The following is a 922,746-nucleotide window of genomic DNA, read 5'->3' as shown; positions in this document are numbered from 1 at the left end:
CAGTTTACGGTCGTTCGTTCCGTAGGCGAGATATCCGCTGGCGAACCAGTAAGGATTCAGGTTGGCTGTCGTCATACCGCCGATACGTAGACGGACACCTTCCAGACTGTTACCGCTGATTGTCGTGTTCATCGGACCGAAGTCGAATTTGGTGGATTTCTTATCGCCGGCTGTCGGAATATATCCGGATATAAGTATTTCTGCTGTTTTGATGATTACATTGAATGCCGGGACTTTCCGGAGTTGGGCCAGCAGGTCGTCCAAGGCATTTTCTTTTTCTTTCAGAGGCACATGCCGGTTGTTTATCCAGAAGGTATCGGGCTGTTCGATTGCTACAGGTAATGTATGGAGTGAACCCAGCAGGTTGAATACGGAGTCTGCTTTCGCCTGTTCTATGTTGAAATTGTATTTGTCGTAATTCCTGAGTTGGTGCGCATAGAGCTGCTGGGCGCCTTTTACCAGGTAGAAATTGACATAGGTGTTTTCGTTCTTTACCACCCAGGTACTGTCCGGCATCCGTTCAAATTCCTGTTCGATGCGGAGTTTGTCCACCCAGTTCAGGTTGATATTGGCGGGGGTGTTCAGCAGAAATTTTTTTAAGGCATAATTACCGTCAAGAGTGATGTATAACCTTCCGGTAAAACCGTAACTCTGGCTGTTGACTGGAACGAAAGCCAGGTCGACACATTTATCGCCTCCTATATCGAGGGTATCCATGATATAGTATTTATAATAGCTGGTAGCCAGGGTGGAGGACAAGGGGCTGACGAAACGGTTCAACAGGATATTGATATTATTATCGAAGATGTTGATGCCCTGAAATATTTCTTCCAGGTTGGAGGTGATGCCCCCGCCGTCATCCAGAGTTTGGTCGACGCCTTGCATACGTTTGCCTTTGACAATCGTTTTTTCTGTTTTCGGATGTTTCCGGTAATATCTATCTGCAATTGTTTCACGAACGGAAAGGGTCAGGATGGGTTTACCGTTAAATTCGGAACTGTCCAGGTAGTTCTTGATGAATTTGAATTTCTTCATGAACTTGTTTTTCTCGAAATCCGGGTTGAAGTCATCCAGGGAGAGAGAGAGTTTTTCGTATACCTCGGTTTGATATTCGTCCTTGGCTTCGATGCGGTTGTCGTTCTTATGTTCGATTACTTTTTTAATCAGTTCGACGGCCGGATTGTCTTTACGGGAATATTTTTCTCTTTTGGGTTTGACGATAACTTCGGATATTTCGAAGGCGGTAGGACGAAGGTCAATGGTAAGCCCGTCATTCTTCTGTCCGGTTTTCAGGTCGAGTATTTTAGTGTCGTATCCTAATGATGCGACAGCCAGCTTGTTATAACCTTTATCGTTCTGTAAGGCGAAAGCCCCGTTGTCGTCGGTCATTGCCCCAATGGTTGAACCGTCAAAATAGACGGAAACAAAAGCCAAAGGTTCTCCGGTTATTGAATCCTTTACGATACCGGATGCAGAGGTCATGCTTTGTGCATATAAAACGGCAACACCGGTCACTGCCTGCAACAGAACCAATAATACTATTAAGTGAATTCTTTTTACCATGAAACTAACGTTATTCCTTCTCGGATAATGCAGTTGGCAAAGGTAAGCTTTTTCCCCGTAGGAGCGGAGTCAGCCTTATTAATAATATTTAATCAAGGAGGATGCAGGAGCCGTTTACAACGACTTTATATTCTCCCTATTTACCGGATTCTTGCCTTCCGGTGTATATAAATGATCGATGCGGGAAGCATAGGCTTTTTCTACTTTTCCACGGACAATCTTCATTGTACTGTTAACCATGCCGTTTTGTTCGGTGAACGGTTCGGGCAAGACGGCAAATGTGGTGGGTAGCCAGCGATCGGGGAACATAGATGACAAGTCACCCCCTTTACGGAAACGGTCGATCTGTTTTTGGATGATACGGATGGCTTCTTCTTTTCCTTTTTCCGTATTCAGATCGAGTTGCAGGTGGGAGAGATGTCTTTTCAGATGGTCTTTGTTCGGTACAACCAAGGCAACCGTATAAGGATTCTGGTTGTTGTAAAGCAACAGTTGGTCGATGCAGGAAGAATGTTCAACCAATGCTTCTTCGATACCTTCCGGACTGTATTTTTCGCCATCGCTACCGATCAGCAGGCTTTTGAAACGGCCTAATACATATAATAAGCCGTCTTTACCCATATATCCCATATCCCCGGTGTAAAGCCAACCGTCTTTAATGGTTTCGGTCGTAGAAGCCGGATTTTTCCAGTATCCTGCCATGACATTTTCTCCGCGGATAACAATTTCGCCTTTTTCTCCGAGGGGAAGTTCTTTACCTTCCTGGTCGCATATTTTCAGGTCAAGCGGTTGAACCAGTACGCCGCTGCTTCCAAACCTGTGGTGGCGCGGGCCGTTGGTCGAGATGACAGGGGTTGCTTCGCTAAGCCCGTACCCTTGATACATCGGCAGGCCGATGGCATAATAGAACTTTTGTAAATCCTTATCCAGCAGGGCACCGCCGCCGATAAAGAACTTCAGTTCGCCGCCAAAGTTTTCACGGACTTTAGAAAAGATGATACTATCGAACAGGCTTACAACCGGCTTTAGCAGGAACCGCCAGCCACGACCTTTGTCATCGCCGCCATCCCCATTATAGGTATATGCCACGTTCAGCCCCATGTGGAACAGACGGTTGACCATGTTACCCTGCGCCCGGATGCCTTGTTCGATATTCTTCTTGAAGTTCTTGGCAAGGGCCGGGACACTCAATATTAAATACGGCTTAAATTCCTTGATGTTTACAGGGATATTCTTTAACGTCTCCATACCGGTTCTTCCCACCTGTACGGTAGCTACCGAAGCTCCTTTATACATAAATATATAGAAGCCTACCACATGGGCAAAGCAATGGTCGAGCGGAAGGATAACCAGCGTGCGCCAGGTATCGTCGATATCTACGCAGGTAAGTGATTGCTCCACGTTAGCCGTGTAATTGCGATGAGTGAGGATAACGCCTTTCGGGTCGGCAGTTGTTCCGGAGGTGTAGGTGATTGTGGCATAATCATCGTTGGTAAGCGATTGTCCGATTGCCAGAAACTCTTCCAACGGATGCGCACTGAGGTATTCTTGCCCCATTTCTATTACTTTAGAGAGGGGAATTTCTTTTTCCTGATATTCTTTTTGGTCGTCGAAGATGATGATTTGCCGGAGCAACGGCAGTTTATCGACGATAGAACGTATTTTCTTCAACTGGTTGCCGGATACCATAATATATTTTACATCGGCATGTGTCAGACGGAACAACAGGTCGTTTGCCTCTTCCAGTTTGATAGAGAGGGGGACATTGGTGGCTCCGGCGTAGAACATCGCCAGTTCACCGATGATCCAGGCGTTGCGGCCTTCGCTGAGCAGGGCCATGTTGTCGCCTTTCATTACTCCCAGGGCAACCAGTCCGGCGCCCAGCGTGTAAACCTGTTCCCTTACCTGTGTGTAGGTGGTAGGCTCAAATTTGTTTGTTGTCTTTTCCCATAAGAACGGGTTGTCGGGATATTGTTTCACCGAGTTTTCAAAAAGGTCTACCAATGTTCTTTTCATGACATCTTCATTTTATCCAATTAGCTTTATATTGTCGGAACTGATAATCTCCGCGTTGTTTGTGCCTCTTATAATAATGCCATAGTCCAGATAAAAATCGTTTATGGCATCGATACTGAATATCGTACTATTGAATGCAGATAGTAAATTGGGAAATGAAACGATAGCGTATACTTCTTTTTCCTGAGGTAAAATGCATTTATCTTTAAAGAATTGAACGGTCTGCTTTATTTGCTCAATCATATTATTCGGATAATCGTTTCCTTTCCTGAAAGCAGCGATCTCGTTTTCTGCATATTTCATTTCTACAAAAAGAACCCAATCTGTATCTTTATAATTATCGGGGTAAATAACACATTCGCATTGACGGGCCTTTTTCTTTTTGCTGTATTGTAATGCGTTTTCGCCGAATGCATCCACAAGAATGGACATGGCCGAATCATTCCTTAAGCAAACAGAGTGGATTAGTTTTCCTGTATTCGGGTTAACCGGAACACGATCATGTACTTTCAGATTTTCGCTCGTGAACTTTTTCCAATCAACGATATGGATGCTTGTATATGAACATGGATAAACCTGATGTTGTTGTATAGAATCATTTATCCGTGTTTTCATTTTGTTCTTTTGATATACTTAAGCATTGCATAATATTCATCCATTACTTCATTCATTATTGTGTTGAAATAATGATCTCCGATTGTATTCAGTCTGCTATTCTTAATATCTACTAACTTACCATCTTTTATTTCCCATGCGGATACCAGCGACGGATCTATCCATGATTGTCGGCTAGCCAGACTTTCCTGTTCCGTTTTCGGCATTGTCTCTTTTACTTGAAAGCCTAACATGCAGTTATTCAGGGCATAAAGGATGTAGGGACTATGGGTGGTGAGAATTAATGAGTCGTCTTCACGTTGCTGAACACTGCTGATGAGATTGTATAGTATATCTCGTTGGGTAGACGGAAATAGATTAAGTTCCGGTTCCTCAATAAAGAATCCGGTACCTGCTGTTGCGATATATGGAATAATATATGGCTCTAGTTCTGTAAATTGTATGCCGCCATCCTGCTTACTTAAAGTACTTATCAAAATATTTAGAAATCTGGAATCCCTCTCCTTAGAAGCTATACTTCTTGGTTCTTCATTTGTATATATCCACTCTGCAAAATAAGATCGCAATACGACTAAAGGGATCATAGATTGTAAACCACTGGATGCATCCATTAGTTGAATAACGGTACCGTCCTGATTTTGAATATAATCCATATCGCTCTTTTCGTCATAGTAATAGTCTATCTCTAAAAAGGGCAGATGAATATGTTTCTCAGGAGTGAATATTTTGCGGGCATTGTTCCAGTCTGCCATAAAATTCCTTATGTTGTTGTTGGGCAGGCTGACTTCTTTCCAGTCGGAAATCATCGAAACAATATTTCTTTCGGCAGGAATATATGACAGTTTTATCCTTTTATATCCAAACTGGTTCTTCCAATTTATGACAGGTTCTTTATCTTTATATATATATTTCAGATTAATTGTTTCTGAATGATATTCTATTTCTGAAGTTTCCTTAAAATAGCCGGTGAGTTTGTGGAAACGAGCTAATTCTTCAATAAATACACCTTCTTTGAGGAAGTAATCAAAAGATTGATCTAATGATATTTTCTTTTCCACCCAAGAACAGTAACATGCAATTTTATTGATAGTACTTTTCCCCGAACTCTGGGGGCCCATGATTACATTGACTTTGTTTAGTTCAATGTCTGCATATCTTATCGGACCTATATTTTTAATTCTTAAATGTGGCATATTATATTCTTATATTAATTCTCGCAAATGTAAAGAAATATATTTGAACCGAGTTGCTTACAATGGTTTATTCGTGAGAAGTCTTTGTCTTCTCTATTTCTTCAAGCAGCATGCAGGCAGCCTCTACTGTACTCACATTTTTTATTACGATACTGCGCTTACCGTTCTGGTCCCGGAGATTACATTCGCGGGGATGTTTTTGTATAAAGGCCAGCAATTTGTCGAAAGCCTCGCTCTGATAGTACGGGCTTTCGGAGTTGGATATGAGGATGATGTTCATCTGCCCCTTCTTTAATACTACTTTTTCCATTCCCAGCTTCTTGGCCATACGGCGGAGGCGGACGATACGGATCAGTTCTTTTCCTTCCTTCGGAATTTTGCCGAAGCGGTCTTTCAGACGTTCCGTGAAGGCCAGTATATCCCGTTCTTCTTCCATATTATCCAGTTCGCGGTAGAGAGAGACACGTTCCGAATCGTTGGGGATATAGGTGGGTGGGAACATCAGTTCGAGGTCGCTTTCGATATGAGTTTCGCGGATATATTCGCTGCCGGAATCCCGTTTGCCGTTGTCGGAATCGGCATACAGGTCGGCAAACTCATCGCTTTTCAATTCATCGACAGCCTCTTCCAGAATCTTCTGGTATGTTTCATAGCCGAGGTCGGCGATGAAACCGCTTTGCTCGGCTCCCAGCATGTTACCGGCACCACGGATATCCAGGTCCTGCATGGCGATATGGATACCGCTACCCAGTTCAGAGAAGTTCTCGATGGCCTGCAAACGCCGGCGTGCCTCCTGTGTCAATGAAGAAAGAGGCGGGGAGAGCAGGTAACAGAAGGCTTTGCGGTTGCTTCGTCCTACACGTCCGCGTAACTGGTGCAGGTCGGACAGGCCGAATTGCTGTGCGTTGTTGATGATGATTGTGTTGGCATTCGGTACGTCGATACCGCTTTCCACAATGCTGGTGGCGATCAAGACATCGTATTCGTAATTGACGAAATCGAGGATGATCTTCTCCAGTTTTTCCGGTTCCATTTGTCCGTGACCGACTGCTACGCGGGCATCGGGTACTTCACGGCGAACCAGATTCTCTATCTCGTAAATATTCTGGATACGGTTATTGATAAAGAAAACCTGTCCGTTACGGCTCATCTCGAAATTGATCGCTTCACGGATAATATCGGGGTTGAAACGCTCCACTTCCGTCTGTACCGGATACCGGTTGGGCGGGGGAGTGGTGATGCTGCTCAGGTCGCGGGCACCCATCAACGAGAACTGCAAAGTTCGCGGGATCGGTGTCGCTGTCATTGTCAGCGTATCCACATTCACTTTCATCTGACGAAGTTTTTCCTTAACGGATACGCCGAACTTTTGCTCTTCATCGATGATAAGCAATCCCAGGTCTTTGAACTTGACATCTTTGCTGACAATACGATGCGTACCGATCAGGATGTTCACCTGACCGTCGGCGACATCCATCAACGTCCTTTTGATCTGTGCCGTAGTCCTTGCCCGGCTGATATAATCGATCCGGCAGGGGAAATCTTTCAGACGCTCCGAAAAAGTCTGGAAATGCTGGAAAGCAAGAACTGTTGTAGGAACCAGTACGGCTACCTGCTTGTTATCGGAAACGGCCTTGAAGGCAGCACGGATCGCTACCTCTGTCTTGCCGAAACCTACGTCACCACAGATCAGGCGATCCATCGGACGTAAACTTTCCATGTCTTCTTTCACTTCGCTTGTCGCTTTCATCTGGTCGGGCGTATCTTCATAAATGAAGCTCGCTTCCAGTTCGTGCTGCATGAAGCTGTCCGGCGAGTAGGAGAAACCTGTCTCCTGTTTGCGTTGGGAGTAGAGAAGGATCAGGTCGCGGGCAATGTCCTTGACCTTCTTCTTTGTCTTTTCCTTCATCTTCTCCCAGGCACCGGTTCCCAGCTTGTTCAGCTTGGGCGGTTCGCCGCTGTCTTTTCCTTTATATTTGGATAGCTTATGCAGGGAATGTATGCTGACGAAGATGATATCGTTGTTCTGGTAAATCAGCTTGATAGCTTCCTGTATCTTGCCGTTTACTTCGGTGCGTACCAGGCCGCCGAACTGCCCGACGCCATGGTCGATATGCACGATATAGTCGCCGGTCGTGAACTGGTTCAGTTCTTTCAGTGACAACGAGAGTTTTCCGCTGCGGGCCTTTTCGCTTTTCAGATTGAACTTGTGGAAACGATCGAACAGCTGATGATCCGTAAAGAGACAGATACGCAGCGCGTCATCGGTAAATCCTTCATGGATGGTCTTGTTGACCGAAGTGAAAGGGATATTTTCTCCCCGGTCCTCGAAGATCGCCCGGATACGGGTTGCCTGTTTTTCTACGTCACTCAATATATATAATGTATAGCCACTCTCCAGATAGTTACGGAAAGAGTCGCTCACCATGTCGAAATTCTTATGGTAAATAGGCTGTGCCTGTGTACTGAATGTAAGGGTGGCATCCGCTACTCCTGCCGGGCGTGTACCGAAATGTATCCGGCGGAAGTTGAGGGCTGCCCGGAGGAAATCTTCTCCAGTCACCAGTCTGGCACGCATTCGGCTGATGTCGGCAAACGATTCTTCGTCACCGACAACCGGCTCTTCGTTCCACAGGCTGCCGATACGTTCCTTCGTCCATGCCAGGTCTCTGGCTGCCAGGATTGTTTGTGCAGGCAGTGAATCCAGCAGCAGGGTGTTGGTACGGTCGCTTTTATTCATTTCCGGCACGATATAGATACTCTCCAGTTTCTCTTTGGAAAGCTGGGTTTCCACATCGAACGTACGGATTGTCTCCACTTCCTTTCCGAAGAAGTCGATACGGTAAGGAAATTCGTAGGAGAAAGAGAATACGTCCAGGATACTGCCGCGCAGGGCATATTGCCCCGGTTCGTAGACATAGTCCACCTGTTCGAATCCATATTCGTCGAGCACGTCGGACACGAACATATTATCCAGCTTCTCGCCGACACTGATCTTTAGAGTGTTCTTTTTCAGGTCGTCGCGCGATATGACCTTTTCAGCCAGTGCATCGGGATAGGAAACGATCACGAAGGGTGCTTCGGGGTCCTGGAGGACACTGAGCACTTCGGTCCGCAGTATTTCATTTGCCGGATCGATATGTCCGTATTTGATGGCCCGGCGGTAAGCGGACGGGAAAAAGTAAATCTCATTGCTTCCGGTCAGCTGCATCAGGTCGTGATAGAAGTAGCCGGCTTCTTCCTGGTCGTTGAGTATGCACACATAGTTGCCCCCTCTTTTTAAAAAAAGAGAAGCGATTGTCATTGCTGCGCCCGAGCCGTTCAACCCTTTCAGGAAAATGTTATTTGACGTATTACCGTTCAAAAGGGTATCCAATGCGGAAACTTGTGGGTGGGCGGCGAATATTTTAAGTAATTCTTGTACCTCCATTAAAATTGTTGTCTGTTGACAAGTAACAAATGACAGCAACAAATGTTACTGAAATGTTTGGCAAAGGTAGCTTTTTTGTTCAAAATAATATAGAGTAATAAGTTTAAATCAACTAAAATATGTACCTTCGCATTCGGGTTGATAACCGATTGCCGACAGTTCTGCGGGATAGTTGCAGTAAATCTGTCAACTGTCACTTGTCAACTGTCAATTAATAAAAGAAGTATATGTCAGACAGTATTGTTATTATTCCGACCTACAACGAGAAAGAGAATATTGAGAATATTATCCGTGCGGTATTTGGGTTGGAAAAGGAGTTTCATATTTTGATTATAGATGATGGCTCGCCTGATGGAACAGCGGATATTGTAAAGCGATTACAGAGTGAATTTCCTGAACGTCTTTTCATGGTAGAAAGGAAAGGTAAGTTAGGGTTGGGAACTGCCTACATTTGCGGTTTCAAATGGGCGATCGAACATAAGTACGACTTTGTCTTCGAAATGGATGCCGATTTCAGTCATAATCCGAATGATCTTCCGAAGTTATATGCCGCCTGCACGGAGCAGGGGGGAGATGTGGCTATCGGTTCGCGTTACAGCAATGGCGTGAATGTGGTGAACTGGCCGCTGGGACGTGTATTGATGTCATATTACGCATCTGTCTATGTCCGCTTCGTTACCGGGATGAAAGTACAGGATACGACTGCCGGTTTCAAATGCTACCGTCGCGAGGTGCTTGAGGCGATCGATCTCGATCATATTCATTTCAAGGGATATGCTTTCCAGATAGAGATGAAGTTTACGGCGTATAAATGTGGTTTCAAACTGGTGGAAGTGCCTATTATCTTTATCAACCGCGTATTGGGAACATCGAAGATGAACTCTTCCATATTCGGGGAAGCGTTGTTTGGCGTGCTTAAACTGAAGTGGTGGAGTTTATTCCGCAAGTATCCGCAGAAGAAGTAAAGGGGATAGCTGGTAATAGAGGACGGATTCGTTACAATTTTTTTCGCCATTATTATATTTGTCAGGATTAATTATGGTAAATTTGTTGCTTTCAGTACTAAATTCAATATCATGAAGCTTCTTACAAACACATTCTTGTTAGCCGCATTCTTGTTTTTACCCGTGCGTGTGTTCTCGCAAACACAGCAGGACGAACTGGAGCAGATCCGTCAGAACTATATCGGGACCTTGATCAGTTCCAATGATGAATCGGATTTACTCAACCGCATATTGTCCGGTATCCCGCCTGAGACGGAAATGTCTGATCAGGTCGTTGTGGAACTGCATCAGCGGTATCCCTTCAATATGGAGAAGATCAAAGGATATATGGAGAGTATAAATGAAGACGGTTCCTGGCCGGATATCAACTATACAGATACCAAACGCTCCGGATGGGATGCCAAGAAGCATGCCGACCGTATACTAGAGCTGGCAAAACTCTATCATGCCGAAGGACCTTCGTGCACCTGGTCGCCCCGCTTCTCTACGGTTATTCATCAGGCGCTCGGTTATTGGTTCCGCATGAAACCTGTTTGCAAGAACTGGTGGTATAACGAGATCGGCATCCCGAAAACGTTCGGGCCGGCTTTCCTGCTGCTCCGTATGCAGATGACACCCGACGAACTCAAAGAAGCTGTGAAAGTAATGGATAACGCCCGTTTCGGCATGACGGGGCAGAATAAAGTCTGGCTGGCAGGAAACGTACTTGTCAAAGGCCTGCTGACAGACGATTATGCCTTGGTAAAGGCTGCCCGCGATACGATCATCTCTGAAATAACCACCGGGCGTGAGGAAGGTATTAAAAGCGACTGGAGCTTCCACCAGCACGGGCCGCAACAGCAGTTCGGCAACTACGGGCTGGCTTATCTCGGTGAGATGAGTTTCTATTCAGGATTGTTTGCCGGGACTTCCTTTGCTTTGAATGCCGAACAGCAATCTATCCTGAATAATTTATTAACGGAAGGCTATCGCTGGATTATCTGGCGCGGCTATATGGATGTGAATGCCCTCGACCGGCAATTGTTCCATAATGCCCCTATTCATAAAGCGTTGGCGATAGGATATGCCGCCAGTTCACTGAAGAAGGGCAGCACACCGGGCGATGTGCAGAAGATGGATGATTTCCTGAATGACAATTTCCCTCCCCAACCTGCGCAGGGGACAGCCTTTACCGGACAGAAACATTTCTGGGATTCAGACCAGACTATCCATCGCGCACCGGGGTGGATGGCCTCTGTCAAGATGGCTTCCAAGCGGGTGATCGGTACTGAGTTAGTAAATGAAGATAACCTGAAAGGCTTTTATATGGGTGACGGCGCTACTTATATATACCGTAACGGCGATGAATATCTGAATGTGTTCCCGTTCTGGGACTGGCGTAAGGTCCCGGGTATTACTTCGTATGAAAGCGATGCGCCTATCCCTTCTCCCCGTACTTACGGGGCTCATGTCCGTAATGAAACGACTTTTGTCGGTGGTGTAACGGATGGCAGTACAGGCATGACCGCCATGATCCTGAACCGTGACGGAGCACATGCCCGCAAGTCGTGGGTTATCACGGACGATTTTGTGTTATGCCTTGGGGCGGGGATTCAGACCGACAGTACGCTGAACCTGGCGACATCGATCGACCAACGCTTGAAACAGGGGGAGCTGGCTTATTGGGAAAATAACCGTTGGAATCCTGTCGACGGAACCGTTACGATCACCGGGAAGGCTCCGCGTTTCTATCATGACAGTACCGGTTATATCCTGATGCAACCTGAAAACAGTGTGGCGATCTCAGAAAAACGTTCCGGCCGTTGGTCCGACTTTATGGGTTCATATATACCGCAAACAGTGGAAGGGGAGGTGGTCTCTTTATATATCCGCCATCTGAAAGAGGTACCCGCCACTTACCAATACCTGATACTGCCGGCCTCTTCGGCAGATCGTACAGCCACTTTCCGGACGGATGATATCCGGGTGCTTCGCAATGACGAGGCCATGCAGGCCGTAGCAGCCGGCAACCGTTTCTATGTCACCGCATATCAGGAAGGAACCATCCGCCTGTCGGATGATATAACACTGGTGGTACATACACCGGGTATCTATATGCTTTCTCCGGAAAACGGGAGACTCCGTATAGAGGCAAGCGATCCGACACATACACAATCGTCCTTGTCTTTAACGATCAATGACTACGATTTGAAGATAATGGTTCCTGCCAACCAGGCTCCCGGCCAGCCTGTTTCCGTTACCCCGGTTATCAGCGCGCCGTTGGTAAAGTCGATTTCCGTAGATGGCAAAAAAGACGATTGGCAACAGATACCTGTTGCCGTGTCGGGCCTGACCGCTCCCTGGAACGGGGCTGCTAAAGACCGGACCCGGTTCTCTGTCTGCCACGACAAGAAGAACTTATATTTCCTGTATGAAGTAGCCGATACTACCATTATATATAATAATGAAAAAACCGAGGCTTCGGTTGGGAGCAGTGACCGTATCGAGTTTTTCTTCAGCAAAGACCCGGCTATGGGCGATTATTATTGTGCGGAGATCGATCCGCGCGGAAAGGTCATGGACTATCATGCAAAGTTCTACCGCCAGTTTGATTTCGACTGGAACTTTAAAGGACTGAAACTGGGAACACATACCGGCAAAGACACTTATATCGTGGAAGGCTCCATCCCCTTGAAGAGCCTGGAAGAAATGGGCGTGATCTCACCGGACGGCGAGATACGTTTCGGTGTATACCGTGCCGATTATTACGGGCCGCAAGAGGAACAGGTGATCTGGTCGTCCTGGATCATCCCCGATGCCGCTAATCCGGATTTCCATATACCGTCTTCTTTAGGAGTATTGAAATTGCGGTAAGGGGTGGTTTGGAATTTATCAGAATTGAGAAGTATATTGTCATTATTATAAGTAATAGAGGAGAATATAAACAGTATTTTTGCTTGCATGTAAGATCAATGTAATTGCTTAATTCATGTATTATGGCGAAAATAACACACTTATTCTCTTTATGTATTCTTGTTTGTTTAGGTCTTTTGTCATGTAATAAGACAGAGACGTCTGCAAATCATCCATCCTTTGCCAGTATCGAGCAAGGCTTCCGTTCAATACCCGATAGTGTACAGACCGGTGTTTATTGGTACTGGATTTCTGATAATATATCGAAAGAAGGGGTGGAACGTGACCTGGAAGCCATGAAAGTGGCTGGTATTAATCGTGCGTTTATCGGGAATATCGGTATCGATGGCATCCCTTACGGCGATCATAAACTGCTGAGTTCCGAATGGTGGGAAGTGCTGCATGCCGCTTTGAAGAAAGCCACGGAACTGAATATAGAAATCGGAATATTCAACAGTCCGGGATGGAGCCAGTCCGGCGGTCCGTGGGTAAAAAGTTCACAGGCTATGCGTTATCTGGCCTCTTCAGATACGATTGTTGCCGGACCGGGACGTATGCAACTGACGCTACCTTCCGTTGGAAAAGATGAACAGGACGTCTGTGTTATCGCTTATCCGGCATTGGATAAGCCAGTGGCGGAAAAAAGCTGGGCGATAAATAAGAAGTCAGGGCAATCGTCCTCTTCCGTTCTGGTCTTTGATAAGGAAGCAACCGTCCGTACACTGATCTACCGGGTAAATACACCTTTTAAAACGACAGCCAAGCTGTGGGTGAAAAAAGGAGGAAAGGAAGAATTGCTGAGACAATTCGTGATCGACCGTAGTAACCCGGCACTGAATGTAGGCTTTGTCCCTTATGCGCCGGTCGTTATTTCCCTTCCGGAGACTTCCGCTTCACAGTTCCGCCTGGAAATGTCAGAAGAAGGAGAGGCTGCCGGAAATGTAACCCTTACATCTTCTCCCATGATGGAACGCTACCCGGAGAAATCGCTGGCTAAGATGTTCCAGACCCCGCTCCCTATGTGGGATGACTATCTCTGGGAAAAACAGCCTGCCGTTAGTGATGCCTCTTTGATGGTTTCGCCGGATGCGATAAAGAACGTGACTGAATTTTCAAAGAACGGTGTGTTGGATTGGGAAGTACCCGAAGGTAAGTGGGTGATCCGCCGGATGGCTATGTTGCCGACAGGTGTAACTAACTCGCCGGCTGCTCCCGAAGCTACAGGACCTGAGATCGATAAGATGAGCAAGAAACATGTCGCTTTCCATTTTGATGCCTTTATCGGTGATATACTGAAACGCATTCCGGAGGCTGACCGTAAAACATTTAAGGTAGTTGTTCAGGATAGCTATGAAACCGGAGGACAGAACTGGACCGACGATATGATCAGCGTATTTAAGGAACGTTACGGATATGACCCCGTTCCGTATCTTCCGGTTCTGGAAGGTACAGTGGTTGGTAATCCCGATATTTCAGACCGCTTCCTGTGGGATTTGCGCCGTTTGATAGCCGACCGTGTTTCTTACGATTATGTAGGTGGCTTGCGTGATGTTTGTCATCAGCATGGATTGACAACCTGGCTGGAAAATTACGGTCATTGGGGATTCCCCGGCGAGTTCCTGCAATATGGCGGCCAGTCCGACGAGATAGCCGGCGAGTTCTGGAGCGAAGGTTCCCTGGGGGATATCGAGAACAGGGCGGCTTCTTCCTGCGGGCATATTTATGGCAAGAGACGTGTCTGGGCCGAGTCGTTTACAAGCGGGGGACCTGCTTTTGGCCGCTATCCGTATCAGATGAAGCAGCGTGGGGACCGTTTCTTTACGGAAGGGATAAACAGCTCTTTACTGCATGTATATATCCACCAGCCGTTTGAAGATCGCGAACCGGGGTTGGATGCCTGGTTCGGTAATGAATTTAACCGGAAGAATACCTGGTTCAGCCAGATGGATGTCTTTACCGGCTATCTGAAAAGATGTAACTTCATGTTGCAACGCGGCGATTATGTGGCAGATGTAGCTTACTTTATCGGTGAGGATGCTCCGAAGATGACCGGTATCTGTACGCCTGAACTTCCTGTCGGCTATTCCTTCGATTATATTAATGGGGAAGTTTTGTTGCAGCGGGCATCGGTGGAAGACGGCCGGATTGTTTTGCCAAGCGGAATGAAATATCGTTTGCTGGTATTACCCCAACTGGAAAACATGCGTCCGGAAATTTTGCAGAAGATAAAGGAACTGTTGCAGGCAGGTGCCTGTGTGATAGGGCCTGCTCCGAAATATTCTCCGAGCCTGAGTGATTATCCGGCTGCCGACCGGAAAGTGCAGGCACTGGCTTCCGAGCTTTGGGGCGACCAGACAGAATCCGTACGGACAATAGGTAAAGGCCGTCTGTTTATGCCGGCAACTTCCCTGCAACCGGTATTGGAAGCCTTGAACGTCAAACCGGATATGCGTGTTAATTCCGGTACGCCTGTTTTGTTTATCCACCGTGCTACGGATGAAGGTGATATTTATTTTATCTCGAATCAAAGTGAAAATCCGGTTGATATAAACCCGTCCTTCCGTGTAGCCGGAAAATTGCCGGAACTGTGGAATCCGCTGACAGCAGAGATACGCCTTTTGCCGGAGTTCACCTGTGCCGACGGAGTAACTACCGTGCCGGTTCGTCTCGAAGGCTTTGAAAGCTCCTTTATTATCTTCCGTAAAAAAGGCACGCCGGTGAAAACAACTGCCCGGAATTATCCGGTCAAAGAAGTTCTGGCAACCGTTACCTCTCCCTGGCAAGTCGATTTTGAAAAGGGAAAAAGAGGACCGGAAGAAGCTGTAACCTTCCCGGCATTGCAGGACTGGACAGAAAGTACAGACCCGTCCATCCGCTATTTCTCAGGAAAAGCAATCTATACCAACCGGATCACCTTGGATGAGCTGCCTCAGAAGGCGCTTTATCTGGATCTGGGCAAGGTGATGGTCATGGCGAAAGTAAAGATCAACGGACAGTATGTTGGCGGCGTATGGACAACCCCTTACCGCCTGCCGGTTGGAGACTTCCTACGTAAAGGGGAGAACCTGATCGAAGTGGAAGTCGTGAATAACTGGAGGAACCGCCTGATCGGTGACGCTTCGTTGCCTGAAAAGGAACGCGGCACCTGGACAAACGTGAATCCCTGGAATGCAGATTCGCCTTTGCAATCGTCCGGTTTGATCGGACCGGTGGAAATACAGGCCTATTCTTACGAATAACCGCTCCTGCCTGCGTTGTTTTTGAATAGAATCATGTACATTTGTAACAAATAAAATACAAGGTATATGAATAAGATTCTGATAAAAAACGCTCGCATTGTGAATGAAGGCCGTATGTTTAAAGGCTCGGTCCTTATTGATGGAGATAAAATAGCAGAGGTGTTCGAGGAAGTTGTTCCCGAAACAGCCTCCAATGTACAAGTTATTGATGCTGAAGGAAAGCTCCTGTTACCGGGAGCAATCGACGATCAGGTACATTTCCGCGAACCGGGCCTGACACATAAAGGAGACATCGCTAGTGAAAGCCGTGCGGCCGTAGCTGGCGGTGTCACCTCTTTTATGGATATGCCAAATACCAAGCCTCAGACTACCACGATAGCCGACCTGGAATGGAAGTTGCAGCGCGGAGCGGAAACATCTGCCGCCAACTACTCTTTCTTTTTCGGCGGAACGAATGATAATATGGACGAGATCCGTAAGCTGGACCGTAGCCGTGTGCCGGGGTTGAAGCTGTTCCTCGGTTCTTCTACAGGCAACATGCTGGTGGATAAGAAGGAGAGCCTGGAGCGTATCTTCGGTGAAGCGGATATGTTGATCGCCATCCATGCGGAAAAGGAAGAAGTGATCAAACGCAATATAGCTTATTATACAGGCAAGTACGGCGAAGATCTCGACATCTCTTTCCATAGCAAGATCAGAAGCGAGGAAGCATGTTATGCCTCTTCATCCGAAGCTGTCGAACTGGCTACCCGTCTGAATTCACGTTTGCATATCCTGCATTTGTCTACTGCCAAAGAACTGACATTGCTGAGTAATGAGATTCTTTTGAGCGAGAAGAAGATCACCGGCGAGGTGTGTGTGCATCACCTTTGGTTCCATGACGGCGATTACGCTAAGTTCGGTAATCGAATCAAATGGAATCCGTCTATCAAGACGTTGGAAGACCGTATCGCTTTGCGCAATGCCGTTAACGATAATACGATAGATATCGTAGCGACCGACCATGCTCCGCATTTGTTATCGGAGAAAGAGGGCAGTTGTTTGAAAGCGGCTTCGGGTGGTCCGTTGATTCAGCATTCGCTGGTTGCCATGCTGGAGATGGTGGCAGAAGGTTGCTTCACGTATGAAAAAGTGGTGGAAAAGATGGCGCATATGCCGGCAGACCTGTTCCATATCGACCGGCGCGGTTATATCCGTCCGGGTTATTATGCCGACCTGGTCCTTGTCGATCCGGAGAAGAACTGGACGGTGGCTCCCGAAAATATAGTATATAAATGCGGATGGGCACCTTTTGAAGGGACTACCTTCCATCATAGTGTCAGCCAGACTTTTGTCAACGGGCAGTTGGTGTATGACAATGGCGTCATAAACGACGAAGTCCGGGGGATGGAAGTACGGTATATATAGATTTTTTGATGCGGGTATTCCCTAATGTCTCACTATGGCACACAGATGACACAGATTAAACAGATGAACACAGATTTATATTTCTGAAAGCAATTCTTATTTGTGTAGATCTGTTTAATTTGCGTGCCATTTACGTACTTTAGAAGTAATACACCGGATTGTCCAAAAAAGTCTTATCCGAATGCTTGCCGATTGAAATAATCCCTATATTTGCGGTACCTCTTGCTATTTGGGAGGCAACCAAAATTTGTTAGTTATGGGAAAATTTATCAATCCCTTTACCGACTTCGGTTTTCACCGTATATTCGGTCAGGAAGTGCACAAAGAGTTATTAATTGATTTTCTGAATGAGTTGTTGAAAGGTGAACGTCATATCATTGACATCACTTTTCAGAATCCTATCCTGCAACCGGAAACCATAGAGGACCGGGGAGTGATATTCGACATTCATTGCAGGGATGACAAAGGAGGCTTGTTCGTGGTCGAGATGCAAAACGGGGCCCAACCCTATTTTTACGACCGTGGTATTTATTACTTGTCACGGGCAATCAGTAATCAAGGAGAAAAGGGGAAAGACTGGAAGTTCGGTTTATGTCCGGTATACGGCATATTTCTGTTAAACTATAAGATAGGGATAAACTCCAAGTTCCGCACAGATGTTATACTGGCAGACCGTGATACGGGGCGTATGTTTAGCGACAAGATTCGCCAGGTCTATCTGGAGTTACCCTGGTTTACGAAAGAAGCGGATGATTGTGAAACAGATTTTGAATGTTGGTTATATTTATTAAAGCATATGGATACATTAGAAAGAATGCCTTTTAAGGCACGCAAAGCCGTTTTCGACAAATTGCTTGAAGTGGCGGATGTGGCAAATCTGAGCAAGGATGAACGTATCCTGTATGATGAAGCCCTGAAACGCTATCGGGATTATAAGAATACGATAGACTATGCGGAAGAGAAAGGACTGGAAAAAGGAATCAGAATAGGTGAGGCTAAAGGTAAAGCAGAAGAACAGCGCCTTATTGCAGCCAATTTAAAAAAGCAGGGAATTAATATCGAAACGATAGCCCAATGTACAGGGGTGTCGGTGGAAGAGATAGAAGAATTGTAATTCAATTATATTTATATTATATGGAATCAGCCAAGTATCCGGTCATCCGGATTACTTGGCTGATTTTTATTGGGGGGTATAAAGCTCAATCCATTCTTATTCATTTTATAAGTTCGCCCTATGAACAACCCAGAACCAGTTTCATTTTGTTATATTAGGTAACAAAATGAAACCAGTATGTATAATGTATCAGTAAAAGTAAAAAGGCGTAAGTCGATAGAGGCTGGGAAGCGGATGCCGCTCTATGTGCAGATTATTTATCGCCGCGAGGTCCGGAAGATGGCTTTGCCGTACCAGTTATCCGAAGAAGAGTGGGACGGAGGCAGGGAGGAAATCAATATCCCGGGTGAAAGCACTTCCGAACGGTCAAAAGAATTGTATGCCATTCGTGAGCAGTTTTCCCGCGATTGCCGGACAGTCCGGTCCGTAATCTATTTGAAGGAGAAAAAGGGTTCCTTTACTCCGGATGAAATAGTGGAGGCGTGTAAGGAACGTTTTGCGGTAGCCAACCTGACAAAATATGTGGAGAAACAGATCTGTGTGCTGCAAGGGGAGGGCAAGGATGAAACGGCCAGGCATTACCAGAGTACGCTGAATGCCTTTATGCATTTCCGGGGTGGCTGCGAACTCAGGCTGGACGAGATCGACGCGCCGCTTTTGAAAGAGTTTGAGACCTACCTGTTCAGTTCCGGAGTTTGTGCCAATACCGTTTCTTTCTATCTTCGCGTGCTCCGGGCTATCCGTAACCGGGCGGTAAGGGATAACCTTGTCGAAGCCATCCCGCAGCTTTTCAGTAATGTCCATACCGGTATTGAAAAGACGCGCAAACGTGCGGTTCAGGAAAATGTGATCCTGGGTCTTGTCGCTTTGCAGCTTCTGTCGCCTGCGTTGCAGCTGGCACGCGACCTGTTCCTGTTCTCTTATTATGCCTGTGGAATGGCCTTTGTGGATCTGGCTCAGCTGACGCGGAAGAATATCGTGGGGGATAAGATCGTCTATATCCGGCGCAAGACCGGGCAGGAGTTGCAGATACGTCTGCTACCCGAAATGAGGAGACTGATTGCCCGTTACCAATATGTATCCGGTCCTTTCCTGTTTCCAGTCCTTACGGGTTCCCGCCCGGACTATATCGGTTATCAGAGTGCGCTTCGTGTTCAGAACAAGCGTTTGAAGAAACTGGGAAAGCTGGTCGGGGCCGACCTTTCGACTTATATTGCCCGTCATATCTGGGCCAGCGTTGCCGCACAGAAAGGGATACCGGAAGAACTTATCTCACAGGGTATGGGACATGAGTCTGTTAAAACGACCCGTATCTATATGGCGCTCCTGGATACCTCGCGGGTGGATCGTGCCAATGAAATCGTGATACATAAGAGGAATTGTAAATCAAAGCCTGTTTATAAAGTCGTATTGTGAGGTGTGTTCTGTCTCTTAGGAAGAGACGGTCCGTCGGTGACAGTCAGTGTTAAAACTTTGCAAATGTACTAACTCTTTTTTATACTTGCACCATTTAGTACGGTGTTTTTCCATATGACTAGCCTTAATATTCATGTATTTACTGAATATTGTTACATCTTTTAAGAAAGAAGGCCTGTTGTTCATGCCTCTCTCCGGTCTTTCTATGTCTGTCTTTTTGCTTCTTTTTCTGTTTGTTATCTATTGATTATCTGTTGTTTACTGTTTGTTTTCCTGTTGTATCTCTTTTTTTCGGCAGGGATGCTAAATGATAAAACTTGAAAAACAAGCACTTTTCTACTTTTCCTTTTTTTCATCTTCCCGTTTTGTTTTCCGGATGTTGTCCCTGAGTGTTCTGCTCTTGCAGTATGGCACCATAAAACAGTTTGAAATCCCTGATTCTTGTGCCTTTTGTGTATCCCTGTTCCGTCTCTTCCTAAGAGACAGAATCCCTCTGACGGTTACCAAATCTAGTATTAATATAATGTATAGGGTTCTTTACTTATCGCTGCTGTATACCGGTTGTTTGTTGCTAACGACAAATATGTATGGACAACAAACCGCACTGAAAACGAATCTCCTGTTCTGGGCGACCACCACTCCGAATACCGGTGTGGAGTTCGGGATGGGACGTCAATTCACCATGGATATCTGGGGTGCCTATAACGCCTGGAAGTTTCCGGATGATATGCGTCTGAACCTGTACCTGATACAGCCGGAAGTCCGCTTCTGGCCGTGTCGCAAGTTTGAAGGGCATTTTTTCGGGGTGCACGGTCATTACGGTCATTTCAATGTCGGCATGATTCCGTTTATCTCCGGCCTGAAAGACCATGTGTTGAGAGGTGACCTTTACGGCGGCGGCGTAACCTATGGCTATCACTGGGCGGTCGGTAACCGCTGGGGATTGGAGGCGATGATCGGCGGCGGTTATGTTTCGATGAAATATACCAAATATAAATGTGCCGAATGTGCGGAGGCATCCGGTTCTTACAGCCGTAGCTATTTCGGCCCGACACGTATCGGTTTTTCAGTCATCTATTTTCTGCGCTAAAATAACTTGTCCGATGAAACATACCTTCTTCTATAATATATATGTATGGGCCGTTTGCCTGGTGCTTTTTGCGTTGCCTGCCGGCGCGCAGCATATCCGTGTCGTGCCGCAGCAGGTCTCTGTGCGTAACGACAGCCTGCAACTGCTGCTCGATATGGACCTGGAGGCAGTGAATGTGTCCGCAAGCACAGCCGTTATTTTTACCCCTCAATTGCTTGGACCGTCCAAACAACTTCTTTCTTTGCCCCCTGTCATTATCAGCGGCCGTATCCGTGAGCGTCAGGACCGCCGCGAACGGTACCTGTCTGCCGGCAAAGAATCTTCCGTCCCATATCTCCGCATCCGCGATACCCGGCATACGGGATCAAAGAAAATAACTTACCGGATGTCCGTCCCTTACACCTCGTGGATGCAGCAGGCTTCTTTATTACTCTGCCAGGAGGTGAAAGATTGCTGTGACCTCCAACTGCTGGGAGTGGATACGCTGGTACGTAAACTCAGCTTAAACCATGTGCCGCAACCGATTGGTGAGGCTCCCGTTCCCGTGCCTGACACGGGATCGCAGAAGAAGCGTCCTCTTTCCCGGGCGAATATGACAAAAAATACGAAGGATCGGGCCGTTGCCCCTGCGATCCCGCATCGGGTGCGGGAACAGTCCGTCGATGTGACCGCTTACGAGTCGATGGTATCCTATCTGCATCCTGAAACCGGTCGGTCCGGCAAACGCCATACCGAGAGTGCCGTGCTCTATTTCGATTACCCGATCGGCAAGGACGATATTTATCCTGATTATAAAAACAACCGTGAAGAGATCGATAAGATCGACCGTATCATGGTGCCTTTGCAGGATAACCGCTTTACCTCGGTGGAGCGTATCCGTATCTGCGGCTATTCTTCCCCCGACGGTCCTTACGGCGACAATGAACGGCTGGCAAAAGCGCGTTCGGGGCTTTTTGCCTATTACCTGCGGAATGCATACGGCATTCCCCGCAACCTGGTGGAAGTTTCTTCGGTGGCAGAGGACTGGGAAGGACTGTCCGATCTTATGAGGCAGGAAAAACCTTCGTGGCAGGATGCCGTGCTCCGGGTGATCCGCCGTTACGGCATTTTCAACGGGCGTGAAAAGCAATTGATGGATTTAGAGGGCGGGACGCCCTACAGGGAGATGATGCGCCATTACTTTCCGAAGCTGCGGCGTATAGAGGTTGTCGTTCAATACGATGTCCGCAAAGTGGAGGGCGACGAAGCGGCAGAACTGATCTATACGCATCCCGACCTGCTGAGCCTGGAGGAGATATATGCCGTGGCACGCTATTACCGTCCCGGGACGGAACAATACCGTGAAGTCTACGAGATAGCCGCCTTTCATTTTCCGGATGATGTGGTGGCGAATGTGAATGCGGCCTCGGCTGTCATGCTGACGGGCGACCTTACATCGGGCTGGGATTATCTGCGCAAGGTGGAGGCGGACCCGCGTGCCTGGAACAACCTGGGCGTGCTGACGCTGATGGAAGGCGACCTGTCCGGTGCGGCGGTGTGGTTCCGTAAGGCGGTGGGTGTGGAACCCCGCAAGGCGCGGAAGAATCTGGAGATAGCTGAAAGTTATTTGGAAAGCGATGAATAGGAAACGGTCCCGGACATATTTCAAGCATTTGATTTTTATGATACTGACAGTACTGCAATCAAGCTGCACTTTCGGAGATGAACCCGGCGTTTGTCCCTACAATACCCGCCTGGACTATTGGTATGCAGGCAGCGGTAGCGAGAACCAGCTGCCGGTCTACGTCGATAACCTCCGGCAGTACCTGTTCGACAGCGAGGGTGAACTGCTGGGCGTCGAACCTCTCCGTGGCGACAGTATCCGCGGCTGGCAGGGCAACCTGGCGGCGGGTGAATATACGGTCGTCCTCTGGGGCAACCTGGCGGACGACGGCAGTGACGGCCTGGCTATAGAGCCGGAATCCGGACAGAAGCTGGCCGATATGGAGCTGAGCGCCGTCACATCCGGTGCCCCTGCGGGATACCGGACGAACACCGGTCGGCTGTATTACGGCAACCTGACGTTTCGCGTGGAGGAAGGCCGGAGCTTCCGGCGCCGTGTTTACCTCTCGCATGCCCATGCCTCGCTGCATGTCACGGTGCAATGGATGGCGGATGCGCCGGCGGAAGGCGGTACCTACCGGATGCGGATGAAGGGGATCGCCTCGGAATACGGCTTTGTGAAAGGCTGGGAGAGTGAGGAACAGCCGGGGGGCGGTTCGTATGCGGTTCCATACATCGGCACCTCACGTACCAATCACGAGACACGTGCCTCGATGAATTACGACGGCGAAGTGACGGGCGAGTTCGTCACTTTCCGCTATACCTCGGGCACGCACCAGTTATGGAGCCTGTGGCGTAACGACGAACGTATCGTCGGCGATCTGGACCTGTATCGCTTTTTTGCTAAAAAACCGATGGATATGGACCGTAATATCGAGCAGGAGTTCGAAATCCTGGTCACGGTCTATGCCGATAAGATCATCGTCACGGAAGTAACGGAATCGGATTGGGACGAAGGCGGTGCGATTGGCTAAGGAAAGAGATTTTTAAACATATAGTATTCACTTTAAAAGAGTAGTTATGAAAAAGACGTATTTAATGTTGCTTCTGGCCCTGTCCGGCCTGGGAAGCGGTTGTACAAACGATGACGGCACGACGGAGAGTCCGTCCGGTGCCGGCGGTGAGATCCAGCTGGTGTTCAGCGGGAGCGGTGAGAGCGAGGAATATACGAAGGCCATCGCTTCCAACAGTGAGAATGAGATAAAGAACCTGAAGGTTTATCTTTTTGCCTCGTCGTCGGCAGAAGCGGGTGATGACGAGTATTATTACATGGAAACCTGGTCGAAGACGGAGGCAACCCCTACCGGAAACCAGTTCCTCCTTCAATCGTCGGGCTCTTCGTATAAGGCCTCTATCAAACCCGGAGAGTTGAAAGGCCTTCCGTATCTGACACTGGTCTGTGTGGCGAACCAGGACGACCTTTTTAAAGGTGACGGCAATGCTTTTGGCGGCCTGACCGCCGTAACGGTCGATGCCAACGGTGCGCCCCAGAATGCCGCTGCGGCAACCGACCTGGCCGATTTCAAAGCCGCCTATACGGCCAGTCTGGCAGCGGACGGTATCATCAAAACTCCCCTGGTCATGACGGGAATGGAGAAAACGAAGATCAGCGGGAGCGTCTCTAAAGTCGCCATTACGCTGAAACGTGTCGTTGCCCGTTTCGACATCGACAATACGACGGCGACCTCCCGTTTGACCATCACGCATATCGCTTTGGGACAGGGCCGTCCGAACGCCTCCCTGTTTGGTGCGGCACTGGCGGAGGTAACGCCTCCTGCGGGTGTGATGACCTATGCCGACGTCGAATACAAAGGAGAGAACGCCAACCAGGGAACCCTTGAAAGTGCCCTTTACGTTTATCCGAACCTGGCCACGGATAAGAGCTTTTTGATCATTAAGGGTACCTACAGCAGCCCGTCTACAGGCCAGCCGATAGATGTGACCTATAACATCCCTATCGTCAAAACCCCTGAAGACGCCACCCCTACAGAGCCTGCCAATTACATCGCCATCAACGCCAACAGTCGTTACAAGCTGCACATCACGGACGTGACCGAATCAAACATCTTCTCCACCTTCGAAGTGGAAGACTGGACTTCGGGCGGTGGTGTGATAGTCAAACCGGGTAACGATGCACCTGTATTCGATGTCGCCACCGGATTTACCGCTGCCGACGGAGGCAATATCGCGGATATCCCGGTCGCAGTAACCTATGCCGGGGGAACAACTTCCACCACTGAATTTAAGGTAGTGGATGGAAAATCCTTTAAGACAACCCTCGCTGCCACCGGTAAAATCCGTGCAGAGAAAGCCCCGGCAACCAAAGCCGATGTGGCACCCGATGCGTGGCTGACCTTCGATGCCCCGACTTACGAAGAGAAGGACGGCATATGGTATACGACATTCGTATTCAAATCTACCGACGCAACGGGAAAACAACCTGTAAACGTTACCTTCATCAACGAAGCTGCCTCTTACGATCCCGACCTGTGGACTACCCTGACTTTCTACGGTCCGCTGGCTGCCCCGTCCCTGAAAGAGGTAGTAAACGGACACAGTACCGGAAACGCAGTGGATATCGCAGCATCTACCGCCACGATGTATAAGCTCAATAACAGCCTTATCAAAGTGGAAGCCATGTGTATCGAAGGGGTAACGGTGGAAGTCCCTGCCGGATTTGTTGCAGAAGCAGGTGAAACGAATGGTTATACGACTGTTTATACGGTAAAGATCAATAAAGTATCAGAACTGGTAGGTAACGAACAGAAAATCACGTTCAAGAACAAGGAAGCGGGTGACGTTAAAACCGAATTGACCGTAACCCTGGCCGAACCGGGCATGACCATGGAAGAAGGAACCGATACGAACAATGCCGCTGATGTGACCGACAATACGATCAAGGTCGACCTGGACGTTCTGGCCACCGGAAACTTCACCTTCAAGGTAAATGCCCCGCAAGGCCTTACAGCGGGAAGCCTGGAGTGTCCGTGGCTGACAATCACCGAAAGCCATGCCTGGGCGGATACCGACGGTAACCGTTATGCCGAATATACGGTTGCAGCCAAAGGCGGCACTCCAGCCAACTTCGATGACTTCGACATCCTCTTTACCAATGCCCTGGCGGGAGCAGCCAACCTGACCGTCACGCTGAACAAGGCCGCCAGCAAACCCAAACTGGAAGCCGCCACAGCAGGAACAGCCAGCGACTTCAACGGAACGGTCTCATTCCCTGACGCAAGCACAGCAACAGTCGACATGTATAAAGCTGACGGCAGTAAGGTGTATGTAAAAATGACCTGTGATGAAGCAGCCGCCTTTGCCAGTGTCACCGGTCTGAGTATGACTAAAGAATCTGACGATAATTACGAGGTCAAAGTAACGGATGCCACCCAGTTTACAGCCGGAGCCACAACGGTTATCACCGCTAAAAACAGCAGTGATGAAACCCGTACGGCAACACTGACTATAACCTGGTTGGATCCGGCGATAACATTTGAGAAAACGTTGGATACAGCCAGTGCAGGAACGATAGTGGGTGATGATATTAATGTAAATGGGACAACCTTTAAAGATTCATACGGAACAATCAAAGTAAAAATCAAAGGTTATAAAGGTTCCGTTATTGCTGTCTCGGATGTCAGCAGTACTTGGGCCGGCATTGCGAATCCTCCTTCTGTTATAGCGGAAGATGGTACGGCAGAAATTACGATTTCTGCAGCAACGGCTGTAAATGCAGATGCTACAAATGATATAACAATCACTGTAACGAATGCGATTACCGGCGGAGGTGATAAAACGATTACGTTGAAGAAACAATAAACTGTAAATAACAAAAAAAAGAATCATGAACATAAAATATAAACTATCCAGCATCGCCGCCAGCTTCCTGCTGGCCGCCTGCACCAGTGAAAACACACTGGAACCCCCGACGCCTCCCGACGAAGGCACGGCATCGGCAAACAACACCCGTGAAGTCCTGTTATCCCTTAAAAACAAGCTGAAAGTCAGCCCTGTCGGAACGAAAGCCGGCGATGTGATCGCCACGGTGGAGGAAAACCATATCTACAGTCTCGACGTCTACGTTTTCGGTTCCAAGACGGAGGGAGGCGACTACACCTTCCTGCAACAGTTTTATTACCGTGAAGACGCCCGCCAGATTGTCGACGGCGAATACGCCACCAGCTTCACCCTGAATACGGGAGCCGATAACTCGACCGCCCTGCTGAAAATGCAGAAAGGTCTCTTCGTCAAAGTCTACTGTATTGCCAACAGCACCAAACTGATCGACGCTGCCGGTGCAGAGTTCGCCGGCTTCCAGCCATTGGTACAGACGAAACCCGGCCAGCCGGATAACGTTGTCACTCCCGGTGTGCCTACCGAGACAGCCTTCAAGGCGCTCCATACCGCAGTCCTGAAAGCCGACGAGCCGACCGATATCCTGAAAACCCCGCTGCCTATGACCGGCGCCTACACCACGCCGCTCGACCTGACCGACTTCTCCGTCTCCGCCCGTACGCAACTGGGCTTCAAGCTGACCCGTATGGTCGCCCGTTTCGATGTGGAGAACGATGCGTCGAAATCGAAGTTCACCGTCGAATCGGTGAGTATGGGCAACGGACGTACCGGCGCCACCTATTTCCCGGTGAAGGTCCTGGGAACCGAGCCGGCTGCCGACGGTGACCTGATCACCTATCCGGTCCGCGACTATGTAGCCGACCAGACAACCGCGAGTCCCAAAGGAACAGGTGTTTTCTATTCCTATCCGAGTCCGGTGGGCGACGGCGGTTACCTGATCCTGAGCGGTACTTATGCCGCCAACAAAACCGACAATATCCCGGTCACCTACAGGGTCCCCTTCAAACCCGCAGGCAACGAGACGGGTAACTATATCGAAGTAGCGCATAACCACCGTTACATGGTCAAGATCACCGATGCCGACGAATACCATCTGGACTTCACGCTGAATGTGGCTGACTGGGCGGACGAGGGCACAGTCGACAATTACAAGCCGGATAACGACTTTTCCAAAGATGCGTTGGCCCTGGCCGATGCAGGCAATAGCCCGGAAGTGAAACTGCTCGCGGACGGCAGGGTGATGATGACTACCGAAGCCTCGAAAACACTGGCCTTTACCATCGCATCGAACAATGTGAAGGTGGAGGGCATCACCGAAAAACTGGATTATGCCGGTGGTGACGAATGGCTGGTCGTAGATGGTGAGAGGACGAACACGACGAAAGCCTCCATGCTTACCACATTTACGTATAAGACGGCGGACGGTATCGGCAGCATGAGCAATTTCCGCCCGGTAACCATCCAGCTTACCAATGTAGCCAGCGGCAAGACATTGGATGTAATCGTTGTACCGAAAGACCAGACAGGTCCGGAGATCAGCCTGGTGGAAGAAGAAAGTAACAACAATACCTACAATGCGGCCACCCGGACGGTGACGCTCCTGAATGAGGACGGACAGGCCATCCAGCTGAAAGCGACTGCCGTTGCCATACCGGGCGAATCGCCCGAGACCGGAAGCAGTACTGTTTCGGCGGACAACTGGATTCAGGTATCTCCCGCCAGCTCTGCGGAAGCCGAAGGTGTCTATACGATAACGTTGCCGACGGCAAAGGATAATGCGACGTACACGACTACGCTGACGTTTACCTCTACGGCAACAGGTGCGAAAACAACAGTGAATGTGAAACTAAAAGAAGCCTCCCCATCCATCTGATGAATAAGCGCGATTTAGTAGTATCCCTATCCGAACGCCTCTCCCTGACCCAATCCCAATCCGTTGAGATTGTGAACGCCTGGGAGGGCGTTCTCACGGACGCATTGCAGTCCGGTGAACGGCTCACGCTGCAAGGTTTCGGTACTTTTTTTGCCTGGAGCCAGACCGAGCGGACAGGACGTAATCCCCGAACGGGTGAGACCTGCCGCATCGAAGCGCGTGTCAGTGTGAAGTTCAAGCCCGGCAAATTCCTGCTGGCCGCATTGAACGAGAAAAAGAATGATTGTCAATCAACAAATGAAAATAAAGATGAGACTATTTAATAAGTTATATGGAATCAGCCTGTTTACCCTGCTTCTCTCTGTGGCGTCCTGCACCAGCGAGACGGAGGAACAGCACCGGACGTCTGCTCCGGACCCCTCCGGAAGCGAGGCCCGCCGTGAAGTGATGCTGACGCTTAAAAACAAATTGTCGGTCGTAAAGACCAAGGCCGGTGATGCGATCGCCACAGCCGATGAGAACAAAATCTCGTCGCTCGACATCTACGTCTTCGGCAGTACGACCGAGAATGGAACCTACACCTATCAGGAACGTTTCAGCTATCGCGAAAGCGGTGCGGAGATGCCGTCGGGCAATGATGTGACGCCTCTCGATCTGACGGCAGTCGGTAGCGACGGCAAACAGACGAATGCCCTTTTATCCCTGAAGAAAGGCTTGTTTGTCAAACTCTACTGCATCGCCAACCAAAGCAAGCTGATCGATCCGGCCACTGATACCGTGTTTAATGGCTTTATTCCGCTCGTGCAATCGAATCCGGGACAACCGGGTAACACCGTCACGGAAGGAACTCCGACCGAGTCCGATTTCCTGCTCTTCAAAAGTATCCAACTCGACCCCGCATCGGCAACCGACATACTAAAAACCCCGCTGCCCATGACCGGGGCCTATGCTACGCCGCTCGACCTGACCGATTTCTCAGTCTCGGCACGTTTGCAACTGGGTTTCCGCCTGACCCGTTCGGTGGCGCGTTTCGATATCGTGAATGATGCTGCCACCTCTAAGTTTACGATCCAATCGGTCAGTATGGCGAATGGCCGTCGGGGAGTAAGTTTCTTTCCTTTAAAAGTTACGGGTACTTTGCCGACAGCCGCTGCCGGCGATCTGATCACCTATCCCGCCCGCCCGTTCGATGGAGAGAAAGCAAATGCAGGTAACTGCCTTGGCGCTTTCTATACCTGGCCCAGTCCAATGGGAGATGGTGGTTACCTGATCTTATCGGGGACTTATGCCACTAACCAGACCGAAAATGTCCCGGTCACTTATAAAGTGCCTTTCAAACCCGAAGGAGATGGCAACTATATAGAAGTATCCCAGAATCACCGCTACACGGTCAATATTACTAAAGCCGACGAATATCATCTTGACTTCACGATCAATGTGGAAGACTGGACGGACGAAGGTAATATAGATGATTATGAACCGGGTGGGGAAGCGGGTGGAGAAGGACTCATTGTTGGAACAGCAACAGGAGTAGAATATAATAAAACACAACGTACCATAACAGTCGCTTTGGATGAGATTACTGATTTTAAAATATCCGGCAGTTCAGCCGCAGGATATTTTGTATCCAAATATTATATAGATAATGATAAAGATCATGACTGGTTAAAGATTACCGGACCTGATGGTGTGATAAATACAAAAGCCGAAAACAGTGCAAGTGAATATACAATTTCTCTAAACACAGATTATCATGGTACCGATTTTCCCCTTGCATATCTCCGTTTTACCGACAAAATATCGGCGAAAGAAAGCATTATGATGGTTCAGGCTATATCCGCTCCTAGATTTGATCGGGTTGTAAGTTCTTCAACAGGTGCATCCTATGCTGATGAGGTTATTACTTTTGATGTAAAGAAGGCCGTACAAACTTTTGATATTGAAATGGAAGTCTTTTCCGCAATTGGTTCAAAGGTAGACAATCTACCTGACTGGTTAACGGTTTCACCCGCTACAATTGCAGAGACAAGTGGAAACTACAAATTTACGTTAACCTCTTTGCCGGATCCTTTTCCCAAAGCTGCGTTTGATGAAACAAAATTAGAAATGATCAATTTGTCTGACGAAAGTAAGATAACAGAAATAGCAGTAAAAATGGTTGCCAATAATCCGGAGATCATAACAGCTCAACCCACTATCGCAACTTCATCTGGAAGTTTGTCTTATTACGATGCAGCCAATAAAAAGATGTATTTGTTTAATGATAATTCCACTGTGAAATTGACTGTATTTTCTTTAGGAGGTTGTAAGGTAGTAAATGCACCAAGCTGGATGACTGTAATTCCCGGAACGACAAATAATACAATGGAGATTACATTTAAACAGGCTTCTAGTACTAGTACCGAAAATATTTCTGCAACAATAAAAATACAGAACTTACTGGATGAAACCAAAAGTATATCTCTAACAGTTTATCAGAAACTACAAGGTCTTCGTTTACAGGATTTCTACGGAAGCAATAGTTATAGCTATTTAGAAAACTCTATAACGGCTACAACTCCCAGTGTCGTTTATTTTCCTACTCAAAGAAATTATTTTGAATTTAAAGTACGCTCGCCTTTTGGCATAACGGCATCAGATAATACCAGCTGGATAAATACTCCGTCACAGACTGCGACACAAACACTTTCAAATGGAGATATATTAACGACAGTCAAAGTGACAATGTATAATTATATATCTGCCGATATGTGTAATACAAGACGTAAAACAGGAGTAATAACTCTTACTGCTGCAAAGTCTGCCCAAACAAAAAAAATGAATATAAAAACGGAACATATAACTGTAAATATTCTAGGACATGATGCTCCTCCCTCTTTATTAACAATAGACCCCGGCGATAGATCTACTTGGATGTGGATGTCACAAAATGTAGGAGTGGGAAATGCTGTTGTGAATTATTCGACATGGAAAAGTAAGTGCCCGTCAGGTTGGACATCAATGAATGCGGGTACATTAAGTAGAGCTATGTCCGGACAAACCTTTGGAGCGAATACGGGTGAACATCCTTATAAATCAACTGCAGTTAGGAATTATATGCAAGGGGCAGGTCTTCCTTATCTGGCAATTGATGGGGCAGGGAATTTTATGTATGTATCATATGGAGATAGCTATGTATTGGGTTATACAACAAATGATTTAGCTTTTCGTTGTGTGAGAACTTATAATTCTTCTACAGATAATTAATTTTTTATTCATTAAATTGTTTATTATGGCAAATTACACCAAATTCTGGAAGGTCTGGCTCCGCCTGAACCTCCTGACAAAAGATGTGGATAACGACTACACAGCCGAAGTATCCACCATGAAAAACTCGTTGCGTAACGAAGACATTGCGCAGCGGATAGTAAATGAAGGTTCGGAATACAAGTACGATACCTTGTTATCAATCATTAACCAGCATGACCGCATCATCCGTGAAGCGGTTATGGACGGTTACAGTGTATTAACGAAAACGTGCCAATACACCCCGCGTGTGCTAGGTCCATGGATCGGCTCGAGTGCTAAATTCGACCCGGAGAAACATAAGGTGACGCTCGATATCACGCTCTCTTCTGAAATGCGCGAAGCTTTGAGTCATGTCGGAGTAGAAGTTCTGACGGTGAAGGATAGCGGTGCCAATATCGGCTTAGTTATCAATACGGTCACTGGCCTCTCCAATGATACCATCACTCCCGGTGACGATATCCGTATCGAAGGCGAAAAGATCCGTGTATCCGGTGAAGCCGCAGGTGTCGGTGTCTTCTTCATTGCCAGCGACGGCACGGAACATCCCGTCACCCGCCGCCTGACAACGAACGACCCGAAATGCCTCCTGGCCCGTGTCCCTTCGGACCTGGCAGACGGTCAGTACACCTTACGCATCGTCACCCAGTTCTCCAACAACTCAACCCTGTTGAAAGAACCTCGTACCATCGAGTACGAACGCCCATTAACCGTCGGCAACGGCGGCAGTGGCGGCGGTGACCGTCCCGAAATCGAATAACCTTCCTGCGTTGTGACGCGACGCCGCCTTACGTCGTGCCACAGCGCAACCCTACGTCGCCCCTCGACGCAACGTTACGTCATGCCACGACGCAGCATTGCGTTGCGGGGCGACGCTGTTTTTGTTGTTCACAAACAAATTCAGTTGTCTACAAAACAAATTGTTTGTTTACAAGTAAACAGATTATATTGCATGCACATAATAATCTAACTTAAAATTGAAAGAATATGTCAAAAGGTTATGCAATTGTATTTGGATTAAACCATGTAGATCCTGTTCATTATGATGGATGGGACGGAGCGTTAGGTCAACCGGAAAATGATGCGTCAGTAATTTACCAGATAGCATCGGGTAATGGATTGGAATCAAAAATATTCCAGGGGAACGATGTTACCAGAGACAATGTGATTGGCTCTATCAGGGAGGCTTCCCGGAAACTTGTTGAAGGAGATTTCCTCTTTGTCTATTATTCCGGACATGGTGGTCAGTTACCGGATATGGACGGAGATGAAGAGGATGGGTTGGATGAAACCTGGTGTCTGTATGACGGCGAACTGATCGATGATGAGTTACATCTATTGTGGTCAGAATTTAAAAAAGATGTCCGTATTCTTGTCATTTCGGATAGTTGTCATAGCGGAACGGTAACCAAAGCTGTTGCTGGAGAATCGGAACCAGAGGGTTGTGTAAAGAAGGAAATGCCGGCAGAATATGTAAGGAAAACCTATTTTAAAAACAAGAGTTTTTATGATAATCTGGCTTCTGAGTTGAAAGAGGCGGGTGCTAGTGAAAAAGAGGTACAAGCCGGGGTTTTGCTTATTTCCGGTTGTCGGGATGAACAATCGTCCTATGCTTTTCTTTTTGATGAGAACAGTGCGTTTACTACCGCTTTGTTGAAGGTATTGAGCGAGAAACCTTCTATAAATTATTTATCCTTACATGAAGAAATTACAAATGAACTGGTTAAGAGGTTAAAAGGAAAGCAAACACCTAATTTCTATGAAACAGGACAGCTTGAACCAGCTTTTCTGGAACAAAGTTTTTTAACAATATAATTGAATATACACAAATGGAAAAACTTCAAAAAGCGGAAGATCTTCTTCTATCCCTGAATAACAGGCTGGATCAGCTGGCCGTTATAAGTAAAGCAGATCCGGCTTACCGGCTGGAGCGGGAAGAGATACAGCAGGAAATGAGGGCTCTTTACGAGGAATTGTCAGGAGAGAAGCTGGAAGGGGAGGTACAGGATGCAACTATACAGAATAGTGCGGATATGCAGGATAAAGGCCTCCTGGGCGTTTTAACCGGGACGGTCGATTTAATGAAAAATCTGCTCCGTATATTCCTTTACAATCATTTTGTACGCCGGCTGAAGCGCTTTTGATGGTCGAATGTTCGGAATATGCCTATACAGGATATACCTTCAGCCAAAAGGTGTCTCCCCTTAAAAAGAGAGATTTGCCTGAAAGCCTGAAGATGGCTGACTATGACGAACTGACCGGCCAGTTGCATCTGATGAACGGATTTAAGGTCTGGTTGGGGAAATATGAAAACCGCATCGTTATCGCTTTTGCCGGGACGGAACTGTCGAAGGTGGGGGCTATATTGACGGATGTACATCAGCTTCTGGCGGCCGATACAATGTATTTGTATGCTGTCGGGTTGGTTCGTTTATTTCTGGATACTTATCCGGATCAATCTTTTTATGTGACGGGGCATTCATTAGGAGGGGGACTGGCCCAGTTTGCCGTGACGACCAATATTGCACAGGCTCATGAACGGATAAAAGGAATAGGGTTCAATGCTGCCGGTTTGTCATCGTCTACACTTTCGGGGGTAGCAAATACGAACTTGCAATTGGTTATGGACAGCGTCGTACATTATGTGACGAAAAAAGATCCGGTCTCTGCTTTTGGTGCTTTGGTGGGTTACCGGCAAGTGTTACCGAAAGGTAAAAGTAACGGTCATTCACTGAATGATGTGAGAAGTTGCCTGGCACTTCTTTAATATCGTGAGGGAATGGTTCTATCAAAAATGAAACATATTCTGTCATTTTTGCAAGTCTGAGTAATAGGGGAATAACTATTTTTGCTACCATCCATTCTTAGATCGATATATTATGAAAGCGAAATTAGTTATTCCTTCTTTTTTGTTGTGTATGGCTGTTATGTCGGTCCTGTCGCAAATCCCCGTTAATTCACCTGTTACGCATATTAAAATATCCGGTTATGTCGGAGGGCGCATAGACGATTGTATAGAGCATCGTGTGAAAGCGCAGGATGTCGATCATCTGGTGGAACCGTTTCGGCACCGGAAGGAGAAATCGCGCTGGCAATCGGAGTTCTGGGGGAAATGGATACAGGGGGCCATTGCTTCTTACCGATATAATAAGGATCCGGAGCTTTACCAGATCATAAAGAATGCAGCCGAAGCATTGATGAAAACCCAGACTCCCGACGGATATATCGGAAATTATGCACCGGATGCACAGTTGAAACAATGGGATGTCTGGGGCAGAAAATATACGATTCTCGGACTGGTTGCCTGGTATGATCTTTCAGGTGATAAGAATGCATTGGCTTCTGCCTGCCGTGTGGCAGATCATTTAATGACGCAGGTTGGTCCCGGTAAGGTAAATATCGTTTCGACCGGAAATTATGTAGGCATGCCCAGTTCTTCTATTCTGGAACCTGTGATGTATTTATATAATCGGACGAAAGAGGACCGTTATCTGGATTATGCTAAATATATAGTAGAACAATGGGAAACACCGGAAGGTCCGCAGCTGATCAGTAAAGCGATAGCCGGTGTGCCGGTAGCCAATCGCTTTCCGCATCCTAAAACATGGTTCTCACGCGAAAACGGGCAGAAAGCCTATGAAATGATGTCCTGCTATGAAGGTCTGCTGGAGTTGCATAAAGTGACCGGCAATCCGCTTTATCTGTCTGTTGTGGAAAAGACTGTCGGGCATATTATACAGGAAGAAATTAATGTGGCAGGGTCGGGGAGTGCTTTTGAATGCTGGTACAGTGGCAGAGTTCGCCAGACAATCCCAACTTATCATACGATGGAGACCTGCGTTACATTCACATGGATGCAGTTGTGTAACCGTTTATTGGAGATGACCGGTAATTCCCTGTATGCCGATTATATGGAAAGTGCCATCTATAATGCCCTGATGGCTTCTTTGAAGGCGGATGCTTCGCAGATTGCCAAATACAGTCCCCTGGAAGGTTGCCGCCATGAAGGAGAGGAGCAATGCGGCATGCATATCAATTGCTGTAATGCAAACGGACCGCGGGCTTTCGCCATGATCCCACAGTTTGCCTATCAGGTGAAGGATGATTGTATCCGGGTGAATTTCTATGGACAGTCGGAAGCGGATATAACTCTTCCGGGGAAAAAGACCGTCAGACTGAAACAGGTGACTGACTATCCGGTTACCGATGAGATAACGCTGGAAGTCGCTCCGGCAAAGGAAAGTCTGTTTACAATCGCATTACGTATTCCGGCATGGAGCAGCCTGGCAACGGTACAGGTGAACGGTGAATCTGTTGAGGGCGTTTTACAAGGAGCCTATCTGCCGGTTACCCGGAAGTGGAAAGACGGAGACCGGATAACAGTGCGGTTAGACCTGCGTGCCCGCCTGGTTGAGATGAATCAGGCGCAGGCTATTGTCCGCGGACCTTTGGTGTTGGCACGTGACAGCCGTTTTAATGATGGTTTTATAGATGAGACGGCTGTCGTTGTAAGCAAAGACGGTTATGTGGAACTGACTCCAGTCGAAGCTCCGGAGTTTGCCTGGATGACATTTACGGCACCTTTGATCCTGGGGACCGATCTGGAAGGAAGCAGTGCCGCACGTCCTGTTCATTTCTGTGACTTTGCATCGGCAGGCAATACCTGGGACAAGTCACAACGTTATCGTGTATGGCTGCCCAGGACATTGAATGTGATGCATGCGCCTTATAAACCGTATTAATGTGCTCTTTCCCTGAACTCGGAGGGCGTTACGCCCTCTTTCTTTTTAAAGAAGGTCGAGAACTGACCGGCATTTTCAAACTTCAGGCTGTAGGCAATCTCCGATATGTTCAGGTTACTTCCTGTCAGGAGTTCTTTTGCCCTCAATAGTTTTTGCTGTAACTGGTATTGAGCGGGAGACACGCCGGTATATTCTTTGAACATACGGCGGAACCAGGAGTATCCCAGTCCCAGTTGCGAGGCGATCTCTTCCGGCGACACGGGGTTTTCCACCTGCTCTTTCATCAGGATACGGGCTTCGTTGATTTTGTCTACTACATATGTATTAGTAAAAGCGCCATTCTTTTTCTTATAATAAACAGTACCCATTATATGAAGGACGATACTGGATATCATCTGCTGGTATCCGGATTTTTCCTGCATGGCAAACTTTAGTATATCTTCATATAATCCTACAATAGTAGCACTTAAACCGATTCTGTGAAGCGGTTCTTCTTTCGTGAAGAAACGTTTTTCCACTCGTTTGTCGATATGTATTCCACGGAATCCTACCCAATATTCATCCCATCCAGTCTCTTTGTCCGGATAGTAGCTGTGCCATTCTCCCGGAAAAAGCAGGATCATGGTGCCGGCTTCTATCTTTTGCTGTTTGCAGGATTGGGAAGAGAAGTAGCCGCTTCCTTTCGTTATATAGACAAGCTGGTATTCCTTCAGGATACGTCCTGTCTGCGGTTTGAAATTATAACTGTCCGGATGACCGGATAACGGATATTGACTTTGGGGTGGAATGAATTGGTATCCGATCGTGGTGACCGTAATCCCCCAGTCTTCATCAGACGCTCCGATTGTCAGGTAGCGTATTTGATTATTTGCGTGTTTATTCATGTCAGAATTGAAAGGTTTAAAATCATTTTCGTAAGCAAAGATAGTAAATAACCTTTTACTTTTGCTTCTGTAAAACAAATAACTTTGTTGCAGGCATGAAGAAACATAACTTTTTAGCATTTGACATAGGAGCTACAAGCGGGAGAGCCGTTTTGGTGTCATTAATGAATGGCAAATTTGAAATGCGGGAACTTCACCGCTTCCCTAATAACCTGTTGGAATTGCACGGGAAATATTATTGGAACATATATAATCTGTATGAGGAACTGAAGAAAAGTCTTTCCCTTTGTGCCCGGGAAGATATCCCGGTCGATTCGATCGGGATCGATACCTGGGGAGTCGATTTCGGTTATCTGGCTTCGGATGGTTCTTTACTGGGATTGCCCAGGGCGTACCGCGATCCGTATACGGAAGGTGCATTGGAGGAATATTTCCGCCTGGTGCCGCGTGAGGAAGTCTATCGGCTGACCGGTATCCAGTTTATGAACTTTAATAGTCTCTTTCAGCTGTTCCGTGCCCGGAAGGAGGATTTTGCACCTTTGAAAAATGCTGAAGAAATACTTTTCATTCCTGACCTATTGTCTTATCTGTTAACGGGCAAGAAGGTGTGTGAATATACGGATGCTTCCACATCCCAGTTGCTTAATCCTGTTACGAAACAATTTGAACCATCCTTGCTGGAAGCGGCAGGAGTTTCGCCGTCTATCGTGCGGCAGGTGGTGATGCCGGGAACGCTTGTCGGGGAACTGACGGATGCCCTGGCGGAGGAAACCGGCATTGGCAAGATACCTGTTATTGCTGTAGCGGGGCATGATACGGCTTCTGCCGTAGCTGCTGTTCCGGCCAGGGATGAGCATTTTGCTTATCTGAGTAGCGGGACCTGGAGCTTGATGGGGATTGAAACGGAAGAACCGATCATAACGGAAGAATCCTATAAGAATAACTTTACAAACGAAGGCGGTATCGAGGGAACAACCCGCTTCCTGAAAAATATTACCGGCATGTGGTTATTGGAACAATGCCGGAAAGAGTGGGAGAAGGCCGGGCGTGCTTATGCTTATTCTGAAATCGTGGAGCTGGCCGGGCAGGCTGTTCCCTTTGTACGTTTCGTAGATCCGGACGATCCCCGTTTTGCTAATCCGACGTGTATGACAAAGGCTATTGCCGGTTATTGTGAGGAAACAGGACAGCCTATTCCTGAAACGGATGCCGATTTTATCCGTTGCATCTTCGAGAGCCTTGCACTTCGTTATAATGAGGTGATCCGAATGTTGAAGGGAATGGCGCCTTTTCGGATCGATCGGTTGCATGTGATCGGCGGAGGTTCGAAAAATAACCTGCTGAATCAGTTTACGGCGAATGCGATCGGCATGCCGGTGATTGCCGGTCCGTCGGAAGCAACGGCGATCGGGAACGGTATGGTACAGGCACGGTCTGCCGGTATCGTCTCCACCCGTTGGGAAATGCGGCAGTTGATAGCTGATTCTATTCAGACCGAAACATTCCTACCGCAGGATGAGACTGTTTGGAAAGATGTTTACGACCGGTATTTACAGGTTGTAAAACGATAATAATTAAGATAAAATAAAGACCAGTGTGATAGTAAAAGTCAGCTTGTTCCCGCGCTTGACGCGGGATCGCATGAGAACCGGTCATATGAATATCGAATCGATCAGGCCTGTTTTTATGCGGCCCCGCATCGGGTGCGGGGACAAGGGCTTTTATATATTTGGAGTAAAATAAAGTATTAACAATATCAATAATTAAAAAGCATACCATGAATACTGAAAAGAAAGTAAAAGAAGCATTTGATTTGGCAGCCGAACGTTTTGCTGCTGTAAACGTTGATGTAAACAGTGCACTTGAAAAGTTGCAGAAAATCAGTCTTTCACTCCATTGCTGGCAGGCAGATGACGTGACGGGATTCGAGAATCCGGACGGCTCGCTTTCGGGCGGCATACAGGTGACCGGTAATTATCCGGGCAAAGCGCGTAATATAGATGAAGTTCGCGCCGATATCCTGACAGCAAACTCTTTTATCCCGGGAACTCATCGCTTGAACCTGCATGAAATCTATGGCGATTTCGGAGGAAAGAAAGTGGATCGCGATGAAGTGGAACCTGCCCATTTCCAAAGTTGGATGGAGTGGGGGAAAGAGAACAATATGAAACTCGATTTCAACTCCACTTCTTTCTCACATCCTAAAAGCGGAAACCTGACGTTGGCTAATCCGGATGATTCGATCCGTAACTTCTGGATCGAACATACGAAACGCTGCCGTGCGATCAGTGAGGCGATGGGTGTTTACCAGAACGATCCCTGTATGATGAACCTCTGGATACATGATGGTTCCAAGGAAGTGCCGGCAAGCCGCATCAAATACCGCCAGTTGCTGAAAGATTCGCTGGACGAAATCTTTGCAACGGAGTATAAGAACATGAAGGATTGCATCGAAGCTAAATTGTTCGGTATCGGACTGGAAAGCTATACGGTCGGTTCTTACGATTTCTATCTGGGATATGGAGCTAAGAATAACAAAATCGTAACGTTGGATACCGGACATTTCCATCTGACGGAAAGCATTGCCGATAAGATCTCTTCCATGCTGTTGTTCACTCCTGAGATCATGCTTCATGTGAGTCGTCCGATCCGTTGGGACAGCGACCATGTGGTTGTATTGAGCGATGACCTGCTGGACCTTTCCCGTGAGATCATCCGTTGCAATGCATTGGATCGTGTACATATCGGACTGGATTACTTCGATGCTACGATCAACCGCATAGGAGCTTATGTGATCGGTTGCCGTGCCACACTGAAAGCGTTCCTGCAAGCCTTGCTTGAACCGTCTGCTACTTTGCAGCAATATGAATCGGAAGATAAACTGTTCCAGCGCCTGGCATTGCAGGAAGAATTGAAAAGCCTTCCGTGGACTGCCGTATGGGATATGTACTGTTTGAAAAATAATGTTCCTGTAGGGGAAGATTACATTGCAGAAATAGAAAAATATGAAGCGGAAGTAACAAGCAAGCGCAAATGAATATACTGATAGGCTTACTGATTATCGCCATCGGCAGTCTGGGGCAAAGCAGTTCCTATGTGCCGATCAATAAGGTGAAAAACTGGAGTTGGGAGAGCTTCTGGCTGATCCAGGGTGTTTTTGCCTGGCTCGTTTTCCCTTATCTGGGCGCACAACTCGCTATTCCGGAAGGAAATAGCCTGACTGAACTCTGGAGTGCCGGTGGAAGTACCGGCGCTGTAATCTACGGAATGCTGTGGGGCGTGGGAGGTCTGACATTCGGTCTTAGCATGCGTTATCTGGGAATAGCCCTGGGGCAGAGTATCGCTCTTGGTACCTGTGCCGGATTCGGTACGCTTTTTCCGGCAGTATTCGGGGGGACGGATTTATTTCATGGCGACGGACTGATCCTTTTGCTGGGTGTTTGCGTAACGTTGGCTGGTATCGCAGTGATCGGTTATGCCGGTAGTCTGCGTGCCCGCAACATGACGGAAGAGGAAAAGAAAGCGGCTGTGAAAGACTTTGCCCTGACGAAAGGTTTGCTGGTTGCATTGTTGGCGGGTGTGATGAGTGCCTGTTTTAATCTGGGCCTTGAATCCGGAACTCCGATACTGGAAAAAGCGAAAGCCTCTGGTGCAAGCGATTTGTTTGCTTTGAATCCGGTGATCCTGTTGGTAACAATGGGTGGCTTCCTGACGAATGCAGCCTATTGTATCTTCCAGAATATAAAAAATAAAACAGGGAAAGATTATTTCTCCGTTCCGGGTAAGATATTATTGAATAATGTTTTATTTTGTGCGCTGGCAGGAGTTCTTTGGTATTCACAGTTCTTTGGATTGGGCATGGGAAAGAGCTATTTTTCTGACTCTCCGGTAATGCTTGCCTTTTCATGGAGTATCCTGATGTCGCTGAATGTCATATTCAGTAATGTTTGGGGAATCATATTGAATGAATGGAAAGGTGTTAGCAGGAAAACGATTATCGTATTAATTACCGGTATGGGAATACTGATATTCTCTTTGCTGTTACCGAGTTTATAGATGACTTTTCGGGAATACCCGAAGCAATTAATATAGAAAAAAATGACAACAATTGGAAACAACAGCCTTTTGATGGCTGAAATTGGCCGTATCGCTGAGGTGGCTGGCTATCTCTGGACAAAAGGATGGGCCGAAAGAAATGGAGGAAATATATCTGTTAATCTAACCGGTTTACTGACACCGGAAGAAATGGAATTGCCGGCACTTGCTCCTGCTATTCAGTTGCAGGAAGCGATGACCGCCCTTGGAGGACATGTATTTTATGTGACCGGGACAGGCAAACGGATGCGGTATGTCGCACAGGACCCGTTCGCAAATGGTTCGCTGATCCGGATAGCACCGGACGGAAAAAGCTATGAGATCATTGCCGAACAACCTGTCGCCCCGACATCCGAACTGCCGTCTCACCTGATGATGCACAATTATCTCCGTTCCTTGGGACGTGATAACAAGGTCGTTTTGCATACGCATCCGACAGAACTGATCGGTATGACGCATTGTAAACCATTCCTCGATTCGCAGGTGATCACCCGGACATTATGGGGCATGATCCCCGAATGCCGTATCATCGTACCGAAAGGTGTCGGTATTGTCCCTTATGAAATACCGGGAACGATCGAACTGGCACATGCAACGATCAAACAACTGGAAAAACATGATGTTGTATTCTGGGAAAAACATGGAATCCTGGCGGTCGGTGAAGATCTGATCGAATGTTTTGACGCAATCGACACCTTGGCAAAATCTGCTCAAATCTATCTGAGTGCCCGCATGGCCGGCTATGAACCGGCAGGAATGACCGACCAGCAGTTGGATGATCTGGTTCCTGCTTTTGGGTTGTAGTTCCTGTAGCGTGTGAAGTTCAGAATTAGAAATATTTGAACTATCCCGTTCCCGTGCTCGACACGGGATCGCAAAAGCACAAACCGTATCCTATATGTATCTTTTGATACTGCCTGTTCTTCTGCGGCCCCGTGTCAAGCACGGGGACAGGATAGTTCATATCTGATAATAACTAAACCTGTCCATAGAAGCAAATTGATTCATTATTGATAATACCATGAAAAAGATACTTATACTTCTTACTCTTTTATGTTCCCTGCCGGTACTGGCCCAGCAACGCGACAGCCGGGTACGCGAATATCTTTCCCCGACGCGTATTGTCTGGCAACAACATAGCGAATTGATAAAAGATGGTGATAAACTGCTCCTGCCGGGTAACGGACAGGCAGAATTAACAGATCGTGCCCTTTGCAAGATGACCAGTACGTCAGAAGAGCATCCGGCCCTTTTGTTTGATTTCGGGAAAGAACTTCAGGGAGGGATTCAGATTGTGACCGGTGCTTTTTCCAATAAAAGCCCTATAAAGATGCGTGTCCGTTTCGGAGAATCCGTCAGTGAAGCCATGTGTGAAATTGATGGGAAGAACGGGGCCAGTAATGACCATGCAATACGTGATTTTGTTGTCACATTGCCCTGGTTGGGTGTGCTGGAAGTCGGTAATTCAGGTTTCCGTTTTGCCCGTATAGACCTGATGAGCGATTCTACGGAAGTTTCCTTGAAAGAAATCCGTGCTATTTCTACATTCCGTGATATCCCGTACAAAGGTTCTTTCCGAAGTAGTGACGAACGGCTGAATAAAATCTGGCAGACCGGTGCTTATACGGTTCATTTGAATATGCAGGAATATCTTTGGGACGGTATTAAGCGTGATCGTCTGGTCTGGTTGGGTGATATGCATCCGGAAGTGATGACCGTAAATACTGTTTTCGGTTATAACGAAGTCGTCCCAAAGAGCCTTGACCTGATCCGTGATGTAACGCCTCTTCCCGCTTGGATGAATGGCATCAGCGCCTATTCGATCTGGTGGTTGCTGATCCAGCGTGACTGGTATTATCACCATGGAGATGTGGCTTACCTGAAAGAGCAGCAAACTTATATGAGCGACCTTCTGCGCTTCCTGATTTCTAAAGTGGATGCAGACGGACGTGAGAAACTGGATGGATGGCGTTTCATGGACTGGCCGTCAAGTGAGAATCAGGTGGCGATCGATGCCGGTCTGCAATCGCTGGTTCTGATGGCTATGAGGGCAGGCGATGAATTATGTACAACACTTGGTGACGATGTGTTGGCATCCCAATGTCGTGAAACGGCGAAGAAAATGGAAAAGGCGGCTCCGAAGGTGATCAAGCCTTTGTTGAAATCTAAAATAGCACCGGATGCTCCGGGCTCAAAACAGGGTGCGGCTTTATTGGCCCTGGCTGGTTTGATGAAACCGGAAGAGGCAAACAGTAAATATCTGTCAGTAGGTGGGGCACGTGGATTCTCTACTTTCTACGGATATTATATGTTGCGTGCAATGGCTGCTGCCGGGAATTATCAGGGAGCGATCGATGTGATCCGCCAGTATTGGGGAGCGATGATCGACCTGGGTGCTACTACGTTCTGGGAAGATTTCAATATGGACTGGCTTCCGAATGCAGCACGTATCGACGAACTTGTGCCCGAAGGGAAAAAGGATATTCACGGTGATTATGGTGATTATTGCTATAAAGGTTTCCGTCATAGTTTGTGTCATGGCTGGGCTTCCGGTCCGACATCATGGCTGAGTGAATATGTATTGGGGGTTCAGGTGGTGGAACCGGGATGCCGCGCAGTCCGTATCACCCCGCATCTGGGCGATTTAAAATGGGTGGAAGGTACTTTCCCGACTCCGCAGGGTGTAATAACGATCCGTCACGAAAAAGGAGCGGACGGTAAAGTGAAAAGCGAAGTAAAGGCTCCGGACGGTGTGAAAGTCTATCTGGAGAATTAAATAAAATTGATAACCTGTAAAAGCGATCGTATTATGAAAAAGTATCTCTTATTGTGTGTATGCGCCGGATTTTTGGCCTCGGCAGAAGCTAAAACGAAAACGGACTGGAAAGCAAACTGGATAAATACGGAACAATGCCAGAGTGCGAGCAATACCTGGCTGGCCTATCGTAAAACGGTAACTTTGGCTGAAGTTCCTCGGACACTGACCGCACATATTGCAGCCGACAGTAAATATTGGTTATGGATCAACGGCCGGATGGTGGTGTTTGAAGGAGGCTTGAAACGCGGTCCTTCTCCTTATGATACTTACTACGATTCGGTAGAGATTGCTCCTTACCTTACGTCGGGGGAAAATACGATCGCTGTTTTGGTGTGGCATTTTGGTAAGAACGGATTCAGTCATGTGAACAGTGGACTGGCAGCCTTGTTATTTGAGGCGATTGCTCCCGGCATAGAGATTGTATCCGATAAAAGCTGGAGTTGTAGGGTATATGATGCTTATCAGAATACCGGTGCTCCTTATCCGAACTATCGCCTGTCGGAAAGCAATATCCGTTTCGATGCCCGCAGAACATTGGAAGGATGGAACCTACCTGGTTATAAGAATGCGTTTCCTGGTGCCGAGATCGCTTCAGTGGTTGGTAAAGCGCCTTTGGGAAACCTGGTTGAACGTCCTATTCCGCTCTTTAAGGATTTTGGTTTAAAGGAGTATCCGGGTGTTCGCCGGTCGGAGAGAGGCGATACCCTGTTCTGCCGTTTACCTTACAACTGCCAGTTTACACCCTATCTGAAAGTGGAGTCGGCGGAAGGTGCGACAATCCATATGCAGACGGATAATTATCGGGGTGGAGGACCAGAAAATATCCGTGCCGAATATGTCACCCGCAACGGCATACAGGAGTATGAAAGTTACGGCTGGATGAGCGGTCATGAGATGTGGTATATTCTTCCCGAAGGAGTAAAAGTACTGGAAGTTAAGTATCGTGAAACCGGCTATGATACAGAGTTTGCCGGATCGTTTCAATGTAACGATCCTTTCCTGAACGAACTTTGGAAACGTTCTGCGAGAACATTATATATAACGATGCGTGACAATTATATGGATTGTCCCGAACGCGAACGTGCTCAATGGTGGGGAGACGAGGTGAACGAGTTGGGAGAGGCTTTCTATGCACTTTCTCCTTCTTCCCATAAACTGGCCGTTAAAGGCATTTATGAACTGATGAACTGGCAGCGTGCCGACGGCTCATTGTTTGCTCCTGTTCCTGCCGGTAACTGGTCGAAGGAGTTGCCTTTGCAGATGCTGGCTTCGGTGGGTTGGTATGGTTTCTATACACAGTATTATTATAGCGGAGACAGTACATTTATTCCGGTTATTTATGACCGCCTGCATCGTTATCTGCATGAAACATGGCAGGTCGATAAGAGTGGCCTGCCCATCGAACGCAGTGGTGAATGGAGTTGGGGTGACTGGGGCGAACAGATCGATATGGGGGTATTGACGAACTGCTGGTATTATCTGGCACTGAAAGCAGAAAAGGAATTTGCACTTCAACTGGGTAAGAAAGCAGATGCAGAAGAGATCACCCGTATGATGTATAGTATTGAGAAATGCTTTAATACGAAATTCTGGACCGGCACTGCATATCGTTCTCCGGGTTATCATGGCAAGGATGACGACCGTTCGCAGGCTATGGCCGTTCTATCCGGTTTGGCGACAAAAGACAAGTATCCTGCCATACTGAAGGTCTTGAAAAAAGAATATCATGCCAGTCCTTATATGGAAAAGTATGTATTGGAAGCTCTTTTTCAGATGAATGCCCCGGAGGTTGCCTTGCAGAGGATGCGTGACCGGTATGCCGGTATGTTAAGTTATAAGGATTATACCACCTTGTTTGAGGGTTGGGGAGTCGGCGCTGAAGGTTTCGGAGGAGGTACGATCAACCATGCCTGGAGCGGAGGACCGCTGACGCTGCTGAGCCAGAAAGTGTGTGGTATTGAACCGACATCTCCCGGTTTCCGTACATTCCGCATAAAACCTCAGATGGGGTCTTTGACGGAAGCATCGGTATCAGTACCTACCCATTACGGAGATATAAAAGTGAAATTACGCAAGTCAGGACGTACTATATTAATGGAAATACAAGTTCCGGAACAGACGAGTGCAGAGGTCGTTTCGTCGAAAGGAAAGATACAGCAGATAGGCTCCGGAACCTATAATTTAAAGTGCCCCTTTTAATCGGGGCACTTTTTGTATTAATTCTGACGAATATATTTAAGGTTTATATATTGTTTAATAATCTCACATTATCTACTTTTGCGGCGGAGAATAAATGGTTATTAATCAATGGCAAAAAGAAAAGGCAAAGCAAAATCGCGGAAAAAGAAGAATCAGGGAACATCTTTGGTTTCTGTAATCAGGCGTATATTTGTTCTTGCGGCCTTAGTGGTTATCTGTTTTATCGGCCTGTTATATGTGTTTAATTATTTCTATCCTACTTCCGGTAAGAAGCCTGTGGTGGTGGAACAGAAGAAGCAGCCTGCTGACTCAGTAAAGGAAAAACCGGCAGATAAAAAGCCTGCCATTGTTCCCCCTCGTCCGAAAACAACTACTTTTAAAGTTCCGGCAAATGCCGAAATCCCTAAATTGAAGGTTAAACGTTCCGAGCAAGTGATCCGTCACGAAGGATATACCGTATCCTACAATTCAGATTATAAGATTGCGAACTGGGTAGCTTACGAGCTGACTGCCGAAGAGGCGAAAAGCAAAAAGACGGAACGTTCTAATAAATTCGTACCGGACCCGATGGTAAAAGGTGCGACAGCAACGAATGAAGACTATACCCGTACAGGTTACGACCGTGGCCATATGGCTCCTGCCGGTGACATGAAGTGGTCGGCAAAGGCAATGCGCGAATCATTTTATTTCAGTAATATCTGTCCGCAGAAGCCGGCGTTGAACCGGGGCATCTGGAAAGAACTAGAAGAGCAGAGCCGCCTATGGGCGAAAGATTACGGATCTTTGCTGATTGCTACCGGTCCTGTAATTACGGACAATATGAAACGGATGGGAAAGAATCGAGTAGGTGTTCCTGGCGCGTTTTACAAAGTGATTTGTTATGTTTCGGGAAGCGAATATAAAGCAATTGCGTTCATTCTGGAAAATAAGGATTATAAAAAGACTTCTTTGAAGTCAATGGTGATACCTGTCGATAGTGTGGAAAAAGTAACGGGAATTGATTTCTTTCCGGCTGTTCCCGATGAACAGGAAAGGGTAATGGAAGCAAAAATAGATTGGGACAGTTGGTCCTTTTGACACTAGTAGTTTGTACGAGCAATATAGAAATAAAACAAGCAAATGTAAGTAGCTGCCGTTCGGTTCCGAAGGAGCGGCGCAATTAGAACAATTAGTGGAAAATGAATGTTGTATAGCTATGACTTAACGCATAGTTTTATATGACTGTATACAAGCATATATAATTAATAAGTAACTAAAATAACTAAATCAAGTTGTTATCATGAATGGTAAATTGATTCCCGTTTTTGTATTGACAGCATTGATGTCATGTAGCCAGCCTCCGGTAAAGGAACAGGGCCCTCGTCCGGTGAAGCTGGAAGAAGTGACATCTTTGGATATGGTAGAAAAATCATTTAGCGGTGTTGTATCGCCTGATCAATTTAGTGACCTGGCTTTTAAGATGTCCGGTCCGCTGATTTCATTAAATGTCGAAGAAGGACAGAAAGTACGTACAGGGCAAATCGTAGCCGAAATAGACCCACAGGATTTCAAATGGGATTATGAAGCCAAAAAGGCTTCTTTCCAGACAGCACAGGCACAGCTGCAACGTGCAGAAAGACTTCTGGCTAAACAGGCAATCTCTCAACAGGAGTATGAATCGACAAAAGCTGCTTATTCCAATGCACAGGCAGCATTCGAAAACTCACAGAATACCTTGGAGCAGACTAAGCTGCGTGCTCCTTTCGATGGCTTCATCCAAAAGAAATATGTAGAGAATTATCAGAAGGTACAGATGGGACAAGGTATTGTCTGCCTGATAAACCCGAACAAATTGCAGGTGCAGTTTACAATGCCTGAAACGAATATCACTTACTTCTCCACTCCCTACAGTATCTTTGTAGAGTTTGACAATTACAAAGGAACCCGCTTCAAAGCGAAAGTAAAAGAATATGTGGAAGCCTCGCCCGATGGTTCCGGCGTACCGGTATTCCTTTATATTGATGATCCCGAATTTAATCTGAACAAATATAAGGTAGCCGTAGGTTTCTCCTGTCGTGTAATCCTGAACATAGAGAGCAAGAGCTTCAATGAAGGAGCCGTGTTGATTCCACTGTCTGCTATCGTTGCCGACGAACCGAACAGTGGTAATAAATATGTGTTCGTCTATAACCCGCAGACCTCGAAAGTGGAACGTCGTAAGATTACGGAAAAAGAACTGGTTGGCAAAGACGGTGTTGTCGTAACCGAAGGTTTGAAAGCCGGAGAACAGATCGTTACTGCCGGAGTAACCCGCCTTGTCGACGGACAACAAGTAAAAGTATTAACAGATTAAGAGGATAAGCAATGAATATTCCAAAATATTCCTTAGAGAATACGAAGATTATATACTTCTTCCTGGCTGTTATGCTGATAGGTGGTATATACTCTTTCTTTAAATTGCCGAAGAAGGAAGATGCTCCCTTTGTGATCAAGCAGGCTGTGCTTGTTACACAATATCCGGGTGCGACTCCTTTCGAGGTAGAAAAACTGGTCACCGAGCCAATCGAACGTGAGATCCAGTCTATGTCTGATGTGCTTCAGATCAAGTCTGAATCTTATTTCGGTATGTCTAAGATTTCGATTGAACTTCAGCCGACACTCGACCCTGACAACATGCCCGTTAAGTGGGATGAACTTCGCCGTAAGGTGGCGAATATCGAACCTCGCCTGCCGAGTGGCGCTTCTTCCATCTCAGTCAGCGATGATTTTGGAGACGTGTTTGGTATCTATTACGCTTTGAGTGCGGATGATGGTTATACCTATGATGAATTACGTGACTGGGCTCAGAAGATCAAGACGGAACTGTCTCCCGTTCCCGGTGTTCAGAAAGTATATCTGTTCGGTGAACAGACACAAGTTATTAATGTAAGGATTTCAGTTCCTAAACTGGCAAATCTCGGTATCGACCCGAACTCGATACAGCAAGTGTTGCAAACGCAAAACCTGCTGGTAAATACCGGAGATATCAATACGGGTAACTACCAGTTGCGTGTCCGGGCGGAAGGAACCTATAAGAATATCCAGGATATCCGTGACCAGTTGATCGTAACCAAAAGCGGTAGTGAGGTCCGTTTAGGAGATATTGCTATTGTGGAACGAGGTTATATGGATCCTCCTTCCAATCTGATGCGTGTGGATGGCAAACGTGCTATCGGTATCGGAGTTGCAACAGGTGCTAAAGATGACGTGGTGGCTGTCGGTAATGATGTAGCGGCTCATCTTCAGGAGATGGAACAATTGTTCCCTGTTGGAATGGACCTGAAAACGATCTATCCGGAAAATAAGATTGCAGACGAGGCAAACAATGGTTTTATCCTGAACCTGATCGAATCGTTGCTGATTGTAATTGTGGTGATCTTCCTGGTGATGGGATCACGTGCCGGTATGCTGGTGGGTAGTTCGCTGCTCTTCTCGGTGGGCGGTACTTTATTGCTTATGTTGATCTGGGGTGTTGGACTGAATCGTACTTCGCTGGCCGCCTTTATCATTGCGATGGGTATGCTGGTGGATAATGCGATAGTTGTAACCGATAATGCGCAGGTCGGTATCAAGCGGGGATTGTCCCGTTATCAGGCTCTGATCGATGGGGCGACCAAGCCGCAATGGGCATTGCTGGGAGCTACCTTTATCGCTGTCTGTTCATTCCTGCCGATGTATCTGGCTCCGGCTTCAGTAGCCGAAATCGTTAAACCGTTGTTTATCGTATTGGCTGTTTCATTAGGTTTAAGTTGGGTACTGGCATTGACTCAGACAACAACTTTCGGTAACTTTATCCTGAAAGAGGCTAAACCGGGCGAGTCGAAGGATCCGTACGATACGAAACTGTATCATAAATTCGAAGGGGTGCTGGGTCGTCTGATCAAACGCAGATGGATAACTATTACTTCCGTGATTGCGACATTGTTCCTCTCCTTATTTATTATGAGTATCATGCCGCAGAGTTTCTTCCCGATCATGAACAAACCTTATTTCCGTGCCGACCTGATCTTCCCTGAAGGGTACAGTATTTACGACGTGGAGAAGAATGTTAAGTTGATCGAAGATTATCTGAGCAAGAACGAGAATATCAAGTCATATTCATTTACCCTGGGAGGTTCACCGGTTCGTTATTACCTGGCAAGTTCGTCGGTAGGTCCGAAACCTAACTTTGCCAATGTGCTGATTGAGACTAAAAAGGCGGAGGATGCACAGGCGGAAGAAGGTAAATTCTATGACTATATGGTGGCTAACTATCCTGATATCCTGACGCGTTCAGCCTTGTTCGCCTTGTCTCCGGTACCTGATGCTGCTATCGAGATCGGTTTTATCGGCGACAATGTGGATACACTGGTCGCTTTAACGGAACAAGTCAAAGAGATTGCCCGTCAGTACGACCAGGTGATGGAAGTGCGTGACAGCTGGGGGAATAAAGTACCGGTATGGAAACCGATGTACTCACAGGAAAAAGGTCTGCGCCTGGGTATTACCCGCCAGCAGGTTGCTTATTCCCTTCGTTCGGCAACGAACGGTGTACCATTGGGTGAATATCGTGAAGGCGATGTCTTCATGCCTATCCTGATGAAGGATGCCGACAGGGATTCTATGAACCTGAACGATATTAGAACATTGCCGGTTTACAGTGCCAAAGGACGTTCCGTCAAAGTTGAACAGGTTATCGACGATTTCTCTCTCGATTATGAATATAATGTAGTGAGACGTTACAACCGTCAGCCATACATGATGATGCAATGTGAACCGAAACGCGGCGCCAACACCATGGCTGCTTTCAGCCATCTTTGGACAGAAGCCCAGAAACAAATACAGGTTCCTGAAGGTTATAAGATGACTTATTTCGGAGAACAAAGCGAACAGGATAAAGGTAACAAAGCGATTGCCGCCAATATTCCGTTGATGTTCGGTCTGATCTATGTTACCCTGTTGTTCCTTTTCCCGAAATATTACCGTAAACCAGTGCTGATCATGGCTATGCTTCCGTTGATCTTCATCGGTGTGGTACTGGGATTACTGGTATTCGGCAAGTCGCTCGACTTCTTTGCGATGCTGGGATTATTGGGACTGATCGGTATGAATATAAAGAATGCGATTGTGCTTGTCGATGAGATAGGTTTGCAAATGGATAGCGGACTGGCTCCTGTCAATGCCGTTATCGAGGCAACTAAGACACGTATCGTTCCTGTAACGATGGCCTCGGGTACAACGATTCTGGGTATGCTTCCGTTGTTGGGAGACGCGATGTTTGCAGGTATGGCCGCAACGATCATGGGAGGTTTGTTTGTCTCAACCATCCTGACCATCTTCGTGCTTCCGGTTACCTATTGTATTTTCTTTAAGATTAAATCGGAATAAGATATGAAAAGTAAACTGATAATAGGTTGTATGTTACTGGGTGCCCTGTCTGCGAAAGCACAGGTGCAGCCCATTACGGCAGCCGAATACAAAGAAAAAGTACTTGAATACAGCCGTCAGATCAAGCAAAGTTCGGAAGAACGGATTGCAATGCAGCATGCTATCAAAGCAGCTAAAACTGCATTCTTCCCGGCTGTGGATTTCTCCGGAAGTTATCAATACCGTATAAATAAATACGAATTGGGAATGGGAGATGGCATACCCGGTATTGAAATGGACCATAATACGTATAGTCTTGGTGCCACAGTAAGCCAGCCTATTTACGCCGGCGGACAAATTTACAACAATTATAAGGCTGCCGAAATCCAGGGCCAGATCGCTACCGAGGCCGAAGAGCTGACGACCGATAACATCGTTTATGCTGCCGACATGAACTATTGGTCTGTAGCCGCCCGTAAAGGCATGTACGCTGTAATGACACAGTATGTCGATATCGTACAGGAACTGGCAAACGTGCTGACTCTCCGTTTTCAGGACGGACAGATCAGCAAGACCGACCTGTTGCAGGTACAGGCCCGTTTAAAGGAAGCCGAGTTGAATAAAAGTGCCGCTTATAAGGATTATCAGATTGCATTGCAGAATCTGAATGTCCTGATGGGCGTTCCTCCAATGGAACCGGTAACGATCACAGACTCTATTACGATGGTTTTGCCATTGCCTATGCAGGTCGGTGAATCGGCAGCATTGGAAAACCGGCCGGACTATCTGATCTCCAAACTGAACATCGAGTATCAGAAAAGACAGATCAACCTATCAAAAGCAAAATATAATCCGACCCTGTCTGTCGGTTTTCAAGGTACATGGGGAACTCCTATGCTGAACGTAAAAGGCTCCGATAACTTATGGACACCGGCTGTCTTTGCCTCTTTAAAGATACCTCTGTTCCGTTGGGGTGCCCGTTTCAAGGAAGTAAATTCTCAAAAAGCCGTGCTGCGCAGTAAAGAGTATGCAATGGATAATACCCGCGACCAGATCACTCAGGAAGTGGCTAATGCATGGACAAGTCTGACAGAGAATACTAAACAGATCGATGTCGCTGAAGAGGCTTGTAAGATAGCAGAAGAGAACCTGGATCTGAATACATTCAGTTACAACGAAGGTAAGCTTCCTATTGTCGATGTCCTTTCTGCCCAGTTGTCATGGATACAGTCTTATAGCAGCCTGATCCAGACCTGGTACCAGCAAAAAGCATCATTGGCCCAGTATAATAAGGCTATTGGTATCCGACGGATGCAGTGACCTCTGGAAAATACATACTAAGTAAAATCTGTTTCTCCCTAGTGGAACACTTGTTTCATTAGGGAGAAACATTTGTTTCATAGTAATGAAACAGTATAAAGGTTGTATGTTTATATTTGAATACAATTGCTTGCAGGTTAGAAAGCATTAGTTTTTATCTTTGTATCCGTTTAAGAACACAAAAACAAGATGGAGATTATAAGATTGACAGCAACGGATCATCCGCGGTATACTGCTTTTAGAAACATATATGATATAAGTTTCCCAATCTATGAACAACGAACTGTGGAGCAGCAACAGGACGCGTTTTCAGACAGCCGGTATCATTTGGATTGTCATATTGATCCGGTCAATGATCTTTTATTGGGCTTTATCGCTTATTGGAGATTCGATAGTTATACGTATGTGGAACATTTTGCAATCCATCCGAATGAGCGTGGGAAAGGTCTGGGAGGTTTGATTCTGAAGAATCTGATAGAGCAGGAAAGTGGGCGTGTATTATTAGAAATAGACCCTGTTACGGATAATGTCTCTGCTGCCCGCTTGCATTTTTATCAGTTACATGGGTTTGTAGAAAATCCGTATCCTCATACCCATCCGGCTTACAGAAATGGATATCCGGATCATTCGTTAGTTGTTCTTTCCTCCGGAGAAACCATACCGGATATTGAATATAAGCGGTTCGCTTCAGATTTGAATCGGGTTATAATGAAAAAGGGAAGGTGATGAACCTTCCCTTTTTCATTATATAGTTTCTTTTTATTCTTTACTCAACGCTTTCAGGGATGCGAAGAATGTGGAACCTTTACCTTCTTCCGACTCGAACCAGAGCTTTCCGTCATGCTGTTCAACAAAGTCTTTGCAAAGCATCAAACCTAATCCGGAACCTTTTTCATTATTCGTTCCGTAGGACGTGAAGTGAGTATTCTGTTTTAACAGCTTTTCCTGGTCTTCTTTCTTTATCCCCTTGCCGGAGTCTTTGACGCTGATAACAACATGGTCTCCTTCTATCTTGGAACCGATAGTAATGGTTCCGCCTTCAAAGCTGAACTTAATAGCATTTGAAATAAGGTTCCTGACAACTGTTTTGATCATGTCTATATCAACAAAACCGGATAGTTCTTTGTCCATGTCCTGTAATTGGATAGTCAGTCCTTTTTGGGTTGCCATCGGGATATATATTTCTGCTGTGCTTGAAACCAAGCTGTTTATATCAGTTTCCTGTTTATATACATTTTGTTTCTTCAGACGGTTTTTAGCCCACTTAAGCAAATTATCCAACAGCAGGAAGATTTCTTCCGACGTCTTGTTCATCATCTGGAGCATTTCAAATACTTCCGGACTTACCTGGTCTTTATCTACCATCATAAGGATCGCATTGTTCATCATTTTCAGAGAACCTAGTGGCGAACGCAGATCATGGGCGATAACGGAATAAAGGGTGTCACGGGATTCTATGGTGTTTTCCAGTTCCTGCTTAATTCGTTTAATGCTGAATAACTCGAAACGGTGAGCTACGCGCTTAACCAATTCCTCTCTCTGGAACGGTTTCGTCACATATTCTGTTGCTCCGAGCTGGTAACCTTTTACTATACTCTGCATATCACTCAGGGCCGACATGATAATAACAGGTATATCGTTTGTGTCCGGATTACTTTTAAGATGCTGTAATACTTCGTATCCATCCATCTCCGGCATCATGATATCTAATAGTATGAGATTAGGGTGCTTGTCATGTGCCAGACGTAAAGCCTTGGCTCCGCTGTCACAGGTTAATAGCCTGTAGCCTTCTTTTTTTAATATAGCTTGTACTAACATGACGTTGGTTGGTACATCGTCAACGATCAATACTGTATATCCTGCTGCTAAATTATCCATATCAAATTTAAACTTTTCTTGATATTCAATCACTATGCGTACGCAAAAATATTAATAATGTTTGAATTTACAGGCGTTTTCCTTGTTACATTTTAGAATTATTTTTTTTATTGAATTCTTTTTGCTTTCTCCCATGCTCCATTCCCTTTATTTCCAGCTAAATAGAAAAAACCTCTTATCACATTTATATTCATGAAAGAGAAGTAGTAGGGGATAAAAAACAACTTGTTTCGAACATTTTTCTGTTCCATCATATAACCGGCATAAGCCATTATATAGAATGCGACTTGTAAAAGTAGTAAAAATATATAAGTAAACCCTCCATAACAGGCTAATATTATATTTAATGGTATTAAAAGAAATAACATGACCGGCGTAATGGTCCATCGTAAGACACGATGGCTCACAAATTGAAAACTAAGCATACCATAACGGAAGATGTTGAACAGGTTTCGCAGACGCCAGACCGATTGCAGTCCTCCGGCAGCAATGCGTATTTTGCGTTTTTCTTCTTCTTTCATATTGAGGGAAGCGGTTTCGGTAGCGTAGGCTTCTTTACAATAGGCTATTTTATATCCTTTTTGCGCAATACGTAATGAAAGAATGAAGTCGTCAAGCAGGGTGTCTGACGGCATTTGTTCGAATAACTCCGTCCGTACGGCAAATAACTCTCCTGCTGCTCCGACTGCCGAATACAACCGGTAGTCTAATGCTTTCAGGGCTGATTCGTATTTCCAGTAAATACCTTCTCCCGCCGTAGCTCCCTGGGCAGTGTTTGTTTCCACTCTTTTTTCTCCGGCTACGCATCCGACCTCCGGATTGGAGAATTGGCGGATAATTTCATGCACGGCTTCTTTATTAAGCATGGTATTTGCATCCGTAAAGATAATGTAGGGAGTTGTTATGTATTGTATACCCCGGTTCAAGGCGGCTGTTTTCCCTCTTCGTTGCGGTTGGAAAAGCACGGTTACTTCCGGGTATTGTTTCAGGAGTTCATTCGTACGGTCGTTCGACCCGTCTGTAACCCAAACGATTTTCAGCTTATCGGTCGGATAGGCGAGGGCATGACTGTTCTCCATCTTGGAAGCAACGATATCTTCTTCATTGTATGCCGCAATGAAGAGAGTAACTTCAGGAAGAGGCTCAGGCAATCCTATGCTTATGGGTTTTTTGAAGAGTTCTTTTACTTTTACTAATACATATAATAATATACCGTATCCCAGATAGGTATAGAAGACTATAAAGATACCGATCCAAAATAGCCATTCGATTACAGTGTAAAATACTTCTTGCATGGTTTTATATTTATCTGATAAAAGAGATTCCGTCTATTCCTCCTTTAAGCAAAGGAAGTATCAGCTTGAATTTTCCTTGGCATAAATAAATCAGAAAGTGCTTAGGTAAAGCAACAAAAAGCTGATATAGATAGGAACATTTCCTTTCAAATGGGTCAGACAATGTTCTTTGGGCAAATATCAGGCGATTGCGGGTATGAAAATATACTTGTAACGGACTTTGCAGACCGACACTGGCACTTTCTTTATGTCCGACGACTGCCTGAGGTTCATACCAGATACTAAATCCGGCTTTATGCATGAAGGTACACCAATCCAGTTCCTCATAATACAAAAAATAGTATTCGCTCATATAACCGAACTTTTGAATATCAGCCGTCCGGATCATCATGGCTGCTCCATTGGCAAAGGCTGTTTCCTGCGGGACATCAAACCTTCCGTCGTCTTCCTGTGAGTAGCCGATGAATTCGTTACGGAGTGTTATGTAACTCATTGGAGTGGCTCCTGCATATTGCAGTTTATTGTTTTGCGGCCAGAAAGTCGTTTTAGGGGAGACACATCCTATTTTTTCATCACTATCCAGCCGTTTTACCAGTATCTCAAGAATAGGGCGGGTAATGATCGTATCGTTATTCAGGAAAAACAAGTAATCACCGGTTGCCTGTTTGACGCCGATGTTATTTCCTTCTGCAAATCCGAGGTTTATATCGTTTCGTATTACTTTTGCATCAGGATATTTTTCTTTTAACAAAGTGTAATCATTCAGACTGGCTGAACCGTTATCCACAACAATCAGTTCGTAAGGATAATTTTCATGCCGTTTTAATGATTCAATCATTTCACATGTATCTGTGACCCCGTTATAATTAACAGTTATTATGGAGACTTTTTTATTCATGATTATTCTTTTTAGTGATATGATGCGGTGTATTGTTGAAACTCATGTCTTTCTTTTTTACGCGGCAAATCGAAGCCGTGTAACTGCGTAACAGTGCTATCATCATTGATGGTAGTTTTGTTATGCTGACGAAAAAGTCTTGGGTGTACATATTCCGGGGTATTGCTAAGAGATATGTTCCTATTTTGATGATTAGCAGGCAATACCATTTAATTGCAACGGGAAACGATACGACAGACCAGAAGAGTATCATCAGGAATATCAGCAAAAAACGGACTGGTCTGGGGAAAGGGATCCATTGGATGACCTTGTCAATATATGACAGATTTATCTTCCTTATATTAAAATCCTTTGTTATCAGGGAAAATGCAAGAATCTGAGCATGGAACCATCTTGATCGTTGTCTGATCAGAATGTCTTGTCTGGCGGTCTTCTCATCATATACATATATATCATCACTGTAATCTACGAATATGTTGTCTCTGGCCAGGATAGCTTCCAGTTCTTTGTCTTCCGCAAAGGTTTTGCACTCATGCATATGTTGTTTCAGCCATTCAAAATCAAAAACCATTCCGGAACCGATCAAAGCTGATGATAGTCCGACGTTCACACGTCCTTTTCTGAATATAGTATTATTTATCTCTTCTGAAATGCCATCCCACACGGCAACGGATGTGTTTTCATTTTTCCGGGTTCTGTGGGCCTGCAATACTTTAACTGTTTGTGTGGCTTGGTTTATGCGGGTCAGGAAGTCTGTGTCGGTAATGTTGTCGGCGTCCATAATAATAACCCGGTCAAATCCTTCCAAGTGATCTAATGCATAAGATATGGATTTATGCTTCATACTTTCTTGAAAGTCAGGAATAAAAAGAGTTATTGGCAATTGCTCCAAAGCGAGATTGGTTGCCTCCTCCATATGATCAGAGACCACTACTACCTGAAATTTATCCCGGGGATAATCTTGCTTCATAAAACTTTCAACAGATTCTTTTATTACCCGGTCTTCCTTATAGGCAGCAAAGATAACTACAATGCTTTGTGTTTTAACATGGTCTGTCTTTCCTTTTTTTCTTTTGACAAAAGAGGCCAAAGTGAAAAAAAGATTGTATCCTGTGAATAGTACAGTGATAACAAACAGTAGAATATCTATTTTTAAAATAAGATTCATTTCTTTTTTTTACAAAAATAGAGATAAATATTAGTAAACTTTGATTTTCAATAAGTTTTTATCGCCTCTGATACAAAAAACTTTTAGCAAAGAGGCGTCTTGTATTATATATGCAAGCCTTCTGCAAATAAGAGACTTTGCAGAAGGCTTGCTATGAATAACTTACGTCCATGCAATATTTTATTTACTATTATTATATTCTGCCAGAGAGATTGGTTTGTGAACGAATATCCTCCTTTTTATCATTGTTTTTATCAAATGCATAATGACCTTTATTGATATTGCAACATCTTGTTGTTTAGAACGAATTGGGAAAATTTTATGTTGCATCTCTTCAGTCCATGTCTTTTCAAAAAAGGATCTGTAATATTCGTCTTGCGGATTGACTAGTATATCAATTGTATCATTCCATTCATATCTGACTGTATTGACCTGATGGTAGGACAAATAGAAAGTTCTTAAGGCCAGACTTTGATACGGAAGAAAATTGAGAAAAGTTCTCCCGTAGTCGGGGTATATCCTTGGCAATTTGTCCTTTTCAAATAGTACTAGTTTACCATCTATTTCCAAACAAACCCATTTGTGGGCTAATTTAGGAAACAAGGACTCTCCAACTAAACTAGGTAGTTCCAGATATCCTTTTGATGCAACACGCTGTAACTCTTTTACAAATCCAATAGGATCATCAGTGTGTTCAAGAACCTGATTACATATAATGTAATCAAATTCTTTATTCTGGAATGGCATGCTGGCGCCATCCGCATTTATAAATTTCTGGTGGGGGAATATCTTTACCTCTCCACTTCTGTGATAGTTCGAGCTGATGTATTTCTCAACAATTACATTCGCCCGATAGCTGGGATTATGCCCGCTACCTACTTCTAATACATAATCACTCTTTTTAATATTCAGATCATAACGATCTATTGGTGTACGATGTCCCATAGCTTTTATTTTTTAGTTATTTATTCTTCTATCGCTTTTATAACTTTATTCATTTGTGCTTCCCATGAAAGTGAAAGAATAGAGCTTCTTATTTCCAAAGGGATAGGATTTAACTTTTTGTAAAACTCTATTATTTTATTTACTTCAATAGGACTTTCGTCTGCCGGGACCTTTAAGATGTAAGGCTTGTCCTCAAAGTCACTGTCTTGTTCCGAATAGATGAAAGATAAGCCGCGAGCCGCATATTCCCGGTTCTTAAGTGTTTTTATATTGGTTATACCACTACGATGGCGCGCCAGACTACCAATGGCCATATCTGATTGTTCAAAAAGCTGATCTAATTCTTCACCATGTTTTGCCCCATGTAGAATGATATAAGGCTCCAGATGATTTGTTTCAATCAGTGGTAAAATATCATTTTTCTCTCTTTCCCCAAAAAAATTACCGACTAGGTGGAAAAACACTTTGTAATCGGGGGCTTTCTTATAATAATTAACCAGGCCTTGTACAAGACGGTCGAATCCATGCCAGTAATGTATCTCTGCGACTCCAATCAAATGGAGTTCGTGAGAAGTGTCATTTGTTTTTTGTTTCAATTTTATTTTGTTAAAATCGACTCCATTGGATATCTGGATTGTGGAAGTACCAAAAATACTTTTATAATCAGAAAATGTAACAATCCGGCATAATTGTTTGGCTAGACTATTCCTGAAATACTTATCCAGAAATCGTTGTAGTTTTCTTTCGGAAGAGGGTGTCTCATTATCATAGGGGTAAGTCGGAATTTCCATAACAACACGAATGTCCGCTTTACGCATTTTTTTTACCATTTTGATCGTAAACGGGTTGGCATTATGATCTGAACGGATATATACGAAACGAATACCTTCATTAATTGCATAATCTGCGATTGAATTGAACTCAATCCGTTTTAGTAGTTTTCCTTTTATTCCCCGTCCATAATCACATAAAATGGCATTATCGATCATCCTGTATTTGTTTCCATCGGACTCGCTCAGATAACAGGTTTGTACATCTAAACCACAGGCCTTTAATGCATCTACCTGATAATGTATTTTTTTACTGATACCATTTGTTTCACTGAAACCATGATATACGAGGAATAGGGCTTTCATCTTTTAATTTTAGATTTAATCAGATTGATAATATCATATTCTCCTTTTATTTGTAAGTATGCTACATAGACTATTGCGGATATGCAGCCTTTTAATAATAGACTGATGTATATAGGATATTTGTCCGACACATAATATATAGGTAATATGCAAACAATTAATATTCCTGTAAGCAAAATGGGAGAGACGAATTGCTTCCAAAATGTCTGAAGATCTTGTTTAAAGGTGATTTTGTACATCCAGATATAACATTGTACAAAGTTTATTGTAAATGTAAGGGATATACACCATGCTACAGCTTCTAATGTCTTGAAAAAAAATATTCCGGTTAATATTCCTATGATATTGAGCAGAGTAGAGAATACCCCACAAATAAATAAACTTTTAGTATCATTTGCTGCTTGAAAAATGGATCCGGAGGTAGAAAGGATTACTTGTATACCGACTGATATAGATAGTATTTGAAAGACAGGAACAGAAGGCATCCATTGTTCACCAAAGATAATCAGGATTATTTCCCGAGAGCAAAACCATAATAACACAGATAAGGGGAATCCAATAAAAGCCAGGAAACGAACTACTTTATTATATGAATCTGAAAGCCTGGACAAATCGTTTTGAAAGTCTGCGAATATAGGATGCATAACCGGGGATATGACATGTGTGATATTCTGAAGAGGCAACATCATGAGACGGTATGATTTTTCATAATATCCTAATGAAACCATATTCATATATTTTCCTATCAGCAATTTATCTAAATTCCGACTGAAATAATTGATTACATTGAACATAAATTGATAAGTAGAGAAGCTAAGAATTTTTTTCATGGATTGAATCCCCCATGTACCGGATAACTTCTGTGGTTTTTTCTGAAAAGATATGAGAAATAGTAATATACTGGACAATATAGGATTAATGATTAATGCATATAGTCCGGCTCCCATAAAAGCGGCAGTTATGGCTAAACTTCCTCCGGCAATTTGAATTGTTAAACTACGATATGCTATGAATTTAAATTCTTTTCCTTTGAATAACAATGCATTTGGTACGATGTTGGCAGAGGCGAAGAATAAGTTCAGTGACAGTAGTTGACAGATGCTTAATAACGTATCGCTTTCGTAAAAATGGGAGATTGGCCATGAGCATAAGAAAAAAATCATAGAGATACCAATACCCAACCAAAGGGTAAAGGAAAAGATATTGCTGAGATCATTTTCGGATAATTCTTTATTTTGTATGATTGCCGGTGCTATTCCAAGATCGCTGAATATACCAAAAAAAGAAATAATAACTGTTGCAATTGCTACTACGCCAAAATCTTCCGGCTCAATGAGACGAGCTAGTATCCCGGCTATTACTAAGGATATTATTATTCCTGAATATTTAGCTATTGCCGTATAAAAAACACCGGATAGAAGTTCTTTCTTTGTGGAAGACATGTAATCTATTTTTTTAAGAATGATTTAAACAGTAAAATAAGGATGTTTTTTCCGGAGACATACCTTTTGTAGTCTTTGATACAGCGTCTTGCTATGTATAAGCGATCTTTAAAAGGCATTTTGTAAGATAACCATACGGCTGCATTCAACATTTTAGACAAATGTTTATCAACTATATACCGTGTTTCTGTATGTTCAGAGGCATAAGTAAATAATCTATCTGTAATGATAAAATAACTATCTATGTTTTTTAAAGAGAATTTACGTGTCATAATGGAGTCACAGCGAAGTCTTCTCTTAAAAAAATCTTTGTGTATACACATCACTCGATTTGACTGTAAATATAATAGAGTACTGAATAACTGATCTTCATGGATAATGCCGGGAAGAAAAAGAAGATTTATTTCTTTCAGAAACTTAGTATTTATAAAATTTAAGCAAGCAGACGGAGTATATTTACTGTTTTCAATTAAGAGCGTAAATAATTGTATGCCATCATACAATATATCAGGATTAGTACAATCTTTACGTTGATAATTAATGTTGATATCGAAATCTGCCTCCTTGTTAAGAATATTGGCATCGAAAAAAATAAAATCTAAAGCATTTTTCTCACATTTGAGAAAACATGACTCCAAAGCGTCAGGTTCAAGATAGTCATCGCTATCCATGAAATATAGATATTTCCCTTTAGCTAAATAAATTCCTTGATTACGAGTAGCGGACAAACCTTTATTTTCTCTGCTATAGATCTGTATTCGGTCATCTTCATTTGCTAATTTTCGGATTATGGATAAAGAGTTATCTGTAGAACCATCATTTATAATAATGATTTCTATATCCTGTAGGGTTTGATTCATGATAGACCTGACGGCCTCTTCCACGAACTCTTCAGTGTTATATACTGGTATTATAATGCTAACCATAGAGTTTGACATTGGATTCATGTTATATTTTGATCCACTTTTGTATATTTGGATCATATCTTTTTATGATTTTTGCAGGGTTTCCCACAGCAATACAGAAATCCGGTATGTCTTTGGTAACAACACTTCCTGCACCGATTTGACACCTTTTTCCAATATGCACTCCGGCTACAACGACTGAGTTTGCTCCTATATGCGAATCATTATCAATCACAACTTCTTTTTTTACAAGAGGCTGTTCATTGGAGTCGCAAGTACCGTCTTCATATCCGTGGTTAAAACCTGAGATGAATACATGTTGTCCCAAGCCAACTTTATCCCCTAGCTTTGCCGGACCGATAACTACAGATCCTATGCCTATTCTGGCATTATTTCCAATAATAACATCTCCTGCACCATTATTTATGGTAGTAAAGTCTTCTACTAAAGAATCTGTACCAACAACAAATTGATTCCAGGGAAACACATCTATTCTTGACCGATTTCTTCTGATAACAGCCCCTTTTCCTTTTTTATGCAAAAAAGGATTCACAAACCATTTAACCCAAAGTCTGGGCCTCGGATTTTTAGGAGATGATATTAAAAACAAAATGAAATGTTTTAGTGTCTCATTTTGTTTTATTTTTTTTTTAAGACTACTATTCATAATTTTATCCTATATATTCCGATAGATTTTTAATAAAGATAAAGCTGTACTCTTCCAGGAGAATTTATTTACTCGTTGTAATCCGTAATCGACTTGTCCGACATAATATTGATGATCATTCTCTAATAAGAGTAATTTATTTGCAATATCTTCTTCATTGAATGGATCTGCCAGTATTCCTTTTTCACCTGCAATTTCCGGCATGGCAGAAGTATTTCCCGCAATTACAGGTGTGCCGCAAGCCATTGCTTCAAGCATAGGGATACCAAAACTTTCCCGGAGTGATGTATATAGAAAAGCATATGCTCCATTATATAAATAAGCCAAATCCTTGTTGGGAATGTATCCCGGATAGGAGAGATAAGGTTTGATCTCTTCTATTCCTTGTTCTTTAAGTATAATATCTAGCTTGTCTTCTTTTAAGTCGGCAATCAGTAGAGGACGTTTTTTCTCTGACTTCTTTAAGTAGATACTATAAGCCTTTAATGTGCGTGGCACATTTTTTTTAGGATCAGTATTTCCTAAAAAGAAAAGATACTCTTGACCTGCTATATATTTTTCTGTAACAGATGCTACATCAGGTATTGGATGGAAATGCTGATTATAGCCATTGTATATTGCCGTTATCTGATTCTCACAAAGATGTAATGCCTTTTTAATACGGTTACATTCAAAATTGGAGACTGTGATGATCTTTTTGCATTGGGGGAGAATGCGAGGAACGATCCAGCGACGATAATACCATCCCATATTTTGATACCACGATTTATTTCCGCTTTGCCGCGGTTCTAAAAATATAATATCATGTAGTGTCAGTATCAAGGGTACCGGGCAATAAATAGGAGCTGTGTTACTTGTACAATGTAGTAAATCTGCTTTTATCTTTGCTACGGCACGAGGTAAGGCAATCTGCTCCCAAAGTGGATATGTAGGACAGTTGACTTCTATGATATGCATATTGGGAGTCTCCTCCAGACAGCGATCATCTCCCGGACTTACAAAAATATAATACTCATTCTCTTTATCTATTTTTTGTAATTCCCGTATGCTTTCTAAAGCAACGAAGTCCATTCCATGTTTATTAGAACGGAATATACGTTGAGCTTCAATGGCTATTTTCATATTTTACAGAGTGTTTAGTATGGATAAATTTTTTGCTTCCTCCTCTTAACCGGAAAAGGTTTAGAAACATAAGAAAAAACAGAATTGGCAAACTGATGATTGCCTTTTTAAACTGCTTATCAACCAGATAATCGGGAACTGCTAAACTGAAGGTTATACCAATGAAAAGTAATAATCCCCACCATTTAATTGATAGAAATATATTTATAATAGTTAAAAAACAAGCGATAAGGATAACGAATCCTAACAACAAAATACGGGGGGGTATCATCCATTGGAATAGCTTATCACAATAATCCCATTTCCCGCTCAACATCGCTCCGGGTAATTGAGAGATCCCTGAAAACAGATTATTGAATTGAGTCGCTAACCAACGGCGTCGTTGGTTGTAAAATTCTTTTTTATCTCTTACTTTTTCATCATAGGTATAGACATCTTCCAGATATTCAATATATATATTTTGTAAAAGTAATTTGCGTTCCATGTGTTTGTCTTCGCCTATTTCATCAATATCCTGGATCATCTTTTTGAATAGATCATATTCGAAAGCCATTCCTGACCCACTTAAACCGGAAGAAAATCCAAGGCGTGTATGTCCTTTTCTAAAAATAGAGTTATTAATTTCTTCACTGACAGCGTCTAATACAGCCGTGTTTGTATCCCGGTTCTTAGCAACTCTATGTGTTTGTATTGCCAAGCATCCGGAATAGAAGGCATCGTTTATTTTATCCAGGAAATGAGGATTTACTACATTATCCGCATCGAGTACAACTACCATATCATAAGATAATTTGTTGTCTTCTATGTATTCGATCGCTTTTTGTAATGCATAGATCTTAGTACTTCTCGGATCAGATATTTGGGTCACCATTGCTGTTGTTCCCTCCAATCTGGCGATTGTATCTTCTCGCATTTGATCAGATATCACGATCACATCATATAACTCTCTTGGATAATCCTGCTTGAAAAACGATTGTACAGAATCGACAATCACATCATCTTCCATATAGGCTGGGAACAATATGACATATCTGTGTTTCTTATTTGCTTTAGGATAAGAATAGACAGCCTTTTTTTTAGAATAGGCTGCAAAAATGAATAGATATAAGACTGCTATAAAGAAAAGTAAAAACAAAACAGCATCTATAAGCAGAAATAAATACTCCTGTTGATCTATCCAGTTATTTTTTAAGCTAAATAATAGTTCTATCATGTTTTATTATCAACTAGTCGGTTTATGAATAATATTTGATTTTATCACTGAGTTCCTTATCAAAATATTTTCCGTTTAAAATGAAACTCATACCCATGAATACTATAACCATCGTGGGGAATTGTCCCCAAAATGAATTTCCATATGCACTTAAAAACATACCGAATATAGCACATAGCCATCCTGTCAGTATCCCTTTTAGTTCGGGATCATATATATTAAACATTAAAATCCATGTTCCACGAGCTATGGTAATAAAAACCATACCTAAATATAATATTAAACCAATGATTCCTGTTTCAACCCATATCTTGACATACCAAGAATCAGTAGGAATAGATGTTGTAAAACGTCTGGATACTTTCACACCCAAACCATCACCAGATAATCCTAATCCTTCTCCGAATGGTTTGTATTTTAAATATTCTTTTAATCTTTTCTGGTTTTCTTTACGGACAATATATGAAGCATCTTTACTTGGTGTAAATGCTGTTCTCATTCTTCTGATAGTCGCATTACTTTGACCGATCATTGTAAAAGCGAAGAACACGTAAATCAGAACTAAAGAAGCTGTTCCAATTAAAATAGACCGAGTCTGTTTGCTTACTACGGTATAAAGTGCTAATCCGGCCAGTGGTACAATTATTGCCCCTCGAGTACCGGAAAGCATCATTGTATACAAAGAAGCAATAGCTACGCTTGCGTAATAAATCTTGAAAGTTTTATTTTTCATATACAAAGATGTTATACCAAAAATAATACCAGCACCTCCCATATTGGATCCCATGTTACTCGCATCTGTGAAGAAGGAGAAATAACGTATACCGGAATGAATTATATGGGTCGTTGCACCTCCATTGTTGAGCCATCGGGTTTCATAGGTATCAAAACCAAAATATTTTTGCATAAAGGTTTTTAATATGGCCAATATAGTGAATAATGAAAATGTAAATAAAAGAACTTTCAATGTTTTGTATCTGGTACATAGTAGTGAGGTAAGAATTGTTATAATTAGTCCGTTAATGATTAACCCTCTAGATAAAATCCACCCTTCAAATACTGCACTTGGATTCATCACTTCCAAAATGCAATAGAAGGCCCATAATGCTGATAATGCACTTAGAATGTGGAAGCTTCTTTTCCATTCTATATTATGATAGAGTGCACTATGCACAAAAATAAGTACAAGGGTAAGTACATATAAAATATCCATGATTATACTTATTCCTTCTATAGGCATATAACGGGTGATCCCCAAAATGAAATAATTGATAGTAAAGATTATGAATAACATTAACTGAGGATATCTTAAGATTAGGATTCCTGCGATACATATTAGTGGAAGTGCTGTAATTCCTGCAAAAAGTACCATATTCATGGATAATAAAGCCATGAGAATACCAACCAGCCCTATCAATATAATAAGATAGAGAAGCTTTATTGAACGAGTTTCAACTGGTATGTAATTACTGTTATTCATACTTATTCCTTTATAGCAGAGTTTCTTGCGGTTAATCCCATATATATAATACGATTGGAAAATGAACGTATAGAAGTTTCCGGAGGCAATTGACCTGTAAAATCTTCTACAGCTTCACGGCTTGCATTATTTAAATAAAGGAATAACGGCTTGTCTTGAGCCATGTCCATTAGATATTTCACAAATTCTTCATCACTATTCTTCCATACTCTATGGGCATTAGCTATTAAAAGGTTTACATCTGCTTTATTTAATAGACAAATCGGCAGACTATTATCTTTAATAGAAGGATATTCCAATAGGAGAATATCCATTTGATCATAGTCTTCTATGTAGGAACTTATTTCTCCTGAAGATAGATATGTTGCATCAATTGGGAAATCTATTCCCGCTACCAGATATTTGACATTGAATCCGATTTCTTTCCAATATTCTAATAAATATTGGCAAACAAAACTTTTCCCTTCTTTTCTTTCTATACTTAGTATATTAATATGAAAGGTTTTTCCTTTTTTCATGTGTTGAATAAATCGATTATGCGTATAGGCTGCAGATATTCTGTTACAAGCTTTTATAAATCCTCTGTATTTTAATTGCTGGTTACCCGTGAAAGCGCCTAAAACATTCATTTTAGTAAGTCTGCGGGCACGTTCTGCATCTCGTAGAGTTCTGTCTAATAATTCTACGATTAAATTTAGACCGATAATGAATATTATACTACCGGCAAACGCAGCTATGATTAACAACATTCGTTTGCTTTTATCACTGAAAAGAGGGAATGTCGGTTCTGATATTGTGTTCAATGTTGCAGTAGTTAATTGCAAATTCTTTTGTTTCATTTTTGCCATATTCAGGGCATGTAACACCTGCAAATAAGCTTCTTCTGTCACATGTATTTCACGCTCTTGTCTGTTTATCTGGGTTCCTACAGGAGAATATGTCTTATATTGTTCAGTGAATTCTTTTTTCCTTTGGTCTAATATCTTCAATTCAGCTTTTGCTTTGATGTTGATAATGGTTTGTGCCAACCACTCATTGACTAATCCATCAATAGAAATACCTTCCTTACTTTCTTTATAATTATTGATTTGTTCTGTCAGTGTTGCTACTTTTTTCTCTGCATTCTTTAAATCATTTTTGTATTTCAATAATTCTGGATCGTCATTTTGAGTATCTTCCGTTGTAAATATTTCTATTTCCGTTATTTTTCCATTTATTTTAGATATTTCTTCTAAGGCTTTGATAAACTCGTCGTTAGCTTGTACTAACTTGACGCGAACTCGCATGTATTGTTCAAGGCCTTCAAGTAATTGTGAAGAACTATTGATTCTGCGAATTACTTCTTCATAGCGATTCTCAAAATCTGAAAATGAACCGGCAATAGCTTTTGTTTGTTCCTGATAATTTATTACGCTATTCTTGATATTGTAATCCGTAAGTTCGTTTTCGAGATTGTTTAATTGACTTCGTAATCTCTTTTGCTCGGCTTCGTAATATTTTACGATGTCGTCAGCAGTTTTATATTTTAATTGATTATATGAAAAGCGTAACTCTTCACTAAGGAGTTTCACAGTTGTTAATGTGATACCAGGGTCCGTAGATGTGTAAGCAATATCAATCAAGTCGCTATTCCCCAGGCGTTTTACAATGATTTGGGATAATGCATTATAACTATAATAAGGAGTGAATCCGTTAAATAGCTTATACAAGAAATTATGCGTATCACTTTGTTTGTATTTCTCAAGATTAATTATCGTTTTCTTAAAAGAATCTTTATCAATTAAATTCAGGACTTCTTTAGGAACAAAACTAACCAGGTTCTGATAGTTTTTGGCTGTAATATATTTATTATCTATATTGGGATCTCCATTAATAAGATTCAATGCTAATAATTTCATTGATACGGTTTCTAAAGTTCCTTTTGACTTAGTCAGATTTACTAGATTATCGAAAGTATTGTTTACACTCATCCAATCCGGTTTACTTTCACTCTCTAATCCGGTATTGGATGTAATGCCAGTATAGATAGATGTACTCACGGTATATTTTTTTTGCATGAACTGTGTAAAGTATGCAACTAACGCTGTGACAACTAACGTTCCTAATATTAGTTGATAGCGAATGCGATGTAGAAAACGGGATATATAGAGTGTGATATCCATAAGTTATCTGTTTATGATCTTTACATTTGTGAGCATCTCTAGTAGAGTGACAGCATTATGTAAAGCTGTTCGTCCTTCCTGATAAAGGATGATTGCATTAGTACGTCTTCCTTTCTCTATAGAGAGTTCTCCGATACCAATTTTTCCGTTAATGAAGTCTTGTTCGGATATTTTCATTTGGGCATTATATAATGCAGCAGCATCTGATTTAGCTTTCAGGGTAGCTAAAGATTGTAATACATTATTATAAGCTTCCAATATTTTTAATTTTCGTTCTTCTATTGACATCTCATATTCGTAATCCAGTTGGCGGAAATGTGCTTTCTTGGCTCTTATCTTTTGCTTGCGGCTGGCCAAATCGCCGAAAGGTATTGATATGGATAGTCCTGCGCTATAAGTGCTTTTATTACTTCCTAGACTTGTCATAAGTAAAGGATCATCAACTGTTTCTGTTGATGATAATTGCACGATTCTTCCGTATTGGTATTGTCCGTATATCCTGAAATAGTTTAGCCATTCTCTCCTTGACACTTTCATTTCAGCATTAGCTTCTTCCCGTTTGGCTTCATATATCTTTATTGAAGGATGATCGTAAACAGATTGTAAGAAAACAGAAAGAGGAGGAAGTTGAACCCGTTCATAGTCGTCTAACATGGCCTGTATAGAATCTGCATTGACCATGGCTGTTACTTCTACTGTTGTAGTTTTGTCAAAATAGTTGCTTTTCTTTTTTTGACAGAAACAGTAAGACGTATTTATCAGTAACAATATAATGAGAATATTTTTCATCAGATATTTATACATCCTCCTTTTGGATAAACGCTGTGAACGTTTTAATAATGATCCTCATATCCATACGGAAAGAAAACTCTTTTGCGTACTTGATATCCAGTTGTTTCCGCTCTTCGGCAGACATTTTTCCTGCACCACCCCGTTTTTCAACTTGCCAGAGTCCGGTCAGTCCGGCAGGACCCATGAAACGTTGCACATATTCGTCGCTTGTAAGCAATTCGGCTTCGTAAAGGGGGAGAGGACGGTTTCCTACAACAGACATATCACCTTTTAGGATGTTGAATAATTGCGGAAGTTCATCAATACTATATTTTCGAATGAAATGACCGACGCGAGTGATTCGTGGGTCGTTTTCCAGTTTGAAGAAGGCATTAGAACGTTCGGTTCGTTTAGTTTTTAGGTAGTTATTTTCGGAAGTACTTAGGTTGTCCGAAAATAAAAGTATATCCTGTTCCTGTTCTTGTTTCTGTTCGCTGGAACAGGATCGCTGAGATATCTCAGCAGCCGAAGAAGAGTTTAAAGACTCTTCTTCGGCTATATTTTTTGTATACTGATTTAATTGCTGATATTCAGCCAGCCGTTTGTCTGCATCCGAATACATGGAACGGAACTTGTAAAAGTCAAAAATCTTATAATTGCTGCCTACACGTTTCGATTTATATACAATCTTTCCATTACTTTCGGTACGAATAGCTAATGCTGTCAGGATAAGTATCGGGGATAAGCAAAGAATAGCGGACCCCGAAGCCAGGATATCGAATGTTCGCTTCCATAAAGGGAGTCTGAATTCTGTCAAAGATGATATCTGATTATCTTTTCTGGCTTTTTCCTTTTCTTTAAAATCAATAATAACAGAAAATAATTTCTGCAAATCATCCTTGGAGGTGTTCTTTGATATCATGCAATCAGTGCCAGCTCTCAGATAAGGAATTTTCTCTTCCTTACTTAACGTTTCACTGATTAAAATAATGTATAAGGTAGGATATAATTTATGCAGTTGAGCGATAGTGGGTATATCTGTTGCCATATCGGACCTCTCCATAAAAACACAAAAATCGATGTATTCAATACTGGATAGACAAGATTTTATCTGCTGGAAGGTGATACATTCGATGATTTTGCATTGCAAAGTTTCACGTAAGTGAGCGGCAAGAGGAATATTATGTCCCCAAAAGATATATTCCATACAAAATGTTGTTATTTACCCTAGCGTTTAGTTATTTATCTCAAAAGTCTTTTTACCCGAACCCTTAATTCTTCAGGATTAAAAGGTTTCAGAATAAAATCTTCTGCCCCTTCTTCAAAAAGACGTATTCTGTTCGCGCTACTTTCAACGCTTGACAGAATCAATACCGGAATGTGATTAAAAAGAGCATTCGCCTTTAGATAACATAAGAATTCTTCTCCACTCATTTCGGGCATATTCAAATCGGATATCACTCCGTCAGGAATATTTCCTTCATTAAGCCAGGCTATAGCTTTAATCGGATTTTCTCTATATGTGACGTCATATAGAGAAGATAAATAAAGCATTATAATCTTTGCTATCTCCGGCTTATCATCAACCAATAGAATTGACTGTTTCATGTTTTTATATACTAGTGCTGTTTTTATTTGCTTCAATGCACAAAATTAAAATAATTATTTAATAAAACGTATAAAAATCAAAGGTTTTTCCTGGAGAATAGTCTTTTCTCCAAAGAATGTTATATATGAAAATTATTCTTTAAGTTTGCAAGGCGAAATCTAGTCGTTATTTTGAATTGATAAATAAAGAAATGAATATACCCTTTAAAGTATTAAATATAAGCATTATACTCGCCGCTATGCTTTCCGGTTGTCAGCCGGAAATGCCTGTTACATCTTCAATAATAATTGATTTGGACGGCTTTTCTGTTCCTGTTAATAAAAATTTGTATGGAGTAACAATTGAAGAGATAAACCATGCCATTGATGGGGGAGTATATGCAGAGATGATACAAAATCGCAGTTTTGAGGATGGAGTGCCTCCTTTAAACTGCCCTTATGATGCCAAGCGAAATGTATTAAGCACGCCTAACGGATGGACGATCCCCTTTATTCGTCCCGATTCAACACCCGGCTGGCGGAAAATTTCTTCAAATACCAGTATATGGCCTGATAATAAAGAGTTGATTAATGATAAAAATAAACGCTCTTTATTGGTTTCTGTTGCCGCTTCTTCGGAAACCGGGAGAGGAGGCGTAGTTGCAACTGGTTATAATGGACTTTCCATACGTGAGGGTGAAAAATATGAATTGTCCTTATATCTGAAAGGCGGGTCGATGATTCCTAAAAAGGTTCGTATCTTTTTAGGCGATTCTGTGGCAGAAACACCTTTGAGTGAAACTTTTGATGTTTCTCCGATATATGAATGGAGGAAATACAAACATACATTTACCGCTTCGGAAAGCACAAATAATGCTGTTTTGGCTATTACAGCAGATACTTCTATTGTATTCTGGATGGATATGGTTTCTCTATTTCCTCAAAAAACATGGAAGGACAGGCCTAACGGTCTGCGTCCTGATTTAATGGAGATGATTTCTTCGTTGAATCCCCAGTTTGTCCGTTTTCCGGGAGGGAGTTTTGTAGAAGGTTATACGGCCGGAACGTATCCGGTCTGGCATGAAACCATTGGAGATATTTCTACACGCAGGAATTTCTGGAATATATGGGCGTATGGTTCGACTAACGGTATGGGGTATCATGAATATCTGCAAATGTGCGAAGATTTGGATGCGGAACCGCTTTATGTGATTAATAGCGGGGTGACAAGCCAAAGCCGCCGGCCGCGTTATGAGGATATTACAGCTATGAACAAGTTGGTTCAGGATGCATTGGATGCGATTGCTTATGCCAATCAGCCTGCTGATTCGACTTTTGGTGCTATGCGTGCCAGGAATGGGCATCCGGAGCCGTTTGACTTGAAATACATAGAGATTGGGAGTGAGAATTATGGGCAGGAATATTCAAAGCGTTTTGACCTTTTTAAAAAAGCTATTAATGAGGCTTATCCTGAAATTACTGTGATTAAGAGTTCATTTATTTCAGGGAAAAACCGTAACGAGTGGACTGATTATCATTTTTATTCCGGTGAAGATTTCCTTATCGCAAATCATGACAGATACGAGACCGGGCAATATCTGAGAAGATTTCCTGCGGTTTTCATCGGTGAGTTCAGTATGGGCGATGTCTCTTTGCAAGGAACTTTGCGGGCGGCGATAGGAGAAGCCTGTTTTCTGCTTGGTGTGGAGAGTAGTCCGGAAGTGGTAAAACACCTGGCCTATGCACCGGTATTGGGAAATGTAAATTATGATTTTCAGAGATATCCGGCTATTTCTTTTAATAATAACAGTGCAATCGGGTCTCCTTCTTATTATATGATGAAGATGTTTTCGGATAACCGGGGAGATGATTTGCTGAAAACAGAAATAGAAACATACAGCAGGCCCCAGGTTACATTCGGATATGCAGGAATCGAACTGTTTGATAACAGTTATGACTTTGAAGATGTGCGGATTGATGGCAAACCTGTAACGGATGCGATAGTCAGGACCGGAGGCTGGAAAGTAAATAACGGTACATTAACTCCCGATGCCAACCGTTGGAATTATATCTTAATGGGCGATTCGACAGCCCACGATTACACTTTTTCCATGAGAGTGAGAAGGAATAAAGGAAGCGGACAGATTCAGCTTCGTGTGCGGGATAATGGAAAAGAAGGAGAGGCCAACGATCATATTGCAGTTTCCATTGCTCCCGGAACCTGTGAGTTCTATCGTTCTGCCGGTGCCGTTAAAGACACATTGCGTTCTCCTGAACCTTATTCTTTTGAAAGCAACCGTTGGTATGATGTGAAAGTGGTTTGTAAGGATGAAGCCGTAAGTTGTTATGTCGAGGACAAATTGGTGCATGAGGTTGTATTGCCTCCGCTGCCGTCGCTGGTTTCTGTTGCCACATTGGAGAAGGAGACCAATACGATTATACTGAAAGTCGTAAATACGACACAACATGAAGAAAAGACGGAATTGAATATAAAAGGTGCTAGTGTCAAAAATGATGCGGAAATCCTTCAATTGACCGGCGATCCTTTGGTGCGTAATACATTTGATAATCCGACCCGGATTGTTCCGGTATCGAAGAATATCACTTTCTCTCTGGGTGGACCGATGGTTTATTCTTTCCCGCCCAACTCGATTACCATTATGAAGATGAAAGTCGATTAAGATAAAGAAAGGCCCTGAACAGTGACGTCCAGGGCCTTTTTTGTGATTACCAAAATGTGATTAATGAACCAGCATTTCCGGAGTGATACGGGTGAATCTTTCTGCATCCGCTTTACGCAGTTTTACACTGCCGTCATTCCAGTTGGAAGGCCATCCGCCGATGATATGTCCGAGGAATACCACTTTGATTTCATGCAGGCCGGCAGCCAAAGCAACAGAAGTGTCGTGGCGTGAGAAACGTTTTACTTCACCGCCATTGTTGATTAGCAGTTTGCCGTCAATCCAAACTTCTTCGTTGTCAGAAGAGATATAGTAAACGCCATCTTCCGGAATATTTACATAACCGGTTGCAACGGCAGCATACTGTTTAACGCCTCTCATTGATTCGCTGGTCTTGACAACGCTGGTAAGTTCGCGCAAATCTTTCATGGTCGATTTCTTCCATTCTTTTACGTCAGCCAGTTTCGATGATTCAAGGAACATACCGTCAGTAACCTGCATTTCCAGTCCCGGAGTTGTTTTAGCAACTTCCTTAGCCGGAGCCAGTGCCTGTTTTTCTACAGTGATTGTACGAGTCTTGCTCATTTTACCGGAAGGTAATACGGAGCGGATTTTCAATATGCCTGATTCTGTGAATTCGATAGGAGCAGAGTAAACAGTTGATTCGGCAGTCGGTTCTGTTCCGTCGATTGTATATACCATTTTGACAGGGCGAGTTGTTTTGAATGCCAGAGATGCTTTATCCGTAAATGCAACGAAGTTACATGAGCCATTCGGCTGTTCCGGTTGTGGGATATGATAGTTGATGTTGTGTGCATCCAGACGAACATAAGCATTATCAAGTCTGCGTTCGAAATCTTTATAATCCTTACGGTTTAGCGGACTCCATCCGATTTCGGCCAAAGCCAACATACGAGGATACATGCGATATTCCATCAAATCGGTGTTGTACATATATTCCGACCAGTTGTTACACTGAACACCGATTACATGCTGGGCTTTGCCTGTTGTAACCAATGTGTCAGGAATCGGGTTATAGCTGTATACTTTTTCAATCGTAGCATATCCGCCGATAGTTACCGGTTCTATTTTGGAATCTCCCTGATATTGGTCAAGATACATACCACCGCTTCCCGGAGTCATAATCACATCGTGGTCCATGTTAGCAGCAGCGATACCGCCGGCTTCACCACGCCATGACATAACAGTTGCAGACGGTGCAAGACCACCTTCCAGGATTTCATCCCAACCAATGATTTTCTTTCCGTATTTGCCGGAAAGATATTTTTCCATACGTTGTACGAAGTAACTCTGCAAACGTTCTTCCGCGCTGTGCTGTTTGTCGCCTTTTAACCCTTCTTCCTTGATACGTTTCTGGCATAGCGGACATTCTTTCCAGCTGATCTTCGGACATTCGTCACCTCCGATATGGAAATATTCACTGGGGAACAACGGGGCGATTTCATCAATCACGTCTTCCAGGAACTTGAATGTTTCTTCTTTGCCGGCACACATTACGATGTCTTCAACACCCCAGATGATACGCGGAGTACCCGGTTCGCCTTTACAAGACAATTCAGGATAACCGGCGATAGCAGCCATTTCGTGTCCCGGAAGTTCCAGTTCAGGAATAACTGTGATGAAGCGATCGGCTGCATATTTCACAACTTCCTTGATTTCTTCCTGTGTATAGAAGCCGCCGTACTCAGTGCCTTCGCCTTCGATACGTTTTGCTCCGACTTCTGTCAGTTTCGGATATTTCTTGATTTCGATACGCCAGCCCTGGTCGTCTGTTAAGTGCCAGTGCATGCGGTTTACCTTGAACAGGGATAATACGTCAATCTGTTTTTTTACGTTTTCAACTGGAATGAAATGGCGGCACGGGTCAAGCATGAAGCCACGGTATCCGAAACGCGGTTCGTCTTTTACCGAAACACATGGAGTGGTCCATGCGATACCGTTTACAACAACCGGACTTTCGATTTCTGCCGGCAACAGTTGCATGAATGTCTGCATACCGTAGAACAAACCTTGCGGAGTTTTAGCTTTTACAACAACTCCATTGGCAGTTACGTCGAGTGTGTAACCCTCGTTATTTACGTCCAGTGATTCGTCGATGAGCAATGAAATCCCGTTAGAAACTTTTTTGTCTCCGACTGTTACCTGATAACCTGTTGCCAGATTCATTTTAGAAGCAAAAAATTCAGCCACAGTCTTAGCTTCCGGAGTGGAAGCCTGGAAAGCCATATTTTTGCCAACTTTAAAGACTCCTTCGTTCTGAGTCAGACTTACAGGTACAGGAATTACATTGATACCCTGATTATAAGGCATCTGTTTTGTAGGCCCTTCGCTGCATGACGCAAGGATACATAGTGCTGCGCCTGCACACATTGAAACGAGCTTCTTCATGTTATAAAGATAAGTTTATAGATAATTGTGAATTTTGTTTTTCGTAGGGGCGGCCCTAGCGGTCGTCCCGGTATTTACTCCGGTTAAACAGATATTTTTGCCGCTTATACGGTATTTATATACTATATATAATATAATGTATAGGGACAGCGGTTTAGTGCCGGCCCTATACAAGGTATTTTACCATGCGAAGATTGGATATTCTTTCATGATGCTGTTTACTTTTTCGCGAACAGCGGTGATTGTCTTATCACATTCGGGAGCAGAAAGAACAGTGTCGATTAATTCAACGATTTCAGCCATCAGCGGTTCTTTGGCACCACGGGTTGTGATAGCCGGAGTACCGACACGGATACCTGAAGTCTGGAATGCTGAACGGCTGTCGAACGGAACCATGTTCTTATTGACAGTGATGTCGGCAGCAACCAATGCTTTTTCAGCTACCTTACCGGTCAGTTCAGGGAATTTCTTACGCAGGTCTATCAGCATACTGTGATTGTCCGTACCATCGGAAATAATCTTATACCCCTTATCGATAAATGCTTTAGCCATAGCAGCTGCATTTGCCTTCACCTGAGCCTGATATGTTTTGTATTCCGGTTCCAGTGCTTCGCCAAAAGAAACGGCTTTAGCAGCAATTACATGTTCCAGCGGACCTCCCTGGATTCCCGGGAATACGGCTGAATCGAGTAACTGCGACATCTTTTTGATTTCGCCTTTCGGAGTCTTCTTTCCCCATGGGTTTTCGAAGTCTTTGCCTAACAGGATGATACCTCCACGCGGACCACGCAGCGTTTTATGAGTCGTAGAAGTCACGATGTGGGCATATTCCAACGGGTTGTTCAGTAAACCTGCAGCAATCAGACCGGCAGGGTGAGCCATGTCTATCATCAACAGGGCGCCTACTTTGTCGGCGATTTCGCGCATACGTTTGTAATCCCATTCACGTGAATAAGCAGAACCGCCACCGACAATCAATTTCGGTTTTTCGCGCAGTGCAACTTCTTCCATCTGGTCGTAATCGACGCGTCCGGTTTCTTCTTTTACGTTATATTCTGTTGCTTTATATAGGATACCTGAACTATTTACGGGAGAACCATGAGAAAGGTGGCCGCCATGTGCCAGATTCAAACCGAGGAATGTATCCCCTGGGTTAAGAACTGCCAGGAATACGGCTGCATTTGCCTGTGCTCCCGAGTGAGGCTGGACATTTGCCCATTCAGCATTGAAGATTTGTTTCAACCGTTCGATAGCAATCGTTTCGCTCTGGTCTACTACCTCGCAACCACCATAATAACGCTTGCCGGGATAACCTTCGGCGTATTTGTTGGTCAGGCAGCTTCCCATGGCTTGCATCACCTGGTCGCTCACAAAGTTTTCAGAAGCAATCAGCTCGATACCTTTCAACTGGCGCTGATGTTCTTTTTCAATGATGTCGAAAATGATCTTGTCTTGTTTCATTACATGTAAAATTGGTTATTGCAATGAGTTCTCTGCTTATCAAAATGAGAGAATCGTCGCAAATTTACGATAAATTTCTGTATATATAGTCTAATTGTTATCAAAATATAAATAGAGAAAGGCAGGAATGAGGCCGTTTTTGTGCCTATCTTTGTCGTTCTCTGTATTTGTGGAAATGATGTTACTTATTTCGGCTGTCAAGAGGTAATAGAATCTGTTTTCTTACTATTCCTCAATTTTGTATTAGTGTATTATTGCTCAGCTGATTACAGTTTCCTCGTAGTTTCGCGTTTAGGAAACTCCAGTTCCCTGCCTAGGAAACTGCAATTTCCTGCCTGGGGAACTCCAGTTTCCTGCGGAAGAAACTCGCGTTTCCTAAGCAGGAAACTGAAGCCGCTCCGTAGTGTCCGGAATTTTGCTCCCCAGTGAATGACAAATTGCCAACTCAATAGGAAAAATGACCATTCCCTTAACTAGTCGCTTTCTCTACTTTTGTATTGTCATCCTTTGCGTTTTAAGCGGGGAGGCTGATAGATAATAAATATTGGAATATAGATAAATTTTACGAACAATTAGGTTAAAACGAATGTTCTGTTAATAACTAACTTAAAAGAGGAGAAACGAAAGATGAAAAAGTATGATGCGATAATCATTGGGTTTGGTAAGGCCGGCAAGACTTTGGCCGCAGAGTTGGGAACGAGAGGCTGGAACGTAGCCATTATTGAACGTTCGGCTGGTATGTATGGCGGAACTTGTATCAATATAGGTTGTATCCCGACAAAAAGGCTGGTACACATGTCGAAAGTAACTCAATACAGGAAACCCTCTTCTTTTGAGCAATACACAGAGGAATTCCGGAATGCTATTGCCGGAAAAAGGGAACTGACTGCCTTTTTACGCAAAAAGAATTTCGATAACCTCGATTCGAAAGACACCGTCACGGTCTATACCGGTATCGCTTCTTTTCGTTCTCCTCATGAAATAGAAGTGAAAGCAGGCAATGAAACCCTTCTCCTGGAGGGCGAAAAGATATTCATCAATACGGGCGCTTCCACCATTATTCCGTCAATCAAGGGACTGGAAGGTAATCCGTATGTTTATACCAGTACTTCTATCATGGAACTGGATAAGCTACCGCGCCGGCTGGTGATTGTAGGCGGTGGTTACATCGGCCTTGAGTTTGCCTCCATGTTTGCCGGCTTCGGTTCCGAAGTAACCGTGCTCGAAGGGGGCGACAAGTTTATTGCCCGTGAAGACCGCGATATCGCCGAGGCGGTAAAAACAGTATTGGAAAAGAAAGGAATTACTATTCATCTGAACGCTTTGGTGCAGTCGATTGAACACAATGGAGCCGAAGCTGTTATAACATATAAAGAGAATGTGGGAGGAGAGCTCCGGCAACTTCCCGCCGACGCCGTTTTGCTGGCAACCGGCCGACGTCCGAACACGACGGACCTGAATACGGAAGCCGCAGGCATACAGGTTTCCGACCGTGGTGCAATCGTGGTAGACGAACACCTGCATACGAACGTGCCCGATATATGGGCCATGGGCGATGTGACAGGCGGACTCCAGTTCACTTACATCTCCCTGGACGATTACCGGGTGATAAAGGATGAACTGTTCGGTAGCGGACGTCGTACGAAAGATGATCGTGTAGCTGTGGCTTACTCCGTTTTCATCGACCCGCCTTTGTCGCGTATCGGTATGGGAGAAGAAGAGGCCTTGCGTTCGGGAAGAAAGATAAGTATCGCACGGATTCCGGCGGCGGCATTCCCGCGAACACGTACTTTCGAGCAGACGGATGGCCTACTGAAAGCGATTGTCGATACGGAAACAGGCGAGATACTGGGTTGTACCCTCTTCTGCGCCGAATCGACGGAGGTTATCAATACCGTCTCGCTGGCTATACGGGCGGGAAAAGATTACACATTCCTGAGGGATAGCATTTATACGCATCCTTCGATGAGTGAATCGTTGAACGATTTGTTTGCATTGATAAAATAACGAAATATAAAATAGAACAGAACATGAAAAAAGCAGATATTGGACTGATAGGTCTCGCCGTTATGGGTGAGAACCTGGCTCTGAACATGGAAAGCAAAGGTTTTACCGTTGCTGTATATAACCGTAGTTTCCCCGGTGAGGAAGGGGTGGTGGACCGTTTTGTGAACGGCCGCGGCAAGGGGAAGAATTTTATCCCGGCCCATTCTATCGAGGAACTGGTGGAAGCCGTTAAGCGTCCGCGTGTCATCATGATGATGATTAAGGCAGGCGCTCCGGTCGATGAGATGATTGAACAACTGCTGCCCCACATGTCGCCCGGCGATGTGATTATTGACGGTGGTAATTCCGATTTCCACGATACGGAACGCCGTGTGAAGGAAGTGGAGGCAAAAGGTCTTTATTTTGTCGGTAGCGGTATTTCAGGCGGCGAGGAAGGTGCCCTGCACGGCCCGTCTGTGATGCCCGGAGGTTCTCCCGAAGCATGGCCAATTGTAAAGGACATATTGCAAGGCATTGCAGCCAAGCTCGACGATGGGACTCCCTGTTGTCAATGGATAGGCACGGGCGGTGCCGGACATTTCGTGAAGATGGTGCATAACGGGATTGAGTATGGCGACATGCAGTTAATCTCCGAAGCCTATTCTTTGCTGAAGAACCGTAAAGGACTGGATGACGACGAAATGGCTGTCGTCTTTGAAGAATGGAACAAAGGGGAACTGGACAGTTTCCTGATTGAGATTACAAAGAATATCCTCCGCTTCCGCGACGAAGACGGCAAACCGTTGCTGGACAAAATCCTGGACGTCGCCGGACAGAAAGGAACCGGCAAATGGAGCGCCATCGCAGCAATGGACGAAAACGATCCGTTGACACTGATTACGGAAGCTGTTTATGCCCGTATGCTGTCGGCCCTGTCGTCTGAACGCGAAAAGGCTTCCGGATTGTATCCCGAACCTGTCGAACTGGGTGAGAACCTGTATGTTGAAGAGATTCGCCAGGCCTTGTATGCTGCGAAGCTGATTTCTTATGCACAAGGTTTTTCTTTGATTCGCCGCGCTTCCGAACGTTACGGATGGAACCTGGACTTCGGCACGATTGCACAGATATGGCGTAAAGGCTGTATCATCCGTTCCGTATTCCTGCAGAAGATTACGGATGCGTACAGGAAGAATCCGGAGTTGCAGAACCTCCTGTTCGACGACTTCTTCCGCACCAAGATACAGGTCGCTTTGCCTTCTTGGCGTAAGGTGGTTGCAGAAGGCGCCCTGAGTGGCGTAGCCTTGCCGGCCATGAGTTCGGCCCTGAGTTATTTCGACGGCTTGCGCACGCTCAATTCGGCTGCCAACCTGATTCAGGCACAGCGTGACTATTTCGGTGCGCATACCTATGAGAGAGTAGATCGTGACCGCGGCATTTTCTTCCACACCAACTGGACGGGCGAAGGCGGTAACACAGTTTCAGGAACTTATACAGTATAAAGGAGGGACTTGATGATGAAAAGAGCAGACAGTCAACTCCTGGTTATTTTCGGAGCATCGGGCGACCTGACAGGTCGCAAGTTGCTTCCGGCACTTTTTGAATTGTTCATTGGCGATATGTTACCCGAACATTTCGCTATATTGGGTGCGGCCCGTACGGGATACACGGACGAAGAGTTTCGTGCCGAACAGCGTAAACACATCCTGGAAGCAAGGGGAAATAAGGAAACAAACAGCGCAGAACTGGATAAATTCCTCCGGATTCTGTTCTACCTGGCATTCGATTCAACCAACTCCGCCGAATATGTAAAACTGAAAGACCGTATCCATTCGTTGCAGCAACAGGAAAATATCCCGGACAGGATTATCTATTATCTGGCCACTCCGCCGCTGATGTACGAATTGGTACCCAAGTATCTTCAGGAAAACGGCATGAATGTGGCTGATACGGAAGACGGATGGCGCCGCGTGATTGTGGAGAAGCCGTTCGGCACAAGCCTTGAGACGGCCCAGGAACTGAACAAACATCTCTGCCGTATTTTCGAAGAGGAGGAGATTTACCGTATCGACCATTATCTGGGAAAAGAGACGGTGCAGAATATCCTGGTACTCCGTTTTTCCAACGGTATTTTCGAACCACTCTGGAACCGGAATTATGTGGATTCGGTCGAGATAAGCGCCTCCGAAACGCTGGGTGTGGAGAACCGCGGCAAATATTATGACGGGGCAGGTGCCCTGCGTGATATGGTTCAGAACCACCTGATGCAATTGATGGCGTTTGCGGCGATGGAATCGCCTGCCGTGTTCGACCCGGAACCGATTCGCGATGAGATTGTGAAGGTCTTCCGTGCTATCCGTCCCTATACGATTCGTGAGATGAATGAATGGGTAGTCCGCGGTCAGTATGACGGTTATCGCGAGGAGAAGAATGTCGCACCCGATTCGAATACCGAAACGTATGTAGGCATGAAGTTCTTCATTGACAACTGGCGTTGGAGTGGTGTCCCGTTCTATTTCTTTACGGGTAAGAAGTTGCCGGAAAAGTCGTCGGAGATTGTCATCCATTTCAAATCGACACCGCATCAGCTTTTCGCCGGGCAGTGTTCGGGCAGTTCATGCAATAAGCTGGTTATCCGTATCCAGCCGGACGAAAGCATCACGCTGCGTTTCGGTCTGAAGATGCCGGGAGCCGGATTCACCGTGAAACAGGTCGGGATGGAATTCCGTTACGACTCGCTTTCAAAAACTCACCTGCCGGATGCCTACGAGCGTTTGTTGCTGGATGCCATGCTGGGCGATTCGACCCTGTATGCCCGCAGCGATGCGTTGGAGGCAAGTTGGCGTTTTATAGACCCTATCCTGCATCACTGGAAGGAAGAGGGTTCGAAGAATCTCTTCTTCTATGAGCCGGGACAGAATGGTCCGATAGAAAGAATGATGCTAGGCGCAGATTCGATGGGAGCTCCCTGCGATTCGTGCGGCTGATAATAATGAAGCATATGAAAATAGAGAATTACAAAGACAACAAAGATGCATTACGGGCATTGACTCGCCAGTTGATGGATTATATGGCCCGTAAAGAGGATGATGAACCGTTCAACCTGGCTCTGTCGGGTGGTGAAACGGCCAAACAGATGTTTGCCTTGTGGGCGGACGAATATAAAGATAAGATAGACTGGAACAACATGCGTTTCTTCTGGGTGGACGAACGCTGCGTTTCGCCGACAGATACGGAAAGTAATTTCGGTCATGCGAACAAGCTGTTGTTCGAACCGCTCCACATTCCTAGCGAACATATCCACCGCATTCATGGCGAAGGGGAACCGGGGACGGAGGCTATGCGTTATTCGCGTATCGTGAAGGAGTATCTGCCGCGTCACGGCCAGTTTCCCTATTTCGATTGTATCATCCTGGGTATAGGAGGAGATTCGCATACGGCGTCTATCTTCCCCGACAATCTTCCCTTGCTGACCGACAGCCGCAATTATGCGGTATCGCAGCATCCGGAAACGGGACAGTTCCGCATCACGATGACGGGCCCGCTAATCCTGAACGGTTCGCCGTTGCTGGTCCCTGTATTGGGCAAAGGTAAAGCGGATGCAATAGAGGAATTGAAGAAGGGGTATTCCATAACGAATGCAACGCCGGCAGCTTATATCCTGTCGTATGCGGTGGATTCGATAGTGTATACGACGCTGTAATATTTATTAAAGCATACGGATACATTGGAAAGAATGCCTTTTAAGGCACGTAAAGCTGTCTTCGACAAATTGCTAGAAGTGGCAGATGTGGCAAGTTTGAGCAGAGATGAACGTATTCAATCAATAAAGCAATCAGGCGACTCCTTACGTAGGAGCCGCCTGATTTTTTTGAACTACCTTCCGGTTATTACCCGCTTATTTCACGATTACCTTCCGGACTGTTTGGCCGGCCTGGATGATGTAGAGGCCGGGGGCCAGATTGCGGCGGTTCAGACCGGGGACAGGGCGGAAGTCGTGCAGCAGCCGTCCGTCGGCGGAGATGATGCGGACGGAAGGAACGGTATCCGTGTCGGTGCTTGTGCGGTTGGTAATGTCGAGGTCGATGCAGAGGGTACCCGGCTCCGTCCAGATGCGGAGGGCATCGGAGGGGGCGGCGATGGACTCGTTGGCGACAGGGTCGTTTTCGACGATGCCGGCGATTGAGATGGAGACGTCGCTGTGGACGGTTTTCACGATATAGGCCCCATCGCTCGTGCGGGGTGTGATCGTTTCACCGCGGTCGGTGATGACGACGGGCTGCGACTGCGAGTAGGCTTCGTCGAGGGTGAGGAAGAAGCGGAAGCTCTCCTTGGCTTCGACGGAGTACGTGCCGGCGGCGGGGTCGGTCGTGGCGCCTTCCACGGAGGGAAGGGTGACGTCGTAGTAGACCGGCGTTGGAGGCGGCGGCGGTGCCTGTGCGGTGAAGGAGGCGGTTATCCATAGGTCGGCGGCGGTCATTGTGAGTGACTGTCCGCTGACGGGTTGGGTGACGCCGTCGGGGGCTGGGCCGGAGAGGTAGGCTTTGAAGTCGTAGCCTGCCTTTGGGATGTTGGTGAGCCAGAGGGCGGTGCCGGGGACGACGGGGATACTTTCAGAGCCGTTGGTGCCGTCGGTGAGGGTCGGCGTACCGGGAGCCGGTGCCGTCGGGTTTGCCGGGTCGGCGAGGTAGACGGCCAGTGTTCCTCCTTCAGCAGGTTGGGTGACGTGGAGGAGGGGACGGTTGACAAGGTAGTCGGCTGCATCGAGGTCGGGTTGGGCGACTGAAATTACTGGGGAACTTAAAGTGCCGGAAGTTACCGTTGTAGCTGGTGCCGGCCAGGGGGTGAAGCCGTTGGGGGTACCGGAGTCGTCGAAGGTGACGAGGGCCAGTTTGGGGAGCAGCGTGGACGGGGCGGTAGGCCATGTCCAGGCGCCGGATTTCCAGCCTTCGTTGGTGGCATCGTCGCTTGCCAGGTTGTCGGCGAAGGTGTCGAGCCAGGTGTCTGCGCCGTCGAGTGAAGTGCCGTCGGGAGAGGTTACGGTTGTGGAACCGGAATCTGAACCGTTATTCAGCAACATGGCGGGGCGGGCGTAGTTGGTGTCGAGGACGGGAAGTAAGTCAGACGGAGGATCGGGCGGAAAAGAGTTGCTGGCTATCCGGTGGGCGTTGGCGCCGTTTGCTGTTACTTCGCTGTTCAGGGCGAGGCTGTGGGTTAGTTCTCCGCTGACTATATCTCCGCAAATGCCGCCGGCATATTGGTTGGTCTTGTTTGTCTTTACACTTCCGGTGGCATAGGTGTAGGAAAGGCGCCCGTAGGAACTTCCGGCAATGCCGCCTGCACAACAGGTGATATTTGCTGTTGCTTCGACATCGACTGTTGCATAGCAATGGGTGAGGGTGGCGGAGTTAGGGACGGAAAAGCTTATCAATCCGGCTATTCCTCCGGCAAAGCCTGAGAATTCAGCTGTAGCTTCCACCTTCCCGTTTCCAACTACGAAGCAATTACGGAGAAGGGTGTTATCTTCAAATCCAATTTGAAGTCCTACAATTCCTCCGGCAAAGGCATCGTTATTATTTGAAACTGCCTTTATACCATCTTCATGCAGGCGGACACCCAGGTTACAGAGCGTGCCATCTTCAACATAACCGAATAATCCGGCGTATGCAGGCGTATTATCGGACGTATTTTCTGATGAATTCTCTTTAACAACGTCCACTCTCAGTCCATCCACTGTATGTCCTTTGCCATCGAAGTGGCCTCGGAAGCTGTTGTCATCTCCTATCGGTATCCAGTTTCCTCCCTCCAGCTTAATATCATCGGAGAGGGAGAAGTAGTAGCCGGAAAAACCGCGTTTGGTGATTTCACTGGCGTTGTCAATCTTGCTTCCATCGCTAAACTCCAATACATAGCCTCCCGCATTTACCTGTTGTGCCAGATACGCCAGTTCGGCGGCATCTTTGATAAGGATAGGGGTGTTTGGGGAGGAACCGTCGCCGGGTTGGGAGGCGCCGGAAGGAGTGGCGTTTTCAATGGAAGTGACAGCATTGTCGGCCCAGGGGGAGTGATAAAGGAAGTCGTCCGCCTGGCGGGGTGTTTGCCCGGCTATCAGGGAGCTGGAATAGCTGCCGTCGGGGTTGCTTTTTTTCAGGCATGGGAGTTTGCCGTCCGCCCATTCCCAGGCTGTTGCCCATTCGTTGTTATCGGAAGGCTCTTTTAGCAGGTCTTCCTTGAATTTGTCGGTCCAGGTGTCGGCGCCGTCGAAGTCTCTATCATCGTTCTTGGTAGGTTGACCGTTTAGCATCATGCGGGGGGTGGAGTAGTTGGAGGTAGAGGTGGAGGCTAATCCTGCTATACGATAGAATAAGATATGGCCTTTTTCGTCGGTCGTAATTTCCTTGTTCAAGGCCAGGCAGTTTATTATTGAGCCACCTGTACTTCTTCCTGTAATGCCGCCTATAAAACACGAACCGCTACATTTTATTTCCCCAGTGGCATAAGTATAGGAAATGGTAGGGCCTCCTTCTCCGACAATGCCGCCGATACGAGCCGCTCTATTGTTTGTTACTTCTACATTGACGGTAGCGTAACAATGGGTTATTTCTACATTCGCTTTTCCTGCTATTCCTCCGATACAGGCAAAGTCACCTTCGCCTCTGATTGTACCGTTCCCTTCTGCTTCCACGTAACAGTTGTGGATATTGGTATATGATGCGTATATACATCCTGCCAGTCCTCCGGCATAAATATCGCTTTGGCTTGAGAATATCTCTATCCCTTCCGGAGCCAGCCATATACCCAGGTTGCAGAACGTACCGTTTAGAACGTAGCCGAACAATCCGGCATATACATCGGCATCCGTTTCATTGTGAATACTTATTTTCAAACCTTTTATGACATGCCCGTCGCCATTGAAATTTCCCATGAATGGGGAGTCTTCATTCCCTATCGGCGTCCAGTTTTGCCTTTTCAGGTCGATGTCGTCGGAGAGGGCGAAGTGGTAGCCGGCGAAGCCTTTGAGGTTATCATCGGCGGTGTTGTCGATGCTTTTGCCATAGAGGAGCTGTAGGATTTGACCGCCGTTGTTGACCTGACGGGCGAGGTAGGCCAGTTCGACGGCATTGCGGATGCGGATGGGAGTTGCAGCGGTTGAGCCGTCGCCGCCACCCAGGTTTTCGATGGAAGACGCCGGGTCGGGTTGGACGGAAAGGAAGTCAACGGTGGCGAGTGAGGGCTGTCCGGCAAGCAGGTTGTCGGCGGAGGAGCCTTCGGGGTAAGTGTCGTCGGGGTTGAGCCGTTTTAGCTGGGGGAGCAAGGCAGGTTGGCCGGACGGGGTGTCGGGCCAAATCCAGGCTGTTGTCCATTCGTTAACGTCCGATGGTGATACCGGGATGTTTTGGAGGTCGTTCCTGAATTGGTCTGCCCAGGTGTTTGCACCGTCGAGGCTGGAAGGATCGTCGGTGAAGGGTTGGTTCTTCAGCGACATGGAGGGGCAGGCATAGTTGAAGGAGGAACCGGGAGACGTCTCGTCGTTGAGATTGGAGCCAGCTATCCGGTGGGAGTCGGAGCCGCCGGATACTGTCACTTCGCTGTTCAGGGCGAGGTTATGGGTTAGTTCTCCGCCTTCTCTTCTTCCGCAAATGCCGCCGGCAGATTGTTCAGTGGCGTTGTTGGTTTTCACGCTTCCGGTGGCGTAGGTGTAGGAAAGGATACTATTGGATCTACCGACGATGCCACCTGCATAGCACTGGTTTTCTGTTGTTGCTTCCACATCGACTGTGGAATAACAATGGGTCAGGAGGGCGGAATGAGAGTCGGAACTCTTAATCGACCCAGCTATTGCTCCTACTGTCCCCTGGTATCCTGCTGTTATCTCCACTTTTCCGTCTCCAACCACGAAGCAATTGCGGAGAGAAGCACCAATGTTTAATCCTAGTAGATACCCGACAATTCCGCCTGCGAAGATATTATCTTTAGGGTATGATGAAGCAACCTTTATCCCGTCTTCATGCAAGCGGACACCCAGATTGCAAATCGTGCCGTCATTAACGCAGCCGAATAATCCGATATAGCCATCAATCTGATCTATTCTCAGTCCGTCGACAGTATGCCCTTTGCCATCGAAGTGGCCGCAGAAGATATGCATATGTCCTATCGGAGTCCAGAGTCCTCCATCCAGTTTGATATCGTCGGAGAGAGCGAAATAATAACCGGAGAAACCTTGTTTATAGGAATCGGCTTCGTTGTCGATCTTATTTCCGTTTTTAACTTCCAATACATAGCCTCCCGTATTCACTTGTTGTGCCAGATACGCCAGTTCGGCGGCCTTTTTGATGAAGATAGGTTTATCGGCTGTGTCGCCGGAATTGCCGGCGGCATTTTCGATTTTGTCGGCTATTTCGCCGTTCCACCCTTCACCGGCTGGAGCGGCGTGTGTTATGAAGGGGGTTACCGCCATAATAACAAAAAACAACCCGGCGAGTAAACGGCGGGTTGCCAGGGAGCGTAGTTCTGTTGTATTCATACGTATAAATGATTAATGTAGTATTTTCGATGGTTTATAACCTCGGGAGCGTTTGGTCCGGTAACCGGACCTTCCCGGGTCTTGGTGTCGGACCTTCCCGAGTCCGGGTGCCGGACCTTATAAGGTCCGACCTCCGGACTTTTACGGGGAGGGAGGATGGAGGGGCGGTCACTCTATTTCGGGACGGTCACTTCCGCCCGAACCTACCTGAAGCAGATAGGGAAAGCGGCTACGGCGTACTTCTTTCAATATTTTTGTGCTCTGCCCGCCGTATTGTGTCGCTATCTCCAGATAGTAGTTGCCGTTGGGCAGTGCGGGGATGATGAAGGCAAAGTTTGACGGCTCGTTGCGCGAGATGGCTGTCTCGGGTACGGCTACGACCTTTGTTTCGTCGGTAGCGTCGATGAAGAAGAAGCCTACTTCCTTGCCTTCGCTGCCGGCGATTTTTACGCGGTTGCCTTTGCCGTTGAGCGTGTTGCCGGGCGTGAGCTTCGCGTTGGTCGTCTTGGTGAACACGTCGTAGAGGGTCGTGACGGTCGGCATTCCTTCGTTGGTGCCGTTGATAATCACGTCGATCATGTCGAGCTCAGGACGGAGTCCTATCAACGGGATGCAGCGCATAACCACGCGGTTGACGGCGGGATCGAAACCGGCGCCTGGGCCGATCACGGCGCCTTCGACTCCCAGGGAGTTGTTGGCGAAACCGAATTCGACGGTAGCACCTGAGTATACTTCTTCCTTCGCCTGCTTTTCGATATCCTTGTAAGCGGTCAGCAGCTCGGAAGCTGAAAATTTGCTGCCTGCTTTGGCGGCAAGGCTGCACAGGCCGTCGATAGAGCGTCGGCCCACATAAGTGATGTTGATGGTGGAGTCGTCTTCGCGCTCGGTCAATTTGTTATCGACCAGTGTGCCGATGATGCTTCTCCGTTTAGGTTCGTCTTTTGCCATGTTTATTGGGTATTTTAGTTCATGAAGAACTCTAGCATTCCTATTGATAATGAACCGTTTTGCAGAGAATTTCTGTTGAATAACATCAGTTTTTCCTTTTGTAGCATCCCCTTGTGAAACCCTCTCCGGTACCTCGTTGGTACCAAAACAGAACGGTGTTAGGGGACGCAAACGACGCAGAAGGCGCAGACGCTCGCAGACTTTTTAATAATCAATCTTTCTCTGCATGCATCTGCGTTCTTTGCGTCGTTTGCGTCCCCTAATAGATATTTATTCTTATCTCCCCCTAAAAAACAAGCCATCGTATGTTGCGCACCCCGAAATAATCCTTATATTTGCCCACATTATAAACGTAGTTCTTCATGAACTATGTCGCTCTGATTCCACCGGTTACAAAGGGACCTGTGATAAATAAGCCGTTTATTTCTCAGAAATTGCTTTCCTTTTTCAACCTTTTGCGCGGCAGTCTTGTTAGAATAATGTACTAACAAATAAAATCAAAGGTTATGACAAAGATAATGCGAACATTGTGGGACGAGAGTGCCGAACTGACCGACGAGGCGATGGCTTCGGATGCCTCTGTCCTGTCTGATAGCTATACATCGGGCGACGTGAAAGACGTCACGGAAACCATTGAAGGCGGAAACCAGGAGGCAGACGACTTCAATGAAAAGAATGATGTCCCCTAAAAAAAATTCCGGGAAAAGTCGCGCACAGGAGCCTGTCAGTCTTCAGACCAGACACATGTACCCCCTTTTACAACGCATGTATGACCCTTTACACGAAGATGTGCGGCTCTGACTTTTCCCGGATTTTGTTCTTTACGCCCTTTCTCTCTTTTCCGTTTAAAAGCTGATTCGTACATTTCACTTCCCATTCTGTCAGCTTCATTCTTTTCTTATAGGTTACTTCTTTTGCAGCCGCTAGCTTTGTAATGTTATTTTAAATTACAAAGTGATGTTTAAAGCCATAGTACATTTTTCGATTCACAAAAAGCTGTTCGTCGGATTGACGACCCTGTTCCTGCTAATCGGAGGGATTTATGCCATGCTGACGTTGCCTATCGACGCTGTCCCCGATATTACGAACAACCAGGTGCAGATTGTGACCGTCTCGCCGACGCTTGCCCCGCAGGAGGTGGAGCAGTTGATTACTTTCCCGATAGAGATTGCCATGAGTAATATTATGAATGTGGAAGAGATACGCTCCGTGTCGCGTTTCGGGTTGTCGCTCGTGACGGTGGTGTTCAAGGAGAGTGTCCCGACACTGGATGCGCGGCAGCTGATCAATGAACAGATACAAACCGTTGCCGGAGAGATTCCCGCCGAACTGGGCATGCCGGAACTGATGCCGATAACGACCGGGCTGGGCGAAATCTACCAGTATGTGCTGAAGGTCGCCCCCGGCTATGAGGACCGCTACGATGCCATGGAGCTACGCACGATTCAGGACTGGATTGTGAAGCGGCAGCTTTCGGGTATTCCGGGGATTGTGGAGATTAACAGTTTCGGCGGCTACCTGAAACAATACGAGGTGGCGGTCGACCCGGATGCCCTCTATTCGCTGAACATTACCATCGGCGACGTCTATTCCGCCCTGAGCAGCAACAACCAGAATACCGGCGGAAGTTATATCGAGAAGGTGAACCGTGCTTACTATATCCGTTCGGAAGGTATGATAAGCGATGCGAAAGACATCGAACGCATCGTGATTACGAACCGCGGAGGCATCCCTATACATATCAGCGACGTCGGCACGGTGCGCTTCGGTGCGCCGAAACGTTTCGGTGCGATGACCAAAGACGGCGAAGGCGAATGTGTGGGCGGCATTGCCATGATGCTGAAAGGGGCGAACGCCAATGTGGTGACGAAGGAGCTGGAAGCCCGCGTGGAGAAAGTGCAGAAAATGCTTCCCGAAGGCGTCAGTGTCGAACCTTACCTGAACCGTTCAGAGCTGGTGAACCGGAATATCTCGACCGTGGTGCGCAACCTGATTGAAGGGGCACTGATAGTCTTCCTGGTGTTGATCGTCTTTCTGGGGAATGTACGTGCCGGGTTGATTGTCGCTTCGGTTATTCCGTTGGCGATGCTGTTCGGTTTCATCCTGATGCGTGTCTTCGGCGTGTCGGCCAACCTGATGAGCCTGGGGGCGATCGACTTCGGTATCGTGGTGGACGGCTCGATTGTTATCCTTGAAGGGATACTGGCGCATATCTATACGAAACGGCTTGCCGGGAGGACGCTCACGCAGGCTGAACTGGACCGGGAAGTGGAAGCCGGGGCGAGCGGCGTGGTGCGCAGTGCGACCTTTGCCGTCCTGATTATCCTGATTGTGTTCTTTCCCATCCTGACGCTGACGGGGATTGAAGGCAAATATTTTACGCCGATGGCGAAGACGCTGGTCTTCTGTATTATCGGTGCGCTGATTCTCTCGCTTACCTATGTGCCGATGATGGCTTCGCTCTTCCTGAAACGGACCATCTCTGCAAAGCCGACCTTTGCCGACCGTTTCTTCGATAAGCTGAATGTGTTTTATAAACGCGGCCTGCGTTTCTGCCTGCATCATGCCTGGGCGACGGTCGGTTCCGCTTTTGCGTTGCTGGCGGCTTCGTTGCTGCTGTTTATCCGGTTGGGCGCGGAGTTTATCCCGACGCTCGATGAAGGCGACTTTGCGATGCAGATGACGCTTCCCGCCGGAAGTTCGCTGACGCAGAGTATCGAACTTTCCAGTCGGGCGCAGAAGACGCTGATGAAGCAGTTCCCCGAAATCAAACATGTCGTTGCCAAGATAGGGACGGCGGAGGTGCCTACCGACCCGATGGCGGTGGAGGATGCCGACGTGATGATTATCATGAAGCCGTTCAAGGAATGGACGTCGGCCTCCAGCCGTGCCGAGATGGTGGAGAAGATGAAGAAGGCACTGGAGACGGTCGAGGGGGCGGAGTTCAATTTCAGCCAGCCGATACAACTCCGGTTCAACGAGTTGATGACGGGTGCCAAGGCGGACATCGCCATCAAGCTGTATGGCGAAGACATGGAGGAACTCTACACCCGGGCGAAAGAGGCGGCAACCTATGTGGAGCAGGTGCCCGGTGCCGCCGACGTGATTGTGGAGCAGGCGATGGGACTTCCGCAACTGGTGGTCAGGTACAATCGCGGCAAGATTGCCCGTTACGGTATGAATATAGAGGAACTGAATACGATTATCCGCACGGCCTATGCCGGGGAGGCGGCTGGCGTGATTTTTGAGAACGAACGGCGCTTCGACCTTGTGTTGCGGCTGGATAACGATAAAGTGTCGGACCTTAACCTCGACAAGTTGTTTGTCCGCACGGCGGAGGGTATCCAGATACCTGTCAGCGAGGTGGCGAGTATCGAGCTGGTGAACGGTCCTTTGCAGATAAACCGGGATGCGACCAAACGCCGTATCGTGATTGGGGTGAATGTGCGCGATGCCGATATCCAGCAGGTCGTTTCGCAGATACAGGACACGCTGGAGAAGAATATCAAGCTGAAGCCCGGCTATTATTTCGAATACGGCGGGCAGTTCGAGAACCTGCAAAATGCCATCAATACCTTGCTGGTCGTGATTCCTGTTGCGCTGGCGTTGATTTTGCTGCTGCTGTTCTTCGCTTTCAAGAGCGTGACTTATACGCTGGTGGTCTTTTCGACCGTGCCCTTGTCGTTGATAGGGGGGATTGTGGCGCTTTGGCTGCGTGGGTTGCCTTTCAGTATTTCTGCCGGGGTCGGCTTTATTGCCTTGTTCGGGGTGGCGGTGCTGAATGGTATCCTGATGATTAATCATTTCAATGACTTACGTAAAAGAAACAGATATACTATGAGTACGAACCGGATTATTGCCCGGGGATGCCCGCATTTGTTGCGTCCGGTATTCCTGACGGGGCTGGTGGCTTCGCTGGGATTCGTCCCGATGGCGATTGCCAGGTCGGCAGGAGCGGAGGTGCAACGTCCGCTGGCGACTGTCGTGATTGGCGGGTTGATTGTTTCGACCGTCCTTACTCTGCTGATTATTCCGGTCTTCTACCGGATGGTTAATTCGTTCCCGCTGATGTGGAAGAAGTTCAGGAAAAGGAGGGGGACGAAGGTTACCACCCTGGTTCTGCTGCTGGCTGTCCTGTCGCCGGCGGCATGGGCGGAGGGGGTAGCGGTTCCCGACGCAATCCCGGCAACCGTTACGCTGGACGAGGCCCTTGCCCTTGCCATGAAGAACCATCCCCGTTTGAAGACGGCCTCGGCGGCGATAGACCGCTCGCGGGCTGCTAGGGGAGAGGCCTGGGACCCGGGAGCGACTTCCTTCTCCTATTCCTGGGGGCAAATCAATGGCGAGACACGCAGTGACAACCAGCTGGAAGTCACCCAGTCGCTGGGCAACCTTTTGACTCCTTTCTATAAAAACGCCCTGGTCAGCAAGCAGGTGGCGACGGGCGAATATTATCGCGACATGGTACGCAAAGAGATAACGGCGGAGGTGAAACGTGCCTGGGCTTATTATCAGTATGCGGCAAACCTTTGTTCCCTTTACCGCGAAGAGAGCGAGCTGGCAGTCCGTTTGCAGGAGGCGGGAAAACTCCGTTACGAGCAGGGCGATATCACTTTGCTGGAACGCAATATGGCAACGACGCTGGCAGCCGACCTGCGTACCCGGCTGATGCAGGCGGAAGAAGAGCTTCAACTGGCAGTCCGCCGTTTCACCTGGGCGTGTTATGCCGACAGTCCGGTCGTTCCGGCCGACAGTACGCTGGCGTTGCTTCCGGGTGTGACCGGAGAGGCGGCGCCGTCGGAAGCGCATCAGAATTATTTCCGGAGCCTGGCAGACGAGAAGAAGGCACTGTTGAATGTGGAGCGCAGCCGTTTCTTCCCGGAACTTTCGGTCGGTTATATCCGCCAGAAGATTTCACCGCTGAACGGGTTGAATTCGTGGATGGTCGGTGTTTCCTTCCCGCTCCTGTTCTTTCCGCAGCAAAGCCGTTCGAAGCAGGCGAGGATAGATGCCGGTATTGCCCGGACGGAAGCGGAAGCGAGTGCCCGCCAGCTGAACAACAAGGTCGATGAGTTGCAAGCCATGCTTCGCCAACAGGGAGAAAATATCCGTTATTATACGACCGGTGCGCTCCCGGAAGCGGATGCCCTGCTGAAGAGTGCGCAGATACAATTCAAGGAGAGCGAAACGGATATTATGCAGTTCGTCCAGAGCCTGAACAGTGCCCGCGAGATAAGGAGGGGATATATTGAAGCGGTCTATAATTACAATGTCTCTGCACTGGAATTGGAATTGTATACTCGGTAAGAAAAAGACAAGCTGTCGGAACCTCCGGAAGCCATATTTTAAGAAAATAGAATATATTAAAAATAAACATCTGATGAAACGAATATTATTTCCCATTGCAGTCCTTTTATTAGCCGCCTGCAATACGACAACTGAAAAAGAACAGACCCCGGAACCGGTTGCACCTCCTGTCGAACCGGTAGTGGTTGCCGCCGATACCATCCGTGCCGACGCCGTCACTTCGGCGACCGCCATGCCGAATCATTCTTCCTTCAACGGAACCATGATTGTGCCTCCCCAACGCCATGCCACTGTCACCTTGACGATGGGAGGGACCGTCCATTCAACGCCCCTGCTTCCGGGCGATTATGTAAAGAAAGGTGCCGTCCTCGCCACCCTCGAAAACCCCGATTTCATCCTGTTGCAGCAAAGTTATCTGGAGGCTCATGCCCAAACGGAATATCTCGAAGCCGAATACCACCGCCAGGAGCGTCTGAGTTCGCAGGAAGCTGCCTCCCAGAAACGTTTCCAGCAGAGCAAGGCCGATTACCTTTCGATGAAAAGCCGCCTGGAAGCTGCCGCCGCACAACTCACGATACTCGGAGTTACGCCCGGCGACCTGCTCAAAGACGGTATCCGTCCTTACCTGGAGGTAAAATCCCCGCTGAACGGCTACGTGACCGGAATGATCTTGAACCTGGGTAAATATATCAATGCCGGCGAACCTGTCTGCGAAGTAATCGACAAAGGCGAAACCCTCCTTTGCCTGACCGCTTACGAGAAAGACCTCGACGATCTTGCACCGGGCAGCCGCATCCAGTTCCGCGTGAACGGCATGGGAAAGCAGACGTTCGATGCCACACTGCTGTCTGTCGGTCAGGAGGTCGATGCCGTAAACCGCTCCCTCGAAATCTATGCACGGGTGAAAGGAAACCACGAACGTTTTCGTCCCGGCATGTATGTGACGGCGCGTGTAGAAAAGAAATAAGTATATTTGCGGTATGAAAGTAAATATAGATAAATATGTATTGGCAGTCGTCGTCATTTCTGTGGTGGTGGCGTTCCTGACCCATTTCCCGGAACTGATATCCCTGTTCGACCATTCCGGGGAGAACAATCTTTTCCCGGGAATGCGGATGGCCGATGTTGCCAATGAAGTGTTTTTTACTTTTATTTCGCTGCTGATTCTCTTTGCCCTGAATACATTCTTCTTCCGGTTCAACCGTCCGGCGGCGCGCATCACGTGGGGAAAGATGGTGCTGTCTTTCGTCCTGACCTGGTTGATGAGCAATCTGTTGGGGAAGGTTTTCGTCTTCCTTCATCATCATTTCGACATTCCGGCGATTGATGCGATGGTGCACCATTACCTGCATCCGTTGCGCGATTTTATCATTACCTGTATCGTGACGGGCAGTTGTTATATGATTCACCTGCTTCGCAAAAGCCAGCAGGTGTTGGTCGAGAACCAGCAGCTACGCACGGAAAACCTAGTGAACCAGTACGAGGCCCTGAAGAACCAACTAAACCCGCATATGCTGTTCAACTCGCTGAATACCCTGCGTTCTCTAATCCGCGAAACGCCTGATAAGGCACAGGATTATTTGCAGGAACTGTCGCGGGTGCTTCGTTACACCTTGCAGGAGAATGAATCCCAAAGCGTCACCTTGCGGGAGGAGATGGAGTTTGTCACCGCCTATATCTTTTTGTTGAAGATGCGTTATGAAGATAACCTGGAGTTTGATATTCGGATAGACGAAGCCGTCGGGGCGCGCCAGCTTCCCCCTATGTCCGTCCAGCTGCTGGTTGAAAACGCTGTCAAGCATAATGAAATTAGCAATCGCCATCCGTTGGTCATCCGGGTTTTTACCGAAGGAAACCGGCTGACGGTCAGCAATCCCGTCCAGCGTAAGCTCACAGCCAGCGGAGGCTTACAAATCGGCCTGGCAAACCTGGCGAAACGTTACAACCTGCTCTTCAAGGAAGAAATCGAGGTGCGCGAAGAGAACAATACATTTATCGTAACTATTCCATTGATATGAATGCACTTATCATTGAAGATGAAAAAGCGGCCGTCCGCAATCTGACGGCTCTGCTTTCGGAGGCGGCCCCGCATATCGGGGTTGTGGCCGTGTTGGATAGTATTGCAGAAAGTATCGACTGGTTCCGTGCCAATGCGATGCCCGACCTGATATTCCTCGATATTCATCTGGCGGACGGTTCCGCCTTCGAGATTTTCGAACATGTGGATATCTCCTGCCCGATCATTTTCACGACGGCCTACGATGAGTATGCCCTGCGTGCCTTCAAAGTGAACAGCATCGATTATCTGCTCAAGCCGATTGGCGGGAGCGACATACGGAAGGCGATTGGCAAACTGGAACAACTGCGTTCGGAGGCACCTTCAAAGGAATTTGATTACAGCCGCCTGATTCATGTGCTGAAACGGCAGGAAAGCTACAAGACGCATTTCCTGGTTCCGGTAAAGGGGGACAAGTTGCTTCCGCTGTCGGTTGATATGATTCTGTTCTTCTATATCAATGACGGGCTTGTGAAGGCGGTCGTTACCGATGGGCGGGAATATACTTTTACGCAGACGCTCGATGAGTTGTCCGACTGTCTGAACCCGGATATTTTCTTCCGTGTGAACCGCCAGTATCTTATCTCCCGGAAAGCCGTATCCGACATCGACCTCTGGTTTAACGGACGCCTGTCTGTGAACCTGAAAGTCCCTGTGCAGGAGAAAATCCTGGTAAGCAAGGCGCGTGTCGGGGAGTTCAAGGATTGGTTTACCGGGAAATATACCTGAAACCCCGTTTGGTCTATTATTACTGCCGCTTCGTCTACTAAAATATCCGGGCATCGGTTGTTTGTCTAGTTTTGCTTCGAGTTCAATAATAAAAAGAAGCATGATATGAAAACAGTATGGTTGTGGTTGATGTTGGCGGGAGTTTTTATATGCCGGGAAACAAGCGCACAGGTCTGGCTGAAGACTGAATATATCGGTTCGTCCGGATTCCGGGATGCCGATAATAAAAAGGTGGGCGGCAAAGGGGATATGAAGGTGATTCAGGGAGGGGTGAACATTCCCGTATCCATGAAAATGGATGAAAACAACCACCCGACGGCCTGGATGGTCGGTCTGGGCGCTTCCTATGCTTCGATGGATAACAAGGACTTGTCGGAGTATATGGAGTCGCAAATCTTCAATGCGCAGCTGGCTGTTTCGTATATCCGTCCGTTGAATAAGAGGTGGTCGCTTCTGGCAAGTGCCGGGGTGGGGCTTTTTATGAATACCGGTAGCCTTGCCTATGCCCGTTGGGACCATGTGATGGGGGTGGGGATGGTGGCGGCTATCTGGCATCTGCGCGATAATCTGGATTTGGGGATGGGGGTTGCGCTGAATACCAGTTTCGGTTATCCGATGGTTTTTCCGGCTCTTTTTGTGGACTGGCGGCTAGAGGGGCGTTATATGGTGAATGTCTCGATGATGGACGGAGTGGAGATATCGGGCGGGATGCAGTTGCATAAATTGCTTCGGCTGAAGCTGGTCGGTTCGATGAACGGCATGCTTGCTTTCGTGGAGCACGACGGCAAGGATAAGATATTCACCCAGCAGTATATTACGACCGGGTTGCAACCGGAACTGACTATCACGAAGTCGCTGTCCGTTCCGATAACGGTTGGCTTGTCCGCTTACCGGGCGGCCTTTTATGACGACCGCACGCTGAAAGCGATGTTCAAGTCGATGGACAGGGAATATGACCCGCATTTCTCACCTGCTTTTTATACGAGTATAGCCATCAAATATGGCTTTTGAGGGGGATATGTATATCTTTGCGTGAAATATAAAAACTCCTATTATGCCGAAGTCGGAAGGAACCTATAACAGCTTTTTGATTGATTTCCTGATAGCTCCGAAGTACAGGTTCGGGAGGCATTTGCTGCTGGTACTGTTCTTTACTTTTGTGGCGTTCAATATGCCTTATCTGACCTGCGCCGGCTTTCTGGATGAGGTGGGCGGTGTGATTGGGTATGTCAGCGGGCTGTTGCTGGCGTTTTATCTCGGAGGAATTTATCTGCACATGTATGTCCTGTTACCCGGATTGCTGCTGAAAAACCGGTATGTGTTGTATATCATTATCGTGTCCCTGCTTATTCTGGTTATGATTGTAGTCTCTTTCGGGAGCGATTACTGGCTGAACCGGTATTCCGGGCAGGAGCCGGGGTATTATTCCTTTTTCTATAAGAACCGGATAATGGCTGTCGAGATTGTAAGTAACTTTTTCCTGTACGGGCTACTGATTGCCGGCACTTCCATTACTATCCTGCTTCGCCATTGGATGGGATTCTACCAGCGGAAGAACGAACTGGAGAAGGTGAGCCTGAAAACTGAACTGGAATCTCTGAAAGACCAGATAAACCCGGAGTTCCTTTTTAATATGCTCGATGAGGCGGGCAGGCAGACCTTCGATAACCCCGAACAGGCATCGAAGGTGTTGATGGAGTTGAGCAGGCTGCTCCGTTACCAGTTGTACGACGGGAAGCGGGAGAAGGTACTGCTGATTTCCGAGATATCGTTTATCGAGCGTTTTCTTGAACTGGCGAAGATGAAGTATGCGAACCTGAGCTTTACCGTGACGAAGGAGGGGGAGGTCAGCCGTAAACTGGTGCCACCTTTATTGTTTATTCCTTTTGCCATTCATTATATAAAGCAGTTGTCGTCGGAAGAGTCCCGGATGGATATTTATTTCTGTTTCCGGGCAGGGGAGCGGGAGTTGTTTTTTTCTTGTATTTGTTTTGCTCCGGGACTGCCGGACGGGCAGAAAGAGCATAACGAAGACCTGGAAGATGTGAAGCATCGCCTCGATTTGCTGTTCAAAGACGCTTATAAGTTGGAGACGGTGGATGATGGGGCTCTTTGTAAAACGAATTTATGTATCAGGTTATGATAAATGCATCCGGTTTTATGTTGCGTCTGCTGGTTGATTCCCGTTACAGGGTTTTCAGGCATTTCCTGCTGTTCTCTCTCAGTATGCTGATCATATCCGTGAATATTTATCTGGATGTGATAGAGGGAAAGGAGTATTTAACAAGAAATTGTATAGTACAGAGTTTGATACTGCTTATACCTATTTATTTGAGCGTATTTATATTGACTCCGCGTTTATTGTTGAAGAATAAGCTGGGGAAATATGTCTTCTTCGTGTTCCTGGTTATCGCTTTAGCTATTTTGTTTTCTTATTTACTGCGGCAGGAAGATATAGAAAGGGAGTATGAATTGTATCAGTTTTGGCTGTCGGCTTTCTTTTTCATCTCTTCCGTCATCCAGGTGAGTTTGATTATTGCGGGCGCGTCGGCGGTGATTGTTTTCCAGGATTACGTGAAATACGGCCAGCGTATCGACGAACTGGAGAATGCGACGATGCAGTCGGAACTGGAACAGTTGAAGAATCAGATAAACCCGCATTTCCTGTTCAATATGCTGAATAACGCGAATGTGCTGATAAAGGAAAATCCGGTGGAGGCGGTGCATGTCCTGTCCAAGTTGAAAGACCTGTTGAAGTATCAACTGAAAGACAGTACTTCCGAAACGGTCTATCTGGCGGACGATATCCGTTTCCTGACCGATTATCTCAATATGGAGAAGATACGGCGTGATAATTTCGATTTCATCATCTCTACGGAAGGGGAAACAGCGCATATAACCGTTCCACCTTTATTGTTCATCCCTTTTGTGGAGAATGCTGTGAAACATAATAACGATAACAGGAAACTGTCGTATGTGCACCTCTATTTCAAAACGAAAGAGGAGCAGCTTATCTTTATCTGTATCAATTCGAAGCCGGCCGAACAGAAAGAGAAGCCTGTCGACGGAGGGATAGGTCTTGCCAATATCAGCCGCCGCCTGCAACTTCTGTATGATACGGATTGTTCTTTGCAAATAAATGAGACGGATATAACATATACGGTCAATCTTCGTTTAAAACTTAAAAACTGATTAGTATGAATTGTATCATTGTAGATGATGAACCGCTAGGTCGTAAGGCAATCCAGTTGTTGATACAGGATACGCCGGTGTTGTCTTTGTGTGGAAGTTTCGGCGATGCCGTGTCTGCCGGTAAGTTTATGCAGGCGAGTCCGGTGGACCTGGTGTTTCTGGATATCAAGATGCCGGGGGTGAACGGACTGGAGTTTGCCCGGATGATTCCGTCGGATACGCTTGTCATCTTTGTGACGGCCTATGCGGAGTATGCCCTCGACAGCTATGAGGTGGATGCGATAGATTATCTGGTGAAACCGATTGAAATCGAACGTTTCAAACGGGCGGTACAGAAAGCACATACTTATCATTCCCTGCTGAAAACCGACAACAGCAAGAATCAGGTGGAGTCTGTTTCCGCCAGTCATATCTTTGTGAAAGCGGAACGGCGTTATTTCAGGATACAGCTGGAAAATATCCTTTTCATCGAGGGACTGAAGGATTATGTCGTGATACAGACTCCCGAACAGCGGATTGTGACGAAGATGAATCTGAAGTCGATCCATGAGATGCTTCCGAAAGATGTTTTTCTGCGAACGAACAAGTCTTATATCGTGAACTCCAATTATATAGCCTCGTTTGACAACAATGATGTATTTATTGGAAAGTATGAAATATCGATAGGGAATAGTTACCGGGATGCGTTCTTTGAGAAGTTTTTTATGAAGAATAATCTGTCGGATTGAGTACTGTTCTTTTGAAAATCCCGTATATTTGTCGTTGAAAAATAAATAAAGTGAACAAAAGATGCCTAAAATAGCCGCTGCCTTTTCCATTAAGAGTTATGGATTATACACAGCCAGGGAACGCGAGTCGAAGGATTAGGCAGGATAAGTTTGTGGGAGATTGATATGAAAGAATCAGTACGGATATTCCGTTTTATCATAGTGGGGACCCTGAATGCTCTTATTACCGCCCTGGTTATTTGGGTGTTGATGAAGGGTGTCGGATGTAATTACCTTTGGTCGAACATTGCCGGTTATGTTGCTGCGTTGGTTAATAACTTTTTTTGGAGCAAATACTGGATATTCTCCTCCCGGAGTGGAAAGTTTGAACGTGAGGTGCCTCTTTTCCTTGTCGCTTTCGGTTGTGCTTACGGCTTACAGTTTCTCTCCCTGCTGTTGATGGTGGAGATAGGTGATATGAATGAATACCTGGCGCAGTTCCTGGGGTTATTCGTATATGGCGCCGTCAATTTCACGATGAATAAACGGCTGACTTTTACCAGAAAATAATGATTTCTTATCCGGTAGTGACACTATTCAAACTTTATCCTTCAGGCTTCAGGAATATATAATCCTTGAAAAATAAGGAATCCAACTGAAGGGTGCCACATTCCGGATTTTGATTCCGACAGATAGGCACCCGTTTGCCAACCGATAGTTATTTGTTTGTCTGCGGGTAGTTATCCGCTCCAAAAAGCATAGGTGTTTTGAAATGTTAAGTCAGGACTTTTGATGACAAAACATATATGCTTTGAAGACAAAAGTCCTATGTTTTGCCGGAAGTTACTTTATCCGGAATTTCCGTATACATTTTTTTACAATTCTATCCCTTCAGCCGTATATATTGAAAAATATTCTCTCCCGGCAACTGAAAGCTGAAAGCAATAATTTGAAAAGATACAGAGTGTAAAAAGTTTCTATATGGTCCAATCTGCGTCATCTGTGTGCCATATAGAAACAAATGCTATGACTCCTGATAATAATTGAACCTGTCCATCCTCATGACCATATTGGCATTAAGCTTGCGTCGTATTCTTCCAAATCCGTATCATATAGAAGGGCAGGTGTGTGAATGCGAATACAAAGGAGATGATTAGCAAAACCTTGCTTTCATCCCAACCCACTGTCTGCTGGTGCCACAACCCGGTGATAACGCAGAGGACGGAGAGGGTGATACCTATCATGTTCAGCGAAAGCTGTCCTTTGCGATGTTGTTGCATATATTCCAGTTTACTATGTTTGATGCCGTAACAGGCATAAATATCCAATCCGATAAGCATCCAGAGTACCAGGCGAATCCATGTGTCGGCCGGAAGGAAAAGCATCATGCAGAGACAAGTCACGATTCCGAGAACCGGTACAAGCGGAACGAACGGCGTTTTAAAAGCACGTTGCACGTCCGGCATCGTTTTTCTTACCACCAATACGCCTGCACAAACCAGTGTAAAGGCAAACAAAGTCCCTATACTCGTCATCTCCCCGGCCACCCGGGCAGGTACGAAGGCCGCCAGCAATCCGACCAACAACATGAAAAGCAGGTTACTGCGTGCCGGAGTGCGGAATTTTTCATTGATATGCGAAAAGAATGGAGGCAATAACCCGTCGCGGCTCATGCTCAGGAATACGCGGCTTTGTCCGAGCAACGTAACCATAATTACCGAACAGTAACCAAACAGGATAGCCAGTACGATTGCCTTATTCAGCCAGGGATAATCCGGTTGGATGACCCCGGCGGCATCCGCATGTCCCATATGTGAAATAGCTACGGCAACAGGCGCAATCCCTTCCTGCCCGTTGAACTGGCTGTAATGTGCCACTCCGGTCATCACATGGGCGAAAAGCATATAAAGGATAGTACAAACCAGCAGGGAAACAAGAATCCCGATCGGCATATCCCGTTTCGGGTTTTTAGCTTCCTGTGCAGCAGTCGATACGGCATCGAATCCGAGGAAAGCGAAGAAAACGATTGCTGCCCCGCGAAGCACACCGGAGAAACCGTATTCACCTAACGTCCCGGTATTCGCCGGAATATAAGGAACATAATTCTCCGTATTGATATATTTCCATCCCAAAGCGACAAATACCAATACGACCGAAACCTTGAGGAAGACAATTATCCCGTTGAAAATCGAACTCCCTTCCGTCCCCCGTATCAGGAAAATACTCATCAGTACGACAATAAGAAAAGCAGGTATATTGACTATCCCTCCGTCCCAGGGACATGCCGTCAACGTATGTGGCAGATGGATACCCACCCCTTCGAGGAATACGACCAGATACCGGCTCCAACTGATACTGACCGTCGTTGCGGCTACGGTATATTCAAGTACCAAATCCCAGCCGATAATCCAGGCAATCAGTTCCCCCATCGTGGCATATGAATAGGTGTAGGCACTTCCGGCAACCGGTATCATGGATGCAAATTCGGCATAGCATAATCCGGCAAAGCAACAGCCTAACGCAGCAATGGCAAATGATAAGGTAATGGCTGGACCGGTATATCCGGCAGCAACGGTTCCGGTGATAGAGAATAACCCGGCACCGATGATAACCCCTACACCCAGTGCGACCAGACTCCAGGGGCCTAATACCCGTTTCAGCGTTTTACTACCCGACTCATTAGCCTCCGCCTGTAAAGCGCCTAACGGTTTCTTTATAAATAATCCCATTCTTCTGTTTGTTTAAGTGTGGCTGCGTCAAAAGCCTCTTTTGTCATTGCGGACTCGATGCAACCTCACAGTATTTCAATAATCGGCCGCAAAGGTAGGGATTACAGGAAAAATATACAAATTCAGTTGTGAATGGACAACCGTTCCCAGATGTAATTGGGAATCAGCTTCCAGAAGAATACCAGTGTGACATACCGCCAGTCGATAATGACTGTCCGTTTCTTTCGTTTCAAAGCCCGTACAATCCGTTGTGCTACCCGTTCCGGACGCATCAGCAGCGGATAGTTATCATTTTTTAGCAAAGCCGTTTTCACGAACCCCGGACGTATATCGGTAAAAGTTATCGGTAACTTTTCCATCCTGGCTAACTGTGCCAGTGCGTCGATATAAGTATTCTGGAAACGTTTGGTGGCGGAATAGGAGGGTGCTACTCCCAAACCTTTAGTCCCGGCGATAGAACTGATAACGGCCAGATGCCCGCATCCCTGTTCCTTGAAATAATGGTAAGCGGCAGTGACCATGCGGGTAAAACCGATTGCATTGGTATTGACGGTTGCCAGTTCAATGTCCGGATTCAAAGTCCGGTTCTGATTGCCGACACCGGTACTGAGCAGGAACAGGTCCATGCCTCCCAGTTTATCAATTAGCAGGTGGAGCTTGTCTACGGCTTCCACCTCAGTCACGTCGAGCTGTTGTATCTCTGTCTGCTCGGGAGCCTGCTCCCTGAATGCTTCCAGCCGTTCCAGCCGACGTCCTGCCACTCCAACGCGCCAACCCAGTTGACGATATATCTTTGCCACTTCGTAACCGATACCGGAAGTCGCCCCGATGATAACAATCCTTTTCACGATTTCTTTTTATTTAAAGACTAATAGAAGAACAAATGTAAGCAAAACTTTATTAATTCAACGTTACGCTTCTTACTTATTGATATTCTATCGCTCACACATTCTTTTTTAGGCTATTCTTTACTTGTTCATTCAATATATTCTTAATACCTTGCCACCGTGTTAGCTATAGCTTAAGAGATTCATTGTCCTATAAATAAAATAGCATGAAAATAAACAATCTCATCTTACTGGTATCCCTTTTAATAATGGGAAGCCAGGTCGTAAGCTCCCAATCGAAGACAGGCGACTTACCGGTATTTGATTTTTCAAAAAACTATCCTCAGAAGAAGTTGCGCCTTCAGGATATGGCGGAAATAGAGTATGTGCCTTTGGAGACAACAGATGAAATTTTGTTGGGTGGTTCATCGGTACTTTCAGCTGTTACCGATAAATATATTCTTATCCATGAATCCCGATTGGGTGATATATTTGTTTTCGATCGTAAAACAGGAAAGCTCTATTCACATTTCAATCACAAAGGACAGAGCGGGCGGGAATATACATGGATTAATGTCGGTACAATTTTAGATGAGAAGAAGGAAGAAATCTATGTGTGTTCCCAATTCATTCAGGTTTATTCTCTGAAGGGAGACTACAAACGAACATTGAAAATAAATACATTTGATAATGAAATGAGTATTTTCAATTTTGACGATGAATCTCTACTTATCTATGAAGGCGTAATAATTGAACCTGGTCGTGAAAGTAAGACTAAAAAGTCCCCTTACCGTCTTGTCTCCAAAAAAGATGGTAGCCAGCTTTCTGTATTAGACATTCATTTTGAAAAAAGATATACAAACAAAATAGCTCAATCATTGGAGGGTAATATGTGGAGACCTTTTGGAATTTATTATCCTCAAAATATGCATTACGGTCCGGATCTAATGATTGCGGATATTTCATCCGACACATTGTTTCGGTTATCCCCGGATAAGGGATTAATACCCTTATTAACCCGCAAGCCATCGACTCATGCTCCTGAACCTCGAAATATATGGATACCTTTATTAACAACTGATAAGTTCATGTTGATAGGTACGCTTCTATTAGATTTTAAATCACTGAAAGGCGGACCGATTCCAACGTTTATGTATGAATTTAAGACCGGTGAAATAAAGAAGACGCCGATTTTAGATACAGAATATGATACAAGGGCTTGGAGTCAGGGAAGATGGTCGCCGGATGCATCGCCTGATATCGCACGGAATATGGTCGCTGAAATGATTCAGGCATCAATGGTTATAGAGGCTTATCATGGAAAACGTTTGGCCGGGAATGGAATGAAGATTGCAAAGACACTTGTCGAAGACGATAATCCGGTAATCAGGATTATTAAATTCAAGTAATAAATATATTACTGCCGATAGTGCTTACTTATTGGCATTTATACAATAATTACTATATTTGTGGAAACAAATCTTTAAACCATATTTATACCATGAAACATTTATTTTTTGGAAAGCTATTGGTTGTGTTGCTCTCCTTTTTCTGTGTATGTTCGGTATCTGCACGCAAACCTATCAAGACGTTGTTGATTACCGGGCAAAACAATCATAACTGGCAAGTTAGCCATGTTGTTTTAAAGCAAATACTGGAAAACTCCGGTCGTTTCTCCGTAGATTTCGCTGTGTCTCCTTCACAAGGACAGGATATGTCCGGTTTTGTGCTTGATTTTGCTCCGTATGAATTAGTTGTGTTGGATTATAACGGTGATTCATGGCCGGAAGAAACAAACAAGCGTTTTCTGGAGTTCGTGCAAAATGGCGGGGGAGTGGTCGTTTATCATGCGGCAGATAACGCTTTCTCCAAGTGGCCGGAATTTAATAAGATATGTGCCTTGGGTGGATGGGAAGGACGTGATGAAAACTCTGGTCCTTATGTGTATTGGCAGGATGGCAAACTAGTCAAGGATAGTTCTGCCGGTCCGGGCGGTTCGCATGGAAAACAGCATGAATATGTATTGAACGGGCGTGATAAAATACATCCCATTGTAAAAGGATTGCCTTTGAAATGGCGTCATACCCAGGATGAACTATACGACCGTATGCGTGGTCCGGGTAATATCGGAGACTTACTTTATACGGCTTATTCGGATAAAGAGACAGGAGGTTCAGGACGTGAAGAACCGCTTGTCTTTACCGTCGATTACGAAAATGCCCGTATCTTCCATACCATGCTCGGACATGCCGGTGCTACTGTTGAAGATAATACAGCTATGCAGTGTACAGGCTTCCAGGTTTTGTTACTGCGTGGTGCGGAATGGGCTGCAACCGGAAAGGTAACTCAGAAAGTACCCAAAGATTTCCCGACCGAGACACAGTGCAGTTACCGGAAGGATTATAAGGAAAAGAAATAAATAGATATTACTTTTCTTTTGAAAGAAAAGCAATCAAAAAATCAAGGCTGTATCTGGTTTTTACCGGAGCAGCCTTGATTTTTTATCTATCCTTCCAAGAAGGAAAAATAGGTTTATTCAGCTCGTAATGTATCTGCCGGAGCAATTTTAGATGAGAGGTAAGCCGGGTACCAGGCTCCCAGTGTGATAAAGAATGCCATAAGCAGATAAGTCGATATCAAACCGGCAAAGACGCGGAAGAAAGTGACCGGCATAACATTCGTGTCAATCAATTCCATTTTCGCAATATTAATGCAGATGATAGCGGCAGGGATAGCCACCAGGCTTAATAACAGCCAGCCTTCTCCGATCATCATTTGCAATATCTGGCGGCGTGTGGAACCAACAGCCAGGCGGAGGCCGATTTCAGATTTCCTGTACTCATTACGGAACCAGAAAGTGCCGATGATTCCCAGGAATATATTGAAGATCAGGAATGCCATAAAGGCTATCCGGTAACGGATGGCATCCGTCACTCCGTTTGTAAGATAAAGTCTGTTTCTCAGGTCGTCGTAAGAGTCGACTCTGGAAAGTATGAAATTACCGATATTTATCTGTTCCCTTATATCCCGTTGGAAATCTTCTATGAATTTTTGTTTGTTGAGCCCGGGTTTTACCCGTATACTGATTTCTAACGACCAGGCGAGTTGTTGCTCATTCCATTCTTTGAAATAGGAAGTTGGTAACATAAAATATGCCGCTCTTTCTTCCCGGCTGTAATCGTCACGTTTTAATATCCCGCAAACACCTCCTATCCGAAAAGAATTGTCATTCTTCATGTAAATAGAATGTCCTTTAGCTTGTTCTCCGGGGAAAAGTTCTTCAGCTAGTTTACGGGAAATGACAATGTTCTTTTCGGTCAAAGCATCTTTTAAAGAAGATCGGTCATCTTCGTTCAAGGGGCGGACTCTGAATACATCGAAATAGGAAGGAGTAACCGGTAAATATTGGAACTGCACCATTTTCGAACTGTCTTTTCCCATTTGGTTATCCATATAACTGGGGTTATAAGGACTACTATTTTGTGTCAGGCAAACCTCTTCTACCTGTGGATATTGCCGGATACGTTCTATAATAGATAGGTATAGGGCAGCTGCCTCTTCCGTGTTTTCATGGTGAATATAGTTGGGGCTACTTTGCGGCACAGTCGTGAGCCGTACCTGGTAAGTGTCTTTTATATCGTAAGCACTATCGACTGAATTGGCATATCCGATCGTTGTGAAGTAGTCCATGATATACCATAAGAGAATGAATACCAGGAATAATTCAGCTACAATCCAGGCATTTTGCCGGCGTTGTTTCCATAAAAGTTTTAAAAGATGATGTATCATGATTCTTGTTATTTATCGTTTAAAGCATCGACAATGGGACGTCTGAGTGCACGCCAGGCAGGAACGAGAGCAGACATCAGGTTTAAAATCAGGCAGAAGATCAGCGTATATCCGAAAATTGCCGGATTGATCAGCATGCCGGGAGAAAGATCGATAGAGGCGGTGAGTGAACTGCCGTCCCAGTCGTAATTCCCCAGTAACCATCCTTTCAGCATAAATATCAATCCGTAGGAGATCAATAATCCGATCAGTCCGCCTAATAATGTGAGCAGCAGGTTTTCATATAATATCTGCAAAAGCAATGTTCTGTTCTGGGCTCCGAACGCTTTACGGATACCTAATTCTTCCATGCGCTTTTTCATGCGTGATGCAGTCATTCCCGTCAGATTGATGGAAGGGACCAACAGCAGAAGGAATATTACTGAGAAGATTTGTATAAAGAGTTTCATGAATTTCGGACTGGCGAAAGAATCTGTGCGTAACCAGGCACGTAGAACGGTGTCAGGTTGTTCGTTTAGTACAAAATTATATTGTGGAATATTTGCACTGTAGCGCCGGCAATTTTCTTCGGCTTCCCGGCGGATAGCGTCAAAGTCGCCCGGTTTCTTTGCCAGGATATAAAGCTGCATATGACCTAAGATAAAATCACACCATTTACTTCCCTGTATCTGTGAAGGACGGTTGGTGAAAGGTATCCACATTTCAGCGTAACAGAATTGTGCTATGGAAGGTACATCTTCTACGACACCGGAGACTTGGTATTCTTCAAAGTTCAGTAGAAATGTTTTACCTGTTGCATCCGATGTATTGAACAGCCTGCGTGCCAGTGATTCGCTCACGACGGCTTTTCTGATTCCGGAGGTAAACTCTTCTTCCGTATAAGGTTTTCCGGCAAGGAATCTGAACTGGAATATTTTCCAGAATGCAACATCCGTACCCATGACAAGTCCGTTGTATACTTCATCACTTCCCGGGGTTTGTATGAATTCGGTCTGTTCTCCGATCGGGAGGATGGCAGTGACAGCCTCCGGAGTCTGCATTGAATAAAAGCATTCTTTGATGGTCGGATAAGAAAGCCGGCTACTCCCGTTTCCCTGGCCTTCCGTTTTATTTAGAATTTTTCCGTGTTGTATGACTAACATCCGGTCACGGTTGGTTTCCGGTGCGATATTTCCAGTCCGGAAATAATATAGTATAGCCAGTATCATGACCATCGTAATGGCCAGACCGGTACCGGTTATATAAATGATGCTGAAAAACTTGTTTTGCCTTAGCATCTGCATAGCCTGTTTGAGATAGACCTTATACATAAAAGACTTTGTTATTATTGTTTGGAATCTATAATAACAAAGTCTGTGCCATAAAGGTAAATGCCTGTCGTTCAGTATATGGATATACTTTTTACTGTTCGTTATCGGACATAGTGTTCATTTTTGTAAGGCTTATTATTCCATCTTCCAGCGAAAAATGTTCATCGTGATCGGCCAGGTAGCGGATTACGGTGATGATCTTGTCGGCGGGAAAAGGTAGGTTCTCCGTCAGTTTCTTAGCCTCCTGCGGACCGTCGGTCAAAGCCTCCTTCAATGCGTCACGGATGGTATTGAACGTATGGTTGTTCAGGCCCGAATCGTTTTTTGCCAGACATACATCGCAACAACCGCAATCGGAAGTTCCTTTTTCACCGAAGTAAGAGATCAGCATCCGGCTCCGGCATATCCGGTTTTCGTTGATGTATTCCATGACCCGGTTGATACGGCTTTCAAAACGTTCTTTACGCTCTTCGTAAGCCGAACGGGGAATAGACAGATATTTAATCTCCTCCCGGGTACGGGTATAGATAATGAGAGGTGTTTTCTTATGAGGAATGTAATTGACAATCCGGTATTTGGAAAGTCCGACCAGCACTTCATAAATTTCCTGCTGACTCAGTCCGGTACGGGTAGAGATCAGCCCTTCATTAATATATACGTAATCCGAAAACAAACCGGTGTAGGAACGGAGTATCGTTTGTATAACCTCATCCGTCTTTTTATCCTGATGCAGGTATTTGTAAAGCTCGTCACGTGTGGCGGTAAATACCAGACGAGAAGCATTTTCCTGTTCTTCCGTATATTCTATGTAGCCTGCCAGCTCAAGTATCTTAAGGGCATGATGTGCTTGTAGGTGCGAAAACTTATAGGCTGTACAGAAATCGACCAGGGAGAAGTCGTGCACTGTATCCAGTCCGAATCCCATTGCTATCTGATAATAATTACCTAAAGCATCGTACACCCGGCTGATAAAATCCCTGTCTGGAAATTCATCGGCCAGTCGTTTCTTCAACTTTGTACAATCTATATTGGAACACAAAGCGACAGCGTAAGCCCTCTGTTCATCCCGTCCGGCTCGTCCGGCTTCCTGATAATACTCTTCCAGCGATCCGGGCATATCCATGTGGATCACCAGGCGTACGTCCGGCTTGTCGATACCCATCCCGAATGCATTGGTCGAGACAATTACCCGACACTCGTTATTCTTCCAACGGCTTTGGCGAAGGTTTTTGTCGTCGCGGTTGAGGCCGGCATGAAAGAAATCGGCCGATATGCCGGCTTGCTGAAGCAGGACTGCTATTTCTTTCGTCCGTTTCCGGTTGCGCACATAGACAATAGCCGTTCCGGGAACTTTTCCCAGAATGTATATTAATGTGTTTATCTTATCTTCCGTCTGACGGACGATATAGGACAGGTTCTTCCGGACGAAACTTTTCCGGAATACATTCTTTTCTCTGAAATGTAGCCGTTCCTGGATATCATTCACTACCTCCGGAGTCGCTGTTGCCGTCAGAGCAAGAACCGGCACACCGGGAAGTTCTTTCCGGATATCGGCAATGCTCAGGTAAGAAGGACGGAAGTCGTATCCCCATTGCGAAATGCAATGGCTTTCGTCGATAACCAGCAGACAGACATTCATTGCCTGTAGCTTGCTTTTGAATATATCGGTCCCTAACCGCTCGGGCGAAACGTACAGGAATTTATAATCACCGAAGATACAGTTTTCCAGCTGAGCGATAATCTCCTGGCGGGTCATGCCCGAATAGACGGCAGTTGCTTTTATCCCCAACCGGCGCAGGTTATCCACCTGATCTTTCATCAGAGCGATCAGCGGGGTTACGACAATACATATTCCTTCCATTGCCAAAGCCGGAACCTGGAAGGTAATCGACTTACCTCCCCCTGTCGGCATTAGCCCGAGTGTATCTTTCCCCTCACAAACGGAGTGAATAATATCTTCCTGTAAAGGACGAAAAGCAGGGTATCCCCAATACTTTTCTAATATCTTATGGTAGACGTCCACCGGTTCCCTTCATATGTCATCGACCTTTATGTCTTTAACCATGAGTTGCAAGGTCGTGTTTCCGTTATATGTATTCTCTTCAATCGTATAGCAGATATTAAAAGGTTTCATCCCTTTAATATGCGGGCTGTGCTGATGCATTCCGAAAGCGATGCCATGGATGGGCGTGTTCGATTTGTCGTCTATCAGTTCCAGCTTGATATGTTCCAGTTCTTTGCCGACCAGCTTGCTTGTCCCGTAATCTTTCACGTTCAGCGAGCAAAATACCGGTTTCTGGTTGTCCGGACCGAAAGGATTCATCTTTTTCAGTTCGCTCATGAACTTGGTATTGATGTCCTTCAGATCGAGAACGGCGTCGATGTCGATTTGCGGGATCATCTGTTCGGGGATAATCTCGTCGGCAGCCAGCTTCAGGAAACGTTCGGTAAATTCATCCAGATTTTCTTCTTTCAGGGAAAGGCCGGCGGCATAGGTATGTCCCCCGAAGTTTTCCAGCAAGTCACGGCAGTTCTCTATTGCCTTATAAATGTCGAAACCGGTAACCGAGCGGGCAGAACCGGTGATCAGTTCGGATGATTTGGTCAGCACAACTGCCGGACGGTAATATTTCTCTGTCAGTCGCGACGCAACGATTCCGATAACTCCTTTATGCCAGCCGGGATTGTAAACGATTATTGCTTTCCGGTCTTCCATATTGGCGAATTCATCGATGATAGCGTTTGCCTCGTCGGTTATCTTTTTATCGAGTTCGCGTCGTTCGTCATTGTATTGGTTGATGTTTTCACTCTTCTCGCGGGCTGATTCTACATCTTTGGCGAGCAACAGGTCGACTGCTTCTTTTCCGTTCATCATCCGTCCGGAAGCATTGATGCGCGGACCGATCTTGAAAACGATGTCGCTGATGGTTATCTCTTTCCCGGTAAGTCCGCAGATGTCGATGATACCTTTCAGTCCCAGGCTGGGATTACTGTTCAACTGCTTTAGTCCGTAATAAGCCAGGATACGGTTTTCTCCCGTAATAGGCACGATATCGGAAGCAATGCTGACAGCCGTCAGTTCCAGTAATTTCTCCAGTTCGGAGAAAGGAAAGTTATTGCTTTTGGCAAAAGCCTGCATAAATTTGAAGCCTACGCCACAACCGGACAGATGCTCGTACGGATAGATGGAATCTACGCGTTTAGCATCCAACACCGCAACGGCATCGGGCAATGTATCATCCGGCATGTGATGGTCGCAGATAATAAAGTCAATGCCTTTTGTCTTTGCATACTCAATCTTTTCGATTGCTTTGATTCCGCAGTCGAGCGAAATAATTAATGTGACTCCGTTGTCGGAGGCATAATCAATCCCTTTATAAGAAATGCCATACCCTTCGTCATAGCGGTCGGGAATGTAATAATCCAACGTCGATGAATAGGGTCTTAAATACTTATACACAAGCGATACGGCAGTCGTGCCGTCTACATCGTAGTCGCCGTAAACCAGAATCTTTTCTTTATTGCCCAAGGCTCTGTTCAATCGTTTCACCGCCTTATCCATATCCGGCATCAGGAACGGGTCATGCAGATCGTTCAGATTGGGTTTAAAGAATTTTCTGGCTTCTTCAGCCGTCGTAATCCCTCTCTGAACAAGCAGGAGACAGATGACCGGGCTGAAACCGATTTCGGCTGCCAGCGCATCTCTCTTATGTAATTCTTCTTCTGTCGGGGTTTGAAAATTCCATTTGTTAATCATTATATATTGTTTTTTTCTTTTTATCTCCCTAAAAATAATATGCCAATTACTAATGTGCTAATATGCTAATGATAATACCTTAATAAAATCCTGATTCCCAGGATTGGCACATTTGCATACTAGGACTATTGGCAAATTATTATTTTTGAATCTGTAAAGTTAGAAATTAAAATGGAGAATTTTGGTGGGGGTGGCGAAATATTAACAATAAAATTTCCAGCTTGTGAAACCGGATACACTTCCTATGGTTGTTCAATGGTATCTGCCGGCGGTGGAAAACTTTCATTTGCTTGGCGGTGGTTGTGGCATACAATTATTTTCTGTTTATATCGTTAGTTGGAAAATAAACCTGTATATTTGTCACAATATTCTAAAAAACAATGACGGAAGATATTAAAAAAGCCTGCGAAGTGATGCAGGAAGGGGGTATAATCCTTTATCCGACAGATACTATCTGGGGGATCGGTTGCGATGCGACCAACGAGGATGCCGTACAGCGTGTGTACGAGTTAAAGAGAAGAGCAGACAATAAGGCTATGCTGGTTCTTATGGATAGTTCTGCCAAATTAAATATGTACGTGAACGATATTCCGGATATTGCCTGGGATTTGATAGAAGTAGCGGATAAGCCGCTGACTATTATTTATTCGAATGCGAAGAACCTGGCAAAGAATCTGCTGGCTGACGACGGCAGTGTAGGTATCCGTATTACTAATGAAGAATTTTCCCATAAGTTATGTGAGCGTTTCCGTAAACCGTTGGTCTCTACTTCTGCCAATGTGAGCGGGGAATTGTCTCCGGCCAATTTCTCTGAAGTGTCCGAGGTAATAAAGAATGGTGTGGATTACATCGTTTCCTACCGCCAGGATGATATGAGCAAGGCACAACCGTCGAACATCATTAAATTGGGTGCCGGAGGTCTTATTCAGGTGATCAGATAATAATGAAAAGAAGCAGAGAGGCCGCAAAATACATATTATCGGATTTTATATCGGCAGCCGTAGCCTGGTTTTTATTTAACTGGCTGCGCTATGAAGAATTGGCAGTATATGAGGGTGCTACTTCCTTTACCAGTTATCTGGGGTATATGCAGGTGCTGAAAGGACAGTTGTTCGTTCCGTTCTTCTGGCTGATTTTATATTATTTTTCGGGTTACTACAACAAACCATTCGGTAAGTCTAGGCTGACGGAGTTATTCTCTACGTTCGTGACGACATTAATCGGAGTGGTATTTATATTCTTTGTTGTGGTGCTGAATGATTTGCCTCGCTCTTTCCATATTTATTATGAGTTGTTCTTCGTCCTTCTCGGATTGCAGTTCTTTCTGACGTATATTCCCCGTCTGGCAATTACACAGAGCGGTTTGCGGAAGATTAAGAGCCGGGAGTTGGCAATGAACGTACTTATTATCGGTGCCGGGAAAAAAGCAGTCCGCATTGCAGGTGATTTGCACCGGATGGGATACCATATTTCAGGTTTTATTCCCGAAGATGATGCGACTCCGATGGAAGTGGAGAAAGAGCAGGTTGCCGGAACTTTATCCGGATTGGCTTCGGTTGTGGCAGATAAGAAAATTGATGAACTGGTACTGGCTGCCGAAACGGAGGACAACAAAAAACTGTTGACGATTTTGTATTCGCTTTATCATTATAAACTGCCGATCAAGGTGCTGGCGGATAAGTTGAGCATGTTGTCGCAGGTGAAGATAAAGACAATCCGTGGGATTCCGCTGGTAAATGTGACGGAGAATAACCTGTCAGCGGTGGAAAAGAATATAAAGTTTGTGATGGATAAGGTGGTCTCTGTACTGGTCTTGCTGATACTCTCGCCGATGTACCTTTATATAGCCTGGCGGGTGAAGAAAGATTCGCCGGGACCGGTCTTTTTCCGCCAGGAACGGATTGGATATATGGGGAAACCTTTTTATATCTATAAGTTCCGGACGATGTATGTGGATGCGGAAGATAACGGCCCTCTGCTTTCATCGGAGAAGGATAAACGGATTACTCCGTTCGGCCATATATTGAGGAAATACCGGCTGGACGAGTTTCCGCAGTTCTGGAATGTACTGAAAGGCGATATGTCAATCGTCGGTCCACGGCCGGAACGGAAGTATTTTATCGACCAGATTGTGAAAAAAGCTCCTTTTTATTATTTGTTACATAATGTGAGACCGGGTATTACTTCATTGGGAATGGTGAAATACGGTTATGCCAATGATGTCGATAAGATGATAGAGCGTTTAAAGTATGATATATTATATTATGAAAATATGTCGTTAGTGCTGGATATAACAATTTTGATTTATACGGTGAGAACGGTATTTACAGGTAAAGGTATTTGAAATGGCAAAAGAAGGTTTATTTTACAGGTTCCTGTTGTGGAGGGACAAGCATATAAAAGAAAAGCATTTTATTCTGGTAATCAGTTTCCTGGTCGGGATATGTACGGCAGCGTCTGCGATTATCCTGAAACAGTTGATACACCTGATTCAGCATTTGCTTACCGGAAATTTTGATGTGAGCGGGGTGAATTACCTGTACCTGCTTTATCCGGTAATCGGTATTTTGCTGGCAGGTTTGTTTGTAAAGTATATTGTGCGTGACGATATCAGCCATGGGGTGACGAAAATCCTCTATGCTATTTCGCAGCGTAAAAGTCGAATCAAGCCTCATAATACCTGGACTTCCATTGTTGCCAGTTCGGTGACGATCGGGTTTGGTGGTTCGGTAGGAGCGGAGGCCCCGATTGTGCTGACGGGAGCGGCTATCGGTTCCAATCTAGGACGTCTGTTCCGGATGGAGCAGAAGACGTTGATGCTGTTGGTCGGTTGCGGTGCGGCAGGTGCAATTGCCGGTATCTTTAAGGCGCCGATTGCCGGGTTGGTTTTTGTGATCGAGGTCTTGTTGCTCGACCTGACGATGACGTCGGTGTTGCCTTTGCTGATTTCATCGGTGACGGCGGCGACGGTTTCCTATATTTTTACGGGGACGGAAGCGATGTTTAAATTCTCGCAGACAGAAGTGTTCGAGATAGAACGTATCCCGTACGTGTTGTTGCTGGGCGTCTTCTGCGGATTGGTTTCCCTTTATTTTACGCGGGTGATGAACCGGGTGGAAGGGATGTACCGCAAGTTGGGTGTGTACTGGAAGAAGTTCCTGCTCGGCGGTGTTATGCTGAGTGTGCTTATCTTCCTTTTCCCTCCGTTGTATGGTGAAGGTTACGACACGATTGGCTCGCTGCTGAACGGGCAGTTCTCCCATATAATGGATAAGAGTTTGTTCTATGATTTGAATGATACGTACTGGGGAATACTGGTATTCCTGTTCCTGATTCTGCTGACTAAAGTGTTTGCCTCGAGTGCGACCAATGCCGGCGGGGGATGCGGTGGTATCTTTGCACCGAGCTTGTATCTGGGCTGTATTTCCGGTTTCCTTTTTGCGCATGCTTCCAATTATTTCCCTTTCACCATGTATATTTCCGAGAAGAATTTTGCGTTGCTGGGGATGGCGGGAATTATGTCGGGCGTCATGCATGCACCGCTTACCGGTGTGTTCCTGATTGCGGAACTTACCGGTGGATACGACCTTTTCCTGCCGTTGATGATTGTTTCCATCAGTTCGTACCTGACGATTCTGATGTTCGAGCCTCACAGTATCTATTCGATGCGTCTGGCACAGAAAGGCGAATTGCTGACCCATCATAAAGACCGCGCCGTACTGACTTTGCTGAATACGGATAGCGTGATTGAAAAGGACTTCCAGGTCGTTTCTCCGGAAATGTCGCTGGGAGATATGGTGAAGGTGATTGCAAAGAGCGGACGTAACTCGTTCCCGGTAGTCGATGAAAAGGGCGTTTTGCTGGGAATCGTGTTGCTGGATAATATCCGCAACATTATGTTCCGTCCGGAGTTATATAACAGGTTCCATGTATCCAAGTTCATGGTGTCGGCTCCGGCTAAGATATGTATCGGGACACCGATGGAGCAAATCATGGGGATTTTTGATGATACGAAGGCCTGGAACCTTCCCGTGGTGGATGAAGAAGGACGTTATGTCGGCTTTATGTCGAAATCGAAGATATTTAATTCATACCGCGAAGTATTGGTAGAAAACTTTTCAGGAGATTAAAAGATGGAAAAAAAAGAGTTACGGATTGTATATATGGGCACCCCCGATTTTGCGGTGGAGAGCCTGAAAGCCTTAGTCGAAGGCGGATATAATGTAGTAGGGGTGATTACGATGCCGGACAAACCGGTCGGACGTCACGGAAGTGTGTTGCAGGCAAGCCCGGTGAAGGAATATGCCATGTCGCAGAACCTTCCTGTCTTGCAGCCGGAGAAGTTGAAAGATGAGGCATTCCTCGCTGAGTTACGTGCTTTGGAGGCTGATTTGCAGATTGTGGTCGCCTTCCGCATGCTGCCGGAGGTTGTCTGGAATATGCCCCGTTTCGGAACATTCAATCTTCATGCGTCTTTGCTGCCGCAGTACCGCGGGGCGGCTCCCATCAACTGGGCGGTGATTAATGGCGATACGGAAACGGGTGCGACCACCTTTTTCCTGACACATGAAATAGATACCGGCAAGATTATCCGTCAGAAACATTTACCGATAGCCGATACGGATAATGTCGGAATCGTACACGATGCCCTGATGACTATGGGCGCCGGCCTGGTGACGGAAACGGTGGACTTGCTGCTGGAAGGAAAAGTGGATGCCGTTCCCCAGGAAGAGTTTTTTAAAGACCCGGCAGAACTTCGCCCGGCTCCGAAAATATTTAAGGAAACCTGCCGGATAAACTGGAATCAACCGTTGAAGAAGATATATGATTTTGTCCGCGGACTCTCTCCTTATCCTGCTGCATGGACGGAGTTGGTTGCTCCGGACGGAAGCCGCATGGCGTTGAAAGTGTATAAGACGGAAAAGCGTCCGGCTTCGCATGACCTGGCAACCGGCACTATCTGTACGGATGCAAAGAGTTATGTCGATGTGGCTGTTGAAGACGGTTATATTCGTCTCCTGACATTGCAGCTGGCCGGAAAGAAACGGATGGAAATAAAAGATTTCCTCAACGGTTTCAAACAAATCGGTGATTATACAGTAGAATAATAATGAAGGAAACCAGGCGCATTATCTATATAACACTGGGTTCTTTCTTCCTGATATTGGGAGCAATCGGCATATTTGTTCCGTTGCTCCCGACTACTCCTTTCTGGTTACTTACCTGCTGGTTTTATATCCGTAGTTCCGAAAAGTTATATAACCGGGCGATGGATAACCGTTATTTCGGACCGTATATCCGGAATTATCTGGTAGACAAAGCAATCCCGTTACGTTCAAAGATTATCTCGGTGGCGGTGATGTGGCTGTCTGCCATTCTTACTTCTCTTTTCCTTATTGAATATCTTTGGGTGAAAATCTTGCTGATCCTGATAAGTATCGGGGTGACCTGGCATATTCTTTCGTTTCCTACAAAAAAGTAAAATTTCTTTAGCCGTATATAATTAGGCGAGTAACGGATAGATACTGTAATAATGGTAATTATATCTGTAATTCGTCTACCAGCGACCTCGCCGGATTGTTCTATTTTTGTATCATCAATAAAAACAAAGAACTCGGTTTATGAACTTAATAAAAAAGAGTAAGTGGCGTATGGTAGCAGGAATAATTATAGGTATACTGATCGTATTGGGAGTGGCTGGTATTGCATTTGTTAACCAGCCGAGTTTCGGACGTCTGCCCAAAGGCGAACGGCTGGAAAAAATCAAACGTTCGCCCCAGTACAGGGATGGGGCATTCCAAAATCACCGTCTCACGGAAGTGGTGACTTCGGAAGGTGGGCGCTTACGGGCTATGTGGAAGTTCCTGTTTTCAAAACCGGAAAGACTTTATCCCGATAAACCTGTGCAGGCAATTAAGACCGACCTGAAAACCTTGCCGGAAGACTCTGACTGGATGGTCTGGTTCGGTCACTCTTCTTATCTGCTCCAGTTATCGGGAAAGCGTGTGCTGGTCGACCCGGTTTTCTGTATGGCTTCGCCCGTATCTTTTGTCAACAAGCCGTTTAAAGGCACGGATATTTATAAACCGGAGGATATGCCGGAGATTGACTACCTGGTTATTAGCCACGACCACTGGGATCATTTGGATTATCAGACAGTGGTGCAGTTGAAAGAACGGGTACGGAAAGTTATCTGTCCTTTAGGCGTAGGCGAGCATTTCGAGCGTTGGGGATATGACAAAGAGAATCTGGTGGAACTGGATTGGAAGGAAGACGCCTTGCTGGACAATGGTTTTACCGTTCATTGCCTGCCTGCCCGTCATTTCTCGGGACGCGGACTGACTCCCAACCAAACTCTTTGGGCTTCTTTCCTGCTTGAAACTCCTTCACGTAAGGTCTATATAGGTGGTGACGGCGGTTACGACACGCATTTTGAAGAAATCGGCCGCCAATATCCGGACATTGATCTGGCTATTCTGGAAAACGGACAATATAACGAAGATTGGCAACATATCCATCTGATGCCGACTGCCCTGGGTGAGGCTGCCCGCGATCTGAAAGCGAAAAGGCTCGTCACTGTCCATCATTCCAAATACGCACTTGCTCGTCATCCCTGGGACGAACCGTTGAAGAATGAACTTGAAGCAGCTACCCGAAACTCACTGGACCTGATTGCTTCGGAGATCGGCGAGGTAGTAGAGTTGGAGATCCGGTAATTTCCTGCGGAGGGAACTCCAGTTTCCCAGGCAGGAAACTGGAACCCCTTCGCAAGTAATTATCTTGTTTCTTTCAATGCATCTTCCAGACTGATGCCTAACGCATCGGCAACGCCTTTGCCATAAGCTGGATCGGCTTTGTAACAGTTGCGTACGTGACGTTGCTGGATGAACAGTTCGGCACCACCGATCTGGCGGGCGGTGTTTTCGAATAACACCTGCTGTTCGTCGGGCGGCATCAGGCGGAATAAAGCACCCGGCTGGCTGTAATAATCGTCATCGTATTCGCGTTCGTTATAATTATAGATGTCGCCGTTCGCTTTCAAAGGCGGTTCTTTCTTTTCGGGAGAGTCCTGCCATTCGCCGTAGCTGTTCGGTTCGTATCCTTTTGCGGCACCGTAGTTTCCGTCTACACGCATAGCTCCATCGCGATGATAAGCATGGAAAGGACAGCGGGGTTTGTTTACCGGTATTTGTTCGGAGTTGACTCCCAGACGATAGCGTTGTGCATCGCCGTAAGAGAAAAGGCGTCCCTGAAGCATCTTGTCGGGAGAGAAGCCGATACCTTCTACTGTATTTATCGGGTTGAATGCGGCTTGTTCCACATCGGCGAAATAGTTTTCCGGATTACGGTTCAGTTCGAGGATGCCCACGTCTTGCAGTGGGAAGTCACCGTGCGGCCATACTTTTGTCAGGTCGAACGGATTGATACGATAGTTGTCTGCCTGCTCTTCCGTCATCAACTGAATCTGGAATTTCCATTTAGGGAAATCTCCCTTTTCAATGCTTTCAAACAAATCACGCTGATGCGACTCGCGGTCTTTGGCGATGATTGCTTCTGCTTCCTGGTCTGTCAGGTTCTTGATTCCCTGTAATGTCCGCAGGTGGAATTTCACCCAGATACGTTCGTTCTTTGCATTGATAAAGCTATACGTATGACTACCGAATCCATGCATGTGACGATAGGAGTAAGGGATTCCACGTGAGCTCATTGTGATGGTAACCTGATGCAATGCTTCAGGAAGTAACGTCCAGAAATCCCAGTTGTTGTTTGCACTGCGCATGTTCGTTTTCGGATCTCTTTTGATGGCGTGGTTAAGGTCGGGAAACTTCAGCGGGTCGCGCAGGAAAAATACCGGAGTATTGTTTCCGACTAAATCCCAGTTACCTTCTTCCGTATAAAACTTCATGGCAAAGCCGCGGATATCACGTTCGGCATCGGCCGCTCCGCGTTCGCCGGCAACAGTGGAGAAGCGGACGAAACATTCGGTCTGCTTGCCTACTTCACTGAAGATTGCTGCTTTTGTGTACTTTGTAATGTCATGTGTGACGGTGAAAGTACCGAATGCTCCGGAGCCTTTGGCATGCATACGTCTTTCGGGAATAACTTCGCGGTCGAAATGGGCCAGTTTCTCCAAAAACCACGGATCTTGTAATAACACTTGTCCACGCGGACCTACTGTCTGGATGTTCTGATTGTCTGCTACGGGACGACCGTTGGCAGCTGTGAGTTTCTTGTTCTCCATAGATGAATTTTTTATCTGTATATAGTCGACGACATTCTACCCTTGAATATTAATGTAACCGAACGGACACAGCTTTTGTTTTTAATTATTGAACAAAAGTAAAATGTTATTCAGCAGAAATCAAATAGGTAATTTTGATACGTGGATAAGGGTTATTTATCAGGAGAAACAACAAACGGTTGTCCGGCCTGATAAAGATTTGGTATTAATCATCAATCTCATTTGGTTTTTCAGATTATTGTAGTATATTTAGCCTTCAGGAATCAAGGCGTTTGCCTAATTGTTGGCTTTGAATAAAAATATGAACTAAAAAAACAGAATAACGCATATGACTGATCTGACTATAAACACTTTATATGAAAACAATCTTTCACTGGAAGGATCGACCCGTATTGATTTTACGAAGACTGTAAATTATATATCAGCTCACACCTCTTTGGATATAGGGATTGTAAAGAACAGATGTCCGTCCAGTTACCATATATCGAATCTTTTATTAAGGAAAGCGCAGCTATTATATCGGAATAATGATGTTTCCTGGATAGAGGCAATCGCTGCTTTCGAAGAACTGCATGCAGAATGTTTGCAGAAAGACAGAAAAAATGCGATCGGAGCGTTTACTCTTGCTTTGGATATTTTTAAGTGGATCAGTGAAGGATCAGATTACTTGCAGTCTGTCTATAAAGATGATGTGGAGCAGAAGCGGGAGGAAATCTTTCGGCGGATGGATAATTTGCAAGGGAAAATAGAAGCATGTAAATGCATTTTGGATAAAAGGACCGAATCTCGGCTGGCGAGCATACTGTTCAGGTTGAAAGCGAGCGGGAATCTTTGGCATGCAGAAAAAGAAATCCGGCAGATATTATATCTTTTATCCTATGACACGGATGTTCTGACGAATGCTTTGATGTTGGTTGTCCGTTTGATTAATGAACTGATAGCAAGCAAGCGAATCGGGAAAAACGAACTTGCAGAGTTATACAGCCTGTTAAAAAGAAAAGCGCAGGCGGTGGAAGATAAGACTGCCGAAGTATGGTACATGGATGAATGGAACACTGTCCATCCGGTTATTACGAATGCGATACAAATACATGCTTTCCTCTACCTGGTATCGAAAGAGGCAGATGTTGCCGATTCTGACCGGGCGGTGATCGCTGCACGTATTTGCCGGTATTTATCCCGTATCCCTTCTGTTTATGGTGGTGTACTGAAAAATAAATCGTATACGCTGCTAACCGGAGAGAATCGGCTGAATGGCAAAATCCGCTGGGACAGTTTGTGTGATTATGATGAAAGGCGTATGTTGGAACAACTCGTTACGATACCAATTGAAGATGCTGCCTGTCCTGTTTTTGAGCAGGCACTTAAGTGGCAACAGTATAGCAATGTATCGAATACGCTGACACTCGATAACGATGGTTTTACGCTCAGTACACATTTGCCCCATGCTTCCCTTTTATGGAAAGGGCGCAAAGACCGGGTATCTGTGTTGAATAACAGGTTGTTTGTGGCCTTATTCGATAAACCGGTCTGTTCGTTCGATGCCTGTAAGACCATAAAAGATTACAGGTTGTACTGGAAGCAACTGGCGGAAGATTTTCCTCTTTCTTTGCAGGGCAGCAAACCGGTTGTCGAGATGTTTCCTGAAGAAGAAGCGTTTATTGCGAAGAAGTCGGAAGAAGAATTTTCGGGGATTGTCTATCCTTCGCCTGACGAGCGGGTAAATATTCGTATTTTATCGATTAATAAAGAATCGATGTCGATGTATGCGGAAATAATCGACAAAACTTATCAGGGAATGAAAGCCCGTTTGCCTTTTGCCTATATCAATTCCTGTTATAGCATGATTCCCGGATTTTCCGATCTGTTTTCTGTCAACCAATTGTTTCAGGCTAAAATAAAAGAAGTGGAGAAAGGTGAAATTCTTTTATCCCTGATACAGGATTTCAATGAATTTATTTATCCGGAATGTGTACGGCGGAAAGCATTGCTGGGGAAGGTAGTCGAAGTTCGTGACGGGAAAGTCTGGTGGTTGCTTTCGTCCGGAGCTACGGCTACGACTGCTTTGACCTCGCATAAAAAATACCGGATCGGAGATATCTTTAAGGTTGAATATGTCGGTCTCCTTTCCCACAAACTGAAAAATACGATCAATGTGCAGTCGCATGTGCCTCGTCCTGACCATGCGGCTTTCGACCGGTCCGTGTTGGAGAATATACGCGATTTCTTTATATTTCTGACAAAAGAGATTTATAAAGGAGACGGCGATTCCGTGTTATTGACCGATCAGAAGAAAGAGAATAACCCTTTTTTCGTCGCCCTGAAAGATCTGAGCCTGGAAAATGTGAATATTACTCCTTGCGATATGAAAGAAAGCAAAGAAGTAGTGGAAAAAGAGGTGAAGAGCACGCTTGCTGATAACCCGGCATTAACGATCGAACTGGTGCGCGAACTGATCTTTTGCGTGGATTCGCTGGTTTTGGAACTGGATGATTCTACCGAACGGTTCAATGTATATAACATATTGAGTCTCTTGTGTAACTTCACCGGCAACCAGGCGTTGGCTCGTTATTACCAACTTTGTGCCGACTATATATATAATGTAGAAGTGCTGATGACGGAGCCTTATCATACCCGTTTTTCGGAAGCGAACATACAAAAGTTCCGCGATCTGCTGAAGAAGATGGAGCTCATGGATATAAACCGTTATGGCCGCAATCTGAAACAGTGCCGGCAGGTGATACGGGTGATGCAGACGTTGTATGAAAAAGACTCTTTCTCGCTCTTGAATTCTTTTATGCAGGACAAGAACCCGCTTGTTTCGGAATTGGCCCGCTATTTCAGTATTGTCCGTTTTTTGAGGGAGAAAGATACGGAGTTGCAGGAGGTTATCTATAAAAGCATCAACTTGCTGCTGGGCTTTAAGGAACCCGGGAAAGAAAAGAAGACATATGTTCCGGTCTACTTCGGGCACGAAGGCATGGAGAAGGAATTTAAGACATCGGCCTTTATTCATGCCAATAAAAATGCCGGCGAAGATCAGAGTGTCGTCCTGGCCCGTGTCATCGCCTCTTTCATGAATACAGACGGAGGAACGCTTTATATCGGCGTCAACGACAAAGGCTATCTGAACGGGTTGGCAGAGGATTTGAAATTTGCCCGTAACGACAGCGATGTCTACCTTCGTGAAGTCAACAGAAGTATCATTTGCCAGTTGGGAGAAAAAGAAGGAGACCGGAACCGGTATCAGGAAAATATCCGTTGCCGGATCTATGAATATGAAGACGGGAGGATGGTATTGGCCTTCAGGGTGGTGCCGATCAATGAAGTGGTGAAGGTGAAAGGGGTTGTATATACCCGAACAGGCAGTTCAAGTATGGCAAAGGCGGTGTGCAACGTGGACGAGTTTGTTAAACAAAGGCGTACACTGAAACTGGATTCAACACCTAAGAAGCCTGAGTTTCCGGTATTCTTCAGCGAGGAACGGAAAGAATACATTTTTAAGGTACAACAAGACAGTAATGTGCAACAGGAGATTTTTCTCCTGCCGGAAGTAGAGGTAAAAGAAGAGACCGTTCTTCCGCCGATGTGCGAGATAAAAAAAGACAATGAGAAGGGAAAAGCTAAAAACAAAGCGTATACGTGCAAAACATCCGGTTTGCGAACGAACCCCCTGATAAAGAAACCGGACCACGGATATACACCGGGGCACTTATTCGTTTCTTTGTTTGCCAACGGAAAGATCGCCAGTTCTCCCAGTCCCAAAATAGGTGTTTGGGGAGGCGAGGGAAAAGTCCTGTTCTCTTATAATCCGGAAGAAAAAGAGGATATCCTGGTTGCAGTTTTCGCCAATGGCGAGGTCGGCCTGTCGAATCTGAAAAAAGGAATATCGCAACCCAATACTCCACTGGCATTCATCGATTCGGTAGACGGACTGCTCTTTTTGTCTCCGGCCCATAAAACAGACTATCTTTTGCTGATCGCGGATAAAGACGGGGAGAAAAGATTCCGTATTATAGCATTGGATGATTTTGAAAAGTCGATGAGCATTCAACCCCGTAATACGCTTGTACTCGAACCGGATAAAGGAACGTTCGTCTATGCAGAGATCCTGTCTGCCGAACAGGTCGGAACCCTTAATGAAGATAAATTGTCGTTGAAGGAATTTGACCAGTACAATGCCGGGCGGCGATGGGAACATACCATTTATAAATCGGATGTGGAAGTACTCAGTTCTATGTGTGGGATTACTTTCTGATCACATTGAGTGATCATTCCGCAACAGAATAGATAAGAGGATGCGTCGAAAAGTTACAGTCTTTTGGCGCATCCTCTTTTTATAATCTAAAGACCTGCATCAGGCTTTAGTTGCAGTTTTATTGGGAGAGGCTTTGTCCAGCCATTTCTCCTGGAAGGTTTGCATCCATTCGTAGAAGCTGGGGATAAAGGCGGTTGCAAAAATCGTATTGATGGCCATACCGAATACAACGGCTGCCCCCAATGATACACGACTGGCTGCCCCTGCTCCGGTGGCAAACAACAACGGCATGACTCCGAGTACAAAGGCAAACGAAGTCATCAGGATAGGACGCAGGCGGACGTGTCCGGCTTCGAGGGCCGCTTCGCGTATCGGATTACCGGCGGCACGGTAGTCGCGGGCAAATTCGACAATCAGGATACCGTTTTTTGCAGAGAGGGCAATCAACAGGATAATCCCGATTTGCGTGTAGACGCTGACGGGCACTCCCATAATGAAACAACCGAGAATGGCTCCCAGCAAGGCGATTGGCAATCCCATGATGGCTGCCAGCGGACTTGTCCAACTTTCATATTGTGCCGAAAGAACCAGGAAGGCCACCAGTAAAGCCATACCGAATATCAACATCGTGGTCGAGCCGGCTTTGGTCTCCTGATAGGCGACGGAGGTCCATTCGTAACCGAAATTGTCACCCAGCTGTTCCTGTATGAGTTCTTCCATCGCCTGTATGGCTTCTCCCGAACTGTATTTCGGATTGGCAATACAAGTGATGGAGGCAGAAGAATACATATTATACAGGTTGATCTGGTCCAATCCCAATTGTTGTTTCGCTTCTGTAAAAGCGGAGAAAGGAACCATCTTGCCGGAACTGTTTTCCAGGCTCAACCGCATAACATCATCGATGACCTTTTGCGCCTGTCCGCCGGCTTCAATCTTGACCTGATAGATACGCCCGAACTCGACAAAGTCATTTACATAGGCGGCTCCCATGTAATAACTGAGGGTTGAAAAGACATCGCTCAACTGTAATCCCAGCAACTGCACTTTGTCGCGGTCGATATTCAGACGGTATTGGGGGACATTCGCCTGATACATACTGGATAAACTCAGAAGTTGAGGTTTGGTACGGTATGTTTCCAGCAATGTCTGTATGGCATGCTGCATTTCGGTCGGTCCCAGGTTCTTGCGGTCTTCCAGTTGCAGTTGCAGACCGCCGGAAGCACCCAGGCCGGGAATGGCGGGAGGGACCAGGGCAAATATCTGCGCTTCCTGGATGCCATAGGCTTCCCGGTTGAAGCGGGTGACGACATCTTGTGCCGTATGACCTTTCCCTTTTCGTTCACTCCAATTCTTCAGTACGACAAAATAAGTACCGGTATTCGACAGTTCGCCGCCTCCCATCACAGAGAAACCGTTTATTCCCATATAGGTTTTGACTTCCGGATAAGTGTCCAGTATCTTGTTGATTTTCTGGCTGACGGCTTCAGTGCGTGGCAGGCTCGAGGCCGGCGGCAACTGGCTGGAGATAATGAAATATCCGTCGTCTTCTTCCGGGATGAAGGTCGAAGGCCAGCGCATGAACATGACGGCTGCCGTAGCTGAAACGATCAGGAAGATTATCAATGTGACCAGCTGATGTTTCAACATGCGGTCGACAACATCATCGTAGATCTTCTGTGTTTTGTCGTATACCTTATTGAAGGCTTTGAAGACGACAAACTTCGGGTCGTTAGTGACGCGCAGGAACAGGGCGCAGAGTGCCGGTGTCAATGTCAATGAGTTGATGCCGCTCAGGACGGTTGCGGCAGCAATCGTCAGGGCGAACTGTTTGTAAAGTTGTCCGGAGATGCCGCCAATAAAAGTGGTGGGGATAAATACCGCCAACAGCACCAATACGACACCGATAACCGGCCCGACGAGTTCGCCCATTGCTTTTGTTACCGCTTCGCGTGCCGTATACTTCCCGGTATCCATGTATCGCGACGAGTTCTCGACGACAATGATTGCGTCGTCTACCACAATGGCAATCGCCAGGATCAATCCGAATAACGTTAATGTGTTGACCGAGAATCCCAATGCCCCCATGACAGCCAGTGTTCCTATCAATGAAACAGGAATACTGAGGCAGGGAATGATTACCGCCCGGAAATTCTGGAGGAAAAGGAAAATAACCAGGACAACCAGGGCTGTTGTCTCCAGGAAAGTCACCAACACTTCGTCGATAGAAGCGTTGATAACTTCTGTCGTGTCGAGAGTAACGCCGTATTCGACGCCCGCCGGAAGGGTGGAGGCTATCTCTTCCATCTTTGCCCGTACGGCTTTGGATACTTCCAGCGAGTTGGAGCCGGGCAGCTGGTAGATGGCAATGGCGGCAGCCTGTTGTCCCCGTAACCGTGAAGTCACGTTGTAGGAGGAGCTGCCCAGTTCGATACGGGCAATATCTTTCAGCCGGAGTATTTTACCGCCTTGCTCTGTCCGCAGGATGATATTGCCAAATTCCTCCGGCGTAGTCAGCCGGCCTTTTACGGTCAGGGTGTATTGATAAGGATTGTTCGCCTCTGCAATTGGCTGCCCTACATAACCGGCAGAAACCTGCCTGTTCTGTGTGGAGATAGCCTGGAAAACCATGTCCGGCGTCAGGTTGCGGATGCGCATGACTTCGGGGTCGAGCCAGATACGCATACTGTAGTTGCCGGCTCCCATGACACTGACCGAACCGACTCCCGGCAGACGGGCCAGCTGGTCGGTCAGGTTCAGGCTGGCATAGTTGCTCAGATAAAGTCCGTCGTAAAGAGAATCCCTGGAAGTGAGGGAAAGCATCATCACGATGTTCGATGATTGCTTTTTAGTTGTGATTCCTTGTACGATTACTGCTTCCGGCAGACTGCTTTGTGCAATGCTGACACGGTTTTGTACCATGACGGTAGCCATGTCGATGTCCGTACCGACAGCAAAAGTGATGGTCAGCGAGTAAGCGCCCGAACTGGAGGAGTTGGAGCTCATATAAAGCATTCCGTCCACACCGTTCACCTGTTGCTCGATAGGCAGTCCGACAGTTTGTGCAACCGTCTGCGCATCGGCTCCCGGATAAACGGCCGAAACCTGTACGGTAGGCGGTGTGATATCCGGATATTGGGCGATGGGTAATACGTTGAGTGTGACCAATCCCGCAACCACGATAATCAGGGCAAGAACGGTGGCAAAGATGGGTCTGTTTATAAAGAATTTTACCATGACGTTCTTATTTTATAGGGGTAATACTCATTCCGTCACGCACTTTCAATAAAGCGGTGGTGACGTAACGTTCGTTCGGTTCAAGTCCGCTGACGACCTGGCGTAAGGTGTCGTCTACCAACTGTCCCGGTTCTATATGACGGTACCGTACGATATTGGAATCGTTTACGATATAAAGATATTTGCCCAGCTGGTCGGTGCCGATGGAGGCATCGCGCACCAGGACAGCATCCCGTTTTTCGCTGTAGGGCAGGGTGATGGTAACGTATAATCCGCTTTTCAGTTCGCCGTCCTTGTTATCCAGGTTGGCACGGACGTTCAGTGTTCCGGTCGACAGGTCGACATTGGGAGAGAAATAATCCAACTGTCCGGTGTAGTTTTGCCGTCCGTTGTCTCCCAGATGTACGGCGATTGTTTCCGGCAGTTTGACGGTCGAATCGTTTTGGGCGGCGGTAATCATCATTTTCATAAACTGGTTATCTTCTATATTGAAGTTGACGAACATTTTGTCATCTTTATAAAGGGTAGCCAGCGTGACGGGCTGCGCCGCTCCGTTGATATAATTGCCGATGTCGTAAGTGGCCCGGGTGATTCGTCCGTCGAACGGGGCACGGATATAGCAGTAGCTGAGGTTGGTGCGTGCCGTATTCAGTTCGGCTTCCGAATTACGGACGGATGCTTCCATTTCCTGTGCGGTCGATTGGGCCTGCAATACCTGTATCTGGCTGACGGCTCCGCTTTTGGCGGCTTCTTTCATCCGCTCGTAATTGCTGCGGGCATAGTCGAGTTGCGCTTTGGAGGTTTTAAGTGCCGCCTCGGCCTGGGTCACATTATCCTGATAAGTGTCGGGTTCGATCACGAAGATGAGTTCTCCCTTCTTCACTTTGCTGCCGGCCACCAGGTGGGAGGTCCGGAGATAACCGTTTACCCGCGCCACCAGATTGACGGTCAATTCCGAACTCAGATAACCGGGATAGTCTTTTGTCAGCGTAATGTCTTTTACTTCCGGTGTTGCCACGCTGATGGAAGGGGCGGCTGTTTCCGCCGGTTGCTTTTTCCCTTTGCACGATGCCAGCATAAGGACCGACAAGGCGATCAGGGCGATTCTGACAGATGTTTTCATATTTGTGTTTTTTAGTTTGATAAACTACCTTTCTTAATACCCGTCTTCGTCCCAGCCTCCGCCCAGTGCCTGGTAGAGCTGAATCAGATAGACGAGCGACTGGCCTTTGGCTTGTGTCAATTGATTCTCATACGACAGCAGCGAGCGTTGCGCATCCAGTACATTCTGAAACGGTGTCAGTCCCTGTTTATAGAGGTCGAGCGAGAGGTCGAGCGTTTGTTGGCCCTGATTGACTACTTCGCGGAGGGCGACAATTTGTTTGATGGAGTTTTTATAGGAACTCATCGCATTATCGACTTCCTGTACGGAGGTGAGGACGGTCTGGTTGAACTGCCTGATTGTTTCGTCTAACTGGGCTTTTGCCAGGCGGGTTGCCTGTGCCAGTTTGCCTCCCTGGAAGAAATTCCAGGAGATGGCGGGTGCGATTTCATATGTCAGGCTGTTATGGTTGGCTATCTTATCGATGTCGTGAGAAGCGAATCCGATGGAACCTTTGACGAAAACCTGCGGCCACCAGTCGGATTTGGAAGCACCCAATGTCGCGGCCTGGGCGTTGACCTGGCGTTCGGCAGAACGGATATCCGGACGACGCAGTAACAGGTTGGCAGGAAATCCAACTCCGACGGTTTCGATGTAATCGGGCAGGGGGCGCGGATGGTCGATCAGTCCTTTAACGTCTTGCGGATACAGTCCCATCAGCACAGCCAGGGCGTTCGTGTACTGGATGATACCTGCTTCCAGCATGGGGAGCGAGGCCTTGGTACTGTAATATACGGATTGTGCCTGTGCCACATCCAGCTTCGACACCAGGCCGGTTTCATACCTTTTCTGGGTGATTTCGACTACAGCCTGTTGCGACAGACAGTTTTGGGTAACTACATCGACCTCTTGTTGCAGTTCACGCAGGTTGATATAGGCCGATGCGACCTGTGCACAAAGCGATACCATGACGGCATTGTACTCTTCTTTGGAGGCAGCGAAATTCTCTTTCTGCGCTTTCACCCGGTTACGGATACTGCCGAATACGTCGACTTCCCAGCTCATGGAGAGCGAGGCATCGGCATATTGGGTGATTGTTTGCGGCAAACTACTGGTGTTGCCGCTGCTTTGTTGCCGGTTCCATCCCGCCGATAGTCCCAGCGTCGGTGAATAACTGCCCTGTTGTATGCGCAGGTTGGCTTTCGCCATAGCGATACGGTCGGCAGCCATCTGCACAGAATAGTTCTGCTTTACGGCCACATCGATCAGGGAATCCAATACCGGATCATTGAAATTCCTCCACCAGTTGTCATCAACGGGTAAGGTTTGTTGAAAATTACTGTCATTTTCCTGCCACGCTTCCGGCAATGCGTGATCGAGGTACTTATGCTTAGCCTGTGCCATCAGCGTCATTGGCAGAAAAAGGCAAAGCATAGTATAACACCATGTACTTATGTGCATAACTTTTTGTTTAGATTCTACACATAAACACAAAAAAGTCACTCTTGGTTTAATAAAGGACTAATTTTCACAGGATAGTAAAATCTCGTTTAAAATGAATAAAAACTCGTTTTAAATGGGCTCCATACTCGTTTTAAACGAATTTCAGCTCGTTTTAAACGGACTTCACATTCGTTTTAAACGAAGTTTAGGCCTTTTTTGAAGAATAATTTATCTTTGCCGGTGAAAAAGAAAGAATGGCTAAAATGGCAAAGAACAGGAAAGAGGAATATAAAGAGCAAAATCTGCGGTATCTGGAAGAAATAGCTTCACAGGAAGGTGTAAAGAAACTGGCTGGCGGGATATTATATAAAGTAACGGAGCAGGGGAGCGGTACTGTTTCTCCCCGGTTGGATAACGTTGTTTCCGTTCATTATCGGGGGACTCTGATGAATGGGCGCGAATTTGATAATTCATACGAACGTAACTGCCCGGAGGCTTTCCGTCTGAACCAGGTTATCGAAGGATGGCAGATTGCACTTCAACAAATGTATGTGGGGGATAAATGGGTTATTTATATCCCTTATACAGTAGGATATGGAAACCGGGCTTCCGGTCCGATTCCTGCATTTTCAACGTTAATCTTTGAGGTGGAGTTGCTGGGGATTGCCTGAAAGATTAGAGCAGTGCCATTTAGTGTATTTTGACACTGCTCTTATAAAGAATAAAGTTCTTATTCTCCTTTTTCAATTTGCTCCTGTACGATTGCATCTACAACGGCAACGGTTGTCAGGTTGAGGATGTCGCGGGTAGAGCTTTCTACGTCGGTGAAGTGAATCGGTTTGTTCAATCCCATCTGGATCGGGCCGATGGTTTCTACGACACCCATTTCGAGCAACAGTTTGTAAGCACTGTTGGCCGAACTCAGGTTCGGGAATACCAATGTGTTTACATCTTTACCTTTCAGCTTGTTGAACGGATACATCTCGTCGCGTAACTTCTTGTCTAATGCAAAGTTTACCTGCATTTCACCGTCTACGACGATTTCCGGGTGATTCTTGTGAAGGTATTCGATAGCGCCGTGCACTTTCAGCGGACTTCCCTGCTTATCGGAACCGAAGTTTGAATAAGATACCATCGAGATAACCGGATCGTGCGCGAAGAACTTCACCGCATCATGCGTCAGGCGGGCAATGTCGATCAGGACTTCTGTTGACGGATGACGGTTAATCAGCGTATCTGCCATAAAGAAAGTACCCTTTTTGCAAGTTACAATGTTCATGGCACCGAAATGGTCGTATGTCGGACGGATACCGATGATCTCTTCTGCCAACTTTGTCACTTCCGAATAACGGCTGTAAACACCTGTGATAAATGCATCCGCATCGCCGGTTGCCACCATCATCATACCGAAAGCGTTCCGGCCGACCATCTTTTCGCGTGCTTCCGAGAAAGTAACGCCTTCGCGTGCTCTCTTTTCAGAAAGGATACGGGCGTAGCGGTCGCGGCGTTCTTCTTCACGGTCGTGGCGCAGGTTGACGATTTCGATACCTTCCAGGCTCAGGTTTTCTTCGGCAGCAATTTTTTCCAAACGTTCTTCGTTGCCTAACAGGATCGGATAACAGATGCCTTCGGCTTTGGCTTCTACAGCAGCTTTCAGCATGTTCACGTGGTTGGCTTCGGCAAATACTACACGTTTCGGATTTGCTTTTGCCATGTCGGTGAAGGAACGGAGCAGTTTATTATCGTAGCCCATCATTTCACGCAAATGGTTGGCATAGCCTTCCCAGTCTGTGATTGTTTTGCGTGAGACACCCGACTCGATAGCGGCCTTGGCAACAGCAACCGATACTCGTGTCAACAACCGTGGGTCGAGCGCTTTCGGCAGGATATAATCGCGTCCGAAAGTCGTACGTTTCAGTTTATACGCGGCATTGACCACATCGGGAACCGGTTCTTTTGCCAGTTCGGCGATGGCATGTACGGCGGCCAGTTTCATCTCTTCGTTGATTGCTTTGGCATGTGTATCCAATGCTCCGCGGAAGATATACGGGAATCCTAATACATTATTGATCTGATTCGGATAGTCCGAACGTCCTGTTGCGAAAATAATATCTTCGCGTGAAGCCATTGCATCGGCATATGAAATTTCCGGATTCGGATTAGCCAGAGCGAATACGATCGGGTTTTCGTTCATGGAACGCACCATCTTTTGTGTCAGCACATTGGCAACAGACAATCCCAGGAATACGTCTGTACCGACAACGGCTTCTTCCAGCGTCTTTATATCTCTTGTGGTAGCAAATTCCTTCTTCGATTCGTTCAGATCGGTACGATGCGTAGAGATAACCCCTTTACTATCACACATGATGATGTTTTCCTTGCGGGCTCCCAGCATCACATACAGTTTCGTACAAGAGATGGAAGCGGCGCCTGCACCGTTGACAACGATTTTTACATCTTCAATCTTCTTTCCGGCTATTTCAAGCGCATTGAGCAGACCGGCACCGGAGATGATTGCCGTACCGTGCTGGTCGTCGTGCATCACCGGAATATCCAGTTCCGCTTTCAGTCGTTGTTCAATCTGGAAACATTCGGGCGCTTTGATATCTTCCAGGTTGATACCGCCGAAAGTAGGGGCGATTGCTTTTACGGTTTCGATGAACTTATCGGGATCTTTCTGGTCCACTTCGATATCGAATACATCGATTCCTGCGAAGATTTTAAACAGGAGGCCTTTGCCTTCCATAACCGGTTTGCCGGCAAGCGCTCCGATATTACCCAGTCCCAAAACAGCAGTACCGTTGGAGATAACGGCTACCAGATTACCTTTTGATGTATATTTATAGGCATCAAGCGGTTCTTTCTCTATTTCCAGGCAAGGCTCTGCCACACCGGGAGAATAGGCCAATGATAAATCTGTTTGTGTACTATAGGGTTTTGTTGGAATTACTTCAATCTTTCCGGGTTTGCCTTCGGAATGATACCGAAGTGCTTCCTCTTTTGTTATCTTTGCCATAGACTTATGATATTAGTAGATTTTGTGTACGTTTTAAAATCGCCCACAAAAGTAACAAATTATTAGATATATAGTATGATATGCTTACAATTAGTTGGAAATATTTTGAATAAAACCTTTGATGTCAAAATTAATTGTTAACTAAATTCTTTTCATAAAACTCCAGTGCGCATAGATTGGCGGCGACGGTTTCCAGGGTTGTTTGTCCGGCTTGCCAGGCATAGACTGAATCGATAAAACGGTCTGTTAAATGGATGGCTTCAGACATATTTAATTCATTCATCCAGTGTTTGAGGTCTTCCAGCTTTTGGAGGGTGACCGGTTGTATGTTGCGCAAGCCGGAGAAGGCGATGTCGGAAAGCTGGAGTTCCAGTTCGGCAAGGAGATTCTTTATGATCATTGTGTTCGCTTTTAAAAAGTTAGAAGTAGAAGTTATCAATCTCTGAAGAGGTGATGATGCTGATTGGAATCAGTGTGTCCGGTCGTTTCTGGCAGACCATGTAACGCTGTTTCTTTTCTGTATAGGGTTGTCCCAGTTGTTCCAGTTTGCGGATGGCATTACGGTTCAGTTCGCTGTATGCCAGGGAACCTTCCGTCTCTGTCTGACCGTCAGTCATGGTGAAATAGAGTTTCTGTTCGGAGGAGCTGAACCGTACCTCTGAAAGATGAGTGAAAGGGACTAAAGCCAGTTGTTCGGGTTGTTTTTTCCGGAAATAATCGTAGTGTTGGTCCGGACGTATGGATAAATCGGATAACTCCGGAACCGTAAGTAATGTATTCAGATGACCGATTGTTACTTTATCTGCTATCTCACATTGTGTCTGTGAAGACGATGAGAGGCGGTTTTGCCTGTTCAGCTTGAAGTTGCGCAATGTAAGGGTGGATATCGATAACCGGGCCAGTGATGCGCTGTTCCCCCAAAAGTTTTGCATCTCGAGTTGTTTCCTCAGGTTTTCCGGTGTAACGAGTGACTGGGTATGTTCATAATAATCAGCCATGCTCGATGTCAGCGTGCAGATACTCTCTTTCTCCTGATAGAAGAAATAAGCCGTAATTCCGAAATAACCCGAACGGGTTTGCCAGGGATAAGCGCCCAGTCCGGTGAAATGGCCGATAGGGGTGGTGTAATAATCCGAGCGTGTCCCTTCAATCAGTTTGCCGAGCATCTCGTTGTTTTGTGTATTCCGTAAGAGTAAGGTAAGCGTGTTATACAACCGGGAGAGCGTGGCAAAAGTTGTCGGAGGCTGAAAACCCACATGTTTGGCAAGCATATTTTCGATATCGGAGGAGAGCGAACGGAATAAGCGGGCCAGATTTCCGATTCCGCAGGTTTCCAGGCGGATGGAATACTGGATGGCTGTTTCCGCCTCGTTTTCCCCGCAACTGATCAGGCCTTTTTCCAATATGCCGAGGATGAAGTGGGAAGCTCCCTGTAAGACTTTTACCGTATCCTCCGTCAGTAGGGAGAGTTCCGGCTGGTTGCCGGCGGAGTCGGACGATAGTATTCCCTGCCGGCTCAGGTATGACAGGATGGCTATCAGTTTATGTTTGCACAATCCGTTTTCTCCGCATTTGCAGACGGAACGGTTCAGGCTGTCTTCTTTTGGAAAATAGACCGTGATGTTTTCGGTGTTGATAGTGGCTTCCAGCATATCGCCTTCCGTGAAGTCGGCCGTCCAGCCATCCTGGATAAGACGGAGGGTGTCTTCGAACAATTTCTTGCCGGCCTGTTTGCGAAGTTGCGTAAGGTCTACATTTATCAATTTCTCCCAGGGGGCGGAAGATGGCAGCTCCGAAGACGTTTCCGGCACGGCGTCTTTATCGTCTTCTGCGGTTGCAGCATAACCGGCTGCGGCAAGTATTCCCATCAGGATATGCTTGCAGACAGTTTTGGAAGGACAGCTGCATGTGCTTTGGGATACATTGGAAGCGAGGCAGACGGTGATGTCGTCCAGTTGGACCTGTAGATGGCTGCCTGTAACCGTCAGGGCGATTTGTCCGGTCGTTTCCAGGTCTTTCAGGGCACGTTTATATAGACCTTTGTTTGCCAGCGTAACCAGGAAGGCTTCGTTGGCAAAAGGGACGAACTGTCCGGCGGAAGCGTGGCATCCGTCTCCATTTATGATATAATCTTTCCTATCCATTCTGCTAACTCTTCAGGGGTTATTGCGGCTACATCGGCACCCATGCCGGCAATGGTCCGTGCGGCACGGACATCATAACAGGGAGCACCGGAGTAGTCGAGTGCCGGCAATACGAACAACTTACTTCCTGCTTCGATGATGTCGCGGCAGGAGCGGAACATATAACTATAGTTGTTCCCGTCGTAAAGGTCGCTTACCAGTACTACTATTGTTTTTTGTGGCGCGGAGATTAGTTTCTTTCCATATTCCAGCGCTTTATGTATATCCGTTCCGCCACCCAGCTGTACTTTCATCAGGATACCGACCGGATCGTCGAGATGTTCGCTCAAATCGACGACCGATGTGTCGAATATCGCCAGCTTGACCGAAAGAAACGGCATTTTGGCAAAGATGGAGGCCATGACAGCCGTATAGATTACCGAATCGAGCATGCTGCCGCTCTCATCTACCAGGATGACGATATGCCAGGGATTGTAACGACGTATGTTCTGGTTGAAATACAAGCGGTCGGGGATAATTGTCCCGTGTTCGCGGCTGTAGTTTTTCAGATTCTTTTCGATGGTCTGCTTGAAATCGAAGTTCCGGAATATTTTGTAGCTGGAATTGGTATGCGGAAGTTTCTTTCCGTAGAAGGCTTTGCGTACATTTATTTCCAGCTTCTTTTGAATCTCTTTTATGACCTGTTCCACGATTGAATAAGCCAGCTTTCTGACATGTTCCGGCATCATGTTGCGGAACGTCAGGATATTTTTCAGCAGTCCGATATTCGGTTCGAGTTGGCTCAGGACAGATTCGTCGGTCAGCAGTTGGGTAAGGTTATATTTATCCAAAGCCTGTTTCTGCATGATTTCGACGGTCTTTCTGGGGAACAGCTTCTTTACTTTTTTCAGCCATCCGGGGACGGTCAGCATGGAGCCGCCACGGCCTCCCCGGTAGGGGAAGTCGTTCCGTATTCCCTGTTCATCGGTATATTCGCGGTTGTATAGGAAATAAAGCGTACCGTCCAGTTCTGCGTTCTCCGGGTCGAGGGGCAGGCTGTTTTCGGCAAAGTCTCCCAATATAAGCCGCCAGCGGTTGACTATTTCGTGCTTGTCCATTCGATGATTCTCCATGTTTTTAGTGCTTCTGCCGCCAGTTTATCCAGGCGCATAGCTTCGGTGATTTCCTGTTGTGAAACAGTGATACTTCCTGTTAAGCGGGTTTCCGCTATCTGATGATATTCCGCAACCTGTTGTCCCAGGCGGTTGACTTCTGCCGGGAGAAAGCCGGTGAAGGCATAACGCAGGTTGGGCAGAATAGTCAGGAAAGTCTCCTGGTCGGCATTGGCGATAACCCGGTCTATCGCTTCCAGAATATGCGGGTCGGTAAATAACACATCGCGGGCAATCAGAAACAGGCCGCAGATAAAGGAGGCCGCCTGCTCAGGATGCGTGATGCTGCTTTCGAGGTAGGCGGCTATCTGCCGGCAGAAAACAGCCTGTCCGGTTTGTCCTTCTTTATAATGTATAGCAAGGCAGAGGCCGAAGAGGCGGCTGTTGCTGAAACTATCGTTCAATATCTTCTCTACGGCAGACAGGAAAGCGGCGGTATCGAACCAGTTTTTCGTATCCATGGTGAAACTGTAGAGGTTGCGCATCTGTTCACAGATTTCCTGTTCTTCTTCTTCCGTTGTGCTTTTCAGTGACGGAATCAGTACGACTGCTCCATTGAACGCGGTTCGTGCCAATCCGGCAATGACCGGCTGGATAGTTCCGTCCATCAATTGCTGCATATTGGTGAGGTATAACAGGCTGTTGATAAGTTTGCAGAGGCTGATAAAATTCCCTTCGCTTTCCACTACCAGCCGGACAGTGTCTTCATACCGGGAATAAAAGCCTTCTATCCCCATCACCTGAACGGAAATGAGCAGTTTGCCCAGCTCTTCTGCCGTCATGCTGTCTTTAAAATTCTTTTCGATGAGCGAGTTGCAAACCTGCGAGAGTGTCGCCCCGTAGACGGACAGGTCAATCAAACGGGTTTCAATGCCTGTGCCGTAACGGCATATCCATTGTTCCCGTACCAGGTTTTTGTTCTTCTGGTTCACATAATCGGGACCAGACTGAAGGGTGGCGAAACCTGTCTCCAAAAACTCCATCTGGTGAAGGAAACGGCTTTTCCTGTAATGGGCCGGATTCTTAATGATGTCGAGCGTTACTTCCTGCCGTTCGATAGTCGATGTCTTTAACCGGTGAAGCGAACATAAGGAACGAAACTCACGGACCACAGTCGGGATGCAATCGTTGGCCGCAATCTTTCCGGCACCCATCCCGGAGAGAAGACGATACAGGAAATCCACTTCGAAAGTCGAAGTCGCATTCAGGTCGCCTTTCACAAAACAACTTCGTACACCATCCAGCAATTCATATACGCCGGCACTCTGTTTGCCTCTCAATATAGCCAGCGAACGTGCCATATTCAAGGCATTAATCTCATCGGGCAGGGAGATTATCTGTGTTTTACGGGCATAACGGGCCGTCTTTATAATATATTCGAGAACGGTCGAAGCAAACGGGTCTTTCTTTTGTTTTTCCATCTTTTCCCAGACTTCCTGGTAGAAAGCGGGGAAGGGCATACCGGCGGCGTAACCGCTTTTACTGTCGGCCTCCTTAAATGTGTAAGGCATCAGATAAGAAGCGACGTGCTCCGGGTTGCTTGATTTCAGCGATTGTTTCCGGTCTGATTGCAACTCATCCATTAAGCCGGCGATATGGAAAGCGCCTGCCACTACCAGTATTTTCTGATGGTTGGGGATTGCTTCCCGTATTTCTGCTGCCATATAAGTTTCCCGTTGCCGGTCTTCTTTCAGGGACATTTCGTTGCCGGGTGTTGCCAGCCGCATGAAATAACCGAGATGAAAAACATTGCGCACGAAGTCGTGTGTTTTCATTTTTCCGGCATCCAGTTCGAAGCGGCTTTCCCAAAATTCCGAAAAGCTGCGGCATCCGGCTTTGCGGGCAATCATGGCCGTATAGGTATTTACTTCGTATTCCTTATTTTCATTATAATAGAACTGTGTCTGCGGCTCTTCCTCTATTTTATTTATCAGTCGAAGTGCATAGGGCAGGTCTATAAAACGGGTCGGTATGTTGCGACGTGCCCCTTCACGGATAGCGACCAGCTCCGGCGAATAAGAGAGGAATGGATAGTAAGCGCGATACTTCTCTTTTTCTTCACTTACTTTTCCCTCCTTGTCATCGTAACTGTAATAGATGCAAAAAGGCGGAACCGATTGTCCGTCGGCTATGTAAGGCAATAGTTGTGCCGAATCCGAAGGCCCTTCTATCAGGATCAGTTCCGGACGGAAACTGTTGATTGTACGTTGCAGATGCAGCGCACAGACAGGGGAGTGGTGACGTACCGGAAAGTACACCACCTGTCCGTCCATATTGAAACTGGTTGCGAAGAGTTGCTCTATTTCAGCCAGGTCCGGTTGTCGTAATATTCCTTCCATTTTCCTCCTTGTCTTTCGGCTTTCAGCCGGACTACGCCGTTAAAGTAATCTTTCAGTTTGGGCAAATCGTCTTTGTTTTCTTTCATGACGGCACCCAACAGGTTTTGTACCAGGGAACGCATGCTTACGCTTCCGTCTCCGTAATAATATCCGTCCAGGGCGGATTGGTAATAAACGGATACGGCCTCGGCTGTACTCATTACGCCCGACATCTTCTGTATCTTGGCTTTCTCGAAGGAGGTTCCGTTGCGTAGTTCATTGAAGGTGGAGGCAAGAATGTCGACAACCTCTTCCTGCACCGGCATTTCCAAGCCGTTGGCAGCCAGCATTCCCTGGCATTGGTCGGTGATGATGCGGCTTTCTAATGCTACGCTGCGTATCGGTTCGACTGTCTCGAAGTTGAAACGGCGTTTCAGGGCACTACTCATTTCGTTAATCCCTTTGTCGCGGGTATTGGCGGTTGCTATCACATTGAATCCGGATGAGGCGAAGAGCAATCCTTCTTCTCCCAGTTCGGGTATATTCAATACCCGGTCGCTCATAATACTGATCAGGCTGTCCTGTATTTCCAGCGGGCAGCGGGTAATTTCTTCGAAGCGTGTGATGATTCCCCGCTTCATGCCGATATAGACGGGAGAGGGGACAAGGGCTTCCTTGACCGGTCCTTTGGCAAGCAAAATGGCATAGTTCCAGGAATATTTGATATTGTCTTCGCTGGTTCCGGCCGTACCTTGTACTGTATTGGTACTGATGCCGCAGATAGCGGCAGAAAGCAGTTCGCTTAACATGGTCTTTGCCGTGCCCGGTTCACCAACCAACATTAATCCCCGGTTACCGGCCAGGGTGATGATGGCACGTTCAACCAGGGCGTCATCGCCGAAGAACTTCGGGGTGATGGTGACCTGCCGTCCGTCCAGTTCTATCGGTTCGCTTTGACCGAGGATAAAGGCACGGACTGCACGGGGAGAGAGTTGCCAGTTTGCAGGCTTGGCTCCTGTATCTTGTTTGCGGAGTGCGGCAAGCTCGTCGGCATAGCGCATCTCCATCAATGGTTTCTGAATTTTGTTATCCATATAATATATGTAAGTGCTGTATTTGTTTTATTCGATTATTCATTCAGCGGAAAGGCACGATTCAGTATATCCAGCAGAGTGCTGATAAAGCGTTCGGGGATAGACGATAACGGTAGCCTTTCCTCTTTGGGCAACTGTATGGTGTTTATATCTTCCCCTTCTTCCACGGATGAGAAGTATAACTCTTTCAGGAAACAATCACTTTCTTCGTAAACAAATGAAAGCTGTGCCACCACATTGAGAGATCGGTCTATGATATGAAGCGTGTTGTTTTCTATCCGGGTGGTTATATCTGCCGTTTCAAACTCGTAAATGTTGCTGAGATAGACTTTTTTCCCTGAATAACGAAGAAGGGTATCTCCCTGCTTTTCCGTTTCGGTCAGACGATGGACCGGTGCGCTCAGTTGGGGAATGAAAGGAATAAGCTCGTAATCGTCCAGTTGCTCTTTCCAGCCAGCCAGCGTTTCATCGGGCAAGTCAATCGGATGCACGAGGGAAATGACTGCGTTGTCCGGGAGAAGGAATTCTTTTTCGTCGGCAGTTGTGAACGTGCCGTCTTCCAGGTAACAGAAAGAATCCTGGAGTTTCCCTTCCTTATAGACGCCCCAGATAAGTCCGGTTGCTATATATCGCATGACCGGATTCTCTATAAAGGTTGCCAGCCAGGCCTCTTTGGGCCAGGTCCGTCCGTTCTTGAGCGACTGTTCCAGCCGTTTTTTCTGAATATTGGTCTGCGTCTTAACCCGTTTCTTCAGGCTGGCCTGTTCGGCTCTGGCATTTTCAGCTTTCTCCCGATCATCGCTCTTTAAAGGGGCGGGAAGTGACTTGCTTACTTTCTGCTTATCAAGATCAAGTACGGATATGCTGAAGTCGGGCATCAAAGTTACCCGGAAAGTACGTGTGCCATAATCCACCCTCTTTTCTCCCTGGCGGTTAAAACCGAAGTCGGGGATGATTTGGTCGGCGAGTTCTTCTATCGACAGGCCTTTCCGGATGGCGGCTTGCCGGAATGCTTCCCAGGCAGCACGTTTGTACATGCCGTTGGGAGCAGTCTCCATCCAGTCGTTGAGTATGATAAGCGCGTTAGGACTAGCCTTCAATCCCAGCAACTTCATCGTGAGGCCGACAAGTTGTTTGCGGGAGGCTTTAGACCATGACTTTATCAGGGGTGCTAATTGGGCTATCTGCCATTCTGCCCCGTAGAAACAATAAGGAAGCAGAAGCATCCTCCTGTTGGCCTCCGCACTGTCTGCCAACCAATACCGGAACAGTTCTTCCAGGGCCGCCTGCCATTCTTTTTCATCGACGAAAGGGACAATCGCATCACAGGCATGCAGCCGGGTGATTTGGGTGAGTGCCATATGTTCGCTTAATACATAACGGAGCACATGGCGCGGCACAAACTCGTCTACATCGGTTTCGTTTGCCCAATGGATTCTCGTATAAGGCTTTTGCGGTAACCAGGCTATTTGTTGCGTGCAATATAGCTCGATATGTTTGCTGCAATAGTCGATAACAGCCTGTTTGTTTCTGAATTTGATTTTACTGGCTGAGGCATGTGCGTTATCCCAGTATTTGAATAACTGCCGGGTCCAATTCTGCGAATCCTCGTCCAGTTCCGGATACAGTTGTTCCAGTAAATTGCGGGTTTTCTTCTCCTTGTCGAGGATGATCTTTTCGATGTTCCTGCGGATTAGTTTGGAGTTTTCCTTCAGTAATCCCAGTAACTGCTCATAGTCTTTCAAGCCGCAATCGGAAAACAGCTTATTCAACCAGATCAGTCTCTTTTTCAATGCGACATCACTATATAAATAATCGTATGCTGCCTGTTTGTTCTTACGGATTATGTCGTCGAGCGGCATCTCCTGAAATGTTTTCAGAACCTGCCAGTCGGAGGCTGTATATGCTTCGCAATAGCTGTCGAATAATGCTGCTAAATCCGGTTGTTGCTTTCTCTTCATATCCTTTTATTCTTCTTTCAATACATCAAAAATACCCAATACACTGCTCAGGAAGCGGGCCGGAACACTTTCGGGCGAGAGGATTGCGTTGTTTTTCGGTTCGTCGTCGGTCGTCTGGTCTTCTCCCAGGCGGTAGAGGATGACATCTCCGAGTGTCACGTCGTCATTATATTCCTGCCCCATGTACATATATTCGAAGTTCAGCAGGGCGGCCATATTCAGGTATTTGTCTACCAGATGATAACAAGTGTAGCTGCCGGCATCCCATACCTCTCCGCGAACCATGTTGTGTTTTTTTGCCATACCGCTTATCTTTCCTGACTTGACGGTCAGGCCGTTGTAACGGGTTATCTTATTTCCGTCCGTCTCCTTTTCTCCTAAAACAATTATGGGGGCGGTTAGTTGCGGGATGGGCTGCACAATTTCATAATCATCCAGTTGCTCCTTCCAGCCTGCAAGAACTTCTTCCTCCAGTTCGATAGGATGGACGAGGGTGATGGTGGCCTTTTCGGGCAGCGTATATTCCTCTTCATCTACCGTATTGAATGTGCCGTCTTCCATATAACGGAACGTTCCGGTCAGTTTGTCTCCGTCATACACACCCCATATCAGGGCGGTTGCAAAACGATGCATAATCGGGTTCTCTACAAAGAGGGTGTTCCAGGAACCGGCTGTCCAGCGGCGTCCGTTCATCAGTACCTTTTCCAAACGGTTGGTTTGTGACTGTACGGTGGCCTTGATTTGTTTTTTCAGTTCGGAGAATTCCTTTTTGGCGGCCGTCGCTTTCACTGCGTCGTCATTGGCTCCGGGAGCAGGCATCGACTTGATAGTCTTCTGTTTTTCGTTGTCGAAGATAGAAAGTGAGAAGTCGGGCATCAAGGTTATCGTGAAGTTTCGCGGACCGTAATCAAGTATCTTTTCTCCTTCCTTATTGAAGCCCAGGGTGGGGACAATCTTGTCGGAGAGTTCATCCTCCGGTATTTCCAATGCTTTGGCTGCAAAAGAGAAGGCTGCCTTGGCGGCATTTTTGACCTGATTATTGGGGAACTTGACAGAGATGCCGTCTATCATGACCAGTGCAACGCTTCCTCCGTTCATGGCGATGGCGTTGACCACAAAGGCGGCGATAGCACCACGTGAAGCCTCGGCCCAGTCTTTCAACTGCGTTTTGAGGCGGAGTATCTGTGTGTCGGAACCGTAGATGCAATACGGGACCATAATCATTTTCTTTTTGGCTTCGGCTCCGTTCTCTTTCCAGAACAGATAAATGTTCTCCATCATTTGCTGGAAGTCCGGGGTATGCAACTGTTCCGTTATTTTATCGCAAGCCTTTACTTTGTAGGCCTCTTCCAGGCAGAGATATTCGGAGAGGATATAACGGGTGACGATGGCGGGTGCTTTTTCGGTCATGTCGGCAAAGCGTACGTCGGTGAACATGTCTTCGGGTATCCAGGCAATGAATTTCTGATTGTCCTTGTCGAAGTTGTCGGTGCAATATTCGACAACGCTTTCTTTGGTAAAGGTAAAGTCTGCACCGAATTTCCGTTCGTTGTCCCAGCGTTTGATGATTCGTTTACCGGCCGCCAGGGCATCTCCTTTCAGTTTGGATAATTCCGATTCCAGTAACGGACGGGTTGCTTCTTCATGGAGGTTAATCAACTCTTCGGCAGTCTTGCGGAGTATCTTCGACTTGTTGGATAATAACCCGAGTAGCGGTTGGACGTCCGTTATTTTACAGGTTCCGTAAATCATGTCGAGCCAGTTCTGTGTCTCTTCGATCGAGAGGTCGCCGCTGTTCAGCAAGTCCAGTGCCAGAGACTGGTGGCTGATAATATCTTCTTTATCCAGAACGTCCTGCATCCGGTTCGGGTTATAGGCATAGGCTTTGAAGGCTTCGGCATAGGTGAACCGGCTGGTGGTGTCGAGTAATAGCCGAAGGCTTTCCTTCGGAGAACTGTTCAGCCATTTCTTACGTGTTTCAAGGAATATGTATGTAAGATATACCGGATTATTTATTGCGGCACTGGTACGGACCTGAATCAGCAGCACGTTGATGAACCGCCGGGCCAGTTCCGACTCACAGTATAGAAGAGCCAGGGCACCGATCAATAAAGCCGGAGCGTTTTTCCCGTATCCCCAGCCGAAGTTGCCGCAATTCTTCAGACGATTCTCCCAGGCAACCTGCGGTGTCGAATCGTCTGTCAGGGCTGAAATAAAATTACCGGTGTTACCTAAGTTTTCTCCCAGCAGGTTAAGCATGCAGCGAGCCTGTAACTCTGTACTTTCTGCCAGTTCTTCCGTGCCTTCTCCATGTTCGAGCAGGATTGACAAAAGGTAAAGGCTGTAGGCGGCCTGTTGGATGGGAGTTGTCTTTGCCAGCATCCGGTAGACTTCCATGAACAGTTCTTTATCTTCTTTATATAAGGTATGGAACATGGATGCCTTGTCGGCATCATTATCTTCCGTCAGAATCAAATAATAATAAATGCCTAAAGGAGCCCCGATCGATTGCAGGAATGCCAGCATCTTATGCGGATTGAGATGGAAGAACAAGGCCCGTGCCGATATAGTCTCTTTGAGCAGTTGGAGTAAACGCTCTTTTAGTTCGGGAGCGAACTTATAGCAGAAATACAGGATGAATGTGAAACTCGGACCGGAATATCTGTAAGCCAAAGCAGTCAGTACCGGCAGATAGCGGGCATATTTATCCGAATCCTGTTCCAGCAACAGGATGGCCAGGTATAAAGCCAGGTATAATTCATGGGTGTTGTTTCGCTGTTCTTCCAGTTCCTTTAGTTTATCGGAAAGAAGCAGGTCGGCAAATGCTTCCGATTCGGACGGGCAATATTTCAGTAATATCTGTGCTGTTTCATATAACTCCGGACCTTGTGTTTTGTGACGGGTTACCGACTCTTTAATCAGGTTCCTGAAATCATGGCCGTAACCGATGAGCAGGCAAATCTCCAGATCATCTTTCATCCCCCATTTATGGATAGGTCCGTCGCGACGTATTTTCGAGAGGATAACCAACATGCGGCGTGCCAGTTCCGCATTGTCCCCGTTTAATTCATGTATAATCCAGGCGTCATAATCAACATATATCTTTGGGCCCGACATCACTGTTTCGGGAACCTGGTCGATTTTCTCGTCCAGATATTCATATACTTTCGGGGTGAAGGCGCATTTGTAGTATCCTTGCTCATAGATTCTAGTCCATTGTTCGAGCATTTGTTCTTTTGTCATGGTGTCGTTTTAAAGTTTGCTTTGATTGAATATATAAGCAAATGTATAAAAAATATTTTGTAATTTTGCACCTTCCAAACAATAAGGGCGTGAGACAAACGATGAGAAAATATCTGAAATGGCTGCTGCCGGTGATTTTTATCGCCTACTATAGCTGTATCACGTTATTTATCCATGTCCATATCGAACATGGCACGACGATTGTCCATTCTCACCCTTTCGGAAAGATGAACGGCGGTCCCTGCCATCATCATGCTTCCCTTTCCGAAATACAGCTATTCCATATACTGACGACTCTTAGTGTGGAAGATGGGGCTGTTCATGCGTTACATCTGAATTTTAATGCACAGCAAGTCGCTGAAATAGTAGAATATCCGGTCTATCCGGATTATAAACTCCCTGGCAAAGGGCAGCTTAGTCTTCGTGCCCCTCCTGTTTTCTGATAAAAAATAGTAAGACTTTTATTGATAAGGATAGGTGTTTCTACTATAAACATCCCGTCCTTCTAATCTTTTGACCCTGGTCGAATACATTTTTGACCTAGGTGAAACATGTAGTTGACCCAGGTGAAATATGTATTCGACCCAGGTCAAAAGTATAAAACATCGGAGGCTTTGAATTAGAAAGTGCCGTGTTTTACATTATAACATTACCTATTTATCAGAACAAATCGCAATGAATAAGATAATTACGCTTATACTATGCCTGTGTTGTGTCTTTACAGCAGCATGGGCGGATGATGCTCCGGCCCTGAATCCGTCGGATGCCAATATCGTAGGACATATACTGGACAAGAAAACGGGTGAGCATCTTTCTTTTATTAATGTTTTTCTGAAAGGAACGACAATCGGTACATCGACCGATGCCACCGGTCATTATTACCTGAAGAACCTGCCGGAAGGCAAATATACCCTGGTGATGAAAACGCTGGGCTTTAAGACAGTAGAGAAACCTATCACCTTGAAGAAAGGAAAAACGCTGGAAATCAATTTTGAGGCGGAGGAAGACCTGGTGTCGTTGGATGGGGTTGTCGTATCGGCAAACCGTAATGAGACAACCCGCCGCCTGGCTCCTTCGTTGGTGAATGTGCTCGATTCAAAAACATTTGAGACGACACATGCTACTTCTTTAGCGGACGGTTTGAACTTCCAGCCTGGTGTGCGTGTGGAAAACAATTGCCAGAACTGTGGGTTTCAGCAGGTGCGTATCAACGGACTTGAGGGTCCTTATACGCAGATATTGGTTGACAGCCGTCCGATATTCAGTGCTCTGACGGGTGTGTACGGTTTGGAACAGATTCCGGCCAATATGATCGAACGTGTGGAGATTATGCGTGGGGGAGGTTCCGCCTTGTTCGGTTCTTCCGCTATTGCCGGTACGATTAATATCATTACCAAAGAACCGTTGCGAAATTCGGCACAGATTTCTCACTCACTGACGATGATTGGCGGCGACCGTCCCGATAATAACACAACGATAAATGCTTCGCTGGTGACGGACGACCATAAAGCCGGTATTTATATGTTCGGACAGAACCGTTATCGCGGAGCTTACGACCATGACGGTGACGGATATACCGAACTGGGCAAACTGAATGCCCGCACGCTCGGTTTCCGTTCTTACCTGAAAACAAGCATGTATTCGAAGCTGACTTTCGAATATCATAATATCAATGAATACCGTCGTGGCGGTAACCTGTTGGACCTGCCTCCCCACGAAGCCGATATTGCCGAGCAGACCGAACATAACATCAATGGCGGTGGCTTGAAATTCGATTTGTTTTCAAAGGATTATAAGCATCGTCTGAATGTGTATACTTCTGCCCAGCATACAAAAAGAAACAGTTATTATGGCGCAGACAAGAACCCGAATGCTTATGGCAGCACAACGGATATGACCTTTGTCGGAGGAGCGCAGTATTCCTATGAATGGGATAAATGTCTTTTCATGCCTGCCGAGTTTACGGGAGGTGCCGAATATAACTATGACGATTTGCAGGATAAGATGTTAGGCTATCACCGCACGATCGAGCAGACTGTACATATCGGTAGCGTTTTCCTGCAAAACGAATGGAAGAATGAGAAATGGAGTTTCCTGATCGGTGCACGGATGGACAAGCATAATTTGATAGACCATGCGATATTCAGTCCGCGTGCCAATGTGCGTTTCAATCCGACCAGCGATATAAATCTGCGTCTGTCTTATTCGAGCGGTTTCCGTGCCCCTCAGGCTTTTGACGAGGATTTGCATATTACGGCAGTCGGCGGTGATGTGGCGATCATCCAGATATCTCCGGACCTGAAAGAAGAGAACTCACAAAGTATCAGTGCCTCGGCCGACTTTTACCGTCGTTTCGGTCCGGTGCAGACTAATTTCCTGGTAGAAGGTTTTTACACAGACCTGCGTAATGTTTTTATCCTTGAAGAGATAGGGCGCGACAATGATAATAACCTGCTGATGGAACGCCGTAATGGGAAAGGTGCCCGTGTGATGGGAATAAACCTGGAGGCAAAAGCCGTCTATTCATGGATGCAGATTCAGGCAGGCGCAACTATCCAGCGTAGCCGTTACAAAGAACCGGAGAGCTGGAGTGAGAATGAGAATCTGGCCCCTCAGAAAAAGATGTTCCGTTCGCCGGATGTATATGGTTATTTCACTTCTTCATTTACGCCGGTGAAGCGATTGACGGCTTCGTTGACCGGTACTTATACCGGTAGCATGCTGGTTCAGCACCTGGCCGGTTATATCCCGGAAGACAGGGAAGAGAAAACGAAGGACTTCTTCGACCTGAATGTAAAGGTGGCGTATGATTTTCCTCTTTATAAATCTGTTACTTTGCAGGTTAATGCAGGTGTTCAGAACATCTTTAATTCTTATCAGGATGATTTTGATAAATATGAGAAACGGGATGCCGGCTATATTTATGGCCCGGGTATTCCCCGCAGTTATTTCATAGGTTGTAAGATCAGTTATTAAGATGCTGATTTAAAATATTCGGAAAGGCCCGGTAAAAGTTTCTTGTTTTTACCGGGCTTTATGTTTACTTTAGCGCCCATTATAAATAAATCTGATATAACATGAATTTAAGTGATCCCAAAGATTGTTTGTATTGTACGAACAATCAGACTTTAGATGATTTGATGATCGAAATAGCTCCTTTATCAGTCTCCCGGCTTTTTCTTTTCAAGGAACAGACTTATTATGGCCGTTGCCTGGTTGCCTATAAAGAGCATGTGCACGATTTGAATATGCTGAGCGATGACGAACGGAATGCATTTATGGCAGATGTCGTAAAAGTAACCCGTGCCATGCAGAAAGTATTCAATCCGCAAAAGATAAATTACGGTGCTTATTCCGATAAGCTGTCGCATCTGCATTTTCATCTGGCCCCTAAATATGAAGATGGTCCCGATTTCGGAGGAACATTCACAATGAATCCGCAGAAAGTTTATCTGTCGGAACAGGAGTACAAGGAGATGGTGGAGAAGATAAGAGAGGCGTTGTAAGGCTATATAAGATAAAAAAGGAAGCGAAACTGCTTCCTTTTATCTTAGTTGTTCATTAAAATCTTCCGGATTCTGACTGTTAGACCAAATGTTGGCAATACAGATTGTCTTTTTTTCTACATAGTAAATGATTTTATGGTTCTTATGTTCTACGAAGGAACGATAATTTCTTTTACATGTTTCGGTATTCAGTTCAATCGGTTGTCCCATATTAGGATTTAATGCCAGTAAGTTTACAGTATCTAAAATACTGTTTATGAATTTGTCGGCAGCTCTAATGCCCATTTCTTTTTTATACCAGGCATAAGTTACTCTAGCATTCTTCCTTGCTGGACGTTTCCATTTAATAGTTAAAGGTTTCTCCATGAAGCAACAGCTTTTCGCATCTCTTCCTGTGTATAATAAACAGGATCGGCCTCCGACAACCTAAGGCTTTCTATCTTCTCCTCATAAGATAATGGACGCATAGCATTTTCAATCTCTTCATCAGTGATGATGTCAATGTCATCCACTTGAGTAGTACGGGATATTTTGTATCGGTTAGATGCGATACGTTTAATATACTTCTTTACTTTCTCGATACTTTCCGTGTCAAGGTTAATGATTTCGTTGAACAGTTCCAGGCGTTCACCCTGTAATTCCATTGCTTTCATATCTTTACTCCTTTCGGTTTTGATGAATTACAAATGTATTTATTTTTTTGGAACCGGCATAAGATAAGTAAAGAAAAATTATTCAGGAGGCTGTGGTTGCACGGCAACTATACTTGGTGAAGCGCAACCTTGCAGAGCGGATGATTGTATCCGCTCCGGTATAATTGTGGCGATTCCGTGCAACCGACACCATGTCGCTCCCGGATAATGCTACCCTTTTAAACTTTTATTTATTGTATCGATATAATCAAGTATTTCTTCCCGCCCGTCTTTTTTCTCGGATGAAGAAAGTAGGATAGGGGGAAGCTCTTCCCACGTTTCAAGTAATTTTTCCTGATAGGCTTTCAGATTTTCTTGTAGACGGCCTTTACTAATCTTATCTATTTTGGTGAAGATGATGGAGAAAGGAACTCCGTTCTCACCCAGCCACTCCATAAACTCCAGGTCGATTTTCTGTGCTTCATGGCGGCAGTCAATTAAGACGAATAGATTAGTTAGCTGCTCACGTTCCAGGATATAATCTTCGATAATCCGCTGGATATTCTGTCTTCCTTCTTTTCCCCGTTGAGCAAACCCATATCCGGGAAGGTCGACCAGAAACCAGTTGTTGTTGATAATAAAATGATTGATAAGCAATGTCTTCCCAGGTTTCTGTGAAGTCATTGCCAGACCTTTCTTGCCTGTCAGCATATTGATAAGGGAGGATTTGCCAACATTGCTTCGCCCGATAAAGGCATACTCCGGAAAGTTTCCTGCGGGGCATTTCTTTACGTCTGTGTTACTGATAACAAATTCTGCACTTTTGATTTCCATATTTTTAAACTTTTATTGTTTTGTGTTTGACTGAGGCCGCCCATAACCCGAAGAATGTGATGGCTCCGTTGAGCATCAGCATTTCGTAACCGAAGGCATAGCCTGTATGTTGTTTCACCAGGTAATCCGTTGCGAAACAGATTAGCGGCGAGAGAATACATATATAAGGAACATATTTGTCACGCGGTTGTTTTTTGGTGAACAAGCCAAAGACAAATAATCCCAGCAAAGGACCGTAGGTATAAGAAGCAATCATATAGATTGCATCAATCACGCTGCGGCTGTTTACGGCCTTAAAGATAAGGATTATTATGGCAAACAGAGCAGAGATAAGCAAATGAACCATCAATCGGGTGCGTTTAGCCTTGTTCGCTTCCTCCTTTTCCACTCCCAGAATATCGACGCAAAAAGAGGTGGTCAAAGCCGTTAATGCTGAATCGGCACTACTAAAAGCGGCTGCAATGATACCGATTGTAAAGAAAATTAGAATAGAATGCCCCAAGATTCCGGAAGTGCAAAACATCGGCAGAATATCATCGTTTAAGGCCGGCAGTTCGATATTTTTTTGAGAAGCCAGGCTCAACAATAATACACCTAATGCCAGGAACAGAAAATTGACCGGCGTGAAAGCAAAACCATAGGTGTACATATTCTTCTGTGCATCTTTCAGGCTTTTGCAGGATAGGTTCTTCTGCATCATATCCTGGTCGAGCCCGGTCATGACGATGGTGATAAAGATGCCGCTGAAAAACTGTTTCACGAAATGTTGTGTGCTGTGCCAGTCGTTGAATTCAAAGATACGGAAATGAGGATTCTCGGTCAGGGTTTGCACCATGCCTCCCATATCCAGTTCCATGGCATCTTTTACCTTCCAGATAATGACGACCAGCATGGCAACCAGGCAAAGTGCCTGAAGCGTATCCGTCCAGATAATAGTCTTGATTCCACTCCGGTAGGTGTATAGCCAAACCAGAAAAATACTGATGATAACAGTTACCCAAAAAGGAATATTCCAGGTACTGAAGACGTAATGCTGTAAAATCAGGACAACCAGATAAAGCCGTGCCGCTGCCCCGACAATCTTTGAAAGCAGGAAAAAAGAAGCACCGGTTTTATAACTCCGCTTTCCAATCCGGTCACCCAGATAGGAGTAGATAGAAGTCAGTTTCAATTTATAGTAAAGCGGTAACAGCACTTTGGCAATCAGTATATATCCGAAAAAGAATCCGAAAACCGTTTGCATATAAGTCATATCTATGCTGCGAACCATCCCCGGAACCGAAACGAAGGTGACGCCGGAAAGCGATGTCCCAATCATCCCGATAGATACGATATACCACGGAGATTTACGGTTTCCCAGAAAGAAAGCATCGTTACTTGTACTTTTCCTGCCTGTTATCCAGGCAATCAACAACAGTATGCCAAAGTAAATTGCAATTATAGAGAGGATGATATAACTATTCATTCACCAGTATTTAATTAAGTAGAGCAGGGTATTTGGTCCCTGTCGAACGTTCGGATACAAAGATAACAACAATTTGCTAAAATGTAATATCATGTAAACTTCTTCTTCTTTCAGGCAGGACGTTAGAGGACGGATAAGGGTGTTTGTGGACCGTATGTCAGGTTCGTTCTAATGAATTTTATCGGTGTTTTTCCCTTTTTTGTGGGGAAAATATCCTTATTAATCTATTTTGTTTGTCTTCTTGATTTATTCTTTATTCCTTTGTAATCAGTTAGAGCTCGTGAGAGTAAAGACAACCGGATTCCACTAGGAACCGGAAAGATAGGTAAACACAAAAAAAGGCCGCTATCGTGAGATTAGCGACCTTTTTAGATTAATACCTTTTCTCTATGAATGCTCCCCGGAAATAATGTTCCAGTATTTTTGTATAAGCATATCCTTTTTCACCCATGACGGCTGCACCTATCTGGCAAAGTCCTACGCCATGCCCCCAGCCGGCACCCGTCAGTACGAAACGTTGGGGAATACGAACGCGTATATCTTCTTTGTCTACCACAAAGGCGGAACTGTACAGATGGGTTTCCGATAAAGTGCGCCGTATCTCCAATTCCTTGCCGATAGTATAAATACGGCGGGTTCCCACAATCTGTAACTCTTCGATACGTCCGGAAGTACCTCTTTTCAATGGTACCAGGTCTTGTATTTCGCCAAAGTCGATGCCGCTTTTACGATGAATCAGTTCGGACAGCTCGTCCTGGGTGTAAGACACTTTCCAGCGATAGAAATTTATCGTTTCCTGATCATAGTTGTTCAAGACTTGGCTGAGTATCTTTTTCTTTGTTGTGTTACAAAATGCGTTAGGAGAATTACGTATCCACATTTCCGCTTCAATCGGGTCGGTCAGGTCGGGATAAGAAGTTTCTTTACTGTCCCGTACAACTGTCAGATAGGAGTGGGGCACCGGCTCCCAACAGTGTTCGAACTGCTCGGTCACGCCTCCGCAACATTTAGAGAAACGTGCGTCGCAGATGGATTCGCCATCGGTCAGTATCTCGCCGCGTGTTTCGTGGACCGCTTCCTGTACGATTGCGGTAGAAGCACGGGTAATGCCTTGGTAACGCTGGCAATGGTCGTCGGCACACACATCGAACATGGTATGATCTTCGCGGTCGTACCAACGGATTAATTGGTTATTGTCGCGATGGCAACTCTCATATTTTTCCGAAGCGTTACCCAGGCGGAAATTCTTTTCTATCTGCGCCAGTAGCCAGCTGCGGGAGATTACGGCGTGTGCCTTCAGCAACTCTTTTGATGCTGTGGCACTCATTTCAGACGAAATCACGCTTGTCAGATATTCTTCAACGTCAATACTGTTGATTACAACAATTCCGTCATTCGTTGCCACCAGGTTCAGTGCTCCTTTGAAGCGTTGGTCTTCCTGGCGTTGCCAGTGGAAGTCCACTCCGATTGTCACAGCTTTCAGGTCAAACGATGATTGGGGCGAAGCCGGTTCAAAGAATAGTTCTTTGTAGAGCTTGCCGTTATACACGATATTTCCGTTTACAAACAACGCGCGTTGTTCTCCCGTCAGGAAGGAACTGCTCTCCGTATGGATATATTCTCCATTGAATACGAAAGAGAGAGCCTTCCCCGTCATAATCCCAACATTAACTAACGGTGCATCCATTCTTTATCTTATTCTTTTTTCGCGCTCAATGAACTTATCGCCAGATAAGCCATCAATGCAATATACATTACAACAGCCAGCGGTTCGGCAAAGTTTCCTTCCAACCATTTTTCGTTCAGCAGGTTGATGCCACCGAAACGTAAAGCTGCGCTGATAACTCCCATCAAGGCACCACCTGCGATGAAACCGGATGCAAGTAATGTCCCTTTTTCCAAACGGGCCGTATTCAATGCCTGGTCTTTGCTGCGGCTTCCTACATACCAGCTGATGGCTCCACCGATCAGCAGCGGAGTGTTCAGTTCCATCGGGATAAACATACCCAATGCGAATGCCAGTGCCGGAATTTTACAGAAGTTCAGAACGATAGCCAGTACGGCACCGATGCCATACAACACCCAGGGTGCTCCCGAACCGCTCATCAGCGGTTCGATAACGGCTGCCATTGCATTAGCCTGCGGTGCGGCCAGCTGCCCGGTCGTAAATCCGTACGTCTGGTTCAGGATAAGGATTACACCGCCAACTGTTGCAGCAGAGACTAAGGTGCCGAGAAACTTCCATGTCTGCTGTTTAGCAGGCGTACTTCCCAGCCAGTAACCTATCTTCAAGTCGGTAATGAAACCGCCTGCCATGGAAAGTGCCGTACAGACAACACCTCCGATAATCAGGGCCGAAACCATACCGGCCGTTCCTTTCAGTCCGGCAGCCACCAGAATGATGGACGATAAGATTAATGTCATCAGCGTCATACCCGACACCGGATTTGTTCCTACAATAGCAATGGCATTTGCGGCAACAGTCGTGAACAGGAAGGCAATAATCCCGACAATCAACAACCCTATTAAAGCATAATACCAGTTATCCAATACTCCGAAATGGAAGAACAGATAAGTAACAATCAGCGTAGCGAAGATACCAATCGAGATAATCTTCATCGATAAATCTTTCTGTGTGCGTATTGTGGCTGTGTCAGCTTCCGTATTTTTCCCTTTCAGTTCTTTGGCTGCCAGTCCGACGGCTCCGCGGATAATTCCCCATGAATTGATAATACCGATAACTCCGGCCGTCGCGATACCACCGATACCGATATGGCGGGCATAGGTCGTAAAGATTTGTTCGGCACTCATGCTGCCGACTGTTGCGGTAATAGCGTCATTACCGAATGTCAATACGTCTGCACCGAAGATGGCGGACATCAGCGGGATGATGACCAACCAAACAAGGAATGAACCGGCACAGATAATCATGGAATATTTCAATCCTATGATATAACCGAGTCCCAGTACGGCGGCTCCTGTATTGACTTTCAGTACGACTTTTGCTTTGTCGGCCAGCATTTCACCAACTCCGACAATGCGCGTGCTGACAGTTTCGCTCCACCAACCGAAAGTGGCAATAATAAAATCGTATAAACCTCCGATCAGACCTGCCAGAATAAGCGGTTTCGCCTGGCTTCCGCCTTTCTCGCCCGAAACAAGCACCTGGGTGGTTGCCGTTGCTTCCGGGAACGGATATTTGCCATGCATATCCGAAACGAAATATTTCCGGAATGGAATTAACAGAAGAATGCCGAGTATGCCGCCCAGCAGCGAACTCATGAATACTTCAAAAAAGTTGATGGTAATTTCCGGATATTTGTCCTGAAGGATATACAGGGCAGGAAGAGTAAAAATCGCTCCGGCTACGATTACACCGCTACAGGCTCCGATAGATTGGATAATTACATTTTCTCCCAATGCGTTTTTCCGTTTGAAACCGCTCGACAGTCCGACAGCTATGATGGCAATCGGGATAGCTGCTTCAAACACCTGTCCGACCTTCAATCCCAGATAGGCGGCAGCCGCGCTGAATATGACAGCCATGACAAGTCCCCAGAATACAGACCAGGGAGTTACTTCCCTGTATTGTTTTTGAGGTGACATAATCGGGTTAAATACTTCTCCTTCTTTGAGTTCTCTGTAGGCATTTTCGGGTAGCCCGCTTACCTTTTCTTCATCTTCCTTTTTCACTGTGAGTATTATTTTTAGTTAGATTTAATCCCAAATGTGTTTTTCTGTATCTATAGCGTTACAAAACTACGTTATTTTTTTAATTGAACAAATGATTAAGGCTGGAAGAATGACAGACAGGGATATTTAGTGAAACAAAATCCCCACCTTTTTGACATAGGTGGGGAAAATGCCCCATATATGTGGGGAATAATACCCATATAAGTGGGGAAAAAGCCCCATTCAAGTGGGGAAAAAACTTTACTGTAGCGGAGTTGTCGCTTTTTTGTGCAGGCTTCTTAGTTCGAAAGAAAGCATTACACGGAAGATGCCGATGATAAGAAGTGCATAAGCAATCATATAAACGAGGGTGAATACGCCCAGTCCCGGTTGCCAGATGATAGCGATGCTACAGATGATTGCCAGGATACCGAAAGCCATATACCAACCCCAGTTTCCGGTTCCGAACCGTTTCAGGTCCATAGCATAACCTGTGGAAGAAAAGCCTCTGAACATCAACCAGAACGCCAGGATAAACGGCAGTACGGTCATACTCAATCCCGGACTGGCCATGAGGTAAATACCCAGTATCAGGTCGATAATACCGCCGGCCAGATACCAACCCCAGCTCGAAATGTGCTTCCGGTTCGACACAGCAAAAAGGATTTCAAGCGTACCGCTTACGAACATGGCGACGCTGAATAAAAGGCTTAAAGCCACATAACTTGCCATCGGTGTGAACATCAGGCATATTGCGATCAGGATATATAATAATCCCAGTAAAAGTGAAACCCACCAGTTCTTTACAGCGGAACTGATTCTTTCGTCAAATGTATTCATATCAAGTTACCTTTAAAAATTATTTCTACTGTAACAAACCGTAAGAAAGAAAGGTTTCACGATTAAGTAAATTAAGGGTGCCGATTGTATTTCCTCCATGCCTTCAAAATGAAATATTTTATATACATTTGCCCCGTATTAAGTAAAATTAAAAGTCTGTTTTATGAAAGGAATTGTACTGGCCGGAGGTTCCGGAACCCGTTTGTATCCAATAACCAAAGGAGTATCCAAGCAATTGTTGCCGATTTATGATAAACCGATGATCTATTATCCCGTGTCTGTATTGATGCTTGCCGGGATAAGGGAAATCCTGATCATTTCTACCCCGCAGGACTTACCCGGGTTCCGGCGGTTGCTGGGAGACGGTTCGGATTATGGCGTGCATTTTGAATATGCCGAACAACCTTCGCCCGATGGTTTGGCACAGGCTTTTATCATAGGGGATAAATTCATTGGTAATGACTCGGTTTGCCTTGTGTTGGGCGACAATATCTTTTACGGACAGAGCTTTACGGCTATGTTAAAAGAGGCCGTTAACAATGTGGAGAACGAACAAAAAGCAACCGTCTTCGGTTACTACGTAAACGATCCGGAACGCTATGGCGTTGCTGAATTTGACACGGACGGAAACGTGCTGAGCATTGAAGAAAAGCCGAAGAATCCCAAGTCGAATTACGCGGTTGTCGGACTCTATTTTTATCCGAATAAAGTGGTCGAAGTGGCAAAACAAATCAAGCCGTCGGCACGCGGAGAACTGGAGATCACAACTGTAAACCAGGAGTTCCTGAAAGACGGAGAGTTGAAAGTTCAGTTATTAGGACGCGGTTTTGCCTGGCTCGATACCGGTACGCACGATTCGCTTTCGGAGGCTTCTACATTTGTGGAGGTGATTGAAAAACGACAGGGACTGAAAGTGGCTTGTCTGGAGGAAATTGCTTACCGGAAAGGTTGGATCGATGACGAGAAACTGAAAGAAGCAGCTACTCCGATGATAAAGAACCAGTACGGTCAATATTTATTGAAGTTGATAAAGGAATGAATAAAGACAGTAAAATATTTGTAGCCGGTCATCGTGGTCTGGTCGGTTCTGCTATCCTGAAGAATTTGCAGCAGAAAGGATACACAAACTTTGTTTTGCGTACCCATGCAGAGCTGGACCTGACCGATCAGTATGCAGTCAATGAATTCTTTGCGACGGAAAAACCGGAATATGTCTTTTTAGCAGCTGCCCATGTGGGTGGTATTATGGCAAACAGCCGGTATCGCGCAGATTTCATTTACATAAATCTGATGATCCAGAATAATGTGATCCATGCTTCCTATATTAATAATGTAAAGAAATTACTGTTTTTAGGCAGTACCTGTATTTATCCGGGCGAAGCGCCGCAGCCGATGCCGGAAGATTGCCTGCTCACTTCTCCGTTGGAATATACCAATGAACCCTATGCCATCGCAAAGATTGCCGGGATAAAGATGTGTGAAAGCTATAACCTGCAATACGGAACGAACTATATCGCAGTGATGCCCACTAATTTGTATGGTCCGAACGATAATTTCAATCTGGAGACTTCGCATGTGCTTCCGGCGATGATCCGTAAGATTCATTTGGGCAAATGTCTTCATACCGATAATTGGGAGGCTTTGCGCAAAGATTTGAATGCACGTCCTGTAGAAGGAGTGGCCGGAAATGCAACGGATAATAACATCCTGGCTATTTTAGCGAAATACGGTATCTATCCGGGAAAAGTGCAGCTGTGGGGAACCGGAAAACCGCTCCGCGAATTTCTTTGGAGCGAAGAAATGGCAGATGCTTCCGTTTATATTATGGAACATATCGATTTTCAGGATGTGCGTCCGGAGGGAAATGAAGTGCGCAACACACATATAAATATAGGTACGGGAAAAGAGTTATCTATAAAAGAAGTCGCTACACTGATTCAGGAAAAGATCGGTTTCGATGGCGAACTGGTTTTTGATGCTTCCAAACCCGATGGGACATTGCGCAAACTGACGGATGTCAGTAAACTGCATGCTTTGGGATGGCATCATAAAATAGAGATTGCCGAAGGGGTGGAATTTTTATACAACTGGTATTTAGACAAACAATAATAAATTCGTATAAATGAGTAAAGTAGCTTTAATAACAGGTATTACAGGACAGGATGGCGCTTATCTGGCAGAATATCTTGTAAAAAAAGGATATACGGTGCATGGTATCAAACGTCGTTCATCCATGTTCAACACAGACCGTATCGATCATCTTTATCAGGACCCTCATGTGGAGAACCGGAACCTGATCCTTCATTATGGCGACCTGACCGACAGCCTGAACCTTACCCGTATCATCGGTGAGGTGCAGCCTGACGAAATATATAACCTGGCAGCTATGAGCCATGTGAAAGTAAGTTTCGATACTCCTGAATATACGGCGAATGCCGATGGTCTGGGTGTGTTGCGTATCCTTGAAGCGGTGCGTCTGCTGAACCTGATCCCTAAAACCCGTATCTATCAGGCTTCTACATCCGAATTATATGGATTGGTTCAGGAAGTGCCTCAAAAGGAAACGACTCCTTTCTATCCCCGAAGTCCGTATGCTGTTGCTAAACTATATGGTTACTGGATTACGGTAAACTATCGTGAAGCCTATAAAATGCATGCTTCCAACGGCATTCTGTTTAATCATGAGTCGCCGCTTCGCGGAGAAACGTTTGTTACCCGTAAAGTAACCCGTGCCGTTTCGCGCATTGCTTTGGGTATGCAGGAAAAAGTTTATATGGGAAATTTATCTTCCAAACGTGACTGGGGCCATGCCAAGGATTATGTCCGTGCCATGTATGCGATTCTCCAGCAGGATGAACCCTCTGATTATGTTATTGCTACCGGAATAACGACGACTATTCGCGATTTTATCAGTAAAGCATTTAAAGAAATAGGGGTAGAAGTCATTTTTAAAGGCGAAAATGTTAATGAGGTCGCAGTATTAAACTATATTGACGAAAAAATGTTTATAGAGAAAGTAGGTGAGGCTTATCTCGAAAATTTTAAAGAACGGATAGGTGAAGAGGTAGTCGGTATTGACCCTCAGTACTTCCGTCCGACCGAGGTTGACTTACTTATCGGGGATGCTACGAAGGCCCGTACCCGTTTGGGGTGGGAACCGAAATACACCCTTGATACTCTTATTCAGGATATGATGCAGAATGATATCAAGCTGATGAAAAAAGAATCCTATCTGAAAGAAGGTGGATATAAAATTCTGAATTATTTTGAATAAATTAAGAACAAAACATAGATTTATTTTGTTTTAGTTAAAAAAAGATTTAATTTTGCTCTAAATTTGAGCGTTATTTAAGGTAATTGATTGTTTAATTAAAAAGTTGATGAATATGAAGACTAAAGTATTACTTTTAGCTTTATTGTCAGGTTTTGTTTTCTCTGTGTCAGCACAGGAATTTAAACCACAAGTTGGTTTTAGTACTGAAAAAGGTTATAAGACAAATTTCAAGAAAAACAAAGCTGGCGATAATTGGTTTATTTCTGTTGCCGGTGGTGCAAGTATGTTATTGGGTGACCAGAATAATAAAGCAGATTTTGGCAACCGTCTGAATTTTGCGCCTCAGTTCTCGTTTGGTAAGTGGTTCAACCCGTATCTGGCTTTCCGTACTCAGTTGAACGGTGGTATTTTACACGGATTTGTAGGTGACAACGCAGAGATCATGCAGCACAACAAATATGCAGCTGCTCATGTAGACTTGTTATGGGATGTTACCAATTTCTGGGGAGTTTATAATGAAAAAAGAGTATTCCGTTTGATTCCTTGGGTCGGTTTCGGTTATGCACAGCGTTTCGAAAATCAGGGATATGCTAGAACAGAATCTCCTACATTAAATGCTGGTATCCTTACTGCTTTCCGTTTGAGCAAACGTGTTGATTTGAACGTGGAAGTTCAGGGTTCTTTGCTGAACGAACAGTTCAACCGTGTTAACATGTTCCACTTGACAGACGGTATCGCTCAGCTGAGCGCTGGTTTGACATTCAAACTGGGTAAAACTGATTTCGAAGTATTGGAACCGATGGATTACGCTTTGTTGAACGACCTGAACAATCAGATCAACTCATTGCGTGCTGCTAACGATGAATTGAGCAAACGTCCGGAATCTTGTCCTGAATGCGAAGAAGTTGTAACTAATGTTGTAAACAACTATGTTGACAATGTAGTATACTTCCGTCTGAATAGTTCTAAGATCGATAAGAACCAGCAGATCAGTATTTACAACACTGCTGAATTCATGAAGGCAAACAATGCTCCGATCAAGGTTATCGGTTATGCTGATAAGAACACAGGTACTTCTAAATACAACATGGGTCTTTCTGAAAAACGTGCTAAAGCCGTTGCTAAAGAATTGATCGACAAATACGGTATCAACTCTAACCAGATTACTATCGAATGGAGAGGTTCTGACGAACAGCCGTACAGCGAAAACAACTGGAACCGTGTTGTTATCATGTCTGCTAATAATTAATTTATTTTTAATTATATCTGAAAAAGGCTGCACATTCTATTGTGCAGCCTTTTTTTTGCACAGAATATTCATTACTTTTGTGGAATTTTAGAACACAGTTATGGAATTCGACAAAAAACATGGTTACCTTATCCAGTGGCTGATAGGAATGGGAGATTTAGTTGTATTAAATCTATTGTTCTTCGCTGTCTATTATGGGTTGGGGGAATTTTATACAAAAGCTATATCCTATAGTTTGAGAGAGGTTGTTCTCTTATTGAATTTCTGTTATTTCTTTGCCCTTTATTTTGTTCCCATGCAATTGCATGTGGCTGTTGTTTTTATTGACAAAATTGTACAGCGTGCCTTTGCGTTGGTCTCTATATTTGTTTTTCTGTTCGCTACTTGTCTTATCTTTCTGAATATAGGGGATGCCTTGGCTACATTTCTGCTGGTTTATTTTGCTGTAACAGTTATAATTTTTGCTCTTTGGAGAGTGTTTGTTCGCGTTACACTAAAGATGTACCGTAGAAAAGGACATAATTTTAAAAGAATTATTATTGTAGGAGCAGGTAAGAATGGTATGGAATTGTACCGGGTTATGAAGGATGATCTTTCCTATGGATTCAGTATCATGGGTTTTTTTGATGATAATCTGTCTTTGCAAAGTGTGTTGCCGAATTACCTGGGTATGACGCATGAAGTGGAGAAGTATGTATTGGCCAATGATATAGACGAAATCTATTGTACTTTGCCTGGAACGCAGGACGAGAAGATATTGCGGATAATGAATTTTGCTGAAAAGCATATGATCCGTTTCTATATTGTTCCGGAGTTTTACAGGAATATAAAGAAGAGTCTTGTTATGGAAATAATGGAGTCGATTCCATTATTGGCAGTTCGCCGTGAACCTTTGCAGGCTGCTTACAACCGGGCATTAAAGAGAACTTTTGATATTCTTTTTTCTTTGGGTATTTTACTGACCATTTATCCGATACTTTATGTCGTTATAGGAATATTGATAAAAGCAACATCTCCGGGACCTATATTTTTCAAGCAAAAGCGTACCGGTTTGTACGGGCAGGAATTTGAGTGTTATAAATTCCGGACAATGCGGGTCAATGCAGATGCCGATAAATTGCAGGCAGCAAAAGATGATCCGCGTAAAACCCGTATCGGAGATTTCCTTCGGCGTACGAATCTGGATGAGTTCCCTCAATTTATCAATGTATTAAGAGGGGAGATGTCGGTAGTGGGCCCTCGTCCTCATATGCTGAAACACACTGAGCAATATTCGGCTCTTATCGATAAATATATGGTACGCCATCTGGTAAAACCCGGAGTGACGGGATGGGCACAGGTAACCGGTTATCGGGGAGAAACCAAGACGCTCGAACAGATGGAAGGACGTGTGAAACGGGATGTGTGGTACATTGAGAACTGGTCGTTCTTCCTGGATCTGAAGATCATCGTGGTGACGATTCTGAACATGTCTAAAGGTGAAAAGAATGCCTATTAAACTTATAAATTGCACACTTTTTGTGTATTTGTGTAATACAAATGCATATTTGTGCTATCTTTGCAGCCGATGGGAAGGATACTAGCAATTGATTATGGCCGAAAACGGACCGGGTTAGCAGCTACAGACAATTTACAGATGATTGCAAACGGTCTGACAACGGTGCCGAGTGGGGAATTGGTCTCCTGGTTATCTGCTTATGTGGCAAAAGAACCGGTGGATTTATTCGTGGTCGGTCTGCCGAAGCAGATGAATAACGAGCCTTCGGAAAACATGAAGTATGTAGAGGCTTTCGTGACACATCTGAAACGGACCATTCCGGATATTCCGGTTGAATATTATGATGAGCGTTTCACGTCTGTCCTGGCGCACAAGGCAATGCTCGACGGAGGTTTGAAGAAGAAAAAAAGACAGGATAAAGGCCTGGTGGATGAGATCAGTGCAGTTATTATCCTTCAATCATATTTAGAAAATAAAAAATATCAGTTATAGTTTATGATTTTACCAGTATACTTATACGGTCAGCCTGTGTTAAGAAAAGAGGCTGAAGATGTACCCAGGGATTATCCGGAATTAAAGCAGTTAGTAGCTAATATGTTCGATACGATGTACAATGCCGATGGAGTAGGCTTGGCCGCTCCCCAGGTTGGGTTGTCGATTCGTTTGCTTGTGATCGATGCTGATGTGATGGGAGATGATTTCCCTGAATGTAAAGGATTCAAGCGTGCGATGGTTAATCCGGATATCGTTGAAAGCAGTGAAGAAGAGATTTCTATGGAAGAAGGTTGTCTGAGCCTTCCTGGCGTACATGAGAAAGTGTCCCGTGCCAGCAAGATCCGGGTGAAATATTTTGATGAAAACTGGGAGGAACATGACGAGGTGGTAGATGGTTTTGCTGCCCGTGTGGTACAGCACGAATGCGAGCATCTGGAAGGTCACGTGTTCATCGACAATGTTTCGGCTATCCGTCGCCAGTTGAATAAAGGAAAACTAAATAGTATTATTAAAGGGACTGCTCGTTGTTCATACAGAGCAAAAGCTGTCGGTAAATAATAAAAATCTATTAAATAATATGACAGATTTAAGTAAAAACATTCAGGCCCTCAGGGAGAAGAAAGCCGTCGTTGAGATGGGTGGAGGCGAAGCTGCTATCGAAAAGCAGATCGCGATGGGTAAACTTACTGCCCGTGATCGTATTCTTTCCTTGCTGGACAAGAACTCTTTTCATGAGTACGATTTGTTTGTAAAGCACGATGGCCGTGACTTCGGAATGGATAAGAAAGATTTTCCGGGTGATGGTGTAGTTACAGGTACAGGTACTATTTTCGGTGCTCCGGTATGTATCTACGCACAGGACTTTACTGTAGCCGGTGGTTCATTGGGTTTGCAACATGCTCGTAAGATCACTAAGATCATGGATCATGCATTGAAGATGAAATGTCCGATTATCGGTATCAACGACTCGGGTGGTGCACGTATTCAGGAAGGTGTTGGTGCTTTGGCCGGATATGGTGAAATATTCTATAGAAATACAATCGCATCAGGCGTTATCCCTCAGATCTCATTGATTCTGGGTCCGTGTGCCGGTGGTGCTGTTTATTCACCTGCTTTGACAGACTTCGTGTTCGTGGTTGAAAATATCTCCAAGATGTTTATCACCGGTCCGAATGTGATCAAGACTGTTTTAGGTGAAGACATCTCTATGGAAGACCTGGGCGGTGCCCGTGTTCATGCGGAAACAACAGGTAATGCTCATTTCTATGCCTTGAGCGAACAGGATTGTTTCGAACAGGTTAAACGTCTGGTCAGCTTTATCCCCTGGAATAACCAGCAGCGTGCCAAGACTACTGAGCCAAAAGAACCGACAGCGATGCTGAACATTGAAGAAGTTGTTCCAGCTGATCCGAAACAGCCGTACGATGTTCGTGACGTTATCAAATGCATCGTCGATGATTCCGACTTCCTGGAAATTCAGGAACTGTGGGCTGCCAATATCGTGATCGGTTTCGGTCGTATGGCAGGCGAAACAGTCGGTTTCGTTGCTAACCAGCCGATGGTGCTGGCCGGCGTACTCGATTGCGACAGTGCCGACAAAGCAGCCCGTTTCATTCGTTTCTGCGACTCATTCAATATTCCTATTATTACCTTGGAAGATATGCCGGGTTACCTGCCGGGCGTAGACCAGGAGCATGCCGGTGTGATCCGTCACGGGGCAAAAGTATTGTATGCTTATTCGGAAGCAACTGTGCCTAAGATCACAGTAATCTTGCGTAAGGCTTACGGTGGTGGTTACATTGCGATGAACTCGCGTCACCTGGGTGCCGACTTTATGTTTGCATGGCCGAGCGCAGAGATTGCCGTTATGGGACCGGAAGGTGCAGCCAACATTATTTTCCGTAAGGAAATCATGGAAGCTGAAGACCAGAATGCAATGCGTCAGGAAAAAGTGAAAGAGTATATCGAGAAGTTCGCTAATCCTTATGTGGCAGCTTCGAAAGGATTTATCGATTCTGTTATCGAGCCGAAAGAAACACGTGCGTTGTTGCTTCACGCTCTGAAACTTTCTATTTTGAAAGAGGAATACAGACCGGCTAAAAAGCACGGAATCCCTCCGTTCTAATTAAATCCGTACATATACTTTTTGAAAATATGGAAAATAAAGAAAACGAATATGTAGATTTTGTAGTTACCGCCCGTAAATACAAAACACTGCTGACAGAGAAATATAAGAACCGTAAGATGTGGCATAAGCCCTTCGTTGGTGATGTGATTTCGACTCTTCCGGGAACTGTCGTGAAGATCTATGTGGAAAAAGGGCAGGAAGTTGAAGCCGGCCAGTTGCTCCTCATTCATCAGGCGATGAAGATGTACAATCGGATCGTTGCTCCGGTATCCGGAGTGATTACCGAGTTGGATGTAACCGAAGGAGATAAGATCGCAAAAGATCATTTGATGGTAAAAATACAGCCGAAGTAAAATTTGGTTATTTCATAATACGTGCGAAAAGGTTGTGCCAGTAGTGTTTATACACTGGTGCAACCTTTTTATTTGATACATTTTACATTCAATTTAAGTTTTTTGGCTTGATTACGGTTTGTTGAGAATTATTTTTGCTACGAACCGTTTTAACATTCACATGAATTGCTTATTTTTGTTCGCTGAATAAAGAGGGGTGTCAAAAGTCTGTTGAAACCTTTTGGCATGCCTCTTTTTAACACTTAAGGCAATCTGATGAAAAAAATATTCCTCTTTTTGATGTTTGTAGCATATTCGTTAGCGATGTCAGCGCAGATCAATACGGATCGTGTTCTGGCTATCGGACGTAATGCCTTGTATTTTGAAGATTACGTATTGTCGATACAATATTTCAATCAAGTCATTAAAGCGAAACCTTGGATCGCGGAACCCTATTTCTACCGCGCTGTTGCCAAGATCAATCTGGACGATTATAAGGGAGCGGAAGAAGACTGTACGCTATGTCTCCAGCGGAATCCATTTCTGGTTCAGGCTTATTATGCCCGCGGTATTGCCCGCCAGAGCCAGGAAAAATATGCCGAAGCGATTGCCGACTACGACAAAGGTCTTGAATTTAAACCCGAAGACCGCCAGATGCTTGTTAATAAAGCCGTAGCCAATATCCAACGGAAAGACTATGATGATGCCGAAAAGACTTTCGATGTGCTGATGAAAGCGCATCCTAAATATTCGATGAATTACCTGACCCGTGGTGCTATGTACACCGAGAAAGGCGATACGGTAAAAGCGCTTGCCGATTATAATAAGGCTATTGAAATGGACCCCTATTATGCTCCGTCCTATGGTAACCGTGCGATCCTGCTTTATCAGACAAATGATCTGAAAGGTGCTTTGGCGGATCTGAACGAGGCCATCCGCTTGAATACCCGTGAAAGTGGCTATTATATCAATCGTGGTTTGGTACGTTACCAGATGAATGACCTCCGTGGTGCGATGGATGATTACGATCAGGTAATCGGTATGGATAAAAATAATCTGATTGCCCGCTTTAACCGGGGACTGCTCCGCTATCAGGTAGGCGATAACAACCGTGCTATCGAAGACTTCGATGTGGTGATCCAGCAGGAACCGGATAACTATATGGCTTATTATAACCGTGCTCTCCTGCGTTTTGAAACAGGTGACTACCGTGGTTCTGTTCAGGACTTCGATGTTGTTTTAGGTCAATATCCAAATTTTACTCCGGGTTATTACAGCCGTTCCGAAGCTAAGCGTAAAATGAATGACCAGGTAGGTGCCGATCGCGACTACTGGACCGCTATCGAAATGGAAAACAATTCGAAGAAAGACCGCCAGTCCGCGCAGGGTGGAAATGCTATGGCCTCTACTAATACGACAGGACAGGATAGTAATGCTTCTTCTTCGGATGACAAAGGTGAAAATACACGTGAGAAATCAGATAAGAACATCAGTAAATTCAATCGCCTGGTGGTGTATGACAAGGAAGAGGAACGTAGGAATAAATACCAGAGTGATGTCCGCGGACGTGTGCAGGATCGTAATGTCCGCGTAGATATCGAACCTCAGTTTGTCCTGACTTATTACGAAAAGATTGATCCGATCAAGAAAATTGTCTATTACGACAAGACGATCGAAGAATATAATGCCCGTATGGTGTTATCACGCAAACTGCGTATAACCAATGAAGAGGCTGCCCTTACGGAAGATCAGATTTCGGTTCACTTTGCCTCGATCAATGATTATTCCGCGAAGATAGAAGTCCAGCCGGGAAATGCGGATGCGTGGTTTGGCCGTGCAGTAGATTATATGCTTGTACAAGACTTTACGGAAGCTATCAAAGATTTCAATAAGGTTATCGAACTTGATCCGACCTATACGATGGCTTATTTCAACCGTGCAGTGGTACGTTACAAACAATTGGTTTATGATATGTCCCAGACTACTACAACCGATGACTTGTCAGCCTCTATGGGTAGTATGAACTTTAAGATGGGGCAGAGTCCGACACAGCCGAAAGCTCCTTCTGATCCTAGATCGGCCGAAGTGAAGGATAAAAGGAAGGCTTACGAACATGAATTGATTACACGTGATTACGATATGGTTATCCGTTTGAATCCCGGATTTGTGTATGCTTACTTCAACCGTGGAAACTTACGTTGTGTGCAGCGTGACTTCCGGGCGGCCATACAGGATTATGATGAGGCGATCAAACGTGACCCTGATTTTGCAGAGGCTTATTTTAACCGCGGACTGGCTCATCTCTCCCTGGGTGATGCCAATCAAGGTATTGCAGACCTGAGTAAGGCAGGCGAATTAGGTATTATCAATGCCTATAGTATCATCAAACGTATGACAAGCAATTGATCTGAATAAGCTTTTTTAGATTCAAAACAGGCATGTTTCCCAACAAAACATGTCTGTTTTGGGTTTAAAGCATATATCTTTTGACCTAAAAAGATCATTTTACGAAAAAGAATGCTAAATTTGCATGCTAATTAAAGAATTATAGAGAACAGATTATGATAAAGATTACATTTCCGGATGATTCCGTAAGAGAATACGCCGAAGGAACAACTGCTATGCAGATCGCAGAAAGCATCAGTTCCCGTTTGGCTCAGGAAGTTTTGGCCGCAAGTGTGAACGGAGAAACATGGGACCTGTCTCGTCCGATTATGCAGGATTCAACTGTGAAGCTGCTGAAGTGGGATGATGAAGAAGGTAAACATGCTTTCTGGCACTCAAGTGCTCACCTGATGGCTGAAGCACTGCAGGAACTTTATCCTGGCATCAAGTTCGGTATCGGTCCGGCTATCGAGAATGGATTCTACTATGACGTAGATCCGGGTGAAGCTACAATCAAAGAAGGTGATTTCGCAGCAATCGAAGCAAAGATGCTGGAACTGGTAGCTAAAAAAGAAGAAATCAAACGTCAGGACATTACCAAGGCAGATGCCATGAAAATGTTCGGTGACAGAGGTGAAGAATATAAAACTGAGTTGATCAGTGAACTGGAAGACGGTACGATCACAACCTATACACAAGGCTCTTTCACAGATTTGTGTCGTGGTCCGCATTTACCTAACACATCTTACCTGAAAGCTGTAAAGATTCTGAGCGTGGCCGGTGCTTACTGGCGTGGTGATGAAAAACGCAAACAGCTGGTTCGTCTGTATGGTATCACTTTCCCGAAAAAGAAAATGTTGGATGAATATCTGGCATTACTGGAAGAAGCCAAAAAACGTGACCACCGGAAGATTGGTAAAGAACTGGAGTTATTCACATTCTCTACCGCAGTAGGAGCAGGTCTGCCATTGTGGTTGCCCCGTGGTACTCAGTTGCGTTTGAAACTGGAAGATTTCCTGAAACGTATCCAGAAGAAATACGGTTACCAGCAGGTAATGACTCCGCATATCGGAGGCAAACAACTGTATGTAACATCAGGTCACTATGCAAAATATGGCAAGGATTCATTCCAGCCGATCCATACTCCGCAGGAAGGCGAAGAATTCCTGTTGAAACCGATGAACTGTCCTCACCATTGTGAGATATTCAAGGCATTCCCACGTTCATACAAAGACCTGCCTTTGCGTTTCGCAGAGTTCGGTACGGTTTACCGTTATGAACAGAGCGGTGAGTTACACGGTTTGACGAGAGTACGTGGCTTTACGCAGGATGACGCCCACCTGTTCTGCCGTCCGGATCAGTTGAAGGATGAATTCCTGAAAGTAATGGATATTATCTTTATCATTTTTAAAGCGCTTGATTTCGAAAACTTCGAAGCCCAGATCTCTTTACGTGATAAAGTGAACAGAGATAAATACATCGGTTCGGAAGAGAACTGGGAAAAAGCTGAAACCGCTATCATCGAAGCCTGTCAGGAAAAAGGCCTGAAAGCGAAGATCGAATATGGTGAAGCTGCTTTCTATGGTCCGAAACTCGACTTTATGGTGAAAGATGCTATCGGTCGCCGTTGGCAGTTGGGAACTATCCAGGTAGATTATAACCTGCCGGAACGTTTCGAGCTGGAATATACAGGTGAAGATAACAAAAAACACCGTCCGGTAATGATTCACCGTGCACCGTTCGGCTCAATGGAACGTTTCGTTGCCGTGCTGATCGAACATACAGGAGGTAAATTCCCGTTGTGGCTGACTCCGGATCAGGTATGTATCATGCCTATCAGTGAGAAGTTCAATGAATATGCATGGGACATCGCCCGTCAGCTGGAAGAACAGGATATTCGTGTTCTGGTAGATGACAGAAATGAAAAAATCGGTCGTAAGATTCGTGACAATGAATTGAAACGTATTCCTTATATGCTCATCGTCGGAGAAAAAGAAGCAGAAAATAATGAAGTTTCTGTAAGAAAACAGGGCGAAGGTGATAAAGGTTCGATGAAAATTGCTACCTTTGCAGCGCTTTTGAACGATGAAGTAGAGGACATGATGAATCGTTGGCAAAATAAAAACAAGTAAATAACTAATAACGAGGAGAATAAATCTTTTTGAATGAAGAATGACAATCTGAAAGAACAGTACAGAATCAACGAACGTATTCGTGTTCGTGAAGTTCGTTTAGTAGGTGACAATGTAGAACAAGGTGTATTTCCTACATCTCAGGCATTAAAAATGGCTGAAGATCAGGGATTGGACCTGGTAGAAATTTCACCCAATGCTGCGCCCCCCGTTTGTAAAATAACCGATTATCAGAAATTCCTCTATCAGCAGAAAAAGCGACAGAAAGAGCAAAAAGCGAAATCTGTGAAGGTTGTTGTGAAAGAGATTCGTTTCGGACCTCAGACAGATGATCATGATTATAACTTCAAACTGAAGCATGCTAAAGGATTTCTGGAAGAAGGCTCTAAAGTGAAAGCATATGTGTTCTTTAAAGGACGTTCCATTCTTTTCAAAGAGCAGGGTGAAGTTTTATTGCTTCGTTTTGCCAATGATTTGGAAGACTACGGTAAAGTAGAACAGCTACCGGTTTTGGAAGGTAAACGTATGATCATCATGCTAACACCTAAAAAAGCGGGTGCATCGGCTACAGCAGCTGCTCCGAAACCAGCATCTGCAGGACCGGCAAAGCCTGTGGTTAAGAAAGTGATAACATTGAAGTCGAGGACAGAATCTGACGCTGAAGAAAATAAAGAATAAAAAACGCCCGTAGAGGGTGTCAAGTTTAATAATTAAAACAAAATTGGAAAATGCCTAAGATGAAGACTAATTCCGGTGCCAAAAAGAGGTTCGCCCTTACCGGAACAGGAAAAATCAAAAGAAAACACGCTTTTAAAAGTCACATTTTGACTAAGAAGACTAAAAAAGCTAAGAGAAACCTTACTCACACTGGCCTTGTTGCTACTGTTGATGTAAACAGTGTTAAGCTAATGCTTGGCATGAAGTAATCTTCTTAAATTAAGCGAGTTTTACAAAGATTTTTATTAACCGAATGTATTTAGCAAGTAAGATCATCATAAAGGATGACGCTAACATTCAAAACAGATTAGAATTATGCCTAGATCAGTAAATCATGTTGCTTCAAGAGCAAAAAGAAAACGGATTTTAAAACTTACCAGAGGTTATTATGGTGCACGTAAGAATGTGTGGACCGTAGCAAAGAATACCTGGGAAAAAGGTTTGACTTATGCATTCCGTGACCGTCGTAACAAGAAACGTAACTTCCGCGCATTGTGGATCCAGCGTATCAACGCTGCTGCTCGCCTGGAAGGTATGTCTTACTCTCGTTTGATGGGAGCTTTGCATGCTGCAGGAATTGAAATCAACCGTAAGGTGTTGGCCGACCTGGCTATGAACCATCCGGAAGCTTTCAAAGCTATCGTTGCAAAAGTAAAGTAAATTGATATATAAATGTCAATAAGAGAAGGGTTCCGGTTTCGGGACCCTTTTTTTGTTAGCTTTTTGCAATTCATACCTTCTGAAACACTGAGACTTTACTTTTTTATTCATTATTTAAGGGGAAATTGTTGACATTTTGTTTGGAAGATTCAAAGGCTTTACATATCTTTGTGATAAGAAAAATGAGTTAGCCGCACTTGTTCGATTGGGAAACTCATCAGTTTTTTTTAATTCCGAGACAAAGCTCTTGTCGCTAATGGCGGGCCGCACCCTTCGGGGCATGCATCGCACAGCGGATTACAAAGGTGGCAAAGCACTCAAATCCTGTCATACGGAGTTTGTTCATATCTACGGTGCGGCTTTCTTCTCATATAAAGGGAAAATCTCTTACGGGATTTTCCCTTTTTCTTTGTATATTTACCGCACCAAGAATAAATACACAAAAACTGATTATTATGTTACTGCCAAAACAATCGCGCATAGCGATGACGGGTGTTACTGTAGTATGCTCTTTGCTTCTTGTTGCCTGCTCTCCGAAAGAGACTGTGCAACTGAATGTAATCCCGCTGCCTGCACAGGTTAGTGCTTCAGGAGGCTTTTTGAAAGTCGACAGTGCTGCTGTTTTTTCTACGGCAAAGCCTGCAAATGTTCGCTTTATCGTGGATGAGTCAATAGGTGGAAATCCGGAAGGATACCAGCTTGTAGTGAATGAAAAGGGTATCGACCTGAAAGCAACCACCGGGACAGGTCTGTTCTATGGCGAACAGACACTCCGTCAGCTGTTTTCTCCCCAGGGAGTCCCTTATGTCACCATACAGGATGAGCCTCGGTTTAAGTACCGAGGGATGCACCTGGATGTGTCGCGTCATTTCTTTCCTAAAGAAGAAGTATTCAAATTGTTGGACGTGATGTCCTTTTATAAGCTGAATAATCTGCACCTTCACCTGACGGATGCAGGAGGATGGCGTATCCAGATGGATAAATATCCTAAACTGACTACGGATGCCGCTTTCCGTACCGAATCCGACTGGCGGAAGTGGTGGGATGGAAAAGACCGCAAATATCTTCCTGAAGGAACTCCGGAAGCCTATGGCGGTTATTACACCAAAGACGATATACGTGCGATCGTTGCCTATGCAGCATCTAAACATATTAATGTATTGCCGGAAATCGAATTTCCCGGTCATTCGGAAGAGGTCCTGTTTGCTTATCCGGAGTTAAGTTGTTCCGGTCAGCCTTATAAGAATGGAGATTTCTGTATCGGTAATCCGAAATCATTTACCTTTATGGAAGACGTACTGGATGAAGTGATCGAACTTTTTCCATCCGAGTATATTCATATAGGAGGGGACGAAGCCGGTAAAGGTGCCTGGAAAACCTGTCCTAAATGTCAGGCTTTGATGAAAAAGAATGGCATGAAAAGCGTGGATGAACTGCAAAGTTATATGATACATAAGGCAGAGGAACATCTGATCTCTAAAGGCCGTAAGCTGATCGGCTGGGATGAGATACTGGAAGGTGGCCTTGCTCCGGAGGCTACCGTTATGTCCTGGCGTGGCGAAAGTGGTGGCATTAAGTCTGCCCGTATGGGACATGACGTGGTGATGACACCGGGTAATTATATGTATTTTGACTTCTACCAGGCTGATCCTAAAACACAACCTTATGCTATCGGCGGATATACTCCGATTAAGAAAGTGTATAGTTATAATCCGATTCCGGTCGACTCCCTGACTGCCGAAGAAAGTAAACACATCATGGGAGTACAGGCCAATACCTGGACAGAATATATTCCGAACGAACAACATCTGGAATATATGATGTTTCCTCGTGCTTTGGCTTTGGCTGAAATAGCCTGGTCGCCTCAGGAAAAGCGCGAATGGAATGACTTCAAACCCCGTATGAATGCCCATATTTCAAAATTACAGCAGATGGGTATCAATACATTTACTCTTTCCGACGAACTGGAAGTAACAATGAAGGTCGATACGGTCAGCAAACAGATTGAAGTCTACCTGGATGCCGAAAAGTATCCGGCAGAAATCCGTTATACGACGGACGGTACTGTCCCGACAGCCTCCTCCACAGTTTACGACGGGATGATTCTGGTGAAGGATTCAGCTTATATCAAAGCAGCCATTTTCAGTAATGGTCAGTTGCAGGGAACCCCGACCGAGAAGAAAGTCGATTACCACCGCGCCATCAACAAGCCTATACATTATAATAGTAAGTTGTATCCCGGTTATATGGCAGGCGGTATGAATGCGCTGCTCGATGGTTATCGGGGAGGGCTGACCTATCTGGATGGTCGTTGGCAGGGCTACCTGAACGATCTTGATTGTGTGATCGATATGGAAGAAGTTACCGATATTCACAAAGTATCCGCCCGTTTCATGCAACTGATCGGGCCGGGAGTTTTCCAACCGGCTACAGTCGAGTTATTGACATCCGAAGATGGAACGAATTTCACTTCACAGGGAATTATTCCGACCACCATCTCCAATAAAGATCCCGAACTTTCTTTCCAGGAATATCTCTTCCAGGGAGACTGGAAAGCCCGCTATGTCCGTCTGAAAGCTGATGAAGCGAATAAGGGGTTCATCTTTGTGGATGAGATCGTCGTATGGTAAGAAGGATAATGAACCAATGTGGTAAATATGCCAATGTGCCGATTCTAAGAATGAATGCATATGTCTCTCATTGGTATATTGGCACATTTTCAAATTAGCATATTATTAATTAACTAAATAAATCGAGAATGAAGAAGCAAGTAATGAGCCTCCTGCTGTGTGGTAGCCTGATGGCGGCAGCACAACAGCCGGTAGATTATGTAAACCCTTTTATCGGGACCAGCAACTACGGGACTACTAATCCCGGAGCCATCTGTCCCCAGGGTATGATGAGTGTCACTCCATTCAATGTGATGGGATCGGAGAGCAACCGCTTCGATAAAGACAGCCAATGGTGGTCCACTCCATACTCCGCCGACAATGACTACATGACAGGTTTTGCCCATGTAAACCTGAGTGGGGTAGGTTGTCCCGAATTAGGCAGTCTGTTATTGATGCCGACCGCCGGCGAACTGAAAGTCGATTATCGGGAATATGGTAGCAAATATAAGGATGAAGTAGCTCATCCCGGCTATTATAGCAATGTCCTGACAAAATATGGTATCAAGACCGAAGCGACAGCCAGTATGCGTACCGGCCTTAGCCGTTTCACTTTCCCGAAAGGGCAGGGGAATATTCTTCTGAACCTGGGAGAAGGATTGACCAACGAAACCGGAGCAACCGTTCGTATCGTCAACGAAACCGAGATTGAAGGAAGCAAGTTGCTGGGAACTTTCTGTTATAACTCGCAGGCCGTTTTCCCGATCTATTTCGTAATGAAGGTCAGCAAGGCTCCCAAGTCGATGGGATACTGGAAGAAACAGCGTGAAATGAAAGGTGTGGAAGCCGAATGGGATGTCTATTCAGGCAAATACAAACTATATACCAAGTATAACCGTGAAATGAGCGGTGACGATGTCGGTGTATGGTTCACCTATGATACGGAAGAAAACGAAGCCATCGAAGTCAAGATGGGGGTCTCTTTTGTCAGTATCGAAAACGCCCGTCTCAACATGAATACGGAACAACCCGGTTTCGATTTCGATAAAGTCAGGACAACCGCCAGCAATATGTGGAACAGCGACCTGTCTCGTGTAAAGGTAGAAGGCGGTAGCAAAGACGACAAGACAATTTTCTATACCGCTTTATACCACCTGCTGATTCATCCGAACATTATTCAGGATGTGAACGGTGAATACCCGATGATGGAAAGCCTGAAAGTAGGTCATACTACCGGAAACCGTTACACCGTATTCTCTTTGTGGGATACCTATCGTAACGTAAGTACCTTGATGACCTTGCTTTTCCCCGAACGTCAGCTCGATATCATCCGTACCATGGTCGATATGTATAAGGAAAGCGGCTGGTTGCCTAAGTGGGAACTATACGGACGTGAAACCCTCACGATGGAAGGTGATCCTTCCATACCTTATATAGTAGATGCCTGGATGCGCGGCCTTCGTGATTTCGATGTAGAAACAGCTTACGAAGCGATGCGTAAAGGAGCTACTACACCGGGTGAGTTCAACCTGCTTCGTCCGGACAATAACGATTATATGAGCAAAGGATATGTTCCGCTTCGTGAACAATACGACAACTCCGTATCCCATGCTTTGGAATATTATATAGCTGACTGGAACCTGTCCCAGTTTGCCAAAGCTTTAGGAAAGAAGGAAGATGCAAAACTCTTCTATGACCGCTCGATGGGCTATAAGCATTATTACAGTAAAGAATTCGGTACACTTCGTCCGATTCTGCCTGATGGAACATTCTATTCTCCCTTCAACCCTAAACAAGGTGAAAACTTCGAACCCAATCCCGGTTTCCATGAAGGAAGTGCCTGGAACTATACTTTCTATGTTCCCCACGATATCCCCGGTCTGGTTAAGCTGATGGGAGGCCAGAAGAAATTTGTAGACAAATTGCAGATGGTATTCGACGAAGGCCATTACGATATGGCAAACGAACCGGATATCGCCTATCCATATCTGTTCAGTTATTTCAAAGGTGAAGCCTGGCGTACACAGAAGCTCGTTCGTGAATTGTTAAGTAAATACTATCATAATGCACCGAACGGTCTTCCCGGCAATGATGATACCGGTACCATGTCAACCTGGGCCGTTTTCTCTATGATGGGATTCTACCCGGCTTGTCCCGGCGATATGGATTATGTACTGACTTCGCCGACCTTCAATAAGGTTACCATCAATTTGAATAAGAAATTCTATCCAAAAGGTGAGTTAGTAATCGAATCCATGCATAACAATCCGGAAGACATCTATATTAAAGAAGTAACAGCCGACGGAAAGAAGCTAAAAGGCTATACTATTTCTCAGGAAGAATTGGTAAATGCCGGAACGCTTAAATTCATTTTGGAAGATACGCATAAGTAAGAAAAATAAATTATTGTAAGGGAGCCCTGGGGAGTAATGAACTTCTCAGGGCTTTTTGCATTTAGGAAACTGCATTATGAGCGTAAAGATTGATAGGGTTATTTGTTATTGGATGTAAAATCTTTAAAAAATAATGAAGGGGTAATTCAAAATGACTAGAAAAAACGATCGTTTTTTCTAGTCATTTTTTTGTGCTGCAAAGGTAAGTGATATTTATTGAAATACAAAGAGTTTCTGAGAAATTATCTATTTGTTCTTCAATGTTTTAATTCGTTTTTTTCAAAAAGCCGCTTCAATCATAGGTTAACAAAAATTAGGTAAATATAGTGACTAGAAAAAACGATCGTTTTTTTTAGTCACTCCAATGACCTTTAAGTATAAGAATTACAATGATTTATGTAGGTTGGCCGCTTGGGACTGACGAACTTTTTTACATAATATCCTTAATTTACAACTTATGAATATCAATGGTTTTGCACTAGTATTATCACGCGTTAAATTTTTTAACCGTTGGATCGTCCTATTTATTGACTTATTTCTATCAATTCTAGCTACTGCTACTTCTCTGTCATTCCTATGGTATATCCTTGGAACAGAGCTTGTGGACGATTCTCTATTTCATATATTATCCATTTCTTTCTGCAGCAGTCTGGTGAGTTTCTTTTTGTGCCAGACCTATAAAGGTGTGATCCGGCATTCTGCATTTACAGAAGCTGGACGTCTTGCTTTATCCTCATTAATAAAGGTACTTTTCATCGTCGTTTTGGTCTACTTGACTACGACGATTCAATCTCCTCGTGAATTAGCCTTAGGAGCTGTAGTAGACTTGTTCCTTACCTTCTTCCTTTTGACAATACTCCGTGTTTTCATGATCGTTTTCTATTCAATTATAGTCAATAGTGTATCCTTGAATCAAGGAAAATTATTGATCTATCAGGGTGATAAATCCGGAACTTTCTTGTTTGATGCTTCCCTGAGTGACAAACTATTGTATAAAGTTTGTGGTTTCCTGCGCTTTGGAGATCATACCTGTTTACGTGTAGGAAAATACAGAATTTATTCAATTAAAAAGCAAGTAGACTTTAACCATTTGGTTAATAGGAAAAATATTAAAGCAGTATTGTTTACGGACTATCATTTAGTAAAAGAAGAGAGTGAGCGTTTAGTCCGTTATTGTGAAAAGAAGAAAGTTCGTATGTTGATGCTTCCTTCTGTCGATGAATTGAAGAAAGGTAAGGTTAATTTCCGTAATCTCCCTGAAGTACATATAGAAGATTTATTAGGTCGTGAGGAAATCTGTATCAATATGACTGAAATCGCCACTTCCTTGAAAGGCAAAGTTGTTTTGGTAACCGGAGCCGCCGGTTCTATCGGTAGCGAATTATGCCGTCAACTATGTACATTCAATCTGAAGCAATTGATCTTGTTTGACAGTGCAGAAACCCCTATGCACAACATACGTTTGGAACTGGAAGAAAAATTTCCTCAGGTAGAATTTGCTGCTGTAATGGGAGATATCCGGATGATCGACCGTGTAGAGTCTCTTTTCTTGCGTTTCCAACCTCAATATGTATTTCATGCGGCAGCTTATAAGCACGTACCTTTGATGGAGGAAAATCCTTGTGAAGCAGTCCATACGAATGTATATGGAACCCGTAATGTGGCGGATATGGCTGTCAAATACAATGTAGATAAATTCATAATGATTTCTACCGATAAGGCGGTTAATCCGACTAACGTAATGGGTGCTTCCAAACGCCTGGCAGAAATCTATGTACAAAGTTTAAGTATCGCTATCAGCAAAGGCTTGCATCCGGGTAAAACCCGTTTTATCACGACTCGTTTTGGTAATGTTTTAGGAAGTAACGGTTCTGTTATTCCCCGTTTCCGTGAACAATTGGCAAAAGGAGGCCCTTTGACAGTGACTCATCCCGACATCATCCGCTACTTTATGACAATCCCGGAAGCGTGTCGTTTGGTACTCGAAGCTGCATTTATGGGCAAGGGCAATGAAATTTTTGTATTCGATATGGGAACTCCTGTAAAGATCGTTGATCTGGCTCGTCGTATGATCGAACTGGCTGGTCTTATCCCCGGCGAGGATATCGAAATCCAATACACCGGTCTTCGCCCGGGAGAAAAACTGTATGAGGAACTTCTGGCAACAAAAGAGAATACCCTTTCTACCAATAATGCCAAAATATATCGTGCCCAGGTGAGAGAATATGATTACAATGATATTTGTACGGTTATGAACCCGCTGATTACATTGGCGATTAAAGTCGATAAGATGGGAACAGTCCAAATGATGAAAGGGATTGTACCGGAGTTCAAGAGTAAGAATTCGGTGTATGAGAAACTTGATAAAGAATAAATGTTCCTTTTTTGTAAATAATAAGTTTTAGAAATAAAATATGCAAGATAAAAGTATCATATTGCATTTAATTAGGGATATGTTTAAGCAAACATTTCTTTGTGTGGGTAAAGCTATATCTGATTCTCAGTCTTGGAGAAAAGCGCTGGGTAATTCTGATTGGGATTTTAATTTTATTAGATAAATCTTAAAATGAAAGTTCTTCAGATTAATACAACATACAACTTTGGAAGTACGGGAAGAATAGTTGCAGGTATTGATAGGGTACTTGCTGGCGCTTGCATTGAATCCTATGTCGCTTATGGATATGGTAACTTACAGGATACTCATCACTATAAGATTATCAATCAATTAGACTCGTATAGTCATAACATTTGCTCAAGGTTGACAGATGGACAAGGGTTGTTTTCTTCATACAAAACAAAGAAACTGATTAACTATATAGATGATATCAACCCGGATGTTGTACAACTGCATAATCTTCACGGTAATTATTTGAACTATGAAATACTATTTAACTATCTAAGAATAAAGGATTGTAAAGTAGTATGGACTCTACATGACTGTTGGGCTTTTACTGGTCATTGTGCTTACTTTGATATGGTTGGTTGCAATAAATGGAAAATTCAGTGCTGTAATTGTCCGCAAAAGAATGCTTATCCACCTTCAGTATTTGCAGACTGTAGCCGAAGAAACTACAATAAAAAAAAAGAACTCTTCCTTTCATTAGGTAAGAGGTTGGTTTTGGTACCAGTATCTAACTGGTTATCTGATTTGCTTAAAGAAAGTTTCTTTGCTGGAACAAGTATTAAAGTTATACATAATGGCATAAATCTGGAGAAATTTAAAATCTATCAAAAGATTAATGTTAGGCCCTATATTTTGGGTGTAGCTGCACCATGGAATAAGAGAAAAGGTCTTTCGGATTTTATAAAATTAAGGGAAATACTCGATCCTGCAATTGATATAGTGTTAGTTGGATTGTCAAAACAGCAGATTGAGTCATTATCCAATGGAATAGAGGGAGTAGAACATACTAATAGTATTGAGGAACTTGCAAAATTATATAGTGGTGCCATTGCATTCGTAAATACGACGTATGAGGATAATTATCCAACTGTCAATTTGGAAGCAATTGCTTGTGGTACTCCTGTAATAACTTATAAAACAGGAGGCTGTGTGGAATCGGTGAATAGTGATTGTGGAGTAGTTGTGGAACAAGGATATGTCAATGATCTTATTAAGGCTATTAGTCTAATTCGTAATAGAAGTTTCCAATTCCGTTCTGATGATTTAAGAAGTTTTGCAGAAAGCAATTTTAATGAGGTTGATTGTTTTAAATCTTATTTGAATCTTTATAAATTAATATCGGTATGATACCATATATATTAATGCTTCTCTTTATTATTTTTTGTATATATAGAGAGGATAAGCTTAATTCGAAGAAGAAAATAAGACAAAATTTTATTGGAGCTTTAGTACCTGTGTTAGTGCTAATTGCTTTTAAAAGTCCAGAAATAGGATCTGATACTTCTGGATATTTGCTAAGTTATGAAATTTTGGGTCAGTATGGAACATTTGAATCAATAGAAGATCGTGGGTATGGACACATAGAGTTAGGTTATAAATATTTCATATATTTTTTGTCTAGAATGTGTACAATATCCCAAACTCTTTTGTTTGCAGTAGGTTTGATTGTGTGTTATGCTTTATATAAATTTATTTGGAATAATGCTCAAAATAAATGTTTGCTTCTATTCTTATTTATAACAATGGGTTTTTTCCAATTTGCTATGAGTGGTATAAGACAAACAATTGCAATTAGTATAACTCTATTATCATACCGATATATCAAGGATCGTAAATTTTACTGGTTTATATCATTCATGATTCTTGCTTGGTTATTTCACAAATCGGCACTCGTTTTTTCTCCAGTATATTTTATTGCAAACCAGGAAATTACATCCAAAAAAGTAGTGGTGATGTTTGGGGCAATGTTTGTTTTATTCTTTTCTGCTGATAAGTTATTACTGTTTGCTGCAGATACAATGAATTATAAGTATGGTATAGAGGAAACAGATAATGGATATATGTTCTTTTTTATTGTGCTTTTGATTACAATTTTAGTTACACGTTCATGTAGTCAGTTGATTATAGCAAATACCTATAATAAAATGGTTATAAATATCAATTTTATATCACTTGCTTTATGGACATTAAGACTTATAAGTAGAACAGCTGAACGAGTTTCATTATATTTTATGCCTTATACTTATCTCTCATTGGAAGAGTATATAATGACAAGAACTATATGTAGACGAAGACAATATGTGTTTTTTATAATTATCCTAGCTAGTGCTTTATTTCTTAAGCGTTTAGGTGAACAGAAAGAATTGTGTAATTTCAAATTTTTTTTCCAGTAATAATATCAATTATTGTATCAAACTTTTCAATCATCCAGGGAAGAGCTTTGTGTGATGAAATAGAAAGAGCTTGATAAGGTTTTTGTCGGTTGGATAGCGAGAATAGCCAATTTATTCAATTAAAACTAATATATCAGAATATATAAGAACACTGAAGAGTAGCGCATAATGGAACAACAAATGAAAACTTATTTAAGATTTAATCCATCAATATGTTCAATCAATATTGGCGATCAAATTATTGCACAGAGTGTTATAGAACAAATGAAGTGGTTATTTAGCGGTAATTTTGTAATAGACGTATCCTCTCATCAACCTATTTCATGGATATACTATTCACATGTACTTCAAAATGTTGATTTGTCTTTTGTGATAGGGTCTAATTTATTAAGAGGAAAACTAAATAGTGTGGACCGACAATGGGATATCAATATTTTTAATGCAAAACAATTGGGACCTGCAGTTCTGATAGGCGTGGGATGGCGTGCATATGGAGAAACTCCAAATTGGTATACAAGACAAGTATATCAAAAAATATTGTCTCATAATTATATGCATAGTGTACGGGACAACTATACAAAAGATATGCTGCAAAAGATTGGATTTAATAATGTCGTAAATACATCATGCGCTACCATGTGGGGATTTACTCCAGAGTTTTGCCGAAAAATTCCTACGACAAAGGCTGATACTGTGGTAACTACTGTAACAGACTATAACCAAAATTTGAGTAGGGACAAGGCTATGATCGATTGTCTAAAGGCTAATTATAAAAAAGTTTTTTTATGGGTGCAAGGTATCGGTGATTTTCAATATATAAAAGAATTAACTGATATAAATGATATTTGTATTATTGAGCCTTCTCTTATCGCTTTTGATCGTATATTGATGAATACGGATATAGATTATGTTGGGACTCGTTTACACGGGGGAATCCGCGCACTTCAAAAAGGACGGCGAACATTGATCGTTGGCATTGATAATCGGGCAAAAGAAAAGGAGAGAGATTTCAATCTACCAGTGATAGATCAAAATGAAATCTATCAGTTGGTGGAACGAGTAAATCAGCCGTTTGATACCAATATCAGAATTCCACTACATGAAATTGAAGAATGGAAAGCTCAATTTCGAAAAAGCTTATAGAGTGATAAGATGAAGATAACATTTATTTTACCGGCAATCGGATTGCATCAATTAGCTATATCCAATGAACTGTATCAGCAGTTGGGGGATGATTTTTGTTTTATTGCAACACAAGACATTAGAAGCGGTCGGTTTGGATTGAATTATGATGTTATAGCAGATGAATTGCCTTATGTGATAAAGGCATATGCTTCTGAGAAAGAGAAAAAACATGCATTTGCAGTTATATCGGACAGTGAAGCAATAATAATAGGATCATCTCCGATGGAATATACAGATTGTGCAAATCAAAACCAGAAAGCATTGCTTTTACGATATTCGGAACGTTTTTTCAAAAACGGAATTTGGAGAAGATTTGTACCTAAAACGAGAGTAACTATCAAACGACAATTTCTGACAAAAAAAGATAATTTGGCAGTTATTTGTTCCAGTGCATATTTACCATATGATCTTTCGTTTTTTACCCAAAAAGTGAGAACATTTAAATGGGGATATTTTCCGGAAATAAATTCTTATAATTTGAATAAATTAATGGCGAACAAACCTGTTAAAGCCAAAATCTTATGGGCGGGGCGTATGTTGAAATTAAAACATCCGGAACTGGCCATTGAAGTTGCTGAAAAATTGAAAAATGTAAAACTAGAATTTCAAATGACAATTATAGGGGAGGGGGAATTAAAGGAAAAATTGCATAAAGATGTTTTTCATTATCACTTGGAAGACTGTGTAACGATAAAAGATGCGGTAGAGACTCAAGAATTGCAACGAGAAATGGTAAATTCTAATATTTTTCTCTTTACGAGCGACTTTAGAGAAGGTTGGGGAGCCGTTTTGAATGAGGCGATGAACGCTGGATGTGCTTGCATTGTTAGTCACGCACCGGGAGCAGTTCCATTTTTGATTTGTGATGGGAACAATGGTGTTGTATACGAAAGCGGCAATAAAGCGGATTTTTTTCAAAAGGTCGAACGGGTTGTATGTGATCAGGATTTTAGGACAATGTTAGGACGAAATGCCAACCTGTCTATTATGACTGATTGGAATCCGAAAACTGCTGCACAGCGGTTGATACAATTTACAGACGAATACGCTAAAACTGGGGAATATATGTTTTTTGAAAAAGGACCGTTAAGTACTGCACCTATTATTCAAAACAATTGGTATCAGGGAGGAAAAAATGATTCAAAATAAAAATGATTTTCTAGCTTATGTGGAAGCTGATAAATATGCTTCTCGTAAACAGACGAAACATCCTGTTCCTGTGCACGATGTGATTTGGAAGTTTGAAATTCTAATGAGAAAATGCGAATATTATCAAAATTGTAAGTCTGGTTTATGGAATAAAATAGTAGAGAAGTTTTATAAGTATTGGTATATACGTCTTGGGCAGAGATTGGGATTTTCCATTCCTCTTAATGTATTTGGTAAAGGACTTTATATTGCACATTACGGGTCTATTGTTGTAAATGAAGAATCAAGAATTGGAGAAAATTGTAGAATTCACGAGGGAGTGTGTATTGGGGCTGATGGAGAAAAGGGGGCTCCTCAAATCGGAAACAATGTTTTTATAGCAACTGGTGCTAAAATCATTGGAAATGTTAAGATTGCCGATGGCGTGGCGATTGGTGCAAATGCCGTGGTTGTGAAGGATATCCTTGAATCAAATACGACTTGGGCGGGTGTTCCTGCGAAAAAAATCAGTAATAAAGGAAGTGAAAAGTACATTAGAGCAAGATTGTAAAAATGAAAGCAATCAAATAACACTTGAAGATATATTATCATTATATACAGAATCTTATGAAGTTTCCGAGACGAATAGGACTTCACATTAACGACTTTAGCATCATTAGTAATAACTGTGCTGGTGGTTATATGTATCAATATTATAGTATAAGTTATAAAACACCAGCAGAAGGAATTAGGAGCGACTGAATCAGATAAAGTTCCAGTAATAGATGATAATGTATTTATTGGTTGGAGGGTTGCAATCGTTGGTGATATTATAATAGCAGATAATGTGAAAATAGGAGCTAACGCTGTAGTTGTAAAAAGTATTGATACTCCGAATGTTTCTGTTGGAGGCGTTCCTGCTGGCAGGCTGTTTGGGCGCTATCGCTTTATCATTTTTTTTGTATGATTATAGCAAAGAGAATTACCTTTAATTTGGTTTTGCTATACAGTAAAGGTTCTATCATCATATTAGCTTGGCAAATTCTGTTTTTGTTTTTGATTAATATTGGGGGACAATCATTTTCACAACTTCACGATGATATTATAACATTTATTTTAGCAATCATCATTTATATACTTTTTATCCCTGTTCTTTCCTTTGTGTCAAAATATTGTCCTATATTTTTGGGTTATAGAAAATGAAAAATCAAAAATTAATCAGATTGCGGTATGAATATAATTAGATATGTAAAACAAGTCTTAAAACCTTACTATCATGCGTTAGTGAGCATGATGAAGTGGAAAAGACGCATTGGGCTTCATTGTAAAGATTTTAGTATCATTAGTAATAATTGTACTGGGGGGTATGTATATCAGTATTATGGAATAAGCTATAAGACACCAACTGAAGGAATTGGATTGAGTATTGATGATTATTTGAAACTTATTAATCGTCCAGAGCATTATTTTAAGCACTCATTGACGTTTATTGAACCAAGCATTACTCCACGTTATAAAGAGGGTGAGCATTTTTCATATCCTGTGGCTTGTATTGATGATATAATAGTATATTTTCGTCATTATTCAACACCCGAAATTGCCGCTGATAAGTGGTTAAGGCGTAGTTCTAGAATAAATTACGGTAAGTTGTTTTTTTTATTAACAGAGTCAGAGACTATGCGAGATGAACATTTAGAGATATTTAGTAAATTTATAGATGAAACAGGTAAGAAAGGAGTGTTACTGACAAGTATTGATAAAAATTTGCCTCATGTAAAATATGTGCCAGATGTTCCTAGAAGAAATAGTGTGTTAATGTGGAAACCCGAGATAGTAATATCTACGTTAAATTGGAAACGTATAATAAATAGTTTATGAATAATTCTTTAATAAGTATAATTGTTGCTATATATAAAGTAGAAGAGTATCTTCCTAAATGTATAGAAAGTATATTAAACCAGGCCTATAAAAATATTGAACTTATTTTGGTTAATGATGGTTCCCCAGATAACTCGTTGGAAATATGCAATGAGTATGTCATTAAGGATGCACGTGTAAGGGTGATTAATAAAGATAACGGAGGTCAAGCAACTGCACGTAATAAGGCATTAGATATTGCTAATGGTGATTATATCGGATTTGTAGATGGTGATGATTGGATAGAAATTGAAATGTATCAATTGCTCTATAACACAATGGTAGCCGAGAATGCTGATATTGTCCAATGTGGATGGTATAAGGTGGAATCAAGCCTGCAAAAGAAATGTCCATATAAAGAACATTTTAAGGAGATATATACTTCAGATGAAGGTTTATTAGAACTTATTAAATCTCAAGGAAAGCATTTAAATACTAGTGTGTGTTGTAAATTGTTTAAGAAAGAGATTATACAATCAATAAGATTCAGTCCAGTACGAGCTTATGAAGATGATGAATTTCTGTTTAAAGCAGTGTCGATTGCAAAAAAGATAGTTTGTATTGATACTCCGCTTTATAATTATTTGAATAGGGATAATAGTACTATGACTGCAAACTTCAATTTGAACAAGATAGCCTTAGTTACTATTCAGAAAAATATCTGTGATATAATAAAAGTGAGATTTCCTCAATATTTTAACTATATGCAGAAAGTGTTATGTTCAAAACAATTTTATATTCTTAATTGTTTGATAATCAATTGTTATTTAGACAAAGACTCTGCGTATGCGAATGAGTTGGAGACTTCTATCATGAAATCTTATTCTGAATACATGGTTAATCCAGAAATGAAATATAATAAATTGATGTTAGTTCTGATTAAATACACTCCAAGACTAATATGGAGTAAAATTCTGAGACTAAAATTTTCTTAAAATATGAGAGTCATATTCATTACGGATAGTTACTACCCTTCTCCATCTCCAAATGCGATTTGTGTTAAAAAATTAAAAGATGTGTTTGATGAGAAGGAAATAACTACAGATATTATTGCTGTTCGGACATTTTCGAAGAATACAAAGTTGCTCCGTGATAACTCTATTCACTTCGTTAATCCTGATTTTTTATTTTCAGCACTTATTGAAGCTAAAGCAGCTAACAATTTTAAACGTTTTAGTTTTATTTCTAAATTGTTTAAAATTCGGGGAGCTGTTTATGGATTATTCTGGCCGTTGATTTCTTTATCGAATATTATTAAGTATACTAATGCTATTGGAAAACTGATAAATAAAAGTAAAGAAGAAATCATTGTTGTTGGTGTATATAAATCGCTTGAAGGAGCGGTGTCTGGAGCTATCGTAAAAAGAATATGGAAACGAGGTACTTATGTACTTTATACTCTTGATGCTGTTTCTGGTGGTATTATACCTAGAGTGTTAAAAAGTCAATATATCTCAAATAAATCAATCAAGAGATGGGAACGATTCCTTTTTAAGGCTTATGATTTACTATTTGTAATGCAATCTCACAAAAACTATTATGATAGTAATGAATATTCTTTATTTAGAAATAAAATCCATTATGTAGATATTCCATTATTTTCTATGAGAACTGTAAAGGAGAATATTCTAAATGAAGGAAAGATACATTTCGTTTTTACAGGAGGAATTTCGAAGAAAACAGCTAATCCTTTGTATTTCTTACAAATATTAGATTATTTGCATGATGAAAGGTTTGTGTTTGATGTATACGGTAAAATTTATAATCGTGATATAGAAGAGAAATTAATAAGTTCTAAATACACAAAATATCATGGAGTATTTTCTCATGAAGAAGTTCTTGAAATTCAGTCATGTTCTAATTGTTTACTTAATTTTGGAAATTATACACCGTGTGCAATACCGTGTAAGATATTTGAATATTTTTCAACTGGTAAACCTATTATATCATTCATAAAAATTGATGATGATGCTTCATTGCCATATATCACTAAGTATCCCAATTCTTTAATTATTGATGAAAGACTAAGTATAGAAATTAATGCTCTATCATTGAAGAGGTATGTGGATGCTCTTTCTTCTACCAGTGTAGAGGATTTACAATCTATTTTCTTTGAGAATACACCTGAGGCTACTGTTGATCGAATTTTAGCATGTAAAAATGGAGAATAATTTGAAGAGTAAAGTCCTTTCCGGTCTGTTTTGGCAATATTTTCAGCGTATTGCCAATCAACTGGTCGGTTTTATAGTTTCTATTATTTTGGCGCGTTTGCTTCTACCTGAAGATTTTGGGGTAGTTGCGTTAATGGGGGTTTTTATTACTGTATCAAATATCTTTATTGATAGTGGTTTTGGAAATGCTTTAATACAAAGAAAAAGTATAGATGAGTTAGACACCTCTTCCGTATTTTACATTAATTTGTTTGTTAGTTTTTTCTTGTATGGATTATTGTTTATTATCTCTCCAGTAATAGCCCGATATTATGGAATGCCGTCATTGTCTGATTTCCTTCGAGTTCAAGCAGTTCAAATAATTATAATGGCTTTCTATTGTGTCCAACATTCAATGCTTGTTCGTAACATGAAATTCAAAATCAATTTCTATGTCAATTTCACCGCTGTTCTGATTTCTGCTATTGTTGGAATTACGCTTGCATATAATGCATACGGAGTATGGAGTTTGATTTTTTCTCAACTTAGTATGCAATTTGTTTGCTGCGTTGGTTTATGGCTTCTGGTTGGATGGAGGCCCAAACTGAAATTTTCGTTCAAACGATTACAAAGTCTTTTGGGATATAGTTCTCGTATTTTAGGTGGGTCATTGTTACATGTTATCTATAATAATGTTTACAATTTAGTTATTGGTAAGCAATACACATCCTCTCAACTTGGATACTATAATAGAGGCCAATTGATTCCTACCATTATAATTGACAATGCAGCCAATACAATAAATGGTGTAATGTTTTCTGCTCTGTCAAGTATTCAAGATGATAAAGAACGATTCTTATCAGTTGTAAGAAAGATGGTCTCTATTGTTGCTTTTATCGTATTCCTTATTGTTTCATTAATGTTGCCGTTGGCATCTGATGTTATTAGTTTGCTATTAACAGATAAATGGCTACCAAGTGTTCCATTTATGCGGATAGTATGCTTGACAGTCTGTTTTACTCCTTTTATATTGATTAATTCTGCAATATTGACAAGTCTAGGAGAGAGTGATAAATATCTTAAAACGACTATTATTTCAAAAATTCTTTCTATTATATTAATACTTGGAGCATCACTTATCGGGATTTATTATATGGTAGGTGCTGGTAGTATAGCAGCTGTTGTTTCTGTTATCGTTACAGGCTATTGGAATGAAAAACTTATTAATTATTCTCGAATGACATTTTTACAAGATATTCTACCGTCAATGCTATTGGGCTGTATATCAGCTTGTTTGGTGTATTGTATAACTCTTTTTAAAATGAATTCTTTGATTACATTATTGTTGGGGGGGGGAGTTGGTATAATATTTTATTTGTGTGGCGCTTATATTTTCAAGTTTAGACAAATACAAACTATTGTTGAAATAATTAGAAAATAATGAATAATACATTCAACCCTTTGGTCAGCATCGTCATTCCTGTATATAATGGTTCAAACTTCCTTGCTCAAGCTATTGATACCGCTTTGGATCAGACCTACAAAAATATAGAGATAGTAGTAGTTAACGATGGATCGAAGGATGAGGGTGCTACTGAAAAAGTTGCACTTTTATACGGTGATAAAGTCAAATATTATTCCAAACCTAATGGTGGGGTTTCGTCTGCTCTTAACTACGGTATTGAAAAGATGCAAGGTGAGTATTTCTCATGGCTGAGCCATGACGATCTTTATGAACCAGAGAAGGTAGAGTGTGAAATTGATGAATTGGCGAAGATACATGATAAAGAGAATGCCATCATCTGTTGTGCGGATGCTTTAATTGATGCGGACGGGAAGCCTATCTACCATCCATCATTAAAACTAGAAGGTAGGTATACAGGTGAAGAACTGTTTAAGACTTTCTTTACTAAACATTTGATTATAAATGGATGTACTCTGCTGATACATAAATCGGTCTTTGCAAGGTGTGGTAATTTTAGTACATTCAAGTATATACAAGATATTGAATGTTGGGTTAAATTTATGCTGAACAATGTCTCTTTTCACTTTATCAAAATGCCATTGGTTAAGATGCGTGTTCATGATGGTCAAGTGACGGTAAAATACCCAGAACTGTATTATGTAGAAATGAGAAAATTTTGTAACGATATTATAGATAATTATATTATCCCTAAAAGAATGAATGACAAATGTGTTGAAGCTTTCATGGCTTTCCAATACAAAAAGAATGAAAAACAGATATACAAAAGACTTGAAGAGGTTTATGGTAATGTGATGCCTTTTAATAAATACTATTGGCTATTGTATGGATTCGTATTTAGAACTGTTCGATTTATATATAATAAGATGTTAAAGAAGTAATTGTATGAAAGAACATAAGATCTTGTTTGTCGCTAATGAAGCTAAAGAACACATTATGAAGTTTCATCAACCTACTATGCAAATGATGTTGTCAGAAGGCTGGATTGTTGATGTCGCTTGTGGTGGCAAGGTAAATATACCATATTGCGATAATCAATATGAGTTACCGATATGCAGATCACCGTTCCACAGCAAATTGTACAAAGGTTATAAGCAGTTGAAAAATATTGTAGACAATGGTGATTATGATATTGTATATTGTCATACAACTGTAGGTGTTATATTGGCTCGACTTGCAGCAAGATATGCAAGAAAAAAAGGAACAAAAGTTATTAATTTTGCTCATGGAACTTATTTTTATAAGAGTGCTCCCTTAACCAATTGGTTATACTATCCTTTGTATAAGTATCTTTCAACAGTTACAGATGTAATTATCACTATTACTCAGGAAGATTTTGATTTTACAAAAAAACATTTTTCTCATGCAAAGACGTTTTTTGTTAATGGTATTGGGGTTGATACTGAGAGATTTAAGTGTAAACTAAGCCATACACAACGAGTAGAATATAGGAACCAATTAAATATCCCTATAGAAGCTACAGTTCTTATTTATTGTGCAGAACTAATTCAAAATAAGAATCAAAAATTGTTGATTGACTCACTAAATATGGCATTGAGAAAAAAATCTAAAATTTATCTTTTATTAGTTGGTATAGATCATAATAATGGTGAATATGAAAAGTATGCAAAATCTTTAGGGGTAAATTCCCATGTTAGGTTCTTGGGTTGGAGAAACGATATAGCTCAATTATATAATGCATCAGATATTTGTGTTGCATCAAGTATCAGGGAAGGATTTGGTTTGAACTTGGTTGAAGCAATGCTATGTGGTATGCCTGTTATTGCAACAAACAATAGTGGTCACGCTTCGATAATAAAGGATGGTTATAATGGTTCTCTGGTGGAGTTAAATTCCCCTCAATTATTTGCAAATAAGATAATAGAACTATCGAACAATGTAATATTAAGAGAAAATTTTGTTAAGAACGCATTGAAGGATATTGATAAGTATAGTTCTTCTTCTATATTAAAAGAATTACGAAATATATTTTATACGACAATTTCCGGTAGTTGATCTATGCAATGAAACATATATTACTGATAAATGCAGAAGGAGTGCAGGCAATTTGTTTGGCACGTTCGCTTCGAAAGCAAGGGCATCGTGTGGTGGGGTTTTGCAATCACAAAATGACCAGTGGTTATGCAACGCGTTGGTTGACAGAGAAACATCTGTCACCAGACATTACGCTTCATAAGGAAGAAGCCAAGGCGTTCCTGTTTGCTTACTTGAAGGAGCACAAGATTGATCTCATCATTCCTTTGGCTGATGACGGTGCAGAATTTCTGAGTCGAAACAAGGAGAAGATAGAGAGTACTTTTGATTTGAGGTGTGCTATTCCTTCGTTCGACATCTTCAATGTGGCAAACAATAAGCAGCTGTTGATGGAACTTTGTGAAAAGTATACTATTTGTCATCCGAAGACTCGTGAGCTGAAAGATGGCGAGTTGAAGGAAATTGCTGAATATGTAGGTTTTCCTGCTATGATCAAACCAAACTTCTCTCAAGGGGCAAAGGGAATTATGAGTGTGGCTAACATGCAGGAATTGGAAGAAAAATTTCCTTGTATCCATAAGCAGTTTGGAACTTGTACCCTCCAGCAATATGTTGAGCAACCTGACTATTACTACAATGTAATGCTTTATCGTGATAAGAAGGGAAATATGGATAACTACACTATCATTAAAATCCGCAGATATTTTCCATTGAAAGGAGGTAGTAGTTGTTATAGTGAAACAGTTGAGCATCCGTTCTTATTGAATCAATGTAAGGTGGTTTTGGAAAAGTTGAATTGGGTAGGTTTTGCAGACTTTGATATACTAGAGGATAAGAATTCAGGCGAACTGAAAATTATTGAGATTAATCCTCGTGTGCCATCCAGTTTTCAGGCTGCTTTTGCAGCAGGAGTGGATTTCGGAAAGGTGTTTTTAGCTGACGAGTTCGATAATCCAATGCCAAAATTTGATTATGAGGTAGATAAGCAGGTTCGTTGGATGGGATTAGATGTGATGTGGTTCGTATTCTCTAAGAATAGATTTAAATGCAAACCAAGTTGGTTCAAGTTCTTTAGTAAGAATGTGAGCTATCAGGATGGTGCATGGAATGATCCATTACCTATGCTGGTAGGTATGCTTGCTGGAGTGGTTAAATATATGGATCCTAAATTTAGAAAATCTAAGTTAAAAGGTTAGACATAAACACTCAAATTAGGGCTAAACTTTAATGCGTTTTTTACTGAAATTTTTAACGATTATAGAGATTTTTTGTCTGTGTGTCGATAGTTAAAAGCCAATCATTAAAATAGAATATGATATGAATTACTTAATCGTAGTTGCTCATCCTGATGATGAGATTTTAGGTGTGGGAGCATCGATCTATAAATGGATTAAAGCGGGAGATACGGTTGACATCTGTATTATGTGTACGGAGGCTAAGGCCCGGGCTTTTAGGCCGAGAGATAAAGAGTTAGCTGCCGATTTGAATGCATCGGCAGCTTATTTAGGTATTAATAAAAAATATGAGGGAACATTTCCGAATATAGAGATGAATACTGTTCCTCATATCCGGTTAGTGCAGTTTATTGAGCAGGCGATTTTAGCGAGTGAGCCGGATATTGTCATTACCCACCATTCTGCTGATACCAATAATGATCATCTTCAGACTTCTTTAGCCTGTCAGGAGGCAATTCGGCTCTTTCAGAGAAGACCGGAAATAAAGCCAACTCAAGAAATGTGGTTTATGGAAATACCTTCTAGTACGGAGTGGGCTTTGAATACAGCTATGAACCGTTTTCATCCCAATGTATTTGTGGAGGTCGGCAAAGATGGTGTAGAGGCTAAAGTTAAGGCTTTGTCAATGTACAGGGGGGTGATGAGACCGTATCCACATCCTCGTAGTAGTGAGGCTATTGGAGGTCTTGCAGCCTATAGGGGGGGGCAATCAGGTTGTAACTTTGCAGAGGCATTTGAGGTGGTATTTCGTAGAATATAATATTATGTATAGAGTCGTTAAAAGATCATTTGATTTTATTTGTGCTTTAATTGGTCTTATCGTTACTGCTCCGTTATGGTTGATTGCAATTATTGGCATTCAAGTTTCCGATCCAGGTCCAATATTCTATATCGCCACAAGAATAGGAAAAGGTAATAAACCTTTCAAAATGTATAAGTTTCGCTCAATGAGAGTAGCGATTGGGGCGAATGAGAATAGTTTACGGGCAGATACTGATAGGATATTTCTTTTTGGAAAGTTTATCCGGAAGGTAAAAATTGATGAGCTTCCACAGCTATTGAACGTATTAAACGGGACGATGAGTATTATAGGCCCTCGTCCTGTGGCGAATGATCAGGAAGAACTCTTCAGGACGGGAAAGTGGAATCTGGCGGCAGAAGTCCCAGTTGGTTTAAGTGGTCCGGCTGCTTTGTATGATTTTATTTATGGAGATCAGATTTCCGATGAAGTCGAATATATGGAGAAGGTTTTTCCGACAAGACGTGAACTTGAATACATTTATGTCAGAAAGATGGGTTTTGGGTATGACTTGAAGATGATAGTTTATACGATTATATGTATTCTTTATACCTTGTGCGGAAAAGAGGTGACGTGGATATTAGATGAATTGACGGAATCAGCTAAAGATACTGTATGAGTCCAAACTAATCAATGAAATATAAAATAATAATTAATTTTATGAGTGTTTTTAAAAACAAAGTTCTCCTAATCACCGGAGGTACCGGTTCTTTCGGTAATGCCGTCCTTCGGCGTTTCCTGGATTCCGATATCAAGGAAATCCGAATCTTTAGCCGAGATGAAAAGAAGCAGGACGATATGCGTCACGCTTTGCAAAATCCTAAAGTGAAATTCTATATCGGAAATGTACGTAACAAGACATCGGTAGATATTGCTATGCGCGGTGTGGATTATGTGTTTAGTGCAGCTGCATTGAAGCAGGTTCCCAGTTGCGAGTTCTTCCCAATGGAAGCTACCCGTACAAATGTAGAAGGTACAGAAAACGTGCTGCTTTCGGCTATCGAACATGGTGTAAAGAATGTAGTCGTCCTTTCAACCGATAAGGCCGCTTATCCGATCAATGCAATGGGGATCTCCAAGGCGTTGATGGAAAAGGTGGCGATTGCCAAAGGGCGTGAGCTGGGTGAAGGGGCGCAGACAACAATCTGCTGCACGCGTTACGGCAATGTAATGGCAAGCCGTGGTTCGGTGATCCCTCTTTGGGTGGAACAGATAGAACAAGGGAAACCGATCACTGTTACCGATCCGGAAATGACCCGCTTTATGATGACTCTGGATGATGCTGTCGATTTGGTGATCTATGCCTTTACACATGGTCATAACGGTGATCTGTTCGTGCAGAAAGCTCCGGCTGCTACTCTGTCTGTTTTGGCACAGGCGTTGAAAGAGACATACGCGCAGATCGATCCGAAGTATTTGGATACAGAAGTGAAGGTGATTGGTACGCGGCATGGTGAGAAACTGTATGAAACACTGGTAACCCGTGAAGAGATGGCGAAAGCGATCGATATGGGTGAATATTATCGTATTCCCTGCGATACACGCGATCTGAATTATGATAAGTTCTTTACCGAAGGAAGCGAATGTCTCTCTAAGATTGAAGACTATCACAGTCATAACACCTCACGTCTGGATGTGGAAGGCATGAAAAAACTATTACTCCGTTTACGCTTTATTCAGGAAGATCTTGGGCTGATCGAACGGGCAAAACCGAGAGAAATCAGAAGCGAATAAAAAATAATAATGATATGAATATATTAGTTACCGGTGCCAAAGGATTCGTCGGTCGAAACCTTGTTTCCCAGCTGCATAATATCCAGTCGGGGAAAGCACGGAATTATCCTGTTTCGGGAACTGAACTAAAGGTTTTCGAATATGATATAGACAGCGATCCGGCTGAGTTGGATGTCTATTGCAAGAATGCCGATTTCGTTTTTAACCTGGCGGGTGTGAACCGTCCGAAAGATCAGGCGGAATTTATGAAAGGTAATTTTGGCTTTGCATCTACTTTGCTGGATACATTGAAAAAGTATAACAATACTTGCCCGGTGATGATCTCTTCGTCTACACAGGCGGCATTGGATAATCCGTATGGCGAATCGAAGAGGGCGGGAGAGAACTTATTATTCGAGTATGCAAAGGAAACCGGAGCGAAAGTCCTGGTTTATCGTTTCCCGAATGTGTTCGGAAAATGGTGCAGGCCGAACTATAATAGTGCTGTCGCTACTTTCTGTAACAATATAGCCAATGATCTGCCTATCCGGGTGAATGATTCGAGTGTGGTTATGAATCTGGTGTATGTGGATGATGTGGTGGATGAACTGATTGCTGCTTTGTCGGGTGGGGAGCATCACGAGGGAGACTTTTGTGCCGTTCCTGTGATTCATACGATCACATTGGGAGGTATTGTTGACCTGCTTTATTCTTTTAAAGAAATGCCGAATAATTTAAGTGTACCTGATTTGGGCGATCCTTTCACAAAGAAGTTGTATTCGACCTATCTGTCTTATCTGCCGAAAGAGAAATTCAGCTATCCGGTACAGATGAAAACAGATGATCGCGGTAGTTTTACAGAGATTATCCGTACGCCTGACCGGGGACAGTTTTCAGTCAATATCTCCAAACCGGGGGTAACGAAAGGCCAACACTGGCATCATACCAAGAATGAGAAATTCGTGGTGGTGAGCGGTCATGGCTTGATCCGGCTTCGTAAGATCGGAACGGATGAAGTAATCGATTTTGAGGTCAGCGGGGAAAAGATAGAGGTCGTGGAAATGATTCCCGGTTATACGCACAACATCATTAATCTTTCCGATACGGAAGAACTGGTGACTTTTATGTGGGCCAACGAACCTTTCGACCCAACCCGGCCGGATACTTATTTTGAAGAGGTGTAAAAAAAAGAAACATGAATAAACTGAAATTAATGACCATCATCGGTACCCGTCCGGAAATCATCCGTTTGGCTGCTGTTATTAAACGATGCGATCAGTACTTCGATCAAATCTTGGTCCATACCGGACAGAATTACGATTATACACTGAACCAGGTATTCTTTGATGATTTGGGACTTCGTGCTCCTAACTATTATCTGGACGCCGTAGGTGCGGATCTGGGAGAAACGATTGGGAATATCATTGCCAAATCGTATAAACTGATGGCGGAGGTGAAACCTGATGCCGTGCTGGTGTTGGGAGATACGAACTCCTGCCTGTCTGTTATCGGTGCGAAGCGTTTGCATATTCCTATTTTTCATATGGAGGCGGGCAACCGTTGTTTCGACGAATGTCTGCCGGAAGAAACCAACCGCCGTATCGTGGATGTGACAGCCGATGTCAATATGTGTTATTCGGAACATGCGCGCCGGTATCTGAATGCTGCCGGTACACCGAAAGAACGTACTTATGTAGTCGGTTCGCCGATGGCAGAGGTATTACATAATAACCTGGAACAGATCAAAGCAAGTGATGTACTGGAACGTCTGGGATTGAAGAGAGGAAAGTATATCTTATTGTCTGCCCATAGGGAAGAGAATATCGATACGGAAGCAAACTTCTTCAATCTGATGAATGCGGTAAATGCGATGGCAGAAAAATATGATATGCCCATTCTTTATTCCTGCCATCCCCGTTCCAGGAAATATATCGAACAACGTGGTTTCAAATTCGATCCGCGTGTGATACAGCATGAACCGCTGGGGTTTCACGATTACAATCATCTTCAGATGAATGCCTTTGCAGTGGTATCCGATTCGGGTACGCTTCCCGAAGAAAGCAGTTTCTTCCTGTCTGTCGGCAATCCGATTCCGGCGGTATGTATCCGTACCAGTACGGAACGTCCGGAAGCATTGGACAAAGGTAACTTCATTCTGGCGGGTATTACGACCGAGCAGGTGTTGCAGGCGGTGGATGTGGCTGTCGAAATGAATAAGGACGGTGCTTGTGGAATCCCTGTTCCCAACTACGTGGATGAGAATGTTTCGGTGAAGGTAGTCAAGCTGATACAAAGCTATACCGGAATCGTTAATAAAATGGTTTGGAAAAAATATTGATTCTATCGCTCCTATGCTGCGAAGTGAGATGAACTTGGTAAAGACAGGCGAGAAAGTTGATGTTTTTTTTACAATCTATCTAAAATTCCTTGGGGATTTTTGGGTATAATAAAAAAAAACTATCTTTGTTCTATCTATAAAGAACTAAGATATGATAGAAAGAAAAAGCTATTTAGATAGGATACAAGGAGCTTTCAAGCTAACTCCGATTGTGGTATTGATTGGAGCACGACAGGTGGGAAAGACATCGATTATGAAAAGTCTGCCGGTGAAACCTGGTGAAGAAACCTTGTTTCTCAATGGACAGGATGTAGAGGTGGCGGCACGTTTTCAATTATTTAGTACTATTGAACAGTACCTGAAGATTTATCTGAATCCCGAAATGAAGGGATTGTTGATGATTGATGAATTTCAGTTTATTCAGGGGATCTCTACCATGCTGAAACTGTTGACGGATAAATATGAAGGATTGCGTATCCTCTGTTCCGGAAGTTCAAGTCTGGATATTTTGCAACAAATAGAGGAATCGCTGGCCGGAAGGGTAAGGGTGATTGAGGTTCTGTCACTTTCGTTTTCAGAGTATCTTCAGTTTAAGGATGAACGTCTGTGGCGTTTGCAGCAGACTGTTACGGACGGGCGGGATGATGCATTGGTACGACCTTTACAACAGGCTCTGGAAGAGTATCTCGTTTATGGAGGACTTCCCAGGGTGGCGTTGACCTCCGAACCGGAAGAGAAGATTGCGATGCTGAATGATATTTATCAGACCTATCTGTTGCATGATGTGCGCACTTACATTGCGAATGAACATTTTGTAGGTTTTAACCGGTTGCTTCGCTTGTTGGCTGTTCAAATTGGTAATCTGGTAAATGTGAATGAACTGAGTCGTGAGAGCGGATTGCCTTATGGTAAATGTGAGGAGTATATTTATTTGTTGCAACAGATGTATATAATCAAATTGATTGAGCCGCATTTTACCAATAAAAGAAAAGTGATAGGCAAAATGAACAAAGTTTATTTTTGTGACATTGGTCTGAGAAATATGATTTATAATAGTTTTAATGATATTAATTTCCGGACGGATAATGGCGCATTGTTCGAAAACTTTGTTTTGTTGGAACTGTGGCGGAATAAGCCAGCTTCGGGAATTATCCGGTTTTACCGGACACAGGCAGGTACGGAGGTGGATTTTGTAGTGGACAATTCGGGTCATAAAATAGCCGTAGAATGTAAGTTTAAGAGATTAGTTAATCCAGTCTCTATTCCGGCTTTAAGTAATCTGGCCGACGAAGAAAATATGTCCGGTCGCTACATTGCCAATATCAATATGGACGAAACCTATAAAGAAACCCGTCTGATGCCGGGAATACTGGCTGACAGGATAAAAGTATAGATAAAACAAAGTCCCTGCTCCGCCGATCAGCATCAGACTGTATCCGGATAATCCGAGCCAGTCGTTGGCAGGAGGTTGTTTTCCCCAGTCTCCCTGTCCGAGAGCGAGAGTATCGCCCCGATACAGGTCAGGGTCACTTCCGTCTCCCGCATCAGGAGGGAGAGGAGGTTCAGGTTATGGAAACCGATGCATTTAGCCGGTATATAAAAATAACCCTTGTTATGTGAACGGTGTGAGCAAATCTTTATATCATGATTATATAAAAAAGAATAAAAACAGCCGTAAAAAAATTACAGTAGTTGTTCTTTCTTATATATTTGTTGTGAACTAACGAAATAATATCTATGCTTAGGAAATTTAGTGTTTCTAATTTTAAATGTTTCCAAAATGATTTTGAATTTGATCTTTCGGAAACGAATGGTTATTCATTTAATTCACAATGTGTGAAAAATGGAATAGTGAATGCTGCGCTTATTTATGGGCATAACGGCATGGGGAAATCAAATTTGGGATTAGCTATTTTTGATATTATTGAACATTTGACTGATCAAAGAAGAGAAGAGCGTAGATATAGAAATTATGTAAATGCTTATAGTACCTCGCCTACGGTTGATTTTTATTACGAATTTCTTATTGATAATAAGGTTGTAAAGTATACTTATAAAAAGAGTGATTATAAGGTTTTGGTTTATGAGGAGTTTTCAATAGATGATACAGTCCTGGTGTCATTTGATAGAACAAACGGGAATACTAACTTCTCTGTTTGGCTGAAAGGTGCAGAAAGTCTGAAAACTATGATTAATGATCCTCAATTATCTGTTTTGAAGTATATTAAAAACAATACAGTACTGGAGGAAAATGAACAAAACAATATATTTAAAGCCTTTTTCTCCTTTGTAGAACATATGTTGTTTTTTCGTTCGTTGGAAGATCGGACCTATATGGGATTACAGGATACCGGAAAGAGATCGTTGACGGAAGATATTATCGAATGGGGGAATGTTGAGGATTTTGAGCTTTTCCTAAATAAGGCAAATATTAATTGCAAGCTTTCTGTAGTAGAATCATTGGATAGAAAAGATTTGGCATTTGATTTTAATGGGAAGAAGTTGTTGATGACTGAGATTATGTCAACAGGAACAAGTGCACTTACTCTTTTTTACTGTTGGTATCAGCGAATACGAAAAAATGAAGTGTCTTTTTTATTCATAGATGAATTTGATGCTTTTTATCATCATGATCTATCTAAGATGATAGTGGAAACTTTGAAAGAAATAGGGGTTCAGTTTATTTTGACTACTCATAATACGTCTATCCTTTCTAACGACTTATTACGTCCGGATTGCTATTTCTTGATGAATAAGAAGAAAATCAAATCTTTGTCGAATAGCACAGATAAAGAATTGAGAGAAGCACACAATATTGAGAAAATGTATAAAGCAGGAGCATTCAATGTCGACTAATATTTTGTTTGTCTTTGAAGGAGAAAGGGCTGAGAAGGTGATTGCTGAAAGTCTGGAAAAATCCGTTTTTAAGGATGAAAAAATAATCAAGTGCGCTTTTGCTGCAGATATTTATCAGCTATATGCTACTTTTGTTACAGATGAATATTTGGATATGTTTAGCTATATTAAAGCATTGAATGAACAGAATGCCAAGGTGCTTGAAGATTATAATAGAGATGATTTTTCGGAAATTCATTTATTCTTTGATTATGATGGTCATGCTACAGCTAACAAAGGGAAGCCAGGCGATGAAAAGATAAAAGAAATGTTGACTTACTTTGATAACGAGACAGAACAAGGTAAGCTCTATATTAGCTATCCAATGGTGGAGGCCATCAGGCATTTTAAGGATCATGACAGTTTTAGGGACTTGTGTGTAAAATGCAAAGGAAGGAATTGCCCTAATCAAGAAGATTGTAAGGAGGTGGCTACCTGTTTGAGTGAACCTCATTATAAAACGCGGGTAGGTAATGAATGTCCTAAAATGTCGAATATTCATCAATATAATTCAGAGTGTTGGAATACCCTTATAAAGGCGCATCTTTTTAAGATGAATTATGTGGTCAATGATTCTTATTCTTTACCGGAAGAGTTGGTGTCACAATTTGTGATCTTTGAGAAACAAATAGAAAAATATATCGGACAACCGTGTCCCAAAGTTGCGGTGTTGAGTGCATTTCCTCTTTTCGTGTTTGATTATTTTGGATGTAAAGAAATTATCCGCAGGTTAACATGATTATTCAAACTGATTTGAGCAAAATTTAAACAGGTTCTTATGAAATAGAAAGGGAGTGCATCCCTCGACACACCCCCTGTTTCCCTCAAAAGGGAAGGATCGCTTACGCAATAAACCATTTATACAAACACCCAACCCCGCCCATCAGCATCAGGCTATATCCGGACATTCCGAGCCAGTCGGCTCCGGGAGGGAGGTTTTCTTGCCGGGTTCCCCAGTCCCCCTGTCCGAGAGCGAGAGTATCGCTCCGATGCAGGTCAGGGTCACTTCCGTCTCCCGCATCAGGAGGGAGAGGAGGCTCAGCAGGAGCAGGCAGAGGATGAGGACAGGGGCAGTCACCGGCTGCCGGTTTTCGCTTGCGGGGAAAGATGATCCGGGCAAGGCTGGTGAGGAAGTTGAGAATTGTTTCAAGGACATTCATGGGAATTGAAAATTATAAATTGAAAATTGAAAATTAATTGACCGATAACCGCTCTATCGACCGGCAGATCGACACTAGCATACGCTGGTAAGCGGCACGGTTGTCACCGTTCACTTCACTGATGTATTTGCTGTAGGCAATCTCTTTGGCGTAAGCCGCAGGGTGGAAGGTGAGAGTCGCTGCCACAGGATAGGCCGAGTGGATCAGGCGGGCGAAGTCGAGGAAACTGTCTTCCGGTGAAGCGTACCGGCGGAACCATAAGGTCGGACGGCCGGTGACGACAGACAGGTCGGTGCGGTCGCCTTTCCAGAAAGGGTTGGGATGACCGTAAGCCGTGATGCCGAAAAAGTTGTTATGCTCCTTGCAAAGTGTACTTTCGCCCCAGCCGGTTTCGATGGCGGACTGGGCCAGGATGATGACCGGGTTCATTCCGAATTGCACTCCCGCCTTTTGGGCGAGAGGCAAATACTGTTTGATGAAATCTTGCTTTTTCATGGTGCGTTATTACTCGATTTCAGGACGGTCACTCCCCGAGCCACTGTTGCCGGAAGAGGTGATCGGTACAATTTTCTCAAACTTCGGTTTCGCTGTGACTTCTTTCAGCATGGGACCCGGTGTGAAAACGATACGACCCTTTTTGAACAGACTCGTGGTGAAATCATCGGCAACCGCTGTCCCCTTGCTGCCAGCCAGCATACGGAAGTTACCGAAATCGCCCACCTGGACCACTTCGCCGTTTTCCAGATGTTGGCGCATAACGTATAACAAACCGTCGATTACTAACATGACATCACCGCGTGAAGCCGTAGAATAAGAAGCAATGATTTCGCAGAGTTTGTTAAACTCCAGTTTCTGTTGGGCACGGATCTGGCCGTAATACAGCTTTGAACCGGCAGCAGCATCTTTACTCTTGTCAAGACGCTGTACTAAATGATACTTTAAAGCCATGGGAAATAATTTTTTAATTTGACAATGTGCCAATATGCCAATGGAAATACTCCGAAAGCTATTGACGATTAACTGGTTGGTTATCGATAACAATACAAAGGTACATCAGCCGAAAAACGCAAATTCCTATCTATCCTTCAACGGGAAGATCGATGAATATTTGTTCTTATTTTCAGTTCAGTATTAGAAATATTTGAACCTACTTTTCCCTTGATGGAAAAGTAGTCAAAAGATCAAGGCTTAACCGGCTTCACTGCTCTGGTGAAAGACTTCGCTGAAAAATCCGAAACTCGCTTCGCTCAGACAACGGATTTTTTTAACCGCTTCGTCTCCCCCCTACGCGGACGTTCACCCGCTTAGGCCTTTTCAAGGAAGCTGTGCTTCCTCTTAGGATGGCCGATACCGGTACTTATAGAACAAAAACTTGCGGATTTAACAGGTAGTATCGGCAATCTTAAGAGAACGCAAAGCGTTCTATGAAAGGCCTCATCTGGTGAGCGTAAAGCGAAGCATCCGTAGTGAGCGCCCGGAGGCTGTGCTGTTTGAGCGTAGCGAGTTCACAGACGACAGCGAACGCAGGATGCTGAGTAGCGAAGCAGATGCAGCCTTGATCTTTTGGTTACTTTTCTATCAAGAGAAAAGTAACATTCACTTTTGATAATAATTGATCTATTCGCAATGCTCAATGTCTGTATTAAGGGACGCAGATGAATATGATTGAATCTCTTGAAATAATTGAGAATCATGGCGATTATGTCGTTTTTATTTTGTAACTTCAAGGCATGTAAAACAACGGAGGAGGAAATATGGAAGAAGGAAAATTCAAGATCAGATCGTATGGTTGGCAGGAGTTGGCATTGCTGTATGGAGAGGGACTGACACCCGAATCGTCTACCAAAAGATTAAGCAAATGGGTACAGGTCAACCCTTCGTTGACAGACGAACTGGAACGGTGCGGATGGAAGAAAGGGAAAAAGATTCTGACACCCATACAGGTGCAGGTTATCGTCCGTTTCCTGGGCGAACCGTAAGTGAGAAAACAGATAGTTATGCATGGCGGATTACATAATTATCCGTATGCGATTATATAGTTAGGAAATTGACAATTAAAAGAGGCTTTCTGACAGCATAATACAATTGCCATATGGATTTATTACATAAAAAACATATCGATCTGATCAAGATCGTAAAAAAAGAATCGGCGCTTTGACAGGTAGAAACCTTGCGTATACGTACCTGGAGGAAGTAATCGAAAAGAACGATGATAAAATCGGTCTGATATTAATGCTCATCCCTGTCCTGACATGCAATGACACGAAAAGCACGAGTCGTTGGGATAGTCTGCGAACGCAGTTTTTCGAAAACAATAAAGAATTGATCCTGCATCAACTCGGATACACGAATCTGGTCGAGGCTTTTGAAAAAATTCCATTGGATGAAAAGGGAAAGACGAAAGTGATAGAACTGTTTCTCGAAATGAGAGAAGCCGGTTTACTCGGAGATATCTCTTACGGGAGATTGGCCGCCGCCCTGCTCACTATTTTTGAAATGAATTGTACGAAAGAATACCTCAGTTCACATTTGAGTCATTCGTAGTATAGATTATACTAGTTTAACAAACTGTATTTACACAAAAATACGTATTTTAATTTTATAACCTGTTGTCAGAAAGCCTTCTAAAGAAATAAAATGCGGAAAAAAGCGGGTTGCCATCCGTTTCCGAACCGTCTACTTTTGTCTTCGTAATGCAAGTTGAAAATCAATGTTTATTTTTTATATGTTCTTTTAAGAAGTTCTTTAATATATATAGAAAATAGGGTAATGCGTCTCAAAAGCGTTTCGAAAAAGCTTAAATCTATTTGTTAACCGGATGAGTAGCGTTTTAAAAGTGTTTCAAATTGCGTTTCAGATGTTACACGTTAAAGTAATACACATGAGACAAGAAAACAAAGAACATGAACGGGTGGCTCTCGAATATATGGGGCATTCATTCGTAAAAGTACCCAGAGTCTTATATGCTAGGGTATTGAGTTTGGAGAAAGAAGAAAAAATGTTAGCCAGGTTGCATTTGGTTTTGTTTATTTCATGCAACTTCGATGACAGGGTGGTGAAATTGGGAAATAACCAGGTAATGAGTTACAGAGGGGAGTATGTAGGCACGTATCGTGAGCTGTCGCGATTGTCAGGAATACCTTTCGGCTCGATCAGCCGCTTGCTTGAAAAACTGGAGAAGAGAAAACTGGTAGAGATAGTCCGGGTACCGGGCGGCTCTGTTATCCGCATAAACGGATACGATAAATTCTGTTTTGCTTCGGAGAAGGAATACAAGTTGCGTGACACTGCTAAAACCAGTCGGACGAACGAAGCGAAACAGGCGGAAGATGCCGCAGCACGCCTGTCGGAGGCTGAGGCCAAGATAGGGGGAAGAAGCAAGCAATATCCAAATAAAAACGTTAACTGAATCGACCATGGCAACAGAGAATATCGAAAATAAAATATTCGCAGGAGAAAACAACATCAGTGTGGAACAGGTGGAAGAAGCCGTTATCAGCGCCTTGCTGCTCGATGCCGGAGCGATAGTGGGCACCTTTCCCGTCTTGAAACCGGAGATGTTCAGCCGTCCGGACCTGGCATTTATCTATCAGGCAGTCAGCAATCTTTACGACAAGGGGGAAACGGTGGATATGATCACGGTCGATACCGAAATGCGTAAGACCGACGAGAAACGTTGGAAGGAATGGGGCGGTATTAAACGAATGGCTTCGTTGGTAGGATGCATACGCCATATTTCGGGTTTGCCTTATTATGTGGAAGAGGTGAAAAGACAGTATATGCTCCGCCTGTTGAACATCCTTTTTGTGACGCTGGGCGCAAAGGCGGCCGGGTTCGAGTCTTCTTACACACTGTTGATAGAAGAGGCGGAGCGGTCGTTGCTCGAACTGCGTGGGAGATGCACGGTGGGCAAACCGCTCGAACGTATCGGATGTACGGCCAACGAGGTGCTTCAGATGCATCGTGAACGGTTGAACACGGGGAATGACAGAATGCGTATCCTGTCGGGAATCGAAGAGTTCGATTACGTGACGGGCGGACTTTACAACGGTGAACTGTTGGTGGAAGGCGGACGTCCGAGCGACGGAAAAACGGCTGTCGCCATGCATATTGCCATGAATGTAGCGCTTTCGGGAAAAGCGGTCTGTTTTTTCAGCCTGGAGATGACAGCTATGCAGACGATGAACCGTCTTTTTGCCGGTTATGCTAGTGTGGATGCTGATCATTTACGTATCGAGGGACTGACGACGGCTGAACTGGAACGTATGGAACGGCTGGCGGGAAAGTTTGAAGACCTGCCGCTCTTTTTCGACCATACGCCGGGCAATAGCATAGAGAATATCCGTGCCCAGGTGATGTTACAGAAGAAGAAGGGGCTGTGTGACCTGGTAGTGATCGATTATCTGCATCTGATGGAACGCAAAGGGCGTGCCGGGGAGACGATGGACCAGTTGGTGGGCCGTAATATAGAAGGAGCGAAACAGGTGGCGGTCGATGCCAATTGTCCGGTGCTGGTCTTGTCGCAGATGAACCGTAATAGTGTACAACGTGTCGAAAAGGCGTATGTCCCTGAATTGCATGATCTGCGTGATTCGGGTGTGATCGAACAGGTGGCGGATTGTGTCTTTTTCGTTCACCGTCCCGAACGTTACGGTATTTTCAAGGACGAGACGACAGGGGAGAGCCTGCGGGGCGTAGGAAAATTATATATACTGAAAACACGAAACGGATCGACCGGGATTGCCCGTTTCCGTTACAATAAGTCATTTACCCGTATTACTAACTATGACAACCGGATGCGTTATGAAGAAGAATGATTTTCAACAAATAAAATCATCTGTTCGTATCGAGGAGGTGATCGGCGGTTATCAGCATTTGGAGCCTAAGGGGAAGAATTATGTCGGGCTGTGTCCGTTTCATCCGGACCACCATCCGTCGTTGATGGTGAATCCCGAAAAACAAACTTATTCCTGTTTTGCCTGCGGGGAACATGGGGATGTATTCGAGTTTGTCAGGAAGATGGAACATTGTACGTTGAGTGACGCGGTCAGGAAACTGGCGGCAGGCAGATTTGCTGAGGGTAAGCCGGATTTCGTGATGCCCGGTACAGGGCGGCTGGCTATCAAACGACAGGCGAAACAGTCTGCAAAGGATTTTGCGGCTTTTATGAAACTGTTGTTGCCTTATGCCTGCGGGTGTTCGGAGCTTTCGGCTGCTTATCTGGATTTTGAAGTGGGCATGTCGCCTGTGCAGGTGCCTGCCGAATGGAAGGTGATGCGCAACCGGATTATTTTTCCGGTGCGCGACGAGTATGGAAAACTGGTCGGGATGGGAGCACGCCGGTTGTGTGACGAAGATACTTCGGTTCCGAAATATATCAACTCGTCGGCAGCCGACGGGTATGACAAAGGGGCTACCTTGTACGGACTCAACCGTGCGGTGGCGGTGATACGGAAAGAAGATTATGTGTATATTACCGAAGGATATAAAGATGCGATTGCGATGCATGCTGCCGGGTTTGTCAATACGGTGGCTTTGTGCGGGACGGCTTTGACCGACAGCCATATTGCTTTGCTGAAGAAATATACCAACCGTGCCTGTTTGTTGCTCGACGGTGACGAGGCGGGGCAGGCAGCTTCGAAGAAAGCGGTGTTGCGCTTGCGGGAAGCGGGGATGGATGCCGATTCGGCGTTGATTCCTGGCGGGGGAGATCCGGATTCTTTATTCCGTCGGTTAGGCAGGGAAGAGTTTGCGCGGATGATCGGGCGGTTGCAGAACAGGCCGCATTCGTCGGAGTGCGCCTTGCTGACGGTTTGCCTGTTGTATCCGGAGGTTACTTTTCGTTTGAGAGGGGCGGAGTACTTGTTTATCGACCTGGTGGCTTCGGCCCTGGAGACGGATGATCTCTGGTTTGAAGATGCGGATCATCAGCGTATTTTCGAACATCTGCAGGAGGCAGGAACGGAGAATGGGTTGTCGGCCCCGCTTCAATGTGTTGTTGCTGAGCTGCATCGGGAATATGATACGCAATTACAGGCTGATCTGGAACTGTTATCGTCCGATGTATATCTGCCTTATCTGCTATTCCTGTATAGCGAAGCTCGTTTGCTCCGGCTGATCTCCCGGCTGGTCCGTCAGGTAGTGCAGGAAGACCATGAAGAGTTGCAGTACGAACTGGTTATAAAGCTGGCGGAACGCCGGGAACAACTGCGCCACGTTTCGGTGTGGCTGGACAGGCCGGGGGCGGTTTGATAATGAACAGTTTCTTATAATATCCGAATAAATGAAATGTTTTCTATTTGTTTTGGCTGCGGGCTTTTTGCTGGGCGGCTCATCCTTATACGCTCAACACTCGATGGGGGTGACGGGGTTATTGAATATTCCGACGGCAGATATGCAGGTAGACGGAACGTTTATGGTGGGGGCGAATTATCTGCCGGAGCAGATGCTTCCTGATTTCTGGGATTATAATTCCGGGAATTATTTCCTGAATGTGACTTTTCTGCCTTGCCTGGAGGTCGGTTATCGCTGTACGTTGATGAAACTTAAAACGGGTAAATGGAATCAGGACCGTTCGGTGTCGCTCAGGATACGTCCGTTGAAAGAAGGACGATATTGGCCGTCGGTGGTCGTGGGGAGTAGTGACGCACTGACGACCGGGCAACTGAATACGTTTAGCGGGGAGACCGGCAATCGTTATTTCTCGTCGGTGTATGGGGGAGCGACAAAGCATTTTCAGTCTGGCGGTCATGACCTGGCGTTTACATTCGGATGGAATATCCCGTTCCGTAAGCATGCTGTTCGTGACGGAGTCTTTGGAGGGATGAGTTATTCGCCCGCCTTCTGCCGTCCGCTTTCGTTGATGGCGGAGTACGACGGCAATGCGGTGAATATGGGCGGTAGCGTGCGTCTTTTCAATCATTTTACGGTACACCTGTTTTGTTACGACCTGAAAGCGGTGTCGGGCGGGATACGGTATGAACTGGTATTGCTCAAAAAGAAAGGAGGCCGTCAATGAGAGGGAATCGTTTGGGAATGGTTTGCCTGATGACCTGGGGAATGGTTACAGGGTTGCTGGGGCAACAACCGGCGGGAAGGCAGGTTGTAGAAGCGGCTGAACAAACTTTGCTTTCGCTCGGCATGGAAGAGATACGGGTGGCACAGACCGATTCGGTTTGTACGATAGCCTATGAAGATAATATATACCGGGGGACGTATCGCGGATTGGCGGCTGTGATTGAAGCCTTGCGCAGCCTGCCGGAGACGGAACAGGCAGCAGCGTATGAGCTGGTGGTGTTGGACGACCGTATACCGCGATTGCTGTTGACATTGCCCCGGCAGACGGCGGCATTGGAGGTGAGCTATGATACGGACGAGGCGATGCGCCGCTTGAAAGGGAAGGAGAGCCGGAACCGGATGGCGGGACGGATAGATGTGGTGTTGTATCCGGAGCTGTTCTTACAGAATTCATGGCTCGATAAATTATATGGGGTAGCGGTCAATTTTTCTCCGGCTATCCAGATGGACCTTTGGAAAGGGGCGGTGCTGACAGGGCAGGTCGTGTTGCCGGTTTATACGAATATGACTGATTTCCGCAAATATATACGTCCGGGAGTGATTACGCTGCGGCAGGAATTTCGTCTGCCGGGTGGTGTGTTGGGACGGCTTACGGCCGGAAACTTTACGGGGAACCGGATGGGAGTGGATGCCGCCCTCCGTTATCAACCGGCCCGGGGACGGTGGTTGGTGGGTGCGAATGTCGGACTGACCGGGTCGAGTACCTGCTATGGCGGGGAATGGGTGGTGTCGACCTGGAGAAGGGTGTCGGGTTCCGTCTGGGGACGGTATAACGAACCGCATTATGGTTTGCAGATAGACCTGGCGGCCGTGCGGCTGGTGTATGGCGATATGGGAGTTCGGCTGGATTGCCGTCGTCATTTCGGTGAGGTGACGGTCGGGGTATATGGCCTGTTTACCGATGGTGAGATGAATGGTGGTTTCCATTTTGCTCTCCCGATTCCGGGAACGAAGCGGGGGAAACGCAGAGCCGTCCGTTTCCGGTTACCTGAATATTTTGCCCATGAATACAGGGCCCGTCATGGCGGTTCGTATGGCGACGAGTTGTTAGGTTACAGCTACGAAGTCCGCCCCGATGAAAACGGCAGCCGGGGATATGATGCTCCGGATTTTATAAAGAAGGAGATTCTGAGAATTGTTACAAAATAATTTCCTGTATAGAAATAATCGGATAGTTCAAACCTGATAAGAATTGAAATAACAGCTTTTCTATAAACATATTATCAACAAATAATAAATATTAATTAATTCATTTTTAGTATGAAAACAACTAATTTCTGGTCGTTGAGCCTGTTGGCTGCAACGTTGATGGTGGGGGGATTGTCCTTCAACTCATGTAAAAAAGATGAAGTGGAACCGGTTCCCGAAGTAGTAGAAAACCCATTGGAAAAAGAAGCCTATTTTATAACCGGTAAGGTAACGGACGGAACGAATGCGTTGGCGGATGTTTCCGTATCTGCCGGAAAGGTGTCGGCAAAAACGGATGCTTCAGGTGCTTACCAAATCGAGGTGGATAAGAAAGGTTCTTTTGAACTGAGCTTTGCCAAAGACGGATACATCACGATTAAAAATGAAGTGACAGTGGATAGCAAAGCAGAAAAAGGTGCCACCGTATTTTACTCGCAGATACTGACTAAGCAGGCTGAATCAGTCAAAGTAACTCCGGAGAAAGACGCTTTGCTGGTTATTACGCAAAATACCGAAGCGTTTGTTCCTGCCGGCGCAGTGGAAAAAGAAACGGATATAGCAATCACGTCATTTGTTCCGGCTGCTGATAAAAAGCTGAAAGAGGTGGCCGATAAGGCGGTGTCGACTTCTACTCCGCAAACAACATCTTCTGCATTGGCGTTATCTAGCTTTGATTGCCAACCGGACGGTGTCAAGTTTGAAAAGCCATTGGAAATAAGGGTAAAGGCGCTGGAAGCCGATAATGATGTTTATTTCACGGAAGTGAAACATTATGTGAACGGAACGGATAATGCAGAAGTTATTTATGATGATTCGGATAAATCTTATGTCCTGCAGTTGGATGGCTTTTCTGTACACGAGTTGAGAGTGGTTACAGATTTGTCGGCCGAACCGAATAGTGAAACCCTCTTGTCTGAAGAAGTGGACAACCTTGGAAAAACAACGGCTGTGTCGAAAGACTTTTCCGTTAAGGCGAAAGAAGGTTGGAAAGTCGTATCTAAAAGTAAAGGAGTGACGGGTGATGTTGAAGCAATGCTGATGGCTGCTTTAAGGAATGTTTTGGCTAGTGAAGGTGTTTCCGAAATCGCAATGTCAAAGAGTATGGCGGTAAGTGGCGACATGAAGATGACTGTCACTTATAAGCAGGCGGTAATAAGATATACGATTCGTGTTAAGACTAACCGTGGCGTGGAAAGCATTGTTGTCGAACAGTATGGAGCGGTATCGCAGAACATCGAGAAAGAGCAGGGAAACATGAAGCCTGAGCATAATTAATATTGTAAGTAACTATGTTTAAGAAGTATGTGGCCTATCTGGTCGTGTGTATGGCGGTATTTTTTACCGCCTGCACATCGACTAAAAAAATTATCTATTTGCAGGATGTCGTTCCGTTGAAACAACAGGAGATCGAACAAAAGTATGAGGTGATTATCCATGGTGACGACTTGCTGGCTATTATGGTGAACAGTCGCGACCCGGAACTGGCATTGCCTTTCAATATGCCGATGGTAAGTTATCAGTTGGGTTCTAACACTGGCGGACAGCAACGTGTTTTAGGGTATCTGGTGGATACGAACGGAAACATCGACTTTCCCATCCTGGGAGAAATCCATGTGGAAGGTCTGACTCGTATGCAGTTGACCGAACTGATCAAAAACAAGCTGATCGAAGGCGATTTGATTAAGGATCCGATTGTGACGGTACAGTTCCTGAACTTCAAGATTTCCGTGATGGGCGAAGTCGGACGTCCGGGTAGCTTTACTATCTCCGGCGACCGTATCACATTGTTGGAGGCTTTGAGTATGGCAGGCGACCTGACAATCTACGGACGTCGTGACCGGGTAGGGGTGATTCGCGAAAATAACGGAAAACGTACAATCCTGTTCCATGACTTGCGTTCGGCGGATATTTTTAATTCTCCTTGTTACTACCTGCAACAGAACGATATTGTCTATGTGGAACCGAATAAAGCGAAATCGGGTCAGAGCAGCATCAACCAGAATAATTCGATCGGAGTCTGGGTTTCTGTTATCTCCTTGCTGACTACGATTGCGGTATTAATCTTTAAATAATCGGATTACAAATGAATTCTGAACAAGAAACAATCAACTTGCGAAGAGAAGAAAACGAACTGAACCTGAGTGACCTTTTCCATATTGTGTTGGCCAACTGGTATTGGTTCGTTTTGTCTGTCCTGGTTTGTGCCGGAGTAGCTGTTCTGTATCTGAAATGGGCTCCTAAAGTCTATACACGTACGGCATCGGTACTGATAAAAGACAATAGCAAGGGAGGAGGGCTCAGCGAGTCGGCAGCTTTCGAAGAGCTGAATATGTTCAATGTAAAAAGTAATGTGGACAACGAAGTGTTGGTCTTCAAGTCGAAGCGTCTGATGTCGGTAGTGGCTGAACGGTTGAATCTGGATATCAGCTATACGATAAAGGACGGGTTGCGGACGGAAGAGTTGTATACGCAATCGCCGATAGCCGTACGGTTCCCGGAAGCGGAGGCTTCGCAGTCTTTTTCCTTGGTAGCGACACCTTTGTCGGCCGGAGAGATTTTGTTGTCCGGTTTCTCGACGAATGAGGCTAAGAGCTTGAAAGTGGCATTGAACGATACGGTCTCTACTCCGGTGGGTAAACTGGTGGTGACCCCTACGTTGTATTATGCGGATAAATATTTCGGGAAGGCGGTAACTATAAGTAAGCGGAACAGGGAGGAGATCGCTTTGACTTATAGCAATTCCCTTCAGGTGGCGTTGGCCAGTAAGACGGCGACGATCATCAACCTGACGTTGCAGGACGTATCCATACCGCGTGCCGAAGATGTTCTGAATATGTTGATTGCCGTGTACAACGAAGACGCGATAAACGATAAGAACCAGGTAACGGTGAACACCTCTAACTTTATTAATGACCGTTTGATCATTATTGAAGAGGAGTTGGGTAGTGTGGATGCCGATATCGAAACGTATAAACGGGAAAACCAGCTGACGGACATCAGTTCGGAAACGGGAATGTACCTTCAGGAGAGTAGCCAGTATAGCAAAGAAGGACTTGGACTGGAGAATCAGGTGACTTTGGCGAAATATATACGCGATTACCTGACAGACCCTCATAAGAGTTCGGACCTGATACCTGCCAACACCGGGATTGCCGATGTGAATATAGAAGGGCAAATCAGCGAATACAACAACTTGTTGCTAAAACGTGATAAACTGATAGGTAATAGCAGTAACAAGAATCCGGTGGTGATGGACCTGAATAATTCGCTTAGTGCGATGAAGCAGACGATTATCCGGGCTATCGACAACCTGATTGTCGGTCTGAATATCAAGATAAAGAATATCAGAGAACGGGAAGCCCAGACCAGCCGCCGTATTTCGGCTGTGCCGACACAACAGAAATATGTGTTGTCTGTCGAACGTCAGCAGAAGATCAAGGAAGAGTTGTATCTCTACTTGTTGAATAAGCGGGAAGAGAATGCTTTGTCGCAGGCGATTACCGAAAGTAATGCCCGTGTGATCGATGCGGCGCAGGGAAGCCGGAGTCCGGTGGCACCGAAATCGATGATGATCTTATTGGCAGCAGTAGTGTTGGGATTGGCTATTCCGGCAGGTATCATCTGGTTGCAGATGGTCATGAATACGACTGTGCGTACACGTAAGGATGTGGAAGATGCCGTATCGATCCCGTTCCTGGGAGAGATTCCTTTGCGTGACAAGAAGAATAAAGATGAAATAGTCGTGCGTGAAAATGGGCGCGACAGTATTTCGGAGGCGTTCCGTATTGTCCGTACGAATATGGATTTCATGCGTGTGAAAGCGAAGGATATGAAAGTGGTGATGTTTACTTCTTTCAATCCGAATGCAGGAAAGACATTTGTATCGATGAATCTGGCCATGAGTTTTGCCCTGACCCGAAAAAAAGTGATACTGGTCGATCTCGATATTCGTAAGGGTACCCTTAGCGGCCATGTTAGTGGAACCACTAACATGGGAATAACAAACTATTTATCCGGAAAAGTGGATGACATCAACTCTATCATAAAAAAAGAGGAACTTGCCACAAACCTGGATATTATCCATACCGGCCCTGTGCCTCCCAATCCTTCCGAGCTTTTATTGAGCGACCGTTTGGAAGCTTTGATCGAGGAGTTGAAGAAACGGTATGATTATATCATTCTGGATAATGTGCCTGCCGGTTTGGTGGCCGATGCAGCGATTGTAAACCGTGTAGCCGACCTGACCATTTATATCCTGCGTGCCGGGTTGATGGACCGCCGGCAGTTACCTGAACTGGAAAAGCTATACAGGCAGGGTAAATTCAGGAATATGAGTCTGGTGCTGAATGGTGTCCGCTATAATCGTTCGGGTTATGGTTACGGTTATGGCTATGGATACGGTTACGGCTATGGTTATGGCTACGGGAACGAAAAGAAAAAATAAAAACTATTTTCCAATATGCTGACCTGGTTTAGCTCAAAGAAAAACATAATCCGTACCACATTGCTTGAAGGAATGACAGATGTGCATGCGCATCTGCTTCCTAATGTGGACGGTGGATCGGAGTCGTTGATGGACTCGATCGCTGCATTAGAGAGAATGAAGGAAGTCGGTGTGAAACGGATATTTCTGACTCCCCATATTATGGCGGAGTTTCCTAATAATACACCGGAACTCCTGTGTGCAAAGTATGCTATTTTGAAGGAATGTTGTCCTCCGGAAATAGAGTTACACCTGGCTGCCGAGTATATGCTGGACGATGGTTTTGAGGCATATATGAAGGGAATGTTATTTACACTTCCCGGCAGGCAGGTCTTGGTTGAGACTTCCTGTTTGTCGGCTCACGACAAATTTCTGACAATCCTGTTCGACCTGGCATTGGATGGTTATACGCCTGTTATCGCTCATCCGGAGCGATATGGGTATATGAAACAGGAGGACTATTCTTATTTGAAAAGTAAAGGGTATAGATTTCAACTGAACCTGTTTTCTTTAGCCGGCTTACAGGGTAAACAGGTCCGGCAGGTAGCGGAGCATTTGCTCCGTGAAGGGTATTATGATTATGTCGGTACCGATTTTCATAAACTAAGTGAGTATGAGAAAGGGTTGAGGACTTTACGCTTGTCTGGGGAACAGGTCCGGTTGGTACGCAAATTATTAGATAACAATGAAATGCTTTTGAAATAACAGATTAAACATAACAAACAATTAAAAATCGTAAAAGATATGATGAACAAAAGAGAGTTGATATACTCCATTGCAGAACAGACAGGGTACACGCAAAGTGCTGTACGAAAGGTATTGAATACATTTATCGATACTGTATTTAATGAAGTAAAATCAGAGAACAAGGTGAGGATAGGAGGGCTTGGAGTTTTTTCTCCCGTGCTCCAGAAGTCCCGCCCTGTTCGTAATCCGCAAACAATGGAACCAATTATGCTTGCTCCGAGAACAACCATAAAATTCCGGACAGCAGACGATTTGGTCCGTAAACTGAATAATCAGGAAAAATAGCGGTATAGGTTTTATTCGTGTTCAATATTTAACTCTGTATTTCCCAGTTTCAACTAAAAATAATACCGGGAAATACGGAGTTTTTTATGAAATATTCATAAGGTTATAAAGCAATGACTAAAAAAAACGATCCTTTATTCTAGTCATTATTTTTTTGTGAAAATGTAAAATGTGGAGAATATATGGTGTTAATTATTTACGATGATATTTGTTATGCAAGAAAAAAGAAATTATAAAGTTGCTTTTTGTAACATTATGAATTATTGCAATAAAGGTATTTTATTGTTTTATAAGCCTAAGTGCCTTTTGTTTATTGTTTTGATTATTAGTGTATTGCAAAAAATGAATTGTCAGAATATAGCAGTGAAAAGTAATGTTCTCTATGATTTGACGTCATCTTTGAATATCGGTGGGGAGATAAAATGTAATGATACCTATTCTATCAGTTCGATTATAAGTTATAATCCGTGGACTTTTGCTGATAACAGAAAGATGAAGCATCTTCTTATACAGCCGGAGCTCAGGAAATGGTTTGGCGATGTTTTTCAGGGAAGTTTTGTCGGTATACAGGCTCATTATGCTCGTTTTAATGTCGGAGGGATATTGTCCGATTATCGTTTTCAAGGAAATCTGGTTGGTGGCGGGGTTTCCTACGGATATCAATGGATGATAAGTCCGTTGTGGAATCTGGAGGCCAGTATTGCGTTTGGATATGCTTATTTGAGTTATGATAAGTACGGGCGGAAGGAGGGGGCATCTCTGATAGAAAAAGCGCATACTAATTATGTTGGTCCGACTCAGTTAGGTTTCTCTTTAGTCTACTTTATACAATAAAAAAACGATAAATATGAAAATCAATTTGCTCGTGTTATTGGGCTTATTTTTTATTAGCAACTCCTTATCAGCAAAAAATATCGATGTGGAGATAAAATCGCAATCCTGTTTTGTGGAAGGGGATTCGTTAATGGTGTCGATAAAGTACATGGTCAATGCACATGATTTTGCATCGAATGAAGTCCTGACGCTTATTCCGGTTATTAAAGAAAACAGGCAGGAAAAAGAGTTGCCTCCCGTTTTATTAAATGGTAAAAAAAGACATCGTACTTATGAACGGAACCGGGTTTTAAATAAGAGAAAAGGAATTAAAGGAGATGACTTTTTTCTTGTAAAGGAACTGTCGGAAAAAGAGCCTTGTGAAATTGTCTATACTACTTCTGTTATTGCGGAGAACTGGATGCGTAAACCTGAGTTGTTTTTGAAAATGAACCGGTTGACTCATTCTGGGGAGATTGTTAGGGAAGAGGTTCGTTTGACGAAATCCGGTTTGTCTCCGGATAGCGGGAAACCGCTTGTTGTGGAGGAAGCCGTATCTTCGTCGACAGTGTCCGGCCTGTCAGGATTAAAGGCATCTTATATTTCTCCAGAGAGCGATGCAACGGATATACGTAATCAGAAAGAGCTGAATTTTAATCTGGAGGAAGCCCGTGTAGTGGCTGAAATGAACCCTCAGATGCTCTCTTTGCGTGAGCTGTATATGGTTGCATTAAGCTATAAAAATGAACGGGAACAGTTTTATAAGATGATCGAAACAAGCGTCAGGATTTATCCGGCTCATCCGGTAGCCAACCAGAATGCGGCAGCGGCAGCCATCGAACAGGGAAACTGGCAGGCTGCCGGACAATATCTGCAAATGGCACCCCATGAAACGTTGGCCTATAAGAACTGTAAGGGGGTATATGAGTTAATGACCGGAAATTTGTATGAGGGTATCCGTTTGCTGAAGTCTGCAAAAGCGGAAGGCTCGGAAGAGGCCGGCATGAATCTGACATTATTTTTTGAGAATAATAAACGTCATTGAGTTAGTCTGGAATATTATTTACTAAATACTTTTATCGTATGAAAAACAAACTTTTTGTAAAATCAGTATGGCTGTTATGCCTGGCTTTGGGGCTGGCCGGATGTATTAATGATGCAGATGTTTTGCCGGAAGATAATTCCGGTTTTGTGGATGGAGGAGAAGGAAATGTTCGTTTTGCTTTTGTTGTGCCCAACAGTTCTTCAACTAAAGCCGGAGATGCCGAAACTTCGGGTATTTATGAAACCGGAAATGCGAACGAATATAATGTGAAGTCGCTTAATGTCTACCTGTTTAATTCAGATACGAAGGCTTTATATAAAAAGATTCGGCTGGAAAATATAACACGTACGGCCGGTCCGCAATTACCGGAAAATAGCTCGTCCGGAAATCAAAACGAGCATGTGGTGAAATATACGGCCAACCGGGTGTTGATAGACCCGGGTACGTATGATATCTTTACGATTGCCAATGGAGATGTTACGGGTTCTTTCAGTACGGAAAATGAGTTTATAAACTTGGTGGATAGGTCTACTTATAAGGATGGTTTCGGAGTCTTGACCGAAGACGGCACATTGCAGATGACAAACCGTGCCGATAACAGCGGTTTGTATGATGGTACGACCGATTCAAATCTGAAAGTGACAGTTCGTGAGATTTTACCGTCGGAGGAACCGGATATCGTGACTATCAATCTGGAACGTGTGATGGCTAAAGTTCTGGTCGGGCAGTCGAAAGAGGATTACAGCCTGGTTGACGGAAATGGAAAAGAGTATGTTTCTATCAGTCTGACCGGATTCCAGTATATCAATTTGAGCCGATGGTTCTATACGTTTCGTCATACGGCGGTGCTGACAGCAAATAATGCTCCTTCTTCCTATACTATTGCTAATGGAAATTTCGGAGAGATAAATGCGAATAACGGTTATGTGATCGACCCTTATTTCTTTTCGAAAACGGTAAACGGGGCGAAAGGGTTTGATAATCCGGATAGTTATTATGCTTATCCATTGACCTCTGTGGCTGAAAGCTGGCAGTCGGTTCCGGTTGATGCGTTCCACGGTTTTTATTGTCTGGAGAATTGCATGTTTAAAACGGCACAGTTGAATGCTTATTCGACCGGGGTACGGTTTAAGGCAAGCTTTGTTCCCGGTACGCTTTGGGGAGAGGGTAAAGAAGCAACTAGTGCAAGGCCTGATGTTATTTATTATGCGAACTATAAATTTTATAACAGTATTAAAGCGATGAAAGATGCCGGACTTAAACTGGATGGCATTACGGAAGATTCGACTGATGAAGAGCTGGCAAAGTTCTTTGTGAAACGTTATCGGAAAGATCCGGAAGGTAACAATTATTATTGCTATTATAATTATTGGATCAGGCACCTGGATAATAACAAGGAAAACGAGATGGGAGTTATGGAGTTTGCGATAGTACGAAATAATATTTACCGTTTGCTGGTGACGAATATTTCCGGACTTGGTTCCGGAACACCGGAGATCGATCCGGAAAAACCTGATGAATACGAAGCTTATCTGAAAATGGATTTTAATGTTTTACCCTGGATCGTCCGGAATCAGGGTGGGGACGGAGGCGCAACCCTTAAATAAGTATATTTCGTTTTTCGGGAGAACGATTTGTTTCCCGTCAAAACAAACCGAAAAGTCCCGGATATCCGGGACTTTTTTTGTATGAGTTTTTGTGTAATTATCAGAACCACTTGATCTTTCTGAAAATAAAGAATGCCAGAGCGGATAAGGTGATCGATAAAAGTACGATCGCAATAAGTCCGTGGGGAGCGTCTTCAATATAATTGACCACATTCATTCCGTAGAAGCTGGCAATCAGCGTTGGTACCATCAGAATAATAGAGATGGAGGTCATGCGCTTCATGATGGTATTCACGTTGTTGGAGATGATGGAGGCAAAAGCATCCATCGTTCCGGTAAGGATATCGCTGTAAATGTTCACCGTGAGGTGTGCCTGTTTTAACTCTGTTTCGACATCTTCCAGCAGTTCCGCATCCATATACATCGGTTCCTGGAAAATGCTTTGCAGTTTCGAGAGCATCACTTCGTTTCCACGGATAGAAGTGTTGAAGTAAACCATACTTTTCTCCAGTTTCATCAACCGCAGGAGGTCTTCGTTACGGATACTCTTTTCCAGGGCTTTTTCGGCACGTGCCACTTCGTTGTTAATCTGTTTCAGATATTTCAGGAACCAGACGGCTGATGAGTGGATCAGGCGCAGGATCAGGTCGTATTTATGACGTACGACAAGTTCTTTACGCCGGCTGTAACGGATGAAATCAGGTAATAATTCGGTTTTGTGATAACATACCGAGATAATAATCTCATTGTTGGTGATGATGCCGATCGGAACGGTGGTGAAGGGAATACCGCTTTCCTTGCTTTGTACCGGGATACGCAGGATAGTCAGTAGCCAGTTTCCTTCGTATTCGATACGCGGACGTTCGTCGGTATCGGCGATATCGCTCAGGAATGATTCGGGTACGTGAAATTGATTTAAAAGGTATTGGATGTCTTCGGGTGTAGGGCATTCTACATTTACCCAGCTGTTAGGAAGCCACTGGTCTTTCTCCACAAAACCGGCTTCACAATAAAGAAATGTTTTCATTATTGCCTCCTTTCGTTGTTAACACGAACAGAGGTAATAAGAAACCCCCGTCCGCTAATTTTTACTTGTTAATGTTTCTCGCGGAATACTGTCGTCCATAATTAGTTAATTACTTTTTACGGCTGCAAAGGTAAAAAAAAGGAATGAAAACCAAATAAAAATCGTATTTTTGGTGTCCGAAAATTACAAAAGAGAATGGCAGAAGGAACTAAAAATACCGGGAGAGGAAACTCCGGAAGGGGAAAGCAAAAGCCTGTGGTCGTGCCCGATATGGGGCGTCTACAGCCACAGGCACGCGAGTTGGAAGAGGCCGTTTTAGGTGCCTTGATGCTTGAGAAGGATGCTTATTCGATTATTAGTGAGATATTGAAGCCGGAATGCTTCTATGAAAAGTCGCACGAGATGATCTATGCAGCTATTGTGGATCTGGCAGCCAGTCAGCGTCCGGTCGATATGCTGACCGTGACGGAGCAGTTGAGGAAACGCGGCGAATTGGATCAGGTGGGTGGACCGTTTTATATTTCGCAGCTCACCAGTAAAGTTGCCAGTAGTGCACATATCGAATATCATGCCCGTATCATCGCCCAGAAATATCTGGCAAGAGAGTTAATCTCTTTTACGGCCATGATACAGGGGAAAGCGTTTGATGAGACGATCGACGTGGAAGACCTGATGCAGGAGGCCGAAGGTAAATTGTTTGAGATTTCGCAACGGAATGTAAAGAAAGACGTGACCCAGATCAATCCGGTTATCAAGGATGCGATGGATATGTTGCAGAAAGCGGCAAACCAGAAAGAAGGTCTGAGCGGTACGCGTACCGGTTTCGATGCGTTGGATAAGATCACTTCGGGGTGGCAAAATTCTGACTTGATCATTATCGCTGCCCGTCCTGCGATGGGTAAGACGGCGTTTGTACTTTCGATGGCGAAGAATATGGCGGTGAACCATAATGTGCCGGTTGCCTTGTTCTCGCTTGAAATGAGTAACGTTCAGTTGGTAAACCGTCTGATCGTGAATGTATGTGAGATACCGGGTGAGAAGATTAAAAGCGGACGCCTGGAAAGCTATGAGTGGGAACAGCTTGACTTCAAGATTAAGGAGTTGTATGATGCTCCGATTTATGTGGATGATACGCCGAGTCTTTCGGTGTTCGAGTTGCGTACCAAGGCACGCCGTCTGGTGCGTGAACACGGGGTAAGATGTATTATCATCGACTACCTTCAGTTGATGAATGCAAGTGGTATGAGTTTCGGTAGCCGTGAGCAGGAGGTAAGTACCATCTCCCGTTCGTTGAAAGGGTTGGCGAAGGAACTGAATATCCCGATTATCGCACTTTCGCAGTTGAACCGTGGTGTGGAAAGCCGTCAGGGAGCTGAAGGAAAACGTCCGCAGTTGGCCGACCTTCGTGAATCCGGAGCGATCGAGCAGGATGCGGATATGGTTTGCTTTATCCATCGTCCCGAATATTATAAGATTACGGAAGATGAACGCGGTAACTCGCTGGTCGGATTGGCGGAGATCATCATAGCCAAGCATCGTAACGGTGCGACGGGGGATGTGCGTCTGCGATTTAAGGGCGATTATGCGAAGTTCATGAATATTGATGAAGATGTGGCTGTCCGTGAGTTTTCATCGAATATGAACAGTGATGATTCGTTACCTCCGATACCGCCTGCCGGTGCAGATTTCCTGAACCAGGGCAGTAGTAACGAGGTCCCGTTCTAAATTAAAGCAAATATAATGATATGCGGCCTGTTCCCGGATTTGAGGGGGCAGGCCGTATTATTTTAGTAAAAAAGCAAAAACAGAACATATTATGAAAAAAATCCGGATTGTGTAGTATGATTGAAAGTCCGAACTTTGTGACCGGTATAATAAATGAATTTTTCGCAGTTAATAATTAGTAGAGAATGAATAAAACACAAATCGTTAGAATGCTGGCAGAAAGGCTGGATATAACTTTGGTAGATAGTCGTATTTATCTGAATACGTTGTTGGATATTGTAGTTGAAGGGGTAATAACTGATGAAAAAGTGGCAATTCACGAGTTTGGTAAGATATTTATTTTACCTCAATCGCGGAGACAGGTCCGGAATCCGAGAACGGGAGAGAAAGTGATGCTTAATCCCCGTAAAACAATCCGTTTAAAACCGTGTGAGGCTCTTATTGAGAAGATCAATAAGCAATGAAAATGAACGGAGTTCATACAGAACTCCATATTTTTCGGATTCAAAGGTATAAAATAATCTGATATGAACTAATTCTAGGCTTTATTTTATAACGTGACCCTTGTTTTACCCTTTTTCTTTCTCTTTTGTGGCTTTACAGGCCTGTTATTTATCCGGTATCTTTACAGGAAAAAATAATTCCAACCGATAGGGGCTATTCTTCCTCTATTCTTTTATCATCTTCCATTCTTCCTTAATAGGGGACCTTAAATTTCTGTTGTTTTTCAACAGAAATTTATTGTCTATCTCTCTGAACCATAGTTCTGTATGGACTATGTATATATTGTTCTATAAAGTGTAAATCGTTGTCTGTCAGTAGTTACATGTAATTTATGTTCTACAATCGGACTCGTATGATTGGTTACTTTGAGGCAATAATCAGCAGTAAATCCATAAAAAAGATACCGAACTTCTACTGAATAGGGGAAGATATGTTAAATATCAATGATATCAGTAAATGAAAAATAGTAAATCTTGATACATATGGAAATGGTTAATCAATTTCGAACACTAATCGCTGGTCTGTTTAATAATAAACAGGAAAAAGAGGAAAGACAAGGAGACGGAGAAGTTGTGAAGCTCAAGCAAGAGAACGAAGAGTTGAAGCGGACCGTCGATACGCTGACCATCAAGAACCGTGAGATACAACAACTCATGGTACAGAAGATCAGGGAGACGGACGATTGGGGCCATGAGCATGAAGCCAAATACAAAGAAGCCATCCGGAGAACGGAGGAATTGGAAAAACTCCATAACTCTTTCTTCGTTGAAGCGGTACATGAGATGCGTACGCCTCTCTCCCTGATATTGGGATACTTGGGACAGTTAGTGCAGAATCGTGAACTCGATGGTTTGGTCTCCACACAGGTTCTTTCGGCCTATCGCAATACACTTGCTTTGCAGGATATGATGTATCAGTTGCAAGATATTCGCCACGGTGATGATGTCGCTAACCATATGCGAATAGCCCGCTATGATCTGGTGGATATAACGAAGCAGATATGCGACCTGTTTGTTGACTGGATTGCCATGAACAATATTGATTTTAAAATCAATACGCAGACACCTGTTTTATGGGTGTGGGTAGACCGCCGGAAGATGGAATATGCTTTGCGTACTATGTTATCCAATTCTTTGAAGAATACATTTATGTACGGGAAGATTACGGTTGACATAGCAGTAGTCAAAGTCGACGGCAAGTCCTGTTGTTCCCTGAGTGTGCAGGATGACGGTCTTGATGCGCAGGACAGCGCCCGTATCGGTTTGAAGCAGATCGCAGATATGGCAGAATCGGTACATGCAAAATTTATTCAGGAGACGATGGAAGGACAGAGCGGGACTCGTTGCATGATCCTTATTCCGTTGGGAAAACGGTCTTTGATGGAATTGCCAGTCGAATTTGTGGAACCTGACAGTGACCTGGTAAATCTTAACGAACTTCAAAAGGAAGAGATTGCCGGATTCGTTCAGCTTATCCCCAAGAAGAAAGAGACCGGAAAGAAAATCCTGATTATTGACGACAGCGACCAGATCCGTTGGTTCCTGAAACTGGCTTTAGGAAAGGAATACCAGATATTCGAGGCTCGTAACGGTGAGGAAGGTGTTATAATGGCAAAAAAAGAACATCCGGACGGTATTTTGTGTGATGTTATGATGCCTGTAAAGGACGGATTCACTACCTGCCGGGAAATAAAGACGAATCCGGCAACCAGTCAGACGGTTGTTATCATGTTGACAGCCAAAGTAGAGAATGAAGATGTGATAGCTGGTATTGAAGCAGGGGCAGACGATTATATCACTAAGCCTTTCGACCTTGAAGTATTGCGTAGTAAATTGATCAGTCAGCTTAAACGCCGTGAGCAAATGAGGGCGTTCTATACCCAGTCGGCAACGGATACGGAAGATGCGGTTGTTGCAGTACCTGCCCCGTTAAATGAGATTGAAGCGGCAGGAAATGTTTTTATGAATAAAATAGTAAAGATTATCGAGGAGCATTTGGATGATCCTTGTTTTGATGCAAAATTTTTGGCAGATGAAATGAGTATGAGTATTCCGACGCTTTATCGTAGAGTAAAAGCGTTTTCAAATTGCAGCATCCTGGAACTGACGCGGAGTGTCCGTATCAAACACGCAGCTGAATTAATTTTACAGCAGCGATATTCTATTATAGAGGTCTGTGAAATGGTCGGATTCAACGATATGGCGACATTCCGCAAGCGTTTTACCGAACAATATGGGGTCAATCCATCTCAATATGGTCAACCGGTAAAGGCATAAGCGTGGTATTCATTAAAACAAATGTAAACAAACAGAGGAATTTTTATCATTTAAAAATAACCTCACATGAGTGATAAATATACCGACAAGTCCTAAAAACAAAGCTTTCTACATTTGCACTGTCAACAAGAGACAATGATACAGAAAACTTAATTATTTGGATAGTCAAAAGAGAAATCTGAGAATAATTAAGTATAGGGTAGTAAAATGATTTATCACTTTTAAAATATATAAAGTTATGAAATTTCAAAATTTAATTTACGCAACGATGGTTGCTTGCGCTTTCAGCGCTTGTTCAAATGATGACGATCCTAATATTCCGGATCCGGCACAGGAGTTGGATGCTACTGTAACGGTAGCGTTTAATTCGATCGGCTCTAATGGCTCTTCTTTGAAAAGCCAGACAAAATCTTCTACTAATGGGGAAGTCGGTAAAATTGGTATTGCTGTTTTTAATGATGGAGCAATGGAAAATATGGCTTCGGGTGCTTTGATCAATTACAAAGAAAGAGATGCGGATTCTGGTGTTGATACAACTGCTTGTATTGATGCAAAAGCAGGAGCTGTTAATGTTTTGGTTGTTGTGAATCCCCCAGCAAAAGTGTTCGAAGGAAAGACAAACATCGATGACTTTAAAAAGGCAATATCGAAAGCCGAATTAAGTTCTGCTCAACCTTTGATGGCTAGTGCTGTTAAAGGTTATAATTTGGTGAAAGGTAGAAATATCATTTCGTTAACTGATGAAGGATTTGCTGCTTATGATAAGCAATTTGAAGAAAACATCAAAGTATTCCGAAATGTCGCTAACATTGATTTGGAAAGTATCACGTTAAAACCACGTGCGGATTTTGCTACGGATGCCAAGTTAGTAGTAAGCAAAGCTTTTATTATGCATTATCGTAATGATGTAAAAGTTTTTGGTGCTGCTACTGCATGGTGTCCTGTTGTAAATGATACGGAAAGTGATGATAATATTGTTCCTAATTTAACAGGTGCTGAAGGCATTTATACTCACTCTTTCTCTCAGAATTTTACAGGAACAAATGAAGTAAAAGTTAGTGCAGAAAATGGAGAGTTCTTTGTATATGATAATAGCTCTAGTTCTCGAATAGCTAATGTTAAGAATGCAACAGCTTTAGTTATTCAAGGAACTTATACTTATACAGCTAATAACGGTCAAACTGTAACATCAAAAGACGCTTACTGGACTGTATACATTAATAATAATGAAACAGCAAGTGAGGTTAAAAATGATAGTGGCTATACAAATTTAGCGCATTTCGGTGTCCTACGTAATGTGAAATATGCAATTAACGCAACTATTACAGGTCCTGGTAGTGATAATCCGGAAACTCCGACTGAAGCTGCATCAATAACATCAAATATTGAAATTGTACCTTGGGGCACGGTCACTCTTGATCCTAGCATCGACTAACAATCAATTATACTAGTTTATTAAGTTTAAATTTCCTTATTCGAAATTCTAACGAACCAATCCGGGGTAATTCCCGGGTTGGTTTCACTCTCAAAAAATATTCCGGTTTGACGATTTATAAAACAATATAATCTATGAATAGTAGGGTTTTATTTTACAATGTATTCCTGTTTCTCGCTTTGCTATCCTGTTCCCATGACGGGAATTCTGAGATAGACGAAACCGGAGATGCTACACTTTCATTACGCATCACGATTCCACAGATCGGAACCAGAGCCGCTGACTCCGGAATCGAAAGACTCTATGTGGCTATTTTCGGCACTTCCGGCGAGAATGCAGACAAATTGATCGTCTCCCGCGAAGTCACACAAACAAATACTGTTGAAGATATTACCCCGCTGAAAGCCGGGACTATCCGGATGCTGCTGGTCGCCAATGCACCCGAAGGTACTTTCGACGGTTTAACCACTTTGGACCAATTCCTGGCCCTTACCAAGACGATTGAAAACGAAGATACAGCCCCGACAATGAGTTCGGGAGTACAGACTTACACATTGAAGCCTGGAAAAAATACGATCGGTTTGCAGAAGACGGGAGCCAATCAGATCTCTGCTTCACCGGTGACGATCTACCGCACGATTGCCCGTGTCCATCTGAACCAGTTGTTCCTGCGTCCACTGGAAGAATATAGCAACGGAGCCAGTTTTAAACTGGAATCCGTGTTTATGGCAAATGTCAAAAATTATTCCCGTTATATCAGTATGGAAGATTGGGGCGCTGTAGAAGTGACTGACCGCTCCCTTTCTGATTTCTTCCTTACTGGTGCAAATCCGGACGTTGAGGGCATTTATAAAGAAGGCTCTTCTAAACTGTCGGATAAGTTACTTACAACCTATAATTATGATTTCCGTACGGCTACTGACGAGACGGGCCTTATTGCTAACTGTGCAGCCAATTATACCGTTTTCGAAAATATGCAGGAAGCGACTTGGCATACGCTGCTGGTCCTTCACGGAACTTATCGTTATACCGACAAAAACGGGAATCCCCGCAACGTGGATACCTATTATCCCGTAATTGTAAACCGACAGCACGACCAGATATCCAATGTGACGAATCATCTGTATGTGCGCCGCAACGTGATCTACTCTATTGATGTCGTTATCAAAGGCCCCGGTTCCGATACTCCGTTTGACCCGTCCGATGATGCCACGCTGACAAGCATGATCGAAGTACAGGCATGGGGTGAGATTGTGGAGAATCCTTCAATTGATTAATACAGCTAAAATAAAACTGATATGAAACGAAGTAAAATATATCTGCTCCTTTTATCCGGTCTATTGCTGGCGGCTTGTTCGAAGGAGGATGAACCGTCTCCGACACTGGGGGATGAGGATGCCTTTGCCACTGTTTCCGTAGCGGTGGACGGTGTTGCCGGAACAAAAGCGACAAAAGCAGATACAGATCCGGGCACTACTGCCGAAAATGAAATCTACGACTTGAATGTTGTTTTTATCAATAGTAATAACGAAGTTGCCGGTCGTGCTTTTCGCAAAATTGATGATGCTCAGGATACTATTCGTGTGGGTTTAAAAACCGGTACTTATAAATTATTGGTGATTGCAAATGCCGGAGAAATGTCTTCTTTCAAGCCGGAAAAATATTATGATAAAACAGTTTCATTAGCTGACCAGGTAGGCAAATCTGCCGGTCAGGTCGGTGAAAAAGGTTTTATTATGACTAATATTGCCCAGGATGTAGAGATCAAAAAGACCGCGGAGAATGATGGTATAAATCTGATATCAGAGAAGGTTAAGCGGGTTGTTGGCCGTGTGGATTTAAGCCAGGTAGATATAGACAATGATTGGCTAGATAAAAATTTGAAAGGAATGAAGTTTAAATTATCCCAGGTTTTCCTTGTTAATGTTCGTCCCCAGTCTTATTTGTATGATACGAAAACAGGCTGGACTTTACCCGAAGGGGCAACACTGCATACGATGGAGTTTATAGAAGACCATTATTTATGTGGTATAGAAGAAAAACTTCAAGTAGGAGGGGAGATCGCTACCGGTAGCGAATATGCTGAATATTTGACAACAGCGACAGACGTTACCATAACAGGTGATAATAGCGAACTTCATAAAGGCATCGCCAGTTTCTACGCAATGACCAATTCGTTTGCTAAAGACGGAGTTGACCCGGTCATTCTTTATCTCAAAGGAAGTTGGTATGATGCGACAGGTAAGCCTGCTCTTACAGACCGTTATTATCGTATCAAACTACAGAACGGCGTTCAGCGAAACACTATTTACAAGATAGAGGCGACTCTTAAGGGTAAAGGATCCCCGGATCCGGATATAAAGGATGACGTAACATTATCCGTTACCATCACCGTAAAGTCGTGGGAAGGAAAAACACTTGATGTGATCACTATAAATGAAGAAATCGAAATATAATATGAAACATATTAATCATACTTGTCGATGGTTGGCAGCCGCCGTCTGCGCTTCAACCCTATTGCTTTCTGGTTGTATCCAGGAGAATTTGCTAGCTTGTTATAAACTGACTTTAAAGGCGGAAAATGCGAAGGGCCATGACGTCACGGGAAGTGCCCTGTCAGATGCTTCCCTCTATGTTTTCGATGAAAATTATGAATACCTCCAGACCGTCCGTATGACGGAAGGACAAATACGCAATCGCGAAGAAATCAGACTGAATTATCCGGAAGATCGTAACCTACATGTGATAGCCTGGGGAAATCTGGCCGGACAAAACCAGACTGTTACGGAAAGCGAGTTGATTGAAGAACTGAAGATCAAACTCAAAAGCCGTGACGGTCTGGCTCAGAAACCCGACGACCTGTTCTACGGAAACCGCCTGGTGCAGACTAAAGCGGGAGGCAGTCTCTACAATAACGATACGATCGTGGTCCGTCCCAAACTTTCGGAAGTCAATATCGTGACACAAAATATCAAATATGCCTTGAGGAAATATGATTCGCCGACCGATGCCGATTGTAATTATTACGTGGACCGTACGTTGGATGCGTTCGATTACCGGGGGCAGTTGACCGGCGACAGTGTCTATTACCACCCTGAAGCCGACTGGGACAAGAACAAGGAGTTTTTCGCTCCCAACTATAGGATGTGTGCCGGCGAGAACCTGAACGTGCAACTGACAGCCGAAGGCAATACGCTGGCCGTTGCTACCCACGACGACGACGGCAAACCGTTGACCGCTCCCGAAGCCGCTGTGCTTTATGTCATTCTGCGTTTCGGTGAAGACGGCGCACTGCTTTCCGTCCGCCAGGCAATCCGTCCCTGGGGTACGGTGGACGACCATATCGAATTTTAAATCAATCAACAATTAAATCAGTCCAGAAAGATGATCCGATATAAATTACTTTTATCCATAGTTGTTGCCATCATGTTGGCTTCTTGTTCGAAAGACGACGGGCCAGTCACACCGCCGGTCGAACAGGCCACGCTTTCCGTCGGGTTGCAATTGCGCAGCCAGGCGGGAAGTAAGGCAACAGGCGACGACCAGAATGCCTTACCCGGCGAGAGTGACATTCACAACCTGAGCGCATTTGTATTCAACAGCGATGGTTCTGCATTGATCGGCTACGGACGTGCGGAGAATCCCGATCCCGATAAGTTGGTCATTACCGATATAGAGACTACTCCCGAACGTGTTATGCTGGTCGTGTTGGCAAACATTCCCGGAAATATAGATAGTTCGGTCGGTAACTATGCCGGTTTGCAGTCACGTCTGGCCGACCTTTCTTCACAGACACAGGAATCATTGACTTTCAGCACACAGGTGGTCCGTACGGAACAAGCGTTGGTGAAAGGGGAGGACAACCTGATCGGTTATACAGCCGGAACGAACATTGATAATATTTCCACCCCGCTGCTGCTCACCCGCATTGCCGCCCGTGTGGAAATGAATACGATCGAAACCCGTTTTGCCGGTTCCCTGCTGGAAGGGAAAACAGTGCGGATCGACCATATCGCCCTGGCAAATGTAAAAAGTAATTCATATTATTTCAGCGAAGGGGATTGGGGTAAAGTAGAAGTCCCCGCCGGACAGGCAAACCTGCTCTATGGGGCGGGCGTCACGGAAGCCGCTTCCCTTTTTGCCCCCGGTTCTCATCCGTCCGATTATCTCGGCAGCGATTTCAGCCTGACAATAACCGATAATACACCCAGTCTGACTCCGGTTTTCGAAACTTATGCCTTTGAGAACAGTTCGTCCGACACAGACCCTACATTGCTGGTCGTAAAGGCAACCCTGGTGGAAACGAACCAGACCCGCATTTTCACCTCGCCGATCAACCGCAATGGTGTGCTGAACGGTTACGACCATAACTATGTGAAACGTAATTATATCTACCGTCTCCACGTCACCTTCACGGAAACGAGTTTCGACCCCGACGAGAATGACGATGCCTCGCTCGATGTCCGTGTCGAAGTGGCGGGCTGGGGATATGTACATCAAGTCGAAGAAGTAGAATAAAAAATGAACGATATGAAAACAATCAATATTACTCCCTTCCTGTTAGCATTAAGCCTCCTGGTATCCTGTTCGTCCGACGATGATAACGGTCCCGAAGTAATTGTGCCGCAGGACGCAACGTTGACACTGGCAGTCGCTCCGGGTTCGGTACTGACGAAAGCCAAAGCGGGGGAGACGCAGGAAGGAGAAGCAAAGATCAATAACATGTATGCCGCCTTGTTCAAAGCCGATCAAACGTTGCTGACTTCCGCTTATGTGGATTTCAGCGGTCAGACCGGGGAAACTCCCGATACGATACGGATCAGCGCAAAAAGTGATACGCCATACAAGTATATCATCCTTGTCAATGTCGGGAACATCAACTGTTCAAGTATTGATGATCTGATGGAAAAAACGTATAATCTGAAGGATATAAGCGTGGATAACCAGCCGATGGGAAGTAAATTCCTGGAAATTACAAGTCTGGAACCGGGAACCAATTATTACGGGAAAGAAGAGATTTTCACGAATAAACCTGCTGAGTATTCTTTCTACAGTACGAGTAATATCGAGGTTTACCGCACCGCCAGCCGTATCGACTTTGAAAAGATCAGTCTCAAATGGAGTGAGGCGGATGCCGGTGACCTGCTGCAAGAAAATGCCCGTTTCCACTTGAAACAGGTATATGTTGTGGATGCAAAAAGTACGACTTACCTGGCGGACCGTAAGTATGGTGAGAATAACTACTCGGTAGAAATAACGTCTGATCCGGCCTATTGGCATGGCAAGCCGGGAGAAGATTATCTGGAATCCCTGAATTTATTCCCTCGGGAAGGGGACAACACTTCGGCGACTATTCTGTCGGATGGAGAATGGGATATCACGGATAATCCGTTAAGATGTTACATCACGGAAAATACGGATGAAGCACAACCAACCATGTTGGTTTTGAAGGGGGATATACTTCATAAGGATACTGATACACCGATTTTGTCGGACCGTTATTATTTTGTCAAACTGTTGAATTTGATCGATAGTGATAATAAAGAAACCATATATCCAGGTGTAATCCGCAATAAGGTAATCCGTATCAGCGCTACGATCACCGGAAAAGGCTCCGGCGATGAGGAGTATAAGGAGAATGCTTATGTTACGGTAACCGTCACTCCCGAAAACTGGTCGGTCGAGACACAACATGAAGATGTAAACTGATAAAAACCTTTTGCAGCGCTGCAAACCTTCCATACACTCGTGTAACGGTTCTTGCAGCGCTGCAAAAGTTCCAAACACGACTGCGCGGACGTTTTGCAGTGCTACAAAAGGCAAAACACGGTTGCGCGGACAGTTTGCAGTACTGCAAAAGCCTCAAACAGGACTGTATGGACGCTGTGCAGCACTGCAAGATAAATAAATCATTAAAATCATAAATAACATGGAAATTAGCACAATCAGTGTCGGCCGTTTGAATAACGGAGCACATTACCTTTACAATGTCGATTTTTATAGCCGTATCGATGCTGATACGGCAGTAAAAGGTAAACTTACAGAAGTTTTGCCCGCCTACAAACAAGCCATCGACAATGAAGATCTCGCCTTGAAAATTTCGCAGAAAAGCCTGAACTCAGACAAGATAGACGAATATGATAAACAACGTGACACTCTTTTCATGGCGATAAAAGCGGTTGTGAAGGCACAAATGTCTGTTGCTGATCCGGAAGTTCACGATGCGGCTGTCAAGATCAACCAGTTGATCATTGATTACAAACTGAATGTAAGAGGCCAGTTGGATAAAGAGACCGGTCTGTTGATCAACATTATATACGACCTGGAAAATAAGTATGCGGCAGAAGTCCATAAACTTGGACTGGACATGTTCCTCACCCAGTTGAAGGATTCAAATCTCAGTGTCCGCAATTATACCGACAGTCGTAATAAAGAATTGCTCGATAAGCCTGATTATAAATTGGCAGAAGCCCGTAAGGCGACCGATGCGGCATACCAGAAAGTAGTCAGAATGATCAATGCGCATGCCGTATTGGAAGGGGAGGCCCTTTACAAAAATCTGATCATGTTGCAGAACCAGGAAATAGTACATTATAAACAGCAAGTTCTGAAACAATCTGTCCCTCCGTCGACCGGAGGTCCGGTACGCCCAACCGAACCAGACACTCCTACCGATCCGGAAACTCCGGGAGGCGGAGGCGACCGTCCGGAAATTGAATAGATATTGAATAAATAGTTAGTGTTGTATTTTTGAGAAGAAAAGGGGAACGCAGGTCATCAGCCGGTCGTTTCCCTTTTTTCTGTAATAAATGCCACCTTTAGGAAGGTATTCATAAAAAACATCGCTTTTCTCAGTTACCAAGGCATTTTTATCATTCTTGTGAGAATAATTTTTTGTTGACTTTTTTCGATCGTTTATTTTCGCTTAACCGCCCTGTTTTGCAGGGTGAATTTATCGTTTTCATAGGGTGTTTTTATCAAAATCAAGGCTTTAAAAAATACCGTACCACCCTGTAATATTTGCCTATCGTCCACTATTTGCCGTCGCCGTACATTTGCATTGTAATCGTAAGGGTAAAATTTTAATTCGATAAAAAACATTCATTTCTATGAACGCAAAAAATATCATCTCAGCAATTTTAATGGTTCTGTCATTCGCAGCCTGTTCTTCTGATATCGAAGGTCTCGACGACAACATGACAAACACAGGCGCAAACAACGGCGAAACTTCTATATCCGTACGCATGGTGACGGAAGGGGTTAGCACAAAAGCAGACACTCAATCAGAAACATTAATCAGTAATTATGTAATTGCAGTATTCGAAAAGAAATCCGGCGAACGTGTCGGTTATGCTTCTGGAACAGCTGATGGAGGTTCTCTGGATACTCCAATAGTCAAAGGTATTAATACAAAAGCAGGAATCGTCAAAGTGATTGTTGTAGCAAATGTTGATAAGGTGAACGATTTTGATAATCTCTACACCTATGATCAGTTCTCCACCAAAACAGTTGGAAACCTGAATAACCTGACAAAAGTTGGAATAAAAGATGATGTGACACTTTCTGAAACAGAGAACAAGCTGGAAGTTGAATTAAAGCAACTGACAGCCCGTGTAAATGTTACATTGAATGAACCGAAGGTTAGCGGCGGAAATGGCGTTACTGCCGAATTTAAAGCATACAGTTATTCAGCCAGTATTGCTAAAAACTCAACGGTAATATCTGCTCCTCAGGCAGGCGAAACAAGTTATGTAGATTTAAACGAAAATGGTGAAACTTCTTTATCCTATATGACGTATGCTGTAAAAAATCCAGAACTTACCGTAAATGCTAAATTGGTAATCTCTGTGAACGGGAACGTAAGACAGGAAACCAAAAGGGATATCGAGATTGAGTTCATCTCCAAAGATACAGGAAATCAGTTGGAAGCTTTGATTGCCGGAGAATCTTACAACCAGCAAATTGATGTAAACGTAACTGTTACTCAAAATTTTGATGTTTCATTTGAATATAAAATTGTTCAGATTAAAGATAACGAAAACCAGGATATTACATTCAATTAATCATAAACACCTCCCGAAATGATGATCTTAGTATTCACAGAAAAATAAATAAACAATATGATGATACACTCTAATAAAAATTTAATCTGTTTATTGATCTGTTTCTTTACATGTGTTGCATGTACGAACGAAACGTTGGTTGGTCCGGCAGTGGAAGAAGATGTACCGGTAACTGCCACACTCTCTTTCCAAACAACCAATCCTATCAAGATCGAGACCCGTGCTACGGATATTAGCACGGATAATAAGGTCAGTTCTCTTGCGATCTTTATCTTTAAGGAAAATGGGTCTCAGGTAGGGGATACTTACATTTGTACTTCAGATGAATTGAAGAGTGGAAATATAAGCATCCATACAACCTCCGGCACACGCTATATCTACGCTATAGCAAATTATAAAAACTCTCTGTTTGACTTGACGAGTGCTCTGAATCGCGTCTCTTCTTTCAGCGAATTGAAAAAACTTAATACAAAATTACTGCAAGAAAGCATATCTGTTCTCGACGGAGAATTTCTGATGAGTGGTTGCGTAGTTCCTGACAAAGAAACTTACAATTATGAGGCTGACCAGAGTTGTTCGATCGGTATAGACGGGGTAGTCAACGGTAAGATACAGCTCAGACATGTGATGGCTGCTGTCAATTTTAAAGTAAAGTGTACAAACAGCGAGGCTACTTTTACTCCAACCAGTTGGCAGGTTAAGAAACTTTCTCTTTGTACGAATGTTTTCGAACAGACAAATGATTATCAAACCAATGATGCTGCAGATTATTTCAACTCTAAAGCTAATGCCGATTTCACGAAAGATGGGGAAGGTTTTGATACTTTTTCTTTCCTGATGATGGAAAACCGAAAGAAAATGAAATCCAGCGGCATAACTGTTGATAGTCGCGATAAAAGAGAAATGACAGACGGTAAACCGGAAAAGTTTGTAGTGGCCAACGACAATTCTACTTACCTTGTTTTGCACGGTACGTATGAAGGTATGACTACACAAACCGTTAATCAGGTGGATGGTAAAAAATATGTGAAAGCGCAGGTTACCTATTATATTCATCTGGGCGTTTGGAAAGAAAAGGAAAAAACAGATTATACGAATTTCGATATTTTCCGGAATAACCGTTACACTTATACTGTCAGTGTAGCAGGAGTAGATAATCTGATTGTCGAAGTTGAGACAGATAATGAGACATGGGGAGGTGACGGCAATATGTTTCTCTCATCTCAAAATATACGGACCTTTGATGCTCACTTTGAAACGACAGTTATCTCTTTCTCTAAACAACAAATATTGGATTTAATTAAGGCATATGGAATAACACCTGATGGAGGAGATGAAGCCAAAGAAGTTTTCAAAGAAAATTTTGTAATACAAGCCGCTACTCCCAGAAATGGTTTTGTGTCGAATACTTCTGATATTAACTGGGTTAAATACAGAAGAAATCAGAAAGGGGTAACGACTTTTGCTAAATATAAAGATGTCTCGGATCAAGCCTATAGAGACCCTTTGGATGCGGATGGTTTTAAAGAAGATTTGTTTGAGGCGGCTTCAGATAATGAGTATCAAGATAACGATTCTATACGTTATACCTGCTTTATTGATGAATATTACTATGGAGATGAGGATGGAAACTATGACACACAAAAAGGTTTGTCATTGAAAGAGTTTATAAATACCCAACCCCGTACGATTCAAATTTCCACCTATTTCAGAAGGAATGATCAGTCCCCCAGTACGGTAAGTATGGCTGCGTATACCTTTTCTCAACGGCCTATTTGTACAATATATGACTTGGATTGTTTGGAGACTGGCGTAAATGGTTGGGGCTTGGAATGGAGTCAGGAAGGAGAGAACTTGTCTGCTAAAGGTAATCTTACACCTAAAGGTAAGAATTATTATATTCAAGGTCGTGTTAATACAAAAGGGTTTATAACTGAAACACGTTCTGATAACTGGGATTACTATATCGATTATAAGAATAACGATCTACAACCTGATTTGAAATATGCAGAATTTGCTTGTTTGACACGAAATCGAGATTTGAATGGAAATGGTATTATCGATGAAAATGAATTGCGCTGGTATCTACCAGCAGTAAAACAATACCTTGGGTTTATAATGGGAGAAGATGTGTTACCTAAAGAAGCTCGCTTGTATAGAAGAGAGGATGAGGGTGATAATTCGAGTTATTCTTATATAAGTAGTACCTTTTATCGTTCAAATTATTACGTATTGTTGGCTTATGAAGGAACTTCCTTTAAATCTTATGATAAAAGCTCTAATCCTTATCGTTGTGTACGCAATTTGATAAATGTAACAAATGATGTTGCAAATTTTGTAGAGTATTCCAATAAGAATGAAGATGGCTATGGGGATAGAACAGCTAAGTCATATTCTTTTGGAAGATTAAATTCCAAAGCTAAACGTAACAATGTGAGTGGTCCACTGACTTTTGGTCACAATACTTTTGACGAAGAAAATCGTTTGCCGGAAGCATTTGAGGTTAGTGAATGGTTTGATAATGAAAATGAAATTACTGCTTCGTATGCAAGTTTAAACAATCCATGTGCTGATCTGGGAAACGGTTGGCGTCTTCCAAATCAGAGAGAATTGGCAGTTATTGCTTACAATAGGGTAGGGGATCCGGATGGATTGGATATTGTAAAGTGCTATTTTAGTTGTACAAAATCAGCTTTTGATAATAACAAGTATTGTGGTTATAATCGATTTATGCCGAGTATGACTATGTGGGATGGGGATAAAAAGACTGTCGAAGGGATGGTGGATGGTTCTGTTCATCCGACAACACAGCCAATTGGATTTCGTTGCATAAAAGATAAAAATAAAGAATTATGAACCGAACAAGATTAGTCAAAAGAATAGCTGACCGACTCCTCATAGAAGAGGAGGAAGCTGCCCTGTTTATCAGAGTGTGGGAAGAAGAAGTGGAGGAGGCATTGATCCGGGAAGGCGAAGTGGGGTTGATGGGATTTGGAGCATTCACTTTATGGAAACAGGTCGGAAGACCGGGACGTAATCCCAGGGATAATACATCCTGTATGATCGCTCCGCGTAATAGCGTGAAGTTCAAACCGGGAAAGTTTCTTCTGGAGCATCTGAACAACCGGACAAAGACTCCGGGTGAAGACATTAAGGAAAAATAGATAGCAAACAACAGGAATATGGAAACCGGAAATAGTATTATAACTCAACTTCATATTATGAAACAAGCATCTGACGTAGAATCGATTTTATTGAATGAAGTAGATAATGAGAAGTACGTTTATCTCTATCTTGAAGGAGACACATGGTGTGCTTATGAACGTTCGGCTTATTATCTGGCAATGGAATTTCCTGTCGTTCTCGATAAGGAAATTGTGCACGATGGTTACGAAGTCATTCTGATGAAGGCTTCTTTCAACGTGGATAAAATGCAGCTACCCCTGTTCCGCACGGCTGTCCTGCGAACGGTGGCAGACGACCGCCTTCTCTTTCAGATCTCCCGTACTGTCGAGGGATTCGTGGAATGGAAAGAACAACAATTAAAGGGATTGCCGGCTTAATCGGCCGCCGGCTTTCCCTTGGGGATCGTTGAGGCATTCCCGTTCCTGAACGCCGTATAGTGGGGGGACAGGATCTCGACGCCGGCCTTATTGAAATAGTCCTGGATATTCTGATGCAGGTCCGAATAGATGCTTGTCATCTTGTCCGCATCCTGAATATAAGCGTTGATCTGATAAACGGGGTAGAAGTCGCTCAGGGACGTTTCGAGGACGAAAGGAGCTGGTTCAGGAATCACTCCGGGCGTTGCCTTGGCAGCATCGATCAGAAGCTGGTGCACCTGACGCCAGGGCGTGTCATAGCCGATCGTCACTTCGGAATGGATGATAAGCCCGTAACTCCTTGCCGACGAACTGTAATTGACTGTCTGTGAAGACATGATGAATGAGTTCGGTATCGTCACGATCTCGTTCTTTATCGTGCGGAGGCGGGTGACGAACGCTGTCTTTTCGATCACATTTCCCACCGTATCGTTCAGTTTTATGCGGTCGCCTTGTTTGAAAGCACGCATATAAGTGATAACGAACCCGGCAATAATATTCCCGATCACCGTGCTCGACCCCAATGAAACGATCAGTCCGACAAAGACGGACACTCCCTGGAACACGCCCGAATTGGCACCAGGCAAATATGGATAAATCATAGCAATCATAAACGCATACAGCAGGAATCGGACGATATGGTAGGTCGGCATCGCCCAGTCCGCATAAAAGCCGTTAATCTTTAGCCTTCCCGCATCTATTTCCGTAGCCAGGTAACGGATTCCCCGGATAATATATTTTATAGCCAGGCAGATCACTATGATTGTGAACAGGTTGGGGATATAATCCAGAATACCTACCAGGATACTTTTTACCGGGTTCCAGATGTAATAAGCGATTTTGTAGGCAAGTTCTTTGGTCTGCGGGAAGATCGAGAATAGGATAGGGATCGTCAGCACCAGCAGGATGAAAAGCAGCAGGTAGCGTACGATACTTGCCATGAAAACCAGCAGTTTTACCTGTTTTTGCGTATCCAGTAACTCGTAGTTCTGGATGGAGATTGGTTTCAACCTGGTATCTTTCAGTTGTTGGATGCGTGTTTTGGCTTTTTGGTAGAGCCAGGAAGAAAGGCGGAATAGCAGGTATTGGCCCAGCAGCACCAGCATGAAATAGAGGGCGTGTTTTCCTGTGTCCCACCAATTTTCATGGAGTTTGCTACCCCTTAATTGCGCAACCGTTTCCTGGTGCAACGAATCCAGTTTCTGGATTTGTCCGGCTTTCAGTTTGAAGGCGGCGTCTGTCTTTTGTATGGCGGACGAGTCGGTGTGCGTCAGGGTCGTATCGGCCGAGAAAATATCCTTGATTACTTTTTGCAGTTGGGCGTTTGCCGTTGTGTGCAGGAATAATAAGAGCAGGAAAATGTATAAAGTTTTGTGCCGTTTCATTTTGACGTTCATTTTTATTGTTGATTTACATACAACAAAAAGAAACGGGATAGGTTAAGTGAAAAAAATTATAAAAGGCGGCTGCCGGAGATTAGAATCTTCCAGGCAGCCGCCTTTCATGTTATCAGATAATCTGATTTATTATGATTTACCAGGGAGTGATCGTTACATTACGGAACTCCACTTCCTTGCCTTCGCTCTGCAAGCCGATATAACCGTCTTTCTGCTTGTTCCATCCGGTGTTCTGATAAACGCCGTTGATGTAGACGTTGATCTTTCCATCTTTCACATAGATGTTGGCCTCGTTCCATTCGCCGGCAGGTTTTTCGCTGCTCGGAGCGTTCTTTTTCACCACCGGGAAACCAGGACGGGGCTCACCCGGCTTGCCCTGGTATTGCATCAGGTCGGAGCCGCCCAGAAGGACAAAGTCGCCCGCATTACCCAGCATCAAGTTACATTCTATCCCGTTCGGGAACGGATTCTTCGGATCGGCGATCAGCAGGAAAATACCGCTGTTCGCATTCTGGTCACCGTTTGGCCAGCGCCATTCCACGTGCAGCTTGTAATTATCGTACTTTTCTTTCGTGTACATATAACCGAAAGGCTGGCCTTTGATCTTGATCACACCGTCGCTTACGGAATAAACCTGTTCGGGCGGAACGGAATTTTTGTCAACGACAAAGTTCCAGTTTGACAGGTCTTTTCCGTTGAACAACTTGGTTGTCTTCTGTGCATTTGCGTCGCTACCGAAGCACAAAAATGCTGCGGCTATGGCCGCCATGCAGAGCATTCTTTTTTTCATATGTAAATAAATTGCGCTCCCTATCTCAAGAGAGCCGTTTAAACCATTAATAAATTGATTTTTTTAGAGTTCAGACAAAACAAAAGAGAGCACTTGTATAGATACAAATGCGGTTGGCTATTATCTTTGGGCATTTTATAATTTTACAACAGCTAAGAAAAAAAATTTCATACACGCGTTAAAGGACTCGCAGTCTTGACCGCTTAGCAGTTGAGATCAGTTTCATGAGCGACCTCTTGCTGTTTCTTACGACAACAAGCCAGTAAAAATCGACCTTCTCTATGTTTTTAACCTACTTCTGGGATTGGACCATCATCACGGCTGATTTTAACTTTATAGCCAAGTGCTTCCAGCTCTTTCTTCAAGTAATTTTTCCGTTTCTGCTCCATCCTTTGGTTGAGATATTCCGCACCGAGTTCCTTATACTCACAAGCCTCTTTCAGTACATGCCATACCGATTTCAGGATCGAGTGTCCTACTGCTACTAAAGCCCTCTTTTTCCCTCGACGGGCGGCTAAACGGTGATAACGTGCACTGTAAAAGGTGTTCTTGGTACGGGTGGCTGCCCACGCAGCCTCCGTGATTACGGCTTTCAACTGTTTGTTGCCATGGGTGGTTCTACCACTTTTTTTTTACCTGCGCTCTCGTTATTGCCAGGACAGACACCGGCCCACGAAGCCAGGTGCTTTTCGGTTGGAAAGGCTTCCATATCCACACCTATCTCTGCTATCAGGTCTTCAACCGTTTTCCGGCTAAGTCCGGGGATCTTCTGCAAGAGTTCCATCACATTCTCATAAGGAGATAAAACCTCTTTTATACGGCAGGTAAGGTCAGCTATGATGGCTTTCGTCTGTTCCATATCTTTACGGATGGTCTGCAACATATAGATGTGATGCGGTTCTATAAAGCCTTCACAAGCCTGATAAAGAAGTTCCGGACTGGCTTCAAGTTTTTTATGATAGATGCAAGTTATGTCATCCATTGTTACATGACCCTTATCGATCAACATATCTATCAGCTTGTTCGCCACGACTCCGTCCAGGCTGCACACCACGCTGGAAAGTTTGATGTTACAATCTTCCAGGATACGAACAATACGGTTTTTCTCAGAAGATACATGCTGGATCAACTTGTTACGGTAACGGGTTAAATCACGAAGCTCACGTTGTTCACGCTCCGGGATATAACTCGGTTTCAACAAACCTGCTAAAAGCAGTTTGCAAATCCAGGCACTATCCTTTTTATCCGTTTTGTGCCCGGGAACATACTTGATGTGCCGTGCGTTCACGATCCAGACTTTCATATCAGGACATTCAAGAATCTTATAGACCGGCTTCCAGTAAACACCGGTACTTTCCATGGCTACATGCGTAATGCCACTGGATAATAACCATTCTTTTAATTCTGTCAAAGAACTACTGAAGGTCTTGTAACTGCGGGTTTCAGTTTTGAGACCTTCGCCACTTATCGTAGCAACTACCATGTCCTTGTGGACATCTATTCCACAACCCCGGAGGATGACTTGTTCAAAAGGTACTGTTTTCATTGCATTCGTTTTTTCGAGTGAATGACACTAAAGTAAACAATACCCCCCTATTTACATGCTCTTGGACGAAATTTATTTCATGGATGTTTCATGGTTCTAAATGAATTATGAATAATAAAATAGTAATTAGTCAACAATAAGTTTGCGGTAACGTACACGCTTCGGTTCTGTGTCGCCACCCTGTTTGCGTTTGTATTCTTCGTATTCGGAATAAGTACCTTCATAGAAGACCACATTCGAATCGCCTTCGAACGACAGGATATGTGTACAGATACGGTCGAGGAACCAGCGGTCGTGCGAAACGACAACGGCGCATCCGGCGAAGTTCTCCAGACCTTCTTCCAGGGCACGCAGCGTGTTCACGTCGATGTCGTTGGTCGGTTCGTCGAGCAACAGCACATTGGCTTCGGCCTTCAGTGTGATGGCAAGGTGCAGGCGGTTACGTTCTCCACCCGACAAGACGCCGCAAAGTTTTTCCTGGTCGGCTCCTGCAAAGTTGAAACGTGACAGGTAAGCACGCGAGTTGATCTCTTTTCCTCCTACGCGGATAAATTCCTGTCCGCCGGAAACAACCTGGTAGACCGTTTTATTCGGGTCGATGTCTTTATGTGTCTGGTCGGCATAACCTACTTTTACGGTTTCACCCACTTCGAATGTACCTTTGTCGATGCTTTCCATGCCCATGATCATCTTGAACAGTGTTGTTTTACCGGCACCGTTCGGACCGATCACACCCACGATGCCGTTCGGAGGAAGCATGAAGTTCAGGTCGTCGAACAATAGTTTTTCACCGAATGCCTTGGCTACATGTTGCGCTTCGATCACCTTGTTACCCAGACGAGGACCGTTCGGGATAAAGATTTCCAACTTGGATTCGCGCTCTTTCTGGTCTTCATTCAGCAAGGCTTCGTAAGAGTTCAGACGCGCTTTGCCTTTAGCCTGGCGGGCTTTCGGAGCCATATTGATCCATTCCAGCTCGCGTTCCAACGTCTTGCGGCGTTTGCTGGCCTGCTTTTCTTCCTGAGCCATTTTCTTAGTCTTCTGATCCAGCCAGGAAGAGTAATTGCCTTTCCAGGGAATACCTTCGCCACGGTCGAGTTCAAGAATCCAACCGGCCACGTGGTCGAGGAAGTAACGATCGTGTGTGATACAGATCACTGTTCCGGCATACTGCTGCAAATGTTGTTCCAGCCAGTCGATAGACTCGGCATCCAGGTGGTTGGTCGGCTCATCGAGCAGCAACACGTCCGGCTGTTGAAGCAACAGCCGGCAAAGAGCCACACGGCGGCGCTCACCTCCGGACAGCGTATCCACGATCTGGTCTTCAGGCGGGCAGCGTAGGGCATCCATTGCACGTTCGAGGCGGCTGTCGAGGTTCCAGGCATCGGTTGCGTCGATCTTATCCTGCAATTCGGCCTGACGGGCGATCAGCGCATCCATCTTGTCCGGGTCTTCCAGCACTTCGGGATCGCCGAACTTTTCGTTTACCTCTTCGTATTCTTTTAATGTATCAACGATTTCCTGTACTCCTTCCTGTACGATCTCCTTTACGGTTTTGCCCGGTTCCAGTTTCGGGTCCTGTTCCAGGTAACCTACCGAATAGCCGGGTGAGAAGACCACTTCTCCCTGGTATTCCTTTTCAATGCCGGCGATGATCTTCAGCAACGTAGATTTACCGGAACCGTTCAGACCGATGATACCGATCTTGGCTCCATAAAAGAAAGACAGATAAATATTTTTCAGTACTTGTTTCTGCGGCGGGAAAGTTTTGCTCACGCCTACCATCGAGAAAATAATTTTCTTGTCGTCTGCCATATTTTTAAGAATGTATTTTGTAATTTTTTTTCCAGGACAAACTTACATAAATATCTTCAGATTCTAAAATCTATGGTGGTATTGTATTCTTCATATACCCATTCTGTCTTTTTTGTGCCTTTTTTATGAGTAGTGATGCACAACGGCCAGTAACAGTATTAGTCAATGGCGAATATGTGGAGGTGATACCTGAAAAAATCTAGTTCCTGTTATGTGCAGTGAGCCAATGTGTTTCGTTTGTTAGGTGAAAAAATATTCAAAAAAGTCATTGGAATATTTGCATAATAAAAAACAACCTTCTATCTTTGCACCCGCATTACAGAAGTAACGCACCGGATGATTCGCTAGCTCAGCAGGTAGAGCACATCCCTTTTAAGGATGGGGTCCTGGGTTCGAACCCCAGGCGGATCACTGAAAACAAAAGAAAAATCAAGCAAATCCCTGATAATCAGACATTATCAGGGATTTCTTTTTTCTGGCAGGTAGCAGAAAATAGCCGTTTCAAGCATATTATCGGTGGATAAATCGTGGGACTAAAATTTAGTTCTAAAAAGTCCCACGAATTTGCATCTTTCTCACTGATTCATAGTATTTTGCATAGACTCACTTTGGAAGAGAATACATAGTTTTGTAACTTAAAAAACGATGTAAAAATGGCTCGAAAATCATTTTCTGTTTTGTTCTTTATCAAAAAAGCCAAGTTATTAAAGAACGGAGAAGCACCTGTGTGCATGAGAATCACTGTAAACGGCTGTATGGTAGATATTTCTATCAAAAGAAGTTGTCCCGTAAACCTATGGAATCAAGCAAAAGAGAATTCAAAAGGAAAAGACCGTATGTCGGTGGAACTGAACCACTACTTAGAAATCACACGCTCACGCATACACCAAATTTATAGGGAACTGGAAACTTCCGACAAGGTTATCACCGTTGATCTTGTGAGAAAACTGTATTATGGTGTGGATGAAGAAAGCAAAACCCTTTTGCAAGTATTCAGAGAACACAACGAGCAAAGTCGTAAGCTGATCGGCAAAGACTTTGTTAGTAAAACCGTTCAACGGTATGAAACCACTACCCGATATTTGGAGGAATTCATTAAGAAAGAATATCAGTTATCTGATATTGCCCTGAATAACTTGGAAGCCAACTTCATTTCTAAGTTCGATGCTTTCTTGAAGATTGAAAAAGGTTGTGCGCAGAACTCCGCTATTACCCGATTGAAGAATTTAAAGAAGATTATCCGTATTGCTTTGGAAAACGACTGGATAAAGAAAGATCCGTTTGCTTACTACCGTTTCAAATTGGAAGAAACCGATCCTGAATTTCTGACGATGGACGAGATTAAAATCATTCTCGCCAAAGAGTTTACAATTAAACGAGTAGAACAGGTACGTGACGTTTTTGTCTTTTGCATTTTTACTGGCTTGGCGTTCAGCGATGTGAAAGATTTATCACCCGAACACTTGGTAAAAGACAACAAAGGGGAACTTTGGATAAGGAAGAACCGGCAAAAGACAAAAATCATGTGTAACATTCCTGTGCTGCCTGTGGCAGCTTCTATACTTGATAAATATAAGGATGTGGCAGAGTGTACCGGAAAACTTTTACCTGTATTGTGTAATCAACGCATGAACAGTTATTTGAAGGAGATTGCCGATGTGTGCGGAATTCATAAAAATCTTAGCACACATACCGCCCGTCATAGCTATGCCACAAGCATTTGCCTTGCAAATGGCGTAAGTATGGAGAATGTTGCTAAGATGTTAGGTCATGCAGATACAAGCGTAACAAAACACTATGCAAGGGTATTGGATCAGAATATTTTCAAGGATATGCAAAAAGTAAATAGCTGCCTGTCGGAATTGGCTATATAATAAAGATAGTAGCTAATATTGAAAAAGGATTGGGAAGAATGAATTTCATTTTCTCAATCCTTTTCTTTTATAGTAAGTTTTCCAGAACTCAATATGAAGCATTGACAAAGATAAGTTCCGTATTTAGCCTGTTCAAGTCCGAGCCTTCGGTTTAGATGAAAATCTTCCTCTCACTATGTTCGAGCGTATTTTCATCTAAAGACTTGCACAGACTAAATACTTCACTGGGAAAGTCAATGATTCAAACTAAATTCCGAAAAACAATGTTTTGGGCTTGGCAGGTTACTCTTTCCAACTTTCAAAGTAGTGCTTTTGGAGCAGTTTATCAATATCACTTTGACGGTAGATGATTTTACCTTTTATCTGGATAAAGGGAATTAGCCCTATATCTCGCCATTCTTGCAGGGTTCGCAAACTGACATTCAGTTTCTTGGAAACCTCATTATTAGAAAGAAAGCGTTCCCCATTCAGGTGGGACTTGTAGTGCTTTACAATAGATTCAATACCATCCAGCATCGAATCGAGCGAAGAAATAAATTCTTTGACTTGTGGGGTATCTTTATTTATTAGTTCCATGATTGAAAGATTGTTTTATTGAAATATTGATTTCAAGATGGCTAGATAGCCGGTTAGTTACGCAGATAGTGACCCAAAGACGAAATGTTAAGTACGTCTTTTGCCGGATCATAATCTACATAGAGCCGTTTGGATGCAGGGGCAATAAAATACTGGCTACCATCTTGCTGTATCTCATAAGTAGCAGGTGAAGCCTGTTTGGTTGTTTCCGATACATATATAATAGAAAGAAGGTACTCTTTGTCGCTCCGATAGATGATAACCGTAGGATTCAGATTAATGCTTTCCCATGTGCCAACAATGGAAAACAGGTTGAAAAACGGATAATCTTTTTTAATTCTTTTCATAAGACGTGGGGTGTTTGGGTGATTGATTTTTCGTTTCACTGTCTGCAATAATTCTTTCAATATCGGAAGTCTTATAATAAATCTTACTACCAATTTGAGAATAAGCCAATCTTCCGCTACTTCTGTAATACTGCAAAGTTCGCTTACTAACGCCTAACAACAGGCACACTTCCTGACTATCCAGCCAGTTTTCGACTTTCTGAGTATGAGTGCTGCACAAACTTTCTATCCGTTTGGCAAACTCCGTGAACCTCTCGCAGACATACGAAAAAGTTCTCTTTTCAATAGTTACTACTTCCATACTTTCAATTTTAAAAGGTTTATAAAACGTGTCGATTTTATTTTCATCGGCAAATAAAAGAAGAATCATGAGCCGTTTTCAAAACTGTCCGAAAGTGGCGAAGTAAAGTTCTTAATGACTTAATATGTACTTATCGTGGCAACATAATACAATGATTTATAGACCAAATACTCATTGATTTAGGCAGATCATATAGAAACAAAGAAAAATAAACCGATATTTCTTTGTCAATTCAAAAATAACGCTTATGTTTGCAGTGACCAATAATAACAAAATAGTCACACGGTATGTCAAAAGCATTTGATGACAACGAAAGAAAGCTTATAAAGGATAAACTCAAAGAAGGAGCTTTGCTATTTATCCAGCAACAAGGGGTACGTAAAACTTCTGTAGATGAGCTTGTTAAATATGCCAATATTTCTAAAGGAGCATTTTATCTATTCTATACATCAAAAGAACTTCTTTTTTTCGATACAATAATAGACTATCATAAGAAATTGGAAAAAGAATTTCTTAATGCCATAAATAAGCATACCAATAATATTACGGTTGATACATTGACAGATATTATATCTGACTTGCTAATCAACAACAAACCATACTTTGTATCTATCTTCGTTAATAGTGATGTGGAATATCTAAATAGAAAGCTCCCTCAAGAAGTACTTTCAAAACACGTAGATAATGATGTCATGCTAGCAAACGAACTACTGAAATTTATTCCAGAAAGTAAATCAATTGATACAAAAGTATTTGCAGGGGCTTTAAGAGCTGCATTCTTGACTATTCTAAACGAGAAAACAATTGGAACAGATATTTACAATGAAGTTTTCAAGTTTATAATTAAGGGAATAGTACAGCAACTATTTAAAGACTAATCCAATACAACAAGATTATATAATATCAACTGACTATGTGCAAATATGTTACATAGCGATACTTTGAATTTACAATATGACTATATAAACAACTTTAGTCATACGATATAAAATTTAAAAATTATGATTACAGTAAAAAACTTATCGTTTAGTTATTCTCAACTACCATTTATTGAGAATATGAATTTTCAAGTAAGAAGCGGAGAAATATTTGGCTTCCTAGGACCTTCTGGAGCAGGAAAAAGCACTCTCCAAAAGATATTAATAGGTATGCTCCCTAAATATAAGGGGAGTGTTTCTATTAATAATAATGAAATTAGAAATAAGTCTGACCAGTTCTATGAGAGTATTGGTGTCGATTTTGAATTTCCTAGTTTTTATGAGAAATTCACCGCATTGGAGAACTTAAAATTCTTTGGTTCTTTATATGACTGTAAGCTGATTCCTGTCGAACAATTATTAGAAATGGTTGGACTATCACAACATGCCAATAAGAAAGTGGCAGGTTTTTCTAAAGGTATGAAATCCAGATTAAACTTTGCCCGGTCAATTATTCATCAGCCCAAAGTGTTATTTTTGGATGAGCCAACATCTGGTTTAGATCCTTCGAACTCCCAAGTGATGAAAAACATTATTCTTGATCTTAAAAATAAAGGAGTAACAATCATTCTGACTACTCACAATATGCACGATGCAACCGAACTTTGTGATCGTGTAGCATTTATTGTTGATGGCAACATTAAAGCTATGGACACTCCTCATAATCTTATCATGTCAAGGCGTTATAATGAAGTAACATATTCATATTTGGAGAATCAAAAAGAATTAAATACTACAATCGCACTTGACAAAATAAGTACAGATAAAAAGCTATAATCTCTGATTCAAGCTAATGCTTTATTATCAATACATAGCAATGAGCCAACATTAGACAATATATTCTCAGAAATAACAGGGAGGAAATTACTATGAAGCTTAAAGGTTTAATACTAGGTGATATTCGGCAACAATACAAATATGGTTTTTATGCCCTATATACGTTATTTACACTAGTGTATATTACAGTATTGCGCATTCTTACTATGCCGTGGAAAGAACTATGTACAACTACCCTTATATTTTCAGATCCCGTACTGATCGGATTAATGTTTATGGGAGCAATAATATTATTCGAGAAAAGCGAAAAAGTAATGCAGGCATTAGCTGTTTCGCCCATATCGATACACGCATACATTTTGTCAAAGGTAATTTCCATTGGACTAATTTCTTTGCTAAGTGGAGTTCTCATCGCATTGTTCTCAGGCATGGAACATTCTTACATACATCTTGCTGTTGGAATTATGTTAGGTTCAGCATTATTCACACTGGTTGGAATATCACTTTCTGCTTTTATTTCAACCATGAATAATTTTATGCTGATTATGGTTCCCACTTTAATAATATCTGTAGCTCCCATATCTGTTTATACAATGGGCTATAAATCGGGAGCTATGCTATTACATCCAAGTATAAGTCTTATAGAACTTATGTCTGGAAATATTAGTGTCATATCTCTAATAGCAATAAGCATTTGGTGTATTGCAATGTATATTTTTTCTTGTCTGTCAGTAAAAAAAATGATGACGATATAATTATGAATCAGAATATTATTTCCTTCAAAATGTTTATCAGAAACATATTCTCAGATGGTATGTTATCTGCAATAATATGTATCCCGCTAATATTAGCGGCAATATATAGGTTTGTTTTCCCTTTAATTGTACAGCATTATCCGATGCTAAAGGATTTCAGCCTATATTATCCGATATTGGATTTATTCCTTGCAATTATGTGTCCTTACATGATTTGCTTCGCTTCGGTCTTAGTGGTATTAGATGAAACAGACATGAAAATCAACAGGTATATCACAATTACCCCACTTGGTAAGAAGGGGTATCTTATATCAAGATTGCTTATTTCTGTTTTATTTGCAGCCATTGTTTCTTTCGTACTGCTTTCTTTTTGTTCTGTATCAGATATGTCATTATGGACTACATTTATAATATCAATATTGGCTACAATACTAAGCGTTGTGGCTGCTATGATTATTTTGGCATATGCGGGGAATAAAGTAGAAGGTATGGCACTTGCAAAAGTATCTGCTTTAGTTATGGTGGGATTAATAATACCTTTTGTTATTACAGATAGTACCCAATATGTATTTTCATTTCTCCCTTCTTTTTGGATAGCCAAGTTTCTAATAAGTAATAACTATTGGTTTATTCTACCAACTATATTTCTTTCTGGCGGACTGATTTACATATTATATAATAGGTACAGCACAAAAATATAGTTTCTCCTAAAATTGATACTATTAATACCGAAGATATAAAAAGTATAGTACCTAAATAAGCATATTGAATTTATGATTATACGAATTAATATTATTCACTATCTAAAAATTATGCTTATGAATGAGTTATTGAAAATGAAGTTTTTTGAGCTATTGTCTAAAACTTCACAAGAAGTTACTAACACAGAAATGCAAGATGCCTATGGAGAATTTGTCAAGCACATAGTCGCTATTAGCAATTCAGAAGATTATTCCTATATCTTTCGGATGCTAAATCTCACCCGTATTGAGATAGTACCCCTAAAAGAGTTATATCAATGTGGGCAGGGGGAAAAATGCGCTTAAAATTCTCTATGTCCACAAAGCGTTATCGACAATTGATGCCGAGTTACAATTAATCAACTTGAAAATTAACCATCCAGAACAATTTAAGTTATCTATTCCTACAGCGTTCAAGTCCGACCTATATGTAATCCCTAAGTCAAAAGACTTGGGGATTATTGGCATTGCAGAAATCGTATTAGCTCTGTTTTTACAGGGGCAAATCGTTGGCGAAGATGGAAAACCTGTCCCAGAAGTTCGTTTAGCTCGTGGCTTTGAGCAGCTTTTCAATCTAAAATTCGGAAGTATTTACGATAAGGTAGGTGAAGTATTTACCCGCAAGCCGTACAACCTTACCAAAACATTGGATGCCTTACGAAATGCTATCATCAAAGAGGATCGAAAACGTAAGAACCGATAAAGATCAAAAAAGATATTTGTGCAAACTATTTATTTTCAGAGATTTGTAAATCTCTTTTCGGGGAGTAGGTAACTACTCCTCTTTTTCTGCTACATTGTTTTACTGAATTTTGCTTCATCAATCGATTGAGAACAATAATGTTAAACTAAAAAATGAAGCAAAATGTATATAGATAACGAAAACTTCGATAAATGGATGGAGAAGCTATCTAAGAAACTCACTGAGATAGGACAAGACTTAAAATCCTTTATCAATACCGATCAGGTATTAGATGAAAATGAACGATTACTTGATAATCAGGATTTAGCATTTCTGTTAAAAGTGTCTTTCAGAACTTTACAACGCTATCGACTAAAAGGTAAGCTCCCCTACTTTACTATTGGACATAAAACCTACTATCGGGCTAGCGATATTAGAGCTTTTGTACGTGAACGAGCCGACTATCAAACTTATAAACAGTTTGAAAAAGCCAATCAATTAGAAAACAAACTCTGACAGCAAAATGCAGCAGAGGAAAGAAGCTTGTGTTTAAGCTATCACTTTGTGTAACCACCCCGATTTAGTAGAAACCGCTTCACCTATCGGTTCGGCTCGTTTCGCTAAATGAAGCAAGAGGGAACTGGACAAGTCCTGTTCTTCCCTCTTGCCCTGCGGGGCAAAGCCTTAGGCTTTAGCGTGTTACAAGAACACGCTGTAATGACACCTGTAATAAGCATTTTCTTTGCAACGCTTATTATCAAGTATTTATCTATTCATATTTCTATAAAAAAGTAATTATCATGCCCAATAGCAGTCGAAAAACGATATTCACTACCATTTCCATAGACAAGGAAACGGCAGCTTTAGTAGAGAAGATATGCAAACGCTATTCACTGAAAAAGAGCGAAGTTGCAAAGTTGGCGTTCGGGTATATAGATAAGGCACATGTCAACCCATCGGAAGCACCTGAATCTGTAAAATCGGAACTGGCGAAAATAAATAAGAGACAGGATGATATTATCCGCTTTATCCGTCACTACGAGGAAGAACAACTGAATCCTATGATACGAGCAACAAATTCTATAGCTTTGCGCTTTGATGCTATCGGCAAAACTTTGGAAACTCTGATCCTCTCTCAACTGGAAGCCAGTCAGGAAAGACAAATATCCGTGCTTAAAAAGTTAAGTGAGCTGTTCTGTAATCATGCCGATGTTATAAACAACCAATCCAAGCAGATTAATGCCCTCTATCAGATACATCAACGGGATTATAAGAAGCTACTTCAACTGATACAACTCAATTCGGAACTTTCCGCTTGCGGTGTGATGGATAGTAAAAGGAAAGAGAATCTGAAAGCCGAAATCAACAATTTGATAAACACATAAGATTATGCACATAGACTTTGCTCCGCCTTCAAACGGAACATATAATAATGCTGGGAGTTGCCAACAGCTAGCTAATTACATGGAACACGAAGATTTAGAGCGAATAGAAAAAGGTATTTATACCGAAGGTTTTTTCAATCTGACGAATGATAACATCTATAAATCGAAGGTCATAAAAGATATAGATACCAATATCGGGCAACTCCTAAAAACGGATGCTAAGTTTTACGCTATTCATGTCAGTCCATCGGAAAAGGAACTCCGAGCAATGGGTAATACAGAGCAGGAGCAAGCCGAAGCTATGAAACGGTATATTCGGGAAGTATTTATCCCTGAATATGCCAAAAACTTCAATAAAGAACTATTCGCTTCGGATATAAAGTTCTATGGTAAGATTCATTTTGACCGTGATCGTTCGGATAATGAACTGAATATGCACTGTCATTTGATTATAAGCCGTAAAGATCAAGCCAATAAAAAGAAACTTTCACCGCTTACTAATCATAAGAATACCAAGAACGGAGTAATCAAAGGTGGGTTTGACCGTGTGAATCTGTTCCAGCGAACCGAACAAGGATTTGATAAGCTGTTTAATAACAATCGTCAGCAAACAGAATCATTTGATTACCATAACACGATGAAGAATGGTTCTATTCCTGAAAAGCTTAAGTCACAGGAGGAAGTATTTCAATCCAGTGAAAGAAAGACAGAAATCAATCAAGAAAACATGCTTTCTATCAATCCTGAAAATCAAATAACAAGTAATCAAACTTTTAACACCAATATAACTATTGCCGATAAACAAGATAGTAATACATTCATCAATCCACATCTCAAGCCTCAAAACAACGAGGCTTCTGGTTCATTTTTTTCTGCTATTTCAACAGAGTTACTTTTCTCCTCAAACCAACCTAATCCCGAATCACAACCTACAAATGTCAAGAAGAAAAAGAAGATAAGACATAAGATATAGTATGTAAATAAGCTGTTTGTTAAAAAACATAAGATTTTATGTCATTGGTATTGAGTTTTTTAGTATTTTTGTGTTATTAGATATATAGAATATGAAAAAGAGAATCAATATTATATTTAGTCATTTTGATTATCCCAAAACACTATCTGTTAATGATGTTGTGAATGTTTTTAAAACATTGCCCTATAATGAAGATATTGGGTTTGGATACACTGATGTTGAAATCAACAGTGGTATTGTATATGCTACTTTAATAAAACGAAGTATAACGACACTTTTAGAATATGATTTAAAGAATAAAGATTTCATCAAAAAGGAAATTCCTGTTTTTGAAGAAATTTCTTTCGGTATGGATTTTGAAAAGTTGTTTTTATATACATATGGTTTAACATCAAATCATAACAAGATAAAATCAGCATTACGAAATACATTTGAAGTACCCTTTACCTATACAAGTGTTGATACTTCTCCTATAAATATTATGAATAAAATAATCACCAATGTACTTAATTACAAGATAGAGGAAATTGTAATACAGAGGTTTACATATAATGATGGTGCAACTGGAAAATATACAGCTAAAATAACAAAGCAAAGTATAGGGGAAAAATTACTAAATGAATATTTATCTGATATTGTAAAGGTTAGTATATCTATTTTTGAACAAGATGAATTTCAACTTGTAATTTCTACTAATGCATCAATTAGTATTAAATGTAATGAAAATGATTTTTATTCCATATTGGAAAATATAAAAAATAAAATATATGGCTGAAGATTCACAATACAAAGGCGAGCTTTGGAACAAAAGAGCAATAAAACTTCTTAATCTATTCTCATGGGATATGATTGGAGATAGTGGTATGGATTTAGAAGGAAGCGATGGAGAAAAATATGGGATTGATTCTTTGTATTCATTTAAAGATCCTGCTAAAGACATTCCTGAGAGTTTAATATTGGAAGCAAAGTCTTACAAAACTACAAGTTTTAGCAAGTCAAAACTTCAAGAGTGGATAGATCGGTTAAATATAAAAATATTAGAGCTAAGAAATTCTGAATATCTTATTGAGCGTTTTCCTATATTCAAAGATATATCAACACTCAAAATAGGCTTAATATTTATTTGGTTTGATGATATAGAAAACTATAAGGAGTATCGCCAAAAATTCCTTGAAATATTAAGCGAAATAAAAGTATCTTCCAGAACATTTCGCAATGGCGTTTACAATAAAATATATGTGATAGATAATGATTTAATTTCAAAATTATGCTCCTTATATACTGTTGTAAGAGAGTTTAATGAGAACTTTAAGTTTTATTATCCATCTGCATTCATACATGAAAGAGCTGTTCAAAGAAGTGCTGTGCTTTCTTTAGATTATTTTTTTTCCAAATTTATTTTAGGTCAACTAAAATCATCAGGAAAGAGATATGATACGAATATAGTATTTTATTGGGGAGAATTGGATGTGCGTTCTTTCGAAATGCTAAAATCAATACTAAAATCATATTCATTCGTTGATCAGGAGTTCAAGCTTGTGATATACAAATACAAAAGAGATGACGATGAGTTTCGCAAAATTCTACCGCAAATAAAAAAATCTTATGAAAATGAAAATATTGAGTTTGACATAAAAGATATGAATTCTTGTACTGAATTACCAACATTTATTATTAATGACTGACATGATAAATAAATATCCTACTATATATGAAATTCAAGAAGTCTTAAATTCTCCATTAATCACAAGAGGATTTATCAATCAATTTGCTCAAAAACGAGGTATTTTTTTAGTAAATGCTTCAAAGGAAGATTTAATAAAAGAACTATCATATCATTTATATGAGTATACAGATTTAGATGAAATTAGAAATCTGGCATATCAAAGTTCAAACAAACAAGTACTTAGTGGCTTCACTATCATTTCTAAAGAAAAGAACTTTGATTTAGAAAATCTTTATGATCGTTTAAGAGACTTTGGACAATTACAATCTAAAGGCTATCAGTTAAAGGCTATAACGAAAAAGAAAATAGGAGAAAATGTTATTTTTCATGGAGAAATAGAATATACTAAACGAAAAACAGGAAAAATTGAATTTTTACAAAACGAAAAGTTGGCAACAGACTTCTATTTTCATAGTATTGAAGATGGAAATTGGCAAGTCGAAGTAGATGGAAATACTTCTTCTGATGGCAAGGAAGTCATGAAACTAATGAACTTTATCGTTGATGGTAAAAATGCAGAAATAAACAGTTTAGAAATAGATAATTTAACTATCCCTAATGTCATTTCTTTTTTTGATAGACTGACAAAAGAGGGACTGGATAATAAAACATGGAGAATATCTGACATAAAACAATTAACATTCAAAAGGAGAAAAAGTACTTTGGCAACTACTGGTAATGATAGTGAAGAAGATGACGAAAGTGATGAAGATATTGCAATTGTTGATGATGAGAATTTAGGAGGTATTAGTCAAGCCGTACTAGATGGACGCAATCTACGCGAGCATCCATTTGTTAAACAAGCTGAGAAAGATGGATGTATATTTACTGCAATGACATATGAATTTGAGAATATAAAGAAGCCGCAATATATTTCAATTAAAGCAGAATTTAAAGGTAGTCCCAAAATATTTGAAGTATCAATAATTAGTACAGCAAGAGTGGAAAATACAAAAAGAAAAAAAGTGTACTATACTCCAACCATTGAATATAAGAGAGAGATGTCTAGTCTTTTTTGGAATAATGCAAAAAGAATATATCAAGAACTGATATAGATATAATCCCAACTATACTAAAGCATAGATTATGATACAACAACAAGTAGCAGCAGAGGTAGAAAATGCAAAATCTGTAATTATAAATCTTAGATGTATTTTTACAAACAATGAAAAAAAACGTGTTTTAGAAAAATCAGGCATAGATGTAATCCATATAATAAATTTATTATCGATTTTGGAGAATCAGATACTCGTCCCAGATAAGTTTATGCTCAATGACAAATTTTTAGAAATTATATATCGTGAGTTTCCGAGGTTTTCAATGGATCTGGAAAGTAATATTGCAAGATACCAGAATGACACAATAGAGTTTGGCGCAAATAATGTTTTAGAAATCAGAAATATATGCCAAAAATTGCTATCAGTTCTTTGTTCATTGACCAATAATAATAAAAAATTATTCATAGGTAAATCTTACAATTCGGAAACATATTATGAACAGCAGATATCTGAGCTGAAAAGTTCAAAAAGTAAATTGGAAAAACAATTATCTGAACTACAAAAAACTAAAGAGCAACTGTCGGAGGTCAGCCAAGATCAAAAAACAGAATTACAGCAAAAAGAAAATGATATTTCTCAAACTAAAATTGAGTTAGCAGAAACGTTATCTCGTTTAAGTGATGCTGAAAAAGAATTAGAAGAAAAGAGAAAGCAAGAAGATGCGCAAAAGAATTGGAGTGAAAAGATTGAATCTACCTTTAAAAACTTATCTTCTCTTTTAGATCCGATAAGTAAAGAGTATTCTCGCTTATCAACTCTTTATTATATTTATATGGTATTGTCTGGATCTATTATAATTTTATTACTAGTGCTTGAAATAATTTTATGCAAATCATTGTCTCAAGAAAATGACTATCCTCAGTTATTGGAATATGTACCATACTATGTCCCCATTCCCATTTCAGGGGCTCTACTATGGGCATTTATTGTACAAATGAATAGAGCACAAAGACAATTAGTTATTTTGGCAGAACGAATACATCATATCAAATATATTGAAGGGTTATTATTATCTCTAAACACCTTAGCTCCTAATATTGAAGATGCAGTGAAGCGAATAAATAGTGCTATGGATAAACTTATCAAAGGACATTTGTTAAGCCAAAATATTATTCATGACGAAGAAAGCATTCTTAATGAAGAAAGAAAAGATGCATTACCAATAGATATTGTAATCAAACTTCTAGAGACAATAAAAAGTACAACAAAATGATATAAATAATTCTTTTTTTATATCTTTGCCCTCAGTATTCTCCATGAGCAAACTACCGCAAAAGCATGTAGCAAATTAGTGGGATAAATCATGGGATATGCTTGAAGCAGAAAATATAAAGTTTTAAATATCAGCATGGTAACTCCAGCAGGAGAATCCCAGGCGGATCACTGAAACAAGATGAAAAATAAAGTAAATCCCTGATAGTCAATCACTATTGGGGATTTCTTTTTTCCTTTCAGTCCACCTTTTAGTTGGATTACAGTAAAAAACAAGTAAAAATAGATTTGATTTACAGTGTTTTACCTAACAGGGTTTCAGTATGTTCCATTTTGCAGCTATGGAATAACAGGAAAATGATGGGTAGGTATAAAAAAACGAAATGGTCTGCTTTCACAAGCGGGCCATCTCTTATTAACCAAAACCTTAACTATGAAAAAATTTACGTTTTTCAACAGCAAATATACAATTTATTTTTTTATAACCTCATGGAAATATTATTATTTTTCCTCAAAGTCGCATTTTTAACATTTACCCTCGTTGCATGTCGATGACTTGGTTTGAGTATCATAAATCAACAGACCTTCTGTTTTGCCAAAAGGAATCACACATGGGGGAGTATCGCTTCAATTTGTGCAATACAGATTCTCATATAATTATTTCATTTTAGTTTTAACAGATTGGTTATTACTATTAAACATGGAAGGACGGTTTCTGAAATGCTTCTTGAAAAACTTATTGAATGCACTCTGGCTTTCAAAACCGAGTAGGAAACCTATCTCTGGCAAAGGGATTCTTTCTTTCAAATATTTTTTTGATAATTCCATGCGTAAATCGTTGAGGAGTTTTTGATAGGAGGTCCCTTCTGCCTTTAGTTTTCTTTGGATATTGCGTTCACTCATATTGAATTTCTCCGCGACATCTTTTAAAGACAGGCTACTGTTGGAGAGGCTGTGCATGAGATAGCGACGGACAGTTCTGGAGAGACTGTTGTTTTGACCGCTTTCATGCATTTGTATTTCATTCATATAATCTTCAAAAATGGCAAGCATTTCTTTATTTCCTGTGACGATTGGTAAATCCAGGACTGATTTATTGAAAATAAGAATAAGTTTGTCATGATTGAATATGACGGGGCAACCCAGGTATTCCTCCAGTTTGTCTTTTGTCCCTTCTTTCTCGTACATGGAATATACGCGTATTGGATGCAGGAACCTTCCTGTAAAACTGTAGGCATATTGAAGGAAAAAGCCGCATTGCATTTCAATCCATTGTTGTGATGCGACCGGGTAGGACTGTTTAAACTGCGAGTCCAGGGATATTTCGAGGGAGAAATTGTTTTCATCTTCTTTCGTTTCAAATGCGTATATGTTATTGATTGCCGGGTCGAACGGGTTTTCATTCTCAAAAATCTCCCGTACGGTCTTGCTTTGGTTATAGATATTGAAGAAGCTCCCGGTCAGGACGAATGGCAGTAGAAATCCGGTTTCCAGGCCTATTCTGGTATTACCTGTCTTTTTAACGATATGTTCCAGATATACACCCAGTATATTTGCGTTGATTAAAGATGTCGGATTTTGCAGAATGGCATAATCATACTTTAAGCCTGTTAATATTTCTGAGATTTCTGCTTGTGTCGTTCCGAAGTGCTTTAGAAGCATATTCAATAGACCTGCTGTGATAAACATATATTTGTCGCTTTTGGACAAAAGTATGGCTTAATTTTCAATTGCCAAAAAATTGCAGTATCTATCTTTGCAGCGTGTAAGAGTTAAATATAAAATATGGTGAACATGAAGCTTTGGAAGTATAGCGGAACATTCCTGACATGGACAGGGATTATCCATACAATTTATGCATTCTTTATCGGAAAAGATGCTTTGGATAAAATGTTGGGAGATGGATTGGCCGATTCGGTAGGGGAAGATTATGAGCGTGGTTTTGCCTTTTGGTTCCTGATATGTGGGATTGTACTGATACTTTGGGGGCAGACACTTCAATACTATATAAAGAAAGAGCAAAAACCGGCTCCTGCGTTTTTGGGTTATTGCATGTTGCTTTTTACTGTGGCTGGTTGTATATTTGTTCCGGTTTCCGGTTTTTGGCTTTTCCTCCCGCAGGCTGTTATTATAATTTATTCGAATAGAACATCCAGTACATGGAATGTCTGAAATGTGTGTCTATGGAATAGAGCCTACTTTTGCATTCCAATTTATTATTAATGTGTATGAAAAAATATATTTTGATTTTTCGGACATCCGTAAGAAATAAACAAGATATAAAGCGTATCGAAACGCTTTTCGTCCAATTCCCCCAAATCGACAAATGGCATGTGGACTTGGAGAATTGGGAGAAGGTATTGAGGATAGAATGCCGGGAAATGATTCCGGCTACCATCCTAAACGCATTACAGACTATCCATATTTATGCGAAGGAGCTGGAATAGCATCTGTCGCAAAACCTATAGGTCTGACAACGAGCCGCAGTTTTTCCCCATGATATAAGGTAAAGAACGGCGTATCTTTTCGGTGGGCCAGTCCCACCATTGTAATTCCAGCAACCGGGCGATTGTTTCTTCGTCGAAACGTTTGCGTATTTCCCTGGCCGGTGTTCCGCCTACGATGGTATAAGGAGGGACGTCTTTGGTGACGACTGCCCGTGCTGCTATGACAGCTCCGTCTCCGATATGTACGCCTGCCATGATTACAGCCTCATAACCTATCCATACGTCGTTGCCGACGACGATGTCGCCTTTGTTGTCCCAGGCAGAGGCGACGTCTTTTTTATCCAGGCCCCACTCTTCGAAGAATAGGGGAAATGTATAATTAGACAGGGAATCTAATGTATGGTTGGCACTGTTGAAAAGGAATTTCGCTCCACAGGCGATGGAACAGAACTTCCCGATTATCAGCCGGTCTCTATTGATCGGATAATGATATAAGACGTTGTTCTTCTCGAACTGGGTCGGGTCGTTGACAAAATCGTTGTATATCGTATAGTCACCGACAAGGATATTGGGGTTTGTAATGACTGTGTTCAGATAGATAGTCTGAAAGTCGTTTGTACGTGGATATGTTTTCATTTCTTTTGTTTTACCAGCATAATTACCGGATTATCTTCTTCATCCAACCTCGAGGCTATTTCTTTCAATTTGCCATCTTTCAGTTGGCCTTTCTTGTAAATCTCAACGAGAAGGGAGGCATTTAGACTGGTGACGTTTTCGATTTCGCGATTAATTGATTTCGCAGTCATAGCCACGGTTCTTTTTTCTGCATAGTCATTATTGTATACGGTAACTTGATACAGGTTTTTTTCTTCCTTGTCGTACACCAGTTGATCCGTATAGAATCCGTTACCCTTTTCAAAATTAAATACATTTTTAACGGTTTCCATAAAATAATAACGGTCGGTATGAATACCCATATAAAGAAAAACTTCGGGCTGCATGGTATGCGCAGATGGAGTTCTTACGATAAAGGGGTTTAATGTTCCATTCGGTGCATAGTTATACAATGTGTCGGCTGATGCGTCCATAAGTGTCCATTGGCCGTGGCTCAGGCGTATTTGGTAAGAATAACTTGCCACAAAGTTACTTCCATCGGTCACTATCGGTGCGTTAATCGTTTTAAAAGGGATAAAAATCTCCCGGGTGATGCTTCCGTCCTGTTTGGATAGAATAACATGGTATGCTTTACTTCTGTCCTTTCCTTTATTATGATAATCTGACATATCATAGCAAATCAAATTATTTTTGTCGTAATCGAAAACAGATGAAACTTCCCAGTCCAGGTTCAGACACCGTTTGAATTTTCCGTAAAGGTCGTACACCAGGATTTTATTGCCCGGCGACTTTACGAATATTTCGCCATTGCTTTCATCGAGAATAATCTCGTTAATCCTTGTATATTCTTCTGCTCCTGGCCCTTGCCGGTTTATCTTTCTTACTCCTTTGCCGGTTTTTCTGTCAAAAATAAAAATATCCCCGTCGTTATTCCTGTTTGTTACCAGTAAGCATTTTTTTCCTACATCTTTGACCAGACCTTGTGTAAGAAACTCGTCGGTGGTTTCCAGCGCAATATATTCCACATCCATAAAATCCTGAAGAATCAGTTCCTTTTTAGGATAGCTTTTCGATACGTCGACGGTGATTAAATCATCGGTTGACTGTTTGTTTTCTCCACACCCTGCCAATACCACCAACAGAATGATTGCTAAAAATGTATTCGTTTGTTTCATGGTAACGATTTTTATGTGACAAACATACATAAAATAATCGTGAACCGAGTAAAAATCAAGATAACTCTCTATAACGATTCTTTTTTGTTTAGGATAAAAAGAATGAAAAGAGCTAATGTTTTTTTATTTAGAGGTAGGTGTAAATCGATTTAGACCTACCTCTAAATGAAAATAGACCTACCTCTAAATTTATTTACACCTACCTCTAACAAAAGAATCATCGGATATATGATCAAAAGACTTTTAGGTGATACTGATAAAAGATTTTGTTTTTCGGAATATGTCTTATTTTTTTAACTAAAGATAAAATCACCCAACATAATAAACTAAAAGACACCTTTTTATGTTTACCCGGAAATTAAATTACAGACAAAAAGACATGATGATGAAAGCAGAAAGAATATTACCTGTTGATTTGTATAATTCCGTATCAACGCCGGAACTGAAGCTCGAAAGTTCGCTGAGAATCCTATATGTAAAAGAGGGTGAAGACTATAAATTGCTGCCTCTGGACTCGGGTACCCTGGCCGTGATCTGTACCGGAGGGACTTTTACCTGTAAAGCCTTGCACCATACATACGATGTATCGGCCGGACAACTTTTGCTCGCTGCCAGTGACGATGTGACGGCGGTCGAAGCCTTTCCCAGCACTCGGTTTTCCGGAATAATTGTTTATGTGTCCGAAGAGCTGTTGATTAACCGCCAGCGCCTCGTGTACCGCGATATTCCTTCCGACGAAATCGAGGAGACAAAAATCTATCTGCACCTTGTCGAATCGCAAATAGAACAGATGAAAGAGATGCGTGCGAAGGTGGTCGAATCTCTCCTGAGAGCTCTGATTATAAATTTACAACAGGGAAAAGTGGTGTCTGACACGCCGAAAACAGAAAATTCACTCTTTTTCCAACAATTTGCGACATTAATTAGTAGATATCACCATTCTCCTGCGTACTTTTACGCAGAGAAATTAGGAATCACTTCGCAAGAGTTGAATATTCGGTGTAAGCAAGGAGCCGGTATCTCTGCGGCCGAGTGGATTAGTGAGTTCGTATTGCTGGAAGCAAAAGACCTGTTATCGAAAACCCGTCTGCGTCCTTCGCAGATTGCAACGATGCTGGGATTTGCTAACCACGACACTTTCTCACGTTGGTTCCGCAGGCATACGGGGGAGATTCCGACGGAATGGAGATAACACTAAGCATATGAATACGATAGATTTATTATTTGAGAACACAAAGATTAAAGGAAAAGTCATTTTATCAGACTCCTTACATGAAAACAAGGCTTTGCTGAAGGATAAAACCTTGTATAAGTTTATCTGGGTTTTGTCCGGTCAACTGGAACTGGATGTCGACCATCAACCGGTCGTATTGAAAGAAGGCCAGTTGCTCACCTTGTCCCATCTGCACCATGTGGACTTTGTACGGGTGGACGGCGAGTATCTGTCTTTGTTGTTCAACAGTAATTTTTATTGTATTTACGGCAACGACCATGAGGTTTCGTGCAACGGATTGCTGTTTCACGGTTCCTCGCATGTCGTTATCTTTGATTTGTCCGGTGAGGAGCGGCGGAAAATTGCGACGCTGACCGGGATTATGCGTGAAGAATTTGAAAGCCGCGACCATTTGCAGGACGAAATGCTCCGCGTGCTGTTGAAACGCTTTATTATATTATGTACGCGTATCGCAGAAAACAGGCAGGGCGTAAGGAAGGAAAACGGGATGCAGTTTGAGACGATTCGCAAGTTCTATGTCCTGGTCGATACCCATTTCAAAGAAAAGAAACAGGTGCAGGAATATGCCGATATGCTGAATAAGTCGCCCAAGACGCTGGCTAACCTGCTGTCTACCTACCAACAACCTTCGGCCATCCGCGTAATCCACAACCGGGTGCAAGCAGAGGCGGAGCGCCTGCTGCTCTATTCATCCAAAAGCTCCAAAGAGATTGCCCTGATGCTGGGTTTTGAAGACCAGGCCACCTTCAGCCGCTTTTTCAAAAATGCCACCGGATTGAGTACGACTGAGTACCGGAAGAAGAATAAAATCATCAAAGAATAGCGCAATATTTGTTTCTCCCGTTTGCTTATCGGATTGGGTTATAAGTTCTGAACCGATTTTGTCCGGCTGCTTTCCCAGGCCGCTTCAATCAGGCGGATAACGTCTACCACTTCGCGGGCATCGCTTTCTAAAGCGGCTCCGTTACGGACATGCTGGTAAATGTTTTCGTAGAAAGCACCGTAATTGCCCGAGAGGCTCGGATATCGTTCGCGTACATTTATAGTATTCTTTTCGGTATGCAGGAGACCCCAGATGGAGGAATCCTCTTCACCCCAATGAGGGGAGTCGGGCATCAAGCCGTTTGTCAGGTCCTCTTCCTGGCGGTCGAGGCCGTATTTGACGAAAGAGCCTTCCGTGCCGTGCAAGGTGAAACGCGGCTCACGCTCGCACATCAGGTAGCTGGCTTTCAGGGTGATTCTTACCTCAGGGGCTTTGGAGGGTTTCAGGAGATGGATGATGAAATAATCGTCTACCACACCGTTATCGCGCAAGGTGGCGATGTCGGCAAAGATGGCCTGCGGCATGCCGAACAATTGCACGGCCTGGTCTATCACATGTGCTCCCAGATTGTAAGTCATGCCTCCTCCGGCTTCGCCTGTTTCTTTCCAGGTGCCTTGCTTGATGAAATTGCGGAAACGGGGGAAGGTCGATTCGAACTCGACCAGGCGTCCGATCAGGTTTTTAGCGAGTATTTCCTTAACGGTCAGGAAATCGCTGTCCCAACGGCGGTTCTGATAAACACTCAATGTCAATCCTTTTCCGGCGGCGAGGGCGACCAGTTCATTGGCTTCTTCTACCGTTTGGGTAAAAGGTTTTTCTACAATGACATGTTTTCCGGCTTCAAGTGCGCGACGGGCATATTCATAATGGGAACTGTCGGGAGTGTTGACTACGACCAGTTCCAGACCGTCCACTTCCAACAATTCGTCGAAGCTGCGGACGATGCGGGCTTGCGGATACCGTTCGCGGGCCAGGTTTTTGCTTCGTTCGGTGATAGCCGTCAGTTCGAAATGCGGATTCGTGCTGATAAACGGGGCATGAAATACCTGTCCTGACATTCCGTAGGCGGCTAATCCTGTTTTAATTTTATTCATAACATATAAGAGTTTGATTGATAAAGCAGCCGAATTATGTATTCGGCTGTATGTGATCCCAATCGGCACCGTTATTCGCTCCGATAATCCAGTTAAAGGCATAGTGGCGTTCTATCACGATTCCGCCGTCGATTCCGGTCGGAGCTTTTTGCCCATGAATGCGTGCATCCACACAGGCCCAGTCGTAACGCAATGTAAGGTCTGCTTCATCCAGTATTTCCTTTTCCGGACGCGAATAGCCTTTGGACAATAAGTCCTGCAATCCTTTATGTTGCCAGAAAATAGCAGCCAGGACGGGCACATCGACAATTTCGGACGGATAGGAGAGGTCGTCGACAACACCTGCCGCCCAAAGCAGCACGGCGCAGCATTCATAACGCCATACGAACTGGATACAGGTTTGCCGTTCGGGTTTGGGGTCATTGATATAGGCTGTCTCTTTTTCCGTAAGGTAAGATTTGACGCCATACAAATCGTTCATCTTGTTGAAATAAAAGAGAGCTTTTTCGCGGTCCGAATCTTCCGAGAGGATGACTTCCGAATAGACGACAACGGCAAACAATGCGGCTGCCCGTTCCACCATTTCTTCACGGCTTCTCATCTGCACTTCGCTTTCCAGGACTTCACAGGGCAGTTGTTCCATATAAGGAATGTTTCTTGCTTTGAGCAGGGCGTTTGAGCGCAGACGTCTTTTCATATCGGCAGGCGATTCTTGGGGGCGGTTTCCGTCCAGCAGGTCAGCATTGGCAATCGGGATAAATTCTGTCAACTGGCTTTCGCCTTTGATAGAGAATAGCAATTTGCCTTCCTGGGTATATATCTGCATGCTGGGGTAGAGCAGGAAGCCGTTTACATCGTTCGCAATGGCGAAGAGGCCGTTGATGATATAGCTGGTGCGATCTCCATTGTCGTCGATATCGAAAGTGATACCGGTCACGCAGTTGAATACACGGATTTGCTGTAAAACGTTCTCCTTCAGTTCGACCAGCGGAGTTTCTGCTGAAGAAAAATAGTTTGCCATCCCGGCTGTATGGGAGGCGATGAAATCAGGCTTGTCCTGCCGGTGATTGATATTGAAGGAGATCGTTGAATCGTCTGCAAGGGTCAGGAGGATATTTCCGTTTTCCGGTGTGAACTCTTTTGTCATTTCCTTAAAATGCTCCCGGATGGCTGTTTCGATGCGGCCGGGGTCGCCAATGACTGTGTATAGCGTGATATTCGCTTTTTCCATATTTGTCTGATTTTATTCTTTTGCGAATATACTGTATTATTTAATTATTAATGATATAATTCGTTTTATTTCTTTTTGAGCAGTGGAATATAATCGGCATATCCTTCCTCTTTCATCTTTTCCTTTGGGATAAATTTCAGGGAGGCGCTGTTGATACAATAACGTAATCCTCCTTTGGCGATAGGGCCGTCATTGAACACATGTCCCAGGTGTGCGTCTCCTGTTTTGCTGCGTACCTCCGTCCGGTTCATGCCATAAGATTTGTCTGATTTCTCCATAATCAAACTTTTATCTATCGGCTTTGAAAAGCTGGGCCAGCCACAGCCGGAGTCAAATTTATCCGTCGAAATGAATAATGGCTCGCCGGTTGTGATATCTACGTAGATGCCTTCCCGTTTTTCGTTCCAGTATTCATTCTTGAATGCCCGTTCCGTTGCATTCTGTTGTGTTACTGCATACTGTTCTGCTGTGAGTTTCGAACGTAGTGTTACGTCGTCCGGCTTTTCGAATTTCTTTTCCGAGGCAGTCTTATCGTTTGTATTCATGTCTGTTTTTTTTGAAAGTTGATTACTCCTTGTAACTTGTGCCATTACTATCATGTTTGTCAATAGCAAAGCGGCAGTTAATATAAAACTCTTCATATCTGATATTTGTTTATATGGATTTGTTTCTTTTCGAGTTTAGTTCGTCATAACATGAAATACTGGCACAAATTAAGAAACTTTTTCTTGATAAATTTGAACGTCATCGAAAAACTGTAATTCAGGTATATTTATCCGTAATGTGTATACAATATAATAGGTTGCATCCGAATACATTTGTAACAGAATAAAAATGTATAGATTATGGGTGAAAAAAAGAAGGTATCACAGATTACGAGGCGTGGTTTTATTAAAACATCGGTAGCAGCCGGAGGTGCTTTATTGGCATCCAATTTGGTTCCGTTAGCTGCATGTTCCACCAATAACGGACAGGGAGAAGAACCCGGAGAAAATGGAGGAACAACAAATAATCCGTCAGGTGAAGCAGCGGCAGTTTATATGTTAACAGAGATTTCTCCGGCTAGTTTGCTGCGGATCTATGAAGCACTAGGGCGTTCAGCTTCAGGTAAAGTTGCCGTGAAACTGAGTACGGGAGAACCCGGCGGGCATAATTTCCTGCAACCGGCACTTATCAGCGATCTGGTGCGGAAAGTAAACGGAACTATCATTGAATGTAATACAGCTTATGCCGGCGGGCGTTCCAATACGGAAGCCCACCTGAAAGCAGCGGCAGATCATGGTTTTACAGCTATTGCAGATGTCGATATCATGGACTCGGAAGGGGAGATCAGTCTGCCGGTGAAAGGGGGAAAACATCTTACAGAGGATATTGTAGGTTCCCATTACACCAATTATGACTTTACGGTTGTTCTATCCCATTTCAAAGGACATGCCATGGGCGGCTTCGGCGGAGCGATAAAGAATATATCTATCGGTATTGCTTCGACTTCCGGAAAGGCGTGGATACACTCAGCCGGTAAAACCAGAAATGCGGAAGAGATGTGGGGACAATTGCCTGAACAGGATATTTTTCTGGAATCGATGGCTGAAGCTGCCAAAGCGGTAGTTGATCATTGTGGTGATAAGATACTTTATATCAGTGTGATGAATAATTTATCGGTGGATTGTGATTGCGATTCGCATCCGGAAGATCCGCAAATGGCAGATATCGGTATCCTGGCCTCATTGGATCCGGTAGCGTTGGATAAAGCCTGTGTGGACATGGTGTATAGTTCACCTGACGAAGGACGAAGTCACTTGATCGAACGGATGGAGTCGCGCCACGGCATTCATACACTTGAACATGCAGAAGTAATCGGTATCGGTAGTCAGAAGTATAATTTAATCAGACTGGATGTATAAAAAGGAGTTTTGCATCAGGTCAAAAAGACGCCATTTATATCTTTATAGGTATGATCGCTTGAAATAAATCAGTTTGAGAACGTTTTTGTTTGAAAAAAATAGTATATTTGTATATTCACAACCTAATAGATATGAGTGATGATGAACTATTCGAACTATCTTTACATTGCTATCCGGGCAGCGATAGATGCCGGTAAAGCTATCATGGATATTTATACAGATCCTGCATCTGATTTTGAAATTGAACGCAAAGCTGATAATTCTCCGCTGACAAAAGCAGACAAAGCTGCTCATAAGCTGATAATGAATGTCCTTTCCGTGACCCCGTATCCGATATTGAGCGAGGAAGGGAAGGATATTCCGCATGCTGAACGGGCTGCCTGGGAAACTTTCTGGCTGGTTGATCCGCTGGACGGAACCAAGGAGTTTATTAAAAAGAACGGTGAGTTTACTGTAAATATCGCTTTGATTCAAAAGGGAGTCCCTGTATTGGGAGTTATTTATGTGCCTGTGCGGAAAGAACTCTATTTCTCGGCCGACTCTGTAGGAGCTTATAAGTTGATTGCAGATTGTGACCTGCAACCTTCTATGGATGAGATTATGCAAAAAGCTACGCGACTGCCTGTATCTATGGGACATCAGGGTATTGTCGTTGTCGCTTCCCGTTCGCATCAGAGTCCGGAGACGACCGATTTTATAGAGAATCTGCGGAAACAAGGACAGCCTGTTACCTTGATCAGTAGCGGTAGTAGCCTGAAAATCTGTCTGGTGGCAGAAGGAAGTGCGGATATTTATCCCCGTTTTGCACCGACAATGGAATGGGACACAGCTGCCGGTCATGCGATCGCAAGAGGGGCCGGATGTGACGTATTCCACATAGATGGCCGAACTCCGTTGAAATACAATAAGAAGGATTTGCACAACCCCTGGTTTATCGTGAAACCTCTTTCTTCCATTTGCTGATTATTTTGGTCAAAAGGATTAAAATAGGGTTTTTGCGTACGAATAACGTTAATTTTCTTATTACATTTGCACCTTATCTGAGAAATTTAGACAGATTAGGAACGCGATGAACTTCGAAATATTATTTGTATTGCTAGCCCTGGCCGGAATGGTTGCGGCATTGATATGGGATAGGATGCGACCGGGAATGGTATTACTGACTGTTGTAGTATTATTCCTGGTCGTAGGAATATTGTCTCCAAAAGAAATGTTGGAGGGATTCAGTAACAAAGGGATGATAACCGTCGGCATGCTCTTTTTGGTGAGTGAAGGAATCCGGCAGAGCGGGGCGCTCGGGCAAGTTATCAAGAAACTGCTTCCGGAAGGAAAAACTACCGTTTTAAAGGCCCAGGTCCGGATGTTGCCTCCCATTGCATTTATTTCTGCCTTTCTTAATAATACTCCGGTAGTTGTTATTTTTGCCCCGATCATCAAACGATGGGCTGGGTCGGTAAAACTTCCGGCTACCAAATTTCTTATACCTCTTTCTTATGTAACCATATTAGGCGGTATTTGTACACTGATCGGAACCTCCACCAACCTGGTTGTTCATGGTATGGTTATTGAAGCCGGCTACGAGGGGTTCACTATGTTTGAACTCGGAAAAGTCGGCATTTTTATTGCCATAGCCGGTATCCTGTATCTGTTTGCATTCTCCAATAAGTTATTGCCCGATTCCCGTCAGGATAATTATGTGGACGATGGGGAAGAAGAGAGTCCGGGAAACCTGCATCGGGTGGAAGCTGTATTGGGTTCCCGTTTTCCCGGTATCAATAAGACATTGGGAGAGTTTAATTTTGCCCGCCATTACGGTGCTATCGTAAAGGAAGTGAAAAGTGGGGGAGAACGTTTCACTCATGATCTGGATAAGGTTACTTTGCATGAAGGCGATACACTGGTACTTTGGGCCGATGATTCGTTTATTCCGACGTGGGGAGAATCGAGTGTCTTCCTGATGCTTGCCAATGGTAATGAAAATACTGAACCGGTATCGAAAAAGAAACGTTGGCTGGCACTGGGGTTACTTATCTTTATGATTGTAGGGGCTACAGTTGGCGAATTGCCGGCCGTGAAAGAAGCCATTCCGGGGATGCGTCTGGATATGTTCTTTTTCGTTTGCATCACTACTATTATTATGGCTTGGACGAAGATATTTCCTCCGAAGAAATATACCAAATATATATCCTGGGATATTCTGATTACAATCGCTTGTGCGTTTGCTATCAGTAAGGCGATGGAAAATTCCGGTTTTGCAGCCTTGGTAGCCAGCTATATCATTAGTATGGCTGACAATCTCGGGCCGTATGCTCTGCTTGCCATTATTTTTATCATAACAAATATTTTTACCGAACTGATAACGAACAATGCGGCGGCGGCCTTGAGTTTTCCGATAGCATTGTCGGTCGCTACACAGTTGGGAGTAAACCCGACACCATTCTTTGTGGTGATTTGTATGGCGGCGTCAGCCAGTTTCAGTTCTCCGATCGGTTATCAGACGAATCTGATCGTACAAGGTATCGGTAGTTATAAGTTTACGGATTTCGTCCGTGTGGGATTGCCGTTGAACCTGATTACGTTTTTGATTTCCGTGTTCGTGATACCGATGATCTGGGAGTTTTAATATAAAAGGTAATAAGAAATAAAATGAATAATACACAGCCGAATAATATATATCCGATTTTCGACCGTATGTTGGGAAGAGAGGATAAAGAGGCGCTTTTGAAACAACGTAGTGTGATGGTTTGGTTTACCGGGCTGAGTGGTTCCGGTAAAAGTACGATTGCCATTGCTTTGGAGCGTGAGTTGCATAAGCGCGGTCTGTTATGCCGTATTCTGGATGGCGATAATATCCGTAGCGGTATCAATAACAATTTGGGATTTTCTGCGGAAGACCGGGTGGAGAATATCCGTCGTATCGCGGAAGTAAGCAAACTATTTATTGACACCGGTGTTATAACTATAGCGGCTTTTATCAGTCCGAACAATGAGTTAAGGGAGATGGCTTCTACGATTATCGGAAAAGATAATTTCCTGGAAATTTATGTGAATACGCCGATCGAAGAATGTGAGCGGCGTGACGTAAAAGGATTGTATGCAAAAGCCCGCAAGGGAGAGATCAAAGATTTTACAGGCGTTTCGGCCCCATTCGAAGCACCGGAGCATCCGGCTTTGTCATTGGATACCTCGGTGTTGAGCCTCGAAGAGTCGGTAAATAAATTATTGGAATTGATATTGCCTAAAGTGAAAGTATAGAAAGAAATGAGCTATCCCGTTCCCGTGCTTGATACGGGATCGCAAAGGCACAGACCGTATCCTATATGTATCTTTTGATATTGCTGGTTCTTCTGCGGCCCCGTGTCAAGCACGGGGACAAGATAGCTCACATCTGATAAACATTGAAACAATAAATATAACAAATATAAACTATGTCAGATTACAAATTAAGCCATCTACAGGAGCTGGAAGCAGAATCTATCCATATCATACGGGAGGTTGCTGCTGAATTTGAAAATCCTGTGATGCTTTATTCTATCGGTAAAGACTCATCGGTGATGGTCCGGTTGGCAGAAAAAGCCTTTGCTCCGGGAAAAGTGCCGTTTCCTTTGATGCACATTGATTCTAAATGGAAGTTTAAGGAAATGGTTCAGTTCCGTGATGAATATGCAAAAAAGTTCGGATGGAACCTGATCGTTGAATCAAATATGGAAGCATTTCATGCCGGTGTAGGACCTTTTACGCATGGTAGCAAGGTACATACCGACCTGATGAAAACACAGGCGTTGTTGCATGCCCTCGACAAATACAAGTTTGATGCCGCTTTCGGTGGTGCTCGCCGTGACGAGGAAAAGAGTCGTGCCAAAGAACGTATTTATTCGTTCCGCGACAAGTTCCATCAATGGGACCCGAAGAACCAGCGTCCGGAATTATGGGACATTTACAATGCCCGTGTCCATAAAGGTGAAAGTATCCGTGTCTTTCCGTTATCCAACTGGACTGAACTGGATATCTGGCAGTATATCCGCCTGGAGAATATTCCAATCGTTCCTTTATACTATGCCAAGGAACGCCCTATCGTTGAACTCGATGGCAATCTGATTATGGCTGACGACGACCGTTTGCCGGAACAGTATCGCGACCAGATCAAAATGCGTATGGTCCGTTTCCGTACACTCGGATGCTGGCCTTTGACCGGAGCGGTAGACAGCGATGCCGATACAATCGAAAAGATCGTGGAAGAGATGATGACAACCACCAAAAGCGAACGCACCACTCGTGTAATCGACTTTGACCAGGATGCCAGCATGGAACAGAAGAAACGAGAGGGTTATTTCTAATTTTCAATTTTCAATTCTCCATTTTCAATTAAATTATGGCAACATTAAATATAAAAGAATTCCTGGACAGGGACGAACAGAAAGATTTGCTTCGTTTCCTGACGGCAGGTTCGGTAGATGACGGTAAATCGACCTTAATCGGACGTCTGCTGTTCGACAGTAAAAAGATATATGAAGACCAGCTGGATGCCCTTGAACGTGACAGTAAGCGTATGGGAAATGCCGGCGACCATATCGATTATGCCTTATTGCTTGACGGCTTGAAGGCCGAACGTGAACAAGGTATTACGATCGACGTGGCTTATCGTTACTTCAGTACGAACAACCGTAAGTTTATCATCGCCGATACTCCGGGACACGAACAATATACCCGTAACATGATAACCGGCGGTTCGACTGCCAACCTGGCTATTATCCTGGTGGATGCCCGTACCGGTGTAATTACGCAGACCCGCCGCCACACTTATCTGGTTTCTTTGCTGGGTATCAAACATGTGGTACTGGCTGTGAATAAAATGGACCTGGTCGACTTCGACAAACAAATATTCGATAAGATTGTCGCTGATTATAAGGCGTTCGTGAAATCCTTGAATATTCCGGATATCACTTATATCCCGCTTTCAGCTTTGGATGGTGATAATGTGGTGGATAAGAGCGACCGCACTCCCTGGTATGAGGGACCGTCTCTGTTGGATTTCCTGGAAACGGTGCCAATCGACCAGGATCGTAATTTCGAAGATTTCCGTTATCCGGTGCAATATGTATTGCGTCCGAACCTGGACTTCCGCGGCTTCTGCGGTAAGGTATCCAGCGGTATCATCCGTAAAGGAGATACAGTGATGGCTTTGCCTTCACGCAAAACATCGAAAGTGAAAAGTATCGTTACTTACGATGGCGAATTGGATTATGCTTTTCCACCCCAGTGCGTTACCATTACCCTGGAAGACGAAATCGACGTTTCCCGTGGCGAAATGCTGGTGCATCCGGATAATCTGCCGATGGAAGACCGTAACTTCGAATCGATGCTGGTCTGGATGGATGAAGAACCGATGGATATGTCCAAACAGTTCTATATCAAGCATACAACTAACCTGACACGTGCCCGTGTGGACAGTATCCGTTATAAGGTGAATGTCAATACAATGGAGCAGTTGTCGGTTGAGAACGGACAGTTGACTGCCGATAGCCTGCCGATGAAACTGAATGAGATCGCCCGTGTTGTCTTTACGACCGGAAAGGAACTGTTCTTTGACCCTTATCAGAAGAATAAACAGACGGGAGCCTTTATCCTGATCGACCCGATTACCAACAACACGTCGGCTGTCGGAATGATTATCGACCGGGTGGATGCCAAAGATATGGTGACAGAAGATGCTCTGGCTGTATTGAACCTGCCGGAACTCGGAATAGGCGAAGAACATTATGAGGCGATTCGTACGGTATGTGAAGAATTAGGACGTCAGGGCGTTCCTGTGAAATGTATAACTGAAAAACAATAAAATTTATGGGGTTGATGGAATTCGATAAGCTACCAATCAATACATTGGTGGGGGCGGACTGGAAAACGTTTAAGGCTGTGACAGCCGATAAAACGATCGACAAAGGTTTTCGAAACAAGTATTATCTGACAAAATCGGTATGCCGCCTGCTTAGTTTACTGCAACCTTTAGAAGATGCCCGTTATCGTAAAATAGCGGATAAACCGTTGGAGATGGACCCAGTGTTCATACTGGGCCATTGGCGTAGCGGTACGACATTCGTACACAATGTATTTTCGTGCGACAAGCATTTCGGATACAACACCACGTATCAGACGGTATTCCCGAACCTGATGCTTTGGGGACAACCTTTCTTTAAGAAGAATATGTCATTCCTGATGCCCGACAAACGTCCGACCGACAATATGGAACTGAAGGTCGACCTTCCGCAGGAAGAAGAGTTTGCTTTGGCAAACATGATGCCGTATACTTATTATAATTTTTGGTTTTTCCCGAAACACATGCTGGAATATTGCGACCGGTATCTGTTGTTCGACAATACGACCGAGCACGAATTGAAAGTGTTTAAGGAAACCTTCCTGAAACTTGTCAAGATATCGCTCTGGAATACACACGGCTCACAGTTCCTGAGTAAGAACCCGCCGCATACCGGACGTGTGAAAACATTGTTGGAAATGTTTCCTAATGCCAAATTCATTTATTTGAAGCGTAATCCTTATACCGTATTTGAGAGTACACGCAGTTTCTTTACAAATACGATACAACCGCTTCGTTTGCAAGATATCACTAATGAACAGATTGAAAGCAATCTTATTGAAGTATATCGCCGCTTGTTCTACAAGTTTGAAGAGCAGAAAGGGCTTATTCCTGAAGGGAACCTGGTAGAAGTGAAATTCGAAGATTTCGAACAGGACGCTTTTGCGATGACCGAAGATATTTATCGCAAATTAAACCTGCCGGGATTTGAATCGTCTAAAGCCGAGATTGAGAAATATCTGGGGAAGAAAAAGGGATATAAAAAGAACCAGTACAAATACGACGACCGTACGATACAGATCGTTGAAGAGAACTGGGGAATGGCTCTCAAGGAGTGGGGATATTCTTTATGATATTCTTTCAACTTTTAAGCAAAGCTTATGAATTATATAAAGAATATATTGTTATTTTTGTTTGCGGGCAGTCAGTTGTCGACTATCGCCGGACAGGAGAAGGTTGTGCTTTTTGCGTTTGGCGATATGGATCAATGGGTTGTCCGTGAAATCCAGGAGTCTGGAATTATAGGTGGAAATAAGAAGCATCTCTATGAGGTGGGACCGACGGATACGATTGTCGGCAATACCGCTTATCACAACCGGGGAGGTTCTCCGTGGGCAAATTCCAATGTGATGGCGAAAGTGGCCGGAGTAGTAAAGACGAATACATCTGTTTTTCCGGAAAAGAGAGGAGATGGCTGGTGTGCCCGCCTGGAAACACGTATGGAAAGTGTAAAGGTTTTTGGTCTGGTCGATATCGAAGTGGTTGCGGCCGGTTCTGTCTTCCTGGGTTCGGTTCATGAACCGATCAAAGGGACAAAGAATCCCCAGGCTATGCTGAACAGCGGTGTTCCTTTTACGAAGAAACCGACGGCAATCCGTTTCGATTATAAGGTAAAGGCAGCACCTGAAAAAGACCGTATCCGCAGTACAGGATTCAGCCGTAAGTCGAAAGTGGCCGGGCAGGATTCTATCGCAGCGATTTTGTTTTTGCAGAAACGCTGGGAAGATAAGGAAGGTAATATATATGCTAAAAGGGTAGGAACGATGGTTCAACGTTATGTCTCATCGACAGATGGTTGGGTGAACGACGCTACTTATCCGATTATGTATGGCAATATATCCGGCCATGCGGATTACAAACCATACATGTGCATACAGGTAGAGGAACGTTATGCAACGAACAGCCAGGGCGAGAGTGTCCCGGTAAAGGAGATCGGCTGGGCAGAGGAAGGAGACGAACCTACACACATGGTTTTACAGTTTACTTCCAGCCATGGAGGCGCCTATATCGGTTCTCCCGGCAATACGTTCTGGATTGATAATGTAAAACTGGTATATTAATCAGTAGACAAGTGACAGTTGACAGTTTTAATAGCTGTCTTTAACTGTCAACTGTCAACTGTCAACTTTTTTAATATGGAGGCAAAGATAAAAGCACTGCGTGATGAGTTGGAACAGCATAATTATAATTATTATGTACTTTCCACACCGACGATATCAGACCGTGAGTTTGATGAGAAGATGAAAGAATTACAGGCATTGGAGGAAGCTCATCCTGAATTTGCCGATCCGCATTCACCGACGCAGCGGGTGGGAAGCGACTTGTCGAAGGAATTTGAACAGGTAGTCCACCAGTATCCGATGCTTTCTTTGGGAAATACCTATTCCGAAGAAGAAATACGTGATTTCTATGAGCGGACGGAACGTGCTTTGAACGAGCCTTTCGAGATTGTTGCCGAACTGAAATATGACGGAACTTCCATCTCGTTGATTTATGAGAACGGACGCCTGGTCCGTGCCGTGACCCGTGGCGACGGAACCCGTGGCGATGATGTGACGGCTAATGTAAAGACAATCCGTTCTGTCCCGTTGAAGCTACGGGGTGATAACTATCCGGAAAACTTTGAGATACGGGGTGAAATTCTATTGCCCTGGGCAGAATTCGACCGTCTGAACAAGGAACGTGAAGAGCAGGAAGAACCGCTTTTCGCCAATCCTCGTAATGCTGCTTCAGGCACATTGAAACAACAGAATCCAGCTATCGTGGCTTCACGTAAACTGGATGCTTATTTTTATTATTTACTGGGTGAAGGTCTTCCTGCCGACGCTCATTACGAAAATTTACAGATTGCTCGTACCTGGGGATTTAAAATACCTGATGTCATCCGTAAATGCGACAGCTTGCAGGATATTTTCGACTATATCGCTTACTGGGATGTGGAACGGAAGAACTTGCCGGTGGCTACTGATGGCATCGTATTGAAAGTAAATTCACTGCGCCAGCAGAAGAATCTGGGATTCACTGCCAAGAGTCCCCGTTGGGCTATTGCTTATAAATTTCAGGCAGAGCGGGCGGTAACACGTCTCAACTCAGTCTCTTTCCAGGTAGGACGCACAGGGGCCGTTACTCCGGTTGCCAACCTGGAACCGGTATTGCTGGCCGGGACGACCGTCAAGCGTGCCTCTCTGCATAACGCAGATATTATTGAAGGGCTGGATTTGCATCTGGGAGATAATGTATATGTAGAAAAAGGCGGAGAGATCATTCCTAAGATTGTTGGTGTCGATGTCGATTCCCGTTCGATGTTGTTGGGTGCGAAGGTTACTTTTATCAAGACTTGCCCTGAATGCGGTACGCCTTTGTATCGTCCGGAAGGGGAGGCGGCCCATTATTGTCCGAATGAAGCCGGTTGTCCGCCGCAGATTAAAGGTCGTATCGAACATTTCGTTACCCGCCGCGCCATGAATATAAATATCGGTCCGGAAACGGTAGAAGATTTGTATGAAGCCGGACTGGTAAAAAACGTTGCCGATCTGTACACCTTGGAGATGCCGGATTTGTTGCGTCTGGAACGTTGGGCGGAGAAAAGTGCCCGCAACCTGATGGCGAGCCTTGAAGAATCCAAACAGGTACCGTTTGAACGGGTGTTGTTTGGATTGGGTATCCGTTATGTCGGCGAGACTGTGGCAAAGCGCCTGGCATCTGCATTCCATTCGATGCAACAATTACAGGAGGCTTCCTTGGAGGCGTTGACGGAAGTGGATGAGATTGGCGAACGTATTGCCCGTAGTGTCGTAGACTATTTTGCCGACGAAAACAACCGTATCCTGGTAGCCCGCCTGCAAGAATACGGATTGCAAATGATGGTAGCCGAAGAAGTGCTGGCAAACCGTTCCGATAAACTGAAAGGATTGACAATCGTGATTAGCGGTACATTTACCCAACATTCACGTGACGAATATAAAGCCATGATCGAACAGCATGGCGGAAAGAACAGTGGTTCCGTCTCCGGCAAAACGGATTATATCCTTGCCGGGGAAAACATGGGTCCGGCCAAACTTGAAAAAGCAGCAAAGCTGGGAGTGAAGATTATAAATGAAACTGAATTCTTAAACATGTTGGCAGAATGAGACTGACGAACCATTTTATCCGTAAGAAAGTAAAGGCATTGGCTGGGCAGTCCGGAAAGCGTCAGAGTAACTTCTGCACCCTGAAAGACGCCCGCCATATCCTGGTGTTGTTTAATGCCGAAGACCGTGATGTCGTTGAGCCTTGCCTCAAAACATTACGTACGTTGAATAAGAATATCAATGTTTGCGTCTATGTGTCCGGCGAAACGGTGCCAGAGATGAATCCGTCGTATATGGTTGTCCATGCCAAGACCGATCTGGATATGTGGTATATGCCAACGGATGAAATCCAAAAGAAGTTTTGTTCATGCAATGCAGATATACTAATCGACCTTACCCAGGGTAATAATTATGTCATGCAATATTTGTTGTTGAAGCATCCCGGAACCTTAAAAGTCGGAGCAAAAAACGGTGAACTGGATTTATATGACCTCACGATTTCAATGACAGAAAACGCTGATATAAAGCATTTATTCGAACATATCTTATTTTATTTGCAGACAATCCGTTCCAAATGATATAATTTCGTTATTTTTGCAGTGCTAAATAACAAAAAAGGAATATTTTTCCCATGGCAGACATAAATTTAAAAGGAATGGGTGTGGCATTGATCACTCCCTTTAAGGACGACGAAAGTGTGGACTATGATGCGTTGAGCAAACTGGTAGACTACCAGGTGCAGAACGGAACCGATTATTTGGTAGTGTTAGGAACTACTGCGGAAACACCAACCCTCACTGAAGAAGAAAAAAAGAAAATTATCAGCCTCGTTGTAACTAAGGTTAACGGCCGTATTCCTATCGTTTTGGGTGTTGGCGGTAACTGCACCCGCACGATTGTTGAGAAATTAAAGAACGATAATTTTGATGGTATCGACGCTATCCTGTCTGTCGTACCTTATTATAATAAACCTTCCCAGGAAGGAATCTATCAGCATTACAAAGCTATTGCCGGAGCCACCAAACTTCCTATCGTATTATATAATGTACCGGGAAGAACAGGTGTAAATATGACTGCTGCTACAACACTCCGTATTGCACGTGAGTTTAAGAATGTAGTCGCTGTAAAAGAGGCTTCCGGTAATATCACCCAGATGGATGACATCATTAAGAATAAACCGGCGAATTTTAATGTTATTTCCGGTGATGACGGTATCACCTTCCCATTGATTACATTAGGTGCGATCGGTGTTATTTCTGTTATCGGTAATGCTTTCCCCCGTGAATTCAGCCGGATGGTTCGTTTGGCGTTGGCCGGCGATTACGATCATGCCCGTACTATCCATCATCGTTTCACCGAATTATTCGAATTACTGTTTGTAGACGGTAATCCTGCCGGAGCGAAGAGTATGCTGAATGCAATGGGCTTCATTGAAAACAAACTGCGTCTGCCATTGGTGCCGACACGTATCACGACCTTCGAGAAGATACGTGACGTACTCCGTGAGTTGAGCATTAAATGTTGATGTACCCCGTGCTTGTCACGTCTGAATTTTGAACGATTATTTCCTGAAATAAAAACAATTGTTTTTGAAACTAAATACTTAAGTTATTGTAGTTAAATACTTAAGTATCTGAAATCAAAAACAATTGTTTTTTTGTCCCCCCCATATCATCTCATGCAGTTACTTTCAGCTTTCAGTTTTCCTTTGATGATATATTTTTCAATTTGTCCGGCTGAAGGGATGAATTTGTAAAAAAATGTATACAAAAAATCAGTGTAAAACAACTTCCGGCAAAACATATGACTTTTGTCTTCAAAGCATATATGTTTTGTCAGCAAAAGATAGGTCTTAACATTTCGAAACACCTATGCTTTGTCAGCGGATAACTACCCGTCGGCAAACGGATAACTACCCATCAGTAAACAGATAACTATCGGTGGGCAAACGAATGCCTACTTGTCGAAATTTGAATTCAATATAATCACCTTTCAGCCAAATCCAATCTTTTTCAAGGCGGACATGTGGCTGAAACCTGAAAGGTGAAGTTAGGGAACACCTCCGGAGAATCAGTTTTCTTCTGCCGGCTGGTATAAATACCGTTTGATGCTGCGCTTCGGTGTCTTTTCGAACTCTTCCTGATACAATTTGAAGCAGGTTACTTTGCTGTAGCCCGGCATCTCTGTATTGAGTTGGTCGATGTTTTGTTGCATCAGCTTTTCTATTTCGGAATGTTGGATGCCTGCTTTGTCAACCAGTTCCCAATCCGGATAGATCAGGGCTACCAGTTTGCCGCCTTGCGAGATTACCAACGATTCGGAAACATAAAGCATGTTGTTCAGGCGGTCTTCTATTTCTTCCGGATAGATGTTCTGTCCGCTTGGTCCCAGAATCATGGATTTGCTGCGTCCGCGGATATAGAGGAAACCGTCGGAATCTATTGTTCCCAGGTCGCCGGTACGCATCCAGCCGTCGGGCATCATGACCGCTTTGGTCGCTTCCGGATTCTTGTAATATCCCAACATGACGTTCATGCCGCGGACCAGGATTTCGCCTACTTCGTTTACCGGGTCGGCAGAGTCGATACGCGCTTCCATCCGGTCGACAATGCGGCCGACAGAACCTTGTCTGAACGTATCCCATTGTTCATATGCCACCAATGGGCCACATTCCGTCATCCCGTAGCCAACAGTGTACCGGAACTTGATGGAGCGGAGAAATTCTTCCACCTCTTTGTTCAGGGCGGCGCCACCGATTACCACTTCGCCGAATTTACCTCCGAAAGAATCATTCAATTTCTTTGCGATGGTGTCGAGTACTTTCTGGTCGAGGTAGGGGACTTTCAGCAGTAATTTGATGAGCGGCTTTTCCAGTTCCGGGAATATCTTGTTCTTGACGATTTTCTCGATGATAAGAGGTACGGCGAGTATCAATGCCGGTTTCACACGGGCAAATGCTTCGGCGATAATCTTCGGACTCGGTGTGCGGGTAAGGAAATGCACATGGCATCCTTTGTTCACACAATTCAGAATCTCGAAAGCCAGGCCATACATATGTGCCATCGGCAACATGCAGACCACACTGTCTCCCGGATGGATAAACGGCAGGTTGTCGTAAGCAAACTGCGTATTGCTCCATAAGCTGCGGAAAGGAATCATAACCCCTTTGGAGAAGCTGGTCGTCCCCGAAGTATAGTTCAATACAGCCAGTTCTTCCGGTTGTTCGACATGATATTTAACATCGGCAGCCGTGAAGGAGCGGGGATATTTCTTTCCGAAATACTCGTTAATCCTGTCGCGCACTACCCGTACTTCCTTATTCTTGCTCTTGATGATAGAGAAATTGTCCAGCATCATGAACAGTTTGACATCGGGCATCATCTGCTCGTTCATATTCTCCCAGTTGTTGGCTCCGGCCAGTACGGCCTTTGCCCCCGAATGGTTTACGATATGATGGATATTGTCCGGCTTGAACTCGTGAAGGATGGGGACGGCAACCGCACCATACGCCAGTATGCCGAAAAAGCAGATGGCCCAGTTAGACGAATTTCGTCCGACCAAAGCTACTTTGTCTCCTTTCTTTATTCCTGCATGTTCGAGTATTATATGAAATTTTTCGATACGCCGGGCCACATCTTTATAATGGTATGTGTGTCCATTATAATCTGAGAAAGCAGGTAGGTCCCAATGTTCCTTGATGCTGTTCTCTATAAATCCTAAAAAACGATTTTCCATGAAGATATATTTATATGAATAACCATGAAAACAAAACGAATGTTGCAAATATAGTAAAAAATACAGACGCTATTATTTTGTTTATTCATGAAAAGTATTTATGTTTGCGGTATTCGTATAAATCTTTGTATATTATATGATTATAAAAGGTTACAGAAAACTCTTCAATTGTTTGATGTTCTATCTTTAAACAATACATTCTTTCCCGGACAGAACCGTCTGTGGCACGGTTCACTATTTTCTTATTCTTAGTTATTTCTTAAAAAATACTGTGTTCAATATGAGTACGACAACAGCTCAGCGTGCACCTAAGAGTGCCTCTAATTTTGCTCCTGCAGTGGAAGCAAATGGGTATGGTATGAACGACCGTATCAAACGGTTACGCCAGCTTTCTTTTGAGGCTGAACCTTCCCTGTCTATCGAACGGGCGCTTATCGAAACCCGTTTCTACAAGGAGAATTACGGGAAATATCCTGTTCCGATCCTGAGAGCATTGAACTTTCTTGAGATATGCCGGCAAAAGACCATCTATATAGGTAAAGACGAACTGATTGTGGGGGAGCGTGGTCCGGCACCGAAAGCTGTTCCTACTTTTCCCGAGCTGACCTGCCATAGTGTGGAAGACCTGCATGTGCTGAATACCCGTGAATTGCAACGTTATACCATCAGCCAGGAAGATATAGATACTTATGAACGCGAAGTAATCCCATACTGGAAAGGCCGTACTCAGCGTGAACGTATTTTCAGCCATGTCCCGAAAGAATGGAAAGAGGCTTATGAAGTCGGTATGTTTACCGAATTTATGGAACAGCGTGCTCCGGGACATACGGCTCTTGACGGAAAAGTCTACCGCTACGGTTTGCTGGACCTGAAAGAACGGATTGCCGGCGAATTGGCAAACCTCGATTTTATGAATGACCCTGAAGCGACGGATAAACAGGAGGAACTTACCGCCATGTCTATCTCTTGCGATGCCGCCATTCTCTTTGCCGAACGTCATGCCGATCTGGCGGACGAAATGTCGATGGCGGAGAAAGACCCGGTGCGGGCTGCCGAACTTCGTAAGATAGCTGAAGTTTGCCGTTGGGTTCCGGCCCATGCTCCCCGTACGTATTGGGAAGCTATCCAGATGTATTGGTTTGTCCATCTGGGAACTATTACCGAACTGAACGGCTGGGATGCCATGAACCCGGGACATTTCGACCAGCATCTGGCTCCTTTCTATGAAAAGGAAATAGCTGCGGGAACCCTTACCCGTGATGAAGCCAAAGAATTGATGTCTTGCTTCTTTATCAAGGTAAATAACCATACGGCACCGCCGAAAGTCGGTATTACCGCCAAGGAAAGCGGAACCTACAACGACTTTACCAACCTGAATATCGGAGGAGTGAAAGCCGACGGTAGCGACGGGGTAAGCGAAGTTTCCTATATCATGCTTGAAACGATTGAGGAACTGCATATCCTGCAACCGGGAAGTGCTATTCATATCGGTGCCCGTACGCCGGAACGGTTCCTGCGGGCCGGATGCAAGGTGATTCGCCAGGGACACGGTTATCCGTCGGTATTCAATCCGGACGTGTATATCCAGGAACTGATGCGACAGGGGAAATCCCTGCATGATGCCCGGGAAGGAGGTTGTAGCGGTTGTATCGAGGTGGGTGCTTTCGGGAAGGAGGCTTATGTGCTGACCGGCTATCTGAATGTACCGAAGATACTGGAAGTAACCCTTCACAATGGTGTCGACCCGGTGTCCGGCCGTAAAGTAGGACTGGAGACCGGTAATCCGTGTGACTTTGCCGGTTACGATGATTTATACGCCGCCTTTATGAAACAAGTGCATTATTTTGTGGATATGAAGGTGCGTGTAAGCAATTATATCGACCGGATGTTTGCCAAATATGCACCGGCCACATTCCTTTCCTTGTTTATTGACGATTGTATTGCCAAAGGACGCGATTATTACAACTGCGGACCGCGTTATAACACCACTTATATACAATGTACGGGGCTGGGAACAATAACCGACAGCCTTTCCTCCCTGAAGAAACATGTCTTTGAAGACAAACGTTTTTCGATGGATGAAATGCTGAAAGCAATGGCTGACAATTTTGCCGGAGCGGAAGTTATGCGTCAGACAATCCTGAACCGTACGCCTTTCTTCGGTAATGATGACGAATATGCCGATGCTATTGCCGTCAAAGTATTCGATGATTTGTATGATGCTATTGAAGGCAAACCGAATACGAAAGGGGAGTGTTTTCACCTGAATATGCTGTCGACTACCTGTCATGTTTATTTCGGTAAGGTGATGGGAGCTACCCCGAACGGCCGTCTGGCAGAAAAGGCTATCTCCGACGGGACTTCTCCTTCACATGGTGCCGATACGCACGGACCGTCTGCCGTTATCAAGTCATTGGGCAAACTGGACCAGGTGAAGAGTGGCGGAACATTGCTGAACCAGCGTTTCCTTCCGAGCTTGTTGAAGCGGGAGGAAGATATATCGAAACTGGCTTCCCTGATTCGTAGTTACTTCGCTTTGGGCGGACATCATATCCAGTTTAATATTGTGGATACGGAAACGCTGTATGCCGCCCAGAAATGTCCGGAAGATTACCGTGATTTGTTGGTTCGTGTAGCCGGTTACAGTGATTATTTCAATGATATGAATGCTGACTTGCAGGCTGATGTGATTGCCCGTACGGAACAGGAAAGCTTTTAGTAATTGAAAATTGAGAATTGAAAATTAGTTGATGGGGTTAATATTCGATATTAAGCGGTATGCTATCAATGACGGGCCGGGCATCCGGACGACTGTCTTTATGAAAGGGTGCCCGTTGTCGTGTGTTTGGTGTCATAATCCGGAGGGGGTATCCAGCCGGAAACAGAAACTCTATACAAAGAAGAAATGTATAGGATGCCGGACGTGTGTGGAGAATTGTCCGCAAAAGGCACTGGCTTTGACACCCGAAGGGATTGTTACCGACAATGCTCTCTGTCATTTGTGCGGCAAATGTGCGGAGGTCTGTCCGGCTCTGGCAATGGAGATATCCGGAACCGAATATTCCGTAGATTACCTGATGAAGGAGATTGAAAAGGAAACGGTATTCATGGACCGGTCGGAGGGAGGCGTAACCTTTTGCGGAGGGGAGCCGTTGTTGCATCCGGATCTGTTGCTGGAATTACTTCATCGTTGTGGTGACCTGGGTATCCATCGTGCCGTCGATACGACATTGTTTGCCGGAGAGGAGATCGTCCGGGAGGTGATACAACATTCCGAGCTTTTTCTGGTAGACCTGAAGCATATGGATACAGTTAAACATAAACTTTACTGCGGAGTGCCTAATGAATTAATATTGTCTAACTTACGTATGGTGGCGGAAGCCGGTCATGCGTTTCATATCCGTATCCCTCTGATAGAAGGTGTGAATGCGGATGAAGAAAATATAACCCGTTCGGCCGCATTCCTTTCTTCCTTACCCTGGCAGCATCGGACGGTGAATCTGCTCTTTTACCATGATATTGGTAAGAATAAACATGAAAAGCTGGGGACGGTATATAACCCGGCCCATTATCCGATGGCGACGCCGTCGGAAGAAACGGTGGAGCGTTGTAAGGCTATTTTCAGTACGTATAATATAAATGTAATAATTGGGGGATAAAGGCAATATTATCCCCTATCGTTTTCTGTATTCTTTGGGAGATATTCCTGTGTGATGCTTAAAATACTTTCCGAAGAAAGATTGGTTGGCAAAGTTTAAGCTGTCGGCTATTTCCTGTATGCTCATCTGGCTTGACTTCAATAACGTTTTTGCTTCCAGAATCACATATTCGTCAATCCAGTTTCCGGCAGGCTGCCCGCTGACTTCTTTGGATATAAGTGAAAGATATTTGGCTGTGACACAAAGTTTGTCGGCATAAAAGGCAACACTCCTTTCCTGCTTGTAGTTTTCCAGAACCGTCTGCATAAACAATCCGAACAGCTCTTCTTTGCGGGACCTTTTACCTTCGTCAGCCGGTTGATGTTTGCGGAAGATATTGCAGACATCGTAGAATAATGACAGTAACAGGCTTTGAATAACTTCTTTCCGGTACACATGCTCTTTCATCTTAACCCTTTTCCATAACATGGGATGATATTCGGAAAGATAATCCAACTCTTCCTCAGTCAGGGTAGTGCATGGATGGTCCCTGACGTAGAAGAAAGCTGATAAAAGATTCTTCATTCCCGGGATCGTATCGTCGATGAACTGTTTGGATACTCCCAGGAAAATACCGGCAAAGTCATCACTGCGTTCGTAATGCTGCACTATCTGGTCCGGCAGAAGAACTACCAGATTATTAGGAACGATTGTATATTCTTTCAGATTGATGCTGATTCGTACGGAACCTTTCTGGCAAATGGCAAAAACGGCGGCATCTGCAATACGGCTGGGATAATCGAACAGCGGAATTTCATTCAAATCGTCGAAAATAACGAAATCGTCATCAAAGAAGTCTATTTTGGATGAATGTTCGACCTTTGAGATGTCTATTATAGGAACTGTTTGGTTCATCTTTTCTTTATTTATATGCAAATATAGGAAAAGAATGCATACGAATGCGAAAAATAGAACAATTCTACGGCTCAACTGACCTTTTATAAAATAAGGATTCTCATCACTTTTGCATCGTTTATTTCTCTTTAAAATACTAATAAATAGATAGGTATGAAGATTGTAGAATGTGCGGGCATCTCTTTGTTTATAATTCTGTTGATGAGCTGTTCCGGCCAAAAGGATAAGTCGACGGAAGAGAGGGTAATACCGGTGAAAGTGGTTGAAATAACGGGCAGTAGCCTTGTTGATGGTCAAAATTATGTTGGAACGGTGGAGGAAATGTCTGCCTCTTCCCTGAGTTTTCAGGTTATGGGGAATGTGCAGGAAATTCTTGTCCGTGAAGGGCAGAAAGTTCATAAAGGGCAGCTTCTGGCTTTGCTGAATCGTGCGACTCTTCAGGATACGTATGACGCATCCCGCGCTTCCCTGGTGCAGGCGCAGGATGCTTATGACCGTATGAAAACATTGTATGAAAACAAAAGTCTCCCGGAAATCAAATGGGTGGAAGTACAGAGTAAGCTGCAACAGGCACAGTCGATGGAAAGCATCGCCCGGAAGAATCTGGAAGATGCCAGCCTGTATGCTCCTTTTGACGGTGTAATCGGGAAAAGAAATGTGGAGGCAGGCGAGAATGTGCAGCCCGGTAAACCGGTTTTCACCTTATTGGATGTAGGGACGGTGAATATTAAGATTGCCGTACCGGAAAAAGAAATACCGTTCATCGACCACCGGAAAGCGGCTATAACCGTTGCTGCTTTGGGAGGCCGGTTGTTTGAAAGCATGGTTACGGAGAAAGGCATTACCGCTAATCCGGTATCCCATACCTATGAAGCCAGGATAAAGCTGGATAACAGGGATGGAGCGTTATTGCCGGGGATGGTTTGCCGGGTGAGAGTGGAAGATAAGGATAAGGTTACTACTATCTCGTTGCCTAATAATGTGATACAATTATCGCACACCGGTGAACGGTATGTCTGGTGCCTGCGTGACGGAAAGGCCAAAGCGGTAACGGTTCGTATCGGAGAGTTGACCGACAATGGCGTACAGATAACGGACGGACTGAGCGAAGGTGACCTTGTCATAACAGACGGTTATCAGAAGGTGAGTGAGGATATGAAAGTGAAAGCCTTATGAAAAGACAGCAGGGAATTATAGAATGGGCCATGCATTATTACCAGATCACCTTATTGGTGCTGACCGTCTTGGTCGGTCTGGGAATTTATGGCCTGGTAAATATGCCGAAACAGGAGTTTCCGGAATTTACCATCCGCCAGGGTGTTGTTGTGGGTGTTTATCCCGGGGCGACTTCTGCCGAGGTGGAGGAACAACTGGCAAAGCCTTTGGAACGCTATCTTTATACTTTTAAGGAGATAAAGAAGAAGAAAACATATTCCATGTCGCGTGACGGAATGGTGTATATCATGGTGGAACTGAACGATGAAGTGAATAATAAGGACGAAGTCTGGTCGAAGATTAAGCTGGGTTTGCAGAACTTCAAATCGCAATTGCCTTCGGGTGTCCTGGCTGTCATTGCGAACGACGACTTCGGTGATACCTCCGCTTTGTTGATTACGCTTGAATCGGAAGATAAAACATACCGTGAACTGGAGGATTATCTGGAATCACTGGAAGATCGCCTCCGTCGTATTGAGTCTGTTTCAAATCTGCGCCGTTACGGTATACAAAAGGAACAAATCAGTGTCTATCTCGACAGGGATAAACTGACGGCTTACAAGCTGGATACCCGAATGTTGATGACGACACTTTTCACACAAGGATTTACCACATCGGGAGGCTCGTTGAAAAGTGAAGACCTCGATATTCCAATCCATTTCTCTAACACCTATGCTTCTGAAAAAGAGATAGCCGACCAGATTATCCTGGCGGATGGTGACGGGAATATAATCCGTCTGAAAGATATTGCACGCATTGTCCGTGAATATCCCGAGCCTGACAGTTATATAATGAATAACGGAAAGAAGGCTATCATCCTTTCCATGGAGATGCGGGAAGGCAATAATATTGTACAGTACGGGAAGGAAGTGGATAAGGTGCTGGCAGCTTTCCAGGAAGAGCTTCCGGAAAGCGTGTCCATTCAGCGGATTGCGGACCAACCCAAGGTGGTGGATGATTCAGTGAGTTCGTTTGTGCGTGACCTGTTTGTCTCCATCGTGGTCGTTATTCTGGTGATGATGCTTCTTTTTCCTTTCAAATCGGCTATTGTTGCGGCTACTTCCATTCCGATTAGTATTTTTATATCTATCGGGATTATGTATGCTGTCGGCATCCCGTTGAATACGGTTACATTGGCTGCTTTAATTGTTGTTCTGGGGATGATTGTGGATAATTCCATCATTGTTATAGATGCTTATCTGGAACGGCTGGATAACGGAATGTCTCGTTGGAATGCCGCAGTATCGAGTGCCAAGAACTATTTCTCTTCCATCTTTCTGGCAACGCTCAGCCTTTGCATTATCTTCTATCCGTTGCTGTTTACGATGACGGGGCAGATGCTGGACTTTCTGAACTGGTTTCCCTGGACGATAACGATTTCATTGATGACCTCGCTGGCTATCGCCATGATATTTATTCCCATGTTGGAGCATACCCTTATCAAAAAGGGATTGAAAAACGGGCAGAAGACGGACGGAAAGAAACGTTTCAACTTGTTGGATACGGTACAGGCTGTCTATGAAAAGGTACTTGAATGGACTTTTCGCTATCCCAAGACAACGTTGTTTATCGGGGTACTATCCGTGTTGCTGGCTGTGGTGATTATGATGCGTATCCCGCAACGAATGATGCCGGAAGCAGACCGTGACCAGTTTGCTATAGAGATTTATTTGCCGCAAGGTTCGTCATTGGATAAAACGGCAGCCATTTGCGACAGCGTATATGCTTTATTGAAAGATGACGAACGGGTTTTGTCGGCTACCGCATTTGTGGGAATGGCTTCTCCGCGTTTCCTGGCAACTTATGCTCCGAATATGGGTGGGAAGAATTATGCGCAGTTTATTGTAAATACAACATCTGTAGAGGCAACAGCCGACCTGTTGGATGAATATGCCAATGCTTATGCCGATTATTATCCGGATGCTTTCATCAAGTTCAAGCAGTTGGATTATCAGACTGTGAGTTTCCCGATAGAAGTTCGCTTTATGGGAGATGATATAACGGCCTTGAAGCAGGTGGCCGATACATTGATGACATCGTTGCAGGATATGCATGGCCTGGTTTGGGTTCATACGAATTTTGAGGAGATGCTGCCCGAAGTTCGTGTAACGCTTGACCCTGTGGAGTCGTCCCGCCTGGGAATTTCGAAAGCGATGGCGGCAGCTGATATGGCTATCCGTTATAACGGTATGTCGGTCGGTTCTGTCTGGGAAGGCGATTATCCGTTGGCTATCTGCCTGAAATCGGATAAAGGAGAGGATGCATACGATTCGTTTGATGGGATAGGGGATGCTTATTTGCCGACGGCTGTTCCGGGTGTCAGTGTTCCGCTTCGCCAGGTGTCTGAGATACAGGGAGGATGGAATGAAGGGCAGATTGTTCGCCGTAACGGAGTGCGTACGTTGAGTGTGATTACTCAGGTTAAACGCGGCTTTAATGAAACGAATATGCAGAAGAAGGTAGAAAAGGTGATGAACAGCCGGGTGATACCCAATCTTCCGGAGGGCGTATCTTTTGAATACGGAGGTGTAAAAGAGTCTGACGAGGAAATTATCACTCCGATAATAGAGGGGCTTTCGATTGCCGTCATTATTGTCTTCCTGTTCTTGCTGATAAATTATAAGAAAATCGGATTGGCTGTTGCTGCCCTTACTTCTATTTTATTGTGCCTGTTCGGTGCTGCTCTCGGTCTCTGGGTGTCCGGGATGGAGTTCAGTATCACTTGTGTGTTAGGTATAATCAGTTTGATAGGTATTGTGGTACGTAATGCGATTATGATATTCGACCATGCCCAGGATTTACGTATCAATCATCACATCTCTGTCAAAGAGGCTGCCATGGATGCCGGTAAACGTCGTATGTTACCGATTTTCCTGACGTCGGCAACAACAGCGGTAGGGGTTGTCCCGATGATTATCAGTAACAGTGCCTTATGGACGCCGATGGGAGTCGTGATTTGTTCGGGAACAGTATTTGCCATGATATTGGCCGTTATTGTTATTCCGGTATTTTACTGGATAATATTCGGAGGGAATAAAAAAGTCGTATAACTATTAAGAGTAAAGAATATGTCTGGAAAAAAGATAATATATGTTTTAGGCAATCTCCTTTGTCTTTTGCTGGTACCGGCTTTATCTGTCGAAGCCCAGCGTAGTTTGACACTGGAAGAATGCAGCCAACTGGCATTGGAGAATAATGCCCGGATGAAGAACGCCCGTTTAGATGTTAAAGGAGCGGAAGAAGTGCGTAAAGAGGCTTTCACGAAATATTTTCCATCTATAAGTGCGACGGGAGGCGCTTTTACCTCTGACAATGGAATGGCAGAGTTGGCACTGGTTCCCGGTCTGTTAGAAATGACAATGGCAAAGAACGGTGTTATGGGAGGAGTAACGGCTGTCCAGCCGGTTTTTGCAGGAGGACAGATACTTAATAATAACAAACTGGCTGCCCTAGCGGTGGAAGTGAGCCGTTATCAGATGAAACAATCGGAGAATGAAGTATTGCTGACTGTCGAACAGTATTACTGGCTGCACGTTTCTTTGCAGGAAAAGAGAAAAACGGTTTCCTTACTGGAAACATTAATCGACAACTTGTATAAGGATGTGGAAGCTTCCGTTCGTGCCGGTGTGGCGAACAGGAATGAACTGTTACAGGTTCAACTGAAAAAGAACAGCATAGCCAGTGACCGGCTGAAAGTAGATAATAATTTACGTTTGTCGAAAATGTTGTTGTCTCAGTATATCGGACTGCCGGAAGATGATTTCACCGTTCAGGCAACTTTGCAGGAGCCTCTGCCTTCGCCGGAGACTTACCGGATAGACTTGATGAGTGCCTTGCCGACGACTGTTGCCTATAAACTGCTTGATAAGAATGTGGAAGCCAGCCGTCTGCAATATAAATTGAAAGTCGGTCAGAACCTGCCGTCGGTAGGAATAGGAGCCGGCTATATGTATCATAATATTCTGGATACCGATCATTCTTTCGGGATGATTTTTGCTACGGTTTCTGTCCCCTTAACCGATTGGTGGGGCGGTTCGCATGCTATCAGGAAGCAGAAGTTGCAATTGAAAGCGGCTGAATATACACGGCAGGATACCAATGAGAAACTTCTTTTGCAGATGCAAAAACTCTGGAATGAATTGGAAGAGGCCTATAAACAGGCAAAGATATCGGAAGAATCGGTAAAAACGGCAGAAGAAAATGTGCGTCTGAGTACAGATTATTATCAGGTAGGGACAGAGACATTGAGCGATTTGCTGAATGCCCAGTCTTTACTACAACAGAGTAGAGACCAATATACGGACGATTATACCAATTACCTGATTAAACGGACGGAATATTTACAGGCAACCGGACGGTAAATAAGAGAGTTGTATTATTAACGTTAGGGAAGCTAAAACCCGGTTAGCTTCCCTAACGTTTTCTATTGTAAATACTTATTGAGGACTCCCATTAGTGCCGCCAGGTCGATGGGCTTTGCCAGATGATAGTTCATTCCAGCTTTGATTGCATTTGTCACATCTTCTGAAAAGGCGTTGGCGGTCATGGCTACAATTGGTATGTTAGGTATATCGGCACGTTTCAGTGAACGTATTTGACGGGTCGCTTCATAGCCATCCATTACCGGCATCTGGATATCCATCAGTATCATCTGATAGAAGCCTTCAGCCGACTGCGAAACGATATTTACTGCATCGAGACCATTTACCGCCGTGTCAATGGATACACCGGTACTTCCGATGATTTCAACGGCAATCTCCCGGTTTAACTCATTGTCTTCCACTAACAAGATGCGTTTGCCGGAATAGTCGGCATCCGACAGTTTGAACTGGCTGACCGGCTCCGGTTGTTCCCCCTCAAAAAGGAAACGTTTCAGAATCTGGAATAATTTTGATTTGTAGAGGGGCTTGGTTATGAAACCATTGGCTTTTGCAGCTTTGGCCTCTGCTTCATATTCTTCAATATCGTATGCGGAAAGAATGATTATCGGAACATCTGTCCCAACAATATTCCTGATTTGCCGTGTTGTTTCTATGCCATTCATTTCCGGCATTTTCAGGTCAATAATGACAGCAAAGTAGTTGTTTGCTTCTGCATACCGTTTCCGGACGTAGGTTATGGCTTCATTTCCGGAACATACCCAGTCACTTTTTATTCCGATTTCCTGCAAGCAACTGCAAGTACTTTGGCATGCAATCTTATCATCGTCGACAACAAGCACTTCCAATCCGTCTATTCTTATTTTCTCATCCGGAACCTGTTCGCAATGACGTAATGGCATGTTGATTGTAAAGCGGGAACCTTTGCCGTATTCGCTTTCCACTTTAATGTCGCCCCCCATCATCTTTACAATTTTATGACTGATTGCCATCCCGAGTCCGGTCCCCTGTATATTCTTGATACCATTGTCGCTGGCACGTTCGAACGGCAAAAAGATTTTGTCAAGAAATTCGGGTTTCATTCCTCTTCCGTTATCTTCAAAGACAAATTCGTAGTCACCGAACCCATCCCAGGTTACTTTTTCGTTGATGTCTATGGTGATTTGCCCATTTTCCTGTGTATATTTGACTGCATTGGAGAGGATATTCATCAGTACCTGCTTGATGCGTTGTATATCGCCCGTCACATTTTCATGCTTTAACCCTTTTACATGGATATCGAGTGTCTGCTGCTTATTTTTAATTTCAGACTGCATCATGACGACGAGGTCTTGTAGAAGTTCTCCTATGTTGAATTCATCTTCAGACAAAATCAGCCGGCCACTTTCTATCTTCGACATATCCAATACTTCATTAATCAGGCTAAGTAACAATTTGGATGCTCCGTTGATTTTTTCCATACAGTCAAGTAGCCGTTCGCGTTCATCTACATGTGCTTTGGCAATGGCTGTCATTCCAATGATAGCGTTCATGGGAGTTCGGATATCATGACTCATGCGGGCAAGGAAATCTGATTTAGCCTGATTGGCTTTTTCGGCAGAATCGAGTGCCTCTTTCAATTGCTCGGATTGTTCCTGAAGTTTTTTTTGTAATTCGCGTTGTTCGGTAATATCGGTGATATCGATAAATACAATCAGATAGATTGGTTCATCTCCTTCCCAGCCAATACATTCCCCATTCAGTTGTAACCAGGAATCGTTATCGTTCTTGTCTTTCGACTGGATAACAAAATGCACTGGTTTTCCTTTTTGCATAAGTGCTACATGTTCTTTCAGTACTTCCCGGCTTTTTTCGTTCAGACGGGAGAAGGGGGAGAAAAAAGGATATTCTCCTTTACTAACCCCCGCGAACTCCATATATTTATCATTTGCATCCAGCAGTGTAAAACTTCCGTCACGGCCAATCTTGTTCTTTGAGATAAAACCCGGGAGATTTTCGTAAGCGATTGTTTGTTCCTGTTTGGCCTGCATTATATCTTCAATATCGGTCATTACCGTGTAGGATATTGGAATCCCGTCCTGAATCTGGTCGGTGAATGTAGCCGTCAGTTTTGTCCATCTTTCACCTCCTTTTACAGGCATTTTCATAATGGCCTCGTAGCCGTTGGAGTTATTGGCTATTGCTTCATACACTTTCTGTCCCAATATATTCCATGCTTCTTCATGACCTTTAAAATATAAGTCAGGTTGGTTATGGAAAAGATTCTCATACTCTTCCTTCGGATAACCTATCAAATCATAATAGAAATCGTTTGCCCATAAGAGGGTGAAGTGCTCATCCAGTAAATGTTTGCTTACGCTGACTCCCATGAGACTCATCAGCAAACTGTATTCGATATTTGTTCCTGATTGTATGATATTTCTCTCCATAATGTCTTTATTTTAGCACCAATAAATTATGATTTGTATAGCTTTACAAAGTAAAGGCTATCGGAGTGAATATGCGTGATATATTTTTGGGATAATATGTTCTGTTTTTTATTCTTATAAAAAGAAATCATATTAATCAATATCTTTTTGATAATTGGAATATGTATATAGTTTTCCTCTATATTCCTGAGGTGTTATTCCTACATGATGGCGAAAAAATTTATTGAAGAATGATAAATTGGTGAAACCTAACTCCATTGCTATGTTTTTAATTTCCTGGTTTGTTCCTTTCAGTTGTACTTTGGCGTCTATGATTATTATTTGTGTCAGTACTTCAAGGGGAGTTTGCCCGATAGCTTTTTTTATGCAGGTGGAGAAATAGGAGAGTGTCAACCCTAAACGGTCTGCATAGAATGTAACATTACGTTCTGTTGTATAATATTGCAGGGCGAGATTTATAAAATCCTGATAAATCTCTGTATAGCGGTTGAGTTCCTGTTTCTCTAAAAAGTGGTTACTATCGTATAATTCTATAATTCCCTGACTGCACATTGTGAAAATCGCTTTTATCATTTCCTTGTTGTTCGATATATTGGGATAAACGGCGTACTGATATAAAAGCTCATAAAAGCTGGCAATCAGATTCGATATTTTTTGAGAGATAGGAATAACCGGATGTCTGTAAATAATAGATAAACAACTCATTGTACTTCTTAAGAAATTTGCATAACTCATAAAATCAGAAGAAAAAGCTGCAAAATAGATTAGAATGTCATCAGACATTTCATGTACCTGAATATAACTGTTGGGAGTTAGTGTAATTATGTTGAACTTAGTTGTTTTGTATTCTGCCAGATTGATGGTCGAGCAGACATACCCTTCCATGCAAAGAATGAAGACGCCTGCTTTAATCTTACAGGGAACATTCATAAGGTGTTTAAGTTCGTCGGCAGAAACATATTTGCCAACCATAAAATCAGTGGGAGAATCAAGACAGATTATTTGCTCATCCATACTGTGAGATTTATTTTGAAATCAAATATAGATAATATTTGAAAAACAAATATTATGAGAGAAAAAATAGAACATATAAAACAAAAGATTTGTTTGTTTGCTGCAATTAATCGTTACAGATAAATTATTGATGGCAGGCTTAATTTCTTGTAAAGGGATTGGATAATCTTAATTTGCTTTGGCGATAAATACTTTTCTGAAATGTAGAGAGAATAAAGAAGCCGGTATTTCCTTATAAGAATGTTACTTTCTCGTTTTAAAGAAGATACCGGCCTTTGTTGTATCAGGCAATTATTCTTCGACTTGTACTTTAACAATCACTTTGCGGATATTTCCTTCTCCGATACCAGGTGCATGGCCGTCTTCCGGAAAATAGATGGCGAACTGTCCGGGATAGATTTTTGTATAGGCAGTCGGGCGGTCAACGAAGAAAGCGATGTCTTTCTCTTCGTTATAAGGCACGGAAACTTCCTGCAATTCGCATCCCGGTTTCCAACCGATTTTTTCTACACCAAGAAGGGGAAGCTGGATGTCGATATATTTCTTATGCGTTTCGATTGCTGCATCGTTTTTATCTTTGCCGGATAAACTGGCTACGCTGACAAACAGGCGGGCACCGTCCAACTCGTATTTGCCGTCTTCCATTTTGGAGAAGTCAGTAGCTTTTACATAATCAAAAGCTTTTTTAAACAAAGGGTGCAAGCATTCAACCTTTTCTGTGTTATTCAAGGAGTCAAGTATCATAACTGTATTCGTTTTATAAATTCATTCGTTAATTCGTCTGACAAAGGTCGGGTATTCGATTGTTAAATAATAGGACAAATATACCAAATAAAACTATTAAATTCGTACATATCTTAATGAGCGTAATGAAATTCCGCAACTTTGTTGCAACTGATTTATTCGTATCTTTGTTCTACAATAGAATCGGTATAAAATAAACATAATAATGAAAGATGTAGAAAGTAAGGTACTGCCCGTCCTTGAGATGAGTTGTGCGGTTTGTGCCAATAACGTGGAGAGTACCGTCAAGGCACTACCCGGAGTAGAAGAGGCATCTGTTAATTTTGCAGCGAACACTTTATCAGTTACATACCATCCTTCAGTAATCAGTTTACAGAAAATGCAGGAAGCCGTACAGGCTGCCGGATATGATTTGGTGGTTGAGGCCGAAGACCCGCTGGCCGTACAGGAAGAGATGGCGCGTAAACATTATAAGAAACTGAAGCGGAATACAATCGGAGCGTGGATATTATCAGTGCCTTTGGCTTTATTGGGGATGGTGTTTATGCACATGCCCTACGCCAACTGGATAATGATGGTGCTGGCATTGGCTATTATGGTTCTGTTCGGGCGGTCGTTTTATGTGAACGGTGTGCGCCATGCGCTGCAAAAGAGTGCCAATATGGATACTTTGGTGGCCCTTAGTACTTCCATTGCTTTTATATTCAGTTTCTTCAATACGGTTTATCCGGAGTTCTGGATTGAAAAGGGATTGGAGCCGCATGTGTATTATGAAGCCTCGGGGGTGATTATCGCCTTTGTGCTGTTGGGCAAGTTGATGGAGGAGAGGGCGAAGAACAGTACCTCTTCTGCTATTAAAAGCCTGATGGGATTACAGCCTAAAACGGCCCGTCTTGTAACTGACGGAAAAGAGGAGGAAGTTCCTATCTCTTCTTTGAAAAGGGGAAATATTGTAAGTGTTCGTCCCGGTGAGAAAATACCGGTGGACGGAACTTTGCTGCAAGGCTCTTCTTCCGTAGATGAAAGCATGCTGAGCGGGGAACCGATTCCTGTGGAAAAAGTTGCCGGTGACCGGGTATTGGCCGGAACAATCAACCAAAAAGGTGCTTTTACGATGGAGGCGACCGGAGTCGGGAATGAAACAGTTCTGGCGCAAATCGTCAAGATGGTGCAGGCTGCCCAGGGAAGTAAAGCGCCCGTGCAACGTATAGTTGACAAAATAAGCGGTATATTTGTCCCGGTAGTCGTTCTCCTGTCTATCGTAACGTTTATCTGCTGGATGGTGATTGGCGGCGGGGATTATTTCTCTTATGCCCTTCTTTCAGCTGTTTCAGTATTGGTGATTGCCTGTCCGTGTGCCCTTGGGCTGGCAACTCCGACGGCACTGATGGTCGGGATGGGAAAAGGAGCCGAACGGCATATCCTGATAAAAGATGCTTATGCGTTGGAGACTCTTTGTAAAGTTAATACGATTGTACTGGATAAGACGGGGACATTGACGGAAGGGATTCCGGTTGTCGTCGATTCCTGCTGGCTGACAGAATCGAATGTCTGTTATCTGGATATTCTCTATACTGCGGAATTGAAATCGGAGCATCCGCTGGCGTCTGCCATTATCCGTTGGCTGGAAGATTCGGGAGCCTCTACGTGTGAAGCCGGTAATTTTGAAAGCCTTACCGGCCGGGGAATCCGGATGGAAGTCAATGGTGTTACTTACTGGGTTGGAAGCCACGGATTGTTGGAGGTATTCGGTTCGGAGATACCGGATGACACTATGAAGCAGATACGTAAATGGCAGGACAACGGAATAAGCGTCGTTTATTATGGCGAAGGTAACCGTTTGCTGGCTGTACTGGCTATTTCAGACCGTATCAAACCGACATCGGCTGCGGCTGTAAAGACCCTGACGGATATGGGAATAGAAGTGCATTTGTTGACAGGCGACGGCGTGAAGACCGCGGAAAGAGTGGCTGATACTTTAGGTATAAAATATTTTAAGGCCGAAGTGATGCCTAATGATAAGGAAGAATATATCATGGCTCTTCAAAAGTTAGGAAAGAAAGTTGCTATGGTAGGCGACGGCATAAACGACTCGCAGGCACTGGCTCGTGCCGATGTGAGCATTGCGATGGGAAAAGGGACGGATATTGCAATGGATGTAGCAATGGTAACATTGATAACATCTGATTTGTTATTGTTACCGGAAGCGATCAAGTTGTCGAAACGAACGGTGCGGCTGATTCATCAGAATCTGTTTTGGGCCTTTATTTACAACCTGATAGGAATACCTTTGGCGGCCGGCGTTTTGTTCCCGGTAAACGGGTTGTTATTGAATCCGATGCTGGCAAGTGCGGCGATGGCCTTCAGTTCTGTTTCTGTGGTGCTTAACAGCTTGAGACTGAAATTTATGAAGTAATAGTATAAACAAAAAGATTATGGCAACAATGAAATTTAAAACAAACGCAAAATGTGGTGGCTGTGTGGCTGCTATCGGTGCTAAACTGAATAAGTTGGTGAAGGAAGATAAATGGTCTGTCGACCTGAAATCGCCGGATAAGGTTTTGGAAGTAACAGCGGATGTTCCTGCTGATAAAATAATTGCAGCAGTAACAGATGCCGGTTTTAAAGCTGAACAATTGTAACCTGCAATGGTCAGGACCAAACAAAGACAAACTTATGGTGAAGAAGTAGCCAATGTGCTGACGCACGGTGCAGGAATGATTTTCGGGATAGTTGCTATCGTTTTATTACTGATAGCTTCTATCCGTAATGGAAATCCCTGGGCAGTGGGCAGTTCGGTGGTTTATGCGCTTAGCATGACGCTTTCGTATGTCACCTCTACATTTTATCATGCTTCGTCCCATGCGCGGCAAAAGAGATTACTGCGTCGTTTTGACCATAGTGCTATTTATCTACATATTGCAGGTACTTATACGCCTTTTACTTTGGTCGCGCTCCGGCAGGAAGGTTACTGGGGATGGTTATTATTTGCAATTGTATGGATTGCTGCCGTTATCGGTGTTTTTCTCAGTTTCAGGAAGATGAAAAAGACCGATCATCTGAAAACTACTTGTTATCTGGCAATGGGATGGGTGGTTATTATCGCTTTCAAGCCTTTGGTTGATGTCTTTCAGCGGACGGATTCAATGGATGTGTTGTACTGGCTGATTGGTGGAGGATTGTTCTATACGGTAGGATGCGTTTTTTATTTTTTCGATACATATAAATGTATGCATCCGATGTGGCATTTCTTCGTTCTAGGCGGTAGCGTCTGTCATTTTATTTCGATTTATTTATTGATAAGATAAAGAAAAAGAATATTGCATAAGTGTTTGACAGTTACGGTGTCAGCTGCTTTTGCAATATCCTTTTTCTGAATAAGTATTATAACCCGCTGAAATCAACGCCGTCGAAAAGTAATGACGGAATACGCCAGCTGGAGAACAGACGAGGGTCGTTTCCTACTTCTGTCAGATTATTCCATAAAGCAATCATGTTTCCGGTTGCATTCATTTCTGAAATCGGCTGGGTCAATTTTCCTTTTTCGATAAGGAAGCCTTCCACGCCATACGAGAAATCGCCGGTTGTACTGTTGCAGTTACCTCCGTTGAAACCTGTAACGAGAATACCTTTATCTACTGAAGCGATAAGGTTGTCCGTATTTTTGTCGCCCATCTGCATGGTCAGGATGGAGGGGGAGGCAATAGTCGGCTTCACTTCCATCTTGTTGGCAGAATAGGTATCGATATAATAGGTCTTCAGTACTCCGTTTTCGAATACGGGCATCCGCTTGGTGGCAACACCTTCACCATCGAAATAACGGGCGCCGGATGCTTTGATAAGATGCGGCTCGTCTATGAGGGTTAGTTTGTCTCCCAATACTTTCTGGTCGAGCTTATCCAATAAGAAAGAGTTTTTCTGCTGGATAGAAGAACCGTATAAAGCATCGATAACAGGAGATAGCAAACGGCCGGAATTCATATTGTCGACAATCATGCGATATTTGCCGGAAGCCACTTTCTTTTGTCCCAGCTTGCGGAAAACACGTTCCAATGCCTTTGTACCCAATCCTTCCTTAATCATCGTATCGAAATACAAGGAAGAATCGTACCAGTAAGATTCGGGACGGGCATCGCCTTCGCCACGGATACTGACGCTGGCAACCAGGCTGAAAGAAGAACCGCAGGCTTCACCTTCGAAACCATTGCTGGCAACCATATATTTAAAGTCTTTCTCATCGCTGTAAGAAGAGTTGGCAGAAATAATACGGTCGTCTTTTCCCATCATTTCTTCGCAGGTCTTCATGGCCAGCGATACTTTTTCGTCCGGCTGTATGGAATCGAATTTCGGATCAATCAGTTGCAGGTCAGCACCGTCTCCTTTGTAGTACAAGGAAGCGTCAGGCAATGTACGGGCCTTGTCTTCTGCCAGGTAACGGGTTGAATCGATTCCGTTGCGGATAAATTTTTCCAGTTCCTTTTTATCCAGGCGGTTGGTGGAGAAAGAACCGTAACGGCCATCGACAAACAGATGGATAACCAGACTGTTTTCAGAAGCCTGCTGTAAGCGGTCAATCTTCATGTCCCGGATTTCGAATGAACTGCTGGAACCATTATACAGCGTTACCCGTGAGGACTGGCAACCGTTCTTTAATGCGAACTCCATGGCCCACTGGGCCAGTTTCTTATTATCGTTAGTTATCATATCAATTTTCTCCTCCTACAGTAAGTTTACTAACCAGAGCAGATGGCATACCGCAAGTTACCGGACAGGATTGTCCGTCTTTGCCGCATGTCCATGTGCCGTTATCCATCTTATAATTGTTGCCCACCATGGTGATGTCGGCTAAGGCTTTCGGACCGTTACCGATGATGTTGATATCTTTGATCGGCTGTGTCAGTTTTCCGTCTTCAATCAGATAGCCGTCTTTTACAAAGAATGTAAAGTCGCCTGCACCGATCTGTACCTGCCCGTTGGTAAAGCTGGAGGCATAGATACCTTTCTTTACAGTTGAAATCATCTCTTCTTCCGTCACGTTTCCGGCCTCCATATAAGTGGCACGCATACGGGGGATAGGCATCTGGCGGAACGACTCGCGACGTCCGTTGCCTGTAGAAGGGATACCATAATGTTTCGCACTGATGCGGTCGTGCAGATAACTCGTCAGGATACCTTCTTTCACGATATATGTCTTTTGTCCTTCCACACCTTCGTCGTCGATATTCACGGAACCACGGTTGAACGGGATTGTACCGTCGTCAACCACATTGATGTGTTCGTTGCAGACTTTCTTATTCAGCTGGTCGGAGAAAATGGACGTGTTCTTGCGGTTGAAGTCGGCTTCAAACGCATGTCCGATGGCTTCATGCAACAGGATACCTGAACCACCGGCCCCCATCACGACAGGCATTTCGCCGCCTTTGGGTTTCACGGCCTGGAAGAGGATTGACGTTTTTTCTACCGCCTCTTTTGCTACTTCGGCTATGATTTCGTCGGTCAGGAACTCGGCGCCCATACGGAATGCGCGGGAAGCGTAAGAGTTTTCAATCTTACCGTTGTCTTCCATGATGCAGACGGCGCCCAGAGTTACCATTGGACGATAATCGTAATATGTTTGTCCTTCTGAATTACAGAAAAAGATGTGCGATGTCGTATCTCCGAGAGAAGCCATTACCTTATGGACTCGTTTGTCGAGTGCAAAAATCTGGTCGTTCAGTTTTTGCAGGTAAGGCGTTTTCTGGTTGACGGCAATCTCGTCCCAGGGTGTTTGCACACCATAATAATTATTGATAATCGGTTCTTCAGTCAGTTTGACCGGTCCTTTTCCGGCAGCACCGTTAGCGATACGGGCAGCCGTACGAGCGGCTGTCAGCATCTCGTCGAGCGAGATATTTTCAACGTAGGCATAACCTGTCTGGTCTCCGGACAAGACGCGTACGCCCATTCCGAAATCTATGTTTGAAGAGGCGCGGTTTACCGCACCGTCTTGTAAACCGATGTTGTTACGGTAAGAATGTTCGAAGAAGAGGTCTGCATAATCTCCTCCTTTTTCCAGTGCTGCGTTCAGCACTTTTTTCATATCGCTTTCGCTTAAACCGAAATGGTTTAACGCAAACGAGATACCGGCAGCTTTATCAGCAGTACTACCGGCACAACCTTCTAAAAAAGAAGGAACTGCCAGTGAACCAAGCATAACCATACCTCCTGTTTTAATAAAATCACGTCTGTTGTATTTCATATTGTTTTATAAAATCTCTCTGTTCTCTTTTGCCCATTGCATCACGTTTGCGGGCGGACGCTGGGCCAATAATTCTTTTTTCATAAAATCCATATAGGGCGCTACGTGCCTGAAATATTTTTTGTAGCCCTTGCACAAATAGTTTAATCCCGGTTCGCCGCTCGCTGTATGCAGGAAGCGGTTTTTGGGACATTCTCCATTGCAGGCAAAGAGAAATTCACATTCTTTGCATTGCACCGGCAACTTGTCGTATTTATCAGCTCCGAACTTTAACTGGTTCTGACTGTACATCATTTCCGTTAATGTCTGCGTATAGATGTTTCCCAGTTTATATTCGGGGAACACAAAGTGGTCGCACGCATAAAGGTCGCCATTGAATTCCATCACGCCGGCATGTCCGCATGTCCGAGCCAGGGTGCATACGCCCGGCTGTTCTCCGACCCAGTTTGCCAGTGTGGCATCGAATAGCTGGATATAGTAATTTCCCACATCTTCTTTCAGCCATTCATCGAAGATGGCACAAAGGAAATCACCCCATTTTTCGGAATCGACGGAGAAGGGGGCCAATTTTATATGGGCGTCCTGTTGTTCCGGCGAAGTCAGCGTTGTCCCGTCCGTGTGTTGTCCCAACCGTTCCACGATAGGGGCGAACTGGATATAATGACAATCTATTTCTTTGAAAAAGTTATAAAAATCAAGCGGATAATCGACATTGTAATCGTTTACGACTGCCATCGCATTGTATTCTACCTGATGTTTTTTCAGCAACTCGATTCCCTTCATCACTTTGTAGAAGGAGGGAAGGCCCTGGCGGTTCCGGCGGTATTCGTCGTGAAATTCCTGCGGACCGTCGATTGATATTCCAACCAGAAAGTTGTTTTCTTTGAAGAAACGGCACCAGTCGTCTGTCAGCAACGTCCCGTTTGTCTGGATACAGTTGTCTATCTGCCTTCCACGGCCGTATTTCTGTTGAAGTTCGAGTGCTTTTTTGTAGAAACTTATCGGACGCATCAGTGTTTCGCCGCCGTGCCAGGTGAAGAGTACCTGAGGCATTGTCTGGCATTCCAGATAATCTTTGATGAATTTTTCCAGCAGTTGCTCGCTCATGATGTGATTCTTTACTTCCGGATACAATTTCCCTTTTTCCAGGTAATAACAGTACTCGCAGGCCAGGTTACAAACCGAACCTACCGGTTTCAACATCACATAAACGGGTTTTGCAAAAGGAGATATGTAAGAATTATTCATGGTGTTTTAAAACGATTCAACAATAATCTCACAAAGGTATATATTTTTATGGAATAACGGTTGTTCTTAAGGGGTAATAATTAGAAAAAATTGAGCTGTCCGATTATCGACCGGCTTATTTTCGAAAGAATGTTTGTATATATGTTTTGTCATTAAAACACCTATGTTTCAACAACGGTTATCATATACCGTCTCCCGTTTATTTCAGTTTTTTCCTGTAACGTTTGTAATCGGTTATGAAACCTTCGCAGAGCCAGTTTGCTAAAGCCTGGCGGTTGTCGCTGAGAATGAAACGTTTCTGGTCGAAGCTATTTTGTATGTTGCCGAGTTCGACAAAAACGGAGGGAGGCGTTGTTTTTCTTAAAACATACAATCCGCGCTGGCCGACTGTCCCAGTGAATCCGCGGCCGGGCTGATGTCTGTTGTATTTGTGCTCGAAAGTCGATTTCATTGTCTTTGACAGGTGTTTGCTTTCCGAATTTTTGTCTTGATAATAGAAGAAAACATCAGTCTGGTGACTTTTACTGCGGCTGTCGATATGCATGAAGATGGCGCGTTTGTATACTTCTTTGTCTTTCTTGAATAAAGAGTTGATTTTATCGCACCGCTGTTCAAGACGGCGGAACTGGTTAAACGGTATCGGGTCACCCATGCAGGTTTCGCGTTTACTGTTTTTCAGGAATTTGTCGTTGCGGATACCATCTTTGGCATCCTGGATGATGATGTGCACTTTGGCGCCCCGCATCAGCAGGTTACGGGCCAGGCGGAGCATGACGTCGTAAGCATATTCGTCTTCGTGAAGTTCTACATTGCCCATTTTACCGATGGCTCCGGGGTCGGGACCGCCATGTCCGCTCACCAGATAAAAGCAGCAGCCTTTCAACTCGGAGGATGTGACTTTGTATTCGGCCATTTCCTTGCCGAATAAGGGCTCGTAATTAGGTTTCCTTGCCACGGTAGCCGCTGCCCCCTTTAATGGCGGCAATTGGTATTTAACGCCCATTTTCAGGCTATTCCCATTGCCGAGTTTAGTCTTGTTCAGTTTTACGAACTCATCGTGATACTCTTTTCCGACACGATTATGACGTTTCAGAAAAAGGGTGATGCCTTCTCCCTTTTTGGGAAATGCTTTCTCTTGGGCAAAGAGAGTGCCGTTGAAAATAAAGAGTGCAACGAATACAGATAGTACGAGCGTTATTTTTTTTGTAAACATGTTTTCCGGTTATAATGCGGTAAAGATAGGAAAAGCTGCTAAATAACAGAAATATCGGGAAAGAAAAAAAGACATTCGATTTTTTCCGCTCTCGCGCACGTGTTGTTGCTGTTGTTGTTACTTTACTATTCTTTACTTTACTTTGTGTACTTAAAGTCCGTTTTTGGGGAGTTTCGGATTCGGAAACTAGGGTTTCGGGAGAATTAACTATTGTTAAATTGATGCTATATTGATAATATACAGCGTGTTGAGTCTTTTTTTGTAAAAATGCCATTTTATATGTAAAATAAGTCATAATCATCTCTTCGCGTATTTTCTTCTCTATAATATATTTTCCTCCTAAAACAGGAAGAACGCCACATCCGGGAGAAAATAAATTTTCATCCGAATGAAATCGAAATTTCTCCCGGGTGAAATTAAAAATGGATTCGAATGGGATTTTTACCTGTCAAATGTTATTGTATTATTTTGTTTTTATATATCCCAACTTCGTATAACGGATATTCCGGGAAGTATAATGCTTGATTACTTTGGCCGAACGGATATGCATGATTTCTCCCGCCTGATAAGCATGGTCGGCATTACTTAACTTACCGCTTTCCAGGCTACGGTCGGATGCCCGGATGGTGAAGAAAAACAGATTGCCGGATTCATCAGAAGCAACAATTTTCTGGTCGACGTAGAAATGGGTGGTTCCTCGGATTGAACGGGTTTTGTACGGATTGTCTTCCACCTTGACCCGCCGGACGGAAAGATGCAAATCGTTTAATTTCTCATCTATCGTTCCGATAAAACGGCTGACAGGCACTTTGTGCATGCGGGAAGTGTTCAGGTCCTGATATACCCATGAATAGGTCGCTGCCAGTTCCTTGAAACGTCTTTCGCTTTGTACGCGTGCTTCATATTTGTTGGCAATCCAGGTGACATATTTAGGGTCGATGGCGGCCACTTCAAACAGATGATAACTACGATATTTGCCAAAAGAGACAATGTCGTCGGCATTATGTGAGATGGATTCCAGTCTCATTTTAACCGTCAGCCTGGCGAAAGAGTTGGCTGTCGTTTTCATCGCTTTTTCCACTGAATTAATAGCGTTCACATCCAGTGTGGAGAGAAAAACATTCGGATGAAATTCCGCTGCCGGGTTGTAGAACCAAAGTGTGTAATAAGCCGTTTTTTCATTCGGCAAAAGTATGAAATACACACCTTTATCTGTGTTTCTGCCTTCGTTAAACGTATTCAGTTTATCCAGGACAAATTGCTCAATATAACCTGAAATATTATCCATAACTCATCCTCCTCATATTCTTCCCTAACAAATATAGGAAAAAGGAACGAGTTTTCCTAATAAAAGTCCGGTTAATACAGGTTATTTCTCCTTTTATGCTGGAAAACAGCCGGATATATATGGTAACTTCAACAACTTCTTCATTTATTTATCTGTTATAAAATAAGAGTGAATACCACTAAATTATTTACCAGATGAAGATACACGAATATCAGGCGAAAAAATTCTTTTCAGACTATGCGATTCCAGTGGAACGGCACATTCTGTGTAACACGGCGCAAGAGGTTATGGCTGCTTTCAGTCAGCTGGGGAATGAAAAGGTAGCAATCAAGGCACAAGTATTGACCGGAGGAAGGGGAAAGGCCGGAGGTGTTAAACTGGCAGGCAATGCGGAAGAAGCATTACAACATGCCGAAGCGATTCTGGGCATGACGATTAAAGATTTCCCTGTCACCCGTGTGATTGTGAGTGAGGCGGTGAATATCCATCTTGAATATTATGTCAGTTTTGTTATCGACCGCAATTCCCGTTCAGTTGTCTTGATGATGAGTGCGGAAGGAGGGATGGATATTGAGGAAGTGGCTCGCCGGAGTCCCGAAAAGATATTTCATTTCCGGATCGACCCGCTTATCGGGATTCCGGATTATCTGGCACGCCGTTATGCCTTTACCTTGTTCGATAAGATAGCTCAGGTGAACCAGATGGCTGCGATTATCCGGAATATGTACCAGCTTTTTATCGAGAAAGATGCTTCTCTGGTTGAAATCAATCCGTTGGTTATGACGAAGGACGGGGTCCTGATGGCTATTGATGCCAAGATGACGTTCGATGATAACGCGTTATACCGCCAGCCTCGTGTCTTGGCACTGTTTGAACCGACAGAGGAAGAAAGGACGGAGGCGCAGGCGAAGGAAAAAGGTTTTAGTTATGTGCATCTGGGTGGCGAGATTGGTTGCATGGTGAACGGTGCCGGACTGGCGATGGCTACGATGGATATGATTAAATTGTATGGCGGAAACCCAGCTAATTTTCTGGATATAGGAGGAAGTTCGAATCCGGAAAAAGTGATTGAGGCAATGAAGCTACTTTTAAAAGACCCACAGGTAAAGGTTGTGCTGATAAATATTTTCGGAGGTATTACGCGTTGCGATGATGTTGCCTACGGGCTGCTGAAGGCTTTTGAGCAAATTGATACCGATATCCCTGTCGTTGTCCGTCTGACAGGCACGAATGAGAAGGAGGGGCGCGATTTGTTGCGTAACACTCGTTTCAAAGTTGCCGAAACAATGGGAGAAGCCACCCTGATGGCTGTTGAAGCATCACATAAACAATAAAAGAAAAGTTACCATGAGCATATTGATAAATAAATCGACCCGGCTGGTCGTGCAGGGGATAACCGGACGCGACGGCCTCTTCCACGCACTGAAAATGAAAGAATACGGAACCAATGTCGTAGGTGGTACCTCACCGGGCAAAGGCGGTACGGAAATCGAGCATATCCCGGTTTTCAATACGATGTACGATGCCGTACAGCAAACACAGGCTAACACTTCGATAATATTCGTTCCTGCCCGTTTTGCGGCAGACGCCATTATGGAAGCGGCCGATGCCGGGATTGAGCTGATTCTCTGTATCACTGAAGGAATCCCGACCGTCGATGTTATAAAAGCCTATCGTTTTGTCCAACTGAAAGGGGCAAAGTTAATTGGGCCGAACTGTCCCGGATTGATTTCTCCGGGTGAAAGTCTGGTCGGAATCCTGCCGGGAAAGGTTTTCACGAAAGGTCATACGGGTGTGCTCAGCCGTAGCGGGACATTGACCTATGAGGTCGTTTATCATTTGACGGCCAACGGTATGGGGCAGTCTACCGCAGTAGGAATGGGAGGCGACCCTGTTGTCGGCCTCTATTTCCGCGAACTGCTGGAAATGTTCGAGAAGGATTCGGAAACGCATTCAATCGTGATAATCGGAGAGATTGAAGGAAATGCCGAGGAACTGGCTGCCGATTATATCCGTACGCATGTCACCAAGCCGGTAGTCGGCTTTATTGCCGGCCAGTCCGCACCGCCGGGTAAGCAGATGGGGCATGCCGGCGCTATTATTTCCGGAGGGGCCGGCACCGCAGTCGAAAAGATACGTGCATTGGAAGAAGCAGGAATAAGGGTTGCCAGCGAACCAGCTGAAATACCGGAACTTTTACGTTACAAATGAAACTTTATCCTTATCTTTGCACCTTCGTAAGAATGAGTAAATGAATAAGGAAGATAATTTCGGCAGGTTGCTGATGCTGTTACTTATAACGCTTTGCATCTGCCTGGGACTATATTATCTGCCGGACAACATGTTCGGCCAGAAAATAAAAAAGGTTGACTTACTTTCGGATTTACGGGTGAAAACGCAATCGTTGTCGATGGACTCGCTGCGTAAACAGCTCGAACAACCGGATACGTTGGAAATAGATTCAGTAGCATTGCGCGATTCGATTATCCGTTCGACGGGGATTGATTCGGCGGCATTGGCGTTACGCGATTCCCTGTATAATATAATGTATTCTGTCCAGGGGGCAGATTCGCTCGGTACGCATATCGAAGATTATTCGGTAGGCCATATCGGGTTGAAGCGTTTCTTTACAGCCCTGAAGAACCGGGAGACAATGAACCGGCCGGTGCGTGTCGCTTTTCTGGGTGACTCGTTTATTGAGGGGGATATTGTCGTTGCTGACCTGCGTTCTGCCTTGCAGAAAGAGTTTGGCGGGCGCGGAGTGGGCTTTGTTCCTATTACTTCCGTGGCTGCACAGTTCCGTCCGACTATCGAACAGCGCTCGGAAGGATGGCACACCTGGTCGATGCTGACCGACCATGAACATGGGTATACGCTTTCCGGAATGATGTTTGAACCGAAAGGTGAAAAGGTATCCGTATCTGTCAAGACAACAAACCGTTATCCGGAGTTACAATCGGCTTCTTCACTGAAATTCCTGTATGAACAGAATGCCCGAACCCGGATGAAACTGCATTATAACAATCAGCCGGATACAATCAATGAGTTATTGCCTGTCGTTTCGAAAATAACACAATATGAGCGGAAAGGGACATTTACAGAAGCTACTTTCTCTTTTACGGAGACGGAAGGTTTCCGTGCGTTGGGTGTCGCCCTGGAGGATAATTCAGGTGTTGTCGTTGATAATTACTCCCTGCGTGGTAATTCCGGTATGATATTGAACCGTCTGGATAGTTCGCTTTGCCGGAATCTGACCGAAGTCCGGCCGTACGACCTGATTATTCTTCAGTATGGTTTGAATGTGGTAAGCGACAGCGTTTTACATTACGGCTGGTATAGCAAACGCATGGAAGAAGCGGTTCGCCATGTACAGGTTTGTTTCCCGGAGGCGGATATCTTGCTGTTAGGTGTTTCAGACCGTAGCCATCAGGAAGAGGGTGAGTTTGAAACGATGCCTGCCGTGCTTGCCCTGCTTCATACACAAAGGCAGATTGCCCGTAAAACAGGTATTCCGTTCTGGAATACGTTCGGTGCGATGGGAGGCGAGAACAGCATGGTCCGTTATGTTGAGAACAATTGGGCAAGCAAAGATTATACACATCTGAGTTTCAGAGGCGGGCGCGAAATAGCGACGGCTCTTTTTAATGCATTATTATTGGAAAAGGAGTTTTATGATGAAGCAGACAAAGTGGTTAATTAATTTGTCGGTTTTGTTGGCATTGCTCGCGATTACCGTAGGGGCGAAGAATCTTTCGCCTTCCCGCTCATCGTTTCAGGATGCGGGGAATGCGTTGCCCGATACGTTGACTGTGCCGGATACGATTGCGTTGCCTTTCGCTTCTTATCTTATGGGAGCCGTTGTCGACTCGATTCAGTTGCCAGCCTCCGACAGTTGCGTAAATGAATACGCTCCGTTGCATCATTTCTTTGCTGGACTCGATTCCTTGCGTGCGGGAAAAGATACGGTCATCACGATTGTACAGCTGGGCGATTCGCATATACAGGCAGGACATTATAGCGGGCGCATGATGCGTCTCCTTCAACAGCAGTTCGGCAATGCCGGGCGTGGCTGGATTGCTCCCTTCAAACTGAGCAAGACGAACGAACCGGACGATTATTTCATTTCATCCGTAGCGAAGGAATGGATTGCCGGACGTTGTATCCAGAACAACCGGAAATGTCCGATTGGGCCGGGTGGTATCGGTATCCAGTCCGCGTCGCCATCCATCAATTTCGATATCAGCATAGCACCTAATAACGGTGCCGGATATTCTTTTAACCAGGCAGTCATTTACCGTGGGGAGAAGTCCATGCCGATGCTGCCGGCCGGAAAAATGAAAGATTCTGTCAGGACGGTATTAAGTACGGCGCCGTGTGCGCCGGGAGTGATTGCCGATACGTTCCGCATCTCTTGTCTCGTCGACACGTTGCAGCTGCACAGTACGCGAAGGAAACAGGGGACGGATAACTTGCTTCCGGCTTCTTCTTTTAAGAACCTTTATTATGGTTTCAATCTGACCAACGGGCAACCGGGTATTTTGTATCATTCGATCGGTGTGAACGGTGCCATGTATGTAAATTATACAGACGAGAACTATGTCCGCCAGTTGGCTTTGCTGAATCCGTCGCTGTTGATTATCTCTTTAGGAACGAACGAGACTTTCGGCCGGCGTTTTACCCGTAATGAATTTGCCGGGCAGATTGAAGATTTTATATCCTTAGTGAAAAAACAAATGCCGCATACGGCAATCTTGCTGACAACTCCTCCCGAATGTTATAAACGGGTGTATGTGAACAAGAAACGTACGTATGTGCGCAATGAAAATACAGAACGTGCAGCAAAGGCGATTGTCGAAGTGGCGCGTCGCGAGGGTCTGGCATGCTGGGATTTGTTTGCTTCGACAGGAGGGAAGAACTCTTCTGCCAGATGGCGCAAGACCGGTTTAATGGGAAGGGACCGCGTTCATTTTACGAAAGAAGGCTATCAGGAGCAAGGAATTTTATTGTATCGTGCCCTGATGCAAACCTATAACCGATATATAGCAGATAACGATGTTCGATAATATAGATTTATCCAAGCTGGGAGAGGTGCTCACCTATCAACACCTGTCGCCGATACTGTTCAGTAGCGGGTTGTTCTTTTTCCTGTTTATAGGATTCCTGATTATTTATATGTCACTCAGGAAACATTTGCTGGCCCGTATTATATATGTAACGCTGTTTTCTATCTATTTTTATTATAAGAGTAGCGGATTCTGGTTTTTCCTGCTGTTATTTACTGCCACGTCAGATTTTTGTATTGCGCAGGGAATATTCCATACTACAACCCAATGGAAGCGTAAACTGTGGGTTGTTCTTAGTTTATGTATAAACCTCGGGATGCTGGGATATTTTAAGTATTTCAATTTCCTGTTGGATATGATTGCTTCGGTAACAAGGATGTTTGGTTACCAGTTTGGAAATACGGCCATGCAAAGCGTTACGTATCAGCCGATGGATATATTTCTGCCGGTCGGTATTTCTTTTTTCACGTTCCAGACAATCAGTTATGTCATTGATGTATACCGGGGGAAGATTACGCCGCTGACACGCTGGATAGATTATGTGTTTTATGTCTCGTTCTTTCCGCAGTTGGTGGCAGGGCCTATCGTCCGTGCCCGCGACTTTATTCCGCAAATCTATAAGGAACCGACCGTCACCCGTTCCGAATTTGGCGAAGGATTGTTCCTGGTACTCTGTGGTTTGTTTAAGAAGACGGTGATTTCCGATTATATCAGCCTGAACTTTGTAGACCGTATTTTTGATGCGCCTTTGCTTTATACCGGTGTGGAAAACCTACTGGGCGTTTATGGTTATGCTTTGCAGATTTATTGCGACTTTTCCGGTTATTCGGATATGGCGATTGGTATTGCTTTGCTTTTAGGTTTCCGGTTTAATGTAAACTTCGATTCGCCTTACCAGTCGGCGACCATTACCGAATTCTGGCGGCGCTGGCATATATCTCTGTCTTCATGGTTGAAAGATTATCTGTATATTTCGCTGGGTGGGAACCGGAAAGGGAAAATCCGTACGTATATAAACCTGCTGATTACAATGTTGCTGGGTGGTCTCTGGCATGGCGCTTCGATGAGTTTTATCATTTGGGGAGCCATTCATGGAGTGGCGCTGGCGATTCATAAGTTTATAATGAGCCGGTTCAGCAGTTTCAAGCAACTAGGGTCTGAAATGAAGCCCTGGCGCAGGGTTTTGGGCATATTGATTACGTTTCACCTGGTTTGTTTCGGATGGATATTCTTCCGTGCCGATTCGATACAAACGGTGAAGGAGATGCTTTCGCAAATCTTTACAAACTTCCATCCGGAAGTATTTACACAATTTGTAGCGGGATATAAAGGTGTTTTTATCCTGATGGTGATTGGTTATGTGCTTCACTTCATGCCTAAGTCGGCAGAGAATGCGGTGCAGGGAGTCGTAACCCGTTCTCCTTTGTTGGTGCAGGCTGTTATTCTGGCGGTTATGATTTTTGTTGTAGTGCAGTTCAAGAGTGCCGGTGTGCAACCGTTTATCTATTTCCAGTTCTGATGTAAAGTAAATGTATATAGTATGAAAGTTAGCCTGTTACAATTTTTACTTTTGTCTGTTTTCCTGCTGGGGAACATGGATGTGAAAGCACAACTGAATAATAATCTGACAGCAGAAGAACTGCGTATAAAGCAGGAAGTGAAACCTTTTTTGGATAGCTTGATTATTGAGGAACCGAAGATTACCGATAAAGATATTTCCCTGTTCCGCCTGGAAGCTGTTTTTCCGGCAAAATCATTTACCCATTTCGGTACGAATGAGGGTGAATTTACAGCCTTTACGCCTGATAATCCCAAAAGTCAGGGACTTGTAAGCGAGCCGATTCCTTTGCTGGGTGGTGCCCGAATCAGCCTTATCTATTCTTTTATAGATGATTACAAGAGCAATGTCCCTATTGCGTGGAAGTATCGTTTCGAGAGTATCAGGGAGAAAGATGCTTCAGGAGAAGAAATGGTTCGCCAGTCTTTGTATCTCCATGTTTTGAACGATTTGCGGTTTTCCAGGATAAAAGTCGGATTGATGGAGGTTGTGATGTTGCCTCCTGATAATGAGGGGAAAAATATCAATAACTTGCCATCGTTGGGATATCGTTCCATGAGTTTCAGCCGGATGGAGGACAATCAGTATATGTTGACGTATTTGTTGCGCAGCAGTGAAGGGGTTTATAGTCCTATCCTTCGTTCTGAAGGTTCTGACCGTACTTTCCCGGAATACACAGGTGGTTCGGCAGCACAGTTCTGGTTTATCCGGCAGAATATGCAATATCCCGAGAAGGCTGCCGAAGAGGAGGTGAGTGGGACGGTCCTTGTTTCCTGCACGGTAGAGCCGGATGGCTCGGTTACCGAACCGCATGTCTTTTTAGGTTCGGAGCCGTTGCTGAATGATGAAGCGATTCGCCTGGTTGCCCTGACAAGCGGAAAATGGATACCCGCTACCCGTAACGGAGAGAATATCGCAGATGAAAAGGTAATCCCCATCACATTCAGGCTTGATGACGACATGATGAAGACAATCCAAGTGGCGAAGAAACCGGGTAAGAAATTGCCGGTTAAGACTTATCTGTTCTTTTTCGCATTGGCAGTCATATTGATTTTCTATTTGCGAAACAAATTCTTTAAAAAAGACAGGCGTCCTGATCCGGCTTTGCGTCCGAATGTCTCCGTCAGTAACGACAAAATGGTGATTGTTGCAGGAGTTGATGAAACACAAATGGCTTTAATGTTGCGTACGTTTACGGAAATATATAATGCCCGCAGTTACGAAGCTATTATCCGGATGCATACGATGAGTACCCAGGTATTTGCCCTCACTTTTCCGTATGACATAAGCTGGGATATTTTCTTGGAATTGCTTGACCATCTGATATATTTTGACGAAAGTGAACATAAAGCACAAACTAGGGCATGGCTGATTTTGCCGGAACAATGCAAACCGGTCGCAGGCGAACATGCTATGTTCTTCACCAAAGAGGATGATAAGGATTTTGACCCTGTCCGGCTCACTACCCAGCATAACCATGGCTGGAAAGTCGATTATGAAACCGAACAGTTAGTAGCAACGGAGGTCCTGGAAGAATATGTTAAACCTCCGTTTGCTTATTATGAGGTGATACAAAAGAATTTTGTCGAATTTGATTGAGTCTGGATCAAATATCTTTTAAATTTGTTGATTCTATCCTCAAATGACGTAAGTCTGAACCTGATACGCCCTGGAACACCTGTAAACCGAATTCCGGAATGACAGCCAGGATATGGTCGAACACATCGGCCTGGATGTCTTCATATGGAATCCAGTCTGTGGTGGATGCGAAGAAGTATAGCTCCATGGGAATACCCTGTTCTGTCGGTTGCAGTTGGCGAACCATGCAGGTCATGTTCTGGCTTACATTGGGATTGCTTTTCAGATAATTCACCAGATAAGCGCGGAAGACACCTATATTTGTCTGGCGTCGTCCGTTTACCCAAATAGAAGCGTCGATGCTGTGTTCTTTATTATAGGCCTCCAACTCTTCCTGCTTCGTATCGATATAATCGGTGAGTAATGATATTTTACGGAATTTAGCCAACATTTCCGGTGTACAGAAATGTACGCTGTTCATGTCGATATTGATGGAACGCTTCACACGGCGCCCTCCTGATTCTTTCATCCCCCGCCAGTTCTGGAAAGAATCGCTGACCAGTGCATAAGGCGGTATGGTGGTAATTGTGTTGTCGAAATTGCGAACTTTAATAGCATTCAGCGTCACTTCAATCACTGTTCCGTCAGCCCCGTATTTTGACATTGTTATCCAGTCGCCCGGACGTAGCATATCATTGGCTGATAGCTGAATACCGGCCACAAAGCCAAGTATCGTATCCTTGAACACCAGCATTAGGATGGCAGCCGAAGCACCCAGTCCGGCAAATAACGTAGCGGGCGATTTGCCGATCAGGATACTGATAATGATTATTCCACCGACAAAGAACACAATCACCTGAATGATTTGTACAAACCCTTTCAATGGTTTGTTCTTCATCGATTCTCTCCGGTTGTATATCTCTAATAATAAGTTCAGTGAAGCGTTGATGAATCGTAGTACAACGGCCACAATGTAAACACTGCATACCATCTGAAGGACACCGAGCAAAGTAGGCATTTCCTCTTTGGGTAGTGCCAGCGGAAGCATGATATAAACCAGGATCGCGGGGATCAGGTGCATCAGCTTATTGATGATCTTCCGTTCTACGATCAGATCGTCCCACTGGTTTTTGGTTTTTTGAGCAAAACGCTTAAATAATTCGAGGAAGATATAGCGGCAAGTGTAATCGATACCGACAGTTATCACTATTAGAAGCAGCAATACGACCAGGTTGTCCCAAATATTTGCAGAGTCGTGTACTAATCCCCATTTAATCAGGTAACTGTTAATCCATTGTTGTAATTCACTCATATATTTGTATTTAAAGTTGTGAACACAAATGTAGGGAAAAAATCATTGCTGCCCAAGTTTACATTAATCAGAGTATTGATACACTTTTAGTTCAAACAGAGGAATCATCGCAAAGAAATGATCGAATATATCCGACTGGATGCGTTCGTATTCTTTCCATACTTTATTGCGGGAAAAGAAATAGATCTGGATAGGCACACCGTATTCTGTCGATTGCAACTGGCTGATGATCAGGTCGAGGTCGGTGTTTACAACCGGCAGACTGGTCAGGTAACGCTCTACATAGACACGAAACATCTGCGAGTTAGTCGGTGTCACACCTTCGTCCGGCTTATAGTCGGCCAGCAGGGGAATCTCTTTCCGCATGTTATCCAGCATTTCAGGTGTACAGAATTTGATTGTGTTCAGGTCGAGAAAGATGGATTTCATGACACGCCGCCCGCCCGATTCAACCATTCCCCGCCAGTTCTGGAAAGAGTTGTTGACCAGTGTATAGGGTGGGATAGTGGAGATTGTATTGTCGAAGTTCTGTATTTTAACGGTGTTCAAAGTGATTTCCTGTACAATCCCGTTTGCGTTGGACCCCGGGACTGTAATCCAGTCGCCCGGGCGTAACATATCATTGGCTGATAACTGTATGCCCGCAACGAATCCGAGTATCGTATCTTTGAATACCAACATCAGGATGGCGGCCGAAGCGCCCAGTCCGGCAAACAATGTGGCTGGTGATTTGTTGACAAGAATGGCAATAATCACAATCCCTCCAATGAAAAAAGCCAGCACCTGAAGTACCTGCACGAATCCTTTTATCGAACGGTTCTTACTGACCTCCCTATGATTATATATATCCATTGCCACCAGGATAAATCCGTTGATGGCCAGCAACAGAACAAATACAATATAAACGGCGCAAACTTTTTGCGAAATCAACAACAATTCTTTTCCCCGGATAAAAGCCATCGGCAATAAAGTATAGACCAAAATTCCGGGAATGGCATGCACCAGATTATGTATAACTCTCCTCTTAATCAACAAAGTATCCCAGAAATAATGACTTTTCTCCGATAACTTCCGTACACTGCCGACAAAAATGTACTGACATAAGTAATCGACTCCTACAGCTACCGCGATCAGTAGTACGGCAATAATCATTTCATCGAATGTATTTGCGATTTTCGCATCCACGCCCCAGCCGACGAGGATTTTGTTCATCCAGCTACCTAAATTTACCATGTTGTTATCTCTCTTTTATAATGATAACATTTACAACTGCATTTGGTTTAAATAATAAAAAAGTCTAATCAACCCCTGATAACAAAAAGGAATCCGGTATCTTTGTAGACCATAATACAAAGATGTATGGTAATATATCCATGAAAACATTATTAATGATGATGTTATTTGCAAGTTGTTCGAATCTGTTTGCGGCTCAGAATACAAAAGCGCTGGAAGTAAAAGAACATAAACTAAAAAACGGATTGACAGTCTGGCTGAATGAAGACCATAGCCAGCTGAAAGTATTCGGTGCCGTTGTCGTAAAGGCAGGAGCGAAGGATTGTCCGGATACCGGAATTGCCCATTATTTTGAACATATGATGTTCAAAGGAACCGACAAAATCGGAACTGTCGATTACGATGCGGAGAAAACGTTGCTGGATTCTATCGCACTGAAATATGACGAACTGGCGGCTACGGAAGATGAAGCGGCCCGCTCCCAGATACAGAAAGAGATAAACGAATTAAGCATCCGTTCTTCCGACTATGTTATTCCCAATGAGTTCAACCGTTTGATTTCCAAATATGGCGGTTCGGGTTTGAATGCCGCAACGTCTTATGATGCAACTATCTATTTCAATACCTTTTCCCCGCAATATATGTCCCAGTGGGCGGAAATCAACAGCGAACGCCTGCTGAATCCGGTCTTCCGCCTGTTCCAGAGCGAACTGGAAACTGTTTATGAAGAGAAAAACATGTATGGCGATTTCATCGGCGGGCCTGTTATGGACCGGTTGCTTGCCCGTTATTTTGCCCCGCATCCGTATGCTTATCCGATAATCGGCAGTACGAAGAACTTGAAGAACCCACGCCTGACAGAGATGCGGAAGTTCTTTGAAGAATATTATGTGGCCTCCAATATGGTGCTGATATTGAGTGGTGATTTTGATACGGAGGCAGTATTGCCGGTTCTGGAAAAAACTTTTTCCCGTATCCGTCCGGGAGAAGCTCCCAAACACGATATTGTGGCCCTTCCGCCCTTTAAAGGAAAGGAGAAAATGAAAATAAAATTCCCCGTACCTCTAGTGAAAGCGATGGGAATGGGGTTCCGTGGCGTTCCGGCCAATCATGAAGACCAGGTGGCGTTGGCTGTGGCGGTTAATATGCTGAACAATGCGAACGGGACCGGTTTTCTGGATAAACTGATGGTAGACCGGAAGATTATGGCGTCGATGGCTATGAATGAAAGTATGAATGAAGCCGGGATACTGGCCGTTGCCGTTATTCCTAAGCTGATGTTCCAGACTTATGGCGGAGCCGAAAAACTGGTTTGGAAAGAAATCAACCGGGTGAAAGAAGGGGATTTCAGTGACGAGATATTCAATAGCCTGAAGCAGGAGCAACGCCGCCAATATGCCTCAAACCTGGAGAATATAGATTCGCGTGCCCGGATTATGATGTCTTTGTATTCGCAAGGTAAAAGCTGGGAAGATTATTTGCAGGAAGTTTCCGGTATCGATGCTTTGACAAAGGAAGACGTAGTCCGTGTGGCCCGTAAATATTTCAGTGAAAACTATTTATGCGTTACAAAGACGACGGGCAAATATCCGAAGGATAATTTGACGAAACCGGATTTCAGTCCGATTGTACCCAAAAACTCGGAAGCCTCTTCCGAATATGCAAAACAGTTGGAACAACTGCCGGTACAAGAGGTGAAGCCGCGTTTCATTGATTTTCAGAAAGATGTAGAAACGGTGAGTCTGACTCCCTTAGCCACTTTATATGCAACGGCAAATCCTGTTACGGATATATTTACCCTTAACCTGGTTTATCAGGTTGGAACGTTGGAGCAACCCAAACTGATGCATCTGGCTAATTACCTTCAGTTTTTGGGAACGGACTCTCTGTCGTTCCATGAATTCCGTACGCGGTTGCAGGTCCTGGGCAGTACGATTTCTTTCGATGCCACCGACAAGCAGTTTTTCATGCGGATTACCGGCTTCGACAAACATTTTAAGGAAACGGTTCAGCTGGCCGGCGATTTTATCAGGCACGTAAAAGCTGATGATAAACAAATCCGTCAGGTAATAAATGATGCAAAAGTCACCGAGAAGGCTTTCTTCGAATCAAGCGATAATATCGCAAATGCGTTGCTCGAGAAAGTGAAATATGGCGAACAATCCCGGTTTCTTACTAAGTTATCTCTCTCTGAAGTCAAGAAATTGAAAGGGAAGGAACTTTTGGATGCATTTGTTCAGGTCCGTCAGACGGAATGCGATTTGCTTTATTGCGGAACATTGCCCGTCGCCCAGGTCAGGGAAGAGATAGAAGCCTCCCTTCCGTTGAAGGAGATAACCGTAGCGGTTAATGCTCCCTATCATCGGGATGCAAAGAAATATGACAAGCCGACCGTTTACTTTATGGATATGCCGACAGCCTCGCAGAGTATTGTTTACGGCTATGCAAAAGGAGAGGTGACAGACGATGCATGGTCTCGCCATGCCGCCCGGTTATTCTCCGTTTATTTCGGAGGCGATATGTCGTCGCTGATGTTTCAGGAAATAAGGGAATTCCGTTCGCTGGCTTACCGGGTGAGCGGCCGGTATATATTGCCGCCTCATAAATTGGAAGGAAAGGCCGGTGAGTTTGTCACTATGCTTTCCACACAGAGCGACAAGACGCTGGATGCTTTGGGGATAATGAATTCCCTGATTCACGAAATGCCGGAGAAAGAGGAAAGGATTTCTACCGTAAAGCAATCTATCGTTAACCAGGTCAATAATGATTTTCCTTCCTTCCGGGAAGTGCCGGAAAAGGTTGCCGGTTTTCGAAGGAATGGCTTTGACAACGACCCGAGCGAAGCCTTATTGTCTGGTATCTCGGATATGGATATGAAAGATATTATTCGTTTCTACCGGCATAATGTCCGCTTGAAACCGGTTGTTTATGTCATTGTAGGCAATTCCCGGCGTATCGATATGAAGCAACTGGAAACCTATGGCAATGTGATAAGATTGAGAAAGAAAGATATATATAAATAATGTATAGTAAAGACGAATTAAAGAACCTGAAACTGGAGTTTTGGGAGAGTTTCGCCGCTTATTGTGAAGTGCAGCCTTATTTGCGGGGACGTAAAAAGATGTGGATTTTGTATGATACCAAAGTGAAAGGAGTAGAATTGAAGTTCGATATCAGCCGCAACGGTGCTTATGTGATTCTTGAAGTGAATCACCGGAGTGAAGAGCTCCGGCTTGAAATGTACGAACGCCTGACCTGGTATAAGGAAATGCTGGAACAGGACTTTCCCGGAGGTCTGACCTGGGATATCTGTTTTGTAAGGGATACGGGGAAAGAAGTAGCCCGTATTTATACCGCCAGGGAAGGACTAGACTTTCACCGCCGGCAAGATTGGGGAGAGTTCTTTACTTTTATGGCGTCGCAGATGTATCTGTTGGAACGTAATTTTATGTCGATAGCTGAATATTTGAGAGAGTAAAAAAGATGGCACATTCAAATCATATGATTTATCAGGTGGCTGGCATTGCGGCGGTAAGTCTGTTGACAGCCTGTTCGACGCAACAGCAAGATGTTAACTTGCAGGAAGTCGGAGTCAGTCATGAATTGGCCCGTTTCAGAAAAGAGCATTTCGGTCAAGTCAGATATAACTTGTTTTTCTCCATTCCTGAATCCAGGCAGGAGCCGGTCAGGGGCAAGGCTGTCATACAACTGTCGCTGAAAGAAAAACTGCCGCTTATTATTGATTTCAGGGGAGATGCTTCACAGGTCGCTTCTGTCTTGCTGAATGGTGGGGAAGTGCCTTATGAGGTAAAAAATGAACATATCATCATCCCGGCAGAACGGAGCGTCGTCGGAGAGAATAAAGTATCTGTAGAATTTACTCCTGCCGACCAGTCTTTGAACAGGAGGGACGAGTTTCTTTATACTTTGCTGGTTCCTGACCGGGCGCGGACTGCGTTTCCCTGTTTCGACCAGCCGGATATGAAGTCGTTATTTACGCTGACGCTGGAAGTTCCGGAAGCATGGCAAGCCGTTACGAACGGTGCCATAGAGAAAACAGATACCCTATCCGTTCCCGGACGCAAGTTGATTTCATTCAGGGAAACAGAACCGCTGAGTACTTATTTGTTCGCCTTTACTGCCGGAAAATTTATTCGCGAAACATACACCCGGGATGGAAGGGAAATCTCCTTGTACCACAGGGAAACAGACCCGAAGAAAGTCGCCCAATGTCCCGAAATCGCATCGGAAGTCTTTGACGCTTTAACATGGCTGGAAGATTATACCGCCATTCCGTATCCTTTTGCCAAGTATGATTTGATAATCCTTCCCGGTTTCCAGTTCGGGGGAATGGAGCACACCGGGGCAACGTTCTATACCGACCGCCGTATGTTCCTGAATGAGAACCCGACATTGAACGAGCAGTTGAGCCGCAGTGCCCTGATTGCTCACGAAACGGCCCATATGTGGTTTGGCGATTATGTGACCATGCAATGGTTTGACGATGTCTGGACAAAGGAAGTGTTTGCCAATTATTTTGCTTCGCAGATTGTCGAACCGCTATATCCGGGTGTAAACCATGCTTTGAATTTCATGCAGGATTATATTCCTCCCGCTTATGTGGAAGACCGTACTGCCGGAGCAAATCCAATCAAACAGGAATTGGATAATCTTCGTAATGCCGGCCTGGTCTACGGTAACATCATCTATGATAAATCTCCCGTCGTCCTGGAAATGCTGATTAAAAAGATGGGTAAGGAATCTTTCCGGAAAGGCATTCAGGAATATCTGAAAACATATGCCTACGGAAATGCCTCTTGGGAGGGCCTGATTGGTATTCTGGATACATATACGGATGACGATTTGTCCGGCTGGAGCCATATTTGGGTAAATGAAAAAGGCATGCCTGAGATTGCCGTTTCCATTGTCGGCGATAGCCTGGTCGTTTCGCAGAAAGACCCTTTTGGTAGGGGATTGAACTGGCCGCAGGACCTCACTTATCTGATTGTTCCCAAAACAGGGGAACCGGAAGAAATTTCAGTTTCTTTCGGGAGAAATTCAAATTCCATCCGGAAGAAATTGAAAACGGTCCCGGAAGAGGGGAGTTTCATTATTCCGAATACGGATGGAAAAGGGTATGGCTTTTTCCGGTTGAACGAAGCGGATGCCAAGGCTTGTGCCGCCTATCTTTCGGTTTGTGAAAATGAATTGCTGAGAGGTTCCCTGTTAATCACATTGTATGAAAATCTGTTGAACCGGACGATTTCGCCCGAATCATATATGGAGGCTATGTTGAATTATCTGCCGAAAGAAGATAATTCGTTGTTATTCTCGGCCGCTTTAGGGTATATCGGTAATTGTCAGCGTTTATTTCCGGCGGATACAGCGCTTCTGGAAAAAACATTAGGACAGATTGTGGCGACCTCTTCCGTTCCTCAACATCGTTTGCAGGCGTTCCGTTCGTATCGTTCCATAGCAGAGTCGCCGGAAGCAATCGCCGCATTATATGACTTGTGGAAGAAGCAGCAAGCTCCCGCCGGCTGTTCGTTAAGTGAAAACGATTATATCAGCTTATCTTATACGCTGGCCCTTCATTTGCCGAAGCAGGCGGATGAGATTATAAACAGCCAGCAATCGCGTATAACTAATCCTGACCGGAAACGGGAGTATGCCTTTATTTCTCCTTCCGTCTCACCGCATAAAGAAGTGCGCGACAGTGTTTTTGCCTCTTTGCTGGTAGCTGAAAACCGTCGGGTAGAACCCTGGGCATCTGCTGCTTTGGCGAATCTGAATCATCCGTCACGGCAGAAAGAAGCGGTAGCCTATATCCGTCCGGCACTGGAAGCGATGCAGGAAGTGCAACGGACAGGAGATATATTTTTCCCGACAGCCTGGGTTCGTGCCTTGCTGTCAGGCCATACGTCGCCGGAGGCAAGGGCAGAGGTTGATGCTTTTTTTGCCTCTCACCTGGATTATCCGCCGATGCTGGCAAACAAAATACGGCAACAGGCGAATCATTTATATATAATTGAACACTAAGCATAAAAGTCGTGTAGAAAAAAAGTGTGCGTACCGGCTAATCTTTTGATAGTTTTATTTGCATTTTCAATTATTATTGTAACTTTGTGGCATCAATAAAATAACAAATGAGAAGAAAAGTATCACATCACCATCATCATCATTACAACGGGCAGTAGTTCGGTGGGCTGATTGGTGTGCAGATACGCATAATATAATTAGATAAGGCTTGCCGTTATACGGTAAGCCTTATTTTGTTTTCGGAAAGCATATAATTATTAAAACAAAAATAAACATGTTACGAATTGCAGTACAATCAAAAGGTCGTTTATACGATGAAACAATGCTATTATTGGAAGAAGCGGGTATCAAACTGAACAGAGGAAAGCGCATTTTGCTGTTATCGGCAAAAGGGTTTCCGGTAGAAGTTCTGTTCCTGCGTGATGATGATATTCCTCAGTCTGTCGCCAATGGCGTTGCCGATATAGGTATTGTCGGTGAGAATGAATACGTTGAAAAAGGGGGAGAAGCACGTTTGGTTAAACGATTGGGATTCAGTAAATGCCGTTTGTCACTGGCTATTCCTAAAGATGAAGACTACAAGGGAGTAGAATGGTTTGAAGGCAAAACAATCGCTACTTCTTATCCTGGCATCCTGAATACTTATCTGAAAGAAAAAGGTGTAAAAGCCGATATGCATGTCATCAGCGGTTCTGTTGAAATAGCTCCGGGTATTGGTCTGGCAGATGCAATTTTCGATATTGTCAGTTCCGGTAGTACGCTGGTCAGCAATCGCCTGAAAGAGGTGGAAGTGGTTATGCAAAGCGAAGCGCTTCTGATTGCGAACAACAATCTGTCGGAAGAAAAGCTGGCGATACTCGACGAACTGTTATTCCGCTTCGAAGCTATCCAGGTTGCTGAAGGCAAGAAATATGTATTGCTGAACGCACCGAAAGATAAGTTGGATGAAATCATAGAAGTATTACCCGGTATGAAGAGTCCGACGGTGACGCCTTTGGCTAACGGTGATTGGGTATCCGTCCAGTCTGTCATAGCCGAGAAACATTTCTGGGAAATTATAGGTAAACTGAAATCACTCGGGGCCGAAGGTATCCTCGTTATCCCGATTGAGAAAATGATACTTTAATGTCGAGTCAGTTTCCTGAGCACGGAATTACGAGAAAACTGTAATTGACTGACAATTAATAAGTAAGGTCTTTTTCGTTCGTTCCTGATAATTTGTATCTCACATGGTTATCCATGTCTCATTTCTGACAATAATATAAACAAAACAACAATATGGAAGTAATTAAATATCCCTCAAAAGCAGACTGGCCTTCTTTGGTGAAGCGTCCGGCTTTGGATGTTACTACTTTATTCGATACGGTCCGGACTGTATTGAATGAAGTGCGTAGTGAAGGGGATACCGCCGTTAAGCGTTACGAAAAGAAGTTTGACAAGGTCACGCTATCCGGTCTTCAGGTGTCGGAAGAAGAAATAAAAGAAGCTCGCGAACTTGTTTCCGAAGATTTAAAACAAGCTATTCGCACAGCAAAGGCAAATATTGAAAAGTTTCATGCCTCCCAGCGTTTTACCGGACAAAAGGTGGAAACGACCTCCGGAGTAACCTGCTGGCAGAAAGCAGTTGCCATAGAAAAGGTCGGCCTGTATATTCCGGGAGGAACGGCCCCTTTGTTCTCAACCGTATTAATGTTGGCGGTTCCTGCACATATCGCCGGATGTAAGGAGATTGTATTATGTACTCCTCCGAACCGGGAAGGAAAAGTGCATCCGGCCATCCTGTTTGCCGCAGAAACGGCAGGTGTCAGCAAGATATTCAAAGCCGGAGGAATACAGGCTATTGCGGCCATGGCATACGGCACGGAATCTGTCCCCAAAGTCTATAAGATATTCGGCCCCGGAAATCAGTACGTGACAGCAGCCAAACAGCTTGTCAGCTTGAAAGACGTTGCCATCGACATGCCCGCAGGCCCTTCCGAAGTGGAAGTCATTGCCGACGGAACAGCAAATCCGGACTTTATTGCCGCCGATTTCCTTTCACAGGCAGAGCATGGAGCAGATAGCCAGGCTATGCTGGTTACATCGGCAGAAAGTATCGTATCTCCTGTAGTTGATGCCATCCAACAGCAATTATCTGAACTGTCCCGTAAGGATATTACTGCAAAAGCATTGGAACATAGCCGTATAATCGTCCTGAAAGACGAACAGGAAGTAATTGCTTTCACGAATATGTATGCCCCGGAACATCTGATTATACAAACGGAGAACTACGCTCATATTGCTGAACAGATAGAGAATGCGGGAAGTGTCTTTATGGGACCCTACACTCCTGAAAGTGCTGGCGATTATGCTTCGGGCACGAATCATACGCTTCCGACCAATGGCTATGCCAAGGCTTACAGCGGTGTAAACCTGGACAGCTTTATCAAAAAGATAACCTTCCAGGAAATCACTGCCGAAGGTATTAAGAATTTAGGCGGTACAATCCAGACGATGGCCGGTAACGAGCAACTGGATGCACACCGCAATGCAGTAACAATAAGATTGAAAACAATATGATGGATTTAAAAGACCTGGTAAGACCTAATATTTGGGCGTTGAAACCCTATTCCTCTGCAAGAGACGAGTTTCACGGAAGTGCATCTGTTTTCCTGGATGCAAATGAGAATCCTTATAACGAGCCTTATAACCGTTATCCCGACCCCTTACAGTGGGAGTTGAAAGAACGGATTGCCGAACTGAAAGATGTAGACCGCAATTCCATCTTTTTGGGCAATGGCAGCGATGAGCCGATAGACCTTGTTATCCGTGCATTCTGTGACCCGGGAATCGATACGATTGTCAGTATCGCCCCTTCTTACGGTATGTATGAAGTAGCTTCCAATGTTAACAACGTGGAGTTCAGGAAAGTGACTTTAACTCCTGATTTCGAACTGGATGCAGAAGCATTACTGGAGGAAGTGGACGAATGGGTGAAAGTAATCTTTCTTTGCTCGCCGAACAACCCGACGGGAAACAGCCTGAACCGGGATGAAATATATAAGATACTGAAGAACTTTGAAGGAATAGTCGTACTGGACGAAGCCTATATCGACTTTTCGGCAGAACCTTCTTTCCTTCCCGAGCTGAAGAAATTCCCGAATCTGATAATTTTGCAAACATTATCCAAAGCATGGGGAGCCGCAGGCCTCCGTTTGGGTATGGCTTTTGCTTCTCCGGAAATTATTGCAATATTGAACAAGATTAAGTATCCTTACAACGTCAATGTGCTTACACAGAAACAGGCGTTGGACTTGTTGAATAATGAAGGCCAGATGTTGGAACAGTTGCGCCGTATCATGTCCGAACGTATCCGGTTGCAGGCTGCTTTGCCGGAACTGCCGATTGTCCATAAAATGTATCCGACCGATGCAAACTTTATCCTGGTAAATGTGGGTAAAGCTGACTCCGTATATAATAAACTGGTGAAGAAAGGCGTTATTGTACGTAACCGGAATAATGTGACCTTGTGTAACGGCTGTCTGCGTATCACTGTTGGCACACCGGAAGAAAACGATGCCTTATTGAAGGCTTTAAAAAGTTTGTAAGCATGAAAAGAGCTCTCTTTATCGATAGAGACGGAACATTGGTGATAGAACCTCCTGTTGATTACCAGCTGGATAGCCTGGAGAAACTGGAGTTCTATCCTAAAGTATTCCGCAATTTATACTTCATACGTAAACAGCTTGATTTTGAGTTTGTCATGGTGACGAACCAGGACGGATTGGGTACCTCTTCTTTTCCGGAAAATACATTCTGGCCGGCCCACAACAAGATGCTGAAGACATTGGAAGGTGAGGGGATTGTCTTTGATGACATGCTGATCGACCGATCTTTCCCGGAGGATAATTCTCCCAACCGCAAACCGCGTACCGGAATGCTGGGTAAATATCTGGCCGGCGAGTACGATTTGGCAAACAGTTACGTGATAGGAGACCGCCTGACGGATATGGAACTGGCTGCAAATCTGGGTGCAAAAGGCATATGGCTGCGTCCTTCGGATGAAGAGGCGGACAGGTTGCTGGCCGGGAATCCTTCTCTTTCCCCTGTACTTATTACGGATGATTGGGATAAAATTACCGAATATCTTTTTGCCGGCGAACGCCGTGCCGTTGTGCAGCGCACCACCAAGGAGACGGATATTTACGTAGAAGTAAATCTGGATGGAAACGGAAAGACAGCGGTTTCGACCGGATTAGGCTTTTTTGACCATATGCTGGACCAGATAGGAAAACATTCCGGTATGGATTTGGTTATACGTGTAAAGGGTGACCTCGACGTTGATGAGCATCATACGATTGAAGATACGGCGATTGCCCTGGGTGAAGCCTTGCTGAAAGCCTTAGGCGACAAGCGCGGCATCGAACGGTATGGCTATTCTTTGCCGATGGACGATTGCCTGTGCAGTGTGGCTCTCGACTTCGGCGGACGTCCCTGGCTGGTCTGGGATGCCGAGTTCCGTCGTGAAATGGTTGGAGACATGCCGACGGAGATGTTCCTTCATTTCTTTAAAAGCCTGAGTGATGCCGCCCGCATGAATCTGAATATTAAGGCAGAAGGGACGAATGAGCATCATAAGATAGAAGGTATTTTCAAGGCTTTGGCACGTTCTGTAAAAATGGCTATACGCCGTGATATTTATAAATATGAATTACCGAGTACAAAAGGTTTGTTATGATGAATAAAATGAAATACTGGATGATAGCCGCTGTCACAATTTTGATGGCTGCATGTAGTAATGATACGGAGCATAAGTTGGAAGGCAAATGGCAATTACAGCAAGTGGAAGCTAATGGCGATGTGATACAGGCTGATACGGTATTTTATAATTTCCAGAATATTTTATTTATGTATCAGGTGTACATCCCGGCTGAAGACAAATATGTTTTGCAATATGGTTTCAATACGATAAAGGATGAAGACCAGTTGGAATTGGAATTGGCAGACGACCCAGGTCCTGCGGCAAACTATTTGCACTACACCGACTGGAAGTCTAAAACACGTACATTCTCCATAGAGAAACTGAGCGGAAAGCAACTGATTTTAAACAGTGAAGGGAAAAGGTATATATTCCGGAAATTCTAAATTATAGAAATGCGGTTTACCTAAATAAAAAGAGAATGCTGGCTTTTCCTGCATTCTCTTTTTATTTAGGTTTATTATCATCGTTCTTTCTCTGCAATCAAATCTGCAACTTCGGCCCTCACCTCACGAATTAAATCATCCGGAGCTATCTGAACCTGCAATCCTCGTTGTCCGGCACTGATATATATAGTATCATATTGCCCGGCAGACTGATGGATATAGGTCGGGAAATGTTTCTTCATTCCGATAGGGGAACATCCTCCCCGGATATACCCGGTTAAAGGCAATAATTCTTTCACCGGGATCATCTCACATTTTTTGTTGCCCGATACTTTGGCTGCCTTTTTCAAATCCACTTCATCAGCTCCGGGGATAACACAGACAAAATATCCGCTTTTATCTCCGTGAAGGATTAACGTTTTGAATACCTGTTCTACGTTTTCTCCCAATTGCTCTGCCACATGGGTGGCGCTTAAATCATTTTCATCGACTTCATAGGGAACCAGCTGATAGGCTATTTTAGCTTTATCCAACAGCCTGGCCACATTCGTTTTGTTTATTTTCATACTACAATCCTTTCATAGATAACTGAACCCGTTTACGGACCAGGTCTACACTCAAAACTTTCACTTTAACATGCTGATGGATAGAAACCACCTGTGTCGGGTCGCTGATAAAACGATCGGCAAGTTCCGAGATATGAACCAATCCGTTCTCTTTTATACCAACATCAACAAAGCAACCGAAGTTCGTAATATTGGTTACAATTCCCGGTAGGACCAGCCCTTCCTTCAGGTCTTCTATCGTTTTAACGGTAGGGTCGAAAGAAAAGACCTGGATAGCCTGGCGCGGGTCACGACCGGGTTTATCCAACTCTTCCATGATATCAAGCAGAGTCGGCATACCGACTTTCTCTGTAATATATTTCTTAAGGTCGAGCTTCTTCTTTAATTCTTTATTGGTAATCAACTCTTCCACGGTACATTTTAAGTCCTTGGCCATTTGTTCCACAATCGGATAACTTTCCGGGTGAACGGCGGAATTGTCCAAAGGTGTTTTGCCACCTTGTATGCGAAGGAATCCGGCACTTTGCTCAAACGCTTTTTCACCCATACGCGGCACCTTTAACAATTCACGTCTGGATTGGAAAGGACCATGTTCGGCCCGGTAGTCAACAATATTCTGTGCCAGTGTCGGTCCTAAACCGGAGATATAAGTCAGCAGGTGCTTACTGGCCGTATTCACATTGACTCCCACCATATTTACGCAACTTTCCACAGTCTGGTCCAGGCTTTTCTTTAAAGCACTCTGGTCGACATCATGTTGATACTGGCCGACTCCGATACTTTTGGGATCGATTTTTACCAGTTCTGCCAGTGGGTCCATCAACCGGCGTCCGATACTGACGGCACCCCGTACGGTCACATCATATTCAGGAAACTCATCCCGGGCAATCTTTGAGGCAGAATAGATGGAAGCTCCGTTCTCACTGACAACAAACACCTGAACTTTCCGGTCATAACGGATATTAGTAATGAACTGTTCCGTTTCGCGGCTTGCAGTTCCGTTGCCGATAGCGATAGCATCGATGGCATAAGTCGATACCAATTGAGAGACTTTAGCTGCGGCTTTGCTCTTTTCATTCTGCGGCGGATGCGGATAGACGGCTTCGTTATGAAGCAGGTTACCCTGGGCATCCAGGCAAACTAATTTGCATCCGGTACGATATCCGGGGTCGACACCTAACACTCGCTTTTGTCCTAACGGCGGTGCCAGTAAAAGCTGCCGCAAGTTCTCTGCAAAAACACGGATGGCCTCTTCGTCGGCTTTCGTTTTGCTCAGATTGGCATATTCCGTTTCTATGGAAGGCTTTAGCAGACGTTTGAAAGAGTCGTCTACCGCATTGGCTACCTGGTCGGAAACTTCGCTGTTCCCTTTCACGAACCGTCTTTTCAAACGGTCGAGTGTAGTATCGACATCGGGTGATATGCTGACTCTGAGGATACCTTCCGCTTCTCCGCGGCGGAGGGCCAGCAAGCGATGGGAACTGCATCGGTTCAGCGGTTCACTGAAATCGAAATAGTCCCGGTATTTGGCTCCTTCTTCCTCTTTTCCTTTAATAACTTTAGAAGAAATAATCCCTGTATGGGCAAAAGAATTACGCACGGCGTTACGTGCCCCTTCATTTTCGTTTACCCATTCAGCGATAATATCTCGTGCTCCTTGCAAGGCTTCTGCTGCATTCTTTACTTCTCCTTTGATAAAACTCTTCACCCGGGCCAGCAAATCCGGTTCGTTTTGTATCATGATAATTTTGGCAAGCGGTTCCAGCCCTTTTTTACGTGCAATCTCAGCCTTAGTCACCCGTTTGGGTTTGTAGGGCAGATAAAGGTCTTCTATCTCGGTGCTATCCCAGGAATCTTCGATTCGTTTCTTGAGTTCAGGAGTTAACTTCCCTTGTTCTTCGATAGAACTTAATATGGTATCTTTCCGTTTTTTGAGTTCAGTCAGCTTATCCAGTTGGTCTTTGATATTCCCGATCTGGACTTCATCCAGTCCTCCGGTAACTTCTTTCCGATAACGGCTGATAAAAGGAATGGTCGCCCCTTCATTAAGCAACCCGATCGTTCTTTCGACCTGTCCAGCCGGAATGTTTAAAGAGTGGGAGATAAGTGAATGGAATAATGTTGTCATAATTGTTTTTGTTTTATGATTGGTACAGCTCCATCATGATTTCATCAACGATGTAAGCGTCACTAAAAATATAAAGTTCGGTTTCAGGGTCATGCAGTCGGTCGCAAACCTTTGACATATAGAATACATCCAGAGCGCGCAACGGTGAAACTTCCAATTTTTCAGAAAGCCGCATGACTATTCTTCCGATTTTATTCCACATTAATAAGTCGCTAAGCATATTTGTTATAGATTAATTTGTTCGACAGAAATAAATTGTAAGCATTGATCAATCAATTGCTGGTTTAACAAACAGAATTGATTATTGGGTTGGTGTTGTGATAATTGGCCTAATGCCATTTCAACAGTCATCATACCATTCATATATGCTTCTACTGTATCAATGACACGGTCGTTTGCTACACCACCTTCTACAATGTCATATTTAGCCCACGGTTTTAGTCCCTTACGGCTTTTTACAATAAAGTCAAGCCATTCTTCGTCATACCTAGAAAATTTCAAATAGGAGAAATCAGTTATTACTTCATCTAAATCAAGTTGATAAATATTTAGAAGAGGAATTTCCTGTTGCTGTCTGCCTATACGAAAAGCCCATCTTTCAGCTTGTTCTTTAATGTCGGTTACGTAAAAACCTTGTCCAAAATCCAGATTTTCACGTCCGGCTTTAGCGATAGGTTGCTTCACGGTGATAACAGAGCCATGATAAACGGTTATCATAGTTTTCCTCCTTCTTCTTTTATTTGCTTCTTCTCCCAAATATCTAATGTTTTCAATACATCTTCAGTGACATATTCCCGACTTTGAGTGTGCAAAACATCATAAAACTCCCATATATAATCCTCTATTAGCCGGATACGTTTCATTCTCCGGTACATCTCTGAAGCCGAGCATCCTCTTGCCCGCGCTGCCGATTCGATACATGATGATACGAATATTGTTCGTAACTCTTCTTCTGTTTGCACTATTATCATATTATAATACCTGTTTATGCAAAAATAGGTATTAAATTTAAAAGGTTACTCCCCTTTAAGATGTTTTTGTGAATAGTACCTGAGCGGTAGTGCCTGATAGGGGAAATTTACTTAGTAAGTAGAGTTCTCCTGCTACATACTTTTTTGACACGGATTTCACAGATTGGCTATTAAAATGCTGATATTGTGAAGTTCGTGTTATTTATTTTGCTTCCCTCTTTGAATTCTTTCTTTATATTATTTGTTACTCTCGTTTATTTTCAAGACTTTTGTGAGAATATAAACATTAAGTCCTCAAAGCTGTATGATACCAGTAGATTCAAATGCTGATGCATTGGAGCAAAAATATAAAGATTTATCCGGGTTACTTTCGAACATAGTAGACTCAGTACCAATGTACTTCTTTGTTAAGGATACTGGAGATGACTTCCGTTATGTTTATTCCAGTCCGATGATGAATCAGATATATGGTCGTTTTCACAATGATGTTGTTGGGAAAACGGACTTTGATTTGTTTGTTGACCCTGTTGCAGCTCAGTCTTTCAGGGATATGGATGAGATGGTACTTCAAACGGGAGAGATGCAACGCTTTGTTGAACAGATGCTCGACCCCAAAGGTGTAGTGCGTTCTATGGATACCATGAAATTGCTGGTACCCCGCGAAGGAAAAGCGCCTTTTCTATTGGGTATGTCCTGGGACATCACCAAACAACGGCAGATAGAAGAAGAACTGCATGAAAATAATAAAAGACTGGCCTTATCCTGTATGGCAGGCCTTATCTATCCGTGGATATGGGATGTCGTGAATGAAACGGCGGAGCTTTCTCATGTAGAGAACGGTGAAATGATTCATGCTTATATTTCCCACGAAAGTTTTACTGAAAAAATCCATCCGGACGACCAGCAAATGTACCGGGATGTTGTGACGGCCTTTGCCCAGGGTGAGATAGAATCATTACGCCTGAGTTTCCGTTGCCGTTATTTCTCGGAAGAATATGTCTGGCTGGAGAAAATCGGTGAAGTGTATGAATATGGTAAAGACGGTAAACCCCTGAAAGCTATTGGTATCTTGCGGGATATCACGGTGGATAAACGTCACGAAGCAGATGTACAGGCGAAGCGTCTTGCAGAGGAGAGTAACCGGATGAAATCGGCCTTTATCGCCAATATGAGTCATGAAATACGTACGCCTTTAAATGCGATTGTCGGTTTCTCTACTTTGATGGCCCAGGCGGAAACGGATGAAGAAAAACAGGAATATCTGAAGATTATTGAATCGAGCAATGAATTTCTGTTGCAATTGATTGATGATATTCTCGATATTTCAAAGATAGAATCGGGTAAGCTGGAGTTCATTTATTCAGACTTCAGTTTAAATAGTATCTTCAAACCGCAGGAGCCGGCTTTCTTACGGCGGGTAAATGCCGGGGTAAAGGTTGTTTTTGAAAATGACGGAAGCGACTACAGTATCATTTCTGAAAAGACAAGACTTACACAGGTGTTGACTAACTTTTTATCTAATGCGGTTAAATTTACATCGGCAGGAACGATACGGTATGGTTATCGTTTGACTGATAATGGCATTTATGCTTATGTCAGCGATACCGGTACCGGCATAAAGAAAGAGGACCAGGTTACCATTTTTGACCGGTTTGTCAAACTGGATAGGTTTAAACAAGGGACAGGACTTGGATTGTCTATCTGTAAGACAATTATAACGATGTTGAACGGAGAGATAGGTGTCGATTCAGAGGAAGGCGTAGGTTCTACATTCTGGTTCTCAATCCCCTGTAATCCCGTAAAAGTTAATTGATTATCGGTAGCCGGATAATAACGGAAGCAAAGCGCTCTATCTCTTCCTGATTGTGTGATGTGAAGATGACAGTGCATTTATATTCTGTTTGTCGTTCAATTATGCGGTCGATGATGCGGATTGCGAGTGGCTTGTCCAATCCTTTGAAAGGCTCGTCAAGAAGCATAACAGTAGATGGATATGCCAATGCCCGGGCAAGGGCTACGCGCTGTTGCTGGCCGTAACTCAGTTCGTTAGGATAACGTTCCGTGAAAGTTTCCATCTCGACTATTCTCAATGCTGTTAATGCTTCCTGTTCCGCATAAGTTTGTTTATAGAGCGATGCTAACGGTAGGCAAATGTTTTGCAGGACAGTTAAATGGGACAGTAGTTCCGGCTCCTGGAATACAACAGCAAACTTTTCTTCCCGATGAGATATAATCTTTCCCTCGATTGGTTTCAATGTCCCGTCCAGCAGATTCAGTAAAGTTGTTTTTCCGCTTCCTGACGGAGCTTTTATACCATAAATGATGCCGGGTTCAAAAGTATATGAGAAATTCGATAGTACTTTGGTATCATCATATTGAAATGTAACGTCTGCTGCTTCTATGGGACAAGGGTGGGGAAGTTCTTCCTTTTCCGGTTTTCCATTGCTATACTGTATGTTCCATGTAACCAGTGTCAACCGGCTGATTCCTTTGTCAAACAGGAAACTTATCAAGACAGCAATAACAGTCCATGCAATCAATTCGGGAACCGATATGAATAACTGTGCACGTTTCATTTCCCCGCCGATACCGAAGGCGCATTGTGAAAGTACTTCGCCCATAATAATAGCACGCCAGCCGAATCCGGTAGCAGACGCCAGCCCACTGAATAAAAAAGGTTTCAGTTGGGGATAATATATATGTATCAGTTTATTCTTACGATTGATTTTGAACTGAGCCGCCATTAGGGAAAGTCCGGGCCGCAGACTGATGATTCCTTTCGTCAGGTTTTCCGTTAATAAAGGAAACATGGTCAGAAAAGCAATTATTAACGGTATTCCTTCCGGGTCAAGAAAGATTAAAGCCAATAAGATAAAAGAGATGACCGGAACGGAACGCATGATTGTCAGCAGGGGACGGAATAACTCATAAAGCAATTCGTAACGGGCAAATAAGAAAGCTGTCATCACCGCGGCTCCCAATGATAGAATGATACCGGAAATACCGCGCAGGATGGTAGCCGATATGCTTTTATAAAAAGTATCGGTACCGAATAGCTGAAATAAGGCTTTTATCAGTTCAGGAACGGACGGAATCAATTCCGGCTGGTCCATTGAAGAGGCTATTAACTGCCAGATAAGCAGCAGCAAGCAGACTGATACACATGAAATTAATCCTTTTTTCATCGTTCTCCTGAAATAAAGCCATTGTCCGGAAGTTTTCCTCCTATGGCTTTCGGTTCATATTGTTCTATCAGACGAAGGAAATCAAGAATGCTTTCTTTGGCTTCTCCGGTTGATAAATAGTTAATACGGCATCTCTCTATGCTTTCCGGAGTGAGTGTTCCCGGGGCAAATATATTGCGGCTCTCCAAAATATCTATTGCTTTTTGAGGTTGACTGACGGCAAACTGGCAGGACTCATTCAGTAAACTATCCAGCAATGTTCTTTTATCGTTTAACGAAGGTGCATAGACAATCGCGGTCTGGGCAAATCCCGGAGAGGTACTGTCCGGATTGTTAAGACTCGTTTTTATAGATAAAGTACTGTCTTTCCGAAGTATCACGCTTAGAAACGGTTCTGCCAGGACAGCCGTCTGAATCTGTCCGGCTAGCAATCCCTGGCTTATTTCACCGGGGGTAATAAACGAATAATTCAATGAATAAGATAATCCTTTTTGATGTAAATAGTAGCGGGTCAGGATATCGGGAGTTGTGCCTGCACCGAAGACATATAAAGTCTCCGTTTCCGGTGATTGATTCCGTATCCCTTGCTTTTCGACAAGATACAGATTTCCCCAGACAGGGCATCCGAGTAAAGCATATTTCAATCCTTTATTATAAAGATTGGCTGCATTAATCATAGGAAGGGCAGCCAGGTCCGCTTTCCCTTTTATTAATAATGCCTGCATCAGTTCCGGAGAGTCGACTATATCTACAGAGAACCGTTTTCCTTCTATCTCCGGCGAATCCTCCATCATCTTTGCAAACGCAATAACGGAAGGTCCGCGAAGAACAGCCACATGAAGCACATCATTCTCCTTTTTCCCATTATTGCAGCTGCATAGAATCAGCAGAAGTAAACAAAAGTATTTGATCATCTTTTTTGTTGCAAAGGTAGGAAATTAGGATTAATAGTCATGTAAAATAAGAGGTCGATTAAAAAAGTATGGAATAGGAGAGGTCTATAAAAAATTAAAGCCTGTCTCACGACAAGCCCTAACCAACTTTGTTAACCTTAAATCTAATACTATTATGAAAAAACCACAGTACAAAAGTACGGATCTTTTCATAAGTAGCAATAGTTAAAATGCTAATATATGTTTTCTAACATGCAATAAATACTAATGTATTCCATATTATATCTTATTAGTCTTTTCCTGCGTCATCAGGCTGACAACGACGATAGCAATAACAGACAACGGGAGAGCAAATAGAATAGGATCTATCGCAAACCAGGGATATACATCGATCAGCACATCTTTTCCTGTCAATGTTTTGCACAGACCAACCGCGCTGGCTTCTGCCTTATGGAGAAACAACATGGCAAACATACTTGCCAATGCTCCCGTCCAGAGACTGGCTAAAGCACCTTGTTTTGTCGCCTTTTTCCAATACAATGAACAGAAATAGGCGGGGAGGAATGTCACTGCACAAACACCCATAAATAAGGCTGTCCCTCTGGCTATAATACCGGCACTCAACGTATAGCAGATAATATAACTCAACAGGATAGAACATAAAACTCCGATACGGACTCCCATCGTTGAGTTTGTATTTTTACGGCGTCCCAGGTTCGGAAATGCATCCGCCCCGAATGCAGCTCCCATCGTATGGAACTGTGCACTCAATGTGGACATACTGGCCGACAGGATACACAGCATAAATACGGCACTAAACCATTCCGGCATAGCACGGTCAATAAACAACGGGATAATTTTATCCATATCTTTGATGGCTTCCGAAGCGACAACTCCTTCTGTCTTCATAAAAAACAGATTCGACAATGCTCCTACATGGTAAATAGCTCCTACGGTTACAATCAGGAACACGCAACCGATAAGCACTCCGCGATTCAGCTGTTTGGTGCTTTCCACCATCATGAAGCGTACAACTAACTGAGGCTGTGCCAGACAACCTATCCCGACACCTAAGATAAGCGATGTGACCAAGGTATACCATTGGGGAGAACCGGTGACCGGCATCGCCGTCCATCCCTGGTGTCCCAACTCTTTGAAACGGTCGGGGACAAGCGGTGCAATCTCCGTCAGTTTCTGGTTCGCTTCAATGAAGCCCATATCCATGACTTTGTAAAACCAGAATAAAAGGAATAACATACAGCCGAACATAATCACAGCCTGTAAGGCATCTGTATATAAAACTCCTTTTATACCACCGGTAATTACATAAGCAGCCACAATCAAAGTAAATATCAATAAAGCCAGATGCAGGTCGATATGGAACATCTGTTCGATGAAAACAGCGCCTCCTTTCATGACAACGGCCGCATACAATGGCATTCCTATAAAAATGATAGTAGCTATAAATATCTGTATACTACGCGATTTATAGTGCATCCCCAATAATTGTGGAAATGTACGCGCATTATGCTGTTCTCCTAATTTACGGGTTCCTCTACCGAAGAAGATAAAGGCTACAACCACTCCCATAAACATATTCAGCAGACATAGCCACTGGATACCCATACCGAAAGTAGCTGCGACACCACCGAAACCTACGATAGCCGATGCAGAAATAAATGTAGCTCCATAGGAGAGGGCCATGATAATAGGATTGACCTTTCTTCCTCCTAGCAGATAATCACTGGCATTTTTAGTCTGTTTATATCCGATATAGCCTAACCAGGCAATGACAAACATGTAAAGGATAACAACAATTCCAAGGGTAAGGGTACTCATTTATCAGGTTGTTTAGGGTTATCACTCTCTTTATCTCCTTTATTCCAATTGGTAATTCCGAACCATAAAGAAAAAATTAAACACGCGAAGGCTAACAGGTAGGCTAACCAGATACCGGGATCTTCTATTCCGAACATTTGTTATTTGTTTTATTATAATTTCATCAAGTCGCTTTCGCAAATGCATTCCAGATTCTGACGACGGATTACTTCACGGGCTGCTTCCCGGTTATTGGTACGAAGAATAAGGATCGATTTGTCATTCAGTGAAAAACAATACATATATTCTATGCTCAGACCGGCTTTTGTAAAATGTGTCAATGCCTGTGCAAAACTTCCGGCACAAGAGTTGGTCACGATAGCCAGTACGTCCGTCAGATTCGCACTTACATTGTTGCTTTTCAATATCTTGTATGCTTTCTGCGGATCGCTTACAATAATACGCAGAATACCATATTCAGACGTATCCGCAACAGTAGCAGCAATGATCCGTATATTTTCTTCAGCAAGCAGAGCCAGGATTTCACTTAGCTTTCCATATTTATTCTCCAGGAAAATAGAAATTTGATTTACTGTCATAGCTGTATCTTTTATTTGTTGAACAATTGTTTTAACAGAACTTACGCAAGTCTTTTACCCTTACGGCTTTACCTTCCTGAACGGGCAATGAGCCTTTGGCTACCAGTTTCAGGCGCGGAGTCAGCAGCAACTCATCTTTCAGCTGTCGGGTAATGTCTTTTGCAAGACGTTGCAAGACGCTGTAATCGTCGGTAAACAGGTCGCTCAGTTCTACTTCGATCAGCATTTCGTCACTGTTGTTAACCGTTTCGAGTGTGATCAGATAGTTGCTTCCCAGTTCTTTGAACTGCATCAGAATCTTTTCGATCTGGATCGGGAAGAGATTCACACCTTTCAGGATGATCATATCGTCGCTACGTCCTTTGAAGCGGGCCAGACGTTTATGCGTTCTTCCGCAAGGACATTCGCCCGGGATGATGCAGGTCAGGTCACGGGTACGGTAACGTAACAGCGGCATGGCTTCACGATTGATTGTCGTTAATACCAGTTCGCCTACTTCCCCTTCCGGAACAGGCTGTAATGTCTGGGGATCTACAATCTCCACAATCGTATAGTCTTCCCAGATATGCAATCCGTTTTGCTCTGTACATTCGAAAGCAACACCGGGACCATTCATTTCAGACATACCGAAACAGTTATATGCTTTTACACCTAATAGTTGTTCGATGCGTTTGCGTTGTTCTTCCGAATGAGGCTCGGCACCGATACAAACCGTGTGCAGTTTGGTGTCTTTGCGAGGATCCAGTCCCATTTCATACATTACTTCAGCCAGGCGGGTGGCGTAGCTGGGAATGATATGCAGGCAAGTCGTTCCAAAATCGGTAATAAATTTGATCTGACGTTTGGAATTACCGGCGGCGGCAGGAACGGTTAATGCTCCGAGTTTTTCTGCGCCATATTGAAATCCCAAACCACCGGTGAACATACCATATCCGGAGGTATTTTGGAAAACATCCGTATCACGTAAACCGACCATGTACATGCAGCGTGCCACCTGATTGGCCCATTGGTCCAGGTCTTTTGCCGAATGTAATACGACGGTAGGATTTCCGGTTGTGCCGCTGGAAGAGTGTACTCTTACGCAATCCTTGATAGGAATAGCCGCCATTCCGAACGGATAATTATTACGCAGGTCGTCTTTCGTTGTGAAAGGGATTTTTTGCAGATCATCCAATGACTGGATGCTGTCTGCCGTTATGCCGTTGTCTTTAAGAACTTTGCTGTAGAAAGGGGAGTGTCCGGCTAATTCTATTGTTTGTTTCAGCCGTTCCAACTGTAGTTTATTCAGTTCTTCACGACTCATCGTCTCAATATCTTTCTGCCAATACATCATAGCTTTTTCGTATTATATTGTGTTTAATTCATGAAATTAGACTGCAAATGTATCTTTTATTTTGATTAGATGCAGCATTTTTGCTCAAAATTATAAAAACAGGTAAATTAAATGTTGATTTTCTAAGGTTCCTGAAAAAATATCTTTACATTTGCCTCCAACAGTAAGTTACAATTATAAACCTTGATTTCTAATATATGAACATGTACGAAAACCTTTCAAAAAAAGAACTGATCCAGCGCATTAAAGTGCTGGAAACGGATTTGGCAGCATCAGTCATGAAGAATGCTGAGATAGAGAAAATGAGCGAAAATCTTCTGAATCAGCGCAAAATTAATTTCCTGAATATCTTAATGAATACTATTCTGTCAAATATCTTTGTCGTTATAGCCGTAAAAGATGTTTTTGACAGTTTTAAATATATTTACTTCAATCAGGCAGCCGAAGATTTTATGGGGACTAAATCTTCCGAGGTGTTAGGTAAGACAGACTTTGATCTGTTTTCTGATCCGCGAAGGGCGCATGAAATCCGTACGGAAGATTATTCAACGATCAACCACGGACGAATCCATAAATCGGTGGTTGAATATGAGAAACCGAACGGGGAAATCCGTATTGTGAACATCATCCGTTTATTGATAACCAACCCGGACCCGGGAGCTTCTCCTTTGTTATTGGCTATGCTTTGGGATATTACGGAACAGCGGCAAAATGAGCTGGATCTGATCAAGGCCCAGGAGGCCGATAAAATGAAGAATGCCTTTATCGCTAATATGAGCCATGAGATCCGTACGCCATTGAACGCGATAGTTGGTTTCTCCCGGTTGATTACCGAAACGGATAATGCCAGTGAACAACAGGAGTATCTTACAATTATCAATAACAATAGCGACCTGTTGCTCCAATTGATCAACGATATTCTGGATTTTGCAAAGATAGAATCCGGAACGTTGAATTATAACCTGTCGTGGGTGGATCTGAAAGATGTCTGCCAGGAGGTTTATATTTCGCAATCATTGAAAATGACTTCGGATGTGGCATTGCTGTATAATGGAGATATGTTGCCTTCTGCCAGGTTACGGACAGATACACAGCGTATTGAACAGGTATTGCTGAATCTTTTATCCAATGCTATAAAATGTACGAATCAGGGATTTGTCTCTTTGTCGTATGAAGTGGAGGGTGATTTTGTAAGGGTTTCTGTCACTGATACCGGTATTGGCATCGATAAGGAGAAGCAGGCATCTGTATTCGAGCGGTTTGTGAAATTGGATGATTTCAGGCAAGGGACCGGCTTGGGACTGTCTATCTGTAAAATGATCATAGAAAAGTTAGGCGGAGAAATAGGCCTTCGGTCGGAGTTGGGCAAAGGGTCTACATTCTGGTTTACGCTGCCATTAGCGGTTCCGGAAGAGTCTGAAAAGAAAGAAGCAGGCAATGAAATTCCTATGGAGATCATTCCGGATGCTTTGCCAGGGCAATATACAATCTTGATTGCAGAAGATGTGTTGGAAAATTATCTTTTGCTGCAAGCAGTCTTAAAGCAACATTATCGTCTGATTTATGCGGAAAACGGACAGATTGCCGTACAGAAGTTTAAGGATTACAAGCCGGATATTATTTTGATGGATATGAAAATGCCGGTGATGGACGGTTATGCCGCCACGTGTAAAATACGTGAATTATCTTCAGATGTTCCTATTCTGGCTCTTTCTGCATTTGCGTTTGATGAAGAAAAGGAAAAAGCGAAGTGTTGCCGGTTTAATGATTATCTGGTGAAACCCGTAGATATTCCTTTGTTGAAATATAAGATCAAGTATTATCTCAATAAAAAATAATATAATATGAAGCAAGCGTTTATATTCCTGGCTACAGGATTTGAAGAAATAGAGGCGTTAGGCACAGCCGATATTTTACGTAGGGGAGGTGTCAGAGTCTCTACCATCTCGATTAACGGTGAAACCCGGGTAATGGGGGCGCATAATATCCCGGTGATAGCAGATTACCTGTTTGAAGAGGCCGATTTTAGTGCGGCAGATGCTTTAATTCTTCCGGGAGGTATTCCGGGAAGCAATCATCTGAATACTTGTACCCGCCTGAAAGAACTTATACTGGAAAAGAATAAAGAAAATATAATTCTGGGAGCGATCTGTGCAGGACCTATGGTTTTAGGCGGCTTAGGATTATTGAAAGGACGTAAGGCCACTTGTTTCCCGAACTTCGAACCGACTATGATAGGAGCCATCCCTACCGGTAATGGTGTTGAGCAAGATGGAAATATCATAACCTGCCAGGGGCCCGGTTTTGTATTCGAATTTGGATTATCCTTATTGAAGGTTTTACGGGATGATGAAATAGCGGGAGAAGTGGCGGATGCCTTGCTGGTAAGAAACTGAAAATAAAAGTAACGGGAGTTATTAATAAGAATAGCTCCCGTTATACAACCACCATAATCAGAGTTACTTGACTATTACAGGTTTATTGACTAGCTTTAACAATCCCCCCGGCCTCCTCTCCAGATTGGAATTTCATAATAATGTTTCATCAAATGTACTGTCATACTATCATATTTTTATATAATGCGCATATAATCAGTATGTTATTTTATGACAGTTGCCGTTTTCAACTATCATAATACTGTCATAAAACCATCATTTGGACTATATTTTAACTAAACAGACCTTGTTTAGGACCTAAAAAAGGCTTTATAAATAGGATATAATTGCACTTATATATCGCTTTCCCTTCTATATGTTTTGCCAAAATATATAGACTAATTTCACAGGAATACATACTTTTTGTTCTCAAGATGCCCTTCTCAGCCTGTTTTACACCCGGATGTTGACTATGCCCAGACCCGGGTCTCAACATTGTCGACACCCGGGTCTCGAACAACATAAGTAACTACTTCCCTGAAAATAAGTCATATACTTCAGTAAAATAAGAAGCATATATTGGGGTTCAGGATAAAACTATGATAGTTGCGTGATAGGTAAATGATAGTTGAAAACAGGAACTATCATAGGATAACATATTGATTATAGGTATATTATATAAAAATATGATAGTATGATAGTTCTTTTATATTTATGATAGTTATGAAAAACGCTTTTCATCTTTTTAATGGCTGTGTTCATAAGCATCCGAGTCGAACCGGTCCATATCCGGATCGCTTACGAGATATTGGTAGAGGTCTGAATAGCCGTTCTTATCCAGTATCCGGTGTTTCTCCAACTGGAATTTGAGTTGCTCCAGACCCATTATCCCAAATCCATGAATGTCCAGCAGGGAATCGAGGCCGGTTGTTTCCATATAGCGCAACAGATCTTCCATTGTTTCTATATGTAGTTCTTCGAGCACTTTACGGATATAGGGAGAGAGGGTCAGGTCTGTAAGTGGTTTATTAAGGCGCCGGGCTGCATCCAAAGGGACATGGATTAATGATTTGGAGATAGTAAACTGCAAACCCGCTTTAAGGCCCTTTTTATACAACCGGTTCAGTTCATACTCCAAATTTCTGTTTTCTAGTTCCAGGCGTTCTATCTCCAGTGCCTGGTTGGTTATTGTCTTCTGATATTCAAGCATAAAGCGGGTATCTGATTCCAGGTGGGATACGATGGTTTTATACCGCTGACACATACCGTCGTACGTCATTCCGCAACGCTCGGCAACGTCCTGTATCTTTGCGCCTCCCGTTATTTCGTCGAATATATAACGTGCTTTTTTGTCTTCAATAAAAGAGGATAGTTCGGCAATTATTACTTTAAGCAGGGGAGAGATCGTGGTGGCAGTGCGCAGGCTGAAAAGATAATCGTCGTAGCGGGCGATGATTTCGTTGGCCTCTTCCTCTTTGTCCTGGATGATCAATTGCAGATAGAGTTTTTGTATTCCCAGATGTTCGATACAGGAAATGAAGCGATTCAAGTTTCCGACATCGACTAAGGGTTCACCGCCTTTAAACGAATAAGAGTTTATCTTTCTGGAATCGGCCCATTTTCGAATCTCTTCTGCCGGGAAACCGGTCAGCTGGGCGGCTTGTTCAATAGTAATACGTGCAGCCATACTAGTAGGGTTATAAATAAAACATATTTGTCCTTAAAATATGCGGGTGCTGGATGGCGTTATAAGAGTAGAGTGGTCCTTTCATAAAAAAGAAAGGGCGGCGGACTGAACTTTTACTTTACGGAGGCTCGGCTAAGGGCCCAGTACCAATAAAAGTCAGCCGCACGCCCCCCTTTATCTATATACAACAACAATCCATGCTACATAGCAGCATAGATAACAGGTATATCCGGTAAAGGGTTGCGGGGCCTTCTTTGTGCATTGGTACTTAAGAAAATTTAGCCGATTTCCGTAACCGCACAAATATCACACGCAACATAAGGCTTTCAAATCAAAAGCCTTTTCGGTTGCAAATATACATATTAATAATATTTCAACCAATGATAATCCATCTCTTATTTTAGTTTATCCTTATTAATTTTCATCAAGGGCAAAGAGTTGATTTATTATTTTTAATGTAGTTGTTTCTGCTTTTAGTCGGATTCTAACAATTTTCTTACCTTTGATGTTACATTGTTATATTATCTGTTGATTTGATAAAAGTAAAGAATGGAGATGGATGAAACGGTATATTTGTATAAAGGTGAAGTCTTTTATTTTAAGGATTCTCCCCTGAAGTTTGATGAATCTTATAGTTATTATCCTGACGGAGCATTGGTGGTCTGTCGAGGAAAAATCATAGAAGCCGGAGCCTATGAAAATATAAAAGAGCGTTATCCGGAGGCATTCGTTACTGATTATTCCGGGAAACTTCTGATGCCCGGCCTGATCGATTCACATATCCATTATCCTCAGTCGGAAATGATAGGTATGTATGGCAAACAGCTGCTCGATTGGCTGAACGAATATACGTATCCCACGGAAGAGGCTTTTGGAGATTCTGAATATGCCGGACGGGTAGCCCGTTTCTTTGTAAATGAACTTTTTCGCAACGGCACTACGGCCTGTATGGCTTATGCTACGGTTCATAAAGAATCTGTTAATGCTCTCTTTTCGGTTGCTTCCGAATATAACATGCAAATGCTGACCGGTAAGGTCCTGATGAACCGTAACGCACCGCAGTCTTTGATGGATACTGAAGAAAGCGGAGAGGCTGATAGTCGGGAGCTGATCGAAGCCTGGCATAAAAAAGGACGTAATCTTTATGTGATTACTCCCCGTTTTTCTATTACTTCCACTCATGGTCAATTGATTAGTGCCGCCCGTTTGCATGAAGAATATCCCGATACTTACATTCAAACGCATTTGTCGGAAAACCGGAATGAAATAGATTCAGCCCTTGAATTGTCTCCGGAATGTTCTGACTATCTGGAAGTTTATGAACGGGCAGGATTAGTTACCGAACGTTCCGTATTCGGCCATTGCATTCATCTATCCGATTCGGAATGTCGCCGAATGGCCGAGGCTGGAGCGATAATAGCCCATTGCCCCACGTCAAACTTGTTTTTGGGAAGCGGCCTGTTCGATATGCAACAGGCAAACCGGATCAATATCCAAACGACATTGGCTACAGACGTTGGTGCCGGCACATCTTTCTCTTTATTCCGGACCATGGGAGAGTCCTATAAAGTACAACAACTGAACGGGTATCCCATGTCTGTATTCGAATCATTATATAAATGTACGCGCGGTACGGCTAAAGCCTTGAAACTGGATGATAAGATAGGCAGTTTCGACCAGGGCAGGGATGCTGATTTTATTGTAGTTGATTGTACGGCTACTCCTTCCCAGCAAATGCGGAAAGAATATCTTGAACGTAAGGGGAAATGGAATCTTGAAAACAAATTGTTCGGTATCCAGACGTTGGGGGATGACCGTAATATAGTTGCCACTTATGTGGCGGGGAATCCTGTTTACCAGTCAGATACGTGCAATCATCAGAAAACAGGTATGTAAAACGGCTGTAATAATAATCCAAAGGCGTTCGGCTGTAGCCGGACGCAATTTGAAAAAACGATATTCCAGTCCTCCATGTTTACAGGCGGAGAGGCAGTCGCCGCAATAAGTACAGGTGTAACCGATTTTTCCTTTTTCTATATTTTCTTTGTGCAACGCATCATATTTGCATGATTTCAGACAAGCCATGCAGTGTGTACAGTCTGTATTGAGTTTTACCCGGAAAGGAGAGAGGTACTTCATAAAAGACACCAGTGTTCCTATCGGACAATAACTACTGCAATGGATCATCTTTTTCTTCCGGCGTGATAGTATCAACATGATACCCAGTCCGATAATCCCGACAATCAGTCCGGCAACCGTTGCCATCCATCCGCTTGCCCCGGATAACCGTAATGCAATAGCCCCTGCTATTACCAGAAAAAATACACTGTAACGTAATTGCTTATGATAGCGAAAAACATTCTTTTCTGTCTTCCCTTTTGCGCTCCATGCATCAAATGCCCCGAAATAACAAAGCTGGCTGCACCAGGCAGGTCCCGAAAGCAGCAACGTACTCAGGAAAAGTATCGGCATAAACAATCCCTCCAACCGGTAAATCGGGCCGGCCAGTATGATTGCCGGAACGGGTAAATGCAACTTTCCGGTCATCAGAAAGACAGAATCGACAGTTACGCCTAAAAGTAACTGCCCAAAGAAAACAATAGAAAAAAGCAACCAGGCCCGGACTCGCCATTTGGGACGTTCTTTCCGGTCCTGCATTTTATAACTGAGCAGTGCCCCGTAAATAATGGCGATACCAACCTGTATCCATCCTGCGGATGGCATAAGCCGTTCCGATAGCAGCAATGGTTTCTCGGGAACGACCTGCACGATCGTCAATAAAATAGCAATCAGTATCGCCGTTATAGCTGAAGTATAAAGAAACTGTTTATTCATCACCCACAAGTTCCGGAAATCCATTCTTCAAGACTTCTTTCGCTTTTTCATAATCACTCTCAAAAACATATATCTCGATCTGGAATCCTGGAATATTCCCGAATACCGTAGAAAGATGTTCGTTCTTGAGAAAAGATTCTATACCTTCATTTCTTAACGCGCTTTGTAACAGGCTAGCCTGAACATTATTATCCGCTGTTGATAAAAGAATCGTTTCCATACTATTGAGTTTTATGTATTACTACTTCTACAAAGATACTTTTTTTATCCCTAAAACATATTGTATGAATGAAATAATAAAGAATCGGATGATGTTATTTTTCCGTGATTCTCCGCGTGTTCTGTGTTGTCCGTGTACCATTAAAATGGCTATTCCGCAAAAAATATACATTGATGTATTATACATTGATGTATATTTTGTATATTTGTCTTATCTATTAATTGAATTACAGATTGTGAGTTCACCTTTTCAATATTGAATACAATAATAATATGAAACTCCTGAAAGTGTTGTTACTATGCCTTTTCTCTTTTGTAACGCTGCAAATCATTGCAGAGAAGAAGGCTTCGTATGTTCAAAACCCTCAGGAGGTTAATCTTTCAGATTTTCGGGGACAAGCAATTCAGCCTGCTGTTTTTCTGATTCGTGATATCCAACCGGTCCCCGTATTATTTAATAGTCTTGACTGGTTCATTCTGTTGTTGATCCCAGTAGTATTATTAATTGTCAGTCTTTCAAGCAGACTGTACCTGCACAAACTTTTTGATCAGGAAAAAGTCTCCTTACGATATAAAATATTCCTTTGGCAGAAGCGGTATTCCTGCTTCACCCTTTGCTGCATGCTTAATTAAATCTGTTTCAGGAAAAATTTGAATCCCTGCTGTCGTCTGGCAGGGGAAACGTTTGGTGTATCCAGTGGATACATCTAGTTGCTTTATTACCTGAAATACAAACTAAAACAAATTATTATGCATGTCATATACAGGAATTTTATTTCCGCACTACGATTCAATAAAACAGCAGCCATACTGAATATTATGGGATTGGCGATTGCCTATATCGTTTTTGCAACGATTTATGCACAGGTTGATTTTGCCAATAAATTTGACCGGTTCCATCCACAAGTGGATCATATTTACAGGGTAGACTGTAAAACCCCTGCATCTGTATGGTCCGTACATTCCAGATTGCTGATCGATGCTTTTGTGTCTACTTCTCCTTATATACAGAAAAGTACGTTGATCAATCCCTTTATCGGAGAATGTTATTTTACGACCGATGTCAACGGTAACCAGACAGGTTTCAAAGAAACGGTACAAACTTGTTCTCCGGATATCACCGGGATATTTGATTTTGTTTTCCGCGAGGGGACTCCCGATTGTTTGAAGCAGCCGGAGATGTGCCTGATACCCGAAAGTCTGGCCCGCAGGATATTCGGGAGTATTTCGGTTGTCGGAAAACAATTGACGGCAGAAGGAAATATCTGGACGAAAGACAGGAAATCATTGACCGTAGGAGGTGTCTATAAAGATTTTCCGGAAAATAGTCAGCTGGCAAATGCTGTTTATACGGCAGTTAGTCCCTCTTACCAGTATGAATCATGGGATGATTATACTTATGTCTGTTATATCCTAGTCACTCCGGGAGCAGATAAGAATGAGATATGTTCCGCTTTTGCCCGTTGTTTCAATGTGGAAGATGCACCGGACTATAAAGAAGCGGAAGTCAAGCTGACGAACCTGGCGGATATCTATTATGAGCCGGTCACTTCCCAGATGAAGTTTATCAAATCAGGAAAGAAAGAAAACATGAACCGGATGCTGATGGTGGCTTTTCTGGTGGCGTTGATTGCGATGATCAATTATATCAACTATTCGGTGGCCCTTATACCTTACCGGATTAAAAGCATCAATATCCGGAAGATTGCCGGGGCATCGGTTGCCAGGCTGCGTTGTGCCCAACTGTTTGAATCCGTTGTGATTTCGCTGGTGGCTTGCCTGCCAGCCGTATTGTTGAACTTGTCTCTTGATATACCGGTTCTCTTGCGGCTGGTTTCTTTGTCTTTGGCGGTAGGATTCATTGCGGGTATCTATCCGGCCGTTAGCGCCACTTCCATTTCCATGCAGATGGCATTGAAAGGTTCTTATGGATTGTCTCCCAAAGGTTTGGCATTAAGGAAAATGCTTATAGGTATCCAATATGTAATTTCTTTTACTTTGGTTATTCTGGCATTTGTGATCTATCAGCAGAACAGATATATGGAATCCCGTTCATTCGGATATGGTAAAAACCGTATTGCAGTAGTTGTGCTGAATGGGAAAACGGTCGGGAAGATCGACCTGTTCACGAATGAATTGAAGAAATATTCCGGTATTGAAGATGTTGCTTTTTCTTCCGCAAAGGTCGGAGCAGAAGAGTTATACCGGGGCGGCGGTGCAGAAAAGAATAACGAAATGATGTATTTTCATTATTTGAATGTTTCGCCCAACTTCCTGTCAGTGATGGATATCCCGGTAATGGAAGGAAGGTGTCCCCGTCAGGAAGACCGGCAGTCAAAGGATTTATTATTCGTCTTTAACCGGAAAGCGAAAGAAGAATACGGACTGGAGGTCGGGGACAGGCTCATTACCTACTGGAAGGATAAAGGGATTGTTATCGGTATTACGGATGAATTGAAGATAAATTCTTTGCGGACCGGTGCTTACCCGTTGGCTTTCGTCATTAATGAAAAGAATGCCGGCATGCCGGTTGCCTGTATAAAGATAAGGCAAGGGGCGGATATGGAAAAGGCGACAGAGCATATACGGCAAACATTTAAAGAGATTGATCCTGCTTATCCTGTTGAAATAGAGTATTATGAAACGATTATCAGGCAACTTTACCGGGATGAAATACGTACCGGACGGATTGTTTCCGCCTCATGTCTTGCCTCTGTCCTGATCTCTTTGTCGGGTATTTTGGGATTGGTATTATTTGAAACCCAATATCGGCGTAGGGAGATTGCGATACGGAAAGTACTCGGTGCGACCGTAAAAGATGTTTTATACCGGTTTAACAGGACGTATCTGATGGTATTGATCGTGAGTTTTGTTATCTCTGTACCTGTATCCATCTATTTTGCAGGCGAATGGTTGAAGAATTTTGCATATAAAGTTCCGCTAGACTGGATGGTTTATGTGGTATCGTTCTTCTCCATCCTGCTGCTAACGGTTTTTGTTGTTACCCTACAAACCTGGCGGACGGCAAACGAAAATCCAGTGAATTCCTTGTCTGTCAATTAAGTGTAGGCTTGTTTTTTATTTATTAACTCGCTGGTGTGTTGTTTATAAGAGCGTCATTACTGTTTTTTTGACGCTCTTATAAACAGATTATTCTCGGATCTACAATAAACATTCATCAAATAATCGCATTCTTAGGTAAAGTATAAACAGCTATTTTACGGTAGCCTTGTTTGACGATTTTCTTTCCGGCAATCAACTCCTTGATATCTTTCAATGCCAGGTAACGCGTACATTCATTTATTCCCATACAATCGGAACTCATGATCGTTTCATGTTTTTCAAGATATTGAATGATCCTGGCTTTCCGTTCTTCACCGTTGTATTTGACGGGTTTCGATGATCCCGGCTTTCTTTCCACGTTCATGCAACGAAGCCGTTCTGTGATCTCTTTTGAGCAACGGAAATTTACCGATTTAAAAGTGATATCTTCTGCGCGTACTTGCCGGGGATTCGTTATTTTAGGACATTTCAGTGAGACGGAAAAATGTCCCAGACCTTCCAGTTCAACTTCATCGCCATCTTCCAGATACGATACGAGTACATCGGCAAAAGCCTGCAATAGTCCTTTCACATCTCCCGGGCTGAAGGAAGTACATTCGGATATTTCCCGTGTGACCCGGTCGATCCGTATGGTTCTTCCCGGTATGATCCGGGCATGAAGAATATCACTCTCTTTTTCTCCCTTATGCGGAGGATTCCTGAAAAGTCCGTATTGTGCGGTCATAATACTAGTGTGTTTTAATTGTAAGGTTACTACTTTCAAATCCAAACATCCGTATCTTCTATATTTTTGACCCAGGTCGAAAACGTTTACTACCTTGGTCAAAAACGTTTAGCACCTAGGTCGAAAACGTTTGTTATCCAGGTCAAAAATATAAAAGGTTGGGAACAAATATATTGAAAGATAAGAGGAAAAACAAGGAAAGAAGGAAGAAATATATCAGGAATTCACCGGATTATTTGCTTTCTGTAGGTAAAAGGAGTAAATTTATTGTACTTTCGCATTGATTTTACTGAAGTTTCACGGGTATAAAGAGAAGAGGATGGGCTCAAAAGCATCTATATGGAATCCCTGGCATGGCTGTCACAAATTAAGTGAAGGCTGCCGGCATTGCTATGTTTATCGTTCGGACGGTAAATATGGTAAAGACAGTTCTGTTGTCGCTAAAACGGAAAAGTTTAATCTGCCTTTGCAACAGAAAAAGAACAAAACCTATAAGATACCTTCGGGAAACCTTGTTTATACTTGCTTCACATCGGATTTTCTGGTAGAAGATGCAGATGAATGGCGTGAAGAAGCCTGGGAAATGATACGAAAACGACAAGACCTTCATTTCCTTTTTATTACCAAGAGGATCGACCGGTTGCATGAATGTCTTCCGGCTGACTGGGGAGATGGGTATGACCATGTAACTATTTGCTGCACCATGGAAAACCAGGACCGGATCGATTATCGCCTGCCTATCTATAAAGCCGCTCCGATAAAACATAAAATCATTATTTGCGAACCGCTTCTCGGTCCGATTGATTTCAGGGGTGAATTGGGCGATTGGGTGGAACAGGTGGTGGTCGGTGGGGAATCCGGAAAGGAGGCCCGTGTTTGCAATTATGATTGGGTATTGGATATCCGCCAGCAGTGCATAGAGAAAAATATCAACTTTTGGTTTAAACAAACAGGCGCTTATCTGTTGAAAGATGGGCGTGAATATAAAATAGCCCGCCAATTCCAACACTCACAGGCAAGAAAGGCGGCTATTAATTTTGAGGTAGATAAACCTTAGAAATAGTGATTTAATTTTTTGACATACCTTCCCCAAATCTTACCCGTAAGATCCTCAGACATCAAGAATAACGAATAAATAGGCGGTAAATATGATAAATTAATAGAGCGTTATTATTCTTTAAATAAGTGAAGTAAAAACACTATAAATATTAAGATGACTAGAAAAAACGATCGTTTATTTTTGTCTGTAAAAGTAGATTATTTATCCTAAACGAACAACTTTTATGAATATTATTTACGTCTTGTATTTCATAGTTTAATATAATATATTCACTAAAATGCTCAGTAATAATGGAATGACTAAAAAAAACGATCGTTTTTTTTAGTCATTCTGATTTTATACATAAAGTTCATTAATCATCACAGAGAGTTGCAATATGTAGTTAATAACGCTAGTAAACAAGACAAATCATGAAAAAGAAGCGAAAATTAAGAGTAAATGTAATCTTATTTTTACCAGAGAGAAATGTTTTTATCGATTGTTTAACCGAATAATTAAAAGTATGACAAACAGAATTAACCTATTTCGAGGCTTGATAAAACCTCACGAAATGAATTATCTGAAAATAGGAGGTATCGGTACCTTACTATTATGTATGTCACCGCATTTCGTTATGGCTGATACCGGTAATGATGCGGCAGTAACGATCACCCAACAGAAGGGAAATACCGTGACAGGTGTTATTACAGACGATACGGGTGAACCTCTTATCGGAGTGAATGTAAAAATTAAAGATTCAACGGTCGGTACTATTACTGATTTTGAAGGTAAATTTACATTGGAAGCTCCTGTTGGCAGCCAATTGGAAATTTCTTACATCGGGTATAAACCCCAGATTATTACTGTAGGAAATGCGCCTGTTAAACTAAAGATGAAAGAAGACTCACAGGCTTTGGATGAAGTCATTGTCGTCGGTTACGGAACGACTTCTACCCGTAAAATGGTAGGCGCAGTCACCTCCATGAAGACAGACAAAATCGATCAATTGCCTTTTAGTAACACGGCCTCTGCATTACAGGGACGTACGCCGGGTGTTATCGTTCAGCAAGGTGGCGCGGAACCGGGATCTACTCCAACTATTTCTATTCGTGGTGGTGGTACTCCTTTGTATGTTATCGATGGAGTAGTTCGCGAAGCACAGGATTTCAATAGCTTGAACTCTTCTGATATTGAAAAAATCAGTATTTTGAAGGATGCCAGTGCAACGGCGGTATATGGTGCCCGTGCCGGTAATGGTATCATTATGGTACAGACCAAGAGGGGAAAAGAAGGTCAGACTAAAATAGAATATACGGGAGGACTCGATTTCAGTTCGCCTACTGTTTTGCCGGACAGAGTGAATACGGCGGAATATACAGGCGCCGCCAACCAGGCCGCAGCCTATGATGGGATAGCCCCGGTATATCCAGCTGATGTTATTGCGACTCTGCCGGATACCGATTGGCAGAAACTTGCACTGAGGAATAATGCCATCCAGCAACGTCATGCCCTTTCTTTCTCCGGTATTAAAAACGGAGTTAATTACTATACGGCACTGGGCATTTTAGATCAGGGATCTTTATTCAAGGAAGGTCATAATGATAAATATACACGTTATAATCTCCGCAGTAATGTTTCAACAACATTCGATCCGATAGGATTGGAAGTCGGTTTGAATATTGACGGTGCATGGGAAAGAAAGCATCCGACTATTAAAGGCGCTTATGCCGTTTGGCGTGATATCAATGCTGCCAAACCAACTATCGACGCTTATAATCCGGATGGGACATTTAGTGCTTTATCATTGCATCCGCTGGCTTATCTTGATAAACGCTCAGGCTACAATAATAATGACGATAAATATGCAAATGTCCAGGTGTATGCCAATTGGGCTGTACCGTTTGTAAAAGGTTTGAAAGCCGGTTTCACAGGTAATTTCCGTATCGCAGATTCTAATTCGAAATCATTTAACGCCAATGCTCCTCAATATACCAGTGACGGCTCGATGGTTCCCAAAGATTTCCGTTCACTCAGGATGTCTAATTCATGGGGATGGCGTAACTCGTTCGATGTAAATGTACAATACGGGAAAACATTCGGCAAACATAATTTTGAAGTACAAGGTGTTTATACGTTCCAGCAGACATTCGATGAAAATTTCTGGGCATATCGTGAAGGTTTTATCTCTTCCGACTTCGACCAGTTATTTGCAGGAGATGCTTCTACACAGCAAAATTCAGGTTTTGCAGAGAAAAGTGCCCGTGTCGGTTATGTGGGGCGTGTAAAATATGATTATGCAGGCAGATATCTGTTTGAAGGAAACTTCCGCATAGACGGCTCCGATAACTTTGCCAAAGGGTCTCGTTTCGGATTTTTCCCTTCTGCCGCTTTGGCATGGGTGGTTTCGGAAGAAGGTTTTATGAAAGAACTGAATGAAAGAAACATTCTAAACTTCTTTAAGATCAGAGCTTCTTTCGGACAGGTCGGTCTGGAAGGTCTGGAGGATTTATCCGGTGATAATTACCGGAATATGCGCTTCAGATATGTCCCGGCTTACAGCTTTAACTCTAAGGGGTATGTTATCGATGGCAAATTCGTTTCCAGTTTCTCGGAAGGACCTTTGGTTTCGAATGATTTGAGTTGGTATACTAAAGATGTATGGGATATCGGGGTCGACCTGACAACCTTACAAAACCGTTTGTCGGCATCATTCGATTATTTTTACTATCGAACTAAAGGGTATTTGATTTCTCCGCAGAACAGATATACTACACCTCTGGGAAAGGATTTGCCGCAAGTGAAATCAGAGAGTGTACATCGTCGTGCCGGATTTGAAATGAATTTCCGTTGGAAAGATGCTGTTCAAGAATTTCATTATGAAATAGGTTTCAATGTGACCGGTTACAATGAATTATGGGAGAAAAAGGAGGATGAATCGTTATCCAGTTTGATGAATCCTAAAAAGCGTGTTACCCACACAAAGAATTTTTACGGAACAGCTTATCGAAACGATGGTTTATACCAAAGCGGGCAACAGATATTGGATAGTCCGCGGCGAGAAGCCTCCAACGAGTTGAAACCGGGTGATATCGCTTATCAGGATATTAATGGTGACGGTAAAATTGACGGAGAAGACCAGGTTCGTATCGGTAAACCAACTTTCCCGTCTGTAAGTTATGGTATCGATTTCAGTTTGGATTACAAGGGGTTCTTCGTCAACGGGTTATTCCAGGGTACCGGAGAACGTTACCGGGCGCTTGATGAATTCATGAGAGGAACACATACTGAGGCATTAACATATAAATTTCAGTTGGATTACTGGCGTCCTGATAATACGGATGCAATATTTCCGCGTATGTCTACTATGACTGGTCTGAACGGAGATAACAACTATGGGGTCGGTTCGGATTTCTGGTATCATAATGCATCCTATTTCCGTTTGAAGAGTCTGCAGGTAGGATATGATTTCAAAAAACTTCTATTGAAGGATAACAAGCTGTTTTCCTCTTTGCGCCTGTCTGTCTTGGGAACAAACATCTTTACGATTTCGGATGTGAAAGATTTCTATGACCCGGAACTAAATGCGAATAACGGGTATGCATACCCGACACAAAAGACGTATTCTATTGTATTAAATGTCGGATTCTAAAATAACAGAAAAATGAAACGAAATAAATTGGGCAAATTATTTATAAGTGTTATGGCGTTGATGAGTATGACATCTTGCCATGACTATTTGGACAACACCCCTTTGGATAAGTTTCCGGAGGATGCTGTTTGGAGCAAACCGGCATCGGCACAACTGTTTGTTAACGGTACGTATTATATTATCAAAGATTTTCTGGTCGGAAACGACGACTGGAATGACAATACCATCGTTAATGCGGAAAAAGCCGACGCTCTGATCCGTGAACAGATCACTGAAGATAATGATTATGGTTGGAATAAATACGGAGACATCCGCCGTTGTAACATTATTCTTGAAAAAGTAGCTGCTGCAACAGGCTTCACACAGCCGGAGCGGGATCTGTTGATGGGAGAAGGTCATTTTCTCCGTGCTTCGGTCTATTTTTCCCAAGCGCGCAAATTCGGAAGATTAATGATTGTGGACAAGGTGTTGACTCCTGATGACGATATGGAGTTGTCGAGAACTAAGACGATTAAAGAAACGTATGATTTCATCCTGAAAGATCTGGATGAAGCGATCGAACGCCTTCCTGTCGATGTGGCATCCGGACGTATCAGTAAGGGAGCTGCTTATGCGCTTAAAGCTGAAGTTTGCCTGCAAGGTGCAGCCTATCTGGATGATACTAATGAAAAGAGAGATTATTATACACAGGCTAAAACGGCCAGTGAAAGCTTGTTCGGTCTGAATAAATATTCGCTGGACCCGGACTTTAAGGGGTTGTTCAATGATTATTCGGTCGGAACGAATTCGAGCGAAATAATACTCGGCGTATATAATATTTCTGAAAATACAAGTTTCCAAAATACTTGGATGCAAGAACTTGTTCCCAATATGAACATGGACAAAGCGATTGACGGCGTATGGGAAAAATGGCCTCTGGATAAAAATTTCGAAGGATGGATGGACAGAGCTCCTTCACAGGAAGTGACTGATGCTTTTCTGGTAATAGATAAAGACGGAGTGGCCAAACCGTGGAATGAGGCTTCGTATTATACCGAAGATTTCAAACAGGGGAAATTATGGGTGAATGATGCTATTTACGGACATCGCGACAAACGTTTTGCAGCAACTATCGTGTACGATTCCTGTCATTTTTTCACTTCGCTTGTGACTACCCGCCTGAAAGGCAATATTCATTACTTATCTAATAAGGAACAGGCACGTCATGTGACCAAGAGCGGATATGTTTATCGTAAGGGAGTTTATGAAGATAAATGGCTGTGGTACTCTGATCCGACCAACTATCATTATGTCGTTCTTCGTTTAGGCCGTTCATATTTGAATTATGCAGAAGCGATGCTTCGGTTGGGGGATAAAAGTTCTGCTATTGAGTATATCAATAAGACCAGGGATGTTCACGGAGGATTACCGGGACTGACTGCAACTACCAGTCTGGAAGATGTCTGGAAATACTACAAAATAGAACGCCGGGCTGAATTGGTACAGGAGAATGACCGTTATTGGTCGTTATTACGTTGGGGTAAGGAAGAGGGATTAAATGTTATTCCTGAACTGAATACGACTCCTACCGCTATAACGATATCAGAAGATGGTCGTACTTTTTCAATCGGAACGGTACAAGCTGTAGAAGCTGCTAATGCACGTGTGTTTACTAAACGCCGCTATCTGCTCCCGGTTCCAAGAAGCGAACGTAATGAGAATCCGAATCTGGCTGACGATCAGAACCCCGGATGGTAATGTTATAATAGAATGAACAACTAAAAAAGTATGAAAATGAAATATTTAAAATGTATATTGCTGTTTTTTGTCTGCATGTCATTCTCTTCATGCCTGGAATCGGGTTTGGAAGATTTGCCTAGTTATGAAGATGCTGACATCAAGGCGTTTACTTTCGAATATCGCTGGATGGTCAAAGAAGGTGACAGTGAAAAACTAAGGGTACAGAAAATGGATGCAGATATAGACATTAATGTTGAGAATACAACTGTTACCTGTAATATCACAGTACCTGCCGTGAATGGAACATTTACTCAGGAGATACGAAATCAGGTTACGTTGAGTAATTTAAATGCATATTGCACTATTTCTACAGCTGCTACTATTACTCCCATTGGAGATACTCCCATGTTGGGCAAGATAGGAGATTTTTCAAAAAGCGATATGCAATATGAAGTGATTGCTGCCGATGGGAATACAACTAAAACTTGGAAGCTTGTTATTGATGGTTTTAACAAGTAATGATTTGGCGGAATATTAATTACGAATGGCTGTCCCCATTTTTTGGGGTACGGCCATTTGTTTTATTTTAAATTTCTACATGCAATGCAGGTTTTAAAATACCTGCATTGCGTTTTTAACACTTGTGACTCCGATTAAACGGTCATATTGCGTTCCCATCGGACGGTAATAGACGTAAATGGTGTATTCGTTTTCCGCCTGGTAATAATTGCCTTCTATCGGGCCGGTTTCTCCGACTGTGCTGCCGTTGGGTACGAATAGGTATTGATAATTATAACTTCCTTGTTTCAGGAGTACTGCTTTTTCGTACTGGTGGGTTTCAAAGTTATATCCCATTTTACTCTTTTCATCGAGGACATTGTGGAACAGTTCGCCGTTCAGATAGACATTTCCGTCAAGGAACGGATCGCAAGCCAAAGCGAAATGCACGATACAGTAATCCGCTTCCGTATCCGGGTCGTCACAACTGCTGCAACGGATAAAGAAACGGCCGTCCTGGTCCTGATCGTACTGATAGGTCTGGTCGCTGCGCTTGTGATCGGTCATCAGTTCTACATTATAATAAGGATTGTGGTACGAAATGCTTTCTATGTGCATCCCGTTATATTTCGTGCTCAAAAATTCCATGCGGCGGTATTCGTTTCCGGCAGAGAAGATCAGACTGCGGTTGTTTGTGTAACCAATCTGATTTTCAAGAATAGTCGTCGGTTGAAGCCCTGATACGGCATTATCGCGTCGGTTATCCTGATAGACATGTATTTTCAGGTCTGTTTGCGGATAAGGTATCGGGAAGTTTTTGTTATTGACCGTGAAACTTACCTGTTGGTGAGTCTGGTTCGTATCGATATCCGTATTTCCGCTAACGGAGGCCGAAATGCCGACCATCGGTTCCACAACCGAAAAACAAGCGGTAAGGACTATCTGGTCGGGGATGTCTTCGTTGTAGATCTGCACGGCATAATTTCCCGAAACTTTGAACTGGATGTCTTCATTCGGAAGCAGCAGGTTGTAGTTTGTGTACTGCGTTGTGGTGTTAATGGAATTGGCGAAGTCATCTATCGTTAATCCTTGAAAACCACTCATATATTGAATGGGAGAGAGGATGGACCTCTGCCAGTTGGCATCACAATGAATGATAGAATAGGAATAGCGCACGCCTCCCTGTTCCAACGCATCGAAGTTGATCTGGATCTGTTGATCTCCGTTCAGTTCGATATAAGGCTCGGAAATAAACTCTCCGGCCACCTTCACCTGAAGGGTTTTTATCAGCTTGCTGTTAACGTCGGTAAAGTACGTTTGCTGAGCATTGGCCTGCATTGTAGCGGCACAAAACAACAAAAATAGTAAACAATACACTCTCATTTTCATATATCTTTCTTTGACGGTACAAAATTATGGAATTATTTCTCTAATTATTTCTTTAATCCTGCTTTAAAGCATAAAAATTTATGTACTTTTGCGGGAAAATTACATATAAACAATTTTAGTTGTATCATGGCAAATGTGATTAAGATTAAAAAGGGTTTAGACATTAATCTGAAGGGTAAAGCTTCGGAAGTACTGCTAAACGCCGGGAAAAGTGATAGCTATGCTATCGTTCCCGACTATTATAACGGTATTACCCCCAAAGTTGTTGCCAAAGTAGGAGAAAAAGTCAAAGCCGGTTCTGTATTGATGATCGATAAGAACCGCCCGGAGATCAAGTTTGTTTCGCCCGTGAGTGGCGAAGTAACTGCCGTAAACCGAGGAGAGAAGCGTAAAGTGCTTAGCATCGTTGTTAAGCCGGATACGCAGATCGAATATGAAGATTTCGGCAAGAAAAATGTGTCTTCACTGAAGAGTGAAGAGGTAAAAGAAGCCCTGCTCAATGGTGGTATGTGGCCTTTTATCAAACAGCGTCCGTACGATATCGTAGCTACGCCGTCAGATGAACCGCGCGACATTTTTGTGTCGGCTTTCTATTCTGCACCGTTGGCTCCGAATTTCGATTTCATCCTGAAAGGACAGGAAGCTGATTTCCAGACCGGGTTGGATGCATTGGCAAAACTTACCAAAGGTAAAGTGTATGTCGGTGTCAGAAATGGTTCTACCGTGAATGTGAAAGGAGTTGAAACAGTTGAGTTTGAAGGTCCGCATCCTGCAGGAAACGTAGGTGTGCAGATCAATCATATCAAGCCTGTCAACAAGTCGGAAGTTGTTTGGGTAGTAAACCCGGCAGATGTGATCGTTATCGGTCGCCTGTTCAATAAAGGCGTGGCTGACTTCAGCCGTTTAGTCGTATTAACCGGTTCTGAAACAACAGAAAGAGGTTATATCAAGACTATTTCCGGTTGTACGATCAGCAGTCTTGTTTCAGGAAAGATCCTGGAAGGCAAGGAAGACCTCCGTATTATCAGCGGTAACGTGCTGACCGGTACTAAAGTTCGTAAGGACGATTATCTGGGTGCTTATGATAACCAGATCACTGTGATTCCGGAAGGAGACAAAACTTACGACTTCTTTGGTTGGGCAACTCCCGGGTTTGGAAAATACAGTGTAAGTCACTCTTTCTTTACATGGCTGGCTCCTAAAAGCAAAGAGTATGTAATTGATGCCCGTATCAAGGGTGGCAAACGTGCCATGATCATGTCGAATGAATATGAAAAAGTGTTCCCGATGAGCATTTATCCTGAATACCTGTTGAAAGCTATTATCGCTTTCGATATTGATAAAATGGAAAATCTGGGTATTTATGAAGTTGCTCCGGAAGATTTTGCACTTTGCGAGTTTGTTGACACTTCCAAGATCGAGATCCAGAAGATCGTACGTCAGGGATTGGATCTGTTATACAAGGAAATGAATTAATAACATAAAAAATTAGAATACATTGAAAGCGTTAAGGAATTACCTCGACAAGATTAAGCCTAACTTTGAGGAAGGCGGAAAGCTGGCGATGTTCCGTTCTGTATTCGAAGGTGTTGAAACATTCTTATTTGTTCCGAGCACCACTTCGAAATCAGGCGTGCATATTCACGACTATATCGATTCTAAGCGTACTATGACTGTGGTTATTATCGCTTTGTTGCCTGCTTTGCTTTTTGGTATGTACAACGTCGGCTATCAACACAATCTGGCTGTTGGTACTGATCCGGGATGGTTGATGACCTTCATCTTCGGTTTTCTGGCCGTACTGCCTAAGATTATTGTTTCGTATGTAGTTGGTCTGGGTATCGAGTTTGCTGTTGCCCAGGTGAAAAAAGAAGAAATTCAGGAAGGTTTCCTGGTTTCCGGTATATTGATTCCGATGATTGTTCCCATCGATACTCCGCTGTGGATGATTGCTGTGGCTACGGCTTTTGCAGTTGTTTTTGCCAAGGAAGTATTTGGTGGTACAGGTTACAACGTGTTTAACGTTGCATTGGTTACCCGTGCATTCCTGTTCTTTGCATATCCGGCTGCCATGTCTGGCGACCAGGTATTCGTTCGCACTGCCGATACATTCGGTATGGGTGCCGGACAGGTAGTTGACGGTTTCTCTGGTGCAACACCGCTTGGACAGGTTGCTATCGCTGGTAAAGAAATGATCGGTTCGTTCCAGGCAGTTGACGTATTAGGTCAGCCGATTTCAACCTGGGATATGTTCCTGGGATTGATTCCGGGTTCTATCGGTGAAACTTCCGTACTGGCTATCCTGATCGGTGCTGTGATATTGCTGTACACTGGTATTGCCAGCTGGAAGACAATGGTTTCCGTGTTTGTGGGTGGTGCATTTATGGCCGCTATCTTCAATATGATCGGAACAACGGTTGCTATGTGTGTATCTCCTCTGGATCATTTGTTCTTAGGTGGTTTTGCCTTCGGTGCCGTATTTATGGCTACAGACCCTGTAACATCTGCTCGTACTGAAACAGGTAAATATATCTATGGTTTCCTTGTAGGTGCTATGGCTATCATTATCCGTGCGTTGAACCCGGGTTATCCTGAAGGTATGATGCTTGCTATCCTGTTGATGAACGTATTTGCTCCGCTGATTGACTATTATGTAGTTGAAGCAAACATTAACAGAAGAATCAATCGTGTAAAACTGAATAAATAAGAAGGAGTATGGCAACTAAAAAATATAAATGTAAAGTTTGCGGTTATATCCACGAAGGAGACAAAGCTCCGGATGTATGCCCTTTATGTGCAGCCCCTTCTTCAGATTTTGAAGAGATCAAACCAGAAAAGAAAGGTGGTATGAACAGAGATAGTAATGCATATACTATAATATATGCATCTGTAATGGTTCTTTTGGTAGCGGTTGTGTTGGCTTTCACTTCACAGTCACTGAGAAGTTTCCAGAAAGAAAATGAAGATAATGATAAGAGACAGCAGATCTTGCGTTCTATCAATGTTTCGGTTCCGGCCAATGAGGCTAAAGCGAAATATGGTGAATTGATCAAGGAAGCTTTCCTTGTTAATGAAAACGGAGAGAAAGTTGAAGGGGATGCTTTTACTGCAACAGCCGATCAACACCCAGTATATGTGGCAAATGTTAATGGTGAAACAAAATATATCATGGCTTTGTCCGGAGCGGGTCTTTGGGGTCCGTTATGGGGGTATATTTCTGTAGATTCGGATAAGAATACTGTTTTTGGTGCAGACTTCAGCCATCAGGGGGAAACTCCAGGTTTGGGTGCTGAGATCGCAAAACCTGCATTTAGTAACGAGTTTAAAGGTAAGAAGCTGTTTATGGACGGATCTTTCAAATCCATAGCTGTAGTTAAGCCGGGTAAAAGCGTTGCCGGACAGGATTATGTGGACGGTATTTCAGGTGGTACGATCACTAGTCAGGGGGTTGACCATATGTTATTTAATAGCCTGAGTGGTTATGTTAAGTTTTTAACCTCGCAAAATCAGTAAAAGATGGGATTAATGTCAAGTAAAAATAAAGAAGTACTGTTAGGCCCGTTGAGCAAAAACAACCCTGTTATCGTTCAGATGTTGGGTATTTGTTCTGCACTGGCTGTAACATCTAAACTTGAGCCGTCTATTGTTATGGGTATTTCCGTGACGGCTGTTGTGGCTTTTGCCAACGTGATTATTTCGTTACTGCGTAATACAATTCCTAACCGTATCCGTATTATCGTACAGTTGGTTGTTGTTGCTGCGCTGGTAACTATCGTAAGTGAAGTCTTGAAAGCGTTTGCCTATGATGTGAACAAACAGCTTTCTGTGTTCGTTGGTCTGATTATTACTAACTGTATCCTGATGGGACGTCTGGAAGCATTCGCCCTGGGTAACGGTCCGTGGGAGTCTTTCCTGGACGGTATCGGTAATGGTCTTGGATATGGTTTGATTCTGGTGATCGTAGGTTTCTTCCGTGAATTGCTGGGTTCAGGTACATTACTTGGATTCCAGGTGATTCCGCAGGCATTCTACGACTTCGGCTATGTAAACAACGGTTTGATGATTCTGCCTCCGATGGCTTTGATCGTAATTGCCGTGATTATATGGGTTCACCGTTCAAAGAACAAAGAACTTCAAGAAAATTAATGCAAACTATTAAACGAATAATAGAATGGAAGAATATTTAAGCACGTTTGTCCGCTCGATCTTCGTAGACAACATGATTTTCGCATACTATCTGGGTATGTGTTCTTTCCTGGCTGTTTCCAAGAACGTAAAGACTGCTTTAGGATTGGGTATGGCTGTAACGTTCATCCTGGTATGTACGTTACCGATTAACTATATGCTCGAAAATTATATTTTGAAAGAAGGCGCCATGAGCTGGTTGGGCGCTGAATATGCAGGTGTGAACCTGAGTTTCCTTTCACTGATCATTTTCATTGCCATCATCGCTTCATTTACGCAGTTGGTTGAAATGGTTGTAGAAAAGTTTGCTCCGGCCCTGTATGCTTCTCTGGGTATCTTTTTGCCGCTGATCGCTGTAAACTGTGCTATCCTGGGTGGATCTCTGTTTATGCAACAAAGAGCATTTCCTAATGTGGGAGTTGCTACTGTATACGGTTTAGGTTCTGGTATCGGTTGGATGCTGGCTATCGTTGGTATGGCTGCAATCCGCGAAAAATTAGCTTATTCAGATATTCCAAAGCCTTTGAAAGGGCTGGGTATCACCTTTATCATTACCGGTCTGATGGGTATGGCATTTATGTGCTTCTCCGGACTTAAGATCTAAGTATTAACGCATTAAACAAAAATAAAGATGATTATATTAATGTCGGGCGGACTTACCATTGCAGTGGGAGCGGTTGTATTCCTGGTGATTACACTGATCCTTGTAGGTGCGCTTTTATTTGCGAAAGCAAAATTAATACCATCGGGCAATGTAAGGATGGTTGTTAACGGAGAGAAGGAATACGACGTTCCTATCGGGGGAACCGTATTGAATACACTTCAGAGCGAAGGTATTTTCCTGTCATCTGCTTGTGGTGGTAGCGGTAGCTGCGGACAGTGTCGTTGCCAGGTGCCGGAAGGTGGCGGAAACATTCTTCCTACGGAAGTTGGTTTCTTTTCCCGTAAGCAGATCAAGGATCATTGGAGACTGGGATGTCAGACGAAGATAAAAGAAGATATCAAAATCAAAGTTCCTGATGAAGTATTCGGTGTAAAAGAATGGGAATGCGAAGTGATCAGCAACAAGAACGTGGCTACTTTTATCAAGGAGTTTATCGTGGCATTGCCTAAGGGTGAACACATGGATTTCGTTCCGGGTTCTTATGCCCAGATCAAGATCCCTGCATATACGATGGATTATGACAAGGATATCGATAAAGATCTGATCGGTGAAGGTTACCTGCCAGCATGGAAGAACTTCGGTTTGTTCGGCTTGAAGTGCCAGAACACTGAACCGACTATCCGTGCTTATTCAATGGCTAACTATCCTGCTGAAGGCGACCGTATCATGTTGACTGTACGTATCGCTACTCCTCCTTTCAAACCGAGAGAACAGGGTCCTGGATTCCAGGATGTAATGCCGGGTATCGCTTCTTCTTATATCTTTACCCTGAAACCGGGTGACAAGGTAACAATGAGCGGTCCTTACGGTGATTTCCATCCGATCTTCGACTCTAAGAGAGAAATGATGTGGGTCGGCGGTGGTGCCGGTATGGCTCCGTTGCGTGCTCAGATTATGCACATGACTAAGACACTGAAGACTACAGATCGCAAGATGTCTTATTTCTATGGTGCACGTGCTTTGAACGAAGTGTTCTATCTGGAGGACTTCCTGGAAATAGAAAAGGAATTCCCGAATTTCACATTCCATCTGGCGCTTGACCGTCCTGATCCAGCTGCTGATGCAGCCGGAGTAAAATATACAGCCGGTTTCGTTCATCAGGTAATTTACGATACTTATCTGAAGGATCACGAAGCTCCGGAAGATATCGAATACTACATGTGTGGTCCGGGCCCGATGTCGAAAGCTGTAGAAAATATGCTTGACAATCTGGGTGTACCTCGTGAAATGTTACATTTCGATGACTTCGGTGCATAATTGAAAGGTCGATTATAGATCTACATAACGGAAAGGGAGGAAAATTAAAGTTTTCTTCCCTTTTTTCTTTTCTGTTCTATTTATTAAAAAGCCATATAAAATACATATACCCAATTTATTATATAGTTCTGAAACCTGAATTTCAACAAATTTTCTATAGAAAAACGAATAAAATGTACTTTCCTATGTAATATCATGCAGCATTTTTCGTTCTTATTACATCTTAGCTAATAGAGACATAAAAATTGAGCAAGATTATGAAGCCGTTGATTTTATCTTTTTTTGCAGTCATACTGGGTTACTCTCTTCTTTTCAATGAAAAAGAAGAAATCAGCCAGCCGATCCATGGGATTGATAATTCAGTGTATATCCATAAAGCGGATACGCCGAGAATCGATTCTATCGCTATCTATCATAACAGAACCGCTTCTGTTTTATAAAAAATACTCCTAATAGCAATATTTATTCTGTAAATGTTTGTTTATTAAATAAATATTGCTATGTTTGTTCCGTATAATTGTTAACATACGGAAATGCTATACCAGTTTATTACTATATATACTTCAGAATTTTGGATGACAATGCTCCTGGGAGTGTTGGTTTTTTTGTGTTTGCCTGTTGTCACAGGTGAAATAAGCCAGTTTTTTCAAACTGATAATGCGACCCGATTAATTCCGGTTGCTTCCGATTCTGTTTTTGCGGGGGAACAGGAAGGAACAACTGAATATAAGGTCTGCATGATGCCGCATATATTTCAAACTAAATTTCTGATAAGGAATTACAGTCACTGGTTGGGCTGACGAACCCTTGTCCGGCAACCATACGTTGAAGGATAAGGGGAGATGCTTTGTGTAAAAAATGTAATATTTGTTTATCTGTCTGTTTTCAGGTAAATAAGAATAAAGCTATTGTCTCTTCTTATCTGTTTTTCTCATTCCAGCTCTTTATATTCAGGGATACCTTCCAGAAAAGAATAAGTGAAATTTTCGTAGTCTATTTTACAGCAGAAATGGCTGATGCCGTTGCTGACTGCGAGGTAACGTACATGCAGCACCATGTTGTAACGTACTATCTGATCGAATACAGCACTCGTTATCTCAATGGTGGGGGCTTTGTATTCTACGATCATTAAAGGGGCTAAAAAGCGGTTGTATGCGACTGAATCGCATCGTTTGGATGTTCCGTTTAATTTTAATGGAACTTCATTTGCTAATAGTTCTTTGGGATATCCTTTATGCGTAATCAGATAATTTACAAAGTGTTGGCGGACCCATTCTTCAGGAGTCAGTGCAACATATTTGCGGCGTACGGGATCGAATATAGTGTGCTTCCCGTCTTTTTCCTTTACTTTCGCAGCGAATGTTGGTAAGTTTAATGACAGCATTTATTATATTTGTCGTTTATATTATACACAATAATTATACCCTCAAAGGTAATGATTTATGAAAACAAAACAAGAAATCGTTGAAAATTGGCTACCTCGTTATACGGAACGTAAGCTGGAAGATTTTGATAAGTATATACTACTCACGAACTTTACCAAATACGTAGAACTATTTGCCGAGAATTTTAATGTTCCTATACTCGGACTGAAAAGCTCGATGCCGAATGCTTCGGCCGAAGGTATTACTATCATTAATTTCGGGATGGGAAGTGCAAATGCTGCAACGATCATGGATCTTTTATCGGCTGTAACCCCCAAGGCTGTGCTGTTTCTGGGAAAATGCGGAGGATTGAAAACAGCTAATAATCTGGGAGACTATGTTCTTCCGATTGCAGCGATCCGTGGAGAAGGAACTTCCAATGAATATCTGCCGCCGGAAGTACCTTCGCTTCCCGCTTTTTCCATGTTGCGTGCCATCTCTTCTGCCGTCCGCGACCAGGGAAAAGATTACTGGACCGGGACGATTTATACAACCAACCGGCGTGTCTGGGAATATGATACGGCATTCAAAGATTATTTGAAGCGGACACATGCGACCGGCATAGATATGGAGACCGCCACATTACTCACTGCCGGCTTTGCAAACAAGATTCCGACCGGTGCTTTACTGATGATCTCGGATAAGCCGATGGAGGAAGACGGTGTAAAAACAGAAGCCAGCGACCGTATCGTTACCCGTAGCTTTGCTCCGGAACATGTGAAATTGGGTATTGAAGCACTCCATCAGATCATAGATGAGAAGAAAACGGTACGCCACATCCGTTTTAGTTGGTAATAATTAAGTCTTTATTATGGCAAAAAAAGAAAATACGTTTGAAGAAATATGCCGGGATATCGTGGCCAAGAAGTTCCAGCCCGTTTATATATTAATGGGTGAAGAACCTTTCTTTATGGATCGGATAACAGACCTGCTTATTGAAAATGTGCTTGCCGAATCCGAGCGCGACTTTAATCAGATGATTATGTATGGGGCGGATACGGATGCGGCTATGATTATAAATGCAGCCCGCCGGTTTCCGATGATGTCGGAATATCAGTTGGTGGTTGTGCGGGAAGCCCAGTTGGTCCGTGATATAGAATTGCTGACCAACTATGTGAAAAATCCGCTTAAGTCGACTGTGCTGGTTGTTAACTATAAGTATAAGAATCTGGACAGGCGGAAAACATTGGCCGCTGCAACCGAAAAGAACGGGATTCTATTCGAATCGAAAAAGATTCCGGATTATAAAATGCCGGGGTTTATCGTCTCATTTATGCAGCAACGTTCCATAGGAATCGATCAGAAGGCCGCTCAAATGCTCTCAGACTTCCTTGGAAACGATTTAAGCCGTCTAAGTAAGGAATTGGACAAGCTGGTATTGATCTTGCCTGAAAAGGCTCCAAAACGCGTCACTCCGGAACTGATAGAACAGAATATAGGAATCAGTAAAGAATACAATAACTTTGAGTTAATAAAAGCACTTGCTGTAAAGGATGTTTTAAAAGCAAACCGGATTGCCCAGTACTTTGAAAAGAACCCCAAAAGTAATCCTATACAGATGACCCTTCCTGTAATTTTTAATTATTTCTCCAACCTGTTGATTTGTTATTATACGAAAGACAGATCGGAAACCGGATTGATGACAGCCTTAGGATTAAGAGGAACTTTTCAGGTAAAAGATTATATGACCGGATTGAGAAATTATCCGGCTATGAAAGTTTTTAATCTGATAAGTGATATCCGGACTACCGATGCCAGATCGAAAGGGGTAGATAATTCTTCCGCATCTGATGCTGATCTGCTCAAGGAATTATTATATAAAATTCTTCATTAGCATAAAATGTACTTAACAATAGAAAAACTGTATGTGTCACTAAAAATTTGAATTAGTGCACATGCAGTTTTTGTTTTTTATCGTTATTTCTCTGGAATGCTCGGATTTATGAACCTTCAAAATGACCTTCTTTATTTTGTTTTTCAATAGCTTAGTTTACATTTTACCCCTCTGAGAATTCAATATTTCTTTCTTCCCGTATAATTGTTCACAAATATCACGAAAAAATCAAGTTTTAGAGTGAAGGATACAAAAGTATCCGCTTTCTTCCTGAATTATTCACATAGGATAGGACAAATTGTCAGAAACATTTTTCAACAGTGTATTGCTTGTTTACAACAATAACAGATATGTCTGCTGTAACATTTATGTCAGATCAGATATGTTTACGTAAATAAAACAAGTGCGTTACTTATGTATCTATAGTGGTGTAAATACAAATGTAACCAATATACATTACTAATATAAATCAATAAAAATAGGTTTAAATACTGTTATTGCAAATATGTATGATAAAATATCAAAACCCAGCCTGTTATCTAATTAAATTAATCGTTTACATTAATTTATGGCAATATTCTCGTATATAAATGTGAAATAGAAGTCATTTTAGCTAAAATAATAATCTTTAATCACCTATACAACAGGTTTTTATTTAATAAAATCATCAATGCTACTTTAATCTCTTTTAGGGGCTTGTTATAGGGGTTTACAAAAGTGTGCGTCACATTATTATACTGCGTGTTACAAATATATCCATATATGATTATAAAAATAAATTGCACAATTGGAAATAATGATTTATATTTGTATCGGTATATAATTCTATACTATATTCATGTAAACAGACAGATTGGCAGTGATTTTTGGTAAATAAATCGTATTTTGGTAATGAAAGAACGTATTTTAGCAGTAATGGAACACGAAGGATTGACTCCTTCTAAATTTGCCGAAGCAATCGGTATCCAACGTTCGGCTATGTCGCATATTATATCCGGCAGAAATAATCCGAGCCTGGATGTACTAATTAAAATATTGGAACGGTTTACATACGTAGACTCCGACTGGCTTTTATTTGGTAAAGGTACTATGATGCGTGAACATGTGTTAACTGAGCCCAATTTGTTTACAAATACGACGATAATTCCGTCCAATGTACAAGATTCTCCCGAATATCGCAAGGAAATTAGGGTTGAAACACCTGTAAACACTACTAAACAGCCTGTTATTGAACAGATTGTATGCCAGGATAAGCCATCCAGAAATGTGAGCAAAATAATGATATTCTATTCAGATAATACGTTTGAGACTTTTACCCCCGAAAAAAACAAGAAAGACTAACCCAACATTGCTATATACATCTTATTCATGTATCTTTGTATAGAAATTGAGTAATCATATTATATGAAGAAGTACATGTTAGATATGAAGGTAACTGAAAACAACCGCCTTCATAAAAATTATTGCCTGCTAAAGTTAACCTGCGACGACACTTTGCCGGAAATGCTTCCCGGCCAGTTCGTTCAGGTGCTCGTGGATAACTCTCCTACAACATTTCTTCGCCGGCCTATTTCAATCAACTTTGTAGATAGAACAACCAACGAATTGTGGTTGCTTATCCAATTGGTTGGCGATGGTACACGTTGTATGGCAGAATACCGTCCCGGAGATATTGTAAATATCATGTTGCCATTGGGTAACAGTTTTACAATTCCTGCCAGTGAAGATAAAAATCAGAAATTACTGCTTATTGGCGGTGGTGTCGGTACTGCTCCGATGTTATGCCTGGGATCAGCCTTGAAGAACGCCGGTTTTGAACCGGTATTTCTGTTGGGAGCCCGTTCAAAGGATGATGTGTTGCAGTTGGATGAGTTTGCGAAGATAGGAACTGTTCACATAACTACCGAAGACGGCACTTTGGGTGAAAAAGGCTATGTAACAAATCATTCCGTATTGAAAAATGTTCATTTTGACTGGATTTACACATGTGGACCGAAGCCGATGATGGTAGCTGTTGCCAAATATGCCGCCGCTGAATCGATCACATGCGAAGTCTCACTGGAAAATACAATGGCTTGTGGTATAGGTGCTTGCCTATGCTGTGTGGAAAATACCCAAGATGGTCATGTATGTGTTTGTACTGAAGGTCCCGTATTTAATATAGAGAAATTGAGATGGCTGAATTAAATGTAAACATAGGAAATTTGCAGTTAAAAAACCCGGTAATGACTGCTTCGGGTACATTTGGATACGGAGTCGAATATTCAGACTTTATGGATATTTCAAGACTGGGTGGTATTTTTGTAAAAGGAACAACCATCCAACCACGTGAAGGAAATCTGTATCCCCGCATGGCGGAAACTCCTTCCGGAATGTTAAATGCGGTAGGCTTGCAAAATAAAGGAGCACAATATTTCGTCGATCATATCTATCCTGCTATTAAGGATATCGATACGCATATGATCGTAAATGTGAGCGGTTCGTCGGTGGAAACATACGTGGAATGTGCAGAAAAAATAGCTGAGCTGGATAAAATTCCGGCTATCGAACTTAACATTTCCTGTCCGAATGTGAAGCAAGGTGGTATGGCTTTCGGGGTTACAACCTGTGGTGCCGCCGAGGTTGTGAAGGCTGTCCGTAAGGTTTATCCTAAGACCCTTATTGTAAAACTTTCTCCTAATGTAACCGACATTACCGAGATAGCAAAAGCGGTCGAAGCCGAAGGTGCCGACTCTGTTTCACTTATCAATACCATGCTTGGCATGGCCATTGACGCAGAGAAGCGTAAACCTATATTATCTACAATAACCGGTGGCCTTTCCGGTCCTTGTGTAAAGCCGGTTGCCCTGCGTATGGTATGGCAAACTTACAAAGCTGTTAAGATTCCTATCATCGGTTTGGGAGGTATTTCCAATTGGAAAGATGCCGTCGAGTTTATGCTGGCCGGAGCTACTGCCATACAGATTGGAACCTATAATTTTATAGATCCGACTGTCTCTGTAAAAGTGATCGATGGCATGAATGAATACCTGGACAGACATGGATTCAAATCTGCCAAAGAGCTTATAGGGGCTTTGGATGTATAAACCTATTGATTAAATAGAAAGACTTCCTTGTTTTATTTGACAAGAAAAGGGACTTATTATTTATCCAATCCGGGTGTTACCGATAGATACACCCGGGTGTAACCATAGTCGACATCCGGGTCTCAAAGTACCTGACACCCGGGTGTCAATTTGTTTTAATACTTACCTTTGTCAAAAAAGACAGTAGGTTTCATGAAAAATACAAGTATCATCGGATAACTGACTACACTATTGATCTCACTGGTTATATCCTGAAAAGCATGACAGTTGTATGATAGTATAATGATAGTTTTATGATAGTTGAAGGATGTTTTTTAGCTGTGTAAACCTTTAGTAAACAGTAAGATGCAGGAAAATTATGATAGTATGATAGTTGTTTTCAATTTTCAAGTAGAGTAAATACGTATTGTAAACCAAGTAAAATAATGAAATGAAAAACAAATTATTTCTTTTAATCTGCCTGATTGTTATATCTATATCGTTGAAAGCCAACGATAAAACAGTTATTCCTATTACAACAGACAATATCAGTCTGATTTATAAAGTAGGTAATAACGGGCGTTTGTACCAATCATATGTAGGGCAAAAACTCCGTTTTGATAGTGATATCGACCAGTTGCCTATGCTTGGCGAGGCTTATATCACACATGGTATGGAAGATTATTTCGAACCGGCTATCCGGATATTGCACAATGACGGCAATCCTTCCCTGTTGCTGAAGTATGTATCTTACAAAACCAGCGATTTGCAACCGGGTGTTACGGAAACCGTTATTAAACTGAAAGACGACGTTTATCCCGTAACGGTTGATCTTCATTTTATTGCTTATGCCAAAGAAAATATAATCAAAACATATACCGAGATATCTCATCAGGAGAAGAAGCCGGTTGTACTTTATAATTATGCATCTTCATTACTTCATCTGAACAGTGGTAAATATTTTCTGACAGAATTTGCTGGAGACTGGGCACATGAAGTCAACATGACGGAACAACAGCTTTCATTTGGTAAAAAAGTATTGGATACCAAGTTGGGAAGCCGTGCCAATATGTTCAATTCGCCTTTCTTTTTGCTGGCACTGAATGAGGAATCAAAGGAAAATGAAGGAGAAGTCCTTTTCGGAACTATTGGTTGGACGGGGAATTTCCGTTTTACTTTTGAGGTGGATAATTTGAATAATTTGCGTATCCTTTCCGGTATAAACAACTATGCTTCAGAATATTCGTTGAAGCCGCAGGATATATTCCGGACTCCTGAGTTTATCTTTACTTTCAGTGCGGAAGGGAAAGGAAAAGCAAGCCGCGACTTCCATAAATGGGCCCGTAAATATCAGGTAAAAGACGGCGATAAACCGCGTATGACTTTGCTGAATAACTGGGAAGCCACTTATTTCGATTTTAATGAAGACAAGCTGGTCGATATTATGGACGAAGCCAAATCGCTGGGAGTTGATATGTTCCTGTTGGACGACGGATGGTTTGCCAATAAATATCCCCGTAGCAGTGACCGTCAGGGCTTGGGTGACTGGGATGAAACAGTGACGAAGCTGCCGAACGGCATCGGTAAACTGGTGAAAGAGGCAACCGACAAAGGTATAAAATTCGGATTATGGATTGAGCCGGAGATGGTGAATCCCAAAAGCGAACTCTATGAAAAACATAAGGATTGGGTAATCCATCTGCCGAACAGAGATGAATATTACTTCAGAAATCAAATGGTATTGGACCTTAGTAATCCGAAAGTTCAGGATTATGTATTTGGAATTGTAGACAATCTGATGACGAAATATCCGGGTATCGCTTATTTTAAGTGGGATTGCAACAGTCCGATTACCAATATTTATTCTCCTTATCTGAAAGATCAGCAGTCTCATTTATATATTGAACATGTAAAAGGATTGTATAATGTTTTGGAACGTGTAAAAGCCAAATATCCGAACCTGCCGATGATGCTTTGCTCCGGTGGCGGCGGACGTTCTGATTATGAAGCGTTGAAATACTTCACCGAGTTTTGGCCAAGCGATAATACGGATCCGATAGAACGTATCTTCATCCAGTGGGGGTATTCTCATTTCTTCCCTTCCAAGACAATGGCTGCCCATGTGACAAGCTGGAATAAGAATGCAAGCGTGAAATTCCGTACGGATGTTGCGATGATGGGTAAATTGGGTTTTGATATCCGTATTCATGATATGACTCCGGCAGAACAGGAGTATTGCAAAGGGGCGGTGAAGAATTTCAATCGTTTGGGTAACACTATTCTGGATGGCGACCTGTATCGTCTGGTATCTCCTTACGAAGGAAATCATTCTGCTGTGATGTATGTGAATGAAGCGACGGATAAGGCTGTTCTTTTCGCTTTCGATATCCATCCCCGATATGCGGAAACGTTGCAACCTGTACGTTTGCAAGGGTTGGCTCCGGAAGCTCAGTATGAGATAAAAGAGATCAATTTGCTCCCAGATACCAAATCTATATTAAAATGTAACGGAAAGACGTATTCCGGTGAATATCTAATGAAAGTCGGTATTCCGGTATTTTCCGGTAGGCAATTGGCTAGCCGGGTGATTGAAATATCGAAAAAATAAAAGGATATATCCATTAATAGAAAACGGAGAGGCTTGATAAATAAGTCTCTCCGTTTTTTTCTACGGATATGGATAAGCGTATTTTTATATTTTCTTTGCGGATAATAAAGTAACCAATAGAGAAGCACAGCAAAGAAAGACTCCTACACCGGCAGTCCCGGCCCAGCCAAACAGCTGCCAGGCGGTTCCGGAAAGAAAAGTTCCCAACGAACCTCCGACAAAATAGGTTGTCATAAATATAGTATTAACCCGGTTGGAGGCTGCCGGGCATAATTCGAAAATACTGGATTGGTTACTTAACTGGATGCATTGCATGCCAATATCTATAATAATTATGCCGGCTATAATAGAGGTATAAAAGTTTCCTCCGAAATAAAGTAATAACCAGGCTAGCAGTATCAAACCGCATCCCCAGAAATTAAAAGCTCTGACTCCTACTTTCCTGACATATTTACCAACCAATGAGGCCGACATGGCACCGGCTACGCCGCAAAGTCCCAACATACCAACCACATCGCTGTTTGCAAAGAAAGGTGCTTGTCCCATTTTGAATGCCAGACACGACCACATAGCCAGAAAAGAACCGAAAGCCAATCCTGACCGGACAGCATAAATCCGTAAAGCCGGATAATCCTTTACTAAGGATAGAAGAGATTTCATGAGGTCGGCGTATTTTCCTTTAAAAGTAGGGCGTATATCCGGCAAAACGGTAACCACTACGATGCTGCACACAACCATCAGCACGGCAGCAATGTAATACATTTCACGCCAGCCGAACAGTTCTCCAACCACTCCGCTAATGACTCGTGAAACCAATATTCCGGATAATAATCCTGAAACGACCAGCCCTACGTTACGTCCTTTGTTTTCCGGTTTTGAATAAATGGCGGCGATGGGTATGAATATCTGTGGTATTACCGAACAAATGCCTGTAAATAATGAAGCAGTCAGGATTATATGAATGTTGGGCGCTGTGGCAATGCATAAAAGTGAAAGTACCAAAAGAGCAAAATTGGTGACGATTATCTTTTTGCGTTTATACATATCTGCCAGTGGCACAACGAATAACAATCCTAAAGCATAACCAATCTGTGTAACCATAGCGATCAGATTGGTCGTAAATTCAGATACGTCGAGATCATGCCGTATCATATTTAAAAGAGGCTGGTTATAATATAGATTGGCGACCGAAATACCGGCAACAATGGATAATGTCCAGAGGATCAAAGGTGGAAGTCCACCGTTTTCTTTCAATATTTGTTTCATAAGCTATCTTTTAAGCCGGCAAATTTACCCTAAATAATTGAAACGATAAAGCCTTTTTCTAAAGGGATACAGCTTGTGAAAAGTATATAGGGATATTCAAATAAATAGTTATATTTGCCAATAAATAAAGAAGAAAAATATGATTGACCAAATTAATGATATATTATAGAATACAACTATAACTCCGACTACTGCGGCTGTGAAATTATTAGTCAGTTTCTTTCTAGGTGCGATTATCGGTGTGGAGCGTCAGTTTCGCCGCCGGGAAGCCGGAATGCGAACCTTTACACTTATCTGTATGGGGTCGGCAGCAGCTATGCTGATATCTATCTGGATACCGCAATGTTATCCTAACTTCCTGAATGGTGATCCCGGACGTATTGCTGCCCAGGTACTTACCGGTATCGGTTTTTTAGGTGCCGGAGCTATTATGCAAAGCCATGGGAGTATTCATGGATTGACAACAGCGGCTTGTATCTGGGTTGTTGCCGTAATCGGTTTGGCTGTGGGAGCGGGGATGTATGTTCCGGCATTGATTGGGACAGGCCTTACATTAGTTATATTGGTTAGCCTTGAAAGACTTGAAAAAAGAATGTTCCTGAATGGGGTAAATAAGATCCTGACGATTATTTGTACGACCGCAACTCCTGATTTAAAGGCTGTCCGCAAAATTCTTGAATCAAAGAACATTTATATTGTAAGTGTTTCCTTTGAATCTATTTATGAACAGAACAAGTCTATCATAACCTATAAAGTGAATGTGAAAGCCCAGTCGTCTTATATGAATTTATTCAGTGAGATCAGGACATTGGGATATGTTTCTCAAATAAGATTGATGGCCTGAGCCATCAATCCAATTCGTTTTTCAGCATTCGTCCTGCTATGCGGGCTGCATCTTCCACATATTTACTACAAGGACGTTTTGCATAATATTCAGCCGTTCTTGCAGAAGGTTGCGGAGCAGTCTGGCTGGCTTCTGCGGCAGGCAAAAGGCTGCGGCAAATGATCGTACCATGCTTTTCCTTGAACAGGTCGGACATTTTTTGAACCATTGCATAGTTCTTTGTTCGGGCTTCCTGATCCTGTTGGTCCAATACCGGATATTTGAATCCGGCCAGCATAGCCATGGCACTGACTGTTCCGCACACCTCCCGCATCCGGCCAACGCCACCACCAAAAGATACGGACATCTTCTTTGCCATTTCCAGGTTCAGTTCAAAAACATCCGAATAAGCCAGAAATACCGACTGCGCACAGTTGTATCCCGACTCAAAATTCTGAACGGCAATTTTTACACGTTCTTCAATATCAAACTCCTTCATAAAAGAGAAGTGTTATTTAGAATTCATAATCAACACATGCTCTGTCGGCTTTTACCGGGCCGATAATCCCTTTTGAAACAGCTACGTGTTCAGGGTGGTTGGCATATGTCTTTACATCTTCGAGCGAATCGAGTTCTGTAGTCAGGATAACGTCCCAGGTTTCTTCGGGGTTTATATTGAAATCGACACGGATCAAACGTAAAACATCGATCTTGTCGATCAACGCTTCCAGACCTGTTTTGATTTCCTGCATTTTTGCCAGTTTATCGGCAGGAGTTGCAAACTCCGTCAGCTTAAACATTACAATGTGTCTTACCATAAACGCTTTTATTAATTACATTTGTTCGTCCAAATAGGAATCTTTGTATCCCAGGAAATATAAAATACCATCCAGACCGATCGTGGAGATGGACTGCTTGGCTGTTTCTTTTACTTTTGGTTTGGCATGGAAAGCGATACCTAACCCGGCAATGCTGATCATCGGCAGGTCATTTGCCCCATCACCGACAGCTACGGTCTGACGGATATCGACATTCTCAACCTGAGCGATCAGGCGGAGTAGTTCTGCTTTCCGCTTGCCATCTACGATATCTCCGACATAACGTCCTGTCAGCTTTCCGTCTTCAACTTCAAGCTCATTGGCATATACATAATCAATATTGTATTTCTGTTTCAGGTAGTTACCGAAATAGGTGAATCCACCGGAGAGGATAGCGATCTTGAAACCAACCTTTTTGAGGATACGCATCAGACGGTCGACACCTTCCGTAATGGGCAGGTTTTCAGCAATCTCCTGCATAACGGAGACATCCAATCCTTTTAATAAGGCACAACGTTGGCGGAAACTTTCGCTGAAATCAATTTCTCCCCGCATGGCGGATTCGGTAATCGCTTTGACCTGGTCGCCGACACCGGCACGAACAGCCAACTCATCGATTACTTCAGTCTCAATAAGAGTTGAGTCCATATCGAAACAGATAAGGCGACGCATACGGCGATACATGCTGTCTTCTTGAAAAGAAATATCCATTACCTGTTCGGCCGAGAGCTTCATGAACTCTGCTTTCATCAACTCTTTGTCGCGAGGAGTTCCACGTACAGAGAATTCGACGCTGGCTTTGGGAGTACGGGCATCTTCATCCAAAGGAATACGGCCGGTCAGACGTTTGATGTCATCTATATTCATTCCCTGTTCGGCAACGATACGGGTTACGCCCGCTATCTGTCTTGCAGTTAACTTTCTTCCCAGAATAGTGATGATATAACGGTTCTTTCCCTGCATATCAACCCATTTCCTGTATTTTTGCTCCGTGATCGGATTAAAACGGATATTCACATCCAGCTCATAGCTTTTAAAAAGTAACTCTTTCAGGATATCTCCGGAATTACCTCCGCAACTCTGGAAAAGAATTCCCAGTGATAAGTTGTCGTGGATATCAGCTTGGCCGATATCGAGAATCACTGCATTATTCTTTGCCAGTATCTCTGTCAGGGCGGCAGTAACCCCCGGACGGTCGGCTCCGTTTATATTTATCAGTATAATTTCGTCTTTTTGTCCCATGTTTTTTGTTTTATAAGGCAAAGGTAAATAAGTTATATGCAAATAATGGCATTTAGATAAACAAAAATTCAAATGGAATTGTTATTTTTACAGAGACGTTATATTTAATTTAGAACCTGGCAACCTTAATAAGTCCTGACTGGCAGGCAAATGAGATGAAGATTCAGTTTGAAATTAAGGAAAAGCTGCCTGAGATTATTGCCGAAGTACGGCATTCAGACAAATGGCAAACAACAGTAGTGGAAAAAACGCATGGACTGGAGAGGGTTACTATCAAAGACCCTAATTATGATTCAGAAGCTTGTATCGAGATCTGGGAACATGAGATTCACGTCCGTACGGCATGGTCAAATTACACCTACCGTGTTTTTAAACGGGGTGATTCTTGCTGGTGCGAGTATATCGGAGCCTACAGAGGACTGCTGGAGCAGACCTTACTCCCTACATTGACTCCTAAAATGAACATTCTTGATTCGGTAGTTATTGAAAGTTCGTTGACAGGTAATAAAAAAGAAACATTGCGAACCTACAGTTCGGAAAACCTCAAACTGAAGAACTTCCGTCGCGATAATTTCAAAGAAGAGTATAACAGAACATCATTACAGGACCATCCAACAATTGTTTACGATGAATATATCAAGGAAGGGATGCCGATGCCTTCGCCGTATGATGATTAGTAAAATAAAAAAGCCCGGTTTCAAGCCGGGTTTTTTATTTTCGGATTCTCTTTACCGGAAAGCGGCTGAATTAGGTTTAATTTGAAGAAAAGTGAAAGATTATTCGTATTTATCCCTATGCCTAATCCTAAATTTATGTTATAAAGCAACCGTTTTAGTGGATTTTCATGCGATAAAACATATAAAAAATCTTGCTTTTTAGTCGATTTATGTTATATCGTTTGGAGGTAAAGGTATTTTGCGCTTATCTTTGCCAGCGTTAAGAACAAGAAAGTAGCTCCTTAGCGAAGGAGAAACGCTTGTTTACTTCCTGAAAATCAGGAGTCGGACATAAAGGATGGCAGACGAAAACCGCCCGCAGACCGGTAAGTAAGCTGTTGGAGAGTCTCGTCCGATTAAGTTTAACGTAAATAATAAATTATGAAGGTAAGAGCTTATGTTCTCATTGTAACGGTTGCGTTGGCAACAATGTCATCCGGTACAAAAGAAGCAAGACCTACCGTGGGTACTAATCCTGGTGATCTGGCTCCGAGAATAGAGTCTTTGGGAGGCGAAAGTGATTTCAGTTTCCAAAATCATTCCGGACGTTACACGTTGCTGAATTTCTGGGCAGCTTACGATGCTGAATCGCGGGTCCGTAACGTTCAATTATGGAATGAAGTAAACAAACTAAGTTCAGACAAAATTGCCATGTATTCTGTTTCTCTCGACGAGAAAGAATCAATCTTTACCGAGACGGTAAAGGCAGATAGGCTTAGCGGCACAAAGCAATTTCATGAAGGACTTGGAAAAAAGTCAGCGTTGTATGGAAAGTTTAACCTACAGAAAGGTTTGAAGAACTTCCTGATTGACGACAAAGGAGTTATTATTGCAGCAAATGTTACTCCGGATAAACTGACTGACATTTTGAATAGAATTTAATCAGTAGATTATTATTTTAAAAAAGAGTTGTTCCGCCCAACGAGGAACAGCTCTTTTTTTGTTATTTCAAGTGGGCTATCATAAAGATCGGGTTATCTTCATCATCTACTTTTCCGGATAAATCGAGTAATGCTTGGTCTACTTTATTACCAGCCGCCTGTTTTTCCTCTATGTACTCATGTAATTCGTATGGCCAGAAATAGGCAAACAATTGATTATCGTAAACTCCGAAACGAGGGAAGAATGTTTCTTTATGATGAATATCATCAATAAAACCTCGACCTTTTACTGCAACGGTTTCGCCTGTTCGTTTATCGTAATAAGCGATTTGTGGGTAAGCCTGATCTTCCATATCCCGGAGAACCGGACTGACAATATTCTCATTCCAGATAATGAATATATAATGATCTGTGTCATAAACAGCATTGATCCATTTTTTTCCTTTTGTCAGGCGGGTAAGTTCGCAATTATCAAGATAGCTTTTAAGAGCAGCTTTTCGGTCTACGCTATTTCTGGTTTTGTGGACAGACATCATCAACTCGTCGAAAAGTTCGTTTTGCCGCGTCAGTGAAATTTCATTCGGTATTTTATATTCTCCTAAATCAATGATCCATCGGGGAGACAGACCGTTTTCTTTTACCCTGTAAATGGTATCATTATAATAGTTGTAAAAAAGAGCACTGTCCGAGTTGCAGGTGTAAGCTCGTTTAATACCTGAATAACTGACATTATTAAGTCTTATTTTAGGTATGGAAGAAGGGATGACACGTTCTGCATGTATGATTTTGAAGTTATGATCTACAGTGTAGACTGTGTCCGGAAGATTGTACATTGAAAGAGAGTTTCCTGCCGGAGCCCAATCGTTGATCCATCCAATTCTACCTAATTGTCCAGGTGCTTCAAATTCTGATTTTGTATTCGATAATAACTGTATTTCATTACCGGTAAATTTACCGTTTTCATCATACTCGATCAGTTTATGACCGTAAGAATAGAAATGGCCTTTTGTAAAAAGCGATCCCATATAGAGAGCGGGATCTTCTCCGGGACCTTGCCCGATACGACCTATGGTCCGGACAAATTTTCCATTCAAATCAAAAACAGTGCGGCTACATATAATATACGGAGGAGAATAATTGAACCAACTTGTATTTCTAAGCAAACATTCTTTCCGGGTTTCAAGTGGGAGGTAAGTAATACTATCTACCAATTCAGATAAATTAACTTCGCGTATCTGATTAATAGCATCTCCCAAACGGATGATATTGTCGATTGTTTTCTCCTCTGCCGCGGTTTGTTTCGTTTCTCCCGAACAGGAAAATAAAATACCGGCTAACAGGATATAGGTTAATTTTTTCATGGCTTATCTATTATGGAGTGACTAATAACAAAGTATGAACAAAGATACAATATTCTACGAACGATTCGTAATATTGGCGTTAAACTGTCTTAATAAAACAAGTCTGCATTCTCTTAAAAATGGACTGTAAACCGGATTTTTATTGTATTTTTGTTTTCTAATTTATTACCAAACAAATAAACACATTAAAATGTACAGACAGTTTATCGCAGCATGTTCCCTGACCGGAGCTTTAATGCTGAGTTCATGTTCACCCACGACCCCTGTGGCACATGATGTTTCTATTATTCCTATTCCCAAAGAGATTAAGAATGCCAATGGGCAGTTTACTTTGAAAGATGGCATGACAATCGGTGTTGCCGATAAGCAATTATTGCCGGCTGCAAACTATCTTTCCGGCCTTTTATCCCGTTCAACCGGCTATATATATAATGTACGCGAGGGAGACGGTGATATATCTTTAGCTGTAAGTGATATTGCCGGTCAAAATGAAGGTGCCTATTCTTTGGACGTTACTTCCGGTAAAGTTCAGATCAAGGGAAATACCTATGGCGGTGTTATTTCCGGTATTGAATCTCTTCGCCAGCTTTTGCCGGCAGAGATAGAGTCGCCAGCGGTGGTAAAGGACATTAATTGGAGTGTTCCGGCTGTTCAGATCACTGATGCACCCCGTTTCGGTTGGAGAGGGTTGATGTTGGATGTTTCCCGTCATTTCTCTACTAAAGAAGAAGTGAAGGAACTGTTGGATATGATGGCTTTTTACAAACTAAACAAATTCCACTGGCATCTGACCGACGACCAGGGATGGCGTATCGAAATAAAGAAATACCCGTTGCTGACAGAGAAAGGGGCTTGGCGTACCTTTAACAATCATGACCGGGAGTGCATGAGATTAGCAAAAGAGCAGGATAATCCCGATTATGAAATTCCGGCTGAAAAGTTACGTATCACTCAGGGCGATACTTTATACGGAGGTTTCTATACCCAGCAAGATATTAAAGAAATCGTTGAATATGCCGGTGTACGTGGTATCGATGTAGTTCCAGAAATAGACATGCCGGGACATATGCTGGCGGCGGTAAGTAATTATTCAGGTGTTTCTTGTTTTAATCAGACAGGGTGGGGAACGACTTTTTCTTCTCCGGTTTGTCCGGGTAAAGACTCGGCTCTTGAATTTTGTAAGAATGTTTATAGCGAAATCATTCCGCTTTTCCCTTATAAATATATCCATCTGGGAGCCGATGAAGTAGAAAAAACGAACTGGAAGAAATGTCCTGATTGCCAGAAACGAATGAAAGATAACGGACTGAAGACAGAAGAAGAGTTGCAGTCCTGGTTTGTTCATAACATGGAGAAGTTCTTTAACGATAACGGAAAAGAAATGATCGGCTGGGATGAAATCCTGGAAGGCGGTTTGTCTCCGACGGCAACAATCATGTGGTGGCGTACCTGGAGTCCGAATGCAGTTCCTGACGCAACGGCACAAGGCAACCACGCAATCATGACTCCGAATGCTAATTTCTATTTTGACTATCAGCAGGATAAAAATTCATTGTCTGGTGTATACAATTACAATCCGATGCTTGAATCGTTGAATGATGCACAGAAAGCATTGATTTTGGGTATGCAGGCAAATCTCTGGTGCGAATATATCCCATCCCGCGAACGGATACAATATATGATTATGCCCCGTATGATGGCATTGGCAGAACTGGCCTGGAGCGATCCTTCCGTAAAAAGCTGGGATGGATTTAAAGAAAGACTGGTAAAGCAATTCCCGCGTTTGAATATCATGAATGTAAATTACCGTATGCCGGACCTGGAAGGATTCAACAACACAAATGCATTTATCGGTGAAGGTACAGTGGCAATTACTTGTCTTGATCCAAGTGTTGAAATCCATTATACAACGGATGGCAGCATCCCGACTTTGGAATCGCCTCAGTATAACGGTCCGATCAAGGTTACGGAAACGACAGACTTCACTTTCCGCTCTTTCCGTCCGAACGGTAAGAAAGGTGATATCGTGAAGACGCGTTACGTTAAGAGCGAATATGCTCCGGCTGCGGATGCTACACCTTCCAAGAAAGGTTTGCAGGCTGTATGGCATGAGTTTAAAGGTAACAAATGTGCCGATATTGATAATGCTCCGGTAAACGGTACGTATGAAATATCTGAAGTGACTATCCCGAAAGAAGTGAAAGGTAATATCGGTTTGGTCGTTACAGGATATTTCAATGCTCCGGAAGATGGTATTTATACTTTCAACCTGTTGTCTGACGATGGCAGTACATTGAAGATTAACGGAGAATTGGTTGTTGACAATGACGGTCCTCATTCACCCCGTGAAGTAACCGGACAGAAAGCATTGGCAAAGGGACTTCATCCGATTGAAGTTAAGTATTTCGACCATAATGGCGGTATGCTTCAGCTAAAGGTTTTGACGGCTGATGGCAAAGAACTGCCGGTTAATGCAGATATGTTTGCTTATTGATCAGGTAACGACTAGAAATATAAACGCCCCGTAAAGATTAGACATGCTTTATGGGGCGTTTTGTTTTATATTCAACTATTTCTTATTTACCGCAGTGCTTCCACTTCTTCCGTGTGTAAAGGAATCTTCTTTCCTAACAGACGGGCACCGTCTTCTGTAATCAGATAATCTTCTTCGTTGCGGATACCGCTGAAGTCTTTGTAAGTTACCAGCTTTTCATAATTGATAAATTCGGTGAACTTATTCTGGCTTCTCCAAAGATCCATCAATTCAGGGATAAAGTAGACACCCGGCTCGATAGTAAGAACGAATCCCGGTTCCAGTTTACGTCCCAGGCGGAGAGACTTACGGCCGAACTCAGTACTCTTCGGTTGTCCGTCGTATCCCACATATACTTCACCCAGGTTTTCCATATCATGTACATCCAATCCCATCATGTGTCCCAGGCCACAAGGCATGAACATTGCATGAGCTCCGGCCTTTACAGCTTCCATCGGATCGCCTTTGACAAAACCAAGATCCTTCAAACCTTCCATAATGACTTTGCAGGATAGTTCGTACACATCGACGAAAGGAATACCCGGACGCAACGCTGCAACAGCCGCTTCGTGAGCCGCTACCTGAATATCATAAATATCTTTCTGGCGAGTCGTGAATTTGGAATCAGCCGGAATGGTAGAAGACATATCACCCGCATATCCCATTTCCGTTTCCGCACCGGCATCGAGCAGCAACATATCGCCACTCTTAATCATATTACTATGATCATGGTTATGCAGCGTCTGCCCGTTGATCGTTGCGATAATGGGGAAGGAGAGTTGATAGTCATTCGCATAAGCCACTTCAGCCACGGCAGCAGCCACTTCGCTTTCACGGATTCCCGGACGTACGGTGCGCATGGCAGTCAGATGCATGTCGGCAGTAACCACACAAGCCTTTTCGATTTCGACAATCTCTTCCGCAGTCTTATAATTACGCTGATTTACTACGCCGAAGATGAAAGGCACCGAAGGTTGTTCCGTTCCCGGCACGATACCCAGCCATTGGAACAGTTTGATCTGATGTTCCGCACGGTAAGTCGGCAGGTAATGGATACGCTGGCTTTTCTGTTGTGCTGCTTTCAGATACGATTCAATTTCCTTGAAGGGACGAACTTCGGTGATACCGGCTGCTTCGCTTTTCTCCTTCAGTGTCGGCTGAGTTCCCATCCATACGATTGCATCGATCGTCAGTTCGTCACCGAAAATGATTTCTTTATCATTGTCAATATCAATAATGGCGGACAGACCGGCATAAGGAAGCCCGAAGAAATACAGGAACGTGGAATCCTGGCGGAAGTGATAGGTGTTGTCTGCATAATTCATTCCCGACTCATCGTTTCCGAGGAAAAGCAACAGGCCTGAACCTATTGTCTGTTTTAGTTTGGCCCGGCGGCCCATATAGGTTTCTTTACTAAACATAAGAATAGAATTTTATTTATTGCTACCAAAGATAATGCAAGCTGAGAACAGAATAAAATGAACGAGTTCATTTTTTATGTCGAGGCGCAGCTTATCTTCGTTTTGGAACAAAGATAGTAATTAATATAGACTAACAGACATCTATTAAAAAATATTTCTTACATTGGCATCACGAAATTAAACCTTGCATGCGATTATGAAGATTCAGCAAATACAAGAACTTACCGATGCGACCGTGGCATGTGGAAACGATAAGCTGGGTCATGAAGTACAATGTGCTTTTGCCAGCGACCTGATGAGCGACGTTCTGACATTGTGCTGTGATGAAATGATTCTCATTACCGGACTTTGCAATTTGCAAACGATCCGTACAGCCGAAATGGCCGATGTCGATTGTATCCTTTTCGTCCGTGGCAAGAAAGCTACGCCGGAGATGTTGCAACTTGCGTCCGAGAACAATATGATCTTGCTTGAAACCTGTCATTCCATGTATCATGTGGCTGGCGAGTTGTATTGCAGCGGTCTTGTGCCGGTCTATTAAAGAAAGGAGAGGATATGCAGCTAACGTTTGAATTGGAAGGAGGAAACTTCTCGAAGGCCGGATATGCTTCCAGCCAGATAAAGAAGATACTGAAACAGTTATCGATCGATTCCCGTGTCATCAAGAGAGTGGTCGTGGCGCTCTATGAAGCGGAAGTGAATGTTGTTGCCCATGCCTGGCGTGGGAAAGTGGCGGCAGAACTGGATGCGGATAAGATTACGCTGACATTGAAAGATGAAGGTCCCGGCATTCCGGATATTCCGCAAGCCATGCAGGAAGGCTTTTCCACGGCTTCGCCGGCTGTGCGTGAAATGGGGTTTGGGGCAGGAATGGGATTGCCCAATATGAAAAAGAATGTAGACGAATTAACTATAGAGAGCGAGGTAGGCGTAGGAACAATCGTACGCATGGTTACCTGGTTCAGGAAAAAGGAGTAGAAGACCATGGAAGATATTAAATTTTATCATGCCCTGAAGATCGACAAGGAGCGGTGCGTCGGTTGTACACATTGTATGACGAAATGCCCGACTCGTGCAGTCCGTATCCGGGATGGGAAAGCCGTAATCCGCAAAGACTGGTGTGTCGATTGTGGGGAATGTCTGAAAGCATGTCCGACAGAAGCCATTTATGTGGAGCAGGACGACTTCCAAAAGATATTCGACTACGAATGCCGCGTGGCGCTTGTTCCCACCGTTTTCATCGGACAGTTTTCCAAATATACGACGGAAGAAGAAATATTCAGCGCCTTGTATGAGTTGGGATTTACCCATGTCTACCAGGTTGAGTTTACGGCCGATATGATTCATCGTGAGATGCTCCGGCAGATGGAACTGGCCGAAGAAAAGCCGGTGATCAGTTCTTTTTGTCCGGCGATTGTGCGACTGATACAAATTCGCTTCCCGGCTTTGGTCGATAATATCCTGCTGGTGAAAAGTCCGGTGAATGCAACTGCTACCTATTACCATCAGGTATTGACGGAGGAAGGTCATTCCCCGGATCAGATCGGCCTCTTTTATGTCACTCCCTGTGCCGCCAAGATTGCCGCCTTGAAAAGCGCTGACGGGTATTCGTCCACCATTAACGGCGTGATCAATATGGATACCCTATATAATAAGGTATACCATATCCTGCAAAACCGACCGAAAGGATATAAGCCGGATTGCGTGCTTCCGCCCGCCCTGACAAAGAAAGAAATGCGATGGAGCCAGACAGGAGGGGAGGCCAAACACTTCTCCGGCCGTTGCCTGGCCATCGACGAAATACATAATGTGATCGATTTCCTGGAACGTATGGAAACGACAACGGAGGTCCGTAATGTGGACTTCCTGGAACTCCGTGCCTGCGACCGCAGTTGTGCCGGAGGCGTATTGGCCGTTGCGAACCGCTTCCTTACGGCCGAACGGATCATGAAGCGTTCGATGAAACGTGATAAGGCACCGCTCATTTATGCCTCTGAACGATTGGGAGCTTTGGCTTATTTGAAGCAGCACATCACAATCCGTCCGCTCCAGCCTAACCCGAAGCTGCTCTATGACGGTTCTATTGAGGAAGTCCTGAAAAAGATGGAACAGGTGCGCCGTCTGATGTGTTATCTGCCGGGAATCGACTGTGGCGCTTGCGGAAACCCTAATTGCCAAAGTCTGGCAGAAGATATCGTCCGTCACGAGGCCCAGTTCAGCGACTACATTTTCATGCAGCGCAATATGGAGAAGCATGGTAAACTGGATCAGGAACATGCCTTCCGCCTCGTCGAAAAGACCTGGGGAAAAGATCGTTTAAATAAAGACTGTTATAAGAAAGGAGCTAAATATGAAGGTCAGTGATCTTGTAAAAGAATTGAATCTTACCGTTTTTTGCGGAGAAGAGAATCTGGATACGGTAATCAAAGGTGGCTATACCAGCGACCTGTTGAGTGATGTAATGGGACATATGGAAGAAGGTATGTTGTGGATCACCATGCAAACCCATCAGAACATTGTTGCCGTTTCCACGCTGAAGGATGCTGCCGCCGTCTTGATTGTCAATGGCGCTTCGCCGGATGAAGAAACATTGCAAAAGGGGAAGGACGAGGATATTCCTTTGTTGGGAACATCTCTTTCTGCTTTTGTTATCAGTGGAAAAGTGTATCAACTGTTACAGAACGGATGAACCTCTACCGGGCCGATCTGCATATTCATACCTGCCTTTCGCCTTGCGGAAGCCTGGATATGAGTCCCACGGTCATTGTCGAAACGGCACTTGCCCGCGGATTGGATATCATTGCCATAACCGATCATAACACGACTTTGCAATGTCCTGAAATACAATCGTTGGGAGCCGAAGCCGGATTGACTGTCCTTGCCGGAGCCGAAGTCTGTACCCGTGAGGAAGCGCATTGCATTGCCCTTTTCGGAAGTGATGAAGCCCGTGCCGCTTTCCAGCAATATCTGGAGAAACATCTACCGCCTGTTCCCAATGATCCCGGCCGTTTCGGCGACCAGGTCTGGGTAAACCGGAAAGATGAGATAATGGGAGAGGCCCCGTACTTATTGCTTTCCGCACTCGACCAGAACGTCAATCAGGTGGCTGCATTTGTAAAGGAACTGGGCGGCCTTTTTGTTGCTGCGCATGTGGAACGACCTTCTTTCAGCCTGATCAGTCAGTTGGGATTTATTGATCCGTCATTATCGCTGGATGCAATAGAATATACGGATGCTTCCCGCTTCGCCCGGCTTTTGTCGGAGCAGAAGTATTTATCGAACTACATATCCTATCCGGCTTCCGATGCCCATTATCCGGAACAAATCGGGACTAAGCCCTGTTTGATACGGGCCGCTGCACCTTTATTCGAAAACATCAGGATGGCTTACGCCAAAAGTCAGGAACATTTAGTCTTTTCCTCCGCATAATTAAAATAGGAAGATATACTATACACAAATGTAAGGTATATTCTACATATAAGTAAGGCTATACTTGCTAATATGCAAGGCATGCCTTCCTTTTATAAAATAAAGGAGAAAAAAGTTTAATATTCAGCATATCAGGAAATAAATATCAGGATGAATACACTTACATTTCATATTACGGATATAGCATCAAACAGTGTTCGTGCCGGTGCGACTCATATCTTATTGGAAATTGCTATAAATGAGGAGAATACAACCATCCGTATTGCAGACAACGGTTGTGGAATGGATGCAGAGACGATTGCCCGGGTAACGGATCCGTTCTATACGACCCGTACGACCCGAAAGGTAGGTCTGGGAATCCCTTTCCTGATACAAAATGCGGAACAGACCGGAGGTTTTGTCAAGATAAGTTCCCAACCGGGGGCGGGGACGGAGGTTACAGCTTGTTTTATAACCGCTAACATTGATTGTCCTCCCTGGGGAGACCTTCCCGGAACAGTCGCCATGTTGATAAGCGGCAATCCGGAAATTAATGTCCACTTTTCATATAAAAAGGGAGAACAGCTTTTTGAAGTGAGTACGGAAGAGTTGCGGACTGTCTTTGAAGACATACCGCTAAGTCATCCGAAGGTAATACTTGCCATAAAGGAGATGATTGCAGAGAATCTGTCGTGATTCAACTATGCTTAGTCTTACTCTTGTAGTAATTGTAACGTTCCATCACTTCACGCACATAATTGAATGTCTCCGAACCGCGGAGATATCCATGTTTGCAGACAGGGTCATTATAATATTCGGGATCGCTTTTCAGGCGGATATACTCGGCAACATTATCTTCCCAGACGTTCGGGTTCTTTCCATACTTTTCGGCCAGGCGTTGAGCGTCATAGACATGTCCGATGCCGGCATTGTAGGAGGCTAATGTAAACTTTATCTTTTCCTGCGGGTCGGTAATCTCGGAAAAGCCCTGGCGGAATTTACGCAGGCAATCTACACCCGTACGGATTCCGATATCCGGGTCTTTCAGTTCGTGGGGAGTAACACCAAGCGCTTTTGCCGTGTTCGGCATGATGCCCATCAGACCTTCGGCTCCTGCCCAGGATACGACGGAAGGGTTGAAATGGGATTCCTGATAGGAAATGGAGGCAAGCAGCTGCCAATCCCATCCGATGTTTTTGGCATGCCGACGGAACAAATCGTCATAAGGAGAAATATGCCCGTTCTTTACCGGGGGAAGATCTGCCGTTAACGGCTGCTTACCTAGCTCGAAATAACGTTTCACTACTGCCCGGTAGACGTGCGAGCCAGATTTATCCGATGCCCATGCATTAATAGCTTCGGCCAGTTGCGGACTGCTTTTACGAACCAGCCAGGAAGAACGCTGCATGAAGCTGACTTTCAGTGAGACATTGATATTCCAAAAGTAGGTCTTATTCAGACGAGCGATATTATCGTCACTGATGGTATAAGGAATTTCACCTTGCGAGACCATCGCTATCAGGTCTTCGGTTGTTACCGTGTCTTTCTTGATGTCTTTTATATGGATGCCGCCGCCTAATTCTTTATCCAGGTTTTTAAGGCGTTCGTAATACTTTGTATCGGGTTTCACATATACGTCTTTCCCGATTAGTTGGGTGACATCTTTAAGAATCGTATCGCCTTTGTTGGCACGCTGAACCAATACCTGGCTGGTGAGTTCTTCCCGTCCGCAGTAGAGATAATTTTCTTTCAGGTTATTGCTTACCTGGATGGGATAGGCAATAACGTCGGCTTCTCCGGCTTCGAGCATTTCGATCAGGCGGGTGGCATTTTCGGCCACTTTGATATTCAGCTTCAGTCCTTCGGAACGGGCAAAGTCTTTTATCAGGTCGTATTCGTACCCCATCGGCTCCATCTTATACTGGAAATAAGACGTGGAACTGTAGAGTGTGACAGCTGTTATTTCGCCCTGTGCCTTCAACTGGGGGAGGTCCATAGACACAAAATCGTCTTCCTTCTGCTCTTGCTTCTTGCCGGAACAGCTACTCAAAAGCAAAGTGATACACAAAAGGGAGACGATTTTCCTATACATTATTATATATGTTACTTTTTCTTCTCTAATAAAACGACATTTTCCACATGATGTGTATGTGGGAACATATCGACCGGACGAACTTTCTTCACGTCGTACTTCACGCTAAGCAGGCTCAAATCGCGGGCCTGTGTTGCCGGATTACAACTTACATAAACGATACGCTCCGGTTCGGCGAAAAGGATGGTGTTGATTACATCATCGTGCATGCCGGCACGTGGAGGATCAGTAATAATAACATCCGGACGGCCATGTTGGTTTATGAAATCTGCTGTCAGGATATCTTTCATGTCTCCGGCATAGAACAACGTATTGTCAATCTTATTCAAAGCCGAATTAACTTTAGCATCTTCGATTGCTTCCGGTACATATTCGATGCCGATTACTTTCTTAGCCTGGCGGGAAACGAAGTTGGCAATCGTTCCGGTACCGGTATAAAGGTCGTAAACCATTTCATTACCGGTCAGTCCGGCAAACTCGCGGGCTACTTTATATAAGTTATAAGCCTGTTCACTGTTCGTCTGATAGAACGATTTCGGACCAACCTTGAACTGAAGGCCTTCCATCTCTTCAATGATATGATCTTTACCACGGAACACCAGGACTTCCTGGTCGGTGATCGTGTCGTTGCACTTTTCGTTTATGACATATAATAAGGAAGTGATTTCCGGGAATTGTTCTGCCACATGAGATAGCAGGGCTTCGCGGCGTTCCTTATCTTCATGGTAGAATACAACCACCACCATCAGGTCGCCCGTCGATGCCGTACGTATCATTAATGTACGGATAAAACCTTCCTGGTTCCGCAGGTCGAAGAAAGGATATCCTTCGTGTGACAGGCAATATTCTTTGATGTAAAGGCGGATACGGTTGGAAATATCATTCTGCAACCAGCATTTGTGTATATCCAGCACTTTGTCGAACATGCCGGGAATATGGAAACCGACCCCGTTCATGCAATCGAAAGTGGCTCCGGATTTTACTTCTTCTTCTGTCAGCCATTTCTTGTTGGAGAATGTGAATTCGAGTTTATTCCGGTAGAAGGTGGTGCGTTCGGAACCCAATATAGGCAAAATCTCTTCCATTTCTATCTTTCCGATACGGGTGAGATTGTCTATAACCTGCTTATGTTTGTACTTCAACTGCGCTTCGTAGGGCAGATGTTGCCATTTGCAACCGCCGCAAACACCGAAATGTTCGCAAAAAGGAACGGCACGTTCCGGAGAATATTCGTGGAAGTACACTGCCTTACCTTCGGCATAACTGTTCTTTTTACGGGTGAGCTGGATGTCTACTACGTCGCCGGGAGCAACAAAAGGAACAAACACTACTTTCTCATTTACTCGTGCAATCGCTTTACCTTCAGCGGCTACGTCTGTAATTGTTACCTTTTCCAACAAGGGTAACTGCTTCTTATTTCTTGCCAATTTTATCTGAGTTTTAAATTTTTCCCACGCAAATGTACATATTTAGGTAATACGAATAATAAGGAATAGCTATAAAACACATAAAATTGTTTAACTTTCTATATCCTTCATACTCTGAAATAGCATATATTTGCAGCATTGCAATGTAGAGATAGCAAAACTGAAATCTAATAAACATAATACTGTCTGACACATGGAAAGAAAAAGAGTCTACACATTCGGAAATGGAAAAGCCGAAGGAAAAGCAGATATGAGAAATCTGCTGGGTGGTAAAGGTGCAAACCTTGCCGAAATGAATTTGATTGGAGTTCCGGTTCCTCCGGGATTCACTATCACAACAGAAGTTTGCTCGGAATATTATGAACTGGGCCAGGACAAAGTCGTAGAACTACTGAAGTCGGACGTTGAAAAAGCTATTGCTAATGTAGAAACGTTGATGAACTCCAAGTTCGGAGATGTAGAAAACCCGTTGTTGGTTTCTGTCCGTTCCGGAGCACGCGCTTCTATGCCGGGTATGATGGATACGATCCTGAACCTGGGATTGAACGACGAAGTAGTAGAAGGGTTGACACGTAAAACCGGTAATGCTCGTTTTGCATGGGACTCTTATCGCCGTTTTGTACAAATGTACGGTGATGTGGTTCTGGGTATGAAACCGACCAGCAAGGAAGACATCGACCCGTTCGAAGCAATCATCGAAGAGGTGAAAGAAGCCAAAGGGGTGAAGCTGGACAACGAACTGACTGTCGACGACTTGAAGACACTGGTTACAAAGTTCAAAGCCGCAGTAAAGAAACAAACAGGAAGCGACTTCCCGACTTGCGCTTACGAACAGTTGTGGGGTGCTGTCTGTGCCGTATTTAACTCATGGATGAACGAACGTGCTATCCTGTACCGCCAGATGGAAGGTATTCCGGCAGAGTGGGGAACAGCCGTAACTGTTCAGGCTATGGTATTCGGTAATATGGGTGAAACTTCCGCTACCGGTGTATGTTTCTCTCGTGATGCCGGTAACGGTGAAGACTTGTTCAACGGTGAATACCTGATTAATGCACAGGGTGAAGACGTTGTGGCCGGTATCCGTACTCCGCAGCAGATCACTAAAATCGGTTCACAGCGCTGGGCTGAACGCGCCGGTATTCCTGAAGAAGAAAGAGCTGCCAACTATCCTTCAATGGAAGAGGCTATGCCTGAGATCTATAAGGAACTGGATGCTTTGCAGACGAAACTGGAAAATCATTACCGCGACATGCAGGATATGGAATTTACCGTACAGGAAGGTAAACTGTGGTTCCTTCAGACTCGTAACGGTAAACGTACCGGTGCTGCTATGGTAAAGATTGCCATGGATCTGTTGCATCAGGGAATGATTGACGAAAAGACTGCTCTGGCACGTATCGAACCGAATAAACTGGATGAATTGCTTCACCCGGTATTTAATAAGGCTGCGCTGAAGAAGGCTAAAGTATTGGTAAAAGGTTTACCTGCATCTCCGGGTGCTGCTACCGGCCAGATCGTATTCTTTGCCGACGACGCTGCTGAATGGCATGCTGCCGGAAAACAGGTTGTTCTTGTGCGTATCGAAACATCTCCGGAAGACTTGGCCGGTATGGCTGTTGCTGAAGGTATCCTGACAGCTCGTGGAGGTATGACTTCTCATGCAGCCGTTGTTGCCCGTGGTATGGGTAAATGCTGCGTATCGGGAGCCGGTGGTTTGAATATCGACTATAAGAAAAAAACAATCGAAGTAGGAGGTATTACGCTGAAAGAAGGTGACTTTCTGTCTATCAACGGTTCTACCGGAGAAATCTTTGAAGGACAAATTGAAACGCAGGCTGCTGAATTGTCGGATGATTTCGCTGAATTAATGAAGCTGGCCGATAAATATACCAAACTTCAGGTTCGCACAAATGCAGATACTCCTCATGATGCCGAGATTGCCCGTGCATTCGGAGCAAGCGGTATCGGATTATGCCGTACGGAACACATGTTCTTTGAAGGCGAAAAGATCAAAGCAATGCGTGAAATGATCCTGGCGGAAGATGCCGAAGGACGTAAGAATGCATTGAAGAAGATTCTGCCTTATCAGCAAGCAGACTTCAAGGGTATCTTCAAGGCTATGCATGATCTGCCTGTTACCGTTCGTCTGCTCGATCCTCCTTTGCACGAATTTGTTCCTCACGATCAGAAAGGTCAGGAAGAAATGGCTGAAGCAATGGGTATCTCCGTAAAAGAAATTCAGCAGCGTGTTGAATCGCTTTGCGAACATAACCCGATGTTGGGCCACCGTGGTTGTCGTCTGGGTAATACATATCCTGAAATCACTGAAATGCAGACACGCGCTATTTTAGGTGCCGCGTTGGAATTGAAGAAAGAAGGTATTGTGGCTAAACCGGAAATTATGGTTCCGCTGACCGGTATTCTGTATGAATTTAAAGAACAGGAAAAGGTAATCCGTGCTGCTGCTGAAAAGTTATTTGCCGAAGTAGAAGACCGTATCGACTTTAAAGTAGGTACAATGATCGAAATTCCTCGTGCAGCTTTGACAGCCGACCGTATCGCTTCTTCTGCCGAGTTCTTCTCATTCGGAACAAACGACTTGACTCAGATGACATTCGGTTATTCCCGTGACGACATCGCTTCCTTCCTGCCGATTTATCTGGAAAAGAAGATCCTGAAGGTAGACCCGTTCCAGGTATTAGACCAGAATGGAGTAGGTCAGCTGGTAAGAATGGCTACGGAAAAAGGACGTGCTATCCGTCCGGATCTGAAATGTGGTATCTGTGGTGAACATGGCGGCGAACCGTCTTCAGTTAAGTTCTGCCACAAAGTAGGTTTGAATTATGTATCATGTTCTCCGTTCCGTGTGCCTATTGCTCGTATTGCCGCAGCACAGGCGGCGATAGAGGAATAATACTCTAAGTAAATAAATACTAATATCAGGCTGTAAATCACTGCAATAGCAGTATTTACAGCCTGATTTGCGCTTGGGCGGTTCGTGCATTTGACCGCAAAAAATGAGCCAAATGAACGTATTTGCTTACTCTCTGCTTACACCAAAAGGTACCCTTGCTTACACCTGCTTACACCAAGTTTTAACTCATTAAATAATTGAATATGATTACATTAAAAGCAGTGGTGCGAAAACCAAGGACAGACGGCTTCTTTTCAGTGTACATTCGTATTGTTCACAACAGAAAGCCGGGCTACATCAAGACCAACAAGATTATTGATGCGGCACATATAGACAGCAACGGCGAATTGACCGATCCGGTGGTCAATGAGTATTGTTCAATGATTATCCGACAATACACCGACCGTCTGAACAGAACAGACATTTCTCTATGGGATGTCAAGGATGTCTTGGAGTATTTGCAGAAGACGGATGAAGAAGTTTGTTTTAGCGAGTATGCCAAATCGTTTATCCATAAAATGGAAATGGAAGGTCGCCATCGTACTGCAAAGAACTATAAACTTGCGGTTGCTCACCTTGAACGCTATTTGGGAACGAATCGACTTATGTTTAGCCTTTTGACTTCGACTGTTCTTAAAAAGTGGATTGAGAGTTTGTCGCAAACAAGTCGTGCGAAAGAAATGTACCCCACTAACATCCGTCAAATCTTCAAAGCTGCTATTGCTGATTTGAATGACGAGGAAAGAGGTGTAAACCGAATCAAGTTTAACCCTTGGCTGAAAATTTCTATCCCCAAATCGGATAATGCCGTTCAAAAAGCCATTAGTGCCGAAGCGTGCCGTGAGTTCTTTAATAGACCTCTTCCCAAAACTAAGATGATTTCTTCCTTGCCGGAGCTGGGCAGAGACGTAGCTCTTTTATCGCTCTGTATCGGGGGTATCAACTCTGTAGATTTGTACGAGCTAAAAAAGAAAGACTATAAAAATGGAGTCATAGGCTATCAAAGGGCGAAGACTCGTAATAGTCGTAGAGATAATGCCTATATGGAAATGCGAATTGAACCATTTATCCAATCCACATTTGAGAAATACCTTTCCGATGACAAGGATGAACCATACCTGTTCAATTTCCATCAGCGGTACAGTAATTCTGATAGTTTCAATGCGAATGTAAATATCGGTATCCGCAAAATTTGTCAGGATATGGGTATGGAAAAGGAGGATTGCTATTGCTTCTATACTTTCCGGCATACTTGGGCTACAATCGCTCAGAATGATTGCGATGCGAACCTTTATGAAGTTGCTTTTGGCATGAACCATAGTCATGGCTTCAACATTACTAGAGGTTATGTCAAGATAGACTTTACCCCGGCATGGAATCTGAATGCAAAGGTTATTGACTTCATCTTTTTTAGTGATGAGAAAAGTAAACAAGGCAAAGCGAAAGACTTGGAAGAAACAGAGGATAAACTCTTCCGTATTTCAAAGAAAATGATGATTTATGGTCGGGCTTATTTCAAGGGAAAGGTTGTGGGCGAACTAACGGATATAGGTTTCAGTAATGTGGATGAAGTCATTGCCGAGCTTGTAAAGCAACTGCCAAAGGACATCCCCACAGGTTGTAATGTCCAGTTCCGTCTGTTGAATTGCGATTCTCAAAAGGAAGTCGTTTATGAAAGAAGTAAAGGCAAAGGTTTTTAGTTGACGTGTAGAATCTACCCCTTAACCAAAGGGAAATTTAGCAGCTTTCCCCATAGCCGTATCAGTCATTATTTGATTGGTACGGCTTTTTCAATACCTACCTCTATCGGTTTGATTCCGGTCGGCAGTAATGTTCCCTACTATCACGGCAGCGAGCAAGACCAGTCCCTTCCACAAAAGGACAAACGATTTCTTGATAATCCAGATAGCAGTTCTGAACACGTTGACAATAAGAAAACGCGCAAACCTAAGTAGCAGGACGAACAAGAACACCACCGGTAGCAAGTATATCAGGAATAGTAATTCAAATAACATAACTCTCAATTTTAGTGTAATAATGTAGCCTATAAGAGGCTGTTTCTATATGTAAATATAGTGAAAATCAGCAATATAACAAAGAAATATTGTTACTTTTTTGGCGTTTCAAGATACTTTTTCCCTTTGGTTTCAAACACTTAGACTATGTTGTACTATGGCTTTCCCATACTTTGATATTTATGATAAAGCACCTTTCCAGCCAAAATATCAGTTACTCTGAATACATAGGTAGGAATACTCTCTTTCCCTTTTGTCTTGGTAAGCGATGTTTTCTTACCACGCTATTCCTGAATGATGAACATTGGGTTAATCCTATCATTTTTCTATGAGAACTTGAAAACAAGTGCATTGAGCATTACATCATCAGATACTGAAAGACATAGACCTCTTGGTTCGATGGTAATGCTACCTTTGGATTATGTTATTCGGTTTTGCTGATTTCAAGTAACCATGGTTACACGATACCATAGTTATTGATAATCTCCTATTCAAGATTCCGGACTATCGGCATAGGTCCTCCTTTTGGTTACAGTAACCACGGTATCTTAATTACACCTCATCAAGGCACTTCGCATTATGGAAAACAAGCCATCCTATATCCTTGCTTATAGGGTTAAAGTAACCTTGGTTAGAGAATATCGTCTTCAAAAAATTCTGTTGCGCATTTCTTTCCGGGCGAAGTTTCAGCGGTAATTTTGTCGTAAAAAAGAACCTTGGAGGACATTGAACTGCGTTGCAGGATTTGTCAAGCAAGTTGTACCCTTGTCATTACAAAACGATGTTTCGTACTGCCGAGGGTGACTTGCCGTCTGCTCCGCATCGGGGCGATTTTATCGCTGTTTCGCCTTGCGAAAAGGTGTCCGGGAAACCTAAACAACCAAGTAACGAATGTACGATGAATCAAAGAACCAGACATTTCCAGTTGCGGCTTACCCCGGAGGAAGCGCACCAGTTAAGGGAGAAATCCAAGTCTTATAGCTCCGTGAGCCATTATATCCGTTCCGCTGTGGCTGAGTATTCCGACATCAACGCCAAACAGAGGCTCGCACTCATCAACGAACTCGGTACGTTTTACCGGAAGTTCCAGAACGAACTGTCCTGGGCTGGCGGCAACCTGAACCAGTTGGTCAAAAGAGCCAACGAACTCTCGGTAGCCGGGTTGCTCAGTCAAGCCTACCTTCAGGAAGTCCTGTTGCCCGTCATCACGGAAACACAAAAAACATTGAACGAGATAAAACGGGAACTGTATGCCGTAACTAAAAAAGCCACCAAACTTTAGGCTTCCGGTTACTTAAACCGTGATACTCCGGTTCGTAGAGATTCAAGAGAAAGGAATAACTTTTTCAAACGACTGCAAGATGATAGCAACCATATTACCCGGCAGCACGAACTTCCATGCTGTCGGTTACAATGAACGCAAGGTCGCGAAAGGCACGGCACGACTGCTTGAGATAAAAAACTTCGGGACACTCGGGACATTCGGTAAGCCCACCCCGGATGAACTGGTCAGTTACCTCATGGAATACACCTCCCGGAATGACCGGATTCAAAAAGCGCAGTTCCATGTCGCCTTCTCCTGCAAGGGTCACGAAATGTCTGAGAGCGAAGTGCTGGAGTTCGCCCACCAATACCTCAAAGAAATGGGCTACATGGAAGAAGGGCAACCGCTGCTTGCCTATTCCCATTACGACACCGACAACACCCACGTCCATATCGTCACCTCGCGCATCGCCCCGGACGGCAGGAAGATAGAACACGACAACGAGCGGAGGCGTTCGCAGGAAGTGATTGACCGTATTCTCGGCAACGACCGGAAGCAGAAAGCCCGGAAAGGCGTGGATGCCGCCAAGGAGTACACTTTTTCTTCCTTCGCCCAATTCAAGTCCGTCATGCTTTCCATGGGCTACGAGATTTACCAAAAGGACAGCACTGTTTTCGTCAAGCATGGTGACAAGGTACAGCAACGCCTTCCGCTTGCGGAGATTGAAGCCCTGTATAAGCCAGGCAACCGCAGCCGTGAACGTTGCCGCCAACTGAGGAGCGTCCTCAAAAAGTACCGGGATGTAAGCTCCAACAAGAAAGAGCTGCAAAAGGAACTGAAAGAGAAGTTCGGCATCGACCTCGTTTTCTTCGGCAGAAAGGATTCGCACTACGGCTACATGATAGTTGACCATGCGAACAAGACCGTCATCAACGGGGCAAGGGTACTGGCCGTTGACGAACTGCTGGACTTCGCTACCCCGGAGCAACGCTTCGACCGCATAGAGGACTTCATCGACAAGCTGTTTACCCTCAATCCCAAGATAACCCAGACGGACATCCACGAGAAACTGCGGAAGCAACACGCCTATATAAAGAAAGGTGTCATCTACTTTAACGGGGAGGCACGACCGCTGAAACCTTACATGGCGGAAGCGATTGACCGGAACAACCGCATCGCATGGGTGGAACGTTTCCAGCCAACCAACGAAGCGGAAAGAGACCTCCTTTGCAAAATCTTCAAAGTGAACATACTGGAACTGGTTTCCCTCCAGCCGGAAAGGACTCAGTCCTATACCGATGCCGTCACCCACTTGCATGAAATCTTCAATGACGGGAACAACACCCATGTAAGAAGCAGTTTGAAAGAAGAAGGCTTCACCATCCGTCAAGAAGCGGATGCCATTTACGCCCTCAACTTCCACAGCCATATTCTTATTAATCTGACAGAAGAAGGATTTGACTTGAACCGTCTGAAACCACAGCGACCGAGTGAAGTCAAGCGACCGCTGCAGCCAACGGACAACCATATTTCCCACCTTATCAAGTTACGTGACAGCAAAGACGGAAGCCGTAGCGAGAAACGGGAATGGGAAGTCGGTCAGAAGGGCAGCTATGACGAGGTGGATGACGGCCGTTCCATGAAGAGGTAGGACTTCCTGCCGTAACCTTTCCGGGCACTATGAACCCGGATAACCCGGAACATTGCATCGGAATCCCCCGGTTCTCCGAACCCGGAGCGCAAAAGTGTTGCGCATTTCGTTCCTCCGGTCTCACCCGAATAATTTTGCCCGAAAATTAAAAACGAAACGGCATGATACAAACTCCGGTCATAGTGACATTCGCCAACCAGAAAGGAGGCGTGGGCAAGACCACCCTCTGCGTCACCTTCGCCAACTACCTGGTGACGATGGGTGTCCGTGTCATCGTGGTCGATTGTGACTTCCAGCACTCCATCGTCAAGTGCCGCAAGGCGGACATCAAGAAATACGGCGAGCAGCATATGCTCTATGAAGTGGTCGCCTGTGAAGCCACCGACAAGGAGGGCATGACCTCCCTCATGGAAAAGCTCCACAACGATCCGAGCATAGACGTGGTGCTGATGGATTCCCCCGGCAGTCTGAAAGCGGGCGGGCTGGTGCCGATGTTCGTCAACTCGGACATCATCGTAGTGCCGTTCCATTATGATTTGGTGACAGTCCCTTCCACCGCCAGTTTCCTCATGTTCATAGACCGGCTGCGTAAAGCCGTGGACGGACGGATGAAAGCCCAGCTCTTCATCATCCCCAACCTTTGTGATGGCAGGGTCGGCAAACGTTCCGAACTTCTGGTATGGGAAAATACGAGGGAGACCTTTTCCAACTACGGCTACGTCACCGCCAAGATGCCCAAACGCGCGGACATGGAGCGTTTCAGCACGATGGCCGCACTGGATATGCAAGGCAGCATCGTTTCCCCCGTATTCAGTAAAATCTATGCCGCCATCTTCGACACGGAAATCCCGATACGCAAGACGGTACTGACAGGCATTCAACGGATGGAGAATTTGAACCCGAGGCAAGGGCATAAAGAAGAAACCGATAATCAAAATGAATAATAACATTGAGCAATGAAGAAAGACATTCCTGAAATAGACGACCTCATAGCAGGCATCAATGACCCCGATGTAGCCTTGGGTGCAATTCCTCAAACGACAGGGGAAGCCCCTTCTTTGGTTATGGCACCGGCAGAAGAACCGCTCCATGAAACCTGCAACGACCAATGTTGGCAAGACTTCCTTTCCTTCTTGGATGTGGAGGAACCGGCAACGGACAAGAGCGGCCGCCTTGTCTGCAAGTTAGACCGTGACCTTGCAGACTCTCTGGACGATTGCGACATCTGCAACCGCAGCCGTTCCGACCTTGTGAACGCCATTGTAAGGGCGTTCTTCACAACCTACCTTGCCAGACTCGCCAAATACCGCCGGGAGAAGAAATCATTGTTCACGAACTTCAAGGAGGAACCATACGATGGGAAAGACTAAATGGAATGACCATATGGTAGCTGTCCTGTGCGAACTCTACCCGGTGGAGACAACATTCTACACCGCCCAAGTGCTGGGCATGAGTGAGACGGCAGTCAAGAACAAGGCGAAGGAACTGGGCATCGTCAAATTCGCCAAGTCCCTCCGGATGAAACGCACCGCACATATCGGCAGCCATTTCCATACCTGTTCCTTTTCCGAAATGGGAAAAGAATTAGGGATAAGCAAGACGAGCGTCAGCCGCATTGCCGGACAGTTGGGACTCAAACGCTCCCGAACGGAACGGCACGACATTACTTCCCGTGTCCGTAGCGACATGATACACCGTGAACGCCGCCGGGTCATATTCGGACTGGAGCCTGTCACCCGGATAAAGGTGGTCTCCAACCGGGCAAGGGTCAGGCTTCGCTCACAACTGAAACGAAAAGGCTATACCGTAGGTGGTGAACGCAACACCCTCTATTATGCGGAAGGATTCAAGCGTAGTGAAAGGCAAGAGATGCGCGGCATCAAACTGGGGCTCAAATTCCTTCCCCTTTCAACGAACGTAATGACAGTATCAACCATTATATAAAGACATCATGCAATACGGACAGATTGTATTCCTGCTTTTCATCGCATTTCTGTTTTACTATGCGGTCCTAATAGTGCTTGACATCCAAAAGGCGAAGATGGCACAGGCTGCCGAACAGGAGAACCATTCTGAAGAAGAGATAGACATATCGGATGAAGCGCGAAGTTTCAAGCCCGTCAGGATTGAGCGTGAAGAGCCACCAAAGCAACAAGCGGAAGATAAACCGGAATCCGATAATGAAGGCAAGAGTGATCCCCCTGAAAAGCCATATCATCATTCCGGCTACCGTGAAGCCATTATGACTGACGGTATTCTGGTGGACAACCTTATAGAGGAAATCAACCGCATGACGGAGACAGGCACAAGCGACCTTGGTGTGGTAATATTCAATTGTGAAAATGCGAAGTAGCCTGATGCCCTACATGATATATAGGGCGCAAAGCCCTCCCGTTCCCTTGGCGACACCTGTTCCTTTGGCGATGTAATTGTGTAAAACTAAAAAACATTTTATCAGATGAGAAGTATCAAATCATTTATCCGATGTGCGGTAAACCGCATCAAGGAAACCGTTCCATCGGTTAGCCGCAAAGTGGCGGTAGCCGTTGGCACATTCACATTCGCCGTGGCGGACGCGATGGCAAGCAGCAAGGGGGCGGCTGGCTTTACCAAGGCCACGCAGGAAATCAGCTCGTATGAGACACCCGTTTCCAACCTCATGAAAGCCATCGCGGCCGTCATCGTTCTGGTCGGCGCTTTCAATGTTTATTTCAAGATGCAAAACGGCGACCAGGATGTAAAAAAGACCATCATGCTGACCATCGGAGGTTGTGTCGCGTTCATTGCCCTCTCCGAAGCGTTGCCGTTATTCTTCAAATAATCATTGTGTCACCCAATAAGCAAGAGAGATGAATCCGGAAGGTTATCCTGTTTTCAAGGGGCTCCAAAAGCCGTTGGAGTTCATGGGCATACGGGGACGTTTTTTGACACTGGCGGCGGTAGCCATCGGCGTGTCGTTCGTCGGCTTTATCGTGTTTTCCATCGCATTGGGGAAACTTGCCGGGTTCATCGCCATGCTGGTGATGGTTATGGCCGGACTGGTCACCATCTACATCAAGCAGCGTGGCGGGCTCCACAACAAGCGGAGGAACAAGGGTATCTTTGTTTATAAGAGCTTGCGTAAGAAATCCTGATTACAAGAACAACTAACAATAACAAAATGGCACATATCAAGAAGAAAGCGTTTGACGGGCTGTATGCGGGGCTGGAAGAGACGGACGGTAATGTCGTCCTCTTTTCAGCGAAAGGCGAGCCTTCCGTCATCTTTGAAATGACCAACCCCGTGCAGCAACTTTGTACGGATGCGGAGCGGTACCTGCACTTTCAAGATGTGCTTTCCAACGTGGCGCAGACCCTTGGCGAGGGCTATGCCCTGCAAAAGCAGGACATCTTCTGCAAACAGGCCTACCACCATGAAGTGCCGGACGGTGCGGAGTTCCTGACCCGGAGCTATTTCAACTATTTTGAAGGAAGGGAATTTACGGAGATACGCACCTGCCTCGTTGTCACACAAGAAGTGCAGCATAGCCAGTTCGTGCAGTACGACCCCAAGAAATGGATGGAGTTCCATTCCAAAATATCCAAGGTGGACGACATTCTTACCGAACGGAACATCCGCCACCGCAAACTCACCAAGGGAGAGGTCGAGGAGTATTGCCACCGCTTCATGGCGTTCCAATTCCGTCACGGCCCTTTCTCCATGACCAACTTCAAGGCATCAGACGAATACCTGAAAACAGGCAACCGTGTCATCCGTTCCTTCCCTTTGGTTGACATTGACGAGATCAGCCTTCCGTCCGTGGTAAAACCCTACACGCGGACGAACATCAACGGCTACCCCATCGCCACCGACCTGTTCTCCTTCCTGACAAGCATACCGTTTGCCGACTGCGTGGTCTATAACCAGGTGATACAAATACCCGGCCAGCGCAAGCTGTTACGCAAGTTGCAGGCCAAAGCCAAGCGTCACGCCTCCATGCCCGACCCGAGCAACAAGATTGCCAAGGCGGACATCGAGGAAGTGCTGAACCGGCTGGCGGTTGACAGCACCCTTTTGGTAAACAGCAACTTCAACATATTGGTTAGCTGCCCGACGGACAGGGTGACCCCGGTGATGTCCTACATAGAGACCAAGCTCTACGAGTGCGGCATCATGCCGTCAAAGACAGCCTACAACCAACTGGAATTGTTCACGGACAGCTTTCCCGGCAATGCCTACGCCTTCAATCCCGATTATGACCTTTTCCTTACGCTCTCCGATGCCGCCCTGTGTCTTTTCTTCAAGGAACACCTGAAAGGTTCGGAAGAGACACCCCTGACGACCTATTACACCGACCGTCAAGGATTGCCGATATGTATTGACATCACGGGTAAGGAAGGCAAAGTCAAGATGACCGACAACGCCAATTTTTTTTGTATCGGGCCAAGCGGAAGCGGCAAGAGCTTCCACATGAATACGGTCGTGAGGCAGCTTTTGGAACAGGACACCGATGTGGTCATGGTTGATACCGGAGATTCCTATGAAGGCATCTGCGGCTATTATAAAGGCACTTACATATCCTATTCCAAGGAGAAACCCATTTCCATGAACCCTTTCAAGGTGACTGAAGAAGAGTATGCCCAGAACTTCGGGGAGAAGAAGAATTTCTTGAAATCGTTGGTATTCCTGATTTTCAAAGGGAACAGCATACCTTCCAAAATCGAGGATATGCTTATCAACCAGACCATCGTGGAATACTACGAAGCCTACTTCCATCCCTTTGAGAACTTTACCGACAAGGAACGGGAAGGGTTACGGCAAAAACTGTTGGTAGCCGCCCGGATGGAGTGCGACCATGAGAAGTATGACCACGAAATGGAGGACATCGACAGGTTGATAAACGAACAAGAACCGCCGGAAAAGTCCGAAAAGCCGGAAAGCCGTGCGCTGATGCTGCCCTCGGAAGCCCGCCGCCATAAACTCCTGCGCCAGTGCCGTTCCTTGAACGCGCTCGCCCATGATGCGGCTGCCTCCCCATCCGAAAGGGAACGTTCCTTGCGGATTATGAAGAAGTTCAAGCTGGAATTGTACGAGAACTCCATGCTGGCCAAGATAGACCGGCAGATAGACCATCTGGAAGTTCAGAAGCGGAAGCTCAAAGTGAGTGAACTCTCCTTTAATTCCTATTATGAGTTCGCCTTGCAGCGCATCCCCCAAATCACGTCGCTGGAGAAAATCAGTTTTCCCATCCGCGACTTCGCCGCCATCCTGAAACAGTTCTACCGGGGCGGTGAGCTGGAAATGACACTCAATTCCGATTTGGACGCCAACCTCTTCGATGAGCGGTTCATCGTCTTTGAAATTGACAAAATTAAGGATGACCCCGTGCTTTTCCCCATTGTGGTACTGATTATCATGGACGTGTTCCTGCAGAAGATGCGCATTAAGAAGGGGCGCAAGGCGCTGATAATCGAAGAGGCGTGGAAAGCCATCGCTTCACCCACCATGGCGGAGTACATCAAGTATTTATACAAGACGGTGAGAAAGTTCCACGGCATAGCCGGAGTGGTCACCCAGGAACTGAATGACGTGATAGATTCGCCCATCGTGAAAGAGGCCATCATCAACAATTCCGATGTGAAGATACTGCTTGACCAGACCAAGTTCAAGGACAGGTACGAGGAAATCGCCGCCATCTTGGGACTGACGCAGGTGCAACGTCAGCAGATTTTCACCATCAACGCCCTGAACAACCATGAAGGACGCAGCTATTTCAAGGAGGTCTGGATATGCCGGGGCACGCACTCGGATGTGTATGGCGTGGAGGAAGCCCCGGAATGTTACTGGGCGTACACCACGGAACGCACCGAGAAGGAAGCCCTGAAAATCTATCTCCGGCAATACGGCACGATGCAGGAGGCGATTACCCGTATCGAAGCCGACAGAAAAGAGGATGGCGGATTGAAGTATCTCGAATTTGCCCGGAAAGTCAACCAACAACAAAAAGTCATGTCGTTATGGAAAAGGTAAGCATCAAATTCATGCTGGTGGCATTTATGGTAATGGCCGCCACTAATCAATCATTTGCAATCTGGCAGGTCGTGACAGACCCGCATTGCCTGAAAGCCGTCACCACCAACCTCGCCACCCAAAAAGCGATTGAGGGACAGCACAACCACCGTTTGGACTCCATCGCTTCCAAGAAGAAAAAGCTGGAACTATATACCGTGAGCATGGCGACCATCAAGGAACTCTACAAGCTGACATTGGAAAACGTGAAAGGTTTCGGGACGGAGAGCAAGTACTATGTCGAGATAGGCCGTTGCGCCTACGACATTATCAGGGATGTGCCTGAACTGGTCCAGACGGTGAACAGAGCCAAGTTCAGCAACAAACTGTCATGTCTGAACGAACTGGGCAACCTTGTGGTGGAGACCCAACAACTGGTGGGCGACTTCGTGAACATCGTGAACAACGCCAAGATAGGCAATCCGCTTAAAGGACAGGGAACAGCCAAGAAGCAGGGTGACGGCCACAACATGCTTGACCGTTACGAAAGGCTGACGGTTGCCAACCGCATCTATACGGACTTGATGAACATCCGCTACAAGGTGGAGGGCATGATGCTGATGGCGCAATATGCCACCCTGAACGACCTCTTCTTTGCCATAGACCCGGAAGGCTGGGCAAACGTGGTGACAATGAAGAACCAAGTGGATGGACTGGTACGTGATTGGAACGGATTGAAATCTTAAAATTATATGCCATGAAGTATCAGAGATTCAAACTCTTCATTCTCTCATTGGTAATCCTGCTGCCTGTCAGGACTTCCGCCATTGACATACCGAAAGACCTTCCGACCATAGAAGCCTTGATAGCCTTGCATAAGGCAATCAAGAAGGATGAAGACAAGGCGTTACAGCGTGTAGCCGCGAGTTTCGGAGAACAGTCGTTCATTACCAAAGGGGCGGACAAGTTCAATGATGTCCGTACCACCCTTGACACAAGGCTTAACAACGCCCATTCCTATCTGGTATTGGCCGGAGCCATTTCCTCTACCGCCAATTCGCTCTATATGTTAGTGAAGGAGTACAAGGACTTTACAAGCAATACATTCAAGTACGTGTCGGGCAAACCCTTCGTGGCATGGTATTATACGGATGCGAATGTCGCCATATCGAGGGAAGTGAAGCATTGCTACAACCTCTATGCGGCAGTGGCGGCATCCGGCATCAACCTGATGAAAGCCTCCATGGACGAGAAACTGGATTTGGTGTTTTCACTCAAAACTTCCATCGACCGTGCCCGGCACATCATAGACAACGCGAACCTCTATTGCTTCTTGGTGACGGATTGCGGCTGGAAGCCTGACTATATCTGGGAGATACTGAACTCGGAAGTCAAGGATGCGATAGCGGAAAAGGTAATCAATAAATGGAACAAAGGATATGAAATGTAGAAAGACAATGATAGGACTCTTTGCCATGCTGTGCTGTTTTCCTCTTGTTGGAAACGCCCAACGGGTAAGACATGACAAGCAGAAAGAGAAACAATGGCAGTCGATGGAAAACGGCCCTTGGGACTTTGCTCCGGATTGGTACTACTACTTCCTGCACAGGAGATACTCCGGTGCTGAAATGTATTGGAAGTGGGCAGGTCTCAAGTCCGGCTGGCGGGTCAGGTTCAAGGAACCGAAATCCAACATCAAGCGCATCATGCCGGTGCGTGTCCTTTCGGAAGAGACCCAACGGCAGAAGGTGGATAAGGTCGAGAGTGAACGCAAGTATGTCGAGGAACTGTACAAGGAGGAACTGCTTCGGGAAGCCGACCGTTCGGTGGATTTGACCTACGCCTCCTACAAGGACGAGTTCAACCGGATGCAGGACTGCATCACGGACGGTCTGCTCTACTGTATGCAGAAAAGCGGCGGCAAGCTTAAATACCAGGTGGATGAACTGGGACGTCAGAACGAACTGCTCTGTTCCGACATCGCCTATATCCACAAGACGGGTGTCGGCTACGAACTGGAGAATGCCAAACGCAGGCAAGCTTACGAGGATGCCAAGGTGAAAATGGCGGAACTGGTTAACCGTACCGCCCATCTGTGCGCTATGGCAGCTACACATTATTGACAATCTTTTAATTTTCAATAACATGAACATACTTTTTATTCCCCTGACTATCGGTCTGCCTGCCATCGACGACAGCCTTGACAAGCTGCTTGTCGCCATGGAAACCTTCCCGAATGTGGCGGTGCTGGGTGACGCGGTTTCCATGGCACGTGTCATCGGGCTTTGCCTTGCCCTTTGTGTCGGTTCTTACGAGTGTTGGATGATGATGCTCGGACGGCGCGGCATGGATGTCATGAAACTGCTGCGTATTGTCGGTATCTCCATGTGCATCTCCTTCTCTTCATGGATTTGTTCCGCCCTGCAAGTGCCGGGCAAGGAACTGGAAGCCGCCACCAAAGCGATGGCACATTCCAAGAACAGGGAGGTTGCCGCTTTCGAGTTGAAAGTGGCACAGAAACAGAGCGAGTATTTGGACCGTCTGCGGGCGGTGCAGGATTCCATAGCCACGGCAAAACAGGTCGCCGCCATCGGCGAGGATGCCAACTGGTGGGACAAGCTCATCTATAACGTGGAGAACTTGGGCACTACCATCAACAACTACGCCCAACGCGCGGCGGTCGCCACCGAGACCAAAGTCAGCGAGTGGATAAACGATGTCATCCGCTTTGTCGGGGAACTGATATTCCAGATGTCCTATTACGGCATCCTTGTGGCACAGCGTATCTTCATGGCCATCATGCTGATATTCTGCCCGATCATGTTCGCCCTGTCGCTTGCCCCGCCTTGGAGTTCGGCATGGAGCCAGTGGATGTCGAAGTTCCTGTCCCTTTCGCTGTGGGGATTCGTGACCTATATGTGCCTGTACTACATTGACTTCATTTTGCTCTATAACTTGCAGCAGGACATGATTGCCTACGACCACCTGTTGCACGGTTCGCTCAACTCCTGGTCACAGATTGGCGCACTCGGCCTGCAGGGCATCGGTTCCAACTGCATGTATGCCATGGGAATGTTGGTGGGTGCCTACATCATCCGCTTTGTCCCCGAAGTGGCATCTTGGCTGATACCGGGCGGAGTAAGTTCGGGAGCGGGTTCTGCCGCAGGTGCGACCGCCGTAGGCATTACGGCGACAGCCGGGGCTGTAGCCGGAAATACGGTGACGGGTGGAGCCAAAGCAATGATGCCATCATAAACTTAAAAACATAACAGATATGCTTATACAATCATTAGAACAGAAAACAAGACTCGCCATGATGACGGTTATCGCAGCGATAAGCGGTTCAGTTGTCATCTGCGGGTTCACCGTATGGTGTTGCGTGGCACTGGTGACCAAGGAACGGGAACAGATATATATCCTTGACGGTGACATCCCGTTTTTGGCACAGCGTGCCCAACTGGAAGCCAATTTCACGATGGAGGCGAAAGCGCATATCCAGCTCTTTCATCAGTATTTTTTCAACTTGCCGCCTGATAACGACTATATCAAGTGGACGGTCGGCAAGGCGATGTACATGGCGGACGGGACGGCGCTCAAGCAGAAACAGGCGTTGGACGAGAACGGATTTTATTCCGACATCATATCCTCGTCGGCGGTCTGTACCATCCTATGCGACTCCATCAACTTTGACGAGCATGAACGCAAGTTCACCTATTACGGCACGCAGCTTATCAAGCGGCGTACACGGGACATGAAACGCTCGATGGTCACGACCGGCTTTATCGAGAATGTGCCAAGGACACGCAACAATCCTCACGGGTTGATGATTACAGGCTGGAGAACCATAGAGAACAAGGATTTGGATTATTAACGTGCAAGAAATATGAAATCAATCAAGAGGAAATTACAGGACAGCCGCCGGCAGACCCATCAGGCGTTTGCGGATTGGCTGCGTCCCAAGATGGCGGCAATCGGCATCCGGTGGAGGTTGACCGCACGAATCAGGTTGGCAAACGCATGGGCTTCCAAGCATCCGAAGCGTGTTTTCGCTTATGTGACAGGTACATTATTTCTTTTGCTTATAGGATCTATCCTTTCCGGTGGCAGAGAAACGGAAGAGCCGGATGTAGGAACCATTGCCGGAATGGGACCGATGTTCAACGGATTCCATACCATTCAGGCGAACAAGGAAAGGCACTGCACTACGCTGATGGAACTGGTCACGGACGGCCTGTCTATCCGTGAAGAACTGGATTCGCTGATAGCCGTACCCCATAAGACACACGGGGATTCCATCCGAATCATCAAGCGGTACAAGCAACTGGAGCATATTGTCAAATCATTGAATAACAACGAGGAAAAGAACCATGATTAAAGTAAATTTCAAACAGCCCAAGTATATCTTTCCGCTGGTCATCTTCGTACCGCTTTGCGCCTTGATATACTTTGTGATGCAGACCTTCGGGGTTGGCGATGATGAGAAACAGGAAGTCGCTACCGACCGCATCAATATGGAACTGCCGGAAGCCCGGGCGGAAGAAGCCGGTGACAAGATGTATGAAATGTCCCGGCGCTTCGGTGACGAGGATGCCTTTACCGCCGTCGGCTCCCTTGGCGAAGAGAAGATGGAAAACGAAGAATTGGAGCACGGCTATTCGGAGGAGGAACTGAACCGTCTTGACGCGGCCGAGGCGGAACGCATCCGGCAACAGCGAGAAATGGAAGAGCTGGAACGCTCGCTTGCTGAATCACGTAAACACATCAATGTTTACGCATACGGTGACAATCCGGCAAATAACGGTAACGGCTATTCTTCTCAGGATGATTTCGCCCGTGACCTGGAAGAGATACAGCGACGCAGTTATGAACGGCAGAAAGCTATCGAAAGCGGATTGGGTATCAGCCGGGAGGATGCGGAAGAGGCAGTACGCCGACAACGTGCGGATTCCATCGCACGGGTACGGGAGGAAGAAAAGGAACGTAACCGCCCGAATCTGGTCATCAAGTCATCCGATACCAACGCTGACAAGTTCCACACGGTGGAAACGGAAAGTGGTGCGGCGGATGCCACGCTTATCCGCGCGATGATTGACCAGACCACCAAGGCAAAGGAAGGTACCCGGCTACGCTTCAAGCTGCTTGATGATGTGACGGTAGGCGGGACAAAGCTCAAAAAGGGCACCTACCTGTACGGGACGGTGACGGGGTTCGGGCAGCAGCGGGTACGTGCGGCCATCACCAGCATCTTGGTCGGCGGCAAGTTCATCAAGGTCAACCTGTCCGTGTTCGACAATGACGGCATGGAGGGGTTCTATGTGCCGGAATCCGCATTCCGTGACTTTATGAAAGACGCGAGTGCCAGCACGGTGCAACAGAACATCAGCTTTGAATCGGACGGCTACGGGTCGGGGATTTCCGGGGAGGCGGTCGCCCTGCAAGCCTTGCAGAATATGTACAACTCCGCTACGTCGGCACTCTCTTCCAACATCCGGAAGAACAAGGCGAAAATCAAGTATAACACCATTGTCTATCTGATAAATTCGGATGAAGCAAGGTAAAAACAGAAAATCAACAATAAAACGATCTTGAAAATGAAAACAAAGATTCTTTCAATCATCCTTTTTATCTTCTGCTTGGCAGTGAATGTTTCTGCCAACGAGAAGATACGGGTCAATCATGAAGTGACCACCCACATCGTCATGCCGGAGAATATCAAGTTAGTGGATATTTCCACCACGAAGATTATCGGCAACCAGTGTGCTGACAACATAGTCCGTATCAAGCCCTTTATGGAGAGCGATTCCATCCATTCAGACGGCTATAATGAGGATGAACTGTTGGGTACGGTGACGTTGATTGGGGAACGCCACATCGCCCAGTATGACATCGTATATACTGAATCGCCACGGTATGCCGCTTCCATTTACCATGTCTCCTACCAACATGCGGAATCCTACATCAACCCCGAAGTCTCCATGCCTATGTCGGAAATGGCACGGTACGCCTGGGCGGTCTATGGCAGCAACCGTAAGTACAACCAGGTGGTGTCAAGGATGCATGGTATGAAAGCCGTGGTTAATAACATCTATTCCATCGGGGACTATTTCTTTATTGACTACTCGCTGGAGAACAAGACGAAGATTGCCTACGACATCGAGGAACTACGCGTCAAGTTGACCGACAAGAAGGAAGCTAAAGCGACCAATTCACAGACCATTGAGTTGACACCGGTCTATTCGCTCAACCTTGCCAAGAAGTTCAAGAAGCATTACCGCAATGTGCTGGTACTGCCCAAGCTGACCTTCCCGGACGAGAAGGTGCTCCGACTTGAAATCTCCGAGAACCAAATCAGCGGACGGTTAATCACGCTGGCCATCGAATACGAGGATATCCTCCATGCGGACGGCTTTGATTCGGACATCTTGAAAGGGACATCCTATTATCCTCATTATTACATCAATTATATTCCGAAGCCATGAAAAAGTTTTTGTTTATCCTATTGTGTGCGTTTGCTTCGATAGACGCATCCGCACAGGACAGTAAGCTGACGCTGAACGCCGGCTTTCTGTTTCCCTCCACGTTAAACGCCACGCTGGGTTACGAGCATCCGCTTTCTTACGGAAGCGCCGTGGAAGTATTCGGAGAGGTTGGCGACCACTGGCAGACACCGGTGAGTGACCGTTTTTGGAAAGGTTATTATTGGGACGTTGGTGTGTTGTACAAGCACCGCCTTGTCCGCTACAAGAACGGGATACTACGTTTCCGTTTCGGCCCACAATTCGGGGCTGTACAACGAAAGTTCTTTCTTGGAATGGAGGCAGGATTTGAATACAACTATGTGTTTCAGAACGGCTGGGAGTTCGCCTTTATCCAGAAGAACAACGTGAACTTCATTCATGGTGACACCTTCCGAAACGGGTTGCTGATAGGTGTAAAGATTCCATTCTAAGGACATTCAAACAGTATTCAAACGAAGTTTAAACGAAAAAAGTAGCGTATGGCATTTGAAGAGACAAGGGAACAGCAGCAGATGTATAACTATTTCCGTAGTTGCATTTACATTTTCCTCATATTGGAAATCGTGATGAATTTGCCGATTACGGCGGATAACCGGGTAACGCAGTTTGTCCTTGACCTGCTTGGACGGTTCAAGGTGTTCAATTCCGTTTCCGGCTGCAAGGTGGCGGAGCTGGTCTGCATCTGTATCGTCTGTATCGGGACAAAGGCGAAGAAGGCATTGAAGTTCAATGTGAAGACGATGGTTATCTATCCTGTATTGGCAGGACTGACCCTTGTTGGCTTGTGCTTCCTCTTCCACGGAATGGACTTCGGTATGAGCTGGATGGGATTCCCGGCGAACAGGATCCTGTATGCTGTCTGTTCGGTGGTGGGCACCATGTTGGTGCATCAGGGATTGGACGGCATCGCCAAGTATTACAATTACAAGGTGGGCGATGACCGTTTCAATTTCGAGAACGAGTCCTTCCAACAGTCGGAAGTGCTTGCCAATAATGACTATTCGGTGAACATACCGATGATATACTATTGGAAGCGGAAGATGCACAAGGGTTGGATCAACATCATCAACCCGTTCCGTGGCACTATCGTACTCGGTACACCGGGTTCAGGTAAGTCTTTCGGTATCATTGACCCTTTCATCCGGCAGCACGCGGCAAAGGGTTTTGCCATGATGGTGTACGATTTCAAGTACCCGACGCTTGCCAAGACGCTATTCTATCAGTTTTGCAAGAATCGTAAGGCCGGTAGGTTACCACAAAACTGTAGCTTCCGTACTATCAACTTTACGGATGTGGAGTATTCAGACCGTATCAATCCTATCCAACGGAAGTATATCCCGGATTTGGCGGCGGCATCGGAAACTGCCGCTACCTTGCTGGCATCCTTGAATAAAGGAGGTGGCGAAAAGAAAGGCGGCTCGGAAGCGTTCTTCACCAATTCGGCGGAGAACTTTCTTGCGGCAATCATCTACTTCTTTGTCAATTTCCACCCGGTCGGGTTCAGGAACGGGAAGAAGCTGAAACGTTACATATCACTGGAGGGAAAGAAATTGGAGATTGTCATTCGGAACTGGGATGACTTCAATGCCATAGACGAGAAGGGGAATGTAGTACTGGACTTCGTGGATGAGAACGGGAATGATGTATCTACGGACGAGGACAGGATGTTTGTGGACCTGAACGGCTTTTGCTATACGGACAGAACCGGGAAGAAGATACGGATTGAACGCTGCTGGTATGAGGACGAGATGGGCAACGAGGTAGAGCCGGACACTGTTACCGGGGAGTATTCCGATATGCCCCATGTGCTTTCCTTCTTAGGCAGGTCTTACGACCAGGTGTTCAACATCCTGATGCAGGATGATAAGATTGCCTCACTGATGGCTCCGTTCAAGAGTGCTTTTGAAAACAAGGCGAATGACCAGTTGGAAGGCATGGTGGGTACGCTTCGTGTCAATGCGGCACGGCTGGTTTCCCCTGAAGCCTATTGGGTGTTCACCGGGGACGACTTCGACCTGAAGATTTCCGACAAAGACCATCCGAGTTATCTGGTCATCGCCAATGACCCGGAGAAGGAACAGGTCATCGGTTCGCTGAACGCTTTGGTGTTGAACCGGTTGATTACAAGAGTGAACTCCAAGGGGAATATCCCGGTAAGCATCATCGTGGACGAGTTGCCTACCTTGTACTTCCACAAAATAGACCGGCTGATTGGTACGGCACGAAGCAACAAGGTCGCCGTGACGTTGGGCTTTCAGGAACTTCCCCAGTTGGAAGCGGACTATGGCAAGGTGGGCATGCAGAAGATTATAACTACTTGCGGTAACATCTTCATGGGAGCGGCACGTAACAAGGAGACCTTGGAGTGGGCACAGAATGACGTGTTCGGCAAGGCGAAACAGACCTCACGCTCCATTTCCATCAACGACCAAAAGGTATCTACCACAATCTCCGAGAAGATGGATTACCTTGTTCCGGCTGCCAAGATAGCGGATATGGCTACGGGGTGGCTGGCGGGTCAGGCGGCACGTGATTTTACCGCTACCGATGACAAGATGCTGGACCGCTTCGACATCGAGCAGTCGGAGGAGTTCAAGACCACGAAGTATTTCTGCAAGACCCACTTCGACATGAAGAAGATTAAGAAGGAGGAAGAGCACTATGTAGCCCTGCCCAAAATCTATGAGTTCAAGAATGACCGGGAGAAGGAAATCATGCTGAACCGCAACTTCAAAAGGGTCAACCAGGAGGTGGAGGATATGGTGAAGGAATTGCTTGGAATATCTTAAAAACGCAAGATGATGAACATGCTGGATTCTGCGAATAAAGCAGGGCATTCATTTCTCGGATTAAGCGGCAGCGCATTGAAAGTCATTGCTCTTGTTTCGATGCTGACTGACCATTCGGCTTACTACCTGTTGGAACACGAAACAACCTTGTATGAGGCGATGCGCAGCTTCGGGCGTATCGCCTTCCCGGTGTTCGCTTTCCTGATAGCGGAGGGATTTTCGCATACCCGGAACAGGTTGCGCTACTTTCTGACACTGCTCGGTTTTGCGGTTGCCAGTGAAGTGCCGTGGCTTTTATTGAATGGAGCGGATGGGACGCATAATGTGATGTTCACGCTGGCTTTAGGTGTGGGAGCACTGGCTATCTTTGAGAAGTACCATCAGAGGAAATTTGTTTGCTTCTGCATGATAGCTTTGATTGCCATATTCGCTACATGCTTGGGGACAGACTATGAATGGAGGGGAATCTCGCTGATAGTGATATGCTACATGATGCGAGAGCATCGGCCACTCTTGTTGCTGTTTATGCTTCCATTGATGATATACTACGGCATAGTCGGGGCTATAATGGCGGCAATCGTGTTATCGCTATATGATGGAACGAGGGGATTCATACAAGGAAGTACGGCCAAGTATGGATTTTATGCTTTCTATCCGGTGCATCTGTTCTTATTGGGATATTTTTCGCTCCCTACATATTGATGTTATCTTTCGGGAACGTCTCTGTTTATGGTTTTTACCAAATGCAGAAGAGATTTGTTTACGTTCTCATCAATGGCAGCCTCCCTCCTGTCTTCCGCCATATCGGAATCGGGTATGAACTCGCCACAAATATCCATACCTAAAACAGGATGGTGCAGCAGGATGATATAAAGCAGCTTTTCAAGCTCTTTCAAACTCATGGAGCCTTGATCCCAGTTGGTGACAGCATACTCGGGAGAAAGGACATCCTTGTCAATCGATATATATACCGGTTCGGAAAGAAGCTCTTGGGAAAATCTTTTCCAACTTTCTTCGTGGTCAAGGTCATTGTCACTGTAGAAGTGCACCCTCCCTTCATATCCGTGAGGTACGGAACGGATAAGCTCATCGGATGCGCCGGCTATGACTACCTTACGGCAATTCGGATTGCTTTCCAGGACATCTTTCACCCAACTGCCGCACGAAAGGATATGCTCAAAGAGCGGAGGTTGCATATCCGGGTGATGGTCGAACACCACCAAGGCAAATGGCTCACGGATTCTGTCCGTCCAGAACTTCGTCACATAATGGTAGTTGCCCGAATCAATGAAATGGATGCCGCCTACGGGACAACGGGCAATGATTCCCGTTAAGGCTTCTTTCCCTTCATTGTCGCAATAGCAGTCCGTCCCTGATAGATGGCGGCAGTCTATCCATTTGAATCGGCCGTCACGGGGGAGATTTTCCATGTCGTAGGCTCCGGAAAAGTCCATGACAACCACATCTTCCGACAATAGCCCGTTCCTTTTATCTTCTTTCATAAGCATACCGAGTAATGGGTGAGGTAGTTATATAAAAAAACAAGGAACTGATCCGCTACGACCCGTTCCTTGTCCATCCTCCTGAGAAACTTATTTGATTTCTATTACTTTGCACTCTTTCGCTTTCTCCTCCTGAGTCTTCTTGGGCAAATCAATCGTCAGCACGCCATCGTTGACGGAAGCGTTGATATGTTCTTTCTCGACATCATCGGGCAAAACCAGTGTCTGCTGGAACTTGGAGTAAGAGAACTCGCGACGCAGATACTTGCTGTTGTCACTGCTCTTCGTTTCGTTTTTCTTTTCCATCGAAATCACAAGCTGGTTCTCATCGGCCAAGTGTACGCAGAAATCTTCTTTGGTCATACCCGGAGCGGCTACTTCCACTTTGTATTCCGTTTCGTTCTCGATGACATTGACGGCAGGCGTTGTAGCGTTCATCCTCGGCATCCAATCGTTGTCAAAGAAATCACTAAAGATACTCGGTAACCATTCTTGATTGTTTCTTCTAACTGGTGTCATAATCATAATCTCCTATAATTAAGTTGTTTAATTCTTATCTGATTGCTTTCGCAATTCACCGGATATCCTGCAAAAGCTGTGCCCATCCGCCGATTGGCAAAGATGCAGAACCGTGTTTAACCTGCGTTGCACATTCCGGTGCCCGATTTAAACTTGTGCAAACATTGATGTTGCCAAAACGCCATTACGTTTGACAGAAAGTCATCAAAACAGTCTTAATGGCAGGCGGATTCCTGTTAGCAAAAGTCGGAATCTGATATGTCTCTTTCTCTTAGTTGTTTGAGTACACGAATGACAGACCGTATATATTCGGGGTCTTCCGCATACCCGATATCCCTTAGCCACAGCAGATAGTTCCCTCCCTTGTACTTGTACTGCACTTTGGTATAATACGCCCGGACACTTTCCGTCCAGTGTTCAAACTCGTAATACTTTCCCGTCCGTGGATTGGTCAACCCGAACAGGTTGTGCTTGTTACGACAAACCGGGGAACGGAACCAGCCGGTTTCAAGTATGGCTTGCGCCAATACCACTTTCGGATATAGGATGCCGTTTCGCCTTATCTCTTCGTATAGGTTTGGAATGGTCAGCACAGGAAGATTATTCATTCCCCCTTCATAGTTTCTGCTTTCCATCTTTAGGGACGTGTTATTGTCACTATTTCGGACTTTTAGACTATTGTGAATCTGTTTTTTAGGCAAGACTGAGAATGAGTCTTTTGTAACTTCCGTTATCGTGTCAATCTCTGTTCTCTCCTTATTATCAGCAGGAACAGCCGTTTCCTTCACCTGGGTCGGCTTGATTCCCGATTCTCTGGTAATCGTGTAGAACTGGGCCGAAACCCTGACAGTCCCGAAAACCATCATGAATATCATCAGAATAGTGTTGCGCATTTCCGTATTTAGATATCTGTGGGAATAATTTTGTGTCTGACAAAGCGGTCATTGCCGCAAAATTATCACAATCAATAATCCCGAATGGAAATGAACAACAGAAATCAAACAGAATGGTTGCCTTACGAGAAGCTGGCAGTATTGGGCATCGACCGTGAAAAAGCCGACAGCCTGCCGCAAGAAGTAAAGGAGAAGCTGGCCTCCGGCGAGGTGACACCCCTCATGCAGGTGTCAATCAGTGCCCGAAACGGTGACTTGATCACGTTACCCCTCAAACTCCAGATGACTGCCGACAAGGACGGACATCCCGCACTCATGGCTTATCCGGTGAGGGCGGAACTGGAAACCGCACGGAACAAAGTCCTTCACCTGACCGAACAGGAAGCGGACAGGCTGAGAAAGGGCGAGGTGGTACAGAAAGCCGTAGATGTAAACGGGGAAAAGACCCGGCAATACCTGCAACTCGACCCCGAAACGCAATCGGTCATCCACCGCAGGGTGACGGACATCAAGCTGGAGCAGAAACTCAAAGACATGGAGAAAATCCACGACATCGAACTGGGTACGCAGCAGAAGCAGCAGGTACGTGACGGCAAGCCGGTGGAGCTTAATGTCGGTGGCGAGAAAGTTTCCGTCGGCATTGACCTGAAAGAACCGCAGGGCTTCAAGGTCATCAAAGGTGACATGAAGGAGTGGGAAACCCAGCAAAAAATCCGTTATGACAAGCAACATCCTGAATACCTCGGTCTGGTCATGACTGACAAGAACCGTTGGGAATACCAAAAGGTAGTGGATGCCCAATCCAAGGAACGGGCTTTTTCTCTTCACCCGCATCAGGAAGAGAGACGGACGAATGGACTGAAACTTTAAGCGCATCAGCTTATGACAAACAAGGAAGAAGCGGAAAACGGCAAAGGACTTTTAAAACAGTTCGATGACCTGAAAAAGAAACACCCGGACGCGATGCTTCTTTTCAGGCAGGGGGATTTCTATGAGATGTACAAGGAGGATGCGGTGAAAGCTGCCGTCCTACTCGGCATAGCTGTAGCGGACAAGATGCTTCCCGGTGAGAAAACGGACATGAAGATAGCCCGGTTTGCCCACCATGCGCTTGACACCTATCTCCCCAAACTTATCCGTTCTGGCGCAAGGGTCGCCATTTGCGACCGGCTTGAAACTCCCGAGCAGAAGAAATTGGAAAAGGAATCAACAAACCAATTAAACAACAAGGATATGGCAAAGAAGAGCAAGAAACAGGAAGAACCGGCTTCGGTGGCAAAGAATACCGCCGAAGAGAAACCTGCCAAGGAAAAGAATAACAAACGGAAAGCGGAAAACAAACAAGAACCCGATTCAAAGCAGGAAGCCAAGCAGGAACGCAAACCCCGTGAGCCGCAGATGGTGACCGCCAACGGCGAGAAAGTAACCCACGGTCATGCCTACCAGAGCAAGGCCAATCCCGGAGAATGGTACTTCACCGCCAGAGTGGACGGCAAGCAGCTCAAACCACAGCGGATGAAGGAAGCAGACCTCGCCGCCTTCCAAAAGAAGGAACTGGGTGTACAACAACTCATGGAACGCTACTATCCGACCAAACTGATGCCGAAAGTGGCGGAGGACGCTTACAAGTTTCCAAAGGAGATTGCCGGGCCGGAAGGCAACATCACCGTGAACAAGTTCAACGTCTATAAAGAGAAGGACGAACAACGTTCCGACTATGGCAAGTACAAGTTCTACGCGCAAATCGGTGACGCGAAAATGTCTGCCGTGGCATCCCGACAGGACTTGAACGCCTACTTCGACCGGGTAGTAACCCCCAACCAGTTGGTGGAAAGGAACTTCGGGGAACGCCTGCACCTGAAATCCGCCTACGAGAAATACCAGCTTCCGGAAGGGGTTGATTCCAAAGGTGTCCGTGTGGCGAAAGACCGTGCCGACAACAAGTGGAAGGTATCAGTCAACTTGGGTGACAAAGGGCAGACCACCAAGCATGAAATCTCGTTTGATGACGGCTATTCCCTCTTCAAGGTTAAGACGGCCACCCGTGAACAGATAGCCGCCAAATACCTGAACCCGGAGATTGCAAGTATGCTTGCCGCACCTGTGACTAAAGTTGAACAGGCGGCATCCATGAAAAGATAATGACAGTAACCAACAACAAGCAATAATAATCAATAACAAACAGACAATATGGCAACAAAAACATACGAGGAACTGGTGGAACAATTGCAAGACGGTAAAATCGGACACCTCCATTTTGTATTGCAGGGTGAGAACGCCCAGGACTTTTTGGACTGGTGCAGGTCGCATGGTATAGACCCCACGGACGAGTCGGCGGAGTTCTACATCGAGCAGACGGAAATCGGTATGATGGAACGTCAGGCTATAAATGACGAAGGTTATGGCGTATGGCACTAACTCCCCTTCAGGAACAGGCGGTCAGGCTGCACTTGACCGCTTTACAGAAATGATGATAGAACGGATGGAGCAGATGAAATCCTCCGATTGGAAGAAAGGCTGGATAGGCGGCGCGGGCTATGCCGGTCTTCCGCAGAATGTCGGGGGACGGAATTATTCCGGTTCCAACTCCTTCTTCCTGCAACTGCAAACGGCGGCAAAGGGCTATGAACTTCCTGTCTATCTTACCTTCAACCAGGCACACAACCTCAAAGCCCATGTACTGAGAGGCGAAAAGGCTTTCCCGGTCGTTTATTGGGACATGATGGTCAAGGACAAGGACGGCAAACGCATCAGCTCGGAGGAATACCGTGCCATGGGCAAGGAAGAGCGCAAAGGGCTGGAAGCCATCCCGTTCGTCAAGTCCTTTCCCGTATATAATGTGGCGCAGACCAATCTGTCGGAGGTACAGCCCGAACGGATGAAGAAACTGAAGGAGAAGTTCAAACTGCCGGAACTTCGTGACACGGAAGGGATGTACGCCCATCCCGCCCTCGACCGCATGATACGGACGCAGGGATGGCTCTGCCCGATAAAGGCGGACAAGCAGGAAGGAAGTGCCTATTATTCTCCCTCCCGTGACATCGTGGTACTGCCCATGAAGGCGCAGTTCAACATCGGAGGCACGCCGGAGGAAACCTACCGGGGCGGCATGGAGTTTTATTCCACCCTGCTGCATGAGATGACCCATTCAACGATGACTCCCGAAAGGCTCAACCGGGAAATGGGTGGCAGGTTCGGCGACCCGAAATATGCGAAGGAGGAACTGGTGGCTGAACTCACAGCCGCCATGATCAGCCATTCCATGGGGTTTGATTCCAAGATTACCGACAATTCCGCTGCCTATCTGGATTCCTGGATCGGAGTATTGAAGAAAGAACCGAAATTTATCGTTTCCATCATGGCAGAAGTGAACAAGGCATCCGATATGATACTGGACCACGTGGACAAACAGCGGTTGGCCCTCGGCGAGCAACCGTACCTTGCCAAGAACGACCCGTTCCTGCCATTGGATCCGAATGAGGAAGTTCCCTTCAAGAACGCCGCCATTGTCAAGACCCGTTCAGGCGACTACGCCATCCGTGCTTCTTACGATGGTGTGGAACTCGGTTTAAAGAAAGTCACGAAGGACACGGCAAGAACCTACTTTCAACTGACGGATATGAAGGACAAGAACGCGTTCCTGAACATGACCGCCCGCAAGACCTACGAACCGGAGCTTGCCATGATGCGGCATACCCGGACTGAAAACAGAGGCATCAGGATATAATTATGGAGGATATGGCAGACTATAAGGTAAATTTCAAGGAACTGAAATCTCGTGTGGGTATTGATGACATCGCCTATGCCCTTGGCTACCGTTTGGATAGAAAAGCCGGTGTCGGGAGGTATATCGAGCTGGTGCTTGGCAATGGAAACGACAAGCGTGACACCTTGATCATCAGCAATCCATGTAACAAGGCAGCGCAGACTTTCTTTCGCCGGGACGGTTCAAAGGGGGATGTGGTCACGCTTATACGGGAGAACCTGAACGCCTTTTTTGTTTCCGGAAAAGATGACTGGGAGAAGATAGCCAAGGTCATGGCACGTTTCGCCAATATGCCCGAACCGGAATACAGGGAGGACAGGGAATTTGTGAAGTCCGTCAAGGCCAACCGGACTTTTGACGCTTCCCGGTATGAGGTAAAGCCGGTTCAAGCGGAAAAAATTCCGTTGATATTCTCGCAACGCGGGTTGTCGGCCGATACGGTCAATGACCTTTCGCCTTATCTCACGTTGCTTCGTGACAAACGGAACGACAAGTTTGACGGTTATAATGCCGCTTTCCCTTACACCGATAAGGATGACAAGGTAAAAGGCTATGAAATCCGTGGTTTTGGCGGTTACAAGTCCAAAGCCGCCGGTACGGATTCCTCTTCCTCGGCATGGGTGGCTGATTTATCCGGTGGAAACCGGGAAGCGGTAAAGCGTGTGCTCTTCTTTGAATCCGCTTTTGACGCGATGGCGTTCTACCAAGTCCACAAGGAGCAATTGGATAAGGAGACCGCACTGGTTTCTATCGGCGGCACATTCTCGGACGGGCAGATTACCGGGACGATGGCACGTTTTCCTCATGCGAAAGCCTTCGACTGTTTCGACAATGACTTTGCCGGGCGTATCTATGGGTTGCGCATGATGGCGTTACTGGAGGAAATCCCGATGAAAATCTCCAAAGCGGAGAAGGGCATTCGGGTGGAAGCCAAAGGCAAGTCGTTCCTGTTGAATGTGGAACGACCGATGTTGGCCCAAGTGGGTGAACACCTGACTATCCGCTACAAGATGGGGCAATGGCTGCCGCCCAAGATGTTCAAGGACTGGAACGATTGCTTACTGAACAAGCCGATGAAACCGGTATTGCCACCCAACAAGAACGACCGTGACAACCATCTTGCCGGACGAAGGAATACGGGTGTCAAATTATAATTAAGGAGAACCAATGATGAAATTAAATTCAATTGAAAAAGGAGTGGCTGTTGTGGCATTGTCTTTGGGTACGCTCATACCCGTTCATGCCCAACAGAGCGACCCGGCACTGACCGCTGCCGTCATCGCCCAGACTGTGGAGTTGAAGAACATCCACAAACAGCGCAAGAAGACGCAGGAGAAAATCATCGCCGCCGAGACGGCGGTGACGCTCGCCCTTGACCGGGTGCATGGCGTGGAAAACAAGTTGCTTAAATACTTATCCAATGCCCAAGGCGCGATGCAGAACCTCTATCAAATCAAACGTGCAGGGGAACTGGTGCTGACCGAGATACCGAAGAATTGTAGCTTGCTTACGAAATCGGTGGGCGGTAATCTTAAAAGAACGGCGATTGCCGCCATCGTGTCGGATGAACTGACGGATGCCGCCACCCAAATGGCTGCGCTCTATCCGTTTATGAAGCAGTTGGTCACTTCGGGGAGTTATGAGGTTGCCGGAGCAGACGGAAGCAAGGAGAAGCACAAGGTGAACCTGCTCAGTTCCGCTGAAAGGTACTATATCGCCAACGAGGTGGTGACAAGGCTGGAAGCCATCAATACAGACCTCTTTATCCTGGCATGGCAGGTACGCACCCTTTCATGGAACGACCTTTGGTTTTCCCTTGACCCGGAAGGATGGGCTAACGTGATGTCGGGCAAGAATATCATAAACGGCATTGTCAATGACTGGAACAGAGGATTCCGGTATTGATACAGACAATAATCAACTTATACATTTTGAAGTATGGAAACAGAAAAGAAAATTATGGGTCGCTGCCCCTTGTGTGGCGGTAACGTGGTGAAAACCTGCAAGGGGTATCGCTGTGAGCACAACATCGGGGAACAACCGTCTTGTGCGCTTAACATTAATGCCATCATAGGCAACCGAAAGATGGAAGACAATGAAATCGTTCGGCTATTGGAGGAACGCTTCCTTCTGTTGGACGGTTTCGCTTCCAAGGAGGGCAAGAGTTTTCCGACCGTTATTGAACTGACTGATGACGGTACCATCAATATGCGCCCTGTTATCGGGAAATGCCCCCATTGCAGTGGTGACATGTTGGTGGGAAGCCGGGCGTTCAACTGCTCCAACTATGGCAATCAGCAAGCACCTTGTAGCTTCTCTATCTGGAGGAACATAGGCGGTCATCAAGTGACGCTTGCCGAGGCGAAGGAAATCTGTGAAAAAGGCATGACCGCCTCGGAATTGGAAATGTACCGGGAAGATGGCACCATCTACCGAAAACGATTGGGGCTATCCCCTGACAAACTTCAAGTCATCAAGGTATGAGAACGGATTTTATGAAACAACAGAAGGTTCTTGACCTGCTGCTTGCAAGCCTTGTATTGGCAGGCGGCATAACCGCTTTCCTGCTAAAGGACAGCTCCAGCCCGAAGGACTTAGCCAAAGAGGTAGCGGAAAAAGCGTTGCTTGCTTCCGTTGATCGGCCTGAAACGGTGAAGATTCATGCGGTCAGTATGCCGGATTCCGTATTTGGCAGAGACTATATTACCCAGGAGGAAAAGATGGCCATCTCCGTGGCGATGATGAAGGTGAGCGAAAAGGTGATGAAGGAAACGGACGGTTTCGAGAAGATGGACTTCGAGGATAAGGCGATGGCTGACCTGATGGAACGGCAGATGTCCGTGATGTCGGTTATACGCAGCCTTGCTTCTTATGAAATACACAATAGTAAGAAACCGTTTTCCGGCTGGAAAGTAAAGATAGAATATGAGGCGGAATCAGCCGATGGGTCTCCTTACCGTTCCGAATACTGGTTCATCCTTGACAAGGAGGCCGTATGTGTCGTGAAGTCCTTTGAAATCCCTTTGATATAATCTGTATTCTTCCTCTTTCATATATGTGTCGCCCCGGCATCCGGGAACTGTAAGGTTCAAGGATGCCGGGGATTTTTGTGCCTGTTATCTTCATTCGGCCATCCGCGCTCCCGGTCTATTTTCCGATACAAAGCAACGGAGGGCGGTGCCGATGGCAAATGCCGTTTCTCTTGGCAGCACGGAAAGCGGACGGCAGCCTTCCGCAATTTGTTCCAAATTGGGTATTCCGTCTCTTTCCGCTTGCCACATTTGCCTTACGCCCCTTGTTCCCTCCGTATGGGCGGCATCGTAAAACACCCGGGATGCGAGAAGCCAAAAGGCTTCAGACAAAAGGGAAAAAATTAAAACGTATGGCTATCACACTTAAAGACAGAAAAGAGACGGTAAACCTCGGAGGGAATGTTTACGAACTGACCCTGTTGTGGAACAGGGAGGACATCCGCAGATGTGCTTTCGGCATGACTCCCGATTATGCCCATATCCGTAAGGACGGCAAGAATTTCGCTTTTATTACCTGCTACTCCAATGGCGTAGGGTTTTCGGTGGAGAATTTCCATTGGGTATTGGTTAATCCGGAGTGGAAAATATACTTCCGTAATGAGGACATCAATACCATTCCGTTGGAAAAGCTTTTAAAGAGGTTGCCGATATGGTGACAGGTACAGAACATCTTAAAAACGAACAGATATGAAAGGAACAGAACAATTCAAGGAAATCATCAAGAACTATCTTGACAACAGGGCAAAGGAGGATGAACTCTTCCGGGTGAAGTATGAATCTACAGCACGTAGCATAGACGATATTGTAACCTATATTTTCAATGAGGTTCAGCATTCGGGTTGTTGCGGATTTTCCGACATGGAAGTGTTTTCAATGGCGGTACACGCAGCGGAAGAGCCTACATTGATAATCGGTGAGCCGTTATCTTGTGATGTGGTTGTGAATAGGCATATCGAATTGACCGAAGAGGAAAAGGCGGAGCAACGTGATTTGGCTTTGAAACGCTATCAGGAAGAGGAACTTCGTAAGATACAAGCCAAAAACTCCCGACCCAAGCCGGGCAAGCCCAAAGTTTTCCAACAAGCAGAGTTGTCACTATTTGATTTTTAAGAGTATGAAGCCGAGAAACGAATTAGAAAAACAGGTGGCAGCTTCCAACAAGGAGCTGACCGCCATCGGCTCTAAAGCCGTGGAGTGGGCAATCAGAAACGCAGTGAAACATATTACGTTCCGAACATCTGAACATAAATGCACGTGTGGCGATTGCGGGGAGCAGTTTGGCTATAAGGGAAAAGGCAAGTCTGTCCGTTGCCCTCATTGCGGACACCGCTTGCAAGTGACTGATACGCTGAAACGCAAGCACCAAGAGAAAAGCTACTTTTCTACCCTTGAAGTGATTGGCGGCTTGCAAGTGCAGAGGGTATTCCTTCTAACCGCCATTTACTGCAAAGGGAGACCTATGGATTTCTATTATGATGAAGTATGCCGTCTGTGGCTCAATGCAAAAGGGCAGGTGGCGGTCACTTCAAGATTGAGAGCCATGGGCTATTACCGGGACAGCTTCTGTTTTGCCAGCCCGATAGAGTTGAGAAACATGTCGGATGTGCATTTAGTCATATCCGATGCCTACACCTGTCCTTATTATTCTGTCCTTTCCGAATTGAGGCGGAACGGGATGAAAGGCAAATTGCCCGACTGCCATCCGTTCGAGTTGATGAAGGCTCTTTTGGCTGACCACCGGATGGAGACGATGATGAAAGCGAGAGATTTCAAGGCGGTTGAGTATTTTATCTACCGCTCCTTAGACCTCAATACTTGTTGGCAGTCATACAAGGTGGCTTCAAGGCATCATTACCGAATTGAGGACTTCGGTACTTGGTGTGACACCATCCGCTTGCTTGAAAAATGTGGCAAGGACATTCATAATGCCAAGTATATCTGTCCGATAAACTTGAAAGCCGAACACGACCATTGGTTGAAGAAAGCCAATGCCATTGAACGGAAACGCAGGGATATGGAACGGATAGCGAAAGTCAAAATACACGAAGCTGAGTTTTACAAGAACAAGTCCTGTTACTTCGGTATTATCATCAGTGATGGCGATATAGAGATTTCCGTATTGGATTCGCTGGAGGCTTACAAGGAAGAAGGCAACAAGATGAAGCATTGTGTCTTCCAATGTGAATACTATGCCAAGACCGACTCTGTTGTCCTTTCGGCTCATGACCATTTGGGTAATCGCATTGAGACCGTTGAGTTCAGTTTGAGCCAAGGGAAAGTGGTTCAGAGCCGTGGGGTGTGCAATTCCAACACGGAATACCATGACAGGATTATCAGGCTGGTAAATGAGAATGCCTACCGCTTCATAGAGGCAAGGAGGGCATCCGCATAAGTTCCTTAATTTTATTCTGAACTCCGTCTTGCGCTGGGAAGCGTGGGGCGGAACTTGGAAGAATACAAAGGACTGGCATGGGAGGCTTTGTATAAAGCAAAAAATGGTGTTTACCATTGCTGACAAACACCATTTTTAAGATTGACTGAAAAGTCAGTTGAGATGAAAAATTATTATCCTAAGTTTGTTCCACCGTTATGTTTACGGTTAGAAGTGGTTACAACAACCGACACCGTTCCGTAATGTGTACCGCTCACGCTCTTACCCTTTGCACTTACAGTTACGTTTTGCTTGCTTTGCGTACCGTTGATGGTCAAGATGGTACCGATAGGCAATGTCACGTTCAGCGGGTAGCTGCCGTTTACGGTAGAAACCGATGCGCCAAAACGCTGAGCCAACTTCTCAATCAGCAGGGCTGTCAGCACGGAAGTTGCTTTAGTCGTGATTTCCGTACCGGCTTTGTAGGTGTAATTGGCACTGCCTATTGCCATGTCTTTGGCACCATACAGGTTGTCCCACTTGTCCTGCTCGAAAGAAATGGCCTCGCTTCCGTTGGATGCGGAGAAGGAAACGCCGAGGAACAGACCGTATGCCGTGAACTCTGTGGCATTTATGATTACCTTCCCGTTCTCAATGCGGCTTTCTACAGCGACCCACTGACCGTTTTTGTATTGCATGGCTTCTACGTTCTGTGCCACTTCGTCATCCACGTTGAATCCTAATTCCACAGGTTTAGCCAAAGAAACCTCAGCCTTATTACAAGACAGGCTGGCTCCCAAGAGCAAGGTAGATTCGTCTGCACGTGTAGCGGCTCTCGTCTTTCCTGCCACAGCGTTGGCATCGTAAATGGGAGAGACAATCACTTTCACTTCTTCGCCTTCGGCTGTTTCGATGGCACCGGCAGGAATAGTGGCTTCCACGTTTACAATGGCTTGGTCATTGTCTTTCAAGGCTTCTGTCTCCACATCGCCTTTAGTCTCTTCGGTTGCAGATACAGTCACTTCTTTCTTGACATCTGTGGCAAGGCTGACATTCCACACCAGGTTCTGACTTTTCTTAGAATCTTCCACGGTGATTTCAGCCTCTTTTGCTTGTTTACCGTTAGCTTCTGCCTTGATGGTGTAAGTACCCGGTTTTACATCTGCAAACAGATACACGCCGTTTGCGTCACTTGTAGCCTTTTCCGTTCCCAACGTAACGGTCGCATTGGAAATGGCATTTCCGTTGATACTTGTTATGACACCAGTCAATGTATTCGGGGCAATCGCCACTTCCGGTGGAGTCACGTTGTCATAATTCGGATCATCGTCACTACAATTAGTCACACTCATTGCCAAACCGGCAATCAGGAGCATCATGGCTCCTTTCTTCATAAAGTTGCACATAAAAATAAATGATTAAAAACTGTTTATATTATTACATTAAAATCACAATAGATTGATGCAGAAGCAGACACCTCCTGAGAAGTATTTCCCGTTCTGCAAGGAAGACTGTATCAGCAGGTGTTTCCACAGCTTCCAGTCGAAGCCGATGTTCACATCATCACCTGTATATTCGGCTATCAGGCGCAGGTTCTTTTGGAAAGAAGGCTGATAGGTGATACCGCCTACCGGACCGTTCCATTTGCTATTATAGCTTCGTTTCCAATGGCGGTATGCCAGATGGAAGCCGAGGCTATGTCCTTTCAGGTCGAGGTGCTTGGTGGCGGCGATATAGAAGTTGGAGAAATATTGGCTTTTCCCATCACCATTTTGAGGCTTTTCTCCCTCCTTACCTGTTCCATTTTTATTGTCTGTTCCGTATGGGTCATTGGTTCCTATTGCGATGGCAGGCCACCATTTCCCTTCTTTTAAAGGTTGTAGTTTGAGTGAGAAATAACGATCCTTGAAACGGAGTTTGGGTTTACCGTCTTGCACTATCCCCTCATTATTTATGGCATGTCCTTTCTGCAAGGTACAGGTATAGCCTATTTCCAACCAAGAAAAAGGGGTAAGGCTCAAATAATGGCTCATTGTATGGTACTTACCTTCATAATCAAACCCGATATCCGGTGTAAACTCCCTGTTCAGGAAGTGAACGCCTATACGTGCTTCACCGGCATCGTCCATTTCTGCACTTGGTACATGAATCAGCCCGCTCATACCGGTATATTGCTGTGCGGCAGCGGTAAAAGACAAAGCGGTTAGAAGTATCCCGACAAATACGCATCGTAGAATCTTCATCCGGTATTCCTTATTCCACATTTCGCACCTCCTTTTCTCTAAGTTTAAAATCCGGAACCATGCGATTGGCACCCCATTGCAATCGGTTACGGTCAAAGTGTCCTTCACGTTCGTTCTCTTCTGGATCGGTGGTGTACATCTTCACAGCGTAGAGCAATCCGTTGATGTCATATGTCAGCCTGAAATTCGAGGCGGGACGAACCATCACCTTACGCGCCTTCCGCTTGTACGGTGGAATCATCATTATCACCTTGAAACCAGCCGTCTCTTTTCCTTTGTCACTGTATTGCGCATAAAGTCCTACCGTGCAATGCCTGAAATGGCGCATCGCTTCGGCCATCACTCCGTAATCTTCATAAAGATATCGTCCTCCGTGCAGCCTAAATTCCGTATTTACTTTCTCTATATATAGGTTCACTCCGGCTTGTCCGGTCACTCTTTCCATCTTGCTACATTCCCAATCGGCAGCCATGGAGCAAAACCCTGTCAGCCCCAGTTGTGCATCCAACGCCAACCATCTGTTTACGGGGTATATCCATTTGGCATCCAACCCGTAGCGTTCTTTTCCAAACAATCCTCCGCTCACCTTTAAGAATTGCTTCTTATTCCAATCCCATTCTTTCGACAGCACCGCCATATTCAGGCGTATCTTCTTGTAGCGGTCCCCATAGTCGTTATAAACCGGAACGATGGCTTGCCCCGCTAATTGCCATCGGTCACCGAAATGCCACTTCACTCCGGGCGTCACATTCACCAGCACTTCATACATCTTTGTGTAAAAGAAATCTCTATAATGAAGTTCTGCTCCTGCAAAAATTTCCACGTTGGGTTTCACCGCTTCTTGGGCGACGACTTTTGCCAAAACCATCAACAACAAAACGGTGAAAGACACTCTTGCCTTCAACCTAAATCCCATATAAAGCCTCATACTGTTTTGCTATATGCTTCCAAGTATATCGCCATTTGGCAATCTCCTTCATGGACGCTCCGTCCTTTTCTTTTTGCGACACCAGTTCCACCAACTGGTTGCTATTTTTAAAATAGTAAGCCTTGTTTTCCGTCGTCTCCCGGTTATAGACCACATCAAATGCGATTATCGGCTTGCCAAACGACATGGCTTCCACAAGTGACGGATTTGTTCCTCCGGCGCTATGACCGTGGATATAACATTCGCATTGATTGCGCAAGGCATATAATTCGTCCAAGTCGTAAACGGAATCCACCATACGGATATTGCTATACGAACCATACTCCTTCTTCAGATTACGGCTGTACTCGCTGCGCTCCCAGTTCCCGACAAAGACCAAGTCCCTTCCACTTTTGGCAAAGGCTTCACAAAGAATGTGGCTGTTGTTCTCCGGCTCGATTCTACATACGCTGATGGCATAATCATTTGACTTTACTCCATATTTGTTCAATATCTCCTGTTGCCGCTCCTCCGACACCTCTCTTTGCGTATGGTCACCCCCATAGGCTATCAGCTCAGATGGCTTGCCGTAAGTCTCCGTAACATAATCCTGAATGCCCTTATTGTCAGCAACAACCACATCTGCAAATCTCACTGCCATCGCTTCGCTGGTACGCAGAAACCATTTGGCGAACTTCCCCCACTTGGCCCGCCGGTGCTCCAGTCCGTCAATGTTTACAATCAGCCGTTTGCGATACAGCAATCGGAATATAGGGAGAAAGATGCAACCTGATACGCCCAATATCAATACCGTGTCATATCCTCGCAGGCATTTCAGCATCGAGAGTATGTCGTAAGGCGTACTCTGTGCCCCGTTGGCATGGAACAGTGGCACATATTTCAGCCTTGCTCCCTTATACGTATCCATGTGAGCGGTATAGTCTTTGCCGCTGCAAAAAATGGTATAGCAGACCTCGGGAGAACAGTTTTCACCAATCATGTTCTCCACCAATGTCTCGAAGCCGCCATACTTTGCAGGCACCCCTTGGATGCCCACAATAGCAACTTGTTTCATACAAAAAATCAGTGTGTTATTAAAAATGAGAAAGGATGCCGTCTATCATCGCATCGGCATTGTATTTTTCTGCATAACGCAATGCGTTATCGGATAATTTTGTATAAAGTTCTTGGTTCGATAGCATTTGGTCGATACATTCCGCAATGCTATTCAAATTTTGTACATCTATCTTATAACCGTTCACCCCATCTTCTACCATCTCCGCAATGCCTCCTTCGGTAGGCACAATCACGGGGAGTCCGGCACTCATGGCTTCCAAGGCTGTCAGCCCGAATGTTTCAACAGCTTGTTTCTTATTTGTAAGATTCAGCACCAACGAAGCCCGGTTATAGAATGGTGCCACATCGCTTTGCCGGGGATAGATAGTCAGATTCTTGCTGATATTTACCTTGTGTTCTGTAATGAACAGGTCGATGTTCTCCTGCGTGTCGTTCACTATCAGTTCAAAGGCAAACTGCGGTAATTGTTGTGCCAGACTGATAAACTCTAATGGACTTTTGTAAAGTTTCAACGAACCTAACATCAGTATTCGCTTTCGCTCGAAAGCCGTCTCTTTATTCGGTATTAGTCTGCCCGTAAATTCCAGTGGCAATGCGTTTGGAATCATTGTAACTCCTACTTTTCGGTGAAGAAAAGAAGCCTGATAGGCCGATACGCAGATAATCTCGTGTGCTAACTTCTGCATGACGCCTGCCAGCAGTTTATAAAAGCCTCCTTTCACAAAAGCGTTCTCATGGTAATGATATACCACCCGCTTTCCCATCAATCTTCCTGCCAATGCAGGGCCTGCGGGTAGCAGCGTGTTGATATAAAACACCGTATCTTTGCGAAACAGCCAGCGAGAGGACAAAAAGAAGGTATAGAACTGCACCAAGCAATAGCGTAGCATCGTGACCGCCCCATTAGATGAGAAACGATAAGGGTAACTATGCTTCCGCAAGTTTGGGTAGTGCAACAGTTCGTCCAATACTCCTCCCTTGGAAGATACCAAATCAATCTGGTATCCTTTTCGGAGCATTCCCTCCAGCACCATTTTCAACACCTTCGGACTACCACTGTAGTCATTGAACAGGTGGAAACAGATAATGTGTTTCATTTATTTTGATAAAAATGCCAATAAATCATTCCAAACCTTCATCGAGCGGGCGATGTCTCCATTGACCGTTCCTTTTTCACGCACCGTAAATCTGGAAATGATGTCTAACAGATAGAGGATATAGCTTTCTCTATTTATCCAATTAGCATCCGATGATTGAAGAAATTCGATTATCTCTTTCCCTTGCCAATGCTTTTCAAAAATAGCTGTTTGCGTAAAAAAATGATAGTGGTCAAGCATTGGAGGGTAAGTCATGCTTGCATATTCCCAATCAAAAACGAACAACTTTCCATTTTCCACAAACATATTCCACGGGGTGAAATCTGCATGATAGGCAGAAAAAAACACTTTTTCCCCTTTATAGCAGTTGATAACGTTATTTATCACTTTCACTACGGCAACTCGGTTCATGAATTGCGGAAGCCAATCCAAGTGTGTGAGTAAGTTTTGTAACGTCCTGTAATAATCACTCTTTTCAAACTCTATTTCCCGTAAAGTCCTCCTTTGTAACTCATTCAGAAAATGTTCGTGCAAAGTGCCCCATTCATGCGGCACTTTCGATTGTTGTGTTTTTGTCGTACTCTGTACAAAAAGGGATATGCCTTCCGTCAGTTCATCACAGTAAAGAGCCTGAGGCATCCCATCCATTCCTTGCCTTTTCAGACGTTCCAGCAAGTCTGCCTCGTTCCGAAACAATGCCGCTACTTCATTACTGCTTGTTGCTTTGCAATATCCTAAAATACGACATCCCTTACTTAATTGTATTGTTACCTTTTGATGTACGCAAGGTGTACCTCCGAATATTGAGAATTCAACCTCTTCTTCATGGAATAGTCTGCAAAGCAACTGTTCCAGTTTATCACTGAGCTTGCAACACAACCTTTCCGCACGAATCACCTTCCGCACAAATGGTACTCCATGTAGCCAAGGGAACAATGCTTTCACCAGCTTCCCGTTTCGTCCGCTGGGCTGATAGAGGTTCATGGCTACCCGCATATTCCGTGCAGGCATTATCCATGTCTTGCCATCGGCGTTGGAGAAGCGATAAAAACATTCGCCCGCTCCTTTTTTCAGCAAACAAGCCAATATAGAATTTATTTGCATTTATTTTGTCAAATAAGAAGTATATGCTTTCATTATCGCATCCTTAATCTCCATCCCATGATTCTCCCATGAAAACTTTTCAGAAACCTCCTGTGCTTTTCTTCCAAGTTTGTTTCTTTCTTCCGGTTGTGTCATTCTTAACATCGCTTCTTCTAAACGCTGAATGACTTCCGATCTTCCTTTCCGAGGAATCAGTATCGCATAGTCGTTGGTAAAATAACGGGTATAGCCGGTCGTATCTAAACAAATCAACGGTTTTCCCATTGCCATGCTGTCGAACGACACCGTTACCGCTCCTTCTTTTAAGGCGGCATTTACCACCACATCCGCATTTTTCATCAAGTCCTTATAGATATTCATGGATACCTTACCGGCCAATGTCACAAAAGCTTCTAAAGCATACTTTTTCACCAATCGTTCCAGACGCACCTTGTCCGGTCCGCTGCCTACGATGGTCAAATGAATCTTTGAATTTTTGGAAATCACTTTCGGCAATGCCTCTATAATAAGGTCGAATCCGCGCCACGCATCCAAATGCCCTACTGTGATGAACTCTGTTACGTCCTGTTTCATCTTCTTATCCCAACCGGATACACAAGAAATATCAGCCGCCACATCCGTGAAGAGTATGGCTTTATCTGCTTGTCTTTGTGAAATCAAGTCACGGGTTATTTCCGTCTTGCAAAGAATCAAATCAGCTTGTTTGCAACGCTTTCTGAAACCTCTGTTCCATACTGCCATTGAAGTCACGACTCTGCGGACTTTTTCAATCATTCTTGACTTTTTGTCGTAGTGCCGCGAATATTCCTCTGGAATACTCTCCAGTCCTCCTACCGGTCCCCAGACGAAAAACTGCTTCTGTCCATAACTGCTTACCTTCCACAATACATTGCCGTAGGTCAGGTGGTGAAAAATCCTGATGTCGTTCTGTCGCATGGTACGCTTCACAATACGATTGGTGCACATCTGCCACAAGTTGTAGTAGGTACGTACTCCCCGCAACCCCTTCTTCCAGAACCGTGCCCATTTGGGCCAGTCGTAATAAAGGAAACGGATGTGGCTGTACTCCGGATGCGCTGCAATCCAAGGTTCGATGGAGTGACGGTTACTCTCACGTGTCAGCACCCACAAATCGAAGTACTTCGACATTTCCAGTACCCAGTGCCAACCTACACCTATCTCACTGCCCAAGCCTGGTTCGCAGGCGTAGGCGGAAACGAATATTTTCTGTCTGGTCATAGTTGCAATATCTGTTAAAGAATATATTTGATTCTAAACTGATAATAATTTCCCATAAAATGTAAGTTTCCCATCAACACGCTCAAGCCAAATTGTCTTATATGTAAGTTTAAATATCCAGTCATTTTTTATTAACTGTCTGTATTCTTCCTCATTATATTGCTTGTTGGTGTTGAAATATAGCAAAAACAAGTCGGCACACCGAGTATTAAAATCAGGCATATTGTCAATCATATTCTTTGCCCAATTGAAATTTCGATAAGCATAACTTATCATGCAGTCAACCATAAAATAATTTGGAAAACATTTTTCTTTGACAGCCAATGCAGTAATTAACTCGCTGCTAAAAGCGAATAACGGGTTACGAATAATGTTTGTACCGATATTCCAAGAGCGCCAACCTCCACTATCACACCAATACATATAATTGCCAGCAAGTTTTTTCTGCTTGTGACAATCGTGAGGAGAATAGAATATTTGCTTCTTTGCATCTTCAGGAATGGCATACGGATTGAAGCAAGTAGCATCTATCCACATTCCACCCTTATCGGATAATAATGTGAGACGCAGAATATCACTAAAATGTGTGTAACTTATTTCTCCTGTTTTCACTTTATCAAAGATAATTTCTGGTATATTGATATATTCTCTCACATTGTCTATGGTCAATAAGGTCACATTTTCGTTATTCTTATTTATTAGATCATAGCAACGTCTTACCACCTTTGGCATACCGTTCACACCTTGCCACCAAAATACCCAGATAGGGTATTTTTCCACAGGAATAGTAGCCCTGTCAATGATTTCATAATTTTGATATTTTGCAATAATATCACCATAGTTTGACTTTATATAAGCATCTAAACTATCATTTAACCGTCTAATTGATTTTATGGAAAGATTAGTTAACCGACTATATACACCTACCCACCACATCAGACCATACCAAGCCACTCTAAAATTATATTGTTTACGTTGGCTATTAAACTGCCCTACGATCCATTTAACACGCGAAATGGCCTTACTCCGGCGAGTTTCACTCACCTTGAACAATACCGGATTACCCATAACCTTACAATTTTTTCTGAGTTAAATTCACTCGTTTTTCTACAATTACCGTTACAATATCTTTTACTATGTCACAGACCGGACGATCAACATTTATAAGTTGTGCATTTGGTAATGTTTGTGCCATATCTTTGAATTTTTCACACTGTCGCCGCGTTTCTTCGAAAGTCAGTTCTTTCTTGCGGTTATAAATCACCTCTGGCGATGCATAAAGTATAAATGTAATTGCCGGTCGCGGTATCATAAAACCAAATAACCTTGGCAGCCATTGCGGTAGTGAGTAATGGTAACGATACATATCAACATAATAATCATAATAGTATCGGTCAAATACAATCAATTTACGTTTCCATTTAAGCGGAACAACTTTAATGTAATAGCCTAATGTGAAATCAATCATATAAATCAGGAATCGAACCAATGATTTCAGAACGCCATCAGGCTTGCGACCGTGTGGATCAGGGTTGTCTGTCTTCTCTGGTTGAGCATTTGGCTTATATTGTCCTATATTCTTAAACATTCCCGGGCGAATATATTTTCGTTCCACACCTGCAAAAGATGTTACCCCATAAGCCTTCAAAGCTTCAAGTATCGTCGATTTTCCTCCACCATCTGGGGCCAGTAATGCGATATCCATACCAGCTGGTCTCTTAAAACGCAATGGAAACATTTTCGTTGCATTATACCACATCTGAGACATTCGTTTTATGATAGTGTTATTTTTATGAGACTGTTTGCATACATAAGCATAAAATTTAGAATAATGTTTCTCGAATGATTCGATAGAATTCTCTTTTATGATGTCTTGCAAACCTTCAACAATATCAGTTGGCAGTTCTGCTCTCAACACATTTTCGATTTCTTGCGGATTAATACGATACGCTTTCTGTATAGTTGCCAAATGTCTGTCAGAAAAATTGTGTTTCACAGTCCTACGCAAAAGAGTATAAATTATTTCGTCTGGTGCGGAAGGAATATAGAATCCTCTGAATGCTATTTTACGATCCAACAATTTATTGGGGATAAAATAATGTGGCATCGCTTTGTTGGAAAGTTCCGATTGAAAATCAAGCTCCAGCTGAAAATTCGGTTCAGGCAGTTTAGGTGTCAACCAATATACATAATGATAATATCCCATTGCTACTTTTTGCAGTACCAAAAGATTTGCATTAATAGCGGCCTTCTTCACTATTTTATCTATATCCTTTTCTGTCGCTCCTCTGTAAAATATATCTACATCGGTAGGAAATGAATAAGGCATATCCTCATATCCATTTTGGATACAATAGTCTAATCCGCTATCTGTTAAAACTTTGAGTATTTTATCAAGAAACATAAGTTATTTGTTATTGTCTTTTTCTTTTGAAGGAACAGCATTGTCGCTATAATATTTAATTGCCATACAAACTATCATTCCACACCAACATGTGTACATACTGCCAATGGCAAATCCTAATAATATAGCAAAAAGAAGAGTTTCTATGCAAAAGAATTTTCTAATACAACATTTAAATACAAAAATCAAAGAGCATAAATATGATATAAGTCCAAAATCATTTATATCGCCTATTTTTTGTGTGGTAAACATGGCTGCATTAGTACGAATATTATCTGTACCTTTTCCAACCCACGTTTCCCAAGAGAACAAATCCAAGTTTGTTATAGTATTTATCATGGGAGCTATACGACTTCCGCCACTTGATTCAGTCTTCTTCAAAGTGGAAACTGCATCATCAGATAAAAACGCGTTTATTACATTTTTTAAGCGATCAATTGTTTCAATGTTAATATCTATATTTAACAATATTATAAATACAACAATTCCAGTTAAATAGAGTGTAATATGTTTCTTTAAAAAATGAATACCAACTAATGCCGCGCCTAACATTGCAGTAGCAGATCCCATAAAAAACATAGTAATCCAAAAACTCAAGGTTGTATATGGGTTTTCTTTAAAATGCTCCTTAAAAGATAATTCTCTTCCCTCTATTATTTCTGTAAGTACAACAACTCCCCAATATATGAATGCCAAAATTCGAGCTGCATGAGATGGCTCTATCGCTAATGTATTAGCTTTTAGTCCTCCCTCCATCGTTATTGCTCCTGAGAGATTAATGAGTAGTAGTTTGTGAATACCAGCTGCAAAACATATGTTCTGTAGGATGAATGTTATACCATAACTTACTGTAATAAATATCAATATTTTACGGAAACACTCTATCGGCATTTCGCCCGTATTCATTATTTGATATATACAAATGAACGTCATCAAATACATTGCCCGGTAAATAATCCTATCCCATACAACAATAGGTGACGAAAGCAAACTGCATACAATTAAAGCCGCAAGGTATATAATCGTATATATCAAGACATTAAAATTATATTCAAATTTATTTAGTAAAAGCAAGAAAATCAAAGGTGATACACCCATTCCTATGGCTTTTAAAGGACTGACTGTCATGCCTTCTATGCCAATTATCTGTACGCTCATCATTATCATATATATAATAATGATTAATTTTTGGATTGTAGAAGACAAAATACCTTGATGAGTTTTCATGATTTTTTCAACTTGAAATAAAACATCTTTCCATAAAAATATACTTTTTGAAATATATCAATGACAACTATGAATAGTTTACTATATCCACTATAATATTTTAGATAATACCGTCGGCTTTGCCAAAACAATTTATATCGTTTCATCACATTCCCTTTGGTAGATTCTATATGCCGATGTACAGCAGTTACATTATGTAGATAGTACATTCTATTCCCATGTTTTTTAATTTGTTTGCCCAATATCGCTTCCTCGCAATAAAGAAAAATATTTTCATCGAAATAACCACATTGTGAAATAATAGGGAGATTTATCATGAGACAACAACCATGTAGAATATCACAGTAACAATTTTCTGGAGGTAATGGAGTCCTTTCTTTACCTAACATTTTCGCTATATGGATAATAACAGGAAACTCTTCCCACATTGAAGAAAAGGTCCAAGGGTTCTGTCTTTCCCCTGATACACTTAAAATATTTGAACCACATGCCGCTACCTCAGGTTTCTCTTCCATCACATCGACCACCCGTATAACATAGTCCTCCTGCGGGAATTCCATGTCCGGATTGGCAATCAGAACATATTTATAGCCCTTTTCAGCAGAATAGCGCAAGCCGATATTGTTACCAGCATTGTACCCGCGATTCGCAGTCGCAGGAATAAATGTACAGCCTTGTTCTTGACACAATTTTTCTGCATTATCACGATCATCATCACGAGAGCAATTGTCTACGATGATGATTTCTAATTCCACTCCTTTCTGTCGTTTGAGATAAGAGACACACTTGCGACAGTCTGTTGAAGAATTGTAATTGAGAAGGATTACCGCTACTTTCATAATAGTCATATTGCATTTATAAAAGTCTTTAACTCTTCAAATCCATTGTTGGCAATATTATGAGCAACTTTTTTTGTGCCTTTTATAGATTCCAACACGTGACTTTTGGTAATAATACGCTCTATCAAATCGCTTTGTAAAATGTCAGACATAGGTTGATCAGCAAACTCCTTTACCAAATCGATTTCACAATCTTTTTTGTTGAGAATCTCCACAACGCCATTCATTTTATGTTCATAGCTCAACGAAATAAAAGAAACATCTTGGTTTATTGAAAAGATGATTGAGTGATAACGTGCCCCAATTAAGAAACTTGCATTTGAAATAATAGATTGTTGTATGTCTGATCCATATTGCTCTTCTAATACAAATACTCGGTTAGGAAAATTACTTTGATTTTTTATTTCATTAAAATAGATATATCCGTCAGGTAAAAATTTTGAATATCCAATGGTTTGAGGTAGCATAACTATTTTATGTTCTGGATATGATTCCACTAATTTGTTAAGTAAGGTAATCCAAAAACTTTTTATTTCCTCAAAAGTGTAAAACTTAAAATTCTTGTGCCAAGCTAAAGAATTGGGGACGAATATTATATACGGATCTTTATTCATTTTTTCAACAAAAAAACGTGGAATATCAGTCTTTGGCTCTACAAGAAAAGCGGAATCAATGGTCGGAGTGTATTTTATTCTTAGCTTTTTAGCAATTGATTGAGACTTGGCATCGCGTAGAGAAATATAGCCGAAGTATTTTAAAAGTCGTTCACTGTTTTTCTTGAATAATCTGTTCAAATAAGTTGTTTCGGAAAATGGACCGATTGAGCGACCATAATATATAACTTTCTTGTGTTCATACATTGCTAAGTTTAAAAACGCTTGATGTACCCAATCTTGGAATCCCCCCAAATTTATACCACCAGGAGCACATAATATGTAATCTGCTTCTCGATAGAATTTCAACATTACTCGTATTTTAGGAAGTAGGTATAACAGATGGGGCATATTAAACTTCATAATAAGTATGATTTCCCGTCTAAAAATCGGATTATATATTATCCTCAAAGGGATATTTACATACTCAATCTGATGTGAATTTACTCGGAACTCATTTATTTCTTTATCTCGCTTTCCATAAAAGAGTACTTTTATTTGAACATCAGGATATTCTTGTATGAATTTATTCATAAGTCCTCTATGGGCAGACTCATCTCCTCTATTGTTAAGAGGCTGTTCTATGACTAAAATTTTCATCTTACAAATATTTTTTCAAATACTTTTTTCAGGAATAAATGTATGTTGAATGTAACCGCAGATGAGAGCACTATAGTACGGTATAAAGATGATGCGTATATATTCTTTTGCATGCGTACTATTTTCTTGTGTTTCAGATTTTTTCTTTTTTGTCTTATTACTCCTTCTTGTGAATAATAAAAAAGAGACTCTTCACATTTTTGTAATACAATCATCTTTTCTTCTCGCATATTTACAAAAACAGAACGGAAAAACTCTTCATTTACATGGAACAATGTCCTGCCTCGTTTTTCTGTTTCAGCCTTATCTATTCGCCAAGGGTCTGCACACATAATGTCTGCATACACAGGCATGTCAGGATTACAATAAAAACATCGTGGCATACAAAATAATTTCGAATGAAATATATCAGTCCATATGCTTCCTGTGTTGCCTACTTTTACTGTTTTACCATTTTTCAAATACACAGATATACCACTTGGCCATCCAGCTCCACGATATCTAATCCGATCTACCTCGGATTTTGAAATTTTCAGGCGTTTTAATAAATACTCTGTAGCTTCAAAAGTTTGCTGTGAAGAACAAATCAATTGGATTGCATAACTTTTAATGTTGTGTTTTTCTAAGAATGTTTTTATCGGCTTAACTTGACATGGAAGTGCAGTAAATACAAACGGGCTTTGAATTTCTGCCACATGATTCTTGATCCAAGAGAATAAAGGTATTTCATGATAAATGCTGGCAGAAATATTATAATCATCACTTTTATAGATAAGTTTTGGCTCATATTTGAGTCCTGTCTTACTATAAGTAAATGACAAACCAGATTTTGCGATACCATTATCCAGTAAGTAAATAATTATAGCACTGCTAACTCCACCTGAAGTAGCAGCATATCGAATGCGAGAATCTGTTGAATAACCTATAAAAGTGCTATATTTATTCATCGTGGGACAATCATTTCTTTCCATCCTATAAATAATGATTTGCATTGTATTTTGAATATGTGATGATATCGTGGAATGAAAATATTGGCGATACCACCAGTGAACATTACTGTGATGATGGTTGCCCATGCAGAGCCAATAATTCCCCATCGAGGTATAAGTATATAATTACATATCACACATACGAAACAAGCTATGATATTGCGGATGAATGCTACCTGATGAATATTCTCTATAATTATCAGTTGTCCTCCCATTGTTGTCAATGCGATACCTACAGCTTTAAATACCAATACTTGCATAACAGGAACAGCTGCCAAATATTCCACACCGTATGTATATCGGATAATGTAATACGATAAAGCGGAAAGAATAATGCAAATTATCATTGTACTCCAAGTAGTAATGTTCATTATCCGTTGGGATTCCGATTGATAGCGATTAATATTTTCCTTTCTATATTTGACAAGAATTGGAGATATGGTCTGAATCATAATCGTAGGTATAAAAGTGACTATTCCTATAAAGCTTGCAGCAGTGGAAAAATATCCCAAGGATTCATTGTCCAGCATTCTGCCAATCATAACTTGGTCAATGCGTTGATAAATAATTACCGCAGCACTTGATATTAGTATAGGGAATGATGCTTTTAAAAGAGATTTTGCAAAGTCATAGTCAAATTTCCATTCAGATATTCGGGATACCTTTTTCTTATAGGCAACAATATAACCGCTCGCTAAAAGGAAGAAGTCAAAGGTCAATGCCATAACAAAGGCATAAAGCGGAGCATTCAGTAACAGAAGCACAATCTTTATACCTGCTCCTATCAAGGAACGAACCATCTCTGACTTTACAATATATTCATTTTGAATGATAGAGGTGAAATAAAAGCGGATAACATCGAAACAACTGAAAATGGATGATATAGAATAAATCAAAATCAACACAGATGTTTCTGCACTCTCATTAAAAAGTAACAAATATATTCCTATTAAACACAGCGTTATTACTGTCAAAACCAATCGGGTAAAAAAAGAAGTCCCTAAAATGATTTCTTTAGGTAAATCACCTTTAGATAGTTCTCGTATTATGATTTCAGTCGTTCCAAATGTGGAAAAGATTCCAAACAAAGCCACAACACTGATGGCATAATTCATTAATCCGTATTGTTCGGGTCCTAAATATCTGGCAACTAATATGCCGACAATTAATGTACTAAGCAAAGTGACTACTTTACCTAATACTGCCCAAAATACATTTCTAATGATTTTTCCTTGTGTGGAATTACTTTTGAATGTTTCTAATAATTTTGCTATCATAAATACATATCAAACTAACTGGTATAAGTTGAAATAGTAATTATATCATCAAACATGGATTTTATGAGTTTTTTTATTATAATACTTATACAACGATTATTTTAACATCGATCTAAGAATAATAAAACTCAAAATGATGCTTATGAGTGTCACTAAAATACTCCAACATATTCCACAAGTCATTTCCAAAAATAAACTATATAAAGAAATAAATAGCAACAGGATAAAACATAGGGAAAAAAGAATTATACACACCATTTGTGTGCTTTTCCAATCTAATATAACCGGAAAGGTTGGATTGTCCCACATTTTACTTTTATTCTCAAATCCAAAAGAATTATTTTTAGTAACATTTTGTCGATGTTCATTCAAATATCTTCCCATCAGTACAAAATAAGTTCTATTCCGAGCAATGGCAATAAGAGTCAGAAATACGAAACAAGCTGATAATAATAGAACACCTCCTACAATATAGTTAGACGTTCCATTAGAATATACATCCCATAAAGTCTGTTCATTACCTCTTTCTCTATTTAGAATAGTCCAACAAGCTCCAACTACTACTATAATTTGTCCAAAGCAAAATTTACTCAAATCCCAATTAATGGAATCGTAATGTCGCAACATATACATACATTGCTGGAAATCTGTCACAAGTATATCTTTTTTATAGCCATCTTCTATATTGGATATTTGATGAATTTCTGAAATAGTTTCCTTGTGTTCAGGTTCCATAAATATCCGTCTAAAATCTTTCTTTTGGCGTCTCAAAGACGAAAGTATAATTGAATCAATTAATTGATTTAGCGATATTCCCATGTTTTAAAACTATTGATTTTATCAACCGTAGTTATCCAATTGCCATCAAACGTAATAGCCCTATCATCTATATAAACATCAGCGAGAGGCTTTCCACCACGTGCATTTTCTGGTTGATATGGATTTTCATTAATGCTATCATAACATATGCCATGATTAGTTAAAAACGATTTGACAGCCTCTTTATTTCCACGTGTCGTATAAATAATGATATACCATCCTTGTTCCTTTAGTAACTGCATAGCTTCCACTGCACCTGGCACTAACTGTCCAAAATGGCGATCTCCTTGCCAATCTTCGTAATGAACCAAAGTTCCGTCAATGTCAACACAAATTGTTTTCATTTTTTCAATTTGGCTTCCCATCCATTTTCTTATTTATCCCCTGTGGATTTTGAGGAGAAGCCTTTATTTCCACTCCTTTGTGAAACACAAAATTATGTTTTTGGGTTACATAAATTTTATGATTCGAATTTATCTCTAATATTTTATTGATAAGTCTTCTTGACGGGTGCCCTTCTTTAACGCCATCGGGAGGACAGGAAATAATAAAACTATTTGGTGCAAGCCTTTCTAATAATTCCGGATCTATATTTTTGCGGCTACCGTGATGAGGAAGTTGAATGACTGTAAAATCCTTGACATTACCACCTAATTCATCTTCATAATATTTAAAGGCATCTCTCAGTGCGCCTTTTCCAGCATCACCGGTAAAAAGGAACTTTTCGCTTCCAACTTCTAATAAAATCACCAGACTGGTCTGATTTACTTCGGAAGTCTCTTCTTCATCAAACCATTCTATGATACCATTTTGCGGGTCATAATCGTCTTCAGACATAGTAGTCCTGACATAAGGCTTATTCCATTCCTCCAAGTATGACTCCGGTGTTTTGTCGGAAGATAATAGGTGTTTTTTATAAAAAGATTTAGATGGGCCTAAAATAGTCAATACTCCAGGAATCAATTCTTTACCCCTATCTGCTGATTTTATTTTGATGTCTCGATTACTGGCTAATTGTTCTATCTCGTCAGCTAAAGAAAACGATTCTTTTATTCTATCAGCCAAACTGTTATGTGTAATTCGCTTGTCCTTAAAATGTTCGGGCTTTAATCCTCCATCTTTCCAAGGGCGATTCATAATGATTTCTTCGACCTCGATTTTCTTATCTTCCAAAATAGTTTTCAAACCTGATAGATGATCTTTGTCTGGGTGCGTATTTATCATCATACAAATAACAGGATTCTCATATTTCTTCTTCAAATAAGCAATTATAGACTCACCTGTTTTATTATACCCTCCATCTATTAAAAACACATACGGGTTATCGTCTGTATCATACAATTCTATCAAAATAGCATCTCCACCTTTTATTCCTTCTCCTACAGGGAAAAATCGGACACAATATTTATTTTTATTTAGCATAAACTTTATTTTGTTTATGTTTTACCTTCCTTTATACATCTCCTCATAATACCTCTCATACTCCCCCGAAGTAATATTATCCATCCATTCCTGATTATCCAAGTACCAACGGACCGTCTTTTCGATGCCTTCCTCGAATTGCAGGCTTGGTTCCCAACCCAGTTCCTTCTGCAGTTTGGTGCTGTCAATAGCATAGCGTGCATCGTGCCCGAGACGGTCTGTGACGTATGTAATCAAGTTCAAATCTTCACCTTCGGTACGTCCCAACAGACGATCTACAGTCTTAATAACAACTTTGATGATATCAATATTCTTCCATTCATTAAAACCGCCGATATTGTAAGTCTCCGCTACCTTTCCCTCGTGGAAGATAAGGTCTATGGCACGGGCATGGTCTTCCACAAACAACCAGTCGCGCACGTTCTCTCCCTTGCCATATACGGGCAACGGCTTGCGGTGGCGAATATTATTGATGAAGAGCGGAATCAGTTTTTCCGGAAACTGATATGGTCCGTAGTTGTTGGAACAATTCGTTACGATTGTTGGCATTCCGTAGGTATCGTGATAAGCACGCACGAAATGGTCGCTTGATGTTTTGGCTGCCGAATAGGGACTATGGGGATTATACTTCGTATCCTCATAGAAGAAATCATCACCGTATGCCAAATGATGTTCAGCAGAAGAGGCTGTCGTTGTAAACGGAGGCTTGATGCCTTCGGGATGGTTCATCGTCAATGCGCCATATACTTCATCCGTGGAAATATGGTAGAAACGCTTGCCCTCGTACTTTTCAGGTAGGGATTCCCAATAGAGTTTGGCGGCTTGCAGCAAGGACAACGTTCCCATCACATTGGTACGGGCAAATGTGAACGGGTCTTTGATGCTGCGATCCACATGACTTTCGGCTGCCAGATGGATGATGCCGTCAATGTGTTCTTCTTGCATCAATTGATAGAACGCTTCAAAGTCGCAAATATCCATTTTTACGAACTTATAGTTAGGCTTATCCTCGATGTCTTTGAGGTTGGCGAGGTTGCCGGCGTAGGTCAGTTTATCCAAATTGATGATGTTGTATTCCGGATATTTGTTTACAAACAGACGTACCACGTGGCTGCCGATAAAGCCGGCTCCACCGGTAATAACGATATTTCTCTTTACCATATTATTTTTCGTTTTTGAGGTTAGCGATACATTGTTTCAGCGATTCCGTCCAATAGGGAATGCGGATGCCGAATGTCTCTTTGATTTTAGTCTTATCAAGTACTGAATAAGAAGGGCGTGTGACAGGACTTGGGAACTCGTTGCTGTGGCACGGTTGCACATCGCAAGCCGTTGTACCGTTGTATTCGGCAATCATCTTGGTGAAATCGTACCATGAGCAAACACCCTCGTTGGAGTAGTGATAGATTCCCGTTTTGGAATAGTTGTCGGCTTTTGATTCTTTGCTGTAATCAGCCAATACGTGGGCAATACTTTTTGCCAAGTCGAGTGCGTAAGTAGGAGTTCCGGCTTGGTCGAACACCACTTTCAGTTGCGGTTTAGTGGCAGTCAGGTTCATCATGGTCTTGCAGAAGTTCTTGCCGAACTCGCTGTAAAGCCAGGCGGTGCGGATAATGACGTGCTTACAGCCGACAGCTTTTATCTTTTGTTCGCCATGCAGCTTGGTCATGCCGTACACACCGGTAGGCGTGCCTTGTTGGGTCTCCTTGCAGGGAATATTATAAGGCTCTTTCCCAAAAACATAATCTGTGGAAATCTGTACCAACAGACCGTTTACCTCTTTCATCGCCCGGGCAAGGTTTTCCGGCGCTTCCGCATTCAGTTTCTCTGCCAACGCTTCATTGCTCTCTGCCGCATCCACATTGGTATAGGCGGCACAATTCACAATGGCATCAATCGCATGTGTTGCGACCATTTCCCGGATAGCCTGCAAATCGGTTATATCCAAGAAAATAGTATCTACTCCCTCCTGCCGGTTGACATCTGTAAAAAAATAGGTATCACCGCTTTCGCGGGCAATGATACGCATTTCGTTTCCCAACTGTCCGTTGGCTCCTGTTACTAATATATTCATGTTATTCAAACTCCGGATACAAATTTACTTGATAGTCAAAGGGGGAATCAAAATCCTTCAAGCAGGCATGTTTGAGGTCTTTGTCCGAAAGGATAGCGTTTGACGTGGGGATTTGCCAGTCAATCCCTAAACTTTCGTCCTTGATGTTGATGCCACCGTCCGCTTCAGGCGCATAAAAGTTGTCACATTTGTATTGGAATACGGCTGTTTCGCTCAATACGGCAAAACCGTGTGCAAAGCCCCTGGGCACGAAGAACTGGCGATGGTTCGCTTCGGTCAGTTCCACCGCCACATGCTGTCCGTAAGTGGGGCTGCCTTTGCGTATATCGACCGCCACATCCAGCACACGTCCTTTCACGCAACGAACCAATTTACTTTGGGTAAAAGGTGGGCATTGGAAGTGCAAGCCACGCATGACCCCGTATGAGGACATACTCTCGTTGTCCTGTACGAAATTGATTTTCCGGACTTTCTCTTCAAACTCCCGTTGCGAGAAACTTTCAAAGAAATAGCCTCTGGCATCTTTGAACACCTTGGGTTCGATGATGACCACACCTTCTATATTTGTTTTTATTACTTCCATTGTCTTTTATTCCAAGTTGTCCTTGCCTGTTCTTTCCACTTCGTCTATGACCTTCAGCAGGTATTGCCCGTAAGGGTTCTTCAGCATGGGTTTCGCCAATTCTCTCATTTTTTCACTGTCAATCCAACCTTTGCGGTAGGCGATGCCTTCCAGACAGGCAACCTTCAGCCCTTGGCGTTTCTCTATTACTTCTATATAGGTTGACGCTTCCGACAATGAGTCATGCGTGCCGGTATCCAGCCAGGCGAATCCCCGCCCCAATGTCTGCACTTTCAGCTCTTTGTCATCCAAGAAACGTTGGTTTACAGTCGTAATCTCCAATTCGCCACGTGAGGAGGGCTTGATATGTTTGGCCACATCCACTACCTTGTTCGGGTAAAAATACAAGCCGACAACGGCGTAATTCGATTTCGGTTTTTCCGGTTTCTCCTCAATGGAGAGGCAATTGCCTTCCGCATCAAATGCTGCCACACCATAGCGCTCCGGGTCGCTTACCCAATAACCGAAAACCGTAGCTTTGTTCTCTTCTTCTGCCGTGCGAACCGCTTCTTGCAGCATAGCAGTAAAGCCGTTCCCATGGAATATGTTGTCGCCTAACACCAAGCAAACGGAATCGCTTCCGATAAATTTTTCTCCAATAATGAATGCCTGGGCAAGTCCGTCGGGAGAGGGTTGTTCCGCATATTCGAAATGCACGCCGTAATCCGAACCATCCCCCAAAAGCCTTTTGAATCCGGGCAAATCGTAAGGGGTTGATATGATTAGGATATCACGAATGCCTGCCAGCATCAGCACGGAGATGGGATAATAGACCATCGGTTTGTCGAAGATAGGGAGCAATTGTTTGCTTACCCCTTTGGTAATCGGGTACAATCGTGTACCTGATCCACCTGCTAATACGATTCCTTTCATTATTTGTACTCAGTTTTTTTATTGTTTTTTCTGTTAAGAAATGCTTGTATGACAAAGGTGTCCGACTGATTTCCACCTCACTTCAGGCATTCTTTTCGTGACAACCATTTCCCATACAGACAATTTATGTGTATCACTGCCCGTAAAATCATAAAAATTATTCTCCAGCAACCATTTCGCCTTCTTTTGAGCTTCCGGTCCGTAGAAACCCGTGATAGAAGGAAGGTTCAACTGGAACTTCACATTCATAGCTTTGAGCCGCCGATAATCCTCTTCCCTCATATACATGTACCGTTCGGGGTGTGCCAATACGGGATAATAACCTTTTACCTTGATACGAAGAAGTATATTGCTCAGTCCCACAGGAGGATTGAAGTAAGAAGTTTCCACAAGCAAATGTTTCCCTTCCTTTCCCAATGGCAGGAAGTCGTTTTTCTTCAACCGCTCTTCAAAAAGGTTGTCAAGCATATTTTCAGTAGCAAGATGCAAGACTATATTGCCTTGATAGGCGGCTTTCAGTACCTCGTACTTTTCTTTTAGCATTTCTGTCGCATTGGGCATATCCTCCATGATATGCGGAGTGAGCCAAATTTCCTTGATTCCCAATTTCTCATTATAGGAAAGTATTTGCAAAGCCTCTTCCAATGTCTGAACACCGTCGTCCACTCCGGGGAGCAAATGGCAATGCCAATCTGTGAAACCTTGCAAAAGACCACAATCCGCCAAAGTCGTATGTTTTCCAAAAAGGGAACTCCACATTTTCCTTATTCTTCTTTCGTGTATCCGGCATACCCGTAATGATAGCCGTACTTATACCCGTATTTATACCCGTAACGTCCGCTACCGCCGTCCGTTCCGTTGAGGATAAGCGACATGTTCTTGTATTTCTTATCCGTATAGAACTTCTCTATCTCCGGCAACATGCTGCGGTCGAGCAGCCCGGCACGGACAATGAACAGGGTCATGTCTGCCAGCTTGTTGATGATGGCAGCATCCGCCACGATTTCAACCGGCGGACAGTCAATAAAGATATAGTCATATTCCTTACGAAGACCGGCAATCAATTGCTCCAAACGCTCGGAGAAGAGCAGTTCTGTGGGATTGGGTGGCATGGTTCCCATCGGGATGATTTCCAGCTTGGCGTCTTCGGTAGGCCGGACAATGATTTCCTCGATCTTTTTCACATCACCGGCCAGATAGTCGGAGATGCCTTTCTTGGGGCTGCCGGCGTATTTACTCAAAGAACCTTTGCGCAGGTCAAGGTCGATGGCAAGGAGCCGTTTCCCTTTGATGCCCAGACTGGCGGCAAGGTTGAAAGTGATGAAGGTCTTTCCGCTGCCCGGATTGGCGGAGGTAATCATGATGACGTGGGATTCGCTCTCCTTGTTCTGCATGAATTCCAGATTGGTGCGCACCACGCGGAACGCCTCGTTGATGACGTTGCGGCTCTTTTCCTTGACCACCACCGCGCATTCCTTTTCCGGTGTCTGCCGGGAGAATTTCTTTTTCTTACGGAAGCCAAGCGGTATTTCGCCCACGAACGGAATGGCAAGGTTCTCCAAGTCTTTACGTCCGCGAACCACCGTATTCATGTTCTCCATCATAAAGATGATAACCACAGGTATCAGCAAGCCCAAGGCGAACGCCACCAGCAGGATGTTTTTCTTCACCGGGGCGGTGGGAATCATGCTGCCTCCGGGCATGGTGATGATACGGGTGTTGTAGGCGGTAAACGCCTGTGAAAGCTCGTTTTCCTCACGCTTTTGCAGGAGATAGAGGTAAAGTGACTCTTTTACCTTCTGCTGGCGTTCCACTGAGAGCAGGTATTTGGCCTGGTTGGGGTTGGAAGCGATTTGCGAGGTGACCTGCCCACTGTAATTTTGCTGGCTCTTTATCTGCGCGTTCAGCGCCACCAACTGGTTGTCGATGGAGGTGATTAATGCGCTGCGCAACGCTTGGAGGGAAGCGTCCATCTCTTTGACCAACGGGTTCTTCACGCTACTGTGGGAGACGAGGCTGTTGCGTTCCAACAGTTGGTTGTTGTACTCGCTGATTTGTGTGGAGATACTGGCGTTTTCAATGCCGAAGCTGGCAGGAAGCAGGCGGAACTTGTTGGTCTCGTCCGTCAGGTAATTGCGGATGTAGCGTGCCATGTATGCCTGGTTGTTCAGTTCCTTGATGCTGGCGTTCGCCTCGCTCGCCTGCGCCATGTACATGCTTGCCGCCGCCTGCACGTCGGGGAGCAAGTGTTCACTTTTATAAGAAGAAATATCGTCATCTACATGGCCGAGTTCCCCCTCTATCACGCCCCTAAACGGTCGTTGATGAACATGGAGGTGCTGACCGCTATCTGGTTCTTGTCCTTCACCCAGTTTTCATTGTAAACGGCTATCAATGTGTTCAGCACATCCTCCGCCCGCTGTGTGGAAACATCCTGAAAGGTAAGTGCGATAATATTGGACTTTTCATCGTTTTGCGACACGCCCAAGTTTGTCGAATAAGCCGTTACGGCACTTTGCATGGGGATATGTGAAACATATAATAGTGTTTCTTCCCCCTGTTCGTAGGAAGAGGCGGGTCGTATCATAATCTTTCCAATGGGGCTGGAGATGGTGTCGTTCAATATGCCCGTGGCAGTTCCGTCCATGTCTTCTCCATCCCTTTTGAAATCGGATAAGGTTACTTTTCCATCTTTTGATAGCTGCATGGTGAAAGCGGCCGCCTGACTTGCCGGGAAATCCACCAGAATGGCCTTGACCGGCAACCGTTCACCGTACACGGTTTGGCGGTGGAAGCGGCCGTCCGTATAATAGTCCATATTCAAGTCCAATCTTGAAACCACTTCACGCATCAGGTCGGGAGACTGTAAAGTCCCCATTTCATTGTTCACATTGGTATTGGTGCTAAACATCCCGAAGTCGGCAAAATCTTCCATCATGCCGGAAGTGGACTTACCCTTGGAGTCATCCTTAATAAGGATGGAAGCGGTACGTGTATAAACAGGTGGTGTGGTCAGCAAATACCAGACGGCAGCACCGAGGCACACGGCCAATGAAAGTACGAACCAGTGCCATTTGTTCAAACACAGGTAAAACAGGTCTTGTATGCGGATGAAGTCCTGCGGGTTTTGTGCGGGAACATTCTTTTGTATAGCCATTGTTCTGATATTATTTAACAATTAATACTGCGATGGTGGTTAGCAAAGAGGCAAGGGACAGCCAAAAAGAGGTGCTTCGGACGTTGTTCCCGTTGACTGTCGATTGGCGTGCCTTGGTGTCATTAGGCTCTACATAAACGACATCGTTCTGCTGCAGGTAGTAGGCGGGGGAAGAATAGAGATGGTCTGCTGACCGGAGATCCACTCCATAGACACGCTGTTTGCCTTCCTCGGCCCGCAAGACCAGCACTTTATTGCGTTTGCCGTAAATAGTAAGGTCTCCCGCTTGGCTCAACGCGTCCAGAACCGTCACATGGTCCTTTTCTATGTTATACCGTCCGGGTTTGTTTACTTCCCCCATGACCGATATGGTCAGGTTCATGTATTCCACCGTGACCACCGGCTCTTTAATCAGATCGTGCGACTGCAATTCCTTTTTGATATGCGCGGCTACCTCTTCGCGAGTCATGCCCTTGATATGGATAGTCCCTAAAACCGGGAAGTCTATGTTCCCGTCGGAATCTACCGTATAGCCGGACAGACCGCGGCTCATGCCAGATGGTGTTTCCATACCAATCTGTTGTGACACAATCGGCAGGTTGAAAAGGTTGGTAAGCCTCAAATCCTGGCTGTTTACCAGAATAGATAGTTTGTCTTTCGGCATAATCTTGATTTCCGTGGGAGAGATTAATTTCAATTCACTCTCTCCGGGGCGCAAATCTTGGAAATAGGTAATCTCTTTGGAAGTGGAGCATGCGCCTAATACAAGAACGGATGCCACCACAATCATCATTTTGCAAAATTTCATATTCTTGATTGTAACTATAATTTCCGGTTGATTTTATGAATTTTATGTGTAAGCCATATATTCGCCGATGTCCATATCGCGGCATCCGCAGCCAACAGCAGGGTAATCTCCATGTACATGGACAACCAAAGGTTGCACAGGGTGAACAGAAGCGAAAAGGATATGATGGTTACCATGGCAGCGCGTTGGCGCATCCCCACGGCAAGCAGCTTGTGGTGGATATGGTTCTTGTCGGGCAGGAACGGGTTTTTCCCGTTGCGCACCCTGTGCAGATAGACCCTCACGACATCGAGGCACGGGATGAACAGCGGCGAATACGCGAGGACAAGCAGATTCGGGAAACCGTCCGGGATGTCCGTTGTGGAACATTGGAGAAGCTTCAAGCTCAGCACACAAAGTATCATGCCGGTTGTAAGGCTGCCGGTGTCACCCATGAATATCTTTTTCTGCTTATTGGCATCGCCGAATACATTATAGTAGAAGAAGGGTACAAGTACCCCGAGAGTGGCGAATGAAAGCACGGCGTAGATGTATTCCTGCAACAGGAAGAATACCATCCCATAGAAAAGTGTCGCCACGCCGCAAAGCCCGGATGCCAGTCCGTCTATGCCGTCTATCAGGTTGATGGAGTTGATGATAAAGACGATGACGAGTATGGTAAGCGGATAACCGAACCATGCTGCTACCTCGTGGATTCCCAACAGTCCATGCAGGTCGTTTATCCACATTCCCCCGGCTATCATCATTACCCCGCACATAATCTGTATGGCAAATTTTGCTTTATAACGTATGCCTATCAAGTCATCCGCCATCCCCACCAGATACAACAGCATGACGCAACAGAAGCTGAATGCCAACGGACGGCTTTCGGCGGATATCCCGTCGAACATATTGCCATAGCCAAAGAATTGGCATAGGCCGAACATGAGCGCTATGGAAAAAAAGACGACAGGCTTGAAGGCGATGCCGCCCAACCTTGGCACTACCCCTTGATGGATTTTCCGTTCATCGGGCTGGTCGAACAGCCGCTTGCGGAAGGAGATGAGCAATATTTGCGGGATGAGCAGGCCAGTACAAAGCACGCATACTCCGAATACCGCAATGGAATTTACCATCCAAAAGAGGACGGTTGCGGACAGGCCGGAAAAACAGTCGGTAATCATTGTCATATAAGTTGTATGTATTCAGGGTTGACTTCCACGCCTGCTGCAAAGAAGTCTTGCAATTTTATCATGAGACGTTTTACTTTGGAGCCTCGGGTGGTGATCAGGTTCCCTTCATAGCCATCGAGCGGACCACCTACGATACGAATTTTACGCCCGTACATTTGGGAAGTGATTTCCTCGGGCAAATAATATTTGGTGTCGTTGGAGGAACCGACTGCGATGATGAAATGTTCCATCTCATTATCAGGAACCGTCATCGGTGCACGGCCGCAATTTCGCATGAAGCGGTATTGCAAGGTCTCCGTCTTTGCAACGATGGGGTCAAGCCTCTCTTGGTCAGTATGGACGAACAGCAAATCTCGTATTACCGGGACATCTTCGACAACCTTTTTCCCGTGCCGGGTGGTTATTTGTGACTTCGTGGGGACAAACACTTCAAATCCTTCCTCACGCAAAAACTTGTAAGCCGGCTGTTTGGCGTTGGGGCGTTTCAAGTCCCGCATGACAAACCATCGTGTCTGTTTCCCCGTCTCTGTCGTAGGCATATTTTCGGTTCAGGACATATTCTCTAGTCCTGCATAATCGTTATATCTGTTGATTATTATGCAGTTACAAACATATGTCGCAAAAGTTCGGGCTTTTGCCCGAGTTTGATTCATATTCATCAATCTTATATATTCCACCTTATTATATAAGGTAATATCCGAAGGAAAATACCCTCTTTTTCGTACTTCTCTTTGTAAGAGAAAGATTGAGGGATTAATAATTGAATAACAAACTGATATTCAATTATAATCTTTCATAAATAACAGCTATTTAGCAAAACAAATGTTTTAGAAGAACCTATTTGGCAATACTGAAAATCTCTATATTTGATGAAAAAGCAACCGTATTATGCTTGTTTTTCAGTTAAAATCGGTACCTTTGCAAACCGAAGTCTTTCTCTTACAAAGAGAATGAACTATTTGCAAAACAAATCACTTGTCTATTTTTAGCTTTTCCATTCATCATTGGATATCTATAATCCGTCCGATGCGCTCTCAATCTTTACTTTTCAAAGAACAATTGTGGTGCTTATCAGTATGTACTTGATGGTACCTTTTGACTTCACACCGATATTTCTCTCATTAAGAGAAGTGGCAAAATAAAATCGAATTGATTATCAGCGGATAAACAATCTTACATTTGATTATTTGCAAAACATATTCATGTTTTTATAAAACAACCCCATATCCAAAGGCATAAGTTTTTAGTGTTTCTTTAGGTGATTCCGTCTTTTTTCTTTAATTTTGCACTCGGAATACTTCTCTTAATGAGAGAGTTGCCGTTTTGTAGAACAAAATGGCAACCTGTGATATAACTGATTGGATAGTGTAAAATGCTTCTTTTTTGATTATTTGTCGGTAAACAGTTTCAATACAATCGAATTGGCTTTATCCACAGACGAGGTGTCTAACGATGTTAAATAGATTCTCGTGGTTGTTTCCGAATCATGTCCCAGGGCTTCACTGATGGTGGAAACCGGTATGTTTTTACTTTTGGCAATGCTCGCCCAAGTATGGCGCGCGACATAACTTGTCAAGGGAATCCCCAAGCCGAGTTGCTCCCCGATTTTCTTTAACTTGTTGTTTACCAAATGCGAAGCGTTTTTGTATTGTCTCCGTTTATCCCGGTCCATGTCGCGGATGATGGGTAACAGATAAGGGCTGTCTGCCGTGTCATATTTGTCAATTATATCCTGCATGGGTTGTTCCCACTTGATTGAAAGCTGCTGGTTGGTTTTCTGCCGGCGGTAGGTCAGGATTCCATGCTGCAAGTCTTTCTTTTTCAAGTATGACATATCCACGAAGGACATGCCTCTCGTATAGAATGAGAACATGAAGAGGTCTCTGGCATAATCAAGCAGGGGAGAGAGGGTAAGGTCAAGCTCCTTGATCTGCCGGATGACTTTTATAGGGACTGCACGTTTGATGGTCTTGTCAATTCCGGTATAGACGTACTTGAACGGGAATCGTTGCGCGGTCAGTTCCTTTTCCACCGCCCGGTTGTAGATGGCGCGCAGGTTGCGCATATAGAAGGAAACCGTATTCTTGCAGATGCCGTTCTCTTTGAGCCACGTTTCGTATTCCATCACCAGGGCGGAATCCACATTGTCCAAAGGCAAGTCTTGTTCTTTCCGGAAACGCTTGAAACTGTTTAGGACGGTGGTATAAGTATCGGCTGTACGTTTCTTGCCGATTTGTTTCAATTGGCCGGTGAGCCTTTGGGCAAACGCAATGAAGCCATCATCGCTTTTCGGTGCATTGGAAAGTTCTACAATCTTTTCAACCGAATAGTTATCGCCCGTTTTATCAAGGCGGGCAATGATGCCCTTCAATTTGGATGATTCCGCAGCCAACGCCTCCTTTACCGACAATAGGTAGTCGCGTCTCAATGGTTCATTATCTGCCAGGATGATTTCCGAACTGGCGGCATCCCATTCACGTTCGAATATCTTATATCCGGTAGCTATTTGTCTTGTAACCCTGCCGTGGATTACTTGAAAGAACAGTGTTCCCTCCTTGCCGGGTTTGGAAGAAGCGCGGAATTTCACTTTTACTGTTGCCATAAAATTAATGTAATAAGTATGTGTATAGGTAATATCCTTTTGCTATCATGGGAATCATTTTATAGTGTAAAGATACAGCCCGGACAATTAGCTGAGAACAGATTAAACATAGGAGTATCAGGAAATTCATAGGATTTTGTAAGACACATGATGTCACCCGGCTTACTCCGTGCCTCCAACACCAAGTAAGTCTGGCCGGTATGTCTATGCGGTTGCTGGTTAACTCCATGCCGATGTTAAAGAGAAAACCCTTTGAGGCTACGCAAGCTCCACTTCAAAAGTTTTCATTTCAACATCGGTTTTTAAGAAGGCTTGTTTGTCCTTGGTTGCACTTGCAATGGCAAAATCTCTATAAGTTGTTTGAGGACTTTGGAACTTCCCGGCCGGAATTTCATTTTTCTGTGCAAAGATACTGTGGACTGGAAGAACGTCAAGTGCCGCTGTCGCTTTCAATCGGAGGGTTTGCCGGCAGCCTTCCGCAAATTTTCCCGTCCCTTCAAAATTTGGGCATTCCGTCCGCACTCTCAGACCTCACACTTGCCTTATCTTCCATTTTGTCCGCAGTGGCAATCTTGCACGAAAAACGGTTCTCCCGACCAAGAAGCTCAAAAGGCTTCAACAAAAGGGGAAATAAAAAATCAAATTAGCAAACGATTATGGCAAACATGGAAACAAATTCAGAAGAAAGAAAGGTAATAGACAATATCTTACAACGTGATGAAGTGTTCAGGTACAAACTATTGGGACGTTTACAATCGGATTGCGAATACTACCTTAATTGCGGCAATCGGAATACCGGACGCTTGTGGGCTGGCAGCGTGAATCTGCAAATAAAGCTAATGGTTGAACTTTATAATAGCTTCGATGAGAAACCGGAATGGCTTACAATGGATGAAATCGTCGCATACGGCAAGGAAATGGCGGAATAAGAATGAAACGGTTAATTATCAAATAACTTTTTAAAATTAAAAATTATGGACTATCAAGGATTTCCAGGAGAGACAATCTCCGAACAAGACAAGGCTTTTGCCCAAGAGTTCACCAACTTTGTGAACGGACGGATGTGTTCCGCCGACAAAACCGGCAAGGAACTGACCAGGGCGCACCGCTATCTCCAGCAGCAGATGTTCAGAGTGTTCATCGGCTTTATGCGCCAATTGGCATTCAATTACCAGAAAGGGAGCTATGACCAGCGCAACGAATGGGCTTCCCGTCTTGCGGCAACGGCATACGACCGGCTGACGGAGGAGAACCTCATTTACGACCCCGAATATATCAACATGAAAGCTCAATGATTTATGATGGACGAAACAGATTTTCCGGAATACGGACGGCAATGTGAAATGCTCACGCCTTGGCGTGGCTACCATAGAGGTACAATAGTCGCCAAGACTGCAAGAGGCTTTATCGTGCAGTTCAGCAGTGGTGCGGAGATAGAAGTGTATGAGGATGAAATAGAATTTGATTGATATGTGCAGGTTAATGACACCCCAACTGGAGGAAGCCTTGAAAGGTTTCCCCCTTTATTCCCAAAACGGCAAGGGAAAAGAAGCGGTTTGCCGTGCGGTCTTTGCCCTCGGCTCTGTCCGATGGTTTATATTGGAAGGGGAAGCGGAGAAAAACGATACCATCCTTTTCGGCATCGTAATCGGGTTGATGGAGGACGAGTACAGCTATATTTCACTGAATGAGCTTTCAGAAATAGAACTGGACTTGACAGCGCAAGGTTTAGGAAAACTCCAAATAAGGCAACAGCCGAACTTCCAACCGACCGAGTTAAGGCTATTGAATGACAAACGCCTTCAGCGGTTCTTAGCGAGATTTGAGTCATGAGTAATAATCGGTCAGCCGTGGCATCATGCCCACGGCTGACATAAAAACAATGTAATTATGTGTCGTAAGAATAATGTAATGGATTTGATAATTCGATGTGCCGAAGCCGATGGCTGGAGTGTAGATACGGAAATAAATCATGAGCGACAAGAAACGGAATTTACCTTTTCCAAATATACCCCTGCCGGACAGGATTTTTCTTTCCCGGTAACGATGCAAGGCGATGACCTTGATAGCCTGATTGGGAGCATAAAGGAGTATTATGATAATTTTGATGTGGATTCGGAAGCCCACCTGTGGCTTGATGAAACCGGGCATGGCAAAAACGGTGCGCCTTACCGGATGAAAGACGTGGTGAAAGATATGGAGGAGGCAGAAAAGATGATTGATAGGCTTCTTGATGTAATCATGGAACTGGAACAATCTCTTTGACATTCCGTTCATCCAAGTAACGAGTTACCTGCCACATGGCAGGTAACAATATATATAATGTAAGGTACTACCGTATGCCATCTTTCCGCTTACGCCCTTTCTTTGGGAGACCGGCCGCCTTGTACATTGCCAAGTCGCTGCCTTGAAATACAATCCTCATATTGCCCGGTTGCCTGACAAACGGAAGCGGCTTTTCTGAATGCCTGATGTAGGCATAGATGGTGCAGCGGTGGACGCCGAGATAACGGGCGGCTTCACTTACCGAGTATAGCTTTTCCGGGATAATTCCTGTAAAAATTGCATGCAAATCCATTCCTGAGATAATTTTGTTTGAAAGGTACGGCTATGCAAATGATTGGGCAATACGTTGAATACCGGAATATTAGGGATTTGAAAGGATTTGTTGGGAGTATGTGGGAACGGTGGCTGTATGGTGTCAATCGGCATGGAAGATGATGGAAAAACGGGTAAAGTTTTTCGTGAAAATGAGAAGGGTATATGTTTGAGGGTTGACAGCGTTGACAAAGGAGCCAACGCTTGATTGTCGCAAAAGTACGGTTTGAAAGCCATTGTAATACAATATATTATTTTTTTTCTTCAATAGAAGTATAAAAAGTATAGATACATGGTTTTGTCAACGCTTGGCACCGGATTTTAAGGGGGATGGGAAAAGTGGCTATGTTTGTCAACGTTTGTCAACGCATCAATTTTATGTGAAGTCATTGATAGGATGTCTCTTAGGATTTGTCAACGCTGTCAACCGTGAAATGTGTGCATATTATTTTTTGAAAATGCATAAAGAATGAGTCTGTAATATGGGGATTCATTCGTTTCTACAACCATCGCACAATGAAGTGTTTTTTCCACTGTTTCATGCGATTCAGTCCGGCCTGCCTCTGCGGATATTCTTTTGCAAAGATTCTGTCGGCATCACCAAACGTCAAACCGGGAACGGCAAATCTTCCTCAAACGGGTTGAGCGTATTTGCTGTTCCCTTATTTGCCTTATTGCCTGCCAACACGCTGGAAAAGCAAAAAATATCCCTTGGGCAAGCCGGAAAGCTTGAAACAAAAGGGAAAAAGATTCAGAGCGTATGGCACAGATTGACGAGAACATCAAAAAGCAGTTGGACAAGCCTCAGACTTGGTTCTGCAAGTATTTCCCTAAACGTATTCAGAATGTGGGTGAGAAAGAAATTGCTGATAGAAACCTTGTTTATGCCTTCAAGGATGGAAAGGCTTACGAGGAAATTGCCCGGATGACCGCATCGAGCATGAAAGAACAATATGGCGAGACGTGTACAGACATCGTATTCTCCCCGGTTCCGGCATCTACGCACAAGAAGAATGAAATCCGATACAAGGCTTTTTGCGAAAGAGTGTGTAAACTGACCGGAGCGATAAACGGCTATGACCATGTGAAGGTATGTGGTGAACGGCTATCCATCCATGAACACAGAAAGGCTGAAAAGGAAATCCGGAAGGTCAGTATCTTGGAGTTTGACGAGAAGTGGTTTGACGGAAAGAGTGTTTTAGTATATGATGATGTAATCACCCGTGGAATGAGTTACGCCCTCTATGCCTGCCAACTTGAAAGTTTCGGGGCGAATGTACTTGGTGGCATTTTCTTGGCAAGAACCCATTACAAAGTAAAAAGCTGATGGAAAAGTCATTGTATTCAGAAAAGGAAAAATCCATAACCTTTACGGGGCATCGGATTATCCCATTAGTCCGGCAAGAGGAAGTAAGAGCACGGTTGGCAACAACCGTGGCTTTTGCTTTCAAGTCGGGTATGACCCGTTTCTATTGTGGCATGGCATTAGGGTTTGACATGATGGCGGCAGAGGTCGTGCTGTCGCTCAAAGACCAGTTTCCCGATATACGATTGATTGCCATCGTCCCGTTCTCAGGACAAAGTAGCCAATGGGCTTCTTCTGAACAGGAACGTTATCGCCAAATTCTTGCCAAGGCGGACAAGGTTGTTGTATTGAGCGGAAACTATTTCCGTGGATGTTTGCTTAGACGTAATGATTATATGCTTTCGCATTCTTGCGGTGTGATTGCATATTATAACGGCAAGCCCCAAGGCGGTACGTCTTATACGGTCAGGAAAGCCGAGAGGATGAAAATGGAGGTGGGCAATATTTATGGCAAAAGGGGCGATTAGCCCCTTTTGTATATAAGATGATGAGTTCCTATTTTCATTCTTCTATAATTCTATTTTTATTAAAGAAGCATCATCTTCATATTTTCCATCTATGGGTAGTGCCTTGTCAAATACTTGACAAACTTCTATTTGCTTATAAAGTCCATCGGTGCAAAGGAGAAGGACACTTCCTGTATTGGCCTTCTCACATTGATAAGGTACGTCAGGTCTTATACCTGCACCTTTGATACATCTTGTTAGTAGCTGCTTGCCATAGCCGACATCTAACGTATGGTCTGAGGTTAATTGTGCAACTTTACCATGGCCCCAAAGATAGATTCTAACATTTCCCTGCCAAGTATAGTGAATGTTACTGCCATCTATAAATGCAACAGCAACAGCTGCTCCCATTTTGCTATGAGTCACCAAACTTTTTTGGGAAACCATTTCATCTGCATATTCTAACGCTTGATTTAATAAATCTTGAACAGCTAATTTGCCTTCGTGTTCACAGACAAAGTCTGTGATTGAATTCACAATCAAATCGGCAGCTACCTTGCCAAATGTTAAACCGCCCATGCCATCTGCCAAAACTGCAATAACCTTGTTATCTGTAATTTGAAGGACTGATAAACTATCTTCATTGGAATAGTGGATGCCTTCTATAGAAAAACTATCAATCTTCATTGTGCCTTCCTTTCTTTAATACTTCAACCATACCGATAAGCGCATTTCTCACAATCATATGTGAGTCGCTTGCAGAATATTTGTTGCTCATAGTTCTTATCAGTGAACTATTTTCATCCAGTTCAATCTGTTCTTGTAGTTGATTGGTATAGAATTGAAGATGTTCATTGGTAAGAAATTCCCTCATTTCACAAGCAATCCATCGGGCACCACCGTTCAAAAGGTCAAAACTTTCACTCGTTTCCTGGACTTCATCAGGTACAGGTTGTTTGAATGAAACGTATGCCAAATAGAAGTTATCCATTATGTAAAGCATATCGGCTGCATCTTTGTCGGTAAGCAAGTGCCGGTCTATCCATGTATCAAACTTAATCAAGAATTGGCCGGACAAAGGAGCCATTTTTACAATAATGGTATCATCAATCACTACTGTGTCAGCGATATTCATTACGTCTTTAAAACATTTGACTGACATTTCTGGATTGCCTTCAGGTGGCCATGCAACTTTCTCATCGGTCTCTAATTCGCCGAAAGGAACGATGTCAATTTCATAATCATTGTTACCATCTTCACCTTTGTAATAAAATCGTTGTTTAGGCTTTCCTTTAACGAAATTATTTTTCAGAAGCTGTTCCTTTAACAACTCAAACTGACTCCAATCTTTCAATGCTATAGCAACATCAAGATCGGCCGTTCTTCTTGGCGAGGGCGGCATTTTAAGTATTTCCATGGCAATGTCTCTTGCCAATGCACCTACAACATACACATCCAGTTGTAGGTCATACATCACTTTACTTAATGCTTTAAGGGTATCATAAAGCGGATCGTTTTGTAATGTGTCTCGTGTGATTTTATATTCCATTTTCTTTTATTCTTAAAGCAGCTTCATGGCATCGACTATCTCCGGTGCCCATCAAATCTGCATAAATGACTAAGATGGGGGCAAGGTTTTCTGATTCTTCCCCAATCCAGAATCTCTTGTAGATGTGTATTTCTCCGTCCGAGGCGGGCATTACCATACCAGTCCGAAGAAGCAACGAACTTACCACATCTGTGTAAATTTCAAATTCGCCTGGAATCAGATATCCGTCAATTAAGTTAGCACCACAATCACCTCCCCAATACATGCCTTTGGGAAGTACCATTTCTTTCCATTTTTTTCTCGCTTCGGGGGTACGAAAAGCCATCCGATTTACAAGTAATTTAGGCTTCAAAAACTCATTGTATTGTTGTTGCCACCATTCAATAATCTCTTCGCGCATGGCAAGTCGTCTTCCTTTATCGGTTTGCACTAAGTAACGTTTAGCTTTCAATAGGTCAAATACTTTTGTGATAGTGCCAAGAGATAGTCCTACTTTTTCTTGAATCTCACGATAAGGCCAATTTACACTTTCTGGATTTTGCAAGAAAAATAAGATGAGCTTGATGTTTGCCTCGCTTATTCTTGAAACCGTACTCGTCTTGGTGGACGTGTTATTCTTTTGTCCGATAATCTTAATGGTCAGATTCTCATGTCTAATGTCGCAATTACCCGCTTTGTCTATCCAATTGATTTGATTGTCTGCAAGCGTATTTGCTAACTTAGGATAGATTTTATTGGTAATTAAAATCATGGGCATGCTTTTGCTTTTACGTTTGCTTCTAATTTCTTCTATGGCAGAAAATACATTGGCGTTACTTATTGTCTTTTTTATACTACAATAAAATCTTATACCATTGATGCAAATTGTTTTATTCAATTCATCACAAATGGCAATACTACCATTCCCTGTCGTTTCCTTCAAATTGAAAATGGCTTCATTAAGTAATTCCAAATACTCAGTTCCCATATACACGCTTTGTTGTTCAGTCTTTATATACTGTTCATAAATTAATGAACAATGCAAAATTAGTGAACATTCCTCACTTGAACAAATTTTGTGTTCATTATTTTGTCACGTTCATGAATTTGTAAACATGAATGATTATGTGAACAAATTCATTCATGATAATTCCCATTTCAAAAAAATGCCTAATCTTCGGAATCTTGTACATCGGTTATTACTTCCGTTTCCAGTTCCAAGCCAAACGCTTCCTTCAATTGCAGATAATCAAAGCACAACGCCTTCGGACGGTTGATTTTGACTTTCCTGACCTGTTCATTATTGACTATCTCAATCGAGTAGTCAGGCAGACCACTGGGCAACAGAATTGTAAACCTATTTTGTTTCAAACCGAGGTATGACGAATGAGATTTCAGGTAGGACATGATAGTTGACCAGTTGGAACGGTTGGCGGTAGCGTTCATGTTCCGACTATTGAATAAAGATGCCACCGCCGCCATATTCAAATAGAGGATGGGACGTGCCTCCTTAAACTCAATATCTTCTTTGACAGAGATTGGTCGGAACGATTTCATATAACGGATGCGGTAATGCGCTTTATCCACACATTTCCCTGAAGTCTGGAATCCTTGCAGCATACTCCAGAAGTCGGCCACTTCGGAACTTTCCTGTGCTAACTCGTTTTGGCTTCGGATGCCTTTAACCGCCGTTTCAAACAGGTCGGCATAACTGAACGGGACATCCAGCACCGTTTCCAAAGTCCGGTAAGCTGCCAACGGGATGACCCAGTTTCCGAAAATACGGTCATGGATACTCTCGTTCTCAAACTTTGCCGCCAGTTCCCTCTTGGTGATGGAATAGGTTTCCGGGAAGTTCTTCTCGAACAGTTCCCGGTGATTCAGTATCTCGATGGTCAAGTGGGTCAGTCCCATGTTGCACAGTGCGACTAAATCTTCATAGTTCCTTTTCTCTACTTGATTGAATGAGGTTTTGGAGAAGGCCAAGAAAATGACACGGGTATAGAGTGCCATATCCTGCGTGGGTTTGTCCTGCCCGCATAAAGCAACTCCGGTACTGACGATGGTTTGTGCAGCCATTCCGTCCGTATTGGTATTTTTCTTCGTCTGACCGCCACCGCCCCAAAGTCCTTTGAGGTAGGCTATCTTGCGGATGTCAAGGTCATTCTTGTACTCATCGAGTACTACTAAGGTATTGACCGCCTGTGATACGCGGTCGTTCATGGCCGGAACGGAGGTGACACCAAGGTTGGGCGGATCAACCCCGTGCAGGAAGAAGGATTGGAGCGAAGTGGCGAGTGTCGTCTTACCGGTTCCCTTCTCGCCGAAGAGGTTCAGGATGGGGAAATGCCGGGTTCGCCTGAATATGATGTCGCGGAACAGGGTGGCAAGGAGATAACACAAGGCGATAGAGGCATTCTCGCCGAACACCCCAACCAGCCTTGATGCGAAATCATGCAGTTTTACGCCGTTGCGGTTCTCATGGACCATCAACCGCTCAAACTGAAAGATTTCCTGGTTATGGAGATAAATCCTGGAAGTCGCAGGAATATAAAACGCCTTGTCGTTGACACCACGGACGATTCCTAAGTCATCGACATTCTTGAAAGTTCCGCCGTATAATATGCCGTTACCGAAAGCAAAGAACTCTTCGGATGCGTTCCAGCCCAGCTTGCGGATTCGCTCCGCTGTATCGGTTTTAGAATACAGGTATTCCTTGACCCGGTTGAGCTTGTCAATCTTCGCCAGCCACACATAATTGCCCAATGAGCCGACTTTCTGTTGGAAGTTGCTTAAAGAGCATAGTTCTGACTCTTTCAGCTCGATAACACGACATACGTCATACATATTCCGCATCCGGAAAATTCGAGTGGCGTTGTTCTCGTCCTCGATATGGAACAGCGGCTCCATGATGAAGTTGGAAATTCTTGCCGGTTCTTCGTCTTCTTCTCCAATGGCGTAATAGCAGTTCTCCCGGATAAACAGCCCGAACTGGCGTAACAGTTCCGCTTCACGCTGCATCTCGTTCATGGACGAGCCATGTTCCTGTTTCTTCCGTGCCTCGCCACGTGCCTGGGTGACGGCATCACGCCACAACTTAACCTTGCCGTGCAGCTTGGCCAGTTGCTCGATGCACTGGTCAAATACCAACTGGTCCTTGACATAACGCAGAAGGTCTGCGATTTCAGCTACATATTTTCGTTCTTCCATCAAAGAGCCGGCTATGCAGAAGCGTTTCTGTGCCAGCCATACGATAAAATGCTTTTCTTTCAGGGAAAAATAATCCTCCTTGCAATGGATGTAGCTGTCCGCATCGTTCTTTCTGTTTTGTTCCGCAAAGGGCAGTTCCCTGACCGTTACATGGAATCCTTTCTTTATTGCCGAAGCCCCGTTTGCCATGACCGCTTCGAATCCCGGCCCATATTGCTTACCATCCGTGGTGTCCGAATCCGGTATGAAGCAAAGTGAGGCGGTAAACCTTTTCAGTTGCTCAAACTGGTTGTCCGTCCATGCTGTACCAAGAGCCGCCACGGTATTCTCATAACCAATGGACTGCATCCTCAGTACATCCGGTGCGCCTTCCACTACAATAAAGTAGTCGGCATCCCGTTGCCGGCTTGCCCGGTCAATGCCGAACAAGGTTTCACCTTTGGAGTAAACAATGCTCGTTGAGGAGTTGATGTATTTGGGGACTTTATCACTATTACCTATGTATCGGGCAGTGTAAGCGATGATACGTCCCCATCTGTTACGGACGGGAATCATGATGCGCTGCCTGAACATGGCATATATGCTACCATCCTCACTGCGCTTGAGCATCCCAAGCTCGAAAAGTGATTCCTCATTGAGTCCTTTTGCCCAGCAATATTCCATGAATGAACTGCCGTCTTTGGGTGCATAACCGATTCCTGCGATGGAACAGAACTCTTCCGACCACCTGCCGTAAGCGTATTCACGGGCTGTTCGGCTTTCATCCGTCATTTCCATCCTCAGGTTTTCTACAAAGAAACGGTGAAGATGGTCAAGGGTAATAAGAAGTGATTCTTTATGTTTGGCTTCCAATAGTTCTTCTTCACTGCGTTCTTCATCAGAATACTCTATTGGTATGCCGTTGTTTTTGGCGATAAACGTCACAGCCTCCATGAAGGTCAGGTTCTCTTTCTCCATGATGAAAGCGATGCCGTCCCCTCCACGGTTACAACTGAAACAGTGGAACAGGTTCTTTCCGGGAGTGACCGCAAACGAACCTGTCCGTTCCGAATGGAAAGGGCAAAGCCCCATCAGCGTCAGACCTTTTTTCGAAAGCCTGACGTAGGGTTTAAGGATGTCTTCAATGGCAAGATTTCTGACCTTGTTGATGGTGGATTCGCTTATCATAATGTTTTGAGAAGGTTCCAACATTCGATGATTGATTGCCCCGAGTATTTGGGGCGGCAAAGGTTTTGGGGATTAAGCGGCTTGATATAGCCATTATCCCTGTATTTACGGAGTGTCTTGTGGCTTACGCCCAGTTCCGCACACGTGCGTTTGACTGAATAGACACCTTCCGGGTCGCATGTTGGCTTTAATTCCTTCATTTGTCGGTACACTATTGTTTTTATTTCAGATTAAAAGTAACCACATTATTGTTTATCTCTTCTGCTTTTTCTTGTTATTACCGGTCTTTTCTTTTGATGGAGGCTCTATGTAATCTTGCACGGTACGCTGTAAAAGGCGAAGGTCTGAAGTCCTGTATTCCACCTTTCCAGGTCTTTTGTAAGATTCCACCTTCCCTTGCCGTTTCCATCTTTCGACATTGCGCCTTCCAAATAATTCATACGCCTTTCTTTGGCTAACAAATTCAGGGTCGTTGCTGTCTGCCTTCATCATTCCGACAATTCTGGCTGCAAGGTCGTTTAGAAAAGTATCGTATGGAATCAATCGGTCTAAAACTTGGAGTATTTTCATATCCATATAATTAAACCGCTCAGTCAATACGCTTTACGGTGATAGTCATATTCTCCCTGTTGGTTTGGGTCTTGTACTGCCGGTTATAAATGGCGCCCAGTTCGGAGGCTTGGGTGCGGACACTTTTCAACTTGGAAATGGGGAAGGTGATTGATTCACCGATTTTGAGAGCGGTGAGAGCGGGACGAATTTTTATCACATTTTCTGCCATAATACTTGGTTGTTTAATGTTTAATGTTTAACTTTGCATATACTAATCAAGTGTATAATACTTGCAAAGTAACATAATAATGTTTAGGTAGCCAAATAAATATTTGATATTTTTTGGTTTAATCTCTGTTTAATGATTGAAACCGATGGAAATGAACATCAAACACGTGCATGTAGGTGCCGAAATCGAGAAACGGCGCGTTGAACTTGGACTTTCCAAATCCGAGTTGGGACGCAGGATAGGTGTGCCGCAACAGCATGTAAACCGCATATTGGAGAGGGAAACCATGGAAACAAACCGGCTCGTCAAGGTGAGCGAGGCTTTGGATTGTAATTTCTTCTCATTGTTCTGCTCCGTTCCGCAGCAAATCTCCGCTTATTGGGCGGCAGTTTCCTTACAAGGAAGTGCCCATAATATAATAGGTGACACCGAACTTGCAGCTCAATTGGAGAAAGAACAATCAAATACAGAAAATCTAAAAGAGACTATCAAACTTTTGAAGGAACAGATTGAGAGTCTTAATTCACAGATAAAACGTCTTGATTCCAACTTAAAGGATAAGGATGCTATTATTGAACTATTAAAAGAAAGGAGATAAAGAACCAGAAATAAATGTTGCCATTGAATGGTGAATGAGTTGCTTCAATGACGAAAAGCAGGGTCATTTATAGCACAAAGCTCGTCATTTCATTCTTAGAAGCAAGGGAATCTTAATGTTATGTGGTGTTTACAAAACGCTTACACATAAGATGTAAGTTCCTGTATATTAGTACCGTATTGCTGTCGCTCAAGCCGCCCTTGAAGATTGAGTCCTTCAATTAGATAAACATTAAACAAACATTCGCTTACTGTAGGCTTACACAAAAAAGTCAAGTGGTTGATTGTTAATGTTATATCAAAATGGCGCAGGCCGCTATTGAGGATTGATCTGAAAAAGTAATAAATAATGCGATTAAGAAGGGTATTTTCTTTGAATATCCTTCTTAATTCGTTTTAAAATGTACGTATTATTGGTTATTTATTTCTTTATTTTCAAATAATAATTACTTTTGTACTAATGATTTTATATTATCCATTAATGTATAAAGAATTATATGGCACGTACAGTAAATTATTCAAAGAAGATTGGGAAAATTAAAGCTCAGTTGGATGAGCTAGTTAAGGACATTGAAAATGGTTCTAAGAAAGGAGAAGAAGTCGTAGAACAGAAAACAAAGACTAAGATTTCTGATATCGATTTCGAAACTGAGGACCTGGCTACCTTAATGAAAATTCAGACACGCTTAGTGCGCGCAATTAATGCAAAAATGAAGAATTAAATCGAATGTAGGTTTTATACCTTCGATAAAAGAGGGATATTCCATTTAATATGGAGTATCTCTCTTTTTTTATTAAATAAGAGCATATCCGCCACTCATTTGAACCAAAACAGGTTTTAAAATGTATTATATAGACGAATAATTATAAAATGGCTGGTTATGAAAACTAAATTACTCAAAACAACACAATTGCTGGTATTAATCTATGTGATTTTCTTCTTTGCCGGATGCTCCAAAAACACAATAATCCTGGAGGTCGGTGATGAGAATAAACCTTCGGGAGGGAATAATACGGAAGGAACGAACCTGGTGACCTTCAATGCTTCAATTGAAGGCCGTAATTTGATGACACGTGCAATGTCACCCATGAATCAGGGAATAAAAAGCAAAGTATTAGTATTCGAACCCTCTACCCAAAACGGGACAAAAGGAACTCCTTCGGCACAGGGATTATACATCACTTCTGCTCCCGGAGTATTAACCGGAGTGGATGGATATAAAATGTATCTGGGAAATGGTATTTTTGACTTTTATGCAGTATCGGATAATTTTTCTACTATACCGCCTACATTCTCGGCCGGAAAATCGGAACCTTTATTCAATGGTATCGATTACCTTTGGTGGCATAATCCGAATCTGGATGTGGCAAGTTCACAAATCAATATACCGATTGTCTATTTGCATGCAGCGACACAAGTGGTTATTGAAATATCGGAAGGGGAAAGTATTCGGTTAAACAAATTAATTTCAGCAATGATCACTCCGCCGGAACCGGGGGCAAGCATGGATTTGGCAACGGGAACCATACCTCCGGCAACTACATTCGACAGACCGGACAAAATGGGTATAAATGGTTTTCTGGCTCAGTATATCATGCTCCCGCTGGAAACATCCGAACCGATGTCTTTGACTTTGGAGATAATGGCAAACGGAGAAAGTGCATCACGAATTTACACCGTTGATGTTCCTGTTCCCGACGGTGCATTAAAAGCCGGTAATTCATACTTGTTTAGTGCAATAATCGATGGAAACACCGTTACATTTTCAAGTGTGAATGTAAAAAACTGGACTGAAGTTGATGAAACAGGCAACCCTCTTTATCCTACTTTGGAGTGAGATTAGTTTCCTGTTTTAAATTATACCTGCAAAAGCATTGAAATTTAACATCAACTTATTCCAGGCAAAATGCTTAGTATTTAGGAATGAAAGAGGAATATTTGTGAAAAATATTCCTCTTCCCATTTATATTTCTTTATAAAATATAGCCGGGGTAAAGATAAAATGCCGTATATTTGTTACTTGATGAAAATTAAAAAAACAATATCAACGTATGGAGCGGTATTTAATAATTAAGACGAGGGATGAGTTGTTACGGATAAAGATAGGGCAGATACTCTACTTTGAAGCTGATAGAAATTATACTAAATTACTATTATCCAATGGAATCCAGTTTACGTTTGCGATTAATATCGGTAAGATAGAAGAGATACTGGAGAAGCAGGTAGAGGGATGCAACAAGATATTAATGAGAGTAGGAAAAAGTCACATCATCAATAAAAATCATATCCTGCAAATCAATTTACCCAAGCAAAAACTGTTATTATTGACAGAAGAAGGCAAGCCCAGGGAACTTATAATATCCAAAGATCCTTTAAAAGTACTAAAAGAATCGCTGGAAAAGGAAATGGGTAAACCGGAAGAACCAAAGGAAGTGAAAGATGAAGATTAAAATCGGTAAAGCTGAAGATAATGATTTTATAGTGAATGATCCTCATGTTAGCAGACATCATGCTTGTCTGGTTCGTGAGGATCATGGCTGTTGGTTGTTGGAAGATCTCGGCTCTACTAACGGAACTTTCGTCAATGGTTCACAGATCGTCAAGAAACGTATTACACCAACGGACAAGATTATTCTTGGGACCGGGTATGTGCTGAACTTGACTGAAGCGCTTAAATATAATAATGATTATAGTGAAGAGTTTGCTGCACTGAAGAAAGTGTATGACGATTATGTTCAAGAAAAAGTTAAGATACAGTCGGCTAACCAGTTTAAAACCAGGTTATTCCAGTCCCTTCCTTTTGCGCTGCCCGGTGTGATAGGCGTTGTGATCGGATTTCTGGGCAAAGGAAGTCCGGAGTTCTTGGCTATAAGTTTGTTTATAACTATCTGTGCCCCGACGATAGGCATTTACCTGGGTGCAAAGCAGGCATCCAAGACTCCTCAACAGCTTCAGGACATTGCAAACCGATTTAAAATTGACTACGTATGTCCTAAATGCGGTACTTTTCTGGGTGAAATTCCCTGGGAATCTCTGAGGAACAGGAAACAATGTCCTGTTTCTTCCTGTAAAGCAAAGTGGGTCAGTGAATAAGTTGTTTCGTATCTCAAAAGCGGACAGTTTGTACATAAAACCCAAACCTTTGATTATAAGAGAATATTAGATGTTAATTTAATCCATTACTTTTCCTACTTTTGTTTCCAGAAAGAATAATTTTAATTCAAACCAGTATGCAAGAGGAGGAATACACATTTGTTACACTAGACAGTGACGACTCCGTATTTAGTGATGCGGTAGTTGTAGATGTGGATGGGGAAAACGATTTATCTGGTATCGTAATGATTGATGACGATAATATGGATGTTTCAGATTTTATTACATTATCTGACGACACAATATTCTTGTCGGATGCAGACGTGCATGATACTTTCTCAACTGATATCGACGGAGCAGATTTATCATTTATGCTATGATTTCAGTTAAATGTCCACATTGTCACGTAGGATTAAAGGTAGACGAGGGGAAACTTCCCCTCGATCTGACCTCCTTTAAATGTCCGAAGTGTAAACAACCGATTCCTGTCTCTTTGCTTCAACTGGGAAAACAAGGACTTGATGCGGATCAGGATACAATTCTTGTCAATCCGGTTTCGAATGGTACGGGACAGCTTACAGTTGTTGGAGATTCGGCTACACCGGAACAAATTTTCCCTCTCAATGAAGGTCTTGCAATCATCGGTCGTAAATCTAACGCTTCGAACGCTACTATAGGAATTGCAACGGCTGATAAGTCGATGAGCAGGGAGCATATACGAATAGAAGTTAAAAAAGACCCGAAAGGAGGGTATAAACATTTTCTTTCTGACAATAATAGTAAAAACCATACGTTATATAATAGCAATTACCTTGAAAATGGAGAGGTCGTAGTGCTTAAGAACAATGACGAGATCATTATCGGCCATACGGTTCTCCGCTTTAATGAATAAAATCTGTTCGTGCTATGAATATAACGATTGGCAAGCCTTGGGCCGTTTGTGAAAAAGGCGGTAGACAAAACAACGAGGATTCTATTTACCCCTTACCGGAAAGGGTAAACTCCAATCAGAAATTATTTCTGGTCTGCGACGGTGTCGGCGGCTCAGAAAAAGGGGAGATTGCAAGCTCATTAGCTTGTGAATCTTTTCAGACATTCTTTTCCACCTTCTTAGAGGATGAACCTACCGAAGAGTTTGTTAATAAAGCTGTCGGTTATACGGAGGCACGCTTTGACGATTATGTGAAAAACCATCTGGAAGCAAAGGGTATGGCTACCACATTAACGATGGTTTCAGTCGGAGCTTCGGGAATAACACTGGCACATATTGGGGATAGCCGTATTTACCAGTTCCGCCAGGGAGAAATTATTTATCAGACAGAAGACCATTCGCTGGTTAATTCGCTTGTCAAACTGGGGAAAATAAGCAAAGAAGAAGCATTGACCCACCCACAAAAAAACGTAATAATTCGTGCCATACAGGGATCGGAACATCCGACAGAAGCCGATGTAGTCCTTTTAAAGGATATACAAGCAGGCGATTATTTCTTTATGTGTACCGACGGTGTGTTGGAAAGACTTAAAAACGAAGATCTTTCTTCTATTTTCTCCACTTATAACAATCCGGAAGACATCAAAGACGGTATTATGGCTGCCTGTTGCGGAAAAACCAGAGATAACTTTTCTTTTTACATTTTACCGGTTCAAAATGTAGGTGAATCTATCGGAATAAAACAAAATATTCTCTCTTTCCTTTATTCTTTTATATAAATAACGTAATTTTGGCAGATTAAAAAGAATAGCGCGAAAAAGTTATGAATTTGCCAAACGGATATCCTCTTCAAAACGGAAAGTATCGACTTACTCATGTAGTTGGTCAGGGTGGCTTTGGTATAACTTACAAAGGCGTTTGGTATACAGAAGTTAAGGGACCGCTAGGAACGATCAAAACGGAAGTTCCTATATGTGTAAAAGAATATTTTTTTAAAGATTACTGTTACAGAGATCCTGACTCTTTCGCTGTCAAGGTTCATTCTGAAACGGGCAGGGCTCTTTTTGAAAAGTTTAAAGAGAAACTGATCAAAGAAGCTAAAATCCTGTCCGATGTTCATCATCCCCATATTGTGAATGTATTGGAAGTGTTTGAAGAAAATGACACGGCCTATATTGCTATGGAGTATATTTCAGGTAATAGTCTGAAATATAAGATGGATAAGGAGGGCATAATGCCTGAAGCGAGAGTTCTCAGATATATGCATCAGATAGGAGAGGCCCTTCAGTTTGTCCATGAGAAGAATATTCTTCATCTGGATATCAAACCTAGCAATATATTGATTGATCAGGCTGGGAAAGCGCGTCTGATTGATTTTGGTGTGAGTAAACGGTATGATATCGAGCAGCAGGAAACGAGTACCACGATGTTAACTTTATCGAAAGGGTTTGCATCTATTGAACAGTATGATAATGAAGGTACACAAAGTTTTTCCCCTTGCCCGGATATTTATTCGTTGGGAGCAACCATGTATAATCTGCTGACGGGGAAGATTCCTACAGAATCCATTCTTCGTGCAGCACGTCCGTTGCCTTCCCCCCGGGATTTGAATCCCTCCATTTCTGCAAAAACGGAAGCGGCTATTATCAAAGCGATGGAGATTGTTCCGGCTGACCGTTTCCAGTCAATGTCGGAAATGCTGGCTGCATTGGATTTTCCGGAAGTTGAAGAAGAGGAGATAAAGAAAGATATTTCTTCCCCCGAATATTTCGAAGAAGATGAGACAACGATTCTGTTTACGACCCGTTTGCCACAATCCGGAAAGGATGAAGGGGATGAGACTGTACTGAATAACGTCGATATACCGGCAGTACCTAAAAAGAAAAAAAGAAAAGTAACGTTAATCTCTTTACTAATTATTATATTTGCAAGTATAGGTTCAGCGGTGGCTCTTTTGGTACAGCGCAGTAAAGCTGTTCCTCCTGTTGCTGAAGTTTTGAATTCTGTTCCGGAAGGGAATAATAATCCTGTATCAGATTCGACTGTTCCTGTTGTTATTGACGAAAACAATACATCGGGAGTTGTTGAAGCAGAACCTGAAACTGAATCTGAATCGAAGAAAGAGAGTACCGGCGTTCGACCGGACTCACAGGAAAAGAAGATTGTTAAACCGGAAACGACTCCGAAACAGACCGATCCTGTAAAGCAGAAAGTCGAACCTGTCGTTAACGATATAAAGCAGCCGGTAACAGCACCTTCAGTTCCTACTGAAGCAGAGATGAATGCAGAGTTTGAAGCATTGATCGCTTCCGGTAAAAATAAAATGGCAGCATCGGATGCATCCAGTAATGCGGCTGATTTTATAAAAGCAACAGAGGAGATTGCCGATGCCGGTACTGATTTCAGTAAGGCTGCCAAGATCAAGATGACAGATGAATTGATTAGTCTGATTGAAAAACGTAAAGTCAAAGAAGAAGAGATACTTTTGGCTGGCAGAAAAGCACTGTATGATGAAGTGAAGCCTTTTGGGGAACTCATGATCGTTCAGAAAAAGGAGACACAAAAGTTTGGAGCTATCGATGCCAATGCGAGAGAACGTATCAAATGTAAGTATTTGGCTGCCTATCAAACCCAGCAAGGGTATAGGGCGTTTCTTAGAGAGGATGATCTGTTCGATATTTATAATGCAGAAGGTATAATGATTAGTGAACGTTTACCGGATTATTATTAATTGTATTTATGAAAAGACTTTGGATATTTATCTTATTTGTTGCAGTGTTGCCGGGATATATGATGGCACAGCAACAAACTGAATATAACAGAAAAGGCGACGAGGCAATGAGGCGTCAGGATTACAGGATGGCGACAATGTGGTATGAAGAGGGTGTCATACAATGTGATTCGTATAGCATTGATCAGTTGACAACTATATGGAAAAACAATAAAAAGATGCGTTCTTCCATGCGTAGTCTGATGAGTCGATGTTTTGATTGCCTGAGAGACAAAGCGACAATAGAGAGCGATACAACAGCAATATCGCAATTGATCCATTATTATACGGAAGGCATCGGGACGCAGGCTAATGAGGAACGTGCCAGAAGTTGGAGTAATCGTCTGGAAGAACTTCGCCGGCCGATGGAGCTAGTCTCTTATATACCCCCAAAAGAAAAAAAGCCGAGAGAACCCATGAAGTTCTTTGTCGGTTATGCTTTTTCAATTGAAGCTCCTTATGGGTTAACCGTTGGAGGTGTCGGGGAAAGGTTCGGTTGGTACGCTCGTTTTAAAACCAATATGTCATTTGATAACTACACCTATGAATGCCGGGGAACGGATGAATTTGTAAGTTATCCGGATAACACATCTTTGAGATTTACAAACGAAAAGAAAGTGAACAGTTTAGCTGCCTCTGCCGGTCTTGTCGTTAAATGTACTCCCTGGCTATATACTTCTGTCGGCTTGGGGTATGGTAAACGGGAGTTGTTATGTGAATATCAAACGACCAGTTGGGATGATGTTAGTATACAGAAAAACGACTGGGCTAAAAATACAGATTACTCTCACGAAGGAGTTGTTGTAGACTTGGACTTTATGGTAAAATTCGGTTCTGTGTTTGTTAGTGCCGGATGTAATACTTTGAACTTTAAATATGTAGATTTGAATGCAGGTGTTGGTGTATTCTTTTAATTGATAGGCTTATGAAACAATTATACTTTATAATAACTATATTGTCTTTACTATTATTTGGTTGTTTGGAAGATCCGGAGATGAATACCGGATTGCAAAATGCGTTGAAACCAGAGTTTGAAAAGTTTAGTGGAGATGACATTACAAAGACGGCGACAACGATTCTTGCTAAAGCTACCATAAAGAAGGAAAATGGCTCTCCGGTTACTGAACGCGGATTTCAGTATTGGGAAGAAAAAAGTTCCAACACCCGAAAAGTTACTGATGAAGAAAAAGAGGGTAAAGGAACATATAGCTTAACGATAAGTCAACTGACGGATGGTGAAACTTACATGATATGTCCTTATGCGATTAATGGAGTTGGCACCAGCTATGGAGATACGATTAAAGTCAATACAAATCCTGGTACCGGTAGGGTTAAGACATCGGTTATTGATGATGAATCTGTTGATGCTACTTCGGTAGATGTAAAAGGTATTATTGCGGAGAAAGGAGAAGGCGATTATGAAGACTATGGTTTTCGTTTGTTTAATGCGGAAAAAGACACGACATTCAATAAGGAGAGAGGTGTAGAACTTCGGGATGATAGTGTTTTAGTATATACTATTAAAGGATTGGAACCCAATACGGAGTATTTTGTAGAAGCCTATGTGAAGAATAAATTTGGAACATTCAGTTCTGATGGTAAAGTAAAATTTACAACAAAAGACGGCCTTCCTAAATTAGGCAGTATTAGTATCAAGGGAGAAGCTGCATATGATTATGTAGATTTAAGAGCACAACTGATTAGTGAAGGTGATTCTGCTGTTAAAGAGTTCGGTTTCTGCTGGGGAACAGATATTAAAACGCCAGGAAGACCGAATATTGAGGAAGATAGTACAGTTCAAGCCCTTTCCTTGGGGGATGATAACTTCTTTGAAGCTCGGATAGAGAACTTGAAAGCGGCAACAAATTACTATGTTATTGCTTATGCAACAAATGCTTTCGGAACACGATACAGTAATGATACGATCAGAGTTGTAACGAAGAGAGATCTCCCGACTATATTTCTCAATGATCCTTCAACTTATGTTATAGATACAGGAGTTGTTACTATTGGTGGAGAATTGCAAAGTGAAGGGAAAACACCTGTGACTAAATTAGCTATTTATTATTCTTCTACCTCTGCCCCTGGTCCGAAAAATTATGAAGGGAAAAAAGAGTTTACCACTGCTGATCTTGATGAAGATAAGAAATTTAATATTTCTATTGAAGGAATAAAGGGAGGTAAGAATTATTATCTCAGGGCATATGCAACCAACGAATCAGGTGATACCCCAAGTAATGAGGTCAAGTTTACTACTCCTTCAATATTTGGAAATGATCTGGCTACTTTCCCAGGAACCGGACGTGTTGAGTTTGCTACATTCTGTGCGAATAATCAGATATATGTTTTGGGAGGATCTTCTGGTACCGGGTATGTTAAAGATCTTTACGGTTATAGTCCGAGTGAAAATAAATGGGCCGCTTTGGCTTCTTATAAAGAGAGTGCGTATGGTGTTTCAGTCTGTACACAGGATGATAATGTTTACGCTGTAGCTGGTATTACAAGTGCCAGGTGGTATACTGAATTGTATACTTATAGTAGTAATACTTGGACTCAGTTTGCTTCATTGGAAAGTGATAAGAAGATGGAATGTATCTTTCCGACAAGTTTTGTTTATAAAGATTCAATCATCTTAATCGGAGGAGAAAGTCTTGGTGAAAGCAATCTGGCTGTGCGGGATACCATATATCGGTATGATATGATCAATCAGGAATGGGCCGGTTGTGGAAATTTCCCGGTTCCTATAAAGGCTGGCGTTTCTATTACTTCTGGTGATAGTGTATTCGTCGGACTCGGCAATAAACCGGAAGATGGTCCGGATGAACGGGGATTGTGGATTAATACTTCTGGTAATTGGAGTAACTGGACTCGGTTAGCAGAGACTCCGCCTGAGATGAAAAATGTTTGTTCAGGTGTTTTGTTCAAAGATTGCTTATACTATATAGACAATGGTGGTGTTATTTGGCGTTTTAATTTGACAACGAAGGACTGGTCCAAAATGTCCAGTTTCCCTAAAAAGTTGACTAATACACCTGTCGATTATAGGATATTCTTGTTGAATGATACCATATACATTTTCTTAATCAATTATTATTCTTCTTATTTGAAAACGTACGATCCTTTATGGGATGTACCGCAAAAATAGAATCGACATGAACAGGACTGACATCTTAAACCAGATACAAAAAAACGTAGAACGTTTGTCGGCTTCCGATCTGCCGGAGTATAAATATATTCCGCTGCATCAGAAGCCATCGCCTTCTGTTCTTTCGCTTCGGGAAGTTATGTTGTTGCTTCGGAAAGTTATCTTTCCGGGGTTCTTCGGTTCCGAGCAGGAGGCACAGGTTGATTCTATTCAATATTATACAGGGGTATATCTGGAACAAATTTATGATTTGCTCCACGAACAGATATATAATGGTTTGTGCTTTGAAGTAGACCGTTGCTGCGATTCAAAGGACCGGGCATCCCGGATTGCGATAGACTTTATAAATAAGATACCTCATATTAAATATCTGCTTTCAACAGATGTCAAAGCTATTCTGGATGGTGACCCGGCAGCAAAGAGCCTTAGCGAAATAATCTTCTGTTATCCGGCTGTACATGCTATTCTTCATCAACGGGTTGCTCATGAATTATTAAAGTTGGGCGTCCCTGTGTTGCCCCGTATTATCACGGAGATGGCCCATTCCGAGACTGGTATCGATATTCATCCGGGGGCGCAGATTGGAGAATATTTCAGTATAGACCACGGTACCGGTATCGTGGTGGGACAAACAGCCATTATAGGTAATCACGTCCGTTTGTACCAGGGAGTTACTTTGGGAGCCAAAAACTTTACACTGGATGAAGAAGGATTACCTATCGACGTTCCCCGCCATCCGATCATTGAAGATTATGTGACTATTTACTCCAATGCATCTATTCTGGGACGTATTACGATTGGAAAAGGTTCAGTGATAGGCGGTAACATTTGGCTAACCCACAGTGTGCCGCCAAACTCCAAAGTCCTTCAAACCCGAGCGGTGGAAGACAAGTAAATCTTTTTTATTTTTAGGATAAAACACAGCCGTAATTTAAACAGAAATACGTATGTTTGCGTCATACCCATGTGGTAATAATGCCTTAAATGTGTACGATGATGAACAAAGTAAAAACGTTAGATGACCTTCGGAAGATGCGCGAATCTTTACGCGCTTCCCTCGACTTACGCGAGAAAAGTAACAATCCCGAGCAGATGGTTCAGATAAAGGTTGCCATGGCAACCTGCGGCATTGCAGCCGGAGCCAAAGAAGTTATGAGTTATTTTATTGAAGCTCTTGACCGGGAACGTGTAGATGCCCTGGTCACTCAAACCGGGTGTATGGGGTATTGCTATGCAGAACCGACAGTGGAGATTACTGTTCCCGGCAAAGAACCGATCGTATTTGGTCGTGTCAACAAAGCCAAAGTTGACGAGATTATAACCTGTTACATCAAACAGGGAATTTTGCTGGATGACATCATACCGGTCAACTACAACGCGGTCGGACCTGAATAACAAACCAATACAAATACTTACATAATGGCACAATATAGCAACTATATTCTGGTGTGCGGCGGTACAGGCTGCCGTGCATCACAAAGCGAACTCATACTTCAAAATCTGAAAGAGGCTGTCAGGGAGAACGGATTGCAGGAGAGTGTGCAGGTAATCCGTACCGGTTGTTTCGGCTTTTGCGAGAAAGGTCCGGTAGTGAAACTGATTCCGGATAATACATTTTATGTGGAGGTTACTCCCGAAGATGCAAACGATATTGTAAACGAACATCTGATAAAAGGACGTAAAGTAGAACGGCTGCTTTATGTAAACCCCGAAACGAACGAACAGATACTCGACTCCAAACACATCAACTTCTATAAAAAACAATTGCGTATAGCCTTGCGTAACTGTGGTTTTATCAATCCCGAAAACATTGACGAATACATTGCCCGCGACGGTTATATAGCTTTAGGAAAAGCCCTGACCGAGATGACGCCCGATGAAGTGATTAAAGAGATTCTGGATAGCGGATTGCGGGGCCGAGGCGGCGGTGGTTTCCCTACCGGACTCAAATGGCAGATTACCCGCAAGGTGCAGGCTCCGCAGAAATATGTAGTCTGCAATGCCGATGAAGGCGATCCGGGAGCGTTCATGGACCGTTCTATCCTGGAAGGCGACCCGCATTCCATTGTGGAAGCGATGGCTATCAACGGATACTGTACCGGTGCCAGTAAAGGACTTGTCTATATCCGGGCCGAATATCCGCTAGCCGTAGAACGTTTAAAGATAGCGATACAACAAGCAAAGGAATATGGCTTCTTAGGAGAAAACATATTTGGTACAGACTTCTCTTTCGATATCCAGATACGTTATGGTGCCGGTGCTTTTGTTTGCGGAGAGGAAACAGCCCTGATACATAGTATGGAAGGGTTACGTGGTGAAGCCACAGTTAAACCGCCATTCCCCAGTGAACATGGATATAAAGGTTGTCCGACCAATGTAAATAATGTGGAGACCTACGCCAATATCCCCGTTATCCTGCTGAAAGGAGCCGGATGGTTCAGCAGGATAGGAACGGAGAAGAGTAAAGGAACCAAGGTCTTTGCCCTGGCTGGAAAAGTAAACAATGTCGGTCTGATTGAAGTCCCGATGGGAACGACGCTTCGTGAGGTGATATTCGGTATCGGCGGGGGAATAAAAGACGGAAAGAAATTTAAAGCCGTACAGACCGGAGGTCCTTCCGGCGGATGTCTTACAGAAAAGCATCTGGACTTGCCGATCGACTACGATAACCTGATAGCGGCCGGTTCCATGATGGGGTCGGGCGGTATGATTGTGATGGATGAAGACGATTGTATGGTAGCGATGGCTAAGTTCTATCTGGATTTCACCGTGGAAGAATCCTGTGGCAAATGCGCCCCTTGCCGGATTGGAAACAAACGGTTGCATGAGATACTGCAAAAGATTACATCGGGCAGAGGAACTCTCGAAGACCTCGATAAACTGCGTAACCTGGCCATGGTTATAAAGGATACCGCTCTCTGCGGACTGGGACAGACCTCTCCGAACCCTGTCCTTTCCACCATGGATAACTTCTATGACGAATACCTGGCACATGTCGATGAACAACGTTGTCCTTCCCACCAGTGCCGCGAACTTACCCAGTACTTTATCAATCCGGAGAAATGCAAAGGCTGTACGATGTGTGCCCGAATCTGTCCGGTACATGCCATTACCGGCAGCCGGAAGGTTCCCCATACTATCGACTCGGATGTTTGTATCCGTTGCGGGTCATGTATAGAGAAATGTAAGTTCGACGCTATTTACGTACATTAAATAGTTGACAGTGAATAATTGACAGTTGACAGAAAAGATATGAAAAACATAAAACTAACAATAGATAACAGAGAAGTGGAAGTCCCGAAAGGTACTACCATCCTCGATGCAGCAAAGAGCATGGGAATCCGTATCCCGACACTTTGCCATATGAAACTCGAAGATTTGCATTACGAGAACAATCCCGGCGCCTGCCGTATTTGTGTAGTGGAAATTGAAGGTCGCCGTAACCTGGCCCCGTCCTGTAAGATGGAATGTACGGAAGGAATGGTTGTAAGGACCCATACTCCCCGGGTAATGAATGCCCGGAAGACAGTGATGGAACTGATTCTGTCCAACCATCCGGCCGGTTGCCTTACCTGTAGCAGCAACGGATATTGCGAACTGCAAACAATAGCCCACGACCTGGGTATCCGTGAAATACGGTATCAGGGAGAACAATCCACCTTTGAGATAGACCGTTCTCCTTCCATCGTCCGTAACATGAATAAATGTATCATGTGCCGCCGTTGCGAAACGATGTGTAACAATATTCAGACAGTAGGAGCCTTGACGGCCGTCAACCGTGGTTTCAACGCAGCCGTGTCTACAGCCTTTGAGCGTGATATCGCCGGAAGTACCTGTTCTTATTGCGGACAATGTGTTTCCGTCTGTCCGGTAAATGCCCTGAGCGGCCGTAATACCCAGCAGCCCGTATTGGATGCATTGGCTAATCCGGCTAAGATTGTGATAGCCCAGACTGCTCCGGCTGTACGCACCGCTCTCGGACGTGACTTCGGCTGTGAGCCAGGCACACTGGTTACCGGAAAGATGGTATCGGCTCTTCGCCAGCTAGGTTTTGACTACGTCTTTGATACAGACTTTGCGGCAGACCTGACCATTATGGAAGAGGGAACGGAACTTCTTCAGCGTCTCAGCAAATATCTTTCAGGGGATGAAGAAGTGAAAATACCGATGATGACCAGTTGCTGTCCCGGTTGGGTCAGCTTTGTCGAGCAGCACTTCCCGGAGTTGCGTGATAATCTGTCTACAGCCAAAAGTCCGCAACAGATGTTCGGAGCCATAGCCAAAAGTTATTTTGCAGAAAAGCTGGGAGTAGACCGTAAAGATATAGTTGTTGTCTCCATTATGCCTTGCCTGGCAAAGAAATATGAAGCCAGCCGTCCGGAGTTTGCCGTAGAAGGGAATCCGGATGTAGATATTTCCATCTATACCCGTGAACTGGCCCGTCTGATTCGTTATGCCAATATAAACTTCAACGAACTTCCCGACAGCGACTTCGACCATCCTCTCGGCGAATCGACCGGTGCCGGAGTTATCTTCGGAACTACCGGGGGAGTTATAGAAGCTGCCTGCCGTACAGCCTATGAACTATATACGAAGAAGCCGCTCGAACGAATCGAGTTTAAGGAATTGCGCGGACTGGAAGGTATCCGTAGCGGAACGATTAACTTTGACGGCGTTCCTGTGAAGATAGGTATCGCCCACGGTCTCGGTAATGCCCGTAAACTGGTTGAAGAAGTAAAAAGCGGAAAGTCTCCTTATCATGTTATCGAGATAATGGCCTGCCCCGGTGGTTGCATCGGAGGTGGCGGCCAACCGTTCCATCAGGGAAGGATGGATGTTTTGCGTAAACGTGCAGCCGCCCTTTACAGCGAAGACGAAAGCAAACCGCTCCGCAAAAGCCATGAGAATCCGTATATTCAGCAGTTATATAAAGAATACCTGGGCGAACCTTACGGACCAAAGGCGCATGAATTACTGCATACTCATTACTTCGACCGCAAAGAAGTAGTCAATATGTTTTTGGAAACTGATAAAGACGAATAAGCCATGGAAAAGATACATTTGCCCCAACCGAAAGTAAACGAACTGCATGCCATCTGCAAAGAGCATGACAACGACCCCGGCGAGCTAATCAATATCCTGCACGCAGCACAGGAAATCTTCGGTTACCTTCCCCGTGAAGTGCAGGAAATGGTAGCGGCCGAATTGCATATTCCTGTATCCCGTGTGTATGGTGTAGTCACCTTTTATTCGTTCTTTACCATGACTCCGAAAGGAAAATACCCGATTTCCGTCTGTCTGGGAACCGCCTGTTATGTGCGGGGAGCCGAGAAAGTACTGGACGAATTTCAGCGTCAACTGGAAATCAAGATAGGAGAGACCACCTCCGACGGTTTGTTTTCTCTGGACTGCCTGCGTTGTGTCGGGGCTTGCGGACTGGCTCCCGTGGTGACGATAGGAGGTAAAGTCTACGGAAGAATTACACCGGAAAAGGTACGGGATATCCTGTCGGAATACTATATCCGCGAAGAATAAGAGTTTTTTCGTTCAAAAGTCTTTGCAGGTTCACTTGTATGCATGAGCGCTTTATTATCAACAGATGGCAAGGCAGAAGTAGTTGTAGGAATAAGCCTTCACCGGATGACAGATGACAGACGATATTGCAAATAGAACTTTTATTTGCAATGCTGTAAGTGATTTATAGACAGTTGTATACGAGTGAATATGACAGATGGCAGATAAAATCCGGAAACTTTTGTGTAGAGAGAAATATTTACTTATATAAAAGGGAAATGAGTAGTTAACAACTAGCTCGTTTCCCTTTATTTTTTATCTCAAAGAAGCATAGAAACTAATTGAAAAGTAGTAACAACGTAAAATTACCCTGTACACCTTACTCCGGTAGGCTGTACAGGGTAGTTAGCCAAGGTGTACACCATAATCGATTATCCTGTACACCTTGGTATTAGTGAGTCCTGACCTTTATATTAGTTTGTCCAGACCTATGCCTTAGAAGTTAGGGACTTTTCATTTAAAAACGGCTGATGGAACCGCCACCTCCCGAGCGACCTCCGCCCCAGGAACCGCCACCACCACCGCCAAAGCCACCGAAACCACCTCCGAAGCCTCCGCCTCGTCCGCCACCACCACCAATAATGACAGGGCCTGTGCTACGTCTTAGCCGGCTGATGTTCCGGTTTTTCTTTTCGGTATAACCGCAATTCTTGCAACGGTACGTATCTTCTGCCAGTCCTTCCGACTGGTAAGTAGCCCGCTGTATAACTTGCTGGCCGACATATACCAACGTCTTTTGTCCGCAACGGGGGCAGATACGGGGACGGTATTTGAGGAAGGAGATAAGAATAAAGATTCCGGCAGGAAATACAATCATCATAATCATGAATAACCACAGGAAAAGATTATCGTCTTCCGACTGCCTACTAGTGTTTCCTCCCGTCATGGCGGCACGCTCATAATCGCTTGCCATCAGGTATTGCTTTACGGCGGCTACGCCTTTCAGCATACCGGTACTATACTCACCCGCTTTCAGGTCCGGAATCATATATCTCTGTTGCAGACGATAGCAGATTGCATCCGGGAGGACTCCTTCTATGCCGTAACCGGTCTCGAAAACGACGGAGCGTTGCGCAGGTTCGGTAACAAGTTGTATCAGGAGTCCGTTGTCTTTGTCCTTTTTTCCCAATCCCCAATGTTGGAACAGGTCGGTGGCAAACATGCGGGCATCGTTATCGCCGATACTTTCGACGGCAACGACGGCAACTTCTATTCCCAGGCTGTCTTCTACAATCTGCAACAGGCGGTTGATGCGGTCGACATCCTGAGGCTGTATGATTCCGTCGGGGTTGCTCACGTGATTATTCCGGTCGGAAAGACGTACGTTAGGTATCGTTTCGACTGTATAATCTTTTGCCGCAGAGAGATGTAACGGGAAAAGGGATACGAGTAGCAAGACTGCCAGCCATAGAGCCGGCAGACGTTTACCCGTTAGTATTCTATTCAGATTTCTCATCCTTTACCTGAACTTATCGGATTAGAATTCAACTTTCGGAGCTTTCTCCGCACCGCTCTCCGCACTGAAATAGGCTTTCGGCTGGAAACCGAACATACCGGCCAGGATATTGGTCGGGAAACTGCGGATATAGGTATTATAAGACTGCGCCGTTTCGTTGAAGCGCTTGCGTTCTACCGAGATACGGTTTTCTGTGCCTTCCAGCTGTGCCTGCAATTCGGAGAAGTTCTGATTGGCTTTCAGGTCCGGATAACGTTCGATAACGAGCATCAGGCGGGAGAGGGCACTGCTCAGTTCCCCTTGCGCAGCCTGGAATTTCTTCATCGACTCTTCGTTCAGGTTGGATGGGTCGATGGTTGTTTTGGTCGCCTCGGCGCGGGCGCTTACCACACCTTCCAGGGTCTCCTTTTCATGCGTTGCATATCCCTTGACTGTATTTACCAGGTTAGGAATAAGGTCCATACGGCGCTGGTATTGGTTCTCCACCTGGCTCCAGGCAGTTTTTACTCCTTCATCTTGTGTAACCATTGTGTTGTAAGTGCCTTTTACCCAGGAGTAACCGGCAAATAAAAGTACCACGATAATGGCAATTGTGATCCACAAAGCTTTGTTCTTAAACATTTTCTTTTTGCTTTAATTGTTATACATAGTGTTGCAAAGCTATATAAAAAACAGGAGAGGAGAAGAAACTGTTTTACACAATTATCGTTTGGGACGAAATTTATCCGTATTGTACCAATGGGAGAATCATTGCAGACAAAATAATATAGACACAGCCTATCTCGCCATAAATAAAACTTATCAATCTTGTGAAGATATCTTAATAAATATATCTACTTTTGCAGGAAACAAATCTCAAACAACCAATAATTATGCGTAACACTAGTTTTAGTAAGATGGCGGTACTTCCTGCCGGACTGCTTACGTTGGCTTTGACAATGCCTTCGTGCTCATCCAATGAGTACAAGAAACATGAGGGCGACAAGGCAAAACAGGTAGCTTCGATTATCCGTAACAACGGATGTATGGAATGTCACTCGGCTACCGCAAATGTTCCTTTTTATGGAAAGTTGCCGGTTATCGGTCCGGTTGTGCAGGCTGATATGAAAGAAGGTACACATTATCTGGACCTTACAGCGATGTTAACAGCACTGGATAACGGACAGCCTGTGTCGGAAGTCGATTTGGCGAAAGTGGAGAACACTGCCCTGAGCGGTTCGATGCCCCCAGCCAAATATTACACAGTGCACTGGGGAACCAGCCTGAATGACGACGAAAAAGCGGTCATTATCGCTTGGGCGAAAGATGTCCGTAAGAACAATTATGTATCGCCTACCGTAGCAGAAGAGTTTGCCAATGAACCGGTTCAACCGTTGATGGCTGCTATCCCGACCGATTCGGCTAAGGTTGCTTTAGGATTTGATTTGTATCACGACACACGCCTGTCGGGTGATAACACGGTTTCGTGTGCCACTTGTCACGGATTGAATACGGCCGGAGTAGACCGCAAGCAGTTCTCGGAAGGTATCCATGGCCAGTTCGGCGGAGTGAATGCACCGACCGTTTATAATGCGGCACTCAACTTCGTGCAGTTCTGGGACGGACGTGCTGCCGACCTGAAAGAGCAGGCTGCCGGACCTCCTTTGAACCCAGTGGAAATGGGTAGCGCTTCATTTGACGAAATCTGTGCCAAGCTGGCTGAAGACAAGGAGTTGAGCAAACGCTTCCTTGAAGTATTCCCTGAAGGATTTACGCAGTCGACGGTAACGGAGGCTATCGCTGAGTTTGAAAAGACGTTGCTTACACCGAGCCGTTTCGACAAATACCTGCAAGGAGACAAGAATGCCCTAACAGCCGAGGAACTGGAAGGTTACCAGTTGTTTAAAGACAATAAGTGCGCGACTTGCCACGTCGGTATGAACTTGGGCGGACAGTCGTATGAATATATGGGTATCAAGGATAATTATTTCGATTACCGCGGCACTGGCTTGACGGATGGTGACAACGGACGCTGGGCAGTAACCAAGAACGAGGCTGACCGTCATAAATTCAAGACACCTACACTGCGTAATGTAATGCTAACAACGCCTTATATGCACGACGGTTCGATAACCACAATAGAGGATGCTATCCAGGTGATGCATGAGTTCCAGATTGGAAAACGTATCTCGGATGCCGAAACGGCGAAGATTGTGGCGTTCCTCGGTACGTTGACCGGCGAGTATAACGGAGAGTTGCTTCAATAATACAAATTAGTTATATAATGCACATGCCCTTCCGCTTGTTCCATATCGTTCTTCTGCTGATTGCTTTGCAAAGCACAGGGGGCGTATGGGGACAGGAGGAGGGGCTTGCTTCTTATTACCACGAACGTTTTCACGGTCGGAAATCATCGAGCGGCCGTATCCATGACAAAGACGAGATGGTTGCCGCCCACCGCACTCATCCTTTCGGTACTTATCTGCGTGTCACCAACCTTGAGAATATGAAAAGCGTGATAGTCTGCGTCACCGACCGCGGTCCACACCGTAAGGGGCGGATTATCGACGTATCCTCGGGCGCTGCAAAGCTACTGGGATTTAAGAAGAAAGGGCTTGCCCGTGTACGGGTGGAAGAAGTCCCCGGCCCTATAGATTTGCGCTGGCTGGAACTTATCTATCCTAAATTTCCTCCGACACTTACCACGGAGGATATGATGCCTAAACCTCCATACCGCATGATAATAAATGATTGAAGCGGTTCTAATCAAATTCTAATTTCAACTAAGAGGATTCTAATCGGATACGTAGGGACGTAAAACGCCCCGCCCTATACCTTTGCGCTCAAAAAAAAGAGATGCACATGGGTAAACGATTCATTCTTTTATTACTTGTCTTACCGGTATTCTGCTATGTCACCAGGGCAGAAGGCCAATCCGTCAAACTTACTTTACAGGAAGCTGGGCAGCGCTTTGCCACCTGCAATCTCGAACTGATTGCGGAGCGTTATAATATCGACATTGCCGAGGCTGGAGTTATCCAGGCCAGGTTGTTTGAAAACCCGGTCATTTCGCTGGAGCAGAATGTCTATAACCGTCTGAACGGGAAGTATTTCGACGTCGGGAAGGAAGGCGAAGCCGTGATAGAAATTGAACAGCTAATCTATATTGCAGGACAACGCAATAAGCGAGTGCGGGTAGAGAAGCTAAATAAGGAGATGGCGGTCTACCAGTTTGAAGAGGTGTTACGCACGTTGCGCAGCGAGTTGAACAGCAAATTCATTGAGATTTATTATACCCGGAAATCACTCTCGGTCTATGACAAGGAGATAGATTACCTGGAACGACTGCTGGAAGCGATGAAGGAGCAGAATGAGAAAGGAAATATCTCCCTGCTCGAAAAGTCGAGGATACAGGCACTTTTGCTTTCTCTGCAACAGGAGAGGAATGATGCGTTGAACCGGCTTATCGCCTTGCAAGGGGATATGCGGTTGCTGCTGGGGTTGGAGGCAGACGAGACGTTTGAGCTGGTCTTCGATGCGTCGGTACTGAAACAGATGGATACCGGGGCAGTCCCTTTTGCGGAACTGTCGGAGCGGCTTGCCGGGCGACCGGATATGAAGATGGCGCGGACGAATATACAGGTGTCACGTGCCAATGTGAGCTTGCAAAAGTCGCTGGCCTTTCCCGAAGTAAGCCTGAAAGGGTCTTATGACAGGGCGGGTAACTTCTGTGATAATTACTTTGCCGTAGGACTGAGCATCTCGGTTCCTGTCTTCAACCGCAATCAGGGGAATATCAAATCTGCCCGCCTTGCCGTACTGCAAAACACGAATCGGGAAGAACTTGCCCGCCGGCAGGCGGAAACGGAACTTTTCACCAGCTATGCACGACTGGAGAAGGCGGTCAAACTGTATCGTTCTTCCAACTTTGAACTGGAACGTGACTTCGGGACTATCATTGAGGGGGTAAACAGCAACTACCAAAAGCGTAATATCAGCCTGCTGGAGTTTATCGACTATTACCAGGCGTATAAAGAAACCTGCCTGCAACTTTACCAGACGGAGAAAGATGTGTTCCTCGCCATGGAGGAAGTCAATACCGTGACGGGCAGCGACGTGTTCAGCTATTAATGAATATTGAATATAAGGATATGAGAAATAGAATGAAAAAGAATTGTATTGTATGGATGCTGTTGTTGCCGTTACTGATAGGGTGCGGTAGGAAAACAGGCGGGCAGGAGGAAGCGCCGGCACCTTTGATGTTGACCGACAGTTTGCAGAAAGTGGTTTCGGTCGAGACTGTGCATGAGATGCCCCTGAGCAATGAGTTGCTGTTGAATGGGCGTGTCGGTTTCAATCCGGAACAACTGGCGCGTGTCTATCCCATCTTCGGAGGAAATATCACGGAGGTGAATGTCGAGATGGGCGACTATGTAAAGAAAGGAGATATACTCGCCATTATCCATAGCAGCGAAGTGGCTGATTACGAGAAGCAGCGCAAGGAGGCGGGGCAGCAGATTATACTTGCCGACCGCAATCTGGAAGCTACACGGGATATGTTCAACAGCGGAATGGCTTCCGAACGTGATGTCCTTCAGGCAGAGCAGGAAGCGGCAAATGCCCGGGCCGAGCAGAAGCGGATTGACGAAGTGTATGCTATCTACCATATTACGGGTAATTCTACTTATGAGATACAATCGCCTGTCTCCGGTTTCGTTATCGGGAAGAATGTAAGCCGCAATATGCAGATACGTTCAGACCAGACGGAGGAGTTGTTCACGATTTCGGGATTGGATAACGTCTGGGTGATGGCTGATGTTTACGAGAGCGATATCAGCAGGGTTGGCGAAGGAGCGGCAGTCCGCATAACGACACTGGCTTACCGGGACAGGGAGTTTACCGGAACGGTTGACAAGGTCTATAATATGCTGGATAGCGAGAGCAAAACAATGAGCATACGGGTTAAGTTGAAGAATGAAGATTACCTGCTGAAACCTGGCATGTTCACCAATGTCTATGTGCAGACTGATGCGAACGGGAAGGTGATGCCCCGTGTGGAGGCCCGTGCCGTCATATTTGAGAACGGTCGTCATTTTGTTGTGGGGATAGGCAGCGACAATGTGTTGCAGCCCCGTGAAGTGACGGTATTCAAACAGACCGATAAGTACTGTTTTCTGGAAACCGGGCTGAAAGAGGGCGACCGGATTATCGACCGGAATGCTCTTTTGGTTTATAACGCTTTAAAGTAAACGAGGAACGATGCATACATTTATAGATAACATAATAGCTTTCTCGCTGAAGAATAAATTCTTTATCTTTTTCTGTACCGCCATAGCCGTGATAGCGGGAGCAGTGAGCTTTATCCATACGCCTGTCGACGCCTTTCCCGATGTGACGAACACGAAGGTGACAATCATTACCCAATGGCCGGGACGCAGTGCGGAAGAGATAGAGAAGTTTATCACTATCCCCATCGAAATAGCGATGAATCCGGTACAAAAGAAAACGGATATCCGCAGCACGACGCTGTTCGGCCTCTCGGTCATCAATGTGATGTTCGACGATGACGCGGATGACTTCTATGCCCGCCAGCAAGTATATAACCTGTTGAACGATGCCGACCTGCCGGAGGGGGTTACGCCGGAGGTACAGCCTCAGTACGGACCGACGGGGGAGATTTTCCGTTATACGCTGCGGAGCGACAAACGGACAGTGCGCGAACTGAAGACGTTCCAGGACTGGGTAATCGAGCGTAAGCTGCGGGCGGTGCCGGGAGTGGCGGATATCGTCAGCTTCGGCGGCGAGGTGAAGACGTTTGAAGTGAGTGTTAACCCGAACCAGCTAATTAACTATAACGTGACGTCTCTGGAACTGTTCGACGCGATTGCAAAGAGTAATATTAATGTAGGGGGCGATGTGATAACCAAAAGTTCGCAGGCTTATGTGGTACGCGGCATTGGACTGATCAACGATACGAAGGAGATTGAGAATATCGTAGTCAAGAACATCAACGGCACACCTATCCTGGTGAAACATCTGGCAAACGTTCACGAATCGAGCTTGCCCCGGTTGGGACAGGTGGGACGCATGGAAGAAGACGATGTCGTGCAGGGAATTGTTGTCATGCGGAAAGGAGAGAATCCGGGCGAAGTGATTGCCGCCCTGAAAGAAAAGATAGCGGACATACAGGAAAATGCGTTGCCGGAAGATGTGCGGATTGTGTCCTTCTACGACCGCGAGGACCTGGTAGACCTGGCGGTACGGACGGTGACGCATAACCTGGCCGAAGGTATTTTGCTGGTAACTTTCATTGTGTTGATTTTTATGGCAGACTGGCGTACAACGGTGATTGTATCCATTATTATCCCGTTGGCGCTGCTCTTCGCCTTTATCTGTCTCCGGGCGATGGGAATGAGTGCAAACCTGCTTTCGATGGGGGCGATCGACTTCGGTATCATTATCGACGGGGCGGTCGTGATGGTGGAAGGGTTGTTTGTGGCTCTCGACCGGAAGGCGCGTGAGGTGGGAATGCCTGCCTTCAATGTGATGAGTAAGATGGGACTGATTCGCCAGACGGCCAAAGACAGGGCGAAGGCGGTGTTCTTCTCCAAGCTAATCATTATTACGGCACTGGTTCCGATATTCGCTTTTCAGAAGGTGGAAGGGAAGATGTTCAGTCCGCTGGCATATACGCTCGGGTTTGCCTTGCTGGGGGCTTTGATATTTACGTTGACATTAGTCCCGGTGCTTTCTTCGATGCTGTTGAAAAGGAATGTGCGTGAAAGGCATAATCCGTTTCTGGCATGGATAAACCGGGTATCCGTTTCGATATTTGACCGTTGCCATGCACATAAGAAGACTACTATCGGCATTGCCTCGCTGGTGGCTGCCGTTGGTTTGTGGTGTTTTACTTTGCTGGGGACTGAGTTTCTTCCGCAGCTGAACGAAGGTTCTATTTATATCCGTGCCACCTTGCCGCAGAGTATTTCCCTGGATGAGTCCGTTAAGCTGGCAAACCGGATGCGCCGCGAACTGGCGTCGTATCCCGAAGTACGGCAGGTGCTTTCGCAAACGGGCCGTCCCAACGACGGAACGGATGCGACAGGCTTCTACAATATCGAGTTTCATGTAGACATTTATCCTGAAAAGGAGTGGGCCAGCAAATTGACTAAGGCGGGATTGATTGAGAAGATGGAGGACGACCTCGCTATCTATCCGGGCGTAGACTTCAACTTCTCCCAACCTATCACCGATAATGTGGAAGAAGCTGCCAGCGGCGTGAAAGGTTCGATTGCTGTGAAAGTGTTCGGTAAAGACTTGTACGAGTCGGAAAAGAAAGCCGTCGAAGTCTTTAAAGTCCTGGAAACCGTCGAAGGCATCGAAGACCTGGGAGTCATACGTAATATCGGACAACCGGAACTGCGTATCGAACTCGACGAATCGCGTCTGGCCCGTTACGGAGTGGCAAAAGAAGATGTGCAGTCCATTATCGAGATGGCGATAGGGGGCAAGAGCGCCTCGTTGCTTTACGAAGACGAACGGAAGTTTAATATCATGGTGCGCTACGAATCAGCCTTCCGCCAGAGCGAGGACGAGATAGGAAAAATATTGGTTCCGGCCCGCGACGGGACGATGGTGCCCATCAAAGAGTTAGCCGACATCCATACGATAACCGGCCCGCTGATTATCTATCGCGATAACCATGCCCGTTTCTGTGCCGTTAAATTCTCCGTCCGTGGCCGCGATATGGGTACGGCAGTAGCCGAAGCACAGCAAAAAGTCGACCGGCAGGTGAAGCTGCCGGAAGGCTATACCCTGAAATGGACGGGGGATTTTGAGAACCAGCAGCGTGCTACGAAACGACTGGCACAGGTGGTTCCGGTGAGTATTGCCATCATCTTCGTCATCCTGTTCGTGCTGTTCGGCAATGCCCGCGATGCCGGATTAGTGCTGTTGAATGTACCCTATGCGGCTGTGGGAGGGATTGTCGCTCTCCTGCTTACCCGCTTCAACTTTTCGATTTCGGCAGGTATCGGTTTTATTGCGCTGTTTGGTATCTGTATCCAGAACGGGGTTATCATGATTTCCGATATAAAAGGTAACTTGAAAAATCGTACACCTTTGCCGTTGGCTGTAAAACAAAGTGTGAAAGACCGTGTCCGCTCCGTGCTCATGACGGCTTCGATGGCAGCTATCGGACTGATGCCCGCCGCCCTCAGCCACGGTATCGGCTCGGAAAGCCAACGCCCGTTAGCCATCGTCATCATCGGCGGACTGATAGGGGCTACTTTCTTCACGCTCTTTGTCTTCCCGCTTATGGTGGAAGCCTTTTACAGCCGGATGCTGTATGATAAAGATGGAAAGTTACTACAGCGTAGATTGTAAATCGTATATTTGTAATCTGAACGACATAAATGGCAAATCAGATGGCTAAGATATTATTGGTAGAAGATGAAGTGAATATCGCCTCTTTCATAGAGAGGGGGTTGCAGGAGTTCGGTCATGAAGTAAGCGTGGCTTATGACGGTATGGCGGGTTGGGAGTTGTTGCAGAAAGAGAACTTCCAGTTTTTGATACTGGATATAATCATGCCCCGGATGAACGGGTTGCAATTGTGCCGCCAATACCGCCAGTTGTACGGATACCAGTCGCCTGTGATTATGTTGACGGCGTTGGGTACGACAGACGATATTGTTAACGGCCTCGATGCCGGTGCAGACGATTACCTGGTCAAACCTTTTAGCTTTCAGGAACTGGAAGCACGTATCAAAGCTCTTCTGCGGCGGATTGGAACGGAGACTGCCACGGCTTCCTTGCGCTGTGGCGACCTGAGTCTCGACCCGACCAGCCACCGGGCGTTTCGTAACGGTACGCCGATAGACCTCACGGTCAAGGAATACCGCTTGCTGGAATATTTCATACTGAATCAGGGTACGGCCTTGAATCGCCTCACCCTTTTGAAGCATGTATGGGATAAAGATTTTGATACTAATACAAATGTAGTCGATGTCTATGTGAATTACCTTCGCAGTAAGATAGACAAGGACTTCGACCATAAGCTGATTCGTACCGTTGTAGGTATCGGTTATATGATGGAAGCATGAAAACAGGGAATAAGATAGCCTTCTTCTATACGGCGATGACGGTGGGTATCATTGCGCTTGTCACGGTTGCCTTTTATTTTATTGCGACAAACTATATCAGCCGCCTCTATTATTCTTATCTGACGGAAAAGGCCTATGCAACAGCCGAAAAACATTGGGAGAAGGATGAAGTGGACGAGGAAAGTTATGCCCGGATACAAAAACGGTATGAAGAGACTTTACCCGTTGCCACCGAGATATTACTGAATGCGGACAGTGTGGCGGAGACGCATGTAACGTTGGTCCGTTATATGACGGAAAAAGAGATTGAACGGTTATATAAGGGCGAGGTAATCACTTTCCATGAAAAGGAGAAGGTGGGAGCAGCACTTTATTATCCGGATAACGAGGGTAATTTTATTGTCCTTGTTATCTCCAACAACCAGTATGGCGGAGATATCCAGCAGCGTATCGGTTGGTTGCTGCTGGCTTTGATTGTTATAAGTGCGGTACTGATTTATTTTGTCGGAAAGCTCTATGCAATCCGCATGGTCGACCGTATCGATGCTGCTTATCAAAGTGAGAAGGCGTTTATCAGTAATGCCTCGCATGAACTGAACAATCCGCTTACTGCTATACAGGGAGAGTGTGAGATTAGTTTGCTAAAGGAACGTACTCCGGCAGAATACCAGTCCGCATTGAAACGTATCGCTTCGGAAAATAAGCGTATCATACAATTGATGAAGCATTTACTCTTCCTCTCGCACGGGGATAAAGATATACTTAAAAATGCGACCGAGACCATTATGCTGGCCGATTTCCTGATGCAGTTTGTCGGTAACCGTATCAAGTTCACGACAGATACTTTTGCCTTCTGCCTGACGGCAAACCCTCATTTATTAAAGATAGCCATCAGTAATATACTGAATAATGCCTGTAAATATTCAGGGGAAGAATCGGTCGAGATGCGTTTGATGGGGTCGGTCCTCGAAATAAAAGATACGGGAATTGGCATCCCGGTGGAAGAATTGGAGCGTGTCTACCAGCCTTTCTACCGTGCCTCCAATACCCGAGAGTTTTCCGGACATGGCATCGGGCTTAGTTTGTCATTGCGTATACTGACGACCTATGGGGCTAAAGTTACGATTGATTCGGAACTGAATAAAGGGACAAATGTTATCATAGACTTTGGATAATAAAGAAAAGGAGAATTAATTATGAATATATATGTATATATCACAGCGTTAGGGATGGTTCTCATTGGCCTGTATTTTGTTTGGCGGGAGAATAAAAGAGAGCGTAAAGCCGAACAAAAAAAGCAAGAGTGTAATAAGCAACAACCTGAAGAATAAGAAACGCGAAGAAAATAAAGACATTAAGAAGGCTATAGAGGCTTTTCATCCGGTAAATGTGTCAAAACTAAGGCACATCTCCTTTTTTATCTTAAAAATAGTCGTTCCTCTTTTTTTGTCTATGCGACTATTTTTTCAGTAATTAGGTAATAAGGCTTAATATTCGTCGTATGTTGAGCCACACGTGGTCTGATAAAGATAAATATAGTGTGTGTACTCCTTCTCTTTCCTGCTTTTAGTAGTTTTGTACACATCTTTTTGATATTAAAAGCTATAGCAAAGAAGGCAAAGTCCATTGTAACCTTGTCTTCTCCCACATGCCGGAACCTTTTGTATGCCATGTTGTGTTTCATTTGTCCAAAAACTGCTTCCGGTTCTATACATCGCCTTCCCCTATGCCTGATGCCTTCTTTCGAGAGTAACCTTTCCCGTGCCTGCCGTTTGTATTGGTTTAACCGGTGGTTGACTTCTATAATACGGTTCCCCCGGGCTTTAAAGCAACTGCCACGTAAAGGACACCCTTCACATCTTTGTGCTTTATACCGGGCACTTTCGGTGATGTATCCGCTAGCTGTTTTGTCACGCCTGGTTCCTATACGGTTCATGTGCTGCCCCATAGGACAAACGTAATAATCCTCTTCCGCATTGTAATAGAGACTCTCCGCATGGAATGGATTGGGGGTATAACGGGGACGCTGTTCTTTATGGAAGTAGTTGTACTTAACAAAGGCTCCTATCCCATTATCTTGCATGAACCGGTAATTTTCTTCCGAGCCGTAACCGGAGTCTGCCACACCGACAGTCGGTAAGCGGTTATAGCGTTGCTCAAAGGAGTGGAAGAAAGGTATGAGGGTCAGTGTATCGGTTGGGTTGGGAAACAGTCGGAAGTCTATGAGGAATTGGTTCTGGGTACCTATTTGCAGATTATATCCGGGCTTGGTCTGTCCGTTTCTCATGGCGTCCTCTTTCATGCGCATGAAGGTGGCATCAGGATCGGTCTTGGAATAGGAGTTGCGTTCTCCAAGAGTGTCAAGATGGTTGTCGTATTCCATCAACTTGTCACGGTACTCCTCAAGTTCCCGGACCTGTTTCTTCTTTTCCCGGATGACTTTCTTTTGTTCCTTGTCCTTTGTTACAGGCTGGTGTTCCAGCACCTCTTTAAGTTCATTCACTATATCTGAGAGCATGGCGGGAGTGAACTCTACGGGTGTGTCTTTGGCGGAGTTCTCTTGGGCTATGGCTTCATCCACCTGCTCCAGGAGAATGCGGATCTTATCCATCAGCTTTGTACGGTTCTTTTCGACTGTCTTGCGCCAGACAAAAGTATATTTGTTGGCTCTGGACTCAATCTTGGTACCGTCAATATACTCTACGTCAAGGCTGATGAAACCTTTGTCGACAAGGACAAGAACCAACTGCGTGAATACATTATTTATCTCTTCTTTTACACGATTACGGAAACGGTTGATGGTTATAAAATCCGGATGTTCATTACCGGAAAGCCAGATATAATGAATGTCACGTAGGAGAAGCTTCTCTATTTTGCGGCACGAATAGATATTGTTCATGTAGGCGTAGATAATCACCTTAAGCATCATTTTAGGATGATAAGGACAACGACCGGTTGCTTTATAAAGCTTCTTGAAATTGTCAAGATTGAGATTATCAACAACAGTATTAACTATGCGAACCGGATCGTTCGCTGCTATGTTTTCATCAATTCTTCCGGGAAAAAGAACTGTTTGGTTGGGAATGTAAGGACGAAAATGTAACTTTGCCATAATGAAAAACTTTATGCCTAAAGATACAAAAACTTTGGGTAATAACAAAGCCCGGGCTTGTGAAAGTCTGGGCTTTGTGCATAAAAAAAGGTTGTGCCAGCGTTTTGACACAACCTCCTGTTATTTTCAGGTCTTCGGGACGTACTCCTTCCGCTTCTTCGGGAGTTATCAGTCCGCGGTCGATGAGACGATTTATAATTACGTTATAAAATTCAGTATAATATGGTTTTAACTGTAATCCGTCAAAGCAATACCGGACATGTTTCGGTTTGGGGATTATGCTGGCAAGGAAGATACATTCTCCCAAAGTCAAAGCTGAAGGTTCTTTGGCAAAGTAGAAATAATGCTTTTTCTCAACATTCGATATGTTTAATCTGTTTTAATAAAAAACAAATAATATGTCATACAAGATTGCATTTTTTGGAGCTAAACCATACGATATAGCTTCTTTCGATAAAGTAAATGAAAAGTATAATTACGATATCAAGTACTTTAAGGGGCACCTTAATCCGAATAACGTTGTCCTGACGCAGGGTGCCGATGCTGTCTGCATCTTTGTGAATGATACGGCCGATGCGGCTGTTATAGATGCGATGGCCGATAATGGGGTCAAACTGTTGGCTTTACGGTGTGCCGGTTTTAATAATGTAGACCTGGAAGCGGCTAAAGGTAAACTTCCGGTTGTCCGTGTGCCGGCTTATTCTCCTTACGCCGTAGCCGAATATTCGTTGGCTCTGATGCTTTCGTTAAACAGGAAAATCCATCGTGCTTATTGGCGGACACGTGACGGCAATTTCTCACTGAATGGCTTGATGGGATTCGATATGCACGGAAAGACCGTTGGTATTATCGGTACCGGAAAGATTGCCAAGATATTGATACGGATATTAAAGGGACTGGGTATGCATATTCTTGCTTACGATGTTTATCCGGATTATAAATTCGCGGAAGAGGAAGGAATTACTTATACGACGCTGGATGAATTATACAAAAATTCGGACATTATCTCGCTTCACTGCCCGTTGACGGAGCAGACCCGTTATATCATTAACGATGATTCAATTGCTAAGATGAAAGACGGCGTAATGATTATCAATACCGGCCGTGGACAGTTAATTCATACGAATGCTCTGATTGAAGGACTGAAAGAAAAGAAGATTTCGGCAGCCGGACTGGATGTGTATGAAGAGGAAGGAGATTACTTCTATGAAGATAAATCCGACAAAATTATTGACGACGATGTGCTGGCGCGTCTATTGTCTTTCAATAATGTGATTGTCACCTCTCATCAAGCCTTCTTTACCAAGGAGGCAATGCATAATATTGCGGAAACGACCTTGCAGAACATCGAGGATTTCCGTCAAAACCGTCCTTTAGTGAACGAAGTTATTCTGTAAACAGACTATTTTTTTATCGCTGATTTATTATATTTTTGTGGCCATTGTCCGGTGTGAGCCAGGCAATGGCTTTTTAAATTTAATAATTATGATAATAGATAATCAGACAGGACTTGTATTGGAAGGCGGAGGGATGCGTGCCACTTTTACGGTCGGAGTATTGGACTGTTTTATGGACCACAATATCTGGTTCCCTTATACGATAGGGGTATCGGCTGGCGCCAGTAACGGCATATCTTATGCGTCCCGGCAGAGAGGACGTTCGCGTTTCGGCAATATAGATTTATTGAAAAAGTATAATTATATCGGTCTCCGCCATTTCCTGCGCGGCAAGGGATATATCGATATGGAATATTTATTCTATGTTTATCCTGATAAATACTATCCGCTGGATTACGATACTTATTTTAAATCGAAAGAACGTTTCGTGATGGTTACCAGTAACTGTCTGACCGGGAAGGCGGAATATTTCGAAGAGAAGAAAGATAAAAACAGGCTGGTAGATATTTGTTGTGCCTCCTGCACATTGCCGGTTCTTTGTCCAGTTGCCTATGTGGACGGCGTCCCGATGGTCGATGGCGGAGTTTGTGATGCCATTCCTATCCAGAGGGCTATTGATGACGGTTTCCGGAAGAATGTGATAATCCTCACAAGAAATAAAGGATACCGTAAAAAGGATAAAAACTTTTATCTGCCGGGATTCATCTATAAAAAATATCCGGCCATACGGGAACAGCTCAAACTGAGGTATAAACGTTATAATGAAGTACTCGATTATATCGACCAACTGGAAGCCGAAGGTAAAGCATTCGTGATTCGTCCTGAAAACAAAATAGAGGTGACGCGAACAGAAAATAATCTGGAAAAGCTGGAAGCGTTATATAATGAAGGATATGCTTTGGCTGAAAGGTTAATAGGGACGGCCCTGACAGCCGCCCTATAACAGTTTTATTCTTTACATTCCTTATGCAGGTCTTTGCTTAAACGCATGGCGCAGAAGTTCGGACCGCACATCGTACAATATTCCCCGTCGGTAACAGCGCTTTCCTTATAATATTGCAAAGCCCGTTCCGGGTCGAGTGACAGGTTGAACTGGTCTTTCCAACGGAAATCAAAACGTGCCTTACTTAATGCGTTGTCACGGACCTGTGCTCCGGGATGTCCTTTTGCCAGGTCGGCGGCATGGGCGGCTATCTTATAGGCAACCACTCCGTTGCGTACATCTTCTTTGTTTGGCAATCCCAGGTGTTCTTTCGGGGTTACATAGCAAATCATAGCTGTGCCATACCAGGCAATTTGTGCGGCACCGATAGCCGATGTGATATGGTCGTATCCCGGGGCGATATCCGTTGTCAACGGGCCTAATGTATAGAACGGGGCACCGTGGCAGGCATATTGCTGTTCTTTCATGTTCTCATGAATCTTGTTCATCGGGACATGACCCGGACCTTCGATAATAACCTGAACGAATTTCTCCCAGGCAATCTTTGTCAATACGCCCATCGCATGCAGTTCGGCAAACTGCGCTGCATCGTTGGCATCATAGATGGAACCGGGACGAAGACCGTCGCCGATAGACACAGCAACGTCATATCTGCTCAGGATATCGCATATTTCTGCAAAATGGGTATACAGGAAGTTTTCTTCATTATGCAGCTGCATCCATTTAGCCATAATGGAACCACCACGCGAAACAATACCTGATAAGCGGGTCGCTGTCAAATCGATATGTTTTTTCAATAGTCCGGCATGAATGGTGAAATAGTCCACGCCCTGTTCAGCCTGTTCAATCAGTGTATCGCGATATACTTCCCAGTTCAGTTCTTCTACGTTTCCGTTCACTTTCTCCAAAGCCTGGTAAATAGGAACTGTTCCCATCGGAACCGGACAGTTACGGATAATCCATTCGCGTGTCTCGTGAATATTGTCACCCGTCGAAAGGTCCATCAGGGTATCGCCACCCCATTTACAACTCCACACCGCTTTTTCAATCTCTTCACTGATACCGGAAGACAATGCTGAATTACCGATATTGGTATTTATTTTCACCAAAAACTTCTTACCGATAATCATCGGTTCCGCCTCCGGATGGTTGATGTTGGACGGTATGATGGCACGTCCGGCAGCAATTTCTTTACGGACAAAGTCGGGAGTGATATAAGATTTCAGTCCCAGGGCTTCGATTTGCTGGTTTTCACGTATGGCCACATATTCCATTTCCGGAGTTATGATACGTCGTTTGGCATAATACATCTGGGTGATATTCTTACCTTCTTTGGCACGGTAGGGAAGGTGACGCTTCGGAAAACGTATCTCATCCAGACTTTTATCTTCCAGACGGGCACGGCCATACTCGGAAGACAACTCGCTCAGTTGTTCGATATCCTTACGTTTCGAACACCATTCTTCGCGGATACGGGGAATACCGGCATTTATGTCTATATTTATTTTAGGGTCGGAAAAGGGACCGCTTGTGTCATAGACAATCACCGGATTGTTTTTCTTGAAAACTTGCTCTCCGTTTTCGTCGATAGTGACGGTATCCAGAAGTTTGATTTTACGCATACCCACTTTTATCTTGTTGATTTCGCCCGGGATATATATCTTTTCCGATGCGGGATAGGTAATACGCATGTTTTTCTTGCTTGCCATTACAGTATGTTTAATATTTATCTCATTAATAAAACGACGGGTCTCTTCTACGGGGTCTTCTGCATGGATAATCGCTCCCGATACGGCTATTCCGGTAATTCCGGTCTCCATTAACGGGGTAACATCTTCCAGGCAGATTCCTCCGATTGCAAATATCGGAATTTTATAGCCAGCCTCCTTACATTGCTGCACTATTTTTCTGTATCCTTCCAGACCGAGAACGGGACTGAGTTTCTTTTTCGTTTCTGTATAACGGAATGGTCCAAGGCCGATATAGGAGGCTCCTTGTCCGACAGCACGCTCGATATCCTCAAAGGTATTGGCAGTGGCGCCGATATAGAAGGTTTCGCCCGGAAATAACTGCTCTTTTGCCATTTCCCATGCGGCGGATACTGATATATCTTCTTTCCCCAGGTGAACAGCGTTCGCCCCGCATCTCAAAGCAATCCGTGCATTATCGTTTATACAATAGATGCATTTGTTTGTATGCTCATTGATTAGTTGCCCGATTTCCCTGGCTGTAAAAATATTCATGTTTCCTTTCATCCGTAGCTGTACCCATGAACAACCGCCGTCAAGAACCATTTTGACTTCTTCCCGTTCCGTGTATTTAGAAGTACCGTGGGTTATAAACATCAGGCGTTCACCACTGCCCTGTGGAATAAATTGTCCTTTATCTTCGTGCTTGCGCAAATGATATTCTATTGCCATATATCCAGTTGTTTGTATCGTTTTATTATAGATGTCTCGTTTATTACAGAAGGGGCCTTGCCCCACAAAGCTCCCAGAATGGCAGCTCCACCGAAATGTAAGGAGGCAATCAGCGGAATGTTCTTTTCTTCTATTCCACCCAAGGCAATTACCTTTTCGTTGATTATGCCCGAAGCAGCCGCCTCCCGTAATCTCTCCATCGGAAAGCCGTTTCCGTATCCCTCTTTGGATATACTTTGAAAGATGGGGCTCAGAAATACATAATCCAACTGTTTGTTATCCTGCACTTCCTGCAAGGAATGGCACGAACGGCTTATGCTTCCGGCAAAACCTTCCGGCAGGGTATTATTCCGGCTGTTCAAATGGATGCCGGCCAACCGGTATCCGGTTGTGAGTTCGAAATGCTCGTGCAACACAATCCGTGAATGATATTCGGCAGGGATAGCGTCCAGTAAGAGACGAAACCTGTCGATGTCGCTTTGGGGTTTCCGCAGATGTAAACGCTGCATTCCTTCCCTGAACAAATGGGTTATTATCCGGCTTTCCCCTTCAAAAAAGAAAGGAGTTGTGATTACGAACAGCTTCATACTATCCTTTTATCTCTGTTTTTACTAAAGGAACCGGAGCAAAGAAATGGTTCAGGGGACCATGCCCGTGTCCTGTCCGTACATCTTTGCCTTCAGTAATCGCTTTTGTTATATACTCTTTAGCCAGTCTGACGGCATCCGGCAGGCTCTTACCCAAAGCCTGATAAGCGGCAATAGCAGAAGACAACGTACAACCGGTGCCGTGGCCGTTGGTCGTAATTACAGTTTCCGCCGAAAGCCGGAGAAGGGATGCCTCCGATACATATAATATATCAGTCATCTCTTTTCCTTTTAAATGCCCTCCCTTCATTAATACGGCACGGCAACCTAAAGACAGCAACTTCTCTGCCGCCTGGCACATCTCTTTTTCGGAAGTTATCTTCATTCCGGACAGGAATTCAGCTTCGTCGATGTTGGGAGTGACCAGCGATGTCCGTTTGAACAGTTCCCGGACAATTATGTCTATGGCATCATCCTGCAATAATTTATTACCGCTGGTCGAAATCATCACTGGGTCCAGGATAATACGCGACGGTGAATAAGTATCGATTGCATTTACGACGATTTCTGCCGCCGTTTTATTATGCAGCATTCCTATTTTGACTGCATCGATGGTAATATCTTCAAAAACCGCATCCAACTGGCCTTTCAAGACTTCCGGAGAGATGGCTTGTATGCCTCTGACACCTTGTGTGTTTTGGGCCGTAATGGAGGTGATTACGGAAGCTCCGTAAACTCCCAATGCTGAGAATGTTTTAATATCTGCCTGTATCCCGGCTCCTCCGCCGCTGTCGGAACCAGCAATGGTTAACGCAGTCGGATAACGATATAATGTATCTGTTTTCATATTTACACACGAAAGGAGGGAAAAGCCTTGTCTGTCTTTCCTACGGCGGCATTACCCGCATCAGGTTCACAGGGTATAATCTCAGCCCGTTTACAGTATGGCACCCCTTTTCGTGTACAAAGGTAGAAAGATTGATAAGAGAAAACAAAAGTGAAATGTTAAATTTAAGAGTGAATTGATAGGTTTAAAAAAATAATCCAGTATATTTGCATCTACAATTCCGGTTATAACAGCTTTTCTTCCGGGTTGTATTTCCTTTTGGCATAATAGTCATAAAAAGACAAATCATGTTGATAAAAACAGGCTTGTATGTTATTACCGGTGGACCAGGAACGGGTAAAACATCATTAATTGAAGAACTTAAAATAGTTGGATATCAAACAGTAAAAGAAGTAGCACGGGATATTATCAAAGAACAACAGCAACAGGGTGGAGACGCATTGCCCTGGAAAGATACCGTTTTATATACCAGTATGATGCTGGAACGTTCTGTTGAATCATATCTGGCTCATAAAGAAAATGAAGGCATATTATTTTTTGACAGAGGAATCCCTGATACACTGGCATATGCAAGGTTGATTGGGTTAACCGACCGGAAAGAAATAGAATTGGCTGTCGATAAATACAGGTATAACAGGCAGGTATTCATACTTCCTCCCTGGGAAAATATATATCATACGGATAAAGAACGTAAACAATCATTTAATGAAGCGATAGATACATATTATGTAATGAAAGATGTCTACAAAGATGCAGGATATACATTGATTGAAGTCCCGAAACTTCCCGTTACGGAAAGAAGGAATTTTATTATTAATAGTATAAATTCATTTTAAAACATCTATTTTGGGTCTTTTAAGTGAGATTTGTTGTCAATTGGAATATAATCGGTTCAATTTGGAACATTCATAAAAAAGAATCTGTTATAATTTTGCGGAGTTTAACGAGGGAGTTAATAAAATAATGGGGAAAAAGATTGTTTTTATTCTGGCACTTGTTTTGGTTGCATTTGCATCAAAAGCCCAGAACACTATAATAAGTGGAATAGTAACGGACTCTATTACAGGAGAAACGTTACCATATGTTTCAGTTATACTGAAAGGTACAACTATCGGGACAACGACTGATGATGACGGTAAGTTTACGTTGACTACCTCGTCCAATGCACGGACTTTGTCCGTTTCATATCTGGGATATACCGAAAAAGAACTGAAAGTGACTATAGGTAAAAAGAATTATTTTAAAATACCTTTGGCCCCTTCCAGTATTGATTTGGGTGAAGTCATTGTAAAGCCGAAGAAAGAGAAGTACAGCAAGAAAGAAAATCCAGCCGTGGCTTTTGTCAAGAAGGTTATCGAATCTCGCGAAAGTAATGATCCCCGTAATCATGATTATTTCAGTTACAGCCAATATGAAAAGATGGTTTTCGCGATGAACGATTATCAGCCGAAACCTAAAAAAGAGAATGGTAAGGGCGGGAAATTCGATTTTCTAATCGATTATATCGATACGCTGGATGTCGGAAAGACCATTTTGCCAGTGTCGGAGAAAGAAAAGGTGGAAGGCATTTTCTATCGGAAAGATCCTAAAGTAGAAAAAAGAGTCGTGCTGGGAGCAAAGGCGGCCGGTGTAGATGAAATATTTTCACGGGATGGTATGCAGCAGTTTCTGGGAGAGGTGTTCCGTGAGGTGGATATCTTCAAGAATGATATTCCTCTTTTCCTGCAACGTTTTGTAAGCCCGTTGTCTAGCATGGGGCCGAACTTTTATAAGTATTATTTACTTGATACCCTGGATGTGAACGGACAGAAATGTGTAGACCTGGGATTCGTTCCTTTCGTTTCTGAAGGTTTCGGATTTACCGGACATCTTTTCGTTACGCTCGATTCGACTTATTTCGTTAAGAAAGCAATCCTGAATGTTCCTAAAAACATCAACCTGAACTTCGTCAGCGGAATGACTATTGAGCAGACATTCGAAAAGACGGAAGATGGTACACGTATTATTACCAAAGATGATATAAATGTCGATTTCAAGCTGACGGAAAAATCGAAGGGAATGTATGCCCGAAGGTTGAACATATACAGCAACCATTCTTTCCTTCCGCCCGAAAGCGATGAGATATTTAAGGAGAGCGCTCCGATTATCACATTGCAGAACGCCTATAAGCAGACAGAAGATTTCTGGGATTTGAACCGTCCGGAAGAAGCCGGTAAACGAAAACAGAATACGGTTGAAAAATTGATGGAAAAGTTACGTTCGGTTCCTATTTTCTATGTAACAGAAAAAATTGTTACAATCCTGACTTCCGGTTACATAGGAACCAGCACTGACCCCGCTAAAAATAAATTCGAATTCGGACCGGCCAATACCTTTATCAGTGGTAACGCGATCGAAGGAGCCCGTTTCCGTGTCGGAGGAACTACTACTACTGCTTTCAGTAAAAGATTATTCCTGGAAGGATATGCCGCTTATGGTACAACAGACCGGAAAATCAAGTATGATGCCTTGATAGAGTATTCATTCAATGACAAGAAGGAATACCGTAAAGAATTTCCGGTTAATTCTATCCGTCTGGAATATCTTTACGATATCAACCAGTTGGGACAGCAATATATGTACACCAACAAAGATAATATCTTCCTGGCCTGGAAACGTCAGAGAGATACCCGTGCAACTTATCTGAGAAATGCCGAACTGACTTATTACCGCGAACATTATAATGGTATCGCTTACGGTGCGGTTTTACGTAATAAAAAGGAATATTCGACAGACTATGCCGTTTTCGACCGGATAGAGGAAGATGGCCGCATTACTCCTATAAAGTCTTACTCGATGACGGAGCTGGAATTCAAATTCCGTTATGCCCCGAACGAGAAATTCTATCAGACCCGTAACTATCGTTATCCTATTACTTTCGATGCTCCGGTAATTACATTGAACCATATTACTGCCAGAAAAGGGGTGTTAGGTGCTGACTATACCTATAACCGTACAGACCTGGGTATTCAGAAACGTTTCTGGTTCTCGGCCTTCGGATATCTTGATATTATCGGTAAAGCAGGTAAGGTGTGGGACAAAGTTCCTTATCCGTTATTGATATTGCCGAACGCGAACTTATCCTATACAATCCAGCCTGAATCATACACCAATATGAATGCGATGGAGTTCATCAGCGACGAGTATGCATCCTGGGACGTTACTTATTTTATGAACGGACTTCTTTTGAACCGTCTTCCCCTGATAAAGAAACTGAAATGGAGAGAGGTTCTTTCATTCCGTGGAATGTATGGTCATCTGACCGATAAGAATAATCCTTACTATGGTGGCAAAGATTTGTATCTGTTCCCGGAAGGTTCTTATACATTGGGTAATACGCCTTATATGGAAGCCGGAGTAGGTATTGAGAATATCTTTAAGTTCCTTCGTCTCGATTATGTCTGGCGTTTGACCTACCGCGATAATCCGGGTATTCAGACAAAAGGTGTACGCTTCTCGATGAAGCTATCGTTTTAACGAACACACTTGCGAACCGAAATAAAAAACATCCGTCGTCATTTACTCTAACTAATGACGGCGGATGTTTTTTTATGCAGTTCCCTCAGAATTTCCTAAGCAGGAAACGCTGGTTTCCTAGTAAGGGAACTACAGTTTCCCAGGCAGGAAATTACAGTTCCCTGGCAGGAAACTGAAGTTTCCAAAGAGGGAATTACGAGGAAACTGTAATCGATTGACAAATAGCCTACTAAGGCTAAAATGAAGATTCGGTTAAAATGCCTCTGTCATGTTCATATAAACCTGAACTCCATCCAGTCCCGGCTCTTTACCGATGTCGAGTCTGAAGTTCTTGCCCGGTTGCATTTGCACACGTAATCCGGCACCAAAATTCAGCTTCCATTTATTCCAGTCGAACGGAGTGTCACCGATTGTTCCGGTTCCCATCCAGGCAACAAAACCGCATTTAGCCCAGAAGTTTCCGCTTTTGTATTTTTCCGGTGAGCCGAACATGTGGCGGTATTCCAATATGCCATAGGCCATGGATTTATCCCGGTATTTACCCCAGTAATATCCGCGCAGGTCGAAGGGCGAACCGAAAGAGGGTAATTCGGAGTAGGGGACATCTCCCATGCCTATCTGGCTTTTAGCAATCCATGCCAGGGTACTTCTTGGGCGGAATACATTCACAAAATGCCGGTATTCAAGTTCCAGTATTTCGTAGTTATAGGCACCTCCGAGATATTTTCCGAATGCTTTCATATTCCCGCTTAACAAGACTCCTTTTGTGGGGGTGGCGACATCGTTTCTTGTGTCGTATTGAATCAAGCCTCCGATTCCCACGTTCAGGTATTTCCGTTTGAACTGATTGAAATAGTAGTCTTGCTCCATCACCGGATTTATATCCGATGCATTTGTAAAGTTGATATCGAACAGTCCTCCCAAGTAAAAATGCGGACGGACTTCCCAGACAAAACGGGGATATATCTGGAAATAACTTCTATGGTAGCGGGTTGTCGAGTCGCTTCTGTCTACATGTTCAATGGTTTCATAGCCTTTGCCGTAATAATGGGCCGGTTCGTTCCTGTATCCGTAGCTGGCATAAATACGGAACTTATTCTGGTTAAAGAAGAAAGTTCCGGCTCCTGCCACCACGATCGTACCGTTTATTGAGAGGTTGATTCCTGCCGGAAGGAAAGAACGCTGCGAAATCGTATCGTTTTTGTTCATCCTGAAACTGGCCAGTACGGCACCTCCGACACCTAGCGATGCTTCCGGAGTATAGGACGGACCACCCAGGACAGACCACCAGATCTTTTTATGGGCCCTGATGGAATCTTTGCGTAACTGACGGTAATAACGTTGCAATTGCTTTTCGTTAAGCTGTTGCCCATCAACAATAACAACCTCTTTTGAGACAGTGTCGTTCGGCGTTAAGTTCTGTGCCTTTCCCGGCAAAACAGAGACAAACAGGAGTACTCCTGTAAAAGCGATTAAATGTTTAAACATTGACTGTTCTTTATTTTAGGTTGCAAAAGTATGAAAAAGAAAACATACCAACACCTTTTTTGTTCACAGCCTTTGGAATACTTTAGGTTTCTTCAGATTCTTTCATTGGAATGCTTAACCAGAACAGAGAGCCTTTGCCTTCTTCTGATTCCACTCCGATGCTTCCTCCGAACTTTTCGGCAATCATGGCGCAGATAGGAAGCCCCAAACCTGTTCCCTGGGCGAATGTATTCAGTTTGACAAAGCGGTCGAAAATCTTATCTTTCTTATCCTGAGGTATACCTATTCCGGTATCTTTTACATAAAAACGAATGGCTTTGCCTGATTCTTCGATCGTATACCCAAAAGAGACAGCCCCTTCAGGTGTAAACTTCAGGGCATTTGTCAGGAAGTTGATCATGACTTGCATCAGCCGGTTACGGTCTGTGTAAATCAGGCATTGAGGCAATTTCTCGTCAAATGAAATGCTGACAGCTTCGGATTTGTTCTTTAAAATCATCTGGCTGCAAATTTCTTCCATTAATTCATTAATATCAATCTGAGAATAGGTAAAATCCAGGGAGCCGGATTCGATCTTTGCCATATCGATAATATCGTTGATCAATTGAAGCAAGAGTTCGTTGTTTGTCGATATGATATGAATAAACTCTTGTTTCTCTACAGGATCATCCGTCTCTGCCAGTAAGTTGGAAAAGCCGACGATTGCATTGAGGGGAGTCCGGATTTCATGGCTCATATTTGCCAGGAAAGCCGATTTCAAACGGTTGGCTTCATCTGCTCTTTTCACCTCAAACATCAAATGTTCTATCCTTTTTTTATCGGATATATCTTCGACCTTCATTAGTCCGCCAACAATGTTGGTATCTGTATGGTCAAAAAGAGGGATGGCACTGATCTCTACCGTTATGTCTCCTTCGGTAAATTCGTGGCGGACCGATTCTCCTTTTGTTATAGCTTCACTGAGAGCGCAACGGGGACAAGGTTCCGTTCTTCCCCTGACTGTTTCATAGCAGACCTTTCCCGGAGTATAACGCCGGCCTTTGGCTATTTTATGCAAGTTTGTGGTAGATTCCCATTGAACCCGGTATTCTTTATCTATATAGATGAGTCCGAAGTTAATACTTTCGAGCACCATGTTCTGGGTTTTAGCTGCATCTTCCAATTTCTCTTTTGCTTTGATGAGTTCCCTTTCGTACTCTTTCATTTGGGTAATATCCCAACGGGCAACCAACAGCAAATGACTATGACCATGGGCTATGATGGATTTATTTACAATCGTATTATGCAAAACACCATCCGGGGTTACGTAATCTTCTTCGGCCCTGTAATTTTTCCCTTCTTTGACTAGTTGTTCATCTATTTTCCGGTATCGCATTCCTCGTTCAGGACCAAAAATGTCGAAGTCGGAAAGTCCAACTATCTCTTCTCGGGGAGTACCGGATTGTAACTCTGCTTCCTTATTCCAGAATACGTATTTATAATCATCGTCGATATTTTTTACAAAAAGGGGAAAAGGCAGATTCTCTAAGATATCGAGGCTGAACAACGCTTCTTTTTCTTTGTTGTTTTCCTGCATATCGTCCAATAGGTCTTTATACCGTTTCTTTTCACAAACGAGTTTCCTGTTTTTGATTGCTAGCAAAACAACCAGGATAAAGAGGACCAAAATAAGCACCAAGTATCCTGCTGTTCCTGTTGGCAGCATTGATAGTATAGAATTCATCAATACAAGTATGTTCATAGAGTGATATTTATTTGTCTTACCCTTTCATTTTCGGCAAATTTATCATTTATATTTTAATTAATCTCTGAATGCTGCTGAATTTCATAATATTTTCGCTATTGTAGCACTAAATCTTAACACAATAAGCCTGCCACACACCTTGTAGTCTGAGAAAATAATTTTACATTTGAAGTTGTAAACTGAGAGAAAGTAAAGTATGAAGAAAGTAGCTGTTCTGGTAACCTTTTTGCTGATCGTCCTGCAAGCGGCCGATGCGCAAAAGGTGGGACTGGTATTAAGTGGTGGAGGAGCTAAAGGTGCTGCGCATATCGGAGTCATTAAAGCCTTAGAGGAGAATGATATACCTATTGACTATATAACCGGTACATCTATAGGTTCCATTATAGGTAGTTTATATGCCATGGGATATTCTCCTGATGAGATGCTGGAATTAATGTTATCAGAAGAATTTAGTTACTGGCAGACCGGTACCGTAGAAAATGAATATAAATATTACTTTAAAAGACCGGACCCGACTCCTGAGTTCGGCCATTTTTCTATTGATATGACCGATTCATTGCAAATCAAGGCCAACTTTTTACCGCAAAGCCTTATCAATCCGATCCAGATGAATCAGGCGTTTATGGCATTGTTCTCGCAGGCTACCGCTAAAGCCGGATGGAATTTTGACAATCTGTTTGTCCCGTTCCGTTGTGTCGGTTCTGACATCTATAATAAAAAGGCTATCATATTCAAGAACGGAGATCTGGGAGATGCTGTCCGTGCTTCCATGACTTTCCCTTTCTTTTTCCAACCGATCTGGAAAGACAGCATTCCTCTGTTTGATGGCGGTATTTACGATAATTTCCCTGTCGGACCGATGAAAGAGGCTTTTCATCCTGATTTTATTTTCGGATCGACTGTTGCCGGAGGAAATAACAAACCTTCCAATAATGCTTATAATCAATTGGAAACGATGATTATGCAGAAAACGGATTATGATGTTCCGGAAGAAGATGGCATGATGGTTAAATTCAGTTTCCCGACTGTTTCATTGCTGGACTTCCAAAAAGCAAAGGAATTGATGGATATCGGTTATAAACGTACGATGAGTATGATTGACTCGATCAAGCAAAGAGTGCCCCGCAGGGTTCCGCTTACGGAAGTTAATATGCGCAGGGTTGCTTATAAGGAAAGTTTGCCGCCGCTGATCTTTCAAAATATATATGTAACCGGCGTTTCCGAATCGCAGCGTAAGTATATCGAGGCACAACTGCATCGTGATATGAATCATGAATTTTCGATGGAAGAATTTAAGCGGGCTTATTTCAAGATGCTCACTTCTTCGAAGATACGGGAAATTATGCCCCATGCTGTTTACAATCGCAGGGAGAAAAAGTTTGACCTCTATCTGGATGTAAAGATGAAAGAAGAAATAACGGTCGGTTTCGGAGGTAATATTTCATCGCATCAGGCAAACCAATTGTTTTTAGGATTGGGTTATCAATATTTAGGCCGTTTTGCCGCCGATGTTAATTCTAACTTTCAGGTAGGTAATTCTTTCAGTGGAGTTATGCTGAACGGACGAATCTATTTGCAGACCAGGATTCCAACCTATCTTAACTGGCAGGGGGTATATTCCGATAAAAGATATCAGGAAAGTCAGTCGCTGTTTTACGAAGATGTGTTACCGGCCTTCATTAAACAAAAAGAATTGTATATGAAGCTAAAGCTGGGATTCCCGTTCCTGAACAGGGCAAAATCAGAAATCGGTTTTGCATACGGGCAATTGAATGATTACTATTTTCAGAGTAATAATATGTTGTTCCCTAATTCTAAATTCGATCATAGCTGGTACAATCTGTTCAGCGGTTCGCTGAGTATAGAACGGAATTCACTGGATGCTAAACAATATCCTATAGCCGGGCGGAAACAGTTCCTGATCGCTCAATATGTTACAGGTACTGAGAATTATGATCCGTCTCCTACATCCCAAAGTCAGTCAATCAGAAAGAAAGTTTACAGTTGGCTTCAATTAAAAGGGGAGTGGCAGCACTATGAAACATTAAGTAACCGTTTCAATCTGGGATTCCAGGGAGAATTGGTCATATCCAGCAAAAACCTGATGAATAACTATACGGCATTGGTATTGCAGGCTCCGGCTTTTACGCCTACGCCGCATAGCCAGATTGTTTTCAATGAGGCTTTCCGGGCCAATCAGTATTTTGCAGCAGGCATTTCACCAATCTATAAGTTTAGCAAATTACTTCATTTCCGTCTGGACTTGTACGGCTTTGCTCCTTTATATGAAATAAAGAAAGAAACTAATGCGGACAATCCTTATATGGCAGTTCCTTATTATGGCAAGTTTCTTCATTCATTTAAGTACATGGGAGAGGCTGCCCTGGTGTTACAGTTACCTTTTGCCTCTATCAGCCTGTATGCCAATGGGTATAGTTATCCGGCAAAGAATTTCAACTTCGGACTGAACATCGGTTACTTGATCTTCAATCCAAAAATGTTAGATTAAATTGAAAAAAAGATGTACTAAAGTCTTGCAAGTTTAAAAGAAAACACTACCTTTGCACTCGCAATCACGAAACAATGGCCGCGTAGCTCAACTGAATAGAGTAGCTGACTACGGATCAGCCGGTTACAGGTTTGAATCCTGTCGCGGTCACCATTCGAGATTACAGTTTAAACAGAAATAAAGATTGGCCGCGTAGCTCAACTGAATAGAGTAGCTGACTACGGATCAGCCGGTTACAGGTTTGAATCCTGTCGCGGTCACTATCCGAATTAAAGTTTAAACAGAAATATAAAGATTGGCCGCGTAGCTCAACTGAATAGAGTAGCTGACTACGGATCAGCCGGTTACAGGTTTGAATCCTGTCGCGGTCACTATCCGAATTAAAGTTTAAACAGAAATATAAAGATTGGCCGCGTAGCTCAACTGAATAGAGTAGCTGACTACGGATCAGCCGGTTACAGGTTTGAATCCTGTCGCGGTCACATAAAAATAAAAAGCGTTGAGATACTATCATCTCGACGCTTTTCTTTTTATACCTACTTCTTATCATTTCAGTTTTTCCTTTTGCAGTGCATTTTTTAATATAAGTTTATCCAGAGATTGATTTTTCTGATTTACTGTTGCTAATGCACACCGTCTGACTACGTTGGCTATCGAACCTCCCGAAAGTTCTGTTCTGGCAGCCATGGTAATCAGGTCTTCGTCTACATCCTTCGGCCAACCTTTCAGCATCTTTCGCCATATTTCAGCGCGTAGTTCTTCAGTCGGCATTGGAAAGTAAATCACTGATTGGAAACGGCGGGAGAATGCTTCGTCGATGTTCGAACGTAAGTTTGTTGCCAGAATGACCATGCCGGGAAAGTCTTCTATACGCTGTAAGAGATAAGCCACTTCCTGATTGGCATGACGGTCATTGGAGGTGTTGGTGGAAGTACGTTTGCCAAACAGGGCGTCTGCTTCATCAAAGAAGAGAATCCAGTTCCTGTTTTCAGCGAGATCGAACACTTTAGCCAGATTCTTTTCCGTTTCCCCGATATATTTGGAAACGATCATGGATAGGTCTATCCGGTATACATCCATATTATTCTTCTTACCCAGCAATGTCGCCGCGAGTGTTTTCCCTGTACCCGGAGGACCGTAAAACAGCGAACGATATCCGGCTTTCAGGATACGCGACAACCCCCAGTCTTCCATGATGGTCTTACCGGAAGAAATCCATGTATTGATCTCTTCCAGTTCAGTCGTCACCTGGTAGTCCAGCACCATATCTTCCCAGTCCAGTTCCGTGGTGATACGTTTGGCAGGGAAGCCGGTGGTATAATCGGGCTTATATTCTACATCGAGTTGTACGCGGCTCAGGAATTCCTCAGATACACGGAGTTGGCTGCTGAGCAGTGGCTCTCCTTCGCCTGCACCTTCCAGCCGCAGGATATTTTTTCCGTAGAACCAGTGGCTTTTTGAGAACATATGGATAACCTCCTTACGTTTCTCCACGTCCTCCCCGGCAAGGATGAATGAAGCGGTTTCACCCGTAGGAAGGAATCCTCCGTGCGACAAACCTTTCCAACCGCCGAACTCGGTGTACTGGCGGTCAAAGTTCTTGTTCTGCACAAAGAAGATGTCCAGTATTTGCGGACAGATATGGGGCATCAAGGCAAGCATGATAACGATTCGTTCTTCAAAATTGGTGTCCATTTGTCCTGTCACCGCCTCCATCCAGCCGTTTCGGGGCGGATACACATCCTTTAGCTGCTTGTACTCAGATTCCTGATGGAAGTAAAGCTGGATGGCGACAGTTAATACTTGGTTGAACCATTCAATATACTCACGCATAATTCTTCATTAAAGACTGTTCGCTTTTGCGCCCATCACGTCGGCTTCGTGTTCCAGTGCGACATTGTCATTCACCGGCATTCCGCCTACTTCGGTGGTAGGTTCCACACGGCCAGCCATCTGCTGGGCCACGTGCCATGCCTCATGGGGCAGGTGTTGTTCCTGTCCCGGAGCTACATGGATGTCCGTACCTTGTGTATAGGCGAGCGCCTGTACTGTAGCCGGCTTGTCCGAATTATAATGTACTTTTACATCATCCATCGCGAGGCCGGAAAGTTCTTCCACGCCGACTTTCAAGTGGTCGGGCATGCCGGTTTCATTCTTTTTCTGAACGGGAGCTTCAAACCGGCCTTGCAGGGCGGCTTCGTCTTCATCTACTTCGCGCTGGACTGGCTGTTCGAATTTACCTTGAAGCATGTCTTCTTCATCCTCTTCCCGCTGGAGAGCTTGATTGAACTTGCCTTGCAGGGTATCTTCTTCGTCTTCTTCCACCTGTTGCAAGACCGGGTTCATCGGACGGTTATCCACGAATTGCATTGTGCCGCCACCATCCAGTTTCTGCTGGATGGTGCGTGCTGTCTTCTCTTGATATACTTTTTCAGTTGCCATTTTATATATTTTATGGTCCGTCAATTTATTGGAATTTTTGTTTCTCGTGCCACATGACCTGTACATATTTCTTTAGCCACGGGAAGCGTATCTGCCTGAAGCTCCACGGGATGGATTCAAGCAGGATGTCATGTGTCTTTTCTTTCATCGTAAGCAGCCACCGTTCCTCCTGCTGTTCCAATGTACCACTGCGGGCAAGGAAACTCTGGCGGAAGCCCCTTACCGATGTGCCGTCCATACTTGGCCAGTTAGCCTTTATGCCTGCCACCATGGAGTCGACGGTCTGCTTTTCTTCACTGGTAAGAGGCAGCTGTTTCGGGATCGGTATATGTTGGAGCAATCCGACAAGTAGCCGATTGAAGACCAGTTCTGTTTCTCGGTATTCCCGTTCCTCTCCGTAGACGATATATTGAAGTAGGAATACGGCGCGGATTTTCAAAGCCGTATTCCTGAGCGATTTCCGTTCATCATCCAGATAGTCGAGTATAGCGAACAGTCGGCTAAGCCAGGGGGCGAGCAGGCAAAGGCCTGCATTTTCCACCAGAAGGAATTCCGGAGTTTCTGTCGCTTCGTCCGTTCCGACTCTCCCGTCCTTTGACAGCTGCAACATCTCACAGAGTTGCAGCAATAATTCCTCCTTCACGACTTCCTTCTTTTCCGGCAGTGACTGCACCCATGAACGGACCGTTTCTTCGGGACTTCCATATATCCATTCATCCGTACGGCTCTTTATGATGTAGGTAGCCAATGCCTGTCGCAATTCGCTCTTCTGAAATGTATTCCTTTTTGACAAGTGTTCCAGAATCTGCCGGAAAAGCTCTGCGTCGGAAAGAGAAAGGCTTGCCGCCAGACGCAGCCAGTCTTCGATATCCAGCCATGCTATCCATTTGTCCGGCGGCAACATATTTTGCGATACCGTTTTTTGTATATATTTCAGCAATTCTTCCGGTTGGAAACGCATGTAATTGCGCAGCCATCTTTTTCGGGTATCTTCCGGTAGGCCGTTGTCCGCGATCTTCTCCAAAGGTAACGAGATATTGGATTTACCGAACAGACGGGAAAAGAAAAACACTTCCATTTCATCCGGTGTCTGCCTTTTCCAGTCCGTTTCTTTAACCCATGACAGCAACGCCCGGATAAATCCGGTGACAGATATCCTGTCGGAAGGACCATCAAGAAACCAGGAAGTCAATCGTTGGAACACACCGGCTTGTTCGAATCCGGCTGTAGTGGACAAACAGACTGTCCATCTCTTTGCCATTATCCGGTCCGAAACGAAAGCAATCCGTTCTATTTCAGACAGGTTGGCATCCTTCTCTAACCAAGTCAGCAACTTTTCCGGTTGTTGGTCTATCAAGAAGTTGACAGATTGCTGGAATGTCGCATCACTGTTGCTTGCATTCGACAATATTTTGTTTATATCGTCTGAAGCCATGTTGTTTTCACTACTACTCATATTTGAAATAATTTTATTGGTAAATGATATCCATAATATATTATTGTGATAATCTGTTTTGCCGGTTTGTATGAAATAAAAGAAGGCAAGGAACTTTCCTGCAATCTCGTTAGCCGTCAGTGTTCTGCCTGATGTATCGCGGTCCTGCAAGTAAAGCAGCAGAGCTTTCGAGAGTGCAAGTGGCAGGGAAAGACTGCTTCCGACAATCCGTGACAATTCCTCCTCCTGATGTTGCAGCTGCTCCATCAACTGCGATAATACGGAGGTCTGGTAGAAATCCGTCTTCGCCATGCCCTGTAGCATAAGCGGGGCAGGTACATATCCGGCGATTGCCGTTATGTATTGACTCTCATGCGGCAAATCGCGGAGCAGGTGTATCCACTTCGCCGGTTGTTCCGTTATGGTGTGTCGTAACAAACCGGATTTATTCTCATAGGGTATGGAAGTGTCATCCATCCTTGTAATCGGTTTTCATAAGCCGGATTTGCCGGGATTCATTATCCACCAGCAGATGCAGGATTTCTTCTGTGGCAGGAGAGTCCGTATGTCCCATCTCTCGCCAAAGAGCAAGAATGACCTCCGATATTTCTTCTCTGCCAACAAGGTCTGCGAATAAAGAACGGATATATTCCACTACCGGTTTCTTATGTGTCTCTTGTAACCGTATCGTTTCGACCAACCATACAAGTAGGCGAGCTTTCAAAGGTTTTGAACCTCCTTTCCAATAAGAAGACAAAGCACGTTCGTGTGCCATCAATCCATCGAAGAGGGACAATAACAGGGCGGTATTTTCGAGTCCTACCAGCCGGACGGTGGACTGTCGAAGTACTTCTTCCCATATCGGTTGGCTTATCAGGAGGCAGAGGGAGTTCGATAATCCACATGCATGGAGCAGTCGTACCGCTTCAGCGTAATCCTTTGACGATTGTTCCAGAAAACAGACAAGTAATTTGCGTTTTATATCATCTGTCACGACAGACACTGATAATATTTCTTGTAGTCTCTGAATACTCCATCTTCCGCTCTGTTCGAGACCTAGTCCTTCTTTTATTTCCTTCAAAGGCTGGGAGGCGGATAATCGGGTAACGATTGCTTCATCCTCCTTGCCTGTCAATTCCTGATAAAACAGATTCAACAATTGGTCGAATCTGTTTGGTAGCCGGTAGTATCCTTTCCGAATCCACATCAGTACCGATTGTCGGAGCAGAAGCTCCAACTGAGTTTCGGTTATGCCTTTTAACCAATCACTTTCTTCTGAATATTGTTGCCGCAGGTAATTCCTCATCACTTCTACCGCTTGCAGGGTGTTAAAAGAAAGAGCGGCAAGCATACAGTTCATTGTATCAACCTCGATCAGAGCAGCTACAATAGCTATTCCTGTCATATTTGGGGTTATTCCCAATCGGAGCCATTGGATGAGTATCTCCGGTTGTTCTTTGACGATTGTGCGGATGAACATTCGTTTGTCCGCATCGCTACATTTAGCATCTTGTAGTATATCCATAATGTCTGTCGGATCTTTCAAACCGGACGATGCTTTATCTTCAACGGACAAAGTGTTTTCCTTTGTTACGGCTGGTTGGTGTAGTAGGGACAACTGCAAGAAGATGCGGTACAGTTCCTGACTGAAATACCCATCATGCGTAGGCGAACCATCCGCACGGTAGGGTTGGAGATAGTAGATAGTATTCAGTACATCAATATAATAAGTCGGACCAAACACTTCCAGAAGAAAGCTAACGGTCAACTCCGCCTTTGAAAGGTAGAAAGAGTAGTTACGTTTCCGTATAAATATCAGCAGCCGATGATGCAGGTGGTTAGTAAACTCCGCCTTGCCACCGAACATAGCAATGCCGTTATAGGGATAATAGCGTATCAGCCACTCAGTTATTTGTACCTCCTTACTCGCCTGGGCTGTTTTAATCATTGCCGGGATTTGTTTGCTACAATATAGCAGATATAACAAAAAGGTCATACTTTTAACTTCCATAGCATGGGTTCTTTGTTTAGTTTCTTTTTATAATAGTGGTATGAAGGACTCTTTCTTTTCAAAAAGATCGCTCTTATTCCCAGCGTGAACAGTTGGGCTTTCACATTACTTACTCCTTTGTTTTACCTGTATTTTCGTTTCAGGATAACTAACCAGTTACCGGATCCACGGCAATGGAGACGGCATCTGCTTCTCCCTGGAGTCTTGATCGGCGTTTATATCGGGATGACTTTGTTCAATCCGGTTCCCGATAAGCTAATTTATAGCTGGTCTGAATTCGGACTCAATAGTTCTGTCTGGTGGCCCTATTTCCGTATTGGTTGCTATTTATCTTTAGCTGTACAATTATTAGTTTATCTTCCACGTATTTTGAATGGAGTAAATGATGATAATACTCCACAAATGCAACTTATTAGAAAGGACTTATTCTATCTTTTATGTTTCTATCTTATTTCTATAATAAGTATGTTTACTTCCTATTATGTATGTAATATTCTATATAATATATCAACTATTTTTATAGGTGGATATCTGTTGAATCAATCTGTATTTTACCGGACTGTAAAACGTAAAATAGGTTTTTATCTATTACCCCATTTTTTCACCAAAACCAGACAGAAGAACAAGATCCCCATTCCACTTACTCCGGAAAAAGAAGAAGAGGAGGTGATCCGTTTATTAAAATCACCCAAATACTTGCATAATCCTAATTTGACACTTAAAATATTAGCAAGTGGACTAGGAATGAATGCGACTTCGTTAAGTTTATATTTCAGTCAGCAGTTGGGAATGCGTTTCCCTGAATATGTAACCGCTCTTCGTTTGGATGAAGCGGAGATATTACTTTTGAATTCAGATATAAAGGTGATCGATGTTTCTGAATTAGTCGGTTTTCAAACGTCATCATCATTCTATCTGGCTTTCAATACCCGACATCATATGCCTCCTTTGCAGTGGAGAAAGAAAATGAAGGCGAAGTCCTGACAAAGGTATTCTCAAATTATATATTTCTTTCTTAAATCGTAAACTTATACCATTTAATATATAATTATAGTCTCTTGTTAATCAATCAAATATATGTAAAATTAAATAAGAAATCCATTGGAACTATCCGACACCCTTTCCTAGTACCTTTGTATACATAACCGGGGCCCATAAAGCCTCTTTAATATGATACAAAATGAATACACTCAACTTTGAAGAACGGACATTACAGGAGGCTACAGCCAATGTTGTAGGAGGTGTGGATAGAAACGTAGTGGATAGTATATTTATCAGAATACAGGATCACTTCCGAAAAATATTGTTTAGTGATATCCTCTATATAGAAGCATCAGGCAGTTATTGCACTTTCTATTTACAGGCAGGTGCTAAAGCGACAGTTGCATACACACTGACGGATACAATGCAACATTTGTCGAAAGATTTGTTTATCCGGGTACATCGTTCTTATATTGTCAACAAGAATCATGTCGTTGGTTATATCGGTAATATATTTTATATTGGCGATCAAACGGTCCCTATCGGCAGACAATATAAAAAAGATGCGTTATCTCATTTCAATATGTTGGGAACAATTAGTTGAATAACAGATCTAAAAAACAATTGAATAAAACGAAGATTGTAACCTAAATTGTTAATATAAGAACGATAATTATGGTAGAACAAAAACAAGATACTACAGATGCTTATGCGATAAAACTTGATGCACCTGCTTTTTTGGAAAACAACAAGGATGAAGTCGAACTTGAAACTATAGAATTCACATATGATAAGTTAGAACGTAAACAATAAAAAATTATTACAATGGAAAATTCAAATGCACAGATTTTTAAAGTGAAAAATGCCGGGATCGTTTTAACAACTCCCTTTTTACCAATGTTTTTTTATCGGTTAGGATATTTAGCGGATTCCCGTAGAGAGTTTATTGATAAAGAAAAGCAGATTCGGGGAATTTTTTTGTTACAGTATCTGGCTACATATTCATTAGAGGTAAAAGATTCTGAATTAATGTTATTTAAGATAATGTTAAATTATCCGCTATCCGATCCCTTGCCTTGCAATATTGAACTGACAAGTAAAGAAACTTCTTTAATTGATGAACTGTTGAACAGCCTAAAGATAAATTGGAGTAAAATGAAAAATGTTTCTAATAGAGGCTTTCAGGAAACATTCCTGAGACGGGAGGGAGTATTGGAGGATATGTCAGATTATTGGAACCTGAAAATGGAAGAAAAACCTTACGATGTTTTGTTGGATTCAGTTCCCTGGTCATATTCAATGGTGAAATATCCTTTTCAGGAAAAACTTATACGGGTTAATTGGAGAAATTGATATTCTTTCTAATATAGAAAAAAGACATTATTATATGTAAACAAAAATGCTATGTCTCATTTAAGACATAGCATTTTTGTTTTAGCAGATTTAATCTGCTTCGTCTGTTACACTATTCATTTTAAATTCAGCACACTTTTATCGCCTGTAATTTCTACTTTTGCAGGAGTAGATTTACGAGTGCAGTAGTCAAACTCTGCCGATTTATCGCCGCTGAACGATTTCCATTTCAGTTTCAGCTTAACAGTCTTACCTTCTGTGTCCGGCAGTTCATCCAGTTTGAAAGCGACCAATCCGTCACCTTCCGTTCCGTAGACATCTCCGTAAGCATTGTGACGAAACTCTACTTCATAAGGATTGGCCGGATCTTTACTTACCAGTAAGTTTACGAAATGAGCCTTGTTACGATCTCCCCACAATGTTCTGAAACGGAGTGTCAGGTAGCCATCCTCTGCAATTGTTACCCAGTCCTTAATCATTTCGACTGGGTCTGTTCCATATACAGAATCGTTATCCACTCCCAGATCCGGAGCGATTTGTTTTGTCAGAATACTGTCTATCCAATTAACATGGACAGCTTTAGTATAGCCTTCACTAGGTTCGTTTACTACACTGAAATTGACCAGTGCTCTAACTTCTTTATCTCCATAAGGCGAAGAGGTCAGATTTGCCGGTAATAATGTTGTTGAGTCATCCAATTGCAGGAAGAATGAGTTATCACTAACCGGTTTTACTGTCACAAGGGCGTTTGGCGTTAGATACCCATAATAATAGTTATCATCATCATCCAAACAAGATTGAAAGGTTAAAGAAGTAAATAAAACTCCCGTGGCCATTAAAAATAATTTCAACGTCTTCATAGCTTAATATCACTAAATTATTAAATGTTTATACCAATGAAGATGGATAAGAGCCTGAAAATGCTGCAAGAGAAGTTGATAAAATATATTAATAGAAATTTATACACCTATTGTATCTCCTGATCAAAGAGAAAAGGTATGCCTTGTAGTCCTGCGAAAGATTGTGCCACTTTTTCATGTGCCTGAACGTGATTGTTAATGTGCGTAAAAAAAGGAAAGAGAGTATATGAAAAATACGGTAAAAATAAAAAGCAGAGAGTTTGAACGACAGTTTGAATCTCAACGGGAAGCGAAAAAAGTGAAAATACCTTTCTTTTATAAGAAAGAGAGACTGTATCAAAATGATTGATAATCTAACGTTATCGGCGGCTAAAGTAGCAACTTTTAACGACCGGGGCAAGGTTTTCAGGTAGTATTTTGCTACAATTTGATAATATTGAAATAACGCCATCCTTTTGGGCGTAGAAGTTTTTTGATTTACTGCAGAGTGTAATGTGTTGAAAAACAACGATTACACGGATAGCGTCAGTCCCAACTCTCTTTCTTATAAAAGAAAGAGATTCTGACGAAATGTTAAAACGGCGCTTTTGATGTAGTAAATTAATGATAAAAGGATGGCAAGTATAGGACAAAAATTAGAAACGAAAGGAGTTATTATGACACTCTTATCACTGGTATTAATAAGCACAGGTTGCGAAGACAAAATCGACTCTCCGACGGTAAATCCGTCGGAAGGAAAGACGGTGGAAGTAACGCTCAATCTCGGTATTGCCGACGAAGAAGACGGGGCAGGAGCAACCGCTTCGCCGACCAGTAAGGCAGGTAGCAACAGCCGTTCGGCTTTGGAGGCCGTTCCTGTTTATGGTATGCAGACCAAATCAGGAACAGATATTCCTGACAAACTCTACAATCTGGAAATCTGGCAATATGATGGAAGTGGAAAGCAGATTGGCGGTAAAGCACTAGGTAACGTCACTGTCGGTTCAACTTTTACAGCTAGCCTGAAGCAGGCAACCGGATGCAAACTTTTGCTTGTCACCCGGGGGGCTTCCGCCGATTTCGAATCACTATCCGGTAAAACATTATCTGAAGTGCAGAACATGACAGTGAAAGCGAAGGAAAGCAATATCAATGCCATTGCGCCCAATGCTATCGGTAACAGTCTGGCCAATATGACTTATTACCTCTATTTGGAAAACGTCAATATCACCTCCGCCGGTAAAATCGAAAGTCCGGCAGGCCAAGACGTCCGCCTGTTGCTCAAACGGCTGGCCACAAAAGTAGAATTAAACTGGACTTTTGCCTCGGACATGACTCAAAAAGGCTATACCCTGAAAGAAGTCAAACTCTGTCAGGTTCCTGCCCATTACCGCTTGATCCCTCGAACAGAAGAGACCAAATGGGGCAACGTCTATCCGAGCTCCGTTGCCGAGTTTGTCGATGTTTACCGCTTGACAGGAACAGAACTGGATAATGCCAACAGCGCGAAGACCGTTTGGATTCCCGCCAATGCCCGCGGCATATCTTCCTATTCCAATTCCCCTTATTACCGTAATAAGACGAACGCCAACCCAGCAGCCACTTATGCCGAGTTTGTGGTAGACAACAGCGAAAAGAAAGAACGCCTCTACTACCGTGTCTATTTAGGCGGCAACGAAACCGACGATTTCAACCTACTGGAAAATACCAACTATCATTGGACAGTCAATATCAATAAGGCCGACTATGTCAACGACCCACGCATCCAGTTGCTCGACCAGACACCGGTAAAAAGCACCAACGAACAACCGACTTCCAACTGCTTCATGATGCTTCCGGGTACGAACATCTGCTTTAATCCCTATAAACATGAAGCGGGAGTGAATGGGTGGAATACCGAACTGACAACCGATGGTTCGATCAAGGATGGAAAAGAAATTAAAAAGGTGAAAATACTCTGGCAAAACAAAGATGCCGGAACCAGTGGTGAACTGGTAATGGGTTATCCGATAAGTGAGAGTGACCACAGTAATCTGGTGAAACTCACGAATGGAGATATTGCGAAAGATGCACGTATCCATCTGAAAGTACCCGTTACCAACGGAGGAAACGCTTTGATAGCCGCATATGGTACGGATGACAAAATCGCTCTCTGGAGCTGGCATATATGGGTTTCAGATTACGTGCCGGCATTACTTGGGAGTTTTACTGCTGGTGATGCTACTAGCCGGACCAAGGCTATCGAAGCAGCTCAGAATACCACCCGGGGCGGAATAGTACATACTTATCAAGGTGCCAGCTGGACACAAGAGTCGGGTGCTTTCTATAAAAAAGTCATCATGGATCGTAACCTGGGTGCTATCCGTGCTGTCCCGGCATTGGAAAGTGATCTGGAGTCGGCCCGTACGTATGGCGTTCTTTACCAATGGGGGCGTAAAGATCCGATGCCAGGTTCGGCCGATGGCTCTTATGAAGAAGCCAATACGATCTTCAATGCTGACGGATATACGATACCGTTAGGCAAGGAAGATGGAGGAAGTCTGGCGAATTCTATTGCCAACCCATCTACTTTTTATCGTAAGATGTATTTAGAGAATGGATTATGGGGACCGTCAACGAAGACGATCTATGATCCTTGTCCGAAAGGGTGGAAAGTGCCGGATTTCTACAACGCTACAAATTACACAATGTTTGATGGCTTTGCTTTTGGCAGTAATCTGGCGTTGGTGAACAATAAAAAATGGCTTACATCTCCGATAGCTGAGTCAGCTGCGGTGATAAAGGCAACCAACGGGCTTTTATACTTATATCCAGGAGAAACGTATGCGGACTATTCTTGTAAATCTGTCTGGTTTCCGATGTATTGGATGAGAGAGGCTGGAACAGGCCTGTTGAGAACAAGTGCCGCTTGTTTTGTGATGTATTCTGCGCATGAATCATCGAAAACAACATACGTTTACTATACGGAAATCAAAGCGCATGGCGCTTTTCTTCTGACAAATGATGATAAAGCAGTTAAAGCTTACGGCATGTCTGTTCGCTGCATTCAAGAGAAATAAATTAGACTCCGGCTCTATGCCGGACTAAATAAACAACATTAGTATTAACAATTAAACATGAAACATCATGGAAGATTACAACAAAGAGTATTACTGGGAATTTTATCTGCGTGATAACCCATTGACAAAAGACAATACAAAAGACTGTATTGCCGAAGTGAAAACCGGTCCGAAAACCCTGACCAAAGAAGATACGGCCCGGGAAATCAAGCGCACCGGCTCCGAGCTGAAGTTGCCGACCATTCTTTCGGTAACGTCGCAGGACAGTGATATCATTCTCGAAGCCCTGTTGAACGGCGATAGCGTGACAACGGACCTTTGCCAGTTCTCCCCGCGTATCCTGGGTGCTTTCGAGAACTTGGATGCCCAGTTCGACCCGGCTATCCACAAACTGACATTCGACATCGTTCCGACGAAGAAACTTCGCGATGCCTTGAAAAACGTAAAAGTGATCAACATGGGCACAAAAGCCGACATGGCCCGTATCAGGCTTGTTACCGATACCCTGACCGGCCTGTTCGACGGATCGATTACGGCAAGCGAAGATATTATGATTACGGGCAATAACATCAAAATAACAGGCGACGAGGCTGTGGTAGGCGTTTTCTTCGTTGCTGGCGACGGCACAACGACCAAAGTGACCCGCCGTCTCACCCAGAACGACCCCAGCAAGGTGATCGCCCGTGTTCCGGCGTTGGCCAACGGCAGCTATACATTGCGTATCGTCACACAGTTCAGCCAAAGCAGTACGACTTTGAAAGAAGCACGTACCCTGGAATATCCAACGAAACTGGTGGTAGGCGACTCCGGCGGCGGAGATCGTCCTGAAATCGAATGATTTGCAGGGTGGGTCGATGTAGTGTTGCATCGACACCAAGTGCAGCGTTGCATCGACATCGAGTGTAACGTTGTACTTACACCCAGTGCAACACGGCATCGACTGTCGATGCAAAAACAAGCGTTCTTTGACATGATGAGACTGATAAAGAAAAGAAATAATGTGCCAATTAGCTAATGTGCCAATGTGCCAATTTTGATAAATCTCAAACTATTTACTATATCCATTGGTATATGCAACATTAGCATATTATTCTTATCTTTGTGTTCGTGCTTAAAAACAACAGAGACATGGAAACAACACCGATCAGAAAACTCCCGGTAGGGATACAGGATTTTACCTCTTTGAGGGAAGACGGATATCTATATGTAGATAAGACTGCATTGGTTTACAAAATGGTAACGACCGGCAAACCTTATTTTCTGAGCCGCCCGCGCCGTTTCGGTAAAAGCCTGCTGCTTTCCACGCTCGAAGCTTATTTCCTCGGACGGAAAGACCTGTTCAAGGGACTGGCTATCGAACAACTGGAGAAAGAATGGAAAGTGTATCCGGTGCTTCATCTGAGTCTCAATGCGAAATTCTACGAAACGAAAGAGAGTTTGGAACAAATACTGGATGATCACCTGGTTGCTTGGGAAGATAAATATGAAATCACAAAAAAGAAGGAATCAACTAATTACGAAGGTCGTTTCATGCAAATTATCCAACAAGCCTGTGAGAAAACAGGGGAGAAGGTTGTCGTTCTGATTGACGAATACGACAAACCTCTGTTACGTACATTATTTAATGATGACCTGCACAACGTTTACCGCGAAATGCTGACCGGCTTTTACACCGTCCTGAAAGATGCTGACCGCTACCTGCGTTTTGTATTTATCACCGGAGTGACAAAGTTCTCGCAACTGGGTATTTTCAGTAACCTGAACCAACTGATAGATATCAGTATGGCTCCCGATTATGCAACGGTTTGCGGTATGACAAAGGTAGAAATCGAACGCGACTTTCAACCCGAACTGGCTGCCCTTGCCGCCATGAACAAGCTGACATACGAACAAACAGTAAATGAACTGACGAAACGTTACGACGGCTATCATTTCTCGGAGTTCCGGACAGAGGGTATCTTTAACCCTTTCAGTGTATTGAATGCATTACTACAGAAACGTTTCAGCAGCTATTGGTTTGCTACGGGAACACCTACGATGCTGGTTGATATGCTGAAAAAGACAGACTACGATCTGCGCCAACTGGACGGCATAGAAGTGCCGGCAGCTGCACTGACCGACTACCGGGCGGATTTTCAGAACCCGGTGCCGATCATTTATCAGAGTGGGTATCTGACGATCAAAGATTATGATTCAGAATTCAACTTTTTCCGTCTTGGCTATCCGAATGCCGAAGTGGAATATGGATGGTTAAACTTTATCACACCGTATTATACGTCTTTATCGGAAGCGAATGCTCCGTTTTATATCGGTAAGTTCAGCCAGGAGTTGCGTGCCGGTGATGTCGATGCATTTATGGAACGGCTGCGTGCTTTCTTTGCAGACATTCCCTATGAACTGAACGACCGGACCGAACAGCATTACCAGATAATCTTCTATCTGGTCTTCAAACTGTTGGGGCAATATATAGAAGCCGAAGTTCGCAGTGCCCGAGGGCGTGCGGATGCAGTGGTAAAAACAACCGACTACATCTACGTATTCGAATTCAAACTGGACGGTTCGGTAGACAAAGCCCTCCAACAGATCGACGACAAAGGCTATCTGATCCCATACACAGTCGATGGCCGCCAGTTAGTCAAAGTCGGCGCCGACTTCAACAAAGAAGACCGCAATATCGGTGAATGGAAAGCCGTTTTCTGTTGATAGGCGGGGTTCGCGGCAGGTGAAAATATAGAAATAAATGAGCTATCCCGTTCCCGTGCCCGACACGGGATCGCAAAGGCACAAACCGTATCCTATATGTATGGTTCACCGATAGGATCGGGTGACTATGTAGTCAATGAGGCCGGTACTGCTGTGGCTGCCGATGATATAGGCTTGACTCTTTACCGCGGAGAATATGATATTTACCTGGTATCCTATAATAGTCAGGATTTTTATCCAACAGCTAATGGAGCAAAGAATCTGATCGAAGTATCCAACGGCAAAGATTTTATGTATTCAAACCTCAAAGGCATCTCTGTCCAACCGACATCGGCTGGCGAAAACATGATGTCGGTTACCTTGCCTGAACCGTTTACACGGCTTTGCTCGAATGTGGTCATAAAGGTACAAGCGAATCGTACCCAACCGGTTTCCGTATCAACATTAGCTGTTTCATCAGTAAATATTACTAAGCTCTCCTGTAATTTATCCTATCAGATGGGGGAAACGGTCTGGTACAATGGTGAAACTGTTCCACAAACAGGTACTGCCGGATTGGGTGAGACAGACTTCTCTAATGGCAACAATGATAATGTACAAGCCGGTCGTGAAAATACAACGCCTTTAGTGATACTGCCATTGATAGGAACCGATCCGTTGGAGTTCGAACTCAATCTGAATATAGGTTATATGAAAAATGGTAAACTTACACATAAAATATTCCCCTACAGGCCAAAGGTATATAAATCATTCCTTCCGGGAATGACATACGAGTTCGAATTCACGTTGACATTCTTCGGAGACCAGGAACCGACAGACCTTTCACTGGCTATTCTGGAATATACGACTGTAAAATTTTCGACAGACGAAGTCGGCAAATAATAAAAAGGAGGAAAAGAAATGAAAAAGATAGAAGGAAAAGGGATATTATCCCTGTTATTCTTTTGCATATGTTTCTGCGGCTGCGAAAAAGATGGCTTGCAGGAAAAAACAAGGCAGTTATATATTCAGTTAAGCATGCCGGAGTCTATCCATGTGGAAACAAAAGGAACAGGTGACACGAAGCCTGTTTTAGGCGGTGTAGAAGTACAAAATATATGGATCGTTCAGTTTAAGGTAAACGACGATGATAATAAAAGTACCGGTAGTTGTCTAAAAGCGCTTTATGTTCCTCAGTCCGGCATCTCTAAATCCACAGACGAGAATCAGGATGGCCTGATTGTCAATCTAAAAACGGGAGGAGATACGGATATAAGCAAATTTACAGCAGACGCCTCTTTTATGTGATTGCGAACGGAAGCAGGGCTATGTTGACAAATGAAGGAAGTGATGATGCTATGTATTCGCTGACAGCAGAAGAGTTGGCAAAGATAACTGAAAGCGACCTAAAAGCAAAGACTGTGCCTATAGGAACTTCGGGAAAACCATTTGTGACAACATCTCCCAAACTACTAACATCCGAACCATTTTATTATACCCCGACGAACGAAGGTGTGATAAAAGTGAGGGCGCAGATGTTCAGGACTTTTGCTAAAATAAAAGTGAATATCACATCTGTCTCTCCCGGCCTTTTTGCGTTGGATGAAACAAGTGGCGATGCAACCGTTAAAATATATAACCTTCCTCAAAATATGGCAACCTATAGGGCAGCAGGGACAAATGAAAAAACTTATCCTACCACCGTCGATGTAGTCAAAGGTGCCTTTAACATGACGGTCGACCAGATAACATCTCCAAACCAGACCGTTTCTAGAGAGTTCTATATGGCCGAAAACCTCCGTGGCATCGGCAAATCTGCCACCCAGCAGGGAAAGAATCAGAAAGAAAATGGTCCGGGAAGTGAGTCCGACAAGTTAGCCGGATGTACTTATATTGAACTGGCCGGTATTTACAAATATGATCCATCACATACCGACGGTGTAAAAGTGAAATATACTTTTTACCTGGGAGGAAACTTCACGAACGACTATAACATAGCCCGCGATTATTCTTATGACATTACATTCAGGATTGCCGGTCCCAACAGTGCCGACGTGCGTGTAGAGATCACCGATGGGAATGTGGCTATTTTTGATGAAGTAGATGTAATAAAAAATATCATTGTTGATTTTTAAGTTATGAATAAGATTGAATTTGCTAAAAGAATTGCTACCCGTTTATCTATCTCACAGAGAGAAGCTCTAACGTTTATCGGTACTTACGAAAATATACTTGCGGATGCCCTTATTGATGAAGGGATGATGGTCAGTCAGGGGTTCGGAACCTTCACATTATGGTCGCAAAGCGAACGGCCGGGACGGAATCCCAAAACAGGCATACCGGTAACCATTCCATCGCGTAACAGTGTAAAATTCAAACCGGGCAAAGGCTTGCTCGAATATCTGAATAGTAAAGGAAAACGTAAAGATTGAAGTCTACATTAGAGAGGCTGCAAAAGTAGAGGAGGTATACCAAAGTTCACTGCCCTGTCATCCCGGATCAAGTCCGCCATGACAAAACAAGGTTATGGCATACCTCCTTTGACACTTTTATATTATCAACTTGTTGCAAACATCAGCAACCGCGTTGCCAGCGACGTCAGTACATTCTTCCATCTGCTACCAGAAGAAGGCTGGGGTTGCCGGACTACAACAGGAGGGGTTGATACTGGGGCAGGGGGCGCGGGTACGGGTTCGGAAGGTTCCTGAAGTTGTTTTTTCCGGCTACCACGAACCAGATGATCCAGCATATCTTCGGAGGCCTTATCCATCTTTGATTTGGATAACTGCCCCAGATATATTTGTGTCGTTTGCAGAGACATATGACCGAGCGACTGGCTGATAACCCCTATCTCCGAACCCGACTCCAGCATCAGCGACGCCCAACTATGGCGCATCACATAAGTGGTCAGGGGATAAGGAAGGTTCAGTCTGTCACCGATCTCTTTCAGATACTCGTTCACACGATGTAAAGACGATTGAGCCGTCAATACACCTTTCCCAACCAGCTTTTCGTGCAGGAACGGGAATACCCAGCGAGAATCTTTCCGTTTGTACAACTGCATGATATGGTGCATTTCCGAAGTGATCTTTACCTGTAGGACAGCCTGTGTCTTGCTACGGTTATATTGGATATATCCGTAATGCACATTGTCCTGTTCCAGTTTATAGGCATCTACGAAACACATGCCGCGGGCATAGAAAAGAAAAAGGGAAAGATGAAGAGCCTCTAGTTGCTCCGGTCTGTCAGACAGATCGAGACGGGCCAGCCTCTTGATGTCACGCTCGGGAAGAGCCCGTTTACGGGTGGAAGGGACTGTGATATGCAATCCCGCAAAAGGATTTCCGGCAGGATCATGATAATGCAGATCTTTTTTTATATTATTATAGATCGCTTTCAGATTGCGCAGGTAAAAGTCCTGGCTGCCGGGACTAAGTTCATCATTTCTTGATTTCTTATCCTGCAACAGCCACATGACAAATTCCTGTACCAACCCTGCCGTCAGGTCTGCAATAGTCAGTTCCCTTACTTTACGACCTTTGTAGGCCACAAACTTGTTCCATGCACTTCGGTAATTGGCAGCGGTCCTGTCCCTGCCTGCTTGTATCTTCCGCTCGATCAGGCGATTTACGCAATCGCGTAACGGAGGATAAATCTGCTTAAATTCTATATCCATCATAATTGTTGATTTAGTTCGGCAAAAATGCAAGTAAATTCAATAAAATGTCCGGTATATAGAAACAAAAAGAAAACAAGATAGTTTGACTATCAAGCCGAATTGAATGAAAAAGGATCTGAAAATATCCTTATTATGGTAACTTTTTACTCGTGCAGCGCTTCAATCAACAGAGTGATATTGGCTGTAAACAACCTGACGGATATAGCCAACAGGATAATGCCGAAAAACTTACGGATGATATAGATACCGCCTTTTCCCAGCAGATGTTCCACCTGCTTAGTCATACGCACCACAAAATATACCCATAGCATATTCAGTATCAAAGCGACTACAATATTGATACTGGCATATTCTGCCCTCAATGAAAGCAGGGTTGTAAACGAACCGGCACCGGCCAGCAAGGGGAAGACCAGAGGCACCAGTGTGGCTTCCTTGATCGGTCCGTTATTCTTGAATATCTCGATATCCAGTATCATCTCCAACGACAGCAGGAAAATAACAAATGCCCCCGCCACAGCAAACGATTCGATATCCACATGGAATAGTTTCAAGAGAAAATCGCCAGCATAAAAGAAGCCGATCATCAGGATAAAAGATATAACCGTTGCTTTTAAAGCATTCACGTCTTTTCCTTTTTCCTTCAGATTGATGATAATGGGGATGGAACCAATAATGTCGATTACGGCAAACAGTACGATGAAAGCACTTATCATCTGTTGAAAATTAAAATCTGCGAACATATCCGGTCCTCCATTTAAAGTTATTATCCGTGAAGGTACTAATTTTCAATAAGAACACGTATCTTTGAATCCGATATTAACAAAAAAATTATGGGCATAGTAATTGGTATAGACGTAGGAGGGAGCACTACCAAAATAGTGGGGATCGACGATAAGGAGATCCGGAATCCCATGTTTGTCAAGGCAACCGACCCGGTAACATCGCTGTTCGGTGCTTTCGGCAAGTATTTATATGAGAATGATATTCCCCTTTCCGACATAGAGAAAGTGATGCTCACCGGTGTGGGCAGTGCATACATCAATCAGCCGCTCTATGGTTTGCCTACAGCCAAAACAGATGAATTTCTGGCTAACGGACTCGGGGCGCAGTATCTGACGCAGCTGGATAAGCTGATCGTTGTCAGTATGGGGACAGGGACTTCGTTTGTAAAAGTGGACGGTCCGCTGATCGAACATATCGGCGGTATAGGGATCGGTGGGGGTACCATACTGGGGTTATCCCGCCTGCTACTTAAAACGCAGGATTTTCACCAGATTGTCAAGCTGGCCCTGAAAGGAGATATAACGACTATAAACCTGCAAATCCAGGATATCTGTAATATACCTTTGCCCGGACTGCCTCTGGATGCGACAGCCTCTACTTTCGGAAAGGCGGGAGCCAATTCATCGCAGGAAGACGTAGCGTTGGGTATTATTTACATGGTACTTCAATGCATCGGGCAATCAGTGATCCTTGCTGCACTGAACAGCGACATACATGATTACGTCCTGATCGGGAATCTGACGAAATTGCCGCAATGTGAAAGTATTTTTCCCCGGCTGGAAGAAATGTACGGGGGGCATTTTCTGATACCGGAATATGCAGAATACCGGACGGCGATCGGTGCGGCACTGACCTATATTAATAACCGGCAACATCAGGAGATAAAATAGCCGGATAATAAAAAAGCGTCAGCAGGCATATGAACCTTACTGACGCTTTTGATGATATATTATCCAAAGTATAGTCCTTGTTGTATTCCGTTGCTTACCAATATCTGCCCGTTTTTACGTTGTATGTAAATTTTGTTTTCTCTGGCCAGCCATCCGATTGCTAAGGTGGTATCTTCGTGGCTCAGGTCAATCCGTCTGCTCAGTTCTGGTATTGTCAACTCTCTTCCTTCATTCAGCACATGCCAGACTTTGCCGGCATTTTCTCCGATCTTCTCTAGTTCCATAATTATAATTTTATTAGATAATACATGTCCTCTTTCTAGAATAAAACAAAAGAGAACTCTTTCGGTTCTTTTTTTCTTTCTTTGTTTAAACTTTTGCAAAGTACATAGATTTGAACGGAACGATCAATACCTATTATTGGGTTTCTATGTCCTGTTTTTGCGATTATTGGTGTAGAAAACTCAAATATGCTATCTTTGAAAATCATTTATCAGGACAATATGGAGGCAAACATACAAATATTTGACATTCCCACGGATTTTATTGCAGGCGACAATATCACCGGAGACATGCTGAATCGCTACGTGCGCTTTTCATGTAAAATGAAAGCAGTGCTTTTTGCATTTTGTGTAGAAGGTTCTGTCCATGCTACAATCAATCTGTCTGAATACACAATCAAAAAAGATGATTTTATCACATTAACGCCGGACAGTTTCGTCCAGCTCAATGACGTTTCTCCGGATGCTCATTTCTTCTACGCCTGCTTTTCGCAGGATTTCATGGAGAATAATAACCTGGTCTTAACAACCGTACGGTTACTTCCTATACTGGCTGAGAATCCGGTCATCTGTTTATCGGAAGATCTTTCACAGTTATATCAGGATATCTTCAAACCGTTGATCCATGCTTATTCATTGCCTTGTACGCTGGAGAATAAGGAGATCATTAAATCCGTTTTCACTATTTTTATGCAAGGTACGGCCGAATTGTATAAGAATCACGGCAAGTGGAAAAGCGCATTGCATTCACGCAGTAAAGTGATGTGCCGTGAGTTTATCAAACTGGTCATGTCGAATTATACGAAACAACGGAGCGTTGCTTTTTATGCGGAACATCTGGGTGTTACCGTTTCCCATTTTTGTTCGACCATAAAAAAGGAAACAGGAAAGACGGCGCTCGAAATAATAACCGCCATTGTTATGATGGACATTAAAGCACAGCTGAAATCAACGGAACTTCCGATCAAGGAGATTGCCTTTTCGCTGGGATTCAACAATATGTCGTTCTTCAATAGATATTTCAAAAGGCATACCGGCATGACACCACAGGAGTACCGCAACAGTTAAACTGTAACTTTTTTCACTGCGATTTCAGTAACCGGAGAAAATCATCTTTATAGCTGGAGGATATTTCTATCTCCGTATTATCTTCCAGCACGATGTAACCGCCGGAGTTTTTGTGGTATGACCTGACACAATGGAGATTGATTATATGTGATTTGTGTACACGGACAAACGGGAACGGCAATATCTCGCTGAAATATTTCAGAAAACGGCAGACCATCTTCTTGCTTTTATCTTTCAAATAGATGTCGGTGAAATTTCCGTTTCCCTGCAACCGGATGATATCTTCCATCTTTATCACTTCAAATCCTTCGAGAGTAGGGAGGATCACCTGGCGCTTTTCCGGTTTCGGCTCGCGCATATTTTCAATCAGAATCTGATTGCGATTGAATATCTCCCGGTTGACGATGTGTTGCTGTACCTTATTTACGGCAAGGATCAGTTCTTCGATGCTGACCGGTTTCAGCAGATAGTAAGCTGCACTCTGGTTCAACGCCCGGAGCGAATATTCAGAAAAAGCGGTGACAAATATGGTTTCGAAATACAGGTCTTTACATCCTTCCAATACGTCGAATGCATTGCCGTAGGGCATTTCCACATCCAGAAACACCAATTGCGGTTCCAGTTCATGGAGTAAAGGGACGGCCGATTTACAGTCGTGGGCTTCTCCGACCACTTCGATGACCGGACAGTATTTTGCCAGATAATTCTTCAATGCCTCACGGGCAGCCGATTCATCTTCAACGATGACGCTTCTTATTTTCTGTAGCATTTCCATATTCAGAGTCTTCCGTTTTATATATCGTTCAGACAAAGATACTATTTTAAGCCATAAAAAAATCCCCTGTTCCGGACAATTATACCGAAACAGGGGATTCTGAATTTTATCTATGGCAAGTTCTTAGAACTTAGACATATTCAGGTCTTTATCAACCAGTATGCCATCGATGGCCTTCAGGTTGAACTTGACTTTGCGTTTTGCTTTCAGCTTCAGGATGAACAGGTCGGTTGTACCTTCCAAGACTTCCTTGTCACCGAGATTAACGAAAGTAGGATACAAGGCCTTCTGACCATTTGTATGCAGACGGTCGTAAGTAAGGTTCTCCATGACTTTCAGGTTTAACGGCTCTATGCCGACAAATTCGTAATCCTGCTGGTCGTACGGCAAAGCGAAACTCAATGCGTTAACCGCTTTGAGGTCTGTACCTGTTACCTTGACTTCCACGATCTCGTCTTTGTTGTAGGACTGTTTAGGTGCGCTGATCCCGATCGTTCCGGCTACTTTTGCAGTATCCTGTTCTTCGATGCCGCCATCCAGTTGAGTGGCAACGACGGATATATCGTAAGCATCGATCAGGTCGTTCTGATTGATATCGCCGGCACTTACATAATCGAAGTCGCTGTCACCTTTACGCAGACCTGTGTAGTTCATGTAAGAAGTCAGGTCATTGCTGTCGATCTTCTTGTCGTTATTGATATCGCCCGGCAGGTAACTTTCTGTTCCCGGTACCTTGAAGACGTACAATTCGCGGCCTGAACCGTAATTGCCGACACCTTCCGTCACATTCAGTTTGATGTAGCGGGCTTTCGGTTTATCCTTGAATTCGAATATCTTCACATCACCGTTGCGTTCGAACTTGAAGGAATCGACCGGTATCCAGTTTTCTTTATCCATACTGTAAGAGACGAAACCTCTCAGCATTGTTCCGTTACCGCCGTCCTGACGTGACAGATAATGGAATTTATCCAGCTGGTTAACCGTGCGCAGGTCAATGATCATATCGAACGGTATAGCATTCTTGCGGTATTTCGTATGGAACATGTCTCCCAGTTCAGCAAAGTCGAACAAACGGAAGATTTCGAAACCACCCTGCTCTTCGGCAGTTACTTCACCCCGGATTCCCTTGATGGCAAACTCGAGCGGGTTCGATTTCGTCTTCACATTAAAGGAAGACCAATCGGAATAACCGTCTTTATTTACAGAACGGATCTTGAAGGCATAATCAGTTTCGGCTTCCAGCCCGTCGAACAACAATTCTGTATTTCTGATAGTCGTGTACAGCATATTGTTGAATTCAATTTCGTAGAAGTCAGCACCTGCCACTTTATTCCAGGTCGGTTTCAATGAATAGGCTTCCAGGTTTTCATCTGTAACCTGTGCAACAGGAGCGGCCAGTGTACCGGTCGAAACACGGTGGCTGTTACCCATATCGAATTTGTAACCCTCAAAGCTGATGCTTGTTTCGTTCGCTGTGATATCCGCAGAAGCGAGCTTTACCAATAACTGCGGGTTCTTAGTGATCGTTACCTTTTCAAACTCGCTTCCTTTCGTTGCAAACTTGTTCAGGTTGGGTGTTGCATCATAGAAATAAACGTTTTCACCTTTCAGGAATTCGTCCATCGAACGGGCTTCCGTCAGCTTTACCTTGTTTTTACCAACTTTGGCAGCCACTTTTTTCGGCATTTCGGAAACATTGATACGGAGTTCGGTTGCTTTATCTTTTACGAAACCGTCAAAGCTGCCTACTGCCGGCCGGATTGTAATCGTTACATTATTCTTACTGCCTACTTCCGATTCGATCCGGGTCGTTACACCTTCACCTTTCAAATAGGCTTGTGTCGTGCCATCGTCGTCATATTCAGTAAACGAACTGTTACCGTCCGGATAAATTTCATAAACGCGCAGGTTCTTATTGATCTCGGTAACATTATTATTAGGGTTAGTCATCGGAATGATGGCGCCGCTCTTTACAAATACCGGCAACTTCCATAACGGAGAAGCAAAATTGTTGATAACGCAGTTGCCTTCATATTTCTCTCCGGTAAAATAGTCTACCCAGATTCCTTCCGGCAGATAAATGCCGTCGCGTATATCGTTACCTTTTTCATCTGCCTGTGTTTCCTGATAGATAGGGGCAACCAGGAAATACGGTCCGTACATGAACTGATATTCGGTTGCTTTACCATAAGTATACTGATTCGGGTATTCCAGGAACATGGCACGGATCATCGGCTTACCGTCTACTGCTTCCTTTGCAATGCTGTAGGCATAAGGCATCAACTCCGATTTCATTTTCAGATACCAGCGGTTGATAGATGTTGCCGGTTCGCCAAGGGCATGCGGATATTTCTCATTGGCACCCCAACCGTCCATATTCAACTGCATCGGCGTCCAGGTCTTCCACTGGAAATCGCGTGTGTTCATTGCCAGGTTCTTTCCGCCGAAGATACCATCCATGTCGGAAGTGATATTCGGTTGTCCGGATAATCCCGAACCGATATAAGTCGGGATATGGAAACGGATATATTCCCACTGGCCGCCTGTCTGGTCGCCCGACCAGATACCGGCATAACGTTGCGTACCGGCCCAACCGTCAAGGGAGATAATGAAAGGACGCGCATCGTTACCATAATAAGGCATGATATGACCTACGTCAGCCACACCGTTCAGTCCGAATGAATAACCGGTACCTACCCAAGCCACGTCGGTCTTCAAAACACGAACACCGGCATCGCGTACTTCTTTTACGATATCACGCTGTAACAAGGCACTGATTTCGGGTTTCGGATGCAAATCCGACTGTGTCCAAAGTCCGATTTCGACACCATTTTTATGAGCATAATCAGCCAGACTTTTCAGGTTCTGGATATTTCCGTCCAATGTTTCGGTCTGTCCGTATCCGGCACCGTAACCGTCGTTTGGCAATAACCAGCCGAACGGCATATCGTGGTTCTTGTAGCGGTCGATCACGGCACGGGCGGAGAACTGGTAATTGTTCTTTTCGCCGTTCAGGGATTCTTTTACACCGCCATTGTCTTTCTGGCTTTCCTTGTAACGTTTGCCGTCTTCAAAAAGGATACCTTTCTCGTCTTCCACCCAGTAGTCGCGGTTATAAGCATTCAGGTGTCCCTGATAGAAACCGAACTTCGGTAATAAAACCGGATTACCTGTCAGCTGATAGAAATCGTTCAACAGGGATACGGCACCGTCATTGACCATATAGAACGCATCCAGATAATCGGTATCATGTGACAATATTACTGTCCCTTTTTCGGCTGCACCGAAATCATATTTACCTTGTTTGAAGGTGTACCACATAAAGCCGTAGCCATTGGTAGACCAATAATAGGGGGCAGGCGAGGCAACGCCGCCATCGGTCCAGCTGTTCTGGTTTTCGATAGCGATCGCTTTTCCTTTATGCGAGAAGCGCCCGTTCTGTACACCACCGCCATAGAAGTATTCGCCGGGATTTTCCTTTAAGGTAAGGATTGTTTTTCCCTTATCATAAAGAACAGGTTTTACCTCCTCCAGGACAACTTTGTCTGTTGCCAGATTGGTCACCTTCAACAGGGAAGTGCTTTTATCCAGTTCCAGTCTGATCTCTTTGGTGCTGATAGAAATAGTCTTATTATCTTCTTTCAGCGTTAACGGAGATACCGGTTTTCTCGGGTTATTGACCAGGATCTGTGCTTCCGGTTTGGCCTCCGGGTCACGGATGATCCCTCCGTTGACGTCCTGAAATACTCTGAAGATGTTCTCTCCATAAAAGTCAAAGGCCATTCTCTGATTATCGGAGAACAGGAGTTCAACAGTCGTAGGATTGATCTGTTTCACACCGACAATTTTCTTATCCTGCTGTATTTCCATACATACATTGTCGGCTCTTTGTATGGCTTGCATGGATAAGGGTGAAAACAAGGGGAAGGCCAAAGCGAGTATGAGCACTTTCCTTTGTTTCATTTTTCTAATAGTGTCATTCATGTTGATGTTGTTTTAACGAATAAATGATTTAAGCAACAAACTTACAGGATATAATTATCATTAGCAAAAAATAATAAATATATCCTATAACAAAATTTCATGCGCAATCAGACAATAAGGGGGAATCTGAGCAGGACGATCACGCCTGTATCTTCATCATCTCCTTCCTTCTCAGTAATTTCGATCGTGATATGCATACTGTACAAGCTGTTCAATAGGTTGATACGCTCACGGGTATTAGTCAGGCCGCGTGAATGATGCTCTTTCTGGTGCCGGGTTTTAAGCTCGTTGCTTTTTTTCAGTCCGATCCCATTGTCTTCGATTTTAACACAAAGACTATTGCCTTCCGGCTTTACGGACAGTTTCAGCAGGCCACCGGACTCTTTATACCGTAAGCCATGCCAGATCGCATTTTCCAACTGGGGTTGTATCAGCATGTTAGGCACAGATATATGGTCGGTGTCAAGCGATTCATCCACATCTGTCTCGTAAACAAACTTATCGCTGAAACGCATGTGTTCCAGATCGAGGTATTCTTTCAATTGTTCGAGCTCCGTCGAGAGCGGCGTAAAGTCTTTATTGGAGTTTTCCATTATATTTCGCATCAGGCGGGAATAGGAGGAAAGATACTTATTCGCCTCCAACTCATTATTCTGGGCAATAAACTGATTCACACTATTCAGGCTGTTGAAGATGAAATGAGGATTCATCTCACGGCGCAACGACTGGAGGGCTATCTTTTTATTCTTCCGTCTGATGGAATACCAGGCTTTGACGATAAACACGAGAAAAATAAGGATCAGGACAATCGAGCCGATCAGTACATAGTTGAAGGTGTTTTTCTTTCTGATCAGTTCGTCTTTCAGGATACGTTCTTTCTCCAACTGGGCGATACGGGCTTCATGTGCCTGAAAGAATTTCTGGTCTATCAGTGTGCTGTCCGATTTAACCAGCGGTTCCAGTTTTTCCATAAAGTCTGCATATAAGTCCAAGGCTTTCCGTTGCTGGTTCTCTTTCCTGTATTGCTCGACCAGCTGTTCCAGGCTTTTCTTCGCCTCTATCGTATGGCCCTCCTTCAACGCCATATCATAGGATTGCTGAAGGGAGGCGAGAGCTTTTACCTGTTGGCTATCGGCGGCATATACTTTGGCAATTTCTCTTTGTACCTTGATGGTTTCTACCGGTTTGTCCTTCACTTCAGACAATATGCTGTTCAGGTTACCTATGGCGGCTTCCTTATTATCCATGACCAGGTTGACATTTGCCATCTGATGGAAGGCGGCGACCCGATCCTCCTGTTGTTCCGGTTTGTAGGAGGTGTTCAGTAATTCAATATTTCGCTGTATATAAGGAGATTGTGCAACTGGGTTTGAGATATTCTTTAACCGGTTCACATCATTCGTATTCAGTTCAATAAAATTAGTGTCCTGTGACAGGTGGGCGGCATTGCCATAACTTAAAATAGCCTCTTGTATCTTCCCTTGTATCTCCTGTATCCTTGCCATTTCACGGTCAACCCGTGCTATCTTTTCATTGTTTTTGATTTTGTAAAACAACTGGCGGGCACTGATAAGATAATTCATTGCTTTCTCGTATTCCCCCTGTATCATGAGTGTTTTTGCCAGTGCTTCATAATCCGTCGCAACCGAATAATCCGACTTTCCGCTTTCCAGTGACGTGGAGAGTTTCATCACTGCTTTTCTGGCACTGTTTTGATAGACAGGAGGAACGGAATCCTGTGCTGTCATTGTTATGCAGGGACCTGTTAGCAGCCATATTGTCAAATATATAATCAGTCTGTTCATATCATGTTTTATTGAGATTGTAAAGTAAATATAAGTAAAACATTTATATCCTATATTTCACCAACTCAAAACGCCGGTTCACACATTCTTCCCGGAATCTTAATTATTAACATTCTATTTTTGAGCCATAAACCTATTAAAAAAATTCCAAATATGAAAAGAATTATTCTACTATGTGTCTTATTCACAGCATTAACAACATCAATAGGCTGCATACTGGAAGCCAGAAACGTAACGGCGAATGCAGAGCCTGCCAGTACACCGGTCACAAATGCCGTAACTGCCAAAAAGACGAAAATACAGGTTGCTATCCTGCTGGATACTTCCGGCAGCATGCAGGGACTGATCGAACAGGCTAAATCCCGTCTGTGGAATATAGTCAATACACTCACGACGCTGAAATATAAGGGAGAGACACCGGAAATAGAGATTGCCTTATACGAATATGGCAGTTATATGCTGTATAAAGGTGATTATATCCGGCAAATAACCCCTTTGACAGTCGATCTCGACCTGATCTCGAAAGAATTATTCGCCCTGACAACCAGCGGAAGCGAAGAGTATTGCGGTACAGTCATCCAGCGGGCAGTAAAAGAGTTGGAGTGGGGGCAAAACGAAGCGGATATGAAACTGGTCTATATTGCCGGCAATGAAGAGTTTACGCAGGGTTCTGTCTCTTACAAAACGGCTATTGCCGATGCCTTGAAGAAAAATATATTTGTTAATACAATCCATTGCGGTGATGAAGAAATCGGTGTCCGTGACTATTGGAAGGATGCCGCTTTGAGAGGAAACGGCAAATTCTTCAATATAAATGCCGATGCGACTGTCCGTGCCATCAAAACACCTTTTGACCCGCAGATCATCCTATGCAACAATAAGTTGAACGATACTTATATCAGTTATGGCTCTACCGGGAGAGAACGTAAAATGAATCAGATTGCCCAGGACAAAAATGCCGGCACAATATCGTCGGCCAATTATGCCGAACGTGCCGTAAGCAAATCCGGATCTGCTTACAAGAATACGTCATGGGACCTGGTAGATAAGATGAAAGAAGACCAAAACGTCTTGTCGAGCATCAAAAAGGATGAACTGCCCCAAGAACTGCAAAACAAGTCTACAGAAGAAATAAAGAGCATCATCACCCAAAAGGAAAAGGAGAGAACAGCTATCCAAAAAGAAATAGCCGAACTGGCAATCAAACGCCAGGCTTATATCGAAGAGCAACTTAAAAAGGAAGGAGATGACAGCGGAGACGATCTGGGTAAAGCAATCACCAGCTCCATCCTGACATTTGCCAACCTGAAAGGGTATACGGTGGAAGCAGAATGATGACTAGTCTCTACATGTTCCAATTACATAGTTTTTCTGTAAAAGACCGTTCACCCTTCACCTTTACAATAGTAACAAACTGTCATATAGATTACTATAAAGGTAAATAGTAGATGAATGAATAAAGAAAAAGGTGAACGGTTACTTTAAACCATTCACCTTTTGAAATATAAATGAATACATACCGAGGAAGTAAGTTCAGAGTTATTGGAAGATAAGGCGTGAAAAGGTAGTTGTTTGCTTATTGACGTAGGTCATTAAGCTTGCCGATATACGTCGCAATGCTTACCGACCTACGTCGACAAGCTTAACGACGTAGGTCGGTAAGTCAATAGTTTATTGTGCCAGAGATAAAAGTAAAAGACTTTTGAGTTAATACATAATAGCCTGGCTATTACTGCACAGTAATATAAAACAAAAAAGGTGAAGGGTTTAAAGCAACCCTTCACCTTTTCGATCAATAATTCACCTATCATTCACCTCTATAACAATCTGTATAGTAATACATTAATGCCAAGCAGGCGAAGGGTGAACGGTTTATATGATATTTTATACATAGTGAGTAACTCACTTATTTATCCGATCAGCTGAACACTGCGTTTAATGAATTTGCTCAATGCTTCACCCTTCAGCATACCGTTGGCAAGCAGTGCCAGGTCGATTAACTGGCTGACCAGCTTATTGCTACCTGCATATTCTGTCAGGATTGCATTACGTTGCGAAGTCAGTTCGTCGATCTTATGGTTCGTGTTTGTCATATCTTCTTTTTCAGCAGAAGTAATCTCTTCTTCCTTTTTCTTGTTCTGCGCTTCACGAAGGTCTTCCTGACGTGCTTTCCAACCTTTCAGGTCCGCCTGGATCGGTTTCAGTTTTTCTTCGCAGTTCTGTTCTTCCTCAGAAAGTACCTTCTTAACCAATTCGTGATCGGTATTCAACACGAGATTGTAATTGTCAGGCATTTCTCCGTAGAATGACATTCCCGGCTGCATAGCAGACATTTCACGCATACGACGCATATATTCGCTCTGGGTCAGCATAACCGGATTAGAGTTTTCACCCAATGCTTCGAATGTAACGATGAAATCGGTCTTTTCGATCTTCGGCAGTTGGCTTTTGAACATTTCCTGCAAAGCATTCTTCTGGTCTTCATTCAGTGTAACCTGACCAACGTTATCCTTACGGATCAGATTGTCGATCGTATCGCTGTCCACACGAACAAAACGGGTTTTGTCGAATTTCTGTTCCATCTGGCTGATAGCATGGACATCCAGCTGGCCGTCCATGATCAATACACTGTATGCTTTATCTTTAGCGGCCTGGATATAGCTGTACTGGTCGTTTACATTCGTAGTGTACAGATAGATCAGGTTTCCTTCCTTATCTGTCTGGTTGGCTTCCACCAATGCTTTATATTCTTCAAAAGTATAATATTTACCGTCTACGTCTTTCAAAAGGGCGAACTTGGCACCACGATCATAGAACTTTTCGTCGCTCAGCATACCGTACTGGATAAACAGTTTCAGACTATCCCATTTTTCTTCGAACTGAGGACGGTCGTTTTTAAACATTTCTTCCAGGCGATCGGCCACTTTCTTTGTGATATGATTGGAGATCTTTTTCACGTTCTGGTCGCTCTGCAAATAAGAACGGGAAACGTTCAATGGAATATCCGGAGAATCGAGTACGCCGTGCAACAATGTCAGGAATTCAGGAACGATACCTTCTACGGAATCGGTTACAAATACCTGGTTGCTGTATAACTGAATCTTGTTACGATGCAGGTCGAGGTTGCTCTTGATGCGCGGGAAGTAGAGGATACCGGTCAGATTGAACGGATAATCCACATTCAAGTGAATCCAGAACAACGGTTCTTCCGACATTGGATACAAGTCGCGGTAGAATTTCTTATAGTCTTCATCAGTCATATCGGCCGGTTTGCGAACCCATGCCGGAGTGATATCATTGATGATGTTATCTTCGTCGGTATCGACATATTTACCGTCCTTCCATTCCTGCTTTTTACCGAATGCGATAGGAACGGGGAGGAAACGGCAGTATTTTGTCAGCAGACCGCTGATCTTGTCTTTATTCAGAAAGTCTTTGTTTTCGTCGTCGATATACAGGATAATATCTGTACCACGGTCGTCTTTCTGTGTTTCTTCCAACGTATATTCGGGAGTGCCGTCGCAACTCCATTTCATAGGAACAGCGCCTTCTTTATAAGATTTGGTTACAATTTCCACTTTCTTTGAAACCATGAAAGAAGAATAGAAACCAAGACCGAAATGTCCGATGATAGCAGCTGCATCGTTCTTATATTTTTCTACGAACTCTTCAGCACCGGAAAATGCGATCTGGTTAATGTATTTGTCAATTTCTTCGGCTGTCATACCGATACCACGGTCAGAAATCTTGATGATCTTGTCGTCGAAACTAACCTGAACGGTCAGGTCGCCCAGCTCTCCTTTGAATTCACCGACAGATGCCAGGGTTTTCAATTTCTGTGTAGCATCCACAGCATTCGACACTAATTCACGAAGGAAGATTTCGTGATCACTATACAAAAACTTCTTGATGATAGGGAAGATGTTCTCACTTGTAACACCTATGTTTCCTTGTTTAGCCATTTTGTTTATATTTTTAATGTTATAATAATTCGTTTGACGTTACGATATAAACAAAAAAAATGCCAGATAGGTTCTATCTGACATTTTGACTTTATTACCGGAAGAAACGACTTATTCCTGTCCTTTCTTTTGTACGGATGTTACTATTTTCTGTTCATCTTTATTGAAGTCTACAACGATCTTGTCGCCTTCGCCAACGGATGCACGGATTATCAACTCGGCCATTTCATCTTCCAGATATTTCTGGATGGCACGCTTCAGCGGACGGGCGCCAAACTGTACATCGTAGCCTTTCGTTGCAATGAAATCTTTTGCCTCGTCGGTAAGTACCAGTTCGTAGCCCAGACCACAAACACGTTTGTAAAGTCCTTGTAACTCAATATCAATGATCTTGTGGATCGCATCTTTATCAAGCTGGTCGAACATGATGATATCGTCGACACGGTTCAGAAATTCAGGAGCGAATGCTTTATTCAGTGCTTTCTGAATCACACCACGAGAGAAGTCCTTATCCATTTCACCGGCTGCCTGCGAACTGAATCCGACGCCACGGCCGAAGTCTTTCAACTGACGTGTTCCGATATTGGAAGTCATGATCAGAATCGTATTCTTGAAGTCGATCCGTCTGCCAAGACTGTCAGTCAGGCGACCTTCGTCCAATACCTGCAACAGCAAGTTGAATACATCCGGATGCGCTTTTTCGATCTCGTCGAGCAATACAACGGAGTAGGGTTTACGACGAACCTTTTCCGTCAGCTGGCCACCTTCCTCGTAACCTACATATCCCGGAGGTGCACCGATCAGGCGGGAAACCGCGAACTTTTCGAGATATTCACTCATATCGATACGAATCAATGAATCAGCCGAATCAAACAGATATTCAGCCAACTTTTTAGCCAAGTGAGTTTTACCTACACCAGTTGGGCCGAGGAACATAAAGGTTCCGATTGGTTTGTTCGGGTCTTTCAATCCTACACGGTTGCGCTGGATCGCTTTTACGATCTTCTGGACGGCATCGTCCTGGCCGACTACCTGCTTCTTCAAGTTGTCTGCCATTTCCAGCAGTCTCAGGTTTTCTGCTTTGGCAATACGCTGAACAGGTACGCCTGACATCATGGCTACCACTTCAGCTACTTTGTCTTCGTCTACTGTTTCACGATGTTCCTGCAATTCCTGTTCCCACTTAGCTTTCGCTGCTTCCAGCTGCAACAGATACTGACGTTCTTTATCACGGAAACTTGCAGCCAGTTCGAAGTTCTGTGACTTTACGGCAGCCAGTTTTTCGGTTTTCGTATCTTCTATTTTTGCTTCCAGTTCCTCGATACTCTTCGGTACTGTAATATTAGATATATGTACGCGAGAACCGGCCTCGTCCAAAGCATCGATTGCCTTATCCGGGAAGTTACGGTCGCTGATATATCGTTCCGTCAGCTTTACACAAGCATCCAGCGCCTCGTCCGTATAGATCACATTGTGATGTTCTTCATAACGGGGCTTGATATTTTTCAGAATCTGCAATGTCTCTTCTGCTGTTGTCGGGTCGACAATCACTTTCTGGAAACGACGTTCCAAAGCACCGTCTTTCTCGATGTTTTTACGATATTCATCCAGCGTCGTAGCACCGATACATTGTATTTCACCACGTGCCAGCGCCGGTTTCAGCATATTGGCAGCGTCCATAGAACCGGAAGCCGATCCTGCTCCGACAATGGTATGTATTTCATCGATAAACAGGATGATGTTCGGATTCTTTGAAAGTTCGTTCAAAATTGCTTTGATACGTTCTTCAAACTGTCCGCGGTATTTTGTTCCGGCCACGATAGAGGCCATATCCAGACTGATCACCCGCTTATCGAACAACACACGTGATACTTTACGCTGGATAATGCGCAGGGCAAGTCCTTCTACAATAGCAGACTTACCTACCCCCGGTTCACCGATCAGTACCGGATTGTTCTTTTTACGCCGGCTTAAAATCTGTGCCAGGCGTTCAATCTCTTTCTCACGACCAACAATCGGGTCCAAGCGGTTTTCGGCAGCGGCACGTGTCATATCCGTACCGAAATTGTCCAATACCGGAGTATCGTTCGGTGACTTGGGCTGTGCGGCACTGGTACCTGAAGAGGAGCGGGGGGATTCCTTACGTGAAGAGAAATCTTCTTCTTCATCGTCTTCGTCATCCGTATAACCGTCACTGATTTCGTCTATCTCTTCCAGTTCTTCCATACGGTTCATGTTTGTTCCGTTTGCCAGATTGTTATATACGTTACGGTAGTTTATACCGGCTTCACCCAATACTTTGGCGGCAACATTGAACTCTTCTTTCAGAATAGCAAGAAGCAGATGTTCCGTACCCGTCTCGTCTGTTTTAAACAAACGTGACTCTAGCATACTCATGCGCAATACGCGTTCAGTTGTTTTACTGATGGCTATATCGTGTAATTCGGACTCTTCAGTTTCAAATGTATTTTTGATCTCCTGCTCAATCCTCTTCTTTATATCGAATACGTCGGCATGCAAATCATGCAGCAACTGCATGGCTTTGCCATCACCGTCGCGGATGATACCAAGCATTAAGTGTTCCGGCCCGATATAACTGTTCTGAAGCCTGGCGGCTTCTTCGCGGCTATACTCTATAACGTCGATCAGCCTTTTCGAATAATTATTTTTCATATTATATGAATCCTTATCTATTATAATAATGTACTGTGAATGCAAAATTAATAAACTCTCTATATATACCTAACAAATTTCATGCCATTATTCCTTAAGAAACCCCCAATATTTCTGAATAATAAAATTTCAGCGTAAAAACTTTCGTGATAATGGGAAAAGCGTTACCTTAGTGCACTTTTTAAAAGGTGAGATATTGAGTGTAATTAATATAAAACTAAATGGTTGATCAAGACAGAATTATTAAGATTAACATCGAGGAGGAAATGAAATCGGCATACATTGACTATTCAATGTCTGTTATTGTTTCACGCGCCCTTCCGGATGTTAGGGATGGTTTCAAACCGGTTCATCGTCGTATTTTGTTTGGAATGAATGAATTGGGTAATACATCCGACAAACCTTATAAAAAATCTGCGAGAATTGTTGGTGAAGTTTTAGGTAAATATCATCCACATGGCGACTCGTCCGTCTATTTCGCAATGGTTCGTATGGCACAAACATGGTCTATGCGTTATACGTTGGTTGATGGACAGGGAAACTTCGGTTCAGTGGACGGTGACAGTCCTGCCGCTATGCGTTACACGGAGGCAAGATTAAGTAAACTTGCCGAGGAAATGCTCCGGGATATCGAGAAGGATACGGTAGATTTTCAGTTGAACTTCGATGACACACTGAAAGAACCGACTGTATTGCCGACCCGTATTCCTAACCTGCTGGTAAATGGTGGTTCTGGTATCGCAGTTGGTATGGCAACCAATATGCCGACACACAATTTGAGTGAAGTACTCGACGGATGTATTGCCTATATCGACGCTCGCGGAGATATTGATGTAGAAGGATTGATGCAATACATCAAAGCGCCCGACTTCCCGACTGGTGCTACAATTTACGGATATGCCGGTGTAAAAGAAGCATTCGAAACCGGTAGAGGACGTATCATTCTTCGTGGTAAAGCAGAAATTGAAGTAGAAAATAATCACGAAAAGATTATTATCACTGAAATCCCTTACCTTGTTAATAAGGCAGAACTGATCAAGTATATAGCCGACCTGGTTAATGACAAGCGTATTGAGGGTATTTCTAATGTAAACGATGAGTCAGACCGTAACGGTATGCGTATCGTCGTTGACGTGAAACGTGATGCCAATTCAGGCGTTGTACTGAATAAATTATATAAGCTGACTGCCCTGCAATCTTCTTTCAGTGTAAACAATATCGCTTTGGTTAACGGTCGTCCGAGACAGTTAAACCTGAAGGATATGATCAAGGCTTTTATTGAACATCGCCATGAAGTTGTTATCCGTCGTACCCGTTTCGAACTGAAGAAGGCCGAAGAAAGAGCGCATATCCTGGAAGGTTTGATCATTGCTTCTGATAATATCGACGAAGTAATTGCTATCATCAAATCATCCAAGAGCCCGAACGAAGCCATCGAACGTTTAATGGAACGTTTCTCTTTATCGGATGTTCAGGCACGTGCAATCGTTGAAATGAGACTTCGTCAGTTAACCGGACTGGAACAGGACAAACTGCGTGCAGAATACGAAGAAATTGAAAAGTTGATCGCCCGTTTGAAAGAGATTCTTGAAAATGAAGATGTTCGTATGGACGTTATCAAAGGAGAATTACAAGAAGTAAAAGATAAGTTCGGCGACGAACGTAAAACAGATATCGTATATGCTTCCGAAGAACTGAATCCTGAAGATTTCTATGCCGATGATGAGATGATCATCACTATTTCCCACATGGGATACATCAAACGTACGCCGCTGAGTGAATTCCGTGCACAAGGACGCGGCGGAGTAGGAGCGAAAGGCTCGGTAACACGCGACGAAGACTTCGTGGAATATATCTATCCGGCTTCTATGCATGCCACTTTGTTGATCTTTACAGCAAAAGGCAAGTGCTACTGGCTGAAAGTATATGAAATTCCGGAAGGAGCTAAGAATGCAAAGGGTAGAGCCATCCAGAACTTATTGAACATTGAAGCGGATGATAAAGTAAACGCCTTTATCCGCGTGAAGAAGCTGACTACCGACACTGAATTTATCAATTCACATTATCTGTTGTTCTGTACCAAGAAGGGTGTTATCAAGAAAACATTGCTTGAAGCATACTCACGTCCGCGTCAGAATGGCGTAAATGCGATCACATTGCGTGAAGACGACGGCCTGATCGAAGTATGTATGACCAACGGAGACAACGAAGTACTGATTGCTAACCGTAACGGACGGGCTATTCGTTTCCACGAAAGTGCGGTTCGCGTCATGGGACGTACTGCTTCCGGCGTTAGAGGTATGACATTGGATAATGATCCTTCCGACGAAGTGGTAGGTATGGTATGTATCAAGAATAAGGAAACCGATACTGTACTGGTTGTATCTGAACAGGGTTACGGAAAACGTTCGAATGTGGAAGATTACCGAATGACTAACCGTGGCGGTAAAGGTGTCAAGACGATCAACATTACTGATAAAACAGGTAAACTGGTTGCCATCAAGAATGTGACAGAGGAAAATGACATCATGATCATTAACAAGTCAGGTATCGCTATCCGTATGAAAGTAACAGATCTGAACGTCATCGGCCGTGCAACTCAAGGTGTTCGCCTGATCAACCTGGGTAAACGTAATGATGAAATAGCCTCGGTATGTAAGGTATTGTCCGAACCGGATGAGCAGGTAGATGAAGAAAGCGCTGAACTGGATGCTCAGAATGAAAATAATGAAGAATTAACCGGTTTTGATGGATCTGAAGATATCGCAAATGATACTGAAGAGACAACAAATGAATAATTTAAACAAATAGAAATATTAATCTCAAATTACTATCACAATGAAACGATTATTATTAACAGTTGCACTATGTGTTGCAGCATCATCTGCCTCTTTCGCTCAAAAGAAAGCCGTTAAGGAGGCGCAAGGAATAGCAAAAGGAGACAAGGCAGACTTCACTGAAGCAAGAGCCTTAATCAAAGGTGCTTTGGAAAATCCTGAAACAAAGGATGACGCCCAGGCATGGTATGTTGCAGGTTTTATCGAAGACCAGCAGTTCAGTGCTGAAAGAACAAAACAGATTTTAGGACAACAGCCGAATGAACCAGTTATGTACGAAGCATTAGGTGCTATCCTTCCTTATTTCAAGAAGGCTTACGAACTGGATCAGCTTCCTAACGAAAAAGGTAAAATCAAACCTAAATATTCTAAAGACATTAAGAGTATTTTAGGTGCTGACCATGTATATTTCTTTAACGGTGGTGCTTACTATTTCGATCAGAAGGATTATAAGAAGGCTTATGACTTCTTCAACCAGTATCTGGAAATCTCTGAACTGCCTATGTTCGAAGGAACTCAGACTGCTGAAAAAGATTCTACTTTCATGACTGTTCAGTTCTATGCAGCTGTTGCAGCTACTCAATTGCAGGATTCTCCTATAGCAATCAAAGCTCTGGAACGTGCAAAAAGTTCAGATTTCAGACTGAATGATGTTTACCAGTATTTGTCTTACGAATACAAACAGGCTGGTGACAGTGTAAACTATGTTAAGACTCTTGAAGAAGGTTATGCAAAATTCCCCAATGAAGAGTTCTTCCTGATGAGTTTAATTGACGCTTACATCCAGTCAAGTCAAAACGAAAAAGCAATAAGTTATCTGAATACTGCAATTGCACAGAAACCTTCTGATAGTCAGCTGTATCATGCATTAGGAATTGTTTACGAAACAGGTATTAAAGATTATGCAAAAGCAGAAGAAACATTCAAGAAAGCTTTAGAAGTCAATCCGGAAAGTGTTGAATCGATGTCTGCTTTGGGACGTATATATTACAACCAGGCTGTAAACAAACAGGGTGAAGCTAACATGATCAATGATAGCAAGAAATATCAGGAAGAATTAACTATTGCAAAAGATCTTTTCAAACAAGCTCTTCCTTATTTCCAGAAAGCTCACGAAATGAAACCTAGCGAATCAGAATATATGGTTGCTTTAAGAGGTATCTATTATAATCTGAACATGGGTCCGGAACTGGAAGCTATCGAAGCTGAAATGAACAAATAATAATCATTTCATTATATATAAAAATAGCCGTCTCTGTTGAGATGGCTATTTTTATATTTATACTCGGGATCAGCTATTTTCTATCAGTAGTGATACAGCCCTTTACAGATAAGGGATAATCGTTATATAAATACCTGTAATAATTGCAGACGTAATAACACCTGAAATATTAGCACCTAACGCATCACCTAAAATGAAAGAGTCCGGGTTCTCTTTACTTACCAGCTTCTGTGCTACTTTAGCAGTAGTAGGAACACAACTGACAGCAGCAATACCGATTACCGGGTTATAATTTCCGCGTTTAATGAAATACATGATATATCCGCCAATGATACCTCCGATACCAGACAATAACAATGCAGTAATTCCTAATACCAATAATTTCAAGATCTTGGGATCAAGTAACAACTTAGCATCACACAATACACCCAATAACAGCCCCAGCATGAAAGTCGAACCATACAATAACGGACCACTGACAAAATCATAAATATGCTTCATGCCTGATTCGCGAACGGCAACACCCAGGAACAATGAAAAGAAAAGGGGAGAGGCCACCGGGAATAAAAAGCATAAAACAGCACACAAAATAACAGAAAAAGCCAGTTTAACTTTAGCATCGTAGTTTTTGGGTGGTTTTGTAGTGGTCATTTTTATGGCACGCAAACGCTGCGGGATCAGGAGTTTGACCAGATAAGGATATCCTCCGTAGGTCAGTCCCAGATATAAATAAGCAACAACAGTAATAGGAACAAATAAATGTTTGGCCAGGATCAGGGATGTAAACAAAACCATCGGACCATCTGCACCGCCAACCATCGCAACAGAAGCGCTCTCACTTAAAGACAAACCAAAAGCGCTGGCAATAGGTAACGTCAGAAAAGTTCCCAGTTCCGCACAAAGAGCCAGGAAAAGACTGGCAAAAGGCTTCTGAAGCAGAAAGCCCACATCCAATAATGTTCCAATTCCCATAAACACAAAACAGGCAATCAAGCCATTACTGAAAGTCAGCGTATATACGGGTTGAAGAAAATCAATCTGCATTGTATTCATCAACTCGTCTGTATCTGAAAGCATAGGATCCAGGAATAAATTACCTAATACACCTTCCGGCATGATTAAAGTACCACAATTGATTGCAACCATTCCTAATCCCATCGGGATCATAACCATCGGCTCCAGGACTCCTTTCCAACCTAAATAAACGAGTAGGCCGCCAAGTGTAATCAAAAAAACACGCGCAACAGCCAGTATCCATCCACCGGCAACCATTGTTCCAAAGCCTTGGAACAAACTAAAAAAATCAACATTTTCCATATCTGTTTTTATTTTTCGATAGAAGGATTCTCCTTTTTGTTTGTATTGTTCTTTCTCATTAGCTGTTCCTCTTTTTTGAGGTACATAATGCGAGTATCCTGTGGATAATAATAATCCATCAGATCCAAATGAGAAGCGCCATGACTTACGCCATGATAATATCCGGACGGTTTTATGTGGAGAAGATCGCTGTTTACACCACGACGGAATTCTTCGCGTTCGTCATCAGTCACATCTTCTTCATTATTTACCACATCCAGCCCTAATATTTCACCAATTTTGGCACGCAATTTATTTAGTTTGCCGAATTGCATCAGTTCATCACTGTGAGAATGGTGAAATTCCAGGGAGTCGGCCCAAACAGCAATAAGCTTGATTACACCGGCAACAACAAAACCGATAATGAAGGTCAGAGCCATCATTTCAAGGGTTGAAAGTAATAGACTTAACATAATTATTTAATTTAAAATCCAATATAATACCTTATTAGGTACATGATTAGTCATTATCTGCCAATTCACGTGCAGACAATAAAAAAGAATAAAAAGAAAGATGTTAAACTAAATAATTATTTTCCGCAGTACGTAGACCCAATGGCCTGATCGTATACGAAGAGTGGAGAATTTTACTGATTGTGATATTAAAAATGTTTCAGATACTTTATTCAGAATATTTTGTTCCTTCTGAAGAAACAACTCCAAAAGACGGGTAGTCACTTTAAACGGACGTTCGCATCGGGTTGGCAACACCTGGCTACGAGTAGTAAGACAATAGACTGAATGATAGCTTTGACTTAAATCATAATTCTTTAACTCGTCCTGGAATGGATGTTTTTCCTTACTGCAGACAAAAGTCGTTTTCGCAGGAGACAAAATATTTTCATCTTCAGTCTTTATCTGCATATTCAAAAGAAGCAGAAACAGAAACGATACTATCAACAATACTTTTTTCATCGCGGTGCGAAGTTAGAATAGTTATTTAACATACAACATAATTTTGTCAATAAAAGTTGAAAATAATTTGCGTGGGATAGTCCCAGGATAACTTCTTATAACTCTATTAAACATAATGGGAATTATAAAAAATAGTAACAGAAAGATATCAGGAGCTATTCAGGCATAAAAAATCCGTATATAACTTCACAGTTACATACGGACCAAACAAATAACAAACTCTACTTATATGAAAAAACAAATACTACTAACATAATTATTACAGAATCTTTTTTCAAGCTCTGTTTATCATTATAACAATGATATGCTTTATTTGGTTCTGACTACAGAATAATTTTCTGCTATTTTTTTCTGGGGTTATTAAACGATCCCTGAAAATTATCTCTGTAGAGAACTTTATTTTATTCGATATTATAACAAAACGTCATTTATTTATGTTCCGGAATCATATACTAATAAATACTAAAAAGGCATGTATGTATCTTTTTTGATACTCTACATGCCTTAAACTCTCTCTGTATTATACTTTTCAAACGAAAGCAATATGCATCTCCATATATCTGTTATTCGGTCTGTTAACGAGATTTTCCTTTGCGATCTTTTCGCAATCCTCAATATCCATACCATTTTCAGGAATACTCCAGTACCACAACATAGGTGCTTTTTCTCTTTCAGCTGTTTCCATTTTTTTCCATTTTAAATTCAACTTCATCTATGAGACAGAAAAAAAGAAAATACCCCTATCAACTCACAGACTTTTTTTGAATGACAGATGCATTATTTTGTTTAATCGTTTTTTCCAGCATCCGGAGTTAGCTCCTGTGTTAAAGAATCGGCTAGTTCTTTATTGTATTCTTTGAGTAAATCAATATCATGTATATCACTGATATCGAGTATTTCACGAATTAATTCAACTTTACCATTTTCCAATTCAGTGCTAGGTATCATACTTTTGTCGTTTTAGATTGATTAATATTGTTTTAACTTTCATCTAACAATATTAATTTCACATTGTTCACATACACAATCTCTTTTAACGAAAAAAGGTGATCATCGTTAAATAAATGACCACCTTTCTCTTATAACTGAAATAAAATTTTATTTAGCTGCTTCGATAGATGCTTTTCTAAATTCTTTCAGTAACTTTTCAAGTTCCAAAGAAGCTTTGCGAGCACGTGTACCTGCTGCTTTGTTACCATTTTCAACCTGTGCATTAGCATTTGTGCTAAATTCCCCAATCGCTACATTAATTTTGTCTACTAACTCTTTCATTTTACTTTTGATATTTCTTATTATTAAATCGAAGCACAAAAATATAAATAATTATATCATGGGCAACAAAAAATTGACAAAACATATCTGTTCAAGTGCTGAATATTAATAAAAGACCTATTAAACAGCACTCTCCTACTTATTTAAAGCCTCCAGTAACTGTTTGCCAGGTTTAAATTTAACACTTTTCCGGGCTTTTATGGTTACAGGCACACCGGTTTTTGGGTTACGACCAGGACGTTCGGTCTGTTGCCAAAGGGTAAATGTGCCGAAATTCTGGAAAATAATGCTGTTGTCTGTCAGAAGCGCTTCTTCAAAAACTTCTTCCAATGTGTGGATAAACCGTAATGCCTCCACTTGCTTAATAGACATTTTGCTGGATATTTGTTTGGATAGTTCTACTTTATTCATATCTGTATTATTTTAATTCTCTTTTAAAAACTTACTTCATTCTCTATTGTATCTACATCATCGAATACGGCAACATTGCCATCCGTAATCTTCACACGGAGATCAGCACTGTTAGCTCCTTTTATATTGATGGTCAGATCATAATGGTGATCCCGTTGGATGTTATAATTATTTGTCAGGTTATCACCCAGGTAAAAACGATATTCGACTTTTATCCCATTTGCGTGGCTACTGCTGTACTTATAGGTGCCCTTTAAAGTAAGATACGTACAACCGGTCAGTTTACCATCCGGAGTTGAAGTGGTAACAGACGTACTGCCAGGACCATTGGATTCTTTGTTTTTTCCTTCGAACGATTCGGAAAGACCCAATCCCCGGAGGTTTTCCGGCATATAAAAATCAGCAGACGCCCCTGAGGTAGAAGTTAATGAACTAAAACTCTGAGCATCTAAATTCATTGTGGTAGCACTTATGGTTTCCGGATACAGGCTATTACTATTTCCCCCTCCAGCCGTATATAGAGCTATTATTTTGGGAATATTGGTGATCGTAGCAGTCATATCCGACAAAGATGCAGCAGTTGTAGCATCCTTAAATTGAACTTTAACAGACACTTTGGCATAAGTCCTAAATAGCCGAGACACAAAAACGACCTTTTTATTATCTTCCGTCCCCTCGGAAGATGCTGTTGCCGGATTATATTCAGAGGGCCCGGATGTTAATAACGTAGGTCTTGAACCAAGTGCTTCTGTAAAATTTACTGTTTTAGCTTTCAAATCGGCTTCAGTTCCAGTAAAGCCTTCCAAAAGACTTTTCTCCCCATTAACGATTATATAAAAATGGCTAGACATATCAGAAAACTTTTCTTCATCTGAGTTTGTATCTGTATTGATCCTGACCATATAAAGATTTTCCTGAACAAAATCCGTATCATTGTTTATGTCATCTTCTTTATAAACGCTTCTTATTAAATTACCGGAAACGTCATATTGCAATATCCAAACATTATTAATGTTAATTTTATCATCTCCAATAGTTGGAGTTATTGGTGGATCGGCTTTAGTCTTCACACTGATCGATTCCGGCAATTTCAGGCAAAACTGGAAATTGCACATCTTGCCGTGATCCGTATTTTGGGGGTCTTCCGTTGCTTCACATCCCGCAAACAGTAGTGCAAATGCTAGTGTAAACGATAATAAAGAATATTGTATACTTTTATTTTTCATACCCATTAATTTAAATTATTCACCGACCTCGTCTGTCGACTGATCTACTTTCGTATAGTCAAGCAATGATATAGTGATATCACCCGGATTCAATATACCGAAGAAAGTCAGTGTGAACTCGAATTTATATTGCATTCCCTTCAATAATGTTTTTGAGGTCGTGGCAGTATATGTAAATATACCCTCCTGAATACCAGCAACGCCTTCTTCCGTATAAAATACTTTCAATGTAATTATAAACTCAAGAGGCTGACTGCCATCAACCGGCAGTAACACTATCGGATCATTATTCTTATGAGGTTTACTCCAGGCATTCACCGTATAAGAAAAATTCGATACTGTATATGAGTCTGTATAGCCAGCCCCCGGTCGCCAGTCTTTTTCCCCTAAATAATAAGTTAAGGGAACTGATAAGTTTTTTATCTCTATTTTCTGAACTATCAAATCACTTATTTTAACAGGTGATTCTTTCGCTTTTACCGACAGATCTACTTTTGAACCTAGACGGACAAACGGTCCTGTCATTGAAACCTCCATTTTATTATCTCCGTCATTTTGCGGTTGCACGACCAGACCTTTGATCTCGTTACACATGAAATCGTAACCATTACGTACTTCTATTTCACCCGCACTGGGATCGGGAGCCGTTTCACTGTTATACGAAATAAAGTAAAGGTCATATTCACCGCGATAAAGAGACATATTGCCGTCGGCTGTTTTATCATCTGCTATCGTACAGACACTTTTGCCAAGCGGTTCCGGTAATTTTTGTGAGGTTGTGTCAAAACGCTGGCACAACCTTTTTTTATGCACAAAGCCCAGACTTTCACAAGCCCGGGCTTTGTTATTACCCAAAGTTTTTGTATCTTTAGGCATAAAGTTTTTCATTATGGCAAAGTTACATTTTCGTCCTTACATTCCCAACCAAACAGTTCTTTTTCCCGGAAGAATTGATGAAAACATAGCAGCGAACGATCCGGTTCGCATAGTTAATACTGTTGTTGATAATCTCAATCTTGACAATTTCAAGAAGCTTTATAAAGCAACCGGTCGTTGTCCTTATCATCCTAAAATGATGCTTAAGGTGATTATCTACGCCTACATGAACAATATCTATTCGTGCCGCAAAATAGAGAAGCTTCTCCTACGTGACATTCATTATATCTGGCTTTCCGGTAATGAACATCCGGATTTTATAACCATCAACCGTTTCCGTAATCGTGTAAAAGAAGAGATAAATAATGTATTCACGCAGTTGGTTCTTGTCCTTGTCGACAAAGGTTTCATCAGCCTTGACGTAGAGTATATTGACGGTACCAAGATTGAGTCCAGAGCCAACAAATATACTTTTGTCTGGCGCAAGACAGTCGAAAAGAACCGTACAAAGCTGATGGATAAGATCCGCATTCTCCTGGAGCAGGTGGATGAAGCCATAGCCCAAGAGAACTCCGCCAAAGACACACCCGTAGAGTTCACTCCCGCCATGCTCTCAGATATAGTGAATGAACTTAAAGAGGTGCTGGAACACCAGCCTGTAACAAAGGACAAGGAACAAAAGAAAGTCATCCGGGAAAAGAAGAAACAGGTCCGGGAACTTGAGGAGTACCGTGACAAGTTGATGGAATACGACAACCATCTTGACACTCTTGGAGAACGCAACTCCTATTCCAAGACCGATCCTGATGCCACCTTCATGCGCATGAAAGAGGACGCCATGAGAAACGGACAGACCAAGCCCGGATATAATCTGCAAATAGGTACCCAGAACCAATTCCTCATAGACTTCCGACTGTTTCCCAACCCAACCGATACACTGACCCTCATACCTTTCTTCCACTCCTTTGAGCAACGCTATAACCGCTTACCGACTGTCGGTGTGGCAGACTCCGGTTACGGCTCGGAAGAAAATTACCGGTTCATGCAAGATAATGGGATAGGAGCCTTTGTTAAGTACAACTACTTCCATAAAGAACAGCGTCCCCGTTATACCCCCAATCCATTCCATGCGGAGAGTCTCTATTACAATGCGGAAGAGGATTATTACGTTTGTCCTATGGGGCAGCACATGAACCGTATAGGAACCAGGCGTGACAAAACAGCTAGCGGATACATCACCGAAAGTGCCCGGTATAAAGCACAAAGATGTGAAGGGTGTCCTTTACGTGGCAGTTGCTTTAAAGCCCGGGGGAACCGTATTATAGAAGTCAACCACCGGTTAAACCAATACAAACGGCAGGCACGGGAAAGGTTACTCTCGAAAGAAGGCATCAGGCATAGGGGAAGGCGATGTATAGAACCGGAAGCAGTTTTTGGACAAATGAAACACAACATGGCATACAAAAGGTTCCGGCATGTGGGAGAAGACAAGGTTACAATGGACTTTGCCTTCTTTGCTATAGCTTTTAATATCAAAAAGATGTGTACAAAACTACTAAAAGCAGGAAAGAGAAGGAGTACACACACTATATTTATCTTTATCAGACCACGTGTGGCTCAACATACGACGAATATTAAGCCTTATTACCTAATTACTGAAAAAATAGTCGCATAGACAAAAAAAGAGGAACGACTATTTTTAAGATAAAAAAGGAGATGTGCCTTAGTTTTGACACATTTACAGCTGTTCCGGCTTTATAAGCCAGAACAGTGAATTTTGTACCGGGATCGAGGTCTACCAGAGTGGTAGCACCCAACGCCTTCGTTAAAGAAGCCTCATACAGTTTAAATGAGAGTTCAACCGGTTCTCCCTCTCCTTGCGGCTTCTGCCTGTTGTCATTATCCGGTAATCCCGACGTACATGCCAGCATCATCAGGGCCAGACAAACCGGTAAAAGAATGTTTATTCTTATCTTCATAATCTTTCTGCAATTCGTTAAATACCAATATTCGTATCCTGGCTGGCATCGCTTTTCCAGTCTTCCACCTTAAAGTTTTTCAATATCCCACCGATTTTGTTGACTGTGATGGAGTACATATAATGTTTGCCCGCTTGCCATTGGACAGGAGTAGCGGAGGCCGTTTTAAAGGTGCGCAATTCAGTACTGCCCTCGCTGCCGACTGCTACAGTCAGGCTGAAAGAAAGTACCGATTCGGTCGCACTCATCGGAGCCATCAGGCAGGATACGTTCGGGGAAGACAGTGAAGTAGACAGTTCTTTCGAACCGTTCAACGTAACGACAGACGTAGAGACCAGACCGTTCAATACCCCATCCGTCAACTGCATGCTGCCTTCGCCGACCTGCAACTTATTCGTATTACTCTGGATACTGATCTGCTTCAAATAAAGGCTTTCACTAACATCGGTCTCTTTGTCTATCCTGAAACTCACTTTTGCCAACGCATGATTCATCGTCAACGAAATAGCACGATTCGTCTGGGTAATCCCTGCCTGTTTTGTGGCATAGAGATAATCTGTTTGCTGGCTTCCGGTAAAGTCGAGCCGCTGGGTCTCATCTGAATCGCTTCCTTTTCTGACGGATACCGGAATGGTCAGGTTGCTGCCGGATGTTATATCCGCATCCGGATAACAGGCATAGACGTCAGCACTCCCATTTGCCATTGTTATCTCCACTGAGGCTGTGCTCGACCAGCTTCCGTTACTTTGGGTAAACAGCAAAGTAGGCGTCGATGTATTATAGGCGGTCAGCGCATCGGCATTGGCCACATATAATTTTACCTGATTGATGGAAGTCACGATTCCACGGGTCTGTATTGTTTCCGCCAATCCGACCGAAACCAATTGGAGAGCGGAAGAAGACGGTTCGCCGTTATCCGGCAGGCTGTCCGTGCATCCGGCACAGGTTGCCAATAACGCTGTTAATGTATATAAATTCAATTTTCTCATATTCTTTTATGTATTAAGTTGCATTTAAGTCTCCCCCGGATTCCGCACTACCGTCAGAAGCAAACGGAGTCACATTTACACTGTTAAGTATCAACTTATTCGTAGATGTAAAATTGTATATGTAATTATTAGCGGCTTCCAGCTTGATGCTCGATTGAGCATAAGATTTATCTATCCCCCCAGCAGAGACGGTTATTTGGTAAACAGCCCCGGCGTTAGCACGGATAATACCGATATATGTATGATTTGTTCCGGAAGCCGTTACCGGCAAAAGCTGGATGGTCTCATTGGTTCCGCCGTCAGTACGCAGAGAATTTCCTTCCAACTTAATGCCGTTTCCGGTCGTAATGCTCGCATACTCCACATTAATCGTGATCTTGGCTGCCGCAGGGGCAAAGACAAAGTCGACACGGTTGCCGACAGCTGCTTTTGAAGAGATAAGCTGGTTACTTTCCCAAAATGCAGTCGGGGTTGTCTGATTTTGTTTTATCCCACTGAATGTAGTCGGAAACGAAGCCGTATAGGTCTCGTTTTCGGTAGTAATGGTGATACCATCTCCAGTGCCGGGCAGCCATTTCGAAGTGCTTCCGGAGTCACTATACTTATAAACCGTAGCACTACCACTTGCGGATGCCCCCGAATAGATATTGATCTGGTCGTTTGCAACGAAGGTCCGTTTGTCGTAGTCTGACTCATGGGCATCGGTCGCCCGTGTTACCGGGGCGGCTATTTCTGCTGTTACTTCCAGCGGACGGCCTATTCCTGTCTCTTGTTCTCCGGACGTACAAGAGGACAACAGGAGCAGCAAGACGGCTATCTGTATGCCCGGTGATCGTTGTGTTGTGTTTATTCTTTTCATATCTGTTCTTTTTCTATGATAATGATCCGGTATGAGTTTGATTCGGTGTCCACGGTTTTATTTCGCTGCCGACAGGCACCAGGATATTGTTCTGGATGGTAAGCGTATACTCATACTGCGAACCGGCTGTCAGCGTGCAGCCGGACAAAGTCGTTTTATAAGTTACATTCTTGTAGGTAACGTTGACGGTAATATCTGTAGAGGTCCCTTTGGGATAAACGATGCCGTGCCAGGTATAGTTGTTGGTATCCGGACGGTAAAGCGTTACGATCTCCTGTACGCTTCCCCCTGTCAGCAATCCCGGTGCCTGTACCTGAAAACTGAAGTCTCCCGAAAAGGCAATGCCTGCCGGTTTGAATATCAGTGTCAATTTTGTATTTACATGTTTGAATGTGAAATTAATGACTTCGTTGCCTGTCGATGCAGTCATATCCGTTTGCAGCAAATTGCTTTTCAAATAATTGGGCGCATCTTTTTGAGAGGCTTGAATACTGGTGTAATTTGTCGGATATACAGCCTGGTAAGTCGCTCCCGCCTGTAGGGTAAGCGCTTTTCCGGACGGCGGTGTCCAAGTAGTTCCTGATAATGTATATTCTATTGGATTGTCTGCTACTCCTCCATATTTTTTTGTGATCCTAATCTTATCGTTATCAACGAAGGTGCTTCTGTCATAACCATTATCTGCCGCAATCGTTTTACTGCCGTTTTCAGTCAGTACTCCGCTGAAACCGTCTATTGATGCCTGAACGTTCACAGGTTCGCCTTCATGGTCGGAAGAGGTAAGGACCATTTCGTCCGAACAGCCGAAACCAGCAACAGTCAACCAGCAAACAGCCAATACTACGCTTTCATTTATTGTTATTCTTTTTCTCATCTTGTTCTCCTTTCATCATTTAAAAATCATCCGGGCGAAGTGTACCGTTCCCGGTAACCTTTTGCCATCCGTCTATTGTTATGTCTTCAACGACAATGGCCCTATCGGATAAGATCAGATTGTAGGTATAGCGATAACCCCTCTCCCATTGTATCTGTTGAAAATTGGCCGCTTTGACAACCAAATGACGTTCATTTGCCGTATCTGTCGTTTTCCCGAGCACGATGGTAAATGAAATATCTGCTGGTACACTAGCCAGCGGAGCGACCAGGCCATAACCGACTATTGCCGGAGTACCATTCTCACCACATTTAACGGCTGTGGTTATTGGGTCAGGAGTGAAACTTAACTCTTCTGTTCCAGTCGTTACGCCCAGGGTACCGTCTTTTAGTTTCATCGTGGTCGTTGCACTGTTTGCCGTAGCGGCAAATATGTTTGAAACAGTGTTGAGCGTGATCTTCTTAACATAATCGTAATCGTTATCGACCAGACGTCCCGAAGCACTTTGCAGCTTAAACACGATCTGCGCCAATGCATGTTGCAGATGAATAGTGGGCGAAAAAGCCCCCTCGGCATTGCTGGCTGTGATCGATGTCTTGCTACCGATATCGCTTGAACCTGAACCGTACAGATAATCAACAGTGTTGCATTGCCAGCTATTTTCGCCGTTGAAAGTCATATCGGTCGGTATCGTTACCTCAATCGTATGCTCATCGCTGGTCGTAGAAGGATTGAACGTTGCATCTGAGGGACTGAAAGCGAAAACACGCGCCTGAAGGTTGTAAAGGTTTACGGCAGGTGCACCTGCCCAGCTCAAGGTTCCTTCACCTTTGGCTTTGAAGAGGGAAAGTCCGTCTTTCAATTTGTTATCCGGATCTTTCACACCCTGGTAAAAAGGATAACCAGCACTTTCCGTTACATAAAGCATGACAGAGGATATTTTATCTTTACCAGTTACGGCTTCCGACGATTCCAGGCCGTTCACGACAGAACGGGTCGACGGTTGACCGGTATAGAAACGGGGTTGCAGCAAAACTGTTTCTCCCCGGTTACCGGAAAGGTCATTGTCTGCCCCATCCTCTCCTGCCGTGCAAGCAGGCAACAGGAGAAACAACAGGTATCCCAGGAAGACACACTGCCGTAAAGGTGGTGCAGCCAGACAAATGGATTGTTTGTTTTGTTTCATATTGATTCTGTTTTTATTTATATCGTTATTATTGATGTATCAAATGTTTGTATCGGGAATCTGGGCGGCATCCTGCCAGCCGACGACATTAATTCCCGACAGTTCAAGGCCGGTCGGTTTAATCGTTACCGTGTAAGTGTAGATTTTGCCTCTCTCCCATTGATTGGTACAAGCCACCGACATCGGTTTTCCATCGACAATCAATGAAATGGTGCCTGATAAAGATTGACTACAGGGAATAGCATAGTTTGTGATGGTAAGCGTTGTCTTAACATCGGTTGTAGCGGTTGCTGACGTAAGTGTATAAGTATATGATTTATCGGTGGCTGTGTTATCCAGATCGAGCAGTTCGCCGTTTGTTAGTTTCATGCGGGTATTGTTGCCCGGCACAGGTATTTTGGAGGTGTATTTTACAGAGGTGACTGCGCCGGTTCCTTTGTAACTGTCTTCTTTTTTTATAATAAGGCGGAGTTTGGCAAAAACATGTTTCAAACCGATGCTGACTGACTGGCCGGGGCCTTTGGTTCCGTTCGGCATATTGTTTCCGTTGTTGGCGTAAGGTTGGTTTTCCTGATAAGTGTTGTTTTTGTATTCGACACCGTACATGTAGTCGTTTTTCGGCTGGGTAAGGTCTACTTGGTTGTTTGCGGCGGTTTTCGAACTGGTATATTCAATAGCTGCAACCGGCACGGGAACGGTTGGAACCGGATCGGTTGAACTGGCTGTCGGATAATTCTGAATGTCACTCTTCCCATTCGCCGGAGCGGGATGACAGGAGAAGATGATTGCTTTCTCATTATTCAGCCAGATGGTTTGATCGGTCGGCGCATTTTCCGGTACGAGCGAGGTGATGCCATTCGCTGTTGCAGGCTTATATTTTCCGTAAATACCTGCCGGACGGATACCGTAGGTCTGTTCGGTCGTTTCAGCGTTGACGGCGTAAATACCGACGCTGGTCAGATCGGAAGCGTCATTGACGGCGGCACGCGTCAGAGACACACCGGCTACACGCAGGGTAAGGCTTACCGGGTTGTCGATATCTTCTTCCTTCGAACAGGAAGTCAGAAGGGAGATTGTCAGGATGGGTAATAACAGGTAATTATACGGTTTCATAATCTTTTATTCGTTTAATAAATTGTTTCGTTTCTTTATTTACGGTGACTGAGAGTATCTGTTTTCCCTCTCGATAGGGGATTAAGGGGTGTGTTAGAGCTTGTTATATGGCTGGACTATAACACACCCCCTGCCCCCTCTCGAGAGGGGAAAAGTTACTCTCAGCTCCTAATTGACAGGGAGTTCTCCGGTTGTTGCACCATCCCCCCAACCTTCTACTGTGACGCTGGATAGGGTTAATTCCTTACCACTTAGTTTGGCCGTGTAAAGGGTGTTTGTGCCTTTTGCCCAATTTACAGCATCAGTATTAGCGGCCAGGTCGACTGCATAAACAGTATTGTCTATTGTAAATTCTACCTGTATCGTATTTTTTGCTCCGTTATGAGGTAAAACAAGGATACTGAATTTAGATGAAGCATCTTTAGCTGCATCCGCACCAGCTAATCCGGATCCGCCTTGCTTTTTCAATGTGTAACCATCACCAATAAAACGCGTGAATGTGACAGTTTTTTCTGCATTGGATGTTATTGTTCCATCTTTAATTGCCATAACAGGATTGGTACCCTGGCTTAAAGCCATATTACTTTTATTCTTCAAAACGATTTTTGTCAGTTTACCTGTATTGGCATAAGTTCCATCATTATATATACGGAAACTGACCATTGCCATAGCATGTTTCATTTTTAGTGCTACGGAAGCATCCGGAGAACCTGCCGCCTTTCCATTGCTGGCTGTTGCCAGATTTCCGTTATTGTCTGCATCTTCCGCCCACATATAATCAACTTCTCCGGGAGCGGACAGGATTACAGTTTCCGACGAGTTATCTGTTGCCGGAATCGTATTATTTGCATCCTTACTGCCAGGTGTCCCCGGGAAAACAGTAACCGGTATTGTTGAACTCTCTGTTACAGTAGACGATAATTTCAGCGGAGTAGTAGTAGCAGACGTCATTACCCCACCAGTTTCCGGCGTATATGCCGGATGATACCCATAAATTGTGGCAGTCTCGTTAGTCAGATAAATTTTATCAGAACCAGTATTTGTCCAGCTTCCATTTTTCGTATATAGCGCATAATTGTTGCCAGTCGTGTATGAAGTTGTTCCTCCTACTGCATACACGGCTATATTTTTAAAATTGGTATCATCGGTACCTTGGTTTATCGCACTCTTCGTCAGCGCCACCCCGGCAGTGACACCTAGTTCAACGGCGTCCGGGTCGTTCGATGGGTTGTAAGGGGTGTCGGGGGTATCCTCGTTACTGCAACTACCGGCAGACAGGGTAGCCAGAAGCATCAGGTAAACAGGTAATTTCGTTTGTTTCATGTTGTTCGTTTTTTTATACTTGTTGTTTTTATAGGGTTATTCAACCAGATTCAGATCATCGTTTTTTACTACCGGAACCCATTCGGATACGGTAACAGAAGAGATACCCAGTTCCTTATCACCTATATTCAGGGTGATTTCGTGAGAAGTTCCACCGGCAAAAGACAGGCTTCCTCCGTCTGATTGGGCGGTGATCTCAAGGTCTTTGAATGTCCCGATGGAGGTTTCGACTGTCAGCTTATAAGCATCGGAAGTGCCGGTAAGCGGCGGTAAAAGCAAGGACCCCGAGAGAGGTGTTGCTGTCGTACCGCTGATCTCTGTCCCATCATCCGGGAGTTCCAAAAACAACTCACCGCTACCCGAGAAAGAAGTTTCACCATCGGTTAGAGCCAGCGTGACACTGTTCGTCGCCGTAACGGTTATCTTCCTGACTTTCACGCTTAAACCACCGGTTACTTTTTTCATTGCTTTAAATGTCAACTGCGTAAGCAAATGCTTATAAGTGAGTGGAGTTCCGCTTCCATCCGTATTGACGAAACGACTCCCGTCCCACCGGTTACCGGAGATTTGAGAGGCATACATCAGGTCGGTCTGGCCGGCGAGGATGTATGTAACCTTGCCTTCATTATCGCTATACGAAGATGCTTTGGGAGCCACGGCAATCAGGTAAAGCCAGTCTCCGTTTTCCGGGTAAGTAGGGTTTCCAGACAATGGAACCGTACCGTTAGTCTGTACTTCCGTGTCTATCTTCCATTCTTTTACATTAGCCGGAGAAGTGAGGCCGGTGTAATTGCCGCTGCGCATAGAGGCAAAGACGGTGGTGCCGAAAGCCTCGGTGATCGTCTGATCGGCTTTCGTTTCCACTGTCGCATTCCCCTGGGCATGCAGTTCGATCGGGACTTGTTCAGGCTCGGATTGCTCCGAGTCTGAACAGCCTGATACCAGCAATAATGCCGGGAATAAAAGCAGATATATACGTTGTCGCTTCATTCGCTTTTTGTTTGTGTTTGGCGGGATTATTGAATAGTAACCTTTCCGGCTTCACCTTTTTTCCATGGTTCGATCTTAGCTGATGCAGTGATCATTGTTGCATCGGCTTTTGTCGGAGGAGTGATATTGAAAGTTACCTGATGGGAGTATCCTTCTGATGTAGACAGGTTTGTTACACCGTCTTCTTTCTTAATCAACAAATTCGTATATGACAGAATTGCTCCTTCTACAGACAGGTCAATATTTACCAGTATGCTTGTTGTAGGTCTAACCATGACAGGAACACTGGGAGCACAGGCCGTTGTAGAAAGTGCCGTATTGCAACCTGCAACTGTTAAATTGGCCGGAGTTTTCCAGTTAACCGTACCAGTGTTGAATGCCAAAGATGCCGGTACTTCCGCATTTTGGATCGTAATATCCTTTACGCTGACAGTTTTATTAGCCCACTCAGTACCATCCAATGATTTGGAAAGTTGAGCTACAAAAGTAAGCTGGGTTGTTTTATGCTGGAAATCAAGAGCGGCTTTAGTTTGATCCGATGTAGCTCCACTACCGGCAGCTTGCTGACCAGCAAACATCACATCCTGCAAACCGTCTGTTTGAGTAAACGTAACAGTTGTTCCGCTTACAGTACCTTGAGGGGCAACACCTAATATCCAGGTTTTATTTGGACTAGCATCACCTTCTACCGGATAATACAACATCGGTGTCAATATGATGTCATTTGCCGTTGTACTCGCTGTAAACTGGGTGTTGGCGTAGTTTGCACGGTCACCATCGCTGGCAAACTTGTTCTGATTGTTCAACGTATTATCTTTCTTCGGAACGAAAGACTCAAAATCAGGTGCAGATGCGCTACTACTGTTGCCGTCCACCATAATAATAACAGCATCCATTTTGTTACCCGGTATGATTGCCGCTTTCGACTCTACTCCTGTCACCTTCTGACTGATCTGGACGGGCACCGCATTTGCCACCTCGCCGTTGCCGGTTACTACATTCTCTTCGTCATTTGAGCAGCTTGCCATTATCAGGGCCAATGCTGCCATACTTAATAAACTCTTTTTCATTTGTTTTACTTGTATAAATTAATAATGTGTGAAATATAAATTCTATCGTTATTTGTAAGGATCTACCGTTACGCCTCCCTGGTCACCCGGATTCCAGTCGGTCACTTTGACGGTGACTGTTACCTTAATGCCGTTTTCTGGTCCGGGGTCATCGGGAATATCCGGATTATCCGGCTCGTCAGGTGTATCGGGGTCGTCCGGAACATCAGGATTATCGGGATTATCAGGTTCGTCCGGTATATCCGGAGTGTCGGGGACTTCCAGCGAGATTTCTACTTCGTAGGCACTGCCGCCTTCGCTACCGCCTGCATCAAACTTGACGGGGAGGTCTTTGAATGTCTTGTCGTTTGCCGGATTGCCGTCTACATTCAGCACCAGATCGAGCGTTAGCGTTGCTTCCGGTTGTACCAGGACGTAGCCGGGTAATGTCACGGTTCCGTTGGTGATCGGAAAACCACCGGTGCCGGGATCGGTATATATAACAACCGGTCCGGCATTCCCTAGGGGTTCTATCGATTCCGAGCCGAGGTCGACAATGGCTGTCGAGGCCAGGCCGTTGATATGAACAGAACGGATACGGTAACTGTCGGTCGCTCCTTTCAGTTTCAGTGTAAAGTTCAGTTGCGAAAGCAGGTGGCGGTATGTGAGCGGTGTCTTTACGGCATCGAACTGTTCGGTAACCGAGCCGTTTTGTTCTACCGAAAGCATCAGGTCCTCCTGCCCGGTCAGGGTATATTCCACTTTGCCGTTGTTGAGTGGGGCTGCCGGATAATAGCCACGCAGATAAACGGGCGAACCGTCGGCCGGATAATAGCGTTCGGGGGACAGGACGATTTCGTTATCGGTAGCTTCGCCCTCCCAACTGTCGGAATATTGACCGGCTGTGTTTCCGGCTGCAATGTTGATGGGGGTACCGTCAAAAACATCGACAATGGCACGGGTGCGAATACCTGTATATAAATGTATAGGCACCGGGGTAATTTCTTCGGGGATAGCGATGGCCACATCGAGGGTGTCGGCACCTGTTTCGGTTGCCCGGTAGAGCTGTGACGAGACATCTTCACTGTAGGTTTGCTTTTTTCCGTCCGTACCCTACCAGGATAATGTCAGCAGATGGGTGTCGCTTGATGTACCGGGGTCGACGTCCTCCGGCCAGGCAATACCGAGGATACCGGCTGTTGTGCTGCAAACCTTCTGTGCATCGGGAGTCGGGAGAAGCATGCCGAGAGTCGCAGAAGATGTTATTTCTTCTGTAGCCAGATTTACTCCCCTGGCAATGCCCTGCAAGGTAGCATCCAGCGAACCGGCGATCTGTCTGCCGGGGGCCGTCACCGTGAGACGCAGTATCTTACGGATATCTTCGGGTTGAAGTGTCAGTTCATTCGTCTTTCCTTCGGTAAGGGATATGCCCGAACGGCTGGCGACATAGACAGGTGTATCCAGCGCAGGCATTGTTGTTGATCCCTCGGGGACACGAACTGTTGCGGTAGCCGTGGCAAAGCCATCGGTACCGTCTATCGTGACCGTTTCCGGATCGTCGGTCGTGAGCAGGGCGTCATACTGTCCGGCAGGCAGCCATTTGTCAAGTTTGCCTGTCGCATTTGCTGCATCGAACCGGCTTTCGAGCGGTTCCGTCAGTCCGTCGCCAAAGATGCGGAGAGCCAGTGCCTGTGCGCCGGGGTTTTCGACCGTGACGATGAGTTGTCCCTCCCCTTCATGTTCGGGTTCAGGTTTGTCGTCATCATGACAGGCGGCCAACAAAACGAAGGCGGCAGCCAGCAGGAACGGTTTAGCAACTAAGTTATTCAGTCTCATATTTTTTGTTTATAAATTATTCGTAGACACACGAAAAGCGGCACGACATCCTCCGGGGATGCCGTGTAACGATCGGTGCATCTGTTTTATTTATCGTTTACAACAGATGCGATTGATAAAGAGAAAAGGAATAATGAGCCAATTTGCTAATGTGCTAATTTGCTAATGTGCCAATGGAGATAGTAATAGATTCAGAATTTCTCAAATATGAGCTATTTGTATCTCTTTAATGGGGCAAAGCCCCATGCCGCAGGCTCTCTTTTGCCGTCAGTTTCAACTGACGGATAGATAATCTTTCCGGTTTTTCCGGATTCCTCTGTGGGTTTCAACCCCTTTCCGGATATTATATTATGAAAGGGGATAAATCCCACAGAAGAAGAGGCTTTGCCTCCTGTATTTAAAACCGTTGGTTGAAACCAACGGCAAAAGAGAGCCTGCGGCACGAGGCGAGCCTCGTTGAAAGTTGATACGGTCTGTCCCTTTGCGATCCCGTGTCAAGCACGGGAACGGGATAGTTCAATTCTTTCTATATTTTCATCTACCGCGAACCCCGCCTATTAGCAGAAAACGGCTTTCCATTCGCCGATGTTGCGGTCTTCTTTGTTGAAGTCGGCACCGACTTTGACTAACTGGCGGCCATCGATTGTGTATGGGATCAGATAGCCTTTGTCATCGATTTGTTGGAGGGCTTTGTCTACCGAACCGTCCAGTTTGAATTCGAATACGTAGATGTAGTCGGTTGTTTTTACTACTGCATCCGCACGACCACGGGCACTGCGAACTTCGGCTTCTACATATTGCCCCAACAGTTTGAAGACCAGATAGAAGATTATCTGGTAATGCTGTTCGGTCCGGTCGTTCAGTTCATAGGGAATGTCTGCAAAGAAAGCACGCAGCCGTTCCATAAATGCATCGACATCACCGGCACGCAACTCATCCCAAAACTTACCGATATAAAACGGTGCAATGGATTCCGATAAGGGTGTATAATATGGAGTAATGAAATTCAACCATCCATATTCCACTTCGGCATTCGGATAATCGAGTATGAAGAAATTCTTTATAGGATCATATCTCTTAATCGTCAGGTATCCACTCTGATAAATGATCGGCACCGGGTTATGGAAGTCTGCCCGGTAGTCGGTCAGTGCGGCTGCCGGCACTTCCATGCCGTCCAGCTGGCGCAGATCGTAGTCGGTCTTTTTCAGCATATCGACCAGCATCGTAGGGGTTCCTGTTGCGAACCAGTAACTGCTGAAACGCTCTTGAACCAGTGCATTCAGTACACTAAAAGGATTATAGATACCGTCCGCCAGGAATTCCGAGAAATGATATCCGTCGTAACGTTTTGTCATTTCATTTACTGTTTGTTCGTATGTCAGCTTGTTCCTGGCGGCAAGAGCAGCCAGTTCGGGTTGGAAGTCGCGTTCGATTTCTACCTTTGTCATACCGCAAACCGTTGCGTAAGCAGGAGCCATACTGATATCCATCAGCTGGTTCAGGTTACTGAAAATACCTAGTTGCGAGAACTTTGTCACTCCGGTAATAAATACAAAACGCAGGTAGCGGTCAGCATCTTTCAGGACAGTGTAAAAGCCGGTCAGCATTTCGCGGTAAACGTTGTGCAGGTCATCATTAAATAATGTACGTAACAGAGGTTTATCGTATTCGTCGATCAGGACGACTACCTTCTCTCCTGTTTTCTCACAGGCTTGTTGGATGATTTGCATGAAACGTTCTTCATAACCTAACTCTTCATCTGTTTTACCGAATAGTTTTTCCCATTGAATAAAATGACCTTCCAGTATTTGTTCCAAGCTCTCTTTCGTTTCATAGAATTTCGCATTGAGACTCAGATGAAGCACCGGATACACTTTCCATTCTTTCTCCAGTTGTTCGATAGCCAGTCCCTTGAACAGGTCTTTCCGTCCGAGGAAATAAGCTTCGAGTGTGGAAAGCAGCAGGCTTTTACCGAAACGGCGCGGGCGGCTCAGAAAATAAGGTTTGCCGGTAGTTACCATTTTGTAAACCAATGCAGTCTTATCTACATATAGATATCCGTCTTCCCTCAAAGAGGTAAAATCCTGTATCCCTACCGGGAGTTTTCTGATCGGTGTTGTTTCCATGTCTCTGTTGTTTTTAAGCACGAACACAAAGATAAGAATAATATGCTAATGTTGCATATACCAATGGATATAGTAAATAGTTTGAGATTTATCAAAATTGGCACATTAGCACATTGGCCCATTATTTCTTTTCTTTATCAATCTCATCATGTCAAAGAACGCTTGTTTTTGCATCGACAGTCGATGCCGCGTTGCACTGGGTGTAAGTGCAACGTTACACTCGATGTCGATGCAACGCTGCACTGGGTGTCGATGCAACGCTACATCGACCCTCCCTGCAAATCATTCGATTTCAGGACGATCTCCGCCGCCGGAGTCGCCTACCACCAGCTTCGTTGGATATTCCAGGGTACGTGCTTCTTTCAAAGTCGTACTGCTTTGGCTGAACTGTGTGACGATACGCAATGTATAGCTACCATCGGCCAACGCCGGAACACGGGCGATCACCTTGCTGGGGTCGTTCTGGGTAAGGCGGCGAGTCACTTTGGTCGTTGTGCCGTCGCCAGCAACGAAGAAGACACCTACGACAGCGTCATCGCCGGCTATTTTGATGTTATTGCCCGTAATCATAATATCTTCGCTTGCCGTAATCGATCCGTCGAACAGGCCGGTCAGAGTATCGGTGACAAGCCTGATACGGGCCACGTCGGCTTTTGTACCCATGTTGATCACTTTTACGTTTTTCAAGGCGTCACGGAGCTTTTTAGTCGGAACGATGTCGAATGTCAGTTTGTGGATAGCCGGATCGAACTGAGCATCCGAGTTCTCGAAAGCACCCAGGATACGCGGGGAGAACTGGCAAAGGTCCGTTGTCACACTATCGCCGTTCAACAAGGCTTCGAGAATGATATCACTGTCCTGCGACGTTACCGAAAGGATAGTCGGCAACTTCAGTTCGGAGCCGGTGCGCTTGATTTCCCGGGCCGTATCTTCTTTGGTCAGGGTTTTCGGACCGGTTTTCACTTCGGCAATGCAGTCTTTCGTATTGTCTTTTGTCAATGGGTTATCACGCAGATAAAATTCCCAGTAATACTCTTTGTTGTAATCTTCCATGATGTTTCATGTTTAATTGTTAATACTAATGCTGTTTTATTTGTTCCGGCACGGTGTCGGACTTTTAATTTTTGCCACGCAGGGTGAATATTATTTATCTTGAATGCAACGAATGTTATTTGCATCATAATTGTCTTTATTTACAAAAGTGATTCCGTTTGTTGATTCTGCTCCACCGTTTCCTTGCGCATAGAATATTTGATGCGTCTGGTTTGTTTGGAGATATACAGCGTAACCAATATTAGCAATATGACTTACCGACACTGGATAACCGGAAAATCTCATATAAGTCCGATTGCTTGTCCCGTCATATTGGAAAAGAGCTCCTCCTTCAATTTTATAGTTAGATAGGATTGAATTTTGATTGGGCTGATTATAATCAACCAAAATTTGTAACTCATTTTTAGATGGAACGCGCCAGCCGGCAGGACACGGATCATGTATAGTTTTATCAGTGCTCCAGGTTGGTACGGGACTAAAACGTGCCCACTCATGATTCCAGCCACTACCAAGTGATTCAGGATGTTGATATGCATACAGTAAAGAAGTCATATCCAAACTTGACGGCATTATCCAAGTAATACCATCCGGCTCATACCGATTCAGACAATGTCTAGGCGGTTGTTTTCCGTCAATTGTAAAATGATATTGAGTTCCTAAATCTTCCGAAGGGTAGCTTCCGGGAAAAGGATCTTTACGACCTTTCTGATAATGGAATCCATTGGCACGCGACATATTAACAATCTGTTTAGGAACTGAAACATATCCGTCATAAGCACCCAAGCAACGGTCCATTATCGGATTATAACTAACACCATTTCTTTCCAACTTAAGGATACGCTTATTCTCTGGTGTAAGAATTGTTTCGTTGGCTGTAGCCGAAGGAGAATAATTCGTTATCCAAACATGCCATGACCAAAGTATATTTCCATCAATATCACAGGCTGCTATTACACCACTACCTCCAGTAGTATTGGGAGCCACGCGACAATAGATTCGTGCATTTCCAAAATCACCACCATTTTTAAGATCAACAATATTTGTATGATCGTCAGAAGATGTTACGACCCCTAATGCCGGGTCACCAACATCACCGTTTTCTTTTGTCTGCCATAATACTTTTACCGATTGAATCTTTTTTGTTGAACACCATCCCTGTAACAATGAGTTTTCTACCGGATTCCCCTTTACATAATAGGTATAAGGATTAAAACAGAAAGCTCCACCGGGAGCTACTATAAAACAGTTTGCGGTCGGAACCAAATTGTTATTATTCTCGGATGCCGCTATCGGATCGATAATTGTTACACGGCGGTCATTGACAGGTAGGTCAATATGACTGATCTTTACCGTATAATTATAGTCCGTATTACCATACAAATTGAAGTCTGTCGATTCTGAACCACCCAAATAGACACGGTAACTCAATTTCTTCTTGAGGTCAGAAGTATTGGCTGCAATAAAATCGACATACGAACTGCCCATCGGGGCATTCGATTTAATACGGTATGTCTGGGAGGTTGCTAATGAATTCGTTCCACGCACGTTAGCCGGAACCCAACAAGAATAATTTCCGGCACCTATTTGGGTACTCGTTAATTGTATGGTTATATATTGGTCCAGTAAAGAAGGATATGTTTTATCATCTTTATCTGGGGCGGCCACCACTTTATAATTAAGAGGGATACTTTGCAAAAGGATTTGTTTTAACTGATAACCACTGTATGAATAAGACCAGTTCAGTATCAAACGGGTTGCCAAACGACGAAGTAACAAACGGACCTCCTTACCTTCAATACTTTTAATCGTATTGTTTTCTACGCATACATGTTCCAAATGCAGAACATAAGGCATCTGGTTCATATCTTCCTGATTGGACGGATTTAACTCGGATATAACGGAGGCGTCAATACTTTTAGTTTGGGCAGATGTAAGATTGCCAGTATCCAATGTGGTACTTGTATTACTTTTACCCCATGCTACGATCACCAGTTGGCAGTCGATATTTGCTGTCAGAGTCAATTTAAGGGCAGAACCGATCTCTTGTTCCGCAATTACATTCGACATACCTCCTATGCGATTGCCGGAACGATCGTATTGTTGTATTTCCAAATTATAGAGTTTGTCCGGTTTCAGAGAACTCTCCGCTCCTTTCGTTGCCATTGCAGGTTGGAGAGCATAATTGAAAGCGGTAACACTTGATTTAGTTTCCGATGGCGCGGACAGGGTATATCCGTCTGTTTCATCTGCCAAGCCAATATTAAGCGTTACTTCCACCGTCTTTCCTTCCGACGGATTTACCGCCGGAGTGTCGATTTGTTCCTCGCAACCTGTGCTTATTAATACCAGTGATAAGAGTGTCATTATTACTCCTTTCGTTTCTAATTTGTGTCCTATACTTGCCATCCTTTTATCATTAATTTACTACATCAAAAGCGCCGTTTTAACAGTTTGTCAGAATCTCTTTCTTTTATAAGAAAGAGAGTTGGGACTGACGCTTTCCGTATAACCGCTGTTTTTCAACACATTACACTCTGCAGTAAATCAAAAAACTTCTACGCCCAAAAGGATGGCGTTATTTCAATATTATCAAATTGTAGTAAAATACTACTTGAAAACCTTGCTCCGGTCGTTAAAAGTTGCTACTTTAGCCGCCGATAACGCTAGATTATCAATCATTTTGATACAGACTCTCTTTCTTATAAAAGAAAGGTATTTTCGCTTTTTTCTCTTCCCGTTGAGATTCAAACTGTCGTTCAAACTCTACGTTTTTTATTTTTACTGTATTTTTCATACTCTCTCTTTCCTTTTTTTACGCACATTAACTATTGCATTCAGACACACGAAAAAGCAGCGCAACACCCGGCAGGGTGCTGCGTAACTATTGGGTGCATCTGTTATTTTTTACAGATGCGATTGATAAGATTCAGGGGGAATGTTAGAGTTGCTCGATCTCTTCGGAAGTAAGACCGGTTGCCTTTGAAATATCTTCTAAAGACAGACCTAAGGATTTTAAGTTTTGAGCTATTTCTTTGCGTTCTTCTTCACGCCCTTGCTTTATACCTTTTTTTATACCTTTCTCTTCGCCTTTGATTTCGCCATCTTCAAAACTGGCATCAATGGCAGAAAGCAAATCGCGTTCGACAGCCAGACTCAGTTCGTACTCCAAACGTTCGTTGGCAGACATACGTTCTATTTCCACTATGCTTTTGAGCTTCTGGAATAGTTGGTTGTTGAGTTCATCCGGTAAACGTTCCATTATTTCGATATTATTTAAGACATACAACCATTTTAAGTAAATGGTCTTGCATTCCGACAAAGGTAATACAAATTTCGGCATTTCTAAATACACTTCGTTCAGCGTTTCGCTAAAAGGTATCTTCAGTTCACGGTCCATCCGCACCACATCCCAGCGGTATTTATCCGGATACCCGGGAGACATCACATAATTAAGGATACAGACAATATATACCTTATTTATATTGTAATCCCAATGTTTCTTACGCTCTTCTTCCGTCAAATGTGACAGTTTTTCACGGCCTACAATAGACTGTTGCTGGATAGCAAACGAAGCATAATACAGGATACGGTCGGAAAAGTATTTCTGACGGGTTTTCTGCATCTCCACAATAAAGAACTCCCCCTTCTCATTCTCACAAAAAATATCAAATACTGCACGACGCTGATCCTGCTTCAGGCCCAGCATTTCGACATTGCGAAAAGTGATGTTGATGATTACTTCGTCATGGAGAACTCCATTTAGAAAACTGATGATTAAGTCTTTACTGACTTCACTCCCGAAAATGAGTTTAAACCCGTAATCCGAGAAAGGATTAATAAATTTGCTCATAGTTATAAGTTTTTAGTTGCGCCCATAGTGAGCGTGCGACAAATATATGCATTTATTTTCATAAGATGCAAGATATATGCTCTAAAAACATACGAACTGCTATACATTATATATATGATCCTTTTTCAGTCTACAAAAGGGCCTCACTCCCCTTTCTATCTTATCAATCTCATCATGTCAAAGAACTCGTTTTCCCCGGTTGCTGGCAGGTCCGGGGAAATTACCTTTGTATTTTTACTTACCCTTTCTCGAAAAGGAGAAGAGGCAATATTTGATGCTATTTCTGTTCCTGAATGCAACGTATTGTATGTGCATCACATTTATTCATATTATCCCTCATAGAAGCTCCCCAGTTTGAGTCAATATTACTTTTTACATTAAAACAACTACCCTGATGAATATTACTCCCTTCTTCTCTGGTCCATACAAATCCCCACTCTCCTATATGCCTGAAAATATCGGTAGTAACTCTATAGCCAGCCATTCTATAATAAGTGGTATTTCCAGAACCTTTTGCTTCATAATACAGCACATAACCACCGTCTGACTGTGAGGTAGATTGACTCATTGCATTACCCGTTACCCAAGTATTGAAATTAAAGTTCCCTGATTGAAATAATGCCTTATAATTATTTCTTGAAGCAATACGCCAACCAACCGGACAAGGATCGTGAATTGTTTTATTATTATTAGAGTCATTCCATGAGTTTGCGGTAGTAAATGCAGAAGTTATTCCCCAATAATAAAAAACGGTTGGATGCCGATAAGCCTCCTGAAGTGACACATTTTGAGTTACACCTTGTTTTACAATATATGATAAACCATCCGGACCATATTGATTCAACATATCCGGAACAGGTAAAGGTTCGCTTACCCCTGAAACCTCACTCCTTATACTTGCTGAGTAACTGCTGGGAAAAGGGTCTTTTCTTCCCCATTGATAATGAAATCCATTTGCTTTCGACATCCCTAACGGGTCAGAAGGCACATTCGTATAACCGGCCATAGCTCCTAAATTACGATCCATCATAGGAAATTGGTCACTGTTATAAGTATATTTTTGTTTTCGTTTATATTCCGGCGTAAGAACCGTGGCATTCCCTTTTGCATCAGGGCTATAGTCTGTGACCCAGATATGCCAGCTCCAAAGAATATTTCCTGTTCCATTTGCACCATCATAAGCGGCAATCAGTCCACTACCTCCTGTCGTATTTGGAGCGACACGACAATAAATACGGGCATCCGTAAAACTTTCACCATTCTTTATATCAACAATATTTGAATGATCGGCTAATGTATTAACCACTCCTAGCACAGGATCACCTACATCACCATTTTCTTTCGTCTGCCATAATACTTTAACAGATTGAATCTTTATAGTAGAACACCAGTCATGTAATTGTTCATTAAGTTGCGTTTCTCCATTTATATAAAATGTATACGGATTAAAACAGAATGCACCACCGGGAGCCACCATGAAACAGTTGGCAGTCGGCACCAGATTGTTATTATTCTCGGATGCCGCTATCGGATCGATAATCGTTACACGGCGGTCATTGACAGGTAAGTCAATATGACTGATCTTTACCGTATAATTATAATCCGTATTACTATACAAATTGAAGTCTGTCGATTCAGAACCACCCAGATAGACACGGTAACTCAACTTCTTTTTGAGGTCAGAAGTATTGGCTGCAATAAAATCGACATACGAACTACCCGTCGGGGCATTCGATTTAATACGGTATGTCTGGGAGGTTGCTAATGAATTCGTTCCACGCACGTTAGCCGGAACCCAACAAGAATAATTTCCGGTACCTATTTGGGAACTCGTCAATTGTATAGTTGTGTATTGGTCCAGTAAGGAAGGATATGTCTTATCATTTTTATCTGGAGCAGTCACTACTTTATAATCAAGAGGAATACTTTGCAAAAGGATTTGTTTTAACTGATAATCACTGTATGAATAAGACCAGTTCAGCGTCAGCCGGGTTGCGAGTCGACGCAGCAACAGGCGGACATCTTTACCTTCAATACTTTTAATCGTATTGTTTTCTACGCATACATGTTCCAGATGCAGAACATAAGGCATCTGGTTCATATCCTCCTGATTGGACGGATTTAACTCGGATATAACGGAGGCTTTAATACTTTTAGTTTGGGAGGATGCCAGACTACCAGTACCCAAGGTAGTGCTAGTGTTACCTTTTCCCCATGCCACGATCACCAATTGGCAGTCGGAGTTTGCTGTCAAAATCTGACTAAAAGCGGAACCGATTTCGTGATCAGCAACATCACTTGCATTCATGCCTCCTATGCGATTGCCGTTCTGATCATACTGTTGTATTTCCAGGTTATAGAGCTTGTCAGGTTTCAGGGAACTCTCCGCTCCTTTCGTGGTTACTGCCGGTTGAAGTGCGTAATTGAAAGCGGCTCCATTCGATTTTGTTGTCGATGGTGCAGACAAAGTATATCCGTCTTTTTCGTCGGCAAAGCCGAGATCGAGCGTTACTTCCACTATCTTTCCTTCCAACGGATTCACCGCCGGACTGTCGATCCGTTCCTCGCAACCTGTGCTTATTAATACCAGTGATAAAAGTGTCATTATGACTCCTTTCCTTTCTAATTTGTGTCCTATACCTGCCATCCTTTTATCATTAATTTACTACATCAAAAGCGCCGTTTTAACAATTTGTCAGAATCTCTTTCTTTTATAAGAAAGAGAGTTGGGACTGACGCTTTCCGTATAACCGCTGTTTTTCAACACATTACACTCTGCAGTAAATCAAAAAACTTCTACGCCCAAAAGGATGGCGTTATTTCAATATTATCAAATTGTAGTAAAATACTACTTGAAAACCTTGCTCCTGTCGTTAAAAGTTGCTACTTTAGCCGTCGATAACGCTAGATTATCAATCATTTTGATACAGTCTCTCTTTCTTATAAAAGAAAGGTATTTTCGCTTTTTTCTCTTCCCGTTGAGATTCAAACTGTCGTTCAAACTCTCCATTTTCTATTTTTACCGTTTTTTTCTGACTCTCTCTTTCCTTTTTTTACGCACATTAACAATACGGGATTACTACTAAAAATGCACACCAAAAGCTGTACAACTCCGGCTTAGGAATTGTATAAAAAAAGCCCCGGCAAACAACTACCGGGGCTACGATTCTCTTATATATTTTAAGTATTAAGCATGCATCACCAATAACGGTGTATCGGTGTGAAATAGCATCTTGCGTGCAATCGACGGGTTGAACATACGTGCTAGAATATTGCGACGGTATGTGCTTAATGCAATCATGTCGATTTGTTTATCGCGGACAAACTTTTCGATAGCCAGCAACAAATCCCCGTCGGCCAGCACCGTATGGGTAATGTTTGCATCCGGATATTGTTTCAGGAAATATTCGCGGACACCAGTCAGACGTATTTCGTTCCATTCGTCTTTACTTGTCGATATATTGAACAGATGAATATGAATATCATATCCCTTCACCAGGTCCATAAATTCATCGAAAGCCACCAGGTCGCGCTGGTTGAAGGAAGTAGCGAATGCAATATTTTTGGCTTCGCTAAAATCATTGAAGCGTATGTTTTCCGGAATTGCCAGAACAGGTACTTTGTTCACTTCTATCACTTCACCGGTGACACTACCGATCAGATCCATATCTTTCTGGCTCTTTCCACGCGTACCCATGACAATAAGCGTAGGATGATATTCCTTACAATATGCGAGGATTTCTTCTTCAGGCAGACCTTCCCGTAATACATAATTATATTTTACCTTAGGCAATTCGCCAGCCTGCATCTTACGATTGATCAATGTGCAGATGTTCTCCATATCGATCTGTACACGTTTCAACACGTTCTGTACAGACTCTTCTTCATTTACCTGGTAAGCCAACGTGTCTCCCATCGGAATTGCCGAAGGAAAATATGGGCTGAAATAAGCATGCATGATCATTACTTCCGCACCTGCATGATAGGCATAATTAATACCCAGTTCACAAGCTTTAATGGAATAATCAGAAAAATCAACCGGGATCAGGATCTTTTTCACCTGCGGGGCTGCAACTTCTTCCTGCGTATCCTCACTGAGCCACTTACTGTCCTCTATTATGCGCAAGGCATGAGGCAGATCGCTTTCCTTAATTCTCACACGCACTCCTGCCGAAACGACCGGTTGAATCTGATTTACATTATGTATATAAACTTCAATTCCTTCCGTTTCAAGTATTGTTTTGAGAATCTGAGCTTTCTCGAACGTGTGAATAGCTAATGTTACTAATTTATCTTCCATACTCGTGTGTTTTTATAGATTAAACAATCGGAAAATGCTAATATCACTAATAAAAAAAATCCCACAGCGTTTTTGTTTAGTCAGCTATGGGATTTTTTATGTACTGTAAAATTCTTTACGCCTGCTGTGCTTCAGATACATCCTCTGTTTCCGCCAGTATCTGTAAAGCACGTTCAAATATTGTTGTATCATCCAGAACTACCAAACCACCATCTGGTCCGGGTTCGATATGTATTCCACAGCTTTTACCATCCTTATAATTATATCCACCAAAATAATTACGAACAGTTTCAACTGATAAACCTAACTCATCTGCAATACGATGAGTACTACCGTCAGGCAGACGGTCTTTAATTCTGCGCAATTCATTAAAAGTGATTGTCTTTGTCATGGTTTCCTTATTTTGAAGGTTAATACTTCGTTTATTAATTAATGGCACTAACTTAAGCAATATAAATCAGAGGGACAAATTATTTCGTTAAAATAAACCTTTTAGCAAACATGCTTTACGACATGTGTATATTTAACTGTAACTGCTTATTTTATCTTAAACAGGCAACTAATTGAACATTAAATACTGCTATTATTAAAACAGCAATGAAAATCGCATATACGATCAGACGCTTCTGCCCGATCGAATATAGCTCACTGGCATTACTGTTTGTACCGGTAACTACCGGACGGACTTTGACATATAGCCAATATACCAACCAGCCAAAGAATACTCCTGCGATCGCTCCGGGAACAATATCCGAAATAAAATGGACCCCCAGATATACACGGGTATAAGCGGTAAGAGCAGCCCAAAGGAAGATCGTCCATGTAAACAGCCGGTAACGGAACAACAATGACATAAAGGTCGCAAAACCGAAAGCATTAGCAGCATGGCTGGAAATAAAACCGTATCGGCCGCCCTGGTAATCAAAGACAGTTTTTACCTGATCCATAAAATCCGGATGATGTGTCGGCCGGAAGCGGGTAAAAATGGGTTTGCACACATGTGAAGCAAACTGGTCACAAAGAGTTATTACCAGCACTATCGCCAGTAATATCAGGATAGATTCCCGCCATTTCTTCTTATACAGCAGTACGACCAATATAAAAAAGGCTAACGGCAGCCAGACTGCCTTACCCGAATACAACCACATAAAGCGGTCAAGGAAAGGAGAATCGCTGCCGTTAAGCATGAAGAACAAATCCCGTTCGTAAACTAATATTTTTTCTACCATCAGATTGTTTCTATATCTTTTGTCGGCATCCAGCCAACATTACCATCTTCCAGTGCTATTTCACTCCAGTCGCCTAATGTACTTCTGACAGACACTTTTGTTCCTTCATGCAGAACGAACAAATCCGTACCACTTGCATCCGGAGAACTTTTCACTGTTACTGTCGGAGCAAAAACAATAGCATGTGTACGGTTTACCAGTTCGCTCTTCTGATTTGCGGCAAAGATATTTGTCATAATCACACAAAGCAAAAGCAGCACACCGATATAGAAACCGACTTTCTTCAGGCGAATCTGCCTTGAAAAGAAAAACAGGATCAGGCATCCGATGAATAAGATGAAACAAACGATTCCCATTTTAGCCCAGGAGTCAGCTGCTCCCATATTCTGAATGGATTCGAACCATCTGCTCAGGAAAAATCCGTCTACCGGTTCAATCTTGTCAACAGTCTTCTGACGTGCCATCTGTAAGTTGAAACGGACATCGGCGTCACCCGGATCAAGAACCAGCGCCCGCTCATAATTCAATATTGCAGAGGCAATCTTTCCTGCTTTGTAATAAGCGTTCCCCAGATTATAATAAATCTCGGGGGAATCGCCATTACTTTTCAGTATTCCTTCATATAACTCGATTGCTTTTCCATAATCTTCTTTGGTATACGCAGTCTCAGCTTCCTTTATCGCTGCATCCTGTGCATAAGCAGTCCATGCCAGACACTGAATCAATAGAAAAAACAATATATTTCTAATCTTTATATTCGTTTTCATCTTATTGCTTTTTAATTGTATTCTCCATCTTACCAATGGCATCTACGGTTAACTCATATAACTTATCCATAGCATCCGAAGCCTGAGCCGGCGCATAACGGGCAAATTCGCAGGTGTTCAGAATATCCATAAACTCATTTGTCAAGGTATCATCCACACCAAATTTGGCCAATTCGGTTTCCACATTATCTTTGGTCAGACTTGCCTGAGGAATATTCAGTTTATCACTCAGATATCCCCACAAAGCGCGGAGAACTTCATCATAGAACTCTTCTTTCTTGTTTTCCTTCATCAGCTTGCCGGCATTCTTCAATCTCCTAACAGCGATTTTATTTGCTTTTTTAGTACGAACCAATGCTATATTGGCATTTTCCTTTACTTGCTTGCGATAAATAAAGAAGAAGACAATAAACAGGATAGCCGGTACCAGATAGCACATGTAATACATGAACGATCCAAAGAAAATATCGTTGTTGGCAATGAAATTGAAATCTTTCACTTTCAGGAAACGGATATCTTTACCCAAATACTTCACACTCTCCCTATTGCTGAAATTAGACACGACCGGAGAATTACTGCTTCCCCCCTCGCCTTGTTCTACATGGAGTTTGTAAGGATCGGACTTCAATGTCTTATAAGCACCTGATTTAGGATCGAAATAAGAGAAAGAGATAGCCGGTATCTCAAAATCTCCGGCATAACGGGGAATAGCCATGTATTCAATCGTTTTGCTTCCGCTTACTCCGGCAGCTGTCGTTCTGACATCTGTTTCCGGCTTCGGATCGAAAGTATCGAAATCATTCGGGAAAACAACTTCCGGACTCTTGATCAGTTTAATATTTCCATTACCGGAAATCTTCACTTTAATAGTTACAGCTTCATTTGTCTTTACATTATTGGAATTAATATCCGATGTCATGGTGAAATTACCTACCGCACCGGAGAACGATGCCGGTTTACCGGAAGGCAACGGCTTCACATCTATTGTAGCAGGACTCGATACCAATGCTTTCCGTACTCTGTCGTACATGTCATCAAAACTATCAAAAATGCTGCTTATTTTCCGTTGGGTCGGAATACTGATAATAGCGTCGAACTTACCGCTTTCTATTGTCAGTTTCCCTGAACGTTGCGGATAAAGGACTGTTTGTTTCAAAACAACGGTGAAATAGTTACGACCGTTGTAATGTTCCTGCGACCATTGCTTTTCCTGCGGCAACTCTATCTCCTGGGCAAGAAATCCTTCAAACTCCGGAAATTTTACTCCTTCCAGTCCGCACATGCGTGCTGCATATAATTTGAAAGTGACCAGAAAACCTTCCTGTTCATACACATTCCGGTTTGAAACTTCCATTCTCACAAAATAATCATCCTTGCCTATACCTGTTCCGGCTTGTCCGCCATTTGCTTCGGCAGCCTTGTCCGGAGGAAGTACTTTTACACTTAACGAGTTGGATGTGTAATTCGCTCCTTTTACCTTGATAGAAGCTGCCCCAATATTAAACGTACCCTCTTTCTTCGGCATCAGGATATAAGTAAATGTGTAAGCTACCTCCGAAGAAACATTTCCATTAATAATCTGAGTACTCGAACTTGTGGCAAGAGACGGCCCCATCAGTACTTCGAAATCCGTAAGTTCGGGTATCCGCAAATCGCTTGCCTTCGCTTCAGCATTTACGGTATACGCCAATCTGAATTGTTGCCCCATCACAACAGCATTCGGAGCGACTGCCTTAAAGGTCACATCAGCGGCCTTTGCCATCACCCCGGCTGTTAGAAATAGAACGAATAAGAAAGCTAATCTTCTCATTATATTGTTGTTTTTTCTGTTTTCTGTATCAATTACCACTCTTTATCTGTTTTGCGACGTTGTTGCTGTTGTGCCTGTGCTTTCTTTACTTTCTCCTGCGTATCCTTTTCATCCTGCAGGAAGGCATCGAGCATCTGCTGCGCATTGTCCCGACTCATCTGTTCATTTTGCTGCTGTTCTTGCTGAGTCTTATTTTCTTTCTTGTCGTCTTGCTGTTGCTGCTGCTGGTCTTGTTGCTGTTGATCGTCCTTATTTTCCTGATCTTCGTTCTTGTCCTGGTTCTGCTGATCCTGGTTTTGATCCTGATTCTCATTCTGTTGATTTTCCAGCAACTTCTGGGCTAATGCCAGATTGTAGCGGGTCTCGTCATCAGCCGGATTCAAACGCAAAGACTGTTTGAATGCTTCCACACTTTTGTCATACTCTTTATTCTGCATGCTAATGTCGCCCAGATTATGGAATATATTTGCAAGACGGGCTTTTCCTTCTTCAGTTTCAGCCATCTTTTCAGCAATACCGGTCAGCAACTGGTATTGCTCAGCTGCTTCAGGAAACTTTTTCTGTTTGTATAAGGCGTTCCCCAGATTGTAAGTTCCTTCAACTGAACGGGGATTTACTTCCAGACTTTTACGGTAAGCAATTTCCGATTCGGTAAACTTTTCGTTGCCATACAACTTGTTTCCTTCACGTACGTTCTTACGTTCAGCCTTTTGGGCAAACACCGCTCCCGAGCAAAACAGGAGCGCTCCCATCCATATCATTGATTTTCGTATACGTCTCATCTTATCCATTGAATTAAGAGAACAATTTTACTTTTCTGAAAATTCGGTTCTTCCTGTCTAAGGTAAGGAAGTCTACGATCAACAGGATCAATGCGATCCATGCCAGTGTCTGAAATTGTTCGTTGTATTCGGAATAGACTTTGCTGTCGAGTTCCGATTTATTCATCTTCTCTATCTCTTTCTGCAATGCTTTCAATGCAGAGTTGGTATTGTCGGCACGGACATACATGCCATGTCCTGCGGCTGCGATCTCCTGGCACATTTGTTCGCTCAACTTCGTGATAACGACATTGCCGTCTTTATCCTTCATATAATTGTTGGCTCCTGCAACAGGAATCGGGGAACCTTTCGGATCACCCATGCCGACAATATTCACATGAATGCCTTTTTCGGCAGCAGCGGCAGCGGCTTTTACAGCATCGCCTTCATGGTTCTCACCGTCCGTGATCAGGATAATTGTCTTATCGGATGTTTCACTGGGTGTGAATGAACGCATAGCCAGATTGATAGCCGAACCAATAGCCGTACCTTGTGTCGACACCATCGACGGGTTGATGGATGACAGGAACATCTTTGCCGAAATATAATCGGAAGTGATTGGCAGCTGGGTGAAAGCGTCACCGGCAAAAACGATCAGCCCCATCTTGTCATCCTTAAAGCCATCCGTCAGTTTCGACAACATCTGTTTAGCTTTATCCAGACGGTTGGGTGATACGTCTTCGGCCAACATGGAGTTGGAGACGTCCAGGCAAACCATTATTTCGACGCCCTGGCGTTTTACGGTTTCCAGTTTAGAACCAAACTGCGGTCCCGCAATAACAAAGATAACCATCGTGATGGCTCCGAACAATAGCCAAAACTTCAAATGCTGGCGTTTGGGAGATACCTCCGGCATCAACTCTGCCAACAATTCGGGATTACCATATTTCTTTATTGCTTTTTTCTTCAGGATGATTGCATATACATAGAATGCAATCAACACCGGAAGGATGAAAAGCAAGTACAAAAAGTCCGGATGTGCAAAACGAAACATAAGCCTTTATATTTACGGTATATTTCTTAACAATGTATTTCTCAATAAAATCTCAACCAAAAGCAAAGCGAATAACAACAAGGCCCAGTTCTTATATTCCTCCTGTTTCTTGCTATATTGCTGAACGCTGATCTTGGTCTTTTCCATCTTGTCGATCTCCGAATAGATTTCTTTCAGACTGGCATTATCCGTTGCACGGAAATACTGTCCGCCGGTCGTTGCCGCAACCTGTTTCAAGGTCGCTTCATCGATCTCGACTGGAATATCCTGATATTGTACCCCGAATGCCGTTTGGAACGGATAAGGAGCCATACCTTGTGTCCCTACCCCGATCGAATAAACCCGGATACCGAATGTCTTGGCAATCTCTGCAGCCGTTACCGGAGCAATCTCACCCGCATTATTCACACCATCGGTCAAGAGGATAATCACTTTTGATTTAGCCTGACTGTCTTTTATACGACTTACCGCATTAGCCAATCCCAGGCCGATGGCAGTTCCATCCTGGATGATTCCCGGTTGAATGTCCTTGAACAGGTTTAACAACACCGTATGATCAGTCGTCAGCGGGCACTGTGTGAAACTTTCAGCTGCAAAAACGACCAACCCGATATTATCGTTCGGACGACCGTTGATGAAGGAAGCCGCCACATCTTTGGAGGCCTCCAGGCGGTTCGGTTTCAGGTCCTGTGCCAGCATACTACTGGAAATATCCATTGCCAGTACAATATCGATACCTTCTGTCGAGGTGTTTTGCCAGCTATTCGTCGACTGCGGACGAGCCAGTATGATAATAAGTACCGTCACTGCCGCCATCCTTAATATAAAAGGAACATGTCTCAGGTATACTTTCCATGAAGTTGCTCCCGGTGCATCGAATGCCTCCGAAGATGATACCTGCAAACTAGCCTGACTTTTGCAGAGCTTCCAGATATACCATCCTATCATCGGGATAAGCAGCAATAACAAATACAGATATGTAGGATTTGCAAATACCATTTTATTCTTTTGTTATATTAGAATCGTTTGTTTCAGTTGCTTTCCCTTCCGTCTCTGCTTCAGGAACGGCAACTTCTTCAATCTTCGTCTGATTAATAAATAAGTATGCATTCACCATACTCAGATCATTCTCATCAGGCAGCGGATTCATTTTTGCGAATTTCACGAAATCAGACAAATTAAGTATCTGTTTCAGATTTTCGTAAACCGAATCAGCTTCGTGCTGCTTGCGGATAATGTCCAGGATTTCGCCGGAAGTCATTTCCATCGCATTGATATCGAAGCGGTCCACGATATAGCGACGCAATGTCTCGGTGATTAACGTATAATACTCCTTGCTGCGCCCCTGCTGCCAGAGTTTCTGCTGCTTGATCTCATCCAGTTCCTTGATAGCCTGCTCGTGAGGCGGGAGCTTCGGTTCCGGTTTCTTGAACGGGATAAGGGATTGCTTGTTGCGTATACGTTTAATAATATAGGCAATCACGCAAATCAGGAACAGAGCCAGCAATATGCCATAGATAAGCGGATAGTAGTCTGCCAGCACAAAAGGCGGTTTCCATATATCCTTTATATCATAAAACTCTTCCGGTTTATCCACATTCACAGGAATGGTCGAAACTTTCAGGGCCACCTGGTTTGAATAAACAGTATCGACTCCGTCGATTACTTTGAGTGGCGGCAACAGATACAATGACGAATCGAAAGAAGTTATCAGAATATCCTGCTTGATCAGCAGGCGGTCGTTCTCGATAACCGACGAATCCGCTTTGGAAAGGCTCAGCACTTCTACCCCACGCATCAATGTGTCGTTGGGGATCACTATCTGAACCGGTTTGTCCTTGTCTGTCGTAACCGTCAAATGTAAAACAGTCTGTTCTCCGATCAGGATGGCAGCCGAGTCGATCTTTACATCGATCAATGTCTGCTGTGCCACCATCTTCCCTCCTGCCAGCAGGAACAGAAGAAGGAACAGAAAGCTTTTATTTATTATTTTCTTTTGCATGCTTAACTACGTTTATCAAAAAGAGCAATCAATGCCTTCACATAATCATCTTCCGTACGAATAGAAACCGAATCCACCCGGCATTTCTTGAACGAATCGCTCATGATAGTCTGCCGGCGGTTCCACCATTCCTTATAGGCTTCGCGAACACGGGCGGAAGAACTGTCGATCCAACGTTCTGCACCGGTTTCAGCATCTTTTATCTTCATCAATCCGACAGACGGAAGTTCGGTTTCGCGACGGTCGTACACCTGGATAGCCACCACGTCATGTTTACGGTTGGCAATCGTCAGGGCGTCCTTAAAACCATCCTTATCGATAAAGTCGGATATCAGGAAAGTCGTACAACGTTTCTTTATGGCGTTGGTCAGGAATTTCAAAACCTGAGCGATATCCGTCTTCGTATCCTGTGGCTTGAAGTCGATCAGTTCGCGAATGATATAAAGAATATGTTTTTTCCCCTTCTGAGGCGGAATAAATTTCTCGATCTTATCAGAGAAAAACACCACACCGATCTTATCGTTATTTTGTATAGCCGAAAAAGCCAGTGTCGCAGCGATCTCCGTAATAACCTCTTTCTTCATTACGTTCACGGAACCAAAGTCTCTACTACCCGATACGTCGATCAGCAACATCACGGTCAGTTCGCGCTCTTCTTCGAACACCTTTACATAAGGGCGCACATAGCGGGCGGTCACGTTCCAGTCGATATCGCGGATATCGTCGCCGTATTGATACTCGCGCACTTCGCTGAACGCCATACCACGGCCTTTAAAGGCAGAGTGGTATTGTCCTGCAAAAATATTGCGGGACAAGCCGCGGGTCTTTATTTCAATTCGCCGAACCTTCTTTAATAGTTCACTTGTTTCCATTTTTCTTCAATTTGTGCTTTCAAAACTGATGTAAAACCGTTTCCCAAGTTGGGAAAGCATTTTACAAGGGTGAAAAACCGTTTCCCAAGTCGGGAAAGCATTTTACAAGGGTGAAAAACTGTTTCCCAAACCGGGAAAGCATTTTACAAGGGTGCAAAGTCGTTTCCCAAACCGGGAAGGCATTTTTCACCAGTAAAAAAGCATTGCCAGAACCGAAGGTTAAGGCACCTCTACCTTATTAAGGATTTCGCTGATCACCTCTTCAGATGTCAGGTTATTCGCTTCCGCTTCGTAGCTCAAACCGATACGGTGGCGCATCACGTCGTGGCATACGGCACGGATATCTTCCGGAATCACATAACCTCTGCGTTTGATAAATGCATAAGCACGGGCAGCCAGCGCCAAATTGATGGAAGCACGGGGAGACGCACCGAATGCAATCATATTGGAAAGGTTTGCCAGGCCATGTTCCTGCGGGAAACGGGTTGCAAACACGATGTCGACGATGTAACGTTCGATCTTTTCATCCAGATATACTTCACGCACCACTTTACGTGCTTCCAGTATCTCGTTCTTTGTCAGGATCGGTTTGATATCCGGTTTGATGCCGGAGATATTCTGACGGATGATCAGTTTTTCTTCCTCTTTCTTCGGATAGTTGATGATCACTTTCAGCATGAAACGGTCTACCTGCGCTTCGGGCAGCGGATAAGTACCTTCCTGCTCGATCGGGTTCTGGGTTGCCATTACCAGGAAGGGTTCCGGCAACTTATACGTGTTTTCGCTGATTGTCACCTGACGTTCCTGCATGGCTTCCAACAGTGCACTCTGTACTTTGGCCGGTGCACGGTTAATTTCATCCGCCAACACAAAATTAGCGAAGACCGGGCCTTGTTTTACCTGAAATTCTTCGCTTTTCTGACTATAAATCATTGTACCGATCACGTCGGCCGGCAGCAAGTCCGGCGTAAACTGTATACGGCTGTATTTGGCATCGATCAGTGAGGCCAATGTTTTAATGGCAAGTGTTTTAGCCAAGCCGGGAACACCTTCCAGCAGGATATGCCCATCTGAAAGCAGACCGATCATTAACGATTCAACCAAATGCTTCTGTCCAACAATTACCTGGTCCATGCCCATCGTAATCATGTTTACAAACGAACTTTTACTCTCAATCCGTTCGTTCAACTCACGAATGTCTACTGTCTGACTCATAGATTTTTTTCTTATTTATATTGTTATTGTTTCTGCTTGTTTTTATAGTTGCACAAAATTAGAAATGTTAAATTCGTATCCTTCACTTTTGCAGTTAAATAATACTAACCGAAGCGAGAACTATTTTGTTTTATTTTACTTAAAATCGTGGATTTTAGTTACAATTTTCCGGACAATATTTCTGTCTGACGTGCAGCGGCTTTCTCTACGGAAGCACGGCTATGTTTGTCTATTCCGTACAGTTCCGGTGCAGGCACCTGTATCTCAGTACCTACGGGGACATTGTTCGGATCCTTGATGACTGATTTATTATATTCATACAGGTAAACCCAGAATATTTTACTCCCATAATATTCAAGAGAGATCAAGGTCAGACGGCTTCCCGGTTCTATTTTTACTTTTGCCAGTATTTTAGGTGTTTGTGCCGCAGGCTCGACTACCGGCGCTACGGATTCGACGGAAACAGTATCCTTCTCCTCTACCGTTTCAGGTTCCGCTTCTGTTACTTCGGGTTCTTCCACACGGGTCGTATCCTCAGGAACAACAGCTGTTCCCGGCAACGACATACCGGTCAGGACAGTCGATCCCGACGTATCAGATCCCAGGAATAAACTCCGGTTAAGATACAGGAAGATACCTGCTATTGCAACAATGGCAACGACACCGACGGATACCAGTATTTTGATCCAGGAAGAAGCCGTCGGCTCCTCGTCTTCAATCTGAAACCCGTCCATGCCAGGATAATTGGCAACAGAAGGTTCTTGCTTCGTTTCTTCTTTTAACTGGTCTGAAGATGTATTTTCCGGTTCGGTTTGCTCAGGAATATCATTTTCTGCCGGAGAGGGCTCGTCCGGGACTATCGATTCTTCGATTACTTCTTCCGGTTCATTTTCTGCGGGTTCTTCGACCGGCTGCTCAACCTCCGGAAGTTCTTCAGAAACACAGACATCATCTGTCGGCTGCAATGGCTCCGGTGTTTCAACGATCACTTCTTCGCTTTCCTGAAGGATTTCTTCGACAGATTCATCTTCCGCTTCTTTGTCTTCCACCGTATTGGATACGTCAAGGTCGGTAAAGTCAACATCTTCGTTCAATTCCGTAGTTTCAAAAAAAGAGAACGGTTTATTTACCAGTTCACGTAATTCTTTATCAGGGAGGAAGGAAAACTTATAATGTGCAGGTATCAGGAAACGCTCGCCGGTATTCACATGGATACTCTCCCGTTTTTCTACCAAAACGATTTTAAAACTACCAAGCCCTTTTATTTTAGCTACTTTATCGGTAAAAACTCCTTGTGATACGATGGCAATAAACTCTCTCAGGAACTGCTCGGCGCTATTCCTATCCTTTCCGGTACGCTCGGCCAGTAAACCGGCCAGATCTTGTATTGTCAGCCGACTATTCATTGTCGCTCAATTCTTTTAGTTTGGATTTCAGGGTCGCCCCCGGCTTAAAGACAGGAACCAGTTTGGGTGGGACCAGATAACGTTTTCCACTTGCAGGATTAACAGAGATACGTTCCGCTTTCTTCTTGACTTCAAACAGCCCGAATCCCTGTAAATAGACAGCATCATTATCCGCCAGTTTCGAACCGACCACAGCCCCAAAAGCGGCTAACATTTCTGTTACCTCTTTCGACGTCCATCCCAGTTTTACAGATAATTCTGTAATCAGTTCCTTGTTTTTCATACTTGCTTCATCTATAGATTCAGCCACGATATTAGTAATTTTTTTGTAAACAGACAAACTTCTTAATGCTTTTTATATCAAAGCAACACTTTTCCGTAAAGGTCGAAAGCCTGTGATTCTTCGATATTTACGTTGTAAAACTCTCCCGGTTTCAATGAGTGCTCTTTAAAAACAATCACTTCAGGATCTACCTCCGGAGAATCGAATTCGGTACGACCGATATAGCCGTCTTCCTCTTCCCGGTCGATTATTACTTTAAAAGTTTGACCCACTTTCGACTCATTCACCCCAGCAGATATTATCTCCTGTATCCGCATGAGATAATCCAGACGTTCCTGTTTGACTTCGTCGGGGACATCATCCGTATAATTTTTGAATGAATAGGTACCCTCTTCATGGCTATAGGCAAAAGCACCCATACGTTCGAAACGAGCCTTTTTGACAAACTCGACCAGTTCTTCAAAGTCCTGCTCCGTTTCACCCGGATGGCCCACCATCAAGGTTGTACGGATGTGGATACCCGGAACTTCTTCACGGATGCGTTCCAGCAAAGCATACGTTTCTTCCTTCGTGATATTGCGGCGCATTTTTGTAAGCATCGGATCGCTGATATGTTGTAAAGCGATATCCAGATATTTGCAGACATTTGCACGTTCACGCATCACCCGCAATAAATCATAAGGGAAATGGGTAGGATAAGCATAATGCAAGCGAATCCATTCCACTCCGGGGATATCAGAAATACGTTCGACCAATTCCGGCAACGCGTACCTTTTATATATATCTTTTCCGTAATAAGTCAAATCCTGGGCGATCACCTGAAATTCTTTTACACCCTGTGCCACAAGCAAACGGACCTCTTCTTCTATCTGCTCCATCGGAAGGGACTGGTAATGTCCGGTACTGATAGGAATGGCACAATAGGAACAAGTTCGGTTACACCCCTCCGCTATTTTCAGAAAGGCATAATGTTTCGGGGTGGTCAATACACGGTCGGAAGCCAGTTCACGATGATAAGACTTACCGATGTCGGTAAGAAGTTGCTTCCAGTTGAATTTACCGTAAAAGCGGTCTACCTCCGGCAATTCCTGTTTCATTTCCTCCAGAAAACGTTCGGTGAGACATCCCATTACATACAACTGGCCGATCTTTCCTTTTTTCTTGGCTTCACCCAGTTCCAGAATCATGTTTATCGATTCTTCCTGCGCATCACCGATAAAACCGCAGGTATTAACGACAACGATCTCCCCGTTTATTTTATGCGGATCATGCTCCACCGTATAACCGTTAGCTACAAACTGACGCATCAACTGTTCAGAATCGACCAGATTCTTCGAACATCCAAGCGTTATGATATCTACTTTATTTTTCCTCATATTATTTTACGAACTGATAGTAACTAGTTCCCCTCTTGAGAGGGGATAAGGGGTGTGTTATAATTCTGTCCAAAAACAGGCTTTAACACACCCCCTGCCCCCTCTCAAGAGGGGAAAAGTTACTCTTATCTGGTATTATTATTCTCCAAATAGCGAATTGACAAATTCCTTTTTATTAAAGACCTGCAAATCTTCCATTCCTTCACCCAGGCCGATATACTTCACCGGGATACGGAAATGGTCTGAAATACCGATCACTACACCACCTTTAGCCGTTCCGTCCAGTTTCGTTACAGCCAGCGCATTCACTTCGGTTGCAGCAGTAAATTGTTTTGCCTGTTCAAAAGCATTCTGACCTGTCGAACCGTCCAGAACCAACAAAACTTCGTGAGGAGCATCAGGGATAACCTTCTTCATCACATTCTTAATCTTGGTCAACTCATTCATCAAGTTTATCTTGTTATGCAAACGGCCGGCCGTATCGATGATAACGACATCCGCTCCATTTGCCTTGGCTGAACTAAGCGTATCAAACGCTACGGAAGCCGGATCAGACCCCATCTTTTGTTTTACGATAGGCACGCCTACCCGTTCACTCCAAATGACAAGCTGTTCCACCGCTGCGGCACGGAATGTATCGGCTGCTCCCAAATAGACATTCTTTCCGGCTTTCTTAAACTGGTAAGCCAGCTTTCCGATCGTAGTAGTCTTACCGACACCGTTCACACCGACTACCATAATTACATAGGGCTTTTTATCTTCCGGCACAGTAAAGCTTTCGGCATCTTCCGTATTGTTTTCGGTAAGCAGAGTTGCGATTTCATCGCGCAACAATGTCGTCAGTTCCTGGGTAGTTACATATTTATCCCGGGCTACGCGCTTTTCGATACGCTCAATGATCTTCAACGTCGTATCTACACCGACGTCGGAAGTGATAAGCACCTCTTCCAGATTATCCAATACTTCATCATCGACCTTGCTCTTACCGGCAATAGCCCTGGTGAGTTTAGAAAAAACATTTTCTTTGGTCTTAGATAACCCTTTGTCTAAAGTTTCCTTTTTTTCTTTACTGAAAAAGCTAAAAATACCCATATATTAATTCGCTTAATTTATTTCTGCTTAGAATGAGGCTGCTAAGTTACAACTTTTTTAGTTGACAGATGACAGTTGACCGTGGAAAGTTATTTGTTTTCCGTAAAAACAGCCCTGCCACCTGCTTGTTGCAACTTAACCGTTTCTTCCTTTATAGTCTTCGTAACCGAATGTTCTGTAGACCACCAGTTCATCATCCTTACTCCAGAGAGCCAATGACGGATGCGGTATGCCGTTGAACATGGATGTTTTGACAATCGTATAGTGAATCATATCTTCAAAAACGATCTTGTCCCCTATCTTCAACGGTTCATCGAATGACCAGTCTCCCATATAATCACCACTCAGACAACTGTTTCCGCCGATTCGGTAAGTAGGCTTTCCCTCTACCGGATCTGTTGCATTACGGATAACCGGTTTATATGGCATCTCCAGGCAATCAGGCATGTGGCAGGTAAACGAAGCGTCAATTATAGCCGTCTTTATTCCGTGGTTTTCAACGATATCCACAACGGTTGTCAGGAGAAATCCCGTTTGCCATGCAAAGGCACTTCCTGGCTCCATAATAATCTCTAAATCAGGATACTTAGCCTTAAAACCATGAAGTAATGATATCAGATGCTCCGTATCATATCCTTTGCGAGTCATCAGATGTCCGCCCCCCATATTCAACCATTTTATATGCGGAAGAAAACGTCCGAAACGCTTCTCCACTTCTCCCAATGTTTTTTCCAGATCGAACGAAGTCGATTCGCATAATGTATGGAAATGCAATCCTTCCACTCCTTCCGGTAACTTTTCACCCAGCAGGTCGGCTATAATGCCCATCCGCGAACCGGGCGCACAAGGATTATACAATTCCGTTTCCACATCCGAATATTCCGGATTAATGCGTAAACCGCACGATACCCGATTCCCATCTGCCTTTACCATCGGATAAAAACGCTCGAACTGAGACAAGGAATTAAAGGTTACATGACTACTGTATTTTAATATGGTAGGAAAATCCATTTCCGTATAAGCCGGCGAATAGGTATGTGCCGGACTTCCCATTTCTTCAAAAGCCAATTGTGCCTCAAACTTCGAACTGGCCGTCGAATAAGGTATATACTCACGAACGATCGGAAAAGATTTCCATAAAGCAAATGCTTTAAATGCAAGAATTATATTCACTCCTGCCCGCTCCTTCACACTTTTGATCAGTGCCAGGTTATTACGAAGCAGCTTCTCTTCCATTACATAACAAGGAGAGGGTATTACGTTGAAATCGATCATTTAGTTTCTTTATTCTATTAAACAAGCTACAAAGATAATCTTATATTCATAATATCCCAGCTTATAGACCTGAAGAAGATTTGTATGGTAACTAATTTGTTTTTGAGGACGTCGAAAACAAACTACATAGTAATAAATCCAATAAGCATATCCATTATCTGTCAACTATGACAATATAGCTTTTCTTCCCTTTTAACAATGAGAATAAAGGATACTATTTAGTAACATTATAGTGTCACCCACTTTCACTCAGTAAATAGTTATACTCACAGCTCTCAACTTAGGCTTGGCTAATTTTTATCTAACTATTGTACTTACACAAGGTATAGATTTTTTATTCGATTCAAACTTTCTTATTTGATATAAAATAGTATATTTGTCATTTGTATAAGTGTCCTGTAATTCTGAATATCATGAAACAACTATTATTACTTCTACTTCCTTTTTTATGTCTGTGTTGTAATTCATCCGACAAAGAATATGAAGATTACTCAAAAGAAGTTCTTATTACCGGGAAAGTTTTGAACAGAGATTTTTACCCGCAGGAAAAAGACTTAACACTTATCGTTCCTTTTTTTCGGGATCAGGAAACGAAATATGTTGTTCCTATTGCAGAGGACGGTAGTTTTTCATTCCATTTTTCTCCTTACGCTAAACTCCGGAATGTACAGATCAATAAGTTTGCAGACCATATATTAGTCAGTCCAGGCGATAGTTTGCATGTGGAGATAGACTTTAAAAACATACTTAATCCGAAGATTTTTGGAGATGCAGAGAAAAGGAATCAGGAAACAAATACTTTCGTACAGAGCGGACGCTATTATATAGAACACTATTCGATCAGAGGAGATCTGGAACCGGAGGCTTTTGATGCAGAACTGCAACAAGAATATCAACTACGACAAGAACGCAGACTGGAGTTTCTCGAAAAATATAAACCGGATGAAGAAATACAGCAATACACAAACAAACTCCTGAAAATCGATTATTATTGCACACTAATAAGCTACCTGAATAACCGGAGCTGGCAAAATAAAGATATCTCCAGATACAACAAACAGGAAATATTTGTTAAGGTCGATTCTCTTTTCGAAGGGGAAATCATTCCGTCAAATATATTCAAACTGACAGAGATCGTTAACTCTTTTATCTCTTACCCAATATATAAGATGAAGAAAGAGAAGACTACTCTCGATGATATCATAGCAGCCTACCCTACCGGAAAGAATATCAGGCAATATCTTTATGCTGCATCAATCTCACAATCGTTAATAAGTAACGATACAACACTCTTTTCCAGTCGGCAAAAACAGCTCGATTCAATTGTGCATATTCCTGTTTTAAACCGTGAACTTCATCTAGCTTATCAAAACAAAAAAGATTTTCTGAAAAATCCCCGTACCGTATCCAATTATATGCTTTATGGGAACTATTCTGATATGCCAAACTCAAAGATCGACACAGATTTTATGAAACCCATTTATGAAATACTGGACAAATATAAGGGAAAAGTAATCTACCTGGATTTTTGGACTACATCATGCCCTCCTTGCCTGAAAGAAATGGAACCACTCAAAAAACTTCGTAAAGAATATTCTCCGGGAGATGTCGTTATAGTAAGTATTTGTGCCGGCGGTCCCAAAAAGACATGGGAAGATTTAGTGAAACGGCTGGATCTGCAACAGCCAGGCATCGATTGCCTGTATCAAACAGACATTTCGGATGAGAACTCTTTTTATAAAATATTGAACCGACTGGAATTAAAAGGTTACCCTCATTATCTGTTACTCAATCGGGAAGGGATCATTGTGGATTATGGGACAGTGGTACGTCCCAGTGATCCGCGAACCAAACAGAAAATAAACAGTTTATTGTAAGCGTTTATTCGATAATCGTCAACCTGGCAAACTTCAATAGTAACTGTTTTTGTCCGAAATGGGTGAATGCTACCGTTGCTTTTGCATTTCCGCCATCGCCTTCGATAGCAATGACTTCTCCTTCTCCAAAACGGTCGTGACGTACTTTTGCTCCGACACGTAAACCGGAAAGGTCGGATGCAGGAGCAGAAGACGACGCCGGAGTGGATGTTGTTGTTTCTACTTTTGTCAAACGCTGGCGTTGCTGTGCCTGTGCCACAGGAGAGATAAAAGAAGGTTCTTCCTTCTCCACTGCACGTGGCTGCTGAAAAGGTGAAGTAAATGCCGGACGCTGGAACCGTTCGCGGGCAGCAGCAAAAGTATCTGCCGACGAATCCGCCGGAACATCCAGGAAGCGCACATCGATATCTTTCAGAAAACGGCTGGGAGAACACATGGCGCTTTGCCCGTTCCGGAAACGACTTTTGGCATAAGTCAGCACACAATTTTCTTCGGCACGGGTGATCGCTACATAGAACAAACGACGTTCCTCTTCTACCGCACGCGGATTATCCTTGGACATAGATGATGGGAACAACTCCTCTTCCAAACCGACAACAAACACATTTTTAAATTCCAGTCCCTTAGCGGCATGTACGGTCATCATCGTTACTTTATTAGCCTGCTCGTCTTTGTCATTATCCTGGTCGGTCAGCAGGGATACCTCCGAAAGGAAGTCTGCCAAAGAAACCTGTTCGACTCCTTCTTCACGTCTCAACTCACAGAACTCGGCAATACCTTTCAATAACTCCTGTAAGTTTTCCTGCTTACTAATCCCTTCCACCGAACGGTCCTGAAAAAGAGAACTGACAATCCCACTCTCCTTGACCACTATTGCTGCCATTTCTTCGGCGGACAAGCGAGTGTTCTGCTCTATGAAACGTTCAATCATCTCACGGAAATCAGTCAGTTTCTTCGCTGTCCCGCTATTGATAGGCAAGGCGTAGTCGACAGGAGCATTCAGTACCGTCCAAAGACTCACATTATTGTCTGTAGCCGCACTTATTACTTTACCGACAGTCGTATCTCCAATGCCGCGCGACGGATAATTGATAACACGCTTGAATGCTTCTTCGTCATGAGGATTCACAATCAGGCGCAGATAAGAAATGATATCTTTTATTTCCTTCCGCTGATAAAATGACAAACCGCCATATATTTTATAAGGAATACCTCTTTTACGGAGTGCCTCTTCCAGGATACGCGACTGTGCATTCGTCCGGTACAGGATGGCAAAGTCTGCATAATCATAATCTTTGCGCAACCGCAACTCATTGATTGCAGAAGCGACAGCATATCCTTCCTCGTAATCCGAATAAGAAGCAGAAATACGCACTTTGCTACCCTCTTCCTTCTCCGAATAGACATTTTTATGAATCTGTTCCTTGTTCTTATGAATCAGACTGTTTGCCGCATTTACAATATTTTGTGTAGAACGGTAATTACGCTCCAGTTTAAAGATACGGCATCCGGGATACTGATTTTTGAATTGCAGGATATTGTCAATATTGGCACCACGGAAAGAATAGATACTTTGTGCATCATCCCCTACCACACAGATGCGGCGATGCTGCTCACAAAGTCTTTGGACTATCAGGTGCTGCGCAAAGTTCGTGTCCTGATACTCATCAACCAACACGAACTGGAAGAAACTGCGGTATTTCTCCAACACCTGCGGATGGTCACGGAACAGGATATTTGTCTGAAGCAACAAATCATCGAAGTCCATGGCACCGGCCTGCTGGCAACGGTTCTGATACCGTTTATAGATTTCACGCAGTAAAGGAACTTTCGAATCTATGTCATGCTGCATCAGTTCCTTGCTTTGTTCGTAGGCTTTCCAGGTAACCAGCGCATTCTTGGCATTAGAGATACGGCTTTGCACCATGCCGAGGCGATATACCTTATCGTCCAGCTGCATCTCTTTAATGATAGCTTTCAGCAGGCTCTTCGAATCTGTCGTATCGTAAATGGTAAAGTTGGAAGGACACCCGATATGCTCCGCTTCATAACGCAAGATACGTGAGAAGATAGAGTGAAACGTCCCCATCCACAGACGGCGGGCCGTCTGGCCACCGGTAATGGCGGCGATACGTTCCTTCATTTCACGGGCTGCCTTATTAGTAAAAGTCAGTGCCAGGATACTTTGAGGTGCCAACCCCAGATGTACCAGATAAGCAATCTTATAAGTAAGCACCCTGGTCTTACCCGAACCGGCACCGGCAATCACCAATGACGGACCTTCGTTATATTCCACAGCTTCGCGCTGACTTTCATTCAGTTTATTCAGATATTCTTCCACGTACCTTTTCTTTTAGGAACACAAAGGTACTAATTTTTATTTATTCGGATTTCATTAAATCATCATTCCTGTTATTTAAAGGGATTCGCGCAAATTGATACGATTGTGTTAGCAAGGATTACAATAAATTATTACCTTCGGGCGTTAATTAAAGAAAAACGATGAACACACGGTTAGCAGCAAATCTATCGGTACTCTTTACAGCTTGTATGCTTGTACTATCATTCAGTTTCGGCTTTCACAACTACTCGGAGGCACAGAAAGCAATCGTTTCGGACCTGAACCAGGCATTGCAGCAGACCATTATGCAAAATTCCGAGCTATGGATGAATCAGGATACGCTCAAAACCTATTCGCGCCTGTCCGCCGTCTTCGGAAATCCCGTTTCCATCGAAAGTTATAACAAAGATTTTGCCGAAGCATTGAAGCTCGAGCAATTAAAAGATAAAAGCGGCATCATCGTACATGTCAAAAACAAGAAAGCCATAGATAAACCGGTAACAGACGCAACGCCGGGAAAAGACCAGACCAAGAATTACCTGGCAAGTGATACCATTATCTGGTTAAGTGCAAATCTGAACCTCCCCGAATCCTCCCAGGAAGATTTGGGAATCTCTTTTCAGGGGTATGTAAACTATTCAGCCTCCGACGTCCTGGCGCTGACAGACAAGAAGGCTCCCCTCCTGCTCCTCTTGCTTGCCCTCATGGCAGGTTGTCTTTCGTGGTTTTTAATGCGGCGCAAGCAGGCTGAAACTCCTGTACAAAAAGAAAACCTTATCGCTTTCGGAAATCTTACTTTCTCATGCGACAAGGCTTGTTTCTATAAAGAAGACCAGGAAAAACTACGGTTAACTCCGCAGCAATATAAAATAATGGAAATGTTCTACCTTACCTCTTCCCATATATTAGCACGCACTGATATTTGCGAAGCCCTATGGCCTGGCAAGGAGAATGCCGACGAAACGCTGAACACTCTGATACGCCGCCTCCGCCCGCTTATCGAGGAAAACAGCAATCTCAAAATAACGACAGACCGCGGACGGGCTTACCAGCTGGAAATCAAAGAACCGGTAACAGAGACCTATACCCAGACTGCCTGAACACGGAGAAACTTTTACACGTAAAAGAATAGTTATGAACAAAAATCAGCAACCGGAATGGCTTGAATGGGCCAAGGAACTACAATTTATCGCACAAGCGGGGTTAACATATTCAAAAGATGCTTTCGATATCGAACGGTTTGAACGCATCAGGGAAATATCGGCCGAAATAGTCAGCCGGCAAACCGGTTTGCCTTTGGAGAAAGTAAAGGACTTGTTTTGTAACGAAGAAGGTTTCCAAACACCTAAGCTGGACACAAGAGCCGCCATCTTTAAAGCCAACAGGATATTGCTGGTCAAAGAGAAAAACGGTACCTGGTCGTTACCCGGAGGTTGGGTGGACGTAAACCAGACCATAAAGTCGAACACGATAAAAGAAGTAAAAGAAGAAGCCGGCTTGGACGTCGAAGCAACCCGGATTATAGCGGTACAGGACCGGAACCTGCATAATCTGCCTCCCTATGCTTATAATGTCTGCAAAGTTTTTGTCCTCTGTGAAGCCAAAGGCGGAGATTTCCAGCCCAACATAGAAACAATAGAAAGCGGTTATTTCAGCCTCGATGAAATTCCCCCGCTAGCCGAAGAAAAGAATAATAAGGAACAGATAGAAATGTGCTTTGCCGCCTACCGGGATAAAAACTGGGAGGTACAGTTTGACTGAAAACCACGAATATCAATCATAAAACGTAAAACCATGAAGACAAAGTATCTATTAGGGATTTTGTTTGTAACAATGTTCACCGCATCATGCAACAGAACCATCGATAACAAGCACAGGTCATTGACTATACAAACAAAAGGTATAGAGTATGATTCTTTGTTCATCCGAAACACGGAGATTCCGCCTTTCTTTATAAAAGGGGAAAAGGCGGATAGCATCACATGGACATTTCAGATACCGGACAGCCTGTATAAAACGACAGCGTCTTTTGAGATACTCCCCAAGCCTTTTGACTGGAAGACTCTACACGATGTACGGTCATCATCTTTTCTGCTTCCTGGTGTCAGCCTTGCCATAAGCAACTTCCTGTCCAGAAAGAAATTTATCAGAAATTAAAAGATAAAGTAGATTTCGTAACCATATCCATAGATGAAAAGAAAACAATCAAACAATGGCAGGAATTTGTGAAGAAAGAGGAATTACCCTGGAGAAGCCTGCTAGCTTACCAGGATATAGCCGGAGTACGTGGCAAATATTATGTACCTCACATTCCGCATACCATATTAGTATATCCCGACGGCAATTTCGAACCATTCAATTTATGGGAAGAAAATGAGATAAACAAGCTATATGCATTAACAGGAAACTAAGCAAAACTTGCCGTCAGAATGAAAGTTGTACCAATATTACGGATATTGTTACCCTAATTACATGTCCCTGTTTTTAGATGTAAATCTCTTTGTATCTTTGTTACTGTTCAAATACTTACGACTTTGAAAAGTAAAACGATAAAAATAGGAACGGTTCACCAATGTAACTGCTACATGGGTAGCAAGACATTGCATCCTCTGGTCAGCGTCATCGACTTATCCGACAGTAACCTGACGCAGCAAAATATCAAGTTAGGCTTTTATGCCGTCCTGTTAAGGGAATGTCGGTGCGGGGATTTCCTGTACGGACGTCAATATTATGACTATTCTGACGGTACGCTCCTGTTCCTCACACCGGGAGAGACCATTGCGATAGATAACTGCTTATTGCCACAGAAAGGCAGGATGCTGGCATTTCATCCGGACCTTATCGGTTGCACTTCGTTGGGGCAGAATATACAGGATTACTCATTCTTTTCTTATCACAAAAATGAAGCCCTCCATATCTCGGCACGTGAGAAACAGAAAGTATCGGAATGTTTCGATAATATCCGTGAAGAGTTACAGCACGCCATAGATTGCCACAGCAAAACGCTGATAACAAAATACATCGAGTTGCTGCTGGATTATTGCACACGTTTCAACGAACGCCAGTTTATCACCCGTTGCGAAGCCAACAAGAAACTTCTCACCAAATTTGAGAAGATACTAAATGAATATTTCGAAGCAGACCGGGTGAAACGCAACGGTTTGCCTTCGGCTGAATATTGTGCGGATTTACTTCAGCTGTCACCCTCCTACTTCACAGATTTGCTGAAATATGAAACGGGGAAAAACATAAAGGAACACATACAGTTCAAACGTATCGAAATCGCCCGACAACGACTTCAGACAACCCACAAAACCGTCAACCAGATTGCTGACGAACTAGGCTATTCTTCAGTCCAGTATTTTACCCGGTTGTTTACCAAAATAGCCGGATGTTCACCCAACGAATACAGGCATCCCAACTGATACATTACATATCACTATCTTGCTTTTCGATGGAGAAAGGAGGAGGGATGAATAAAAGTTTCTTGCGGAGGAAACAAAAGTTTTGTGCGGTGGAAACTTTTGTTTTCTCAGCACAAAACAAAAGTTTAGACAGCAGAAAAACAAATAAACTATACCTGACAGCAATTATGGACATAGAGATAAATGTAATACCCCACAAGTGTAAGATGGTTGCATGTTGTATTTGAAAAGTAACAATAATGGTAGATATATCCCTGCTATTGTAGATACATTTATATCTACATTCGTATCATAGTCCGCTAATAAACAATAAATTACAACAGAAGTTGTAGATATTGCAGATAAGAACCTTTGAACTAAATCAATTCCGTCAATAGTTTGTCGTTTATTGTTCCAACAAACCTTCCAGATAACGTTCGGGCGGTAATCCGATGCGCTGCATGAATCCGGCAAGGGCACTAAAATTCAATCCTTCTTTCTCACTGTTAAGCAAAGCAACCCGGCGAATCACACTTAACGGCAAAGAAATAGGAACGGAAGGCAGTAACTGTCCGTTATCGTACCGGTAACCGGCTTCGGACGGACTGCGGAGGACTGCCAGCCGCCATTCTTTTTCCGGAGCAGACAGTGGTTTCTTTACTTCCAGGCAGGCATTGCATAAAAGAGAAAAGAAACGTGAATCGGCAGTAAAGCCGCTGTGTTCTTCATCGAAAAAGAATTTATCGTACTCGCGGTCCATCTGGGTAATGAAATTATCGAGTATCTGTTTTTCGTCGTATTTACAGCGTACCAGGAATATGTTTTCAAAAAGACAATGTTCGGCTAATTGCTCATAGTCAAACGATAACCGCAGATAAGGCTGTCGGGTTGACCACACCTTTTCAGGCAGAACGGTTTCATTCTCATAGAAGGAGAACTTATAAAGTTCCATCTCCGGCCCGATCAGCATCCGGCGCTTTTCACGAAAAAAAGGAATAGCCTGTTTGCTGCTTTCCAAAGGAATACCTTTTTGTGCCTCATATGCTCCGATAGCCTTCCGGAGCAGCGATAATCCATATTGATATTCTTCTTCAGGAACCGTATATAATAAATTCTCAGCCTGTAAAATAAGTGCCGGTTCGCCGGCCGGTCCGGTGCATCCTTCAACGAACGATTGCAATGATATATAGCCTGATAATTCCATTAATTTAATATTTTTTGTAGGCAAAGATACACTATAATTCAGAGAATTACTACCTTTGTTTCAACTATAAACAATTCTAATAACCAATTACAAGAAGATGAAACGTCGTGATTTCTTAAAGACCAGTGTAGTAGCTGGCGCCGCTCTCTCAATAGACTTTACCGGGTTGCAAGCTGCGTTGTCCAGCAATACGATGGCAGTAGAACAAGCTCCCGAAATGGTCGCCGTAATGGGTGGAGAACCCGAAGTCATGCTTGACAAAGCATTGGAGACCCTGGGGGGAATCGGTAAATACATCAAGAAAGGGCAAAAAGTCGTTATCAAACCGAACATCGGCTGGGACCGTACACCGGAACTGGCAGGAAACACTAATCCGGGACTAATCAAGGCATTGGTAAAGAAGTGCCTGGAAGCCGGAGCTGAAAAAGTGACTGTTTTCGACCATACCTGCGACAACTGGCAGAAATGTTACGAAAGCAGTGGCATCGCTGCCGCCGTCAAAGAAGCCGGAGGTATCATCATGCCAGCCAACGATGAAAAGTATTTCAAAGAAGTATCCATCCCTAACGGAGTAAAAGTAAAGTCTGCAAAGATACATGAAGCGTTGATTGAAGCGGATGCGTGGATTAACGTGCCTATCCTGAAGAACCACGGCGGAGCGAAACTGTCGTGTGCCATGAAGAACTACATGGGTATCGTGTGGGACCGCCGTTTCTTCCATCAGAACGACTTGCAACAATGTATCGCCGACATCTGCACCTGGCAGAAGAAACCAGTATTGAACATTGTGGATGCTTACCGTATGATGCATCAGAACGGACCGCAGGGTAAAAGCGCTGCCGACGTAGCTACATTGAAATCCATGATTGTTTCCCCGAATATCATTGCTATCGACACGGCTGCCCTGGCTTTGTTCAACCAGGTAAAGAAACTGGATATGGAAGCCGTAAGCCATATCAGCAAAGGCGAAGAATTGAAACTGGGAACAACGGATTTGAAGAAAGTCAATATCAAACGTATTAAGATTTAATGAAGCGATTAAATTATCAGAAAGGAGTGAGAGTACTTCTCGCACTCCTGTTTTTTGTACCTATACTCTTGTTTTTTCTTGATTTCACCAACAAGATGCCGGTGGATGTACATAAGTTTCTGCATATCCAATTATTGCCCGCAGTATTAGGCGGCATGTTTGGTATTGTTGCAGTATTGCTTATTATGACATACCTTTTTGGACGTATATACTGTTCAGCCATTTGTCCGGCCGGGATTCTGCAAGATATCATCAACCGTCTGTTTTGTATTGGTAAAAAGAAGAAAAAAGGTGTTCGCCGTTTCAGTTATCATAAGCCAATGAACTGGCTACGATATTCAATACTGGCCCTAACAGTGGTGACTACCGCATTGGGATTTTCCGGGTTATGTTTATTGCTCGACCCTTATAGCAATTTCGGTCGTATAGCAGCAAACCTGTTTCGTCCTGCTGTGATGTGGGGAAATAATGTATTAGCCGACTGGCTGATGAAGATGGATAACTATTCTTTATTCCATGTTACAATCAGTACGGTTAGTATTGCCGGATTAATATCTGCCATTGTTGCACTGGTCGTATTTATTGTAATGGTTATTTTCCGGGGGCGTTTGTTTTGCAATACATTATGTCCCGTTGGAGCCTTACTCAGTCTGGTATCACGTTATTCACAAATGCGTATCTCGTTTGACAAGGAAGCCTGCAACCATTGCGGCAACTGCGAACGAACCTGCAAGGCGGAAGCTATTAATGCAAAAGAGATGACGGTCGACTCATCGCGTTGCGTGGATTGCTTCAATTGCGTTTCTTCCTGCTCCAAAGGTGGATTACAATACCGTTTCAAACCGGCTTTCCATAAAGAGAATGACAATCTTGTCCCCGTGCCTGACACGGGGCCGCAGAAGGACAGACATTCTCAATCTGCTGCCGATACGGGCAGTTCCAATGCGATCCCGTGTCAAGCACGGGAACGGACAAGTGCTTCTAACAGCCGCCGTACCTTCTTGGCAACCGGAGTAACGGTTGCTGCAACATTGCCTGTTGTTTCGGCTATAGCAGATGGCGTCGGACAAGCCAAAGGACATGGTCAAGGCAACGGTCACGGAAAGAAAAAAGGTCGGAAGAAATGGCCGCCCATCACCCCTCCCGGTTCCCTGAACCTGGAACGGTTTAAAGACAAATGTACGGGATGCCATATCTGTGTCGTGAAATGTCCCAGCCAGGTATTACGTCCGGCAGGGCTTGAATATGGTTTCGACTATCTATTGAAACCACGCATGGCTTATATCAGCAGTTATTGTAACTATGAATGTACCATTTGCTCGGAAGTCTGTCCGGCCGAAGCTCTCAAACCGATTTCCGTAGAAGAAAAGAAATCGTTGCAAGTCGGCATTGCCACCTTCTTTATTAACCGTTGTATAGTGAAGACGGAAGGGACCGATTGCGGTGCCTGCTCCGAACACTGTCCGACACAAGCGGTACATATGGTTCCTTATAAAGGGACGCTGACTATTCCCGAAGTAAATCCGGACCTGTGTGTCGGTTGCGGCGGCTGCGAATCCATTTGCCCGGTACGTCCGATGCGTGCCATTATCGTAAAAGCAAATACGGTGCATCAGACCATTGTTTTGCCGGAAGAGGAAGAAGTTAAAAACGTAGAAGTCGATGACTTCGGATTCTAACGGAAAAATGCTACCTTTGCAAGCAAATTTTGCAGAATGAAATTCGAATTACAACACAACGATACTAAAACAAATGCAAGGGCGGGCTTGATTACAACCGACCACGGGGTAATCGAGACGCCCATTTTTATGCCTGTCGGAACACAAGGCACAGTGAAAGGAGTCCACATGACCGAGTTGAAAGAAGATATCGACGCCCAGATTATCCTGGGTAACACCTATCATCTTTATCTTCGACCGGGTCTTGAAATACTGGAAAAGGCCGGCGGACTTCATAAGTTCAATACATGGGACCGTCCTATCCTGACCGACAGCGGTGGCTTCCAGGTGTTCTCGCTTTCCGACAACCGTAAACTGCATGAGGAAGGTGCCGAATTCCGCTCGCATATCGACGGATCGAAGCATCTCTTCACACCGGAGAAAGTAATGGATATCCAACGTATCATCGGAGCCGATATCATTATGGCTTTCGACGAATGCTGTCCAGGTGATGCCGATTACGACTATGCCAAGAAATCACTGGGACTGACCGAACGTTGGCTGGACCGTTGTTTCGACCGTTTCAACGCCACGGAACCGAAATACGGATATCAGCAATGTCTCTTCCCGATTGTACAAGGTTGCGTATATCCGGACCTGCGCCGTCACGCCGCTGAAAACGTTGCCAGGAAGGGAGCTGACGGGAATGCCATCGGCGGACTGGCTGTCGGCGAACCGACCGAGAAGATGTACGAAATGATCGAGGTTGTAAATGAAATATTGCCGAAAGACAAGCCCCGTTACCTGATGGGTGTCGGTACGCCGATAAACCTGCTGGAAGCTATCGAACGCGGCGTGGATATGTTCGACTGCATCATGCCGACCCGCAACGGACGCAACGGGCAGCTTTTCACCCGTTTCGGCACCATCAATATCCGTAACAAGAAATGGGAAGACGACTTCTCCCCCATCGACTCCGACGGAAACTCTTATGTGGATACGCTTTACAGCAAAGCCTACCTGCATCATCTGGTCAAAGTAAACGAACTGTTGGGCTTACAAATCGCCTCCATCCATAACCTCGCCTTTTACCTATGGCTGGTGAAGGAAGCACGCAGGCACATCATTGCCGGCGATTTCTCTACCTGGAAAAGCGGCATGGTGCAACAACTTGACAACAGACTTTAAAAGTTGACAGTCAACTAAAAAAGACATTCGCATGAAATTCAAATTAAGACGGATAGACTGGTATATCATCAAGCAATTTCTCGGGACGTATGTTTTCGCGATTATACTGATTATCTCTATCTCGGTAGTTTTCGATATAAACGAGAAGATTGACAAGTTCCTGAAGCCGGACGTGCCCCTGCAGGCCATTATCCTGGATTATTACATGAACTTTATCCCGTACTTTGCCAACCTGTTCAGTCCGCTGTTCACGTTTATTGCGGTTATCTTCTTCACCTCCAAGCTGGCAGACAATTCGGAGATTATTGCAATGCTTGCCAGCGGCATGAGTTTCCGGCGGCTTATGTTGCCGTATGCTATTTCGGCGGGGATTATTGCGATAGCCAGTTTTATATTGAGCGCGTTCATTATTCCTCCGGCAAATATTACACGTATTGACTTCCAGAATAAGTATATCCGAAATAAAAAGGTAGAATATGCCCGCAATATCCAGATTGAAGTGGAGCCGGGCGTGATTGCCTATTTCGACCGCTACGATGCGCGTCCGAATATGGGTTACCGTTTCTCTCTGGAACATTTCGAAAACAAGAAGCTGGTATCCAAACTGACTGCCAACTCCATCAAATACGACTCTCTGTACAAATGGACTGTCATCGATTATATGATACGTGATTTCGACGGAATGCGCGAACATATTACCGAAGGTTCCCGCAAGGACACTACGCTGACGATTATTCCTTCCGACTTCCTGATTTCCGTCACCGACTGCGAAACGATGACTTCACCGGAGTTGGCAACCTATATCGAACGTCAGAAAACGCGTGGTATCGGTAATATCCAGACATTCCAGATAGAATATCATAAGCGCTTTGCCTCCATCATGGCGGCATTTATCCTGACCTCCATCGGGGCGTCTCTTTCTTCGCGCAAAATCAAAGGGGGAATGGGATTGAATATCGGTATCGGACTGGCGCTGAGTTTCTCCTATATCCTGTTTACGACAGTGACATCGACCTTTGCAATCAACGGATATGTGAGTCCGATGGTGGCAGCCTGGATTCCAAATATCCTTTATACGTTTATCGCCATTTATCTGTATCAGAAGGCGCCGAGGTAATACGGAATCTCAAACTAAAATGAATATAATAGACACAAAACCCAAGCCGTTTCAGCGGTCATCCTGTAACATTTGGACTGATCCTTACATACAAAAGCAAATGTTACAGGAACATCTGAATCCTGAAACGGACGGTGCCAGCCGCAATTGGGCATCTATCCTGAAAATTGTTGATTTCATAAATAGCCATATCCGGCCGACCTCCCATATACTTGACCTGGGATGCGGACCGGGATTATACGCGGAGTTATTTCGTGACCAAGGCCATGAAGTAACAGGCATCGACTTCAACAAAGCCTCTATCGATTACGCCTCCCAACGAAGGAAAGATATCCGGTATATCCAGGATGATTATATTCTCCATTATCCGGCGGGTAACTATGATGCGGTCATGATGATTTATTGTGATATGGGTACCCATTCCGACCAGGAACGCGATACGTTGCTCCACCACATCTTCGACTCACTGACCGAAGGTGGGAAACTTATCTTCGATGTTTTTACCGAAGAGCTTATCAAAGACAAACGGGAAGAAAGAAATTGGGAATACAGTCCATCCGGCGGCTTTTGGAATGACAGCAAATACCTTCTGTTAAGCCAGACATTCCATCATCCGAAAGAGAAGTGCTTCACGTACCAATACAATCTGCTGACAGATGATGAAATAAAGCATTTCATCGTATGGGACCGTTATTATAATGAAGAGGAAATCTGTACATTATTGAAAAATGTAGGATTTAAAAGTTGCTCGGTATATAAAGATATGCTAGATACAAATAATTTCACGTCAAATCATGAGATGTTTGTGGTGACGGAGAAGTAAATATAATATATAACAAAAGATGCTACCTAAAACAGATAGCATCTTTCTATAAATCATGTGAATATTCTATTATTCAAAAACGACTTCGAGTTCATCTACAAATAAAGTACTTCCTGCAGCACCATTAAATGTATCTCCTTTTGCACTGGAAGAACAAATCAGAGCTAACTTATACAGTTTTGTAGCATCATATGTTTTACCTTCCAGATACTTAAATTCAAGACTAAAAGGAGTATATTCCGATTTAGCTGATCCATCAGCCAATTGTGCTATGGCAACGATCTTTTTAGAACCACTGATATCCACCCCTGTCAAAGTTTCACTTTCGCTCGAAACTTCATATAAAACTCCTTTTATACTACATTCGTCTGTCAACTCAGGATGTTCTACAATTTTATCTTTTACAGAACCATCCAAGAACAATTCACCTGGAGTATATTTATAATATCCATTAAAAAATAACGGTTTTTTATCACACATGATTCCGAACTTCGTACTGTTTAACTGATTTGAGAAATCAATTGCAAAACGTCCGGTATATAAAGAACCAGAAGTAAGAGCTGGTGCCATAGATACATCAGCTGTATAAACTGTTACCAGTTTTGCAGCCGTCCCTTTTACTGCATCATCAGTCGGAACAACCGGGAGTTCACCGGTATAACCCAAGAGTGCTAACAGACTAGCTCCGGCAGTACTTGTTGCCCATTTATCATCTGGAGACGGAGTCTTATATGCAGCTTTACCGGTACCTTTATCCAGCCATTCGTCTAACGAATATTGTAATACCTTACCAGCAACAGCAACCGTATAAATCGTTGTTACAATTCCATCTTCCGAAGTGACGGTATAAGTGACCGGTTTAGAAAAATCTTGAGCTACCCCGCTTGCCGGAGTAATCGTTGCTTTATCTGAAATCTTGATGGTAGGAACCAAAGCTGCCAATTCTTCCGCTTTGATCGTATCTGTTACCATAAAAGTAATGCTTGTTCCATCAATAACTGGCTGTGAAACCACTTCTTTACTATCAAAAGTAAACTCCGTAATCTTAGCTTCCGAACTCTGGTCGGCTGCTAATTTCGTTCCTGTAAAGTCTACCTTCACATTGATCGCAGCACCTTCCTGAGTTGCCTTTACATTGATAACCATTTCCAGCTTTTCACCTGTGATCGTACCGCTCATCACCACGTCACAATCGCCGACTACAGGTAAGGATAGCTTTTGTTCGCCATCAAACTGACAAGCGTTATCGCCCTGTTTTTCTACATTACATTTGTCTACGGATATATTTCCGAGCGCCATCGCACCGAAGCTGAAGTTCTTCAGTTCCATCTTGATCAGGTTATCTCCAACCTTTGTCACATACACTTTCTGGGGAAGATCAGTACCTACTTTCGTACCATCCAGGTCTACATCCAGTGTTCCTTTGTATACACCGTCAAATTCTGTTCCGATAGGTTCTACCTTATCGTCATCACTACAAGCCGAAAACAGGCCTAGCATGCAAAGCAGGCCGAAGAAATACATTAATTTTGTTTTCATAAATCTGTTAGTAAACTAATACCTTTTTAATTAGTAAAATAAAGTTTTTTAGCGGTACGAAGATAAGGATAATTTTTTATAAAACGTTTTGTTCTGGAAAGGCATTGACGGATAAATTGATAGGGAGATATTACCCCCCAATAATACCGCCAGTCATGAGGTGTTTGTGATAGAGGAGAAATAATATATGACAAAAAGAGGATGCATCATTGACGCATCCTCTTTTCTCAAACAATATAACTATATCTTGCTTATTAGTTAGCTTTTAAATCTAAACCTAAATCGAACGCTTCTGTAGCATCCCAATTATTACTGATAGCTGGTAACAACATACCTGCCATGGCGGCATCTGGAGGAATAATACCTGCTGTACTCAACATATTCCATAGATTCAGGAAATCAGAAGAATCGTCACGCATTTTCATGATCGGGTCGAATGCATTCTTGTCAAGGTAAATATAAGTATGTCCATTCTCTGTTTTTGTACTCATGGGTATTCCATTAACAGCCCAATCCTGTAATAAAGCAATCGTTTCATCACTGACCGGAATTTCACTTACTTTGAGTAGACCAGCTAATAACTGTTTTAATTGGGCAGGTTCACTTGTCAATACTGTTGTTATGATCTCAGACATTCCATCAGCATTGCTACCCATCGCTTGCCCGATAATATTGCCTAAATCGAGTTTCATATATAGTTTACCATCTTTATGGAACCAATAGGCCAAGTGTTTAGGAGCATCTAACCAATTGGAAGTTGGGATAAGTGCTTCTACAACCTCTTTTGTCGGTGACTGGAAAATCCAATCTGTTTTGAATTCAATTTTTCCCTCTTTTATATATTTAGCTGTGATAGTACCATCTGTACCTAAAGTAACCGAATTTAATACTTGTGGAAGAAGTATCCCGAAAAGACCTCTGAACATGGCTCCGTAAGATGTACCGTAATCAGAAGAAGATGTAACACAAACATAGTTGACGTAACCAGCACCCGCAAGTACAGCGTTTGGATTCTCATATCCGTTATATTCGAGTGGTCCGGTCGTATAATCCGCCAGACTATAAGTTTTCGCCCATCCGTTCGGGTCATTCATTACGACAGTCAATTTCAATGTCATTACTTTCTCTTTGACAGAACCGGCATACTCCACATTAGCATAAGTAGTAGTAGCTGTTCCTGAAAATTCGCTGTTTTTAACCTCGACATTAGAGATTGTAGTTTCATTTTCTCCCGGGATTATATTATTCAGTAAAAGTTTCCCATTGTTACCATTGGTAGCCGAGAAAGTAACTTTCTTTCCGGTTAGAGCCATATCACCATATGAAAGCACTAAATTTTCTCCACTGTAATCACCTACCAACTCTTCCCAGCTGTTGTCAACTATTTCTTCCTCATCGTCACTACATCCTGTAAATAAGCCGATAGAACAAATCAATGCAAATAAATAGACTAATTTTTTACTCATAGTAAATTACGTTTAATATTATTATTAATGTTAATAGGGTGCGAAGATAAGAACATTTTTTTTGTAAACATACCTCTCCTGATAAGTCCTTAAAAATAGAACATTCTTTATTAATAACATCTCCCATAAAGTAGTGTAGAATCACAAAAATGCTATTTATAGCTAAAAAAATATCAGGTTGTTGCAACTAGTTGCAACAACCTGATAGAGATCTTATAGTTATATCGGATTTTAGTTCAAACTTATTTCACTAAATTCAAACCAATTTCTAATTTAGTTGTTTTATTCATTGCTTCGGGGAATGAATCCAAGAGTCCTTTTACAAAAGCTCCCATTCCACCTAAAGCATTATCTTCAATCATACCGGATAGCATAGGAAGCAACGGTACGATTTTATCAACAAGCTCTTTGTCGATATATACTCTTGCCGAATTTCCATCAGAAGCAATTTCGTAATTTACAGGTATTCCATTCTTAACTAATTCTATTAATGGATCAAATGAAGATTGTTCTGATTTTGATCCTGCTATGATCTTTTCCAAATTCAAAAAGACGAGAATCTGAGTCTCAGTTACATTATAGGCTGCGTAACCTTCTTCTGAAGTCTCCCAAGACGGAGTCACTGGTTTATCCAGACTAATTCCACTTTTAGAATAAGATGCTACAATTTGTCCGTTATCCTGAAATGTAACATTTTGAAGTACTTGTCCTAAAACTAAACTTCCTAAAGGACCAGCTAAAGCCGGTATTGATTCTATCGGCAAAAAGCCTCCTAACAAAGTCCCATCCTCGGCTTCCCAAGTCATGAATAGCGGCCCAGAAACAAAACTATCATTTTCGTCTTTCTTTATTTCTGCTAATTTCCATGTTCCAGCAATAGGTGCTGTTATTTTCAATTTAACATCCAGTGTCAAAATTCCAGATTCTACCGACCCTTTTACAGATACTGTACGTAAATCTGTCTTATTTTCACCTTCTAACGCATAGTTTTCTCCTGTTTTAAGCATTTTAGCATCCACTGTAATTTCAGCTTCGCCTGGAATAAGTTTTGTTAAAACGACACTTGCTGACTCTGCAGAATTAGCAATTACTTTTACAGATTGATCTGAAACTTCAGTGCCATCCAAGCTTAACTTAAGTGTCTCTGCAGAATATGTAGCAGAAACAGCTTTCCAACTGTCATCTGTTTTTTCATCATCATCACTACAAGCCGTAAACAGGCTCACAGAGCAGATCAGAGCAAACAAGTACAATAAATTTTTCTTCATTATTTTTTAAGTTTAATATTAATCGGGGGCAAAGATAGTTATTATTCCTTTTCAAAGTTAAGGTCTGTAATAATAATTATGCCGTTCATACTTAGGAAATCACTATTGATTTTTAACACTATGTCCCTGCGTAGGCAAGAAAGTGAAAGTCAAACTGACCAACAAACCTGCCATATATCTTGAAGAAGGTGGCTGCGATCGATCGGAGATTGAGTAAGAAAAGGCAGCTGGAATAAACCAACTGCCTTTTTTCATTCAAAAAATCGTAATGCTATCATTGCTTTTGCAGGATCAAGGTTACATTTACATCATCCGTCTTTTCGAGGATACCCGGAATTTGTGCCATAACAGCCTTGAAATTATCAGGTAATTTTCCCAAAATCAAACCGGACAAATCTTCATCGGTCAGCAAAGCAAACAGTTTTCCCAATACGTCATATCCGAGAGTGACTTGCGCCGTTCCGTTCGAAACGCTGTAACTCAAAGGAACACCGTCTGAAAGGTAAGGAGCGATCAACTTAATCGCCTCCAGGAATTTCAGGATTTCACTGCTACCTATATCCGCTTTAGACTTGTTAGCCTCCACTGTTGCCAGGATCTGGGCAATATTTAATTGCACATACAATTTATTATTTTTGATGTAATACTGTGCCAGGTTAAGCGGGGAAGACTGCCAGTCGGATGCTCCTTTTTTCATATAACGGGCAGTAATGTTTCCGTCTTCTCCGTATGAAATGCTTTTAAGTACTTGATGCAGCATAGGACCTGCAAACTGTCCAATCATAGGTGCAGCCGTCGATACAGGAATCGGGCCGGAGATTCCGGAGATACCTAAACCACTCAGGTCGATCGTTGCGTCGCCTGCCGACCAGACAAGGTTCAACGGCTGCTGTACTGCCAGGTTCCAGTTACCAGTCAGGTCATTCTTCGGCATGGTTACGTTCAGAGAGAGGACCAGCTTGTCTTTTTCCACGCTGCCGGTGTATTTTACTTCACGTCCGTTGCCTGAATCTGTTCCTTCAAACGTATATTTCTCTCCGGATAGAGTCAGGGGGACATTCGATATCGTTGTAATAATTTCTCCCGGAATTACGCCGGGAACCAGATTAGGAATTAATGCGGATTTCGATCCGCCGTTGATAAGTCCGTTAATGACACTCATGTCAAAGGTACCTTTCATCGTGAGTGTAGCCGTCTTACCGTCTTTTGTCTCAAAAGAAATTTCCTTGCCCAACAAAGCGACATCGCTATACTTCAAATCAAGATTTTCACCGGAGTAAGTGGCATTTACTTCCAAGCCATTCGGATCTTTCGAATCATCATCATTGCTACAAGCGGTAAACATATTTAACGTACAAAGCACGGTAAACAAATACAAAAAACTTTTCTTCATAACTCTCTTTTCTTTATAATAAGTTGCACAAAGATAAATGATTTGCTTGTTAGAAAAGGTGTGTTTGATTTAAAATTATCAATCATCTATGCCAATAGAAATAGCTGAACTATAACATTCTCCCCATAAGAGTGGGTGTTTTTCCCCATTGCAATGGGGATTATTCCCCACTACTAGGGGGAAAATTCCCCACATAAACAAAGGTGGGGAATTTCTAAAGGAGAACTTGCCTCGGCTAATAACAGTTTGCTTCCTTTCATTTGTTCTAAAAAAGAAATGCAGAAGACTCAAATATTGTCAGAGTTGAACTATTTTCTTTAATGGGGTTTTACCCCATGCCGCAGGCTCTCTTTTGCCGTCAGTTTCAACTGACGGATAGATAAATCTTCCGGTTTTACCGGATTCCTCTGTGGGTTTCAACCCCTTTATCTGGTATCATATTATGAAAGGGGATAAATCCCACAGAGGAAGAGGCTTTGCCTCCTGTATTTAGAACCGTTGGTTGAAACCAACGGCAAAAGAGAGCCTGCGGCACGAGGCGAGCCTCGTTTAATAAACCTTCTTAAAACCCAAAAAGCGCCGACAATAAATATTGCCAACGCTTTCCGAAAACTTAATCTATATACTAATTACTCTACCACCAACATCTTATCATTGACAGCCACCTTGTCGCCATTCTCTATATAAACTTCTTTCACCACCCCGTCTATCGGGCTGCGTATCTCGTTTTCCATCTTCATGGCAACCAGGACGCAGAGAGGGGTTCCGGCTTTTACTTCGTCGCCGGGTTTTACATTTACTTTCAGGATTACTCCCGGCATCTGGGCGGTGATGACCTGGCGGCCGACAGCTACCGACTGGATACGCGACAGGCGCATCTTCTTCAGTTCGTCGATCACCTGTACCTGGAAGTAGTCGCCTTTGTTCTTTACTTCGTACATGTCGTCACGGATATTGGTGATCTGTACGCCATGCGATTTATGATTCAGGATAATGGAGTGGATACTGTCGCCACCTACATTATAATCGACATCATATATCTTTCCGTTTACGGAAACTTTCTTTACCGGGCCGTCTTCCAGTATCTCCACTTTAAATTCGGTGTCCGGCATATCATTTACTGTTGCAAAATAAGTTGCTAATGCTTTCGGCATAATCTTCTCCTCCCCTTTTTAATAGTTATTGGCAGTCATCTGCAATTTACCGTAATATTTCCATAAGGATTCACCGACCAGCGGAACTGTTGTCATACGGGCAGCAGCCTCTTTCTCCTGTTCAAAATGTTTGATCGCGGCGGCGATAACGGCAACCAGCGGGTCATTATTCTGACGACGTTTCAAATCTTCCTTATCGAACTTGGTGTCGATAAAGGTCGTATCGTAATTCCCTTTCAGGAACGTTTCGTTGTGCAATACACGCTGGTGGAACGGGATAGTCGTTTTAATACCCAGTATCTTGTATTCACGAAGGGCACGGGCCATATTGGATATGGCCGATTCGCGATTACGTCCCCAGGTGCACAGCTTGGCGATCATCGGGTCGTAATGCAGGGAGACTTCAAATCCGGCATAAGCGGCACTGTCCAGGCGGACATTTCGTCCTTCGGGAGCTTCGCGCACTTTAATGATGCCGGGAGAAGGCATGAAATTGTTTTCCGGGTCTTCGGCATAGATACGGCATTCGATGGCGGCACCGCGAAACTCTACATCTTCCTGTTTGTAGGGCAACGGATTTCCGGCGGCAACCAGTATCATATCACGTACCAGGTCGACACCCGTAACCTCTTCCGTCACCGGATGCTCCACTTGCAGGCGGGTATTCATTTCCAGGAAATAGAAGTTCTGATCTTTATCCATCATAAACTCCAATGTTCCGGCACTGTAATAACCGATCTTTTTACAGGCTTCGACTGCCACGGCAAGCATCTTTCTGCGGGTTTCTTCCTTCACGAAAGGCGACGGAGATTCTTCGATCACTTTCTGGTTACGGCGTTGGATGGAACATTCGCGTTCATATAAATGAATCACATTTCCATACTTATCGCCTAAAACCTGTACTTCGATATGGTGCGGATTCTCAATATATTTCTCGATATAAATGGCATCGTTTCCGAACGAATTGCCGGCTTCGGAACGTGACAGGCGGAAGGCTTCTTCCAGCCCTTCTTCATCACGAACCAGACGCATTCCCTTACCTCCACCTCCGGCTAACGCCTTCAGCATAATCGGGTAGCCGACTTCTTTGGCGACCTTACGTACTTCGTCGATATTGTTAACCGGCTCTTCCGTCCCGGGAACAACCGGCACACCGGCTGCTTTCATGATCTTACGAGCTTCCGTCTTGATTCCCATTTTGGCTATCACATCGGCACTCGGACCGATAAAGATGACGCCTTCTTCTTCGCAGCGACGGGCAAAATCAGCATTCTCCGAAAGGAAACCGTAACCCGGATGGATAGCTGCACCCGTTTTTTGGGCAATCGCCAGAATCGCATCGGGTTTGAGGTAAGAAGTATCTGATTCATCTTCAGAGATACAATAGGCTTCTTCGGCATACCGAACATGCAAGGCTCCCCGGTCTACATGGGTGTAAATCGCAACGGTGGGTATATTCATTACGCGGCAGGTACGAAAGATTCGCATCGCAATTTCGCCGCGGTTGGCTACTAGTACTTTCTTAATCATAATCGTTCGCGTATTAAAGTGGTAAATTGGAATGTTTCTTCGGCGGGTTGGACTGCCGTTTGTTGGCAAGCAACTCGAAGCTGCGGATCAGGCGGGCACGGGTTCCCGACGGTTCGATGATTTCGTCTACATACCCCAGTTCGGCTGCCCGGTATGGGTTGGCGAACTTTTCACGGTAATCGTCCTGTAGTTCCTTACGTTTCTTTTCCACATCTTCCGCTTTTTTCAGTTCTTTACGGAAAAGGATATTTACAGCGCCATCCGGTCCCATGACGGCAATCTCGGCGGTCGGGTAAGCGAAATTGATATCGCCGCGGATATGTTTGGAACTCATCACGTCATAGGCACCGCCATAGGCTTTACGGGTAATGACCGTCACTTTCGGCACTGTCGCTTCGCAATAAGCATAGAGCAATTTGGCCCCATGACGGATAATGCCTTCATATTCCTGATTGACGCCCGGAAGGAATCCCGGAACATCCACAAAGGTCAGCAGCGGTATATTGAACGCATCACAGAAACGGACGAAACGGGCGGCTTTTACCGAAGCATTAATATCCAGTGTTCCTGCCAGAGCTGCCGGCTGGTTGGCTACCACACCGATCGTTTTTCCATTCAACCGGATATATCCGATCACAATATTTTTGGCATATTCTTCCTGTACTTCAAAGAAGTTATGATCGTCGGCCACCGATTCGATCAGTTCCTTCATATCATAGGGCTGATTCGGATTGGTCGGGATCAGGTTATTGAGTTGTTCGTCAATGCGGTTGGCACTATCCGTCGTAGGAATGAAAGGCGGTTCCTCCATATTATTGCTGGGGAGGAATGACATGAGTTCACGTATCTTCAGGATACAATCCATATCATTATCGCCGGTGAAATGAGCCACGCCTGAACGGGTGCTATGTACTTCCGAACCTCCCAGGTCCTGCATGGAGACTTCCTCCTGGGTGACACTCTTTACCACTTCCGGCCCGGTAATAAACATATAACTGGAATCTTTCACCATAAAAATAAAATCGGTCAACGCCGGTGAATAGACTGCTCCTCCGGCACACGGTCCCATAATGGCACTGATCTGCGGGATTACCCCCGAAGCCATTGAATTGCGTAAAAAGATTTCGGCATATCCCGCCAACGAACGGACACCTTCCTGGATACGTGCTCCACCGGAATCATTCAGTCCGATAACAGGCGCACCGAGTTGCATCGCCATATCCATGATTTTACAAATCTTCCGGGCATACGTCTCTGAAAGGGCGCCTCCGAAAACGGTAAAATCCTGGGCAAATACAAATACGGTACGTTTACCGATTAAACCATATCCCGTTACAACCCCATCTCCTAACGGGCGTTGTTTTTCGAGACCAAACTCTGTACACCGATGAGTTACAAACTTGTCGACTTCTACAAAGCTACCTTTCTCAAGGAGTAATTCGATTCGCTCGCGGGCTGTTAACTTGCCTGCTGCATGTTGTTTCGCGATACGGTCTTCGCCGCCTCCCAGCTCTGCCTGATGGTTCAGAGCCGCCAATTGTTCAATTTTCTCTTTCATGGCGATGTCGGTTTTTATTGATTTGATGAACTTTAATTCACTTGCTAATCTGTCTTTTGCAAAAATAAGATGAACAGACGGCTTAAACTGTGTGATAAATTACACCGTGAAAACACTTCATGTCTTAATTCCCTTACAATGTAAACATTTGAAACCACGAAACAGTTACGGAAACTGATCGAATTTATCAATGAAAGTATTGATGAAATTTATCCAAGCCGCTTTTAATGCATAAAAAAACCTCCCAACGGCACCCTGTATGCCATTGGGAGGTCTGAAATAAAGTAAAACAACAATCTTTCTAACAGGATTTGCCTGTCATAATATCTAATACCAATTTATCTGTTTCTTCCATTCCGCGGGAACCTATCGCCGTCAGGTTCGAGATCGACTTGTCCACATCTTCGTCGATAATACCTTCTACCGGAGTCACCACCTTATTCTCCATGGCCATCAAGGCTGAGATCATGGCAGTAGAGACACCACTCGACACCTTCAATGCGCAACTCGGTTTTGCCCCGTCGCAGATCATTCCGGTAATATTTCCGATCATATTCTTGATTGCATATGATATTTGCATCTTGCTTCCTCCCATCAGGTAAGTGATGCCGCAACTGGAACCCGTGGCAGCCACAACGCATCCGCATAATGCAGAGAGACGTCCCAGGCTCTGCTTGATATAAATAACCATCAGATGGCTGAGCATCAGGGCACGTATCAACTGCTCTTCCGTACATTTGATATCTTCCGCAAACGAAAGGACCGGCAACGTCGCCGCAATTCCCTGATTACCGCTGCCGGAGTTACTCATAACCGGGATCATCGCCCCGTCCATACGGGCATCGCAGGCGGCAGCTGTCATCACCAACATGTGGGTATAGGCAGAGTCGCCCATATATTTCTTGCCGTATTCGCCGGAAACTGTTTTACTGACGGTATGCCCATAGTGTCCCTGTATGGAAGCCTGGGCGGCTTTCTTATTCAGATCTGCCGTTTCAAGGATAAAACGGATATCATCCAGCGGCATTTCCATCGCAAACTCATATACGGTAGAGAAAGAGAGTTTCATTTCATCTCCGCCGCATGGCTTATCGTCCGTTGCATCCGACTGACGCAGATCGGTCAAAACTTCCCCATTTTTCTCTACATATATAATATGTGTATGTTCATGGCAGATAATAACCCGGGAAGTCTGGTCGCCTGCCGTGCAGATCACTTCGATATATAATTTGTCGACATTTTCCTTCAGGGCAATATGGATGATCTTTTCGTCTATCATGGCTTTTCCGGCCTGTAATGCTTCCGGCGTGATGTCACGCAGCACTTCCAGTTCGTACGAAGATTTACCGATCAGTGTTCCGAGAGCGATCGCGATAGGCAATCCCACCATTCCTGTTCCGGGTATCCCCACTCCCATTGCATTCTTCAGGATATTGGCACTGAGTAATACGTCTATCTTTTCCGGACGTTCGCCCAATACCTCGGCAGCTTTCGCGGCAGCCAAAGCCACAGCAACAGGTTCCGTACAGCCAATAGCGGGGATTACCTCCTGATGGATCAGTGATATGATTTGTGATTTTGTTATATTATCCATGACAGCGATGTTTTATGCGTTAGATTATTCATGTTTCCGGCAAAGGTAATGATTTCTAATTTATGTTATATGTTTTGCTAAATTAAGAATGAAAATAATATCTTCGCACCGCCTAACTCACAGGGTGATAAAGGCTACTAAAGGCTTCTTCAGCATAGAATATCCGGAATTATGGATTCCATTGGTTTTTTGCTTCACCTGCCTGCTTTGTCTGTTCACCGGACGAGTCTTGTATGTGGTCATCGGCAAGTTCCGGCAGAAATGGACCGGCCGGGATACCGACAAGCCGCAACCGCTCCCGGTCCGGTGGGGAAACGGCAAATGGAAACAGGCGACAGATACGGCAGTCGGCCTATGTATGAGTTCGTTTATCATAACCGGATTGCTCTCCATGTCGCCTATCCCGAAATGGCTGGGCGATACTCATACGGCAGCAGAGCAGGACCGACTGCATCCGCCTCTCCTACGGGATAATTTCAGTATGGAACCTTACCTGCTTTTGCAACCGGATGCTTACGGGACATCCGCTAATGACGGGGAAAAGATTTGTATGCTAAAGTTGCGCTCCTATCTGAATAAGCCGCTGGTAGAGATTATACGTCAAAAAGGGAATAATGCCGTGCAGTCTGAATATATTTATGCCGCGAATAACGTTCCGCAACGTTTTATTGTCACACGCCCCGACATCGTGCATTCGCTGCAAAAATTATACGGGCCGAAAATACCGTTGTTACGCATATCGAAGCTGAAAGAGTATGATGAATATTACCAGCCTGAGTCCGAATCGAAAACATTACCCTTGCCGGTATACAAAGTGGAGGTAGACAACAAAACGCAGGATCTTTATTATTTCCCGTCCTCTGCCCCGACTTATTACCACTATAATTCGAACACGAAACTGAGGAAAAAGATATCAGATTTTGCCACGTATTGAATTATAAGTAATTTTGGCTTCGTTTTCTAATCATAACACAAAGAATGAATCAGATATACGAAGAACGGCTGGGAACAGACCGTATGCTACCTCTTATCTTCCGGATGGCACTGCCTGCGATAGTTGCCCAAATGGTAAACCTGCTCTACAATATTGTAGACCGTATTTATATCGGGCATATTCCGGGAATAGGCACACCGGCACTTGCCGGCATCGGGGTAGCCGGTTCGATTATTATCCTGATTTCCGCATTTTCATCCATTGTTGCAGGCGGAGGTGCTCCGCTTGCAGCAATTGCCCTCGGACAGGGAAACCGGCAGCAGGCCGGAAAGATACTTGGGAACGGCTTTATACTATTGCTGATCTTTACCGTGCTGACTTCCACCCTCGCCTATATTTTCATGAAGCCGATCCTGCTGTTCACCGGTGCTTCGGAACAAACACTCGGATACGCCACCGATTATCTTTCTATCTATCTGATCGGTACGTTATTCGTCGAAATATCGGTAGGCTTGAATACCTTCATCAATACGCAAGGACGTCCGGGTATTGCCATGTGGTCGGTAATGATCGGCGCCTTCCTCAATATCATGCTCGATCCGCTTTTCATTTTTGGTTTCAACATGGGAGTAAAAGGAGCGGCATTAGCCACGATTATTTCACAGGCCGGCAGCGCCATCTGGGTGTTGTCTTTTCTGACTTCTTCCCGCGCCTCCCTTCGGCTCGAAAAGCAGTATATGAAACCGGACAGGAAAGTGATCGGGGCGACTCTGGCTTTAGGCATATCGCCTTTTATCATGGCCAGTACGGAAAGCCTGGTAGGTTTTGTGCTGAACGGTATGCTAAAGACATTCGGCGATATTTACGTGAGCGCGTTGACCGTTATGCAAAGTTCGATGCTTTTTGTCAGTGTCCCGTTGACAGGCTTCGCCCTGGGGTTCGTACCTATTGTCAGCTATAATTACGGGCATGGGAATAAAGAAAGGGTAAAAGAATGTTTCAGGATCGTAGTGACTTTCATGTTCCTGTTCAATTTTGTCCTGATGTTGCTGATGATTCTGTTTCCATCCGTCATCGCTTCGGCTTTCACTTCAGATGAAGAGCTAATACAGACTGTGAAGCAGGTTATGCCTGTATTCCTGGCTGGTATGACTATTTTCGGCTTGCAGCGTGCCTGCCAGAATATGTTCGTTGCCCTGGGCCAGGCTAAGATTTCCATCTTTATCGCATTACTCCGCAAAGTTATCCTGCTTGTTCCGTTAGCCTTGATCTTACCGCATTTTATGGGAATGATAGGCGTCTATGCGGCAGAAGGTATTTCCGATGCAACGGCGGCTATCTGCTGTACGATCATTTTCTTTATACAATTTCCGAAGATACTGAACAGGATGACTGGTGTATGATAAATTTCACTCTTTACCCAAGGTTTCAACGGTAAATGTTTCCGCCTCCGTGCCATTGCCGCGTCCCTCTTCCAGACGTACACTGAAAACGACTGTGCCTGTTTGTAATTCGGGAGAAGCATGTACTGTGACTTCATAAGTGATGGGAGTATCATGGGCAACCCGGGCAATCCGAACAGGTTCGGATAGTTCCAGGTTTTCTCCTTCTTCCAGTTTGACTACCGGAAGTACATTCAATGCATCCTGAAAACTGTTATTCACAATCACAAAGGAAATACGGCAAGTTTCTCCTGCATCAATCTTTTGATTATAGGTGATGCTATCTTCATCCAGAAGAATATCCTCTATCTGCAAGTCTGGAAGGAGGACGTGAGACGACGGTGTATATTTCGGACTTCTCCTTACAATATGCGTTTCCTCTTCCGTACTGGCTGCAATCGAAGCACCGGCAACGCCACCCACAGCCGTTCCTATAAACGCACCTATTTCACCACCATTCTCATCATTGATCGCCTCTCCGATCAATCCACCGAAAAGCCACCCGATAAAAGAGCCGACCTGTGCGCCAAAACCGACCCGGTCTTCACTACTCATATTCCTCATGGAGCCGCAACCCGGCAGAAGCAATAAAGAGAGCATTATGGATAGAATCACATTTCTCATATAAAAATTCTTCAGTTTGACTTTATGACATCGGAAAGAGCAAAAACCCCCATTCAATTCCATTTTTTTATGTAAGTTTGCGGCCAGTTAAACAAAGAATAATGATCAATCAATTCCAGACACCATCCGCAGATCTGCAACGCCAATATGACCTCCTTCAAATGGAGTATGAATATGAGAAAGAGACGTACAGGCAACAAGCCGAACGGGTGGGTATTCACAGGAAAATACAACAGGGACTTTGCTGGTATCCTGTGATTCCGGGAAAAAGTTATTATAATTCGCTCAATCAGCTCGTCATTGAAATAGAACGCAGGGACGATAAGGAGATCGAACATAATTTTGAATACGGACGTCCGGTTTGTTTCTTTACGACAAACGGAACCGGCAGTTCGCGTTATCTGAATTTCTCCGGCATCATCAGCTATGTACAGGACGACCGGATGGTCGTCGTCCTTCCGACACCTTCCGCTTTATTCGACCTGCAAAACGTTAACAGTGAACTGGGTGTTCAACTCTACTTCGACGAGACAAGCTATAAAACGATGTTCAATGCACTATCCGGTGTAATGAAAGCAAAAAATAACCAGCTTGCCCATCTGCGTGATGTGTTGCTGGGGAAGACACCGACCAGCCGGAGAAACCTGTTCCCGATACGTTTCCCGTGGTTAAACACAACCCAGGAGGAGGCGGTCAACCATGTGCTGTCGGCTAAAGAAGTATCTATCGTACATGGCCCTCCCGGAACCGGGAAAACAACGACACTGGTCGAAGCGATCTACGAAACGCTGCACAGGGAAAACCAGGTAATGGTCTGCGCCCAAAGCAATACGGCTGTCGACTGGATATCGGAGAAGCTGGTAGACCGGGGTATCAACGTACTCCGTATCGGCAACCCGACGCGGGTGAATGACAAAATGCTTTCATTTACGTATGAACGGCGCTTCGAGTCGCATCCCGACTACTCCGAACTTTGGGGAATCCGCAAAGCAATCCGGGAGATACAATCCTCTTTCCGTAAGAAAAGTCACAGCGAAAAGGACACGGCCCGTAACCGTCTTTCCCGCCTGCGCTTCCGTGCCACCGAACTGGAGGTGCAGATAGACGCCGACCTGTTCAGCGAAGCCCGCGTCATAGCATGTACGCTAGTGGGATCTGCCAACCGGGTGCTGATCAACCATAATTTTACCACCCTCTTTATCGATGAGGCAGCACAGGCGCTGGAAGCTGCCTGTTGGATTGCCATCAACAAAGCGGACAGGGTGATTCTGGCTGGCGACCATCACCAGCTTCCTCCTACTATTAAATGTATAGAAGCTGCCCACGGTGGACTGGACCGTACTTTGATGCAGAAAGTAGCAGCCGGCAAACCTGAGACTGTCTCCCTGCTTAAAGTACAATACCGGATGCATGAAGATATCATGCGTTTCTCGTCCCGCTGGTTTTACCAGGATGAGTTGCAGGCTGCGCCGGAAGTAAAGTACCGCGGTATCCTCGCCTACGACACACCTGTCGTGTGGTTCGATACGGCAGATTGTGATTTTGAGGAAGATCAATTATCCGAAAGCCAGAGCCGGATCAATAAAAAAGAGGCGGAACTACTGGTGGAGCAACTGCAAGCCTATATCGAAAAGATCAGTAAAGAACGCGTACTGGACGAAAGCATCGACTTCGGACTGATCTCTCCCTACAAATCACAGGTGCAATATATCCGCGGCTTGATTAAACGGAACTCTTTTTTCAAACCCTTCCGCAAACTGATTACCGTCCATACCGTAGACGGTTTCCAGGGCCAGGAGCGCGATGTGATCATGATCAGCCTGGTACGTGCCAATGACCAGGGAAATATCGGTTTCCTGAACGACCTGCGCCGCATGAACGTTGCCATCACCCGTGCCCGAATGAAACTGATCATACTGGGCGATGCCTCCACGTTGACAAAACATACTTTTTATCGGGAATTATACAAATACATCACAGCCAACGGCCATGTGATCCCATTAAAACCCGCAACAGAAACAGACGATTCTATTCACCGGAAATAAAATAAAGATGAACTATAAACTACTGGTCCTCGATCTGGACGGAACACTGACAAACAGTAAAAAAGAGATCACGCCTTTCACCCGGGAGGTATTAATAAAAGCCCAGCAACAAGGTCTCCATCTGGTTCTGGCCTCCGGACGCCCTACTTACGGTATCGTTCCACTGGCAGAAACGCTGGATATGAAAGAGTACGGAGGTTTCATCCTCTCTTTTAACGGAGGAAAAGTGATCGAAGTGAAAACCGGAAAGGTCTTTTACGAACAGGCCCTGCCACCAGACGTTATGCCCCTGATCTATCAACGTTCGTATGAAGCCGGACTGACAATCCTGTCTTACAACGGCAAATACATCCTGACCGAAAATGCAGCAGACAAATATGTTCAATACGAATCATTCCTGACCAAAATGAAGATAAAGGAAACCGACGACTTCCTGCACAATCTACAGCTCCCAGCCGACAAATGCCTGATAGTCGGAGAACCGGAAGACCTGGTTCCGCTGGAAGAAAAACTGCGTCAGGAACTAGGCCTTCGCCTCAATGTCTATCGTTCGGAACCGTTTTACCTGGAAGTCGTACCCAAAGGGATCGACAAAGCCGCTTCGCTGGAACGCCTATTGGAACGTGTACAGATAAAAAGAGAGGACGTTATCGCCATCGGTGACGGCTACAACGACCTCTCCATGATCAAATTTGCCGGACTCGGCGTTGCTATGGCAAATGCACAGCCTCCCGTAAAATCAAATGCAGATCGGATCACTGCATTTACGAATGATGAGGATGGCGTTGCACATTTCATTCATGACTTACTCAATAGTAATACCCACCAAAATATACATGAAATAGGTTAAAAAGATACTAACAAGATGGTCTTTATTTTTATTGGATGCGTTTATAAACCAGGATTTTTATGTAGATTTGTAATCTAAACAAAAAAACAGCAAGCCATGAAGTACAAATTATTGGTTTTAGACGTAGACGGGACATTGCTCAACAGTGAAAAAGCAATTACTGCCCGTACCCAGGCTGCTTTACTGAAAGTTCAGCAAATGGGAATACACATTGTATTGGCATCCGGCAGACCGACCAACGGGGTTATGCCGCTCGCAAAGGCTCTGGAACTGGATCATTACGGTGGTTTCATACTCTCATATAACGGTGGCCAGATCATCAACGTACAAACGGGTGAACTGCTCTTCGAGAAACGTATCAACCCGGAGATGCTGCCTTACTTGGATAAGAAAGCGAAGAAAAACGATTTTGCCATTTTCACATATCATAAAGACTATATCCTGACAAATAAACCCGACAACAAACATGTGCAGGAAGAAGCCACGTTAAACAATATGCGTGTGATCGGTGTTGATAATTTCCCGGAAGCAGTCGACTTCAGTCCTTGCAAGTGTGTGCTGGCAAGCGACAACGAAGAAGAACTGGTAGGATTGGAAAATCACTGGAAGAAACGGCTGGACGGTGTATTGGACGTATTCCGTTCGGAAGATTTTTATCTGGAGGTGGTTCCCCAATCCATCAACAAAGGAAACACTTTAGGCGTATTGATGGAAAAGCTGAAAATTACGACCGAAGAAGTCGTAGCGATCGGCGATGGAATTGCTGATGTCCCCATGTTACAGCTTGCCGGGACCAGCGTAGCGATGGGCAACGCCCGTGATTCGGTTAAGGTCTGTACGGATTTCACCACGCTGACCAACGATCAGGATGGTGTGGCAATAGCCGTAGAAACCGCTATCCTTGCTGCCATCAAACCGACAGAAGTTCCTTTGGACCAGTTGAATATACGGGCTAAACATGCACTGATGGGTAACCTGGGTATTCAATATACTTATGCATCCGAAGACCGTGTGGAAGCGACAATGCCGGTCGACGAACGTACACGACAGCCTTTCGGCATACTGCATGGCGGAGCGACTCTGGCATTGGCTGAAACAGTTGCGGGATTAGGCTCCATGATACTGGCTAAGCCGGACGAGATTGTAGTCGGAATGCAGGTGAGCGGCAGCCATATGTCGTCGGCCCACGAAGGCGATACGGTACGTGCCGTCGGGACAATTATTCACAAGGGACGTTCTTCACACGTATGGAATGTAGATGTGTTTACCTCTACTGATAAGTTGGTATCATCCATACGTGTCGTAAATAGTATATTAAAAAAGAAATGATAGACTCACTGATCAGGCAGGGCCGGAGTTTTGCAATCTATCGTATTCCGGGGGAAGAAGAACCCCGGTTCGTGATGCAAGCCTCCGGTTCTGCCCGTCTTTTATATAACATCGAGGACCTGAATGAACAACAGGGCTTCGTCATCGCTCCGTTCCGGGTCAGCCGGGAATGTCCCATCGTGCTGATTCGGCGCGATTATAGCGAATTGCCGGATAACAGTCAACCGGATTACATCCGAATGGATTTGGAGTTTCATCCGAATGGAACAGAAAACCCATCCGAACGGAAGACAAAAGACAACTATACACATTGTTTCGATTCCTTTATCAAGCCTTTGCAGGAGAGACAGCTGGACAAACTGGTACTTTCGCGCAGTCTGACACTCGACAGGGAATCCGGCTTTTCGCCTGCAAAGGCTTTTTATAAGGCCTGCAAACAGTATATCCGTTCTTATGTTTACCTCTGCCATACACCGGAAACGGGCATCTGGCTGGGAGGAACCCCAGAAATTATCCTCTCGGGAGAAAAGGGCGAATGGCATACGGTTGCGCTGGCAGGAACACAGCCTTTACAGAACGGCGAACTGCCGACTTATTGGGATGAGAAAAACAAAAGGGAACAACAACTAGTCTCCAATTATATCCACGACCAGCTAAGTTCACTGGGTATCGAATCGACGATGGAAGGTCCCTATTCGGCACGTGCCGGGGCTTTATGTCATCTGAAAAGTGATTTCAGGTTCCGGCTGGACAGTAACGATAAGCTGGGTAGTTTGTTGAAACTGCTACACCCTACCCCTGCCGTTTGTGGATTACCCAAAGATGACGCCTACCGTTTTATCCTGGAAAATGAAGGTTACGACCGCCGTTACTATTCCGGTTTTATAGGTTGGTTGAACCCGAAAGGCAGAACCGACCTGTATGTAAATCTGCGCTGCATGAATATCAATAAGAAGACACAGACACTCTATGCCGGAGGAGGATTGCTCTCCTCTTCAGAGTTAAGCGACGAATGGCAGGAAACGGAAGACAAACTGCAAACGATGCGGGCCTTATTATGATAGACAGGCGTTTTGCGTTAGATATTATATGTACTTTTGTAAGCAGAATAAGATAAATATAATATATGTATACCGATAAGAAAAACATTCTTCAGTTAGTGGCCTTGCTCAAGGAGCATAGTATAAGTAAAATCGTATTATGTCCGGGAAGCCGTAATTCGCCTATCGTACATACGTTGGCGAATCATCCGTTCTTCACCTGCTATTCCGTCACCGACGAACGAAGTGCCGGATTCTTTGCCATGGGCCTGGCATTGCACGGAGGAAAACCGGCAGCTGTTTGCTGTACTTCGGGTACGGCTTTGCTGAATATCCATCCGGCTGTGGCGGAAGCCTACTACCAGCATGTTCCTCTTATCGTCATATCGGCAGACCGTCCGGGAGCCTGGATAGGCCAAATGAACGGACAGACTTTACCCCAACCGGGCGTATTCGGTTCCCTGGTTAAAAAATCGGTCAATCTGCCGGAAATTCATACGGATGAAGATGAATGGTATTGCAACCGTCTTGTCAACGAGGCACTACTGGAGTTGAATCATCATGGGAAAGGGCCAGTTCATATCAATGTGCCGATCTCCGAGCCTTTGTTCCAGTTCACTACTCCCGAATTGCCGGAAGTGCGCGTTATCACCCGTTATCAGGGATTGAATGTGTACGACAGGGAATACAATACCCTGATCGAACGGTTGAACAGCTATAATAAACGAATGATCATCGTCGGCCAGATGAGCCTGATTTATCTTTTTGAAAAGAAGATATCCAAGCTACTTTATAAACATTTCGCCTGGCTGACCGAACATACAAGCAACAAGACCATTCCGGGCATCCCGGTCAAAAACTTCGATGCAGCCATTTATGCCCTGCCTGAAGAAACGCAGGAAAAGATGGTTCCCGAACTGGTTATTACCTACGGCGGACACATCGTATCCAAACGTTTAAAGAAATTCCTACGTGATAACCCGCCGATAGAACATTGGCACGTATCGGCCGATGGTGAAGTGGCTGACTTATACGGTGTAATGACTACCGTAATAGAAATGGACCCGTTCGAGTTTCTTGAAAAGATTGCTTATCTGCTGGAAAATAAGCCGACAGAATTTCCACGTGTCTGGGAAAACAATACGAAGAGTCTGCCGGAACCGGAGTTTGCTTATTCGGAAATGGCAGCAATCGGTCGTTTACTTAAGTCATTACCGACTCCGTCAGCCTTGCATTTAGGCAATAGTTCGACGGTACGATACGCTCAATTGTTTACATTACCCGAAGAAGTTGAAGTTTGCTGCAACCGGGGAACAAGCGGAATAGAAGGTTCATTGTCCACGGCTATCGGCTATGCGGTAGCATCCGACAAATTGAATTTTGTGGTGATAGGCGATCTGAGCTTCTTTTATGATATGAACGCGCTTTGGAACAGCAACTTCGGCTGTAACCTGCGCATCCTGTTACTGAATAACGGTGGCGGCGAAATCTTCCAGGCACTGCCCGGTTTGTCGATGTCAGGAAAGACACACCGCTTTGTAACGGCTACACATAAGACTTCGGCACAGGGCTGGGCTACCGAACGGGGATTCCTCTACCAGGGCGTACACGACACGGCAGAATTGGAAGAAGCCATGAAAGTGTTCACCGATCCGAATCCGATCAATCAACCCGTATTGATGGAGGTATTCACCGACAAAGATGAAGACGTCCGCCTGCTGAAAGAATACTACCATAGTTTAAAGACGTTATAATAAACAATACTCTAAATAAAGATTTTATGTCAACACAAAGAGAATGGAAACAGATAAAAGAATATGAAGAAATCTTGTTTGATTTCTACAATGGTATTGCCCGTATCACTATCAACCGCGAACGTTACCGTAACGCCTTCACTCCCACCACGACAACTGAAATGAGCGATGCGCTTTACATTTGCCGGGAACGTCCGGATATTTGTGTCATCGTTTTGACCGGAGCCGGCGACACCGCTTTCTGTGCCGGCGGAGATATGAATGTGAAAGGCCATGGCGGGTATATCGGTAAAGACGGCGTTGCCCGTTTGAATGTACTCGACGTACAGAAACAGATTCGCTCCATGCCAAAGCCTGTCATCGCAGCCGTCAACGGTTTTTCTATCGGTGGAGGTCACGTTTTGCATGTCGTTTGTGACCTTACCATCGCTTCTGAAAATGCCATCTTCGGGCAGACGGGTCCTCGTGTGGGTAGCTTCGACGCAGGTTTCGGTTCGTCGTATCTCGCCCGTATTGTCGGCCAGAAAAAAGCACGCGAAATATGGTTTCTTTGCCGGAAATACAATGCACAGGAAGCACTCGACATGGGACTGGTAAACAAAGTCGTTCCCCTGGATAAGCTGGAAGATGAATATGTGGAATGGTCTGAAACCATGATGATGCACAGTCCGCTTGCCCTGCGTATGATCAAAGCCGGACTGAATGCTGAACTGGACGGCCAGGCCGGTATCCAGGAGCTGGCAGGCGATGCCACCATGCTTTACTACATGACCGACGAAGCCCAGGAAGGCGGCAAAGCATTCCTCGAAAAACGCCGCCCGCGTTTTGAAGATTATCCCAAATTTCCGTAATCAGAACTAAACTATATATTAAATAAAATGGAACAATACCTTAAACTACAACAAGACTATCGCCAATGGCTAACTGAATTAAAGGAGAATATCCGGAAAAGCCAGATAAAGGCGGCCATTGCTGTAAACAGCGAATTAATCCACCTTTACTGGAGCCTTGGCGAACAAATTGTGGAGAAACAACAAAATGCTCAATGGGGAAGCGGATTTATAGAACAATTGAGTAAGGATTTGCAGGCTGAATTTCCTGATATAAAAGGGTTGTCAGCTGTCAATCTTAGACGTTGCAAACGATTTTATCTTTTTTATAATCAAGAGAATACAATTTGGTCACAGCTTGTGACCAAATTGTCAGACTCCACTATCTTTGAAATACCTTGGGGACATCATATTCTTTTATTAAGCAAAATAGGCTCTTCCCAGGAAGCCCTCTTCTATATTCACAAAACCATCGAAAATGGTTGGAGCCGTTCCATATTAGAATATCATATAGAAAAGGACCTGTTTCACCAACAAGGGAAATCAATCAATAACTTCACTCAAACATTACTTCCCCCTCAAAGTGAACTGGCAAACGAATTATTGAAAGATCCTTATCATTTCGATTTCCTTCAATTATCGGAGAAAGCATTAGAACGGGATATTGAATGCGGCCTGGTCCAACAAATATCTAAATTCCTACTTGAATTGGGCAAAGGATTCGCTTATATGGGACATCAATATCTTCTGAAAGTTGGGAAAAAGGAATATCGCTTGGATCTTTTATTTTATCATACCCGTCTAAAAGCATACATAGTCATTGAACTGAAAGCAAAGGAATTTGAACCTGAATTTATAGGGAAACTTAACTTTTACATTTCCGCAATAGATGAATTAGTACGTGATAAGTATGACCGCCCAACTATTGGGATATTACTTTGCAAAGGGAAAGATGATTATGAAGTTGAATTTTCCCTTCGCGATATAAACAAACCTATTGGAGTAAGTTCATATACATATAATGAATTACCTAAAGAATTACAGGATGCTTTACCAAACTTTAAGGATCTAAACAATCAACTGAACGATTATATTAAACAGAATAATGAGAACAACGCATTATAGAATCCGGATAATTCCTAAAGTTTTACACTTCAAGCAACCGGCAGGGACTTCACGGGGGACTTATACGATTCGAAAGAGCTGGTATTTGGTTCTTACCGCTGATGAAATGCCCGGACGATTCGGGATAGGTGAATGTGCTCCACTCCCTAAACTGAGTTGTGACGATCTGCCGGACTACGAAAAAAAACTGGCAACCATTTGTCACCAAACAGAACAGAACGGAATGCCCGACACCGAAGCTCTGCGTTCCTATCCCTCCATCTTATTCGGACTGGAAACGGCTTTCCGCCATTTCCAAACGGGTAATTTTGCACTTTGGGATACAGACTTTTCACGAGGTAAAGCAGGTATCCCAATCAATGGCCTGATCTGGATGGGTGACTATAAAAAGATGCTGGAACAAATCGAGGTCAAAATGCAATCAGGCTTTCGCTGTATTAAGTTGAAGATTGGGGCAATTAATTTTGAAGAGGAACTGGCTTTATTAAAACATATCCGTGCGCATTTTTCTGCTAAAGAAATAGAATTACGGGTAGATGCAAACGGAGCCTTCTCCCCTGACGATGCCCTGAACAAGTTACAACGGCTTGCCGAACTGGACCTGCATTCCATCGAACAGCCTATCCGCGCCGGGCAGTGGGAAGAAATGGCACGACTCACTTCCGAAACACCTTTGCCTATTGCTTTGGATGAAGAACTAATCGGCATCAATACAATAGAAAGGAAAAAGGAACTCTTATCAGTTATCCGTCCGCAGTATATCATACTGAAACCGTCTTTACACGGCGGAATAAGTGGCGGACAGGAATGGATCGAGGAAGCTGAACAACAAAAGATAGGCTGGTGGATTACTTCTGCGTTGGAATCGAATATCGGATTGAATGCCATTGCACAATGGTGTGCAACATTCAATAATCCTTTACCGCAAGGACTGGGAACAGGGGCTTTATTTACGGACAATGTGGAGATGCCGCTCTCCATTCGCCAGGATTGTCTCTGGTACGATCCGAAGAGTAACTCATTCCCCTCGGGGGCAGGGGGTGTGTTAATGCCTGTTCCGGAACGAAATGATAACACACCCCTTATCCCCTCTCAAGAGGGGAAACAGTTACTTACAGATTGTAATAAACAACTGTTACAGTTAGAGGACGGAACGGTTTGTACAGCAGAAAATATACAGCAATTAATAACTAATCTACCTGCCGATGCACCAGAGATACGTCGGGATTTATACAAGTTCCTGGCCGACTGGTTCAACGAATCTCCCTACATCACCGTTCATACTTCCGGCTCTACCGGAACTCCTAAAGAGTTCTCTGTCCGCAAAGAACAGATGATGCAAAGTGCTATCCTTACCTGCTCTTTCCTTCATCTGCAAAAAGGAGATAACGCACTGTTGTGTATGCCATTGCAATATATTGCCGGCAAGATGGTGGTCGTACGGGCCTTAGTTGCCGAATTGACTCTCATTCTGCGCACGCCTTCCAGTCATCCGTTGGCTGATGTAGAGATTCCGCTTCGCTTTGCAGCCATGATACCGTTACAGGTATATAACACGCTTCAAGTACCGGAAGAAAAAGAACGCCTATGCCGGACAGAGATACTAATCATAGGAGGAGGCGCCATAAATAAAGAACTGGAAGCAGAGGTCAGGACATTACCCAATATCGTCTATTCGACCTATGGCATGACGGAAACACTTTCTCATATCGCATTGTGCAGGCTGAACGGCCCCGAGGCTTCTTCAGCCTACACCCCTTTCCCTTCCGTACAATTGTCTTTATCGTCTGAGGATACACTCATTATCAACGCACCACTGGTTTGCGACGAGACATTAGTGACAAACGACATCGCACAGTTGCATCCGGACGGTACTTTCTCCATTCTGGGAAGGAAAGACAACATCATTAATACCGGAGGTATAAAAGTACAAATCGAATCAGTGGAAGAAACACTACGTTCAATAATTTCTGCTACCTTTGCGATAACGGCTATTCCACATCCCGGATTAGGAGAAGCCATTGTGCTACTGATGGAAAAGACGGCAGACATTGAAGGCCTTTCTGATAGAATAGCCTCTCTCCTGCCTAAATACCAACAGCCTAAATATATCCGGCAGGTCGATGCCATCCCACTCACCGGCAGTGGTAAAACAGACCGGACAGCCTGTCGTTTATTGGCGGCAAAGCTAATCTGATTATCATTTAAAACACTATACTTATGAGGTATTTTGCACTTACCGTATTATCATTCCTAACCCTTTCGCCCGCCTACGGACAGAGTGGGGAAAGTTGCCGGTTCGCACCGGACCCGACGCTTCAGAAACCGGAAGTCTATGCCGGATATGATTGCGTCAATCTGTTGGACAGCACGTCCGTAACCGTACAACCGACCGGTTCCGGTTCATTTTCTGTCTGCAAGACTATCAAAATTCAGACTCCCCGGGGAGCAGTGAGTAACCGTATCATCAAATATGATTACGACCCGCTGACGGCTTTCGCACAATTCAAGAGAGCGACCGTCTACCGTGCCAACGGCGATGTAATCAACCTGGACGTTACACAAGCCTGCGACTATGCGGCTCCGGCCCGCGCCATCTATTGGGGCGCCCGCCAGATCATGCTTGAAGTAGGCCAGCTGAATCCGGGAGATATCATCGAATATGAAATCGACAAGAAAGGTTTCACCTACGCCCTGCTGGCCGACGGCAGCGATGACGAATCCCGCTTCATCCCTCCCATGCGCGGACAATTCTATGACATCGTTCCTTTCTGGGTGACGGAACCGACCGTACGTAAAGTATATAAAGTATCCATTCCGATGGAGAAAGAAATGCAGTTCCAGTTCTATCAAGGCGACTGCGCCTCTTCCATGCGCTATGAAGATGGTCGGAAAGCCTATACCTTCTCCACCAACAATGTGATGCCGACCAAACGTGAACCTAACATGGTCGACCTGTTCGATGCCGCTCCGAAACTGATGATGTCGTCCACTCCTAAATGGCAGGATAAATCATTATGGTTCAATAAGGTTAACGAAGATTACGGAAGTTTTGCTCCACTGCCGGAAGCACAGAAAAAGGTAGACGAGCTTATCAAAGGGAAGAAAACAGAAATGGAAAAGATAGCCGTCCTCACCCACTGGGTTGCCGACAATATCCGTTACTCCGGCATCTCGATGGGCAAAGGCGAAGGTTATACCCTTCACAATACCAAGATGAATTATACCGACCGTTGCGGTGTCTGTAAAGATATTGCCGGAACGCTGATATCCTTCCTCCGTATGGCAGGTTTCGAAGCCTATCCCGCTATGACAATGGCAGGCAGCCGTGTGGAAAGTATTCCGGCCGACCACTTCAACCATTGTGTAGCCGTCGTTAAATTATCCAGCGGTACATATATGCCGCTCGACCCGACCTGGGTTCCTTTCTGCCGCGAACTATGGAGCAGCGCCGAACAACAACAGAACTACCTGCCGGGAGTTCCCGAAGGTTCCGACCTTTGCCTGACTCCCGTTTCCGCTCCGGAAAACCATTATGTACGTATCAAAGCAAACAATAAACTGGATGCCAAAGGCACACTGACCGGACAATTCACCATCACGGCCGAAGGACAATCGGACAGCAATATCCGCGGCATGTTTACCCGTGGCTGGCAGTCACAATGGAAGAACATGCTTGAAAGCCAGTTGCTGAACGTATCCCCGAAAGCCCGTCTGATTAGCGTGGATTATGGAAAAGATCCGAAAGACTATCAAGCGGCTCCCATCAAAATCACTTTCCGCTATGAAATACCGGAATATGCTATCCCGGGTAAAGAGGAACTGGTCTTCAAACCGATGGTAATGAACAACCTGTACAACCAGGTAAAGAGTTACCTGCGCATCAATACCGACCTGCCCGAACGCCAGTATGGTTTCAAGGATGGTTGTTCACGTCTGGTGGAACTGGACGAAACCATCCAGCTTCCGAAAGGATACACCTTGTTGAATGAAGCTAAGAACGAAAGCAAGCAAAGCGATGCCGCCGACTTCGAAGGCTCATTAAGCCAGGATGGTGATAAAATAACGCTTCACCAGAAGCTGGCTCTAAAGAAACGTGTATATGAAGCTGGCGACTGGGACGGTTTCCGTTCTGCCGTTAATGCACACAAAGGTTTCGGTGATTATTTAATTATTAAAAAATAAAAGACAATGACTAATATACTACATAAACTGGCACTGCTTCTCTGCCTGCTGGCTATTACAGCATCCGCATTTGCCGGCCCGGAAGCTGAATATAAGAAGCTGTCGAAAGCATATACATTGAATGCAGACGGAAGCCAGGAGTTCCGTTACAACATGGAACTTACGCTTTTCACACATACGGCCATGAACGGTACTTACGGGGAAAGTTTCATCGTTTACAATCCGCAATACCAGGAACTGAAAATCAATTCCTCTTATACCAGACAGAAAGACGGCAACATTGTCAAAACGCCCGACAATGCCTTTGTGGAAGTACTTCCCCGGACCGCAGCCGATGCCCCGGCTTACAACCATCTGAAAGAAATGGTCGTTGTCCATACCGGTCTGGAACTGGGAGCAACCATCTATCTGGATTATACGCTGACTTCCAAACCAGGGTATCTGCCGGAGCTGGATATTTATAACGAGCTATTACAGACCTCTCCGGTAAAAGAATATACCATTAGTCTGTCTGCACCGGAAAGCAAACCGTTATCCTACACTTTGCAGTATAACAATGCCAAGCCGGCCATCACAACAGCCAACGGCATGAAAACCGTTACCTGGAAATTACAGAACCTGCCGGCTTCTTCCCGCGACCCGTTCGTTTCGGCTGCCAATGGCGACGTTCCTTTCCTGACTGCAACCACTTATGCTTCGAACGGAGACGCATTGAAAGCATTGTATGCACAGTTCACTCCCGCCAGCGACGTCCAGTTAACTGCCATTGCCGAAAACCTGACAGAAGGTAAAAAGAACGATACGGAAAAGCTACAGGCCATCCTGAAACACGTAACGGAAAACCTGGGTTACAGTCGCCTTTCGTTGCCGGATGCAGGATATAAAATCCGTTCGGCAAGCGATGTAATCTATTCCGCCTACGGAACCGAAGCTGAAAAGACAAATCTGCTGAACGGCCTGTTAAATGCAGCAGGCATCAAAGCCGAAACGGCAGCATCCTACAGTGTGAATGCCGAACCGGCCAGTTGCGGGCTGAGTGCCATAAAAGAACTGGTCGTTATTGCCAATGCAGACGGTAAACAGTATATCATGTCTCCATCATCCAATAAAATGGCTGCTGCGGGTTCGAATAACCTGACACCGGTCATCAGCCTGACCAAAGGTACGCCTGTAACAATCAGCACCCCGTCTACCGACCTCACTTATAAGGTTACCCTTTCCGTCTCTCCGGAAAAAGCAGATGCAAAAGTCGATGCAACTATCGGCAATGCTTACCTCCCCTATTACGGAGCTTATCTGTCTACCTATGCCGGTGCCGACAAGGAAGCTAAAGAATCGAAGACCGGTAACGGAACGACAATCTCCTATACTGCATCCCAACCTTTAAAAGCGAACAACGGATATGTTATGGTTTCACTGCCCGATGCCCCGGTCAGCCTGGCACATAGTTACTATTGCAATATGAACAGTACCCGTAAAGAAAACCTGCTGTTGCCCTGCAAAGCAAACGAACAGTATACCTATACTGTTCAAGTACCGGAAGGGATGAAACTAGCTACTCCGGAAGCAGTTAAAACAATTGAAAACGCTGCTGGTAAGGTAGTCATCTCCGTTAAGCAAAACGGAAACAACGCAGAGGTAGAACGCTCTTTGCTACTGAACAAACAGCTCTATACTCCCGCTGAATTCGGCAACTTGCGCACCCTGTTGACCGAATGGGGAAATCAGTGCGGCAAAACATTGTTATTGTCAATTAACTAAGCGAATACAATCAGTAATTTAAACAAGGATGGAACAAGATAATTCTACTGTTCCATCCTTGTTTTTTTGTTGAATAATAATAACTTTACAGTCAAATATTAATATCTTAAACCGTTGATCTATGCAAATACTATCAAATCTACTCCTGACACTATTATTATGTTGTATTCCGGGATTTACTTACGCGCAAAGCTTATCTCTCGAGTTATATCCCCAACCACAACAAATTGTTATATCCAACCAGCAATATGTGCCGTCTCATGGATATACATTACAAGGTATCAGCAATCCGGACGCCGACGCAGTGAAAATACTGAAAGAAGCATTGCCTTTCGTCCAATCAGGCAAGTCATTACCGCTGGAAGTCAAAAAGCTGAAAGCCAGAACACCCGAAATGGAACGTTCAGGTGCTTATATCCTGGATATTTCAAAGAAGAAAATCACTATCGAAATTGTGGACGACCGTTCATTATTCTATGCCGCCCAAACACTCAAACAACTGGTCGGCTACAATGAAGCAGGCAAACGCACACTTCCGTTATGTACGATTACCGACTATCCTGACGTACTCCATCGGGGAACTGTCGAAGGCTTCTACGGTACTCCCTGGAGCCATGACGACCGTATCAGCCAACTTCGTTTCTACGGCCAGTTTAAGATGAATACTTACATCTATGGTCCGAAAGACGATCCTTTCCACAGTGCCAACTGGCGTGAACCCTATCCTGCCGACCAGGCAAAGCAGATTAAAGAACTGACAACCGAAGCTGCCCGCAACAAGGTAGACTTCGTCTGGGCAATCCATCCGGGACAGGATATCAAATGGAATGCAACCGACAGTAACAACGTGATCACCAAGTTCGAACAAATGTACGACCTCGGTGTACGTGCTTTCGCTGTCTTCTTTGACGACATTTCCGGTGAAGGAACAAACGCAGCCAAACAAGCTGGCCTGATGAACTTCATCCAGAAAGAATTTATTGAAAAGAAAAGCGACATACAGCCATTAATCATGTGTCCGACCGAATACAACCGTTCATGGGCACGGACCGATTATCTCGATATCCTGGGCGAACAACTTCACCCGGCTGTCCATATCATGTGGACCGGGAATCGTGTTGTAGACGATATTACCCTGGAAGGTCTTGAATGGGTCAACAAGCGTATCCGCCGTCCTGCCTATATCTGGTGGAACTTCCCGGTAAGCGATTACTGCCGTGACCACCTTTTGATGGGACCCGCTTATGGTCTGGACACTCAGGCTTCCAATGCGATGTCCGGTTTCGTTGCTAACCCGATGGAACGCGCTGAAGCCTCCAAAGTCGCCTTGTTCGGTGTTGCCATGTATAGCTGGAATATACACAGTTACGACCCGCAACTGGCTTGGGAAAAGGCTTGCGAATATTTAGTACCCAAAGCAGCCATCGCCTTCAAGACATTCTGTGAGAATAATAGCGATCCGGGACCTAACGGTCATTTATATCGCCGTGAGGAATCTACCCGCTACCAGGCACAGGCCGACAAATTCCTTACCGGTTACCGCAACGGACAGTTCGGCGAAAGAGATGCAAACCAACTGGGTGCCTTATTCGCACAGATACAGGCTGCTCCCGAGTTGATATACAATCAGGGAGACAATAAGGCACTGATTAAAGAAATCAATCCTTGGCTTATGCAGTTCGAGTTACTCGGAAGATGCGGTTCCAATGCTCTGCGTATGGCTCACGCCTGGTATGAAAAAGACCGCCAGAACACCTGGCAACGTTTCCTCGAAGTATCTGCCGTTATGGACAGTATGAAACTGGTTAACCGTACTTTTAACCAGAATCCGTATCAGAAAGGTGTAAAAGTAGGTTCAAGAGTCCTGATGCCGCTTATTGAAGGTTTATACAGACAGACCAGCCGCAACCTACTTTCGACAGCCGATACACCTTCCAACGAAATCAGAGTTAGCACAGCTTCTACCATTACTAATATAGATCAGTTGAAAAACCAACCCTGGTCGGAAGACGAGAATCTGATAGCCTATGTCCCCATGCTTGAAGTGGTAAAAGTCGAACCCAACCAGTATCTCGGCCTCGGATGGGAAATCCAAAAGGACGCCGAATCTTTCACGTTCAATTTACCTCAAAGTAATGTGGACGGACGTGCATTCGAATGGTCGGAAGACGGTAAGACATGGACTATCCTTTCTGATATTCCTGCCGACCGGACAAAGTTCACCGTTACTACAATTCCTCTGAACGCTCATTTTGTCCGGATGCGCAACAATTCCGGCAAACAGATGGAACTGAAGGTTGCCGCTTTTTCCGTAAAGACAAAGGAAGCACCAGAAATCAACGAAGAATTGATGATGTACGATCTCAATCTGAGTACTTATAAAACGTTGAAACCGGGCGAAAAGGTTGAAGTGAAATGTAACGGTGTAGACAAGTATATCGAATTCTTCTTGTCCGGCAATAACGATAGTATGGTTTCCATCTCCGGTGTCAACAATGACGGCGAAAACAATATGCTATATTGTGGCTACGTCGGCTATGTGAAGCTGAACAAAATTTCATTTGATGATATGCAAACGCTGATAATCACTCCGGCAGGTAAAACTCCGGTACAAATTCACCAGATTGTCAGGGAGTAAATCATAAATTTCTTCCGGGAATAGCACCGCTTCGTTATTCCTTCATTTAACCGACAACATATTAACACATTACAGGTGACGCAGATATAGCAATCGGCGTCACCTGTTTCATTTGAGAACATTTATATCTTGTCCTAAAGAATACAAACCGGACATTTTGGCTGGTAATAACAGAGACCACAGACCTTAAATAGCATGAAAGAAAAAAAGGATAACTGGCTAATTTCCAACCTATTGCAGTTTCCTATTTTTTTAATAAGGAAACGCCAGTTCCCCTATAAGGAAACTGGCTCCAGACAATATGTCATAAATCTTTCGTATTCATTCCTCTTCGGTATTTCATGCAGGTGTTGTACATTCACATTTTACTCCATAATAATCACGACCGGATTATCTTCTTCGCCTACTTTTCTTAAAGCTGTGACTTCCTCCGGTAAATCATTTTTATCTCCATTCTCTTCAAACCATGAAACGACCTGATCTGCCGAAATGATCTGAGCAAACTCGCCATCGGGAGAAACTGATTCAGGTTGTAAAGAAAGGAAACCGTCCAGATCGTTTTCAAAAGCGGTGTCATATTTAGCGACTTTGACTATTCCACTTTTCTTATCGAACATAGCATTATAAATAAGCTTATCCTTATACAGATCCACAATGAAACGTAAAAGAAAAACATCTTTCCCTTCCAACATTTCTGTCGGATAAGCTACATGAGTCTTTTCCTTATTGAAACGTTCCTTTGGATTCCAATAATAAGATGCCATATCCAAACGACGGACAGGTAATAAAGCATCTGCCGTTACCTGATAAATTGTATCATTGAATTGTTCCATAAAGAACAAATCTTTCCCCTGGTGCCAGAAGAAACGGTCACTTACCGGATAAGCAGCCATTTTTCCATCCTTATAACTTATAATAATCATACCACCGCCAAAACCTTTACTATGAGTGACACTGAGTGATTCTATATCATCTGGATTCACCTTCAATGACATCGTATCTTTGCCGGATGGTAAAAACTGATTAATGATCATTGTATCACGGAATACAATCACCCGGTCGGGATCACCGTTACCTGCCGTAGAATGAGCGACAAGTGTCTGATTATCTAAATAATTAAAGACTGTAAAGGCAGGAAATACAGAAGTATTAACCGGAGTTTTCTTTTCTCCGTAATAAGAACCATCAGCATTATAAATAATAAGTTTCTCATTCCAACCGCTAAAATAAATCCGGTTATTCGGATAGTCCAGCCAACACCCTCTCACATCGCTATATCCTTCCGGATCATTGCCAACATGCCCCACAGAGGTTAAGAAGCGACCGGTTGCCCTGTCAAACAGAAAACATTGTTTTTGAGCAGTTGTCACCAACAATTTGTCATGTAGGATCTTCACGGACGGATTCTGCCCTACCAAACAACTGTCATTCGTCTCCAACGCCACATAAGATACTTGTTTGAAATAGTCGGAAGCTTTCAATCCGGAAGGAGCGTCGAGAGCGGCTCCTACAGGGATTACGGTTATTTCTCCATCCGTTGTCTTACTTTCATTGCAGGCGGTAAGAAAAAGACAGGCGGCAAAAGCTGCCTGATATAAATAGGTCTTCATCATTTCACTTCTTCTTTGTGGATGCATTTTTCGTTGTTATCAGAATAACACCGTCTTTTCCTCTCTCTCCATATAATTTTACTGAAGATTCATCCTTCAACACAGATATAGATTCAATAATATTAGGATTCAACTTATCTATAGCATCATCCTTTATTTGTTCTACTCCGTCAATAATTATGAGAGGCTTCTCTTTTCCGATCTGTCCGTTCCTGATATGAAGATTTATTCCTCCTGGCAAACTATCACTCATCATCCGGCCAAAACCTACAACCTTTACATCGTGCTCTTTTATTTTGCCGGAAGCAATAGCCTCTTGGGTTATAATAGAATATACACCTTCTTTATCTGTCGCATTATACTTTGCTAATATGTCTTTGCTTTGTGCTTTAGGAGACATACTGAAACTATAAATTTTATCAGGGAAGAGTGCTTCCGCCTGTTCATAGGTTGCCACTTCGTTATCGATTAAGATCAACTTACGAGACATGTCTACTCTCTTTTTGATTTTCTTCATCCGCTCCTGTGCGTCCTTCGAGAAATTATCCAGTTCCTGCTGCATAGCCTCCAACGAATTTTTCGTATTTTCTTTTTCCTGCACAACAGAGTCCTTATTTGCTCTCGCTTCCACCTTTATTACTTTAACCACTTGAGGGGCAGATGCCACAACCTCTTTTACGGCAGGTTTCTCTACAGGGGCAGGGAGAGCCTCGACTACCGGTTCAGCTTTTTTAGGCTCGATAACTTCCTTAACCGGAACAATTTCGCTAATTTTGGCACTTGAAATCTTTCCCAGTTCACGAGAGATTTCGGGACGGGCAAAAGCTACAACCGCTACAGCTGTCAGCGGAAGTACATAGAGATACTTTAATCTCGCCCACGGATTCGATTTTCGTTTTAACATCATAGTAATTCGTTTTTTTAGTTTACTGTGATTAAAGCTGTTGGCCATAGAAGTGAAGCGCTGTGAACCAACAGCTTTTTTTATTAATAATAATTGATATTGCTTCGCATCGACGCCGTGATTGATCACACTTTCATCGGCCTCGTATTCATGAATATTCTCCAATTCCTGTTTTAGTAACCAGACAGCAGGATTGAACCATTGAAGAATGACGCAAAAGCTACAGATCAGCATATCGACAGAGTGACGGGCACGGATATGCGCCATCTCATGCGTCAGTATCTCTTCACCGCTTTCTTCCATATCTTTTTGCGAAATGACGATGTATCCCATCCAACTGAACGGACATACAGTCTCATCCGTAACCACCAGTTTGCTACCATCGGGAAGCACCTGCTTCTCTCCCATCCCGATCATCCGGCATATGCGGATTGTCGAATAAAGGAAGCGGGCAAAAAAGAAAACACAGCCTACCAGATAAACTACAAACAGTAACGGAAGCCAGAATGACTGGGAGGTCTGTACCTGTATCTCTGTCTGCATTTGTGCCATCTGTAAGAGATATTCCAGATTCTGCAAGGGGCGCTGTATGGCAACCGGTTCATCGGTCATAATACGGATAAATGGAATGGCAACGGAAAGAATGATTACCCCTAACAAGGCAATCCGGTTAAAGCGGTGAAACGTTTCACGGCTTAACAACAGTCTGTAGAACAGATAAAAAGCTGCCAGACATACAGACGATTTAAGGATATAAACAAAGAAGTCTCCCATAATTGTCAGTTTTTATTTCCTTGTTCCACTTCGTCCAACAACTTCCGAAGTTCATCCACAGAGATATCTTCCTCCTTAATCAGGGAAGAAACAACGCCCAGATAAGAGTTATTGAAATATTTGGCAATAACATTCTTCAATGTACCTTTGCTGTACTCTGTCTCACTAACGGCGGCATAATACTGATAAGTATTGCCGAAAGTGTTATGTGAAAGGAATCCTTTATCCTCCAATCCCCGGACAATCGTCGATAATGTATTGAAATGAGGTTTAGGTTCCTCATAATATTCCAGCAGTTGTTTTACAAAAAGAGGACCTTTCTCCCAGAAATAGCCCATGATCTCTTCTTCTTTTGCAGTCAGTCGTTTCATAATTCCTGTTGTTTCGGGCAAAGTAACTAAATGTTTTAGTTTGGAAACTAAATTACTTAGTTAATAAACTAAAAGAAGTCGTTTTTCTTCCTCTTCTTCCTTTTTATTGGATTATTTTTCTCTATCTATGTTCCATTTTTGTGGTCGGAGACCTGTACCCCCTTCTGTTATTTCATCCGCGAGGAACCAAATAACAATGTCTATTTATGTAAAAAGAGGCTCCTGCATTCTATACAGGAGCCTCTTGGTTTTTTATCGTTTCGGAATGTCCACCGACTTATCCGATTTTCCCAGCAAATGTTCTGAGAAGTAATCGACCATACGCCAATAGAAGTATTCATCCATATCACCGAAACCATGACGCTGTTGCGGCAACAGCAACATATCGAAACGTTTATTGGCACGGATCAGTCCGTCTACCACACGCATCGTGTTACCCGGATGCACGTTGTTGTCGATATCTCCGTGAACCAGTAGCAGATGTCCTTTCAACTGTTTGGCCAGTTCGGGATTGCTCTTGATACTATAGGTAAATGTCGTATCGCCTTTTTCAGATACCACTTCTTTTACGCCATGATGCGTTTCACTCCACCAACGGTTGTAAATCTTATTATCATGATTACCGGCACAAGATACGGCCACCTTGAAGAAATCAGGATATTGCAGGATAGCTGCAGTCGACATAAAACCACCACCCGAGTGTCCGTGAATACCGACACGGTGGATATCAATGTACTTATGTTTATCCGCCAACTGGATAATAGCAGCTTTCTGATCAGCCAGTCCATAATCACGCAGATTTCCGTATCCGAAGTTATGATACCATTTCGAACGGCTCGGATGGCCGCCGCGGTTACCGACTGATACGACAATAAAGCCAGCCTGTGCCAAACGGTCGGTACGGACGCTCATACGGGTAAACGGATAGCGTGTCGCTTCAACCTGCGGACCTGGATAAACGTAGTCGATAATAGGATATACTGCTGTCGAATCGAAATTGAAAGGCTTATACATGACACCGTAAAGATCCGTTACACCATCGGCTGCTTTTACCTTGAACGGTTCCGGGAACTGGTAACCGGCAGCAAACAGTTGCGAGAAATCGCTTTCTTCCAGTTCCATCACTTTACGACCGGTGTTATCCAACAAATCCGATTTCGGAACAGTGTTGATACGGGAATAATTATGGACGATGAATTGGGCGTTATCATCTACACGGACATCATGGAAATAATCGCCGGCAGAAACCATCTGTAAACCGCTTCCGTCGAGGTTAGCCCGGTAGAGATGTTCGTAGTACGGATTCTCCCCTTTTTCTCTTCCGTTGGCAAGGAAATAGACAACGCGTTTGGCTTCGTCAACCTTCACGATCTGGTCTACATGCCAGGGGCCTGATGTGATGCGGTTCTTCAGATTACCTTTGTCGTCATAAAGATACAGATGCGCCCAACCGTCGCGTTCGCTCCAATGGATCAGTTCTTTTCCGTTATTAACGGCGGCCAGCGGGCGGAGTTCGATATACGTATTCATACGTTCTTCGATAATCGGACGGATAGAGTCTTCACCGATCGTATAAGTACAGACGTCGATGCGATGCAGGTCACGACTGGAACGGGTAACGAAGAAACGGTTATTATCACCCAACCAAATACTGGGCAGTTCTTTCATATCACGCTGTTTATGCAGGCGGGGCCGATAAGCCATACGTATTGTCTGGTCTTTGAATGCTTGCGTATTGATCTCTTTGTAAGAGTCGTTACTCATGTCAAACAGATACAGATGACTGACAGGAGCTTCCTTTTCACCCGGCATCTGGTATTTATAAGTCTCTAATGTCGGTCGCGGAGTGGCCATAGCATTGATCACCCACAGGTCTTTCACCTTGCGGTTATCTGAAATAGAGATTACAAAATGACGGGAATCGGGCGACCATAACAGATAACCCGGGTTCTTCCTTTTACCGTTACATAAGGTATCTGTATTCAGAAGACTGTAAGGCTGACCGAAACCGAAGTCTTTTACACCGGTTGTCGTCAGCTGTATCTCTGTGACCGTACTGTCTTTATCATCTTTCTTCAGTTTCTCATAGTCTTCACGCGACATACGATACAGATTCAGGTCTTTGGCATAGACTACCGTTTTACCGTCCGGTGAGATAGAGGCCCAGTTTGGATATTCCGTATCCTTCTTTTTGTCTGCCAGATAGGTCAATTTACGTGTCGGATAATCATAGGAAAAATAGAATACCTCCTTTTTCGTCTTTTTGTCTTTATCCGTGCTGTCCTTTTTGGCGTCTTGTGAAGAGGTGATTTGGAAAGTAAAAGTACGTCCGTCATCTCCCGTCTCCAACTTCTGGATAGGCAACTGTTGAGCCGTATACGGATCCTTAACGATCTCCGTCAATTCGGCCGCGAGCTTATCCTGATCGAACAAAGGACGTTTCGTCTTTGCGGAAGGATCAACCACATACCAGACATTACCGTTTCCTGTTTTATATTCATACCAGAAGCAGTTACCAGCCTTAAACCAATGCGGGTCCACCGAAGTGGAAAACAGCATAGTCGATAATTTATTACCCGCAAAACGTTCAGCCTGCGTATAACCCGGTAGCGGATCGTCTGCCGAAGTTGTTTGCGCACTTGCGCCAAAAGAAAGAAGAAGTCCTGACGCGACTAAAAGTAGATGTATTTTCATATTTTACAAATTGTGTTATACTGTTTGCTTGCTTTCATGCAAAAGTATATAAATATTTTGTTTCTCAAATGAAAGAATAAAAAAATCCCCTACTCTATCGACCGATAAAGCAGGGGATTAAGATATTGTTAACTACTTACTATTATACCGGAAGAGTTCCGCCGATCAGGATAACAACCAGCAAAGCCAAGATTGCATACAACTCAGGGAATACAGCCATAACCATTGTTGCACCGAATACGTTGTGACCTGCACCTACACCGGCGATACCGTTTGCACAAACTTCTGCCTGACGGATAGAAGAGAACAAACCTGCAAAACCTAATACCAGACCTGCACCGAAGATAGCTGTTGCATTCAACATTGTAATGCTGTCAACCAGGAATTTCTGCATCATGAAATAACCTACGAATCCGTACAAACCCTGTGAAGAAGGCAACGCACTCAATGCGATGTAAGTACCCAGTGCATCCGGGTTCTTCTTCATTGCTCCTACTACTGCGTTACCGCAGATTGTTACACCATAACTACTGCCGATAAAGGTTAAACCTGTCATCAACGCAATACCCAGATAAGCTAATAAAATTGGTTCCATAATGAAATTTGTTTGTTTAATTATTCTTTTGTTATTATTTAAATCACGTTTTGTTTATGCTTTCTTAAAAGGTTCGTACGCCTTACCACCGCCTTCGAACTCTGCATTCTTATAATACTCCACAAAGATCAGACGAAGCGGGTGAACCAGCGAACTAATGGTACACAGACCGATGTTGATCGCATGACCGACCAAAAGGATCAGCAGCATACAGATCACACGTAATACTACGTTCAAGCCTTCTGTCATATCCACAGCCAGCGAATTGAATACGCCACCCAGGATCGCACCGGTCAGACCGATCGCGAACAGACGGATATAAGACAAAGTATCACCCAACAGCCCGGAAGCCATATTGTAGGTATTCCAAAGACCTGTACCGAAGTTCAGGAAGATATTCTTGCCCGGTGTATTGTAAAGGAAAGCGACCAGCAAGCCAAGACCGGCTATTACCAGGAATACATTCTTCACCATTTCCGGCAACTGTACATTCAGCATCGGCAAGCCGAATACCAGACACAATGCCAGGATAATGAATACCCATGCCAGCGGTGCAATACCATATTTCTTCCCTTTCTGAGACATGATCTTCAGCGCAGCAATTGTCTTTCCGAACAGGATCTGCACCAATCCGATAATGATAGAGAACGTCATCAGATTATCGCTCGATACAAAGTAGTCTTTTACCGAAGCAAAAGCAGGTATGTCGACCAAAGCGATACCGAAGAACGAACCTGTACACGTACCGACGATCAGTGCCGCCAATCCGAGATACTGGAACAGACTCAGGAACGGCTTGAAGTCCGGATTGACTTTCCGTTTCAGGATCGTACAGACGATCATAACCAGTAAACCGTATCCGCCGTCACCGAAACAAAGTCCGAAGAACAGCATAAAAAACGGGGCAAAGAACGGTGTCGGGTCGAACTCGCCATAGTTAGGCAAGGAGAACATTCTCGTGATCGGTTCGTATAGCTTGGCAAACTTTCCGTTCTTCAACAGGATAGGCACCTTGTCGCCTTCTTCTATCTCCTGCGCCTGGTAGAAATAATTATCCTTTTCCAGCGCTTCTTCCATTGCCCGGGCTTTCTCGGTCGGAACCCAGCCTTCCAGCAACATCAGCTTCTCTCCCGCCTGACGGTCTGTCTGCACCAATACATTCGATAGGTTGAACTCGTTTTGCAGGTTCTTATCGAACAGGTCGAGCGTATTATAATCGGATGCAGCCAGTTTTTTCATTTCGGCATCCAATGCTTTCATTTCCTGCTGTAACAGATCGAGACGCGCATTCAGTTTTTGCAAACCTCTGTCCGGCATCTTCGGACGCTCCGCATCGATATCAATCGGAGTTCCGACTTTCGTTATAGTAAGGAAATAAGTTACCGACTGGAAGTTATTGATCAACACAGCATTATACTCGTCTCCCCATTTCGGTTCATACTTAGCGGTCGGACAAGTCCAGAACGTGATATCATATCCAGCCTTCTTCAAACGATTGAAATTAGCCCAACTGAAATCACCCCAGATCTCCATATAGGCAATATCCTTTTCAAGAGATGCCTTAACAGACTGGAGCTGCACTTTCTTATCCTGCAATCCTTCTATTTTCTGTACCAGCTTCATTCCGGCTTTCTTGTCCAGTTCACGGGCAGGTGCCAACTGAACATCTTTCGACTGACTATTTAGGTTCTTAAAGAAACGCATTAACAGATTGACACGCTTCCGTATAGCCAGAATATCCTGAAGTTCCGCATTATCGAGAATAGACTTGTTTTCCTTCACGTGCACAACACCTAGTTCGCGCAGTTGTGCCAGAAACGTATCATATTCCCTATGATATACCATAAAGGCATATTTGCTCATCTTTACTATCATACGCCAGCCTCCTCTTTATGTTCTTCTTTCGCTTTACGCTTTTCCTGGTTAGCCCGCATGATCTTCTGTGACGACTTGGAGAGGCTCTCTTCGTCCTCCATAAACCGTTTCACTTTCCGGATCGCATCTTTATAGCCGGGGATCTGTACCTTCTCAAAAAGGTTCACCTTTTGAGTAGTCTTCTTCCTGGCATGCTCCAACAACTCCAGCTTCATTCCCGAAAACTCTGCTTCTATTCCGGTACGCGCCAACTGCTTCAGCAGTTCGACACCATCGGTAAACCAGGCAGGGGAATTAAAGAGACTGTAATGTCCGATCTCGAACTGTATCTCGTTGAGGACAGGAACGATCACCCCGGCGATTTTCTTCGTCGTAAGCGTCACATCCTTTACAGCGATCAGTTCGGGAGAGAACTCATTCCACAATGCCACCATATTTTCGTAGCTCTGTATCTCCTGTTCCAGCTGAAGTTCCAATTTCGTCACTTCATCCTTGGTCCGCTTCACTTCGATACGCAACGCACTTTCCTTGCTCTTGATCGTAGGCAGGGAACGCTCGCGCATCTTCAGTTGCTTTTCCAGTTGCTGAAGAGATGTTTTATTATATTGAAACTTTATTGCCATAATTATTTCTTCCAGTATTTGTCGACCAACTCTTGCTTGATATTCACTTCAGCCGGCTTGAAGTATTCGCCGAACAAGCCCCATGCCACGTCGAGCATTTCGGTTGTATCGAGGTTTACATCGATAGCCAACAGTTTTTCTGAATAATCCTTTGCAAAAGAAAGCGTACGGTTGTCGTAGTCTGTCAGGTCGAAACCGTTCTCCATCTTTGTCTTTGCGTTGGCAGCATCGGCATACAGACGGACGGCGGCATTCATCACCTGCGGGTGGTCTTCGCGTGTCTTCTTTCCTGTTACCAGCTGTTTTAGACGTGACAAGCTTCGGAACGGGTCGACGATCACTTTACCGACATCACTATCGCGGCGCAGGTATAACTGACCTTCGGTGATATAACCGGTATTATCAGGCACAGCGTGCGTGATATCGCCACCCGACAGGGTTGTTACCGCAATAATGGTGATAGAACCACCGGCAGGGAACTGTACTGCTTTTTCATAGATCTTTGCCAAATCGGAATATAACGAACCCGGCATAGAGTCCTTTGAAGGAATCTGGTCCATACGGTTCGATACGATTGCCAGAGCATCCGCATAGTTGGTCATGTCGGTCAACAGTACCAATACCTTTTCGTTCTTCTGTACGGCGAAGTATTCAGCCGCACAAAGTGCCATATCCGGAATAAGGATACGTTCCACGGACGGGTCTTCGGTTGTATTGATAAAGCTCACGATACGGTCGAGTGCGCCGGCGTTGCTAAATGTATTTTTAAAGAACAGGTAGTCATCGTTGGTCATACCCATACCGCCCAGGATGATCTTATCCGACTGGGCACGTAAGGCTACCATTGCCATTACCTGGTTGAAAGGCTGGTCAGGGTCGGCGAAGAACGGGATCTTCTGTCCGGTTACCAACGTGTTGTTCAGGTCGATACCGGCAATACCTGTAGCGATCAGTTCAGACGGCTGTTTACGACGAACCGGGTTTACCGACGGACCGCCGATCTCCACTTCCGTTCCTTCAGGGATAGGGCCACCATCGATCGGATCGCCATACGCGTTAAAGAAACGTCCGGCCAACTGGTCACCTACTTTCAGCGTAGGCGCCTTGCCCATGAATACTACTTCGGCATTCGTACGGATACCTTCCGTACCGGAGAACACCTGCAACGTAACCTCGTCGCCGATGATCTTCACCACCTGTGCCAGCTTGCCGTCTACGGAAGCCAGCTCGTCATACCCAACTCCCGTTGCTTTCAGCGAACAGGTAGCTTTCGTGATCTGGGTAATCTTCGTATATATTTTTTGAAATGCTTTTGTTGCCATACGTTCTGTTATTTTTCCATGCGCTCTGCGAGCAGGGCGTCAAGTTGATCGTTGAACTTCTTAAACTGGTCGCTTTCGTATTCGGAATAGTTCATCTGCTTGAAGACGTTGATCATCTGTTTGAAATATTCCATTACTTCAAGGAAGGTGTCGAAACGGAATTCCGCATGACAGATCTTCACCACCTTATCCAGCATAAATTCCTGACGAGCCAGCGGTGTCACAGCATCGATCGCATCGAAAGCATCCTGTTGCAGGATCACGAAGTCGATCAATTCTGACTTCCAGAAAGTAACATGGTATTCCACCGGTACACCGTCATCACCCAGGATGTTGATCTGCTCAGCGATTTCCTTACCACGCAGCATACGGGTCTTGATCTCGTTCACTTTGTCGATCCATTCCGGAGAGATATGCTTGGCGATATATTCCTGAAATTCGGGATACTCCAGATATTTCGAATAACTGTCGATCGGGTTCACAGCCGGATAACGTTTACGGTCGGCACGTTCCTGCTCCAAAGCGTAGAAACAACGGGCTACCTTCTTCGTATTTTCTGTTACCGGTTCCTTCAGGTTACCACCGGCCGGCGATACCGTACCGATAAAGGTTACCGAACCTGTCTTTCCATTGTTCAATTCAACGAAACCTGCACGGGCATAGAAGTTAGCCACGATAGCAGACAAGTCCATCGGGAACGCATCCGGTCCGGGAAGTTCTTCCAAACGGTTGGACATCTCACGCAACGCCTGTGCCCAACGGGAAGTGGAGTCGGCCATCAGCAACACTTTCAATCCCATGCTACGGTAATATTCAGCCAATGTCATGGCGGTATATACAGATGCTTCACGGGCAGCTACAGGCATGTTTGAAGTATTAGCGATAATGATGGTACGTTCCATCAGCTTACGTCCTGTATGCGGGTCGATCAGTTCGGGGAACTCGGTAAAGATTTCCACAACCTCATTCGCACGTTCACCACAGGCAGCGATAATAACGATATCGGCTTCGGCCTGTTTGGAGATAGCGTGCTGAAGCACGGTCTTACCCGTACCGAACGGACCGGGGATAAATCCCGTACCGCCTTCTACGATCGGGTTTACCGTATCGATCGTGCGGACACCTGTTTCCAACAGTTTGTAAGGACGCGGTTTTTCTTTGTAACAGGTAACAGCCCTTTTCACAGGCCAACGCTGTATCATATTCACATCGATATCCTTACCATCTTCGTCAGTCAGAACGGCAATCGTCTGATTAATGGTATATTGTCCGGCTTCCACCAGGCTCTTTACAGTATAAGTTCCTTTAAACGTGAAAGGCACCATGATCTTGTGCGGCTGGAAGTTTTCATCTACTTCGCCCAACCAGTCACCTGCGGCCACCTGATCACCCACTTTCGCCAGCGGTTTGAAGTCCCACAGTTTATCGTTATCCAGTGCAAATGTATATTCACCACGTTTCAGGAACACGCCGTCCATTTTATCCAGGTCATTCTGCAAACCGTCGTAGTTGCGCGACAGCATACCCGGACCCAATGTTACTTCAAGCATGTGCCCTTCAAACTCGGCTTCGTCACCTACACGCATCCCACGTGTACTTTCAAATACCTGAACAAAGGCATCCTTCCCTATTACTTTAATAACCTCCGCCATCAGCTTCACGCCTCCTACGGAAATGTAACAGATTTCATTTTGAGAAACCGGCCCATCCACCTCTACGGTCACCAGGTTGGATACGATTCCTTTTACAATTCCTTTCGTAGCCATAATTATTTATTATTGTTTCTTTTAAATTCTTCCAACGCATTCTCACTACCATGCTTCATTGCTCCTACTATTTCGCGGAAAGTCTTCTCGCCCGTCACCTTATCCAGGGTAACCCAGCGTTCGATCATTTCCAGCTTCAGCAAGTAGGCGAACACACTTTCTATGTCGAAAGTTTTGAAGAACGTATTATCGTCCAGCCATTTCCATTTCAGCAAATCCACTTTCTTTTCGCGGGCCATCAGGTCTGGTTCTTCGGCAATGCGTTGCAGGTCGGGCAGATAGTCCACCGTATCTCCCAGTCCGAAGTCACGGGCATTGGAAGTACGGATAGCTTCGGCTACCTCGTTGTGTCCCACTATATAGTCTGCTTTATCAAATCCATACTTACGGCAAGTAATAGCAGTCAGCATGTTATTGATATTGAGGTTCAGTTCAAACCAGCTACGGATAAAACCGTTGCTGCATTTCATCGCATAGTCATAATAAAGGGCTGCCAGACGGTCTTCCCAGGAGATCGTTTGCTTTTCCTCTTTTTGCTGACTATCCAGGTATAGTTTGAAGAACTCGATGAAGTAAGGGGGTATCCGTTTATTCTTAGGCGGTTTCTCACCATCTTTCAGAGCATCAAACAGACTTTTGTACTCGTCGTATGTAATACATCCCTTCTCGTCCGGGTCATAGTCCGGATATTTGGAGAAAGCCAGCAGGTTCTTATTGTCAAATTTGAGGAAAAACAAGTCTACCAGCTTCTTATCACGGGACGTAAGAATGCCGTCCAGTTCCTTCCTGAATTCAGAAACAGAATAGGTCAGCTTGCTATCATCCAATGATATATTAGGGAGTCCGGCTATCAGACAGTAGTATTTACTCATATCAGAACAACATTTCTACCAGTCCGGGACGCAGGAATTCTTTGAAGAATGCAACAAATTCGTCTTCCCCGAAACTTACTTTATAAGAACCGTCGGCAGGAACAATCGTAAAGCCGGCATTCTTTCCGCTTACTTTTTCGATTCTCACACCGCCGTCCAGCAATGACTTGGCATTTGCCTCGAAATACTTGGTCAATGCGTCCGCATCGGCAGTCTGGATCGTGATCGCTTCTTTCTTAGCCCATTCTTTAGCCATTTCCAGAATAACTTTCTGCATGAAAGCGGTGTCAGAAACGATCGCTTTTATATTCGAGGAAGTAATCTTTCCGGTTATGAGGTTCACAACTTCGCTCTTCAGCGCTTCTACGGCCTGGGTTGCGAACAGCTTCAATTCGGCTTCTGTATTCTTTTTCAGCTCGGCAGCTTGTTTCTGTGCCGCTGCAACAATACGTTTTGCTTCTGCTTCCGCTTCGCTAACAATCGCTTGTTTCTGAGCATTTGCATCGGCAATGATCCGTCCGGCTTCTTCGTTCCCTTTCTCTACACCTTCTTTGTAGATCTTGTCGGTCAGTTCCTGAATCTTTGTATCCATTTCTATATAATTTATTAAATTGTATTTTTCCCAGATATTAAACGCCCACAAAGTTATTCTTTTTCGTGAATAATCATTGAAATAAATGTAAAATCAATCTAAAAAATGAAACACTATAAATTAATTTTTAATTTTGTTGATCTAAAAATCGCATTATATGTTCTCAATTAGAAAAGCTACTACAGACGACTGTCTGCTAATCAGAAACTTGGCATCCCAAATATGGGAGCCGACTTATGGTTCTATCCTCTCCCGTGAGCAACTCGACTATATGTTTGAGATGATGTATGCCCCGGAAAGTATTCTTAATCAAATGGATAAACTTCATCATGAGTTCTTTATCATTTACAAGGACGGAGAACCTTCCGGATACCTGTCTATCGAAACAGTTGAGAAAGATTTGTATGAGTTCCAAAAAATCTATTCGCTTCCTTCTTTACATGGTTCTGGCATCGGACGTTTTATCATCGAACAGGGAGTTGCTTACCTGAAGACAATCCATCCTGGACCGTTTACCGTCGAACTGAATGTGAACCGCGAGAACCCGGCTGTCGGTTTCTATAAACACATGGGATTCCATGAACATGCGACACGCGATTTTCATATCGGGAACGGTTATTATATGAATGATTATATTATGCGGATGGAAGTGACAAACTAAAGAAAAACCTACTTAGTAAGTACCCTTCAACCTACTCGATAAGTAAATCCTAGGGTTACTTACTAGGTAGACAGAGGCTTACTTGTTCTATGAAGTTCATCGATCAGTCTGTTAGCCCTACTGATAACTAAATCATCGTCTTCAACATCAAATATTCCCAAATGAACATTCACCTTCATGTCGTATCTTACATACCGTTCTATAATATTGATCTGCCTATTGGTAGGTTTTCCTTTATTCTTGAATGTTTCAATCAGATTTTTCACACAACGAAGCAACCTGCCACACGCCTCATAATCACCTTCTTTCATCACTTTTTTTACTTCGTCAAGTATATCTTCCACATTTTGTTCCGTAGTGGGCAGGATTAGTTTCACAGCACTACAGTTCTTATAATTTTCAATGACTGTATCGATATCTTCTATCCTCGATTCGTCAAAGTTCTGGTGATGCGTCACATGCCATCCTGCACAAAACGGGCAATAATAACTCCGGCATGGGGCATAACGATTGTTTTCTTCAATTTCAGACTTGTTGAACTCAATAAAGTTGTCAGCCTTCTTCTGGCTCTCAAACAACATTTTGGGGCGTTTACATTGTGGGCAGAATATACGGTTCCTGATAGGTTTCATGGAATTATCTTTTTGTATACTAGTGAATAGAATGCGACCGATGCGCATGCGTTAATGATTGACAGACAAAAGTAGGTAAAAAAAGATAAATTTTCATCCTTATCTGTTATGTTTTTACACTTCAAAAGCATTGAAAATTGGAAAAAGAACCTCCTGAAAAAAAGCATAGGACTTTACAAATGTTAAGACAGGACCTTTAACTTTAAAATAAGGAACTTTTAAAATCAAAAGTCCTATCTTTTTTCAAGAAGAATAATTGTGTGTTAAATTTAAAATAGTTATCTTTGGAATATGCTAAATTATAATTAGTTACAAATCATATTTACATTACAATTTAATACTTGAATTCCATGAAACACTTCATCACGATCGCATGCCTTTTGATTTGTATAACAACTAACGGCATTTTTGCACAAACAAATGTAAACAGGCTGGACAGTATCCTTCCTGTCAGAGGATTGGCAATAGTAGCCCCGTCTGTGCAGAAAATGGATGTTTTCCTAAAGTTTATCGAAGAAGAACTTGCTCCCGGACATTTCAACCTGCTCATTCTCCGGGTTGATTGGAATTATGCTTACGAGTCTCATCCGGAACTGCGTGATCCCAATCCGCTTACCCTTCAGGATGTAAAACGAATCGTTGCCACCTGCCGGAAACATAACATACGGATAGCACCGCAGATAAACCTGCTCGGTCATCAGTCATGGGCAGAAACAACTTATGCCCTGCTCCGCGAATATCCGGAATTTGATGAAACACCGCATGTAGATACGAAAAACTATACCGGATGGCCTAACCCGGACGGTTTATATTGCAAAAGTTACTGCCCTCTTCACCCCGATGTGCATAAAGTTGTATTCGCTTTGGTCGACGAACTGACGGACGCATTTGAAACCGATCTGTTTCATGCCGGTATGGATGAAGTATTCTATATCGGAGATGATAAATGTCCTCGTTGCAGCGGACGCGATAAAGCAGAATTATATGCCGGAGAGGTGACCAAAATACAAAATCACTTAGCTCAGCAGGGAAAACGGTTAATGATATGGGGCGATCGCCTGATAGATGGCAAAACAACCGGTATCGGTGCCTGGGAAGCTAGTATGAACAATACGTATCGTGCCATCGACCTTATCCCGAAAGAAGTTTTCATTTGCGACTGGCATTACGAACGTCCGGAACAAACAGCTGTCTATTTTGCCATGAAAGGATTTGACGTCGCCACTTGTCCCTGGCGAAAACCGGAAGTTGCCCTCAAACAATTGGATGATATGAAACGTTTCCGCCAGCAATCCGGTTCTCAAATGAGCAACCGTTTCCAGGGTATTATTGAGACTGTATGGTCAGGCGCCGACGGTTTTCTGGAAAACTATTACAAACCGGAAAGTGAGCAGCAGGAGGTATCGGATGTGGTCACTTTCAAAAAACTGATTGGCGCCTATAAGTCGATGAGCAAATAAAAGAAATTCTCTTAGAAAATAAATATCCGTGTACTGAGCATTCTCACATACACGGATATTTTTATTTTATAATACTCTTATAACAGATCCGAAGCCAACTCAGACAACTGGCTACGTTCACCCTTGATCAGGTTGATATGGGCAAACAACTCCTGCCCTTTCATCTTGTCGACCATATAGGCCAAACCATTACTTTGGGCATCCAGATACGGCGAGTCGATCTGCTGGATATCACCTGTAAATACCATCTTTGTTCCTTCTCCGGCACGGGTGATGATCGTCTTAATCTCATGCGGAGTCAGATTCTGGGCTTCATCAATGATACAGAAAGTTTCCGATAAACTACGTCCGCGAATAAAGGCCAACGCCTCGATGACCAACTGATTATTCTTTTGTAAATCATCTATTTTACGGACATCCTGGCTTCCGGGAGCGAACTGGTTCTTTATCACGTTCAGATTATCGAACAGAGGCTGCATATAAGGAGCTACTTTCTGTTTTTCGTCTCCCGGCAGGAATCCGATATCCTTATTTGCCAACGCCACAATCGGACGTGCCAGCAGGATTTGCTTATAAAGTCCGGCTTGTTTAAGTGCGGCAGCCAGTGCCAGCAAGGTCTTACCTGTCCCGGCTTTACCCGTCAGTCCAACCAGTTTCACGTCCGGATCATTCAAAATTTCAAAAGCAAAACTTTGTTCCGCATTACGGGGTTGAATACCATAATTAGAACTCTTTTCTACCTTCTTTATCTTTCCTGTAAACGGATTATAACGAGCTAAAACAGAAGCCCGTATACTCTTCAATATAAAGCATTCGTTCGGTTCTAGTTTAGATTTGAATTCGAACAAATCCGCATCCAGTCCGTCAGGGGTTGAATAGATCTTATCGATCAGATCAGGATCTATATTTTCGTAGGTATCCTGAGCACGTTCAAAGATATCGACATTGATTACCTTATCCGTGATGTAGTCTTCCACCTGAATACCCAATGCACGGGCTTTCATACGCAGGTTGACGTCCTTCGTAACCAGGATAGTCTGCATCTTAGGCGTCTTTTCTGCAACGGAAAGCGTGCAGGATAAGATACGGTGGTCAGGCGTCCTGTCCGGGAAAGACAAAGCTATCTTTTCCTGGTATTTGTCACCTGTTACGACATGTAATGTTCCCAAACCCGGTCCCAACGAGGCACCTTTCAAAAAGAGATCGTTACTGGTCATCAGATCCAGCTCGCGCACAAATTCACGGGCATTATAATTAATCTGGTCGCTCCCCTTTTTAAATTTATCCAACTCTTCCAACACGACGATAGGAAGATAGATATCATTCTCCTGAAAATTTTCGATACACTTGTAGTCATGCAAGATAACGTTGGTATCCAATACAAAATTCTTCTTTGCTCCCATGATCTTTCGATTTAAAGATTATCGCTTCTAAGTTAAAAACATTTTTGGAACTTGTTTGGTTTAAAACGGAAAATAAATGCGCCAGACCAATTTATTCTAGTTTTGTGCGAATTTCATAATCGGTTAAAAATCAGGAGTTAAACAAAATGCCTGAAGGCTGTCACGTCTTACACACTCATATTCAACACTTTACACCACCTCTTGCCTGAAGGCTGTCAATTCCCTACATTATATATAAGAATAAATAAAAAGGATTTTATTTTTTTGCAACCTTCCGGCTCTGAAAAAACAATTGTATTCAAACACAAAAACAATTGTATTTGCATTCAAAAACAGTTGTATTTGTAACTGAAAACAATTGTTTTTTTGAATAAAAGAAAAAAGTGCCTGTATGTGCCCGTTGAGTCCCGTTGGGAGCCATTGAGTTCTTTTATAAAATAGGCTTGCCTATCTTTGCATCGTATTCATTGATAACGAAAAGTTCATAAGATGCCGGGATAATTAATCTCGTTATGTATCTTTGTACCGAAGATCTGATTTTTTAATAACAAAATAACCTAAGATGTATGATTTTTAATACTAAGAAACTCAAAATTACGTCATTACTGCTATTAGCGGCGACACTTTCTTTCGGACAGAGCAATACTTCGGCTTTATTGCCTCTGCCTAATCGAATCGAACAGATGACAGGTAAAAAGAATTTCGTCCTTACTCCCCGGACAACCGTTAAAACCAATCTGCCCAAACAAGCATTTTGTTTATTTGAACTACAGCGTATTCTGGGCGAACGAACCGGACAGGTTGCCGATATCGGTGCTCCTTCCACATCCGGTAATTCTGTTATCGAGATAGAGCTCGACCCTTCAATAAAAGGGAAAGAACACTACATGCTGGATATTTCAGAAAAGAAACTATCGATCAAAGGAAGCAGCCACGCCGCCCTCTTCTACGGACTGAAAACACTGGATCAGATATTGCTGGGAGATGTATGTAACACAGCGAACAATCAAATCGCTCCTATCCGTATCGACGACGAACCCCGCTATGGTTACCGGGCATTGATGCTTGACCCTGCCCGCCACTTTCTTCCTGTAGAAGATGTAAAATTCTATATCAACCAGATGGCAAAATACAAATACAATGTTTTGCAGTTACATCTGACTGACGATCAGGGATGGCGTGTTGAAATCAAAAAACACCCCAAACTAACAGAGATCGGGGCATTCCGCAATCCGAAAACCGACTCCAACGGGCCCGACAACGGTTTCTATACACAGGAACAGCTGAAAGACCTTATCAAATATGCTGCCGACAGAAACGTAGAAATCATTCCCGAACTGGATATCCCCGGTCACACGGTGGCAGTTTTAGCTACTTATCCGGAACTGGGATGTACACACACCGATACGATTCAGAAAATAATGGGGCAAACAGTCGACCTGATGCTTTGTGCCAATAATGACAAAGTATATACCGTTTATGACGATATCATCAAAGAAATAGCCGATATATTCCCTTCCTCCAAAATCCATTTAGGAGGAGACGAAGCTGTTATCGAAAAGAACTGGACCAAATGCACTCACTGCCAGGATTTAATGAAACAACTTGGTTACACCAAAGAATCGCAGTTAATGAATTATTTCTTCGATAAAATACTGGCCTCTGTCCGCAAATACGGAAAAGAACCGATGTTATGGTGCGAGCTGGATAATGTCCGTATGCCGGCCAATGAATACCTGTTCGATTATCCCAAAGACGCCACACTGATCACCTGGCGTGCCGGATTAACTCCCAAATGTATCGAACTAACTGCAAAACATGGTAATCCGTTAATCATGGCTCCGGGTGAATATACTTATCTGGACTATCCGCAACTAAAAGGCGACCTTCCGGAGTTTAAGAACTGGGGAATGCCTGTCACCACGCTGGAAACCAGTTACCGCTTCGACCCCGGATACGGACTTCCTGCCGCACAACAGGCGCATATTTTAGGCATCACCGGCACATTATGGGGAGAAGCGATGCAGGATATTAACCGTGTGACTTATATGACCTATCCACGCGGCCTTGCTTTGGCCGAAGCCGGATGGACACAGATGGAACACCGGAGCTGGGATTCCTTTAAGGAACGAATGTATCCGAATCTGATGAATTTGATGAAACATGGTGTATTTGTCAGAGTTCCGTTCGAGATCGTTCCGAGATAGAACAAAAAGCATAGGCCGGTTATTGATTTCGGCCTATGCTTTTTATTTTTCAAATCTGTATTTCCTTAAATATCATTTTCCACCTCTTTATAAATCACTTCCAGAACAGTTTGACCAACAGCTTTCAAGGTCGTCTGGTCTATGTTATCCAGATTATCATCATGTGTATGCCAGTAAGTACCAAAACGATGTGAACTTTCCGGGTCATAGTTTATAATATCGATACAGGGTATATTTCGTCCTCTGATAACAAAGGTATGGTCGTCAAGCACACCGCCTCCCGGTTCATTAAAGAAGAACTTGCCATAGCCGAGATTGCGCGCAGCCTCCCAAACCTTCTCCACAACCTGAGAAGCATATTCCATGGAAGTGGCTTCCTTGAAGAAGGTTGCATTACGACTCCCCACCATATCAAGTAATATCCCATAATCCGCCCGATAATTAGTCACATGGGGATTGGCAGACCAATACTGTGAACCAAGACACCAACTCTCTTCCGGACTGTTTTCAGTTATAAAACGGGGAGTACCATAATCTTCTGCATCGAAAAATATAACATCGATACCGATATTCGGATTCTGACCGCCTAACTGACGACATATTTCCAGCAGGACACCAACTCCACTGGCCCCATCATCCGCACCGTCAATGGGAACACGCCATTTGTCAGGATTCGGGTCATGGTCGGCATAGGGACGCGTATCCCAATGCGCAAAAAGCAGAATCCGCCGGGGATTATCCGGATTATATGACCCGATAATATTACGGGCATTCAAACGGTCACCGTTATAAGCTGTAAGTATTGCTTCCTGTACCTGCACCGCTGCCCCAAAACGTTTCAGACCTGCAATCAGATAATCACTGCAATGACGATGTGCCTCCGTATTCGGAACACGTGGTCCGAAAGCAATTTGTTCGACAATATAGGAATAAGCACTATCTGCATTGAAATCGGGAACAGAGACCGCCAATCCGGACTTTTCCTCTCCCTCTGAAACATTTTTTTACATGAGAACCCACCGATAATAATGAGCAGAAAGAGAGAGGCCGCTAAGCTGTTTATTCACATAATTTTAAGGTATTAAGCTTGTTTGTCCACAAAGCTATAAATTATATCCCAAAATCAAAATCATAACTTACAAAACAACGATATCAATAGCGGAACGCTAATCTCCAGGATGATTCCGTGAATAATAGCAATGGGGACAATCCCTTTTCCCGAATACCTGCTGATAACCGGCAGACAGACATCCATCGAATTGATGCCGGCAACAGACACCGGAGCAAACTTCCCGAACAAAGAGGCATAAACCGGCGCACCGAATAAAGCCATCATCTCCCGGATAATATTTGCCAGTAAAGCAATTGTTCCCAACTGTGTGGCAATCTCTATTCCGGCAGAAGCCTCCTTGAACTGTACAATCAGCAACGACGATAAAGAATAGTAAGCAAATCCACTCCCAACCGCCATACAATCATATACATTCCAGCTCTTTAGCAACACACTTGCTATCGCCGAGAAAAGCAACGTGCCTAATATCGTAAACAATGGCAGTAAAAGACTGGACAACCGTACGCTCCGCAGCATGGCTCCCATCTCTCCGTTAGAACCTATATTCAAGCCGACCTGGATAATAAGCGCATACAATAACCATGTCGGTAATTTTGTACAATAGGCAGCCAGTTCCTCTCCCCCGAACATTCCGCAAAGTATCCCTGCAAAAAAACAACATATAACAATCAGATTACTTTTCATCACCGTCTCCTTTCTCTGATAAAAATTTATATGCAATATAAGAGGCCAACAGGCTTCCCAGTACTCCGCAACCAGCCAGCAACGCCGCCTGAAAACCAAAATCACCAATATTATCCACTAAGGTTTTGTTTGCCCCGATAGTAATGCCGAAAACAAATAACATGGCGAATATGGTATAAGAGATTGTATTTTCCAATTTCCTTAAACTATGAGCACGACGGAACAGATAGCCCGCACCTGTCCCTATGCATAACAGGCATAAAACTATAAACATATGTATAATCAATTTAACACGGACGAATAAAGATTCTCCCGCGATACGTTACTAATAAAAATGAATGGTGTTATAAAAACTCCGGAAAGCTGATGCCGGAGAAGAAAGGAAATATTATTTAGATAAAACCACTGAACCAATGGACATGCACAACAGGAATACCACACGTCACGAGGGCATTCTGTTTCTTTATATCATTTATTGTATAAATTTTATTCATATTCAAATGCTTTGTCCAATTCGGACGCAAAGATAAAAACAAAATTTCAATATACCAAATTGATACCCATAACAGGCCTGCAAGGCAGAATCTCACCCATCCGGCTATCAAAATGACAGACCGGACACATGAGATTTCAGAATGAACAGGACTACCGATACTATTTTCCAAACCTGGAAGTATCCACCTTATCATGTTCTTTACTCTTATATCCCCCGAATTTCCAGATGAAGGAAACAGTCAGGCAACGAGTATCGTCAATCTTAGTCAGGCGGCTGTATTGGTTTGCCTGATTAATTTCGATTTTATTAGGAAGATTGCTCCGGAAGATATTGTCACATTTCAGAAGAACCGTTGCCTTGTCATTGGCAAACTGCCATTTCAAACCAGCTGAAACATTATAGACAGAACCCAAATCGTAGATTCCCTGCACGGCTCCGGTGATATAATAACTGTTCAAATCCAGTTTCAGATTCGGACGTGACTTTGACAAAGTAAATGTATTATTCAGGAAGAACTGCCCCAGGTATTTACTATTATCAAAAGAAATATCATTAAAATGGTCCAGCTTCTGTTGCATCCGGATGCCCTGTGCCGTAAACTGGCTGTTCATGAATTCACCGATGCGGAACGGGATAACAGCTCCTACTCCTGCAACCAGGTTATAATCCATATTCTCGTAACGGAACACATTCTTCAGTTCCGTTGAACTCTGATAAGGCAACTGGGCAAAATAATCCGGTTCATACTGGGCAAAAACCATGAAAGTATATTTTTGCTTCAGGATATAAAGCAACTGTCCCTGATAGGAACGGTAAGGTTTCAAAGCCGGATTACCCATTACTACGGAATAAGAGTTTAGAGGGGTAGCCTGTGGTGTAATCTCCCAATAAGACGGATATGTCTTATTGCTGTTCACATTCAGCTGCAAAATATGCTGCGGTGTAAACAGATAACTCAACGAGGCATTCGGGAAGAAGGTCCAATCATTCCAAAGTGTCGATTTCTTGCCATTGGAAGTATAGTCCGATTTAAAATATTCTCCTTTCAAAGAAGCTGTTGCTGAGAAATGTTCACCGAAATTTTTGGATACTTCGGCAAAGACATTGGCTGTATATTCTTTCTGCAAATTGTTCTCCAGTAAATCCGGGTCCGGTTCGTAACCATTCCCTTTATTATACAAATAATCGATATAGGTCTTTGAGGAAGTGTAACCACCGTGGACACCGTAATTCAGTGTCCATCCGGTGGCAAAAGTGTGTGTATGGTTGGCAAATAACGCCCATTGTGAAATATCCTGTTTGGAATTGTTCTGCATATCAGTCAGCGTTTCCTCTCCACGATTTTCCAGGAAATTCTGGAAAGAAGGCGAATGGTAGTTGGTAAAATCCATTCCGGCCGTAACACCGCTATGACCGTCATATTGTAAGCGGATATTGTGCAGAGTAATCTCATCTTCTCCGGTAGTCCGACTGAAACGTTCTTCTTCCGGGACAGAGTTTTCAGGTATAGAAAAGGAGGTATTGGCTGTCCGGTTCTTTTTCACCCTATTGCCTCCTAAGGAATAGGCTGCCGACAACTTATCTTCATTTTTGAATTTATAGTCCAAGCCCAATCGGATATCTCCGCTGTTTATATGACCGTTTCCTCGTCCGAATTGATGGATTTCCGTCACTCCTGTTTCCAAGGTATGCCTTGCCATAATATCTTCCCCTTCGAAATAACGTCCTTTATTACCATTCACCAGAAAGTCTATGGTCAGGTCAGGAGTCGAATACAACAAATTGGCATGTGCCTTGCCCGAAGCATAATGTTTTTGGAGATAATCGACACCAACTTCTCCCTGTAAGGCTGTGCCGTCAGTTGTCTCCTTGTCCAGAATCACATTGATTACCGCGCCTCTGATATTATATTTAGCGGGAGCGTTGTACATCACTTCTACATTTTTCACCCGTGAAGAAGGGATACTTTTCAGCATGGTTATCAGCTGGTCTACCGACATAGTTGTCAACTGCCCGTTCAGAATGATTTGCGGGGAACCGGCTCCCAGTAACTGTATCTCATCCGAGCCGCCGATAATACCCGGCAATTGTTTTACAACTTCAAAGGCATTACTGACCGATTTATCTTTCATCAATTGGGGAACATCATATTTCAAAGCCCCGTTCTCTACTTTCACCTGCGGACGCTCCGCCTTAACAACCACGCCATCCAGCTCATAGTTTTTAGAAGTCAGCCGGACAGTTCCGGCATCTTCCCCGGATATCTCCAACTGAAATGGTTCATATAATAGATGTTGGAATAAAAGCCGGCATGTCTGTTCCGCCGCATGGTCCAGGTTAAAACTACCCAGACTGTCCGTTACCACCACATCCACATAAACCGAATCCAATGTCTGGAGAACAACGGCTACGCCGTCAACCGGATTATTCTCCATATCCGTCACTCTCCCATGAATCAAACCATTCTGAGCCATCATCATCCCGTTACCACCAATCAGGATAAGTATCACATAGTAAAGTATTCTTTTCATATCCGTTTGCTTTATCAGTTCCTATACTGCAAAGAAAAGAGGTTATGTCAAGAAACTATGTTATCGTTGGCTTATGAAGTGTTATTTAGTCTTATCGCCCGCTATCCTAACAAAGAAGAATTAGATAATAACACAGGCAACAGACTAATCTATAATTATTAAGGTATTCCCTGTTTTCTTTTAAAAGAAGGCTATTTATGGTAACCTTTAGTACAATCTATTGGTTAACTTTGTACCTGAATAATAAGATATTTATGAAAATCAATGCTGAAACAAAATATTGCCAGACGTGTGGAATACCTTTAGATATAGATTATACAAATCTTGAGGCAAACCAAAATGTGGAATATTGCGACTATTGTTTGCATAACGGGGTTAAACTCTATGATTTCTCAATGGATTATCTCATTTATCTTTGGGGGCTTTTCCCCGAAGAATATTATAAAGAGACAGGAGTTAATCTCACGTCGGAAGAGTTGAGAGCGGAAATGTCCAAACGACTTCCAAATATCAAAAGGTGGAAACAAAAAATCAATACGGCTCATGTGCAATATGATTTGATTATAAGAGTTCAGGAGTATATCAACCGCCATTTGTTTGACGACCTTAATACTGAAAAGCTGTCCCATGTTGCAGGTATCTCCAAATATTATTTCCACAAACTTTTCAAAACTGTTTGTGGCGAAAATATTGGAATGTACATTCAACGACTGAGATTAGAGTACATTGCATTTAAGCTAATAACAACTGATGTAAGTGTCCCGGAACTTCTCGGTCAAATCAATTATCAGAACAAACATACACTTTCGAGGGCATTCAAGAGTTATTTTAATTGTTCCATTCCGGAATTTCGTAAAAAGCATTCAAAGGTCAATCCCGAAAGGAAGAATCCTATACGAATTGAGCCAAGTATTGAAAAAGTACCAGGTATTCGAATCGCATACTTAAAATTGGAAAGAACAAATAATGTCATCCATAGTTTCTCTGTTTTGTGGAAGCAGTTGCTACAATTTTCCGAAAAATATGAATTATCTTCAAAAGGATGTAAATACGTGAGTTTGACTCTCGATTATCCGTATATCACGCCAGAAGAACAAAACCGTTTTATGATTGGGGTAACATTGCCGCAATCATTTGAAGCTCCGAAAGGCTTTGGCGTTTATGAAATTCATACGGGAGAATATGCAATCTTTCGTTTCAAAGGGTTTTATCATGAATTAAATAAGGTATACCGCCATATTTACCTTGACTGGTTGCCGACAAGCGATTATACCCTGCGGGAACAATTCACCTTTGAGACTTACATCAACACTCCCGAAAAAACTCCGGCTTCGGAGCTTATAACAGATATTTATATCCCTATTACAAAAAAAGAGACATGCAATACTTAAACCAAGAGATAGAAAACAAATTAAAAAATCAAGGAGCAACACTGATACGCTTTGTCAATATATCGCATTTAGACGAAAAGCAAAACAGGCAACTCCCGACCGCCATTGTTTTTGCGCTCCCGCTAACCGCAGAATATGCTAAAATGGTATTTAATATTCCCGACTACGTACAAGCACGAATAGCGGATAATTACAATTTCGACGATGATGAATATTCGCAAACCGAACATAAAGCCGGAGAAATAGCAGACGAATTGGCCAAGTTCATCACCGGGAAGGGCTATAAAGCCATTTCGCAATCCGATACGGGATTATTAGCCGACGGCGTATTCGATTATGAAACAAAAGAATCAGTATTGCCCCATAAAACCGTTGCACTACTTGGCGGATTAGGATGGATTGGGAAAAACAATCTGCTAATTACTCCTGAATATGGCGCAGCACAATGTCTCGGTACCGTTTTAACTGATGCTCCACTGGAAACGGTATTGCATGAACCTCTATCTCCAAAATGCGGTAATTGCATTACCTGCGTCAATATCTGCGAGAGAAAAGTCCTTAAAGGTAAAGTTTGGAGTAGATCGGTTTCAAGAGATGAAATCGTTAACATACATGGATGTAGTACCTGTTTGAAATGCCTTGTGCATTGTCCCAGGACACAAACATATATAAAGAGGAATATTTAATCCTACAACACAATTCTCACCGATTGTAACCTCCGAAAGTTACTCCTTATTTCAATCTCTTACCATCCGAAAAGGCATTACCTACCTTTTTACCCACTTCCAGGTAATCGTTATTGAACGGGTCGAATATAATAGGAGACACTTTGGATACATCTACTTTTCCGTTTTCGTCGAGAACACGTTCGTCTACACTTACGTTTATTATCTCACCACGCAAAATACAGGTTTCAGGATTATAATCCTTCAATTTACATTCCAGCACAACGGATAATTCGTCGATCAACGGTGCATCCACAAACTCCGAACGAGTCGCATGGAAACCTGCACGAGCAAATTTATCCGAAACCTTATTACCGGAAACAATACCCACATAATCACAGGCTATCACCTGTCCGACCTCTGCCATACTCACGGTAAAAGCCTTACGCTTCAGTATATTGGCTGTCGTTTTATGTCCCTCACTAATACAAATACTAATTTCATGCATCTCGCTGATACCACCCCAAGCCGCATTCATAGCGTTGGGAGTACCGTTTTCATCATAAGCAGCGATAATAAACACCGGCTGCGGATAAGTAAAGGGCTTTGCCCCAAAATTCTTTCTCATAATAATTTATTTTTTAGTCCATTTCTTAATATCTTCCTTCGTCGCACCATTCAAAAGGCGGCCCTTTTGCCATTTCATATCAGGATAGGTTTCCTGCAACTCTTTTTCCGCATTAGAAATACTGCTGCTCCCCGATGTTGCAAACGGAATAATCGTCTTGCCGGCAAAATCACCGCTTTCAATAAAAGTATTGATGATTCTCGGAGCTGAATTCCACCAAATAGGGAAACCTATATAAATGATATCGTAATCTGCAAGATTTTCCGGTTTAGATTGTAATGCAGGACGTGATTTAGCATCTGACATCTCTACACTGCTACGTGAAGATTTGTCATGCCAATCCAAATCAGCAGTGACGTATTCTTTTTCAGGTTGTATCTCGTAGAGCGTTCCACCTGTAACTTCTACAATCAACTTTGCTGCTTTCTCCGTTGTTCCTGTTGCCGAAAAATAAGCCACCAATGTCTTATCACTTTGCGTCTGTGCATTTATAGTGATACATAACATCATGATCACTACCATAATCATACCTTTAACCTTCATTACTGTCATATGTAATTCTTATTTTTATTGTTATGACACAAAATTACAGAATAGTATTCAATATAAAAGTATATAAATCACTGATTATCTAACCAAAATTACTGATCGTAAACCGCCAGCATATACGATTGTATTATTATTTATTTTTCAATAGCTCTTCACCCCCCCCCCCGCAAAAGTCAACTATAGTCATCTTCCCAGCCAACACCAGCACCTCTTCATAGGCAATCTCCCCTTTGCCTATATGCCCGGCCAGCGTACCGATCTTTCCGCAAATCTGAAAACAAATCAGAACAGACATTGCGATATGATTTATAGAGGTTTGCGCAGTCCGTTCAACGACTTCTGTCAAATGCAGCATACGGATAAACAAGACAGGAAAACGAAGGGGACAACGCAGACAGGCCATAACTGTTCTTTGTTGCATAAAGTCAACATATGACTGCCGATCATGGACGATAACTTCTTCAATAAACTTCTGGTGCTTTTTAGGCAAGGTTGACCATACGGTAAATGCAATTTTATAAATCTTTTCACGTAAACGGTTACGGCCTTCCTTCGACATTTTGTCAAGGCTACGGTTAAAATCCTTCGCATCAGGCACTTTCCCGTTGGGGAATAAAGCCTCTAATTTATTTTGTCTCTTCATGATATATCCAATAGGCGTTAATAATAATTGAGGGGAATTGAAAAAACAGAAGCAAGTGGAGACACATAATAGCTAAAAACATCTGTGTCTCCACCTGCTTTCTATTTGGATGAATTCAAATCCCTAAGTAAAAACTTTCCGGGTTTGAACTTGACACTCGTACGTGCCGGTATTGCACAAGAGATACCAGTATGGGGATTACGGCCGATACGCTCTTTTTGAGACCACGGAGTAAAAGTTCCGAAACCTTGAAGCATAACAGGATTATCCTGTTTCATTGCTTCTGTTAACACTACCTGAAAGGCTTTCATAAATTCACGTGACTGCTGCTGCGAAATATTCATCTCCACAGCCAGTTTGCTGATAAAATCTGCTTTGTTCATAATTACATCTATTTTTATGGATTAACTTAAGGTCTTCTATTTTTCACGAACACAACGAACAGGATATGTATTTTTTCCTGGGCTAGAACTTGTACCACTTGTATTGAATTGTCCATTCATAAAATAAATCACAGCACGCGTAGAAACTGCTCCTTCTCCACACGAACTACTCCAATAAGCGCTATATATGAAACCCTCACCAAATGTATATGCCGCAGGTTCATCGTCTGTTGCATCCGAATTATCACCCTTACATATATTCCAAATTGCATATAACTCAATCATTGTCGGGACACGCCACCCATCTCCTTTATCTGTACATACTTTTATAGGAAGACCAGTAAGGTATTGCTCACGAACTTGGCTTTGCGTGGCTTCGACTTCTATCGTATAGGGTTCATCTATTGTATAACTTGCAGAATTCCCTTTGTAATCGCCACTATAAGAACCGGAGGCAGCATAATTTCCAAAATCATAATTAAATGGAGGTGTCTTAGCGTTCGGGAAATTATTATCGTGATAGTTTTTAAATGAATCCACAATATTTCGATCTATCGTTATCGTATTCAACCCACTGGCTTGTTTAACCGTAACCGTATCCGAATGATTACCGCCGGTTACAGCAATGATAAAATCCGCTGAACGTTCTCCGCCTTCGTTTGCTGGCGCACTAAATGTTACGGTATAGGAAGCAGCTGTTAACTCTCCGTTAGTTACTGCAGTTGTTATCGCTGCATCTCCTGTATTCGCTTTCGTTAACGACCATGACAATCCAGATGTTCCTATGATTGTCGCTTCGGCTGATGATTCCATATTTGATAGTTCAATCGTTCGCGGTTCCACCTTAAACGTCGAAGCATTCTGTAATACCGGCGTCTTCTTTGCCATGTTTCCGGCTACTACTGATATCTGCCCCTCTCGTATTTCCTTATTTTTATTCACGCTATTAGTTTTATATTCAAAGGTTTGTTTTGTTCCAGTTACCGAACCAACTGTTTCACCGGTAAAAGTCAGCCAATTCGGATAAGTAACAGTGTAGGAAAGGCCTTTCGTTGCCGTAAAAGCGACAGAACCCGAAGCCTCCGCTGTCGGCTCCAAGGATGTGGAAATTTCTTCAACCACTAATGAAGAGGCTTTCTGGTTCACGGTTATATTACCCGTCGGCCCTTTGGATTCATCTCCCACACGGACTGTTATTGTACCCGTACGTTCCTTGGAATTGGGATTGACAGGAACATTAAAAACAACATTTTGAGGATTTGTCGTCGTCTGACCCGTCGTTTGACCAGTCAGACCAAGCCAGTTATCAGCTTCCGACACTGCTATTTTCCACGGTAAATAAGGAGTTGCTGTAAACTGTAAAGATGCATCGGTCGCTCCCTCCGCACTTACCTCTATCGGTTGGGTGAGGCAAGTGACCGTGGAAGCAGCCTGGGATACGGATATCTCTTTTTTCAGATCGTTATATGTTGAACTGCCAACCGATTGACCTCCTTCTACCATTATGCTGCCCGTTCGGGCTGCTGCATACGGGTTACTGGAAGATGCTTTGACTATTAAACTTTGGGTTTCCCCTATGGCTTCAACACCGCTGGTTGCCGGATTGCCTGAAGCCCAACTCAGCCAACCGTCGGATAAAACAGCGCGCCAGTTCAACCCTTTTGTGACAGTAAATGAAGATTGACCTTCCGAACCGGAAGCAGCATCCACCGAAATGGCGTTACCCACCTCCAATGTCGATCCTTCTTGTACGATCTCAATATTTTGTTCCTTGCCCGTTGCGTTCATCTTAAAAGGAAATGATCGCGGCTCGGCTGTCGGATTGGCTGTTTCTGCCTTGAAAACAATCTTAGCAGGACCCTGATGATCTATCCTGGCTCCATATCCAGCCTGGATTGTGTTATCGATCAGTGCCGACAACCAATCCGGCAGTTTGATGCTCCACTGCTCTCCCGGGCGGGCAGTGATCTGCAACTCGGTCGTGCCGCCTTTACCTGCAGGCATCGGTTGCAAGCCGTCGAGATCGATCGGCGGGATTGTCCCCACCGTGATGCGTTGGTCGGTGACGTCTATTCCCTTCAACGTCACACTCATCGTATAATAATGGTTGCGTTTGATATTGTAATCATTCATATCGGTACTGCCCGGGAAGAAACGGAAGGTGACGTTTTCGTAAGTGACACCGCCCTGTACCGCAGTTCCCGTCAGTTCTATGCAAGTGGCATTGCTCACTCCCCGGCCTGTTTTCTCCTTTTCAGACGTGGCGGCGTTTTCACCGGTTACTACACCTGCCCGGTTTTCCGGTAGATACCAGTGCATCGTCGCTCCGTCGGCACTGGATTCGCCGGTATATTCTCCATATATTACATCGATTAATTGAGTTGTCGTTTCTTCCATACGTATTTTATCCGGCACCGATTTCAGCTTTACTGAGGAAGGTTTGAAACTGAAACCATCTCCACCGATCAGATAGCTAAACGAAATCTTTGCCACCGTCCGGGTCATATCGACACCGATACTCTCCACACCGTTATCCCGGATCACACCCGACCACATTCCCGTCATGCCGCACAAACGATTCTCAGGTAATCCCTCTGTGGTCGAGGCATACGTAAATACATGTTCTTTCAATACCGCTTCCGTAGCGATCTCACCCAAATCGTCGCAATTGGCAACAAACCAGACATGGTGCGTGGCTTCTCCGCTCTCTTTCAGCCTCAGGTTCACCGTCGTTCCGGTCACAGGCGAAATGTATTGGCTGAATACCCGGTTGCCTGATGCATCATACTGCCCGACCCATAGTTGGGAGATCAGGCTCTCATCCCCCTCTGTCAAGGCGACTGCCGATCTGGTTGCGACCGAATCCGTGATGCCCGGCGCAATCGAGTCGATTTCGAACGTTCCTTCCGGAGTAAAAGTGATGCTGCGTGCTTGCAGGGGGCGGTTAGCCAGCACGTTCAGGTTAAAAACGGCTTCCACCTCTTTCGCCGGATGGGGTGGTAAATCCTTTTCCTCCACCTCCGTCCGCGTACAACCTCCCGCCACCCACAGCAGCAACCACACAAACAACACGGTTTTACTGATTCGTTCCATTGTATTTCGTTTTTAATTGTTTCAATTATTCTCCTCCTCCGACATCTGAGTCGCTCCACTCTATTTTTGTCCACCGGGCTACTGTGATGGTTGTTCCGATCCCCTCCTGGATATCCGGGTCGGGATAAGAACCGCCGGGAGGAGCACCTACCTCGCCGTCGGAAAAGGAAATGGCATTCCAGGCTATTATTTTCAGATTCAGACAGCTTTCGTCATTCTTTACTTCCAGGGTGAAGACGTACCGCTTGCCTGCATCGAAAGTGATCGGTTGGTCTATGGTCGCTTTCAGGGTAGCCGTTTCATGATTCCTTTGTACATCGATTTCCACTCCGAAAGGACGGTCGTTTTTGGGTAGGACGATGCCCGTCGTTTTATTCAGGCCCATACCATCCGGATCGGAACCCTCTTCCACCGCGACAAACTCCCCGCTTTCAAAAACCACGGTCGCCTCCGCTTTATTCTCTCCGCCCGTCGGAAGGATTCCCGTATCCTCCCCCGCTATCAGAGTCGCACCGGATACGGAGATATGACTCAGTTCCAGCCTGGTTCCGTATAGCTCATCGAATGGAAGCGCATTCTCCGGTGAAGGGGCGACATTGAACACCAATAGGGCGCATTGCCTGCGGAAAGTTTCCAGCGTGACCACACGCGAGGAACGCGAAACGGTCACCCCACGAGCAAAAGAGGTAATCACATCCTCCTTATGCGGGATTGCCGTCACCACATACCTCCCCTGCGCATCTTTTTCCAGCCGACGTGCCGGTGAAACGGCATAGAAATCGTAAACGCCTCCCCTGACGACCAGTTCGCCGGCAGTACCGGGAAGCTGCGCCCCTGTATCATCCGTCAGGCAAGGCGACAAAGAACCGTCTTTTTCCACCACATAGGTCGCTTCAAACGATGGTTGCGCAGTAGAGAAAGGAACCTCGGCTGTAGCCGTCCCCTCCTCACCGCGCAGGTAGCCGCAGATGCGCACCGTAGCCCCTTCGGGCAGCGGGGTTGCAGATGCCGCAGGAACGGCAGCCTCCTCCCCCGCACGGCTCAGAAGAACCGGGGTTCCCAGGTCCGGTTTACTGAAACGAAGTTCCACCGGGCGACTCTCTTCCGGCACGACATCTTCCACAGTCCCTGCCGTGCATCCGGCCAGCAAACTACCGACCAGCAGAACAATCAGATATAACTGTATTCGATCCCGTTTCATTTAGATTTCCTTTGTGTTCTAATTCTTTGTTTCAATAAGTGACAAGACTCACTCCATCGGTACGTCATACGCCCCGCCGTCGTTCCAGGCCGCCACTTTCACTTCCGCTAGCTCTATGCCCTGCGGCTGCATGCGGAGGTTGTAGGTATAGTTGTATCCCTTTTTCCAGTCGGCTGTAAAGCTGCCGGGGCCTTCACCCGCTACGGACGGTTTCATCGTAAAGGTACGCCCGTCGTCGAATGTCAGTTCCAATGTCACATTCACGCCACTGACCGGGATCACCAACCCGAAGGCCTGCACCGGGACGTTCGTCGTCGTTTCTCCCGGCTCCCCGCCTACGGCACGCGTATCCCCGCCCGCGGTAAAAACCAGTTGATCCACCGCCGTCAGCGTCCCTTCCACCTCACCCGTTGCCAGGTTCAGCCTGGCGGACGTGCATTTTTTTAACTCCCCATTACTTTTGAGCACCACCTTTTCAACATAGCAACCGGCAAAAGCCGAGCCCTCTTCCAGGACCCGGAAGCTCACCTTCGAGAGCGCATGCTGCATCTCGAGCGATACTTCCGGATGCCAACGGTCTACCTCAGCCGCAGCCATGCAATACAGGTAATCCTCCTGATCGGTTTCCCACTGCACATCGGTAGCGGCATCCACTATATTGTTACCATCTGAAAAGTAGAATTTCTGTTTATCCAACACCTTTATTCCACTCATCAAAGGAACTTTCGGAGTACCCGTGAGCGAAACACTCTTTTCAGCAGGCACATAGCCGTATACCGTTCCTTTTTCGGTGTACAACAGAAGCGGTTCCTCCCCTTCCGCAGGTTTCCAGGAAGAAGGGGTACTGGCAGCACTATAGACGAACTGCTGGCTTTTGATGCTGGTGTTGTACAAACTTACCACACCGCCGCTCTCTTTCGTGACACATACCCCCACCTGTGTCAGCGGGTTCGGGTTTCTATCCGTTTGTCCGGGGCCGCCTGTCACGACACTTCTCGATTCCACCTCCATCCACATGCCCAGGTTCTTCACTCGAAAAGGAACACCCTCTTCCGCTTCGCCACCACCAGGCACCGGCGAAACGATATCCGCCTCTGTGCAGGCAGCACACAGGAACAAAAACACTGCCACTAAACGCGATAAGAACTGTTTCATGGGATTTGTTTTTTTAGTGATGTATTACAACGGGATATCGTCCGGTTCGTCTTCCTCCCACTCTGTCACCGTTACATCCATTACTGTCAACTTGTTACGGCCGGCTGAGAAGGTATAGATGCAATTGGTTCCTGCCGGCCACTGATAAGCCGGCAGGGTAACGGTATAGTCCACTGCCGTATTTACACCTTCCTGAAGAGTGATGACCACATCTATTTCGTTTTCTCCGAAACTGGTGACCGGATACACGATTGCACTGACTTTTTTGGATACCAACTGTCCGTTGACGGTCGATTTATTCTCGATAAAGGCTTTATCACTTTGTTCTCCGTCTTTGATTTGTTTCATCAGGATGTAGTTTGTGATATTTCGGGTCAGGGTACCGGTTGACGTGTTATCGCTTATTATACCGTCTGACAGCGACATCTTGCCACTTCCGCTCTTGATGTAACTATTGGAACTCCCTTCATGATTCTTTATCACGAACTTTGTAAATTTCACATCATTACTACTCAGATTTCCGCCGTCGTACACGCGGAAGGAAACCATCGCCATCGCATGCTTCATATCCAGGTTGATCAGATAACCGGGATTGGCGGCATCGGTATTTTTCGGACCTTGCTCCGGATCGAAAGGTGTCTGATTTTTGGCACGACCGTTGTTCACATAACGGCCGCCTCCTTCAGCGGCAAAATACAGGTAATCTTTTTCGCCCGTATCAGACAGGTTTATCGCCTTGTTTGCCACGTTATTATTACCCCATGAGCCATTACTACTATTCCAGATTTTATTCGCATTATTTGTCGCAGCATCTATATCGCCGCTAGCCAATACGCTTACCGGGATTTTAAGACTGCCTTCACCCGAAATATTTGACAGGCTACTCAGTGCATCTTTATCATACGGATAATAAGCATACACCTTTCCTACCGTTTCCGTCAGATAGTAAGGTTTTTCGTTTTTGGGGTCATAACTAAGACCTTTCTCGGTAATCGAAATCCAGTTCTCACCTTTGGTATCCCCTATATACCATACATGATGACCTGTATAACCCGAACTCGATACATCGGGAGAATACCAGCCAGTTGCATCCGGGTTGGTTACCACGATACCCAGGCCGGGAGCCGTACTATAATCGGTATAGGTAATCACACTGCCGCTTACCACCGATTTCGTTGTCGATTTCAGTCCGGCATCCACCTTCAGGTTCGGGTTGATACCCAGTGCCACCTGGCCGTCACCGCTACCCGGTTCCGGCTCTATTCCTGTCTCTGTTTCCGTACAGCTTACCGCTGTCATCAGGGCTATCAGCATGGCCCACTTTGTCGTGATCGTTTTCATTTTCACTTGTTTTAAAAGTTTTATTTCCTGTTTATTTATTCGTATTTTATCATATCGGCATCTCCCCTTGTTCATCCTCCATCCACGCTTCCACACTGACATGCGTGGTTTGTATGTTGGCGGCTCCGGTAAAAAAGAGCGAGACGATATGGCTTTTGCCGATTTCAAAACCACCCTCTATCCAGACAAAGGCGTTCGAGAGGGTTTCTTTCGGATTGCCGTTGCCGTCTTTCGTTGTCGTGATCCGAAGATGGAGCGGATGATCTGCCGTTCCATTCACCGGGGATGCCGGAAGAAGGAGATAGCCTTGTGCCTCGGGAGGCGATCCGTCGGACGCGACCTGCGGGATTAGCAGACCGGCAATATCCTGCACCGGGAGATTCTTTATATCTTCCGCCACAGATATATCCGCCAGACGGGGCGTTTCCGCTGACAAATCCAGTTCCTGACGGGTATGTACATCTGCCACCTCGATCGTTTGTATCGTTCCCCATGCATCGGCTCGGTCACTGTAACAGACCAAGCGGACCTGAGTCAGCAAATGACGGAACGTACAGGTCGTCACCGGAACATAGCCGTTTCCCACGAGGATTCCCGTTGCCATGATATCCGTCGTTCCGTCTATGCGGAAGGTTACTTTGCCCCCTCCTGCATCGGTTGTCGGCTCCCCCTTCGCCGGATAATAACCGTGCAGGCGGATATGACGGCCATCCGCCGGGTACGACTGCGACTCAGCAAATACGATTGGGCGGTTCCCCCTTCCACCCTGACGCACAGCCTTATGCACAACCCACCGTATGTACCCGTTGAAACCGCCGACTCATCCTGACGGGCAAAGTTCACTTTCAGATCCTGTTCATAGCCCGAGCCGATTACCCCACGCGTCGACGCTCCGATCGAACCTTCCAGGCAAACTACCGTTTCCGGGACCGGAGGCGGTGTAGGATCGCTGTCCGAACAGGCGGCAAGGCCCCAAAGGATGGCGATGGATATGAATGCTGCTACTATGAAGTTGTTCATGACTCTACGATTATTCTCGGGGGGTTACTATTGTACTGCCATTATTACCCGGCTGCCACTCAGCAATGCCGGATTCTACCGCTATTTTACCGTCCTCCGTAAAGGTGAGCGTGATCAGATGCGAATAGCCAGCTTTCACCCCTTCACCGATATTCGAGACTGTGACGTTCAGGGTTTTCGCACTCCCGTCATATATTCCTTTCACTTCCAAAGAGACAGGCAGACTCTCCGTTCCCATATTGGCTGTCGGGTAAAGTAGCAGATAACCGGTTGGCGGAGTTTCGGCATCTAAAGCAGAGATCATAGAAGGACAGTTCTTAACTGTCAGTGTCTGGTCAGTCGTACCCGTGGCCGTTAGTTTAGCTCCATTTGTTTTATCCAGCGATAGCTTCAATCCCGTGGCTACATTTTTTACTTTAATGGAAGCGACCGCCGTCCATTTACCGATCGCACCGGCTGAACCAACACACTTGAACTGCAACTGGGTTAGCAGGTGGCTGAAAGTAAAAGTCTCGAACTTATCGACCAGCGAACCGGTCTGCACACCTGTCACCATGATGTCCTCGTCGCCCGTTATAGTATAAGTGACGCTGGCGGGGTTGGTGGTTCCGCTCAGTTCCTTGCGGGGATAATAACCGATCAGGACAGACTCTCCCTCTTCCGCCAGATAGGTTTGTTCCGGCTCAAAAGTCAGCGCCGTATTACCCGTACCACCTGTACGGACTGCGTCGATAGAGGTCCACGCAGCGCCAACTGTACCGGGATTATCCAAACGGGCAAACGATACTTCCAGATCATTCGTATAACCACCGCCGATCACCGCACGGGTAGCCTCCGCTATTCCGGCATTCACCTCTATTGCTTCAGCCGCTCCATCCGTCACCGGCTCTTCCATGTTGCTACAACCACCTTCCAGGATAGTCGCTCCCAACAGACTCATGATCAATAATTTTCCTGTTTCCATATTTTACCAGTGTTTTATCGTTACTATTACTATCGTTTTCATTTCGTTTCAGGGAGTCACCACACCCGAACCGCCGCTACCCGGTTTCCATTCCTTCAGCGTGATCGTCAAACCGGACATTTCATCATAACGGACTACAAAGTCCAGTATCACATGTGTCGTAACTCCGACGGTGAATGCCTCTTTCACCTCCTCGGTGATATCCGTGGATGAAGTGATTTCCTTTCCGTCTGCCAGTGTCATCGTTAGGATCAGGTCGACCATTTCACCGCTTTCCTCACCCGAAGACAATCCAAACAGGTTCAAGGTAGATGTATAAATGCCAAGTCCGGTCTCTTCCGGCTCGAACGTCATAAAGGCCCGCGTATCGAACAGCGGCTTGCCGGAAGGTATATGAACCCGTGATGAAACACCGGTCAACCTTCCGGACAAAACCGCCGGAACGACATCTCCCTTTTCCCCTCCTGTGACTTTTATATTCATTTCTAATGTACGGACAAGGTTTACCGCAGACAATTCCTTTGCCACAACTTCTCTTCCGTCCACCTCGATCAGGTCTAAACCTGTCCCGTACAAATTACCCGGACAGGCTATCTGCACCGATGAAGATTTCAGGGAAGAAAGCCGCTGCGCTCTTCCGCAAGCTTCCTCATATCCCTTCTCCATTTCAAGCGTGACACCCGTACACCCCCTGTTACAGACAGCCACCCGATAACAACCCGAAGGCAATGTACCTTCATATCCCGAAACGTCCCCCGTACGGATAATCGGACTATCCGAACCTTCCGGATAGAAATACCACGTCATATTCTCCGGGCAACCACTGTCAGGGCGGCGAAGCAGTAAACGTACTTTTCCGTTCTTCTCCCAATCCTCGTCCGTCATACGGTACGCACAGGACAAAACCGCCACAGTCCATACAGCATATATCATCCAACCCACCAGTTGCATTATACTATATTTCTTATTTCTTTTATTCCTCTCCATCTTCTTATCTGATTTGAAAACGGTACGATAAATCTATCCGCAATCCCAACATAAATCCCGTCGAGGCAAAACGGGTTTCCAAATAATTCCGGTCATCCGGTACGTCATAGCGGTATTTCTTCCCGCCGAAAACCGAACGGTAACCGGCACGTACACTCAGCCCCATCCCCAAACCTCCGGTCAGGGAGAAACGATACCCCATCGACAGGCCTGCCGACCAGAAACAGCCTGTCCGACCGTAAAGTATATCCTCAGAGCTATCGATCGCGCTGCCACGTACATCGAAGTCACCATACTCGGCAAACACCCCGGTATGCAGGCCGGTAAACCTTCCCGAAGGGGACAGCCAGACTCTTGATTCAAGGGATATTTCAGAGACAGACCAGCTATCGCGCGTCTTAGCTTTATAGGCAAAGTCGGAATACATGCCCGACAAAGCCAGTGACCAGCGACCGGCAAAGCTGCACTCCACTTCCAGATTAGGCATGAATGCACCTGTTTCTATTTTCGTCTCACCCGTTCCCAGACGGATTGAAGAAACTACGCCAAACCAGGGAAGAAGGTTTGTTTTTACGGCCAGATATACAGGATTGTGTTCGATCGGTGTTGCATTCTTTTTGACAGCGGGAGCAACAGGAGTTATCCCCTCAGGGGTTGCAGTTTCATCCGTTCTCTCTTTATGCTTTGTGACCACCCGTACCACTTCCTTTGTTGTAACGGTCGTTGCCAGATTGACAGCCGGGAGCTCTACTCTCTCGTTACGACGAATCGTATCCGTCACCGATGCCAGCCGGTAATCTTCCAGTTCCGTACGGTCGAAAAGAGGATCGTCGATACGATAGACTTCGCGGTCGTAACCACCAGCTTCTCCACGACGGTACAAATCAACATAAGGGATTGCACCGTACTCACCGATAGCTGCCTTTACGGCTATCGGATAACGGCTCTCACTGTAAATGGATCGAGATATTGGCAAACCACGGAAGCGGACGGTATACATTATATATATGTATCTGATCGCGATAGCTGCCGCTACGGTCGATGTAAAAAGCGACACAGTCATGAGGGATATCGAAACGGGTTTTCAGATAGGCACGAATACGACTGGCACGCAGCGAGGCTTCGTTCACCACCGCATCCTCTTCATAGCCATAAGCATCCACATGTGAAACGATCAAGAGGTGGTTATCTCCTTTCAGCAGACGGTTGCGGGAGGCATCCAGAAGTTGCCCCATACGCTCTAATTGGTAAGCGTTATCGCCATAATCAGCCAGGAACAGGTCGCTGTTCTCTTTGAAAGAGAATAAAAAAGATTCCGCCTTATGATAGGTCGTTGTCTGCGCAGTCACTTCCCGCCAAACCAGGCTGAAAAATAACAACAGGCAAAACGCTTTTCTTTGTGATCCTTTTATCCTATACATAATATTATATCAATACCAGTCTTTGATTTTCCGATTTACTTCTAAGGTGCCCCCTTATTTATATAATAAGGGGAAAAGATAAAAAGCACCTCGGTTTTAAGGGGGATTTAATGAGTTTTGCCCCTGGGATATTTTAGATTGATGTCTTATTTCAATATTTTGTGGAGTAAAAACATGTAAAAATGATAACAGTTTTTTTCAAACGGATATTAATAAGATAGCAGTCTTCACCCGCCTTATGTCTTATTCTTTGAAAATTATGATTTAAAGGTCACAAGCAGGAAACTAGGTTAATTAATACAAATTCTATATGTTTTTTTTAGGATTTTACCCAAAAGCTTTGTTTTTCCATAAGATTCTTCCTATGTTTGCAGAGCATTCAAACTCTTTTGTGAAATCCATAAGTTGTAAAGGCCTGGATATGAAACAAAAAGAGAGGGAATTACCTTATTATATAAATAAGGATAATTTATGCAGCCATCAGTTCCTTCACACCTTCAGAAACCCTTTTATTTGCTTCTCCTACCTTACCTGCATCAAATGCAGACAAGTAAATGCGAGTCATTTTCTCGGAAGAATGCCCCAGGGCTTGGCTAATAATAGCGATCGGTATCCCCAGATGATAAGCCGCAGATGCCCAGCTATGGCGAAAAACATAGGTCGTCAACTTTGCAGATAAACCCAATAAGACCTGCACATCTGCCAGATATTGATTTTCCTGTGCCAGACATTGTTTATACTGTTCATGCGTAGCCCCCTCCTGTAACACTGGAAAAAGATATTTGGAATCCGCCCGCCTGTAACGATTAATCAGTAACTGCATAGGCTCCGAAACTTCCATCTCGATCAGTGCACCTGTTTTTTGTCGGCGATACGACAACACTTTTCCTTCTTCAACCAGGTTCTCCCCTCCTAGACGAACGATATCCGCAAAAGGCATACCGCAAGCCAAAAAAGAAAACAGGGCCATATCCACCGCCAGCTTTTTCTCCGGTTCCTCTTCCAGATCAAGTGCAGCCATCTGCTTGATCACTTCCACCGGGACTGCCCGTTTAACAGTCTCCTCCCGTTGCAACTGCATCCCCTCGAACGGCCGTGCCTCAGGCCGCCCTTTCCAACCCCGGCAAGCACGGTTGTACATCGCCCGTAGATTACTAATATAACTATTCACCGAATTTACACGCAGTTTCTTTCCTTTCAAGTACAAAACAAATTCCTGTACAACATCCTGCGTCACATCTCCCAACAATCCACCCTTTCCTCCCTCACGAATGAATGCAGCAAAATGATTACGGCTGGCACGGTACAGGTCGGCCGTACTTTCATCCCCATTACTGCGCTTCTGCTTTTCCTGCTCAAGCATCAGTATGCAAAAATCTTTATTTCTCATAACTTTTCCCTTCTTTATCGTTATTAATCAAAAAGATAAAGATAAACATTCAGGGCTTGCAGATTGTTCGGTTTTCACGGTTTTCACTAACGGCAGCATCTCTAAAAAAGCATGTTTTAGAAAGAAAATCACATCTTTCACCATCATTTCCTACCCTCATTTCCACCTTTACACAAATTCATTGCAATGATTCTTCCCTATCATCACAATAACTTGTGGAAGTCATCACAATGACTCCAGGTACTTATCACAATGAACCGGACTGGTCATTGCAATGATTTTTTTAACATTACAGAATATCAGGAAATTTACTTCGTGATTATCTCATAAAACGGGGGTAATACACCTTTCAGAAAGCTGGAAGCTCTTTCCGGACAGGTAGTTTTCAGGTGACAGATTGTAACTGATTTTGTCTTATTTCTGCCACTAGCTCTAAAATCATTACGATGATTTTATTATTACCTACTTAAATGTACATTTTATCTTCTACAAATATCTCTATGTCAAACCTTAACTCTTGCAGAAACACCAAAAAATATCCCCTACATTCCTGTTTCCAAATAGAGCCGGGAATGTAAGGGATAATTATCAAAATGACAATTTTCTATTTTGCGAATAACGATAATCGAAACTCTCTAAAAAATTATCGTCATTTCGTTAATTATTGCTAGCAATCCGAATAAAATCCGAACCTATAAAGAATTAGTAATGTTTAATTTATACACCCAGTCAATTCTATTTGGCAATTGATATTTTTTTTATTCAACCTGTATTAATATTAAATGTATATATGTATGGAAACATTCACAAAACAGTCGTCCGTGAAACTATTGGATTCAGAAACCTGTATAGATAACAAGGTAGTTATATATAAATCCAGAAGTAAGGCCATTCTATTTATTTTAGTTAGTTTGCTACTGGCAATTGCCGGTAAACTTTTCCTTCACCATCCCGATTATTATGTGGTGGGATGGAGTTTTATTATCTTGTCCGTTCTATGTCTGATTTTCGGTATCGGCACTTACTTCGACAGAAAACCTTACATTATTCTGACAGAAAACGGTATCACGGAAATGTCCGATATACGTGAAGAAATCGAATGGGACGCAATCCTCAGAGCAGATGAATTCTATTACAGGGGACAATATTTTATACGTCTTCTGATAGACAGGGATTATAAACCGGCCACCGTCCGTCCCACGTGGTTTTGGCGCTTTGACAAACTGTATGAGAAAAACGGAATCAAAGCTATATTTATACGCATAGGCTTTTATGAAGTCAGTGCTATAAAACTAACCGGATTTATAAAGAAGATGATCAGAGCCAATGCAGAAAAAAGAGAGGAATTGTTGAACGAAAAACATTTATAACAGTTAATATTCAGACCTTAAACAGAACTTTCCACTTATCAGTTCTGTTTTATAAAAACTAGTATTAATTAAATACCAATTAAACAAATGAGAAAGTTAGTTTTAGCAGCAATAGCAGGCACAGCTGTCCTGCTATTAGCATCCTGCGGTAACAAGACAACCCAGGATAAAGTAAATCACAAAGTAGAAAATGCCAAAGAATCTGTCGACCATGCGATGGACAAAGCTGCGGACAAGATCGACAAAGGGGCTGACAAAGTGAAAGACGCCTGGAACGACACCAAAGAAGATGTCAAAGAAAATGCACAAGAGGCGAAAAAGAATATCAAGGAGGGTTACGACAAAACCAAAAAGGATATAAAAGAAAAACTCGACTGATCTCGCCGGATTACCAAAGTAAAAGGGGGAAGAAAACTTAATTTCTTTCCCCTTTTTGTGTGATCCCCATAACAGATCAAATTCAAGTGAGTACCCCTAAAAAAGTGCTTAATTTGCAAGAGGTCTCTGATTAATCGAGGTACTCCTTTTTTCAGAGAAGGTTACGGTTTAGAGATATACGATTATTCAACATACAGCCTTCTTTTTCCTGGGCATAAGAAATCTGCATGACGCCTAAAAGCGCCATAGATATAATTATTTTATTCATAACTTTTTCTATTTGTTTAAAACGATAGTTGTCTTCTTACTAGAAACGGTATCCCCAACCAAATGCGATAACGGAGTTGTTATCCTTGCCGAATACATATTTATACTCAACATTCAGAAAGTTGCGTTTATCTAAATTATAGGTAAGGCCGGCACCCAGGTTAAACCCGAAATTGGTAGAACTATGTGAATCGAGCGTAGTTTCTTTACCATCATCCCCCTTGATGGTTTGTTTGCCCTGGAAATTATTCTGTAGATTAAAACCGGCTAACGGATAAAGCGACAAGTTATCTTCATGCAAGTTGAAGACATAATGAGCGTTCACATCGATATCGAACCCTGTCACCTTATTCTTCGGAAAGAAAAACATCAGGTCGGGGGCCAGACGTACATGGTTCGTCAGGTTATAGCGCCCCTGGGCACCGATCATAACACGTTTGAAATCGGTTTGATAACCGAAATTTCCCAATAATGAGAAATCTCCCTTTTGCGCAAATGAACTTAATGAGATTGTCAATAAGACAACTAAACCTATAAACTTTTTCATGATCATTCAATTTAATTAAAAAACTTATTCCTATAAAAGATCACCCTGGTACATACCGCCAGCTACCTTATGACAACCGATAGATGAAATCCAGGGTAATCGGATTTTAAACATGTTCAGACTTTCTAGTTGGAATGTTTATTCGTTTTAGAATTCTTCTTCATGTTTCCGTCAGGCTGATAATGGCTCCACTGCATATCCTTTGCCGGAGTTTTGGAAAGAATCATTTTCTTCCGTTCCTTGGCAAGTTTCTCATCCTTCTCTTTTACCATCTCTTCAGTCCGGTCGGTTCCTTTAGGAGTTACATTAGTCAACCCGTCAGTGGAAGTAACATATTCCTGGGGCTTATCGATATATTGCCACTCCTCTTTCAACTGGGTACTACTTCCTTCATTCCACGGTCCGCGTGCTTCTTCCTCCTTCGACATATCAAAATACAGATTGCTATATTTCGGATTAGTCTGGAAAATACCCGGCGGGAAATTGGGTTTAATAGAATCCAAAGCAGCTTCGAATTGCTGATAATGGGCAACTTCACGGGTCATCAGGAAATCGAGAGTTTCCTTCACATACGGATCATCCGTAAACGGAATAAGATATTCATACATGATCTTTGCACGAGACTCAGCTGCCAGATTCGACCGTAAATCGACCGTCGGTTCGGCATTGGCTGTGACGTAAGTGGCACTCCAGGGATTCCCGTTACTGTCGGTCAGCGCCGGGCTACCGGGAGCCAAAACCAGGAAATGAGGATTTGTATAAGCCTGGTGAATAAAATCTTCTTTCGCTGCTCTACCATTCATCATCTTATTAATTTCCATATTCTCGACCACATCTTTCATCTCACCGTTGACCGGTCCCAGCAACATCTGGATGGTTGCACCTACAATCTCCAAATGACCCAACTCTTCAGTCGCAATATCCATCAGCATATCGTACTTTTCCGGGAAAGGATTACGGCAACTGAATGCCTGTACAAAATACTGCATAGCGGCTTTCAACTCACCATTCGACCCGCCGAACTGCTCTAATAACAAACGTGCAAAACGTGGATCGGGGGCAGATACTCTGGCGTTATATTGCAAATCTTTTACATGATAAAACATAACTCAATATTTTAAATTACACATTATCATTTCTTCGCATTATCTGCAAAAGCATGTACTTTATTCTTCACCTCATCGGCTTTTTCCGCAAGATTAAAAGTACCGTCGGCTACCTTATCCGCTACTTTTGTTCCGGTTTGCAATGCTTTGTCTTTTGCTTCATCCACTAATTCTTCGGCGTTATCACTGGCCTTATGAAAGACATGACGTACTTTTTCTTTCAGTTGTTTGCCTCTTGAAGAGCAAGAGAAATGATAGACAACTGCACCGATAATCGAGCCCAAACCCAGGCCCATCCAAAATTTTGAATGATTAGTTTCCATAAATCTGATAAGTTTAAAACGATTAATACTAGAACGATAAATTAAATGTCTGCTTTGTGAGGTTTCCTGAAGAAAGAAACGATCCACAGCAGTAAGACAGCCCCTATAACAGAAGTAATAAGACTGCCCAGGATACCGGCAGTTGCAATACCTAACAGGCCGAATACCCAACCTCCTAATACGCCACCGATGATTCCCACCAACAAATTAATGAGGAGCCCGAAACCTCCACCATTCATGATCTTTCCGGCAAGAAATCCGGAAACGATCCCAATAATAATATACCAAATAAAATTCATAATATAAAATTTAGGATGTAAATAAAATAATTAAATAAATCACCGAGTAGAAGCGTCAGGCCTGACAAAAACTCTACTTATCACCATACACGAGAAAAAACAGAATCTGTAAAATATGGTTCGGAAAGAGCTATGTTAATTAACGACTTTTTCGAAAGTAGAAACATATATACCTTTATTAGTCTAAAATTGTATATAGCTGTCAATACATCTGCAACAAACCCGATAATCAGATGCTTCAAGATTATCGTTATTTGACTGAACATAATATAGTACTAGTAAAAAGCAGACTGTAAGGTATAATTCGGGACTAAGTCCAACTAAAATTACCTTAATAAATCTTTTTATTTTCATAAATACTCCTTTTCGAACCGGACATTTTAATCTTTCAATTGTTTTTAAAAAGTCGAGGGAATAAGTAGATTCTATTCAGCTAAAACAGTATAGTTTAGGCAGTATTAATATTAAATTTATATATATGGAGACTTTAACAGATCATCCGTCTACGGAACGATTGGATTCGTATGACAAGTATCCGTCTTATTATGGGAGTGACCTGGTACTGGTTTATACACCCGAACAATCTGTTTTCACTTTATGGGCACCGTCTGCAGACCGTGTCCAGCTGAACCTGTATGCGTCCGGTGAGGGAGGCGACCCGGAAGAACAGGTAGAAATGGAAAAAGCCGGCTATGGAACCTGGCGAATCCATATCGACCGTGACCTGAAAGGTTCTTTCTACACCTTTCAGATAGAGAAAAACGGAAAATGGTTGAACGAAACACCCGGTATCTGGGCAAAAGCCGTCGGTATCAATGGGAACCGTGCCGCTGTGATCGATTGGAATGAAACGAATCCGGAAGGTTGGGAATCGGACCGGTCACCAGAACTGAAAATGTATTCCGACATTATTCTTTACGAGTTGCATCACCGGGATTTCAGTATTGCGCCTGATTCAGGAATAGAGAATAAAGGGAAGTTTCTGGCTCTGACGGAGACAGGGACAAAAACTCCCGAAGGAGAAGCTACCGGTTTGGATCATTTGAAAGAGCTCGGTGTAACTCATATCCATATCCTGCCTTCGTTCGATTTTGCCACTGTAGATGAAACAAAGCTGGACGAGAATCATTACAACTGGGGATATGACCCTAAGAATTACAATGTTCCCGATGGAAGTTATTCTACAGATCCGGCCAATCCGGTCGTCCGTATCCGCGAATTTAAAGAGATGGTGAAAAGCCTACATCAAAACGGTTTCCGCATTGTACTCGATGTGGTCTATAACCACACGGCATCGACCGACCATTCGAATTTCGACCTGACTGTCCCTGGATATTTTTACCGGCAAAACGCCGACGGTTCTTATTCCAACGCTTCCGGTTGCGGAAACGAGACGGCCTCGGAACGCGAAATGGTGAGGCATTATATCATCGAATCGGTCAAATTCTGGGCCAGGGAATATCATATCGACGGCTTCCGTTTCGACCTGATGGGCATACATGATATCGAGACGATGAACCACTTGAGAAGTGAACTCCTGGAGATCGATCCGACCATCTTCGTATACGGCGAAGGCTGGATAGCAGCCGACTCGCCCCTCCCCTTCGAACAACGGGCAGTAAAAGAAAATGTCGGGCAGATGGAAGGTATCGGCGTATTCAACGATGAATTTCGTGACGGGTTGAAAGGCAGCACCTTCGATGAACAGGATCCCGGTTATGCTTCCGGAAATATCAACGGTCATTTCGAACCGGTCAAGTATGGTATCGTCGGTGGAACCGATCATCCGCAAGTCGACTATGACGGATTGCTCTATTGCAATGCTCCTTATGCAGGTGCTCCTTCGCAAATGATCAATTTCGTCTCCTGCCACGACGGTTATACGCTGGTCGACAAGCTGAAATTATCCGTTCAAGGCGACCATGCGGCGGATGAACTCATCCCGATCGACAAACTAGTGCATACCGTGTTGCTGACAGCACAGGGAATCCCTTTCATCCGCAGCGGTGAAGAGATCATGCAGGATAAACAAGGGGAACCGAACAGTTATAAATCACCCGATTCCATCAACCGGATCGACTGGTCGTTAAAAGCTAAAAACCGGGAGGTATTCGACTTTATCAGAGGGTTGATCGCACTCCGTAAGGCACACCCGGCTTTCCGCATTCCCACAGTCGAAGGTCTGCAACAATGGCTTCGTTTTATGGACACCGGTGATTCGGGAGTAATAGCCTATACGCTGGGCGAATATGCCAATAACGATGAATGGAAAGAAATCCTTGTCGCTTACAATGGCAATCGCCATGAAGCAGAGATCGGCATTCCCGAAGGCGAATGGAATGTTGTTTGCCGCAACGGACAGATCGACCCGGAGGGCAAGGATCGTTTATCGGGAGGAAGTGTAAAGATCGCAGCTTCATCGGCTCTTATACTCTATCGGCAATAAACGATTCATAGAATTTTATCAAATCAATTAAATTACAAAACAAATAAAAAAAGTAAGATTATGGAAAATGGTGTAATGATGCAGTATTTTGAATGGAATCTCCCCAATGACGGGAAACTGTGGAAACAATTAAAGGAAGAGGCTTCGCACTTGCATGATATTGGTGTGACAGCTGTATGGATTCCACCGGCATATAAAGCAGACGAACAACAGGATGAAGGCTATGCTACCTATGACTTATACGATTTGGGGGAATTTGAACAGAAAGGGACCGTACGAACAAAATACGGCACGAAAGACGAACTGAAAGAAATGATCGACGAACTGCATAAAAATCATATTTCAGTCTACCTTGATGTGGTATTGAACCATAAAGCAGGCGGCGACTTCACCGAAAAGTTCATGGTTGTGGAAGTCGACCCAAACCAAAGGAACAAAGCATTGGGCGAACCGTTCGAGATACAGGGCTGGACCGGTTACAATTTTCATGGTCGTAAAGATAAATATTCCGATTTCAAATGGCATTGGTATCATTTCTCCGGTACAGGCTTCGACGATGCACAGAAGCGTAGCGGCATCTTCCAGATTCAGGGTGAAGGGAAAGCATGGAGCGACGGAGTAGACGGCGAGAATGGTAATTACGATTTCCTGCTGTGCAACGACCTCGACCTCGACCATCCGGAAGTGATCACCGAATTGAACCGATGGGGAAAATGGGTCTCCAACGAACTGAACCTCGACGGTATGCGCCTGGATGCTATCAAACATATGAAAGATCAATTTATCGCCCAGTTCCTCGATGCCGTACGAGGCGAGAAAGGCAATGACTTCTACGCTGTCGGCGAATACTGGAACGGGGATATGGAAACGCTGGATAACTATGTGGAAGCTGTCGGTCATAAAGTCAACTTGTTCGATGTGCCCCTACATTATAATATGTTTCAGGCATCACAGGAAGGAAAAGATTACGACCTGCAGAATATTCTCAAAAATACTTTGGTCGAACATCATTGTGAATTAGCCGTCACTTTCGTAGATAACCATGATTCGCAACACGGAAGTTCTCTGGAATCACAGATCGAGGATTGGTTCAAACCGTTAGCTTACGGACTGATCTTCCTGATGAAAGACGGCTATCCATGCCTGTTCTATGGTGACTACTACGGTATTAAAGGAGAGAAATCCCCTCATACCCGAATCATCGACATCCTGTTGGATGCAAGACGTAAATACGCCTACGGCGATCAGATCGACTATTTCGACCATCCGTCGACTGTTGGGTTTGTGCGCACAGGTGATGAAGAACATCCCGGCTCCGGCCTGGTATTCCTAATGTCGAACGATGAAGCCGGTAGTAAAACGATGAACCTGGGGAAAGAGCATCAGGGTGAAGTATGGCATGAAATAACCGGAAGCATCCCGGAAGAAGTTACGCTGGATGAAGAAGGTAACGGAGAGTTTTCTGTGCAAGGACGGAACCTGGCGGTTTGGATCAAGAAATAAGCCTGCTGCATTATGAATAACATATCGAAAAGTAAAAAGAAACTCACCCTGTCCTTACTGGTTAAAATCATCATGGATATGGTTCGGGGATTTATGGATGACAGCGTACTTCGGTTAAGTGCCTCATTGGCATATGCCACTTTGTTCTCTATCATTCCCTTTCTTTCTCTTTTAATTACCATAGGGGTGTTTATCCACATGGATTTGACCCACCAACTATATGTGCAGTTGGAACCGATCCTGGGAAAAGAGGTAGTCGAGACGCTTCGTGGCATTATTGAGAATGCAGCCCGGACCGACTCATCCGCATTTGCCAGCATCGTCAGCCTGGGAGTTTCCATTTTCGGTGCGACTACCATTTTTGCAGAAATACAAAGTTCGCTGAATACGATCTGGGGGATCAAGGCTGTTCCGAAGAAAAGCTGGTTGAAGTATCTGAAGAACAGGCTACTCTCCTTCTCGATCATTCTTATTTTTGCATTTATCCTACTCGTTACGTTCGCTATTTCCAATATTATTTCGGAACTCAGTGCACGGTTCATCAGCAATTATCCGGACGTGGCGAAGTCGCTGGTCAAGACAGTAGGCATTTTATTGAATATAGGTGTGACCACTACCATATTTACACTAATATTCAAGATGTTGCCGGACGCAAAAATAAAAAGCAAGGATATCTTTATCGGCGCATTCGTAACGACCTTGCTCCTGTTGGCCGGACAGTGGGGAATATCGCTTTATATCGGATTTGCAAATGTCGGAACCGTCTACGGAGCGGCTGCGTTCATGGCCGTGACCATCACCTGGATTTATTATTCCGCCATCATTATCTATACCGGCGCAGAGTTCACCAAAGCGTGGGCCAACGAAATGGGTGGAAAAATCTTTCCTGATGAATATGCGGTAGCGACCAAAACGATAGAGATACCTTTAGGAGAACCTGCAGGCGAATCAAAAAAGAATAGATTATAGATATCGATAAAAATGTTTCATTTTTAAATAGTATAAGAATATGTTAGAATATGAATTATGGGGGAATACGCTGGAAAGCTGGGGTATCTCCATCCTTATTATTGTAGGAGCTGTTGTAGTTGTCAAGCTGATCTCGTTGTTCAGCAGGAAAGTGCTTAAGCCTTTCATCACCCGTACGCCAAACCATCTGGATAATGTTATTTATTACTCCCTCGAATCACCCATAAAGTTTGCCGTTATGCTGTTGGGAATCTGGATCGCGATCCACCGGCTGGTTTATCCGGACAATTTCGTGAAGGCGATCGACAATGCTTACCGGATCCTGATCGTTCTGGATATCACCTGGGTCTTTGCTCGCCTGATTGGTGGCCTGCTTGAGATCTACCTGGGAAAAGAATCGACCGGACAGACCCACAAAATGATGCCGATCATCAAACGAACAGCACTTGTTCTCGTCTGGATCATCGGTATTGTGATGGCATTGAGTAATATCGGGGTGAATATCAGTGCTCTGTTAGGTACGCTGGGTATCGGTGGTATTGCATTCGCCCTGGCAGCACAGGATACGGTGAAAAATATTTTCGGCGCTTTCACTATTTTTACAGACAAGCCGTTCAACATAGGTGATACGATCCGTGTAGACAATTTCGAAGGGACTGTGATCGATGTGGGTGCCCGAAGTACGAAGATTATGGACTATGACAAACGTATCATCACTTTTCCGAATTATAAGATCACCGATGCCAACATCATCAATATATCTTCCGAACCGATGCGCCGCGTAGTTTTAAATCTCGGACTGACATACGACACGACACCTGAAAAAATGAAAGAGGCATTGGATATATTGAAAGCCATTCCCGGAAGAGTTGAAAACGTATCTTCCAACCCTTCGGATACAACTGCTGTTTTCACAAATTATGCGGATTCGGCATTGGTTATTATGTATATTTATTTTATTGAAAAGCAGGGAGACATATTAGGTGTAACTTCCAATATGAACATGGAAATACTGTCTTCCTTCAATAAAGCCGGCCTCGAATTTGCCTTCCCGACCCAAACGGTTTATATACAGAAAGATGAAATTGAATAAATTCAAAGTGGGTGCAAGATACTCTTAAATATCTTGCACCTAAAAATATATCTGTTCAGGATAAATTATGAATAGCAAGACTTCCTGAAACAAATTATCTGCATTCTGTTTGTCTATATGAATTATTGTGTATATGTTTGCCACTAAATATATAATACTTATACGTCATGAAAAAGCTGATCTTTACGGCAATTCTCTGTTTTTGCTTTTCACTCCAGCAGCAACAAGCTTGTACCTCTGTTATTATCTCAGGGAAAGCGACACCCGACGGACGTCCTTTGATGTGGAAACACCGGGACACCGAAGCTCCTTACAACCATATCGCCTATATCGATGAAGGCGGTTACCGTTTCCTGGGACTGGTAAACAGCGACGAGCCGAACGGAGCCGTCTGGACAGGCAGCAACGAAGCCGGTTTCTCCATTATGAATACAGCTTCGTTCAATCTAAAGGATGATGATGTAAAAGAGATGGATCACGAAGGACTGTTGATGCGGCAGGCACTGAAAACATGTAAGACCATACAGGATTTCGAACATCTGCTCGATACCTTACAGCGTCCTTTACGGGTGGAAGCCAACTTCGGAGTGATCGATGCGTATGGTGGTGCGGCATATTACGAGACGAACAACGAACGTTACTATAAAAAAGACGTCAACGATACCGTTTTAGCTCCTGACGGTTACCTCGTCTATACGAACTTTTCTTTCGAAGGCCGTACGGATGAAGGTTTGGGGTATATCCGTTACGATAGTGCACGGAAAATATTCAAACAAATGGAAAAGAAAGGATTTACACCGGAACGCATCTTTCAGGAAGCCTCACGCTCATTCTATAATAGTTTACTGGATATAGACCTGAAAAATCCGGATGAAAGCCCGAATAAACATTCCGGTTGGTTCGTAGAACAGGATTTCATTCCCCGTTCAGAAAGTACGGCTTCTATCGTAATACAGGGAGTAAAACCGGGCATGTCGCCGGAACATACGGTTATGTGGACTATGCTAGGATATCCGCCGACCTCTATCGCTTTGCCGTTATGGGTAAAAACAGGGAAAGACCAGCCTTCCTTAATACAGTACGATGCCGCTTTACAGACTGCCCCGCTCTGCTATTATGCATCCCGCCTGAAAGACAAGGTTTACTCCATACACCGCGGTAACGGACAGAAATATCTCCATTGGCAACTTCTATGGAATGATGAAAACACCGGCTATATCCAACAATTGCAGGATGCGGAAACTCAGATCTTCCGGTTATTTGAAACAATATCTTCTACTAACGACAAACAGTTTCCGGATACGGAAAAAATAAAAGCATCCTACAAACAGGCTGAATCCATTATCACGACTACCTACCGGCAACTGGATGCTTTGTAAGAAGCTATCCGCAAAGGATCAGTTAGAAAGTAATTGAAAACAGCATTTCCGCCTGGAACTTGCCATAATCGATCGGTTCAACAAGAATCAACCTATTCCGGTTGTTTTTCCCAAATCAACCCAAACAGGTTGTTTTTATTAAATCAACCCAAATAGGTTGTTCTTTTAATAAATATCAGTATATTTGCTTCCAGATAAAACCTTTCCATAAATATATGAAAATAAAAGGAGTAATTACAGGAGATATCATTCAGTCTACTCACATAAATCCAGCAGACAGAAATCTATTGCTGGACACTATTCAGGGTATTGTACAATGCACCCGAAAATGGGGAGAGAACCGACTGGATATCTATCGCGGCGACAGCTTTCAAATACTAGTGGACAACCCCATACAAGCTTTAAGGATTACTCTGTTGATACGAGCCGGATTGCAGGCTAAGTCACCCACCGCTTTCCGATGGGATGCGCGGGTTGCATTAGGTCTGGGAACAATCGACTTTGAAAAAGAACAAAGTGTAATCGAATCCGATGGAGAAGCTTCCCGTAACTCCGGTTGGGAATTTGATAAATTAGGTCGTTCAAAAAAGCTGGCAATCAGAACTCCCTGGGAAAACTTCAATGAAGAATTTATAGTCAGTACCGCTTTGGTCGACGATATTGTTTCGAATTGGACGATCACACAGGCTCAGGCAATATTTTTGTTTCTATCAACCAGCAAAACGCAAAAAGAGATTGCCGATGATTTACGAAAATCATCACAAGCAATCAGCAAACTATTAATTGGGGGAAAAGTAAACTTAATAGAACTTTACCTGAATCGCTATGAACAATTGACAACAACCTTAATACAATAATAATTATGGAATTAACAGACCTGAATCTTTTACTAAAACTATTATTCTCCCATTTGATTGTAGATTTCATTTTACAAACAAATAAAATTGTTAGAAAAAAACGGGAAGGTAAATACCAATATCATATCATCCACAGCCTGACACAAGCCTTGGTTACTTATATTGTTGCAGGACTATGGAATGGTTCATCATTCCTGTTATTTTCATAACACATTTCGCCATCGACTTATGGAAAATCACTCAGAAAGAGAAACTATATTCATTTATCATAGATCAGGTCTTACACATCTTGGTACTTTGTACTTTATGGATGGTAATAACCAAACAATATGCAGCTGTCGGAGATATACTTCAAAGCATTATAAAATGTGACAAATGTTGGATATATCTGATCGGTTATCTGCTTATACTAAAACCTGCATCTATATTCCTCGGACTGTTCACCAAAAGATGGAGAGAGAAAGGTAACGTATCTGAAAGTCTTCAAAATGCAGGTCAATGGATTGGTTATCTCGAACGAATATTGATTATAACTTTTATATTGATTGGAAAAATTGAAGCAATAGGATTTCTTTTAGCGGCCAAATCTATTTTCCGATTTGGAGAATTGAATAAAAGTAAAGATATCAAAACGACTGAGTATGTTCTGATCGGGACACTTGCCAGTTTCACCATTGCCATAATTATAGGGCTTATTATGAATTGGCTTTCTATTCATCCGAGAAGTGTTATTTAGTCTTATCATCCCCCCGAAACTCCCGAACTTATCCATTACTTTTGTCTAAAAGAAGAGGTTTTAGACATGAAAACAAAATTAAGCTTCAAGATTATAGCCGCATTGATCAGTATATCACTGGCGGCACTATTGTTCTCGCAGGGATATTGGCTAAAAGGATTGTATGACTCGACCTGGATGCAAATCAATGGTAACATAGAGGAAGCTATGCGTATGGCTGATTATAAGGAAATATTTATCCGCATCGACGAATTGACCCAAGGAGAAACCCATGGAGAGATAAGTCAAAGTTTTACCTTTTCAAAAGAAGAAGATGAAGAAACTGAAAAAGTAGGGATGATGGATACTTTTGCCGTCCATACGGATAAGAATCCATTCAAAAATGAGGATATATCTAAATCGCTGAATGAATATCTTAGTTTGCTTACCGACCTGGAAGGGCAAATACAACAAGCCCTCCACATGAAAATAGATTCACTCATGCCAGTCAACTATAATAAATACGACAGCCTCCTTTCCATAGAACTCAAACAGCATGATATTTTTGTACCTCACAAGCTGGAAGTCGTACAATTGGTCGACAGCTTGCCGGAGGTAGTAATGAGCATCCAGTCCACCGACTCTGTTATTGCGACAGAGAACTGGAATAAAGCCTCCCAATTCAACTATCCGATCTCTACACAATCGGAGCAATATTACCGGTTAACATTAAAGACGCCTTCCCAGTTGGTATTCAAGCAGATATCCGGAATACTCATCTCCTCCCTCCTGCTCGTGATCCTGATCCTGATAGCTTTCATCTATCTGATCCATACTATTCTCCGGCAAAAGACCGTAGAAGAATTGAAAACGGACTTCACCAACAATATGACACACGAACTGAAAACGCCGATCTCCGTTGCTTACGCGGCCAACGACGTATTACTCAATTACGACAACAACGCCAACGAGAAACAAAAGAAATACCTCGGAATTATCCGTGAACAACTGACCCAACTAAGCGGCCTGGTCGAACAGATCCTTACGCTTTCGGTAGAGAATCGCAATACATTCCGTCTGAAACAGGAATCGATTCCTATCACAGATATCATTCCCCCGCTCATTGAACAACACAAGTTGAAGGCCGGTAAGCCTGTCAACTTCACCGTAAATATCCCGGACAACATTGCAGTATTTGCAGACCGCACGCATTTCTATAATATGTTGGGAAACCTGATCGATAATGCAGTGAAATATTCGGGAGACAAACCTTATTGTAATATCTCCATACAGGCAGAGACACAGGCAAACGGGATCCGTATCTCCGTTACCGACAACGGAATCGGTATCAGTGAAGCCAGCCTGCCACATATATTCGATAAGTTCTACCGGGTACCCAGCGGTAACCTGCATAATGTAAAAGGATTCGGCCTGGGACTTTATTACGTAAAGGACATGATGGCCAAACACGGAGGATCGGTATCTGTAAAAAGCCAACCGGGCAAAGGAACCACATTTACCCTCCATTTTAAAAACTGAAAAAGAGAAGAATATGGCAAAGATAAAAGTATTACTGGTAGAAGACGAACCGACCCTTGCAATGATCATCAAAGATACATTGGATGGTGAAGAGTTCGACATCGTGTTGGCTGCTGACGGCGAAGAAGGCCTGGCTCTTTACAAAGAAGTAAAACCGGATATCATTGTAACAGATATCATGATGCCGAAGATAGACGGTTTCACCCTGATACGCCATATCCGCAAGACCGACAGCCAGATCCCTGTCCTTTTCCTTTCGGCCCGTTCAGCAGCGAATGATGTGGTCGAAGGCTTCGAACTGGGCGGTAACGATTACCTCAAAAAGCCCTTCGGCATGGCCGAGCTGATCATCCGTATTAAAGCCCTGCTGAATAAGATCACCGTCCGTAAAGAAGAAAAGTCGACCTTCAACCTCGGACAATACACATTCGACTCCATCACGCAAACCCTGCAATATTGTGGAGAAAAGCAACTGTTAAGCAACCGCGAGTCGGAAATACTCAAACGTCTTTGCGAAAACAAGGATCATGTATTACCGATGAAAGATGTCCTGCTCGACCTTTGGGGCGACGACTCTTTCTTTAATGCCCGCAGCCTTCATGTTTTCATTACAAAGCTGCGTCATAAACTATCAGACGATCCCAGTATAAAGATACTGAATGTACGGGGAATCGGTTACAAACTTATTATTGACTAATGAATATGAAAATACTGATAAGCTTGTTACTTCTCTGCTGTACCTCATGGCTAACAGCAAACGACCGGTACGTCATACAAGCGCATATAACAGGCGTAAAAGACGGTACTGTCTTCTTTCTGAAACAATTCGATAACCAGCGGATCATCAACTCCATGCGGATCGAAAAAGGAGAATTCACCATGAAAGGAACCCTGCCCGATATTCCTCAACATTTATGGTTATGCACTACGATAGACGACGAATTCTATTATTGCGACCTGCTTATCGACCGGGACACCCTGTTCATCAAAGGCGACTTATCCGATTTCCCGAACGGATTACATTTCAAAGGAGCCGCCACCCACATGGGATATGCCGTCTATCTGGAAAACACCCACGACCTGAATATAAAAATAGACAGTCTCAGCACCGTCTCCATGTTTTTGCACGACTTGGGTGCCACCGGCAAGAAAAAGGATGATGACAAAAAGAAAAAAACACTCAAGTTATCCTTCGGCGGTGGAAGCCCCAGGCCGGTACGGGGAAGCCAGGAGCTGGAAGTCGATATCGAATTACATGCCGCCCAGCAGGAACGCGATTCCATCCGCATTGACTTTATTGAAAGCAATATGGACAAATATGCCGGTCAATTCCTCCTTACCCGTATCATGAAAAAGTTATCGCCAGACTCATTACGTCAGTTCTATCGCCTGATTCCGGTTGAGATGAAGAAGACGAAATTCGCCCGCCTCATCAGTAACCAAATCAATCCCTATGCAGATGACTGTATCCGGCAGGCAGACAACCTGCTATCATTAAGCGGCAGTGCTATTCAAATCAATAAATATACGGAAGAAGCATATAAACTATATGAACAGGGAGTGCGCCTGGACCCGGAACGAACCGACGGATATATTGCCCTGTCAACGATGTACGAACGCCTGCTCCCGCTAAAAGGGGATGAAGCATACGACATATCCATCTCCTACCTCAACAAGTTCATCGAAAGTGATGTCAGGGAAGAAGATCGCGAAGAAGCCCGGAAACGAATAAAAGATATAGAATTTCGCAAATGGCTGTCGACCAATATCAATCCGGAAATGATTGAAGTGAAAGGCAGTACATTTATAATGGGATCGACCTATAAAGAAGACAATAATCCACCCCATAAAGTAACGGTTAAAAGCTTCTCCATCAGCAAATACGAAATAACCAATTTCCAGTTTGCCGCTTTTTTGAAAGCCTACGGAAGTCAGGTGGTAAAAGAAGGGCCGGATGCAGGACAACCCTTATATTATGAATGTAACTGGGGCATCGGACAAGGGAAACCGATCCACGGTTATGAAGCACACCCGGCCATTTATATTACCTGGTACGGAGCACAGGCTTATTGCCAATGGGCGGGCGGACGTCTGCCCACAGAAGAAGAATGGGAATACGCTGCCCGCGGCGGATTATACGGTAAACGCGATCATCTGTACAGCGGAGGAATGGAACTCGACAGTCTGGGATGGTATGCCGGAAACTCGGAAGGCAAACCGCATCCGGTCGGCATGAAGAAACCGAATGAACTGGGCATCCATGATATGAGCGGAAATGTATGGGAATGGTGTTCCGACAGTTTTGAAAAGGATGGCAGACTATATGCCGTCGTACGGGGAGGCACCTGGTTCAACGAACGGGCGAGCTGCCGTCCTACCTGTCATTATTATATTTACCCGGGAAGTAAACATTTCAACAACGGATTCAGGATCGTGAAAGATATCCCTTAATCCGTCGGAAATAAAACCAGGCAGCAGGGTTCAACTCAATTTCTTTAGAGCCTGTGCCAGTTGGTCCGGGCAAGAGGTACCCCGTTCACGGCAATCAATGCCCTCCAATCGTTGTATGGCGTCTTGTACTTCCATACCGACCAGTAATTTGGATAAACCTTGTGTGTTCCCTTGGCATCCGCCTACAATCTGAACTCCGGTAATCACATTGTCTTCAGCCTCAACTATCATCATTTTAGAACATACCCCTCCTATAGGAGTGTAAGCTATACGTTGTTTACTCATCTCTTTGTACTTTTATATTCACGGGGTGCAAAGGTATAAATAAAATTAAGTACTTTTGCCAATTATAAAAAACTAACAGCATGACTTACGAAGAAACGCTTCACTATCTATATACAAGCATTCCGGTATTTCAGCACAGCGGAGCATCCGCTTACAAGCCGGGACTGGACACCAGTATTGCACTGGACAACTATCTGGGAAATCCCCATAAAGCCTATAAGACAATCCACGTAGCAGGGACAAACGGAAAAGGTTCCGTCAGCCATTTATTGGCAGCCATCCTTCATCAGGCGGGATATAAAGTCGGACTTTTCACATCTCCCCACCTGATCGATTTCCGCGAACGCATCCGTGTCAACGGTAAAATGATACCCAAAGAATATGTAATAGATTTTGTAGAGCGCCACCGCACCACTTTCGAACCACTTCACCCTTCCTTCTTCGAACTGACTTCTACCATGGCTTTCGATTATTTCCGTGCTGAAGAAGTTGATTTTGCCATTATTGAAGTAGGCATGGGCGGTCGGTTGGACAGTACCAACATTATCACTCCTATCCTGAGTATTATCACGAATATCAGTCTCGACCATACCCAGTTCCTGGGCGATACGGTAGAAAAGATCGCCTTTGAAAAAGCGGGGATCATCAAACCCAAAGTTCCGGCACTGGTAGGTGAAATATATACCCAAAGCGTTGCACAGGTATTTGCCGATGCAGCTCACAGGAATGAGACAGTGGTTTATTTTGCTTCACAGGCAGACCTGCTAAACGAATCATATCTGATGGATACCGGCGAATGGTATTTCGATTCCGTCGAATACGGACAACTATTCGGTGAACTGGGCGGAGTGGCACAAGTAAGAAATGCCAAAACTGTACTGGCTGCCCTCAACCTTCTTTACACTCAGGGAATCGATATACCTCAGGAAGCTGTACGCGAAGGATTCGAGCATGTCGTTGAATTTACCGGACTAATGGGACGCTGGCAAGTTTTACAGGAAAAACCGAAAGTGATATGCGATACAGGCCACAACACCGGCGGATGGCAATATCTGAACATGCAGCTGAAAGAAGTAATGAAGCGTTCCCGCCATACTTATATGATCATCGGCATGGTAAACGACAAAGATATTAACGGTGTGCTGGACCTGATGCCCCAGGATGCTTTCTACTTTTTTACACAGGCATCCGTTCCACGTGCAATGCCGGCAGCCGAAATTGCCGCCATGGGTATGATGCACGGCCTTAGCGGCGTTACATGCGATTCTGTAGCCATTGCTGTCGAACGGGCCCTTGCCAGAGCCGGCGAAGAAGATGCGATCTTTATCGGAGGAAGCACGTTCATCGTAGCTGATGCCCTCCCCCTTTTCATGAAAGAAGACAAATAATATAACTTAATAAAAACAAATATCATGGTAAAACAAATTCAAATGAAATTGAGCGAATCCAAAACGGCACGATGGTCGGTTTTGGCACTCGTTGCATTTACAATGCTTTGCGGTTACTTCATTACAGATATGATGGCTCCGCTTCAGGATTTATTACAAACCCCTGTCATGAGCGGCGGCCTTGGGTGGAGTGGCGATAACTACGGTAAATTTACAAGTGCATACGGCTGGTTCAATGTATTCCTGTTAATGCTTATTTTCGGTGGTATGATCCTTGATAAGATGGGAGTACGTTTCACCGGTTTAATGGCCACCGGTATCATGCTGGTCGGTGTTTTCATTAAATGGTTCGGTATCTCTCATGATTTCGGTGGTGAAACAGTTTCAATTTTCGGAACCGAATGGGGATATCCTCTACTCATAGCCTCTTTAGGTTATGCACTCTTTGGCGTAGGCATCGAGATTGCCAGTATAACCGTATCGAAAATCATTGTCAAATGGTTTAAAGGTAAGGAAATGGCATTAGCAATGGGACTTGAAATGGCGTGTGCCCGTATCGGAACAGGTTTGGCTATCGGTATAACGCCTATTCTGAGCCGGGCTTTCAATAATTCTATCAGCATACCTATTTTTATCGGACTAATCTTATTATGCATCGGATTCCTGTCATTCATCGTATTCGTTGTAATGGATAAAAAACGGGATCAGGAAATTCTCGACGAAGGTGAAGAAGAGGAAGAAGCTCCTTTCCGTGCCAAAGATATCCTGGATATTATTACCCTTAAAGGCTTTTGGTATGTCGCCCTTTTATGCGTATTGTTCTATTCCGCCGTATTCCCGTTTCTGAAATACGCACCCAGCCTGATGATTAATAAATTCGGTATTGAACCTACTCTTTCCGGAATCATCCCCTCGATCCTGCCGTTTGGTACTATCCTGCTGACTCCATTCTTCGGCAACCTGTACGACCGGAAAGGAAAAGGTGCCACCATCATGATGATCGGTGCAATCATGCTTGTATGCATTCATTTCACATTCTCTTTACCATTCCTGGATAATTGGTTGGTAGCGCTTGCATTGGTTATCCTGTTAGGAATTGCTTTCTCGCTTGTACCTTCAGCTATGTGGCCTTCTGTTCCGAAAATTATTCCGGAAAATAAGTTAGGAACAGCATATGCCCTTATTTTTTGGGTACAAAACTGGGGATTAATGGGTGTGCCTTACCTCATAGGTAAAGTACTCGATAAATACTGCATAACCGGCTATGTCAATGAAAAACCGACTTACGATTATACCATTCCAATGATTATCTTTACCTGTTTTGGTATACTTGCACTTCTCATTTCATATCTCCTGAAAAGAGAAGACCGTATAAAAGGTTACGGTTTGGAATTACCCAATATCCAAAAAGATGCAGACAAATATCTGGCTGAAGAGATGATTGGTGAAGGTCAGAGATAAATTCATTATATAAAAAGACAATCATAAGGAGAGCGGTGTCAGTAATTTATGTAATTTACTGACACCGTTCTCTTTATTTATAAAAATCTGCATCCGGTCAACTCCTGTTTCTTTTAATGATAACTACTATTCTTATCCGACAATTTTCCATATTTGTATCGATTGCTCAAGGTTTATTTTATACCTTGTTGAATAAATCAACACCGAACTTGTAAATGTTAGACATATACAAGCTGCAAACTTGTAAATCCTACTCAGTATCAGACACTTTTAGCCTATAAATATTAAGATTGAGTGTTAAGTATTAATATTATGCAAAGAATTAGTTTCATTGATTTAAATTACATATTTTTGTATTGTGCTTCAGTATTGAAATACAGCACATAACCGACAATAAACATTCAAAAAGTAAGTAATATGAATGGGATACAATTTCAACAAAAATTATTGAGCTTGCAAGAAAACATGATGAATTTTGCACTTATGCTCACTGCAAACCGGGACGATGCTCAGGATTTGCTACAAGATACTACATTAAAGGTACTAGATAATCAGGATAAATTCGTTGACAATGTTAATTTCAAAGGATGGGTTTTAACTGTCATGCGTAATATTTTCATAAACAATTACCATAAGATTGTGCGTGTACAGACAGTCGTTGACTCAAGTGCAGATTTATATAATCTGGATGTTATCAATGATTCCGGATTTGATTCACCGGATAAAGCGTATCAAATCAAGGAGATCACCAAAGCGATCAACGGATTGAACGATGATCTGAAGGTTCCCTTCTCTATGTTTTTAAGTGGCTATAAGTATAACGAAATAGCAGAAAAACTGAATGTGCCCTTAGGAACAGTGAAGAGTCGTATCTTCTTTGCTCGTCAAGAATTACAGAAAAGGTTAAAGGACTTCCAAAATATGTAATCCCTCTTCCCTTTCCCAGTATAACATAAAAGTAAATGTGTCAAAACTAAGGCACATCTCCTTTTTTATCTTAAAAATAGTCGTTCCTCTTTTTTTGTCTATGCGACTATTTTTTCAGTAATTAGGTAATAAGGCTTAATATTCGTCGTATGTTGAGCCACACGTGGTCTGATAAAGATAAATATAGTGTGTGTACTCCTTCTCTTTCCTGCTTTTAGTAGTTTTGTACACATCTTTTTGATATTAAAAGCTATAGCAAAGAAGGCAAAGTCCATTGTAACCTTGTCTTCTCCCACATGCCGGAACCTTTTGTATGCCATGTTGTGTTTCATTTGTCCAAAAACTGCTTCCGGTTCTATACATCGCCTTCCCCTATGCCTGATGCCTTCTTTCGAGAGTAACCTTTCCCGTGCCTGCCGTTTGTATTGGTTTAACCGGTGGTTGACTTCTATAATACGGTTCCCCCGGGCTTTAAAGCAACTGCCACGTAAAGGACACCCTTCACATCTTTGTGCTTTATACCGGGCACTTTCGGTGATGTATCCGCTAGCTGTTTTGTCACGCCTGGTTCCTATACGGTTCATGTGCTGCCCCATAGGACAAACGTAATAATCCTCTTCCGCATTGTAATAGAGACTCTCCGCATGGAATGGATTGGGGGTATAACGGGGACGCTGTTCTTTATGGAAGTAGTTGTACTTAACAAAGGCTCCTATCCCATTATCTTGCATGAACCGGTAATTTTCTTCCGAGCCGTAACCGGAGTCTGCCACACCGACAGTCGGTAAGCGGTTATAGCGTTGCTCAAAGGAGTGGAAGAAAGGTATGAGGGTCAGTGTATCGGTTGGGTTGGGAAACAGTCGGAAGTCTATGAGGAATTGGTTCTGGGTACCTATTTGCAGATTATATCCGGGCTTGGTCTGTCCGTTTCTCATGGCGTCCTCTTTCATGCGCATGAAGGTGGCATCAGGATCGGTCTTGGAATAGGAGTTGCGTTCTCCAAGAGTGTCAAGATGGTTGTCGTATTCCATCAACTTGTCACGGTACTCCTCAAGTTCCCGGACCTGTTTCTTCTTTTCCCGGATGACTTTCTTTTGTTCCTTGTCCTTTGTTACAGGCTGGTGTTCCAGCACCTCTTTAAGTTCATTCACTATATCTGAGAGCATGGCGGGAGTGAACTCTACGGGTGTGTCTTTGGCGGAGTTCTCTTGGGCTATGGCTTCATCCACCTGCTCCAGGAGAATGCGGATCTTATCCATCAGCTTTGTACGGTTCTTTTCGACTGTCTTGCGCCAGACAAAAGTATATTTGTTGGCTCTGGACTCAATCTTGGTACCGTCAATATACTCTACGTCAAGGCTGATGAAACCTTTGTCGACAAGGACAAGAACCAACTGCGTGAATACATTATTTATCTCTTCTTTTACACGATTACGGAAACGGTTGATGGTTATAAAATCCGGATGTTCATTACCGGAAAGCCAGATATAATGAATGTCACGTAGGAGAAGCTTCTCTATTTTGCGGCACGAATAGATATTGTTCATGTAGGCGTAGATAATCACCTTAAGCATCATTTTAGGATGATAAGGACAACGACCGGTTGCTTTATAAAGCTTCTTGAAATTGTCAAGATTGAGATTATCAACAACAGTATTAACTATGCGAACCGGATCGTTCGCTGCTATGTTTTCATCAATTCTTCCGGGAAAAAGAACTGTTTGGTTGGGAATGTAAGGACGAAAATGTAACTTTGCCATAATGAAAAACTTTATGCCTAAAGATACAAAAACTTTGGGTAATAACAAAGCCCGGGCTTGTGAAAGTCTGGGCTTTGTGCATAAAAAAAGGTTGTGCCAGCGTTTTGACACAACCTCTTTTGCTATTTTTAAACAAATGTTTAGTTACCGATAAATTACATGACAACTATTTAATTGAAAAATAAATAAGTTCTTTTCTTTAGATTTATGACAGCTTCGATTATACAAGCTATACGTTACGTTTGTTTATCCTAATTATTTTGCCTACGTTTGTCTAAAAAACATAATTTAAAGGATCTATTCTATGATTTGTTTTCCTAATGCCAAAATAAACCTGGGACTAAACGTTGTTAGTAAACGGACAGACGGTTATCATAACATCGAGACTGTATTCTATCCTATCCCTGTGAAAGATGCACTTGAAATAGTGAATGCAGAAAAACTATCTTTCACCCAGACAGGAATACAGGTGGATGCTCCCATGGAAAAAAACCTTGTGATAAAAGCACTGAACCTGCTGAAAACACAATATGAAATACCGTCTCTGGAAATCCATCTCCTTAAAGCGATCCCTTTCGGAGCCGGACTGGGTGGAGGATCGGCTGATGCCGCTTTCATGCTGAAACTGCTGAATGATTTCTGCAAACTGGATATCCACGCAGACGAACTGGAAAAAATTGCAGCTTCCATCGGTGCTGACTGTCCGTTCTTTATCCGCAATACACCGGTATTCGCTACCGGAACAGGGAATATATTCGAACCAGTCGAATTATCATTAAAAAGCTATCATTTCTGCCTGATAAAACCGGATGTTGCCGTTTCCACTCCGGAAGCCTATTCATTAGTCACCCCAAAAGTTCCGGCAATCTCACTAAAAGAGATTATAAACAAACCGGTCTCCGAATGGAAAAACTTAATGATAAATGATTTCGAAAAGAGCGTCTTCAGCAAACATCCGGTTATCGGCCGGATCAAAGAAACACTCTATCAGGCAGGAGCTGTCTACGCTTCTATGTCGGGGTCAGGTTCCTCCGTATTCGGATTGTTCGAAGCACCGACTCAGTTCAAAGAGCAATTCACCGATTGTTTTGTATGGGAGGGACAATTACCATGAATGTTATAGCCGGTTTCTTTGATGCATTAGCAGATCGCTGGGACGAACTTTGCTATCATGCACCAGAAAAAATCAATCAGATACTGGAACAGACCACTCTGCATAAAGGACTTCGCATATTGGATGTCGGATGCGGAACTGGTGTACTCGAACAGTATCTGTTAACTTATTCGCCAGCCCATATCACAGGAATAGACATTTCGCCACGGATGATTGAAGCAGCACAAAACAAATATGCTACCCCGATAGTCGATTTCCGTTGCATGGATGTTATGGAACTGAAAGACGAACAGTTCGATTTTATTATTGCCTATAGTGTTTTTCCTCATTTCGAACATCCGGATAAGGTAATCGGCCATCTGGCTAAATTACTTATCCCGGGAGGCGAACTTGTGATCTGTCACAGCGAAGGGAGGGAAAACATAAACGGACATCACAATAAACAAGCTAACAAAATATCGTTCGGTCTGCCTACAACCAGGGAAGTTGCCGCCTTGATGGAACCTTATTTTCATATCGAGGCAATGGAAGATACCGACGAACTTTATATGGTCAGCGGAATTCGCTATTAATTAATACAAGATAACATGAATAAATGTACCTATTTACTTTCTGCATTACTTCTCTCCGCCTTTACTCTACAGGCAGCAGAAGATATAAAAGTGATGCAATTTCTGCATACCGGTCCTGTTCCGGTTAATAAACCGATCATGGCAGACAGCCTGAATGTAAACGGAAAACCTTTCGAGATCAAAAATCTGTTGAAATCGACAGTCCCTTTCGACAAAGCATTCGCCAACGCGACCATTCTGGATGCAGATACAGCTGGAATGATCAGTTTCCAGGCTCCGGAAAAAGGATATGCCCTGCATCTTTTCTCCTTTTATCTGAACAGTGACCGTTATACCAAAGGAACTTTAGAAGTTTCCGGACCCGGTTCTTTCGATGTGTATGTAAATAACAAACCGGTGAGTGCAACTTCTGAACTGACAATGGAACCGCACCGGTATGAAGTGGTTGTGAAATACCTGACAGCCGACAGCGATACCTGTCCGCCTACATTAAAGGCAATCTATAAAAGTAAGGAAGAAGCGAAAGTCGTTGCTTCACTTAATCCGGATAAAAGATATACCTCACGGGATATTCTGGAAGGAACAAACTTTCGTGGTGTCAGCCTGTCTCCCAACGGCAAATATGTATTAGTGAAATATTATACACGCCTGGAAGGTGGTAAAAGCGAATCATACGCTCAATTGCGTGAAGCCGCCAGCGGACGTATCCTTTTGCAGGATAAAGGATTTATCATGAGTGCCAGCTGGATGCCGACCAGTAATAAAATGTATTTCACCCGTACCGGCATGAATGGAAAGGAACTGGTGACAGTCGATCCGGCCAACATGCAAGAAGAGATACTGGCAGATAACCTGCCGGAAGGTAGCTTCAACTTTACCCCGGATGAAAAAACACTCCTCTTCACCATACAGGAGGAAGGTCCGAAGGATGGCCCTGACATGCTCCGTATCCTCGAACCGAACGACCGTCTGCCGGGATTCCGTAACCGTTATTTCATTTGGCGCTACGATCTGCAATCCGGACTATACGAACAACTGACATTCGGACATAACAGTACATATATTAATGATGTCAGCCCGGATAGCCGTTACCTGTTGTTCAGTACCAGTGAAACGGATTATACATCTCTACCTCATTCCAGCAACTCGTTATACAAACTCGACTTGCAAACGATGGCGGTCGATACCCTTTGGGAACATGCCAAATATGTGAACGGCGGAACTTTCTCTCCCGACGGAAAACAATTACTGGTTAGCGGATCGGGAAATGCTTTCGGTGGAATCGGTTTAAATATCAGGGAAGGACAAATCTCAAATACATACGACGGCCAGTTGTTCCTGTATGATCCGGCTACCCGGAAAGCAACGGCACTAACCAAGGATTTCAATCCGAATGTAACTGGTGCACTCTGGAACAAATACGACGGTCAGATTTATATGATGACGGAAGACCAGGACTATCTGCGTATCTATACCTGTAATCCGGCAAACGGGAAAATCAAACAGATCAATACTTCTGAAGATGTAGTTTATAATTACTCATTGGCAGAAACAGCTCCGGTAATGTATTATTACGGACAAAGTACTTCAAACGCAAACCGTTTGTATGCTTACGACCTGAAAAGTGGAAAGAACCGTCTGATCTACGACCTGTCTGCTGAAAAACTGAAAGATGTTAAACTTGGAGAAGTTCATGACTGGAACTTTACGGCAGAAGACGGAACAACCATACAGGGACGTTATTACCTGCCGCCCAATTTCGATCCGGACAAAAAATACCCGATGATCGTCTATTACTATGGAGGAACTTCGCCGACGAACCGTGCTTTGGAATTCAGTTACTCCATGCATATGTATGCCGCCCAGGGATATGTAGTCTATACGCTCAATCCCAGCGGAACAACCGGATTCGGACAAGAATTTGCTGCCCGCCACGTAAATGCCTGGGGAGAACCGACTGCCGATGAAATTATTCGCGGCACAGAATTGTTCTGTAAAGAACATTCCTTCGTAAACCCTAAAAAGATCGGTTGTGCAGGTGCCAGCTACGGAGGGTTTATGACACAATATCTGCAAACCCGCACCGATTTATTTGCTGCTGCTGTCAGCCATGCCGGTATCAGTGCATTGAGCAGTTATTGGGGAGAAGGATATTGGGGATATGGTTACTGTTCGGTAGCCAATACCGGAACTTATCCCTGGAATAACCCCGAGTTCTTCACTAAACACAGTCCGTTGTTCAACGCTGACAAGATCAAAACTCCGTTATTGCTGTTGCATGGCAATGCCGATACAAATGTCCCGGTTGGCGAAAGTATCCAGATGTTCCTGGCATTGAAACTACTCGGCAAGACAGTGGAATTTATCCAGGTTGACGGAGAAAACCACGGTGTAGCTGATTATAAGAAACGCCTGGAATGGCAGAACACGATCTTTGCCTGGTTTGCCAAATGGCTGAAAGATGAACCAGAATGGTGGGATGCCCTGTATCCGGAAAGAACATTATAAATAAAATTACAAAGAAAGAAAGAAAGGGAGTGCCGATTAACGGTCGCTCCCTTCTTCGTATATAACATATAAGAAACGGCTTATTTCATGTGCGGATTCAATGTATGCCACAGATGGATTTCAGGAATAATACCCATGCTGATCACTTCATCACGCAGTTTGCTCAGATGAACATAACTTTCTGCCAGTTCTGCATTTTCTTTCGGTGTTCCTTCTACTTCTTTATAGAAAATACCGTCTTTAGTGATTTCTGTTTCCATAGCCATCATGATATGGTCGAATTTACCGGAGTGAACATATGTTCCGGCAGGCCAGCGGAATGCTTCGCCACCCATAGCGGCACGGATCATTTCGATTGACAGGTAAGACGGACTCTGGAAAGAAGAACGACCGCGAAGTTCGATGATACGTTTTCCCCCCTGTATAACTTTCACTTTCAAGTCCTCCCATTGTTCATCTGTCAGTTCCGGAGTACCGATCAAATCCAATAACGGTTTACCATCGACAGTTGCAGTAGAAGCAAAAACAGCCATCTGTTCGCCATGACCTCCATAAGTACGACAACCTTTTACCAGGTTCTGACGGATTCCGAAGTGCTGCGCCAAAGCTGTTTGCAGACGGGTGCTGTCAAGTGCAGCCAAAGTACTTACCTGGGAAGGTTTCAATCCGGAATACAGCAATGTGATCAATCCGGTAATATCGGCCGGATTAAAAATAACTACCACATGTTTTACATCCGGACAATAAGCACGGAGATCCTTTCCGAACTGAGCAGCAATCTCAGCATTACCTTTCAATAAGTCCTCACGGGTCATACCGGCTTTACGGGCTGCACCACCGGATGAAACAACATATTTGGCACCTCTCAGCGCTTCGCTGATATCAGATGTAAAAGTTATGTTTGCATATTCAAATCCGGACTGGAACATTTCTTCTGCAACACCTTCCAAAGCCGGAGCAAAAGGGTCGTAAAGACAAATATTAGAAGTTAACCCCATCATTAAAGCTGTCTGGGCCATGTTAGAACCGATCATACCTGCTGCACCTACGATAGTGAGCTTTTCGTCTGTTAATGCTTTCAAACTGTATTGTTTTTAAAATAATTATGTTTGCTAAAAGAACACTTATCTAGCTGATAATGTTTGCAATGCAATGCTGTTTTTTTCGACAACAAAGATAAGAGATTGATTTTTCATGTGCCAATCATTAAATACTATCCGCTATAAACAAAAGTTATACCTCATTGCCTTTTCTTTCGTTTGAAACAGTATTTCATAATTGTCAAATGAAATTATTATCTTTGTCAAATGAAAACATTCAAACCGGAGGCATGGTTGCCCACCGCAAGAAACTCGCAGAATGCCGCGAATATCATGACCGCCTCGCAATAGTAGCCGAACAAGCTATTCCTTTTGATCTTGACGATGGCGTGGTGGTGAACTATGCGAAGTTGAGTGATGTTGTAATGAAGTTGAAATAAAAACGTAAAATATGGAAAACAAGGAAGATATTGCTCCAAATCAATCAGATATTGATGGGGTAGAGAAAGAGGACATAAATGGTGAAATGGATGCTGATGTTATAACCAAGCCATTTAAGCCCGATGATATTGATGTAGATATTGCTACAGTCAATCTTGGTTCCGTTATAGAACAGTTGGAGAATGAAGAAATAGAACTTCAGCCGGATTTTCAGCGTGCAACCGATGTGTGGGATAACACAAAGAAAAGTAGGTTAATAGAATCCATTTTATTAGGATTGCCTTTGCCATCTTTCTATTTCAGTGAGGATTCTGTAACTAAAAAGTTGTCTGTAATTGATGGCTTGCAGCGTTTGTGTGCAATCCGTGATTTTATTCTAAAACCCAAAGACGAAAATCCTTTGACTTTACAAAATTTACAATTTTTAAAAAATTTTGAAGGGAAAACCTATTCAGAACTGGAACGTCCCGATATAAGGCGTATAAAAGCATTAAAGATAACAATGAATATACTTCGCAAGACTACACCTAACGATGTAAAGTTTATTATATTTCAACGTGTAAACACCGCAGGAGAACCTTTAACTCAACAAGAAATGCGTCATGCTTTAAATCAAGGGTATGCAGCTTCATTTATAAAGGATTTGGCTGAAATGGATTCTTTTATAAAAGCGACCAAACATTCGGTAAAATCCAAAAGAATGGGAGACCGTGATTTTGCCAATCGCTTTGTAGCTTTCTTTATTGGTTATAACGAATACAATGGAGAATTGGATGCTTTCCTAAACGATAAAATGGGTGAACTGAACAGAATGAATCTGGAGCAAAGAGAATCCATACGGCAAGCTTTTGATAAGTCAATGGCATGCTGCTATCAAATTTTCGGTGATGATTCGTTTAGAAAACGACTCAATGAGAAGGATCCCAGAAAACCTATTTCTAAAGCTGTATATGATACGTTGAGTGTAAATATAGCTTGGTTGACAGATGAAGAGAGGTCTAAATTAATAGACAACGCGGATATATTCAAAGAAGGAATGATGAAACTATTTAACGACAAATCATTTAACTTTGCAATCTCCACAGGCACAGGCAAAAAGCATAGTGTTGAGTTACGCTTTACACGAGTAAAAGAGTTAATTAGAAAAATAATAGAATCATGATTACAAACTTAAATATACATAACTTTAAACTGCATAAACAAACACAGCTCGATATAAAGGGACTGACTATCCTAACAGGCATGAACGGGATGGGAAAATCAACTATTATACAGGCATTGACTTTATTGCGTCAATCATTTCTAATGAATGATTTAGACATCGGTCTCAACCTGAAAGGTGATTTGTGCGATGCCGGAATATCCGGAGAGCTGGCTTGCCAATCATCCGATGAACATTCATTGAAGATAAAATTGAAGTTCTCGCAGCAGGATGATTTGGCATATGTATTTAATTATCCGGATAATATCATGGATACGTTATTACCGGGTACGGAAGGCAATATAACTGATAAGAACGTCCTGTCGAAGTATTCTTTATTCAATGAGTATTTCCAGTATTTGAGTGCCTTCCGGTTTGGTCCTCAGAAAAGTTATAATCGAGACACATCTTTGGTGGTCAGCAAGAAACAGATTTCCAAAATTATGGGACAGTGTGAATATGCTGTTCATTTTTTAGAGCAATATAGAAATATGGATATTCCTATCAAGGAGTTGGCCATAACAGATGAAAATGATATAACGCCGGATTTTAGATTAGTCATACAAGTAGAGCGATGGTTACGTATGATTTCCCCCAATATAAAGATTAATATCGAGCAGTCGGGTGAAGACTTTAAATTGAAATACAAGTTCAATCGAGAAGAAAATACAATTACTGAAGATATAACTGCACTAAATACAGGTTTTGGCGTTACCTATGTGCTGCCTATTTTAATCGCTATACTTAGTGCCGGTAAGGATTCTATCATTCTTATAGAAAACCCGGAAGCCCATATCCATCCTAAAGGCCAAGCTATACTGATGGAGTTAATGGCAAAAGCTGTTGCCAATGGTATACAAATCATCTTAGAGTCACATAGTGACCATATCATTAATGGCAGCCTTGTGGCTGTAAATAATAGGTTGATTACACCAGAGCAATTATCCATTTATTATTTCAACAGAGAAGAACATCAGCATGTTGCTGTTTCTTATCCATTAGAGATTTCTAAGAATGGTCATATCAAACGTCCGCCAAAAGGCTTTTTTGACCAGATAGATATTGATTTGAAAACTTTGACTGGATTCTAAAATGGAACATAGTGAACTTTTTATAATGTTTCCTTCTTTTGAAGAGGTGAAGGAGAAACCACATTACATAAAATCCGTAGATATAATACCTTTGAAAGAGATCAGTAAAACAGTTGACTGCCTGAATGAAATAATTCATTTCTTTCAAAATGAGAATTATGATGGTTATTATGATGGAAAGAATATACAGGCATTTTTGTATCCATTAGAAATAGCCGAAGATTGTTATCCTAATATGAAAACTCGTTTTCGTGTAATGATGAAACAATGGGGAGAAAACTGGCGGAATGATAGAAAACAAAGTGATACAGAAAAGTATTATTATTATCATATGGAAATAAAAGATGATACTCTCTGCGAATTGACAAAACGTAAAAAAGATGCGGATGATAAAAGTACGTTTCTGTTGATAAATAAAGAAGCGTTTTCTTGTTCAGAAGACAGGATTAAGACAAAATGTGATGATGAAAATTTTGACATTGACGTTAGGATGGCAGAAATTAAGCCTATAGCTGAATGGTTTGAAATCAATCGGATGCCCCAAAGAACATTTCACTTAAATCCCAAACATGGTGAACTAGGTAAAGGGGCACACCCTTCAAACAAAGGAGAAAAAGTATCTGTATTAATGTGTAGCAAGGGTGAAGCTGGTATCTTATTAAAAAAAGCGTTAGGTGAAGACTTAAGAACATTATATTTTTATGATACGAAATATAATCAATACATCGAATTTAAAAGAGAAAGTGAAAATGTTTACCATGCTTTTCATTTAGATAAGGATGATGAGAAACTAATTCCTAATAATATCAAAAAGGCGATTAAGAAACTATCTCAATCATAACCCGAACACCTTACCAAACGGTAAGGTAAGTGGAAGACATTGCCTGTAGTACAGATAATGGTGTGTCTCTGTGTTTAATCGTTTTGTTCAACAGAATTGGGGAAAGTTTGGTTAGTAAACATTACCTTTGCACCATGAAAACATTCAGACCTGAAGCATGGTTGCCCACCACCAAGAAAGAAGTTGAAGCGCGTGGATGGGATTATATAGATGTAATTCTTTTCAGTGGGGATGCCTATGTGGATCATCCTTCGTTTGGTGCTGCCGTTATCGGACGTACTTTGGAAGCCTTGGGACTGCGGGTGGCTATTGTTCCGCAGCCGGACTGGCGCGGTGATTATCGTGATTTTAAGAAACTGGGAACTCCCCGCCTCTTCTTCGGAGTCTCACCCGGAGCGATGGATTCGATGATCAATCATTATACGGCCAATAAGCGGTTACGTAGCGATGATGCCTATACTCCGGATCGCCGGGCAGGAATGCGCCCGGATTATCCCAGCATTGTCTATACCAAAATACTGAAAGAACTTTATCCCGACGTACCGGTCGTACTCGGTGGAATCGAGGCTTCTTTACGCAGGCTGTCTCATTATGATTACTGGCAGGACAGACTCCGGCCGGGTATTCTGGCAGACAGTCCGGCTGATCTTCTGATCTACGGTATGGGGGAACTTCCCATGAAGGAATTGGTTACCCGCCTGAAGGCCGGAGAATCTTTTAATTCATTAAAAGATATTCGCCAAACAGTTTATCTGACAGGAAAGGAAGAGAAAAAGCCCGATGACATCGTACTTTTTTCACATGAAGAATGTCTTCGCGATAAATTAAAACAGGCTAAAAACTTCCGTCATATCGAAGAAGAATCGAACAAATATAATGCATCGCGTATTCTCCAGCAGGTTGGAAAGCAGACTATTGTGGTCAACCCGCCTTTCCCGCCCATGACGGAAGCCGAAGTAGATGCTTCGTTCGATCTGCCTTACACCCGCTTGCCGCATCCCAAATATAAGGGAAAAGTCATACCAGCATTCGAGATGATCAAGTTTTCAGTAAATATGCACCGGGGATGCTTTGGTGGCTGTGCTTTCTGTACAATCTCCGCCCACCAGGGAAAGTTCATCGCTTCCCGGAGCAAAGAGTCTATCCTGAAAGAAGTAAAGGCTATCACGGAAATGCCAGATTTCAAAGGATACCTGAGTGATTTGGGAGGTCCTTCCGCCAATATGTACCGGATGAAAGGCAAAGATCAGAGTATTTGTGCCAAATGTAAAAAACCGTCCTGCATCTCTCCTGTCATCTGTAAAAATCTGAATGCGGACCATACTCCGTTGCTGGACATTTATAAGGCAGTAGACAGTATGCCACAGATCAAACGCTCATTTATCGGTAGCGGCGTACGTTATGATCTGCTGTTGCACCGTTACGACGATGAAATCGTAAATAAGTCAGCTCAGAGCTACACGGAAGAGTTGATCGCCCGGCATGTATCGGGCCGTCTGAAAGTGGCTCCCGAACATACGGAAGACAATGTTCTGAAAATGATGCGTAAACCTTCTTTCGATCAATTCGGACAATTCAAAAAAATATTCGACCGTATCAACAAGCAGCAGGGACTTAACCAACAATTAATTCCATACTTCATTTCCAGCCATCCCGGCTGTACGGAAGAAGATATGGCAAAACTGGCTATCGAGACCAAGAAACTGCATTTCCAACTGGAACAGGTACAGGACTTCACTCCTACACCCATGACACTGGCTACGGAGATATATTACACAGGTTATCATCCTTATACATTAGAAAAAGTATATACAGCCCGTACAAAAGAACAGAAACTGGCACAACGGCAATTCTTCTTCTGGTATAAACCGGAATTTCGCAGGCAGATAACCCAGGCGTTACAAAAAATAGGAAAAAAAGACCTGCTTACTAAATTATTCGGCCGGTAAACAATAATATTTCACCTATCCTGCTTGTTAATTACGAAAAAATCGTAATATTGCATTTACTTAATTCATATAAATATGGTAAAAGCACTTTTAGCAGGTATATCGCTTATATTCGTTATATCTGCACAAGCACAAAACGAATTCACGATAAAAGGCAAAATCTCCGGACTGGAAGACAGTATTCAGATTGTCCTTTATCGTAGTGACGGACAAGTCATGAGCCAGATCGCTCAGGATACGGTCATCAATGAATGTTTTACCTTCAAAGGTGAAACCGTCGACAATGCTCCCGAAACATTAATGGTCTCCAGCCATGACAAAGGGTTTCCAAACACCTGGCTGGATGTATGGGTGGCTCCCGGCAAAGAGACAACCGTTACCGGTAATAATAAACTTATCAGGACATGGAATGTATCGGCCGATATCCAGGAACAGCAGGATTTAAACCGGTATGCCGACGCTTGCCGGGAAGAATGTAGTAAAGAACAGGAAATATATATACAGTTAATGGATTTGTTCTCCAAAGGAAGGACGGGCAATCCTTCCGAAGAAGAAAAGAATGCGATCAGGAATGAAATGAAAGAACTTCAGAAAAAAACGGATTCATTACGACTGATCTCCTCCCAAAAAGAAATCGAAATAATGCAGCAAACTCCTAAAGGAACAGTCTGGATGGATAAATTGCTAGGCCAATGCAAGCAAAGTAAATACATGGAGAACTATCCTTATAAGGAAGATTTGATTGCTTTATACAACAAGTTATCCGATAATGAGAAAAACTCTCAGGCTGGTAAGGAAATCACGGTATGTCTTTATCCTCCCGTTACAGTGAAAGAAGGCGATGAAATGGCGGATACCGACCTTTACGACCTGCAAGGCAATATTCATCATCTGGCCGACTATAAAGGTAAATATCTCCTGGTCGATTTTTGGAGCCGCGGTTGTGGTCCTTGTATGATGGCTTTGCCGGAAATGAAAGAAATATCCGAAACATGGAAAGACAAAGTAACTGTCATAAGTCTGAGCACAGACACAGAAAAAGGATGGAAAGAGATTTCTAAAACGAAAGATATGTCATGGGTAAACCTGAATGATTTTGGAGGAATGAGCGGACTGGCAGCTAAATATAATGTAAGAGGAATACCTCATTACGTCATTATCTCACCGGAAGGGATCATTCTGCATAGCTGGAGCGGATACGGAAAAGGATTACTTAAACGTAAGCTAAACAAATGGGTAAACAAATCAGACCGTGTTATGTCTGTGAAAAAGGAAGGGAACACGACCATTGTTGATTTTCCTATTGAAAAATCAAGCAATACGGAAACTGTAGAGATCAACAGAATAGAGTTGACCGGTTCTGAAACGATTTTCCATATGAAAGCCTTTAATTCTCCCGGATATTGGGTAAGTATCGGCAAGGACACTTTCCTGAAAACAGAAGACGGTACTCATTATCCGCTAACATCAGCAGACGGCATCACACCGGACGAACGCTTCACAATGCCGGAATCAGGTGAATATTCCTTTAAACTGCACTTCCCCGCTTTGCCGGCCGGAACAAAAACAGTCGATTTCATCGAAGGTGATTGCGATTCCTGTTTCAAAATAGTAGGTTTGTCACTGACTCAAGAATAAAGATACGGACTTACCTGAAAAAAATAAGGGACTTTTGAAATGTTAAGACAGGACTTTTAAAAACGAAAGTCCTGACTTTTAACTTCAAAAGTCCCTTATTTTTTTGATAGTGATTATCAAGCCTTTACAGCGATCACTTCAATCTCTACCAAACCATTCTTCGGCAAAGTCTTTACAGCAACAGCCGAACGTGCTGGAAAAGCACCTTCAAACTGAGAGGCGTATACTTCGTTCATCGCTCCGAAATCACCCATATCAGCAAGAAATACAGTAGTTTTGACTACGTCGCTGATATCAAGACCGGCTTCTGTCAGGATAGCCTTCACATTCTTGAAAGCCTGAGCTGTCTGTTCCTTTACAGCTCCTTCTACGAAATTACCGGTTGCCGGATCGATACCCAGCTGTCCGGAAGCGAAAAGCATATTTCCTACTTGTACAGCCTGGCTGTAAGGACCGATGGCGGCCGGTGCATTTGTTGTCGCAATAACTTTTTTCATTGTGTTTATCTTTTTAGTTGTTTTGTTCTTCATTCATACGCTGGCGGACAACCTCATAAATCAGGATGGAGCTGGCTACCGAGACGTTCAGGGAACCGATCGTTCCGAACTGCGGTATTTTCACCATGCTGTCGCAGATTCGCAGGTTATCCATAGAAACTCCTTTATCCTCTGCTCCCATTACGATAGCAACCGGACCGTCATATTTGATAGAAGTATAGTTCTCATAAGCTTTTTCGCTGGCTGCATAGACCTTGACTCCGCTAGCCTGTAAAAAACGAATGGATTCTTCAATGCTTTTCTCTTTACAAACAGGCAATACATGTAACGCTCCGGCAGATGTTTTGATGGCATCCGCATTCACTGTCACGCTTCCTTTGGCCGGAATAACAATGGCATCCACACCGGCACATTCGCAGGTACGGGCAATTGCTCCGAAATTACGGACATCGGTTATGCCGTCCAAAAGTACGATGAAAGGATTCTTTCCCTGTTCATAAACGAAAGGAATAATATCTTCCAGACGCTGATAAGTAACAGCCGGAATAAAGGCAATCACTCCCTGATGATTCTTCCGGGTCAGGCGATCAAGACGTTCGGCCGGTACACGCTGTACAGGAATATCGCGTCCTTTCAGCACCTCGAACAATTCACGGGAAAGTTCTCCCTGCAACTCGCGCTTAACAAGTATTTTATCTATTTCCTTATCGGCCTGGATAGCCTCGATTACGGCACGTATGCCGAATACCATTTCGTTTTCCTTCATATTCCTTATTATCAGCAGTTTATTATATAAATTGCAAATATATAACCACTATACAACTACAATCTATGCTTATTTTACTGCAAAGATAAGAATATTATATCAACCAGCAGTCATCTGATTATGGCAAGCGGATAAAAACAAGCTATATATCAGACAACCCACCCGGGGCATATATCAGCCCTTTAGACTTTGGCTCTACTTTATCATTGCCTTTTGTTCGAATAAGAATCGCTCCGGCAAAGCCTAAGGAGGTATACCGTAATGCCTGTGCCGGTGTAAGTCTTTCGATAGAACGAATATCCGCAGGATGCAGAGATTCCAAAGCCCAGGTTGTATCGACTACGTATCCGTCAAGCAAAACAACCAACGTATTCCCATTCCGGGTAATTGAATTACCAATTAAAGCCGCTCCCCGCGTCGTTCGTATCTCATATTTTTCATTTACAGACATTTTTTCATCTTCTCCCTGCTGAATCTCACATATTTCAAATCCGATCATTCGTTCCAGGTAAGGAATTATGTTAGGATACGGTGGATTTTCAAATTCTTTTTCACCCCAATAATTTACGCCATAAAACTCTTTTGTAGAGGGAATGTCTTCCTTTATACGAGCCGTAACAGTGATAGAAGGCAGATGGTAGATTGAAAAAGAATCAATATAGGCAGAAGAAGCAGGCTCCTTTATGCCCATAGAAAATTCTTTATACAAATTTACCACACCCGGAAAAGTATCATTATCCATTATTATCTTATAATCATAACTTTTCCCTTTCTCTTTATAGGCTTGCAAAAAGAAACTCTCTCCTTCTTTAAAATCATCAACGCCGATAACAAAACGTCCATTTAGAATATCTGCATCATAAGTAAAGCCTTTATCATTATTAATGGCAATCAGATGTCCTTTTTTAAGAGGGCGACCGGATTCTGTTTCAACATATCCTGATAAAGCCAATACATCCTCCGGTTTATAAAGATAATCATAAGAATCCTGCAATATATCCTGCCACATAAAGCGTCCCCATTTTCTGGTTAGCAAATATGTCCTCAATTTATTCGTTGAGTCCATACAAAGTGCCAGATCAGGAATGGGTCGGGACAAATCACTGTTAAGTAATGCTGCCTTTTCTTCTGTTGTAAATTGATTGGCAGAACTGCGCCGGGAATCATAATAAATTAATGTTTCTGAAACCACCCGGTTCTTTTTGTCCAATAAGATACCGGCTATCAACCCCGACGTATAATCTGTAAACGGAATAACACCACTTCTATGTGCTGTATCGATCTTTTGTTGCAAACAGACCGCTCCCCTGTGGAAAAGCATAAAAGAGTAGGTATCGGTATCATCATCGGAGAAAAGTATATTATAACAAATTCGTTCCCTGTTCTGATTTAATTGCAACACAGGTACTGAGGTTACAGGCGGACAAGGAAAACGATGTGCCCCTATCCGGATATAATATAAAGACAAAGAATCAGGAATAAAAGAAAAAGAACCGATCCCATAGCTATCTGTAACCAAATTGGAATAAACCGTATCAGACGAGCCTTTGCACAGAGAAGCTGTTGTTTGTACCGGCAATCCATTTTCATCTTTTACTTCAAAAGCTACATTTTGTAAACTGCCGGATAACAAATGACCGCCTTCAGGGTAAAAATAAACATGGCTGGGAATGTTACCGCTATACCGGGTAGTCGATAGGTTATCGACCGGTATTGTTATTAGGGTAAAAGCTGTTGGAGAAAAATTTTGCATCAAACGAGTATAAGCACGCAGATAATAATTACCGGAAGGCAAATCTGTTTCCAGAAATAACTCTCCCTTAAAACAAGCGGAGTCACACTTATATTTCTGTCGGCACAAAACAGAATCTTCCCTATTTATTAATTCTATATAAACATATTTACTATAAGTTGAGGGTTCTAAAGCAGTCGCTTCCAGTAAGGTTCCGGAAAAAGAAATAGTATCTCCCTGTCTGTAATCAGAATGATCGGTATGCAATAAAATCTTTTCACTTCGCAAAAAAGTAAACGAAGCAAGAATATTTGTTATACAAACCAATAATAAGAAACAGAAAGTTTTCATATTTCTATCCGACAAAAGTTTAGTAACAAATATAATAACAAAATCGGCAATAAACAATTGAAAAACATGTTTTACATTACTTTTATCACAGATTCTTATTAATTTGAAACAAAACAATTTTCTTTATTGTTGTTTTTTCCCTTGAATAAGAAATAATACTCCTGTTATAATCAGTGCAGATGACAAACCTGTATAAAAAACGGAAATAAAAGAGTCCGGCAATAAACGGGAATGACGGATTCCCACTCCTAAAGTGATCATAAAAATCATCACAATCCAACCTTTGGCATCAAAGAAAGAGAAAGGACAATTCTTTTCTCCTTTTTGGGCAATACGACGGCTATGCTTTCTGAACAAACGTAAAAATACAAAATTAAGGAATAACAGAAACACAATAACTGCTTCTCCCACCTTTAACACCGAATAGTGGGCATCATGCATCCACGTAAGAATTCCTATCCGGAGAATATTGACTCCGGCTATAATCCATACGCAACCTGCTATAAATAATAATATCCGCTTATTGACTCTGAACATCCGTCTACTTTTACTAAAATGCAAAAGTACGATTTTTAACGACATATCCTAATCCTGACAGTTCATGAAGCCTCCTTTTCACTATCCAACTCTTTAATCTCCTTATTCAGAAAAACGGAAAGGATAGTCCTTAAAACAACAATACCGCCAAGGATAGCCAGTTCGTCCAAACTGGGTTCCAAGACGGTTTTAAGAATATCTGAAGCGATCAGCAACTCCAATCCCAATAATAAATAAGTACCTAATTCCGCTCGCAGCCGACGGATATTGACTGTTGAATATTGTCCGGTAAATCGCTTGAGTTCGTTTCCGAGAAAAGAGATAAAAGCGACCAGTGCCCCGTAAGTAACGATCAGCAGGCTTACCACGCTAATAACCGTAGCCAGAATATTTAGAAAATGCGTGAACATGAGTTTATTCTTTATACTAGGAACAAACTCATGTTCCGGAAAGTTCAATCAGTAATTTTCAGCTTCTGCGGTAAACTTCAGAGCGTTTACTTTCCTGCCGTTTATTGTCTTTTTCCTTTTTATCCTTTTCTTTTCTGTCTTTGTCTTTCCTGTCTCTATCGCGGTCACGATCTCTCCGGTTGTCCGGTCTTTTATCCTTATCGTACCGATCATTTCCCGGTCTGGACGGTTTATTGAAATGCTGGTTATTATTGGGACGATTATGGTTGTCCGGACGCCACTGTCCGTTATCATGATGACCGGGACGATCGTATTTACCCCGATACCACTTGCCGTCATCAAAACGTCCATGCCATCGTCCGTTTGAATATTCCCATTGATTATGCCAGTAATGGTCTTCATAACGCCAGCAAATATCGGAAGGACGATAATTCGGATAGTGAGGGTTATTATACCATCCCTGATAATCATGGATACGCTGCGGACGTTCGCGAACAAAACGAACATACAGACGGAATTGCGAAGGAGAAAGAACTCGTTGTAACTTACGGTCACGTTCCATACGCAGATTAAATATCTTCTTGGCAGACTGGTCCCAATAGCGGTAATGCTTACGGGCTTCCTTTTCTATTCTCTGACCGTACTTATGTACGATATTATGATAATCGGCAGCCTGTCTTCCATTCAGACGCATGGCCTGTTCCATCCAGAGACAACTCTGGCAATGTGGCTCATTCCAACCAAAACTGATCCAAAACTGAGCTTGTCCCGGCAAACTGCACAATAAAATCAACAAACATATAAAGCTAATCCGTTTCATGACTGTTCATTTTTAGTTAGTAATTACATCTATGACCGTTCTAAATATAAAAGGTTTAATAGACATATCAGCGTTTAGTTTTCAATAACTCTTTTGCATTGGCTATCGAAGCGCCGGTTAGTGACGCACCGCTCAACATGCGGGCAACCTCTTTAACACGTTCTTCTTTATTCAATTTCTTAATGCGGGTTATCGTACGTTCCGTTGTATCTTCCTTATAGACAAAGAAATGATCTTTGCCCTTTGCAGCAATCTGTGGCAAATGAGTAATGGTTATCACTTGCATCTTTGTACCCAGATCCTGCATAATATCCCCCATTTTATCGGCGATATCACCGGAAACTCCTGTATCCACTTCATCAAAAATAATAGCGGGAAGAGCAGTGAAGCCGGCAATCATTGCCTTAATGCATAACATAAGACGGGATATTTCACCACCGGAAGCAGTTTGGGCAACCGGTTGCAGTTCGCCACTCTTATTGGCAGAGAAAAGGAAACGAATATCGTCCATTCCATCGCTTTCCGGCTCCGGACGGGTAACAAAATCGATGGCAAACCTCACATTCGGCATCCCCAGCGGAATAACCATTTTTACCAGTTGAGAGGCAATAGCTTTGGAGGCGATCTTACGTTGCTCACTCAAAACAGCGGCCTGCTGAAGTAATTCCTGATATGATATTTCCAACTGGGCTTTTATCCCCTCGATCTGCTCGTCGAAAGAGTCTATATCATGTAGCTGTTCCGTATATTTATCCTGAATGGCAATCAACTCTTCCACTGTCGGAACCCGGTGTTTCTGTTCCAATGTGTACAAAGTGTTCAGGCGTTCGTTCACCCATTCGAGACGTTCAGGATTGAACTCGACATCTTCTTTAAGAACATCGGTTTCTGAAGCCAGGTCGTTCAGATCAATATAGGCAGAACGCAGACGTTCGGCAATCTCCCTGGCTTTTGGATAAAACCTTTCCAACGAATCGGCGGTCGAAAGGGCCTCTTTGATAAGCTGTACGCTTCCCTGCTCTTCGCCATTCAACAATTCTGTTATTTTATATAAGGATCCTTTAATATCTTCGGCATGCGACAATGTCTCCAACTCCTGCTCCAGTTCTTCCTGTTCACCGGCAACCAGATGAGCATCCGTCAGTTGTTCCAGTTGGAAACGGATATAATCCTCTTCCTGCCGATTCTGGTCAGCCTTCTCCGTCAAATCTTTCAACTCCCGTTTCAAAGAGAGATAACGCTGGTATTCTTTACGATACAGGATCAGAAGGATTTCGTTTTCCGCCATTACATCGATTACCTTCATCTGGAAGCGATTATCTCCGAGCAACAGGTTCTGATGTTGCGAATGTATATCGATCAGTCGGCTTCCCAGTTCCTTCATGACGGTAAGCGGCACAGGTGAATCGTTAACGAAAGCACGCGACTTGCCGGATGCAAACAGTTCCCTGCGAAGAATACATATTTCCGGATCATACTCCAGATCATTCACATGAAAAAATTCTTCCAGTTGATATTTGGAAACATCAAATGTTGCTTCGATCACACATTTATCCGAACCGCTCTTGATACTTTTCCCGTCGGCCCGTTGGCCCAATACCAACGACAAAGCCCCTAAAATAATAGACTTCCCGGCTCCCGTTTCACCGGTTATCACCGAAAAGCCGTTATCAAACCGAATATCCAGACTATCTATTAAGACAAAATTCTGTATGAATAAAGATCTCAGCATAATTCTCTTTTACTTTTTAAGTGGCTCCAAACGAGTTGTCATTGCCGGATAGAGGTTGGAAAGCATTTTGTATCCTTCCTGCTTTTCGGTCGTAGTTGCTTTGGAATATATGGCAACAACTTCATCCAATTTGGAATCGGCAAACATTTGTAACAGGACAGATGTCGGACGGGTTTTCTTCAATTCCTCCAATGTCGGCAATAAAGACAAGATCGTAGTACGTCCGCGATCCACATTAGCAGCCATTTCATCGAGACCTTTCCGATGGTAATTGTACCACATGTCACGATATCCTTCCGAAGCATTTTCATTCAATGCTGTTGCTATTGCGTGCCGGTTACGGTCACTGTCAAAGGCTTTCCAACCGTTCCACGACATTTGAGACTGCGCCAGGGTGACAACCTGTTGCGCTTGTTGGAAAAAAGCTGTTCCGCCTCTAGGTGAAAAGCTGTCGAAATCGAGTCCCAGAATCGTATATAAATAGAAAACAACAGTAGCGATCAGGTTACTGTTTAACGTATTCTCCGTATATTCCAACTGTTCGAACTCTGTGTAATCAAAGTCTAGTTGTGTATCACGGAAATTCAGCAAAGTCGTTACATAACTTGAGTTGTACACCGGACGACTAGCCTGAATCTGCAATTCAGCCTTATAACTGTTATCAGTAGCCTCGTTGATAATGATATTAAAAGTACAGTCAATCCGTTCGTTGATACCAAAGGTTGCATCCGTCCATTTCCGGGTATTGATAAACTGAGTCAAAGCGTCCTGCAAAGTAGTATATACCTGCTTATTAGTCCCCTGGATCTTATCACTGTTGATTTTGACCTGGGCATTAAACTCGTTTGCTCTATCTTGCGCATAACCGATAAAGGATGTAGTTCCCAACAGGAACAGGAATAACAGTCTTTTAATCATTTTCATTTCAATAATGTTGCCAACTTATTTACGATATCAACAGCTACCCCTTGTTTTGATTTCAACGGATAACCGGTTGTTTCTCCCTGACGGTCGATAATGGATATCTTATTGGTATCACAACGGAAACCAGCACCTGCGTCACGAAGCGAGTTCAACACGATGAAATCGAGATTTTTCCGCTTCAATTTGCTTTCGGCATTCGTTGCTTCGTTATTTGTCTCCAAAGCAAAACCGACCAGAACCTGTCCTTCCTGTTTAATTGCCCCTAAGGAGGCAGCAATATCTTTGTTCGGAACCAGGTGAAGCATCATTTCCCCTTTACTTTCGCGTTTGATCTTTTCGTCTGCTTGTATCTCCGGACGATAATCGGCTACAGCCGCACATAATATACCGGCATCCGCTTCGGGAAAAGCCGTCATGGCCGCCTGATACATTTCTTCGGCAGATTCCACATCAATCCGTTGTATATTCGGATGCGTGGTCGTCAACGATACCGGGCCGGCTATCAATGTAACTTCGGCCCCTTGCTGTGCACAGGCCTCTGCCAGTGCAAATCCCATCTTCCCGGAAGAATAGTTACCTATAAAACGTACGGGATCAATCTTTTCGTACGTCGGACCGGCTGTTATTACAATCTTTTTTTTTTCAAGGACGGTGCGGGAAGCGAAAAACTCTTCCAGAACAGCTATAATCTTGTCCGGTTCCTCCATCCTGCCTTTACCTACCAGATGGCTTGCCAATTCACCTTCAGCTGGTTCGATGATATGGTTTCCGAATGAACGGAGACGGTCCAGATTCTGTTGTGTAGAAGGATGGGCAAACATATCCAGGTCCATTGCCGGAGCGATGAAAACGGGTGCTTTGCAAGACAGGTAAGTTGTCACCAGCATGTTATCGGCTATTCCATTAGCCATCTTGCCGATTGTCGACGCTGTTGCCGGAGCAATCAGCATGGCATCTGCCCACAGTCCCAAATCGACATGGCTGTGCCACGAGCCGTCGCGGTTAGAGAAAAACTCACTGATAACGGGATTACTACTTAAGGCAGAGAGTGTTATCGGTGTAATAAACTCTTTCCCAGCAGGTGTTATTACAACCTGTACCTCGGCACCTTTCTTTACCAATGCACGGATAATATAAGCAGCTTTATAAGCAGCTATACTTCCTGTAATTCCTAATATGATATGTTTACCTTTCAGCATCATTCTTATTCATTCAAATAAATATTCATCCGAAAGGGATTTTAGTTTCATCCGGGAGAAATTTGACTTTCTCCCGGATGGAATTAATTTTCCTCCCGGATGTATCTTTTTCCTTATAAACGCAACAATAAGATATCGCGCGTTACCTTACTGTCAATATTGTGATGTTCACCCAGATGCCAGCCTTGTTTATCCACAGGAGCAGCCAATGCATCCAAGTCGTTTTCTGTAATGCCACATTCACTCAAACGGGTATTCAACCCCATCCGGCGGAAAAAATCTTCGCAGGCCGTGATTGTTTGACGGGCACGTTCTTCTTCCGTTCCGCCGGTTATACCGAAAACTACTTCACCCATACGGGCCAGTTTTACTTGTTTCTCCTTAAACATATATGTCATAACGCCCGGCAAAAGTATTGCCAACGTCTGTGCATGGTCCAGGCCGAATTGGGCAGTCAGTGCATATCCCATACGGTGAGACGACCAATCCTGAGGAACCCCTTGTCCGATCCATACGTTCAAAGCATTGGTAGCGGCCCACATCAGATTGGCACGGATATCATAATCATGCGGATTATCCAACACCTTGAGACCTTCCTCATAGATCACTTTCATCAGTCCTTCGGAAAAAGCATCCTGTACCTTGGCATTAACCGGATAAGTAAGATATTGCTCTACGACATGAATAAATGAATCGACAACACCATTGGCTACCTGTCTCGCCGGTAATGAATAAGTTACTTCCGGATCAAGTATTGCAAACTGCGGAAATACCAACGGAGATGCAAAATTCAGTTTCTCACGGGTTTCGGCACGTGAAATAACAGAACGCTCATTCATTTCGGAACCGGTAGCCGATAATGTCAATACGACACCCAGTGGCAATGCTTTCTTAATCACACCGCCTTTGGATAAAATATCCCAAGGTTCGCCTTCATAATAATAAGCTGCGGCAATGAACTTGGTGGCATCTATAACCGAACCGCCTCCTACTGCCAGCAGGAAATCAATATTTTTCTCTTTAACGACATCAACGGCTTTCATGCAGGTTTCATAATGCGGATTGGCTTCGATTCCTGAAAATTCAGTCACTTCAAAACCGTTCAATGCATTTGTCACCTGGTCATAGATTCCGTTTTTCTTAATACTTCCGCCTCCATAGACCATTAACACTCTACTTCCGGCAGGAATCAAGGCTGATAAACGTGCAATTGTACCTTTCCCGAATACAACTTTTACAGGATTAGCAAACTCAAAGTTATTCATTGCGTTATTTCGAATTAAAACCTCTCAATTTGATTTCGGTAAGAATCTTCTTCGTATTCAGCGGGAAGTCTCCATTCATAATCCAGGAATAATATCCGGGGTCTGTTTTCAGAACTTCTTCCACCAACTTTCCCTTGTATTTACCAAAGTTAATGACCTCTTTACCATCTTCATTGTAGATCATACGACCGGCAAAATCGACATTGTTAGTAAAACTGGAATATTTGGATAAGAAGTCGATATCATTCTGCAAATCGTCCGGATAACGGTCTAACTGAGCTTTCAGAATCTCATAAGTCGCCATTGTATCGGCCTCTGCCGTGTGAGCATTTTCGAGGCTTTTGTCACAATAAAACTTATAGGCAGCCGATAATGTACGTTGCTCCATCTTATGAAAAATGGTCTGCACATCGACAAATTTACGTTTGTTCAAATCAATATCTACCCCGGCACGAAGGAATTCTTCTGCCAGCAGAGGGATATCAAAACGGTTGGAATTATATCCGGCCAGATCACAGCCTTCAATCTGTGCCGCCAGCGATTTGGCTATTTCTTTAAAGGTCGGGCAATCTTTTACATCTTCGTCCGTAATACCGTGAATCGCTGTCGACTCCGGTGGAATGGGCATTTCCGGATTGATCCGTCTCGTCTTTGATTCTTCCTTGCCGTTAGGGTGAACTTTCACAAAAGAGATTTCAACGATACGGTCTTTTACTATATTTATACCCGTAGTCTCCAGGTCGAAGAAGACTATCGGGTTTTTCAGGTTTAATTGCATTTCTTATTTATTAGTCATTCAACATCATTGGCATAAGCAGCATCAGCTGGTCCTCGTTCTCTTCGTTTTCAGCAGGAACAATTAAGCCGGCACGTGAGGGGTCTGCCAATTCGAGAATTACTTCTTCCGAATTGATGTTACTTAATATTTCAATCAGATAAGTTGCCTTGAAACCGATATTCAATTCTGTTCCGTCAAACTGGCAAACAATCTTTTCTTCAGCAGAAGTGGAGAAGTCGATATCCTGTGCGGAAACCACCATTTCACTTTCCTTCAACTGCAATTTAACCAGGCTGCTTGCCGGATTAGAGAAAACAGATACACGTTTCAACGCATTCAGGAAAGAGATGCGGTCAATAGTAACCTTAAACGGATTTTCCTGTGGAATAACGCTGTTATAATTCGGATAACGGCCTTCGATCAGACGGCAAACCATTTCAAAGTTCGCACAGTTCACATAAGCATTGTTATCATCAAACTTGATATTAACCATTTCTGTTTCCTTACCCAGCAGGTTCTTCAGTAGGTTAGCCGGCTTTTTAGGCAAAATGAAAGAAGCTCTTTCCGGTGATTTTACTGAAAGATTACGCAAACGAACCAGCTTATGTCCGTCTGATGCGACAAACGTCAAATCGTCCGTATGGATATCAAAATAGATACCGTTCATCACCGGACGAAGTTCGTCGTCGGCAGTTGCGAAAAGCGAGCGGCTGATGCCGTTCAGCAACATTTGTGAATCCACAATGATTGCAATTGCATTATCATTCAACGGCTTTTGGAGTGGATAAGTATCCCCTTTCTGTCCGATAAAATTATATTTACCGTTCTGGAAATGGATAAAGATCTCCAGGTTTTCGTCATTGATATCAAAAGTAAGCGGTTGTTCCGGCAGTTCCTTCAACGGATCGAGCAGGATCTTGGCAGAAACAGCGAAAAGTCCGGTACCTTTTGAATTCATCACCTCAACAGAAGTAACCAGACGTGTTTCAGCATCCGAAGCTGTTATAGTCAGTTTATTACCATCAAGGTCGAACAGGAAGCTGTCGAGGATCGGTAAAGAGTTCTTAGACGCAATAACTTTGCTGATAGACTGCAAACGGGATAACAGCGCAGTGCTGGATACATCAAATCTCATGGTTCTTAATTGTTTATATTATTAATTTTATTATTTGACAATATAGTCAGAGCATATCACAAACGCCCATACAAAAGTAAAAAAATATTTGATTAGTGAGGCTATCTTTTATGTTCTTTTCAGCAGAAAGGAAAGAACAAAAAAAAGAGGCCCTTCATATCGAAGAACCTCTTTTCTATATCTTTATTAGGAAAGATTATTTTGCGAAATAATCTTTTACAGCTTCATTAGGAATCATTTCTTCCTGGAAGATGTAAGCACCAGTCTTCGGAGACTTAACCATCTTAATTACTTTTGAGTAAGTACGACCGTCACCTTTCTTAAATGTTGCAACTGCTTTTTTTGCCATCGTTTAAAATCTCCTATTACTTAATTTCTTTGTGTAAAGTCATCTTCTTCAGGATCGGGTTGTATTTCATCAACTCCAATCTCTGAGTAGTATTTTTTCTATTCTTAGTAGTGATGTATCTGGATGTACCCGGCATACCACTTTCTTTGTGTTCAGTACATTCCATGATTACCTGAACTCTGTTACCTTTTGCTTTCTTTGCCATTTCTTATTTTCCTCCAAATTAAGCGTTTAAATAACCTTTTTCAGCTGCTTTTTTAATTGCTGCATCTAAGCCCAGCTTATTGATAGTACGCAAACCTGCGGCTGAAATATTCAGGCTAACCCAACAATCCTGTTCTACCCAGTAGAACTTTTTAGTAAACAGGTTAACATCAAACTTACGTTTCGTTCTTCTCTTAGAGTGAGAAACGTTGTTGCCAACCATTGCTTTCTTTCCGGTAATTTGACAAATTTTAGACATTGCTATCTTCTTTTTTTATTAACGCAATAAATTAATTACAACTCCTGCTATCTGTCTTCCCTTTCCGAACTAGCATCATGATCAGAACGAAGATTCTAATAGAGTTTCTCTCTTTACAGGGCGCAAAGGTAAAAATTTTTTTTGATTATTCCACACAAAACGCCAATAAATTTCACTTATAAATACATACAAGCTTCCGTACAACAAAAATACAACTTTATTGGTTCTAGTAATAATAATAAACATAAATACTTACGTAAAAATTATGACTAGAAACTTTAAAGAAGCAGTAGAACACAGGAGAACCTACTATAACATCACCAACAGCTCTCCTATTTCGGACCATGAGATTAAAGAACTCATCGTATTCGCAGTGAAAAACGTACCTTCTGCCTTCAACTCGCAGTCGACACGAATCGTTCTTCTTTTGGGCAAAAATCATAAGAAGTTCTGGGACATCACCAAAGAAGCATTGAAAGCTATCGTTCCGGCAGAAGCTTTTGAAAAGACACTTGCCAAAATAAATACCAGTTTCGATTGCGGATATGGCACCGTCTTGTTCTTTGAAGACATGGAAGTGGTTGAAAATTTACAGAAAGCATTTCCCAGCTACAAGGATAATTTCCCTGTCTGGTCGCAACAGACTTCTGCCATGCACCAGTTCGCTATCTGGACGATGCTGGAGGATGCCGGTTTAGGTGCTTCCCTTCAACATTACAATCCTTTAATCGATGAAAAGGTGCAAAATGAATGGAAACTCAATCCGAACTGGAAGCTTATCGCACAAATGCCGTTCGGAACACCGACCCAAAAGCCGGGAGAAAAAGAATTCAATCCCATCCAGGAACGTTTCTTTACTTTTGAATAATTTAATTTGCTGGTTATGAAATATGACATAGCCATTATCGGAGGAGGACCGGCCGGCTATACAGCCGGTGAACGGGCCACCGAAAATGGATTAAAAACAATCCTCTTTGAGAAGAATGCCATTGGCGGGGTTTGCCTGAACGAAGGCTGTATTCCGACTAAGACATTATTATATTCAGCCAAAATACTGGATAGCATAAAAAGTGCCGCCAAATACGGAATCCAGGCAGACAATGCCCCGGGCTTCGACTTGGGCAAAATTATCGCACGTAAAAACAAGACCGTCAAAAAACTGACACTGGGTGTCAAAGCCAAGCTGAACGGCAACGGCGTGACAATCATACAGGGAGAAGCTGTAATCCGGGGAGAGGAAGACGGATATATATTGATTCAGTGCGGCGAGGAAGTTTTTGCGGTAAAGAATATTTTGCTCTGTACCGGTTCGGAAACCGTCATTCCACCGATAAAAGGATTGTCGGAGATTGCTTACTGGACTTCGAAAGAAGCACTGGATGTGAAAGAACTTCCCCGGTCGATTGCCATTATTGGCGGCGGAGTAATCGGAATCGAATTCGCCTCTTTCTTCAACAGCATGGGAGTTAAAGTGAAAGTTATCGAGATGATGCCCGAGATACTCGGTGCGATGGACAAGGAGATATCTGCAATGCTGCGGTCCGAATATACCAAAAAGGGCGTCGAATTCTTTCTTGAGACAAAAGTCATCGAAGTCACACCCGACAGCGTGATTGTGGAAAAGGACGGAAAGACTGAGACAATCGAAGCCAACAAGATACTGGTCAGTGTCGGACGAAAAGCCAACACAAAAAACCTGGGCATCGAAACACTGGGCATCGAACTTCTCCGAAACGGCATAAAGGTAAACGAATACATGCAAACCTCCCACCCTAACGTCTATGCCTGTGGGGACATCACCGGCTTTTCCATGCTGGCCCATACTGCATATCGGGAAGCGGAAGTCGCCATCAACCACTTACTGGGACACGATGACCGGATGAGCTATAAGGCTGTCCCGGCCGTGGTCTACACCAATCCGGAAGTTGCCGGCGTAGGAAAGACGGAAGAGGAGTTACAGGCTGCCGGTATTATATATAATGTAGTAAAGATACCGATGACCTACTCCGGACGCTTTATAGCCGAGAACGAATCGTTCGCCGGACTGTGCAAACTAATAACGGATACCGACGACCGTATCATCGGTTGCCACCTTCTGGGAAATCCGGCTTCCGAAATCATCATCGCAGCCGGCATCGCCATCGGGAACGGCTTTACCATCGAAGAATTCAAAAAGAACATCTTCCCCCACCCGACAGTCGGGGAAGTCATCCACGAAAGCTTATATTTATAATGCTTTGCATTCATAACACCCATACAGACGCCTGGTTCAATCTTGCCGCAGAAGAATACCTCCTAAAGAATTTCTCAGAAGATATCTTTATGTTGTGGCAGAATGAACCGGCTGTCGTTATCGGCAAATACCAGAATATCCGGGCAGAAACGGATATCGAATATGCCCGGCAAAAACGAATCAGGCTGGCACGCCGTTATTCCGGTGGCGGTGCCGTTTATCACGATATGGGAAACCTGAACCTTACTTTCATCGAAAACAGCAATCAGATACGCTCTTCCGTATTTACCGAAAGTATTATCCGCTTTCTGGAACATTACGGACTACATGCCCGTTCCGACGAAAGGCAGGGGCTGACAATCGACGGCCTTAAAATTTCGGGCAGCGCGCAAGCTATCCACAAACGGAGAATGCTGCATCATGCCACGCTCCTTTTCTCCACAGACTTGGAGATACTCGACCGGGCCCTCCAGCCTTCTCCCGAATATACCGGCGGAGAAGTTACGGCACATCCTTATTACGTTCCATCAGTAAAAAGTCCGGTAACCAACCTGACAGACAAGCTGCCTGTTTCCGTTTCCATCGACGAATTCAAACAGTCTTTGTCCGATTATTTCTCCAACGAAAACACCTCCAGCGAACCATACGAATTCACCTGCCACGACCTGGAAGAAATCCGGTTGTTAAGGAATAAAAAATATGCTGACGTAAACTGGATTTTCAATACTTACACCCTGTAATATAGAACTTTCACCCTCCCTTCCTTGTTCCATTAAAACAATAGAATAAACCCGGACACGTCCGTTTGATTTATTCATCCGGCGATAAACAAAAAGATAAAAGTTAATTATATTATGGCTACATTTGAAATAAAAATGCCCAAGCTGGGCGAAAGCATTACAGAAGGAACGATTATCTCCTGGTCTGTAAAAACCGGCGACTCAATCAATGAGGACGACGTACTCTTTGAAGTAAGCACAGCCAAAGTCAGCGCGGAAATCCCCTCTCCCGTTGCCGGGAAAGTCCTTGAAATATTATTTCAGGAAGGCGACACCGTTGCGGTTGGCACAACCGTTGCTATCATCGGACTCAAAGGCTCGGAAGATGATACGGATAATGATACAGCCGCCCATACGACCATTCCCGAAAAAGAATTTGCTGAAACACCGGCAAATGACAAGAACGTTCCCTCCGCCGCTCCCGTCCCTAAAGCACAGGCCGCCAAAGAAGACGAAAGATGGTATTCACCCGTCGTACTTCAGATGGCCCGCGACGCTAATCTGTCGCAGGATGAACTGGACCGGATTCCAGGAACCGGCTATATGGGGCGCCTGAGTAAAAAAGATATGAAAGATTATCTCTCGGGAAAGAGAGATGCGACAATGATAACGCAATCCCAACCAGCCTCACAGACTGTAACCGAAAGTAAACCGGCTCCGGCTTCACAAACCAAACCGGCACAGACAAGTCCGGCACCTTCCGCTCCCGCTTCACAAGTAATATCTTCCGCCCCGGTATCAGCCGGCAGCGAAGACAAGGTGATGGAAATGGACCGTGTAGGCAAGATTATCGCCGACCATATGGTTATGTCGAAGAACGTATCGCCCCATGTGACAACTGTCGTGGAAGTGGATGTCACCAAACTGGTTCAATGGCGCTCACGCAACAAGGAGACATTCCGGAAACGGGAAGGCATCAGCTTGACTTATATGCCGGCCATTACGGAGGCAACGGCAAAAGCCTTGTCCGAATTTCCCCAGGTAAACGCCTCCGTCAATGGCTATCAAATCATTCTGAAGAAACATATCAATGTAGGAATCGCAGTCTCGCTGGATGACGGAAATCTGATTGTCCCGGTTGTTCGCGACGCCGACAAGCTGAACCTGAATGGCCTGGCTGTCGCCATAGACACCCTGGCAAACAAGGCACGCGACAACAAGCTCGCACCGGACGATATTCAGGGAGGCACCTTCACAATCACGAACTTCGGTACATTCAAGAACCTGTTCGCTACACCAATCATCAACCAACCACAGGTTGCCATCCTGGGAGTCGGTTATATAGAGAAAAAGCCGGCGGTCATCGAAACACCGGAAGGCGACACCATCGGAATCCGGCATAAAATGTACCTGTCCCTGTCATACGACCACCGTCTTATCAACGGTGCCCTGGGAGGTGCTTTCCTCCGCCGCATTGCCGATTATCTGGAAAACTGGAGTCTTTAATAAGTAAATCAATTAAACATGAAAAAGTACGATATAAAAAATACGGATAAAGAAACCCTGCAAAAGTGGTTCTATCTGATGACACTCGGCCGGGCTCTCGACGAAAAGGCCCCTGCCTACCTGCTGCAATCGCTGGGCTGGTCGTATCATGCTCCCTACGCCGGACATGATGGGATTCAGCTTGCGGTCGGGCAGGTTTTCAAAAAGGGAGAAGATTTCCTGTTCCCTTATTACCGGGACATGCTCACCGTTCTATCGGCAGGAATGACTCCCGAAGAAATTATACTCAACGGCATCTCCAAGGCGACCGACCTGACTGGCGGAGGCCGCCACATGTCCAACCATTTTGCAAAAACAGAATGGAACATCGAAAATATATCCTCCGCAACCGGCACACATGATTTGCATGCTGCCGGCGTCGGGCGTGCCATGGTTTACTACGGGCACAAGGGGGTTGCCATCACTTCCCACGGTGAATCGGCCACTTCCGAAGGCTTCGTCTACGAAGCAATCAACGGTGCCAGCACTGAACGCCTGCCGGTCATTTTCGTCATCCAGGATAATGGATATGGCATTTCCGTCCCGAAAGAAGACCAGACCGCCAACCGCAAGGTTGCCGACAACTTCTCGGGGTTCAAGAACCTGAAGATTATCCATTGCAATGGCAAAGACGTCTTCGACTCCATGAACGCCATGACAGAGGCCAAAGAGTATGCCCTCAACCGTACGCCGGTCATCGTACAGGCTAACTGCGTACGCATCGGCTCTCATTCAAACTCGGACAAACATACGTTATACCGCGATGAAAACGAGCTGAATTATGTAAAAGCGGCAGACCCTTTGTATAAGTTCCGCCGCATGCTTCTCCGCTATAAACGTTTCACCGAAGAAGAGTTAAAGGAGATAGAAGACAAAGCAAAGAAAGACCTGTCCGCAGCCAACCGGAAAGCGCTTGCCGCTCCCGACCCTGACCCAGCCACGGTTACTGATTTTGTCTTGCCCGAACCTTATATCCCCCGGAAGTATACAAATGGCATACCACACGATGAAAAGGGAGAAAAAGAGACATTGGTCACTGCCATCAACAAGACGCTGAAAGCGGAGTTCCGGTATAATCCGGACACCTTCATTTGGGGACAGGATATTGCCAATAAAGAAAAAGGCGGCGTCTTCAACATCTCGAAAGGGATGCAGCAGGAGTTTGGCGACGCCCGTGTCTTCAACGCTCCGATTGCCGAAGACTATATCGTCGGCACGGCCAACGGCATGTGTCGTTTCGACCCCAAAATACATGTCGTGATAGAAGGCGCCGAGTTTGCCGATTATTTCTGGCCGGCAGTCGAACAGTATGTGGAATGTACCCATGAATACTGGAGAAGCTACGGACAGTTCACGCCCAACATCACGCTTCGATTGGCTTCGGGCGGATACATCGGCGGCGGCCTGTATCATTCGCAAACGATAGAAGGGGCGCTGACGACCTTGCCAGGTGCACGAATCGTTTACCCTTCATTTGCCGATGATGCCGCCGGATTGCTCCGGACAAGCATGCGTTCGAAAGGGTTCACCCTCTTCCTCGAACCGAAAGCTTTATATAATGCGGTGGAAGCCTCGGCCGTGGTTCCCGATGACTTCGAGGTTCCTTTCGGCAAAGCACGCATCCGCCGCCCGGGAGACGATATGAGCATTATCACTTACGGTAATACCACTCATCTTTGCCTGAACGTTGCCGAACGGTTACAACGGGAACATAATCGGAATGTCGAAGTTATCGACCTCCGCTCCCTGATACCGTTAGATAAAGAGACTATTTTCGACTCTGTCAGAAAGACAAGCAAAGTCCTGATTGTGCATGAAGACAAAGTCTTCTCCGGTTTCGGGGCGGAAATTGCCAGTATGATTGGCGCCGAACTGTTCCAATACCTGGACGCTCCGATACAGCGCGTCGGCTCCCTCTTCACCCCCGTCGGATTCAACCCGATACTCGAAAAGGCAATCCTGCCGAATGAAGAGAAGATTTATAAGGCGGCAAAAGAATTGTTGGATTACTAAAAAAGCAAACGAATAATGAAAAAAATAGGATTATTTTACGGAACCGCGACAGCTAAGACTGCTGCTGTCGCCAAAAAGATAAAGGAAGCCTTCGGAGAAGATATCGTCGATATCATTCCTGTCGAACAATCCGATGAAAAGGAGTTTAATGCATATGAATATATCATCGCTGGCTCTTCCACCTGGTTCGACGGCGAATTGCCGACCTACTGGGACGAGACGCTCCCCGAACTTACCGGTCTCGACCTGACCGGCAAGAAAGTCGCCCTCTTCGGATTGGGAGACCAGAAGAAGTATCCGGATAATTTCGCCGATGGAATCGGCATTCTGGCAAAGGCCTTCACCGACCGGGGAGCCACCCTGGTTGGAAGGACGTCGCCGGAAGGATACCATTTCAACCGATCCGGTGCACTGCAAAACGGGCAATTCCTCGGATTGATACTGGACATAGAGAACCAGTCCGATAAAACCGATGAAAGAGTCCGGAAATGGGTCGGACAGCTAAAAAATGAGTTTGAGAAGGGTGCCCCTTCTTCCGACGAAGAATTTAACTGCTGATCGTTCCTCGTCAAGAAATACGATAGTTCCACCGCCAATCTTCCGGCGACATCTTAAAGCGTCGCCGGAAAACCCGGAACAGGCCGCTGGGACTATAACCACAACGCTGTGCCACCGCCCGTATTTCAGATTTACTATGCGCTAGCATGTATTTGGCCATCTCCAGCGAATAGTCTTCGATAAACTTCGCGACCGACGTACCGGCCAGCACCTTTATTGCACCGTTTAAATCGGAGACGCTCACTTCAAGTTCCTTGGCATAATACTCCACTGGAAGTGCCCCTCCGGCATGAAGCAACGGCATAAAATGATCGATAAACGTATTGCCGCTCGGACGATAACCGGGAACGATGGCAGGAAGGCCCATCCAGCGCTCTTCTTCGGTTGCCGGACGAGGGTCGATGCTTACAAACAGTTTGGTGACCGATATGGTAGGAAATTTATGGCTCATGCGTTGTTCTTTTAAAGTTACGCAGGTAAAGATAAGGGATAAAAAGCGGAGAAACAAGTCCGGACAAATAAAAATATTGCCAGGCTGATTAGCGCGGCAATTTAGGAGTCCTACAATAGTGCCGGCTTATTTAAAAAGGCATTTCCTACAACTGCAAAAATGCCAGACTATTTAGCGAGGCACTTCCGTAGATCTTCAATATTGCCGCGCTAATCAGCCTGGCATTATATACATTATATTTCTTCTTCTGAAGCCTTATAAAAGCCTATCTCCGATAGTTGCGGAATATCCCTTGCCCCGTTTATAATAATCCGGGCCTTGTTGCAACGTACGGGAGCAAAGCGGAGAATCAGGGAAGAAATATCGTTTTCGTGGATCAAACCGCGTTTATCGGGAGGTAGATTCAGGAGCAACAGCGAGTTCTTCCCGACCGAACGGACAAGGTCTCCTTTCCCTTCTTTTCAGGGAGTGGAGGCCACCGAAAAATCGGTATAGGCCGAGGGCCACAGGCAGAGACTATTATTGTATAATCTTATCACTGAAAGGCATAAAAACGGGCTGCCCTAAAATCACTTTCCAGGCAACCCCTCCTTTGTTGTACGAAAAATAAAAAACAGTGGGCTATTCTCTTCCGCCCCCCAAAGCCCTGTAGAGATTAATCACGCTTTGTATCTCAGTAAAACGGTTGGCGGTACGGGTCAGTTGTGCGCTGAGCAGACTCTGCCTGGCGGTCAACACTTCCAGATAAGTGATCGTGCCGTGCTCCATCAACAGAGAAGTGCTTTTTAATGCTGCTTCCAGGGACGTGATTTGCTTGTCCAGCAAGAAACTCTTTTCACGGCTGGTTTGGCAAGCAGTCAGAGCGTCATTTACCTCGCTTCCGGCATTCAGCAATGATTGCTGGAAGGCAAGGGCCGCCTCTTCCTGTTGCAGCTTGGTAATCTTGTACTGGGCGATAATCTCCCCACGGGCAAACAATGGCTGTGTCAGCGAACCGACTGCCGAAGCAAGGAACTTGCCCGGGTTTACAATCATCGAACCGGCATTGTTCGTCCATCCCGCGCTACCGCTCAATGTTATCGAGGGATAGAAAGCGGAACGCGCCTGGTTGGTCCCGTAGAAAGCGGCTTCCAGCGTCCTTTCGGCCGAACGGACATCGGGACGGTTTGCCAGCATCTGCATGGGAACACCGAGGGAGAAATTGTCGGGGAACTGTTGTACTCCCAACTCTCCCCGTTCATAATATCGCGGAGTCTCAGCCAACAAAAGGGCGAGACTGTTTTCTACCTGGTTTATCTGCTCCTTCAGGTTCAGCACGGAGGACTGTACCTGGTAATATGCCGCTTCCATCTGCGATACGGCTGATTCGTTGGACAAGCCTGCTTTCATCAGGGCACGGGTGGAAGCAACGGTTTCGCTCCATGCTTCCTCCGTCTGGCGCGTGATGTAAAGCTGCTCGTCCAACATCAGCAAAGTATAGTAGGTGTTGGCTATACCGGCTATCAGCTGGGTGCGGACCGCCTGCTGATAGTCACGGCTTTGGGCAAATAGTGCTTTAGCTTGTTCTTTCGCATTACGCATACGTCCGAAGATATCGAGTTCCCAGCTGGCGGTGATAGGCAACGAGTAAGTCTGCGTTGCCTTACGACCGTCGAAACTACTCACAGATCCCTGCGGCGTAAAGGCGAAAGAAGGGAGGAATGCCAGTTTTGCAGACATCAAAGTCGCTTCGGCCTGCTCCACACGGAGTTGGGCCGACTGGTAATCGGTGTTGTTCTGCAAACCATGTTCGATAAGTTGTTGCAGCTGCGGGTCGGTGAAGAGTTCACGCCACTCCATGTTGCCGAAGCTGGCGGTGTCTTCTGCCACCACTTCCTCGCCATAGAGATGGTCGGGGACGGTGGTAGCGGGTTTATATTTGCTGTATATGCCGCAACTGCTTAGCAAGGCAGATACAGTCGTTAACAGAATTATCTTTTTCATATTCCTTTTATTTATTGATTATTCAACGCCGCCACGTTCGGCTGCACTTCTCTCCTGTTCCAGCATAACCTGTAGGTCGGCTTCTTCTTCCATCGGTTTACGTATCTTTTCCTGCAGATATTCAAAGATGATATAGAATACCGGAACTACAAACAGCAACGCCAGTGTTCCGACAGCCATACCGCCAACGACACCCGTACCCAACGAACTGTTACCGTTGGCACCTGCACCGCTGGAGAACATCAACGGCAGCATACCGAAAATCATCGTCAACACCGTCATCAGGATAGGACGCAGACGAACCTGTGCGGCTGAATAAGCCGATTCGACGATCCCCATTCCTTTGCGGCGGCGTTCGATGGCGTACTCCGTAATCAGGATAGCCGTCTTTGCCAGCAAACCAATCAACATAATCACACCCGTCTGCAAATAGATGTTATTCTCCAATCCGAATATCTTGGCGAACAGGAAGCTACCCATCAACCCGAACGGTACGGAAAAAATCACGGCAAACGGAACCAGGAAGCTCTCATAAAGACAAGCCAAAATCAGATAGATAAGGAATATACAAATAGCATAAATGAAAACCGTCTGTGCACCGCTACTGCTGGCCTCTTCGCGGGCCATACCGCCGTATTCGTATCCATATCCTGCCGGCAGGCTCTGTGCTGCCACCTCTTCGATAGCCTTCTGCACCTCACCGGATGAATATCCTTCGGCCGGGTTCACATTCGCTGTAATGGTGCTATACAGATTGAAACGGTTGGACGTTTCCGGTCCGAGCACTTCCGTCAATGTCACGAACTGGCTGATAGGAGCCATTTCCGCTCCGTTACGCACGAACATATTATCCAAAGACTGCTGGTCCAGGCGATACTCGGGCGAAGCCTGCATCATTACGCGGTATACTTTACCGAACTGGTTGAAGTTCGAGATATAAGCGCCACCGCAATAACTGCCCAAGGCATCGAGTACGGTGCTCGGTGAGATACCTGCACGTTTACATTTTGCCGCATCGACATCTACCGATATCTGCGGGAAGTTCATCGCATAAGAAGTATAGGCCATCGTTATTTCCGGACGCTGGTTGAGCGCACCGAGGAACTGCATCGACGAATTATAGAATGTAGCCATATCGCCACCAGTTCTATCCTGAAGGTTCAGTTCAAGGGAATTACCCATACCGTACCCCGGAATCATGGCAGGTTGGAAACTGAATATCTGTGCTTCCTTTATACCGTAGAACTGTGCATTGAGGCGTGCAGCCACGGCATCGGAGTTGTGCTCCTTCCCTTTTCGCTCGCTCCAGTCTTTCAGGCGAACGATAATTGTTCCGTAAGAAGTACCCTGCCCGGACATAAGTCCATATCCGGCAACACGGGCATAGTGTTCTATTTCAGGAGTATTATTCAAAATATCTTCCAGCTTGTTCATTACCTTGTTTGTTTCTTCCAGCGTGCTTCCCGGCGAAGTACTTACGTTCACCATGATAACGCCCTGGTCTTCCTGCGGCACGAGTCCCGTCTTGGTGGTGCTCATCAGATAAACCAACAGAACGATAGTCGCAACCAAAGAAGTCCACACCATCCAGCGATGATGGATAAAGAACATTACACCTTTCTTATATTTACCCAGCACAGCATTGAACGAAGCATTATAAGCAGCACGTACCCGTCCGTTGATACTCGTTGCACTCTTCGTTCCATCCGACGGACGCATCATAATGGCACACAAAGCCGGACAAAGAGTCAACGCCGAAATCATGGAGATACCTACCGCAGTAGCCATCGTGATACCGAACTGTGTATAGAACACACCCGACGTTCCGCCCATAAATGTTACAGGGATAAACACTGCCATAAATACGCAGGTACAGGAAACGATAGCCATCGTCACGTCGCCCATCGCATCTTTCGTAGCGAGATAAGACGACTTATATCCGGCATCGAACTTCGACTGCACCGCCTCGACCACCACAATGGCATCATCCACCACCGTTCCGATGGCAAGTACCAACGCAAACAAGGTCAAGATATTCAAACTGAATCCGGCAGCCACAAGGCAGGCAAATGTTCCGACCAACGACACTATAATAGAAATAGACGGGATAAGCGTACTCTTCAAGTCTTGCAGGAAGAAGTACACCACCAGGATAACCAGGATGATAGCAATAACAAGCGTCTCCACCACATTATGTATGGAAGCGAAAAGGAAGTCGTTCGAACTCATCATCGTGACAAATTCCGTCCCTTCCGGTAAGCTCTTCTCCATCTGCTCCATCTGGGCAGTTATTTGTTTGTTGACAGCGGTTGCATTAGAACCTGCTGTCTGGAACATCATGAAAAGAACAGCCGGTTTACCGTCCATCTCGCTACGGAAACTGTACGTCAACGTACCCAGTTCCACATTAGCCACATCTTTCAGGCGAAGTACAGAACCGTCGCTCTGCGAACGGATAACGGTGTTCTGAAACTCTTCCACGCTTTTCAAACGTCCGCGATACTTCATCGTGAACTGGAAAACATTCTCCGAATTTTCTCCCAGCGAACCGGTAGGCGCTTCGATATTCTGTTCGCCCAGCACTGCCGTCACGTCCGAAGGGACAAGGCCGTACTGCGCCATCCGTTCCGGACGCAGCCAGATACGCATACTGTATGTATCACCTAATTCCATTACATCACCCACACCTTCAATACGTTTAATCTGGGGAATGACATTTATATCCAGATAATTGGCAAGGAACGTCTGATCGTAGCGTCCATCGGTACAAACCATTGCCCCGATTTGCAGGAAGCTGGTCTGGCGTTTCTGTGTAGTCACACCGATCCTTGTTACCTCTGCCGGTAAAAGTCCCTGTGCCTTGGATACACGGTTCTGTACATTGACAGCCGCCATATCCGGATCTGTCCCTTGCTTAAAATATACTTGTATGACTGCCGAACCTGCATTCGTGGCAGTGGAACTGATATACATCATATTCTCCACCCCGTTAATACTTTCTTCCAGCGGCATGACAACACTGTTCATCACAGCATCGGCATCGGCTCCCGTATAAGAAGCGGTCACATAAACCGTAGGCGGCGCAATGTCGGGATACTGTTCCACCGGCAGCGTAAAGAGCGAAATAAGCCCTATCACCAAAATCAGCACGGAGATACAGATAGCCATCACCGGCCGTTTTATAAATATGTTTCCTTTCATATTCTTTTTCTCCTTGTTTTATTTTACGACAGTACCTTCGCGTACCAACCCGGCACCTTCCGATACAATTTCATCACCGGCTTTCAACCCGTCGAGCACGACATACTCGCGCCCGTCGTTAATACCAGCTACGGTTATCAGGGTGGAGACAGCCTTGCCGTCCACAACCTTATAGACAACAGTCTTATCCTGCAACCGGACAGTCGCCCCCTGCGGGACAACGATACAGTCTTTATAAACGCTCGGTATCACTACCGTGCCCGATGCTCCGCTATGAAGCAATCGCGATTCGTTGGGGAATACCACACGTGCCACCACCGTACCTGTCTGCCGGTCGATGACTCCGCTGATGGATTCTATGATTCCTTTTTTGTCGTAAACCGAATTATCGTTCAGCTTCAGTTCCACTTCCGGCATGTTCTTCAATGCGTCGTCCATGCTGCCGTGCTCGCGGGTCAGGGCCAGCAACTGGTTTTCAGTCATGGAGAAATAAACATACATATCAGAATTGTCGCTTACTGTCGTCAACGGCTGCGGTATACTCGCGCTCACCAATGCACCTGCACGGTAAGGCAATGCGCCCACAACACCATCGCACGGACTTTTCACTTCCGTATAAGAGAGGTTATTGCGTGCATTCAGTTCCTGCGCTTCGGCCTGTGCCAATTGTGCTTTGGCAGAGAGGAAAGTGTTCTCAGCCGTTTGCAGGCTGAAGTCCGAAACGACCTTCTGAGCATTCAGTTCCTTATTACTGTTATAGGTCAATTCTGCTGTTGCCAGTGCGGCACGTGCCGCTTCCACGTTAGCAGTAGCCGTTTTGAGAGCTGCCCTGTAAGGCACCTGGTCAATAACGAACAGCACTTGCCCACGACGTACTTTTTGCCCTTCAGTTACGTAAAGTTTCTCGATAGTTCCTGATACCTGAGGATAAATGTCGATATCCTGCCGCCCACGTATCGTCGCCGAATAAGAAGAAGTAAGCTCTTTGTCCGCCGGAGCCACTTTCATAATTGAATAAGAAGATTTCATCTGTGCATCCGGAGCTTGTTTACAGGATGCCATCCACATCGTACAACCGACAATCCCTATCAGCCGTATCCATTTTTTACTTGTTTTATTCATACTATTGCTATTAAAAACTGGGACAAATGTAGACGAAAGGAACATAGCCATAGTGCCCCATTTCTCTCCAAGGATGTCTTATTTTCCCCTACCATCGCTTTTTTACGCTAATTTTATACACCCATGCGGAATACAGAACATCAAAGTAGTGAAATAGAACATCTTAGTTGTCCGGTTATTCGCCAAATTTGCAAAAACAAAAATAGAGTGTATGGAAAATGAAGAAATCAAAACTGTCAGTATAGAAGACTTTAAGACCAACGAGCACATCATCGATTATATAGATGACGATTTTGCAATAGTGAACAGCCTGGAAGGAGCTCCAACCGGTAATGATACGGTACGATTAGATTGTTTTCTTCTGGCTATTTGCGTGGAAGGCTGCATTCAGCTGGATATAAACCGCAAAACTTATCAATTGGAAGATGGCGACCTGCTACTTGGCCTTCCCAATACCATCATCAGCCATATTATGTTAAGTCCCAGGAATAAAATCAGGCTTGCCGGTTTCTCCACCCGCTTCCTGCAACGTGTCCTCAAAATGGAGAAAGTGACATGGAATACGGCCATCTATATACATAATAATCCGATAAAGCACGTTGGTGAAAACAAAAATGAAATCTTTTTTTATTACAAGGATTTAATCGTTGCAAAGATAAACGACGATCCTCATCATTATCATAAAGAAGTAATACAACATCTGTTTTCCGCACTTTTCTGTGAGATGCTGGGAACTCTCCACAAAGAAGCCATCGAACTGGGAGAGGTCGGACATGCGAAAGAGGGGATTAAACAGGCTGATTATATTTTCCGGAAATTCGCTGAAAAGTTATCGGCAGACAATGGCATGCACCGTTCGGTATCTTATTTTGCCGATGCGCTCTTTTACAGCCCCAAATATCTGTCGAAAGTCGTCAAGAAAACATGTGGAAGGACACCTTTGGAACTAATCAACGAAACAGCCATCGAGCATATCAAACACCGCCTGAAACACTCCGACAAATCCATCAAAGAAATTGCAGAAGAATTCAACTTCCCCAACCAATCCTTCTTCGGCAAGTTTGTAAAAGCTCACACCGGCATGTCCCCCGCACGTTATCGTGATGCGAGGGTGGAATAGTTTGTTGTTTTTTTATCTACCGACCCGCTTTTTTCAAGAATAGTTCCTATATTTGTAGTCATACTCTAATAATAAATAATATACGACTATGAAGAAAAAAAACGTAGAATATCAATATCCGGAAAGTGAGCCATTCTCACTCCACGAACCTGTTATGTCATATCAACAAGATATATCATCAAGGGAAATACCCGAACATATTTTGAAAGATATACAAATCAGCCGGGAAGAATACAAAAAGGGGTTGGCAATTCCAGTCTCAGACTTCATGAAGAAATACAAGGATGAATTATAATCTCGTAATTACTCCTAAAGCCCAACAGGCTATTGACAAGACATGTGATAAGGTTCTGAATGCTTGGGGAACCAAATGTTATAATAATCTGATTGATGAATTGGAGCACTGCTTTAAAATAATACAATGTTATCCGTTGGCCTTTCAAGAGAGTATTCACTATCCGGGAATCAGACAATGTGTTGTTACCCCTTTGAATATCATTTATTATATGATTGAAGGAAACGACATTGTCATCCTAGCTTTTGAAGATACCCGAATGAACCCCGATAAAATAACTTTTTAACTCATCCATCAAGAATAGAGCAGAATTTATTTATCTTTGTCTGCGAACGTTATAGAACAGAAATAACCTTTGAACACTATTAAATAGAAGATCATGAAAGAATTTGAAGAAGCACTAGTTTGCAAATGTAAGAATGAGAAAATACCTGAAGAATTCAATTACTTCGGAAAAGTCATTGGCGAATGGGACCTCGACTGGAACGACCGACTCAATACCTCCACCCCACGCCGTATGAAAGGCGAATGGATATTCTCATGGGTACTCGACGGTATGGCCGTACAAGACGTTTTCATTGTCCCTTCAAGAGCAGAGCGGCTCACTGATATTCAGCCCGATGCCGCCTACGGAACCACCATCCGCTTGTTCAATATCGAAAGACAAGTTTGGGAAATATTCTATGGATGCCCCGAAGAATGTGCACGTCTCGAAGCACGCAAGGAAGGTGACGAAATCATCCTCACTGAAATAACCTCAAAAGCTATGAAATGGATTTTCTCCGATATCACCGATAATTCATTCACCTGGCGAAGCATTGCCAAAAGCCCTGCAGGAGATTGGATTACACTCGCAAGAGTCTACGCTACCCGCAAAAAGAAATAAAAACAGCAATCTTTCATAATAACAAATGGCATGCAAATTAAAATTATTTATTCAATCTGCATGCCATTCATTATTTCTCATACTTTAGTTCTGCGCCCGGTACTCGTTCGGAGAAGTTCCTACACACTTCTTGAAAAGACGGGTGAAATGCTGCGGATACTTAAATCCCATTTCATAAGCTATTTCGCTGATAGAACGGCTGGTGTCGAGCACCTTTTTCTTCGCCATGTCAATCAACATCAACTGTATATGTTCCTGAGCCGATTTGCCTGTTTCCTTTTTAATCAAGTCGCCCAGGTAATTTGCAGAAAGATGTAACTGGTCTGCACAATATTGCACAGACGGCAACCCAATCTCTTGTGGCTTATCCGACAGGAAATAGTCGTTCAATATCTTCTCAAACTTTGACAATGTATCTTTATTTACATTCTCGCGGGTAATAAACTGACGGTCATAGAAGCGCAAGCAGTAGTTGAGCAACAGTTCGATATTGGAAACAATCAGCATCCGGCTGTGTTTATCGATCCCCCTGGACAGTTCCAGTTCTATATTCTTCAGGCAATCGATTACGATTTGCCGCTCCTGTTCCGACAAGTGGAGAGCCTCATATACTTCATAGGAGAAGAAATTATAATTCTTTATATTGCGTCCGAGTGTCGTCCCCCGAATCAAATCCGGATGAAACAGCAACGCCCACCCTTTCGGCTTTATCACCTCTCCGTCATTCGACACACCGACCACCTGGCCCGGACCCGTGAAAACCATCGTGCCTTCCTGGTAATCATAATAATTACGTCCGTATTGCAAATCGCCGCATTTTACCTCTTTCAGGAAGACTGCATAAAAGCCGTAACTCATCCGGGCACGTTTTATGCCCGCTACTTTCGAGAAGTCGATCACGCTAACCAACGGGTGCAACGTTTCCTGCCCTATCCGGTCATTATACTGGTAGATATGATCCATTTTTTCTATTTCAGCCATAGTCTTTCCTTTTAAATGTTTCAGTACAAAGTTAATAGATTTTTGTTATATAAGTCAAACTCCAACTATTTTACAGCTTCCGTATATTCCTCATCAGTCACTTCGCCAAGCCATTCCGCACTGTTTTCGCTTACCTTCGGGGTGATACCGATATGCGTAAAACGGCTGTCGGGTGCAGCACCATGCCAGTGGACGGTATTGGCCGGAATATTTACCACATCGCCCGGTTGCAGGCGTTGGGCCGGTTTGCCTTTTTCCTGGTAATAGCCGACTCCTTCAGTACAAAGCAGGATTTGTCCTACTGCATGGGAATGCCAGTTGTTGCGAGTGCCGGGGGCGAAAGTTACATTATAAATGTTACAATCATATTCCGGTTGCGTGGAAAGCATCTTCAGCCAGGCATCACCGCTGAAGTTAGCAGTAATAGGATTGCCCAGTCCCAATACCGGTTCTTTTACCTGAGTTTTATCTTCCATTGTTTCTACTGTTTGATTATTTCCGTTATTGTTTTTACTGTTGCACACATTCACTGCAAAGAGTGCCATGCAAATCAGGATAATTACTGAATTCTTTTTCATACGCTTCCTTATTTAATGGTATTTTATCATCTTCCTTTCGATGTTGCAAAAATAAGGAAACAGTGACAACCAAACTGTAGACAGATTACAGATATTTATACCCAAATTACGGATTACCATTGGGATAGTAACACACGTCGACAGATTATTCTACCATCCCCTTGTCGATACCAAACTTCTCATCCGTCTGACATTTTCCGGCAGGTTCGACATGGACTAGAATATCATATACATTATCTATCGAGTTTTCGATACTTTTCTCTACGGCATCAGCTATTTCATGAGCTTGCATAAGAGTCATCTGTGGATCCACTTCTATGTCAAGGGTAATATTATACAGGTTTCCTATCATCCTCGACCTAACCCGGTGAGGATTGCCTGCACCGGGCACTTTCTCCACGGCTTCGAATATCTTATTATATATATTGACATCTTTCACGCCATCCATCAGCTCCACATTCGAATCCATGAAGATGCCCACAGATGATTTTATAATGAAGAGACTTATTATTAACCCGGTAATTGAATCGAGTATCGGCAGTTTAAATATAAAAGTAAATATCAACCCCAATAAAACCCCGGATGAAATAATAACATCATTACGCATATTGATAGCATTTGCCGTCAGCATGGAACTATTGATTTTCTTCCCTTGCTTATACTGATACAACGCCAGCAGGAGCTTGCCGGCAATAGAAAAGACAGTAACATATATAGCAATAGCAGACGGTATCTCTTTTACCTCGTCCGAAAAAATACTTTCAACAGACGACAACAGCATCTGCATACCGGCATAAAATATCACGAGCGACAGAATCTTCGTTGCAATACTCTCCGCTTTCTCATAGCCGAACACATACTTTTTAGAAGGTGGCCGGCTCATAATCCGCGCCGTAAAAATCATCACAACAGAAATAATTACATCTGTCGCCGAATCGATACCGTCCCCCAATACGGCTAAACTGCCAGCCAATAAACCTACAATAATTTTCGATACGGAAAGTACAGCGTTACCAATCGTGCTTATCCATGATGTTCTTATCAATATTTTCTCCCGTGACATATCTTTGCCTTATTAAGTAAATAGATTTTACAAACAGGGGATAAATATAAGCATAATATATCTGCCCGCACAGCCAAACGATACAACTATTTTCCCTTATTGGTTTTAATTTACCCTAATTTTCAACACATCCTGTTTCCCAGCTACTTATCAAGCATAAAACTTTATAAAAGCCCATTCCAACATTCTTTACTTTTACATAGTTATTGTATTTTTTTATATCATTATATAAGATAAAAGATTTAAACAAAATCAGCTATAAAACAAATCGAAATATGGAATATAAATAAATAGTTATCAATATATTACAATAAAAACAAATGACTAAAATAATCGATCGTTTATTTTAGTCTGTGCAAAGGTATGAATTATTTTTATATCCACAAGACATATATTTTTTTATAAAAATTGATTTTCAAAGTATTAAATATTTTTTAACATAAGGTTAAAAAACACATAATGATGACTAGAAAAAACGATCGTTTTTTCTAGTCATTTTTCGTTAGCACACACATGTGACTGACGAACTTTGTCGTGTCCAATAACTAGTATTAATGTAATGGCTTACCTACTTATTACTTTATCGTTATTCATATCAATAATCCTTTCAAGGCTTATTATTCCGCGTATTCTGGTAGTTGCACACCGAAAAAAACTGTTCGATATACCTGATGAACGAAAAGTCCATAGTGGAATAATTCCCCGATTGGGTGGTGTTTCATTTGTTCCCACCATCCTGTTTTCGTTAGCCTTTGTCACCGGATTAAGGTATATTGTCGGACTTGAAATAGCCATTGACAAGCTTAATTTCATAATTCCCGAATTTTACTTCATGGTCTGTGGTCTGATGTTATTGTATTTATCAGGTATAAAAGACGATTTGGTAGGACTACGCTATCGAAGCAAATTCATCATACAGACCATAGTCGCCTGCTTCATTCCTCTGTCAGGCTTGTGGATCAACAACCTGTACGGCCTTTTCGGTATCCACGAACTTACACCCTGGCTAGGTATCCCCTTCACTATCTTCCTAACCGTATTCATTGTCAATGCCATTAATCTGATAGACGGTATTGACGGTCTGGCATCAGGACTAAGTAGCATATCGTTGCTCGCACTCGGTAGCCTGTACATCTATTACGAACAATGGGTCTATGCCATGTTTGCTTTTTCCACATTGGGGGTGTTACTTCCTTTCTTCTATTATAATGTATTCGGACAGGCCGACCGTTGCAAAAAAATATTCATGGGCGATACCGGTAGCCTGACATTAGGCTACATACTTGCCTTTTTAGCCATCGCTTATACCAACAACAATTCCGAAAGAGCTCCTTATACCGAAGGAGCCATCGTCGTTGCCTTTTCAACATTGATTGTTCCCATATTCGATGTGTTCCGGGTCATATTGGTACGTGCCCGAAATCATAAAGGGTTATTCAATGCAGACAGAAACCATATACATCATAAATTTTTGGATATGGGCTTCAGTCCGCGCAAAGCAATGATCAGCATATTGGCGATGGCATTATCTTTCAGTGTCATCAATATGACATTTATATCCTATGTAAATAACAATGTTTTGTTTATAATGGATATTGTTGTTTGGGTTGGGTTGAATTTGTGGTTTGATCGGATTAGGGATAAAAATAATTTATCGGGAAAGTTAAAGGATATAATCTGATTTTCATTGGAATGATACGCTTCTTTATAGAGACATTAAAGAATAAGTTACGTAATAACAGGATCATCGCCAAGAACACGGGGTATTTGACTATCATAGAATGTGTACGTATCTTTATGCCTTTCGTAGCCCTCCCTTACATTATAAGGACGGTTGGTATGGAAAAGAATGGAATGGTAGCTTTAGCACAAACTATTATTCAATATTTTAGTGTGGTCATCAATTTTGGTTTGGACATCTCTGCGGTAAAAGATGTTTCAGTCCATCGTAGCGACAAGCTAGCATTAAACAGGATTGTTTCTACTGTGCTATTTATCAAATTATTGCTGTTTTTGCTCTGTTCGTTTGTGTTACTGATCGGAATGTTGACCGTTCCGTTTATGGAACAGAATAAACCTCTGATTTTTTTTGCATTTCTAACTTGCTTGTCGGAGCTATTATTTCCTGTGTGGTATTACCAAGGGATTGAAAAGATGAAATATATCACCCTTGTCCGCTCCAGTTCCATATTGTTTTATACGATTTCCGTATTCATATTTATACATAGTGAGGGTGATTATCCCTTGGTTGCACTTCTACAGTCCATGGGAAATGTACTGGCGGGGATAATTTCTTTTTATTGTCTGTTGAAACTGGAAGGTATACGTTTAGCAGTGCCTGGCTATGCGATGATACGGCAGATGTTCTTTGAGAGCGTACCTTTCTGGTTCTCACGCATATCGGCCATTTTCAATACCAACTTAGCAAAGACCGTAAGCGGCATATTTTTCACGATGGAGAGCGTGGCGGCTTTCGAATTGGCGCAAAAGGTTTCCAATGCAGTCCGTATCCCTACCAGCATGCTCAATCAAGCCGTGTACCCCCATATTACTCGCACACAAGATAAGCGTTTCGTGGTTCACTTCCTTTGGTTCAATATTCTGTTGGCCTTTGGACTGAGTACTATCATATTTGTGGCATCTCCGCTATTGGTATCTCTACTCACGGGGACCAAGGTACCGGAAACTATTTCTTTGATGCGCATATTTTGTCTATACACGTTTTGCACAAGTATTACGATATGCCTTGGAACCACGACATTAGTTGCGTTCGGGTATCCTAGACCTTTCAATAATAGTGTTATATATAGCACTTTTGTATTAGTATTCATCTATTCTTTGCTCTATTGGATGAATTTGTTTACTATATACAATTTTGCATTAGCATTGGTTTTAACAGATATTTTTGTTCTGTTTTATCGTCTCTATTACTGCCGTTTATATAGGATCTTGACCTTCGGAAAATTATGATATATCTCCTTTTATTCACATATTATGTATGCTTGGCACTGGTGTACGATGTTGGTCAGTATCAAAGGCATAGACAGCTACATTTTTTTATTTCGCTAGCCTTAATGATCCTTGTCAGTGGGCTACGATATAGGATAGGTAGCGATACAGTGGTGTATATGGATGATTTCAAATACTATCCGGATTTATTTCATTTACAATGGAACGATTTTTCAGATGTTCGTTACGATCCTTTTTGGGTACTGCTTAACGTTTGTTGTAAAACCCTTTGTAATGATTTCTTTTTGGTGCAGTGTGTCGTAAGCATGATCCACATAGTCATTTGGGGTAAGTTCGTCAAGAAAGTTTGTCCTACACTTTGTTTTTCTATGGTCTTGTTCTATTATATGTTTGAATATACCAAGCAGAATATGGAAGTGATGCGTGAGGCTGTGGCTTTGGCCTTTTTCTTGCTTGCCATATTAGCCTTGAATGAACGTAAAACTTGGAAAGTCGTGCTATATGTTATCACAGCTTTTTTGTTCCACAAATTTTCGCTAGTGGTCTTTGGGCTTTTTTATGGATTTTATCTAGTCTATTCTTTGAAGAAGATATACGTTCTACCTATTATTACTTTTTTTATTGTAATGCCTATTATCCAAAGGGATTGGATTTATATAGTCATAGGAAATATACTTTCGGTAGATACGGTTTATACTAAAGAAATTATGTTTTATGCTACTTCAGATACATATACTATGACAGAATATAATTGGAAAGGAATACTCAGTATCTTTTTACTAATGTTCATCTATATATTTATGAACCTAAAGTGTAGACGAGAATATGGTTCTTATGTTCAATTAAATGAAAAGCTATTTGAGAGTGCAATTTTTTTCTCTATACTGTTGATAAGTCTGAAATACTCTTTTATGATTGTTTTCAGATTATATGACTATTTTCAAACATTTACCAGCCTTTTGATTATTATCATGTTCATAAAATCTGTTCGCTGTTATTCTCTAAATAAAAGATTCTTATTATATTTTCTCTTTCTTTCGGTACCTTCTTTTTTTACCATTAAGAGATATCAAGCTGAATTTGATCTCAATCCCAATGTAGCTAGCTATCTCAGATATTATCCATATAATTCAGTGCTCAACCCGAAAAAAGATCGTGATAGGGAACTACTTATTTTTAATTATAAATAAAACTCAATATAGTCATTATATAAAAGACAATGAAACAGTCTATTTTCCTCTTTTTATGGTTAACATGCGTCAGTTGTGTTCAGCCTCATTTTACAAATATTTATAGTATAACAGGAACCTATGAAAAACACTCAGCTCAAGGTATGGCTGTGTGGGATAATTATGCCGTATTACTTAATGACCAGGGTCTTTGTCGCATATATAGCCTAGATCGAAAAGAGTTGGCTGGTAGTTATCGACTCGGTAGTTTTCACAAGAATAATCATGCAAACTGTGCCTCCTTTGGTGTGGAATATCCAGAAGGGAACATGACTTTTCCTGCCTTGTATGTATCCGAGTGTCGCCGGCCTTATCACTGTTTTGTGGAAAATATCAACTTGGATAGCGCAAAGGTTATACAAACACTACAATATCAAGCAGGAGGAGGAGAAGCACAGGTAGTACATGACTGGATCGTTGATCGCGAGGAACGAAAACTTTATGGCGTGTCCCGTTTACTTGTACCAGACGGAAACAAGGCAAGCGATTCGCTTCGGATTATTCGCTTTCCGTTACCTTTATTGAGTGACGGTAATGTTACGCTAACAGCAAAAGATGTAGAAGAACAGTTTCATATTTATCTTCCAAACCTACTTCAAGGTGGAAGCATACGTAAAGGCATACTTTATTTGCCTGTAGGATTGCACACGGGAAATGAACATAGGAAAGATGCCGAACGAGCTATTGTCATGGTGAACTTAAAACGACAACAGGTGACACACATTTTGAATTTGCAAGAAAAACTGATGAATGAACCGGAGGACGTGGATTTCCATGGTAAACATCTTCTGTTATTTTGCGGACAGACAGGTGGTATTTATCGGATCAAACACTAAAATCCAAATAATTAAAAAACATAGAATATATATGAATATTGCAGTTATTTTGTCGGGAGGTATCGGTTCCCGCATGGGTAGTAATATACCTAAACAATACATAATGGTTGCGGGACGTCCCATTATCAGCTATTGTATAGAAAAATTCGTGCAAAGTAATGAAATAGATGCTCTTGTGATAGCTTTGGACAAACAATGGATCGATTTCATACAACCCTATGTGGTAATGCTTCAACTTCCTGTTTATTATGCCGAACCAGGCGAAACAAGGCAACATACCATTTATAATGCATTAAAGCTGATCCGTTCCCATGGAGGAGTGGATGATGATGTGGTGATTATCCATGATTCCGTCCGACCATTGGTTAGTTCTCAAGTCATACATGACTGTATTTGTGGTTGCATCGCAAACGATGCTGCTATTGCCACTATATCAGTGAAAGATACGATCTACATGTCAACCGAGGGAAATTGCATTACGGACGTGCCTAAGCGAAGTACTTTACATGCGGGACAGACCCCTGAGGCATTTAAACTAGGTAAATATCTTAAAATTCATGAGGAAAGAAGCTATGAAGAAATAGCGACAGTGACAGGAGGTGCCGAGTTTGCTTTCCGTTGTGGCATGAAAGTATTTTTATCCAAAGGGGAAGAGATCAATTTCAAACTGACGACCCCAGAAGATTTAGAACGTTTTGAACAGATAGTGAACAGTAACCAGCTATAAGGTATGATAGAGAATCCCATTATACAGCAGGACATTGATTTTTTTATAGGACATTTCCCCTTTATAGAGCATATAAAAGAAAAAACAATATTAGTCACAGGTGCAACTGGATTAATAGGTTCTGTTTTGATCAAATGTCTGCTACATTTAAATCAAGTAACAAATTCAGGAATAAAGGTCGTAGCAGTGGCTCGTAATAAGCAAAAGGCATACGATTTATTTGGTGATTACGAAATCCAATGGATCTGGCAAGACATGACAGAACCTTTAGATTTGTCAACTTGGGACATCCATTATATTATCCATTGTGCAAGTCCTACAGCATCCCAATTTTATGTAAACTCTCCTGTAGAAACTATAAATACGGCATTTATAGGAACCCGACAATTATTGGAATATGCCTCTCAGCACCCATCTATGCGAGGAATGGTTTATTTGTCCTCTTTGGAATCCTATGGGACGATCAATGACGATTCTGTTCCAGTGACCGAGGATGTAAACGGATACATAAATCCCATTGATGTGCGCAGTAGCTATTCTTTGGGCAAACGAATGGTGGAATGTTTGTGTCATGCTTATGCCTCAGAATATCATGTCCCTGTGGTAATGGCTCGTCTGACTCAAGTTTTTGGTGCCGGAGTTTCAAGGCAAGACACAAGGGTTTTTGCACAATTTGCCAAAAGCGTCATAAGTGGACAAGATATTGTGATGCATACCAGCGGAGAATCCGCAAAACCATATTGCTATACTATTGATGCGATTATTGCTTTGTTTTATCTGTTGCTAAAAGGGGAACCGGGAAAAGCGTATAACGTAGCTACTCCCAATACGTATATTTCCATTTACGATTTGGCCCATCTATTAGTAGAAAAGTTTAATAAAAATTGTCATGTCGTGATTGAGGCAAGAGATAACATGGGATATGCTCCCGTTACGAAATTGAATCTGTCCACGGAAAAACTAGAAGCACTAGGCTGGAAGCCGTTCTTCAAATTAGAAGAGATGTTCGATCGATTGATTAACTATTATAAATCCATTCAATGAGTCCTAAATTATCTGCATCGCTCATGTGTGCCAATTTGGTAAACCTAGAGCGTGATATTCAACTTCTAGAAGAAAACAGGGTTGACTATTTACATATCGACATAATGGATGCTATATTTGTTCCAAATCTGACATTCGGTCCTGATGTTGTCAATTCAATCCGGAAGATTACAAACCTTCCACTAGACATTCACTTACTCATGGAGCACCCACGTGTCGTTATCCGATCGATGGATATTCGTGAGGGTGATATTGTCAGTATTCATAGTGAATGCAAAGAAAGTATCATGGAGAATGCCGCTTTCATCAAACAAAAAAAAGCCCTGTTCGGTTTGGCATTAAATCCGGATACATCTATTGAAGAGGTCAAGAAATACTTACCTTATGTTGATGTAATCTTATTAATGCTGATTGTTCCTGGCTTTGCTGGTAGTAGCATGATACATGGTATCATGGAAAAGGTAAGAGAAACACGCCAATATCTAGATCAACATAGGCATACAAATATAGAAATATGCGTTGATGGCAGTGTGAGTTGTGAAAGAGCTCGATATATGCGTGATTTAGGAGCTTCCATTTTCGTTGGAGGAACAGCAGGTATTTTCAGAAAAGATATGCCTCTTAGTGAGACGATACCTACTTTCATTGAAAGTATAACTTAATGAGTTAAAACGAATGACTAGGAACTTGAAATACTTATGCAAGTTACTGTTGCATCCTCTTTATTTCTTTGGTGGTATTATGCCTAGAAAAAAATATAAATGGTTGTTCGCAACACATAATGCCACTTTTTCAGACAACAGCAAGTATCTTTTCTTAAAAGTACTGGAGGAGTATCCTGAAATAGAAGCTATCTGGATTGCTAATAGTAAGGACGAATTTCATAATGTACGTTCTAAAGGGTTCAGATGCTATATGTGGTATAGCATTCTTGGATTGTATCACAGTTTTACTGCCGGAGTGTATTTGACAACTAATAGTGTAACAGAAATTAACAGGTATGCGTCAGAAGGTGCCTTTTGGGTATATCTAGGGCATGGTATCGGACTAAAAAAAACGAAATGGTTGCGCCCAGAATCTTATTATTTAGCGCTTACAGGCTATACCTATATGGAACTTACAACTAAGTTCAGAGCGAAAATAGAATGTTATTTACTATTGTATCGTGTACCAGACCTCTGTTTAACCACCTCTTTTGATCAAGCTCAAAAATTTTATATGCCTATGTTTAGGATTCCGATGGAGAAATGTATCTTAACAGATTATCCACGCAATAAAATTTTATTGTGCCCGGAAGAGAAAAGAACTCGCTTCATAGAACAGTATGAACCAAAAGAAACCCTTCGCTTTATTGAACAGATCAGACGGTTTAAAAAAGTGTATATATATATGCCTACTTGGCGTAATAACGGCAGTGATTTTTTTAAACAAAGCGGAATCAATTTTAAACGTCTTGAAGAGGCTTTGCAAACTACTCATAGCTGTTTCATCTTAAAGCTACATCCTTTTACACAAATGGATTTATCTATTATCAAGGATTATTCACACATTATTCCTTTTGAAAAGCAATGTGATATCAATACGATTCTGCCTTATACTAATTGTTTGATAACGGATTATTCATCAGTTTATTCGGATTATGTATTATTGAACAAAGAAATTATTCTTTTTCCTTTCGATTTGGAATATAGTTATAACCGAAAAGATTATGATAGAAATAATTTAGAGAAAAAGAAATGGTATGGTAATTCTCCTACTGTTGATCTTGATGATTATAATAAATATTATTTAGGAGTAAAGGTTCAAACCTTTGAAGAACTAATAGCTTTGATAATAAATCGTGTAGATTGCCATTTGACCGAAAAAGATCACAGCTTTCTAATGAAGACATTTTGGGATAGCTACGACAATGGTCTTGATCTAGTAACTGAAATAATAGATCGTAGTAGATTAGAACGAAATGCATAATAAGCAAAATGAAAAATATTGGTATTTTATAGTTCCTATTAATACAATATTTTATCACCAATTAACACAAAAAACTAAAAAGTAATAATGAATTACTATATTAAAATAGTGATAATATATATCATTCGTATATTATTTCACATATTTTCTTTTCTTCCTGTAAAAAAGAACCGAATATTATTTTCTTCTTTTGAAGGAAAAAATTATGGATGTAGTCCCAAGTATATATTTGAATTTATATATGAAAATTATGGAGATTCATGTGAGTATGTTTGGTGTATAAATAATAAAAATAAGATACTAGAGAATTATAAAATCATTCTCTGCGATTACTTATCATTTCGCCATTTGTTTTATTTACTAACATCTAGAGTTATCATAACTAATATGGTCATAGAACCTTTTTTTATAAAACGTAAGACACAACTAGTTATTAATACGTGGCATGGAGGAGGTGCTTATAAAAAAGGGCATGAAAATTCTCCTTATATATCAAACGCAAGAAGAATTTACATGGATTGTCTGAGAAAAATGAGGCAAGGACAAACTGATCATGTTATATCTAGTTGCCGGGCTTTTTCAGAGACTCATTTCAAAGTATTAAATGTTCCTATAGACAAATTCCTGTCTATAGGAATGCCAAGAAATGATTTATTTTTTTCCTCAAGACAAAGGGTTTTGAAAGATGTAATATGTAAACGATTAGGAATTGATAAACATAAAATAGTAGTCTTATATGCCCCTACTTTCCGTGGACTTTGGAGAAAAGCACAATCGGTTACTTCTATATTAAATCCGACTATCGTATGTAATACAGTTAAAAAAAAGTTTGGTACAGATGCCATATTATTATATAGACATCATATTAATATTGCAGGTGATAATTTACCATTAAAAGGCATTATTGATGTTAGCGATTATCAAGATATGCAAGAATTATTGATTCTAGCAGATATCTTTATTACGGATTATTCTTCTGCTGTTTGGGATTTCTCCTTGACAGGTAAGCCCGGTTTTCTTTTTACTCCAGACTTGTCTATTTATAAAACGGATACAGATTTTGATACGCCCATAGAACTTTGGCCTTACCCTTATGCCTTAACCATAGAAGATCTGTGCGCTAATATATTGAAATATGATGAGGAAGAATCGTCACAAAAAATAAAAGCACATCATGCTTTACTTGGTAGTTTTGAAAAAGGTATCGCCACGTCTGAAATATGTAAGATCATAAAAGATCATATGGATAAATAGAATATAAAAATTACATGTGTTTATTTTCAATATTAATTTCCTTATATCATAAGGAAAATCCATTATTTTTGCGCCAAAGTTTGAAGAGCATCTTTACGCAAACGCTATCACCTACAGAGGTTGTCTTGGTAGAAGATGGTCCTTTAACCGATGAATTGCATGAAGTTGTAAAAAAAATCAAAAATCAACATCCCGAACTAAAAGTAGTCCCTTTGCCAACAAATCAAGGTCTTGGCAAGGCTTTGAACGAAGGGTTAAAACATTGTTCGTATGATCTTGTGGCCCGGATGGATACGGATGACATTGCCAAACCAGATCGTTTCGAGAAGCAGTTGGCGATATTTCGGAAACATCCAGAGGTGGATGTAGTGGGAGCTTGGATTGATGAGTTTGAAGGTGATACGTCAAATGTGCTTTCCGTGCGAAAGGTTCCAGAATGGCATGGAAAAATTATCCAATTCGCCAAAGGAAGATGCCCGGTGAACCATCCGGTTGTGATGTTCCGAAAATCGGCTGTATTAAAGGTTGGTGGATATAAACATTTCCCTTTGTTCGAAGATTATTATCTGTGGATAAGGATGTTGATAAATGGTGCCCGATTCTATAATATTCAAGAAAGTTTGCTCTTTTTCCGCTTCACCCCAGATATGTTTAGACGGAGAGGCGGATTAAAATATGCCGTAACAGAGATGCGTTTACAATACCTTTTCTATCAGACTGGATTTATAAATATTTTCACAATGATGAAGAATATATCCATTCGTCTTGTGGTTCGACTATTGCCTAATGGCTTGCGTTCATCGCTTTACAAACGAACTATAAGAAACAACGGACTGTTATAAAAACAAGATAATGAAAATACTTATTATCAGTAGCTTTTTTTATCCGAACAATCAAATAGCTTCGTTTAGGATCGAAGCTTTCGCTAAATATTTCCAATTGGCCGGACATTCGGTTACGGTAGTTACAGAAGGTAAGGTGAATGAAACTGCATTATGGAACGGATGTGAGATCCATTATATAACAAATCCTTTAACTACGCTTTCTTTTATGAATTATTACATAAAGAAAGATTCAAGATGGAGTCTGAGCCAGATACTGATCGCTTTATTGGTGCGCATAACATCAGATTCCAGGTTTATATGGCGTTTCAAAGCTTATAAAAAAGTCATTTCATTATATAAGACAAATTCTTTCAATGTGGTTTTAACCTCATTTGGCCCATTGGCACCTCACACGATCGCACTTCGATTGCGAAGAAACGGATACAAATTTTATTGGATTGCTGATATGCGTGACGAAATGTCAAAGAATATTTTAATATCACGTTACCTTACTAAACGCCTTATACCGTATGAATATAAAATCGTGAACTCTTCGGATTTGATTGTATCTGTTTCTGAGCCTTTACTGAAGGATTTTAAGCGTTTATGCAAGCATGACCATTTCTTGGAGATCAAGAATGGGTATGATTATGAAGAAGTATATGACGTTCGTTTTCAGCCTCAATTTACCATGGCGTTTATTGGACGTTTTTATTGGGGTATAAATCCCAATAATTGGTTTAAAGCTTTTTCAGAACTTATACACGAAGGGAAGTTACCTACGAATTGTTTGATAAAAATCATTGGTAATAATTCGGAGTTGGATATACCCCAAAATATTGCTTCCAATGTCTTTCAGTTGGATTCCGTAATTCATTCCGAAGCGATACGGATGTCGTTGGATGTGGATACGCTTGTTGTGATTCATCCGACAGGGAGAAAAGGCGTGTATACGGGGAAACTGTTTGACTATCTGGCTACAAACAAACCTATATTGGCACTTTGTGATCCGGAGGATGTGATCGCTCAGTTGCTGAATGAAACCAAAGCCGGTTTTACAGTAGACAATGCCGATATTGATGGTATAAAGAAAATGATACTTCGCTGTTATTCAATATGGAAAAACAAGGAAGTATTGCCTCGTGACTGGGAAAAGATTAAGCAATATACGCGGAAGAATCAATGCAAGATACTTCTTGAATATCTAGCCAATAATGCAGGAGAGGATTTAAATCAACTTTATACACAAAAAGCCTGTTACCCCTCCCCATATCAGAGAAGATAACAGACTTTACACGATCAAACTTCCGTTTCTTCATTCTTCCATCCCTCGTTTGGGAAATACTTTGTTGAGACGGATCATGATTGGTAGTTTTCTTCGTAACTCATGCAGTAAATAATTTGTACAGCCCCCCGATCAGTCCCCCAGCCATCAGGCTGTAACCGGCAATGTCTATGGGTTCGACACGTTGTTTGGTTCCCCAGTCGCCCTGGTGGAGAGCGAGAGTATCGCTCCGATAGCCGTCAGCGTCACTTCCGTCTGCTCCATCAGGAGAGCCAACAGGGTGACCGCCATCAGGAACAGGACGAGGATAGGGATGGGGACAAGGGCAGTCACCGGCTGCCGGTTTTTGCTTGCAGGGAAAGATGATCCGGACAAGGCTGGTGAGAAAGGCAAAGATTGTTTCAAGATACTTCATGTTAATTGAAAATTATAAATTGATAATTAATCTTTCGATCGTCCGGCAGATCGACACCAACATCCTTTGATAAGCAGCACGGTTGTCACCGTTCACTTCGCTGATGTATTTACTGTAAGCGATCTCTTTGGCATAGGCCGAAGGATGGGCACTGAGTGAGGCGGCCACCGGATAAGCAGTGTGGATCAGACGGGCGAAATCCATAAAACTGTCTTTCGCTGATTCGTAGGTGCGGAACCAGAGGGAAACATGGCCACCGTTTTCAGAAAGATCAGTCTTTTTGCCTTTCCAGAAAGCATTGGGACGTCCGTAAGCGGTGATACCGAAGAAGTTGTTATGCTCCTTTGCCAGGGTACTTTCCCCCCACCCTGTTTCGATGGCCGATTGGGCAAGGATGACGATCGGATTGATTCCGAAACATTCCCCCGCCTTTTGAGCGGGGAAAAGATATTGTTTGATAAATTCCTGTTTTAACATAACGGATAATTGATACGTTACTACTCGATTTCCGGACGGTCCGAACCACCTCCTGTAGGCGGAGTGACAGTCTCGGTATCCATCTTTTCATATTTGGCATTCTTGCGGATCTCATTGAGCATGGTGCCCGGTGAGAAGACGATACGAGCCTTGTTGAAGAGGGAGACATTGAAGTCCTTTTCGTTCTCAATACCCTTGCTGCCGGCAACCATACGGAAGTTACCCAGGCGGCCCATCTGGATCACATCGCCTTCTTCCAGGCGTTCTTCCATGACGGAAAGAAGACCTTCGATGACAAGCATCACATCACCGATAAAAGCGGTGCTTCGAACAGCGATCAGATCACAGAGCTTGTTGAAATCGAGCTTCTTCAATGAACGGACCTGTGCATAAAATAATTTGGAACCTTCGGCAGCGTCTTTACGCATGTCGGGACGTTTTACTAAGTGGAAACTTAAAGCCATGGGGAATAATTTTTTAATTCGACAATATGCCAATATGCCTATGGAAATACTCCGAAAGCTATTGACGGTTAACTGGTTGGTTATCGATAACATGACAAAGATAGGGTGCTGGAAAAATGGCTGTGACATGAAATGTCATTATCGACGGCGAAGGGTTAAATAAGTCCCGATAAACATATAAATAGTGCGTATAAACATTGAATTTCATTTCTTTATATGGATTTAATTTCTTATCTTAGAGGTAATTAATACATAAGGAAATGGAAGAAGAAAAATTCAAAATCCGCAGTTACGGATGGACGGAACTGGCACTCTGTTACAACCCGGATTTGCATCCGAACTCAGCATCGCGTTTGTTACATCGCTGGGTGGTAAGAAACGAAAAACTGGTCAAAACATTAAAAACTGCCGGGTTCTGCGATCGACAACGAAAACTGACACCGAAACAGGTCGGAGTGATTGTCGATTTTTTAGGAGAACCTTGAAAATTGAAAAGTCCCTTATTTCGGAGATGAAAGATATATGTTTTGAAGATGAAATAAGGGACTTTTGAATGCAAAAGATATATCTTTTTGGAGAAAAGGAGATCGGTTTAGTTTGCATAGGAATGTTGTTTTGCAGCATAATACCAAATGATTATGCGTAAACCGATTAACAATAATAAAAAAAAAGGATGATAAACATGTTCCTGAAGAATATGTAGTTTTTATGATTGCACTCTTTGCCGGACTGAAACAGAACGGTCTGTTGGGAGGTTATTCATACAAGAAAGTTGCTGAATTTATAAATCCGTTTTTCAAATTTAAGTACGTATCGAGTACCGTTCGCAAAAACATGATACTATTCGACAAGTACTCTGATTATTACACTGAAATACAAGAGTTTATAACAAAAATAAAAAAAGAAGTCAAATCAACCGATAAAAATTAAATTTATTAACTCGCTGTGAAACAACATTCTAAGAAACGCAGAACGAGTTAAATTGATACTACAATCCGGAGATATTCATATTTACCTTTGTAGAGAGATTAAACGAAATCAGTTCTTTATTTTATGTAATCTGAAAAAATGCCGGAGGCTTATATATCTTTATAAAGAAGTTCTTTCTATATTTATATAGTCTTGCAGACCTTCGGACAAAACGATTTCAGCACATGGCTTATAGCATTCATTTTCAGACAACTAAGAATAACCAATTAATTTCATTTTCTCTTTCAGTAATTTTTCACTTTTAAATTGTATTGTTATGAGAAAGAAAAAGATTGAAAATGAACCGCTTGCAAAGGAATTATCTATCACGGAACTCCTCGGACAAACATTCATCAAGACACCCCGCTCTATATTCAAACGGATGCAGAGTGATGACATTATCGACCGCCAGATGGCTCATTTACATCTGCTGTTGTTTGGCATTTGTTACCATACGGATGGGTATTGTATCGTAAATAAAAGAGCCTATACCTGCCGCAGAGGAGAATTTATCGGGAAACAATCTACCCTAGCCAAATGGATGGATGTAAGTGGTAGCACATTGAGCCGCCTATTGAAGAGAATGAAATATCTTAAACTGATATCCATTCAACGTATTATCGGTGGAAGCCGTATATATTTGACCGGTTACGATGAATTTACTTTTGTACCTACCGAACCGGAAACCGGAGGAAATAAAAAGACCGATGTCTCAAAAAGTTCAGCCGCCGCCCAAATGGCGGAAGCCGAAAGAAACATGGGCGGACGAAGCATGCAGAATCCAACAAATCAACCTAATTAATGACGCTTATGGAAACTATAGAATCTGTACGCCAGGTGGAAGAGGCTGTGATCTGTGCACTTTTGTCTTCCGAATCTGCCATATGGCAGGTTGCTCCGGTTCTGAAGCCGGAAATGTTCAGCGACCCGCTTTTCGCATTTGTCTACAAAGCCATCTGTTCCCTGAACAGCCGGGGCGAAAAAGCGGATCTGGTAACCACCGATATCGAGATGCGCTGTCTGGATGAAAAACGCTGGAAAGAAATGAACGGGATTGCCATCGTCAACGCTGCCATGACGCAGATACGCCATACCGGCAACCTGATGCAATATACCGAAGAGGTGAAACGGCAGTATATGCTTCGCCTGCTGGGTGCTTTGTTCACTACCTTGCAAGCAAAGGCAAACCGTTTCGATTCCTCCTACACGACTCTGATCGAAAAAGCGGAATCGTCATTGATGGAACTGCGGGAAACCTGTATTGTCGGCAAACAAGTCAGCCGGATCGGAAAAACAGCCAACGAGGTATTGAACATGCACCGTGAACGCATGGAAAACGGAGTGGATACGATGCGCATCAAGACAGGACTGGAAGAGTTCGACTATGTGACCGGAGGACTTTACAACGGCGAACTCACCGTTGGGGCCGGACGTCCCGGCGACGGCAAGACAGCCATAGCCATGCAGATTGCCATGAATGTAGCCCTGTCAGGAAAACATGTCTGTTTCTTCAGCATGGAAATGACCGGTTTGCAAACGATGAACCGTCTGTTTGCCGGATTCGGAGGAGTAGATGCCAACCGTTTGCGTATCACAGGTGCTAACCCGGAGGATTTGTTGAAGATGGAAAAAATGGCGGGTGAGTTCCAGGACCTTCCGTTATATTTTGACTATACTCCGGCAAACACGCTGGAAAATATCCGTGCCCAGGTGATGTTACAGAAGCGCAAAAAGCAATGCGACCTGGCGATTGTGGATTATCTACAGGTGATGAAAATGGAAAAGCAGGGGTGGGAAAATGCGAACCAGACGGTCGGATACAATATACAGGGATTCAAGCAAATGGCACAGGATGCCAATATCCCGGTTCTTGTCCTTTCGCAAATGAACCGTAACAGTATGAACTCCGGTGATAAGGCTCATATCCCGAATTTGCACGATTTACGTGATTCGGGCGTGATCGAACAGGTGGCGGACTGTGTTTATTTCGTTTATATCCCCGAACGTTACGGGATTACCCAGGATGAAGTCACCGGGGAGAGCCTGAAACAGGTCGGAAAACTATACATAAGAAAAACGCGTAACGGATCGACCGGGATTGCCCGTTACCGCTATAATGAGAGTTATACCCGCATCACGAACTATAATATCCGGAAAAGATCATGACAAAGATAGAAATAGAACAACTGAAAGCTTCATACCCTATCGAAAATGTGATCGGAGAGACGGTAAAACTGGAACGAAAAGGGACCAACTATGTAGGACTTTGCCCGTTCCACGAGGATCATCATCCGTCGCTGGTGGTGAATCCTCAAAAACAGACTTTTAAATGTTTTGCCTGCGGAGAACATGGAGATGTGATCGAATTTATAGAGAAGACGGAACATTGTAATTTCATGGAGGCGGTGGGGAAATTGAAAATTGAAAATCGAGAATTGAAAATTAATAAGAAAAACGCGAACCCTGTCGACAGAGATAACGACGCGAAGCAATTTTCAATTTCCAATTCTCAATTTTCAATTAAAAAAAACTTACAGTTCTTTTCTTCCCTTCTCCCCTACGCTTGCGGTTATACGGAGTTAACGCCTGCTTATCTTGATTTTGAGGTCGGACAATCTCCTGTGAATGTTCCGAAAGAATGGTATGCGATGCGCAACCGGGTGATCTTTCCGATCCGCAACGAAGCCGGTGAGTTGATAGCTTTTGCCGCCCGCAGGCTAACGGACAATAATCCGGAAGAACCGAAATATATCAATACATCCACTGCCAACGGATATAAAAAGAGTGAAAACCTCTATGCCCTTCACCGGGCGAAAGAGGCAATCGCCGGGAAAGGCTTTGTGTTTGTGGTGGAAGGATATAAAGATGCGATCGCGATGCATGTCGCCGGATTTTCCAATACAGTAGCATTATGCGGAACGGCCCTGACAGCCGGACAGATTGCATTGCTGAAAAAGTACACGAACCGGATCTGTCTGTTACTGGATGGCGACAAGCCGGGACGGGAGGCAGCCCGCAAAATATCTTTATCGCTCAATCCGTATTCGATGGAGGTGCAGACGATCTTTTTACCGGAAGGGGAAGATCCGGATTCTTTATTCCGACGGTCGGGCAAAGAGGCTTTTGTTTCCCTGATCGATAAGTTTCTGTCGAAACCCCATTTATCGGAAGAAATGCTGCTGACGGCTTGCCTGTTGTTTCCGGAGACTCTTTATATGTTTAAAGGTTCTTCTTGTCTTTTTACGGAATTAGTGAAAAGTATCCTGCAAACGGATGATTTGCTTTTTGAAAATAAGGAGAACCGGATGATACTGGAGCATTTGGAAACAGGGAATCCGGAACCGGGGTTAACGCCTGCGTTAAAAAGCATCGCAAATGAATTGCATGCCGAATACGATCAGTTGGTTTACAATGAAAAGGAACTATTCGGGGCGCTTTATCCGGAGGCATCCAATATCCTGAATATCTATCTGACCCGGTTATTATTTCTGTATTTGGAAAACCGTATCCTACAGGAAATACAAAAAAGCGTACACCGGTTATTGGAAACCGATCCTAAAAAGAAAGAAATACGTCTCGATATCCTTGTCAATATAGCCAAACGGCGGGAACAGTTGCGGCACGTTTCGGAAAATCTGGACAGACCGGGGGCAGTTTGGGGATGATGGGGACTGATTCAAATCTTTCTAATCAATAACAAATGAAATTAATATCAAACTTACTTCTTTGGGGAGGCATTCTACTGCTTCCCCTAAACTCTTATGCTCAGTTATCGAAAGGACTGAGTTACCGGACGGAGACCGGTGTGAGCTTCAGCGGAGGGGAACATACTCCTTTCTGGCTGACGGCAAACAAGCAGGGACTGTCATCTATCGAAAAGAATAACGGTTATCTACGTGCCGGGGTCTTCCGGGAGTTGGAAAACGATAAACGTTTCTCGTATGCTTTGGGAGCGGATCTGGCTGTGGCTTACAATTTTACATCGACTTTCGTGGTGCAACAATTGTATGCGGATCTGAAATATCGTTGCCTGGGGGTGAGTATCGGAAGTAAGGAGCGGTATAGCGAGTTTAATAATCCGTTACTGAGTAGCGGTGGACTGACATTTTCGGGAAATGCCCGTCCGATTCCGCAAGTGCGTATCGGTATTCCGGAATATACGCTCGTTCCGGGAACAAAAGGTTGGTTGGCTTTTAAAGGGCATATCGCTTATGGTATGTTTACGGATGATGGTTGGCAGAAAGATTTCGTAGCTCCGGAAGGTAAACATACGGAACATGTGCTTTATCATTCCAAGGATTTATATGTGAAGATCGGTAATCAGGAAAAGTTTCCTTTGATCTTTGAAGGAGGGCTGGAGATGGCTGCTCAATTCGGGGGAAATGCGTTTAAGGGAAATGGAAAGATTGATATGCCGAATGGGATAAAAGATTTCTTTAAAGTGTTTATTCCGAGTGGGGGTAGCAGTGATACACCGATGGGAGAACAAACGAATATTTATGGAAATCATTTGGGGAGTTGGAATTTCTCACTGACCTGGTATGCTCCGAAAGATTGGACAATCCGTCCTTACTATGAACATTATTTTGAAGACCATTCGCAGATGTTCGGAGAATATGGTTGGAAGGATTGCTTGGCTGGAGTGGAAATTACTTTTCCGAAGAATCCGGTGATCAGTAGTTTCGTTTATGAATATATTTCAACAAAGGATCAGACCGGTCCTGTCTATTGGGATCATACGCCGGAGATACCGGAGCAAGTAAGTGGAGCCGATAATTATTATAATCATGGTATTTATACCGGTTGGCAGCATTGGGGAATGGGGATCGGAAACCCACTCGTCATGTCTCCGATCTATAATAACGACGGAGAAATAGTCTTTAAAAGCAATCGCCTGCAAGGACATCATTTCGGGATCATGGGAACTCCTTGTGCCGATCTGCAATATCGTGTCCTTTTATCAGTAACCCGTAATTGGGGTACTTATGGCGTACCATTTTATGAGATCAAAAAGAATGGCAATGCGTTAGTAGAATTAACTTATACGCCACATCAGTTAAAAGGCTGGGACTTTACAGGATCGCTAGGTGTTGACAGAGGTGGAATGTTGGGTAAAAGTGTTGGTGGCATGTTAACAATCAGAAAAACGGGATGGATATGATGACTTTAATAAATACGAAGAAAAGATATATAGTGGCGGTGTTGCTGGCCCTGATGGTCAGTGCCTGTGGGAAAATGCCGATCAATGGAGACCTGGATGGTCGCTGGCAGATCATGAAAATAGCATATGCGTCGGGAGAGGAAGAGATGCCTGAACGGGCTTACTACAGTGTTGCTTTGCATACAATCAATCTGATGAAGGTTGGTGTAACCAGTCAGACCGGCAATATGGAATATACCGGAGATTCACTTTTTGTGGTTATGCCGGTCAGCAAAGTTGAAGATTTGTTACCATTTGGAATGAACGGAACGGAGCAACGTTTCGGCGTCAAAGAATTAACATCAAAGCATCTGGTATTACAATCGGATTATGCCCGATTGGAGTTCAGGAAGTTTTGATTCAGAAATTATCAGAATTGAACTATCCGATTATTGACCGGTTGTACCTGTCTCCCCTCTTGAGAGGGGGAAGGGGGTGTGTTATAGTTTCGCCCTATAACTAGCTTTAACACACCCCTTATCCCCTCTCAAGAGGGGAATTAGTTACTCCCGTCACTATAAACAGATAACTCAATTATTTTCTAAAATCGAAATAACAACAAAACAAATAACAATATGAATATCGTAATCAGAAATGTATTATTGGGGGGATTACTGTGGTTGGCGGTTCCATTGTCGGCGCAGGTATCCCAGGATTTGATCGACAAGGCAAAAGCTGCCGGTATGACGGATGAACAGATCCGTCGGGAGATGAATAAACGGATGGGGCAATCCGGTACGGAACAGGCTACACGTACAGCCTCGGATGCGGTGGTTACAGATCGTACGGTTGCTATTCCGGATGGAAAGGTGATACCTCCTCTGGATGCTCAACAGGAAGCCAATCGTCCGGTGGGAGATCTGAGCGGAACCGTGTTCGGCCGTGAAATATTTTCAAACAAGAATCTGTCCTTTGAACCTAATCTGAATGTACCAACTCCTAAAGGATATGTCTTATCTGCTGGTGATGAATTGCTAATTAATGTCTGGGGAGATTCAGAACTGAATCTGAAATTGAAGGTTTCTCCCGAAGGAACAATTCTTATCCCTAATCTAGGGCCGGTATCTGTCAGCGGACTGACTATCGAAACTGCTGAAAATCGTATCCGACAGGAATTAGGACGGATCATGTCTACTTTGTCGGGAGATACGGATGGGGCTAATACGTTCGTATCCGTTAGTCTGAGCCAGATACGCAGCATCAAAGTCAATATTGTAGGTGAAGTCGTTGCTCCGGGAACCTACACCCTGCCCTCTTTTGCCACTCTGTTTAATGCTTTATATGCAGCAGGCGGAGTGAATGAGATCGGTTCGCTTCGTGGAATAAAAGTGTACCGTAACAGTAAGGAAGTGGCTAAACTGGATGTATATGATTATCTTTTGAACGGCAAATACAATACGAATATCCGTCTGGAAGAAAATGATATGGTGATCGTTTCTCCTTATGACCAGCTGGCTGTAGTACAAGGAAAAGTAAAACGTAACCGTATTTTTGAGTTGAAAAAGGGGGAAACGCTCTCACAGTTATTGAATATGGCCGGAGGCTTTACCGGGGATGCGTACAAGAAAGATGTCCGTGTCAAGCGAAAAGCTGGAAGCCGTTATCAGATCGCTACTGTTACGGAAGATAAATATCCTACTTTTGCGATGATAGATGGCGATTCTTTGTTGGTGGATTCTGTGATCCCCTTCTATGAAAACCGTTTGACAGTGACGGGTGCAGTTTGGCGTCCGGGAGAATATGAATTGAATGGTACAGTTCATACAGTCCGTCAACTGGTTGATCAGGCAGCGGGTTTGAAAGGAGATGAGTTTGCCGGTCGTGCCCAAATCACCCGTTTGAATCCGGATTTCACAACGACTGTTATAGCCGTAGATATCCGTGGCATTCTCAGTGGCACATCTCCGGATATAGAACTTAAACCGGAAGACCAACTGAACATTCCATCCCTGTTTGATCTTCGCGAGCCTTATACGATCAAAGTAAGCGGAGCGGTAAATTACGTAGATACAGTTCTTCCTTACCGGAACAACCTGACAGTGGAAGATGCTATAATGATGGCCGGTGGTTTGAAGGAATCGGCTGCAACGGTGAATGTGGAAGTTGCCCGTCGTATTAAGGATACAAAAACTTACGAAAACACTAACCGTACGGCCGAAGTATTCAATTTCGCATTGAACGATAATTTAGGTTTGATATCTACGGATGGAAAGAAAAGTGATACGGTCTTTACATTAGAACCGTTTGACGAAGTGTATGTGCGTTTCTCTCCGGGTTATCAGGAACAACAGGTGATAAAAGTAAATGGTGAAATTACTTTTGCCGGCGATTATGTATTGGCCGAAAAGAACTCCCGTCTGAGTGATATTATCGCCAAAGCCGGAGGAATAACTCCCGATGCCTATGTAAAAGGGGCAAGCCTGAAACGCCAGCTGACAGAGGATGAGATGCGCCGCCTGGAAACTCTGCTGCAACTGAGTGCAAATAAGCAAAGCCGTGATTCGGTTGCCTTGTCTTTGGAAAACATCAAAGACTATTCAGTGGGTATCGATTTGGAAAAGGCTTTGACAAATCCGGGAAGTGCCCACGATGTGGTGCTACGTGACGGGGATGAACTTTATATTCCGCAATTCCAGAGTACAGTGAAGATAAGTGGAGCTGTAACTTATCCGAACAGTGTGACGTATACAAATGGAATGTCTGTAAAAAGTTGTTTGTCGCAAGCCGGAGGATACAACGATATTGCCCGTAAATATCCGATCGTAATTTATATGAATGGTAAAGTGGCAACGACCAGAAAGCGTTTTATCTTCTTCAAGCACTATCCGAAGGTAGAACCCGGCAGTGAAATCGTTGTTCCCGCCAAAACGCAGCAAGATCGCAAAACTAGTTTAGCAGAAATCTTGAGCATTACCAGTTCGACCACATCGATGGCTGCAATGATAACCTCTATCATCAACACACTGAAATAATTATCAATTTTCAATCTTTAATTATCAATTAACAAGGTGGATATGATTCAAATGAACGCTCCTGATATGGATACAAACGAGCAGGAGATAGATTTAATAGAGTTGGCTAAACGGCTATGGGGGGAGCGTAAGTTCTTGTTCAAATGCAGTGGAATTGCAATAGTTGTAGGATTGGTGGTTGCTTTTAGCATACCGAAAGAATACAGTACAACAGTAATGCTAGCACCAGAAACTTCAGACCCGTCCAAAAAGATGGGAAATCTGGGTGGTTTGGCTGCCATGGCTGGTATAAACCTGGGGGCTTCGGTAGGTTCGGACGCCATTTCTCCGGATTTGTATCCGGATGTGGTGCAAAGTATTCCTTTTTTGTTGGAGTTGTTTCCGGTACAAGTTGAGAGTGAAAAAGGTGATTACTCATCAACATTGTACAAATATATGGATGAAGATCAGAAAAGTGCGTGGTGGAGTTATGTGATAAAGGCCCCGTTCAAACTGTTGGGTGTAGTGAAAGATTTGTTTTCAAATGAAGAAGAAAAGAACATAATGGGGTTATCCTCTTTTCATTTAACAGAGGAACAGTCTGATGTAATAGAGGATTTACAGGAACGCATCTCCGCTTCTGTGGATAAAAAGACATCGGTAATCACTGTTTCCGTTCAGATGCAAGACCCATTGATCTCTGCGAATATTACTCAAATTGTTTTGGAAAAACTTCAAGGATACATCACAAATTACCGAACCCAGAAGGTAAAGCAAGACCTGGAATTCACAGAGAAAGTATTTAGTGAAGCCAGGGAATCCTATTATAAGGCACAACGTGCCTATGCGGCTTTTGAGGATGCCAACAAGAATATCATCTCTGCCAGCTACCGCACGGAACAGGAACGTTTAAAGAATGAAATGACATTAACCTTCAATGTTTACAATACGCTGGCCCAGAAGCTGGAACAGGATAAACTCCGGGTACAGGAACAGACACCGGTGTATACAATAATACAACCTGCCACAGTTCCTTTAAAAGCAGCTTCTCCCAAGAAGCCGTTGATCCTGATTGGGTTTGTATTCCTTGCCATATTCGGCGGAGTCGGTTATCTGTTTATCAAAGACCTTTTCAAACCCCAAGAGGAAACTGAAGTTTTAGATATTGAATAATTAGTTGGGGTATTTGTATAGAGTTCAGTTTTTATCAGATTTGAACTATCTAAATTATAAACTGGTTGTAACTGGCTCCCCTCTTGAGAGGGGGGAAGGGGGTGTGTTATAGTTTCGCCCTATAACTGGCTTTAACACACCCCTTATCCCCTCTCAAGAGGGGAATTGGTTACTCCCGTCACTATAAACAGATAGCTCAATTATTTCTAGTATTGACATATTTTCTGAATGTCACTCTGCGATCTTTATCATTCTTACCATTATTTTGTCACTGAAGAATCCGGCTGTCTGCTGGTAGGATTCAGGGAAGATTCCGTTACTTTCATTGTGAAAGAGGTATGGAATAAGGAACCTGTCGGTTTGCCGGAAGTGGACAGATTGTATACTGAAATGCAGCGTATCGGAGAAATGTGCGGTTGCAATCAGTTCCGTATCCTGGCTCATGGCGGTTATCTGCCGGAGGCACTTTCCTTTGAACTGCATGGACTGACTGTTTCGGATGAAAGCTATCTGAAAAGCTTGGAAACGGGAAAGCATATTGAACTCTTTTCACATAATGAAGCAGCTTACCGAGCCATCGAGGAAGGATTCAAAACGAACAGAATCGGAGCCGTTGTACAGGCGACTGGAACTGGGAAATCCTATCTGATTGCCCGCTATATTGTCAATCATTCGGAAGATGATATAGTGGTTATTGCTCCCAACGTTACGATTATCGCCGAGATCAAAAAAGCTATCGGCAGGACAATGCCGCATGTCACCTACCGGACTTTCCAGGCATTAGTTCTGAATCGCGGAACAGTCGGTGAGCTTAAAGCGGATCATATTATTATCGATGAGTTCCATCATTTCGGAGCGGAGGTATGGGGAAAAGCCGTACAGGAAGTCATTGATAACAATCCGGAGGCCCGTGTACTGGGAATGTCGGCAACCCCGATACGTCCTGAAGAGATGCTCGATACGGTAGAGGTCTATTTCAAGGGAAACCTGTTTCATGAACTGTCTTTGTCTATGGCCTGGTATTATAAGATACTGCCTGTCCCGGTCTTGGTACAGAGTGTGTTCGATCTGAATAATCAGTTGGACAAAGTACAGCGTATACTGAACAGGAGCGACTGTACATCTGAAAGGCGCAAGCGTATTCAGGACAAAATAGACTTTGCCCGACTGGATTTTCGCGGCTCGTTGAGTGCATCGGAACTGATCCGGCGTTATCTTCCGAAAGAAGTAAAAAAAATGCTTGTCTTCTGTAAAGACAAGGAAGACCTTCAGCATATGGTTCCCGAAGTATCGAACTGGCTCGGGCAGGCTGGCTTTGAGACGGAAACATTCGAGATCCATAACGGACTCAGTAACCGGGAGAATGAGAAGACATTGCGTCGTTTTCGTAGGGAAACGGGAAAACTACATGTCCTTTTCTCCATAAACATGTTGATCGAAGGATTGCATGTGGAAGGAGTAGATGCCGCCATGTTCCTGCGACGGACGGAATCGTATGTGGTTGCCTTGCAACAGTTGGGCCGTTGCCTGAAAGCGGGGTCGGACCGTCATCCGGTGGTGCTGGACTTCGTCAATAACCTTTCGGGTCGTTCTGTTTATGAGGCTATGTCAAGGGAGTTGGCTTATCATCCGGCAATCCGTGCCCCAAAGAGTTTTAAAGGTTTTATGGAATTTGAGGTAACGGGATTCCTGTCTGATATCCGTGCCCGTGTGGATGATATGCTGGCGGAGTTGGATGCGTGGCCGGTGATGTATGAACGACTGATCGAATATAAGGAGCGTGAAGAACGCTGGCCACAGGCAGCCGAAGGGAAGTTGGGAAACTGGTGCAACACCCAGCGGATTGCCCGGAAGAAAGGGACGTTGTCGGAAGATTATATCTCGCAGCTGGACCGGATCGGTTTTGAATGGGAGGTACAGGACAGCCGCTGGATGAACTGCTTTGAAGAACTGAAAGCATTTATGGCTATAGAACACCGTTGTCCCAAACGCGGTGAAAACAAACTGAATACCTGGTGCAACACCCAACGGCAGGCACGAAAGAAAGGTATCCTTTCCAATGAAAGAATCCGGTTGCTCGATTCGATCGGGTTCTGGTGGGAACAGGATCTGGATTCGCTTTGGACGGAGAACTGGCAGCAAGTACTTGCCTACTACAAAAAACATAAACGCTGGCCCAAAAGCAATGAAGGTAAAGCCGGCAGCTGGTGTAACACCCAGCGCAAGAACCGGAAACAAGGTTTACTTTCAGCTGAACGCATCGCCCGGATGGAAGCCGAAGGTTTTATCTGGACTATCGATGATATCTGGATGGAAAACTATGAAAAACTACAACAATTCTTCTCTGAAAACAACCGCTGGCCAACCGCCCGTGAGAACAAACTCGGCAGTTGGTGTTTCGTACAACGCAGAGCCTTAAAAAAAGGTGAACTCCCTCCTACCCGTAAAGAGCTTCTGGATAAGATTGCATTCCCCTGGAGTCTGAAATAATTTATCTTTAATCATATAATAACATATGGTTTAAGCGTAATTTCATATATTTGCCGCATGACAAAGATTTATCGCTGCAAAGATTTGGAAAAGATGGTTTTAAAGATGGGATTTCTCCCCTTCTTTGCTAATGATATTACGGACTTTTCCATTGAAGAATTTACCCCGCAGGAATTATGGTTTTCCGATGAAGAAGAGGGTCCGTGGGAATGGAAAGGGCCTGTTATCCGAAATTTCAATTGTGCTTATGGGAAACTCTTTCAGAAGAAAGCAGGGTTTGTCAGCATGGAATGGTTTCCGGAACTTATAAACTACAGGCGTGCTATGTACAATCTGAAAGCGGAACCTTTACAAAGTATGGGTAACGTTATTTATAAGACAGTCACAGAGCATGAGTCCCTCCTATCCAAAGAGATAAAAGCGTTATGCGGTTACAAGAAGCAGCCGGTCAAAAGAAGTGTCAATCCGTTCGATTCATGGGAGACAAGCGAAACACAGGCTTTACTTAAAAAGACAAAACCGAAAGGAGATGGATTTGAAACAGTCATAACCCGGCTGCAAATGGGAACATGGCTCGTTGTGGCTGATTTCGAATACCGATATGACAAGAAGGGAGAGCCTTACGGATGGGGTATCGCCAGATATACAACACCGGAAGTACTGTTCGGCAAAGAAAAAGTACAGGCTGCCGGCAACCGGTCACCGGAAGAGTCAAAACAACGCTTGATAGATTACCTCACACAATTATTGCCGCAAGCAACACCGGAGCAAATTCTGAAAATACTAGGATAAAGTGCAGTACATAGCGCACAACTGCGCCAAGCCTATGGCACAGTTGCCTATTTTGATATAAAAAGAGGCGAACTACCTACCAGGCGTAAATCTGTCTATGGATTCTCCTTTATATGGGTATGAGTGTTGTACCTTCCTGATATTTGCTAACTTTGAAGAGATAACAAATACAAAAACAGGAGCTTACATAGTAAATCGCTTCAAAAGCAATAAGTCAATGATAATAAATAACAACGAAATTGTAATAAAACCTATCCAGGAAGAAGAAGGACACGATTTCCAGGAGATGTATGGAGATGTGGCAGAACAAAATCACACTTATGAAATCGGATATCTGATTGGTGAAGAAGAGTTTTTAAATCGGGGTATTGGAAAAAGAATCATTCAGATACTGGAAGATAAAATTATTGAAATCGGCGGAAAAGAAATAGCCGCAGACCCGGCGGAAGAAAATATTATTTCAATAAAGACCTTACTAAGTAATGGTTTTAAGAAAAAAAGCGACGGAGACTACAGGAAGATCTGCAAAATGCGGTAAAGATGATTTCCACAGTAAACTACCGTGGAAATCGTTCTGTCCTTACTCTATATTACAGATATTCATGAAAGAACTGTTCGAGTTTGTCGAACGGAATGATATTCATTTGGTCGTACAAATCCGTATGGTTCGCATCGGGAATAATCAATAGTTCCTTGTTATCACCTTTCAACTTCTTGAACGCATCCTCGCTGAAATAACGTGAATGTGCCTTCTCTCCGTGAATCATCAATACCGCACTACGGATTTCATCGCTGTATGATAGTATCGGCATATTGATGAATGAGAGTGATGAAGTCTTGTTCCAGCCGCCATTCGAGTTAAGCGAACGCTTATGGTAACCACGCTGAGTTTTATAATAACTGTGATAATCCTTCAGAAATTGGGGAGCGTCGGAAGGTAACGGGTCCACGACTCCTCCGGCAAGGGCATATGTCCCGTTTCTGTAATCTTCCGTGCGTTGTGCATTAAGCTGTTTGCGAAGTTCATAACGTGCGTCGGCATCCATCGCATCGAAATAGCCATTGGCATTTACACGGCTCATGTCGTACATCGTTGAAGTGACGGTCGCTTTAATACGTGTGTCGATAGCAGCCGCATTGAGTGCCATGCCGCCCCATCCGCAAATACCGAGAATACCGATACGTTCCGCATCCACATCGTCGCGGGTGGAAAGATAGTCAACCGCCGCACTAAAATCCTCCGTATTGATATCCGGGGAAGCGACGTAACGGGGCTCCCCACTACTCTCGCCGGTATAAGACGGATCGAAAGCGATGGTAAGGAAACCACGTTCCGCCAAAGTCTGCGCATATAAACCCGATGACTGTTCTTTCACCGCCCCAAACGGGCCGCTCACAGCAATGGCCGGTAACTTACCTCCGGCATTTTTCGGAATATACAGATCGGCAGCAAGAGTAATGCCGTACCGGTTGTGGAAAGTCACTTTCGTGTGATTCACCTTGTCACTCTGCGGGAACACCTTGTCCCACTCTTCTGTTAAATTCAAATTCTTTTCCATACTATCGTTATTTAAATGATTGTCTGCTGCAAATAGATTTGCCGTGAAGCAAAGACATACAGCCATTGCCATACACTTGTTTTTCAATATTTCCTTCATCTGGTTTATTATTTATGTTCATAAGGCAAAGGTAAAGGCTTATATCGCATTGTCTTGTAGACAAATTACAGATATTATAACCTTAATTACTGAATGTGGGTGTATAAAATATAACTTGATATGAAACACCTAAAGATGGGCATAACCACATAAAAAAATCCCACAAAACGAATGTTTTGCAGGATTTATCTATGCTTATATAAGATGAGCGGTCTGGACGGGTGTCGAACGAAAACAACAATCTACTGTTAACCAATACTCTACGATAGCATAAAATCAAGTCCAACGCCTAATCCAACGTGCAAACTTTACTGATTTTAAGTGCTTTACAATAATTTCAAAAAGTTTGGATATCACTATGATATCTAATGCAGAGGTATATAAAATATTGATAATGCCAACTCTTTTATTGGTTTTCTTTGCAAAGTATGCGAAGAAAATTTGTAATGCGGAGAAAAAGGAGTATATTTGTCGCAATAATTGCGTAGAATAAAACTGTACTTTATGTATATATATCAGACTAAGGATTGGCCGAATTTTACATGGAACAATGGCAAACTGCTTACATTGTTAGCTAATGTAAGACATTTGCAGGGTCGTTTATTGGGACAAATGGGAAGTTTAGGGTTTAAATTAAAAGAAGAAGCCGTGCTTTCCACGTTGACTTTGGATGTTCTGAAATCAACTGAAATAGAAGGAGAAATCCTGAATAAAGACCAGGTGCGTTCGTCTATTGCTCGTAAATTAGGCTTAGAGGTATCCGGTCTTGTCGATTCGCCCAGAAATGTGGATGGTGTTGTAGAAATGATGCTTGATGCCACGCAAAATTATGCTAAGCCGATAACCACAGAAAGGCTATTGGGTTGGCATGCCGCACTTTTCCCAACCGGTTTTAGTGGTATGTATAAAATAGAGGTCGGCAAGTATCGGAGTGGTGATATGCAAGTCGTTTCCGGAGCAATGGGCAAAGAGAAAGTTCATTATGAAGCTCCTAAACCGGATCAGGTGGAAGACGAAATGAATTTATTCTTGAAATGGTTTAATGATACATCATCAGATATAGACCCTGTACTGAAAGCTGCAATCGCACACTTCTGGTTTGTTACTATTCACCCATTCGATGATGGGAATGGTCGTATTGCGCGTGCTATAACAGACCTTCAACTTGCTCGAAGCGATGGAAGTTCACAGCGTTTCTACAGCATGTCAAACCAGATACTTGTTGAGCGAAAGAGATACTATGAAGTTTTGGAAAAGTCTCAACATGGAACAAGCGATATAACAGAATGGTTGGTTTGGTTTTTAGCTTGCCTTGAAAATACCTTGCTCAATAGTACTGATGCGTTAGACTCCGTTCTGAAAAAAGCTCGTTTCTGGGAAAAACACAGCCAAACTCCACTGAATGATCGCCAGCGGTTGATGCTTAACAAATTATTAGATGGGTTTGATGGAAAACTGACATCTTCCAAATGGGCAAAGATAGCTAAATGCTCACAAGATACAGCCATACGGGATATACAAGACCTCATAAACAAGGATATTTTGCAGAAAGAGGCGCAGGGAGGAAGAAGCACGAATTATGAATTGGTTGTAGAATAAACACTATTTATAGTATTATGGAACACTACAAACGAGTTACTAAATATTGGAGAGATTCTCTTGTAGATAAACAGTTTTCACAAGGAAAATATAAGTTTTCGAATTTAGCAAAATCTTTTTTGCTAAATGATAAAAATAATTTCTTCAGAGTAAATAATAAAAATGTACTTTGCAATTTATTCTCCGGTGAAGATAGCACTGTTGAAACTTTTTATATTCCATTCTCCCATAAGAAAATCACCAGCCACAATAAACATGAGAAAGATTATCGCCCCGAAATACTTTTTCCTATAATATTTAAAGTACAAGTTTCTGAAAACGGTTTTATCTACCCTATTGAAAAACCAATAATTCCAAGAGACTTATTACTCCCTTTGGACAAAGAGGATTTTTTCATTGGTAATATGGATGACTATGATTTGTTTGTAACCCAAAATGACATTCCTAAGTTTGAATTCTCGGAAACTTCTGAATGGGAAAAATATTATTCAGAAAATATCGAATCTCAATATCAGAAAGGGTTAATTGAATACTTGCTGAAAGAATCGATTATAGACAATGAGCGTGCACAAGAAGATTGTAAGAAATTAATCAAGTCTTTAAACAGAAATAAAACGGTTAAAAAGAAATTCCTCTGTGCTCAAGGTAAATATAATGAAGATTGGAGTAAAACAATCGAGGACAAATTAACAGATGACGGAATTTTTTATAAACACATTGAATCATATATCACAAAATGGAATGATTATTTTGAATATATAGATAAACTCTTAGATAAAGTTATTGTATCCGGAGATATTTTCAGCGGCTATGAAAAGACCAATTCCGCCTATTTTACCAATGGTGAGTTAAATATTTCTTCTAAAATCACGGCTGTATACGAAGATATCTATACGCGTGATAAAAATCCTGATTTAAGTCTTTTCCAAAATTACGCAACAATTGAAGAAGAAAAAGAAATACCTGTTGCTGATTCAAATCTTTTTTTCTCCAAAAGATTAGGGCATAATAACAACGTATATCCGTTAGCCGATGCTCAGAGAACTGCTGTTTCTGCTTTATTAAGCGGAAAACAGGGGGAAATATTACCGGTCAACGGTCCTCCCGGAACAGGAAAAACAACAATGTTGCTTTCAGTGGTTGCCTGTTTATGGGTAGAAAACGCAGTAAAAGAGGTAGAACCTCCGGTAATCATAGCTAATTCTACAAACAATCAAGCTGTTACAAATATAATAGATGCTTTTGCCAAAGATTTTTCTAAAGGAATAGGAGATTTTGCAGGCAGGTGGATTGATGATGTAAAGAGCTTTGGAAGTTATTTTGTGTCAAGTATGCGGTCGGCTGAAGCTCGGGAAAAGGGTTACATTACAGAGGACGCTGTTAAAGACATGGAAACGGAAGATTTTTACATCAAAGCAAAAGAATCGTTTCTTAGTAGATCCGGGAAAACTTTTATAAATAAAGATATTACAGTTGAAGAGTCGGTTCGGGAATTGCATCAATTGCTGATTGATAAAAAATCGTTACTTGCAGATATTGAAAAAACTTACCGTAATTATCACGAGTTAGGAAATCTAATCAGCGAAACTTTAAAGATTGACTATAAAAATAGAGAGGCCATAATAGAACTTGGTAGAACGCTCACTGAACATAAAAAAGACGTAGAAATAATCGAAGATAAATGGGAAAGGTATTTAGCATCAGAAAGTATGTTACTAACAGCACTTTCATTTCTGCCGTTTATCAGAAAGAAGCGTAACCTTAAAGCAAAAGTTTTTGCTAAAGAGAATAATTTCTCTCTATATATTGATATAAATGATATGGATGCTGAAAGATTTATCTCGAGTATAAAATATAAAAAAGAAGTTCTTCTTTCTGATATCCAAAAATACGATGCATTCATAATGGCATTGAATAATTGTACTGCTACACTTGATAAATTGGAAAATGGTATAGACCCCAATTCAGCGTTTATAGAAATTGACAAAAAAGCAGACACTAAAATAAGGTTTGAAATGTTTCTGATAGCTACCCATTATTGGGAAGGACAATGGTTAATCGAAATGGAAAAACTGATTGAGAAGGGACATTTAAGTAATACTCACTGGAAGTATAAAAATATATGCGAAAATAACTGGCGCAGGAGAATGAAAATTACTCCATGTGCTGTAATGACTTCTTATATGCTGCCCAATTACTTTTCTTTTTCGAGAAAAATCCATGACAATTTGAACAAGTCAGATTATTTGTATGACTTTATCGATTTGTTGATAGTAGATGAAGCAGGACAAGTGTCTCCCGAAGTGGCAGGAGCAGGATTTTCTTTAGCTAAAAAAGCATTGGTGATTGGAGATACCAAACAAATACCTCCGATAAGCAAACTTACCAAAAGTATCGATATCGGAAATCTTCACAAGGCAAATTTGATTTCAAAAAATCAAGGAATTGAGAAGATAGACGAAAACTATAAAGAATTACAGGATAAAGGAATTGCCTCAGATGGGGGCAGTGTAATGAAAATTGCGCAAAACAGAGCGAAATATTATCCTGAAAAGAAATTAGAGAGAGGATTATATTTATATGAGCATAGGAGATGCTACAACAATATCATAGCATATTGTAATGAATTGTGCTACAAAGGAGTTCTAAAACCGATGCGTGGGGAAGCTTTAGAGGATTCTTTACTACCTTCTATGGGATATTTAAACATTGAGGGTAAATGTCAGAATATCTTAGGTAGCAAACAAAATGAATTGGAAGCTAAAGTTATAGCCGGATGGATTATTACTAATTATAAAAAGTTGAGAAAAGCATACAATGGCGAAGAGATTAAGGATATTGTGGCAGTAGTAACTCCATTCAGACAACAATCTATAAAAATAGCGGGATATTTAAAGGAGCCCAAAGACAAGAGTTTAAAAGATGAACTTTCTCAAATAACTGTAGGCACAGTTCATTCGCTGCAAGGTGCGGAAAGAAAAGTAGTGTTATTTTCTCCAACCTATTCAAGACACAACAAAGGGAGTTTCATTGATAATGACAAAAGTATGCTGAATGTTGCCGTATCACGTGCAAAAGATAGTTTTTTAGTATTTGGAGATATGTCATTATTTAACAGGCAATCCATATCCCCGACAGGCTTATTATCTAAATATCTGTTTGAAAATGAAAAAAATGAACTTTCCTATGAGCATCAATACTCAAAGATATTTCTAAGAGAGGACTTAGTATCTAAAGAGAATCCTCCAAAAATTCTAATGAACTACGAAGAGCATGATGCGTTTCTGAAAAATATCTTCAATGAAGCTACCAACAGGATAGTTATCATTTCTCCATGGATTATTTATTCTACGATTGAGAAAAACGGATATGATAAATTACTGTCCGGTAAGAATGCAAAAATTACCATATATACGGATGAAAAATTCAATACTTGTACTCAAAATAAACCTGATAAGAAAAAGGAAGAGGAGTTTGAATTAACCTTGAAAAAATTAAAGGATTTGGGTGTTGAAGTAATTGTCAAAAATAATATCCACAGCAAAATAGTTGTAAAAGATAATGATACGATGTGCATCGGCTCTTTTAATTGGTTTAGTGCTCAGAGGGGAGGCAAATACTGCAATACGGAACATTCTATTGTTTATCAGGGGGAAAATATCAAAGAGGAAATTGACAATGTTATAAATCAATTGAAATGAAAGAGACTGAATTAAAATACTTTTTTCCTTACAGAATTGAAAAACAATATCATTTTAAAGATAAACTACGAAACAGGGATGCTTTCTTTGATGAGATGGAAGGCAAAAATGAATATTTCTATAAAGATGAAGGCAATTACGGATATAGAAGGAATCGCGACCATTTATCTTTACTGGACCGTAGCATAAATGATTATATAATTTCTGATTTATATATAAACTGGGAAAGGTGGTATAGGAATGGACGTAACATTTTCGCATTCTCTAAAGAGTTATTGGAAATGTTAAGTTTTACAGATGTCGATGATGTAAGTTATAAATCATTTAGTCTTCCATATGATAACTTTTATCTGTCTTTACGGCCGTTAGGATTAACCATAACAAAAGATTCGGATAAAATAATTGAAGGGGTATATATCCTGGTAGATAGAATGGCAATGGAAAAAATGGTGGATAATAACGGGAACGAGTTCTGGAATGATTATGCAATAAGCTTTCATTTTGTTGGTGACTTTGAGGATTTTATCATAAAATACCACGATAAAGTTTGGAATGAATCGGGGAGCGGAGGACAAAGCTTCTGGAATTTCGCTTTTTATTTTAGTGAAAAGGAAAATATAATTACTATATCTGACGCTGTAAAGGATTGGCAAAGTGTGGAGGAATATTCTTTGTTTCCTGAAAATAAAGAAGAAATTACAGACGAACACTTAGATTTATACACCTATTATCAGGAATTGGTTAACGGCACATACAAGATTATTGTGAACTGCTTACTTTATTTGTCTATGTATAAACAGGATAAAGACATTCAAGCCCATTATGTAGATGACTTACCTCATAATTTTAATAAAAAGCTGGTATTTTCAAAAAGCAAAAAAGAAACAGAAAAGATTGAAAAAAAAATTGCAGAAACAGGATTTTCTAAAATACACTATGTAGGAAACTCTTTCAAGAAGCGTTCTCAAGTAAGCGATAATTCGAGTTTGATTTTGTCTTCACATTGGCGTAGAGGGCATTGGAGAAATCAACGATTTGGTGAAAAGCTGATTTATGAAAAACTGATTTGGATCAAACCTGTTATAGTAAACAAATCTTTAGGAACCCCACAGAAAGGGCACATATATGAAATATAATATGCTTAGCCACTGGTTATCAGAGCATAAAATATTAGGAACGATATAAATGAAATGGCAAGAAAATTAATCACATCACCCACTAAGGGTAAGCCCCCGATAAAGTACCTGTATAAATTAACTTCGGGAGCAAATTTAGTGAAATTTCTTCAGGTTGGGGATATTTTTCTGTATTTCACAATGGTGGGAAAGGAATGGGGCAAATGCGGATTTGCAATACAAGTGCAACACTGTAAAAAAATAAAAACCTGTTAGTCAATAGACTAACAGGTTTTTAAGCGGTCCGGACGGGACTCGAACCCGCGACCCCATGCGTGACAGGCATGTATTCTAACCAACTGAACTACCGAACCAATGTTTTTGTATCGCATCTCTCTCGATTGCGGTGCAAAGGTAGATAATATTTTTAATTATACAACAGTTTCACACAAATATTTCACATTGGATTGATTATTTTTTTACTTTTGTCCTCCATATAAATATAACAGACATGAAGAATACTCCAGTAGATTATCAGACTGCCAGACGAATAATAGATGGCTACGGATTACCGGATTTCGGGAAAGCAACGATTCGTGAAGTTGTTGCCATATCCACACAATTGGAACAGGAAACAAATACCGAGTTCATACACATGGAAATGGGTGTTCCCGGATTAAAAGCAGCGCAGGTGGGTGTAGACGCGGAAGTCAAAGCATTACAGAACGGCATCGCTTCCATTTACCCGAACATCAACGGTACGCCGGAAGTAAAAACAGAAGCCTCCAGATTCATCAAGGCATTCATTAATATAGATATTGCTCCGGAATGTTGCGTTCCGGTAACCGGCTCCATGCAGGGAACATTTGCCTCTTTCCTTACCAGCGGACAATGCACGGAAGGAAAAGACACCATCCTGTTCATCGACCCGGGATTTCCTGTCCAGAAACAACAAATCGTTGTGATGGGCTATAAATACGAATCATTCGACGTATACGAATACCGTGGAGAAAAACTGCGCGCCATCCTGGAAGAACATCTTTCCAAAGGTAATATCGCTGCTATGATCTACTCCAACCCCAACAACCCGGCCTGGTTCTGCCTGACAGACGACGAATTGAAGATTATCGGTGAAATGGCAAACAAATACGATACGATCGTGATCGAAGACCTCGCCTATTTCGCTATGGACTTCCGCAAAGAACTTGGCAAACCGTTTGAAGCACCTTACCAGGCAAGCGTTGCCCATTATACAGATAATTACATTTTACAAATATCCGGCTCCAAAGCATTCAGCTATGCCGGACAGCGTATCGGCGTGACGGCTATCTCCAATAAACTTTACCATCGTGCCTATCCGGGACTGACCAAGCGTTATGGCGGCGGTACTTTCGGTACAGTATATATTCACCGCGTTTTATACGCCCTGTCATCAGGAACCAGCCACTCGGCTCAGATTGCATTGGCTGCCATGTTCAAAGCTGCATCCGACGGACAGTTTGATTTTATCTCGGAAGTTAAAGAATATGGATGCCGTGCAGAAAGATTAAAGAAAATCTTTACAGATTATGGTTTTACGATCGTTTACGACCATGACCTCGACGAGCCTATTGCCGACGGCTTCTACTTCACGATCGCCTATCCCGGAATGACCGGCGGACAGTTGATGGAAGAACTGATCTATTACGGTGTAAGTGCTATCTCATTAAGTACGACAGGAAGCAATCAGGAAGGACTTCGCGCCTGCACTTCGTTTATCAAACCGCATCAATATGATCTGCTTGAAGAGCGTTTAAAGCTATTCAAAGAAAATCATACCTTATAATTAACACAAACCCGGCATTTATTTTACACTTATTAACCCAAATGCCGGGTTTTCCGTTTGCTTCTTAACATCAAAAGCCATATATTGTCCCTGTCTAACAACAGTAAGCAATCTTCACTATGGCTACATATAATAACATATTCAAAATTACGCATAATAATCTCCTTCCTGCACAAGGAAGTATACTCATATCAGAACCTTTCCTGCAAGATGCTTATTTCCAGCGTTCTGTTGTTCTACTGATAGAACACAATACGCAGGGATCGATGGGGTTTGTATTAAATAAGAAAACGGATCTGATTGTAAATACTTTTTTTCCGGAACTGGAAGAGTATCCGGAAATACCAATCTATCTGGGTGGTCCGGTAAGTGCCAACCGGTTGTTCTTTATCCATTCATTGGGAGATCTGATCGTACCCGACTCTGTAAAGATCAAAGACCGCCTGTATTTCGATGGTGATTTCGAAGCATTGAAGCGCTATATGCAGAATGGCCATTCGATTGAAGGAAAAGTAAAGTTTTTCCTCGGTTATTCAGGATGGACGGAAGGACAGTTAGGAAACGAGATCAATAAAAACTCGTGGGTAGTCAGTCACGCAGCTAAAGAAAATGTATTACTTGCCGATGGAGAAAGTTTCTGGAAGAACTCACTCGAACAGTTAGGCAGTAACTACGAGGCATGGACTAAATATCCGAAAGATCCTTATCTGAATTAATTTATCACATAATCTGTTTATTGACTTTTTGCATCATCAGTACATCAGAATATCCGTTTTCTGTGATGATCCAATCTGTCATGATACCTGTAACGGTAAATCCGCAGCGGGTAAAAAGAGCTTTGCTGGCCTCGTTATCGACGGGTATATGCACATATAGTTGATGCAGTTTCAGAAAAGAGAACGCATAATCCATCAGTACATTCATTGCTTCGGTAGCCAACCCGTTTCCTTGATAAACAGGTTCCAGTAAAATACCGATACCGGCACGCCGATGATGCGGTTCGAAATCATACAGGTCGACAGTACCGACAGCCGCCCCAGTTGAACGGAGCTCGATCATCAGCCGCAACTGCTTCAGGTCAAAGATATCACGATGCGACTCACGAATATACTCTTTCAGTATATAACGCGAATAGGGAGACATTGTATTTCCAAGACTCCAAAGCTCCGGATTATTCTCCCAACGATACAAAAGTTCCAGATCTTCCGGCTCCAGGGCACGGAGACGGATCGTTTCATTTTCCAGTTGTGCCATATTATTTCCCCGGTGATATTAATTGTCCGCTTTTTTTACAATAAATATGATAAGTAACTTTCTTGTCGACCAGCGTATCCATAAACAGAAGCATCTGCTCAAAACGGGCATCCGGATAACAAAAAGCATAATCAGTAAACTCCTTCATCTGATTGCGGCGGCAGATAGCATCCATTACACGTTCCCCGTCCAGATCCCAAAGATTTACATGTTCCAGTTCCGGCATCTGTTTCACACAGGCAGCCTTAATCGCTTCAAAATTTTCCTCACGGCAAACAACCAGTAAACGTTTATGCTTGCTTTTGGACTTTGGCTTTACTCCCAACAAACGCGATAAAGCAGCCAATGAAGCACGCAACCCGATAGCCAGCTTGATAAAAAATCCCATCAGCCAACCGGAATGAGGATAATATTTCTTGAAAAAGATCAACATGGCACCGTAAAATGCCTTTACATATTTCATATCACCATGCTTGGTACTTTCTCCTTTATAATGAAGAATACGCTCGGGGATATAATAGTTTTTATAGCCACCCAACACTATCCGGTACGACAGGTCGATGTCCTCGCCATACATAAAGAAATCTTCATCCAGAAGTCCGGTCTTATCCAGCGCTTCATGGCGTAGTAACATAAATGCACCGGCCAGCACATCCACTTTATGTTGTTTCTCCTTATCCAGATACGCCAGGCTATATCTTGAAAACACACGGGATTTCGGAAACAACTTCGACAAACCGAATATCTTACAGAACGAAACCCAGGGAGAAGGAAAACTCCGTTTACTTTCAGGCAGGAATACCCCATGCCCATCCAGCATCTTTACACCTATCCCACCTGCATTCGGATGTTCATCCATGAAGAAACACAGAGTTCGAAGACTCTCCTCGCCTATCACTGTATCCGGATTAAGCAACAAAACATACTCTCCGTTGCATTGACGGATCGCCTGATTATTGGCCTTGGCAAATCCCGGATTATCCTTATTCTCTATAAACATCACTTCCGGAAACCGGGGACGGAGATAATCGGCAGAACCGTCCGTCGAATTATTGTCCACAACAAAAACCTCAGCATCGAGTCCGGCAACAGCAGCCTGAACCGAATAAAGACATTGTTCCAGGAAATACTTTACATTATAGTTTACGATAATAACGGAAATCTTGGTTTCGTACATAAGAATCAGATTATATTTTTATTGAGTCATTAAAACTGGTACGGTTCACAATAGAACGTCCCAATGTTATTTCGTCCGCATACTCAATCTCATCACCAATGGAAACACCACGGGCAATGACGGTTATCTTCACATTATAAGGGGATAGCTTACGATAGATAAAGAAATTGGTCGTGTCCCCTTCCATCGTAGTACTAAGTGCAAGGACAATTTCCTTTACTTCTTCGTTAGCGACCCGTTGCACCAGACTGTCTATCTGCAAATCGCCTGGGCCAATACCGTCCATCGGCGAAATAATCCCTCCAAGAACATGGTAAACACCACGAAACTGCCCGGTATTTTCGATCGCCATTACTTCCTTGATATTTTCAACCACACAAACGGTCGACTGATCCCGTTTAGGATCTGCACAGATAGAACACATCTCATCGTCACAGATATTATGACAGACTTTGCAATACTTCACTTCTTTCCGCAAGGCCAGCAAAGCGGATGCAAAATTTTCCGTATAACCTTCATCCCGGCGTAGCATATATAAAGCCAGTCGCAAAGCCGTCTTCCTTCCCACACCGGGAAGCGAAGCCAACTCATTTACTGCATTTTCCAATAAAGCGGATGGATATTTTTGAGTCATTGATTACCTTTCTTTGCCACAAAGATAGATAATTTCAATCATATCAAATCCGATCGGCCGTTTTTTGCTGAAAATCGACTTCCCGGATAGTAAAGATCCATTCTATCTTATAATGTTTATAAAGTAGACAAACAGGGAATAAAGTCCACTATACGATTTTGTATAAAAATGCGAAGGAGAAAAAAAACTTCACAATAAATCGGTTTTGAAACTGCTGTTGATAGACTTTTTCGTGAAAGTTTGTTACGTCTATATATATTTTCCAGTAGAAACTTGTTTTATTAGAAAATACAATCTACGTTTGTATTATAATCCTTGCAAGGGAAAAAATATTAATAACTCAACAACACTAGGAGATTTTACAATGGCAAGAAAATACATCAAAAGACACTGGCTCACATTACTGGGGATAGCAATAGGCGCACTTGGAGGATTTCTTTATTGGAAATTTATCGGTTGTACAACAGGGACATGCCCTATAACTTCTTCACCAATCAACAGTTCGATTTGGGGAAGCATCATCGGGGGATTACTTTTCAGCTCTTTCCAAAATGAAAATAAAGTTTCAACAAATAAAGATAAATAACTTATAGATATGGAAATAGAAGAAAAACAGAATATGCAGCAATCATATTCTTTATTCGGAATGTTTACATTTGCACTGCGCCTGGTTGTTGGCTGGACTTATTTTTCCGCTTTCTGGCGAAGGTTGATACTGGAAAATAAATTGATTCCCGACACAGCCGGTTACATTGGAGAAAAATTCAATCATTTTCTTCCCAACTCATTCGGTATAAAGCCTCTCATCGAATATCTCGTATCCAATCCGGAACAGCTCTGGTGGTCGATGGTTATATTTACAGTCATTGAAGGAATTGTCGGACTGCTTTTCATGCTCGGCTTCTTTACCCGATTGATGAGTATCGGCGTGTTAAGCCTTGCTACCGGAATATTATTAGGTTCAGGTTGGCTGGGAACAACCTGTTTGGATGAATGGCAAATAGGCGTTCTGGGCATCGCCGCCGGTTTCACGATCTTCCTGTCAGGTGGAGGTAAGTTTTCACTCGATAATAAGCTTATTTCCTGGATACCGCAGTTCAACGAATATGGATGGACACGATGGCTGACCTCCGGTCCACTGCCTGTCAGCCATAATGTATTAGGAAAAATGTCGATCACAGGTGCTACGGTCATATTATTCCTGACACTCCTGACTAATCAGGTATTTCATAACGGAGTATGGGGAAAATTACATAATAAATCTGTCAAACCGAAAATCGAGATATCAGCAGCCGGTCTGGATCAGGATAAACTTTCATTCACTGTTTATCGTGTGGAAGGTGCCGATGTATATGGATCTTTTCTGATCGGCATAACCTTAAAAGATGCCAATGGCAATATTATCCTTGACAGAAACGGGGAAGAATTATCCAAATTCGGGGCAGAAGACATCAAAAACAAATACGTGGCGAAAGTTGTTTCAGGAAAGCATAGTCTCGTTATACCATTAGGTAGTAAAGCGGAGCTAACGCTAAAGGATAAAGCATTGGCAGATTTGCCAAAAGGAAATTACGAACTTATATTGACAGATATAAGTGGTATCACCTGGAAACAGGATTTGACATATTAATTATCAATATCAAAAATTGTATCTAATGAAAAGTAGAAAATTCTTTACGCTACTAGCTTTAATGGTTGGTTTTATGACGCTGGCCTCATGCAAAGGACAGGCTAAAAACAACGAAGCAGCAAGCAACACCGAAACTACAGGAAAAGAGACAGCAGCTCCTGTACACCTCAATAAGGCTGACTTTCTGAAGAAAGTATATAATTACGAAGCCAGTCCGAATGAGTGGAAATACCTCGGAGACAAACCCGCCATCATCGACTTTTACGCCGACTGGTGCGGTCCCTGTAAAATGATCGCTCCTTCACTGGAACAGCTTGCCAAAGAATATGCCGGACAGATCAACATTTACAAAGTCGATGTAGATAAAGAAACAGAGTTGGCCCAGGCATTCGGCATTCAAGGAATACCGGCCCTTCTATACATCCCTATGGAAGGAAAACCCCAGATGCTTCAGGGAGCAATGCCTAAAGACCAGTTAAAGGAAAAGATAGAATCAATTTTACTGAAAAAGTAATTTGTTTTTCGCTTACTCTACCAACAAAAATTTTCAGGTAGACTTGATAATCTTCTCAAAAAAGATACTTTTTTCAAGTCTACCTGAAAATTTTCCCATCCAAAGGTTTATTCATAACATCTAAATATTTACTAACTTTGTCATCGTTTGTAAATCATAAAACGAAACGTCATGAGTAAATACCCATTTATGCTGAGTATGTGTATGTTTATTGCACAGTCAGTTTTTGCACAATCATATTCCAAATACTTCCGCCTGGCTAATCAGGATACCGTCAATTTCACCTTTACAGTGAAGAAGTCCGATATTAAAGCAATAGACTGTTATCCCCAGCGGATTACACAAATTTCGAAAAACGGAGATAATTACGAAATATCACTCACAACTATCAATCCCTGGCCCGAATGCTACATAGAAAGAGCCGGTTGGTGTTCTGTCGACCCGACTATGCCTTCGTATATCTGCCCGCATTTTGCTGAAATCAGGATGCGTTACGGGATAGATTACGAAGACTGCGATATCAAAACCCTAAATTATGACATCGAACCGATTGAGTTTATCAAAAGATAACCATTATGGCAACAGAGAATAAAATAAAGTACTTTGAAAATCGGGAAGATTGGAGAAAGTGGCTGACGGACAACTTTGAAATCAAAGACGAAATTTGGTTTGTCTTTCCCCAGAAATCATCAGGCAAAAAAAGCATTATATACAATGATGCCGTTGAAGAAGCCCTTTGTTTCGAGTGGATTGACAGTACGATAAAATCACTTGACAAAGAACATAAAATTCAGCGTTTCACGCCTAGAAACCCTAAAAGCACATACTCGCAAGCCAACAAAGAAAGACTTAAATGGTTATTGGAAAATAAAATGATACACCCTAAATTTGAGGATAAAATACGAACTATTTTGTCTGACCCTTTTATTTTTCCAGATGATATAATTGACAGATTGAAAGCAGATAAAACAGCATGGAAAAACTATCAGCACTTCTCCGACCCATATAAACGTATCCGAATTGCATACATTGAAGCAGCCAGGAAACGGCCTGAAGAATTTGAAAAACGACTAAACAACTTTATCAATAAAACGAAAGAGAATAAAATTATAACTGGATTTGGGGGAATCGGAAAATACTATTAATATCTCATGAAATACCGATGCCTAACTTGCATCCTACCTGCAAGCCCGCTAGCAAGCAGTCACAACTGCGTTGGCTAACAACCCGTTCTCCACCCATCTCTCAAAATATACAGCGGCATAAATTACGGCCATATATTTTCTACTCATAGATAAATACACTATATTTGCAAAATATACAGCCGTAAAGTTTACTGTCGTATATTTTCAAAATAGTATGAACTAAATTTACTATCATGAAATTTTATAATCGTGAAATAGAACTGAAACTGTTGGATAAAACAAGGAAAATCGCTTTTAACAACCATTCACAAATGACGGTCTTAACCGGACGCAGACGCATTGGAAAAACAAAGCTTATCCTCAAAAGTTGTGAAGAAACACCAACTGTTTATTTCTTTGTAGGCCGAAGCAATGAAGCTCAGCTTTGCAGCCAATTTGCACAAATAGCCAGCAAAGAAACGGCCTATTTTTGCAAAAGAAGGTACACAAACCGTTCGTTTTGAAATTTCCGACTTATTCCTTCGATTTTGGTTCCGATATTTCATCAAATATCATTATCTCATTGAAACAGAAAACCTGGACCAACTTGGAGAAATTATAAAAAAAGACTATCCGACCTATTCAGGGTTAACACTTGAAATGTATTTTAGGCAGATGATGATCGAAAGCAAAGAGTTCAGAAATATTGGTTCATGGTGGCAAAGCAAAAAAGAAAAAGATCCCTGTGAAATAGATATAATAGGCATTTATGCTGATGATAAACACGCATTAGTAGCCGAAGTAAAACGACAGCGCAAAAACTTCAACCCAGATTATTTCAATGAAAAAGTTGAAATAGTCCGAAATAAAGTGCTTTCAAAATACAATATTGAAGTGAGAAATTTCTGTATGGAAGATATGTAAATTGTATGCGAACAAATCCGGTTTCTCTTCCGCATACAATCCGATAATATCTATTTCATCCTGATCTTTATGGTTCTTGCCTTGCCACCAAGAACCTATGTCTGCAAATTCCTTGTTATCAATAAAATAAAAGAATAACTGGATTTGGGAGTTTACTTCTGTTTTCTAAATGCTATACCCATATATAACGAACCAACCAACAACACCGCCCCAATCACCAACATCCGCTTTGGATAAGAAAACTCCACAGTACTACCTTTCTGAAAAGAATCAGAACCGGCAAAACAGTTCTCATCTACAGAACCAGAACTAACAACCGATTCAACCACCTCCTCCCCCTGTTCCTTAATAGCGACATGAGTAACAGACTGCACCCCATTCAACCGGCAGCTATCGAACACGATATGCTCTATATCGATCACCTTATTGCGGGAAGCCTGATACAAATTTTTCAACAACATACTATCACTATGAAAGCTATGCACCTCCTCCCTTATCTCCCGATGTTGCACACTACGCCGCCCAGCACTACAACCGGACAGCAAAATAACCAACAAACCAACCAAAACAAGCAAACTTCTACCCCACATATCCATACCTATCCCCCTTCATTTATTAATGATCACCTGATAACGATTCTTTCCATTTACCCGAAACGACAAATGCAGGAACTTTTTTCGTTTATAAAGAATCGCCTGATCGAAAGGTAACTTACAATAAAGCAACACATCCAGTAACTCCTTCGGATCAGGCACATAACAATCCGCAGCCTCCCCTTTCATATGCTGGCTCGAAGACACGCCACCCACCAACCTGTTCACTTCCGGACTCCGGTAACCACTTGTGATCGCAATCGGCTTCCCATAAGCCAGCCGCAACGGCTGTAACAACCGTTTCACCAACTCCATCATAGCCTGCTTCACCTCAAACGGCGGCTCATTCAGCAACCCGTTCTCCACCGCCACCCGGCTATACGTCATTTCTTCCCAGGTAAAATCCCTACTTATCCTCTCTTTCATTTTGTACCGATTTAATTTTATACGAATAATCCACCCCAAACAAAGCTCCGGTAAATGTGCAAGCTTCCCCGAAAGCCACCAGCACACTATTATGAATCTCCCCTTTCGGAGCAATCCAGAAACCGGAGAAAAGAAGAACAATCCCGCTCATTACGAGCAGGATTGCCATTACCAATTGAATAGTCAGTCTTTTTTTCATACGTTCCCCTTTCCTCTTTCAATCAAGTAATCCTCAATTTCCCATTTTCAATTATTCAATCTCCGGTCTGTCATCTCCACCGGAACCTTCTTCTTTTTTAGGTTTCGTGTCTTCATCCTCTTCAAACTTCACGATCTCACTCATCCAGCGCAGACTGGTACCCGGCGAGAATATCACCCGTGCCTTTTTAATCAGGGAAGCATTGAAAGCATCTGCCGTCTCCGCACCTTTCGAACGAATTGAAAGACGAAAACTACCGAACTCACCCACCTGTACAATACTACCCGAACGAAGCTCCAGGCTCATCGCCCAGTTCAACGAATCGAGTATTGCCTTCACATCAGCACTCGACATCGCCGAGCGGCTGGAGATCAATTCACACAACTTATCCATATCGCAATAGTTCGACGACCGCGCCATCGCATAAGTCTTCACCTTATCCTTATCGTCACCGCTAAGAACCTTGCGCTGCACCTTTCTAAATTTCAGTGTCATAGCTTTTCTATTTTAATGATTAATACTACTGTTTCCAGGGGAACGATACAAAGGTACAGGTAGGTATATATGCAAAGATCGGCGCGATAGCATCGTGTAAAACAGTATATAATAAGACTTTAGGAGTAACCAAAATCTTAAAACACCATTTTTCACGAACTATCACACCGATCGGTTCAAGCTCTTATTTAACGTTTATCAGGAAAATAATGATTATTACGTGAGATTCTTAGGGATAGATTTAGGTTATTTAATGACTTCTCGTAACAAATTCGATACCCTTTCGGGTATTCCCTAACCAAAGCCACAAAAATAAATACCCGAAAGGGTATCAAACAAGAAATATTCATTATATTTGTACCCGAAGAGGTATCAAAAATGAATAACTTATCATTAAATGAATATGTAAAATCAAAGCGCAAGTCGCTTGGATTATCACGTGAAGAGTTCGCGCTGAAAGCAGGTGTCGGACTCCGTTTTCTTCGCGAACTAGAACAAGGAAAAGAAACCTTGAAAATGGATAAAGTAAATCAGGTATTAAAACTGTTCGGAATGCAACTTGGTGCCGTACCTATGGACAGGAATAATTTAATAGAACCATGAAACAAGCTAAAATTTATATGTATAGTAATTTTGCAGGTATTCTTACGGAAGATGAAAACGGTTACAGATTTATCTATAATCCTGAATATCTAGCAAGTGAGGATGCAGAACCGATCAGTTTAACAATGCCTTTAACAGATAAGCCATATATTAGCAATATATTGCATCCGTTTTTTGATGGATTGATTCCTGAAGGTTGGTTATTAGATATTGTCGAAAAGAATTGGAAAATCGACAATAGAGATCGTATGTCTTTATTACTGGCCTGTTGTAAAAATTGCATTGGTGCAGTTAGTGTTCAATCCTTTTAATACGCAATTATGGAAAGATGTTTATATTGCTATCAGCCATTAGAACAACACGAAACAGACTTTCATTCGCGATGTTCAAAAAAAATATTTGGAACAGTTATACCTCCTGTTCTCCCTTATAGTAAAGTAGATATTGAATCGTTAGCTTTAGAAGTTGTACGTTCGCAAGTTACTATCACAGGTGTACAACCCAAGCTATCTGTTGATTTGGAAAAAGAAAAAGGAGGAGAAAAACGTTTTACAATTGTAGGTTTATGGGGTGGCTATATCCTCAAGCCACAGACTGAACAATATGCCAACCTTCCTGAAAATGAAGACTTAACCATGCATTTAGCCAGATTAGCAAAGATAAATACCGTTCCTCATTCACTCATACGTTTCAAAGATGGTTCGTTAGCATATATTACTAAACGAATAGATCGAGACAAGAAGGGCAATAAAATACCAATGGAAGATATGTGCCAGTTAACAGAGAAACTAACAGAACAGAAATACAAAGGTTCCCATGAACAGATAGCCAAGAAGATTGTAGAGTTTTCAGCGTACCCAGTCCTAGACTTGATCAATTACGTTGAGATTTTATTGTTCTGTTATCTTACAGGTAATGCAGACATGCACCTAAAAAACTTTTCCCTCTATAAAAAGATAAAAGAAACCACACTAACGCCTGCTTATGATCTCTTATCGACTAAGCTGGTCATACCTGAAGACACAGAAGAACTTGCTCTGACTCTGAACGGAAAAAAACGAAAATTAAAGAGATCTGACTTTGACAATCTACTAAAAACAATGAAAGTTGAAGATAAGGTTATTGAAAATACATACAACAAATTCAGAAAAGTATTGCCACTATGGTATGATTTTATTGATATTTCATTTTTACCAAATCAAATGAAAATAGATTATAAAGCTTTAATAGAACACAGATCTTCCATATTAAACAAGTGATAATAGGCAAATGGCAAATCCACATCCCGTTCTATCACATCAAACAGGATTTCACTTTGCTTAATAGCAATCAGCGATTTGAGAACCTCTTTCCTCATAAGTTTTCCTTTATTTTAGGACAAAAAAAGCATTTTCTTTCCTAAAATAAAGGAAACTTTTTTCATACGTCCCCCCTTCCTCTTTCAATCAGGTAATCCCCTATTTACCATTTTTAATTATTCAATCACCGGTCTGTCATCATCCGGATTTTCTTCTTTCTTAGATTTCATGTCTTCATCTTCTTCAAACTTCACGATCTCACTCATCCAGCGCAGACTGGTACCCGGCGAGAATATCACCCGTGCCTTTTTTATCAGGGAAGCATTGAAAGCATCTGCCGTCTCCGCTCCTTTCGAACGAATCGAAAGACGAAAACTACCGAACTCACCCACCTGTACAATACTACCCGAACGAAGTTCCAGGCTCATCGCCCAATTTAACGAATCAAGTATCGCCTTCACATCAGCACTCGACATTGCCGAACGGCTGGAGATCAATTCACACAACTTATCCATATCGCAATAGTTCGACGACCGCGCCATCGCATAAGTCTTCACCTTGTCCTTATCGTCACCGCTAAGAACCTTGCGCTGCACCTTTCTAAATTTCAGTGTCATAGCTTTTTTGTTTTAATAATTAATACTACTGTTTCCAGGGGAACGATACAAAGGTATAGGTAGGAATATATGTAAAGATCGGCGCGACAGCATCATATAAAATAGTATATAATAAGACTTTAGGAACATTCAAAATCTTAAAATACCATTTTTCGCGAACCATCACACCGATAGATTCAGGTTCTTATTTAACGTTTATCAGGAAAATAATGATTATTAAGCGGAATTCTTAAGAATAGATTTAAGTTATTTAAGAACTTCTTGTAGCACAAAAGATAAAAAATCCACACTAACGCCTGCTTATAACCTCTTATTAACTAAACTGGTCATACCAGAAAAAACGGAGGAACTAACTCTGACTCTGAACGAAAAAAACGAAAATTAAAGAAATCAGACTTTAACAATCTACTAAAACAATGAAAATAGAAGATTATGTTATTAAAAACATATGCAATAAGTTTAGAAAAGTACTCCTTTATGGTATAACATTATAGATATTTCATTTATTCCTGAGTAAATGAAAGCAAACTACCAATAATTAATAAAAGACAGATCATCTATACTAAACAAATGACATCCATATATCATAGAAAAAATCACCTCTATTCTTGTCTTTTTATATAATAAAAAGTACAATAGATAAAATACGCTTTATAAATAAAGATAAAAAATCAAAATCCCCATTATAGTCTGACAAAATAGTCACAACAAGGAATAGAATAAATAATGAAATACTCCATAAAATAGAATATTGTTTTTTAAATCCATCAATATAATCAATTTGTTCTTCCAACTCTTCTCCATGTCTAAAAATAGCATCTATTTCTTCATTGATTAATAAATCAGAATACCTCTCTTTTAATATTTTATATCTTTTTGATATATTCTTTTTCTCATTATTTATATCATTTCTCATCCAAATCATATATAAAAATGATATAAAAAAAATCGCATAAGACAAAAGAACAACATCTTTAGAAAATAAACTATTATTTATTGAACTGCCCCCTAACAGATTCATTACTAATGTACTGAAAAAAAAAACTAATACAAGCTAATAAATTATTTTTAAATCCATCCAAGAAATCCTTCTTAGCAATTGAGGATAAATTTATAATAGAATCCAACTCTTGATAAATTTGATTTCTAATAGAGACATATTTATCAAGATTTTCCTTTAGATATGTCTTAAAAGATGATTTTATAGAAAATAATACATTTTCTTGAATATTAATATTGTCATTCAAAATAAATAAACTTAGTATATTCCTTACAATCCCTATTTTATCGGCTTTATTTCCCTCACCCACATATACCCATTTAAAAATTTTATAATATTCCTGTCTTGTTTCTTGAGATATATCAATAGTATTTTCAAGATTTAATACTCCACTTACATTTTTATATCCACACAACTTAAATTTCAAAATATTATTATCTAAAGATGTAATATCAAATAAAGTACATAACGAAAATACAACAGACAAAATATCAAAAGATTTCACAAAAGCATTTTCAACATTAGGTCGTTGAATACAATAAAAATAGATAGGAGAAAAAGGATATAAATCCATTTTACTCCAATAAGCATTATCACGTATTTCTTCTATATAATCTACATATCGAGGCTTACAACTAGTATCATTTGTAAAATAAAACAGATCTGTATTAAAGGCATCAACAGTTTCCGAATGTAAAAAAAACACAACACCTTTTATTAGCTTTGGATTTGCTAGTGCAGATAATCTATCTTTCCATAAGAGTTTATCCCAATATTCACATAACGCCTCAAAATCATATACATTTAAAATTTGTTCTTTTATTTCTTTTCTTATATATATCTTTATTTTAAAAGAATCTATTACTTGCCTATCTTCATCGTCTGTATAATCCAAGTCCTCTAATTTATCATTTATAATTTCTATAAATTCATAAACATCAGATATATTGAAATTTTTATTTAGAGTTTTCTCTGAAATATTACAATACAAAAAATCTATTTGAAAATCATCTTTAATCAAGTCGTTAAATAATAAAATATTCTCACTTTTTACAGAAAAAGTATCTGGAATATTAGATAATATTTCCACATTGTATAAAGATTCTTTTATAAAGAGATCAACTTCATCAATATTTAATATTAATGCTATATTCTTAATCAGATTCATTTCTTCTAAAATATTCGTATCCACTATCTGTTTTAATTTTAATCCATTTTCCTTTATCATCTGTAAATGGAACAACAATGTCTTTTTCCTCCTGGAAAGTCATATCATCTATATGTAACTTCATTTTGGGAGTTAATTGAACATTTCGTTTTACTCTTCTATTTATACTACTTGCAATAATAGTAAATGAAGTATCAAATTTTTTATTATCTGACATTCTATTTACCTTGTCTTTATATTTATCCAAAGATAACCCTTCTGATATTGGAACATAATGTTCCCATACATGAACTAAATATTCTGACAAACTAAATTCCTGATGACTCCTAAAAAAAGTTATAGTACTATCTCGTAATGTTTTATAATCATCCGGACTTTTAGCTCTAATGGGATATATGATTTTCTCTAATAAATGATTTAATACTTTTTCTGTATTTTGGGCATCTGAATTACAGAGAACAACATCCAAGTATCCTTCCCACCAATATCTAGCAGATCTTCCTGAAGGATCATATATATACGCATCTACTAACTGGCCATCTATAACTTCACAATAAAATGATTTATAAGTTTTTTTATTTAGAGGAATACCTCTTCTTGTCTCTAATTCACTTTCATCTAAAAACTTATCATGATCTGTTTTCGTAATAATAAAATAGATCTTTTGATTATGCTCCACTAATATATGAAACAGACTTCCTTTAGGTATTTGTGTTATAGCTCCATATTGTTCTTGGGCATCTCTTTCCTTACGGAGTAATCTTTGTGAACTTATTAATACAGCAGTTTTCTGAGCTTCTATATCAGAGCTACTAATTGCTTTAACTAATTCACCTAAAGTATTGTTATCAGGCGGAATAGCACAAGCTCTCTTATTCTTTCCTTCAAAAATTTCATCAATAATAGATTTCACTATTGGTTCGATATCTTTATAATGGGAATCAATGTCAACGCTAAAGAGCTCATTAAGACTCTGCTCAATATGATGTAAAAATGCCTTCTGTATTTCCATATATGTTTATTCATCAGTAAATAGTCTAACAAATATATTTATATTTTTCTAAAAGAATCAATAAAAACAATTTTTTTTTTATTTTTCAGACTATATTTTTCAAGCGATCTCCTTCAAAAGAAAAATAAAGAGTATTTTTATTATGATACTTCATATCATTCACAAAAAAATAACTCTTTTATAACAAAAAGACTTTCATATTCAAATTTCTTACAAATCTGATCAAATTATTTCCTCGTTTAATTTCCCTCCCACAAAATTCTACCACCACTTTCGTCTTCTTCTTCAACACCTCTCCATAAACAATCTCACTTTTGCAAATCCCGACAAACGTTCCAATCTTACCACAAACCTGAAAACACATCAAGATAGACACCGCTATATGATTTATAAAAGTATACTCAGTCCACTCAACAATCTCAATTAATGCAGCATCCAAAAGATCAAAGCCTTAGCCTCACATTGTCAAACAGTCTATGAAAGTTTGAGCGTATTCAGTGAAATAGATTTCATCGTTTCCCTATTCTTCAACTAATTAGTAAACCAGTCTCCCTTATATCTTTTTGTACAAATTAAATTCCCCTATAATTATACAGTTTTACTAAAAAAAGCAGAAAATTCCCCCACCCTCACCTTCCCCGCCAACACCAGTACCTCTTCGCAAGTAAACCCTCCTTTACTAATATTCCCGGCAAGCGTACCGATCTTGCCGCAAATTAGGAAACAGATAAGAACAGACATTGATAAATGATTTATTGAAGTTTGCGCGGTACGCTCTACTACTTCCGTTAAATGGAGCATCCGGATAAACAAGACGGGAAACCGGAGGGGACAACGGAGACAGGTCATCACTGTTTTTTCAATGATGAAATCAACGTATGACTGCCGATCATGGACGATAACTTGTTCAATAAACTTCTGGTGCTTTTTAGGCAAGGTTGACCATACGGTAAATGCAATTTTATAAATCTTTTCACGTAAACGGTTACGGCCTTCCTTCGACATTTTGTCAAGGCTACGGTTAAATTCGTTCACTTCCGGCACTTTTCCATTTGGGAATAATGCCTCTAATTTGTTCTGTTTCTTCATGATATATCTGATAGGCGTTAATAAATAATTGAGGGAAATCCAAAATAAAAGCAGGGAGACACAAAGTCTATTTTTATATAATCAACACTTGTACCTCCCTTTTGCCCTCTATTTGGATAGGTTCAAATCTCTAAGCAAAAACTTACCAGGTTTAAACTTCACACTCCTACGGGCCGGTATCTTACAGGAAATACCGGTACGAGGGTTGCGGCCTGTACGTTCAGCCTGTTCCCAGGCTTTGAAAGTACCGAAACCCTGAAGTATTATTTCATCCTCTTTTACCCTCTCTGTCAGTATTGCTTGAAAAGTATTGATAAACTTACGGGATTGATTCTGCGAAATACCCATTTTTTCTGCTAATTCGTTTACTAAATCTGCTTTGTTCATAATATGTTTTCTTTACATGTTTAACTATATTCTTTCATCAATAGTTATCCCGGACACAACGAATATAATAGGGATTATTCGTGGTTAAATAATTGAATGTGCCATCGCTTAAGCGCAATAAACAAAATTTACCATTTCCACCATACATTGAGCTACTCCAATAGTAACTGCTGAAGAATGTACCAGAACCTTTAATACCCTCTATATATTCTTTATTCATATACATGGCATGTAACTCTATTTGAGTAGGTAAGCGCCAACCTGTACCATCTTCATCCAATTTGGAACAATAACTCTTCGTATTTATTTGTGCTAAAACACTAGAGTTCTGGCTTTTTTGTACTTGTATAGAATAAGAACCGTTCATTGTAGGCGACTCTGATAAATTAACTGTTACGCCATGAGATTCAGCCATATCTGTTCCACCTGCATCAAAAGGAGGATATAGTTTCCAATTGCCCCCATCTTTAGTCATCTGAGTATAATAACTTCTCAATACTTGCTGATTAATTGTAACAGTAATCTTTGTTAAATCTCCTGCTTGATTAACCTTTACTGTTTTTGAATGATCACCACCGGTTACAGCAATAGTAAATGTTGCAGAGCGGGCACTCCCCCAATTTTCAGTTGCATTAAATGTTAATACTTGCTCCGAACCGTCTGCGATAGAAGAGTCGATCGAGGGAGTGATACCATTTGTTTCGCCAGCCGGACTGACTCTCCAAGGTAGACCGTAGGTTCCCTTTACCTTTACACTACCTGAAGTCACATCCTTTTCTAAAGACAGTTCGGTTTCAGACACCGAAAATGTGGAGCCCGATTGTTTAACTGCCACTTTATTTTCTATATTTCCTGCTTTCACTGTTATATCGCCCGAAATTTCTTTGCTATTGAGATTCACCTCGCTTGTTTTATACCCCAGATTCTGTTCGTTTCCATTCGTTGTTTCCGGAATAGTACCGGTCAGAGTCAGCCAATCAGGCTTGGTAACAGAAAAAGATAATCCCGAAGTTCCTTTAAAAGAGAGTGTTCCGGCAGCGTCCTTTGTTGCAGCCAACGTTGTGGGACTGGCAGATACTGTCAGTGCAGAGGCTTTCTGATTCACCTTTATTGTTCCGGTTGGTCCGCCGATTTCATCCCCGGCACGAACAACTATCTCGCCGCTTCGCGCAGAAGAAGAGGGATTGACAGCGATATTAAAAGTCACATTCTGTGCTTTTCCCGTTGTTTGAGAACCTGAGGTCGCACCAACCAATGTAATCCAGTCACCTTCCGTTACCTTTGCCACCCAGTCCAAGCCGGATGTAGCGACAAACGACGATGTTTGATTATTAGCTGCTTCCGGATTTACTTCCATGCTCGAACCTTCTACCTTGGAACCTGCTTGCTGTACCACTATTTCCTCTTTCAAGCCTGTATAATCTAAATCAGCTATCGATGCACCGGCACTCACTGTTATCTTTCCACTCTGTTCCGAAGCCAAGGGGTTACTGGCTGTCGCTTTTATTTTCAAAGCCTGCTCAGCCCCCGTGGCTTCATCTCCTGAAAAAGCAGGATTATCGTCTGCCCAACTCCACCAATTCTCCCCGCTTAAGGCAGCCAGCCATGGTAAACCTTTTGTAGTAGTAAAGGAAGAAGCCCCTTCCGAACCCTCTGCCGCGCCTAAAGAGATAACATCACTCCCTTTAGACAAGGCGGATCCTTCCTGCGTAATGGTTATCTCCTGATTCTCTCCGTTCACATTTACAGAAAAAGTCACACTCCTGTCTTCGGCTTTCGGATTCGCAGACACCGACTGGAAAGTAACCATAGCAGGCCCGTGATGGCTTACTGTTACCCCAGTTCCGGCAACCACACCTCCTATCATTGCCGACAACCATTCTTCCAAATCGAAAGACCACGCCTGCCCCGGACGGGCGGTGATCTGTACCTCTTTTATCCCCCCCTTCTCCGCCGGCATCTTTCCCGGATCGACCTCTATTGGCGGTATCTCATTTACCGTAATACGTTCATCGGAAATATCTATACCGACCAACGTCACCTTCATTACATAATGGTAGTTACGCTCGATATTGTAATTATTCATTCCATCACCCGGATAAAAACGGAATACAACATTGTTATATGTCACTCCCCCCTGCACAGCCGTACCCGTCAATTCGATATAAGTAGCATTTGTCACCCCCATACCGATCTTCTTCTTTTCTGAGTCGATTGCGTTCCCATCACTGACAATACCCGCCATATTCTCCGGTAGATACCAATACATGGTAGCACCGTCTCTATCCGCTATTCCGGTATAATCTGTATATGTCATACCTACCAACTGGTTTTCAGGTACATCAACCTGCATTTTCTGCGGAACCGAGTTCAATGTCACAGTATTAGGAGTAAAAGTAAACCCCTCTCCGGCGATCGAATAAGTAAACGATATCTTAGCCACCATACGGGATAAATTCACCCTGATATCCTTTACTCCCCCTTCTTGTACTACTCCGCTCCACATCCCTGTCATTCCACACAGATTACTTTGAGGTAATCCGGTTTCGGTCGAAACATATGTCAACAGCAACTTTTTCAAGGCTGTTTCGGTTGCTATCTCTCCCTGGTCACCCATATTAGCAATGAACCACACATGAGATTTTGAACCTTCTCTATCATGTTTCAATTTAATATTAAGTGTATTGCCTGTTAATGAAGAAATATATTTAGCATACAAAAGCTTACCGCCAACATATTGTCCCACCCAGACACTGGCAATCTTACTTTCCTGTGCCTCTTCCAGCGGAGTAACTGCACGAGTACCGATCGAATCCGATTCCATAGTGCCATCGGCAGTAAACAGTATGCTGCGAGTTACCGGTATATGGTTTGCCAGGACATTCAGATTAAAACCGGCATCCACTTCTTTCAGCGTAGGCAAAAGAATATCATCATCCACGTCTGCCTGTGTACAACCGACTATCCAAAGTAAAACCAAACAGCCAAACAGGCGAATCCAATGTTTGTTCCTTATTTCACTCATTTGTTTCATTATATCCTGTTTTATTCTATTGTCATTTTATATCCACAATTATTGACTACCGCCAACTTCCCCATCAGTCCATACAATTTCTTTCCAGCTTGCTACAACAAACGAAGTTCCTATTCCTTCATTGATATCCGGGTCGGGATAGGGTTCGTCCGGAGCTCCTACATTCGCATCTGTAAAGAAGATTGTCTCCTTCCAATCCAGTACTGTCATGAGCAGGGAGCTTTCGTTGTTCTTCACCTCCAGGGTGAAAACATACCGTTTGCCTTCATCGAAAGATATATTTTTATCGATTGTTGCTTTCAACGTCGCCGTTTTATCATCCCTTTGTACTTCGATCTCCACATCAAAAGGTTCCGTATTTTTAGGAAGAAGTATTCCTTTTGTCTTGTTCAAACCCAGATTATCGGTATCAGACTCCACCGGTTCAAATTCTTCCGAAGCAAATACCACTTCTGTTTTATCTCCGGCTTCGCCACCGGTGCATGGAATACCGGTATCTTCACCTACTATAAGAGCTGCACCGGACGAGGATATTTTACTTATGGTCAACCCGGTTGCATACAGTCGGGTGAAAGGGATCACATTCTCTTTGGACGGAGCTACATTAAATACCACTAATGCACATTTACGACTGAAAGTCGCCAAAGTTACCAGACGCGAACTTGCTGATATAGTTACGCCACGGACAAAAGATGTCATTACATCCTCTTTATGAGGAATATCTGTTATCTTATACGTTCCATCAACACTTTTTGCCAGTTTCCTTGCCGGAGAAACAGCATAAAAATCATACACTCCTCCCCTGACAACCATGCCTTCGGCTTTGCCATCGACCGGTTTTCCCGTATCGTCTACCGAACAAAGTGCCAACGAACCGTCAGCCATGACCTTATAGGTAGCTTCAACGGTGGGAGTCGTCGTAGAAAACGGAACGGGAGAAGCCTCTACCCCTATGCTACTCCTGTAATAAGCAACAATCCGTATAGTTGAACCTTCCGGCAACGGAGTCGGAGCCGGCACTTCTGTGTCTTCTGCACGCGTCAGCACAGTGGGTATCCCCAGGTCGGGTTTAACGAATCCGACCTCTACCAACCGGGCTTCCTCCGGTATAATATCTTCTACCATACCGCAGGCACATCCTGTAAGCAGTCCGGCCAACAAGAGTTCCGGCAAAAATAATCGTGTCAACATCCGTTTCATTTTCTCATTTATTATTCGACAGGAACATCCACTGAACCGCCATCGTTCCAACCGGCCACTTTCACATCTGCTATCTCGATCCCTTGCGGCGACATACGGATATTATAGATGTAGTTGTATCCTTTTTCCCAACTGGCGGTAAATGTTCCGGGAACGTCACTGTCGGCTCCCGGAACCATATAAAACGTACGACCGTCATCGAGTGTCAGCTCCAGGGAGATACCTACATCGCTGACAGGAATAACCAGACCAAAAGCCTGTACCGGAACTTCCGACGTTTCTTCTGTTCCGGTTCCTACCACACGCTTATCACCTCCGGCCGTAAATTGCAACTGATCGACAGGCGTTATTGCTCCCGTTGTTTCACCCGTTGCCAGATTCAATTGGGCAGCAACAGACTTTTTGAATCCTCCGTTACTTTTCAATACGATTTTAGCCACCCGGCAACCGGCAAAAGAAGAACCTGCATTAACTTCCAGTACACGGAAACTCACTTTTGCCAATGCATGATTCATCGTCAAAGAAACCTCCGGATGCCAGCGGTCTACCTGATCCGCAGCCGTGCAATAGAGGTAATCCTCCTGGTCGGTTTCCCATTGCACATCCGTTGCTGCATTTACCGTTGCGCTACCGTCAGAAAAGTAGAACTTCTGCTCGTCCAACACCTTTATACCATTCATTAAAAGAGCTTTCGGAATGCCTGCGAGCGAAACACTCTTTTCTGCCGGAGCATAGCCATAAACTGTCCCTTTCTCCGAATACAAAAGAAGCGTTTCCTCTCCTTCTGCCAGTTCCCAGAGAGGAGGACTCCCTGCCGGATTGTATACGAACTGCTGGCTACCGACAGCATTGTTGTATAAAATCTCCGTACCACTACTATTCTGTTTCGTCACGCAAATGCCTATCCCGGTCAGCGGGTTCGGGTTCCTATTCGTTTCCCCGGGGCCGCCCGTCACGACACTTCTCGACTCTACCTCCATCCACATGCCCAGATTCTTCACTCGAAAAGGAACACCCTCTTCCGGCTCGTCGCCACCAGACCCCGGCAAAACGATCTCTGCCTCTGTACACGCAGCACACAGTAACAAAAACACAGTCACTAATCGGTATAAGAATGGTTTCATGGGATTTGTCTTTTTTATTATTAATGTATTACAATGAAATATCCGGTTGTTCGTCTTCCACCCAGTCTTCCACAGTTACATCCATCACTGTCAACTTATTACGGCCGGCAGAGAACGTATAGATGCAGTTGGAACCCGCCGTCCATTCATGAGCCGGCAGAGTAACCGTATATTCGACAGGCGTATTACCACCCTCCTGGAGAGTTATCACTACATCGATTTCATTATCGCCAAAACCAGCTATCGGATAGACGATTGCACTGACTTTTTTAGATACGGCTTGTCCGGTCGTAGTTTTATCTTCGATAAATGCTTTGTCGCTTTGCTCTCCCTCCTTGATCTGCTTCATCAGGACGTAATTCGTAATTGTACGGCTAAGTGCTCCGGTGGTTGAATTATCGCTTATTGCGCCATCTGCCAACGCCATCTTGCCGGTTCCGGTTTTAAAAAGATTGGAGCTGTTTTGATGGTTCTTGATTTCAAACTTCGTAAAATTCACATCATTATCACTCAAGTTACCACCATCGTACACACGGAAAGATACCATCGCCATGGCATGCTTCATGGCCAGGTTGATCAGGTAGCCGGGGTTATTCGCATCGGTATTATTCGGGCCACTCTCCGGATCGAAAGGTATCTGCCCTTTGGCACGGCCGTTGTTTACATTCCGGCCACCCTCCGTCCCATCAAAATACAGGTAGTCTTTTTCGGTTGTCAAAGACAGGCTTACCCCCTTGTTTTTGTTAGCTGACCATGAAGTGGCATTCCAGATTTTATTCGCATTATTTGCCGAAGCATCCATCTCTCCGCTGGCAATAACTGTGATCGGGATTTTAAGATCGGATTCACTGTTTATACTTAGCAGGCTACTCAGTGCATTTACATCATACGGATAATAAGCATATACCTTACCTATCGTTTCTTTCAGATAATAAGGCTTTTCATTCTTGGGGTCATAGCTAAGACCTTTCTCGGTAATCGAAATCCAGTTCTCACCTTTTGCATCTCCCATATACCATACATGAGGGCCGGTATAGCCCGAACTCGATGCATCGGGAGAATACCAGTCAGTTGCATCCGAGTTGGTCACCACTACTCCCAGACCGGGAGCCGTGTTATAATCCGTATAGGTAATCGCACTGCCGCTTACCACCGATTTCGTTGACGCCCTCGTTCCGGCTTCCACCTTCAGGTTCGGGCTGATACCTAGTGCCACCTGGCCGTCACCGCTACCCGGTTCCGGCTCTATTCCTGTCTCTGTTTCCGTACAGCTTACCGCTGTCATCAGGGCTATCAGCATGGCCCACTTTGTCGTGATCGTTTTCATTTTCACTTGTTTTAAAAGTTTTATTTCCTGTTTATTTATTCGTATTTTATCATATCGGCATCTCCCCTTGTTCATCCTCCATCCACGCTTCCACACTGACATGCGTGGTTTGTATGTTGGCGGCTCCGGTAAAAAAGAGCGAGACGATATGGCTTTTGCCGATTTCAAAACCACCCTCTATCCAGACAAAGGCGTTCGAGAGGGTTTCTTTCGGATTGCCGTTGCCGTCTTTCGTTGTCGTGATCCGAAGATGGAGCGGATGATCTGCCGTTCCATTCACCGGGGATGCCGGAAGAAGGAGATAGCCTTGTGCCTCGGGAGGCGATCCGTCGGACGCGACCTGCGGGATTAGCAGACCGGCAATATCCTGCACCGGGAGATTCTTTATATCTTCCGCCACAGATATATCCGCCAGACGGGGCGTTTCCGCTGACAAATCCAGTTCCTGACGGGTATGTACATCTGCCACCTCGATCGTTTGTATCGTTCCCCATGCATCGGCTCGGTCACTGTAACAGACCAAGCGGACCTGAGTCAGCAAATGACGGAACGTACAGGTCGTCACCGGAACATAGCCGTTTCCCACGAGGATTCCCGTTGCCATGATATCCGTCGTTCCGTCTATGCGGAAGGTTACTTTGCCCCCTCCTGCATCGGTTGTCGGCTCCCCCTTCGCCGGATAATAACCGTGCAGGCGGATATGACGGCCATCCGCCGGGTACGACTGCGACTCAGCAAATACGATTGGGCGGTTCCCCCTTCCACCCTGACGCACAGCCTTATGCACAACCCACCGTATGTACCCGTTGAAACCGCCGACTCATCCTGACGGGCAAAGTTCACTTTCAGATCCTGTTCATAGCCCGAGCCGATTACCCCACGCGTCGACGCTCCGATCGAACCTTCCAGGCAAACTACCGTTTCCGGGACCGGAGGCGGTGTAGGATCGCTGTCCGAACAGGCGGCAAGGCCCCAAAGGATGGCGATGGATATGAATGCTGCTACTATGAAGTTGTTCATGACTCTACGATTATTCTCGGGGGGTTACTATTGTACTGCCATTATTACCCGGCTGCCACTCAGCAATGCCGGATTCTACCGCTATTTTACCGTCCTCCGTAAAGGTGAGCGTGATCAGATGCGAATAGCCAGCTTTCACCCCTTCACCGATATTCGAGACTGTGACGTTCAGGGTTTTCGCACTCCCGTCATATATTCCTTTCACTTCCAAAGAGACAGGCAGACTCTCCGTTCCCATATTGGCTGTCGGGTAAAGTAGCAGATAACCGGTTGGCGGAGTTTCGGCATCTAAAGCAGAGATCATAGAAGGACAGTTCTTAACTGTCAGTGTCTGGTCAGTCGTACCCGTGGCCGTTAGTTTAGCTCCATTTGTTTTATCCAGCGATAGCTTCAATCCCGTGGCTACATTTTTTACTTTAATGGAAGCGACCGCCGTCCATTTACCGATCGCACCGGCTGAACCAACACACTTGAACTGCAACTGGGTTAGCAGGTGGCTGAAAGTAAAAGTCTCGAACTTATCGACCAGCGAACCGGTCTGCACACCTGTCACCATGATGTCCTCGTCGCCCGTTATAGTATAAGTGACGCTGGCGGGGTTGGTGGTTCCGCTCAGTTCCTTGCGGGGATAATAACCGATCAGGACAGACTCTCCCTCTTCCGCCAGATAGGTTTGTTCCGGCTCAAAAGTCAGCGCCGTATTACCCGTACCACCTGTACGGACTGCGTCGATAGAGGTCCACGCAGCGCCAACTGTACCGGGATTATCCAAACGGGCAAACGATACTTCCAGATCATTCGTATAACCACCGCCGATCACCGCACGGGTAGCCTCCGCTATTCCGGCATTCACCTCTATTGCTTCAGCCGCTCCATCCGTCACCGGCTCTTCCATGTTGCTACAACCACCTTCCAGGATAGTCGCTCCCAACAGACTCATGATCAATAATTTTCCTGTTTCCATATTTTACCAGTGTTTTATCGTTACTATTACTATCGTTTTCATTTCGTTTCAGGGAGTCACCACACCCGAACCGCCGCTACCCGGTTTCCATTCCTTCAGCGTGATCGTCAAACCGGACATTTCATCATAACGGACTACAAAGTCCAGTATCACATGTGTCGTAACTCCGACGGTGAATGCCTCTTTCACCTCCTCGGTGATATCCGTGGATGAAGTGATTTCCTTTCCGTCTGCCAGTGTCATCGTTAGGATCAGGTCGACCATTTCACCGCTTTCCTCACCCGAAGACAATCCAAACAGGTTCAAGGTAGATGTATAAATGCCAGGTCCGGTCTCTTCCGGCTCGAACGTCATAAAGGCCCGCGTATCGAACAGCGGCTTGCCGGAAGGTATATGAACCCGTGATGAAACACCGGTCAACCTTCCGGACAAAACCGCCGGAACGACATCTCCCTTTTCCCCTCCTGTGACTTTTATATTCATTTCTAATGTACGGACAAGGTTTACCGCAGACAATTCCTTTGCCACAACTTCTCTTCCGTCCACCTCGATCAGGTCTAAACCTGTCCCGTACAAATTACCCGGACAGGCTATCTGCACCGATGAAGATTTCAGGGAAGAAAGCCGCTGCGCTCTTCCGCAAGCTTCCTCATATCCCTTCTCCATTTCAAGCGTGACACCCGTACACCCCCTGTTACAGACAGCCACCCGATAACAACCCGAAGGCAATGTACCTTCATATCCCGAAACGTCCCCCGTACGGATAATCGGACTATCCGAACCTTCCGGATAGAAATACCACGTCATATTCTCCGGGCAACCACTGTCAGGGCGGCGAAGCAGTAAACGTACTTTTCCGTTCTTCTCCCAATCCTCGTCCGTCATACGGTACGCACAGGACAAAACCGCCACAGTCCATACAGCATATATCATCCAACCCACCAGTTGCATTATACTATATTTCTTATTTCTTTTATTCCTCTCCATCTTCTTATCTGATTTGAAAACGGTACGATAAATCTATCCGCAATCCCAACATAAATCCCGTCGAGGCAAAACGGGTTTCCAAATAATTCCGGTCATCCGGTACGTCATAGCGGTATTTCTTCCCGCCGAAAACCGAACGGTAACCGGCACGTACACTCAGCCCCATCCCCAAACCTCCGGTCAGGGAGAAACGATACCCCATCGACAGGCCTGCCGACCAGAAACAGCCTGTCCGACCGTAAAGTATATCCTCAGAGCTATCGATCGCGCTGCCACGTACATCGAAGTCACCATACTCGGCAAACACCCCGGTATGCAGGCCGGTAAACCTTCCCGAAGGGGACAGCCAGACTCTTGATTCAAGGGATATTTCAGAGACAGACCAGCTATCGCGCGTCTTAGCTTTATAGGCAAAGTCGGAATACATGCCCGACAAAGCCAGTGACCAGCGACCGGCAAAGCTGCACTCCACTTCCAGATTAGGCATGAATGCACCTGTTTCTATTTTCGTCTCACCCGTTCCCAGACGGATTGAAGGAACTACGCCAAACCAGGGAAGAAGGTTTGTTTTTACGGCCAGATATACAGGATTGTGTTCGATCGGTGTTGCATTCTTTTTGACAGCGGGAGCAACAGGAGTTATCCCCTCAGGGGTTGCAGTTTCATCCGTTCTCTCTTTATGCTTTGTGACCACCCGTACCACTTCCTTTGTTGTAACGGTCGTTGCCAGATTGACAGCCGGGAGCTCTACTCTCTCGTTACGACGAATCGTATCCGTCACCGATGCCAGCCGGTAATCTTCCAGTTCCGTACGGTCGAAAAGAGGATCGTCGATACGATAGACTTCGCGGTCGTAACCACCAGCTTCTCCACGACGGTACAAATCAACATAAGGGATTGCACCGTACTCACCGATAGCTGCCTTTACGGCTATCGGATAACGGCTCTCACTGTAAATGGATCGAGATATTGGCAAACCACGGAAGCGGACGGTATACATTATATATATGTATCTGATCGCGATAGCTGCCGCTACGGTCGATGTAAAAAGCGACACAGTCATGAGGGATATCGAAACGGGTTTTCAGATAGGCACGAATACGACTGGCACGCAGCGAGGCTTCGTTCACCACCGCATCCTCTTCATAGCCATAAGCATCCACATGTGAAACGATCAAGAGGTGGTTATCTCCTTTCAGCAGACGGTTGCGGGAGGCATCCAGAAGTTGCCCCATACGCTCTAATTGGTAAGCGTTATCGCCATAATCAGCCAGGAACAGGTCGCTGTTCTCTTTGAAAGAGAATAAAAAAGATTCCGCCTTATGATAGGTCGTTGTCTGCGCAGTCACTTCCCGCCAAACCAGGCTGAAAAATAACAACAGGCAAAACGCTTTTCTTTGTGATCCTTTTATCCTATACATAATATTATATCAATACCAGTCTTTGATTTTCCGATTTACTTCTAAGGTGCCCCCTTATTTATATAATAAGGGGAAAAGATAAAAAGCACCTCGGTTTTAAGGGGGATTTAATGAGTTTTGCCCCTGGGATATTTTAGATTGATGTCTTATTTCAATATTTTGTGGAGTAAAAACATGTAAAAATGATAACAGTTTTTTTCAAACGGATATTAATAAGATAGCAGTCTTCACCCGCCTTATGTCTTATTCTTTGAAAATTATGATTTAAAGGTCACAAGCAGGAAACTAGGTTAATTAATACAAATTCTATATGTTTTTTTAGGATTTTACCCAAAAGCTTTGTTTTTCCATAAGATTCTTCCTATGTTTGCAGAGCATTCAAACTCTTTTGTGAAATCCATAAGTTGTAAAGGCCTGGATATGAAACAAAAAGAGAGGGAATTACCTTATTATATAAATAAGGATAATTTATGCAGCCATCAGTTCCTTCACACCTTCAGAAACCCTTTTATTTGCTTCTCCTACCTTACCTGCATCAAATGCAGACAAGTAAATGCGAGTCATTTTCTCGGAAGAATGCCCCAGGGCTTGGCTAATAATAGCGATCGGTATCCCCAGATGATAAGCCGCAGATGCCCAGCTATGGCGAAAAACATAGGTCGTCAACTTTGCAGATAAACCCAATAAGACCTGCACATCTGCCAGATATTGATTTTCCTGTGCCAGACATTGTTTATACTGTTCATGCGTAGCCCCCTCCTGTAACACTGGAAAAAGATATTTGGAATCCGCCCGCCTGTAACGATTAATCAGTAACTGCATAGGCTCCGAAACTTCCATCTCGATCAGTGCACCTGTTTTTTGTCGGCGATACGACAACACTTTTCCTTCTTCAACCAGGTTCTCCCCTCCTAGACGAACGATATCCGCAAAAGGCATACCGCAAGCCAAAAAAGAAAACAGGGCCATATCCACCGCCAGCTTTTTCTCCGGTTCCTCTTCCAGATCAAGTGCAGCCATCTGCTTGATCACTTCCACCGGGACTGCCCGTTTAACAGTCTCCTCCCGTTGCAACTGCATCCCCTCGAACGGCCGTGCCTCAGGCCGCCCTTTCCAACCCCGGCAAGCACGGTTGTACATCGCCCGTAGATTACTAATATAACTATTCACCGAATTTACACGCAGTTTCTTTCCTTTCAAGTACAAAACAAATTCCTGTACAACATCCTGCGTCACATCTCCCAACAATCCACCCTTTCCTCCCTCACGAATGAATGCAGCAAAATGATTACGGCTGGCACGGTACAGGTCGGCCGTACTTTCATCCCCATTACTGCGCTTCTGCTTTTCCTGCTCAAGCATCAGTATGCAAAAATCTTTATTTCTCATAACTTTTCCCTTCTTTATCGTTATTAATCAAAAAGATAAAGATAAACATTCAGGGCTTGCAGATTGTTCGGTTTTCACGGTTTTCACTAACGGCAGCATCTCTAAAAAAGCATGTTTTAGAAAGAAAATCACATCTTTCACCATCATTTCCTACCCTCATTTCCACCTTTACACAAATTCATTGCAATGATTTTTCCCGATCATCATAATGCCTTGGGGAAGTCATCACAATGACTCTAGGTACTTATCACTATGAACCGGACTAATCATTACAATGAAATTTTTAACATTGCAAAATATAAGGGAATTTTCTTCGGGGGTATACTCTAAAAGTAGGCTAATATACCTTTTACAAAGCTGGAAGCTCTTTCTGGATAGGCCGTTTTTATGTGACAGATTGTAGTTGGTTTTGTTTTATACCTATCATTTAGCCTGAAATCATCATAATGATTGCATTTTTAACTATCAGAATGTCACCGCTAAAAAGGAAAGCCCCTCAATCCGTCATTGCTGAACTTCGGAATAAGGGGATAAATGTTTTTGAACTGTCCTTTACCTTTATATATAGCAAAGAAAGAGTATATGAATTAACAGAATGTCAAAAGGATATAAATTCTGGTTCTGATTCTTCAAACAATAGATAAAAAATTTTCTATACTAAATTAGTATAGGTTTGATATTAGGGCTTTGCATCTTTGATGTTGAAAAAAGGCCGCAGCACTCATTTTTCTTTGAACAAGTTGAGCATGTATCTATATAAGTTACTTTCCAATCAGAAATAGATTTCTTTGCAAATTTGTATAATGATGGCTTTAGTAAGCAGAGTGGTATGTTAAAAATAGAAACATCCAGGTTCCACTCTGCTAAATTTATGACTGCTTTTTCAATCTCCACCAAATAATCAATCGGATCAATCCAAATTTTATTATGATTTTTAATAGAATATCCTGTATCTTCCAATCCCATAAATGATATAGATGCAACGAATGGTAAATTTCTCCAAATAAATTCAGACAATTGTGGGAGTCTTCGATAATTCATTTTATTGATAACAACTCGTAGTTCTATATCTACTCCAATATTTGCAAGGTTGTATAACCCCTTCATTGTTTCTATATATGAACCTTTTACTTGAGTTATCGCATCATGTTCTATCGAAAAATCAGAATGCAATGGAATACCAAACAAAAGATTAGAAAATCCAACAAACATTCTAGTATATTGAATATCCGAAAATGCTCTTCCATTAGTCAGTATATGTATCAAACTATCTGGATGACGAAGTTCTATGTATTTAATTAGATGTACTAATTTTTCTTTTAGTAAAGTAGGTTCCCCACCAGTGATTCCAATATCTGTTAGACCATTAGGAGCATTATCTATAAGTCTTATATTCCTTTCAAAAAAGAAATCTATATCATCCCTATCCAATGGCGGCTGTGCGCACATTAAACACCTGTTGTTACATTGAGAAGTAACAAATAATGAGTTGTCGTTGGAATTTATATCAAAATCCATTTTCATTTTTATTAATCCATTGTTTAAATATCGGCATAACCCTATCATAATCATTCTGAATCAAATAAAACAGATAGGAGATAATAGCTTTATGCTTTTTACAAAATGAGGAAGTAGGACGAAAACCATACATATCATTTTGAGTAGAATAATTTCGTACAGGGTCAGCACCACAATAAGACTGAAAAGCACAATCAGCACATCCTGCAATAAACTCAGTCCCCCCAATTAAGGCTATTTGTTGAGCTTTTTTTCCATAAAATAGATTTTCATACTTATCTGTAACATATCCTAGCCTGAATGTATAATCATGATACTCTGCTAACATCCTTGATTCGTCAGATGCATAGACATAACCATCATAATTATAAACAACAACACTATTTATTATACCAGCAGGAGATTGCAAATCAACAAATCCAGTTGTAAAGGGAGTAAGCATCTTACGCAATAATATAGCCGTAAACTCTTCTACAAAAAAGTCTCCTCGGATATTAATATCAATAATATAGTTTAATGCCAATTTATAAAAGGTTACAAAATTATCAAAATACAAATCCCAACTTGTATTATTTAGAGCTAAGCCATAAGGATTTAGAGGACGAAGAAATATACTATTAAATCCATTTGATAAATAATTATCGATAATTTCTTTAGGATAATTTAATGACAACTCCGATGTGGTCATTAATGCAGAGACTCTATCTGTTCCTAAATAATTTCTAGCTTTACTTATGCCTTCTATTACACGCTTATAGCTATCAGTTTTTCCTCTGTTGTGATTGTGTATAAAGGCTGGACCATCCAAAGATGTTGAAATAAGAATATTATACTCTTTGCACAGGCATAATATTTCTTCCGTTAAATTTACAGAGTTTGTACATAGAACATATGTTATCTGCTTTTTGTACTTTTCATTTAATTCTACTGCTCTTTCTACAGCCTTTTGTAGTAGAAAAAAAGGTAAAGAAGGTTCACCTCCTTGAAATTCCATTGTGATAGAGTGTGATGGACTTTGAAACATTAAGTCTATGGCTTTAAATAGACACTCTTCATTCATATCATATTTAGTCTCACTACTCTCTTTACTAGATGCTTGACAATAAATACAATTTTGATTACATCTCAAGGTCAAAACAAAAATATGTAATGATGTGAATGAATCGAGAAAGGCTTTTTTAGTCCTCAGCCTTGTCGCCATATTATCTATTAATTCAGGTATGGGGTGTTCTGATATAAAAAAGTTAACAATTAAGTCTTTGTATATATCTTCTTGTTTATTGAGTTGACGATTGATTATTCTTTCAACAGTACCTATTGGAGCAAATATAAAATCCCCCAACTCATTGACTAGTAATTCTTGTTCCCCAATTTTTTCAAATTGAAATGGCAATAAACAATAGCGATTTTTCATTCTAATACTATATTAAAATCCTCAAAATCATCATTGTTAGCGAAAGCTTTTACATATAAGATGTTACGAATGTCTTTAGTTTCATGTATAATCAAATCTCTATTTTTGTAATCTATTAAGTCTTGATTAAACTTACTAGTTAGCTGTTCAAACGTGTAAGAAGTTTTTACAGAGGATTTGGGTTCAAGAGTTATTTCGTATATACTGTCACTTACTTTATCCCAGTAAATAATAAAGGAGTCTGCGTACCAATACAACGCTTTTGTTATTACACATTCACTAAAGATATTTGTGTCAATTGTAAAACAAAACTTATTTTCAGATTTTACTTCAGCTTTAACCATAATCGATAATTATTTTTTCAAAAAATAAACAGTTTGAGTTTCTACAATGCCATCAGCATCTATTCCTATTGCTTTTTGAAAGTTTATTACAGCTTTTTCAGTCTCTTCATCAAAAATAGAATTTCCTTTTATTAGATTTCCTGATAAATACCCTTTGTCTATTAGAATATTTTTGAGTTGTGTCACATCGTATCCCTGCATCTGCTTTTTAAGTACGCGATCCCCTAAATTGTATTTACGAGAGTTTACATTTACAGTTTCATCATTTATTTGTTCTATACGCTTATTAATTGTTTCAATTGTTTTTTTACCAACAATACCGTCTACAACCTGATTATGATCATTCTGAAACTTTTTGATTGCATTTTCCAAATTGGTAGAATATACGACATCCCCTGAATAATTTTTTTCTATATCGGATTCTGTAATGTATCTTATTTTAAGTAATTTATTCGCTAACTCAGCTACATCCTTACCCGAAACACCACTAACAAGGGTTCTTTCTCCCAGTGAGTAAGTTGTTTTTGAATAAGTAGTTGTATTGGTTTTATATGTTGAAGAACTAGAGCTTGAAGAAGAAGAACCGCCATAACTTCCATAACTACTTGATCTATGTGAAGAATGAGATCTATGTGAAGAATGTGAACGGTGACTTCTATGCCCTGCAATTAGATATGAATTATCATTATGAATTTTAAGTACATATTTTTGGGAAAGATCATTCTTCTTTCCTTGCTCAATATTATCATTATTATCATTACTTATTTTAGAAAGATCATAAGATATAGCATTAGCATCATTGGAAGAAACCAAAGATGCAATAGATGTCAAAAAAATGCCTTTCAAAAGTTTCTCAAATTTCGATTTCATGGCTGTATAGCAATTAATATTTAGTATGACAAATATACTATATAATAATTGAAAATTAAAAGTTCATGAATGACATTTTTTCAATTTATACATTTTACAATTTAATCGTATCATTACATGTAAAGAATTAGTATCATCGCTTCGACTTGTACTTGCTCTTCCTACTCAACGAGAACAACATTCTTCTCCTGAAATGTTAAAGAGCACCAAGTATTTTCATTGACAAAAAGTAATGCTAGTATCTACTAGAAATTGATTTCAACTATATTATTAATCATTACTCTACTTTCCACTCCTCTATATTGCGAGTCTTTGTACTAAAATTCACTCCTATCCTAAATAATCGGCGGGGATTGGATGCAAAAGGAAGCACATAACCTTTTTCATTGATCTGGCGTAGAACCCGTCTGCTGTTTCATTAAGTGGTCATATAACTGTCTTACTCCAATAGTACACGATAATTTTGTTGTACAGTGTAGCGGATGCTGTTAAACATGGAGTTGATACTCATGCTTCGAAACTTCTATTGGTTGCCTTTTTTCAATCTATCTTCCGCATCAATGTTTTCCAGATTGAAAGGTTGATTGGGGTTATAAGATTGCCTCGTTTAGCTTAAAACAGTACACCCTGTTTCGGCCGACTGGGATAAATATCAAAAGGACGAATCAATCGGAAATCTATACCACACCGTTTTAGAGTAAATATATTATATTTTCTTATTATTATAAACTTAACTGCCATTTGTGGTGATTGGTAGTAGCAGGAACGTTGTTTAGTGTCACCATTTCATCCTACTGCTATTTTGTTTTACACACAAAACAAAAATACATACTTATTGTTTTGCCAACAGAACAAAATTCACCCTATTCTAATGTTGGTATGTTTTAAAGATTCAAAATAAGATAGCAACACCGGACAACCTTTCCAGATATATCTTCTCTATATTTGCATTACATAATTCGAATAGTTAATTATGGAGTTGGAAATAGAAAAGAGATATTGCCAAAGTTGCGGAATGCCATTAGATATAAATCAGGAAGAACTTCTTGGAACTAATGGCGACCAAACGAAATGTGATGAATATTGTGTCTACTGTTATCAAAATAGACGATTCAAATATAATACAGTGCAGGAATCCGAAGACACCTGCACCATAAATATAAAATCAGGAATCAGCCTTGCGCCTTTTCACTTCTTCCACGAGCTTTGTAAAGGATTTTTCCTTTTTACGTTTCTCATGCTCGGAAGCGGAGAAATGCCAGGCTTCACGCTTTAGTTTCAGATAGCTTTCATACACTTTGGTATCTAGCGAACCTTCTGCGACTGCTTTCAGAACAGCACAACCGGGTTCATTGGTATGTGTGCAATCTTTGAAACGGCACAATTCTGCATAGTTGGAGATTTCCAGCATTTCGGCTAGTGAATCGGGATTATCTACAGTCAATCCAAACTCACGGATACCCGGAGTGTCGATTAAAACACCTGAACCGTCCATCAAGACCATTTCCCGCCGGGTGGAAGTATGCCGTCCTTTTCCGGTGGACTGGCTTATATCTGACGTCAGCAGCACCGACCTTTCACAAAGTGCATTAACAAGAGAACTCTTCCCTACCCCCGAAGAACCGACAAAGACAACCGTTTCGCCTTCCGATATGGAATCCCGTAACCGGGAGACCGTTTCAGGGTGATGGATACTTGTGAAGAACACCGGCATCCTACGGGTAAGATGCCTGATTGCTTCCTCTGTCTCCTGTTTATCAAAAGGCAAATCAGCCTTATTGAGTATCAATACGGGATGGATGTTTTCTTCCAATATCTGAACCATGAAACGTTCCACCCTGCGTATATTGAAATTATCATCGAGGCTCTGCACGATAAACGCCTTGTCAACATACGAAGCAATTGCCTGTTTTCCGGTTACCGTTCCATTTCTCTTGCGGTATAAAGTCCATTCACGGGGCAACATACCGACGATAATGCCTTTGCTATCGTCGAATGGTTGAAACAGTACCCAGTCGCCTGTACAGGGCAGTTCAAAGTCAGATTTCCCATACATCATATTTCCCGTCAACTCGCATTGGTACAGTCCCCTATCGGATACAACCTCGTAACAGGTACGATGCACGATGGCTATCCGCCCGTGAGACAAAGTATTATATGCCGATTCTTGTTTTAGTTGGTTCAATCGGTCGTTCCAACCATACATATTTAAACGAATCATAGCGTTATCTTTTTAGCGATATAAAATACATAGCCGTAAAACCCTTTATACTTGCGGTATAACACCTCTTCGTGATGTGACATCGCGACAAGTTCTTCGGCGGTTTTATTTCCCGGATATTTGGCCAGAAACTTTTCCCGGGCTTTAACCAACGGTGCAAAATAATGCTCTGTCCAGCAAGTTTCAGGTAAAATAAAAGAAGCGACAGGAAGATACCCGGCCTTTTGTATCAGGGCAACCTGATTGGGTATCGTATCTATTTGCGGATAAGCTTCCATCCAGAAATCATGAATCTCTGCCGGACGTTCTTCAGTAAACCAGGCGCTTTCCGAAACGGCGATATATCCTCCAGTTTTCAGATATTTGCGCCATTCGTTCAGTCCGCGTTCAAAGCCTATATTATAAATGGCTCCTTCCGACCAGATCAGGTCTAACTCTTCCTCTCCGAAAGGAAGGTTGTCCATCGAACCGACGATTCCCTTCACTCTATCCTGAAGATTCAACCCTCTGGCATTACTGTTGAACCTGTCGATGAATCCCGGAAAAAAGTCAAGACCGGTAATATGTCCCGGTGCATGCTGGGCCAATACCATTGTCTGACCGCCTGTACCACAACCCAAATCGGCGATAAGGGATTGATCGGTAAGGTTGTCTATAAAGCCCAATGCTTTAAGAGTCACTTCAGGACTTCCGGGCCCCTGGCGTTCTGTATTTAAAAAGTATTCGCAGATTAAATTAAAATCGAATTCGTGAATTGTTTTATTTTCGTTACTCATTTCTTTATGTATATAGTATACCCGTGAAAGCATAACAATGCCGTCATCATTGTACACTGATTAAAATTGAATTAATACAATAGGAATTATGCCCGGATAGAATTACCCGAGAATAAACAAAAGGACAACCTGTACAAGGAATACAGATTGTTTACTACACCAAATCCGATTTAAATAGTTTGTTTAACATGCGGCAAAGATACATAGTAATTATCAAATATGCAAAAACTCTACTATAAACGCCATTCCATCATCCTAAAAGCCTTAAACCCATACAACTATTACTCTTCCGACAAGCTAAACTCCTTATTAGAGAATAATTCCGCCAAACCTGATATTTGTTTCAAACGCAATATTTCATCTCTGTCCATACCGATATTACGTTGTATCCAGGCATCCGACATGCCGCATTTGGAGAGCTCGGAGACGATATGGCTCATTAATTCAATATTGTGGGTACCACGTGCCCTGTTATGACGGATGGTCGAAGCCATTCTGTTGGAGAGATCTTTTTCGATGACAGTGACGGGAAGCAAGCCGCGTTCACGCTCATAGATGCGTTTTGATGTCTTCATCACCATATAGCGGTGGTAGCCGTCGACCAGTTCATAGATGTCTTCCTCCGGAACATAGTAGCATACACATGGGGAAGTAAATCCGTCTTCCCAGATAGAAACTTCCAGCAATTTCATTTCCGGGGGCGCTACGACATTAGGGTTATAGCTGTTGGCTACCACCTTTTCCACAGGGACAGCCCTTACCTTGTACACAGGACTAGTATATTCCTCCATATAATTCAGAGTTATAAAGTTTTAATATGTCTTCCTTTTGTTTCCTCTCGTGAATATTCAGTGAGAAGCCCATATATTTACAATAGTAGTCATTCTTCAATATACAGATACAGACACGCTTATAGGTTGGAAGTTCGCGGAATTCAGGTATATCAATATCATCCAGATATTCCATCCGAACCGGCTTCTTTATCGTCTTGTAATTTGTACGGCCTTCAACCCGTATCGGGATTCCTGCCTGCTTTAGTTTTTCGATAGTGCCTTCTGCCAGGCAACCGCCTTTCTCACGCCAGAATTTTATGCTGACGGAGAGTTTCTGCAAATACCCTTCCCGTGTCTTCTCCGGCAAAGTTCCCAATAGAAATTCCATATAAGACTTCCAGGTCATTCCCTGCGGTAATTTGACCGACTGCCATCCCAGTGCGGAAGTGCCGCCATACAACCCGGCAAAACCGACTCCGTTGACACGCCCGATCATCTTCCCCCACATATCCGGGTCTATTGCCCGGTATAATTTCAAGCTGGCTATGGCCTGGGAGATAAAAGGGCTTGCCACTCTCTGCATTTCCAACGGGACTCCTGCTTGGTAAAACAAATCGTACAAGTGATTGTAATCCCAACCGAACCTGCCATTGGCAATCCATATATCTTTTGTTTTCCAATCGAATATAGGATAAGCATTATATATACGTGGTGCCAGCTGGTGAACCCATTTCAGCCGGCGGTAAGTCTGCACTTTGTTCTTTATATGGATAGCCCGCCATCTGTTGAAACTTTCCTGTGTTCGTATCCCTATCAGGCAACAGGTGCGTCCGGCATCTTTTTTTTCATGCAACCATTCCGCAAACTTTAACTGAAACTGGTAATCCCACATATTCTCATCATAAAATGGGAAGTCCTCTATACAAAGCGAGTTTTCGGGCATCTTATTCACCCATAAATCCTGCAACTCCCTATCCCACGGACGCCAGTAATTCTGGAACATCGAAGTACATGTAGGAACCTTAAAAGGGACACACACCCGGTAGACCTCCAGGATGTCGGAATTGGAAGACAATACACGATCTACATAGGAAGTGGTTTCCCGGTACTGTACCTCATAGTCCATGTGAAAGACTCCCAGTTTCCGTTTCAGGCGGTGTTCGCGTATATAGTCAATACATAAATTCAGCAAAACACCACTGTCCTTACCTCCGGAAAAAGAGACGTATACGTTATCGAAGTCAGAAAATATCTTATCCAACCGAACTTGTACTGCTTCGTACACATTGAGTTTCTCTCTCATCATCACATCTATATTCCATTTTATTATATAGTTTCCATTCCTGAGTTACGAAAAAATGAGCTGAAGCAAAGAGCTCTTTATGCCGGGTATGGGCAACGGCCCGGACAACCGAAATATTCTTGAAATGTTCCAAAACAGCATCGATCAGGGATGCCAGTACCGCGTTGTCCTCTCCTTTCACATAATAGTTATTAATAACAACACAAGTGCTTTTGATTTCAACGGGTATAAACCCTATCACCGTGTCTCTTTCCATAGCGACAAACCATAAATAATGTTTAGATGTTTTGAAAGGATAATTATTATTCTGCCGCAAAACGCTACAACTCATAACTAGTGGAGCAACTAATTCATATAGCCTCGGGGCGATTCCGGATAACACTTCTATATTCATATTCCAAAGAGACTAAGATTATACAAATCCTTCGAAACACAAAAATAAACAAAATACTATACCAAAGAGTATTAACAGCGAATATTTTAACTTAAAATAAAGAGTTCACCCTTTAATTTTCAGGAGCAGCAGAAAACACAATACAATATCCCGCCCATATCACACATCACAAAAACTTTCTACTTTCAGACAACAAGAGCGAAGTTCCTATTGTTATTCAATAAGAAAAACGAAAAATCATGAGAAAAGCATTGAATATTATTATCCCTATCCTGGTTTGTTTCCTTGTAGGGCTTTCCGCCAGTTACTTTCAAGCTGACGCAATAAAAAACTGGTATCCAACCCTTATCAAACCAGTGGTAACTCCGCCCAATATTGTTTTCCCGATTGCGTGGAGTATTATTTATGTATGTATGGGTTTATCCATCGGACTACTAATCAACTCCACCATAGAGCGAAGACGGTTTTTCATCAAAGCATTCGTCTTCCAGTTGTTTTTCAATTTCACCTGGAGCATCAGCTTCTTTTATATCCAGAACCCGCTTATCGGATTTATCAATATCCTGTTGCTCGACATCTTCGTTATCAATTACACATTGAAGAGTTATCAGGTAAACAAAACCAGCTCAATACTTTTCATACCTTACGTAATATGGTTGTTGTTTGCAACCTATTTGAATGGGTATATATTAATGTATAACTAATCCAAATTATAAAGCTTCAGTTTATTATAAAGCGTTTTCCGGTCGATTCCCAATAGTTGGGCGGCACGCGTCTTGTTGTTATTGGATTCCTGGAGAGCGCGTTTGATAAGTTCGCATTCATGGGTTTCGTCTTTCAGGAGGATGCGGGTGTCTTTTTCCGGGGCTTCCGTCAGCTCTTCAGGGAGTTCACGACGGGTGATGTATCGGCCGGTAGCCAACAGGGTGGCATATTTGATGACATTCTTCATCTGACGCAGGTTACCCGGCCATGAATAAGACTGGAAAAGACGGATCGTCTCGCTATCAAAACCGATAATATCTTTCTGGAGCTCGGCATTCGCCTGGTCGAGGAAATTATTGGCGAAAAGCAACAAGTCTTCCTTCCGCTCTTTCAAATCCGGGATACGGACAGTAAACTCATTGATACGGTGATAAAGATCCTCACGGAAATCACCTTTATCGATGGCAGTCCGCAGATTCTCGTTTGTGGCAGAGATCAACCGGACATTGATAGCGATCTCTTCATTTGTACCGATCGGCTTCACTTTACGTTCCTGCAAGGCACGAAGAAGTTGTACCTGCACTTCGTAGGTCAGGTTCCCGATCTCATCCAGAAAGATCGTTCCTCCGTGAGCTGCCACAAAAGCACCGGTCTTATTATCTATCGCCCCGGTAAACGAACCTTTCACATGGCCGAAAAACTCGGAAGCAGCCAAGTCCTTTGGAATCGCCCCACAGTCGACTGCAATAAACGGAGCCTTACTGCGGTTACTCTGCTCATGGATACGGCGGGCTATATATTCCTTCCCCGTCCCGCTCGCCCCGGTAATCAGTACCGACATATCCGTCGGGGCAACCAAGCGGACGTGGTCGAACAACTGACGGGCGGCAGGACTTTGCCCTTCAATATAAGTATTCCCTTCCGGCGATTTCTTTGCCGACGTATGTTCTACCGCAGGCGTTTTCACCACCTCACGGATCTTACTCAGCAACTCTTCCGGATTCAGGGGTTTGGCAATATAATCGGATGCTCCCAGCTTGATGGCCTGCACAGCAGTCTGTATCTCCGCATAACTAGTCATCATGATCAAAGGCAAAGAGGCATATTTTTCCTTTACCCACTTCAACAAGTCGATCCCGTCACCGTCCGGTAAACGTAAATCCGACAAGATCAGGTCGTAGCTGACACTCTCAATCTGGCGTTTTGCATCCGAAACCGAGCTAAGTGCTTTTACCTCAAAACCTTTCTTTCCCAACCAGGTTGTGAGCATTAAAGAAAAAGTTATATCATCTTCAACAATAAGAACTGATAGCATACTTAATTATATTAAATCCTTACGCAAAGATATATATTTTAGGAATAAATCAGGAACAAATCCAGGTCGCTTTACGCCAGGCTCCTTCGAACGGTCCCTGTTTATGATTCTTTAACCACCAATGGCAGAAGCCCAGCTGAAGGATAAACAGCACGATACCCACCCCGAAACTGGCGGCAACTCCTAATTCGCTATACAGCGACAAACCATAACCGAAATAGATAAATGAACCTATAATAGACTGGCTCAGATAGTTAGTCAGACTCATTTTTCCATAGGGTACCAGTCCATGCAACACTTTGTGTCCCGAAACCTGTTGCCAAAGAAAAACAAAGACAGCCACCAGTACACACATGAATACGAAATTACGGAAAGAGGAGAAAATCGTATTGAGCGGAGATAACATACTCTTATTTGTAAACAGACCGGGCAAAGCCTCTGTAAAATAATACAGAGGAATAAAGCAAACAGCACTGATCAGGAGCGTACGAAGCCAGAACTTCCGGTGACCGGACAGATCGACAAAGAATTGCCGGCGTCCTATCAATATACCGATCAGGAACAGGGAAGCAGTCTGGAAGAAACGGCCATGTCCCCAACCCCACAACAGGCTGAAAAGCTGTCCGTCCCACAGGTTCGACTTCACCATCGCCCAGAAGTCCGTCTGTCCCAGGAAGGGATACATATTTCTATGATGCACCAGCCATTGTCCCGGAGCAGCCACATAGTCGGGATTGTTCATCGCATAAAGGAACTTTGCCCATTCTACAGGCTGAAGCATCAGGATAACAGCCGTTATCAACACAGCTTTATCGCTCCATTTGCAAACCAGGGGCAGGATGACACCTACTATCGCATACAACACCAGGATATCACCGGGGAAGAATGCACCATTAAAACATCCGATCAGGAACAACAGGAATAACCGCCACAGGAAACGCAGACGGAAGTCTTTCCCTTTTTTAGCCTGGTTATTATATTGTATGAAGAAACTAAATCCGAACAGCAGGGAGAAGATAGCATACGCTTTCCCGCCAAAGAGAAAAAACAACGTATCCCAAACACCTCCGTTCAACGACTTCATAAACTCGGTAGTCGCTTCGGGAAACTCATAGAAATTAAAATGTTCGATATTATGCAAAAACATAATCGCCATAACGGCAAAACCTCTTAGGGCGTCGACAACTTCAATGCGTGCCGACTTGAGTGGCATTTCGTGCTTCATGGTATAACTATTGGTCTTTTTTAATAATGGACGCAAAGTTAACAAACAAACTTACACCAAACAAAAAAAGCATCCCCAACAGATGCCTTTTTTGTTTCGCAGACTTAAATAGAATACTCAGAAATAATCTTTCTTTGTTTTAAACGGTTTAAATGTAGAAACGTCCACTTACGATTCTGTAAATATGAAAGCGAATACCGTGCCAGAATCTGCAAAAGGTCTTCGTATGTATCATAAACTCTTACTACTTAACAGAAAAGAAAGATAAAATGTTTTAGACAACGGAGAGATAAAGACAAAAAACGGGGAAAACAGATACCCAACTGGGGAAAAATTCCACAAAGATATTCCACAGAATTATCCCACAACCGTTTACTTAGAAACGGTCATTGCCTGTTCAATGATTTTTTTCACTTCTGCGATTACTTCCGAAAGCAGCGATTTCCATTCCTCCACAGGTAAAGTGGTGGCATTCTTTTCGATAACTCTCAGTTTCTCCACCAATGAGGTAGCGCCGAGCATGGTAAACAACGGCACCATTTTATGAGATATCTTTGCAGATTGTTCCCGGTCGTCATCCTGCAATGCACCTTCGAGTAAGACATTGCTTTTGGTTGTCTCTTCCACAAATGTTTTCAGGATGGATGCGGAGGCTTCCTTGTCCTCACCGGCAAAGGCTGTCAACGAATCAAAGTTGAAATAAGAGGTAACAAGCAGTTCTGTTGATAAAAGTTTATTCAACAGAGTAATCAACTGCCGGGCCGTAAAAGGCTTATTCAAAAATCCTGTGAAGCCGGATTCCAGATAATGGTCATGCTCGTTCTCCACGCTAGCAGAAAGGGCTATAACCGGAAGATTCTCTGTTCCTGGAATACCGGAATTACGTATGCTTTCCAGTAATTGATAACCATCCATTCCCGGCATCTGTATATCCGTAATGACAGCATCGAAAGAGGTCTTCTGCAACAAAGCAACAACAGAGAAGGGATCAGTACAGCTACTCACCTCCACATGGTTCTGTCGCAAATATTCTTCCGTAAGAGCGAGTTGCAGCGGATCGTCATCGACCAAGAGACAGTATACATCGCGACCAACAAAAGATGGTAACTCCGGTTCAGACACGGCTTCCTCTTCCGCCACGGGAAGCACCTGCACATCGGCTACTGTAAGCGGCAGTTCTATTGTGAAATCACAACCTTGCCCCACGACACTCTTTAAAGAGAGGTTTCCTCCCATCAAAACCGTCATCTTCCGGGTTATGGATAGGCCCAACCCAAACCCTTCCGCCTTTTCAGTTGCGGAAAGACGGGTAAATTCACCGAATATACGTTCCTGTTCTTCCGGCGGAATACCCGGACCGGAATCGCTCACCAACACATTCAGCAGTGCACTGTTGTCTGCCAGAGCATTGATAGACACCACCATGACAACCCGTCCTTCACGGGTAAATTTAAGGGCATTCGACAATAAATTCCCCACTATCTGACGAATACGAATCGGATCACCGATATATAACTTTTCCGTTCCTTCTTCTTTCAGATTCAAGACAAAAGTCAGATCTTTCGATTCGGCTATCGGTCTGAAACTGGTAAATATCTCATTGAATAGAGCCGATACACTGAAAGCCACCCGCTGTATCTCCATTTTTCCGGATTCAAGACGGTGAAAATCCAACAAGTCATTGACCAAAGACAAGATATGGCTGGCCGAACCAGACATATTATCCAGGTAATATTGTTGCCTTTCATCCGGATGCCTCCGCAGCAAAAGGTCTATATACCCGATGATCGACGAAAGCGGAGCCCTGATGTCATGACTGATTGTCAGCATCATCTTCTCACGGCTATGCAACAGGTCTTCGGCATATTGTTTCGCCTTTTCCAACTGCATTCTGTAATATTTACTTTTCGAAATATCACGGGTGATCATGAAGATAAAAATAATCACGATAACAACAGAAACAATAGCAATGCCGGCAATCAGCAAGGAAGTCTCACGCAGAATCTTCTGTTTGTTCTGCATACGTTCCAGCGAAGCATTCACTTCCTCCTTCTCGATATCACGCAAAATCTGGTTAATCTTACGGGTAACTATACTATTATTATAACGCAGATTGGCAGCACGTTCCAGCAACTGGTCAGCCAGCAATTTACGCTGCCCTGCAACACTGTCCTGCAAGTTTTTCAACACACTGGCGATGGTATCCGCCGGATTGAATACATTCACCAAAGTGTCTGTCACTATCTGGCGGGTCGTATTGACAATGATGCTCGTGTCTTCACGGCTGGGTGAGAAAGCATCTGCCAAACGACGGAAAAAGCCGCGGGGTTTCTTTTGAGAAAGAATCGTATCCTGCTTGACTACAACATGTTCTTTTATTTCCTTCTGTTCGATAAACGTATCTTGTTCGGCAATCACCTTTTCGATATTAATCGTATAAAGATGCTCCGTATTCGTTTCTTTCCAGGTTTCAAGCAGACGGCGGGTATTCAGTCGTTTCTGCCTCAAAAGCATATCTATCGTATCGATCTTTAGCAACTGAACGGAGTCGGTTATCAGGACACGCAGGGAGTCCATATTGCTGTGAGCCTTATTCAGCGTCCGGTTAAAATGATTCACATTATTCTGTGGCATACCGACCAATTGCCCCAACGCCTCGCTTTCATAAAGCAAAGACAATGTATTGGTTACGAGATAAACTTTCTGACGGGCTTTACTGTCCGGTTCTTCCTCACCGGCAACCTGTTCGATGATTTGATAAATATATACGACAGAACATACTGCTATTGCAACCAACAACAGATAACCTAAAATAACCTTAAGAGTGATGTGTCCACTTTGTTCTGCCATAAAACAAAGGTAGAAGTTTCTATCAAAATATCAATCTTTGTCGTAAACAATTCCCCATTTGTCCAACATCTCGAAGTCGGCATTCTTCAATCCGACTTTCCAGAAAGGAACCGGTTCGTCATGATCTCCGAGGTACATGCGGTCGCGCACCGTAAAAGCCGGATTGGAAACAGCCAGGGTAGAATCGGAAACTGCCGTATGTATTCCTGCCAGGTCCAATACGGTATGGAACACACTATTCGTGCTGACCGGTAGAGCCTGATGAGCCATTGTCGTCTGGTATTTCTCCGGATAAGTAGCCCGGTAAGCATCCGAGAACCAAATAATATAAGGTATATGTAACTGATAATAGGTCGGTATTGGAGACGCATGCAAATAACGGGCACGGGCATCGTCAAAAATATCTTCCCCGTGATCGCTCAGATAAAGCATCGACACGCAAGCGTCCGTTTTTTTCATCATATCCGTAATCTCACCTAGCACATAATCGGTATAATGTATCGAATTATCATAAGAATTACGCAGTTGCTTCTTATAAGAGGCACGGATTCCTTCCGCTTTATCCGGGGTATAAAATGCAAAATCTTTCGGATAACGTTCATGATAGTTAAAATGCGAACCATAAGTATGAATCACAAAAAACAAATTACCATCCGTCTTATCCACTTCTTTCTGCAAATAAGGGAGCAATTCACCGTCATGCAAAGATGTCAGATAAGCAGACTTCGGTTTAAACTGGCTCATATCTATAAATGTATCCGCTTCCCGGTAAAACGAACCGATCATCGACGTGCTCAGATTCTGGTTCGCAATTACAACCGTATGAAAACCGGCTTCCTTAAAAGCAGTCACAATACTTTTCTCATCATAAATCACCCCATAATCTTCGGCACTGGCGGCAGACAGAATGATAGGCACACTCTTATGAGTATTATTGGATTGGGTAACCACATCGGTAAAATGAACCAACCCATCCAGTTTCTCCATCCGGGGAGTCGTTTTACGTTCATAGCCATACAAACTCCATTCCATCGCACGAGACGTCTCTCCCACCACCAATACATAAATTTCACGTTTTCCTTCCGTCTGCACGTTCTTTGTCGCATGGAAGGTAAAATCGGATGATGTAATATGATAATTACTGTTTTTTTCCGCTTTATTGATTGCAAAATAAAGGTTGTAAAGCGCATTTCCCGGATAAAAATCATTTTTCAGTGAAACCATATGGCCTTGTATCGGAGCCAGCATGCAAAGAATGATCCCCAGTATAAACACACCCAGACTTCTTACCGCCCATCTTTTTCGGAAAGAGTTTGTCAGCTTCTTTTTCATCCGGACAGACCAGACAGCCAGCAGCAGAGTTGGCAATGTATAAAAGAAGAAGACACCTATAATGACAAGAAATATATTTCCAAGTAATTCGCTGGCTTCAGATGCAGTCGAACTGGTCAGGTTCAGAAACATATCTACCGCAATCACCGATTCGCCAAAAAGATAAAGCAACACAAGCTGTCCCCCGTCCAATATAACTTTCGGTAGCAGGCACCAGACGACAATACCCGGTTTGCGTGCCAACAAAAGCAGACCTACCCAAAAGGCATAAGGCAATATCAAAGATGCGATTCCCACTGTGACAGGTAAGGGCTCCGTAAAGAACAACACACAATTAGGAACGATAAACAACAACGCAAACAAGAACAACAAATGTTCCTGGGAAGTGAACCAATTCCTCAACTTTATAAAATAACTCATCGATATACCGTATATTCCTGAAAAACAACTACTCTTTTATCTTCTTCCGGCTTTCATTTCCGGGCGAACTGCAAAAGTAGTTGTTATTCAGCATATACTTATACAAACCACATACAAAAAAAGTTATTTCACACAATTCCGACCATCTTTTCCTATTGAACAGTTACTTCATCCAAGAAAAACCAAGCCGGATAACCTACCCCGTAATGCCAGGAAGGACAGGTCTTGATTCCTTCAATCTCGACCTTTATATAACGGGTTGTCACGGGAGAAGGGGCTTCACACTTGACTCCCACAAACTTCACCTGTACGGAACGGTCTTCCGCCAAACTCTTTTCACCAAACGGTTGATAGGTTTTATTATCCGACGACGTGGAATAGGTCACTTTCTTCGGAAGCAATATCCAGGCACCCAACTGGTGAAGGAAATCACTTTCTATCGAGCTGACCGGTGTCTCTTTACCCAGATCGAGAATAAACGAACCGTCAATGCCCTCCCATCCGATCCAACTTTCCACAAAAGTAGTTCCACCGAACAGTTCATCGGTCAGGGCGGTTTCTCCCAACGTTTTATATTTACCGGACGGCTCTTGAATCCAGATCACTTTCGCACCTTTTGCCAAGTTCTTTGCTTTACCGGGCAGATAACGTTCGGTATATAATTTGCAATATTCAGCCGGAGGATTACTTCGTTCGTTCAGGGTCGGTATATTAAATTCGCGCGTACGTTCTTCAAATAAAGCCAGGTCGGCTTTGACTTCTTCCAAATCGTGATTTCCTTCGGCGCGTGCTATTTCAAGTCCGGCATATTGTAACGGCAAACGGGATAGCCGTACACGTTTCAACAGGATGGGATCACCGGCTACTGCCTGTTCCGCCTGATCGAACAACTCATTATAGCGCTTGCGGCAATTCGCATTCAGCATACCGTCTTTATGTGTAACCGGTGAGTCGTATATCCAAAGACGCTGTTTACTGGCAAGCAAACCACCCTCCAACAGCTTCTCATACTGATAAATATAAGGAGAGGCGGCCCCATAATAGCCATCCATGAAAGCACGCATCAGCGAATCGGCATTCTGGTAAGGATTCCACATCAACTTACTAACCATATAAGCACGCATCTCCGGGAAATCACCTCCTTTGGAACCTCCTATCTGGGAGAAATGCATGGTTGCATGATGTTCTTTAAACAATTGGATATTCTTTTGCAGAATCGGGAAATTGGGGAACGGAGATACAAAATTATCAAAATTAATCCCGTAATCCCACACGAATATATTATTACTGATAGCAGACCAACCTTTCATAGCTTTCATGAAATCCTGTCCGGAAGCATTGTCGGTCAAAGGAACTTCACGGTCGCAATCGATATCGCACAGCATGATATTCACATTCGGCAATGGCTTCACATGCTTAGGCGGATGCATCGTATACAGATAAGCCAGCGTGGAAAACTCTTTGTCCGGGAAGCGGGCAGCCAACTTATTCAGAAAATGAATCAGACTGCCGGAAGGGCCTCCCTCCTGTTCATCCAATGCTTTACAGTCCGGACAACCGCAGTTAGTAAAATTACCGTCGTTCTGGCTGACGGAAATCATATTCTTCCCTGGGTTCGCCTTAAATATGGAGTCAATCTTCTGCGATGCCAGTTCAAATACTTCCGGATTAGTCAGACACCATTGGCTGGCTTTTCCGGGACGGCGTTCACCATTAATAAAGGAATAATATTCCGGATGAGACTTTCCGTATATATCGGAGGGCATGATACGGTCGAATGTATGTACCCACATGCCACCGGCAAATACTTCCGAAGGCTCTTCGAAGCGGAACCATAATTTATAAACCGGGTCTTCACGCAAAGCGTAACACTGACTTTGGCGGTAACGGAAAGCCGGATTCTCCGCCCTGTCCAATTCCGGAATAACGACAGTAGAACGTTCTGTTAACGTATAGGCGTTTGCTCCATAATAAGCAACTCCCAGATAATCTTCCAACAGAGTTACTACACCATAGATATTCCCTTTATCACCACCACTGCTGATAAAAACAATGCCATTCTCTGTCTTCAGACGAAAACCGTCTTCGGTCAGTCCGGATACATCGTTCCCACCTATGACGATATCTCCTTTCCGGGGCGATTTATCATTCACTACGGGCAGGGAGGCACCGCTTATCCGTTTCACAAAATCCTGTAATAAAAGAGCCGCCTGATTATCCACCGCTTCTCCCTTTTCCACCAGGATACGGGAAACAGGCTTGCTGTCCTTCACCACAGTAATCTGTGCATTCAAACAATTCATTCCCAATAACAGGAATAAGGCACATAGATTTAGGTTTCTCATATATTTCAAGTTTAGAATTATCGTGTAAGTATAAGTATCGACAAACGAACTATTCCCGTTTGTTATAAATTCCGGATAATCGCAATAAATTCCTCATTCGTTATATCCAGTTCCGGTTCTTTATAATTGACAAAATCTTCAAAATAATCACTGGCGATATCCGCCACAATCTCTTTTCCGTCCAAACCATAAGAAGAAACCAGTTCTTCCACTTTATTTTTCACTTGCCGAATCACCTGCAAACGGTCTTCGTAGCGTTCCGGCTTTTCCTGGTCCGTCACATGCTCATTGCGAATTATCAGATATACCACCGTGTAAAATTTATCTACACTTCCGAACACGGGGATAAACAATGCTTTCTTATCTTCCGGCAGAGCAGCCAGATATTCCTGTATTTTTGTCATAAGATTTCGTTTTAATTGATAGAATCTATGACAAAGATAAAAAATATTATCACAAGCCGACCCCATTGTATCATGGAAACTGTTAACTTTACAGCATTAGAATAAAGATGTCTTATAAAACAAGATTTAAAACTCAACGATTATGATTAAAAGAGAAAAAAGTATTGAACTGCTAAATAAAGCAGTAGCCGATGAAATGACAGCTGTTAACCAGTACATGTATTTCCATTTCCGTTTGGACGATATGGGATACGACCTTCTGTCCAGCCTTTTCAAACGTACGGCTATAACAGAAATGATGCATGTAGAACGCCTCGCCGAACGTATCCTGTTCCTGAAAGGTGAAGTGGAAATGAAATGTTCCGGTCCGGTAGAAAAGATCCACGATGTTAAAGCTATGCTTGAAAAAGCCGCAGAAATGGAAACCGGTAGCGTAGACGACTACAACGCATGGGCCAACGAATGTGCACAACACGCAGACTCAGCCACAAAGAAAGTATTCGAAGGTTTGGTGGTAGAAGAAGAAGGTCATCTGGACCAGTTCGAAACAGAAATCGAGAATCTGGAAAAGTTCGGAGACAATTATCTGGCATTGCAATCTATCGAACGCAGTAAAGTGATCTCTTCGGGCGGCACTCCTGCTGAATAAAAAGAAAACAAAGAAAGAATTAACGAGGGCGTTGCAAAAGTATCACTGTGGCAACGTCCTCTTTTTATATCAAAGCACTGATAAAACAATAAACAAAATACCCGCAAAGAGCCATCTTTACGACAACACTTAGCAAGAATCCGACAAAAGCTCCTATCCCGGCTTTAAAAGCTTCCATTGATTTCTTTCCACCCAGCAATTCGCCGATCACCGCTCCGGCAAACGGACCGAATAAAATTCCCCAGGGCGGGAACAGGAATATTCCGGCTACGGTGGAAAATTCACTCACCATTGCCCCCCTCCGTTCACTTTAAAGTGATCCCCCAAATTCACTCGAAAGTGCCCCCTTAAATTCACTTTAAAATGATCCCCTAAAAAGTGAGTTTCATTCTTGTTTACTCGATCTATAATTCTATTTTGTTTGTTAAAAACAAATAAAAGTCAGTTATGCCCAATAGACAATTAGGAATGGAAAAGATTCGTCAAGTGTTACGCTGTTACTCTCAGGGTTATGGGACCAAAAGTATCAGCAGTATGTTAACCGTTTCGCGCAATACGGTCAAGAAATACTTACAGGTATTTCAGCGCAGCGGTTTGGATTATGAAGGAGTACTGTCTCTATCGGACCAGGAACTCTCGGAGTTATTCCACGAAAAGACCAGAGTAAAGACAGAAAGCGAACGGATGGAAGAACTAAAGTCGTTGTTGCCCGAATATTGCAAGCGGCTTCAGAAGAAAGGTGTTACCCGTGAGGCTTTACATCGTGAGTACCTCTCTTCCCATCCGGATGGTTACGGACGCACCCGCTTCTATATTCTGATTCAGCAGCATATAGCCTGCAGCCGTCCCATCATGCATCTTGAACACAAGGCCGGTGATAAAGTGTTCATAGACTTCGCCGGTGACAAACTCTCCATCATCGACCTTGAGACGGGCGAAATCATCCCGGTGGAGGTTTTTGTCGCGATCCTTCCCTGCAGCCAGTTAACCTATGTGGAAGCGGTCATGAGCCAGAAAAAGGAGGACTTGATCCGTGCTTCGGAAAACGCCTTGTTATACTACCAGGGGGCTCCCTCCGCCATCATCCCGGACAATCTCAAGTCCGCCGTTACTAAGAGCAGTAAATACGAGGCCATCCTGAATGAGGACTTTGCAGCCTTTGCCGAACATTACGGCTGTACCGTAATTCCCGCCAGGGCTTACAAGCCACGTGACAAGGCACTGGTCGAGGGTGCCGTTAAACTGATCTATCGCAGTATCTATCCAAAGATACAGGAACGCGAGTTTTATGACCTTGATTCACTGAACGCGGCTATCCGTGTCGCCTTGGAACTCCACAACAACACTCCGCTGACAGACCGTAAATACAGTCGACGGGAACAGTTCGAGGAGATAGAACGTGATTCTTTACGCAAGCTCAATCCCATCCGTTTTGAACTCAAACAGCGTTACAGGGCTACCGTGATGAAAAACGGTCATGTCCGCCTGGGGGAAGACGCCCATTACTACAGTGTGCCTTGCGGCTATATAGGCAAGAAGGTCATCTTGTTATATACCTCACGCGAGGTATGCATCTATTACGGCTACGAGCTGATTGCTTCCCATACCCGCAACAGGGCCCGTTGCCGGTACACGACCCTGGAAGAGCACCTGGCTTCACACCATCGCTATATCACGGAATGGAACCCGGATAAATTTATACGTGAAGCGGCGGCTATTCATCCGGATGTGGAGGCATATATCCGTCAGGTTATGGAAGAGAAAAAGCATCCGGAGCAAGCCTATAAATCGTGTCAGGGCATTCTTAGCTTCGCACGCAGGGTCGGCAACACCCGATTGACCAATGCCTGCCGTTGGGCTACAAGTTACGGTCTGTACAATTATCCCATCATCGAGCGCATCCTTAACAACCGGCAGGATGAGTTCCCGTTGGAAGACAGTGCCGGGCAAGAAACGGAGATGCCTTCCCATGAGAATATCAGAGGAAAAGAATATTATCAATAAACCAACCAGATACAATATGGAAATGAATCAGGACACATTGGAAAAGATGTTAGGAATGAATCTTAAAGGTATGTATTATGCCTTTAAAACAAGTTTGGAAACACATCGGACAGAGAGCATGACTACCGACCAGTTCGTCTCATGGCTGGTCTCAAGTGAATGGGATGACCGCAGAAACCGCGCGGTAGAGAGAGCTATCCGTCAGGCCTCCTTCAGATACAAGGCCACCATTGAAGAAATAGACTTCTCAGTGGAAAGGGGGCTGGACAAGAATCTTACCCAGCGTTTGGCTGACCTTACGTTTGTCAGGGAACGCAAAGACATGTTTATTACCGGAAGTGCCGGAACAGGAAAAAGTTATCTGGCAACCGCTTTTGGCTTCCAGGCTTGCCAGAAAGGATATAAAGTACTATACGCCAACACATCCAGACTTATGGGGATGCTTAAGGTTGCCAAGGCAAAAGGTACAATCCTGCAAGAACTCAAGAAAATCGAGAGGTTGGATATGCTTATACTGGATGATTTTGGCATACAACCCTTCGATTCCCAAGGGCGGATGAACCTGATGGATATCATAGAGGACAGGCATGGTAAAAAATCCACCGTCATAACATCACAGGTCCCGGTAAGGGATTGGTATGACGTTATTGGAGAAAAGACGATTGCCGATGCCGTTCTGGACAGAATTGTACATCAGGCTATACGTATAGAGCTCTTCGGAGAGTCGCTACGCAAATGTAAAAGTAAAAAAGAATCGTTATATTTATAAACGAAATTTAATGTAGAACCCGGCATAACTGACAGGAAGAATACGAAGAAAACAAGAATGAACAGGATGGAAGAATGGAAAAATTTAACAGGGGTCAAATTGCTCTGAATAAGGGGGCTACTTTGAGTGGATTTTCCACACCGACCTTCAACAACAACTACAATGGCACGTATTGCAACAGCACAAACGAAGGAAACAGCTGGCTAACTGCCTCTATAAGTACCACCGTCGTTAATAATCGGCGCAAGTACACATTCACCGTTAGAGCGCACGCCACAAGCGGAACCGATGCCGCTTACCAATGGCATGAGGCAAACCCGCAGATCAAATATGGCAATACCGTTGTCAAACAGTATAAAATAATACGCGGAGCCTCTATCTATCCGTACCCGGCAGGGGGCGGCAGTCCTTATTATTCCAGTGTATTGCAGGGAGGAAGATGGTGGGCACCGGTTAATATAGGTGCAACTTATATAGGTACACAAAACGATTACACATCCACTACCTCCACCGGATACTTCTTCCAGTGGGGACGCAAAAATGGAATAGATATTAACAATTATAACTATATAAGTTCAGGTGCACCTGTGTCGAGGAGTGTCGGAGATAAGTTCAACGACTTTTATAAATGCAACTGGGGTACGTACGATTGGCAAACTCCTCAGAATGATTATTCATGGCTACTCGGAAGTTCTTCCAATCCATGTCCAGCCGGATATTATGTACCGACCGAGAGTGAATGGAAAGCGCTATCAGACAGGAGTCGCTCAAGCGCTAATGGTAGAGTAACGCTACCGGGTGATAACGGGCTGAACCTGATAATTCCACAAGCTGGTTATCGGAATTGTGATAATCAATTTGGTGGTAGAAATTCAATCGCTAACTATTTTACATCTACGGCCGATCCCAACGGAAATGGCTGTTATAAGTTTACTTCTTATTCCAATAAATGGGTAGTGGACATCACCTCTCGTGGTAATGCATATCCGCTTCGTTGTATTAAAGAACAATAACCTCAAAGAATATGCCCCCCAAACTCAAACTCCGGCTTCTTAAAGCCACCGGTTTTCTGGAATAGCCCATATCACTATTCTGTATCTGCCGCCAGCGGGCGACAAACAATAAGCAGGCTTCGGCCTGAACGATCTTTGACATGATGGGATTGGAGAAAAGAATATATTTGTTATATTTGCGAGTGAAAAATAGTAACAATAAATCACTTCTTTATGGAACAGTCAGATGATATGGTAAGCAACTTCATTGAGAAGTTTTCCCCCCATTTATTTTAGGATACTGATCGGAGTAAACTGGATTGGACAAAACACCGTTCTTATATTGTAGAACGTGTTCTGGAATACGGTTTATTTTCGGACTGGCAACTTCTCCGTAGCAGGTTATCTGTCACCGAAATAGCAAAACTGGCCAAACAGTTCCGCCAACTCGATACAAAAACCCTTGCCTTTATTTCTGCGATATCAAATACCCCTAAAGAAGAATTCAGATGTTACAATACCAAACAATCGAACCAGCCACCCCGGGACAGTTTCCCGGCTCGGTTCCGCTTCGTGGGCGGAGGTGGCGCCAATAAAAAGCGTTCTTTGACATGATGGAATAAAATTGAAACAAATAGGTATTACTATATTCATTATTATTTTCCTTTCAAGAGAAAAGTAATAATCTTATCTTTGTGTTCGTGCTTAAAACAACGGAAACATGGAAACAATGCCGATCAGAAAACTCCCGGTAGGGATACAGGATTTTACCTCTTTAATAGAAGATGGTTTTTTGTATGTGGATAAAACAGATTTGGTTTACCGGATGGTAACTACCGGTAAACCTTATTTCCTAAGCCGCCCGCGCCGTTTCGGTAAAAGCCTGCTCCTTTCGACACTCGAAGCCTATTTCCTCGGACGGAAAGACCTGTTCAAGGGACTGGCTATCGAACAACTCGAAAAGGATTGGAAAGTTTACCCGGTACTTCATTTGAGTCTGAATGCTCAATTCTATGAAAATAAACGAAGCCTGGAGCAAGTGCTTGATGCTCATTTTATTCAATGGGAAAAGAAGTATGGTGAAACGGATAAAGAAGTTGGGTATTCCGCACGTTTCATGCAAATCATCCAACAAGCCTGCGAGAAAACAGGAGAGAAAGTAGTCGTCCTGATCGACGAATACGATAAGCCCCTGCTGCGCACCTTGTTTAACGACGATCTGCACGACGTTTACCGCGAAATGCTGACAGGTTTTTACACCGTCCTGAAAGATGCCGACCGTTACCTGCGTTTTGTATTCATCACCGGAGTAACCAAGTTTTCGCAGTTAGGGATTTTCAGTAACCTGAACCAATTGATGGATATCAGTATGGCTCCCGATTATGCAACGATTTGCGGTATGACAAAGGCGGAGATCGAACGCGATTTCCAACCCGAACTGGCCGCTCTTGCTGCCATGAACAAACTGACGTACGAACAAACGGTAAACGAAATGACGAAACGTTACGACGGATATCATTTCTCGGAATTCCTTTCGGATGGAATCTATAACCCGTTCAGCGTACTGAATGCATTGGTTCAAAAACGGTTCAGCAGCTACTGGTTCGCTACCGGAACACCGACGATGCTGGTAGATATGCTGAAAAAGACCGACTACGACCTGCGCCAACTCGACGGTATAGAAGTGCCGGCAGCTGCACTGATCGATTACCGGGCCGATTTTCATAATCCGGTGCCGATCATCTACCAGAGCGGGTATCTGACGATCAAAGGCTATGACCCTGCAAAGGATTTCTATACACTCGACTTCCCAAATGCTGAAGTAAAATACGGATGGCTGAATTTCATCACTCCATATTATACTCCTTTGTCGGAATCGACCGCTCCGTTTTACATCGGGAAGTTCTGGGATGAGTTGCGTGCCGGCGACGTCGATGCGTTTATGGAACGGTTGCACGCCTTCTTCGAAGGTATTCCCTATGAACTGAACAGCAAGACCGAACGGCATTATCAGGTAATCTTCTACATTGTCTTCAAACTGTTGGGACAATATGTAGATGCCGAAGTACGTAGTGCCCGCGGCCGTGCGGATGCAGTGGTAAAGACAACCGATTATATCTATGTATTCGAATTCAAACTGGACGGTTCGGTAGACGAGGCTCTCCGGCAGATCGACGAAAAAGGCTATCTGATTCCTTACACCGTCGACAGTCGCCAACTGGTCAAAGTCGGTGCCTCCTTCGACAAAGAAAAACGCAATATCGGAGAATGGAAAGCCATTTTCTGCTGACAATACCCCATTATCCTTTTCGATTTTATCCCATCATGTCAAAGAACAAACGGTCTTTAACATGATGGGATTGTTTTTTAAGCAATCGCATCTGTAACCTATAACAGATACAACGTGCAGCCGAGCTAACAGGTCATCCCGTCGTCGTACTCGTCGATGAATATGACAAGCCGCTGCTCCAATCTTTGCAAGATAAGGAGTTGCACCAAGCCTACAAGGATACCCTGAAAGCCTTCTACGGTGTGCTGAAAAGTGCCGACCAGTATCTGAAGTTCTATCTCCTGACAAGTGTTACCAAGTTTGGACAAGTCAGTGTGTTCAAGGCTACCTGATCCCCTACACTACCGACGGTAGACAATTGGTCAAGGTCGGTGCCAATTTCAGCGCAAAAGAACGCAATCTGGAGAAGTGGATTTCTATTTCTTAATCAACATTTAATATCCCATCCTGCTTTTTCCCGGCAATAATTTAATATCTTTGATGCCACATAAAAATAAAAGTTGGAGATGATACAAAAAGAATTGATCGGCGACCTGCAATTGAAATGGGGTCGTATGCAACAGGCAATGCGAAAGATAAATGCGGATGCATGCCTGCTAAGTGTAGATGTAAACCTGTATTATACAACCGGACGTGTGTATAGCGGATATTTTTATCTGCCCGTAGAAGGCACGCCCTGGTTCTTCGTCAAACGCCCTAACGGATTAAGCAACGACCAAATCGAATATATCCGCAAACCGGAGCAAATAGCCGAGATATTCGCTGCACGCGGAATAAAAATGCCGGAGAAGCTGCTTCTTGAAGCCGATGAGCTGACATACAACGATTATATCCGTCTGCAATCGATTTTCAATTCCAAAGAAACCGGCAATGCAACTACATTGATGCGGACCTTGCGTGAAATCAAAACACCATGGGAAATTGCCCAGTTTCGTATCTCGGCGGCAAAACATGCCAAGACATATTCCGAGGTTCCGGAATGTTTCCGTCCGGGAATGACCGACCTCGAATTCCAGTACGAAATAGAAAGACGTATGCGCCAGAACGGTTCCATCGGGTTATTCCGTGCTTTCGGTGCCAATATGGATATCTTTATGGGAAGCATCCTGGCCGGAGAAAATGCCGAAGCTCCCTCTCCTTTCGACTTCGCCCTGGGTGGCGGTGGCATGGATGCCTCCTGTCCGCTCGGAGCCAACGGCACGGTCCTGAAAGAAGGTACGGCTATCATGGTCGATATGGCCGGGAACTATACATCTTATATGACAGACATGACCCGCGTATTCTCTGTCGGCAAACTGACCGAAGAAGCCTACCGCGCCCACCAGGTAGCCCTGACAATACAAAATGAAATCGAAAACACAGCCCGTCCGGGTGTCGTTTGTTCGGAACTATATAATACCGCTGCCGGCATTGCCGAAAAAGAGGGTCTGGCCACCAACTTCATGGGAACCAAGCAGCAAGCCAAATTCGTAGGACACGGCATCGGCATCCAGATAAACGAGCTGCCCGTCCTGACCCCGCGCTCGAAAGAGGAGTTGCAACCGAATATGGTATTTGCCCTCGAACCCAAATTCGTTATTCCGGGCGTGGGAGCCGTCGGCATTGAAAACAGTTTCCTGGTGACAGAAACAGGATTGGAAAAACTGACACTTTTCGAAGAAGAGATCATTCAATTACATTAATTTATAAACATACAAGCACATGAAAAAGACGATTACTTTTCTGCTTCTACTGGCAATCATCATCATGCCGGCAAAAGCTGCGGATGTAGAAAACGTAAAACCGGTCAAGAATGTTATTCTTCTGATACCGGACGGAACTTCACTGGCTACCGTTTCTATGGCACGCTGGTTGCAATGGTACACAAACCCCGACAAACCCAACCTGAACCTGGACCCGTATCTGTGCGGAACCGTGCGTACGCACTCTTCAAATGCCCCTATCGGAGATTCCGCTCCGACAACTTCCTGCTATATGACCGGCTATCCGAGCCGTACCGGTTATGTTTCCACTTATCCGGAACACGACGGAGACAATGATATCTACCCGACCGACCCCGAACGTGCTTTCCAGCCGCTTACCACCGTTTTGGAAGCTGCTAAGATGACACAGGGCAAATCGACCGGTCTTGTTTTCACCTGCGAATTTCCGCATGCAACACCGGCAGACTGCTCTGCCCACAGCTACAACCGCGGTAAATATGAATGGATTGCTCCGCAGATGGCTCACAACGACCTGAATGTTGTAATCGGTGGTGGCGCATCTCTTCTTCCGGAAGAAAGCGAAGCTTATCTGAAAGGTAACGGATATGGTGTGTTTAAAAACGACATCAGCGGTATGCGTAACTACAGCGGTAACAATATGTGGGCTTTATTCGGTGACCGCGAAATGGCTTACGACATCGACCGCGACCCGGCCCAGCAACCGGACCTCGAAGAAATGACACGTATCGCAATCGAGAAACTGTCTAAAAACCCGGAAGGTTTCTTCCTGATGGTAGAAGGCAGTAAAGTAGACTGGGCCGCCCATGCAAACGACCCTGTCGGTATGGCAACAGATATGCTGGCTTACGACCGTGCCTGTGGTGCTGCACTTGAATTTGCCCGTCAGAACGGAGAAACAGCCGTTATCATGGTTCCCGACCACGGAAACAGCGGTATCAGCATCGGCCGTTATTCTTGCGGAGGTTATGATAAACTTACAAAAGATCAACTGTTCCACCAATTCTCTCTTTATAAACTGACGGCAGAAGGTTTCGCCAAGAAAGTAAACAGTGAACCCAACTCCGAAGTACAGAACATCTTCCGCGAATATGCCGGTTTCGAACTGAGCCCGGAAGAACTGGACGCATTGAACCATTGCAAAGACTACAAGAACAGCCCGATTCCTGAAAGCGAACGTACCACCGAAGGGAAAGGCTCCCTCTACAGCGGTTCGCTGACCTCTTTCATGTCTAAGCTGCTTACATCAAAAACCTGTTTCGGATTTACAACCGGCGGACACACCGGTGAAGACGTTTTCCTGGCAGCTTACCACCCGGACAAAGCCAGCCTTCCCATCGGTATGCACACCAACATCGAACTGAACGCATATCTGTGCGCCTTGTTCGGCATGGACCGTGACAAACTGGACGAACTGACAGAAGAGAACTTCGCTCCTCACACAGAGGTCTTTGAAGACTATAAATGTGAGATTATTCCGGCAAAAGACGAGAAAGGCTCTCCCTCTCTGGTCGTGAAAAATAAAAAGAAACAAATCAACATCACCCCGTTCAGCAATATCGTCACAATCGGTAAAAAAGGACAGGAAGAAGTCCGGCTCAACTCGGTTGTAGTTTATGTAGATAAGAACAATACATTCTACCTTCCGACGAAGCTGGCAGAATATCTGAAATAAATACAAGCGGAGGCTATTCAGTCTCCGCTTTTTTTATACTTTTGCAAGAAAGACAGATTATACACAAAATGAAAAGTAAAAGTTTAGTTTCTATCGATCAATGTTCCAAAGAGGACATTCTTCGTATTCTGGATAACGCCAGGAAGTTTGAGGAAAATCCAAACCGAAAGCTACTGGAAGGCAAAGTGGCTGCCACCCTGTTTTTTGAACCCTCTACACGCACGCGATTAAGCTTCGAAACAGCTGTCAACCGCCTGGGCGGACGAGTGATCGGATTCCAGGATGCTTCTACCACCAGTTCTTCCAAAGGGGAAACGCTGAAAGATACCATCCTGATGGTCAGCAATTATGTCGACCTGATCATTATGAGACATCATCTGGAAGGCGCTGCCCGTTATGCATCCGAAGTAACGGACATACCTATCATCAATGCGGGCGACGGTGCCAATCAGCATCCCTCGCAGACTATGCTCGATTTATACTCCATTCAGAAGACACAGGGAAAACTGACCGACCTGAACATCACCATGGTGGGCGACCTGAAATACGGACGGACAGTGCATTCGCTGATTGTCGGCATGTCACATTTTAATCCAACTTTTCATTTCGTGGCTCCGGACGAACTTCGCATGCCGGACGAATACAAGAATTTCTGCGACGAGCACGGCATCAAATATTACGAACATACGACATTCGATGAAGATGTTATCAACCAGTCCGATATTCTTTACATGACCCGCGTACAGCGCGAACGCTTTACCGACCTGGAAGAATATGAACGGGTAAAAAATGTGTATATCCTGCGTAATAAGATGCTCGAAGGAAGCCGTGAAAACCTTCGTATCCTTCATCCCCTGCCCCGCGTAAACGAAATTGCTTACGATGTGGATGATAATCCGAAAGCCTACTACATCCAGCAGGCACGCAACGGATTGTTCGCCCGTCAGGCAATTATTTGTGAAGTTCTTAATTTATCAATTGAAGATTAATCAGTCATGTCAGTAGAAAAGAAAAGAGAATTGCAGGTTGCCGCTCTGGAGAACGGAACTGCTATCGACCATATCCCCCCCAGCCAATTATTTAAAGTGGCCAAATTGTTGGGACTTGAAAATATGGATAACACAATCACTATCGGAAACAATTTCCAAAGTAAAAAAATGGGATGCAAAGGCGTGATTAAAATATCCAACAAGTTTTTTGAAGAAGACGAAATCAACCGTATCGCCCTGATTGCTCCCAAAGTAATCCTGAACATTATCCGTGATTATGAAGTTGTGGAAAAGAAAACAGTTACATTGCCGGACGAACTGGTTGGATTGGTTAAATGCAACAATCCGAAATGTATCACCAATAACGAACCGATGCCGAGCCGTTTCGAAGTAATAGACAAAGAAAAGGGAACAATCAAATGTCGTTATTGTGAACGTAAAATCAATAAGGAAGATATTATTATTAAATAAGTTTTTATGAAGCAAGACTGGAAGCCCGGTACCATGATTTATCCTTTACCCGCCGTAATGGTTAGTTGTGGCAGCGAACCTTCAGAATACAATATTATAACGGTGGCGTGGGTCGGTACAATCTGTACCAATCCACCCATGTGTTATATATCCGTACGTCCCGAACGTCACTCCTATCCCATACTGAAAAAGAATATGGAGTTCGTCATCAACCTGACAACACGCGAACTGGCCTATGCAACCGACTGGTGCGGTGTCAATTCAGGTAAAGGGCACCATAAGTTTGAAGAAATGGGACTGACACCGGGTAAAGCCACGTTAGTAAACTGTCCCACTATCGAAGAAGCACCTCTTTGCATTGAATGCCGGGGCAAGGAAGTGATTGCTTTAGGCAGCCACGATATGTTCATAGCCGATGTCCTGAATGTTCAGGCAGATGATAAATACCTGGACCCGCAAACGGGAGCATTCGATATGCAACGGGCCGACCTGCTGGCTTATTCACATGGGAAATATTATGGATTAGGTGAATTTGTAGGTAAATTCGGCTGGTCGGTAAAAAAGAAAAAATAAACGTATGAAAAAGATACTTCTTCTATTGCCTGTGTTTTTTCTCTGTATATCAGCCAACGCGCAGAAATTTATACAGATTGAGGACAAAGCGTTTAACTTCGGAGCAAAGGTAGGTGTCAACTCTACGTTTCCAATCGTTAATTCGCTTACAATAGATGATGTCAAAGCGGAGAATATCCGCCTGCAATATAAGGTAGGCTATCAGGCTTCTGTCTTTTGCAGAATCAATATCGACCGTTTCTTTATCCAGCCGGACCTGTCGTGGTATCACACGAAAGGAGACATTCTTTTCTCCATGCCACAAAATACCGAGTCCAACTTAGCCGATAGCAATACACCGGAAACAGACCTGCTTCAATTAAAAACCACCTCACTCGAAATGCCTGTTATGATTGGCTATTACCTTGTCAAGGAAGGACCTTATGCCCTCAGTATGATGGTAGGTCCTAAAGTGAAGTATAATTATAAGGTACGCTATACGACACATTTCTCTGAGGTCACGAATGAATACATCAACGACAGCACCCCGTTTGAGTTGGGTATTGCCACCGGGCTGGGCGTCAGCATCTGGAGGCTCTTTTTCGAATTCACCTATGAATTCGGACTCAACAAAGTCGAATCCGATTTCAAAGACAAATCCTCACAAAACCCGATTGAAAGAAACATCTCGATCGACAAACGGACTAATATGATGAGTTTCTCACTCGGTTTTCTGTTCTGACCTGTACTATTTTCCACAGATATCTTTGAAAGGACACCAGGCACAGGCTTTTTCCGTTGTTGTCTGTGTAAACGGTGTTTCACGTCCGAATATCTCATCCAGACAACGGCGCAATTCTCCTTCAAACGCTTCGGAATATGCCGAAAAATCTGTTACCGGTTCCGTTTTCGTCCGTTCAATGCGTCTGCTGACTGAGGCGTCGAACGAGTCGGAGAAAAGCGTACGCATATAATAGATTCCCGGCTGAATCGTCTTTCCTGCGGGAGCGGCTCCAAGCATCCACGAATACATGAAAACCTGCATTACGGCTTTGGCACGGTCTTTATCTTCCTTATCGAACAAACTTTCGACCGAAGTGAAAACAGATGTTCCGCTCCCACTCTTATAGTCGATAATACGAATCGCATCACGCACCTCGTCAATACGGTCGATAAAACCTTTCAGCTGAATCTCTGTCCGGTTGTCACCCAACGTAAACAGACGGTTAATCTTCCGTTCCGATTCAATATATCGGAAAGGCGTCAGTTTACTGTCACGTTCCAGTATCTTCTCCACATATTTCCGAATCATCTCACCTATCAGAAAATTCTGCCCCGTCAGAGGACGTACGACGTCCGACATAAAGAAAATTTCTGCAAATGCCCGGGCAATGGCACCCGTCAGGACAGGCGTATCTTTCTTAATTGCTTTCAGCAGGTCGGCTGTCACTATTTTTCCACAGAGAGGCATATAGAGTTCTTCCATTACCTTATGCAGGATGCTACCGAACACGTTACTTTCAATCGTTTCGCTAACCTCTTCTTCCTCCTGTATACCTTCGACTACCGAGAAATAGAATTTCAACGGACAGTCCAGATACGTATTGACGGCACTGGCGGAAATGGCCCGGTTTCCCCCTTTGTGGAAGGCATTCAAGCGTTGCATCACTTCGTCCGTCTTCTTTACCTGCAAAGCCGGAGTCTTGGCAGACGATACATTATATACGACCAGTTTGTTTTGCAACGGCACTTCGTAGTGATAATGCAATTGATGGACAAAACGGCTGACTTCGCCAGTCTGTAAACCGTTACTGCGGGTATCATAGAGTAAACTGACATGGCTCGCCCTATATATTAAACGGTAAAAATGGTAGGCCCAGACACTGTCCTGATGTTCATAGGTCGGTAAACCGAATCCTCTTCGCAGATTATACGGGATAAATGAGTTTGCCGCCTTACGCAACGGGAAAATTCCTTCATTCATGGAAAGGATAATCAGCCGATCGAAATCCAGTGCACGGGTTTCAAGTACTCCCATAATTTGCAAACCGGACAACGGTTCTCCCCGGAAAGGAATGGTAATCGTATCGGTTACCCGCTTAAGCAGACGGAAATAGGTATCTATCTTCATTTCTATTCCGGCATCCTGCATAATTTCTTTCATCCGGTTGACAGTTGTAAAATAATGGAAGATAAATTCCTGCTCGAGGTCATTGGTACGTTGCGTGGCATCCTCTTCTTCTTCGCCGGATGACAAAGCGTGCATCACCTTGTTCAGCTCCTGCAAGACATTAATGAGGTAATCGGAAAATGTATTCACATCAGTCACCGGAAGAAAGAGAACCGACAACAAATCGGTCTTTCCCAAATCGGCGGCAGAAATATATATCCGGTTATTTTCCGCAATATCTTTCACCAGGGCATTCACTATTTCCGGGCAGGTCGAACTGATATACCGGTGGTTCAATATAGGTAATACATCCCGGAAATAAAAGACCGGTTGCCGGTCTACATAGCGTACGTTTTTCTGCAATGCAAGAATATATTCCATCAACGAAGCGACAGGCGTACCCGCCAACGGGTATCCCATCGTCACATTAATCCGGCGAATCTGTTCAGGAATTGCGTTCAGCACCGGAATAAGCAAATGTTCATCGGGCAGAATGATAGCTGTACGCAATGCTTCCTCGGGTGACATCTCATCCTCCTTGCATAGTTCATTTAATAAAGTATAAACCTGTTTCGCCTGGCCGATACCGGACGGAATACCGATGACTTCAACTTCCGTATCTACTTTCTCTTCGGCAGGAAGCGGATATTGAGAAGGGAAGTTTTTGAGATTGCGCTCAACAAAATAAGAGGCTTTGTTGTTCGGGTCGGTCACCTTGTCAGAAGCATAATCCCAATAGAAATCGGCAATGCCCCGTTTCTGCAACTGAATCAGAAAACGTTCCTCAGCCACAGACAAAGCATTTAGTCCGACAAAGACAACCTTCGTATAAGGCAGGTCACAACAGTTGTTCTGCTCCATCTGTTCGACTACTTCTCGAAATATCATTCCTTCATAGCCTCTTCCTTCTGCGGCTAATGCGTCACGCAAGTCATTATATAATGTATACAGGATTTTCCACACGGCAAGAAACTCTTCCTGATTCGGAGAATCTCCTTTCGGATAAAACGATGACCAGAAAGTACGGATAGCGGCAATCTGCTCTGCATCCAGAAAGCTGAAATCATTTTCTATCTCCCGCAAGTCCGTTACATTGGTAAACAGCATGCGGGCATCGGCCATGTATTTATCGACATCATCGAAATCGTTCAATAACATTTCTCCCCAGTACAGAAACTCGTCGAAAGTTTCTGTCGAACCGCTATGCCGGACATAAATATCATACAGCATAAACAGCATATTGATTCTGTCGGCCGTCTGCTTACCGCTCAACTGCACAAACAAGTCGTTGATGGTCAAGATTGTCGGGGAGAAAAGCGGTTTGTCAGCTACTTCCGAAAGATATTTCTGAAAGAACAATCCCGTTCGGCGGTTAGGGAAAACAAAGGCCAGCCTGCTGACCTCCGCTCCGTATTGCTGATAAAATAAAGAGGCTATCTGTTGTAAAAATGGTGTCATATAAATAATAATGTATCAATAAATCCGGAGCTTCATTTCAAAATAAACTCTATCCGCTCTAACTCTTCATTGGTGAAAACGGTATTACGCAATGCTTTCAGATTATCCAGCAGCTGTTCAACGGAACTGGCTCCGACAAGGACACTGGTTACACGGTCGTCTTTCAACAACCATGCCAAAGCCATTTCAGCCAATGTCTGTCCACGTTCTATTGCCAATTCATGCAACTGGCGAATCTTATTTATCTTATCATCCGTCACCTGTTCCCGTTTCAAATGGCCGGTTGACTTAGCGGCTCTTGAATTTTCAGGTATTCCATGCAGATATTTATTAGTAAGCATTCCCTGTGCCAAAGGAGAAAAAGCAATCATGCCGACACCTTTTTCTTGTAGCAAAGGCAGCAAATCCGGCTCCGTCCACCGATCGAACATAGAATAACGCGCCTGATGGATCAAGCAAGGAACGCGATGTTCTTTCAATACAGCCAACGCCTTCTCCGTCTGTTCCGCGTTATAATTTGAGATACCTACATACAGCGCTTTCCCCTGGCGAACAATATCTGCCAAAGCCCCCATCGTCTCTTCTATCGGTGTTTCCGGATCAGGACGATGGGAATAGAAGATGTCCACATACTCCAATCCCATCCGTTTCAGACTTTGGTCAAGACTTGCCATCAGATACTTACGGCTTCCCCAGTTTCCGTACGGCCCCGGCCACATATCATAACCGGCCTTTGTCGAAATAAGAAGTTCGTCACGGTAAGCTCCCAAGCCTTTTTTCAGAATCCGGCCGAAATTCTCTTCTGCCGAACCATAGACCGGGCCGTAATTATTTGCCAGGTCAAAATGAGTAATGCCATTATCGAAAGCCGTATAAGCTATCTTTATAAAATTATTGAAGACATCCACACTTCCGAAGTTATGCCATAACCCTAAAGAAATGGCCGGTAACAAAATACCGCTACGTCCGCAACGGCGATACGTCATGCCGGCATATCTGTTTTCATCTGCTGTATATATACTTTCCATGGTTTATTTTTATTTCCTACAAATGTAAGTAAAATCACCATAAAATAATCATCTTCTTTGCTTCCGTTGCCTCCTTTGAATTATTAGTGCTTATCGCAGCCCTGTAAATATAAACTCCAGGACGGACATGGCTTCCTGAATTATTTCTCAAATCCCAATCTATCACATAATCTTTGAATAATTCGGACGAACCAGTCTCCTCATGTTTCCAATGCAGCCGGCCTGCAATGTCGTAGACCATGATACCGACTTTCATCTGAGATTCGGGACGGTTGTGTGTAAGATGGAATTCAACATTACCTTTTGCCGGTGTCGGAGTTGCGACAATATTGGTGATGAAAGGTTTCAAGCTCTCATCTACTTCGAACCGGAACGTGTAAGTTGTTGGATTTCCCATGACATCCCAAACTTTAAAGACAGCCTCATGCATTCCCGCACTTAATTGCGGAATACCGAATCTCACTTCACCTTCTCCTTTCCGGCCAAATATATTGTTATAGTAAGAATTCAGATTATAGCTGGTAAAAGGTTTATTGTCTATCATAAGCATCACATCATGCCCGACACCGCCTTCTGTTATATCCACTCCCGTCTGATCCCACAACCGGGCATAGAAAAACGGAGTTGTATTTACTTTGTCACCACTCACAAATGTCGAATCGTTCAAATAAAGTTTTACTATTTCAGGACCTTCGTGATCGTCCAAAGGATCATCAGAAGTACCTTGTACCTTATAATTCGTAAAGTTACCTTTTGCTTCTATTTTCTGCTCGCTATCCGAAGCATACAGAATCATCTTTCCGGCCTTACCGGAATAAGAAATATTGCCCGGGACATAAAAAGAGAAACTGAATTTGCCATTCTGAACCTGGGTTGAGCCCTTATAAACAAGGTTTTTATAATCCATATATTTAAAAGCAGTATCATTCCTGAAGTTATTCCGTGTCGTAATTTCGATTTTACTATCCATCACTTTCACTTCCAGCTTTCCGTTGAAATTATCAATTATCGAATTATCCGGAGCTAATATCTCTCCCTCTACAGTCACTTCATCATAAGCTCTGAAATTAGTTGAATTCTGAACCGCATCTTTTCCATTAATCGTATTAATACGTATTTTATGGGAAGGCAAAGCCAACTTTAAAGCAGGATCACCAATAAAGGTAAAATTCAGGTTTTTCGATCTTAATGATTTATTATCAGCCTTAACACTTCTGACCACATCGCCCAAAGCCGGATACATACTTTGATCGAATAACTTCTCTAGGAAACTATTATTTATTCTATCATTCTCAGAACCGTAAGCCACTCGAACAGTTGTATACAATGCTATCCCCCCACTTTTTTCATTTAGAAAAATGCTCTCTCCTGCCGACGTTGCCAGTGCATCAAAACGACAAAAATCACAGGTAGCCGTAATCCATAATGGTAATTTGGGATAGGAGAATTTATCTATCATCGGTAGTGTAAGAACATTCTCATCAGACCACGAAGTCGTGTTTCCATGCCCTGTATAATTAATCAGCATCAATCCCTCTCTTAACTTCTTATTCATTTCGTCTGTTACGACCGAATATGAATTTGAACTAGAATAGTCTTTGGCATAATTATCAAAAAACAATCGACTTGCCAGAACATCCGGTGCTTTCTCTTCAACCGTTTGAGCTGCTCCATTTGCATATTTCATATGATCATTCGCTTGTTTTTTTACTTTATCCGCATTACTTCCATCATCTGCCACAAAACAAGTTTCATTTTTCCAAATGCCCAGTTCTTCATTATTCATATAACGAATAACCTTATTGACCATCTTCCGGGCATCCGAAACCGAACGGATAGGGAAACGGCCTATCCCTATATCCACCGGACACGATTCTACACTTTTCCCATTAGAAGCATCATCCAGAAAACCAAAATAATCATCTGTCACATAAGATTTTTCATCCAATGAATTTTCTGACTGAAAGGTAAGCAGGAAATTCTCTCTCTCCTTATCACTTATCTTACTCCATGATTCCGTAACAAAGCGGTTATCGTAAGCACCATCTCCGAAAAGCAACAAGTATTTCGGACGATCCTCTTTTGATGCCGCTTTATCATACAACATCTTCATAAACCTTCTATAGGCTGTTGCGTCGGGAGTTCCACTTGAAAATTCATTATATATTTCTTCCGGTGTTACCACTTCCACACGTAAACCATCTTGTGTTTCATGTGCTTCTTTCAATCTCTCCGCTTCTTTTCGTAAAGTAGACGGAGAGATAATAATCATATCTTTATTCGACCAGCCATGAAGGTTCCTGCACTCAACCGCACCTTTACTGACAGGGACAGGAAAATCCGTACGATCAGTCCTTATCAAAACAAATTCTCTCAATGAATTACTTTCCGGAATAGTAAAAGACATTGTAGAGCCGGTCAGTTCTGTTTCTATAATTTTACAGTTTGCAGGGTCTGTTATATCCATAACCATACAGGCTGAATTAGCGCCTTCTATTACAAACCGGGATATATGATTCCGGGATTTAAATGAACGGAAAAATGTATATGGTTCATTGTAAGTCTTCAATTGACGTTTGACATTCAAACGGATATAATCGACATAGCCATCGGTACTGGGTTGCTGTGATTTCTTATACTCCAGCTTAACACTTAAATGATCCCCTGCCTTATATTCATATTTTTGGGCTAATTCCATATCCTTGCCTTTTGTGTATGTTCCACTTTGAAGGGAAGTGTTTCCATTATACAGCTTATTTCCTGCAAAAGATAACGTAATTTCACCTTGTGCCTCTGATGTTGTAGTGAGTGGTACAAATTTGCAATCTACATAAATTTCACCTTCGACTATCCCTAATGTCTCCGGATTTCCAAAGTCATTGAAAGTCTGGGTAGACTGCGATAACTTCTCAAACAATCTCCTTCCCGATAAATTAATAGAAACCAACTCTTTTTCATGGAGTAAATAGTCATCAAAAGTTTCTATTCTCTCACTGGTAGTTCTATCATATTTAATCTGCTCCGGGACTTTAACCTCCGCCCCGTCTGTCAGAAAATAATATCCATACACAGAGTAAGGATTATTGGTATGCGTAAAATTTTCATTTCTTATCTGAGCTTCCCATTTCGTCGTTCCCCGCCCATAAAAAAGGATATAATCATCCTTTCTCAGCACCGGGACAGCAGGCAGATCATCCACATAAGGTTTTGTGAAATCTTCTTCCAAAGGCCAGCCACCATATCCATAGACAGCAACTTTCGAAGGATCGTCAAATCCCATCTTCTTCAATTCAGAAGAAGTAAGTTTGTAGATTCCATCCTGCTCTATCTGTATTTTCACCCAGTTTCCTTTGCTCAATACAGAGTTGTCCGTATACCGTTCACCGGCCTTTACCGAGAGCGAAAAACAGAGGCAAAGCAAAACTGCGATACCACTTATCAGAAATGATCTTGTTTCGTGTAGTTCCATATTTTCAACTATTCAATGATCTTTTAACGCTTTCTGTTTTGTTTTATTATAAAAGAGCGGGAGAATCAAATAATAAGTTCATTAACTTTGCTGAAACGGAAAATAACATAAACAAATAAATCTGATGAAGAAAACAGTATCGAATAATTCGCTCACCATTCAGGTGTCGCCACATGGAGCCGAACTAAGCAGCATTGTTGCCAACGCAACCGGTAAAGAATATTTATGGCAGGCCGATCCTACCTTCTGGAAACGCCATTCGCCGGTACTTTTCCCTATCGTAGGTAGTTTATGGAACAACGAGTATCGCCATAACGGAAAGACTTACAAGTTATCACAACACGGTTTTGCACGGGATCAGGAATTTAAACTGATAAAAGAGACTGATACGGAATTGCGGTTTCAACTACAGGATAATGAGGATACATTACAATTATATCCTTTTCCCTTTTGTCTGGAGATAGGATACAAACTGGCCGGAAACCAGATAGAAGTCTTATGGACAGTGAAAAATACCGGAAACGAGGAACTGCATTTCCAGATTGGAGCGCATCCGGCTTTTTATTATCCTGATTATGATAAAGACAGCAGTTCAAGAGGCTTCTTTGCCTTCGACCGGCATGAGGGACTTTCCTACAAACTCATTCAGGAAAAAGGTTGTATCGGAGACAAGGAATATCCGCTTTCACTTGACAAAGAAGGATTATTACCATTGGATATACATACTTTCGATAAGGATGCATTAGTACTTGAAAACAGCCAAGTAAAGCGGGTGGATTTACTGAAACAGGATGGCGGCTCTTATCTGACGGTATATTTCACAGCGCCTGTTGTCGGCCTTTGGTCGCCTCCCTCAAAGAACGCACCCTTCGTATGTATCGAACCCTGGTATGGCCGTTGCGACCGTGTTAATTACACCGGGGAATATAAAGACAGAAACTGGATGCAACATTTACAGCCGGGAGAGACGTTTGATGCGTCCTATATTATAGAGATACATGGATAGAAAATATTGAACCGGCCAGGTTCAATATGATGGTGCCTGTAGGGGCGGTTCGCGAACCGCCCCTACCAACGACACTACATTTACCTTTATTTCAATCCCCTGTTCTTCAACAACGGTTCCGTGTTCGGTTCTTTACCACGGAAATTTTTATACATATCCATTGCGTCGTCGATGCCGCCAGGGGTAAGAACGTATTCACGGAATTTGGCAGCTACTTCCTGATTGAAGATATCTCCGGTTTCCTTATAAGCCTGGTAAGCATCTGCATCCAGGACTTCGGCCCAGATGTAACTATAATAACCGGCTGTATATCCGCCACCCATCGTGTGATTGAAATAAGTAGTGCGATAACGGGAAGGTATCTGTTTCAATAGTCCGCGTTCACCCAAAACAGTTTCTTCAAACTTCATGACGTCTGCACCTTCATGTACTTCCTTCAATACATGGAAATCCATATCGAGTAAAGAAGCGGCCAGATATTCAGTCGTAGCAAAACCCTGTCCGTACTTTCCGCTCTTATCCAACTTTTCAATCAGTTCGGCCGGAATCACTTCGTTTGTCTCATAATGTTTCGCATATTCTTTCAGTAACTCAGGTTCGAACACCCAATGCTCCATCACCTGTGAAGGCAGTTCGACGAAATCGCGGGGAACACCCGATACACCATAATAATGTACGTTCTTAAACAAGTTATGCAAACCGTGTCCGAACTCATGGAATAATGTTTCCGCTTCATCCGCACTCAACAAAGCTGGTTGCCCCGGAGCCGGCTGGGAGAAATTACATACAATCGTTACGACCGGTCCCTGACGTTTGCCGTCTTTATAAGTCTGCGAACGATAGGTTCCGCACCATGCACCGCCGCGTTTGCTGGCTCTCGGGAAGAAGTCCATATAAAGAACACCCAGATGCGTACCATCTTTATCCTTACATTCGAAAGCCTGTGCATCCGGATGAGGCAACGGTATTTCCTTGATGGGTGTAAAGGTAATACCATATAATTTATTGGCTAACAAGAAAGCACCGTCACGCACATTCTCCAGTTTCAGATACGGGCGAACCTGGTTTTCATCCAAATCGAACTTAGCCTTCTTCGCTTTTTCGAAATAATAACGCCAGTCCCAGCCTTCCGCTTCGAAGTTGCCGCCTTCCTTTTTTATTTCGGCATTGATATCAGCCAGTTCTTCTTTCGCTTTTCCCAAAGCGGGTTTCCATATTTCGTCCAACAGAGCATATACTTTATCCGACGTTTTAGCCATACGGTCTTCCAGGACGAAAGAGGCATAATCGTCATATCCCATCAACTTCGCTTTTTCCAGGCGAAGCGTAACAAGTTTAAGCACGACATCTTTGTTATCGGCATCATTACCATTATTTCCACGGTTGATATAACCTTTGAAAATCTTTTCACGCAACGCACGGTTATCGGCATATTGCAGGAAAGGCATCACACTCGGATTATGCAAAGTGAAAAGCCATTTGCCTTCCAACCCTGCCGCACGGGCAGCAACCTCCGCGTTCAGTATCAGGCTTTCGGGCAGGCCGGCAAGGTCGTCTTTATTCTCAATAACCAATTGGAAAGCGTTTGTTTCCTTCAACATATTCTGTCCGAATGTCAACTGAAGCATGGATATCTCACTGTTCAGTTCACGTAAACGGGCTTGTTGCTCTGCATCCAGGTTCGCACCGCCGCGGACAAAACTCTTATAGGTTTCTTCCAGCAACTTCTTCTGTTCCTTATTCAGGTTCAGAGATTCCCGATTATCATACACAGCCTTTACACGGGCAAACAAATCTTTGTTCAGACGGATATCATCACTATTCTTTGATAATAACGGAGACAACTCACGGCTTAACGCCTGCATCTCATCATTTGTGTTGGCACTGTTCAGTCCGCTGAAAACGGCATTGACCTTACGCAGCAGGCTACCGCTCTGGTCAAGAGCAACAATCGTATTCTCAAAATCGGGAGCAGCCGTCTGACCGACAATATCATCTACTTCCTTTTGTTGTTGAGCTATCGCCTCCTTAAAAGCAGGCATATAATCCTCCAGTTCGATTTTATCGAAAGGAGGAACTCCGAACGGAGTCGTGAACTCCGTTAGTAAAATATCTCCTGGAGCTAAGATTTCAGACTTTTTCTCCGACGAACTGCAAGCACTAAGTGCAACAGCTATGCCGGCTGTCATAATCATTTTCTTCATATTGTTCTGTTTAAGCATGTTACATGCGCAAAGATAATAAAAAAATCTTATTTTAACCCTCTGTTCTTTAGCAACGGTTCAATGCCTGGCTCCTTGCCACGGAAGTTTTTATACATATCCATTGCATCATCGATACCACCCGGGGTAAGGACATATTTACGGAACTTGGAAGCGACCTCGAGGTTGAAGATATCGCCGGTTTCTTTGTAAGCCTCGAAAGCATCGGCATCCAGCACTTCTGCCCAGATGTAGCTGTAATATCCGGCTGTATAACCACCTTCCATCGTATGACCGAAATAAGTAGTACGGTAGCGCGGAGGTATCTGGCGGATTAATCCGCGTTTGTTCATCGCTTCAGCTTCAAAGGCTTCGATATCCATACCGGGCAGCTGTTCTTTCAAGGTATGATAATCCATATCCAACAAGGAAGCGGCCAGATATTCGACCGTAGCAAAGCCCTGTCCGTATTTGCTGCTTTTCACAATCTTGTCAACCAGCTCCTGCGGAATCACTTCTCCTGTCTGATAATGTTTGGCATATACTTTCAACACTTCCGGTTCGAACACCCAATGTTCCATTACCTGCGAAGGCAATTCCACAAAGTCGCGGGGAACACCGGCTACTCCGGTATAATGAACATCAGCAAACAAACCATGCAAGGCATGACCGAACTCATGGAAGACGGTTTCCGCCTCATCCGCACTCAGCAATGCAGGTTGCCCGGCAGCCGGTTTACTGAAATTAAATACGGTGGTAACAACCGGCAGCACTTTCTTTCCATCTTTATAACTCTGGTCACGGTATCCGCCACACCAGGCACCGCCACCTTTACCCGGACGAGTATAGAAATCCATATAAAGGACACCCAGTGAAGAACCATCCTTATCCTTACATTCAAAAGCAAAAGCATCCGGGTCCGGCTTCGGTATGTCCTTGATTTCCGTAAAAGTTATTCCATACAACTTATTCGCTACATAAAAAGCACCTTCACGCACATGGTTCAGTTCCAGATAAGGGCGGACTTCGTTTTCATCCATATTGAATTTTGCCTGACGGGCTTTATCCGCATAATAACGCCAGTCCCAACCTTCGGCTTCGAAGTCGCCGCCTTCCTTCTTTATTTCGGCATTGATATCGGCCAGTTCTTCCTTCGCTTTTTTCAGCGCCGGAGTCCAAATCTGGTCAAGCAGGTTATACACATTCTTCTCGTTCTTTGCCATGTTCTCATCCAGCACAAAAGCGGCAAAGTCTTCATAACCCAACAGTTTGGCCTTATCCAGGCGGGCAGCTACAAGTTCTTTGACAACGTTCTTATTGTCATTCCCGTTGCTATTGTTTCCACGGTTGATATACGCCTTGAATATCTTTTCCCGTAACGCACGGTTATCGGCATATTGCAGAAAAGGCATCACACTCGGATTATGGAGTGTGAAAATCCATTTGCCTTCCATTGAGTCGGCAGCGGCAGTTTCGGCAGCAGCGGCAATCAACGATTCGGGAAGTCCGGCCAAATCCTCTTTGTTATCTACAACCAGTTTGAAGGCATTCGTTTCTTTCAGTACGTTCTGCCCGAAAGTCAGCTCCAGGACAGATATCTTTTCATTCAGTTCACGCAACCGGGCTTGCTTGTCAGCGTCGAGGTTGGCTCCGCCACGTACGAAACCTTTGTAGGTTTCCTCCAGCAACTTCTTCTGCTCCTTATTCAGGTTCATTGAAGCCTGCTTGTCATACACAACTTTTACACGGGTAAAGAGAGCCGGATTCAGGCTGATATCATCCGAATGGGCGGAAAGAACTGGATACAGTTCCTGCTCCAGAGCTTGTATTTCGTCGGTCGTATTCACACTCGACTGACCGCTGAAAGCATACATCACTTTCGTCAACAATTCACCTGAGCGATCTAAAGCGACAATCGTATTCTCGAACGTCGGTTCTTCCGGATTATTGACAATAGCATCGATTTCCTTTTTCTGTTCTTCCATCCCTTTCTCAAATGCCGGCTTGTAATGAGCCACTTCTATCTTGTCGAAAGGAGGAACACCGAACGGAGTCGTATATTCCGTAAAGAACGGATTGGGTGCGGCATCGGCCACATCGCTTTTCTTCGAGGAGTTGCAAGCTCCTAAAACTACTGCCAGACCGGCAGCCATAAGCGCTTTATTCATAACTGTTATATTGTAAGAATTAATTTATATCCACATTATTTATAGAATCAGACACGCAAAGATAGGTAAGTTTTATTTTACTTTGTTCCCCTAACATTATAAATAGATTAGCCATGAACAGAATATGTAAATTGTTTGGTATTAAATATCCTATTATACAAGGTGGAATGGTTTGGTGCAGCGGCTGGCGGCTGGCTTCGGCGGTGAGCAATGCCGGAGGACTCGGACTGTTGGGAGCCGGCTCCATGCACCCCGAAGTATTACGCGAACATATCCGGAAATGCCGGGCTGCCACCGACAAACCTTTCGGGGTTAATGTACCTTTGATGTATCCGGAAATCGAAAATCTGATGAACCTGATGGTCGAAGAGGGAGTAAAAATCGTTTTCACCTCTGCGGGAAGTCCCAAAAAATGGACTCCGTTCCTGAAAGAACACGGCATAACGGTCGTCCATGTGGTGAGCAGTTCCCTGTTTGCCGTCAAATGTGAGGAAGCCGGTGTGGATGCGATTGTTGCCGAAGGTTTCGAAGCCGGAGGACATAACGGACGGGAAGAAACAACCACACTTTGCCTAATTCCCGCCGTACGCCGTGCCACTTCCCTCCCGCTCATGGCGGCCGGAGGAATAGGAACCGGTGATGCCATGCTGGCCACTTTTGCGCTTGGGGCCGAAGGTGTACAGATTGGAACACGTTTCGCATTGACTGCAGAAAGTTCCGCCCATGAAAACTTCAAGCAGCTCTGCCTCAGCCTCAACGAAGGCGACACGAAGCTGTTGCTGAAAAAGCTCGCTCCCACCCGCCTGGTGAAAGGCGGTTTCACAACTGCCGTAGAAGAAGCCGAAGCGCGGGGCGCATCGGTCGAAGAAATGCGTGCTTTATTAGGTAAAGGCAGAGCCAAGAAGGGTATGTTCGAAGGCAATCTGGAAGAAGGAGAACTGGAAATCGGACAAGTCGCCGCCCTGTTCAGAAAAGAAGAAACGGTTGCCGAAGTGATGGAAGAAATCATTACCGGCTACCGGCAGTCTCTCGGCCGGTTAAAGGACGAGTCCGGGACTTTCTGATTCCCGCCTATAGAGTCGTTCCTGTTTCCTTAGGAGGAAACACGCGTTTCCTGCCTGGGAAACTGTAGTTCCCTCCGCAGGAAATTGTAGTTTCCTAGGCAGGGAACTGGAGTTTCCTAAACACGGAACTACGAGGAAACTGTCATCAATTCACAATCAACCAATAGAGTTTTTTCTACGGGAAGCAGATTTTTATAACGTTTTGCTTTTAGAATAAAACCTCTCCCCTCCTTTTCTTATAATCGCCGGGAATGATTCCGTAGTGCTTTTTGAATACCCGGCAAAAGTAGGCGTCGTCTGTAAATCCCAGCTCATAAGCTATTTCCTTTATGGTATATTTATCATTGATTAATAGTTGTAGAGAGGCATTCATCCGTAATAAAGCGATATGATAGACAACACAAATCGGCAAGCATTTTAAGGTTCATCGACTCCGTAAAATGCTTATTGATAAACAAGCAAATCTTTTGGAATAAGAAACTAATAAATGAGGGCAGTAATATATTGCTTTATAAAAAAGAGGTATGTGAAAAGTCACCGCCCTGTCCTTCCGGGACAAGACCGATAATAAAAAAGAGTAAAGCCAACTTCCTGTTAGTCGACTTTACTCTTTTCTTATTTATCTGAGAATAGTTGAATACTTCTAATCAAACATATGTCTGAATTTGCTGAAGATCTTCTCTTTCATTGTACGATTCGGCTGGAAGTTCGGTGAATTATCCAAACCGGTCAGCGTTTCTTTTTCTGACGCTGATAATGTTTCAGGAATATATACGCTGACATTTACCAGCAAATCACCTGTTCCATAACTGTTCACGGAAGGAAGTCCCTTATTTCTCAGGCGAAGGACTTTACCCGGTTGCGTACCCGGCTCGATCTTCACCTTCGCTTTGCCGTCGATAGTCGGAACTTCTACGGTTCCTCCCAAAGCAGCCTGGGGAACACTCAACAACAAATTATACAGCAAGTCATTCTCGTCACGGATCAGTTCTGCATGCGGTTCTTCTTCAACCAAAATCAGCAGGTCACCGTTTATACCTCCGTGGCGGGCTGCATTTCCCTTTCCGCTCATGGATAACTGCATTCCTTCAGCTACGCCGGCAGGTATGTTGATCGTAATGATCTCTTCATCACGCATAACACCTTCACCGTCACATTGAGCACATTTTTTAGTGATGATCTTTCCTTCACCGCCACAAGTCGGACAGGTAGACTGTGTCTGCATCTGCCCCAGGATTGTATTGGCAATACGGGTAACGACACCACTGCCATGGCAAGTCTCACAAGTCTTGGAGCTGTGATCGTCTTCTGCTCCGCTACCGTGACATTTGCTACAAGGTACATATTTCTTAACTTTTATCTTCTTCTCTACTCCGTTAGCGATCTCTTTCAGATTCAGTTTTACCTTCACACGCAAATCTGATCCGCGATTCACACGACGGCCGCCACGTGAGCCTCCGCCAAAACCACCGAAACCGCCAAAGCCACCAAAGTGTCCTCCAAAGATGTCTCCGAACTGAGAGAAGATATCTTCCATTGACATTCCGGCTCCACCAAAGCCACCTCCCTGGGATGCACCTCCTACTCCGGCATGCCCGAACTGGTCATAGCGCTGACGTTTCTGAGGATCACTCAATACGTCGTACGCTTCGGCAGCTTCCTTGAAGTTTTCTTCTGCCTGTTTGTCACCGGGGTTCTTGTCCGGGTGGAATTGGATTGCTTTCTTTCGATATGCTTTCTTAATTTCTTCTACTGTGGCGGTTTTTGACACCTCCAGCACTTCGTAATAATCTCTTTTAGCCATCTTTGTATTGTTGTTATTTGCCCTCTAGCATGTTGCTTATTCTCCTACTACTACTTTAGCGTGACGAAGCACTCTGTCATTTAAAGTATATCCGGTCTGTACACAATCCAGGATTTTACCCTTCATGCCAGGTTCCGGAGCAGGAATAGTAGCTACAGCTTCAAACATTTCGGTGTCGAAAGGTTGGCCTACCGCTTCAATAGCTTTCACTCCCTGCTGGGCCAGATAAGCCATAAATTTGGAATAGATAAGCTCTACCCCTTCTTTCACGGCTTCCACATCATCCGAGTTACGGATATTCTGTAATGCACGTTCGAAATCATCGACTACAGGAAGTAAGTTTTTCAGGGCTGCCTCACCGCCGTTCTTAATCAAGTCTGCTTTTTCACGCAGGGTACGTTTGCGGTAATTATCAAATTCTGCCATCAGGCGAAGATGAGAGTCGTTCAATTCGTTATACTTCTTTTTCAACTCATCCAGCTCTTCGGTCACATTGTCAGTTTGCGCACATTCTTCTGCCGCATTTTCCTGTTCCTGCTGCAAATTTGTCGCTTCTTCGTTGTTCTGACATTCATTCTTTTCAGCCGTTTCCTTCTTTCCGTTAAAATTCATCTTGCTCATAACTATCTTAATATTTTTATTATTACCTAATTGTCAGCATAATACGACAACTTTCATCTACTAACACTTTGGATGCAGAAAAAGTTATCCTTACGATCATACACCGGAATAACATCAAATATGCTGCCAACTATTCATACTCAACAAAAATATCTTTACCTTTGCCTATAGATTTAGGTATAAACAGGTATTATTAATACTATAATAGAATTACTGGCATTATGAAAAGAGTTGTTTTATCCATATTATTGTTATTTGCATTCTTAACCGGTTATGCACAGAACCGTAGCGCGTCAATCTGTAGATTAGGATTCACATATGATATCAGCCAAAGTAACAACTGGGGAAAGTTCAAACCTGTCATTACAGGAGTTATCCCTTATTCTTCGGCAGAACTTGCAGGAGTTAAGCAAGGTGATATTGTAGAAGCGATAGACGGGGTGCAGTCGGCAGAAGTTTCTCCTCAGGAGATAGCCCAGTTACTGAATCCTGCCGGTAAAAACGAAGTGATACTAACCATCTCCAATCTTTCCATCCCGACCAAACAGGTAATGGTAAAGAAGGATTGCAAGAAGGTCAACTCGATCACTGAAGACCAGTTGGCTTCGGCTTTCTCCATGTACAGTCTGGAGACTACCAGCGAGCGCACTTTTACCTGTCCGTTCAAGACAGTGGTGACACCCGATTCTATAAGCTTCGGCAAATTCAAGACATTTGCTTTCGCAGCGATAGATGAGAACAACCGTAAACTGGAAAGTGCCATCAACGATTGCATCGAGAAAGAAATGACTAAAAAAGGACTGGTGCTGGATATCGCACAACCGGATATTCTGATACAGACATTCTACTTCTTCGATAAGAATCCGAATTTCAAAGGAGCCAACAAGATCCAGATAGAGAAAGAGCCTACTTTCCGTTATAATTTTACTCAGAGTAAGATGGATTCTTTCCCGTTCCTGGGTAATTCGGCGGCAGAGGCTGAAGCAGAATACCTGTTACAATTCGGTTTCCGAATGATCGACCAGGCATTTGTTCCGGGTCGCATCCTTTGGGAATGCGAGGCGAACGAATTGCTGGAAGACTCCTACAAGTTGGAAGAATATGCCCGTATCCATGTGCCGTTGATGCTGATGCAGTATCCGTATGTAAAATATGGTCGCAATGTGCAATATAAGGTAAACCAGAAGACTTATAATTACACCGGGATCTGTTATGACATCGACCGCCTGGAACTCATCACAGATGTAGACCGCAATTCGCCGGCTTACGCATCAGGACTTCGTCCGCGTGACGTGATCGAAAAGATCAATGACAACAAAATGAATTATTCCGCCGAAGAATTTACAGCAGGCTATAAGAACTTCATTTCCAAAACAATGAAATTCCGCGATCCTAAAACACAATTCACGGACGCAAACGGCTTCAAACGCTGTATGTTCTGGGATACATTCCAATACCCTCAGGTTGCCGACGCTTTACAAAAGTCAGGCAATGTAGGAGGTTTCTCCTACCTATATTATTATGCTCCTTATGTCAATCCGACCGGCAACAATGCCTGTACGTTTGAAATTAAACGGGGCAAAAACAAAATGGAAATGATCGTCCGCCCGACTATCCGCAGAGAGATTACGGTGGAGATAAAATAAAGCATATAAATAAACGTGATATACCCACAAAACTTTGAACAGAAAACGGGGTTCGATAAAGTACGCCGTTTAATTTCCGATAAATGTTTAAGCCCGCTGGGACAAGAGCGGGTTGCAGAGATGGAATTCTCTGCCGACTATACAACCGTTATTGAACGTCTGGAACAGACAGATGAGTTTGTCCGTATCCTGCATGGAGAGGTAGAGTTTCCTGCCAGTTTCTTTTTCGATGTCCGTTATTCGTTGAAACGGATACGCCCGGAAGGAACCTGGCTGGACGAAAAGGAGTTGTTCGACCTGAAACGTTCGCTACAGACAATCAACGATATTGTCCGTTTCTTCCGGACGGAAGAGGATGAAGAAATAGCTTATCCGGCTTTGACAGCGCTGGCTGGTGACATTCTTGTATTTCCCCAGTTGATCGGGAAAATCGATTCCATCCTCGACAAGTTTGGGAAAGTAAAAGACAACGCGTCTCCTACCCTGGCACAGATCAGGAAAGAAATTTCTTCCACGATGAGCGGTATTTCCCGCAGCCTGCAATCCATCCTGCGGAATGCACAGTCGGAAGGCGTAGTAGACAAAGATGTCACCCCGACCATGCGCGATGGTCGTCTGATGATTCCCGTCGCTCCGGCTTTTAAAAGAAAGATAAAAGGTATCGTACACGACGAATCGGCCAGTGGAAAGACAGTTTTCATCGAGCCGGAAGTTGTTGTGGAAGCCAACAACCGTGTACGTGAACTGGAAGGTGACGAACGCCGCGAGATCATGAAGATCCTGACGGAGTTTACCAATATTGTACGTCCGATGGTGCCAGATATCCTGCAATCATATGAGTTTATGGCAGATATTGATTTTATTCGTGCCAAAGCGCTCTTTGCCGAACAGGTAAAAGGGATCAAGCCGGTTGTGGAGAATGTACAACAGGTGGATTGGGCGCGTGCCGTTCATCCGCTGCTTTACCTGTCGTTGCAGAAACAAAACAAGCAAGTCATACCACTCGATATCACACTCGATGAAAAGAAGCGTATCCTGATTATTTCAGGACCGAACGCCGGAGGTAAATCAGTCTGTCTGAAAACGGTCGGACTGCTGCAATATATGATGCAATGCGGATTATTGATTCCATTGCACGAAAGTTCACGCACCGGTATATTCTCCAGTATTTTTATTGATATCGGTGACGAGCAAAGTATTGAGAACGACTTGAGTACTTATAGTTCCCATCTGACCAACATGAAGTATTTCGTCAGAAACTGTAACGAAAAGACAATCATACTGATCGATGAGTTCGGTAGCGGTACGGAACCCCAGATAGGTGGTGCCATTGCCGAGGCTTTGCTGGACCGTTTCAACCGGAACCGCAGTTTCGGTGTAATTACGACGCACTATCAGAACCTGAAACATTTTGCCGAAGATACGGAAGGCATCGTAAACGGCGCCATGTTGTATGACCGCCATCTGATGCAGCCGTTATTCAAATTGTCTATCGGGAATCCGGGTAGTTCGTTTGCCGTCGAGATCGCACGAAAGATCGGTTTACCGGAAGATGTGATAGCAGACGCCTCTGCCAAAGTCGGCTCCGATTATATCGATATGGATAAATACCTGCAAGATATCGTCCGCGATAAACGTTACTGGGAAAGCAAACGGCAGAATATCCGCCAGCAGGAAAAGAAACTGGAAGATATCACCTCCCGTTACGAAAAAGATCTGGAAGAGGTAAACAGGCAACGAAAGGAAATCATGCGCGAAGCGAAAGCCGAAGCGCAACGAATACTGGCCGAAGCTAATGCAAGAATCGAGAATACGGTTCGTGAAATCAAGGAAGCACAAGCCGAAAAGGAACAGACCAAACTTGCCCGCAAAGCGTTGGAGGAGTTTAAGGCCTCTGTCGAATCGGCCGGAGAAGAAGATGACAAGATCGCCCGCAAGATGGCGAAGTTGCAGGAACGGAAAGAGCGTAAAAAGCAAAAACAGAATGCACCTGCCGCCAAACAGACATTCAACCGCGATGTGATCGAGGTGGGCGACAATGTCCGCCTGAAAGGACAGGTTTCTGCCGGAACGGTTATGGAACTTCAGGGCAAACAGGCAGTCGTAGCATTCGGTATGATTAAAAGTACGGTTAAACTGGAACAACTGGAGAAAGTCAGCAAAGGACAGATCAAGAAGGAAATCCAGAAAAGTACGTTTGTCAGCTCGGATACGACCGACCATATGCACGAAAAGAAATTGAACTTTAAGCAGGAAATAGATGTTAGAGGTATGAGGGGCGATGAAGCACTGCAAACTGTCACCTATTTCATTGACGATGCCATCCAGGTCGGAGCATCGAGGGTACGTATCCTGCATGGTACAGGTACAGGTATCCTGCGGCAACTGATACGCGACTATCTGCATTCAGTCCCCGGTGTCCGCCATTACCACGATGAGCATGTTCAACTGGGAGGTGCAGGCATCACTGTTGTGGAACTGGATTAAACAAAGGTATCTATGAGACGAAAAGAAGCTACACATGTGCACAGAAGAAGACATATTTCTAACCGGCATCTGTCGGATAAGTATTATTATGCCGGTGAACATGAGACTGTAACCGACATTCGTCTCACTCAATACAATGCCGAAGCACTCCATACGACCGAAATAAAAAAGGGTACTTCTTCTTTTGGCAAGCTGGTCGATCCGAACAAAATAAACTGGTTTCAGGTGAGCGGGCTGACCGACTCCGATACCATTACGCGTATCGTAAAAGAGTTCGGCCTGCACAATCTGGATGCCAAGGATATACTGACACCTCAGCATGTCGTAAAGATCGAGGAATATGCGAACCATGTGCTCATTATCCTGAACTCCAGCTATTATGATGCCAATATGGAGATACATTCCGAACATATCAGCTTGTTGGTCACCGGAAATGTAGTCATCACTTTCACAGAAAGCAATAATCCGGTATTCGCCAACACAATGAAAGCGTTGGAATCCGATATGCTGAACCTGCGAAAAAAAGGCAGCGGACTGCTGCTTGCTTTCCTGCTAAATACGATCATTGCCAATCTGGTGGAAACAGCCTCCAAAGTAGAAGAAATGCTGGAAGATATCGAAGAGACACTGCTCGACATCAAAAGCGACCAGGGAAACATGGGTTCGATGATCCAGCAACGCCGGCATGAATATATGCTTATCCGCAAAAACAGCCAGCCATTGAAGGAACAGTTCCCCAAACTACTGCGTACGGAGAACGGAATAATCAGTCCCGATATGCTCCCGATCTACAACGACCTTGCCGACCAGTTACAATTCGTTATCCAGACAACAGAAAGTTGCCGGGAAATCATTTCTTCATTGGTGGACCTTTATATTTCCAACAATGACCTGCGAATGAATGCGATCATGAAACGGCTGACGGTCGTATCGACCCTGTTCATCCCGCTGACATTCCTGGTCGGCGTATGGGGTATGAACTTCAAGCTGATGCCCGAACTGGACTGGAGGTATGGCTATGGTATTGCCTGGGGAATCATGTTCCTCACAGGCATACTAACCTGGATTTATATGCGAAAAAAAGACTGGTTCTAAATCCCGTAATTCCTTTTGAACTGGTAATAAGTATTTCTGGACACATTGAAATGCTTGCAGATCATGACAATGGTGTCCCCTCTTTCAAGCATGTTCATCACTTCATCTTTGTTGGCATCCAGCAAAGATTGCTTGGCATCCGTTCCTTTCGGACGTCCCAACTGCAAGCCCTCCTTCTCTTTCTTATGGTTCAACGCCTCTTTCGTACGGACAGACATCAGGTGGTGTTCTATCTCCGAAACCAGATTACAGGTAGTCGATATAGCTTCCGTATTCAGGTTATCATCCAGAAGATAACGGTCATTTATACTATATACATGAACCCCCAGGGTCATACATTTGCTCAAAAGGGTCATTACTTCGGACAGGGTACGACCAAACCGGGCAATATCCGTTATAATAACTTTATCGCCTTTTTTCATTCTGTCCAACACACGGAACAGAGTCGGCTCACTCTCCATTCTTTTTCCGTCTACTATATCAGTGATCCATTTACTGATTTCCCAACCATTTGCCGATGCATAACGAGTAATTTCATCTTTCTGTCTTTCAAGATGTTGCCTGTCAATAGTTACTCTCAAATAAGCTATTACCATATCTTTATAACTAACTAATATTAAACTGTATAATCAGCGTTTTCGCTTTTTTGCCGTGAAGATACAACAAAGCTGTATACGCCGTCATAAAATAAAAGCTAAACTTTCCATTTTAATGAAAGCAAATGTTATTACAAAAGCGTATCTTTGAAAGCTTTAACTCCTTTAAATCAAGAATCGAATGGACAAAGAACTACCTAAATCCGAATTACACAACATGATTGCCAATGTACATATCGGGACCAACGAGAGTTTCCTTCCGGGAATAAACGTCCAAAAAGCCAGCGTGATGTTTCGCGACACAATCGACTTGGACGAACTTGCCGACCGGGCGAAAAAAGACGGTACCCCCTACTCGAAAGAATCACTGACAGGTTGTTTCCGGACAATGATAAATGAAATTTATAAGGCCACGGAAGCCGGCTTCAACGTCGATTTCGGGTTGGCCCGTACGGAATTGACCGTAAATGGAACATTCGATAATGCACATGCCAAATTCGACCCTGAATGCCATACTCTCGTCCCCTGCCTTCGCCCCTCTCCCCGCCTGAAGCAATGCGTCAAACGCCTCCCGGTCGAAAACTTAGGCCCGATTAAAGACTTCAAAGTGCCGCGTCCGGATTACATCTCCCGGCTTATCCGCCCATACAATCCGCAGACAGACGGCAAGATAGGCAAACTCGCCCCTGGCCAGCCTCCCCATGTATCGATCTACGGCTACAATCTCAAGCTGATGGGCGACCTGCCCGGTGTAGGCATTACCATCAGCTGCCTCGAAACGGGCGAAAGCTACTCCGTCAGTCCCGACGAATTGATTGTAAACAGCCGGTCGCGCCTCTGTTTCACACCGAAAATACCCTTTACCCCAGGTGAATGGGAAGCTGTCATCGCGACCCAGTTCACACCGACTTACCACCTCTATAAACAACTGCGTTACGGCACGCTCGCCTTCACTGTCGCTGACGAACCTCAAACATCTGAGGCATAGCACCTCAAAACTATGAGGCATAAAACATCATAATTATGACACAAGACACCTCATAGCTTTGAGGTGCACTCACGAAAGAGAAGCCGAGCATGCCGACAAACACGTTATGCCGACCGGCAGCCTCCTCTATTCAACTGCTGCGTTCAACAAAAGACAGGCCCGGTTGTTATAGGTATAGTTATTCATTATACCATACAACTTATGCTGAACAAACTCATCCGTTATTTCCTTGAGAACAGGGTGATAACCATGCTATTATTACTATTGGTCGTTGTCTGGGGAATATCCACCTCTCCTTTCAACTGGCACGGTGGTATCATACCCCGTAATCCAATCCCGGTGGATGCCATTCCCGATATAGGCGACAACCAACAGATTGTCGCTACCGAATGGATGGGACGGTCTCCCAAAGACATACAGGACCAAATCACCTATCCGCTGACAACTTCCCTACTGGGAATACCTGGGGTTAAAAGTATCCGGAGCAGTTCCATGTTCGGAATGTCATTCATTTATATCATTTTTGATGATAATATAGAATTTTACTGGAGCCGTTCACGTATCCTGGAAAAGTTGAATTCGCTGCCTCCCGGCACATTGCCGGAAGGTGTACAGCCGGCTCTCGGGCCTGATGCAACGGCTTTAGGACAAATATATTGGTATACGCTGGAAGGTAGAAATCCGGAAACGGGTAAACCCACCGGAGGCTGGAATGCCGAAGAGTTACGCACGATACAGGACTTCTACGTAAAATATAGCCTTTCGGCTGCCGAAGGAGTCTCGGAAGTGGCTTCTGCCGGAGGTTTTGTAAAGGAATATCAAATCGAACTGAATCCGGATGCCATGCGGGCTTTCAATATATCGGTTATGGATATTATGAACGCCGTCAAGAAAAGTAATCTCGATATCGGTGCGGAAACGATGGAGATAAACAAAGTAGAATATCTGATCCGGGGGTTGGGATATATTAAAGATGTATCCGACCTGGAAAAGGCGGTCGTCACTGTGCGCGACGGTGTTCCGGTCCGTATTTCTGATGTTGCTTTCGTAAATATCGGCCCGGGAACACGCCGGGGCGGACTGGATAAGGAAGGTATCGAAGCAGTCGGCGGAGTGGTTGTCGCCCGTTACGGAGCGAATCCTCTGGAGGTGATTGACAATGTTAAGACGAAGATAAAAGAAATTGAAGCCGGACTTCCCCAAAAGACATTGGAGGACGGGACTGTTTCGAAAGTAACCGTTGTTCCGTTTTACGACCGTACCAACCTGATAAAAGAGACAATCGGGACACTGGAGACTTCACTTTCGCATGAAATATTGATTTGTATCATTGTAATTATCGTACTGGTACTGAACCTGCGTGCCTCGGTCATCATTGCCAGCATGTTGCCGATAGCCGTACTGGCGACTTTCATCCTCATGAAATATACCGGGATAGAAGCAAATATTGTTGCGTTATCAGGTATTGCGATAGCAATCGGAGTCATGGTCGATGTGGGGGTTGTTTTTGTGGAAAGTATTATCCGGTATATGGAGATGCCGGAGAACAAAGACATTAAAAGAGGTAAAGCCTTCGTAAGCCTTATTTACAAAGCAGTAAGCGAAGTGTCCGGTGCCATCGCGACGGCGATGATAACAACCATTGTCAGTTTCCTGCCGGTCTTTGCGATGGAGGCACAGGAAGGGAAGATGTTTTCTCCCCTCGCCTATACAAAAACATATGCGCTGGCTTCCGCTTTTATCTTGGGGTTAATACTATTGCCTACGCTCTCTTATCTGCTGTTCTCCGTCAGGATAAATTCAAAAATGATACGGAAGGTGGCTAATTATTTGTTAGTTGTAGCAGGTATCGTATTACTGGTTATCTATGGAAGCATACCGGCACTGGGACTTACGGCTGTCGGTGTGAATAACCTGTTCGCTTCTTATTGGAAGAATCCTAAAATGAGTACCTATATCAATATAGGCATTACGCTGCTGGTTGCTATTTATTACCTGTCGGAAGAGTGGTTGCCGATGGGACCGCAAGCCGGATTATCGGCCAATATATTATTTGTTGCTGCCTGTATCCTTATTATCTTATCTCTTCTGTGGATATTGGTTATTTACTATGAAAAGATACTGAGATGGTGCCTCAGCCACCGCTGGCTATTTATGATTATTCCGGCAGCCACCATCGTATTCGGTTTCATGATCTGGAGAAAAATCGGCGAAGAGTTTATGCCCAGCCTGAACGAAGGCTCCTTCCTGCTGATGCCGACCAGTATGCCTCATACCGGGATTGCACAGAACCTGGATTATATCGAAGCACTGGATAAACGCCTGGCAGCTATTCCCGAAGTAGAGACAGCCATCGGGAAATGGGGACGTGTCAACTCGGCTCTCGACCCGGCTCCGGCACAGATGTTTGAAAACACCATCAATTATCGTCCGGAATATATATTGAATGAAGACGGACAGCGTGAACGGTTCAAGGTAAACGGGAAAGGAGAATATCTTTTAAAAGACGGCGGTACTTATAATCCAGCCGACGGTTTCCGGCTTATCCCCCGCGACAGCCTGATACCTGACCGGAAAGGAGATTATTTCCGTCAATGGCGTCCGGAAATTAAAAACACAGACGATATATGGCAGCAGATTGTGAATGTCACTCATTTACCGGGTTTGACCTCCGCTCCTAAATTACAGCCGATAGAGGCACGCCTGGTCATGCTTTCCACCGGGATGCGTGCCCCGATGGGACTAAAGATATATGGTCCGGACCTGGAGACAATCGAGCAAAGCGGAAAAGCGATAGAACAGGCATTGAAAGAAGTTCCTTCGGTTATCCCCTCTTCCGTCTTCTACGACAGGGCAGTCGGTGCCCCTTATCTGGAAATAAAGTTGAACAGGGATAATATGGCCCGCTACGGAGTAAATGTAGAAGACTTACAGGAGATATTGAGTGCTGCTGTCGGTGGAATGATATTGACCACTACGGTCGAAGGCAGGGAACGTTTCCCGGTCCGTCTCCGTTATGCACGTGAACTGCGGGATAATCCGGAGGCTTTATCCATGTTACTGGTTCCTACCGCTACCGGCGCACAGATTCCATTGAAAGAACTGGCGGATATCGACTATACCCGGGGAGCACAGATGATTCAAAGTGAGAATACGTTTCTGGTCGGTTATGTCATATTCGACAAAACATCCGGCAAAGCCGAAGTAGATGTAGTAAAAGAAGCGACACGCGTACTGGACCAAAAGATAAAAGACGGGGAGTTGAGGTTGGCAAAAGATGTCTCCTATAAATTCGCCGGCAATTACGAACAACAGGAACGGGCCACCCAACGGTTGGCGATTGTTGTGCCATTGGCATTGCTAATCGTTTTACTGATACTCTATTTCCAGTTTAAAACGGTGACCGCTTCCCTCATCCATTTCTCCGGCGTATTTGTCGCTTTTGCAGGAGGATTTATCCTGCTTTGGTTGTACGGGCAGGATTGGTTCATGAACTTTTCCGTAGGGGGAGAAAACATGAGGGACCTTTTTCAGATGCATACAATCAACCTGAGCGTCGCTGTCTGGGTCGGCTTTATCGCCCTGTTCGGAGTCGCAACCGATGATGGCGTGCTGATGGGGACATACATCCACCAGACTTTCCTGCAACAGAATCCGACTACTAAAGAAGCGATACGGGAAGCAGTCGTTACAGCCGGACTCAAACGTGTACGTCCTGCCGCCATGACGACAGCAACGACATTAATTGCTTTACTACCGGTACTGACTTCTACCGGAAAGGGAGCCGATATCATGGTACCGATGGCAATACCCACTTTCGGAGGTATGCTGATACAATCCATGACTATGTTCGTAGTCCCCGTGTTGCAATGCTGGTGGCGCGAAAGTGTGATTAAGAAAGAGCAAAAGAAACAGAACATTCAAATGAATACAAGCGATGAGAAATAAGATAAAAATACAAGCATATATAACAGGAATAGCCTTGCTGCTCGGTCTCCTTCCGGCATTTTCACAGCAGACGGACAGCCTGGCGTGGTATCTGGAGATAGCCGCACGCAACAACCCGTTGGTAAACTCCAACTTTGCCCTCTATAAGGCTTCACTGGAAAAGATTCCACAGGCAGGAGCTTACGAAGACCCGGAACTGGATATCGGTGTTTTTGTCAAACCGATGGAGACACTGAGCGGTAAACAAATTGCCGACTTTACCCTGATGCAGATGTTCCCCTGGTTCGGAACGCGTAAAGCGGCCCGCAATGAGGCGACCGAAATGTCACGCATGGCCTACGAGCAATTCCGTGAAGCCAGGAACAATCTGTTTTATGAAGTAAAAAGCCAGTGGTACCAGTTATGTAACCTCAACGAACAATATAAGAACACGCAAGCTAATCTTGCTTTATTGGAACAATTGGAGAAATTGGCTCTCAACCGTTATTCCGCACCGTCAGCCAATGCACCCGCCTCCACAATTACCCCCATTACAGGCAATGCAGTTACTCCCCCCGCTTCCAATGGAAGCAGTATGGATAACATGGGAGGAATGGGAAGCGGCACCCAAGCAGCTCCACAAGGTAGTCCGGCCGGCAATTCCTCTATGCAGGAAATGGCTTCCGGTCCTATGGGAAGTTCTATGGGTACCGGCAGTTCTTCAGGCACCATGTCGGACGTACTGCGCATACAGATAGAAAAAGCGGAACTTCAGAACAATCTGGAACTCATTGTCTCCAACAGAACGGCTGCCGAAGCACGTTTCAATGCCCTGTTAAACCGCAGGCAGGATATGAGGGTTGCTGTTCCCGATTCTTTGCGACAACTGCATTTCCTGATTGACGACCAGGCCATGACCGACAGTATCATTATAGCCAACCCAATGTTATCGATGCTCGAAGCCGAAGCAAATGCCTACCGGGCAAAAGCAGAGATGGATAAAAAGATGAGTTATCCGATGTTTGGAATCGGCCTGCAATATTCACTGGTCGGAAAATCGAATAACAGTATGGTTATGGATAACATGAACGGTATGGATATGGTCATGCCTATGTTTAAAATCAGTATTCCAATCTTCCGTAAAAAGTATCAGGCACAACAAAAGGAAAGCCGGCACTACCGCCAGGCAAGCGAACTGAAATACGAAAATACGCTGAATCAGCTGCAATCCGAATACCAGACGGTTAAACAACAGTTGGCGGATGCATCCCGGAAAATAGCTCTTTACCAAAAGCAGCAGGAACTCTCATTATCCACCTGGCAACTGATTGTCCGGGAATTTTCCGCCGGAACAACCAGTCTGACAGATGTCATACAGGTAGAACGCCAGCTTTTGGATTACCGCCTCAAGAAAAGCGAAGCTATTGCGGAATACAATACAAGGATAGCCGGCATGGAAAAATTAGTAGCAACCTCGATAAACGAATAAAGACATGAAAAAGATAAAAGAATGGTTTAAAACCAAACAAGTACAATATATCCTGTTTGCAATGGCCGGTTTATTTCTGGGCTGGTTATTCTTCAGTCCATCCTCCACAACACCCCAGGTAAACGACGAATACCATAGCCATGACAGCATTGCGGAACACACCCACAGTCATGACCTGCAACAGGATGAAAACGGCGTATGGACCTGCTCCATGCATCCCCAAATCAAACAGGATAAACCGGGAAAATGCCCGATATGCGGTATGGACCTGATTCCTTTACGCAAAAGCAGTAATAGCCACGAGAATGTAGACCCTTCCGCCATCCAGTTATCGGAAGAAGCAATAGCACTGGCTAATGTGCAAACTTCACGTGTCAGCAAAGAAAATCCGGTTAAGGAAGTGCGCCTGTACGGTAAAATAGCACCGGACGAACGGAGCTTGCAATCGCAAACCGCCCATGTGGGAGGCCGCATAGAAAGTCTGGCTGTCGATTTTACCGGCGAAACGGTCCGTGCCGGACAAACGCTAGCCACCCTATACTCACCGGAATTATTTACGGCACAACAGGAATTACTGGAAGCGATCAAAATGCAGCAACCCGCCTTAATAAAAGCTGCCCGCGAGAAACTGCAACTCTGGAAGATGACGGATGCTCAGATAACGGCTATCGAACAATCCGGCACCACCTCTCCTACCGTAGAGATTAAATCGAATACAAGCGGTATCGTTATGTCAAAACGGGTCAGCCAGGGGGATTATGTTTCGCAGGGAGCCGTATTATTCGATGTTGCCAACCTTTCAAAGGTATGGGCCATGTTCGATGCCTATGAAACAGACCTGCCCTTCCTGAGCAAGGGAGATCCGGTCTCATTCATCATGCAGGCTTTCCCCGGCAAAGTATTTAAAGGGCGCATTGCCTTTATCGATCCGATTGTCAATCCGACCAGCCGCACCTCCCGTGTTCGTGTCGAAGTAGCAAATCCGGGTATGGAACTGAAACCGGAGATGTATGCGACAGCCATCGTCGACGCTCCCCTGAAAGGATATAAAGATCAGATTGTCGTTCCCCAGACAGCCGTACTCTGGACAGGCAAGCGGTCTATCGTTTACGTCAAACAACCGGACATGTCTACCCCGACATTCCAAATGCGTGAAGTGGAACTGGGTCCGTCGTTAGGCAATGCCTATGTGATACTGAAAGGACTTTCGGATGGAGAAGAAATTGTAACCAATGGCGTTTTCTCTATCGATGCCAGTGCACAGTTGGAAGGAAAAACATCCATGATGAATAATGACGGAAACACGGCTCACCCAACTCAAAGTGAGCATGCCATGTTCGGAGTAAAAGGAGCCTGCGACATGTGCAAGCAACGAATTGAAGATGCCGCCAAAAGCGTAAAAGGAGTCACTTCCGCCTCATGGGATAAAGAAGCGCAAATGGTCCACCTGCAATTCAACCCGGAACAGACCTCTGCTGATGCCATTGCCAAAGCGATAGCCAAAGCCGGGCACGACAACGATAAGTATAAAGCAGACGACAGTGTTTACAACAAGCTCCCGGCTTGCTGCAAGTACCGTCAATAGAAGAGTGAAGCGCAAACAAAAAGGGCTACAATTCATTTTGTATCCCTTTCCCGTTTGCGCTTCAAAAATTATCCTCTTCCTATCAATAATACGTCTCTGTTAGCGGAATATTTACTTCGACAGATAGCATCCCACTGCCATCACTACAAAAACGTACTTTGTTTTCACGGGCTAGCCAACCCAATGCGAGAAAAATAACAGACTCCTTACAATGAGTCATCTCTCCAATCTTTCTGATAGACATGTTACCTCTCTCTGCGAGCAAGCGCCAGATCTGACCAGCACTTGAACCAACGTCATTCTTATTCATAACACTCCATTTTTTGATATGTGACCTAAAACTAATAATAATGGATCAAACGGACATGTTCCATTTGACTCCTATATTAGTTACTTATACCATTTATTACTCAACTTTCGCACAAAACAAATGACTTTGCTTTATAAATGAAACAACCTTGACGCTAAAAATGTTTCACAAAAACCACACTTATTCAATATAAATTGAAAGACAAACAACCTTTAGGCTTACAATCAGCAACTTCCGTCATTCATTTTTCTGATAAAAAGAATTGTAGGAAACCGTAAACAAAGCCTTTCCCTAAACTGTTTGAATTATATAGAATCAAATAAAACAATTAGGCGATATGGACGATTATGAATTAATTGATAACGAAGAGAGACATCAATACGAATTTCACATTGGCAAATACGTTCCGAAAATTGAGTATATAAAAACCAAGAACGGCGAGATATACCTTACACACACCGAAGTGCCCGTAGCCCTCAAAGGGAAAGGTGTCGGCAGCCAACTAGCTGAAAAAGTGCTGAAGGATATAGAAAAACAAGAATTGCGCCTGGTTCCGTTGTGTCCCTTCATTGCCGGATACATCCAAAAGCATCCGGACTGGCGACGCATAGTAATGAGAGGTATTAACATAGGATAAAGCGATATAGATATGGGAAAGAAAATTGAATATTCAAACGGTGAACTGACAATTATATGGCAGCCTGACCTTTGTCAGCATTCGGGTATTTGTGTAAAAACATTGCCACAGGTATATAACCCCAAGGAAAGACCCTGGGTGAAAATAGAAAATGCAACCACCGATGAATTGATCGCACAGATCAACAAATGCCCGTCGGGAGCACTTAGTTACAGGCTTAATAAAAAAGAAGAAGAATAGGTAAATAAATAAATGCTATAACTTAATTACTGACTTCCGTCAGGCTCGTTCACAGGCCGGCGGAAGTTTTTTATTTGAGGCGGCCTTCTATCCCTAACTGGTAAAGGAATAATCCCCAGTTTTCTTCACGTATTTCTGTGTTCAACCGGACTTGTTCCACATCGATATTTGCCGGATAACTGTCATTCAGATAGTATTTATCCTCAGCAGTATCATAATACAACACCAGGTCGTTATAAACCGTACTCACACTCGCCATCACATCGGAGACATTGGTCGCCGTAAACAACTCCGTATCGGCCAATATAACAAGTATCTTTTCATACTGCTCCAGCTTTTCCTTAAATACCGAATGGTCGTAGAACCTGATTTCTCTGGTATCTCTGTTAAACCATTTTATATCGTTTCCTGTAAAAAGGATTTCATTTCCTAAAGGCAGGTTATAAACCTTATGACCTAAACCGACCACAACTATTTCAGAGTTTTCATTCAGCGTGCCGTCATTCTCACAGCCGGCAAACGTCAGCAATAAGAACAAAAATGATATGAAGTAACATAACTTTTTCATCAGACTATCATTTAGACTACTGTATCTGCACGGAATAAATTCAGGAACAGAGAAATAGCAGTCTCAAAATTAGCATTTTAAATTGGATGCACAAATCATTCCGGAAGAAAAAGTAAACCTGTCAGGGCATGGCATTATAGTAACGCCAGGTATCATCACGTTTACGGTTCCTCCGCTTATTCCTTTCCTCTTTTGAAAATATCCATTTCAAGATATCGTCCAGAGAAAAATAGAGTTTGACGGACCCGCCCACGGTTCCCCGCTTCTGTCCGTCTTTTACCACATCTGAAGAATACAGGTTCCTCCCTCCTGCCGCAGCCGTTACCGGCAGCTTGCCTATCTGTATCTCTTTTTTGTCGATAAGCCGTGTGGGAGGAGGCGTATAGGCCTCTTTGTTTATTTTCGGAATTGTATCCAGTTCCATCTTATAGAGACGGTAAACACTTGGGGGCATCGACTTATAATCCACGTTATTATGTATGCTATCCGTATCTGCATGCAAATATTCGGAGAAATCTTTCAGGAGAGGCAATTCAGAGGGAGCTTCCAGTATCTGCTGTCCGGGTTCATCTTCCATATGGATCAATTTACCTTCGCGGATAGCTTTCTGAAACTCCGGATTAATGCGTATCGTATCCTTTCCGGATAAAACACGCGACAACCACACCGAATCTTCTTCACTCCAATGCTGTGCATAGAGCTGAACCGGCAAAATACCTGTCAACATCAGAATAAGTAAACACTGCTTCAACTTCATACTATAGAAACGATAAAAAGACAATTTTACTGCATGACAAGAACAACCATTAAGTAGAAAAATAGTTGTTTACCGGCGATGAACTTTGTAAACTTCGCGAATATTCATACTTTTACTGCCGGTTTCAGAACTGTTTGTCACAAGGGCGAAATATTTATAAACTACAATATTTTATTTATGAAAAAGATTATCAGCTTATTTTTAGCAGCTACCGCATTTGCCTGTACACAGGAGCAAAGCGTAGATGTAACGGTTACGAACCCGTCTGCCATCGACCGTTCAAAGGAGGTCACAGAAATTTCAATGGATGCCATTGCCAAACTGAATGGCGAATCTTTCATCATTTCCGACAATAACGGGACGCAGGTTCCTTATCAAATCACATACGACAAGAAAATTATTTTCCCTGTTGATGTGAACGCAAACAGCAGTGTTACTTATAAGATTAAACCGGGCACTCCCAAGGCTTTCGCCACAGTTGCCTGCGGTAAGTTCTATCCGGAACGTGTGGACGATATTGCCTGGGAAAACGACCGTATCGCTTTCCGTACCTATGGTCCGGCTTTGCAAGCTACCGGCGAACAGGCCTTCGGATATGATATCTGGACTAAATGTGTTTCCGAACCGGTTGTAGACATGCGTTATAAGACTGAACTGAACCCGGAATCGAGAGCCAAAATAGCCGAACTGCGCAAAACAGACAAAAAAGCAGCACAGGAACTCGCCAATTCGATTTCCTACCATATCGACCATGGTAACGGACTGGATTATTATAAAGTAGGCCCGACACTGGGTGCAGGTACTTCCGCCCTTCTTTCTAACGATTCCATCGTTTATCCGTATTGCTACAAAGACTATGAGATTCTGGATAACGGTCCGTTGCGTTTCACTGTTAAGTTGGTTTACAATCCGCTGAAAGTGAAAGAGAATGATAATATCATCGAAACACGTATACTTTCACTGGATGCCGGTTCGCAGTTAAACAAAATTACGCTTACGTTTGCCAATCTGAATGAAGCGACACCACTTGTAACCGGTATCGTACTGCACGAACCGAGCACAGACTATCAGGCTGATGCCGCAAACGGCTACATTGCATACGCCGACCCTGAAGACCCGACAAACGGACAAATTTACATCGGAGCCGTCTTCCCTGAAAAACTAAGTGATGCGAAAGCTGTAAACTTCTCTGACACTGAGAAAAAACAACGCGGAGCAGACGGTCATGTACTGGCTTATGCTACTTATGCACCGGGCAACGAATATACGTATTATACCGGAGCCGGATGGAGCAAATGGGGTTTCAAGAACTCTGCCGAATGGTTCAAATATATCCAGGACTTTGCCCAAAAGGTAAAACAACCGTTACAGGTTACTGTAAAGTAAAAAAAGATATATCATGAAACATCCATGAAATAAATTTCGTCCAAGAGCATGTAAATAGGGGGGTATTGTTTACTTTAGTGTCATTCACTCGAAAAAACGAATGCAATGAAAACAGTACCTTTTGAACAAGTCATCCTCCGGGGTTGTGGAATAGATGTCCACAAGGACATGGTAGTTGCTACGATAAGTGGCGAAGGTCTCAAAACTGAAACCCGCAGTTACAAGACCTTCAGTAGTTCTTTGACAGAATTAAAAGAATGGTTATTATCCAGTGGCATTACGCATGTAGCCATGGAAAGTACCGGTGTTTACTGGAAGCCGGTTTATAAGATTCTTGAATGTCCTGATATGAAAGTCTGGATCGTGAACGCACGGCACATCAAGTATGTTCCCGGGCACAAAACGGATAAAAAGGATAGTGCCTGGATTTGCAAACTGCTTTTAGCAGGTTTGTTGAAACCGAGTTATATCCCGGAGCGTGAACAACGTGAGCTTCGTGATTTAACCCGTTACCGTAACAAGTTGATCCAGCATGTATCTTCTGAGAAAAACCGTATTGTTCGTATCCTGGAAGATTGTAACATCAAACTTTCCAGCGTGGTGTGCAGCCTGGACGGAGTCGTGGCGAACAAGCTGATAGATATGTTGATCGATAAGGGTCATGTAACAATGGATGACATAACTTGCATCTATCATAAAAAACTTGAAGCCAGTCCGGAACTTCTTTATCAGGCTTGTGAAGGCTTTATAGAACCGCATCACATCTATATGTTGCAGACCATCCGTAAAGATATGGAACAGACGAAAGCCATCATAGCTGACCTTACCTGCCGTATAAAAGAGGTTTTATCTCCTTATGAGAATGTGATGGAACTCTTGCAGAAGATCCCCGGACTTAGCCGGAAAACGGTTGAAGACCTGATAGCAGAGATAGGTGTGGATATGGAAGCCTTTCCAACCGAAAAGCACCTGGCTTCGTGGGCCGGTGTCTGTCCTGGCAATAACGAGAGCGCAGGTAAAAAAAAAGTGGTAGAACCACCCATGGCAACAAACAGTTGAAAGCCGTAATCACGGAGGCTGCGTGGGCAGCCACCCGTACCAAGAACACCTTTTACAGTGCACGTTATCACCGTTTAGCCGCCCGTCGAGGGAAAAAGAGGGCTTTAGTAGCAGTAGGACACTCGATCCTGAAATCGGTATGGCATGTACTGAAAGAGGCTTGTGAGTATAAGGAACTCGGTGCGGAATATCTCAACCAAAGGATGGAGCAGAAACGGAAAAATTACTTGAAGAAAGAGCTGGAAGCACTTGGCTATAAAGTTAAAATCAGCCGTGATGATGGTCCAATCCCAGAAGTAGGTTAAAAACATAGAGAAGGTCGATTTTTACTGGCTTGTTGTCGTAAGAAACAGCAAGAGGTCGCTCATGAAACTGATCTCAACTGCTAAGCGGTCAAGACTGCGAGTCCTTTAACGCGTGTATGAAATTTTTTTTCTTAGCTGTTGTAAAATTATAAAATGCCCAAAGATAATAGCCAACCGCATTTGTATCTATACAAGTGCTCTCTTTTGTTTTGTCTGAACTCTAAAAAAATCAATTTATTAATGGTTTAAACGGCTCTCTTGAGATAGGGAGCGCAATTTATTTACATATGAAAATTCTCATATATTATGATACTGCATTCTCATATATTATGCGACTCCAGTATCACAATATATGAGAATGCTGTGTTATAATATATGATATAAGCATCATAATAGATAGAGTCTCTGCGTTCACTCCCGAAAATTCACCCGTTGCCTGTCACGGAACAAAGGATATCTCATCCAAAGGATTCCAAAAGACCTTTTTCCAATCTTTTATACGGTTGTTTTCAACCCGGATACCTTCCTCTTCCAGTTTTTCCTGCATTTCGGTCGGCGTGCCGAAAGCATCTTTGCCGGATAATATTCCTTGACTGTTCACTACCCGGTAAGCAGGAACTCCCACTTCCGAACAACCTCCCAACACTCTGCCGACCATCCGCGACATATTCGGATAACCGATAGCACGGGCTATCGCACCATAACTGGTGGCACGTCCGTACGGAACCGTTTTCACCATCTGGTAGACAGCCCCCACAAAATCCTCTTTATCAAAATCAGACATATAATATTATAGTTTTCCTGCCAGTTCCTTCAATAAATCATCGCCACCGGCAACCGTATCTCCATTCTCATTATAAACGCCAATCAGGTAACGTCCTTTCCAAAGTACCGGAATGTCCCCGTTATAACGGTCTTTGACCAACAACGCACCCTCTTTTAATTCATCCGCCTGTTTGGTGAAAGCCATATACCGGGTCAATATATTTTTAACCCCGGCAGAAGAACCGCCGTCCAATACAAACAACTGGAAAGTCTGCCCTTCTTTTTCATACTTCACCGTATATACGGCACGCAGAAACTCATGGCCGATAAAATTTGAAGTAATATAAGCAGCCGAATAAGGTACTTGCCCCTCCGCAGGGAATAAACGGATAACAGAAGGATAGCCGGCATCGGCATCCAACCTTCCGGCAAGCGCCTTGCCTATCGCCTGCAATTCTTCGGACACATCGCCGGATGCATTACTCCACATCTTCAAATACATATTTCCGGCAAAGAAATACAGATTCGTCTTATCTCCCTGCGCCTCTCCCCCGACAGGTAAATATGCCAGGTCGGATGAACGCTCGGCAGCATACATTCCGAAAGCATCTTCCGGTGTTGCATGACGGTAAGCCTGTATCGTAATGTACTCGCTTCCTTTTTTATACTCCATGGAAGTCATTTCCCTGAAGTTATTCTCAATGAAAAGCGGAGCCGCCCCGTTGATGCGGTCAAAGAGATTATCCGGATTGAAGACCTCCATCTCGCCGGATATCTCCCAGCCGTCTACTGCCGGCAGCCACGATTTCAACTCGTCCGGTGTCTGCGCCTTTAAAGGACAGAGGGACAACAGGAAAAAGAGTAACAAATAATTGCTATGTTTCATACGTTCGTTTTATTAAGTCAGAAATTCGTCAGGCACCTGCATCACCGGCGTTATCGCAGCAATCTTTGTCGAAACATCGAAGCCGGAAGGACATTTTACCTGGCAGGTTTCACAATTGGAACAAATATCCGCCGAAAGATTCAGTTCTCCAAGTGTTTCTTTCGACATTCGCGAATATTTATAACCGTAAGCATACATGTAGGCCCGCATAATATCAGGAATAGGAAGATGTTCAGGACATTGCGCCCGGCATTTTCCACATTGCTGGCAATACAACATTTCCTGTCCGCAAAGGGTAGCCAGATATTCCTGGTCGCCGGCGGTCAGTTCCGGGGAGCGGGCAGCAACCAGGCATTCATCCAGTTCATCATAATTGGAGAAACCGGGGATGGCAGTCGTGATATGTTCGTTCTTCCAGGCCCATTTCAGGCAGGCCTGTGCGTTAATCTTTTTCTTTCCCCCAGCGTCTTCGGTACCACCGGTCATCGTCTTCATGGCAACCAGACCGACACCGGCTTTAGCGGCACGGGCTATGGCCTCTTCCGTCTCTTTCAGATTTGACAGTTTGAAATTATAACTCAGCAGGACAACATCGTAAATACCGGCTTCAACGGCAGCATCCAGTAATTCAGGTTTGCCGGCATGAATGGAAATGCCCAGGAAACGGGTTTTGCCATCCTCCTTAAACTTCTTCATGACGGCAACCACGCGCTCATCTTTTATCTCTTCCACTTTATCCAGAGCATGAGCGTAGAAGAGATCGACCTGTTCCATATTCAGGCGTTGCAGACTCTGGTCGATCAATCTTTCATACGAATCTTCGAAATCATCCCTCAAAGGATAATCGAACTTTCCTTTGGTAGCAATAAAGAAGCTCTCACGCGGCTTCCCGGCAAAGAACTTACCCAGCATTTCTTCATTCTTCCCGCCCTGATAGCCGTGGGCCGTATCAAAATGGAATATACCGGAATTATAGGCAGCTCTTACCACGTTCGGATTGTCGGCACGCATCACACCCATACTCAGTATCGGCAGTTTTACACCTGTCCTGCCAAGCGTACGGACAGGAATCTCATTTTCATTAGCAGTCACCTGGGGAAGACCGGTAGCCCTGGCTCCCGGAATTAACATCGCGCTTACGCCGGCAGTGGCTGAAAGCCGAAAAAAATCTCTTCGATTTACATGTTTGGTTTTCATAAGATAATATATTAGTATATGTAATTGTCCGACTGAGCCTTACAAATATAGAAAGATTTATCAAAATAATTCACTTTTTCCATAGGGTATTCATTTCCTGAACGATCTTATAAGTACAAACACGATTATTCACCATTAAAACAATACAAAGATGAAAACACTGTGTAGACAATCCATCGGTTTTTTGCTGATCTTATTATTGGTGGCAGGTAGTAGTCCGTTGCTGGCGCAGGACCAACCGGTACGTGACGATACCGATCCGGAATTTATCACCATCAGCGGAGTTGTCAAAGACAAAAATAATAAGAAACGGCTGGAGTATGTGAACATTTCCATCCCCGGCAGTACTTCAGGTACTATCACCAACGAAGACGGGGAATTCTCTTTCAAGATAAAAGACGCTTCCCATGTGAAGGCTGTCGAAATATCCCATATCGGATACTATAATAATAAGGTAGAAGTAAGCGGCAAGAACCTCTCCGACCTGACCGTCTGGATGACGCCTTACGAGAATATGCTCGACGAGATCATCATCCATGCCAAAGAACCGCGTTACCTCGTGGAAGAGGCTATCAAGAAGATCCCGGAGAATTACAGCAAGAAAACGAATATGCTGACCGGCTTCTATCGTGAGACGGCACAGAAAGGCCGACGCTACATCAATATATCGGAAGCCGTGATCGACGTTTACAAAACGCCTTATCACGAAGCCATAGACCGCGACCGTGTACAGATTTACAAAGGCCGTAAACTATTGAGCCAGCGAAGTACCGATACGCTTGCCGTCAAACTGCTCGGCGGCCCCAACCTGTCAATCCTTTGCGACATCGTGAAGAACCCCGATGTATTGCTCGACAGGGAATGTCTGCCCTACTACCTGTTCAAAATGGAAGAATCAACGAATATCGACAACCGTCCGCAATATGTAATCAGTTTCAAGCCGCAGGTCATCATGCCGTATGCCCTGTATTACGGAAAACTTTACATAGACAAGGAACGACTCTCATTCACCCGTGCCGAATTCAACCTGAGTATGGACGACCGCAACAAAGCGACCCAGGCCATCCTCAAGAAGAAACCGTTCGGATTACGTTTCCGCCCGCTTGAAGTTGCCTATCTGGTAAACTACAAGGACCGCAACGGCGTAACTTATCTGAATTACATTCGCAACGGGGTACGTTTTAAATGTGACTGGAAACGCAAATTATTCTCTACCAACTACACGATTATCTCGGAAATGGTCGTAACAGACGGAAAGGAAGAAAACGTAACCAACATTCCGTACAAGATGGCATTTAAGGAAACACAATCGTTGTCCGACAAGGTAGAAAACTTTATGGATGAAGATTTCTGGGGAGCCTACAATATCATCGAACCTACGGAATCACTGGAAAGTGCTGTCAACAAATTAAAAAAGCAACAGAAATAAATTTCAATATCTTTTCGTACATTTGAAGGACTCTAATCATTAAGATCCACGGCATGCTGAACGATTTATTCGTACTAACAAAGATTAAAGAGGGGGACGTCAAAGCTTTCGAAGGTATCTTCCGGCTCTACTACTCCCCTCTTTGCCTCTACGCCGCCGGTATCACCGGCAGCATGGACGTCGCCGAAGAGATCGTGCAAGAGTTATTCTACGTATTCTGGAAAGAAAAGGAGAAACTGCAAGTGTTCCGTTCCCTGAAAAGTTATTTGTACGGGGCCGTGCGCAACCAGTCTCTCCAATACTGCGAACATCAGGAGGTGCGCAACCGTTACCGGGAAAACGTATTGTCAGGTAATCAGGAAAGCAAGCCGGCCGACCCGCAGGACCAACTCGAATACAAAGAACTGGAAGCTCTGATAAACAGGACTCTCAATAAGCTGCCCGAACGCCGTTTACGCATCTTCCGGATGCAGCGTTTCAAAGGTAAGAAATACGCGGAGATAGCCTCCGCCCTCTCTCTGTCCGTCAAAACAGTGGAAGCTGAAATGACCAAGGCACTTCAAACACTCAGGAAAGAAATTGAGAATTATACACAAACAGTATGACTCGTAAAGAAAGGGACAACAGAAAAACGGACCGGGCATGGGAGAATGTCTACCAACGCCTGGAAAAGGATGGTTTATTGGACCATAAGGAGAAAAACAGTATCATTCCTTATGGAGACATGCGCCGTCCTCCACTCTGGAAAATTATTTCGGCAACAGCAGCAATGCTAGTATTCTGCATTTATCTGTCTACAATTTATTTTAATCAAACAAATAAGGAAACCGACCGCAACCTGCTTACCCGGCAGAACATGGAAACAACGACCCTTGCCACCACGCTTGAAGACGGTTCTATCGTCTATCTGGCAGGCAACGCCGCCATCCATTACCCGGAACATTTTCAGGCGGACAAGAGAGAGATCTCCTTACAGGGAAACGCTCTTTTCGACATTGCAGGCAACCGCCAGCGTCCTTTCCTTATCGAAACCGAAGATACACGTATCGAGGTGCTGGGTACGGCGTTCAATGTAAAGAGCGACAATACCCAACCGTTTGAACTGTCCGTACAAAGGGGAATGGTGAAGGTGACGCTGAAGCAGAACGGACAAGATGTTTACGTAAAGGCAGGTGAAACCGTCACCCTCTCTTCACGAAAGCTGGAAGTAAGCGAAACAAAAGACCACGGACAATTTGCAACCTATGTCCGGCAAATACGTTTCAAGGATGAAAGGCTGGCCGATATCCTCCGCATTATCAACCTCAATACGGAAGATATCCGTTTTCAGACAACACCGGAACTCGAGGACAGGCAACTCACCGTTACCTTCTCCGACAATTCGCCGGAATCAATGGCAGAGTTAATCTGCTTTGCCCTGAACCTGAAATGTACACGTGACAAAAATGTGATTACTTTGCATGAGAACTAACGGGATAAAAAGGATACAAGGTGAAACTGAGCGCTACATATCGTCTATTATTGATCCTCATCGGGATGCTGCTGATGACAGCTCCCCCTTTGCAGGCAGATGATAAGGGTGATAAAGATGTGCTCGAACGCCTTATTCAAATTCCGCGAAGCAAGGAGACTGTTTACCAGTTACTTGGAAAGGTTTCCGAACGTTCCGGCTACCTGTTCATTTACGACAGTAAAATCATTGACAACGAACAGGTAGTAAAAATACCGGGAGGCAAATACACTATAAAAGAGGCCATCTACCATATTATCGGTAACCGTGACCTGGGTCTCCGCGTGATCGGCAATCATATCCTGATCTCCCGCCCGGTAAAACCGCTACCCGTAAAGGAGGCACTGCAACCAGTCCTTCCGGATACAGTTCCGTATTTTACCCTCGAAGGCATTCTGCGGGACAAATATACCAACGAACCGATACCGTTTGCCACAGTCAGCGTCAGCGATGATGGCTCCATCGGCAATGTCACCAACCAGGGTGGCGAGTTCAGGCTGCGTTTGCCTGACAGCCTGCGCCAGTCGCAGATCAACTTCTCGCATATCGGCTACCTGCCTTATGCAATAGAAAGTTCACTGTTGGCAGAACGTTACAGTATGCTGACACTGGAACCGAAAGTGATTCCCATACAGGAAGTGGTTATCCGTATCGTGAATCCTTTGCGCCTGTTACGGGAAATGCAGGAACACAAAAGCCTGAACTATTCCCAGGAACCGGTCTACCAGACTACTTTCTACCGGGAAGGCATCGAACGGAAAAACAAATTCGTCAGCCTGACGGAAGCAGTTTTTAAAATATACAAAAGTGCGTACACCAACCGTCCGGTCACTGACCAGGTTAAGCTGTTGAAGATGCGCCGTATCACCAACAATCAGGAAAAAGATACGATCATCGCAAAAATGAAGTCAGGAATCAATGCCAGCATACAGCTTGATATCATGAAGGATGCACCCGACTTCCTGCTGCCGGAAAGCGATGTGAATTATCCCTATGTCTATGCCCATTCCGACATCACGGTAATAGACGACCGGATGGCAAACGTGATCTCTTTCGAACAACGTGATTTCATCAACAGTCCTCTCCTGAAAGGAAACCTGTATATCGATTCGGAAAACAGTGCGCTGTTGCGGGCCGAATTCGAAATACACCCTAAATATGTAAAAAATGCAGCCGGCATGCTGGTTGAAAAGAAAAGTCGTAACCTGAAAATAATCCCGCAAAAGGTTATCTACACCGTTTCCTATAAACCCTGGAACGGTGCTTATCACATCAGTCATGTAAGAGGAGACCTTCATTTCAAAGTAAAAAAGAAAAAACAACTGTTCGGCAGTTCTCCCCTTCATGTATGGTTCGAGATGGTGACATGCAAAACAGATACTTTCAATGTCAGCCGTTTTGGCCGGAAAGAAACATTATCGACCCGGACAGTGTTCTCTGAAACAAAATTTAATTATGATGAAGGCTTCTGGGGTAACTTCAATGTGATTCCTCCGGAAGAAAAACTGAATGAAGCGATTGGTAAAATATCGTCAAAAATAGAAGAAACAGGTTACTAAGTGGTTAAAAATCATAAAGAGGGCCTTTTCTCAAAGGCCCTCTTTATAGGTTTTTAATAGGTATTAGTCTTTAAGGCAAAAAGATTGTTTAGGTTATCTGCATGCAAAGATGCGGGATTTTATGTTACTGAACAAATAAAAAAAGATATTATAAAACACATTTTTAAAATTATCGAAACTTATTTGCAGCTTCTTCTATTTTTTAACAATTGGACTTCACCGTTTAATTATCGGTTTGTCACGAAGACAGACACGGTTCTTCTTGATTCATAAGCAGTAATAAAATCCACCAGCTGCTTATTCTCCCTGTATATCGTTTTTAGCATTCCTAAACGAAAAAATTCAACTTTCTAACACATGCAAAAATATAAATCTTTTTTTAATAAATCCTATAATAAGGTATAGTTAACGGCATGGGGATTTTATGTATTTTTGCACCCGTATCGAGGTGACATTAGATACGATATATAAACGTCTTAAATTGCATAATTAAGCATGTACACTGTAATTAAAAGGATGGAGATCTCCGCAGCACATAGCCTGCGTCTCTCCTATTCCAGCAAATGTGAGAACTTGCACGGTCACAACTGGATCATCACTGTTTACTGTCGCTCGAAAGAATTGAATGCCGATGGCATGGTCATCGACTTCAGTCACATCAAAGAATCAATAAAAAACAAGTTGGACCATCAGAATCTGAACGAGGTCCTGCCTTTCAATCCGACGGCCGAGAATATGGCCCGCTGGATATGCGACCAGTTACCTAATTGTTATAAAGTTGAAGTTAAAGAGTCAGAATCAAACACTGCGATCTATGAGAAAGATTAATCAAATTTTCTACAGCCTGCAAGGGGAAGGCTTTTATACCGGCAGAGCCGCTGTTTTCATCCGCTTTTCCGGATGCAACCTGAAATGTTCGTTTTGCGATACCGAACACGAAGAAGGTACATTGATGTCGGACGAAGAGATATTGGAGGCAATCTCCGCTTATCCGTCAGACATGGTCATACTGACCGGTGGGGAACCTGCTTTATGGATCGACGAAGCATTTATCGACATGCTTCACAAAGCGGGTAAATATATATGTATAGAAACAAACGGTACACGCCCGTTACCCAAAGGCATCGACTGGGTGACTTGTTCGCCCAAAGAAGGGGCACCGCTCAAAATTGACCATATGGATGAAGTCAAGGTTGTTTATCTGGGACAGGATCTGTCATCCTACATCAAACTGCCAGCCAAATACCACTTCCTCCAACCCTGCTCCTGCCGGAACACGATGGAGATAGTCAACTATATCCTCCAACACCCGGAATGGCAACTCAGTTTACAGACACATAAGCTGATTGATATAGCGTAAAAACTCTCAAAATATAAATGCCCCTTAACTGGGGCATTTATATTTTGAGAGTTTTTACTTTTACTCAGTCAGTTCACACACATCCAATTCCCAACCTTTAAATACAAGGGTAATCAAACGAAGTTGAGTATTTCCTTTCGTTTGCTGCACTTTAGGATCGCCAGCATAACGACGAAGTTGTTCGGATGCTTCCATTTTTAAAGTAGCTATTTCCGCATTGGAAGCATCCCGGCGGGCATACTTTACTTCAACAATATAACTGAATGCTATTTCCGGCTGGTGAAGCAGGTCAGGCATCATATAAAAGTCTGCATAACCTTTATTGGATTCATGTTCCGGGAAAATAATAAATGCACGGGTAAGTCCGAGATAAGCTAACAAGAAGCCTTTTATATGTGCTTCTCCTTCTATAAACTCACGAATAGCGCTTTGACGTTCCAGCTCAGATGCGAAATAACGGAAAGCAGGTTCCCAGACTCCATCGTAAGCCATCTCTTTTACCAGATTATTCAGATTACTCAAATCCAATTCGAACATTCCGGCTTCGCGATATGCTTCAATCAAATAGCCATACAACTGTTCACGTACTGTCAAATTAGGGATACTCAGCACCGTATCGCCACGTTTCACTCCACTGATAGACAGTAAACCGTAATAATAAAGTAAACTTTTAAAGTTATCCGGCTTAGCCAGATCTTCTGCCGGAAATGCAGTTTTAATCTCAGCTACGATGCTGCCGTTAGCAATAATTTCCTGGATAATAGAAGCATTCAAACCAAACGTTTTATCCAATCGAATCAGATGCCGGAGTTTATTATAATCGGTACGGATATTGTTATCGATCATATTAGAAGGAGCTTTCTGATGAGGCAAATAATTATTCAGAAAGTAAAGCACCATATCTGAATTATACATTGGTTCATCCAAAGAATCCGTTGAGAAACAGTAATTATCGTACCATGGTTTCATCATTGCGATTAAATCATCAATGCTATCCGGAATATCACCTGCATTTTTATAATAAAAAAGCATTTGTTTTAATTCCTGCTCACTAAAACCGATAATATTATTGAAGCGAGCATCACAACTCATATTGGTTCCAATGTTAAACCCACTCGTCACATCATCCATCGTAACCGGCGAAACTCCTGTAATGAACATCCGCTTGATCGGTCCATCTCCTGTCGCCCCCTCTTTTATCAAATTGAAAAAGAAACGGAAAAAACCCGCACCATGAGTCAATGTCTTATAGTGAGTAGTTCCAGCATTGGCAAGAATAGCATTACTGAAATTATCATATTCATCAATCATCAGATAAATGGGTAGTTCCAATTCTTTCGCTTTCGATATAATATATGAAAATTTAGCTGTGGCTGACGGAGCATTTTTTATTTCTTCTGCAAAACCTGATTCAAAAGAGGAAGCATAAGCATTGGCAAATTCCATAAAACGTAAATGGCAGTGCCATTCAAACGATTCCATCAATTTGTCAGGATCAGGATTAACAGCCGAGAAGTTAAATGAAAGAATCAGATATTTGCCTTGTTCTTCTGTTGGATGCTTACCTATATATAAATCTCCGAAAAGTTCTTCAAATGAATCTTTCCGGTTTATATCATAATACCAGGAAAGCATATTTACAAATAAAGATTTACCGAAACGACGAGGGCGTATAAGAAAAAAGAATCTTGCTGCATTCTCCACTAAAGCTATATAGCTCGTCTTATCCACATAGTAATAATTATTCGCTCTAATCAACCTAAAATCGGTAACTCCATAAGGTATATTTTTCGCTGCCATAATCCTGTCTTTTTATTGTTGAAGCAAATATAGTCAATATATTTTAAGCTGTGTACCTATGGTGCTAATGATTTGTTCCTTCAAACAAATCATGATCTTCCCGTTTCTGTGAACTCTTTACTTTAAAGTTATTAAAGGTATAGCTTAACGTCAACGTGATAAGCGGATAGTTCGGACGGATCCGGGTGATGGATTGCAGGTCGGATGTGGTGATCTTGCTGACATAACGGGCCGAATTGAAGACATCGCGGAAAGCCAGCGTAGCAGACAATTTGCGGTTCATCAATTGCTGCCGGAGAGCCAGGTTCACATACCAGAAAGCATCGGTCCGTCCCTGCGTAGTCACGGAAGGGCCGACAAAATTACCGTCCAACTGGATACGGGTTGATTTGCCCAGGTCGAAGGCATTATTCCAGATAATATCGTAATTCGTGCTCTTCTCGTTCGTTCCGTTCAGTTTGTACTGGTTCTTTACTTTGTAATGATACAGGCTACCATTCAGGTTCACATTCCACCAACGGGTAAGCTGAACCTGGCCACTCAACTCCAGTCCGGTCGAATAATCGTGACCGACATTCGCCATCGAGTCCAACGTCACACCCGCTTCATAAGGAACGCGCAAACGCTCGATCTTATCTTTCCGGCTACGATGGAAAACCGTAGCGGAAACCGTATGCTCACCGATATTCTTCTTATAATTAAGTTCGAAAGAGTTGATATATTCCGAACGGATATCCGGATTACCGATTTCTGCCGAATAATAATCGCGATAGGTAATATAAGGTTCCATAAAAAAAAGTTCCGGCCGTGTGATACGTCGTGAATAGGAAGCCATCAGCTTATGATCTTTCGGGAACGTATATCCCAGATGTACCGAAGGGAAAAACTCAAACTTATTATATTCACGGTCTTTACCGGGAATGGAACTGCGAAGCACACGATGCGTATGCTCCCCTCTTACACCAGCCTGGAAATCGAACGATTTATAGCTGTCGCCGACAATCGCATAGATCGAATTGATCCCGTGCTGGAAATAGAAAGTATTGTAGATATCATCCCGCCAATAAAACTCCTGCTTTTCAGGACTCCAGAACTGCATGCTGTAATCGCCATCCTCCAGGTAAGAGAAATACTGGTAACCCGCTTCAATATGGCCGGTCTTGCTATACGGATAGATATAATCCATATTACCACGAACCGTCCAGCGATGTTCGTCCTCCCAGGCACGGTGCCCTTGTTCGCGCTCATTCTTTTTATTAAACAAGTCGCTCTGGAAATACTCCATGGCATTCCCCCCATATTTCAGATAAAAACTACCGGTCAGCTGATGCCCCTTATCATTAAACTTATGGTCGAAACCGACACTCCCCTGAAAATAAGTTTCATGCAGGTCATAATCGTCGCGACTATAATAATCGCCATTGGCAAAAGGCTGGCTGCCGACCACCCGTTCCTCCGTATAATCCAGGTCGCCGGTACGGGTACGACCGCCATAACCACCTTCCAGATCAACATTGAACGTCGTATGAGGTAATGTATACATCCAGCCGGCTTTCAGGGAATAGTTGAAATTATTACTTTCACGAGGACCGTTCGAATGGGATGTCGTTGCGGTATCGGCAACGATCGTAGTCTTTTCCTGGTCAAAATCACTTTTCCGCAAACGGTCGGTCCAGCCTCCGCCAAAATACCAGCGGGATGATTTGTTCTGTTGCGTCAGCAGGAAATCCACCCCTCTCGACAAAAATGTGCTACCAGTCAGGTTGACCATTCCGCTGAATCCATGCTGTGCGTGCTTCTTTGTAATGATATTGATGATTCCGACATCGCCCCCTGTATCATGGCGAGCGGAAGGAGTCGTTATGATCTCGATATTTTCAATATGGCCGGAAGGGATCTGTTCCAGAGCCTGTGTCCCACTGAACACGCTCGGCTTACCGTCTACATATACCATAAACCCCGTACTTCCACGGAAAGATACTTCGCCCTCGGCATCCACGCGGATAGACGGCGTATTCTCCAGAATGTCGACAGCCGTTCCTCCGCTTGCCAGCATATTCGAAGAGGCCTCGATCACCTTCTTGTCCAGTTTATAGATGACCTGTTTCTTTTGCGCCACGACTTCCACCTCGGCAAGCCCGACTTCAAGCGGTTTCATAGGAATCGTACCCAAGTCGACTATTTCCGACGATGATGCGAGCACAATATTCTGCCGGGTAAACAAATCGTAGCCGACCAACCGGATCACCAGGCTGTATTCCCCGTTCTTCACATCTGCAATTCCAAAACTTCCGTCCATATCGGGCAAAGCATGAAACACAGGATTATCATCTCCCTTTTTAAAAAGGAGAACGTCTGCAAAATCCAAAGGCTCATTTGTTCCGGCATCCACAATTTTCCCTTTGATACGGGTTAACGGAGCGGCAGTTACAGACAGACTAAAACACAATAAGGCCACAATGAGACAAAAACACTTCTTCATTTCTTTACATCAGTCGTTGTTAACAATTTCGCGAAGATAGTATATTCATTACTGCCATGCAATTATTTATGTAGGTTGTATTCCGTTTTCTACTATTTTTGCATAAAAATTGAAGTATCGGGTAAACATATGGGGGTCTTTTTCAGTTAACTATACTGGAGGAATTCGTTTCAGTAAAAACCATTTTAAGTACATTTTATGATAACAACTCTTATTATTCTGGCCCTGTCGGCAGTCTTTTTTGTCAATGGAAAAATACGTTCAGACCTTGTTGCACTTTGTGCACTGGTCTTGTTAATGGTGTTTAATATCCTCACACCGGAGGAAGCGCTTTCCGGTTTCTCCAATTCCGTTGTCATCATGATGGTCGGTTTGTTTGTCGTAGGCGGAGCTATCTTCAAAACCGGACTGGCAAAAATGATCGGCAGTAAAATACTTCATCTGGCAGGTACAAGCGAAATCAAGCTATTCATATTAATCATGCTGGTGACAGCTTTTATCGGCGCATTCGTCAGCAACACCGGGACAGTCGCGCTGATGCTCCCTATTGTTGTCAGTATGGCAGTCAATGCCAACATCAGTCCGAGCCGTTTCCTTATGCCGCTTGCATTTGCAAGTAGTATGGGAGGCATGGCCACCCTGATCGGTACGCCTCCTAACCTTGTGGTGCAGGAAGCTCTTTCCAATGCCGGATACAATGCTCTCTCTTTTTTCTCGTTCACCCCGATCGGTATAGTCTGTATAACGGTAGGCCTCATTGTTCTGATCCCACTCAGCAAATGGTTTCTGTCAAAGAAAGAAGATACCAAAAAGAATGATACATCTACCGGACGTTCACCCCAGGAACTGTCAAAAAAATACAGCCTTTCCGATAACCTGTACCGTGTACGTGTTCACAAAGACTCATTGGTAAAGAATAAGAAACTGCATGAATTAAATATCACCAGCCTCTACAACCTCACCATTCTGGAAATACGGCGCAAGTCTTCCTCACAAAGCCGCTTCATGAAGACAGTCGACCAGAAACTGGCAGGCCCCGAAACGGAAATTCAGGAAGAAGATATATTATATGTATTCGGAGACTACCATAATATAGACAAATTCGTAAAAGAGAACCGGCTGGACCTGACGGAATCGAAAGTTTCGGAATTTACCGGAGATAACGAGAAACTGAGCGTTCGCGAAATCGGTATTGCCGAAGTCCTCTTGATGCCCGACTCCAAACTGATCAACAGAGCCGTTAAAGACTCCGGCTTCCGTGATAAATACTCCGTAAACATTCTGGGAATAGAACGCGGAAACGAATATATCCTTTCCGATGTGAAAGATATAAAGATGCATGCCGGCGATATCCTGCTGATACAAGGAACCTGGGACGATATTGCCCGTATGAGCAAGAAGCAGTCACAATGGGTAGTACTCGGCCAGCCTGTCGAAGAGGCCTCCAAAGTGACACTCGATTATAAAGCCCCCGTTGCAGCCGGTATCATGGTCCTGATGATCGCCGCCATGGTATTCGACTTTATCCCTATCCCTCCGGTCGCTGCCGTATTGATAGCCGCCATACTGATGGTACTGACCGGATGCTTCCGGAATGTGGAAGATGCCTACAAGACAATCAACTGGGAAAGTATCGTCCTGATAGCCGCCATGCTGCCGATGTCGCTGGCATTGGAGAAAACAGGAGCATCATCGCTTATTTCCGAAAGACTTGTCGGAGGACTGGGCAATTACGGTCCGTTGGTCCTGATGGCAGGGATCTATTTCACGACTTCGTTGCTGACGATGTTTATCAGTAATACGGCAACAGCCGTACTCGTAGCCCCCATCGCATTACAGTCTGCCATATCCATCGGTGTAAACCCCTACCCGTTCCTGCTTGCCGTTACGGTAGGTGCCAGCATGTGTTTTGCCTCGCCGTTCTCCACACCGCCCAATGCGCTTGTGATGTCGGCCGGTAAATATACTTTCATGGATTACGTAAAAGTCGGGCTCCCGCTGCAAATTATTATGGGAATTATTATGATATTTGTGCTGCCTTTATTATTTCCGTTTTAAACATTAACGGACATTTATTAGTTTTATATTTGTACGACAAAAAGAAAAGTATGAAGATTCCTTTTAAACCAATTACAATAGAGGATAAAGAACTTATTACGTCATTTATCTATCCTCACAATTATCGCAATTGCGATTACTCGTTTGCCAATATCTGTAGCTGGCGTTTCCTGTACGACACGGAATTTGCCGTTGTCGACGGTTTTCTGCTGATCCGTTTCTGGATAGAAGATAAAAGCCGGTTGGTCTATATGACACCTGCCGGAAAAGGAGACCTGAAACACGCGTTGGAGTTACTCGAAGCCGATTCACTGGAACACGGACACCCACTCTGTATGCTAGGCGTCACACCGGATGCCAAAGACATCCTGGAGGAAGCGCTGCCCGGCGGATTTTTCTATATCCCCGAACGCGATTATTTCGATTATATCTATCTGCGTGAAGACCTGGCATTGCTGAAAGGCAAGAAGTTCCAATCCAAGCGTAACCATATCAATAATTTCAAGAAAAGATATGAATACGAATACGCCCCCATCACTCCGGAACTGATTCCGCAATGCTTAAAGCTGGAATGTAAATGGTACAAAGCCAATGAGACGGAAGATGATGCGGAAGACCTGAACTTCGAACGTATTTCGATGACTTACGCGCTCAACCATTACGACGAACTGGGCCTGCTCGGAGGAGCATTGCTGGTGGACGGCAAAGTAATAGCTTTCACCTTCGGTGCACAGATCAATCACGACACCTTCGGCGTGCATGTGGAAAAGGCGGATGTGAACTATGAAGGCGCTTACACTGTTATCAATCAGGAATTCGCTTCACGCCTACCGGAAGAGTTCGTCTACGTCAACCGCGAAGAAGACCTCGGCATCCCGGGATTGCGTCAAGCAAAACTTTCTTATAACCCGGTCATACTATTGGAAAAGAATGCCGCGATTAAGAAAACGCAAAACAACAAACAAGATGAACAAGCAGCAAATAATCGATCTGTGGCGTCTCTCCTTCAATGATACGGAAGAGTTCATACGCCTTTATTTCGACCGGGTATACAAAGAAGAAAATACACTGGTCATCGAAAAGGACGGACAGGTAGTATCTGCCTTGCAGATGCTGCCTTATACCATGACTTATTATGGTACGGAAATATCCGTAGCCTATATTTCCGGAGCTTGTACCCTGCCTTCCATGCGTGGAAAAGGCCTGATGAAACAACTGATGCAAAAGGCTTTCGATGAAATGAAATACCGTTCGGTTGCCGTAGCGGCACTGATTCCTGCCGATCCCTGGTTATTCGACTATTACCGGGAACTGGAATACACGGAAACGTTCGACTACTCCGAGGATACGTATATACGTCCGGAAATACCGGTCTACGCTCCTCAGATAACCGTTGTACCACCGGAAGTTCCTTCCCTGGATCAACTGTACGACTATTTCAACCGTAAAATCCGCGAAAGACAATGTTGTGTCCTCCACACCAAAGATGACTTTGTCACCATTCTTCGCGACCTGCAACTGGATGGCGGACAAATGCTGACAGCATTAAACGAAAAAGACCAACCGATAGGGATAGCCTTCACTCTTCCGCCGGATCATACACCCGGACTTTCCGAAGATAAGAAACAGGTCTACGTAAAAGAGTTTTTTTATGATGACGACCGGGTAGCCAACCTCTTACTGCAAGAGGCCACTTTGCAAAACAACGTGAATAAAGCTATCTATAAAACACCTCCGGTCGTACCGGCAACCCGTCCGGTCGGAATGGCCCGCGTAATCGACACCGAGCGCCTGATACATCATTGGCTGTCCACTCATAAAGACAGTCCGTTTACAGAACAGAATCTGAAGGATATGGACATCCAGACACTCACCCGGATCGTTATGGGATACCCGAACCGGGAATCATATATGAGTCTGATGCTGGATTAATCCGGCATCAGACTTTAGCTTATACTATAATAACGATGCACAAATTGTCCGTATTTCTTTCAACCGTTCAGAAAGATTGCTCTTTTCACGGGCTAAAGCCATATTATAACGTGTTTGCATATTAATAAGTAATTCAGGATTAATACCTAAAGCAGCTTCTACCATTAATGCAAAATCACTGGTAACAGAACGTTTACCATTCAATATTTCATTCAACATTGTATAAGGTACCCCTAACAAGTCCGAGAACTTCTTTTGAGAAATCTTACGGAATTCCAATTCTTCTTTTAACACATCCCCCGGATGAGTCGGTAATCTTTTTATTGTATCCATACCTATTATTGATAATGATTAGTTATATCTGTTACTATACAAACAGTTAATATGACTTCTGCTGCATCTGTACGAATTTTAAATTCTAACCGATAATGGTAATCTATTCGTATAGAAAAATGATCCTTTAATCCTTGAAGAGCTTCAAAATTTAAAGAGTTCAAAACAAACAAATCCTCAATTCGTGTAGCAGCCATTAATGTATCAATACGTTTTTGATATTTTTTAATGACAGCAGCATCAAAACGATATTTCTTGTTTTTACATTTACCACTTTCATATAGTTCTTTCAAATAATCTTTTTCGTATTCTATAGTCATAGTTCTGTTTGTTTCTACAAAGATAATACAACAAAAGTATTATTCACTAATTTAGTGAATGTTTTTTTCTAATCAATAACTATTTCAAAGATATCTCCTTTCTGCAAGTCGATCCTGACGAACCGCATCAACACGATTCGTTCTTTTTCTTTTCCAACGCCTGTTTATAAAGTATGTCCTGAAGTACGGTATACTGGGCAACATAGCTTTCCTCCATCATGCCATTAGCCTCACTCGCCCCGTCTGTCTCCACAAACAGGCTGATTCTTTTACTCATTTCTATATATTCGTCGAATCCTTCATTAGAAGAGTTCAATACGCTGATAATCGTTTTGTATCTCGGGGTATCCATAATTATCTATTAAATTTTAATTCAACAATAAGACACAACCCATCTATAAATAAAACAGGTTGTACAAAGATAGAATAATCAAATTGGATATCCTAGTTGCACAACCTGCGTTTATTTTATGAAAAATGTTCAGATCGTCATCGACATTATTTTATTTCCTAATGCAAAGAAGAAATAGCTGGTATACACATTTGTACTTCATCAAAAAAAGCAAAGTTTCTCCAGGTTTCACCGGTACGTTATAGTACAAACTTAACTTTTCACAAATATCCATCGGATTTATAGATGATTAAAAGTACAAATGCACTAAATCCAAGGTAATAATGAGCTATTTTTGCACTAAATCCAAGGTTATACAAATAAGTATTCATTTATTAAAGTATCCGACTAAAGACCAAAACCACGCAATACCCCTATAACCTTTCTGGCAAACCTCACCAAACTGCGCTTCAAATAACTCGTGTAATCATGGAAATTCCTTTTACCTCCGCGTAAATATTTATGACCGCCACAGATAAAGCTTTTATCCAATAAAAGTATAATCTGCGGGAAAGGCATGTTCCAGCCCTCCGGATAACAGTAAGCCGGAGTTAATGAATAAGGCGGATGATCTAAAAAATAACGGTTGATATGCGATTCATCATGCCAAAGAGCCATCACTCCGTTTCTTTTGTCTTCTTCCGTATTATCCCTGAGAGTCTCCGACATCTTCAAAAAGGCAGGAGTCCTACCGCCGTTTAACCCACCGGCATAATAATAACGGCCTTCTCCGTAAGGAATATAAGCTGTCGATTTTTCATTCCGGTCATAGGTGAATTCGTTCACCTCACGATCATAACCCCCAGGATGTATTAGCCCGACCAATCCGTTGGAACTTTCCTCCGGTAAAAACTCTTTACCGATCTTCTCCCGTATAACCATATTGGCATTGAAAAAATAAAGATAATCCGTTTCCTTTTCCAGCCGTTCCTTTATTTTTAAAAACATACTGAAACGCATCAACGTATTATCCGGCCATCCTAGATTTTCCTGATAAATACGATGGATACGCTTATTCTTTTTTTCTCCATATAAGCATGGATTGTCCGTGAACACGTAGTATTCACGGATGCAGGGGCTCCCCTGCATAAAAGACTTTTCAGTACTCTGATAAAATTTCTTCCAAAAGATAGAGTAACGTCCCGTACAGATATATAATATCCCGATTCTCATATGAATAACTTGGCTATAAGTTTTTTTATTTTTTTATAATACACATAACGATAATGACTTATAGCATACATATATAAATCTATCCATTCGAAAATAGTCTTGCGAATCCGCAATTTGCTCCATTCCTCCGGATATAAATCTTTTATATCATTAGCCCTATAAAGTATTTCAAACCATGATTCAGGACAGATAACCCGTTTATCCGGAGACGAATCCAACCAGGCTCCCCACCAGGCAAACGTGGAATTACTGATGATATGATGCCTGCAAAAACTTTGCAGATACAAATCGACTGATGGTGATTCATTTTCAGAAAAATAAAAATGCTTCCCCTTAAAATGTTTTTTACACCAGTGTATGTCATCGCTAAAAATCAAATAATCAGTCGTTGGTGAAAATAATCGCATTGCTTTTTTATAATATCTGACCGGACAAACAGCATAATACAATTTCGATTGTATATAATCTCCTCTCCGGACATGCACAGAAACCGGTTTTTTATTCAGTATATCCTGATATTTATGTCTTATATACAATTTCGTTTCCTCATCTATAGCAAATAATTCCCGGATAAAATCTTTATCAATATATTTCTCTGACTGAAAATATCCATAAACTGTCAAATCCTTCTCATCCGGTAATGCCCGATAATGAAAAAATGGTTCATTATATACTTTTTGATTTTGCGGAAGACTTTCCGCAAAATCAATCTTACGTAAGATTGATTTTTTATACTGAAGAACATACTCAACATACCGATAGTCCTCCTGCCCGACAAAAGCTTTAAAAGGGACATTCAACCGCCTTGCCAACGAAATACCCGCTGCAATCTCAAATAAAATATTACCCAATCTATCCGATAAAACAGAATAAATCATATATTCTTTCCATTAATATTATAAAAACTCAGACTCTATCGAGCCTATCATTTTCTCCAATAAAATATCCGGACGCAAATAAGTTTCCGCATATCTCCGGTTCCGTATTCCAACCCGGCTACGTTCGGATTCATCCATTTCGGCAAAAGCCACTATTTTCTGCACCAACAAATCCGACTCACCATGGGAGACGGAAATATTTCCGGGACAACGACACAAAATATCCGTTATATGGGATTGCTCAGGGCCGATATACAATACAGGCTTACTAATGAACATCGCTCCATAGATCTTATTCGGATGCGTAAAACCGACACAACCTTCCCCTAAAGAAACCACCTGGATATCTGCCGAACCTAATGACAAATGAATCTTTTCACGCGGTTGATAAGGTAAAATCAGGATATTATCCAACCGGTATTTTTCTTTGTATTCACGTACTTCCTGCAGACGGACTCCGCCTCCAATATGAACAAACAAAAAACGCCCATCCTCTTTCAGCCTGACCGCAGCATCCAGTAACGTAGTCAACGGATGCATAACAGAATGATTACCGGAATACATAATCACGATCCTGTCCCCAAAACCGTTTTCTATCCGGAACGGATTCTCCATTCGTCCACCTTCAAAAACAGCCGTCATAACCGGCCACACGGGAATCACATCTATTCCGGACTTTTCTGTGTGTAAACGCCGGTTGATATGCTGCTTCATATAATCATCCAATACAATAATTTTATCAGACTGATGAAAGACATAATCCCCGCATTTCTGCATGCTTTTCGCAGGAATAGAACCGGCTTTCATATAACCGGCTACCAACGATAACTCCGGCTGCAGATCCATTGTCCAATATACAAAACGTATATTTTTCATTTTCGCTGCTCTTATCCCAAGATACGATAACAAAGGCGGACTCGTTAACCCTATCATCGCATCGCATTCAGACCGTTTTAATAATAATAATTTACAACTTATCAGAACATTGAAACTCAGGAAATCCGCCAAACGTCCCAGCTTCGTCTTTTTACCGAACCCGGTATTAGACAGACGGTGAATGCGGACTCCGTTATGATGTTCCATAGCCGGATAGATTATTTCCGGATGCTCATAATTATGACGGCTGGTGATGACAGTAACATCATGTCCGTGGTCGGACAGAGCTTGCAGCAAATCAACCAAATGTTGTGCCACGGAAGCAGTGTCCGGCCAGTAGACCTGTGAGATACAGACTATTTTCATTTATTCTTTTTCTGTACTTGTTCATTTATCCATCGGTAGGTCAATGCCATCCCTTTAGACAACGGCCAGTTAGGCGCCCATCCCAGCTTCTCCTTAATCAGATGGTTATCGGAATTACGGCCGACAACACCCAGCGGACCGGGAATATGTTTTATATCCAAATTCTTGCCCGCAATCTCCATCACCATTCCAGCCAGACCGTTGATACTGATCATCTCGTCCGAACCGATATTTACCGGTCCCATAAACGCATCCTGACTCATCAGGCGGCGCACACCTTCCAGGCATTCATCGATATAAAGAAACGAACGGGTCTGATTGCCGTCCCCCCACATCTCGATCGTTCCGCCATCAGGCGTTTCAGCCACCTTACGGCAAAAAGCGGCCGGCGACTTCTCACGTCCGCCCTCCCAGGTTCCTTCCGGACCGAAAATATTATGGAAACGGGCAATACGTACATCCAACCCCTTATTACGATGGTAAGCCATATACATACGTTCACTGAACAGTTTCTCCCAACCGTAGTCACTGTCCGGTCCTGCCGGATAGGCCGAATCCTCCGAAGTAGTCGGATGCAAAGCATCCATCTGGTTACGTTCCGGATAGATACAGGCAGAAGACGAATAGAAAATTCTTCCTGCATTCCGTTTATAAGCCACATCCATCATATGGATGTTACACATTACCGAATTATGCATAATATCGGCATCATTCTCACCGGTAAAAACAAAACCGGCACCACCCATATCGGCAGCAAACTGATAGATTTCGTCAAACTTACGATCGACGGCACGGTTACATACATCCGTGTCGCGTAAGTCACCGATCATAAAATCATCGGCTTCCGTCGGTGAAAATTCCGGATACTTCAAATCGACACCTTTTACCCAATACCCCTCATTTTTGAGGCGTTTAACCATATGGCTACCGATGAAACCACCGGCGCCACAAACTAACGCTGTTTTCATGTTAATTGTGAATTAAATTAATAAAATATCTAAGAGAACGTCTTGAACGATGTTTAAGTCGCTATTTATCAGGAATGAAACATTTTTCGATGAGTTCCTTTTTTCACCATCAGTTTCAACTCGTAGAGTGACCAAAGCAAGAGCGGCATGCGGTAATATATCAGATAGTATCTGACAGGCAAACGAAGCCGGAACAGAACCGTTACATTTAATATATCCCGATCCAAATTTTTTATAACGTTCCTGACAAAATGAAACCTTGTTTTTGCAGGGACAATAGGTTTTGTATATAAAAAAGAGAGAAGTGTCCCATGTAAAAAAATATAATACCACTGCATAAAACGATTCATCTTTTTATTGCAAATTCCTTTTTCTTTCAGAAAACCATCAATGCCATGCCAAATTTTCATATCATCGTCTAAAAGAGATAAATCACAACAATACAGTTGTGATTGTCTTTGTCTCGACAAAGAATCATCCTGTTTCACAACATGGTATAAAGGAGTGGCCATACAACGGATATTATCGATATACTTAAAATAGGTACAATTGAATATCAAATCTTCCCCCCAATTGATACCGGGTTGAAAACGCAAATGATATTCTTCGATAATACCACGACTATACAAACGGCTCGTCGGACTGGCAATAAACCCACTGATAAGATGCTCCAACAAAAATTCAGTTGCGCCGTCATCTAACCTATATGTTTTATCTTCTATCTCATGACTATACTTGAAAACCCCGCTGCTATCATGAACGCTCATTCCGCAAAGAGGGATCGTGTCCTTTCCGACTGCCTGATACAGAAAAAACAGATAATCGGATTCAACCCAATCGTCACTGTCGATAAACGTTATATATTCTCCTTTCGCCAGCTCCATTCCCTGATTACGGGCAACCGACACACCCGCATTTTCCGGTTGTGCGGTAAGATGGAAACGGGAATCCTTTTTAAGATACAGATTACATATCTGCAAACTGTCGTCAATGGAAGCGTCATCAACCAGGATACACTCCCAATTCGTATACCTCTGATTCAATACGGAATCCAGACAACGAGACAAACAATATCCCCGGTTATAGACCGGAATAATAATTGAAATTTGCCCATTCATTATTTCTTACTTTATTGATTAATCATATGTTCGCCTTGAAAGCATTCCGCTTCGCAATCTTCACATGTCACTTCTTGAATTAACAAAAGACCGAAACAGCATATCCCATTTCTTATAAACTGCTTCAGAATTATAGTTTTGAAGTACGAACGATCTTCCATTCTCCCCATACTCATTTCTCCTATCGAGACTATCCATCAACTTTATAAGAGCCGTCTTTAATCCGGATATATCCTCCGGTGGAACCAGGATTCCTCTATCCTCTCCTATTATATCGGCAGGCCCTTCCGGACAATCGAAAGAAACAACCGGTAGTCCGCAGGAAGTCGCCTCTAAAAGACTCATTGGAAAACCTTCAAAACGGGAAGACATGACATAAATGGAAGAAGACAAATATTCAGAAATTACATCTTGCGTATACCCTTTCAGGAATACATATTGTTCCATATTATACCTCTTTATCTTTTCCGCTAAAAAAGCATGCATCTCTCCTTCCCCGAAAATATCCAGATGCCAGTCAGGATAATCTTTCCAGATATATTTGACAGCTTCCAGTAATAAGTCATATCCTTTCTGGTTAGAAAGACGGCCTATCGAGAGGATTCTTTTTGATGTCAGATCAGCTTTCCCTTTTGGTGTAAAAGTCAACATATTAGGTATGACTTCGACATTTTTCAGCCTCCGTCTGAATTTATCGGCATCCTTCTCGGTGAGAGACACCATTTTATAAAACGACTGATAGACATATTCCCGAAAAAAAAGAATGGGCGAAGGATAGATATCATACAAGTTATGTTCGCAGGCAATCGACTTTTTCGAAAAACCTGAAAAATACAAATACAGATTGGCTAAGAAATTCTGCCCTATAAACAGGCCGGAATCATTTTTACGCATCATTTCGCGAAAAGAAAAGAAAGACCGGATTATCCGTAATAAACGCTTAATTAAAGGACTGTGATTAGAATACGATTCACAGGTTACATAAACAATATCCACCTCTTTTTCAAGAAAGAAAGCCGGTGATATATTCTGCTGGAATAGAGAAATGATCCGCACCTCATGGCCCTTTTTCAGCAATGTATTTGCTAATAAGGTTGTCGTTCTTTCCGTTCCGGCTTTGGCGGTGATATCTACCACTATAAATGAAATTTTCATCTGATTATTCTTTACTGTCAATACTCCTATACTTTATTATCCTGGCTGGATTTCCGGCAATCACAACGTTTTCCGGAAATTTGCCACACACCACACTACCGGCTCCTATAATCGAGTTTTTTCCGATAACGGTTCCTTTCAGAATGATCGAATTCATCCCGACAAAGCAGTTCTCGCCGATCGAAACCGGTTTCATTTTCAGATGAAGAGGATCGGTCGTAAAATTCAATCCCGGCTCAAATGCATGGAAATCATTATCTACGATCTTACAGTTGGCCCCTATGAACGTATTATTTCCTATCCGTATCTCTTTCATAGCGTAAATCGTGGAGCCGGATATACCGACATTTTCCCCGATATGTATAGTTCCTCCGTGCCTTGCCACCAGTATCGTCCTTTGATACATACCTAACAAATTATATACCGGCGTACTACAGAGTCCGGACCCTTTACCGATCGAAATAGACGAGTTCCTGAATGCAAGGATTATGCTGAACCCGACCAGATTAACCCGGCCCAGATATCTGATTTTCTGAAATAAATAAAGTAGATATAATGCAAACAAACGTATCATCCGATCATTTTCAATTAATGTGATAGCCCATTTACACTCTGAATTTCACGATTTTCAACCGCCATAATAAACCATATAATTTGTAATCAAAAAATCTGGTCATTCTATACTTAAAGGAAGTCTTTCGTATTCCTGATGATTTGCGATCCTGGATTATTTCCGATTCAACCAGTTGTTCGGAAGAAGCTCCAAATGCCAGATACGGATATATCCCTAACAGATAAATCCCATGCCTGAACATATATTCAAAATCATCGGCAACAATAAATGGTTTGTTGACCGCTAATAACTTTTCAGCAGCATGCCGGTTCACCAAATAGGCACAAGTTCCCACGGCTTTTATGAACCGGTAAAAAGAATAACTTCCTAACTTAGAAATATCTTTCGTGAAATAAAGCTGATGGGAAGCCAGTGTGATAATACAACTTTTATTAGAAATCATTACTTTATCCATATTTCCTAATATCCAATTAACATCATCGGGATGCTGAAAAAAAACATCATCTTCCAAGATCAACGCATATTTGCAATCCGACCAAAGTAATCTGCGATAGCACTCCCTATGGCTTAGCGTACAGCCAATTTCTCCAGGTAGCGGTTCGCGGTCATATCTTGAATAAAATCTTTTTCGGTCAAATAACTGTCCTATCTGTACCTCCATGAGTTGCTTCCCGTTCACAGCCTCCACCCATTCGATATCCAGGAAAGAATAGCGGGAGACCTCCTTCAGAACCCGTTCTCTTCGTTCGACAGATTCTTTCATATTTATTATATAAGTCTTTATTTTCATCACTATTCCTTTTTATTTCCGTATCCATAGCCATAATAACCATAATAACCGTAATACCCAGCCTGTTCATAACAGACTTCATTCAGAACAACAGCCATATGTGACAATCTACCATCCGTATAAAGTTTCTCGACATCCGGCAATAACCGCCGGTCGAAACGTCCTTCACGAATCACATAAATACATAAATCGGCAACCTGGTTAATTACCTGTGCATCCGCCACTACTCCGTAAGGGACAGTATCTATCAGAATAAAGTCATATTCCCTTCTTAATTCCGCCATCAGCATGTCCAGACGATTGCTGAGCAATAATTCTGCCGGATTGGGGGGGACAGGCCCGGAGGTAATAACATCCAATGTTTCATGCCATTCACTTTTCCGGATAATATCCCTCACATCCGACACCTTGCCGGATAAATAATTAGTTATCCCTGCCGGCACAGTTCCATCTCCACTCTTTGCCGAACCTTTACGAATATCCATTTCCAACAAAATAACCCGCTTACCGGCCAATGCTAATGCCACAGACAAATTGGCTGAAATAAAAGTTTTCCCCGAACCCGGATTAAATGAAGTAAACATGATCGTCTGTACTTCTCCTTTCTTGCTCAGCATAAAGTCCAGATTGGAACGAATGACACGGAACGCCTCCGAAACAGCGTCGCGCCCTTGTTCGTGTACCACTACCAAACCTGATTTTTTCGATTTACGAGGTATTTCCCCCAGAAAAGGAATGGTCAGATTCTCCTCAATATCTCTACGTCCACGTACTTTTACATCGAGTAACTGACGGATATAGAAGCATAAACCGGGAACCAATAAACCAACCAGAAAGGCAGCCAACAAAACGATCAGGGCATTAGCTCCCGCCATTCCGGCCGCATAGGCCCCGTCCACAATACGCAGATTACTGTCGGCCGTAGCCAGCGACAAGGTGTTTTCTTCCCGTTTATTCAACAGATAGAGAAACAGTTCCTCTTTAATTTTCTGTTGACGCTCCACCGACAAAACATATTTCTGCTGAGTCGGAATACTACTGATCTTCCCGATTTCAAGCATCTGCATTCTACGGGTATAATCCAGCTTCATATCGATCGCCTCTTTCGTATTTCTCAGGCTTTGGGCGATAGCATTCCGTAAGGAGGCCAATTGGCTGCTTCGTTCTTTCACGGCAGGACTATTGTCACCTGCATTTACCGTCAACTTATTCCGTTCCAGTAATGTCGCGTTATATTTATCGATCATTTCCTCTACACCGACACTCGTTATACCGGTATTAGCCGGAAGCAAATGTTCGTTTTTCAACGGGTCATGCAGATACATCTGCACCAATTCAACCAATTCTCTCTGGTTGGTCAATTCGGTGACCTCCATATCATGCCTGTTCCGGTTTCCCAGATAGATTTTAGCTTCTTCAGCCAAATCCGCCGATTGATTCTGTTTCCGGTAGTTTTCGATATTATTCTCCACATCACCCAATTCTTCATTGATCAACTGCAAACGTTCGTCAATAAAAAGTGCCGTACTACGAATAATCATGTTTTTATCCTGCATCGACTCATCCACATACGCTTGTATCAACGTATTCAGGATATCCTCTCCCCGCTTTGCATCCGTATCCTGGTAAGTGAGCGTCAATAGATTGACATCTTTAGCCGACCGCTCGACTTCGAGCCCGTCCAGATATAAACTGATAAGCGATTTACGATCGCTACATGTTACCTGTATCGGAACATCCAGCCATTCGTCATTGAAAAAAGAAGTACGCCTGACAATCATCCTGCCCAGCGGGCTATTCTGCGGCGTGCCAAAAGTATATTTCATCACACCATCCGGATCATCCTCCAGTCCTTTTATCCGGAAGCCGCCTTCCGGCAAAGGGATAACGGAGAAAACAGCCGGTTGGGAAAAAGAAGAATCCGGAAAACTGATTTCCACCGGAGAGTCGGTATATAAATCCCTGCTTTTCAACCCGTCATCCACAGAATAGTTGATATCCAATCCTAACCGCCGTATAACTTCGCCCATCAACAAACGGGATTTAAAAATCAGAATCTCCCCGTCGATATTATTGCCATCCTCGAACAACTGTTTTTCATTGAAGGCTTCCTCCGATTTCGCTGTGTTTTTTAACTGGACGACAGCTTCCCGCTTATAAACAACCGGGACAGTACGTATGTAAACAAAAGCCAGCATCAGACAGATGAACACCGACAACGCAAACCAATGCCATTTGGCCAACAATACATCCCAAACTTTACGAATATTCAACTCGCTTTTCAAATGCCATTCTTCTATATAAGGCTTATCATCATTCATAAGTATTTTATTTAAAGATAAGTACGCAGGTTGACATCAGGAACGAAATCAAAGACAACCAGGTGCCGACGTTGGTGAACTGATTCTGGGTACTTGCTTCCGCCCGTACCCGGTTAGGTTCCACATAGACCAGGTCGTTCTGCTGCAAATAAAAATCAGGAGAATTGAAAACATCCCTCGAACGCAGGTCATGATACAGAATCGTCCGTACGCCATCCGTTTCCCTGACCACGGCAACCCGGTTACGACGTCCATGGATTGTCAAATCACCGGCAAGCGCCAAAGCCTCGAACAGAGTGACCTGATCAGAAGTGATGTTATATGAACCGGGACGATTCACTTCGCCCAACACTTGTATCCTAAAATTCTGAAAACGAACTGTTACTACCGGATCTTTTATATAATCCCCTTTCTTCAGCTTGTCCTGAATCAACTCTATCAGTTGGCGCCGGGTCAATCCCTGTATTTTGAGCCTTCCCAACAGAGGGAAATTAATGGTCCCGTCCTGTTCTACCAGATAACCACGGTTATTATATCCTGCTCCGTAATTTCCGGAATAATTATTTCCCCATGACAGGTTGTTAAACGGCTGTAATAACTCAGGTTCGGCACAACTGACGGAAATATCCAAAATATCATTTTTCCTGATTTTTATTTCAACGGAATCGGAGACATCCATCCGCTTAAACAGGTCATCTCCTTGCAAGTAAGCGATATCTTTTACTTTTCCGCAAGAAGAGAATAAAAGAGAACAAAACAATACAGCAAATAAATAATTGATTATTTTCATATATCTAATTTTATTAATCGGTTATCTCACAGACAGTATATGTAATAAGAGCAATAATCGCCGGCAACCGCCTCTGAAGAAATTCTGCAATCTATAGCGCACGGGGATATCCGTCACGTATTCTATATCTTGCTTGCCCTGTTGAATATTCGTCCCCATACTGTCACCTGTAGAAAAAAGCGGGAATAATCCATACACCTTTATTCCTTTCAAATTCATATACTGATAATCGTCAGCCAATACCGACGGGAAATCCGTCAGCAGTTTTTTCGCCACATTCCGGTGTATCAGATAGACATAAGTTCCCAGTCCGAACCATACCCGGTACATACTATATCCGTTTCCCATATCCCTCCCTCTGGTAGAACTCACCGACAAAAGAGAATAGATAAATACACCGCCTTTCTCTTTTTTCAGCATCTCGCAACATTCAGTCATGACAGCATCCACAAGCTCGGGTTTAAGAAAAACAATATCATCTTCCAATATCAATGCGACCTCTTCGTCCGAATTTAATAACCGGCGATAACATTCCTGATGGCTCAGGGTACATCCGACCTCTCCCGGATACGGATGCCGCTTATAACGATAAGTAAAGCGTTTGACATCAAACAGTCGCTCCGTTTCTTCCGGTAAAAGCCGGTATCCGTCTACCGCTTCCACCAGCTCGACATCCATACAGGCATACCGGGCGGTCTCTTTCAAGATATACTCCCGGCGATCTGCAGATCGCTTCAAATTAATCACATATGTCTTTATCTTCATGTTTCTCATTCAATAGTTCCAGTAACCCTTTTCCCGGTTTAAATTTCACGCTCACGCGCTTACGAATCGGACATTCCACCCCCGTACGCGGATTGCGTCCGAAACGTTCTTTTTGTTGCCAGGGTTGAAAGTGCCCGAAATTTTGTAACAACACAGACTCATCCTTCCGGATCGATTCTCCAACTACGGCACACAGGGTATCCACTAATTGAGAAGCCATAGTAACCGTTACCGACATGCGGCTCGCTATTTCTCTAGCCAAATCATTCTTATTCATATCCTTCAATATTTATTAATAGATTATTTGATTTTCAAAAAGAGATATTTGATTTCATAAAACAAGAAGAGGAGAACCGGTAGTCTGAAATACACAGCAACAGACTTATAGGCCAATGATCCCGGCCGAATGATATACTTCTTGAATTTACTCCGGTCGGCACTCATGACTAACCCTCTCATCCGTTTATAACGTTCTATCCATGACAATCGGTCGTGTACAAAAATCGAACCGGCGGTCGATTCACAAAAGAGGTAGATATAATAATTATCCGCAACCAGCATCAGCCTGGGATGATTAAGACCTTTCTTTTGTAGAAAATCAGAGAAACCATCCCATCTTTTTTGTCTCGAATCAGAAAGGAAATAATCATATTTCGCCTCTGTCGTCAATGAAACCTTTTGTTTCATAACATGATATAAAGTAAAAGGCACACCTTTCAGCTTACTGACATGACTATAATACGTATAATTAAAAATCGTATCCTCTCCCCAATCGATACCGACAGGGAAACGAATGTGATAGTCTTCGATGATCTTTCGTGCATACAATTTATTCACAGGTCCAAACAAGAGCTTCGAATCAAAAAAATAATAAGCAATCAAGTCCGCTCCACTATTATCCAACAAAAACGATTCGTCACTTTTTACCGGCATCTCCTTGCTTCGTACTCCCTGGCTGTCAAATTCATCCTGTCCGCAAAACGACATTGTATCTTCGCCGACTGCATCATATAATAGTTGCAAATAAGTCCTTTCCACCCAATCATCGCTGTCGATAAATGCAATGTATTGTCCCCGGGCCAATTCCACCCCCCGGTTGCGGGCAACGGAAGCGCCACTGTTCGATTGACTATATACCCTGAAACGGGAGTCTGTCTCTGCATAATGGCGGCACACCGATAAGCTCCCGTCGGTAGAACCATCATCTATCAAAATACATTCCCAATCTGTAAATGTCTGGAACAAAACAGAGTCCAGGCAACGGGCCAAACAATAAGTCCTGTTGTATATGGGAATTATTACTGAAATTTTTATATCCATTTTATATCTACTTTTTACCAATCCATTCTTCGCCCGATCAACTCAAAAAACTTTTCATTCCACGGTTCAAAATATTTTTTTAGGAATAGTTTACACTCGTCAGGTACCTGACGAGTGTAAACTCCAATATTGGAGTTTACCAAGTCTTTTTCAGACCATTCATGATGGGGTAGTTCCAAAAAATCTTCTATAGCCGACAACGTATTTCTCTTATCCGTTTTCAAACTTTTACTTTCCAGAATCAATATTTGCTCCGGACTGAAATACTGAAGATACCTTTCCAGCTGCTCGCTATACAGGCCATGACGAATAAAATCAGGATAATGGAATGCCGAAGGCAGGCGGGAACCGGTTTCTTCCATTCTTCGAAATTCTTCCTTGACGAACCATTCGAAAGGATACTTATCCGGTTGCCTCAGGTAATCAAAATATTCGCGTTCAGGGTCTTCACGGACACACAAGTTTTTAACTATTGCGTATTTACAAGCCATATTATATTCGGAAATAGCGCGGCTCACCGGTTCGCGAACCAGAAATATCAATTTTGCTTTCGGGTTATATTTATAAATACGACCGGGAGCAGCCTCTTCATAAACATTGTCGGGAGTAGACTCGAAAAACAGGCATTTACCTCTGTTCCTCATCAGTTTCTTAAAAGAGAAATGGCCAACTAACCTTTCAAGAGTCACCGTCCCCCGATATTTCTTCGTAAAAAACAATGTTTCTTTTCTCAAAGCGCCCGTACAAAAAGGATGCTGATTCATATAATCATGCAGGGAAGTCGTTCCGCATTTCTGTGCTCCGATAATAAAAAAATCTATTTTTTTGTTTTTTTGCCTGCTCACCAAAGCATACACATACTTTGAAAAAGGGATTAAAGTGTATTGCATTTTCATCATCAATAATATATAAAATCCGGTTTATCTATTTTCCCGGTTACCCAGTCGTACATTACTTCCAGTTGTCCGGATACTTTTTCTACAGTATATTTCTTTAACACCAGTTGCCGTCCCCGCTCGCCCATTTCATCCAGCAGGGCTTTATCACACGCCAACACTTTACGCATTGTATCAGTCAAAGTCTCCGAATCATTCTTCACCCACCAGCCACACCGGCACGTTTCCAGTTCCTGCCACGGAGTACCTGTCGATGCAATAACCGGAATGCTCTGCATCAATGCCTCAGGTATAATACGTCCGAAATTTTCAAAGTCGCTGGGAACGACCAGGCAGGAAAGAGAAGCAAGCAGCCGTTTTTTTTCATCCCCCGTCACTAACCCGGTAAAACGGACCTGTTTCAACAGTGCTTTTTCAACTTTCTCCTTTAAATAAGCCACATAGCCAGGTTCTCCGTTTCCCATTATCACTAATTCGCCCGGTTCGTCCAGCCGTTGCCAGCAATCGATCAAACGCTCTATATGTTTTCGCGGATGAATACGGCCGAGGTATCCGAAACGTTTGATGTCATCCGGTTTCGAAACAGCGTCTGCTACCGGTTCTAATTCGACCGGGTTTGGAATAATAGCGACCGGATTTGTAAACCCCATCTCACGGTAATAGTACATCTCTTCCTCACAAGTGGCCTGCACACATGTAGCCTCCTGTAACTGCCGGCGCTGGAAAAAAGATAATGCCAGTTTTTTTGTAACGGCTGATTGTTTCAGTGCTTCAGGATAAAGCATCCCGCGCAAAGTGATTATATAGGGTTTCTGCTTTTTACAGGCCATGTGTGCAGTCAGATAAACCGGATACAACCAAAGTCCCTGTATATGATAAACATCTGTATCAGTATCTTTCCCTAACATCTCTTTTAAACGGGAAGAATAGCTTACACGCCTCTGCCAACCTTTTAGCTCCGGCAAATAACGGATAAATGACTCTTCAGATAAGACAGTCTCCCCTAAAGGAGGACGGAATGTCAGAATTTTACTATTTTTCCCCATTCTGTTCAAATATCTGACCGGTAACAGCGTGCTGACAGCCGGTCCTCCACTTTCAACACTCAGGAAAGGAATGACATGTAATATTTTCATTTATACAAAATTTCTATTGATTATTTATCACCATACATCAGAAATAACTCCCGGTCCTCCGGATAAAGCTTTTCAATCATCTCGCGAATAGCGTCCGGTATCTCATAGTCCTTTGCTATTTTCAAATGTTCTTTATACGCGGACAATCCGAAAATACCCAGTAATTTTTCCCAATCGCTTTCCGACTCATACCGTAATAGTTCTACTTTCTCAGCTATATAGTAACTTTGGGGAGTTATCCAGGGAATTCTTTTGTTTCGCAAAAGAACATCCTGCTTACTACGCTTCAATGAAGAAATATATTTACAAGTGTCTTCTGGTGAAGCTGAACATCGCTTCACCAGAAGACGGGTATCTGTCCCGGGACAGATACTTCGCAAAAAGTCATATGCTTTTTGGAATTTGTTCAAACTCAACCATTCTTCATCTTTTAAATGCCCTGAGCATTTTATGCGACAAAACTCAAATGGAACCAGGTGACCTTTCAGTTCCTTTATTCCGGAATAAAAACGATTATAAGGATTCCGGATCATCGTAACAAGCCTGTAATCCTCCCATTTCGGTATAAAACGAGGCAAATCATCATACGTTATATGGCCCAAATCTGTTCCATATTCTTTTGAAAAAAGTTTCCACCATTTCGTAGCCTCTGTTTTGCCATACTCCTCAATATAAATATCTCTTAAAAATGTTCCGCCACATTTCGGATTGTGCAAGTATATCACTTTGCGTTCTCGGTCAACAATCATATATTCTATTTTAAAAATTATTTTGAATTTATTGATTTTTCAACGACTAATCCAATAACCATTCCGCCTTCAAGACCGGAGAATGTGCCAGCAGCCGTGTCACTTTTTCCAAGCGTTTATGTAAGGGAATCATTTCGGCAAATAAACGTGTCCGTTCCTCAATAGTTAAAGCCAGATGTAAGTCTTCCAAAATTTTTCTGATCTGCCGCAGCAGGTCGGTTTCATAAACTTCCAACCGGCTGAAACGGGTCAATCGTCTTATATATCCGGTAAAATCTTCGCGTCCCATCATACAAAGCAGGGAATCCGGATCATGCTCCGGTTCGAGAACGATCCGGCCGACCGAAAAGCCTTTTTCAACCAATAAGCGTGCCGATCGTATCCCGTTCGTTTGCCCGGCTTCATCACCGTCGAGCATAATAATGGCGTACCGGGTATACCGGCTGAGTAACGTTATATGTTGTTCGGTTAATGCCGTTCCGCATAAGGCCACCGTATTCCGGAACCCGGCGGCGTGCATGGCCAACACATCTTTGTATCCTTCGGTGATATAAACAAAATGATGTTCACGAATTGCCTCCAGGGCCTGATATAAGCCATATAAAATTTCGCTTTTATGGTAAACCGGACTATCCGGCGAATTGATGTATTTACGGATATCCGTCCCTTCCGTTTCTCCTTGGTATCGTCCGGCAAAAGCAATCAGTTCTCCCTTTTCATTCCGTATCGGAAAGATAATACGGCCACACAAATCCGTATAAGAGGCAGGTAAAGAAGTTGGAGCTACGCCTACTTCAAACGCTTTATATGTTTCGCGGAGAATATCCGCTTCCGGAATATAGGTTTCCAGCAAATCGAATATCATCCGATGGCTGCGGAGCAGGCTGTTTATACAAAGTTGGCTGACCGGTTCTACCGGTGCCGGCTGTTGCTTCGGTCGTACCGGAGGATATTTGACCGGTTGGTAATCCTCTCCGGTATCCGGCAAACCGTACCACCCCGCCAGCTTCTTCAATGCCGTACGGAAATCGCAACCCTCTATCTGCTGTACGAATTTGAACAGGTCGCCTCCCTCGCCACAAGCAAAACATTTATAATATTGTTCTTTCACATTCACACACAATGACGGATGCCGGTCGGCATGAAACGGGCAAAGCCCTACCAGCGTCTTTGCCGAACTTCCGCTCCGTTTCAGAGGCAGATAGCGTTCAACCACCTCCTCCAAACGAGCCACTTGTTTGATACGATCTATCCGGTTCATATTATTCTCGGATCATAATCCGTCAGGCAGGTCATTGCCGGATTGTAGCGGAATTTGGCTATTCCTGTTGCCCCGTTACGGTTTTTAGCAACCAGCAACATGCCCACTCCCCGCAAATCTTCCTTTGTCTTCGGATCATAAAAAATATTGTACTTCTCGGCACGATAAACGAATATGACCCCATCCGCCACCTGTTCTATCGCACCGGAATTGCGCAAATCGCTCAGCATCGGGAAATGACTCCCCTGGCGGCGATCGACATCACGGTTTAACTGGGCCAGCAAAACCACCGGGATTTTCATCTCTTCCGCCATCAGTTTCGCCTTACGGGCAATGTTGCCCAAGGCCAGATCAGTTGTCTCCTGCAAATCATTTTTTGATAGAATAATATTGATCAGATTCAGATAATCGATATATAAAACTCCCAACCAGCCTTTCTTATGCAAAGACTGGGCTTTGGCACGCATATCTTCGATCGTGTCCGATCCGCAATACTCCAAGGTGAGCGGCAACCGCTCCAGTTCCTTCTTTGCTTCTTCCAACCGGGCACGGTCAGAGGCTGTAGTACCTTTAAAACGCAGGCTATCCGCATTGACTCCGCTGATCATCGAAAGCAGTCGCATCACATTTTGCTCTTTGCTCATCTCCACACTGAAATAGGCGACTGCCGTACCTTGCCGCGCCTGATGGAGTGCCATCCATAGAGCAACCGCTGATTTCCCCATGGAAGGACGTCCGGCAACAACCGTCAATTCCTCTTTGTAAAGTCCTCCCGTCATCGCATCCAGGTCGTGCAAACCGAAAAAGAGACGGCTGATTTCCCCGGATTCAAGCAAAGCCTGTTCACGATACGATTTATCCAACACACGGGCTGCTACCGCACCGGCATTCTCCATCGACGAGACATGTGCCATGCCATCACGTAAAGAGCCTGCCAGATCCTCTATCCCCGTCAACAACGCTGTAACATCGGCGGAGGGCAATTGCGCCTCCGTCTCTTTTTTCTTCAACTCATTCACCAGCTGACGCAAGGTATAACAACGGACCAGCTCGTCGGCATGAATGCGGATATGGGCATCGCTACGTACGTCCAGCAACATATCCGACAGAAACGATAATCCATTCAACTGTATATACAAGCCGTTATCCAGCCGTCGCATCTCATTCTCTACGGTCAGCATATCGACAGCTGTTCCGGAGGCCATCAGCGAAAGTACCGCCCGGTAGACAAAACCGATCCGGTTGTCGCTGAACATATCCGGCTGTAACCGGTCCGCCACATCGAATATCGCTTCCGGACTCACCAACAAGCCGGCTATCACGGCTTGTTCCAGCCGAAGGTTCGTGTTCGGCTGAGACTGCATGTTCTTTTGTGTGTTCATCAGTTCACCGCCCCTTTCTGATCATTACCCGGATTATAAAAATTCATCGCTTCATCCCAAATACTACCGCCGGAATTATTCCGGTCGGTTTCGTTCGGATTATGGTCCGCCGGTTCCCCATGTTGCACCTGTACGGATTGTTCATAATTGACCAACGCAATCCGCTTGTAAAAACCGACATTCGACACAAGTACGAAATGTTGCTTTTCCAGCTTCACCAGATACTTCTTCACCTGGCGGCGATCGATACCCGTCAGTTCCTCGATCTCCGTGTACGAAGTGATCCACTCTCCCGGATGACAGAAATAAACCTGAT

The 922,746-nt window shown here is 43.6% G+C and carries 794 protein-coding genes, 6 tRNA genes, 8 pseudogenes and 1 riboswitch (2 of these 809 running past the window's edge); of the genes and pseudogenes, 440 read left to right on the top strand and 368 right to left on the bottom strand.

Going from position 1 to position 922,746, the window contains the following annotated elements:
- From K6V26_RS11340 to mfd, 5 genes are all read right to left on the bottom strand, one after another.
- A protein-coding gene (locus K6V26_RS11340; protein WP_224265375.1) for a DUF5686 and carboxypeptidase-like regulatory domain-containing protein crosses the window boundary here: on the bottom strand, window positions 1-1,563 show its 5' portion. The gene continues 1,029 nt to the left of window position 1, outside the view; the window shows 1,563 of its 2,592 coding nt (coding positions 1-1,563); it begins with the start codon at window positions 1,561-1,563; the stop codon falls past the left edge of the window.
- Window positions 1,564-1,677: 114 nt separating this feature from the next.
- Window positions 1,678-3,579, bottom strand: coding sequence for an AMP-dependent synthetase/ligase (locus K6V26_RS11335; RefSeq protein WP_122329008.1), 1,902 nt, complete (start codon window positions 3,577-3,579; stop codon window positions 1,678-1,680).
- A gap of 12 nt (window positions 3,580-3,591) precedes the next feature.
- A complete protein-coding gene (locus tag K6V26_RS11330; RefSeq protein ID WP_010802873.1) occupies window positions 3,592-4,194 on the bottom strand; it encodes a hypothetical protein in 603 nt (200 codons plus the stop codon).
- Window positions 4,191-5,387, bottom strand: coding sequence for an AAA family ATPase (locus K6V26_RS11325; protein ID WP_195439602.1), 1,197 nt, complete (start codon window positions 5,385-5,387; stop codon window positions 4,191-4,193). The genes K6V26_RS11330 and K6V26_RS11325 overlap by 4 nt, the downstream gene beginning before the upstream one ends.
- Before the next feature lie 67 nt (window positions 5,388-5,454).
- Entirely contained in the window at window positions 5,455-8,817 is a 3,363-nt protein-coding gene (mfd, locus tag K6V26_RS11320) for a transcription-repair coupling factor (protein WP_048316016.1), read from the bottom strand.
- Between the two features lie 227 nt (window positions 8,818-9,044).
- Here mfd and K6V26_RS11315 point away from each other — a divergent pair, with 227 nt between their 5' ends.
- From K6V26_RS11315 to K6V26_RS11230, 18 genes are all read left to right on the top strand, one after another.
- Complete coding sequence (locus K6V26_RS11315; protein WP_007656150.1) at window positions 9,045-9,782, top strand: polyprenol monophosphomannose synthase; 738 nt, start codon at window positions 9,045-9,047, stop codon at window positions 9,780-9,782.
- Between the two features lie 111 nt (window positions 9,783-9,893).
- Window positions 9,894-12,674: a polysaccharide lyase family 8 super-sandwich domain-containing protein gene (locus K6V26_RS11310; protein WP_224265374.1), complete on the top strand. Its 2,781-nt coding sequence runs from the start codon at window positions 9,894-9,896 to the stop codon at window positions 12,672-12,674.
- 122 nt (window positions 12,675-12,796) lie between these two features.
- Entirely contained in the window at window positions 12,797-15,952 is a 3,156-nt protein-coding gene (locus K6V26_RS11305) for a glycosyl hydrolase (RefSeq protein WP_224265373.1), read from the top strand.
- A 66-nt stretch (window positions 15,953-16,018) separates the two neighbouring features.
- Entirely contained in the window at window positions 16,019-17,359 is a 1,341-nt protein-coding gene (locus K6V26_RS11300) for a dihydroorotase (RefSeq protein ID WP_224265372.1), read from the top strand.
- 256 nt (window positions 17,360-17,615) lie between these two features.
- Window positions 17,616-18,473, top strand: coding sequence for an Rpn family recombination-promoting nuclease/putative transposase (locus K6V26_RS11295; RefSeq protein WP_195439594.1), 858 nt, complete (start codon window positions 17,616-17,618; stop codon window positions 18,471-18,473).
- Window positions 18,474-18,650: 177 nt separating this feature from the next.
- Entirely contained in the window at window positions 18,651-19,889 is a 1,239-nt protein-coding gene (locus tag K6V26_RS11290) for a site-specific integrase (RefSeq protein WP_224265371.1), read from the top strand.
- A gap of 583 nt (window positions 19,890-20,472) precedes the next feature.
- A complete protein-coding gene (locus K6V26_RS11285) occupies window positions 20,473-20,979 on the top strand; it encodes a DUF3575 domain-containing protein (RefSeq protein ID WP_262905141.1) in 507 nt (168 codons plus the stop codon).
- Window positions 20,980-20,992: 13 nt separating this feature from the next.
- Window positions 20,993-22,603 (top strand): DUF3868 domain-containing protein, encoded by a 1,611-nt coding sequence (locus K6V26_RS11280; RefSeq protein WP_224263223.1) that lies wholly within the window; start codon window positions 20,993-20,995, stop codon window positions 22,601-22,603.
- A gap of 37 nt (window positions 22,604-22,640) precedes the next feature.
- On the top strand, window positions 22,641-23,555 hold the full coding sequence (locus tag K6V26_RS11275) for a FimB/Mfa2 family fimbrial subunit (RefSeq protein WP_224265370.1): 915 nt from the start codon (window positions 22,641-22,643) through the stop codon (window positions 23,553-23,555).
- A gap of 46 nt (window positions 23,556-23,601) precedes the next feature.
- On the top strand, window positions 23,602-26,400 hold the full coding sequence (locus tag K6V26_RS11270) for a hypothetical protein (protein WP_224263221.1): 2,799 nt from the start codon (window positions 23,602-23,604) through the stop codon (window positions 26,398-26,400).
- Between the two features lie 25 nt (window positions 26,401-26,425).
- Window positions 26,426-28,309: a hypothetical protein gene (locus K6V26_RS11265; RefSeq protein WP_224263220.1), complete on the top strand. Its 1,884-nt coding sequence runs from the start codon at window positions 26,426-26,428 to the stop codon at window positions 28,307-28,309.
- Entirely contained in the window at window positions 28,309-28,632 is a 324-nt protein-coding gene (locus tag K6V26_RS11260) for an HU family DNA-binding protein (RefSeq protein ID WP_007659123.1), read from the top strand. Before K6V26_RS11265 ends, K6V26_RS11260 begins: the two co-directional genes overlap by 1 nt.
- Window positions 28,619-31,555 (top strand): fimbrial protein, encoded by a 2,937-nt coding sequence (locus K6V26_RS11255; protein WP_224265369.1) that lies wholly within the window; start codon window positions 28,619-28,621, stop codon window positions 31,553-31,555. Before K6V26_RS11260 ends, K6V26_RS11255 begins: the two co-directional genes overlap by 14 nt.
- Window positions 31,556-31,580: 25 nt before the next feature.
- Entirely contained in the window at window positions 31,581-32,354 is a 774-nt protein-coding gene (locus K6V26_RS11250; RefSeq protein WP_224265368.1) for a DNA-binding domain-containing protein, read from the top strand.
- A gap of 227 nt (window positions 32,355-32,581) precedes the next feature.
- Complete coding sequence (locus tag K6V26_RS11245) at window positions 32,582-33,409, top strand: caspase family protein (RefSeq protein WP_195437957.1); 828 nt, start codon at window positions 32,582-32,584, stop codon at window positions 33,407-33,409.
- A 14-nt stretch (window positions 33,410-33,423) separates the two neighbouring features.
- The gene (locus K6V26_RS11240; RefSeq protein ID WP_224265367.1) at window positions 33,424-33,738 is read left to right on the top strand and encodes a hypothetical protein; all 315 of its coding nucleotides are present in this window, start codon (window positions 33,424-33,426) and stop codon (window positions 33,736-33,738) included.
- Window positions 33,738-34,361 (top strand): lipase family protein, encoded by a 624-nt coding sequence (locus K6V26_RS11235; protein WP_224265366.1) that lies wholly within the window; start codon window positions 33,738-33,740, stop codon window positions 34,359-34,361. Before K6V26_RS11240 ends, K6V26_RS11235 begins: the two co-directional genes overlap by 1 nt.
- A 151-nt stretch (window positions 34,362-34,512) precedes the next feature.
- A complete protein-coding gene (locus tag K6V26_RS11230) occupies window positions 34,513-36,336 on the top strand; it encodes a glycoside hydrolase family 127 protein (protein WP_224265831.1) in 1,824 nt (607 codons plus the stop codon).
- Here K6V26_RS11230 and K6V26_RS11225 read toward each other — a convergent pair.
- Window positions 36,333-37,220, bottom strand: a complete 888-nt coding sequence (locus K6V26_RS11225) for an AraC family transcriptional regulator (protein WP_007656161.1) — start codon at window positions 37,218-37,220, stop codon at window positions 36,333-36,335. The genes K6V26_RS11230 and K6V26_RS11225 overlap by 4 nt on opposite strands.
- Window positions 37,221-37,315: 95 nt before the next feature.
- Between K6V26_RS11225 and K6V26_RS11220 the strand changes: the two genes are divergently transcribed.
- The 11 genes from K6V26_RS11220 (at window position 37,316) to K6V26_RS11170 (ending at window position 53,742) form a co-directional block, all read left to right on the top strand.
- On the top strand, window positions 37,316-38,791 hold the full coding sequence (locus K6V26_RS11220; protein WP_224265365.1) for a rhamnulokinase: 1,476 nt from the start codon (window positions 37,316-37,318) through the stop codon (window positions 38,789-38,791).
- A gap of 206 nt (window positions 38,792-38,997) precedes the next feature.
- Entirely contained in the window at window positions 38,998-40,257 is a 1,260-nt protein-coding gene (locus K6V26_RS11215; RefSeq protein WP_046147273.1) for an L-rhamnose isomerase, read from the top strand.
- On the top strand, window positions 40,254-41,276 hold the full coding sequence (gene rhaT, locus K6V26_RS11210; protein WP_224265364.1) for an L-rhamnose/proton symporter RhaT: 1,023 nt from the start codon (window positions 40,254-40,256) through the stop codon (window positions 41,274-41,276). Before K6V26_RS11215 ends, rhaT begins: the two co-directional genes overlap by 4 nt.
- A gap of 42 nt (window positions 41,277-41,318) precedes the next feature.
- On the top strand, window positions 41,319-42,119 hold the full coding sequence (gene rhaD, locus K6V26_RS11205) for a rhamnulose-1-phosphate aldolase (protein WP_007656165.1): 801 nt from the start codon (window positions 41,319-41,321) through the stop codon (window positions 42,117-42,119).
- A gap of 217 nt (window positions 42,120-42,336) precedes the next feature.
- Window positions 42,337-44,091, top strand: coding sequence for an alpha-L-rhamnosidase-related protein (locus K6V26_RS11200; protein ID WP_224265363.1), 1,755 nt, complete (start codon window positions 42,337-42,339; stop codon window positions 44,089-44,091).
- 33 nt (window positions 44,092-44,124) lie between these two features.
- Window positions 44,125-46,332, top strand: coding sequence for an alpha-L-rhamnosidase-related protein (locus K6V26_RS11195; protein WP_224265362.1), 2,208 nt, complete (start codon window positions 44,125-44,127; stop codon window positions 46,330-46,332).
- A gap of 108 nt (window positions 46,333-46,440) precedes the next feature.
- The gene (locus tag K6V26_RS11190) at window positions 46,441-47,409 is read left to right on the top strand and encodes a DNA/RNA non-specific endonuclease (protein WP_224265361.1); all 969 of its coding nucleotides are present in this window, start codon (window positions 46,441-46,443) and stop codon (window positions 47,407-47,409) included.
- A 202-nt stretch (window positions 47,410-47,611) separates the two neighbouring features.
- Window positions 47,612-48,664: an efflux RND transporter periplasmic adaptor subunit gene (locus K6V26_RS11185; RefSeq protein ID WP_010802885.1), complete on the top strand. Its 1,053-nt coding sequence runs from the start codon at window positions 47,612-47,614 to the stop codon at window positions 48,662-48,664.
- A gap of 11 nt (window positions 48,665-48,675) precedes the next feature.
- The gene (locus K6V26_RS11180) at window positions 48,676-51,717 is read left to right on the top strand and encodes an efflux RND transporter permease subunit (RefSeq protein WP_224265360.1); all 3,042 of its coding nucleotides are present in this window, start codon (window positions 48,676-48,678) and stop codon (window positions 51,715-51,717) included.
- Between the two features lie 3 nt (window positions 51,718-51,720).
- Window positions 51,721-53,016 carry a TolC family protein gene (locus K6V26_RS11175; RefSeq protein WP_048315999.1) on the top strand — a complete coding sequence of 432 codons (1,296 nt, stop codon included), beginning with the start codon at window positions 51,721-51,723 and terminating at the stop codon, window positions 53,014-53,016.
- A 189-nt stretch (window positions 53,017-53,205) separates the two neighbouring features.
- Window positions 53,206-53,742, top strand: a complete 537-nt coding sequence (locus K6V26_RS11170) for a GNAT family N-acetyltransferase (RefSeq protein WP_046147268.1) — start codon at window positions 53,206-53,208, stop codon at window positions 53,740-53,742.
- 33 nt (window positions 53,743-53,775) lie between these two features.
- Here K6V26_RS11170 and K6V26_RS11165 read toward each other — a convergent pair whose 3' ends face one another.
- The 16 genes from K6V26_RS11165 to K6V26_RS11090 form a co-directional block, all read right to left on the bottom strand.
- Window positions 53,776-54,894, bottom strand: coding sequence for a hybrid sensor histidine kinase/response regulator (locus K6V26_RS11165; RefSeq protein WP_010802887.1), 1,119 nt, complete (start codon window positions 54,892-54,894; stop codon window positions 53,776-53,778).
- Between the two features lie 107 nt (window positions 54,895-55,001).
- Window positions 55,002-56,189 carry a glycosyltransferase family 2 protein gene (locus K6V26_RS11160; protein ID WP_224265359.1) on the bottom strand — a complete coding sequence of 396 codons (1,188 nt, stop codon included), beginning with the start codon at window positions 56,187-56,189 and terminating at the stop codon, window positions 55,002-55,004.
- A 10-nt stretch (window positions 56,190-56,199) separates the two neighbouring features.
- Window positions 56,200-57,087, bottom strand: coding sequence for a glycosyltransferase family 2 protein (locus K6V26_RS11155; protein WP_010802889.1), 888 nt, complete (start codon window positions 57,085-57,087; stop codon window positions 56,200-56,202).
- A complete protein-coding gene (locus K6V26_RS11150) occupies window positions 57,080-58,255 on the bottom strand; it encodes a glycosyltransferase (RefSeq protein ID WP_122328992.1) in 1,176 nt (391 codons plus the stop codon). The genes K6V26_RS11155 and K6V26_RS11150 overlap by 8 nt, the downstream gene beginning before the upstream one ends.
- A 180-nt stretch (window positions 58,256-58,435) precedes the next feature.
- Window positions 58,436-59,200 (bottom strand): class I SAM-dependent methyltransferase, encoded by a 765-nt coding sequence (locus tag K6V26_RS11145; RefSeq protein ID WP_007656188.1) that lies wholly within the window; start codon window positions 59,198-59,200, stop codon window positions 58,436-58,438.
- A gap of 20 nt (window positions 59,201-59,220) precedes the next feature.
- Window positions 59,221-60,336 (bottom strand): glycosyltransferase family protein, encoded by a 1,116-nt coding sequence (locus K6V26_RS11140; protein WP_010802891.1) that lies wholly within the window; start codon window positions 60,334-60,336, stop codon window positions 59,221-59,223.
- The gene (locus K6V26_RS11135) at window positions 60,333-61,778 is read right to left on the bottom strand and encodes a lipopolysaccharide biosynthesis protein (protein WP_010802892.1); all 1,446 of its coding nucleotides are present in this window, start codon (window positions 61,776-61,778) and stop codon (window positions 60,333-60,335) included. The genes K6V26_RS11140 and K6V26_RS11135 overlap by 4 nt, the downstream gene beginning before the upstream one ends.
- A 5-nt stretch (window positions 61,779-61,783) precedes the next feature.
- Window positions 61,784-62,716 carry a glycosyltransferase family 2 protein gene (locus tag K6V26_RS11130; RefSeq protein WP_224265358.1) on the bottom strand — a complete coding sequence of 311 codons (933 nt, stop codon included), beginning with the start codon at window positions 62,714-62,716 and terminating at the stop codon, window positions 61,784-61,786.
- Between the two features lie 10 nt (window positions 62,717-62,726).
- A complete protein-coding gene (locus K6V26_RS11125) occupies window positions 62,727-63,350 on the bottom strand; it encodes an acyltransferase (protein WP_007656198.1) in 624 nt (207 codons plus the stop codon).
- A 9-nt stretch (window positions 63,351-63,359) separates the two neighbouring features.
- On the bottom strand, window positions 63,360-64,472 hold the full coding sequence (locus K6V26_RS11120; protein WP_010802894.1) for a glycosyltransferase family 4 protein: 1,113 nt from the start codon (window positions 64,470-64,472) through the stop codon (window positions 63,360-63,362).
- Complete coding sequence (locus tag K6V26_RS11115) at window positions 64,456-65,685, bottom strand: glycosyltransferase (RefSeq protein ID WP_224265357.1); 1,230 nt, start codon at window positions 65,683-65,685, stop codon at window positions 64,456-64,458. The genes K6V26_RS11120 and K6V26_RS11115 overlap by 17 nt, the downstream gene beginning before the upstream one ends.
- A gap of 22 nt (window positions 65,686-65,707) precedes the next feature.
- Entirely contained in the window at window positions 65,708-67,165 is a 1,458-nt protein-coding gene (locus tag K6V26_RS11110) for an O-antigen ligase family protein (RefSeq protein ID WP_224265356.1), read from the bottom strand.
- 2 nt (window positions 67,166-67,167) lie between these two features.
- Window positions 67,168-69,327, bottom strand: a complete 2,160-nt coding sequence (locus K6V26_RS11105; RefSeq protein ID WP_007656208.1) for a GumC family protein — start codon at window positions 69,325-69,327, stop codon at window positions 67,168-67,170.
- A 3-nt stretch (window positions 69,328-69,330) separates the two neighbouring features.
- The gene (locus K6V26_RS11100; RefSeq protein WP_224265355.1) at window positions 69,331-70,116 is read right to left on the bottom strand and encodes a TolC family protein; all 786 of its coding nucleotides are present in this window, start codon (window positions 70,114-70,116) and stop codon (window positions 69,331-69,333) included.
- A 7-nt stretch (window positions 70,117-70,123) separates the two neighbouring features.
- Complete coding sequence (locus K6V26_RS11095; RefSeq protein WP_046147254.1) at window positions 70,124-71,305, bottom strand: sugar transferase; 1,182 nt, start codon at window positions 71,303-71,305, stop codon at window positions 70,124-70,126.
- Between the two features lie 35 nt (window positions 71,306-71,340).
- A complete protein-coding gene (locus K6V26_RS11090) occupies window positions 71,341-71,706 on the bottom strand; it encodes a response regulator (protein ID WP_007656214.1) in 366 nt (121 codons plus the stop codon).
- A gap of 191 nt (window positions 71,707-71,897) precedes the next feature.
- On the opposite strand from K6V26_RS11090, the gene K6V26_RS11085 reads away from it, so the two are divergent.
- Window positions 71,898-74,366 (top strand): alpha-L-arabinofuranosidase C-terminal domain-containing protein, encoded by a 2,469-nt coding sequence (locus K6V26_RS11085; protein WP_046147252.1) that lies wholly within the window; start codon window positions 71,898-71,900, stop codon window positions 74,364-74,366.
- A 60-nt stretch (window positions 74,367-74,426) separates the two neighbouring features.
- Here K6V26_RS11085 and K6V26_RS11080 read toward each other — a convergent pair whose 3' ends face one another.
- The gene (locus K6V26_RS11080) at window positions 74,427-76,775 is read right to left on the bottom strand and encodes a family 20 glycosylhydrolase (RefSeq protein WP_224265354.1); all 2,349 of its coding nucleotides are present in this window, start codon (window positions 76,773-76,775) and stop codon (window positions 74,427-74,429) included.
- Between the two features lie 180 nt (window positions 76,776-76,955).
- The gene (gene glyA / locus K6V26_RS11075) at window positions 76,956-78,236 is read right to left on the bottom strand and encodes a serine hydroxymethyltransferase (RefSeq protein ID WP_122328979.1); all 1,281 of its coding nucleotides are present in this window, start codon (window positions 78,234-78,236) and stop codon (window positions 76,956-76,958) included.
- 627 nt (window positions 78,237-78,863) lie between these two features.
- Here glyA and K6V26_RS11070 point away from each other — a divergent pair.
- From K6V26_RS11070 to K6V26_RS28775, 5 genes and pseudogenes are all read left to right on the top strand, one after another.
- Window positions 78,864-80,243, top strand: a complete 1,380-nt coding sequence (locus K6V26_RS11070) for an FAD-dependent oxidoreductase (RefSeq protein ID WP_224265353.1) — start codon at window positions 78,864-78,866, stop codon at window positions 80,241-80,243.
- 23 nt (window positions 80,244-80,266) lie between these two features.
- Window positions 80,267-81,721: a decarboxylating NADP(+)-dependent phosphogluconate dehydrogenase gene (gene gnd / locus K6V26_RS11065; protein ID WP_007656224.1), complete on the top strand. Its 1,455-nt coding sequence runs from the start codon at window positions 80,267-80,269 to the stop codon at window positions 81,719-81,721.
- A gap of 15 nt (window positions 81,722-81,736) precedes the next feature.
- Window positions 81,737-83,206 carry a glucose-6-phosphate dehydrogenase gene (zwf, locus tag K6V26_RS11060; protein ID WP_044246351.1) on the top strand — a complete coding sequence of 490 codons (1,470 nt, stop codon included), beginning with the start codon at window positions 81,737-81,739 and terminating at the stop codon, window positions 83,204-83,206.
- Window positions 83,207-83,220: 14 nt separating this feature from the next.
- On the top strand, window positions 83,221-83,922 hold the full coding sequence (gene pgl, locus K6V26_RS11055; RefSeq protein WP_122328977.1) for a 6-phosphogluconolactonase: 702 nt from the start codon (window positions 83,221-83,223) through the stop codon (window positions 83,920-83,922).
- A pseudogene (locus K6V26_RS28775) lies at window positions 83,923-84,042 on the top strand (Rpn family recombination-promoting nuclease/putative transposase); the annotation flags it as partial. It abuts the gene before it with no gap.
- A gap of 75 nt (window positions 84,043-84,117) precedes the next feature.
- On the opposite strand, the gene K6V26_RS11045 reads toward K6V26_RS28775, so the two are convergent.
- Window positions 84,118-88,743 carry a T9SS type A sorting domain-containing protein gene (locus K6V26_RS11045; RefSeq protein ID WP_224265352.1) on the bottom strand — a complete coding sequence of 1,542 codons (4,626 nt, stop codon included), beginning with the start codon at window positions 88,741-88,743 and terminating at the stop codon, window positions 84,118-84,120.
- Window positions 88,744-88,911: 168 nt separating this feature from the next.
- Window positions 88,912-89,691 (bottom strand): DUF4469 domain-containing protein, encoded by a 780-nt coding sequence (locus K6V26_RS11040; RefSeq protein WP_224265351.1) that lies wholly within the window; start codon window positions 89,689-89,691, stop codon window positions 88,912-88,914.
- Between the two features lie 506 nt (window positions 89,692-90,197).
- On the opposite strand from K6V26_RS11040, the gene K6V26_RS11035 reads away from it, so the two are divergent.
- From K6V26_RS11035 to K6V26_RS10990, 10 genes are all read left to right on the top strand, one after another.
- Window positions 90,198-90,380, top strand: a complete 183-nt coding sequence (locus K6V26_RS11035) for a hypothetical protein (protein WP_007657173.1) — start codon at window positions 90,198-90,200, stop codon at window positions 90,378-90,380.
- 268 nt (window positions 90,381-90,648) lie between these two features.
- The gene (locus K6V26_RS11030) at window positions 90,649-94,998 is read left to right on the top strand and encodes a CusA/CzcA family heavy metal efflux RND transporter (RefSeq protein WP_224265350.1); all 4,350 of its coding nucleotides are present in this window, start codon (window positions 90,649-90,651) and stop codon (window positions 94,996-94,998) included.
- Window positions 94,999-95,071: 73 nt separating this feature from the next.
- Complete coding sequence (locus tag K6V26_RS11025; protein WP_224265349.1) at window positions 95,072-95,965, top strand: efflux RND transporter periplasmic adaptor subunit; 894 nt, start codon at window positions 95,072-95,074, stop codon at window positions 95,963-95,965.
- 13 nt (window positions 95,966-95,978) lie between these two features.
- Window positions 95,979-97,016: a sensor histidine kinase gene (locus tag K6V26_RS11020; protein WP_224265348.1), complete on the top strand. Its 1,038-nt coding sequence runs from the start codon at window positions 95,979-95,981 to the stop codon at window positions 97,014-97,016.
- Complete coding sequence (locus K6V26_RS11015; RefSeq protein ID WP_007657168.1) at window positions 97,013-97,783, top strand: LytR/AlgR family response regulator transcription factor; 771 nt, start codon at window positions 97,013-97,015, stop codon at window positions 97,781-97,783. Before K6V26_RS11020 ends, K6V26_RS11015 begins: the two co-directional genes overlap by 4 nt.
- A 105-nt stretch (window positions 97,784-97,888) precedes the next feature.
- On the top strand, window positions 97,889-98,794 hold the full coding sequence (locus K6V26_RS11010; protein ID WP_224265347.1) for a DUF6268 family outer membrane beta-barrel protein: 906 nt from the start codon (window positions 97,889-97,891) through the stop codon (window positions 98,792-98,794).
- Window positions 98,795-98,837: 43 nt separating this feature from the next.
- Complete coding sequence (locus K6V26_RS11005; protein WP_224265346.1) at window positions 98,838-99,926, top strand: sensor histidine kinase; 1,089 nt, start codon at window positions 98,838-98,840, stop codon at window positions 99,924-99,926.
- Window positions 99,923-100,975 (top strand): sensor histidine kinase, encoded by a 1,053-nt coding sequence (locus K6V26_RS11000; RefSeq protein WP_224265345.1) that lies wholly within the window; start codon window positions 99,923-99,925, stop codon window positions 100,973-100,975. Before K6V26_RS11005 ends, K6V26_RS11000 begins: the two co-directional genes overlap by 4 nt.
- Window positions 100,976-100,980: 5 nt before the next feature.
- The gene (locus tag K6V26_RS10995) at window positions 100,981-101,703 is read left to right on the top strand and encodes a LytR/AlgR family response regulator transcription factor (RefSeq protein ID WP_007657163.1); all 723 of its coding nucleotides are present in this window, start codon (window positions 100,981-100,983) and stop codon (window positions 101,701-101,703) included.
- 165 nt (window positions 101,704-101,868) lie between these two features.
- Entirely contained in the window at window positions 101,869-102,252 is a 384-nt protein-coding gene (locus K6V26_RS10990; protein WP_224265344.1) for a GtrA family protein, read from the top strand.
- 506 nt (window positions 102,253-102,758) lie between these two features.
- Here K6V26_RS10990 and K6V26_RS10985 read toward each other — a convergent pair.
- On the bottom strand, window positions 102,759-104,411 hold the full coding sequence (locus K6V26_RS10985) for an amino acid permease (protein WP_010802915.1): 1,653 nt from the start codon (window positions 104,409-104,411) through the stop codon (window positions 102,759-102,761).
- 122 nt (window positions 104,412-104,533) lie between these two features.
- Window positions 104,534-105,259: an SDR family NAD(P)-dependent oxidoreductase gene (locus K6V26_RS10980; protein ID WP_224265343.1), complete on the bottom strand. Its 726-nt coding sequence runs from the start codon at window positions 105,257-105,259 to the stop codon at window positions 104,534-104,536.
- A gap of 206 nt (window positions 105,260-105,465) precedes the next feature.
- On the opposite strand from K6V26_RS10980, the gene K6V26_RS10975 reads away from it, so the two are divergent.
- On the top strand, window positions 105,466-106,647 hold the full coding sequence (locus K6V26_RS10975; RefSeq protein WP_224265342.1) for a 6-bladed beta-propeller: 1,182 nt from the start codon (window positions 105,466-105,468) through the stop codon (window positions 106,645-106,647).
- 92 nt (window positions 106,648-106,739) lie between these two features.
- The gene (locus K6V26_RS10970) at window positions 106,740-107,657 is read left to right on the top strand and encodes a ThuA domain-containing protein (protein ID WP_122328970.1); all 918 of its coding nucleotides are present in this window, start codon (window positions 106,740-106,742) and stop codon (window positions 107,655-107,657) included.
- Window positions 107,658-107,770: 113 nt separating this feature from the next.
- On the opposite strand, the gene K6V26_RS10965 is transcribed toward K6V26_RS10970, so the two are convergent.
- The 4 genes from K6V26_RS10965 to recJ all read right to left on the bottom strand — a co-directional run bounded on the left by K6V26_RS10965 (window position 107,771) and on the right by recJ (window position 114,094).
- Entirely contained in the window at window positions 107,771-109,027 is a 1,257-nt protein-coding gene (locus K6V26_RS10965; RefSeq protein WP_224265341.1) for an ABC transporter permease, read from the bottom strand.
- 8 nt (window positions 109,028-109,035) lie between these two features.
- Complete coding sequence (locus tag K6V26_RS10960) at window positions 109,036-110,337, bottom strand: ABC transporter permease (RefSeq protein WP_122328968.1); 1,302 nt, start codon at window positions 110,335-110,337, stop codon at window positions 109,036-109,038.
- Window positions 110,338-110,428: 91 nt separating this feature from the next.
- On the bottom strand, window positions 110,429-112,360 hold the full coding sequence (locus tag K6V26_RS10955; protein WP_224265340.1) for a RecQ family ATP-dependent DNA helicase: 1,932 nt from the start codon (window positions 112,358-112,360) through the stop codon (window positions 110,429-110,431).
- Window positions 112,361-112,369: 9 nt separating this feature from the next.
- Window positions 112,370-114,094, bottom strand: a complete 1,725-nt coding sequence (gene recJ / locus K6V26_RS10950) for a single-stranded-DNA-specific exonuclease RecJ (protein WP_007657149.1) — start codon at window positions 114,092-114,094, stop codon at window positions 112,370-112,372.
- A gap of 380 nt (window positions 114,095-114,474) precedes the next feature.
- Between recJ and K6V26_RS10945 the strand changes: the two genes are divergently transcribed.
- The 6 genes from K6V26_RS10945 (at window position 114,475) to K6V26_RS10920 (ending at window position 120,810) form a co-directional block, all read left to right on the top strand.
- Window positions 114,475-115,035: an L-threonylcarbamoyladenylate synthase gene (locus K6V26_RS10945; RefSeq protein ID WP_010802933.1), complete on the top strand. Its 561-nt coding sequence runs from the start codon at window positions 114,475-114,477 to the stop codon at window positions 115,033-115,035.
- Window positions 115,036-115,037: 2 nt separating this feature from the next.
- Window positions 115,038-116,438: a sugar transferase gene (locus K6V26_RS10940; protein ID WP_224265339.1), complete on the top strand. Its 1,401-nt coding sequence runs from the start codon at window positions 115,038-115,040 to the stop codon at window positions 116,436-116,438.
- Between the two features lies 1 nt (window position 116,439).
- Entirely contained in the window at window positions 116,440-118,224 is a 1,785-nt protein-coding gene (locus K6V26_RS10935) for a chloride channel protein (protein ID WP_007657143.1), read from the top strand.
- Window positions 118,225-118,227: 3 nt separating this feature from the next.
- Window positions 118,228-119,202 (top strand): methionyl-tRNA formyltransferase, encoded by a 975-nt coding sequence (gene fmt, locus K6V26_RS10930; protein ID WP_195437987.1) that lies wholly within the window; start codon window positions 118,228-118,230, stop codon window positions 119,200-119,202.
- 2 nt (window positions 119,203-119,204) lie between these two features.
- A complete protein-coding gene (locus tag K6V26_RS10925) occupies window positions 119,205-119,576 on the top strand; it encodes a YbaN family protein (protein WP_007657139.1) in 372 nt (123 codons plus the stop codon).
- A gap of 139 nt (window positions 119,577-119,715) precedes the next feature.
- Window positions 119,716-120,810, top strand: a complete 1,095-nt coding sequence (locus tag K6V26_RS10920) for an MBL fold metallo-hydrolase (protein ID WP_224265338.1) — start codon at window positions 119,716-119,718, stop codon at window positions 120,808-120,810.
- Between the two features lie 59 nt (window positions 120,811-120,869).
- Here the strand turns inward: K6V26_RS10920 and K6V26_RS10915 are convergent, their stop codons facing one another.
- On the bottom strand, window positions 120,870-122,336 hold the full coding sequence (locus tag K6V26_RS10915) for a catalase (RefSeq protein WP_048317924.1): 1,467 nt from the start codon (window positions 122,334-122,336) through the stop codon (window positions 120,870-120,872).
- A gap of 328 nt (window positions 122,337-122,664) precedes the next feature.
- Here K6V26_RS10915 and K6V26_RS10910 point away from each other — a divergent pair, with 328 nt between their 5' ends.
- Window positions 122,665-126,594, top strand: a complete 3,930-nt coding sequence (locus K6V26_RS10910) for an AlbA family DNA-binding domain-containing protein (protein WP_224265337.1) — start codon at window positions 122,665-122,667, stop codon at window positions 126,592-126,594.
- A 99-nt stretch (window positions 126,595-126,693) separates the two neighbouring features.
- On the opposite strand, the gene K6V26_RS10905 is transcribed toward K6V26_RS10910, so the two are convergent.
- The 3 genes from K6V26_RS10905 to K6V26_RS10895 are packed head-to-tail and all read right to left on the bottom strand — an operon-like array spanning window position 126,694 to window position 132,391.
- A complete protein-coding gene (locus K6V26_RS10905) occupies window positions 126,694-129,828 on the bottom strand; it encodes an efflux RND transporter permease subunit (RefSeq protein WP_224265336.1) in 3,135 nt (1,044 codons plus the stop codon).
- 7 nt (window positions 129,829-129,835) lie between these two features.
- Window positions 129,836-130,951, bottom strand: coding sequence for an efflux RND transporter periplasmic adaptor subunit (locus K6V26_RS10900; protein ID WP_010802939.1), 1,116 nt, complete (start codon window positions 130,949-130,951; stop codon window positions 129,836-129,838).
- Between the two features lie 33 nt (window positions 130,952-130,984).
- Window positions 130,985-132,391 carry an efflux transporter outer membrane subunit gene (locus K6V26_RS10895; protein WP_195437992.1) on the bottom strand — a complete coding sequence of 469 codons (1,407 nt, stop codon included), beginning with the start codon at window positions 132,389-132,391 and terminating at the stop codon, window positions 130,985-130,987.
- Window positions 132,392-132,636: 245 nt separating this feature from the next.
- Here K6V26_RS10895 and K6V26_RS10890 point away from each other — a divergent pair, with 245 nt between their 5' ends.
- Entirely contained in the window at window positions 132,637-133,044 is a 408-nt protein-coding gene (locus K6V26_RS10890; RefSeq protein WP_224265335.1) for an FKBP-type peptidyl-prolyl cis-trans isomerase, read from the top strand.
- 59 nt (window positions 133,045-133,103) lie between these two features.
- On the opposite strand, the gene K6V26_RS10885 is transcribed toward K6V26_RS10890, so the two are convergent.
- The 8 genes from K6V26_RS10885 to K6V26_RS10850 all read right to left on the bottom strand — a co-directional run bounded on the left by K6V26_RS10885 (window position 133,104) and on the right by K6V26_RS10850 (window position 147,300).
- A complete protein-coding gene (locus K6V26_RS10885; RefSeq protein ID WP_224265334.1) occupies window positions 133,104-135,389 on the bottom strand; it encodes an NADP-dependent malic enzyme in 2,286 nt (761 codons plus the stop codon).
- A 130-nt stretch (window positions 135,390-135,519) separates the two neighbouring features.
- Window positions 135,520-135,789 (bottom strand): hypothetical protein, encoded by a 270-nt coding sequence (locus K6V26_RS10880; RefSeq protein WP_122327377.1) that lies wholly within the window; start codon window positions 135,787-135,789, stop codon window positions 135,520-135,522.
- Window positions 135,790-135,808: 19 nt separating this feature from the next.
- Entirely contained in the window at window positions 135,809-137,533 is a 1,725-nt protein-coding gene (locus K6V26_RS10875; RefSeq protein ID WP_224265333.1) for an SWIM zinc finger family protein, read from the bottom strand.
- On the bottom strand, window positions 137,509-138,645 hold the full coding sequence (locus K6V26_RS10870) for a VWA domain-containing protein (protein ID WP_224265332.1): 1,137 nt from the start codon (window positions 138,643-138,645) through the stop codon (window positions 137,509-137,511). The genes K6V26_RS10875 and K6V26_RS10870 overlap by 25 nt, the downstream gene beginning before the upstream one ends.
- Window positions 138,612-141,023, bottom strand: a complete 2,412-nt coding sequence (locus K6V26_RS10865; RefSeq protein WP_224265331.1) for a DUF5682 family protein — start codon at window positions 141,021-141,023, stop codon at window positions 138,612-138,614. The genes K6V26_RS10870 and K6V26_RS10865 overlap by 34 nt, the downstream gene beginning before the upstream one ends.
- Window positions 140,984-142,096: an ATP-binding protein gene (locus K6V26_RS10860; protein ID WP_224265330.1), complete on the bottom strand. Its 1,113-nt coding sequence runs from the start codon at window positions 142,094-142,096 to the stop codon at window positions 140,984-140,986. Before K6V26_RS10860 ends, K6V26_RS10865 begins: the two co-directional genes overlap by 40 nt.
- Window positions 142,097-142,131: 35 nt before the next feature.
- The gene (locus tag K6V26_RS10855) at window positions 142,132-144,057 is read right to left on the bottom strand and encodes a DUF4132 domain-containing protein (RefSeq protein WP_224265329.1); all 1,926 of its coding nucleotides are present in this window, start codon (window positions 144,055-144,057) and stop codon (window positions 142,132-142,134) included.
- A 6-nt stretch (window positions 144,058-144,063) separates the two neighbouring features.
- Window positions 144,064-147,300, bottom strand: coding sequence for a DUF4132 domain-containing protein (locus tag K6V26_RS10850; protein WP_224265328.1), 3,237 nt, complete (start codon window positions 147,298-147,300; stop codon window positions 144,064-144,066).
- A gap of 41 nt (window positions 147,301-147,341) precedes the next feature.
- Between K6V26_RS10850 and K6V26_RS10845 the strand changes: the two genes are divergently transcribed.
- The 3 genes from K6V26_RS10845 (at window position 147,342) to K6V26_RS10835 (ending at window position 150,806) form a co-directional block, all read left to right on the top strand.
- On the top strand, window positions 147,342-147,743 hold the full coding sequence (locus K6V26_RS10845) for a hypothetical protein (protein ID WP_224265327.1): 402 nt from the start codon (window positions 147,342-147,344) through the stop codon (window positions 147,741-147,743).
- A gap of 232 nt (window positions 147,744-147,975) precedes the next feature.
- Window positions 147,976-150,276, top strand: a complete 2,301-nt coding sequence (locus tag K6V26_RS10840) for a TonB-dependent receptor (RefSeq protein WP_224265326.1) — start codon at window positions 147,976-147,978, stop codon at window positions 150,274-150,276.
- Between the two features lie 101 nt (window positions 150,277-150,377).
- On the top strand, window positions 150,378-150,806 hold the full coding sequence (locus K6V26_RS10835; protein WP_007657113.1) for an HIT family protein: 429 nt from the start codon (window positions 150,378-150,380) through the stop codon (window positions 150,804-150,806).
- A gap of 39 nt (window positions 150,807-150,845) precedes the next feature.
- On the opposite strand, the gene K6V26_RS10830 is transcribed toward K6V26_RS10835, so the two are convergent.
- From K6V26_RS10830 to K6V26_RS10800, 7 genes are all read right to left on the bottom strand, one after another.
- A complete protein-coding gene (locus K6V26_RS10830; RefSeq protein ID WP_007657112.1) occupies window positions 150,846-151,172 on the bottom strand; it encodes a type II toxin-antitoxin system RelE/ParE family toxin in 327 nt (108 codons plus the stop codon).
- Window positions 151,157-151,459 carry a hypothetical protein gene (locus tag K6V26_RS10825; protein ID WP_224265325.1) on the bottom strand — a complete coding sequence of 101 codons (303 nt, stop codon included), beginning with the start codon at window positions 151,457-151,459 and terminating at the stop codon, window positions 151,157-151,159. The genes K6V26_RS10830 and K6V26_RS10825 overlap by 16 nt, the downstream gene beginning before the upstream one ends.
- 210 nt (window positions 151,460-151,669) lie before the next feature.
- Window positions 151,670-152,272: a ribosome biogenesis GTP-binding protein YihA/YsxC gene (yihA, locus tag K6V26_RS10820; protein ID WP_007657110.1), complete on the bottom strand. Its 603-nt coding sequence runs from the start codon at window positions 152,270-152,272 to the stop codon at window positions 151,670-151,672.
- A gap of 4 nt (window positions 152,273-152,276) precedes the next feature.
- Entirely contained in the window at window positions 152,277-153,737 is a 1,461-nt protein-coding gene (locus K6V26_RS10815) for a sodium:solute symporter (protein WP_046147211.1), read from the bottom strand.
- Window positions 153,738-154,110: 373 nt separating this feature from the next.
- Window positions 154,111-155,424: a SpoIID/LytB domain-containing protein gene (locus K6V26_RS10810; protein ID WP_046147210.1), complete on the bottom strand. Its 1,314-nt coding sequence runs from the start codon at window positions 155,422-155,424 to the stop codon at window positions 154,111-154,113.
- Window positions 155,425-155,432: 8 nt separating this feature from the next.
- The gene (locus K6V26_RS10805; RefSeq protein ID WP_046147209.1) at window positions 155,433-157,430 is read right to left on the bottom strand and encodes an OPT family oligopeptide transporter; all 1,998 of its coding nucleotides are present in this window, start codon (window positions 157,428-157,430) and stop codon (window positions 155,433-155,435) included.
- A 240-nt stretch (window positions 157,431-157,670) separates the two neighbouring features.
- The gene (locus tag K6V26_RS10800; RefSeq protein ID WP_010802953.1) at window positions 157,671-158,249 is read right to left on the bottom strand and encodes an HdeD family acid-resistance protein; all 579 of its coding nucleotides are present in this window, start codon (window positions 158,247-158,249) and stop codon (window positions 157,671-157,673) included.
- Between the two features lie 163 nt (window positions 158,250-158,412).
- Between K6V26_RS10800 and rfbA (K6V26_RS10795) the strand changes: the two genes are divergently transcribed.
- The 38 genes from rfbA (K6V26_RS10795) to K6V26_RS10605 all read left to right on the top strand — a co-directional run bounded on the left by rfbA (K6V26_RS10795) (window position 158,413) and on the right by K6V26_RS10605 (window position 202,495).
- Window positions 158,413-159,288, top strand: a complete 876-nt coding sequence (rfbA, locus tag K6V26_RS10795; protein ID WP_007657099.1) for a glucose-1-phosphate thymidylyltransferase RfbA — start codon at window positions 158,413-158,415, stop codon at window positions 159,286-159,288.
- Entirely contained in the window at window positions 159,285-160,358 is a 1,074-nt protein-coding gene (locus tag K6V26_RS10790; RefSeq protein WP_224265324.1) for a GDP-L-fucose synthase family protein, read from the top strand. The genes rfbA (K6V26_RS10795) and K6V26_RS10790 overlap by 4 nt, the downstream gene beginning before the upstream one ends.
- Window positions 160,359-160,371: 13 nt before the next feature.
- Window positions 160,372-161,523: a GDP-mannose 4,6-dehydratase gene (gmd, locus tag K6V26_RS10785; RefSeq protein WP_007657094.1), complete on the top strand. Its 1,152-nt coding sequence runs from the start codon at window positions 160,372-160,374 to the stop codon at window positions 161,521-161,523.
- A 112-nt stretch (window positions 161,524-161,635) separates the two neighbouring features.
- On the top strand, window positions 161,636-162,772 hold the full coding sequence (locus tag K6V26_RS10780) for an OmpA family protein (protein ID WP_007657093.1): 1,137 nt from the start codon (window positions 161,636-161,638) through the stop codon (window positions 162,770-162,772).
- 100 nt (window positions 162,773-162,872) lie between these two features.
- The gene (locus K6V26_RS10775; protein WP_010802955.1) at window positions 162,873-164,270 is read left to right on the top strand and encodes an undecaprenyl-phosphate glucose phosphotransferase; all 1,398 of its coding nucleotides are present in this window, start codon (window positions 162,873-162,875) and stop codon (window positions 164,268-164,270) included.
- Window positions 164,271-164,339: 69 nt separating this feature from the next.
- The gene (ruvX, locus tag K6V26_RS10770; protein WP_044214382.1) at window positions 164,340-164,762 is read left to right on the top strand and encodes a Holliday junction resolvase RuvX; all 423 of its coding nucleotides are present in this window, start codon (window positions 164,340-164,342) and stop codon (window positions 164,760-164,762) included.
- A gap of 3 nt (window positions 164,763-164,765) precedes the next feature.
- Window positions 164,766-165,323: a peptide deformylase gene (def, locus tag K6V26_RS10765; protein WP_007657090.1), complete on the top strand. Its 558-nt coding sequence runs from the start codon at window positions 164,766-164,768 to the stop codon at window positions 165,321-165,323.
- Between the two features lie 19 nt (window positions 165,324-165,342).
- Complete coding sequence (locus K6V26_RS10760; RefSeq protein ID WP_007657088.1) at window positions 165,343-166,890, top strand: acyl-CoA carboxylase subunit beta; 1,548 nt, start codon at window positions 165,343-165,345, stop codon at window positions 166,888-166,890.
- Window positions 166,891-166,919: 29 nt separating this feature from the next.
- Entirely contained in the window at window positions 166,920-167,246 is a 327-nt protein-coding gene (locus K6V26_RS10755) for an acetyl-CoA carboxylase biotin carboxyl carrier protein subunit (protein ID WP_007657087.1), read from the top strand.
- A gap of 255 nt (window positions 167,247-167,501) precedes the next feature.
- Window positions 167,502-169,631: a tetratricopeptide repeat protein gene (locus tag K6V26_RS10750; RefSeq protein WP_199722562.1), complete on the top strand. Its 2,130-nt coding sequence runs from the start codon at window positions 167,502-167,504 to the stop codon at window positions 169,629-169,631.
- Between the two features lie 155 nt (window positions 169,632-169,786).
- Window positions 169,787-171,742, top strand: coding sequence for a threonine--tRNA ligase (gene thrS / locus K6V26_RS10745; RefSeq protein WP_007657085.1), 1,956 nt, complete (start codon window positions 169,787-169,789; stop codon window positions 171,740-171,742).
- 33 nt (window positions 171,743-171,775) lie between these two features.
- Window positions 171,776-172,420: a translation initiation factor IF-3 gene (gene infC / locus K6V26_RS10740; protein ID WP_224265323.1), complete on the top strand. Its 645-nt coding sequence runs from the start codon at window positions 171,776-171,778 to the stop codon at window positions 172,418-172,420.
- Between the two features lie 50 nt (window positions 172,421-172,470).
- Window positions 172,471-172,668 carry a 50S ribosomal protein L35 gene (rpmI, locus tag K6V26_RS10735; RefSeq protein ID WP_007657083.1) on the top strand — a complete coding sequence of 66 codons (198 nt, stop codon included), beginning with the start codon at window positions 172,471-172,473 and terminating at the stop codon, window positions 172,666-172,668.
- Between the two features lie 106 nt (window positions 172,669-172,774).
- The gene (rplT, locus tag K6V26_RS10730; protein WP_005635321.1) at window positions 172,775-173,119 is read left to right on the top strand and encodes a 50S ribosomal protein L20; all 345 of its coding nucleotides are present in this window, start codon (window positions 172,775-172,777) and stop codon (window positions 173,117-173,119) included.
- Between the two features lie 455 nt (window positions 173,120-173,574).
- Entirely contained in the window at window positions 173,575-175,749 is a 2,175-nt protein-coding gene (locus K6V26_RS10725; RefSeq protein ID WP_224265322.1) for a beta-N-acetylhexosaminidase, read from the top strand.
- Window positions 175,750-175,877: 128 nt separating this feature from the next.
- On the top strand, window positions 175,878-178,121 hold the full coding sequence (locus tag K6V26_RS10720; protein WP_224265321.1) for a GH92 family glycosyl hydrolase: 2,244 nt from the start codon (window positions 175,878-175,880) through the stop codon (window positions 178,119-178,121).
- A 457-nt stretch (window positions 178,122-178,578) separates the two neighbouring features.
- Complete coding sequence (locus K6V26_RS10715; RefSeq protein ID WP_224265320.1) at window positions 178,579-180,495, top strand: UDP-N-acetylglucosamine 4,6-dehydratase family protein; 1,917 nt, start codon at window positions 178,579-178,581, stop codon at window positions 180,493-180,495.
- A 192-nt stretch (window positions 180,496-180,687) separates the two neighbouring features.
- On the top strand, window positions 180,688-181,872 hold the full coding sequence (locus K6V26_RS10710; RefSeq protein WP_129696685.1) for a glycosyltransferase: 1,185 nt from the start codon (window positions 180,688-180,690) through the stop codon (window positions 181,870-181,872).
- Window positions 181,869-182,918 (top strand): EpsG family protein, encoded by a 1,050-nt coding sequence (locus K6V26_RS10705; protein ID WP_129696684.1) that lies wholly within the window; start codon window positions 181,869-181,871, stop codon window positions 182,916-182,918. Before K6V26_RS10710 ends, K6V26_RS10705 begins: the two co-directional genes overlap by 4 nt.
- Window positions 182,919-183,098: 180 nt before the next feature.
- A complete protein-coding gene (locus K6V26_RS10700) occupies window positions 183,099-184,061 on the top strand; it encodes a polysaccharide pyruvyl transferase family protein (RefSeq protein ID WP_195585695.1) in 963 nt (320 codons plus the stop codon).
- A gap of 9 nt (window positions 184,062-184,070) precedes the next feature.
- Window positions 184,071-185,252, top strand: a complete 1,182-nt coding sequence (locus K6V26_RS10695; protein WP_129696682.1) for a glycosyltransferase — start codon at window positions 184,071-184,073, stop codon at window positions 185,250-185,252.
- Window positions 185,239-185,802 carry a serine O-acetyltransferase gene (locus K6V26_RS10690; RefSeq protein WP_129696681.1) on the top strand — a complete coding sequence of 188 codons (564 nt, stop codon included), beginning with the start codon at window positions 185,239-185,241 and terminating at the stop codon, window positions 185,800-185,802. Before K6V26_RS10695 ends, K6V26_RS10690 begins: the two co-directional genes overlap by 14 nt.
- A gap of 56 nt (window positions 185,803-185,858) precedes the next feature.
- Entirely contained in the window at window positions 185,859-185,993 is a 135-nt protein-coding gene (locus tag K6V26_RS28730) for a DUF1919 domain-containing protein (RefSeq protein ID WP_129696680.1), read from the top strand.
- A 468-nt stretch (window positions 185,994-186,461) separates the two neighbouring features.
- The gene (locus K6V26_RS10675; protein WP_129696679.1) at window positions 186,462-187,109 is read left to right on the top strand and encodes a DUF1919 domain-containing protein; all 648 of its coding nucleotides are present in this window, start codon (window positions 186,462-186,464) and stop codon (window positions 187,107-187,109) included.
- Window positions 187,106-188,083, top strand: a complete 978-nt coding sequence (locus K6V26_RS10670; RefSeq protein ID WP_195585693.1) for a glycosyltransferase family 2 protein — start codon at window positions 187,106-187,108, stop codon at window positions 188,081-188,083. Before K6V26_RS10675 ends, K6V26_RS10670 begins: the two co-directional genes overlap by 4 nt.
- A 3-nt stretch (window positions 188,084-188,086) precedes the next feature.
- A complete protein-coding gene (locus K6V26_RS10665) occupies window positions 188,087-189,319 on the top strand; it encodes a glycosyltransferase family protein (RefSeq protein WP_224265319.1) in 1,233 nt (410 codons plus the stop codon).
- A gap of 1 nt (window position 189,320) precedes the next feature.
- Window positions 189,321-190,739: a lipopolysaccharide biosynthesis protein gene (locus K6V26_RS10660; protein WP_224265318.1), complete on the top strand. Its 1,419-nt coding sequence runs from the start codon at window positions 189,321-189,323 to the stop codon at window positions 190,737-190,739.
- Window positions 190,739-191,662 carry a glycosyltransferase gene (locus tag K6V26_RS10655; RefSeq protein WP_129696675.1) on the top strand — a complete coding sequence of 308 codons (924 nt, stop codon included), beginning with the start codon at window positions 190,739-190,741 and terminating at the stop codon, window positions 191,660-191,662. Before K6V26_RS10660 ends, K6V26_RS10655 begins: the two co-directional genes overlap by 1 nt.
- A 4-nt stretch (window positions 191,663-191,666) precedes the next feature.
- A complete protein-coding gene (locus K6V26_RS10650; protein ID WP_129696674.1) occupies window positions 191,667-192,797 on the top strand; it encodes a glycosyltransferase family 4 protein in 1,131 nt (376 codons plus the stop codon).
- A gap of 8 nt (window positions 192,798-192,805) precedes the next feature.
- Window positions 192,806-193,972, top strand: a complete 1,167-nt coding sequence (locus K6V26_RS10645) for a carboxylate--amine ligase (RefSeq protein WP_129696673.1) — start codon at window positions 192,806-192,808, stop codon at window positions 193,970-193,972.
- A gap of 121 nt (window positions 193,973-194,093) precedes the next feature.
- Window positions 194,094-194,771: a PIG-L deacetylase family protein gene (locus K6V26_RS10640; protein WP_129696672.1), complete on the top strand. Its 678-nt coding sequence runs from the start codon at window positions 194,094-194,096 to the stop codon at window positions 194,769-194,771.
- A 4-nt stretch (window positions 194,772-194,775) separates the two neighbouring features.
- Window positions 194,776-195,429 (top strand): sugar transferase, encoded by a 654-nt coding sequence (locus tag K6V26_RS10635; protein ID WP_229102539.1) that lies wholly within the window; start codon window positions 194,776-194,778, stop codon window positions 195,427-195,429.
- 41 nt (window positions 195,430-195,470) lie between these two features.
- Complete coding sequence (locus tag K6V26_RS10630; RefSeq protein ID WP_129696671.1) at window positions 195,471-196,544, top strand: polysaccharide biosynthesis protein; 1,074 nt, start codon at window positions 195,471-195,473, stop codon at window positions 196,542-196,544.
- Between the two features lie 14 nt (window positions 196,545-196,558).
- Entirely contained in the window at window positions 196,559-197,707 is a 1,149-nt protein-coding gene (locus K6V26_RS10625; RefSeq protein ID WP_224265317.1) for a capsular polysaccharide biosynthesis protein CapF, read from the top strand.
- 11 nt (window positions 197,708-197,718) lie between these two features.
- Complete coding sequence (wecB, locus tag K6V26_RS10620) at window positions 197,719-198,861, top strand: non-hydrolyzing UDP-N-acetylglucosamine 2-epimerase (protein ID WP_224265316.1); 1,143 nt, start codon at window positions 197,719-197,721, stop codon at window positions 198,859-198,861.
- Window positions 198,862-199,012: 151 nt separating this feature from the next.
- The gene (locus tag K6V26_RS10615; RefSeq protein ID WP_224265315.1) at window positions 199,013-200,254 is read left to right on the top strand and encodes an ATP-binding protein; all 1,242 of its coding nucleotides are present in this window, start codon (window positions 199,013-199,015) and stop codon (window positions 200,252-200,254) included.
- Between the two features lie 344 nt (window positions 200,255-200,598).
- Window positions 200,599-201,717, top strand: coding sequence for an AAA family ATPase (locus K6V26_RS10610; protein WP_046147187.1), 1,119 nt, complete (start codon window positions 200,599-200,601; stop codon window positions 201,715-201,717).
- Window positions 201,707-202,495, top strand: coding sequence for a hypothetical protein (locus tag K6V26_RS10605; RefSeq protein ID WP_052349849.1), 789 nt, complete (start codon window positions 201,707-201,709; stop codon window positions 202,493-202,495). Before K6V26_RS10610 ends, K6V26_RS10605 begins: the two co-directional genes overlap by 11 nt.
- 103 nt (window positions 202,496-202,598) lie before the next feature.
- Here K6V26_RS10605 and K6V26_RS10600 read toward each other — a convergent pair whose 3' ends face one another.
- Genes K6V26_RS10600 through K6V26_RS10590 form a run of 3 tightly spaced genes read right to left on the bottom strand, consistent with a single transcriptional unit; the run spans window position 202,599 to window position 203,864 of the window.
- Window positions 202,599-202,916 (bottom strand): hypothetical protein, encoded by a 318-nt coding sequence (locus tag K6V26_RS10600; RefSeq protein WP_224265314.1) that lies wholly within the window; start codon window positions 202,914-202,916, stop codon window positions 202,599-202,601.
- A gap of 33 nt (window positions 202,917-202,949) precedes the next feature.
- Window positions 202,950-203,411: a glucosaminidase domain-containing protein gene (locus K6V26_RS10595; RefSeq protein WP_224265313.1), complete on the bottom strand. Its 462-nt coding sequence runs from the start codon at window positions 203,409-203,411 to the stop codon at window positions 202,950-202,952.
- A gap of 9 nt (window positions 203,412-203,420) precedes the next feature.
- Window positions 203,421-203,864 (bottom strand): HU family DNA-binding protein, encoded by a 444-nt coding sequence (locus K6V26_RS10590; RefSeq protein ID WP_007657045.1) that lies wholly within the window; start codon window positions 203,862-203,864, stop codon window positions 203,421-203,423.
- 493 nt (window positions 203,865-204,357) lie between these two features.
- On the opposite strand from K6V26_RS10590, the gene K6V26_RS10585 reads away from it, so the two are divergent.
- The 16 genes from K6V26_RS10585 (at window position 204,358) to K6V26_RS10510 (ending at window position 220,161) form a co-directional block, all read left to right on the top strand.
- Window positions 204,358-204,522, top strand: coding sequence for a hypothetical protein (locus K6V26_RS10585; protein ID WP_224265312.1), 165 nt, complete (start codon window positions 204,358-204,360; stop codon window positions 204,520-204,522).
- 148 nt (window positions 204,523-204,670) lie between these two features.
- Window positions 204,671-204,895 carry a DUF4248 domain-containing protein gene (locus K6V26_RS10580; RefSeq protein WP_007657044.1) on the top strand — a complete coding sequence of 75 codons (225 nt, stop codon included), beginning with the start codon at window positions 204,671-204,673 and terminating at the stop codon, window positions 204,893-204,895.
- A gap of 175 nt (window positions 204,896-205,070) precedes the next feature.
- Window positions 205,071-205,460, top strand: a complete 390-nt coding sequence (locus K6V26_RS10575) for a hypothetical protein (RefSeq protein ID WP_224265311.1) — start codon at window positions 205,071-205,073, stop codon at window positions 205,458-205,460.
- A gap of 337 nt (window positions 205,461-205,797) precedes the next feature.
- Window positions 205,798-206,325 carry a MarR family transcriptional regulator gene (locus K6V26_RS10570; protein WP_224265310.1) on the top strand — a complete coding sequence of 176 codons (528 nt, stop codon included), beginning with the start codon at window positions 205,798-205,800 and terminating at the stop codon, window positions 206,323-206,325.
- A 7-nt stretch (window positions 206,326-206,332) separates the two neighbouring features.
- On the top strand, window positions 206,333-207,733 hold the full coding sequence (locus tag K6V26_RS10565) for a replicative DNA helicase (RefSeq protein ID WP_224265309.1): 1,401 nt from the start codon (window positions 206,333-206,335) through the stop codon (window positions 207,731-207,733).
- A complete protein-coding gene (locus K6V26_RS10560) occupies window positions 207,720-209,168 on the top strand; it encodes a DNA primase (protein WP_224265308.1) in 1,449 nt (482 codons plus the stop codon). The genes K6V26_RS10565 and K6V26_RS10560 overlap by 14 nt, the downstream gene beginning before the upstream one ends.
- Window positions 209,169-209,199: 31 nt before the next feature.
- Entirely contained in the window at window positions 209,200-209,934 is a 735-nt protein-coding gene (locus tag K6V26_RS10555; RefSeq protein WP_186959619.1) for a YjbH domain-containing protein, read from the top strand.
- Window positions 209,931-211,142: a YjbH domain-containing protein gene (locus K6V26_RS10550; RefSeq protein ID WP_224265307.1), complete on the top strand. Its 1,212-nt coding sequence runs from the start codon at window positions 209,931-209,933 to the stop codon at window positions 211,140-211,142. The genes K6V26_RS10555 and K6V26_RS10550 overlap by 4 nt, the downstream gene beginning before the upstream one ends.
- Before the next feature lie 111 nt (window positions 211,143-211,253).
- Window positions 211,254-212,456, top strand: coding sequence for a carboxypeptidase-like regulatory domain-containing protein (locus K6V26_RS10545; protein WP_224265306.1), 1,203 nt, complete (start codon window positions 211,254-211,256; stop codon window positions 212,454-212,456).
- Between the two features lie 14 nt (window positions 212,457-212,470).
- Window positions 212,471-213,253: a polysaccharide biosynthesis/export family protein gene (locus K6V26_RS10540; protein WP_007657036.1), complete on the top strand. Its 783-nt coding sequence runs from the start codon at window positions 212,471-212,473 to the stop codon at window positions 213,251-213,253.
- Between the two features lie 11 nt (window positions 213,254-213,264).
- Window positions 213,265-215,625, top strand: a complete 2,361-nt coding sequence (locus tag K6V26_RS10535) for a GumC family protein (RefSeq protein WP_224265305.1) — start codon at window positions 213,265-213,267, stop codon at window positions 215,623-215,625.
- Window positions 215,626-215,640: 15 nt separating this feature from the next.
- Window positions 215,641-216,369: a tyrosine-protein phosphatase gene (locus K6V26_RS10530; RefSeq protein WP_007657032.1), complete on the top strand. Its 729-nt coding sequence runs from the start codon at window positions 215,641-215,643 to the stop codon at window positions 216,367-216,369.
- Between the two features lie 39 nt (window positions 216,370-216,408).
- The gene (locus K6V26_RS10525; protein ID WP_007657030.1) at window positions 216,409-216,696 is read left to right on the top strand and encodes an HU family DNA-binding protein; all 288 of its coding nucleotides are present in this window, start codon (window positions 216,409-216,411) and stop codon (window positions 216,694-216,696) included.
- Between the two features lie 255 nt (window positions 216,697-216,951).
- Window positions 216,952-217,530 carry a DUF3575 domain-containing protein gene (locus tag K6V26_RS10520; protein WP_010802994.1) on the top strand — a complete coding sequence of 193 codons (579 nt, stop codon included), beginning with the start codon at window positions 216,952-216,954 and terminating at the stop codon, window positions 217,528-217,530.
- Window positions 217,531-217,543: 13 nt separating this feature from the next.
- Window positions 217,544-218,554, top strand: coding sequence for a DUF3868 domain-containing protein (locus K6V26_RS10515; protein ID WP_224265304.1), 1,011 nt, complete (start codon window positions 217,544-217,546; stop codon window positions 218,552-218,554).
- 38 nt (window positions 218,555-218,592) lie between these two features.
- On the top strand, window positions 218,593-220,161 hold the full coding sequence (locus tag K6V26_RS10510) for an Mfa1 family fimbria major subunit (protein WP_224265303.1): 1,569 nt from the start codon (window positions 218,593-218,595) through the stop codon (window positions 220,159-220,161).
- Between the two features lie 100 nt (window positions 220,162-220,261).
- On the opposite strand, the gene K6V26_RS10505 is transcribed toward K6V26_RS10510, so the two are convergent.
- Window positions 220,262-221,188 carry a magnesium transporter CorA family protein gene (locus K6V26_RS10505; RefSeq protein ID WP_007657016.1) on the bottom strand — a complete coding sequence of 309 codons (927 nt, stop codon included), beginning with the start codon at window positions 221,186-221,188 and terminating at the stop codon, window positions 220,262-220,264.
- Window positions 221,189-221,383: 195 nt separating this feature from the next.
- Here K6V26_RS10505 and dnaB point away from each other — a divergent pair, with 195 nt between their 5' ends.
- The 14 genes from dnaB to K6V26_RS10435 all read left to right on the top strand — a co-directional run bounded on the left by dnaB (window position 221,384) and on the right by K6V26_RS10435 (window position 238,754).
- Complete coding sequence (gene dnaB / locus K6V26_RS10500) at window positions 221,384-222,913, top strand: replicative DNA helicase (RefSeq protein ID WP_007657015.1); 1,530 nt, start codon at window positions 221,384-221,386, stop codon at window positions 222,911-222,913.
- 185 nt (window positions 222,914-223,098) lie between these two features.
- Window positions 223,099-223,377 carry an HU family DNA-binding protein gene (locus tag K6V26_RS10495; protein WP_224265302.1) on the top strand — a complete coding sequence of 93 codons (279 nt, stop codon included), beginning with the start codon at window positions 223,099-223,101 and terminating at the stop codon, window positions 223,375-223,377.
- 522 nt (window positions 223,378-223,899) lie between these two features.
- Window positions 223,900-225,693 carry a hybrid sensor histidine kinase/response regulator transcription factor gene (locus K6V26_RS10490; RefSeq protein ID WP_224265301.1) on the top strand — a complete coding sequence of 598 codons (1,794 nt, stop codon included), beginning with the start codon at window positions 223,900-223,902 and terminating at the stop codon, window positions 225,691-225,693.
- A 238-nt stretch (window positions 225,694-225,931) separates the two neighbouring features.
- Window positions 225,932-227,128 carry a hypothetical protein gene (locus K6V26_RS10485; protein WP_224265300.1) on the top strand — a complete coding sequence of 399 codons (1,197 nt, stop codon included), beginning with the start codon at window positions 225,932-225,934 and terminating at the stop codon, window positions 227,126-227,128.
- Window positions 227,129-227,262: 134 nt separating this feature from the next.
- Window positions 227,263-228,405 (top strand): fimbrial protein, encoded by a 1,143-nt coding sequence (locus K6V26_RS10480; protein WP_224265299.1) that lies wholly within the window; start codon window positions 227,263-227,265, stop codon window positions 228,403-228,405.
- Window positions 228,406-228,426: 21 nt separating this feature from the next.
- Window positions 228,427-229,584: a fimbrial protein gene (locus tag K6V26_RS10475; protein ID WP_224265298.1), complete on the top strand. Its 1,158-nt coding sequence runs from the start codon at window positions 228,427-228,429 to the stop codon at window positions 229,582-229,584.
- Window position 229,585: 1 nt separating this feature from the next.
- Entirely contained in the window at window positions 229,586-230,482 is an 897-nt protein-coding gene (locus K6V26_RS10470; RefSeq protein WP_224265297.1) for a FimB/Mfa2 family fimbrial subunit, read from the top strand.
- 30 nt (window positions 230,483-230,512) lie between these two features.
- On the top strand, window positions 230,513-231,646 hold the full coding sequence (locus K6V26_RS10465) for a fimbrial protein (RefSeq protein ID WP_224265296.1): 1,134 nt from the start codon (window positions 230,513-230,515) through the stop codon (window positions 231,644-231,646).
- Between the two features lie 12 nt (window positions 231,647-231,658).
- Window positions 231,659-232,837 (top strand): fimbrial protein, encoded by a 1,179-nt coding sequence (locus K6V26_RS10460; RefSeq protein ID WP_224265295.1) that lies wholly within the window; start codon window positions 231,659-231,661, stop codon window positions 232,835-232,837.
- A 220-nt stretch (window positions 232,838-233,057) separates the two neighbouring features.
- Window positions 233,058-233,849: a DUF6261 family protein gene (locus K6V26_RS10455; protein WP_224265294.1), complete on the top strand. Its 792-nt coding sequence runs from the start codon at window positions 233,058-233,060 to the stop codon at window positions 233,847-233,849.
- Between the two features lie 388 nt (window positions 233,850-234,237).
- Window positions 234,238-235,191, top strand: coding sequence for a hypothetical protein (locus tag K6V26_RS10450; protein ID WP_224265293.1), 954 nt, complete (start codon window positions 234,238-234,240; stop codon window positions 235,189-235,191).
- Window positions 235,192-235,248: 57 nt separating this feature from the next.
- Complete coding sequence (locus tag K6V26_RS10445) at window positions 235,249-238,047, top strand: fimbrial protein (RefSeq protein WP_224265292.1); 2,799 nt, start codon at window positions 235,249-235,251, stop codon at window positions 238,045-238,047.
- Complete coding sequence (locus K6V26_RS10440; protein ID WP_224265291.1) at window positions 238,044-238,355, top strand: HU family DNA-binding protein; 312 nt, start codon at window positions 238,044-238,046, stop codon at window positions 238,353-238,355. Before K6V26_RS10445 ends, K6V26_RS10440 begins: the two co-directional genes overlap by 4 nt.
- 57 nt (window positions 238,356-238,412) lie before the next feature.
- Entirely contained in the window at window positions 238,413-238,754 is a 342-nt protein-coding gene (locus tag K6V26_RS10435) for a hypothetical protein (RefSeq protein WP_195438041.1), read from the top strand.
- Here the strand turns inward: K6V26_RS10435 and K6V26_RS10430 are convergent.
- The 5 genes from K6V26_RS10430 to ettA all read right to left on the bottom strand — a co-directional run bounded on the left by K6V26_RS10430 (window position 238,751) and on the right by ettA (window position 244,341).
- Window positions 238,751-240,190, bottom strand: a complete 1,440-nt coding sequence (locus K6V26_RS10430) for a mechanosensitive ion channel family protein (protein WP_224265290.1) — start codon at window positions 240,188-240,190, stop codon at window positions 238,751-238,753. The two genes, K6V26_RS10435 and K6V26_RS10430, sit on opposite strands and share 4 nt — an antisense overlap.
- Window positions 240,191-240,326: 136 nt before the next feature.
- On the bottom strand, window positions 240,327-240,980 hold the full coding sequence (locus tag K6V26_RS10425) for a 3-keto-disaccharide hydrolase (protein ID WP_044214392.1): 654 nt from the start codon (window positions 240,978-240,980) through the stop codon (window positions 240,327-240,329).
- 287 nt (window positions 240,981-241,267) lie between these two features.
- Entirely contained in the window at window positions 241,268-241,576 is a 309-nt protein-coding gene (locus K6V26_RS10420; protein ID WP_007657317.1) for a hypothetical protein, read from the bottom strand.
- Window positions 241,573-242,526: an IS110 family RNA-guided transposase gene (locus K6V26_RS10415; RefSeq protein ID WP_010800681.1), complete on the bottom strand. Its 954-nt coding sequence runs from the start codon at window positions 242,524-242,526 to the stop codon at window positions 241,573-241,575. Before K6V26_RS10415 ends, K6V26_RS10420 begins: the two co-directional genes overlap by 4 nt.
- Before the next feature lie 126 nt (window positions 242,527-242,652).
- Entirely contained in the window at window positions 242,653-244,341 is a 1,689-nt protein-coding gene (ettA, locus tag K6V26_RS10410) for an energy-dependent translational throttle protein EttA (protein WP_007656994.1), read from the bottom strand.
- A gap of 338 nt (window positions 244,342-244,679) precedes the next feature.
- On the opposite strand from ettA, the gene K6V26_RS10405 reads away from it, so the two are divergent.
- Both K6V26_RS10405 and K6V26_RS10400 read left to right on the top strand, forming a co-directional pair.
- A tRNA-Lys gene (locus tag K6V26_RS10405) sits at window positions 244,680-244,752 on the top strand.
- Between the two features lie 242 nt (window positions 244,753-244,994).
- A complete protein-coding gene (locus K6V26_RS10400) occupies window positions 244,995-246,215 on the top strand; it encodes a site-specific integrase (protein ID WP_025835674.1) in 1,221 nt (406 codons plus the stop codon).
- Window positions 246,216-246,497: 282 nt separating this feature from the next.
- Here the strand turns inward: K6V26_RS10400 and K6V26_RS10395 are convergent, their stop codons facing one another.
- The 3 genes from K6V26_RS10395 to K6V26_RS10385 are packed head-to-tail and all read right to left on the bottom strand — an operon-like array spanning window position 246,498 to window position 247,439.
- Window positions 246,498-246,791: a helix-turn-helix domain-containing protein gene (locus K6V26_RS10395; protein ID WP_224265289.1), complete on the bottom strand. Its 294-nt coding sequence runs from the start codon at window positions 246,789-246,791 to the stop codon at window positions 246,498-246,500.
- Window positions 246,792-246,844: 53 nt separating this feature from the next.
- Window positions 246,845-247,138, bottom strand: coding sequence for a DUF3876 domain-containing protein (locus K6V26_RS10390; protein WP_025835670.1), 294 nt, complete (start codon window positions 247,136-247,138; stop codon window positions 246,845-246,847).
- Entirely contained in the window at window positions 247,125-247,439 is a 315-nt protein-coding gene (locus tag K6V26_RS10385) for a helix-turn-helix domain-containing protein (RefSeq protein WP_007656987.1), read from the bottom strand. Before K6V26_RS10385 ends, K6V26_RS10390 begins: the two co-directional genes overlap by 14 nt.
- A 287-nt stretch (window positions 247,440-247,726) precedes the next feature.
- Here K6V26_RS10385 and K6V26_RS10380 point away from each other — a divergent pair, with 287 nt between their 5' ends.
- The 3 genes from K6V26_RS10380 to K6V26_RS10370 all read left to right on the top strand — a co-directional run bounded on the left by K6V26_RS10380 (window position 247,727) and on the right by K6V26_RS10370 (window position 249,948).
- Window positions 247,727-248,317, top strand: coding sequence for a TetR/AcrR family transcriptional regulator (locus K6V26_RS10380; RefSeq protein ID WP_224265288.1), 591 nt, complete (start codon window positions 247,727-247,729; stop codon window positions 248,315-248,317).
- 123 nt (window positions 248,318-248,440) lie between these two features.
- The gene (locus K6V26_RS10375; RefSeq protein ID WP_224265287.1) at window positions 248,441-249,193 is read left to right on the top strand and encodes an ABC transporter ATP-binding protein; all 753 of its coding nucleotides are present in this window, start codon (window positions 248,441-248,443) and stop codon (window positions 249,191-249,193) included.
- A 92-nt stretch (window positions 249,194-249,285) separates the two neighbouring features.
- Window positions 249,286-249,948 (top strand): ABC transporter permease, encoded by a 663-nt coding sequence (locus K6V26_RS10370; protein WP_214504721.1) that lies wholly within the window; start codon window positions 249,286-249,288, stop codon window positions 249,946-249,948.
- A gap of 205 nt (window positions 249,949-250,153) precedes the next feature.
- Here the strand turns inward: K6V26_RS10370 and K6V26_RS10365 are convergent, their stop codons facing one another.
- On the bottom strand, window positions 250,154-250,549 hold the full coding sequence (locus tag K6V26_RS10365; protein ID WP_157277609.1) for a hypothetical protein: 396 nt from the start codon (window positions 250,547-250,549) through the stop codon (window positions 250,154-250,156).
- 211 nt (window positions 250,550-250,760) lie between these two features.
- On the opposite strand from K6V26_RS10365, the gene K6V26_RS10360 reads away from it, so the two are divergent.
- The 9 genes from K6V26_RS10360 (at window position 250,761) to K6V26_RS10320 (ending at window position 257,725) form a co-directional block, all read left to right on the top strand.
- Window positions 250,761-250,994 (top strand): hypothetical protein, encoded by a 234-nt coding sequence (locus tag K6V26_RS10360; protein WP_085978836.1) that lies wholly within the window; start codon window positions 250,761-250,763, stop codon window positions 250,992-250,994.
- Complete coding sequence (locus K6V26_RS10355) at window positions 250,969-251,391, top strand: hypothetical protein (protein WP_007656975.1); 423 nt, start codon at window positions 250,969-250,971, stop codon at window positions 251,389-251,391. The genes K6V26_RS10360 and K6V26_RS10355 overlap by 26 nt, the downstream gene beginning before the upstream one ends.
- Before the next feature lie 162 nt (window positions 251,392-251,553).
- Window positions 251,554-251,886: a helix-turn-helix domain-containing protein gene (locus K6V26_RS10350; protein ID WP_095231496.1), complete on the top strand. Its 333-nt coding sequence runs from the start codon at window positions 251,554-251,556 to the stop codon at window positions 251,884-251,886.
- A 284-nt stretch (window positions 251,887-252,170) separates the two neighbouring features.
- Window positions 252,171-252,755: a BfmA/BtgA family mobilization protein gene (locus K6V26_RS10345; protein WP_025835653.1), complete on the top strand. Its 585-nt coding sequence runs from the start codon at window positions 252,171-252,173 to the stop codon at window positions 252,753-252,755.
- A gap of 4 nt (window positions 252,756-252,759) precedes the next feature.
- Window positions 252,760-253,728, top strand: coding sequence for a DUF5712 family protein (locus K6V26_RS10340; protein ID WP_224265286.1), 969 nt, complete (start codon window positions 252,760-252,762; stop codon window positions 253,726-253,728).
- Window positions 253,729-253,819: 91 nt separating this feature from the next.
- Window positions 253,820-254,503, top strand: a complete 684-nt coding sequence (locus K6V26_RS10335; protein WP_025835651.1) for a hypothetical protein — start codon at window positions 253,820-253,822, stop codon at window positions 254,501-254,503.
- Window positions 254,496-255,413 carry a hypothetical protein gene (locus K6V26_RS10330; RefSeq protein WP_025835649.1) on the top strand — a complete coding sequence of 306 codons (918 nt, stop codon included), beginning with the start codon at window positions 254,496-254,498 and terminating at the stop codon, window positions 255,411-255,413. Before K6V26_RS10335 ends, K6V26_RS10330 begins: the two co-directional genes overlap by 8 nt.
- A gap of 1 nt (window position 255,414) precedes the next feature.
- Entirely contained in the window at window positions 255,415-256,509 is a 1,095-nt protein-coding gene (locus K6V26_RS10325; RefSeq protein WP_139261919.1) for a hypothetical protein, read from the top strand.
- A 31-nt stretch (window positions 256,510-256,540) separates the two neighbouring features.
- A complete protein-coding gene (locus K6V26_RS10320) occupies window positions 256,541-257,725 on the top strand; it encodes a coiled-coil domain-containing protein (protein ID WP_214504723.1) in 1,185 nt (394 codons plus the stop codon).
- Window positions 257,726-258,381: 656 nt separating this feature from the next.
- Here the strand turns inward: K6V26_RS10320 and K6V26_RS10315 are convergent.
- Complete coding sequence (locus K6V26_RS10315; RefSeq protein WP_224265285.1) at window positions 258,382-259,413, bottom strand: AraC family transcriptional regulator; 1,032 nt, start codon at window positions 259,411-259,413, stop codon at window positions 258,382-258,384.
- A gap of 105 nt (window positions 259,414-259,518) precedes the next feature.
- On the opposite strand from K6V26_RS10315, the gene K6V26_RS10310 reads away from it, so the two are divergent.
- Both K6V26_RS10310 and K6V26_RS10305 read left to right on the top strand, forming a co-directional pair.
- Window positions 259,519-259,896: a DUF6463 family protein gene (locus K6V26_RS10310; protein ID WP_007656961.1), complete on the top strand. Its 378-nt coding sequence runs from the start codon at window positions 259,519-259,521 to the stop codon at window positions 259,894-259,896.
- Between the two features lie 56 nt (window positions 259,897-259,952).
- Window positions 259,953-260,171 carry a hypothetical protein gene (locus K6V26_RS10305; RefSeq protein ID WP_010803027.1) on the top strand — a complete coding sequence of 73 codons (219 nt, stop codon included), beginning with the start codon at window positions 259,953-259,955 and terminating at the stop codon, window positions 260,169-260,171.
- 15 nt (window positions 260,172-260,186) lie between these two features.
- Here K6V26_RS10305 and K6V26_RS10300 read toward each other — a convergent pair whose 3' ends face one another.
- Both K6V26_RS10300 and K6V26_RS10295 read right to left on the bottom strand, forming a co-directional pair.
- On the bottom strand, window positions 260,187-260,807 hold the full coding sequence (locus K6V26_RS10300) for a CatB-related O-acetyltransferase (protein WP_195437777.1): 621 nt from the start codon (window positions 260,805-260,807) through the stop codon (window positions 260,187-260,189).
- The gene (locus K6V26_RS10295; RefSeq protein WP_224265284.1) at window positions 260,804-261,961 is read right to left on the bottom strand and encodes a 6-bladed beta-propeller; all 1,158 of its coding nucleotides are present in this window, start codon (window positions 261,959-261,961) and stop codon (window positions 260,804-260,806) included. Before K6V26_RS10295 ends, K6V26_RS10300 begins: the two co-directional genes overlap by 4 nt.
- A gap of 379 nt (window positions 261,962-262,340) precedes the next feature.
- Between K6V26_RS10295 and K6V26_RS10290 the strand changes: the two genes are divergently transcribed.
- Window positions 262,341-263,153, top strand: coding sequence for a helix-turn-helix domain-containing protein (locus tag K6V26_RS10290; protein WP_224265283.1), 813 nt, complete (start codon window positions 262,341-262,343; stop codon window positions 263,151-263,153).
- Between the two features lie 10 nt (window positions 263,154-263,163).
- Entirely contained in the window at window positions 263,164-264,018 is an 855-nt protein-coding gene (locus K6V26_RS10285; RefSeq protein ID WP_007656956.1) for an AraC family transcriptional regulator, read from the top strand.
- Window positions 264,019-264,056: 38 nt separating this feature from the next.
- On the opposite strand, the gene K6V26_RS10280 is transcribed toward K6V26_RS10285, so the two are convergent.
- From K6V26_RS10280 to msrB, 3 genes and pseudogenes are all read right to left on the bottom strand, one after another.
- Window positions 264,057-265,112 carry a Gfo/Idh/MocA family oxidoreductase gene (locus K6V26_RS10280; protein WP_224265282.1) on the bottom strand — a complete coding sequence of 352 codons (1,056 nt, stop codon included), beginning with the start codon at window positions 265,110-265,112 and terminating at the stop codon, window positions 264,057-264,059.
- Window positions 265,113-265,146: 34 nt separating this feature from the next.
- Window positions 265,147-266,343 carry a DUF4272 domain-containing protein gene (locus K6V26_RS10275; protein WP_224265281.1) on the bottom strand — a complete coding sequence of 399 codons (1,197 nt, stop codon included), beginning with the start codon at window positions 266,341-266,343 and terminating at the stop codon, window positions 265,147-265,149.
- Between the two features lie 65 nt (window positions 266,344-266,408).
- Window positions 266,409-266,849: pseudogene (gene msrB, locus K6V26_RS10270) on the bottom strand (peptide-methionine (R)-S-oxide reductase MsrB); the annotation flags it as partial.
- 339 nt (window positions 266,850-267,188) lie between these two features.
- Here msrB and K6V26_RS10265 point away from each other — a divergent pair.
- From K6V26_RS10265 to dapA, 11 genes are all read left to right on the top strand, one after another.
- Window positions 267,189-268,247 carry a DUF362 domain-containing protein gene (locus tag K6V26_RS10265; RefSeq protein WP_046147156.1) on the top strand — a complete coding sequence of 353 codons (1,059 nt, stop codon included), beginning with the start codon at window positions 267,189-267,191 and terminating at the stop codon, window positions 268,245-268,247.
- Between the two features lie 138 nt (window positions 268,248-268,385).
- Window positions 268,386-269,210 (top strand): 3'(2'),5'-bisphosphate nucleotidase CysQ, encoded by an 825-nt coding sequence (gene cysQ, locus K6V26_RS10260; protein WP_007656950.1) that lies wholly within the window; start codon window positions 268,386-268,388, stop codon window positions 269,208-269,210.
- A 106-nt stretch (window positions 269,211-269,316) separates the two neighbouring features.
- Window positions 269,317-270,870 carry an SLC13 family permease gene (locus K6V26_RS10255; RefSeq protein ID WP_046147155.1) on the top strand — a complete coding sequence of 518 codons (1,554 nt, stop codon included), beginning with the start codon at window positions 269,317-269,319 and terminating at the stop codon, window positions 270,868-270,870.
- A gap of 23 nt (window positions 270,871-270,893) precedes the next feature.
- Window positions 270,894-271,502 (top strand): adenylyl-sulfate kinase, encoded by a 609-nt coding sequence (gene cysC, locus K6V26_RS10250; RefSeq protein WP_007656948.1) that lies wholly within the window; start codon window positions 270,894-270,896, stop codon window positions 271,500-271,502.
- 173 nt (window positions 271,503-271,675) lie between these two features.
- Entirely contained in the window at window positions 271,676-272,584 is a 909-nt protein-coding gene (gene cysD, locus K6V26_RS10245; RefSeq protein WP_007656947.1) for a sulfate adenylyltransferase subunit CysD, read from the top strand.
- Window positions 272,585-272,619: 35 nt separating this feature from the next.
- Window positions 272,620-274,083, top strand: a complete 1,464-nt coding sequence (gene cysN / locus K6V26_RS10240) for a sulfate adenylyltransferase subunit CysN (protein WP_129696636.1) — start codon at window positions 272,620-272,622, stop codon at window positions 274,081-274,083.
- Between the two features lie 5 nt (window positions 274,084-274,088).
- Entirely contained in the window at window positions 274,089-275,192 is a 1,104-nt protein-coding gene (locus tag K6V26_RS10235) for a sulfotransferase family protein (RefSeq protein WP_129696635.1), read from the top strand.
- Between the two features lie 27 nt (window positions 275,193-275,219).
- A complete protein-coding gene (locus tag K6V26_RS10230) occupies window positions 275,220-276,179 on the top strand; it encodes a PCMD domain-containing protein (protein ID WP_224265280.1) in 960 nt (319 codons plus the stop codon).
- A gap of 75 nt (window positions 276,180-276,254) precedes the next feature.
- Window positions 276,255-278,249 (top strand): NAD-dependent DNA ligase LigA, encoded by a 1,995-nt coding sequence (ligA, locus tag K6V26_RS10225; RefSeq protein WP_224265279.1) that lies wholly within the window; start codon window positions 276,255-276,257, stop codon window positions 278,247-278,249.
- Window positions 278,246-278,767, top strand: a complete 522-nt coding sequence (locus tag K6V26_RS10220; protein WP_195586472.1) for a DUF6913 domain-containing protein — start codon at window positions 278,246-278,248, stop codon at window positions 278,765-278,767. The genes ligA and K6V26_RS10220 overlap by 4 nt, the downstream gene beginning before the upstream one ends.
- A gap of 53 nt (window positions 278,768-278,820) precedes the next feature.
- Window positions 278,821-279,714 carry a 4-hydroxy-tetrahydrodipicolinate synthase gene (dapA, locus tag K6V26_RS10215; RefSeq protein ID WP_007656941.1) on the top strand — a complete coding sequence of 298 codons (894 nt, stop codon included), beginning with the start codon at window positions 278,821-278,823 and terminating at the stop codon, window positions 279,712-279,714.
- A gap of 545 nt (window positions 279,715-280,259) precedes the next feature.
- On the opposite strand, the gene K6V26_RS10210 is transcribed toward dapA, so the two are convergent.
- Window positions 280,260-281,924, bottom strand: coding sequence for an AMP-binding protein (locus K6V26_RS10210; RefSeq protein WP_224265278.1), 1,665 nt, complete (start codon window positions 281,922-281,924; stop codon window positions 280,260-280,262).
- A gap of 280 nt (window positions 281,925-282,204) precedes the next feature.
- On the opposite strand from K6V26_RS10210, the gene hypD reads away from it, so the two are divergent.
- Window positions 282,205-284,643, top strand: coding sequence for a trans-4-hydroxy-L-proline dehydratase (gene hypD / locus K6V26_RS10205; RefSeq protein ID WP_224265277.1), 2,439 nt, complete (start codon window positions 282,205-282,207; stop codon window positions 284,641-284,643).
- A gap of 31 nt (window positions 284,644-284,674) precedes the next feature.
- Complete coding sequence (locus tag K6V26_RS10200) at window positions 284,675-285,583, top strand: glycyl-radical enzyme activating protein (protein WP_224265276.1); 909 nt, start codon at window positions 284,675-284,677, stop codon at window positions 285,581-285,583.
- A 15-nt stretch (window positions 285,584-285,598) separates the two neighbouring features.
- Here K6V26_RS10200 and K6V26_RS10195 read toward each other — a convergent pair whose 3' ends face one another.
- A complete protein-coding gene (locus K6V26_RS10195; RefSeq protein WP_046147149.1) occupies window positions 285,599-286,477 on the bottom strand; it encodes a helix-turn-helix domain-containing protein in 879 nt (292 codons plus the stop codon).
- Between the two features lie 153 nt (window positions 286,478-286,630).
- Here K6V26_RS10195 and K6V26_RS10190 point away from each other — a divergent pair, with 153 nt between their 5' ends.
- From K6V26_RS10190 to K6V26_RS10180, 3 genes are read left to right on the top strand one after another with little or no spacing between them, the layout of a single operon-like run.
- A complete protein-coding gene (locus K6V26_RS10190; RefSeq protein ID WP_224265275.1) occupies window positions 286,631-287,653 on the top strand; it encodes an efflux RND transporter periplasmic adaptor subunit in 1,023 nt (340 codons plus the stop codon).
- Window positions 287,650-290,742 (top strand): efflux RND transporter permease subunit, encoded by a 3,093-nt coding sequence (locus K6V26_RS10185; protein WP_224265274.1) that lies wholly within the window; start codon window positions 287,650-287,652, stop codon window positions 290,740-290,742. Before K6V26_RS10190 ends, K6V26_RS10185 begins: the two co-directional genes overlap by 4 nt.
- Window positions 290,743-290,760: 18 nt before the next feature.
- A complete protein-coding gene (locus tag K6V26_RS10180) occupies window positions 290,761-292,053 on the top strand; it encodes a TolC family protein (RefSeq protein ID WP_122327443.1) in 1,293 nt (430 codons plus the stop codon).
- Between the two features lie 62 nt (window positions 292,054-292,115).
- Here K6V26_RS10180 and K6V26_RS10175 read toward each other — a convergent pair whose 3' ends face one another.
- The 3 genes from K6V26_RS10175 to K6V26_RS10165 form a co-directional block, all read right to left on the bottom strand.
- Complete coding sequence (locus tag K6V26_RS10175) at window positions 292,116-294,500, bottom strand: response regulator (protein ID WP_122327444.1); 2,385 nt, start codon at window positions 294,498-294,500, stop codon at window positions 292,116-292,118.
- Window positions 294,501-294,632: 132 nt separating this feature from the next.
- Complete coding sequence (locus K6V26_RS10170; RefSeq protein ID WP_007656931.1) at window positions 294,633-295,514, bottom strand: helix-turn-helix domain-containing protein; 882 nt, start codon at window positions 295,512-295,514, stop codon at window positions 294,633-294,635.
- Window positions 295,515-295,805: 291 nt separating this feature from the next.
- Window positions 295,806-296,258 (bottom strand): YhcH/YjgK/YiaL family protein, encoded by a 453-nt coding sequence (locus K6V26_RS10165; RefSeq protein WP_046147145.1) that lies wholly within the window; start codon window positions 296,256-296,258, stop codon window positions 295,806-295,808.
- 205 nt (window positions 296,259-296,463) lie between these two features.
- Between K6V26_RS10165 and K6V26_RS10160 the strand changes: the two genes are divergently transcribed.
- From K6V26_RS10160 to trhA, 3 genes are read left to right on the top strand one after another with little or no spacing between them, the layout of a single operon-like run.
- Complete coding sequence (locus K6V26_RS10160) at window positions 296,464-298,674, top strand: heavy metal translocating P-type ATPase (protein WP_224265273.1); 2,211 nt, start codon at window positions 296,464-296,466, stop codon at window positions 298,672-298,674.
- Between the two features lie 19 nt (window positions 298,675-298,693).
- Complete coding sequence (locus K6V26_RS10155) at window positions 298,694-298,900, top strand: heavy-metal-associated domain-containing protein (RefSeq protein ID WP_224265272.1); 207 nt, start codon at window positions 298,694-298,696, stop codon at window positions 298,898-298,900.
- A 6-nt stretch (window positions 298,901-298,906) separates the two neighbouring features.
- The gene (gene trhA / locus K6V26_RS10150; protein WP_224265271.1) at window positions 298,907-299,566 is read left to right on the top strand and encodes a PAQR family membrane homeostasis protein TrhA; all 660 of its coding nucleotides are present in this window, start codon (window positions 298,907-298,909) and stop codon (window positions 299,564-299,566) included.
- A 76-nt stretch (window positions 299,567-299,642) separates the two neighbouring features.
- Here the strand turns inward: trhA and K6V26_RS10145 are convergent, their stop codons facing one another.
- The 5 genes from K6V26_RS10145 to K6V26_RS10125 form a co-directional block, all read right to left on the bottom strand.
- Window positions 299,643-300,962 (bottom strand): TldD/PmbA family protein, encoded by a 1,320-nt coding sequence (locus K6V26_RS10145; RefSeq protein WP_224265270.1) that lies wholly within the window; start codon window positions 300,960-300,962, stop codon window positions 299,643-299,645.
- A gap of 1 nt (window position 300,963) precedes the next feature.
- Window positions 300,964-302,496 (bottom strand): TldD/PmbA family protein, encoded by a 1,533-nt coding sequence (locus K6V26_RS10140; protein WP_224265269.1) that lies wholly within the window; start codon window positions 302,494-302,496, stop codon window positions 300,964-300,966.
- Between the two features lie 6 nt (window positions 302,497-302,502).
- Window positions 302,503-303,744, bottom strand: coding sequence for an anaerobic sulfatase-maturation protein (locus K6V26_RS10135; RefSeq protein ID WP_195437794.1), 1,242 nt, complete (start codon window positions 303,742-303,744; stop codon window positions 302,503-302,505).
- A gap of 199 nt (window positions 303,745-303,943) precedes the next feature.
- On the bottom strand, window positions 303,944-304,957 hold the full coding sequence (locus K6V26_RS10130; protein WP_122327451.1) for an N-acetylmuramoyl-L-alanine amidase family protein: 1,014 nt from the start codon (window positions 304,955-304,957) through the stop codon (window positions 303,944-303,946).
- 463 nt (window positions 304,958-305,420) lie between these two features.
- Window positions 305,421-306,245, bottom strand: a complete 825-nt coding sequence (locus tag K6V26_RS10125; protein WP_224265268.1) for an exodeoxyribonuclease X C-terminal domain-containing protein — start codon at window positions 306,243-306,245, stop codon at window positions 305,421-305,423.
- A 194-nt stretch (window positions 306,246-306,439) separates the two neighbouring features.
- Between K6V26_RS10125 and sucC the strand changes: the two genes are divergently transcribed.
- From sucC to K6V26_RS10095, 6 genes are read left to right on the top strand one after another with little or no spacing between them, the layout of a single operon-like run.
- On the top strand, window positions 306,440-307,579 hold the full coding sequence (gene sucC, locus K6V26_RS10120; protein ID WP_224265267.1) for an ADP-forming succinate--CoA ligase subunit beta: 1,140 nt from the start codon (window positions 306,440-306,442) through the stop codon (window positions 307,577-307,579).
- Window positions 307,580-307,592: 13 nt separating this feature from the next.
- Window positions 307,593-308,456 (top strand): succinate--CoA ligase subunit alpha, encoded by an 864-nt coding sequence (sucD, locus tag K6V26_RS10115; protein WP_224265266.1) that lies wholly within the window; start codon window positions 307,593-307,595, stop codon window positions 308,454-308,456.
- A gap of 40 nt (window positions 308,457-308,496) precedes the next feature.
- Window positions 308,497-309,945, top strand: a complete 1,449-nt coding sequence (locus K6V26_RS10110; RefSeq protein WP_224265265.1) for an SGNH/GDSL hydrolase family protein — start codon at window positions 308,497-308,499, stop codon at window positions 309,943-309,945.
- Window positions 309,920-311,308 (top strand): GDSL-type esterase/lipase family protein, encoded by a 1,389-nt coding sequence (locus tag K6V26_RS10105; protein WP_394373150.1) that lies wholly within the window; start codon window positions 309,920-309,922, stop codon window positions 311,306-311,308. Before K6V26_RS10110 ends, K6V26_RS10105 begins: the two co-directional genes overlap by 26 nt.
- Entirely contained in the window at window positions 311,298-312,827 is a 1,530-nt protein-coding gene (locus K6V26_RS10100; protein ID WP_007656914.1) for an MBOAT family O-acyltransferase, read from the top strand. Before K6V26_RS10105 ends, K6V26_RS10100 begins: the two co-directional genes overlap by 11 nt.
- A gap of 21 nt (window positions 312,828-312,848) precedes the next feature.
- A complete protein-coding gene (locus K6V26_RS10095; protein WP_224265263.1) occupies window positions 312,849-314,465 on the top strand; it encodes an energy transducer TonB in 1,617 nt (538 codons plus the stop codon).
- Between the two features lie 7 nt (window positions 314,466-314,472).
- Here the strand turns inward: K6V26_RS10095 and K6V26_RS10090 are convergent, their stop codons facing one another.
- A complete protein-coding gene (locus tag K6V26_RS10090; RefSeq protein ID WP_224265262.1) occupies window positions 314,473-315,756 on the bottom strand; it encodes a mechanosensitive ion channel family protein in 1,284 nt (427 codons plus the stop codon).
- Window positions 315,757-315,819: 63 nt separating this feature from the next.
- Window positions 315,820-316,989, bottom strand: a complete 1,170-nt coding sequence (locus K6V26_RS10085; protein ID WP_007656908.1) for a mechanosensitive ion channel family protein — start codon at window positions 316,987-316,989, stop codon at window positions 315,820-315,822.
- Between the two features lie 158 nt (window positions 316,990-317,147).
- On the opposite strand from K6V26_RS10085, the gene K6V26_RS10080 reads away from it, so the two are divergent.
- The 8 genes from K6V26_RS10080 to K6V26_RS10045 all read left to right on the top strand — a co-directional run bounded on the left by K6V26_RS10080 (window position 317,148) and on the right by K6V26_RS10045 (window position 328,152).
- A complete protein-coding gene (locus tag K6V26_RS10080) occupies window positions 317,148-320,012 on the top strand; it encodes a M16 family metallopeptidase (protein ID WP_224265829.1) in 2,865 nt (954 codons plus the stop codon).
- Window positions 320,012-320,467 (top strand): DUF4268 domain-containing protein, encoded by a 456-nt coding sequence (locus K6V26_RS10075; protein WP_224265261.1) that lies wholly within the window; start codon window positions 320,012-320,014, stop codon window positions 320,465-320,467. The genes K6V26_RS10080 and K6V26_RS10075 overlap by 1 nt, the downstream gene beginning before the upstream one ends.
- A 5-nt stretch (window positions 320,468-320,472) precedes the next feature.
- Window positions 320,473-323,028, top strand: a complete 2,556-nt coding sequence (locus K6V26_RS10070) for a M1 family metallopeptidase (RefSeq protein ID WP_224265260.1) — start codon at window positions 320,473-320,475, stop codon at window positions 323,026-323,028.
- Window positions 323,029-323,302: 274 nt separating this feature from the next.
- Complete coding sequence (gene hisG / locus K6V26_RS10065) at window positions 323,303-324,154, top strand: ATP phosphoribosyltransferase (RefSeq protein ID WP_007656904.1); 852 nt, start codon at window positions 323,303-323,305, stop codon at window positions 324,152-324,154.
- Between the two features lie 152 nt (window positions 324,155-324,306).
- Window positions 324,307-325,587, top strand: coding sequence for a histidinol dehydrogenase (gene hisD, locus K6V26_RS10060; RefSeq protein WP_195586486.1), 1,281 nt, complete (start codon window positions 324,307-324,309; stop codon window positions 325,585-325,587).
- Complete coding sequence (hisC, locus tag K6V26_RS10055) at window positions 325,584-326,615, top strand: histidinol-phosphate transaminase (RefSeq protein WP_195586487.1); 1,032 nt, start codon at window positions 325,584-325,586, stop codon at window positions 326,613-326,615. The genes hisD and hisC overlap by 4 nt, the downstream gene beginning before the upstream one ends.
- 2 nt (window positions 326,616-326,617) lie before the next feature.
- A complete protein-coding gene (gene hisB / locus K6V26_RS10050; protein ID WP_046147131.1) occupies window positions 326,618-327,745 on the top strand; it encodes a bifunctional histidinol-phosphatase/imidazoleglycerol-phosphate dehydratase HisB in 1,128 nt (375 codons plus the stop codon).
- Window positions 327,742-328,152: a lipocalin-like domain-containing protein gene (locus tag K6V26_RS10045; RefSeq protein ID WP_224265259.1), complete on the top strand. Its 411-nt coding sequence runs from the start codon at window positions 327,742-327,744 to the stop codon at window positions 328,150-328,152. Before hisB ends, K6V26_RS10045 begins: the two co-directional genes overlap by 4 nt.
- A 77-nt stretch (window positions 328,153-328,229) precedes the next feature.
- Here the strand turns inward: K6V26_RS10045 and ybaK are convergent, their stop codons facing one another.
- From ybaK to K6V26_RS10020, 5 genes are read right to left on the bottom strand one after another with little or no spacing between them, the layout of a single operon-like run.
- The gene (ybaK, locus tag K6V26_RS10040; protein ID WP_010803064.1) at window positions 328,230-328,718 is read right to left on the bottom strand and encodes a Cys-tRNA(Pro) deacylase; all 489 of its coding nucleotides are present in this window, start codon (window positions 328,716-328,718) and stop codon (window positions 328,230-328,232) included.
- Window position 328,719: 1 nt separating this feature from the next.
- Complete coding sequence (locus K6V26_RS10035) at window positions 328,720-330,846, bottom strand: Tex family protein (protein ID WP_129699239.1); 2,127 nt, start codon at window positions 330,844-330,846, stop codon at window positions 328,720-328,722.
- Between the two features lie 13 nt (window positions 330,847-330,859).
- Window positions 330,860-331,066 (bottom strand): hypothetical protein, encoded by a 207-nt coding sequence (locus K6V26_RS10030; protein WP_007656891.1) that lies wholly within the window; start codon window positions 331,064-331,066, stop codon window positions 330,860-330,862.
- Window positions 331,067-331,071: 5 nt separating this feature from the next.
- Entirely contained in the window at window positions 331,072-331,563 is a 492-nt protein-coding gene (locus K6V26_RS10025) for a DUF3990 domain-containing protein (protein WP_122327463.1), read from the bottom strand.
- Window positions 331,560-331,817: a DUF3791 domain-containing protein gene (locus tag K6V26_RS10020; protein ID WP_007656888.1), complete on the bottom strand. Its 258-nt coding sequence runs from the start codon at window positions 331,815-331,817 to the stop codon at window positions 331,560-331,562. The genes K6V26_RS10025 and K6V26_RS10020 overlap by 4 nt, the downstream gene beginning before the upstream one ends.
- Before the next feature lie 304 nt (window positions 331,818-332,121).
- Here K6V26_RS10020 and K6V26_RS10015 point away from each other — a divergent pair, with 304 nt between their 5' ends.
- The gene (locus tag K6V26_RS10015) at window positions 332,122-333,630 is read left to right on the top strand and encodes a PAS domain-containing sensor histidine kinase (RefSeq protein WP_224265258.1); all 1,509 of its coding nucleotides are present in this window, start codon (window positions 332,122-332,124) and stop codon (window positions 333,628-333,630) included.
- Here the strand turns inward: K6V26_RS10015 and K6V26_RS10010 are convergent.
- From K6V26_RS10010 to K6V26_RS09990, 6 genes are all read right to left on the bottom strand, one after another.
- The gene (locus K6V26_RS10010; RefSeq protein ID WP_224265257.1) at window positions 333,623-335,002 is read right to left on the bottom strand and encodes an ATP-binding cassette domain-containing protein; all 1,380 of its coding nucleotides are present in this window, start codon (window positions 335,000-335,002) and stop codon (window positions 333,623-333,625) included. The two genes, K6V26_RS10015 and K6V26_RS10010, sit on opposite strands and share 8 nt — an antisense overlap.
- Entirely contained in the window at window positions 334,999-335,916 is a 918-nt protein-coding gene (locus tag K6V26_RS10005; protein WP_048315586.1) for a substrate-binding domain-containing protein, read from the bottom strand. Before K6V26_RS10005 ends, K6V26_RS10010 begins: the two co-directional genes overlap by 4 nt.
- A gap of 258 nt (window positions 335,917-336,174) precedes the next feature.
- Window positions 336,175-337,734 carry a sodium:solute symporter family protein gene (locus K6V26_RS10000; RefSeq protein ID WP_007656881.1) on the bottom strand — a complete coding sequence of 520 codons (1,560 nt, stop codon included), beginning with the start codon at window positions 337,732-337,734 and terminating at the stop codon, window positions 336,175-336,177.
- The gene (locus tag K6V26_RS28725) at window positions 337,731-337,871 is read right to left on the bottom strand and encodes a symporter small accessory protein (RefSeq protein ID WP_007656880.1); all 141 of its coding nucleotides are present in this window, start codon (window positions 337,869-337,871) and stop codon (window positions 337,731-337,733) included. Before K6V26_RS28725 ends, K6V26_RS10000 begins: the two co-directional genes overlap by 4 nt.
- A gap of 15 nt (window positions 337,872-337,886) precedes the next feature.
- On the bottom strand, window positions 337,887-338,312 hold the full coding sequence (locus K6V26_RS09995; protein ID WP_007656879.1) for a hypothetical protein: 426 nt from the start codon (window positions 338,310-338,312) through the stop codon (window positions 337,887-337,889).
- Window positions 338,313-338,343: 31 nt separating this feature from the next.
- Window positions 338,344-339,645 carry a phenylacetate--CoA ligase family protein gene (locus tag K6V26_RS09990; protein ID WP_007656878.1) on the bottom strand — a complete coding sequence of 434 codons (1,302 nt, stop codon included), beginning with the start codon at window positions 339,643-339,645 and terminating at the stop codon, window positions 338,344-338,346.
- 197 nt (window positions 339,646-339,842) lie between these two features.
- Between K6V26_RS09990 and K6V26_RS09985 the strand changes: the two genes are divergently transcribed.
- Window positions 339,843-341,483 (top strand): PAS domain-containing hybrid sensor histidine kinase/response regulator, encoded by a 1,641-nt coding sequence (locus K6V26_RS09985; protein ID WP_224265256.1) that lies wholly within the window; start codon window positions 339,843-339,845, stop codon window positions 341,481-341,483.
- Window positions 341,484-341,489: 6 nt separating this feature from the next.
- Window positions 341,490-342,041, top strand: a complete 552-nt coding sequence (locus K6V26_RS09980) for a DJ-1 family glyoxalase III (protein ID WP_007656876.1) — start codon at window positions 341,490-341,492, stop codon at window positions 342,039-342,041.
- Window positions 342,042-342,765: 724 nt separating this feature from the next.
- Here the strand turns inward: K6V26_RS09980 and K6V26_RS09975 are convergent.
- The gene (locus K6V26_RS09975; protein WP_007656874.1) at window positions 342,766-343,707 is read right to left on the bottom strand and encodes a hypothetical protein; all 942 of its coding nucleotides are present in this window, start codon (window positions 343,705-343,707) and stop codon (window positions 342,766-342,768) included.
- 555 nt (window positions 343,708-344,262) lie between these two features.
- Between K6V26_RS09975 and guaD the strand changes: the two genes are divergently transcribed.
- Window positions 344,263-345,603, top strand: coding sequence for a guanine deaminase (gene guaD, locus K6V26_RS09970; RefSeq protein WP_007656865.1), 1,341 nt, complete (start codon window positions 344,263-344,265; stop codon window positions 345,601-345,603).
- Here the strand turns inward: guaD and K6V26_RS09965 are convergent.
- Both K6V26_RS09965 and K6V26_RS09960 read right to left on the bottom strand, forming a co-directional pair.
- Window positions 345,568-346,566: a 4Fe-4S binding protein gene (locus K6V26_RS09965; RefSeq protein ID WP_007656863.1), complete on the bottom strand. Its 999-nt coding sequence runs from the start codon at window positions 346,564-346,566 to the stop codon at window positions 345,568-345,570. The two genes, guaD and K6V26_RS09965, sit on opposite strands and share 36 nt — an antisense overlap.
- Window positions 346,535-346,762, bottom strand: coding sequence for a putative signal transducing protein (locus K6V26_RS09960; protein ID WP_007656861.1), 228 nt, complete (start codon window positions 346,760-346,762; stop codon window positions 346,535-346,537). Before K6V26_RS09960 ends, K6V26_RS09965 begins: the two co-directional genes overlap by 32 nt.
- A gap of 272 nt (window positions 346,763-347,034) precedes the next feature.
- Between K6V26_RS09960 and K6V26_RS09955 the strand changes: the two genes are divergently transcribed.
- Entirely contained in the window at window positions 347,035-347,394 is a 360-nt protein-coding gene (locus tag K6V26_RS09955) for a hypothetical protein (RefSeq protein ID WP_046147122.1), read from the top strand.
- 117 nt (window positions 347,395-347,511) lie between these two features.
- The gene (locus tag K6V26_RS09950) at window positions 347,512-349,824 is read left to right on the top strand and encodes an ABC transporter permease (RefSeq protein WP_224265255.1); all 2,313 of its coding nucleotides are present in this window, start codon (window positions 347,512-347,514) and stop codon (window positions 349,822-349,824) included.
- Between the two features lie 115 nt (window positions 349,825-349,939).
- Here K6V26_RS09950 and K6V26_RS09945 read toward each other — a convergent pair whose 3' ends face one another.
- Window positions 349,940-350,548, bottom strand: coding sequence for an HU family DNA-binding protein (locus K6V26_RS09945; protein WP_224265254.1), 609 nt, complete (start codon window positions 350,546-350,548; stop codon window positions 349,940-349,942).
- Window positions 350,549-350,867: 319 nt separating this feature from the next.
- Here K6V26_RS09945 and K6V26_RS09940 point away from each other — a divergent pair, with 319 nt between their 5' ends.
- The 4 genes from K6V26_RS09940 (at window position 350,868) to K6V26_RS09925 (ending at window position 357,474) form a co-directional block, all read left to right on the top strand.
- Window positions 350,868-351,605 carry a DUF5131 family protein gene (locus K6V26_RS09940; protein WP_007656853.1) on the top strand — a complete coding sequence of 246 codons (738 nt, stop codon included), beginning with the start codon at window positions 350,868-350,870 and terminating at the stop codon, window positions 351,603-351,605.
- Between the two features lie 553 nt (window positions 351,606-352,158).
- A complete protein-coding gene (locus tag K6V26_RS09935; RefSeq protein ID WP_224265253.1) occupies window positions 352,159-355,236 on the top strand; it encodes a SusC/RagA family TonB-linked outer membrane protein in 3,078 nt (1,025 codons plus the stop codon).
- Window positions 355,237-355,248: 12 nt separating this feature from the next.
- Entirely contained in the window at window positions 355,249-356,973 is a 1,725-nt protein-coding gene (locus tag K6V26_RS09930) for a RagB/SusD family nutrient uptake outer membrane protein (protein WP_046147120.1), read from the top strand.
- Window positions 356,974-357,009: 36 nt separating this feature from the next.
- The gene (locus tag K6V26_RS09925) at window positions 357,010-357,474 is read left to right on the top strand and encodes a DUF5018-related domain-containing protein (RefSeq protein ID WP_007656850.1); all 465 of its coding nucleotides are present in this window, start codon (window positions 357,010-357,012) and stop codon (window positions 357,472-357,474) included.
- 93 nt (window positions 357,475-357,567) lie between these two features.
- Here K6V26_RS09925 and K6V26_RS09920 read toward each other — a convergent pair whose 3' ends face one another.
- Window positions 357,568-358,836: a type IX secretion system plug protein gene (locus K6V26_RS09920; RefSeq protein ID WP_010803080.1), complete on the bottom strand. Its 1,269-nt coding sequence runs from the start codon at window positions 358,834-358,836 to the stop codon at window positions 357,568-357,570.
- A gap of 132 nt (window positions 358,837-358,968) precedes the next feature.
- On the opposite strand from K6V26_RS09920, the gene K6V26_RS09915 reads away from it, so the two are divergent.
- The 7 genes from K6V26_RS09915 to K6V26_RS09885 all read left to right on the top strand — a co-directional run bounded on the left by K6V26_RS09915 (window position 358,969) and on the right by K6V26_RS09885 (window position 365,388).
- Window positions 358,969-360,318: a Na(+)-translocating NADH-quinone reductase subunit A gene (locus K6V26_RS09915; RefSeq protein WP_224265251.1), complete on the top strand. Its 1,350-nt coding sequence runs from the start codon at window positions 358,969-358,971 to the stop codon at window positions 360,316-360,318.
- A 22-nt stretch (window positions 360,319-360,340) separates the two neighbouring features.
- On the top strand, window positions 360,341-361,549 hold the full coding sequence (locus tag K6V26_RS09910) for an NADH:ubiquinone reductase (Na(+)-transporting) subunit B (protein ID WP_224265250.1): 1,209 nt from the start codon (window positions 360,341-360,343) through the stop codon (window positions 361,547-361,549).
- A gap of 8 nt (window positions 361,550-361,557) precedes the next feature.
- Window positions 361,558-362,355 (top strand): NADH:ubiquinone reductase (Na(+)-transporting) subunit C, encoded by a 798-nt coding sequence (nqrC, locus tag K6V26_RS09905; protein WP_010803082.1) that lies wholly within the window; start codon window positions 361,558-361,560, stop codon window positions 362,353-362,355.
- Between the two features lie 3 nt (window positions 362,356-362,358).
- The gene (locus K6V26_RS09900) at window positions 362,359-362,988 is read left to right on the top strand and encodes an NADH:ubiquinone reductase (Na(+)-transporting) subunit D (protein WP_044214429.1); all 630 of its coding nucleotides are present in this window, start codon (window positions 362,359-362,361) and stop codon (window positions 362,986-362,988) included.
- Between the two features lie 25 nt (window positions 362,989-363,013).
- Complete coding sequence (nqrE, locus tag K6V26_RS09895; RefSeq protein WP_007656841.1) at window positions 363,014-363,631, top strand: NADH:ubiquinone reductase (Na(+)-transporting) subunit E; 618 nt, start codon at window positions 363,014-363,016, stop codon at window positions 363,629-363,631.
- A 27-nt stretch (window positions 363,632-363,658) separates the two neighbouring features.
- Complete coding sequence (nqrF, locus tag K6V26_RS09890) at window positions 363,659-364,948, top strand: NADH:ubiquinone reductase (Na(+)-transporting) subunit F (RefSeq protein WP_007656840.1); 1,290 nt, start codon at window positions 363,659-363,661, stop codon at window positions 364,946-364,948.
- 257 nt (window positions 364,949-365,205) lie between these two features.
- Entirely contained in the window at window positions 365,206-365,388 is a 183-nt protein-coding gene (locus K6V26_RS09885) for a hypothetical protein (protein ID WP_007656839.1), read from the top strand.
- Between the two features lie 491 nt (window positions 365,389-365,879).
- Here K6V26_RS09885 and K6V26_RS09880 read toward each other — a convergent pair whose 3' ends face one another.
- Entirely contained in the window at window positions 365,880-366,332 is a 453-nt protein-coding gene (locus K6V26_RS09880) for a type I restriction enzyme HsdR N-terminal domain-containing protein (RefSeq protein ID WP_007656837.1), read from the bottom strand.
- A 58-nt stretch (window positions 366,333-366,390) separates the two neighbouring features.
- Here K6V26_RS09880 and K6V26_RS09875 point away from each other — a divergent pair, with 58 nt between their 5' ends.
- The 6 genes from K6V26_RS09875 to K6V26_RS09850 all read left to right on the top strand — a co-directional run bounded on the left by K6V26_RS09875 (window position 366,391) and on the right by K6V26_RS09850 (window position 373,879).
- Entirely contained in the window at window positions 366,391-367,167 is a 777-nt protein-coding gene (locus K6V26_RS09875) for an AMP nucleosidase (RefSeq protein WP_007656836.1), read from the top strand.
- Between the two features lie 16 nt (window positions 367,168-367,183).
- Window positions 367,184-368,206 (top strand): DNA polymerase III subunit delta, encoded by a 1,023-nt coding sequence (gene holA / locus K6V26_RS09870; RefSeq protein ID WP_007656834.1) that lies wholly within the window; start codon window positions 367,184-367,186, stop codon window positions 368,204-368,206.
- A gap of 891 nt (window positions 368,207-369,097) precedes the next feature.
- Window positions 369,098-369,547: a helix-turn-helix domain-containing protein gene (locus K6V26_RS09865; protein ID WP_007656833.1), complete on the top strand. Its 450-nt coding sequence runs from the start codon at window positions 369,098-369,100 to the stop codon at window positions 369,545-369,547.
- A 63-nt stretch (window positions 369,548-369,610) separates the two neighbouring features.
- The gene (locus K6V26_RS09860; protein ID WP_007656832.1) at window positions 369,611-370,393 is read left to right on the top strand and encodes a dihydroorotate dehydrogenase electron transfer subunit; all 783 of its coding nucleotides are present in this window, start codon (window positions 369,611-369,613) and stop codon (window positions 370,391-370,393) included.
- On the top strand, window positions 370,381-371,292 hold the full coding sequence (locus K6V26_RS09855) for a dihydroorotate dehydrogenase (protein ID WP_007656831.1): 912 nt from the start codon (window positions 370,381-370,383) through the stop codon (window positions 371,290-371,292). The genes K6V26_RS09860 and K6V26_RS09855 overlap by 13 nt, the downstream gene beginning before the upstream one ends.
- Before the next feature lie 430 nt (window positions 371,293-371,722).
- Window positions 371,723-373,879, top strand: a complete 2,157-nt coding sequence (locus K6V26_RS09850; protein WP_195585647.1) for an alpha-galactosidase — start codon at window positions 371,723-371,725, stop codon at window positions 373,877-373,879.
- Window positions 373,880-373,963: 84 nt separating this feature from the next.
- Here K6V26_RS09850 and K6V26_RS09845 read toward each other — a convergent pair whose 3' ends face one another.
- The gene (locus K6V26_RS09845; RefSeq protein WP_224265249.1) at window positions 373,964-375,145 is read right to left on the bottom strand and encodes an MFS transporter; all 1,182 of its coding nucleotides are present in this window, start codon (window positions 375,143-375,145) and stop codon (window positions 373,964-373,966) included.
- Between the two features lie 178 nt (window positions 375,146-375,323).
- On the opposite strand from K6V26_RS09845, the gene K6V26_RS09840 reads away from it, so the two are divergent.
- Complete coding sequence (locus tag K6V26_RS09840; protein ID WP_317197536.1) at window positions 375,324-375,989, top strand: MgtC/SapB family protein; 666 nt, start codon at window positions 375,324-375,326, stop codon at window positions 375,987-375,989.
- Window positions 375,990-375,993: 4 nt separating this feature from the next.
- Here K6V26_RS09840 and K6V26_RS09835 read toward each other — a convergent pair whose 3' ends face one another.
- The 3 genes from K6V26_RS09835 to serB are packed head-to-tail and all read right to left on the bottom strand — an operon-like array spanning window position 375,994 to window position 378,028.
- A complete protein-coding gene (locus tag K6V26_RS09835) occupies window positions 375,994-376,467 on the bottom strand; it encodes a C-GCAxxG-C-C family protein (protein ID WP_010803089.1) in 474 nt (157 codons plus the stop codon).
- A gap of 16 nt (window positions 376,468-376,483) precedes the next feature.
- The gene (locus tag K6V26_RS09830) at window positions 376,484-376,786 is read right to left on the bottom strand and encodes a Dabb family protein (RefSeq protein WP_007656822.1); all 303 of its coding nucleotides are present in this window, start codon (window positions 376,784-376,786) and stop codon (window positions 376,484-376,486) included.
- Between the two features lie 15 nt (window positions 376,787-376,801).
- The gene (serB, locus tag K6V26_RS09825; protein ID WP_224265247.1) at window positions 376,802-378,028 is read right to left on the bottom strand and encodes a phosphoserine phosphatase SerB; all 1,227 of its coding nucleotides are present in this window, start codon (window positions 378,026-378,028) and stop codon (window positions 376,802-376,804) included.
- 155 nt (window positions 378,029-378,183) lie between these two features.
- On the opposite strand from serB, the gene K6V26_RS09820 reads away from it, so the two are divergent.
- On the top strand, window positions 378,184-378,705 hold the full coding sequence (locus K6V26_RS09820; protein ID WP_007656815.1) for a hypothetical protein: 522 nt from the start codon (window positions 378,184-378,186) through the stop codon (window positions 378,703-378,705).
- A gap of 420 nt (window positions 378,706-379,125) precedes the next feature.
- Window positions 379,126-379,626, top strand: coding sequence for a thioredoxin-like domain-containing protein (locus tag K6V26_RS09815; protein ID WP_007656814.1), 501 nt, complete (start codon window positions 379,126-379,128; stop codon window positions 379,624-379,626).
- A gap of 61 nt (window positions 379,627-379,687) precedes the next feature.
- Here K6V26_RS09815 and K6V26_RS09810 read toward each other — a convergent pair whose 3' ends face one another.
- The gene (locus K6V26_RS09810) at window positions 379,688-380,986 is read right to left on the bottom strand and encodes a 6-bladed beta-propeller (RefSeq protein ID WP_224265246.1); all 1,299 of its coding nucleotides are present in this window, start codon (window positions 380,984-380,986) and stop codon (window positions 379,688-379,690) included.
- A gap of 190 nt (window positions 380,987-381,176) precedes the next feature.
- Here K6V26_RS09810 and K6V26_RS09805 point away from each other — a divergent pair, with 190 nt between their 5' ends.
- Window positions 381,177-383,480, top strand: a complete 2,304-nt coding sequence (locus tag K6V26_RS09805; RefSeq protein ID WP_224265245.1) for a family 20 glycosylhydrolase — start codon at window positions 381,177-381,179, stop codon at window positions 383,478-383,480.
- A gap of 86 nt (window positions 383,481-383,566) precedes the next feature.
- Here K6V26_RS09805 and K6V26_RS09800 read toward each other — a convergent pair whose 3' ends face one another.
- Window positions 383,567-384,940 carry an aminopeptidase P family protein gene (locus tag K6V26_RS09800; protein ID WP_007656811.1) on the bottom strand — a complete coding sequence of 458 codons (1,374 nt, stop codon included), beginning with the start codon at window positions 384,938-384,940 and terminating at the stop codon, window positions 383,567-383,569.
- Window positions 384,941-385,136: 196 nt separating this feature from the next.
- On the opposite strand from K6V26_RS09800, the gene K6V26_RS09795 reads away from it, so the two are divergent.
- From K6V26_RS09795 to K6V26_RS09770, 6 genes are all read left to right on the top strand, one after another.
- On the top strand, window positions 385,137-385,481 hold the full coding sequence (locus tag K6V26_RS09795; protein ID WP_007656807.1) for a hypothetical protein: 345 nt from the start codon (window positions 385,137-385,139) through the stop codon (window positions 385,479-385,481).
- 14 nt (window positions 385,482-385,495) lie between these two features.
- Window positions 385,496-385,918 carry an ATP-binding protein gene (locus K6V26_RS09790; protein ID WP_007656804.1) on the top strand — a complete coding sequence of 141 codons (423 nt, stop codon included), beginning with the start codon at window positions 385,496-385,498 and terminating at the stop codon, window positions 385,916-385,918.
- 6 nt (window positions 385,919-385,924) lie between these two features.
- Window positions 385,925-387,304 carry a [Fe-Fe] hydrogenase large subunit C-terminal domain-containing protein gene (locus K6V26_RS09785; protein ID WP_224265244.1) on the top strand — a complete coding sequence of 460 codons (1,380 nt, stop codon included), beginning with the start codon at window positions 385,925-385,927 and terminating at the stop codon, window positions 387,302-387,304.
- The gene (locus K6V26_RS09780; RefSeq protein ID WP_007656800.1) at window positions 387,291-387,629 is read left to right on the top strand and encodes a DRTGG domain-containing protein; all 339 of its coding nucleotides are present in this window, start codon (window positions 387,291-387,293) and stop codon (window positions 387,627-387,629) included. The genes K6V26_RS09785 and K6V26_RS09780 overlap by 14 nt, the downstream gene beginning before the upstream one ends.
- Window positions 387,626-388,369: a PHP domain-containing protein gene (locus K6V26_RS09775; protein ID WP_224265243.1), complete on the top strand. Its 744-nt coding sequence runs from the start codon at window positions 387,626-387,628 to the stop codon at window positions 388,367-388,369. The genes K6V26_RS09780 and K6V26_RS09775 overlap by 4 nt, the downstream gene beginning before the upstream one ends.
- Before the next feature lie 150 nt (window positions 388,370-388,519).
- Entirely contained in the window at window positions 388,520-389,044 is a 525-nt protein-coding gene (locus tag K6V26_RS09770) for a sensor histidine kinase (protein ID WP_224265242.1), read from the top strand.
- Window position 389,045: 1 nt separating this feature from the next.
- On the opposite strand, the gene K6V26_RS09765 is transcribed toward K6V26_RS09770, so the two are convergent.
- Both K6V26_RS09765 and rlmD read right to left on the bottom strand, forming a co-directional pair.
- On the bottom strand, window positions 389,046-390,440 hold the full coding sequence (locus K6V26_RS09765) for an MltF family protein (protein WP_007656796.1): 1,395 nt from the start codon (window positions 390,438-390,440) through the stop codon (window positions 389,046-389,048).
- 11 nt (window positions 390,441-390,451) lie between these two features.
- Window positions 390,452-391,867, bottom strand: a complete 1,416-nt coding sequence (gene rlmD, locus K6V26_RS09760) for a 23S rRNA (uracil(1939)-C(5))-methyltransferase RlmD (RefSeq protein ID WP_046147111.1) — start codon at window positions 391,865-391,867, stop codon at window positions 390,452-390,454.
- A 193-nt stretch (window positions 391,868-392,060) separates the two neighbouring features.
- Here rlmD and ppdK point away from each other — a divergent pair, with 193 nt between their 5' ends.
- Window positions 392,061-394,781 (top strand): pyruvate, phosphate dikinase, encoded by a 2,721-nt coding sequence (gene ppdK / locus K6V26_RS09755; RefSeq protein ID WP_224265241.1) that lies wholly within the window; start codon window positions 392,061-392,063, stop codon window positions 394,779-394,781.
- Between the two features lie 203 nt (window positions 394,782-394,984).
- Window positions 394,985-396,481: a tyrosine-type recombinase/integrase gene (locus K6V26_RS09750; RefSeq protein WP_224265240.1), complete on the top strand. Its 1,497-nt coding sequence runs from the start codon at window positions 394,985-394,987 to the stop codon at window positions 396,479-396,481.
- 90 nt (window positions 396,482-396,571) lie between these two features.
- Here the strand turns inward: K6V26_RS09750 and K6V26_RS09745 are convergent, their stop codons facing one another.
- Window positions 396,572-396,796, bottom strand: coding sequence for a hypothetical protein (locus K6V26_RS09745; RefSeq protein WP_224265239.1), 225 nt, complete (start codon window positions 396,794-396,796; stop codon window positions 396,572-396,574).
- An 898-nt stretch (window positions 396,797-397,694) separates the two neighbouring features.
- Here K6V26_RS09745 and K6V26_RS09740 point away from each other — a divergent pair.
- The 20 genes from K6V26_RS09740 to K6V26_RS09635 all read left to right on the top strand — a co-directional run bounded on the left by K6V26_RS09740 (window position 397,695) and on the right by K6V26_RS09635 (window position 415,709).
- Window positions 397,695-398,078 carry a plasmid mobilization protein gene (locus K6V26_RS09740; protein WP_224265828.1) on the top strand — a complete coding sequence of 128 codons (384 nt, stop codon included), beginning with the start codon at window positions 397,695-397,697 and terminating at the stop codon, window positions 398,076-398,078.
- Window positions 398,079-398,157: 79 nt separating this feature from the next.
- Window positions 398,158-399,711: a relaxase/mobilization nuclease domain-containing protein gene (locus K6V26_RS09735; protein WP_224265238.1), complete on the top strand. Its 1,554-nt coding sequence runs from the start codon at window positions 398,158-398,160 to the stop codon at window positions 399,709-399,711.
- A 161-nt stretch (window positions 399,712-399,872) separates the two neighbouring features.
- Complete coding sequence (locus K6V26_RS09730) at window positions 399,873-400,655, top strand: ParA family protein (protein WP_224265237.1); 783 nt, start codon at window positions 399,873-399,875, stop codon at window positions 400,653-400,655.
- Between the two features lie 12 nt (window positions 400,656-400,667).
- Window positions 400,668-401,081, top strand: coding sequence for a hypothetical protein (locus K6V26_RS09725; RefSeq protein ID WP_224265236.1), 414 nt, complete (start codon window positions 400,668-400,670; stop codon window positions 401,079-401,081).
- Complete coding sequence (locus tag K6V26_RS09720) at window positions 401,068-401,655, top strand: MarR family transcriptional regulator (RefSeq protein WP_224265235.1); 588 nt, start codon at window positions 401,068-401,070, stop codon at window positions 401,653-401,655. Before K6V26_RS09725 ends, K6V26_RS09720 begins: the two co-directional genes overlap by 14 nt.
- Before the next feature lie 7 nt (window positions 401,656-401,662).
- Entirely contained in the window at window positions 401,663-402,064 is a 402-nt protein-coding gene (locus tag K6V26_RS09715) for a hypothetical protein (protein WP_224265234.1), read from the top strand.
- 105 nt (window positions 402,065-402,169) lie between these two features.
- Entirely contained in the window at window positions 402,170-402,532 is a 363-nt protein-coding gene (locus K6V26_RS09710; RefSeq protein ID WP_224265233.1) for a DUF4134 domain-containing protein, read from the top strand.
- A gap of 28 nt (window positions 402,533-402,560) precedes the next feature.
- Window positions 402,561-402,845 carry a DUF4133 domain-containing protein gene (locus tag K6V26_RS09705; protein ID WP_224265232.1) on the top strand — a complete coding sequence of 95 codons (285 nt, stop codon included), beginning with the start codon at window positions 402,561-402,563 and terminating at the stop codon, window positions 402,843-402,845.
- 26 nt (window positions 402,846-402,871) lie between these two features.
- Window positions 402,872-405,721 (top strand): TraG family conjugative transposon ATPase, encoded by a 2,850-nt coding sequence (locus tag K6V26_RS09690; RefSeq protein WP_317197530.1) that lies wholly within the window; start codon window positions 402,872-402,874, stop codon window positions 405,719-405,721.
- Window positions 405,722-405,732: 11 nt separating this feature from the next.
- The gene (locus K6V26_RS09685; RefSeq protein ID WP_394373149.1) at window positions 405,733-406,446 is read left to right on the top strand and encodes a hypothetical protein; all 714 of its coding nucleotides are present in this window, start codon (window positions 405,733-405,735) and stop codon (window positions 406,444-406,446) included.
- Between the two features lie 11 nt (window positions 406,447-406,457).
- A complete protein-coding gene (locus K6V26_RS09680; RefSeq protein ID WP_224265227.1) occupies window positions 406,458-407,150 on the top strand; it encodes a hypothetical protein in 693 nt (230 codons plus the stop codon).
- Window positions 407,151-407,175: 25 nt separating this feature from the next.
- Window positions 407,176-407,823 carry a DUF5045 domain-containing protein gene (locus K6V26_RS09675; RefSeq protein WP_394373148.1) on the top strand — a complete coding sequence of 216 codons (648 nt, stop codon included), beginning with the start codon at window positions 407,176-407,178 and terminating at the stop codon, window positions 407,821-407,823.
- Between the two features lie 22 nt (window positions 407,824-407,845).
- Complete coding sequence (locus K6V26_RS09670) at window positions 407,846-408,955, top strand: hypothetical protein (protein WP_224265225.1); 1,110 nt, start codon at window positions 407,846-407,848, stop codon at window positions 408,953-408,955.
- 19 nt (window positions 408,956-408,974) lie between these two features.
- Window positions 408,975-409,571: a conjugative transposon protein TraK gene (gene traK / locus K6V26_RS09665; RefSeq protein ID WP_224265224.1), complete on the top strand. Its 597-nt coding sequence runs from the start codon at window positions 408,975-408,977 to the stop codon at window positions 409,569-409,571.
- Window positions 409,572-409,583: 12 nt separating this feature from the next.
- A complete protein-coding gene (locus K6V26_RS09660) occupies window positions 409,584-410,075 on the top strand; it encodes a hypothetical protein (protein WP_224265223.1) in 492 nt (163 codons plus the stop codon).
- Window positions 410,068-411,258: a conjugative transposon protein TraM gene (gene traM / locus K6V26_RS09655; RefSeq protein ID WP_224265222.1), complete on the top strand. Its 1,191-nt coding sequence runs from the start codon at window positions 410,068-410,070 to the stop codon at window positions 411,256-411,258. Before K6V26_RS09660 ends, traM begins: the two co-directional genes overlap by 8 nt.
- A 33-nt stretch (window positions 411,259-411,291) precedes the next feature.
- A complete protein-coding gene (gene traN, locus K6V26_RS09650; protein WP_224265221.1) occupies window positions 411,292-412,179 on the top strand; it encodes a conjugative transposon protein TraN in 888 nt (295 codons plus the stop codon).
- Complete coding sequence (locus K6V26_RS09645) at window positions 412,176-412,649, top strand: hypothetical protein (RefSeq protein WP_224265220.1); 474 nt, start codon at window positions 412,176-412,178, stop codon at window positions 412,647-412,649. The genes traN and K6V26_RS09645 overlap by 4 nt, the downstream gene beginning before the upstream one ends.
- 48 nt (window positions 412,650-412,697) lie before the next feature.
- Entirely contained in the window at window positions 412,698-415,007 is a 2,310-nt protein-coding gene (locus tag K6V26_RS09640; RefSeq protein WP_224265219.1) for a type IV secretory system conjugative DNA transfer family protein, read from the top strand.
- Between the two features lie 12 nt (window positions 415,008-415,019).
- Window positions 415,020-415,709, top strand: a complete 690-nt coding sequence (locus tag K6V26_RS09635) for a TraX family protein (protein WP_224265827.1) — start codon at window positions 415,020-415,022, stop codon at window positions 415,707-415,709.
- A gap of 2 nt (window positions 415,710-415,711) precedes the next feature.
- On the opposite strand, the gene K6V26_RS09630 is transcribed toward K6V26_RS09635, so the two are convergent.
- The 3 genes from K6V26_RS09630 to K6V26_RS09620 all read right to left on the bottom strand — a co-directional run bounded on the left by K6V26_RS09630 (window position 415,712) and on the right by K6V26_RS09620 (window position 417,921).
- Complete coding sequence (locus tag K6V26_RS09630; RefSeq protein WP_224265218.1) at window positions 415,712-416,509, bottom strand: arginase family protein; 798 nt, start codon at window positions 416,507-416,509, stop codon at window positions 415,712-415,714.
- A 90-nt stretch (window positions 416,510-416,599) separates the two neighbouring features.
- Window positions 416,600-417,028, bottom strand: a complete 429-nt coding sequence (locus tag K6V26_RS09625; protein WP_224265826.1) for an Hsp20/alpha crystallin family protein — start codon at window positions 417,026-417,028, stop codon at window positions 416,600-416,602.
- 236 nt (window positions 417,029-417,264) lie between these two features.
- The gene (locus K6V26_RS09620; protein WP_224265217.1) at window positions 417,265-417,921 is read right to left on the bottom strand and encodes a glucosaminidase domain-containing protein; all 657 of its coding nucleotides are present in this window, start codon (window positions 417,919-417,921) and stop codon (window positions 417,265-417,267) included.
- 84 nt (window positions 417,922-418,005) lie between these two features.
- Between K6V26_RS09620 and K6V26_RS09615 the strand changes: the two genes are divergently transcribed.
- Genes K6V26_RS09615 through K6V26_RS09580 form a run of 8 tightly spaced genes read left to right on the top strand, consistent with a single transcriptional unit; the run spans window position 418,006 to window position 424,719 of the window.
- The gene (locus tag K6V26_RS09615; RefSeq protein ID WP_224265216.1) at window positions 418,006-418,791 is read left to right on the top strand and encodes a DUF4099 domain-containing protein; all 786 of its coding nucleotides are present in this window, start codon (window positions 418,006-418,008) and stop codon (window positions 418,789-418,791) included.
- Between the two features lie 12 nt (window positions 418,792-418,803).
- Window positions 418,804-420,063: a MutS N-terminal domain-containing protein gene (locus tag K6V26_RS09610; protein ID WP_224265215.1), complete on the top strand. Its 1,260-nt coding sequence runs from the start codon at window positions 418,804-418,806 to the stop codon at window positions 420,061-420,063.
- A gap of 48 nt (window positions 420,064-420,111) precedes the next feature.
- Window positions 420,112-420,339 carry a hypothetical protein gene (locus K6V26_RS09605; RefSeq protein ID WP_224265214.1) on the top strand — a complete coding sequence of 76 codons (228 nt, stop codon included), beginning with the start codon at window positions 420,112-420,114 and terminating at the stop codon, window positions 420,337-420,339.
- Window positions 420,323-421,648, top strand: a complete 1,326-nt coding sequence (locus tag K6V26_RS09600) for an ArdC family protein (protein ID WP_224265213.1) — start codon at window positions 420,323-420,325, stop codon at window positions 421,646-421,648. The genes K6V26_RS09605 and K6V26_RS09600 overlap by 17 nt, the downstream gene beginning before the upstream one ends.
- Window positions 421,649-421,659: 11 nt before the next feature.
- A complete protein-coding gene (locus tag K6V26_RS09595) occupies window positions 421,660-422,841 on the top strand; it encodes a DUF3991 and TOPRIM domain-containing protein (protein ID WP_224265212.1) in 1,182 nt (393 codons plus the stop codon).
- A 16-nt stretch (window positions 422,842-422,857) separates the two neighbouring features.
- The gene (locus K6V26_RS09590; RefSeq protein WP_224265825.1) at window positions 422,858-423,592 is read left to right on the top strand and encodes a hypothetical protein; all 735 of its coding nucleotides are present in this window, start codon (window positions 422,858-422,860) and stop codon (window positions 423,590-423,592) included.
- A 33-nt stretch (window positions 423,593-423,625) separates the two neighbouring features.
- Window positions 423,626-424,171: a topoisomerase C-terminal repeat-containing protein gene (locus K6V26_RS09585; RefSeq protein WP_224265211.1), complete on the top strand. Its 546-nt coding sequence runs from the start codon at window positions 423,626-423,628 to the stop codon at window positions 424,169-424,171.
- Window positions 424,172-424,182: 11 nt separating this feature from the next.
- The gene (locus K6V26_RS09580) at window positions 424,183-424,719 is read left to right on the top strand and encodes a hypothetical protein (RefSeq protein WP_224265210.1); all 537 of its coding nucleotides are present in this window, start codon (window positions 424,183-424,185) and stop codon (window positions 424,717-424,719) included.
- 90 nt (window positions 424,720-424,809) lie between these two features.
- On the opposite strand, the gene K6V26_RS09575 is transcribed toward K6V26_RS09580, so the two are convergent.
- Window positions 424,810-425,049: a hypothetical protein gene (locus K6V26_RS09575; protein ID WP_224265209.1), complete on the bottom strand. Its 240-nt coding sequence runs from the start codon at window positions 425,047-425,049 to the stop codon at window positions 424,810-424,812.
- A 20-nt stretch (window positions 425,050-425,069) separates the two neighbouring features.
- On the opposite strand from K6V26_RS09575, the gene K6V26_RS09570 reads away from it, so the two are divergent.
- From K6V26_RS09570 to K6V26_RS09560, 3 genes are read left to right on the top strand one after another with little or no spacing between them, the layout of a single operon-like run.
- Window positions 425,070-425,375: a hypothetical protein gene (locus K6V26_RS09570; protein ID WP_224265208.1), complete on the top strand. Its 306-nt coding sequence runs from the start codon at window positions 425,070-425,072 to the stop codon at window positions 425,373-425,375.
- Window positions 425,376-425,406: 31 nt separating this feature from the next.
- Window positions 425,407-425,829, top strand: a complete 423-nt coding sequence (locus K6V26_RS09565) for a PcfK-like family protein (RefSeq protein WP_224265207.1) — start codon at window positions 425,407-425,409, stop codon at window positions 425,827-425,829.
- A 4-nt stretch (window positions 425,830-425,833) separates the two neighbouring features.
- Window positions 425,834-427,111, top strand: coding sequence for a PcfJ domain-containing protein (locus K6V26_RS09560; protein ID WP_224265206.1), 1,278 nt, complete (start codon window positions 425,834-425,836; stop codon window positions 427,109-427,111).
- A 173-nt stretch (window positions 427,112-427,284) separates the two neighbouring features.
- Here the strand turns inward: K6V26_RS09560 and K6V26_RS09555 are convergent, their stop codons facing one another.
- The 28 genes and pseudogenes from K6V26_RS09555 to K6V26_RS09420 form a co-directional block, all read right to left on the bottom strand.
- The gene (locus tag K6V26_RS09555) at window positions 427,285-428,496 is read right to left on the bottom strand and encodes a carboxypeptidase-like regulatory domain-containing protein (protein ID WP_224265205.1); all 1,212 of its coding nucleotides are present in this window, start codon (window positions 428,494-428,496) and stop codon (window positions 427,285-427,287) included.
- Between the two features lie 42 nt (window positions 428,497-428,538).
- Window positions 428,539-429,252: a YjbH domain-containing protein gene (locus tag K6V26_RS09550; protein WP_224265824.1), complete on the bottom strand. Its 714-nt coding sequence runs from the start codon at window positions 429,250-429,252 to the stop codon at window positions 428,539-428,541.
- A gap of 91 nt (window positions 429,253-429,343) precedes the next feature.
- The gene (locus tag K6V26_RS09545) at window positions 429,344-430,201 is read right to left on the bottom strand and encodes a YjbH domain-containing protein (RefSeq protein WP_224265823.1); all 858 of its coding nucleotides are present in this window, start codon (window positions 430,199-430,201) and stop codon (window positions 429,344-429,346) included.
- A 37-nt stretch (window positions 430,202-430,238) separates the two neighbouring features.
- On the bottom strand, window positions 430,239-431,315 hold the full coding sequence (locus K6V26_RS09540; RefSeq protein WP_224265204.1) for a DUF1972 domain-containing protein: 1,077 nt from the start codon (window positions 431,313-431,315) through the stop codon (window positions 430,239-430,241).
- 19 nt (window positions 431,316-431,334) lie between these two features.
- Window positions 431,335-432,414, bottom strand: a complete 1,080-nt coding sequence (locus K6V26_RS09535; RefSeq protein ID WP_224265203.1) for a glycosyltransferase family 4 protein — start codon at window positions 432,412-432,414, stop codon at window positions 431,335-431,337.
- Window positions 432,415-433,518, bottom strand: coding sequence for a phosphotransferase family protein (locus K6V26_RS09530; protein ID WP_224265202.1), 1,104 nt, complete (start codon window positions 433,516-433,518; stop codon window positions 432,415-432,417). It abuts the gene before it with no gap.
- Complete coding sequence (locus K6V26_RS09525; protein ID WP_224265201.1) at window positions 433,519-434,757, bottom strand: glycosyltransferase family 4 protein; 1,239 nt, start codon at window positions 434,755-434,757, stop codon at window positions 433,519-433,521. It lies immediately after the preceding gene.
- Between the two features lie 33 nt (window positions 434,758-434,790).
- Window positions 434,791-435,825 carry a capsular polysaccharide synthesis protein gene (locus K6V26_RS09520; RefSeq protein ID WP_224265200.1) on the bottom strand — a complete coding sequence of 345 codons (1,035 nt, stop codon included), beginning with the start codon at window positions 435,823-435,825 and terminating at the stop codon, window positions 434,791-434,793.
- A 4-nt stretch (window positions 435,826-435,829) separates the two neighbouring features.
- Window positions 435,830-437,161 carry a hypothetical protein gene (locus K6V26_RS09515; RefSeq protein ID WP_224265199.1) on the bottom strand — a complete coding sequence of 444 codons (1,332 nt, stop codon included), beginning with the start codon at window positions 437,159-437,161 and terminating at the stop codon, window positions 435,830-435,832.
- 3 nt (window positions 437,162-437,164) lie between these two features.
- Entirely contained in the window at window positions 437,165-438,388 is a 1,224-nt protein-coding gene (locus K6V26_RS09510) for a hypothetical protein (RefSeq protein WP_224265198.1), read from the bottom strand.
- Window positions 438,385-439,227, bottom strand: a complete 843-nt coding sequence (locus tag K6V26_RS09505; RefSeq protein ID WP_224265197.1) for a glycosyltransferase family 2 protein — start codon at window positions 439,225-439,227, stop codon at window positions 438,385-438,387. Before K6V26_RS09505 ends, K6V26_RS09510 begins: the two co-directional genes overlap by 4 nt.
- A 5-nt stretch (window positions 439,228-439,232) precedes the next feature.
- Entirely contained in the window at window positions 439,233-440,480 is a 1,248-nt protein-coding gene (locus K6V26_RS09500; RefSeq protein WP_224265196.1) for a polysaccharide pyruvyl transferase family protein, read from the bottom strand.
- Complete coding sequence (locus tag K6V26_RS09495) at window positions 440,477-441,451, bottom strand: Coenzyme F420 hydrogenase/dehydrogenase, beta subunit C-terminal domain (RefSeq protein ID WP_224265195.1); 975 nt, start codon at window positions 441,449-441,451, stop codon at window positions 440,477-440,479. Before K6V26_RS09495 ends, K6V26_RS09500 begins: the two co-directional genes overlap by 4 nt.
- Window positions 441,424-442,746 (bottom strand): flippase, encoded by a 1,323-nt coding sequence (locus tag K6V26_RS09490; RefSeq protein ID WP_224265194.1) that lies wholly within the window; start codon window positions 442,744-442,746, stop codon window positions 441,424-441,426. The genes K6V26_RS09495 and K6V26_RS09490 overlap by 28 nt, the downstream gene beginning before the upstream one ends.
- 96 nt (window positions 442,747-442,842) lie before the next feature.
- Window positions 442,843-443,481, bottom strand: coding sequence for a hypothetical protein (locus tag K6V26_RS09485; protein WP_224265193.1), 639 nt, complete (start codon window positions 443,479-443,481; stop codon window positions 442,843-442,845).
- 68 nt (window positions 443,482-443,549) lie between these two features.
- Window positions 443,550-443,930: a hypothetical protein gene (locus K6V26_RS09480; protein ID WP_224265192.1), complete on the bottom strand. Its 381-nt coding sequence runs from the start codon at window positions 443,928-443,930 to the stop codon at window positions 443,550-443,552.
- The gene (locus K6V26_RS09475; protein WP_224265191.1) at window positions 443,914-444,987 is read right to left on the bottom strand and encodes a ComEC/Rec2 family competence protein; all 1,074 of its coding nucleotides are present in this window, start codon (window positions 444,985-444,987) and stop codon (window positions 443,914-443,916) included. Before K6V26_RS09475 ends, K6V26_RS09480 begins: the two co-directional genes overlap by 17 nt.
- A gap of 21 nt (window positions 444,988-445,008) precedes the next feature.
- A complete protein-coding gene (locus K6V26_RS09470; RefSeq protein WP_224265190.1) occupies window positions 445,009-446,148 on the bottom strand; it encodes a dTDP-glucose 4,6-dehydratase in 1,140 nt (379 codons plus the stop codon).
- Between the two features lies 1 nt (window position 446,149).
- Complete coding sequence (rfbD, locus tag K6V26_RS09465) at window positions 446,150-447,061, bottom strand: dTDP-4-dehydrorhamnose reductase (protein ID WP_224265189.1); 912 nt, start codon at window positions 447,059-447,061, stop codon at window positions 446,150-446,152.
- A 1-nt stretch (window position 447,062) separates the two neighbouring features.
- Window positions 447,063-447,644: a dTDP-4-dehydrorhamnose 3,5-epimerase gene (gene rfbC, locus K6V26_RS09460; protein ID WP_224265188.1), complete on the bottom strand. Its 582-nt coding sequence runs from the start codon at window positions 447,642-447,644 to the stop codon at window positions 447,063-447,065.
- Between the two features lie 6 nt (window positions 447,645-447,650).
- Window positions 447,651-448,556: a glucose-1-phosphate thymidylyltransferase RfbA gene (gene rfbA / locus K6V26_RS09455; RefSeq protein ID WP_224265187.1), complete on the bottom strand. Its 906-nt coding sequence runs from the start codon at window positions 448,554-448,556 to the stop codon at window positions 447,651-447,653.
- A 33-nt stretch (window positions 448,557-448,589) separates the two neighbouring features.
- Window positions 448,590-449,315 carry a tyrosine-protein phosphatase gene (locus tag K6V26_RS09450; protein ID WP_224265186.1) on the bottom strand — a complete coding sequence of 242 codons (726 nt, stop codon included), beginning with the start codon at window positions 449,313-449,315 and terminating at the stop codon, window positions 448,590-448,592.
- 5 nt (window positions 449,316-449,320) lie between these two features.
- A pseudogene (locus K6V26_RS09445) lies at window positions 449,321-451,713 on the bottom strand (GumC family protein).
- A 10-nt stretch (window positions 451,714-451,723) separates the two neighbouring features.
- Window positions 451,724-452,521, bottom strand: coding sequence for a polysaccharide biosynthesis/export family protein (locus K6V26_RS09440; protein ID WP_224265185.1), 798 nt, complete (start codon window positions 452,519-452,521; stop codon window positions 451,724-451,726).
- 14 nt (window positions 452,522-452,535) lie between these two features.
- A complete protein-coding gene (locus K6V26_RS09435) occupies window positions 452,536-453,690 on the bottom strand; it encodes an MraY family glycosyltransferase (protein ID WP_224265184.1) in 1,155 nt (384 codons plus the stop codon).
- Window positions 453,687-454,232, bottom strand: a complete 546-nt coding sequence (locus tag K6V26_RS09430; RefSeq protein WP_224265183.1) for a UpxY family transcription antiterminator — start codon at window positions 454,230-454,232, stop codon at window positions 453,687-453,689. The genes K6V26_RS09435 and K6V26_RS09430 overlap by 4 nt, the downstream gene beginning before the upstream one ends.
- 848 nt (window positions 454,233-455,080) lie before the next feature.
- The gene (locus K6V26_RS09425; RefSeq protein ID WP_224265182.1) at window positions 455,081-456,295 is read right to left on the bottom strand and encodes a tyrosine-type recombinase/integrase; all 1,215 of its coding nucleotides are present in this window, start codon (window positions 456,293-456,295) and stop codon (window positions 455,081-455,083) included.
- Window positions 456,296-456,553: 258 nt separating this feature from the next.
- The gene (locus tag K6V26_RS09420; protein ID WP_224265181.1) at window positions 456,554-456,748 is read right to left on the bottom strand and encodes a hypothetical protein; all 195 of its coding nucleotides are present in this window, start codon (window positions 456,746-456,748) and stop codon (window positions 456,554-456,556) included.
- Window positions 456,749-456,951: 203 nt separating this feature from the next.
- Here K6V26_RS09420 and K6V26_RS09415 point away from each other — a divergent pair, with 203 nt between their 5' ends.
- Genes K6V26_RS09415 through K6V26_RS09395 form a run of 5 tightly spaced genes read left to right on the top strand, consistent with a single transcriptional unit; the run spans window position 456,952 to window position 458,560 of the window.
- On the top strand, window positions 456,952-457,224 hold the full coding sequence (locus tag K6V26_RS09415) for an LPD11 domain-containing protein (RefSeq protein WP_224265180.1): 273 nt from the start codon (window positions 456,952-456,954) through the stop codon (window positions 457,222-457,224).
- A gap of 45 nt (window positions 457,225-457,269) precedes the next feature.
- On the top strand, window positions 457,270-457,590 hold the full coding sequence (locus tag K6V26_RS09410) for a sulfide:quinone reductase (protein WP_224265179.1): 321 nt from the start codon (window positions 457,270-457,272) through the stop codon (window positions 457,588-457,590).
- A 3-nt stretch (window positions 457,591-457,593) separates the two neighbouring features.
- On the top strand, window positions 457,594-457,764 hold the full coding sequence (locus K6V26_RS09405; RefSeq protein ID WP_224265178.1) for a glyoxalase: 171 nt from the start codon (window positions 457,594-457,596) through the stop codon (window positions 457,762-457,764).
- A gap of 1 nt (window position 457,765) precedes the next feature.
- Window positions 457,766-458,128, top strand: coding sequence for a hypothetical protein (locus tag K6V26_RS09400; RefSeq protein WP_224265177.1), 363 nt, complete (start codon window positions 457,766-457,768; stop codon window positions 458,126-458,128).
- 57 nt (window positions 458,129-458,185) lie between these two features.
- The gene (locus K6V26_RS09395; RefSeq protein WP_224265176.1) at window positions 458,186-458,560 is read left to right on the top strand and encodes a hypothetical protein; all 375 of its coding nucleotides are present in this window, start codon (window positions 458,186-458,188) and stop codon (window positions 458,558-458,560) included.
- 67 nt (window positions 458,561-458,627) lie between these two features.
- Here K6V26_RS09395 and K6V26_RS09390 read toward each other — a convergent pair whose 3' ends face one another.
- Window positions 458,628-458,873, bottom strand: coding sequence for a helix-turn-helix domain-containing protein (locus tag K6V26_RS09390; RefSeq protein ID WP_224265175.1), 246 nt, complete (start codon window positions 458,871-458,873; stop codon window positions 458,628-458,630).
- A gap of 780 nt (window positions 458,874-459,653) precedes the next feature.
- Here K6V26_RS09390 and K6V26_RS09385 point away from each other — a divergent pair.
- Together K6V26_RS09385 and K6V26_RS09380 are read left to right on the top strand one after the other, a co-directional pair.
- On the top strand, window positions 459,654-460,220 hold the full coding sequence (locus tag K6V26_RS09385; protein ID WP_224265174.1) for a phosphoribosyltransferase: 567 nt from the start codon (window positions 459,654-459,656) through the stop codon (window positions 460,218-460,220).
- The gene (locus K6V26_RS09380) at window positions 460,220-460,726 is read left to right on the top strand and encodes an SLOG family protein (RefSeq protein ID WP_224265173.1); all 507 of its coding nucleotides are present in this window, start codon (window positions 460,220-460,222) and stop codon (window positions 460,724-460,726) included. Before K6V26_RS09385 ends, K6V26_RS09380 begins: the two co-directional genes overlap by 1 nt.
- 42 nt (window positions 460,727-460,768) lie before the next feature.
- Here K6V26_RS09380 and K6V26_RS09375 read toward each other — a convergent pair whose 3' ends face one another.
- The 7 genes from K6V26_RS09375 to K6V26_RS09345 all read right to left on the bottom strand — a co-directional run bounded on the left by K6V26_RS09375 (window position 460,769) and on the right by K6V26_RS09345 (window position 467,391).
- Window positions 460,769-461,392, bottom strand: a complete 624-nt coding sequence (locus K6V26_RS09375; protein WP_224265172.1) for a PP2C family protein-serine/threonine phosphatase — start codon at window positions 461,390-461,392, stop codon at window positions 460,769-460,771.
- On the bottom strand, window positions 461,382-462,254 hold the full coding sequence (locus K6V26_RS09370; protein ID WP_224265171.1) for a hypothetical protein: 873 nt from the start codon (window positions 462,252-462,254) through the stop codon (window positions 461,382-461,384). The genes K6V26_RS09375 and K6V26_RS09370 overlap by 11 nt, the downstream gene beginning before the upstream one ends.
- A complete protein-coding gene (locus tag K6V26_RS09365; protein WP_224265170.1) occupies window positions 462,244-463,221 on the bottom strand; it encodes a type IV toxin-antitoxin system AbiEi family antitoxin in 978 nt (325 codons plus the stop codon). Before K6V26_RS09365 ends, K6V26_RS09370 begins: the two co-directional genes overlap by 11 nt.
- Before the next feature lie 182 nt (window positions 463,222-463,403).
- On the bottom strand, window positions 463,404-466,610 hold the full coding sequence (locus K6V26_RS09360; protein ID WP_224265169.1) for a DNA primase: 3,207 nt from the start codon (window positions 466,608-466,610) through the stop codon (window positions 463,404-463,406).
- Window positions 466,607-466,810: a MerR family transcriptional regulator gene (locus K6V26_RS09355; protein ID WP_081023366.1), complete on the bottom strand. Its 204-nt coding sequence runs from the start codon at window positions 466,808-466,810 to the stop codon at window positions 466,607-466,609. The genes K6V26_RS09360 and K6V26_RS09355 overlap by 4 nt, the downstream gene beginning before the upstream one ends.
- 52 nt (window positions 466,811-466,862) lie before the next feature.
- Window positions 466,863-467,180, bottom strand: coding sequence for a hypothetical protein (locus K6V26_RS09350; RefSeq protein WP_224265168.1), 318 nt, complete (start codon window positions 467,178-467,180; stop codon window positions 466,863-466,865).
- Between the two features lie 19 nt (window positions 467,181-467,199).
- Window positions 467,200-467,391 carry a hypothetical protein gene (locus tag K6V26_RS09345; RefSeq protein WP_224265167.1) on the bottom strand — a complete coding sequence of 64 codons (192 nt, stop codon included), beginning with the start codon at window positions 467,389-467,391 and terminating at the stop codon, window positions 467,200-467,202.
- A 145-nt stretch (window positions 467,392-467,536) separates the two neighbouring features.
- Here K6V26_RS09345 and K6V26_RS09340 point away from each other — a divergent pair, with 145 nt between their 5' ends.
- From K6V26_RS09340 to K6V26_RS09265, 16 genes are all read left to right on the top strand, one after another.
- Complete coding sequence (locus K6V26_RS09340) at window positions 467,537-467,989, top strand: helix-turn-helix domain-containing protein (protein ID WP_224265166.1); 453 nt, start codon at window positions 467,537-467,539, stop codon at window positions 467,987-467,989.
- Between the two features lie 496 nt (window positions 467,990-468,485).
- A complete protein-coding gene (locus tag K6V26_RS09335) occupies window positions 468,486-468,710 on the top strand; it encodes a hypothetical protein (protein ID WP_007656790.1) in 225 nt (74 codons plus the stop codon).
- A 159-nt stretch (window positions 468,711-468,869) separates the two neighbouring features.
- Complete coding sequence (locus K6V26_RS09330; RefSeq protein ID WP_195585655.1) at window positions 468,870-469,826, top strand: fimbrillin family protein; 957 nt, start codon at window positions 468,870-468,872, stop codon at window positions 469,824-469,826.
- Window positions 469,827-470,040: 214 nt separating this feature from the next.
- Window positions 470,041-470,439: a LytTR family DNA-binding domain-containing protein gene (locus K6V26_RS09325; RefSeq protein ID WP_007656787.1), complete on the top strand. Its 399-nt coding sequence runs from the start codon at window positions 470,041-470,043 to the stop codon at window positions 470,437-470,439.
- Entirely contained in the window at window positions 470,429-471,082 is a 654-nt protein-coding gene (locus K6V26_RS09320) for an FHA domain-containing protein (RefSeq protein ID WP_007656786.1), read from the top strand. The genes K6V26_RS09325 and K6V26_RS09320 overlap by 11 nt, the downstream gene beginning before the upstream one ends.
- A gap of 137 nt (window positions 471,083-471,219) precedes the next feature.
- Window positions 471,220-471,462: a hypothetical protein gene (locus K6V26_RS09315; protein ID WP_007656785.1), complete on the top strand. Its 243-nt coding sequence runs from the start codon at window positions 471,220-471,222 to the stop codon at window positions 471,460-471,462.
- A complete protein-coding gene (locus K6V26_RS09310; RefSeq protein ID WP_048315686.1) occupies window positions 471,459-471,974 on the top strand; it encodes an FHA domain-containing protein in 516 nt (171 codons plus the stop codon). The genes K6V26_RS09315 and K6V26_RS09310 overlap by 4 nt, the downstream gene beginning before the upstream one ends.
- Window positions 471,975-471,988: 14 nt before the next feature.
- Window positions 471,989-472,792, top strand: a complete 804-nt coding sequence (locus K6V26_RS09305) for a PP2C family protein-serine/threonine phosphatase (protein WP_224265165.1) — start codon at window positions 471,989-471,991, stop codon at window positions 472,790-472,792.
- 44 nt (window positions 472,793-472,836) lie between these two features.
- Window positions 472,837-474,744, top strand: a complete 1,908-nt coding sequence (locus K6V26_RS09300; RefSeq protein ID WP_224265164.1) for a serine/threonine protein kinase — start codon at window positions 472,837-472,839, stop codon at window positions 474,742-474,744.
- Between the two features lie 8 nt (window positions 474,745-474,752).
- Complete coding sequence (locus K6V26_RS09295) at window positions 474,753-475,697, top strand: hypothetical protein (RefSeq protein WP_048315683.1); 945 nt, start codon at window positions 474,753-474,755, stop codon at window positions 475,695-475,697.
- Between the two features lie 11 nt (window positions 475,698-475,708).
- On the top strand, window positions 475,709-477,928 hold the full coding sequence (locus K6V26_RS09290) for a Kelch repeat-containing protein (RefSeq protein ID WP_224265163.1): 2,220 nt from the start codon (window positions 475,709-475,711) through the stop codon (window positions 477,926-477,928).
- Between the two features lie 7 nt (window positions 477,929-477,935).
- A complete protein-coding gene (locus tag K6V26_RS09285; RefSeq protein WP_010803101.1) occupies window positions 477,936-478,823 on the top strand; it encodes a serine O-acetyltransferase in 888 nt (295 codons plus the stop codon).
- Window positions 478,824-478,924: 101 nt separating this feature from the next.
- The gene (locus K6V26_RS09280) at window positions 478,925-479,323 is read left to right on the top strand and encodes a (2Fe-2S) ferredoxin domain-containing protein (protein ID WP_007656771.1); all 399 of its coding nucleotides are present in this window, start codon (window positions 478,925-478,927) and stop codon (window positions 479,321-479,323) included.
- Between the two features lie 24 nt (window positions 479,324-479,347).
- Window positions 479,348-481,141 (top strand): NADH-ubiquinone oxidoreductase-F iron-sulfur binding region domain-containing protein, encoded by a 1,794-nt coding sequence (locus K6V26_RS09275; RefSeq protein ID WP_007656769.1) that lies wholly within the window; start codon window positions 479,348-479,350, stop codon window positions 481,139-481,141.
- A 39-nt stretch (window positions 481,142-481,180) separates the two neighbouring features.
- Complete coding sequence (locus K6V26_RS09270) at window positions 481,181-482,971, top strand: NADH-dependent [FeFe] hydrogenase, group A6 (protein WP_224265162.1); 1,791 nt, start codon at window positions 481,181-481,183, stop codon at window positions 482,969-482,971.
- Window positions 482,972-482,974: 3 nt separating this feature from the next.
- Window positions 482,975-483,463, top strand: coding sequence for an NADH-quinone oxidoreductase subunit NuoE family protein (locus K6V26_RS09265; RefSeq protein WP_010803104.1), 489 nt, complete (start codon window positions 482,975-482,977; stop codon window positions 483,461-483,463).
- A gap of 496 nt (window positions 483,464-483,959) precedes the next feature.
- Here the strand turns inward: K6V26_RS09265 and K6V26_RS09260 are convergent, their stop codons facing one another.
- Complete coding sequence (locus tag K6V26_RS09260; RefSeq protein WP_224265161.1) at window positions 483,960-484,958, bottom strand: TPM domain-containing protein; 999 nt, start codon at window positions 484,956-484,958, stop codon at window positions 483,960-483,962.
- Between the two features lie 21 nt (window positions 484,959-484,979).
- Window positions 484,980-485,579 carry a LemA family protein gene (locus K6V26_RS09255; RefSeq protein ID WP_010803106.1) on the bottom strand — a complete coding sequence of 200 codons (600 nt, stop codon included), beginning with the start codon at window positions 485,577-485,579 and terminating at the stop codon, window positions 484,980-484,982.
- A 251-nt stretch (window positions 485,580-485,830) separates the two neighbouring features.
- Here K6V26_RS09255 and K6V26_RS09250 point away from each other — a divergent pair, with 251 nt between their 5' ends.
- The 8 genes from K6V26_RS09250 to K6V26_RS28540 all read left to right on the top strand — a co-directional run bounded on the left by K6V26_RS09250 (window position 485,831) and on the right by K6V26_RS28540 (window position 495,372).
- On the top strand, window positions 485,831-487,204 hold the full coding sequence (locus tag K6V26_RS09250; protein ID WP_046147103.1) for a cytochrome c peroxidase: 1,374 nt from the start codon (window positions 485,831-485,833) through the stop codon (window positions 487,202-487,204).
- Window positions 487,205-487,227: 23 nt separating this feature from the next.
- Window positions 487,228-487,692 carry a septal ring lytic transglycosylase RlpA family protein gene (locus K6V26_RS09245; protein WP_010803108.1) on the top strand — a complete coding sequence of 155 codons (465 nt, stop codon included), beginning with the start codon at window positions 487,228-487,230 and terminating at the stop codon, window positions 487,690-487,692.
- A gap of 107 nt (window positions 487,693-487,799) precedes the next feature.
- Window positions 487,800-489,068 (top strand): TolC family protein, encoded by a 1,269-nt coding sequence (locus tag K6V26_RS09240; protein ID WP_224265159.1) that lies wholly within the window; start codon window positions 487,800-487,802, stop codon window positions 489,066-489,068.
- 32 nt (window positions 489,069-489,100) lie between these two features.
- Window positions 489,101-490,186 (top strand): efflux RND transporter periplasmic adaptor subunit, encoded by a 1,086-nt coding sequence (locus K6V26_RS09235; RefSeq protein ID WP_394373136.1) that lies wholly within the window; start codon window positions 489,101-489,103, stop codon window positions 490,184-490,186.
- Between the two features lie 10 nt (window positions 490,187-490,196).
- Complete coding sequence (locus K6V26_RS09230) at window positions 490,197-493,322, top strand: efflux RND transporter permease subunit (protein WP_224265158.1); 3,126 nt, start codon at window positions 490,197-490,199, stop codon at window positions 493,320-493,322.
- Window positions 493,323-493,363: 41 nt separating this feature from the next.
- Window positions 493,364-494,041, top strand: coding sequence for a response regulator transcription factor (locus K6V26_RS09225; RefSeq protein ID WP_007656744.1), 678 nt, complete (start codon window positions 493,364-493,366; stop codon window positions 494,039-494,041).
- Window positions 494,038-495,216: a sensor histidine kinase gene (locus K6V26_RS09220; protein ID WP_224265157.1), complete on the top strand. Its 1,179-nt coding sequence runs from the start codon at window positions 494,038-494,040 to the stop codon at window positions 495,214-495,216. Before K6V26_RS09225 ends, K6V26_RS09220 begins: the two co-directional genes overlap by 4 nt.
- Before the next feature lie 21 nt (window positions 495,217-495,237).
- Window positions 495,238-495,372, top strand: coding sequence for a hypothetical protein (locus tag K6V26_RS28540; protein WP_010803113.1), 135 nt, complete (start codon window positions 495,238-495,240; stop codon window positions 495,370-495,372).
- Between the two features lie 119 nt (window positions 495,373-495,491).
- On the opposite strand, the gene K6V26_RS09215 is transcribed toward K6V26_RS28540, so the two are convergent.
- Window positions 495,492-497,153, bottom strand: a complete 1,662-nt coding sequence (locus tag K6V26_RS09215; RefSeq protein ID WP_224263243.1) for an IS1182 family transposase — start codon at window positions 497,151-497,153, stop codon at window positions 495,492-495,494.
- A gap of 398 nt (window positions 497,154-497,551) precedes the next feature.
- On the opposite strand from K6V26_RS09215, the gene K6V26_RS09210 reads away from it, so the two are divergent.
- Together K6V26_RS09210 and K6V26_RS09205 are read left to right on the top strand one after the other, a co-directional pair.
- On the top strand, window positions 497,552-498,550 hold the full coding sequence (locus tag K6V26_RS09210) for a 2-hydroxyacid dehydrogenase (protein ID WP_224265156.1): 999 nt from the start codon (window positions 497,552-497,554) through the stop codon (window positions 498,548-498,550).
- Between the two features lie 88 nt (window positions 498,551-498,638).
- Window positions 498,639-499,493: a patatin-like phospholipase family protein gene (locus tag K6V26_RS09205; protein ID WP_007656737.1), complete on the top strand. Its 855-nt coding sequence runs from the start codon at window positions 498,639-498,641 to the stop codon at window positions 499,491-499,493.
- A 5-nt stretch (window positions 499,494-499,498) separates the two neighbouring features.
- On the opposite strand, the gene thiC is transcribed toward K6V26_RS09205, so the two are convergent.
- From thiC to thiD, 4 genes and pseudogenes are all read right to left on the bottom strand, one after another.
- On the bottom strand, window positions 499,499-501,202 hold the full coding sequence (thiC, locus tag K6V26_RS09200) for a phosphomethylpyrimidine synthase ThiC (RefSeq protein ID WP_195437831.1): 1,704 nt from the start codon (window positions 501,200-501,202) through the stop codon (window positions 499,499-499,501).
- A 78-nt stretch (window positions 501,203-501,280) separates the two neighbouring features.
- Window positions 501,281-501,787, bottom strand: a pseudogene (locus K6V26_RS09195) (thiamine phosphate synthase); the annotation flags it as partial.
- 116 nt (window positions 501,788-501,903) lie between these two features.
- Window positions 501,904-502,500 (bottom strand): thiamine phosphate synthase, encoded by a 597-nt coding sequence (locus tag K6V26_RS09190; protein ID WP_007656733.1) that lies wholly within the window; start codon window positions 502,498-502,500, stop codon window positions 501,904-501,906.
- A 1-nt stretch (window position 502,501) separates the two neighbouring features.
- Window positions 502,502-503,347, bottom strand: coding sequence for a bifunctional hydroxymethylpyrimidine kinase/phosphomethylpyrimidine kinase (gene thiD, locus K6V26_RS09185; protein WP_224265155.1), 846 nt, complete (start codon window positions 503,345-503,347; stop codon window positions 502,502-502,504).
- 20 nt (window positions 503,348-503,367) lie between these two features.
- Window positions 503,368-503,465: riboswitch (TPP riboswitch) on the bottom strand.
- A gap of 169 nt (window positions 503,466-503,634) precedes the next feature.
- On the opposite strand from thiD, the gene K6V26_RS09180 reads away from it, so the two are divergent.
- Complete coding sequence (locus tag K6V26_RS09180; RefSeq protein ID WP_046147094.1) at window positions 503,635-504,183, top strand: AAA family ATPase; 549 nt, start codon at window positions 503,635-503,637, stop codon at window positions 504,181-504,183.
- Window positions 504,184-504,310: 127 nt separating this feature from the next.
- The gene (locus tag K6V26_RS09175; protein WP_224265154.1) at window positions 504,311-506,863 is read left to right on the top strand and encodes a DUF5686 family protein; all 2,553 of its coding nucleotides are present in this window, start codon (window positions 504,311-504,313) and stop codon (window positions 506,861-506,863) included.
- 252 nt (window positions 506,864-507,115) lie between these two features.
- Here the strand turns inward: K6V26_RS09175 and K6V26_RS09170 are convergent, their stop codons facing one another.
- Window positions 507,116-508,351, bottom strand: coding sequence for a BamA/TamA family outer membrane protein (locus K6V26_RS09170; RefSeq protein WP_048317255.1), 1,236 nt, complete (start codon window positions 508,349-508,351; stop codon window positions 507,116-507,118).
- Window positions 508,352-508,433: 82 nt separating this feature from the next.
- The gene (locus K6V26_RS09165; protein ID WP_007656727.1) at window positions 508,434-510,092 is read right to left on the bottom strand and encodes a PAS domain-containing sensor histidine kinase; all 1,659 of its coding nucleotides are present in this window, start codon (window positions 510,090-510,092) and stop codon (window positions 508,434-508,436) included.
- Between the two features lie 199 nt (window positions 510,093-510,291).
- Between K6V26_RS09165 and K6V26_RS09160 the strand changes: the two genes are divergently transcribed.
- The 5 genes from K6V26_RS09160 to K6V26_RS09140 all read left to right on the top strand — a co-directional run bounded on the left by K6V26_RS09160 (window position 510,292) and on the right by K6V26_RS09140 (window position 513,086).
- Complete coding sequence (locus K6V26_RS09160) at window positions 510,292-512,604, top strand: patatin-like phospholipase family protein (RefSeq protein ID WP_224265153.1); 2,313 nt, start codon at window positions 510,292-510,294, stop codon at window positions 512,602-512,604.
- A 76-nt stretch (window positions 512,605-512,680) separates the two neighbouring features.
- Window positions 512,681-512,757: transfer RNA gene (locus tag K6V26_RS09155), tRNA-Arg, on the top strand.
- Between the two features lie 33 nt (window positions 512,758-512,790).
- A tRNA-Arg gene (locus K6V26_RS09150) sits at window positions 512,791-512,864 on the top strand.
- A gap of 37 nt (window positions 512,865-512,901) precedes the next feature.
- Window positions 512,902-512,975, top strand: a tRNA-Arg gene (locus K6V26_RS09145).
- A gap of 37 nt (window positions 512,976-513,012) precedes the next feature.
- Window positions 513,013-513,086 (top strand) — tRNA-Arg (locus tag K6V26_RS09140).
- Window positions 513,087-513,150: 64 nt separating this feature from the next.
- Here the strand turns inward: K6V26_RS09140 and K6V26_RS09135 are convergent.
- Genes K6V26_RS09135 through K6V26_RS09120 form a run of 4 tightly spaced genes read right to left on the bottom strand, consistent with a single transcriptional unit; the run spans window position 513,151 to window position 518,429 of the window.
- Entirely contained in the window at window positions 513,151-514,437 is a 1,287-nt protein-coding gene (locus K6V26_RS09135) for an ATP-binding protein (protein WP_046147091.1), read from the bottom strand.
- A gap of 9 nt (window positions 514,438-514,446) precedes the next feature.
- The gene (locus K6V26_RS09130) at window positions 514,447-515,046 is read right to left on the bottom strand and encodes an eCIS core domain-containing protein (protein ID WP_082207578.1); all 600 of its coding nucleotides are present in this window, start codon (window positions 515,044-515,046) and stop codon (window positions 514,447-514,449) included.
- A 25-nt stretch (window positions 515,047-515,071) separates the two neighbouring features.
- Entirely contained in the window at window positions 515,072-516,958 is a 1,887-nt protein-coding gene (locus K6V26_RS09125; RefSeq protein ID WP_224265152.1) for a contractile injection system tape measure protein, read from the bottom strand.
- On the bottom strand, window positions 516,951-518,429 hold the full coding sequence (locus tag K6V26_RS09120) for a hypothetical protein (protein WP_224265151.1): 1,479 nt from the start codon (window positions 518,427-518,429) through the stop codon (window positions 516,951-516,953). The genes K6V26_RS09125 and K6V26_RS09120 overlap by 8 nt, the downstream gene beginning before the upstream one ends.
- 597 nt (window positions 518,430-519,026) lie before the next feature.
- On the opposite strand from K6V26_RS09120, the gene K6V26_RS09115 reads away from it, so the two are divergent.
- The 4 genes from K6V26_RS09115 to K6V26_RS09100 all read left to right on the top strand — a co-directional run bounded on the left by K6V26_RS09115 (window position 519,027) and on the right by K6V26_RS09100 (window position 520,826).
- Window positions 519,027-519,476 (top strand): helix-turn-helix transcriptional regulator, encoded by a 450-nt coding sequence (locus K6V26_RS09115; protein WP_224265150.1) that lies wholly within the window; start codon window positions 519,027-519,029, stop codon window positions 519,474-519,476.
- Between the two features lie 196 nt (window positions 519,477-519,672).
- On the top strand, window positions 519,673-520,077 hold the full coding sequence (locus tag K6V26_RS09110; RefSeq protein ID WP_007656662.1) for a LytR/AlgR family response regulator transcription factor: 405 nt from the start codon (window positions 519,673-519,675) through the stop codon (window positions 520,075-520,077).
- A gap of 71 nt (window positions 520,078-520,148) precedes the next feature.
- The gene (locus tag K6V26_RS09105; protein WP_010803149.1) at window positions 520,149-520,286 is read left to right on the top strand and encodes a hypothetical protein; all 138 of its coding nucleotides are present in this window, start codon (window positions 520,149-520,151) and stop codon (window positions 520,284-520,286) included.
- 12 nt (window positions 520,287-520,298) lie between these two features.
- Window positions 520,299-520,826, top strand: a complete 528-nt coding sequence (locus K6V26_RS09100; protein ID WP_007656660.1) for a contractile injection system tape measure protein — start codon at window positions 520,299-520,301, stop codon at window positions 520,824-520,826.
- 116 nt (window positions 520,827-520,942) lie between these two features.
- Here the strand turns inward: K6V26_RS09100 and K6V26_RS09095 are convergent, their stop codons facing one another.
- Window positions 520,943-521,686: a NigD1/NigD2 family lipoprotein gene (locus K6V26_RS09095; RefSeq protein WP_195437855.1), complete on the bottom strand. Its 744-nt coding sequence runs from the start codon at window positions 521,684-521,686 to the stop codon at window positions 520,943-520,945.
- A gap of 614 nt (window positions 521,687-522,300) precedes the next feature.
- Here K6V26_RS09095 and K6V26_RS09090 point away from each other — a divergent pair.
- The 7 genes from K6V26_RS09090 to K6V26_RS09060 all read left to right on the top strand — a co-directional run bounded on the left by K6V26_RS09090 (window position 522,301) and on the right by K6V26_RS09060 (window position 529,838).
- Window positions 522,301-524,724 (top strand): DUF4906 domain-containing protein, encoded by a 2,424-nt coding sequence (locus K6V26_RS09090; protein WP_224265149.1) that lies wholly within the window; start codon window positions 522,301-522,303, stop codon window positions 524,722-524,724.
- A gap of 67 nt (window positions 524,725-524,791) precedes the next feature.
- Window positions 524,792-525,562 carry a DUF4469 domain-containing protein gene (locus K6V26_RS09085; RefSeq protein ID WP_224265148.1) on the top strand — a complete coding sequence of 257 codons (771 nt, stop codon included), beginning with the start codon at window positions 524,792-524,794 and terminating at the stop codon, window positions 525,560-525,562.
- 290 nt (window positions 525,563-525,852) lie between these two features.
- A complete protein-coding gene (locus tag K6V26_RS09080; RefSeq protein WP_010803153.1) occupies window positions 525,853-527,427 on the top strand; it encodes an ATP-binding protein in 1,575 nt (524 codons plus the stop codon).
- Between the two features lie 96 nt (window positions 527,428-527,523).
- Window positions 527,524-528,309 (top strand): fimbrillin family protein, encoded by a 786-nt coding sequence (locus K6V26_RS09075; protein WP_007656640.1) that lies wholly within the window; start codon window positions 527,524-527,526, stop codon window positions 528,307-528,309.
- 18 nt (window positions 528,310-528,327) lie between these two features.
- Complete coding sequence (locus tag K6V26_RS09070; protein WP_224265147.1) at window positions 528,328-528,714, top strand: hypothetical protein; 387 nt, start codon at window positions 528,328-528,330, stop codon at window positions 528,712-528,714.
- Between the two features lie 20 nt (window positions 528,715-528,734).
- A complete protein-coding gene (locus tag K6V26_RS09065) occupies window positions 528,735-529,541 on the top strand; it encodes a DUF4906 domain-containing protein (protein ID WP_224265146.1) in 807 nt (268 codons plus the stop codon).
- Window positions 529,542-529,544: 3 nt separating this feature from the next.
- On the top strand, window positions 529,545-529,838 hold the full coding sequence (locus tag K6V26_RS09060) for an HU family DNA-binding protein (protein WP_046147085.1): 294 nt from the start codon (window positions 529,545-529,547) through the stop codon (window positions 529,836-529,838).
- A 125-nt stretch (window positions 529,839-529,963) separates the two neighbouring features.
- On the opposite strand, the gene K6V26_RS09055 is transcribed toward K6V26_RS09060, so the two are convergent.
- Window positions 529,964-531,085, bottom strand: a complete 1,122-nt coding sequence (locus K6V26_RS09055) for a tyrosine-type recombinase/integrase (RefSeq protein ID WP_224265145.1) — start codon at window positions 531,083-531,085, stop codon at window positions 529,964-529,966.
- Between the two features lie 143 nt (window positions 531,086-531,228).
- On the bottom strand, window positions 531,229-531,825 hold the full coding sequence (locus tag K6V26_RS09050) for a MarC family protein (protein WP_007656636.1): 597 nt from the start codon (window positions 531,823-531,825) through the stop codon (window positions 531,229-531,231).
- Between the two features lie 90 nt (window positions 531,826-531,915).
- Between K6V26_RS09050 and coaW the strand changes: the two genes are divergently transcribed.
- The gene (coaW, locus tag K6V26_RS09045; protein ID WP_007656635.1) at window positions 531,916-532,758 is read left to right on the top strand and encodes a type II pantothenate kinase; all 843 of its coding nucleotides are present in this window, start codon (window positions 531,916-531,918) and stop codon (window positions 532,756-532,758) included.
- A 59-nt stretch (window positions 532,759-532,817) separates the two neighbouring features.
- Here the strand turns inward: coaW and K6V26_RS09040 are convergent, their stop codons facing one another.
- Entirely contained in the window at window positions 532,818-533,042 is a 225-nt protein-coding gene (locus tag K6V26_RS09040) for a winged helix-turn-helix domain-containing protein (RefSeq protein WP_007656634.1), read from the bottom strand.
- Between the two features lie 186 nt (window positions 533,043-533,228).
- Here K6V26_RS09040 and K6V26_RS09035 point away from each other — a divergent pair, with 186 nt between their 5' ends.
- Window positions 533,229-534,107 carry a helix-turn-helix domain-containing protein gene (locus tag K6V26_RS09035; protein WP_007656633.1) on the top strand — a complete coding sequence of 293 codons (879 nt, stop codon included), beginning with the start codon at window positions 533,229-533,231 and terminating at the stop codon, window positions 534,105-534,107.
- A gap of 13 nt (window positions 534,108-534,120) precedes the next feature.
- On the opposite strand, the gene K6V26_RS09030 is transcribed toward K6V26_RS09035, so the two are convergent.
- From K6V26_RS09030 to K6V26_RS09020, 3 genes are all read right to left on the bottom strand, one after another.
- Window positions 534,121-534,882: a LytR/AlgR family response regulator transcription factor gene (locus K6V26_RS09030; protein ID WP_007656631.1), complete on the bottom strand. Its 762-nt coding sequence runs from the start codon at window positions 534,880-534,882 to the stop codon at window positions 534,121-534,123.
- Between the two features lie 123 nt (window positions 534,883-535,005).
- Window positions 535,006-538,866 (bottom strand): TIM-barrel domain-containing protein, encoded by a 3,861-nt coding sequence (locus K6V26_RS09025; RefSeq protein ID WP_224265144.1) that lies wholly within the window; start codon window positions 538,864-538,866, stop codon window positions 535,006-535,008.
- Window positions 538,867-538,973: 107 nt separating this feature from the next.
- Window positions 538,974-540,671 carry a tetratricopeptide repeat-containing sensor histidine kinase gene (locus tag K6V26_RS09020; RefSeq protein WP_224265143.1) on the bottom strand — a complete coding sequence of 566 codons (1,698 nt, stop codon included), beginning with the start codon at window positions 540,669-540,671 and terminating at the stop codon, window positions 538,974-538,976.
- A 153-nt stretch (window positions 540,672-540,824) separates the two neighbouring features.
- On the opposite strand from K6V26_RS09020, the gene K6V26_RS09015 reads away from it, so the two are divergent.
- A complete protein-coding gene (locus K6V26_RS09015; protein ID WP_046147082.1) occupies window positions 540,825-542,006 on the top strand; it encodes a vWA domain-containing protein in 1,182 nt (393 codons plus the stop codon).
- Window positions 542,007-542,581: 575 nt separating this feature from the next.
- On the opposite strand, the gene htpG is transcribed toward K6V26_RS09015, so the two are convergent.
- Complete coding sequence (gene htpG, locus K6V26_RS09010) at window positions 542,582-544,633, bottom strand: molecular chaperone HtpG (RefSeq protein ID WP_224265142.1); 2,052 nt, start codon at window positions 544,631-544,633, stop codon at window positions 542,582-542,584.
- Between the two features lie 111 nt (window positions 544,634-544,744).
- On the bottom strand, window positions 544,745-547,306 hold the full coding sequence (locus K6V26_RS09005) for an ATP-dependent Clp protease ATP-binding subunit (protein ID WP_224265141.1): 2,562 nt from the start codon (window positions 547,304-547,306) through the stop codon (window positions 544,745-544,747).
- 221 nt (window positions 547,307-547,527) lie between these two features.
- On the opposite strand from K6V26_RS09005, the gene gyrA reads away from it, so the two are divergent.
- Both gyrA and K6V26_RS08995 read left to right on the top strand, forming a co-directional pair.
- The gene (gyrA, locus tag K6V26_RS09000; RefSeq protein WP_007656618.1) at window positions 547,528-550,104 is read left to right on the top strand and encodes a DNA gyrase subunit A; all 2,577 of its coding nucleotides are present in this window, start codon (window positions 547,528-547,530) and stop codon (window positions 550,102-550,104) included.
- 40 nt (window positions 550,105-550,144) lie between these two features.
- Entirely contained in the window at window positions 550,145-551,365 is a 1,221-nt protein-coding gene (locus K6V26_RS08995; protein WP_007656617.1) for a tetratricopeptide repeat protein, read from the top strand.
- Between the two features lie 102 nt (window positions 551,366-551,467).
- On the opposite strand, the gene K6V26_RS08990 is transcribed toward K6V26_RS08995, so the two are convergent.
- The 8 genes from K6V26_RS08990 to K6V26_RS08955 all read right to left on the bottom strand — a co-directional run bounded on the left by K6V26_RS08990 (window position 551,468) and on the right by K6V26_RS08955 (window position 557,420).
- Complete coding sequence (locus K6V26_RS08990) at window positions 551,468-552,682, bottom strand: sodium ion-translocating decarboxylase subunit beta (protein WP_007656615.1); 1,215 nt, start codon at window positions 552,680-552,682, stop codon at window positions 551,468-551,470.
- An 8-nt stretch (window positions 552,683-552,690) separates the two neighbouring features.
- Complete coding sequence (locus tag K6V26_RS08985; RefSeq protein ID WP_007656613.1) at window positions 552,691-553,134, bottom strand: hypothetical protein; 444 nt, start codon at window positions 553,132-553,134, stop codon at window positions 552,691-552,693.
- Window positions 553,135-554,164: 1,030 nt separating this feature from the next.
- Window positions 554,165-554,320 carry a hypothetical protein gene (locus tag K6V26_RS08980; RefSeq protein WP_007656609.1) on the bottom strand — a complete coding sequence of 52 codons (156 nt, stop codon included), beginning with the start codon at window positions 554,318-554,320 and terminating at the stop codon, window positions 554,165-554,167.
- 101 nt (window positions 554,321-554,421) lie between these two features.
- A complete protein-coding gene (locus tag K6V26_RS08975) occupies window positions 554,422-554,583 on the bottom strand; it encodes a hypothetical protein (RefSeq protein WP_007656601.1) in 162 nt (53 codons plus the stop codon).
- Between the two features lie 150 nt (window positions 554,584-554,733).
- Window positions 554,734-554,907, bottom strand: coding sequence for a hypothetical protein (locus K6V26_RS08970; protein WP_007656600.1), 174 nt, complete (start codon window positions 554,905-554,907; stop codon window positions 554,734-554,736).
- 135 nt (window positions 554,908-555,042) lie between these two features.
- Entirely contained in the window at window positions 555,043-555,318 is a 276-nt protein-coding gene (locus K6V26_RS08965; protein ID WP_007656599.1) for an HU family DNA-binding protein, read from the bottom strand.
- Between the two features lie 23 nt (window positions 555,319-555,341).
- Window positions 555,342-556,544 (bottom strand): DUF4906 domain-containing protein, encoded by a 1,203-nt coding sequence (locus K6V26_RS08960; RefSeq protein WP_157277630.1) that lies wholly within the window; start codon window positions 556,542-556,544, stop codon window positions 555,342-555,344.
- Window positions 556,545-556,559: 15 nt separating this feature from the next.
- On the bottom strand, window positions 556,560-557,420 hold the full coding sequence (locus tag K6V26_RS08955) for a hypothetical protein (protein ID WP_224265140.1): 861 nt from the start codon (window positions 557,418-557,420) through the stop codon (window positions 556,560-556,562).
- 13 nt (window positions 557,421-557,433) lie between these two features.
- Between K6V26_RS08955 and K6V26_RS08950 the strand changes: the two genes are divergently transcribed.
- Window positions 557,434-559,095, top strand: coding sequence for an IS1182 family transposase (locus tag K6V26_RS08950; RefSeq protein ID WP_224263243.1), 1,662 nt, complete (start codon window positions 557,434-557,436; stop codon window positions 559,093-559,095).
- Here K6V26_RS08950 and K6V26_RS08945 read toward each other — a convergent pair.
- The 33 genes from K6V26_RS08945 to nspC all read right to left on the bottom strand — a co-directional run bounded on the left by K6V26_RS08945 (window position 559,073) and on the right by nspC (window position 596,089).
- Window positions 559,073-559,399 (bottom strand): hypothetical protein, encoded by a 327-nt coding sequence (locus tag K6V26_RS08945; RefSeq protein ID WP_224265139.1) that lies wholly within the window; start codon window positions 559,397-559,399, stop codon window positions 559,073-559,075. The genes K6V26_RS08950 and K6V26_RS08945 overlap by 23 nt on opposite strands.
- Window positions 559,400-559,416: 17 nt before the next feature.
- A complete protein-coding gene (locus tag K6V26_RS08940) occupies window positions 559,417-560,388 on the bottom strand; it encodes a fimbrillin family protein (protein WP_195586851.1) in 972 nt (323 codons plus the stop codon).
- A 13-nt stretch (window positions 560,389-560,401) separates the two neighbouring features.
- Complete coding sequence (locus K6V26_RS08935; RefSeq protein ID WP_195586852.1) at window positions 560,402-561,247, bottom strand: hypothetical protein; 846 nt, start codon at window positions 561,245-561,247, stop codon at window positions 560,402-560,404.
- A gap of 13 nt (window positions 561,248-561,260) precedes the next feature.
- Window positions 561,261-562,121 carry a fimbrillin family protein gene (locus K6V26_RS08930; RefSeq protein WP_195586853.1) on the bottom strand — a complete coding sequence of 287 codons (861 nt, stop codon included), beginning with the start codon at window positions 562,119-562,121 and terminating at the stop codon, window positions 561,261-561,263.
- 19 nt (window positions 562,122-562,140) lie between these two features.
- Window positions 562,141-563,307, bottom strand: a complete 1,167-nt coding sequence (locus K6V26_RS08925; protein WP_195586854.1) for a fimbrillin family protein — start codon at window positions 563,305-563,307, stop codon at window positions 562,141-562,143.
- A gap of 39 nt (window positions 563,308-563,346) precedes the next feature.
- Window positions 563,347-564,420, bottom strand: a complete 1,074-nt coding sequence (locus K6V26_RS08920) for a fimbrillin family protein (RefSeq protein WP_195586855.1) — start codon at window positions 564,418-564,420, stop codon at window positions 563,347-563,349.
- A 168-nt stretch (window positions 564,421-564,588) separates the two neighbouring features.
- Window positions 564,589-565,743, bottom strand: a complete 1,155-nt coding sequence (locus K6V26_RS08915; RefSeq protein ID WP_195586856.1) for a fimbrillin family protein — start codon at window positions 565,741-565,743, stop codon at window positions 564,589-564,591.
- A 36-nt stretch (window positions 565,744-565,779) separates the two neighbouring features.
- Window positions 565,780-566,733, bottom strand: coding sequence for a fimbrillin family protein (locus tag K6V26_RS08910; protein ID WP_195586857.1), 954 nt, complete (start codon window positions 566,731-566,733; stop codon window positions 565,780-565,782).
- A gap of 26 nt (window positions 566,734-566,759) precedes the next feature.
- Window positions 566,760-567,803: a fimbrillin family protein gene (locus K6V26_RS08905; RefSeq protein ID WP_195586858.1), complete on the bottom strand. Its 1,044-nt coding sequence runs from the start codon at window positions 567,801-567,803 to the stop codon at window positions 566,760-566,762.
- A gap of 48 nt (window positions 567,804-567,851) precedes the next feature.
- The gene (locus K6V26_RS08900; protein WP_224265138.1) at window positions 567,852-568,775 is read right to left on the bottom strand and encodes a fimbrillin family protein; all 924 of its coding nucleotides are present in this window, start codon (window positions 568,773-568,775) and stop codon (window positions 567,852-567,854) included.
- A 120-nt stretch (window positions 568,776-568,895) separates the two neighbouring features.
- Window positions 568,896-569,618, bottom strand: a complete 723-nt coding sequence (locus K6V26_RS08895; protein WP_224265137.1) for a DUF5119 domain-containing protein — start codon at window positions 569,616-569,618, stop codon at window positions 568,896-568,898.
- A gap of 557 nt (window positions 569,619-570,175) precedes the next feature.
- Window positions 570,176-571,744, bottom strand: a complete 1,569-nt coding sequence (locus K6V26_RS08890) for an ATP-binding protein (protein WP_224265136.1) — start codon at window positions 571,742-571,744, stop codon at window positions 570,176-570,178.
- A 282-nt stretch (window positions 571,745-572,026) separates the two neighbouring features.
- Window positions 572,027-572,797 (bottom strand): DUF4469 domain-containing protein, encoded by a 771-nt coding sequence (locus tag K6V26_RS08885; RefSeq protein ID WP_046147068.1) that lies wholly within the window; start codon window positions 572,795-572,797, stop codon window positions 572,027-572,029.
- 90 nt (window positions 572,798-572,887) lie between these two features.
- Entirely contained in the window at window positions 572,888-575,203 is a 2,316-nt protein-coding gene (locus K6V26_RS08880; RefSeq protein WP_195585634.1) for a DUF4906 domain-containing protein, read from the bottom strand.
- A gap of 265 nt (window positions 575,204-575,468) precedes the next feature.
- Window positions 575,469-575,591, bottom strand: coding sequence for a hypothetical protein (locus tag K6V26_RS28535; RefSeq protein ID WP_016212987.1), 123 nt, complete (start codon window positions 575,589-575,591; stop codon window positions 575,469-575,471).
- A 144-nt stretch (window positions 575,592-575,735) separates the two neighbouring features.
- Window positions 575,736-576,647 (bottom strand): Rpn family recombination-promoting nuclease/putative transposase, encoded by a 912-nt coding sequence (locus tag K6V26_RS08875; protein ID WP_195585633.1) that lies wholly within the window; start codon window positions 576,645-576,647, stop codon window positions 575,736-575,738.
- 277 nt (window positions 576,648-576,924) lie between these two features.
- Window positions 576,925-579,294: a DUF4906 domain-containing protein gene (locus K6V26_RS08870; RefSeq protein WP_046147066.1), complete on the bottom strand. Its 2,370-nt coding sequence runs from the start codon at window positions 579,292-579,294 to the stop codon at window positions 576,925-576,927.
- Between the two features lie 540 nt (window positions 579,295-579,834).
- A complete protein-coding gene (locus K6V26_RS08865; protein ID WP_046147065.1) occupies window positions 579,835-580,947 on the bottom strand; it encodes a universal stress protein in 1,113 nt (370 codons plus the stop codon).
- Window positions 580,948-581,062: 115 nt separating this feature from the next.
- Window positions 581,063-581,338 carry a hypothetical protein gene (locus K6V26_RS08860; protein WP_007656557.1) on the bottom strand — a complete coding sequence of 92 codons (276 nt, stop codon included), beginning with the start codon at window positions 581,336-581,338 and terminating at the stop codon, window positions 581,063-581,065.
- A gap of 151 nt (window positions 581,339-581,489) precedes the next feature.
- Window positions 581,490-582,176, bottom strand: coding sequence for a phosphatase PAP2 family protein (locus tag K6V26_RS08855; RefSeq protein ID WP_224265135.1), 687 nt, complete (start codon window positions 582,174-582,176; stop codon window positions 581,490-581,492).
- The gene (locus K6V26_RS08850) at window positions 582,176-582,943 is read right to left on the bottom strand and encodes a tetratricopeptide repeat protein (RefSeq protein WP_007656555.1); all 768 of its coding nucleotides are present in this window, start codon (window positions 582,941-582,943) and stop codon (window positions 582,176-582,178) included. Before K6V26_RS08850 ends, K6V26_RS08855 begins: the two co-directional genes overlap by 1 nt.
- A gap of 1 nt (window position 582,944) precedes the next feature.
- Window positions 582,945-584,753, bottom strand: coding sequence for a BatD family protein (locus K6V26_RS08845; RefSeq protein ID WP_224265134.1), 1,809 nt, complete (start codon window positions 584,751-584,753; stop codon window positions 582,945-582,947).
- A gap of 32 nt (window positions 584,754-584,785) precedes the next feature.
- On the bottom strand, window positions 584,786-585,535 hold the full coding sequence (locus tag K6V26_RS08840) for a tetratricopeptide repeat protein (protein ID WP_187386437.1): 750 nt from the start codon (window positions 585,533-585,535) through the stop codon (window positions 584,786-584,788).
- Between the two features lie 13 nt (window positions 585,536-585,548).
- Window positions 585,549-586,568: a vWA domain-containing protein gene (locus tag K6V26_RS08835; protein ID WP_007656552.1), complete on the bottom strand. Its 1,020-nt coding sequence runs from the start codon at window positions 586,566-586,568 to the stop codon at window positions 585,549-585,551.
- Between the two features lie 12 nt (window positions 586,569-586,580).
- Window positions 586,581-587,567 carry a vWA domain-containing protein gene (locus K6V26_RS08830; protein WP_007656551.1) on the bottom strand — a complete coding sequence of 329 codons (987 nt, stop codon included), beginning with the start codon at window positions 587,565-587,567 and terminating at the stop codon, window positions 586,581-586,583.
- Between the two features lies 1 nt (window position 587,568).
- The gene (locus K6V26_RS08825) at window positions 587,569-588,570 is read right to left on the bottom strand and encodes a hypothetical protein (protein WP_046147064.1); all 1,002 of its coding nucleotides are present in this window, start codon (window positions 588,568-588,570) and stop codon (window positions 587,569-587,571) included.
- Between the two features lie 2 nt (window positions 588,571-588,572).
- Window positions 588,573-589,442, bottom strand: a complete 870-nt coding sequence (locus K6V26_RS08820; protein WP_010803197.1) for a DUF58 domain-containing protein — start codon at window positions 589,440-589,442, stop codon at window positions 588,573-588,575.
- A 219-nt stretch (window positions 589,443-589,661) separates the two neighbouring features.
- Window positions 589,662-590,657 (bottom strand): AAA family ATPase, encoded by a 996-nt coding sequence (locus tag K6V26_RS08815; RefSeq protein WP_007656548.1) that lies wholly within the window; start codon window positions 590,655-590,657, stop codon window positions 589,662-589,664.
- A 158-nt stretch (window positions 590,658-590,815) separates the two neighbouring features.
- Window positions 590,816-592,063, bottom strand: a complete 1,248-nt coding sequence (locus K6V26_RS08810) for an HU family DNA-binding protein (protein WP_122327850.1) — start codon at window positions 592,061-592,063, stop codon at window positions 590,816-590,818.
- Window positions 592,056-592,346, bottom strand: a complete 291-nt coding sequence (locus tag K6V26_RS08805; protein WP_044214631.1) for an HU family DNA-binding protein — start codon at window positions 592,344-592,346, stop codon at window positions 592,056-592,058. The genes K6V26_RS08810 and K6V26_RS08805 overlap by 8 nt, the downstream gene beginning before the upstream one ends.
- A gap of 77 nt (window positions 592,347-592,423) precedes the next feature.
- The gene (gene rimO / locus K6V26_RS08800; RefSeq protein ID WP_224265133.1) at window positions 592,424-593,722 is read right to left on the bottom strand and encodes a 30S ribosomal protein S12 methylthiotransferase RimO; all 1,299 of its coding nucleotides are present in this window, start codon (window positions 593,720-593,722) and stop codon (window positions 592,424-592,426) included.
- Window positions 593,723-593,860: 138 nt separating this feature from the next.
- Window positions 593,861-594,814 carry a signal recognition particle-docking protein FtsY gene (ftsY, locus tag K6V26_RS08795; RefSeq protein WP_007656544.1) on the bottom strand — a complete coding sequence of 318 codons (954 nt, stop codon included), beginning with the start codon at window positions 594,812-594,814 and terminating at the stop codon, window positions 593,861-593,863.
- A gap of 135 nt (window positions 594,815-594,949) precedes the next feature.
- On the bottom strand, window positions 594,950-596,089 hold the full coding sequence (gene nspC, locus K6V26_RS08790) for a carboxynorspermidine decarboxylase (protein WP_048315309.1): 1,140 nt from the start codon (window positions 596,087-596,089) through the stop codon (window positions 594,950-594,952).
- Window positions 596,090-596,502: 413 nt separating this feature from the next.
- On the opposite strand from nspC, the gene K6V26_RS08785 reads away from it, so the two are divergent.
- Entirely contained in the window at window positions 596,503-597,966 is a 1,464-nt protein-coding gene (locus tag K6V26_RS08785; RefSeq protein WP_224265132.1) for a TlpA family protein disulfide reductase, read from the top strand.
- 4 nt (window positions 597,967-597,970) lie between these two features.
- On the opposite strand, the gene K6V26_RS08780 is transcribed toward K6V26_RS08785, so the two are convergent.
- Entirely contained in the window at window positions 597,971-600,307 is a 2,337-nt protein-coding gene (locus K6V26_RS08780) for an ATP-dependent helicase (RefSeq protein WP_224265131.1), read from the bottom strand.
- A 161-nt stretch (window positions 600,308-600,468) separates the two neighbouring features.
- On the opposite strand from K6V26_RS08780, the gene K6V26_RS08775 reads away from it, so the two are divergent.
- The 5 genes from K6V26_RS08775 (at window position 600,469) to K6V26_RS08755 (ending at window position 603,732) form a co-directional block, all read left to right on the top strand.
- Window positions 600,469-601,407 carry a helix-turn-helix domain-containing protein gene (locus K6V26_RS08775; protein WP_224265130.1) on the top strand — a complete coding sequence of 313 codons (939 nt, stop codon included), beginning with the start codon at window positions 600,469-600,471 and terminating at the stop codon, window positions 601,405-601,407.
- A gap of 34 nt (window positions 601,408-601,441) precedes the next feature.
- A complete protein-coding gene (locus K6V26_RS08770) occupies window positions 601,442-602,068 on the top strand; it encodes an NUDIX hydrolase N-terminal domain-containing protein (RefSeq protein WP_224265129.1) in 627 nt (208 codons plus the stop codon).
- A gap of 33 nt (window positions 602,069-602,101) precedes the next feature.
- Complete coding sequence (locus tag K6V26_RS08765) at window positions 602,102-602,464, top strand: hypothetical protein (protein WP_010803206.1); 363 nt, start codon at window positions 602,102-602,104, stop codon at window positions 602,462-602,464.
- Window positions 602,362-602,718, top strand: coding sequence for a TlpA family protein disulfide reductase (locus tag K6V26_RS08760; RefSeq protein WP_081615945.1), 357 nt, complete (start codon window positions 602,362-602,364; stop codon window positions 602,716-602,718). Before K6V26_RS08765 ends, K6V26_RS08760 begins: the two co-directional genes overlap by 103 nt.
- A 123-nt stretch (window positions 602,719-602,841) precedes the next feature.
- Complete coding sequence (locus K6V26_RS08755) at window positions 602,842-603,732, top strand: helix-turn-helix domain-containing protein (RefSeq protein ID WP_044214452.1); 891 nt, start codon at window positions 602,842-602,844, stop codon at window positions 603,730-603,732.
- 385 nt (window positions 603,733-604,117) lie between these two features.
- Here K6V26_RS08755 and K6V26_RS08750 read toward each other — a convergent pair whose 3' ends face one another.
- Window positions 604,118-604,915 (bottom strand): hypothetical protein, encoded by a 798-nt coding sequence (locus K6V26_RS08750; RefSeq protein WP_224265128.1) that lies wholly within the window; start codon window positions 604,913-604,915, stop codon window positions 604,118-604,120.
- A gap of 97 nt (window positions 604,916-605,012) precedes the next feature.
- On the opposite strand from K6V26_RS08750, the gene K6V26_RS08745 reads away from it, so the two are divergent.
- The 5 genes from K6V26_RS08745 (at window position 605,013) to K6V26_RS08725 (ending at window position 610,731) form a co-directional block, all read left to right on the top strand.
- Window positions 605,013-605,945, top strand: coding sequence for a DUF362 domain-containing protein (locus K6V26_RS08745; RefSeq protein ID WP_010803209.1), 933 nt, complete (start codon window positions 605,013-605,015; stop codon window positions 605,943-605,945).
- Window positions 605,945-607,624 carry a 4Fe-4S binding protein gene (locus tag K6V26_RS08740; protein WP_224265127.1) on the top strand — a complete coding sequence of 560 codons (1,680 nt, stop codon included), beginning with the start codon at window positions 605,945-605,947 and terminating at the stop codon, window positions 607,622-607,624. The genes K6V26_RS08745 and K6V26_RS08740 overlap by 1 nt, the downstream gene beginning before the upstream one ends.
- Before the next feature lie 36 nt (window positions 607,625-607,660).
- Window positions 607,661-608,791 (top strand): tRNA guanosine(34) transglycosylase Tgt, encoded by a 1,131-nt coding sequence (gene tgt / locus K6V26_RS08735; RefSeq protein ID WP_128135676.1) that lies wholly within the window; start codon window positions 607,661-607,663, stop codon window positions 608,789-608,791.
- Between the two features lie 31 nt (window positions 608,792-608,822).
- Window positions 608,823-609,908 (top strand): LptF/LptG family permease, encoded by a 1,086-nt coding sequence (locus K6V26_RS08730; protein ID WP_007656526.1) that lies wholly within the window; start codon window positions 608,823-608,825, stop codon window positions 609,906-609,908.
- A gap of 100 nt (window positions 609,909-610,008) precedes the next feature.
- Window positions 610,009-610,731, top strand: coding sequence for a class I SAM-dependent methyltransferase (locus tag K6V26_RS08725; protein WP_224265126.1), 723 nt, complete (start codon window positions 610,009-610,011; stop codon window positions 610,729-610,731).
- A gap of 69 nt (window positions 610,732-610,800) precedes the next feature.
- Here K6V26_RS08725 and K6V26_RS08720 read toward each other — a convergent pair whose 3' ends face one another.
- The 8 genes from K6V26_RS08720 to K6V26_RS08685 form a co-directional block, all read right to left on the bottom strand.
- Entirely contained in the window at window positions 610,801-612,270 is a 1,470-nt protein-coding gene (locus tag K6V26_RS08720) for a PCMD domain-containing protein (protein ID WP_224265125.1), read from the bottom strand.
- A 254-nt stretch (window positions 612,271-612,524) separates the two neighbouring features.
- Window positions 612,525-613,736 carry a DUF4925 domain-containing protein gene (locus K6V26_RS08715; protein WP_048315320.1) on the bottom strand — a complete coding sequence of 404 codons (1,212 nt, stop codon included), beginning with the start codon at window positions 613,734-613,736 and terminating at the stop codon, window positions 612,525-612,527.
- A 242-nt stretch (window positions 613,737-613,978) separates the two neighbouring features.
- Entirely contained in the window at window positions 613,979-615,004 is a 1,026-nt protein-coding gene (locus K6V26_RS08710) for a DUF4925 domain-containing protein (RefSeq protein WP_046147051.1), read from the bottom strand.
- A gap of 274 nt (window positions 615,005-615,278) precedes the next feature.
- Window positions 615,279-616,397 (bottom strand): DUF4925 domain-containing protein, encoded by a 1,119-nt coding sequence (locus K6V26_RS08705; RefSeq protein ID WP_224265124.1) that lies wholly within the window; start codon window positions 616,395-616,397, stop codon window positions 615,279-615,281.
- A gap of 629 nt (window positions 616,398-617,026) precedes the next feature.
- The gene (locus tag K6V26_RS08700) at window positions 617,027-617,551 is read right to left on the bottom strand and encodes an acetyl-CoA carboxylase biotin carboxyl carrier protein subunit (RefSeq protein WP_048315321.1); all 525 of its coding nucleotides are present in this window, start codon (window positions 617,549-617,551) and stop codon (window positions 617,027-617,029) included.
- 18 nt (window positions 617,552-617,569) lie between these two features.
- Window positions 617,570-619,081, bottom strand: coding sequence for an acetyl-CoA carboxylase biotin carboxylase subunit (gene accC, locus K6V26_RS08695; protein WP_224265123.1), 1,512 nt, complete (start codon window positions 619,079-619,081; stop codon window positions 617,570-617,572).
- Window positions 619,082-619,094: 13 nt separating this feature from the next.
- Window positions 619,095-620,639: an acyl-CoA carboxylase subunit beta gene (locus K6V26_RS08690; RefSeq protein WP_007656513.1), complete on the bottom strand. Its 1,545-nt coding sequence runs from the start codon at window positions 620,637-620,639 to the stop codon at window positions 619,095-619,097.
- A 301-nt stretch (window positions 620,640-620,940) separates the two neighbouring features.
- Window positions 620,941-622,233: an L-cysteine desulfidase family protein gene (locus tag K6V26_RS08685; RefSeq protein WP_224265122.1), complete on the bottom strand. Its 1,293-nt coding sequence runs from the start codon at window positions 622,231-622,233 to the stop codon at window positions 620,941-620,943.
- 88 nt (window positions 622,234-622,321) lie between these two features.
- On the opposite strand from K6V26_RS08685, the gene K6V26_RS08680 reads away from it, so the two are divergent.
- Window positions 622,322-623,167 carry a hypothetical protein gene (locus tag K6V26_RS08680; RefSeq protein ID WP_224265121.1) on the top strand — a complete coding sequence of 282 codons (846 nt, stop codon included), beginning with the start codon at window positions 622,322-622,324 and terminating at the stop codon, window positions 623,165-623,167.
- Window positions 623,168-623,211: 44 nt separating this feature from the next.
- Window positions 623,212-624,570 (top strand): MATE family efflux transporter, encoded by a 1,359-nt coding sequence (locus K6V26_RS08675; RefSeq protein WP_129698176.1) that lies wholly within the window; start codon window positions 623,212-623,214, stop codon window positions 624,568-624,570.
- Between the two features lie 6 nt (window positions 624,571-624,576).
- Here K6V26_RS08675 and K6V26_RS08670 read toward each other — a convergent pair whose 3' ends face one another.
- Window positions 624,577-625,233 carry a glycine zipper family protein gene (locus K6V26_RS08670; RefSeq protein ID WP_195585625.1) on the bottom strand — a complete coding sequence of 219 codons (657 nt, stop codon included), beginning with the start codon at window positions 625,231-625,233 and terminating at the stop codon, window positions 624,577-624,579.
- A gap of 101 nt (window positions 625,234-625,334) precedes the next feature.
- Between K6V26_RS08670 and K6V26_RS08665 the strand changes: the two genes are divergently transcribed.
- From K6V26_RS08665 to K6V26_RS08610, 12 genes and pseudogenes are all read left to right on the top strand, one after another.
- Complete coding sequence (locus K6V26_RS08665; RefSeq protein WP_224265120.1) at window positions 625,335-627,278, top strand: AAA domain-containing protein; 1,944 nt, start codon at window positions 625,335-625,337, stop codon at window positions 627,276-627,278.
- Window positions 627,279-627,285: 7 nt separating this feature from the next.
- Window positions 627,286-628,128 carry a Cof-type HAD-IIB family hydrolase gene (locus tag K6V26_RS08660; protein WP_224265119.1) on the top strand — a complete coding sequence of 281 codons (843 nt, stop codon included), beginning with the start codon at window positions 627,286-627,288 and terminating at the stop codon, window positions 628,126-628,128.
- A 96-nt stretch (window positions 628,129-628,224) separates the two neighbouring features.
- Entirely contained in the window at window positions 628,225-629,457 is a 1,233-nt protein-coding gene (locus K6V26_RS08655) for a Cof-type HAD-IIB family hydrolase (protein ID WP_224265118.1), read from the top strand.
- The gene (locus K6V26_RS08650) at window positions 629,454-630,518 is read left to right on the top strand and encodes an isochorismate synthase (RefSeq protein ID WP_007656347.1); all 1,065 of its coding nucleotides are present in this window, start codon (window positions 629,454-629,456) and stop codon (window positions 630,516-630,518) included. The genes K6V26_RS08655 and K6V26_RS08650 overlap by 4 nt, the downstream gene beginning before the upstream one ends.
- A 65-nt stretch (window positions 630,519-630,583) precedes the next feature.
- Window positions 630,584-632,251 carry a 2-succinyl-5-enolpyruvyl-6-hydroxy-3-cyclohexene-1-carboxylic-acid synthase gene (menD, locus tag K6V26_RS08645; protein ID WP_224265117.1) on the top strand — a complete coding sequence of 556 codons (1,668 nt, stop codon included), beginning with the start codon at window positions 630,584-630,586 and terminating at the stop codon, window positions 632,249-632,251.
- Window positions 632,252-632,277: 26 nt separating this feature from the next.
- Complete coding sequence (gene menB, locus K6V26_RS08640) at window positions 632,278-633,102, top strand: 1,4-dihydroxy-2-naphthoyl-CoA synthase (protein ID WP_224265116.1); 825 nt, start codon at window positions 632,278-632,280, stop codon at window positions 633,100-633,102.
- Between the two features lie 27 nt (window positions 633,103-633,129).
- The gene (locus tag K6V26_RS08635; RefSeq protein ID WP_224265115.1) at window positions 633,130-634,206 is read left to right on the top strand and encodes a PDDEXK nuclease domain-containing protein; all 1,077 of its coding nucleotides are present in this window, start codon (window positions 633,130-633,132) and stop codon (window positions 634,204-634,206) included.
- Window positions 634,187-635,209, top strand: a pseudogene (locus K6V26_RS08630) (o-succinylbenzoate synthase); the annotation flags it as partial. The gene K6V26_RS08635 and the pseudogene K6V26_RS08630, both read left to right, overlap by 20 nt.
- Before the next feature lie 45 nt (window positions 635,210-635,254).
- Window positions 635,255-636,403, top strand: coding sequence for an AMP-binding protein (locus tag K6V26_RS08625; RefSeq protein ID WP_224265821.1), 1,149 nt, complete (start codon window positions 635,255-635,257; stop codon window positions 636,401-636,403).
- Between the two features lie 23 nt (window positions 636,404-636,426).
- Entirely contained in the window at window positions 636,427-638,391 is a 1,965-nt protein-coding gene (locus K6V26_RS08620; protein WP_224265114.1) for a DUF3857 domain-containing transglutaminase family protein, read from the top strand.
- Window positions 638,392-638,397: 6 nt separating this feature from the next.
- The gene (locus tag K6V26_RS08615; RefSeq protein ID WP_224265113.1) at window positions 638,398-640,152 is read left to right on the top strand and encodes a DUF3857 domain-containing protein; all 1,755 of its coding nucleotides are present in this window, start codon (window positions 638,398-638,400) and stop codon (window positions 640,150-640,152) included.
- Window positions 640,153-640,273: 121 nt separating this feature from the next.
- Window positions 640,274-642,790 (top strand): beta-N-acetylglucosaminidase domain-containing protein, encoded by a 2,517-nt coding sequence (locus K6V26_RS08610; RefSeq protein WP_195585620.1) that lies wholly within the window; start codon window positions 640,274-640,276, stop codon window positions 642,788-642,790.
- Between the two features lie 365 nt (window positions 642,791-643,155).
- Here K6V26_RS08610 and K6V26_RS08605 read toward each other — a convergent pair whose 3' ends face one another.
- From K6V26_RS08605 to K6V26_RS08555, 11 genes are all read right to left on the bottom strand, one after another.
- The gene (locus tag K6V26_RS08605) at window positions 643,156-644,403 is read right to left on the bottom strand and encodes a DUF4934 domain-containing protein (protein WP_052716744.1); all 1,248 of its coding nucleotides are present in this window, start codon (window positions 644,401-644,403) and stop codon (window positions 643,156-643,158) included.
- Window position 644,404: 1 nt separating this feature from the next.
- On the bottom strand, window positions 644,405-646,078 hold the full coding sequence (locus tag K6V26_RS08600; RefSeq protein ID WP_224265112.1) for a M56 family metallopeptidase: 1,674 nt from the start codon (window positions 646,076-646,078) through the stop codon (window positions 644,405-644,407).
- 5 nt (window positions 646,079-646,083) lie between these two features.
- Window positions 646,084-646,449: a BlaI/MecI/CopY family transcriptional regulator gene (locus K6V26_RS08595; protein ID WP_044246236.1), complete on the bottom strand. Its 366-nt coding sequence runs from the start codon at window positions 646,447-646,449 to the stop codon at window positions 646,084-646,086.
- Between the two features lie 252 nt (window positions 646,450-646,701).
- On the bottom strand, window positions 646,702-649,143 hold the full coding sequence (locus K6V26_RS08590) for a S9 family peptidase (RefSeq protein ID WP_224265111.1): 2,442 nt from the start codon (window positions 649,141-649,143) through the stop codon (window positions 646,702-646,704).
- Between the two features lie 142 nt (window positions 649,144-649,285).
- Window positions 649,286-649,738, bottom strand: coding sequence for a hypothetical protein (locus K6V26_RS08585; protein ID WP_005644070.1), 453 nt, complete (start codon window positions 649,736-649,738; stop codon window positions 649,286-649,288).
- Between the two features lie 54 nt (window positions 649,739-649,792).
- The gene (locus K6V26_RS08580; protein ID WP_224265110.1) at window positions 649,793-651,613 is read right to left on the bottom strand and encodes a V-type ATP synthase subunit I; all 1,821 of its coding nucleotides are present in this window, start codon (window positions 651,611-651,613) and stop codon (window positions 649,793-649,795) included.
- Entirely contained in the window at window positions 651,610-652,236 is a 627-nt protein-coding gene (locus K6V26_RS08575) for a V-type ATP synthase subunit D (RefSeq protein ID WP_007656319.1), read from the bottom strand. Before K6V26_RS08575 ends, K6V26_RS08580 begins: the two co-directional genes overlap by 4 nt.
- A gap of 2 nt (window positions 652,237-652,238) precedes the next feature.
- The gene (locus K6V26_RS08570) at window positions 652,239-653,558 is read right to left on the bottom strand and encodes a V-type ATP synthase subunit B (protein ID WP_007656318.1); all 1,320 of its coding nucleotides are present in this window, start codon (window positions 653,556-653,558) and stop codon (window positions 652,239-652,241) included.
- An 8-nt stretch (window positions 653,559-653,566) separates the two neighbouring features.
- Window positions 653,567-655,324, bottom strand: a complete 1,758-nt coding sequence (locus K6V26_RS08565) for a V-type ATP synthase subunit A (RefSeq protein ID WP_224265109.1) — start codon at window positions 655,322-655,324, stop codon at window positions 653,567-653,569.
- Between the two features lie 2 nt (window positions 655,325-655,326).
- On the bottom strand, window positions 655,327-656,196 hold the full coding sequence (locus tag K6V26_RS08560) for a DUF2764 domain-containing protein (protein WP_224265108.1): 870 nt from the start codon (window positions 656,194-656,196) through the stop codon (window positions 655,327-655,329).
- 1 nt (window position 656,197) lies between these two features.
- The gene (locus K6V26_RS08555) at window positions 656,198-656,788 is read right to left on the bottom strand and encodes a hypothetical protein (protein WP_224265107.1); all 591 of its coding nucleotides are present in this window, start codon (window positions 656,786-656,788) and stop codon (window positions 656,198-656,200) included.
- A 157-nt stretch (window positions 656,789-656,945) separates the two neighbouring features.
- Here K6V26_RS08555 and K6V26_RS08550 point away from each other — a divergent pair, with 157 nt between their 5' ends.
- Window positions 656,946-657,449 carry a GNAT family N-acetyltransferase gene (locus K6V26_RS08550; RefSeq protein WP_007656314.1) on the top strand — a complete coding sequence of 168 codons (504 nt, stop codon included), beginning with the start codon at window positions 656,946-656,948 and terminating at the stop codon, window positions 657,447-657,449.
- 62 nt (window positions 657,450-657,511) lie between these two features.
- Here K6V26_RS08550 and K6V26_RS08545 read toward each other — a convergent pair whose 3' ends face one another.
- A complete protein-coding gene (locus K6V26_RS08545) occupies window positions 657,512-658,081 on the bottom strand; it encodes a hypothetical protein (RefSeq protein WP_224265106.1) in 570 nt (189 codons plus the stop codon).
- 350 nt (window positions 658,082-658,431) lie between these two features.
- Here K6V26_RS08545 and K6V26_RS08540 point away from each other — a divergent pair, with 350 nt between their 5' ends.
- The gene (locus K6V26_RS08540; RefSeq protein WP_224265105.1) at window positions 658,432-659,541 is read left to right on the top strand and encodes a family 20 glycosylhydrolase; all 1,110 of its coding nucleotides are present in this window, start codon (window positions 658,432-658,434) and stop codon (window positions 659,539-659,541) included.
- Between the two features lie 77 nt (window positions 659,542-659,618).
- Here the strand turns inward: K6V26_RS08540 and K6V26_RS08535 are convergent, their stop codons facing one another.
- The gene (locus K6V26_RS08535; RefSeq protein ID WP_007656311.1) at window positions 659,619-660,944 is read right to left on the bottom strand and encodes a PhoH family protein; all 1,326 of its coding nucleotides are present in this window, start codon (window positions 660,942-660,944) and stop codon (window positions 659,619-659,621) included.
- A 566-nt stretch (window positions 660,945-661,510) separates the two neighbouring features.
- Between K6V26_RS08535 and K6V26_RS08530 the strand changes: the two genes are divergently transcribed.
- On the top strand, window positions 661,511-663,151 hold the full coding sequence (locus K6V26_RS08530; protein ID WP_224265104.1) for a beta-N-acetylhexosaminidase: 1,641 nt from the start codon (window positions 661,511-661,513) through the stop codon (window positions 663,149-663,151).
- A gap of 65 nt (window positions 663,152-663,216) precedes the next feature.
- Here the strand turns inward: K6V26_RS08530 and K6V26_RS08525 are convergent, their stop codons facing one another.
- The 4 genes from K6V26_RS08525 to K6V26_RS08510 all read right to left on the bottom strand — a co-directional run bounded on the left by K6V26_RS08525 (window position 663,217) and on the right by K6V26_RS08510 (window position 667,934).
- Window positions 663,217-664,122, bottom strand: coding sequence for a M28 family peptidase (locus K6V26_RS08525; RefSeq protein WP_224265103.1), 906 nt, complete (start codon window positions 664,120-664,122; stop codon window positions 663,217-663,219).
- 158 nt (window positions 664,123-664,280) lie between these two features.
- The gene (locus K6V26_RS08520; protein WP_007656305.1) at window positions 664,281-664,907 is read right to left on the bottom strand and encodes a lysine exporter LysO family protein; all 627 of its coding nucleotides are present in this window, start codon (window positions 664,905-664,907) and stop codon (window positions 664,281-664,283) included.
- Window positions 664,897-665,181, bottom strand: coding sequence for a LysO family transporter (locus K6V26_RS08515; protein ID WP_007656303.1), 285 nt, complete (start codon window positions 665,179-665,181; stop codon window positions 664,897-664,899). The genes K6V26_RS08520 and K6V26_RS08515 overlap by 11 nt, the downstream gene beginning before the upstream one ends.
- A 380-nt stretch (window positions 665,182-665,561) precedes the next feature.
- Window positions 665,562-667,934 (bottom strand): TonB-dependent receptor domain-containing protein, encoded by a 2,373-nt coding sequence (locus tag K6V26_RS08510; protein WP_224265102.1) that lies wholly within the window; start codon window positions 667,932-667,934, stop codon window positions 665,562-665,564.
- A 254-nt stretch (window positions 667,935-668,188) separates the two neighbouring features.
- On the opposite strand from K6V26_RS08510, the gene K6V26_RS08505 reads away from it, so the two are divergent.
- Together K6V26_RS08505 and K6V26_RS08500 are read left to right on the top strand one after the other, a co-directional pair.
- The gene (locus K6V26_RS08505; RefSeq protein ID WP_224265101.1) at window positions 668,189-669,325 is read left to right on the top strand and encodes a GyrI-like domain-containing protein; all 1,137 of its coding nucleotides are present in this window, start codon (window positions 668,189-668,191) and stop codon (window positions 669,323-669,325) included.
- Entirely contained in the window at window positions 669,313-670,011 is a 699-nt protein-coding gene (locus K6V26_RS08500) for an epoxyqueuosine reductase (protein WP_224265100.1), read from the top strand. The genes K6V26_RS08505 and K6V26_RS08500 overlap by 13 nt, the downstream gene beginning before the upstream one ends.
- Window positions 670,012-670,057: 46 nt before the next feature.
- Here K6V26_RS08500 and K6V26_RS08495 read toward each other — a convergent pair whose 3' ends face one another.
- From K6V26_RS08495 to K6V26_RS08425, 15 genes are all read right to left on the bottom strand, one after another.
- Window positions 670,058-670,618: a flavin reductase family protein gene (locus tag K6V26_RS08495; protein ID WP_028729150.1), complete on the bottom strand. Its 561-nt coding sequence runs from the start codon at window positions 670,616-670,618 to the stop codon at window positions 670,058-670,060.
- A 6-nt stretch (window positions 670,619-670,624) separates the two neighbouring features.
- The gene (locus K6V26_RS08490; RefSeq protein WP_224265820.1) at window positions 670,625-671,161 is read right to left on the bottom strand and encodes a flavodoxin; all 537 of its coding nucleotides are present in this window, start codon (window positions 671,159-671,161) and stop codon (window positions 670,625-670,627) included.
- Window positions 671,162-671,297: 136 nt separating this feature from the next.
- Window positions 671,298-671,810, bottom strand: a complete 513-nt coding sequence (locus K6V26_RS08485) for a hypothetical protein (protein WP_224265099.1) — start codon at window positions 671,808-671,810, stop codon at window positions 671,298-671,300.
- Window positions 671,811-671,911: 101 nt separating this feature from the next.
- On the bottom strand, window positions 671,912-672,193 hold the full coding sequence (locus K6V26_RS08480) for an HU family DNA-binding protein (protein ID WP_046149278.1): 282 nt from the start codon (window positions 672,191-672,193) through the stop codon (window positions 671,912-671,914).
- A gap of 36 nt (window positions 672,194-672,229) precedes the next feature.
- Window positions 672,230-675,286: a BACON domain-containing protein gene (locus K6V26_RS08475; RefSeq protein ID WP_224265098.1), complete on the bottom strand. Its 3,057-nt coding sequence runs from the start codon at window positions 675,284-675,286 to the stop codon at window positions 672,230-672,232.
- A 25-nt stretch (window positions 675,287-675,311) separates the two neighbouring features.
- Complete coding sequence (locus tag K6V26_RS08470) at window positions 675,312-676,487, bottom strand: BF2992 family fimbrillin-A clan protein (RefSeq protein WP_224265097.1); 1,176 nt, start codon at window positions 676,485-676,487, stop codon at window positions 675,312-675,314.
- A 48-nt stretch (window positions 676,488-676,535) separates the two neighbouring features.
- Window positions 676,536-677,642 carry a fimbrillin family protein gene (locus K6V26_RS08465; protein WP_224265096.1) on the bottom strand — a complete coding sequence of 369 codons (1,107 nt, stop codon included), beginning with the start codon at window positions 677,640-677,642 and terminating at the stop codon, window positions 676,536-676,538.
- Between the two features lie 24 nt (window positions 677,643-677,666).
- Window positions 677,667-678,983, bottom strand: coding sequence for a fimbrillin family protein (locus K6V26_RS08460; RefSeq protein WP_224265095.1), 1,317 nt, complete (start codon window positions 678,981-678,983; stop codon window positions 677,667-677,669).
- 49 nt (window positions 678,984-679,032) lie between these two features.
- Window positions 679,033-679,677, bottom strand: a complete 645-nt coding sequence (locus K6V26_RS08455; protein WP_262905180.1) for a fimbrillin family protein — start codon at window positions 679,675-679,677, stop codon at window positions 679,033-679,035.
- Window positions 679,617-680,003, bottom strand: coding sequence for a hypothetical protein (locus K6V26_RS08450; RefSeq protein ID WP_224265012.1), 387 nt, complete (start codon window positions 680,001-680,003; stop codon window positions 679,617-679,619). The genes K6V26_RS08455 and K6V26_RS08450 overlap by 61 nt, the downstream gene beginning before the upstream one ends.
- Window positions 680,004-680,013: 10 nt before the next feature.
- Window positions 680,014-680,967: a fimbrillin family protein gene (locus tag K6V26_RS08445; RefSeq protein ID WP_224265011.1), complete on the bottom strand. Its 954-nt coding sequence runs from the start codon at window positions 680,965-680,967 to the stop codon at window positions 680,014-680,016.
- 48 nt (window positions 680,968-681,015) lie between these two features.
- Window positions 681,016-681,954, bottom strand: a complete 939-nt coding sequence (locus K6V26_RS08440) for a DUF5119 domain-containing protein (RefSeq protein WP_224265094.1) — start codon at window positions 681,952-681,954, stop codon at window positions 681,016-681,018.
- 4 nt (window positions 681,955-681,958) lie between these two features.
- On the bottom strand, window positions 681,959-682,954 hold the full coding sequence (locus K6V26_RS08435; RefSeq protein WP_224265093.1) for a DUF3575 domain-containing protein: 996 nt from the start codon (window positions 682,952-682,954) through the stop codon (window positions 681,959-681,961).
- Window positions 682,902-683,375 carry a hypothetical protein gene (locus K6V26_RS08430; RefSeq protein WP_224265008.1) on the bottom strand — a complete coding sequence of 158 codons (474 nt, stop codon included), beginning with the start codon at window positions 683,373-683,375 and terminating at the stop codon, window positions 682,902-682,904. The genes K6V26_RS08435 and K6V26_RS08430 overlap by 53 nt, the downstream gene beginning before the upstream one ends.
- 469 nt (window positions 683,376-683,844) lie before the next feature.
- Window positions 683,845-684,765: a tyrosine-type recombinase/integrase gene (locus tag K6V26_RS08425; RefSeq protein ID WP_224265007.1), complete on the bottom strand. Its 921-nt coding sequence runs from the start codon at window positions 684,763-684,765 to the stop codon at window positions 683,845-683,847.
- A 794-nt stretch (window positions 684,766-685,559) separates the two neighbouring features.
- Here K6V26_RS08425 and K6V26_RS08420 point away from each other — a divergent pair.
- Both K6V26_RS08420 and K6V26_RS08415 read left to right on the top strand, forming a co-directional pair.
- Window positions 685,560-686,135 carry an STM3941 family protein gene (locus tag K6V26_RS08420; RefSeq protein ID WP_046150326.1) on the top strand — a complete coding sequence of 192 codons (576 nt, stop codon included), beginning with the start codon at window positions 685,560-685,562 and terminating at the stop codon, window positions 686,133-686,135.
- A gap of 87 nt (window positions 686,136-686,222) precedes the next feature.
- A complete protein-coding gene (locus K6V26_RS08415; protein WP_224265092.1) occupies window positions 686,223-686,513 on the top strand; it encodes a YtxH domain-containing protein in 291 nt (96 codons plus the stop codon).
- 307 nt (window positions 686,514-686,820) lie between these two features.
- On the opposite strand, the gene K6V26_RS08410 is transcribed toward K6V26_RS08415, so the two are convergent.
- The 4 genes from K6V26_RS08410 to K6V26_RS08395 all read right to left on the bottom strand — a co-directional run bounded on the left by K6V26_RS08410 (window position 686,821) and on the right by K6V26_RS08395 (window position 689,055).
- Window positions 686,821-687,327 carry an outer membrane protein gene (locus tag K6V26_RS08410; protein ID WP_010803256.1) on the bottom strand — a complete coding sequence of 169 codons (507 nt, stop codon included), beginning with the start codon at window positions 687,325-687,327 and terminating at the stop codon, window positions 686,821-686,823.
- A gap of 125 nt (window positions 687,328-687,452) precedes the next feature.
- Entirely contained in the window at window positions 687,453-688,433 is a 981-nt protein-coding gene (locus K6V26_RS08405; RefSeq protein ID WP_007656272.1) for a manganese catalase family protein, read from the bottom strand.
- A 26-nt stretch (window positions 688,434-688,459) separates the two neighbouring features.
- Window positions 688,460-688,756 (bottom strand): YtxH domain-containing protein, encoded by a 297-nt coding sequence (locus K6V26_RS08400; RefSeq protein ID WP_046147020.1) that lies wholly within the window; start codon window positions 688,754-688,756, stop codon window positions 688,460-688,462.
- 41 nt (window positions 688,757-688,797) lie between these two features.
- A complete protein-coding gene (locus K6V26_RS08395) occupies window positions 688,798-689,055 on the bottom strand; it encodes a GlsB/YeaQ/YmgE family stress response membrane protein (protein ID WP_007656269.1) in 258 nt (85 codons plus the stop codon).
- A gap of 478 nt (window positions 689,056-689,533) precedes the next feature.
- Here K6V26_RS08395 and pulA point away from each other — a divergent pair, with 478 nt between their 5' ends.
- The 11 genes from pulA to K6V26_RS08345 all read left to right on the top strand — a co-directional run bounded on the left by pulA (window position 689,534) and on the right by K6V26_RS08345 (window position 702,007).
- A complete protein-coding gene (pulA, locus tag K6V26_RS08390) occupies window positions 689,534-691,501 on the top strand; it encodes a type I pullulanase (protein ID WP_224265091.1) in 1,968 nt (655 codons plus the stop codon).
- Window positions 691,502-691,561: 60 nt separating this feature from the next.
- Window positions 691,562-693,004 (top strand): alpha-amylase, encoded by a 1,443-nt coding sequence (locus K6V26_RS08385; RefSeq protein WP_224265090.1) that lies wholly within the window; start codon window positions 691,562-691,564, stop codon window positions 693,002-693,004.
- A gap of 12 nt (window positions 693,005-693,016) precedes the next feature.
- Window positions 693,017-693,973 carry a YihY/virulence factor BrkB family protein gene (locus K6V26_RS08380; RefSeq protein ID WP_224265089.1) on the top strand — a complete coding sequence of 319 codons (957 nt, stop codon included), beginning with the start codon at window positions 693,017-693,019 and terminating at the stop codon, window positions 693,971-693,973.
- 40 nt (window positions 693,974-694,013) lie between these two features.
- A complete protein-coding gene (locus tag K6V26_RS08375; RefSeq protein ID WP_046149269.1) occupies window positions 694,014-695,066 on the top strand; it encodes a mechanosensitive ion channel family protein in 1,053 nt (350 codons plus the stop codon).
- Window positions 695,067-695,233: 167 nt separating this feature from the next.
- Window positions 695,234-696,445: a C45 family peptidase gene (locus K6V26_RS08370; RefSeq protein ID WP_224265088.1), complete on the top strand. Its 1,212-nt coding sequence runs from the start codon at window positions 695,234-695,236 to the stop codon at window positions 696,443-696,445.
- A 215-nt stretch (window positions 696,446-696,660) separates the two neighbouring features.
- Complete coding sequence (locus K6V26_RS08365) at window positions 696,661-697,302, top strand: hypothetical protein (RefSeq protein WP_224265087.1); 642 nt, start codon at window positions 696,661-696,663, stop codon at window positions 697,300-697,302.
- A gap of 5 nt (window positions 697,303-697,307) precedes the next feature.
- Window positions 697,308-697,511 carry a DUF3307 domain-containing protein gene (locus K6V26_RS28720; RefSeq protein WP_394373135.1) on the top strand — a complete coding sequence of 68 codons (204 nt, stop codon included), beginning with the start codon at window positions 697,308-697,310 and terminating at the stop codon, window positions 697,509-697,511.
- The gene (locus K6V26_RS08360; RefSeq protein WP_394373134.1) at window positions 697,478-698,038 is read left to right on the top strand and encodes a DUF3307 domain-containing protein; all 561 of its coding nucleotides are present in this window, start codon (window positions 697,478-697,480) and stop codon (window positions 698,036-698,038) included. The genes K6V26_RS28720 and K6V26_RS08360 overlap by 34 nt, the downstream gene beginning before the upstream one ends.
- 66 nt (window positions 698,039-698,104) lie before the next feature.
- Window positions 698,105-699,556 carry a sensor histidine kinase gene (locus K6V26_RS08355; protein ID WP_224265086.1) on the top strand — a complete coding sequence of 484 codons (1,452 nt, stop codon included), beginning with the start codon at window positions 698,105-698,107 and terminating at the stop codon, window positions 699,554-699,556.
- Between the two features lie 13 nt (window positions 699,557-699,569).
- Window positions 699,570-700,253, top strand: a complete 684-nt coding sequence (locus K6V26_RS08350; protein ID WP_028729143.1) for a response regulator transcription factor — start codon at window positions 699,570-699,572, stop codon at window positions 700,251-700,253.
- A 5-nt stretch (window positions 700,254-700,258) separates the two neighbouring features.
- Entirely contained in the window at window positions 700,259-702,007 is a 1,749-nt protein-coding gene (locus K6V26_RS08345) for an SUMF1/EgtB/PvdO family nonheme iron enzyme (RefSeq protein ID WP_224265085.1), read from the top strand.
- A 30-nt stretch (window positions 702,008-702,037) separates the two neighbouring features.
- On the opposite strand, the gene K6V26_RS08340 is transcribed toward K6V26_RS08345, so the two are convergent.
- On the bottom strand, window positions 702,038-702,292 hold the full coding sequence (locus K6V26_RS08340) for a TIGR03905 family TSCPD domain-containing protein (protein WP_195585602.1): 255 nt from the start codon (window positions 702,290-702,292) through the stop codon (window positions 702,038-702,040).
- A gap of 80 nt (window positions 702,293-702,372) precedes the next feature.
- Between K6V26_RS08340 and K6V26_RS08335 the strand changes: the two genes are divergently transcribed.
- The 3 genes from K6V26_RS08335 to K6V26_RS08325 all read left to right on the top strand — a co-directional run bounded on the left by K6V26_RS08335 (window position 702,373) and on the right by K6V26_RS08325 (window position 706,068).
- Window positions 702,373-703,680, top strand: a complete 1,308-nt coding sequence (locus tag K6V26_RS08335) for a bifunctional folylpolyglutamate synthase/dihydrofolate synthase (RefSeq protein ID WP_195585601.1) — start codon at window positions 702,373-702,375, stop codon at window positions 703,678-703,680.
- Between the two features lie 24 nt (window positions 703,681-703,704).
- Window positions 703,705-705,141 (top strand): MFS transporter, encoded by a 1,437-nt coding sequence (locus K6V26_RS08330; protein WP_224265084.1) that lies wholly within the window; start codon window positions 703,705-703,707, stop codon window positions 705,139-705,141.
- A gap of 417 nt (window positions 705,142-705,558) precedes the next feature.
- Window positions 705,559-706,068 carry an RNA polymerase sigma factor gene (locus tag K6V26_RS08325; protein WP_224265083.1) on the top strand — a complete coding sequence of 170 codons (510 nt, stop codon included), beginning with the start codon at window positions 705,559-705,561 and terminating at the stop codon, window positions 706,066-706,068.
- A 98-nt stretch (window positions 706,069-706,166) separates the two neighbouring features.
- Here K6V26_RS08325 and K6V26_RS08320 read toward each other — a convergent pair whose 3' ends face one another.
- Window positions 706,167-707,828, bottom strand: a complete 1,662-nt coding sequence (locus K6V26_RS08320) for an IS1182 family transposase (RefSeq protein WP_224263243.1) — start codon at window positions 707,826-707,828, stop codon at window positions 706,167-706,169.
- 304 nt (window positions 707,829-708,132) lie between these two features.
- On the opposite strand from K6V26_RS08320, the gene ispE reads away from it, so the two are divergent.
- From ispE to K6V26_RS08305, 3 genes are read left to right on the top strand one after another with little or no spacing between them, the layout of a single operon-like run.
- Complete coding sequence (gene ispE / locus K6V26_RS08315; protein ID WP_224265082.1) at window positions 708,133-708,942, top strand: 4-(cytidine 5'-diphospho)-2-C-methyl-D-erythritol kinase; 810 nt, start codon at window positions 708,133-708,135, stop codon at window positions 708,940-708,942.
- A complete protein-coding gene (locus K6V26_RS08310) occupies window positions 708,921-709,514 on the top strand; it encodes a class I SAM-dependent methyltransferase (protein WP_224265081.1) in 594 nt (197 codons plus the stop codon). Before ispE ends, K6V26_RS08310 begins: the two co-directional genes overlap by 22 nt.
- A 15-nt stretch (window positions 709,515-709,529) precedes the next feature.
- Window positions 709,530-712,022 (top strand): S9 family peptidase, encoded by a 2,493-nt coding sequence (locus K6V26_RS08305; RefSeq protein WP_224265080.1) that lies wholly within the window; start codon window positions 709,530-709,532, stop codon window positions 712,020-712,022.
- A gap of 80 nt (window positions 712,023-712,102) precedes the next feature.
- On the opposite strand, the gene K6V26_RS08300 is transcribed toward K6V26_RS08305, so the two are convergent.
- Window positions 712,103-713,104 (bottom strand): malate dehydrogenase, encoded by a 1,002-nt coding sequence (locus K6V26_RS08300; protein WP_010803268.1) that lies wholly within the window; start codon window positions 713,102-713,104, stop codon window positions 712,103-712,105.
- Window positions 713,105-713,307: 203 nt separating this feature from the next.
- On the opposite strand from K6V26_RS08300, the gene K6V26_RS08295 reads away from it, so the two are divergent.
- The 6 genes from K6V26_RS08295 (at window position 713,308) to K6V26_RS08270 (ending at window position 720,223) form a co-directional block, all read left to right on the top strand.
- On the top strand, window positions 713,308-713,502 hold the full coding sequence (locus K6V26_RS08295; protein ID WP_224265079.1) for a BREX-1 system adenine-specific DNA-methyltransferase PglX: 195 nt from the start codon (window positions 713,308-713,310) through the stop codon (window positions 713,500-713,502).
- An 11-nt stretch (window positions 713,503-713,513) separates the two neighbouring features.
- Window positions 713,514-714,665, top strand: a complete 1,152-nt coding sequence (locus K6V26_RS08290; RefSeq protein ID WP_224265078.1) for a DUF262 domain-containing protein — start codon at window positions 713,514-713,516, stop codon at window positions 714,663-714,665.
- Window positions 714,662-715,795: an AAA family ATPase gene (locus K6V26_RS08285; RefSeq protein WP_224265077.1), complete on the top strand. Its 1,134-nt coding sequence runs from the start codon at window positions 714,662-714,664 to the stop codon at window positions 715,793-715,795. The genes K6V26_RS08290 and K6V26_RS08285 overlap by 4 nt, the downstream gene beginning before the upstream one ends.
- 1 nt (window position 715,796) lies before the next feature.
- Complete coding sequence (locus K6V26_RS08280; RefSeq protein WP_224265076.1) at window positions 715,797-716,636, top strand: hypothetical protein; 840 nt, start codon at window positions 715,797-715,799, stop codon at window positions 716,634-716,636.
- 134 nt (window positions 716,637-716,770) lie between these two features.
- Entirely contained in the window at window positions 716,771-718,585 is a 1,815-nt protein-coding gene (locus K6V26_RS08275; RefSeq protein WP_224265075.1) for a YgiQ family radical SAM protein, read from the top strand.
- 75 nt (window positions 718,586-718,660) lie between these two features.
- A complete protein-coding gene (locus K6V26_RS08270) occupies window positions 718,661-720,223 on the top strand; it encodes a TlpA family protein disulfide reductase (RefSeq protein WP_224265074.1) in 1,563 nt (520 codons plus the stop codon).
- A 116-nt stretch (window positions 720,224-720,339) separates the two neighbouring features.
- On the opposite strand, the gene K6V26_RS08265 is transcribed toward K6V26_RS08270, so the two are convergent.
- From K6V26_RS08265 to rpmB, 15 genes are all read right to left on the bottom strand, one after another.
- Window positions 720,340-720,720: a RidA family protein gene (locus K6V26_RS08265; RefSeq protein ID WP_195439136.1), complete on the bottom strand. Its 381-nt coding sequence runs from the start codon at window positions 720,718-720,720 to the stop codon at window positions 720,340-720,342.
- Between the two features lie 13 nt (window positions 720,721-720,733).
- Window positions 720,734-721,486 carry a 23S rRNA (guanosine(2251)-2'-O)-methyltransferase RlmB gene (gene rlmB / locus K6V26_RS08260; protein ID WP_007656237.1) on the bottom strand — a complete coding sequence of 251 codons (753 nt, stop codon included), beginning with the start codon at window positions 721,484-721,486 and terminating at the stop codon, window positions 720,734-720,736.
- A gap of 142 nt (window positions 721,487-721,628) precedes the next feature.
- On the bottom strand, window positions 721,629-723,569 hold the full coding sequence (locus K6V26_RS08255; protein WP_224265073.1) for a hypothetical protein: 1,941 nt from the start codon (window positions 723,567-723,569) through the stop codon (window positions 721,629-721,631).
- A 123-nt stretch (window positions 723,570-723,692) separates the two neighbouring features.
- On the bottom strand, window positions 723,693-724,106 hold the full coding sequence (locus K6V26_RS08250) for a hypothetical protein (protein ID WP_129698148.1): 414 nt from the start codon (window positions 724,104-724,106) through the stop codon (window positions 723,693-723,695).
- Window positions 724,107-724,168: 62 nt separating this feature from the next.
- Window positions 724,169-724,516 carry a DUF1622 domain-containing protein gene (locus K6V26_RS08245; protein ID WP_007657176.1) on the bottom strand — a complete coding sequence of 116 codons (348 nt, stop codon included), beginning with the start codon at window positions 724,514-724,516 and terminating at the stop codon, window positions 724,169-724,171.
- A 58-nt stretch (window positions 724,517-724,574) separates the two neighbouring features.
- Entirely contained in the window at window positions 724,575-725,336 is a 762-nt protein-coding gene (locus K6V26_RS08240) for a hypothetical protein (protein ID WP_007657177.1), read from the bottom strand.
- Window positions 725,337-725,403: 67 nt separating this feature from the next.
- The gene (gene recN / locus K6V26_RS08235) at window positions 725,404-727,068 is read right to left on the bottom strand and encodes a DNA repair protein RecN (RefSeq protein ID WP_224265072.1); all 1,665 of its coding nucleotides are present in this window, start codon (window positions 727,066-727,068) and stop codon (window positions 725,404-725,406) included.
- A gap of 9 nt (window positions 727,069-727,077) precedes the next feature.
- Entirely contained in the window at window positions 727,078-727,992 is a 915-nt protein-coding gene (gene porD, locus K6V26_RS08230; protein ID WP_046147001.1) for a type IX secretion system protein PorD, read from the bottom strand.
- Entirely contained in the window at window positions 727,989-729,191 is a 1,203-nt protein-coding gene (gene coaBC, locus K6V26_RS08225; RefSeq protein ID WP_224265819.1) for a bifunctional phosphopantothenoylcysteine decarboxylase/phosphopantothenate--cysteine ligase CoaBC, read from the bottom strand. The genes porD and coaBC overlap by 4 nt, the downstream gene beginning before the upstream one ends.
- 113 nt (window positions 729,192-729,304) lie before the next feature.
- Window positions 729,305-730,456, bottom strand: coding sequence for an iron-containing alcohol dehydrogenase (locus K6V26_RS08220; protein ID WP_007657181.1), 1,152 nt, complete (start codon window positions 730,454-730,456; stop codon window positions 729,305-729,307).
- A gap of 4 nt (window positions 730,457-730,460) precedes the next feature.
- Window positions 730,461-731,234: a 3'-5' exonuclease gene (locus tag K6V26_RS08215; protein WP_007657182.1), complete on the bottom strand. Its 774-nt coding sequence runs from the start codon at window positions 731,232-731,234 to the stop codon at window positions 730,461-730,463.
- Window positions 731,235-731,244: 10 nt separating this feature from the next.
- The gene (gene dnaN / locus K6V26_RS08210; protein WP_007657184.1) at window positions 731,245-732,369 is read right to left on the bottom strand and encodes a DNA polymerase III subunit beta; all 1,125 of its coding nucleotides are present in this window, start codon (window positions 732,367-732,369) and stop codon (window positions 731,245-731,247) included.
- A gap of 196 nt (window positions 732,370-732,565) precedes the next feature.
- The gene (locus K6V26_RS08205; protein WP_005638125.1) at window positions 732,566-732,718 is read right to left on the bottom strand and encodes a DUF4295 domain-containing protein; all 153 of its coding nucleotides are present in this window, start codon (window positions 732,716-732,718) and stop codon (window positions 732,566-732,568) included.
- A 16-nt stretch (window positions 732,719-732,734) separates the two neighbouring features.
- A complete protein-coding gene (rpmG, locus tag K6V26_RS08200) occupies window positions 732,735-732,923 on the bottom strand; it encodes a 50S ribosomal protein L33 (protein ID WP_007657199.1) in 189 nt (62 codons plus the stop codon).
- 18 nt (window positions 732,924-732,941) lie between these two features.
- Window positions 732,942-733,181, bottom strand: coding sequence for a 50S ribosomal protein L28 (rpmB, locus tag K6V26_RS08195; protein ID WP_005638129.1), 240 nt, complete (start codon window positions 733,179-733,181; stop codon window positions 732,942-732,944).
- Window positions 733,182-733,446: 265 nt separating this feature from the next.
- On the opposite strand from rpmB, the gene K6V26_RS08190 reads away from it, so the two are divergent.
- The 6 genes from K6V26_RS08190 to K6V26_RS08165 all read left to right on the top strand — a co-directional run bounded on the left by K6V26_RS08190 (window position 733,447) and on the right by K6V26_RS08165 (window position 740,249).
- A complete protein-coding gene (locus K6V26_RS08190) occupies window positions 733,447-734,049 on the top strand; it encodes a nitroreductase family protein (protein ID WP_224265071.1) in 603 nt (200 codons plus the stop codon).
- Window positions 734,050-734,064: 15 nt separating this feature from the next.
- Window positions 734,065-735,414: a dihydrolipoyl dehydrogenase gene (lpdA, locus tag K6V26_RS08185; protein WP_224265070.1), complete on the top strand. Its 1,350-nt coding sequence runs from the start codon at window positions 734,065-734,067 to the stop codon at window positions 735,412-735,414.
- On the top strand, window positions 735,414-736,154 hold the full coding sequence (locus tag K6V26_RS08180; RefSeq protein WP_224265069.1) for a lipoate--protein ligase family protein: 741 nt from the start codon (window positions 735,414-735,416) through the stop codon (window positions 736,152-736,154). Before lpdA ends, K6V26_RS08180 begins: the two co-directional genes overlap by 1 nt.
- A gap of 114 nt (window positions 736,155-736,268) precedes the next feature.
- Complete coding sequence (locus K6V26_RS08175) at window positions 736,269-737,639, top strand: dihydrolipoamide acetyltransferase family protein (protein ID WP_224265068.1); 1,371 nt, start codon at window positions 736,269-736,271, stop codon at window positions 737,637-737,639.
- Window positions 737,640-737,657: 18 nt separating this feature from the next.
- Window positions 737,658-739,691, top strand: a complete 2,034-nt coding sequence (locus K6V26_RS08170) for an alpha-ketoacid dehydrogenase subunit alpha/beta (protein ID WP_224265067.1) — start codon at window positions 737,658-737,660, stop codon at window positions 739,689-739,691.
- 15 nt (window positions 739,692-739,706) lie between these two features.
- Entirely contained in the window at window positions 739,707-740,249 is a 543-nt protein-coding gene (locus K6V26_RS08165) for a flavodoxin (RefSeq protein WP_224265066.1), read from the top strand.
- 10 nt (window positions 740,250-740,259) lie between these two features.
- Here K6V26_RS08165 and K6V26_RS08160 read toward each other — a convergent pair whose 3' ends face one another.
- The 4 genes from K6V26_RS08160 to K6V26_RS08145 all read right to left on the bottom strand — a co-directional run bounded on the left by K6V26_RS08160 (window position 740,260) and on the right by K6V26_RS08145 (window position 747,006).
- Window positions 740,260-740,700, bottom strand: coding sequence for a helix-turn-helix domain-containing protein (locus K6V26_RS08160; RefSeq protein WP_010803285.1), 441 nt, complete (start codon window positions 740,698-740,700; stop codon window positions 740,260-740,262).
- Window positions 740,701-741,321: 621 nt separating this feature from the next.
- The gene (locus K6V26_RS08155) at window positions 741,322-742,683 is read right to left on the bottom strand and encodes a TolC family protein (RefSeq protein ID WP_224265065.1); all 1,362 of its coding nucleotides are present in this window, start codon (window positions 742,681-742,683) and stop codon (window positions 741,322-741,324) included.
- A gap of 18 nt (window positions 742,684-742,701) precedes the next feature.
- Window positions 742,702-745,884 carry an efflux RND transporter permease subunit gene (locus tag K6V26_RS08150; protein ID WP_224265064.1) on the bottom strand — a complete coding sequence of 1,061 codons (3,183 nt, stop codon included), beginning with the start codon at window positions 745,882-745,884 and terminating at the stop codon, window positions 742,702-742,704.
- Between the two features lie 18 nt (window positions 745,885-745,902).
- Entirely contained in the window at window positions 745,903-747,006 is a 1,104-nt protein-coding gene (locus tag K6V26_RS08145) for an efflux RND transporter periplasmic adaptor subunit (protein WP_010803288.1), read from the bottom strand.
- 211 nt (window positions 747,007-747,217) lie between these two features.
- Here K6V26_RS08145 and K6V26_RS08140 point away from each other — a divergent pair, with 211 nt between their 5' ends.
- The 4 genes from K6V26_RS08140 to K6V26_RS08125 all read left to right on the top strand — a co-directional run bounded on the left by K6V26_RS08140 (window position 747,218) and on the right by K6V26_RS08125 (window position 749,307).
- Window positions 747,218-748,126: a helix-turn-helix domain-containing protein gene (locus K6V26_RS08140; RefSeq protein WP_224265063.1), complete on the top strand. Its 909-nt coding sequence runs from the start codon at window positions 747,218-747,220 to the stop codon at window positions 748,124-748,126.
- 88 nt (window positions 748,127-748,214) lie between these two features.
- Window positions 748,215-748,421, top strand: a complete 207-nt coding sequence (locus tag K6V26_RS08135; RefSeq protein ID WP_048317406.1) for a hypothetical protein — start codon at window positions 748,215-748,217, stop codon at window positions 748,419-748,421.
- Window positions 748,411-748,707 (top strand): type II toxin-antitoxin system RelE/ParE family toxin, encoded by a 297-nt coding sequence (locus K6V26_RS08130; protein ID WP_048317405.1) that lies wholly within the window; start codon window positions 748,411-748,413, stop codon window positions 748,705-748,707. The genes K6V26_RS08135 and K6V26_RS08130 overlap by 11 nt, the downstream gene beginning before the upstream one ends.
- A gap of 93 nt (window positions 748,708-748,800) precedes the next feature.
- Window positions 748,801-749,307 carry a hypothetical protein gene (locus K6V26_RS08125; RefSeq protein WP_224265062.1) on the top strand — a complete coding sequence of 169 codons (507 nt, stop codon included), beginning with the start codon at window positions 748,801-748,803 and terminating at the stop codon, window positions 749,305-749,307.
- An 84-nt stretch (window positions 749,308-749,391) separates the two neighbouring features.
- Here the strand turns inward: K6V26_RS08125 and K6V26_RS08120 are convergent, their stop codons facing one another.
- The 3 genes from K6V26_RS08120 to K6V26_RS08110 all read right to left on the bottom strand — a co-directional run bounded on the left by K6V26_RS08120 (window position 749,392) and on the right by K6V26_RS08110 (window position 751,929).
- Window positions 749,392-750,288: a helix-turn-helix domain-containing protein gene (locus K6V26_RS08120; protein WP_224265061.1), complete on the bottom strand. Its 897-nt coding sequence runs from the start codon at window positions 750,286-750,288 to the stop codon at window positions 749,392-749,394.
- A gap of 65 nt (window positions 750,289-750,353) precedes the next feature.
- On the bottom strand, window positions 750,354-750,866 hold the full coding sequence (locus K6V26_RS08115; RefSeq protein WP_224265060.1) for a cupin domain-containing protein: 513 nt from the start codon (window positions 750,864-750,866) through the stop codon (window positions 750,354-750,356).
- 145 nt (window positions 750,867-751,011) lie between these two features.
- Window positions 751,012-751,929, bottom strand: coding sequence for a cation diffusion facilitator family transporter (locus K6V26_RS08110; protein WP_122327651.1), 918 nt, complete (start codon window positions 751,927-751,929; stop codon window positions 751,012-751,014).
- Window positions 751,930-752,488: 559 nt separating this feature from the next.
- On the opposite strand from K6V26_RS08110, the gene K6V26_RS08105 reads away from it, so the two are divergent.
- The 11 genes from K6V26_RS08105 (at window position 752,489) to K6V26_RS08055 (ending at window position 764,066) form a co-directional block, all read left to right on the top strand.
- Window positions 752,489-753,610, top strand: coding sequence for an MraY family glycosyltransferase (locus tag K6V26_RS08105; protein ID WP_224265059.1), 1,122 nt, complete (start codon window positions 752,489-752,491; stop codon window positions 753,608-753,610).
- A gap of 11 nt (window positions 753,611-753,621) precedes the next feature.
- Window positions 753,622-754,899, top strand: a complete 1,278-nt coding sequence (locus K6V26_RS08100; protein ID WP_224265058.1) for an oligosaccharide flippase family protein — start codon at window positions 753,622-753,624, stop codon at window positions 754,897-754,899.
- Window positions 754,896-756,089 carry an EpsG family protein gene (locus tag K6V26_RS08095; protein WP_224265057.1) on the top strand — a complete coding sequence of 398 codons (1,194 nt, stop codon included), beginning with the start codon at window positions 754,896-754,898 and terminating at the stop codon, window positions 756,087-756,089. Before K6V26_RS08100 ends, K6V26_RS08095 begins: the two co-directional genes overlap by 4 nt.
- Before the next feature lie 29 nt (window positions 756,090-756,118).
- Window positions 756,119-756,964: a hypothetical protein gene (locus tag K6V26_RS08090; protein ID WP_224265056.1), complete on the top strand. Its 846-nt coding sequence runs from the start codon at window positions 756,119-756,121 to the stop codon at window positions 756,962-756,964.
- A 31-nt stretch (window positions 756,965-756,995) separates the two neighbouring features.
- Window positions 756,996-757,691 (top strand): IspD/TarI family cytidylyltransferase, encoded by a 696-nt coding sequence (locus tag K6V26_RS08085; RefSeq protein WP_224265055.1) that lies wholly within the window; start codon window positions 756,996-756,998, stop codon window positions 757,689-757,691.
- Window positions 757,692-757,694: 3 nt separating this feature from the next.
- The gene (locus tag K6V26_RS08080; RefSeq protein ID WP_224265054.1) at window positions 757,695-758,735 is read left to right on the top strand and encodes an NAD-dependent epimerase/dehydratase family protein; all 1,041 of its coding nucleotides are present in this window, start codon (window positions 757,695-757,697) and stop codon (window positions 758,733-758,735) included.
- Window positions 758,732-759,397 carry a ribulose-phosphate 3-epimerase gene (locus K6V26_RS08075; RefSeq protein WP_224265053.1) on the top strand — a complete coding sequence of 222 codons (666 nt, stop codon included), beginning with the start codon at window positions 758,732-758,734 and terminating at the stop codon, window positions 759,395-759,397. Before K6V26_RS08080 ends, K6V26_RS08075 begins: the two co-directional genes overlap by 4 nt.
- A gap of 13 nt (window positions 759,398-759,410) precedes the next feature.
- Complete coding sequence (locus tag K6V26_RS08070) at window positions 759,411-760,703, top strand: CDP-glycerol glycerophosphotransferase family protein (protein WP_224265052.1); 1,293 nt, start codon at window positions 759,411-759,413, stop codon at window positions 760,701-760,703.
- 87 nt (window positions 760,704-760,790) lie between these two features.
- The gene (locus K6V26_RS08065) at window positions 760,791-761,957 is read left to right on the top strand and encodes a CDP-glycerol glycerophosphotransferase family protein (RefSeq protein WP_224265051.1); all 1,167 of its coding nucleotides are present in this window, start codon (window positions 760,791-760,793) and stop codon (window positions 761,955-761,957) included.
- 14 nt (window positions 761,958-761,971) lie between these two features.
- Window positions 761,972-762,799, top strand: coding sequence for a glycosyltransferase family 2 protein (locus K6V26_RS08060; protein WP_224265050.1), 828 nt, complete (start codon window positions 761,972-761,974; stop codon window positions 762,797-762,799).
- A gap of 10 nt (window positions 762,800-762,809) precedes the next feature.
- A complete protein-coding gene (locus K6V26_RS08055) occupies window positions 762,810-764,066 on the top strand; it encodes a glycosyltransferase family protein (protein WP_224265049.1) in 1,257 nt (418 codons plus the stop codon).
- A gap of 100 nt (window positions 764,067-764,166) precedes the next feature.
- On the opposite strand, the gene K6V26_RS08050 is transcribed toward K6V26_RS08055, so the two are convergent.
- The 3 genes from K6V26_RS08050 to K6V26_RS08040 are packed head-to-tail and all read right to left on the bottom strand — an operon-like array spanning window position 764,167 to window position 765,422.
- Complete coding sequence (locus K6V26_RS08050; RefSeq protein ID WP_224265048.1) at window positions 764,167-764,481, bottom strand: hypothetical protein; 315 nt, start codon at window positions 764,479-764,481, stop codon at window positions 764,167-764,169.
- A gap of 12 nt (window positions 764,482-764,493) precedes the next feature.
- Window positions 764,494-764,958 (bottom strand): glucosaminidase domain-containing protein, encoded by a 465-nt coding sequence (locus K6V26_RS08045; RefSeq protein WP_224265047.1) that lies wholly within the window; start codon window positions 764,956-764,958, stop codon window positions 764,494-764,496.
- Window positions 764,959-764,978: 20 nt separating this feature from the next.
- A complete protein-coding gene (locus K6V26_RS08040) occupies window positions 764,979-765,422 on the bottom strand; it encodes an HU family DNA-binding protein (protein ID WP_164727204.1) in 444 nt (147 codons plus the stop codon).
- 260 nt (window positions 765,423-765,682) lie between these two features.
- Here K6V26_RS08040 and K6V26_RS08035 point away from each other — a divergent pair, with 260 nt between their 5' ends.
- The 11 genes from K6V26_RS08035 to K6V26_RS07985 all read left to right on the top strand — a co-directional run bounded on the left by K6V26_RS08035 (window position 765,683) and on the right by K6V26_RS07985 (window position 779,535).
- Window positions 765,683-765,907, top strand: a complete 225-nt coding sequence (locus K6V26_RS08035; RefSeq protein WP_224265046.1) for a DUF4248 domain-containing protein — start codon at window positions 765,683-765,685, stop codon at window positions 765,905-765,907.
- Window positions 765,908-766,668: 761 nt separating this feature from the next.
- Window positions 766,669-767,193, top strand: a complete 525-nt coding sequence (locus K6V26_RS08030) for a hypothetical protein (RefSeq protein ID WP_046146973.1) — start codon at window positions 766,669-766,671, stop codon at window positions 767,191-767,193.
- An 8-nt stretch (window positions 767,194-767,201) separates the two neighbouring features.
- A complete protein-coding gene (locus tag K6V26_RS08025; protein WP_224265045.1) occupies window positions 767,202-768,557 on the top strand; it encodes a replicative DNA helicase in 1,356 nt (451 codons plus the stop codon).
- Window positions 768,554-770,056, top strand: coding sequence for a DNA primase (locus K6V26_RS08020; RefSeq protein WP_224265044.1), 1,503 nt, complete (start codon window positions 768,554-768,556; stop codon window positions 770,054-770,056). The genes K6V26_RS08025 and K6V26_RS08020 overlap by 4 nt, the downstream gene beginning before the upstream one ends.
- Before the next feature lie 35 nt (window positions 770,057-770,091).
- Window positions 770,092-771,552: a capsule assembly Wzi family protein gene (locus tag K6V26_RS08015; RefSeq protein ID WP_224265043.1), complete on the top strand. Its 1,461-nt coding sequence runs from the start codon at window positions 770,092-770,094 to the stop codon at window positions 771,550-771,552.
- Window positions 771,549-771,950: a lipocalin-like domain-containing protein gene (locus tag K6V26_RS08010; RefSeq protein WP_224265042.1), complete on the top strand. Its 402-nt coding sequence runs from the start codon at window positions 771,549-771,551 to the stop codon at window positions 771,948-771,950. Before K6V26_RS08015 ends, K6V26_RS08010 begins: the two co-directional genes overlap by 4 nt.
- Window positions 771,951-772,166: 216 nt before the next feature.
- Complete coding sequence (locus K6V26_RS08005; protein WP_224265041.1) at window positions 772,167-774,563, top strand: SLBB domain-containing protein; 2,397 nt, start codon at window positions 772,167-772,169, stop codon at window positions 774,561-774,563.
- A gap of 42 nt (window positions 774,564-774,605) precedes the next feature.
- The gene (locus K6V26_RS08000; RefSeq protein ID WP_224265040.1) at window positions 774,606-775,715 is read left to right on the top strand and encodes a Wzz/FepE/Etk N-terminal domain-containing protein; all 1,110 of its coding nucleotides are present in this window, start codon (window positions 774,606-774,608) and stop codon (window positions 775,713-775,715) included.
- 228 nt (window positions 775,716-775,943) lie between these two features.
- Window positions 775,944-778,205 carry a Helicase associated domain protein gene (locus tag K6V26_RS07995; RefSeq protein WP_224265039.1) on the top strand — a complete coding sequence of 754 codons (2,262 nt, stop codon included), beginning with the start codon at window positions 775,944-775,946 and terminating at the stop codon, window positions 778,203-778,205.
- A gap of 57 nt (window positions 778,206-778,262) precedes the next feature.
- Complete coding sequence (locus tag K6V26_RS07990) at window positions 778,263-778,997, top strand: AlkZ-related protein (RefSeq protein ID WP_224265038.1); 735 nt, start codon at window positions 778,263-778,265, stop codon at window positions 778,995-778,997.
- A 97-nt stretch (window positions 778,998-779,094) separates the two neighbouring features.
- Complete coding sequence (locus K6V26_RS07985) at window positions 779,095-779,535, top strand: GNAT family N-acetyltransferase (RefSeq protein ID WP_224265037.1); 441 nt, start codon at window positions 779,095-779,097, stop codon at window positions 779,533-779,535.
- 52 nt (window positions 779,536-779,587) lie between these two features.
- Here the strand turns inward: K6V26_RS07985 and K6V26_RS07980 are convergent, their stop codons facing one another.
- A complete protein-coding gene (locus K6V26_RS07980) occupies window positions 779,588-780,655 on the bottom strand; it encodes an alpha/beta hydrolase (RefSeq protein ID WP_224265036.1) in 1,068 nt (355 codons plus the stop codon).
- A 504-nt stretch (window positions 780,656-781,159) separates the two neighbouring features.
- On the opposite strand from K6V26_RS07980, the gene K6V26_RS07975 reads away from it, so the two are divergent.
- The 3 genes from K6V26_RS07975 to K6V26_RS07965 are packed head-to-tail and all read left to right on the top strand — an operon-like array spanning window position 781,160 to window position 787,091.
- Window positions 781,160-782,254, top strand: coding sequence for a Fic family protein (locus tag K6V26_RS07975; RefSeq protein ID WP_048317117.1), 1,095 nt, complete (start codon window positions 781,160-781,162; stop codon window positions 782,252-782,254).
- 17 nt (window positions 782,255-782,271) lie between these two features.
- Window positions 782,272-785,955, top strand: a complete 3,684-nt coding sequence (locus K6V26_RS07970; RefSeq protein WP_158599451.1) for an AAA domain-containing protein — start codon at window positions 782,272-782,274, stop codon at window positions 785,953-785,955.
- On the top strand, window positions 785,952-787,091 hold the full coding sequence (locus K6V26_RS07965) for a hypothetical protein (RefSeq protein ID WP_195585565.1): 1,140 nt from the start codon (window positions 785,952-785,954) through the stop codon (window positions 787,089-787,091). The genes K6V26_RS07970 and K6V26_RS07965 overlap by 4 nt, the downstream gene beginning before the upstream one ends.
- A 279-nt stretch (window positions 787,092-787,370) precedes the next feature.
- Here the strand turns inward: K6V26_RS07965 and K6V26_RS07960 are convergent.
- A tRNA-Asp gene (locus K6V26_RS07960) sits at window positions 787,371-787,444 on the bottom strand.
- A gap of 137 nt (window positions 787,445-787,581) precedes the next feature.
- Here K6V26_RS07960 and K6V26_RS07955 point away from each other — a divergent pair.
- Window positions 787,582-788,895, top strand: a complete 1,314-nt coding sequence (locus K6V26_RS07955) for an aminotransferase class I/II-fold pyridoxal phosphate-dependent enzyme (protein ID WP_224265035.1) — start codon at window positions 787,582-787,584, stop codon at window positions 788,893-788,895.
- A gap of 119 nt (window positions 788,896-789,014) precedes the next feature.
- Entirely contained in the window at window positions 789,015-789,611 is a 597-nt protein-coding gene (locus K6V26_RS07950) for a YqgE/AlgH family protein (protein WP_224265034.1), read from the top strand.
- Window positions 789,612-789,615: 4 nt separating this feature from the next.
- Here K6V26_RS07950 and K6V26_RS07945 read toward each other — a convergent pair whose 3' ends face one another.
- Genes K6V26_RS07945 through recR form a run of 3 tightly spaced genes read right to left on the bottom strand, consistent with a single transcriptional unit; the run spans window position 789,616 to window position 791,960 of the window.
- Window positions 789,616-790,149 carry a GNAT family N-acetyltransferase gene (locus K6V26_RS07945; RefSeq protein ID WP_224265033.1) on the bottom strand — a complete coding sequence of 178 codons (534 nt, stop codon included), beginning with the start codon at window positions 790,147-790,149 and terminating at the stop codon, window positions 789,616-789,618.
- A 1-nt stretch (window position 790,150) separates the two neighbouring features.
- On the bottom strand, window positions 790,151-791,326 hold the full coding sequence (locus K6V26_RS07940) for a glycosyltransferase family 2 protein (RefSeq protein ID WP_224265032.1): 1,176 nt from the start codon (window positions 791,324-791,326) through the stop codon (window positions 790,151-790,153).
- Window positions 791,327-791,336: 10 nt separating this feature from the next.
- The gene (gene recR / locus K6V26_RS07935) at window positions 791,337-791,960 is read right to left on the bottom strand and encodes a recombination mediator RecR (protein WP_007659371.1); all 624 of its coding nucleotides are present in this window, start codon (window positions 791,958-791,960) and stop codon (window positions 791,337-791,339) included.
- Between the two features lie 364 nt (window positions 791,961-792,324).
- On the opposite strand from recR, the gene K6V26_RS07930 reads away from it, so the two are divergent.
- The 7 genes from K6V26_RS07930 to K6V26_RS07905 all read left to right on the top strand — a co-directional run bounded on the left by K6V26_RS07930 (window position 792,325) and on the right by K6V26_RS07905 (window position 796,152).
- The gene (locus tag K6V26_RS07930; RefSeq protein ID WP_224265031.1) at window positions 792,325-792,546 is read left to right on the top strand and encodes a DUF6132 family protein; all 222 of its coding nucleotides are present in this window, start codon (window positions 792,325-792,327) and stop codon (window positions 792,544-792,546) included.
- Window positions 792,547-792,555: 9 nt separating this feature from the next.
- Window positions 792,556-793,590 carry a TQO small subunit DoxD gene (locus tag K6V26_RS07925; protein ID WP_224265030.1) on the top strand — a complete coding sequence of 345 codons (1,035 nt, stop codon included), beginning with the start codon at window positions 792,556-792,558 and terminating at the stop codon, window positions 793,588-793,590.
- Window positions 793,591-793,615: 25 nt separating this feature from the next.
- Window positions 793,616-794,104, top strand: coding sequence for a thioredoxin (gene trxA / locus K6V26_RS07920; RefSeq protein ID WP_224265029.1), 489 nt, complete (start codon window positions 793,616-793,618; stop codon window positions 794,102-794,104).
- Window positions 794,105-794,275: 171 nt separating this feature from the next.
- Entirely contained in the window at window positions 794,276-794,674 is a 399-nt protein-coding gene (locus K6V26_RS07915) for a hypothetical protein (protein WP_224265028.1), read from the top strand.
- 5 nt (window positions 794,675-794,679) lie between these two features.
- Window positions 794,680-795,249, top strand: a complete 570-nt coding sequence (locus tag K6V26_RS07910; RefSeq protein WP_224265027.1) for a YdeI/OmpD-associated family protein — start codon at window positions 794,680-794,682, stop codon at window positions 795,247-795,249.
- Window positions 795,250-795,482: 233 nt separating this feature from the next.
- A complete protein-coding gene (locus K6V26_RS28770; protein ID WP_007659363.1) occupies window positions 795,483-795,752 on the top strand; it encodes an ATP-binding protein in 270 nt (89 codons plus the stop codon).
- Window positions 795,715-796,152, top strand: a complete 438-nt coding sequence (locus K6V26_RS07905; RefSeq protein ID WP_449590793.1) for a DUF234 domain-containing protein — start codon at window positions 795,715-795,717, stop codon at window positions 796,150-796,152. The genes K6V26_RS28770 and K6V26_RS07905 overlap by 38 nt, the downstream gene beginning before the upstream one ends.
- A 152-nt stretch (window positions 796,153-796,304) precedes the next feature.
- On the opposite strand, the gene K6V26_RS07900 is transcribed toward K6V26_RS07905, so the two are convergent.
- From K6V26_RS07900 to K6V26_RS07885, 4 genes are read right to left on the bottom strand one after another with little or no spacing between them, the layout of a single operon-like run.
- Window positions 796,305-796,742 (bottom strand): hypothetical protein, encoded by a 438-nt coding sequence (locus K6V26_RS07900; RefSeq protein WP_224265026.1) that lies wholly within the window; start codon window positions 796,740-796,742, stop codon window positions 796,305-796,307.
- Between the two features lie 18 nt (window positions 796,743-796,760).
- Window positions 796,761-797,171, bottom strand: coding sequence for a D-Ala-D-Ala carboxypeptidase family metallohydrolase (locus tag K6V26_RS07895; RefSeq protein ID WP_224265025.1), 411 nt, complete (start codon window positions 797,169-797,171; stop codon window positions 796,761-796,763).
- Window positions 797,152-797,370 (bottom strand): hypothetical protein, encoded by a 219-nt coding sequence (locus K6V26_RS07890; protein ID WP_224265024.1) that lies wholly within the window; start codon window positions 797,368-797,370, stop codon window positions 797,152-797,154. Before K6V26_RS07890 ends, K6V26_RS07895 begins: the two co-directional genes overlap by 20 nt.
- A gap of 51 nt (window positions 797,371-797,421) precedes the next feature.
- Complete coding sequence (locus K6V26_RS07885; RefSeq protein ID WP_007659352.1) at window positions 797,422-797,865, bottom strand: HU family DNA-binding protein; 444 nt, start codon at window positions 797,863-797,865, stop codon at window positions 797,422-797,424.
- A 378-nt stretch (window positions 797,866-798,243) separates the two neighbouring features.
- Between K6V26_RS07885 and K6V26_RS07880 the strand changes: the two genes are divergently transcribed.
- Genes K6V26_RS07880 through K6V26_RS07870 form a run of 3 tightly spaced genes read left to right on the top strand, consistent with a single transcriptional unit; the run spans window position 798,244 to window position 799,727 of the window.
- Entirely contained in the window at window positions 798,244-798,468 is a 225-nt protein-coding gene (locus K6V26_RS07880) for a helix-turn-helix domain-containing protein (protein WP_044214648.1), read from the top strand.
- Window positions 798,465-798,779, top strand: coding sequence for a HipA N-terminal domain-containing protein (locus K6V26_RS07875; RefSeq protein ID WP_224265023.1), 315 nt, complete (start codon window positions 798,465-798,467; stop codon window positions 798,777-798,779). Before K6V26_RS07880 ends, K6V26_RS07875 begins: the two co-directional genes overlap by 4 nt.
- Window positions 798,780-798,788: 9 nt before the next feature.
- Window positions 798,789-799,727, top strand: a complete 939-nt coding sequence (locus K6V26_RS07870) for a HipA domain-containing protein (RefSeq protein ID WP_224265022.1) — start codon at window positions 798,789-798,791, stop codon at window positions 799,725-799,727.
- 215 nt (window positions 799,728-799,942) lie between these two features.
- Here K6V26_RS07870 and K6V26_RS07865 read toward each other — a convergent pair whose 3' ends face one another.
- From K6V26_RS07865 to K6V26_RS07760, 22 genes and pseudogenes are all read right to left on the bottom strand, one after another.
- A complete protein-coding gene (locus tag K6V26_RS07865; RefSeq protein WP_224265021.1) occupies window positions 799,943-800,383 on the bottom strand; it encodes an HU family DNA-binding protein in 441 nt (146 codons plus the stop codon).
- 616 nt (window positions 800,384-800,999) lie between these two features.
- On the bottom strand, window positions 801,000-801,299 hold the full coding sequence (locus tag K6V26_RS07860; RefSeq protein ID WP_224265020.1) for a hypothetical protein: 300 nt from the start codon (window positions 801,297-801,299) through the stop codon (window positions 801,000-801,002).
- Window positions 801,300-801,372: 73 nt separating this feature from the next.
- Complete coding sequence (locus K6V26_RS07855; RefSeq protein WP_224265019.1) at window positions 801,373-802,611, bottom strand: hypothetical protein; 1,239 nt, start codon at window positions 802,609-802,611, stop codon at window positions 801,373-801,375.
- Window positions 802,538-803,563, bottom strand: coding sequence for a nucleoid-associated protein (locus tag K6V26_RS07850; protein WP_224265018.1), 1,026 nt, complete (start codon window positions 803,561-803,563; stop codon window positions 802,538-802,540). Before K6V26_RS07850 ends, K6V26_RS07855 begins: the two co-directional genes overlap by 74 nt.
- A 588-nt stretch (window positions 803,564-804,151) precedes the next feature.
- A complete protein-coding gene (locus K6V26_RS07845; RefSeq protein ID WP_224265017.1) occupies window positions 804,152-804,652 on the bottom strand; it encodes a hypothetical protein in 501 nt (166 codons plus the stop codon).
- 108 nt (window positions 804,653-804,760) lie between these two features.
- Complete coding sequence (locus K6V26_RS07840) at window positions 804,761-805,039, bottom strand: HU family DNA-binding protein (protein ID WP_128134995.1); 279 nt, start codon at window positions 805,037-805,039, stop codon at window positions 804,761-804,763.
- Between the two features lie 37 nt (window positions 805,040-805,076).
- A complete protein-coding gene (locus tag K6V26_RS07835) occupies window positions 805,077-808,073 on the bottom strand; it encodes a BACON domain-containing protein (protein ID WP_224265016.1) in 2,997 nt (998 codons plus the stop codon).
- Window positions 808,074-808,112: 39 nt separating this feature from the next.
- Window positions 808,113-809,273, bottom strand: a complete 1,161-nt coding sequence (locus K6V26_RS07830) for a BF2992 family fimbrillin-A clan protein (protein WP_224265015.1) — start codon at window positions 809,271-809,273, stop codon at window positions 808,113-808,115.
- 11 nt (window positions 809,274-809,284) lie between these two features.
- Window positions 809,285-810,397 carry a fimbrillin family protein gene (locus K6V26_RS07825; protein ID WP_224265014.1) on the bottom strand — a complete coding sequence of 371 codons (1,113 nt, stop codon included), beginning with the start codon at window positions 810,395-810,397 and terminating at the stop codon, window positions 809,285-809,287.
- 28 nt (window positions 810,398-810,425) lie between these two features.
- Window positions 810,426-811,724 (bottom strand): fimbrillin family protein, encoded by a 1,299-nt coding sequence (locus K6V26_RS07820; RefSeq protein WP_224265013.1) that lies wholly within the window; start codon window positions 811,722-811,724, stop codon window positions 810,426-810,428.
- 49 nt (window positions 811,725-811,773) lie between these two features.
- A complete protein-coding gene (locus K6V26_RS07815; protein ID WP_262905180.1) occupies window positions 811,774-812,418 on the bottom strand; it encodes a fimbrillin family protein in 645 nt (214 codons plus the stop codon).
- Entirely contained in the window at window positions 812,358-812,744 is a 387-nt protein-coding gene (locus K6V26_RS07810) for a hypothetical protein (RefSeq protein ID WP_224265012.1), read from the bottom strand. Before K6V26_RS07810 ends, K6V26_RS07815 begins: the two co-directional genes overlap by 61 nt.
- Window positions 812,745-812,754: 10 nt before the next feature.
- Window positions 812,755-813,708 (bottom strand): fimbrillin family protein, encoded by a 954-nt coding sequence (locus tag K6V26_RS07805; RefSeq protein ID WP_224265011.1) that lies wholly within the window; start codon window positions 813,706-813,708, stop codon window positions 812,755-812,757.
- 48 nt (window positions 813,709-813,756) lie between these two features.
- Window positions 813,757-814,695 carry a DUF5119 domain-containing protein gene (locus K6V26_RS07800; RefSeq protein ID WP_224265010.1) on the bottom strand — a complete coding sequence of 313 codons (939 nt, stop codon included), beginning with the start codon at window positions 814,693-814,695 and terminating at the stop codon, window positions 813,757-813,759.
- A 4-nt stretch (window positions 814,696-814,699) separates the two neighbouring features.
- Window positions 814,700-815,695, bottom strand: coding sequence for a DUF3575 domain-containing protein (locus tag K6V26_RS07795; protein WP_224265009.1), 996 nt, complete (start codon window positions 815,693-815,695; stop codon window positions 814,700-814,702).
- Complete coding sequence (locus K6V26_RS07790; protein WP_224265008.1) at window positions 815,643-816,116, bottom strand: hypothetical protein; 474 nt, start codon at window positions 816,114-816,116, stop codon at window positions 815,643-815,645. The genes K6V26_RS07795 and K6V26_RS07790 overlap by 53 nt, the downstream gene beginning before the upstream one ends.
- A gap of 468 nt (window positions 816,117-816,584) precedes the next feature.
- Window positions 816,585-817,505 (bottom strand): tyrosine-type recombinase/integrase, encoded by a 921-nt coding sequence (locus tag K6V26_RS07785; protein WP_224265007.1) that lies wholly within the window; start codon window positions 817,503-817,505, stop codon window positions 816,585-816,587.
- A gap of 657 nt (window positions 817,506-818,162) precedes the next feature.
- Window positions 818,163-819,023 (bottom strand): His-Xaa-Ser system radical SAM maturase HxsC, encoded by an 861-nt coding sequence (gene hxsC, locus K6V26_RS07780; RefSeq protein ID WP_224265006.1) that lies wholly within the window; start codon window positions 819,021-819,023, stop codon window positions 818,163-818,165.
- Entirely contained in the window at window positions 819,013-820,437 is a 1,425-nt protein-coding gene (gene hxsB / locus K6V26_RS07775; RefSeq protein ID WP_224265005.1) for a His-Xaa-Ser system radical SAM maturase HxsB, read from the bottom strand. Before hxsB ends, hxsC begins: the two co-directional genes overlap by 11 nt.
- A complete protein-coding gene (hxsD, locus tag K6V26_RS07770) occupies window positions 820,434-820,781 on the bottom strand; it encodes a His-Xaa-Ser system protein HxsD (protein ID WP_128134989.1) in 348 nt (115 codons plus the stop codon). The genes hxsB and hxsD overlap by 4 nt, the downstream gene beginning before the upstream one ends.
- Before the next feature lie 9 nt (window positions 820,782-820,790).
- Entirely contained in the window at window positions 820,791-821,651 is an 861-nt protein-coding gene (locus K6V26_RS07765; protein ID WP_224265004.1) for a peptidoglycan-binding domain-containing protein, read from the bottom strand.
- Between the two features lie 277 nt (window positions 821,652-821,928).
- Window positions 821,929-822,063: pseudogene (locus K6V26_RS07760) on the bottom strand (PD-(D/E)XK nuclease domain-containing protein); the annotation flags it as partial.
- 561 nt (window positions 822,064-822,624) lie between these two features.
- Between K6V26_RS07760 and K6V26_RS07755 the strand changes: the two are divergent.
- The gene (locus K6V26_RS07755) at window positions 822,625-822,927 is read left to right on the top strand and encodes a zinc ribbon domain-containing protein (RefSeq protein WP_224265003.1); all 303 of its coding nucleotides are present in this window, start codon (window positions 822,625-822,627) and stop codon (window positions 822,925-822,927) included.
- Here the strand turns inward: K6V26_RS07755 and rsgA are convergent.
- The 5 genes from rsgA to K6V26_RS07730 all read right to left on the bottom strand — a co-directional run bounded on the left by rsgA (window position 822,817) and on the right by K6V26_RS07730 (window position 826,980).
- Complete coding sequence (rsgA, locus tag K6V26_RS07750; protein ID WP_224265002.1) at window positions 822,817-823,872, bottom strand: ribosome small subunit-dependent GTPase A; 1,056 nt, start codon at window positions 823,870-823,872, stop codon at window positions 822,817-822,819. The two genes, K6V26_RS07755 and rsgA, sit on opposite strands and share 111 nt — an antisense overlap.
- The gene (locus K6V26_RS07745; protein ID WP_224265001.1) at window positions 823,869-824,648 is read right to left on the bottom strand and encodes a class I SAM-dependent methyltransferase; all 780 of its coding nucleotides are present in this window, start codon (window positions 824,646-824,648) and stop codon (window positions 823,869-823,871) included. The genes rsgA and K6V26_RS07745 overlap by 4 nt, the downstream gene beginning before the upstream one ends.
- Before the next feature lie 281 nt (window positions 824,649-824,929).
- Window positions 824,930-825,439, bottom strand: a complete 510-nt coding sequence (locus K6V26_RS07740) for an IbrB-like domain-containing protein (protein WP_046146935.1) — start codon at window positions 825,437-825,439, stop codon at window positions 824,930-824,932.
- On the bottom strand, window positions 825,423-826,727 hold the full coding sequence (locus K6V26_RS07735) for a DUF3440 domain-containing protein (protein ID WP_224265000.1): 1,305 nt from the start codon (window positions 826,725-826,727) through the stop codon (window positions 825,423-825,425). Before K6V26_RS07735 ends, K6V26_RS07740 begins: the two co-directional genes overlap by 17 nt.
- Window positions 826,675-826,980 carry a hypothetical protein gene (locus K6V26_RS07730; protein WP_224264999.1) on the bottom strand — a complete coding sequence of 102 codons (306 nt, stop codon included), beginning with the start codon at window positions 826,978-826,980 and terminating at the stop codon, window positions 826,675-826,677. Before K6V26_RS07730 ends, K6V26_RS07735 begins: the two co-directional genes overlap by 53 nt.
- Before the next feature lie 377 nt (window positions 826,981-827,357).
- Here K6V26_RS07730 and K6V26_RS07725 point away from each other — a divergent pair, with 377 nt between their 5' ends.
- Entirely contained in the window at window positions 827,358-827,822 is a 465-nt protein-coding gene (locus tag K6V26_RS07725; RefSeq protein WP_046146932.1) for a TspO/MBR family protein, read from the top strand.
- On the opposite strand, the gene K6V26_RS07720 is transcribed toward K6V26_RS07725, so the two are convergent.
- The 6 genes from K6V26_RS07720 to K6V26_RS07695 form a co-directional block, all read right to left on the bottom strand.
- Window positions 827,819-829,138: a sigma-54-dependent transcriptional regulator gene (locus K6V26_RS07720; protein WP_046146931.1), complete on the bottom strand. Its 1,320-nt coding sequence runs from the start codon at window positions 829,136-829,138 to the stop codon at window positions 827,819-827,821. The two genes, K6V26_RS07725 and K6V26_RS07720, sit on opposite strands and share 4 nt — an antisense overlap.
- 49 nt (window positions 829,139-829,187) lie before the next feature.
- On the bottom strand, window positions 829,188-830,363 hold the full coding sequence (locus K6V26_RS07715) for a DUF418 domain-containing protein (RefSeq protein WP_224264998.1): 1,176 nt from the start codon (window positions 830,361-830,363) through the stop codon (window positions 829,188-829,190).
- Between the two features lie 372 nt (window positions 830,364-830,735).
- On the bottom strand, window positions 830,736-833,213 hold the full coding sequence (locus K6V26_RS07710) for an ATP-binding response regulator (protein ID WP_224264997.1): 2,478 nt from the start codon (window positions 833,211-833,213) through the stop codon (window positions 830,736-830,738).
- Between the two features lie 30 nt (window positions 833,214-833,243).
- A complete protein-coding gene (locus K6V26_RS07705; protein ID WP_224264996.1) occupies window positions 833,244-834,965 on the bottom strand; it encodes a phosphoethanolamine transferase in 1,722 nt (573 codons plus the stop codon).
- Between the two features lie 152 nt (window positions 834,966-835,117).
- Window positions 835,118-837,310, bottom strand: a complete 2,193-nt coding sequence (locus tag K6V26_RS07700) for a DUF4838 domain-containing protein (protein ID WP_224264995.1) — start codon at window positions 837,308-837,310, stop codon at window positions 835,118-835,120.
- 62 nt (window positions 837,311-837,372) lie between these two features.
- The gene (locus tag K6V26_RS07695; RefSeq protein WP_007659304.1) at window positions 837,373-837,714 is read right to left on the bottom strand and encodes a hypothetical protein; all 342 of its coding nucleotides are present in this window, start codon (window positions 837,712-837,714) and stop codon (window positions 837,373-837,375) included.
- A 142-nt stretch (window positions 837,715-837,856) separates the two neighbouring features.
- Between K6V26_RS07695 and K6V26_RS07690 the strand changes: the two genes are divergently transcribed.
- Window positions 837,857-838,363 (top strand): bacterioferritin, encoded by a 507-nt coding sequence (locus tag K6V26_RS07690; RefSeq protein ID WP_007659302.1) that lies wholly within the window; start codon window positions 837,857-837,859, stop codon window positions 838,361-838,363.
- Window positions 838,364-838,427: 64 nt separating this feature from the next.
- Here K6V26_RS07690 and K6V26_RS07685 read toward each other — a convergent pair.
- Window positions 838,428-838,637, bottom strand: a pseudogene (locus K6V26_RS07685) (DUF456 family protein); the annotation flags it as partial.
- Between the two features lie 194 nt (window positions 838,638-838,831).
- On the opposite strand from K6V26_RS07685, the gene istA reads away from it, so the two are divergent.
- The 12 genes and pseudogenes from istA to K6V26_RS07630 all read left to right on the top strand — a co-directional run bounded on the left by istA (window position 838,832) and on the right by K6V26_RS07630 (window position 850,568).
- A complete protein-coding gene (gene istA, locus K6V26_RS07680) occupies window positions 838,832-840,367 on the top strand; it encodes an IS21 family transposase (protein WP_044214480.1) in 1,536 nt (511 codons plus the stop codon).
- Between the two features lie 16 nt (window positions 840,368-840,383).
- On the top strand, window positions 840,384-841,136 hold the full coding sequence (gene istB / locus K6V26_RS07675) for an IS21-like element helper ATPase IstB (protein WP_009038478.1): 753 nt from the start codon (window positions 840,384-840,386) through the stop codon (window positions 841,134-841,136).
- Between the two features lie 74 nt (window positions 841,137-841,210).
- A complete protein-coding gene (locus K6V26_RS07670) occupies window positions 841,211-842,149 on the top strand; it encodes a fibrobacter succinogenes major paralogous domain-containing protein (RefSeq protein ID WP_195438823.1) in 939 nt (312 codons plus the stop codon).
- 294 nt (window positions 842,150-842,443) lie between these two features.
- On the top strand, window positions 842,444-842,743 hold the full coding sequence (locus K6V26_RS28715; protein WP_394373147.1) for a DUF6922 domain-containing protein: 300 nt from the start codon (window positions 842,444-842,446) through the stop codon (window positions 842,741-842,743).
- Window positions 842,744-842,849: 106 nt separating this feature from the next.
- Window positions 842,850-844,418, top strand: coding sequence for an ATP-binding protein (locus K6V26_RS07665; protein ID WP_195586923.1), 1,569 nt, complete (start codon window positions 842,850-842,852; stop codon window positions 844,416-844,418).
- Window positions 844,419-844,525: 107 nt separating this feature from the next.
- Window positions 844,526-844,738, top strand: a pseudogene (locus tag K6V26_RS07660) (AAA family ATPase); the annotation flags it as partial.
- Window positions 844,739-844,924: 186 nt separating this feature from the next.
- Entirely contained in the window at window positions 844,925-846,100 is a 1,176-nt protein-coding gene (locus K6V26_RS07655; protein WP_195586921.1) for a M24 family metallopeptidase, read from the top strand.
- Window positions 846,101-846,119: 19 nt separating this feature from the next.
- The gene (locus K6V26_RS07650; RefSeq protein WP_007659293.1) at window positions 846,120-847,814 is read left to right on the top strand and encodes an alkaline phosphatase; all 1,695 of its coding nucleotides are present in this window, start codon (window positions 846,120-846,122) and stop codon (window positions 847,812-847,814) included.
- 68 nt (window positions 847,815-847,882) lie between these two features.
- Entirely contained in the window at window positions 847,883-848,803 is a 921-nt protein-coding gene (gene pyrB, locus K6V26_RS07645; RefSeq protein WP_007659291.1) for an aspartate carbamoyltransferase, read from the top strand.
- Between the two features lie 6 nt (window positions 848,804-848,809).
- Window positions 848,810-849,274: an aspartate carbamoyltransferase regulatory subunit gene (gene pyrI, locus K6V26_RS07640; RefSeq protein WP_007659289.1), complete on the top strand. Its 465-nt coding sequence runs from the start codon at window positions 848,810-848,812 to the stop codon at window positions 849,272-849,274.
- Window positions 849,275-849,280: 6 nt separating this feature from the next.
- Window positions 849,281-849,847: a flavin reductase family protein gene (locus K6V26_RS07635; RefSeq protein ID WP_224264994.1), complete on the top strand. Its 567-nt coding sequence runs from the start codon at window positions 849,281-849,283 to the stop codon at window positions 849,845-849,847.
- A gap of 4 nt (window positions 849,848-849,851) precedes the next feature.
- Complete coding sequence (locus K6V26_RS07630; protein WP_007659285.1) at window positions 849,852-850,568, top strand: porin family protein; 717 nt, start codon at window positions 849,852-849,854, stop codon at window positions 850,566-850,568.
- A gap of 6 nt (window positions 850,569-850,574) precedes the next feature.
- On the opposite strand, the gene K6V26_RS07625 is transcribed toward K6V26_RS07630, so the two are convergent.
- The 3 genes from K6V26_RS07625 to porU are packed head-to-tail and all read right to left on the bottom strand — an operon-like array spanning window position 850,575 to window position 857,951.
- Window positions 850,575-853,454 carry a PD-(D/E)XK nuclease family protein gene (locus tag K6V26_RS07625; protein WP_224264993.1) on the bottom strand — a complete coding sequence of 960 codons (2,880 nt, stop codon included), beginning with the start codon at window positions 853,452-853,454 and terminating at the stop codon, window positions 850,575-850,577.
- Between the two features lie 32 nt (window positions 853,455-853,486).
- Window positions 853,487-854,482, bottom strand: a complete 996-nt coding sequence (mgrA, locus tag K6V26_RS07620) for an L-glyceraldehyde 3-phosphate reductase (RefSeq protein WP_195438818.1) — start codon at window positions 854,480-854,482, stop codon at window positions 853,487-853,489.
- A gap of 34 nt (window positions 854,483-854,516) precedes the next feature.
- Complete coding sequence (gene porU / locus K6V26_RS07615; RefSeq protein WP_224264992.1) at window positions 854,517-857,951, bottom strand: type IX secretion system sortase PorU; 3,435 nt, start codon at window positions 857,949-857,951, stop codon at window positions 854,517-854,519.
- Window positions 857,952-858,075: 124 nt separating this feature from the next.
- On the opposite strand from porU, the gene K6V26_RS07610 reads away from it, so the two are divergent.
- The gene (locus K6V26_RS07610; protein WP_224264991.1) at window positions 858,076-858,957 is read left to right on the top strand and encodes an aldose 1-epimerase family protein; all 882 of its coding nucleotides are present in this window, start codon (window positions 858,076-858,078) and stop codon (window positions 858,955-858,957) included.
- Window positions 858,958-859,043: 86 nt separating this feature from the next.
- Here the strand turns inward: K6V26_RS07610 and K6V26_RS07605 are convergent, their stop codons facing one another.
- Together K6V26_RS07605 and K6V26_RS07600 are read right to left on the bottom strand one after the other, a co-directional pair.
- A complete protein-coding gene (locus tag K6V26_RS07605) occupies window positions 859,044-861,161 on the bottom strand; it encodes a M3 family metallopeptidase (RefSeq protein ID WP_224264990.1) in 2,118 nt (705 codons plus the stop codon).
- 47 nt (window positions 861,162-861,208) lie between these two features.
- Window positions 861,209-863,326, bottom strand: a complete 2,118-nt coding sequence (locus K6V26_RS07600) for a M3 family metallopeptidase (protein WP_224264989.1) — start codon at window positions 863,324-863,326, stop codon at window positions 861,209-861,211.
- Between the two features lie 113 nt (window positions 863,327-863,439).
- Here K6V26_RS07600 and K6V26_RS07595 point away from each other — a divergent pair, with 113 nt between their 5' ends.
- Entirely contained in the window at window positions 863,440-864,390 is a 951-nt protein-coding gene (locus K6V26_RS07595) for an NAD(P)H-dependent flavin oxidoreductase (protein WP_195586914.1), read from the top strand.
- 208 nt (window positions 864,391-864,598) lie between these two features.
- On the opposite strand, the gene K6V26_RS07590 is transcribed toward K6V26_RS07595, so the two are convergent.
- The 3 genes from K6V26_RS07590 to K6V26_RS07580 all read right to left on the bottom strand — a co-directional run bounded on the left by K6V26_RS07590 (window position 864,599) and on the right by K6V26_RS07580 (window position 866,815).
- Entirely contained in the window at window positions 864,599-864,763 is a 165-nt protein-coding gene (locus tag K6V26_RS07590; RefSeq protein WP_082207551.1) for a helix-turn-helix domain-containing protein, read from the bottom strand.
- A gap of 270 nt (window positions 864,764-865,033) precedes the next feature.
- Window positions 865,034-866,194 carry a molecular chaperone DnaJ gene (gene dnaJ, locus K6V26_RS07585; RefSeq protein WP_010803395.1) on the bottom strand — a complete coding sequence of 387 codons (1,161 nt, stop codon included), beginning with the start codon at window positions 866,192-866,194 and terminating at the stop codon, window positions 865,034-865,036.
- Between the two features lie 36 nt (window positions 866,195-866,230).
- Entirely contained in the window at window positions 866,231-866,815 is a 585-nt protein-coding gene (locus tag K6V26_RS07580; RefSeq protein WP_007659266.1) for a nucleotide exchange factor GrpE, read from the bottom strand.
- Between the two features lie 221 nt (window positions 866,816-867,036).
- Between K6V26_RS07580 and K6V26_RS07575 the strand changes: the two genes are divergently transcribed.
- From K6V26_RS07575 to corA, 3 genes are read left to right on the top strand one after another with little or no spacing between them, the layout of a single operon-like run.
- Window positions 867,037-868,461 carry a PDZ domain-containing protein gene (locus K6V26_RS07575; protein ID WP_224264988.1) on the top strand — a complete coding sequence of 475 codons (1,425 nt, stop codon included), beginning with the start codon at window positions 867,037-867,039 and terminating at the stop codon, window positions 868,459-868,461.
- A gap of 15 nt (window positions 868,462-868,476) precedes the next feature.
- Window positions 868,477-870,948 (top strand): endonuclease MutS2, encoded by a 2,472-nt coding sequence (locus K6V26_RS07570; protein ID WP_195586910.1) that lies wholly within the window; start codon window positions 868,477-868,479, stop codon window positions 870,946-870,948.
- 12 nt (window positions 870,949-870,960) lie between these two features.
- Window positions 870,961-872,043, top strand: coding sequence for a magnesium/cobalt transporter CorA (corA, locus tag K6V26_RS07565; protein ID WP_048316996.1), 1,083 nt, complete (start codon window positions 870,961-870,963; stop codon window positions 872,041-872,043).
- Here corA and K6V26_RS07560 read toward each other — a convergent pair.
- On the bottom strand, window positions 872,040-872,639 hold the full coding sequence (locus tag K6V26_RS07560) for a recombinase family protein (protein WP_007659262.1): 600 nt from the start codon (window positions 872,637-872,639) through the stop codon (window positions 872,040-872,042). The genes corA and K6V26_RS07560 overlap by 4 nt on opposite strands.
- Before the next feature lie 181 nt (window positions 872,640-872,820).
- Between K6V26_RS07560 and K6V26_RS07555 the strand changes: the two genes are divergently transcribed.
- From K6V26_RS07555 to K6V26_RS07540, 4 genes are all read left to right on the top strand, one after another.
- Window positions 872,821-873,627 (top strand): DNA-binding domain-containing protein, encoded by an 807-nt coding sequence (locus tag K6V26_RS07555; protein WP_224264987.1) that lies wholly within the window; start codon window positions 872,821-872,823, stop codon window positions 873,625-873,627.
- A 201-nt stretch (window positions 873,628-873,828) separates the two neighbouring features.
- Window positions 873,829-877,575 (top strand): efflux RND transporter permease subunit, encoded by a 3,747-nt coding sequence (locus K6V26_RS07550; RefSeq protein WP_224264986.1) that lies wholly within the window; start codon window positions 873,829-873,831, stop codon window positions 877,573-877,575.
- Window positions 877,565-879,043, top strand: a complete 1,479-nt coding sequence (locus K6V26_RS07545) for a TolC family protein (protein WP_224264985.1) — start codon at window positions 877,565-877,567, stop codon at window positions 879,041-879,043. Before K6V26_RS07550 ends, K6V26_RS07545 begins: the two co-directional genes overlap by 11 nt.
- Before the next feature lie 4 nt (window positions 879,044-879,047).
- The gene (locus K6V26_RS07540; protein ID WP_224264984.1) at window positions 879,048-880,628 is read left to right on the top strand and encodes an efflux RND transporter periplasmic adaptor subunit; all 1,581 of its coding nucleotides are present in this window, start codon (window positions 879,048-879,050) and stop codon (window positions 880,626-880,628) included.
- Between the two features lie 82 nt (window positions 880,629-880,710).
- On the opposite strand, the gene K6V26_RS07535 is transcribed toward K6V26_RS07540, so the two are convergent.
- Window positions 880,711-880,938: a winged helix-turn-helix domain-containing protein gene (locus K6V26_RS07535; RefSeq protein WP_046146903.1), complete on the bottom strand. Its 228-nt coding sequence runs from the start codon at window positions 880,936-880,938 to the stop codon at window positions 880,711-880,713.
- Window positions 880,939-881,275: 337 nt separating this feature from the next.
- On the opposite strand from K6V26_RS07535, the gene K6V26_RS07530 reads away from it, so the two are divergent.
- Entirely contained in the window at window positions 881,276-881,575 is a 300-nt protein-coding gene (locus K6V26_RS07530) for a GNAT family N-acetyltransferase (RefSeq protein WP_224264983.1), read from the top strand.
- 12 nt (window positions 881,576-881,587) lie between these two features.
- Window positions 881,588-881,815, top strand: a complete 228-nt coding sequence (locus K6V26_RS07525) for a (4Fe-4S)-binding protein (RefSeq protein WP_007659254.1) — start codon at window positions 881,588-881,590, stop codon at window positions 881,813-881,815.
- A 70-nt stretch (window positions 881,816-881,885) separates the two neighbouring features.
- Here K6V26_RS07525 and K6V26_RS07520 read toward each other — a convergent pair whose 3' ends face one another.
- Window positions 881,886-882,383 carry a hypothetical protein gene (locus K6V26_RS07520; protein ID WP_007659252.1) on the bottom strand — a complete coding sequence of 166 codons (498 nt, stop codon included), beginning with the start codon at window positions 882,381-882,383 and terminating at the stop codon, window positions 881,886-881,888.
- A gap of 121 nt (window positions 882,384-882,504) precedes the next feature.
- Entirely contained in the window at window positions 882,505-883,140 is a 636-nt protein-coding gene (locus K6V26_RS07515) for a hypothetical protein (RefSeq protein WP_007659251.1), read from the bottom strand.
- Between the two features lie 177 nt (window positions 883,141-883,317).
- On the opposite strand from K6V26_RS07515, the gene K6V26_RS07510 reads away from it, so the two are divergent.
- The 3 genes from K6V26_RS07510 (at window position 883,318) to K6V26_RS07500 (ending at window position 885,890) form a co-directional block, all read left to right on the top strand.
- Entirely contained in the window at window positions 883,318-884,526 is a 1,209-nt protein-coding gene (locus K6V26_RS07510; RefSeq protein WP_224264982.1) for a DUF4861 domain-containing protein, read from the top strand.
- A 105-nt stretch (window positions 884,527-884,631) separates the two neighbouring features.
- Window positions 884,632-885,585 carry an IS110 family RNA-guided transposase gene (locus K6V26_RS07505; protein WP_010800681.1) on the top strand — a complete coding sequence of 318 codons (954 nt, stop codon included), beginning with the start codon at window positions 884,632-884,634 and terminating at the stop codon, window positions 885,583-885,585.
- Window positions 885,582-885,890, top strand: coding sequence for a hypothetical protein (locus tag K6V26_RS07500; protein ID WP_007657317.1), 309 nt, complete (start codon window positions 885,582-885,584; stop codon window positions 885,888-885,890). The genes K6V26_RS07505 and K6V26_RS07500 overlap by 4 nt, the downstream gene beginning before the upstream one ends.
- Before the next feature lie 439 nt (window positions 885,891-886,329).
- Here K6V26_RS07500 and K6V26_RS07495 read toward each other — a convergent pair whose 3' ends face one another.
- From K6V26_RS07495 to K6V26_RS07485, 3 genes are read right to left on the bottom strand one after another with little or no spacing between them, the layout of a single operon-like run.
- Entirely contained in the window at window positions 886,330-886,674 is a 345-nt protein-coding gene (locus K6V26_RS07495) for an MGMT family protein (protein ID WP_007659246.1), read from the bottom strand.
- Between the two features lie 6 nt (window positions 886,675-886,680).
- Window positions 886,681-887,541 carry a DUF6599 family protein gene (locus tag K6V26_RS07490; protein ID WP_224264981.1) on the bottom strand — a complete coding sequence of 287 codons (861 nt, stop codon included), beginning with the start codon at window positions 887,539-887,541 and terminating at the stop codon, window positions 886,681-886,683.
- Between the two features lie 12 nt (window positions 887,542-887,553).
- Window positions 887,554-888,738, bottom strand: a complete 1,185-nt coding sequence (locus K6V26_RS07485) for an aldo/keto reductase (RefSeq protein ID WP_007659244.1) — start codon at window positions 888,736-888,738, stop codon at window positions 887,554-887,556.
- A 151-nt stretch (window positions 888,739-888,889) separates the two neighbouring features.
- Between K6V26_RS07485 and K6V26_RS07480 the strand changes: the two genes are divergently transcribed.
- The 6 genes from K6V26_RS07480 (at window position 888,890) to K6V26_RS07455 (ending at window position 894,596) form a co-directional block, all read left to right on the top strand.
- The gene (locus tag K6V26_RS07480; protein ID WP_122328275.1) at window positions 888,890-890,167 is read left to right on the top strand and encodes a carboxypeptidase-like regulatory domain-containing protein; all 1,278 of its coding nucleotides are present in this window, start codon (window positions 888,890-888,892) and stop codon (window positions 890,165-890,167) included.
- A gap of 53 nt (window positions 890,168-890,220) precedes the next feature.
- Window positions 890,221-890,772 carry an RNA polymerase sigma-70 factor gene (locus K6V26_RS07475; protein ID WP_224264980.1) on the top strand — a complete coding sequence of 184 codons (552 nt, stop codon included), beginning with the start codon at window positions 890,221-890,223 and terminating at the stop codon, window positions 890,770-890,772.
- Window positions 890,769-891,638 carry a FecR family protein gene (locus tag K6V26_RS07470; RefSeq protein ID WP_224264979.1) on the top strand — a complete coding sequence of 290 codons (870 nt, stop codon included), beginning with the start codon at window positions 890,769-890,771 and terminating at the stop codon, window positions 891,636-891,638. Before K6V26_RS07475 ends, K6V26_RS07470 begins: the two co-directional genes overlap by 4 nt.
- A gap of 65 nt (window positions 891,639-891,703) precedes the next feature.
- Window positions 891,704-893,236: an STN and carboxypeptidase regulatory-like domain-containing protein gene (locus K6V26_RS07465; protein WP_224265817.1), complete on the top strand. Its 1,533-nt coding sequence runs from the start codon at window positions 891,704-891,706 to the stop codon at window positions 893,234-893,236.
- Window positions 893,237-893,731: 495 nt separating this feature from the next.
- Complete coding sequence (gene queD, locus K6V26_RS07460) at window positions 893,732-894,064, top strand: 6-carboxytetrahydropterin synthase QueD (protein ID WP_010803414.1); 333 nt, start codon at window positions 893,732-893,734, stop codon at window positions 894,062-894,064.
- Window positions 894,051-894,596, top strand: coding sequence for a 7-carboxy-7-deazaguanine synthase QueE (locus K6V26_RS07455; RefSeq protein WP_010803415.1), 546 nt, complete (start codon window positions 894,051-894,053; stop codon window positions 894,594-894,596). Before queD ends, K6V26_RS07455 begins: the two co-directional genes overlap by 14 nt.
- A 60-nt stretch (window positions 894,597-894,656) precedes the next feature.
- Here the strand turns inward: K6V26_RS07455 and K6V26_RS07450 are convergent, their stop codons facing one another.
- Together K6V26_RS07450 and K6V26_RS07445 are read right to left on the bottom strand one after the other, a co-directional pair.
- A complete protein-coding gene (locus K6V26_RS07450; RefSeq protein ID WP_224264978.1) occupies window positions 894,657-896,396 on the bottom strand; it encodes an ATP-binding protein in 1,740 nt (579 codons plus the stop codon).
- Window positions 896,397-896,460: 64 nt separating this feature from the next.
- Window positions 896,461-898,878, bottom strand: coding sequence for an outer membrane beta-barrel family protein (locus K6V26_RS07445; RefSeq protein WP_224264977.1), 2,418 nt, complete (start codon window positions 898,876-898,878; stop codon window positions 896,461-896,463).
- Between the two features lie 198 nt (window positions 898,879-899,076).
- Here K6V26_RS07445 and K6V26_RS07440 point away from each other — a divergent pair, with 198 nt between their 5' ends.
- Genes K6V26_RS07440 through K6V26_RS07430 form a run of 3 tightly spaced genes read left to right on the top strand, consistent with a single transcriptional unit; the run spans window position 899,077 to window position 902,868 of the window.
- Entirely contained in the window at window positions 899,077-900,936 is a 1,860-nt protein-coding gene (locus K6V26_RS07440) for an SLC13 family permease (protein WP_224264976.1), read from the top strand.
- Between the two features lie 50 nt (window positions 900,937-900,986).
- Window positions 900,987-901,949 (top strand): DUF2156 domain-containing protein, encoded by a 963-nt coding sequence (locus tag K6V26_RS07435; protein ID WP_046146892.1) that lies wholly within the window; start codon window positions 900,987-900,989, stop codon window positions 901,947-901,949.
- The gene (locus K6V26_RS07430; RefSeq protein WP_262905165.1) at window positions 901,903-902,868 is read left to right on the top strand and encodes a GNAT family N-acetyltransferase; all 966 of its coding nucleotides are present in this window, start codon (window positions 901,903-901,905) and stop codon (window positions 902,866-902,868) included. The genes K6V26_RS07435 and K6V26_RS07430 overlap by 47 nt, the downstream gene beginning before the upstream one ends.
- 24 nt (window positions 902,869-902,892) lie before the next feature.
- Here K6V26_RS07430 and K6V26_RS07425 read toward each other — a convergent pair whose 3' ends face one another.
- The 22 genes from K6V26_RS07425 to K6V26_RS07320 all read right to left on the bottom strand — a co-directional run.
- Window positions 902,893-903,201, bottom strand: a complete 309-nt coding sequence (locus K6V26_RS07425) for a HigA family addiction module antitoxin (RefSeq protein WP_007659226.1) — start codon at window positions 903,199-903,201, stop codon at window positions 902,893-902,895.
- Window positions 903,202-903,206: 5 nt separating this feature from the next.
- The gene (locus K6V26_RS07420) at window positions 903,207-903,521 is read right to left on the bottom strand and encodes a type II toxin-antitoxin system RelE/ParE family toxin (protein ID WP_122328281.1); all 315 of its coding nucleotides are present in this window, start codon (window positions 903,519-903,521) and stop codon (window positions 903,207-903,209) included.
- A gap of 127 nt (window positions 903,522-903,648) precedes the next feature.
- Window positions 903,649-903,873 carry a hypothetical protein gene (locus tag K6V26_RS07415; protein ID WP_007659224.1) on the bottom strand — a complete coding sequence of 75 codons (225 nt, stop codon included), beginning with the start codon at window positions 903,871-903,873 and terminating at the stop codon, window positions 903,649-903,651.
- Window positions 903,874-904,260: 387 nt separating this feature from the next.
- Window positions 904,261-905,085, bottom strand: coding sequence for a family 6 glucosyltransferase (locus K6V26_RS07410; RefSeq protein ID WP_224264974.1), 825 nt, complete (start codon window positions 905,083-905,085; stop codon window positions 904,261-904,263).
- Window positions 905,082-905,963 (bottom strand): alpha-1,2-fucosyltransferase, encoded by an 882-nt coding sequence (locus K6V26_RS07405; protein WP_224264973.1) that lies wholly within the window; start codon window positions 905,961-905,963, stop codon window positions 905,082-905,084. The genes K6V26_RS07410 and K6V26_RS07405 overlap by 4 nt, the downstream gene beginning before the upstream one ends.
- Before the next feature lie 18 nt (window positions 905,964-905,981).
- Window positions 905,982-907,205 carry a glycosyltransferase family 4 protein gene (locus tag K6V26_RS07400; RefSeq protein WP_224264972.1) on the bottom strand — a complete coding sequence of 408 codons (1,224 nt, stop codon included), beginning with the start codon at window positions 907,203-907,205 and terminating at the stop codon, window positions 905,982-905,984.
- Complete coding sequence (locus tag K6V26_RS07395) at window positions 907,202-908,173, bottom strand: NAD-dependent epimerase/dehydratase family protein (RefSeq protein ID WP_224264971.1); 972 nt, start codon at window positions 908,171-908,173, stop codon at window positions 907,202-907,204. Before K6V26_RS07395 ends, K6V26_RS07400 begins: the two co-directional genes overlap by 4 nt.
- A 68-nt stretch (window positions 908,174-908,241) precedes the next feature.
- Window positions 908,242-909,291 carry a glycosyltransferase family 2 protein gene (locus K6V26_RS07390; protein WP_224264970.1) on the bottom strand — a complete coding sequence of 350 codons (1,050 nt, stop codon included), beginning with the start codon at window positions 909,289-909,291 and terminating at the stop codon, window positions 908,242-908,244.
- A gap of 60 nt (window positions 909,292-909,351) precedes the next feature.
- Window positions 909,352-910,446, bottom strand: coding sequence for a glycosyltransferase family 4 protein (locus K6V26_RS07385; protein ID WP_224264969.1), 1,095 nt, complete (start codon window positions 910,444-910,446; stop codon window positions 909,352-909,354).
- Between the two features lie 4 nt (window positions 910,447-910,450).
- Window positions 910,451-910,852, bottom strand: coding sequence for an acyltransferase (locus K6V26_RS07380; RefSeq protein WP_270634110.1), 402 nt, complete (start codon window positions 910,850-910,852; stop codon window positions 910,451-910,453).
- 199 nt (window positions 910,853-911,051) lie between these two features.
- A complete protein-coding gene (locus tag K6V26_RS07375; protein WP_224264968.1) occupies window positions 911,052-911,810 on the bottom strand; it encodes a glycosyltransferase family 25 protein in 759 nt (252 codons plus the stop codon).
- A gap of 2 nt (window positions 911,811-911,812) precedes the next feature.
- Complete coding sequence (locus tag K6V26_RS07370) at window positions 911,813-914,131, bottom strand: GumC family protein (RefSeq protein ID WP_224264967.1); 2,319 nt, start codon at window positions 914,129-914,131, stop codon at window positions 911,813-911,815.
- A 7-nt stretch (window positions 914,132-914,138) separates the two neighbouring features.
- Entirely contained in the window at window positions 914,139-914,921 is a 783-nt protein-coding gene (locus tag K6V26_RS07365; protein ID WP_010803427.1) for a polysaccharide biosynthesis/export family protein, read from the bottom strand.
- A gap of 21 nt (window positions 914,922-914,942) precedes the next feature.
- Complete coding sequence (locus tag K6V26_RS07360; RefSeq protein WP_224264966.1) at window positions 914,943-915,686, bottom strand: glycosyltransferase family 25 protein; 744 nt, start codon at window positions 915,684-915,686, stop codon at window positions 914,943-914,945.
- Window positions 915,661-915,963, bottom strand: coding sequence for an HU family DNA-binding protein (locus K6V26_RS07355; RefSeq protein WP_224264965.1), 303 nt, complete (start codon window positions 915,961-915,963; stop codon window positions 915,661-915,663). The genes K6V26_RS07360 and K6V26_RS07355 overlap by 26 nt, the downstream gene beginning before the upstream one ends.
- Window positions 915,964-915,986: 23 nt before the next feature.
- Window positions 915,987-917,006, bottom strand: coding sequence for a glycosyltransferase (locus tag K6V26_RS07350; protein WP_010803430.1), 1,020 nt, complete (start codon window positions 917,004-917,006; stop codon window positions 915,987-915,989).
- A gap of 14 nt (window positions 917,007-917,020) precedes the next feature.
- A complete protein-coding gene (locus K6V26_RS07345) occupies window positions 917,021-917,896 on the bottom strand; it encodes a sulfotransferase domain-containing protein (protein ID WP_121719548.1) in 876 nt (291 codons plus the stop codon).
- Window positions 917,897-917,904: 8 nt separating this feature from the next.
- On the bottom strand, window positions 917,905-919,038 hold the full coding sequence (locus tag K6V26_RS07340; protein ID WP_224264964.1) for a glycosyltransferase: 1,134 nt from the start codon (window positions 919,036-919,038) through the stop codon (window positions 917,905-917,907).
- Between the two features lie 20 nt (window positions 919,039-919,058).
- A complete protein-coding gene (locus K6V26_RS07335) occupies window positions 919,059-919,787 on the bottom strand; it encodes a hypothetical protein (protein WP_224264963.1) in 729 nt (242 codons plus the stop codon).
- 46 nt (window positions 919,788-919,833) lie between these two features.
- Window positions 919,834-921,048, bottom strand: coding sequence for a DNA primase (locus K6V26_RS07330; protein ID WP_224264962.1), 1,215 nt, complete (start codon window positions 921,046-921,048; stop codon window positions 919,834-919,836).
- Window positions 921,045-922,430, bottom strand: a complete 1,386-nt coding sequence (locus K6V26_RS07325) for a replicative DNA helicase (protein ID WP_122328296.1) — start codon at window positions 922,428-922,430, stop codon at window positions 921,045-921,047. The genes K6V26_RS07330 and K6V26_RS07325 overlap by 4 nt, the downstream gene beginning before the upstream one ends.
- On the bottom strand, window positions 922,430-922,746 hold the 3' portion of the coding sequence (locus K6V26_RS07320; RefSeq protein WP_122328297.1) for a hypothetical protein. 178 nt of this gene lie beyond the right edge of the window; 317 of the gene's 495 nt are visible here — the last part of the coding sequence; the start codon falls outside the window, past its right edge; the stop codon is at window positions 922,430-922,432. The genes K6V26_RS07325 and K6V26_RS07320 overlap by 1 nt, the downstream gene beginning before the upstream one ends.

Origin of the sequence: Parabacteroides goldsteinii (genome assembly GCF_020091425.1) — a bacterium.
Lineage (GTDB): Bacteria > Bacteroidota > Bacteroidia > Bacteroidales > Tannerellaceae > Parabacteroides > Parabacteroides goldsteinii.
This window is presented reverse-complemented; position numbering and strand designations above follow the sequence as displayed.

What these genes read in the sequence shown, in the direction of transcription:
- K6V26_RS08410 (WP_010803256.1), bottom strand. Translation starts at nt 687,327, where the DNA reads ATGAAAAAGTTTATAGGTTTAGTTGTCTTATTGACAATCTCATTAAGT.
- K6V26_RS08565 (WP_224265109.1), bottom strand. Translation starts at nt 655,324, where the DNA reads ATGGCTACGAAAGGAATTGTAAAAGGAATCGTATCCAACCTGGTGACC.
- hypD (WP_224265277.1), top strand. Translation starts at nt 282,205, where the DNA reads ATGAGTACGACAACAGCTCAGCGTGCACCTAAGAGTGCCTCTAATTTT.
- K6V26_RS07340 (WP_224264964.1), bottom strand. Translation starts at nt 919,038, where the DNA reads ATGAAAATATTACATGTCATTCCTTTCCTGAGTGTTGAAAGTGGAGGA.
- K6V26_RS09730 (WP_224265237.1), top strand. Translation starts at nt 399,873, where the DNA reads ATGATACAAACTCCGGTCATAGTGACATTCGCCAACCAGAAAGGAGGC.
- K6V26_RS10625 (WP_224265317.1), top strand. Translation starts at nt 196,559, where the DNA reads ATGAATATATTAGTTACCGGTGCCAAAGGATTCGTCGGTCGAAACCTT.
- K6V26_RS11035 (WP_007657173.1), top strand. Translation starts at nt 90,198, where the DNA reads ATGACAAAGATAATGCGAACATTGTGGGACGAGAGTGCCGAACTGACC.
- K6V26_RS09240 (WP_224265159.1), top strand. Translation starts at nt 487,800, where the DNA reads ATGGGTAAACGATTCATTCTTTTATTACTTGTCTTACCGGTATTCTGC.
- K6V26_RS08375 (WP_046149269.1), top strand. Translation starts at nt 694,014, where the DNA reads ATGTTAGAATATGAATTATGGGGGAATACGCTGGAAAGCTGGGGTATC.
- K6V26_RS09745 (WP_224265239.1), bottom strand. Translation starts at nt 396,796, where the DNA reads ATGTTATTTGAATTACTATTCCTGATATACTTGCTACCGGTGGTGTTC.
- dnaJ (WP_010803395.1), bottom strand. Translation starts at nt 866,194, where the DNA reads ATGGCTAAAAGAGATTATTACGAAGTGCTGGAGGTGTCAAAAACCGCC.
- K6V26_RS10195 (WP_046147149.1), bottom strand. Translation starts at nt 286,477, where the DNA reads ATGAACCAAACAGTTCCTATAATAGACATCTCAAAGGTCGAACATTCA.
- K6V26_RS10010 (WP_224265257.1), bottom strand. Translation starts at nt 335,002, where the DNA reads ATGAAAAAAGGATTAATTTCATGTGTATCAGTCTGCTTGCTGCTGCTT.
- K6V26_RS28535 (WP_016212987.1), bottom strand. Translation starts at nt 575,591, where the DNA reads ATGAAAAATACAGTAAAAATAAAAAACGTAGAGTTTGAACGACAGTTT.
- K6V26_RS10470 (WP_224265297.1), top strand. Translation starts at nt 229,586, where the DNA reads ATGAAACATATTAATCATACTTGTCGATGGTTGGCAGCCGCCGTCTGC.
- K6V26_RS08310 (WP_224265081.1), top strand. Translation starts at nt 708,921, where the DNA reads ATGGGAGGGACAATTACCATGAATGTTATAGCCGGTTTCTTTGATGCA.
- K6V26_RS10695 (WP_129696682.1), top strand. Translation starts at nt 184,071, where the DNA reads ATGAAGATAACATTTATTTTACCGGCAATCGGATTGCATCAATTAGCT.
- rfbC (WP_224265188.1), bottom strand. Translation starts at nt 447,644, where the DNA reads ATGGAAGTAATAAAAACAAATATAGAAGGTGTGGTCATCATCGAACCC.
- K6V26_RS09225 (WP_007656744.1), top strand. Translation starts at nt 493,364, where the DNA reads ATGGCTAAGATATTATTGGTAGAAGATGAAGTGAATATCGCCTCTTTC.
- K6V26_RS08470 (WP_224265097.1), bottom strand. Translation starts at nt 676,487, where the DNA reads ATGAAACGGGATCGAATACAGTTATATCTGATTGTTCTGCTGGTCGGT.
- K6V26_RS10510 (WP_224265303.1), top strand. Translation starts at nt 218,593, where the DNA reads ATGAAAAACAAACTTTTTGTAAAATCAGTATGGCTGTTATGCCTGGCT.
- K6V26_RS11120 (WP_010802894.1), bottom strand. Translation starts at nt 64,472, where the DNA reads ATGAAAATAGCCATTGAAGCTCAACGTATATTCCGTTCTAATAAACAT.
- K6V26_RS11130 (WP_224265358.1), bottom strand. Translation starts at nt 62,716, where the DNA reads ATGTCAAACTCTATGGTTAGCATTATAATACCAGTATATAACACTGAA.
- K6V26_RS10860 (WP_224265330.1), bottom strand. Translation starts at nt 142,096, where the DNA reads ATGGATAACAAAATTCAGAAACCATTGATGGAGATGCGCTATGCCGAC.
- K6V26_RS09830 (WP_007656822.1), bottom strand. Translation starts at nt 376,786, where the DNA reads ATGGTAAGACACATTGTAATGTTTAAGCTGACGGAGTTTGCAACTCCT.
- yihA (WP_007657110.1), bottom strand. Translation starts at nt 152,272, where the DNA reads ATGGAAATCAAAAGTGCAGAATTTGTTATCAGTAACACAGACGTAAAG.
- K6V26_RS10300 (WP_195437777.1), bottom strand. Translation starts at nt 260,807, where the DNA reads ATGAAAACATATCCACGTACAAACGACTTTCAGACTATCTATCTGAAC.
- K6V26_RS08305 (WP_224265080.1), top strand. Translation starts at nt 709,530, where the DNA reads ATGAATAAATGTACCTATTTACTTTCTGCATTACTTCTCTCCGCCTTT.
- K6V26_RS09765 (WP_007656796.1), bottom strand. Translation starts at nt 390,440, where the DNA reads ATGTATAGGAAAATCGTCTCCCTTTTGTGTATCACTTTGCTTTTGAGT.
- K6V26_RS07480 (WP_122328275.1), top strand. Translation starts at nt 888,890, where the DNA reads ATGAAAACACTGTGTAGACAATCCATCGGTTTTTTGCTGATCTTATTA.
- K6V26_RS07420 (WP_122328281.1), bottom strand. Translation starts at nt 903,521, where the DNA reads ATGACTATAGAATACGAAAAAGATTATTTGAAAGAACTATATGAAAGT.
- K6V26_RS07805 (WP_224265011.1), bottom strand. Translation starts at nt 813,708, where the DNA reads ATGGAAACAGGAAAATTATTGATCATGAGTCTGTTGGGAGCGACTATC.
- K6V26_RS11310 (WP_224265374.1), top strand. Translation starts at nt 9,894, where the DNA reads ATGAAGCTTCTTACAAACACATTCTTGTTAGCCGCATTCTTGTTTTTA.
- K6V26_RS08710 (WP_046147051.1), bottom strand. Translation starts at nt 615,004, where the DNA reads ATGAAGAAAAATTTATTGTACTTGTTTGCTCTGATCTGCTCTGTGAGC.
- K6V26_RS09055 (WP_224265145.1), bottom strand. Translation starts at nt 531,085, where the DNA reads ATGATGGATATAGAATTTAAGCAGATTTATCCTCCGTTACGCGATTGC.
- K6V26_RS08075 (WP_224265053.1), top strand. Translation starts at nt 758,732, where the DNA reads ATGAGTCCTAAATTATCTGCATCGCTCATGTGTGCCAATTTGGTAAAC.
- K6V26_RS08950 (WP_224263243.1), top strand. Translation starts at nt 557,434, where the DNA reads ATGGCAAAGTTACATTTTCGTCCTTACATTCCCAACCAAACAGTTCTT.
- K6V26_RS08615 (WP_224265113.1), top strand. Translation starts at nt 638,398, where the DNA reads ATGACTAATATACTACATAAACTGGCACTGCTTCTCTGCCTGCTGGCT.
- K6V26_RS07695 (WP_007659304.1), bottom strand. Translation starts at nt 837,714, where the DNA reads ATGACAAAAATACAGGAATATCTGGCTGCTCTGCCGGAAGATAAGAAA.
- K6V26_RS09050 (WP_007656636.1), bottom strand. Translation starts at nt 531,825, where the DNA reads ATGTTCGCAGATTTTAATTTTCAACAGATGATAAGTGCTTTCATCGTA.
- K6V26_RS09670 (WP_224265225.1), top strand. Translation starts at nt 407,846, where the DNA reads ATGAACATACTTTTTATTCCCCTGACTATCGGTCTGCCTGCCATCGAC.
- K6V26_RS10990 (WP_224265344.1), top strand. Translation starts at nt 101,869, where the DNA reads ATGAAAGAATCAGTACGGATATTCCGTTTTATCATAGTGGGGACCCTG.
- K6V26_RS09865 (WP_007656833.1), top strand. Translation starts at nt 369,098, where the DNA reads ATGAAAGAACGTATTTTAGCAGTAATGGAACACGAAGGATTGACTCCT.
- K6V26_RS08995 (WP_007656617.1), top strand. Translation starts at nt 550,145, where the DNA reads ATGAAACGATTATTATTAACAGTTGCACTATGTGTTGCAGCATCATCT.
- trhA (WP_224265271.1), top strand. Translation starts at nt 298,907, where the DNA reads ATGGTCAGGACCAAACAAAGACAAACTTATGGTGAAGAAGTAGCCAAT.
- K6V26_RS07835 (WP_224265016.1), bottom strand. Translation starts at nt 808,073, where the DNA reads ATGAAACAAATGAGTGAAATAAGGAACAAACATTGGATTCGCCTGTTT.
- K6V26_RS11330 (WP_010802873.1), bottom strand. Translation starts at nt 4,194, where the DNA reads ATGAAAACACGGATAAATGATTCTATACAACAACATCAGGTTTATCCA.
- K6V26_RS07600 (WP_224264989.1), bottom strand. Translation starts at nt 863,326, where the DNA reads ATGAATAAAGCGCTTATGGCTGCCGGTCTGGCAGTAGTTTTAGGAGCT.
- K6V26_RS09380 (WP_224265173.1), top strand. Translation starts at nt 460,220, where the DNA reads ATGGAAAAGTCATTGTATTCAGAAAAGGAAAAATCCATAACCTTTACG.
- K6V26_RS09940 (WP_007656853.1), top strand. Translation starts at nt 350,868, where the DNA reads ATGGGCTCAAAAGCATCTATATGGAATCCCTGGCATGGCTGTCACAAA.
- K6V26_RS09855 (WP_007656831.1), top strand. Translation starts at nt 370,381, where the DNA reads ATGGCTGAATTAAATGTAAACATAGGAAATTTGCAGTTAAAAAACCCG.
- K6V26_RS07800 (WP_224265010.1), bottom strand. Translation starts at nt 814,695, where the DNA reads ATGGAGAGGAATAAAAGAAATAAGAAATATAGTATAATGCAACTGGTG.
- K6V26_RS09315 (WP_007656785.1), top strand. Translation starts at nt 471,220, where the DNA reads ATGCAAGAGGAGGAATACACATTTGTTACACTAGACAGTGACGACTCC.
- K6V26_RS08085 (WP_224265055.1), top strand. Translation starts at nt 756,996, where the DNA reads ATGAATATTGCAGTTATTTTGTCGGGAGGTATCGGTTCCCGCATGGGT.
- K6V26_RS07970 (WP_158599451.1), top strand. Translation starts at nt 782,272, where the DNA reads ATGGAACACTACAAACGAGTTACTAAATATTGGAGAGATTCTCTTGTA.
- K6V26_RS11015 (WP_007657168.1), top strand. Translation starts at nt 97,013, where the DNA reads ATGAATGCACTTATCATTGAAGATGAAAAAGCGGCCGTCCGCAATCTG.
- K6V26_RS09790 (WP_007656804.1), top strand. Translation starts at nt 385,496, where the DNA reads ATGCAGCTAACGTTTGAATTGGAAGGAGGAAACTTCTCGAAGGCCGGA.
- pyrI (WP_007659289.1), top strand. Translation starts at nt 848,810, where the DNA reads ATGTCAGTAGAAAAGAAAAGAGAATTGCAGGTTGCCGCTCTGGAGAAC.
- K6V26_RS10175 (WP_122327444.1), bottom strand. Translation starts at nt 294,500, where the DNA reads ATGGAGAGAAATATCATACAATCAGGAACAAATATCGAATACAGTTTG.
- K6V26_RS09390 (WP_224265175.1), bottom strand. Translation starts at nt 458,873, where the DNA reads ATGGATTTGCATGCAATTTTTACAGGAATTATCCCGGAAAAGCTATAC.
- K6V26_RS07510 (WP_224264982.1), top strand. Translation starts at nt 883,318, where the DNA reads ATGAAAAAGATTATCAGCTTATTTTTAGCAGCTACCGCATTTGCCTGT.
- K6V26_RS08975 (WP_007656601.1), bottom strand. Translation starts at nt 554,583, where the DNA reads ATGATACCTAGCACTGAATTGGAAAATGGTAAAGTTGAATTAATTCGT.
- K6V26_RS08890 (WP_224265136.1), bottom strand. Translation starts at nt 571,744, where the DNA reads ATGGAAACAACACCGATCAGAAAACTCCCGGTAGGGATACAGGATTTT.
- K6V26_RS10845 (WP_224265327.1), top strand. Translation starts at nt 147,342, where the DNA reads ATGTATAAAAAATATTTTGTAATTTTGCACCTTCCAAACAATAAGGGC.
- K6V26_RS10900 (WP_010802939.1), bottom strand. Translation starts at nt 130,951, where the DNA reads ATGAAAACATCTGTCAGAATCGCCCTGATCGCCTTGTCGGTCCTTATG.
- K6V26_RS10000 (WP_007656881.1), bottom strand. Translation starts at nt 337,734, where the DNA reads ATGAGTACCCTTACCCTTGGAATTGTTGTTATCCTTTACATGTTTGTC.
- K6V26_RS09785 (WP_224265244.1), top strand. Translation starts at nt 385,925, where the DNA reads ATGGAAGATATTAAATTTTATCATGCCCTGAAGATCGACAAGGAGCGG.
- K6V26_RS09220 (WP_224265157.1), top strand. Translation starts at nt 494,038, where the DNA reads ATGAAAACAGGGAATAAGATAGCCTTCTTCTATACGGCGATGACGGTG.
- K6V26_RS08530 (WP_224265104.1), top strand. Translation starts at nt 661,511, where the DNA reads ATGATTTTTAATACTAAGAAACTCAAAATTACGTCATTACTGCTATTA.
- K6V26_RS08110 (WP_122327651.1), bottom strand. Translation starts at nt 751,929, where the DNA reads ATGTCACGGGAGAAAATATTGATAAGAACATCATGGATAAGCACGATT.
- K6V26_RS11315 (WP_007656150.1), top strand. Translation starts at nt 9,045, where the DNA reads ATGTCAGACAGTATTGTTATTATTCCGACCTACAACGAGAAAGAGAAT.
- K6V26_RS08495 (WP_028729150.1), bottom strand. Translation starts at nt 670,618, where the DNA reads ATGAGAAAGAATTTTGGGGCAAAGCCCTTTACTTATCCGCAGCCGGTG.
- K6V26_RS10385 (WP_007656987.1), bottom strand. Translation starts at nt 247,439, where the DNA reads ATGGAAGTAGTAACTATTGAAAAGAGAACTTTTTCGTATGTCTGCGAG.
- K6V26_RS09770 (WP_224265242.1), top strand. Translation starts at nt 388,520, where the DNA reads ATGAATACACTTACATTTCATATTACGGATATAGCATCAAACAGTGTT.
- K6V26_RS09090 (WP_224265149.1), top strand. Translation starts at nt 522,301, where the DNA reads ATGGCAAGTATAGGACAAAAATTAGAAACGAAAGGAGTTATTATGACA.
- K6V26_RS09560 (WP_224265206.1), top strand. Translation starts at nt 425,834, where the DNA reads ATGAAGCCGAGAAACGAATTAGAAAAACAGGTGGCAGCTTCCAACAAG.
- K6V26_RS10335 (WP_025835651.1), top strand. Translation starts at nt 253,820, where the DNA reads ATGAAAAAGAGAATCAATATTATATTTAGTCATTTTGATTATCCCAAA.
- K6V26_RS07595 (WP_195586914.1), top strand. Translation starts at nt 863,440, where the DNA reads ATGAACAGAATATGTAAATTGTTTGGTATTAAATATCCTATTATACAA.
- K6V26_RS08445 (WP_224265011.1), bottom strand. Translation starts at nt 680,967, where the DNA reads ATGGAAACAGGAAAATTATTGATCATGAGTCTGTTGGGAGCGACTATC.
- K6V26_RS11155 (WP_010802889.1), bottom strand. Translation starts at nt 57,087, where the DNA reads ATGAATAAAAAAGTCTCCATAATAACTGTTAATTATAACGGGGTCACA.
- K6V26_RS10090 (WP_224265262.1), bottom strand. Translation starts at nt 315,756, where the DNA reads ATGAGTGAATTACAACAATGGATTAACAGTTACCTGATTAAATGGGGA.
- K6V26_RS10655 (WP_129696675.1), top strand. Translation starts at nt 190,739, where the DNA reads ATGAATAATACATTCAACCCTTTGGTCAGCATCGTCATTCCTGTATAT.
- K6V26_RS09860 (WP_007656832.1), top strand. Translation starts at nt 369,611, where the DNA reads ATGAAGAAGTACATGTTAGATATGAAGGTAACTGAAAACAACCGCCTT.
- K6V26_RS08935 (WP_195586852.1), bottom strand. Translation starts at nt 561,247, where the DNA reads ATGAAAAGAATAAACACAACACAACGATCACCGGGCATACAGATAGCC.
- K6V26_RS11020 (WP_224265348.1), top strand. Translation starts at nt 95,979, where the DNA reads ATGAAAGTAAATATAGATAAATATGTATTGGCAGTCGTCGTCATTTCT.
- K6V26_RS11160 (WP_224265359.1), bottom strand. Translation starts at nt 56,189, where the DNA reads ATGCAAGAAGTATTTTACACTGTAATCGAATGGCTATTTTGGATCGGT.
- K6V26_RS11180 (WP_224265360.1), top strand. Translation starts at nt 48,676, where the DNA reads ATGAATATTCCAAAATATTCCTTAGAGAATACGAAGATTATATACTTC.
- K6V26_RS08180 (WP_224265069.1), top strand. Translation starts at nt 735,414, where the DNA reads ATGCTTTGCATTCATAACACCCATACAGACGCCTGGTTCAATCTTGCC.
- K6V26_RS09320 (WP_007656786.1), top strand. Translation starts at nt 470,429, where the DNA reads ATGAAGATTAAAATCGGTAAAGCTGAAGATAATGATTTTATAGTGAAT.
- K6V26_RS10945 (WP_010802933.1), top strand. Translation starts at nt 114,475, where the DNA reads ATGACGGAAGATATTAAAAAAGCCTGCGAAGTGATGCAGGAAGGGGGT.
- K6V26_RS07405 (WP_224264973.1), bottom strand. Translation starts at nt 905,963, where the DNA reads ATGATTTATTCTGTTTTATCGGATAGATTGGGTAATATTTTATTTGAG.
- K6V26_RS09625 (WP_224265826.1), bottom strand. Translation starts at nt 417,028, where the DNA reads ATGACACCAGTTAGAAGAAACAATCAAGAATGGTTACCGAGTATCTTT.
- K6V26_RS10715 (WP_224265320.1), top strand. Translation starts at nt 178,579, where the DNA reads ATGAATATCAATGGTTTTGCACTAGTATTATCACGCGTTAAATTTTTT.
- K6V26_RS09250 (WP_046147103.1), top strand. Translation starts at nt 485,831, where the DNA reads ATGCGTAACACTAGTTTTAGTAAGATGGCGGTACTTCCTGCCGGACTG.
- K6V26_RS08875 (WP_195585633.1), bottom strand. Translation starts at nt 576,647, where the DNA reads ATGAGCAAATTTATTAATCCTTTCTCGGATTACGGGTTTAAACTCATT.
- K6V26_RS10555 (WP_186959619.1), top strand. Translation starts at nt 209,200, where the DNA reads ATGAAATGTTTTCTATTTGTTTTGGCTGCGGGCTTTTTGCTGGGCGGC.
- K6V26_RS07950 (WP_224265034.1), top strand. Translation starts at nt 789,015, where the DNA reads ATGGCTACATATAATAACATATTCAAAATTACGCATAATAATCTCCTT.
- K6V26_RS09270 (WP_224265162.1), top strand. Translation starts at nt 481,181, where the DNA reads ATGAAAAACATAAAACTAACAATAGATAACAGAGAAGTGGAAGTCCCG.
- K6V26_RS09835 (WP_010803089.1), bottom strand. Translation starts at nt 376,467, where the DNA reads ATGAAGGAGTTTGATATTGAAGAACGTGTAAAAATTGCCGTTCAGAAT.
- K6V26_RS11085 (WP_046147252.1), top strand. Translation starts at nt 71,898, where the DNA reads ATGAATATACCCTTTAAAGTATTAAATATAAGCATTATACTCGCCGCT.
- K6V26_RS10140 (WP_224265269.1), bottom strand. Translation starts at nt 302,496, where the DNA reads ATGAAATACAACAGACGTGATTTTATTAAAACAGGAGGTATGGTTATG.
- K6V26_RS07945 (WP_224265033.1), bottom strand. Translation starts at nt 790,149, where the DNA reads ATGGCACAACTGGAAAATGAAACGATCCGTCTCCGTGCCCTGGAGCCG.
- K6V26_RS07490 (WP_224264981.1), bottom strand. Translation starts at nt 887,541, where the DNA reads ATGAAACATAGCAATTATTTGTTACTCTTTTTCCTGTTGTCCCTCTGT.
- K6V26_RS07505 (WP_010800681.1), top strand. Translation starts at nt 884,632, where the DNA reads ATGAAAACAGTACCTTTTGAACAAGTCATCCTCCGGGGTTGTGGAATA.
- K6V26_RS10485 (WP_224265300.1), top strand. Translation starts at nt 225,932, where the DNA reads ATGAAATTTCAAAATTTAATTTACGCAACGATGGTTGCTTGCGCTTTC.
- K6V26_RS09725 (WP_224265236.1), top strand. Translation starts at nt 400,668, where the DNA reads ATGAAGAAAGACATTCCTGAAATAGACGACCTCATAGCAGGCATCAAT.
- K6V26_RS10030 (WP_007656891.1), bottom strand. Translation starts at nt 331,066, where the DNA reads ATGCTTAGCGACTTATTAATGTGGAATAAAATCGGAAGAATAGTCATG.
- K6V26_RS07700 (WP_224264995.1), bottom strand. Translation starts at nt 837,310, where the DNA reads ATGAGAAACCTAAATCTATGTGCCTTATTCCTGTTATTGGGAATGAAT.
- K6V26_RS10460 (WP_224265295.1), top strand. Translation starts at nt 231,659, where the DNA reads ATGAAAACAATCAATATTACTCCCTTCCTGTTAGCATTAAGCCTCCTG.
- K6V26_RS09635 (WP_224265827.1), top strand. Translation starts at nt 415,020, where the DNA reads ATGAACATGCTGGATTCTGCGAATAAAGCAGGGCATTCATTTCTCGGA.
- K6V26_RS08490 (WP_224265820.1), bottom strand. Translation starts at nt 671,161, where the DNA reads ATGAAGGTTAAAGGTATGATTATGGTAGTGATCATGATGTTATGTATC.
- K6V26_RS07350 (WP_010803430.1), bottom strand. Translation starts at nt 917,006, where the DNA reads ATGGATATAAAAATTTCAGTAATAATTCCCATATACAACAGGACTTAT.
- K6V26_RS09875 (WP_007656836.1), top strand. Translation starts at nt 366,391, where the DNA reads ATGAAAACAAAACAAGAAATCGTTGAAAATTGGCTACCTCGTTATACG.
- K6V26_RS09100 (WP_007656660.1), top strand. Translation starts at nt 520,299, where the DNA reads ATGGAAAATTCAAATGCACAGATTTTTAAAGTGAAAAATGCCGGGATC.
- K6V26_RS07755 (WP_224265003.1), top strand. Translation starts at nt 822,625, where the DNA reads ATGGAGTTGGAAATAGAAAAGAGATATTGCCAAAGTTGCGGAATGCCA.
- K6V26_RS09675 (WP_394373148.1), top strand. Translation starts at nt 407,176, where the DNA reads ATGCTGTGCTGTTTTCCTCTTGTTGGAAACGCCCAACGGGTAAGACAT.
- K6V26_RS10815 (WP_046147211.1), bottom strand. Translation starts at nt 153,737, where the DNA reads ATGAATAGTTATATCATCCTCTCTATAATTGCAATTTACTTTGGCATA.
- K6V26_RS08785 (WP_224265132.1), top strand. Translation starts at nt 596,503, where the DNA reads ATGAAACAACTATTATTACTTCTACTTCCTTTTTTATGTCTGTGTTGT.
- K6V26_RS09880 (WP_007656837.1), bottom strand. Translation starts at nt 366,332, where the DNA reads ATGCTGTCATTAAACTTACCAACATTCGCTGCGAAAGTAAAGGAAAAA.
- K6V26_RS08545 (WP_224265106.1), bottom strand. Translation starts at nt 658,081, where the DNA reads ATGAAACCTATCAGGAACCGTATATTCTGCCCACAATGTAAACGCCCC.
- K6V26_RS09885 (WP_007656839.1), top strand. Translation starts at nt 365,206, where the DNA reads ATGAAGCCGTTGATTTTATCTTTTTTTGCAGTCATACTGGGTTACTCT.
- rfbD (WP_224265189.1), bottom strand. Translation starts at nt 447,061, where the DNA reads ATGAATATATTAGTAACAGGAGCCAACGGACAGTTGGGAAACGAAATG.
- zwf (WP_044246351.1), top strand. Translation starts at nt 81,737, where the DNA reads ATGAAAAGAGCAGACAGTCAACTCCTGGTTATTTTCGGAGCATCGGGC.
- K6V26_RS08090 (WP_224265056.1), top strand. Translation starts at nt 756,119, where the DNA reads ATGAAACAGTCTATTTTCCTCTTTTTATGGTTAACATGCGTCAGTTGT.
- K6V26_RS08840 (WP_187386437.1), bottom strand. Translation starts at nt 585,535, where the DNA reads ATGAGACGTATACGAAAATCAATGATATGGATGGGAGCGCTCCTGTTT.
- nqrC (WP_010803082.1), top strand. Translation starts at nt 361,558, where the DNA reads ATGGCAACTAAAAAATATAAATGTAAAGTTTGCGGTTATATCCACGAA.
- rhaD (WP_007656165.1), top strand. Translation starts at nt 41,319, where the DNA reads ATGACAACAATTGGAAACAACAGCCTTTTGATGGCTGAAATTGGCCGT.
- K6V26_RS10750 (WP_199722562.1), top strand. Translation starts at nt 167,502, where the DNA reads ATGAAAAAAATATTCCTCTTTTTGATGTTTGTAGCATATTCGTTAGCG.
- K6V26_RS09615 (WP_224265216.1), top strand. Translation starts at nt 418,006, where the DNA reads ATGGAAATGAACAACAGAAATCAAACAGAATGGTTGCCTTACGAGAAG.
- K6V26_RS10535 (WP_224265305.1), top strand. Translation starts at nt 213,265, where the DNA reads ATGAATTCTGAACAAGAAACAATCAACTTGCGAAGAGAAGAAAACGAA.
- K6V26_RS08820 (WP_010803197.1), bottom strand. Translation starts at nt 589,442, where the DNA reads ATGGAAACAAGTGAACTATTAAAGAAGGTTCGGCGAATTGAAATAAAG.
- K6V26_RS08870 (WP_046147066.1), bottom strand. Translation starts at nt 579,294, where the DNA reads ATGGCAGGTATAGGACACAAATTAGAAAGGAAAGGAGTCATAATGACA.
- K6V26_RS10565 (WP_224265309.1), top strand. Translation starts at nt 206,333, where the DNA reads ATGGCAACAGAGAATATCGAAAATAAAATATTCGCAGGAGAAAACAAC.
- K6V26_RS10230 (WP_224265280.1), top strand. Translation starts at nt 275,220, where the DNA reads ATGAATTATATAAAGAATATATTGTTATTTTTGTTTGCGGGCAGTCAG.
- K6V26_RS07670 (WP_195438823.1), top strand. Translation starts at nt 841,211, where the DNA reads ATGGAAAAATTTAACAGGGGTCAAATTGCTCTGAATAAGGGGGCTACT.
- K6V26_RS08010 (WP_224265042.1), top strand. Translation starts at nt 771,549, where the DNA reads ATGATGACTTTAATAAATACGAAGAAAAGATATATAGTGGCGGTGTTG.
- K6V26_RS10400 (WP_025835674.1), top strand. Translation starts at nt 244,995, where the DNA reads ATGGCTCGAAAATCATTTTCTGTTTTGTTCTTTATCAAAAAAGCCAAG.
- K6V26_RS08660 (WP_224265119.1), top strand. Translation starts at nt 627,286, where the DNA reads ATGAACTATAAACTACTGGTCCTCGATCTGGACGGAACACTGACAAAC.
- K6V26_RS08255 (WP_224265073.1), bottom strand. Translation starts at nt 723,569, where the DNA reads ATGAAAACTTTCTGTTTCTTATTATTGGTTTGTATAACAAATATTCTT.
- gyrA (WP_007656618.1), top strand. Translation starts at nt 547,528, where the DNA reads ATGGTTGATCAAGACAGAATTATTAAGATTAACATCGAGGAGGAAATG.
- K6V26_RS08830 (WP_007656551.1), bottom strand. Translation starts at nt 587,567, where the DNA reads ATGGTATTTGCAAATCCTACATATCTGTATTTGTTATTGCTGCTTATC.
- K6V26_RS11070 (WP_224265353.1), top strand. Translation starts at nt 78,864, where the DNA reads ATGAAAAAGTATGATGCGATAATCATTGGGTTTGGTAAGGCCGGCAAG.
- K6V26_RS07470 (WP_224264979.1), top strand. Translation starts at nt 890,769, where the DNA reads ATGACTCGTAAAGAAAGGGACAACAGAAAAACGGACCGGGCATGGGAG.
- dnaN (WP_007657184.1), bottom strand. Translation starts at nt 732,369, where the DNA reads ATGAGATTTGATGTATCCAGCACTGCGCTGTTATCCCGTTTGCAGTCT.
- K6V26_RS11220 (WP_224265365.1), top strand. Translation starts at nt 37,316, where the DNA reads ATGAAGAAACATAACTTTTTAGCATTTGACATAGGAGCTACAAGCGGG.
- K6V26_RS09505 (WP_224265197.1), bottom strand. Translation starts at nt 439,227, where the DNA reads ATGAAAGTAGCGGTAATCCTTCTCAATTACAATTCTTCAACAGACTGT.
- K6V26_RS10290 (WP_224265283.1), top strand. Translation starts at nt 262,341, where the DNA reads ATGATGATGAAAGCAGAAAGAATATTACCTGTTGATTTGTATAATTCC.
- K6V26_RS10095 (WP_224265263.1), top strand. Translation starts at nt 312,849, where the DNA reads ATGAAAGTTAGCCTGTTACAATTTTTACTTTTGTCTGTTTTCCTGCTG.
- K6V26_RS09810 (WP_224265246.1), bottom strand. Translation starts at nt 380,986, where the DNA reads ATGAAAAAATTAACCTATATCCTGTTAGCCGGTATTTTATTTTCCTGT.
- K6V26_RS11090 (WP_007656214.1), bottom strand. Translation starts at nt 71,706, where the DNA reads ATGAAACAGTCAATTCTATTGGTTGATGATAAGCCGGAGATAGCAAAG.
- mgrA (WP_195438818.1), bottom strand. Translation starts at nt 854,482, where the DNA reads ATGGAAAGTATATATACAGCAGATGAAAACAGATATGCCGGCATGACG.
- K6V26_RS11275 (WP_224265370.1), top strand. Translation starts at nt 22,641, where the DNA reads ATGATACTGACAGTACTGCAATCAAGCTGCACTTTCGGAGATGAACCC.
- K6V26_RS08425 (WP_224265007.1), bottom strand. Translation starts at nt 684,765, where the DNA reads ATGAGAAATAAAGATTTTTGCATACTGATGCTTGAGCAGGAAAAGCAG.
- dnaB (WP_007657015.1), top strand. Translation starts at nt 221,384, where the DNA reads ATGGCAGAAGGAACTAAAAATACCGGGAGAGGAAACTCCGGAAGGGGA.
- K6V26_RS07410 (WP_224264974.1), bottom strand. Translation starts at nt 905,085, where the DNA reads ATGAGAATCGGGATATTATATATCTGTACGGGACGTTACTCTATCTTT.
- K6V26_RS07930 (WP_224265031.1), top strand. Translation starts at nt 792,325, where the DNA reads ATGGCAAGAAAATACATCAAAAGACACTGGCTCACATTACTGGGGATA.
- K6V26_RS10640 (WP_129696672.1), top strand. Translation starts at nt 194,094, where the DNA reads ATGAATTACTTAATCGTAGTTGCTCATCCTGATGATGAGATTTTAGGT.
- K6V26_RS09160 (WP_224265153.1), top strand. Translation starts at nt 510,292, where the DNA reads ATGAAGAAAGTAGCTGTTCTGGTAACCTTTTTGCTGATCGTCCTGCAA.
- K6V26_RS10690 (WP_129696681.1), top strand. Translation starts at nt 185,239, where the DNA reads ATGATTCAAAATAAAAATGATTTTCTAGCTTATGTGGAAGCTGATAAA.
- K6V26_RS09005 (WP_224265141.1), bottom strand. Translation starts at nt 547,306, where the DNA reads ATGAAAAATAATTATTCGAAAAGGCTGATCGACGTTATAGAGTATAGC.
- htpG (WP_224265142.1), bottom strand. Translation starts at nt 544,633, where the DNA reads ATGGCTAAACAAGGAAACATAGGTGTTACAAGTGAGAACATCTTCCCT.
- K6V26_RS11170 (WP_046147268.1), top strand. Translation starts at nt 53,206, where the DNA reads ATGGAGATTATAAGATTGACAGCAACGGATCATCCGCGGTATACTGCT.
- K6V26_RS10505 (WP_007657016.1), bottom strand. Translation starts at nt 221,188, where the DNA reads ATGAAAACATTTCTTTATTGTGAAGCCGGTTTTGTGGAGAAAGACCAG.
- K6V26_RS08285 (WP_224265077.1), top strand. Translation starts at nt 714,662, where the DNA reads ATGATTACAAACTTAAATATACATAACTTTAAACTGCATAAACAAACA.
- K6V26_RS08005 (WP_224265041.1), top strand. Translation starts at nt 772,167, where the DNA reads ATGAATATCGTAATCAGAAATGTATTATTGGGGGGATTACTGTGGTTG.
- K6V26_RS08575 (WP_007656319.1), bottom strand. Translation starts at nt 652,236, where the DNA reads ATGGCAATAAAGTTTCAATATAATAAAACATCTCTTCAGCAACTGGAA.
- thrS (WP_007657085.1), top strand. Translation starts at nt 169,787, where the DNA reads ATGATAAAGATTACATTTCCGGATGATTCCGTAAGAGAATACGCCGAA.
- K6V26_RS08520 (WP_007656305.1), bottom strand. Translation starts at nt 664,907, where the DNA reads ATGAAAAGTAATCTGATTGTTATATGTTGTTTTTTTGCAGGGATACTT.
- K6V26_RS11080 (WP_224265354.1), bottom strand. Translation starts at nt 76,775, where the DNA reads ATGAAGAAGCTCGTTTCAATGTGTGCAGGCGCAGCACTATGTATCCTT.
- K6V26_RS09945 (WP_224265254.1), bottom strand. Translation starts at nt 350,548, where the DNA reads ATGACCGCACAATACGGACTTTTCAGGAATCCTCCGCATAAGGGAGAA.
- K6V26_RS09365 (WP_224265170.1), bottom strand. Translation starts at nt 463,221, where the DNA reads ATGGGAACTGAGTATTTGGAATTACTTAATGAAGCCATTTTCAATTTG.
- K6V26_RS09410 (WP_224265179.1), top strand. Translation starts at nt 457,270, where the DNA reads ATGGACTATCAAGGATTTCCAGGAGAGACAATCTCCGAACAAGACAAG.
- K6V26_RS09475 (WP_224265191.1), bottom strand. Translation starts at nt 444,987, where the DNA reads ATGCTAAATAAAAATAAATATTGTGTCCGATTTTTCCCTGTAGGAGAA.
- K6V26_RS09750 (WP_224265240.1), top strand. Translation starts at nt 394,985, where the DNA reads ATGATTACATTAAAAGCAGTGGTGCGAAAACCAAGGACAGACGGCTTC.
- K6V26_RS09450 (WP_224265186.1), bottom strand. Translation starts at nt 449,315, where the DNA reads ATGTGGAGTTCCCTTTTTGGAAAACATACGACTTTGGCGGATTGTGGT.
- K6V26_RS10070 (WP_224265260.1), top strand. Translation starts at nt 320,473, where the DNA reads ATGGCACATTCAAATCATATGATTTATCAGGTGGCTGGCATTGCGGCG.
- K6V26_RS07825 (WP_224265014.1), bottom strand. Translation starts at nt 810,397, where the DNA reads ATGAAACCATTCTTATACCGATTAGTGACTGTGTTTTTGTTACTGTGT.
- K6V26_RS09510 (WP_224265198.1), bottom strand. Translation starts at nt 438,388, where the DNA reads ATGAAAACTCATCAAGGTATTTTGTCTTCTACAATCCAAAAATTAATC.
- K6V26_RS10960 (WP_122328968.1), bottom strand. Translation starts at nt 110,337, where the DNA reads ATGTATAAGGTCTATCTCAAACAGGCTATGCAGATGCTAAGGCAAAAC.
- K6V26_RS08810 (WP_122327850.1), bottom strand. Translation starts at nt 592,063, where the DNA reads ATGAATAGTCGGCTGACAATACAAGATCTGGCCGGTTTACTGGCCGAG.
- K6V26_RS09680 (WP_224265227.1), top strand. Translation starts at nt 406,458, where the DNA reads ATGAAGTATCAGAGATTCAAACTCTTCATTCTCTCATTGGTAATCCTG.
- hisC (WP_195586487.1), top strand. Translation starts at nt 325,584, where the DNA reads ATGATGGATTTAAAAGACCTGGTAAGACCTAATATTTGGGCGTTGAAA.
- K6V26_RS07810 (WP_224265012.1), bottom strand. Translation starts at nt 812,744, where the DNA reads ATGAACAACTTCATAGTAGCAGCATTCATATCCATCGCCATCCTTTGG.
- K6V26_RS08100 (WP_224265058.1), top strand. Translation starts at nt 753,622, where the DNA reads ATGATACGCTTCTTTATAGAGACATTAAAGAATAAGTTACGTAATAAC.
- K6V26_RS10275 (WP_224265281.1), bottom strand. Translation starts at nt 266,343, where the DNA reads ATGGAAAAAGCGAATATCACGCTATACACAGTCATTGGCGACCCCGGC.
- K6V26_RS09740 (WP_224265828.1), top strand. Translation starts at nt 397,695, where the DNA reads ATGAATCAAAGAACCAGACATTTCCAGTTGCGGCTTACCCCGGAGGAA.
- K6V26_RS09335 (WP_007656790.1), top strand. Translation starts at nt 468,486, where the DNA reads ATGGCACGTACAGTAAATTATTCAAAGAAGATTGGGAAAATTAAAGCT.
- K6V26_RS08845 (WP_224265134.1), bottom strand. Translation starts at nt 584,753, where the DNA reads ATGAGAAGATTAGCTTTCTTATTCGTTCTATTTCTAACAGCCGGGGTG.
- ppdK (WP_224265241.1), top strand. Translation starts at nt 392,061, where the DNA reads ATGGAAAGAAAAAGAGTCTACACATTCGGAAATGGAAAAGCCGAAGGA.
- K6V26_RS08880 (WP_195585634.1), bottom strand. Translation starts at nt 575,203, where the DNA reads ATGGCAAGTATAGGACACAAATTAGAAACGAAAGGAGTAATAATGACA.
- ruvX (WP_044214382.1), top strand. Translation starts at nt 164,340, where the DNA reads ATGGGAAGGATACTAGCAATTGATTATGGCCGAAAACGGACCGGGTTA.
- menD (WP_224265117.1), top strand. Translation starts at nt 630,584, where the DNA reads ATGTATACCGATAAGAAAAACATTCTTCAGTTAGTGGCCTTGCTCAAG.
- cysD (WP_007656947.1), top strand. Translation starts at nt 271,676, where the DNA reads ATGTCAGATTACAAATTAAGCCATCTACAGGAGCTGGAAGCAGAATCT.
- K6V26_RS09210 (WP_224265156.1), top strand. Translation starts at nt 497,552, where the DNA reads ATGTCATACAAGATTGCATTTTTTGGAGCTAAACCATACGATATAGCT.
- hisB (WP_046147131.1), top strand. Translation starts at nt 326,618, where the DNA reads ATGAAAAGAGCTCTCTTTATCGATAGAGACGGAACATTGGTGATAGAA.
- K6V26_RS09610 (WP_224265215.1), top strand. Translation starts at nt 418,804, where the DNA reads ATGACAAACAAGGAAGAAGCGGAAAACGGCAAAGGACTTTTAAAACAG.
- hxsD (WP_128134989.1), bottom strand. Translation starts at nt 820,781, where the DNA reads ATGGTTAAAGCTGAAGTAAAATCTGAAAATAAGTTTTGTTTTACAATT.
- K6V26_RS08035 (WP_224265046.1), top strand. Translation starts at nt 765,683, where the DNA reads ATGGAAGAAGAAAAATTCAAAATCCGCAGTTACGGATGGACGGAACTG.
- K6V26_RS09330 (WP_195585655.1), top strand. Translation starts at nt 468,870, where the DNA reads ATGAAAACTAAATTACTCAAAACAACACAATTGCTGGTATTAATCTAT.
- K6V26_RS09800 (WP_007656811.1), bottom strand. Translation starts at nt 384,940, where the DNA reads ATGTTTAGTAAAGAAACCTATATGGGCCGCCGGGCCAAACTAAAACAG.
- K6V26_RS08475 (WP_224265098.1), bottom strand. Translation starts at nt 675,286, where the DNA reads ATGGAACGAATCAGTAAAACCGTGTTGTTTGTGTGGTTGCTGCTGTGG.
- K6V26_RS11150 (WP_122328992.1), bottom strand. Translation starts at nt 58,255, where the DNA reads ATGAATCTTATTTTAAAAATAGATATTCTACTGTTTGTTATCACTGTA.
- K6V26_RS10580 (WP_007657044.1), top strand. Translation starts at nt 204,671, where the DNA reads ATGGAAGAAGGAAAATTCAAGATCAGATCGTATGGTTGGCAGGAGTTG.
- K6V26_RS10005 (WP_048315586.1), bottom strand. Translation starts at nt 335,916, where the DNA reads ATGATCAAATACTTTTGTTTACTTCTGCTGATTCTATGCAGCTGCAAT.
- K6V26_RS09275 (WP_007656769.1), top strand. Translation starts at nt 479,348, where the DNA reads ATGGCACAATATAGCAACTATATTCTGGTGTGCGGCGGTACAGGCTGC.
- cysC (WP_007656948.1), top strand. Translation starts at nt 270,894, where the DNA reads ATGAATAATACACAGCCGAATAATATATATCCGATTTTCGACCGTATG.
- K6V26_RS09345 (WP_224265167.1), bottom strand. Translation starts at nt 467,391, where the DNA reads ATGGCAGAAAATGTGATAAAAATTCGTCCCGCTCTCACCGCTCTCAAA.
- K6V26_RS11300 (WP_224265372.1), top strand. Translation starts at nt 16,019, where the DNA reads ATGAATAAGATTCTGATAAAAAACGCTCGCATTGTGAATGAAGGCCGT.
- K6V26_RS07990 (WP_224265038.1), top strand. Translation starts at nt 778,263, where the DNA reads ATGACAAAGATTTATCGCTGCAAAGATTTGGAAAAGATGGTTTTAAAG.
- K6V26_RS09720 (WP_224265235.1), top strand. Translation starts at nt 401,068, where the DNA reads ATGGGAAAGACTAAATGGAATGACCATATGGTAGCTGTCCTGTGCGAA.
- K6V26_RS07985 (WP_224265037.1), top strand. Translation starts at nt 779,095, where the DNA reads ATGGATTCTCCTTTATATGGGTATGAGTGTTGTACCTTCCTGATATTT.
- K6V26_RS10600 (WP_224265314.1), bottom strand. Translation starts at nt 202,916, where the DNA reads ATGAATGTCCTTGAAACAATTCTCAACTTCCTCACCAGCCTTGCCCGG.
- K6V26_RS07710 (WP_224264997.1), bottom strand. Translation starts at nt 833,213, where the DNA reads ATGGCAGAACAAAGTGGACACATCACTCTTAAGGTTATTTTAGGTTAT.
- K6V26_RS09795 (WP_007656807.1), top strand. Translation starts at nt 385,137, where the DNA reads ATGAAGATTCAGCAAATACAAGAACTTACCGATGCGACCGTGGCATGT.
- K6V26_RS09310 (WP_048315686.1), top strand. Translation starts at nt 471,459, where the DNA reads ATGATTTCAGTTAAATGTCCACATTGTCACGTAGGATTAAAGGTAGAC.
- K6V26_RS28540 (WP_010803113.1), top strand. Translation starts at nt 495,238, where the DNA reads ATGAATATATATGTATATATCACAGCGTTAGGGATGGTTCTCATTGGC.
- K6V26_RS09585 (WP_224265211.1), top strand. Translation starts at nt 423,626, where the DNA reads ATGGAAACAGAAAAGAAAATTATGGGTCGCTGCCCCTTGTGTGGCGGT.
- K6V26_RS07655 (WP_195586921.1), top strand. Translation starts at nt 844,925, where the DNA reads ATGATACAAAAAGAATTGATCGGCGACCTGCAATTGAAATGGGGTCGT.
- pgl (WP_122328977.1), top strand. Translation starts at nt 83,221, where the DNA reads ATGAAAATAGAGAATTACAAAGACAACAAAGATGCATTACGGGCATTG.
- K6V26_RS09340 (WP_224265166.1), top strand. Translation starts at nt 467,537, where the DNA reads ATGGAAATGAACATCAAACACGTGCATGTAGGTGCCGAAATCGAGAAA.
- K6V26_RS07870 (WP_224265022.1), top strand. Translation starts at nt 798,789, where the DNA reads ATGGAAAGATGTTTATATTGCTATCAGCCATTAGAACAACACGAAACA.
- K6V26_RS08915 (WP_195586856.1), bottom strand. Translation starts at nt 565,743, where the DNA reads ATGAAACAAACGAAATTACCTGTTTACCTGATGCTTCTGGCTACCCTG.
- K6V26_RS08465 (WP_224265096.1), bottom strand. Translation starts at nt 677,642, where the DNA reads ATGAAACAGTTCTTATCGCGTTTAGTGGCAGTGTTTTTGTTCCTGTGT.
- hxsC (WP_224265006.1), bottom strand. Translation starts at nt 819,023, where the DNA reads ATGGATTTTGATATAAATTCCAACGACAACTCATTATTTGTTACTTCT.
- K6V26_RS10635 (WP_229102539.1), top strand. Translation starts at nt 194,776, where the DNA reads ATGTATAGAGTCGTTAAAAGATCATTTGATTTTATTTGTGCTTTAATT.
- traK (WP_224265224.1), top strand. Translation starts at nt 408,975, where the DNA reads ATGCTTATACAATCATTAGAACAGAAAACAAGACTCGCCATGATGACG.
- K6V26_RS09325 (WP_007656787.1), top strand. Translation starts at nt 470,041, where the DNA reads ATGGAGCGGTATTTAATAATTAAGACGAGGGATGAGTTGTTACGGATA.
- K6V26_RS09710 (WP_224265233.1), top strand. Translation starts at nt 402,170, where the DNA reads ATGAGAAGTATCAAATCATTTATCCGATGTGCGGTAAACCGCATCAAG.
- K6V26_RS08585 (WP_005644070.1), bottom strand. Translation starts at nt 649,738, where the DNA reads ATGGAACCAATTTTATTAGCTTATCTGGGTATTGCGTTGATGACAGGT.
- K6V26_RS10185 (WP_224265274.1), top strand. Translation starts at nt 287,650, where the DNA reads ATGAAAAGACAGCAGGGAATTATAGAATGGGCCATGCATTATTACCAG.
- K6V26_RS09820 (WP_007656815.1), top strand. Translation starts at nt 378,184, where the DNA reads ATGAAGATTCAGTTTGAAATTAAGGAAAAGCTGCCTGAGATTATTGCC.
- K6V26_RS09545 (WP_224265823.1), bottom strand. Translation starts at nt 430,201, where the DNA reads ATGGTTTTGGCAAAAGTCGTCGCCCAAGAAGCGGTGAAACCCAACGTG.
- K6V26_RS10925 (WP_007657139.1), top strand. Translation starts at nt 119,205, where the DNA reads ATGAAGGAAACCAGGCGCATTATCTATATAACACTGGGTTCTTTCTTC.
- K6V26_RS09305 (WP_224265165.1), top strand. Translation starts at nt 471,989, where the DNA reads ATGAATATAACGATTGGCAAGCCTTGGGCCGTTTGTGAAAAAGGCGGT.
- K6V26_RS10595 (WP_224265313.1), bottom strand. Translation starts at nt 203,411, where the DNA reads ATGAAAAAGCAAGATTTCATCAAACAGTATTTGCCTCTCGCCCAAAAG.
- sucC (WP_224265267.1), top strand. Translation starts at nt 306,440, where the DNA reads ATGAAGATACACGAATATCAGGCGAAAAAATTCTTTTCAGACTATGCG.
- K6V26_RS09035 (WP_007656633.1), top strand. Translation starts at nt 533,229, where the DNA reads ATGCTATCTTTGAAAATCATTTATCAGGACAATATGGAGGCAAACATA.
- K6V26_RS09570 (WP_224265208.1), top strand. Translation starts at nt 425,070, where the DNA reads ATGGCTATCACACTTAAAGACAGAAAAGAGACGGTAAACCTCGGAGGG.
- K6V26_RS07425 (WP_007659226.1), bottom strand. Translation starts at nt 903,201, where the DNA reads ATGGATACAATAAAAAGATTACCGACTCATCCGGGGGATGTGTTAAAA.
- K6V26_RS09400 (WP_224265177.1), top strand. Translation starts at nt 457,766, where the DNA reads ATGTGCAGGTTAATGACACCCCAACTGGAGGAAGCCTTGAAAGGTTTC.
- K6V26_RS09215 (WP_224263243.1), bottom strand. Translation starts at nt 497,153, where the DNA reads ATGGCAAAGTTACATTTTCGTCCTTACATTCCCAACCAAACAGTTCTT.
- K6V26_RS08450 (WP_224265012.1), bottom strand. Translation starts at nt 680,003, where the DNA reads ATGAACAACTTCATAGTAGCAGCATTCATATCCATCGCCATCCTTTGG.
- K6V26_RS07875 (WP_224265023.1), top strand. Translation starts at nt 798,465, where the DNA reads ATGAAACAAGCTAAAATTTATATGTATAGTAATTTTGCAGGTATTCTT.
- K6V26_RS07550 (WP_224264986.1), top strand. Translation starts at nt 873,829, where the DNA reads ATGCTGAACAAACTCATCCGTTATTTCCTTGAGAACAGGGTGATAACC.
- K6V26_RS08045 (WP_224265047.1), bottom strand. Translation starts at nt 764,958, where the DNA reads ATGTTAAAACAGGAATTTATCAAACAATATCTTTTCCCCGCTCAAAAG.
- K6V26_RS09205 (WP_007656737.1), top strand. Translation starts at nt 498,639, where the DNA reads ATGATAATAGATAATCAGACAGGACTTGTATTGGAAGGCGGAGGGATG.
- K6V26_RS10315 (WP_224265285.1), bottom strand. Translation starts at nt 259,413, where the DNA reads ATGTTTATCACAGCAGGTCTATTGAATATGCTTCTAAAGCACTTCGGA.
- K6V26_RS11110 (WP_224265356.1), bottom strand. Translation starts at nt 67,165, where the DNA reads ATGAATAACAGTAATTACATACCAGTTGAAACTCGTTCAATAAAGCTT.
- K6V26_RS08730 (WP_007656526.1), top strand. Translation starts at nt 608,823, where the DNA reads ATGAAATTCAAATTAAGACGGATAGACTGGTATATCATCAAGCAATTT.
- K6V26_RS07890 (WP_224265024.1), bottom strand. Translation starts at nt 797,370, where the DNA reads ATGAAAAAAAGACTGACTATTCAATTGGTAATGGCAATCCTGCTCGTA.
- K6V26_RS08650 (WP_007656347.1), top strand. Translation starts at nt 629,454, where the DNA reads ATGATAGACTCACTGATCAGGCAGGGCCGGAGTTTTGCAATCTATCGT.
- K6V26_RS09260 (WP_224265161.1), bottom strand. Translation starts at nt 484,958, where the DNA reads ATGAGAAATCTGAATAGAATACTAACGGGTAAACGTCTGCCGGCTCTA.
- K6V26_RS08265 (WP_195439136.1), bottom strand. Translation starts at nt 720,720, where the DNA reads ATGAAAAAAGTTATTGCGACAACAAATGCACCGGCCGCCATCGGTCCT.
- K6V26_RS07375 (WP_224264968.1), bottom strand. Translation starts at nt 911,810, where the DNA reads ATGAAAATAAAGACTTATATAATAAATATGAAAGAATCTGTCGAACGA.
- K6V26_RS11140 (WP_010802891.1), bottom strand. Translation starts at nt 60,336, where the DNA reads ATGAAAGCCCTATTCCTCGTATATCATGGTTTCAGTGAAACAAATGGT.
- K6V26_RS10395 (WP_224265289.1), bottom strand. Translation starts at nt 246,791, where the DNA reads ATGGAACTAATAAATAAAGATACCCCACAAGTCAAAGAATTTATTTCT.
- K6V26_RS08600 (WP_224265112.1), bottom strand. Translation starts at nt 646,078, where the DNA reads ATGGGAGACTTCTTTGTTTATATCCTTAAATCGTCTGTATGTCTGGCA.
- K6V26_RS11305 (WP_224265373.1), top strand. Translation starts at nt 12,797, where the DNA reads ATGGCGAAAATAACACACTTATTCTCTTTATGTATTCTTGTTTGTTTA.
- K6V26_RS07345 (WP_121719548.1), bottom strand. Translation starts at nt 917,896, where the DNA reads ATGCAATACACTTTAATCCCTTTTTCAAAGTATGTGTATGCTTTGGTG.
- K6V26_RS10850 (WP_224265328.1), bottom strand. Translation starts at nt 147,300, where the DNA reads ATGACAAAAGAACAAATGCTCGAACAATGGACTAGAATCTATGAGCAA.
- K6V26_RS07465 (WP_224265817.1), top strand. Translation starts at nt 891,704, where the DNA reads ATGCTGCTGATGACAGCTCCCCCTTTGCAGGCAGATGATAAGGGTGAT.
- K6V26_RS09540 (WP_224265204.1), bottom strand. Translation starts at nt 431,315, where the DNA reads ATGAAACAAGTTGCTATTGTGGGCATCCAAGGGGTGCCTGCAAAGTAT.
- K6V26_RS09285 (WP_010803101.1), top strand. Translation starts at nt 477,936, where the DNA reads ATGAACAGGACTGACATCTTAAACCAGATACAAAAAAACGTAGAACGT.
- K6V26_RS10440 (WP_224265291.1), top strand. Translation starts at nt 238,044, where the DNA reads ATGAACCGAACAAGATTAGTCAAAAGAATAGCTGACCGACTCCTCATA.
- K6V26_RS08330 (WP_224265084.1), top strand. Translation starts at nt 703,705, where the DNA reads ATGGTAAAACAAATTCAAATGAAATTGAGCGAATCCAAAACGGCACGA.
- K6V26_RS10605 (WP_052349849.1), top strand. Translation starts at nt 201,707, where the DNA reads ATGTCGACTAATATTTTGTTTGTCTTTGAAGGAGAAAGGGCTGAGAAG.
- K6V26_RS09300 (WP_224265164.1), top strand. Translation starts at nt 472,837, where the DNA reads ATGAATTTGCCAAACGGATATCCTCTTCAAAACGGAAAGTATCGACTT.
- K6V26_RS08395 (WP_007656269.1), bottom strand. Translation starts at nt 689,055, where the DNA reads ATGAATTTTATTTGGTATATTATTATTGGGATCGTTTCCGGATTTCTT.
- K6V26_RS07980 (WP_224265036.1), bottom strand. Translation starts at nt 780,655, where the DNA reads ATGAAGGAAATATTGAAAAACAAGTGTATGGCAATGGCTGTATGTCTT.
- K6V26_RS10295 (WP_224265284.1), bottom strand. Translation starts at nt 261,961, where the DNA reads ATGAAACAAACGAATACATTTTTAGCAATCATTCTGTTGGTGGTATTG.
- lpdA (WP_224265070.1), top strand. Translation starts at nt 734,065, where the DNA reads ATGAAATATGACATAGCCATTATCGGAGGAGGACCGGCCGGCTATACA.
- K6V26_RS10325 (WP_139261919.1), top strand. Translation starts at nt 255,415, where the DNA reads ATGATAAATAAATATCCTACTATATATGAAATTCAAGAAGTCTTAAAT.
- K6V26_RS10280 (WP_224265282.1), bottom strand. Translation starts at nt 265,112, where the DNA reads ATGAATAAAATTAAAACAGGATTAGCCGCCTACGGAATGTCAGGACAG.
- K6V26_RS09965 (WP_007656863.1), bottom strand. Translation starts at nt 346,566, where the DNA reads ATGGATTTCCGGAACTTGTGGGTGATGAATAAACAGTTTCTTTATACT.
- K6V26_RS08060 (WP_224265050.1), top strand. Translation starts at nt 761,972, where the DNA reads ATGTGTTTATTTTCAATATTAATTTCCTTATATCATAAGGAAAATCCA.
- K6V26_RS10545 (WP_224265306.1), top strand. Translation starts at nt 211,254, where the DNA reads ATGAAAACAACTAATTTCTGGTCGTTGAGCCTGTTGGCTGCAACGTTG.
- K6V26_RS10670 (WP_195585693.1), top strand. Translation starts at nt 187,106, where the DNA reads ATGAATAATTCTTTAATAAGTATAATTGTTGCTATATATAAAGTAGAA.
- recR (WP_007659371.1), bottom strand. Translation starts at nt 791,960, where the DNA reads ATGACTCAAAAATATCCATCCGCTTTATTGGAAAATGCAGTAAATGAG.
- K6V26_RS10480 (WP_224265299.1), top strand. Translation starts at nt 227,263, where the DNA reads ATGAATAGTAGGGTTTTATTTTACAATGTATTCCTGTTTCTCGCTTTG.
- K6V26_RS11135 (WP_010802892.1), bottom strand. Translation starts at nt 61,778, where the DNA reads ATGTCTTCCACAAAGAAAGAACTTCTATCCGGTGTTTTTTATACGGCA.
- K6V26_RS09515 (WP_224265199.1), bottom strand. Translation starts at nt 437,161, where the DNA reads ATGTTTCTTGATAAAATACTCAAAGTTTTAACAGATAGCGGATTAGAC.
- K6V26_RS08135 (WP_048317406.1), top strand. Translation starts at nt 748,215, where the DNA reads ATGAAGAAAAAAAACGTAGAATATCAATATCCGGAAAGTGAGCCATTC.
- rlmB (WP_007656237.1), bottom strand. Translation starts at nt 721,486, where the DNA reads ATGAAGGAAAACGAAATGGTATTCGGCATACGTGCCGTAATCGAGGCT.
- K6V26_RS11105 (WP_007656208.1), bottom strand. Translation starts at nt 69,327, where the DNA reads ATGGATATCACACTCTATATATCCCGTTTTCTACATCGCATTCGCTAT.
- K6V26_RS09130 (WP_082207578.1), bottom strand. Translation starts at nt 515,046, where the DNA reads ATGGCAACTGAAAAAGTATATCAAGAGAAGACAGCACGCACCATCCAG.
- K6V26_RS09920 (WP_010803080.1), bottom strand. Translation starts at nt 358,836, where the DNA reads ATGAGAGTGTATTGTTTACTATTTTTGTTGTTTTGTGCCGCTACAATG.
- K6V26_RS10145 (WP_224265270.1), bottom strand. Translation starts at nt 300,962, where the DNA reads ATGATAACTAACGATAATAAGAAACTGGCCCAGTGGGCCATGGAGTTC.
- K6V26_RS09580 (WP_224265210.1), top strand. Translation starts at nt 424,183, where the DNA reads ATGAAACAACAGAAGGTTCTTGACCTGCTGCTTGCAAGCCTTGTATTG.
- K6V26_RS10570 (WP_224265310.1), top strand. Translation starts at nt 205,798, where the DNA reads ATGAGACAAGAAAACAAAGAACATGAACGGGTGGCTCTCGAATATATG.
- K6V26_RS07435 (WP_046146892.1), top strand. Translation starts at nt 900,987, where the DNA reads ATGAAGATTCCTTTTAAACCAATTACAATAGAGGATAAAGAACTTATT.
- K6V26_RS09915 (WP_224265251.1), top strand. Translation starts at nt 358,969, where the DNA reads ATGGCAAATGTGATTAAGATTAAAAAGGGTTTAGACATTAATCTGAAG.
- thiC (WP_195437831.1), bottom strand. Translation starts at nt 501,202, where the DNA reads ATGGCAAGCAAGAAAAACATGCGTATTACCTATCCCGCATCGGAAAAG.
- K6V26_RS08140 (WP_224265063.1), top strand. Translation starts at nt 747,218, where the DNA reads ATGGAAAATGAAGAAATCAAAACTGTCAGTATAGAAGACTTTAAGACC.
- K6V26_RS10755 (WP_007657087.1), top strand. Translation starts at nt 166,920, where the DNA reads ATGGAAAATAAAGAAAACGAATATGTAGATTTTGTAGTTACCGCCCGT.
- K6V26_RS09415 (WP_224265180.1), top strand. Translation starts at nt 456,952, where the DNA reads ATGGCAAACATGGAAACAAATTCAGAAGAAAGAAAGGTAATAGACAAT.
- K6V26_RS11195 (WP_224265362.1), top strand. Translation starts at nt 44,125, where the DNA reads ATGAAAAAGTATCTCTTATTGTGTGTATGCGCCGGATTTTTGGCCTCG.
- K6V26_RS08685 (WP_224265122.1), bottom strand. Translation starts at nt 622,233, where the DNA reads ATGGATAATATAACAAAATCACAAATCATATCACTGATCCATCAGGAG.
- K6V26_RS10450 (WP_224265293.1), top strand. Translation starts at nt 234,238, where the DNA reads ATGAACGCAAAAAATATCATCTCAGCAATTTTAATGGTTCTGTCATTC.
- K6V26_RS08415 (WP_224265092.1), top strand. Translation starts at nt 686,223, where the DNA reads ATGAGAAAGTTAGTTTTAGCAGCAATAGCAGGCACAGCTGTCCTGCTA.
- K6V26_RS07515 (WP_007659251.1), bottom strand. Translation starts at nt 883,140, where the DNA reads ATGAAGTTGAAGCAGTGTTTACTTATTCTGATGTTGACAGGTATTTTG.
- K6V26_RS10540 (WP_007657036.1), top strand. Translation starts at nt 212,471, where the DNA reads ATGTTTAAGAAGTATGTGGCCTATCTGGTCGTGTGTATGGCGGTATTT.
- K6V26_RS10780 (WP_007657093.1), top strand. Translation starts at nt 161,636, where the DNA reads ATGAAGACTAAAGTATTACTTTTAGCTTTATTGTCAGGTTTTGTTTTC.
- K6V26_RS10760 (WP_007657088.1), top strand. Translation starts at nt 165,343, where the DNA reads ATGACAGATTTAAGTAAAAACATTCAGGCCCTCAGGGAGAAGAAAGCC.
- K6V26_RS11190 (WP_224265361.1), top strand. Translation starts at nt 46,441, where the DNA reads ATGGCAAAAAGAAAAGGCAAAGCAAAATCGCGGAAAAAGAAGAATCAG.
- K6V26_RS08400 (WP_046147020.1), bottom strand. Translation starts at nt 688,756, where the DNA reads ATGGAAACTAATCATTCAAAATTTTGGATGGGCCTGGGTTTGGGCTCG.
- K6V26_RS09525 (WP_224265201.1), bottom strand. Translation starts at nt 434,757, where the DNA reads ATGACCAGACAGAAAATATTCGTTTCCGCCTACGCCTGCGAACCAGGC.
- infC (WP_224265323.1), top strand. Translation starts at nt 171,776, where the DNA reads ATGAAGAATGACAATCTGAAAGAACAGTACAGAATCAACGAACGTATT.
- K6V26_RS08635 (WP_224265115.1), top strand. Translation starts at nt 633,130, where the DNA reads ATGGAACAATACCTTAAACTACAACAAGACTATCGCCAATGGCTAACT.
- K6V26_RS07910 (WP_224265027.1), top strand. Translation starts at nt 794,680, where the DNA reads ATGGCAACAGAGAATAAAATAAAGTACTTTGAAAATCGGGAAGATTGG.
- K6V26_RS09485 (WP_224265193.1), bottom strand. Translation starts at nt 443,481, where the DNA reads ATGGAACCTGAACACAAGGAAACTATTTCAGAAATTCATCAAATATCC.
- K6V26_RS09060 (WP_046147085.1), top strand. Translation starts at nt 529,545, where the DNA reads ATGAATAAGATTGAATTTGCTAAAAGAATTGCTACCCGTTTATCTATC.
- K6V26_RS08430 (WP_224265008.1), bottom strand. Translation starts at nt 683,375, where the DNA reads ATGTATAGGATAAAAGGATCACAAAGAAAAGCGTTTTGCCTGTTGTTA.
- K6V26_RS09255 (WP_010803106.1), bottom strand. Translation starts at nt 485,579, where the DNA reads ATGTTTAAGAACAAAGCTTTGTGGATCACAATTGCCATTATCGTGGTA.
- K6V26_RS08170 (WP_224265067.1), top strand. Translation starts at nt 737,658, where the DNA reads ATGAAAAAGTACGATATAAAAAATACGGATAAAGAAACCCTGCAAAAG.
- K6V26_RS07830 (WP_224265015.1), bottom strand. Translation starts at nt 809,273, where the DNA reads ATGAAACGGATGTTGACACGATTATTTTTGCCGGAACTCTTGTTGGCC.
- K6V26_RS09355 (WP_081023366.1), bottom strand. Translation starts at nt 466,810, where the DNA reads ATGAAGGAATTAAAGCCAACATGCGACCCGGAAGGTGTCTATTCAGTC.
- K6V26_RS08910 (WP_195586857.1), bottom strand. Translation starts at nt 566,733, where the DNA reads ATGAAGCGACAACGTATATATCTGCTTTTATTCCCGGCATTATTGCTG.
- K6V26_RS11000 (WP_224265345.1), top strand. Translation starts at nt 99,923, where the DNA reads ATGATAAATGCATCCGGTTTTATGTTGCGTCTGCTGGTTGATTCCCGT.
- K6V26_RS10940 (WP_224265339.1), top strand. Translation starts at nt 115,038, where the DNA reads ATGAAAAGAAGCAGAGAGGCCGCAAAATACATATTATCGGATTTTATA.
- K6V26_RS11175 (WP_048315999.1), top strand. Translation starts at nt 51,721, where the DNA reads ATGAAAAGTAAACTGATAATAGGTTGTATGTTACTGGGTGCCCTGTCT.
- K6V26_RS09165 (WP_007656727.1), bottom strand. Translation starts at nt 510,092, where the DNA reads ATGAACATACTTGTATTGATGAATTCTATACTATCAATGCTGCCAACA.
- K6V26_RS08595 (WP_044246236.1), bottom strand. Translation starts at nt 646,449, where the DNA reads ATGAAACGACTGACTGCAAAAGAAGAAGAGATCATGGGCTATTTCTGG.
- K6V26_RS07925 (WP_224265030.1), top strand. Translation starts at nt 792,556, where the DNA reads ATGGAAATAGAAGAAAAACAGAATATGCAGCAATCATATTCTTTATTC.
- K6V26_RS07625 (WP_224264993.1), bottom strand. Translation starts at nt 853,454, where the DNA reads ATGACACCATTTTTACAACAGATAGCCTCTTTATTTTATCAGCAATAC.
- K6V26_RS07390 (WP_224264970.1), bottom strand. Translation starts at nt 909,291, where the DNA reads ATGAATGGGCAAATTTCAATTATTATTCCGGTCTATAACCGGGGATAT.
- K6V26_RS07965 (WP_195585565.1), top strand. Translation starts at nt 785,952, where the DNA reads ATGAAAGAGACTGAATTAAAATACTTTTTTCCTTACAGAATTGAAAAA.
- K6V26_RS07580 (WP_007659266.1), bottom strand. Translation starts at nt 866,815, where the DNA reads ATGAGCAAGATGAATTTTAACGGAAAGAAGGAAACGGCTGAAAAGAAT.
- K6V26_RS07485 (WP_007659244.1), bottom strand. Translation starts at nt 888,738, where the DNA reads ATGAAAACCAAACATGTAAATCGAAGAGATTTTTTTCGGCTTTCAGCC.
- K6V26_RS11040 (WP_224265351.1), bottom strand. Translation starts at nt 89,691, where the DNA reads ATGGCAAAAGACGAACCTAAACGGAGAAGCATCATCGGCACACTGGTC.
- K6V26_RS07365 (WP_010803427.1), bottom strand. Translation starts at nt 914,921, where the DNA reads ATGAAAATAATCAATTATTTATTTGCTGTATTGTTTTGTTCTCTTTTA.
- K6V26_RS07900 (WP_224265026.1), bottom strand. Translation starts at nt 796,742, where the DNA reads ATGTGGGGTAGAAGTTTGCTTGTTTTGGTTGGTTTGTTGGTTATTTTG.
- K6V26_RS10720 (WP_224265321.1), top strand. Translation starts at nt 175,878, where the DNA reads ATGAAGAAGCAAGTAATGAGCCTCCTGCTGTGTGGTAGCCTGATGGCG.
- K6V26_RS10870 (WP_224265332.1), bottom strand. Translation starts at nt 138,645, where the DNA reads ATGGAGAATCATCGAATGGACAAGCACGAAATAGTCAACCGCTGGCGG.
- K6V26_RS08440 (WP_224265094.1), bottom strand. Translation starts at nt 681,954, where the DNA reads ATGGAGAGGAATAAAAGAAATAAGAAATATAGTATAATGCAACTGGTG.
- K6V26_RS10645 (WP_129696673.1), top strand. Translation starts at nt 192,806, where the DNA reads ATGAAACATATATTACTGATAAATGCAGAAGGAGTGCAGGCAATTTGT.
- K6V26_RS08030 (WP_046146973.1), top strand. Translation starts at nt 766,669, where the DNA reads ATGAGAAAGAAAAAGATTGAAAATGAACCGCTTGCAAAGGAATTATCT.
- K6V26_RS07880 (WP_044214648.1), top strand. Translation starts at nt 798,244, where the DNA reads ATGAATAACTTATCATTAAATGAATATGTAAAATCAAAGCGCAAGTCG.
- K6V26_RS07605 (WP_224264990.1), bottom strand. Translation starts at nt 861,161, where the DNA reads ATGAAGAAAATGATTATGACAGCCGGCATAGCTGTTGCACTTAGTGCT.
- K6V26_RS09950 (WP_224265255.1), top strand. Translation starts at nt 347,512, where the DNA reads ATGCATGTCATATACAGGAATTTTATTTCCGCACTACGATTCAATAAA.
- K6V26_RS08895 (WP_224265137.1), bottom strand. Translation starts at nt 569,618, where the DNA reads ATGAGACTGAATAACTTAGTTGCTAAACCGTTCCTGCTGGCTGCCGCC.
- K6V26_RS10700 (WP_195585695.1), top strand. Translation starts at nt 183,099, where the DNA reads ATGAAAACTTATTTAAGATTTAATCCATCAATATGTTCAATCAATATT.
- K6V26_RS08700 (WP_048315321.1), bottom strand. Translation starts at nt 617,551, where the DNA reads ATGCCGAAAGCATTAGCAACTTATTTTGCAACAGTAAATGATATGCCG.
- sucD (WP_224265266.1), top strand. Translation starts at nt 307,593, where the DNA reads ATGAGCATATTGATAAATAAATCGACCCGGCTGGTCGTGCAGGGGATA.
- K6V26_RS10650 (WP_129696674.1), top strand. Translation starts at nt 191,667, where the DNA reads ATGAAAGAACATAAGATCTTGTTTGTCGCTAATGAAGCTAAAGAACAC.
- K6V26_RS11260 (WP_007659123.1), top strand. Translation starts at nt 28,309, where the DNA reads ATGAATAAGCGCGATTTAGTAGTATCCCTATCCGAACGCCTCTCCCTG.
- rimO (WP_224265133.1), bottom strand. Translation starts at nt 593,722, where the DNA reads ATGAGGAAAAATAAAGTAGATATCATAACGCTTGGATGTTCGAAGAAT.
- K6V26_RS09715 (WP_224265234.1), top strand. Translation starts at nt 401,663, where the DNA reads ATGCAATACGGACAGATTGTATTCCTGCTTTTCATCGCATTTCTGTTT.
- ftsY (WP_007656544.1), bottom strand. Translation starts at nt 594,814, where the DNA reads ATGGGTATTTTTAGCTTTTTCAGTAAAGAAAAAAAGGAAACTTTAGAC.
- K6V26_RS07325 (WP_122328296.1), bottom strand. Translation starts at nt 922,430, where the DNA reads ATGAACACACAAAAGAACATGCAGTCTCAGCCGAACACGAACCTTCGG.
- K6V26_RS07690 (WP_007659302.1), top strand. Translation starts at nt 837,857, where the DNA reads ATGATTAAAAGAGAAAAAAGTATTGAACTGCTAAATAAAGCAGTAGCC.
- K6V26_RS09015 (WP_046147082.1), top strand. Translation starts at nt 540,825, where the DNA reads ATGAAAAGAATTATTCTACTATGTGTCTTATTCACAGCATTAACAACA.
- K6V26_RS09495 (WP_224265195.1), bottom strand. Translation starts at nt 441,451, where the DNA reads ATGGAAAGAAATGATTGTCCCACGATGAATAAATATAGCACTTTTATA.
- K6V26_RS07395 (WP_224264971.1), bottom strand. Translation starts at nt 908,173, where the DNA reads ATGAAAACAGCGTTAGTTTGTGGCGCCGGTGGTTTCATCGGTAGCCAT.
- K6V26_RS08625 (WP_224265821.1), top strand. Translation starts at nt 635,255, where the DNA reads ATGCCTGTTCCGGAACGAAATGATAACACACCCCTTATCCCCTCTCAA.
- K6V26_RS10835 (WP_007657113.1), top strand. Translation starts at nt 150,378, where the DNA reads ATGAATTTAAGTGATCCCAAAGATTGTTTGTATTGTACGAACAATCAG.
- K6V26_RS10445 (WP_224265292.1), top strand. Translation starts at nt 235,249, where the DNA reads ATGATGATACACTCTAATAAAAATTTAATCTGTTTATTGATCTGTTTC.
- K6V26_RS10630 (WP_129696671.1), top strand. Translation starts at nt 195,471, where the DNA reads ATGAGTGTTTTTAAAAACAAAGTTCTCCTAATCACCGGAGGTACCGGT.
- K6V26_RS09985 (WP_224265256.1), top strand. Translation starts at nt 339,843, where the DNA reads ATGAACATGTACGAAAACCTTTCAAAAAAAGAACTGATCCAGCGCATT.
- K6V26_RS09555 (WP_224265205.1), bottom strand. Translation starts at nt 428,496, where the DNA reads ATGTGCAACTTTATGAAGAAAGGAGCCATGATGCTCCTGATTGCCGGT.
- K6V26_RS10855 (WP_224265329.1), bottom strand. Translation starts at nt 144,057, where the DNA reads ATGAAGAGAAAGCAACAACCGGATTTAGCAGCATTATTCGACAGCTAT.
- K6V26_RS09735 (WP_224265238.1), top strand. Translation starts at nt 398,158, where the DNA reads ATGATAGCAACCATATTACCCGGCAGCACGAACTTCCATGCTGTCGGT.
- K6V26_RS08460 (WP_224265095.1), bottom strand. Translation starts at nt 678,983, where the DNA reads ATGAAAACGATCACGACAAAGTGGGCCATGCTGATAGCCCTGATGACA.
- K6V26_RS08325 (WP_224265083.1), top strand. Translation starts at nt 705,559, where the DNA reads ATGAATGGGATACAATTTCAACAAAAATTATTGAGCTTGCAAGAAAAC.
- K6V26_RS10345 (WP_025835653.1), top strand. Translation starts at nt 252,171, where the DNA reads ATGCCCAATAGCAGTCGAAAAACGATATTCACTACCATTTCCATAGAC.
- K6V26_RS11250 (WP_224265368.1), top strand. Translation starts at nt 31,581, where the DNA reads ATGGCAAATTACACCAAATTCTGGAAGGTCTGGCTCCGCCTGAACCTC.
- K6V26_RS07540 (WP_224264984.1), top strand. Translation starts at nt 879,048, where the DNA reads ATGAAAAAGATAAAAGAATGGTTTAAAACCAAACAAGTACAATATATC.
- K6V26_RS08570 (WP_007656318.1), bottom strand. Translation starts at nt 653,558, where the DNA reads ATGGCAACAAAAGCATTTCAAAAAATATATACGAAGATTACCCAGATC.
- K6V26_RS28730 (WP_129696680.1), top strand. Translation starts at nt 185,859, where the DNA reads ATGAAGTTTCCGAGACGAATAGGACTTCACATTAACGACTTTAGCATC.
- K6V26_RS07380 (WP_270634110.1), bottom strand. Translation starts at nt 910,852, where the DNA reads ATGTATCAAAGGACGATACTGGTGGCAAGGCACGGAGGAACTATACAT.
- K6V26_RS10825 (WP_224265325.1), bottom strand. Translation starts at nt 151,459, where the DNA reads ATGAAAGCAATGGAATTACAGGGTGAACGCCTGGAACTGTTCAACGAA.
- K6V26_RS10975 (WP_224265342.1), top strand. Translation starts at nt 105,466, where the DNA reads ATGAAAATAAACAATCTCATCTTACTGGTATCCCTTTTAATAATGGGA.
- K6V26_RS10285 (WP_007656956.1), top strand. Translation starts at nt 263,164, where the DNA reads ATGAATACGATAGATTTATTATTTGAGAACACAAAGATTAAAGGAAAA.
- K6V26_RS10890 (WP_224265335.1), top strand. Translation starts at nt 132,637, where the DNA reads ATGGCAAAGAACAGGAAAGAGGAATATAAAGAGCAAAATCTGCGGTAT.
- K6V26_RS08340 (WP_195585602.1), bottom strand. Translation starts at nt 702,292, where the DNA reads ATGAGTAAACAACGTATAGCTTACACTCCTATAGGAGGGGTATGTTCT.
- K6V26_RS07415 (WP_007659224.1), bottom strand. Translation starts at nt 903,873, where the DNA reads ATGGATACCCCGAGATACAAAACGATTATCAGCGTATTGAACTCTTCT.
- K6V26_RS07385 (WP_224264969.1), bottom strand. Translation starts at nt 910,446, where the DNA reads ATGAAAATTTCATTTATAGTGGTAGATATCACCGCCAAAGCCGGAACG.
- K6V26_RS08385 (WP_224265090.1), top strand. Translation starts at nt 691,562, where the DNA reads ATGGAAAATGGTGTAATGATGCAGTATTTTGAATGGAATCTCCCCAAT.
- K6V26_RS07355 (WP_224264965.1), bottom strand. Translation starts at nt 915,963, where the DNA reads ATGAATAAGAATGATTTGGCTAGAGAAATAGCGAGCCGCATGTCGGTA.
- K6V26_RS09815 (WP_007656814.1), top strand. Translation starts at nt 379,126, where the DNA reads ATGAAGGTAAGAGCTTATGTTCTCATTGTAACGGTTGCGTTGGCAACA.
- K6V26_RS09020 (WP_224265143.1), bottom strand. Translation starts at nt 540,671, where the DNA reads ATGAACAGACTGATTATATATTTGACAATATGGCTGCTAACAGGTCCC.
- K6V26_RS11030 (WP_224265350.1), top strand. Translation starts at nt 90,649, where the DNA reads ATGTTTAAAGCCATAGTACATTTTTCGATTCACAAAAAGCTGTTCGTC.
- holA (WP_007656834.1), top strand. Translation starts at nt 367,184, where the DNA reads ATGGCAAAAAAAGAAAATACGTTTGAAGAAATATGCCGGGATATCGTG.
- dapA (WP_007656941.1), top strand. Translation starts at nt 278,821, where the DNA reads ATGGCAGACATAAATTTAAAAGGAATGGGTGTGGCATTGATCACTCCC.
- K6V26_RS08275 (WP_224265075.1), top strand. Translation starts at nt 716,771, where the DNA reads ATGAAAACATTCAGACCTGAAGCATGGTTGCCCACCACCAAGAAAGAA.
- K6V26_RS08295 (WP_224265079.1), top strand. Translation starts at nt 713,308, where the DNA reads ATGAAATTATTATCTTTGTCAAATGAAAACATTCAAACCGGAGGCATG.
- tgt (WP_128135676.1), top strand. Translation starts at nt 607,661, where the DNA reads ATGAAATTCGAATTACAACACAACGATACTAAAACAAATGCAAGGGCG.
- K6V26_RS09565 (WP_224265207.1), top strand. Translation starts at nt 425,407, where the DNA reads ATGAAAGGAACAGAACAATTCAAGGAAATCATCAAGAACTATCTTGAC.
- K6V26_RS08190 (WP_224265071.1), top strand. Translation starts at nt 733,447, where the DNA reads ATGACTAGAAACTTTAAAGAAGCAGTAGAACACAGGAGAACCTACTAT.
- K6V26_RS11290 (WP_224265371.1), top strand. Translation starts at nt 18,651, where the DNA reads ATGTATAATGTATCAGTAAAAGTAAAAAGGCGTAAGTCGATAGAGGCT.
- K6V26_RS08765 (WP_010803206.1), top strand. Translation starts at nt 602,102, where the DNA reads ATGAAGACAAAGTATCTATTAGGGATTTTGTTTGTAACAATGTTCACC.
- K6V26_RS10415 (WP_010800681.1), bottom strand. Translation starts at nt 242,526, where the DNA reads ATGAAAACAGTACCTTTTGAACAAGTCATCCTCCGGGGTTGTGGAATA.
- K6V26_RS10775 (WP_010802955.1), top strand. Translation starts at nt 162,873, where the DNA reads ATGGAATTCGACAAAAAACATGGTTACCTTATCCAGTGGCTGATAGGA.
- K6V26_RS07855 (WP_224265019.1), bottom strand. Translation starts at nt 802,611, where the DNA reads ATGATAAAGGAAAATGGATTAAAATTAAAACAGATAGTGGATACGAAT.
- K6V26_RS09850 (WP_195585647.1), top strand. Translation starts at nt 371,723, where the DNA reads ATGAAAAACAAATTATTTCTTTTAATCTGCCTGATTGTTATATCTATA.
- rhaT (WP_224265364.1), top strand. Translation starts at nt 40,254, where the DNA reads ATGAATATACTGATAGGCTTACTGATTATCGCCATCGGCAGTCTGGGG.
- K6V26_RS10180 (WP_122327443.1), top strand. Translation starts at nt 290,761, where the DNA reads ATGTCTGGAAAAAAGATAATATATGTTTTAGGCAATCTCCTTTGTCTT.
- K6V26_RS10435 (WP_195438041.1), top strand. Translation starts at nt 238,413, where the DNA reads ATGAAACAAGCATCTGACGTAGAATCGATTTTATTGAATGAAGTAGAT.
- wecB (WP_224265316.1), top strand. Translation starts at nt 197,719, where the DNA reads ATGAATAAACTGAAATTAATGACCATCATCGGTACCCGTCCGGAAATC.
- K6V26_RS09930 (WP_046147120.1), top strand. Translation starts at nt 355,249, where the DNA reads ATGAAACGAAATAAATTGGGCAAATTATTTATAAGTGTTATGGCGTTG.
- K6V26_RS08850 (WP_007656555.1), bottom strand. Translation starts at nt 582,943, where the DNA reads ATGAAAACGAATATAAAGATTAGAAATATATTGTTTTTTCTATTGATT.
- K6V26_RS07705 (WP_224264996.1), bottom strand. Translation starts at nt 834,965, where the DNA reads ATGAGTTATTTTATAAAGTTGAGGAATTGGTTCACTTCCCAGGAACAT.
- K6V26_RS08360 (WP_394373134.1), top strand. Translation starts at nt 697,478, where the DNA reads ATGGAATGGTTCATCATTCCTGTTATTTTCATAACACATTTCGCCATC.
- K6V26_RS10865 (WP_224265331.1), bottom strand. Translation starts at nt 141,023, where the DNA reads ATGGAAGGAATATTACGACAACCGGACCTGGCTGAAATAGAGCAACTC.
- K6V26_RS11335 (WP_122329008.1), bottom strand. Translation starts at nt 3,579, where the DNA reads ATGAAAAGAACATTGGTAGACCTTTTTGAAAACTCGGTGAAACAATAT.
- K6V26_RS08550 (WP_007656314.1), top strand. Translation starts at nt 656,946, where the DNA reads ATGTTCTCAATTAGAAAAGCTACTACAGACGACTGTCTGCTAATCAGA.
- K6V26_RS08070 (WP_224265052.1), top strand. Translation starts at nt 759,411, where the DNA reads ATGACTAGGAACTTGAAATACTTATGCAAGTTACTGTTGCATCCTCTT.
- K6V26_RS10880 (WP_122327377.1), bottom strand. Translation starts at nt 135,789, where the DNA reads ATGATCATAAAGAATCTCCTTGCCGAACTGGAACTCCAGCTTTCCGAC.
- K6V26_RS10530 (WP_007657032.1), top strand. Translation starts at nt 215,641, where the DNA reads ATGCTGACCTGGTTTAGCTCAAAGAAAAACATAATCCGTACCACATTG.
- K6V26_RS09080 (WP_010803153.1), top strand. Translation starts at nt 525,853, where the DNA reads ATGGAAACAACACCGATCAGAAAACTCCCGGTAGGGATACAGGATTTT.
- K6V26_RS08485 (WP_224265099.1), bottom strand. Translation starts at nt 671,810, where the DNA reads ATGAAGAGACAAAATAAATTAGAGGCTTTATTCCCCAACGGGAAAGTG.
- K6V26_RS08320 (WP_224263243.1), bottom strand. Translation starts at nt 707,828, where the DNA reads ATGGCAAAGTTACATTTTCGTCCTTACATTCCCAACCAAACAGTTCTT.
- K6V26_RS08350 (WP_028729143.1), top strand. Translation starts at nt 699,570, where the DNA reads ATGGCAAAGATAAAAGTATTACTGGTAGAAGACGAACCGACCCTTGCA.
- K6V26_RS11215 (WP_046147273.1), top strand. Translation starts at nt 38,998, where the DNA reads ATGAATACTGAAAAGAAAGTAAAAGAAGCATTTGATTTGGCAGCCGAA.
- K6V26_RS09235 (WP_394373136.1), top strand. Translation starts at nt 489,101, where the DNA reads ATGAAAAAGAATTGTATTGTATGGATGCTGTTGTTGCCGTTACTGATA.
- K6V26_RS08535 (WP_007656311.1), bottom strand. Translation starts at nt 660,944, where the DNA reads ATGGGAGCAAAGAAGAATTTTGTATTGGATACCAACGTTATCTTGCAT.
- K6V26_RS08610 (WP_195585620.1), top strand. Translation starts at nt 640,274, where the DNA reads ATGCAAATACTATCAAATCTACTCCTGACACTATTATTATGTTGTATT.
- K6V26_RS09180 (WP_046147094.1), top strand. Translation starts at nt 503,635, where the DNA reads ATGTTGATAAAAACAGGCTTGTATGTTATTACCGGTGGACCAGGAACG.
- K6V26_RS09620 (WP_224265217.1), bottom strand. Translation starts at nt 417,921, where the DNA reads ATGCGCAACACTATTCTGATGATATTCATGATGGTTTTCGGGACTGTC.
- K6V26_RS08420 (WP_046150326.1), top strand. Translation starts at nt 685,560, where the DNA reads ATGGAAACATTCACAAAACAGTCGTCCGTGAAACTATTGGATTCAGAA.
- accC (WP_224265123.1), bottom strand. Translation starts at nt 619,081, where the DNA reads ATGATTAAGAAAGTACTAGTAGCCAACCGCGGCGAAATTGCGATGCGA.
- K6V26_RS07535 (WP_046146903.1), bottom strand. Translation starts at nt 880,938, where the DNA reads ATGAATAAGAATGACGTTGGTTCAAGTGCTGGTCAGATCTGGCGCTTG.
- K6V26_RS10210 (WP_224265278.1), bottom strand. Translation starts at nt 281,924, where the DNA reads ATGGAAAATCGTTTTTTAGGATTTATAGAGAACAGCATCAAGGAACAT.
- K6V26_RS09440 (WP_224265185.1), bottom strand. Translation starts at nt 452,521, where the DNA reads ATGAAATTTTGCAAAATGATGATTGTGGTGGCATCCGTTCTTGTATTA.
- K6V26_RS10375 (WP_224265287.1), top strand. Translation starts at nt 248,441, where the DNA reads ATGATTACAGTAAAAAACTTATCGTTTAGTTATTCTCAACTACCATTT.
- K6V26_RS10985 (WP_010802915.1), bottom strand. Translation starts at nt 104,411, where the DNA reads ATGGGATTATTTATAAAGAAACCGTTAGGCGCTTTACAGGCGGAGGCT.
- K6V26_RS10830 (WP_007657112.1), bottom strand. Translation starts at nt 151,172, where the DNA reads ATGGAGAAACCTTTAACTATTAAATGGAAACGTCCAGCAAGGAAGAAT.
- K6V26_RS10705 (WP_129696684.1), top strand. Translation starts at nt 181,869, where the DNA reads ATGATACCATATATATTAATGCTTCTCTTTATTATTTTTTGTATATAT.
- K6V26_RS07545 (WP_224264985.1), top strand. Translation starts at nt 877,565, where the DNA reads ATGAGAAATAAGATAAAAATACAAGCATATATAACAGGAATAGCCTTG.
- K6V26_RS09110 (WP_007656662.1), top strand. Translation starts at nt 519,673, where the DNA reads ATGAATACACTCAACTTTGAAGAACGGACATTACAGGAGGCTACAGCC.
- K6V26_RS11255 (WP_224265369.1), top strand. Translation starts at nt 28,619, where the DNA reads ATGAGACTATTTAATAAGTTATATGGAATCAGCCTGTTTACCCTGCTT.
- K6V26_RS07840 (WP_128134995.1), bottom strand. Translation starts at nt 805,039, where the DNA reads ATGAACAAAGCAGATTTAGTAAACGAATTAGCAGAAAAAATGGGTATT.
- K6V26_RS07850 (WP_224265018.1), bottom strand. Translation starts at nt 803,563, where the DNA reads ATGGAAATACAGAAGGCATTTTTACATCATATTGAGCAGAGTCTTAAT.
- K6V26_RS07635 (WP_224264994.1), top strand. Translation starts at nt 849,281, where the DNA reads ATGAAGCAAGACTGGAAGCCCGGTACCATGATTTATCCTTTACCCGCC.
- trxA (WP_224265029.1), top strand. Translation starts at nt 793,616, where the DNA reads ATGAAAAGTAGAAAATTCTTTACGCTACTAGCTTTAATGGTTGGTTTT.
- traN (WP_224265221.1), top strand. Translation starts at nt 411,292, where the DNA reads ATGAAAACAAAGATTCTTTCAATCATCCTTTTTATCTTCTGCTTGGCA.
- K6V26_RS11225 (WP_007656161.1), bottom strand. Translation starts at nt 37,220, where the DNA reads ATGAATAAACACGCAAATAATCAAATACGCTACCTGACAATCGGAGCG.
- K6V26_RS09395 (WP_224265176.1), top strand. Translation starts at nt 458,186, where the DNA reads ATGTGTCGTAAGAATAATGTAATGGATTTGATAATTCGATGTGCCGAA.
- K6V26_RS08215 (WP_007657182.1), bottom strand. Translation starts at nt 731,234, where the DNA reads ATGCAATTAAACCTGAAAAACCCGATAGTCTTCTTCGACCTGGAGACT.
- K6V26_RS09245 (WP_010803108.1), top strand. Translation starts at nt 487,228, where the DNA reads ATGCCCTTCCGCTTGTTCCATATCGTTCTTCTGCTGATTGCTTTGCAA.
- K6V26_RS09550 (WP_224265824.1), bottom strand. Translation starts at nt 429,252, where the DNA reads ATGAGCGGGCTGATTCATGTACCAAGTGCAGAAATGGACGATGCCGGT.
- K6V26_RS10360 (WP_085978836.1), top strand. Translation starts at nt 250,761, where the DNA reads ATGCTTATGAATGAGTTATTGAAAATGAAGTTTTTTGAGCTATTGTCT.
- K6V26_RS09775 (WP_224265243.1), top strand. Translation starts at nt 387,626, where the DNA reads ATGAACCTCTACCGGGCCGATCTGCATATTCATACCTGCCTTTCGCCT.
- K6V26_RS09405 (WP_224265178.1), top strand. Translation starts at nt 457,594, where the DNA reads ATGATGGACGAAACAGATTTTCCGGAATACGGACGGCAATGTGAAATG.
- K6V26_RS09295 (WP_048315683.1), top strand. Translation starts at nt 474,753, where the DNA reads ATGAAAAGACTTTGGATATTTATCTTATTTGTTGCAGTGTTGCCGGGA.
- K6V26_RS08515 (WP_007656303.1), bottom strand. Translation starts at nt 665,181, where the DNA reads ATGTTTATAGTTTTATGCCTGTTATGCATAGGGACAGGTGCGGGCTAT.
- glyA (WP_122328979.1), bottom strand. Translation starts at nt 78,236, where the DNA reads ATGAAACAAGACAAGATCATTTTCGACATCATTGAAAAAGAACATCAG.
- K6V26_RS08715 (WP_048315320.1), bottom strand. Translation starts at nt 613,736, where the DNA reads ATGAGTAAAAAATTAGTCTATTTATTTGCATTGATTTGTTCTATCGGC.
- K6V26_RS09780 (WP_007656800.1), top strand. Translation starts at nt 387,291, where the DNA reads ATGAAGGTCAGTGATCTTGTAAAAGAATTGAATCTTACCGTTTTTTGC.
- K6V26_RS09990 (WP_007656878.1), bottom strand. Translation starts at nt 339,645, where the DNA reads ATGATGTATTGGCAGAAAGATATTGAGACGATGAGTCGTGAAGAACTG.
- K6V26_RS08205 (WP_005638125.1), bottom strand. Translation starts at nt 732,718, where the DNA reads ATGGCAAAAAAAGCAGTTGCAACATTTAAGAAAGGTGACGGTCGTACT.
- K6V26_RS09190 (WP_007656733.1), bottom strand. Translation starts at nt 502,500, where the DNA reads ATGAAGCTGTTCGTAATCACAACTCCTTTCTTTTTTGAAGGGGAAAGC.
- fmt (WP_195437987.1), top strand. Translation starts at nt 118,228, where the DNA reads ATGGAAAAAAAAGAGTTACGGATTGTATATATGGGCACCCCCGATTTT.
- K6V26_RS07475 (WP_224264980.1), top strand. Translation starts at nt 890,221, where the DNA reads ATGCTGAACGATTTATTCGTACTAACAAAGATTAAAGAGGGGGACGTC.
- K6V26_RS08675 (WP_129698176.1), top strand. Translation starts at nt 623,212, where the DNA reads ATGAATCAGATATACGAAGAACGGCTGGGAACAGACCGTATGCTACCT.
- gnd (WP_007656224.1), top strand. Translation starts at nt 80,267, where the DNA reads ATGAAAAAAGCAGATATTGGACTGATAGGTCTCGCCGTTATGGGTGAG.
- K6V26_RS10380 (WP_224265288.1), top strand. Translation starts at nt 247,727, where the DNA reads ATGTCAAAAGCATTTGATGACAACGAAAGAAAGCTTATAAAGGATAAA.
- K6V26_RS09175 (WP_224265154.1), top strand. Translation starts at nt 504,311, where the DNA reads ATGGGGAAAAAGATTGTTTTTATTCTGGCACTTGTTTTGGTTGCATTT.
- K6V26_RS08150 (WP_224265064.1), bottom strand. Translation starts at nt 745,884, where the DNA reads ATGAAAGGAAACATATTTATAAAACGGCCGGTGATGGCTATCTGTATC.
- K6V26_RS08985 (WP_007656613.1), bottom strand. Translation starts at nt 553,134, where the DNA reads ATGTTAAGTCTATTACTTTCAACCCTTGAAATGATGGCTCTGACCTTC.
- K6V26_RS10455 (WP_224265294.1), top strand. Translation starts at nt 233,058, where the DNA reads ATGGAAATTAGCACAATCAGTGTCGGCCGTTTGAATAACGGAGCACAT.
- K6V26_RS08405 (WP_007656272.1), bottom strand. Translation starts at nt 688,433, where the DNA reads ATGTTTTATCATGTAAAAGATTTGCAATATAACGCCAGAGTATCTGCC.
- K6V26_RS08115 (WP_224265060.1), bottom strand. Translation starts at nt 750,866, where the DNA reads ATGAAAAAGAATTCAGTAATTATCCTGATTTGCATGGCACTCTTTGCA.
- K6V26_RS10100 (WP_007656914.1), top strand. Translation starts at nt 311,298, where the DNA reads ATGTTCGATAATATAGATTTATCCAAGCTGGGAGAGGTGCTCACCTAT.
- K6V26_RS10045 (WP_224265259.1), top strand. Translation starts at nt 327,742, where the DNA reads ATGATGAATAAAATGAAATACTGGATGATAGCCGCTGTCACAATTTTG.
- K6V26_RS08345 (WP_224265085.1), top strand. Translation starts at nt 700,259, where the DNA reads ATGAAAATACTGATAAGCTTGTTACTTCTCTGCTGTACCTCATGGCTA.
- K6V26_RS07895 (WP_224265025.1), bottom strand. Translation starts at nt 797,171, where the DNA reads ATGAAAGAGAGGATAAGTAGGGATTTTACCTGGGAAGAAATGACGTAT.
- rpmG (WP_007657199.1), bottom strand. Translation starts at nt 732,923, where the DNA reads ATGGCAAAGAAAGCAAAAGGTAACAGAGTTCAGGTAATCATGGAATGT.
- K6V26_RS07720 (WP_046146931.1), bottom strand. Translation starts at nt 829,138, where the DNA reads ATGCTATCAGTTCTTATTGTTGAAGATGATATAACTTTTTCTTTAATG.
- K6V26_RS10080 (WP_224265829.1), top strand. Translation starts at nt 317,148, where the DNA reads ATGATGTTATTTGCAAGTTGTTCGAATCTGTTTGCGGCTCAGAATACA.
- istA (WP_044214480.1), top strand. Translation starts at nt 838,832, where the DNA reads ATGGAAAAGATTCGTCAAGTGTTACGCTGTTACTCTCAGGGTTATGGG.
- K6V26_RS10840 (WP_224265326.1), top strand. Translation starts at nt 147,976, where the DNA reads ATGAATAAGATAATTACGCTTATACTATGCCTGTGTTGTGTCTTTACA.
- K6V26_RS08435 (WP_224265093.1), bottom strand. Translation starts at nt 682,954, where the DNA reads ATGTATACCGTCCGCTTCCGTGGTTTGCCAATATCTCGATCCATTTAC.
- K6V26_RS08125 (WP_224265062.1), top strand. Translation starts at nt 748,801, where the DNA reads ATGAAAGAATTTGAAGAAGCACTAGTTTGCAAATGTAAGAATGAGAAA.
- K6V26_RS11270 (WP_224263221.1), top strand. Translation starts at nt 23,602, where the DNA reads ATGAAAAAGACGTATTTAATGTTGCTTCTGGCCCTGTCCGGCCTGGGA.
- K6V26_RS10305 (WP_010803027.1), top strand. Translation starts at nt 259,953, where the DNA reads ATGAAAAAATATATTTTGATTTTTCGGACATCCGTAAGAAATAAACAA.
- K6V26_RS10425 (WP_044214392.1), bottom strand. Translation starts at nt 240,980, where the DNA reads ATGAAAAAAAGAATGCTCTGCATGGCGGCCATAGCCGCAGCATTTTTG.
- K6V26_RS10265 (WP_046147156.1), top strand. Translation starts at nt 267,189, where the DNA reads ATGGGTGAAAAAAAGAAGGTATCACAGATTACGAGGCGTGGTTTTATT.
- K6V26_RS09480 (WP_224265192.1), bottom strand. Translation starts at nt 443,930, where the DNA reads ATGGGAAGCCAAATTGAAAAAATGAAAACAATTTGTGTTGACATTGAC.
- rplT (WP_005635321.1), top strand. Translation starts at nt 172,775, where the DNA reads ATGCCTAGATCAGTAAATCATGTTGCTTCAAGAGCAAAAAGAAAACGG.
- K6V26_RS07955 (WP_224265035.1), top strand. Translation starts at nt 787,582, where the DNA reads ATGAAGAATACTCCAGTAGATTATCAGACTGCCAGACGAATAATAGAT.
- K6V26_RS07450 (WP_224264978.1), bottom strand. Translation starts at nt 896,396, where the DNA reads ATGGCAGCGAAAAATATACCTTATGGAGTTACCGATTTTAGGTTGATT.
- K6V26_RS09685 (WP_394373149.1), top strand. Translation starts at nt 405,733, where the DNA reads ATGCTGGTGGCATTTATGGTAATGGCCGCCACTAATCAATCATTTGCA.
- K6V26_RS08250 (WP_129698148.1), bottom strand. Translation starts at nt 724,106, where the DNA reads ATGTTCAGAGTCAATAAGCGGATATTATTATTTATAGCAGGTTGCGTA.
- K6V26_RS10135 (WP_195437794.1), bottom strand. Translation starts at nt 303,744, where the DNA reads ATGAATAATTCTTACATATCTCCTTTTGCAAAACCCGTTTATGTGATG.
- K6V26_RS08080 (WP_224265054.1), top strand. Translation starts at nt 757,695, where the DNA reads ATGATAGAGAATCCCATTATACAGCAGGACATTGATTTTTTTATAGGA.
- K6V26_RS10800 (WP_010802953.1), bottom strand. Translation starts at nt 158,249, where the DNA reads ATGAATACATTTGACGAAAGAATCAGTTCCGCTGTAAAGAACTGGTGG.
- K6V26_RS10025 (WP_122327463.1), bottom strand. Translation starts at nt 331,563, where the DNA reads ATGATAACCGTTTATCATGGCTCTGTTATCACCGTGAAGCAACCTATC.
- K6V26_RS11235 (WP_224265366.1), top strand. Translation starts at nt 33,738, where the DNA reads ATGGTCGAATGTTCGGAATATGCCTATACAGGATATACCTTCAGCCAA.
- K6V26_RS08270 (WP_224265074.1), top strand. Translation starts at nt 718,661, where the DNA reads ATGGTAAAAGCACTTTTAGCAGGTATATCGCTTATATTCGTTATATCT.
- K6V26_RS10235 (WP_129696635.1), top strand. Translation starts at nt 274,089, where the DNA reads ATGGGGTTGATGGAATTCGATAAGCTACCAATCAATACATTGGTGGGG.
- K6V26_RS08705 (WP_224265124.1), bottom strand. Translation starts at nt 616,397, where the DNA reads ATGAAGAAAAGTTTTTTGTATTTGTTTACCGTGCTTTGTACGTTAAAT.
- K6V26_RS08725 (WP_224265126.1), top strand. Translation starts at nt 610,009, where the DNA reads ATGTTACAGGAACATCTGAATCCTGAAACGGACGGTGCCAGCCGCAAT.
- K6V26_RS11285 (WP_262905141.1), top strand. Translation starts at nt 20,473, where the DNA reads ATGTATGGACAACAAACCGCACTGAAAACGAATCTCCTGTTCTGGGCG.
- K6V26_RS07740 (WP_046146935.1), bottom strand. Translation starts at nt 825,439, where the DNA reads ATGGAGGAATATACTAGTCCTGTGTACAAGGTAAGGGCTGTCCCTGTG.
- K6V26_RS08280 (WP_224265076.1), top strand. Translation starts at nt 715,797, where the DNA reads ATGGAACATAGTGAACTTTTTATAATGTTTCCTTCTTTTGAAGAGGTG.
- ettA (WP_007656994.1), bottom strand. Translation starts at nt 244,341, where the DNA reads ATGGCAGACGACAAGAAAATTATTTTCTCGATGGTAGGCGTGAGCAAA.
- K6V26_RS08920 (WP_195586855.1), bottom strand. Translation starts at nt 564,420, where the DNA reads ATGAAACCGTATAATTACCTGTTATTACCCATCCTGACAATCTCCCTT.
- K6V26_RS09805 (WP_224265245.1), top strand. Translation starts at nt 381,177, where the DNA reads ATGTACAGACAGTTTATCGCAGCATGTTCCCTGACCGGAGCTTTAATG.
- K6V26_RS07360 (WP_224264966.1), bottom strand. Translation starts at nt 915,686, where the DNA reads ATGAAGATAAAGACATATGTGATTAATTTGAAGCGATCTGCAGATCGC.
- menB (WP_224265116.1), top strand. Translation starts at nt 632,278, where the DNA reads ATGTCAACACAAAGAGAATGGAAACAGATAAAAGAATATGAAGAAATC.
- K6V26_RS09630 (WP_224265218.1), bottom strand. Translation starts at nt 416,509, where the DNA reads ATGAAAGAAGATAAAAGGAACGGGCTATTGTCGGAAGATGTGGTTGTC.
- rsgA (WP_224265002.1), bottom strand. Translation starts at nt 823,872, where the DNA reads ATGATTCGTTTAAATATGTATGGTTGGAACGACCGATTGAACCAACTA.
- K6V26_RS10105 (WP_394373150.1), top strand. Translation starts at nt 309,920, where the DNA reads ATGAAGCAGACAAAGTGGTTAATTAATTTGTCGGTTTTGTTGGCATTG.
- K6V26_RS09935 (WP_224265253.1), top strand. Translation starts at nt 352,159, where the DNA reads ATGAATTATCTGAAAATAGGAGGTATCGGTACCTTACTATTATGTATG.
- K6V26_RS09690 (WP_317197530.1), top strand. Translation starts at nt 402,872, where the DNA reads ATGGCACATATCAAGAAGAAAGCGTTTGACGGGCTGTATGCGGGGCTG.
- cysQ (WP_007656950.1), top strand. Translation starts at nt 268,386, where the DNA reads ATGATGAACTATTCGAACTATCTTTACATTGCTATCCGGGCAGCGATA.
- K6V26_RS07445 (WP_224264977.1), bottom strand. Translation starts at nt 898,878, where the DNA reads ATGAAGAAGTGTTTTTGTCTCATTGTGGCCTTATTGTGTTTTAGTCTG.
- K6V26_RS08855 (WP_224265135.1), bottom strand. Translation starts at nt 582,176, where the DNA reads ATGGTAGAAAAAATATTAGTTTACGAACGGGATTTGTTCTTCATGCTT.
- ybaK (WP_010803064.1), bottom strand. Translation starts at nt 328,718, where the DNA reads ATGAAAATAAACAAAACGAATGTGGCCAGGCTGTTGGATAAAGCTAAA.
- K6V26_RS08930 (WP_195586853.1), bottom strand. Translation starts at nt 562,121, where the DNA reads ATGAGAAAAAGAATAACAATAAATGAAAGCGTAGTATTGGCTGTTTGC.
- K6V26_RS07430 (WP_262905165.1), top strand. Translation starts at nt 901,903, where the DNA reads ATGAACAAGCAGCAAATAATCGATCTGTGGCGTCTCTCCTTCAATGAT.
- K6V26_RS11230 (WP_224265831.1), top strand. Translation starts at nt 34,513, where the DNA reads ATGGCTGTTATGTCGGTCCTGTCGCAAATCCCCGTTAATTCACCTGTT.
- K6V26_RS08770 (WP_224265129.1), top strand. Translation starts at nt 601,442, where the DNA reads ATGAACAAAAATCAGCAACCGGAATGGCTTGAATGGGCCAAGGAACTA.
- K6V26_RS10935 (WP_007657143.1), top strand. Translation starts at nt 116,440, where the DNA reads ATGGCAAAAGAAGGTTTATTTTACAGGTTCCTGTTGTGGAGGGACAAG.
- K6V26_RS07785 (WP_224265007.1), bottom strand. Translation starts at nt 817,505, where the DNA reads ATGAGAAATAAAGATTTTTGCATACTGATGCTTGAGCAGGAAAAGCAG.
- K6V26_RS09995 (WP_007656879.1), bottom strand. Translation starts at nt 338,312, where the DNA reads ATGACAGTAAATCAAATTTCTATTTTCCTGGAGAATAAATATGGAAAG.
- K6V26_RS07820 (WP_224265013.1), bottom strand. Translation starts at nt 811,724, where the DNA reads ATGAAAACGATCACGACAAAGTGGGCCATGCTGATAGCCCTGATGACA.
- K6V26_RS08865 (WP_046147065.1), bottom strand. Translation starts at nt 580,947, where the DNA reads ATGGAAGATAAATTAGTAACATTAGCTATTCACACGTTCGAGAAAGCT.
- K6V26_RS09085 (WP_224265148.1), top strand. Translation starts at nt 524,792, where the DNA reads ATGGAAGATTACAACAAAGAGTATTACTGGGAATTTTATCTGCGTGAT.
- K6V26_RS10910 (WP_224265337.1), top strand. Translation starts at nt 122,665, where the DNA reads ATGACTGATCTGACTATAAACACTTTATATGAAAACAATCTTTCACTG.
- K6V26_RS10895 (WP_195437992.1), bottom strand. Translation starts at nt 132,391, where the DNA reads ATGCACATAAGTACATGGTGTTATACTATGCTTTGCCTTTTTCTGCCA.
- K6V26_RS10255 (WP_046147155.1), top strand. Translation starts at nt 269,317, where the DNA reads ATGAACTTCGAAATATTATTTGTATTGCTAGCCCTGGCCGGAATGGTT.
- K6V26_RS09125 (WP_224265152.1), bottom strand. Translation starts at nt 516,958, where the DNA reads ATGGATGACACTTCCATACCCTATGAGAATAAATCCGGTTTGTTACGA.
- K6V26_RS08290 (WP_224265078.1), top strand. Translation starts at nt 713,514, where the DNA reads ATGGAAAACAAGGAAGATATTGCTCCAAATCAATCAGATATTGATGGG.
- K6V26_RS10710 (WP_129696685.1), top strand. Translation starts at nt 180,688, where the DNA reads ATGAAAGTTCTTCAGATTAATACAACATACAACTTTGGAAGTACGGGA.
- K6V26_RS10995 (WP_007657163.1), top strand. Translation starts at nt 100,981, where the DNA reads ATGAATTGTATCATTGTAGATGATGAACCGCTAGGTCGTAAGGCAATC.
- K6V26_RS08540 (WP_224265105.1), top strand. Translation starts at nt 658,432, where the DNA reads ATGAAACACTTCATCACGATCGCATGCCTTTTGATTTGTATAACAACT.
- porD (WP_046147001.1), bottom strand. Translation starts at nt 727,992, where the DNA reads ATGAAAATGATTAAAAGACTGTTATTCCTGTTCCTGTTGGGAACTACA.
- K6V26_RS09120 (WP_224265151.1), bottom strand. Translation starts at nt 518,429, where the DNA reads ATGATTAAAACAGCCCAGGCGAGTAAGGAGGTACAAATAACTGAGTGG.
- K6V26_RS07330 (WP_224264962.1), bottom strand. Translation starts at nt 921,048, where the DNA reads ATGAACCGGATAGATCGTATCAAACAAGTGGCTCGTTTGGAGGAGGTG.
- mfd (WP_048316016.1), bottom strand. Translation starts at nt 8,817, where the DNA reads ATGGAGGTACAAGAATTACTTAAAATATTCGCCGCCCACCCACAAGTT.
- K6V26_RS08860 (WP_007656557.1), bottom strand. Translation starts at nt 581,338, where the DNA reads ATGACAAAGACAATCACTTTTAATGAATTGCGCAGAATTAAAGACCGT.
- K6V26_RS10200 (WP_224265276.1), top strand. Translation starts at nt 284,675, where the DNA reads ATGGGGTTAATATTCGATATTAAGCGGTATGCTATCAATGACGGGCCG.
- K6V26_RS07575 (WP_224264988.1), top strand. Translation starts at nt 867,037, where the DNA reads ATGAAAAGAGTTGTTTTATCCATATTATTGTTATTTGCATTCTTAACC.
- K6V26_RS08580 (WP_224265110.1), bottom strand. Translation starts at nt 651,613, where the DNA reads ATGATAGTAAAGATGAGCAAATATGCCTTTATGGTATATCATAGGGAA.
- K6V26_RS10130 (WP_122327451.1), bottom strand. Translation starts at nt 304,957, where the DNA reads ATGTTTACAAAAAAAATAACGCTCGTACTATCTGTATTCGTTGCACTC.
- K6V26_RS10915 (WP_048317924.1), bottom strand. Translation starts at nt 122,336, where the DNA reads ATGGAGAACAAGAAACTCACAGCTGCCAACGGTCGTCCCGTAGCAGAC.
- K6V26_RS08990 (WP_007656615.1), bottom strand. Translation starts at nt 552,682, where the DNA reads ATGGAAAATGTTGATTTTTTTAGTTTGTTCCAAGGCTTTGGAACAATG.
- istB (WP_009038478.1), top strand. Translation starts at nt 840,384, where the DNA reads ATGGAAATGAATCAGGACACATTGGAAAAGATGTTAGGAATGAATCTT.
- K6V26_RS11265 (WP_224263220.1), top strand. Translation starts at nt 26,426, where the DNA reads ATGAACATAAAATATAAACTATCCAGCATCGCCGCCAGCTTCCTGCTG.
- K6V26_RS09385 (WP_224265174.1), top strand. Translation starts at nt 459,654, where the DNA reads ATGGCACAGATTGACGAGAACATCAAAAAGCAGTTGGACAAGCCTCAG.
- K6V26_RS11280 (WP_224263223.1), top strand. Translation starts at nt 20,993, where the DNA reads ATGAAACATACCTTCTTCTATAATATATATGTATGGGCCGTTTGCCTG.
- K6V26_RS09350 (WP_224265168.1), bottom strand. Translation starts at nt 467,180, where the DNA reads ATGAAAATACTCCAAGTTTTAGACCGATTGATTCCATACGATACTTTT.
- guaD (WP_007656865.1), top strand. Translation starts at nt 344,263, where the DNA reads ATGGATGAAACGGTATATTTGTATAAAGGTGAAGTCTTTTATTTTAAG.
- K6V26_RS07555 (WP_224264987.1), top strand. Translation starts at nt 872,821, where the DNA reads ATGGACAAAGAACTACCTAAATCCGAATTACACAACATGATTGCCAAT.
- K6V26_RS09490 (WP_224265194.1), bottom strand. Translation starts at nt 442,746, where the DNA reads ATGATAGCAAAATTATTAGAAACATTCAAAAGTAATTCCACACAAGGA.
- K6V26_RS10075 (WP_224265261.1), top strand. Translation starts at nt 320,012, where the DNA reads ATGTATAGTAAAGACGAATTAAAGAACCTGAAACTGGAGTTTTGGGAG.
- K6V26_RS28725 (WP_007656880.1), bottom strand. Translation starts at nt 337,871, where the DNA reads ATGTTCGGAATAGAAGATCCCGGTATCTGGTTAGCCTACCTGTTAGCC.
- K6V26_RS09370 (WP_224265171.1), bottom strand. Translation starts at nt 462,254, where the DNA reads ATGGAATATAAAATCACACGAGACACATTACAAAACGATCCGCTTTAT.
- K6V26_RS11045 (WP_224265352.1), bottom strand. Translation starts at nt 88,743, where the DNA reads ATGAATACAACAGAACTACGCTCCCTGGCAACCCGCCGTTTACTCGCC.
- K6V26_RS08000 (WP_224265040.1), top strand. Translation starts at nt 774,606, where the DNA reads ATGATTCAAATGAACGCTCCTGATATGGATACAAACGAGCAGGAGATA.
- K6V26_RS08105 (WP_224265059.1), top strand. Translation starts at nt 752,489, where the DNA reads ATGGCTTACCTACTTATTACTTTATCGTTATTCATATCAATAATCCTT.
- K6V26_RS10475 (WP_224265298.1), top strand. Translation starts at nt 228,427, where the DNA reads ATGAAACGAAGTAAAATATATCTGCTCCTTTTATCCGGTCTATTGCTG.
- porU (WP_224264992.1), bottom strand. Translation starts at nt 857,951, where the DNA reads ATGGAACTACACGAAACAAGATCATTTCTGATAAGTGGTATCGCAGTT.
- K6V26_RS08095 (WP_224265057.1), top strand. Translation starts at nt 754,896, where the DNA reads ATGATATATCTCCTTTTATTCACATATTATGTATGCTTGGCACTGGTG.
- nspC (WP_048315309.1), bottom strand. Translation starts at nt 596,089, where the DNA reads ATGATCGATTTCAACGTAATACCCTCTCCTTGTTATGTAATGGAAGAG.
- K6V26_RS08145 (WP_010803288.1), bottom strand. Translation starts at nt 747,006, where the DNA reads ATGAATAAAACAAGTAAAAAATGGATACGGCTGATAGGGATTGTCGGT.
- K6V26_RS08040 (WP_164727204.1), bottom strand. Translation starts at nt 765,422, where the DNA reads ATGGCTTTAAGTTTCCACTTAGTAAAACGTCCCGACATGCGTAAAGAC.
- K6V26_RS07440 (WP_224264976.1), top strand. Translation starts at nt 899,077, where the DNA reads ATGATAACAACTCTTATTATTCTGGCCCTGTCGGCAGTCTTTTTTGTC.
- ligA (WP_224265279.1), top strand. Translation starts at nt 276,255, where the DNA reads ATGGAGGCAAAGATAAAAGCACTGCGTGATGAGTTGGAACAGCATAAT.
- K6V26_RS07590 (WP_082207551.1), bottom strand. Translation starts at nt 864,763, where the DNA reads ATGAATGCCTCTCTACAACTATTAATCAATGATAAATATACCATAAAG.
- coaBC (WP_224265819.1), bottom strand. Translation starts at nt 729,191, where the DNA reads ATGCTGAAAGGTAAACATATCATATTAGGAATTACAGGAAGTATAGCT.
- K6V26_RS07745 (WP_224265001.1), bottom strand. Translation starts at nt 824,648, where the DNA reads ATGAGTAACGAAAATAAAACAATTCACGAATTCGATTTTAATTTAATC.
- K6V26_RS10615 (WP_224265315.1), top strand. Translation starts at nt 199,013, where the DNA reads ATGATAGAAAGAAAAAGCTATTTAGATAGGATACAAGGAGCTTTCAAG.
- K6V26_RS10525 (WP_007657030.1), top strand. Translation starts at nt 216,409, where the DNA reads ATGATGAACAAAAGAGAGTTGATATACTCCATTGCAGAACAGACAGGG.
- K6V26_RS10170 (WP_007656931.1), bottom strand. Translation starts at nt 295,514, where the DNA reads ATGGATGAGCAAATAATCTGTCTTGATTCTCCCACTGATTTTATGGTT.
- K6V26_RS07765 (WP_224265004.1), bottom strand. Translation starts at nt 821,651, where the DNA reads ATGAAATCGAAATTTGAGAAACTTTTGAAAGGCATTTTTTTGACATCT.
- K6V26_RS09265 (WP_010803104.1), top strand. Translation starts at nt 482,975, where the DNA reads ATGGAAAAGATACATTTGCCCCAACCGAAAGTAAACGAACTGCATGCC.
- K6V26_RS09360 (WP_224265169.1), bottom strand. Translation starts at nt 466,610, where the DNA reads ATGATAAGCGAATCCACCATCAACAAGGTCAGAAATCTTGCCATTGAA.
- K6V26_RS09640 (WP_224265219.1), top strand. Translation starts at nt 412,698, where the DNA reads ATGGCATTTGAAGAGACAAGGGAACAGCAGCAGATGTATAACTATTTC.
- K6V26_RS08480 (WP_046149278.1), bottom strand. Translation starts at nt 672,193, where the DNA reads ATGAACAAAGCAGATTTTATCAGCAAACTGGCTGTGGAGATGAATATT.
- K6V26_RS08945 (WP_224265139.1), bottom strand. Translation starts at nt 559,399, where the DNA reads ATGAAGATAAGAATAAACATTCTTTTACCGGTTTGTCTGGCCCTGATG.
- K6V26_RS10015 (WP_224265258.1), top strand. Translation starts at nt 332,122, where the DNA reads ATGATACCAGTAGATTCAAATGCTGATGCATTGGAGCAAAAATATAAA.
- K6V26_RS08500 (WP_224265100.1), top strand. Translation starts at nt 669,313, where the DNA reads ATGCAATACTTAAACCAAGAGATAGAAAACAAATTAAAAAATCAAGGA.
- K6V26_RS10020 (WP_007656888.1), bottom strand. Translation starts at nt 331,817, where the DNA reads ATGATAATAGTGCAAACAGAAGAAGAGTTACGAACAATATTCGTATCA.
- K6V26_RS07730 (WP_224264999.1), bottom strand. Translation starts at nt 826,980, where the DNA reads ATGGAAAGAGACACGGTGATAGGGTTTATACCCGTTGAAATCAAAAGC.
- K6V26_RS07530 (WP_224264983.1), top strand. Translation starts at nt 881,276, where the DNA reads ATGGACGATTATGAATTAATTGATAACGAAGAGAGACATCAATACGAA.
- K6V26_RS08245 (WP_007657176.1), bottom strand. Translation starts at nt 724,516, where the DNA reads ATGTTCACGCATTTTCTAAATATTCTGGCTACGGTTATTAGCGTGGTA.
- K6V26_RS10610 (WP_046147187.1), top strand. Translation starts at nt 200,599, where the DNA reads ATGCTTAGGAAATTTAGTGTTTCTAATTTTAAATGTTTCCAAAATGAT.
- K6V26_RS10350 (WP_095231496.1), top strand. Translation starts at nt 251,554, where the DNA reads ATGTATATAGATAACGAAAACTTCGATAAATGGATGGAGAAGCTATCT.
- K6V26_RS07915 (WP_224265028.1), top strand. Translation starts at nt 794,276, where the DNA reads ATGAGTAAATACCCATTTATGCTGAGTATGTGTATGTTTATTGCACAG.
- K6V26_RS11010 (WP_224265347.1), top strand. Translation starts at nt 97,889, where the DNA reads ATGAAAACAGTATGGTTGTGGTTGATGTTGGCGGGAGTTTTTATATGC.
- K6V26_RS08505 (WP_224265101.1), top strand. Translation starts at nt 668,189, where the DNA reads ATGAAAATCAATGCTGAAACAAAATATTGCCAGACGTGTGGAATACCT.
- K6V26_RS09705 (WP_224265232.1), top strand. Translation starts at nt 402,561, where the DNA reads ATGAATCCGGAAGGTTATCCTGTTTTCAAGGGGCTCCAAAAGCCGTTG.
- rpmB (WP_005638129.1), bottom strand. Translation starts at nt 733,181, where the DNA reads ATGTCTAAAATTTGTCAAATTACCGGAAAGAAAGCAATGGTTGGCAAC.
- recN (WP_224265072.1), bottom strand. Translation starts at nt 727,068, where the DNA reads ATGCTGAGATCTTTATTCATACAGAATTTTGTCTTAATAGATAGTCTG.
- K6V26_RS09980 (WP_007656876.1), top strand. Translation starts at nt 341,490, where the DNA reads ATGAAGCAAGCGTTTATATTCCTGGCTACAGGATTTGAAGAAATAGAG.
- coaW (WP_007656635.1), top strand. Translation starts at nt 531,916, where the DNA reads ATGGGCATAGTAATTGGTATAGACGTAGGAGGGAGCACTACCAAAATA.
- K6V26_RS08020 (WP_224265044.1), top strand. Translation starts at nt 768,554, where the DNA reads ATGACAAAGATAGAAATAGAACAACTGAAAGCTTCATACCCTATCGAA.
- K6V26_RS08835 (WP_007656552.1), bottom strand. Translation starts at nt 586,568, where the DNA reads ATGTTTCGTTTTGCACATCCGGACTTTTTGTACTTGCTTTTCATCCTT.
- K6V26_RS10810 (WP_046147210.1), bottom strand. Translation starts at nt 155,424, where the DNA reads ATGGATGCACCGTTAGTTAATGTTGGGATTATGACGGGGAAGGCTCTC.
- corA (WP_048316996.1), top strand. Translation starts at nt 870,961, where the DNA reads ATGAGACGAAAAGAAGCTACACATGTGCACAGAAGAAGACATATTTCT.
- K6V26_RS10550 (WP_224265307.1), top strand. Translation starts at nt 209,931, where the DNA reads ATGAGAGGGAATCGTTTGGGAATGGTTTGCCTGATGACCTGGGGAATG.
- K6V26_RS07650 (WP_007659293.1), top strand. Translation starts at nt 846,120, where the DNA reads ATGAAAAAGACGATTACTTTTCTGCTTCTACTGGCAATCATCATCATG.
- K6V26_RS07995 (WP_224265039.1), top strand. Translation starts at nt 775,944, where the DNA reads ATGTCACTCTGCGATCTTTATCATTCTTACCATTATTTTGTCACTGAA.
- K6V26_RS08690 (WP_007656513.1), bottom strand. Translation starts at nt 620,639, where the DNA reads ATGAAAGAGAAAATTGAACAATTGGCGGCTCTGAACCATCAGGCAGAG.
- K6V26_RS11095 (WP_046147254.1), bottom strand. Translation starts at nt 71,305, where the DNA reads ATGGAATATATCTTTTGGGGACATAATATTCCTCTTGCCGCTCACTTA.
- K6V26_RS09375 (WP_224265172.1), bottom strand. Translation starts at nt 461,392, where the DNA reads ATGAAGATTGATAGTTTTTCTATAGAAGGCATCCACTATTCCAATGAA.
- K6V26_RS10085 (WP_007656908.1), bottom strand. Translation starts at nt 316,989, where the DNA reads ATGGTAAATTTAGGTAGCTGGATGAACAAAATCCTCGTCGGCTGGGGC.
- K6V26_RS07725 (WP_046146932.1), top strand. Translation starts at nt 827,358, where the DNA reads ATGAGAAAAGCATTGAATATTATTATCCCTATCCTGGTTTGTTTCCTT.
- K6V26_RS08365 (WP_224265087.1), top strand. Translation starts at nt 696,661, where the DNA reads ATGAAAATAAAAGGAGTAATTACAGGAGATATCATTCAGTCTACTCAC.
- K6V26_RS28770 (WP_007659363.1), top strand. Translation starts at nt 795,483, where the DNA reads ATGAAATTTTATAATCGTGAAATAGAACTGAAACTGTTGGATAAAACA.
- K6V26_RS09500 (WP_224265196.1), bottom strand. Translation starts at nt 440,480, where the DNA reads ATGAAAATTTTAGTCATAGAACAGCCTCTTAACAATAGAGGAGATGAG.
- K6V26_RS10790 (WP_224265324.1), top strand. Translation starts at nt 159,285, where the DNA reads ATGAATAAAGACAGTAAAATATTTGTAGCCGGTCATCGTGGTCTGGTC.
- K6V26_RS11165 (WP_010802887.1), bottom strand. Translation starts at nt 54,894, where the DNA reads ATGGATAATTTAGCAGCAGGATATACAGTATTGATCGTTGACGATGTA.
- K6V26_RS08970 (WP_007656600.1), bottom strand. Translation starts at nt 554,907, where the DNA reads ATGAAAGAGTTAGTAGACAAAATTAATGTAGCGATTGGGGAATTTAGC.
- K6V26_RS08965 (WP_007656599.1), bottom strand. Translation starts at nt 555,318, where the DNA reads ATGAATAAAGTAGAACTATCCAAACAAATATCCAGCAAAATGTCTATT.
- K6V26_RS08750 (WP_224265128.1), bottom strand. Translation starts at nt 604,915, where the DNA reads ATGGAATTATCAGGCTATATATCATTGCAATCGTTCGTTGAAGGATGC.
- K6V26_RS11200 (WP_224265363.1), top strand. Translation starts at nt 42,337, where the DNA reads ATGAAAAAGATACTTATACTTCTTACTCTTTTATGTTCCCTGCCGGTA.
- K6V26_RS10965 (WP_224265341.1), bottom strand. Translation starts at nt 109,027, where the DNA reads ATGATACATCATCTTTTAAAACTTTTATGGAAACAACGCCGGCAAAAT.
- K6V26_RS09065 (WP_224265146.1), top strand. Translation starts at nt 528,735, where the DNA reads ATGTTGACAAATGAAGGAAGTGATGATGCTATGTATTCGCTGACAGCA.
- K6V26_RS10190 (WP_224265275.1), top strand. Translation starts at nt 286,631, where the DNA reads ATGAAGATTGTAGAATGTGCGGGCATCTCTTTGTTTATAATTCTGTTG.
- K6V26_RS08805 (WP_044214631.1), bottom strand. Translation starts at nt 592,346, where the DNA reads ATGAAAAACAAGGAACTGATTACAGAATTATCTGTAAAACTGGGATGG.
- rpmI (WP_007657083.1), top strand. Translation starts at nt 172,471, where the DNA reads ATGCCTAAGATGAAGACTAATTCCGGTGCCAAAAAGAGGTTCGCCCTT.
- K6V26_RS10725 (WP_224265322.1), top strand. Translation starts at nt 173,575, where the DNA reads ATGTTACTGCCAAAACAATCGCGCATAGCGATGACGGGTGTTACTGTA.
- K6V26_RS08620 (WP_224265114.1), top strand. Translation starts at nt 636,427, where the DNA reads ATGAGGTATTTTGCACTTACCGTATTATCATTCCTAACCCTTTCGCCC.
- K6V26_RS08130 (WP_048317405.1), top strand. Translation starts at nt 748,411, where the DNA reads ATGAATTATAATCTCGTAATTACTCCTAAAGCCCAACAGGCTATTGAC.
- hxsB (WP_224265005.1), bottom strand. Translation starts at nt 820,437, where the DNA reads ATGAAAAATCGCTATTGTTTATTGCCATTTCAATTTGAAAAAATTGGG.
- K6V26_RS08980 (WP_007656609.1), bottom strand. Translation starts at nt 554,320, where the DNA reads ATGGAAACAGCTGAAAGAGAAAAAGCACCTATGTTGTGGTACTGGAGT.
- K6V26_RS10520 (WP_010802994.1), top strand. Translation starts at nt 216,952, where the DNA reads ATGAATTATTGCAATAAAGGTATTTTATTGTTTTATAAGCCTAAGTGC.
- traM (WP_224265222.1), top strand. Translation starts at nt 410,068, where the DNA reads ATGATTAAAGTAAATTTCAAACAGCCCAAGTATATCTTTCCGCTGGTC.
- K6V26_RS08940 (WP_195586851.1), bottom strand. Translation starts at nt 560,388, where the DNA reads ATGAGAAAATTGAATTTATATACATTAACAGCGTTATTGGCAACCTGT.
- K6V26_RS08670 (WP_195585625.1), bottom strand. Translation starts at nt 625,233, where the DNA reads ATGAGAAATGTGATTCTATCCATAATGCTCTCTTTATTGCTTCTGCCG.
- K6V26_RS11025 (WP_224265349.1), top strand. Translation starts at nt 95,072, where the DNA reads ATGAAACGAATATTATTTCCCATTGCAGTCCTTTTATTAGCCGCCTGC.
- K6V26_RS09170 (WP_048317255.1), bottom strand. Translation starts at nt 508,351, where the DNA reads ATGTTTAAACATTTAATCGCTTTTACAGGAGTACTCCTGTTTGTCTCT.
- K6V26_RS08825 (WP_046147064.1), bottom strand. Translation starts at nt 588,570, where the DNA reads ATGCAAAAGAAAATAATAAATAAAAGCTTTCTGTTCCTTCTTCTGTTC.
- recJ (WP_007657149.1), bottom strand. Translation starts at nt 114,094, where the DNA reads ATGATTAACAAATGGAATTTTCAAACCCCGACAGAAGAAGAATTACAT.
- K6V26_RS10330 (WP_025835649.1), top strand. Translation starts at nt 254,496, where the DNA reads ATGGCTGAAGATTCACAATACAAAGGCGAGCTTTGGAACAAAAGAGCA.
- K6V26_RS10665 (WP_224265319.1), top strand. Translation starts at nt 188,087, where the DNA reads ATGAGAGTCATATTCATTACGGATAGTTACTACCCTTCTCCATCTCCA.
- K6V26_RS08605 (WP_052716744.1), bottom strand. Translation starts at nt 644,403, where the DNA reads ATGATGAAGACCTATTTATATCAGGCAGCTTTTGCCGCCTGTCTTTTT.
- K6V26_RS08720 (WP_224265125.1), bottom strand. Translation starts at nt 612,270, where the DNA reads ATGAAAACAAAATTAATGTATTTCTTCGGCCTGCTTTGCATGCTAGGC.
- K6V26_RS08560 (WP_224265108.1), bottom strand. Translation starts at nt 656,196, where the DNA reads ATGAGTAAATACTACTGTCTGATAGCCGGACTCCCTAATATATCATTG.
- K6V26_RS09520 (WP_224265200.1), bottom strand. Translation starts at nt 435,825, where the DNA reads ATGGGTAATCCGGTATTGTTCAAGGTGAGTGAAACTCGCCGGAGTAAG.
- K6V26_RS09975 (WP_007656874.1), bottom strand. Translation starts at nt 343,707, where the DNA reads ATGGCTGCACGTATTACTATTGAACAAGCCGCCCAGCTGACCGGTTTC.
- K6V26_RS09605 (WP_224265214.1), top strand. Translation starts at nt 420,112, where the DNA reads ATGGCAACAAAAACATACGAGGAACTGGTGGAACAATTGCAAGACGGT.
- K6V26_RS10560 (WP_224265308.1), top strand. Translation starts at nt 207,720, where the DNA reads ATGAAGAAGAATGATTTTCAACAAATAAAATCATCTGTTCGTATCGAG.
- K6V26_RS10465 (WP_224265296.1), top strand. Translation starts at nt 230,513, where the DNA reads ATGATCCGATATAAATTACTTTTATCCATAGTTGTTGCCATCATGTTG.
- K6V26_RS10970 (WP_122328970.1), top strand. Translation starts at nt 106,740, where the DNA reads ATGAAACATTTATTTTTTGGAAAGCTATTGGTTGTGTTGCTCTCCTTT.
- K6V26_RS11115 (WP_224265357.1), bottom strand. Translation starts at nt 65,685, where the DNA reads ATGATAGAACTATTATTTAGCTTAAAAAATAACTGGATAGATCAACAG.
- K6V26_RS08355 (WP_224265086.1), top strand. Translation starts at nt 698,105, where the DNA reads ATGAAAACAAAATTAAGCTTCAAGATTATAGCCGCATTGATCAGTATA.
- K6V26_RS07665 (WP_195586923.1), top strand. Translation starts at nt 842,850, where the DNA reads ATGGAAACAATGCCGATCAGAAAACTCCCGGTAGGGATACAGGATTTT.
- K6V26_RS10495 (WP_224265302.1), top strand. Translation starts at nt 223,099, where the DNA reads ATGAATAAAACACAAATCGTTAGAATGCTGGCAGAAAGGCTGGATATA.
- K6V26_RS08665 (WP_224265120.1), top strand. Translation starts at nt 625,335, where the DNA reads ATGATCAATCAATTCCAGACACCATCCGCAGATCTGCAACGCCAATAT.
- K6V26_RS09025 (WP_224265144.1), bottom strand. Translation starts at nt 538,866, where the DNA reads ATGAATGACACTATTAGAAAAATGAAACAAAGGAAAGTGCTCATACTC.
- K6V26_RS11005 (WP_224265346.1), top strand. Translation starts at nt 98,838, where the DNA reads ATGCCGAAGTCGGAAGGAACCTATAACAGCTTTTTGATTGATTTCCTG.
- K6V26_RS10125 (WP_224265268.1), bottom strand. Translation starts at nt 306,245, where the DNA reads ATGGATAATATTTCAGGTTATATTGAGCAATTTGTCCTGGATAAACTG.
- K6V26_RS09900 (WP_044214429.1), top strand. Translation starts at nt 362,359, where the DNA reads ATGGGATTAATGTCAAGTAAAAATAAAGAAGTACTGTTAGGCCCGTTG.
- K6V26_RS08745 (WP_010803209.1), top strand. Translation starts at nt 605,013, where the DNA reads ATGAAACGTCGTGATTTCTTAAAGACCAGTGTAGTAGCTGGCGCCGCT.
- K6V26_RS08925 (WP_195586854.1), bottom strand. Translation starts at nt 563,307, where the DNA reads ATGAAACAAAACAAACAATCCATTTGTCTGGCTGCACCACCTTTACGG.
- K6V26_RS09435 (WP_224265184.1), bottom strand. Translation starts at nt 453,690, where the DNA reads ATGACAATGATTACCGACTGTTTTTCCGGCCTGTCCGCAACCGTCCTC.
- K6V26_RS09075 (WP_007656640.1), top strand. Translation starts at nt 527,524, where the DNA reads ATGTATGGTTCACCGATAGGATCGGGTGACTATGTAGTCAATGAGGCC.
- K6V26_RS08175 (WP_224265068.1), top strand. Translation starts at nt 736,269, where the DNA reads ATGGCTACATTTGAAATAAAAATGCCCAAGCTGGGCGAAAGCATTACA.
- K6V26_RS10515 (WP_224265304.1), top strand. Translation starts at nt 217,544, where the DNA reads ATGAAAATCAATTTGCTCGTGTTATTGGGCTTATTTTTTATTAGCAAC.
- K6V26_RS09955 (WP_046147122.1), top strand. Translation starts at nt 347,035, where the DNA reads ATGAAACTCCTGAAAGTGTTGTTACTATGCCTTTTCTCTTTTGTAACG.
- K6V26_RS08905 (WP_195586858.1), bottom strand. Translation starts at nt 567,803, where the DNA reads ATGAAAAAGAGTTTATTAAGTATGGCAGCATTGGCCCTGATAATGGCA.
- K6V26_RS07525 (WP_007659254.1), top strand. Translation starts at nt 881,588, where the DNA reads ATGGGAAAGAAAATTGAATATTCAAACGGTGAACTGACAATTATATGG.
- K6V26_RS07495 (WP_007659246.1), bottom strand. Translation starts at nt 886,674, where the DNA reads ATGTCTGATTTTGATAAAGAGGATTTTGTGGGGGCTGTCTACCAGATG.
- K6V26_RS07940 (WP_224265032.1), bottom strand. Translation starts at nt 791,326, where the DNA reads ATGTACGAAACCAAGATTTCCGTTATTATCGTAAACTATAATGTAAAG.
- K6V26_RS07975 (WP_048317117.1), top strand. Translation starts at nt 781,160, where the DNA reads ATGTATATATATCAGACTAAGGATTGGCCGAATTTTACATGGAACAAT.
- K6V26_RS08740 (WP_224265127.1), top strand. Translation starts at nt 605,945, where the DNA reads ATGAAGCGATTAAATTATCAGAAAGGAGTGAGAGTACTTCTCGCACTC.
- K6V26_RS07885 (WP_007659352.1), bottom strand. Translation starts at nt 797,865, where the DNA reads ATGACACTGAAATTTAGAAAGGTGCAGCGCAAGGTTCTTAGCGGTGAC.
- cysN (WP_129696636.1), top strand. Translation starts at nt 272,620, where the DNA reads ATGGCAACATTAAATATAAAAGAATTCCTGGACAGGGACGAACAGAAA.
- K6V26_RS08220 (WP_007657181.1), bottom strand. Translation starts at nt 730,456, where the DNA reads ATGAATAACTTTGAGTTTGCTAATCCTGTAAAAGTTGTATTCGGGAAA.
- K6V26_RS08015 (WP_224265043.1), top strand. Translation starts at nt 770,092, where the DNA reads ATGAAATTAATATCAAACTTACTTCTTTGGGGAGGCATTCTACTGCTT.
- K6V26_RS08955 (WP_224265140.1), bottom strand. Translation starts at nt 557,420, where the DNA reads ATGCCTAAAGATACAAAAACTTTGGGTAATAACAAAGCCCGGGCTTGT.
- K6V26_RS09595 (WP_224265212.1), top strand. Translation starts at nt 421,660, where the DNA reads ATGGCAGACTATAAGGTAAATTTCAAGGAACTGAAATCTCGTGTGGGT.
- K6V26_RS08885 (WP_046147068.1), bottom strand. Translation starts at nt 572,797, where the DNA reads ATGGAAGATTACAACAAAGAGTATTACTGGGAATTTTATCTGCGTGAT.
- K6V26_RS09040 (WP_007656634.1), bottom strand. Translation starts at nt 533,042, where the DNA reads ATGGAACTAGAGAAGATCGGAGAAAATGCCGGCAAAGTCTGGCATGTG.
- hisD (WP_195586486.1), top strand. Translation starts at nt 324,307, where the DNA reads ATGGAAGTAATTAAATATCCCTCAAAAGCAGACTGGCCTTCTTTGGTG.
- K6V26_RS09470 (WP_224265190.1), bottom strand. Translation starts at nt 446,148, where the DNA reads ATGGTAAAGAGAAATATCGTTATTACCGGTGGAGCCGGCTTTATCGGC.
- K6V26_RS07790 (WP_224265008.1), bottom strand. Translation starts at nt 816,116, where the DNA reads ATGTATAGGATAAAAGGATCACAAAGAAAAGCGTTTTGCCTGTTGTTA.
- K6V26_RS10310 (WP_007656961.1), top strand. Translation starts at nt 259,519, where the DNA reads ATGAAGCTTTGGAAGTATAGCGGAACATTCCTGACATGGACAGGGATT.
- K6V26_RS07715 (WP_224264998.1), bottom strand. Translation starts at nt 830,363, where the DNA reads ATGAAGCACGAAATGCCACTCAAGTCGGCACGCATTGAAGTTGTCGAC.
- hisG (WP_007656904.1), top strand. Translation starts at nt 323,303, where the DNA reads ATGTTACGAATTGCAGTACAATCAAAAGGTCGTTTATACGATGAAACA.
- K6V26_RS11325 (WP_195439602.1), bottom strand. Translation starts at nt 5,387, where the DNA reads ATGCCACATTTAAGAATTAAAAATATAGGTCCGATAAGATATGCAGAC.
- K6V26_RS08025 (WP_224265045.1), top strand. Translation starts at nt 767,202, where the DNA reads ATGGAAACTATAGAATCTGTACGCCAGGTGGAAGAGGCTGTGATCTGT.
- K6V26_RS08510 (WP_224265102.1), bottom strand. Translation starts at nt 667,934, where the DNA reads ATGAAAAGAATACTTTACTATGTGATACTTATCCTGATTGGTGGTAAC.
- K6V26_RS28720 (WP_394373135.1), top strand. Translation starts at nt 697,308, where the DNA reads ATGGAATTAACAGACCTGAATCTTTTACTAAAACTATTATTCTCCCAT.
- rfbA (WP_224265187.1), bottom strand. Translation starts at nt 448,556, where the DNA reads ATGAAAGGAATCGTATTAGCAGGTGGATCAGGTACACGATTGTACCCG.
- K6V26_RS10675 (WP_129696679.1), top strand. Translation starts at nt 186,462, where the DNA reads ATGAATATAATTAGATATGTAAAACAAGTCTTAAAACCTTACTATCAT.
- K6V26_RS09425 (WP_224265182.1), bottom strand. Translation starts at nt 456,295, where the DNA reads ATGGCAACAGTAAAAGTGAAATTCCGCGCTTCTTCCAAACCCGGCAAG.
- K6V26_RS11185 (WP_010802885.1), top strand. Translation starts at nt 47,612, where the DNA reads ATGAATGGTAAATTGATTCCCGTTTTTGTATTGACAGCATTGATGTCA.
- K6V26_RS10885 (WP_224265334.1), bottom strand. Translation starts at nt 135,389, where the DNA reads ATGGCAAAGATAACAAAAGAGGAAGCACTTCGGTATCATTCCGAAGGC.
- pulA (WP_224265091.1), top strand. Translation starts at nt 689,534, where the DNA reads ATGGAGACTTTAACAGATCATCCGTCTACGGAACGATTGGATTCGTAT.
- thiD (WP_224265155.1), bottom strand. Translation starts at nt 503,347, where the DNA reads ATGAAAACAGATACATTATATCGTTATCCGACTGCGTTAACCATTGCT.
- K6V26_RS10430 (WP_224265290.1), bottom strand. Translation starts at nt 240,190, where the DNA reads ATGAACGTCAAAATGAAACGGCACAAAACTTTATACATTTTCCTGCTC.
- K6V26_RS08335 (WP_195585601.1), top strand. Translation starts at nt 702,373, where the DNA reads ATGACTTACGAAGAAACGCTTCACTATCTATATACAAGCATTCCGGTA.
- K6V26_RS09105 (WP_010803149.1), top strand. Translation starts at nt 520,149, where the DNA reads ATGGTAGAACAAAAACAAGATACTACAGATGCTTATGCGATAAAACTT.
- K6V26_RS08050 (WP_224265048.1), bottom strand. Translation starts at nt 764,481, where the DNA reads ATGAAGTATCTTGAAACAATCTTTGCCTTTCTCACCAGCCTTGTCCGG.
- K6V26_RS08775 (WP_224265130.1), top strand. Translation starts at nt 600,469, where the DNA reads ATGAACACACGGTTAGCAGCAAATCTATCGGTACTCTTTACAGCTTGT.
- K6V26_RS09960 (WP_007656861.1), bottom strand. Translation starts at nt 346,762, where the DNA reads ATGGAAACGATTCTTTTATCAACAGCGGATAATAATGTTCAGGCTAGC.
- K6V26_RS08655 (WP_224265118.1), top strand. Translation starts at nt 628,225, where the DNA reads ATGAAGTACAAATTATTGGTTTTAGACGTAGACGGGACATTGCTCAAC.
- K6V26_RS11295 (WP_195439594.1), top strand. Translation starts at nt 17,616, where the DNA reads ATGGGAAAATTTATCAATCCCTTTACCGACTTCGGTTTTCACCGTATA.
- K6V26_RS09280 (WP_007656771.1), top strand. Translation starts at nt 478,925, where the DNA reads ATGAACAAAGTAAAAACGTTAGATGACCTTCGGAAGATGCGCGAATCT.
- K6V26_RS10320 (WP_214504723.1), top strand. Translation starts at nt 256,541, where the DNA reads ATGATACAACAACAAGTAGCAGCAGAGGTAGAAAATGCAAAATCTGTA.
- K6V26_RS11245 (WP_195437957.1), top strand. Translation starts at nt 32,582, where the DNA reads ATGTCAAAAGGTTATGCAATTGTATTTGGATTAAACCATGTAGATCCT.
- K6V26_RS07795 (WP_224265009.1), bottom strand. Translation starts at nt 815,695, where the DNA reads ATGTATACCGTCCGCTTCCGTGGTTTGCCAATATCTCGATCCATTTAC.
- K6V26_RS10160 (WP_224265273.1), top strand. Translation starts at nt 296,464, where the DNA reads ATGAAAGATGTAGAAAGTAAGGTACTGCCCGTCCTTGAGATGAGTTGT.
- K6V26_RS08065 (WP_224265051.1), top strand. Translation starts at nt 760,791, where the DNA reads ATGAATTACTATATTAAAATAGTGATAATATATATCATTCGTATATTA.
- K6V26_RS10390 (WP_025835670.1), bottom strand. Translation starts at nt 247,138, where the DNA reads ATGAAAAGAATTAAAAAAGATTATCCGTTTTTCAACCTGTTTTCCATT.
- K6V26_RS10920 (WP_224265338.1), top strand. Translation starts at nt 119,716, where the DNA reads ATGAACTTAATAAAAAAGAGTAAGTGGCGTATGGTAGCAGGAATAATT.
- K6V26_RS08155 (WP_224265065.1), bottom strand. Translation starts at nt 742,683, where the DNA reads ATGAAAAAGATAATTCTGTTAACGACTGTATCTGCCTTGCTAAGCAGT.
- K6V26_RS09600 (WP_224265213.1), top strand. Translation starts at nt 420,323, where the DNA reads ATGGCGTATGGCACTAACTCCCCTTCAGGAACAGGCGGTCAGGCTGCA.
- K6V26_RS07560 (WP_007659262.1), bottom strand. Translation starts at nt 872,639, where the DNA reads ATGGTAATAGCTTATTTGAGAGTAACTATTGACAGGCAACATCTTGAA.
- ispE (WP_224265082.1), top strand. Translation starts at nt 708,133, where the DNA reads ATGATTTGTTTTCCTAATGCCAAAATAAACCTGGGACTAAACGTTGTT.
- K6V26_RS10340 (WP_224265286.1), top strand. Translation starts at nt 252,760, where the DNA reads ATGCACATAGACTTTGCTCCGCCTTCAAACGGAACATATAATAATGCT.
- K6V26_RS08590 (WP_224265111.1), bottom strand. Translation starts at nt 649,143, where the DNA reads ATGAAAATACATCTACTTTTAGTCGCGTCAGGACTTCTTCTTTCTTTT.
- K6V26_RS10110 (WP_224265265.1), top strand. Translation starts at nt 308,497, where the DNA reads ATGAATAAGGAAGATAATTTCGGCAGGTTGCTGATGCTGTTACTTATA.
- K6V26_RS08960 (WP_157277630.1), bottom strand. Translation starts at nt 556,544, where the DNA reads ATGAAAAATAAAAGTATACAATATTCTTTATTATCGTTTACACTAGCA.
- gmd (WP_007657094.1), top strand. Translation starts at nt 160,372, where the DNA reads ATGAGTAAAGTAGCTTTAATAACAGGTATTACAGGACAGGATGGCGCT.
- K6V26_RS07735 (WP_224265000.1), bottom strand. Translation starts at nt 826,727, where the DNA reads ATGATGAGAGAGAAACTCAATGTGTACGAAGCAGTACAAGTTCGGTTG.
- K6V26_RS09135 (WP_046147091.1), bottom strand. Translation starts at nt 514,437, where the DNA reads ATGCGTGAGTATATTGAATGGTTCAACCAAGTATTAACTGTCGCCATC.
- K6V26_RS07610 (WP_224264991.1), top strand. Translation starts at nt 858,076, where the DNA reads ATGAAGAAAACAGTATCGAATAATTCGCTCACCATTCAGGTGTCGCCA.
- K6V26_RS07865 (WP_224265021.1), bottom strand. Translation starts at nt 800,383, where the DNA reads ATGACACTGAAATTTAGAAAGGTGCAGCGCAAGGTTCTTAGCGGTGAC.
- nqrE (WP_007656841.1), top strand. Translation starts at nt 363,014, where the DNA reads ATGGAAGAATATTTAAGCACGTTTGTCCGCTCGATCTTCGTAGACAAC.
- K6V26_RS11125 (WP_007656198.1), bottom strand. Translation starts at nt 63,350, where the DNA reads ATGAATAGTAGTCTTAAAAAAAAAATAAAACAAAATGAGACACTAAAA.
- K6V26_RS07370 (WP_224264967.1), bottom strand. Translation starts at nt 914,131, where the DNA reads ATGAATGATGATAAGCCTTATATAGAAGAATGGCATTTGAAAAGCGAG.
- nqrF (WP_007656840.1), top strand. Translation starts at nt 363,659, where the DNA reads ATGATTATATTAATGTCGGGCGGACTTACCATTGCAGTGGGAGCGGTT.
- def (WP_007657090.1), top strand. Translation starts at nt 164,766, where the DNA reads ATGATTTTACCAGTATACTTATACGGTCAGCCTGTGTTAAGAAAAGAG.
- K6V26_RS09925 (WP_007656850.1), top strand. Translation starts at nt 357,010, where the DNA reads ATGAAATATTTAAAATGTATATTGCTGTTTTTTGTCTGCATGTCATTC.
- K6V26_RS07845 (WP_224265017.1), bottom strand. Translation starts at nt 804,652, where the DNA reads ATGAAGAAACAGAACAAATTAGAGGCATTATTCCCAAATGGAAAAGTG.
- K6V26_RS08055 (WP_224265049.1), top strand. Translation starts at nt 762,810, where the DNA reads ATGAAAATACTTATTATCAGTAGCTTTTTTTATCCGAACAATCAAATA.
- K6V26_RS08120 (WP_224265061.1), bottom strand. Translation starts at nt 750,288, where the DNA reads ATGGCTGAAATAGAAAAAATGGATCATATCTACCAGTATAATGACCGG.
- K6V26_RS08160 (WP_010803285.1), bottom strand. Translation starts at nt 740,700, where the DNA reads ATGAGCCATAAATTTCCTACCATATCGGTCACCAAACTGTTTGTAAGC.
- K6V26_RS08165 (WP_224265066.1), top strand. Translation starts at nt 739,707, where the DNA reads ATGAAAAAAATAGGATTATTTTACGGAACCGCGACAGCTAAGACTGCT.
- K6V26_RS07335 (WP_224264963.1), bottom strand. Translation starts at nt 919,787, where the DNA reads ATGATTGTTGACCGAGAACGCAAAGTGATATACTTGCACAATCCGAAA.
- K6V26_RS08680 (WP_224265121.1), top strand. Translation starts at nt 622,322, where the DNA reads ATGAAAATAATATCTTCGCACCGCCTAACTCACAGGGTGATAAAGGCT.
- K6V26_RS08370 (WP_224265088.1), top strand. Translation starts at nt 695,234, where the DNA reads ATGAAAAAGCTGATCTTTACGGCAATTCTCTGTTTTTGCTTTTCACTC.
- K6V26_RS08380 (WP_224265089.1), top strand. Translation starts at nt 693,017, where the DNA reads ATGAATAACATATCGAAAAGTAAAAAGAAACTCACCCTGTCCTTACTG.
- K6V26_RS08555 (WP_224265107.1), bottom strand. Translation starts at nt 656,788, where the DNA reads ATGGATACAAAGATTCAGGAACTGACCGACAAGATCTACAAAGAAGGT.
- K6V26_RS09645 (WP_224265220.1), top strand. Translation starts at nt 412,176, where the DNA reads ATGAAAAAGTTTTTGTTTATCCTATTGTGTGCGTTTGCTTCGATAGAC.
- K6V26_RS09095 (WP_195437855.1), bottom strand. Translation starts at nt 521,686, where the DNA reads ATGAAGACGTTGAAATTATTTTTAATGGCCACGGGAGTTTTATTTACT.
- K6V26_RS09530 (WP_224265202.1), bottom strand. Translation starts at nt 433,518, where the DNA reads ATGCAAATAAATTCTATATTGGCTTGTTTGCTGAAAAAAGGAGCGGGC.
- K6V26_RS08815 (WP_007656548.1), bottom strand. Translation starts at nt 590,657, where the DNA reads ATGAGTCAGACAGTAGACATTCGTGAGTTGAACGAACGGATTGAGAGT.
- K6V26_RS09070 (WP_224265147.1), top strand. Translation starts at nt 528,328, where the DNA reads ATGAAAAAGATAGAAGGAAAAGGGATATTATCCCTGTTATTCTTTTGC.
- K6V26_RS07455 (WP_010803415.1), top strand. Translation starts at nt 894,051, where the DNA reads ATGAGAAAGATTAATCAAATTTTCTACAGCCTGCAAGGGGAAGGCTTT.
- K6V26_RS07630 (WP_007659285.1), top strand. Translation starts at nt 849,852, where the DNA reads ATGAAAAAGATACTTCTTCTATTGCCTGTGTTTTTTCTCTGTATATCA.
- K6V26_RS11100 (WP_224265355.1), bottom strand. Translation starts at nt 70,116, where the DNA reads ATGAAAAATATTCTCATTATATTGTTACTGATAAATACGTCTTACTGT.
- rfbA (WP_007657099.1), top strand. Translation starts at nt 158,413, where the DNA reads ATGAAAGGAATTGTACTGGCCGGAGGTTCCGGAACCCGTTTGTATCCA.
- K6V26_RS09430 (WP_224265183.1), bottom strand. Translation starts at nt 454,232, where the DNA reads ATGCCTACGACAGAGACGGGGAAACAGACACGATGGTTTGTCATGCGG.
- K6V26_RS11240 (WP_224265367.1), top strand. Translation starts at nt 33,424, where the DNA reads ATGGAAAAACTTCAAAAAGCGGAAGATCTTCTTCTATCCCTGAATAAC.
- K6V26_RS10490 (WP_224265301.1), top strand. Translation starts at nt 223,900, where the DNA reads ATGGAAATGGTTAATCAATTTCGAACACTAATCGCTGGTCTGTTTAAT.
- K6V26_RS09030 (WP_007656631.1), bottom strand. Translation starts at nt 534,882, where the DNA reads ATGGAAATGCTACAGAAAATAAGAAGCGTCATCGTTGAAGATGAATCG.
- K6V26_RS10220 (WP_195586472.1), top strand. Translation starts at nt 278,246, where the DNA reads ATGAGACTGACGAACCATTTTATCCGTAAGAAAGTAAAGGCATTGGCT.
- K6V26_RS08240 (WP_007657177.1), bottom strand. Translation starts at nt 725,336, where the DNA reads ATGAAACGGATTAGCTTTATATGTTTGTTGATTTTATTGTGCAGTTTG.
- K6V26_RS07860 (WP_224265020.1), bottom strand. Translation starts at nt 801,299, where the DNA reads ATGAGAAATGATATAAATAATGAGAAAAAGAATATATCAAAAAGATAT.
- K6V26_RS10165 (WP_046147145.1), bottom strand. Translation starts at nt 296,258, where the DNA reads ATGATACTTGACTCCTTGAATAACACAGAAAAGGTTGAATGCTTGCAC.
- K6V26_RS09290 (WP_224265163.1), top strand. Translation starts at nt 475,709, where the DNA reads ATGAAACAATTATACTTTATAATAACTATATTGTCTTTACTATTATTT.
- K6V26_RS11145 (WP_007656188.1), bottom strand. Translation starts at nt 59,200, where the DNA reads ATGGGACATCGTACACCAATAGATCGTTATGATCTGAATATTAAAAAG.
- K6V26_RS10155 (WP_224265272.1), top strand. Translation starts at nt 298,694, where the DNA reads ATGGCAACAATGAAATTTAAAACAAACGCAAAATGTGGTGGCTGTGTG.
- K6V26_RS10590 (WP_007657045.1), bottom strand. Translation starts at nt 203,864, where the DNA reads ATGGCTTTAAAGTATCATTTAGTACAGCGTCTTGACAAGAGTAAAGAT.
- K6V26_RS10370 (WP_214504721.1), top strand. Translation starts at nt 249,286, where the DNA reads ATGAAGCTTAAAGGTTTAATACTAGGTGATATTCGGCAACAATACAAA.
- K6V26_RS09535 (WP_224265203.1), bottom strand. Translation starts at nt 432,414, where the DNA reads ATGAAACACATTATCTGTTTCCACCTGTTCAATGACTACAGTGGTAGT.
- K6V26_RS09230 (WP_224265158.1), top strand. Translation starts at nt 490,197, where the DNA reads ATGCATACATTTATAGATAACATAATAGCTTTCTCGCTGAAGAATAAA.
- K6V26_RS09845 (WP_224265249.1), bottom strand. Translation starts at nt 375,145, where the DNA reads ATGAAACAAATATTGAAAGAAAACGGTGGACTTCCACCTTTGATCCTC.
- serB (WP_224265247.1), bottom strand. Translation starts at nt 378,028, where the DNA reads ATGGGACAAAAAGACGAAATTATACTGATAAATATAAACGGAGCCGAC.
- K6V26_RS10035 (WP_129699239.1), bottom strand. Translation starts at nt 330,846, where the DNA reads ATGACAACATTATTCCATTCACTTATCTCCCACTCTTTAAACATTCCG.
- K6V26_RS10905 (WP_224265336.1), bottom strand. Translation starts at nt 129,828, where the DNA reads ATGGTAAAATTCTTTATAAACAGACCCATCTTTGCCACCGTTCTTGCC.
- K6V26_RS07520 (WP_007659252.1), bottom strand. Translation starts at nt 882,383, where the DNA reads ATGAAAAAGTTATGTTACTTCATATCATTTTTGTTCTTATTGCTGACG.
- queD (WP_010803414.1), top strand. Translation starts at nt 893,732, where the DNA reads ATGTACACTGTAATTAAAAGGATGGAGATCTCCGCAGCACATAGCCTG.
- K6V26_RS09590 (WP_224265825.1), top strand. Translation starts at nt 422,858, where the DNA reads ATGAAATTAAATTCAATTGAAAAAGGAGTGGCTGTTGTGGCATTGTCT.
- K6V26_RS10875 (WP_224265333.1), bottom strand. Translation starts at nt 137,533, where the DNA reads ATGGATAGGAAAGATTATATCATAAATGGAGACGGATGCCACGCTTCC.
- K6V26_RS09660 (WP_224265223.1), top strand. Translation starts at nt 409,584, where the DNA reads ATGAAATCAATCAAGAGGAAATTACAGGACAGCCGCCGGCAGACCCAT.
- K6V26_RS07400 (WP_224264972.1), bottom strand. Translation starts at nt 907,205, where the DNA reads ATGAAAATAGTCTGTATCTCACAGGTCTACTGGCCGGACACTGCTTCC.
- pyrB (WP_007659291.1), top strand. Translation starts at nt 847,883, where the DNA reads ATGAAAAGTAAAAGTTTAGTTTCTATCGATCAATGTTCCAAAGAGGAC.